The following is a 922,746-nucleotide window of genomic DNA, read 5'->3' on the forward strand; positions in this document are numbered from 1 at the left end:
AAAAATGGGTTATGAGATTGTGGCTGAATTTGTGGATCGAGAATCAATTCAAGAAAAACTTTTGAGTTTACATGTAGACTTTTCGCAAGGCTATCTCTTTAGCAAACCAAGTCCTATTATCTCCTCTTTTTAACATCCTTTTTGTAAACTACAAAAGAGGCATGAGCCACTAGCCTACCGATGATTACCTTCTGTAAAAAGAACGTCTTACTTCTTTAAAAAAGTCTCATTTTAAAGTCAAATTATCTTACAATAAAGTAAAACAATAAGAGAGTAAAGCGTGGATTACATTCAAGCCAGAAGAGACTTTTTAAAAGTTGCGACAACCAGCGCAACGGCGAGTGTTTTCTTGCCTGGAAGCTTAGGTGCACTTGGCGAAGTAGCCTTCAAAAGTGAAGATAAATTTATTCGTTCCATTTGTGAAATGTGCAGTAGCCGTTGCCCTATGGAAGCACGCGTGATTAATGGTAAAACTGTCTTGCTCCAAGGTAACGCTTTTGTAAAAGAGATGGGAACGAGTTTATGTGCCAAAGGCGTTGCAGGAGCCTCTCAGCTTTATGATCCCCAAAGACTTGTCACGCCATTGATTCGCGTAGGCAAACGGGGTGAAAATAAATGGAAAGAAGCCAGTTGGGAAGAGGCACTGAGCCTTATTGCCGGAAAGCTCAGTGCGCTTAAAGAGCGTTATGGTGCTCGTAGCGTAATCTTTTCTGCTAAAACAGGGGAGCAGTACGATCTTCTCTGCTCTTTTGCATCGGCATTTGGCTCGCCCAATATTTTTTCACATTGGAGTTCCTGTCCGATTGCGATTGAAAGTGCTTTTAAACAGACGTTCGGTGAAAAACTGCATCGTGATTTTGAAAATGCTACCTATATTTTGAATTTTGGACATAATCTTTTTGAGGGACTCGATATTCCTCTCACCAAAGCAATGGCACAATTTTCTGCCAATCCTTCTAAAAAATTGGTTGTTTTAGATCCTCGTTTTTCCATTATTGCGTCAAAAGCCAACGAATGGTATCCCATTAAGCCAGGAAGTGATTTAGCATTTGTTCTTTCTCTTTTACATGTATGGATTAGGGATGGCAAATACAATAAAAATTTTGTTGAGCAGTATACGATTGGTTTTGAAAAATTGGTACTCTCTGTGAAAGAAACAACACCTCAGTGGCAGCAGCCACTTACGGGCATTGATGCCAAAGTCGTTGAACGTCTTGCGGCAGAAATTTATGAAGCTTCTCCTAAATGCATTATTGATTGGGGGCATAAAGCAACCACTACTAAGGCAGAATATCAAAGAACCCGTGCTATTTTAATGGCCAATATTTTGATGGGTAATGTTGAAAAAGAGGGTGGAATTTACTTTGCAAAAACAGCTGAACGGGTTAATACTCTTGCTAAAGAAGACATTGTACCAGAACTGGATAATCCTTATCCAAGACCTTTGGTGAATGAGCAACGCATTGATCAAGCAGGTGAAATGGGAGCTTTGCGCTTTGTCTCAAAAAGGCATGGTTCTTTGACTGCCATTCCTGAAGCGATTATGACTCAAACGCCTTATGAGATAAAAGGATGGTTTCTAACCAGACATAACCCTTTAATGACGGTAGCAAATCCTCAAAAAATGAAAGAGGCAATGGAGCAGTTAGAGTTTATTGTCGTGAATGATATTTATCTCTCCGATACAGCGATGATGGCAGATGTGGTTTTACCTGAAGTAACCTATTTAGAGCGGGATGAAGGTATTAGTAAAAATGCGTCTAAAAGCCCTTATTATACAATGCGTAATCGTATCGTAGAGCCATTGCATCACAATAAAAGTGCTATAGAAATTATCCGTAATCTTGCAGAACGCATGGGGCTTGGAAGTTATTATCCATGGAAAAATGTTCCTGAACTACGAGTCTATCAAGCCAAAGGAAATGACGTTTTACTCGAAACCTTGCTTAAAAGAGGGGCTGCAACATTTGATGTACCTCCTCTTTTGGCACTTGAGCCCACGTTTGTGGAGCATTTTTGTGAGAGGTATCCTCAAAGTCGCATCTGGTTAGATAAGCAAGGCACGTTTAGTCATCTTCTCCAAAAGCTTAAAACACCTTCGGGTAAGATAGAAATTTATTGTGAAGAGGTTGAAAAATTATTTAAAGGATATGGCGTTCCAAGTAACGTAGATATGGATGTCAAACAAGGATTTCCCTATGTTTTAACCAGTGGGAAAAGTGCTGTTCATACCAATGGACACACGCAGAATATTCCTTATTTGCACATGTTGCTTTCAACAAATCCAATTTGGATGCATCCTTCCACAGCAAAAGTTCATGGACTTAAAATGGGTGATACCTTTTATCTTGAAAACGGTATTTCCAAAGAGAAGGCAACGGTCTTTATTACAGAAGGTATTCGCCCTGATACACTGTTTACGTACATGGGCTTTGGGCACGATGCTCCTGCTCTTAAGCGTACACATGGAAAAGGGATCAACTCTTCAAAGCTTTTATCGTTAGAGAGTGCCACACTTTGTGGGGCAATGATCACCAATGTTGGTGTCAACATTATCAAAATATAGGGGCATGTAATGGAAAAACAATACCGGCTTCTCTATGATGAAAACCTTTGTATTGGGTGTCAAGCGTGCAGTGTGGCTTGTCGCGTGGAACATAATGTTCCCGATGATTTTTACAGAGTGCAGGTACACATGCAAACGCTTGGGATATTCCCCAACCTTGGGATGCGTTATGAGAGGTTATCGTGTGTGATGTGTGAAAATCCTCCATGCGTTAGCGTTTGTCCGACACATGCTTCCTTCCAGAGTAAAGATGGGTTAGTCCATATTGATGAACGCGTTTGCATTACATGTAAATATTGCATCCTTGCATGCCCTTACCATGCACGGTTTGTTAATCCTTTAAAAAATGTAGTAGAAAAGTGTAATTTTTGTTATGATACACGTGTTTCTAAGGAGTTAAAGCCTGCATGCGTAACCACATGCCCTACAGAAGCTCTTAGTTTCGGGGACATGCGGCAAAAAAATTCTCTTGTGCATCAAAAATCGCAAAAAGAGGTACTGTTATTTCCCAAAGAACATCTGGGGACAAAGCCTAAAGTAGCGTTTATTCCGAGTCGTAAAGGGGTGAAGTCATGAGTCCGATGTGGGGAAGTGTAGAACAGTACAGCACGATTCATTGGTCATGGGCGATTGCAATTTACCTTTTTTTAGCAGGACTCAGTTCAGGTTCTATTATCGTCGCTTTATTAGTGAAATGGAACCGACATGAACGCAGTAACTCTTCTATTTGGGATGCAATGATTAAAGCAGGCGCTGTTGTAGCCCCTACCGCAATTTTTTTAGGCTTATTGCTTTTGGTGATCGATTTAGGTCGACCCCTTTCATTTTATTGGCTACTCCTTCGTTATAATGTGACATCGGTTATGAGCTTAGGGGTGCTTTTTTTGCTTATTTATACACCGATTGTCATTGTTTTTATGTTGCTTGTTTTTGAACGAAGTGTTATTAGACATCCCATTTTAGCTCCTTTAGAAGGGCTGATTAATCTGGTTAAGAGTTTTCATTCATATGCCAAAGTCATTGAGTATTTTCTTTTTGTGGCTGCTCTTTGTGTGGGTTCATATACGGGATTTTTACTATCAGCTCTGTATGCTATTCCTTTGTGGAATAGTCCACTTTTACCTGTTATATTTCTCACCTCTAGCCTCTCTTCGGGTGTTGCCGTCAATATTCTTGTTGGGTTGCTTTTTTTTAAAAGTGCTCTTAATACGGAGAGTATCAAGTATCTTCTTGTGCTTGATACCAGAGTTATTTTAACGGAATTACCTCTTTTAGCACTCTTTTTTATCGGGTTGTTTTATGCAGGCGGCGATGCTCCAACTGCTGCAAAAGCGGCACTTACAGAGGGTTTTTGGGCAGGTATCTTTTGGTTAGGTGTTATTGGTGTGGGGCTAGGACTTCCTTTGATAACGGTCATTATAGCGCTTAAGAGCCATGTCTATCGTGTCGGTTACATTGTGACAAATTCTATGGTGGTTGTTTTAGGTGTTTTAATGCTTCGATATTACATCATTTATGCTGGACAAATTTATTTTGGTTAAGGAAAAGGTATGAAGATTTTACTCTTAGAAGATGACTATAACTACAATGAGAGCATTAAAGAGTATTTAGAGCTCTTAGGGTATGAAGTCGATGCCTTTTTTGATGGGGAGAGTGCTTTAGATGCGATTATGCAGAAGTGCTATTATCTCTTTTTACTGGATGTAAAAGTGCCGAAGCTGAATGGGCATGAGTTGATTAAATACATCAAAGAGGCAAATATTACGACGCCTATTATCATCATGACGTCATTGGTAGATATTGATAACATGGAAATTGGGTATCAGCTTGGCTGTAATGACTACCTTAAAAAACCGTTTGAGCTGAAAGAGCTTGAACTGCGGGTAAAAGAGCTGATTAAAAAGCATTATCAAACAAGCACCGCAGGGGAATTTAGGCTGAGTTGTGGATGTGTTTTTAATTTTGAATCGGGTGAGCTTAAAAAAAAGGATACAACAGTTTCTCTTACCTCAAAAGAGCTTGATTTGGTGCGCTTTTTAATTCGCCGTAAAAATACATTTTGTGACATTGAACTCATTCGTGAAAATGTGTGGGAAGGTAAAGAAATTAGTTATGCGGATATTCGTATGTATATTAGAAAAATAAGGCTCAAAGTCGATGAAGAAGAGTTTATCAAATCATCTCGTGGGTTAGGATATCGCATCGATATTCTCTCTTAATCCCTTTCGTTCGATTTTAGTCTATACACTTATTGTTATGGCGCTGTTTTGTGTGCCCAGTTACTTTGCAATTCAAAGTACCATTATGGAAGAGAAGTATAAAGCAACGCAAGAGATTTTAGAGTGGGTCGATGCCCATGAAAAGAGTATTTTTGAAAAAGAGCGCTTTGAAATTCCAAGAAGTGTGCGCTTTCATATTAATATTTATGATGAAACACAGCAACTCCTTTACAAAGGTATTCAAGCACATCTTACTCATAGCAATTTTAAAGTACATGTTGTTTATCCTTTTTTATATTATCAAAAAGAGATTCAAAAAGGGAGTGATGTTTTTTACCTTGTCGTAGAGCTTCAGCTTAACTATGCCAAAATTATTTTTATCGCAACGATGCTTTTTTTTATTGTACTTTTTTTAGTCTATCTGATGAGCAATATTTTTGTTCATTCCAGTATTTATCCTTATAAAAAGATGCAACGTTATATGAATGACTTTTTTAATGATTCAATGCATGAACTCAAAACACCTCTAGGGGTTATTAATATTAATGTGGAGTTACTTTCAAGTTATGTGACGTCTTCTAAACATTTGCAACGTATTAAAGCAGCTACAAAACAGATGCAAATGACGTATGAAGATGTGGAGTATTATATTAAGCATAAAAAAGTAACGTACAATAAAGAACCTGTTAATCTTTCTGAGTATTTAAATGCGCGTATTGCTTTTTTTGAAGATATTTCTGTTGCGAAGTCGATCCGTTTGGAGCATGACGTTATGCCAAATCTGATGATCTATATCAGCAAAGTAGAACTTCAGCGCATCATTGACAATACCCTCTCTAATGCCATTAAATACTCTTTTTTTCAAGGTAAAGTAGAGATCAAACTCTATCTAAAAGATGAAGAACAGTGTGTCCTCAGTTTTCAGGATTATGGTCAGGGCATTAAAGATCTTTATAAAGTCTTTCAGCGTTTTGAGCGCGAAGATTCTGTTCAAGGTGGCTTTGGGTTAGGGCTTAATATTGTACAAAATATTTGTAATAAAAATGACATTGACATTAACATCGAATCGTATGAAAACAAGGGTTCATGTTTTACCTATATCTTTAAACTTGATAAAAAGAAGCTTTTAGATGGTGTGGATGATGCCGAAATAAAGGGTGAACAATGAAAGAAAAACGGTTTTTTCTCAGTGCTGCACTGATGCTCTTTTTTGGGCTTATTATTCTCTTCTTATACAATAAATCAATTTCGTATGAAGAGGAAGAGACGCTTAAAAAACAGATGGATGCACTTTTGTTGACGTTGCATAATAAAATTGCGGAGACAACCAAGGTTTCACTGGCAAGTTCGGTGATTTTAGCGAAAAGTCCCAATGTTGTTACTTGCTTAAGTGAACAAAATCGAGAGGACTGTTTACAGTATCTGCTTGAAATTAGAGATAGTATGGCACTGGCAGAGATTTTTGATAATGCAAGAATACATCTCCATACCAAAGATTTTAAAAGCTTTATTCGCCTTTGGGATTATAATAACCATAACAATGACGATCTAAGTACGTTTCGCCATGCACTCGAAAAAATAAAGCTGAGCAAACACCCGATGCAAGGTGTTGAAATTGGGCGACATGGTATGTTTATGCGCGCCATCGCTCCTGTTTTTAAAAAAGATGAGTATGTGGGAACCATTGAAACGGTTGTTGATTTTAAAGATTTAAATGCGTATTTTAAAAAAGATGGTGTGGAGTTTTATGTATTGATGAAAAATGAGTATTTATCGATTGCAAATGCGGCATCTTACGGGGAAAAGCTGATGCTCGATAACTATACGATTGTCAACCAAGAAGCCAATGGACTAAATTTTATCAAAGAGATTAATTTTCAAGGTACAGGTTATCTCAAAAAGGGAGATAATTATGTTCTTTATACACCCATTGTCGATATTAACGGTGAACATATAGGCTTTTTCGTGTTGACATGGAGCGAGAGCTTATCTCTGGCATCTTTTAAAGGATAAGGTTTTTACGGGCCTCATTGCGAATACGATCCATGCCCATGTAAAACTCTTTCATCATGACTAAAAAGAGGTAGTCACCATAGTCTGTAGTAGTGATATTCTCTTTGTTCTCTTTGATTGCTTTGGCAAATTTAAGGAGCATGAGCTCTTTACCTAGTGCAGTATTGATAGATTGACCAAACATAGCCGTAAATTTTTTCTTAGAGAGGGTACCATTGAAAAGATCAACCATTAAACGATAATACATCTGTGAGTTGGCTGGAAATGTTCGCTCTTTCGTAATAGCCGAAGCTTTTTCTTGAATAAGCGTTGCATACTTATCCAAAGCAAATTCGTTGAGGTAAAGGGTATCTTTTAGAAAACTAAAAGAGCCTGAGCCGACACCGACATATTCTTCATTGTCGATAATATATTCATCAATAATCAAATCGCTTTCTTTTGAAAACGACCAACCATGGCGTGCAGGATAGAGCTCTTTGAGTGACTTTTTAATAGTGCTAAAAAAGGTAAATTCATTCTCAAGACTGAATTCACCCAGTGTTTTTTTCACGCTATTTTTCACCAATGAGGAGGTCATTAGTGGATAAACGCTGGTTTGCTCTGGAGAGAGCTTTTTAAGTGTCTCCAGGTCGTGAATGAGTCCTTTTTGTGTTTGCGTAGGGAAATTGAAAATGAGATCCACGCTGGTGATGGGCAAAATTCCCAGCATGGATGCAATCTTCGCGTACACCTCTTCTCCTGAACCAAACTTCTCATAACGCCCCAATTTCTTTAAAAGGGTATCATCAAAGGTTTGAACACCCACAGAGAGACGATCGACTAAGCCATCCAACTGGAGTACGGTTTTTGGGTTGATATGGTTAGGATCACTCTCACATGAAACATGCTCAATGGAGAAGAGTTTTCGAACCAACTCAATCGTTGTAATCAACTCTTCTTCATCAATCAACGGTGTACCTCCACCTATGACTAAATAGTTAAAATCATATCCCAACTCTTTTACATGTAAAATCTCTTCACGTAAATGTCGGTAGTATATGAGGGCAGCTTCTTTGGTATAGGTGAATTTATTAAAAGAGCAGTACGGACAAAACATTGTGCAAAAAGGAACATGAATATAAAGAAGATACTTTTTATTTTCAGGAGGAGGTGGTAATCCTAAAGAGGGTTTTTCAACATGTAAATAGTGCTTTGTATATTGGCTCATAAAATAGCTTGTTGCCGTGGTGATCATTTTCGATTGACGGGATTGCATAATAATCCTTATTTGTTTTTTCTTACTAAAATGTATAAAAAATTATAGTGGTTCTGCGTGACATTGAGCATGTGATTTGTGTACGGTGTTGCAAAACAGATGGTTTGATCTGCAACTATTTGGTGATGATAGATTTTCATCATGCCTCTCCTCACTAAATTAATAAAGATATTATAGGCTTATGAGCGTAATTTTTATGTAAACAAATGGTTACACAAAATAACAATATTCAAAACTATGTTGAAATATTACTGATAAAAAAGGAGAGAATCAGGGGGATTGTTTCACGATAAGTTCACTATTTAGACTATAATACGCTTTATTTACTATAGATGGAGAGTGACAATGAAATTACAAAGGCTTTTTTTAATGGGAATCGGTGTTTTGATAAGCGCATCTTCCCTCTTTGCCGCAGATTTTGATTGGATGGTAAGTCTTAATATGCGCTCCCACGAGGATCCTTATGGCTATCGCTATAGCTTAGTGGATCGTTTTGGTGTTCGAGAGCCAGATGTTATGGTGATTTTATCAAGTGTTTATGATCCTGCTGATGCCTATATGATCTTTCGTCTTGCCGAGTTAACAGGACGACCACCAGAGTATATTTTACGAGTGTATCATGAAAGAAGACATCGCGGTTGGGGTGATATTGCCTATTTTCTTGGTATCAGACCAGATGCGGTTGAATATATAGAACTTCGTGAGCGATATGATACGCGTTATATTTACCATCCTCGGGGACATTATGAAGATCGTCGTGACATGCCTGTTCGCAGAGTCTATGTAGAGCCAAGGCATTATGAGCGTCAACCTGAGCCACAACATTATGAACACCAGCCAGAACATAGAGATTATGATAGAAATGAACGAAAAGACCACAATTCACAACACCGAGATAAAGGCGATGACGATCGTAGAGATGATGGGCGAGATAGACGTTAAACAATAGACCAAAGGAGTAAGCAATGAAATATAAAAGTATTTTATTAGCAACGGTCAGTTTTATACTTGTAAGTAGCTCAACGTTGATAGCAGCTGATTTTGATTGGATGGCAAGTTTAAATATGCGATCCAATTCAGATCCTTATGGCTATCAAGCAGGACTTGCTTCACGTTTTGGTATGCCAGAATCACAATTAAGCCTCATTCTAAACAGTGTTGGTGCACCTGCGGATGCGTATATGGTGCTTCGTCTCTCCGAATTATCGGGACGACCCCATGAAGAGGTACTCAGATACTATCAAGCTAACAAACATAAAGGCTGGGGTGTCATGGCAAAAGATCTTGGTATCAAACCAGGTTCAAGCGAGTTTAAAGCGCTCAAAGCGGGTCATGATATACGTGATTTTGATGATAGACGTGATGATCGTGACCGTGGTGACCAAGATCACGGTAAAGATAAAGATCATGGTAAAAAAGGTCACTAGTCTTTTCAGCTTTAAAGCAATGTATAGCTGAGTTCAATTTGAAATGTCATCATAGAAGTGAAGAGATCTTCGCTTAAAAGAAACGGGAAGCTTTTTTGAACAGCCTCTTCCGTAGCCTTATAGAAGATCTTTTTACCCTCTAATATTGTAAATGAAAGTAACTCTCCTTTGGGAGAGATTGTAAATTCTACCATGACTCTTCCCTCAATATGGCTATTTTGAGCAATCTTTGGATAGGTTTTATGTTCATTGATACGCTTTTTTAGGTTTTCCAAATACTCTTTTTGTTTTACATGTAAAGCCTCTTGATGGCTTATTTCTGAAGTCGTTGCTTCCGCTTTTATCTCTTCATTGAGCGTTAGTTTTTCTAGAGTGGGTTGTTCACTTTCTTGCGAAACTATCATTTGCTCTTGAACACTATGCTGACGTTCTAGAACTTTAGGCTCTTTTTTGAGGACATTTTTTTGAGGAGTTTTCAAAAGAGGCCTAGTCGGCACTGGGGGTATGGGCGTTGGAAGTACTTTAGACTCTTCTTTTTGTGCTTCATAAAGGGTAATTGCCATCACCTCTTTCGACACATCAGGAGATGAGGGCTTGTGTATCAAAAAAGCATGGTGCATCAATGCAAATCCGCCTAAGAGGTACACGATTAAGGTCACTGTAAAAGCGTGAATGTAGCGTTTCATTGTTTGGTTAAAATCCCAATTTGTGTGTAATGATGCTGCTTTAAAAGATCCATGAGTTTCACAAAAGGCTCAAAAGAAGCATGTTTGTCGCAATTAATCATAATGGGAGTTTGCTCATTAAACTCTAAAAGCTCACGCTCAAGAGAGCCCTCCTCAACGACTTTGTCATTGAAAAAGAATTTTTCTTCTTGCGTAATGGTAACAATAAGCTCTTTTTGCTCGTTCAAAGGTTTGGCAGAACTTGCTTGTGCCAAATCCACAGGAATAATGCCCTTTGCCACAAACGTTGCTGTGGTGAGTACAATGACAAGCAAAACCAACATAATGTCGATAAAGGGCACGACATTGATCGTTTCAAAGCGACGTATTTTCATCGGTTCCACTTTGCTTTGCAATATCCCAGCACATCAGGATTTTCTCAATTTTACGCACCAAATGGTTGTAAAAAAAGATCGCTGGAATAGCAACTACAAGACCCATCGCGGTTGCTTTGAGCGCCAATGCCAAAGAAGACATGATCGTCTTAACGTCAATCTGCCCACTTTGACCCATGGTATAAAACGTGATAATAATACCACACACCGTACCTAAAAGACCGATGTAGGGGGCATTTGAGCCGAATGTTGAGAGAATATGGACGTGATTGGTCACATCCATTTCTAATTTTTCTTTACAGGCATAGTGCGAGATTTTTAAAGCTCGGTAAAATAAAAGTCGCTCGACCCAAAAAAAGAGTGTGATAAAACTCATAAAACCTAGTAATCCAATGACACCATAGTCCACAATTTCCTGCAACAGTGCGATAGAGATCATTCCCATCATATAGGATCCTTATAAAATTTTGAAATAAAATTATTATAAGGAAGTATGAAATTAGTGTTAAATGAAAATAGAAACAAAATTTCAAGAGGGATTATTTCAAAATATGGGGACAATCGGCTATAATTACATGTAAAAACACTAAAGGAAATTTTGATGCAAACTTATGCATGTGGACATATTAATCCGGATTCTGATTCTGTCGTATCAGCTATTGCTCTTTCATATCTCAAAACACAGCTCGGTGAGCCTTGTACCCCTGCGCGCCAAGGTGAAATCAGTCCTGAAACAGAGTTTATTTTAAAAACATTTGGATTTGAAAAGCCTCTTTTAAAAAATGATTTTTCAGGCGATAATCTTTACATCACCGATTATTCTGATCTTGCGCAAGCGCCACACAATCTGAAAGAGACCAATATTTTAGGGATTGTCGATCACCATAAACTAGGAGATATTACTACAACGACACCCCTTGAGTGTTGGATTAGACCTGTTGGCTGTACCAATACGATTGTCAAAGAGATGTATGATCATTATAAAATCGATATTCCAAAAAACATTGCAGGCGCAATGATGTTGGCCATTTTAAGTGACACCGTTTTATTTAAATCCCCAACGTGTACCAAAGTGGATACCAAAGCTGTCAAAGAGTTAGCCAAAATTGCAGGAATAGAAGATTTTAAAGCGCTTGGTATGGAGATGTTTTTGGTCAAATCTGCTGTGATTGGGGCAAGCCCACGTGCCCTTTTATTGCGTGATTATAAAGACTTTGAAATGGGTGGTCATAAAATCGGGATTGGTCAACTTGAAGTGGTAGATCTTAAAGTCTTTGATGGCATGAAAGAAGCCCTATTTGCTGATATGAAAGCGTACAAAGAAGAGGGCGGACGCCATACGGTAATGTTACTTTTAACCGACATTATGATTGAAGGTTCTCAATTTTTAGTCGTGAGCGATGATGAAAGTGTGGTTGAAAAAGCGATGAATACAAAACTTGTGAATCATGAAATGTGGGTCGATGGTGTATTGAGTCGTAAAAAACAGGTTATTCCTGTCATGGAAAAGCAGTTCTAAAAGCTGTTGTGTGAAAAAAGGTACTCTTAAAAGACGTTATCTCATTCAAAATCCTAAAGAAGTGATTGTACATCTTGCAACCACTTCTTCTTACAAACAAGCAATACATCAACTCTACCTTGAAAATCACCCTCGTCACACGGATCATTTTGGTGTTTTAACGTTTCAATTTAGCGCGCTAGATCAAATAAATGCTTTTGAAACAGATGCAAAGTTGCATATTATCAAAAATGTGAGTGACGATAAACGCTATAAAAATCGTTACCTTTCACTGTTTGGATTACCGCTTAACTATGATTTCTCGCTTCATGAGGTGTTTAAAAAGTGCGAGATGATTGGTCTAAAAGAGCTTGATTTTTCCTTTTCTCATGGTATGAGTACCCAAAAAGTGCTGAAAGTCCTTCTGTATAGAGAAGTCCAGTTTTTGGAATATGAGGTCGTGTTGTTATTAGATGATGATGCAAAAGCACTTAAAAATCTTTCTAAAATTGCTGAAAATATACGCTATATTTTAGGAATTGGCAGTGTTGTTTTTGATAGTGCTCTAATTCAGTGCTTACAAAAAGCTTTTGAAGTATTTTTGCATCATGATAGAGAAAAACTACTTCAATTTGTACAAAGTCCACATTATAAGACGTTACTATTAGATATACGCTTTTTCTTACACGAACAAAGCGGTTTTTATTTGCTTCCTAAAAGTGAAATGCCTCTTCTTTTCTTTGTGAAAAAGCATCTTAAAAAAGAAGAATTTCGTATTGCAAAAAGGCTTAAGAGGGCACTTTATTAACATTTCGTTTGAAGTGAAGAGGTACTATTTTAATAATAATTTGGGATATTGCGGTACAATAGCGCACCCATTTTCTACAAAGGATAAACAATGAAAAAAACGACATTACATGTAGGTATCGCTCTTAGTGCAGCGTTAATTTTAATGAGTGGGTGTGCAACATCCGAGCTTCAGACGAGCGCACGAATGACACAGAGTGTTTTTATTAACCCTGTGGCCAAAGATAAACGAACCATTTTTGTTTCGACTAAAAATACCAGTGGTGCTCCCATTAATTTAGAAAATAGAATTATCCAAGCACTTTATGCTAAAGGATATACCATCGTAGATGATCCTGAGATGGCAACGTATGTTTTGATGACAAACATCTTGTTCTGTAATAAAAAGAGCGAAAATAATGTGGCAACAGGTGCTTTGATGGGTGGTGCTGCGGGTGCTATTGCTAATTCTGGCAGTAACGGTCGAAGTATGGCAGCTGCAGGTCTTGGTGGTGCCGTTGTGGGTGGACTGATTGGAAAAGCAACCGAAGATACGATCTTCCAAATGCAAGTGGACATTGTGATTCGTGAAAAAGCCAAAGGTAAAGTTATGGCGAGTACAGGTACTACGGGTGGACAAGCTGGCATTCGTGATGGACAAAAATCAGGTACTATGAACAGCTTCGGCGGTCCAATTCGCGATGCAGATGCGAGTGGAAAAATGTACAGCAATACCTACTCATCTAGTTCACAATCATATGAGAGTGATTATATAGAGCATAAAACAATGATGTTTGCGGAAGCCACTAAAATGAATCTCACCTTGTATGAAGCAACCCCAATCTTAGAAGATAAAATTGCACAACAAGTCGCAGGACTGTTTTAACACTAACATTTTACACGCCCCAAAAGCAAAGCTCTTGGGGCTACGTTACACTAGGTACTGAAGCTAGCCTCTTGCGAGGCAGAAATAGAATGTTTTGATGCTACGATACTATGAATACTTAAGTTCGCCGATTTTGGCAAAATATTTTACATGTAGGAATTGTTTTGGAGAATAACGACAACAAGCAACAAAAAATTGTTCAGATGTTTAATGAGATCGCAGGAACGTATGATACTGCCAACCGCGTTTTAAGTATGGGCATAGATATTCAATGGCGTAAAACGGCATGTGATGAAACGTTTGCACGCTATACTAAGCCAATAGACCTTATCGTGGATGTTGCCTGTGGAACAGGCGATATGATGGGTTATTGGGCAAAGCAAGCCAAAAAAGCAGGGCGAAACATCGGCAAAATTTTAGGTGTTGATCCTTCCACCGGTATGACGGATGTGGGCAAGCAAAAGTTTCCCGAGTTTGAGTTTGTGATCTCTGAAGCAACTGAAATTCCTCTGCCAAATGAAAGTGCAGACATCTTAAGCATTAGCTATGGTATTCGCAATGTTGTACGTCGTCAAGAAGCGTTTAGTGAGTTTGCGCGTGTTGTGAAACAAGGCGGGTATGTCGTTATTTTGGAATTTACTAAAGATGAGAAAAAAGGCATTTTCTTTGCTCTCAAGGATTTCTATCTCAACAAAGTGCTTCCTATTTTAGGAGGAATTATCTCTAAAAATAAAGCAGCGTATGAGTATCTCCCCAATTCGATTGAAGGCTTTTTAACCCCTTCCATGCTTCAAAAAGAGCTTGATATCGCAGGGTTTGAAACGGAATTTATCAAAAGCTTTTCGATGGATATTTCAACCTTGGTCATCGCTAAAAAACGCTAATGAGCCAAACACTTAGTGTTTCAAGTTTAAACAATCAAATCAAGTCTCTGCTGGAAACTACCTTTTTACATGTAAGTGTGGAAGGTGAGGTTTCCAGACCCACCTATCACAGCTCAGGACATCTCTACTTTACCCTCAAAGATGCTGACTCTTCTATCTCTTGTGTGATGTTTAAAGGCAATACGAGAACCTTAAAATTCCAAGTGGAAGAGGGCATGGCAGTGGTCGTTCATGGTTCCATTTCGGTTTTTTCACCACGTGGAACGTATCAGATTAACTGTACGATGATGGAGCCTGCAGGCAGTGGTGCTTTGGCAAAAGCCTATGAACAGCTTAAAGTTAAACTAGGAGCGAAAGGTTACTTTGAAGCAGAGCACAAAAAGTCCTTGCCTCGTTTCGTGAGCCATATTGCATTGGTGACTTCAGGTACGGGAGCTGCACTTCAAGATATGCTTCGTGTGGCGACGAAGCGTTGGCCGTTGGTAAAAATCACTCTGCTTGATACCCTCGTTCAAGGTGAAAGTGCAAAGTTCTCCATTGCTAAAAATATTGCACGTGCTGACGCTCTTGTGGCTGATGTCATTATCGTGGGACGAGGCGGTGGAAGTGTGGAAGATTTGTGGGCATTTAATGAAGAGATCGTAGCCGATGCCATCTTTACATGTAAAACACCGGTGGTCTCAGCCGTTGGGCATGAGATAGACTATGTCATCAGTGATTTTGTAGCCGATTTAAGAGCACCAACCCCTTCTGCGGCTATGGAAATGGTATTGCCAGACAGTGTGGAAATGCTTCAACATATTGATGGTTTAATGGAACACTATAGTCTTGTTTTTGGGCGAATATTGCGTTCTAAAGAGGAGAATTTAACACAGCTCACACGCCTTTTTGCCAAACGCTCCATTGATGAAAAACTTTCTTTGTGGAAAAATGAAATTGGGATTTTACAGAGTCAATATAACGATAAAATAGCACTGCTTTACCGTGAAAAATCACGACAGGTTACTCTACTCCAAGAGCAAATTTATTTTCAAACCAGACAAAATTTGGCTAAGAAAGAGCAACTCCTCTCCTCCTATACGATTGCCCTAAATTCGAAAGAACCCACACGCGAACAAAAAGAGTGTTATGCACAGGTCGTTCAAAAAGGCAAAAAAATCGCCCTTGAAAAGATAGCTGAGGGTGAAATTTTTGAGCTTCAAACACCGCATACTATTTTAAAAGCCAAAGCATTAGAAAAAAAAGCCCTCAATTAGGAGTCAGCAATGCGTTCTTTGACAGTATTAATCTTAGCGGTTTTCTCTTTGTACGCAGATGTTTCATCACGTGTTATTGATGTTCCAACCCGTGAGCGTGTTAGTGAGCGTCTTTTAATTTTAACTCCAGAAGTCCCAAAAGCCGTTGTTGTTTTATTCGCAGGTGGGCATGGTGGACTTCAACTCTCGGATGATGGAAAATTTGGTTGGGGCGAGGGTAACTTTTTAATGCGTACGCGTGAGCTTTTTGCAAAAGCGGGATTGATGGTCGTGATTGTCGATGCTCCAAGTGATCGTCAACGTGAGCCTTACCTGAATGGTTTTCGCCAAACTAAAGAACATGTACACGATATAAGCACTATTCTTACTTGGATAAAAACACAAACAACTGCACCCATTTGGCTTGTGGGGACAAGTCGAGGTACACAATCGGTTGCGTACGTAGCGACGGAAAATCCAAGCGATATTAGCGGAATTGTGCTGACTTCATCTATTTTATACGATGCTAAAAGTGATGCCGTACCTGAAATGAAACTTGAAAAACTTCAAATGCCTGTATTGGTGGTACACCATAAAGAGGATGGCTGTTCTCACTGCTCGTTTGATCTCATCCCTTCGTTAATGAATAAATTGACCTCGACCTCTGCCAAAGAGCTTTTAGTCATTGAAGGTGGACAAACCAAAGGCGATCCTTGCAATGCCTTTGGACATCATGGTTTTAATGGTGTGGAACAAGAAGTAGTAGCTCAAATTGCTCATTGGGTTATAGCCCATTAGAGATGATGTTGCTCTTTGAATGTTTCTGCTTCATGAATTGCTTTGACAATTTTATCTGAAAGAATAGGAAGCTCATTGTATTTAACCCAAAGCGTATCTTCAACAATATCGTGAATTTCACCCGCAATTTCAACAGCCAGACGTTTCAATCTTGCTAACTCTTTTTTGAGCTCTTTTTCATCCATAAGTTCCATCTCCTTGTGTTATATTTTTGTTACAGTTGCAAGGAGTATTCCTTGTGGAGCAAGCGTCTATTGAAGCCAAATTTAAAAAGAGTAAAGATTATCAAAGATAACGTATTAAAATTCAGGTTTATTGAATTATTTGACAAGTACAATTAAGACAACATGAACGAAAAATAAGCATATTAATTTTTAATAAGGAGCCTTTTATTAAGACTCAAAAAACTCTAAAGTTTTATCTTCTCTATTTTTTTATTTTTTTAATTACCCCTATATTGCTTTTTTCAGAAACGACTTCTATCTCTCCCACAATGGCTTCATTGCTTACCAGTAATGAAAAAGCATGGCTATTAGCGCATCCAACGATTAATGTTGGAATGGACTCCGAATATGCTCCCTATGAATGGGTCAATCAAAATGGAGATTATGTCGGTATGGCGGTGGATTACTTGCACCTTTTGGAGCAAAAGCTAGGAATTCATTTTAAAATTGCTAAAGGTAAGTCGTGGAGTGAAGTTGTTGAGCTGGCTAAAAAAGGGGAAATAGATGTTTTGACTAGCATTGTTCAAACACCTGAGCGTTTACAATATTTTCTCTTTTCTGAACCTTATCGAGATACCCAAACGATGATTGTTGACAATGGTGAAGGTAAATTTATAGGTAATTTGGAGCATTTATCGGGGAAAAGGGTTACCGTTGAAAAAGGCTATTTTACGCAAGAGTTGCTAACAACAAAATATCCCAAAATAGAGTTAGTACTGGCTAATAATATCTTAGAAGCGTTAACCTTTGTGATGGAGGGGAAAGCAGATGCCTATGTCGGTGATATGAGTGCCATTAACTATGCGATTAAAAATAATGGGCTTGCAAAGCTTCGTATATCGGGACAAACAGAATTTTCAAGTCAGCACCGTTTTGCCTTTTCAAAAAATAATCCCATGCTTGCTGCCATTATAACAAAGGCTATGGCTTCTATTTCAGCCGAAGAATCCGATACAATTTTTAATCGTTGGATTGGTATGCGGATAGAGCAAGGTATTCATACTAAAACACTTGTAAAATACAGTATAGGACTTGCTTGTTTGTTTATACTGTTCGGCTATTGGTACTATAGGTTGCATTGCGAAATAAAACACCGTCAAGCAGCAGAAATGCGGGAACATCACCGCAATGCTGTTTTAGAAATGATTGCAAAAATGCTCCCACTATCTAACATTCTTGAATCCATTGTTCTCAATGTAGAAGAGCAAAATCCAAAAATGCTTTGTAGTATCCTTTTACTTGATTCTGAGAGTAAGTTTTTTTCACAGGTGATTGCACCACGTTTACCTACATTTTATAATGAAGCTATTCAGGGTATTTCTATAGGTTTAGGTGTTGGCTCATGTGGGAGTGCCGCTTATCTGAAGAAGCGCGTGATAGCTGAAAATATCGATACACATGTTTATTGGCAACCGTATAAAGAGATAGCGCTTCGTGCAGGGCTTCAATCGTGTTGGTCAGAACCAATCCTTTCATCAAGTGGAGATATTTTAGGAACATTTGCTATTTATCACACATGCCCACAAACTCCTATGAAAACAGATATTGCCATCATAGAGCAATCGGCTAATCTTGCAAGTATTGCGATTGAAAAGAGTATATCAGCCATCAAACTAAGAGAGAGTGAAGAGCTTTATAGACGCTTGACAGAAGAAGTAACTGATGTGATTTGGAAAGTAGATCGCGACTTAAAAATTACCTATATAAGTCCAGCTGATGAGAAATTTAGAGGCTATAGAGCTGATGAAGTGATCGGTCATCATGTTTTTGAAATGTTTACTCCCGAGAGTATTAACATTATTTCTGAAAAAATAAAGCAGAGGCTCGAAGCGCAACAAAAAGGAATGAATACGGAAGAATTTGTTACCTATGAAATACAACACAGATGCAAAGATGGAAGATTGATTTGGGGTGAAATCATTTCAAAACCAGAATATAATGCAAGTGGTGAGATTATTGGCTTTCATGGTATTACGAGGGAAATTACAGAGCGAAAAGCAATGCAAGATCGTGTGCAACAATTAGCATTTTATGATTCTCTTACGAAGTTACCCAATCGCATACTGTTAAGTGAGCGACTAAGTTATATGTTAGCTGAAATGAAACGGATTCAAAAGTACAGTGCACTGTTTTTTCTGGATTTAGATAACTTTAAATCACTCAATGATACCTATGGTCATAGCATTGGAGATTTGTTATTGTGCCAAGTTGCACAAAGGCTTCAAAAGTGTGTCCGAGAAGTGGATACCGTAGCACGTTTTGGCGGAGATGAATTTGTGGTGATTTTAAATACACTTCATGAAGACAATCAGGTGTCCGTTGAACAAGCCCATCGCATTGCCGAAAAAATTCTTCAAAGCGTGTCTGCTCTTTATGTACTGAATGTATCCCATGACAAGAGTGAAGAAAAATTGGTCGAACATAAATGCACGGCAAGTATCGGTGTATTGGTATTTAAGAGTGCAGAGAAAACACCTGACGACCTTTTAAAACAAGCGGATGCTGCGATGTACAAAGCTAAAGAGGCTGGGAAAAATAAAATTTCTTTCTATGAAGCTCCATTTTAAATAGTTTAATAGATGGAGATAGTCTCTATAAAAGATCGCTTCTTAACGTCACTTAAAAAGGAGGCTTTGAAACTGTTTTTGGCTAAAGTTTTAAGCTCTTCCTTGTTTACATGTAAACTTTGCATGACTGCTTCATAGTTTTCATTGATATATCCACCAAAATAAGCAGGATCATCAGAATTGATGGTCACTAAAACACCTTGGCGCAAAAGCTTGACAATGTTATGTTCTTGCATCTGTTTCACCGCTTTAAGTTTGACATTGGAAAGTGGACAGATCGTTAAAGGAATTTGTTTTTCAATGAGAAAATCAACCAATTTTGCATCCTCTTCGCAGCGAATACCATGGTCGATTCGGTTTACATGTAAAAGGTTAATTGCTTCCCAAATATACGAACTATCTCCTTCTTCACCTGCATGCGCAACGATCTTATAGCCCACTTTTGCACACGCTGCAAAGACGCGCTCAAACTTGGATGGTGGATGTCCCACTTCACTGGAATCTAGTCCAACGCCGATAATCTTATCTTTAAAGGGCAGAGATTGCTGCAATGTTTCAAACGCGTCTGCTTCACTAAGATGGCGCAAAAAACTCATGATCAGAAAAGAGCTAATCCCCAGTTCTTCTTCGGCTTTGGCAAGTGCCTTCGTGATGCCATCCACAACGGTTTTAAACGCAATTCCTCGCATAGTATGGGTTTGAGGATCGAAGAAGATCTCTACATGAACAACATTTTGAGCTTTACATGTAAGAAGGTACGCCCATGTCAGATCGAAAAAATCGGATTCGTTGATCAGCACATTAGCGCCCGCATAGTAGATATCTAGAAAAGATTGTAACGAGGTGAAGTTATACGCTTGTTTGACCTCTTCAATGTTTTGATAAGGCAGTGCAATGTGGTTTTTTTGAGCGAGTGCAAACATGAGTTCAGGCTCAAGTGTACCTTCAATGTGAAGATGCAATTCAGCTTTAGGAAGTTTTTGTATAAGCTCTTTCATAAATTCTCTTTTTGAAAATTATAGCAAAATTACCATATTGAAGAGAAATAGGCAAATATCAAAGCGTTCTATGCTAACGTTATTGTAGAGCTTTTGATAGAATTAACCCATAAAAATCTTATTAGGAGTTACCATGAAAATAGCACTTATCACAGGCGGCAGTAGAGGTTTAGGCAAAAGTATGGCATTGCATTTGGCGCAAAAAGGGCATGATGTCATCATCACCTATCAACATTCAAAAACAGAGGCGCAAAGTGTGGTGGATGCAATACAACAGCTAGGTCAAAAAGCAGCCTTGTTGCAGCTAGACATTGCTCAAACAAAAACATTTCCCTTGTTTTTTGAAGCGTTTAAAGCGCTCCTTGCTTCACAGTGGAACACCACGCATTTTGATATTCTTATTAACAACGCAGGTATTGGGATTAACACATCTTTTATGGAAACAACAGAGGAGCAGTTTGATACGTTGATGAATATTCATCTCAAAGGAACGTTCTTTTTTATTCAAACCTTGTTACCAATCCTCAACGATGGGGGTACAATCATCAATATATCATCAGGATTAGCTCGCTTTAGTTTACCAGGCTTTGCAGCATATGCTATGATGAAAGGTGGTATTGAGGTTTTGACACGGTATTTAGCCCTTGAATTAGGAAAACGAAGCATCACTGTGAATGTTTTAGCCCCTGGTGCAATCGCAACAGATTTTGGTGGGGGTGTAGTAAGAGACAACGAAAATGCTAATGCATTTATCGCGTCCCAAACAGCGCTGGGGCGTGTTGGACTCGCCGATGACATTGGTGCAGCCGTTTCACTGCTTGTTTCAGATGAAGCTCATTGGATCAATGGCGAACGCATCGAAGTTTCTGGCGGAATGCGTTTGTAGTACAATGACATTCAAAAAGAATTAAAGGGTATGGTGTGGAAGAAAAGCTAAATGCACTTACGATCTTACTTCAAGAAGAAGCTCGAAAAGATGGGCTTAATGAAACAAGTATCGCCAACGTCAAGGTTTTTAAAGCCTCAAGTGTCACCGAAGCGTTGCATACAGTGTATGAGCCTTCTCTTTTCATCATTGCACAAGGCGCAAAGAGAGTGATGTTAGGAGCCAATAAGTATTGTTATGATGCCTCTTCGTATTTAGTCTCTTCGATGAATTTGCCAATATCAGGGCAAATCATCGAGGCATCGTTGGAAAAGCCATTTCTATCGATGCAACTTTGTTTTACACCTGAATATATTTTTGATCTTGCGTCACAAATGGATTCTGTGAAAAAAGGAACAATCCAAACGCCTTTAGCGATAAGCGTACATCGCGTGAGCGAAGAGTTGATTGACGCAATACTCAGATTGGCAAAACTCTTTCAAAAAACAGAAGATAGTTCCATTTTAGCACCACTCATTATCAAAGAGATTCTTTACCGACTATTGCAAGGAGAGTATGGTGGTATTTTGCGACAGTTTGCGTTGCATGGCTCGAATGCGAACCGCATTGCTCAGTCGATCGAGCTGATAACTTCCGATATTTCAGAACCTTTACATATTGGACTTCTGTCGCAAAAAATCGGAATGAGCGTCTCGGCTTTTCACAAACATTTTAAATACGTGACAGCGATGAGTCCTCTTCAATACCAAAAACAGTTACGTTTGCAAAAAGCACGTGAACTGTTAGTTACCAAGATGAATGAAGTAGGAGAAGTAGCATTTAATGTAGGTTACGAAAGTCCTTCGCAGTTTAGCAGAGAGTATACACGATTTTTTGGTCTCTCTCCTCAAAAAGATTTGATGCAATTTAAACGAGAGATAAAAAGTGTGTGACATTTTTTAAGAAGAGTGAAGTTATACTTTTAGCGAAACTTATTTCTCAGGGCAGGGTGTAACTCCCTACTGGCGGTAATCTTGTAACAAAGAGAGTCCGCGAGCGCTTTTACATGTAAACGTAAAAGGTCAGCAGATTTGGTGTGATTCCAAAACCAACGGTTAAAGTCCGGATGAGAGAGAATGTAGTGCATTATTGCCATTGTTGATGACAAAATCGTGTGTCTATATTTAAAGATGCCCTGATTCTGGTAAGTTTACTCACCTTTTAGGAGTAGACCATGAATCAAATCTGTAGGGACTCGTCCCTTCACTCTTCTGTTAAGCAAGCCATTGCTTCGCTTCAAAACCAAAACGGCGTGATCGTTATGGACAACTTTAACCGCGAAAATGAAGCGGATATTATCTTCCATGCGGGCTCTCTCACGACAGAACAAACTGCACTGCTGATTCGTGAATGCAGTGGCATTGTTTGTCTCTGTTTACCACCACAAAAAGTCGATGAACTTGAACTTCCGATGATGGTTTCTCACAACGAGTCAAAATTTCAAACGGGTTTTACCATTACCATAGAAGCCAAAGAGGGTGTGACCACGGGTGTGAGTGCACAAGATCGTCTCACGACTATACAAGCCGCCATTCATCCTAAGGGCAAAGCAAAAATCGTCTCTCCTGGACATGTTTTTCCGCTTCGTGCCAAAGAGGGTGGCGTATTAGAGCGAGATGGTCATACCGAAGCTTCGGTCGATTTGATGCGTCTTTCAGGACTTTCACCCTATGCCGTTTTGTGTGAACTGACCAATGTAGATGGGACAATGACCGTAGGCGATGACATTTATGACTTTGCTGCGAAACACGGGTTTCCCATTGTGAGCATTGATGAAATTATTGAATATCGCAAAAAGCACACACTTTAAGATGTACCCGTTATAGGCTTGTGAGCTTATGACGGGCACTCATTTGTGCGTGAACAAACTGTTTAAATTCGTTAAAAAGTCTACTTTGGTATTTATTTTTATGGTAAATGAGGTAAAACGATCGACCAATTTTTAAGTTGACCAAGTTCACTTCAAAAAGTTCACCACGATTCAGTTCGTTGGTAACGGCAACTTTGGAAAGACAGGTGATGGTTTGAGGATTATTGAGCAAAATGGTTTTCGCCTCTTCAAATTCAGAAAACTCCATAAAAATATTTAAATCCAGAGCAATCTCGCCTAAAGCTTTTAAAAAAACCTCTCGTGTACCTGAGCCTTTTTCCCTTAAAATCCACTTTTTATGAAACAGCTCATCGATATAAAATGTTCCTTCCCCAAGACACGCATCACTGCTCACAACAATGAGTTGGTCATCGCCAATGGCATCTTTGAGAATGTCTGCATCTTCGCACGATGATTCGATAAAGCCTATATCGATGGTCGAATCTTTCACCATTTGAATAATCTGAGAAGAGTTTTGAATGTCTTTTTGAATTCTCACCTCTTCATGGTGTGCTAAAAAATCAAAAACAATTTGTGGGGTGATAAAATCCCCAATCGTTTTACTCGAAGCGATTTTTAAAATACCCGAGATTTTACTGTTCTTAAAAAAATCCTCGGCATCATTGAGTGCTCTAAAATGCGAGTAGGTTTTTTCTTTAAAAAGCCTGCCGATTTCATTCAATACTAACTTTTTTCCGATGCGATCAAAAAGCTGTTCTCCTATTTGCGCTTCCAACGACTTGATAGAAAGCGAAATAGCTGATTGGCTGATACCCATTTTTTGTGCTAAATTAGAGATATGTGAATCTTCGCAGAGAGAATAAAAAAATCTCAATTCTTGAAAGGTCATAATGGCTCTTTAATATAATATATTTATGATTATATCAAATATAATTTATTTTACTTATCAAAAAAATGATTTTATAATGGCACAAATATTTCAAGGATGCGTATGTTTCAAAAAGAAAATCGAAATAACACCTTTAGTGGTATTTTATTTGTAGCGCTCTTTTCAATGAGTGCAACGTATTTAGCTGATTTTGCCATTTTGAAACATCTTGGCATCAGCCCTTTAATTGTGGGCATTGTCTTGGGTATGATTTATGCCAATACTTTGCGTAACAGACTGCCGCATGAATGGGTTCCTGGCATTCTTTTTTCAACCAAAACCATTTTACGAACAGGCATTGTCCTTTATGGCTTTCGCATTACGTTTCAAAACATTGAAGCGGTGGGAACGGCAGGTATATTCACCAGTGTAGTTATCGTTGCTTCGACCTTCATCATCGGTTATATTGTTGGAACAAAAGTGTTGAAGCTCGACAAAGAGACGACGATTCTGACCAGCGCAGGCAGTTCCATCTGTGGGGCGGCGGCTGTGTTAGCCACCGAGCCTGTCATCAATGCTGAGCCTTATAAAAGCGCCATTGCGGTTTCTACGGTGGTAGTGTTTGGAAGCATTGCCATGTTCTTGTATCCGTTTTTATACACATTAGGTCTCATTCCACTCTCGCCTGAGGCAATGGGAATTTACATCGGCGGAACGATTCATGAGGTAGCGCATGTCGTGGCTGCTGGCAATGCCGTGGGGATTGAAGCTGCAAAAACTGCGGTCATCGTAAAGATGATACGGGTGATGCTCCTTGCTCCTTTTTTGGTGATTTTAGGATTTTGGTTGGTACGCACAACTCAGCACGTCGCTCAAAAACAAAAGAGCAAGATTACGATTCCTTGGTTTGCTGTCTTTTTTATCATTGTTGCAGGATTTAACTCTTTTAATTTCTTGCCTCAAGGCTTGGTGGGTGACATCAATGCCATTGATACTTTTCTGCTGACCATGGCGATGACGGCACTGGGAATGGAAACGAGTGTAGACAAGTTTAAAAATGTGGGGATGAAACCCATCTATCTCGCAACGATTTTATTTGCATGGCTGATGGTGGGAGGCTTCTTTATCGTTCAATGCTCTTTGAGTTTATAGGTAAAGAAGAATATCAAGCTCCAACGATTCTGGTTTGGTGGCGGGGGCAAAACGATTGACAACAACCCCATTTTTATCGACTAAAAATTTGGTGAAATTCCATTTAATCGCTTCAATACCCAAAAGCCCTTTTTGCGCCTCTTTAAGGTAGGCGTAGAGCGGGTGGGTATGCTCTCCATTGACATCGATTTTGGCAAACATAGGGAAGGTAACACCATACGTAATTGAGCAAAAACTCTTGATGTCATCTTCGCTTAAGGGCTCTTGGTTCATAAATTGATTGCATGGAAAACCTAAGATGGTAAATCCCTTATCTTTGTACTTTTCGTATAAATTCTCTAGCCCTTCATATTGATTTGTAAAACCGCATTTACTCGCAACATTGACGATGAGTAAAACTTTGTTTTGAAACATATTCATTGAGATAGTTTCACCGTTGATCGTTTTGACTTCAAAGTCGTAAATGCTCATGAAAGCTCCTTGTTTTTACAAAACATGAAAAGCAGAAAATTATAGCAAAGTTATCCGTTAGTTTCGTCCTAAAAATTCAGAAGCTTCAGAGATGATGAGAAATGCTTCAGGGTCATATTCTCGAATGATGTCTTTTAAGAGTTGAATCTTTGACATCTCAACAGTGACTAAAATCATTGTCTTGATTTGCTTTTGATGGTGCAAGCCAATGCCTGTAAAAATTGTACCATGCTCTTCAATACGCTCCCTAATCTGTTCGGTTAAGGCTTCCACATTGTTAGAGACAATCTTAACTACTTTTTTGGAAGGACGACCGGTCAGAATAACGTCGATGATTTTTGTGCTCATGTAAACGCTAAACATACTGTAGAGTGCTTTTTTGACATCGCCATACGCAAAAATATAGGCCATCATAATGGAAAGGTCGATGGCTAAAAGGACTTCTGCTGCTTTAAATTTACTTCTTTGCGCGGCAATTTCGCCCAGAATGGACGTACTTCCTGTCGAAGAACGTCCTTTGATAATCAATCCAACGCCAAGGCCAATGCAGATGCCACCAAAGACCGAAGCGAGTAAAATATCATCGGTAATGGGTTTGAGGTGCAAGACTTCGCGAAAAAGATCGGTGAAAAATGAGGTTGCAAAAAGTGCCATTAACGTTTTAAGGCAATAGAGTTTTCCAAAATAAAAATAACCGAGCACGACAAATGGAATGCTAACAATCAAAATGAGTGTTCCTAGTGTTAGTTGTGTGATGAAAAAATGCAAAATCAGTGCAATACCAATGCCACCACCCGTTATGACGCCATTAGGAGAGAGAAAACAGACGACACCAAATGCCATCGACATGGTTCCTAACAGAACGTAAATTGTTTGCAACAGTTGTGTAGAAAGCATAGAATATTTCATTATTTGAGATACCCCATCAAATTAAAAATAGGCAATTTGGAACTGCTCTCTAGTTTTTTCATCCATTTGTCCATTTTGTCTGGTTTTTCCCAAACGGGATGACTGACATTGGAAAGCTCTTCAACTTTGCTTTTAGCGGTTTGAATAGAGCCTACTTCATCAATAAGGTGAATGCCGAGTGCTTTATTGGCGATAAAGACTTGCGCATTGGCAAATTCGTTAGGTTTGGCAAGATTGAGTCCGCGTGCTGTGGCAACATCGGTGATGAAAAGCGTGTAGGCATCATCAATCAAATCTTTGAGTGCACCGCGCTCTTTGGGTGTCCACTCTCTGGTGAACGTTCCCATCTGTTTGTAATCGCCTGCGGTGATAATCTGCTCGGAAATGCCCAGTTTTTTAGCCAGTTCTGCGACATTAGGCGCTTGGAAAAGAACACCGATAGAGCCGATAAAAGCTCCTGGATTGGCGATGATGTAATTGGACCAAATCGAAGCATAATAACTTCCACTGGTCATACTGCCTGCGGCATACGCCACGACTGGTTTGTGTTCAGATAATCGTTTTACCGCCATCGAAAGCTCGATGGAAGGCGCTAATGCACCACCTGGGGAGTCTACTTGTAAAAGGACACCCTTGATCTTTTCGTCTTTGTCTGCTTTGTCAATCTCTTCTAAAATATCTTGGACATTTAAGATTTCGCCTTCGATTTTCACAACTGCAAGGTTTGGGGTTTTAAGCTCTTCTTGAGAACCATAAATGAACACCAAAAGCAGTACAAAAAGCATCGCTTTAAAGTGGTTTTGGATGTAGCTCAAAATAGCGCCGATCCAGATAAAAGGCTTTTTAATCAGTTCTAGCATAATTGTTCTCCGTCAATAAAAGTTAAATGGGTTTGATGTGTGTGTAAGATAAGTTGCAAAGGCATATCTTCTTTTTCACACGCTTGGGGTAAGGTTACTACGATGAGGTCAGCATAACGTTCTTTTTCAAGCACGCCACACGGTAGTTGTAGCGCTTTTGCCGCATTACATGTAACGCTTTGTAAAAGCGTTTGCGCAAGGCTTGAAAGCTCTAATTTGGGGTGTAACATCAGAGCACTTCGCATCTCATCCCAGAGGCTGAGTGAAATGTTGGAGCTAAGACCATCGGTTCCTAGGGTGAGGTTAATGTTCTCTTTTTGCACTGCTTCAAGATCAAGTTTTCCTACACCTAAAAGTCGGTTGGAAACAGGGCAATGGGTTAGAGTTGCTTGTTGTTTGGCAATCGTATCTAACTCGTGTTTTGTTGCTTGTACGGCGTGGGTGAAAAGCGTTGGATTGTGTGAAAAGAGCTCTAGGTATTCGACCGCTTCACACATCGGTTTGGCGTGTGGATTAAACGCACTAAAGAAGCTTTGAAAATCGCCACTCCCTGTATCAATCCATGCACGCTCCGCAGGGCTTTCCATAAAATGCGTCGAGACCACACATCCCTCTTCACGAGCAATTTGAAGCGCTTTTTTAGCCAAAATCGGGTGTGTTGAATAGGGCGAATGCACTGAAACGGCAGGTATAAAACGTTTACATGTAAACTCTTGTGAGGCTTCAAGTCGTCCTCTGAAATCTCCATACATAGCATCCACCGCACTGGGGACTGAACCTAAAACCTCATTGAAATAAACGACACGTTGAGGTGCCTCAACACACGCTTCCAAGTCGGCTCCAAAACTGCTGATGGCACCTAAAGTTGTAGTGCCACTTTTGAGCATCTCTTGGAGTTTACATGTAATGAGTTCTGTTGTTGCAAGTGCACTGAGCTCTTCACGGTGTTTGATGACGGATTGAAGCCATGAAATAAAATCACCATAGCGGAGCATACTCTGGTTTGCACTAAATTCTAAATGCACATGGCTATTAATCAGTCCGGGTAAAATGACGCTATTTTGAGGCGTTTCAATCAATTCTGCATGAGGGTATTTGTGTTTTAAATCTTCACTTAGTCCTACATCAATGATGGTTTCATCAAAAGCAACAGCACCTTTTTCTATGATCTCAAAAGAGGCGTTACAGGGCACTACAAAGTCTGCAATTAACAGTTTCACATCGATCCTTTTTTGGCGTAATTGTATCCTAAACTTACCCCTGATATAATAAGAGTAAATTTTAAACAAAAGGTAACCAATGAAAATTGTCGTGATCCAAGGTCCCAATCTTAATATGCTCAGTCACAGAGAGCAAAGTATTTATGGCGGTATGAAACTTGAAGAGATTCACTCTCAAATGGATACGGTAGCAAAACAAAATGGGTTTGAAATTGAATTTTTTCAATCCAATTTAGAGGGCGAAATTGTCGATCGTGTCCAAGAGTGCTTGGGCGATGCAGATGGTATCATCATCAATCCAGCGGCGTATACACACACCTCTATTGCGATTCGTGATGCGATCAGTGCGGTTGCTTTACCAGCGATTGAAGTGCATATTAGCAACATTCACAGACGTGAAGAGTTCCGTCAAAAAAGCATGACAGCGCCTGTTTGTACGGGTCAAATCAGTGGTTTTGGACCGTTTGGTTACCATCTTGCGATGATCTCTATGATGCAAATGCTCGGTGAACTTGATGCGCTTCGCAAAGCACAAGCAGCACAACAACAAGTCACAAAAGCGTAAGATGAACTACATTCTCCAAGATGAAAACGCACTCTACTTCGAGTGCGGTTTTTCATGCGACCATGCGGTTTTTTTAAAGCTGGGAAGTGAAGCCTTTTTTATCACCGATGCACGTTATACTACAGAAGCCTCTGAAGTGATTAAAAATGCTACCGTTTTGGAAGGTGACAGACGCGATCTTTTAAAAACAGCGCGTCTGTTAATTCGAAAAAGTGGTATCACGACGCTTGCGTATAATCCAGCCGAATGGAATGTGGAAGCGTATGCAAGGCTGAGTGAAAAACTGAACATCAACTTTCAAAAAAAACCGAATTTTTCGCAACAAAAACGCATCATCAAAAGTGATCGAGAGCTTGAAATCCTCAAAAGTGCGGCACTTTTTGGCAAAGAAGCCTTTACACGTTTTGGAGAATTTTTAAAACATCATGGGGAAGGTATGGATGAAAAACGTGCCTTCTTTGAAGCCGAAGCGATTTTAAAACGCCATGGTGAACTAGGACTTAGTTTTGAGCCGATTATCGCTCTTGGAGCCAATGCTGCCAAACCACATGCACTGCCTACATGTAAAACGCTTCAAAAGGGTGAACTCGTTCTTTTAGATGCGGGGGTGAAATACCAGCGTTACTGTTCCGATCGTACACGCACGAGCTTTTTTGGTGAAGCGTTTAACTTTGAAAAAGAGCAACATTTTAACGAGACCTTGAAACAGAAAGTTTATGATACAGTGTTGCTCGCGCAAGAAGCAGCACTGAAAGCAGTTAAAATAGGTGTTAAAGCCAAGCAGATTGACAAAGCGGCACGCGATGTGATTGATAAAGCGGGATTTGGACAGTTTTTCATTCACTCAACAGGGCATGGCGTCGGACTTGACATCCATGAATTGCCTGTGATCAGTGCGCGCTCTGAAACCATCATTGAAGAAAACATGGTCTTTACCATTGAGCCTGGCATTTACTTACCAGAGCAATTTGGTGTGAGAATTGAAGATACCATTATCGCGCGATATGACGGTGCCGAGGTTATGGGGTGAAGCTAGAGCGCATTCGATTTTTCCCTACATGTAAAAAAGCGAGACCCTCTTTTTTACACCGCGCAGTGGTTGGACTGGGTGGCAATCAAGGCGATGTTAAAAAGCGTTTTGTGAAACTGTATCGCCTGTTTGTAAACGATCCACGTTTTTTTATTCAAGAGAGTTCGATGGTGCTTCAAAATCCACCTTTTGGCTACCTGGATCAGCCTGATTTTTACAATGCGGTTATTGTGTTGCAAACATCTCTAAGCGCAAAAGCATTGCTGAAAGTGCTTTTACGCTTAGAACATCTTTTCGGGCGAGTGAGGCTCTTTAAAAATGGACCAAGAACGCTGGATTTGGATATAATATTTTTCGATAATCAAAAAATTCAACAACCTAACTTAATCGTTCCACATCCTAGATGGCAGGAGCGAGCATCGGTTATCGTTCCACTCTTTACACTAAAAAGTTTTAAAGGATAGAGGTGAAATTTCATACGTTTAGTGGCGAAACACCAGCAGAAGCACTCAAGCAGGCTCAACAAGACTGTGGTGAAAATGCGCTTGTAATAAGCACCAAACAAATTCGCAAAAAGACCATTAGTACTTCAGCTCTGTATGAAGTGGTTGTTGCCATTGAAGATGATCAACCTACTGCTGTCCCTAAAAAACCAGAACCAAAAGTTGAGCACAAATATAAAAGTGGCGAAGATGTCCTTTTTAGCCTCTCTGAGGCGGCAAAACAAATCTCTCAAATTGCACAAGCTACGGGTGATATGGGGGGTACAAATGCTTCAAGAGAAGCAGAGCGAGCTCAAAATAGCGAGGGTATTGGCGAGATTAAATGTGAAATCAATAAGCTTGCCGATAAAATTAAACTGATTCAAGAGATGTTCTGGGAAGAGCGAGCCCCACACCGCAATCATTTAGCCATTCCTTCAGAATTTTCAGAGATCTATAAACTCGCAAAAACCAGTGGTATGGGCGAAGATCATTTAGAAAATATTATGAACCTTACGTTAGAACACATGCCTGTGCGAATGAAAAATAGTTCCGAGACAATCAAACGCTATTTTCAAGTCTTACTTCGCAAACTCATTCCTGTACGGATGGAAGCAGAACTTCCTAAAGGCAATAAGCGCGTGATGATGTTTGTGGGACCTACCGGTGTGGGAAAAACAACGACGATTGCAAAGTTGGCAGCACGTTACTCGTACATTCAAGAAAAGCGCGCCAAAGTGGGTATTATCACCCTTGATACTTATAGAATTGGTGCAGTAGAACAACTCTTTCAGTATGCTAAAATGATGCGCTTACCGATAGAGGATGTGGTTGATCCGAGTGATTTTAATAACGCTCTTTCATCGCTCAGCCATTGCGATGTGATTTTGATTGATACCGTAGGAAGCTCACAGTACGATAAAGATAAACTGGTGAAACTGAATAAGTTTTTACAAAGCTCACAATTACAAATTGACGTTAACTTAGTGCTCTCCGCAGGTAGTAAGCTTGAAGATCTTAAAGAGATCTACAAAAATTTCTCTTTTTTAGATATTGATACCCTGATTTTTACAAAATTTGATGAAACAAAGGTTTTTGGAACGATATTTTCTTTGATTTACGATATTGACAAACCTGTAAGTTATTTTTCCATTGGTCAAGAGGTGCCTGACGACATAGTTCCTGCATCCAGTGATTTTTTGGTTGAATGTATTTTAGATGGCTTTGAGAAAAAAAGAGGTGAATATGGAAACGCAGGCGAATAAACTCCAAGAACTAGTCGGCGCAGCTTCTGCTAACGAACATAGCCATACAAAATTTATTGCCATCACAAGCGGCAAGGGTGGCGTGGGTAAAAGTACAGTCAGTGCTAATATGGCAAATATCTTAGCAAATAATGGTTATAAAGTAGGGCTCTTTGATGCCGACATTGGCTTAGCAAACCTCGATGTCATTCTCAATGTTCGTATCGATAAAAATATTTTACATGTACTTAAAGGTGAGTGTACACTAGCAGATGTCATTGTCCCTATTAAAAAAAATCTTTTGCTGATTCCTGGTGAAAGTGGCGACGAGATCTTAAAATATTCCGAACAGTTTTTGTTTGAGCGCTTTTTGGAAGAGACCAAAGTACTGGATGATCTTGACTTTATGATTATTGATACAGGTGCTGGTATTGGGGGACATATTCAACTCTTTTTAGAAGCAGCCGATGAGGTGATTGTAGTAACGGTTCCTGACCCTGCTGCCATTACCGACGCCTACGCAACCATTAAGATTACCAGCAAAACGCAGTCTAATATTCATGTGATTTTGAACATGACCAAAAGCGAAAAAGAGGCACAACTCATTTTTGATAAGATCAATAAAGTAGCTATGGCAAATATTGGTAATGGTTTAAAGCTTAATCTTATAGGTAAACTGCCTGAGGATAAACTCATCTCCAAGAGCATTAAACAGCGCACACTTTTTACCAATGATGCACCCAATTCACTAGCCGCCCTTGATATGAAACGGATTGTCAACAATTTAGTTTATAAATTGGAACGAAAAGTGCTTAAAACTGATACAAATAAGAGCTTCGGAAGCTTTTTTAAGCGTATTATTGAGCAATTTTAGATACATTTTGTAAAGGTATTGTATGGTCAAATCAGAAAATTTCATCTACTTCTTCACCATATGTGGATTTTTTATTGGGTTGATGTTTTCGGTGCTAAATTTTACAGAACCAGAAGAGATACTCTTTTACACATTAGAAATAACGTTAGTTTTCTATCTTATTATCCATGTGGCTGTCATGAATTTCTTTGATTTTGATCGTTTAAGTACTTTTATTTTTGATAAAAAAGATCATGAAAGTATTGGTGATTACTTTATTCAAGAGTTGGAAAATAGAGAGAAGGTCATGGATAGTCTTTTAGCGAGCATTGATAATATGAATCAGCATTACGACAAGATAATGAAAGGCTCAATGGAGAGTAATGAATCCTACAGTAAAAAAGCAGCCTAATCCTTACAGTCAAAATCTTAAAAAAGAGCAAGACGAACTCGTTTTGCAATATCTCCCAGCAGTGCGCGCTATGGCGTATCGTCTTCGTGAGAGACTTCCTGCTTCGGTAGACGTCAACGATCTTATTTCGATTGGAACGGAAGAGATGATAAAACTCTCTCGCCGTTATGATAAAGACCAAAATGATTCTTTTTGGGGATATGGTAAAAAACGTGTTTATGGTTCGATGCTTGATTTTTTGCGCTCCTTAGATACAATGAGCAGAGCTAATAGACGTTTAATAAAAATGGTTGATAACGAGATTACTGCTTACTTGAGTGAGCATGGAAATGAACCTGATGATGCTTACTTGGCAAAAGCTTTGAATGAAGATATCGAAAAAATTGCTGAAGCACGCAATAGCTCAATGATCGTTTCAGTGATGTCTTTAAATGAGCAAATTACAATTTTATCAGGTGAAGATACTGCGCAGAAAGTCGAAAAAGATGAACTCATGGAGATGATTCAGAGTATTCTTTTAACCTTTGGTGAACGTGAGCAGATGATTATTCAGCTTTATTATTTTGAAGAGCTTAACCTCAAAGAGATCAGTGAAGTTTTGGATATTAGTGAGTCGAGAATTTCTCAAATTCATAAAAAGCTTTTAGCAAAGATCAAAGAACAATTGGGAATTAACCATGGCTGATATACTAAGTCAAGAAGAGATTGACGCACTTTTAGAAGTTGTTGAAGAGGATGGCGACACTCTCTCGACAGAAAATGAGAGTAGCGATACCAGGCAAGTCATCCTTTATGATTTTAAACGTCCTAATCGTGTTTCTAAAAAGCAGTTACGTGCGGTTAAAGGTATTCACGATAAAATGGCGCGAAATCTTGCTTCTCAAATCTCTTCTATTATGCGAAGTATTGTTGAAATTCAGCTTCATTCTGTCGATCAAATGACCTATGGCGAATTTTTGATGTCTCTACCTAGTCCAACAAGCTTCAACGTTTTTTCGATTAAGCCACTCGATGGTAATTGTATTATTGAAATTAACCCGTCCATTGCCTTTCCGATGATCGATAGACTTTTAGGCGGTCTTGGTGAGTCGTATGAATCGACACGTGAACTTACAGACATTGAATTAAATCTATTGGACGCCATTTTGCGTATTATTATGCAACGCCTTAAAGAAGGATGGGCGCCAATTACAGATATGTATCCAACGGTTGAGACCAAAGAATCCAGTCCAAACGTTGTTCAAATTGTTTCACAAAATGAAATCGTCATTATGGTGGTCATGGAGATTATTATAGGAAATTCCAGTGGGATGATTAACCTGTGTTATCCTGTTATTTATTTGGAGCCAATTCTCTCTCGTTTAGCAAATCGTGATATTATGTTGGGTGAAACTAGCGCTAAAAAAAGTCGTAATAAAGAGCTCAATACACTTATTTCGCGTGCCGAAGTTTTTAATGAAGCGATTATTGGGCAAGCAGAGCTGAGTGTGGGTGAACTTTTGGAACTTAAAAAAGGTGATATTGTCAGACTGGATCGCCCTGCTGATGATAAAGCTATTGTCATGATTGATAAAAAAGAGCTCTTTTTAGCGGAAATTGGTTTGCATCGTTTTCGTAAATCCATTAAAATAGAGAGTTTGGTTAAAACAGATAAAGATGAGGTTAAGAGTGCTTTAGAAGAATTAGAGCACATTCGAAAATCAAAAATTTCATCCTTTGATACAACGCAACAGGGGTAAGGTGTGAATACATTTGTACAATTATTACAGCAAGAGGTAGTCTCGACAATAGAGGGGTTAACGGGTATTGCACCTACCGTTGAACTTAACGCAGAAGAGAGTGGTGAGAGCAAACTCACACTCAGCCCTCCACTCGCCAAACTCGATATTACTGTGGGTGGTGAACTGCATGGTAAGATGCGTGTTACGATGGCAACATCTATTGCAACTGCCATTGGTGACATGATGCTAGGTGGTGAAGGTAATGAAAAGGAGGACATGGATGCTGAAGATCTTGATGCAACCAAAGAGATTATCTCTAACATCCTTAGCTCTTTTTCACGCTCACTTGGTAGCCAAAAAAATATGCCTAAACTTGAATTTGAAATTGAAAATGTTGAGTATATAGATCCGAACAGTACGATTGATTTTAAGGGCTTTGAGAAGCTTTTTATTTATAATTTAGCTGTTCACAATTCGCATGATACCATTGCATTTGCTATTACGCATGAACTGACTCCTCTTATTGGTGAAGAGGTTTCCGCCCCATCTGCTTCATCTGCGGCAGCACAAGAATTTATATTTGAAGAACCTAAAAAAGTTGTCACAAATATGAGTCCCGAAGAGCTTAGCAATATCGAACTTATTAAAGATGTTAGGCTTCCAATTCGTGTACGTATTGGCTCTAAAAAAATGCTTTTAAAAGATGTTTTGAGTATGGATATAGGTTCTGTGATTGAACTTGATCAATTAGCAAATGATCCATTAGAAATCCTTGTTGGCGATAAAGTTATTGCCATGGGTGAAGTGGTGATTGTAGATGGTAACTTTGGTGTACAAATAGGTGAAATTGGTACCAAACGTGAACGACTTGAAAAATTACGATAGTAGAGATTATGCAACAACAAAAACATATTAAAGATACGGAACGTAGTAATGAGTGGAGTGTTCTTCGGATTATGTCAGATTTTGTCAAAGGATTTGATGAACTTCAAGATTTAGGACCTTCTGTTACTTTTTTTGGTAGTGCTAGATTTCACGCCAATAATCGTTATTATCAAGATGCACATACACTTGCGTATAAGTTAGGGAAGAAAGGCTATTCCATTATTACCGGTGGCTCAAAAGGAATTATGGAAGCAGCCAATAAAGGTGGCTTTGATTCCGAAAAATGCCAATCTATAGGGCTGAATATTAATCTTCCACATGAACAATCGGGTAACCAATACACTACGAAACATCTTAATTTTGACTATTTTTTTGTACGTAAAGTAATGTTGGTTAAATACTCTCTTGCCTATGTTATCTTTCCAGGCGGTTTTGGAACACTTGATGAATTTTTTGAAGCGTTAACCTTGACCCAAACAGGTAAAATTACGAAAATTAGTATTTTTTTGTATGGCAAAGATTATTGGGAAAAGCTACTTGATTTTATTAAAACAACCATGGTGGAACATCATACCATTCGCCCTGAAGATGTTGAGCTCATTATTCTTACCGATGATCTGGATGAGATTGTTACGAAAATAGATGAGCGTTTGGTGCTTTATATTAATGAGCTTAAAAATGAAGGTTTGGAGCATAGTCATTACTATCAAAAAGCTGTAGAATTTTTATCAAATCAAGAGTAAAAATGACAAAAAAATTATATTTCCAATACCTGCTAAAAAAACATTTGCCTCTTTTAGGAGCTCTTTTATTATTGAGTTTTGTTCTTTATGAAATTAGTTTTTATATCTTTAAAACGTATCGTTCTTTTTTTAATTCTGATGCTGCCATTGCTAATATTTTAGCAGAAGAAATGGTCCTTGCAGGGAGTTTTTTCCCAAGTCATTGGTGGTATGTCAACAATGATCTTTGGGTTTTTTATAAACAATTACTCGTCATTCCATGGGTCCTTGCGGGCAAAAATGGTTATTTTGCACACGCCTTTACAGTTTTTGAAGTCAGTGTGTTTATGATCGTATTTATTTATCTCTTTTTGCGTTCTTTAATGCTTTCTCGTGCTTCTGCCATTATGGGTGGTGTGGTTGTTTGTATTGCTTATTCGCCAATGTATTTACGAGAACTTTTTGGTGAAGCTGCCTATACGTGGTACTTTCTTTTTATGATCGGATTTATGTTTATTTTTCGCAAGCTTAGCCCTCATGTCATTAGCAAGAGTACGCAAATTAAGGCTTTTATCTTTTTTATGATGTTGCTTTATTTACTGGTACTTGCGAATCCTATACGTTTTTTTGTTTATTATGTTGTGCCTTTTTTTGGAGCACTTGCTTTAAGTATTTACTTTGCTAGAGATAGTATTAAAACATTTCAACATGCAGTGTATCGCCTTTTATCTGTCAAAAAAATGGTTATTTTTGCTTTTGCATGTTTGGTAATGGGACTTGCTGGAATGGCGCATTACAATCTTTTGGAGAGTTTGCATTTAGCGGGTGGTGCCAATAATGCAGGACTTGTTTCACTTGAAATTCTCCCCGTACATGCGGCACATGCTTTTTTAGGATTACTCAATTTTATAGGAGCTGAATGGAATGAAGGTGTTCGAGCATCGTCTATTGAGGGTGCCATTTCACTTTTAAAATTTGCACTTTACCCGTGTGTTTTAATTATTCCAGCGTTACATGTAAAAAAAGCTTTTTATCAGATGAGCGCAACGGAGCGCTTTTTTGTTCTTTTCTCCTATGTGGGGTTTGCCATTATTTATATTCTTTATTCGACAACGGCATTGCATGAAAGTGCATGGGCTGCGCGTAACAATATTCGCTATATCTCCCCTTTTATTATGATGATTTTGGTTTGTAACGTTATTATGTGGCGCTTTTTTTCTTTGTTTTCCAAAGTTATTTTATCCGTCTGTTTAGCAATGGCATTGGGATTATCGTGGAACTATGTCTCCCCTAAAGAGTGGCGTGGAATTGTTGATGAGCGGATCGCTTTGGTAGAAGAGCTTAAAAGCAGAGGGTTACATTTTGGCTATGCGGAATATTGGGATTCACACCTTTATACGGTCTTTAGTGATGGCGACGTGGATATTCGTCCGATTGAGGTTGATGAAAAAGGTATTTCGCTTGTCAAATGGTTATCCAGTGATCGATGGTATCAGAAAGACTCAACCGATGGGAAGGTCTTCTTTATGCTTAAACATGAAGATATTGCTGATTTCAACGTAAGCCTTAAAAATCTTAATATGCCTGATCCCATTGATCAATTTGCAATGAATCAATACACTATATATGTTTTTGAAAAAAATCCGCTTTATGTGAAAAAAAGTAAAGCAGAAGCTAGGAAGAAAAAGCGTATAATGACAGCTCCGTAATTTACATGTAAAGGTGTCGCGTGGAGTCTGTCAAAATTAGTGTCGTTTCTCCCATTTATGGCTGTAAAGAGTGCTTGTTTGAACTGTATGACCGTTTGGTTAAAACACTCAGCCAAATCACAGATAATTTTGAAATTATTTTGGTGAATGATGCCTGTCCTCAAGCTTCTTGGGAGCGTATAGTGATGTTGTGTGCTAAAGATGCACGTGTTAAAGGCATCAATCTTTCACGTAATTTTGGTCAACATTATGCCATTACCGCGGGACTTGATCATGCCAAAGGCGATTGGGTTGTTGTGATGGATTGTGATTTACAGGATAGACCTGAAGAGATCATCAAGCTTTACAACAAAGCATTGGATGGCTATGATATTGTCTTTGGCAAACGTGTTGAACGTCAAGATACTTTCCTTAAACGCCTTGGTTCCCAAGTGTTTAACAGAGTTTTAGAGTATTTTACTGAGACCAAACATGATAATAGCATTGCCAATTTTGGTATTTATGCTCAAAAGGTTGTGGAAACAATTAATCGTTACCGTGAACAAAGTAGGGACTTTTTGTTGTTTGCTCAAATGGTAGGATTTAAAAAGGCTGAGATTGAGATTGAGCATGCTGCACGTGCGTATGGATCATCTTCCTATAATCTTTCCAAATTGATCCGTTTAGCCATTGATTCCATTGTGTCACACTCTAACAAGCCATTAAGGCTCTCTATTCAGTTAGGATTTTTTATTGCGTTAATTAGTCTTATCTATGCCTGTTGGCTCGTGATTCGTTACTTTTTCTATCATACGCCAGCGGAAGGTTGGACCAGCTTAATGGTATCCATGTTTTTCATGTTTGGACTTCTGTTTGCCATTATTGGCATTGCAGGACTTTACATTGGGAAGATTTTTGATGAGGTTAAAAGACGACCTCTTTATATTATTCAAGAGACAATTAATTTATGAAAAAAATAGCAATTTTACAATCAAACTATATCCCATGGAAGGGATATTTTGACATTATTGGCAGTGTGGACGAATTTGTCCTTTATGATGATATGCAGTACACCAAAAATGATTGGCGTAACCGCAATAAAATTAAAACGCAAAATGGGCTTCAGTGGTTGAGCATTCCTGTGCGTCAAGAGAGCTTGCACCAAAAGATTAATGAGACCAAAATTATTGATCCGAAATGGAATGTCAATCATTGGCGTAGTATTTCTCAAAGCTATGCCAAGGCACCACATTTTAAAGCGTACAAAGAGCAAATGGAAGCGTTGTATATGAGCGCAACGATGGAGACGATTAGCGAGATCAATCGTCATTTCATTGATGCCATCTGCGCAATGATTGAGATCAAAACGGTCATTCGAGACTCACGTGAATTTGTTTTAGCCGATGGTAAAAGTGAGCGACTCTTGGCACTCTGTCAAGATTTGGGTGCGACAACGTATCTGAGTGGTCCAGCGGCGCGTGATTATCTGGATGAATCTATTTTTAAAGAAGCGGGGATAGCAGTCGAGTGGATGGATTACAGTGGGTATGAAGAATACCACCAACTTTTTCCTCCCTTTGAACACGGCGTTAGTGTGATCGATCTGATCTTAAATGAAGGCGAAAATGCCAAAAACTTTTTAAAGAGTACACCAAAATGATACATTTTAATAAACCTCCATTAACCGGAAACGAAGAGAAATATCTTTTAGAGACCCTGCACAGCCTTAAAATGTCAGGCGATGGTGTTTTTGGAAAGCGTTGTCAAAAATGGTTTGAAGAACGCTATCACTGTTCTAAAACCTTGCTTACCCCGTCATGTACACATGCGCTTGAAATGGCTGCTTTGTTACTCGAAATCAAGGAGGGTGATGAAGTCATTATGCCAAGTTACACGTTTGTGAGCACCGCTGATGCGTTTGCCTTGCGTGGTGCGAAGATCGTTTTTATTGATGTTCGACCTGAAACGATGAATATTGACGAACGACTCATTGAAGCAGCGATTACCCCTAAAACCAAAGTGATTGTTCCAGTGCATTATGCTGGTGTAGGATGTAATATGGATATTATTATGGATATTGCACGTCGCCATAATCTTTTTGTCGTGGAAGACGCTGCACAAGGGTTTGAGTCAACGTATAAAGGCAAGCCACTTGGAACGATTGGGCACTTGGGTGCGTTTAGTTTCCATGAAACGAAGAATGTGACCAGTGGTGGTGAAGGTGGATTATTACTGATTAATGATGAGCGTTTTTTACAACGTGCCGAAATTATCCGTGAAAAAGGAACCAATCGTAGCCAATTTTTTAGAGGAATGGTGGACAAATACAGTTGGGTAGATATTGGGAGTAGCTATTTGCCTTGTGAATTTCAATCTGCCTACTTGTGGGGGCAACTTGAAATGGTGGATACCATTCAAACACACCGACTCAACAGTTGGAAAGCGTACTATGAGAGACTTGAACCACTGGCAAAAAAAGGGTTGATCGAGCTTCCCTTTATTCCTGATGGATGCTCTCACAATGCACATATGTTTTATTTAAAAGTGAAAGATTTAGACGAAAGAACTGCGCTTTTAGAAAAATTCAAAGAGCTTAATATTGGTGCTGTTTTTCATTATATCCCATTGCATAGTGCACCTGCTGGATTAAAATTTGGACATTTCTTTGGGAAAGATATTTATACTACAAAGGAGAGTGAGCGTTTGATTCGCCTTCCAATGTATTATGGCTTGACACTCGAAGAGATCGATTCTGTTTGTGAAGTTTTGATAAAATGGAGTGCACGTTAATGGCGCATTTATACATCTTTGGAACGATTTTTTTTACCGTCTATGGTCAGCTTGTGATCAAATGGCGTATCCCTTTTCATGGGCATTTACCCGATGCATCAGCTGAAAAACTCTTCTTTTTACTCAAACTTTTTTTAGACCCATTTATTTTGAGTGGTTTTGTTTCTGCATTTATCGCCTCTTTATGTTGGATGGCAGCTATGACAAAGTTTGAACTCAGCTACGCTTATCCGTTTATGGGACTTACCTTTGTGGTTGTTTTTGTCTCTTCGGTCTTTTTATTTAGTGAAAGCGTTACTCTTTATAAAATCCTTGGTCTTGCCTTGATCGTGCTGGGAATTTTTATCTCCAGTCGCGCCTAATTACTGCGATAATATCAGATAAAAACCATTGAAAGAGTGAAGAGAGAAAATTCTCTCTTCACATGAGTATTTTAGCGAGAGCGCATACGTCTGAGCTGTCCATCTTGCAGCTCTTCTTTAGTAATTTTACCGTCTTTGTTGGTATCAAAGTAGGCAAAATCAGGTGAATTGGCAGCATTTCTCATAGGCATCCCCGCTTCCGCCCTTGCGCTCATACGCTCAGCTTTCACTGCATCAAACTCTTCTTTGGTAATGACCCCATCTTTGTTTTTATCATACGCTTCAAATGCAAGAGGTCCACGCGTTGTATCTGCGGCAAAAAGATTTAAACCTACAAAACTTACCATGGTTAAAAGCATGAGTGCTTTTTTCATTTTGACTCCTTCGTTTGGATTGTTTTAAGTAATTCTAAGAGCTCGATAGGCTTTACATGTAAAGCTTCTGCACACTCTTTCAGTGTTGAATTCTCTGTTGCATTAAAGCCTTTTTCGTGGATAATTTGTAGTGCTTTTTCAAGCTCAAATGCTTGTTGTATGCTTGCTTCTTTAAGGGTTAATTTACCATATCCTCCACCAGAAGAAGAACTTTGAGGTTGAGGTTTGGTGTTAATGATATCAAAAATTTGTGCGGGAGATTTGCCGTTTTCTTTTGCAATTTGTGCAATAGATTTTGTAAGCGTGGCACCTTGAATTTGATGAGCGTTCAGTTGTGACATGATGGTAATAACATTGCTATTAGTACGCTGTGAAAACTCTTCTAAACTTGAGAGTTCAGCATGTCCATAAGGTGCTTGATCGGCTTTTTTTTCCCAAGAGGCTTTTATCTCATCTTGAAAATCCAAAAATTGTTCGAATGGTACCCAATAATAAAGGGTTCCAAAAAGAAAAAGAAGATTCAATCCAAGGGCTAAAAGAAACTCTTTAGTAAACAGTGAAAACTCTCGTGATTTGTTCATCAAATAGTTGATAAGTGCATTCCAATTAAGATAAATATGAAAAAGCATACCTACCAAAAAAAGCACCATAAAGGTTACATGTAAATGAGTATAGTGTGTTTTATCAAGCCCTAAAATCTCCCAGTTCGTCCAGTTGGCTACTCTGCCTTTGGGGGAAAGAAAAAGGATAATGCCTGTGTAACTCATTACAAGAAAAGAAAATCCGATACATAAAGAGATAAAGCGTCTGAGCGAGTACATGTGAGTCCTTTATTTTCTTATAATATAAATAAACTTTGCTGATAGTATGACACTTTAATGTTAAAAGAGTGTTAACGCTATCTTAAGTCCCTATTGGATAAAATAGAGAACTTTTTGATGTAAAGGATATTTCATATGAGAGGCTACAAAGTCTTTGCAGGAACAGCAAATCCAGAGTTTGCTAAAAGGGTTGCCAAACATCTTTCATTACCACTTTCAGCGGCTGAAATCAAACGCTTTAGCGATGGTGAGATCAGTGTTCAAGTGAGTGAGAGTGTACGTGGAAAAGATGTTTTTATTATTCAATCAACATGTGCCCCTGCGAATATTAATTTAATGGAATTGCTTATTCTAACCGATGCTCTACGCAGAAGTTCAGCGAACAGCATTACTGCGGTTATGCCTTATTTTGGCTATGCACGACAAGATAGAAAAGCGGCTCCTCGTGTTCCTATTACGGCAAAACTTGTTGCCAATATGATTCAAACAGCAGGTATTGATCGTGTTGTAACCATTGACCTTCATGCGGGTCAAATTCAAGGCTTCTTTGATATTCCTGTTGATAACCTTTACGGTTCTATCATATTTAACGATTACGTTAAAGCTAAAAATCTTAAAAATCCTATCATTGCAAGCCCCGATATTGGTGGTGTTGCACGTGCTCGAAGTTTTGCAAAACTTTTGGGCGTTGATATGGTTATTGTCGATAAGCGTCGCGAAAAAGCCAATGTATCAGAAGTCATGAACATCATTGGTGATGTTGCGGGTAAAGATGTTATTTTGGTTGATGATATGATTGACACAGCAGGTACCATTGTCAAAGCGGCTGAAGTGTTGAAGAAAAAAGGTGCAACCAGTGTTATGGCATGTTGCACACATGCGGTTTTAAGTGGTCCAGCGTATGAGCGTATTTCTAAAGGTGATTTGGATGAGCTTATCGTTACTGATACTATTCCCCTCAAAGAAGCCAATGATAAAATCAAAGTGCTTAGTGTTGCTCCTGTCTTTGCAGAAGTTATTCGTCGTGTCTATCACAATGAAAGTGTCAATGGATTGTTTGTTTAATGCAGAAACATATTCGTAATTTTTGTATTATTGCTCATATCGACCATGGTAAAAGTACCTTAGCCGATCGTCTTATTCAAGAGTGTGGTGCGGTCAGTGCGCGTGAAATGACGGCGCAGATGATGGATACTATGGACATCGAAAAAGAGCGTGGCATTACCATTAAAGCACAAAGTGTGCGACTGACCTATGTGAAAGATGGACAACCCTACATTCTTAACCTTATCGACACTCCCGGCCACGTTGACTTTTCCTATGAAGTGAGCCGTTCTTTAGCTTCCAGTGATGGTGCGCTTTTGGTGGTCGATGCCTCTCAAGGTGTTGAAGCCCAAACCATTGCCAATGTCTATATTGCTTTGGAAAATAACTTAGAAATTATTCCCGTTCTTAACAAAATAGACCTTCCTGCGGCTGATCCTGAGCGTGTGAAAGATGAGATTGAGCATACCATTGGACTGGATTGTTCCGAAGCTTTAAGTGTTAGTGCAAAAAGCGGTATTGGAATTAGAGAACTTCTGGACACACTGGTCGATAAAATCCCCGCTCCAACAGGTGATGAAAATGCTCCTACCAAAGCGCTCATTTACGATAGTTGGTTTGACAACTATTTAGGTGCGCTTGCGTTGGTTCGCGTTTATGATGGCGCGATCAAAAAAGGGCAAGAAGTCTATGTCATGGGTACGGGTAAAAAGCATGAAGTCTTAAACCTTATGTATCCGCATCCCCTTGTGTTAGAAAAAACACCGATGATTAAAACGGGTGAAGTGGGCATTGTTGTACTGGGGCTTAAAAACGTGGGTGATGTTAAAGTCGGCGATACTATTACGGATTTTCGGAATAAAACGAAAGAGCCGATCGCTGGGTTTAAAGAGGTCAAACAGTTTGTTTTTGCGGGACTTTACCCGATTGAAACTGATAAATTTGAAGAGCTTCGAGACGCACTCGATAAGCTGAAACTCAATGACTCAAGTATCTCCTATGAGCCTGAAACGTCTGCCGCACTGGGCTTTGGCTTTCGGGTTGGCTTTTTGGGGCTTTTGCATATGGAAGTCATTAAAGAGCGTTTGGAGCGAGAGTTTGACCTTGATCTTATCGCAACCGCCCCAACGGTAACCTATAAGGTGAAAACGACCAAAGGGACAGTTTTAGACATTCAAAACCCAAGTCAACTGCCTCCGGTCAATGAATTTGAAGAGATTCAAGAACCGTATGTCAAAGCAACCGTGTTAACACCGACGGAGTTTTTGGGCAACATTATTATACTCATGAATAACAAACGTGGTATGCAAAAGAAAATGGACTACCTCAGTCCTGAGCGTGTGCTTTTGGAGTATGAAATTCCACTTAACGAAATCGTGATGGACTTTTACGACAAACTCAAATCAGTCTCTAAAGGGTACGCAAGCTTTGATTACGAACCGATTGGGTATCAAGTGGGTGATTTGGTCAAGCTTGATCTTTTGGTTGCAGGTGAGCCTGTGGATGCGCTTTCCATCATTGTGCCTCGTGTGAGCGCGCAAACTAGAGGACGTGATTTTGTTAAAGCGATGAAAGAGATCGTTCCACGACAGCTTTTTGAAGTAGCGATTCAAGCGAGTATTGGCACGAAAGTCATTGCGCGTGAAACGGTTAAATCTATGGGTAAAAACGTGACCGCGAAATGTTACGGTGGTGATATTACGAGGAAGCGAAAACTGCTTGATAAACAAAAAGAGGGTAAGAAACGCATGAAATCCATTGGTAAAGTGCAACTGCCGCAAGAAGCGTTTCTCACCATCCTCAAAATCGACTAATCTTTACATGTAAATGCGTTGCCATCTTTGTTTAAATCTTAGTTGGCAACCACTTTGTAAAACCTGCCTGCAAACCATTTTAGCCCCAACGCCTGCTTTTAGGGTGTTGGAAAGCGGACTGAAAGTCTACTCTTTTTATAACTACAACGACATAGCGCCACTGCTCCACACCAAACATACCTACATCGGCGCTAAAATCTTCGCACAACTTGGGCATCACACCTTCTTTGAATTTTTAAAAACCTTTGAACTCCCCAAGGGCATTTGTGCCATTCCCATCGACGATCATGTGAGACACGGCTATTCACACAGCGCCATTTTAGCCAAAGCCACCAAACCATTTTTAACACCACTGTATGGAAGTTTAAGAGCGCAAAATCATGAGAGTTATTCGGGCAAAAGCAGAGCCTTCAGACAAGCCAATAAACGCAATTTCATCGTTACATGTAAAGATGAAATGGATGTTATTTTGATTGATGATATTGTCACCACGGGAAGTACTTTGGAAGAGGCGCATGAGACACTTAAACAGCATGGGGTGAACGTATTGTTTGCACTTGTTTTGGCAGATGCGAAAGAGAACTAATCCAGTCTCTTTCAACATTTACATGTAAAATGTTTTAGATATCTTTTGCCAACTCTTTTTCTTTACGAATAATATACCAACCAAGAATAGCTCCCAATAAAAAGACAGCGATAACATAAAAACCTGCGGCGTATTTGCTGAAAAAGTTTGCTAGAATTGGGATGAGAAAAGCAGTTAATGCCCCTGTGATAGCGTAGGAAATATTGAACGAAAAAGCAACGCCACTGTACCTGACTTTTGCAGGAAAGGCTCTTACCATGTAGTAAGGGAATGCCCCAACGATACCAATACTAAAGCCAACAATGGGATACGTGATGTAGAGCATTTCTCTGCCTGCAGAAAGGGATGAGAGGAATACGATCGTTGCGATAACAACAAAAAGGCATCCTATCATAATGACTTGACCAATCGAAAATTTATCGGTAAGGTAGCCATAAAAGACACATCCAAGCGCTAAACCAGCGGTTGCAAGCAGTCTTGAAATAGAGACATCCATTTCGGAAAAACCAAATTGTCCTTGTAAATAGACATGCGACGTAACGATAATCACCATGATGCCCGCAGAGAGAACCCAGGTGAGTAAAATAGAAAGTGTCACTTGGGGTAAATAATTGGACAAAACGTCCCAAATAGGTAATTTTTTCGAAATTTCCTTCTCGCCACGTTGTTGCATTTCAAGAAAAATAGGCGTTTCTTTGAGCCATTGTCTTAGGTACATGGCAATAAAACCGAAAATACCACCCACGATAAAGGGAATTCTCCACGCCCAAGCATGCATTTCGCTTGCATTAAAATTGCTTTGCATTAAGATAGAAACGATAGAGCCAAGCAGAATGCCAAGTGTCAGGCCCGAAGTCAGTGTTCCACACGCAAGCCCAACTTTATCTTTTGGTACATGCTCCGCTACAAAGGTCCAAGCACCGGGTATTTCACCACCGACTGCAAGTCCTTGACAAACACGAAGAAGTAGAAGAAAAACAGGCGAAAAATAACCCACAACGGCATAGGTTGGTAGACAACCAATCAGAAGTGTAGGAATAGCCATCAGAAGAATACTGAGAGTAAACATACGTTTTCTGCCCAGTAAATCGCCAAAATGTGCCATGACAATGCCACCAAAAGGACGTGCTAAATAACCGGCTGCAAAAATACCAAATGTTTGTAATTGACTCAGCCACATAGGCATGTCTGCAGGGAAAAACAAGCTACCAATCACTTTGGAAAAAAAGACAAAAATAATAAAGTCATAAAACTCTAATGCTCCACCAAAAGCAGAAAGGGAAAGTGTTTTGTAATCTTGAGCGCAGAGCATTCTTTTATGCTTCATTGCCGTATGTTGCTGAGCCATTGTGCTGTCCTTTGGTTTTTAAAAGCTTAAATTATAACGAAAATTTATCGGACGCAATAGGTTTTACATGTAAAAAACTGTTTATAAAATAAGCATTGAAAATAGGAAGTGTGGTAGATTGAATTTTGTTGGTGAGCCAGTTTAGACTCTATCACATGAATTTATAAGAATAGGTGATGGGCTATTTTTCTCTACATGTAATTTCATCATCAGCAAAAGTATTTGGTACATGTCTTTGTCATTACGTTTTGCAATCGTTTTCAATGTATCTTCATCCTTTTCAACTGTAATATGGTTTTCCAAAAGTTTTTCTTTTATGAAATCAGCATCAAAATGAAACAGTACACACAGTGCATGAAAAGATTGATGTTTAGTATTTTGAATCAGAAAGTCTATGTTGTCTTCATTGCGGATATGTTTGTTCAAAATAATGGCAATACTTTCTTGCAAAAGTTTTCGAATCGTGCATCTTCTTAACCAAGCATGTACGCCTAAAAGCCCGATAATTATAAGTGCAGCCAGCTTATGTAACAGGAGGTTTGAGAATGTATAAGAACCTAATACAAAAGCGATTCCCGTGGTATAAAGAGTAATAAACATCACAATAATGGCTATAATTATTATGACTTTAAGAACTGTTTCATTAAAGCGTGTAAACATAAAATTCCTTTAAAAGGGGTCAGGGCTAAACTTTTAACTTTTCAATATTCCATGTTATAATTCTAGCAAAAAAAGATGGTAAGTATGTCACGAAGGTTACGCATTGAAAGTTTAGGCTATCATCATGTCTATAACAGAGGAGTTGCTAAAAGTGCAGTATTTATAGACGAGATAGATAAAGCAAAGTTTATAGAACTGATGGCCAGTATGGCGAGAGAGTATAAATTCAATATCCATGCTTTTTGCCTAATGGACAATCATTATCACATTTTAGTTCAAAATACACGGGAAAATCTCTCTTCAGGAATGCGTCAACTGGGCGCACAGTATGCAAGTTACTTCAATAAACGCCATTGCAGAGTAGGGCATTTATGGCAAGATCGCTTTAAGTCATGGTATGTTTTAGATGACAAATACCTCTTCACGCTTTTCAAATACATCGAATCCAATCCGCTTAAAGCTAAAATGACAAATATAATCGGCGAGTACATGTACTGCGCAACGTATAGCATGCTCAAAGATGCCGTGCCACCTTTCTTGCAAAATTCATTTGTATTGCGAGATTACAATACACAAGAGTTGTTTGATCTTTTAAGTATTCCTCTAAGTGCTTTGGAGCGTTTAACTATAGACGCATTTCACAAAACAAAGTATAAGCATGAAGATGGTCAGATAGCACTTTTACACAAAGAAGAACTATCAAATTACTTTTTACATGTAAAGAATAAAGAACAACGAAATGAAGCGATAAAAAATGCATATGAAGATGGATATAGCAAAACAGATATTGCAAAAAAACTTTCTCTAAGCGTTGCAGGAGTGAGTAAAATTCTCAAAAGTTAAAAGTTTAGCCCTGACCCCTATTGAAACCAAAGGAAAAGTAAAGTACAATGAAACAATTTTACATTGCAAGGCTAATGAATGGATAATATTTTTGATTCGAACCAAGACATCAAAACAGTAAGTATTGAAGAGTCGATAAAGACCAGTTATCTTGATTATTCGATGAGCGTTATCATTGGGCGTGCACTTCCGGATGCACGAGATGGACTAAAACCCGTACACAGAAGAATTTTATATGCGATGAATGATCTTGCGATCTCTTCGCGCAGCCCGTACAAGAAATCAGCCCGTATCGTCGGTGATGTTATCGGTAAATACCATCCACATGGTGATACAGCGGTTTATGACGCTCTTGTTCGTATGGCACAGCCGTTTTCAATGCGAATTCCGATTGTTGATGGACAAGGAAACTTCGGTTCAATAGACGGCGATAGTGCGGCAGCGATGCGTTATACGGAAGCGAGAATGACACCACTGGCAGAAGAGCTTCTTCGCGATCTTGATAAAGACACTGTTGATTTTGTTCCAAACTATGATGATAGTATGATCGAACCAGACGTATTGCCAAGTCGTGTTCCTAACTTACTTCTTAACGGCTCAAGCGGTATTGCAGTTGGTATGGCAACGAATATTCCACCACACTGCTTAGACGAGCTTTTAGACGCACTTCTTCTTTTGATTGAAAATCCAGAAGCAACCTTAGATGAGGTGATGGAGTTTATCAAAGGTCCTGATTTTCCAACTAGTGGTATTATCTTTGGTAAAAAAGGAATTCTTGAGGCGTATAAAACGGGACGCGGTCGTGTAAGAATACGTTCTAAAGTGCATATTGAGAAAAAAGGCAATAAAGATATCATTGTTATTGATGAGCTACCATATCAAGTCAATAAAGTTCGTTTGATTGAGCAAATTGTAGCGCTTGTTAAAGACAAGATGATTGAAGGTATCAGTGAAATCAGAGATGAAAGTGATAGAGATGGTATTCGTTTGGTCATTGAGCTTAAACGTGAAGCGATGAGCGATATCGTTCTCAATAACCTTTATAAATCCACCAATCTTGAAGTGACTTTTGGTGTTATTTTACTTGCAATTCATAACAAAGAGCCAAAAGTCTTTACGTTGATTGAGCTTTTACTCCTCTTTTTACGCCACCGTAAAACGGTTATTATTCGCCGTACTATTTTTGAGCTTGAAAAAGCCAAAGCCAAAGCCCATATTTTAGAGGGTTTAACAATTGCACTTGATAACATTGATGAGATCATCGCACTTATTAAAGGCAGTGCCGATACGAAGAGTGCAAAAGACGGCTTGATCGAACGATTTAATCTCAGCGAAGTTCAAGCGGGCGCTATTTTAGACATGAGACTCCAACGCCTTACAGGACTTGAGAGAGAAAAAATTGAAAATGAGCTTGCAGAATTGCTTAAAGAGATCCAATATCTTACAGACATTCTTAAAAGTGAAGTTGTGTTAAATGATCTTATCAAAAAAGAACTGATTGAAATTAAAGACAAATTCAAATCAAAACGTATTACAGAAATCGTTGATGATTATGATGATATTGACGTTGAAGATTTGATCGCCAATGAGTCTATGGTTGTAACCATTACACATCGTGGTTATATCAAACGTGTACCATTGAAACAGTATGAGAAACAAAAACGTGGTGGTAAAGGTAAAATTGCAGTAACCACATACGATGATGACTTTATCGAGAGCTTCTTTGTTTCCGATACCCATGACACGTTGATGTTTGTGACAGACCGTGGACAACTCTACTGGCTCAAAGTTTATCGAATTCCAGAAGGAAGTAGAACCGCTAAGGGTAAAGCAGTTGTTAACCTCATTCAGTTACAAGCGGATGAAAAAATTATGGCAATTATTCCAACAACCGATTTTGATGAAACCAAATCATTGGCATTCTTCACGAAAAACGGTGTCATCAAACGTACCAACCTTAGTGAATTTAAAAATATCCGCTCCGTGGGCGTTAGAGCGATTACATTGGATGATGACGATGAATTAGTCACCGCAAAAGTCGTAACGCAAGAAACGAAAAATCTTTTCATTGTCACTAAAAAAGGTATGTGTATACGATTTGAAGTAAGTGATGCAAGAGAGATCGGCAGAACTGCACGAGGGGTCACAGGCATTCGCTTTAAAGAAGAGAATGATCGAGTTGTAGGTGCCGCAGTAATTTATAACGATCAAGAAGAGCTTTTAACTGTCACTGAAAAAGGTATCGGAAAACGTACAACGGCGGAAGAGTATCGATTGCAAGGCCGTGGTGGTAAAGGTGTGATTGCTATGAAACTTACACCGAAAACTGCCGATCTAGTAGGTGTTGTTATTGTTGATGAAGACAAAGACCTTATGGCACTGACAAGCAATGGTAAAATGATTCGTGTTGATATGGAAACCATCCGAAAAGCAGGACGTAATACCAGTGGTGTTAAGGTTGTTTCAGTTGAAGGTACTGATATTGTTGCAAGTATTGCGCGATGCCCAAAAGAAGAGATCGATGAGCTTGAAGGTGAATTTGAAGAAGGAGACGAGGGTTCTAATGAAGGAAGCTTGATCTCTGATATAACTCCAAGCGAAGAGTAATTGGAATAGTAGTTGCTTAAAGATAAAAAAATATTTAAAGGTGTCCCTATGAATAGATGGTTTGTAACACTTTTGGCAAGTTTGGGTTTAATTTTATTGGTTGCAGGGTGCTCAGCAAAAAAGGATGAACCACCTAAAAATCCAAAAGACGCTATGTATGATTTTAGTAATGAAAAATCAATTGTCGTTTATGGTGAAGGTATTGCACCTCAAAATACAGTTTCTCCAGCACAAGCAATTGCATTAGCAAAACGTGCTGCAATTACCGATGGGTATCGCCAACTGGGAGAGAAACTTTATGGTGTCAAAATCAATTCTACTGAAACCGTTAGAGATGCAATGTTGAAAGATTCTCGTATTACTGCACAAGTGAATGCTTTGATTAAAGATGCTGCGATTACGGATGCAACCTTTAAAGATGGTTTGTACAGTATCCGTATGGAAGTTACTATGAGTGCACGTAGGTGGCAAGAACTTTTTGCTTATTAATAGGTCTGACACAAGCGCTTTTTTGCAGTGATCTTTTTTGGTTTTCATACAAAATTGTCACTGTAAATGGCCTTGTCGTTTATGAACAAAAAAACATTGCTCCTGTAATGATCCCTTATGAGGGCAAAGTACAGAAGTTATGCTCTATTGTGCTATCCAACACGCAAAACCTTCCTAAAGAGCAATTTTTGCGAAAACACTTTGATGATATTCTTCCCTGCTTCTATCAACTTTCCTCACATCTTCTTGCCTGGGATGATCAATATCTGAAACATGGAAATGATAGGATAGAGTTGGTCATCGAGCCGGTGCGCTTTACAGTAGATTTTAAAGATGAATTCGCTACCATAAATGCCATTAGGTAAAACTTTTTTTGGTAGGATTGATTCAAAATGCATGTTGCAATTGTAGAAGATGATATAAATATGAGAAAATCCCTTGAGATAGCACTTGGGGAGTATGAAGAATTTAAAATCTCTACGTACAAAAGCGCACTTGATGCACTTAAAAAGATTGATTCCAGTGTCGATTTGATTGTGACGGATATTAATATGCCTGGGATGGACGGTATTGAGTTCATTAAAAAACTAGATGGTGCTTATGACATCATCGTTATTACAGGCAATGCAACACTCAGTCGTGCCATTGAGTCTGTTCGTTTAGGTGTGAAAGATTTTTTGACCAAACCTTTTGAAATTGAAACGCTCGTTGAAGCCATTAAACGACACGATAAAATACGAACCAAAGTAAAAGAGAGTTTTGAAAAGATCGATAGTGCTAAAGAGGAAAATGGCGATTTTATAGCCACTTCACCCGAGCTTGAAAAAGCATTAACGATTGCAAGAAAAGCAGCAAAAACAGATGTGAGTGTGCTTCTTTTAGGAGAAAGTGGTGTGGGTAAAGAGCTTTTTGCCAACTACGTGCATAAAAACTCTCCGCGCGCTAAAAATCCTTTTGTAGCGATCAATATGGCGGCTATTCCAGAAAACCTTTTGGAAAGTGAGCTTTTTGGTTATGAAAAAGGCGCATTTACCGATGCTATCGCGGAGAAAAAAGGCTATTTTGAAGTTGCCAATGGCGGAACACTTTTTTTAGATGAAATTGGCGAAATGCCAATGACACTTCAAGCCAAGCTTTTAAGAGTCATTCAAGAACGCGTGATGGTGCGTGTGGGTGGAACAAAAGAGTTAACAATCGATGTTCGTATTGTTTCCGCAACAAATGCCGATATTAAAAGAAGCATCAAGGAAGGTCACTTTAGGGAAGACCTTTACTATAGGCTCAATACGATCCCTATTGAAATAGCACCGCTTCGACAACGTAAAGAGGAAATTTTACCGATTTGTGAGGTAATTTTAGAGCGTGTTACAAAGAAATATGGTTTGCAAAAACGCTATTTTTCAGAAGAAGCAATTGAGTCATTAATGACGTATCGATGGCCTGGTAATATTCGTGAGTTGATCTCTGTGGTAGAGCGTGCAGTGATCTTAAGTGATACGGAAGCGATTAGCAAAGAAGACCTTTTCTTAGAGAGTCGTAACTGGTTTAGTTCGTAGTAGACATAACAATAGACTTTTTTGATAACTTAATACCAGCACCATTGGGTTATTAAAAAAGTCTCACATAAAAATCAAGGTAAGAGAAATGAAAAAGTACAATGTAGCAATCGTTGGTGCTACGGGTGCCGTTGGCGAAGAGCTGTGTAGAGTTTTAGAAGAGGTTGACTTTCCTGTCAATAACCTGATCCCTTTAGCAAGTAGTAAAAGTGCAGGTCTTGAAGTTGAATTCAAAGGCAAAATCTATAAAGTCCTTGAACTCACTGAAAAAGCGTTTGAAGAGAATGATGTCGAGATCGCATTTTTTAGTGCTGGTGGCGATATTTCCGCACACTATGCTCCCTTTGCCGCAGAAGCAGGTGCTGTTGTGATTGATAATACAAGTCATTTTAGAATGGATCCAGATGTTCCTTTAGTTGTTCCTGAATGCAATCCTGATGACATTGATCAATGGCAAAATCGAGGGATTATTGCCAATCCAAACTGTTCGACGATTCAAATGGTGCAAGTGTTAAAACCACTCGATGATATCTTTAATATTACCCGTGTGGATGTTGCAACCTATCAAGCGGTGAGTGGCGCAGGAAAAAGTGGTATGGAAGAACTGGTCAATCAGATGCAAGACTTTTTTGCATTTAAACTCGATCAGTGTGAGCCAAAAACATTTTCACACCAAATTGCTCTCAATGTTATTCCTCATATTGATGTTTTCATGGATAATGACTATACCAAAGAAGAGATGAAAATGGTCAATGAGACTCAAAAAATCTTAGGTAAAAAAATGGAAATCAGCGCAACATGCGTTAGGGTTCCTGTTATGAGAAGTCACTCTGAAGCGATTACGATTCATTTTGAAAAAGATGTCAATTTAGAAAAAGCAGTTGAAGCACTTAAAAATGCAGAAAATGTTGTGGTTCTTGATAATCCAGCTAAAAAAGAGTACCCAATGCCGATTATCTCGACTGATACCAATGACACCTATGTGGGAAGAATTCGTAAAGATATCAACCGCGATAATATACTCCATCTTTGGTGTGTTGCTGATCAAATTCGTGTTGGTGCTGCGACCAATGCGGTGAGAATTGCACAAAAATGGATCAAAAGAGAAGAGGCTTAATGCTAGAAAAATTATTTGAGCGAGGGTTGTGGTCGACACGGCTGATGACCCTCTTAGCGGTCATCTTTAGTATTTTAGCCGCTTTTGCGCTTTTCTTTTTAGCCAGTGCCGATCTCTACCATGTTTTGGTATTGACCTATCAGTATTTTTTCACAAATTTTCATCCTGAAAATTTTCATGCAGATATTGTTGCAGATATTATTGGTGCAATTGATCTTTATCTGATCGCCGTTGTTCTGCTGATCTTTGGATTTGGTATTTATGAGCTTTTTATTTCTGAAATTGATGTGGCTAAAGGTACGGGTGGCGATAAAATTTTGTATGTGAGCTCTTTAGATGAGCTGAAAGATAAAATTGCAAAAGTTATTGTGATGGTATTGATTGTAAGCTTTTTTCAACGTGTACTTCATGCTGAATACAAGGGCGCTTTAGAGATGCTCTATCTTTCATTCTCTATTTTGGCTCTTTCCTTAGGGCTCTATTTTTTACATAAAAATGGGGGAAACCACGAATGATTTTTGTTGATGCATGTTTCGGTAAAAAAACGCCTTATACACCGGTATGGATGATGCGTCAAGCAGGGCGTTATTTGCCTGAGTATATGGAAGTCAGAGCCAAAGCAGGGGATTTTTTATCTCTCTGCAAAGACCCTGAAAAAGCATGTGCTGTAACACTGCAACCCGTAGATATTTTGGGTGTGGACGCTGCAATTTTATTTAGCGATATTTTAGTGGTTCCTTTAGAAATGGGCATGGAACTTCAATTTTTAAAAGGCGAAGGTCCTGTCTTTTCCCATCCTATTAAAAATCAAGCGGATTTGGATAAGCTCAGTGTTGAAAAAGCGATTGATGGTTTAGAATATGTTTATGAAACCATCAAACTGATTCGCGGTAAATTGGCTGCGGATAAAGCGTTGATCGGTTTTTGTGGTGCGCCTTGGACACTTGCAACCTATATGATCGAAGGACAAGGCACGAAAACGTATGCGCTTGTCAAAAAGTTGATTTACTCTAACCCGCAGTTTATGCACGCCCTTTTGAAAAAAGTGACGGAAGTGCTTAAAGGGTATATGGAACGTCAGATTCAAAGTGGAGCAAACGTCGTGATGATCTTTGATTCATGGGCAGCTGCTTTGGAAGAGAGCGCGTATTTTGAATTTAGCTGGTCGTATATGAAAGAGATTAGTGCGTATCTGAAATTAAAATACCCACATGTTCCCGTCATTTTATTCCCTAAAGGCATTAGTGGCTATCTTGATAAAATCGATGGTGAATTTGATGTTTTTGGTGTGGATTGGTCAACGCCGATTGAGCTTGCGAAAGCAAAACTAGGAGGCAAATATGTCCTTCAAGGCAATATGGAACCGACACGTCTTTACAATAAAGAGGCGATTGATGAAGGGATTGAGCATATTGTGAATGTGATGAAAAATGAGAGACATATCTTTAATTTAGGACACGGCATTTTGCCAGACATTCCTGTTGAGCACGCTCAATACTTCATTAAACAAGTACAAACTCGTACAAAGATCTAACCGTTTGCCCTTTATATAAGGGCAAACTTCTTTACATGTAAAGGATTTCCCATCAGCCAGATTATATTTGGACCCATTACGTCAAGGCGTTTTGGACAGTCACTTGGCATTGATCTTAGCCCCTCCATTAAACAATGTAATTTTGATTGCCTCTATTGTGAGCTTAAGGGGGCTAAAACCGTCGATAAGGCGAAAGATACACCTTCCTTCCTCGAAGTGTTAGATGCACTTAAAACGGCACTCTCTAAGCATCAGAATCTTGATGTCATCACCCTCACTGCCAATGGTGAGCCCACCCTTTACCCTGAACTTGACGCACTGGTGAGTGCAATTCTTAAAATAGAAAATCGCCCAAAACTGCTGATTCTCTCCAATGGTTCTACGATTTATGATGAGGCGATTCAAACAACACTTTCTAATATTGATATTGTCAAGCTCTCTTTGGATTGTGTCAGCCCGAAATGCTTTAAGAAGCTTGATCGTGCGCACAAAGGAATTGAAATTGAGCAGATTATTGAAGGCATGCAACAGTTTCGAGCACGCTATCAAGGTACTTTAGTCATTGAAATTTTGGTGGTAGAAGGGCTGAATGACACCGAAGAGGAATTTCGTGCTTTAAATGCGGTATTGCATAACATCAATCCGGATCGTATTGATGTAAGTACCATCGACCGACCGCCTGCTTATGAGGTCAAAGGTGTAAGCATCGAGCGTTTAGTCGAGCTTTCAAATCTTTTGGAAGATTTACATGTAAACATTGCGTATAAGAAAAATTATATCTCACAAAAACGTTATTTTAGTGAAGAAGAGATTTACGAACTTCTTAAACGTAGGCCTCAAAGCTTTGAAGATATAGCGCTCTGTTTTGATGAACAAAGCCTTCAAAATCTCAACTATTTAGTTGAAAAAAATGCTTTACATGTAAAAAATATTGCAGGGGTGAATTTTTATAAAGTAACATAGTGGGCAAAATGCCCACTATGCTATTAAGCAAGCGCTAATTGCTGTTTTTTGTATTTGACTCTTTGTCCAAAGTAGATTAAACCATAGAGTGTAAAACCGATTACATACGCAAAATAATAGCTCGGAAGTCCCAATTTTGCTGCCATAAGTTTTGGGAGCATTAAAAATGGAATGACGACAATCAATAAAATTCTCTCAATATTGTTAATCTTAGTTAAGATAAAACTTTGTGTTGCCGATGTAAAGGCAAACATACCAAAGATGGCTCCACCAAAAATAAGCGCTATTTCAAACGGATTGGTAATCCAAATCCATTTCGAAGGATCATTTGGATCATTCGCATCAACACCACCAATTAACAGTAGCTCATTATTAAAGAAGAACATAAATGGCAAGATACCAGTTCTAATGTCATAAATAAAGGCTTGAATTCCTGTAATAATAGGATCACTCTTTGCAACAGCTGCTGCGGCATAGGCCGCCATGCCAACCGGAGGTGTATCATCCGCTAAAATACCAAAGTAGAAGACAAACATGTGTGCAGCAAGGGCAGGAATAAGATACCCATTATTTCCTGCAAGATCCATGATAATCGGTGCGGTTAAAGCGGCCATAACAATATAGTTCGCTGTGGTTGGAAGTCCCATACCCAAAACCAAAGAGACAAACGCTGTTAAGAAAAGAACACCTAAAATATAGCCATTGGCTAAGTTATCAATGACTTCGGCAAGTACGAGTCCAATACCTGTTAGGGTAACGGAGCCTACAATGATACCCGCAACAGCAGTTGCAATCGCAACCGAAACCATATTCTTACCACCGTTGACCATGCCATGTCCAATATCTGCCAGCCCTTCTACAAAGAGAGACAAAGTCACTTTCTCTTGATGGATCAAGGCTTTGAGTGGCTTTTGCACAAGCATGATGATCATCAAAAACATAATGGCGCTAAAAGCGGCACTTTGTGCAGATTGTCTCAGTACCACAAGGGTATAGATTAAGAAGAAAATAGGAATAAGGTAGTGAATTCCGTGAATAAAGATAGTCCAGACACGACCAAGTATATTGGGGTCTTCACCTTTAAGACCATTTTTCTTCGCTTCTAAGTGAACAATGTAAAAAAGAGCAATGTAACACGTAAAGGCAGGAATAAAAGCTGCAAAAACGATGTCAGTATAATCCAGACCCAAAAATTCTGCCATAATAAATGCGGCAGCACCCATAATTGGAGGCATCAGCTGACCATTGACTGAAGCAGCTGTCTCAACAGCGGCAGCTTTGTGAGAACTAAAGCCAAGGCGTTTCATCAATGGAATGGTAAAAGTACCCACGGTGACCGTATTTGCGATGGATGAACCTGAGATCATACCAAACATACCTGAAGCGGCAACGGCAGCTTTGGCAGGACCTCCATCGTAACGTCCCAAAATAGTGTAGGCAAGTTTGATGAAGTATTCACCCGCACCTGCTCGATCCAAAAGTGCGCCAAAAAGAACAAATAAAAAGACAAAACTTGCACTTACCCCCAGTGGTACACCAAAAATACCTTCGGTTGTGAGAACCATTTGTCCGACAATTTTATTAAGACTCGCCCCTTTATGGGCAATCATATCCGGTAAATAAGGGCCAAAGTAGTCATAGGCTAAAAAGACCATTGCCACAACCATCAATGGGAGTCCCATGACTCTTCGTGAGGCTTCAAGAACAACCAAAATGGTTGTAACACCAACGATAATATCGGTTTGTGTCCATGCACCTGAGCGCATAGCAAGGTCTTTATAGGCATACCATTGGTATAAAACAGCAGTAATACCTACAATCATAATACCAAAGTCATACCATGTAATGGTTAGCTGAAGTTTAGGGCTTTTAGACATAGCATGCATTGAAAATGCGAGAGCAAGGCCAAATGCTAAGTGAATAGCTCTCGCATGAGTGCTATTACCTGGGTCAATGACCATATAAAGTTGGAATAAAGACCATGAAAAAGCAATAGCAGCTATAAGCCAGTAATGCCAACTCCCTTTTTCAAAATCTCTATGTCCTTCAAATTCACTGATGAGCTTTTCATCGTCTAGTCTTTCTTCGAGTGTTTTCACGCATAAACCTTTATGTCAATCTGTAAGACTTCTCTTTCAAAAAGCCTTACATGTTAAGAAATTTATTTTATTTAAGAAGTCCTGCTTCTTTAAATGCTCTCATTGCACCTGGATGTTGTGGCACACTTAAGCCTTCGAGCAAGCTTTCTTTGGTAATTGTTTTGTAAGAAGGGTGAAGTTCTTTAAATTTATCGAAGTTGTCAAGAATCGTTTTTACTACTTGGTAAACTACTTCATCTTTAACTTTACTGCTGGTCACAAGAACAGCTTTCACACCAATACTTGGAACATCATTTGGCACACCTTTGTAGTATGTACCTGAGATAGTACCTTTAGCATAATAAGGATATTTTTTAACCAACGCATCAATCGCAGGACCTGCAATAGGAACAATGTTGATGTCTACAGAACTCGCTGCATCTTTAATGTTTGCTGTTGGATGACCTGCTACAAAGAAGTAACCATCGATATGGTTGTCTTGGAGCATTGTTGGACCTTCTGTCGATTTGAGTTCATTGACAAGCGCTAAGTCTGAACGTTTAATACCAAGTGCTTCAAAAACAACATCAACCGTCATATTGGTTCCTGAACCTGGAGAGTCTAAATTCAGTCTTTTACCTTTAAGGTCTGCCATCGTCTTAATCCCCGATTTTTGGCTGACAACAAGGGCAAGGAGTTCTGGGTAAATCGCAATAGCACTGCGAAGTTCTGGCACAGAAGCAGCACCTTCAAATTTACCTTCGCCTTTATACGCTTGGTAAGCAGTATCACTTTGAGCAATACCAAAATCAAGCTCACCAGCTTTGATGGTATTAACATTATAAACAGAGCCACCGGTAGATTCTACTGAGCAGCGAATATTCGTCTCTTTTTTATTTTTATTGACCATCTGGCAAATAGCACCGCCTGTTGGATAGTATGTTCCAGTAACGCCACCTGTACCAATTGTAATAAACTCCGCTGCAAACAGAGAGATACTTAGCGTTCCCATAAGCGCTAATGTAGTGAGTATTCTATTCATCTTGACTCCTTGAATTGTAGTGTTTCATTTAATGCTACTACGTTTTTTCTTACTGTTACTTGAATAAATCTATAAAAGGGTGGTTTGATTATGTTTTTTTTAAGATTAGTACAACAAATTTTTCTTGAATAATTATTTTTAAATAAGTCTTGACAATAATTTTTTTTTTGACTATAATTTCGACCTCATTCAAAGTGTTCCGAATTAGCTCAGCGGTAGAGTAGGTGACTGTTAATCACTTGGTCGCTGGTTCGAATCCAGCATTCGGAGCCACTCTTTTATCTAACATCCTCCAAAATAGTCTAAAAATCCCTATAAAATCGGCACTCTTTCGCAAATATTCATCTAATACAATACAACACAATTTAACCCAAACTAAGAGTCAAAGTAGTAATATTGGTAGTAATTTTTGATAATTTCTACTTTTCTAAGGAGAATGACTACTATGGCATCAAAACTCCTGAAAGACTTGCAAGTACGTAATGCCAAGCCTTTAGCGCAAGATTACAGACTGACAGATGGAGAAGGCTTATATCTTCTCGTGAAACCCAATGGTAGTAAACTTTGGCGTTACAACTACTCTTTTGAGAACAACAAGTATGTCTATTCGATTGGAAAATACCCAGAGATCAGCCTTGAAAGAGCAAGAATTTTACATCAAGATGCAATGAAACTTAAAGCTGATGGCATTAACCCTGTTGATCAAAAGCGAAAAGCGAAACTTGAAAAGAAAATGGCTACAGTTAGTACCTTTAAAGCTATTGCAAAAGAATGGCTTGAAAAGAAAAAGAGAGAATTAGCAGAAAAGACTTTTGAGGGCGTTGAGCAGAGAGTTGAAAAGAATCTTTATCCGATTTTGGGTGATATGGACATTCGTGAAATCAAGAAGCAAGACGTTGCAAGTGCTTTAAAAATTGCAGATTTACGTAGTCCTGAAGTAGCTAGTCGTTGTTTAGGTTATGCTAAAAATATTTTCGAGTATGCAGAAGATTTAGGGGTTATTGAGTTTAGCGTTATATCTTCTATGACAGCTGGTAAATTTTTAACCAAATATGAGAATGAAAGATTCGCACACATTAAAGACCCAAAAAGATTAAAAGAGCTTTTAATTGCAATTGATTCATATTCTGGTGAATATGTTGTTAGACAGCTTTTGAGATTATTGCCATTAGTTGCTTTACGTCCAACTGAAGCAAGGGCTGCAACATGGAATGAAATCGACTTTGAAAAAAAGATTTGGTCTATCGGCAAAGAGCGTATGAAAATGAGAAAGGATCATCTCGTACCCCTTTCATCCCAAGCATTAAAAATTTTAGAAGAACTGCACCCTTACACAAAAAATAGTAAATATATTTTTCAAAGCCCTCGAAAATCGGATACTCCGTTATCGGATAATTCTATCAACAAGGCCTTGTCGATTTTAGGCTTTAAGGATGAACAAACCGGACACGGTTTTCGCCATATTTTCAGCACAACGTGCCATAGTAATTTAAGGGAGCATCAATTTGATTCTCTTGTTATTGAAGCATGTTTATCGCATAAAGATAAAAATAAAGAACGTGACGTATATAATGGTGCTAAATATATACCCGAGAGAATGCAATTGATGCAATGGTACGCACATTATTTGGATGATTTGAAAAATAGCAAGAATTAATTGATTGATCCAGTTCATCTGATGAATTTGTAATTTTCCGAAAAGTCCTAAAATAGGAATTATCTGATATATTTTGATTATTTCGTTAATCCGAAAAAATCTGTATAAAGAGATAATTTATGATATATCTTATAACTCTTATTTTGATTTGGATAAAATAAACATATAATTTTCTCACAAAGTATTAACACAAGGCATATGTTCAATGACTGTCTTAGAAATAGAAAATAATCTTCATAATCTAGTAGCAAATCTTGACAAAGAAAACTTCATCTTCGAGCTACTCTTAGCATATGGTATCCCAAAAGCAACCATCAAACGACTGCAAGGAAGTGATCACGACAAACTTACATCATACGGTGAACTTGTCATGAGAAAAAAGCTTTTTTTCAAAGTGACGGATAATGAACTTCATGCCACGATAGATGAACTTAAATCTTCAAAAGAAGTTCTTAAACACTTACCAAGATTTGTTCTTGTAACAGACTACGAAACACTCCTTGCCTATGACGTTAAAACGGGAGATAGCCTCGATATCGAACTCTTAAACATTATCAATCATTACGATTTTTTCTTGCCTCTTGCAGGGATGGAAAAAGCCACCTTTACCGATGAAAACCCAGCCGATGTCAAAGCCTCACTCAAGATGGCAAAACTCTATGATGAGCTTCAAAAAAACAACCGCTTTGAAACCAAAGAGGAAGTTCACTCTTTGAATGTCTTTCTCACAAGGCTTTTATTTTGCTACTTTGCTGAGGATACCAACATCTTTGAAGATAACATCTTTACCGCTTCACTCTCGTCGCACACGCAAATTGACGGGAGCGATTTGGATGCTTACTTGCAAAGACTTTTTACCATTTTTAACACGCCAAACACGAAAAGAGAGCCAAACACACCCGCATACCTAAACGCATTTCCTTATGTCAATGGCGGACTTTTTGCTTTACATGTAAAGCTTCCGACATTTACGACCCGCTCACGCTCTCTCATATTAGAAATCGGACAGTTAAAATGGTCGCAGATAAACCCTGACATCTTTGGAAGCATGATACAAGCCGTAGTCACGCCAGAACACCGTGGCGGGTTAGGGATGCACTACACAAGTGTGCCAAATATCATGAAAGTCATAGAACCGCTCTTTTTAGATGAACTCTATCAAGAGTTTGAAAAAGCGTATGACCATAAGTCTAAACTTCAGGATTTACATGTAAGGCTTTCAAATATCAAAATCTTTGACCCTGCGTGCGGAAGTGGGAACTTTCTCATCATCGCTTATAAAAAACTGCGAGAGTTAGAGATGAGTATATTGCAACACATCGATGCTCTGAGTCATGAGCGAAGCTTTCAGTTTAGTGAGATAAAACTTACTCAATTTTACGGTATAGAACTAGATGACTTTGCCCATGAAGTTGCACTTCTTTCTCTTTGGCTAACAGAACATCAGATGAACTTAGAGTTTTACAAAGCTTTTGGCAGAACAAGTCCAAGCCTACCGCTACATGACGGCGGACATATCGTGCATGGCAACGCCACAAGGATAAACTGGGAAGAGGTTTGCCCTAAAAATGACAAAGATGAGATCTATATTTTGGGAAATCCGCCGTATTTGGGAGCGAGACTGCAAAACAAAGAGCAAAAAGCAGATATGGCGGAAGTGTTTCAAGGTGTAAAAAACTTTAACAACCTTGACTATATAGCATGTTGGTTTTACAAAGGTACAAATTACATCAAAAATACACATGCCAAAGTTGCTTTTGTAAGTACAAACTCCATCAGCCAAGGGGAACAAGTCGGCATTCTTTGGACACATATATTAGATGAAAATATAGAGATAGATTTTGCATACAAGTCTTTCAAGTGGCAAAATAACGCCAAAGCAAATGCGGCGGTAATAGTTGTTATTATTGGGCTTAGAAACAGTTCAAATAAGCCAAAATATCTGTACATCGACAATATCAAACAAGAAGTCAAAAATATCAATGCGTATTTAGTAAATGCTGAGAATATTATTGTACAAAAAAGAAGTCAACCTAGACAACGCATTCCTCCTTTAGTGTTTGGTAATCAAGTGATTGATGGCGGGAACTTGATTTTACAAGAAGATGAAAAAAATGAAATAGTTGCTTTGTATCCGAGTTCAGAAAAGTTTTTTAGACGATTGTATGGAGGAGAAGATTTTATAAAAGGTTTTGTTAGATGGTGTGTATGGGTTAAAAAAAATCAATTAGAGGAAGCACTAGCTATACACGCATTAAAAGAAAAATTTGAAAAAACTAAGCAATATAGACAATCAGGTGGAGAAGTGGCTCGTTCTTTAGTAGATATACCTTATAGATTTCGATATGTCCACGAAGCTAAAAATAATTTACTTGTTCTTCCTAGAACTACAACAGAACGAAGAGATTATTTACCTATTGGGTTCTTAGATAACAATTCAATTGTGACTGATGCAATACAAGTAATATATGATCCTGAAATATATTTAATGGGTATTTTATCATCAAAAATACATATGCTTTGGGTTAAAATAGTTGCAGGCAGGTTAAAATCAGATTTAAGATATTCAAATTCTTTATGTTACAACACCTTCCCATTCCCAAACATCTCACAAAATCAAAAAGATGAAATCACTGAGTTTGTATTTGGAATACTCGATGAGCGAGAAAAACACAGCCAAAAAACACTATCCTATCTCTACGACCCAGACAAAATGCCAGAAGGCTTACGAAAAGCCCACCACGCCTTAGATAAAGCCATAGAACAATGCTACCGAACCAAACCATTTGAAAGCGATGAAGAACGCTTAGAGTACCTCTTTAAAATGTATGAAGAGATGACAAAGGATAAGAAATGAATGATTTTATAGAAAAGTATAGATTGATTGACAGGATTCAAGATAGTAATATCAATTTTTTATTTGGTTCTGGAATGTCGGCAGGCTATCTAGAAATCTTGGGGAATATTGAGAACCTTTTGACACAATTAGATAAAGAAGTTTTTGCAGAGCAAAAGCAAAAAGATTTAATAAGAGCTTCCATACTTAATAAATATTTTGAAGGTGTTATTGAAAAGAATATAAATATTTTGGATTACTCATCTTTAGAACCTGAGGAAGTTTTATCGATACTCTGGACACTAGATAGTTATAAAAACTTTTTTAAAACTGTAAATCAATTGATTCTACTTAGGAGAAATAAACTCCTGAGTAAACAAGTAAATATTTTTACTACAAATATTGATATTTTTCTTGAACGAGGTGTTGAAGAGGTTGGATTAGAAAGTAATGATGGATTTGGTAAAGGTTTTAAACCAAAATATGATTTAAGTAATTTTAAAAAATCTATATTTCAAAAAAGTCTTCATTTTGATAATAGTTCGGAAATTCCCGTATTTAATATCTTAAAAATTCATGGTTCTTTAACTTGGAAAAGAGAAAATCAAAATGTTTTTTTTGATAATTCACTCGAACAAATTCAAAAAGTTCAAACAACTAGAAGAAAATCATTATTAAGTGTTGATACATCAAAAGACACTATTTCCAGTTTAAAAACAAAATTTCCTAAACGAATCAATATACGAAACTTTAACACTTTTTTAGAAGAATATGATAAATTATCCATAGTTAATCCTACAAAAGGCAAATTCCAGCAAACTGTACTTGACCAAAAATACTACGACCTACTTAGAATTTACGCAAATGAGCTTGAAAGAGAAAATACTTTACTTTTTGTAATGGGCTTTTCTTTTGCTGATGAGCACATAAAAGATTTAACAATTAGAGTTGCCAATTCAAATCCTACTTTGATGATTTATATTTTTGCTCACACTACACATGCTAAAGAAGAATTAGAACAAACTATAGATATTGAAAACAATGTTAAAAACAAAAATATAGCAATAATACCACCATCTCAAAGTGAAAAAGAAGATAAAAATTTAAAAGATGATTTTTCTTATAATTTTGACAATATAAATAGCAGAATATTCATGCAAATACTCAATAAAATAAAAGAACAAAAATGAATAATCAACAAATATTAGATGATTCAATTTTTAAAGTTGGAGAAGTACTATCGGTTGATGGTAGAAAAATAAAAATCAAAGTTGATAAAAGTAAAAATAACTCACACATAATGTATAAGGGAGAATTACTTAAAAATACTTCCGTTGGTAGCTATGTGAAAATAATCAAAGGTTATACGAGAATTATTGGAAAAGTTGAGGGTGAATATGTCGAAGAAGATAAAGTTTACAGCTCAAAAGACTATACAACGGAAGCAAAAAAAATCAATAGGAATCTTAGTGTAAGTTTATTGGGATTTTTTGATGGAGAAAAATTCAAAAGAGGAATAAAAGAACTACCCCTTGTCTTCAATGAGTGCTTTTTACTCGATAACCAAGAGTTTGAACAAGTGCATGATTTTATCGAGAAAGATGATGAACCTCTTGAGATAGGTGTTTTATCACTTGAAAAAGGTCAAAAAATTCAAGTAGGAGTAAATAGTTTATTTGCAAGCCATATAGGTGTTTTTGGAAATACAGGAAGTGGAAAATCATATACTTTGGCAAAATTTTACAATGTGCTTTTTGAGAAATATCAGCAAGAACAAAAGTTTAAAGAAAATGCTAGATTTTTGTTAATAGATTTTAACGGTGAATATTCACATGAAAAAACAATAATTGAAAACAAACAGATTTATAATCTAAGTACCAAGCAGGAAACAAATGCAAATTCACAAAAAATTCCATTAAAAGAAAAAGATTTACTTGATATTGAACTTATATCAATTTTGGCAAATGCAACAGATAAAACTCAAAAGCCATATATAGACAGAACTCTGAAGTTTATTAATAAAGTAAAAAAAGATGAGAATCCATTAACATATTTCAGAAACATACTCAAAAGCTATATAAAAAAAGTCTTGAAAATGGCTGATAAAGAAAAAGCATACATGCTTGTAGATTATCTTACTTTGATAATTAATAAAGAGAATAATGAGAGCTTAATAGAAACCTTAGGTTGGCATAATTCACTAAAATATTTTTATAAAATGCCAAATACAAATAATGGTCAGGTGTCTGATTCAGATATTGAAGAAACCGATTTATATAAAAATGTTGATAGTTATGAATTCCCAAATAACGTAGTTTCTAAGTTAGTAGATTTTTTATATCTTCAAATTGTTTATGATATTTATTATGATAAAGCACAAAATGAGCATATATCTCCTGCAATCAATAAATTAAAAAGTAAACAAAAAGATATAGAAAAAGTCTTTGATACATCAACTCAGGAAAATTCAATATTTAATTCAAGTCAAAACTTTGTAACAATAAATTTGAATGATGTGAATATTGAAATGAAAAAAACTATCCCTATGCTAGTGGTTAAAAAACTGTATGAAGAGCAAAAAGAAAAGTATAAACTATTAAATACAAGTTACCTCAATATAATCGTTGATGAAGCACATAATATTTTATCTCATATCTCAAACAGAGAAAGTGAAACTTGGAAAGATTATAGACTTGAAACTTTCGAGGAAATTATTAAAGAAGGTAGAAAATTTGGTGTTTTTTTAACAATTGCAAGTCAAAGACCATCCGATATTTCAAGCACTATTATTTCGCAGTTACATAATTACTTTTTACATAGATTGATAAATAATAAAGACATTGAAGCTGTAGAGAAAACTATTTCATATCTTGATAAGGTTTCTTTTGAAGCTCTACCAATCTTACCTACGGGAAGCTGTATATTTGCGGGTCTTGCTGCTCAGGTTCCAGTAATGATTGACATTGGCAAAATGAGTGATGAACATAAACCACAAAGTGATACTATTAAATTAACTGAAAATTGGAAATAAAAAATGGATACCAATATTACATCTTCTATTTTAAGTGATTTTACAATGACACCTGAGTGGGTAACTGCAATCGCAACAATTATTTTAGTATTAGCAACTTGTATTTATGTGTTTTTTTCTTATAAACTAACAAAGGAAACTATAAAACTTAGAGAAGTAGAAACTTCTCCATTTATTTCAATCATTTTTGATATATCTTTTCAAGCAGTAAGTCACTCAAAGATAATTATAAAAAACATTGGTAAAGCTCCCGCATACGACATAAGTTTTAAAGTAGATGAAAAATATTTATCTCATTTTAATGGCTATACATTTGAAAATACAATTGAATACTTTGCACCTGAGCAAGAGTTTTTTATTTTGGCAAATGGTTTTAACAACTTAAAAGAAGCAGGATTTGAAAGTATTCCTATCACAGTTCACTATAAATCAAAAGACAATAGAAGTTTTACAGAGGTATTTAATTTGAGATGGCAGCATTTTAAATATTTTGAGAAAGATACTTTAGAAGATATCAAAAAATCGTTTGATGATCTCAACAAAGAAATCAAAGAGCTAAATACAACAGTTAAAAATAAGAAGTATTTTGTCTCAAATAAATTAAGTGTTTTGGAGATTGAAAAAAAAGATGATTATGTACAATTTATTTTTAGTAATGGAGAGATTTGTAAAATTAATAAAAAGTTTATAGCAGATATTGGTTTTAAAAATATAGAAAATGTTGATATTGATGACGGAGATATACAAGATTATTCAACAAGAACAAAATTTACTGCTGAAGAAGTCTTTAGTAATATAATGAATTTAAAATTATCAAGCGAGGAGTGAGTTTGAATATCAAAGATTTTAAATCAGGTACACTGAGACAAGAGTATCAATATAAAAGTTTTTTGCCTGAAAAAATCAATCATACTTTTACGTGGGATGACCCTCAAATCAACACTATGCTTGAAAATGCAACTAGAGCACTTGGGGAACTTAACGCTTTTACGAGGATCGTACCCAATGTAGATATCTTTATACAGATGCATATCACAAAAGAAGCAAATACATCAAGTAAGATAGAGGGCACAAAAACAGAGATGGATGAAGTGCTTATCGCAAAAGAGCAGATCAACCCTGAAAAAAGAGATGACTGGCAAGAAGTACGAAACTACATCGATGCTATGAATACTGCTATAAAAGAGCTTGAAAATTTACCTATCTCAAATCGCCTCATCAAAAACATTCATGCAATTCTGCTCAATAGCGTAAGAGGTGAAGCAAAACAACCGGGTGAATTCAGAAGATCTCAAAACTGGATAGGCGGTGCTAGTTTGGCAACGGCTTATTATATTCCCCCACATCACAATGAAGTTGGAGAACTCATGAGTGATTTAGAGAAATTTTTGCACAACGAAGAGATATTTGTGCCACATCTTATAAAAATAGCAATTGCTCACTATCAGTTTGAGACGATCCACCCATTTTTGGATGGCAATGGGCGTATTGGCAGATTACTCATAACACTGTATTTAGTGAGTAAAGGATTACTTCGAAAACCATCTTTGTATCTTTCTGATTTTATCGAAAAAAATAAATCAGCTTACTATGAAGCACTGACAAAAGTAAGAACAGATAATGATTTGATTCATTGGATAAAGTTTTTTCTTGAAGCAGTGATTGTTACTGCCAATAATGGCGCACAAACGTTTCAAAATATTTTGAGTCTCAAACAAGAGATGGATGCACTTATAGTAGGATTTGGTAAAAAGGCACACAACGCGAGCAAGTTAATAGAGTTTTTATATCAAAGACCTATTATCTCAATTAGTGAAATCATAGAGCCTTTGGAGATTAGTAAGCCTACGGCAAATACTTTAGTCAAAGAGTTTGAGTCAAAAGGTATTTTAAAAGAGATTACCGGATATGAGAGAAACAAACTATTTGTATTTGATAGGTATTTAGCAATATATAGTAAAAATTAAAGTCATAAATTTTACTAAGAGAATTTTATAGTTAAAGTTAGGATCCTAAATTTTACTAAGAGAATTTTATAGTTAAAGTTCGAGCCAATTTTTTGAATTAGAGAGGGATGAATGACAAATATCATAGATGTAACTTATGGTCAAACAGGTGAGAGCAAAAAAACAAATAATTTTGGCATGAGAGATATGCAAGCCAAAGCTTATGAAGCTCGAAACGAGCAGTACCTCCTCCTTAAAGCTCCCCCTGCATCTGGAAAATCAAGAGCTTTGATGTTCATCGCGTTAGACAAACTTTACTATCAAAATATTGCCAAAGTCATTGTAGCTGTACCCGAGCGATCTATCGGTGGTTCTTTTGAAAAGACTGATTTAAAATCAAATGGTTTTTTTGCTTCATGGGAACCAAACCCTCTGTATAATCTTTGTATTCCCGGCGGAGAAAAGAGTAAAGTAGAAGCATTTAAAAAGTTTATGAGCAGTGATGAAAAAATTCTGATTTGTACCCATGCAACACTTAGGTTTGCCTTTAAAGAGCTAGATGATGCAAAATTTGATAATTGTTTACTAGCGATTGATGAGTTTCACCATGTCTCAGCTGATGGAGAAAACCAGTTAGGAGAACTTATTCGCTCTGTTATGCAAAATTCTAAAGCACATATTGTTGCTATGACAGGTTCGTATTTCAGAGGCGATAGCGTACCGGTTCTGATGCCCGAAGATGAAAGCCAATTTTCAAAAGTGACTTATAACTACTATGAGCAATTAAACGGATATGAATATTTAAAATCATTGGGTATTGGGTATCACTTTTATCAAGGGCGTTATACAAGTGCTATACACGAAATTTTAGACACTAATAAAAAAACAATTTTACACATTCCAAATGTCAATTCTGGTGAATCTACAAAAGATAAACACCGAGAAGTAGATACTATTTTAGATACTATCGGGGCGGTGGAGCAGATTACCGAGGAAGGGATCATCATTGTTAAACGAAAAGGTGATGGCAAACTTCTTAAGGTAGCTGATTTAGTCAATGATGAACCAAAAGCAAGAGAGAAAGTCGTAACATACCTACGCAACATCAAAAATGTTGATGATATGGATTTGATTATAGCCCTTGGTATGGCAAAAGAGGGTTTTGATTGGCCTTACTGCGAGCATGCTTTGACTGTTGGTTATAGAAGTTCCTTAACAGAGATCATTCAAATCATTGGAAGAGCAACAAGAGATAGCAACAATAAAACACATGCGCAGTTTACAAATCTTATAGCTCAACCTGATGCACAGGACTCTGAAGTAAAACTTAGTGTCAATAATATGCTCAAAGCCATTACAGCATCACTATTGATGGAACAAGTCTTAGCACCAAATTTTAAATTTAAACCGCGATTTGATGGCGATGATGAACCTAATCAAAAAGGTGAACTCAAAATCAGAGGTTTCAAAAAACCAACAAGCAAAAGAGTGGAAGATATTATCGAATCAGATTTGAATGATTTAAAAGCAGCTATCTTGCAAGATGAAGTGATGATAAAAGCCATTCCGGGAAACCTTGATGCAGAAGTGATCAATCGAGTTTTGATCCCTAAAATTATCAAGGTTAAATATCCTGATTTGAATGATAATGAAGTAGAAGAGCTAAGGCAGCATGTCGTTGTTGATAGTGTCGTTAAAAATGGGCATATCATAGAAAGCGGTGATAAAAAATTTATAAAAATGGCAGATAAATTTGTCAATATAGATGAACTTCATATTGATTTGATAGATCAAATCAATCCATTTCAACGGGCTTTTGAAATCCTATCAAAATCAGTGACGACGTATGTACTTAAATTGATTCAAGAGAGCATTGAAGCAACAAGAATAGAAATGACACCGGAAGAAGCTGTCATACTTTATAAAAAAATCCCTGTATTTAAAAGCGAGCATGGAAGAATGCCTGATTTAAACAGTAGAGACTTTACAGAAAAAAGAATGGCGGAAGCGCTCATTTACCTCAATAAGCTTCGACGTGAGAAAGTCAATGGTTGAGTTTTCATTAGATGAGATTTTAGCTGATGACCCACTAGGGCTTTTGAATGAGCCGAAAGCCATAACAAAAGCTTTAAATGAAGATGATAGGCTTATTTCGAGTTTTGAAGAGATTAGCACTTTTGTTGAACAAAATGGATATGAGCCTCAAAAATCGGCTAATATGCAGGAGCGTACTTTGTATTCGAGATTGCAAGGCATACGTGAAAACCCTGAAAAGATAAAGGCTCTTAAACCGTATGATCGATTGAATATCCTGCAAGAGATTGAGATTAATTCCATTGATGATATTTTAAATAACGATGCGTTTGGATTGCTTGGCGATGAAAATGAGAATGACATATTTACATTGAAGCATATCCCAAAAGAACGTGAGCAGACAGATTTCGTTGCACAAAGAAAACCATGTAAAAAATTTGATAAATATGAGCCTCTTTTTAAAGAAGTACATCAAGATCTAAAAAAGGGCACAAGGAAATTATCTAAATTTAATGAAAAATTTTTTGAAGAAGGTAGTTTTTTTATTTTAAAAAGGGTATTGGCTTATTTAGAAAAAATTGATAATCCCAAAAAAGATAAATTTAATAAGCTAGATTCCAGAACAAGAATTATCTTTGAAAATGGAACTGAGTCAAATATGCTTTTGCGATCCTTTGGAAAGGGTTTGTATGAGGATGGATATTTCGTAAGTTTACAAGATGATAGAGTGCTAGATAAATTATCTCAAATTTCAGAAGAAGATAATAAAACGGGTTATATTTATATTTTGGAATCTTTAAGTTCAGATACCAAAATTGCATCTATCAAAAACTTATACAAAGTGGGTTATTCAACAACTGAAGTTACAGAAAGAATTAAAAATGCCGTTAATGAGCCGACATATTTGATGGCTCCTGTTAAAGTTGTCAGTGTTTATGAAACCTATAACATGAACACGCAAAAATTTGAACAACTTATTCATAAATTTTTTGGCAAAGTATGCCTAAATATTGATATTTTTGGAGATGCTAGTAAACGATATACTCCAAGAGAGTGGTTTGTGGTGTCGCTCGATATTATTGAAAAAGCGATAGAACTTATTATTAGTGGTGAAATCATACACTACAGGTATGATGAAAAATCAGACAAACTAATTATGATTTAAAGACCATAATGTTTTAAAAAATTTAATATACTCAACAAATATTATTTTGTAGCTTTCTTCATTTGAGGAATCAAATCCCTTACTTCAATACCAAACTCGTAAGCAATTTTGTAGAGGTGTTCAAGGTTATAACTGACATCATGCTTACGGGTTTCTATTTTAGCCACATAGTTGGGTGATTTATGACCAAGGATCTGTGCTAATGCTAATTGGCTGATACCTCTTTTGGTTCTTTCAGCCTTTACATTTTCAACAATTTGATCCATAAAACGCTCAATCATTTTTTCCACAATACATTGCCTTTAATAAACACCTATAAGTTGATGAAATAGTAGTGATTAACGGGATTTACAACAAACACTTATAAGTGTTTAATAAGCTCTTTTACGGTATCCTTTATCCATAAATTAGTCATAAGGAACATCAATGAAAAAGGTTCTTTTAGCGTTGATCATGGTCGTTGGTTGTGTCTTAGCAAGCGAAGGGCAAAAATCAGTCACAACCTGTCGTTTTGAGGCAAGACAGATAGGTGCATTTGCAGATAGTCCAATGACTTGTTCGGGAGACTTTAAAAAATCATCAACCACACAAGAGCTTTACGGGGATGGATGGCGATTGATAAACTCCTATACCCAGAATAGTAATGTGTACCTTGTGTTTGAAAAAAACAAAAATCTGTAAAGGAGAATAAAGATGCTTTCTATGATTCGTGATTACCTCATTATGGTCTTGGCTAAAATTATTGTTGGGGCTTTCTTTGGTGGTTTAGTTTTGTTTGGATTTTTCATACTCTATTGGATCTTTCGTGATTATGCAACAGCCGTTACTACCATGAAAGCTACATTGACATGTGATGCTGCAAAATTTTTCTCATTATTGCTTCTTGTTGGATGCTTCTTTCATACAGCAGAGTATAAAAGCACTCCTAAAAAATCAGAATTTAATACGTGTAAATACCTTGATAAAGTCTTTTTTGAGCACGACACAGGTATAAGGCAATGGTAATGAAACGAACACATATTCTTTTATCAAGCATCATGACGGTAGTTTTCCTTTCTGGTTGTGCCACAACACCCTCACAACCTAATCCTTCCTCTTTGCAGCAAGCAACTTCTTTAAAAGAGTACATTGCCCTCAAACGAGGTGGTGAGACAATAAACTACAATGTTATTGCCGAAAGAGAGCATCAATCAATTATTGAGTATCGAACCTACGATGAAGCAATGAATGTGGCTGATGCTCGTGACATCATGGAAGTCCTTGATGATGCTAAAGGCTATTGTGAGAGCATCAAAGGAAAAAGTGTTTATGGTGATAAAGCAATTCAAGCTTTAAATGCACGTCCAACCCTGCTCAGTCTTGATTATGTGAGTTATAAAAGTGCCATAAGAGAACAAGGATTAGGAAAATACGAAGGATTTTACCAATGCCTCTCACCCAATGATGGTTTTTCCATCGTTTCCATGAAAGATAACGTTGAGTTGCAACAACGTGCCATTCTTGGCAATAAACGAGATCTAAAAGAGACCTATTCACGCTTTTATCTGATTCAACACGATAAAGCGCAAAGCCTTGGCTTAAAAACATGGCTAAAAGGCTCAAAATACGCTCAAATTTCAACGAAGTATACTTCGTTCGAGGATTTACTCGACTTGGAGAAAAATAGCTCTGTTTTTCCTTGGAGATACGAACGTATTACTGGAGCTCAGAAGTACTGCATCTATCATGGCGGTGAACTCTTTGTTTCGAATGCCTTAACACAATTTAAACCTATTACGATGGATGAATATCTTTTTATGCGTTTAGAGACTATGAATCCAACAACGATCAATGTTTTTATGAATCAAGAGACCTTTACATGTAAAAACAAAACTACTCCAGCACAGAGCTTTATATTGATTCATACCGATAAACAACTGGAATACAAAAAAGGGGAATAAGACATTTCCCCTTGGTGTTTTAGAACAATTTGTTCTATAATTTCTAAAGCATAAAACAAAAACATGTAAGGATTAACGATGACATGGTTTAATATCATCTTTGGCGCATTATCTTTTATTGTAACTACTCTAGCGATTGCTAAACTTCGTTATGAGTCTGGCTATTCCAAATACAGCCCATATTATAAAGGCAATCAACATACTACGAAATAACTCAAAAGAAGAAGTATGGTAAATCTCTTCTAAAGCTTCTTTTGAAAAAATTCCTCCTAAAATAAAAATATTTCAACGATTTGCTAGTCATCTTTAGTTTGTACCTTTGTTATCACTCCAAAGTGTTTGGCACATCACTATTCACTATCGTTCATATATAAGCTATTTTTGTAACAAAAAATAGAATTTTTCAGATTATTTTTTCTACCTCTATAAGAGGTATAGGCTATTTTCGTAACAAAACTTTTTTTATCATAACACGCTATATATATGCCATTTTTGTAACAAAATATTCATAGAAGATTTCAAGAATTGCAGTTAATTTTTTCAGAGGGGATTTTAAAGCCTTTATACAGCACTATTCACTGTCGTTCATAATATAGGGGTTTTATTCCCAAAAATGATTTTAGATGCTACCTCTTTAGAGGATATGTGCATTTTATTCCCAAATAGTAAAACATCCCTACGTAACTATATATAATATAGGCATTTTATTCCCAAAAATAAAATTCTTTAACAAATAAAATATTTTACACCTATAATCATTTACTCAATACTAAAAATTTTTACTATATATTGTTCGTTTATTTAGTCTATATATTTACGTTAAATAGTATATATAAAAGGTAAATATTTGAGATATTTTTTAGTATAATTACAAAAAGAGGTAAAAGGTTGAAAAATGGCTCAAACGATAGGGTATATTCGTGTTAGTACCAACAATCAAGACTTCCAAAATCAACACCATGCTATTCTTTCCTATGTAAATCAAAAGGGTTTAGGAAAAGTTTCGTTTGTGGAAGTTAAAATCAGCAGCAAAAAGAGTGAAGAAGATCGAAAGATCGATGAGCTTTTAATAACCCTTCAACCCCATGATCATTTGATCGTCTCAGAATTAAGCCGTATCGGACGAAGCGTGGTGAATGTAGTCACTATTGTGAATCAACTTATTTCCAAGAAAGTCAATATTCATATCCTAAAAGAGCATCTTTTGATTGAGCCAGATATGCAAAATCCTTTCACTGACTTTCAAATCAATATCTTCTCCTCTTTTGCCCAATTAGAGAGAGATCTAATTAGCCAACGTACCAAAGAGGCACTGCAAGCTCGAAAAGCTAAAGGGATTAAGCTAGGTAAGCCAAAAGGCACGATTCAAGAGAGTATCTACGATAAAGATCAAGCTAAGATCAAAGAGCTTTATGACTTAGGTGTCAGCCTCACAAATATTTCAAAAAAACATTTGGGATATGGCACTATCAAGAGCTTGAGCGAATATGTTAAAAATAAGCTAAATAAAAAGGAGAACCATGCGTAATGATAAAGTCTTAACGGTTATGTCCGATGAATTTAGAGCCTCTTATGATTTTTATGAAGAATATGATGATATGGTTATTCACAAAATATCCAGACAAATTTTCAAACTCAATTTTGTTCACGGTATGGCACAACTTGTTCCCGTATCCAATGATGCTGCTATCACCAAAATAGAGTCTAGTATGCAATCGTTTGTTGACATGCTCAAGAAGCAAGGATTTTAGAGCAGAAGAAAAAATCGTTAAAATATGATCATATACTATGACTGAAAAACTCCTCGATGAGCTTTAATAACCATCGGACTCATAGTCCTTTCAAGCAAAATTAGGACAGTATCTGTTTGTTCAATTAATAGTTGACATTCACTTTCTGTAAAATCACTATCAATAAGTTCTGTAATATCTTGTTTAATTTTTTCTGTAAATGCTGGTTGATTTTTCCAAGAAAATGTTTTGAAATTCTGGATAGTCTCAATAATAAATTGTTTTGCATTTTGGATAGTAGTGTTAGGTTGATTTTTGGCAACTGATATTATTTGAAAAACATAATATAAAAAAAGAAATGGTCGCTGCCTTACATGACTACCTAAGGAAAAAGCATCTAATAGTTTGACAAAAGTACCTTCTTTAATAATACCTTTTACTCTTTTGAGAAGGGCTTCTATTAGAATTTCACGTAATTTTTGTGCTAATTCATCTTGAGAAAACAATGAAGATAAATCATTTAAAAGATAACCAGTTTCAATGGAAACCTGAGGAGTGGCAGATAATAAGTGAGGTTCTTGACCAAAAAAAAGAAAAGTTGGATTTGCGTTAAGCGTTTCACAATACTTTTTAATTACTGATGAAGATGGGGAAATGGACTGAGATTCGTATTTTGCCAATGTCGCTTGTTGAATTTCTAATTTTTCAAAAGCTTCTTTTTGTGAAATTCCAAGTTTATCTCTAAATTCTTTAAAAAACATATAGTAATTCCTTTAAACTATGTTTTATACAACATAATAAGTTAATTGTAACATATTTTAAGCAATATATAAAATTTAAGTTGTATAATATGTCATATATAACATAATATGTATGATTATGGAGTGCAGCCACGGTGATGATGAAAAAATACTTTTGGTTAAAATTAAAAAATGATTTTTTTGATCGAGAAGAAATCAAGCTTATTGAAGCCATGCCAAATGGAAAAGATTACATAATTTTTTATATGAAACTTCTTTTAAAAAGTATAGAAAATAATGGAGAACTCTTTTTTAGAAATACTATACCATATAGTGCAGAGATGCTTGCAAATGTGACAAATACAAATATCGATACTGTCAAAGTATCTGTTGACATATTTTTGAAATTTGAATTGATGGAAAAATGGGATGATGGCACACTATTCATGGTGGAAACTCAAAATATGATAGGCAGTGAATCAAAGTGGGCTAGTTATAAGAGGATAGAGCGACAGAAAAAAACAGAAATTGGACATTGTCAAAAAATGTCAAAAAAAATTCCAATAGAGCTAGATATAGAATTAGAGAAAAATATAGAATCCTCTCCCCACTTCTTACCTGCAAATGAAATAGAGAGGATAGATTTTAAATCTTTCAAAAAAAAGTTACTCAATTCTTTTCCTAGTTATGAATTTAAATTAAAACAATTAGATGGTGAAAATTTTCTTTGTACTCATCAGGGCTTTTGTTTAAAAAATGGTTATATCTATAATCTTCAAACAAAGAGGCTTTGTGATTCAACTGAGAGTTTTAAAATTTGGGAATATTTATATAGCGTTAGAAGTGCTGTTTTTGAACAAGCATTTATTCAAAATAATCAAAAGAGTATTTCATGAAAAATCAAATGGAAAAAGAATTTTTTCGCCCAAAAGAAGCAGCACAGTTTCTTTGTATTGGATTGTCAACTCTATGGCTCCATATAAAGAATAATAAAATCAAAACCTTGAAACCATCTCCAAAAACCACTATAATTAGCCGAGAAGAGTTATTATCTTTTCTAAACAGTCATGTTTTGTAGTAGTAATTATAGTAGTAATTTAGAAGGCAGTAGTTTTATTTAATCTCTTAAATAAAGGGTTTTTGTGGTATTGTTTTGATCCAGCATTCGGAGCCACTCTTTTTATAAATCCCTTCAAAAAAATCATCAAAAATAAATTTTCAAGTCCTTGGATACATTATAATCAATCTAACAATCTTTTGTACTTTTTGGTTAAATTGGTACATCAATATCTTAACATAACAGTATACTATTGCCATTATTTAAGTAGAAATTTTTAACTAAAAATTAATCATTAGTAAAAAGATTAAATTACTTGATATTAAATACTATTTGCGTTACACTTCCATACATTAATAACAATTATACAGTTCAAGGAGAATAAATGACATTGAAACAATGGAAATCCAAATTATCCATTTTGGTTATAGTACTGTTCATTTTTACGGCAAATGCATTTGCAGAGAATAAACATCTTATTATTGGTATATCACCAGGCCCTTACGGTGATCTTTTTAAACAAGCGATTGCACCTAGTCTTGCACAAAAAGGGTATACCATAGAGATTAAAGAATTCAGTGATTATGTACAACCCAATCTTGCCCTTGCCAATAAATCAATTGATGCGAATCTCTTTCAACACCCCATGTATTTGAAAAAGTTTGCAGCGGACAAAGGTCTTAAACTCTCCGCACTGATCAGCGTTCCAACGGCAGGCGTTGGTATTTACTCTAAAAAATATAAATCGATTGCGGAAATTAAAGAGGGCTCTTCCCTTACCCTTGCCAATGACCCCACAAATCTAGCAAGAGCACTTCGTTATTTACAATCAGTAGGCCTTATTAAAATTAAACCAGAGATTGATGCAACGAAAGCTTCAGAGAAAGACATTGTGGAAAATCCAAAAAAACTTAAAATTCATCCGCTTGAGGCAGCTCAAATTCCTCGCACACTGGACAGTGTAGACATTGCTGTTGCTTCTGGAAATTATGCGATTTCTTCAGGTATTTATCCAACTGCGATTGATCGAGAAATTATTCCTGAAGACTATATCAACATCATTGCGGTCAGAACCGATGATTTAGATGCACAATATGTGAAAGATATCAAAGAAGTGGTTGAATCAGAGGCCTTTGCAAATATTATGAGTGATCCTGCTAAAATCTTCAAAGATTTTCAAAAACCTGCGTGGTTAAAAGCAAAAACAAAATAGAGTGTGAAGTACGGTATGTTTGTTGCATACCGTATGGATAGATTATTGGAGATTAGGTCATTATGGTAAATATCGAAAATGTAACGGTTACGTTTCAAACTAAAGAAGCCTCTTTTAAAGCCGTTGATGCTATTAATTTGCAGATTCAAGAGGGTGAAATATTTGGTATTGTGGGTACGAGTGGTGCTGGTAAAAGCACCCTTATTCGTACTATTAACCTTCTTCAAAAACCAACCTCTGGAAAGATATGGATTGCGGGAGAGGATATTACAGAATATACAGGATTAAAACTTAGAACCATCCGCCATACTATTGGGATGATTTTTCAGCATTTTAATCTCATTCATACAAAAACTGTTTTTGACAATGTCGCTTTTCCTATGGTTATTGCAGGAGCTTCTAAAGAGGCGATTTTACAAAGGGTTCCTGCACTTTTAGAGCTTGTCGGGTTATCGGACAAAATGCATGTTTATCCTTCCACCCTTTCAGGCGGGCAAAAACAACGTGTTGGTATTGCTCGGTCTCTTGCAAATAACCCTAGAATTCTTTTATGTGATGAACCTACCTCTGCACTTGATCTTGAGACAACCAATGCAATTTTAGATCTTCTTAAAGAGATCAATAAAAAATTAGGCATTACGACCATTCTGATTACTCATGAGATGGATGTGATTAAAAAAATTTGTAACAAAGTTGCCGTGATGGATAAAGGTGTCGTGGTTGAAACAGGTAGTGTTTACGATATTTTCTCTCTTCCAGAACACCCTTTTACACAAAAATTAGTCGCACATACGCTTAATCTTGAGTTACCCTTTCGTATTTTGCAAGATGTGCAAGGGCGTCTCATTAAGGTTGTTTATAATGGAGATAGAGCAGAAGAGCCCATATTAAGTGACGCGATTCGTACTTTTGGAGTGGACATTAATGTATTACATGGAAAAATTGAGTATATTGATGAAAAACCTCTGGGTGTACTTCTTTTAAATATTAATGCAAGTAGTGCTCAGATCGAACAAATTATAAGTTATCTTAAAGAGCGCACTGCATCAGTGGAGGTATTTCATGGATAGTTTTATTGAATTTTTGCCCGATCTTTTAAAAGCATTTTGGGAAACATTACAAATGGTGGGTATCTCTTTTTTCTTCTCCATTATTTTAGGTATTCCTCTGGGGCTTTTTCTTTTCATAACTGACAAAGGTCTCTTTTGGGAAAATAAATTTCTCAATCTATTCAGTGGTTTGCTCATCAATGTTGTGCGTTCGACTCCCTATGTTATATTGTTGGTTTTACTTCTTCCTTTGACACAAATGCTCATTGGCTCAACCATAGGCCCCATTGCTGCTTCTTTTTCACTTTCCGTTGCAGCGATTGCTTTTTATGCGAGATTGGTGCAAGTATCACTGTGTGAAGTCGATAAAGGCGTCATTGAGGCGGCTACTGCTTATGGTGCAACACCGTTCCAAATTATTAAAAATGTTTTGCTCCCTGAAGCACTTCCTGGGCTTATGAGGGGACTCACAGTCACAGGCATCAGCCTTGTAGGATACTCTGCCATGGCGGGTATTGTGGGTGGTGGAGGCGTGGGCGATCTTGCAATTCGTTTTGGATATTATCGTTATGAAACGGACATAATGATTATTACCGTTGTCATTCTTATTATTTTAGTGCAAATTCTCCAAGTATTTGGAGATAGCATTGCTACGAAAGTCGATAAAAAATAATTGTAGGCTCAAATAGTAGAGCCTTGGAGTAATTTTAGAATACTAAATTAACCCCGAAATAGTGCAGCACTTAAAGAATCATCTTTCAATTAAAGCAAAAAAACCATATTGATTTGATAAAGTAACATTACTAAAAATTAGGATGATAATCTATGTCTGTACTTTGGGACGCTTTAACAAATGTTGATAATCTTACAATTGCTTTACTACTTTTATCGCTAGGAATTGCTCTCTTTTATGAAATGATTAATGGTTTTCACGATACTGCCAATGCCGTTGCGATGATTATTTACACGCATTCTATGAAGGCACGTGACTCGGTTATTATGTCAGGTGTCATGAATTTTTTAGGCGTTTTAATGGGTGGAATTGGCGTTGCCTATGCTATTGTTCATCTGCTTCCTGTGGATATCATGGTTGCAACCAACAAAAATGCTTCCTTAGCAATGGTCTACGCACTTCTTATTTCTGCGGTCATATGGAATTTAGGGACATGGTATTTTGCCCTTCCTGTTTCAAGCTCGCATTCACTCATTGGCTCTATCATTGGCGTCAGTGCAACGTTTGGCGTTTTGAATGGGTTTGATATTTCCCAAAGTGTTAACTGGAAAGTCGTTTATGGTGTGCTTGCAGGCTTAGCCATTTCTCCTGTCATCGGCTTTGGTGTTGCATTTTTTATGATGCGGTTAGCTCGAAAATATATCGATAGTCCCAAATTATTTAAATCACCGACACAAGAAGAAAAACGTAAACACCCTAATTTTTGGGCACGTATGGGTATTATTGCCACAGGTGCAGGGGTTAGTTTTGCACATGGCTCGAATGATGGTCAAAAGGGCATTGGTCTTATTATGATTATTCTCATTGGTATCTTACCTAATTATTATGCCCTCAATATGAACTCACATCAGTATAAAATAACTCAAACAAAAGACGCCGCCAACAATTTAGCGAGATTTTATGCCGATAATAACGAAACCTTGGTTCAAATGGTAAGTGAAAAAAGGCTTACGAGTGCCCTTAAAACAAAAAATACCATTGCAGAGTGTAACGTTGATCAAGTTGGTACATCGGCATCTTTGGTTGCTCAAAAGCTCGATAATTTAAAATCCTACGAAGACCTTGTCGCAGAAGATATCTGGAGTGTACGTACTACGATTTTATGTTCCGATAATTTCTTTGCTCAAGCGGAAAAAATATATCTTATTGGGGACAAAGACAAGTCAGACTACATTGCTACGCAGAGAAAAGCACTTGTTTCTCCCATAGAGTATGCCCCTACGTGGGTCATTATGGCTGTTGCTCTTGCGATTGGTATTGGTACGATGATAGGATATAAAAGAATTGTTGAAACTATTGGTGAAAAAATTGGTGCTAAACCGATTAATTATATGCAGGGAACGATTTCTCAATTGACAACAATGATCACCATTTTATTGGCTAACTTTGTACATGCTCCTGTGAGCACCACGCATATTCTCTCCAGTGCTGTAACGGGTTCAATGGTCGCAGAACCTGATGGTGGTATCCAAAGAAGCACGGTGAAAATGATTGTTCTTTCATGGATTTTTACGTTACCCGTTACAGCAGTTCTTGGTTCGGCGATCTATATGCTTCTGAATTTTTTTATGAAATAAAGGAATTTTGATTGCCAAAAGCTTGGATACGTTGAAATGCTTATTTTTTAACATAGCCACTTTCATAAAGGATGTTATAATTTCGCATTATTTCAAAGGAAATGTATGCGTGTAGGAATTATCGGAGCGGGTGGTGTTGGTGTTGAATTGGTCAGCTATCTTTTGACGTTGGGCAATATGAGTGAGATCGTTTTAGTGAATCGCAATAAAGACAAAGCATGGGCAGAAATAGAAGATTTCTCCTATGTTGCATCTTTTACCTACGCACGAAATACCCACTTGCATCATGGCGATTACACCGATTGTGCGGGATGTGATGTGATCGTCATTACCGCTGGAGCAACCCTCAAAGGCAATCAAACCAGAGATGAACTTCTAGACGAAAATGCAACATTGATCAAAACCATCGTTCATGAATTACATACCTATGCGCCCAATGCCATTTTACTTATGGTGACCAATCCCGTAGATGTTCTTACCCACATCGCCTTTAAAGAGGGACTTTATCCACGTGAACGCCTTATCAGTGCAGGCACTTTGGTGGATACCGCGCGTTTTATGAAAATTGTCAGCCAGAAAGTAGGCATTGATCCTAAGAATATTAATGGCTATGTTTTGGGTGAACATGGCAAAGGAAGTACGCTTCCATGGAGTATTTGCAATATTTGTGGGCTGGATGTTGACACCTTTTGTGAACTCAATGGCTTGCCGTTGTTAGATAAAGCACAGATCTATCAAGATGTCATTCATGCGGGATTTGAAATTTTTTACAAAAAAGGCAATACGAATCATAGTATTGCTGCAAGTGTTTTTCGCATCATCCGTGCCATTGCTAACGATGAGCACTCTGTCCTCCCTCTAGGGGTTTATCTTGATGGCGAATATGGATTGAGCGATGTTGTTCTTAATGTCCCCGTCGTCGTTACCCGTGAAGGGGCAACTAAAATTCTTCATTACAAACTGCTTCCAGAAGAGCTTGAAGCGTTACATGTAAGCGCGCGCGTGATGCAAAAAATGGCGCGTGAAGTGCTTTAGCGCTCTCTCGCCCATTTCCAGTTTAAAATCTCTGGCATATCTTGCCCATACAGCTCAATGTAGGTTTTATGCTCACACAGTTTAGCACGCATTTTTGTTTTAATTACCTCCGCAAAAGGCTTCATTTTAGGCACGCGATCCATCACATCCATGACTAAATGAAATCGGTCCATATCGTTTAAAACGACCATATCAAAGGGTGTGGTAGTCGTCCCTTCTTCTTTATACCCTCTTACATGTAAATGGTCATGATTGGCTCTTCGATATGCCAAACGGTGAATTAACCATGGGTAGCCATGATAGGCAAAAATAACCGGTGTCTCTTTTGGAAAGAGACAATTAAAGGCTTCATGACTTAACCCATGTTGATGCTCTTCGTGAGGTTCAAGTGTCATTAAATCAACAACGTTGATAAAACGAATTTTAAGTTTTGGTACGACGTCATTGAGAATACTCACTGCCGCTAAGGACTCTAGCGTGGGAACATCACCACAACATGCCATCACCACATCAGGCTCACAACCTTCATCATTACTTGCCCATTCCCAAATACCAATTCCTTTTTCGCAATGTTCGATTGCTGCTTCCATACCAAGCCACTGAAGTTCAGGCTGTTTGCCTGCAACGATGACATTAATGGCATTGAAACTTTTAAGGCAGTGCTCCCCAACCCACAACAGAGTGTTAGCATCAGGGGGAAAATAGACATTGACAATATGAGCCTTTTTATTGACAACAACATCAATAAATCCGGGGTCTTGGTGTGAAAAACCGTTGTGGTCTTGTCTCCAAACATGTGAGGTTAAAAGATAGTTGAGCGATGCAATGGGTTTACGCCATGGTATTTCACGACTGGTCACCTTCAGCCATTTGGCATGTTGATTGAACATGGAGTCGATGATGTGGATAAAGGCTTCATAACAGGAGAAAAAGCCATGTCTTCCTGTTAAGAGGTAACCCTCAAGCCAGCCTTGACAGGTGTGTTCAGAGAGTATTTCCATCACTCTACCATCTTGAGTGAGATGGTCATCGGTTGCGTAGTGCTCTGCCATCCAGACGCGATTCGTCACTTCGAAAAGAGCTCCTAGACGATTGGACGCCGTTTCATCAGGGCCAAATACACGAAAGTTGTGCATGTTTTGCTGCATCACATCGCGTAAAAAATTGCCTAAAATACGGGTAGATTCGGCACTCGTTTTTCCATGATGCTGAACGTCTACTGCATAAGTTTTAAAATCAGGTAAATGCAAAGGTTGAAGGAGCGCTCCACCGTTGGTGTGAGGGTTTGCTCCCATACGTTTCGTGCCTTTGGGTGCGAGCGAAGCGAGTTTAGGGATAAGTTTGCCCTTTTTATCAAAAAGCTCTTCGGGTTTATAGCTTTTCATCCAGTTTTCAAGAATAGTAATGTGTTCAGGCTTTTGATCAAGTGCTGAGAGTGGCACTTGGTGTGAACGCCATGAGCCTTCTGTTTTGAGCCCATCGACCTCTTTAGGACCGCTCCAGCCTTTGGGACTTCGTAGAATAATCATTGGCCAAGAAGGACGCTCTGTACTTCCGTTGACTCTGGATTCATGCCAAATCGTTTTAATTTTGGAGATGATGCTATCCATCGTTTCAGCCATTTTTTGATGCATTGCCATTGGCTCATCGCCTTCAACAAAATAAGGCTCATAACCATATCCGATGAAGAGTTTTTCAAGTTCATCGTGTGAAATACGCGCCAATACCGTTGGATTGGCGATTTTGTAGCCATTAAGATGCAAGATAGGAAGCACTACCCCATCACGTTTGGGGTTTAAAAATTTATTGGAATGCCATGCGGTAGCCAGTGGGCCTGTTTCGGCCTCACCATCGCCTACTACGCAACACGCAATCAAATCAGGATTATCAAAGACCGCACCATACGCATGGGAGAGGGCATAACCCAGTTCACCTCCTTCATGAATAGAACCCGGTGTTTCAGGTGCGGCGTGACTGGGAATACCTCCTGGAAAAGAGAACTGTTTAAAGAGCTTTTGAAGTCCCTTCTCATCTTGTGAAATATCAGGATAAATTTCGCTGTATGTTCCTTCTAGATACGTGTTGGCAACGACAGCGGGTCCTCCATGTCCAGGTCCTGCGATAAAGAACATATTGAGATCATCTTGAATGATAACACGGTTCATGTGCGCATAGATAAAATTAAGCCCTGGTGTTGTACCCCAATGTCCTAAAAGGCGAGGTTTAATATGCTTTAAACTCAAAGGTTCTTTCAAAAGAGGGTTATCAAGCAAATAAATCTGCCCAACGGAAAGATAATTAGCGGCACACCAATAAGCATGAATTTGTTGAAGTTCTTGGTGTGAAAGTGGTTGATGTTTCATAACAACTCCTTTAGGATGAGTCATGATTATGCTACTTCAATTTTACTTAAAACATATGTATTATATTTTACATGTAAACGTAAAAAAGCGTTTTATGTTTTGCAAACTATGCTACAATTTGCGCTTAATTTACATATAAAAAGGCTGAATATGGGAATTAGCATTAAAAAGCTTGAAGCATTGGTAGATGATGTTGTTTTACCCTTTGAACAATTTATTATGGAAGATACAAGATTGGCTCGCTATTTATCCAATCCAGATGTTGCAAAAGTACATAACTTAGCCGTTGCAAAACTTACAATTTACATTTATTCTAATCTTAAACATGCGTATGGCTTAATCCAAGAAGGGGCACAAAAACATAAGCTCAAGGAAATTCCCCTTGAAAATCTTAGAGAGTTTTATTCGCTCTATTTTGTACTTTGCCGTGAATGGAATCAACAGCATTTTGAAGCCGAAGATCGTTTTGGAAAAAACTTGGAGATCATAGAGCAGTTTGTATATGACTCTTTTGCGAAAGAAAATGAGAGCAAAGAAGAATTTTTTATCTATGATTCACCTGAAATTTCGCAAGATATAGCCAAAATGCACTATAAAGACGATGCTAAAATCAGTGCCGTGAATTTTTGTGCAGAAGGGAGCATTGACGAGCTCGATATTCAAGATATTTTAGAAAGTTGTGATGAGCTGGCTGAAGTGGTACAAGACTATAACATCGCGTATGATGAAGCCTATTTTTTAGGTGTTAAAGAGCGTCTAGATTCGTATGCAACTGTTTTGGAAAAGAATTTAGAATTTCGCGATTTAGGTTATAGCATCGCAAAGCTCTCTTTATCGCTGGAAGAACATCTTGATTCCTTACCCAATCATGCCAATAAAAAGAAAATTCTAGTCATTTTAAATGCTATTGTTGAAGATTTAATTGGTTGGACAAATGCTATTTTAAAAGAAAAAACAGCGATCGATATCCACTATTTAGATGCGTCACTTTTCTCAAGCATTATTCAGTTTGAAATGATGCTCGCACCCGTCGTTGAAGAGGAAGATTCATTAGAATTTTTCTAATTTTGTGTGTTGTATTATAAGGATTGAATATGCTTTTAGCCATTACCCATCTGCCTTCACCTAAGCTACAAGAGTGTGAATTAACCTTTTTAGAGAGTCAAGCGATTGATATTGAAAAAGCCAGAATAGAACATAAAAATTATTGTGCTATGTTAGAGCGTTGTGGCGCAAAAGTGATTGTTTTAAATGACAATATCGCGTGTCCTGATAGTGTTTTTGTGGAAGACCCCATCATTGTTTTTGATGAGGTAGCGGTGTTGACCTCTATGGGCGTGGAGTCACGTAGGGCTGAGAGCGCGTCGATGGAAAAAGTCTTTTCGAAGTACCGCAAAATTGAGCGCATTGAGTTGCCTGCTAAAATTGAAGGCGGTGATGTTCTTAAAATTGGCAAAAAAATATTTGTGGGTGAATCCGCCCGTACCAATAAAGAGGGCATTCAAGCACTCGAAGCGATCATCAAGCCGTTTGGTTATGAGGTGATTCCTGTCAAAGTGACAGGTTGTTTACATCTTAAAACAGGAGTTACCGCTCTTGATGAAACAACCGTTTTGATTAACTCAAATTGGGTGGATGCTACTGCCTTTGATGGCTTTAGCAAAGTCGAAGCACCTGCGATTGAACCGTTTGGTGCCAATGTCCTCAAACTGGGTGAAATCATCTGTATGAACGAGGCGTTTCCTAAAAGTATTGCATTGGTAAAATCGCTGGGTTACAAGGTTGAAACGACCAATATCAGTGAATTTGTCAAAGCCGAAGCAGGACTGACGTGCATGAGTGTTCCCTTTACATGTAAAGATTAGAAGAGTGCTTTTATAAACAAAAAATGCTCTTTTAGATGTAAAAGAGCACCTCTTAGCTTGAAAAAAGTGAATAAGACTATAATAAAGCATGGCAAAAAGATTTAGGAAAAAGTAGGTTCGCATCCATGCAAAATCAACACCACTTTGATAAACGTGAACTCAAAATCATTGGCTTTTTATCGCTTCTATTTGTTATCTTGCTATTGTTCAATCATGCCCTCAATTATCGACTGCTTAAAGAGACCATCCGTTCGTACGAAAATAGCATTTTGATGCGTGTGAGTGGAAAACTGACCGATTGGCTGGATGAGCGCTTTACACATATTGAAAAAGTGAAATATTTTTTAGAAAAATCTCCTATTACCACCAAAGATGAGTTACGTTTTGCGTTAGAGCAGATTAAAGAGACAAGTCTTTTTCCCTATCTTGTTATTGGTATTGATGATGGCGCATTTATCACTTCTGAAGATAAATATACGATGGTGCCAACCGGGTACGATCCTCGTATACGTGAGTGGTACCGGGATACTTTGAAAATGCAAAAAACCAATGTGACAAGACCCTATGTAAGTTTGCGCGTGAATCAACCTACGGTTTCGGTTTGTACCCCTGTGCATATCTTTAACGGCGAGGGCGTTGTGTGCGGTGGGCATCTGTTTGAGGTCATTCAGCAGTACATCTCTAGTTACGATCTTTTATACGATAAAGCCCTCTATTTGGTCGATGAAAATGGCATCGTGCTTGCGAGTTCCAACCACCATAAAGATGTTCCCAACTTTTTACATGTAGAAACCATGAGCAGTGATTTTTTAGTCCTCAAAATTCCACGAACCAACTGGAATCTCATCTTTGAAAAGAACCAAGCGATCTACAGTGAGCGCCTTAATATACAGCTCTTTATGAATCTTCTTATTTACGGTGGAAGCATCGCTTTGTATATTATTCTCAACCTGTTTTGGCTCTCTAAAAATCGCAAAGTTGAAAATGAGCTCAGCAAGCAGAAAAATTACTTTCATGATTTTATGCAAAATCATACGAGCAGAGGGCTCATTATTTGTGATTCACATGCCAAAATTGTCTTTTGCAACCACACCTTCATGAAGCTTTTGAATCTTCAAGAGCCCATAGAGGAGCACAATTTTCATGATATTTTAGAAAACTTAGTTGCATTGGATAGCTCTGTCAAAAAAGAAATTTGTCTTTTAATCACACAAACACAAGAGAGTATGCAGGCAAAATACCTCAATATCGGGCATGCAGATAATGGAGCTGAGCAGCTTTTACTGACTTCCGCTCCTTTTGGTTCGCATGAAAAACAGAACAGTGGCTTTTTACTCTACCTGCAAGATACGACGGAGATGCAGGCTTCAGGCGAAGATCAAAAAAGCTGCGGGGATGTCGCATTTAACGCGCATATTGAAAAATTGCTTCTGTTTATTGAAAAGAATATTGACGATGAACGTTTGGATATTAACAAACTCGCTCATGTCTGTGGCTACTCAAAATACCATTTACAAAGGATTTTCAAAACCTATTGTGGTGAAAATATTGCTTCGTATTTAAGGCGTTTACGTATGGAAAAGAGTGCGTTTTTACTCAAATATTCTGAAGATAAAATCTCTGCCATTGCTACGCGTTGTGGGTTTAGTTATAACCAATCGTATATTCGCGCGTTTGAAAAGGCGTATGCGCTTTCTCCGAGCGATTTCAGAGATCATCATATTACGGATATACACACTTCTTTACGCTTTGAACATCCTGAGTATGAGATCGTAGAGCTTCCTTGCATGAAAATGCTGCATATTTACAATACGATGAGCGATAAAGCACTCTCTAATGTGGAAGATTTATTTGAAAATTGCCATGATTTAGCCAAAAATGAGTTCCCTTTGGTGGGGATTTATATGAATGATCCGAAACTGAGTCTCGCTGAAGTTGACACTGTTATGCCGTATGCTTTTGGGGTGATTTTAGATGAAACGCAACCTCAAATAAAGAAAAACTTTCCTATCAAAGTGCTTGAAGCGGGCAAGTATGCCAAGATACCTTTTGATCCATCCAAAAATGATTTGGAGGAGTTTATTCAAAAAATCTATACCACGTTTTATAAAACCAATGCCTATGAGTCTACCATCATGCCGATCTTACAATTTCACCACACATCACGCGAAAGTTACCTTGAAGACTTCGCGCAGAGCAGTGATTTTTTCATTTTTATCGCCTCTTAAAATCCTTCGCTTTCTCTGCTTCTTTCTCTCAATAAGCACTTTTTGTTCACTCTTTTGGTTTGAATTGTCCTAATCTTTGGTTTGGAACGCGTTACGTTCTTATACAAAGAGGAGGTCTAACATGTTAGACATGCAACGAAGAAAAGCGATGCAAAAACTTGCATTACTGGGTGGTGGTATGGCACTTTTTCCGACATTGGATGCGCAAGCAAAAATGTTGGAAAAGGATGTTCCTAAATGGGATGAAGAGTACGATGCCATTGTTGTCGGCAGCGGGTATGCGGGTACGGCTGCAATGCTTTCGATGATGGATCGAGGGCTAAAAAATGTACTGATGATTGATAAAATGCAGTATATGGGTGGAAACTCCTCCATCAGTGGAGGCTCATATGCGATGTCTCGAACATCGATTCAAAAAGAAAACGGCGTGATGGATGATCCTGAGATGCACATCAAAGACACGCTCAAAAGTGGGCACAATCTGAATAATCCTGAGATGGTGCGCATCATGGCATATGAAGGTTTGGATGCGTTTAACTGGCTTGTGGAAAATGGGGTGAAATGGAAACTGTTTAGCCGAAGTGGTGGACACAGTGCTCCTCGTAATCACTCCGTGGGTGTGGGATCTTACATTACTCGACCATTACAAGAGCAGATTATTAAACGTGGCGGACAACAACGTACGCGGATCATTATGGATGAGTTGGTTTACAATGACAAAGGCATTGTCATGGGTATGAAAGTGCGTGAAAAATATGAGTTCAAATTTGATCGCACTTTTGATGAAAACGACAATAAAACGGGTAAAGTCAAATACTATCGTGCCAATGCAGGTGTGATTATAGCAACAGGTGGTTGGGCGGCAGACCCTAAAGTAAGGCAGATTTTTAACCCTGCACTGACCCCTGATATGCCTACAACAAACCATTATGGCGCTACGGGCTATACCATTGAAAAATTGATTAAAGATGACATTGATTTGATAGATATGCAGTACATTCAAATCATGCATGTTACTTCTGCAGATGAAGATAGTTTTGGATTTGGATTTAGAACTATTACGGGTGGATACAGCTATGGCATGATGATTAATCCTAAAACAGGAAGACGTTTTATCAATGAAATTGCTGATCGTCGTATTTGTTCAGATGCCATTTTTGCAATGAACGAAAAAGGTAAAAATCATCCTCTTCTCATTATGGATGTCAATGGTGCAAAAACAGTTGAAATTGATGCATTGCAACGTGGTATTGAAGCGGGTGCTGTGTATCAGTTTGAGACATTGGATGAGATGATTACAAAATTTAATGTGAATAAAGAAGCTTTTTTGGATGAGCTTAAAAAGTATAACGCGTATGTTAAAACAGGCAAAGATCCAGAGTTTGGCCGTACCTTTTTTAAATACAAAGATGAGTACATTACGATTGAAAAACCGCCTTTTTTTGTAACGCGCCCAGGGCCTAAGATTCATCACTGTATGGGAGGTGTTAGGACAACGGTCGATTGTGAAGTCTTTAACAAAACAGGAAAAATTGTTGAAGGACTTTATGCGTGTGGTGAAGTGACGGGTGGAAGGCATGGGTATAACAGACTAGGGTCAAACTCTGTAGTCGATTGTATTGTTTTTGGTAGGCGAGCGGGTTTTGCCATTGCTGAACGTTATCAAAAAATGGTAAGGAGTTAGTGATGAAACAGTTATGGAAACAACTCCTCATCAGCATCGTTCTTTTCGCCAGTTTATGCACATTGGCAATGGCAGCCAATGAGAGCGAATCCTTAAGTGCTACACCCAATTTAAATGATAAATATTCGGAAAAAAACTATCCGATACAAGGAGTGCATCAAAAATTAGGGCTTACATGTAAAGAGTGTCACAGTGAAGAAAAAGCGGAAGATTATTCCAGCGCGATGAAGGCGACCTGTTTTAAATGCCATGAAAATTATGAGAAATTGCAAGAGCGTACAGGGCATTTAGGGCACAACAATAATGTCCATGCGTCACCGCACTTTACCAATATTGATTGTGATCTTTGCCACAAATCGCATCAGCCGTCACAAAATCTTTGTGTCCAGTGTCATGGTCAAAAAACCATGAAACAGCTGATTGTTAAGTAAGGAGGGGCAGATGAAAAAGATCATTATCATCACCGCATTGGTGAGTTTTTGTGTTACATTGGTTTTTGTATGGGGTGGAGCAAAAGTGGTGAAAGCAACAGGTGATGCACCGTTTTGTGGCATGTGTCATTCATGGGATGGCTTGATTGCTCAAACGCATATACAAGATCCTATTCATGGTAATGCCAACCCAAAAGGGGTACAAGCAACATGTACGGAGTGTCACTTACCGCATAGTTCTCTCATTGCGTATTTGGGGATTAAAGCTAGAAATGGTGTTGCTGAGGGATGGACAGTGCTTACAGGCGATGCGAGCAAAAAAGATTGGTTAGTCAATCGTGAGCATGCACGTAAAAACTACACCTACGATAGCTCCTGTTTAGCATGTCATAGTACTCTTTTAGAAAAAGCCAATCAAGAAGCATTCAAGGATGAACCTTCTTCTAAAATGCATCTTAAATATATCGCATTCAAAGAGACGAAAGAGGCAATGCAGTGTACCAGCTGTCATAAATTTGTTGGACATAAAGAATTAGGTGAGACACTCTTTCAGCATAATGACACTAGCCCAACATCGTGGGATGAGTGGGAAAAACAGCGCAAGGAGAAAAAATAGTTTTCCAAAACCAAGAGGAGGGAGAGATGTGTGTTCTTTCTCCCTCTTTACATGTAAAGTTAGAATGCGTTATTTTAAAGCCTTCACATAAACTAAAGGATCGTTTAAAAGAGGCAGATATTCGCCATCATACAACGCGTCTTTTTCATCGATTAATGTCTCAGTAATACCTGCACCTTCAGTTAAAATAGCCTCTTTTTCCACAGGGCGATCGGTGATGATTTCGCCTATCTGATAGGGTCTGCCATCAAGGTGCGTGTAGGCTTCTTTGGCATTTCTAAAATAACGAAAGGTAAAAGGCGTTTTGGCAAACACATCTTTTCCTAAAGTAAAGCGCTGGGTTACAACCACTTTGCGATACCCTATCGCGCCATTCAACGCCTCTGTTGGGGTTGGATAGAGTAAATTGGGTTGAATAAATCCCTCTGGCGTGAGATACGCTTTGCGGTCCACACATTCGCCCATGAGCTTTACATGTAAACGTTGTTGTGCCACTAAAGTCTCAGGATGCTGTAAATCCAAAGTACGCCAATCATCGCTAAAACCGTGCGCTTTCGTGATCGTTTCCATCAAAAAGGCTTCCATGCTCGCAGGCATCACTCCGTACAAATTCGCCCCCACAACATGCTTTAAAAAATACCCAAATTCGCCTTGCTGTGTTTTGCGGTTGAGCGGATCGCCTCTGCTCGAAGTTGCTTTGCCCTCTTTCATACTGTAAGCAAGATAATCCATCTCTGCCCAGCCAAGCTTATGTGGAAATTTGCGAGGAAACGCCCACGTGGAGTCGATCGTATTGCTACTGCCCGAAGTAAAGGCGGAAGGTTCAAAGCCGTAATTGTCACTGTGGCAACCGATGCATTGCATCAACTCTTCGGCTTTTTGAGGACGTAGATTTCCTTTGGCATCTTCGATAAATCCTGCCAAAATCCAACCTGCACCATTATTGATCCACCCTTGTTTTTCGTTAAGATAGATGGGCGCATCTTCATCTTTTTCGACCGCTTCTCCTGGGTAAAACATCTTGGTTTTCACCATGTAGCGTATCTCTTTCACGCGAGTTGCTCGTGTTCCTTTGGCGCGCAAATCGACATAATGCAACGGATGCGCAAACTCCGTGTAAAGCGGATAAAGCCCACGATGCACTTCCACATCATGTGCCTTGCCATAGTACGTTTGAGGATCATTTGCTTCAAGCCTGTCGGTAATTGCACGCTCTAAAAGATCAAGATTTTGGGCGTAAATAGTTTCACTCCACGCTCCTTTTTCATCTTGCATAAACGTTTTAGGCAAACGAATGTAAATACCCGAAACACTGCCACTCATTGGTGTAAAAATACCATACGGCATAAAATTAATCGCACGCCAACCTGTGATGTCACCAAAAATGGCACGTTCGTGACTTTTTGTACGCACAAAGCCATCTTCTTTTGCAGGAAGATCGGAAGGCGAAAGGTCGGGGAAAAGCCTCCAAGGAGAGCTATCTTGTCCATTTTCCCAACCCATTTTTCCACCACGCTTGGTATAAGCATCGCTCCAATTATCGTGTTTAAGATACTCAAGCATTGTGCTTTCATCAAAACGGTTGGCACTTTTTTGGTACGCCGCTTCGAGGCGCTCAGGGAAGAGGGTGTTTTCCCACGGGTTGATTGTCGCGGCAATCGTTTGTTGGGTAACAGGAGCAAAGCTGTATGTCGTTTGAAGATTGCCCGTGACCGTTGAAAGTCCTGCTTGAGGATTGTTGTTACCTAAATGCGCTCGTGCAGGGGCGTTGGTGTGGCAAAACATGCAGGCATTTTGCGCTCCACCACTGGTTTCGATGTAGCATTGTGCGGGAATATTGGCGTAAGGATTGTTAAGCGTCGTACGGCTGATAAATTCTCCCATCAACGTTCCGCCAAAGCCCACAATAGGGCTAAGGTAGAGCAGAATGATGAGGCGATTAAAGCCCTGGGATGCCATAGATATATCCAATAGGCGCTTGAAATTTGTCGATCAGCGGTGTCAATTTTTGTTGAAGCTCTTTACTCGTGGTTTTGGTGAAATCGCCAAGGTGTTGCGCATTGCTCATTATGTACGCGTAGCCGTTGAGGTTTTCAACGACTTGAAGCCCTGTTGATTCCGCACCTGCCGGGATGGAGAGAATACGAGAGAGTTTTTTCGTGTCGATGTTATACGCCCAAAGATAGTTGTTGACATGTGCGCCACTGTCTTCACCGATGAAAAGTGTACGCATTTTTGAAGAGTAGAAAAGGTTGTCGGTATTGGCGATTTTATCAACCACGCATGTATTGCCATCTTTATCCGTTGCCATCTCTTCTCCCAAAAGCATGCTTGGTACGTGCATGGAGATAGGAACAAAGTCGCTGAGGATTGGCTCGTTATTGCTATCGTTGACATTGCTTGCAAGTGCGATTTCATACGTACCACCACAACGATTTTTCGCAACTTTAATATCATCGTTGGCAAAGGAACTGTCTTTGGCCATCCCTTTTTCAATGTACGACATGGCGATGTAGATTTTTTTATCTTCGGGATTAAAGGCAACCCCCTCCATTTTGTTAAACTCAGTCGTTGCACCAAGATAAGCGGCATAACGTCTGGTTTCTAAGAAGGCAGCCACTTTTTCCATTCCCGGTTTGAGCTTGAGGTATTCTATGTCCGAATGGCCTGCTTTAATGGCTTTAAACCCTTCGTGCTTGCTTGCATCAAAGCTTGCAGGTGCATACGCTTCAAAAATATCATTAAACGTATATTTCTCTTTCCATTCCATCACTTCTTTGGTAGAGGCATGCCCTAATTTGATCCATGAAAGCGTTGCTTGACCGCCATCTTTGGCACCGTCTTCATTGGTTTGATGCCATTTTGCCGCGTACATCGACCCATTGTCTAAATCACCTTTGGCGTCGCCTATGTACATGAACAGACCGACATTGGTGCCATCATCTCCGAAAAAAGCGGTTTTACCATCGCTCATAATTTTCGCCATCTCCCATGTGCCTCGACCCATCGCAAAATGTTTGGTGACATTGGTTTTGCCATTTTTATCGACAGCCACTTCGGTGATGTGACCGTAATCGTAAGGATTGGCCTCTTTTTTGCCCTCAAAGTAGAGCTCGCTCATCGCTTTTAAGCCTTTTTGCGCTTTTTTGAACTCTTTGCCACTGGAAGCGGTGAAGAAAAGATCATAATCTTCTTCGGTTCCTAAGTGGGTATTCCAAGGGGTTTGCGAGCCTGCGCAAGGAATCCAAATGCCGCCCACTTTGGAAAAATCAATCGGGTATTGATCAACGGCTTTGAGCTTGCCATTTTTAGCATCTTGCTTGATGGAGGTCAGTGTCATACTCATCGGTGCTCGCTCATGCCACACATCGGTTTTCTCCGCCGAAGAGCCATCGCTTAAAATCCAGTCGTACTCATAATGCGTGACAAGGTAGAGTGAACCGTCCACATTTAAAAGTGAGTTGCTATCAGGAGTTTCAGCAATGAGTGGTTTGCCAAAAGGGTCAAGCAAAGGCTTCATGGAAGCGGTGTAAAGTTGTCCTGCGGGGTTTTTATTGGTTCCGACTTTGTCTTTGACGCCAAAGAGTGTTTGGTACGAGAGATTGCGCTCAATCATTCCGCCACTTGCAGTGTGAATAATGACTTTGGCTTCCGAGTAAGCTTTTGCCATCTGCTCAGGAGTTTTGGGTGCATCCATTCCTATAAATTCGACTGAGCCTGCTGCACATAAGCTTGAAGCAACAAAAGAGAGCGATACACAGAGTGTTGTAAACGATTTCACGAAAGCCTCCAGATAAAAATTTTGATAGTATAATCGTAGGCAAGAAGAGTTACAAAGATGTTACAATCTTAAAAATAAGTGCTAATTTAGACAGCTATGTAGGAGTTGAAGTAAGCTGATTTAGAATAAAATGTCTTAAATTTATAAGGAGGAAAAATGAAAACATTTGTAGCATTTTTTATGCTTTTCATGTGTGCAACCCTCTCGTTCGCCAAAGAGGGATTTGTCACGTATGTTGTTGATGGTAAAACGTATGAAGGGTACTATACTACGCCTTCGGATGAAGCACCGTTAGTTTTTATCGTACACGATTGGGATGGACTGAATGAATACGAAATGACACGTGCGAAGATGCTTAATGCTCTTGGCTATGGTGCTTTTGCCATAGATCTTTTTGGACAGGGCGTGAAACCTGTTACGATTGAAGAAAAAAAAGCTTTAACCAATGCACTTTATAATGACCGTGCAAAAATGCGTAAACTTCTTGATGCAGGTTATCAAGCGGCTAAAAAAGAGGGTGCAAACGTCTCTAATGCCATAGGTATTGGTTACTGTTTTGGTGGTGCGGCGCTTTTGGAGATGGCACGTATGGGAACACCCCTTAAAGGTTTTGCGATTTTTCACGGTGGCTTAGCAACACCAGCAGGTGAAGACTATACACAAACAAAAGGGTTTATTTTGGTTTTACACGGTTCAGCCGATGAGAGTGTGAGTCTGGATGAATTTACAGGCCTTGCGAAAGAGCTTGAAAAAACAGGCATTAAGCATGAAATGATCACGTACAGTGGCGCTCCGCATGCGTTTAGCGTGTTTGGAACTGATCGTTACAGAGAAGATGCAGATAAAAAATCATGGCGAAGATTGGTCGAATTTTTAGGAGAGATGCTTTCAAAATAGAGGTATATTTTTTGCTTGTATCTTTACATGTAAAAGGAGTTAGCCATGGATAGCAGACTATTTCAAATTGATCCGTATGCAGGTATCAGTTATGGGCTTTACAATTCAATTAAAGGTGATAAAGGAAGCTTTGAAGATTTTTTGTTGCACTATGATTCTACAGGTGCTAACAATGAAGACAGTTCGTGGTTAACCAAACTTGTCAAAGACGATAACAACAAAGCACTAAGCTCTCCTGCTGTATGGGAAGCAATGAATACCCTTGGCGTTAATGGACTTGATCTTATGAGCTCAGTAAGTTCATCTGATTTTTTTGATACACAAGCAAGTGCACTCAAACTTCAACTGATGCAAGCGTTTAGCAAACGAGAAGATTATGCTCAGATGAAGCCGTTACTTGAACAACTGATGAGTTAACGGCACACATAGGAAACAATATCTGACTCAATGGTGCCAATTGCTGGTTGGTACCATTCTGTGAGATTATTCGCTGGAATATTCCGTGCAGACTTTGCGTTATAACCAATTTGTCTGAAGTATCGTGAAGGACAATTAATTTCTGCTTTAATATATAAAATCGTGTCAAAGCTTTGACGTCTCAAGACAACATAATTCACCGTTGCTTGTTTACCTACTTCCAGTAGATAGTATTTGTAGATGTCTTTATAGGCAGTCCGTGGAATTTCGATGTCTTGAGATTTTTGCGCACTATAGGCACTAAGAGCCATAATAAGGCTCAAAAATATTCGTATCATCATGTGTTCCTCCATTGTAAATCTTTCAATTTATTGTATCAAAAGCAGCCTCAAACAGATATGAGTAAGAACTTTTTAGATAGAAAAACTATAAAGCAATTTCATAATTTTGTCATCTTTTAGGTACAATAACTTTATAGCACTAGCACAAGTTTGACAAAAGGGCTTTGTATGAGAAATAGTGTGAACAACAATCAAGAACAACAAGATAAGATCAAATTTCTTACACAAGAACTCCTTCGCGTGCAGAAAAATCTTGTTGAACAGTTTTACACAGACTCTCTGACACGCCTTCCCAATCTCTATCAGCTCCGACACGACCTTGAAGAAGGGAGTGACTTTACGCTTATTATTGCAAACATCGACAATTTTAAATTACTGAATGATTTTTATGGCTTTGTTGTGGGTGATTTTATTTTAGAGTCCTTCGCAAAGAGTTTGAAAACAGAACTTGATGAAGTCTCTGTTTACCGCATTGCGGGTGATGAATTTGCTATATTAGTAGGTAAAAGGATGAGTTTTTATCTGCTCAAAAATTATCTGACGCATCTTTCCAAACAACTCACCCATCTCAAATATGCTTATGCGCAGACCGAAATTTATGTAGACTGCACGCTCTCTTCCAGTGCAAGTTTTACCAGTGATGACATCTTTTCTAAAGTCAATATGGCACTCAAATACGCCAAAAAAGAGCAGTTGAAATTTTGGATATACGAAGACACGATGAATTTTTCGCAAGAGTACGAGAGCAATCTCAAATATGCTACAAAAGTGCGTAAAGCCATTGTGGATTTTTCAGGTATTGTGCCTTATTTTCAACCTATTATTGACAACAAGACCAATGAAATTATTAAGTTTGAAGCACTTTCACGCCTGGTGGATGAGGACGGTGCAATTCATTCACCGCACAACTTCATTCCCGTTGCAAAGATGATTAAAGTGTATGATAAAATCACGATGGCTATCATCGATAAGAGCTTTCAGGTTTTTAAATCCCATGCGTTCGATTTTAGCATCAACCTCTCATTTGAGGATATCATTAACCAAGATATTTACGATTTCATTATCTCTAAATTACGTGATTCTAACATGGGACATAGAGTCACATTTGAGCTTTTAGAGTCAGAGAAAGTCAATGACTTTAACAAGGTGATCCATTTTTTTAATGAGATCAAACGCTATGGAGCCAAAGTGGCGATTGACGATTTTGGAAGCGGTTTTTCCAACTTCTCTTACATCACCAAACTTAGTCCTGATTTTATTAAAATAGATGGTAGTCTCATCAAAGACATCGACCAAGACAAAAATGCTCAGATTATTGTAGAGACGATCGTGGACTTTTCCAAAAAACTGGGCATAAAAACCGTTGCAGAGTTTGTTCACTCTAGCACGGTTCTCTCCACCGTTAAACAGCTGGGTATCGACTATTCTCAGGGCTATTTTATCGATATGCCTTCTCCTCACATTCTCAAATAAACACTTTACATGTAAAGCTTACGCGACCTCGGTATCCCATAAAATACTCACCCCGTATTCGGGATCGGGAATGACATATTTGAAATATTCACTCGTTCCTTTTCGCCCATGCAACCGCACCGCAATTTGCCCCTCTTTTAAAAGCTGTTTCATTTCATATTCGCTGAGGCTTCGCTTATTCCAGCGCAAAAAAGTATTCGAGTAAACCCGAAACCGACACGTTGCATCACTGCTAAACACATAATCATCGTTGATGTCCCGCTCTTTTTTCGCATGCTCGCAACTGTAAAGATTGACCTTTTGACCTTGAATGGTAAGCTTTTGCGAGATTACCGCACCTCCACAATACGGGCATTTGCCAAGAACCATCATGCACCTCAGTTTTGATTTATAAAGTTATGATAGCAAAGTGAGAGAAGAGGGGTTTAAAATATTTCAGAATGAAAGATTTTACTCTTTGAGCAAAATGCCACTTTCGACAAAATTACTGATTTTATTCACAACTTCTATATCGTTTTGTGAAAAGTATTTTTTGTGAAAGAAATATTTGTAAATTATAAATAGCATATTTTTGTTTTGTTCAATATATGCAAAATGATAATTTAAAGCTTCCGTTGGGATAGTTTTACTTTCACTGGAAGAGTATCTTTGTTCAACTCGCTTTTTTAGTTCATGTAAAAAAACTTCTATTATTGGTGGATTTTTAGTATCAATGACTTCCAAAGAGTATGAAACTTTTTCAGGAATATTTATATAGAAATCAGGGGATATTTCTTTTTTTGAATCAGAAGAATTTAGTCTTCTTGGAATGTTTACAGATAATCGGATAATGAGATTATATTTTGAAAAAATTACTGTTATTAGTGTCAAAAGATAAATAGCTCTTTCATTAGTATCTTTTATTTTTTCGACATATTCTAAACAATTATTGAGCACTTGAATATAAATACGCGCATTTTTTTCTTCACTGAGTTTAATAGCGTCTAAAATAGTTGTTTTATAAGATTGAAGAGGCGCGTATTTCTCATCTTGATAGATGACCTCGAAAAGCTCTTCAATCGTTGGATTATAGAGTATAAATTTATTTACACTTTTTTCTTTAACGGTATTGAAAACATTTGTATCATGGTCTTGAAAAAACTCTTGATTTAAAATGATGATGGTTTTGGTTTGGAAGTTTTCGGTGAGGTTTGTGATAAAACCAAAAAGATCGTTAAGGTCGATTTTGGAAGATTTTCGCTCAAAATCGTCAAAACAAATAACGCCTCCATTCAAAAGTGCATCGGTACCTTTTTTAAGTTTTTCATTGTTGTTTAATTCTTCGATTTGTTTGCTTGTATTGCTTGCATCAATTCCTACGCCAAATACAGTTATTTTAGGCATAAGACTTGTCATTTTTGTAAAAACAGAATAGGTTTGGCTAATGATATCCGTCTCTCTAGATTGGACGAAACTATATGATTTTTGCAAAATTTCATTTTGAAGTTCTTCGATAGAATCCTTGCCATAAAGACTCACGAAAATATAACTTTTCTTTTTGTCTTTTATTTTTGGAATTAAATCTGTTTCAATGATATTTTTCCAAAAGTGGGTTTTTCCTGAACCCCATACACCTGAGAGCATCAAAATAGTGCCATTATTATCATCGTTATCTAAATACGATTTATTACCTTCAATAAGGTATTTTTTGATGCTCTCAGAATTTGCCATAAATTACAAAAACCTCTCCACAAAACGATCCAAATCTTCATCGCTCAAAGCCCCTGAAACACGCTCTACTTCTTTCCCATTTTTGAAAACGATCAGCGTAGGAATAGAACGAATCTTAAAGCGTGAGGCTAAAAACTGCTCGGCTTCGGTGTCGACTTTGGCGAACAAAACACGCAAAGGGTACGCTCGCGCTGCTTGTTGGAAGGTGGGGGCGAAGCCTTTGCACGGACCACACCACGGCGCCCAAAAGTCTACAATGACGGGAACATCGGTACTCTCAATGACTGCTTCAAGGGTGTCGCTAGTGAGTGCGATGGGGTGTGGGTCGAGTAAGGAAGCTTTACATTTACCACAGTTGACTTTTTTGTAAACTTCCTGTTTAGGGACATTATTGGTTGCAAGGCAAGAGGGACAAATAACTTTCATGGGTTATCCTTTCGTTGCGTAGTCTTTAAGTGCTTGGAGAATCTCGGGCTCTATGGCCCACTCTTTACCATCAACGGACATGACGGACTCTCGTTTGATGCCATCCACTGAGCCTTTGGAAACGATAAAAGCAAGGTACTGCTCTAGCTCTTCAAAACTCGGTAGAACATTTACATGTAAAACTCTTTCAAGTTCGGCGATGAAGCCATACCCACCCCAATTTGAGACCGAAGCGATCATTGGGTAGTCGCAGGGGATGACACAGTAATCGTAAAAAAGTTCTTTATTTTTCAGCACAGCAGCGAAGCTTCCCATGCCGACTTCATTACCACCATCGCCGATACCAAAACTAGGAGCGGTTTGACTGCCCAGTTTGAAAAGCTCGTCCACAGGTGCGGTAAACTCTTTGATATCAACGCCACGTGAGTTGAGGTAAAGTCCTTCGTGATTTTGACCGCAACGCTCGATGGAAAGATGCGCTACGGGTTTGTACGTGTCTAAAAGTATCTTGTACCCTTGATTTTCTAATCCCTCAATCGGAATGTAGAGGGTTTTAATATCAAAAAAATAATCCTCGCAAAAACTATCGGTGATGATAACAGGAGTATAGCCAAGTTTTTCAAAAGCTTTTGCAAGAAAGTAAGCGCCCAAAGGGCCATCAGTCTCAGCGTAACCAGCGACGTAAAAACCTGTATAGATAAAAACAACACCTTTGTCGAGTTTTAAAAAAGCTTGAACGGCATTTTTAGTGTGTTCATTAGGAAAGTGGGCTTGAATTTTGTCCATATTGCGGGTGGAGTGTTGAAGAACGATCTCTTCAATTGTATGAAAATTGCGCATGAAAGCCTTTACATGTAAAAAATTTACTGAAAAAATTGTATCTAAAATTTGATACAATTTAACCAAAAAAAGGGATTAAAATGTATCCAAAAGAATTACGATCTAAAATAGCCAAAGGCGAATTTACTAGACCAACAGCAGGTGAATGTCCTGGGTATATTCAAATGAATATGGTAGCCCTTCCAAGAGAGTACGCCAAACGTTTTGAAGCGTTTGCAAAAGAAAATTCCAAAGCAATTCCTGTATTGGAAATTATTCAGGAAGGACATTTCTCCAAGGTTTTGGCTCCGGGAGCTGACATTTTAAACGAAATTCCAAAGTATAATATTTTAAAAGACGGTGTTGTCGTTGAAACCGTGACGGACATAACACCGTATTACAATCTTGATTTGGTCTTTTTCTTGATTGGGTGTAGTTTTTCGTTTGAAACGGCACTGATTGAAAATGGTATGCCACTGCGCCATGTCGATCAGCAAAAAAATGTTGCAATGTACCGCACGAACATTGCCCTCAAACCTGTTGAAGGTTTTGCGGGTGAGATGGTCGTCAGCATGCGCCCGATTAAAAAAGAGAAAGTGGCAGATGCGTGTGTTGTCACGAGTCATTTTCCACGTATGCACGGCTCACCGATACAAGTGGGTTACCCTGAAATGATCGGTATTCGTGATGTTTCAAAGCCTGATTATGGTGATGCGATTGAGATCAAAGCGGACGAAATTCCACTCTTTTGGCCATGTGGCGTAACACCTCAAAATGTCATAACCGCCATGAAACTTCCCTTTGCAATCACGCATGCGCCGGGGCATATGTTTGTAACCGATAAAAAAGACAGCGAATACTACGAATAAAAGTTACGGCACAAATGCTTCTTGAAGACTGTGGAACTGGTAAGTTTTAACCACTTCAGGAAGCTTCTTCTCTAACATCGTTATCCCTAGAGGCTCATTTTTATTGCCATGAATGAGAATGAAACTTCCTGTTTTAATGGGCTCATTTTTTGCAATCCATGCGTTAGCCGACAAAGGAATTAAAAAATAGGTTTCACGAAGCTCACGCATTAATTTTTCATCAGAGATGAGACCCGGAAATCGAAAAAAGACCGAGGGCGTAATGCCTTCTTCTAGGAGTTTTTTCTCAACACCAAGTATTTCTGTTTTGACATCGGTGTTTACATGTAACATAAAATTTTCACGCTCAGGAAGATGGGAATCGTAAAAATGGGTATGCGTATGGTTTACCCACGTTATCTGTAAAAGAGGATTGTTCACAAGGGCAGTAAACTCTTTTTCGTGGTGGTCTTTCCATGCGGAGCTTATGGCAATAGCAATCGGTGTTTTACCATTTTGCTTGGTTAACTGCTCAATAAAATCACTTTCATACCCTTTTTTAGTGGAAGGACAAAGATCCATCGTTAGATAGATAGCTTTATCCTTTTGCGTGGTCGCATGGGTTGCTCCCCCTTTTGCCGCTAAAGCAGTTGCGTTATTGAGTTGTTGTGCAAAGGGAGTTTTTGAAAAATTTTCATCTAACGGCGTTAATTTTGAAGTATCGAGTGGGAGGACTTTAGTTTGCAGGGTTTGCGTATTGGTAGTGAGGTAAAATGTCACGCCACTCAGTTCAAAACGCCGTGAAACAAGCAAGAGAGTGTCGTTTTCTTGGTATTGTTTGACAAATATTTCATAGTGCTTAATATACTCAATAGCAGACAATGGAAGCCAACACAGCATTAAAAATAAAATGAGTCGCATCATATACATTCCTTTTACGAGAATTTTAGCTCTTTTTTGAAAAAATATGATTATAATTTTGCTAATTATTGTCTAGGCGGTGTTTGAGTTTTCAAACGGATTATTGAGGGCTGTAAAGCCTAAGCGAAATAATGAGAATGAGAGAATGACGGTCAACGAAGCAGTTTTAGAGATGCGTTACAGTGGAATCCCTGAAGAAGATATTGAGGCGATTCTCGAGATTTGCAAGAAGAAGGGTTTAACCCCTCAAAATATCGATAAAGAGCTTGAAGCTAAAGGGTTAGATAAAGTTTTTGAGCTTGAATACGATGCAAGCGAGAGTTGGTTTGAGCGTGGAGCAACCAGTAGTGCTCCTTCCCATAAAGCGCCAGCAAAGCAGGGATTAGAAAAGGAAAAAAAGTAGATGTCAAAACAGATAAAACAGATCATTGAAGAGTATTACGATGTCCTGTGGAATGAGAAAAAGCTCGACCAAGCCAATCGTTTTTTAGACCCTTCCCTCAATTTTAGAGGTTCTTTGGGTATGAGAGTTGATAGCATCAATGGTTTTTGTGACTATGCAAAGATGCTTTTTAGTGCGTTTCCCAATCTTTACCATGTGATTGAAGATATTGTCATTGAAGGCGATAAAGCTGCCGTAAGACTTGTTTATACGGCAACACACTCTGGAAAACTCTTTGGATTTGAACCTACGGGAAATCGAATCCGTTACTCTGGAGCGTGTTTTTTTAAATTTGAAAATGAAAAAATTGTCGATGCATGGGTTTTGGGAGACTTAAACGCATTGTATGGGCAGCTTAATGCCATTGAACATCGTTAATTTTTGCCTCTTTATGGGCCATCATTGAGTGAACGATTAATGTCGTCACGATGATGGCCCCTCCCATCAATGTATTGATATGCGGTTTTTCATCCATTAAAATCCACACCCAAAAAGGTGCAAGAACGGGTTCAATAATCGTCAAAAGTGCCACTTCCACAGAGGGTAAAAATTTTGTTCCTATCCCAATAAATGCACGTGAAAGTGGTGTGAGCAACGCTCCCATAAAGACAATAATCCAAAGTGAATAACTATCAGGAACACTAATCGGTGCTGTAACAGCGGCTAAAAGTGAAGCAATGAGCGCTCCTGTTCCAAAACAGGCAAGTCGGTTAGCCTCTTTGTCTCGCTCTAAAACGGACAACATCGATACAAAGGCAAATACGCATCCAAAAGCGTAAAGATTTCCTTCCATATTTCCAAGTTCTAAGTCATTGAACAAAATAATAGAAAGCCCTATAAAAACAAAGAAGATTGCTCCAAAGGTACGGCGTGGTGTTTTTTGTTTAAACAAGATAAACGCAATCATCGCACTTACCAATGGTCCGGTACTTAAAATAAACACGGCACTGGCAACGCTAGTATGTTTGATGGCGAGAATAAATAAAAGATTGCTCAGTCCTATACAAAATCCACTCCATAAAATAGTAGAGAGATGATTTATATAGATGGAAACGATGTTGTTTTGATGCTTTGAGTACAAGGTGATATTCATCGTTAAAAACATACACAGACCAAAGTAAAAGGTAAAATTTTGAGCAGGCACATGCGTCATTTTAATCAGGGGTGATTCAAAGCTCATAAGAAGCATGCCAAGGGAAGTAATCCCAAAGGCTTTCGTGTAAGTCATAGGATTACTTCGTTTGATTTTTACGGAAATTGATGTAGAGTTTTTCGATTTTTTCGCGTGCCCAAGGGGTTTTGCGGAAAAATTTGAGACATGAGTTAATGCTTGGCTTTTCATGAAAACAGTTCATACGTAGCATTTCATCGAGTTTTTCCCAGCCATAATGTGCTTGGAGTTCCGTGACGAGCTTTTCGAGCGTGACACCATGAAGGGGATTGTTGTTGTGTTCGTTGTTATTCATGTATTCCTCAAAATTAAAAGCACCAAAGGTGCGCGGGCTTTGTGTCGAGCAAAACCCAGTGTTAACTACGTCCTTAGAGCTTTACTTTAAAGACGTAGTAAGAGTTTTGAAAAAACTCTATTTGCTTTTACATGTAAAAAGGTTTAGTTACGCTCTACACTAAGACCTGCATAGCTTTGAACAGTTGGCATAATCTCAATACGATTAACGTTAATATGCGCTGGAAGTTCTGCCAGTGAGAAGATGGCATTGGCAATATCTTCTTTTGAAAGCGGTGTTGTATTTTGATACACAGAGTCTGCTTTGACTTTATCCCCTTTAAAACGAACATCGGAAAATTCGGTCAGTGAAAAACCAGGTTCAATGTTGGTCACACGAACGTGTGTGCCTTTAAGGTCGGTTCTAAGGTTAAGCGAGAACTGTTTGACAAATGCTTTGGTCGCACCATACACATTGCCACCCTCATACGGCCAACTGCCTGCGGTTGAACCAATGTTAAAGATATAGCCCGTTTTGCGCTCAACCATCACAGGCAGAACGGCTTTCGTCATGTACAGCAGTCCTTTGATGTTCGTGTCGATCATCTTCTCCCAATCATCCAAACTCGCTTCATTGGCATGTTCAAGTCCAAGAGCAAGACCCGCATTATTAACTAAAATATCAATAGATTTATACGCTTCAGGAAGCGAAGCAATGGCACCAAACACTTCGTTTTTTTGGGTAATATCAAAACAAAGTGTTAAAATATCACAGTGTGCTAGACGAGTTTTGAGTGCATCTAAACGCTCTTTTCGACGACCTGTTGCAATCACTTTATAGCCAGCATTTGCAAATTTTTCAGCGGTTGCTTCTCCAAAACCAGAAGTTGCACCTGTAATCAAGACAATTTTTGACATGACACATCCTTTGCATTTTTTGATTTAGAGTTCGATAAGAACTCTGAACACGCTTTTAAAGCAAAGCTTTAAAAACTACGTTAACACTGAGTTTACTTCGGCAGTAAGCCCGCGCACCTTTGGTGCTTTGACTACTTTGAACTTTTGTTATGAAAAAAGTCTATTATACAAGATGGAGGTATAATCATACCTTTTGTTGAAAATTGCATCATATTTTTTTCAACAATGTTGTCAAAATATATTAAGATACCTTGATGTACAAAAGTGTTTTTTTTAGTAATTTTAAATTTTAATAAGGCACAATGTGACACATAAAAAATTAAACAAAGGAGAAAGAGTGAAGAAAATGTTTTCAAAGTTAACGGTTTCTTTGGCAGCCTGCTCAATGCTAGTCAGTGCGAGTGTCGCGGCAACGAATGTGATTAAGATTGGTGTGCAAGCGCCTATTACAGGGCAATATGCTAATGAAGGTCAAAGCATCGATAACGGTGTGAAGCTGATTGTGGATCAGTACAATGCTAAAGGTGGCGTTTTAGGCAAAAAAATCGAAGTCGTCACCTGTGATGACCAAGGTACAGCACAACAAGCAGCCATTTGTGCTAAAAAACTGGTCAATGAAGGTGTCAAAGCGGTTATTGGCTCTTACACATCTGGTGCAACAGAAGCAGCCCAAACCACTTACAACAGAGCAGGGGTACTCCAAACCAGCGATGGCACAAGTGACTCATTGATCGCACATAAATATTGGACATTTTTCAGAAACTCTTTCCCCAACAGTGCTGAGGCAGATTACACAGCAAAATACTTTGTTGATGGCAAACAGTACAAAAAAATCGTTATTCTCTCAGACTACTCCAGCTACTCAACAGACCTAGCCGATGCGACGATCAAAGCACTCAAGGCTAAAAATGCCAATATCATTTATGAAGGCAAAATCAAATCAGGCTCTCAGAACTTCACAGCTACTTTGACAAAAATCAAAGCCATGGAACCCGATGTGATTTATTTTAGTGGCTACTACACCGATGGAGGACTTTTACGCGCGCAACAAATGCAGTTAGGCATTAAAGCAGACTTTGTTGGAGGCGACTCTAATGACAATCCTGATTATATGAAATTAGCAGGGGAGAGTGCTCAAGGGACACTTTTGATTAATGTACCGACCCCAGATATTTTACCGTATGATATTGCTAAAACGTTTTTAGTGGATTATAAAGCAAAATTCAATGCGATGCCAGCATCTATTTGGTCATTGATGAACGTAGATGGTCTTCGTGTTATTTTACATGTAATGGAGCAAACCAAATCTGAAGACACCAAAGTGATTGCTGAAGAGATGCATAAACTCAAAGATTTCCCCGGTATTACAGGCCCTGTGACCTTTAGAGAAGATGGTGAACGAACCGGTGGTGGCTATATGACGTATGAAGTTCAAGCGGATAAAAGCTACAAAATCGTTTATCAATAAGCATTTTACTGGTACACTTTCAGCGCACATTGCCAAAGAGAGCTCTCTTTGGCAATCTCACTCTATTAGAATAAGGTTCTCTATGGATATTTTTTTACAACAAATGGTCAACGGCCTTACTATTGGAAGCCTTTATGCACTGGTTGCTTTAGGGTATACAATGGTCTATGGCGTCATGCGGCTTATCAATTTTGCGCATGGTGACCTCGTTGCTTTTTCTGCTTTTATAGGACTCAGTGTTTACGCACAAATTTTTGGGGAGAGTGCAACCTCTTTGGGTGTCATTATCACGGTGTTTGCATTGACAGCTCTGAGTGTTGCTTGTGTGGGTGTACTTCTTGAGCGCCTAGCGTATAGACCTTTACGAACTGCACCACGCCTCAGTGCCGTGGTATCTGCCCTTGGAGCAGGACTTGTCATTCAAAATTCTGTCATGCTGATTTGGGGCCCCAATATGAAAATATTTCCCTCTAATCTTTTTCCTTCTACGATTTGGGCTGTTGGTGGCATTGTGATTACCTTTACACAAGTGATGATCTTGGGCGTTTCATCGGTTTTAATGGTTGGTCTTTATTTTTTCATTCACCAGACCAAAATTGGTACAGCCATTCGCGCCGTTGCGATTGACCAAGATGCTGCAAAACTTATGGGCATTAATGTGGGTCGCATTATTATGATTATCTTCATTATCGGCTCCGCACTGGGTGCTGTTGCAGGGCTTTTTATAGGCTCTTACTACCGTGGAATCACCTTTGATATGGGATGGATGTATGGGCTTAATGCCTTTGTCGCTGCCATCATGGGAGGCATCGGCAATATCCCCGGTGCAATGCTTGGAGGGCTTCTTTTAGGGCTTTTCAATGCAATGATTACAGGGTATATTTCAACGCAATGGGCAGAGACTTTTACCTTTGTGCTTTTAATTGCGATTTTAGTCTTGAGACCAACGGGAATTCTTGGCGAAACAGTGGCGGAGAAAGTATGATGAATAAAAGCACACTTATAACCCTTTGTTTACTCGCTTTCATGGGCTTTTTCCCTTTGTTTGTGGATTCGGCATGGTTGGCGATTGGAACAACCTTTTTGGTTTTCTCTGTGGTGGCACTCTCTCAAGACATTATCTTAGGACGCGCGGGTGTTTTTCACATGGGTCATGCGATGTTTTTTGGATTGGGTGCGTACACCACTGCTATTCTCAATGTTAATTTTGGGCTTCCCATTCTTGCAACGCTTTTGCCAGCGGTGTTGATTCCAATGTTTTTTGCCTTTTTGTTGGTTGCACCTATTATTCATTTACGAGGGGATTATCTGTTGGTTGCAACGATTGGCTTTAATATCATTTTTATTCAAGTCCTTGAAAATGATGTTTTTGGCTTAACGGGAGGGCCTAATGGCCTTTTTGGCATTGATGTGGTGAAACTCTTTGGTTATGAACTCTCTTCTCAAACCCATATGTACTATATGGCGTTTCTATTATTAGGCATAACCCTTTTGATTATTCGCAATCTTGATCGCAGTAAATTTGGACGTGCGATGTTTTACATCCATAAAGATGAAATTGCCGCACAAAGTATGGGTATTAATATACGCTACTTTAAACTGTATGCTTTTATTTTAGGGGCAGGTATTGCAGGGGCTGCAGGAAGTATGTTTTCCATTCAATATTCTGCGGTGAGCCCAGAGGCGTTTAACGTAACACAGTCCATTATGTTTTTTACGATTGTTTTGGTGGGTGGTTCTGCTTCTTTGCCGGGTATTTTAATTGGAACATTCATTATGTTTGTGCTTCCTGAAATGTTTAGAGAGTTTGAAACGGCGCGTTATTTGGTTTTTGGAATTGCAATGATTTTGACGATGATTTTAAGACCGCGCGGTATTTGGCCTGTTCGTTTTGGTAACATTCCAAGCTTCCTTAAAAAGGAGGTCAAATGAGCGAATATATTTTAGAAATAAGCCATGTCAGCAAGTATTTTCAAGGACTTATTGCTATTAATGACCTCTCTATGAAAGTCAAAAAAGGACAAATCTACGGCATCATTGGACCCAATGGCGCAGGGAAAACAACCTTGTTTAACTGCATTACGGGGATTTATCGACCCGAAATCGGAAAGATTCTTTGGAAAGGTCGCGATATTAAAGGTGCAAGTCCCGATAAAATTGCGGCATTTGGTATTCTTCGAACCTTTCAGACCATTCGCCTCTTTTCAGAGATGAGTGTGGCGGAAAACATTATGTCAGGTCGCCACATTAAGTCTCAACAGCGTTGGTACAATGGCGTTATTCCAACACCTGCGTATTATAAAGATGAGCGAGCTAATTGGGAAAAAGTAGGTGAACTAATGTCGTTTTTCAACCTTTCAGAGTATTCGACAACACCAGCGGGCGATCTCTCTTACGGTATTCAAAGACGTATTGAGATGGCTCGTGCACTTGCCGCTGAGCCAGAGCTTCTCATTTTGGATGAGCCTGCTGCGGGATTAAATGAAAATGAGACGTTGGAATTAACACAAACTATTCGCAAAATTCAAGCGATGGGTGTTACGATTATGATGATTGAGCACGATATGGATATGGTGATGAGTCTTTGTGAATACATTACAGTGATTAATTTTGGGGCGAAAATTAGCGAAGGCATTCCGTCCTTTGTTCAAGATGATCCTATGGTTGTTGAGGCGTATATTGGAAGTGATGAGGATGATGACGATGAATGAGAAATTATTGGACATCAAAAATTTACATGTAAACTATGGCGCCGTTGAAGCGATCAAAGGGATTGATTTACATGTCAACCGAGGCGAAGTCGTTACCATCTTAGGTGCCAATGGCGCTGGTAAAACGACAACCCTTCAAACCATTAGTGGCCTTTTAAAATCCAATGCGGGAAGTATCATATTTGATAATAAGGATATTACTCAAACACCTGCCCATGAGATTGTGAGCCTTGGTATGAGTCATGCTCCTGAAGGGCGTCGTGTTTTTGGAACACTGAGTGTTGAGGAAAATTTGATGATGGGTGCTTACACTTTAAAAAAATACGATGCTTTGACATTGGATTGGATTTATGAGATATTGCCCCGTTTGTATGAGCGTAAACAACAACTTGCAGGTACATTGAGTGGTGGCGAACAGCAGATGCTAGCTATTGGACGAGCCATCATGAGTAAACCAAAATTACTTATTTTAGATGAGCCGAGCCTTGGACTTGCACCTGTTTTAGTCAAAGTGATTTTTAAAGCCATCAAAGAGATTAGCAAAAGTGGCGTTACAGTTCTTTTAGTTGAGCAAAATGCAAAAGCAGCCCTTAAACTAGCCAATCGTGGATATGTTTTAGAACTTGGTAAAATTACGTACTGTGGAAGTAGTGAGGAGTTATTAACTTCTGAAGTGATACAAGAGGCATATTTAGGTAGAAAAAAAGAGGTTTTATAAGAAGTAGCTAGAGGGCATTTAATGCCCCCTAGAATTATTTTAGTTTTTCAATAATCGTTTGATTAAGCTCAAGTTTTTCTTTATTCTTTGCTACACCTTCACTCGCTTTAGCAATTTTTTCACTATTTTTTGCGATGTCTTGTTTGTTTTTATCGATTTCATCACGATTAAGCTCAATAAGCCTTGTGAGTTCATCAACTTTTCGTTCATATTTATTGATAATATAATAGATTGCGTAAACAAGTACGCCAATGACGATCCATTGTAAAATACCCATAAGCTTTTCCTTGACATAAATTTTGATAACATTGTACCTTTTTACAGCAAATCAATCAATAATATCAAAGATGTATTCGCGTTTAAGTTTTTGCTCTTTGATTTCACGAATACGGAGTCCTTCAAAACCAATTTTTCCAAACTCTTTTTCATTAAAGGGTTGATGAATAGCAATTTCACGTAAAACTTGTCCACGATAAGCTTTTGCAAAATGACTTACTACTTTATCGTTTTTCAAAAATTTCATAGTGATAAAAGGTTGTTTTAGCGTATAAAATTTTTCATAATATCCTGCACGGAGATCCAAAATAGTTTCATCGCCAATCCATGCATCCATTGCATCATTAAAATACTCTTTATAGAAAATTTCGGTTTTAAAACCATTCAGGCTTTCCCCTTGTTGAAGTTTATATTCTGGAATCAGATCTCCTGCTAGAAGAGGGCCAAAAAGATTCGAGAAAATCATGACATGGTTTTCAATATAGGTTTGCGCATTTTTATCTAACGTTTCAAATAGAAGATGATCGTAAGCAATACCGCTGTAGCGAAGAATGGCTTTACATGTAAATGAGTCAAAAATATTTTTGCTCGATAGAGCTAAAATTTTTTGAGTATCTTTAATACCAAAGAGATTTTGCAAGAGTGTGGTATCATGTGTTTCTAAAAGTGCTTGATACTGCTTTAAAACTTGATGACGTTTTTCATATAAAGAAGGAAAGACTAAACTCTCTTTTTTGAGCAAGCCATGAGTGGTTAATGCGCTTTTTGTCTCGCTGGGTGAGAATAAAATTTTCATCGTATACCTTTAATAGCAAACATAAGAGACTATTTTAGCTAAGAATCACGTAAAATATCTAAAAAGTATTGACTTTGAAAATCTTTTGAGATATAATTTCACCTCACAATCAAGGGTGCTGGTGTAGCTCAGTTGGTAGAGCAACTGCCTTGTAAGCAGTAGGTCGGCGGTTCGATTCCGTTCACCAGCTCCATTTTTGTTTGTGAAAGACAGTGTTTGACCAGCAATAAATATGGTAAAAATACGGTGAGATACTCAAGTGGCCAACGAGGGCAGACTGTAAATCTGCTGACTATGTCTTCGAAGGTTCGAATCCTTCTCTCACCACCATTGCGGGAGTAGCTCAGTTGGCTAGAGCATTAGCCTTCCAAGCTGGGGGTCGCGGGTTCGAGTCCCGTCTCCCGCTCCAAGATTTTATAAGCAAACTGGGAGCTGTTGAATTTCTTCTGCTTTAGGGCACTACAGAACAAGTTCAGTAGTCTTTCCTTTCTTTCCTTAATAAAATCTAATCATTATTGTTGTTGCGATACAATTTGGTCCACCCTTTTGTAGTCGGCTCATATGGCTCAGGGGTAGAGCACTTCCTTGGTAAGGAAGAGGTCGAGGGTTCAAGTCCCTCTATGAGCTCCATCACTCAAAAAGTTTTTAAAACTTTGAAAAATTGAAATGTACTAAAAATAAAACTCATTACGGAGGAAAAAATGGCAAAAGAAAAGTTCTCTAGAACAAAGCCACACGTTAACATTGGAACCATCGGTCACGTTGATCATGGTAAAACTACGCTTACAGCTGCTATCTCTGCAGTTCTAGCGACAAAAGGTCTTTGTGAATTTAAAGATTACGATGGTATTGATAACGCTCCTGAAGAGAGAGAGCGTGGTATTACTATTGCAACTTCTCACATTGAATATGAAACAGAAAATCGCCACTATGCACACGTAGACTGCCCAGGTCACGCGGATTACGTTAAAAACATGATCACAGGTGCTGCTCAAATGGATGGCGCTATTCTTGTTGTTTCTGCAGCAGATGGTCCTATGCCTCAAACGCGTGAACACATCCTTCTTTCTCGCCAAGTTGGTGTTCCTTATATCGTTGTTTTCATGAACAAAGCTGATATGGTTGATGATGAAGAACTTCTTGAACTTGTTGAAATGGAAATTAGAGAACTTCTTAGTTCATATGACTTCCCAGGTGATGATACTCCAATCGTTGCTGGTTCTGCACTTAAAGCACTTGAAGAAGCAAAAGCTGGTACTGTTGGCGCATGGGGTGAAAAAATCCTTGCTCTTATGGCTGCAGTTGACGCTTATATTCCAAATCCAGTTCGTGAAACTGACAAAGACTTCTTGATGCCAATCGAAGACGTATTCTCAATTTCAGGTCGTGGTACTGTTGTTACAGGTAAAATCGATAGAGGCGCTGTTAAAATTGGTGAGACTATTGAAATCGTAGGTATCAAAGATACAAAAACTACAACGGTAACAGGCGTTGAAATGTTCCGTAAAGAGATGGAACGTGGTGAGGCTGGTGATAACTGTGGTATCTTGCTACGCGGTATTAAAAAAGAAGAAGTTGAGCGTGGTATGGTTCTTTGTAAACCAAAATCAATCACTCCACATACTGACTTTGAAGCTGAAATCTATGTTCTTTCAAAAGAAGAGGGTGGTCGTCATACTCCATTCTTTAACAACTATAGACCACAATTCTATGTTCGTACAACAGACGTAACAGGTTCTATCACATTACCAGAAGGTACTGAGATGGTTATGCCTGGTGATAACGTAAAAATCAAAGTTGCACTTATCGCACCTATCGCCCTTGAAGAGGGTACTCGTTTTGCAATCCGTGAGGGTGGTAGAACAGTTGGTGCGGGTGTTGTTGCTACAATCATCAAGTAATTTTAGCATGTAAGGGGAAACCCCCTTACATGTAATTAAGTCAAGGAAATCTAATGACCGTTAAAATCGGACTAAAGTGTTCTGAATGTGGTGACATTAATTACACAACAACCAAAAACAGCAAGACAGTTACTGAAAAAGTTGAACTTAGCAAGTATTGTCCAAGACTGAAAAAACACACTGTTCACAAAGAAGTGAAATTAAAAAGTTAAGTCCCTTAAAAGACTTAACTTACATGCAGGGTAGTAGCTCCAACGGTAGAGCGTCGGTCTCCAAAACCGCAGGTTGTGGGTTCGAGTCCCTCCTACCCTGCCACTAGTCGAGGTAATACAATGGAAAAATTAAGAGCTTATTATCATCATTCTAAAGCTGAATTGTCAAAAGTTATATTTCCAACAAAAGAACAGATACGAAATGCTTTCATTTCTGTTTTCGTTGTTGTAACTGTAATTTCACTCTTCTTAGCGCTGATTGATGCTATTATGTCTTTTTCTTTATCTTCTTTAATTTAAGGAGAAAGAATGGCACATAGATGGTATGCAATTCAAACCTATGCAGGTAGTGAGCAAGCAGTTAAGAAAGGAATTATTACACTTGTCAATGATCATGGTATCGCTGATAAAGTGGAGCAAATTCTTGTTCCAACTGAAGATGTAATTGAAGTTAAGAATGGTAAAAAAAAGATTAGTGAGCGAAGTCTTTATCCTGGTTATGCATTTGCAAAACTAGATTTAGATACAGCACTCTGGCATCTTATCCAATCATTGCCAAAAGTCGGAAGATTCATCGGTGAAGCAAAAAAACCTACACCTTTGAGTGAAAAAGATATTGCATTGATTTTGGAGAAAGCTGAGAAAAAAGGTGCGCCGAAACCAAAAATCTTCTTTGAAAATGGTGAGAGTGTTAGGATTACAGAAGGTCCTTTCGCAAACTTTACAGGTTCAGTTGAAGAGTATGATATGGTTCATGGCAAACTCACACTCAATGTTTCAATCTTTGGTAGAAGTACTCCAGTTGAGATTCTCTATTCTCAAGTTGAAAAAATAGTCTAAGCTTAAAGGAAAAGAAATGGCAAAAAAGGTCATTGGCGAAATTAAATTGCAAATTGAAGCTGCTAAAGCAAATCCATCACCTCCAGTAGGACCAGCTCTTGGTCAACGTGGTGTAAATATTATGGAATTTTGTAAAGCATTTAATGAAAGAACAAAAGAGTTGGCAGGTTTTAGAATTCCTGTTGTTATCACTGTTTATGCTGATAAAAGTTTTACATTTATCACCAAACAACCACCTGCTACAGATCTTATCAAAAAAGCAGTCGGTCTTAAAAGTGGTTCAAGTAACCCTTTGAAAAACAAAGTTGGTACCCTTAGCAAGGCTCAAATTCTTGAGATTGTTGAGAAAAAAATTGCTGACCTTAATACAACGGATCGTGAAGCAGCAGCGAAAATTATTTCAGGTTCTGCTAGAAGTATCGGTATTAACGTCGTCGATTAATCCTTACCCCTTTACCGTCAGGGTTATAAAGGCGGAAGCAAAATTATGCGGAGATAAAGAATGGCAAAGAAAGTAAATAAACGTTTTCAAGAACTTTTGAAAAAAGTTGATAAAGAAAAAAAATATTCAGTAGCTGATGCACTTGGTAATATTAAAAACTTGGCGTCTGCAAAATTTGATGAAACAATCGAAATTGCACTTAAACTTAACGTTGATCCAAGACACGCTGACCAAATGGTTAGAGGTTCTGTTGTTCTTCCAGCGGGCACTGGTAAAACAGTTCGTGTTGCCGTTATTGCAAAAGATGAAAAAGCAGATGAAGCAAGAGCAGCGGGTGCGGATATTGTTGGTAGCGATGATTTAATTGAAGAAATTCAAGCAGGTCGCATTAACTTTGATGTTTTGATTGCAACACCAAATATGATGGGTTTAGTCGGTAAAGTTGGCCGTATTCTTGGACCAAAAGGTATCATGCCAAATCCAAAAACAGGTACTGTAACCATGGATGTTGCAAAAGCTGTTGAGAATAACAAAGGCGGACAAGTCAATTTCCGTGTTGATAAACAAGGAAATATCCATGCTGGTATTGGTAAAATTAGCTTCTCATCTGAGCAAATTAGAGAGAATTTTGAAGCATTTATCAAAGCAATCAACAAGCATAAACCTGCTTCTTCTAAAGGTAAATATATTAAATGTGCTGCATTGTCATTGACAATGAGTCCATCTATGAATCTTGAAAATCAAGAACTAATCGACCTTAGATAAAACACTCATCTAAAGCTTTTGTCCATTGAATTTGGTTAGAAAGCTTTAGTGCCTTAGATAATTTTGCCATAAAGAGTTGCTTTATGGTGTACTGTATATTTATACTTAATCTTATGATTGGAGAGAGTAGAGGCGAAAGCTTAATTTGAGTTGACTCATCTCTACTTGAAATCACCAGTTGGAAAGGAGAAAAATTGACAAGAACAGAGAAAGCTGAATTTATTAGTTCTCTAACTGAAGAGTTTAAATCTTCCGACGGTTTAATTGTTTGTGACTACAAAGGTCTTAATGTTAAAGCGATCGAAGCATTAAGAAATGCTTCAAGACCAGAAGCGGTTAATGTTAAGGTTATTAAAAATACTTTAGCATCAATTGCTATGACAAATGCTGGTATCGAAGGACTTGAACTAAAAGACACCAACATTTTTGTTTGGGGTGCTGATCAGTTAGCTGTTACTAAAGTTGTCGCTACATTCGCTAAAACAAATCCAAATTTTATAATTAAATCTGGTTTTGCTGGTGGTATTGTGGTTGATGCTGCTAAAGTTGAAGCACTTTCTAAAATGCCATCACGTAATGAGCTTATTGGAATGCTTCTATCAACTTGGATGGCACCAATTACAAACTTTACCATTGGTCTTGATGCACTTCGTGCTAAAAAACAAGAGTCTGAATAGCGTGTATTTGTAAAGTTTTGCCTTTACATGTAAAGTCCAAGAGCAAGACTCTTGTAAAATCATTATAACTATAAAATAATCAGGAGATTTGAAATGGCAATTTCAAAACAAGACGTATTAGAGTATATTTCAGGTCTTAGTGTACTTGAATTGAGTGAACTTGTAAAAGATTTCGAAGAGAAATTTGGTGTATCTGCAGCTCCAGTTATGGTAGCAGGTGCTGGCGCAGCTGTTGCAACAGAAGCGGCTGAAGAGAAAACTGAGTTTGATGTTATCCTTAAAGATGGCGGCGAGAAAAAAATCAACGCAATTAAAGTTGTTAGAGAAATCACAGGTCTTGGTCTTAAAGAGGCAAAAGATGCTGTTGAAGGTGCTCCTACAACTGTTAAAGAGGGTGTCTCTAAACAAGTTGCTGAAGAAATCAAAAAGAAACTTGAAGAAGCTGGCGCAGTCGCTGAAATCAAGTAATTTTATTACTTTAAGAGAAGCCTTGTGCTTCTCTTTTAAAACTATATTCTTGGATATTAATTAGTCGTTACAACTTCTATCAAACGATAGATGAACCTACTGCCCTTTTCAAACAACTACACGAGGTAGACTCATGTTAAATAGCCTAAAATCTGGAAATCGCTTACGAGTCGATTTTTCCAAAGTCCCAAAAAAAATTGATGTACCAAATCTACTCCAACTTCAACAAAAGAGTTACGAACAGTTTTTAGATGTTGAAAATTTCAAAGAAGAGAGTGGCGTAGAGAAGGTTTTTAAATCTATTTTTCCTATTCATGATCCCCAAAATAGACTTACTTTAGAATATGCTGGATCTGAGGTTGGAAAACCTAGATATACTGTCCGCGAATGTATGGAGCGTGGCCTTACGTATTCTGTTAGCTTAAAAATGAATATTCGTCTTATCCTTTGGGATAAAGATGAAAAATCCGGTGAAAAAACTGGTGTAAAAGATATTAAAGAACAAGCAATTTTTATTCGTGAAATTCCATTGATGACCGATAGAACTTCATTTGTTATTAATGGTGTTGAGAGAGTTGTTGTGAATCAACTTCACAGAAGCCCTGGTGTTATCTTTAAAGAAGAAGAGAGCCCAACGGTTGCTAATAAGCTTATTTATAATGCTCAAATTATTCCAGATCGCGGTTCTTGGCTCTATTTTGAATACGATGCAAAAGATACCCTCTTTGTTAGAATTAATAAACGTAGAAAAGTTCCTATTACGATTCTATTCCGTGCACTTGGATACAGCAAACAAGATATTTTAAAACTTTTTTACCCTGTGCTCAATATTATGATTCGTGAAAATAAATTCTTAATTGAGTTCTCAGCAGATAACTTCTTAGGTCGTGTTGATTTTGACCTTAAAGATGAACATGGAAACCTTCTTTTGGCTGCAGGAAAGCGTCTTGCACGTAAAAAAGCTGAAAAATTTATTGAAGATGGTATTAAGTTTATTGAGTATCCTGTTGAAATTTTGGTGAACCGTTTTCTCTCTTCTCCAATTATTGATAAAGAGAGTGGTGAAGTTCTTTATGATACATTGGCACAACTTGACGAAGGTAAATTGGCTAAGATCATTGAACAAAAATGTGAAACGATTGAAATTGCAAATGATCTTGCAAGTGGTGTCGACGATGCCATTATTAACTCGTTTATTGCTGATAATGAAACACTGAAATTACTTCGTCAAACAGAGAGTATTGAAGATGAAAATGATTTAGCGGCTATTCGTATTTATAAAGTCATGAGACCAGGTGAGCCTGTTACTAAAGAAGCTGCGAAAACATTTGTCAAAGATCTTTTCTTTAACTCTGAAAGATACGATTTAACCAAAGTTGGTCGTATGAAAATGAATCATAAACTTGGACTTACCGTCCCTGAGTATGTGACAATTATGACGAGCGAAGACATTATCAAAACAGCAAAATACTTGATTAAAGTTAAAAATGGTCAAGGTCATATCGATGATCGTGATCACTTGGGTAATAGAAGAATTAGAGCTATCGGAGAGTTACTTGCGAATGAGCTTCATGCAGGTTTGATTAAAATGCAAAAAGCAATTCGTGATAAATTTACAGCTCTTAGTGGCAGTGTCGAAGAGTTAATGCCTCATGATTTGATTAACTCTAAAATGATCACTTCGGCGATTGCTGAGTTCTTTTCAAGTGGGCAGTTATCACAATTTATGGATCAAACGAATCCACTGAGTGAAATTACACATAAAAGAAGATTATCGGCTCTTGGTGAGGGTGGTTTGGTAAAAGAACGTGCAGGCTTTGAAGTCCGTGACGTTCACCCAACACACTATGGTCGTATTTGTCCTGTTGAAACGCCAGAGGGTCAAAACATTGGTTTGATTAATACCCTTTCAATGTATGCAAAAGTAAATGATCTAGGTTTTGTGGAAGCACCTTACCGTAAAGTTGAGAATGCAACGATTACAGACGAAATCATTTATATTACAGCTACACAAGAAGAGGGCTTAGTCATTGCTCCTGCAAGTACTAAAATCAATGAAAATAATGAAATTGTTGAAGATTTGATTGAAGTACGTGTAGATGGTGAGACGGTTCTTATTGAAAAAGAGAAAGTGGACTTAATTGACCTTTCTTCAATGATGATTGCAGGTGTTGCTGCTTCTTTGATTCCTTTCTTGGAACATGATGATGCAAACCGTGCACTTATGGGTTCAAACATGCAACGTCAAGCTGTACCTTTGGTCAAATCAGACGCACCTATTGTTGGAACGGGCGTTGAAAAAATTGCAGCTCGAGACTCTTGGGAAGCAATTAAAGTCAAACGTGCGGGTATGGTTGAAAAAGTCGATAACAAAAACGTCTATATTTTAGGTGAAGATGAAGGTGGTGCATTTATTGACCATTACGCACTTCAAAAAAATCTTAGAACTAACCAAAATACAACGTTTACCCAAAAAGTTATTGTTCGAAAAGGTGATATGGTTGAAGCTGGTGGTGTTATTGCCGATGGTCCAAGTATGGATCAAGGTGAGCTTGCTATCGGTAAAAACGCAATGGTTGCCTTTATGCCATGGAATGGTTATAACTACGAAGATGCGATTGTTATTAGTGAACGTATGATTCGTGAAGATGCTTTTACCAGTGTTCATATTTATGAAAAGGAAGTTGAAGCACGCGAACTCAAAGACGGTGTGGAAGAGATTACTAAAGACATTCCAAACGTCAAAGAAGAAGAGTTAGCTCATCTTGATGATAGTGGTATTGTAAAAGTTGGTACCTATGTCACTCCTGGTATGATTTTAGTTGGTAAAGTATCACCAAAAGGTGAAGTAAAACCAACGCCTGAAGAGCGACTTTTACGTGCTATTTTTGGTGAAAAAGCAGGACATGTTGTCAATAAATCATTGTATGCAACGCCATCGTTAGAGGGTATTGTTGTCGATGTTAAAATCTTTACAAAAAAAGGTTACGACAAAGATCCACGCGCTGTCCAAGCATATGAGCAAGAAAAAGAGATTTTAGATCGCGAGCATCACGATAAACTCTTGATGTTGGATCGTGAAGAGATGTTGCGTATTAACGCATTGCTTTTGAAAAATCCACTACAAGAAGATCAAGAGATTAGCAAAACAAGTTATAAAAAGGGTGGCTTTATTAAAGCAGAAGATCTTCATAATGTCAACCGTTTTTCAATTAACTCAATTGTAAAAGCGTTCTCAAATGAAGTTCAAGATGACTATAAAGATCTTAAAATGTACTTCCAAAATGAGAAGAAAAAACTCAAAGAAGAACATGATGAGAAACTAAATATTATTGAAAAAGATGATATTTTACCAAGTGGCGTTGTTAAGCTTGTTAAAGTTTATGTGGCAACCAAACGTAAACTTAAAGTGGGTGATAAAATGGCGGGACGTCACGGAAATAAAGGTATCGTTTCCAATATCGTTCGTGAAGTTGATATGCCTTACCTTAAAAATGGTGAAATTGTAGATATCGTTCTTAATCCACTGGGCGTTCCAAGTCGTATGAATATCGGACAAATTCTTGAGGTTCACTTAGGTCTTGTTGGTAAACGTTTGGGTGATCAAATTGAAGAGATATTCAAAGAGAAACAAGGTGACTGGATTAAAGCACTTCGTGAAAAAATGATTAGTATTGCGGATGTTGCCAAACTGATGGATGCTAGGAATTTTATTGATAAAATAAATGATGAACAGTTGTTGATTTTTGCTAGAGATTGGAGTAAAGGCGTTAAATTTGCAACTCCGATTTTTGAAGGTGTTAACATTGAAGAGTTTGAAAAACTCTTTGAAATGGCAAAAATTGATACTGATGGTAAAACTGATTTATACGATGGTATGACCGGTCAAAAGATGCACGAAAGAGTCAATGTGGGTTACATGTATATGTTAAAACTCCACCATTTAGTTGATGAAAAAGTACATGCACGTAGCACTGGACCATACTCACTGGTTACTCAACAACCAGTTGGTGGTAAAGCCCTCTTTGGTGGTCAAAGGTTCGGTGAGATGGAGGTATGGGCTCTTGAAGCATACGGTGCTGCTCATACCCTAAGAGAGATGTTAACAGTCAAATCAGACGACGTTGAAGGACGTATTTTAGCTTATAAAGCACTTACCAGAGGTGAAAATGTCCCTCAAACAGGAATTCCTGAAACATTCTATGTTTTAACGAATGAGTTGAAGTCTTTGGCTTTAGATGTTGAGATTTATGACGAGGTGGAAGAAGATGAAACGACTAGAACCAATTGAGATTCACGAAGAGAGCCGTCCTAGGGACTTTAAAGCATTTCAATTAAGACTTGCAAGTCCAGAAAAGATTCGCTCATGGAGTTATGGAGAGGTTAAAAAACCAGAAACCATTAACTATCGTACGCTCAAACCAGAGCGCGATGGACTTTTCTGTGCGAAAATCTTTGGACCCGTCAGAGATTATGAATGTCTGTGCGGAAAATATAAAAAGATGCGTTACAAAGGCATCAAATGTGAAAAATGTGGCGTTGAAGTAACGAGCACCAAAGTGAGACGTTCACGTATGGGACACATCGAGTTAGTAACTCCTGTGGCTCATATATGGTATGTTAACTCGCTTCCAAGTCGTGTGGGAACATTGCTTGGTGTTAAGATGAAAGATCTTGAGCGCGTACTTTACTATGAAGCTTACATTGTTGAGCAAGCAGGCGAAGCGTTTTACGATGCAGAAAACAAAAATAAAGTTGCAGTTTATGATGTTCTTAATGAAGAACAATATCAATCATTGCAGCAACGTTTTGAAGATACTGGTTTTGTGGCAAAAATGGGTGGCGAAGTTATTCGTGATTTATTAGCGAATATTGACCTTGTCGAAGTTCTTGGTCAACTTAAGGAAGATATTAACCAAACCAGTTCCGAAGCAAAGAAAAAAACTATTGTAAAACGTCTCAAAGTCGTTGAAGCATTCCTTAACAGCGGTAACCGTCCTGAATGGATGATGATTACAATGTTGCCAGTCCTTCCGCCAGATCTTAGACCACTTGTGGCACTGGATGGTGGAAAGTTTGCAGTAAGTGACGTCAATGACCTGTATCGTCGTGTTATCAACAGAAATGCTCGTTTGAAACGTTTAATGGAACTCGATGCACCAGAAATTATTATTCGCAACGAAAAACGTATGTTACAAGAAGCGGTTGATGCGCTCTTTGATAATGGTCGCCGTGCCAATGCAGTAAAAGGTGCTAACAAACGTCCTTTAAAATCACTTTCAGAGATTATTAAAGGTAAACAAGGACGTTTCCGTCAAAATCTACTCGGAAAAAGGGTTGACTTTTCAGGTCGTTCTGTTATTGTTGTTGGCCCAAATTTGAAAATGGATCAGTGCGGTCTTCCTAAACAGATGGCATTGGAGCTTTTCAAACCACATTTGTTAGCACGTCTTGAAGAAAAAGGGTATGCAACAACGGTTAAGCAAGCCAAAAAAATGATTGACATGAAAACCAATGAAGTATGGGAATGTTTAGCGGAGGTGGTCAAAGGTCATCCAGTTATGTTAAACCGTGCACCAACACTTCACAAGCTTTCCATTCAGGCATTTCATCCTGTCTTGATTGATGGAAAAGCGATTCGTTTGCATCCTCTTGTATGTTCTGCCTTTAACGCGGACTTCGATGGTGATCAAATGGCGGTTCACGTTCCACTATCACAAGAGGCCATTGCTGAGTGTAAAATTTTGATGCTAAGTTCGATGAATATCTTGCTTCCAGCTTCAGGTAAAGCGGTAACTGTTCCAACACAAGATATGGTCTTGGGTCTTTACTATTTAACACTTGAAAAACCGCATGCAAAAGGAAGTAATAAAATTTTTGCAAATGTGGATGAAGTTCATATTGCGATTGATGCAGGATTTTTAGATATTCATGCCAAAATTAAAACACGTATTAATGACAGAGTGCTCTTTACAACAGCGGGTCGCTTGATCTTAAAATCAATCTTACCAGATTTTGTACCTGAGGCTCACTGGAACAGAGTATTGAAAAAGAAAAATATCGGTGCTTTAGTTGATTTTGTTTTTAAAGAGGGTGGTATTGGTATTACTGCAGGATTCTTAGATAATATCAAAAGACTCGGCTTTAAATACGCAACAGAGTCAGGTATTTCGGTTTCAATTGATGATATCCGTGTTCCTGAAGCTAAAGTAAAAAAAATCAAAGAAGCGAAGAAAAAAGTACGCGAGATCCAAAAACAGTTCAGTTCTGGTTTATTAACCGAGCAAGAACGTTACAACAAAATTATTGATATTTGGACGGATACGAACAATGAAGTGGCTTCTGAGATGATGAAGCTTACGGAAAGTCATAAAGGCGGCTTTAACTCTATTTATATGATGGCAGATTCTGGTGCGCGTGGTTCTGCTGCGCAAATTAGACAGTTAGCAGGTATGAGGGGACTTATGGCAAAACCGGATGGAAGTATTATTGAAACACCAATTATTTCAAACTTCCGTGAAGGTCTAAACGTTCTTGAATACTTTATTTCAACGCACGGTGCACGTAAAGGTCTTGCGGATACGGCTCTTAAAACAGCCAACGCTGGTTACTTGACCAGAAAGCTCATTGACGTTGCACAAAACGTTAAAGTTACGATGGATGATTGTGGTACACACGAAGGTGTTGAGATTACTGAAATCAGCGAGAGCGGTGAGCTTGTAGAGTCATTGTATGAGAGAGCAACAGGTCGTGTTCTTGCAGAAGATGTTATCGATACGATCACCAATGAAGTTCTTTTTACAGAGGGAACATTGATTGATGAGAAGAGCGCACAAGCCCTTAAAGAGGCGAGCATTAAGTCAGTTGTTATTCGTACACCGATTACATGTAAAGCTAAAAAAGGTGTCTGTGCTAAATGTTATGGTACAAACTTGGCTGAGGGCACATTGGTTCGTCCTGGTGAAGCGGTTGGTATTATTTCAGCTCAATCTATTGGTGAGCCTGGTACTCAGTTGACCTTGCGTACATTCCACATCGGTGGTACAGCATCAACAGAATCACAAGATCGTCAAGTTATTGCCCAAAAAGAGGGTTTTATCCGTTATTACAATGTAAAAACTTATATTACTAAAGAAGGCAAGAATATCGTTGCTAACCGCAGAAATGCAGCTGTTCTTCTTGTAGAACCAAAGATCAAAGCACCATTTAAAGGTACAATTGAAATTGACACAGCACATGAAGAGACAGCGATTACGATTACAAGTGGTAGCGGTGAAAACATTCGCTATACTCTCCGTAAAAGTGACTTTGCTAAACCCAATGAGCTAGCGGGTGTGAGTGGTAAAATTGAGGGTAAATTTTATATTCCTTATGTTAGCGGCGATATGGTTGAAGTCAATGAGAGCATCGTAGAGGTGATTAAAGAGGGTTGGAATGTTCCAAGTCGTATCCCTTATGCGAGTGAACTCAAAGTAAAAAATGGTGACCCAATTATCCAAAAAATTCATGCAGATGCTAAAGGTGTTGTTAAATACTATAAGCTTCATGGAGATTATTTGGATCGTATCCATGATATTGAAAAAGGTCATGTGGTTAAAGAAAAAGGTATTTTTGCAGTGGTTGCAGACAATGATGATAGAGAAGCAATCCGCCACTATATTCCACGTGATTCTATCATTGATATTAATGATAATAGCATTGTAGAAGGAAAAACACTCCTTGCATATCCTTCAACCAGTGAGCAAATTACCATCGCTGAGTGGGATCCATACTCTACGCCAATTATTGCAGAAGATGCGGGTACGGTTACATTTGAAGATATTGAACCAGGGATTAGTGCGACGGAACAATTTGATGATATGACAGGTCAAAGTAGACTTGTGATTAACGAATATCTTCCAAGTGGCATGAAACCAACCATTATTATTGCCAATAAAAATGGCGAGATTGTTAAGTATCAATTAGAGCCAAAAACAGCCATCTTCGTTCAAAATGGTGTAACGGTTGGTTTAGCAGATTTGATTGGTAGAACACCAAAAGCGATTGCAAAATCAAAAGATATCACCGGTGGTCTTCCACGTATTAGTGAGCTTTTTGAAGCACGTCGTCCTAAAAATGCAACCGTCATTGCGGAAATTGATGGAACGATTCGTTTTGGTAAACCACTTCGTTCAAAAGAGCGTATTATTATTGAAGCAGCGGATGGTACAAGTGTAGAGTATTTAGTGGATCGTAATACACAAATTCACGTTCAACCAGGTGAATTTGTTCATGCAGGTGAGCGTCTTACGGATGGTGTTATTTCAAGCCATGATATTTTACGTATTATGGGTGAAAAAGCACTTCACTATTATTTGATCAGTGAAATTCAACAAGTTTACCGTGGACAAGGTGTTGCAATTAACGATAAACACATTGAGGTTATCGTTTCTCAAATGCTTCGCCAAGTACGTATTGTTGACAGTGGCGATACAAAGTTTATCATGGGTGATTTGATTAGCCGTAGACGTTTCCGTGAAGAGAATGAAGCGGTTATGAAAATGGGTGGAGAGCCAGCGATTGCTGAGCCAACACTTTTAGGTGTTACCCGTGCAGCGATCGGTAGTGATAGTGTTATATCAGCGGCTTCATTCCAAGAGACAACCAAAGTTCTAACGGAAGCGAGTATCGCAGGTAAGATGGATATGCTCGAGGATCTTAAAGAAAATGTTATCTTAGGACGTATGATTCCAGTAGGAACCGGTCTTTATCAAAACAAACAATTTAATATTGAGTTGAACCCAAGCAGAGGTTAAGTTAAGGTTCCCTTAACTTAACCTTTTTTTAAGCTATTTTTAAATAAAATTAGCACCTATTTTTTACAAAATAAAGGAAATAATGTGCCAACCATTAACCAACTCGTCAGAAATGAGAGAAAAAAGGTGATTAAAAAATCAAAATCACCTGCACTTGATAAGTGCCCTCAAAGAAGAGGCGTTTGTACAAGAGTTTATACGACAACTCCTAAAAAACCAAACTCTGCTTTGAGAAAAGTTGCCAAAGTCAAATTGACCAGCGGTTTTGAAGTCATTAGCTACATCGGTGGCGAGGGACATAACCTACAAGAACACTCCATTGTATTGGTACGTGGCGGTAGGGTAAAAGATTTACCAGGTGTTAAGTACCATATCGTACGTGGTGCGCTTGATACTTCAGGTGTTGCAAAAAGAACGGTGTCTAGAAGTAAATACGGTACAAAAAGACCAAAAGCTAAATAAATTTAACAGCAGGTGATGTCCTTTGTTTTGACATCATTTGAGTAAAATTTTTAAAAAATTTGAAGGAAATAGTATGAGAAGAAGAAAAGCTCCTGTAAGAGAAGTATTACCAGATCCAATCTACAATAGCAAAATTATCACAAAGTTTATCAATGCGTTGATGCTCGATGGAAAAAAGAGTGTTGCTACTAAAGTATTTTATGGTTCATTAGAACTCGCTGAAAAAAGAAGCGGAACACTCAAAGGGATTGAAATTTTCAATACAGCTATCGATAACGTTAAGCCTGTTATGGAAGTAAAAAGCAGACGTGTCGGTGGAGCAACATATCAAGTTCCAGTCGAAGTTAGAACAACTCGTCAACAAGCATTGGCTCTTAGATGGTTAGTCTCTTACGCTCGTAAAAGAAGTGAGAGAACAATGGTCGAGAGGTTGGCCAATGAACTTTTAGATGCGGCTAATAGTAGAGGCGCTACCTTTAAGAAAAAAGAAGATACTTATAAAATGGCAGAAGCAAACAAAGCGTTTGCTCACTATCGCTGGTAAGATGACGCTGGGGATGTTTATATGTAAACATCCCTTTCTTCAGAACTACACTCCTAATATAACAAGGAAATTATAATGGCAAGAAATACCCCTATTGAAATGGTTAGAAACATCGGTATTGCTGCGCACATTGATGCAGGTAAAACCACAACAACTGAAAGAATCCTTTTTTACACCGGTATCTCTCATAAAATTGGTGAGGTACACGATGGTGCTGCGACAATGGACTGGATGGAGCAAGAGAAAGAGCGAGGTATTACCATTACTTCAGCGGCTACTACATGTACATGGAAAGATCATCAAATTAATATTATCGACACTCCAGGCCACGTTGACTTCACGATTGAAGTTGAACGTTCTATGCGTGTTCTCGATGGCGCTGTCGCTGTATTTTGTGCCGTTGGTGGTGTTCAACCACAATCTGAGACGGTTTGGAGACAAGCCAATCGTTATCAAGTTCCAAGAATGGTATTTGTTAATAAAATGGACCGTGTTGGTGCAGATTTCTACAATGTTGAAGCACAAATTAAAAATCGTTTAAAAGCAAACCCAGTACCTATTCAAATTCCTATTGGTGCAGAAGAAAACTTTAAAGGTGTTGTTGATCTCGTTGAGATGAAAGCACTGATTTGGGATGATGATGCTGCAATGGGTTCAAACTACCAAGTAGTTGAAATTCCAGCGGAACTTGCGGATAAAGCTAAAGAATACCATGAGAGAATGGTTGAAGCTGTTTCTGAGACCAGTGATGAGTTGATGGAAAAATACCTTGGTGGTGAAGTGCTTACAAAAGCTGAAATTAAAGCAGGTATCAAAGCAGGATGTCTTGCAATGACATTTATTCCTATGATTTGTGGAACAGCGTTTAAAAACAAAGGTATTCAACCGATGTTAGATGCTGTTATTGATTATATGCCAGCTCCTACTGAAGTACATGCGATTAAAGGTGAATACGAAGATGGACACGAGTGTGTCGTTGATTCAACCGATGATGGTGAATTTGCAGCACTTGCGTTTAAAATTATGACCGATCCATTCGTGGGTCAATTAACCTTCGTTCGTGTTTACCGTGGTTCATTGGAAAGCGGAAGTTATGCTTACAATACAACTAAAGATAAAAAAGAGAGAATTGGTCGACTTCTTAAAATGCACGCGAACAAAAGAGAAGAGATTAAAGTTCTTCATTCTGGTGAAATCGGCGCGGTTGTTGGTCTTAAAGACACACTAACAGGTGATACGCTTGCAAGTGAAAAAGATCCTGTAATTTTAGAGAGAATGGTATTCCCAGATCCTGTTATCTCTGTTGCTGTTGAGCCTAAAACGAAAGCAGATCAAGAGAAAATGGGTATTGCGCTTCAAAAATTGGCGCAAGAAGATCCAAGCTTTAGAGTTGAAACCGATGAAGAAAGTGGTCAAACGATCATTTCTGGTATGGGTGAGCTTCACTTAGAGATTCTTGTTGATCGTATGTTACGTGAGTTTAAAGTAAGTGCTGAAGTTGGTCAACCTCAAGTTGCTTACCGTGAAACGATCCGTGCATCAGTTAATCAAGAGTACAAATACGCAAAACAATCTGGTGGTCGTGGTCAATACGGTCACGTATTCCTCAAAATTGAACCTCAAGATGCTGGGTCTGGTTATGAGTTTATCAACGACATCAAAGGTGGAGCAATTCCAAAAGAATTTATCCCTGCTGTTGATAAAGGTATTAAAGAGGCACTTGGTGCAGGTGTACTTGCAGGTTATAAAGTGGAAGACGTTAAAGTTACCCTTTATGATGGAAGTTACCATGATGTCGACTCTTCTGAGATGGCGTTTAAACTCGCTGCTTCTATGGGCTTTAAAGAGGGTTGTAGAAAAGCAAAACCCGTTATTCTTGAGCCAATCATGAAAGTGGAAGTTGAAACACCTGAGGACTTTATGGGTGATGTTATCGGCGATCTTAACCGTCGTCGTGGACAAATTAACTCTATGGATGATAGAAGTGGTAACAAAATTGTTAACGCATTCTGCCCATTGGCTGAAATGTTCGGTTACTCAACGGATCTAAGGTCTCAAACACAAGGTCGTGCTTCTTACTCAATGGAATTTGACCACTATGATGAAGTTCCTAGAAACGTTGCAGAAGAGATTATCAAAAAACGTAACGGTTAATACACTATTTTAGCTAAAGCCGAATGTGTGAAAACGCATTCGGCTTTTTTTTTACTTCAATTTTTCCCTTGCGTCCCCATAGCTCAGCAGGATAGAGCATCAAATTCCTAATTTGAAGGCCGTGCGTTCGAATCGCGCTGGGGACACCATTCATCCTTTTATTTTCAAAAACTAAAAATTATTTTAATGAGTCACCTCTATCAAATCTAAGGAAAAGAGAATGAATTTTTTACATGTAAAAGCAAATCTATCTGAAAAATCCAAAAGAATGATTGCCATTGTTATAGCCCTTTTGTCTGTTTATATTATATGGGGAAGCACTTACTTGGGCATTAAAATTGCCATTGAAACGTTTCCTCCTTTGCTCATGGCGGGAATACGTTTTATTCTAGCGGGAGCACTGCTATATGGTTTTGTAGCCTAGAGTGGAGAGACACTACCATCATTGGTACATTACTCCTTTTGGGTGGTAATGGATTTGTAGTCATTGCAGAACAACATATTCCTTCTTCGATTGCTGCCATTATTATTTCAACAGTTCCTTTATGGATGATTGTGATTGGTTGGATGATGAAAATTCAAACGAAACCCAATAAAAGTACTCTGATTGGAACAGTGCTTGGATTTGTAGGTGTTGCAATTTTGATGCACCCTTCTCATCAAGAGAATCTGCATTTTGATACGGGTGGGCTACTCTTTACGCTTTTAGCCGCTATATTATGGTCATTGGGGTCTATTTATTCTCAAAAAGCAATCTTACCTTCTTCCACAATGCTCTCAACTGCAATGCAAATGCTAACAGGAGGCGCTGTTTTAGTCATTGTGGGAACACTGACAGGAGAGTGGTATCACCTTAATCCGGCAGCATTCTCTTCTCGCTCTCTTATGGCGCTGTTGTATTTAATTTTTGTTGGTTCATTATTAGGCTTTAGTGCTTATGTGTGGCTTTTAAAAAATGTATCACCTTATTTAGCCTCAACGTATGCTTTTGTTAATCCTATTGTGGCGCTCTTTTTAGGTTACTTTTTTGCAGATGAAGTGATGAGTATTAAATCATTGATTGCAACCGTACTGATTATTAGCGCAGTGATTATGATCACACTCTTTAAGGCCAAAGGAAGATCAAAAAGATAATTATTTGAGGGTCTTTTAAGTTATTTTTAGCGATTACTGTATTGATATGGGAGTATAATCTCACTTATAAAATCTTTATAAGGAGAAAATGATGGCATGCAAAAAACCAGCAGCTAAAACAGTCAGTGATGATACGAAAGCCGAAAAACCTGCAACGACTAAAACGTGCGGTACAAAAAAACCATGCGCTAAAAAATAGCGTTTAAACCCTTCTTGATAGACGCTTAGAGTAAAGCGTCTATTCTCTCAACATCTTTCTCATCCAGTGAAAATTCAAAAATACTTAAATCTTCTTTCATATGCAAAGCGGATGTTGTTCCATTGAGGGGGACGATTCCTTTTTGAATCACGTAACGGTAAAAAATTTGTTCAGCGCTTTTTCCGTAAATATTCACTATCTCCCGCATTGGTGGTGAATGTAAAATATGAGGGTTGGCACTCAAAGTCCAAAAACTTTGATAGATAATTCCCTTTTCATTAGCCCATGAACGAAGTGTTTTATCGTAGTGAACATCTGCATAAAAACGATTTTGTACAACAGATGGTTTAATACGAACATGCTCATAGAACGTTTGTAAAAGTGAGAGATCATAACAGTTACTAATGCCTATTTGGCGTACTTCACCTTCTTCAAACAGTGATTCAAACACATTCCATGCTTTAAGTAAGTTATTATAAGGGAAGAGTGGCGAATGGAGTAAGAGTGAGTCAAGATAGCTTGTTTGTAGATTGTGTTTGGACATTTCGCACGACGTGATGATTTGCTCTTCTAAAGAAGTGTGCGGATCATAAGGTATTTTAAGCGGGTCTTGTCCGTCGTATGGGGTGAATTTAGTTTGGAGATAAAGCTCTTCTCGTGTACCGCCTTTGGCGTAAAAACGTTCACACCCTTCGCCGACCAATGCCTCTTCATAGTGTTTGGGCTGACATGCGGTGTCAATCCCTCTGAAACCACTTTGAAGGGCTAACGCAACTAAGTCTGCTGTGCGTTCTTTTTTCCATGCAGTGCCATACAGCATGCAGGGTATGGAGACGTTTTGATTGCTAGTAACATAGTTCATCGTGACTCCTTTTAAACATTATAGAAAAAGAAATTTTTAAAGGTGCTGTTTTTGCATAATTAAACTTTACATGTAAAGCATTCTATATGAATGAGAGTGTAGCATACTGTAAAGGAGAAACCATGTTAGCCTATCATGCTCAAACGGTGCACTCGTACCGCTCTGTACGTACCAAATCTCACAGCATCGACTGGGATCATCCTCCTCAACAGTTTAAAATCTATCCTGAAACATTTACTCGTATTCCTCTTGATAAAAAAAACCCAGACCATCGTTTTTTTTATCTCATTGGAGGTATTACAGCACAGAAAAGTTACCCAGGGGTTACTTATGCTTTGCGTACCAATCCGAGTGCTGGAGCATTGTATCCCACAGAAGTTTATGTTCAGATACGAGACGTGGAGGGCTTTAAGGATGGAATTTACCATCTTTCACCTCGTGAGACGTCACTGGTGTTATTGTATCCTTTATCAGAGCCTGAAGGGGTAGAAAGTTTTTTACATGTAAAGAAAATAAAGGGGTTTGTATTCCTCTTTTCAGCGCTGTATTATCGTTCTTCATGGAAATACAAAGATCGTGCATTTCGCTACTGTTTACACGATACAGGGCATATGATAGGTACGTTAGAAGCTTCGTGTACGCTTAGTGCTGCGGTGTATCATCTTTTATACGGGATTGAGAAAAAGGCATTGAATAAACTTTTTGAATTTGGCAAAGAAGAATTTTTTCTCAGTGCCGCCATTGTAGGTGAAGAAGATGAAAGCTTTACATGTAAAGAGGTATCGATGCACCTTCCTTATGTAAATGGTACGGGAAATTTTGAAGTTAATGAATGTGTGGAAAAAGCCTATGATGAAACCTGTGAGCTTATTTTACATGCGCAAACTACACTACCACTATTTGACCTAGATAAAGAGCGCTTCACTCAAGCCATTTGGAAACGACGTTCCATTCGAGATTTTATGCAAAAACCAATCGCTAAAGATGAATTTTTAGAGGTCATGGAGTTCATCACCCAACCGATTCCGAGTGACTGCGATGTTGGAATAGAAATCTATGCGATTATCAACCGTGTCGAAGGGATGTGGCAAGGTGTTTGGAAGGAGGGAGTTTATCTGCAAAGTGGTGATTTTATGCGAAAAGCTGGCTATCTCTGTTTGGAGCAAGCATTAGGCGCAGAGAGTGGGGTTACTTTCTTTTTGGTAGGGCATGATGAGCAAAATTACCAAGCGATGGTGCAAAAAGCTGGTATTATTGGGCATCGTCTTTATCTGATTAGCACCTATCTTGGCTTTGGATGCAGCGGTATTGGGGCGTATTATGATGAAGAGGTCATGACATTTTTGCAAAGCGACGGTATGGTTCTTTACTCCCTAGCTATTGGTCACTAAAGGAGTCAATTTTATAAAGTACCAACGTATTTGCTACCATATGGATGCACTTTTAAGACCTTACATAGATAGGGCTTACAAGCCACTATTTTCTTTTGAAATCCTATGTTATAATGGTTAAAACTCTGCTAATTCTGTATGCTAAAGGAGTATTTCTCATGGCAAGTATAGCAACCTATCGATGGACAGCCTTTCTCCCTATCGTTGTCACACTACTCATTGCGCTCTTTCCTACTCCCTCAGGTCTTGAACAACATGCTTGGTACTTTTTTGCTATCTTTGCAGGTACCATAGCGGCACTGGTTATGGAATCGTTTCCTTTTGCAGCCACAGGACTGATGGGGGCTACGATTGTCACTGTACTTGCACCTTGGGTGCTATTTGGAACACAAGAGCTGGCAAATCCAAAATTTAAGGCTCCAGAACAGGCAATTAAATGGATGCTAACGGGTTGGAGTAGTACGACCGTATGGCTTGTATTTTCTGCTTTTACCTTTGCCTTGGGCTATGAGAAATCAGGGCTTGGGCGACGTATTGCGCTCATACTTGTCAAACTGATGGGACGAAGGACACTTCTGTTGGGTTATGCCGTAATGCTCTCCGATGCTCTCGTCGCACCGTTCACCTCTTCCAATACCGCACGTAGCGGTGGAATCGTTTTCCCTATTGTTCGCAATTTACCACCTCTGTATGATTCCAAACCCAATGACCCTTCTGCTCGCAAAATTGGTGGCTATGTGATGTGGGTTGCTTTTGCAACAACAGGTGTTACCAGTTCAATGTTTTTAACGGCATTGGCTCCGAATTTGCTTTGTGTTGAGATCATCAAGAAAATCGCAAAAGTTGATATTTCATGGACAGATTGGTTTTTCGCAGCAGCTCCTTTTGGTATCGCTATGCTACTTCTGCTTCCTCTCTTGGTTTATTGGATTTATCCACCTGAAATTAAAGAAGGTGATGCTGTACCAAAATGGGCAGCAAGTGAGTTAGAAAAAATGGGAAAAATTACTCTGAATGAAATTCTCCTTGCGATTATTGTTTTTACAGCCATTTTATTTTGGATATTGGGTGCAAAAATTATCAATGCGACTACGGTAGCACTTGTTGCAGTTTCATTCATGATGCTCTTCAAAATTGTGAAGTGGGATGACATCGCAGGCAATAAAACGGCGTGGAATACGATTGTATTGCTTGCATTTCTTGTTTCAATGGCGGAAGGTCTTTCACGCACAGGGTTTATCCATTGGTTTGACAACGGTATTGCTGCTTATATGCAAGGATTTTCGCCTATTGTTGCAATGTATGTTCTTGTCGCAACTTACTTTTTTTCTCATTATATGTTCGCCAGTACAACGCCGCATGCGACAGCAATGATGCCAGTGATGCTTGCCGTTGGGATGAGTGTTCCTGGAATGCCAATTAAAGAGTTTGCCTTGCTTCTAGCGATGACGCACGGAATTATGGGCGTTATCACACCGTATGCGACAGGACCAGCTCCTTTGTATTATGGGGCTGGATATATCACAGGTAAAGATTTTTGGAAACTTGGGTTTATCTTCGGTGTGATTTTTATTACAGCACTTTTAGGATTGAGTGCTCCAGTTATGCTCGCTATGCGTTAAAAAAAAGAGTGTGTCTCATGCGGGATACACTCTTTTTTCTTTTACATGTAAAGGTTAGAGTGCTTTGACTTTCAAATAAGTGTAGTATAAAAGAGCGAGTGCAGAGCTGTAAACAATACACCCAAGCCCTATCCACATCCAGATAAATGAAAGTTCAAAATAGCTGACAATGAACGTGTAGACAATGCTCGGTGCTAAGATTTGGCGAAAGAAGCCAACGTAGAAGATCATTGTTGGTTTTTTGATGCCTTGCAAGGTCGCGACACATGCAAAATGCGTCACATAACCGCAAAAAAGAAAGAGCATGACATAAATGTACGTTGTACCATACGCAATAACATCCGCGCTTGGATCAAATTGTGCTACAAGCCATTTTCCACTAATCCATAAAATTCCCATCCCTATAATACTAAGTGTATAGCCATACGTAAGGGCATAAAAAAGTGTTTGACGTACACGCTCAAATTTACCCGCACCCATATTGTTAGAAACTAGGCTTAGCACGGCGCTACTAATACCAAGTGTAGGCAATAACATCAACTGTTCCACACGGTATCCAATGCCATATCCCGCTACGGCTTGATACCCATAAAGGGTGACAAAATGAAGGGCGATGAGCGAACCAAAGGACATCATCAGCATATTTAAACCAGGCGGTGTCGCTTGGCTTATTAAGTCTTTGTAAATACGCATATCGGGGTAAAAATGCTCTTTACATGTAAAACTAATTAATCCCGTTTGTAAACTTTTGTACAGCAAGTAGCTTGCACCAAATGCTTGTACTAAAACGGTTGAAAGGGCGATACCTCCAATTCCCATAGCCGGTATAAATCCCCAACCATAGATAAAAAGAGGATTGAGCACTATATTGGCAAAAAAGCCAAAGATGAGGGTATTACGGTAACTTTTTGTATCGCCAGTTGCCACAAGAACACTGTTGAGTGCAAAGTTAGCAAAGAAGAGAGCAGCGCCTAGCAAAATAACCTCAATAAAACTCAGCGCTAACGCATGGTAACGCTCTTCCGTCCCTATCCATGTGAGTAATTCTGAAGCAAAATAAAATCCTAAAAGCCCGAAAAACATTCCTACGCCAAGAATCAGTGTTACTCCTTTTTTGGCAATGATACCTGCGAGGAAAAAATGCTGCTTTCCATAAGCGTGACCGATGAGCGCGGTTAATGCACTTGTTCCACCATATGCCATGCCGATGACAAAAAAGAAAAGAAAGGAAGAAGCAGAGAGCGCGGCGAGTGCTTCGGTGGAGATAAGTCCTGCATAGTAAGTATCGACGATATTGTAGAGCGTGTTAAAAAGCATGCCAAGACTTGCAGGAATGGAGAGTTGGCGCAAAAGTAATGGAATAGGGTTGTGAGTGAGTGATGTTGAATCCATGCCAGCTCTTTTTGATTTTATCATAACTTCTTCACGCTTTAAAAGAGATCATTTTCAATAACGACTTTTGAAGCAAAGCTTTAAAAGCCTACGTTAGCCACTATGGCACTGAAGCTTGCCTCTTTTGAGGTAGAATTTTAATTATATTTACACGAAATACACTCATTAATTACTCATTTTTTTTCGTTATGCTTCATGCATAAAAATAAAAATTATACATTAAATATAATTTTTATTTAAGATTTGTACGTTTCTCATCTCAAAATTGTTCAATCTAAGGAGAACACAATGACAAAGAAAATGGATAGAAGATCGTTTTTAAAAGTAGGGGGAGGTGTTGCTGCTGTAGCAACAATGAACGCAAATGCAATTCCTTTAGTAGGGGATGGTCTTTTAAATGATTCAGAGGATGGCTTTAGTGCTTCTCACTTTGGTGCAGTCATCACGCATTCACGCAATTCGCGTTTTGAAAGCGCGACCCCATTTGAAGGTGATGCCCACCCTGTGACGCTCATTGAAGGTTTGTACATACGCAACGGATCGCATTATGTATCCCTGTGTACGTGAGAGTTATTTGAAAAATGGATATAAAAGTGATAAAACAAAGCGTGGAAGTGACAAATTTGTGCGTGTTTCATGGGAAAAAGCCTACGATTTGATTGCCAATGAGCTTAAACGTGTTTATAAAGATCACGGCTCAGACGCTGTCTTTGGTGGCAGTTACGGTTGGTTTTGTGTAGGTAGCTTAAACAATCCACAAGCTTTGGTTGGCAGAATGCTAGGTATCGCCGGTGGCTACACTTCACGAACTTGCACCTATTCAACGCATGCTATTCGTCAAATAACGCCGTATATTACAGGCACTGATGAATCAACTGCTCCTGTTACTGTTTACCCTGTTATTATTGAAAATTCAGAATGTATCGTTTTTTGGGGAGCTGATCCAATTAACACGAACCAAATTGCATGGGGTGTTCCTGATCATCAATCTTATATGTATATGAAAGAGCTAAAAGAAGCTGCTAAAAAGCGCAATATTAAGTTTTATATTATTGATCCTGTATACAACAACACAGGGTTGTATTTTGGTGCAGAGCATATTCAAATTCGTCCAACAACCGATGTTGCACTGATGCTTGGTATTGCAAATTATCTTTATACCGAAAATCTTTATGATAAAGATTTTGTCCATAAATATACCATAGGGTTTGATGAATTTGAAAAATACCTTGTAGGTGAAAGCGAAGATATGGTTGCCAAAACACCTGAGTGGGCATCCAAAATTTGTGGCGTCGATGCCAATGTGATTAAAATGCTTGCCAAAGAGTTTGTGAGCAAACGTACTATGCTGATGGGTGGCTGGGGAACACAAAGGGCTCATCATGGAGAACAACCTAATTGGATGATGATTACCTTAGCCAGTATGATTGGACAAGTGGGACTTCCTGGTGGAGGATATGGCATGAGTTATCACTATTCAGATGGGGGTGTTCCAATGCCTGCGGCCGCTTCTGGTAATGCCCTCAGCGAAAAACCTATTAATGGCTCTGTAGGTGCTGTAGCAGATACTGAGAATGTTGCTGCTTCTCCTGGACTTTCTGGTATCAGTATCAACTCCAAAATGGATGGACCATGGAAACAACGAAAAATCAATGTCATCCCTGTATCACGTATTGTTGAGTGCTTGGAAAATCCGGGGAAAGAATACAATTTTGATGGTAAAGCGTATAAATACCCCGAAATTAAAATGGCATACTGGGCAGGTGGCAATCCTTTCCATCATCACCAAGATCGTAACCGTATGGTTAAAGCATGGCAAAAACTCGATACATTTGTCGTTAATGAATGCTTTTGGACAGCAACAGCACGTATGGCAGACATCGTTCTTCCCGCAACAACTGAGCAAGAGCGCAATGACATCTCCAAATCACATTCAAACAGTTACATTTTTGCAATGAAACAAGCCGTTAAACCCGCTGGTGAAGCAATGGATGATTTCGATATTTTTGTTAATATCCTAAGACGCTTTGGTGCGAATGAAGTTCTTGCTTTTACCGAAGGAAAAACAAAGATGGAGTGGGTTGAGGCTTTCTACGCAGAATCCTACGATAAAGCCATCAAATCAGGTGTTAAAATGTTGCCATTTAAAGAGTTTTGGGAAAAAGGTTTTGTCAAATTTGAAACACCTGAGAGTGCTAAAAAATTTGTTAAACATGCTAAATTTAGGCAAAATCCTGTTATCAATCGTCTTGGAACACCTTCAGGTAAAATCGAGATTTTCTCTAAGAAAATTGCAGGTTATAACTATAAAGAGTGCAAAGGTCATCCAATGTGGTTTGAACCAATGGAGTGGTTGGGAAGTAAAGTCGCTAAAGAGTTTCCACTAAACTTGGTTTCTCCTCATCCAAAATATCGCCTTCACTCACAACTCAATAATACATGGTTACGTGATCTTGAAGAGGTTGAAGGAAGAGAGCCGATTTGGATGCACCCTAAAGATGCTGCCAAACGTGGTATTCAAAATGGCGATATTGTGAGAGTATTTAACAAACGTGGTCAAGTTCTTGCAGGAGCAGTCGTGACTGAAGCGGTCATGCAAGGGGTTGTGAGAATGCAAGAAGGTGCGTGGTATGATCCAGCAGAACCAGGAAAAGTGGGCACATTGTGTCGTCATGGGGATGTTAATGTCCTGATACCTGATGTGGGAACCTCAGAACTTGCTCAAGGTAACCAAGCAACAGCATTGGTCGAAATCGAGAAGTTTAAAGGAGAAGTTCCAGACATTGGAATTTTCAAAGCTCCAAAAATTAAAGGTGTATGATGCGTATAATGAAATTTTTAGCACCATTATGTGCTGCAACAATGATGTTTGCGGCGGGGAATTCATTTTTAAGTAAAAATGCACAACTTTTTTCAGATGCAAAAGAGGGATCAGCTCTTGGAGAGCTGGTCGTCTCCTCGGCAGTCAAAGAACTTTCAAAAAGCGGTGATTTTACCGAAGTAGAGTTTGTTGGTTTTATGCCTGAAGGGAGTACGATTGCGTATGAAAAAACAGGTGTCCTTATGATAGGTTTTGAAGCGACGAAAGCCTCTGTTTATAAAGTGATTGGTCAAACCAAAGATGAGTACGATACGGTATGGTTAAACGTTTCGGTAAAAGGCTTTGTTAAAAGCGACGCACTTGGAAATGATAAATCAAAAATATTAGGCGAAGGAAAAACACTGTTTCAAGCTAAGTGTAGTACCTGCCATGCCTTGCATGCTGAAGATGAGTTTGAGCCCAATGTTTGGCCGAGCATCTTAGAAGCAATGGGTCAGCAAGCAGGTCTTTCTAAGGCTGAGAAATTTAGCATTGAAAAGTACCTTCAAAATTTTACGAAATAATGCTTCTGACGCTTCGTTAGTCTTTTCTAGCGAAGCGTTTTTAATGGTAATCCACTCATCATGCCAAAAGACAAAATTGGCTAAAATCTTTACATGTAAAGTCATTTAAAAGGAGCGTGAATGGAACTTTGGTTGGAAAAACTCAAATCTTTACGATTGCTTTATGCTGAAGATGAAGAGGGAATTCGCAAACCTATGGCCAATACACTCTCATATTATCTAAAAGAGGTACTTGAAGCGCGCAATGGTGAAGAGGGGTTGGATATTTACTATGAACAGCGCCCCGATATCATTTTAACCGATCTTAGAATGCCCAAAAAAGATGGGCTTTATATGGTCAAAGAGATCAGAAAGAGTGATAAAAAAACCCCTATTTTAATGATTACCGCACATACTGATAAAGAGTATCTCCTTAGTGCCATTGAACTTAAGATCGAAAAATATCTGATCAAACCGATTGCTCTGGATGAACTTTTGGGGGCGTTGAAACTCTGCATCAGCGAGATAGAACTAGGGCGATCTCTTTTTCTTGAGTGTAAAAATTGTCAGTTTGATTTTAATAACAAGCGCATTGTCCACAGCGATGGAAGTGAAGTTGAACTGACACATAAAGAGTCTGATTTTTTAGAGCTACTGTTGCGTAAAAAAGGGATGATCGTTAGCTACGAAGAGATAGAAATAAATGTTTGGAAAGAGGAGTATATGAGTATTGCTGCCCTTCGAACATTGGTCAAGTCTCTACGTAAAAAGCTTCCCAATAGTTTTATTAGAAACCATTCCCAAACAGGGTACAGTTTTGAGGTTTAAACAATTTTTTGCTCTCTTAATCGTACTTGGAACACTGTGTGTATATGCCGTCGAAACGGAGTATCATGAAGATTCAAGTGCTCAAAGAGCTTTACATGTAAAAGACCCAAGATCGCACATCAAGATATTTTTACCTGCAATGCCCTACGTCAGCGTAGCACGTTTAATCAACGAAGGTTTAGTTAGGCTTGCTGATAATGAGCAAGGATGGGAGTACTCTTTAGCCACACAATGTTTAAAAAAAACGCCTCTTCTTTATGAATGTGATTTGCGTCAAGGTGTGAAATTTCAAGATGGAACAGCTTTCAATGCTGATGCTGTCATCAATAATTTTCACTATTTTATGGCACAACCTATCAATTATACGGATATCAACCATCGCCTCAAAGGCGTTGAAAAACTCTCTGATTATAAGATAAAAATAGAGTTGTATAAGCCTTATGGGATGCTGTTTCGAGACCTTGCGCGTATTAATTTTTATACGGAAGCGTATTTGAAAAAATTTGCATGGAGAGGTGCAGCAACAGGTCCAAATATTGAAGAGGCAGGACCTTATGGCTTAGGACCTTATGTCTTGGTTGAAGGCGTCATCACAGGACGAAAACAAACACCCAAAGTTATTTTAAAAGCAAATCCGTACTATTGGGAAAAAGGGTTTCCTAAAATTGAAACGATTACGTTATATACACAGCTTGAAACCGATAAAGCACTTAAAATGATGACAGAGCATGAAGGGGAGCTTGATTTTATGCCCATTCCCTTTAATAAAAAAATAGAGACTATGCTTTCGGCGTATTCTAAATTGGTTATTTTGCCTTCAACCAATAATTTTGCACTTTATTTTAATTTAATTAAAAAAGATTCACCCGTATACGATAAAAAAGTACGTCAAGCCCTTAATTGTGCTTTAAATCAATATAACCTTTTAACTTTTACCTATAAACAAGAAGGTTCCTTAAATCGTGAAGCATTGCGTGTCAACGAGTGTCCTTTAAATCATGAAGAGATATCAGAAGCTCTTAATAATAAACACTTCAAGATCGTTACACAAGATTCACTTCTGTTTTTATGGAAAGGCATTGAGTACCAACTCTCTCAGTACAATGTTACATTACACTATACGATTACCTCTGATGAAAAGATGGTTTATGACTTTTTGCTTTCTAACAATGAGACTGTTCAAGATTGGGATATTTTGAGTCAAAATACCATAGATTGGTATGGTCGTCATCCTTGGTTAATATTTTTTAATTACCAAGAGGGAAACCCCTGGAGTTTTGTACGAGGAGATAAGATCATGCAATCGTATATATCCGATTTTTTTGGACTTGAGCAAAATACACCTGAATTTAATGTGTTATGTGAAAAGATACGTCAACGCGCTAAAGAAGAGGCTTATATGTTGTTTGTTCCTACACCAAACAATGTATTTGCTATGAATAAAGAGTTGGTTTTTGAGCCGTTAGGCATTGGTATGCAACCTTTTTGGAAAGCCAATATTACCGATCAACACTGGTCCATTCGTGGCGATAAGCCTTATCCCAAAGAGCTTCAAGTCCCTATCTTTCCAAAGCGACTACCATGAAAAAGATCCAGATAAAATATAAACTGTTTTTATTGTTTAGCGTTTCATTCATTGGAATGTTGATCCTTGCAGAGCGTTCGTTTAAACTTTCACAAGAGAACATCAGCAATGCTACGACCATTTTTGAAAACTCACAAAGTACACAGCATTTGCAAGAGAATTACATTGAGCCTATTAATGCTTTGCGTGAAATGAGTCTTTCCTTAGTCATGTCACCGAATGAGGATTATCGTAAAACGATTGAAGTTGATATTATGAAACAGAAAGAGCGCCTTGAAGAGAATTTTCTCAAACTTGATTCAAAAACATATGATTTTTGGAAAGCATATGCTAGCAGTGTGGAAAAAACGTGTGGTTATCTTGCCGCACATTTTGAGGAGGGTGCATTTGTCTATGTTAATTCCATTGAACGTGACCACTACTATGCACTTTTAAATCGTCTCAAGGCGCTCCAGCATGATGCTGTAAATCAAGCAGAACACAATTTTGCGGATATTCAAACCAGTGCACAGGCTTTGAAATATGAATTGGCCATTTTGATTCTTGCTCTTTCCAGTCTCGTCTTTACTGTAGGATATTTGCTCTCCAACCATATCGTTTCTTCGATCTTGAAGTTGCAAGAAGGGCTTAAAGATTTTTTTGGTTACTTGGAAACAAAAAGTGTATCACCAAAGCCGATTGAACTGACTAGTCGAGATGAGTTAGAGGATATGTCACAACTGCTCAATCGTAGTATTGCTAAAGCTTCTGCCAACATTGAACAAGACATTGTTTTTGTCGAAGATGCTATTAGTGTGGTCAATGATCTTAAAATGGGAAAACTCTCTTCACGTTTACATGCGACGGCGCAAGCCCAAGAGTTGCAATTACTCAAAGATGTGGTCAATGCCATGATTGATAACTTGGAATCTAAGATCAATGAAGAGATTTTTAAACGCAGTGAGCAAGAAAAACTGCTGATTCAACAGAGCAAGCTTGCCAGTATGGGTGAGATGATTGGCAATATTGCGCATCAATGGAGGCAACCATTGGGAGAGATGAGTGCTCTTTTGATTAACCTTCAAGTGAAGCATGAGTTCAACGATTTGGATGATGCCTATATGCTGACATCCATTCAGCAGTGTGTTAAAATCAATGCGTTCATGTCAGGAACCATTAGTGATTTTCAAAATTTTTTCAAGCCTTCTAAAGAGAAAGAGGTTTTTGAAATCAGTGAAGCATGTGAGCGAGCTATTTCTATTTTACAAGCCTCACTGAAGTACCACGGTATTGAATTTTCATTTGATATCTCCGAAAAAATGGAAGTGCTTGGTTATCCCAATGAGTTTGCTCAAGCATTGCTCAATATTCTTTCCAATGCCAAAGATGTTCTCAGTGAACGTGAGATCAGCAATCCCTTTATTCGGTTGTATCTCAAAAAAGGGTACAAATACATTTTGATTGTGATTGAAGATAATGGTGGAGGAATTGCCAGAGAACATATGGACCGCATTTTTGAGCCTTACTTTACCACCAAATATGCAAAACAAGGTACTGGTATTGGGCTTTATATGACAAAGATGATTATTGAAAATAATATGGGTGGCGTTATCAATGTTAAAAATACAGAATCAGGAGCTCTTTTTACCATTAAATTACCGAGTGTTATGGACGCGGACACTGTTGACTTAGCCTAAAACAAAGTTTACATGTAAGGATTTTCCTTACATGTAAAAAGGGCTACGCCTTAGTATTTTTTTCTGCAATCATGGCATCGAGGGTGACAAAAAGTGTTTTACTCTCATTTTCAATCTCTTTAAAGTAGTTGATAATTTGCACTTTTTCATCTAAGAGATTAGAAGAGGTAGCACGAATCAATTTAGCGACTTCGAGAACATGATTGTGGAAGTTCTGATGCGGTTTATAAAGCTCTTTAAAGCTTTTAGTTTCTCCAAAAATCTTCTCACCATCATGGTGATACCACTCGCCAAGACTGCACGTCTCATGGTTTTGGAATACAACATCTTTATCATTGACATAAACGGCACTGTAAGCATTAGATTTAAAGATAGCATGGTTCATCTTCGCCAAGGTAATGAAGATCGTTTGCTGAATGGTATTGATATTGATCGAAGTGGTATTGGAGTGGGATATAAGGCTATTGAAAGTCGTACTTAATTTATCAAGTGTTTTCGTGGAAGCATCGGCATCGCTTTTCATGGCTTCGGCATTGGTCTCAAGACCCGATGTCTCTTGTTGGAGCATCTTAATGGATACTGCAATTTCAGCCGTTGCCTTTTGTGTTGTTTCAGCCAGTTTGCGAACTTCATCCGCAACTACGGCAAAACCACGACCATGTTCTCCCGCTCGTGCTGCTTCAATGGCGGCATTGAGTGCCAATAGATTGGTTTTATCAGCAATATCGTTAATCATATCAACCACATTACTAATGTCGCGGGTACGTTGCGCAAGGACACCAATACTCTGTTCATTTTGATTCACAAATTCAACCAATGAGGTGATTTTAGCAATCGTATCACGTAGATTTTGGTAACTGCCCTTAGTCTCATCTGCATAGATTTCACCGTCGTGTGCAATCTCTTTAAGACGCTCTACAATGGTGGATAAGTTGGATTGTACGGTCGAAAAGTCATGCGATCCACTGCTGATTTGCGCAAGTTCAGCGTTGAGGGTATTTCGTGCAATAAATTCATGCGTTTGCTGCATAGCACGAACGGATTGATTGACCATATTGGTCTGCTCCCTAAACTCACCATGCATTCCCTTTTGTAAAATTTTACGGCTAAAATCTTCTTTGGATGCTGCTAAAATGGTAGATTTTATCTCTTTGGTAACCAGTTCAAAATTATCTAAAAGGGAGTTCATATTGGAGCAGAGAAGTTTGAGTTCGCCTCCATCATTGACATTCACAATACGACCATGCAAATTTCCGTGTTCGCTCTCTTTGACAATATCAGCTAACGCATGAATGGTCTTTTGCACTTTACGAATATTGATAAACATGAACCAACCCAATCCAAAATTACAGAGATTGATAATTTGAATCCAGTGGAAGCCATTAACCGTAACCTCTAAACAGAATGCAATAAAAAAAATAACCAGCGAAATAAGGTTGGCATCTTGAATTTTGGCTAGAGAAGATCTATTCATAAGAGAGGATGAAGGCATCATAACTGACCTTTAACTGAGATAGGGTAGTGTCTAAAAGTGCGCGAGAAGCTTGTACACCACCTGTTTGTTCTGCATCAAGCATTCTTTTATACAGAGGAATAATCACTTCAAGCCCTTTTGGACTTGGTGCACGGCGTACAGAGTGATAACCAATGATTTGATTTGTTTTAGTATCGGTAACGGGAGTAATATACGCATGAACCCAATAGTAATAATTGTTTTTCGTACGATTTTTGACGTATGCAAAAACTTCATTTCCCGCTTGCACACGGTCCCATAAAAGTTTGAAAATAGCTTTAGGCATATCCGGATGGCGCAAGATATTGTGTGGCATGCCGATAAGTTCTTGTTCTTTATAACCAGAAATCTCAATAAAAAGATCGTTGGCATAAGTAATTCTACCTTTTAGGTCAGTTTTGGAGACAATAAAAAGGTTTTCGTCAAAGTGAAGTTCTTCACCTTTTTGAGTAATAGACACGGCAGTAACTCCTCTAAATCCAATTAAAATTAAAAAAACTAGTATAACCAAAAAAGAGATAACTCATCACCACCTAAATGATGAATATCTATTCACTTTTCAAAAGATTACCTTTAGTAACAAATGTAATTTTGGTATTTTATTTGTCGGTTTTAAATGAAAAAACGGCTCCCAAACTGTGCCTGTTTTGATTGAGAATCACATTGGCTTGCCAGATCATATTTCCCATAATACATGTTGGAAGCATTCCTTCTCCCTCAAAGATACCCGTAGTCGTTTTGGTGAGCTTAATGGTATGTAATCCCATATTCATATTGGTTGCAAAAAGCTTTATTTCAATCGTCGGAAGGTCACTGGGTGTGGTAACTTTAAAGTGCAATGGCTTCATTAAAGGGATACTTTTAGGTTCTATGTCTAAACGAAGGAGTGATCCGTCACTCAGCGTTACTTCACAGGCACTCTGATGTAGATCGCATGCTGGATCGGTACTGACAAAATTCGTTTCTCCCACCCACCATTGGTAGACATCTTTGGCATCAATCAGAACATAAGCTGCAATGAGTACAACAGCTAAAATTTCTACAGCAAGGAATTTCAAAAAACGAGGAGATGGCATGTGTTTATCCTTCAAAAAGAGTGGAAAAAGTTTAGCATCTCTTGAGTAAATTTTGAGTAAATCTCTTTTATGTATGCGAGAAATTTTGTGTCAGCGTGAGAGAAAATTAAGGGCTTTTTTTCTTTTCACGCTGTTGTTCTGAAATAAGTTCCGCAAGAACGTTAGTAAACTCGCTGCGACAGCTATTTTAAAGTATATGCTCGCTAGAATTGAAGCATAACGTCCAAATGAGGATAGCAATTTTATGGCGCATATTACGGTAGATGGAACGGTATTAGAGGTTAAAGAGGGTACTTTGTTGATTGAAGAACTGCTCGCAAACAAGATTAATATTCCCCATTTTTGTTACCACCCCGCTCTTGGGAAAGATGGTAATTGCCGTATGTGTATGGTCGAAATCGAAGGACAAAAACGCCCTCAAATCGCCTGTGATACTCCCATTAAAGATGGCATGATTGTTCGTACAAAAGGTGCTTCTATTGACCGCGTTAAACGCTCCATTTTAGAGCTTGAGCTTATCAACCATCCCATTGACTGCCCCATCTGCGACCAAGCGGGTGAATGTTCCTTACAAAACTACTATATGGATGTAGGGCTTTATGAGAGCCGTTTAAGTACCCCAAAAACGAGGGGTGAAAAGCATGTTGATTTAGGTGCTAATGTTGTGCTCGATCAAGAGCGCTGTGTGCTTTGTACCCGTTGCGTTCGTTTCACTAAAAATATTACGAAAACCAATGAATTAGGTGTCCTTTCGCGTGCTGATCACTCTGTTATCACAACCTTCCCAGGCTCTAAACTTTCCAATCCATATGCAATGAATGTGGTCGATCTCTGCCCTGTGGGCGCACTCACCAGCCAAGACTTTCGTTTCCATAAACGGGTTTGGTTTTTACACAGCGAAGAGGCGATCTGCAACCACTGTGCCAGAGGCTGTTCTATTTTTGTCGATCATCACAAAGAGAAGTACAAAGACGAGATGGTCTACCGCTATCGCCCGCGCTTCAATGAAAAAATCAATGGTTATTTTATCTGTGATGCAGGAAGATTGAGTTATACCAACGAAAATGAAAACGCTGACTTTAGTCCTCTGATTCGTGGTATGGTGAGTGAATATGAGTACGCAGAAGGAAAACTGTTGCGCTTGCTCAAACGCTATCTTGGTAAGATGGTTTTTGTGATCTCTTCCAATCTTTCTTTAGAAGAGATGGTCAGAGTACAAAAGCTTTCCAAGCTCTATGATGGTACGCTGTGTGCCTACGAAGAGGCTCGTTTTGATACCAGTTTTGGCGATGATTTCTTAAAATGCAATGACCGCTCCGCAAATGCCAGAGCATTACCTCTTCTTGGAATTGATGATTCCAAGGAGGCATTACAAAACGCCCTTTTGTGCGCCGAACTTGTTGTGATGGTAGGACGTAGTGATGCAAAACTCCTCAAATCCATGGAATATACCAAGAGTGTTGTGGTTTTATGCTCGGCGTGTGAGTTTACATGTAAAGAGGTTGAGCTTGTTTTACCGATTGCTTCGCATACCAAAAGAGCGGGCAGTTTCATCAATGTGGATGGCTATGTTCAGTATAGCGCCTCAGCTATTAAAAATGAGCATGGGCATAAATCCCTTCTTGCTATTTTAGCGCCTATTCTGGGGGATACACTCTTTACATGTAAAGAGGTTTGGGAAGCAGAGTTATTCTTTTACGAGGTGCTTCGTGACCTCACGTTTGACTCGTTAAAACATACGCCAAAGATAACGTTATGAGTCATCTTAGCATCTCTATCGTCATCATCAATATTATCTTAGCACTGCTTTTCTCTTTGGGTGCTGCTCCTATTTTAGTATGGATTGAGCGTCGCGTTGCTGGGTTGATTCAAGATAGATTGGGACCTAACCGCTGTCATATCAACGGCATTCGTTTAGGTGGTCTTATCCAGTCGTTTGCCGACATGCTCAAACTGGTGTTTAAAGAAGATTTTCAAGCAAAAGCCATTAAAGAGCATTTTTTCTTCTCACTCGCGCCTGTGATCGTTTTTGCGTCTGCCTTTTTAAGTTTTATGGTAATGCCATTTGCAGATGACCTCGTTATTAACGGTGAGCGTTTCATCATGCAAGGCTTGCCGATGGACTTGGGCATATTGTGGTTTTTAGCGTTTGCGGGGCTGAGTGTTTATGGCATTATGTTAGGCGGCTGGTCTAGTCGCAATAAATACTCTCTTTTGGGAGCGATGCGTGCAGGCGCACAGGTCATCAGCTATGAAGCCGCGATGGGACTTTCAGTGGTTTCACTGCTCATTACCTATGGCTCCGTCCATTTAGGGCAGATCGTTGCGTATCAAGGGGAGCTTCTTTTTGGATTTATTCCAGCATGGGGTATTATTGTTCAGCCTCTTGCGGCACTTATTTTTATTGTCACTGCGTTTGCGGAAGCCAATCGAACACCATTTGACCTTGCAGAAGGTGAGAGTGAAATTGTCGGAGGGTACCATACCGAATACAGTGCGATGCGATTTGGACTCTTTTTTGTAGGTGAATATGTCGCGATGAGTGCATCTAGTGCGTTGATCGTGACACTTTTCTTGGGTGGGTATCATCTGCCATATCTCAATACGCAAACACTTCAAGCGTTTATGCCTTGGATTTTAATGTTCGTCATCATTGCGCTTCCTTTGGCAAGTTTTTATGTGATGCGTTGGATTAAGAAACACAACCGTTGGCATAAAGCGGGGGATGTGCGAAACAGAGAGAGTGCTTTTTTGCGAAAAGGTCTGATAGGGGTGAATGTGCTCTTCATTGCAGGACTTGGAGCATTGCTTTTCGTAGGACTAACTCAAACCTCGACCAATGTTGCAACGGCGGTAATCCAAATTGCCACATTTGCTTTTAAACTTCTTTTGATGAATTTTGTCTTTGTGTGGGTACGTTGGACACTTCCTCGTTTTCGCTACGATCAGTTGCAAACACTCGGATGGAAAGTGCTGATGCCTTTGGCAATTTTTAATATCATTGTAACAGCAACTATTGTTGTGATCAAGGGGCTGTAAGATGGGCATCAAAATCGTTACACGCCACGGCAATACATTGAAAGAAAAACTGTATATCCCCGCTATTTTTGGTGGTATGAAAACAACCCTTTCGCATTTTATCACCAATTTAAGTGACCATCCAGAGATTAAAACGATCAATTATCCTGAAGAGCTGCCGCATGACATTAGCGAGCGCTATCGTGGGGTGCATCGCCTGACAAAACGAGACGATGGCAGTGTGCGTTGTGTGGCGTGTTTTATGTGTGCAACCGCCTGTCCTGCAGAGTGTATTTTTATCGAAGCAGAAGAGCGGATGGATGGGGTTGATGAGAAGATGCCCAAACGTTTTGACATTGACCTCTTAGAGTGTGTCTTTTGCGGCGCATGTGTGGAAGCGTGCCCGTGTGATGCGATTCGTATGGACAGTGGTATCTTTAGTTTTATTGGACAAAAACGCGAAGAGTTTGTGCTCACTAAAGAGCAACTTTTAGCCAATGAGGAGAAAAAGCAATGATGGATATTCTCTTTTTACTCCTAAGTTCCTTTGCCATTTTAGGTGCTGTGGGCATGGTGAGTTTTCATCAACCCGTTCACAGTGCGCTCAGTCTTATCTTAACGATTATGGCGTTAGCAGGACTCTTTGCACTTCTGAGTGCATCATTCCTTTTTATGGTACAAATTATCATCTATGCAGGAGCGATTCTCACACTTTTTATTTTTATCATTATGTTCCTCAATGTCAAAGAAGCCAATTTACCAAAAGAGCCCAATAAAGCTATGACACTTTTTCTAGGTTCACTTGCACTTTTGCCGTTGAATTTTTTGATTTTGCGAGCCTTTTATAAAATGCCTTTACATGTAAACCCTGTTGCAAGTGATTTTGGCAAGATAAAACCCCTTGGCATGGAGCTTTTCACGCACTGGCTCTTGCCGTTTGAACTGATCTCTATTTTGCTCCTCGTCGCTCTTATTGGTGCGGTTGTTTTGGGTCGAAAGGACGAAGCATGATCGCTCATACGCTGTTTGCATATATCTTTGTTGCCATGATCCTTTTTTCCATCGGTCTTTTAGGGGTGATTAGCCGCAAAAACATTTTTGTCATTTATATGTCCATTGAGTTGATGCTCAATGCGGTTAACCTGATGTTTGTTGCTTTGAGTCATTATCATCATGATATGGGTGGGCAAGTGATGGCCATGATGGTGATCGCTATTGCCGCCGCTGAAGCGGGAGTCTTTTTATCGCTGATTGTCGTGTTGTATCGTCGTAAAAAATCTCTGGATTCCGATCTGTTTAGAACCTTGTCGCAAAAGGAGGTTGCATGAGTCTTTTGCTTGCACTAATCGTTCTTGTCCCTTTGCTCTCTTCGGTGCTGATCGGGTTTTTATACCTCTATTCCATCACGCAAAAGAGACTTGCGAATCTTTGGTTTACGATTCCTGCTCTGTTAGCACCAGGTATAAGTTTTATTTTGGGTGTCGTTTCTTTTCTCTTTGTTGCTCAAGATAATATTCCACTTCATTTTCAGCCCTATTTGTGGCTAGGCGTGGGTGGACATAATATCTATATGGGATTTTTAGGCGATAAACTTTCCCTCTTTATGGTACTTTTTATTACGTTTGTAGGGTGGTTAATTCATCTTTATGCTACGTCGTATATGCGTGAAGATGAGGGCTATGGTAAATTTTTCTTCTATTTCAATCTTTTTCTAAGCTCGATGCTTCTGCTCGTCCTTGCCGATGGTCCTTTGATTATGTTCATTGGCTGGGAAGGGGTAGGGCTTTGTTCGTATTTGCTGATTAGTTTTTACTTTTTGGATAACGCCAATGTCGTTGCGGGCAATAAAGCCTTTATCGTCAACCGAGTAGGGGATCTTGGCTTTTTAATCGGTTTGGCGATTCTCTTTTTTTACTGTGGTGAGGCAGGATTTGATTACGCGAGTATTGCGGACAAAGTAGCATCCATGCCGGTGTGGTTGCTTCAAGTCGTAGGTATTGCCCTTTTTATCGGTGCAATGGGCAAGTCCGCACAAATTCCACTCTACGTCTGGTTGCCTGACGCGATGGCAGGGCCAACCCCTGTTTCAGCGCTGATCCATGCCGCAACGATGGTGACAGCAGGTGTTTACATGGTGGCACGCTTCTCTTTCTTGTATGAATTAATCCCTCATGTCGGACTTTTCATCGCGTATATTGGTGCTTTTAGTGCGCTTTTTGCTGCGGTGATTGCCACCAAACAGAGCGATATTAAAAAGATTTTGGCGTATTCAACGATGTCTCAACTAGGCTATATGTTTATCGCCGTTGGTCTGGGTGCGTATAGCAGTGCACTCTTTCATGTTTTTACCCACGCTTTTTTCAAAGCACTTCTTTTTATGGGGCGGGCGCTGTCATCATTGCGTTGCATCATGAACAGAATATCTTTAAAATGGGTGGGATGAAGCGAGTCACACCAGTGGTTTATATCACGATGTTGATGGCAACACTAGCAATCAGTGGTATTCCGCCTTTTGCTGGATTTTTTAGTAAAGATGAGATTTTATTGACAGCTTTTGCGAGTGGTGAGTATCTTATTTGGGGCATTGCGGTGTGCAGTGCCGTTTTGACTGCTTACTACATGTTCCGACTCTTTTTTGTTGTTTTTGAGGGTAAAAATGCTTTACATGTAAACCATCCCCATGATATCTCTTGGGTGATGAAAGCCCCTTTGGTTGTATTAGCTTTTGGCTCACTTTTCGCTGGTTTTATGGGCTTACCTTCTCTCTTAGGTGGAAGCCATCTTCTAGGGACGTGGTTGGGCGAATGGGGCAGTAGAGCTTTACATGTAAAGCATGAAACGGAGTGGATGTTGCTAGGACTCAACATTGCTGTTTCCCTTTTGGGTATAGGTATCGCCTATAAGAAGTTCCGTTTTTATGATCTTTCGAAACACAAAGAGGCGACACAAGGTATTGTGTACAATAAGTTTTATGTGGATGAACTTTACAATCTGCTTTTTGTACGCTCTCTTCAAAAACTGAGTGATTTTATTGCTGTTAATTTGGATGTGAATCTGGTTGATCGTTTCATTATGGGACTCAGTCATGGATTTATTAAATTGGGAAATGTAGTTGGTGTTGTTCAAAATGCGAATGTGCGTTTTTACGCACTGATCATGATGCTTGGCATTAGTGCGGCATCGTGCTATTTGATCTTTACATTAGGGTAGATGATGAGCATAGGAATTCTTTCAATTATTATTTTTTTACCAATGCTAACCGCTTTGATATTGATGGTAGTGCCTTTGCATTCTCGCGCTACACGCAATGTTGCTTTTGGTGTATCGCTCTGCATTTTTGCATTGGCTCTCTATGTGTATACTCATTTTGACCTGACCGGAGCACTTCAGTTTCAAGAGAGTTATGTCTGGATTAAAAGTTATGGTATTACTTACAGTGTAGGTATAGATGGTTTTTCACTGATTATTTTGATGCTGATTGCAACACTGATTCCCAGTGCGTATCTTCTTTTGTGGAATAATTCTCGCTCCAAAAGTTACTGGATCAATATGCTTTTCATCCAAGCGGGTGTGAGTGGAACACTCTTCTCGCTCGATCTATTTTTATTCTACTTTTTTTGGGAAGCGATGTTATTGCCAGTGTTTATGATTATCGGACTGTTTGGCTCGGGCAATCGCGTCTTTTCAACGCTGAAAATTACTATTTACACCATTATGGGTTCACTTTTTATGTTTGTGAGCATTCTTTATTTGGGTGTGGCGCATTACTATGAATTTGGAGTATGGAGTTTCGCGCTCTCTGATTTAGTCAATATCAGCACCCTCGCACGTGAGCAAAAAATACTTCTCTTTTTTGGCTTTATGCTTGCTTTTGCGATTAAAATTCCGCTTTTTCCTTTTCATTCATGGTTATTACAAACCTATTCAAATTCGCCAACCGGTGGTGTTTTTTTGCTCTCTTCCATCATGGCAAAACTAGGCGTGTATGCGCTGGTACGCTTTATGATGCCACTTTTCCCTGATTTATTTGTTGAATTTTCTATCTATTTTGTAGCCCTTGGACTTTTTGGGTTGGTCTATTTTGGTATTGCCGCAATCAGTCAACTCAACATCAAAAAGATGTTCGCTTATTCATCAGCTTCGCACTTAGGGTTTATTACCGCGGGAGTGTTTGCGCTCAATATTCAAGGTATGATGGGAAGTGCCTTTTTGATCGTAGCACACGCCATTGCAACCGGTGGACTTTTCTTGCTTGTCGGTGTAATGGAGCGACATCTGGGCATTCGCTCCTTAAATGGGTTGGGTGGCATTGCGACCAAAGCCCCTTGGTTTACACTCTTTTTTGCGATTATGCTCTTTTGTACAGTGGGAATTCCAGGAACAAACGGCTTTGTCGCCGAGCTTTTGATCGTGCTGGGTATTTTTCATTACAATCCTTATTTAGGTATGCTATCGGCTCTGACCGTTTTAGTTGCAGCAAGTTATATGTTTTGGGTGTTTCAAAAAGCCGTTTTGGTTAAAAGTGACAATGATGTCTCCAATATGAAAGATTTAAGATTTCATGAGATTCTAGGACTAGCACCTTTAGCGGTACTCATTCTTGCGATGGGTGTTTACCCCGATCTCTTTTTATATAAAATTGAGCCAACGTTGCAACACTATCTCATCGATATTTTACATGTAGGAGTGAAGTGATGCACTGGATAGAACTAAGTTATCTTTTGCCCCTGATAATCATTGCAAGTGGAGCCATCGTATTGATGCTTCTCTCTCCGCTTGAGCGTTTTTCAATGGAGCGCTTTTCACTCTTTACTTTTCTTGTTTTGCTTATGGCATTAAGTGCGGATTTATACTATTTTGGAGATCTTTTTACCGCTTTCCCCTTGCAAAATATTTTTTCTAAAATGCTGATTGTCGATAGCTATTCGGTCTATTTTGATGCACTCATCCTCAGTGGTGCTCTGGTGACTGCTTTGATTGGAACACACTATTTCCAAGCGAAGCGTCATTTTAAAAAAGAGTTCTTTTCCCTTTTTCTTTTTTCTGTTTTTGGCATGATGCTATTGGTACACGCCAATGAGCTTATAACGGCGTTTATCGCCCTTGAGATTGCGTCACTTTCTCTTTATGTCATGATAGGTTTTCAAAAAATACATGACAAACGTGTGGAAGCCAGTTACCAATACTTAGTGCTTGGCTCTATCTCTGGCGCATTTTTCCTCTTAGGTTCTGTGCTGATTTACGCAGGGCTTGGTACAACCATTTTAGGTGATCTTGGGAAAGCCTTGGATATCCTTATGGGTAAAGATGTTTCCCTTATTGTCATTGGTGGCACATTTATTCTCGTGACATTTTTGTTTAAAATTTCCGCATTTCCCTTTCAAAACTGGACGATTGATGTCTATGATGGCTCACCACTACCTGTTACAGCGTTTATGGCGGCAACGTTTAAAGTGGCTATTTTTGGCTTTGTACTTCGCTTAATGCTCATTGACCTTGACCCGATTCGTGACATGTGGGATACACTCTTTGTCGTGGTTATTTTAGCGACGTTGCTTTACGGAACATTTTTAGCGATCATTCAAGAGAGCTTGAAGCGAATGCTTGCCGCTTCGAGTATTGTTCACACAGGCTATCTGCTTATTGCCTTTGTCTCCATCGGCTACGCAGGGGAGAGCGCCTCTTCGTCCATTATTTTCTATCTGGTGGCCTATTTTCTCTCCGCGATGGGTGCATTTGGACTCATTTCGTACATTGCCGCTGATGAGCATGTCCGTGTTACGTATGAGGATTTTCGTGGCTTTGCGCATGTGCATCCTTATATGGCGGCAATGCTCAGTATTTTTATGCTCTCTTTAGCAGGAATTCCCAGTACCATTGGCTTTGTGGGTAAGTTTTACATCTTTACCGGGGCGATTGAAGCTGGGTATACCTTTCTTGCTGTGTGCGGTATCATCGCCACATTCATTTCCATCTACTACTATTTTAAGCTCATTGCGCTCATGTACTTTTACCCCGCATGTGAAAAAGAGGGAGCTCAGATTCCAACGCTTAGCGGCATTACGCCTATTACCATTGGAGTGATTGCCATAGCCGTTATTTGGGGCGGTATCGGTAACACCTTCATCGCTTATTTCCCAGGCGTGGACTTCTTAATCGATACGGCGAGACTTTCATATATGTCGTTGTTTATCAAGTGATTTATTATGTGTTCTCATTGTAAAAACAGCTTTTATGACGTCCGGTTTGTTTTGCTTCATATAAGGCACTATCCGCATTTTTGAGAATAATCTTAGCATCTTGAGTCCCTGTAAAGAGTATGCCACCTAAAGAGATACTCAGTGAATAACTTTTTTCATTATAGATAAAAGGATCGATAAAGGCATCTTGAACTTTTTGTGCCAAAGCTTTCATATACTGAGTTGCAAACGTTTTCGTGTCTCCAAGATCTTCGAGCAGGATAACAAACTCATCCCCACCGAGCCTTGCGATACTATCGCCTTGTCGTAAAGAGTTTTGAAGCCTTCTTGCCATATCTTGTAGCAGTAAATCTCCCACATCGTGCCCTAATTCGTCATTAATACGTTTGAAATAATCTAAATCTAAAAAGAAAATGGCACCAAAGGTTTGATAGCGTTTAGCACTAACGATAGCCCGTTCAATTCTATCCATAAGGAGTCTTCTGTTGGGAAGGTCGGTTAATGGGTCATAAAAGGCAAGATGTTCCATCTCTTCTTCGGCACGTTTACGATCACTAATGTCTTCCTTAATCGCAATGAAATGTGTAATATTTCCATGATCATCGCTAACAGGGGTAATCTGTAATGATTCATAGTACAGTTGCCCATTTTTTCGTTTATTGATTACTTCTCCATGCCATGGTTGATTGGAAAGAATCGTTTCCCACATATGGGTATAAAATATTTTTTCTTGCTTTCCTGAGCCAACAAGTTCATGGGGCGTGTGACCAAGCGCTTCCCCTAAATGATAACCTGTAATTTCCTAAAAACCTTTACTGACCCATTCTATAATGGCATCTTTATTGGTGATAACCACCGCATTGGTTGTCGCCTCTAAGGCAGTTGATAAGAGTTTCATCTTCTCTTCCAATGCTTTTCTCTCTCCAATATCTCTAAAGGCAAAAACCATGCCGAGTGCTTGATTCTCATAAACAATGCTATTGCCAAAAATTTCCACTGGAATCATTCGAGAATCTTTACATGTAAAATATTCCGTATCATTTTTCCAGGCACTTTTGGTTACAAGCGCTTTATACATAGGGCACTCTTCTAGAGGGATAATAGCTCCATTAAGAGTGTGTGAATGGAAAAGCCTATGCGCTTGTTTTCCTATCATCTCTTCTTCGGTATAACCAAGAATAGAGCATGCCTTAGCGTTGACTAGTAAAATAATTCCCTCTAAATCAACAGCATAAACACCTTCATCTAAAGAGTTGATGATCGTCTCAATCCAGTGTTTCCTTTGTTTCATTTCATCTGATGTGTCTTGCAACTCTTTTTGTGTTGTTTTGACTTTTTCGATCATGAGATTAAAAGCATTCACAACTTTTGCTGTTTCCCTGAGCCCACCTTGAAGTTGGATAGGTGCAAAATAGCCATTACCAAGGTCTATCGTTGATTGCTCTAGAGCACTTAATTGTTCTAAACTACGGTAGAGTGTTAGCCAAAGCCCTAAAAAATCCAAAAGAATAATGGCAAACATAACACCAAAATGGACTCTAAAATCATTCCATATGCGATTGCTAAAGCTTTGGATACTGAGTCTCACCGCAATGGAACCATAGTCAATCCCGCCTATTGAAATGTGGGTTTGTCCATAACTATCACAAAGTCCAAACAGAGTTTCAAACCATTGTGGGGTATCTTTTGGCTCATCAGCATCACTGCTTTGAAGTGATTTCCCCTTTGCATCATAAAATACAATATTTTGCACATAAGGAGAAGTGACGTAACCATTGAGTTGTTGTTGGATAGTTTCATAATCGCCAATAACGATTGATTCAGATAAGAAAATAGGAAGCATTTTTAACGTTTGTTCTTTTTGCATCTCTAAATCATGAAGAGCATCTTTTGCATCTTGCTTGGTTAACATAATTAAGATAAGTCCACCTGCAAAAAGAAGCGAAAAACTGATTGCAATAAAGATACGATGGGCAAAAGATAAATGAGCCCATATAGATATGAAAATTCTTTTCATGGCTTCTTCTTTATGAAGGAATGAGCATAAAAATCACGGTAACTTTGGTATTCATTAGTAGAAGAATATGTAAAGCCAAAAGGTGAATCTTGTGTAATGAGCCTAGCAGACGCTTCAAGAATTTTGATTCCTTCTGGGTCGCTATTCATTTGCTCGAAAGCATTTTGAATCGCCTGAATGACATCCTGAGGTATGCGAGGATGTGCTGAAATTGGGATATTGAGAAATTTTTGGGATTCCCATAAAACGCGATACGATATATTTTCACGACGGGCATAAGCACTCATCACTTGACTGTTAACAGCCGCAACCATTACTTTTCCTACTTTAAGTTGTGCCATAATGCCCTCTTGATTGCCTCCGAAAAGGGGATGACATTAATCCCTTGATGTCTTAAATAGTCCGTAGGAACGGCATATCCGACAAAAGCAGTTAAGGAAGGGAATCCTACTTCTTTGCCTTCAAGATCCTGAAGTGCAGATAAAGAAGAGTTGGTTAACGTGACAATTTGCCCTGTGATTGCTTGGTCTCTTGGGCGTAAAATGACTTGATAATTTGCCTCTGCCATTTTAGGGCTAAAGATGGTATTGGAGTAAACAAAGTCATAGGTACCTTTTTGGATTGCCAAATTTGACTCAGGGGCTGTGCGTGCAACTTTGAGAACAAGGAGTACACCACTTTTAGATGAGACGTAGGTCAAAATAGGGTTCCAATATTGTGCTGTTAACAGAGCATTCCGTTGAGCAAGAACCCCAAAGGTATAAGGAGTATTTTCAGCAGCGACTAAGAAGAAGAAACTGAAACAATATAAAATCATTGTTATGCGTTTTAAAAACATCTGTATGTCCCCTCTCCAAGAGGCTCAGATTCATCTTTTACAAATGAATGAACCATTTACATGAATACAAGCGTAACAATAATTAGCTTAATATTGTCAAAATCAAGGGGTGTTTCAATGGAGCAGCGCCTCAAACTCCTCACGAAATTTTTTAAGATAACTCTGCGCGATAAAAGCTACCGATGGGGCAAAAACACAGATGGTTTTACCATTGAGCATATCGCACGCATCAAGAATGGTATCGAAGTCTTCTTTAGTTCCTTTGCCAGCCAAAATTTTGGCTAAAATACGATCCACCCAGCCTGTACCTTCACGACAAGGAGTGCATTGACCACAAGATTCATGGTGGTAAAACTCAAAAAGATTTTTCATCACTTCAGGGATGCTGACATCTTCATCCATCACTATGATTCCGCCTGTACCTAAAGCTGAGCCGTGGGCTTTAAGGTTTTCGTAATCAAGCGTTATATCGTCGATCTCATCAGCTTTTAAAATTTGTACCGACGAGCCACCAGGAATAATAGCTTTGAGTTTCTTGCCATTTTTAATACCACCACACAGATCGTAAATGACCTCTTTCATTGAAGTGCCATACGGCAGTTCATAAACTCCCGGGTGCTCTACATGCCCACTGACGCCAAAGAGCATCGTGCCGGGGGATTCTTTGGTGCCATACATTTGGTACGCACCATAGCCCTCGTTGATGATGTATGGTACACTCGCAATGGTTTCAACATTGTTCACGACCGTTGGATTGCCAAAAAACCACTCAGGCTCTTTACCTTTGGGCTTAAGCCTAGGATGTCCGCGTTTGCCCTCAAGAGATTCTAAAAGGGCTGTTTTTTCACCACAGATGTACGCACCTGCCCCTTTGTGAATCGTTACATGTAAAGCATAATTGTTCCCGAGAATGGTCTCACCCAAAATGCCTGCCTCATATGCTTCGTTAATCGCTTCTTGCAGACGATTCATCCAAAAGACGTATTCACCACGAATATAAACATACGCATGATGCGCGCCAATGGCATAGCTTGAGCAGATGATGCCCTCAATGAGAAGATGCGGGTCAAACTCTAAAATCTGACGGTCTTTAAATGTACCAGGTTCTCCTTCATCGGCATTGATCACCAAATAAACAGGTTTATCACCGTTTTTAGGAATCAGCCGCCATTTATCACCGGTATGCGCTCCACCACCGCCTTTGCCACGGAGTCCACTTTTTTCGACTTCTGTCGTGACTTCATCGGGGCTCATTTTAAAAAGTTTTTCTAAAGAGGCGTATCTTCCATTTTCTCTAGCAACGCAGAGTGTGTATGCTTCAGGAATATCAAAATTTTTACTGACCAATTTCACCATCATTTTGAGAGTTCCTCCAAAAGCGCATCGAGCTTTTCAATCGTGAGGTTTTCAATGTAATCATCATTGAGGCGCATGCAAGGGCTCGTACCACATGAGCCTAGACACTCGACTAAAGAGAGGGTAAATTTGCCATCTTTACTTGTTTCACCAGCTCGTATACCAAGACGTTCTTGCAAATGTTCTTGCAATGTTTTAGAGCCTGCAAGCATACAAGAGAGTGTTTTGCACAGTTGCAAATGGTATGTTCCGATAGGTTGGAGGTTGAACATCGTGTAAAAAGAGGCAACGGAGTAAACATCCATCGCGGAACATTCCAGTTTTTTAGCAATATATTGCATGGCATCCAAACTGATCCACCCTTCTTGGTACTGAACCATCCATAAAGAGGGAAGCATAAGGGAGTTTTTATCGGGGTAACGCTCTAAGAGGTCACTGAATTTTTCCTCATTTGCGTGATTGAATGAAAACGTATTCATCGATCTAACTCCCCTGCAATGATATTAAGACTTCCTAAGGTTAAAACGGCATCTGCAATCATAGATCCTTCGATAATGCGAGGATACGCAGCCATCGCGTAAAAACAAGGAGGTCTGACTTTGACTTTATAAGGTGTGCCACTGCCATCACTGACAATAAAAAAGCCAAGCTCTCCGTTTGCTCCTTCTATCGCTCGATAATACTCGGAAGCAGGTACTTTAACACCTTCATAAATGAGCTTAAACTGGTTCATTAAGCCTTCAATGTTGGTGTAAACCTCTTTTTTAGGCGGTAAAGAGATCGCATGGTCTTGCACGCAAATAGCACCCTCTGGCAATCTTTGCATCGCTTGATGAATGATGCGTGTACTCTGTTTGATCTCTTCAAAACGTACCATCATGCGGTCATACACATCTCCAACACTACCCAGTGCGATGTCAAAATCAAACGTCTCATAATGATAATAAGGAGCTGTGACACGAAGATCGTAAGCAACACCACTGGCTCTAAGATTGGGCCCGCTAAGTCCTCGATTGATGGCATCCTCTTTACTGATAATGCCTACATTTTGTGTGCGATCATGAAAAATACGGTTGTGTTCAATAAGTTTTAGCGTTTCACCCACACCTTGTTCGATCTCTTTAAGGCAGACGTTTAAGTCATTTTCAAAACCGTCATACAAGTCATGACTCATTCCTCCAATGCGCATATAAGAGTTCGTAAGGCGCGCTCCTGTCAGTTTTGAGAGAAGATCATACACTTTTTCACGGGGATTATAGAGGTACCAGTAATTGGTAAGTGCTCCCATATCGACTAAGATAGCCGCCAAACAGACCAAATGGTCGATGATGCGAGAAAGCTCTCCAATGATAACGCGAATAAATTTAGCACGCTCTGGTAAATCTACCCCTAAAATGCCCTCAACCGCGTGTGCATAAGCGATGTTGTTCAAAATGGCGGAACAGTAATTGAGCCTATCGGTATAGGGAATGATTTGGTTGTAGGTATGGTTTTCGCATGATTTCTCAAAGCCTCGATGCAAGTAACCGATCTCACTCACCGCACAGGTGATGTTTTCGCCATCCAGTGCCACAAAGGTACGAATGGTTCCATGACTCGCAGGGTGCGCAGGACCTAGGTTCAGAAACATCAACTCATCTTGTGGAGTGAAGCCTTTGGTTTTCAAACAAGGGGTCATTTCATCCATAAGATCATCGCTTTGATGACAGAGTTGCCCTTGTGTAATAGGATAGTCTTTACGTAATGGATGTCCCTTAAATTCTTTGTGATTTAAAATGCGTTTGAGATTCGGATGGTTTTTAAAATGAATGCCGTATTGATCCCAAATCTCTCGCTCTGCCCAGTTGGCACTTTTAAATAAAGAGGTAATACTCTGCGTGGCAAGCGAACTATCGATATACGTTTTAAGGGTAATGAGGTTGTTAAAATTTTGATCGCGCAAAATATAAACAATGGCAAAACGCTCCGATTGATTCTTTACATGTAAATAATCAATGGCGGTCATATCAACTAAAAAGGTGTATTTATCTTCCTCAAATAGCGTTTGCAATGCTTTTAAAATAAGCTCTTTATCTAAGACAAATGCGCCATGTCTATCTATTGTATAAGCGTCCGCAAACGTTTCTTTAAAAGTTTTAGGCATCCAGTGCTCCTTTAAAGACGCGTTTGGCACGATCTTCTAAAAGACTTTGTGAGGCTTGTATTTTTTGAATTTCCAAGAGAGCATCTAAAAACGCCTCTGGTCGAGGAGGGCAGCCTGCGACATAGACATCCACAGGAATGATGCTATCAATACCTTGAAGAGTGGTATAGTTGTCATAAAAGCCTCCACTGCACGCACAAGCTCCCGCACTGATAACCCATTTAGGTTCGCTCATTTGGTCGTAAATCTTTTTTAGAATAGGTGCTTGTTTGTAGCTAATTGTTCCCGCAATAATAAGCAGGTCAGCTTGACGAGGGGAAAACCGTACCACTTCTGCCCCAAAACGTGAAATGTCATATTTGCTACTGGCAACACTCATAAATTCAATGGCACAACACGCCGTTCCAAAAATGTAAGGCCACATAGAGGATTCTCGCGCCCAAGAAATAGCACTATCAAGTTTGGTGGTAATGAGGCTTTCGCCAAAAATTGCTTCTGCGCCTACTGCCATGAGAGTGCCTTTATACGATAAATGTAAATAAGTCCAAACAGAAGAAGCCCTATAAAGGTAAACATCTCAAAAAGTCCGAAAAGACTGAGTTCTCGAACATTGACGGCCCACGGAAACATAAAGATAATTTCGACATCAAAGAGAACAAACAAAATAGCGACTAAATAAAATTTGGCGCTAAAGCGACTTTCACTGGAACCAATCGGTGAACTGATGCCGCTTTCATACAGACTATTTTTGGCTTTATTGCCTGTGTTGAGAGGACCCAATTTTTGACTGAGTAAAAAAAGTGTGGGAAGAAGAATGACCAGTAGAGCGACGAGTGAAGAAGCTAAAATAAGTTCTAATGACATAGGCGCATCTTTTGTTGAAGTTAGATAATTTCATGATAGCCAAAGATTTTTAAAACTTACGTAAAAAAAGAAAATCAATTTATATTTGTCAAAAGAGGAGCTCTTAAGTCATTTTTTTATAGAATAGCCTCCAAAAATTGTATTAGGCTAATACTCGTTTGTGGTCACAGTCTATTTGAGAGGGGATGTATGCGCTATCTGGTCTTTTTATCTCTTTTTGCACTTGCTTTATATGCGGCAACGGCTGAAGATATTTATAAAATTTACAAAACGAAAGGCATTAACGCTGTTGAGGATTTTCTTAAAAAAGAGTTTGAATCCAAAGAGGTTAAAGAAGTACCGGTAAAAGAGGCTAAGAAAGAGCTTGTTAAAGATAAAGAGGTTATTAAAGAACCAACGGTTAAATTGGGACAAAGACTTTTTGTCAAACCTAAAACACCGACTGAAAAAGAGTCAGTTTCTCGTGACTATTGGTTACGACACCTTAAAAATATGGATGTAAGTTACGGCTATTATGAAGATGTTGAATCGCTCATTGTATGTGAAAAAGAGAAAAAACGTTGTGAGATTTTCCATATCGAAGAGGACGGTTTAAAACTTGTTCGTGGCCATGATGATGTTATTATGGGTAAAAGTGGCGATAAAGTGAAACGAGGTGATCTTAAGACACCAGTGGGTGTGTATGAAATCACGAAACGCTTTAAACCAACCAATCAATTTTACGGACCACTGGCATTTGCACTTTCATACCCAAATCTTTTTGATGTCTTAAGAAATAAAAGTGGCGATGGTATTTGGATACATGGTATGCCAATCGATGGTAAAGATAGAGATGATTTAAGTAAAGGGTGTGTGGTAATGGAAAATAACGCCATTTTAAACCTTGACACTGAAATTAATGCACAAAGTGCCGTTGTTATTATTGGAGAATCTAAAGTTCCTAAAATGACACGTGAACAAATCGCAACGATTTTAAGTGAAGTCTACAAATGGCAACGTGCTTGGAAAGTCAATGATATTAATGCGTATTTAAATTTTTACTCCAATGATTTTAAAAAATCAGATGGATCAGGCAAGGTACAATTTTCAAATATGAAAAAACAGATTTTTTCACGTAAAGAGAACAAAATGATTCTTTTTGAAAATATGAGTGTTGTACCTTATCCAACCATTGATGATCGAAAACTTTATAAAATTTCATTTTTACAAACCTATAAAAGCCCTTCATTTGCCTCTAAAGGTGATAAAGAGCTTTACATAGAACTTGTTGGTGATAAAATGCAGGTTCTGGCTGAAAAATAAGGATAGAACATGAATGAAAATGAAATAGATATTACTAAAGAGCTTGCTAAACTTATCGAGGCAAGGGATGCTTTTATGACGTATATCGATGCAAATGTTCCTAAAGACAGTAAAGGAATTGCCTTTGATTTTTCCAACCATCCAACCTTGGATGCACAAGCCGTGTATGAGCATTTTTATAAACTGGATTATCAAGCCCGCAAAATCCGTGGGTTTGTCATCCGTAATTTTGAGGTGAAAGCGTAACTAAAATGGCATTTATTACAATTAACAAAGCGCACTTTTTTCATAATCTTGATATCTTGTGTGCTAAGGCTGGGGGCAAAGCAAAGCTCATGGCGGTTTTAAAAGATAACGCCTATGGGCATGATTTACGACTTATGGCTGAACTGGCTTCTGAGTATGGCCTTATTCGCGCTGCCGTAAAAAATATTGAAGAGGCAGAGTCTATTGCTGATCTTTTTGAAGAAGTTTTGGTATTAGTTGATCATCCTACCTCTCGTAAACTCTCTTCTTCTATTTCACTTGCAGCACACTCTTTGGAAGCACTTCAAGCTCTTCCTATGGGAACTTCGATTCATTTAAGCCTTGATACAGGCATGCACCGTAATGGTATTAAAGAAGAGCAAATTGAAGAGGCACTGGCGCTTATTCATGCCAAAAAATTGCAATTAAAAGGTGTCTTTACCCACTTTAGAGGTGCAGATGAACTCAGTAGCGAATTTTTCTGGCAGAGAGCAAATTTTGAGCGAGGTAAAAAACGTATTAAAGCCTTAGAAGCTCACTATGGTTTGCCTCATGTTGCTTTTCATTGCTGTAACTCTGCAGGACTACTTCGTACGCACTCTTTGGGCGATGATGACTATGCGCGCCCAGGTATTGCCATGTATGGCTATACAACGCTCAATCCTTTCATTGCTACTTATGATCTGAAACCGGTTCTCTCTCTTTGGGCTGAAAAACTCAGTACCCGCGTGCTTAAAAAAGGTGAGCGTGTTGGCTATGGTAGTGTTTATGAAGCACATGAAGATGAAATTATTTCAACATATGATATTGGCTATGGCGATGGTTTTTTCCGTTTCGATGGTTTTAAGCCTGTAAAAATGGCGGATGGAAGTTTTACAAAAGGTCGCATGTCTATGGATAGTTTTTGTTTAGGCGGTGACGCCCAAAACGTCTGCATGTTTGATGATGCAAATCCTTTGGCAGAACAGTTCAATACGATTAGCTATGAGATTATAACAAAGCTCTATCCTGCATTAAAGCATGTCATTATTTAAAGATCAGGTGTCATTTGAAGTTTGACTTCGATGGCATTTCCTTCTTTGAGAGAAGCCGCTACGAGCGCCCCTTCCACTCTTGCCTTAAAGCTACCCATGGTATCTTTAGGTGCAAGTGATGTAATGCCATAACTGCAACTTATTTTCCCAACACGTGCAAACTTTGTCTCTTCAAAAATGGCTTGAAGTTTTTGGGCTACTTTTTGACCGGCTCGAAAATCAACATCGGGTAGCAACAGCGCAAATTGATCGTTTGTCCATTTTCCCAAAATATCAACTTCTCGGGTATTTGTTTTGACCAGTTGAATAAAATCTTTTTTGAATGCGGTAATGACCTCGGCAGGGAAAATTTTAGTGAGATTTTTAAGCATTATAATATCGATTAAAACCAGTGTTAATTCGGTATGGTAACGTTTGTGACGTTTAAACTCATGTTCAATATATTCTTGTACTTTTGTAAAATTAATAATATTTAATACTTTGTCAAAATGACTGATTGTATCACTTGAATATTGGGTATTGATACTTTGTAAGAGCTCTTTTTTGGCCGCTAAAGAGAGTGCGAAGGTGAGCATTCGCACATATTTTTGAATCATTGGGATAGCATGTTCAATAAAATGAGCATCATGAGAGGCGAGCATCAAATTACCCAAAGGAAATTCACTGCGATCTTCTTTAAGCATAAAACTAAAGAGTGTAAACGGTTTCGTATCAACTTTCACAGGGTCCTGTGAAAAAGCCCGTTTTTCTATAAAGCATCTAATGGCAACCTCTTCAACGGCACTTCTTGAAGCATTCGTACGAAATGGAAGAATCTCTTTTGAACGAAACGTTGCTTTAATAAACTCATTTTCGTTGTAAAGCGTTAGTGACTCTTTGTTGTAAATAAAAAGTAGGCTTGATTCAAGGTGTAAAATCTCTTGCAGAATTTCAAGCGATTTGATCACATTTATTTTGGTAGAAAGTGAAGAAAAAAGAATATCAGCGACACGTTGGAGTTCACCAAATTCATTGATAGCCTCTTTTGGGGTTTTTTGAAAAGTATTTGGTTTAAAAAAAAGAGGTGTGAGGCTTACAATGAACAAAAGACTTGCCGTAAGAAGCTTAACAGAAACAAGGCTATGGGGCGTCGTAAGAAGCAGTTCATCGCTCAATGCTGAGTTGTACAATGAGGCATTGGCATAGGCATCAAGAATCCAGTAGAGTATTGTAATCGTAAAAGCTAAGAAGATAAAGTGTTTTTTTTGCATTTAATTAACTCAATGAAGACGTAATAGCCGATTCGAAAAGAATTCCATCAATCGTATGAGATGCCGCAAATTCAATATCATTGTCATCGTTACTGAGCAGGAGCACTTTGCCTTCAAAGAGGTAGTCATCTGCAACTTTTTGTGCATGAAGTGCCAATGTTTTATCGACAACAAAGTAGGAAGCACCTAAAGCATTGGCTAAAACAAGCTCTTTAATCTGCTTTACATGTAAAGCAAACGAGAGCTTTTGTGTAGAGCAATACGCAATTAATGTAGGATCAAAATTGAACAGTATGGTTGCATTGGAGGGTGTTTTAGCAATCTGTTCCACCGAGTCAACACGATAAAAAGGCGCACTCGAGATAAGTTCATGTCCAATCAGTAACATTAGGGTAACCTCGCACACTCTTTTGAGCAGTAGAAAAGGCCATCTTTAATGATTGCCTCTTTGTGGCTAATAAAAGTTGAACACGCTTGGCACTCGACCATCGTTTCTCCTTCTAAAACTTTTTTAGAAGATTTTTTTTGAATATCTTCTTTACGGCTATTTTTAAAGAAAAAGAGATAGATTAAAAAAATAACAGCAATAAACAGAGCAATTTTAAGCAACATCAACATCCTTCATCACTAAGTAGTGGCGTTTGTCACGTTGGTAAACCTGACAATTTCGCAACCCTTTGATTTCCTCTTCAACCAATTCCCCTTTGTAAAAAAGCAATGTGGTATCTGGAGTAATAAAATTTTTACACAACTTGATCAACATTTTAGTATTCGTCACAGCGCGAGAGCTGATGAGATCGACGTTAAAAGGAACAACCTTTTCAACTCTGTTGGTAGATATATCGACATTTTTGAGTTCAAGCGTTGTTTTGGCTAAATGCAAAAAGGCACTTTTTTTCGCGATAGGCTCAAAAAGTGTAAAATGCACCTGTGGTAGCGCAAGGGCAAGTAATAATCCTGGAAAACCAGCCCCTGTCCCAATATCAATCGCACGCTTCAACTCGTTTACATGTAAAAATTGTAATGGATAAATACTATCGTCAATATTTTTAAGAACAGCTTCTTTTGTTTTTGCCCCCGATATATTATGCGTTAGGTTGTATTTTAAAAGAAGTTCGATGAGTATCTCAACGTTGCTCCAAAAAGATTGAGGAAGATCATAATGGGTATTCATCATAATAAAGTAACCTTTTTGTCATGACTTTGGTCAAGGTGAACGTTATAGTTTCTTAATATAATACGGTATATGTCATTAAGAGCCTATTAATAAAGGAAAATAGATACACTTTTAAATAGTAGATATAATCAAAAAAAGGGGAATTATGAGTATTAAGAAAAAACTTCTTTTTGTTTTAGCGATAGTGATGGCTTATCTTTTCTTGAATATTTTTCAAGTGATGAATGAATCATTGAATCAAAAAAAGAAATTGTCTGAAGCAGCAACCCTCAATACGCTTTCCTCAAAACTCAGTCTTTTTATTCATGAAACACAAAAAGAAAGAGGCATGAGCGCAGGCTTTATCGGATCTGAGGGCAAAAAATTTGGTGATGTTTTACCAAAACAGAGAGTTCTAACAGATGAGAGTTTGGTCAAACTCAAAGAATATGTAGTACAAATAGATCTTTCGAAATTTCCAGAAGAGTTACAAAAAGAACTCTCCTCCCTTCAAGAAGATGCTAGCAAAATCTCTTCCATACGAGCGCAAGTGGATGGTCTTAAAATCAGGATGCAAGATAGCGTCGCTTTTTATACCAAGATGAACACAAAAATTTTACATGTAACGGACAGTGTGGCAAAAGTTTCTGAAGTGGCTGACCTTGTCAAAGTGCTTTCATCTTATTCGCATTTCTTGAAACTTAAGGAGCTTGTAGGTATCGAGCGTGTGGTGATGAGTGGAACGTTTGCAAGTAATGCATTTGCGCCTGGTATTTTTGCGAAATGGAATGGACTTATGTCATCACAAGTAGCCTACACAGAAGCTTTTTTAGCCTTTGCTACGGATGATATTAAGCAACTTTATGCTCAAAAAATGAACGATAACTCCATCAATGAAGTCGAAAAATTTCGTTCTATTGCCTTAGCAAAAGTGAACGAGGGTAACTTTGGTGTAGATCCACAGATATGGTTTAATACCATAACCCAAAAGATAGAAATTTTGAAAACAATTTGATGATGGTATTTCTAAAAGCAGTAGTGAATTGATTCAAAAACTTGATCATGATGCTACGAATGAGATGATAATATCAATTCTTATCAGCGGTGTATTTGGAATCGTATTGTTGGCGATTCTTTTTTTCACACAAAAGGGTATTATTGAAAGTGTGTATAGTAGCCATGTTCAAATAAGCACTATGGCGAAAGAGAAAGATTTAACACAGCGTATTGTTCTTAAAAACACAACGGATGAGCTGGCACAAATATCGGATGATATTAATAACATGGTGACCTCTTTTGCCACAACCTTAACCCATACGCTTCAAACGTTAGATGTGACCAATGCACAAAGCCAAAAGCTTGATCACGTCATTGTCTCTTTAGGCGAAAGTATCGAACATCAGGAAAAAAATATTGTTGATATGAATCTTTTGGTCTCAGATGTGGGGATGGAATTAGATGGAATCGAAAAAGCCTCAAATGCCACGACCGATGATTTACATATTACGGCAAATACCTTGGATGAATTTATTCAAAGCCTGAATCAGTCAGTGCAAAGTATCGAGAATGGTTCAGAACGCCAAAATGATTTAGCGCAAAAAGTGCATACACTCAGCGATCAAGCGCGAAGTATTCGCGAAATTCTGAGTATTATTGGCGATATTGCCGATCAAACCAATCTTCTTGCCCTCAATGCTGCCATAGAAGCTGCAAGGGCAGGTGAACATGGGCGTGGTTTTGCCGTCGTTGCGGATGAAGTACGAAAACTAGCCGAACGAACACAAAAGAGTCTTTTAGAAATCAGTGCCAATGTTAATGTCATTACTCAAAGTGTCAATGATATAGCAGAAGATACAAAACAAACAACCGAAGAGATGCTTGAATCATCACAATTAGCCAAAGAGCTTATCTTACATGTTGAAGGAACAAAAGAGAAACTTTCCAGTACGTATATCAAGTCAACGGATGTTCGCAATAAAACGACATACGTTGCTACCCGTACTAAAAACCTAGTCGGTTTGATGGCCAGTATTGTAAACGGTACAACACTCAATAAAAAATTAAGCCATGAGGTAGGAGAAGTTTCTGTATCTCTTTCTAATGGAGCAAATGAATTAGAAAAAACACTCAAGCAGTTTAAAGTATAAAAGAAAAGAGCCTTTTGGCTCTTTTCTTAAAGTTTTATTGAAGCGCTGTACTCACCGTGAAGGTTACAATAAGCTATGGCAGAAAGCATTTTGACATCTTTGGTGTTAATACGTGCTGCAAGAAAACCTCTTGATGTTGTTGGCTCAAGTGAGACATCTGCCACTTTTTTACCATCGGCTAAAAGTTCGATTTCGTAAATCCAATGGTTATCAACGCTTGGGTGAATGACTCCCTTTTGTCCGATATTGACTTCAACCAGTGAAAATCCTTGTGCATCTGCTGCACCTACTTTAATTTCAGGTGAGTGTTTGAGTTCAAGTTCGGTCATGTTCGCAGGGTCTTTGATTTCCATTTTCTTTTTGTTGACAATCAATTTCTCATCATAAGCCGAAGCATAGGTGGTAGCAAGTGCTGCTACGGCAGCTAGTTTAAGGGCATCTCTTCGTAACATATAGAACTCCTTTTAAATTAAGTTTGGTGTTGAAAATTACTTCAAATTAGCGTTTGCGAAATCCCAATTAATCAGATGATTAAAGAAAATGTCTAAGTAATCTGCACGTTTGTTTTGATAATCCAGATAATAAGCGTGTTCCCACACATCAACGGTCAAGATTGGCTTAATGCCATGTGCAATGGGGGTATCAGCATTGGCGGTTTTCATGATCTCTAAAGTACCATTTTTAATTACGAGCCATGCCCATCCACTACCAAATTGTGTTAATCCTGCATTTTTAAATGCTTGAATAAACGCATCGTAACTTCCAAAGGCAGCATTAATTTTAGCAGCAATATCTCCACTAGGTGCTCCACCACCTTTTGGTTTCATAGAGTTCCAGTAGAAGGTGTGATTCCACACTTGCGCGGCATTATTAAAGATACCGACACGATCAGGATTGTTGACTGATTTTAAAATGAGACCCTCAAGAGGCTCATTGGCTAAGTCGGTTCCTTCAATCAATTTAAGAAGGTTAGTCACATAGGTTTGATGATGTTTGCCATGATGGATTTCTAATGTTTTTGCACCAATATAAGGCTCAAGTGCCTCATGAGCATAAGGAAGATTGGGTAATACAATTGCCATACTAAATCCTTTCAAATAAGCTTTAGCCTTAAGAGATATTTAAGCTATTCTTAAGGCTTGTTCTCATTCTATATTAAAACGACTTTAGAGTCAAGAGTATTTTTTTTAAGTTAAAAATCTTTACATGTAAACGTGTTCTTATGCTTGTAGTGTTGCGCAATAAGGACATTTTTTAGCGGCAACGGGAATAGCCATCGCACACTCTGGACATGCTTTTGTAATTGCCTCAGGAGCTTTTTTAGGCGCGATTTTTCCATAACCCTTGATCATCATAAACATGACAAAGCCCAAAATAACAAAGGAAGTTAAGTCATTGAAAAAGACACCTAGTTTTATGGCAGGTGCTCCTGCTTTTTCCAAATCAGCTAATGAAGCATACGTTTTACCATCAAGTGCGATAAACAGTGAGGAAAAATCAACATTGCCTAAGAGTAGACCAATAGGAGGCATAATGACATTGGTAACAAGCGATTTGACAATGGTCGCAAAGGCTGCACCAAAGATAAAACCAACGGCCATATCAACAACATTGCCTTTAAGTAAAAAATCGCGAAACTCTTTTAACATGAAAACTCCTTTAATAGGTGATTTGTTTGATAAAATATTTAGGGGATTCAACATAGCCATGTCGTTCGTAAAAACGATGCGCCTCTTTGCGCCTTTCATGACAATGTACTTCAATGCGATCGCATCCTCTCTCTTTGGCAATGTATGTGGCGTAAGCTTCGAGTTCTGATCCAATGTGATGAGAGCGCATTGTTTCATCCACGATAAAATAACTGATACGTAAAAACGAGCCTAAAAGAGCAATTTGAGGGATTACATGTAAAGATAGAAGGGCGATTACACTGCCTTCTATTTCATAGCAAAAGAGCATTGCATCAGGGTTGGCTAAAAGCTCTTGAATGCGTTCTTTACAGAAAGAGTGTGTATTGGCATAGCCCAGCTGAGCCAGAAGTTCAACAATACGATCACTGTCTTCCGCCGTGGCATTACGTATCATACTCTCTCCTAAAGAAGATGTCCCATCTGTTCTTTTTTGGTTTTCAAATAACCTGCATTGAACTTATTGGAAGGAATAATCACAGGAATTCGCTCTACAATGTCGATATGTTTCAAGCTCTCAATTTTCTTAGGATTGTTGGTTAAAAGCTTAATTTTTGTGATCTTAAAATAGTCCAAAATAAATTCGACCATCTCATAAGTGCGTTCATCATCTAAAAACCCTAGTTGATGATTGGCTTCGATGGTGTTCAAGCCTTTATCTTGTAAAGCGTACGCATTGACTTTATTGAGCAGTCCAATATTTCTACCTTCCTGACGTAAATAAATAACCATTCCGCCGTTTTGTTCGACTGTTTTCAGCGCGAATTCAAGCTGATCTCGACAGTCACATTTAAGACTTCCTATGCTGTCTCCTGTTAAACATTCACTGTGAACGCGTACCAACGGAATCTCACCTAAAGGCTCTTTAAAAATGACTAAATGCTCTTTAATGCCTTCTTTAAATGATTGGATTTTGAATGTCCCAAAGCGTGATGGGAGGTTCGCAACCTCGGAAATTTCTATTTTCATTTTCTTTTATATCCAGTTATGCTAAAATCACTACTTTTTATAACGAGGTCTAATTTTAACCAAGATAAGGCAAAAAAATGTTTAAAAGATTTAGAAGACTTAGAATGAATGCAACACTTCGCTCACTCGTGCGCGAAACAACCTTGAGTATGGACGATTTTATTTATCCGTTGTTTGCTAAAAGTGGCGAAGGATTTAAAAAAGAGATCAGTTCGATGCCAGGTGTGTATCAGATGAGCATTGATGAAATCGTCAAAGAGTGTGGCAGTTTGCAAGAACTTGGCATTAACGCCATTATTTTATTTGGTATTCCTGAGGTAAAAGACAGCGTAGGAAGTGACGCGCTGTGTGAGCATGGCATTATTGCCAGTGCGATTAAAGCAGTTAAAAAAGCGTATCCCTCTATGTTTGTGGTCACCGATCTTTGTTTTTGCGAATTTACCGATCACGGACATTGTGGTATCTTAGATATGGAACACGAGAGTGTTGACAACGATGCAACCTTAGAGATTTTAGCCAAACAAGCCCTTGTGCATGCGCATGCGGGAGCGGATATGATCGCACCTTCGGGTATGATGGATGGTATGATCGAAGCATTGCGTGAAGCATTGGATGGCGAAGGGTTTATCAACCTTCCGATTATGAGTTATTCGACTAAATTTGCAAGTGCTTATTATGGACCATTCCGTGATGTAGCAGAATCTGCTCCTTCTTTTGGAGATCGCAAAACCTACCAGATGGATCCAGCAAACAGAAGAGAAGCGATCGCCGAATCTGTAGAAGATGAGATGCAAGGAGCAGATATTTTAATGGTCAAACCAGCCCTTGCGTACCTTGACATCGTTCGTGACGTACGCAATGCCACGAGTACGCCATTGTGTGTTTACAACGTGAGTGGCGAGTATGCACTTTTAAAAGCGGCTGCAAAAGCAGGTGTGATTGATTACGAGCGTGTCATGATGGAGACCATGATTGCGTTTAAACGTGCTGGAGCTGACATTATCATCAGTTACCACGCGAAAGAAGTAGCTGAGATTTTAAGGAGAAAGTAAATTCTACGCAAAGCGTAAGCATGAGTGCGGGGAATTTTATGTGGGCTTTGCCCAAATAAAAGGAGACATTGAATATGAGACATTTTTTAACACTGAAAGATTATAGCAAGGCAGAGATTTTAGAGATCATTGACTTGGCGATTAAAATTAAAAAACAAGCAAAAAAAGGCAAATATAAGCCTTACCTTGAAAATCAAACCTTAGGGATGATTTTTGAAAAAAGCAGTACACGTACACGCGTCAGTTTTGAAGTAGGCATTCATCAGCTCGGAGGCGTGGGCTTATTTCTCTCTTCCAATGACTTGCAACTAGGACGTGGTGAGCCTATGAAAGATACCGCGCGTGTGATTAGCCGTATGGTTGACATGGTGATGATCCGAACCTTTGCGCAAAGTACGCTCGAAGAGTTTGCGGCGTATTCACGAGTTCCTGTCATTAGTGGTCTGAGTGATTCGTACCATCCTGTACAACTGATGGCAGATTACCTCACGATGGTGGAGTATAAAAAAGATCAAAACCCTATCGTCGCTTACGTAGGAGATGGTAACAATATGACTCATTCATGGCTCATGCTCGCTTCCAAACTGGGTTTTGAGCTTCGTATCGCTACCCCTAAAGGGTATGAAGTGGATGCTAAAATTTTAGAAGATGCGCTTGCTTTTGCACAAGAGAGTGGGGCGGTCATTCACATTGGCAACGACCCGAAAGAGGCGATCACAGGTGCTACGGTTGTCACCACAGACACATGGGTTTCCATGGGGCAAGAGAGTGAAAAAGCAGCACGTGTAGCAGCATTCCAAGGCTATATGGTGGATGATGCGATGATGAGCTTAGCACAGGACGATGCGATGTTTTTACACTGTTTGCCAGCGTACCGTGATTATGAAGTGAGTGAGAGTGTCTTTGAAGCGCACGCGGATGAGATTTTTGATGAGGCAGAAAACAGACTTCATGCCCAAAAAGCCGTCATGGTATGGCTTGATAGGCACAGAAACAGCTAATGGAATTTAAACGAAAAAAAGAGTTCAAGATGATAGAAAAAATTTCTAAAGGTTTGAGCGTCAGCAAACAAAAAGAACAGACAGTTTTAGAGATAGTGCCAAGTGAGGCAGAAGAAACAAAGCTTTTACGCCTTAAAAATGGCTCGTGGGACAATGCGAAAGAACCATGGTTAGTGTATGATGAAAATCAAAAACTTCATGCACTGCTTTCGATTGATACCCTCAGTAAAATGATAGAGCATTTTAAAAAAGCGGAGCAAGAAGCTCTTTTTCTCAAATTGGAAAAAAGTATTTTGCAACAATTGCCACTGGACTTTCAAGACGTTTGGGCAGTAGCAACCGAAGAGATCAAAAAGAGTAAAAAAAGTGAAATTGATTTTGATAAATTGATCAAAAAGATCAAGAAAGATCACCCCAATCTCTTTTTAGACTTGAAAGACCTCTATTTGCCTGAAGGGGCGAGTATTATCAACGCGACAACGCGTTAGGATGAAGTATGATTGATTTTGATAAATTTGCTAAATATTCTAAACCAGGGCCAAGGTATACCAGTTACCCAACAGCACCTGAATTTCATGAGGGATTTACGCACCAAAGTTATGAGAGCATTTTAGCTACGCAAGATAAAAGTCGTAAACTCTCGCTCTATTTTCATCTTCCATTTTGCCGAAGTGCCTGTTACTTCTGTGGATGTAATGTTGTTTACACGAGCAAGGAAGATAAAAAAGAGCGTTACATTAGCTATCTTGAACGAGAGCTTGAATTGCTCTCTAAACATCTCGATACTTCGCGTGAAGTGATTCAGATGCACTTTGGTGGTGGTACACCAACATTTTTTAGCGCACCGCAATTGAAGCGCATTATTGGTGCTATCAGAAGCCACTTCAAAAACTTTGCCAAAGATGCTGAGATCAGCTGTGAGATCGACCCTCGATATCTCACCAAAGAGCAGTTAGAGGTGCTTACATGTAACGGGTTTAACCGTGTCAGTTATGGTGTACAAGACTTTAACGAAGAGGTTCAAAAAGCGATCCACCGCATCCAGCCTTACGATGTGACGGACAATGTCGTTAAAATGGCAAAAAGCTCAGGTATTAAGTCGATCAATATGGACTTAATCTATGGGCTTCCGTATCAAACGTTTGAGACATTTCAAGAGACTCTTCGTTTAGCGGTATCGCTTGATCCGAGCCGTTTGGCGGTGTTTAATTATGCCCACGTGCCGTGGATGAAAAAATCCATGCGTAAAATTGATGAGACAACACTACCTCATCCAAGCGTCAAGCTTGCTATTATGCGCTATACGATTGATTATTTAGAGTCAAATGGCTATAAAATGATCGGCATGGATCACTTTGCAAAGCCTGATGATGAGCTTTTCTTGGCGATTGAAAAAGGGGAGCTACACCGCAACTTCCAAGGATATACCACTAAAGGCGGCGCGGACTTAATCGGTATTGGTTTGACAAGTATTGGTGAGGGTTTGAAACATTATGTTCAAAACTTCAAAGAGATGGACGCTTATGAAAAAGCGATTGATGCGGGTGTATTGCCGGTGCATCGTGGTCTGACTCTCAATGATGATGATGTGCTTAGGAAAGCTGTCATTATGGAGATGATGAGCAACTTCAAACTAAATATCGCTGGTATTGAAGCTCAGTTTGGCATCGACTTTTTTGATTATTTTGCCGATGCAGTAGCTGCCCTTGCACCGTTTGAGCAAGAAGAGTTGGTAATCGTTGATAGAGTTGCTAAAAAGATTTTAGTCAACACGACAGGCACACTGCTTATTCGCAATATTGTGATGCCTTTTGATGCATATCTCCAAAAAATCCCTGAAGATAAACGACGCTTCAGTAAAACGGTGTAACAGATGTTTAAATTTGATGTAACAAGCGATGCCTGTGTCAAGTGTGGTAAGTGTATACCTGTTTGTACAATTCACGAAGTCAACCGTGATGAAGTTACCAGTCCCAGAGGTTTCCTTGATCTTCTAGGTGCCTATCAACGAGGTGAACTTGAACTGGACAAAAATGCTAAAAGTATTTTTGAAAGCTGTTTTTTATGCACCAACTGCGTAAGTGTCTGTCCGAACGATTTGCCAGTCGATATGCTGATAGAGCAAGCACGTAATGACATTCGCAAAAAATTTGGGCTTGCATGGTACAAAAAACTCGCCTTTTTCTTGCTTCGCAATCGTAACATCATGGATGTTCTTGCACGCTTTGGCTTTATGTTCCAAACCTGTGGTTTTAAAATCGTGGAGAAAAAAAGCTCCATGTATCTGCGAAACTTTCCCATTATCAAGATGGACAGACTTTTCCCAAGTCTCGCAAAAAAGACCTTCTTAAACTCCCATCCCGATGTCATTCACAACGGTGGCAAAGGCAAAGTGGGCATTTTCATCGGCTGTTTAGCCAATTACATGTATACCGACATCGGTAAGTCACTTCTAGAGATTTTGAAAGAGTTGCAGATAGATGCGTATCTTATCAAACAGCAAAAATGCTGTGGTGCACCTCAATACTTTACAGGCGATTTTGACAGCGTGGATTATCTGGCAAAATTTAACATTGAGTACATCGAAGGCTTTGTAAACGAACTTGATGCCATCATTATTCCTGAAGCAACGTGTAGTGCGATGATCAAAGAGGACTACGCGCATTTTTTCCATGACCAACCTGAATGGAAAGCACGTGCCATTGCCATCAAACCTCACATTTTTATGGCAACGGAATACCTAGAAAAAAAGACGAACCTCGCTGAAATCTTGGCTACCAAAGCTCGTAAAAGTGAAGTAGTCACCTACCATGACCCATGCCACGCGCGCAAAATGCAAGGCGTTTGGAAAGAGCCACGTAACCTCATTTCTCAAAACTACGTCATTAAAGAGATGAGCGACCCGAACCGCTGTTGTGGTTTTGGAGGCGTTACGATGCAAACAGGAAATTACCGCTTTGCCAAAGCCGCAGGACTTCCGAAAGCCGCGATGATCAAAGAGACGGGCGCAGAGTATGTGAGTGCCGAGTGTAGTGCGTGTCGCATGCAACTAGGCGATGCAATGCACGGTCAAAAAGTGGACGCTATCTTTAAAAATCCAATCGAATTGATTGCTAAAGCACTTCGAGAGGGTTAAGTTAAACGCTTACATGTAAAGCTTTTCAACTTTACATGTAAACAGAATACTTCTTAAAACAGAAAACTTTTGAGTCAATACTTCAGAGCAATCTAGAATAATTTGAGTATACTAAATCGCAGAACACTTTCTTTAGATGAGGTACATCATGAAAGCGGTAATTTCTCTTCTTTTTATACTGATATCCTTTATGAGTTATTCACAGGCATCCAGTATTGATATTACGCCAAGTGAGCAAGCGTGGTTGGATAAAACTAAAATACTCAAAGTGCGCATCACCAAAGACCTTCCTCCGTATCAATTTATCCAAGATGGCGAATATGTTGGCATTAGTGTTGAATATATTAAATTTTTTGTAGCTATGTTTAATCTCAAAATAGAATATGTTACCGATGGTAGCTGGACGGAAGCACTAAGACGTGTCCAAACACATGATGGTATCGATGTCATTTTGAGAGTCACTCCTAATTCGGAGCTAAAACAAACGATGCTTTTTAGCAAATCTTATTGTTCCTTTCCATTTGCTCTCCTCACCCCAAGTACACTTAAAGCAGAAAATTTTTTCGATTCAAACCCCAAAAAAATAGCCATAGTGCCAAGTTATGTCATTAACGAGAACTTAAAACAGGATTATCCTCATTTCCTTTACATGACGTATCCCAATTCACTCGAAGCAATGAGGGCAGTCAATGCACACAGTGTAGATGGGTTTATTGGCGATATTGCTATTATGAGTATGTTTGTTCAGGCTTATCATTTAGATAATGTTCGAATTTCTAATATTCCCCATTACACGACAGAGGAGCAATCGGTTGCAACTGCAAAAGATTGGCCAGAATTTATCTCTTTATTTAACAAAATGCTCGATTCTATGCCTACAGATTTACATGTAAAAATCAAACGAAAATATTTACCTTTCGCAACATCGGAACGACCTTCTCCCATTGTTCCCGAAATCGAATTAACCGAGAGTGAAAAAGCGTATCTTCAAAAGCACCCTGTTATTAGCGTGACTAATGAGCTTAGTTGGTATCCGTATGATTTTAATGAAGATGGAGAAGCTAAAGGGTATTCTGTTGATTATATGAGACTTCTAGCCGATAAAATTGGTATCCGTTTAAATTTTATCAGTGGCACATGGCCTAATGTGTATGAAAAATTTAAAAACAGAGAGATTAGCGTAGCGCAACCACTCATTCCCTCAGATGAGCGACATCAGAAATTTCTGTATAGCACTAAATTTATTACCATGGATCTGGCACTTGTTAGCCAAACAAAGCGTCACGATATTAACACTATTGATGATTTAAAGGGTAAAACCGTTGGTGCAGGGAGAGCGTGGCCCACAACAAAGTATCTTAAAGAGGAGTACCCTGAGCTTACAGTTGTAGAGTATGAGACAACGAAAGAGATGTTAGAAGCGGTTGCATTTGGGCTGATTGATGCAGGAGTAGATGATGCTTTATCGGTACAATACGTCATCAGTAAAGAGATGCTTTCCAATCTTCATATTGTCTCCAAACTTGATTTACAAAATTTAAGAGATAAAAATCTTTACATTATGATGCATCCAGAAGATGAACCCTTACAGAGTATTATTAACAAAGCTCTCAATAACGTAACGCAAGAAGAGCTTTCTACCCTTAAATCCAAATGGTCTAAAAGTATTCTTCCTAAAGAGACGAGACTTGCTTTTTCACTGGATGAGCAAATTTATTTGGCACAAAAAAAGCGTATTACGATGTGTATTGACCCTGATTGGATGCCTTTAGAGATGAACCAAAAGGGTAAGCATGTAGGAATGGCTGCAGATTATATGCATGAGATGGAACAATTTATTGGTTTGCCTATCGAGCTTGTTAATACTCAAACATGGTTAGAATCTTTAGAATATGCCAAAGAACGTAAGTGTGATATTTTTTCTCTTGCCATGCCTACACCCGAACGCAGACTGTATATGAATTTTACCCATCCTTATATGCAAATACCCATCGTACTTATTTCCAATATTGATAAAGTTTTTTACACGGACATTGATATGCTGACTGGAAAATCCATTGGCATTGCAAAAGGGTATGCGTATGGTGAAATTTTAAAAGTACGATACCCCAATATGCACTTTGTGGAAGTTGCAAGTGATGCAGATGGTCTAAAGCACGTGGAGCAGAAAAAGCTTTTTGGCTATATCGGAACACTGGCTACGGTGGCATATCAAATTCAAAAAGATTACTATGGATCACTGAAAATTGTGGGTAAATTTGATGATAAATGGGAGCTTGGTGTTGCAACGCGCAATGACGAACCTCTTTTGCTCTCTATTTTCGAAAAAGCGATTGAATCGATTGATCCAACCAAAAATCAATCGATCTTAAATAAATGGATATCGGTTAATTATGAAGAGCGTATGAATTACACCTACATCTATTTGTTAGCCGTGATCACGGTGGTGATTATTTTAATTGTTTTGATACGACAGTATCAACTCAAAAAGTATAATGCACAACTTGAAATTCTCTCCAATACGGATAAATTAACAGGCATTCATAACCGTTTAAAATTGGATGATATTTTAGAGTATGAAAAAAAGATATTTGATCGCGATCAGTCACCTCTTTCGATTATTATATTTGATTTGGATTATTTTAAAAATGTGAATGATAACTATGGACACAAACGAGGCGATGAGGTTCTCCAAAGTATTGCCAAAATTGTGACAAACGTTAAACGCGAAACGGATATATTTGGGCGCTGGGGTGGCGAAGAGTTTTTGCTTATCTGCCGTGATACCAACATTAAAGGTGCAAGACATTTAGCTGAAAAAATAAGAGCAGCTATTGAGGCATATGAATTTCCTGAAATTATCTCGGTAACCGCTAGTTTTGGAACAGCACAATTTGAAAAGTATGACAGTATTATCAAAATTTTTGACAAAGCAGATAAAGCACTTTACGAAGCCAAAGAACATGGGCGTAACCGAGTCGTTTAATCTTTACATGTAAAGTGCTAGGAACGTTTTAAAAGATAGGTTTTCCAAATCCAAATAGCTAATAAAAGTGCCGTACATCCAAACAATGCACCTATGATTCCGACATAAGCCATTGAACTGTGCAAGATAACAAGACTACCAACAAAAGCACCTCCACCGATACCAATATTATAAATACCGGAGTAAAGTGACATCGCAACATCAGTTGCATCAGGCGTGAGCTCTAAAACCGTCACCTGAAGAATGAGGCTAATGAGACAAATTGCAATACCCCACCCCAGACATACACAACTTAATAAAAATTGATACGGTGCAAGAGGGCGCATTAAAAGCAGCGCTACAATGAGCAATCCTAGTGAACATACAATGATCGTGAAAGGGTATTTATGTTTGAAATAAGCAAAAATAGCACTTCCTATAAATCCTGCTATACCAAAAATAAAGAGAGTTAGTGTTGCAAAATGAGCACTTAAATGTGCGATTTGTTGCACAAAAGGTTCAATGTAAGAGTAGGCTGTAAAATGTGCCGTGATCGCTAAAGCGGTTAAAAGATAAACCCCCATAAGGGCAGGGCGTTTTACTAAAAGGGGTAAGCTTTTGAGTGAGCCTGCATTGACGCTAGGAAGCAGTGGCAAGACTTTCATCAAGACAAAAAGCATTAAAAATGCCAAAATGGCGATGCAGCCAAAGGTGGCTCTCCACCCTAAACTTTGCCCTATGATACGACCCAGTGGTAAGCCCAAAACGATGGCAAGTGATGTGCCTGTCGCTAGGATACCAAGGGCGCGTGTCTTTTTCCCTTCAGGGGCTAAACGATAGGTCAGTGAGGCAGTAATCGACCAAAAAACGGCGTGTGAGAAAGCAATGCCAATGCGAGAGATCATTAAAATCCAAAAGCTCCATGCGATAGCGGAGAGAAGATGGCTCGCAATAAACAGAGCAAATAACAGCAAAAGCAAGCGACGTCGCTCCATATCTTTGGTGAGGAGCATCAATGGTAAGGAGAGGCTTGCAACCACCCACGCATAAACGGTCATCATGAGTCCTGCATGTGCTTCACTAATGTTAAAATCGTTTGCAATATCCGTCAGTAGGCTAATAGGCGCAAATTCGGTGGTGTTAAAAATAAACGCAGAAATGGTTAATCCAACTACAGGAAACCAGGGTTTCCATGACAAGAAAATCGAAGAATACATTACAAAAAGCCTTATGATAATTAGGCGATTATTGTAACTAAAGAAGTAATAGAAGCAGTTGAATTCACCTGTTGTGGAAGAGGAGATTTAATGAAATGCGTGTATAATAATTGACTCAATATGATTCAAAGAGGAAGAATGAAAGAAGCAAATCTCTGTCCATGCGGTAGTGGTAAAATGTATGCACAGTGTTGCGAGCTATACCACAAAAACTATAACGCTCCTACATGTGAAACACTGATGCGTTCACGCTACAGCGCATTTGTCTTTGGATTGATCGATTACCTCTATGAAACGACGCATCCAAGCCATCGTACAAAGAAATTGAAAGAAGAAATTACCTTTACATGTAAAGGTTTGGCGTGGACAAAACTCGAAGTTTTGGAGACATGGCAAGGCGGTGAAAATGACAAAGTGGGCAAAGTCTCTTTTCGAGCTTCGTATGTGCAAGATGGGCATGAAGGTTTACATGGTGAACATTCACGTTTTAAACGCTATGGTAAGGCGTGGATGTATGTTGATGGAGAAGTAAAGGGCGAATAATGTACGCATTGGACGTGATACAGCAAGAACTTAAAGAAGATATTGCACGTTTTGGGCGTGTTGTTTATGTTAACAAAGGTGAAATCCTGATGCGCCCTGAAGAGTGCATGGAGCACTTTTTTGTCATCTTGGAAGGGCGTGTCAAAATTTCGCAAATCAACTTTGAAACAGGAAAAGAGCAAATTCTTTATCTCCTTTCCAACGGCGATATGTATGACATCATTACGCTTTTAGATGCCAAAGTACATGAAAATGTAGCAATGGCGCTGGATAATGTAAAACTCTTGGTCTTTCCCATTGAGCTTTTTCGCGAGTGGATTGAAACAAAACCTTCTTTCAATAAGCTTTTTTTACCTTATGTGGCTAAACAACTTCGAGAGGTTGAAACGTTAGCAAGTGATCTCTCACTTTACGATACTACAACGCGTTTAGTCAAATTAATTGCTAAAAACATTGAAACTCAAGGGGATAAACAAACCCTAAAACTCATTAATAACCTCTCCCATGAAGAGCTTGCAAGTCTTGTCGGTACGGTACGAAAAGTGCTCAATCGCAACCTTCAGTCGCTTAAAAAACAAGGACTTATTGATATCAAACGCAAAGAGATTTTCATCAAAGACTCTCAAAATCTGCTTGAACATCTTCCTGAAGAATAAACATCATACAACCCCCCCCATTCTGCCTCGTGTGAGGCAAGCTTTAGCACCACAGCAGCTTAGCATAGGCTTTTGTGTGTTGCCTAAAAGCCATGAAAAAATGATTTTTTGTGCTACTTAAGTGGCAGACAAAACGCTTTATATGTACTAAACTTCTTCCAAAAAATAAAGGAGTTTTACCATGTTAGTCACACGATTTAATCCATACAAAGAGCTTAAAGCGTTGGAGAGTCGGTTGTTTAACTACTATCCAATCGAAACTGAAGAGAGTGACATCTCTGCTTTTAAACCCACAGTCAGTACAAGGGAAGGTGAGTTTGCTTACCATGTCGAAATTGATCTTCCAGGGGTTAAAAAAGAAGACATTCACATTGACCTCAAAGACAATCAAATCGTCATCTCCGGAGAGCGAAGCTTCAAAGAAGAGCGCCAAGAAAAAGACTACTACAAAGTCGAAAGTAGTTACGGCAAGTTCCAACGAAGTTTTGCATTGCCTGAAAACGTCGATGTGGAAAATATTGAAGCAAGTAGTGAAAACGGTGTCCTCGAAGTTGTGCTTCCAAAACTCAAAGTTGAAAAAGCCGAAGTGAAAAAAATTCAAGTCAAATAGTGACTTTAGGCAAGAGTTTTTCTCTTGCCTAAAGCACGATTATGACTATTGTACTGTAACTTTCTTACATTATTATTTCCAAGTCCTTCTAAATATTCTATCCTCTTTAAATCTTATAACAAATATAATTCATAAAGCATCTCTTTATTTATGCTACAATTGCTGTACTCATGATGAGAGGAAAATGCATGGCGCGATTGAAATTGTTATCTAAGTCATTTCTTTTTGCATTATTAATTTTAGTATGTGGAGTAAGTTTTTCTGGCTATTTAGCATGGAAAAGTGCAACATGGATCCAAACATTAGAAAATGAACGATTTACAACAGCTACAAAACAAACTGCTCTTTTAATCCGCAATAAGCTTAATGAAAATATCCAACTGCTTCATAGTGCTGTAGCATTTATCACGGCTTCTGATAATGTTACTAGAGAAGAGTGGTATTTTTTTACAAAAGAGCATACCCTTGAAACAAGTTTTATAGGACAAGAAGGGTTAGTGTATGCGCCACGTATAAAAATCAATGAGCGTACTCAACATGAAGAACTTATGCACGCAGAGGGATTAACACATTATCAGATTCATCCTAAAACATCTAATGCAGATGCGTATCCTATTGTTTTGATTGAACCGTTTAATGAACGCAATAAAAAGGCACTTGGGTTTGATCTATTTTCTGAGACAACACGCCAAAATGCTATAAAAGAAGCAATACAAAAAAGAGATATCGCTATCTCTTCCAAAATACAATTGATTCAAAGAGCAGATTCTGAACTAAATGCAGGTTTTATTATTGTTCATCCCATTTACACTAAAGATATATTGATTAAAACACCTGAAAAGCAAGATGATGCATTCATAGGAATAGTCAGTATTGCCATCAATGCTCAAAAATTGTTTATGGATGTTTTAGGCGCTAGGTATATTACTTTGGATTTTGAAATCTATGATGGGGATACTCTGCTTGAAACAGAAAAATTGTATGATTCCAACCCTTCAATGAAAACAGCACGTTTAGAGCATAATTTACTGATAGATATTTATGGGAAACACTGGACGCTTCATTTTAAAACAAATGAAGCACTGGATCTTGGCATAAGTCAGTATTTACCATGGATTGAACTTTTTTTTGGGATAGCATTTTCATTTATACTCGCTGGATGGATTTATGCGCTTCAACAAACACAAAAAAAAGCATACGCTATAGCTGCTGATAAGACAAAACTCCTTGCTAAGTCCGAATCAAAGATACGCACTATTTTTCAAACAATGCAAGAAGGTATTATTGTTTTGGATAAAGAACGGATTATTATAGAGTGTAATTTAGCCGCGCAAGGGATGTTAGGGTTTTCCAAAAGTGAGATTGTTGGTAAATCGAGTAATGATTTGAATTGGAATTTCATCCATGAAGATGGCTCTGCATTTCATATGGAAGATCGTCCATATTATAAAGTCTTTATGACAGGTGTACCACAAAGCAATATTATGATTGGCATGAAACGACAAGATAGTTTGGTTTTATGGCTAAAAATGAATGCACAGCCTCTTTACTCTGATGATTTTAAAGATGTTAATTCAGTGCTTATTACGTTTAGTGATATTACGGAGTATCAAAAATCCAAACGCGAGCTTGAAAAATATCTTCAAATTATTGATGCACATGTGATTATTTCAAGTACCGATTTACATGGGATTATCACCGAAGTGAGTGAGGCATTTTGTAAAATTTCGGGGTATAGCCAAGAAGAACTTATTGGCAGAAGTCATAATATCGTGAGACATCCCGATATGCCTACGACACTGTATAAAGAGATGTGGAGTGCTTTAAAAAAAGGTATTTCATGGTCTGGTGAGATTAAAAATAGACGCAAAGATGGATCTGATTATTGGATAGAGACGATTATTGAACCTCGGTATGATGAGGAGTATTCCCTAGTGGGGTTCACTGCAATTCGTCATGATATTACGGATAAAAAAAGAGTTGAAGAGCTCTCCATTACCGATCGTTTGACGGGGCTGTATAATCGCCTTAAACTTGATGAACTTTTTGCATCGTATCTTAGTATTACCAAACGGCATCAAACGCCTTTTTCAATCGTTCTTCTAGATATTGATAAATTCAAATCGGTGAATGATACGTATGGGCATCAAGTAGGAGATAGCTTGCTGCAAGAGATAGCAAAACTTTTAAAAACCAATGTTCGTTTTGAAGATGCTGTAGGAAGATGGGGAGGGGAAGAATTTTTGATTCTTCTCCCCAATAGTAATAGTGAAGATGCACGGCTATTGGCAGAAAAGCTTCGTGGTGTCATTGAAGCAGAAGATTTTGCGTACGTAGGAAGTCGTACAGCCAGTTTTGGCGTGGCAACATATCATCAAAATGATGATGAAAAAAGTATGACTGCACGAGCCGATGAGGCGCTCTACCTTGCAAAAGAGAATGGTCGTAACCGTGTTGAAGTGGAAATACATACGTGTAATTTGCCATCTTCCTCAACTCCCTCTTAATCTAAATACAGTAAAATATTTTTTTACATGTAAGGATTTAAATGCATTTTTGGAACAACATTTACAGCCAGTTTGACCCTGTCGCTTTCAAGCTAGGACCCATTGCTGTGCATTGGTATGGCATTATGTATATATGTGCTCTTTTGGGTGCCCTTTATGCCGCTAAATGGTTTGTCAAAAAAGATAATTTAGGCTTCAGCAACCAAACGTTAGAGAGCTATTTTATTTGGATTGAGATTGGCATTATTTTAGGTGCGCGTATTGGTTATATTCTCTTTTACGATCCGCATGTGGATTATTATCTTGCGCATCCATGGCAAATGTTCAATCCTTTCATCGATGGTACATTTGTTGGAATTAGAGGCATGAGTTATCATGGAGCTATCGTTGGATTTTTTATTGGCACTTGGTTCTTTTATCTCAAACATAAAATCAATGTATGGAGGCTTTTGGATGTAGTAGCCTTGAGTGTTCCCGTGGGGTATATTTTTGGACGTATTGGCAATTTTCTCAACCAAGAACTCTTTGGTCGTCCTACGGATGTTCCATGGGGCATTTATGTCGATGGTGTTCTTCGTCACCCTTCTCAACTCTATGAAGCGTTCCTTGAGGGTTTTATGGTTTTTGTGATGCTTTACGTGTATCGAAATTTCAAAAAATACGATGGTGAGCTCATCGCCCTTTATGGATTTTTGTACTCTCTTGGACGATTTATTGCAGAGTTTTGGAGAGAGCCAGATTTCCAAATTGGTTTTGTCTATGGCGACTGGATGAGTAAGGGACAAGCCCTTTCAATTTTGATGATAATTGCTTCTTTATTATTATATGGTGTAATAATCAAACGAGGAAAAAGGGGATAAAAAAATCCCTTTTAAATCCCCTTTCGTGTATTATAATTTCAACTAGTATGTACAAAATGACATAATCATTGATTGTTCAAACTTGTTGCAATTTCCCTAAATAGGGTATTTTGTAAGAGATTGACATTCATAAGTGTGTTGTTCTGCACATTTATGAGCGTTTATCAAACTTCACAAAAAGGATGAGATGTGAGTGACCTACTTGAAGGGTTTTTAGGTACGAGCGTTGAGGGGAAAAAGAGTAGAGTTCCAGCCAAACTTGATTATATTCAAAGTGCGACTGGTCTATTCTTAGGTTTGTTTATGTGGGGACATATGTTCTTTGTATCAACGATTTTGATCAGCAAAGACTTTATGTACACCATAACCAAAATGTTTGAAGGCAGTATGTTCCTAAGCGAACCACAGCCTATAATCGTTTCTGGGATTGTCTTGTTTGTATTTGCAGTCTTTATTGTACATGCGATGCTTGGTATGAGAAAATTGCCTATCAATTTTAGACAATATCAAGCATATAAAACACATATGGGTATGATGAAACACGATGATACAACGATGTGGTTTACACAAGCATTCACCGGTTTTGCAATGTTCTTCTTAGGTTCTGCGCACCTCTTTACCATGGCAACCCAAGCAGATAAAATTGGACCATTTGGTTCATCAGATAGAATGTACAGCGAATTTATGTGGCCATTTTATCTTCTTCTTCTTCTTGCTGTTGAGTTCCACGGTGGTATTGGTCTTTATCGCCTCTGTGTTAAATGGGGTTGGTTTGAAGGAGCAGATGCAAAATCTTCTCGTAAAAATCTCAAAAAAGCTAAATGGGCTATTACAACATTTTTCTTAGCACTTGGTCTTTTAACACTTGCAGCATACGTAAAAATCGGTTATGAACACAGAAATAACGTAGGTGAGAAATACAAACCAACGGCACAACTAGAAGTAAGATATGATGTGAAGGTTAGGGCGTAAAAATGAACGTAAAATATTGTGATGCACTGGTTATCGGTGGTGGTTTAGCAGGTCTTAGAGCGGCGATTGCAACGCAATCTAAAGGTCTTAGTACAACAGTTTTAAGTCTTTGTCCAGTTAAGAGATCTCACTCTGCTGCGGCACAAGGTGGTATGCAAGCAAGTCTTGGTAACTCAAAAATGAGTCGTGGTGACAACGAAGATGTTCACTTTGCCGATACTGTAAAAGGTAGTGACTGGGGTTGTGACCAAGAAGTTGCACGTATGTTCGTTACCGTTGCTCCTAAAGCGATTCGTGAATTAGCGGGCTGGGGCGTACCTTGGACTAGAATTGCTAAAGGTGGTAGAGAAGCTATCATCAATGCTGAGAGAACAACGATCGTGGAAGACGATGAAGTACATGGTTATATCCACTCTCGTGACTTTGGTGGTACTAAAAAATGGAGAACCTGTTATACAGCAGATGCTACAGGTCATACCATGCTTTTTGGTGTTGCGAATGAAGCTCTTAAACATAATGTCAATATTGAAGATAGAAAAGAAGCGATTGCTTTAATTCATGAAAATAACCGTTGTTACGGTGCGATTGTAAGAGACCTTGTAACGGGTGAGCTTTGGGCTTATGTTGCTAAAGGTACTTTGATCGCAACGGGGGGTTACGGAAGACTTTACAAACAAACAACTAATGCGGTTATTTGTGATGGTATTGGTGCTGCTATTGCTCTAGAAACGGGTGTTGCAACACTGGGTAACATGGAAGCAGTACAATTCCACCCAACCCCAATCGTTCCTTCAGGTATTCTTTTAACAGAAGGCTGTAGAGGTGATGGTGGTTTACTCCGAGACGTTGATGGTCATAGATTTATGCCTGACTACGAGCCAGAGAAAAAAGAATTGGCTAGCCGTGACGTTGTAAGTCGTCGTATGATGGAACACATCCGTAAAGGTAAAGGTGTTAAATCTCCATATGGCGAGCACTTGTGGTTAGATATTTCTATCCTTGGTCGTGCGCACATTGAGAGAAACCTAAGAGATGTACAAGAAATTTGTCAAATCTTTAACGGTATCGATCCTGCGGATGAAGGTCCAAAAGGCTGGGCACCCGTTCTTCCAATGCAACATTACTCAATGGGTGGTATTAGAACCAAACCAACCGGTGAGTCTCCAACACTTTCAGGTCTTTTTTCTGCGGGTGAAGCTGCTTGTTGGGATATGCACGGATTTAACCGCCTTGGTGGTAACTCAGTCAGTGAAACCGTTGTTGCAGGTATGATTGTTGGTGATTATTTTGCGGATTATTGTTTATCAAATGAAGTCAATGTTAATACAGCAACGATTGAAAAAGCATTGAAAAAACAATCTGATTTCATCAACCACTTGTTAACCAACAAAGGTAAATTTAATATCTTTGAAATCAAAAACAGAATGAGAGATATTATGTGGGAAAAAGTTGCGATTTTCCGTGATGGCAAAGGTCTTGCTGAAGCAGTTAACGAGCTTGAAGAACTTCTCAAAAAATCTCATGATGTTACGATTAAATCTAAAACAACTTCTGCTAACCCAGAGCTTGAAGAGGCATACCGTGTTCCAATGATGCTTAAACTTGCTCTTTGTGTTGCTGCAGGTGCACGTGATAGAACAGAGAGTCGTGGTGCGCATTACCGTGAAGACTTCTTGAAACGTGATGATGCGAACTGGTTGAAACGTACCCTTACTTCATGGAAAGAGGGCGCTACCCTTCCAACGGTAAGTTACGAAGACCTCGATATTATGAAAATGGAAATTCCACCAGCGTTCCGCGGATACGGTGCAAAGGGCATGATTATTGAAAATGAGTTAAGCCTTAAACGCCAAGAAGAAGTGGATAAACTCCGTGAAGAGATGGAAGCCGCAGGCAAAGACAGATATATGATTCAAGATGCGCTTATGCCATTTGAGCTTCAACCATACTATAAAGCTAAAAATGAGAGATTTGGAGATGCAAAATGAGTAGAACTATTACCATAAGGGCTATGAAATATAACCCACAATCAAAACTTTCAAAAGCACATTTTGCAGAGTACAAACTTGAAGAAACTGATGGTATGACACTGTTTATTGCGCTTACGAAAATTCGCGAAACAATGGATGCTGACCTTTCTTTTGACTTTGTATGCCGTGCAGGTATCTGTGGAAGTTGCGGTATGATGGTTAATGGTAAACCTGCCCTTGCATGTAGAACATTGACAAAAAATTTCCCAGGCGGCGTGATTCAATTGATGCCAATGCCAGCATTTAAACTCATTAAAGACCTTTCAGTTGATACAGGTAACTGGATGAACGGTATGAGTAAACGTGTTGAGAGTTGGATTCATACGAACCATAAACCAGATATTTCTAAACTTGAAGCACCGATGGATCCAAAACTCGCAGATGAGACGTTTGAGCTTGATCGTTGTATTGAGTGCGGTATCTGTGTTGCGGCATGTGGTACAAAATTGATGAGACCAAACTTTATTGGTGCCGTTGGTTTGAACCGTGTTGCACGTTTTGCAATGGATCCACACGATGAAAGAACCGATGAAGACTTCTATGAGCTTGTTGGCGATGATGATGGAATCTTTGGATGTATGAGTCTCGTTGCGTGCGAAGACAACTGTCCAAAACACTTACCACTTCAATCAAAAATTGCTTATATGAGACGAAAACTCGTCGCTCTCAAATAAAAAATTGCCTTCTTTTAAGGGATAAGATACTTTGTCTTATCCCTTGCCTTAATCTTGACATTTAGTCTCACAATTTTGTTTCTCTTATAAGAAATACTGATATAATCAAAAAAACTTTAAAGATAGTATCTCATGCATATCATCAATGATTTTTTCTTACTCATCTGGGGTGAGAGGTTAAACCAAGAAGTTGTTTTCGATGAAAAACATACTACAGAGTTCGATCAATACAGATTAACTTCTTTCGATAATTTTTGCGACAGTGTCGCTATCTTATTGATCATGAGTCCTCAGAATTTTACCAATATGGCAATCTTAGAAGAACCCAAAACAGTTTTAAATACACTTTTTCAACATGCAACATTTAGCAAAGAAAACATCCAATATGCGCAATCTCAACTGCTGGGTTATCTGGTTACTTTGGGTAATTTGCAAGTCAACCATGCTATCACAAAGCGCTTAGAGCTTTTAAAAAAAGAGGGGATTATCTCTTATGATGCTGTGCGTTCTTTAGGCAGTATCATCTCTCTTATCGAAGAGAAAAAAATCGAAGTAACCTCTTTACATGTAAAGCGTGCAACAAGCCAAGAAAACTACTATAAAACCAAACTCAATCTTCTGCTTACTGCCATTGAAAATCTGAAACAAGCGGTTGAAACACCTCGTTTGCATGATCGTTTGAGTGCCATACCCGAACGTCTTGAAAATCAGCGTTTTTCCATTGGAATTACAGGTGTTATGAATGCGGGTAAATCGACGATGCTCAATGCACTTTTAGGTCAAGAGGTGCTAGGAACATCTGTTGTCCCTGAAACGGCGAACCTAACCCTCATTAAATACGCCAAAAACCCTTACGCCATTGTCAATTTTTGGAATACCAAAGAGTGGAGCAAGATCGAAGAGGGTGCCAAAAGTCTTAAAAGTTTAGAAGCATTTGTTAAAGAGAGCAAAGCGCATTTTGGTGACACCTTTAATGCACTCGTAACGCCAAAAGGGCAGAGTGAGTCTATCTCTGTCGAAGATTTGGCCCTTTACACTTCGGCAAAACACTCTGATAAAAAATGCAATCTTGTTAAAAGTGTTGAACTTTATACTGATTTGAAGTTTGTCCAAGATGGTGTTCAAATCGTTGATACTCCGGGTCTTGATGATCCTGTCGTGCAACGTGAAGAGATTACGTTGGAATACCTCAGTGAATGTGATTTGATGATTCATCTTATGAATGCAGCGCAAGCAGCGACCCAAAAAGATATCGATTTTATCATTGACGCACTTTTGTATCGTAATGTGGCACAGTTGCTGATTGTGATTACACGTATTGATGCGATTGCCGAGAAAGAGCTTCAAGAAGTAATTGCCTATACCAAACGCAGCATCGAAGCAAGGCTTAACGAGCAAAACAAAGGCGCAAAACTCGATGAAGTGATCGCTAAAATCGTCTTTATCCCCATTGCTGGGAAACTTGCCTTAATGCATAAATTAGGGCAAGAAAAAGATGCCCTCGCACTTGGATATGATATGGAACGTACTGGCTTACCTCTGGTGGAAGCCTATTTGGAAGATGTTCTTTTTGGAAGTAATAGCCAAAAAGCCAATCTTATTATCTCCGCCAATCGAAAAGAGATTGAGTCTGTCATTACTGAGTCGATGAATACCTTCGAGCAAGAGCTCCACTACTTAAGTATCTCGAATGAAGAGATTGAACACGCCTACGCGAAACACCAAGAAGAAAAAGCGGTCATGGCAGACTTTTTGGAGCAGATCAAAACCAGCGTGGCGCAGAGCAAAGAGGAGATGGAACACTACTTTGGCACCCTTTCCAAATTTGCAAGCAACCAACTCAATAAACTTCAAGATATTGTTAAGCGCCGTATTACAGACGATGTAAGTTATGAGTTTAGCAAAAACAAAAAAGCGCCCAAAGAGGAGCGCATTGGCTCGATCATAGAAACGGCGATCAAAGATGGTATGGTCGATTTGGTGCGCGATTATCGCTATGAGTTTCAAAAAAAGATGCAAAGTTCCTTAGAGTACATGGATGCAAAATACGGTGAATTTAAGACAGAGGGCACAGCCCCAATGTTTGATGCCAAAGCCTTTTGTGAAGAGCATTTAGGTTCACTCCTGATTTTCAAAAACAGTACCATTGTGATAGCGGCAACCAATGATGCGATCGCAAAGTATGGCAAGAATGATCCTAGTGCACTTTCTATGAGCTTTGAGACGATTTTTGGAACGGAATTCTCCCACATCAAAGAGATGCTTGAGGAGAAACTCCACAACGTTAATCAAGAACTTTTAGGTTCATTTGTCAATCTCTGTGAAGCACCTGCACGTGTCATTGAAGAGCGTTTTAGCACAGAAGGTGTATTGATCGAACATGCGATGCGCCAGATGAAAGATCAATCGCTCAACCGTGAAGCACGCATTTTAGAGATTAAAGAAAAAGAGCGTGTAATGGGCATCGTCTTAAATGACTTAAACGTACAAAAGGAGTCAAAATGAGTCTGCTCGAGAGTTTTGTCACTTCTTATAAAGAACATTTTCTAAAAGTTGTTCCAACCTTTGATGCTACGCTTTTGGGAGCTCTCAAAAAAGTGCAATATGTACTTCTTGAAGAGCAGCAACTCCCTTCTATCCAACTCAAAAAAGCGTTAGATCGTCTTCAAATGCGCTCCGAAGAGCCGATGAAAGTTGCTATAACAGGGCAGTTTTCCAGTGGAAAATCAACGTTTCTCAATGCACTTTTAGCCAAAAATATTCTTCCCACAGGCATCACGCCCGTGACGTCCAAAGTCAATTATATTCGTTATGGTGAAGAGTTTAAAATCCGTGTGCGCTATAAAGACGGGCGTGATGAATACCATGACATCAACACGATTGCGCATTTTACAGACCAACGTGAGCATGTTGAAGACATCGCTTATCTTGTACTTTATGCGCCACTCAACATCCTCAAAGATGTTGTATTTGTAGATACTCCAGGTCTTAACTCTCAAGCGGCGAGTGATACGCAAACGACTGAGAAAGTGCTCAAAGAAGTCGATGGCATTATCTGGTTGACACTCATCGATAATGCGGGAAAAATGAGTGAACTTCAAGTTTTGGAAGAGTACCTTGGCAAGTACCAAAACAAATCTCTTTGTGTTCTAAACCAAAAAGACAAATTTACGCCACAACAGATCGAAGAGACAACGAATTACGTGAAGACGGCCTTTAAAGAGTTTTTTAGTGATGTCATTCCTATCTCGGCACGTCAAGCATTAGAGTCACGTAGTCACGACAAAAAAGTGATGATGGAAGAGACGCTTGAAACGTTTATGCATGATTTACATGTAAAGCTTGAAAACGGTGGCGAGAAGCTTGACTTTGCACAAGTTGAGCATGATTTTAAAGCGTATCAAACGACACTGGATTCGATCTTACAAAGTGATTTGGGGGCGAATCTTAAACTTTTGGAAGAGTCCAATATTGACAAAGTCTTGGATTTTATTCGCAACGAAATTCAACCCAAAGCGACCCAATCCAAAGAATTTGCTATTACCAAAGAGATTAAAGATATTACAGCCAAATTGATTGCGCAACACCAACTCTTTCTCTCTATTTACGATGAACTTTTAGGTGAGATTATCCGTTTTGAAGCTGAGGCAAAAGGTTTATTTACTGAACTAAAAGGTAAATTCTCACATGATCTGAAAAGTGCGTTTATGCGCATTGAGCAGATCATTGAGACCATTGCTGATGCCATTTACAATCAAATCACCACGGTAACACAAATACGTTATGAAGCGCAAAAAACAGGGCTTTTCAGTAAACACCAATCGTATCTGCCTTTTGAGTACCAAGCGCCGAAAATTAACTCTGATCTCATCTATAAAAGTCTTTTTTACGAAGAGAATTTGATTGGAAAAATGTTTAAACAGTACGTAAAAAATCTAGGTGCCATTCAAAATGAAGTTAACGATAAAAACCGTTTGGTGTACCGTTCACTAGAGCAGGGCATTTTGAAATGGCAAGCACCGTATGAGGTGATTCGTAAAAGCGAAGAGCTTCACTCCGACATCGAATTTGCCAATATGCGCCGTTTTGCTTCCAAGGCGTATGAGAGCATCTTAAAACCGTTTAACGATGAAATCGCTAGTTCCTACGCGAAGATCAGTTCCGAGTTTAACCATCTTAGTAGCGCGGTCAGTTTCAACTACCAAAATGCCACGGAAGTGTGTGTGGCATTTTTGGAGAACAAAATCGAAAAATCCGCTAAACTCTACGAGGAAAACCCCACAAAATTTTCACTCTATACCCCCAAACTCGATGAGATTAAAGAGCGCCTTAGAACCTCATTTCATCTCTATGAACTTGAAAATATGATGAACACACGAAACACATTTCTCAATAAAGATTATGACCGTTTAATCAGTCAATTTACGGCGATTAAAGAGGAAAAAGTAGCCTTTTTGGAAGAGCGAAAAGCACGTCATCATAAGATTATAGGGCAGATAGAAACGTTGGTGAAAGAGATAGTCTAGTCTATCTCTTTCGCATGTTCTTGTTATTTTTATCTTTTACATGTAAAGATAATCTTGATATCTCCTTCAAAAAAGTTAAATACTTAATTCTGACTCTTTATTTCATAACTCCGATCATTGCATCTCCAAAAGTAGAAAATTCTAAAAAAGAAATATTGATGTATAGTGGAGTGATCTGTAATGCTACACCATTTCAGCTCTTTTAAACAAAAGGGCTGAAGATACAAAAAATTCTTGAGAGCATCAGTAAAATCGAAAGGATACACAATGAAAAAGAGTTTAACATTTCTAATGCTTCTGTTCATAGTTATCATGGCAAGTGGTTGTGAAACATGGCATGGTGTCAAAAAAGATACCGCGAACGGTGCTGAATGGAGCAAGGACAAAGTCAATGATGGTGCTAAATACATCGAGAAAAAAACGGAATAGTTCAATAGAATCATTTTACATTCCGAAAAAAAAGAGGTTAGGGCTAAACGTTTAATTTTTAGCCCTAATTTTTTTACATGTAATGCTTCTCTTTGAGCAGTTTGTAGAGTTTTAAAAGTGATAAAAAGAGTGTCGTAATCGCAGGGCCTAATATCATTCCCCAAAAACCAAAGGTTGTAAGTCCTGCAAAAATAGCAAAGAAAATCAAGAGTTCATTAACTGCTGTGGGTGTTTTGACCATCTTGTCATTGATGTATTTGATGATAAGTGGTTTAATAAATGTATCGGCGATGATAGAAATCACTACAATCGAATAGGTTGCAATGATAATCGCGGTTGTCGTATTGCCATGCGCCACTTCGATGGCACAGAGTGGAATCCACATGAGTGCTCCACCCACAATGGGGATAAGAGATGCAAACCCATAAAAAATTCCTAACAATAATCCATCATAACCAAAGTACATACCAATGAACGAAAAGAGTGCCCCTTGAAAGATTGCACTAAATAAAATAGAATAGAAAACAACACTCATGACATTGGTAACCTCAGAAAAGACAAAATTAACCTCTTTTTCCTCAATAGGCATCACGCTTTTAAAATAATCAATGAGGTCTTTGCCATTGAGCAGTGCAAAGAAGAAAAAGACAACGATGAGGAGCATGTCTTTTAAAAAGCCAGCACTATTTTTACCGATTGATCCAAGATAGGAAAGGGCAGTCGTAGAGATTTGAGCGATATTAAGATTGCTGATAAAATCATCCAAGGTTGATTGCATAAATGCCAGTGGCGCAGGAAGGTGATAATCAAGTGTTCGCAGATATGTTTGTACTCTTTCGATCATCGAAAAATCAAAATTGTTGACTATTCCACCAATCGAAGTGATAGTATAAACAATAGGTCCAAACAGTAAAATGGATAAAAAAACCGTTGACAAAAGAGCCGATAGATGTTTACTTTTTGTCAATTTATATAACTGCAGGTTAATCGTATACGTTGCCATAGCGAGAAGTGAAGCAATGGTAATAATCATCAAAAAAGGTTCATACAGCTTGATAATAGAAAATAAAACGGCTAAGAAAATGGCTGTTAAAAAAAAGCGATGTTCATTCATACATTATCCTCAAAAAGTGCACTTTGTAACGTTGGGGGAGTAAGACGAAAAAGTTCATACGTTTTAGCCGTGGCAATTCTTCCACGCGCTGTTCGTTCAATATAACTGTTAGCAAGCAAATAAGGTTCAATCACATCTTCAATGGTTCCCTCATCTTCACTCAAAGCAGCTGCCATCGTGCTGAGCCCTAAAGGACGACCTTTACTTTGTAGCAAGAGTTCAAGGTATTTAATATCCAGTTCATCAAAACCAAGATCATTGACCCCTAGTTCATTGAGTCCATATTGCGCTCGTTCGATGCTAATTGTCTCTTCATCTACCACGTCGGCATAATCACGGATACGTTTTAAAAGGCGTAAGGCAATCCTAGGCGTACCTCGTGAGCGTCTTGCCATCTCATGTGCTGCATCGTGTTGACAGATTTTTTCAAGTTTATGCGATGCTTTGGTAATGATGAGTGAAAGCTCCTCTTTCGTGTAAAATTGTAAACGAAAGTGCATTCCAAAACGATCGCGCAAAGGTGAGCTAATCATACCAGCCCTTGTGGTTGCCCCTATGAGTGTAAAATGAGGCAAATCAATTTTGATCGTTTGTGCCGCAGGGCCAGAGCCTATGATAATGTCAAGGCGAAAATCTTCCATTGCGGGATAGAGTATCTCTTCAATGGCAGGAGAAAGCCTGTGAATTTCGTCAATAAAGAGGATGTCCCCTTCTTGAAGATTAGTCAAAATCGCGGCTAAATCACCACTTTTTTCGATCATCGGCGCGGCGGTTATTTTCATATTAGCACGCATCTCGTTGGAGATGATATGTGCTAGTGTCGTTTTTCCAAGACCTGGAGGGCCAAAAAAGAGAATGTGGTCTAAGCACTCGGAGCGTTTTTGTGCGGCTTGAATGAAAACTTGTAAATTCTTTTTGATCTTCTCTTGCCCGATGTAATCTTCAAATGAAGAGGGACGTAAACTTTTTTCGTACTCATTTTCAAAAGAGATTTTTTCGATTTCCACAATGCGTTCCATCTCGCTCACTTTGTGTAAGTGTAAGGTATTTCAGGGAAGCTTCGTTCTTGCACCTCTTTAACATAAGCATCAACAGCGTTTTGCACCAAGGTAGCACCTTCTAAATAGCGTTTAACAAATTTGGGTTGAAACGCTTGAAAGAAACCTAACATATCGCTCCAGACTAAGACTTGACCATCGGTATATTTACCCGCTCCTATCCCAATCGTTGGAATAGAAATCGCTTCAGAAATACGACGTGCGGCTTCTTCGACAACCCCTTCGATGACCACGCTAAAAGCACCTGCCTCTTCGATAGCCTTAGCATCTTCAATCAAGGAAAGAATATCTGCTTCACTGCGCCCACGGACTTTATAGCCGCCTTCACTTCTTACATACTGAGGCATTAAGCCAATGTGTGCCATGACGGCAATAGAGTTTTGTGTCAGTGCTTTGATAATAGGTGCACGACTGATTCCGCCTTCAATTTTAACGGCATGCGCATTGGTTTGACTATAGACGAGTGAAGCGTTATGCAGTGCCATTTTTTCATCAGTGTAAGTACCAAAAGGCATATCACAAATAATAAAAGTTTCTTTGGCTCCAGCACATACTGCTTTAGTGTGGTATAACATTACTTCCATGCTAGCAGAGAGCGTATCTGGTTTAGCATTGAAACTCATATTGAGGCTATCGCCCACAAGAATCATGTCGACCTTTTGGTCAAACAGTGATGCAAAGAGTGCATCATATGCCGTAATCACAGTAAGGGGAGTTTGCCCTTTATGTTGTTTAATGGATGTAATTGTTTTCATGGGGAGATTATACCCTATTTTAGGACAAGAAAAATTTATAAAAAACATGATACAATGAGCTACTTCGGAGGGTAAAAACATGGGTCTTTTGGCACAATTGGAAGTTGATTTTGACATCGAAATTGTAGGAGATTTTATCTCTCACTATGCCATTATGTGTGAAAATATGGAGCCTCTGATTATTGGGCTCAGCAAAAAAGAGCGTTATGTTGACAATATTGGGGATCTTTTTCGTATTTTCCACAATATGAAATCAGCTGCGGGCTTTTTAAAACTCGATCCCATTATTAAATTGGCAGTCTTGTGTGAAGATATTGCTGAAGAAGCACGTACATTGCAAGGCCCTGCAAGTGAAGAATTTATTGATTGGTTACTTCTTGTAAGTGACCAGTTTGAACGATATCGCAAAGATGTGGAAAATGATGCTGCATTTTTTACGGTTTTAAATCCCTTAATTATAAAAGTACCTCATACGTTGGAGAGAGAGTGAAGCAATTAGTTGCCTATATTACTGCGGGATTTCCCGATCAAAATTTTTCATTAGATTTAGTTTCTGCCCTAAAAGAAGCAGGTGTAGATAAATTAGAGTTAGGAATTCCTTTTTCTGATCCTGTAGCGGATGGTCCTATCATCGAAGTTGCAAATTTACATGCCTTGCAAAATGGTTTTAAAATGGAGACACTTTTTGAGATTTCTTCTGTGGTTGCTCCAAAAATTGAGACGTATTGGATGGGATACTTTAACCCTTTTTATCATAAAGGTGTTGAAGTGTTTGCTCAAAAAGCGGCTGAGTTTGGTGTGAAAGGATTTATTATTCCTGATCTCCCTCATGAAGAAGCGTTGCCTTATGTCTCTTTAATGGAGCAATATAAGCTTTCACTCATTAGTTTTGTAGCACCAACGGATAGTAAAGAACGGATTGCTAAAGTGGTCAAAGATGCAAAAGGGTTTATTTATCTTGTAGCTTATGCGGGCATCACTGGAGCTCACTCAAGTGAAGATCTTACCAAAACCATTCAAATGATTAAAGAACAGAGTAGTACACCTCTGTTTGTAGGCTTTGGTGTGAATGAAAAGACAGCAAAAGAACGGGCTCGTGGTGTTGATGGAGTTATTGTCGGAAGTGCTTTCGTGGAGGTTCTGCTTAATGAGGGTCTAAGTGGCTCAGAAAAAATTGCGATGATTGCTCAAAAAGCAAAAATCATTAAAGAGAAAATTAACGCATAATATCAAAGAAACAGTGGTGTTGCCAAAAATTACTGTTTCTTTGGTGTCAGCTCATCAGGTTTTTTGAGCCTTTCAAGTAAATTCTCAAAAGGCTCTTTCGCTAAAATATCTGCAAACTGTGTACGATACGTTTGAATGATACTGACTCCCAAAATATCAACATCATAAATCATCCAACTACCATTTTTGTCTTTATAGAATTTATAAATAATCTCATATACTTCACTGTTTTTCATCAAATGCGTTGTTAAATGGATACGGGTGTCTTTAATTTTTTCTAGATTCTTAATAACAATTTTTTCATCAGTGTAGAGATCAAGTTTTTCCATATATGAATTTTTAAGCTTCATCTCAAAGAGTTTAGTAAATTCCACTTGTTTTTCTGGCGCAAGTGATGACCATTGCTTACCACCGATGGCAAGTTGTGCCATTAAATTATAGTCAAAAATTAAATCAAAAATAGCAAAAAGTTTTTCTGATCTCTCAGTTTTTTGAATTTTTTTGTCACGTAGAATTGTGGTTGCTAGATCAATATTGGTTTGCATAAAAGAAGAAATATTTTGCTCTTCAAGTGCCATAGCTGGTGAAGTGCATAAAAGGGATAATAGTAATAGCGTAAAAATTCGTTTCATTGCTTTATTCACTTATGAGTTTATTTCTTCGTGATTCGTAGGCATTACGTAAAAAAGGATAGAGTTCAATAGCATCTTTTTTAAAACTGTCATACTCTTTTACATGTAAAGAAGTTTTATTGACGATATAGAATGCTGTAACAGCTAAAGATTCTCCTGAGCTATTAAATAAATCAGGATCATTGTCATTAATGTAATTGATAGGATTGAGCCATGCGTCACCCACAAGACCAACAATATCGCGGACATTGGATGGTCCCAATAGCGGAAGGACAACATGAAAGCCACTACCCACGCCATAATACCCAAGTGTTTGTCCTAAATCTTCATCGTGTGCTTTAATGCCGAGCTCTTCACCTGCAACGTCACGAAAGCCTAAAATACCCATCGTTGAATTAAGTACAAAACGTTCAGTTTCTTCCCAACTATTGTGCAATTTAAGCTGTAAAAGATTGTTAACAAAACGGATAGGAAAGAAAAGGTTCTCAAAAAAGTTTGAGACACCATGCCGAGCCATTTCAGGAACAATATACGCATAGCCTTGTGCAGTTGGTCGCAAAAGGTATTCATAAAAATGATCGTTAATGGATGTCATGATTTCATTGTAACCGCTCAGTGGATCAAAAAGATTTTCACTATTTTGTGTATTAAATTCAGCTTCTAAATCTCCATTGCTCTGCAAATCGCTACCAAGGTACTTTATATTTGAGGCACTTAGTAAGGATACGCTCAATAAACAGGCTAAAATAAAACGCAAAATAGTACCTCTTTCTTTTAAAATTGCGCAATTATAGGATTTTTTTGATTTAAAGTAAATTAAAGTAAGTAAATTTTCTTATAAAATGATTAAAGCAAGCAAAAATTAATCTTTTTTTGACTATAATCACCGTCCAAATCTCACACACACCAATCCTTTACGGTTGCAGTTTATACTGTTGATGGGTGTGGAGGCTAAACCAAAAAACAAAACAAAGGAGCACTTCATGGTAACCATGAAAGACTTATTAGAGTGTGGTGTACACTTCGGACACCAAACACGTCGTTGGAATCCAAAGATGAAAAAATTCATCTTCGGCGAGAGAAAAAACATCTATATCGTAGATTTACAAAAAACACTACGTTATTTTAGATATACATACAATGTTGTTAAAGATGCAGCAGCAGAGGGCAAAACAATGCTTTTTGTTGGTACAAAAAAACAAGCAAGCCAAGCGATTAAAGAGTACGCAGAAAAATGTGGAATGCCATACGTTAACCACAGATGGTTAGGCGGAATGCTTACTAACTATCAAACCATCAGACAATCAATCCGTAAACTTGACATCATCGAGAAAATGGAAGAAGATGGACAAATTGACCTTCTAACGAAAAAAGAAGCGTTAATGCTTAGAAGAAAAAAAGAGAAACTTCTTGATTACCTTGGTGGTATCAGAAACATGAAAAACTTACCAGATATGATCTTTGTTATTGACACCGTAAAAGAGAAAATCGCCGTTCAAGAAGCAAGAAGACTTGGAATTACTGTTGTAGCTCCACTAGATACTAACTGTGATCCAGACGTTGTAGATCTTCCAATCCCAGGAAATGATGATGCGATCCGTTCAATTCAACTTTTCTGTAAAGAGATGTGTGAAGCGATGACTGAAGGCTATGAAATCCGTTCAAAAGACGCTCCAGCAACTGAAGAAGTGGCTGACATTAGCGAAGACGAGAAAAAAGAGTTGATCGAAGAAGTGGTCAGCGAAGAAGAATTTGCAGTAGAGGCAGGCGAATAATGGCTGAGATTACTGCTGCTTTAGTTAAAGAGTTACGTGAGTCCACTGGGGCTGGTATGATGGACTGCAAAAAAGCACTTGTCGATACTGACGGTGACTTTGAAGCAGCAAAAGACCTTTTAAGAGAAAAAGGTCTTGGTAAAGCAGCTAAAAAAGCTGACAGACTTGCAAGCGAAGGTTTGGTCAATGTTTTTGTTGATCCAAGTCTTAAAATTGCAACCGTCAGTGAAATTAATGCTGAAACTGACTTTGTTGCCAAAAACGAAGGCTTTATTAATTTAACGAAAGACACTACCGCACATATCCAAGCAACTAATGTTGAAACAACTGAAGAGTTGATGAAAACAACCATTAATGGTACTGTGTTTGAAGAGTATTTTGCAACGAAAGTTGCAACCATTGGTGAAAATCTTGTTGTTAGGCGTTTTGCAACGCTTAAAGCGGGTGCAAATGGCGTTGTAAATGGCTACGTTCACTCAAATGGTCGTGTAGGTGTTCTTATCGCTGCAAATTGTGACAGTGAAAAAACAGCAGCAGCAGTGGGTGAATTCATCCGTAACCTCTGTATGCATGCAGCAGCAATGAAACCATCTTTCTTAAGCTATACAGAACTTGATCCTGAGTTTGTAGAAAAAGAGACGATTGGTATTAAAGCAGACATTGAAAAAGAGAATGAAGAGTTAAGTCGTCTTAAAAAGCCTCTTAAACGTATGCCATTGTTTGTCTCTCGTGTACAGTTAAATGATGCTGTTTTGGAAAATGCTAAAAAAGAGATGGAAGCAGAGCTTAAAGCACAGGGTAAACCTGAAAAAATCTGGGATAAAATTATTCCTGGTCAACTTGAGCGTTTTATTGCTGACAATACTCAGCTTGATCAACAATATACACTTTTAAGCCAATTCTATGTAATGGATGATAAAAAAACCATTGCACACGTTGTTGAAGAAAAAGCGAAAGAACTCGGTGGTAAAATTGAGCTTGTTGGCTATGTTCGTTTCGAACTTGGAGAAGGCTTAGAGAAAAAAGCATGTGACTTTGCTAGCGAAGTTGCAGAGCAACTTAAATAAGTATTAAATTATTTGTGGTGAAGAGGAAACTCTTCACCCTCTTTCTTGAAGGACATTGATGTCTTTACTACAGGTACAAAATATCTCTCATGCTTTTGATTATCTTTTATTTGAAAATGTTAATTTTACACTAGAACCCAAAGAGTCGATGGCGATTTTAGGGGTAAGTGGTAGTGGCAAGTCAACCTTACTTCATATCTGTTCAACACTGCTTCATCCCAATCACGGTGAAGTGATTTTATGTGATCATAACATTTACAACGATAATGATGACGCAAGATTAAAACTAAGACGTTATGACGTGGGTATCATATTTCAATCACACTATTTATTCAAAGGTTTTTTTGCGAATGAAAATATTGAATTAGCTTCATTTATTAGTGACAAAAAAATTGATAATGGTATTTTAGAGCGTTTAGGAATTGCTGATTTTATGCATTACCGTGTTGGAGATCTCTCGGGTGGACAGCAACAGCGTGTTTCAATTGCTCGTGTATTAGCCAAAAAACCGAGAATTATTTTTGCAGATGAGCCAACAGGAAACTTGGACGATAAAACAGCTCAAGAAGTTATGAATGTTTTGTTTGAGTACATTGAAAAAGAAAATGCTGCATTGCTTTTAGTGACGCATAATCAGCAGCTGGCAAAACAGTGTACGTATATGAAACATCTCCATCTGGATGGATTAAAAGAGGACGCATAAACTATGGAATCGCTTGTCAAACTTTTTGGTGAAAATCAAGTGATTCTTTGTTTTCTTCTCTTTGCACGTTTGAGTGGTCTTTTTGCTTTTTTCCCTTTTTTCTCCCATGCCAATATCCCTCTTAGCATTAAAACTTCGATGACTTTTTTTATGGTTATTTTTTTGTACCCACTCTTAACACCTTTACATGTAACGCCAACGTTGGTCAATCTTTCACTGGCCATTGTGGGAGAATTGCTGATAGGTTTTGTTGCAGGACTTTTTTTAACCATAACGCTTTCAATTTTGCAAATGGTTGGCATGCAAATTTCTTTTATTATGGGATTTACGATGGCAAGTGTTGTTGACCCTCAAACAAGCACATCGATTCCTCTCTTATCGCAATTACTCTCTTTTATAGGGCTGATGGTCATTTTAGCATTTAATGGTCACCACCAAATGCTTTTATTTATTGCTGATTCGCTCAACTTATTGCCACTTGGAAGTTTCTATCCTCAAACGAATATGCTCGCATATCTTGCTAAGGCTGTGACAGGAATGTTTATCTATGGGTTCACACTCTCTTTCCCTGTTGTGGCTTTTTCTATGCTCTTGGATGCTGTCTTTGGAATGTTGATGAAGACAATGCCACAATTCAATCTTCTTGTTATCGGTTTTCCTATTAAAATTGCTGTTTCATTTGTTGTGTTGGTTGCAACACTTACCTCTATGATGTTGATATTTAAAAAGGAGTTTTTAGAAGCGCTCAATCATTTAACCATTCTTTTTGTCCGTTAAAGCAATCATAAATTTTTTTATACTACAATGAGAGTTAATTAATTCTCATTCAGGAGTGAGCATGCGCCTGTTACTACTCAATAATAATCCAGCTGTTTCAAGATTGATCAAACTTAGTGCCGAAAAAGCAGGGTATGAGTTAGATGAGTTTGAAGACTATGGCTTGGTGCCACTAACAACTTATGATGTCATTTTAGTCGATAATGAACTTTATGATGAAGCTTCGATTGTAGGAGCATGTGAAAACACAGGCTGCGACTATATTATTTATATTTGTCAGCGAGGCGCGAAAAAACCCGATATTGCCCATGTTGCTTTAGAAAAACCATTTTTACCAACAGATTTCTTAGTGCTTTTAGAAAAAGTCAAAAATGTCATTATTAGTCATAAGGCTGAAGCTACAGAAGAAGCAACTAAAGTATTGCAATCCTTAGATGAGAGTGAAAAGTCCACTGCTTTTGATATTGACCAGATAGATACTTTAGAAGATGAGGATGAAGATGAAGACAATACTTTGCCTATCAATCTTTTAGAAGAACCTGATGATTTTGAAAAAGAAGAAGATGAGAAAGAACTTACTTTTGATGAGATTGAAGCAGAAGATTTAGGGTTAGAGCAAGAACTTTCCTTAGATGATATAGTAGATAAAGATGATGAAGATAAAGAGTTAAAAATTGATGATGAATTTTCATTTGATGAATTAGATTCTTTAGAAAAAGAAGAAGTATCATCATTGGAAGATTTTGATTTTGATGAGGGAAATACCACTTCTCTAACTCCGGCTGAAACAGAAGATGAGCGTGAAGAAGAATTTGCAAATCCATCTATTCTCGATAAAGATGATATCAATGAAGTGAAACAACTATTGGATGAAAGCGAAGAAGAGGCTGAGGAAGAAGAAATTTCTGAATTATCTCTTGATGCATTTGACTTGGACAAAGAGAACGAAGAAGCAGGAAAATTCTTTTTTGATGATGTTGAAAAGGAAGATGAATCCTTAGAAAAAGACGATATGGAAAAATCATTAAATCTTGAATTAGACGATGTCACTTCTTTAGATTTTGAAGAAGCAGCTCCTGTTGGGGAAGAAGAGGAAGAAGATCAGAGCATAGAAATACCCGAAGAGCAAGAAGAAATTATTGACGATTTTGCTGAAGGTATTGAAGAAAAGATTGAAGAAGAAGAAAAAGAGCTTGCACAGGAAGAAGATATATTAATTCCGCAGGTTGATGTTGCTTTTGATGCTTTAGCACAAAATGGTGACATTGACTCTCTTGATGATCTCAATGAAAATTTACTCAAAAAAGCCTTTGGTGAAGAGGTTAATGAAGAAGAATCTACACCGATAAGTGTCCCTGAGGAAAAAGGTGAAAAGATTGAAGTGATTCGAGGCGAAATTGAAAGTAGTATTGCAAGAAGTATCTCAGGTTTAGCGCAAAGTGATATCTTACGCGAAGCGCTTAAAGGGATGCGTATTAATATTTCTATTACGTTTGATGAGAAAGAGTAATGGTAAAAGGCAACCTTCTGGTCATTTCAGGTCCAAGTGGTTCTGGGAAAAGCTCATTGATGAAAGAAGTCATCAATGAAATATCAGATTCTTATTTCTCAATTTCAAGTACGACACGGGCTATTCGAGAAGGAGAAATTGATGGAATTAACTATCACTTTATCTCAAAAGAAGATTTTGAAAAAGATATAGACGCAGGATTTTTTTTAGAGTGGGCAAAAGTACATGATAATTACTATGGTACGTCACTCAAACCTATTTTAAAAGAGTTACACGAAGGTAAGTTAGTGATCTGTGATATTGATGTGCAAGGACATAAAATTGCACGGGAAAAATTTGGTAATTTAATTACGTCTGTTTTTATCACGACTCCCGATCAAAAAAGTCTAAAAGAGCGACTGATTCATCGTGGAACAGACAGTCAGGAAATTATTGAAAAACGTTTAGCCAATGCTGTTTCAGAGATGACGCGGATCAGAGAGTACGATTATGTTTTAATTAATGATGACTTTAAAATAGCGTTACATGACATGTTGGCAATTGCCTATGCTTCACGAAAAAAAATGGAATTGATGGATTTAGGTGAGTTTATCAGTTCATGGGCAAATATTGATTAAAAAGTGTGCTTCATTTTTTGTTTATAAAAAAATGATACAATAAATATAAAGTTTATAAGGACAAAGGAGAGAATATGGGTTCATTTAGTATTTCACATTGGTTAGTGATTTTAGCAGTCGTTGTTTTATTGTTTGGTGCTAAGAAAATACCAGAGCTAGCTAAAGGCGTAGGTCAAGGTATCAAGGATTTTAAAAAAGCCATTAAAGAAGATGAAGAAGCTAAAACGACCGTTGATAAAGTGGAAGTAAAACCAGAAGCTGGTGCTACTCCAACAGCTACAACAACAGCCGCACCAGCAGATGAAAAAAAGTCTGTATAAGGTTATCTATTGAAAAAATCGGTTATTCGTGCTATTAAAGAGACATTGCAAAGAGAGTTTGTTTTAGAAAAACCTACCAATCTTTCTTTTGGTCATTATGCAACTCCTATCGCTTTTTCTCTTGCTAAAGAGTTAAAAAAATCGCCTATTGCTATTGCTGAAGAGATTTGTCAAAAGTTTACTATTGGAGAAATTTTTCAAGAAGTTACTCCGATTAAAGGTTATATCAATTTTAAACTCAGTGAGAGTTTTTTAGATCAATATGCGACATGGACCATTCAAAATGAGGCACTTTTTGGATCTGATGAGCAAAATGAATCTATTTTATTAGAATATGTGAGTGCAAATCCTACGGGACCTTTACATATTGGTCATGCAAGAGGTGCTGTGATTGGTGATGCATTGGCTCGTATTGGAAAGCATTTAGGGTATAAGATTACCACAGAATACTATGTCAATGATGCAGGTAATCAGGTTGATCTTTTAGGTCTTTCTCTTTATCTCTCTGGACGTGAGCATATTCTAGGTTTTCCAGTAGAGTGGCCAGAAGAGTTTTATCGAGGTGAATATATTATTGACCTCGCCCACGTTGCTTCTGCAGAATTGGGAAAAGCTATTTTTGAAGATGAAGCCAATATTCCATTGCTCTCTGTTTGGGGTAAAGATAAGATGCTAGAACTTATCAAGTCTAATCTTGCCGATGTTGGTATTGAGTTTGAGCAGTTTGTCAGTGAAAAGTCGCTTTATAACAAGTGGGATGAAAGCTTCGCCAAACTTCAAAAAAGTGATAAAACTTATACTGAAGGTGGTAAAGTTTGGATTCGCTCTACTGAACTCGGAGATGAAAAAGATCGCGTTGTTGTTAGAGAAGATGGCAGACCAACGTATTTAGCGGGTGATATTATCTACCATGACAATAAATTTCAACGAGGGTATGATAGCTATATCAATATCTGGGGTGCTGATCACCATGGGTATATTACGCGTGTCAAAGCGGCTATTCATTTTTTAGGCTATGATGAGCAAAAACTTGAAGTGATTTTGGCGCAAATGGTTTCACTTTTAAAAGGTGGTGAACCGTATAAAATGAGCAAACGTGCCGGTAATTTTATTTTGATGAGTGATGTGGTGAATGAAGTGGGAAGTGATGCTTTACGTTTTGTATTCCTCAGCAAAAAGTCCGATACTCATCTTGAATTTGATGTGGATGTTTTTAAACAAGAGGACAGTAACAATCCAATTTTTTATATCAACTATGCACATGCGCGAATCAATCAAATTTTTGCTAAAGCAGAAAAGACACTTGCCGACGTACAAAATGTTAAGCTCGAAAATTTAAGTGAAGAGGCTCAAAACCTTCTCTTTAGTGCACTGTTATTGCCAGAAGTTCTTGAAGATACCTTTAGTTCTCGTCAAGTACAAAAACTGACAGAATATCTTAAATCACTTGCTGCCGCTTTACATAAATTTTACAATGAAAATCGCGTTGTAGGTAGTGAGGATGAAGAAAAATTTCTCAAACTCTTTGCTGTTGTAGGACTATCACTGCGTGTTGGGCTCAAACTTATAGGTATTAATGCAAAAGATAAAATGTAAAGTGTGATCGTGAATAGATCACACTTTATTGCTTCTTTTCTTTCTTTTTTAATTAAAAATCCCAAAGCTTTTCTTTTAGCGTTTCTTTTAGGAGGGCTATCATACTCGTATGAGTTTTTTATTGCACGTGATACAATGGTATTTCAAGGCATACCAAAAGCAATAGAAAACTCTTTGCACACATACACGCGAATCTTTCGTAATCGAGCTTATATGGTAGGTTATTCTGATCTAAAAGGAAACCCTTTATGGGTTGTTTATAAGCTCACACCTCCTTCTCAAAATGTATCACCTCTCAAACGACCGGATAGTTTTAATGCGGATTGGCGTAATATGGGATTCATTACATCAAGCGATTATACCAATAGTGGTTACGATAGAGGTCATATGGCTCCAAATCATGCAATGGCTCTTTTATACGGCAAAGAAGCGCAAGAAGAGACCTTTTTGATGACAAATATTACACCTCAAAAACCTACCCTTAATCAAAAACTCTGGCAACATCTTGAAGCGATAGAGTTAGAATCCTTTGCTCCAAAATTTAAAGAACTTTGGGTTTATACGGGGCCTCTTTTTGATCTTAAAACCACGCGACTTAAAAGTTCATATTTTATTGAAATTCCCGATGCCTTTTATAAAATTTATGTAGGGATAGAACACAGTGGAGAGATCAAAACACTTTCGTTTATCATTCCACAAAATGCAAAGGGAAATGATCATTTGGAAAAGTATTTGGTAAGTATCGATGAAGTGGAACACCGTAGTGGATTTGATTTTTTACATAAGTTAGATGATAAAATCGAAAATGTATTGGAAAAAAAGATTGATCAAAGTAGCTGGTTTTAATCTTTACATGTAAAGATACTAGGAGGCTATGGTAGGAGTTGGTTCAGCAAAAAAGAGACCTTGTGAATACTCAATTCCTAAAGATTTTATTTTGTCATAAATCATCTCATTACTAACATACTCTGCAATAACTTTGATATGCGCTTCTTTGGCAAAAGAGACAATATTTTTAACCAGTAAAAATGAAATTTTGTCATCCAAAATCTTTTGAATGATAGTGCCATCAATTTTAATAAAGTCAGTTTTAATTTCTGTAAGATAGATAAAATTGGAGTAGCCACTACCAAAATCATCAATCAAAATTCTATATCCTAATCTTTTGAGCATCAAGAGATTGTTTTTTGCATCATCTCGATGGGTTATCTCTTCGCTCTCTATGATTTCTAATCCCATTCTATGAGCGATATTTTTTTGCTTTGCATAACTCTTTAAAAGAGTAAGGATTGCTTCATCAATAATATCATGTGGATTTAGATTGATATTAATAGCAATAGATGGTTTTTCAATTAACTGTTCATAACAAATACGTAATACTTCTTTCGTAATGTTTCGTAAAACAAAAGTTCCTCTGATCGTTGGGAGAATTTTTTCAGGTAAAATAATAGAGCCATTTTTATCAATAATACGAAGTAAAGCTTCATAGTGCGACAATTTTTGTGTTTGTGTATCAACAATGGCTTGATAGTAGCAAAGGATTCTATTTTCTTCAATGGCTGCTTTTATTTCATTGAGTGATAAGCATACATCTTGGGTATATTCATTTTCATCGTAAATATCGATCGTATTTCTACCTTTATTTTTAGCATTGTAGAGTGCTATGTCGGCTAACTTAAAGGCTTCAGAAAAGGTTCTTGATTTGTATGGTACTAAATTAACCCCAATAGAGACAGTGACATTGATCGATTCATTGGGAGAAATATGAAATCTCGTTTCTTGGATGGTATGAGAAATCCTTTCAATAACATTCAGTGCGCTTAAGTGATCGTCTCTGCGTGTTTTGGCTAAGATTAAAAATTCTTCACCTCCATAACGTATGACAATATCATCTTTATGGCGAATAGCGAGTAAGATCGTGTCTGCAACTTGTTTTAAAACTTTATCACCGGCATCATGCCCGTAGGTATCATTGACTTTTTTAAAATAGTCAATATCCAAAGTTGCTAAAATATAGTCATTGAGATTAATGAAATCTTCATATTTTTGAAGATAATTTCGGTTGTAGACATTGGTGAGTTTATCAATAAAAGCAGTTTTTTTAACGGCTCGAAATCGTATTGCTTGAATAATTACAAAGAGCAAGATAATAAATATAACTGCCATAACTGCAAAAATACCATTTTGTATCATATGAATGATTTGGTTAATTTCTTCAATTTTTTGTATGGAAAAATCAATGGCCAAAATAAGTTCCACATTGTTTTGATACATAATGGGAACAAGGTAGCTCATTGAGAGTTGTTGGAGCATTGAATGCCGTATAATCAAAGCTTTTTTCTGAGCGTAGATATCAAGCCATTCTGGACTATCAGCATCAAATTTTTGGTCGATAAATGCCTTATCTTCATGCTTAGAAGCATCTCCAAGAAATCTAAATACGCCTCGGCTATCTCTGTATAAAAGATAGGCATATTTTATATTGGGGGTGATTAAGATTTTTAAGCGCTCTTCAATTTTATGTTGAAGGGCACTATTAAGTTTGATATCAGAAGTATAATCGGTACTCTCTTTTAAGAGAGATTGGATTGATGAAGCACTGTTATTGGTAATCGAAAATACATCAGAAATTGAAATTTCAAATAGCTTTTTTTCAATGCTTTTTTCCAAATTGACTGTTGAAAAAAGCAATAGTGCTAAAATGGTTGCAATAATAAATGTTGGAATAATGAAATAGAAAGGATATTTTAAAAAGAGCTTGTCGCTATCCATATTAGATTCCTTCTATAAATTGATTGAAGGTTTGAGGCAAGACAATAGCCTTTTTATCAAGTCTATTTTTAATAAAAACAATATTAGGCCTACTCTTGTTCCAAAAAAGTGCTCCATAGTATTTGTCATCTGATAATAATTTACGATAGTTGTTTGTAAAAAAGAGTCTTTTAGTATTGTCACATAACGTCTCACGCTCTACCGTTTTATTGACAAAAACAAAGTTAGATGTTTCACATTTTTGAGTGAGCGTAAAATATTGAGAATAGACTTTCCTTTCCATTTCTGACATATTGGGAATAAAAAGTTTGATCTCTTCATGAAGAGAGGATGTTGCAATTTCAGAGATGATTTTTGCCTCAAGTTCTATCTCTTTGCTGTAAGGTTGAACCAAAAAAGTATAGTTTTCTGCTGACAAAAGGCCAAAAAAAGTTAAAAGGAGGATGAGTCTTTTCATTAGAAAACCCACCTAAAGGAGAAAGTAACACTTCGATCATTGTCATCTAATGCAAAATTGGTTCTTCCAAAGTTTTCTAAATACAGTGACTTTGTCGATTTATCTAAAATATTGCTAGCTTTGATACTATAACTCAAATCTTTTGTGACATGATAGGTCGCACCAAGGCTCATATCAAAGCTATCGGGAATATCAAGATTAAGGTATTCATAGCCATTTCGATAGATTACGGAAGTGAAATAATCAAACTTTTGATACCCACCCATAAATTTGATAAAACCGCCTTTGGTTGAGTTATTGACGGTCTCGCTCAAATTGGAAGTATAGTAATTGAGTTTAATTTTATCTCTATCGGAAAAGCTATACTCGTAGTCAAAAATAAGCCCATTTGTGGTGATAGTACGGTCAATATTGATAAATCCAACAGGGGTAAGATAGAGAAAATTATCCATATCAACATGATTATAGTTGATACCAAATTTGGAATCTCCTTTAGTATAAACTGCTTCGAGGGTATAGATATAATACTGCTGAGATTTTAGATTGGGTTTGGTTCTATCTGCATAATCGACATTATAAAAAGATGGAGGAAGGGCTGTTTGAGTATAAAAACTTTTAAACCCCCAATTTTCGGTTGGGGTATAGATAGCGCCAACTCTCAAAAGCGTTTCTGTGCTGTCTTGCAGGTAGGCATTACGATCATAGGAATCAAGTTTTGCATTAGCCACTAAAATAAGTGTATCGTTTAGTTTATAATTGTCTTGAAAGAGTACCGATGAAGTAGTCTCTTCATCAAAAGCGTTATAGTTTCCTACATTGCGTGTTTGATTCATGAAATTGGTGGTTTCACGGTTTTGCACATCATAGGTTTTATTTTTAACATTGAGTGCCGCGATGAATGTGTTGTCTTCAACATCAAATGATTTAGAAAGATAAGCATTGGTTTTGACAAAACGTAGATCTTCGTTAAAATTTTTAGGAATGGTAGCTCCAAGATTGGAGAAATTTAAAACGGGGATGAGTCCTATACCTTGTGTATTTGCTTCATCATAACTTCGATCATTTACATCGACAGAGAGGTTGGCTTTAAGCGACTTGTCATCTAGAAAATAGTGTGTATAGTTAATGAAAAAATCTTTAGAAAGATTTTGCCCACTATCAGGCGTGGCATCAAGGGCGAGTCCCGCATAATTATTTTTAGAAACATCCGTATAGCCCATGTTGATTTTTGTGGTCTCATTACTAATGTCAGTATAAAGATATTTTTTATCACCATTGGTATTAAGTTTGTGACCATCGTAAAGTGTAGTGTGTTTAATCTGTTCATGGTTGAGAAACATTAAATAAGACCAACCATTTTCCAAACTTGAAGAGTTGGTAAAACTTTCTGAATGAGAACCTTTTGTTGTGACCAATCCATTGAGTTCAGAGCCATTCTCTTTCAGCGCTGATTTGGTGTAAATACGTACAAAATAGATACCGGTTTCATTGCCAAAGGAAAAGGAACTTTCACCGTAATAAATCTCAACGTGATCAACAAAATCTAAAGGTAAATCGCTCCAAGAGAGTGAAGTGGATTGATCGTAACCTGAACTGATTTCATGGTCATTAATAAAAAATCTAAAAAAGCCACTGGTGGTTGTTTTAGAACCGATCAGAGAGTAATTGGTCAAGCCAAATTGGTTGGTATTAACGTTAAGAAGAGGGAGTTCTTTTAAAATATCATTGAGTTTTGTGTATTGCATCAATCGAATTTCTTTTTGCGAATAAATAATAACATGTCCAATTTTTTCATTGACCGTTTGCAATGAATTATCGGAAGTTGTTTTATATTCTTGGAGTAAAGAGTCGAGTGAGTCAGCTAAAAGTAGACCGACACTTAATGCAATCAATAAAATAATTTTCATCTGTTTATTCAGTGATTCCTTCTATTTGATACTATATGCATATGGGACATATTAGTATAGGGAAGAAGAGCTTAATACTATATTTTTATATCACAAAAAGATTACAAGGCTGAGGATGGTTTATTTTACTTGTTTGGGAAGCAGTGAAAATCAAATAGCTTTAAATTACATGTAAAGAGAAGGCGTAGACTATTCTACGCTTCTTACTTTTTTCATTTCTTCTTCTCTCTCTTTGAGAAAGAGTTCTAAGTTATATTTGAGACGATATTGCGGTGTCATAAGGTGAATGAGAACATCGCCCATATCAATCACTGTCCAGTTGTCATCAGCATCAACATTTAAAAAACTTTCACCTGCGCCTTTAAGCTCTGTTTTGAGATGATCTAAAAGTGAAAGCCCGTGTCGCTCACCCATTGTCGTTGCTATAACAACAGTGTTAACAAAATAATCTTTGCCACTCATATCAAATACTTGTATATCTTCTGCTTTTTTGTCGCTTAGAGCAGTTACGATTCTTTCAATTCTATTATCCATTGGATTCCTTGTATAAAACGCTATCACTTCATTTTTGATGGCTTTTGGAATAAATCTTGGGTCCAAAAATGAGCGGAGCTTTGAAGAACTGATATTAACATTAATTGGTAAAATTTTCAAGCCTTTTGGAGGAGTAAACTCTCCTCTTGGTGCTACAACAAATTCAACAAGGTTACAAAGCTCATCGTAGCGGTTCCATTTAGGAAGTGCAGAAAAACTATCACTTCCAACGAGCAAAAAGAGTTTAGCTCCTGGGTACAAACGCTTTACATGTAAAACAGTTTCGATGGTGGGAACTTGTCTTTTTTGATCACATTCATATGAAAAAATTTCGACTTTCTCCATACCTTCAAACATCTTAGCCAGCCATTTTTGGCGCATAGCAGCGGGAGCACAAAAACTTTCTTTAAAAGGGCTGAGGTACGTAGTAACAACTAAAAGCTTATCAATATCAAGAATTTCAAGGGCTTTTTTAACAATGAGTTCGTGTCCAGAGTGAGGAGGATCGAAAGAACCTCCAAAGATAGCTATGTTCAACTGTAAGACTCCATGTACTTTAAACTTTTTTATACATCATTTTTGCTAAAATAATTCGCTTTTCTAAAAGCTAGATGGATTAAAACGACTATTATATCAAAAGGAATACCTATGGCACTCAAAATTGCTATAAATGGATTTGGTCGCATTGGAAGATGCGTTGCTAGAATTATTGATTCACGCGATGACGTTGAGCTTGTATGTGTGAATGACACAGCTGAACGTGCTACCACAAAACAACTACTTAAATACGATAGTGTCCATGGCGTTTTCCAAGGTCACGTTGAATTACTTGAAAATGATTATATGCAAATGGGAAAATCAAAAGTGAAGATGTTCTCAACCCGTGATGCCAAAGAACTTAATTTTGCAGATTATGGTGTGGATGTCGTTCTTGAATGTACAGGAGCACTGTTAACCCAAAAAGATATGCAGGTGTTTATCGACAATGGTGTCAAAAAAGTGGTACTCTCTGCCCCGGCAAAAGATGATACACCCACTTTCGTTTTAGGTGTCAATGAACATACCTATGCAGGGCAAGCCATTGTCTCCAATGCTAGCTGTACTACAAATTGTCTAGGACCTGTTGCCAAAGTGCTTGATGATGCGTTTGGCATTGACAAAGGGTTAATGACAACGGTTCACTCGTATACGAATGATCAAAATATTTTAGATGTGAAACACCGTAAAAATGATTTACGTCGTGCACGTGCAGCGGCGGTTAATATGATCCCAACGAGTACGGGTGCAGCCAAAGCAATCGGCTTGGTTCTCCCACACCTTAAAGGACGTTTACATGGACAAAGCGTTCGTGTTCCAACACCTAATGTTTCTATGGTTGATCTGAACGTTGTCCTTAAAAAAGAGACAACCAAAGAAGAGATCAACGCGCTTTTTACGGAGCATGCTAACGGAAAACTCAAAGGTATTTTGGAAGTTGATGTTGAACAAAGAGTTTCTCAAGATTTCGTGACTACATCATGGAGCTCCATTGTTGCCGTTGATTTGACACAAGTGATTTGTGGCAATATGGTTAAAGTAATGGCGTGGTATGACAATGAGTGGGGCTATTCGACACGTTTGATCGATATGGCTGTTCACGTAAGTAAATAAAAGGATAGGGAATGATTCGCTCTATTAGAGATTTGGATATTGAAGGTAAAAAAGTTTTTATTCGTTGTGATTTCAATGTGCCTTTAGATGAGTTTACCAATATTACGGACGATAGACGTGTACGCTCAGCGATCCCTACCATTCGTTATTGTTTAGATCATGGTTGCTCTATCATTTTGGCAAGTCACTTGGGTCGCCCCAAGGGTGCCGTGGATGAGAAATATTCACTTGCCCCCGTCCAAATGAGACTCAAACGTCTTTTAGACAAAGAAGTTGTTTTGGCTGCCGATGTGATTGGTAAAGATGCAACAGAAAAAGCAGCGGCGCTTCAGCCGGGTGAAATTTTACTTTTAGAAAATCTTCGTTTCAGCAAAGGTGAAACAGCCAATGACGAAGAGTTTGCAAAAGCGCTGGCGGATATGGCAGAAGTGTACATTAACGATGCCTTTGGTGTATGTCATCGTGCACATGCTTCCGTTGAAGCGATTACCCACTATTTTAATGAAAAAAGTTCTGCAGCAGGATTTCTCCTTCAAAAAGAGGTTGAATTTTCTAAGAACCTTCTTCGTCGTCCAACACGTCCCTTTGTCGCCGTTGTCGGTGGTAGTAAAGTCAGTGGTAAACTTCAAGCGCTGGTTAACTTGCTCCCACGTGTCGATAAACTCGTTATTGGTGGCGGTATGGCATTTACATTCTTAAAAGCGCAAGGACTCGACATTGGCAATTCAATCGTTGAAGATGAGTTGCTGGATGAAGCAAACCGCGTTATGGAAGAGGCTAAACGTTTAGGGGTAAAAATTTACCTTCCAGTGGACGTTGTTGCTGCGCAAACATGCTCTCAAGATGCTACGATTAAGTTCGTTACCGTTCAAGAAATTCCAAAAGGTTGGATGGGCTTGGACATTGGACCTGCAACATCACGACTCTTTAGAGAAGCACTCGCAGATGCACAAACGATTCTTTGGAATGGTCCAATGGGTGTTTTTGAGCTTGAGAAATTCTCGAAAGGTAGTTTCAAAATGTCTCATGTGATTGCAGAAGCCCATGCAACAACGGTTGTGGGTGGTGGCGATACCGCAGATGTGGTGGCGCGCGCTGGCGATGCCGATGAGATGACATTTATCTCTACCGGTGGTGGGGCAAGTTTAGAGCTTATTGAGGGTAAAGAACTTCCGGGCGTTAAAGTTTTAAGTAAAGATGAGACTGAGTAAGCATGATTATTGCTTCAAATTTCAAAACAAACTACACCAGAGGTGCAGCGAAGGCTTTTATCCAAGAGATTCAAGCCTTTATTTCTAACACAAAAAGTGAACAACAGGTACGTATTTTTGCACCCTTTACGGCATTGGATCATTTTGATGAAGTATCCACTCTCAAGGTGGGTGCACAAAACTTTTATCCGGTGCAGAGTGGTTCGTATACAGGCGAAATTGGCTTTGAACAGCTTGAAGAATTTGGTATTGATACGGTGCTTATTGGGCATAGTGAGAGACGTCATATTCTTAAAGAATCGCAAAGTTTTATCGCTGCGAAATATGATTTTGCAAAAGCAAGAGAAGTAGAAATTGTCTATTGTATTGGTGAACCTGCTGAAATTCGTGTGCAAGGCATTGATGCCGTGATGAGCTATCTTTGGGAGCAGTTTGAGGGTATTGAAATTAATTATGACAAACTCATCATTGCGTACGAGCCTGTTTGGGCAATTGGTACAGGGTTGAGCGCTAGTTTAGAAGACATTGAAGAAGTTTTAACACGACTTCGTGAAAAACTCTGCACGCCTTTGTTGTATGGTGGTAGTGTTAAAGTTGATAATATAAATACTATTTTACATGTAAAAGCATGTGATGGTGTTTTAGTAGGAACAGCGAGTTGGAATGAAAAAGCATTTTGCGAGATGATTCATATCGCAGATAATGTAACAAAATAAGAGGAGTTTGAGAATGATCATGAAAGGCAAAAAAGGTCTTATTGTAGGTATCGCCAATAATAAATCAATTGCATATGGGATTGCAAAAGCATGTAAAGAACAAGGTGCAGAGTTAGCATTTACGTATTTAAATGAACAATTAGAAAAAAGAGTACGTCCGATTGCTGAAGAGTTTGGTTGTGACAAAGTGTATGAGCTTGACATCAATAATCCAGCACATTTGGAAGCATTAACGGCTTCATTAGAAAAAGACTTTGGCAAGATCGATTTTGTGGTTCACTCCGTTGCGTATGCTCCTAAAGAGGCATTGACAGGTAGATTTGTCGATACTACCAAAGAAGCCTTTGATATTGCTCTTGGTACATCAGCCTATTCATTGGTTTCACTCTCACGCGCATGTTTACCAGCGATGAACGATAATGGCTCTATTTTGACTTTAACGTACTTGGGTGGACCTCGTTATGTACCTCACTACAATGTAATGGGCGTTGCAAAAGCGGCATTAGAATCGTGTGTACGTTACCTTGCCGTTGATCTTGGACGTCGAGGAATTCGTGTGAATGCGATTAGTGCAGGTCCTATCAAAACATTGGCAGCCAGTGGTATTGGTGATTTTAGAATGATCTTGAATTGGAATGAGATCAATGCCCCTCTTCGCAAAAATGTAACGACCGATGAAGTGGGTAACAGCGGTATGTATCTTTTAAGCGATCTCTCAAGCTGTGTAACCGGTGAAGTTCACTATGTTGATGCAGGATACAGCATTATGGGTATGGGTATGGATGAAACTGATGCAGAAGGTCATACCGTACTGGCCTGGGATAATCAAAAATAAGGTAAACACATGAAATTAGTGCTGCAAAAACTTGGATATGTAGTACTAATGCTCTGTATCATCTCGTTAATCTCTTTTGGAGCAATTCATCTTGCTCCAAACTCTTTCTTTGCCAGTGGTGAACTCAATCCTAACATTACACCAGAAGCATTAGAGCAACTCAAACACGTTTATGGACTTGATCAATCTTTGCCCGCACAATTTTTTGCATGGTTTAAAGCGATGCTCCAGCTAGACTTCGGTATCTCGTTTGCTAGTGGCAAGGCTGTGCGCGATGAAATTCTAGAGCGACTTCCTATCACCCTTTTGATGAATGTTGTTAGTTTAATTTTCGTCTTTATACTGGCTTTGTATTGGGGTATAAAATCTGCTATGAAACAATCAAGCCTTTATGATAAAAGCATCAAACAGTTTGCCCTTATCAGCTACGCAATGCCTTCGTTTTACCTCTCTTTGTTGTTGGTTATTCTTCTCTCGGTACAGTGGAAACTGTTTCCTATCTCAGGATTGCACTCACAAGGCATTAGTGGAAATGGTATTGTTTACATGGCGGATATGGCATGGCATTTAGCCTTACCAATCTTTGTAATGGTCTTTGGTGGGCTTGGAAGTTTGATTTTGTATGTGCGAAGTTTGACACTCAATATTTTAAAAAGTGACTATATCTTTTTTGCCAAAAGTAGGGGTATTGAGGGAAGGGCACTTTTAATGCGTTTTATTTTGCCGAATCTCTCACCTCCCATTGTGACGATTCTAGGACTTTCGCTGCCAGGACTTATCGGGGGTAGTGTGATTTTGGAGTCTATTTTTGCGATTAATGGCATGGGACTCTTGTTTTATCAAAGTGCATTGAGCAGGGATTATCCTGTGATTATGGGAATACTGATTATTTCATCTTTTTTGACTTTATTTGGCAATATGATTGCCGATTTGATTTTAACAAAACTCAATCCTCATTTTAAACGACGAGGATAAATAATTTTAAAAGGAGCCAACAATGAAAAATATTCTTTTAGTGCTAGTAACCGTTTTATTAATGAGTGGCTGTGCGACATGGGGTGGTATTAAAAAAGATGCTAAAGATGGCGCCCAATGGACCAAAGAGAAGGTCAATCATGGTGCTGAATACGTGAAAGAAAAGACAGAGTAAGTTTGCAAAAAAGTTTTACATGTAAAGCAAAAAAGCTTTACATGTAAAGAAGTTCTTAAAGTCCGCCAAAAAGGTTTTTAAGGGCGTTTGGATCACGTTGTTCTGCTTGTTCATCACTGCTTGCATCACTGTTTGCAGTTGTTCCACCCGATTCGACCAATTCAATTTCAAATCCTGTTAACATCGAAGTAAGACGAATATTGATGCCATTCTTACCAATTGCTTTTGATTTTTGATCGCTTGGAAGCGTTACAATGGCTTTACCATTTTGAATTTTGACATTGGAAATAATCGCAGGAGAAAGAGCACGTGCGATGAAGATTTCAGGAATATTGGAGTATTCGATACAGTCAATATTTTCATTATGTAACTCTTTACTGACCGCATTAATTCTCACACCTTTTGTACCGACAGTTGCCCCAACAGCGTCAATATTAGGGTGCAATGAACTGAGTGCTACTTTTGCGCGTTCTCCTGGAATTCTAGCACTGCCAATAATCTTAATGAGTTCATCTTTGATCTCAGGAACTTCAAGTTCTAAAAGAGATTCTAAAAATTTTGGACTGGTACGAGAAAGTTCGACATACATTCCTTGTGTTTTATCAATGAGAACTTTACGAATGACACTTTTGACCACGTTGCCGACTTTAAATTTTTCACCTTTGATACGGTTTTTGCGTGGCAATACCGCTCTAATTTCTTCAATTTCAATATAGGTATTTTCATCGTTATCAACGCGCACGACAGATCCAAAAACAGTTTTGCCTACAAGTTTTTGATATTTTTCAAAAATATTGTTTTCAAGGAGACGTTGAATGTGGTATTCAAGCTCTTTTTGAAGCGTTGCTGCTGCGGTTCTTCCTAGATTATCAAGTGGCAATTCATAGGTAAGTTCATCACCAATTTCGATCTCTGGGTCAACCTCTTTAGCATCTTTAATAGCAATAAAATTTTCATTACCTTCTAAAAGTCTTGTATCATCAGGTTCAACGACAATGACTTTTTGATAGAGTTTAAGTGTTTTAGTGGCTGGGTCTATTTCTGCGCCATATTCGTATTCTGCGCCATAAATTCTTTTGGCTGTTTTGACAAGAGCAAGTGTAACGGTATTTTTAACTTCGTTAATATCCAACCCTTTTTCATGGGCAATAGATTCTATAATGTCTATAATTTTTTCCATAGGTTTCCTTAATAAAGATACGTATTTTTATATCATGGTGTAATCGCAATGATGAAAAATCAAAAATGGAAATTTAAACGATTGCGGTGAAGAGTAAGGATTATAACTAAAATCTTCTTTTATTTTTCTTTATGAGAAGGTGGTTGTTTGCTTTTAATGAGGAATTTATTGAAATTAAAGTATACTTCGCGATATATCTTTGTGCGTGTTGTACACATACGATAATTTTTGCGATAGAAAAGAGGTTTACAATGGAAATCAAATTAGCACGAAATGAAATTAATGGAAAACCAAAGACAATTACATTGGAGAAAGTGACCGAGATTATTGAAAAAGAGGGACAAAAGATCTTCTATTTTGATAAAGAAAACTCTCATAAAGACCTCGTAAGCTTGGTAGAACACTTTGAAGCACAAGGGTTTAGTGTCTATTTAAGAGATATTCGCTACGGTTTGGGTGAGAGCGATTATATGTACGAAGTACACATTCTTTAAGGCTATATTTTGGGTATTTTAGAGGAAAAGAAACTTTATATAGAAACACTTGGTTGCGCGATGAATGTGCGAGATTCTGAGCACATTATCGCCGAACTAGGTGATAAAGAAAATTATGTCTTGACCAATAGTCTGCAAGAGGCAGATCTTATTTTGGTCAACACATGTAGTGTACGTGAAAAGCCTGTGAGTAAACTGTTTTCAGAGATTGGTAAGTATAACCTTCAAAAAAAAGAGGGTGCAAAAATTGGTGTATGCGGATGTACCGCAAGCCACTTAGGAAAAGAGATTTTTAGACGGGCTCCCTATGTGAGTTTTGTCATTGGAGCACGTAATGTCTCCAAAATCTCCACTGCCGTTAATACCGAAAAATTTTTAAGTGTCGACACCGATTATGATGAGAGTACGTACGCTTTTGGCGAGTATCGCAATAGTCTTTACAAAGCGTATGTGAATATCTCCATTGGGTGTGATAAAAAATGTACCTACTGCATCGTCCCGCAAACGAGAGGCGATGAGATATCCATTCCTGCAGAATTGATTGTCAATGAAGCACGCAAAGCTGCTCAAAATGGGGCTAAAGAGATTTTCTTACTCGGTCAAAATGTAAACAATTATGGCAGACGTTTTAGCGGTAACGTAGAGCGTTCCATGGATTTTTCAGACCTACTTAACCTTATCAGTGAAATCCCCGAAGTAGAGCGCATTCGTTTTACTTCTCCCCATCCCCTGCATATGGATGATAAATTTTTAGAGACTTTTGCCAATAATCCAAAAGTATGTAAGTCAATGCACATGCCATTGCAGAGTGGTTCCACGCATATCTTAGAGCAGATGAAACGGGGTTATAGCAAAGAGTGGTTTTTAAATAGAGCTTTAAAACTTCGTGAAATGATTCCTGATGTCTCTATTAGTACCGATATTATTGTCGCTTTTCCAGGGGAAAGTGATGCCGATTTTGAAGATACACTGGATGTCATGCGACACGTGAAATTTGAACAGATTTTCGCCTTTAAATACTCGCCAAGACCTCTAACCAAAGCGGCAGAGTTTACCAATCAAATCGATTCGGAAGTAGGGTCACAGCGCTTAGAGCGATTACAACTTTTACAAGATGAAATTTTAGATGAGATTGCCGCGAAAAACCTCAATAAAATTTATCCTGTTTATATTGATGAACTGCGTAATAGTGGTTTTTTAGCAGGACGAAGTGATAATAATGCACTGGTTCAGATTAAAGGTGATGAGAGTTTATTGGGACAAACCGTAAATATCAAAATTACCAACCCAAAACGTCTCTCCCTCTATGGCGAAATTGTTCTCTAAAGAGTTTAAACGTAAACTCTTAGTGTGGATTGTTCCACCTCTTATTTATGCATTGATTAAACTTTTATTCTTTACATGTAAAAAGAAATTTTATCGTCCGCAGAATGGTTCTGCTACGCCGAGTATCTATGTTTTGTGGCATGGCGAGATACTGATGGCAGCCGCAGCTTACACATACTATACGAAACGTGTAGAGGCTGATACCATTGTCAGTAGTCATTTTGATGGTGAATTGGCCGCAAGGCTAATGCAGCTTTTTGGTGGAGGAACGATACGTGGAAGCTCATCCAAGGGAGGGGCTTCTGTTTTAAGGCAGGCGTTAAAGTCACTTCAAAAAGGACGCGATATCGCTCTCACCCCTGATGGACCAAGAGGGCCAAGACACAGTGTAGCCGATGGTGCCGCAGTGCTTGCAATGATGAAAAAAGTACCGATTATTACCATGAATTGCAATCCAACCTCGTATTGGAGCATGAAGAGTTGGGATCACTTTTGTATTCCTAAACCATTTTGTACGATAGAATTCTATTTTGGTAATCCTTTCTATGTTCATGAACTCTCACTTGAAGAGGCAAAATCATTGATCCAAAAGCGACTTTTAGAGCATGCGGTGTAAGTCCCTTTGGGGATATGGTATTACTTTTGCTTGATATTTTACAAAACTTAAGCAATATTAGTCTAATATATAGTATCAATTCAAATTAACACAAGAGTCGTAATGTGAACAAAGAGTCAGTAATATGGGCATAAGAACTGTTCTTCAGAAAAAATTTCAGAACCTTTTTGTGGCTATTGTGTTAAGTGAAACAGAATGTACATTAAGTTGTAAGGTACTTAAAAATGGTGCCATTATTAGAACTTTTTCCAAAACATTTGAGTTGACTCCTCCACTTGACGCGCTTGATAAATCACTTGAAAATTATCTGATTTCTTTGCAAGAAGAGTATCAATTCGTGTATATCGCTTTTTTATTAAGCTCTTTAGGACAAGGTGCTATCTCGGGAACAGGCAATACAAGTTTTCATAAGCATAATGTTGATTTACAAAATGTTCATCATGTTGCTATGTTTAACCAATGGTCAGCATACGCATCATATATTGAAATTAAATGGGCAAAAAACCTTTTTTCTGAAGTAGGACTTGATCTTGTATATTCGCCTTTTATTATACTCAGTGATTTTGTTGTTTCCCAAAAGCTTAAAAATAAACCAACCTGTTATATTTTAAATTGCCAAGATTTTTTTGTTTTAGCCATTTTTGAGGCGAAACAGCTTCACTTTGGAGCCTTTTTTAAGACACAAAGCGATATTTCATTTACACGCAGTAACGATGTCAACGATTGGGAAAATGAGCAAGAAGAAGATGATATTGTTAGTTCTGATGAGATGCCAGAAATCAGTGCTGAAGAGCACGAAGATACCGAGCATGAAGGTATAGAAGAACTCAGTGAATTTGGGGAATTAGGCGAATTGGAAGATATTGATGATTTACGCTCCACTGACTCCTTTTCAGATATTGATGACAAAGCAATAAGTCCTTATAAAGAGATGAAGGATGTTAAAGAAGAAGATATGAGCCTAGAGCTTTATGGGCGCGATCTTTTAGTGTACAAATATCTCAAATCATCGCTTGAAGAGTATTATCATAACCCTTTGTATGTGAGTGAATTTATTGATGAGATTATCATTTTTGATGGCTATGAGATTAGTTCTGATTTAATTCGTCAACTTGAAGATGAATTGATGATGGATGTTGAAATCCATAAAGTAGACGTCAGTGATCGTATGTGCGATATAGCTATAAAAGAGGTTTTTAAATGAGACTAAGTTTCATAGCACCACGCGCAAAACCTTTCTTTTCACTCTTTAGTAAGATGTGGCTTGTTTTTATTAGCTTGATGTCCTGCTTTATGATTATTTTCAATTTTTATATCGTGATCGAGATGAGCTCTTTTAAACATGGTGTCGTTGATTTGACGAAAGAGCGTGAAATGCTAGAGAAAAAAATTGATGAAGATGATGAATCTATCGGTCTTATTTTGCGCCAAAAAGCGATTTCTGAAGAGATCTTTTCCAATAATACCCTGCTTAAAGAGAGTATGAAAAATCTTTTTGATTTAGTTCCGGATCAAATTACGCTGAATAAAGTTCAAATGGAGCGAAACTCACTTATTTTATACGGTGTCTCACCAACACAAGACACTTTTAATTTCTTGTTAGCAGCTCCTTTAAAATCAATTTTTCACACGAGCAATACGACATTTTATTTAACCAAAGAGGGTTGGTATAATTTTGTGAGCATCAATAAAATTCTTGGCGAGGATGGTTTCCGTGAATAGCCTTGATAGAAGCTTAGAAAAAATAGATATTATGAAATTGCTCATTTTTTTGATGGTGTTTATCATCATTACCTTTAGTTTTGTTTTCTTACTCATTATTCCTAATGTAAAAGAGCATCGTGTTCTTCAAGCAGAATATAAACGGGTCTTGGTGCATAAAACCAGAGTTGAGAACCTTTTCTTAGAGCGAGAAGCAGAGCTTTCCAAACTCAAAGCAGAAAATGTCCATATAATGAGTGCGTTCAAGCATCCTTTTACACAAGAAGAGTTTATTCGTTATGCGGGAACATTCTTTAAGCAAGTTTCTTTAACAGAAGTAACCAAATCAGACTATAAAAAAGAGTTTGTTGAGTACGAGCTCAATGTAACATCAACATTGAAAACACCCACAAATTTTTATAACTTTTTAGAGGGACTTAACCGCTATTCCAGTATTGTTCAAGCAGATTTCCCTATTCATTTAGAATCTGGAAAAGAGAATATTAGCTCTACCTTTAAGATTAAAGTGTATGATCTAAACGCAACGCGCTAAGATCAATATGCGAAGTAAAGAGGTAAGAGCGAATCTTTGAAGGAATGCGTGCTTGACGGCACCTCTCTTTAAATTTTTTATCCATAGCTTGCTTGAGATACGGTGCTATCAAAATCATTTTTTCTTCAAAACAGACTGCAATTTTTCCACCCACCACACAGCTCTTCGTTTTTAAAATCTCATCCCTTTGCGCTTTTGATAAGAGAATACCGAGGAGTTTGACTATTTTATCAATATGACGAATATTGATCAGGTCATCTTCATCTTTGGGAAGGAGAAATAAGTCTTTGATGCGAGTAGCCTGATGGGGTAAAAGACGTTTAGCATCTTCTTCCATATAGCGAAAACTTTTAGCGATACCCTCCTCATAATTTTCGATCAACGGATTGGCATAGTGATGGCGAAATTGGTTGCGTACATGTTTGAAAGAGGTGTTGCTTTCGTCAGTAAAGTAAGTAATTTTATAATTTTCAAGATAGGCTTGAAGTGTTTTTTTGTTGACATGTAAAAGAGGTCGGATCATCGTGTAATGCTCTCGCTCTTCTATCTCTTGCATACCCAATAATTCAACAAGCCCAGCACCACGAGTTAGCTGCATTAAAAACCATTCAAGTTTATCGTTTAAATGGTGTGCGCTTAAAAGTGAATTGTAGCCATGTTCTTGGATGATGTTTTCAAAAAAGGTATAACGCTCTTTCCTCGCAGAGTGTTCAAAATTGGCATTTTCAAGTTTACATGTAAAGGTGAAAAGTTGTTTATTGTAAGTATCGGCAAGTTTTTTTGCATACGCTTCTTCGACGTCACTTTGCTCTCTTGTTTGATAATTCACATGGGCAATATCAAAAGGGATATTCTGCTCAAGCAGTAAAAAGAAGAGGGCGGTAGAGTCTCCACCGCCTGAGAATGCCAAAAGATTTTTGGATGTTTTAAGAAGGTCAATCGTTGCGTTATGCAACAGAGGTAATGGTTGCAATGAGTTGATCTCCCGCACACTCCGTAATCGTTGCACGGTAGCAAAGGCCTACTTCAATGTTCTCAATATCGGAGTCATTAACCAAGACTTCGCCATCAATGCTCGGTGCCCAGAGAAGCTCGCGTGCGCCCATAAAAAACTCATGCTCGCTACTTTCTCCTTCAACCAAGATGATCACCTCTTTGCCGACCTCTTTTTCAAAACTTTTTTTCGTTTTGGCTTGGACGAGTTTGTCAAGTTGTTTAATGCGTTTATTGATCGTTTTGGTGTCGATTTTTTCATCCATTTCATAAGCGGAAGTGTCTTCTTCATCGGAATAGGCAAAGATGTTCACACGATCAAAATCAAACGTTTTGGTGAAGTCCAAAAGCTCTTGAAACTCTGCTTCACTTTCACCCGGGTGACCCACAATAAAGCTGGTGCGAATAAAGCTATTGGGCGCTTGGCGCATAAGGTTAAGTTGCTCAATGATACGCTCACGTCCAGCCCCTCGTTTCATACGTTTAAGCATAGAATCGCTGATGTGTTGGATCGGCATATCAAAGTAATTATGAAAGAGGGGAGAGCTAATAATGCGCTCAATTAAAGCATTGGATGTTGTCGTTGGATAAAGATATAAAATGCGCGCACTTTTCACGCCTTCGATTTGCTCTACGGCCTCAATGAGTTTAATCAAACCCTCTTTTTCGCCCACATCACGAAGAAAGGAGCTACTATCCTGCGAGATAAAGCTAAAATCATAAAAACCTTTTGAAACGAGTGCTTTGACCTCTTTCACTAAAGATTCCAATGTTCGAGAATGGAGTTTGCCTTTAAAGCCAGGAATAGCGCAAAAGCTACACGCTTGATTACAGCCTTCGGAAAGTTTGACATACGCATGTGCATTTGAGCCTGTAATAATACGTTCTTCTTCGTTTAAAAGGTATGTTGCAGGGCTAAAACGGTTTTGGCGAAGTGCGATGATTTCATCAATTTTATCATAATCCCCCACGCCCGTAAACAGATCAACCTCTTTGAGCTCTTTCGTCAAATCTTCTTTGTAGCGTTCGGTAAGGCAGCCTGCCATCACAAGCAACGAGCCTTTTTTACGGGCTTCATGCAGTGAAAAAATGGTGTTAAGACTCTCTTCTTTCGCAGGTCCAATGAAGCCACACGTATTGACGATCAAGACATCGGCCTGACTTGGGTCATCGCACATTTCATAGGCTTGAAGTTTGCCAAGCATGACTTCACTGTCAACGAGATTTTTGTTGCAGCCAAGTGAGACTAAATGTAGTTTTTTCAATGTATTCCTTAAATCCATAAATTATCAATGAGGCGAGTCGTGCCAACTTTGGCGCAGACGAGAATGATGGAGTTGCCTATTTCAATGGTTTCTATTGTATCAAAATCACGATTTAAAATTTCCACGTATTCTACATGTAAAGGTGCTAGGGTGCGCAACATTTCAGCTTTAATAGCCTCAATATGACGCTCTCCAGCGATAATGTCATGGGTTGCCACTTTGAGGGATTCGCACAGTAAAAGTGCCTCTTGGCGCTCTTTTGCATTTAGGTACACATTGCGACTAGAAAGCGCTAAATCATCATCTTCTCTGACGATTTCACAAGGAACAATTTCCAAATCCAGAAAGAGGCTTTTAACCATATTTTGAATCAAATAGAGTTGTTGCGCATCTTTTTTACCAAAATAAGCCCGTGTTGGTTTGGTCAAGTTAAACAGTTTCAGAACCACACGTAAAACACCATCAAAATGACCAGGGCGAGCTAGTCCTTCAAGAATATAGGCTTTAGCGCTTGGTGCTAGGATACTTGGCTCGAGAGAGGAGTACATTACTTCAGGGGTCGGCATAAATAAAATACTTACGCCTGCAAGTTCACAAATTTTAATATCGGCTTGAGTACGCTTAGGGTAGGTATTAAAATCTTCTCCTACTAGAAATTGGGTAGGGTTGACAAATACAGAGACAATGGCATGATCATTTTGAGCTACAGCATTTTGCATTAAAGAGAGGTGTCCATTGTGCAATGCTCCCATAGTTGGAACAAAGCCTATGGTACCTTTTAACTCGCTTCTAGCGAGCTTGAGTTCATCAATCGTTTTTACTATTTTCATTTTAGGCACTTTTGAGTAAAATATAAGACTAGACTTCTAAGAAACGGCTTTTGTTGGAGGTCTCTTAAATTGAAGCGAGTATTATAGCAAAAGGAAACCATTTGGATAGTTACGAATACACCGAACTTCTCAAAAAATTAACCACAAAAGTGGATAACATCGCACAGATTATTAAGCCAGATGAGCTGATCTCAAGGCTTAAAGAGATCGAAACGATTGAACAAAACCCTGAGTTTTGGAATGATGCCAAAAAAGCAGCGGAGTTACAAAAAGAAAAAACAGCACTCAACTCTTTACTCAATCGTTATACCAAAGCAAATACGGTTGTTGTGGATGCCGTGGATTTATATGAAATGGCAAACAGTGAAAACGATGAAACAACACTGGAAGAGCTTTATAAAGATGCACACCATTTGGAAGATCATATCACCAATTTAGAAATTGCCATGATGCTCAGTGGTGAAAATGACAATAACAATGCTATTATTTCTATTCATCCAGGCGCTGGTGGAACTGAGAGTCAAGATTGGGCGAGTATCTTATACAGAATGTATCTAAGATGGGCAGAGCGCTTAGGCTTTAAAGTCGAAGTCCTTGACTACCAAGAGGGCGAAGAGGCTGGGCTTAAAGATGTCAGCTTTATCATCAGTGGGGAAAATGCTTATGGCTACCTCAAGGTCGAAAATGGTATTCATCGTTTGGTACGTATTAGTCCCTTTGATGCCAATGCAAAACGTCACACATCGTTTAGTTCTGTCATGGTTTCTCCTGAAGTGGATGATGATATTGACATTGTCATCGAAGATCGTGATCTTAAAGTCGATACCTATCGCTCTGGTGGAGCGGGTGGTCAGCACGTCAATAAAACGGACAGTGCGATTCGAATTACTCATATGCCAACCGGTATTGTGGTACAGTGCCAAAATGACAGATCTCAGCACAAAAATAGAGCAACCGCTATGAAAATGTTGAAATCTCGTTTGTATGAATATGAGCTTGAAAAACAACAAGCTGTGAAAGATGGTGTTGAAAAAAGTGATAATGGCTGGGGACATCAGATTCGCAGTTACGTTTTAGCACCGTATCAGCAAGTGAAAGACACTCGAAGCAATATTGCGTATTCTCAAGTGAGCAATATTTTGGATGGTGATATTTCAAAAATGATTGAAGATGTACTCATTGCACAAAAACGCTAGAGAACTTTGCATTTTGACGAATAAAAAATATTAAAAGGAAAAAACGTATGGAAAAACAGGCGATCTTAACACAACTAGGTTATGGGGTTACTCCAAATGCACAAGCGCAACTTGAGCGCGTTATTAACAATACTATAGGTTTTGAACATATTGAAAAACATCTTCTTGCACTGCATGATGCCCTCAAAGTTCACCACTCATTTGTGGCGCTTTCTAGTAACAAAGATTACTTTAAAATCAAAAATGAAGCTACAGGTGAAGATCTCATTGCTGAGGTGAATGAGTTAATTAGTAAATGGGCCACAAAGTTCAAAATTACTTTGGAAAAAGTTCCTAACAAAAATACCTATTATGTTATAGGTTATAAATAATAAAGGCCCTGTATGTCAAAAATAAAATATATCGTTATATCTTCTGTTGTGGTGGCAGCATTAGCTGCAACACCTCTTGTTGTTTCGCATAAAGTTGACAGTAGTATAGAAACCAACAGAGTATTGCTTGAACAAAATGGTCAAAAACTAGAGATTTTAAGTAAAAGCGGTTACATGACGGGCACACGAACCTTTAGTCTTGAAGTGGTTGATGCGAAAAAAGCACGCGACTTTTTGCTCTCGACATTGGTTGAAAAAAATGCTCAATATAAGCTCTTTGCAGAAAGCTTGAAAACGGAAACTGATGAGGGTATCAATGACGCATTTGATGGTTTAAAATTTAAAGGTGAGATAACGAATTCAAATTTTTTACCCAGCGATGTCAAAGTCTCTTTGAGTCTTAATCAATTACCTCGTTCTATTCAGGAATCCATTGCGAATGATAAAGTGGCAAGTGATGCCATTTTACCCCTTTTAACGCGAGGTGTTTTAGCGCTTGATATGACATTTGGTAGTGACCAAAAACTCAAAGACGTGAAATTTAAAGATATCAAAGAAGAGATCAAAGCAGAAGGTACTGTTCTGAGCATTGATACGGAAAAACAGATGCTGACACTGACAGAACGTGGTGGTAGTGTTCAAGGTGTTCTTGGTGTTGGCAAACAAAATTTTGGCATTAACAGTGATATGTTTATGTTTAAAAGCGAGCTTCAAGACTTTGTTTATAACTTTAGCTATCAAGACGATCTCAATAACAAAGGTGACCTTAAAATTGGTAAGTACGCTTTTGAAATTAATGATGAATATACCAATGCCAAGTTTGATCTAGGTTCGCTCAAAGCCAACAGTAGTGTAGAAGATGTCAAAAAAGATCTTCAAATCAAAGCAGACTATACGTTTGATGATATTGCTCTCAATAACAGTAGTGCAGATATCACACTCAAAAAACTTTTTGCAAAACTTTTCTTACGAGGCATTAATTCGGATACAATGAAAAAAGTACAAGCGGATTATAATATGTTGCTTCTTGGAACAACACCGCTTGAAGATAAAGTTCTTATTGATGATTTTATAGCACTTGTCAATCATGGGGTGAAGCTTGATTTAGGGATTGCACTGCAAGGGTTTAGCACAGAGATGATCAATCTTAAAGATGTCAGCATTGACACAACACTGGTTGTGGCAGAAAATAACTATAGTGACAAACAAAGTCCTCTCGCACTTCTTGGGCTTTTAGATATTACTTCCAAAGTCAAAGTTCATAAAGAAGATCGTGCAACCCTTGAGAGCTTGGGTCTGACATCCGCTGAAGATTTTGCATTAGGAAAAGAGGAAGGTGACTTTTTCATTTACGAAATAGCAATGAAAAATGGTGCCATTAGTGTTAATGGTCAAACGATTCAGTAAATTATAATGACACAACCAATACCCAAAACGAATATTTTCGCACTGGCTCTTGGGGATACTTTTTCTCCAAGAGTTTTGCTGATTTCTCTCCTCTCTTTTATTCTCACACTCTTCGTCTTTATTGGAGCTATTTGGCTTCTTTTTGGAGGTGTTGGTGCTTTGTCTGCATGGATTGCACAGAGTTTACAGAGTTTTGAAGGCAGTGTGGAACAGAGTTGGTTTTTGAGTATGATTTCACTCCTTTTCATCACCAAAACGATCGTAGCCATTCTCTTTTTCTTTACGTCTGCTATGGTTGTTTACTATCTTTTTTTGATGGTCTATTCGGTGATTGTTGGACTTTTTGCAAGCTATTTTATCAAAGAGATAGGCATACTCTATTATCCTAGTGTGGCATTTCGAGGCATTGGTTTGCTTAGTTACGTGTGGATAGTGCTTAAAACGCTTTTGTGGACAACATTGATGTTTTTGCTACTTTCACCTTTAGTTTTTATTCCACTCTTTAACTTTGTGCTTTTAGTGCCTGTATTTTATCTGTTTCATAAACTTTTGGTGCTAGATGTCGCTTCAATGATTAATTCTAAAGAAGAGTATTTGGCGTTGAAGAAATTATATGCGGGGCAAATGAGAGGGATTTCTTTGATCTGCTTTGCCCTAACGGTGATTCCTTTTTTAGGGGTTGTGATCTATCCGTACTATGTAATTGTCATGAGTCACTTTCTGTTTCGTAAAACAGAGGAGTTACGAGCCCTTTAACAGAGCTCGAAAATTCCTTTTTGTCTATTTTTATAGATACTTCCATGGCTGGCAATTGCCCCATGCATGGCAAGATTGACCCCATTTTTTTCTCGGCACATTAAATCACCCAACGCCATCATGAAATTGCTGGTTGCTTCAACGGTATCAATGCTAAAAGGCACCATGGCACCTGTGAGGGTAATGATCTTATCTTTTACATGTAACGCTAAAAAAGTAGCGGTAACATCCATGGTATCCGTACCATGAACAATTAAAATTTTATGACATTGTGAAGATTGAATGGTTTTAACCATCAATTCACGATCCTCCTCACTCATCTCAAGACTGTCTTTGTGAATGATATTCAACAGTTCATAGGAGGTATTATAGCAGTAGCGTAAAATGGACTCTACGGCGATGCCATCTTGTGGAACTTCAAGCTCACCTTTAAGAGGATTGTAGCGTTTATTAAACGTGCCACCTGTGTTAATAATCAGGATTTTTTCCATCATTAAACCTTTTGGTGAATTTGAATTTTTTGTGGGTCAAAAAGCTCTGTTGCTCTTTGAACGAAAGGGGTATTAAGAACTTCTTTAGCGTCAATTTCCCGTTGACCTGCCATTATGGCTCCTGCGGCACAGCTGTCGCTTTGAGGTGCATCTTCAAACGCTACACTTTCGATCATCGAAGCGCTTTGATCGTTTGCGCTCAGTTCTGCTTCACTCATTTGCAATTCATAGTTAGGATCAAACGAAGGTTCAGGTTTTGGCTCAGGTGGAAGCACGTGCATTTTAGTGATTTTTATTTTTGTTTCCAAACCAAAAAGCTCTTGGACAAAGTGCTTGATAATGCTGTAATGAGTATTCAGCGTTTTACTCGCTTCTCCTTCTGCACTTGAACTGAGCATCAGCTGTTCTTCTGAAAAACTATCAAACCGAATATGCTTTTTAAAACAATCACCTAGCTCCGCGTTACGATCGAGCAATTTGTCGCACAGGCGGGCAAAAAGCATCTCCGAAGTGACGCCTTGATCTTTTACATGTAAAGATGTTTCTTCAACTTCCACAGGAGTTGTTGGTGCTTCTGAAACATCTGTTTTAGCATGAGCCGTTGTTGGAAGGCGAAATTTTTCATTTTCAAGTGAGTCGATCATCTCTTCAATGGTTTTAATGTTGGTTGCTTCAATCATCTTAAAGAAGATTAACGAGAGCACAAAACCGTTGTTTGCATTGATGTACAAAAGACTTTTAGATTCACTGAGAATCTTGAAAAAACGTTCATACAGCAGTGTTGAAAAACGGCGATCTTGTGCAAAAAAGGCATTTTTAAGATAAGCAATTAACTCATCTATGACGATTTCGCACTCATAACTTTCAAGCTCTTTAATAATGCCGAGCATCTCATTTTTATTGCCACTTAAAATCGTTGTAAAAATTGTTTCAAGTTGATTAGGATCTAAAAGCCCTAACATCGTTGCAACATTCTCAGGCGTAATGTAGCCTTTGGAATAAATAATGGCTTGATCCATGAGAGTCAACGTATCGCGCAGTGAACCATTGCCTGCACGGCTGAGCATCTCTAATGCCTCTTTTTCATATTCAATATTTTCAAGATGGAGAATATGGCAAAGGTGATTGACGACGTCACTTTGCTTAATCTGTTTAAAACGAAAGTGCTGTGCACGCGATAAAATTGTTGCTGGAAGCTTTAGAGGATCAGTGGTTGCAAGGATGAATTTCACATAACTTGGAGGCTCTTCCAGTGTCTTTAAAAGCGCATTAAACGCTTGCGTGGTCAGCATATGGACTTCATCGATAATGAAGATTTTAAAACGCGCACTGGTAGGTTTGTATTTGGTACTTTCAATGAGTTCACGAATGTCATCAATACCACGATTGGATGCTGCGTCCATCTCGATGATGTCGATATGACGGTTTTCGTTGGCACTTAAGCAGTGTTCACACACTTCGCAGGGTGTTGAGGTTGGACCTTGCTCACAGACAAGAGCCTTAGCAAAGATACGTGCTGTTGAAGTTTTTCCACTTCCACGAAGCCCAGAAAAGAGATAGGCATGAGAGAGTCTATCTTGGTTAAGTGCTAAACTAAGCGTTTGAGTAATCGACTCTTGGCCGATTAGCTTATCAAAGGATGAAGGACGATATTTTAGAGCAAGTACTTGATGTGACACGTAAAGACCTTTATCTAATTTATAACCAATTTTACACTATTTTGAGATTTTTTCCAAAACCTTGCTCTGCCAATATCCTTGGCAATTTTTAGTGTCATAGTGGCTAACTCAATCAAAAAAGTTTTGCTTTTTTGACGTTCTGAACTAGACTTTTAAAAAAAGTCTAGTCATTCATAATAGAGAGTAGTTCTTCATTGTCCTTGGTTTTAAGCATTTTTGCATACAAGAATTTAAGTGCTTCAATGTCATCCATTTGGCTGATAGCACTTCTAAGAGCCCAAATTTTTTGAAGACGATCAGGGGTAAGAAGAAGTTCTTCTTTACGTGTGCCAGATTTCATGATATTAATCGCTGGGTAGATTCTTCGATCTGAGATATTTCTATCAAGAACAATTTCGCTGTTACCTGTACCTTTAAACTCTTCAAAGATAACTTCGTCCATTCGACTTCCAGTCTCGATCAATGCTGTTGAGATGATGGTTAAACTGCCGCCATTTTCGATATTTCTCGCCGCTCCAAAAAAACGTTTTGGTTTATGAAGCGCGTTGGCATCGACACCACCACTTAAAACTTTACCACTGGAAGGGGTCACCGTATTGTAAGCACGAGCAAGTCTCGTGATAGAATCTAAAAGGATAATGACATCTTTACCCATTTCCACACGACGTTTGGCTTTTTCAATGACAAGGTTAGCGACACGAACATGGTTCGATGCGGGCATATCAAAGGTTGAGCTATACACTTCACCTTGGACACAACGTTGCATATCGGTCACCTCTTCAGGTCTCTCATCAACCAATAAAACAATGAGTTCAGATTCAGGATGATTGCGAGCGATGCCGTGTGCAAGTTCTTTCATAAGTTCGGTTTTACCACTTCTTGGAGGTGCAACGATCAATCCACGTTGACCTTTACCGATTGGGGTAAAAAGATCCAGTACGCGACCTGTGATTTTCATTGGATCGTATTCAAGTTTAATTTTTTCGGTAGGGTAAAGAGGTGTTAGGTTTTCAAAAAGAGGGCGTTTTTTGCTCTCTACAAGAGGGAGATAGTTAATGGCTTCAATTTTAAGAAGGGCGTAGTAACGCTCTTGGTCTTTTGGAGGTCTCACTTGTCCTGTGACAATGTCACCGGTACGAAGCGCAAATTTTTTGACTTGGGTACTGCTGACGTAGGCATCGTTGGCGCTGTCTGAGAAGTTGGCATCGGTGGCACGTAGGAAACCATACCCTTCACCCGCAATCTCCAAAATACCCGTAAAAAGAATGAATCCACCTTGGTTAACTTGCGATTTTAAGATCTCAAACATCAAATCTTGGCGTTTAAGTTCATTGGGGTTTTCAATGCCAAGTTCTGCAGCAATCTCTAAAAGTTTTTCAAGTGGCGTAGTTCGAAGCCCCTCTATTTTGTAACCATCTACGGGAATATGGGTTCGTGATTTGTTATAGTGTGTTGGTTTTGCTTGTACGTTTCCATTTGTATTACCGTTGGGTTGGGCTGTATTCGCGCAGGGTTGATTGTTTGAGGTGGGAGTGTTTCCGCTCATTGTGCCTTCTTTGTTGTTAGTTTGATCGTTCATGAAGCTAGAGTCTCTTAATATGGTGAAAGATTCCCAAAGATAGAGTTGCTTGAGTCGATTGTTATGAGACTACTTTGTGAGAATTTCTAAAAAGTAGTGATGGTGTAATTTTAGTCAAAGTGGCAAGATTTGTCAAGGTGGGCTAAAGAGAAAAAAGATAAAATGGCGCTCATAAATTGTAAGCTCAAAAGAAGTAAAGAATGAATGATTTAGTGCATTTGGCAATTATTATGGATGGCAATGGCAGATGGGCACAGCGTCAAGGCAAAGAGCGCTCTTTTGGACACAAGGAAGGCGCTAAAAAGGTACGAGAGATTACCAAATATGCTGCAAAAATGGGCATCAAATACCTCACACTCTACGCCTTTAGCACTGAAAACTGGAATCGCCCAAAAGCCGAAGTTAGCGTTTTGATGAAACTGCTTTCCAAGTATTTGCACAGTGAAATTCCTATACTTCTTGAAAATAATATCTGTTTTGATGTCATTGGTGATATGAGCAAACTTTCATCTTCTTTGCAAAAAGAGATCGCTTATGCGAAAGAGGCAACACAGCACTGCACGGGGCTAAGGCAAATCTTGGCGATCAATTATGGTGCCCAAGATGAGATTCTTCGCGCCATCAATAAATCTTTACATGTAAAGGGTGAAATAACCAAAGAGATTTTAGAAGCGCATCTTGATACAGCAGGCATTCCGTCTGTGGATCTGCTCCTTCGAACAGGGGGCGATTGTCGTCTTTCGAATTTTTTACTATGGCAATCTGCCTATGCGGAACTTTTCTTCACAAAAACCTTATGGCCTGAATTTTCAATGGGAGAATTAGAAGCTATTATTTCCGAATATAAAACATCTGAAAGACGATATGGCAAAGTTTAGTCAAGAAACAAAAGTATGACATTTTAAAAATGGTATAATTAGAAAGAATTACAAATATCAATAAACAGAATAGTGCTATACTAATGTGAGAAGTTTTAATAATTCGTTAAACTATAGTGAGTTATCATGAAAAAAATAATTTTAATTGTCTTATTTTGCTTATGTCAATATGTAAGTGCTGAAGAGGCTCTTCGTCTTGGAATTTTAGCGTTTCGCCCAAAAGAGCAGGCGCTACTTCAGTGGCAACCTTTTGCAACTTACCTTCAAAATGCTATTGGGAAACCTATATCCCTTCACATCTATAATTATCCAGAATTCACACAAGCGGTTGCCAATCATGAGGTTGACATCATCTTGACCAATCCAGGGCATTACATCGTTTTAAAAAATAAGTTCAAACTCTCTGCACCTCTTGTTACTCAAATCACACAAAAAGATCATTTTACACTCACCCAATTTGCAGGAGTAATGTTTACACGTCACGATTCACCGATTTTAACATTACATGATATGGAATATAAACAGATTGCTGTAACCGATACCAATTCTCTTGGTGGGTATCAGATGCAAGCCTATGAGTTGGCAAATAGCGGTATTGCTCCTCATGATACACGTTTAGTCATAACAGGAATGCCCCACGACAAGGTTATTGAAGCAGTACTTTCGCATAAAGCCGACGTGGGGTTTGTTCGTACGAATGTCCTTGAAGATATGATTCAGGAGGGAAAATTAGCATTATCCGATATTAAAATTATCAATGAACAAACAGATCCAAAATTTCCATTTATTCACTCTACTAAACTTTATCCCGAATGGCCTTTGGTTGTTGTGCCAAACTTTGATGAGCATATTGCGCGTGACTTAACCGTAGCGCTTTTAGCACTTCCCTCCCAGAGTGAAGCTGCTACTCGTGCTCATATTTATGGATTCACGGTTCCTGCGGATTACAAGGGGGTAGAAGATGCGCTGCGAATGCTTCGTGTACCACCTTTTGAAGAAGCGCCTAATTTTACCTTAGCAGATTTTTGGTCACGATATTCTAATTACATCACAGGGATATTAACTGTTTTCCTTGTTTTTCTTATGAGTAGCGCGCAGTTGTATAGGCAAAACAAACAAATACGTCAAAATGAAAAATACCTACTTTCGGCTCAAGATAGCTTGCAAAGTACTATAGATGCTATCCCAGATACGCTGTTTGAAATGAGTTTAGAGGGTGTTTATTTTCGTGTGGGAAGAGCGCATGCTCATTTTTCTTCTATGTTGGAAAATTTTATTGGTAAAAATGTGAATGAGATTTATCCAAGTCACGTTGCCCTTGTTTTTATGGAAGCATTGCAGGAAGCCAATAAAAAAGGGCGTGCTTTTGGATTTCAGTATGCTTTAGAGGGGACTCATAAACTCTTTTGGTTTGAGCTTTCGGTCTCTAAGAAAAAAGAATCCCATGACATGGCACATTTTATTGTGTTATCGCATGATATTACCGATCGTAAAGAGACAGAAGCAAAACTCAAACTCGCCGCAAGTGTGTTTACGTATGCTAGGGAAGGTATTATGATTACCAATGCTTCAGGCGAGATCGTTGAGGTTAATGATACCTTTACATGTATTACAGGGTATACCCATGAAGAAGTTATTGGGCACAATCCACGCCTATTAAAATCGGGAAGGCAAGGAGATTCTTTTTACAAGCAAATGTGGCAGTCGCTCCTTGAAAAAGGGCATTGGTATGGTGAAATCTCTAACCGCCGTAAATCGGGTGAAGTGTATATTCAGATGACCAGTATCAGTGCGGTTTATGATGAAAAAAGGGTTATCCAGTCATATGTTGCCCTTTTTACGGATATTACAACGATGAAAGAACATGAAAAGCAGCTTGAATACATTGCCCATTACGATGCACTTACTTCCCTTCCGAATCGTGTTTTATTTGCAGATCGACTCAGAGAAGCGATGGTACAAACAGAGCGAAGGAAAAAAGAGTTAGCGGTTGTCTATTTAGATCTTGATGGGTTTAAAGCGATTAATGATCAATATGGGCATCACATTGGTGATGAGCTTTTAGTCATTATTGCAGAACGTATGGAGGAGGCTCTTCGTCAGGGCGATACGATCTCAAGGCTTGGTGGCGATGAGTTTGTTGCCGTCTTGACGGACCTTGAGAGTTTAGAAGAGTGTAGACCTATTTTAGATCGTCTTTTGCAAGCAACATCTGACCCTATTGTGATCAATGACAACATCATCCAAGTCTCAAGTAGCATTGGTGTTACGCTGTACCCAAAAGATGGTGTGGATGCAGAACAGCTTTTAAGGCATGCAGACCTTGCAATGTATCAGTCAAAACAGTCGGGGAAAAACCGTTACCACTTTTTTGATATAGAGTATGACAAAGCGATCCAACAGCAAAATGCAAGTCTTGGAAATATTTTATCTGCGATTGCAAACGATGAATTTATTCTCTACTACCAGCCAAAAGTAAATCTTAAAACACATGAACTTATCAGTGTTGAAGCGTTGATACGGTGGCAACATCCCGAGCAAGGCTTTTTGCTTCCACATGCTTTTTTGCCGATCGTGGAAGATCATGTCCTAAGCATTAAGTTAGGTGAGTGGGTTATTGAGCGAGCATTTAAACAGATGAGTGATTGGATCAAAAAAGGGTTACCTCTTGCTGTGAGCATTAACGTCGGTGCGAGACAACTTCAAGATGCGAACTTTACGGATTACATCCAAACCATGTTACTTCGCTATCCAGAGGTTCCATCACATCTTATTATATTAGAAATTTTAGAAACCAGCGCACTGGAAGATATGGTGCATGTTTCGCAAATCATGCATGCGTGTAAAGCACTGGGAGTTCGCTTTGCGCTAGATGATTTTGGTACGGGGTATTCGTCACTCAGCTATCTTAGAAAATTGCCAATCGATATTTTAAAAATTGATCAAAGTTTTATTTGTAATCTTCTGCATGACCGAGATGACCTTGCTATTGTTGAAGCGATTGTGGGCTTAAGTAAAGCGTTTGATCTCCGTGTCGTTGCGGAAGGTGTTGAAACACAAGAACATGCAGAGCTTCTCTTAAAGCATGGCTGTGAGTTAGCACAAGGCTACGGCATCGCACGCCCCATGCACCCAGATGCTATCATCGATTGGAAAAAATCCAGTTCTTACATGTAAAAGTCTTGATTGAGATCAATCAATGACATAAAACTATCCTCTTGCTAAGATGCTGGAAATTTTTGAAAGAGGATAAAATATGTCTTTAAACATGTTATGTGATCAATGCTCTATGAGTGCCATCGGTGGCTGTGGTTCAAAAGGTCAAGATGCGGGAACGTGCGGCAAAGATGCCAACTTGGCGAAACTTCAAGACATCATGATTTACGGTCTTAAAGGTCTTAGTGCTTATAGAACACACGCGAATGAATTTGGTGCAGACACCAAAGAAGTCGATGACGTCATCGCGCAAACGCTTTACTTCACCCTTACCAACGTCAACTTCAACTTTGACGACCACATCGCTCAATTGATGAAAATCGGCTCTGCGGGTGTTAGAATGATGGATATTCTTACTGAAGCACACACGTCTCACCTTGGTGTTCCAACGCCTGTGAGCATTTCTCAAAACAAGGCTGAGGGCAAAGGCATCTTGGTCAGTGGTCACAACCTTGACATGCTTTTAGAGCTTTTGCGTCAAACAGAGGGTAAAGGCATCAACATCTACACCCATTCCGAGATGCTTCCAGCGCATGGTTACCCAGAACTTCGCAAATACGCACATCTTAAAGGTAACATCGGTAAATCATGGTTTGACCAAACCAAACTCTTTGAAGAGTGGGGCGGAACCATCATCGTGAACACCAACTGTATCGTGCCTCCAAAATCAAACTCAACCTATGTCGATAGACTCTATACCTACGACATCGTGGGCATCAAAGAAGGCAAAAAAATCCACAATAACGACTTTAGCGAAGTCATCGCTCAAACCTTAGCGCTCCCCGATGTCACAGGTTTTGACAGTGAAGAGACACTCGTAACGGGTCACCACTATAAAACCATCTTAGGTCTTGCTCCTCAAATTTTAGAAGCGGTACAAGCAGGCAAAATCAGCCAGTTCTTCGTTATCGCGGGTTGTGATGCTCCTGGCTCAGGCGGCGAATACTACAGAAAAATGGCAGAGAGCCTTCCAAACGACTGCGTGATCTTAACATCAAGTTGTGGTAAATTTAGATTTAACGACATTGACTTTGGCACGGTGGCTGACACGGGTATTCCTCGCTACTTAGACCTTGGTCAATGCAACGACAGTAACGGCGCTGTTCACATCGCTCTAGCGCTTGCTGGCGCACTTGGCGTAACGGTGCATGACTTACCAGTCTCTATCGTTCTTAGCTGGATGGAGCAAAAAGCAGTTCTTATTCTTCTAGGACTCTTTAGCCTTGGCATCAAAAACATCTACCTAGGACCAAAACCACCACAATTTGTGAACGATGACATCTTCTCATTTTTGCAAGAGAACTTTAATTTGCATTTGACCGATGATGCAACATCAGATATGGAAAAATTATTGATTAAAAAACCTGCGTAAGGTTTTACATGTAAAACAAGGAAGCTTCAGGAGAGGCTTCTTTTGTCTCTAATGTATGCTAAATATTAAACACATAGGTTAGATTTAAGATCAGCATCAAAAGAGCCTTTTTTGAGTGTATACTTTTAACATCACTCAAAAGGGAGTCTCTATGTTCAAAATATTCATTACTTTTATATGCTCCTTCATTTTTCTAGGCTGCGCAAAACACTATGCACCACTTCCAACGGTCGAAAAAGTTGATCTAACCCGATACCTTGGCACATGGTATGAAATAGCACGGTACGACCACTCGTTTGAAAAAGGCTGTACCAATGTGTCGGCGACATACGCGTTAAATGAAAACGGAAGCATCAACGTCCTCAATCAATGCACCAAAGAAGATGGAACCCACAAAGAAGCCCAAGGCATCGCCTACGCAGAAGATAAGACACATTCAAAATTAAAAGTGAGCTTCTTTAGACCTTTTTACGGTAATTATTGGGTGTTGATGCTCGATGAAGACTATACCTACGCACTTATAGGTGAACCCAGCCGCGAATACTTATGGATACTTTCTCGCTCAAAAAGCATCGATGAAGCAACAAAACAGAAGATATTAACCAAAGCGCAAGAGTATCACTACGACACCAGTAAGCTTTTGTGGGTGCAACAGAAGTGAAGAAAGTGTAATGATTCACCTGCGTAGAAGGTTTACATGTAAAGATGAGGAAGCCTTTCAAGGCTTTTGCACAAAAATCTAAGTTTTAGTCTCCTTTGCATGTTTTTTTAACTTTTTATACTCATTGTACGAATCATAGATATTATTTGTATCATATTTCATAAATAATAGACCTAAAATATGATGAATTAAATTTTTATCATGCTCATTTTCGCTTAATAGCTCCAATGGGATAAATAAACTACTAAATAATATATTGTCTAAATTATTGCTTTGATTAAGTTCTTCTATAATCTTAGTTAGCTTGTCTAAGTCTTTGTTTGTATCTGTAAAACTTTTAATAACATCAACTGGAGCCTCTTCTTTAAACGTAAACCTTATACGTATTAAAGCCAATAGCAGACTTTGAAGTCTATTATTCATTATGCTATACCAATTATTGGGAGATAAAGAAATTTTAATGATTCTTTCATTATTGTAGTTGAGTACTTTACCATTTAAAAAATTTAATTGTTTTTTTTCTGTTAAATGCTTTTCATGTCTTAAAAGCTGTTGTTGTGAAGTTGCAAATGCTCTTATGAAATCTTGCAGAATATGCAAGTTTGACCCAGCAAAAGCATTTTTTGTGAGTGCTTTATTTTTGTTCTCAATAAATACGATTTTGTCATCTATCTTAATAACCAAATCGCACTCATATACTTCTCTTTTTGATAGAGCATATTTTCCTGAATATATATCAAAATTATTGTTTTCAAATATGGCTTCTACATAGTTATCTATATTCTTACCTATCTTAGTTGTAATATCTTCATCTATTTGAGATTTTATTTTTTCAACTAGGGCATTATAAAAGTACATTTTAAAATATTTAAAGCCAATAATATAATATTCATTTTTATAGTGAATGATTGGGTTGTGAACAAAAAGATTTTGCTCTTCAGTAGTATTTATAGGAACAGAATATCTTGAATTGATATTTTTTGAATCAATACAAAAGAACTTAATAATCTGTTCAAAATGTTTAAAAACTGTTATGTCGAGTTTTATAATATGTTGATTATTGCCAAATAGTTCTACTTGGTGCAGAAAATCAATTAAATTATTTTTTGAAAAGCCAAATTGTTTTTCAAATGTTGTGTTCAATGCAGAGTTACCAATTAGATTATTTATATAATTTATAACTGTCGAAGTTTTGAGTGGATAACTGAGCAAATATAAACTAGAATGTAAAATTTGTTTTTTAAGTTTTTCTTGAATATTTGTTTCATCAATAAATATATATTCCCATTGATTAAAAGATCTAAGTTGAAATAAATTAATAAATTGTTTGAAATAGTTTGTCATAGACTTTAGAGTTTCTAAATTCTTCTTTTTAAAATTTGAATGATGGATATTTTTTATTGCAATATTAATTATATAGTTGAATGGTATGGTTTTGTCATGACGGCTTTGACTGAGTATGAAATGAATAAAGTGAAATATATCAACTTGTTGCAATTTTTTTTCTATGATTGACGCGATTTTTTTATCTTGCCCTTTTTGAAAATTAATTTCCCCATCAATACAGTTTAAATTGATATTTACATACTTCTTAAAAAATATAATAGCATCGACAAGATGAGGGATTTCAGTATTATAATCTTCTCTTAGATTTGCAAAAAATCCATTTTGGCTCAATAAGTTAAGTAAATAGAGTTTTTTTATCAGTTCTTTCCAAAATAACTTGTTTGAAAAATCTATAATCTTTTCTTCGTTATATATTCCATAATCTCTTATTGTTTTAGCTAAGGAATAATAAATATGTCCCTTTTCTAATTTCTTATCATTCACCAAATGATCTATATGAATTTGCTTTGATACATGATATAAAGTACTCATATCCATAGTGCAATTATCTTGACTGGATAGTATAAATTGTTTAATTTGTTCTACAAATAAATCTTGAGCCTTGTTCCCATTTATAGGATAATCTATTTCGTAATCGTTTAAAATCTTTTTTTCTATAGAAGGAAAGTCTAATTTTTTAATATTTTCTAATTCATTAAAATAACTTTTTTCAGTATCTAAAACATCATTTACAAGGTTGATAAAGAGTTGAGTATAGTTTTTGCTCATGAAGTACCTTTCACTATATTCCTACACTTCGGATATCCACTACATCCATAAAATTCTTCCCCTGTTTGTCTATTGTGTCTTAAAACCATTTCTTTCCCACATCGTGAGCATATTTTAGTTGTTTGTGTTGGAGTAGGCTTGGTATTGTGTCGTGCAGATAAGTTTGCAACATGTTCCCTATCGGTTGTAAAACTTTGTTTGAGGCGTTTTTGGCTTAAGGTTTCAATCGTCATGTCAAATTGATACGCGGAGAGTTTTTCTTCTTGGAAAGATTGGATGTAGGAAGTGTATTTGGCGTTGATAAAAACATTTTTTGGCATCGTGGTTTTAAATTTGCAATCACCGATAAAAACAACGATAGACATAATGTTTTCAGTCGGTAGTGCCAATATCTCTTCTAAAGCTTTGGTGTGTCGATAGTTTTGTCGTAAAGGGTTTTGAAAGCGGTGTTTTTCTTTGAAGATTTGCTGTGTCCACATACTCTGATGCTCATCTCCAAAAATCCACCCTTTCATGTTTTTGGTTTCAATCACAAAAACACCATAACGAGAGACGATAATATGGTCTATCTGTGTGGTTGAGCCATCATTCAATTGCAAGGTGATGTTTCTAATATTGATATATTCGTTTTTGTTAAGATGCAAAGAAGTCGCAACATTCACCGTAAATTCGCCGACTTTACCTTTCATCCACGGTGTTTTAAATAAAATACCCAGCACAAAAACAGAACCAATAAGCCAGAAAATCACTTTATTTGCCTTTACATGTAAAAAATAAAATTACGTTATTGTATCTTTTTTGAAAAGAACCTTTCGCCTATCTTCACTCCTCCTCAACCAACCTCTGCCTAATCGCCTGCAACTCTTCTTGTCGCTTGTCGTCCGCTTCAGGGTAGTGCATATCAAGTGCTTTGAAGGTGTCTAAAAGAATGTTTGAGATGATGAGGCGGGCATTTTTTTTGTCGTCTGCGGGGACGATGTACCATGGGGCGTGTTTGGTGCTGGTGGCGCTGAGGCAGGATTCGTAGGCGTGCATGTATGCTTTCCAGTATTGGCGCTCTTCCAAGTCTGCGAGGCTAAATTTCCAGTTTTTATTGGGTTTGTCGATACGCTCAAGAAAGCGTTTTTTCTGTTCGTCTTTGGAGAGATGGAGAAAAAATTTGACGATTTTCGTGCCGTTTCGGTGCAGGTGATTTTCCAAGTCCATGATGGAGCGGTATCGCTCCCTCCAAATGCTCTCTTCATCTAACACGCTATCAGGCAGTCTTTGTCCTTTTAAAATCTCAGGGTGAACCCGAACGATGAGCACTTCTTCATAATACGAACGGTTAAAAACGCCTATCTTCCCGCGTTCGGGTAAAACGCACGTCGTGCGCCAGAGAAAATCATGCGCGAGTTCTGTGGCGGCTGGGTGTTTGAAACTGAAAACCTGACAGCCTTGTGGGTTGATGCCTGAGAGAACATGACGAATCACGCCATCTTTCCCTGCCGCGTCCATCGCTTGAAAGATGAGTAAAACGGCGTATTTGTTGGAGGCATAGAGGAGTTGTTGGAGGTCGCTTAACGCTTCTATATTTTCCTTCAGCGTCTCTTCATACGCTTCTTTGGAGGCATAAAATGCTTTGACAAGCGTGGGGAATTTTTTAAGCTCAACTTTTGCGCCTTCTGGCACGAGGAAATCTTCGGTTTTTAGTTTCATGATACGTTTTTCTCCTTACATGTAAAGAATCATAGAACCCAAAAAAGTCAAAAAGAACGTACGATCATTGTAACAAAATAGAGATCATTTTGGAGCTTTTACTTTTACATGTAAAGATTCTAGTGCGCAAAATCCTTCAGTAGCTCGATAATCTTTTGAGCTGCTTTTTCAGAACCGTACAAAGAAGCATCCAGCGTGACATGGTAGTTGGTTGCGTCTTTCCAATCGTGTTTGGTGTAGTGAAGGCAGTAATTGGCGCGATTTTTATCGGACATCTCTAAGTCTTTGTCGCTGCACGGTGGGGTGGCTTTGTATTTTTCATTGACTTTTGTTTTACGATACGCCATGTTGGCATGAATGAAAACATTGAAACAATTTGGGTCATCTTTTAAGATAAAATTAGCACAACGCCCGACAATCACACATGCATCTTTGGCGCAAATATCGCGGATAATCTTACTTTGCACCATAAACAAAACATCGGCAGGCGGAAGTTGGTCATCCACGTAGGCGTAGTTTTGTTCGTAGAGTTCATAAAGTAGTTCACTGGCTAAGTGTTGTTCGTTGGCTTGAATGTATTCCGCCGTGTAGCCCGTCTCTTCGGCGGTTAGTTTGATAAGCTCTTTATCGTAAAAAGGAATGCCAAGCTTTTGGGCGATCATCTCTCCTATCTCATGTCCGCCGCTACCGTACTCTCGTGAGATGGTAATGACCAGAGAATTGAGCGCTGCTTCTTGGGTGCTTTGAGTTTGAGGAGCGACATACGTCCCCAGCCATTGTTCGACAAACACCAATTTGGTGCTGTACAATTTAATCAACGCTCCAACAAGCAACGCCGCAACAACACTGCCTTCGCGTATGCCCTCCAGGCGATTTAAAAAGGTAAACGAGCTGATGACACCAATGATGACCATCGAGCTGTCTAAACTGATTTTGACTTTACCAAACTCTTTGTGGTACGTGTGCGAGATTGCAACCGCCAAACCATCGAGCGGTAAATAGGTCAGTTTTGTTTTTAAGAGTAAAAAAATGCCAAATGCCAACACACTACACGCCGCTAAACACCAAAAAGCTTGTGCGACATACGACGTGGGGCTTAGCGAAGAGATCAGATGCATCGTCAAATCAATGCAGTACCCAAAAACGATGACAGAAGGGAGTTGAACCAGTTGTGTCCATTGGTAGTTTTTGCGCAGAACCGCCATTTGCGAGGCAATAAAAACAAGGTTGAGCAAAATGGTCAATTCGCCCAAACTAAGAGGCATCGTTAAGCTGTATACATACGGTACACACGAGATAGGCGAAACCCCAAGATTGGCTTTAACCGAGAGTGAGACACCTAACGCCATAATGAATTGCCCTAAAATAAAAACGACAATTCGCTTCGTCATATTCAAATTTAGCATAGTTGAGTCTTCCTTCATGAATGCAGTAGCGACAAAAAACGTTTTGAGGGTGCATGGGAGTGTTGAAATGAAGGAGAAACTATACTCCAAACTAAATTAGAGAAACAAAAGTTTTTTAAAGTAGATGCGTTTCATTTCACATCGAAATGGCTTCAACTTCGATGATTTCACCGCACGCTTCGATCTTTTCGCCTGCAACGATTTTCGCGCGCTTCCTCGTCTCTACTTCGCCGTTTCGCTTTACTTGTCCCTCTTCGATGAGCATCTTCGCTTGCGCACCACTTTCGGCTACGCCAGTGACTTTAAGCAGTTTAAACAATTCGATAAAATCTTCTTCTAATTCAAATGTCATTTTTATTCCTTTGTTGATGTGAAATCATATCCGAATCCATCTTTACATGTAATCCTTCTCAAACCTCTATTGATGAAAGTTTTTGGTAAAATAGTCACACGCAAAGTGGGGAATAAAGGAAAATGGGAATGGATAGAAACCGAAGAGTGGTGAATTACTCGCTCTTAGCATTGACGGGAACGGGGATGTATTTTAGTATCGGTACGATGTTCCAAACCTTAGAACCACCCAAAAAAGCGCGACTGGATGCGGCTACGTTTATTGATACGACGACATTACCCTTGAATGAAATCTCCTATTTTATGTGGCAGAAAAAACCGCTTTTTATTCTTAAAAAAGATGCTTCGATGACGCTTGATAAAAAGCGCGACATTCACATTGGTGAGTATTATTACACCTTAATGATTGGGATTTGCACGCATTTAGGCTGTGTGCCAAAGTACGATGCGAGCGTTAAACGTTTTATTTGTCCCTGTCATAATGGGCAGTTTGACTCCAATGGCAACGCCCTTGCGAGTCCTGTGAGCAAGCCCTTGGTGATTCCGCCGTTTAAACTAAACGGTGAGGTGATTATCGTCGGTGAAGTGGGCGAGGCGTACCTTCAACTCATGGAGGAAGCCAAGGCATGAATCTAAGACTGAAGAACTTCAATATTTTACTCTACACGGGCGCCATCATGGTGGTTTTGTGCCTGTTGCTATTGTGCTCAGGCATTTTCCTTGCGATGCATTACATTCCTGATGCGGATAAAGCTTTTGAGAGTGTTCATACCACGATTATGCAAGAGGTCAATTACGGTTGGTTGTGGCGCAAAATCCACGCGGTTGGCTCAACGTTTTTCTTTTTACTGCTGTACATTCACCTCTTAGGCATGCTCTATTTTGGGTTTTACAAACACGGCAAAACGAAGTATTGGTACAGTGGCATGGTACTTTATTTTTGTTGTATGGTCATCGGGTTTACGGGTTATGTGCTTCCGATGGGACAGATGAGTTACTGGGCGGCGCAAGTCATCACCAGTTTATTAGAGTACATACCAGGAGCAGGTGAGGACATCGTACTGTGGGTACGAGGTGATTTTAGCGTGAGTGGCATTACGTTACTGCGCTTTTACACTTTGCACATTGTGGTGATGCCTTTACTGATTAGTCTGATGATTTTGGTGCATACGGATTTTGTGAAATGGTACGCCACGACAAAGCTTTCATGGAACCGCAAAGGCTTACATGTCTGCAAAGAAGAGCGTTTTAGTAAACGCGACATCAATCTCAAAGAGCCAAAACCATTTTTCTCCAATGCTGTTTTAAAGCCACTACTGGCGTGTACGCTCTTTTTGGTACTCTTTTTTTATTGCGCTTTTTTTCACGATGAAATAGCGTTTGATGCGCTCAATCTCACCCCTGCCAATCCAAGCGATACGCCTGCTCATATCTATCCTGAGTGGTATTTTTTATGGATGTTGCAACTGTTGAAAAGCTTTTTCTTTGACATCGGCATGATCAAAGGCTCATACATCGGCATGGCGTCTTTGGTGGTGGTCAATGTCGGGTTTTTACTGATGCCCCTTCTTGATCGAAACCCTCGTCGCATTCCCGCGCATCAGCGTCCGTACTTTTTGGTGTGGTTTTGGGCGTTGGTCATCTCTTTGATAGGACTTACGATTCTTGGAAAACTGCCGAGTTCGACGCTGACTTTGTGGGTTGGATTGTTCTTCTCCACGGTGCTGATGGCACTTTTTTTCATCTTGCCGTTTCTCTCCAAAAAGGAGTCTCATGCCAAATCTTAAAATATTTGCAGCCATCGTTGTATGTGTTTTCGTTCTCGTTGTCGGGCTTGAGTGGTTACCCAAACAGTATGCCACACAAACAAGCGCCATTGTGACGGAGCAAACACTAAAGGCTCCAACGAATGAAGAAAAAGCGATTTATGAAAAAGAGATGAGCAGACGTGATGTGATCGGGTACAGCATCGTGGGGTACTTTTTGTTACTCTCAGCATTGCTATACTTTAAAATTTTGCTACAACGCTCCAAGCCAACGGAGTAACGAAACGCTTTACATGTAAAGATTAGGGCTTCTTTTTTCCATCCAAAATCACGTCGATAATCATGGCAAAGATGCCTAAGGTAATCAGTGTAAAAGCCCATGAAAAGCTCTTTGTGACCACATACCCGACAATCAAAATAGCCAATGCCGTCGGGACTTCGTTGTAGGCTCTGAAAAATTTGCCACTTTTGGTGCAGGTATCATGGGCAAGCTCTAGGCGGTACTTTTCCAGCGAAAAAGAGTAGAGTGCAAGGGTAATGAGTACAGTAAATTTCGCATAAATCCACCCACCACTTGAGAGCAGTTGAGGGTCAATTAAAATCATGCCAAGTCCACTAGCAAGGGTTGCCCAAAAGGCAGGAAGCCCAATGTATTTATAAATCTTGTACTCTTGAATTTTCACCACTTCCACAAACGCTTTTTTTTCGGCATATTCGACATGATACACAAAAAGCCGTGGCAAATAAAACAACATCGCCATCCACGACATTAACGCGATAACGTGAAATGCAAGCAACCATTTATAGTGATCCACCATTTATCCTTTGACATTTTACAGACGTATTATAACACCAAAAACTTACCCTAAACTGCCTTTACATGTAATCCTTAAAACCTCCCCTAAAGTGAAACTATTCTACAATGACGAAAAGACTCAAAGGATGCCAGCCCATGCCATTTTCCACGCTCAAACTCTGCCCACAAATTCTCCAAGCACTGAGTGAAGTAGGACATACCACTCCCACGCCGATTCAAAAAAAAGTGATTCCGCTTGTGTTGAAACGTAAAGATGTTTTGGCGAGGGCGCAAACGGGTAGTGGCAAGAGTGCTTCGTTTGTCCTGCCGATGTTAGAGCTTTGGAGTGCGAACAAAGGCGAGGGAAAAGCGAAGATCAAGGCATTGGTTTTAACGCCCACCAGAGAGCTGACCGTGCAAGTCGCTGAAGCGTTTACTACCTTTGGAAAATTTTTACATGTAAAGCCAAAGGTGGTGAGTGTCATCGGTGGCGAGAAGATCGGCGAGCAACTTTTTGACATCCAACAAGGGTGCGACATCGTAGTCGCAACATCGGGTCGTTTGCTTGACATCATGAGCAAAAAGCAGATCAATCTCTCCAGTGTGGAGTTCTTTGTGCTTGATGAAGCGGACAAGATGCTTGACCTTGGTTTTGAGCAAGAGTTAAGTTCCATTCTAGAAGCCTTACCAAAAGAACGCCAAAATCTTCTTTTCTCCGCGACGTATCCCGAAAAGATGCAAACCATTGCTTCTAAAATAACCAAAAGTGCCGTGGAAGTGAGCATCGAAGCTGAAGCGCCAACGGTGGAACTGATCAAACAACGAGCTATTGAAGTCAATAAAGAGAACCGTGCTCCACTGTTGCGTCAGTTACTGCGTGAAAACAAATGGGAACTCGTCTTAGTTTTTATGGCAAACAAACGCGCTGCCGATAATATCGCTGTGAAGTTTCGCAAACATGGTTTTTTAGCCGAATCGTTTCATGGCGACCTCATTCAAGAAGACAGAGCGTGGACGTTGAAGTCGTTTAAAGAGCGCAAGATTCGCGTTTTGTTTGCCACGGACATCGCTTCACGTGGACTGGATATTGATGATGTGAGTTGTGTCATTAACTTTGATTTACCGCGTGCAACCGAAGACTACATCCACCGCATCGGACGAACAGGGCGTGCGGGGAAAGAGGGTGTGGCGATCTCATTTATCGACCATGAGGACAAAGCACATTTTGCGTTGATCGAAAAACGTTGTGGCATAAAACTTAAAAAAGAGCAGATCAAAGGCTTTGAGCTTGAAGGTGAGGCACCTCAAAAAGAGAAAGGGAGCGCGCCCATCAAAGGCAAACGTAAAAGTAAAAAAGACAAGTTAAGAGAGCAAGCGGCTTGCAAACCTGCTCTTTAAATCTTTACATGTAAAGATTTTTAAGCGACGATAGACGCCTTCTTAACTTCGAGCCTATCGTACATATCGAGGATATTGACATAGTGCTGGTGCAAGCTAACGTCGATGAGGTAGGCTTTACCATCTAAGATGTTCACTGCGTGTTCAACGTTTTCTTTACCAAAAATGTCCCATAGGGCACTTTCATATTCACTCCAGATAAGATTTTGTCCCCTTAACGAGAGGATTTCACACAGAAGTTTGCTCATAGGATTTTGACTAAAGCCAAGGAGCATGTGTGCCTCTTCGTAATTTTCCAAAAGGAGATTGACTTGTGCTTTAAGGTCAATCATCTGAAAATTTTGCTCAAAAATAACACCGATGTATTTTTCCATATTGAGTGAATCTTCTAATGGCTCAATGGTTTCTAAAAGCGTTTCGTGATTTTCTTCTTTGAAGTTCAGCACTGCATGACGGATGAATTTCCCACAGTTACGATTTTGGTAGACCATATCGTCGATAGGATAGACCTCAGAAATACTTGGCACAATCATGTGGCATGAGTAAAAGTCTAAATAAGTGTATTCACGTAGGTAAATCTCTTTGTTCATAGATTTGACGATGTTGCACAAGAAGGCGTACTCCGCTTCGCTTCCCTCGTCCTTATACTTCCATGGAGCATATTCAAAACTTTTGGTTGCATTTAAAAAGCCAAAGCCTATTTTTCCGTTAGAATCGATGAAGTGTGCTTCAAGGTTAAACGTGTCTTCTACGATGCTCATGTCAAAGGTTGGCATCTCAAAAGCATCAAGGTTTTCAACACCTCTTCCTTGCATGAGTTCGCTCATGGTGCGCTCTAGGCTTACTTCTAAAATGGGATGAGCACCAAATGAGACAAAGAGGGTGCCATTGCGTGGGTTGATGAGCGAGATAGCCGTTACGGGGAATTTTCCACCCAAAGATGCATCCAGAATTTCAACAATGAAGCCTGCTTTTCTTAGTTCTATCACATCCGCATGCAGTTTCGGGAAAGTTGCGATGATACTCTCTGGATATATTGGAAGTGCATAACCATTTTTGATGATCTCAATTTTAGCATGACGTTCAAAGATTTCACTCAGAGCCTGAACTTTGGCTTCATCAGGCGTATTGCCACTGGCAAGTCCATTGCTGACGTAAAGATTGCTGAGGATATTTAAAGGAATGTAAACTTGCTCATTTCCAAAAAAGCTTTGAAACGGGAGTGCGACGATCTTATCGGTATAGTCGCTGTTAAAATCAACTAAGTCTTCGTTGCTCATTTCGTTGGATGGATTGTAGATTACATGTAAAGCAGGATTGAGGTAATTTCCGCCAAATTCAAACACCTTTTGGTCTGGATAGTACGCACGATTGGGAAGGTGAAAGTCGATAAAACAGTTGTTGGTTTGAAGGCGCTCGATGTACTCACCCAGCGCGCTTGCTTTCGACGCCCCTGAAAGGGTGCCTTTGCCATTAGAATAAATATGATTGGGGGCTTCGGTGGAAGCTAAGTTTACTGAGTAGCAGTTTTGAAGAGGATGCTTTTCTGTTGCAAAGGTAATGCCACACCTAAGGTCACTTAAGATGGTTTCCATTTTTAAAATAGAGACTTCGAGTGGGGCGTTTTTTGAGAGTATATTCATAATGTAATAATTCCTTTTGGGTGTAACGCAATGTCGAAAATTGGGTAAAATTAAGTAGATTAGGAAGGTAACAGGGAGGAAATAGAAGTTATGAAAACTCCCATTTTGCCGAGTTAAAATCAATTCGAATGGTGGAGCTGTGGGGGATTGAACCCCAGTCCAAAAATAGCCACCTATGACGTCTACATGCTTAGATATTGTTGATAGTGTTTAATTTTGCTTCGTACAACAATCAGAAAACTACGCAAAACGAGCCTTTAACTTCGCTGCATGTAAAGGCGTTCATGCAGTATATCTATCATAGCTATGATACTTCTCAATCCTCCTTAGATAGCATTAAAGGGAGAAGCAGTCCTTATGTATTAAACTTATGCAGCTAGTGCGTAAGCAGGACGATAGTTACTGTTGTTAGCAGTTATTGTTTGAAGGTTGTGTAACGGAAGACCCTCACTTCCGACATGCAGCCATAAGCTAAAACTACTCCTGTCGAAGCCATGTCAGCCCCATTCGGAAACGGATTTTACCATAATAAACAAAAAACTTTGCTATAATCCGCAAAAATGTATAAGGATTTGTTTTGAAAAGATTGATATTGCCTCTTTGTGTAGTTCTCTTGTTTATGTTTATACAAGGTTGCGCACCAAAATCACCGCCTCCAGCATCAACACTTAAAACCTATAATACTGAAAAAGAGACAACTAACCCAAAACTCACTAAGCTGGTTGGTAAAAATTACATCAAGGGTATTGTTCGCACTTTGAAACAAGAAGCGAATTCGTCAATGTGGAATTATGAAATTGATGGTATTGATAAAACCAATGGAAAATTATCTTATGTAAACTTCGATCATAAATCCGTGCTCGCCAACGAAGGAGATCTTGTCTATGCTTCTTTTGATGGTATGCATTTAACAGAGATGTTTGTAATCAAAGCAGTCAAAAATACGACCTATACACCGCCTTTAAAGAAAAAAAGTTCAGCTAAAAAGAGTAGCAGTGATGATGATGGCGGAGCTGGTAAACGTGATAAAGCACATCAAGTGATTGGTGTTCCACAAGAAGAGTCTATTAAATTAAATTAATTTTACTTTTGTTAACCGATCGTTTACTTTGAGTTTCTATACTTCTCTTAGCGAATTTCATATTTTCTTCTGAATTATGGAGACTCAAAGAGGCGATCCGCCAAGCGCCTCTTTGAAACCTTTTTCTAACTCTATCGTAAAAATAGCCCCTCCATTTTCATTCTTCACTTCGAGTTTTCCTCTCATACTTTTTTCAATAATAAGCTTTGACATATAAAGCCCAATGCCCGTACCTTCATTTTGCTCTTTACTACTAATATAAGGTTCAAAAATCTTTTCAATAGGTTTTATTTGAATCCCACCACCGTTATCTTGGATAATCAAACGTACCACATTTTCATCGCTCTCTAAGCTAATAGTAATCTTTCCGCCTTGTTGCCCTGTGGCAAGGATGGCATCTTTCGCATTGGAAAGTAAATTTAAAACAACTTGTTCATACTCATTTTTATATCCCACAACATACTCATCATGTGGAATGTTAGCTTCGACAGTAATCTCTTGATTTGTAATAGACATACCAATAATCCTCAAGACTTCATCAATAGACGATTGTATACTAAATGTTTTTTTATCTTTATTGGGCATAAAGAAATTACGGAAGTCATCAATGGTATGCGACATATATTCGACAATATTTTCTGCCTCAATACATTTAATTTCCATCGCAGTTTTATCAAGTTTGTCCATATTATATTTGAGTTTGAGGGTCATCAAAAGAGCCGATAGTTGAGAGAGAGGTTGTCTCCATTGGTGAGCGATGTTGCTGATCATCTCTCCAAGTGCTATAAATTTAGACTTTTGGATCAAAAGTTGTTCTTGTTCTCTGTTTTTTTGAATCTCTTCGCTGACACGGCTTTCCAGGGTACGATTAAGATTTTCAAGCTCAAGTGTTTTTTGCTGAACTTGTTTATGGTAGGTTTGCAAAAAGCGTTCAATACGTTTTCCCAGCATAACGGCGAAAGTATTGGCAATAAGGGCAAAGAGCAAGAAGATAATAATAGCTGAAGTCACTTCAAGTTTCATTTTCTTTTGAAAATCAGCTTTAGCAATGCCTATCTCTTTTTCAATATCATCGGTATAGGCACCCGCTGCGATAATGAGGTTCCATTTTGGGTAGAGTTTAAAATAAGATACTTTTGGACGTATGATATTGCTCTCAGGTTTTTTGTACATGTAATTGACAAAAGAGTAGCCTTTCTCGTGAATATCTTGAAGAAAGATTTTACGAAAAGCTTTCCCGTTTTCATCCGTATAGGCATCGGAGATATATTCACCTTCTATATCGGGACGATTAGGATTAATGAGCATTTTGGCAAATTTATTACCACCTTCTATCTGTTCAACTTGATAGACAAAAATATAGTTATGCTCTTCCCCACCATAACGAATATGGCGTATCCAGTCATAGACCTCTAATTTGAGCGCTTCTTCTTCTTTAGCGGAGGTCAATGGTTTTCTTTGTGTTTTGAATTCTATAAATTCGATGATTGCATCAACTTCGCGTTTTAAAACATTGCGTTTATTTTCAACAAACGTTTTTTTGCTGTCTTCAATTTGTGCGGAAAGAATTTCATACTGTTTGGTGATAAAAAAATAGCCATTAAACAGCATTAAAGAGCTAATAATAAAGATGTTACTAAAGATGATGATCGTAGAGATATTGCTCTCTTTGATAATTTTCATAAAAAACTCCCATAGCGACTGCTATAATAATGAAAAAGAAAAAGTATCATAGTGATTCTTTGGAGAAATGTAAAGGGTGTTTGATGGATGAAAAGATGCTGAAAAAGCTTGCTCACTATAGAGTTTTGTATGCGGAAGATGAAGTTGGAGTCAGAAAAAATGTCAATGAACTGCTCAGTCTTCTTTTTAAAGAGGTCTATTTGGCAAATGACGGAGAAGAAGCCTATAAACTTTTTTTACAGCACAAACCTGATCTCATTATCACCGATATCAAAATGCCACATTTAAGTGGTATTGAATTGACAAAAAAGATTCGAGAGAGCGATAGTAAAGCGCATGTTATTATTATTACGGCGTACACAGAAGTTGATTTTATGTTGGAGGCCATTGAACTCTCACTCCTTCGTTACATTGTTAAGCCTATTACGGAGACTAAACTCTTTGATGCGCTGGAAAAGTTTTTACAGTCTAAAGACAAAGCGCACCTCCAAGAGATAGCCCTTGATTGGTACTATGATTCAATGCAAAAAATGATTACACATAAAAATGAGATTTACGAATTAACCAAAAAAGAGGCTAAGCTCATTGAGTTATTGTTGGAAAAGGATTCAATTATTACCTATGAAGAGATCGAACAATATTTGTGGGAAAGTGAATATATGAGTCTTAACGCCCTTCGTTTGATGATTAAAAACTTGAGAAAAAAATTGCCAGAGGGGACATTGAAAAATATTCAAGGGATAGGATATAAACTCTAAAAATAAACCTTTAAAATAGCGTTACAAAAAGAAGCTTTTAAGAGCATAGTGATAGAGCTTTGACGATTTACATGTAAAGAAAATTATTTTTCATCTATAATCAAATTTACACCTAAATCTATATAAGGAATCAACATGTTCATCTTTATTAGAGTGATAGTTCTCATAACGTTGTGTATCTCCTCTTCTATTTCAGCGGAATATACAATCAAACTTACGCATGTTGTAAGCCCCAATACACCCAAAGGGAAAGGTGCCATTTTCTTAGCCAAAAGAGTAAGCGAGCTCACACACGGTAGGGTAGAAGTCATTGTCTATCCCAATTCACAGCTTTATGGTGATGGCGAAGAGATCAAAGCTTTGAAACTAGGGAACGTCCACATTGCTATGCCAAGTCTCTCAAAATTTACCAGCATGGTACCTGAAATGCAACTTTTTGATTTGCCATTTTTGTTCAGAGATGCAAACCATGTTCATGCCGTATTGGATGGAGAAGTAGGACAAATCATCAAAGATAAAGTAACAGCAAAAGGTTTTGTTGCCATTGATTATTGGGATGCAGGTTTCAAACATTTTTCCTCCAGTAAAAAAGCGATTATCATGCCTCATGATGCGCAAAGCCAAAAATTAAGAATTATGAAATCTCATGTCCTCGAATCTCAATGCAATGTCATGGGTGCTATTCCTGTCATTCTGCCCTTTGCTTCAGTCTATTCTGCTCTCCGTCAAGGAAGTGTCGATGGAGCCGAAAATCCACTTTCCAACTTTTATACAAAGAATTTTTACGAAGTACAAACGGACTTGACGCTGTCATCGCATGGTTACCTTGGGTATCTTGTCATTATGAGTGAGAGTTTTTGGAGAAAATTTCCAGCCGATCTCAAGCCGATGATACTGCAAGCCGTGAAAGAGGCAACTGCATATGAGCGCAAACTTGTGGCACAAGATGATGAAGAGACCTTGGCAAAGCTAGAAATGTATGCCAAAACGTCTAATCATTTTAAAATTTATACATTGAGTTTAGAACAAAAAGAAGTATGGCAAAAAACAATGGAAGCACTTTATCCACAGTTTTACAGTGTCATTGGTGAAGATCTTATTAAAAAAATACAAACAACAAGATAAGTAAAATATATTTTACATAGCATTTAAAAGTTATTTTTTTTAATAACAATTTGATAACAAAAAGCGAATGAGTAGGGTGTTTATTGAAAGATTTATTGTAATTTATTATTTTTTGTGATAGACTTGTCTCGCCTTTAAAAAAATTCAAGGAGATAATATGAAATTAGCTAAACTTAGCTTGGCGGCTATCGTAGTTGCTGGATTAGCATCTAGCTCATTTGCAGAGAGCACAACTCTTGCAGATGCATTTAAAAACGGAAAAGTAAACGGCGAATTAAGAGCTTGGTACTTTGACAGAGACAATGGCACATCAACTGAAAATATTTTCAATACAGGTGTAAGCCTTGGTTATGTAACAGACTCACTTTATGGTTTAAGTCTTGGTCTCACAATGCAATCAAACTATTCTCCATTTGCAAATGATGCTGAGAAAACAATGTATACTTCTGATTTGTATGGTTCAGGCGCAGTTCTTTCTGAAGCATATGTAGCCTATACAATTGGTAAAACAACGGCTAAAATTGGTCGTCAATACATCGCTACACCTCTTGTAAATGGTTCTGGCTCACGTATGATTAAAGAATCATTTGAAGGTGCTGTTGTTGTTAACACAGATATTCCTTCAACAACAGTATTTGGTGGTTATGCTGATAAATTCCAAGGCAGAACAACAAACATTGATAAAAGTTTAACAGATAAGACTGCAAGTGATATTGGTGAATTCAAAAAAACAGCAGTATTCTATGGCGCAGGTACTACTGCAGGATCAAATGTTTTTGGATTTGATGGAGCCTACACAATGGGCGCAATCAACAACTCTATTTCAAACCTAACATTAACAGCTCAATATTTATATGTTAATGATGTTAGTAAACTTGATGGCACTGTACTTGGTGATGCAAATGTTTTCTATGGCGAGGGTAACTATGTAGTGCCTTTAAGCAATATGAAAGTAATCTTAGATGCAGGCTATCGTGGTTCAAGAACAACGAGTCTTCTAGATACTGCACATCTTGAAGGTGATTTGTATCAAGGTCGTGTTGGCTTTAAAGAGCTAGCAGGATTTGGGGCATCTTTTGCATATAGTACTGTATCAAGTGACCAAAGCGTTCTTTTAGGTGCAGGTAATGGTCCAACAACCTATACTGCTCCACTAATCAAAGCGGCTGAAGTAACTTCAGGTGCGAATACAGATGCGTATAAAATTGAAGCAACTTATGACTTCAGTAAAGTAGGTGTTACAGGTCTTAAAGTATTAGGACAATATGTATATGTTGATCAAGATGCAGTAACAGGTACTGTATTCAATGGCGTAGGTGCTAAGACAAAAAATAAATTCTGGGAAGGACAAGTTTCATATGATATCCCAAATCTTAAAGGTTTAACATTATCTCTTGAGTATGAAAATGCTACAAAAGAAGTCGCTAATGCAGCTGATGTAGATTCAAATGAAATGAGATTTAGAGCGAACTACAAATTCTAATTTGTACCTCTCTTAAGTCTACAAAACAGTGGCGATTTTCGCCACTGTCCCTTTTAAAATCTTCTCTTACCTCTTAAATTTCTAAAAAGCTTATTTTTTCATCACACATTTTATTTTATTTTACTATTTTTTTGTGTATACTTCGCCTTGTAACCAAATGGTAATCAAACATTTTCAAGGAGAAAATATGAAATTAGCTAAACTTAGCTTGGCGGCTATCGTTGTTGCTGGACTCGCATCTAGCTCATTCGCAGCAGATACACTTGCTGACGCATTTAAAAATGGAACAGTAAATGGTGAGCTTAAAGCTTATTATTTTACAAATGATAATGGTAAATCAAGTGAAGATATTTTTAGTACAGGTGTTCTACTTGGCTATAAAACAGCTTCATTATACGGTTTGTCATTAGGATTAACATTCCAAGGTAGTGCTTCACCATTTGCTGATGATGGTGGGAAAGATAGATTTAATAGTAGTATGTACGGACCAGGTGCTGTTCTTTCAGAAGCATATGTAGCATACAACATTGGTAAAACAACTGCAATGGTTGGTCGTATGTTCTTAGATACTCCACTTGTTGCAAGTTCTGGTTCAAGAATTGTTAAAGAAGCATTTGAAGGTGCTGCAGTTATTAATACTGATCTTCCAAATACAACTTTAATCGCTGGTTATGTTCAAAAATTTCAATCTAGAACAAATCGCGACGGCAAAATTGGTGAATTTACTAAAAGCTTCGCAACAAACTCTTGGAATAATGTAGATGTTGAAGATGGCGCTTATACATTAGCAGCTATCAATAAATCAGTTACTGGTTTAACATTAACTGCTGCATATGCAGATGTAAATAATATTATTCAAGTAGCATACGCTGAAGCATTGTACGAAGGAAAAGCTGGTGAGATTGGTTATACCCTTGGTGGTCAATACTACTACAATAAGCTAGATAGTAGCTTGGTTGCACCTGATGATACAATCGGCCTCTATGCTGTCAAAGCTGGATTAAGCTTTAAAGGTATCAATGGTACCGTTGCTTACTCAAAAGTAGGTAATGATGATGTTGCTACTGGTGTTGTTATTTCTGGTTTAGGTAATGGTGCGGATCTTCTTTATACTGACGCAGTTATTGCGATGAACGGCTATAACAGAGATACAGCATCATATCTTGTTGATTTAAACTATGATTTAACAGCAGCTGCAAATATCGGTGCACGCTACGTTGTTGCAGACGGGTATTTGGATGCAGGTCTTGTTGGTGCTACAAAAACAACTACAGCAGACAAATATAAAGCTTCTTCTACAGCAGTTTACGGTACTTACAAATTTGAATCCCTCAAAGGCTTTAGCCTTGGCGCTCAATATGAACACCAAGATAAAGATGTAGATGGCGACGATCTTTGGGTTAAAGCTAACTACAAATTCTAATTTCTGCCTTTTACTTCCACCCCTTTCTCGGGGTGGAACGCTTTTCTTTCTTTTTAATATTTCTTATCTGCATATTTTTTATACAACTCTTCCCAAACTTTACATTCAATCTTAAGTAACTTTTTTGTACTATATTTCCATTACTACACTAAGGAGTATTCATGAGAAAACTAGCTCTACTCGCTACATCTGTTGCGCTTTTAGCATCATCATCTTTTGCTAAAGACGTCAGTGTTGGTGTCGCCATGTCTATGAGTGGACCACTCGCGGCATATGGTCAAACTGCCTATGAAGGTATTGAGTTTGCAAATTCCTTGCAACCAAAACTTAAAAATGGGGATACCATTAAATTGGTGCTTATTGATACCAAAGGTGATAAAGTTGAGTCAGCCAATGCTGCAACGAGACTGATCAGTTCTGACAAAGTTGTGGGAATTCTTGGTGAGTTAACCAGTACAAACACGGCACAAGTCATGGCAATCGCTGAGAAAAAACAGATTCCAGTTATCTCTCCTGTTGCAACAAACGACAAACTCACTGAGCAAAAAGAGTTTGCAAATCGTGTTTGTTTTACTGACTCATTCCAAGGTGCGGTTGTTGCAAACTATGCAACAAAAGATCTTAAACTCAAAACTGCGGTTGTTGTCGTTGATCAAGCGCAAGTTTATTCACTAGGTCTTGCAAAAGCATTTACGGATGCATTTACAAAAGCAGGTGGCAAAGTGATTAAAGAGATTAAAGTTAGCTCAGGTGACAAAGACTTTAAAGCCGTTGTCTCTCAAATCAAAGCAGCAAATCCTGATATGTTGTTCTTACCAATGTATCATCCAGAAGTTTCTATGATTGCTCGTCAAGCAAAACAAATTGGTTTGGTTAAACCAATGTTCTCAGGCGACGGTGTTGCCAATCAAACCTTTATTGACTTAGGCGGTGATGCGGTTGAGGGTTACATGTTTACAGACTTCTTTGACTATGCTGCGCCTCCAACACAACGCTCAAAAGATTTTATTGCAGCCTATGCTCAAAAAACAGGAAAACAAGAGGTTAACTCTTTTGTTGCTCTTGGTGCAGATTCTTATAACGTTATGATTGATGCGATGAATCGTTGTGCAAATCCAGAAGACAGCGTATGTGTCAACAAAGAGATTAAAGCTACAGCTAACTTTGAAGGTGTATCGGGTGTTATCAACATGGATAAAACGGGTAACTCTACACGTTCAGCTGTTATCAAAGTTGTTCAAAATGGTAAAGCGGTTTATAAAGCAACCGTCAATCCATAATTGTTCATCTCTCTTTACATGTAAAAGTGTAAAGAGAGATTTTAGAGCAATCTCCACTTATAAAAGTGGGAATTGCTCTAAAATATTTTAGGAGAATCTATTTGGATTTAACAATGTTTATGCAACAGATGGTCAATGGCTTCAGCCTTGGCAGTATGTACGCGCTCATTGCCATTGGTTATACGATGGTATATGGAGTCTTAAGACTTATCAATTTTGCGCATGGCGATATTATGATGGTGGGTGGATTTTTAGGTTATTTTGGCATTGCCATTCTTGGTCTTCCTTTTGGTGCAGCAGTCCTTTTAGCTATTGTGGGTTCTGCCATTTTAGGTATGGCGAGTGATTTTATTGCATACCGACCTTTGCGTAGTGCTCCAAAAATCTCACTTTTAATTACAGCGATTGGTGTTAGTTTTTTTCTTGAAAATGCTTTTAACGTCTTTTTCGGAGGCGTTCCTAGAGCCTTTCCGGTGCCTGCTTACCTTGAAGAAATTGTTGACATTATGGGTTTAACGATGCCTGTTTCCGCAATTATCGTACCTATTATTACTGCTTTCTTATTGGCTGCAATTTTATGGGTACTTTTCAAAACAAAATACGGTATGGCGATTCGAGCTTTAGCGTTTGATGTTGGAACGGTTAATCTTATGGGAATTGATGCAAACCGCATTATTACGCTGGTGTTTGGTATGGGTTCAGCCCTTGCCGCAGTTGGCGGTATCTTTTGGGCAGTTAATTACCCTTCCGTTGAACCAATGATGGGTGTACTTGTAGGTCTAAAAGCCTTTGCAGCAGCCGTTGTCGGTGGTATTGGAAGCGTCGGTGGTGCAGTGCTTGGAGGATTGATTATTGGCTTTACAGAAGTGGTTGTTATTGCTTTTTTCCCAGAGTTGGGTGGATATAAAGATGCGTTTGCTTTTATCTTTTTAATTCTTATCCTTCTGTTTAAACCCACAGGAATTTTGGGTATTGATTTTGAAAAAAGTAGGTTTTAATATGAACAGCCTTATCCTAAAAAAAGAGCTATTGATCAAGCTCACGATAGTTGCATTAACACTATGGTTTATTTGGTTTTCCAATACACACTTTGACGAATATACCGTAAGAATTTTAAACAATATTGCTATTTTTGTTATTCTAGCAGTGAGCTATAATCTCATTAACGGCGTAACCGGTCAGTTTTCTCTTGAGCCCAATGGCTTTGTTGCCATCGGTGCCTATGTAACGGCACTTTTACTAGTAAGCCCTGAGTCGAAACAGTATCAATATGCCATTGTTGATCCTTATCCGTTTATATTAACACTACATGCTAACTTTGTCGTAGCACTTTTATTGGGAGGTATATTTTCAGCCATACTGGCGGCATGTCTCTCTTTCCCTGTCTTTAGAGTACGTGGAGATTACCTTGCAATCGTAACACTTGGCTTTGGCTTTATTATCAAAATTTTAGCGATTAATGTACCAGAAGCAACGAATGGCTCACTTGGACTCAATGACATTCCTGAATTTTCTAATCTTTATTGGACAGGCGGCATTGCAATGATTGCGGTTATTGTTGTGCTCAATATCATCAATTCTAAATTTGGCCGCGCAATGAAAGCAGTTCGTGATGATGAAGATGCTGCCATTGCAATGGGCGTAAATACCTTTAAAGCCAAAACATTAGCTTTTTGCACCAGCGCCTTCTTTGAAGGCGTTGGGGGTGGGCTTTTAGCCGCACTCTTAACCAGTATTTCTCCTGATCTTTTTGACTTTTTCTTTACGTTTCAGCTACTTATTATTATCGTTTTAGGTGGTCTTGGTAGTACAACAGGCGCAATTATTGGTACGGTTTTAGTGATGGGTGGAAGTGAATGGATGCGTTTCTTGGATGAGCCAATACACCTCTTTGGCTACAATGCACCTGCAATGCCCGGTATGCGTATGGTTGTTTTTTCTCTTGGACTTATTTTGATCATGCTCTTTGCACGCGAAGGTATTATGGGGAAACGAGAACTAACAGACTTTTTTAAACCACGTAAAAAGGGTGACAAATGATCTTGAAAATTGACAATGTCACTAAAAATTTTGGTGGTGTTACTGCCATAAAAGAGACTAGTTTTAGTGTTGCTCCTAAAGAAATTTTTGGACTCATTGGCCCTAATGGTGCAGGTAAAACGACGATGTTTAACATTATTACGGGTAATTATACACCGACATCAGGAGAGGTTATTTTTAGAAATGAAGCCATTAGCGGTTTGAAACCTCACCATATTGTACGAAAAGGTATTGCAAGAACGTTTCAAAATATTAGACTTTTTTCAAGTATGAGTGTTTTGGACAATATATTAATCGGGTTTGATTTCCAGGCACATTATGGATTTTTAGAATCTATTTTGCGTTTCCCTCGTTTTATTGGGGAAGAAAAGCGTATTAAAACACGTTCGATGGAAATTTTAGACTATTTTGGAATGAGCTCCTATGCCCACGATAAAGCGGTTGATTTGAGCTATGGCCAACAACGTAAAGTAGAAATAGCACGTGCTCTTGCAACCAATCCAGATCTTTTGCTACTTGATGAACCTGCGGCTGGTATGAATCCATCTGAGACTGAAGAGCTGGGTGAGATTATTAAAAAGGCACGAGTTGATTTTGATTTGACGGTTCTTTTAATTGAACATGATATGAAGTTTGTCAATCAATTGTGTGATAAAGTTTTAGTTTTAGATTATGGTAAAACTATTTTTGAGGGTAAACCCGCTGATGCGATACAAGACCCTGAAGTGATATCAGCGTATTTAGGAGATTTTCTTAATGATCAGTGTTAAAAATTTACATGTCTATTATGGACTCATTGAGGCTGTTAAGGGAATTGATTTTGAAGTAAAAGAGGGACAAATCGTCTCTTTGATTGGCTCAAATGGTGCAGGTAAAAGCTCAACACTCAAAGCACTTCTTAACAGTGTTAAAAAAACAGGTGATATCAATTTCTTAGGTTACGATACCCATAACCATAAAACACATACTCTTGTACAACATGGACTCTCTTTAGTTCCAGAGGGAAGAAAGATTTTTATTAACTTAACCGTTGAAGAGAATCTTCGTATGGGTGCCTTTAATAATGATGAAAATTTTGATCATCTTAGGGATGCTATGTATGAGCTTTTCCCTCGTATTAAAGATAAACGCTATCAACTAGCAGGGACAATGAGTGGCGGTGAGCAACAAATGTTAGCGATTTCACGTGCCTTAATGGGTGAACCAAAGCTCTTAATGCTTGATGAACCAAGTCTTGGACTTGCGCCTAAAATTGTTGGTGAAGTTTTTGAGATCATTACACGATTACGTAGTGAGGGAATTACCATTCTTTTGGTTGAGCAAAATGCTTTTGCCGCTCTTAAAATTTCAGATTATGCCTATGTTTTAGAAAATGGTAAAATCGTGATGAATGGCGTTGCATCGGAGATGATTGGCGATGATACTATTCGTAAAAAATATCTTGGTGGATAAAAAATCCACAGCTTCTGTTTACATGTAAATCTCTCTTAGCGGAGGTTTACTATGTATATTCTATCCTTTTATAAAACCTCGTCCCATTGATACCAAACAATCACAAGTTATTGTCGTAGATATTGTCCTTAAGGGAATGACAAATGAAATATAATAGTGCATCTTTTTTTGTTTTTTTAAATTCAACTACGCTCTTCAGGGAACATTTATGATTTATAAATTATTTACTCTAAAAAGGTAACATAACTTAATTTTTCCAGACAAGGGAGTTTTATGGATTTTGTATTGAAGCAGATTTTTTCGATGAAATCGGCTATCATCCTTATGGTACTTTTTGGACTTTTTTGTGGTGTAGCAACGTTTATTGAAAATGATTTTGGTGTCGAGACAAGTTGGGCACTGATCTATACTGCATGGTGGTTTGAACTGATTCAAGTTGCGTTAGCACTCATTTTAATCTTTAATATTATTCGATATAAACTCTACAAACTCGATAAATTACCTGCATTTTTATTTCACATTAGTTTTGTTTTTATTCTTATTGGTTCTGGCATCACGCGTTATTATGGCTTTGAGGGAACTTTACATGTAAGAAATGGTATGCAAGAGGACAAAGTTTTATCCAGTAGTACTTTTGTTCAAGTGAGTGCATTAAAAGAAAATAAAACCTATAGCTATAGTCATCCTCAACTTATTTCTCGTGCAGGAGGCAATGGCTTTTCATTCTCATTTGATGTAGGTGGTGACAAAGCAGAAGTAAAATTTAAACAATATCTCCCCAATGCTACTGCAAAAGTTGTCGATGATCCACAAGGTGTTCCAATGATTTCAATGATGCTCAGTGGGTATGGCGAAAGTCTCAATGTTGTTTTAAAAGAGGGCGATACTTACGAGTCAAGTGAATACATTTTTAGTTTTAATGCCCAAGCTCCTCAAACCAAGAAGACCATTATCCAATTCACATTAGAGGATGGGAAATTTTATTTTTACTCCAAAGAAAAAATTGCATGGTTTAAAATGGCTGAAAACAAGCGTGGGGAATATGCAGCTGATAATAAGCAAGATTTTGTAATAGGGCAGCTTTATACCATTGGAAATGTGAATTTTGCACCACGTTATATTGGCCTTAAAGGGCAAGAAAAAGTTGTTGAAGATAAAAATCCTATGATAAAAGCAAATGGAGTATCGGCCATTATTGTCGATGCAAAATACAAAGGCGAAACAAAAGAAATCGCTATGTTTGGACAAGGAAAAGGGAGCGAAGGTGAGCCAACTAAGATCCTGATCGCAGGTGTCCCTTTCATTTTTGAGTGGGGTGCTCAAATTTTCACACTGCCTTTTGCAATCCAACTCAATGAATTTCAGCTGGATCGTTATGCTGGATCAATGTCTCCAATGTCTTATGCGAGTGAAGTGGAAGTGGTTGACAGTGAAAAGGGGGTTCATGTGCCTTTTCGTATCTATATGAATCACGTACTGGATTATCGTGGATTCCGTTTTTTCCAAAGTTCGTACGATAAAGATGAAAAAGGAACAATTTTATCTGTCAATAATGATCCTGGAAAGCTACCAACTTATTTTGGATATCTTCTTTTAGGCATTGGACTTTTCTTTAATTTACTCAATCCAAAAAGTCGTTTCCGCAAACTTGCAGGAATGGTACAAAAAGATATGACTAAGGTAAAATCTGTCTTGGTGGCACTTATCTCAGTATTTGTTTTAAGCCAAGGAAGTGCACTACATGCCTATACTACGGAAGAATATATAGGATTTTTAAAACAGTACGATGTGAAACATGCTGATAAATTTGGGCGTGTTTTGGTGCAAAGCGTTGATGGAAGAATTAAACCAATCGATACAATTTCAACAGAACTTCTCAATAAAATTTATGGTGGGTCCACCTATGAAGGGCTGAGTGCAAATCAAGTAGCCCTTAGCATGATGAGTTCTCCTAGCGAATGGCAAGGCCTACCTATTATCAAAGTATTTCATCCTGATTTGAAAAAAATTATTGGTATTCCTGAAAATCAAAAATATGCCTCTTTCAATGATTTTTTTGAAAAAGAGGGTGATCATGCTTATAAGTTAACCAAATATTCCGAAGAAGCTAATCGTAAAAAACCAGCGCTTCGTAACCAATTTGATAAAGATATACTCAAAGTAGATGAGCGTGTTAACATTTGTTATATGGTTTATACAGGTGAAGTCTTTAAAATGATTCCTAAGCAAAACGATATTAACAAAAAATGGTTTGCACCTCAAGAAGCGGTTATGAACTTTTCCAAACAAGAAGGTGATGAAGTGAGAGCACTTCTTGGTGGATATTTTGATTCTATTAGCGAAGGGTTGGAAAAAGGAAATTGGGAAAATGCCAACAAAGCTATTGATAAACTTCAATCGTATCAAGAGCAGTATGGTTCTGAAATTATCCCAAGTGATAGTCGTATTAAAGCAGAAATTTTCTTTAACCATGCGAAAATATTTGCACGATTGACCCCTGTGTATCTTCTCAGTGGCTTAGTCTTACTCTGTTTTATTTTTGCAAAAATGGTCAAATCCTCTTTAAATATTAAGCTGGCAACAAAAATTGTTTTAACCATTAATTTTATTGCTTTCTTAGCCCATACTGGAGGGCTCGGACTAAGGTGGTACATCTCTACACATGCTCCTTGGAGTGATGGATATGAGTCTATGATCTACATTGCCTGGGCAATAGCACTTGCGGGTATCTTCTTTTCTCGCCAGTCTGTGGTTTCTCTTGCATTGACATCCATTCTTGCTGGAGTAACGCTTTTTGTGGCACACCTTAGTTGGATGGATCCACAAATTACCAATCTTGTACCCGTTTTAAAATCATACTGGCTCAATATCCATGTTTCAGTTATCACAGCAAGTTATGGTTTCTTAGGATTATGTGCGCTTCTAGGCTTCTTTACTTTAATTTTATTTATCATAAGAAGCACAAAACCAACCAAACGTAACGTTGAAATTGAACGCAACATTATTGAAGCAACACGTATTAATGAAATGGCGATGATTTTAGGACTGAGCCTTTTAACCATTGGTAACTTTTTAGGGGGTGTTTGGGCCAATGAATCGTGGGGCAGATACTGGGGATGGGATCCTAAAGAGACGTGGGCTTTAGTTTCAATTCTCTTTTATGCAGCTGTGGTGCATTTAAGATTTATTCCCAAATTTAATACACCTTTTGCGTTTGCAGTTGCTTCAACGATTACTTTCTCTTCCATTATTATGACTTATTTTGGCGTTAATTTTTATCTTTCAGGTATGCATTCCTATGCTGCAGGTGACCCAATTCCTGTGCCATCTTTTGTCTATTATACCGTTGCCATTGTTGCTCTTGTCATTGCTCTGGCGTATCCTAAACGGGGTATCTCTAAAACCTTATAAATACAAAGAGGGATATTAATCCCTCTTTTAAGTTTGTGCTATAATAGGCAAAAATTTAAGAGGCTCTCCGTCATGCAAGAGAATTATCTCATAATAGCGATTGTTGCTGTTATTGCCATTGTTCTAATCACCTTATTTATTATTGTTGCAAATTTACAAAAAACTGTTGTTGTAGAAGTGACGCATCATACACAAGAACAAGAAGATAAAGCTCGAAAAGTAGTGATTGAAGAGTTAGTCGATATTGCTGCCAAACGTACTTCTTCTCGCAATGATCTTACCAATGCAATCCTCAAAGTAGCCAAAGAGTGCCCTTTTCCTAACAAAGAAAAAGGAATAGCGCCAAAACTTTCTAAGGTCTATCTCAATTTTATCTTGCTTATTGCAAGCCATCGTAATGCTGATGCAAAATTGATAGCATTTATGGATGAAGAGCTTAAAAAAGCCAATCCTGATTATAAGCGAGAAATTGATTTGTATGAGAATGAGGGTATTAATCAAAGGGGTAATCGAATTTAAAGTAGGAAAATGGCGACCCCAGGGGGACTTGAACCCCCGTTCCCGCCTTGAGAGGGCGGTGTCCTAACCACTAGACGATGGGGTCGCACAAGTGTGTTTGTTTAGGACAATGGTGACCCGTGATGGATTCGAACCATCGACCACCTCCTTAAAAGGGAGATGCTCTACCGACTGAGCTAACGAGTCATGCTCAGACAGTTTCATAATACGATAAGAAAATGCTGAGGGAAAATAAAAAGTGGCGCGGCGGACGGGGCTCGAACCCGCGACCCCCGGCGTGACAGGCCGATATTCTAACCAACTGAACTACCGCCGCGCATAAATGGTGGTCGCTATAAGACTCGAACTTATGACATCCACCTTGTAAGGGTGGCGCTCTACCAACTGAGCTAAGCGACCATTAGAAACACTAAAGAAGAAATATCAATGGCGACCCCAAGGGGATTTGAACCCCTGTAACCGCCGTGAAAGGGCGGGATCCTGGACCACTAGACGATGGGGTCGCACAGATAAAATGGTGACCCGTGATGGATTCGAACCATCGACCACCTCCTTAAAAGGGAGATGCTCTACCGACTGAGCTAACGAGTCATTCACGTTCTTCTCGTAATGAGGCTGAAATTATAGAGAAAAAAAGTTCATTTGTCAAGACATTTTTTCACTTTTCAAAAAAATATTTTCACCTACATGTAAAAGCAACTTTAAGGCATGGTACGCACTTTGTGTTTGAATATACTCGCGATCACCTTCCAAAAGAAGTCTTTCAATGAGAATATTACCCTCTTTATTGCGAGCACCTACGTAGACCGTACCAACAGGTTTTTCAATACTTCCACCCGTTGGACCTGCGATACCGCTCGTTGCTATGGCAAAATCAGAAAGGCTAGCATTGAGAACTCCTTCAAGCATTTCACGCACACAGAGTTCACTGACTGCTCCAAAGCGCTCAAGCGTGTCGTTACTGACTCCCAACCATGACTCTTTGATTTCATTAGAGTAAGTAACAAGCCCCCCTTTGAAAACAGCTGAAACGCCTGAACGTTTAGTAAGCATAGAGGCTATGAGTCCTCCGGTACAGCTTTCTGCAATACTGAGTGTCTTTCCATGGGCTTGAAGTGATTCTGCGATATGTTCAATGACATCAGGGTGATTGATTACTTTTTGAGGAAGAAGCGATTTTGCTGCTTTAAAAAAGCTTTCTAAATTGCCATATTTATTGGAGATTGCTTCGATGGTCATCCAGCCATCAATAATTTTTGCGGGAGTAATGCGAATCTCAAAATTTTGGGCTAAGGGTTCAAGTAAGATTTTAAGAGAATCTTCATCAATATTGATAATGGAAAATAGGGCTGAACTATTTTTATTCTCGATTAAAACAGTAGGAAGCTTTTTATTTTCACTGGCTTTGATAACATTTATGAGTTTACTATCGCGTTCCAAAAGATAGCTGTTTTCTTCAAAATGGACTGTCTTAGAAGGAATGAGCATACCTCCTTTAAGTTCTAGGGACTCTTCCCCAAGCGTTGCAATGACTTTATTGACAAGATTAAAACTATCATTAGCTGTGACAATGACGATTTCATCAGCATGTGTGATAGACTCTTCTAAGACAAAGAAGAGGTCTTTATCATTTTTATCAATATAGACAGTTTGATCAGGAAGATCAAGATGTTTGATAATCGTTGCATGAATATAGTTTAAAAATGGCAGATTGTATCGCAGCGCTTTTCCAACTACGATCAAAGAGCTTTTCATAGGAATCCCTTTTTTTGTTTTTTTAATAGAGTTCCGCAAGAACTCTTAGCACGTTTTGAAGCAAAGCTTTAAACATTACATTAACACTAGATTTTCTTTGGCACAAGCCATGCACCCTTTGATGCTTTGAACTACTACTAGGGCATTAAAGCTTGCCAACTGTATTGGCGGACTCAAACTTAGAGTCATAACGTATCTCGTATTATACCGTAAGTGCTTCTTAAATCGTTTTTAGATAAACTTGCCTCATTTTAAGAGACGCTTACATGTAAAGAGTTGTAGCTTCCAAGGAGAAATAAATAGATGGACTATAAAGAGACCTTGCTTCTTCCTCAAACCGATTTCCCAATGCGTGGCAATCTTCCTCAAAATGAGCCTGCACGTTATGCCAAGTGGTTTTCCAAAGAGGAGAGCGCTTATGCAAAAATGATCAAAAATAGAGAAAATGCCCCAACGACATTTATTCTTCACGATGGTCCTCCGTATGCCAATGGACACATTCACATTGGACATGCCCTTAATAAAATTCTCAAAGATGTGATCGTCAAAACCCACTATTTTTTTGGTGAAAAAGTACGTTATGTTCCCGGTTGGGATTGTCACGGTTTGCCCATTGAGCAACAAGTGGAGAAAAATCTTGGGAAAGAGAAAAAAGATGCCCTTCCCAAAAGCAAAATTCGTGAGTTGTGTCGTGAACATGCACGTAAATTTATTGATATTCAACGTGAAGAGTTTAAATCCCTAGGTGTTATTGGCGATTGGGATAATCCCTATATGACGATGAAATTTAAATTTGAAGCCGACATCTACCGCGCATTGTGTGGCGTTGCCGATAAAGGACTTTTGGTTGAACGCAGTAAACCGGTTTACTGGTCATGGGCGGCACGTAGTGCGTTAGCCGAAGCCGAAGTCGAGTATGAGGACAAAGAAGATTATTCTATTTTCGTTGCTTTTGCACTGAGTCCTGAAGCTAAGGCAAAACTAGCAATCAGCACGGATGCTTCAGTTATTATCTGGACAACAACGCCGTGGACACTGCCTGCGAATGTGGGAATTGCGTTTAGTCCTGATGAAAACTATGTGCTTACGAGTGACGGTTATATCGTCGCTGAGCCTTTACATGTAAAACTGTTAGAGCAAGGTGTGGTGAAAGGTGAAATCGTTAAAACCTTTAAAGCGAGTGTGCTTGAAAATAGTTTTGCTCTTAATCCACTGAATGGACGTAAATCACAGTTTGTTTTAGGGGAGCATGTAACGATGGATGGCGGAAGTGGCTGTGTTCATACCGCACCGGGGCACGGCGATGATGACTACAAAGTAGGGCTTCGTTACGGTCTTGAAGTGATTATGCCTGTGGATGAGAGAGGTTGTTACGATGAAACTGTCGTTCGTTTAGGATTGCTTCCTGATGCGCAGAGTTTTGTCGGTGAGCATATTTTTAAATGCAACGAGCGTATTTTGGAGCTTTTGGGCGACAAACTTCTGAAATGTTCAAAATTTACCCACTCCTACCCATTTTGTTGGAGAACACATCAACCGGTCATTTACCGTGCAACCAAACAGTGGTTTGTGGCGATGGATGAAGCGGTTGACGGACGTGAGAGCCTTCGTAAAATGGCCATGGACGAGCTTCAAAAGGTTCGTTTCTACCCCAAATCTGGCATTAACCGTTTGGGCTCAATGATCGAAAATAGACCGGATTGGTGCATTTCCCGACAAAGAGATTGGGGTGTGCCAATTGCATTTTTTAGAGATAAAACGACGGGTAAACCGATTTTTGATGCGAACGTTGTCACGCATATCGCTAATATTTTTGAAGAAAAAGGTGCGGATGCGTGGTGGGATTTAGAGATTGAAGACCTTTTGGTCGCCAATAGCGGTTATAAGCCTGAGAATCTTGAAAAAGTGATGGACATCTTGGATGTTTGGTTTGACAGTGGTAGCACGTGGAAAGCGGTACTTCAATCTCCAGATTACGATGCGGGGGATTATCCTGCGTCAATGTATTTGGAAGGCAGTGATCAACATCGTGGTTGGTTCCAAAGTTCACTCTTGGTCAGTACTGCCAACAACGGCATTGCGCCGTACGGTAAAATCTTAACCCATGGTTTTACGGTTGATGAAAAAGGCGAGAAGATGAGCAAATCGAAAGGCAACGTTGTTGCGCCTACCGATATTGCAAAAAGCCATGGTGTCGAAATTCTTCGTCTTTGGGTTGGAACCAGTGAATACACGACGGATCTTAAAATCAGTGACAATATCTTAAAACAAATCAGCGAACAGTACCGAAAAATTCGTAATACGTTCCGATTTTTATTGGCAAATATTAATGATTTAGAGACTCTTTTGCCCTACTCGCAAATGAGCGTTTTGGATCAATGGATTTTAGTCCACGCCAAAGCGGTTTTTGATGAGGCGCAGGGGTACTTTAGAGAGTATGAATTCTCCAAAGGATTTGCGCTTTTGAACCATTTTATCGCTGTGGAACTCAGCGGAATTTATCTCGATATTTCCAAAGATAGGCTTTATTGTAACGCTAAAAACGACACGATTCGTCTCTCTGCGCAAAGTGCGATGGCGATGATTGCCGAGAAATTGATGGTCTTGATGGCTCCAACGTTGACCTATACGATTGATGAGATGATGGAGTATGCACCTGCTATCTTAAAACAAAAAGGCGAAAGTGTTTTTGACCTTGTGTACGAGTCACTGCCAAATATGACAACATCGTTTGAAGAAGCTTATATGGTCGAAGCGCGTGAAAAATTCTTTGAGATCGTTGATGCGCTCAAAAAAGAGAAAATCATCAAATCAACCCTAGAGTTGGTGCTTCAAACCAGTTCTCCTAAAATTGCAGCCTTGGAAAAAGTGGATGCGGAAGATTGGTTTACCGTGAGTAAGGTGATTGAACATATGGAAACAGGTGAAATGGGCGTATTTGAAGTCGCAGGCGATCACTTTAAAATCTTTAAAGCTGCCAAATGCAAATGTCCGCGTTGTTGGAAATATCGCGCTAAAAGCGAAGAAGAGCTGTGCCACCGCTGTAATGAGGCTTTAAATGTTTAATTTCAGTGCTCCTGTGCCGTTAAGTTTTGTTTTTATAACCATTGGCGCGATTTTCGCAGTCATTGGTGTGTGTATTTATCTGATCAATGTCAAAACAAAAAAATTGAAATCTGCTGATAAAGGCAGTAAACTTTAACAAACCACAAAGTGAAATGAGTTCTGTTTTGCGTGTCTTTGTGCAAAGTATTTTATAAATAACGATAAAGGAGAGGCGTTGATAACCTTAAAAGAGGCATTAAAACTTCCCAAAGAAGAGATCGAAGCGTTTCGAACTGATTTAAAGCAAAAAATAGAAGCAACAAAAAGTTTGGGTGCTTATATCGAACAGCTTACAGGTAAAGCGATTAGTGAGTATGGTTCAGGCATTCCGATTGCCATTAAAGATAATATTCAAGTCAATGGTTGGGAAGTTACCAGTGGCTCTAACATCCTTCAAGGTTATGTTGCCCCTTACAATGCAACGGTTATTGACAATATGTTACGTCATGGGCTCTCTCCATATGGGCGTACCAATATGGATGAATTTGCGATGGGAAGCTCCACTGAATCCTCGTTTTATGGAAAAACCTTAAACCCGCACAATCCAAAATGTGTCCCAGGTGGTAGTAGTGGTGGTAGTGCCGCTGCAGTTGCCGCGGGCATTGCCATTGCAGCCCTTGGAAGCGATACGGGTGGAAGTATTCGTCAACCCGCCGCTTTTTGTGGCTGTGTTGGATTAAAACCAACCTATGGCAAAGTCAGCCGTTACGGTTTGGGTGCGTATTCAAGCTCACTTGACCAGATTGGACCGATTACGCAAAATGTTGAAGATGCGGCGATTTTATATGACATTATTGCAGGGCATGAGCCTAAAGACTCTACCAGTGCCAACATAGCGCACCAAAGCGTTGCAGACAAACTGAACGCTGATCGTAAAATGACGATTGCTGTGATTGAGAATTACCTCAATGAAGCGAGTCCTGAAGTGCGAGAGCGCATGATGGATGGCATTCGCGCACTCGAAAAAGCGGGACATAAAATTATTTATCGCAATTTTATTAACTCTAAATACGACATCGCAACCTATTATGTGATTGCAACAGCCGAAGCGAGTGCTAACCTCAGTCGTTATGACGGTGTTCGTTATGGTAATCGTGGTAGCAATGAAAACCTCAAAGAAATGTTTATTCAAAGCCGAAGCCTTGGTTTTGGAGAAGAGGTTAAACGAAGAATCCTTTTGGGAACCTTCGTTCTAAGCAGTGGGTATTATGATGCATATTACATCAAAGCACAAAAGGCACGTCATTTTATAAAAGCGCAGTATGAAGCAATTTTTAAAGAGGCTGATCTGATTTTTATGCCTGTAACTCCAACGAGTGCGTTTGAGTTTGGTTCAAAAGCAGATCCATTGGAGATGTACTTGAGTGATATTTACACTATTTCACTCAATCTTACAGGGCTTCCTGGTATTTCGATTCCTCTTGGAATGGATAGCAAAGGGCTTCCTGTTGGCGGACAACTTATTGGTCAAGCGTATGGTGAGCAAGCACTTTTAGATGGAGCGCTGAGCTTAGAGAGAGAATTAGGGTTATAGGAGAAGGACACACATGAAAATTAGAAAAAGAGCATTAACATTTGAAGACGTATTATTGGTACCAAAGTATTCAGAGATTTTGCCTAAAGAGGTTGATATTAAAACAAAATTAACGAAGAATATCACACTGAATATCCCTCTGGTATCGGCTGCAATGGATACCGTAACAGAGCACCGTGCGGCGATTATGATGGCGCGTCTTGGGGGACTTGGCATTATTCATAAAAATATGGATATTGAATCTCAGGTGCGTGAAATCAGACGTGTTAAAAAAAGTGAAAGCGGTATCATCATTGATCCTGTTTCCATTAAAGCCAAAGCGACGCTTAAAGAAGCACTTGCCATTATGTCAGAGTACCGCATTTCAGGTGTTCCTGTAATTGATGATAACGATATATTGATTGGTATTTTAACCAATCGCGATCTTCGTTTTGAAAATGACTATAGTAAAAATGTTGAAGAGCTCATGACAAAAATGCCTTTGATCACCGTTAAAAAAGGCACAACGTTGGATGATGCCGAAGCAATTTTTAGAACCAATAAAGTTGAAAAACTTCCTATCGTGGATGAAAACAATAAACTAGCGGGTCTGATTACAATTAAAGATCTTAAAAAGCGCCAAGAGTATCCTCATGCCAACAAAGACGAGTTTGGTAGACTTCGTGTGGGAGCTGCTATTGGTGTGGGTCAACTGGATCGTGCTCGTGCGCTCGTGGAAGCGGGTGCTGACGTTTTAGTTTTAGATTCAGCACACGGTCACTCCAAAGGAATTATTGATACTGTTAAACTGATCAAAAAAGAGCTTAAAGTTGATATTATTGCAGGGAATATTGCAACTTCCGAAGCGGCACTTGCTCTTGTTGAAGCGGGAGCTGATGGCATTAAAGTAGGTATTGGACCTGGAAGTATTTGTACCACACGTATTGTTTCAGGTGTAGGTGTCCCTCAAATGACGGCAATCGAAGAGTGTTCCGATGTGGGGCGTAAATATGGTGTTCCCATTATTGCTGATGGTGGTATTAAGTATTCAGGTGACTTTGCAAAAGCGTTAGCTGCTGGAGCTCAAAGTGTTATGGTTGGAAGTTTACTTGCTGGAACCGATGAGAGCCCAGGTGAGCTTATTACGTACCAAGGACGCCAATATAAAACCTATCGTGGTATGGGAAGTATTGGGGCGATGACGAAGGGAAGTAGTGATCGTTATTTCCAAGAGGGAACGGCTGCTGATAAACTTGTCCCCGAAGGTATTGAAGGACGTGTTCCTCATGCTGGTTCTATTCGCGATGTCATTTTCCAACTGGTGGGAGGCCTTAGGTCTTCTATGGGCTATGTGGGTGCACGTGATATTATTGATTATCAAGAAAAAGCTGAATTTGTTGAAATTACCAGTGCGGGTCTTAAAGAGAGCCACGTGCATGATGTTATCATCACACACGAAGCACCAAATTACAGAGTAAACTAAGCATTATATTTTTTACATGTAAAAAATATTCTGTCTCGAAAGAGACAAGCTTCAGTGCCACAGCGGCGAGCGTAGGTTTTTGGGCTTTGCCTAAAAACCGTGGTAAAAAGTAATAAGGAAATGTGTGAAAATTCAAACAGCTATTGCCCATTTTGATGAACCGCTCTATTTAGAGAGTGGTCGTATCTTAGAAATCTATGATCTTAAGTATGAGACGTATGGTGACATGAACGAGACCAAAAGCAATGTCATTGTTGTCTTTCATGCCCTCACTGGAAGTTATCATGCGGCAGGTCGCTATGAAGGTGAAACAAAGGCTGGTTGGTGGGATCCTCTCATAGGCGATGGAAAAATCATTGATACAACCAAGTTTTGTGTCATTTGCGTCAATATCCTAGGAAGTTGTTTTGGCTCAACGGGACCTATGAGCATCAATGCTAAAACCAAAGAACCACTACGCCTTAAATTTCCCGTTTTAACGATCAGTGATATGGTTAGAGCACAAATGAATCTTTTTACCAGATTGGGGATCAAAGAGGCGTATGCGATTATTGGGGGCTCTCTTGGGGGCATGCAAGGGCTGTGTATGTCCATTGAGTATCCTGATTTTGCTAAACGGGTTATACTGCTTGCAACCACATACGCGACAGGTCCTTGGGCGATTGCATGGAATAAGATCGCGATAGAGGGTATCGTGAATGACCCACGTTTTAAAAATGGCAATTACGACGCCTCTGATTTTGAAGAAGAAGGGCTGCTCAGTTTTGCGATTGGTCGAATGGCGGGGCATATTAGCTTTTTAAGTCCTTATTCGATGAATAAAAAATTTGGACGCAATTACGTTGAGACGGACGGTCTGTACGAGCTTTTTGGACGTTTTCAGGTGGAGCGTTACATGGAGTATAATGGTTACAGTTTTGCCAAGCGATTTGATCCATTAAGCTATCTCTACATCATTAAAGCGATGAATATATTTGATGCAACACGTAATTATGACTCGTTAGAAGACTCGCTTAAGTTTATCAAAGCAAAACTCACCCTTATTTCATTTCAAGGCGATTGTCTGTTTATGCCTGAAGAGATGGCTTTGATTAAGACAACGATGGAAAATATGGGCAGAGCTGATCGTGTGGATTATGTCTGCATTGACAGTCAGTATGGGCACGACGCCTTTTTAGTTGAGTATGACAAGTTTGATTTTTACATTAAAAAAGCACTGGAAGCGAAGGTATAAGATGAAAGAAGAGAAACAAAGTTTTGAAACAAAGCTTGAGAACGCCAAAGTGATTTTAGAGACACTTTCAAATCCTGAGCTCTCCTTGGAAGAGGGAATGAAAAAATACCAAGAAGGTATTGCCATTTTAAAAGAAGCAACCAAAATGCTTGAAGAGGCAAAACTGACCTATACAAAATTGCAAGAGAAGGAAGCATTGGCATGAAAATAGCGGCATTGCAACTCAGTACACTCCCAATGAGCGAAGCAAAACTCGATTATTACTTTCGCATTTGCAAACAAAAAGAGGTTGAGGTGGTGCTGTTAAGTGAATACGCACTCAACAGTTTTTTCAAAGAGTTAGAAAGTATGCCACTTTCCATGATTAAAGAGCAATCCAATCATAAAATTGAAGTTTTGAAAAAATTGTGTGCGGATTATGATTTGCATGTCATTGCTCCGATTGTCAATATTAAAGGGGAGTTTTGCTACAAATGCAATGCTCATTTTTCGGCTAAATCGGTGCATTTTTTTGATCAACAATTTTTAATTAATTATAAACACTGGAATGAAGAGAAATTCTTTGCCAATACCGTTTCAAAATATGTATTGCCTATCTTTTTACACAATGGTATTCGCTTTGGTATCGTCAGTGGGTATGAACTTCATTTTGACACTGTTTGGATGGAAGTCATGAAGAAAAATGTGGATGTAGTCCTTACACCGACTTCATCCACATTTGATTCAGCACACCGTTGGGAAGAGCTTCTTAAAATGAGAGCCATGTTAAACAATGTTTATATTTTAAGAGCTAACCGTGTGGGAAGTTACAAAGAAGAAGAGACGTGGCAATTTTACGGCAAAAGCAGTCTGATTTCTCCTTTTGGCGAAGTCGAGCTCACCTTAGGCGATAAAGAAGAGATGCTGGTCGCGACCATCGAAAAAGAAAGCCTTGCGGAAGCGCGAAAGCTTTGGGGATGGAAAAAACAGGTAAGTAAGCGAGAAAGCGTATGATGCACTATTTCCACAGACAAGTACAGCTCTGGGGAGAAGAGACACAACAAAGTTTACAAAGTAAAAAAATTGTCATCATTGGTTGTGGAGGGCTAGGAAGCTCTTTAGCGTACGCGCTAGGAAGTTCGGGTATTGGTGAAATTCACCTCGTGGATTTTGATGAAGTGAGTGTGCATAATATTCATCGTCAAATTGCTTTTAAAGTAGGGGATGAGGGAAAACTCAAAGCCGATGTGGTCAAAGAGAGCATTGAAGCGCGTTGCCCTTTTGTCAAAGTTTATGCGCATATCGGACGTTTGGAAGTCTTTACATGTAAAGAGATTGAAGTCGATCTTATCATCGATGCAACCGATAATTTACCAACACGTAGCTTAATTGATGCCTATGCCAAAGAGGTAAAAACACCGTGGGTTTATGGTTCTGTTGAAGCGTTTAATGGGCAAGTTTGCTTTTTTGAGCAGAGTAGTTTTTCTGCCTTTAAGATTAGTGACAAAAAACCTTCCGGTATTGCTGCTCCTATTGTGATGCACATAGCCTCGTTGCAAGCCAATTTAGCATTGCGCTATCTAGCGGGGCTCAGCGTTAAAAAAGATTTGCTTTATTATCTGTTTATCAATGAAGAGGGTGAACTCATCACCCAAAAATTTGGAATGCTACACTAAAAATTGTTTTACATGTAAAAGGAAAACCATTGCATTTTGAACCTTATCCCTTTGAAAAATTAACGGAATTATTAAAAGATATTACGCCCAACAGTGCGTATCCAGCGGTTACCTTAACCATTGGTGAACCACAGTTTGAGACACCTGATTTTATTCAAGAAGCACTCAAAGAAAATGCGCATTTACTCAAAAAATACCCCAAATCTTCGGGCGAAGCATATGTCAATGACGCACAACGCAGTTTTGTGAAAAAGCGTTTTGGCGTTGAACTTAAAGCCAGTGAGTTAATCTCTGTTTTTGGAACGAAAGAGGTGCTCTTTAATTTTCCACAGTACCTTCTCCACGACAAACAAAACCCTGTGATGGCGTATCCAAACCCTTTTTATCAAATTTACGAAGGTGCAGCCATTGCAAGTCGCGCTCGAGTTGTGCATCTGAATTTGACGAAAGAGAACGGATTTAAGCCAGATATTCATTTAGCTGCTCTTAAAGAAGCGGATTTGATTATTCTTAATTCTCCCAATAACCCTACCACTTCGGTGTTAAGCCTTGAAGAACTAGGTGAGTGGGTAAAGTTTGCCCTAAAATACGATATTGTTCTTCTCAATGATGAGTGTTACAGTGAACTTTACGTGGGCGAAAAGCCAGCCTCTTTGTTGGAGGCCTCTTTACATGTAGGCAATGATACCTTCAAAAATATTTTGGTTCTGAATTCTCTTTCCAAACGAAGTTCAGCTCCTGGTTTACGATCAGGTTTTATTGCAGGCGATGAGAGAATCCTCAGTGGTTATGCAAAGTATCGCACCTATGTGGGAGCAGCGATTCCCTTGCCGCTCCAGAAAGCATCGGCTGCAGCGTGGAATGATATGGAACATGTGGAGTTGGCACGTGCACAATACGCAAAGAATCTTTACTTAGCACATGAAATTTTAGGCGTACCTGCCATTAATGCAACGTTTTATGTTTGGTTAGAAGTGAAGAATGATTTGGAGTTTACATGTAAGCTGTATGAGCAGAAAAATATCAAAGTTTTGCCAGGTCGTTTCTTAGGGCGTGGCGGAGTTGGTGAAAACTATGTGCGCATTGCTCTTGTTGAAAATAGTGTGAAAACAGAACAAATTTTAAAAGAGATTAGCGATTTTATTTCTGCTTCAAAATAAGCAGTCTAGCTTTTCAAGCTTGGCTTGTAAAGCGTGTAAAAATAGATTATGTATGAAGGATAATGGTTGAAAAAGGTTCATTTTGTAGGAATCGGCGGAATCGGGCTTTCCGCATTAGCAAAATATTTAAAACAAGAGGGTTATGAGATTACAGGTTCAGATGTTAAAGCCAGTAAAATTACAGCAGGCTTAGAAGAGATGGGCATTTCTGTGCATATTCCTCACGATCCAGCGTGTATTACCGATCAAGATTTAGTGGTGTTTTCAGCGGTTATTAAACCTGATAATATAGAGTTAGTCAGAGCACGTGAGAAAAATATGACGATCATGCCACGTCGTGAAGCTCTTTTGTTTATTTTGAAAAATAGACGTGTTTTTTCAGTCTGTGGAGCACATGGCAAAAGTACAACCAGCGCGATGCTCGCTTCGATGGTAGAAGGCTCTTTAGTTATTGGTGCAGAGAGTAAGCAGTATGGCTCTAATATGTACTACAAAGAGGGAAATAATGTTATTTTTGAAGCCGATGAGAGTGACGCGAGCTTTTTAAACTCCAATCCGTACATTGCGATTGTCACCAATGCTGAGCCTGAGCATATGGAGTATTATAATTATGATTATGACCGATTTTATGGTGCATATCGTCACTTTTTAGAGAGTGCTAAGATTCGTGTCATTAATGCAGAAGATCCCTTTTTGAGTACCCTTCATGAGCTTGAAGCAGATCGCCTTTATCCAAGTCGAGATATTAGTGGTATTGAAACTGTGATGCGAAACGGTGAACCTTTTACCTCATTCGTTCTTAAAGATTTAGGACATTTTGAAGTGTGGGGGATTGGTGCCCATATGGCACTTGATGCTTCACTCGCAATTTTGGCAAGTTTGCATGAGATGGATGTCGATACGGCACGCGAAAAATTGAAAAGCTACCAAGGGATTAAAAAGCGTTTTGATCTTTTGACAAAGAGTGAAAATTTTGCACTCATTGATGATTATGGTCATCATCCCACTGAGATTAAAGCAACATTGCAATCAGCCAAAAAATATGCTGAACTCATGGGACTTACAAAGATTACAGCGATTTGGCAACCACACAAATACTCACGTACGATTGATAATTTAGAGAGTTTTGTCAACTGCTTTGAAGGCGTGGATCAGCTTATCATTTTACCGGTTTGGAAAGCAGGTGAAAAAGAGGTTTTCATTGATTTCGAAAAAGAGTTCGCACGCTATGCGCCACTCTTACCACCACGAATTTATCGAAATGGAAATAGTATTGAGATATCTCCTTGCGAAGCGAACCAACACATAGTTAATGAAGGTTTGGTGATTAGTTTTGGTGCGGGAGATATAACCTATCAACTCAGAGGAGTTATGTGATGCAACTTTTACTTCTTTTAGCACTCGTGTTTCTTATTGCTTCTGTTATCGCTGCCAAAAAGAGCACTTTTTCTAAAAAAGCAAAAGGAGGACTGTTTATTGTCCTTGCCCTTCTCCTCGCTCTTGCCTGGTGGTATGAAGCACAAAGTCGTCAGAACAGTGAAGAAAACCGTTTGATGATTAGTGCGTTCAAACAAGGTAAATCGCTCTATTGTGATGGGCGAGAAATTTCTTCGGATACATTTGTTTTTGTGAATGGAACGCTTAGTTTTATTGCAAACAATAACAATCAAAATGACAGAGGTGTTGTCATCGATATAGCGACATGCACGCTTGAAAAAGTGAAAGTAAATCCCTAATGGAAAAACTTTTTTCAAAACTGGATTTGGTCGATTATGCCCAAAGCTTTAAACACTTTTTAGCACGTGAAAAACCCCTCTTTATGGAGGGTGATGCCAACTTGCATTATAAATTGATTCACGAGCTCCTTACCCGTGATCGCCTCAAGCCTCTGCCTGAAGTTCCTTCTTTGGATGTAGCACTCATGCATCTTAGTAAGATGGGGATACTTCGCCTCAATGAAATTTTTGCGTTTGTCCAAATTGTCAAATATATGCAATATCTCAAAAATATGTTGATTGATCAAAGTCTGGGCGAATGGATGGAACGAATTCTGATTCCGCAAGAGATTACACAAATTTGTGACTATTTTGATGAGAAAGGGGAACTAAAACCTAGCGTTGATGAGCAATTCGCCAACATTGCCCAAAGTCTCAAAATGGTGAAAGATGAGATGAACAGCACGCTTCGTCGTCTCATCTCCACTGAAAAAATAGCCCTCTATCTTGCCGATAAGCAGATTCACTATATCAATAATCAAGAAGCACTTTTGGTTCGCGGTGGTTTTAACCATGTGCTCAAAGGTAATGTTATTGGACGTAGTAGTAGTGGATTTTTCTATGTCGTACCTGAATCTTTAGGCAAACTCGTGAGTCGCGAAAGTGAACTGATAGACCGCAAAGAAGAGCTGGTTTACAAGTACGCCAAGCAAATCTCTTCAGTGTTTACGAAACAGCTCAAATTTTTGGGTTTCGTGAACAAAGAGTTTGATCGTTTTGATGCTTACTATGCCAGAGTGGCGTATGCGAGAGAAAAAGATATGGAGTTTGTGCTTCCTTCTAAGAGTAATACTATTAAACTTGAAAATTTTGCGCATCCAGCCCTTGTCAATCCAAAACCCATTACGATTAATTTTAGTAAACAGGTTTTAATGATAACCGGTGTGAATGCGGGTGGTAAGACAATGCTTTTAAAATCCATCCTCTCGGCTGCCATTTTGAGTAAATACCTGCTTCCAATGCGCATTGATGCCAAACATTCGAGTATTGGTTCTTTTAAAGAGGTATTTGCCATTTTGGATGATCCTCAAAATGTCAAAAATGACATTTCAACTTTTGCTGGGCGGATGAATGAGTTTAGTAAACTTTTTGGTAAGAAAGTAGCACTCATTGGTGTGGATGAGATTGAGCTGGGAACAGACGCGGATGAAGCGGCCAATCTTTTTAAAGTGATGATCGAAAAACTGATCGACAAAGAGATGAAAATCGTCATTACTACCCACCATAAACGCTTAGCTTCTTTGCTTGCCACGCATCCTGAAGTTGAACTTTTGGCCGCAATTTACGATGAAAAGAGCGAGCGTCCCACATACGGCTTTCTCAAAGGAACGATTGGTCGAAGTTATGCCTTTGAAACAGCCCTTCGCTATGGTATTCCTCAGTCTCTCGTTGCAGAAGCACGCGTTTTGTACGGCGAAGACAAAGAAAAGCTCAATGAGCTCATTCAAAAAAATATTGACTTAGAGCTTGAAATGCGCAAAACGTCAGAAGAGCTTGATGCGAGACTTCGTGAGGTAGAAAAACTTAAAGAGTCTTTGCGCGATGAAAAAGAGCGCGTGAGAGAAGAGTTTGATTCTGCATATTCTAAAATGTCAAAAGAGTTCAATCAAGCAATTGGTGAAGCAAAAAAAGCGATTAAAAGTTCGGATACCAAAGAGTCACATCGTCTGTTAAACAAAGCCAACCAATTGCACCAAGAGACACGTAAAGTGATTCCCGATCAAAAAGCAGAGCCTTTACATGTAAACGATAAAATCAAATACGGAAGCTCCAAAGGCATCATTAAAAGCATTAAAAAAGAGGAAGCAACCATCGAGTGTGATGGCATTATGCTTCGTGTCCCTCTCTCTAAACTCAAGCGAACGGGCAATCAACCTAAAGTGCATAAAGCAGGTGTTGTCATCTCCAAAGAGACACCGAGTGGTTCGATGATTTTAGATTTGCACGGGCTTAGAGCTGATGAAGCGGTTGAAAGACTTGATAAATTTTTAAGTGATGCTCTGATGAGTGGTTTTGATGAGGTTTTGGTGTATCATGGTATTGGTACGGGAAAGTTAGCGTATGCAGTAAGAACCTTTTTAAGCACCTATCCATCACTCGTTTCCTATGGTGATGCACCGATTAATATGGGTGGTTATGGTGCTACATTGATTAAACTTTAAAAAAGCTTGATGTTAGAGAATAAACGAAGAAAGAGTATCAACTCTAAACGATACTTCTTTAAAATAGAGGAATGATGTTAACAACAGAAGAACTTTTCTTAAAACTTTTACGCTTTGTCTCCGTAACACCTCATGATGATGGTGCTTTTGCGTTTATAAAAGAGTATTTGAATGATTTTGACGTTATCGAAGTGAACGTTGAAGAAACGAAAAATCTCTTTTTATATAAACGCTTTAGCGAAGGCCCCCATCTCTGTTTTGCGGGACATATTGACGTTGTACCCGCTGGGTTTGGATGGCAGAGTGAGCCGTTTGAACCTATCATTAAAGAGGGTGTTGTCTATGCTAGGGGTACGCAAGATATGAAAAGTGGCGTGTGCGCATTTTTACAAGCACTGAAGCAGACAGATTCTTTCAAAGGGACACTTTCAGTACTTCTTACCAGTGATGAAGAAGGAGATGCTAAACATGGCACTATTGAACTCCTCAAAGCGTTAAAAATTCGTTCTTTCTTACCAGACTATGCCATTGTAGCGGAGCCCACATCCGAAACAGTTTTTGGAGATGCCATCAAAATTGGGCGTAGAGGTTCTATCAATGGGGTCATTGAAATTACAGGCAAGCAAGGTCATGCGGCTTATCCTGAAAAAGCGGTCAATCCTGTCCATCAAGTAGCTTCCGTACTGCACAAACTTGCAGGTCATTTACTCGACAATGGTGATGAGGATTTTACCCCTTCCCAAATGGTTATTACTGACATTCGCGGCGGTATGGAAGTCACCAATGTCACTCCTGGAAATCTCAAGATTATGTTCAATGTCCGCAACTCAACTCAAACCGATATAGAAAAAATTCGTCTCTATGTAGAAGACGTTCTTCAGGGAATGAACTTTAGCCTCAGCCTCAGCCAAAGTGCGCAACCTTTTATTACATGTAAAGATTCTTTAATTATCAAAACACTCAAGAATGCGCTTTTACATGTAAACGGAAAAGTACCTAAACTTTCCACGGCGGGTGGAACCAGTGATGCACGTTTCTTTGGTAATTTTGGTGTTGCAACCGTCGAGTGCGGCGTGGTTAATGACACGATTCATGCTCCCAATGAGTGCTGCCCTTTAAGCGAAGTAGACTCTTTAGTGTCGGTATTTAAAACTGTAATTGAAAACTTTAAAAAGGAAGTTCTATGAAGATTGTTTCAACAACCAATGCACCTGCTGCTATTGGACCCTATTCGCAAGCCATTGTTGTGAACGACATGGTGTTTACTTCGGGACAAATTGCACTCAAACCCGATGGTAGCTTTCTAGAAGGTGATGTGGAAGCGCAAACCACTCAAGTATTGGAAAACCTCAAAGCAGTGCTTAAAGAGGCGGGAAGTAGTTTGAAAAAAGTGGTTAAAACAACCATTTTCTTAGCAAACATGGATGACTTTGCAAAAGTCAATGAGGTGTATGGCTCTTTCTTTAAGGAGAATAAACCTGCACGCAGTACGGTTGGCGTGAAATCACTGCCTAAAAATGCCTTAGTTGAAATCGAAGCAATCGCTGTAAAGTAAAAATTTTATTTTAAAGGTCTAAAATCAATTTTATTTAAAGTTGTTGTAGGACTTTTTATAATAGAATATCGCACCCTAAAATCTTAGAGTAGGAAGTTGTTTAGCATGACAAAAAATCACTATGACGTCTTGGTCGTCGGTGGCGGAATCTCAGGTGCAGCTCTTTTTTATGAGCTTGCAAAATATACAGACGTTAAGCGCATTGCGCTTGTCGAAAAATATGAGCGTTTAGCAAAATTAAATTCTGCTGGAACGTCAAATTCTCAAACCATTCACTGTGGTGATATCGAGACTAACTATACTCTAGAAAAAGCGAAAAAAGTCAAAGAGACTGCAAGCATGATTGCAAAATATTGTGTTGCGCATGGACACGAAGGTAAATTCTTATTTTCGCATCAAAAAATGGCAATCGGTGTGGGTGATACCGAAGTTGCTTATATGAAAAATAGATACGAAGAGTTCAAAGAACTTTATCCGTATTTAGAAGTCTTTGACAAAGAAAAACTCGCCAAAATTGAGCCAAAACTCATTTATGACCTTGATGGCAAAGAACGCCCTGATAACATTGTTGGTGTGGGTGTCGAAGGTGGGCAGTACAGTACTGTTGATTTTGGTGCCATGACAGAGAGTTTGGTTCATGAAGCGCAAAAGATTGAAGGCAAAGTCGCTGATGTCTTTTTGAACTCTCAAGTAACCAATATTACCAAACTTGGTGATATGCATGTTGTGATGACCAAAGATCAAACGTTTACGGCTGATTTTGTGGTAGTAAACGCTGGTGCACACTCCCTTTATCTTGCACACGATATGGGATTTGGTCTTGACTTTGCATGTTTACCCGTTGCAGGTAGCTTTTATATGACAAAGAAAAAAATGCTTAATGGTAAAGTTTACATGGTTCAACACCCAAAACTTCCATTTGCAGCATTGCATGGTGATCCTGATATTTTAGCCGATGGTTGTACCCGTTTTGGACCAACGGCATTGGTTCTTCCAAAATTGGAGCGCTATACAGGCGGTACGTATCTTGATTTCTGGCAAACATTACAGTTTGATAGTAAAGTGGCGAAAGTCTTTTATGATTTGATGAAAGATAGCGACATTCGAAATTATATCTTTAGAAACTTCTTCTTTGAAGTTCCTAAATTTGGTAAAGAGCTTTTCATCAAAGATGCGCGCAAAATTGTTCCATCATTGCAACTGGACGAGATTGAGTACGCCCATCACTTTGGTGGTGTAAGACCTCAAGTAATCAACAAAACAGAGAAAAAATTGATGTTAGGTGAAGCAAGCATCAATCCGGGAACGGGCATTATCTTTAATATGACGCCAAGCCCAGGTGCTACAAGCTGTCTTGGTAATGCCAGACGTGACGTAAAAATCGTTTGTGAATACCTAGGCCGTACTTTCAACGAAGCGCTCTTTAAACAAGAACTCGTCGACTAAATCTTATGGGGCTTTGAAATAAAGCCCCAAACAAAGCTTATCTATGATAAATCCTCTTGATCTTTACGCCAAAATCGAATCTTTAATCGGTTTTGATGCACAATATGAAAAACTCTACCAGATCTATTTGAGTTTGTTAAAACCTTTACATGTAAAGACTGTTTTAGATGTTGGATGTGGTAATGGCACGTTTTTGAAGCATTTGCAAAACGAGCAATTTGATGCCTATGGCATTGATAGAAGTGTTGCTATGGTTGAACGCTCCCTTACTTTAGGTGTGAATGCAAGTACCAAAGAGCTAGAGGAGTTTGGTGAAGCTTCGTTTGAATGCGTTGTTGCCATCGCAGATGTTCTTAATTACATCTCCCCTACAGAGATAGACTCTTTTTTGGAAGCAGTCGCAAGGGTTTTACCCAAAGAGGGTTATTTTATCTTCGATGTTAACACGCTGTATGGTTTTGAAGGTGTGGCAGATGGCGTTATGTGTCAAGATAAGGAAAACCAATTTTTATGCGTTGATGCAACATTTTCTGATAAAGAATTGTTAACAAAGATCGTTTTATTTGAAAAAGAGGGTGAGCTTTACCGCAAAGTTGAGGGCTCGATAACACAATACTTTCATCCACTTTCATTTTTCAAAAAGCTTAAAATGTTTAAACTCTGCTCTACCAAACCCGTCACACTTTTTGGCGACGAGTCTGATAAAACTATTTTAATTTTGCAAAAACGTTAACCCATTTTTTGTAAAAATGTGTTGAGCATTGAGTTTTGCTGATCTATCTTAGTGTCCGTATTAAGTTTATCCATGAGTTGTTTGCGAAAATCACTCAACATTTGGTCTAAACTTGCTAGTGCTTCGGCTCGCGCATTCCCAGTTAATGGAGGTTGAGCATCGGCACTTAATCCTAGTTTGTCTTCTAATTCTGCTTTTTTCTCTTCAATCATTTTTTCAATTTTTTCATTGTTATAATCTTGGAAAAAAGTAAGAGCACCTTTTGTTCCTAAGGTTTTTTTGAACTCGTCTACCATCATATCCGATTCTGTTGGTTCGGTCGCTGCTGGTTTATTGGGATTAACATTGTTACTGTTATTGCTCGCAAGTTGACTTTCCAACTCATCAGCGAAAGAAGAAAGGGCTGAATCCTCTTTTTTGGGCGCTATACTTGTACTCGTATCTGTAAAGATGGGTCCAATGTGCATTCTGTTGTCATCGGTTATTGTCATTATGACTCCTTTGATTGGGTTGTTTCTAACAAGCAAAAAAGGTTCCTATGTTAGAATAACAAAAAATAAAGGGGATAGCATGATGCGTGTTGATGAGGCAAAAAATTCTGATATGGAATCTTTAGTTGATTTACTGATACTTCTTTTCTCCCAAGAGGCTGAATTTACTCCCAAACGTGATAGTCAACGCGCTGGTCTTCAGCTCATTTTAGACGATCCACAGGTTGGGACACTTTTCGTTTTAAAAGAGGAAGACAAAATCATCGGCATGGTCAGCCTTTTATGGACAATCAGCACAGCATTGGGTGGACGTGTTGCTTTTTTGGAAGATATGGTAGTTGATACTGCATGGCGAGGAAGAGGCGGTGGACATATGCTGGTTGAACATGCCATAGCTTATGCAAAAAAACTTACATGTAAACGCATTACACTTTTAACGGACACTGACAATTTAGCCGCACACCATTTTTATCAGCAGTTTGGATTTCAAACCTCTGTGATGCAACCTATGCGTTTGATACTGACTGATCAATAAAAAGAGTATGTCATAAGTGCATAAACATTTTTGCAAAAAATATCTGAAAGTAGTACCATACAACATTATGATAGAGCTTAGGAGATATTTTTGAGACGTTTTTTTGTGTTAGCCTTCACTCTTTTGAGTATGCTTAATGCTGCCAATACACCAGCATATGATCCTGCGACTTTGTATCAAGAGGTTGTTCAGAAAATTAAAGATGAGTCCATAACTTCTGTTGATGAAAAACGACTGATGAACAGATGTTTGGATGGAATGGTCAATAGTGTTGATCCAAATGGGCGCTATTTGAACGAAGAAGAATATGAAACGTTATACCTCAGTTCTAAAGCAGTAGCTGGAGTTGGACTATTTTTGGCAGAAAAGCATAATCATATCTTTGTAAAATCGGTCGTTGATCACTCTCCTGCACAAAAAGCAAATCTTCAAAAAGACGATGAAATTGTTCAGATTGACGGGATACTGGTTCGTGACTTAAATTTTGAAGAAGTTGTCGCAGCACTAAGGGGGTCACCCAATACGAAAGTAAAATTAGGTATCTTAAAACCTAATAGTTTTAAATCTATTGAAGTACAAGTCATGCGTAAAGTTGTGACGATTGATTATATTACTTCCTTGATGTTTGAAGGCGATATAGCCTATGTTAAGGTGAGTTCTTTTGCACAAAATGCCCTTTTAGAAATGTTGGATGACATACAGTATCTTTATAATCTTCAACACAATAAACTAGACGGGATGATTTTGGATCTTCGCGATAATCCCGGTGGGTATTTTATCAGTGGCATAGCCCTTACGTCACTCTTTTTAGAGAAAGATAAGCCTATCATTAATGTGAAAAGTCGGCACAAAGAAGAAAAAAAGCAGTATATCAATACACCACAAGATTATGACGGAATGGAATATGTTGAAAAAATTGAAGCACTCTCTTTTTTAAAAACCATTCCATTGGTCATTTTAGTCAATAATGACTCCTCTGGTAGTTCTGAAATCGTAGCTTCGGTATTGCAAGAGTATAATCGTGCAACAATTATCGGCACTCCAACGTTTGGCAAAGATACTTTTGCCACTCTTTTCCCTCTATCTACTACTGCGTCAGCCGTAAAATTTGCAACAGCAAGGTGGAGCACTCCAAAAGGGAAAAGTGTTTGGCCCAATGGAGTAACACCCAATATTGAGGTTATGCAAGAGAGCGAAGAAGACGATAAACCCTTAAGTGAGGCTTTACGTGTCTTAAAAAAGAAGTAATTACTTCGTGATAAACATGTAAAATGGTTTTTCATCCAACTGCATATCAATCCAAACGCCATTAGAACCCAAAGTATCGCTAAGGGCTACTTGTAAAGAGAGATAGGTTTTAGGAAGTTCAAAGAGCACTTTGAGTTTTTTGTTAGAAAAAATTGCTTTTGCAGAACCTGTAATAATATTACAAAACTCCGCAACCCCATCAACAATCGCAGCCGTGTCATCTGCTTCAAGGCTCTCTCCTAGCATAGCCTCAAGTGCAATAAGAGCAAGTTCTCTTGGAAATATAAGAAAGAAAGAACCGGAAATCTCACCTTTAAATTTCATAGCCGCAATAATCACTTGCGGTGGAATTTTTTCATTAAACGGTCTGATCTCGTGTTTGATTTTTTGAGCTTCAAGACCTGTAATTGTGACGAGGGAATTAACGGCCGTATCAATAAAAACAGGGAGATTCATAATGAGTTGTCTAGAAAGTCCTAAACTTTGTGTAGCCGAAACTTTGCTTTTTGATTGGTTGATCGCCGTATGGGTAATGGTCATATCGTATTTTTTAGCAGAGGCTTTGAGTTTAAAATCTTCTGCATCATGGGCATGAACAATCGAATATCCAAGCTTGATAAGTTCACTGGAAATTTTATCAGCATTCTCTTTATCATCATCATAAATCAGTACCGCAAGCTCTTTTTTGAGCGCACTTGGGTTAAAAAAAAGAAGGGCGGTGTTAATGTTTTGAAAGAGTTTAACCGATGTATTTGCGCTAAGTTTTTTGAGATAGGTAAACGTATCTTTTTTATAGTCACCAATGGCTATTGGAAGATCAATTGCTTGGCTAAGTTTTTCAAGTTGTGTTACAAGATTTGCAAGGTTTGGATCTTCTTTAACAAAAGGAGAATAAGGAGCTTCTCTGAGTGAAACAAGAATACCTTTAATGTTTTTTTCTTTCAAAGAAATTTTTTGACCCAAGATCGTATTGCACAAAACTGTATTACGGCTCTCAAGAATAGTTTCATTGTAGTTAAAAATTAAAATAGAATGTTGGATGGTGTTTGTCATGGACTTCGCTCAACCGTTTTATTAATTAGGATTATGAGTATAGATAATAGCACAGAAAGCTTTTAATTTGGTTGAAATGATCTAAGGTATAATACAAGCTTACAAAAATTAAGAGGTATAAAAAGTCGATGAAATCTCATTTTGTGGACATTGATAACGCAGTTAAACACTATGTTGCCAATGAAATTGACATTGAAAAAAATAAGGAACTCGAAGAGCTGATATTTTTTTCAAGTTATACAATTAAATTTGATGTTTTTAAGAAAGCAACGAATAAATTAAAAAAAGTATTGCATCAAAGCCTTCCTCATGAGATGCACATGTGGGAGGTTGATGCCTTGTATGTCATTCAAAAATATCAGCTTGAAATTGATTATGGCAGTGCACGTTATACCTATTTACTTCGTGCTCTTCTCAAAGGACAAATAAAAATCAATGAAGCTGTGATGAAGCATTTTGTACAATTATGTAAAAGAGCACACTCGTTAGAGTATGTTCAAAGTCGGGCAGAACAGATCTATCGGCTTTTGTTTGAGGAGATGGAAAAAATAGATATGCGTAAAAGTTCATCATCACTTTAGGTGTTACATGTAAGGCTTATGATATAATTTGGTAACAATAAAGTGATACAATTGAACTCATTTTGAAAGAAGGAACTAAAGATGGATAAAAAGACAAAAATCCTAGCAACCGTTGGCCCAGCAAGTGATAGTGTAGAGATTTTAGAAGGATTAATTAATGCTGGCGTAAACGTATTTCGTCTCAATTTTAGCCATGGTACTCATGAGTATCATGCAAGTACGCTAGCAAAAATAAGAGAAGCAGAAAAAAATGCACAGAAAAAAGTAGGTGTTTTACAGGATATTTGTGGTCCTAAAATTCGTGTTGGAAAGCTTGAAGAAGATTTTTACCTTGAAGAGGGTGATAAGCTTTATTTCACCAAAGAGCAGATTGTTGGTAAAAAATTAGAAGAGGGTAAATATGAGCTCTGCATCAATCAGCCTCAAATCTTAGATATGCTTAAAGAAGATGAATATATCTATTTGTATGATGGTAATATTCGTGCACGTGTGATTGAAGCAGGCGATAAAATTGTCACTGAGATTGAAAATAGCGGTAAACTTTCTTCTAATAAAGGCGTTAATTTTCCAAATACTGTTATTAATATTGAAGTTATCACACCAAAAGATGAAGCGGATCTTTTGTGGGGTGCTCAGCATGGTGTTGACTTCGTAGCCGTCTCTTTTGTCCAAAGTGCTAAAGATGTTTTACATGCAAGAAGAATTCTTAAAGAGCATAAATCTCGTGCACATATTTTTGCAAAAATTGAGAAGTTTGATGCTGTTGAAAAAATTGATGAAATTTTAGCTGTAAGTGATGGCATTATGGTCGCTAGGGGAGATCTTGGTATAGAAGTACCTTACTATAAAGTACCTAGTATTCAAAAAAGGTTAATTGCCAAAGCAAATGCTGCTTCAAAGCCCGTTATTACTGCAACGCAAATGCTTCTTTCCATGGCTGAAAAAGAGATGGCAACACGCGCTGAAATTAGTGATGTCGCAAATGCCGTTCTTGATGGAACCGATGCGGTCATGCTTTCCGAAGAGAGTGCAATTGGCAAAAATCCAATTCATGTTGTTGAAGTCATGGCCAATACGATTAGAGAGACTGAGATGATTTATCCTTATGGTAAATTTGAGGTTTATCCTTTCTTGGACGAAACAGATATCATCTCCTCATCTACCGCACGTTTGGCAGATCGTTTAGGTGTTGAAGCGATGATCTCACTCACCAGCTCAGGAAAATCTGCTAAAAAATTGGCACGATATCGTATCAAAGCGGATATTTATGCTGTAACGCATGATGAACGTACAGCACGTTCGTTAACGATTGCATGGGGTATCAAACCAATTATGAATATAGAAGCAAGTAATCTTAATATGATGCTTGGTAAAACACTTCAAAAAGGAATTGAGCGAGGATTGATTGATAAAGAAAAAACCTATATCGTAGCAGCGGGTTATCCAGCAGGCGTTGAAGGTAGTACTAACTTTATTCGCATCTTAAAAAAGGCTCAAATTGAATATTATACTGATATGGTCTTGTAAGTTTTTAATATAGCCAAAAAGCTTTGCTTTTTGGCTATATTAGGTATTTTTGTAATGTGACAGTTCTCTCTAAAAAGCCAAACTATCGCATTTTCTGTCGAACTGTGACAAACTAAGTGGGTTTTATTTTAATATTACCTTAAAGAAGGTTTAGGTAGAATCCATACCTCAAAATAAATCTCTCCCAAGAAGGACATACGCATGTATGCAATTATAAAAAATGGCGGGAAGCAGTATAAAGTTCAAGAAGGCGACTATTTAAATGTCGATAGACTTGACGCTCAGCCAAAAGAGAAAATCGTAGTGACGGAAGTTTTAGCTGTGAACAATGGCGAACTCAAAGTGGGTGCCCCATTCGTCAATGGTGCTACAGTAGAACTTGAAGTTGTTACTGAAGGCAAAGATAAAAAAGTTATTACTTTCAAAAAACGAAGACGTAAAGATTCAAAAGTCAAACGTGGTTTTAGAAGACAATATACTAGAGTAAAAGTTGTAAGCATTAAAGCTTAACCTACCTATAGAATTCTGCCAACTTCAGTTGGCTAGCTTTAGTGCCGTAGTGGCTAACGTAGCTTGAAGAGCTTGCTTTTTAAGCGTGTAACGGAGTTTTTCAAAACTCCGATTTAAGATACAAAAATTAGGAGTAACCAATGGCTCACAAGAAAGGTCAAGGAAGTACCCAGAATAATAGAGACTCAGCTGGACGTAGACTGGGTGTTAAAAAATTTGGTGGTGAGTTCGTACGTGCAGGCAATATTATTATTCGCCAACGTGGAACAAAAGTACATGTAGGCAATAACGTAGGTATTGGCGTTGATCACACGATCTACGCATTAATCGATGGTTTTGTACAATTCCAACGTAAAGATAAAATCAGAAATAAAGTTTCTGTTATCCCCGCAAGCTTGTAATTTAAAGGTGGAGTGCGCTCCACCCTCTTTTTTTTCCTCAAAAATAAAAATACCTCTAATGATTATACGTTTACATGTAATGATTAAAGGTATTATTCTACATACAAAAGGTTTTTACGATGTTTATAGACAATGTAGCACTCACACTAAGCTCTGGCAAAGGCGGCCCTGGTTGTGTCTCTTTCCGTAGAGAAAAACATGTTATCCAAGGTGGTCCTGATGGCGGTGATGGTGGACGAGGCGGCAATGTCTATTTTGAAGTGGATAAAAATACCCACACACTTTCACATTTTCGAAACAATCAACACCTTAAAGCAAAAAATGGCGAACCAGGAATGGGAAAAAAAATGTACGGTAAAATGGGTGAACATTTAATTGTTACTGTTCCTCCTGGAACGCAAGTATTGGATGCAGAAACAGGCGAAGTGCTTTTGGATCTTTTAGACGATACGGATAAAAAGCTTTTTTTAGAAGGTGGAATGGGAGGGCTGGGCAATACACACTTTAAAAGTTCCACTAACCAGCGTCCTGAATTCGCTCAGCCTGGACGTCCTGGGATTACCAAAGAGATAAAATTAGAACTTAAATTGATCGCTGATGTTGGGTTGGTCGGTTTTCCAAATGTGGGAAAATCAACATTGATTTCAGTTGTTTCCAATGCGCAGCCTGAAATTGCAAATTATGAGTTTACAACTATCACACCAAAACTAGGTGTTGTGGTCACGGATGATTATCGCTCCTATGTTATGGCGGATATTCCTGGAATTATTGAGGGTGCGAGTGAAGGCAAAGGGCTTGGTATTGAGTTCTTGCGCCACATTGAGCGTACAAAATTTTTACTTTTTATGGTGGATCTTGCCAATTACCGTGATCTTAAAGAGCAGTATTACACACTTAAACAAGAGTTACGAAAATTTTCTGAAAAACTTTCACTCCGTGATTATGCCATTGCGCTTACTCGTTGCGATACATTAAGCTCTGAAGAGATTAACCAAAAAGTAGATGCTTTCTTAGGACTTCTTGACCTTGAGCCGAATGAATTATCTCAAAAGTATAAAACGCGTGAAGATTTACATACATATTGCCAAGATGTGCATGAAAGAGAGAGAGCCTTACCATTCTTTGTAATGCCAATCTCTTCGGTTTCTAAAATTAATATAGATCCTATCAAGTATGCCCTATCTGATGTTATTACAAAGGTACGTGATGAGAAGAGTAGTCGTTAAGGTTGGCACACATGTGCTTAGCGATCAAAACGGTTTATGTGAAGAGCGTATTTTAAATTTAGTTGAATTTTTAGTAGCGCTCATGAAAAACCATGAAGTGATTTTAGTCTCTTCGGGTGCTGTAGCTGCTGGGTACTCTATTTTAAAACTTGATAAAAAAATGCTTCATAACCGCCAAGCAATCGCCGCAGTAGGGCAACCACAACTGATGGCAACCTATAACGAAAAATTAGAAAAATTTGGGAAAAGTGGCGCACAACTCCTTTTAACGGCAGATGACTTTGACTCACGAAAACGCTGTTTTCATGCTAAATGCACCATTGATACCCTTCTTGATAATGGCATTCTCCCTATCATTAATGAGAATGATGCAACAGCAACGGAAGAACTTGTTTTTGGAGATAATGATCAGCTCTCTTCCAGAGTTGCCTACTATTTTGGGGCAGACATGTTAATCTTGCTCTCCGATATTGATGGCTACTATGACAAGGATCCTCATAAACACGCGGATGCAAACATGCGCAAAATTGTCCATGAGATTGATCCAGCAGAACTTGAAATGGAAAAATCAACCAATTTTGCGTTTGCAACGGGCGGTATTGTCACCAAACTTAAAGCCGCAGACTTTTTGTTAGAGCGTAAAAAATCGATGTTTATTGCCAGTGGTTTTGATTTAAGCGATGTCAAAAGTTATATGATAGAGGGCATTCATAAAGGCGGAACACTCTTTACATGTAAAACGCTGTAAGAGAGAATTTCTTCGATTTTATAGCGTTAAAACCAAAGTGTTTATGTGAAGAATGAACATATACGAAGGATTAAAATGCGCATAGTCTTTATGGGAACCCCTGCTTATGCAACAACGATTTTAGAAGCACTTTTAAAAAACTCTGACATTGAAGTTATACTATTAGTAACACAAGAAGATAAGCCTGTTGGACGAAAACAGACGCTCACTCCTCCTCATATCAAAGCATGGCTTTTAGAACACGATTTACATGTAGAAATTTATCAGCCAAAATCTTTACGCACAGAAGAAGCTCACATCAAAATAGCGCAATTAAAGCCTGATTATATTGTAGTGGCGGCATATGGGCAGATATTACCTAAAAACATTCTTTCCATTGCTCCTTGCATTAACTTGCATGCATCGCTACTCCCAAAATATCGAGGTGCAAGTCCAATTCAATCAACACTGTTAGCCAATGAAACCTATGCAGGCGTGACCTCTATGCTTATGGAAGAAGGTTTAGATACGGGTGCCATGTTGGGTTTTTCATATCTCAAAATTAAACCAGAACATAATGCCCCTATGCTGTTTGATCTCCTTGCGGATGCCGCAGCTAAACTAACGATTATGACATTACAAAATTTTTCTTTGCTGACTCCACTTGATCAAGTAAGCGCTAATGCAACCCATTGTAAAAAGATCAAAAAAGAAGATGGTCTTGTTTCATTCGACCAAAGTGCACAGTCTATCGTTACTCGGTACAAAGCACTCACGCCTTGGCCTGGTGTGTTTTTAGATTCAGGATTGAAACTTCTTGATCTTGAGTTGTACAGTGATGGAGAAGAGACTCTTTCAGGCGTTATTAAAGAGATCAAAGCTGAAGGTGTTGTTGTTACATGTAAAAAGGGTTCATTGTTGCTTAAAACACTTCAGCCTATCTCCAAAAATGCAATGAATGCACTGGATTATATTCGAGGTAAAAGGTTAAATAGTGGTTATACATTGGTTTGATACTTTAGATTCTACCCACCAGTATCTTCTTAGCTCTCTTCGCGAAGGTACACTTCTTGCACCATGTGCTATTGGAGCTACCAAACAGACAAATGGTATTGGGAGCAGAGGTAATAGTTGGATTGGTGAAGTTGGAAATTTTTTTTTCTCATTTTGTGTAGAAGAGAAACAGTTACCTCCTGATTTACCATTAGCTTCTAGCTCTATCTATTTTTCTGCTTTGATGAAGCAGGTTTTAGAGGAGCAAGGCTCGAAAATATGGTTAAAATGGCCCAATGATTTTTACTGTAATACGAAAAAAATTGGAGGGATGATTACCACGAAAACGGGTGCAAATATTGTCTGCTCAGTAGGACTCAATATTAGCATTTCACCTAAAGATTTTGGAACTTTAGATATCATCGTCACACCAAATGCTTTAGCCAATGATTTAATTCAAAAGGTTGAGGAAAACATATCGTGGAAGAAAGTTTTTAGTAAATATAAGATAGAATTTGATCTAAATCGAAATTTTTCTTTCCATTTAGATGGCAAATTGGTCTCGTTACGTGATGCGATATTGTGTGATGATGGCTCTATAGAGCTAGAAAATAAAAAGGTGTACAGTTTACGATGAGTGAGATTATAGCGATAGCAAATCAAAAGGGTGGTGTTGGTAAAACAACGACCGCTATCAATTTGGCTGCCTCCTTAGCAGTTGCTGAAAAGCGCGTGTTATTGATCGATATTGACCCTCAAGCCAATGCTACAACAGGCCTTGGTTTTCACAGAAGTGACTATGAATACAATATCTATCACGTTCTTATCGGCAGAAAGCGTCTCTCGCAAGTCATTCTTGAGACATCACTTTCAACGTTACATGTAGCACCGTCCAATATTGGTCTAGTAGGTGTTGAAAAAGAGTTTTATGACAATAATACGAAAGGGCGCGAGCTCATTTTGAAAACAAAAATTGAAGAGATTAAAGATCAATATGATTACATTATTATTGATTCACCGCCGGCACTTGGAAGTATTACCATTAATGCTTTGAGTGCAGCAAATTCCGTCATTATTCCTATCCAGTGCGAATTTTTTGCATTAGAGGGTTTGGCACAATTACTGAATACCGTGAAATTGATTAAAAAAACAATTAATCCGACACTTGAAATTAAAGGTTTTTTACCTACGATGTATAGCACACAAAACAATCTTTCAAAGCAAGTTTTTGCTGATCTTAAAGAACATTTTAAAAGTAAATTGTTTGTTGACAAAGAGAGTGCTTCCTATGTAGTGATTCCTCGTAATATTAAACTTGCAGAATCTCCAAGCTTTGGCAAACCAATTATTTTATACGATGTAGAATCCCCTGGTTCTAAAGCGTACCAAAATCTTGCTAATTCGATTTTAGTGAGTTAATGTGATGAGCGCAAAAAAAGTCTTAGGACGAGGGTTAAGTGCTATTATAGATGATGTTGAAGAAGCCTATAAACAAGATATTGAGCAGGCTAAAGATTTAGTGCGCGAAATTGATGTTGAGCGCATTTCTCCCAATCCTTATCAACCACGTACACATTTTAATGAAGTTGCCTTAAAAGAGCTTAGCGAATCAATTAAGCGTCATGGATTACTACAACCTATTATTGTTGTAGCAAAAGATGATAATTATATGCTATTAGCAGGTGAACGTCGTTTACGTGCAAGTAAACTCGCTGGCTTAACTAAAATTAAAGCGATTGTTGCAGACATTGAATCAAAAAATCTGCGTGAATTAGCGCTGATTGAAAATATCCAAAGAGAAGATCTTAATCCTGTAGAGCTTGCCGTTGCTTATAAGGAACTTATTGAAGAGTATAAAATAACTCAAGATGGACTCTCGGAGATTATTCACAAAAGTCGTACTCAAATTACAAATACAATTCGTTTGTTAAGCCTCAGTGAGCAAACTAAAAAATATCTTGCTGAAGGCATTCTCTCTCAAGGTCATGCCAAAGTGCTTGTAGGACTGGAACCTAAAGATGAAGAGACGATTGTTAACACCATTTTAGGTCAAAAACTTAGTGTTCGCGAAACCGAAGCCTTGGTTAAAAAACTAAAAAGCGCAGACGAAACGATTGGTAAAAAAGAAAAAATCATTTCTGCTATTCCTGAAGAACTTCAAACACTCAAAAGCAGACTCAAAGAGCTTGGTTTTGAGGCTACACCAAAAGCCAATACCATTACAATTCATTTTAAAAACGGTGAAGCAATCTGTACTTTTTTGGAGCAATTGAAGTAATAATATTAGTTGTTTTGGTTAATTTAATAAACGATTTTCCTTTGCTGTGTTACAATTCGCGCAAAATTTTGATACAGCAATCTTGTTTGTGCTAAAAAATCTTAAAAATTGAGTCTGATCTCGAGCTAAAGGAGCAAGAAATATGTTGGATATTATCCCAGCACTGTTACTGGTGACTGGAACTGTATTTTTAGTTTTGTTAATACTTCTTAACAAAACACTTTATAGACCCCTTCTGGAGTTTATCGACAATAGAAATAACTCTATTAATCGTGACTTAGAAAATGCAGGGAAAAATGCCAGTGACGTTGTAGCCTACTATAAAGAAGTAGAAACGATTTTGTCTGAGGGCAAAATGGAAGCAGCTAAAATTAGAGAAGCTGCACTGAGTGAAGCAAAAGAAAAAGCTGCAAAAAAAATTGAACAAAAAAAGAGTGATCTTGAAGTTCAAAGCGTAGTATTCTTCAAAGCTTTAGAGTCAGAAAAAGATGAGTTTAAAAATGGTCTGTTGGCACAAATGCCTCTCTTCAAAGAGAGTATTTCTGCTAAACTGAGCCATATTTAAAAGGAGTATGTGGATGAAAATGAACTATATTTTATTTTTATTAGCTCCAATAGCACTATTTGCTAATGCGGGTGAAAGTGATGGTGCAAGCGATATCATCCCTCGAACCATTAACTTTTTAATCTTTGCTGCAATTATGTACTATTATGTTGCCGATGCTGCTAAGCAATGGTATTGTGGACGTAAAAACGAGATTGCAACAAAATTGGATTCTATTCAGGTAAAACTTAAAGAATCAAATAGTAAAAAAGAGAATGCCCTTCTAAAAGTTGAGGAAGCAAAAGCGAATGCAAGAGCTCTTGTTGAAACAGCAAAAAAAGAGGCGATTCTTTTAAGTGATAAAATAGCACAAGAAGCAGATGCTGAGATTGCAAATTTGTCAAAAACATTTGAAGATCGTATTGGTGTTGAACGTCGTAAAATGCAAAGAACGATCGTATGTGAAGTTTTAGATGAGATGTTCAAAGAAGGATCTATCTCTTTAGATAATGATGAGATGGTTAAAATTGTCAATAAGAAGGTTGCATAATGAGTGGAGCGATAGCAAAAAAATATGTTAATGCTCTCATGAGTGGATGTACGGATAGCGAACTTACAGAAGTTTATGGCGTATTGGTTCAATTGGTTGAGGCATTTAAGCTAGAGAAGTTTATTAACATTATTCTTTCACCAGACGTAACATCAAAATCGAAAGAAGAGTTGGTTCTCTCTTTGGTTGATACTAAAAACATAAAATTCCAAAATTTGATTAAATTGATTAATAGTAACGATCGATTAAAATTGATCCCACATATGGCTAAAGAGCTTAAATATCAACTCTCTTTGAAAAACAATAGTTTTGAAGGTAGTGTATCAACTAACTTTAAAATGAGCCAAACGCAAGTTGCTATGTTAGAAGAAAATTTCAGTAAAAAATTTAACGCTAAAATCAATTTAAATGCCAATGCAAATGCGTATCCTGGGATTAAAGTTGAGTTAGATGATTTAGGTGTTGAAGTAAGCTTTTCTCTTGAGCGACTTAAAGCTCAAATGACAGAGCATATTTTAAAAGCAATTTAATAATACATAGATAAAAGAAAGTTAAGGAGTAATGTGTGGGAGCAAAAATGAAAGCTGACGAAATCAGTTCAATCATTAAAGAGCGTATTGAAAACTTTGAGCTTAATGTTGATATCGAAGAGACAGGAAAAGTTATTTCTGTCGCTGATGGTGTTGCCAATGTTTATGGTTTGAAAAACGTTATGGCCGGTGAAATGGTTGAGTTTGAGAATGGCGAGAGAGGAATGGCATTAAACCTTGAAGAATCAAGTGTTGGTATCGTTGTCCTTGGTAGTTGTACTGATATCAAAGAAGGTTCATCTGTTAAAAGATTATCAAAACTTTTACGTGTACCTGTGGGTGAAGCATTGGTTGGTCGTGTTGTTAACTCATTAGGCGATCCTATTGATGCTAAAGGGCCTATTAATTCAACCGAAACACGTTTCGTTGAAGAAAAAGCGCATGGTATTATGGCACGTAAATCCGTCCATGAACCACTCCAAACGGGTATTAAAGCGATTGATGCGCTTGTTCCAATTGGTCGAGGACAAAGAGAGCTTATTATCGGTGATAGACAAACGGGTAAAACAACGATTGCAATTGATGCTATCATCAATCAAAAAGGTCAAAATGTTACATGTATTTATGTAGCGATTGGTCAAAAACAATCTACCGTTGCACAAGTGGTTAAAAAACTTGAAGAACACGGTGCAATGGATTATACTATTATTGTCAATGCAGGTGCCAGTGATTCAGCAGCAATGCAGTTCTTAGCACCATATACAGGCGTTTCTATGGGTGAGTATTTTAGAGACAGTGGTAAGCATGCCCTCATCGTTTACGATGATCTTTCAAAACATGCTGTTGCTTATCGTGAAATGTCATTGATTTTAAGACGTCCTCCAGGTCGTGAAGCGTACCCAGGCGATGTTTTCTATCTACACTCAAGACTTCTTGAGCGTGCTGCAAAAGTTAACGATGAATTAGGTGCAGGTTCTTTGACTGCTCTTCCAATTATTGAAACACAAGCTGGTGACGTATCAGCGTATATTCCAACTAACGTTATTTCAATTACAGATGGTCAAATCTTTTTGGAATCCGACCTCTTTAACTCAGGTATTCGCCCAGCAATTAACGTTGGTTTATCTGTTTCTCGTGTTGGTGGTGCTGCACAAATTAAAGCAACCAAACAAGTTGCAGGTACAATGAGACTTGACCTTGCTCAATATCGTGAGCTTCAAGCATTTGCACAATTTGCAAGTGATCTTGATGAATCAAGCCGTAAACAATTAGAGCGTGGTCAACGAATGGTTGAACTCTTGAAACAGCCTCCTTATGCGCCAATTCCTGTTGAAAAACAAGTTTTGATTATTTTTGCAGGTGCTAAAGGGTACTTAGATAGTATTGACGTCAAGTCAGTAAGTCGTTTTGAAGCGGAACTTAACTCTTATGTTGAAGCGAAGTATGCAGATATTTTTGAACAACTTAAAGCTAAAAAAGCGATTGATAAAGAGCTTGAAGAGCTACTACATAAGGCATTGAGCGAGTTTAAAGCGACGTTTGCAGTCAAGTAAGGATAAGCTATGGCAAACCTTAAAGAGATAAAGAGAAAAATCAAGAGTGTTCAAAATACTCAAAAGACGACACGGGCTATGAAGCTTGTTTCCACTGCAAAGTTGAAACGAGCAGAAATGGCTGCAAAGCAATCACGTGTGTATGCCGTTAAGATTAACGAAGTGCTCTCTGAAATTGCATATAAAATTAATCAGTACAAAAATGGTGCTGCTGAAAGTCGTTTCTTTGATAAAAATGAAACTCCAAGCACGATAGATGTTATTTTTGTGACAGCAGATAAAGGATTGTGTGGTGGCTTTAATATTCAAACGATTAAAGCTGTTCGTAACCTTTTAACCGAAAATGCAGAGAAAAAAGTGACGGTTAGACTTCGTGCTGTTGGAAGAAAAGGTATGGCATTTTTCAATTTTCAAGGAACTGAACTTTTGACCTCTTATGCTGGTGTAAGTTCATCTCCAAGCTATGAAAAAGCACAAGAAATTATTCAAAGTGCCATTAATGATTTTGTCGAAGGTAAAACAGATAAAGTTATCTTAGTCCATAATGGTTACAAAAATATGATTTCACAGGAGTTAAAAATCGTGGATGTTGTACCTGTACAATCTCCTCTTGAGACACTTGAAACGAGCTCTTTAATGGAATTAGAGCCTGATGAGAGTGGTGAAGAGATTTTGGACTCATTGTTACAAAAATATTTTGAATTCAATATGTATTATGCATTGGTTGATTCATTAGCTGCTGAACACAGCGCACGTATGCAAGCAATGGAAAATGCAACAAATAACGCCAAAGAACGTGTGGGTATTTTAACTTTGGCATACAATAAAGCTAGACAAGAGTCTATTACTACTGAACTCATTGAGATCATCAGTGGTGTAGAATCTATGAAATAAACTGTTTTGCAAAAAATAAAAGGAGAATATTCAATGAATGGATTAATTAGCCAGATCATGGGTCCAGTTGTTGACGTCGATTTTAATGGCTACCTTCCTAAAATCAATGAAGCGATTGAAGTGAATTATGAAGTAGAAGGCAAGAAACAACGTTTGATTCTTGAAGTAGCAGCACATTTAGGCGACAACCGTGTAAGAACAATTGCAATGGATATGAGTGAGGGTTTAACAAGAGGAATTGAAGTTAAAGCTTTGGGAAATCCTATCCAAGTTCCTGTAGGTGAAGAGGTTTTAGGACGTATTTTTAATGTCATTGGTGATGTTATTGATCAAGGTGCTGATGTTTCAAGAAAAACACTATGGTCTATTCACAGAGAACCACCAAAATTTGAAGAACAAAGTACAAAATCAGAGATTTTTGAAACCGGTATTAAAGTAGTTGATCTTCTTGCCCCTTATGCAAAAGGTGGTAAAGTTGGACTCTTCGGTGGTGCTGGTGTTGGTAAAACCGTTATTATTATGGAATTGATTCATAACGTTGCGTTTAAACACAGTGGATATTCAGTATTTGCTGGTGTTGGTGAGAGAACACGTGAAGGAAATGACCTTTACCATGAGATGAAAGATTCCAACGTTTTGGATAAAGTTGCATTGTGCTATGGTCAAATGAGCGAGCCTCCAGGAGCACGTAACCGTATTGCCCTTACAGGTCTTACAATGGCAGAATATTTCCGTGACGAAATGGGTCTTGATGTTTTGATGTTTATCGATAATATCTTTAGATTTTCTCAATCAGGTGCTGAGATGTCAGCGCTTCTTGGACGTATTCCTTCAGCTGTTGGTTATCAACCTACTCTTGCAAGTGAAATGGGTAGATTTCAAGAGAGAATTACATCAACTAAAAAAGGTTCAATTACTTCTGTTCAAGCAGTTTATGTACCAGCAGATGACTTAACTGATCCAGCTCCAGCAACGGTGTTTGCTCACTTAGATGCAACAACCGTACTTAATAGATCAATTGCAGAAAAAGGTATTTACCCGGCAGTTGATCCACTTGATTCAAGTTCTCGTATGCTTAATCCAGATATTTTAGGTATTGAACATTACACTGTTTCTCGTGGTGTTCAAGCAGTTCTTCAAAAATATAAAGATTTGCAAGATATTATTGCAATTCTTGGTATGGATGAGCTCAGCGAAGAAGATAAAGTGACAGTTGATCGTGCTAGGAAAATTGAAAGATTCTTATCACAACCATTCTTCGTTGCGGAAGTATTTACGGGGAGCCCTGGAAAGTATGTAACGCTAGAAGAATCAATCGCAGGATTTAAAGGTATTTTAGATGGTAAATATGATGATTTACCAGAAGCTGCTTTTTATATGGTTGGAAGTATCGAAGAAGTTATTGAAAAAGCTGCAAAACTAAAAAGCTAAGAAGCGATAAGGTTAAAAAATGAATACATTAAAATTAGAAATTGTGACTCCAACAGGTCAAATTTTTGCTAACGATGTAAAGAGTGTTACGCTTCCAGGCAAAGAGGGTGAGTTTGGTGTTTTACCAAATCACGCCTCTTTAGTAACGCTATTACAAGCAGGCGTAATTGATATTGAGCTTAAAGATGGCAATCATGATGTTGTTGCGATTAATTGGGGTCATGTCAAAGTCGATGAAAATTCTGTAACTGTTTTAGCTGATGGTGCTGTCTCAATTGGTGGAACTACTGAAAGTGAAGTAGCAAAATCTCTAGAAGCTGCTAAGCAACTTCTAGAGAGCATTAGTGACTCAGATGTCGCTATTGCTATGGCTACAGCAAAAATCGACTCAATTGCAAAAACAAGGAAGTTTTAAATCTTATGTCATCATTTGAATTATTTTTGAACTATTTTGCAAGAAGTGGTTTTTTTACGTGGGTGATTTTGATCTGGCTATCTGCTTATTTTATCATAACATGTGGTATCTTCTTTAGTAGGTATCTTTACTTGGGTTATTGGCTTTCAATTGAAAAAAATTCGCTAGAATCAATGCTCATGGGGGCTAAGAATGTACGTGATGATTCAATTCTGAGAAAATGTTCAAGTGCAGCAGGCGCTTCGGAAAAACTTTTGAATGTATGTAAAAATGTTGCTGAAAAAAATGCAACCAGCGGTTTATGGATGCTTTCTATTATTGCCTCAACAGCACCTTTTATTGGATTGTTTGGAACGGTTGTTTCAATTTTGCAAACATTTAGTGGGCTTGGTCAATCAGGTAGCGCATCTCTTGGTGTAATAGCTCCAGCAATTAGTGAAGCCTTAGTTGCAACAGCTACAGGCATTTTTGTAGCTATACCCGCATACAGTACAAATCTCTTTCTTCGAAGAAAAGCTTATGAAGTGATTGTCTATGTACAAAGAGAAGTAGATATTTTGCTCTCTGCAAACGAAACAAGACGAGATAGCTAACATGATGAGTCAATTGGATGAAGTACCAGAACTAAACATTACTCCACTGGTGGATATTATGTTGGTACTCCTCGCCATTTTAATGGTAACAACACCTGCATTAGTTTATGAAGAGGTGATTAAACTTCCCGATGGTAGTAAATCAGCTGTTGTTAGTAAACTTCCTGAACTTGAAATTCGGGTAACGAAAGATAAAAAAGTTTACATAAAAAGTGATAACTTTACTCTTGCCGAATTTCCTGATAGTTTTATGATGCAAAAAAGTAAATATCCACTTAAGAGCATTGTTTATATTAAAGCTGATGAAGGTCTCTCTTATAAAGATGTCATGTTTGTGCTCAAAACAATTAAGCAGGCTGGTTTTACGAACGTATCTTTAGAAACGAATGGATAAATACTGTGTCGAGTGTGAATAGATATGCCTCTTTTGGATGGACTTTGTCCATCCTTCTCTATATATGTCTTTTAGTTGGTCTCGCTTATGTTTTAAGCTCTCAAAAAGATACTATCAAAAATTATACTTCAAACAAAGATCCTATGAATGTTGCTTTGGTTGAGCGCAAAAAGAATGACTCAGAAAAGCCAAAAGAGGAACGAAAAAAAGAAGAGGTCCAAAAACCAGTTGAAAAACCGGCAGAAAAACCTGTCTCTGAAGAGAAAAAAGTTGCTTCTTCTCCAAAAGAAGCTGTAAAGAGTCAATCACTTAGAGGTCTCTTTGAAGATATTAACACTTCCAAATTACCTCCTGATGCAAAAGAACAGAAAAAAGACCAAACTACGCCAACACGTATCAAACCGAATAAAGAAGAGACAAAAGAAAAAAGTGAGAATGCAGCATCTAAAATTGCTAACTCATTGAACTTTTCTGAGCAAAAACATTCAATTGATACTAAAAAAGGTGGAGAGTATGACCCTTTCATTGGTAAAGTACAAGAGATCTTAGAAGAAAATTGGCAAAAGACGATTGATACAGAAAATGGAAATGTCGCTAAGGTTGTAATCAAAGTAAGTGATCGAGGAACCTTTAGTTATAAAATAGTTTCTTTGTCTTATAATAATGAATTTAACACGAAACTCAAAGAATTCTTAAAAGCTATGGAAAGTGTAGAATTTCCAAAGTACGAAAAAGGACCACTTTTTGAGATGCAGGTTGAATTTAAAGATATAAAGGAGTAAAACATGATCAAAAAAATAGTTGCTTTCTTCTTTTTAACAATTTTTGCATATGCTTCAGATGCAACAGTAGAAATTGTAAAAAAAATAGATGTGCTACCCAAAATTGCGGTACAAGATGCAAGTCCAAAAAATGTTGATTTGGAATTTAGAAAAAGTTTTTTTAAACTTATTGCAGGAGATTTGCGCGTTAGTAGCCATTTTAATGTACTTGACGAATATTTGCAAAGTAGTTATGAAGGGGGACCTTTAGAAAATTTTCTATCAGATAAAAAAGTAGATATGATTTTGCGTTTTAGTTTAGGTCAAGATTTCAATACGGCATCCGCAAATGTAAAATTGATTAATGCTAAAACGGGTGCAACAACTTTTGAAAAATCGTATAGTATTAGTGATAAAAAAAGAAACCCTTTTTTGGCACATAAAATTGTTGTTGATGCAAATGATCAAGTGGGTGCACCTTCGGTCAAATGGATGGAGCAATCAGTTTTATTCGCACGGTATACAGAAGCAAAAAAAAGTGAAATTGTCATTTCAGATTATACACTCAGCTATCAAAAATTGATTGTTTCTGGTGGTCTAAATGTCTTTCCTAAATGGGCGAATACAGAACAAAGTGCATTTTTTTACACTTCCTATAATGGTGCTGAACCAACTATCTACAGGTATGATTTAAAAGATGGGAGTAGAAAAAGTATTATTTCAAGTTCTGGAATGCTTGTTTGCTCTGATATTTCAAAAGATGGTAATAAGTTACTTCTGACGATGGCACCTAAAGATCATCCAGATATTTATTTGTATGATTTGCAGAGTAGAAAAATCACTAAAATTACTGATTATGCAGGTATTAATGTGAATGGAAACTTTATCGATAATGATAAACGCATCGCCTTTGTTTCTGATCGACTAGGAAATCCTGATATATTTGCACAAGGAATTTATGATAAAAGCTTTGAAAAGCTCGTTTATCATGGAAAAAATAAGAATTCAATCTCAACCTATGATAATTATATTGTTTACTCAAGTAGAGAAGGGGATAGTGAATTTGGACGAAATACTTTTAATCTCTATTTAATTTCAACAAAAACAGATTATCTTAGACAATTGACTGCATCTGGAGAAAATCTTTATCCACGTTTTTCGCAAGATCCTGATACTATTATGTTTATAAAACAATTTGGAAATCAGAGTGCTTTGGGGATAATTCGACTAAATGCAAACAAAACATATCAGTTTCCGTTAAAAATAGGTAAACTTCAGTCAATAGACTGGTGATTTTTTAAAAAAAATGTGGTATAATTCCGAAGTTTTTAAATTTGAACTTTTAAAAAGGATCTAATAATGGGTAAATTAGCTTTAACGAGCTTAGCGGTAGCGGTTTTGGTTTTAACAGGTTGTAGCCAAAAAAGTCCAGAAGTCGATATGACTAAAGGAACTGGTGATACAAAAGGTGCTGGTGTAAATGATGGCATGAGTGCACTTCAAAAATTGATTGCTTCTTTAGAAGCTAATTCTAAAACAATCTATTTTGATTTTGACAAATATAATGTCAGAAAAGACCAACAAGCAAATATTGATGCAAACGCTGCATTATTCAACTCTGCAGAGGCAAAAAGCTTCTCAATCAAAGTTGAAGGTAACTGTGATGAATTCGGTACTGACGAATACAACTACGCACTTGGTCTTAAAAGAGCAAAAAGTGTTAAAGATGGTTTAGTTGCTAAAGGTATGGTTGCAGATAGAATTACAGTTGTAAGTTATGGTGAGAGCAATCCTGCTAGTACAGAGCACAATAAAGAAGCTTGGGCTAAAAACAGAAGAGCAGAATTTAAAGTACTTCCATAATCTTGATTGAATGAAAAAACAAATTCTTCTATTTTCGATAGCATTGCTGCCTCTGGCAGCGCTATCGAATGAACCCTCAGCCTTTGGTAGTAATACAAACGATGTTGATAGTAGCAGTGCTACTACGTCTTATAGTAATACTGTTAGTGTAAGTGACAAAAAGTATTTCCAAAATAATCAAAAAACAATATCTTCTACTTCCAATGATAATCTTAGTTCAACAAAAACTGATCAAGGTAGTATTTCTTCTGAACAATATGAAGGTATGCGATCAGTTGTTGATAGTTATGCAAGTAAAATTGCTAAACAAGATGATAAAATGCGACAACTCGAAGAGGAAAATAAAAAACTCAGAGAGTATGTTGAAGAAAATCGTAAAATTCAAGCGGATAACCAAGAGAAAATAAAAACAGTTGTTGGAGAACTTGGAACATTAATTGATTCCATTAATAAAAATTATGTTCCAAAAGATAAATTTGATCAACTTGCTAATGAAGTAAGAGGTGGGAAGAGTGCTTCTAAAACAGTTACTCCCGCAATTGATTCTACAAAAAAAGACACTGTGAAGGAAACTCCTCCCGCGACTAAAGTAATTTCTGCAAAAGAACTTAGCACAAAAGATAGTGCCACATTGACAAAAGAGGCAGATGATTTGCTTGATAAGAAATCATATTCAGAAGCACAAGCCCTTTATACAGAACTTTTACATCGCAATTACAAGCCTGCTAAAACAAATTTTAGTTTAGGTGAAGCAGCTTATAACCAAAAAGCTTATTCTACTGCTATTGAACATTATAAAGCAAGTATTACTGCATCGGATAAAGCAGCTTATACTCCAGCACTTTTATATCATACAGGTGTTTCATTTGAAAAGCTTGGAAAAGCTAAAGAAGCACAAGGTTTTTATAAAGCTCTCAAAGATGGATACCCTGATTCTCCAGAAGCAAAAAAAGTAAAATAGTTTTTTTTATACATTTTCTTGCACAAAAAATAGACTTAACAATTTCTCCTAAGGGCATATACAACAAATATATGTTAAAATCTTATGTTTATAAATTAAGGGAGAAAATATGAGTATTAGTGATAATCAAGTAGTTTCAATCCATTATGAGCTTAGAAATGTTGATAATGGTGAAATTTTAGATAGTAATCTTAATGCAGCGCCACTTTCTTTTATTGTTGGAAAAGGTCAAATTATTCCAGGATTAGAAGAAAAAATTAAAGAGCTTAAAGCTGGTGATAACGCTGATATTAAAGTAGTTGCAGCTGATGCCTATGGCATTTATGACGAAAATGCTGTCCAAACATTACCAAAAGAGCAATTTGCTGGTCTTGAGCTTCAAGCAGGCATGACACTTTATGGTCAAGGTGAACATGGTGAGACAGTTCAAGTTATTGTCAAAAACTTTAATGATGAGACTGTTGAAATCGATTTTAACCATCCTTTAGCAGGTCAAGATCTTTTATTCGCAATTAGTATTTTAGAAGTACGTGATGCAACAGCAGATGAGCTTCTAAATGGCTATGTTGGTGGTGGACACAGTTGTGGTTGTGGTGCAGGTGGATGCGGTTCACATGACCATGATGAAGAAGGAGAGTGTTGTGGTGGACATGATCATGGACATGACCACGAACACGGTGAAGGTGGATGCTGCGGCGGCGAAAGTCACTCACATGGTGGCGGATGTTGTGGATCACACTAATTATATAGCAAAGTCTAGAGCCTCTATGGAGGCTCTTAAGTCTGCAAATCTTCTTAAAAGTGTTACAATCAATGCACTTATCTTAGGTGAAAGTGGTGTAGGGAAACAAAGTCTTGCTAGTCATATTGTTTCAGCACCTATTGTCGATGCAAGTGCCTTTAATGAGCTGTTAGCACTCATTGAAACCAACAGCAGTCTTATTGTTAAAAACTTTCATAAAATTACTAATTATAAAAAACTTAAAATTGCCCTAGATGTTCATAAAACAAGAATTATTGCTACATCAAGCTTGCCTATAAGCGAAGCACTCATGGATGAATTTTTTAGTCTTAAAGTTGTCATTCCCCCTTTACGTGAACGTATGGAGGATGTGATCCCTTTGATGGAAAAGTTTGCTCAAGAAGCGTGCATGATGTTTGATGGAGAATTTGGTGAAGCTCCTTCGTTAGAGGAAATTGTGCCAGACTTGAGTAAAAATTGTTATTCTCTGCGACGCTCAGTGTATAATGCTTATTTGATGAACTCCTTTGGAGAAGAAGAGATTTTGGCGATGATGGAGCGTTTTTTATCCCAACGTATAGGTGGGAGAAATGATTATCGTGAGCTATTGTATCTTTTTGATGTCCCAATGATTAAAAGCGGTTATACCAAGTTTGGTTCACAACTTGCTATTAGTGAAAAATTTGGACTTAATCGAAACACCCTACGTAAAAAAATCAACGATTACAAAGATAGATTAAAAATAGACTAGATGTTTACCTTGTAGTAAGTCTGCAAAGTTTACATGTAAAATATAAAAGGTTAATCAATGAATAATAGTATCTTTATATTCCCTGGACAAGGCAGCCAAAAAGTTGGTATGGGAAAAGATTTTTATGATCATTCATCCATTGCAAAAGAGATGATTGAAAAAGCAAGCCAGAGAGTAAGCTTTGACTTTACAACGCTTCTATTTGAAGAAAATGATAGATTAGATCAAACAGAGTTTGCACAACCTGCTATTTTATTAGTCAGCCTTATTGCTCATCGTCTTTTTGTGGAACAGTGTAAAGTGGTGCCTAAAGTAGTTCTAGGTCACTCCTTAGGAGAGTTTTCTGCTTTGAGTGCAGCTGGTGCTATGGATTATTTGGATGCTGTAGAGCTTGTACACCAACGCGGTCTTTTGATGAAAAAAGCATGTGAAGGCATTAATGCTGGAATGATGGCGCTTCTTGGCTTAGATGATGCAAGTGTTGAAAATCTTACATGTAAAGAGCGTGAACTGGGTAAAAAAGTTTGGGCAGCAAATTACAATGGTGATGGACAGATTGTGATTGCAGGTAATCGTGATGATTTAATATCTTTAGAGCCACTTTTTAAAGAGGCAGGTGCTAAAAAATCAGTGCTACTTCCTATGTCTGTAGCAAGTCACTGTCCACTTTTAAGTTCGGCTCAATCAAAACTTGAAGTTTATTTAGACCAATGGCTTAAAGAGAGTTTCACAACGCCTATTATCTCCAATGTAACCGCATCTGAATACCAAAGCAAAGCTGAGGCGACAATACTTCTATCCCAGCAGCTTATTTCACCTGTAAAATATAAACAATCCATTTTACATGTAGAATCATCAACAGACGCTTTTATTGAATTTGGTGGCTCAGTGCTCAAGGGTCTTAATAAACGGATCACTCAAAAACCAACACATAGTATTACTGATATGAAAAGTTTAGAAGAAGTGCTAGCACTTTTGTAAAAGGGAAAAAATGAAAATAGCTATTATGGGTGCAATGGTCGAAGAGATCACACCACTTTTAGAATTTTTTGGAAATTATGAAACGATTGAGTTTGCCAAAAATAGTTACTACGTCACATCGTATAAAGGTATGGATTTAGTGATCGCTTACAGCAAGATTGGTAAAGTGAATGCTAGTTTGACAGCCTCAACGCTGATTGAAAAATTTGGAGCACAAAAGCTTCTTTTTTCAGGTGTCGCAGGTGCCCTTAATCCTTCATTAAAAGTGGGTGACTTGCTCGTAGCCACGAAGCTTGCTCAGCACGATCTTGATATTACCGCATTCGGTCATCCTCATGGTTACGTACCTGAGGGTTCTGTGTATGTTGAAACGGATAAAGCTCTTATCGAAATAGCTAAAAAAGTAGCGTCTGTTCAAAAGATTAAATTGCTTGAAGGCATTATTGCTACTGGTGATCAATTCATTTGTGATAGTGTAAAAAAAGAGTGGATTCATTCCACTTTCAACGCGGATGCGACTGAAATGGAAGGTGCTTCGGTTGCAGTTGTTTGCGACGCATTGAAGGTTCCTTTTTGTGTCCTAAGAGCGATTAGCGATGCGGCTGATATGGACGCTGGTTTTAGCTTCGATGAATTCTTAGTCAGTTCTGCTAAAGAGAGTGCTCAGTTTATTATCGCGATGCTGGACGAACTTACGTATGATCACCATTAGTAAACGCCTTTTACGCATTGCTGGGCGTACCAATGCCCATTACAACCTCATAAAAGAAGGCGATAAGATTTTGCTGGGGCTTAGTGGCGGTAAAGACTCCCTAAGTCTTGCGCATATTTTAAAACACATGCAACGTGTCGCTCCATTTGATTTTGAATTTAAAGCCGTTACAATTGCCTATGGGATGGGTGAAGATCTTCAGACGTTGCACAACCATTGTATTGAGCATGACATTGATCATGAGATTGTCGATACAAAGATTTTCGATCTTGCACAAGATAAAATACGTGAAAACTCCTCTTTTTGTAGTTTTTTTTCACGCATGAGACGAGGAGCTCTTTACACCTATGCGCTTGAACATGGTTACAGTAAATTAGCTCTTGCACATCACCTTGACGATGCAGTGGAGAGCTTTTTCATGAACTTCTCACACAATGGAGCCCTTCGCTCAATGCCACCCATATACAAAGCGCAAAATGGCTTATGGGTGATTCGCCCGCTCATTCATGTACGAGAGCGTCAACTGCGTGATTGTGCGATTGATGCTCATATGCCTATTATTGGAGATGAAGCATGTCCTGCGATGCGTTTTGATGTCAAAATGCCCGTGATGCGTGCCAAAACGAAAGAGATGCTTGTTAATATGGAAAAAGAGAACCCCGATCTTTTTATTTCACTCAAAAAAGCATTTGAGAATATTCAAACAACCAGCTTTAGCGATGCACGCTTTTTAGAGAAAATCTCCGAATAGAGACAAAAGATTGTTCTGCTTCGAAAGAAGCAAGCTTTAGTGCATAGCGCAGCGCAGGCTGTTAGGTTTTACCTAACAGTCGTGTCAAGGTTAAAATCCTTCCAATAAAATCTTCCATAGCACATTGATCTGTTCATCATCCAGTGCTATGGTACTTTGTTCTTCAAAAAGTTGTTTTACATGTAAAAGATCAAAGGTTTGATTCCAAGCACAGGTTTTATGTGCAGGTAAAAAACCTCGAATAAGTGTTAAATCCTCTAAGATAGGTTCTTCGCAGTTAAAACAGATAAAATCATCATGTAATCTTCCTTCATATATTAAAAGTTTAATATAGGCTTCTATAGCGATACGTTTAGGATTTTGTATCTGCCAAATAGATGAACATAGCTCTAAAAGATCAAAATAAAAACTATCAATTGTTCCTATGTCCTTGAGATGTGTATAAAAAAGCCTGATGAAGGGTTGCCAGACAAGCATACGTTCTCTTTGATTATTCCAAGGCGTTCCTAAATGCATAATAGAACGAAGTTGCGGCAGAGTGGATTTGAGAGAGGGGATGGCTTCAAAATCTATTTTATAACCTAAATGAATTGTGGAATGGCGAGCACCGTAAAATCTATAAACCGTTTTAATGCTATTTTGCGTTAAAATGGTGACAATTAAATCTTCGTCTTTTACACGATTCAAATTGATAATATATCCTTGCATAAGGAATTTTAGCATCTCTACATTTTCTTATTATTAAAATTTTAAATTAATTTTAATAATTTATATTTTAAATTTAATTGACAATTAATTTAAAATATGATAAGAAAATAGATAAAACATCGAAAAATAGTGTTTTATTGAAAAATAAGTATTTTTAATGTATTATCCGCTCGCTTTTAGCTTAAAAATTTGTCAGATTTCGTCAGAATTTTGATGAAAATTCCACAAAAGGCTTGTGAAATGGATCTCATTACAGGATTTAAAGACAATTGCGGTTTTGGATTAATCGCAAATATTAAAAACATTCCAACCCATGAAAATGTTGAAGATGCAATCACGGCATTAGAGCGAATGATGCACAGAGGCGCTATTGCTGCAGATGGCAAAAGTGGCGATGGTAGCGGACTCCTTTTCTCTATGCCTGCTGAGTTTATGAAAAAAGAAGCACACCAATTAGGTGTGGATCTTCCAAAGCAGTTTGCTGTTGCTATGATTTTTTTAACGACAGATGAACAAAAAAGGATTTTTGAAGAGACCTGTGAGCAAAACGATCTCAAAGTTCTTTTATATCGTGACGTTCCAGTAAAAACCAAAGCCCTTGGAAAATTAGCACTTGATTCACTCCCCCAAATCATACAAGTATTTGTAACTTCTTCTTCCCTCGTTGCAACAAAACGTTTTGAAGCATTGCTATATCTTACTCGTAAAATAGTTGAAAGAAGGCTTGCAAGTGAACCTGATTTTTACATTGCTTCTTTTTCGAGTAAAGTGATTTCGTATAAAGGTTTGGTGATGCCAACTTACATCAAAACCTTTTTCCCAGACTTGAGTGATAGCGATTTTAAAGCAACATTTGCACTTTTTCACCAACGCTTTTCAACCAATACACTCCCAAAATGGAAACTGGCACAACCTTTTCGTACCCTTGCACACAATGGTGAAATCAACTCAATCTCAGCCAATCGCTTTAATACGCAGGTTAAAAGTGAGTGCATGAAAAGTAGTATCTTTTCTGATGAAGAGTTACAAAAACTTTACCCATTGACGACGAATGATGTGAGCGATAGCGCTAGTTTGGACAATATGTTTGAATTTATGCTCATTAATGGATTTGACTTTTTTAAAGCGGTACGTTCGCTCATTCCTGCTCCATGGCAAAATGCGCCTCATATGGACTCAGAGCTTCGAGCTTTTTATGAATTTTCAAGTATCAATTTTGAGCCGTGGGACGGACCTGCTGCCATTTCTTTAACCGATGGTCGTCACATCGCTTGTGTCTTAGATAGAAACGGATTACGTCCTGCTAAATACATCATCACCAAAGATGATCGCATCATCATCTCTTCAGAGTACGGTGTCTTAGATATTGAAGAAGATAACATTCTTGAACGAGGCAGGTTACAAAGTGGTCAGATGATTGGCGTGGATCTTAAATTTGGTAAGATCATGAAAAACGATGACATTAATGATTACCTTAAAAGTTCAAATACCTATACTGAGTGGCTGAACAAAGGGCTTGTTTATTTACAAGAATTTGTAGATATTCCTTTTTCAAAAACAACAGATTATATACGTGAAAATCTTGAAATAGAACAACGCTATTTTAACATCACCCAAGAAGTTAAAAATATGGTCATCGAACCAATGATGAAAGATGGTAAAGAGGGTGTTGGTTCAATGGGCGATGACACGCCAATGGCTGCTTTTAGTCATGTACAACGCAATTTTAGTGACTACTTCAAACAAAAATTTGCGCAAGTTACCAATCCTCCAATTGACCCTATTCGTGAAAAAGTAGTTATGAGTCTAAATACGAGCTTTGGAGAGATTCGCAATATCTTAGATGAAGATCAAGAGCATGCTATCCGTATTAAATCAATTTCACCAATATTGATGCAAGAAAAATTTGAACTCTTAGACTCTTTTGGTGATCCAAGCAAAGCACGTTATAAAGATGAATATAAAAATCGCTACTTCTCAACACTTTTTGAAGACAATCTCAAAGGTAGTTTGGAGGATTTAGCGTATGACATTGCACAAGCGGTTAAAAATGAGGGTATTCGTATTATTTTCTTGGATGATCGTGGAATAAATGCAAAACTTAAACCAATACCGATGCTTTTAGTCATTGGTCGTGTTAACCAAGTGCTTCTCGATGAAGGTGTACGCTCATTGACTTCGATTATAGCAATTTCTGGAGAGGCACTTGACACACATTCATGTTCTTGTATGATTGGCTTTGGTGCAAGTGCTATTTATCCTTATTTACTCTATGGTACCATCTTAGATGAATGTAAAAAAAGTGAAATGGGTTCTTATGAGATTAGAACGAAACTCAAAAATGTGAATCATGCTCTTGGACAAGGGCTTTTAAAAGTTATGTCAAAGATGGGTATTGCAACGCTTGCGTCATATCGAAATTCTGCATTATTTGATGTGTTAGGTCTTGGAAAAGATGTCGTTCATGAATGTTTTGACGGTGCAATTTCTCTTATTCCTGGTCTTGGTTATGAGGATATTGAAGAGCGTTTAAGTCGTAATCATCATCATGCGTATGAGCTTAATTTGACTAAAAAACTTTTCCCATTAGAAATTGGTGGATTTTATAAATATATTGATGGGCAAGAGCATCATGACTACCATCCTAATGCTATCCATGCGATTCATAAAGCTACGATGAGTGGTGAGAAAAAAGATTTTCAAGAGTTTACGAAGCTAATCAATAATCGTGGACTAAAAATGATCAGAGACTTTTTTGAACTTAAATCCGATCGTGAGCCTATTACGCTAGATAAAGTAGAGTCTAAAGAAGCTATCTTTAAACGTTTTTCAACTGCTGCCATGAGTTTGGGTTCCATCTCTCCTGAAGCGCATGAAGCTTTGGGCGAAGCGATGAATAAAATTGGTGGTATGAGCAACTCTGGTGAAGGTGGTGAATCGCCTGAACGTCTTAAAAGTAATAAAAACTCACGTATTAAACAGATCGCATCGGGTCGTTTTGGTGTGACTCCTGAGTATTTGCGCTCTGCTACAGAGATTCAGATTAAAGTAGCGCAAGGGGCAAAACCAGGTGAAGGCGGACAACTTCCAGGGCATAAAGTAACGCCTCTTATTGCAAGCCTTCGTTACACCATTCCAGGTGTGACATTAATTTCACCGCCACCACATCATGATATTTATTCGATTGAGGATTTGGCACAGCTTATTTTCGATATGAAGCAGATCAATCCCGAAGCGATTATTACCGTTAAACTGGTTTCCACTGCGGGTGTTGGAACGATTGCCGCAGGTGTTGCCAAAGCGTATGCTGATAAAATCATCATCTCCGGCGGCGACGGTGGTACGGGTGCTGCACCACTGACTTCTATCAAATTTGCGGGAAATCCTTGGGAAATTGGTTTAAGTGAAGCCCATAATGCCCTTAAAGCAAACCATTTACGGGATAGTGTTCATCTTCAAACCGATGGTGGTTTAAAAACAGGTTTAGATGTCATTAAAGCCGCTCTTTTGGGTGCAGAGAGTTATGCGTTTGGCACACTCTCGTTGACGATCATTGGTTGTAAAGTGCTTCGCGTCTGTCACTTAAACCGCTGTTCAGTAGGCGTGGCAACACAAGATGAGAAATTAAGAGAGCATTTTGTTGGAACGGTAGATAAACTTATCAATTTCTTTACGCTCCTAGCGGAAGATGTGAGAGAAATACTTGCGCATCTTGGTTACACACGGATGGAAGATATTATCGGACGAAGTGATCTTTTGAGTGTGATTGATGATGCCTTTGCGAAAAAATTTGATTTTTCTTCTATTCTTATGAGATTGGAAGGTCCAAATACCCACAATGGTAAGTCCAATGATCCATTTGATAAAAATGAATTTGAAAAAGAGATTTTAAAAGACGTCTATAAAGTGATTGAAAATCCAGATGAAAAAATTGTGATGCATAAAAGTATTTGCAATACCAATCGTAGTTTTGGAACACTCATCAGTGGTGAAATTGCGAAATTTTACGGTAACAAAGGTCTTAAAGATGACAGTATCGTCTTTCGACTCAATGGTGTTGCTGGACAATCATTAGGGGCATTTTTAGCCAATGGAATTAGCATCAACCTTAAAGGGACAGCAAACGATTATGTGGGCAAAGGTATGAACGGTGGAAAAATCGTTATTGCCCCAAAATACCAAGGTCGAGGTTACTCTTGTGCTGGTAATACCTGTTTGTATGGCGCAACCGGTGGCAAGCTTTATATTGCTGGTAATGTTGGAGAACGCTTCTGTGTTAGAAACTCTGGTGCAACGTCTGTCGTTGAAGGTACGGGAGATCATGCGTGCGAATATATGACCGGCGGTGTGGTTGCCATTCTCGGTGATACGGGTGTAAACTTTGGCGCTGGTATGACGGGTGGTGTCGCATTTGTTTACGATGAAACTCGTGATTTTATTGATAAACTCAACCAAGAGCTTGTCATCGCAGAGCGTATTGATACGGATGATATGGATGAAGCACGCCACTTCCTTAAGCGTTTACTTAGAACACATATCAATGAAACAGCAAGCTTTAAAGCAACACAAATTTTAGAGAATTTCCGCCACGCGGTAAGAGATTTTTGGATAGTGCGACCTAAAGATATGACGAAGGTGCCACTCAATCCGGAGCAAGGAGACTAAGATGCAAAATTTTATTAATGAAGAGAGATGCGAGCCTAGAAAACGCTCAAGCGGAGATAGAGTCAAAGATTTTAAAGAAATTTATGAAGTTTTGAGTAAAGAAGACGCCTCTTTGCAAGCGGATCGTTGTATCCAGTGTGGTGATCCTTTTTGTCATAGCAAATGCCCTTTGCATAATTACATTCCTTTTTGGCTCAAAGCAACTAGTGCCATGAAGCGCGATCTTGCGTTTAATCTCTCCAATGAGAGCAATCCGTATCCTGAGATTACAGGGCGTATTTGTCCACAAGATCGTTTATGCGAAGGGGATTGTACACTGAACGACGGGCATGGTGCCATTACGATTGGCGCGATTGAGACCTTTATTTCTGAAGAGGGCTTTAAAAAAGGTCTTAAACCTACTTTCCCAGGTATTACGACCAAGAAAAAAGTCGCTATCATTGGTGCGGGACCTGCGGGTCTTGCATGTGCAACTTATCTTCTAAGAGCGGGTATTGCCGTCAGTATGTATGAGAGACAAAATAGGGCTGGTGGACTTTTAACGTATGGGATTCCTGGTTTTAAGCTTGATAAAGAAGTCGTAGCACGTCGTGTGAGATGGCTTCAAGACGCAGGTATGACGTTACATGTAAACACAAATGTCGGTAAAGACATTAGCTTTGATGAGATTGCCCATAGTCATGATGCACTCTTTTTAAGCATAGGGGCTGAAAATCCTCGCAAAGCCAATGTTGCCAATGAAAATGCAAATGGTGTCTTTATGGCAATTGATTTTTTACGCTCTATTCAGAAAAAACTTTTCAGCGAGAGTTACGATAAAAAATTTGAAGTCAAAGGTAAAAATGTCGTGGTCATTGGTGGTGGTGATACGGCAATGGATTGTTTACGAACGTCCATTCGTGAAGGTGCCAAAAGTGTGACTTGCCTTTATAGACGCGATAAATACAATATGCCAGGCTCAAAAAAAGAGTTTAAAAATGCCATTGAAGAGGGTGCAGAGTTTGTCTATAACGTTACGCCAAAAGAGATTTTAGTCAACTCTGATGGACAAGTGATCGGGATTGATATGAATAAAACCATCTTAGGTGCGAAAGATGCCAACTGCCGTCAATGTGTTGAAATTGTTAAAGGTGGCGAATTTAGGGTAGATGCGGATGTCATTATATTTGCCCTTGGATTTACTCCAGCCGTTCCGACTTTCTTAGCTGAAAATGGCATTGAAGTTTCAAAAACAGGCGTCATTGTGGTTAATAGTGAATATCAAACAACGAAATCAGGTGTTTATGCAGGTGGGGATTGTAAGCGGGGTTCTGACCTGGTTGTTACGGCAGCAAAAGAGGGTAAAGAAGCCGCATTGCACATGATTAAAAAATTGCTTGGATAATACGTGAGCTTTATTGAATCCGCACTGCAAGCGAACAGAGAGCTCTTTCAGCTTTTACATGTAAAAGGGTTGGAAGAGTCTCATTACCAATCTTTTGCGCTTGGAGCAGGAGGAGATGTGAGTTCAGGCATTGATCTGGTGGCAGAAAAAACTTTTATTCATTATCTTTTACCGTTTGGAACGATTGTATCCGAGGAGAGTGGGGTGATTGAAAATCCTACTTCCTCTATTCGTATTGTACTTGACCCCATAGATGGCAGTGATAATCTGCTTTCAAATATTCCTTATTATGGCACCTCTATTGCCTATTTTGAAAATGATAAATGCACTAAAGCAGTCATTACTAATCTTGCCAATGGCGATATTTTTATCAAAGATAAAATGGGTTTGCGTCGTGGAAAATTAGAAAAAAATGCTTTGAGTCTTGTTACATGTAATGCTTTTTCAAAGGTGGGAATTTTTGAGCGATCTTACTGTTCACTTAAGGTACATGACACGCTCAAAATTGCTAAAATTAAGTACCGTTCTCCTGGTGCTTTTGCCCTCTCTCTAGCTTATGCACACGATGTTTCGTTTGTTTTATACGAAGGTAAAATGCGCACGTATGATATAGAAGCGGGGCTCTTTATGTGTGAGGATCTTTACACGTTTTGTGAAGGCGATATTTTCCTTGTAAGCAAAGATAAGGAAATTTTTGCTAAAATAAAAAGTTTATTTATAAGCAATTAGCTTTAAAAGAGGATAAAAACTTATGCGATTTGCAGAAATTTTCTCTAAGATCCGAAAAGCACAATCTACCCCAAGCGAAGCTCCAAGCCATTGGGTTAAGTGTAGTGCGTGCCAATCATTAATGTATTATAAAGAGATTGAACAACGTTTTAATGTATGCCCTAAATGCGGTTTTCATATGCGTATCTCAGCAAAACAACGTATTGAACAATTATGTGATGAAGGTAGTTTTGTTGAGTTTGATACCAATTTAGTACCGATTGATCCTCTTAAATTCGTGGATAAAAAATCGTATAAAAAACGCATTGAAGAGGCGCAAGAAAAAACAGGGAATAATTCTTCTGTTGCGTGTGGTTCATGTTGTATCGATGGTGTGAATGCACAAATTGTTGTCTTTGATTTTGCTTTTATGGGTGGGAGTTTAGGCTCTGTTGAAGGTGAAAAAATTGTTCGAGCGATTAATCGCGCTATGGCCAATAAAGAAGGTTTGGTGATTGTCAGTGCCAGCGGTGGGGCTAGGATGCAAGAGAGTACATTTTCGTTACTTCAAATGTCTAAAACATCAGCAGCACTTGCTAAACTTGCCGATGCCAAATTACCCTATATTTCCATCTTAACTGACCCAACCATGGGAGGCGTTAGTGCATCGTTTGCTTTTTTGGGCGATATTATCATGGCAGAGCCAGGTGCTCTGGTTGGGTTTGCTGGACAAAGAGTGATTAAACAGACCATTGGTGCCGATCTACCAGAAGGATTCCAGAAAGCAGAGTTTTTACTTGAACATGGTTTAATTGATATGATTGTTACCCGTACTGATATGAAAAAAGTGGTAGCAGATCTGTTAAAGCTTTTGGGTGAGAGTTGTAAAAATGATGCATTTGAGCTAAGACTCAAAGCATGAATGTAAAGGTCTTTACGATCGAAAAGAGCAGCGATAAAGCATTAGATGCTATCGCGTGCGAATACACCAAGATGATTTCTCGCTTTGCTAAAGTTGAAGAAATTAAGATTTTTAATAAGCAAATTGCGACAGCACAAATGATCGGAGAGAAAGAAGCTAAGATTTCCTACACAAAAGCGTATGAATCCCATTTAAAAGGGTACAATGTCGCACTTGATGTAGAAGGTGAACAGCTAAGTAGCGAACAATTTAGTTCTCTCTTTGATCAAGATGTTACGATTAATTTTTTTATCGGCGGTGCTTTTGGGTTTGAAGATACCTTTTTAGGTAAAACTCAAAAGATTATAAGTTTAAGTAGATTAACATATGCGCACAAAATCGCGAAGGTGGTTTTATTTGAACAGATTTATAGGGGATTGTGTATAAAAAACAACCATCCCTATCATAAATAGTTGATTATAATGTAGGTTTATTTCAGGTCAATTTTTTGTAAAGGAAACAAAGGATGAGAGAGCACGAGCTAAAGCATTTCGAAGACCTTCTGAAAGAGAGAAGAGTCCAAATTAAAAAGAATATTGAAGACTCCATGCGGGAAATCAATGATCTTAAAGATACCGATGTCGGTGATGAAGCAGATCATGCTTCGGTCAGTACAGACCGTATGATCGAGCAGGCTATCAGTACACAACAAATGAAAGAGCTTAGCGAGATAGAATTTGCACTTAATAAAATCAGAAATGGCAGTTACGGCATTTGTGAAATGTGTGAAGAGGAAATTGGTTTTCAAAGACTCAAAGTTAAGCCACATGCACGTTATTGCATCGTATGCCGTGAGATTATTGAAAAATCAGCAAAAAATAAGTAGGTAGGAAGACATGGGAATCAAACGCTATTTTCTTATATCACTAATTTATATGTTAGCTATTGGACTTTATGTTTATAGTTTTAATGGTGGCAGCACTACACTTGAGCTGTTTAGTTTCTCAATGACCCTACCCGTAGCGTTTTGGATTGTTCTTCCCATTTTATTTTTGGTTATTGGTTCTATTGGACATCTGGTATTTTATAATTTTAAAGATTTTTTGTACAAAAGAGCATTGAAAAAAGATAATGAACTCTTTCAAGAAGCGACTAAAAATCGTATTTTGGGAGAAGAAGTGACAACTTCTTATAAAACAGAAGGTTTTAAATTTGCAGGTAAAGTTCTTCAATGTATGCGCTTTGATCCAGCTCTGCCTACAACATTTCTTGAAGAAGACGTTGCTAAGGTATGTGCCCTAGCCGTGAGTGTTGCCAATGGTAATTATGAAGATCTTAAAAAATACAGATTGGCTAAAGCAAACCCTCTTGTCATTCAAAACAGTATTAATCGCCTTAAAGTTGAACCGCGTTTTGCGCTTGAAGTATTGAAAAATTGTAAAGAGCTTGATAATGAACTCTGCCGTCAAGCATATGATGCGTTGATTGGTTTTGCAAGCTTTAATGAAATTAAACGATATGATTTTCCACCCGAAAAACGTACTTTCCGTCGCATGATGGAGCGTTATTTGGATGCTGATGACAGTTTTGATATGGATATAAAATCCATTGAAGATATGTTAGAGCATTTCAATGCAGATCGTGCAGATTACCTTGAATTGGCCCATGAAATCAAAATTAAACTCACTCCGGATGCACTCATTGCACTCTTTGAAAAACTTTACAATTCTAAAGGTGCGGTTGCAGCGGATGCATACTTGTATGTACTTTATGATCTTCAGATGATTGATAAAATTCGTGATCTTTTACTCAATTCTGATCCTGAAGATTTTGTGAAATTTAAAACCATTCTATTCTTACGAGATCATGGTAGAAATATTGATATCGAAAAATTCTTGCGTTTATGATTCATGAGATAGACTTTAGTAAGGGCATTTTAGCCCTTGCACCCCTTGCTGGTTTTACCGACCTCCCGTTTCGTTCTGTTATTAAAAAATTTGGGGCAGACATCACTTTCTCCGAGATGATCAGTGCCAATGCTCTGCGTTATGGTTCAGAAAAAACCTTTAAAATGATTACCAAATCACCGCTAGAGACACCTTACATCGTTCAAATTGCAGGATCTGATTTAGTGTCGATTAAAGAGGCTGTGCTAGCCCTGAATGATATTGAGGGTATTGATGGGATTGATCTAAACTGTGGATGTCCTGTGCCTAAGATTATCTCCCAAGAAGCAGGTTCATCACTGCTACTGAACCTTCCGCATATGCAAAAAATCATTGAGACGATTAAGACTTATTCTAACAAACGCTACACCAGTGCTAAAGTACGCCTAGGTTTTACGACCAAGATTCCTGAAGAGATTGCAAAGGCATGTGAGAGTGCTGGAGTTGATTTTATGAGTATGCACGGACGTACACGTGCAGGAGCGTATAAAGCGGAAGTTGACTATCAAGCCATAGCGCGAGCACGTGCGTCTGTTAAAATCCCTCTGATCGCCAATGGCGACATCGTTAGCTATGAAAAAGCGTTACATGTAAAAGAGGTCACAGGATGCAACAGCTTGATGATTGGGCGAGGTGCTGTTGGAAATCCATGGATTTTTTACCAAATCAAAAATGAGCTGTCTCATGTGGAAAAAACAAAAATTTTAGAGATAGTGCTAGAGCATTATGATGCCATGATAGATTTTTACGGTGAAAAAGGACTTGCTATTTTTCGTAAGCATTTACATACGTACTCAAAAGGGTTTCGTGAAGCGTCTGAATTTAGAGATAAAATTAACCGCATTGAAGATGAAGTGCTTATGCGAGAAGCGATTGCAACTTTTTTTGCTCAATAGCCATCATCAAAGCCTTGCGCTTTGTGTTTATCCTTTTTATAACTACCTCGATATTTCTCTTTCTCCAGTAAATTAGCCTCTTTTAAGAGACGTTTGTGCGTCTCTTCAATGTCTATCTCTTCGAGGTTAACAATGCTATTAGAAACCAAGGTAACGTAATTTTGCAATAAATTGGTATAGGTAGAGTCTAATCTAACAGGTTCAACCTTTTGCAATGTTTTAAGCCCTTTCTCTGCACGCTTGACAAACAAAAGAAAATCAAAATTTTCATTTTTAAGCGCATTGACACAGCTGCCCATAAAGCGTTCCAATGCTCTAATGTATTTAACCCGTGCGTCTTTATCGTTAATGTTCATGGCAAATTGATGATATTAAGATAGTGTAAAAGGTTGCTGATAAGAATAAAAAAGGGTATGAAAATCAGCGATGTAAAAAAAACAAGTACGGTGACATCCAAAGGTCTGCACTCATACAATGCCGCTAAATTGACGTTGGTAACAGCTAGAGGCACAACCAGTTCAATAAAAATAAGTGTGGCAACCATGGGTTCTAAATTAAGCAAGCCAAACAAGATAACGCCTGCAATCAGAGGGGTAATAATGAACTTAATAAGGCTTACATGTAAAAGAAGTTTGGTGTTAATATCGCGCAATTTAATATTGTAAAGGTACATACCAAAAATGACCAGTTGAATAACCATCGTGCAGTATGCGCCCATTTCCAAAGGCTTTTGCATCGCAGGATGAAGATGAATGTCGAAAATATTCATAAAAAGTGCAATGCTAGCAAACCAGATGACCGGTAATTTCACAATGTTAAAAAGTGATTGTTTGATGCTAAAGTTACCTCTGGAGTAGAAAAAGACACCGAGGGTATAAACGATAAAAACATTGGTGATGTTGATCATACTCATGTATAAAATAGAGTCATCGCCAAAAAGTGCGATACCTAAAGGAATACCAAGATTGCCCGTATTGCCAATGATAACACAGATCGTGATGATGGATTTTTCTTTAATGTCCTCTTTAAAGAAAATCAATGCAATCACGGAACTGATGAGGACACACATTAAAGAGATAGCTAAATACCAAAAAGGTGCTTGAAGCAGTGAAAAGTCAATGGGTCGGCTGGAGAGTCCCCAGAAAGAGAGCATTGGCTGTAAAAAGTAGATGGAAAGAAGGATCATTCCTTTTTCATTCATCTCCTCTTTAAGCATTCGTTTTGCCATAAAGCCCAGCAAAATAAAGGCGTAAATAGACAAAATGGAAATAGCTATGGTCATAAGGTCTTAACGTGTCTCATCATAAGGAGTGTAATCCGCTGAAGCCTTATTTTTATACGTGCTGAGTTTATTGTCTTGAATTTTGAGGTAGTCATCTAGGCGCCTACGGTTCTCTTCAAAAACTTTTTCAAAATCGTTATCATCCTTAACTTCACCATTTTGAAATTTTTCTAACAGAACATTGGAATTTCCTGTCATGACAAGGTAGCGTATGGTTCCGTATTCAAACAGCACCACGCTGTTTTGGTTGTCAATCTGTTTTTTATGAAGCACATTGACCTCTTGTTGTGTCCCTGTTTTTGGGTTAAATAACCACGATTTGCCATTGCCACCTTTGGCAGACATAGGCTTAAGTGTTTGGATGCCAAGGCGTCTTTTAATCCAAAACATCAGTACAACTAAGGCGAGTAAAACAATGATGACGAGAATATAGCGGGTATCAATAAAATCCGTTGAAGACGTCGATGATGTAGGGAGCGGTGAAGTGACAGCATCTGAGCTTTGTGTAGGACCTTGCATAATGCTACTTCGTATGCGAAGTCCAAAGCCATCAACCGTTTTAGAGGCAACAACACTAACTTTTTTATCGCTTTTGAGCACAACTTTGAGGGTATTGTTTTTTTCTGGAATAATAGTAAGTTCTTGAATAATATTGGAGTTAATGCTTTTTTCGATCATCTTATCGTAGCCAAGATCATTGATGGTGAGCGTCATAGTCGTGGCATCACTTTTTTGAGAGATACTACCTTCATGCGGAGCATCAAACGAGAGCATAATATCGACACGGTCACTTCGCTCATAAACGTTATACGTTAACAAATTGGAAGCACTTACCCATGACCATAATGCTAAAAGTGCAAAGAAAATTCTCATAGATTCTCTTTTTTGAAGTATTGGATGACGGTTTTGGAGTCTAAAATTTCATTGATACGAATGGCAAGGTTTTTCTCATACACCATCACCTCTCCTTTACCAAAGATTTTGTTATTGATATAGAGTTCAACACTCTCCCCGGCAGGTTTTTCAAGGTCAATGACAGAACCTTTTTCAAGTTTTAAAAGCTTTTGAATCGTAATATTGGTCGTGCCAAGTTCCGCCACAAAATCAACACTAATGTCTAAAAGATTTTCAAAACCGGAGAGAAGTTTGCGTGCGACATACTCTTGATCGACTGCGTCCAATGCTATTCCTTTACAGATGGTTAAGCTAACAAAGCAAAAACTCTTCCAAACCTTGGTGTATACGTCTTATTATAGTTTATTTTGTTTAAATTGTTTATTAAGGTATGAGATGCTTAGCGCATTGTCTCTATTGGCATAACTCTTGCATAACATCTTACGTTTACATGTAAAGATTTTAAAGGGTGATAATGGGAAAATTTGAAGTCAAAATAAAAGAAGAGGTGATGCAAAATCTCTTCAACGATACCACCAAAATATATGAAATGATCGAAACCCGTTTTATTCTGGATGATGCCTCTCGTGACGCGCTTATTGCGCTGTGCAACCGTTTCAATGACGATCTCTCTTTGATGCTCAAAGAGATCAAACTTGCGTAAGGTTGCGTGATGATCACTCCTTCTATTGGTACCACAGAGCTTTACAAACAATTAAGCGTACTACTCAAAACCGACACGCCTGTTTTTTTGCACGGGAGTCCTGGCATTGGGAAATCCTACATCGTCAATGACATCGCCAAACAAGAGGGTCTTGAAATCATGGATGTGCGCCTCAGCCAACTGGACGCCGTGGACTTACGGGGAATCCCTACCATCAAAGAGCATCAAACCGTTTGGATGCCGCCTATTTTTTTGCCCACTGATGCCAAGAGTGAGGGCATTTTATTTTTAGATGAGCTCAACTCTGCACCGCTTTCGGTGCAAGCGGCGATTTATCAGTTGGTGCTGGATCGTAAAATTGGCGAATATAGCCTTCCCAAAGGGTGGCGCATCGTCTGCGCGGGTAATAAAATCAATGACAAAGGCATTGTCTTTAAACTCCCATCACCACTCAGCAACCGCATGGTGCATTTGGTGTTAGAGGCAAAATTTGATGACTTTAAACTTTGGGCGATGAAACACGATGTGCATCATTTTATCATCGGTTTTTTAGCCTTTCGCCCCGATCTTTTAAGTTCTGAAATTCCCTCTTATGCCGAGACAAATCCTGCCTTTTGTTCGCCACGAGCGTGGAATATGCTCTCCCATATCCTTAAAAATACCACTGACATTCACAGTATCCATCCCATTATTTACGGCACTATCGGCTATGCCGCGGGGGTTGAGTTTATCGCGTTTGTCAATGTCTATAAAACTCTGCCCGATGTGGATGCCATTTTAGCGGGCGAAACATTGGGAATTCCCAATGAGCCTAGTGCATTGTATGCGCTCTGCGCCGCACTGATTGAGCGGTATAGCGCACTTTCTCAAGCGGAGCATCTTTTGGCGTACTCCAAACATTTACCGACCGAGTTTGCGGTGATGTTGATTAAAGATTTGATTATCAAAGATGAAGAGATCGCCATGTTGGAGAGTTTTGATGCATGGATGGAGCGTTATGGCGACTACATCATCTGAGTTGCACAAAGCGTTGTTTGAGAGAATACGCATTCATTTTCTCTTTAACCATCCCTTTTTGTCGGTTTTAGCACTTTCCATTCCGACGCGTTATGTCACGAATGCTAAAAGTGCGTTTCAAACCGATGGGTTTTCACTGAGCATTGATGAAGCAAAACTTTCAACGTATCGTGAAGAGGAGATTATTTATCTCTATGCCCATACACTATTGCACATCGTTTTAAAGCACCCAGCACGTCGAAAAGTGCGTGAAGAACTCGTTTGGAATCAAAGTTGTGACGTGGTTATCAACCTTATTTTAAGCGAGTTTGACCACGTGGGTGTAATGCCGAGCGATGAGATTTTCGATGCCGATATGAGCGGTCTTAGCGTAGAAGAGGTGTACGAGATCCTTTACAAAGAGCAGGAGAAAAAGCCAAATCCTGAGGAAGGCGAAAAGCAGAAGTCATTTGTTTATGATGAAACGAAGCAAGACCTTGAAAGCTCCAGCGAGAGTCTGCAAAGCTCTGGGGAGCAGGAAAAGCTTGATAATATCATCATTCAAGCGCTTAGTATTGCCAAGCAAGCGACAAAAGCATATGATAGTTTGCGCGTTGAAATTGACACCTTACTCAAGCCAAACATTGACCTCTACGATGTTCTCAAAGAGTTTTTGATTACAGCACTTTTTGAAAAGAACGTGACGTACAACAGGCCCAACCGAAAGTATTTTCAGCAGGGACTTTATCTACCCAGTACTCAAAAAAGCAAGGAGCAGTTGGAGCTTATCATCGCGATTGACAGCTCGGGAAGTGTGAGTTTAGAGGAGTACAAAACCTTTTTGGGCATCGTCAAAGAGGTGTGCGAATCGTTTTACGAATACAGCGTGACGCTGTTGCCGTTTGATTTACATGTAAAAGAAGAGCTCATCGTCAGTTTTGATAGTTTCAATCCGATTAACTCCGACAATCTCTTCATTCCCAAAAGCGATGGAGGGACGAATTTTAATGCCGTTTTGGATTTTATCGATGCAAAATATGCTATCAGAAGTGAGCAGTTATTGATGGTATTAAGTGATGGTGAGTTTGATATTAGGCGTTCATTAGTGTGTGAGACGCTCTTTGTATTGAGTCAGAAAAAAAATTGTGCGAAGTTTGAGCGGTATGGAAGAGTTATCCAATTTAACCTATAAAGAAGAAGTCGATGCCCTCAAAGACGCACCGAATTTTGAGGCGTTGGGCGATGCGCGCTACATTCACCATAAAGACGTTGAGGCAAGACTGTATTGGGCATTTTGCAGACCGAGTGGCTCGCATCCAGACCAGATCAGCGATGTGGAACCGCTTGTTTCCATTATGGCGTTTAACCATTCACGCTTAGGTGCATTGGAGCGATTTGAGCGCTTGCATCCTGATGTGATTCGCAACGAAGAGCTTCGTGTGAAGATTAAAAATCGAACGCGCATGCTTTTTCGCGCCCTTGTCGATAGTGACTTTAGCGAACTCAATGCGGTTTTAGAGCTTGTCCCCATCTTTTTACCTGTAGCGATCGACCAGCTCAAAAATGGGCGCAAATGGAATGACATTGAAGCCAATTTAGTCGAGGCAACGCAGTTTATTCGCACGGCTGAATCTTTGTTGGATGAGGTCGCATGGGAAGCTCTTTTTCTCAAACTCAAAGTCATTGAAGAGAGTTCGGTGGATGATCTCAAAGCGTATTTGCAGTATGCGATTGCGCATAAAGAAGAGATTGATATACGTTTGTTAACGTACATTCATGACGAAACTTTGGCGTGGATTGAGCAGAGTTCTTTGCATTTGTTGCAGAAAAAAGCGATGGAAAAATTAGCATTAGCATTGATAACGCGATAAAATATGTAAAAAAGCACCAAAGGTGCGCGGGCGCTCCGCCGAGGAGAACACAGCGTTAGCGTAGCTTTTAGAGCTTGGCTCTAAAGGCGTATAAAGGATTGAAATGGAAGACGAAGAGGCGTTTGATCTAAAGCATTTTGAGACGTTTTTAGGTGAATCGAACAGCGAAGGTGGGCATTGGGATAAGATCAAAAAGCGTACAGCAACCCTATTTCAAGTGCTCATTGATGGCGACTTGAAAGAGTTGGTGTTTGTGCTGAGGCATTACCCGCAGTACACCGAACTTGTGTGCGAACATTTTCGCTATTTGTACAACTATTCGGAACAGAGTGCGGACATCTTTGCTGCTTCCAAACTGTTGTACATGAGTGAAGCGTACCATCAAAAGCAATTTGTGCGTAACCTTTTGCGCAAGCTTGAAAAGATCGAAACACACGAACTCTCCCAGATTAAAACCTTAATTCTTTTTTTAGTAGAACATCAAGAGAGCTTGCATCCAATCATCATCAGTTACTATAAAACGGAGATTGTAGCGCATTTGAAAAGTGGCAATTACCATCTTTTGCAGCAAAAAATCATCGAAAAAGAGCTTTTGAAATTACATGTAAAGAGTGATTTTGACTTTGGTGCGAAAGATAGAGACGCCTCGTTAGATATTCCTTACATGGTTTAGGTTACAATCAGTATGGCATGACATTTGCATAGAGCCATGTAAACGCAAAGGAGTGATCATGTTTTCAACGACACCAAAGCACGTCATCTTTTACGAAAAGACAGGCTGTAGCGGAAATGCACGTCAAAAAGCACTTTTACGTGAATACGGTGTTTCATTTGAAGTGCGAAGCCTTTTGGACACGCCTTGGGATGTACCCACATTGGAGTCTTTTTTTCAAGGATTAACTCCCAAAGAGATGCTCAACCCTTTTGCGCCACAACTCAAAGAGGGAACGTTTACATTAGAAGATTACACCAAAGAGAGTCTTATCGAAAAGATGGTGAAAGAGCCTATTTTGATTCGTCGACCACTCTTACAAATAGGCGATGTTAAGCTCTGCGGTTTCGACATTGCAAGGCTGAATTTGCTTTTACATGTAAAGATGCCAACACCCCAAAATATCAACGCTTGTTTAAGCAGTGACGCATGCAACAATGCTTAGAGTACATCTGTCGGGAGTTTGAAAAAGTTAAAGACTATCTGCATGCACCAACCCCTGCTAAAGAGCTGATTATTAACAATCTTTTTGCCAATTTCATGCACTGCTTTTCGGAGTATCCGTTTGAGAAAAAGCGCTACCCCAAGGAGTTTTTAGAAAGTGCCAATCTTTATAATGCGGGTGATGTCGTGATGCTCAAACGTTTTGAAGATATTGGAATGCGTTATTTGCTGTTGAGTGATTTTTACGATTATGTAAAAATCACTCATTTGTACCGTAAAGTCTAGTCTTCCTTAAGGCTTGAGAGTTTAGCACAGAGCTTTTGTGTGACTCTTTTAGTGGTTGCTTCATCACGATCGAGTCCGTAAACACTGAGAGGAAAATTGAGAGGTTTTTGGATGCGCCAGATGCACTCATGCTCTTCTGTTGGAAGTATCTCCGCAGGATTGCCTACAGCGACCCAGCCAATAGGAACCATACTGCCCGGTTTGATGTGCGATTTGATGTGAACCACTGCTCCAATGCGAATTTCACTGCGCGCGCCGACATGAGAAGCATGTAAAACAGAGGCGCTGGTCGCAACAAATACTTCCTCTTCCAAAACACAGCCAACGACATGGGCATGTGGACCGATCAAACAGTTGTTCGCAATGGTTAAGGGGTGATTATCAAGGCTTCGAAGCACGGCATTTTCCATGATAACACACTCTTCGCCAATAGTAATTGACCCACCTTCTGCGATGATTTGCGCTCCAAACATGATGCGAACATTCGCACCGATGGTGACATTGCCATAGACCATGGCGTTAGGCGCTATATACGCGGTAGGGTCGATGCGTGGGGATACGCCTTGATGACTTGAGATCATACAGTTTCCTTTTGATAGCACAGATACGTGTGGGTGAGATAAAATAAACATGAAATTATACTGCTAAGCGAGGCAAATAAAGCTATAAAAAAAATAAATTTTTAGAGTGAAACGATATGAAAATAGTGTAAAAGATAGCTAATAAACATAAGATACGGGATGAAAATAAATGAAGTAAAAAAAACCAATGAAGCTACGTCAACAGGCTTGCAGTCGTAGATGGCGGCGACATTGATATTATTGAGTGCCAAAGGCATGATAAGCTGAATCAGTAAGATGGCTGCGACTAAGGGTTCGATGGGAAGCAGGTAAAAGAGTATCCAAGCACTGAGTAAAGGTGCGAAGATAAACTTCACAAGGTTTACATGTAAAAGCAATTTATAATTGAGCGCTTTGATTTTGACATTGCACAGATACATACCAAAAACGATGAGTTGAAGCACGATCATACAGTACGCACCCATCTCCAATGACTTAAAAATCGTCGGTGGAATCTGAACATGTGCAAAATTGAGCGCGAGGGCGATGAATGACGCCCAGATGACAGGAAGTTTAACGATGTTGAGCAGTGAAGCTTTGAGATTGGATGTGCCACCAGAGTAGAAGAAAACGCCCAAAGTGTAAGTCATAAAGGTATTGGCAACGCTGATCATACTGGTGTAGATGATGGAGTCTTCTCCAAAGAGCGCAATGCCCAAAGGAATGCCAAGATTGCCCGTATTGCCAAGGGCTACAGCGATGCTCATGATCGCTTTTTCTTTATCATCGCTAAAAAAAAGTCGCGCAAAAATATAGCCAAGAAAGATCGTTATACAAGAAATCAGCACATAATAAAACGGCACTTGCAGTAAAGAGAGCGTAATCTGTTTAGTAGAAAGCCCCCAAAAAGAAAAAATGGGATGCAGAAAATAGACGGTAATAATGCTCATGCCGCGCTCTTGTATCTGCTCTTTAAAGATTTTTTTTGCGATAAACCCAAAGAGAATAAAAACATAAATCGACAAGATTGCAACAACGATATTCATGGCAAAGACTCTTTACATGTAACGATTTTTAAAAAGGTATTGTAACGAAAATAAGAGCCAAAAGATTTACTCTTTCGTGCTACAATGAAATAAAAAAAGAAGACACCATGAAAGAGTTTATCGCCAACATTCAAACCGCCATCATCGGAACACTGGACGCAAAAGGAGACCCGTTTAGCTCGTACGCCCCTTACGTGTACGACAAAAACCGTTTTTACGTCTACATTTCCGACATTGCCACGCATGCCAAAAATATTCAACGAAATCCCAAAGCATCACTTTTCTTCGTAGAAGATGAGAGCAAGACCGAAAATTTATTTGCCAGAAAACGCGTCTCGTTGCAATGCGATAGCACCAAAATCGTCCGTTGGACAGAGCGTTTTGAAGAAGTGCTGGGTTTGTTTGCACAAAAATTTGATGCCAAAATGGTAAACACGCTCAAAAAAATGACCGACTTTAATCTGTACGAATTCAAAGTGACTTACGGCGAAGCAACCTTTGGGTTTGGTAAAGCCTATTTTGTCGGTGGAGAAAATATGGACGAACTCATAGCGCGAACGGGCGATAATCCACATCATGAGGCGAAGTAAAACGCTTTACATGTAAAGATAAAAACCTAGAAAAAGTAGCCTCATTTTGTTGACGTGAAATAAGCGCAGTCTTAAAAAAGATGTTGATTTTGCTTCAATACACTAAAAAGCGATTTGATTGTGTTGTCGTAGATTGCTTTATCTTTCATCGCTTTTGTCGATAAAATGGCTCCTTCGACTACACTGAGTATAAAGAGTGATAAATTGTACGATGAGGTGCATTCCAATTCATGGTGCTCAATGGCTTTGATAAGAATTTTTTCTATAGTCTCTCTAAGGCGTTCGTATCGTTCTTTCAATAAAAGCGCAAAATCGGCATCAATGTTGGACATCTCTTGTATGAGGTTGGCTAACGGACAGCCTCTTTCGCAAATAATAGGGTATGACGTCAGTAACATGGTTTGAAAATGCTCTAAATACAAAGAGTGATGGTTTAAAACATCTTCGTATCTGCTGCCAAAGACTTCCTTGGTTTTCTCTTTGATAGCGGCTAAAACCATCTCTTTTTTATTTTCAAAAAAATGATACATCGAGCCTTTATTCAATCCCGCTTTTTTTAATATTTTCAGTACAGAAGCCCCTTGATAGCCATTGGTATACACTTCTTCAAACGTAATTTCCAATAATAATGTTCGAGTATCTTTTTCTTTCGCCATTGCTTTCCTTTACAAGAATTATAGCAGAAAAAAGTTGACCTAAAGGTCAATAAATGTTATAATACTTGACTTCAAGGTCAAGAATAATTTTACAAAGGAATTTTATGAAAAGAGTCGTCATTACAGGAATGGATATGATTACACCTCTGGGGTATGACATGCAAACGTCATTTGACAATATTATCGCAGGGAAAAGTGGCATAACAACGATCAGCAATTTTGATGCAAGCTCTTTGCCAGTGCATTTTGGAGGAGAGATAAAAGCGTTTGATGCTTCTGCCATTATGAATCCAAAAGATGTTAAAAAAACAGATCGATTTATTCACCTCGGCATTAAAACGGCTATGGAAGCGTTTAAAGATGCGCATTTTTCAGAAGATGGTAGTATTGATTTTGAGCGTTTTGGCATTGTCGGTGCGAGTGCCATAGGTGGCTTGCCTCGCATCGAAGAGAGTGCTATCACCTTGCACGAGAAAGGCTCTTCGCGGATCTCTCCTTTTTTTATTCCGGCGTCATTGGTAAATTTATTAGGTGGGCATATTGCGATTATATTAGGACTCAAAGGACCAAATCTCTCCTCTTCAACGGCATGTGCCGCGAGCAATCATGCCATCAGTGAAGCGTGCCGAATCATCATGCTAGAGCAAGCCGACATCATGCTTGTCACAGGCTCTGAGTCCGCCCTTTGCGCTTTAGGCATTTCGGGATTTGCCTCCATGAAATCTCTCTCGACCCATAACGAAAATCCGCAAACCGCGTCACGACCGTTTGACAAACACCGAGATGGTTTTGTGATGGGCGAGGGGTCGGCAACCTTGGTTTTAGAAGAGTACGAGCATGCCATCAAACGAAATGCCAAAATTTACGCAGAAATTGTTGGCTTTGCGGAGAGTTGCGATGCCAACCATATCACCACACCCACCATTCAAGGCCCGTTACGGTCGATGCAACAAGCGGTTAAAATGGCAGAAAAACGGGATGCGAATTTTGCTTTGGATTATATCAATGCGCATGCAACGTCCACGCCTGTTGGTGATAAAAATGAAACCGAAGCGATTAAACAACTCTTAGCAGGGAAACCCATACCACCTGTCTCTTCCACCAAAGGTGCAACGGGGCATTGTTTGGGTGCTAGTGGCATGATCGAAGCGGTGATCACCGTCTTAGCGATGCAAGAGAGCATCTTACCACCGACGATTAACTACACAGAAACGGATTTGGAAAATCAGTGCGATTTGGACTATGTCCCCAATCAGGCACGTGCGCAAAAAATTAAATACGCCATGAGCAACTCGTTTGGTTTTGGTGGAACCAATGGAACGATCATTTTTAAAAATTTAGCGGTTTAGAGGAAAAGATGCAAACAATCGCCCAAGCTATACAGGACAAAGCGTATGAATTAGGGTACGAAAAGTGTGGCATTATCCCTTTAAGTATGATGCATGAATTTGAAGGTAAACTTGAAGAGCGTACAAGGAGTGTTCCTTCCTCATCTGGGTTTTATGAGCGTCAAAAACGCTTAATTGATCCTACGAAAACTTATCCTTGGGCAAAATCGATTGTCGTTGTCGCCGAGCGATATGGGCAGTATAAACTTCCGAGCACTCTTGCAGGGCATATCGGTAGACCCTATCTGTATGATGCACGGATTAATGAAAAAACCGAGGAATTTCAAAGAGGACTTTTGTTGGATGCGTATCTCAAAAGTTTAGGATTTCAAACAGCAACAGAGCGAAAGTTTGGCTTAGTAGGGTTGCGTTGGGCAGCGATGAAAGCGGGCTTAGGGATCATTCGTCGTAACAACTTTTTTTACACGGACTCAGGGTCGTGGGTGACGTTGTATGCGTGGTTGATTGATGAAGAGATGACGCTTGTGGAAACAAACACCTTACCTTCGTGTCCTGAAAAATGTCAACGTTGCATCACGGCATGTCCTACCAAATCACTTTCAGCTCCTTATACCATGAATCCAATGCGTTGCATCTCCTTTTTAACAACCTTTGGAGGGCGTGACCTTCCTCATGAACCTTTGGCAAAAAGCTTTGGCGCGTGTATTTACGGCTGTGATATTTGCCAAGAAGTGTGTCCTATGAATCACAAAAAACTCAGTGATGAAAAAGAGTTCCCCGAACTTTTAGCATTAGCACCTTTTCTTACACCTGAGCGCATTATGGAGATGGACGAAGATTTTTACCGTGAACATATTCAACCCAAGTTTTTTTATCTCTCACCGGATGATCTTTGGAAATGGAAAGTCAATGTGCTCTGCTTTATGCAAAATAATTATCAAGAAAGTTTTAGACCCTACATTTTAGAGGCTCGCAGTGCTTCACATGAAAAAGTTCGTGAGATGGCAAACAGTATAATCTTTTAATATCCCATAAAGGAGAAATTATGCAACGATTATTGGAAGGGAAAATCGCTCTTATCACGGGTGGAAGTTCGGGGATAGGTTTGGCGACGGCTGAAAAGTTTGTTAAGGAAGGTGCTTATGTGTTTATCACAGGGCGTGATGCTGTAAAACTCCAAAAAGCCGAACAGCAGATCGGTCATGATGTCGTAGCACTTCAAGGCGATGTCGCTGACATGGAGGATTTAGAAAAAATCTTCACTGCCATTCAAGCGCAAAAAGGCAAACTTGACATCGTTTTTGCCAATGCCGCCGCTGCTGAGACTTCGATGTTGGAGAACATAACGATGGAGCATTATTACCGTGTTTTTGATACCAATGTCAAAGGGACAATTTTCACGGTACAACGTGCACTACCACTGCTCAGTGATGGTGCAAGTATCATCCTCACCGCATCCAAATCAGCCGTGAAAGGACGAGCAGGCTTTAGCGTTTATTCTGCGTCCAAAGCCGCCATTCGCAATCTCGCACGCAGTTGGTTGCTGGAGTTAAAAAACCGTCACATTCGCGTCAATGTCATCAGCCCAGGCTCTACCGCAACCCAAGGACTTGGAGCGCTGTCAGGATCACCCGAAAACGTTGAATCTTTTTTTAACATCCTTAAAGAGCGCGTTCCTCTAGGCCGAATGGGACAACCCCACGAAATCGCCGCAGTGGTTGCTTTTATGGCATCAGAAGGTGCAAGTTTTATGAATGGAGCCGACATTCAAATAGACGGCGGTGAAGCACAAATATAGGTTTACATGTAAAGACAAAATAAAATCAGAATGAGCTTGACTTTAATTAGATATCTAATTATAATACTGCTTATGAAAAATCAAAGACTGATAGCGCTTTCGAGCCGATTGGCTGAAAAAGCCAATAAATTTATCATTGCAGAGCTCAAAAAATATGAACTCTCTGACATTGCACCCAGTCATGGCGATATCTTAAGCCTTTTGTTTGATGGTAACGCTTACGAAATGGGCGAAATTGCCAAAAGAATTCATCGAACCAAACCAACGGTGACGGTTTTGATTGAAAAACTTGAGAAGAGTGGTTATGTCGAGCGCATAAAATCAGATGATGACGCCCGTTTTACCCGTGTTTCTTTAACGGCAAAGGGATTTGAATTGAAGCCTTTGTTTGAAACAATTTCTGAGCAGCTGAACCAATGTGCCTACCAAGGGCTCACTGAAGCTGAAGCGATGTTGTTGGAAGTCTTACTTGAAAAAGCTGTCGTTAATTTTGAGAAGAGAGAGTAAATATTTATCTATTTAGTTAGATATCAAACTAAAATATCAGGAGGGCTTAACAATCGTTATAGACGCATTTTTAAAGTTTTACAAGAAATCATATATCACAAATAAAAGGAAAAATTATGAATCCATCAGGAAAAAATTATAGTGTTCGCTCTTTGGGTAATGTAACATCATTAGGTCGTATTGAACTACACGAAGCATTAAGTCTTACAGGCTCAGAAGTTACTATCAACGAACTTCCCTCCGGTGTGAGTGTGCCTTTTGTCCATGCCCACAAAAATAACGAAGAGGTCTACGTCGTTTTAAGTGGCAAGGGTTGGCTGTACATTGACGGCGATGAATTTGAGATCAAAGAGGGTGATGCCTTTAGAATTGACCCAAATGGAGCGCGTTGTATCAAAGCAGACAATGCCTCCGCGCTTCGTTTTATCTGCATTCAAGCTAAGGCAAACAGTCTTGAGGGATTTACCCAAACGGATGGAATTGCGGTTGATGTGAAACCTACGTGGCTATAAAGAAGAGATCATTTGCCCTTAAATTAGCAAGGGCAAATGTTTTACATGTAAAGGAGAAAGTTAAAAGCTTAACCCTGCCCACTATTCTTTTCTTTATAGATTTGAAATTCAGCTAAATACATTGAATGTATTTCTGGGGTATCTTCTAAGAATCTTATATCTGCTTCAATTTGTCCTCTTTTGTCTTTTATTTTATTATGTCGGCTTTGAATAATGCTAATCAGGTCATTATGGAGATTATTGTTAAACGTATCATAGTTTCTAATAATTTTTGTATCGTCAAGTTTTTTAATCCAGTATGATAAAGACTTAAAATGCTTTATTTGTGTAGAAAAATTTCGGCTATTTTTGAATAATAGATATTCTTGACTTATCATGGTATGTAAATCGTTTTTAGAGACTTTACGAAAAGAGTTTAATGTTCTTCTTGCATTACTTGAAGTTAAATATTCTTTATTTGTAAGCAATAATATTTTGTTAAATGATATTTTGTTTTTGTTATGTAAAATCATAATTCTTAATAATCTAAAAAATAAACGTATAAAAGCAAAACTTTTTTCTATTTTTTCTTCAATAGTGGTGTTGTTTTTCATTAAATAACCTTATGATAATGAAGCTGTCTATTTTGTGAAGTGTAACAAATATATTCTTAATATGTAAAGTTTATTGAGCAGTATTGTAGCGCAGAAATAAGGATTTAAGCCCTTGAACCCAAGGGCTTAAAATCTTTACATATAAATCTGTCCGCCACTCTCTTTAAAGTGTTCGGCTTGTTCTTCCAAGCCTTTCTCTAACGCAACATTCACATCTTCCGCACCGATTTTAGCAGCGTAATCTCTCACGTCTTGTGAGATTTTCATCGAGCAAAATTTGGGGCCGCACATGGAGCAGAAGTGGGCGACTTTGGCACTCTCGACTGGCAAGGTTTTGTCGTGGTATTCGCGCGCTCGGTCTGGGTCAAAACCGATGTTGAACTGGTCGTACCAGCGAAATTCAAAACGTGCTTTGCTCATCGCGTTATCGCGTATTTGTGCACCTGGAAAACCTTTGGCAAGGTCGGCGGCGTGAGCGGCGATTTTGTAGGCGATGATGCCTTCTTTCACATCTTCTCTATTTGGCAAACCTAAGTGCTCTTTTGGCGTGACGTAGCAGAGCATCGCCGTGCCGTACCAGCCGATCTGTGCTGCGCCAATAGCGGAGGTGATGTGGTCGTACCCCGGTGCGACATCGGTGACGAGCGGTCCAAGGGTGTAGAAGGGTGCTTCAAAACAGTCCTCTAACTCTTTGGTCATATTCTCTTTGATCTTTTGCATCGGAACGTGACCCGGTCCTTCGATCATCACTTGAACATCGTGTTTCCATGCGATTTTGGTGAGTTCTCCCAAGGTTTCAAGTTCGGCAAATTGCGCTTCATCGTTGGCATCATAGAGCGAGCCGGGACGCAAGCCATCTCCGAGTGAAAAGGCGACATCGTAGGCTTTCATGATGTCACAGATTTCCTCAAAATGGGTATAGAGGAAATTCTCTTTGTGATGGTGCAGACACCATTTCGCCATGATGCTACCACCTCGAGAAACAATGCCCGTCAGGCGTTTTGCCGTCATTGGAACGTATGCCAAGCGCACGCCTGCGTGAATGGTAAAGTAGTCCACCCCTTGCTCGGCTTGCTCGATGAGGGTATCACGGAAGACTTCCCACGCAAGGTCTTCTGCAATGCCATTGACCTTTTCTAGGGCTTGATAAATCGGCACGGTTCCGATAGGCACAGCAGAGTTGCGGAGTATCCACTCTCTGGTTTCATGGATGTTTTTACCTGTGGACAAGTCCATCACGGTATCGCCACCCCACCTTGTTGACCAAAGCATTTTCTCGACTTCTTCTTCGATGGATGATGTCGTAGCGGAGTTACCGATGTTGGCGTTGATCTTGACCATGAAGTTACGTCCAATGATCATCGGTTCGGCTTCGGGATGGTTCACGTTGAGCGGAAGAACGGCGCGACCTGCGGCGATTTCTTGGCGGACAAATTCAGGGGTGTAAATCTCAGGCAAGTTTGCACCAAAATGCTCGCCTTTGTGCTGAGAGCCTAAGAGTTTGTTTTGACGAGCCACTTCAAGGTTGCAGTTTTCACGAATGGCAACATACTCCATCTCTGGGGTGATAATGCCATTTCTGGCATAGTGCATTTGAGTGATATTTTTCCCCTTCATCGCACGACGAGGTTTTTTGAGATTAGGAAAGCGAAGGGCGTTTAGTTCAGCGTCATCGTGGCGTTTGTGAAAATAAACAGAGCTAAAATCTTCCAGTTGCTCCGTGTCCGCACGTTCTTCGATCCATTTCGCACGCAGTGGATTTAAGCCTTTGTGAAGGTCAATTTTGACATTGGGGTCGGTGTAAACGCCTGAAGTGTCGTACACATGAAGCGGTGGGTTTTCCTCAAAGCTACCATCGCGTAGCGAAGTTGGGCTAAGCGTAATTTCACGCATCGGGACTTGAATGTCAGCTCTTGTGCCTTGGATGTAAATTTTCTTGGAACTTGGGAAGTTTTGAATGTAGGATGCGTCTATTTTTTCGAGGTTATCGAGTACTTTACTCATGAGTGTATCTCCTTATTTCCTACGCTGGCATTACCCAGATCAGGTTCGTGAAACCGCATTAACGGTTTCTTGGGGTGTGATCTCAGCTTTTTACAGCACCCCCACAGACTATAGACTTCTTTCATAACCCATTGAAAAAAGAGTATCGTCCATAGCACATCACTTTTCAAAACTAAAAACATCGCCATAGCTACGGCTATGACTCAATTTTGAGTTTTAAAAATTAACGCACTTTGAACAAACTCTTTATTTTTTCAAGAGTTATGAAAGAAGTCTAACGGTAAACAATTAAAAAAGAAGTTGATTATACAGAGCTATGCAAAGAGGTGACTTAAGAAAAAAAGTTGGATTGGGAAAAGTAAGAATTTAGTAAAGATACGTTTCGATTGTTTACATGTAAAGCTTATCGGCCTATGACAAAGGTGCTGTTGTTGATGGTATAGAGTAAAGATTCTTCCAGTTTGATAGGCAAAGGAGCAGAGACATTGCCTAAAAATTCAGGCATATTGAGTTGATAGTCGCTGTTAGGGTTTTGTCCTTGGAGAATGACTTTAGCAGAGCCGATAATTTGATTGGCGATCTCTTTGAGGAGGTCATCCAAGTCATCTTCGCAGAGATTTTCTTCAAAGAGGAGATTTTTAGCAATTTCGTTCAGCGTTGCTTTCTCAAAAAAGAGATACCAAATATGCTCACACTCATTTTCGATCAAAGCAATGGCAGAGCCATAAAATTGTCCGCCTAGATTTTCCACAAAGTGTGGAATTTCACATAAAATAGTTGAACAAAAGTTTTCAGTCGCTTTAATTACAGCTTGCTTCATTGCTAACCCTTTAATATGCGCTATTGGCACATTATAGATTAATATAATTAAATTATGTATTAAAGAAAATACTCAGCAGAAATGTATTTTCAAAAAGGGATAATTCTTTACATGTAATCACTTTTTATATCAACAGTGGCGATAATTTTTTTGAAAAACGCTACAATGATGCTTCGATTTTTTATAGAGTAAGGGAATTTTATGCATGCAAAAGGGCTTTCACGAGGCTTGAAAAATAGACATGTCCAACTTATTGCATTGGGCGGAGCTATTGGAACAGGCTTGTTTTTGGGGTTTCTACAACCGTTCAACTTACAGGTCCCGCGGTACTTTTAGGGTACGCGTTGGGTGGATTTATTGCATTTATGATTATGCGACAACTGGGCGAAATGGTCGTCGAGGAGCCCGTTGCCGGCTCATTTAGCCATTTTGCAAACAAATACTGGCATCCGTTTGCGGGCTTTGCATCGGGTTGGAACTACTGGATTTTGTATGTTTTAGTCGGTATGGCAGAACTGACCGCCATCGGTACGTTTGTACACTTTTGGCTTCCCAATGTTCCGACATGGGCATCGGCGGCATTTTTCTTTATTTTGGTCAACCTTGTCAATTTAGTGAATGTTCGTATTTACGGTGAATTTGAGTTTTGGTTTTCCATCATCAAAGTAGCGGCGATTATTTCCATGATCGCGTTTGGTAGTTACTTACTCATCAGTGGAAACGGTGGTGAGACGGCTCATTTTAGTAACCTTTGGGCACTAGAGGGTGGCTTTTTCCCACATGGTATCAAGGGTTTTTTAATGGCGATGGTGTTCATCATGTTCTCCTTTGGTGGACTTGAGCTGATCGGTATTGCCGCTGCTGAGACAGATGATCCAAGTCATACGATTCCACGCGCAACCAATCAAGTTATTTACCGTATCCTCATCTTTTACATTGGCGCACTGGCGGTTCTTCTTTCTCTCATGCCATGGATGAACATGACCAAAGATGTGACCCCATTTGTCATGGTATTTAGCAGTTTAAATGAAAACTTTGTCGCACATGTACTCAACGCCATCGTTTTAACAGCGGCACTTTCCGTCTACAACAGTGGCGTTTATTCTAACTCCCGTATGCTGTTTGGCTTAGCCGCGCAGGGTAATGCTCCTAAAATGCTGATGAAATTAAACGACAAAGGTGTTCCTGTTAATGCCGTACTTTTCTCTGCACTGATTACGGGTAGTTGTGTTGCGCTGAACTATTTTATGCCAGAAGATGCGTTTAAATTTTTAATGGCACTCGTGGTCTCTGCATTGGTCGTAAACTGGTTTATGATCAGCTTTGCGCACCTCAAATTTCGTTATGCGAAGATCAAAGAGGGTGTTGTTCCTAAATTTAAAGCGTTTTGGTTTCCTATTGGCAATATTATCTGCATTCTTTTCTTTGCGATGATCTTGGTTATTATGCTGTTCATTGATGGCATTAATATCTCTGTTTATCTTATTCCTGCATGGATCGCACTCCTTGCGCTTGGGTACAAACTTTCTCGCAAATAACCTCTTGGTCTTTACATGTCAAAGTATTTACATGTAAAGACCACTTTCTTGTGGTAACTCTTCGTTTAAATCGTTTATTAAGAGCGGTTGAAGTACAATCCAACATCTCAATTTAAAGTTGGCATATATGTTTGTTGGACTTGCATTTTTTGGTGTTTTGGTGGGATTTTCATCTGGTTTTTTTGGCATAGGCGGTGGTACCATTTTAGTGCCAGCATTGATCTATTTTGGCTATGACATTAAAATGGCAATCGGTATTTCTGTGATGCAGATGATTTTTAGTTCAATGTTTGGTTCGTATGTCAATTACAAAGGTGGCGTACTTCAACTGAACAGCGGCATTTTTTTAGGATTTGGTGCTCTCTTTGGTGCGGCACTGAGTGGTTTCATTGTCAATGCGCTGCCCCAGATTGCCCTTTTAATAATGTTTGCCGCTACGCTTTTAATGTCAATTTATAAATTTTTTACAGCGCCTCTTATTCCCAAATGTGAACCTAATGAATCCAAACTCCTCCTTTTTGTGGTGGGTGTGGTCATTGGTGCGATAGCCATTAGTACCGGTACGGGAGGAGCTATTTTTTTGACACCTGTTCTTGTAGGCTTTATGAATTGGGATATTAAAAAAGCGGTTGGAACGACGCTTTTCTTCATTATTTTTGGCTCAATTTCTGGCTTTGTGAGTCTTGCATCGCATGGGTTAGTCGACTATAGTGCAGGAGTTGCCGTGGGTATTGGTTCTTTAATTGGAGTTTATTTTGGGGTGAAGCTGTCCCATAGCGTGGAGAAGAAGGTGCAAAAACGTGCTCTTCTGATCTTGTATGTCATTATGTTTGTATTAACGGTTAATAAAATTTTGAGCGAGATGAATGTCCTATGATAAAAATTTACGGCGCTAGAGAAAATAATCTTAAAAATATCAATTTGGAAATTCCAAAAAATAAGCTTGTGGTTTTTACGGGCTTAAGTGGAAGTGGTAAAAGTACCTTGGCGTTTGATACGCTTTATGCAGAAGGGCAACGCCGCTATATCGAATCGCTTTCGTCGTATGCGAGACAATTTTTGGATCGTGTGGGCAAACCCGATGTCGATAAAATTGAAGGCTTAACGCCTGCGATTGCGATTGATCAAAAAACGACGAGTAAAAACCCACGCTCAACGGTGGGAACGATTACGGAAATCTATGATTACCTGCGCTTGCTTTATGCGCGTGTGGGAAAACAGCACTGTCATTTGTGTGGCAAAGAGATTTCTCAGATGTCAGTGGCGGATATTATCGAGCAGGTGTTAAAACTTCCTCCTGAAACGAAACTTTCCATCTTAGCGCCATTGGTGCGTGAGAAAAAAGGTAGTTTTGCGGATATGATCGAGTCTTTACGTCACAAAGGTTATGTGCGAGCTTTGATTGATGGGGTGATGGTCCGTTTGGATGAAGAAGTCGAGCTTTTAAAAACCAAAAAACATACGATTAAAGTCATTATCGACCGTGTGGTGATTCGAGATGAAAATAGAGACCGAATTGCGACCGACATTGAAAAAGCACTTTTGGAGAGTTATGGTGAAGTGGAACTAGACATCTCTAACGCTGAAGAAGTAGGGCTAACAACATCGCATATTCATTACAGCGAGCATTTGGCGTGTTTTGATTGTAAGATCAGTTTTGAACCCCTCGAACCACTTTCGTTTTCATTTAACTCACCCAAAGGAGCATGTCCAACATGTGATGGTTTGGGCATTCGCTATACGTTGGATCTTAAAAAAATCATCAATGAACATGTGAGCATCGAAGAGGGTGCGATTAAAATCTTTTACGGATTTAACAAAAGTTTTTACGCTAAATTCTTACAAGCTTTTTGTGAGGCTACGGGCATTAATACTAAAATACCATACGAAGAGTTAGAAGAGCACCAACAAAAAGCCATTTTGCACGGTGGGGTGGAAGATGCGACCTTTTTTTGGAAAAAACATAAGCTAATTCGTAAATGGGAAGGTGTCATCAAAATCGCTTACGATATGCTCAAAGATGAAAAAGAGTTGGGTGATTATATGAGCGAAAAGACGTGCGACACGTGTGGTGGGTATCGTCTGAAAAAAGAGAGTTTAGCGGTTCGTTTAGCTAAGAAAAACATCGCCGATATTTTGGAATTCCCCATCGATCAGTGTTTAGCTTTTTTCCAAGACGAGAAAAATTTTGCTTCGATGAAACCACAGCAGAAGATGATTTCGGAGCCTATTTTAAAAGAGATTAAAGAACGCCTCTTCTTCTTGTTTGACGTAGGATTAGGCTACATCAGCCTAGGACGTGATGCCAGAACGATCAGTGGCGGTGAGGCTCAGCGTATTCGTATTGCTTCGCAAATCGGCAGTGGGCTAACAGGTGTCATGTATGTCCTCGATGAACCTAGCATTGGTCTGCATGAACGCGATACGCTTAAACTCATCCGAACGCTTCGCAGTTTGCAGAAAAAAGGCAATTCGGTGATTGTCGTTGAACACGATAAAGAGACGATTAAAACGGCTGATTTCATTGTCGACATAGGACCAGGGGCTGGAAAATTTGGAGGTGAAGTTGTCTTTCAAGGTACCAATGAGGAGCTTTTAAAAAGTAATACGCTCACCGCGCAATACCTTAACGGCACGAAAGTCATTCACTATCGCAAGAACCGCAAGCAAGAGCGTTGGATAGAGCTTAATCATGTTACGATCAACAATATTCAAAACCTTGATGTCAAAATTCCTTTAGGCAATCTTGTCGCCATTACAGGAGTGAGTGGTAGTGGTAAGAGCTCACTCATTCTTCAGACCTTGCTTCCTGTTGCCAAAGAGTATCTTAACCGCGCGAAAAAAGTGAACAAAGTCGCGGGGGTTGAATGCATTGGTCTCGATCAACTCGATAAAGTCATTTATCTGGATCAAAGCCCTATTGGCAGGACTCCACGAAGTAATCCTGCCACATATACAGGCGTGATGGATGAGATTCGTGCACTGTTCGCTAAAACCAAAGAGGCTCAGATAAGAGGCTACAATGTGGGACGATTTTCGTTTAACGTTAAAGGTGGACGTTGTGAAAAGTGCCAAGGTGATGGTGAAATCAAGATTGAGATGCACTTTTTACCCGACATTATGGTCAAGTGTGATGTCTGTAAAGGTCAACGCTACAACGCACAAACATTAGAGATTAAGTATAAAGGGAAGTCTATCTCGGATGTTCTCAATATGAGTGTGGATGAAGCCTATGACTTTTTTAAAGCTATTCCTAAAATTAACCAAAAAATTCAAACACTCTCCGATGTTGGTTTGGGGTATATCACCTTAGGTCAAAATGCGGTGACACTGAGTGGTGGTGAGGCACAACGTATTAAACTAGCCAAAGAGCTGAGCAAGAAGGATACAGGCAATACATTGTATGTTTTGGACGAGCCAACGACAGGTTTACACTTCGCTGATGTGGACAGACTGGTAAAAGTGTTACACCATCTCACAGATATGGGTAACAGTGTATTGGTCATTGAACATAATATGGATGTCATCAAAAATGCAGATTATATGATTGATATGGGACCCGATGGAGGAAGCTACGGAGGGCGTATTATCGCAGTTGGAACGCCTTTTGAAGTTGCACAAGATGCCTCAAAAACAGAAAGTTATACGGGAAAATTTTTAGCACAGGAATTAGCATCAGAGAAGGAATCTTAAAAAATGTTCCCTTTAGTAACGTTTTTTAGTGGAAAAAATATCACAATACCTTTTACATGTAAATCTACATAATATAGACATATCTTTTCATTATAATCGGTTCATCAAAAAAACGAAAAGGATGTTTCGTGGAAAAAACCGTGAATGTGAAGAAAAAAGACTGGATGCACTATACGATAAAAAGCTTGGCCTTTTGGGTTATTTTTGGCATTATCGCAGGTATTGCTCTTGGTATGGTTGATCCTAAACTGGCAACGCAAGCAAAGCCAGGAATTGATTGGTTTATTCAAGCGTTGAAATGGCTTGTCGGACCGATTATCTTCTTAACCATTATTTCAGGTATTGTTGGACTTGAAAGTCTTAAAGAAGTTGGTTCAATTGGATTAAAAGCATTAATCTATTTTGAAATCGTAAGTACCTTTGCGTTGGCAATCGGTGTACTTTTTGGAAATATGTTTGGACCTGGACATGGAATGAACCTTTCCGTTGATTCGCTAGATCCTAAAAGTGTTGCTAAATTTACAAGCACGGGTGACGTTGGGTCTATATGGTCTATCCTCAAGAATGCAGTTCCAAGTGACCCTATTACACCATTTCTGAATGGTAATACACTTCAAGTATTAACGATGGCATTGGTTTTAGCTATTTTGATTTCTGCTTTTGGTGGAAAACATAAAGCTACTATTTTGAAACCACTTGAAAGTGTTCAAAACTTTTTCTTCAAAATCTTAACGATTTTGATGTGGTTAAGCCCTATCGCATCTTTTAGTGCGATGGCATTTTTGATCGGTAAATTTGGTATTGCTTCTTTGATCAATATGGCAAGTTTATTGGGTGTTATGGCTATCTCTGTACTTGCATTTGTTTTTGGAGTCCTTGGTATTATTATGGCAATCTTCAAAATCAATATTTTCAAATTTATGCGCTTTATCGCTAAAGAGGTATTGATTGTATTTGCAACGTCATCCAGTGAATCTGCATTGGCTCCATTGATGCGTCGTCTAGAAGCCGCTGGTGTCAGTCGTGGAACAACAGGTCTTGTTATTCCAACGGGGTATTCATTTAACCTTGATTGTACGAACATCTATCTTTCACTCTCCATTATCTTTATTTCTCAAGCGTTCAATATTCCATTGACCCTTGGTGAAGAGTTAAGCATCATCTTCATTTTGATGGTTACCTCAAAAGGTGCTGTAGGTGTAACAGGTTCTGGTTTTATCGTTCTTGCGGGAACTTTGTCTGCTATGGGTGGCGCAATTCCTGTGGTAACGGTTGCGGTACTTCTTGGTGTTGATAAATTCATGAGCGAAATGAGAGCGGTAGGTAACCTTTGTGGTAATGCGGTTGCTGCTGTTGTTGTTGGTGCTTGGGATAAACAGATCGATATGGATAAATTCAGATACGCATTAGATCATCCAGAGAGTGTTGAAGACACAATTCCTGGTTAATCAATTTTTATACGGTCAATGAGGTGTTACAATTACTTCATTGACCTCTTTTTTTTTAATACAATTTCCCCCCTTTTCTTTAAAAAATCTCATTAAAATCCCTTTTCGTATGCCATAATAAATCATATATCATAAAACACTTTGCAAATCACATCTTAAGTTTTCGTAGAAATTACGCATCGGTTATAGAGCTTAGACTGGTTTTAAAGTATCAAAAGGGTCTTCGTTGAACAGAGTGAGCAAGAAAAAGGGAAGTAAGAAAGATTGGAAGCACTATACCGTTAAAAGTTTGGCTTTTTGGGTGATCGTCGCTATTATCGCAGGTGTGACCTTTGGTGTGATGGATCCAGAGAATGCTATCAAGGCAAAACCTGGAATTGACTGGTTTATTCAAGTTTTGAAATGGCTTGTTGGACCGATTATCTTTTTAACGATTATTACGGGTATTGTTGGGCTTGAAAGCCTTAAAGAAGTTGGCTCCATTGGTATTAAAGCATTTATCTATTTTGAGATAGTGAGTACATTTGCTCTTGCCATTGGTGTTTTATTTGGTAATATTCTCCGCCCAGGGGAGGGAATGAATCTCTCCATTGAATCCTTAGACGCTTCTAGTATTGAAAGTTTTACGCAGGTAAAACAAGAGGTAGGTTCAGCATGGAGCATTCTCAGACATGCCATTCCTAATGATCCCATTTCACCATTTTTACACGGGGATACGCTCCAAGTGCTCACAATGGCACTTTTCTTTGCAATCCTTCTTTCTGCTTTTGGTGGAAAACATAAAATCACGATTTTAAAACCTTTAGAAAAAGCGCAAAACTTCTTCTTTAAAATTTTAACATTGATCATGTGGTCAAGCCCTATTGCAAGCTTTAGTGCTATGGCATTTTTGATTGGTAAGTTTGGACTATCATCACTCCTGGGTATGGCAAATTTATTGGCCGTTATGTTCGTTTCGGTTCTTGCATTTACCTTTGGCGTGCTAGGTGTTATTTTATGGTTTTACAAAATTAATGTTTTCAAATTTATGCGTTACATTGCAAAAGAAGTTTTAATTGTCTTTGCAACCTCTTCAAGTGAAGCTGCACTTGCTCCGCTAATGAGAAGGCTTGAGGCTGCGGGTGTTAGTAGAGGAACAACAGGGCTTGTTATTCCAACAGGTTACTCATTTAACCTTGGTTGTACCAATATTTATCTTGCACTTTCTATTATCTTTCTGTCTCAAGCATTCAATGTGCCTTTGACTTTGAGTGAGCAGATGAGCATCATTCTTATTTTGATGGTGACATCAAAAGGGGCGGTAGGGGTTACGGGTTCAGGCATTATTATCCTTGCGGGAACTTTGTCGGCAATGGGTGGTGCGATCCCTGTCGCAACGGTTGCAGTTTTGCTCGGAGTGGATAAATTTATGAGTGAAATGAGAGCTGTTGGTAACCTTTGTGGTAACGCTGTTGCCACTGTTTTTGTTGGCGTTTGGGACAAGCAGATTGACATGAAAAAATTTAAACATGCATTGGATAACCCTGATAGTATTGATGATGGGATTCCTAGTTAAACCTTTGTTAATCCAATGAGGAGCTCTCCTCATTGGATTTTTACTTAAACCTCGCTATAATCAAACAAATTAATAAAGAGAGCTGACATGCTAGAAGAAATTGCTGAGCGCATCAAAGCACTTCCTCCCCTCCCTAAAAGTTTTCATCAGATGACGCTCATTTGTCAAGACCCAAATGCGAGTTCAGCAGACCTTGCACGGGTCATAGAAGAAGATCCTATGATGGTTGCTAACTTATTGAAAGTCGCTAATTCTCCTTTATATAACTTTAGGCGAGAGATTAAAAGTGTACTACAAGCCGTGAGCCTTTTTGGAATGTCTACTACACGTTCTTTAGTGACGGATATGTCGATTAAAAAATTGTTACAAGTCGATATGGCACCATATGGTGTTACGCCTGAAGAGTTTGCTGCTATCTCAGGATTGCAAAGTGCATTGATGGTTCAGTGGTACAGCAAGATTGATGCAACGAAAGCAGATTTTCTTTTTCTGGCGGCACTTTTGCAAGAGACCGGTAAAATTCTGATTGCCGATGAAATTGTCAAAAATGATGAAATGTATCAATTTCGTTCTGAAATTGAAAATAGTAACAATATCGCTGATGTTGAAAAAATGTTTGTCAGAATGACGAGCAGTGAAGTGGCGGGGCTTATTTTTAAACATTGGAAATTTGAAGATAAAATGGTACACGCGATTGAATACGTTGATGCTCTTGGGGTTGCTCCTTTAGACATTCGCCCTTATGCGGTTGCGCTAAAAGTGGTTAAAACGGCTATCCCCATTAATGCACCACTCAGTGAGCGAAGTATCAACCTTGCTTTGAATATTCTTGAAAAAGAAAAACTTGATAAACAAGCATTTCTTGAGGTTGTGACAAAACTCAAAGAATACTACTAACTTCTTACATGTAAAAGGTATTTCCGTGAAAATTCTTACAATTATTGATACATTTGGTTTCTTTTTTAGGAACTACTATGCGCTTCCACAACTGCGCAATACTCAGGGTTTTCCTACAGGACTTCTCACAGGATTTGCCAATTTTATTTATGCGATTAAGAATGAGCACGATACCGATTATCTACTGTTTGCGCTTGATAGTAAAGGCAAAAATTTTCGTCATACACTAGACCCTAATTACAAAGCCAATCGTCCTGAAGCCCCTGAAGATTTAAGGCGTCAACTTCCTGTAGCTATCTCTTGGATTGAGAAAATGGGCTTTAAATGCTATGCGCAAGAGGGGTATGAGGCGGATGATGTCATCGCATCTGCGGTACGTTTTGCGAAAAGCCATGATATTAAAGTGCGCATTGTCACCCACGATAAAGATTTGTATCAACTCATTGATGATGGCACGGTAGTGATTTACGATCCGATGAAAAAGATGGAGATTGATACAGAAAAATGTTTTGAAAAATTTGGTGTTTATCCTAATAAAATTAATGAATATTTAGCGCTCGTAGGTGATGTTGCCGATAATATTCCCGGTGTAAAAGGCATTGGCCCAAAGGGAGCTAAAAAACTTTTGGATGATTATGGAACAATCGAAAATGTGTATGAAAACCTTGAACGTATAGGAAACCCTCGTGTTCAAGCGATGCTCGAAGAGGGACGTGAAAAAGCCTTTTTAAGCAAACAACTGGTTCGTCTGGATGATTCGCTTAACATCGCTGATAAGTTCGATGCATTTCATTTTCCTTGTGATAATCCTCTCATCAATATAACCGATGAACTTGAAAAGTATGAGCTACGTCATATGCTCTCTCGTGTAAGAAATGAGTCTTTACATGTAAAGTCAAAAGAGGCGCCAAGTAACAGTTTTAATGCAATTTTGCTTGATGATACCAAGATGCTTTTTAACATCATTGAAGGCATCGAAGAAGACGCTATAGTCGCGTTTGATACAGAGACAAATGCATTGGATGCATACAATGCAAAGATCGTTGGATTCTCTTTTGCAACTAATACGCATGAGGCATATTATGTGCCTATCGGACATCACTATTTAGGAGTAGGCGATCAAATTGCATTAGCCGATGCGAAGAGAGCACTGGAAGCACTTTTTACTCACAAAATTGTTGGACAAAATCTCAAATTTGATCTGGCTGTCATTGAAAATAATTTTGGCATTAAAGATGTTGCTATTTATGCGGACACGATGCTTCTTGCGTGGCTTCTTAATCCTGAAACCAATGTCGGTCTTGATACGCTCTCCCTTAGATTTTTTAATCATGCGATGGTTAAGTTCAAAGATGTTGTCCCCAAAGGAGAAAATTTTAGTGCTGTGCCGTTAGAAAAGGCATGTGAATATGCTAGCGAAGATGCGTGGATGACTCTTAGGCTTTTTGAGAAACTCCATGAAGTGCTTGACCCCGAATTGCTTGATCTTGCCAAAGAGGTTGAGTTCCCCTTTATTAAGACACTGATGAAGATGGAAAAAGAGGGGATAAAAATTGATGGTCGTTATTTTGAAGTCCTCTTAAAACGAACAGACCATGCGATCGAAGAACTAAAGGCGGAAATTTTTAGTTTATGCGATGCGACGTTTAATCTTAATTCAACCCAACAACTCGGAGCCGTTCTGTTTGAACAGTTAGGACTTCCAACGGTTAAAAAGACCAAAACAGGTTATAGCACCGATGAAAATGTTTTGAATGAGCTTTTAGACCAACACCCTAGCATTGCCAAAATTTTGGAGTATCGTGAACTTTATAAACTGCGTTCCACGTACATCGAACCACTGCTTAAACTTTCCAAAGAGTCTCCATTGGGACGTGTGCATACTTCGTTTATACAAACAGGCACCGCAACAGGAAGACTCAGCTCTAAAGATCCGAACCTTCAAAACATTCCTGTGAAAACAGAGCTTGGGCGCGAAGTACGCGGTGGTTTTGTGGCAAAAGAGGGCTGTAAACTCATCGGCATTGATTACTCCCAAATTGAGTTAAGACTTTTGGCACATTTTAGCGGTGATGAAGCGATGATTCATGCCTTTCAATCGGGTAAAGATATTCATAAAGAGACAGCTTTAAAACTTTTTGGCGAAGCAGAGGCTGTGGCAAAACGAGGTGTGGCTAAAAGTATTAACTTTGGATTGTTGTATGGAATGGGGCCTAAGCGTCTTTCGGAAACGATTGGGATCTCTACCAAAGAGGCAAAAAGTTATATTGAAAGTTATTTTGCAACCTTTCCAACGATTAAAAAATATCTTTCAGACATAGCAGAGGGTGCTAAAAAAGAGGGATACGTGCAGACACTTTTAGGTCGAAAACGTTTTTTTGACTTTGAACATGCTAACGGTATGCAATATGCGGGTTACCTTCGTGAAGCGGTCAATACCGTTTTTCAAGGAAGTGCTGCTGATCTCATCAAACTATCGATGAATAAAATTATGACTACACTTGTGGACGATGAGGCAAAGTTACTGCTTCAAATTCACGATGAATTGATTTTCGAAGTAAAAGAAGAACGGGCAGAAGCGTTTGCCTTGCAGGCTCAAAAAGTTATGGAAGAGGTTTATCCTCTTCGTGTTCCACTGAAAGTTTCCATTGCCATAGGTAATAATTGGGGAGAACTCAAATGATAGAAGTATTGTTATTAGCATTTGCTCTTAGCATGGATGCTTTTGCTGTTTCCATTGGCCTTGGAGCTAAACAAAATGGTCATACCACCAAAGCACTTGCCCTTAAAGCGGGACTCTTTTTTGGTGTTTTTCAAGCATTAATGCCTTTGCTTGGGTATCTTGGCGGTAAAGGGGTGTTGGGTTTCGTAAGCCAGTATGCCTCGTATATTGCTTTTGGTCTGCTAGCACTTATTGGGGCAAAAATGATCTATGAAGGGGTCAATGAAGGCGTTGGTGAAGAAATATCAAAGATTACCAATAAAATCATGTTAACGCTAGCTATCGCAACGAGCATCGATGCTATGGCTGCAGGCTTTAGCTTAATGCTTTTAGATCTCAATCCTCTGCTTTCATGTGCTATCATTGGTTTAACAACGTTTGTGGTTAGTTTTCTAGGCGTTTATGTAGGAAAGCTCAGTGGTACGTGGTTGGAAAGCAAAGCGGAGATTTTTGGAGGGGTTGTTCTGGTCGCAATTGGGTTTAGAATTTTATTTTTTTAAGAGAGTGTTGGCGAATAGTTTTTAAGAATTTTCTCGCATGTTTTATACTCAGGCATATGTTCGGCTACGCATTGCCAGAAGCTTTTTTGATGGTGTTTGTGCTCAATGTGTGAAAGTTCGTGAATGACGATGTAGGTAATACACTCTAGAGGCAGTTGAGCAAGGCTGAGGTTAAAGCTTAGTTCATTCGTGTGTGAGCAACTTCCCCAACGTTTTTTGGCCTTTCGAAAACTGATTTTCGTGGGTTTAACGCCCATTAAAAAACTCCACTCTTCGACGAGTCTTGTCACCAAAGGGATGGTTTTTTCTTTGTAAAATGCATCAGGTGTCTGCTTTACATGTAAAAGAATAGGCTCGCCCAAATAGAGCACTTTTCCCTCTTCAGTAAAAAGTGATTGTATGGTTGTTCGCTTTTTTGCCGCTTTAACCTTTGTAAAAATCCATGCCGCTTTTTGACTTACTAATTCGTGAATATATTCTTTGGATGTGTAGGGTGTTTTGACAATGACCCCTTTGATTGGGTCTATCATAATGTAAAGATGTTTCAGACGGCGATTAATGATGATAGAGTAGCAAAGCGTTTCGCCTTGGTACTCTATGAGAGGTTGCATCGTTTAATTAAACCAGCTTTTGATTTTGTCGAAGACACTTTCAAATTTGTCGTCTTTGGATTTTTTTTCAACGCCGAATTCTTCTTGCAATTGAATAAGTAGCTCTTTTTGCTCTTTAGTAAGCTTTTTAGGGTAGCGAATAGAAATTTGCGTAATCATGCTGCCTAATTGATGCGTATGGACATTTTTAACACCTTCATGTTTGAAGATAAATTGTTGTTTGTCTTTTGCACCAAGAGGTAATTCAAGCTCTGCTTCGCCTCGGATCGTTGGGATTTTGATGGTTTCACCAAGAGCAACTTGCGTAAAAAATACAGGGACTTCGATGTAAATATCATCGTTATGGCGTACAAAATGCTCATCTTCTTTGACATGCACTAAGATGTAAAGATCGCCTCTTCCTCCGCGCTCGTCAATATTACCTTTGCCCGCCACTCGAATACGGTTGTTATTGTCAATACCCTCAGGAATGTCAATCGTCACTTTGTCTTCGATTTGCGTAAAGCCTTTAGCATTACAGCTTGGGCATGGATTGGTAACAACGCTCCCTTTTCCATTACAATTTGGGCAGGTTTGTGAAAAGGTCATAAAGCCTTGTCGGTAGAAAACCTGACCTTTTCCTTTGCACTCTTTACACGTAGCCTTAGATTTATCTTTGCTTCCCGTTCCATCACACGTGTCACAAGGCTTCTTATAGGCGAAAGTGACCTCTTTTTTAGTACCAAAAATGGCTTCATTAAAGGCAAGTGTTACTTCTGCTTCAAGGTCGAGGTTGTATTTGCGATTTTGTTTTGATCCACCACCACCAAAACCACCACTGCTTCCAAAGCCACCACCAAAGACAGATTCAAAGATGGAACCAAGATCACCCATAATGTCTTCATAACGCATATCGGAGAAATGGCTAAAGCCTTGAGAATCAAGTCCTGATTTACCGTAGCGATCGTACGTAGCACGTTTTTGCTCATCACTTAAGACTTGGTAAGCTTCATTAATCGCTTTAAATTTCTCTTCAGCCTCTTTATCACCCTGATTGCGATCGGGATGGTATTGCAATGCTAATTTGCGATAGGCTTTTTTAATCTCAGTAGCGTCTGCTGTTTTGGTAATTTCCAATATTTCATAATATTCTAGATCCACTATTATCTCTTTACATGTAAGTTTTTGAAGATCAAGATTCTAGCAAAAAGTAGTTTAAAATTTGGTTGTTAAGGTTGATTAACAAACCATTAAAGGCTCATTAATAGCACTCCTGTAAGATTTCATCATAAAACTTTTAAGGAGTACACAATGAAAAAGACAATCTTAACACTCGCAACTTTAGTTGCACTAGGAACGACCAGTGCTTTCGCCTTTGGTGGCGGTAACTGTCAAGGGATGCAATCTGGTATGGGTATGATGCAAGGTGGCGGAATGGGTGGTCAAGGAATGATGATGCAAGGTGGAAGAGGTGGTATGGCAATGATGGAACAACTTAACCTTACCGATGATCAACGCCATAAATTACATGTTTTGCAAAGTGAAATGAAGTTAGAAATGACTAAATTGCAAGATCCAAAAATGAGAACAAAAATGCAAGATCTTATGAGCGGTGATAGCTTCAATAAAAAAGAGTTTATCAAACTTCATACCGAAATGCACGAAAAAATGTTAGCGCTTCAAGCGGATCATATGGAAAAAGTGTTCAATCTTCTCACAAAAGAACAACGTACAGAGCTTAAAACGTTGATGGCTCAAAAACCACAAAGACCAACCCCAGCACAAACACCCGCTACCAGTAAATAAAAGTTCAAATTTTACCTCTATAAGACCTCTTCGGAGGTCTTTCTTTTTAAATATCACTCAAATTCAGTATAATTATAAAAAACTACAAGGCCATAGAATGATTAATGTCTTGATGATAGAAGATGATACCGAATTCGCCGAAATTTTAAGTGAATATCTTGCGAAATACAATATTAAAATTACCAATTTTGAAGATCCTTATTTGGGGTTAAGTGCTGGAGTCAAAAAATATGATTTACTCATTTTGGATTTGACATTGCCTGGGATGGATGGACTTGAGGTTTGCAAAGAGATTGTTGCGCAATATGACATTCCTATCATTATCTCTTCGGCACGCAGCGATATCAGTGATAAAGTCATCGGCCTTCAAATCGGTGCGGATGATTATTTACCAAAACCGTATGATCCTAAAGAGATGTATGCACGCATTCAAAGCTTGATTCGTCGTTATAAAAAAAGCTCAACGTTGGAAGAACAGCAAAGTCATAGTGTTTTCTTGGTCGATGAAAAACGCCATGAAATCTCTTTTAAAGGAGAGGTTCTTAATCTTACTCCCGCAGAATATGAGATACTCTCGTATATGATTCGTCAAAATGGTTTTTCGATCTCGCGTGAGCAGTTAGTATATAACTGTAAATCGCTGAAAGATAAAGGCTCTAAAAGTTTAGATGTCATTATCGGTCGTTTGCGTACTAAAATTGGTGATGATTCTAAAAGCCCTGAGTACATCCACTCCGTACGAGGTATTGGGTACAAGCTTGTCGGATGATTAAAAACTCAATTCTCAACAAGATCAGTGCGATCTTTTTTCTCTCACTTTTTTTACTGGCGATGTTCTTTGCTCTTTTGTTGGAGCATCAAAGCGATAAAAATCTAGAGAATATGAAACAGCGCCAAATTCAATCGGTCAATTATTTGTTAGTCATGTATCGTAACAACGTTCAGCCAAAAGATATTGAAGAGTATTTCAATAATTTTGGACTCAAAAAAGTTGCCAGTAAACATCTGCGTGATTCTGTTCTCGCCAATGGGGTGGTTATTTTCCAAAAACTTTCTCCCATTAGCCGTTTTTCTTCCATTGTGTACAATGACCGTTATTATCTTTTTATTGATAATTTTGAATCTAGTGTTCTTTTAGAGAGCCAAGACTACAAAAATTTTAATGAAAGTTTATGGGTTGTTTTTGTCATTGCGTTGTTGATTTTGCTTTACATGTACGTCTCTATTTTTAAAAGTATTGCACCGCTTAAGACACTCAGTTCGCAAATACGCAAGTTTGCCAGTGGGGATTTAAGCATTGAGTGTCAGAGTGAATCGAATGATGAAATCGGTGAAGTTGCCAATGAGTTTGATCGTGCTGTTAAAAAAATACGCGATCTTATCAATTCCAGACAGCTTTTTTTACGGACGATTATGCATGAGCTCAAAACGCCGATTGGTAAAGGGCGTATTGTTGCTGAAATGCTTGAGGATGCTATCGCTAAAAAACGGTTAGTCGGAGTGTTTGGTAGGCTTGATCTTTTGATTGCCGAATTTTCCAAGATTGAGCAGCTTACATCACAGCGGTATGAACTCAATCTCAAAGAGTATTCGCTTTTACATGTAATCGATCAAGCGATTGATCTTTTGATGCTTGATGACCAAAAAAGAGAAGATCAGGTCCATGTTGAAGGCGATTTTGATTTTAAAGTGACCGTTGACTTTGAGCTTATGGCGTTAGCGATTAAAAACTTGATGGATAACGCGATGAAGCATAGCCTCAATCATCGTGTCTTTGTAAAAAGCAGTGGGCAGAGGCTGATTATTGCGAATGAAGGTGAGCCTCTTAAAATGGCGATTGAAGAGTATTTTCAACCGTTTGTCTCTGGCTCTAAAGCGTGTGGTAGTGGATTGGGGCTTGGACTGTATATTGTCAAAAATATTGTGGAACAACATGGATTGGAAATAGCGTACGCCTATGAAGCAGGCTATCATCACTTTAGCATTGATTTTTCAAAAGGATTTATCGCATGATGAGAGGGTTAGAGAAGTTTAATAAGCTGGTCGATGCCTTTGAAAAACTCCCAACAGTTGGTCGAAAGTCGGCTATTAGATTTGCGTATCATTTGGTTTTAAACGATACCTTTTCTGCGATGAAACTTGCGAATGCCATTGAGAGTGCGATTCAGAGTATTCGAAAATGCGAACAGTGTGGAGCCCTCAGTGAGCATGAAATTTGTGATATTTGCCTTGATGAAAGACGTGATAGTCAAAAGCTCTGCATTGTTGAAAGCGCCAAAGATATTTTTGTGTTAGAGGAGCATAAACTGTTTGATGGGCACTATTTTGTTCTGTGTGATTTGGAAGAAGAGACGCTCAGTAAACTTGAAGCGATGGTCAATGAAGATGTGAAAGAGATGATTTTTGCGCTGACGCCTTCGTTGGCAAGTGACGCGCTTATTTTATTTATCGAGGATAAACTTAAAGCGTATGATCTACATTTTACAAAAATTGCTCAAGGCGTACCAACAGGTGTGCACCTTGAAAATGTTGATATGCTCTCATTATCGAAAGCTTTGGAATCACGTACCAAAATTTAGGCTCAATCTGTCTTTGTTTCATTGAAAAATTTATAATTATTTTTTCCTAATTGTTTGGCACTGTACATAGCCTTGTCTGCTTGCAAGATGAGTTCATCCGCCTCAAGCGTATCGCAAGGGTAGAAACTAACACCCAGGCTTGCCGAAATATAAAGATCAATCCCATTAACAACGATCACCTCTTGTATGGTTTCTAAAATTCTGACAAGAATGGCTTCGCACTCTTTTGGCTCTTTAAGATGGGTCAGTAGTGCTACGAATTCGTCGCCACCTAAGCGAGCGATGGTCTCATTCTGACGAATCAGTTTGGTAATGCGCTCAGCCACAATAATGAGTAACTCATCTCCAATGCTATGACCATAGGTATCGTTGACTCCTTTAAAGCCATCAAGATCAATATAGACAACAGCAAAATAAGTATGATAGCGCTGTGCTTCGGCAATAGCTTGATGGAGCCTATCCCAAAATAAAATACGATTGGGAAGAGAAGTTAGAACATCATGTTGGGCAAGGTGTTCTAATGCTTTTTCATGTTCTTTGATGGTGGATATATCAGTAAAAAGTGCTACAAAATGTTGAACTTCTCCTTCGCTGTCTTTAACGGCACTAATGTTTAACATTTCAGCAGTTAAGCTACCATCTTTACGACGGTTCCATATTTCCCCTTGCCAGTTGCCTTTTGTAAAAATACTGTGCCACATTTGTGTATAAAAACTGTTTTCATGTCTTCCTGATTTTAAGATGCGAGGGTTATGTCCAATGATCTCGGATGCTTCAAAACCAGAGTTCCGAATGAAAGCCTCATTCGCTTCAATAATTGTGCCTTGTGGATCGGTAATAATAATTCCCTCTTTTGCGTGGGTAAAAACGTTGGCTGCAAGTTGTACTTTGGAATCGCTGGTGCTTTTATCAATTACAAGGGCAATAAATTGCACTTCATCTTCCACGAGTTTGATTTCTCTAGGCGTAAGATTTTGCTGTTGCAAAGAACAAATGATTAAAAGACCAAGAGGTTTTTTAAGTGCTGAAAAAATAGGATTTATCCAACATGTTTGGGTAGCATCGGATAAAAAACATTGAAACGCTTCATCTGCACACCAGTGTTGATTTTTTATGTCACTGAGCAAGATAGGTTCAGATTGAAGTTGCATGAGATGATTCAAAAATGGAGTGTTGTTTTGTGACGTCTTTATCAGTGCCATACTCAGGTCTTGAAGCTCTTTGGATGTAGCACCAAGTGTTAGTTTTGTGATGGTTTCATCAAAGAGTAAAATACTGCATCCAATACGGCGGTAGTGTATGGATTCAATGCCTCCAATCATTACATGTAAAATGGTTGAGAGGGGTGAAGTGTTTACCATCATCTGTAAAATTTGTTTATGGTGTTGTTCGCATTCTTGGATGTACTTACGTTCGTCAATGTCTGCTAGCACACCAACAAGTCCTAGCTCTCTGCCTTTGTCGTCGTAAAAACGTTTGCCTTCGAGGTTTCCCCAAAAACTTGTACCATCCTTGCGACAATAGATCCGTTCTAAATCTACGGATGATATGCTACTACCAAGAAGTGATAGCATCTTAGTCCGGCCGATCTCTTTTTCGCTGGGATGGATGAGTTCAACATACTCTTTGCCAATGAGTTCCTCAAGAGGGTATAAAAACATTTCAGCCATGCGTCGATTGGCATGAATGATATAGCCTTCAAGGTTGACTAAGAAGATCGCAACACTAGAGGTATCCATGATTTGTTTGAAGAGGATTTCTTGTTTAGCAAGATTTTCATTGACTGCATCTAACTGCTTTTCTGTTTCTTTTCGCATAGTGATATCATGTATGATTGAAAAAAGAACTCTTTTCTTACCTAACGTAATAGGTGTTGAATAAACTTCAACATCTTTTATTTCATTGTTGGCAAGCTTGTGTTGAAAGGTAAAGTAGTTACGCTCTTCCATGAGAGCACGTTGTCGTTCTTGATGTACCTCATTGGGAGGGAGTGTATTAAATGAAGCAACAGACATTCCCACAAGATGATCTAGTGGATACCCATAGAACTGTGCTGCAGCTTTATTGGCGTTAATAATCTCTCCGCTGTGAGGATCAATGAGAAGCATAACGGAACTACTATCATCAAAAAATCGGTAGAGGGCATTATATGTGTTGTCTGATAAAAATAAAGTATCAAAAAATGTGCTAAACAGACTCATTGTACCCTCTGTTGAGAAATATAACATCTAAAATAATATTAGTGTAACATAAAATTTGTAATGTTTGGTTGTAGAATCGACAGCAGCTCAATAGATATATTTTAATAAAAATAGAAAATTAAAAAGAGAGGAGTTTAGCCCCTCTTTGCTTCCTCTACCATATGATCTAAAATTGTGAAGAGCTCTTTACTTTTTGTCTCGACAATTTTAAAATTATTTAGAATTTCCTCAGATTTTTCCACACAATTATTGTTTTTAATACAGGCTAAAGAGGCATATATTTTATCATGAACATTTTGATGCGGTGATGCAAGGAGCGCATAACTTGGGACATTTTCAAAGGCTTTTTTACCATCTCCATGTTCATACCATTTTCCTAACCTACACTGGTGATGATCACTAAATGTTGTTTTTTCTTCATTATGGAAAATTGAGTTGTACGCTTTAAGTTTGAAAATAATATGATCAAGCTTAGCAAGTTCAATGAAAATATCGTAAGAGATAAGAAGATTTTCTTGGCGTATGGCATCAGCATTGTCTGTAAGTTCACTTAAAGCTTGCCTGAAGAGATCAACTTGCGAAACAGTGTCTTTGACGTAAACTTCCGTACTTTCGCTACTTTCTACCATCGTTTCGGCATTTTGCTTCAAAATATTGATCGTGGCTTCTACTTCTGTAGTTGCTTTTTGGGTACGTTCTGCAAGTTTTCGAACTTCATCCGCAACAACCGCAAAGCCACGACCATGTTCCCCTGCACGCGCTGCCTCAATTGCAGCATTCAGTGCAAGAAGATTGGTTTGATCTGAAATATCTTTAATCAGGGCAATGACCTGTGCAATTTCATCGGTACTATGAGTGACGCTATCGGCATTTTTTCGCGTATCGTTAATTCTCTCAACGATATGTTCCATTGCGCCTATAATTTGATCGGTATTTTGGTGCACATTTTTAACGACTAAAGAAGTTTTATCATTGAGTTGCAAAATATTTTGTAATGTTTCTATCGTTGTTTGCATCGTTTGTTGAATATCCGTACTTCCGTGAATGGCTCCCTCACTCATTAAATCGGTTAATGAAATCATTAATTGTGAATGAGCCATATGTTGGTTAATTTCAGTGTGAGCCTCTTTGATCTTACTCTCTTCTAATTGAGCAAGATGAACAATTTGTTCAAATTTATCAAAAAGGCGATTAAAATTTTGGGACGTTTGAGCAATCTCATCTTGTGACTCTATAGGTAAACGGCTAGAGAGATCGCCTTGTTCCGATGCTAATGAGGCAGCAATAGTCTTAAGGCGGTTGATATTTTTAAGAATAATGGTGTTGGTAAACCCTAAAGCTGCGAGCAAAATAATAATACCAATTAAAGCAGTCAAGGCCATTGTCGCAAAGCCTTTTTGAAGGACATCATTTGATATATTTTCATCGGCTTCAGCTTGTTGATTTGCCATAATCACAAGTTGATCAATATATTGACGATGTATGTCATAGTATTTTTGTAGATCGCCTTCTAACAATGCTCGTGCTTCTTGTATATTGCCTTTTTCAATGGCAGGAATGAATTTTTTTTCAGTAAGGTCAAAATAACTCAATGCTGAGTTTTTAATCTCCTTTAAAACCAAATTTTTCATACGTGATTCAAGATTACTCTGATCCCAATAGCTTTGACGATCGGTAAAATCTTTTTTAAGGGCATCCAGTTTGGCTTTAAGAGTAGAAATCTGTTCGGGTGTGCTATTCAGGAGCTCATAAGTAACAAGGCGAGTTTCAAGGATGTACTCTGGAGGTGGGAGAATATCGGCTAAAAGGTCTTTTGAAAGAATAATTTTTTCGTAGAGGTTACCTTTGATTTGTACCGTTTGAATCGTCATAAAAGAGACACCAATAACAAGTATCACCACCAAGGAGCTAATGAACGCAGAAATAATTAATCGTAGTTTAATCGTCATAAAGAAGCCTTTTGTAAAAAAATTCATCGAGAACAAAGAAGGCAATAAAAATAATATGCATAAATTATTCCTTATAAAATTAAATTAAAATTTTATTGATCAATAGTGATTCTTAAGAATGTTAAAAGTGAAGGATAGGACGTTTACATGTAAACGTCCTAGAAGTTTTTTAATGCGCGTATTTTTTACGGAGTTCTTTTTTATCGACTTTCCCAATGCTCGTTTTATCGATGCTTTCTACAAATTTTATTTTTAAAAGCATACTCTCACGCGCCATAATACCTTTTTTAATAAACTCTTTGGCATGAAGAAGGAGTTCTTTTTCGCTAATGGCTTTACTTGAGTCGATCACCACAAGAGCAAGAGGTCTCTCTCCCCATTTTTCATCGTCAATGCCAATAACCGCAACTTCTTTCACAAAAGCATGTTGGTTAATAATATCTTCAAGCTCCAAAGACGAGACCCATTCGCCTCCCACTTTGATAATGTCTTTGACGCGATCAGTGATTTTAATATAGCCTTTTTCATCAACATTGGCCATATCGCCTGTGTGTAAATAACCACCACTCCAAAGAATTTCAGAGTTTTTTTGATCTTTAAAATAGCCTTGACTCAGCCAAGGAGAACGCACAACGATTTCACCGGTGCTCATTCCATCGCGAGGAAGCGGTTGCATCTGTTCATTCACAATTTGCATTTCCACAAGACCCATAGGGCGACCCGTTTTGATGCGAATATCGCTTTGGGCATCATCATCCAGCGCTAACATCTCAGGGGTGAGTTGTGCCACACTTAAAATAGGGCAGGTCTCGCTCATACCATAGCCTGTGAACATGTCAATGCCTCTTGAGAGTGCCTCTTTACACATTGACTTAGGAAGCGATGCTCCACCGATCATCACTTTCCATCCTTTGAGATTTACCTCATTAATTTTAGGTGAGTTGAAAAGCATGTGCATGATGGTTGGAACACAATGAGAGAAGGTAACGCCTTCTTTGTCAATGAGGTCTAAAAGCACGTCTGGCATATAACGTCCTGGATAGACTTGTTTGACGCCCAACATGGTTGCGACATAAGGCAATCCCCACGCATGGACGTGAAACATCGGGGTAATGGGCATATACACATCCCCTTGATGAAAACTACCTTGTTTTGGGGCACTTCCAAGTGTGGAAAGCGCGCCTAACGTATGCAAAACAAGTTGGCGATGGGTAAAGTAAACACCTTTGGGGAGACCCGTTGTTCCTGTGGTATAAAAGGTTGTTGCACGAGTATTCTCATCGAAGTCTGGAAAATCAAATGTATCGGCACTTTGCGCAAGCAGTTGCTCGTATTCGCCTTTTACATGTAAAGAGGTTGGGGGGATTTTACCATCATCTGAGAGAACAATAAAAGCATCAATATCGAGTCTTCCTTTAATCTGCTCTAAGGTGGGAAGAAGATCCGTGTGTGCCAAGATGACATCATCTTCAGCGTGATCAATCGTATAGAGAATCTGCTCAGGAGCGAGTCTAATATTGATGGTATGAAGAATAGCACCTAACATGGGAATAGCAAAATAGCATTCCAAATAACGATGGGAGTCATAGTCCATAACAGCAACGGTATCACCTGCTTTGACTCCTATAGAGGTTAACATATTGGCTAGTTGATGAACGCGTTTTTTAAAGGTCGCATAGGTAAAGCGCTTATCGCTACGATAGACAATCTCTTGGTTCGGATCAAAATAGATAGGAGCATTTAGAATATTTTTTATCAGTAGCTGATAATCATGTGCGTAAGGGTTATTGAGTGTTTTTTCGAGCTGCACGAGCTCTCCTTTAGTAAGATTTAGATATCAAAAGCAGGGCGCATCAATGATTCGATCATTTTAACGTCGTAGTGTTGAGAGAAGAAAAGGTTAAAGGCAAATACGCCTTGGTAAAGAAGCATATCTTTACCATCTTTACATGTAAGACCATAATTTTTTGCAAGTTCTAAAAAGGGCGTTGGTTTATTATAAATAACGTCAAATACATATTTTGAATGTGCAAAAATATTTTTTAAGAGTTCTGGTTCACAAGGGTACTCTTCATCTTTAAGACCTGCAGAAGTGGTATTGATGATGAGATCATAAGGCAGAGGAGTGAATGTCTGCCATGTTTTACATGTAAAGCCTTTCGCTTCAAAAAAGGAAAGCCTAGAAGCTGAGCGGTTGAGGATTGTTGTTTCAATCTGATGTGCTTTTAAAATAATAGCAATGGCTTTAGCCGTTCCACCTGCACCCAAAATCAGGGCATTGCGAATATAGCCAAAGGGCTTAATTGCCTCGTAAAATCCTTCTGCATCGGTGTTGTATCCAATGACACGTGTGCCTTCTCGAACGAGTGTATTGACTGCACCAATCTCTTTTGCAATGCCTCTCACTTCATCACATTGGGCAAAGGCGGTCTCTTTATGGGGAACGGTGACATTGGCACCTTCTAATTTCATTGCATGAAACGTTGCCATGAGTTTTTCGGGGTCTGTAATGGCTTTGCGAATATAACAGCCATCAAGTTTTAAAGCTTGCAATACGGTGTTATGCAATCTTGGGGAAATAGAGTGTGCAACAGGATAACCAAAAATACTAAAGAGTAACATGTGAAGCGTTACTCCCTAAGATCGTCAAGAGAGCTTGTCATTGCGCCTAGTTTATTGGTCACTTCGAGGTATTCAAGCTCAGGCTTGCTATCTGCCACAATGCCACCACCCGCTTGGAAAATAATCTTTTCATCATCCAAATACGCGGTGCGAATCATAATACAGCTGTCCATATTGCCATCAAACCCAAAATAACCTGCTGCCCCGCTATAAAAGCTACGTTTTAAGCCTTCAAAATCGCTAATGAGTTCCATAGCACGAATTTTAGGTGTTCCTGTCATCGTGCCTGCAGTAAAAGTTGCGGCAAAAAGATCGAACATGTCATATTTGACATCGAGGATTGCTTCAATATCTGTAACCATATGCATGACATGAGAATAGCGTTCTACACGCATCATCTCTTTGACTTTGACGCTGCCGACTTTTGCAACACGACCAAGATCATTACGACCTAAGTCAATGAGCATCAAATGCTCCGCTCTCTCTTTTTCATCACTGAGCATCTCTTTTTCATAGGCGATATCTTTTTCATACGTAGATCCACGTTTACGTGTTCCCGCAATAGGGCGCAATGTAATGCGTCCATCTTTTAGTCCAACCATAACTTCAGGAGAACTACCGATAATAGCAAAGTTGGGATACGAGAGATAAAACATATAAGGAGATGGATTCTTTTGACGTAAAATTCGGTAGAAGCTAAGACGATCAATATGCGCGTATTGTGTAAAGCGATTGGACATTAAAATTTGAAAAACATCGCCACTGCGTATCATCTCTTTGGCTTGTGCAACCATATCAAAAAAGTGCTCTTTGGAGAGTGCAAATGAGCTTTTGCTTTTATCGACAAGCGCTGTTTGAATAGGAATATGAATGTGCGGCTCTTTCAGTGTCGCTTCAATCAAATCCAGTTGCTCTGCAATACTTGGTACAAAGGTTGTTAAGATAAGCGTGTTGGTTTTATGCGAAAAGGTACAAACGAGTTTTGGACGCATTAAGTCAACTTCTGGGATATGAAGCTCGTCTTTAAGCCCATCCATGTGAGATCTCAATCGTGGCTCAAAAATTTTTACTGCATCGTACCCAATGTAGCCGATAAAGCCATCAACAAAACCTACTCCTAGCTCTTTAGTATAGGTTTGATAGAGCGTTTTATCGAGCTCTGCATAGCGCTTTTTCAAAAAAGTAAAAGGATTGGATCCTAAATTATGTGAAACACCTTCTTCATCAATATGGATGCTAACATCGTCTTGGTGAATCACACGCTCACGTGCGCCAATAAAAAGAAAGCTAAAGTTGCCATCGTTGTTGTTGATAGCACTTTCAAACAAAAAACAGAGCTCACCTTCAAAATATCGTTGCAATTTTGCAAAGATTGTGATGGGGGTGAGCTGATCAAAAAGAATTTTACGAGAGCTTAGCACCTTATTTTACCCTATAAATAAATGCGTTTTTATTGACACTAGAACGAATGAGGCTAAGAGCATTTTCGGCTTCAGCAGACGTTGCATAAGGTCCAATAAGGAGTTTAACCACTTTATTACCATTGACGACAGTTGCATATGTCTTGCAATCAAATCCTTTTGATTTGATGTCACTGAGTTGCTTTGCATCAGGAGCTGTCGCAACTGCACCGACTTGAACATAAATACCAGGAGAAACCGTACTACTACCGCTTGTTGTAGAAGGCGTACTTGGCGCTACTTCGGTACTACGGAGCATTTGCTGAGGTTTAGCCGCTTCTTTTTTAGGCTCTTCTTTCACTTTTGCAGGAGCAGGTTCTTTGACAGGTGTCGTAGCAGTAGGCGTTGTCGTTGTTGTCTCTTTAGGTTTAACGTCACTTCCTTTGGCATCTTCTTGTTTTTGTGCTTCTTTATCTTTAAGGGTTTTGATCATATCTTCAAAACTCTCTTTTTTAGGGTTCTCCTCAATAATTGGCACTTGTTTAAAGAGCTGGTCATCCTTAGGAATTTGCGTCTCTTGCGTTGGCTCAGGTGGTAAAATTAGTTTAGAAGTGTCTTTCCCTTGATCTTTGTTTGCTACTTTCATACTTGCAAGTGCGACAAGAAATACAAGAATCAAAAAAGCAACCAAAATAAGGATACGTTTCATCTTAACGGTTTTATTGTCTCCTTTTTCTAAGACAATATCACTTAATTCATTTCTATTTTCCATCGGTTCTCCTTAGAATGATGTTGACTACATATGCTTCGACCAAGAAGCGCCTCGCTCTTTTTGGTACAAGTCATAAGGCAGTGCCAAAATATTAAACTCTTTTGGAAGCTCTTGCGTTGGGAACATTCTCCATTCGCGCGGAAGCTTTTGAGAGAGCTTTGCTGAAAGCATTTTAGCGATCTGATACCCCTCTTGCAAGGTAGTATGACCTTTATGAACATACAGATGTAGATGACCCTCTGTTTTACTTTTATACGCAGTAAAATTGATGAATCCCTCTTCTCTAAGCAAAAGTTGTGCCCTATGCCAAAATCGCTCGGTATTTCTTCCATTATAGTCAAAAACAATATTTTCGACTTTGTCAAAGTTATTAATCAGTGAATGAGCAACTGTAATTTTTCCATCAAGATGATCTTTGATGATACTGTTGTTCAAAGGCTGATCAATTCGCTCATATTTATCAAAAAAGACTCTCCCTCCAAAATCGATTTTTTGGACAATAGCGTCACGCTTGATCCAATAGTGGTCGGTAATCATTTTGATGAGAGAGACGTCAATGTTATACATAATTTCCCTTAATAGGTTGGTCTGTCATAAATAATAAAGTTACTTGCTAACGTTTTCATTTCAGCTTTGATCTTTACATGTAAAGCTTCATCGTTGATATTATCGAGTACATCAGCAATTTTGTTGGCAATGATTTCAAACTCTTTTTCTTTCATACCACGTGCTGTAAGAGCAGGGGATCCAATACGAACACCACTGGTCACAAATGGGCTTCGTGTCTCGCCTGGTACGGTATTTTTATTAACGGTAATGCCTGCACGTCCAAGTGCTAAGTCAGCCTCTTTACCACTAAACTCTTTGTTTAAGAACGAAACGAGTACGAGATGGTTATCGGTACCACCACTGACGATGTCATAGCCTCTTTTAATCAGCACATCGGCCAAAACTTTTGCATTGGCACGTACTTGTTTTGCGTATGTTTTCCATTCTGGTTTTAGGTTTTCAGCAAAACCAACGGCTTTAGCTGCAATCACATGCACCAATGGACCGCCTTGAATTCCTGGGAAGATCGCGCTATTGATTTTCTTAGCGATCTCTTCATCGTTGGTAAGAATGATACCGCCACGAGGTCCACGAAGCGTTTTATGCGTTGTTGATGTGACAACATGACAGTGTGGGAATGGACTTGGATGTTCGCCGCCTGCGACTAAACCAGCAACGTGTGCGATATCGGCAAAAAGATACGCACCCACTTCGTCTGCAATTTCCCTAAATTTTGCAAAATCAAGTTCTCTTGGGTAGGCACTTGCGCCACACACGATTATTTTAGGTTTAACGATATGGGCAATTTCTCTTACTTTATCATAGTTGATGCGACCATCAAGCTCAACGCCATAAAAGAAGCTTGAATAGGTTTTGCCTGAACTACTCACTTTAGCACCGTGTGTTAAGTGTCCGCCGTGGCTTAAATCCATACCTAAAATTTTATCAAATGGATTTAAAAGCGCTTGGTAAACACCTTGATTGGCTTGGCTACCTGAGTTTGGCTGAACGTTTGCATAGGTACAACCAAAAAGTTTACAGACTCTATCAATGGCAAGTTGCTCAACAGCATCAGCAAATTCGCAACCACCGTAATAGCGTTTACCAGGATAACCTTCAGCGTATTTGTTGGTAAACACACTGCCCATCGCTTCCATAACAGCAGGATAGGTGAAATTTTCACTGGCAATCATTTCTAAATGATCACATTGGCGATTTAACTCTTTTACCGTTAGGTCGTAAATAACAGGGTCAACAGTTTTTAAAATACTCATTTTTATTCCTCGTCTTTTTGTGTTTGTTCATCGGCATCACCAAGTGGTTTCATTGCTGGGAACAGAATAACATCTTTAATCGACAACTCATTGGTGAGTAACATCGTTAAACGATCAATCCCTAGCCCTTGACCCGCAGTTGGTGGTAAACCGTAGCCTAGAGCATAGACATAATCTTCATCCATTTCATGGGCTTCATCGTCACCTGCATTTTTAGCCTGCAACTGTTTTGAAAATCGTTCATATTGATCGATAGGATCATTAAGTTCGTTAAATCCATTGGCGATCTCTCGCCCGGCAATGAAGAGCTCAAAACGCTCTGCAATGTTTGGATTGATTTCGCTTCGACGTGCAAGTGGGCTGATTTCAATTGGATAATCAATGATAAAAGTTGGATTGATGAGTTTTTCTTCAACAAACAGATCAAAAAGTTCTTCATAGAGTTTGCCAAGGTTTAAATTCGCGTCAACACTCAAACCTTTATCTATAATATATTTCGTAATTTGGGCACAATCATCAAGAATTTCATCTGGAACGCCACCGATTTCACTTAGAGCAGTTCTAAAAGCAATTTTTTGGAATGGTTTTGAAAAATCAATTTCCAAATCTCCATAAGGAAGTTTGCGTGGAAGTTTAAGTTTCTTTAACAACACATCAAACATCTCTTCGGTGAGGCGCATTAAATCATGGTAATTATGGTATGCCCAGTAAAATTCGATCATGGTAAATTCAGGGTTGTGTGTTTGATCCATGCCTTCATTTCTGAAGTTACGGTTGATTTCAAAGACGGATTCAAAACCACCGACGACAAGGCGTTTGAGGTAAAGTTCTGGTGCAATTCTTAGGTAGCGATCAACTCCTAAAGCATTATGGCGCGTAATGAACGGTTTTGCATTTGCTCCACCTGCGATGGGGTGCATCATAGGAGTTTCAACTTCTAGAAAGTCACGTTCTTCAAAGAAATGACGAATTTCACTGACAATTTTACTTCTAATTTTAAAAGTTTTACGTACATCAGGGTTCATAATCATGTCAAGGTAACGTTTGCGATAACGTAACTCTTTATCTTGGAGACCATGAAACTTTTCAGGAAGAGGTACTATTGACTTGGTTGCGACTTCCAATGACTTTACATGTAAAGAAAGTTCACCTGTTTTTGTGACAAAAGGAAAACCTGTGACACTGATAATATCACCGACTTCAACCAGTTTTTTAGCTTCATCAAACCATGCATCACCAATAGACTCGCGACTGAAATAGATTTGAAGCACACCTTGCTCATCTTCAATTTTTGCAAAAGCGGCTTTTCCCATATGGCGTAAAAATTTGATACGTCCCACAACTGTATTGTTCTTGTTCTCATCGCGTTTGAGTTCACTCTCTGCAACATATTCGTAGCACTCTAAAAACTCTTTGGTGCTGGTGTCTTTGATAATATTATGCCTATAAGGGTTATGTCCAAGGGCATGTAGCGCCTTTCCCTTTTCGATGCGTTGTTGTTGGTATTGGTCTTGAAATATCAAAATATCGTCCTCTTTTCTAATGTTTGCTTTTTTGTGCACACTCTTTGCAAAGACCACGCAGTTGCATTAAATGGCTGGTAATGATGAAATGGTTTGCTTGCGCAATTTCAAGTTGTAGTTGTTCGATTTTATCATTTTGAAATTCGATAATCAGCCCGCAGTTTTTGCAGATCATATGATCATGGTGGGGTTTATTGGCAAGTTCAAATTTTTTACCGGCAACACCAAATGAGATCGATGTGACCATGTGAGACTCTTCAAGCAGATTCAGTGTACGATAGACCGTAGCAATCCCAATATTAAGCTCTGGATACGTACTTCGAAGAAAAATATAGAGATCTTCGGGTGTAAAGTGCTCATCTTTTTCATAGAGTGTTTTTAAGACGACTTCACGTTGCTTGGTAAATTTTAAACTATTGTTTTTCAATAACTCTTTAAAGTTTGAGAGTAAGGAGTTATATTCAAGATTTTCAAACGTACTCATCATGACCTCTTTTAAGGGTTAGTTTTCTCTTTAGGTTGCAAATTCTCAAACATGGTGTTGGTATCAAGTTTGACAATGTATTTGCCAGTTTCTAAAAAGAGTGGAAACATCATGCTGTTAGCAACGTAGGGTTCAATTCTTGATTTAATGAATTCAATATTGGTTAATGTGACTGCCAAAACAGAAAAAACTAAAAATATTTTCATGCTGCCTATGACAAAACCAGCCAATTTATCAAACATACTAAGCCCACTCAGACTCAAGGCTTGCGCAATAAGATAGCCTAAAAAGATACACGTAATCCAAAAAACAATCAAAACCGCAATAAATCCAAAAAGGTATAAAGATGCTTGATTGTTAAATGCAAAAATATGATCACTAATCATTTTACCTGCTTCATGCGCATAACGCGAAGCAAAGTAGATACCACCAATAATGCCTAAGAGACCAAAAACCTCTTTTACAAATCCATTAATAATGCCCTTAATTCCCAATATCAGCACTAAGGCAAGAGATATAAGGTCAAACATCGAAAAATTTGCCATTTAATGTGCGCTCCTAAAACAGTTTTTACCACTTTTTTTGGCTTCGTAGAGCGCTTTGTCCGCTGTATCCAAAAGCTCGTCGGCACTCATCGTGCGTTTATGAGAACAAATGCCTGCACTCAGTGTTAGATGGATATCATGATTTTTATACAGTAATTTACTATCGCTTGTCTCTTTGATAATGCGATCAACGATTTTCGTGGCTTCATCAAAAGAGGTTCGGTTCAAAATAACGACAAATTCTTCACCACCGTATCGATAGATACGTGTTCCCCGTCTAAGTGAATTTTGAATCAGCTTGGATAGAAAGATTAAGGTTTTATCGCCGGCAATATGGCCAAACGAGTCATTGATTTGTTTAAAATCATCGGCATCGAACATGACAAGATGCATATCCATATCTCTATCTCTACCAACACTCAGTAGTTCTTCTAAGTCTTTAACAAGAACTCTTCTGTTATGGGCTTTCGTTAGAGGGTCAATGTTGGATTCACGTTCTAAACGTTCTACTTCTAGTTTGAGTTTAGCAATTGTTTCATCGGCAGCTTGAAGTTCATGTAAAATTTTACCTTGAAAGTTATCAAAAGCCTGTAGAACTTGATGTGTATCGACACTCTCATAATCTTTTTTGATATTGTCAATATTGATAGATGTTTCATCTGAAATAAATTTAAGGTTATCATTCGTTTTTACAAACTCTTCTAACCCTTTTTTCATTAAACCAAAGCAAGTTTCACTCACCATTTCTTCTTGTTGTGCATTGGAAAAAAGGTAACTATGCTTTTTTGTAAGGTCCATCAACTCTGTATCACCGCTTTTTTGCAGTGTCTCAACAAACGTATCGTGATAATATTTTGGATAAGGAGGGATGTTTAAACTTTTAAGCTTTGCAAATGTCTCTTCCGCAAGCTGAAAAACCATTTCTGCGATATGATTATTGTTGTTCATTTCCATAGGTGCCTTTTTACCCATTTTATTTTAGAGTTTTTAATGCTTTAGTATAGCTTGAATAAGCTGTAATATTAGTAAAATTGCTTATTACATCCCCATATTGTTGAGAAGTTCTTGTGGCTGGGTAGAGTAACGTATGGCATCATCTTTCGTAATAAGATTGGCTCTAAGGCTTTTCATCATTGCTTGTGTTTGAGTAATCATGCCTGTTTTTTGTTGGTTAAGCTGCATTTGAGAGTAAATCTGATGAATTTTATTTTCACGAATTAAGTTGGCAATAGCTGAATTATTAATCATAACTTCATGGATCGCAACCCTTCCTCCTCCGACTTTTGGAAGCAAACTTTGCGAAATGACAGCATACAAAGATGTTGCAAGCATATTACGTACTTGTACCTGCTCAGCTCCTTCAAAACTATCAACAATTCTATTGATGGTTTGAACTGCTGAATTAGTATGAAGTGTTCCTAAAACCAAGTGTCCTGTTTCTGCAGCCGTAATGGCCGTACTGATGGTCTCTTGGTCACGCATTTCACCCACAAGGATAATATCGGGATCTTCACGAAGTGAAAATTTGAGTGCTCTGGCAAAACTTTTAGTGTCTTCACCTACATTTCGATGTGAAAAAAGACATTTTTTATTGGTATGAATAAATTCAACAGGATCTTCAATGGTAATGACATGGCGGTGCTCAAAGAGGTTAACTTCATTTAAAAGTGCTGCTAGTGTCGTTGATTTACCACTCCCTGTCGGTCCAGTGACCAGAATGAGCCCTTTTTCTCTCTGAACAAGTTCTTTAAAAACAATAGGAGCATTGAGATCATCTAAGGAAGGGATATCAATAGGGATAATTCTAAAGGCTGCTGCAAGTTCGCTGTTAATTGTGTAATAATAGTTGGCACGAAAACGACCAATATCTGGGAACATGATTGCAAAATCAAGCTCTTTTTCTTCTTCAAGTTTTTTCTTTTGCTTATCGGTAATAAGCGTATAACAGAGCTCTTCAATCGTTGTCCCATTTAGCTTTTCCATATCAAGTGGCACAAGTTTCCCATCAATTCTAATTTGTGGTTCGCTACGTCCAACAAGATGTAAATCTGACGCTTTATAGGCTACCACGTTTTTTAATAATGCTTTGATATTGAGTGAGCTCATCTTTTAATTCCCCTTCAAATAAACGTTATTCAATGATTTTTGGAACGACAAAAAAGCCACTTTCACTATGTGGTGCATGTTGTAAAATAGTTTTAATAATTTCATGATTTACACTAGGGATATCTTCACGAAATGGTGTACCCCCTGCAAGTGTTGTAAAGGTTGCTTCTTCACTATCAAGCGTAAGTTCATTAAGATTTTCAACAAAAGAGACAATTTCACTCAGTTGATTAATGACACCTTCTCTCTTTTCATTGCTAATTTTTAAAGAGGAGAGTTTTTCCAATTTTTGAAGTAGTTCATTATCAATTTTCATGGTTTAAAATCCTTAAATCTTTTGAAAGGTAATTATAGCAAATTCTCTTTTGGTGGATACTGAAACGATAGTAGACTTCTATTAGTCCCTTTTTATATTTCTTGTGATAAACTTTGCCATGTTTTTAAAAATCGCTTATTAAGGATAGTGTTTGGGACTTAAAGAGAATATTCAAGCGGTCAAAGAAGAAATTAGCACTGAAGAGCAATTCCTTGAGGGAATGATCAAAGGAGAGCGTTTTTTTAATCGCAATAAAAAATATATTATCTCGGCATTAGTGCTTGTAGCTTTGGGTGCTGGATGGTATGCTATCAATGACATCATGTCGCAACAGCGTTTAAAAGTTTCAAATGAAGCGTATCAAGCTCTATTAAAAGATGCTAACAATACGACAGCACTTGAAACACTTAAAGCAAAAAATCCAAAGTTGTATACGATGTTTATTTTTGAAACAGCACTGGTGAAAGGTGATACTGAAGCACTTAAAACAGTCTCTCTTTCTAAAGAAAATCCTATTTTAGCGGATTTGGCAACCTATCAGCTTTCTCAACTTGATCTTAATGCAACACCAAAAGGGGAATTATTGGCAGGCATGGTGCTTCTTCAAGAGGGATATGATTTACTCAAAGATAAGAAAATAGAAGAGGCGAGGTTGAAATTTGCTCAGATTGATGCAAATTCACCACTTAAACAGATTGCAAAAAATCTAGAACACTATCAAGGTTTGAAATAATGAGATACGCAAAAATTGCCTTTTCACTTTTGGCTTTATTAATGGTTGTAAGCGGCTGTGGTACAAAACGACAATACTTTGAACCAGAATCACTTGCTGGAAAAGTTAGTTATGATGATTCATTACCAGGAACAATTATAGATGCAGTAAGAGATGGTGCGACATTGTCTAATGGTCAAGTTATAAATAAAAGCGGTCTAACAAATATCATTTTACCAGAAGGGTTTGTTTACCTTTCTGAAGATAAAGGTCGTTATGTTGCGGCTTCTAAGTGTGGTGCCGTACAAATTGTTGATGCCAGTAAAAAAGTTCTTTTTTCTAAAGAATGTAGTGTAGCTGTAGCTTCTGCAGCGCTCAAAGGAAATCTTTTAGCACTTGTTTTAGGTTCTAATGAACTTGTCATCATTGATATTAATGATGGCAAAGAGATGATGCATTTAAGACAAGATAACGTGTATGTTTTAGATTCTCGTATTGCTTCTCCGTATTTTTTGGGTGATTTAATTGTTTTCCCAACACTTGATGGTAAATTGTTGATTGTTGATCAACAAACTAAAAAACCAATCCGTGATGTTGTTGTAAGTAATGAAAAGTTTTTTGGGAATATTATTTATCTTCAAGTTTTAGGGGATCGTTTGGTCGCTGCAACAAAAAGTAAAGTTGTCTCCATTAGTCCAAAAGCTATCAGCTTTTTAGAGACGGATGTTAAAGATGTGATTGTTCTTGAAAATCGTATCTTTGTTTTCACTAAAGATGGACGTGTCATTCTTACCGATGCAGATCTTAAAACACTTAAAGAGCGCAAATTTCCATTTGCAACATTTGCTGGAACTATTTACGGTGATTTTATTTACATGATTGAAAAAGGTGGCTATGTCATTGCAACAGACTTAGATCTCATCTCAACAAATGTTTATAAACTTCCTGACAGTATAGAAAGTCATGTGTTTACAACAGGTGATGCGCTTTATTATAAAAATCACTTTTTCAAGCTAAATCGTAAGAAATAAGAGTTGGATTTAATACCACTATGAAGGAGATGTTAGAACGTATTTGTAACAAACAGGTCGTTTTTACATCTCTAGAAATGGTGGATCCCAAAATAGTGCTCCATACTCGTAAAAAACTTGCTATCTTTTGTGGTACTGATCGCAAATCTTTTTATCACTTAATTTTTCATTCCCAACAAAAGAGTCGTTTTCTTATGAAACACGTACAAGAAATTATTGAATTTACGTGTGCATTAGAATTACATTTCCAGCATGCCTATAAGTATAAGCACTTATTAGTACAAGCACCCGTATGTTCAAAGGCAGCACTCTTACTTCATGAAAATGGTTGGAAGGTTTATGAATGATTTTATGTGATATTGGTAACTCAAATGCAGATTTTTATCAAGATGGTAAAGTATGGACAATACCGCATAAACAATTTAAAGAGTTTGTAGCTACAGAAAAAGTTTATTATATTAGTGTTAGTGAAGCTCTCAAAACTACACTTCAGTCGAAAAATAATTTTATTGATTTGGAACCTTTCTTCGAGTTTGATACGATTTATCAAGGCATGGGAATTGACCGTATTGCTGCGTGTTCAACAATAAGGGATGGTATGATTGTCGATGCAGGAAGTGCAATAACAGTTGATATCATGTCAGGAGGAATGCACTTAGGAGGCTTTATTTTGCCAGGGCTTAGTGCCTATGAGAAGTGTTATGCTTCCATTTCACCTCGTCTTATGCTTCCCATTAATCCAAGTATATCACTTGATGCACTACCGCAGAAGACGAATGATGCTATTTCATATGGTGTTATTAAATCAATTATCATGCTTTTAGAAATTACATGTAAAGATAAAAGAATTTTTTTTACAGGTGGTGATGGAAAATTTTTCTCTAAATTTTTCAGTAATGCGATTTTTGATCGTACGCTGATTTTTAGGGGAATGCTCAAAACTATCAAAGAAGCACATTTAGAATAGTAGAAATTTCTGCCTCGTTAGAGGCAAGCTTTAGGGCCACAGCAGCAGAGCGTAGGTTTTTTGGCTTTGCCTGAGACCGTAATTAAAAATAGAAAAGGGAAAAGAATGTTAACAGTGGCATTGCCAAAGGGCAGAATTGCAGAAGAGACTTTAGAAATTTTTGAGAAAATTTTTGGAACAGCATTTCGTTTTGATGATCGTAAATTGATTTTAGAAGCAGATGGTTTTCGATTTTTATTGGTTCGAAATCAGGATGTTCCAGCTTATGTTTTGCATCAATCTGCAGATATTGGAGTAGTTGGCTTGGATGTGTTAGAAGAAAAAGATGAGGATCTTTTACGTTTGCTTGATCTTGGTATTGGAAAATGTAAAGTATGTGTTGGGATTCAAGAGGGTAAATCAATTGATTATAGTGCTCCAGAACTAAAAGTTGCTACAAAAATGACTAATATTACACAAAAATATTTTTCTAAAAAAGCAATGGCTGTTGATATTATTAAACTGTATGGCTCTATCGAATTAGCGCCTCTTGTAGGGCTATCAGATGTGATCGTTGATATTGTAGAAACAGGTAGTACAATGAAGCAAAATGGACTTAAGGTTGTTGAAACAATTTTAGATTCTTCAGCGTATTTAATTGCAAATAAAAATAGTTTTATTGAAAAGAAAGAGGAAATTACTTCATTGTATTATAAGATAAATGAAGTGATACAAAAACGTAGTTGCTGATCAAAATAGATCAGCAACTTTTGCTATTTTACTGCTAAGTTCATGCTCTCTAATAGGTTTGACTAAAAAATCAAAAGCTCCATGATCAAAGGCTTCATGTTTACGAGTTTCATCAGTAGTTAAAACAATGACAGGAAGTTTTTTAAATTCTATCATAGATTGAATATTCGTTAAAAATTCAATACCATCCATAACAGGCATTTTGATATCAAGTAATACGAGATCAATATCTCCTTGCATCTTTAAGAGATTGATAGCATCTAATCCATTGGTAGCTTCGATAATAACACCAACATGTGCATTCTTGCGCAGCATTGAACTAATGAGCTTGAGATTAATAAAATCATCATCAACTGCTAAAATCTTTAATTGTTTTCCCATCATATGGCCCTTTTAAATAAACTTATGGATAAGTGTCTCAAGGTCTTTTTTGCTAATTTGATTTGGTAAAATAGCATCAAAGGCAACGGTGGTATCTTGATTTTTGTCTTTTGGATCAATAAACATAATTGTATGGATTTTGCCTACATTATGTTCTTTTTCAGTTGACTGAATCCATGTTGAAAATATTTCTATATCATCAAGAAGCATCTCTTTATCAAAAAGAATAACTTTGTAGTGTTTTGATCCAATTTTTTGTTTAAAATCATTGTATGAAGTTGCTGATTCAACGTATTCACACATTTTACTTAAAACACTTGTAAATATTTTCGTTTCAATAGGGCTTTTCTTCAAAACAAGTACATCTTTGATTTCAATGGTTGGAACGATTGACTCATTACTTTTCTCTTCAGTAATAGGGGTTTGCATATCTTCGATGCTTGTTGACAAATGAGGGACTTCTTCAGATAGAAGAGGCATATTTGTCTCAATAGGCTGATGCTCTACTGCAGCTTGTTTGACGTCTACCGAAGGAACTTCCTCTTGAGCTGCAAAATCAATTTTATCTTGAATAAAGAGGTTAAGAATACTAATAATGCTGTCTTTTTTGATTGGTTTGGTGATGTATTCATCCAACCCTTCTTTCATAAAACGCTCGCGATCACCTTTGAGTGCATTAGCAGTAATTGCAACAATAGGAATATGGGGGAGATGGTTTTTTTCTTCATATTCGAGAATTTTATGCGTTGCTTCAATACCATCCATAACGGGCATCGCAATATCCATAAAGATCATATCAAAATTGTCATTACGTCGGCGTTCTACAGCTTGAAGACCATTAGGTACAATCGTAATATTAAGGCCTAAATCTTCTAATGTTCTTCGAATTAATTTTTGATTAATCTCATTATCTTCGGCAACAAGTACATTTGCTTTAAATTTCTTGCCAAAAGTAACTTTTGGCAATGGTTGTGGCTCAATACGGTCTTCTTTTGCAGGTAAAAATTCGCGTTTGGATTCTAACGCTCTAACAAGTTTTGATACGTTGATTGGCTCATAAATTGGTGTAATGTATTTCGTATTAAACTCATTGTACTTAACCTGTTGAGAAGATTTAAAGATTAGAATAATAGGTAACTTGATTTTTTTATACTCTTCAAGCTCTTCTTTGGTCAGATTGTTATAATCAGCGACGATGATATTGCTTCCTGCTTTAAAGATAAGATTTTTAAGTGCAGGAAAATCTGTATAGTATTTTGCATGTGCTCCAAAATAAGTAAAGTAATCATACATAAACTCAGTGTGTGCTTTATTACTATTTAGAGGTGAATAGATGGCACAGTTAAAGTCATTGAAATGATCTTTATAGTCGGTACCGCTTGAACTTGACTCTAAAAGGTCTAATACAAAGAAGAAGCGGCTACCTTTACCTTCGTCACTTTCAACTTCTAAACGACCACCCATAAGAGCAATATATTTTGATGAGATGGTTAGGCCAAGTCCTGTACCTCCAAACTTTCGTGTAATTGTAGAATCAGCTTGATTAAAGGCATCAAAAATACCTTCGATTTTATCTTTGTTAATACCAATACCTGAATCTTGTACACTAAAGAGTACGCGAGCTTTATCAAGCGGTGCATTATCGACACGTTTGATTTCTACCGTGATTTGACCATTGTTTGGAGTAAATTTAACAGCATTACTCATCAGATTGATGAGCACTTCTTTGATCTTAACAGCATCACTTTTAAGATAATTGTGTAAGCTAGGGTCAATATACAAGGAGAGCTGAATATTTTTCTCAGCAGCTTTAGGTCCATACACTTCAACGGCATTCTCAAACTCATCAATAGGGGAGAAGAGAATTTCGTCGATTTCAATTTTATTGCTTTCCACTTTAGAAAGGTCAAGAATATTATTAATAATGGCTAAAAGGTTTTCAGAACTTTTTTCAATAACATCCACAAATTCGCGTTTTTCTTCATCGAGATCAGAATTTTTCAAAAGTTCTGTAAATCCAATAATACCATTAAGCGGCGTTCTAATCTCATGGGACATATTAGCTAAGAAGATACTTTTTGCAGCACTGGCTTCTTCCGCATTTTTCTTTTCTTTGGCAATGTTTTCAATGGCTCGATCGATAATACCGTAGGCAACGTTCATACCTTCCGCTGTATTAAAGTCAACTTTTTCTTTTGTTTCGGCAAGCTCTTCAACACGTGTAAAGATATTTTCAAGGCCTTGAACATTCTTTCTAAATTGTCCTGAAAGTCCTAGTCCTAAGAACATCAAAATGATGGAAATAATCCATGTAAGCCCTGCACCAATCAATTGACCCATATTTTGAGTATCATAGTTTTTTTCTTCTACATTAAGAGAAGCTTTAATAATTTGAGCAGATTTGTCAAGAATATCAATTTTTTTCGTTAAGAGACCAAACCAGAGCGTAGGGTCGATTAAGTATTCGCCGCTTTGTGCCGCTGTAATAAGTTCAGCCTTTACTTGGGTGATTTCCTCATCAAGTTTAATATTCTCTGGGAGTTTATAAAGCGTTTCAATTTGTGTGCGTGTTCCTTGGTCATTAATAGTAGTATGATCAAAAATATTGGAAACACCAAAAATACTAATCCAAATTTCAAGATCCTTAGGGCTAAAAGGGACATATTGACTGAGGATTTTAGAAACGAAACCTCTTTCTTGTCCTAAGTATTCAATATTTTTGTAGGCAGAAATTAAGGAGTATGTGAGGTTCGAGATATTGGAGTTGGAATTGATGGTTCCAAGTGTCTCAAGCTCTTTTAAGAGAAATGTATTAACCTGACTATAGTAATCAAAGAACATTTTATTAAAGTCAATCGAAAATTTATCGACTGCTTGACGCATATCACCAACCTTGTTAAGGTAGAGGATAGTATTTTTAATATTTGGTGTTACTTCATGTGTTTGATAAAAGTTATGAAATTCTGTAATGGCTTTTGTAACAGCTACGCGTTGTTCTTGGAGAGATTCTTTTGCAATACTTCCTTGACTTGAAATATAAGAAGCGCTCAGTCCTCTCTCTTTTGCAAGCTCAATAGAGAGTGTGCTTAAAACTCTGGTACTTTCTATTTTATTTTTCAGTGTTAACGTTGTATCAAATTGTTTGTATGATAAGAAGAGAAAGTAACTGGAAAAAATAAAAAGAATAATCAGAGGATATTGACTGATAAGCTTTAAAGTATGCTGAGTCGTTAATTTCATGGTCGGAGTCCTTTATTAACTGTTTAGTAGTATATTGTAAGTAGAAGCAATGTCTTTACATGTAACGCTATCTTTTGCCCCTTGGTTGAGGAGGGAAACAGCCTCATCATGTTTGACTTTATTTTTAAGATAGGCTTCGGCAAGGTAACATTTTGCCTTAATATTGCCTTTCATCACCGCTTGTTCTAAGTAGGGAATAGCAAGTGCTGGGTTGGCTTCAACGCCTTCACCGTAAAGATACATTTTGCCAAGGTAAAAATATCCTTGCACTGAATTTTCTTTCTTAATCGAGAGTTCAAATAGCTCTTTAGCATGTGTGAAGTTACCACTTTTATACTCCATCATTGCATCTCGAAAGCTATCTGCAAATAAGAAAGATAGAGGTAAAAGAAGGCCCAATATCAGTTTATTCATAAAACATTCTCCTTAAAACGAGCAACTGAATCTTGAAGGTTTTTTAATGTCTGGAGAATTTCTTCTTTGGTATCAAACTCTAAACTGGTCTCTAGATGCTCAAATTGATTGGAAAGTGAGGCTATTTGTAAATGAAGTGCAATGCTCTTGAGTTTTGTAATCTCTTCTTTTGCATTGTTGCGGTTATTGTCATTAATAGCTTGCAACAGAAGGGGCATTGCAATATTTAAGGCATTGATATACTCTTCAAGGATTTGTGCTAACGTGCTAATATCCAGTCCTAGCTCTTCCGCACACTGTGCAAGATCAAACTCTTCATCTTCTACGAGTAGCGGTGCTGGTGCTTTTCTGAGCTCTTCAACAAAGAGTGTTGTATCTTCACGGAGATTTTCTTCTTTGTCATCGGGATAATTTTCAATAGGTGCTACAAAATCAAGATCATTGATTTTAATTTGGTCGATCGAGTGATATTCAAAAGATGTGTCTTCATTTTGTTTCTCATCACTTTTAGGTTCTTCTAAAATATGATCGTCAAATTTAAGTTTAAAATCAAATGAATCTTCTGGGAAAGGAAGTGATGAACCAATTTTCAAATCACTCTCTTCTTTAGATTCATCAAACGTCTCTTCTAAAGGTTTGAGTGTGGGTGCTATGAAATCATCCTCTCGTTCTGTAGTAGATAAAGATAACGGGGTATCAAAGTTAATATCAGATGACAAGGATGGTGGGGCATATTCCACAAAAGCCTCTTCATGCGGAATGAAGCTAGGAGTTAATTCTTGTTCGACCATAGGTGCAGAAGCTGGAGATTTGTTCGTTGAAAGAGGTAGATCATGTTTAAATGGAGCGTTGTTCAGTTCCACACTGTAGAAAAGAAATGATCCATTCATCTCTTTTTGGAGGTATATTTCGTTAATAGCTAGTGATGTCTCAATTTCTTTACCATTTTTGGTTTTGATCAAAACGCGTTTATTGGGTGTACCGCTATGCTGAGCATAATCAATCCATGAGAAGTTTTTGAACTTAAAGATAAAGCCAGGTTTGTTCACAAAGAGGTCGGCAAAATCATTGTGATAATTACGAAACTCTTCCATGTCTTCGTATCCTAATAGATACAACTCTTGGGTTCCCATTCCTAGAAATAGACCACTTTTATCGTAAAGTATCAAATGACGATCCTTGAGTGAACGTTGAAAATTCCATTTTAACTCACTTATACTTAAAACTAACCTACTTTTTTAAGCTCTGAAATAGATTAGCACCAAGCTTCTTACCTACGGTGACCTCTAGCTCTTCTTGACTCGCTTCATAGATGGCTTCAAAGGTTCCAAAGTAAAGCAGTAATTTTTTGATTGTTGCTGCTCCTACGCCTTCAATGGTCTGAAGTTCCAAACTCATATCGCGACCTCGTTTTTTCTTTTGATGATAGGTGATGGCAAAGCGGTGCGCTTCATCCCTAAGGCGTTGGATAAACTGCAAACGTTTATCACTCGTGGGGAGCTCAAACGATTGGTTTTGATTGTAGAGAAGATCGTGCGCACTGCCTTTTGAGCGGTTTGCTTTGGCGTCGCGTTTTTCTTTAGCAATGGCGAGTAAATCGACGTGTACCCCTTTTTGAGAGAGCAGACTTTTCGCCAATTTTAAAATGGTTTCGCCTCCATCGAGCACCCAAAGATCGGGAGCAGATTCTTTGGAAAAATCATTAATGCGACGCTCTAACATTTCTCGCATTTGTGCATACTCATCGCTGTGGTGAAGTTCGTAACGGCGGTAACTAGCCTTGTCAAACCCTTCATCCCAAACGACCATGCCTCCGACGGGGGATTTGCCTCCAAGATGGGAGTTATCAAAAATTTCAATGCGTTTGGGAAGGGCTGTAAAATCAAATAGCACTTGCATCTGTTCTGTGAGAGAATTATTGTTTTTGGTGCTGTGTTGAATTAAAATTGTTTTGGCATTCTCTTGCGCCATAGAGGTTAAATGCAGTTTTTCACCGCGTTGTGGGACGCTAATGGTGATCTTTTGCCCAAATTTTTCACTTAAAAATTGACTCATATCTTCGTGTTCGTTAAAGGATTCTGCGATGAGAATCTGCTTGGCAAAGGTTTGATTCATCGGGTTGTAAAACTCAAAGAGTGCGCGTTGATACAGCTCCTCTTTCTCAAAACCGTACGCATTGTGCATGAGTGTGTGCGATGTCGAGACGATTTTGCCACCACGAATAAACAGACGCATAATCACTGCTGTTTTTTCCATGATCTCAACTGCAAAGACATCGTAATCTTCCAGTTTTGAGAGTTCTACATGCGTTACATGTAAAGCGTCTTTAATGGAATTGATGATGTCACGAAGCTTCGCCGCCTCTTCAAAATTGAGCTTCATCGAAGCCTCTTCCATCTTTACATGTAAAAGGGTAACGAGCTTTTTTTGATCGCTTAAAGCTTCCAAGGCTTCTTGGACAATTTTGGCGTACGCTTCGGTGTCTATCTTTTGTTCACACGGTGCTAAACAGCGGTGAATCTGGTGAAACAAACAGGCTTTTTTGCCTTTCAAACAGCCCTTCTTTTGCACCAGTGGAAAAGCTAAATAAAGCGCATCTAAAAGTGCCTTAGCTGAACCTGAAAGGGGACCAAAATACTTCATATGCTTATCGTTGACAATTTTACGTGTGATCTCAAAACGGGGGAACGGCTCAGCAAGATTGATGGCGATGTACGGGTAGGTTTTATCGTCGCGCAATAAAATGTTGTACTTGGGTTTGAGCTGTTTGATCAGCGAGTTTTCCAAAATGAGTGCGTCGTGTTCGCTTTGCACGACGATGTATTCGACATTTTCGACTTCACTAATCATCTTGGCGATGCGCGGTGAGAGATTAGGCGCAGCACTCAGTTCACCCGAAAAGCGAAAATAGCTCTTCACACGATTTTTAATGCTTTTGGCCTTGCCCACATATAATAGCATGCCTTGCGCGTTAAAATATTGGTAAATTCCCGCATTGTGCGGAGCGTTTTTAAGTTTTTGGGCTAGCATGATCGATTTTTTGTAATGGTCTCTTTAATCGCTTCAAAAAGTGCGCGCAGTTTTTCATCCTCACACAGCGTTTCAAAGGCTCCCGTGGCTTGTTCCGCATAGAAAATTTCTGAATTAGCAGAGGCAATCAACGCCTCTTCTTCGTTTTTTTGATTCGTGACAAAGGCTTGAACCTCGTTTACATGTAAACAAGCACACTCTGGAAAATGTGCATGAACCTCTTTTAATAGACTCTTTATTAAATTACGTTTATAATTAAATTCCATTTTGGCACAAGGATGATTGAGTACAAAAAAGAGCGTATCGTTTTTGGTGTACACAAAGCGTATCATGCTTGTGAAGCTTTTGGGTAATAAACTGAGCAATCTGTCATAACAACGCACCTGCTCATATTTCTTCATAGAAGGTTGTTGTACGAGATGAGAAATTATACTTTTAGAATCTTTCATGTTCTCATTATAGCATGTTTGGGCTTTGCTCTTTTTGGTTGTGGTTTCAAGGGTCCTCCTATTTACAAAGACAGTAACACAACGACCTATCCTAAAAATATACGCACAACCGTCAAATGAAAACGTCGTATGATGTTTTAATTATTGGTACAGGCATTGCGGGTTTAAGTACGGCACTTGCACTACCACGCTCACTGAGTGTGCTTATTGTCTCTAAAGATTACGCATGGGAATGCAATACCTTTTACGCACAAGGTGGTGTCGCCGTTGCCAAAGATACGGCTGACATACCTTTACATGTAAAAGATACACTCGGCGCTGGGGCAGGACATTGTGACCCAGAGGCGGTTAATGTGCTCTGTTCTGAAGGGCCGATTGCGATCAAACGTTTAATCAATATGGGATTTCATTTTGACAAAGATGAAGATGGAAATCTTCTCTACACCAAAGAAGCAGCACACAGCACCAACCGCATTTTACACGCAGGTGGTGACGCCACAGGGCGCTACATTCACCTTTTTTTAATGCAACAACTTCCTTTTCCTATTCTTTATAACACGCAAGTCACTGACCTATTGATTGATGAGGGTGTCTGTTATGGTGCACGTGTTTTTCATGCCGATAAAATTTTTAATCTTTATGCTAAAAAAGTCATTATTGCCAGTGGTGGAGTAGGGTCTCTTTACGAGTATCACACCAATGCGCGAACGATTAGTGCCGATATGCAAGGCATTTGTTTGAGTCATGGCATTGCACTTGCAGATATGGAAATGATGCAGTTTCACCCTACCGCTTTTGTGCTTGGCAACAGCGTTCGTAAACAGCTTTTAAGCGAGTCGCTCAGAGGCGAGGGCGCCATGGTGGTGGATGAAGATGGGAGACGGTTTGTGTTTGATTATGATCCACGAGGCGAACTTGCACCCCGCGATGTGGTGAGTCGTGCCATTTTTCGCTATAAACAAAAAACGGGTAAAGAGGTCTATTTAGACTTAAGTGCCTTTACCAAAGAGCATTTTGCACAGCGTTTTCCGAGTATCTATTTTAATATGACCAATATTGGCTACAACGTACCTGAACAGCGAATTCCTATCTCTCCAGCCTTTCACTACTCCATGGGTGGCATTAAAACGGATTTGCGAGGAAACGTTTTACATGTAAAAGATCTTTATGCCGTTGGCGAGTGCGCAAATACCGGTGTGCATGGAGCAAACAGACTTGCAAGTAACTCATTGCTTGAAGGATTAGTGTTCTCCGCTCGTGTGGCAGAGGAGATCAAACAGAGTATCTTCGAACCAAAGGTACAGCGTACGTTTAGCGAAGTTGAAGAAGTGCTGATACACGAAAATGACAAGGTGCTTAAAAATGAGTTACGCCATTTGATGTGGTATTATGCAGGCATCCTGCGAGAACCAAAAAATTTGGAAAAAGCAAAAAAGAGAGTGGAAGAGATGTTAGCATTATCCATTGGAAAACTGCTGAGACTTCGACTTTTAGTGTCACTTGAAATTATTACCAGTGCGCTTAATCGAAAAGAATCACTGGGTGCACACTATTTACAACAAGGGAATGACCTATGCGAATCTTAGTAGCGCTATTTGTTTTAGTTAATACCATTTGGGCGTCAAGTGGTCAAAATCTTACTAATACTTGGGTTGGAATCGTCTCATTAATCCTCTTCGTTGTGGGGTATTATGTCGTAGCCGCTGAGGAAAAATTTCATATCAATAAATCAAAACCTGCTTTGTTTATGGGAACATTCATTTTTATTCTCATTGGTATTTATTTTGCCGTAAATGGGATGGATAATACACCTTTAACGCATGAACTTGATGCTCTTATTTTAGAGATCGCAGAGATCTTTTTCTTCTTAATGGTAGCAATGACCTACATTGAAACGATGATTGAACGACGTGTTTTTGATGCGCTGAAATATAATTTAGTTTCAAAAGGCTATTCGTATAAAAAACTATTTTGGTTAACAGGAAGCTTAGCGTTTTTTATTAGTCCTGTTGCAGATAACCTCACTACGGCCTTAATTCTCTCCACAGTTCTGATCACAATCGAAAAAGAGGATAAACTCTTTTTAGTCCCAGGTGCGATTAACATTGTTGTAGGTGCCAATGCTGGTGGCGCTTGGAGCCCTTTTGGTGACATCACTACGTTAATGACATGGATGGCAGGTAAAGCTACGTTTGTTGAATTTTTTGGACTTTTCCTTGCCGCCTTTTTAGGGTGGTTGCTCACGGGTTGGTTACTCTCCTTATCTGTTCCCAAGACAAAGCCCCATTTTGACGCCAGTGTTGAACAAAGGGTTGTGATCTTAAAAGGTGGAAAAGTGGTGATTGCTTTAGGTGTTATTACCATTATCTGTGCCGTTTTATGTCAACAACTTTTCCATATACCACCGATGTGGGGTATGGTTTTTGGACTCTCTTTACTTAAGCTCTACACCTATCAGCTTAAACGTAGAAGCAATGAATTTATCAGTATTTTTCAATCCATCAGTAAAATTGAATACGATACACTGTTCTTTTTCTTTGGTATTTTAGCTGCGGTTGGAGGGCTTCATTTTTTAGGTTTCTTAGATTTAGCTGCAAAATTGTATGATAGTGCAGGTGCAACCACGGTTAACATTGGCGTAGGCTTTTTATCGGCTATCGTCGATAATGTCCCGGTGATGAGTGCCGTGTTAAAAGCCAATCCTACGATGAACGACGATCAATGGTTATTGGTAACAATGACCGCAGGTATTGGTGGGAGTTTGATTAGCTTTGGTTCTGCTGCAGGCGTGGGTGTTATGGGAAAACTTAGAGGTATTTATACCTTTGGAACGCATATGAAATACGCATGGACAGTGTTTGCTGGCTATGTTCTCTCGCTGGTGATTTGGTATATTCAGTTTGAAATTATTGGCATATTTTAATAGAAGGAAATAAATGAAAGAAGTCCCCATCTTAGTCTTAGATTTTGGTTCACAATACACTCAGTTGATTGCACGTAAGCTCCGTGAGAGCGGTGTTTACTGTGAGATCGTGCCTTACAATGAGAAGATTGAAGATATTCAAAAACGTAACCCAAAAGGTATTATTTTAAGTGGTGGTCCTGCGTCTGTATATGCGAAAGACTCGTATCATCCTGATCCTGCTGTTTACGCACTTGGTTTGCCTCTTCTTGGTATTTGTTATGGAATGCAACTTTTAACGCAACATTTTGGTGGAAGTGTTATTCCTGCGACGCATCAAGAGTATGGTAAGGCAAAACTGCAATTTGAGAGTGACCATAAAATTTTTAAAGACACACCATGTGGACAAATTGTTTGGATGAGCCATGGCGATAAAGTGGAAGCATTACCAGTGGGATTTGAGAAAATTGGGTACAGCGAAAACTCACCGTATGCGGCTATTGCCGATGAAAAACGCAATATGTATGCCTTTCAATTTCACCCAGAAGTTTTTCATTCAGAACAAGGTAGTAAGCTTTTAAAGAACTTTGCAAAATACATTTGTGGCTGCGAAAGTACTTGGAATATGGGCTCATTTGCGAAAGAGCAAATTGCGAAGATTCGTGAAAAGGTTGGTTCTAAAAAAGTCTTATGCGGTGTCAGTGGTGGCGTTGATAGCTCTGTGGTGGCAACCCTTTTAGCTGAAGCGATTGGCGATCAACTTGTTTCCGTGTTCGTGGACAATGGACTGCTGCGAGCACACGAACGTGAACAAGTTGAAACGATGTTTAAAAGTCGCAATGTTCCCCTCATTACGATTGATGCAAGTGAGAAATTTTTAAGCAGACTTGCGGGTGTGAGTGATCCTGAAAAAAAACGTAAAATCATCGGCGAAACCTTTATCGAAGTGTTTGATGAAGAGGCGAAAAAACATGATGGAATTCATTTTTTAGCTCAAGGTACGCTTTATACCGATGTGATTGAATCTGTATCGGTCAAAGGCCCTTCCAAAACGATCAAATCACATCATAATGTTGGTGGTTTGCCTGATTGGATGACGTTTGAACTGATTGAGCCTCTTCGTGAAATCTTTAAAGATGAGGTACGTATTTTAGGAGCAGAATTAGGGCTTCCAAAAGATATGCTTTCTCGCCATCCTTTCCCAGGACCGGGTTTAGCTATTCGCATCATGGGGGAAGTTACGAAAGAGGATTTAAAGCTTTTACGCGCAGCCGATGTCATTATGCTTCAAGAGCTTCGTTCATCTGGATACTATGACAAAACGTGGCAAGCCTTTACGGTTCTTTTAAATGTGAAAAGTGTTGGCGTCATGGGTGATAATCGAACGTATGATAATACCATCTGTGTCCGAATTGTGGATGCAACAGACGGTATGACCGCAACCTTCGCACACATCCCACATACGATTTTGGAAAATATCAGCCGACGTATTATCAATGAAGTGGCTGGCATTAACCGCGTGGTGTATGACATCTCCTCAAAACCACCTGCAACGATTGAATGGGAATAACAGACGATGATCTACCTCTTCAGCGATAAAGCGTATGAAGGGGTAGTGCATCTCCCACTTTTTGAGATTGTGTTTGATCCAACGCCTCTTGATTTGGAAGGATTTGATGCCATCATTTTTACCTCAAAAAATAGTGTTAAAGCGCTCGATCGAAATGGCAGAGCATGGAAAGATAAAAAAGCCTATGCCATCGGCGAAGGAACAGCTTCGTTTATAAAGAAGTGTGGCGGCAATTTAGTCTTTACATGTAAAGAGTCGTATGGCGACGCATTTGCCCAAATACTCACTCCTCTTTTAACCAATCAAAAGGTCTTCTTTCCCCGCGCGAAAGAGGTTTCCTCTTCACTGTTTGAAATTTTACATGTAAACCATATTGACATAGAACAACGCATTGTGTATGAGACAAAATGTAAGTATTATCCTTCTTCTTTTACCCCTTTAAAAGAATCTAAACTTATTTTTACTTCACCCTCTACGGTACACTGCTTTATGAAAAATTTTGACTGGGATGAGAGTTATACCGCCATTGCTATTGGTGAAAAAACAGCTTCCGCTCTGCCTTCACATGTTAAAAAGATTGTCTCTTCCTCTCAAAGTATTGAGGCGTGCGTCGCCTTGGCAAAAGCTCTTTAGAAGCTAAATTCCTTTATAATTAAAGAAGTTTAGTAGTTTGCCTCGCCTGGGTGAAGCGACAACCGTTTTCATGAGGGTCCAACAATTAGTATACGGGAATACGTACATTTTTGGTGTGCCTGTGGTTTCGTTTGAGCTTTGTAAAAAGTGAGAGATTGCAGCCTAAAGAAAAGGTCGACTCCCAGAAGTTGGCTTATTAGGGCCGCTTCAATCACGGAACGCTCACTTGGGTTTTTACATGTAAACGAAATAGATTTTTTTGGAGAAATATTAATGAAGGTAATGGTTGTTGGTAGTGGTGGCAGAGAATATTCTATAGGTTTAGCACTGAAACGTGATCCAAACGTAACTGAACTTTTTTTCGCACCGGGCAATGGTGCAACGCCACAACTTGGAAGCAATGTTACCTGTAAAGATTATGAAGCATTAGCCAATTTTGCTAAAGAAAATGGCATCGATCTGACCGTTGTCGGACCAGAAACCGCTTTGGTGGATGGTATTGTCGATATTTTCAAAGCCAAAGGTTTAGTCATTTTTGGTGCATCCAAAGCAGCAGCTCGTTTAGAGGGCTCGAAAATCTTTATGAAAAACTTCCTTTCTCGCTATAACATTCCAACCGCAAAATTTATCGAAACGAGTGATGCTAAAAAAGCCAATGATTTTATCGAAACCCTTGATCTCCCTATCGTTGTAAAAGCCGATGGTTTGTGTGCCGGTAAAGGTGTCATCATCGCGCAAAGCAAAGACGAAGCGAAAGAGGCTGTGAGTGATATGCTCAGCGGTAAAAGTTTTGGTGATGCAGGGCTTGGCGTCGTTGTCGAAGAATTTTTGGATGGGTATGAGCTCTCCTTATTTGTTATTTGTGATGGTGTGGATTATAAAATTCTTCCCGCAGCACAAGATCACAAACGTTTGAAAGATAATGATATTGGACCTAATACGGGTGGAATGGGTGCATATGCACCAACCCCATTAATTGATGAAGTGCTATATAAAAAAGTCGAAGAGCGTGTGGTTAAGCCGACGCTTGCAGGTATGCAAAAAGAGAATGCTCCCTTTGAGGGTGTGTTGTTTATTGGCTTGATGATCGTCAAAAATGAGCCGATTGTTTTGGAATACAACGTTCGTTTTGGCGATCCAGAGTGCGAGATTTTAATGCCACTGTTAAAAACACCTGCGAGCGAGCTTTTTTATAAAGCGGCAACAGGCAACCTTAAAAATTTAAACATAGAATTTTTTAATAAATATGCTATTGCAGTCGTGATGGCAAGTGAAAATTATCCTTATGGCAATTCAAAGCCAGCAGAAATTATTATTGATAAAAATGTTCATAAAGATCTCGAAAATACGCACATCTCTTACGCAGGCGTCAGCCTTGAAGATGGTAAGCTTTATGCAACAGGCGGACGTGTCCTTTTATGCGTGGGTGTAGGTGATAGCATCAAAACGGCACGTGATAGTGCCTACCTGCTTTGTGGACAAGTCCATTTTGCTGGAAAACAATTTAGAAGCGATATTGCATATCAGGCACTCAAGCATGACAAATGAAGAGTTGATTGAAAAGTTTGAAAGCGAAAATATTACATTAGCGCCACTACAAAAGCGTGGACTAGCGTATTTGATTGACGAAATCTTAATTTCCGTTCTTTTTTCATTGATTTATCTTGATCAAATGCCTGAAAATGTGACGACAGAAGAGCTTCTAAATACTATTAACAGTCTGTTTATCTATGTTGTCGTATTAAAAGTGATTTATCAAACTTTTTTTGTATGGATGTATGGAGCAACGTTAGGAAAGATTGCGATGAAAATCAGAGTGATTTCAACAGCTGATTTAGAAAATCCATCTTTAGTCCTTTCGTTAAGTCGAGCAGTGTTTAGAATTATTAGTGAGTCCATATTTTATTTAGGCTTTATATGGGCGTATTTAAATCCAAAAAGAGAGACATGGCATGATAGAGTCGCCAACACGTTGGTTATCAATGCGAATTAGATTTTTTTTCCTATTGTTGCTTTCTTTGGGAAGCTTATGGGCAGCACCAACACAAAAAACACCTCAAGATGTAGAAGTTTTAGCAAACAATGTGAGTAAAGAAGGGACATTAGTCCATGCTGTTGGCAATGTGGTTCTTTATAGTCCAAAGTATCTTATTACTGCAGATGAGGCCTTCTATGATCAAGCCAATGGTGATTTAGAGCTCTTTGGTAATATTACGCTACTTGAGGGCGTGAATTATGCTTCCAGAAGTGGGCATACCAAGATTAATCTTAATACCGACAAAGGCGTTTCAGACCCTCTCTTCTTTTTTGATGAGAGTTCCGATGTATGGATAAAATGTGAAAATGCCATTTTAAATCCTGATACCTACATTACTCAAAAATCCATTGTTTCGAGCTGCAATACTCAAGACCCTGATTGGAAAATAGCATTTACGTCAGGAGAATTCGATAAAGAAAACAAATGGTTACATCTTTATAATCCTGTCTTTTATGCAGGTGATATTCCCGTTTTGTACCTCCCTTATTTTTCATTTACGACGGACAAAACTAGGCGTACAGGACTTTTAAAGCCTGAATTTGGGATGAGTAGCCAAGAGGGTTTTTATTACATGCAGCCTATCTATTTTGCTCCTGATGTGAACTACGATGTAGAGCTTCGCCCGCAGGTACGAACAAATAGAGGTGAAGGAATGCACGGAACCTACCGTTTTGTAGACTCTGCCTATTCTAATGGTTCTATTACAACAGGGTACTTTAAGGAACACAGTAGCTATGCCAAGGATGAAAACCTAAAAAATGATAGCCATTATGGTTTACAAATGACATATGATCGTAGTCAGCTTTTAAGTGAAAAATATAATACTATTGAAGATGGCTTATGGTTTGATATCAATTATCTTAACGATATAGATTATTTTAATACGATGAGAAATGATACGTTGAGCTATGATAAATTAGCAACTTCGCGTTTCAATTATTATATTAAGCACAATGAGGACTATTTTGGGTTTTATGCTAAATATTATATTGATACTTCACTAGTAACCAATGATACAACATTGCAAGAATTACCAACATTACATTATCACCATTTTTCAAATCCACTTTTATTTGATAATTTACTCTATTCTGTTGATTATCAAGCCCACAACTATACACGTTCAGAGGGCATAACGGCATTTCAAAATGAGTTTAATGCTCCATTTACCTTATATTTTTCATTTTTAGAAGATTATTTACATGCAAGCGTTTCAGAAAATATTTATGCAACGCATATTGCTTATGGAAACGATGATACACAAGAAAATGAGGGAAAATATTGGAGAAATTATCATAAATTTTCACTCTATACAGAACTTTCAAAACCGTACGATAATTTTTATCATACAATGTATCTTAATCTTGATCAAATTCTTCCTAGTAAAGAGGATGAAAATGGTTATGTAGCTAATTTTATTGCTTTAAATACATTGACTAAAAGTACCTCTTTAACACTCAAAGAATTTTTTTATAATGAAGATGGTGAAAAGAAAGTAAGTCACTCATTAAAACAGATTTACTACAGTGACTACGATTATAAGTATGGTGATTTGGAAAATGATCTCAAATACTATGTAACCGATAAAATTTATTTAGGGCATAATTTACATTATTCCCATGAATTTAGTAAAGTGTCTCGTAATCAAGTTTCTATTAATTATGCCGATGATATTTATTCGACATCATTACGCTATACCTACCAAGATAAAACATATCGAGAAAATACAATTTATAAAGTGAGCCAAGATATTTCATCTAATAAAGATTATAGCTTTGTGACTCTATATGCTGACAGTAAATATTTCACACATTATAATATTTTCTCAAGTGTTGATTATGATGTACAAGATGATCAATTTAGATCATGGAATATTGGGTTTAAAAAGAGTTTGAAGTGCTGGGATTATTCTATACAATATAGAGATAAAATAACGCCTAAATTAACGAGTGCAAGTGTTGACTCAGTGAATAGAGAAGGTATTATGTTTATGTTTAATATCTATCCACTTGGTAGCGTAGGATATGATCTTTCGAGAGAGTCCGAACAAAAATTTTAAAGAGATGTAGTTAATAAACGAAGGAGAAAAGAGTGGAATATAAAATTACCGTTAATAATCAAGAAGAGATTTATGATCTTGGAAAAGTTGCAAAACAAGCAGCAGGTGCTGCATTATTGAAAATTAAAAACACTGTTATTTTAGCAACGGTTGCAAGAGATGACAGCCAAGTTTCAGAAAATTTTGTACCATTGACCGTACAATATGTTGAAAAAACATATGCTGTTGGAAAGATTCCTGGTGGTTATTTTAAACGAGAAACAAAGCCTGGTGATTTTGAAACACTTACCTCACGCATTATTGATCGAAGTCTTCGCCCCCTTTTCCCTAAAGGATATGCTTATCCAACCCAAATTGTTGTTTTTGTCTTAAGCTGTGATCCTGAAGTTGATCTTCAAGTAGCTGCACTTAATGCTGCTAGTGCGGCACTCTATCTTTCTGATATTCCTGTCAATAAAGCAGTTGCAGGTGTACGAATAGGATATATTGATGGAAAATATGTTGTTAACCCTTCTAATTCGGCTTTAAAAACAAGCACTTTGGATCTTTACGTTGCAGGTACAAAAGAAGAACTTTTGATGATTGAAATGCGCTCTATTGCATCAATGGAAAGCATGAATCTTCCAATCATGGCCATTGATCCAATGCTTGATCCTACATTAGCAGAAAGTGTTATTACAAAGCAATCGATTAATGAATTTAATGAAGATGCAATTTTAGAAGCAATTGATAAAGCTCAAAGTGCGATTACTGAGGCTACAAGTGCGTATGAGCAAACATTTGCACCTTTGAAAAAAGAAGACGCAGAGCTTGATTATAAAGAAGATTTAGAAAATGATTCTATCTTTGCCTATATTGATGAATTTTATAAGCAAGACGTGCATAATGCCATCAATCAAATGGCAAAAAGTGAGCGAGCTAATGAGCTTAATAAAATTGTAACTAAAATTTTAAGTGATGAAGTTGCCGTTTTAGAAGGATGGAGTAAAGAGCTTGTTAGCAGTGTGATTAATGCATATAAAAAGAAAATAGTACGTGAAATGATTATTGATAAACATGTTCGTGCGGATGGTAGAAAACTCAATGAAATAAGACCTATTAGTATTGAGACCAATATTTTACCATTGGCGCATGGATCATGTCTTTTTACCCGTGGACAAACACAGGCTTTAGCTGTCGTGACACTGGGTAACGATAAAGATGCACAAATGTATGATCTTTTGACTGAAAAAAATACAATTAATGATACCTTTATGGTGAATTATAATTTTCCTGGATTCTCCGTGGGTGAAGCTTCTCCTCTTCGTTCACCAGGGCGCAGAGAGTTAGGACATGGTAATCTTGCACGCCGTGCCTTAGAGCCGGTTCTTGATATAAACCGTCTCCAAACAATTCGACTTGTGTCTGAAATTTTGGAGTCAAATGGTTCGTCTTCAATGGCAACCATTTGTGGTGGAGTATTAGCACTTAAAGCGGCAGGGATTAATATTGAAAAATTAGTTGCAGGTATTGCCATGGGGCTTGTTTTTGAAGGTGATAAACATGCAGTTTTAAGTGATATTATGGGCTTAGAAGACCATGATGGTGATATGGATTTTAAAGTCGCAGGAACAAGAGACGGTATAACTGCGCTACAAATGGATATTAAACTCGGTGGTATTTCACGTGATGTCCTTAAAGAGGCATTATACCAAGCCAAAGAGGGAAGAGCGCATATTTTAGGATTAATGGAAGCAGCAAGTCAAGAGATTGTTGTTAACAATTCTATTTTGCCAAAACTTGAACTTTTCAGTGTTGATCCATCAAAAATTGTGGATATTATTGGACAAGCAGGTAAAACTATCCGAGAAATTATTGAGAAGTTTGAGGTCTCTATTGATCTTGATCGAGAAAAAGGTGAAGTTAAAATCGCAGGTGAAAACAAAGAAAAAGTTGAAGCTGCAAAAGAGCACATCATTCAAATTACCAACAAGCCTTCCTTTGGTGGACGTGGTGGTGGAAGAGATAGAGGAGGGGACAGACACAGTGCCCCTAGAGAAGAGAAGCCAGTTCCTACATTTGTGCAAGATGAAGTGGTAGATGGTGTTGTCAAACGTATTGTTGATTTTGGTGCATTTATTGAACTCCCTGGTGGCATTGATGGTCTCCTTCATGTCTCTAAAATTGCTGATCACCGTGTTGATAAAGTCAGTGATTATCTCGCTTTGGAGCAAAAAGTACGTGTCAAAATCTTGAAGCAAACGGGGAATAAGATCGAGTTAGGGCTAGAGCGCTAACTTTAAAGGGTTTTTAACAATTAGATGGCTATAATCTCGCTCACAAAGTGGTAAGTAGGGGTTTATCCGAACAGACTTTGAAAAACAAATAGGAGCAATCTTTGAAAAAGATTCTTTTTTTAATGGTAGCATTTGCAACGTTAGCGTTTGCAGGTGAGGGCGAAACAGTTAAAGCTTACTCAGCACTTGCTGTAGGTATCGTACTTGGTCTTGCTGCACTTGGTGGCGCAATCGGTATGGGAAATACTGCATCTTCAGCAATTTCTGGAACAGCAAGAAATCCTGGTCTTGGTGGTAAACTTGTCACGACAATGTTTATTGCACTTGCGATGATCGAAGCTCAAGTTATTTATGCACTTGTTATCTCTTTGATCCTTCTCTACAAAAACCCATTTCTTGGTTAATAACAAATAACAAAACATGGGAGTCTTTAATTAAGACTCCTTCCTTCTTTTATGCGGTCGTGGTGGAACGGTAGACACGCTACCTTGAGGTGGTAGTGCCTTACGGGTGTGGGGGTTCAAATCCCCCCGACCGCACCATTTTATCTCTCTTATTTTCCCTACACTGTTTTATTAAATTCGATGTCAAATTATGTTACTATTTACAAGATTATATAAATCTCGAAAGGTATCTGATGCGAGACTTAGAGCTCAAAAATGTTATTAAGCTAAATGGTAGGGAATTTCTTATTTCGACAATAAGTATGCATGTACGTCACTCTTTTTTTGAAGGTGATGCTAAAAAAGTTGTCTACGAAACAATGGTTTTTGAAATTATTAATGATGAAGTACAATTTCATCATCCGATTTTTAATGAGCGTTATAATATGCCAGATGAAGCTATCTCCGAGCATGGTGCTATTATTAAACATCCTGAAAATTTCTTTATTCTTTAAGCTCAAATTTCTTAAAACCAAGTATCTTACAAATAATTTGAATGAACTTACGTTACTGTATGTTGATATGGTAGGTAAGTTCAAAAATAAATCGTGTAAAAAAATTGTATCTGGGTCTATGAAGACTGTAGTATTCCAGATTTAATTTTTTTATGCTGTCTTAATTAATATTCATCTCATGATATCACCAATATCTTCTTAATAAACTCCTAAAATACATGGTATAGAGCAATTTTTTTTGAAGACAAATTCCATGATTTAGCTTTTCAAACAGATCCTTTTGTTGTAAATATCTTTACATGTAAAGCAGTAAATTTATCCCTACTTCAGCACTTTTCTATGGGTTTGATTTAATAAATAAAATGATAAAATACTAAAATTTTGACTATTGTTTTTAGTTAAATTTAAACAAAAGGGTTGCATTTATGGAAGTGAATCTGTATGTGGAGAGCTTAAGATTCTTGGTTCTTACCCAATCTACATACTTTGTGCTTTTAGCTATATTGACCGTTATGTTCAACGTTCAGGTTAAAATCATTATGAAATACTTCCCAATGGAAAATGAGAGTATTCATATGAGTAATTCTACTGAAGAATTATTGCAAAAAGATAACTTCACAGTTGTCGCAGCAATTGCTGCTTCTATCAAGTCTTAAAACAAAAACAAAATACTAAAAGGGCAAAAAGAAGATGGCGAAAAAATACATCGATGTGATGGATACGACGTTTAGAGATGGGTTCCAGTCAGTTTTTGGTGGACGTGTACTTATGGATGACTTTTTACCTGCAGTAGCGGCAGCAAGAGAAGCAGGTATTAGCCATTTTGAATTTGGTGGTGGGGCACGTTTCCAAAGTCTTTACTTCTATTTAAATGAAGATGCCTTTGAAATGATGGATAGATTCCGTGCTATTGCAGGTCCTGATGCGAACCTTCAAACACTTGCTCGTGGTGTGAATACCGTTATGCTTGATACTGGTAATCGTGAGCTCATTGATTTACATGCTAAAATGTTTAAAAAACACAGTACAACAACCATTCGCAACTTTGATGCACTGAACGATGTCGAAAACCTCAAATACAGTGGTGAGCGTATTGTGCATCATGGTCTTAAACATGAAATCGTTGTGACGATGATGGATCTTCCTCCTAAATGTGTGGGTGCTCATGATGTTGCTTTTTATGAGAAAACACTGAGAGCTATTTTAGATTCAGGCATTCCCTACCATAGTGTTTGCTTCAAAGATGCCAGTGGTACGTCAAGTCCTCAAAAAGTTTATGAGACCATAAAAATGGCAAAAAAACTCTTACCTGAAGAAATGCATGTACGACTTCATACGCATGAAACAGCGGGTGTCAGTGTTGCGTGTTATTTAGCTGCTCTTGAAGCGGGCGTGGATGGTATTGATCTTGCCGCTGCTCCTGTGAGTGGAGGTACAAGCCAGCCAGATATTCTAACGATGCTTCATGCGGTCAAAGGTAAAAATTATGATCTTGGTGGATTAGAGCTTGAAAAAATTCTTACCTATGAAGATGTTTTACAAGATTGTTTAAAAGATTATTTTATGCCACCAGAAGCAGTGCAAGTCTCTCCTTTGATTCCTTTTTCTCCGATGCCTGGCGGTGCATTGACTGCCAACACTCAAATGCTTCGTGACAATAATATTCTTCATAAATTTCCAGAAGTGATTAAAGCAATGCGTGAAGTGGTTGAAAAAGGTGGATATGGAACCAGTGTTACGCCTGTATCACAGTTTTATTTTCAACAAGCATTTAATAATGTCATGTTTGGACCATGGACAAAAATTGCTGAAGGGTATGGCAAAATGGTACTTGGGTATTTTGGGAAAACTCCAGTTGCCCCCAATGCTAAAGTGGTTGCACTTGCCAGTAAACAATTAAAACTTGAACCAACCAAGAAAAATGCGCTTGATCTTGCTGATGAAGATGAGAGTAAATCGTTAACAACAGTTAAGCAGCTTTTGGAAAAAGAAGGCTTAAAGACGACAGAAGAAAATATCTTTATTGCTGCTTCATGTAAAGATAAAGGTATTGCTTTCCTCAAAGGCGAAGCAAAAGTTAATGTTCGTAAAATTGGTAAAGCTGATAAAGAAAAAGTACTTTGTAATGCTTCTGAAGATTATACTGTTATTGTTAACGGTCAAAAATACAATGTTAAGCCATCTGATAAACAAGATGCCTTTGTTATTAATGGACAAGAATATTTCATTGAAATTGAAGAAGGGTGTAGTGCAGAAGCTGGTAACGCGGCACTCATTCCTTCTAATAGTGCTGAAGTGAGAGCTGGAATACCTGGTTCTATTTTTAAAGTTTTGGTGAATGTTGGAGACAAGGTGACTAAAGGGCAAGCAGTCATCGTTATAGAGGCGATGAAAATGGAAATTGAAGTTCCAGCAACCATCGATGGTGTTGTCAGTAGTGTTCGTGTTAATCAAGGTGATGTCATCGTTAATAATCAACTACTGGTCACGCTATAAGCTATTAAAATAGATAGAGCCAAATGTGGCAGGTGTCACTTGGCTCTTCGCTGTTGCAGAGACTTTCTGCTATGAATGATAATTAAAATGTATTGAGGATATCAATAATATGTCGAAGATTAATGAAATTGAAAAATTAGGGTTAACCAATCTTGGAAAGGTTCACTACAATCTAAGTTACGAAGAGCTTTTGAAACATGAAATTGCAAATAATGAAGGTCGTGTTACAAGTAATGGTACATTTAGTGTAGATACAGGAATTTTTACAGGACGAAGCCCAAAAGATAAATATTTTGTAGATCAGGAGCCTTCTAATCAATATATCTCATGGGGCAAAATGAACCATAAAGTAAGTAAAGAGATATATGAAGAACTTTTTGCAAAAGTGAAAAAAGAACTCTCCGGTAAAGATATTTATATTCAAGATGCTTTTAGTGGTGGAAGTTTAGCCAGTCGCAAGAGTATTCGCGTTGTCACGGAAATTGCATGGCAGGCACATTTTGTAAAAAATATGTTTATTAGGCCTTCAGAAGAAGAATTAGCACATTTTAAACCAGATTTTGTTCTTTATAATGCATGTAAAATAGTCAATGAAGACTATAAAAAACACAATTTACACTCGGATGTTTTTGTTGTTTTTAATGTGGAAGAGAACATTGCCATTATTGGTGGTACGTGGTACGGTGGAGAGATTAAGAAGGGAATCTTTTCTATGATGAATTACTGGTTGCCTTTAGAGGGAAAACTTTCTATGCACTGCTCTGCTAATGTGGGTGAAAAAGGTGATACAGCTCTTTTCTTCGGTCTTTCAGGAACCGGAAAAACAACGCTTTCAACGGATCCAAAGCGCAAGCTCATTGGGGATGATGAACACGGTTGGGATGATAATGGTGTTTTCAATTTTGAGGGTGGCTGTTACGCTAAATGTATCAATCTTGATCCAAGCAGTGAGCCTGAAATCTTTGGTGCGATTCGTCAAGATGCCCTTCTTGAAAATGTTGTCATTAATGATAAGTGTGTGGTTGATTATGCGGATGCCTCTAAAACAGAGAATACCCGTGTTTCGTATCCAATTTATCATATTGATAACCATGAAACGAGCTTACAAGCAGGACATCCTAAAAAAATTATTTTTTTAAGCGCCGATGCATTTGGTGTTTTGCCTCCGGTGTCTAAACTTAACAATGAACAAGCAATGTACTATTTCCTCAGTGGCTATACCGCTAAAGTTGCTGGAACAGAACGTGGTATCACGGAGCCTGTTGCCACTTTTAGTGCTTGTTTTGGTGAGGCATTTTTACCACTGCATCCAACCGTTTATGCAAAACTCTTAGGTGAGAAAATCGCAAAGCATAACGTTGATGTTTATTTGGTCAATACAGGTTGGACTGGTGGAAGTTACGGTGTTGGAAAACGAATGAGCATTAAAGCAACACGTGCATGTATTAATGCAATCTTAGATGGCAGTATTAACGATTGCGAATTTGAATCTATCCCTGTTTTTAACATCCAAGTACCAAAAGCACTTGATGGTGTCCCAACAGAAATTTTGAATCCTAAAAATACGTGGGAAAATAAAAGTTTTTACGATGCAACCAGAGATGAGCTTGCTGGTATGTTTATTGAGAACTTTAAAAAATACATTACAGCAGATTCTGATTTCTCAAATGCAGGTCCAAAACTCTAATTTTAACTTTACATGTAAAGGAGTTTTTGAACTCCTTTACCTTTTGTATATCACAAAATCTAACGCAATTTTATAGGAGATATTTGAATGTCAAAGCTATGGTCTGGCAGATTTGCCGCAAGCGGAGCACAATTACTCGACGAATTTAACGCTTCATTACCTTTCGATAAAAAACTATACGAAGAAGATATTAAAGGCTCAATTGCTCATGCAACAATGCTTGCCAAACAAGGTATTCTTACACAAGATGAAGCCGATCAAATCGCAACTGGTTTATTACAAATCAAACAAGAGATTGAAGCAGGAACCTTTGTTTTTGATATTGCTCACGAAGATATTCATATGTCGGTTGAAACAAGGCTTATTGATCTCATTGGCGAAGCTGGAAAACGCCTTCATACGGCACGTAGCCGTAACGATCAAGTTGCGGTTGATTTTAGATTATACGTTCAAAAACAAAATTTGATCATTGTTCATGTGTTAGAAGAGGTCATTGATGTGTTAATGAGCATTGCCAAAGAGCATACGAACACGCTTCTTCCAGGAATGACGCATCTTCAACATGCACAGCCCATCAACCTTGCCTTTCATCTTTTGGCGTATGTCTCGATGTTTAAACGAGACATAGAACGGCTTGAAAGCTCCTACCAACGCAATAATATTTTGCCTCTTGGGTGCGCAGCCCTTGCGGGGACACCTCATAATATCGATAGAGAGTACGTTGCCAAACTTTTAGGATTTGATAGTGTCAGTGTGAATTGTCTTGATACGGTCAGTGATCGTGACTTTGCATTAGAGATTCTTTTTAATATTGCTACGATTATGATGCATATTTCACGATTTGCCGAAGAGCTTATTTTGTGGTCAAGCTATGAGTTTAAATTTATCACGCTGAGCGATGAATACTCCACCGGTAGTTCCATCATGCCACAAAAGAAAAATCCTGATGTCCCTGAACTCTTACGTGGTAAAACAGGTCGTGTGAATGGCAATCTAATTGGGTTGTTAACCGTTCTTAAAGGGCTTCCTCTAGCGTACAATAAAGATATGCAAGAGGATAAAGAGGGAGTATTTGATAGCGTGGAAACCGTTTATATGTCACTTAATATCCTCAAAGAAGCGGTTCGTACGATGACCATCAATGTGGGACGAATGAAACAAGCGTGTGAAGTGGGGCATTTGAGTGCAACGGATCTTGCAGATTATTTGGTTCAAAAGTGCAATATCCCTTTCCGTGAAGCTCATTTTATCACTGGACGTGCCGTAGCACATGCCGAAGGCTTAGGCATTGATCTTAGTGTTATGAGTGTAGGAGAGCTTCAAAAAGTGGATGCGCGCATTGGTGAAGATGTCAGTGAATATCTCTCTTTAGTTCATTCTATGAATGCACGAACCTCTCAAGGAGGAACAGCCGTTTCTTCTACATGTAAACAGATTGAAATTTTTGAAACATGGAGAAAATTGCGTCATTAAGTAAATCATGAAGAGGTTTTTCCTCTTCATCTATGGTATTTTAAAGAAATTTGTGAGTATCACTATCTACTTTGTGTGCATCATTGTTTGATTTTTTATCACTTGAAAGAGTGTCCCATGAAAGTGGCGCTCCTCCTAGAAGGTGAAAATGTAAATGTAAGACTTCTTGCCCACCATCGCTGCCATTATTAGTAATCAAACGGTATCCGCGTTTATCCAATTCTAAAAGTTTAGCCACTTGCTGAATAAATTCTGTCATTGTAACCATGATTTTTGGATCAACTTCTTGAAAACATTTATACTCTTTTTTGGGAATAATCAAAATGTGTATAGGCGCTTTTGGATTAATATCGTGGAATGCTAAGAAATCCTCATTTTCAAGTACTTTGTTGCAAGGAATCTCACCACTTACAATTTTACTAAAGATCGTCATCGCCTTCTCCTCTTTTTTAGGATGATTTTAACCTTTTATAATTAAAGTTTGACTAAAATGAACGTTCGAATAGACTGAAGAGCGTCATTGATGCTTGTGAATGAAAGGCAACCCTTTGAAAGATATAGAAAATGCGATAGGTTCGTGTACATCGCTTGTTGAATTAGAAAAAATGCGAGTCTCTCTTTTTGGTAAAAAAGGGTATTTTGCTGCACAATTTGAAGAGCTCAAAAAGCTTGATGGTGAAGCAAAAAAAGAATTTGCTCAAAATCTCAATATCAACAAAGAGAATTTTTTAGAACGACTCAATCAAAAAAAGAGTGCACTCGAAAGTGTTATGATTGAAGAGCAAATGCGTAAAAGCAGTGTTGATGTCACACTTTTTAATCAAGAAAGCGCAGCAGGGGCATTGCATCCTGTGATGGATACTATGGATAAAATTATCGAATATTTTGTAAGTATGAACTTTTCGATTGAGGAAGGACCTCTTGTTGAAGATGATTTCCACAATTTTGAAGCGTTAAACCTTCCAAAGTATCATCCAGCACGTGATATGCAAGATACCTTTTATTTTAAAGATTCGATGTTGCTTCGTACGCACACCTCTCCTGTTCAAATTAGAACCATGCTCAAACAAAGTGCACCGATTCGTATGATTTGCCCAGGTGCTGTTTTTAGACGTGATTTTGACATTACGCATACTCCGATGTTTCACCAAGTCGAAGGACTCGTGGTCGATAAAACAGGAAAAGTCTCTTTTGCTAATTTAAAATTTATTCTCGAAGACTTTTTAAAATATATGTTTGGCGATGTTAAAGTACGTTTCCGTCCAAGCTTCTTCCCCTTTACCGAACCTAGTGCAGAAGCGGATATTAGTTGTATTTTTTGTCATGGTGAAGGCTGTCGTGTCTGTTCCCATACCGGCTGGTTGGAAGTATTAGGCTGTGGCGTTGTCGATCCGAATGTCTTTAAAGCCGTTGGGTATAAAGATGTCAGTGGTTATGCCTTTGGACTTGGTGTTGAGCGTTTTGCAATGCTACTGCATCAAATTCCAGATTTAAGGTCTTTATTTGAGGGTGATTTGAGATTATTGGAGCAATTTAGATGATAGTAACGAAACAGTGGTTAAATGAATGGATTGATATCAGTGCGATTGATACGGACAAAATTTCTATAGCACTCAATGCCATTGGTTTAGAAGTTGATGGACTCACAAAAATCAGAATTCCTCAGAATGTTGTTATTGGTCATGTTGTCTCATGTGAGAAGCACCCCAATGCGGATAAACTCAATGTCTGTCACGTTGATGTAGGTACAACTGTTCAGCAAATTGTGTGTGGGGCAAAAAATGTTGCAGCAGGACAGATGGTAGCTGTTGCACTGATTGGCGCAGAACTTCCTGGCGGCATTAAAATCAAAAAAGCGAAACTCAGAGATGTGGAATCCTGCGGTATGATCTGCTCTTCCACAGAGCTTGGACTTCCGAAAATCAATGATGGCATTATGATTTTGGATGAGAGTATTGGAAAGCTAGAGCTTGGAAAACCTCTGTGTGAGTACCCTTTAATCAACGACGATGTGATTGAAATTGGACTAACACCTAACCGAGGTGATTGCCAAAGTGTCTATGGTGTAGCTCGAGATTTGAGTGTCTATTTTGATTTGGAAGTAAAAACATTAGGACAAAAAGAGGAAGAAGAAAACCAACCAGGGGTAGGACGAGTGTTACATCTACACGGTAGTGAAGCACTTTCAGGCTCTTATATGTACAAAGTATTTGACAATAAAGAAATTGGTGTTCCTCTTTTAGTTGAGCTTCGATTAGGTTTTGCTGAGGTTGAATCTTCGTGCTTACTGGGTAAATTGATTGACTACGCAACTTATGTGACAGGTGTACTTCTTCGTGCTTATAATCAAACCTGTTTTGGTGCTAAAGATGATAAAGCAAAAATTACCATTGCTAAAGATGAAAATGGATTAGATGCTATTTATGGTCTGAATGGACAAAAAATAGCGATTGCTGGAGTTGCTCAAATGACTGAGTGCAAAGCCTCAGCAAGTGATGAACGCATTATTATCGAAGCAAATTACACGCATCCAGAAATTATCGCGTCACGGAGTGCCAATAAAAAACTAGGAGCAGATAAACATCTGTATCGCTCTTCACGAGGTAGTGAACCACAGCTTGCTTTTGGGTTAAACTATTTTTTTAAAATGCTTAATAAGCGTTCTAAAATTATGGCTTACGCAGATTCTCAACAAATTACACAAGATTTTGAAGCCAAGATTATCAATATTCACCAAAGTGACTTAACTGAAATGATTGGCGAAGAGATTCCTAAAAATAAGATTATCAAGATTTTGAAGCAGTTGGGATTTGGTGTTAACTTTGCTTTTGAGCAAGATGTGATTAATGTGAAAATTCCACAATTTAGATCAGATGTGATCAATACGCAAGATATCTGCGAAGAGATTGTTCGAATTGTCGGTATTGATAATATTCATTCCAAGCCTTATTCTTTTGCCGAAAAACTTAAAATTAATCAACCTTATCTTAATTTTAAAAAACGACAGATGTATCGTTATAGAGCCGTAGCTGCAGGATTTTTTGAGACATTGCATTTCGTATTTGGTGACAGTGAAAATGCTAAGAAATTTCATTTACCGCTTTTAAATGAAGCACTTGAAGTTGCAAATCCTATTACAAGTGAACTTAATACGCTTCGAAGCTCTTTATTGCCAAATATCTTAAATGCGGTTTCAAATAACCTCAAATTTGGTAAAAAACGCGTAGCCCTTTTTGAAGTAGGAAGTGTTTTTGATAGTGAGAGAACGGAATCTAAAAAAATAGCGTTTGTTTTTAGTGGTGAAAATGGCATTCCTGAGATTTCCAACCATGGAAAACCAAGCAAAATTGATTTTTTTGCCTTTGCAGAAAAAATTCAAAGCGTTCTGAGTAACTTTACACTTCTTCCACTTGAAGAAGTTAATGGTCTTTGCAGCCCCTATGAGGCAGCTCGCGTCATCATTGATGGTGTTGAAGCGGGTTATATGGCACGTGTCAATGTCCAAGTGGAAAAAGAGCTTGATTTAGATCGTACGTATATTTGTGAGCTTGATTTTGAAGCGCTTTCGTATAAACGTAAAGTTGCAAAAGAGTATTCCAAATTACCCTCTTCATCACGTGATCTAAGCCTACTTGTAGATGCAAAAATGCAATACTCAGAGTTAGAGAGTTTTATTACGTCCATTGCTCCTAAAGCTTTAACAAAATTTGCCGTGATTGATCGTTATGTCCATGAAAGTTTGGGGGATAAAGTCAGTCTTACACTTACGTTACAATTTCAATCTTTAGAAAAAACATTTGAAGAAGAAGAAATCGCCTCAATGGTAGAAGCGCTACTTTCAAAAATTCAAGAGAAATTTGGAATTACCATCCGATGAAAACGTTACATGTAAACCCCAAAGTCTCTTTTGAGTTTACAACCGATCAAATTGCCAGCGATAAGTCTATTTCGCATCGCTGTGCGATTTTTTCACTTCTAAGTGATCAACCTTCTATGATCAAAAATTATTTGCCTGCAGAAGATACACTGTGCACACTTAGCATTGTTCAGTCTTTAGGTGCTCAGATTGAAAAAGCAGAAGATGGAACACTGACGATTACGCCACCTCTTAGTATTGTTGAGCCTCCACTTATTTTAGACTGTGGTAATTCGGGTACGGCAATACGCCTTTTAATGGGATTTCTCTCTTCGTGTAAAGGTTTTTTTGTCTTGTATGGAGATCAATACCTTTGTTCTCGTCCCATGCGTCGTGTTGCAGACCCACTACGCAGTATTGGCGCACAGATTGATGGAAGAAGCGAAGGTAACTATGCCCCTCTTGGCATTCGAGGAGAAACGCTTAAAGCATTTTGCTACGAGAGTAAAATTGCTTCGGCTCAAGTGAAGAGTGCGCTTATTTTAGCAGCTCTTCAAGCAGATGGAATTTCAACGTTTAGTGAGCCAGAACTGAGTCGTGATCATAGTGAGCGAATGCTTCGTGGCATGGGTGCTAAAGTGATTTCTGAGGGTTTACATGTAACGATTCATCCTCAAAGTACACCTTTGAAACCTTTAAAAATGACTGTCCCGAATGATCCATCCAGTGGATTTTTCTTTGCTGTTGCCGCTGCAATTAATGCGGGGAGTTCTGTGACACTCCACAATATGCTTTTAAATCCCACACGCATTGAAGCCTATAAAGTACTTGCACGCATGGGAGCTGAGGTTCAGTTTATTGAACAAGAGAGTATGTATGAAAGTGTCGGTGATATTGTCATCACAGGTAAAGAGCTCCATGGTGTTGATGTCACTGATAATATTTCATGGCTGATTGATGAATTGCCTGCTCTTTCGATTGCTTTTGCCTGTGCTAAAGGCAAAAGCCTTGTCAAAAATGCACACGAATTGCGTGTAAAAGAGAGTGATCGCATCTCCAGTGTAGTGAAAAATCTTCGCTTGTGTGGTATGGAAGTTGAAGAGTTTGACGATGGTTATGCCGTACACGGTGGAGAACTAAAAAGCGCTACAATTAACAGCTTTGGAGACCATAGAATTGCAATGAGTTTTGCCATTGCAGGAACGCGTGTGAGCATGGTAATTGAGGATATTGACTGCATTAACACTTCTTTCCCTAACTTCATTGAGTTACTTTCTCAAATAGGAAATGTGAACACATGAAAATTAAACTTGCTACCAGTTATGGTTTTTGTTTTGGCGTGAAGCGTGCCATCAAAATCGCAGAAAATACTAAAAATGCTTCAACCATTGGACCGCTCATTCACAACAATGAAGAGATTAACCGTTTGAGTGAAAATTTTAATGTCAAAACATTGCATGATATTAAAGAGGCGGATGGTGTTGGTAAAGCAATTATTCGGACACATGGTATTCCTAAAAAAGATTTGGAGATGCTTCTTAAAAGTAATGTTCAAGTCATAAATGCTACTTGCCCTTATGTGACAAAACCCCAAGAAATTTGTGAAAAAATGAGTATGGAAGGGTATGAGATTGTCATTTTTGGCGATGCCGATCATCCCGAAGTAAAGGGCGTTGAAAGCTATGCAATTCATGGTGCTCATGTGGTACAAAGTGTGGAAGAACTCGAAAAAGTAAACTTTAAAGGCAATAAAATCGCGGTGGTTTCACAAACGACGCGGAAGATCAGTGAATTTTTAGAGATTACCAATTATTTAGAGACACGTTACAAAGAGGTGAGAGTTTTTAACACCATCTGTAATGCCACTTTTGAGAACCAAGATGCGGCAAGAGAACTTGCAAAAGAAGCTGATGTTGTGGTTGTCATTGGTGGGAAAAACTCTTCAAATACCAAGCAATTACATAGTATTTGTAAAGAATATTGTGTGGATAGTTTTTTAGTGGAAAGCGAAAAAGATTTAGATCCAAGTTGGTTTAGCGGAAAAACGCTTTGTGGCGTGACTGCGGGCGCTTCAACGCCGGATTGGATAATCGAAAAAATAGTTGGAAAAATCAGCGAAATTAAAGTATAATAGGCAACTTTTACATGTTTACATGTAGCTAAATGTGTCAAAAATCAATCAAAAAGGGTATAAAATGGTAAATGAGGCGAACAAAGCTGTTCATACTGACGCCGTAGACGAGCATGAGGAGATGGATTTTGCGGCTATGTTGGAAGAGTCTTTCAAAGATTCTGAGAGAGATGCACTCATCAATGGTGTTGTTGTAGCGATCAAAGAAGATGTTATCTTAGTGGATGTGGGTAAGAAGTCTGAGGGACGTCTGAACGCATCTGAGGTTACAGATGAAAATGGCAACATAACATGCAAAGTGGGAGATGTAATCCCTGTAGTTATTACAGGATTCAGAAACGAAAGACCAGCGGTTTCGCACAAAAAGGCCCTTCGTAAAGGTCATATTAAATCATTTATCGCTGAATATAAAGAAGAAGACGATATTGCTCTTGATGTTAAAATCACTGGCAAAAATAAAGGTGGATTTATCGCTGAGAACGCTGAAGGTATCGAATTTTTCCTCCCACGTTCTCAAGCTGCGGTCAAAGATATGAACGCACTTATGGGTAAATCACTCAAAGTTAAAATTATTAAAATTGACACCGACACAGAATCTATCATCATTTCTCGCAAAAAATTCTTGGATGACGAACGCAAAAAACGCAAAGAGATCGTTCAAGAGTTGATTGACCGTGACGAAGTGGTTGAAGGAACCATTAAAAAAATCACTACCTACGGTATGTTTGTAGACGTTGGTGGTATTGATGGCTTAGTTCATTACAGCGAAATCAGTTATAAAGGTCCAGTAAACCCTGGTACACTTTATAAAGAGGGTGAAGTCATTCCTGTTAAAGCGATCAAATATGACAAAGATAAACGTCATCTTTCTCTTTCTGTAAAAGCTGCGATGCCTGATCCTTGGGATGAGATTAAAGATGAATTAGAGACAGGTGATTCGATTCAAGTTACCATCAGCAATATTGAGCCTTATGGTGCGTTTGTTGATCTTGGTAATGACATCGAAGGTTTCTTACATATCTCTGAAATTTCATGGGATAAAAATATCAAACACCCACGCGATTATATTGAAGAGGGACAAGTGGTTGATGTTGAAGTCATCGAAATTGATGCAAAAGAGAGACGTTTACGTGTATCACTCAAAAACGTACTTCCAAAACCATTTGATGATTTTATGAAAAAATTCAAAGTAGGTGATGTTGTTAAAGGTGAAATCACTACCATCACAAACTTTGGTGCTTTTGTTAAAATCGGTGGTATTGAAGGTCTTTTACATAATGAAGATGCTTCTTGGGATCGCAATAATAAATGTAAAGAGCTTTTCACTGTTGGTACTGAGGTTGAAGTCAAAATCGTTAAAATTGATGAAGAGACTGAAAAAGTATCTCTTAGCAAAAAAGAGCTTGAAGACAGCCCAATTCAAAAATATGCGAAATCTCATGAAAATGGTGACATTGTTCACGGTAAAATCAGAGATATTAAAGAATTTGGTATTTTTGTTGAGCTTGAGGACAATGTTGACGCATTGATTCGTAAAGAAGATTTGGGTCAGGTTAATGAAGCAGATTTGAAAATTGGTGATGAAATTGAAGCAGCCATTACCTTTATTGATGACAAAAAAAATCGTATCCGCCTTTCTGTAAGACGTCTTTCAAAATTGAAAGAAAGAGAAGCGCTTAAAGAGATCAATAAAGAAGAGAAAATGACGCTCGGAGATATTTTAAAAGATCAACTGAAATAATCGATGCAAAAAAAAGTACTTGGCGCAGTTTTTTTACTCCTCTTTGCAGGGGTAGGATTTTTCCTCTATAAACTTCTTCATCAAAATGTAGATGTTACTGTTGAGGTCGCCAAGTATGAATCTCCGAAAAAGCAAGAAATCAAACAAGAAACATCGGAAATAGTTTGGATCAAAGAGATGGCACATAAAGATGCGAGGGAGTTTGTATTTCCTGTGAACGAGCTCTTTATGCAAATTGATTCGTTTGGGCAAAAAAGTGGTAGTGGCGGTAAGTTAAAGTCATTTCGCTTGGTGATTGATCGAGTGGATCGCTACTCTCTTTTTTGTATTATCCAGACACTCACCTCTTTGCACCTACCCTATATGGTGATAAAGGAAGATAAAGTTCCACTCATTTATATAGAAGAAAAAAGTGAGAAACAGCTAAACCAAGTTGTTCTTGAACTTGAAAAATACGATATAAAATCAAAAATTGTCGAGGTTTGGTTATGAAACAGAAGAAAATCATTGTATGCGATGCAATCCACGAAAAAGGTTTTCAAATCTTACGTGCTGAGAAGGATATAGAAGTTATTGACGCTGTGCGTTTACCCAAAGATGAACTTTTAAAAATAATCGGTGACTGTGATGTTGCTATTACACGTAGTTCTACCGATGTTGATGAAAAATTTCTCAATGCGGCTACCAATTTAAAAGCAATTGTCAGAGCAGGCGTGGGTGTTGACAACGTAGATCAAGATGGTTGTAGTAGACGTGGTATCATTGCTATGAACGTACCAACAGCCAATACCATTGCTGCTGTAGAACTTACTATGGCACATCTGTTAGGAACAGCACGTAGCTTTGTGAATGCCAATAATCACCTCAAAATCGAGCGAGTATGGAATCGTGAAAAATGGTATGGTGTTGAGCTTTGTGAAAAACGTCTTGGAGTAATCGGTTTCGGTAATATTGGTAGTCGTGTTGCCATCCGTGCGAAAGCCTTTGGCATGGAAGTAATTGCCTATGATCCGTATATCTCTGCTTCAAAAGTAACTGACCTTGGAATGACCTATACTGAAAATTTTGATGATATCTTAGCTTGTGATTTTATTACGATTCATACTCCTAAAAATAAAGAGACTATTAACATCATCTCACATGATGAAATTGCAAAGATGAAAGATGGTGTGCGTCTTATTAACTGTGCACGCGGTGGTTTGTACAATGAAGAAGCCTTATTTGAAGGTATCAAAAGTGGGAAAATAGCCTTTGCAGGTATTGATGTTTTCTCAAAAGAGCCCGCAACGAGTCATCCACTCTTAGACCTTGAGCATATCTGTGTTACCCCACATTTGGGTGCAAATACCCTTGAATCTCAAGAGAAAATTGCAATCCAAGCGGCTGAAAATGCAATTAGTGCCGCACGTGGTATCAGTTACCCAAATGCGCTTAACTTACCAATTAAAGCTGAAGATATTCCCGCCTTTATTGAACCGTATTTAGAGCTTGTTCAAAAAATGGGTTTCTTGGCAGCTCAGCTTAATCGTTCTGCAATTAAGTCTGTTAAACTTGAGTTAGAAGGTGATATTGGTGCTTATGCCAAATCACTGCTCACCTTTGGAATTGTGGGCTCTCTTAAAGAAGCCAATGAAAATAAAATCAACTATGTTAATGCAGAGTTTGTTGCTAAAGAAAAAAATATTGAAACAAAGTTTGAAGTTATCAACAGTACCAGTGGCTATAAAAATCAAGCGACATTAATTTTAACAACGGAAAAAGATGTTGTGAGTATTAGCGGAACGGTTTTTGGTGAGAATGAACAACGTATTGTAGGTATTAATGGATTTAAATTTGACTTTAAACCAAAAGGCAAAATGATTATCTTTAAAAACCATGACGTACCGGGCGTTATTGCGCATATTGCTTCCACTTTAGCCAAAGAAGGGATTAATATTGCGGACTTTAGGCTGGGTCGTGGTGCTAATAAATTTGCAATGGCTGTTATCTTGGTTGATACAGATATTGATAAAAAAATCATTGCAGAGCTCAATCATCTTGAAACATGTGTTTGGGTTGAGTACGCTGTTTTATAATTTATTTCGATCATTTGAAGAAGAGGCATGTTTAAGACATGTTCTTCTTTTCTTCTGTTTTTTGTTTAAATAAAGTTAACTTATATTGAACAATACTCAATCCTATGGGCTTCAAAATCTATTTTAAAAAGTAAAATTTTATTATCTTTTCCTAAAACATTGTGCTTAATTATTTTTGATAAATAAACAAATATTATAAATTTGATAATATTGTTCTCATTAATGAAATAAGGGTAGGGTTTTACATGAAACTATTTTTTTTAGCTTTAATCACGTTAGGCATCTGTTTTGCGCAAGATGGATTGAGTTTAGAAAATGCCATTACAAAAGTAAAAGCCAATAACCAAGAAATTGCTATTGCAAAATTTGATGAGCAAATCAAAACATTAGAACATCAAGCGGCCGTTGGGCAAAACTATGGAAGTTTGGATCTCTCTCAAGCGGCACTTCGCAGTAATGATGCGTTGAATATTTTTGGCTACAAACTTCAATCTCGTCAAGCAACGTTTGCCGATTTTGGCTTTAAGCAATTTAGTGGTAGCAACTATATGTTAGCGCCCAATGATCTTAACAACCCCTCAGATCGTAACCATTTTCAAACTAAAATCGAATACACATTGCCTCTTTACACAGGTGGCAAAATAGAGCAATACGGTAAGATCACCAAAGCACTTCAAGAGATGAGTACGTTAGATCGTGAAGCCTTAACTCTTGAAAAAATCTATGAGCTTAAAAAGAGTTTTTTTGCGATTTCTCTTTTAGACAACTATCTTTATAACCTTCACATTATTGCTACCAATACAACAAAATTAGAAGCGACAACCGAAGCGATGATGCAAGAAGGCTACGTTAAAAAGGTCGATCTTTTAGAAGTACAAAGCAAACAAGCCGATGTTGAACGCCTCATTAAACAAGCAGAAGCCAATAGAACACTGTTATATTACTTTATCTCTTATTTGGTGGGTGAGCCTGTCACTGCAATTCAAGGAAATTACGAAGAGGCTGAAACGCTTTTGAGTTCGGATGAACGCGTGTTGAATGATAATCTTGATATTAAAAAAGCAGCACAGGGTGTGGAAATTTCCAAGATGAATATCGCTTTGCAAGAGAGTGCTTTTTTACCCCAAGTGGGAGCTTTTGCCAATTATGGCAGCAGCGATGAAAAACTGATGAATGATTTTTCTAAAAATGATGCTTACACCGTAGGTTTGCAAATTAAATTGAATATTTTTAATGGTGGAACGGATAAAAATAATTTAGAAAAAGCACGCGTGGAGCATCTCAAAGCTTCCCAACAGCTTCAGTTAGCCAAAAATAGTATTGCTTTATCTTTCAAGCAAATTCAAACGCAAATTCAAAGCCATGAATATGAAATACAGAGTTTAAAAAAAGAGGTGGAATTAGCACATATGATTTATGAAAATTATGCGGGAAGATATGCTGAAAAAATCACTTCAATCAACGAGGTTCTCATGAAACAATCCGAAGAGTTGACCAAAGTGCTCAGACTAAAAGAGGTGCAAAATGCACGCAACGAAAAGATCTTTGAGCTCCAAAAATTAGCCAGTAAGGAAATACAGTGAAATCTTTACATGTAAAGAGTGTTTTACTCTGTTTTATGATGAGTATGTCACTTCATGCAACAAGCCTAACCCTCAGTGGTAGCGTTATATCTGAAAATCAAAAGAGTCTCTCGAGCCGTTATATGGGCTATGTCAAGAGTGTGAATGTGAACGAAGGTGATGTGGTTAAAAAGGGGACACTGTTGTACAGCATTGACTCTAAAGAGGTCGATACGGCACTAGAGCAGAGTGATCTTGCTATCGCACAAGCGGAGCTTTCCTTGTCAACAGTTGAAAATCAATATGCTAATTCCAAACTCAATTTAGAGCGCTATGAACGTTTATTGGCAAAAGATATGGTTTCAAAGTATGAGGTGGAAAACTTGGCGCTTGCTACGACCAATCTTAAGGCAACCGTAGAGATTGCTAAAAAACAGGTCGCTTCTGCCAAACAAAAACGCCAAGAGGTGCAAAACCAGTATCAATACCTTAAGATCAAAGCGCCCAATGACAGTGTGGTGATCGAAAAGCATATTAAAGAGGGAGAAATGGCACTCTCGGGTGTGACGACATTGGTGCTTGCCGATTTGAGTGCTCTCAAAATAACAACGGAGATTGCAGAGAGCTACCTTGGCAGTGTTAAGGTAGGGGATATCGCACGTGTGGAAGTCCCTTCCATTGGGTGTATCAGTGAAGGAAAAATTGAAGCGATTATTCCTAGCTCTAACCCTATGGCACACACATTTAAGATGAAACTCTCTTTTACATGTAAAGATGCTAAAGCGTACCCAGGAATGTATGCTGTTGTGAGCATCGGTGAGTAGGTATCATGAATAAATACAAAGAAAAATACTTAGCAGGCTATTTAGCTCGCCTCTTTTTACGCAATCCTTTAACGATGATTTTAGGGATTGCCCTTATCTCCTTAGGGGTTGTGGCACTCTCTTTAATGCCAAGAGAAGAAGATCCTCAGATTTCGATTAGCGGCGGTGTAGTGATTGTCTCCATGCCAGGGGCTAGTGCAGCTGAGATTGAGCAGATGGTTGTACGTCCACTGGAGAGACGCATTAAAGAAATTAAAGGTGTGGAGCATATTTACGGGGTTGCAAGTGATAATGTGGGCATTGTAAATGTTATGTATTACATTGGTGAAAACCGAGAAGCTTCGAATCTCAAGCTCTACGATAAAGTCATGCAAAATATGGATCAAATGCCTGAAGGTGCGACAACACCGCTTGTCCGACCTTTTGATATTGACATTGATATACCGATCCTCTCTATTGCTTTTTACGCTAAAACAGCGCAGAGTGTGGATAATGTTGCCCTCTATAAGCGTGTTGATGCGTTTCGCAATTCACTGGGAAATGTTCCCAATGTGGCTAAAACAGAGATCAAAGGGGAGCATAAAGAGCAGTTTAATATTGAGATTGACCTCTCGCGTCTTGCAGGGTATCATCTCTCGTTGGATCAAATAATCGCTTCTTTAAAATCACTGACCGCTTCTTCTCCTGAAGTCAAAAATCGTACCCAAGAGGGAAAGCTGGTCGTTTTTGGTGTTAAAAATGCATTGGAAACTATCCAAGATATTCAAAATCTGATTGTTGCCAATTATGGCGGTTCTGTGGTGTATCTAAAAGATATTGCCACCGTTCATTTGGGGGATGACATTCAAAATAAAAAGAGTGCACAGATCAGTTATAAGCAAGGTGAGAATTTTACACCGCTACAAGATCAAGTCACGTTGAGTGTTTCCAAGCTCAAAGGCTCCAATGCTGTGGTCATTGCAGATGATGTTGTGAAACGACTTGAAGCAAGTAAAGAGGCATTAGCGAAAGAGGGAATTGGGACTATTGTGACGCGAAATTATGGCGAGCGTGCCAATGAAGCGGTCAATGAACTGGTCTTTCACCTGCTTATCTCCATTGTGATTATCGCGCTTTTATTGATTTTTATTTTAGGTTGGAGGGAAGGGCTGATTGTGACGCTCACCGTTCCTGCTATTTTGGCGATTACCATTTTTATTGCCTACATGAGCGGTCAAACGATTAACCGTATTACCTTGTTTGCCTTTTTGCTGAGCCTTGGGCTTTTGGTCGATGATGCCATTGTCGTCATCGAAAATATTCATCGCCATTTGCACAGTAAAGATGCTCATGATAAAGAGATGGATGAATTGCTCATTGAGGCGACCGATGAGATTGGAGCACCTACTAATTTAGCAACGATAGCGATTATTTTGACGATGGTTCCGATGGCATTTGTTGGGCAAATGATGGGCGAATTTATGAAGCCTATACCGCTGAATGTGCCCGTTGCGATGCTGGCTTCGCTTTTGATCGCCTATATCTTCACGCCATTTCTAGCCAAGAAATTTTTGAAAAAACCAACGCATGCCAAAGGAGAGAATGATGCAGAAATTTGAGCAGTTTATTCACTCTATTTTGGTGGAAGAGCGTAAAAAAAAGCTGGTCTTGCTGTTTACACTTTTAGCTTTTGTCGCAGCAGTGATGATGTTTCCCACAAAAATTGTTTTGGCCAAAATGTTGCCGGGTAAAAGTACTAACACGTTTTCAATCTATATTGATCTTCCCAATGGAAGCTCTTATCAAGAAACAAATACAGTAAATGCGTGTGTGGTAGGTATTTTACAAAAAGAGAAAGAGGTTGAGAACATTGAAGTCTTTAATGGCATGGGCTCACCTTTGGATTATGCAGGGTTGGTAAAAGGCTCTGGGCTGAAGAGTGGCGAATATGTGAGTGAAATCGTGGTCAATCTCAGCGATTTGCATCAGCGTAATGAGCGTTCTTTTGCCATGGTGCATCGCTTACGTCCGATCATCCAAAAAAGCTGTGAAACTTTGATTGCTCAAACCTCCATTAAGATGGTGGAACAACCTGCAGGCCCTCCAACCATGGCAGCGCTTGTGGTCGAACTGTATGGCGATAATGCGTCTGCATTGAATGCCCTTGGGCAAAGGATCAAACAGATATTGGCTCAAACGAAAGACCTTGTGGATGTCGATATGTTGGCAGATAAGATCTTTGATAAGTATGTTCTTGTCCCCGATAAAGAAAAAGTGATTCGTTCTCATCTAAGTCTTGCACAGATTAACGAGCTATTGTATTTGAGCTTTGAAGGGGAGCATGTTGCTCACAAAAACAGTGAAAGTTCGCCTTCTCAAATCCCACTTTTTGTGGTTTTAAGTGAAGCTTCTAAGTCACTTCCTTATGCTTCTAAAGAGGAGTTAAGTGCCAAACTAAGCGCTTTAAAGTTAATGAATACACAAGGCATGATGGTTCCTCTTTCTGAAGTGGTACACGTCGAAAAAGTGAAGTCAACGCCAACCATTATGTCAAAAAATTTGCAGAAAATGGTGAGCATTGTTGCCGAAGCAGATTTGGTTTCTCAGGTCTATCCACTTTTGGATGCACGCAGTCGTATTCAAGATACTTTGAAAGATGAATTTGAGATTAGTCGAAGCCACCTCTTTGATTTGACGCTCAAAGATAAAAAGAGTGGCGAGGTATTTAATCTTGTCTGGGATGGTGAGATGAAAGTAACAATGGATACCTTTCGAGATCTTGGTGGAGCTTTCATTGCAGCGCTTATTCTGATTTTCTTGTTAATGGTCGTTTATTATAAAAGCTTTGCACTCTCTGGCATCGTGCTTTTAGGGAGTTTCCTCTCCATTATTGGGGTTATCGTTGGGCATTGGATCATGGATTTGTTTACACCAACGACCTTTTTTCTCACGGCAACATCACTGATTGGTTTCATTTCATTGATGGGCATTAGCTCTAGAAATGCACTGTTATTGATTGATTTTACCAAGACGTTAATGACTCAAGGAATGGATAAAAAAGAGGCGATTGCCAAAGCGAGTGCTACCAGAGCAAAACCGATTGTTCTGACGGCTGCGGCGATTATTTTAGCGAGTACACTCTTGGCAACCGATCCTATTTTTGGTGGGTTGGGTGTTGCGTTGATCTTTGGAACTATTGCGGCGGTTATTGTATCGTTAATCGTTGTTCCTGTGCTGATGAGTAGCACGAAAGCGATCTAAAGACAGTTACATGTAAAGCATAAGGAAACTTATCGTTTTACATGTAAAAATTTTCTGCGGGTTAAAACCAATAAGCGCATCACACGAAAAGCAAAAAGACGTTTGTTGATAATACTCATTTTACGACAATTCTCATTTTTTAAACATTCAAATACTTCTTCTAATGCCAATTTCTCACTTACAGATAAGTTTGTCATACCGTTCCTTTTTGCCCGTCATTAATCTTACGTACCAACCTCACAATATCTTCATCTTTTAACATACCCAACATATTAAAAACCACTGGAATTCCCATGGGTGCGCTACTACCGAGTCTCCACTCTTGATAAGTACGCATGGATATTCCAAAAGTTTCTGCCATCTTTTTTTGAGAAATCTTCTTCCCCATGTTTTCGGCTTCAATGGCATTATGCAAAAGATTGATGATATCGCTTGTTTTCATCGTATTATAGTACAAAAAAATGTATTAAACATAAATTAAAACGTATTAAACATACTAATTAATTTATATTTTAAACTTTTTATAGAATATTATATCGTTTATATTGTTAAATAAGTTATTTATATTGATTTAAATATACAATATATTGTATAAAAATAGGTGATTTTGTTGTCGCCACTTTTTTCGCTATAATGATGAAAACTAAAATTTAGGAGAATGTATGGCCTCTATTTCAATGGGCGACTTAAAAAAAGGGTTAAAGATCGAAATTAACGGTACACCGTATAAAATCGTAGAGTATCAACATGTTAAACCGGGCAAGGGTGCGGCATTTGTACGCTGTAAAATCAAATCATTTATGGATGGCAAAGTGATCGAAAAAACATTTCATGCAGGCGATAAATGTGAAACACCACATCTTGAAGATAAAATCATGCAGTTTTTGTATGATGATGGTGAGTTCTTACAATTTATGGACAGCGTATCGTATGAGCAAATTGCCTTATCACACGATCAAGTGGGCGAAGCAGCGGACTGGATCATTGATGGTATGAATGTAGATATGCTGTACCATAATGGTAAACCTATCAGCGTTGAAGCACCTCAATTTGTTGAGCTTAAAATCGTTGAGACTCCTCCTAACTTTAAAGGAGATACTCAAGGTGGTAAAAAACCTGCAACGCTTGAGAGTGGTGCTGTTGTTCAAGTACCTTTCCACGTGGTTGAAGGCGATGTCATCAAAGTTGACACCGTTCGCGGCGAGTATTTAGAAAAAGTCAAATAATCTTACATGTAAAAACATAGTACAGGTGATTGTACTATGTTTTTACGCTCTCTCCTCTCTGCTTTCATGTTATAATAACTCCAACTCAATCGTTTGATAGGAGTGTTGCCATGTTGACGAATCTCTCCATTAAAGCGCGTAATATTTTACTAGCATGTGTCGTTTTATTGGGGCTTACCGCCATTCATACAACGGCAAAATTTTTTCATGATAAAGAAAAAGTCCTTTTAAATCTTCGTGAGAATATCTCTTCGCTTAAAGAAGATATTTTGACGCTTCGCAAACATGAAAAAGACTTTTTGATGCGCCACGATGTCGCGTATGAAAAAGCACTGCTAGAATCATCTACCAAACTTTTAGAACGTTTAAAAATGATTACCAAAAATGCAGATGAAAAAGGCATTAATACAACCAATCTAACGCAGTTGCACGGAGTGACCACGACCTATGTCCGTCTTTTTAATGAAGTCGTTGCTCAAAAAAAGAAAATAGGGCTGAGTCCAGAAGCGGGACTTGAAGGACACATGCGTCAAGCGATTCATGAAACGGAGAGTGGCTTTAAAGATCTTAAAGATTACAAAATGCAGACGTTGATGCTGACATTGCGCCGTAATGAAAAAGACTTTATGCTCCGTCTTTCTCCCAAATATGCTGAAGAGCATCGTGTCAATTATGAAAAGGCGCTTGCGTATGCGCAGAGTCATGAAGAGCTTGCTTTTTCCGTGAAACTTCTTGAGACGTATCGCCAGAGTTTTGTTGAATTTGTGAAGGCCTATGAAGTGTTAGGGTTGAATGAAAAAAGTGGGCTCAATGGAAAACTTCGCGACACCGTACATCAAACCGAAGCGCTTGTGGAAAAATCTACGCAGACATTGGACACCGAAATTGATGAGAGTATTCGTAGGACAACCGTGATTTATGTCATCGTAGGTGGAATGATCGTGGGAAGTGTGTTGTGTCTCATTTTCTTGATCATTCGCAGTGTTTTAGTTCCCTTGCGTGGTTTAACTCAAGCGATTGTTGCCAATGAACGCGATTTAACCCTTCGTTACAGTACGCCTTACAATGATGAGCTCAAAGAGATTGTGGACGCACTCAATGCCTTTATGGAGCGGTTGCGAAAGATTGTGATTGGCGCGATTCATGCGAGTGATGAGAATGCCGCCGTGTCGCATGAACTCTCGACCACATCCAACAACATCGGTAAACGGGCGGAAGAAGAGAGTCACATCGTGGCGCGCACGACTCAAACGGGCAATCAAGCACGTGATAACATCGATGGATCGGTGGATAACTCCAAAAAAGCACAAGTTGAAATTATCCAAACCAACGAGGCACTCACGGAGGCCAATCAAATTTTTACAGTTCTCATTGCAAAAATTGAGCAAACAGCTGTCGTCGAGAGTGAATTGCAAACCAAAATGGTCACACTTTCGCATGATGCCGATAATGTCAAAGGAATTTTAAGCGTGATTAGTGACATCGCCGATCAGACCAACTTATTGGCACTCAATGCTGCCATCGAAGCGGCACGTGCAGGTGAACATGGCAGAGGATTTGCGGTTGTGGCGGATGAGGTGCGTAAATTGGCGGAACGAACACAGAAAAGTTTGGTCGAAATCCACGCAACGGTCAGTGTCATTGTGCAAGCGATTGTCAATGCTGCCGCGCAGATAGAACAAAATGCAACACTGTTTGAAGCTCTTGTAACCCAATCAGCGGAAGTTTCCCATAAAATAGACACGTCGGTGGTACTCATGAGCAATGCCATTAACGTGGTCGCTTTAGCAACCCGTACTTCGGAAGAGACCGGCAGTGAGATCAAAACGATTGTCGATGAGATTAATGAGATCAACCATATCACATCAAGTAATGCAAGAGACATCGAAGAGATCGCTTCAGCGGCAGAACATCTGCACAGCGTGACGCAAAAACTCAACGACCAGTTACACTATTTTAAAGTTTAAAACAAGGAGTTCAAAATGAGCAAAAAAGTGATTGTCCCTTTGGCGGAGGGATTTGAAGAGATCGAAGCCTTGAGTATTGTCGATATTTTAAGACGAGCAGGGATTGAGGTGGTGATGGCAGGCTTAGAATCTTTACATGTAAAAGGGGCACACGGTGTTACCGTCGTAGCAGACGCACTTTTAAAAGAGTTAGATGGAAACGGTTTTGATATGATAGCGCTTCCCGGAAGACTCCCCGGTGCGACCAATTTAGCCGCCGATCAAAACGTGCAGGCACTCCTAAAAGCCTTTGATGCCAAAGGCAAAGCGATTGCCGCTATTTGCGCCGCTCCTTATGCGCTTAAAACGGCGGGCGTGCTTAAAAACACCTACACGTGTTACCCAGGATTTCAGGCTAAAATTGGCGAAGAAGGGTACACCGCAAACGCTAAAGTGATCAAAGATGCCAATGTAACAACATCGCAAGGGCCCAGTACCGCCATGCTATTTGCACTCTCACTCGTGGAACAGTTGTGCTCTAAAAATGTAGCGGATGCGTTAGCCAAAGATTTATTGATAGTGTAGAGCAGTATGACTGCTGCCGCTGAACATTTGGCACGTTTATCGGAGAGTTTGAGCCTCACATTAGCACAATTTAAAACCGCGTAACCTTTTACATGTAAAGCTTATACCTCTTTTTGAATTGAAGAGGTATAAGCGACTACGCTGTCTTCCTATAAAACAAAACTAATAATATTAATAATGAATTAAGTGAATAAAATATATTATTACACACTATTTTATTAAAGGATAATAATGTCAATTTCAACAATTAAAAGTAAACTGATACTTCTTTTGGTCGTATTGCTTACCAGTTTTGGTATTTTAGGTTACGAACTAAACCATTTGTCTAGTGTTGGAAAAGTGGCAGCGATGCGCTTGGCGGGGACGAGCGAGATAGAAGAACATATTTTACAAATGCGGTTAGAGCAATGGAATTATCAAATTTATTTTCAACAAAAAAATCTTGATAGGTATAAAGAGCATTATGAAGACGCTGTTAAAAAAATGGAGACGCTCTCTGGGCAGTTGCTTTTGAAAACCAATCAAGAAAAAGTGATCACCATTAAAAAAGGTCTTGAGGCGTGGTATGCTCTTGACGAACAGCGCATGGCACTTTGGAAAAAATATGGGAAAAAAGTGCATGAGCCCTCTTTTGAGGTAGACCATAAGGCTGATTATGAGATGCTGGAACGCATAGCCAAAGAGAGTGGCGAAATATTTAATCCATTATTGGTACAGCTTAACGATATTATTGGTCAGATTCAAACAGTCAATTTTGAAAAACTTGATACGGCTAAACTAACGTCGATTACACTGCTGATCGTGGTTATTATCGTAGTGCTGATCATCTTTTTTATCATCAATTCATCGATACAATCTTCTGTAGAGCGTGCGAAAAAAAGCTGTGATGCGATAATTCATACGAAAGATTTAAGTCTGAAAATAGAAACTGGTAGTCACGATGAGATTAGTGGCATTACCCATGCTGTCAATACGCTTTTGGCGGAACTCAAAAATGCAATTTCAAATGCAAAAAGCAATGCTATCGAAAATGCTTCTGTGGCGGAGGAACTTTCTAGTACCAGTTTGCAAATTGGTAAGCGTGCCGAAGAAGAATCCGCTATTGTCTTTCAAACAACAAGCGATGCTGGGATCGTTTCATCACAGATGGATGAAGCCAAAAATCAAGCAAAAAAAGTAAAAGAAGTCACTGGTGATGCCCAAAAAAGCTTGAGTATTGCTCAAAATTTACTCGAAGAGACAATCTCTCAACTCAACCAAACCGCGCACGCCGAAGCTGCCATCAATGAACGCCTTAACCACCTTGCTGAAGAGGCTCAACAGGTACGATCAGTTTTAGATGTTATCGGCGATATTGCAGATCAAACGAACTTATTAGCGCTGAATGCAGCGATTGAAGCAGCGCGTGCGGGAGAACATGGGCGTGGATTTGCCGTCGTTGCCGATGAGGTGCGAAAATTGGCAGAGAGAACCCAAAAAAGTTTGGTTGATACCAACGCAACGGTCAATGTCATCGTTCAATCTATCGGTGATATCAGTGGCGAGATGAATGGCAATGCGAAACGCATCCATGAGTTAACGGAATTTTCTACCAAAGTAACGACTCAAACGAGTGATGGGGTTGCAATGTTGGCACAAAGCGTTGAAGCGACGGATGAAGTGGTTGATAAAGCCGATTCCAATGTGAAATTGATTCAAAGTGCAGTCATTGAAAAAATTAGCACGATTAATGAACTCTCAAGCTCTAATGCAAGAAGTGTCGAAGAGATCGCCTCGGCAGCAGAACATCTCTCTAAATTAGCAGGTTCACTCAGTAGCACGCTCTCCCAGTTTAAAACCGCGTAAACTTTACATGTAAAGAGTAGAAATGCTCTTTACTTCTCTTCGTACTTGAGTTTTAAACCGTCACTGCCCATCACAAAACCGCTAATGACAATCTTTCCTTCATGTACCATTTTATGATGTTTGGCACACAATGGGATAAGGTTGTAACGGTGATTTTGGTGAAAGTGGTCGATGTTGCCGTGCTCATCTGCGCACTCTTGCGCTTTAATGTGATGCACCTCTTCAACATACTCATCACACAGCGCACATTTGGCAAGGTAGAGGTTTTTATTGTATTTACTGCGTTTTTTCTGCTTTAAAAGCTCCATATCGCCCAGTTCACCTGCAAGGCTTCTACGAATGTCGTAGGCGGTTTTAATAAACGTTGGGTCCATATGCAATGATTTTGCAAACTCTAAACCGTACAGTGAGCTTCCACTTCCAATTTCCAGTTTTCGGTTGTACAAAAGCTTGTCACTCTCCTCATCGTAACTCACACCCAAATGGAGGTAAATCACCTTTTTAAGCTCCGAAATGAGTGAAAGACGGTTTAGTTGATGTAAGTGCGTGGCAAAGACAAAGAAAGAGCCTAACGTGTGCATTTTAATGACGCTGCTTGCCACAATCGCCAAAGCCGATTCGGTCTCCGTTCCATGGCTAATCTCATCACCTAGTACAAGGGAAAACTCCGTGGCGCGGTTAAAAATGTTTTTAAGCTCCAACATCTCCACCGTAAACGTTGAAAGCCCTTTGTAGAGATTATCATGGCTGATAATGCGTGTAAAGATTTTATCGAAAAGATGAAAACGCAGACTCGCACACGGCACAAAAAAGCCCGCTTGCGCCATAATGACGGCGATACCAAGGCTTTTCATTAAAGAGGATTTACCGCTGGAGTTGATGCCATAGAGCAAGATACCTTGCACATCATTCTCATGACACGCTTCAAGCGTAACATGATCGTGCGTGATCTCTGGCGTGCAATGCCCTAAGAAAAGATCGTTAGGAATGTAAATGCCATTCTCTTCGCGCGATTCAATGAGCGGATGACGTAGCCCTATGGCTTCAATAAAACGCCCTTTCTCTTGCATCGGTAAAAGCTCAGGTCGGACGTAGTTGTATAAAACGGCACATTTGGCATTGCTTAGCGCAACATCCAGTGTGCCCACAAACGAGATGAGATGCTCCAGCGTCAACGCATAATGCGTCTCGATTTTCTCTAACATCTCATCGTAACGTTGTTTCACCAATGCGATCATTTGAAGGTTGCTCAGCGTTATCTCTTGGGAAATCTCATCAATGAGTGAGGCAGAAATCTTCACGCTATTTTTGAGGTGCTTGTAGGTAAAATCTTTGAAGAAATAGTGTTGCTCGCCAATGGTGATAAAGCTTTGCATCAGTTTGTCTTCAATGAGCGCAAAACGGTTTCTGCTGATCGCAATGTAATGTCCCTCACTCTCCAACCATTCGATGCTCAGTGTGGAGCGATTGCCTTCTTCAAAGAGCGCTTCAATGTGGTTTGCGATGTGCTCGAGTGCGCTAAAACGCTCTTGTTTGTTTTGTTCTATTTTATCAATTTGCGGAAAGATCCCTTTTTGAAACAGATTTTCACTAATCTGATCTTTTCGAAATTTCGCGCAACTATCCAGTACAAAAGTATTTTTAAGCATCAAAAGCAGTGCTTCACTTTCATCGAAAAGCTCTTTGGGAATGGGTACTTTTTTAAGCTCTGCTGCTTTGAGAATGCCCAAAATCGCTTCAAGCGATGTCCCGAGGTAATCAAGCTCCAACGGGTGCAGCTTTTTAAGTGCAATACGCCTTAAAATGCGTTCCAAATCGTAGACTTGTTTGAGCGCAATTTCAAATTTTTTATAATCGCTGATGAGTTGAGCGCTTAAATCAAAACGCTCATTTAAGGTTTTAAGGTCACAAATGGGATTGAGCAGGCGCTCTTTTAAAAGCCGTTTTCCGATGGCGGTGGAGGTCTGATCGATCAGGTTTAAAAGCGTCATCTCCGAAGGGTTTTTAGAGATGATGTCGAGCTGTTCGAGTGCATTGTTGCCGATGTAGAGGTAACGACTGTTGCCAAGCAAAATAGGGCGGCTCATCTTCTCAATGATATTAGCATCGTGTTCGATGATAAAATCGCATAAAATCGCCAATGATTCACTGGCATATGGGTAGCGTTCGATGTCAAGGTACTCGATCGGAGAAAGCAGAGAGCGAATGGCGTAAATGCGTCCAAAAAGCTCGTTTTGATAGGTCACTTTCAAGCGCTCTTTGTTGATGCAATGAACTACGCTGGGCGTAATTTCAAGGTAATTTTGCACCCATTCTTTATCGATGCTCTCCGTGTTAAACGTGAGCACAATTTCGCTGGTTTTATAGGTTTGTAAAAGGTTAAAGATTTCATCGAGGGCATAGGTTTTATCTTCTCTTGTGCCATGCACTTCGTTGATCATCGTTTTACCGGTAGTGACATCAATCGCACTGTAGCCAACAGAATAAATTTGGTGATTGCAGTCAATCAACAAAGAGACGAGGTAGTTTTCACTGGATTCGATGAGATAGTCAAAATTCGTTCCGGGGCTTATAATGTTGGAGATGTAACGTTTGACATGCGGTGGCTCACCCTTTTGGCGTACCAAAACGATGGTGTATTTTTTACTTTGAACCAGGCGGTTAAGGTAACGATCCAGCGAAACAGAGGGGATGCCTGCAAGAAGGGGATTTTGCAGTGAGTTTTCTAAAATGGATTTGTTTTTCGGGTGAGTTGGATGTTTAAAAGCTCACTCACTTCTTTGGCTTTGCCGATTTGGTGGGTTTCGTTGTTGACTTCGTAGGTTTCAAAAAAAGAGCCAATTTCCATAAAAACAATCGTATTTTTGCCATATTTTGATTCAAAAAAGAGCTGAAGATCGAAGTAAATTTCAGTGAGTAGTCTCTCTTTAGAGCAGAGCATTTGCGCAATATTTTCAAGCATTCGTGTCGTTTCCACCTCGTTAAAGTGGTTAGATTATAGCGCACGAAAGCATAAAGTTTGGTTTGGTAAAAGCCGTTTTAAGGTACAATAAAAGCACTTAATGTAAAGGATAATCATGGAGATTGAAATTTCAACCCCCGCCCTTTTGTTCCCTGCTGTTTCGCTTCTTTTATTGGCGTACACCAACCGTTTTTTGGCTGTTGCACAACTCATTCGGATGCTGCATCGTCAATCCACCGAGCGTGAAAACTGTGAAGAGTACAAGCAAATTGGCAATCTTAAACACCGTTTGGAGCTGACCAAATGGATGCAGTTTTTTGGGGTTCTCTCCATTCTTCTCTGCACTCTCTCTATGTTTGAACTTTTCTTAGGACTCTTTGGCATCGGGAAACAAATTTTTGGACTCAGTCTTATTGCCATGTGTGTGTCGCTTTTTATCTCCCTTTGGGAAGTCATGATCTCTACACATGCCTTGAATATGGAACTCAGCGATATGAATGATCGATGTAAAATAAAAAAATAAAGAAGTCATTATGAATCAATACCTCCTTGTGGGTGAAAAAAACCGTCTTAAAATCAATCGCTATACGGACAATGGCGTTTACCTAATCTGTAAAGATGAGGATGAAGTCCTTCTTCCCAATCAATACGTCACTTTTGCGATGAAAGAGGGCGATGAAATCGACGTTTTTGTCTATTTTGACTCCGAAGATCGTATTGTGGCGAGTACCACGTTTCCCAAAGCCATGCTCGATGAATTTGCCTGTTTTGAAGTAGTCGATGTCACAGAATTTGGCGCGTTTTTAGACTGGGGCTTGCCCAAAGATTTACTGGTGCCTAAAGCGCTTCAAAAGTTTCCGTTTTACGTGGGGATGAAGGTGATCGTACAGGTTAGTTTGGATGATGAGACTGGACGTATTATTGGGACGCAAAAGTACAACGACTGTTTGAAAAAAGATTTGAGCGCACTCAAACTCAAACAAGAGGTTAAACTCTTGGTGCGTGAAAAAACGCCTCTTGGCTTTAAAGTGATCGTAAACAACCTGTACGATGGGCTTATCTTTCACAGTGAAATTTTTGAAAACATCGAAGTGGGGGACGAAAAAGTAGGGTATATCAAAACCCTTCGCAAAGATGGAAAACTGGACATCATTTTACAACCCATTGGCGATAAAAGCGATGAAGTCGCTGCGGTTAAGATTGTTGAGATTTTAAGTGCAACGGGTGGGGCATGTGAGATGAATTACAAGAGCACACCTGAGCAGATTTCACAGCGTTTTGGGCTCAGCCGTAAGGCGTATAAACGTGCCCTCACCAAACTGATTGAGGCGAAAAAACTTGAACTAAACGATGAAGGAATGCGTCTTTTATGAGTCGCATTGCCATCATTGGAGCCGGGGCGTCAGGGTTGGTATGTGCCATCGAAGCTTCTCGCAAAGGACATAGCGTCACACTGTTTGAGAAAAACAGCAAGGTCGGGCGCAAGATTTTAGCCACGGGCAATGGTAAGTGTAATATTACCAATGAAAAGATCAGCCTTGAGCGTTACCACGGAGAATCTCCTGGCTTTGCCAAAGAGGCATTACGACGTTTTGACACCTTTACATGTAAAGCTTTTTTTCGCTCTTTAGGTCTGGAAATGCGCGAAGGCGAAGAGGGTAGATTGTATCCGATGAGCCATCAAGCTTCAAGCGTAGTCGATATGCTGTTGCATGAAGCAAGAGCCTTACATGTAAATATTTTGCTCGAATCGGAAGTAGCCAAAATTGAGAAAAAAGGTACCGAATTTGTTTTACATGTAAACGAAAAAGCGCACGTTTTTGATGCCTGTGTAATCGCTACGGGCAGTGTTGCGATGCCCAATCTTGGGAGTTCTGGCAGTGGTTATGGTTTTGCCAAAACCTTGGGTCATAGCGTCATTGAGCCGTATCCTTCTTTGGTGCAGTTTGTGTGCGATGAGCCGCATCTCAAAGAGGTCAGTGGCGTGAAGATGGACGCCAATGTAGAACTTTACATCGCCAATCAAAAAGCCCAAAGCGTTCAGGGCGATCTACTCTTTACCGCGTACGGGCTTTCGGGTTCAGCGATTTTAGACCTGAGCCGCAAAGCCTCTCATGCCTTGGTTCACGGTGAATCCGTCGACGTTGTACTTGATCTTTTGCCCAATTTTTCACGTGAAGCGCTCAGTTCACTACTTCAAAAAAGACTTAGCATCGCCAAAGACAAATCGCTCTCCTTGTGGCTTGAGGGGATGATTCCTAAAAAATTAGCGTATTTCATCATTGAAAACACACACCTAACACCTATGAAAGAAGCCTCATCCTTGGGAGCTAAAGAGATCAAAAAGATGGTCTTTGCGCTCAAGGCACTTCGGTTACATGTAAACGCAACCAAAGGCTTTGAAAGTGCCGAAGTGTGCGCAGGTGGCGTGGATGTGCGAGAACTAGAGAGTAAAAATCTCATGTCACAAAAGATTAAAAATCTCTATTTTTGTGGCGAAGTGTTGGACATTGATGGTGATTGCGGTGGCTTTAACCTCCATTTTGCATGGGCTTCTGGGTATCTTGTGGGGCAGAGTCTTTAGATTTTTCATACACTATTATTTATACTCAATTGCAAAAAGTAGCTTCTTTTCTTCTTTGTCTCTTAAGGTATAGACAAGTACAATACAGCACTTAAAGTTACATTTTCATTATAATTAAAGTGAATCATTGCACTCACTATAGACAAAAGAGGTACTTTGTTTACATTGAAAGACGATCGTTTGAGCAAAATTAAAAATAGTATTCTTACTCGCGTCATTTTGTTTGCATTTATGATCATCATTATAGGGGGATTCACACGGTATTATCTCTCCTTTCAGACTATCCATACGAATCTTTTCAAAGTTCTTTCGATTCATCTAGAAGCACTTGCCGACGAGGGTGCTCAAGATGTCACGCATAACTTAGACGTTCGAAAAAGTTTTCTGACGAAACTCGCTTCTTTACTACCTCCTTCACTGCTCGAAGATCCAAAGGCACTCAAAAAATGGCTTACGGAGCGAGAAGAATTAAACCCCATTTTTTCAGGTGCTTTGTTTGTTCTAAACAAAGAGGGGACACTCATCGCTGGAAATGGTACTGAAATCAACGAAGGTGAAAAAGCTTATGCAGAGGACGATTTTTTTAAGCAGGCAATGACACAAGCGTTTGTCATTGGAACACCGATTGTGAGTACGATTTCAAAAGTGCCTGTTCTTCCGCTCTCTGTACCTATCAAGGATAATTTAGGAAGTATACGTGCCATTATGGTGGGGATGACCAATTTTGACACTCCAGGTTTTTTTGACCGTGTTCTTAATGGTCATATTGGACAGACAGGTGGGTTTTTGCTGGTGGATGCAAAAAAACAAATTTTTGTTGCTGCCACGCAAAAAGAACTCATACTAAAGCCTACACCCAAACGAGGGGAAAACCTTTTACATGACAAGGCAATAGCAGGTTTTAGAGGGAGTGGAATCACGATTAATGCACATGGAGTGGAAGAATTATCGGCTATGACATCTGTTCCAAATACGGATTGGTTTGTCGTTTCTCGTATTCAAACCAAAGAAGCTTTCGCTATGGAAGAAAATATTAAAACAACCCTTATTCAAGCACATGCAGCAAGTCTTATCATTGTTCCTAGCATACTTTTTGCATTTTTATTTTTATTTTTTAGACCTTTGCGAACGTCTGCTTCTTTGGCTGATAAGATGTCGCTAGGAGAAGTACCTCTTAAACCATTGCCAATTAAACGAATGGATGAAGTTGGTTATTTAACCGCGGCCTTCAATCGACTGATGGCGATGCTGTTAGAGAGTCAAAAAGAGCTTAAAGAAATAGCGCACTATGACTATCTGACAAAGCTTCCCAATCGTTTTTTGATGGTTGATAGGTTGGAGCAAGCATTAGCACGATGTGCGAGAAATAATACACGATTAGCATTGCTTTTTATGGATTTGGATGGCTTTAAGGCGATCAATGATTCTTTGGGCCATAATGCAGGAGATGAAGCACTGATGGAAGTGGCAAAACGTTTTTCATCGCTGATACGCACGAGTGATACGTTGGCGAGAATTGGAGGCGATGAATTTGTGATTTTGCTGAGCGACCTTGATGGTGATCTATCTTGTGCAACGAGCGCTGCTAGTTTGGTGGTATCAAAGTGTACAGAAGCGTTAAAAGAGCCAGTCATACTAAAAGGGAATAGACGGTATTTGGGAGTCTCTATAGGTATGGCTATAGGCAATAAAGAGAGTTTGCTTGATGATTTAATGGTAGAGGCCGATACCAAAATGTACAAAACAAAAAATAAAACCATACTTCGCGAGAACGCAATATCTTCTTCGGTTAACTTACCTTCACAATAAGAGGTTCTTTATCGTTTACATGTAAAGGTATGTGAACAATAAAAAGGAAATTACTCTTTATGCTCTGGTTGTTGAAAAATCATGTAAATGACAAAGGCAAAAAAAGCAATGATAATGGCGGTAAAGAGTAATGAAAACGTTTTAACCACAACGTACGCGACAATCAAAATAGAAAGAAGCGTTGGAACTTCATTGTAGGCGCGAAAAAACTTGCCACTACGTTTGCATTCATCGTTCTCAAGTTGTACTCTAAAATACTCTAATGAAAATGAATACGCTGTCATTAGAGCGACCACAACAAGTTTTGCATACAGCCATTCGCCCGTTTCAAATAAAATAGGGTTCACTATAAGCATGGCGGCACCACTTAAAAGGGTTGCCCAAAAAGCAGGTAGACCGATGTATTTGTAGACTTTGTACTCTTGAATTTTGACGACTTCAACAAATTCACTCTTATGAGAGTGTTCCACATGGTAAACAAAAAGACGCGGGAGATAAAAAAGCATTGCCATCCATGACATAAACGCCATAACGTGAAAAGTTAAAATCCAACTATAATAAGCCATCTTCTGCTCCTGCAAAAATCTTGGTGCAATTATAGCAAGTCAACATGGTTTTTTGTAGGATTTTTAACAACACTCCATTTCGGCTTTTTCCATCAACTCGATGCCTTTTTCAAACGCATACTCTTCAAAAAGCGCTGAAAGATAAAAGACATGAGAACAAATATGGTAAAGAATATCTTTTGAATCATGTTTGGCAAAAACAGCTTTGTAATCTTTAGGAATGAGTGTTTCAAAACGAATCCATAAATCATTTTTTGCTTCAGGACGAAGCTCAAAAAGTTCGTACATGGCATCTAACACATGGGTCGCATTTTCGTAGCAGTCAATATTATGAAAACTTACGTAGCGATCGCGTACTTCTTCCATGATGTAGCCTTTTTAAAAGCTTTATGCATGTTGTGTTCCATAAGCTTACATCTTTTTAACATATGATATTTTTAATTTATTTATAAGTTTTAAATAAATCACGTATGGCGCATATTAAAAGAACAAAGAAGTTTGATTTTTAATGCGATGCCGCTTCTAAGCTCTGGTTTAAAAAGTCATCGACTGCTTTGGTATACATGACCTCTTCACCTAAAAGTTTGTTGATTTCTCGGTGGCTCATATTCTCTTTCAATAATAAGGTTTTTGTTCCCAAGGTTGTCGCTTTGGTTAAAAATTTTTCAGCTTGTGGGCAAGAATCTTCACGTTTGGTCGAGCAAACGGCAAGAAGAGGCATCCGTTTTGTTGTAAGTTGATGGTACGGTGAGAGACTTTGCCAATAGACAGGGTTTGTTCCAAAAGCAGGGTCATACAAGCGCATATGTTTGGCACTCATAAGGGCTGGTGTGTCCATCACGGCACTGTCAAGAAAAACAGCAGCAATGGGAGGGGTAATCGAGTACGTAGGATATAAACTATTTGAAGAGGCAATAAGCGCGATGATATGCGCACCCGCCGAGTGTCCCATAACAATAAATTTAGTTTTATCTCCACCCCAAGAAGCACTTTGGGCTTGAGCAAATCCTAGTGCTTTAGCGACGTCATTGAGTTGCTCACTCACGGGCGCTTCGGGGAGAAGTTTATAATTGGTGGAGATAACAATGTAGCCTTTAGCAACCCAGTAATTCACCTTGTTTTCCACCACATTTTGCATCTTCTTGTCGCCAATTTTCCATGCACCTCCATGCACCATAAAGATAACTGGCGCAAGGGTTGAGGTGTTTACATGTAAAGGAGTATAGACATCGAAACGCTCTTTGGCATTGTTTCCATAACTGACATTAGCGATGAGCCGTATCTCTTTGGAAAAGCGAGCCTCTTTTCCCTCTTCGTCATCTCCTAATCCCAAATGATCGCGCAAAATACCAGCCTGTAAGCTTTGGAATACGACAAGAAAAAGAAGTATAAACCATACGTTTTTGATCATCGACAACTCCTTACAAATGAATTACATGTAAAATTAAAAGGCTCTTACATAGGAAGGCTCAATGAGTGCTTTTTTACCTTCTTCTTTAGCGGCATAAAAAACAAAATTAGGATTGCGTAACAGTTCTCTACCGTAAGCCACCAAATCACAAAAGCCTCCTTGCAAAAGCTTTTCTCCCTCTGCTGCGGTGGTAATGAGTCCCACAGCAATCGTCGGAATTCCTACGCTTTCACGAATGACTTTGGCATACGCAGCTTGGTAAAGTGGTACAAGTGGTGGCATGTTTTGCGCTTCATTATTACCGCCTGCTGAGACGTGAATCATCGCAACACCCATACTTTGAAGCTTTTTGGCAAGATAGATGCTCTCTTCAATATTCCAACCCTTTTCCATCCATTCATCGGCACTAATACGTACAAAGAGAGGTACTGTTTCCGTTGCATCCAAAATAGCTTGAGCCACTTCGAGGACAAACGCACAACGGTTTTCCACACTGCCACCGTATTGGTCGGTGCGTTGATTGGTCAGAGGCGATAAAAATTCACAGAGCAAATAACCATGTGCAGCATGCAACTCAAGAAACTCATACCCAGCATAGGTGGCACGAAGGGCAGCTTGAACAAAATGTTTTTTAATCCCTTCTAGTTCTGCAAGACTGAGCTCATGTGGGAGCTTATAGCCATTGCTTTCACTAAATGCCAGTGGACTTGGTGCTATAGGCGTTGAAGAAGCACAAAGGCTTTTACGTCCTGCGTGAGCGAGTTGTATGCCCATTTTCGCACCGTATTCATGGCAGAGGTGAACCAGTTGTTGATGCCCTGGTACTTGGGCATCATCCCAAAGTCCTAGATCAGCTTCGCTGATTCTGCCACGGGCTTCGACTGCTGTGGCTTCAACGATAATCAATCCCACGCCTCCTATGGCGCGTGTCGTATAATGGACAAGATGAAAAGGGGTGACTTCTCCGTCACTTTCGGCTTTGTACATGCACATCGGTGGCATGACCACTCTGTTCTTAAGAAAAATTCCATTTTCTTCATATGGACTTAAAAGTAGGCTCATCATCACTCCTTGTAAGATTCATTTTGACATTCATTTCTTTAATACTTTTTTTAAATCGTGTTAAAAGTAATTTATTTGTCACGATATACACGCTTAACCCCGTATCACTCCTTAGGCATTTAGCTTTTAATAAAGATAGGGGTTCTCGTGTACTAACTTTTAATAATAATCTAGTGACTAGATCACGTTTATAAGTATAAAGAAGTACACACATTATACAAAAAAAAGGATTTACTATGCGTAAAGTTTTTGTCGGTGTTGATGTTGCTAAAGATAAGTTGGATATTTCTATCACTCTTGACGGTCTTAAATACGACCCTCTTCAAATTCTCAATAATGAGAGTTCTATTCTAGGCTTTTTTGATTACTTGAAAGCGACTTATAAAAAAAGTGAGCTTTTCTTTGGTTATGAGGCAACAAGTAACTATATGCACGTATTGCAAAAGCTTCTCACTGTTCATGACTTCAAACAAATAATGATTAATCCTTACATGATGAGTCACTATCTTAAACACTTAAATTCACGTAAAAAAAGTGATCTTGCTGATAGTTTGGGTATTGCTAAGTATATTCAAACACTAGATCAAGAAGAGTTTAAAACGATCTTCAATCAATCTGATAAAACACTTCGTAAATATACATCATCAATTAATCTTCTTCGTAAACTTGATACTCAACTTTCAAATTTTGTTCATTCTCAAAAAGAAAATCCTATCGTTTCTTTAGACTCTTTTTTGTGCATTTTAAAACTTAAAATTTTAGAGACAAAAAAAGGTTTGGAAAAAGAAGCAGAGAAAGTTTTAAAAGAACTTTTCCCACATGTCATTGAACTTCAAAAAGAAATTAAAGGTGTGGGCTATGCTCTCCTTTTAGAGCTTGTCCCTATTTTTTTAAAATCTCAGAATTACACACTTAAACAACTTCAAAGTTTTGTGGGTCTTTCCCCTCGTGTTTTTGAGAGTGGTACATCAGTTCATAAAAAAGAGTCTATGAGTAAGCGTGGTAGTTCCTTGGTTAGAAAACTTCTCTATCTTTGCGCTATGTCTGCTATCCGTTTTAATCCCATTATCAAAGAAAAATATACACGTCTCGTTGAGAGTGGTAAAAACAAAATGGTCGCTTTAGTGGCGTGTATGTCTCATTTGTTCCGTGCAGTTTATGTCAAATTTCATCAGGGGTTAGTCAATGCCTAAAATCGTCTTTAACAACATTCCAAAAAAACTTAAGCCTTTTCCTTTTGAGGTTTACGATAATGAAATAGATTTGAGTGCTTTAAAACTTTCTTTTCGAATTTATCATGATGATTATGAGCGTTCCGCTTCTCTTGGCATTGATGTGAAAGGCTCTCATGTTCATATTGCAGATATTAAACTCTATCACTCTGATAAGCTTTTTAATTTTGAGGACACTTTTGAGAGTGCTGAAATTCTATTAATGGAGATTGTAAAGCGTTTTAATTCTTTTGTTCCAAAGGGGCAACAATGTTTAGAGTTCTCGTGAATGGTCTTTTAATCGGTCAAAGGCGTGCTTTTGGTGATGCTCGTAACCTTGCCAAAAGTGCAAAACGTAATTATACAAATAATCCCATCGTTACGATTGAAGATCGTATTGGTTGGGTCGTTGAGATTGTTAAATGAAATTTGAAGTTTCACAAACGGATTTTATGCTTTTAACTTCCGTTTTAAATTTAATTAAAAGGGGTGGTTATGGGTGCTCTATAACAAGAGAGGACATTATTAGAGAGAGTGGCGTTTCGAGGTCGGCTTTTATTAGCCGTATGCAAAATATACATTTAAAAGAAAAACAATTAAAGGAAAGAATCGCATGAATACAAAAATAACAACGGAAACCGTTAACGGAAAAGAAGTTCCAGTTTTAGTCCACACACCAGTTAATAATGGTGAATCAGCCAATAACGTCGGTTTGAAAGACATGTCACCAAAAGTTGGTGAAGGTGAAATGACTATGGATAAATTCCACGAAATGATGGCGCTTTACAATGAGCAAGTAAACGCAAACAAAGTTACCCTCTCCGCTCAAATTTCACAACGTGAAGTCCAAAACGGTAAACAAAGAACGGATAAAACAACGGGTGCGCCTATTCTTGACGCTTTGGGTGACCCTACTTTTTACCCTAACCGCTACAAAATCACTCTTATTTTTAAAGGCGGTACGCTCGTTCAAAATGTATCCGAAACAATGTATAACGAATTAGAGTTAAATAGCACTTACATGTTTAAAGGCTCACTAGGTTTCGTTAAAGATTTTGGACAAGATGTTCTTTCACCTATTTGGCAATCATGGGAAAAAGTAAGTTAGTTTAAGAGGGTTAACGCCCTCTTTTCGTTTCTTGAATTTCTATTCGTAGAGCTTCAAAAAGCGAAAAAAACTTTGCCCCCACAATGGTTTATCAAGGGGGGCTTAGTGGTACAAATTTCAAAAAGGTTTTTAATGCAGAATATGGTCAAACTTTGGCAAAACATCGACACACTTAAATATCACCTTTACCCCTCTCAGCTTTTGAGTGGTGATGATGTTAGAGGCTACAACTGTCTCCTTGATGATCTTCTATCCACTAAAATGCAAGCTCAAAGCCAAAAAAACGAGAATAAAAGCTTTAGTCAGTACCAACACTCATTCGGTGGGGCGTTCTTTCAAATTATGCCCGCTACCGTGCGAGGATTTAGCGTATCTATTAAAAACGCTGATGTAACCATTCACCTTAAAAAAATGATTACGACAATAGACCCTAACCCATTTTGTAAAGTCGAATTTAGAGCCTCGTTTCTACAACGTTACGGTTATATCTCTGCCGTGCAAAAAGTCAATAAGTTTTTAAGAGATTTTATTATCTCCCATTACACAATTAAGATCAGTGAAATACATTTGCAGTGTGATGTTCAGGGTTATAACTTTACGATCTTAGATTTTCACCGTACAAAAACACGTACACGCAATAATCGTTATTATGATGATGAAATAGGTTGCGATAGTTCTTATTATAGCGGACGTTCTTTTCAGGGTTTTATGAAAGGTGGTGGTGATTATCTCATGCGTGTTTATAATAAAACTAAAGAGATAAAGAAATTTCCTAACAAGTCTTTCATTGAGGGTTTGTGGCGTACTAATAAAGACTATGACGAGACAAAAGAAGTTTTTAGAATTGAGTTTCAGATTAGGCGTGAGAAGCTTAAAAATATGGTTATAGATGGTCAGGTTTTAGATGGTTTTGAAATTATACTTAATAACCTAAATAATCTTTGGGGTCGTTGTTTAGATGATTTTTCATTGCGCGATATCAACGATCAAGACACTATCGAAATAATGCTAGGTTTTAAAACTCAAAAAAATGGTATTCATAAAATGTTAGGTGTTGAAGCTGTACGTCAACGTTTTAAACGTAGCGAAGTGCACCCCCTCTGGAAAGTCATTGAAACCTTTAACGGTCACTATAAAACGAATGCAATTGACACTTATGTTAAACCATTTACAACAGATTTTATCTATGTTCATAATGCGTTTAAAGCTTTCCTTTCCACGTCTCTTTCTCACTATGGCAATCTTCGTCCATGTACCATTGAAGATGCAATGAATAAGATCAAAGAATACACCGAAACTAAACATGATAGCACTGTTTTAGAGGACGTTTATAGCAAACGATTAGATCGTTTTAATCGTTTTGAGGTCAAAGATTTAGATGATGAAAAAATGCAACAAAATAAACATTACTTTGTGAATCGTGTTTTTGACACTATTGATCAAACATATAACGCTTTACATGACGAGGGTGTAGGCGTTCATGATTGGTTTATGCAAGATTTTTCTAAATTTATTGGAGCATAAAATGCAATTAGTCCTCTCTCTATGTTCAGGCATTGGCTTACTAGATCGTGCATTTAAAGAAGCTGGTTTTTGTGTTGTAAGTGCAGGTGACATTATTCTAGGTAAGCATTTTGATATCCGTGACTTTACAGGTGTTAAAGGTAAATTTGATGGAGTAATTGGCGGTACTCCTTGCCCTGATTTTTCTCTTATGAAACGTGACCGACCGGCTTTAGAAGATTCATACGGTTACCAAATGATTTTAAATTTTATACGTATAGTCACAGAGTGTGACTCGTCCTGGTATCTTTTAGAAAATGTGAGTGGTGTACCTAATATTCAAATTGATGGATATTCACATCAGCGAATTGACATTAACCAATCTTGGTATGAAAACGTGACTCGGCTGCGCCACATTCAATTCGGTCATAAAGAGAATAAATACCTACAAATTGAAAGAAAAAACGTGACTGATCGATCACAGAAATTTGAACATTGTGCACTTGCAAATGATAGCCGTTCTTTTAGAGAACTTTGTAAATTGCAAGGCTTAGAAGATGATTTCGACTTAAAAAGTTTTAACGTGCAAGGTAAAAAAAGAGCTGTAGGTAACGGTGTTCCTCTTTGTATTGGTAGAGCACTTGCAAAAGCTGTGACTGACCTGGATGGAATAAGTGTGACTCAACAGGATAATAAAATCTGTGAATGTGGTTGCGGTCGAATTGTGACTCAGCAGCGAGGTAAATATTATGATTTTTCTTGCCGTAAACGAGCGCAAAGAAATAGACAAAAATCTGCTGTGACTTTGCAGCAACAAATAGGATTGTAAAAAATGAAACAAAATGAAGATTTTTATTTCGATTGTATTTTAGGTTTTTTTATCTTGTGTCCTGATCTTATAAATGTATTTTTAAAGGAGTTAAAAAATGATTGATTGGTTAATGGTTGAACACTTCAAAAAAGAAGAGTTTACATGTAAGTGTGGTTGTGGTCTTAATAATATCAATGATGATGTTGTTTATATGTTGGATACTGCTCGTCAATGGGCAAATATTCCTTTTAAAATTAACTGTGGTTGTCGTTGTAAAAAACATAATAAAGATGTAGGGGGTGTAACAGATAGTGCACATACAAAAGGTTTGGCTGTGGATATTTCCACTCCTAGCGATAGTGTTCGATTTAGCATTGTTTCGGCTCTGTTAAAAGTAGGTTTTAAACGTGTTTTGCTTTACGACACGTTTATTCATTGTGATATGGATTTGTCAAAACCAAATCCTATACTAATAATTATGAAATAAGGAAAAAAAATGGATTTAAAAAAATTACAAGGATACGACTGGTCTAGTGTTTTAAGAGGTGTCGGTCAAGTTGCTACGGCTTTCAACCCCGCTATTGGTGGTGGTCTTATTGTTGCTTCTCAGGTGGTGGAAACGCTTAATCAAGATACTACACTTCAAAATAACGAAGTGTTAAAAAATGATGTTATTGGTCTTACTCGTTGTTCTGAAATTCTTTCAGATTATCTGCAAAAAAAAGAGCTTAAACAAGAGGTTAACGATGATAATTTAAAACTCGTTCTTGTTTCTATCCAGTCTCTTGATGTACTGTTTGACAAAACAGTTGCAATTATGAAGTAAGGGGGTTTTTATGTATGCTCCTACTAATGCAGTTTTGTCTATTGCCCCTATAAATACTTCTTTTACTCTTTTTGATGGTACTACTGTTGATGTTAGTTTAGGTGATTTAGTTTTTTTTATTCAAGGGCAAAATACGGAGACTAATAATCTTGAATATTTAGATTTTGTTGTTGTTTCTTTTGTTGATAATATTTTTAATTATTCAAAAACAATTTTGGGATCTAATTTTCAAGTATTTCTTTCTTCTGATCGTAATAGTTTTATTTTTACTTCTGGTGAAAATTTTCAATATGTTGATTTTGTAATTGATGCCTCTGCAATGTCTAAATTACCTAGTTCTCCCCATATTACTGGTGGTGTCAATCAAATGGTTTTTCTGTTCCTGATCTTGATGGTAATTTTGGTGCTTATCCTAATGCACGGTTGTAACTGTTTCGGCTCGTAAAGGTGAATATGTTGTTGAGGCTTCTCAGCAATTATGGTCTTATCCGCTGTTGATCTTCAGGGTAGTTCTGTTATTTATAAGCTTTCTCAAAATGGTAAAATTCTTTTAGCTCCTCATTTCTTGCTTACGTTAAAGGATTCATAATGGGTGGTTGGTCTGGTGCAGGTTCGGTTAATCGTACTGTTGATACTCAACCGTCTACTCCTTCCACTATTCCTGGTGTTGAAGTTCCTTCGGTTCTTCTACGCCCGTAAATAACACTAATTTTAGACCTAATCTTCCTACTAGTAAAGAAGTTGCGATGTCTGCTCTTGAAAGTGCTATTTCTATGTCTAAAATTTCAGGTAAGACAAAGGTGGCTATTAGGTGGCTATTGATCTTTTTAGTACTGCTTATACTTTATTGTCTGAATATATGAAAACTGCTTCAGGTGATGATTTAAAAGAGGCTAAAAATAAACAACAAGAAGCTGAAAATCTTAAGTATACTTTGGAAAATATGGGTAAATTAGAGGATTATCTTACTCGTCAACAAGATGCTTTAGTTCCTCCTCCTAGTGGTGCTACTTTGCCATCTGTTTTAACTCAGAATACTAAATCTTTGGTTACTTCTATAGGCACATTAACCTCTACTTTTGGCTCGAAGTTTGATGTTTTTAATGATTACATGTATGGGTTATTAAAATACATGGATATTGCTACAGGTTTTATGGATAAATCTTATACTCTTAATAAAGATTTAGCAGATCAAGCTAAAAAAGATAAAGAAGCTACAACCGAAGTGGGCGACACAAAGATGACTGCGCAAGAAATTTTAAATCAAAAAAATCTTGCTATGATGAAAAACTATCAGTTTAAAACGAGTGCTTTAGATAATAGTGTACTCGAAGCAACAAACCTTTCAGGTATGACACCGTTGCAGATTGAAGCTTCCAAAAATTCATATATTGCTGAAGCTAATGAATTCGCAAAGTCACCAATCGAAACGACCATCTTAGAGTCTGATAGTGTTGTCGGTATGTCTCCTCGTGAGATCGAAGTTAGTCACAGATCAAACGAGGTTGAGGCAAGAGTTTATCAAAGAACACCAACAACCGTTAAGGATATTGATGAGAATGTTCTTTTTGATATGGCTCCTCGTGAGGCTAATTTGGTTAAAAATGCGGTTACTGCAATTAATGCAACAGATGAGAAAAACTTTGAGTTAGATGATGAAGATCAGGATATTGTTTCACCTACTGATATTTCTACATGTTTTGGTTATGAAAGTTATGCTAAAATGGTTGATGATTTAATTAAAGATTATCAAGGGGCTTAATATGATTAAAGGTAGAAATAATGAAAAACATAATTTTTCTTTTTTAGATTATGTTTTTGTTCTCTTTTTTGTTTTTGCTGTAGTTTTTTTCTATTTTAAATTTTTTGTTAATCAATCATATGGTGATATGGTTGAAAGTTCTGTTAATCAATATAAGAATGATACTTCATTTAGTAAATAGCCTTTTTTAGGCTGTTTACTATTCTTAAATTATCATTAATCTTTTTTTAACATTCGTCTCTCTCGTTCTTTTCTTCCCCCTCTATTGACATTTTAAAAATACTTTTAACATTCTCGAAAAAACGAGGTGTTAAATGGGAACTGTCGAGCAAGTTGGAAAAAACTCTGCTGAAGAATTCTTTGAAACAATTATCATGATGGTTGGATATGAGGAGTCAAAAAAGATTATTCAAGGTTTTACTAAAGATATAGAAAATCCTATTTTAAAAGAAGCTGTCGAGAGTTCTATGAATGTTTTAACTTTTGGTTTTATTATGCAAGCTGTTCGTACACAAGAGGCTTTTGTTTCAAAAATATTCCATCTTGTTGAAGTTTTGGGTGCGTCTTTAATTGCTGACCCCGCTAAAAGAGCTTTAGCTAAAATGAGAAAATTTAAAGGTGTTAAGCTTTTTCGTAGAATGGGATTTTTTCAAGGTTCTAATCAAGATAATATTATGACTGCTGGTATTATATTTACTCATGCGGGTAATTATTCTCGTCAACAAGGTGTTTCTAGTTCAACATCAATGGGCAGTTCTTTGGATTTAATGAATTCTACCAAAAACTCCCTCTACAACCGTGAGCAATTACATATGGGCTTAGGTAATAATATGGCATCACGTTACAATGAGACTTTAATGTTTAAGCTTTTCACAAAGTCATTTACTGCTCAGGATACTACTCTCATGAAGAAAATTCTTGGACGTGATACTGCTTCCGTTCTTGATGTAAACGATCTTAATAAAGCAGCCGACTTTATGTATACAAAAGACTCTAACGGCAAATTAACTGGTCTAAGTGAAGAATTTATGAATTTAATTAATGCTCTTGCATATGTTCATAATAAGTAGTTTTTTATGTCATCTTCTACTATTCCATATTATGATTCATATGATTATTTTCAGCCTGCCTATACTGGGGTTAAACCTATTCTTAAAAATGATGTTATTTTTGATAGTTTTTTTTTAGATTCCGATGTTCCTCTCTTTAAAACATCTTTTTATGGTGTTGGTTTTTGTTATCTTCATGGTTTTTTGAATTCACTACCCGCACTTTCTTGTCTTGGTATTTCTCGTTTTCCAAGTGCTGGAAATCCTTTTTTAAAAGATTCTAAACATGGTTTAATGCTTTGTTCTTTTTTTACTAATTATATTAGGGGTTATTTTACTTCTTTTATGGGTGTTAGTTATGAAGAGTCTTATAATTATTTATTGTCTGCTCTTGGTAAATATGTTATTTTTAATCTAAATGCGGAATATCCCTTATTCCGTAATTCAGCTTTAGTTGTTTTTGATACTTTTGAAGATGCTTTTGCTTTTATTGGTAATGACGGTGAAACTGTTATAAAAATAATTTCTGAAGTTTATAAAATAGATGGTTATTATTATTGTAAGGGTGATGAGTGGACGGTTTATGGAGTTTTGCCTCCTGTTGTTTGTTGTTATCCTGATTTCGCTCCAATTGTTAAAATTTTTGGTGGTACTCCATCATCTAATCAGTTGAGTAATATTAAAACTATAGCCTCACTTTTAGGTTGTGATACTTCTGAAAATGGTTTAAGTGGTTGTAAACTTGGATTTCTTTATGTTGAAAGAGTTGTTGCAATGCTTGGTGGTTCTGTTTATTCTGATCTTCCATTAACTTTAAAAGAAGCTTGTCGTGTTCTTGGTGTTGATACGAATGAAAATGGTTTAAAAGATTGTGAATTATCCAAAGAGTATGTAAAAAGAATATCAATAATGTTGGGAGCGTAAAAATGCCAATTTATAGAGTGCAATTAAAACAAGGACGTAGAACGATCACAAATCAAGTCGAAGCTAAAAGTGTAGCCGATTGTCTAGCTTTTTTTAATGAATTAACGACCATGAAAGTGAGTGAGATTTTAAAGATAGAATACTCGGACGATACTCAATCTCCAATAGATGATTTCGGTTACTGGGCTGTATTCAAAGGCATTATTAAAACGAATGCAAATATGAGTCATCAGATCGTGCTTAATAATGTCAAGTTAAATAAAAATGAGGGTGATATAGCTCTTTCATGTCGTAACCATTTAGAGGTAGGTGGTTTTAACATAACAAGCATTGTGACTGGATTGTTCAAAAGGTCTTAGAGATTAGCCTACATGTAGGCTCACGCCTCTCTTTCTCTTTGTCAAACGCAGAATCCAAACTTAACAAAGTTAAAGCTTTAAAAATAAAGCTCCCGCCACCCGCTAGGGTATAAGGGGCATTAACCAAGAATGGGACTATGTCCCACTTTTGGTTAATGATAGCCCCGACCAAAAAGTGCGCTTTGCGCCAAAACACACGTCTAAACTGAGTGGCAGATTCGAACGCCAAACACTCTCAAAAATACATAAAATTTCACAAACTCCACCTTAAAAGCCCGCTCTTTGCTTTTATATCTCAACAATCGTTAAGTGACTAAGCGGTGGAGCGTGAGCTCCCTCTCTTTTACATTGCTGTATCTGTAAATGTATAATTTTCTAAAGCTTTTACTAGGTCGGCTTTATTTTTTGTGATAGCTATTGCATAATCTAGGTTTGTTTTTCTGTGTGCCGTTATATTGCTTTTACAATAAACGTAGCTCCCTGATTGATAAGCTATTTTTCCACATGTAAGACATCGTAACTCACTTAATGTTGTACTCGTGACATTTTTTAATCCAAAACTACTTTTTAAAAACGTTTGACAATCTGTTGCAGATACTGCCATTTTTCCCCCTTTTTTTATCTTAAATATGATTTGAATGATAATTTTAAAAATGAAATGTCAATATGACTTATCTCTAAGTCTCTTCTTTTCGTTGTTTTGAAACACCTATATTGACATTTCAAAAAAACTTTTAAACTTCTTCCCATGTTTTGCAAAACAAAATCAAACGCAAAGGTAAACCAATGATCAAACAAAAAATTGCCGGTAGAAACGTCAATACTGTTTCGGCTTCAGGTAGTGTGGCGGATATGACAACTTTAGGCGCAATCTTAGAGGGTGAATTATCTTTTTATGAGCAAAAATTTGAGGGTGGCACAACTGCTAATCCTGCGGTTCTCAACGCTAAAAAGTTTAGTGTAGGCAAAAAATATCTTAGCGGTCAAAGACAAAGTGCTAGCGTGTCTATTCCTCACGTTAAAGCTACAAAATCTTTCGCTGAAATTCAAACGGCTGTGATCGGTCAATTTGATGAGAGCTTTAAGTCTTCAACAAAATGTGACTATTCAAACTTATTCTATGACAAGAAAGAGGCATAACAATGGGACAAACATTAATTAAAAATAAACTTGGTGCAAAAACAAGTTCGTTTAATCTTCCATGCGATGATACGGTTGCAAGTGCTTTTTGTGCTTCTTTTCTTGAAGGCGAATATGTTGGATATGCTTTAAATTCCACAACTGGTACGGATACACCATCACCTTACAATCTTGTAAATGTTGTGATCTCAAACACTCTGGGGTTAAAAACGTATCTTTCAATGGCTGTTAAATCAAACAAAAGTGAAGATGAAATTTATACCGCTCTTACTGGTTTGACATTTAACGGTGTCAAAGCGGATAATATCTCAATCATCAGCATGAGAAGCGTAGCGTAATGACTTTTCAAGAGTGGTTGTCTTTTGGTTTGGCTGTTGGTTGTCAGCTTGTCGTAGTTGTTACAGTTATCGCAACTCTTAAAGAACGAGTAAAACGTTTAGAGTTGGATGTCGTTAACCTATGGGAAAAACAAAACGAAGCAAAAGAAAAGCACGAAATGATCGTTAGAATTGATGCTAAGCTCGATATGCTTATCACTCAATTCGCTCAAAAACAAGGTTAGAGGCTTAAAAGCCTCTTTCCTCTTAAAACTTCAAAAAAATCAAAATCTTTCAAAAAAACACCCTTTACCCCTTGACATTCATCATATAATCTTTATTTGGTTGTCAAAAGTTCACTCTCTTGCCATCCACCACCGAGTGCTTTGAAAAGTTCTGCTTGTGAGGTTAGTAAGTATTGTTTGGTTGCAACAACATTTAAAGAAGCAGAAAGAACGCCTTTTTGGGCATCTAAGACTTCAAGTTGGTTAGCAACACCTTGATTGAATCGTTTGGTAGAGAGGTCTAGCACTTTTTGATAGGCTTTCAGCTCTTCTTCTTGGAAGGAAAGTCTACTTTGGGCTAAGTTCTCTTTTGCCAGTGCATCATGTACCTCTTTGTAAGCTTTCTTGACACTTTGTTCATAGCTTACAAGCGAAGATTGCAAATCGGTTTCGGAGATAGCAACACGTTGTTTAATACGCCCAAAATCAAAAATAGGCACGCTGAGGCTTGGTCCAAAGCTCCAGCGATTGGCCGTTGATTTAAGGATATTGCTTAGATCATCACTCTCTTGACCGTAACCTCCTGTGAGACTAATGGTTGGAAAATAGGCGGCTTTTTCAACACCAATAAGTGCATTTTTACTTCTAAGATTTTCCAGTGCTTCTTGAATATCGGGGCGATTTTCCATCAGTGTGGAAGGTACACCTGCAGGTATTGTGAGTGCATTGGGTAAGCTTGCTTCTGAGTTTTTATCTTCAAAAAGTGCTTGTGGATTTTTGCCCAATAAAATCGTTAAAGCACTTTGTTGGAGTTTATAACTCTCCATCAAGCTGTTTTGAGAGACTTTAACGTTGTTATATTGAGCAAGCGCTTGATTAGCCAAGACATCACTAATCGTTCCCACTTTTTGCTGTTTTGATCTAAATTCATAGCTCTCTTTATACGACTGTGCAGTTTTTTCTAAAATAGCCATACGCGCTTGGAGTGAAGCTAGGTTAAAATATGCACTGATTACATCGTGAATGAGTGCATTGCGAACGGTTTCGCGTGAAGCTTGTGTGGCTAAGTAAAGTGACCAGTTAGATTCGCTTTGATTAGAGAGTCGTCCCCAAAAATCAACTTCGTAAGCAAGCCCTAGCCCAAGTGTAAAGTCTGAGTACGTAGCTCCCTTACTTTTTGTGCTGTAGGCTTCATCACTAGTTTTCATACGTGTATCACCTGCATTGGCACTGAGTGTTGGAAACTCATTGTCTGTGCTGAGCCCGTAAGCCTGGCGAGCTTTAATGACTTTTAAAGCGGAGAGTTTAAGATCATCACTGCCGAGAAGTGCTTCATCCACAAGAGCATTGAGTTGCGCATCATTAAATTGTTTCCACCACTCTTTGTTTACATGTAAAGCTTCTTGCGTCGTTTGGGGAAGATCCACTTTCGGAACATTCAGCTCAGGAGAGAGTGAACATCCACCCAAAAAGAGGATCGTGACAAAGGATAAAAGGGTAATACTACGAGTCATGAATGACTCCTTTTTGAATCAATTTTCTCTTTAGTCTTCATAATAAGGTAGAAAAAGAGCGGTACAAAGAAAGTACCGATCAAGGTCAATGTAATCATACCACCCACAACGGTTGTTCCAATAATATGGCGGCTATTGGCTCCCGCACCTGTGCTTAAGGCAAGGGGGAGTGTTCCTGCAATAAAAGCAAAAGAAGTCATAACGATCGGTCGGAAACGAATACGTGCACCTTCAATCGTTGCATCTAAGAGATTATAGCCTTCATGCATTTTTTGTATTGCAAATTCAACCATCAAAATGGCATTTTTAGACGATAATCCAACCAGCGTTACAAGACCGACTTGGAAGTAAATATCGTTTTGTAAATCTCTAAAATAGACTGCAAGGGCAGCACCAAAGAGTGCAAAGGGAACAGCAAGTACAATGGCAAATGGAATCGTCCAGCTTTCATAAAGGGCAGCCAAAATTAAGAAAACAAAGATGATGGCATAAATAAAGGCAGTATTTCCACTTTTTTCAAGCTGTTTTTCTTGGTAGGATGTTCCTGCCCATGCAATGGTATAGCCATTAGGCAGAACCTCTTTTGCCACCTCTTCAATAATGCGTAACGCATCACCTGAACTGTATCCAGGGGCAGGTTGACCTGAAATTTGTGCGGCTTGGAACATATTGAATTTTTGGACAACCGATGGACCTACAATGCGTTTAATACTTGCCAATGAGCTAATTGGGACGAGTCTTCCTTCACTGGATTTGACAAAAATATCATTGTAGTTTTCGGTGCCTTCTCGAAAGGTGCTTTCCGATTGAACATTGACATGATAGGTTCGACCAAAGAGGTTAAAGTCGTTGGTATAGGTATTACCAAACGTTGCTTGAATCGTTGTAAAAATATCAGCGACATCCACCCCTAAAGATTTAGCTTTTTCATTATCAACATTGATAAGAAATTGCGGTACATTGGTATTGAGTGTTGTACGCATGGCCGCAAGTTCTTTACGAGCACTTGCTTTTTCAATGATAGTTTTCACGTAACTATCGAGCACTTGGATATCAGAGCCTGTACGATCTTGAATGTACATTTCAAAGCCACCCGTGGTACTCATACCCATAATAGGAGGGGGTGTCACAGGAATGAGCATTGCCTCTTTATTTTGAAAAAGCCCCATCATCATTTGACCAGCGATGGCTTGGGATGTTTGATCCGCACGAGGACGTTGATCCCAATCTTTGAGACGTACAAAGCTAATACCTGCATCGGTTTTATACGCGCCGGTAATGAAGTCAATTCCCGACATTGCGCCAACACGTTCCACATTGGGATTTGTGAATGCAAAATTACTGACCTCTTGGCTAACCTTTTGAGTACGACCTAAAGAAGCACCTGGCATAAGGTTGTTGATGACTAAGATAATCCCTTTATCTTCGTTAGGAACTAACCCTGTTGGAATACGTGTTGTAATCAAATAGATTGCAAAGATCATCACCCCAAAAACGGCCACATTCATGATGCCGAAGCGAATGGTTTTACGTACGCCTGTGGAAAAAAGTTTTGTGCCTATTTCGAAAAGTGCATTAAATTTTTGGATGAGCCAAAAAGGTTCACTCTCATGTTTACGTAATAAAAGGGCACATAAAGCCGGTGTCAACGTCAACGCAACGATACCCGAAATGGTAACTGAGATAATAACGGTCATCGCAAATTGCTTGTACATCATGCCACTAAACCCACCCATAAAGGCAGCAGGAACAAAAACGGCACACAAAACCATGACGATGGCGATAACAGGATTGGTGATCTCACGCATGGCTTTAATCGTCGCATCTTTAACGCTTAAATCTTCTTCATCCCTTAAAATTCTCTCGACATTTTCGATAACAACAATCGCATCATCAACCACCAAACCAATCGCTAAGGTCAGACCAAAGAGGGTGAGAAGGTTGATCGAAAAGCCTGCGGCATAAAAGCCTGCAAAGGTTCCAACGATGGAGACCGGAATGGCAAGGACAGGGATAAATGTTGCTCGAAGATTTCCTAAAAAGAGGTAAATAATACCCACAACGAGGGCAATGGAAAGGAGTAGGGTAAAAATAACCTCATGGATTGATTCCCTTACAAAGGTGGTGGGATCATATGCTGTATTGATTTGAAGGTCTGCTGGAAAATTAGTTGAAATTTCAGCCAGTTTTTTATCGAGCAGATCAGAGACTTCCAATGCATTAGCCCCTGAGGCTAAAAAGATACCTATAGGGATCATTGGATTATTGTTGTAGATACCACCAAAGTAGTAAGCTTCAACACCCAATTCAACACGGGCAACATCTTTGAGTTTTAACGATGAACCATCCGCATTAGACTTAAGGATAATATTTTCAAATTCGGTTGCATTTTTAAGTCTGCCATCGGTTTTGACGGTATAGGTAAACGTTGGCTCTTTCTCCATCGGTTCTTGTCCGATTTGACCTGCAGCATACTGCTCATTTTGACTTTTAATGGCATTGACAACTTCGGCAGTTGTGAGCTCATAGGTAGCCAATTTATCAGGGTTAATCCAAGCGCGAATCGAATAGTTTTTATTACCGAAAATACTCACATCACCCACTCCTGGAATTCGCTTAAGGTCATCGACAATATTGACCAGTGCGTAGTTGGAGATAAAGGTTGTGTCATGAACATTTCCTTTAGAAGTCAGTGCCAAAACTTTCAAAATGTCAGGGGAACGCTCTCTGGTTGAAACACCTTGTCTACGTACCGCTTCAGGAAGTTTGTTGGTCGCAATCTGAACACGGTTGTTGACATCGACTTTAGCTTGCGCGACATCGGTTCCAATTTGAAAATAGACACTGATGTTTACATTGCCACTTGGAGAAGCTGTTGTGGTCATATAAAGCATATTGCTAACACCGTTAATCTCTTCTTCCAAAGGAGCAGCAACGGTGGTCGCTAAGGTCTGCGCATCGGCTCCTGGGTAGGTTGCAGAGACAATAATCTGTGGAGGTGCAATGCTAGGGTACTCTTGAACCGGAAGCGATTTAATCGCAATAATACCCGCCAAAATAATGACAATCGAAACAACGGTTGCAAAAATAGGGCGGTTGATAAAGAACTTTGAGAACATTATTTTGCCTCTTCGTTAGTCACTTTATCCACTTTGACAGGGGCTCCAGCTTTGATTCTGAAGAAGTTATTAACGATGACAACATCGCCAGCTTTGAGTCCACTTTCGATAACGTAGTCATTTTCGCTCGCTTCGCCCATTTTTACAGGTTTAACAACGGCTTTACCATCTTCTACGACAAATACAACGGTTCCAAGTGGATTTTGAAGCACCGCTTTTTGAGGAATTTTAATAACGTTATTACGTGTCAAACCAATCAGATTAACTTTCACAAATTGGTTAGGCAAAAGCTCTTTATCGACATTTTTAAAGGTAGCACGAGCTTTGAGTGAGCCTGTTTTGGCATTGAGGGAGCTGTCTAAAAAGTCTACCACACCAATTTCTTTAAATTTGGCATCGCCAACGTGTAAAGAAGCTTTGAGTTTCCCCTCGGTTGGATTTGACCATTTACCGTTTTTGATGTTGTATTTTTGTTTCATCACATCAATATCAGGGATGGAAAATTCTACATGTAAAGGGTTGATTTGGGTAATATCTACAAGAGCAGTACCATCGGTAACGAGTGCACCAACATCGACTTGTTTCAGTCCTGTCATACCGCTCATGGTTGCTTTAATCGTTGTTCGATCTAAGTTGATAGCGGCATTTTGTAAAGCGGCTTTGGCACTGGCTAAGCTAGCTTTAGCTCCCTCATACGCCCAGTATGCGGTATCTTTTTCTTGTTCACTGGAAGCGGCTGCATCATAAAGTGCATGGATGCGCTCCCAATCTTTTCCCGCCTTTTGCATTTGAACATCTAATGCATTGACATTGGCTTTTGCAAGATTGAGCGCAGCTTCATAGGTATCGGGTTCTATTTTATAGAGTACATCACCTTCTTTAACAAAATCACCTTCGTTGAAGAATTTTTTGAGCAAAATACCGTTGGCTCTGGCTTTGATCGTGACACTTTGTGAGCTGAGTGTTTTACCAGGGTATTGAAGTATGAGTGCTTCTTCTTTAGCCGAAGCAATTTTAAATACATCAACCGCAGGAGCAGGGGTGTTGGTTGCAGCAGATGTAGGCTGTTTTTTTGCCTCCTCTGCATAGCTTTGTGTTCCAAGAGCTAGACACGTGACGAGAAGAAAAATCTTTTTATTAAGTAAGAACATCCGCATTCCTTGTGTTGTTATAATGGTGACATTTTAACATATCGCTGTTAATAATATGTAAATAATGAAAGTTGCTACTATACTTTAATAAACTTTAAATGCAACTCCCTTTATAATCAAGCAAAAGATGATGTTAAGGATATATCAATGCAAACCTTAGGCGATGAAATTTTATTGGATGAAACGTCTTTATTGGTTTCAGAAACCGATGCAAAGGGCGTTATCGTTTATGCGGATGAAACCTTTGCAAAATTTTCAGGGTATACATTAGAAGAGTTGATTGGACGGCCACATAATATGATCCGTCATCCTGATATGCCAAAAGCGGCATTTAAAGAGCTTTGGGAGACTATTAAGCAAGGAAATACATGGCAAGGATTTGTTAAAAATCACACCAAAAGTGGAAAGTATTATTGGGTTTATGCGACTATCTTCCCTTTTGGAAAAGACCATTATCTCTCTGTTCGTAAAATGGCAAGTCGAGATGAGGTGGAAACGTATTCAAAACTTTATGCCACGATGCGCGCAAGTGAGGGAAAATAATGAAACATTTATCCATACAATTTAAAGTTACCTTGCTTCTTATCATCTCTTTGGTGCTGACAGCAGTAGTCTCGACGGTAGTCGTTGCTTTTTTGATGAAAAACGATGCTTCCGAACGACTGGATAGCGTTCGTGCCGTGATGACACGTGAAAAGGTTGAAGCACTCTCCGATAAAGTGAAAATTGCGTATCATGTGGTGAATTCGTTTTATGAAGCATTGCAAAATGACCCCGACAACAGTGATCCAAATGTGGTTAAAGCGTATCAAGAAAAAGCAAAAACCGCAATCAAAAAGTTGCGTTTTGGCGAAGACGGTTACTTTTGGATTAATGATTTTACCCCTAAAATGGTGATGCACCCCATCAAATCTTCCTTAGATGGAGCTAATTTAAGCGGTTCAAAAGACCCTAAAGGAAAGTTTTTATTTAACGAAATGGTTCAGATTGTTACTCAAAATGGTAAAGGTGTGGTGAACTATCTGTGGGAAAAACCTGGTTTTACGACACCGCAAGCGAAGATCTCCTTTGTCGAAGGGTTTAAACCGTGGGGATGGATTATAGGAACGGGTGTTTATGCCGATGATATTGATGCCTTGGTTGTGAAAGAGAAGCAAAAATTGGATGAGGCGTTGCTTTCTTTAATCCTGCGTAACAGCATTATTCTCTTAGTGGTTGTAACACTTTTTTCGTTTATCTCACGCTATTTGAGCCAAAAACTCATTGGTAGCAGAATGGCGGACTTAAAACGGTATGTAGAAGATTTTGGACTGTATGTTACCAACAAAAAGAACCTTATTGATGAACGTTTGAATGACCATGCCGAGGATGAAATAGGCTCAACGGTGAGTGTGATCGACAAAACGTTTAAAGACTTTGAAAAACTACATTTAGATGATATTCGAGTCGTTGGTGAAGTGCTCATCATCTGTTCTAAAATGTCCAATGGCTATATGAACAACAAAACCTCTTTTGTCTCTTCTAACTTTTTAACCAATCGTCTCTCCTATGAAATTGATGCGATGATTGCTAAGGTGAATGAAGTGATGCAAGCAACACTCTCTTCTCTCAAAGATTTTCAAAAGGGTGACTTTAGCAAGCCTATTGCTATTGCAACCAATGGGGAGCTTAAAGAGTTGGTTGAGGGCGTGAATGCGCTTGGGAGTGCCTTAGCTAAAATGATTCGTGAAAATGCAGAACAGAGTGCACAACTTCATGAAAATGCCGATCAACTAGCGAGCTCTGTGGCAACAATCAAAAATGAACCGCTCAGTGATCTTAATCGTATCGTGAAAAAGACAACGGCATCGATGCACGAAATGGGCTTGGTTCAACAGCACCTTGCCGAAACCCTCAGTACACTGACACAAAATGCGAAAGAGGCAAATGACATCTTAAATATGATTGGTGATATAGCCGATCAAACCAATCTTTTAGCACTGAATGCCGCCATTGAAGCAGCTAGGGCCGGGGAGCATGGTCGTGGGTTTGCCGTTGTTGCCGATAACATTCGCGAGCTTGCCGATAAAACAAGTCACTCACTCACTCAAATCCAAGCAACCATTGGTGTCATTGTAGGTGGTATCGTCGATAGTTCGGCGAAAATGAGCACGAATGCCAAAGAGATGAATAGCTTAACCGATGATGTGGAAGAGATTCAAGAAAAAACCAGTGATATTTTAAATATTATGAGTAAACTAGGCTAAATTGCGTTACATGTAAAGATAACATACTTTACATGTAACTCTTCCTTTTTGTTTTCTCCTTCATCTTTTTCCAGATTTCCCGATTTAGCTATGGGGACAAATAAAATGAAGGAGATGGACATGAGTACCATCAACACATCTTACACCAACCAAGTTCTGGTAGATCAAAATCAAAATACCTCCAGTAACAGTTCTACATCTTCAACTAAAACTGCAGAGGCAGTGCCAAGTGTGGCAGAAACCTCTCGTAGTACACCTGTTGATAGCGTTGAAATTTCAGATGAAGCAAAAGCGTTGGCTGCAGGTAGCACAACAAGTGCCAGCTCAAGTAGCAGTGATACCTCTTCATCGTCTTCATCAACGAGTAGTCAAAGTAGTGGTTCAAGTAGTGCACAAAGCGGGGGCGCGAGTGCAGCATCAGGAGCCAGTAGTTCGTCATCATCTTCAAGCAGTGCAACGATAGATTCACAGATAAAAGCACTTGAAAAGAAAATTGCGGCTCTTGAAAAAGAGATCATTGAGCAGCAAAAAACAGCTAAGAATGATGAGCAAAGTGCGAAAGATCTTCAAACAAAAGAGGCACTTTTGGCTTCTTATCAAGCACAACTTGCGGAACTTGAAACAGAAGCTGCCAAATCAGCATCTGCCTAAAAAACCTCATTGGCTTGGGCAAAAGCTTTACATGTAACGTTTACATGTAAAGCTTTTTAGGCAACACTTACACCCTCTTAAGTCCTCATTCGCTACAATAGATTCTTAATGAAAAAACTAAATTATTGATGAGAAACTATGAGCGACATACCGTACACCCATTTACATTTACATACTGAATATTCACTTCTTGATGGCGCCAATAAAATAGGCAAGCTGGTAAAAAAACTCAAAGCTCAAGGAGTGACATCCGTTGCGATAACCGATCATGGAAATATGTTTGGCGCGATTGATTTTTACAAAACCATGCGTAAAGAGGGCATTAAGCCGATCATTGGCATGGAAGCGTACATTCACAACCAAGAGGATATCAGCGATAAAACCACCAAACAACGTTTTCACCTCTGCTTGTATGCCAAAAACGAAGTAGGGTATAAAAACTTGATGTATCTGGCTTCCATGAGTTACATCAAAGGCTTTTACTACTATCCGCGCATCAACAAAAAGATGTTGCGTGAGCACTCTGAGGGGCTGGTCTGCTCGGGGGCATGTTTACAAGGCGAAGTGAACTGGCATCTCAATCTGAACAACAAACGTAATGTCCAATTTGGTGCGCGAGGGTATGAACGCGCCAAAGAAGTGGCACTCGAATATAAAGATATTTTTGGTGAGGACTTTTACTTAGAGGTAATGCGTCATGGCATTACCGATCAACATTTCATCGACGATGATATTTTGCGTATTTCCAAAGAGACGGGCATCAAGCTCATTGCGACCAATGACACTCACTACTTAGAACAAGACAATGCCGAAGCACACGAGGCATTTATGTGTATTGCGATGAATAAAGAGTTTGACGATCCTAATCGTCTTCGTCACTCCGTGCATGAGTTTTACCTCAAATCCCCTGCGCAAATGAGCGATCTTTTTGCGGATATCCCTGAAGCCATTTCCAATACCCAAGAGATTGTGGAGAAGTGTAATTTAGAGATTAAACTGGGCGATCCAACCCCTCCAAAGTTTAAATTTACCAAAGAGTATGCCGCCAAAGAGGGGCTTAGCTTTGAGAGCGATGACGAGTTTTTTGCGTACCACAGTCGTAAAGGACTCGAAAAGCGTCTTTTAAATGTTGATGTCAGTAAGCATGAAGAGTATCGCGCCAGACTGGAACGGGAAATTGACATTATCTGCAAGATGAAATTCCCTGGTTATATGCTCATCGTTTGGGATTTTATCCGTGAAGCCAAAGAGCGCGGTGTTCCTGTGGGACCAGGCCGTGGTTCAGCAGCAGGTAGTTTGGTCGCGTTTTCGCTTTTTATCACTGACATTGACCCGATGCCCTATAACCTGCTCTTCGAGAGGTTCTTGAATCCTGAACGTATTAGTATGCCCGATATTGATATTGACTTTTGCCAGAGTCGTCGTGGTGAAATCATTGATTACGTTGTTGAAAAATACGGACGCTACAACGTCGCGCAAGTCATTACCTTTGGTAAACTTTTAGCCAAAGGTGTCATTCGTGATGTTGCGCGCGTTCTCGCCATTCCTTATGCCGAAGCCGATGCAATGGCAAAACTGATCCCCGATGAACTGGGCATCACACTTAATGGTGTGGGTGTTGAGGGAGAAGAAGGGTACAAACCAGGCGCCTTTCAAAAAGAGCCAAAACTTCGTGAACTCATTGAAAGCAGCCCTAAGATGCAACGCGTGTGGAAGTTTGCGTTAGCACTTGAAGGACTGAACCGCAACTCTGGTATGCATGCCGCAGGTGTGGTCATCAGCGATGAAGAGTTATGGCATAAAACACCGCTCTATCAGCCTTCTGGCGAAGATCATCTCGTCACACAGTATTCACTCAATTACCTTGAAGATGTTGACTTAATCAAGTTCGACTTTTTGGGTCTGAAGACCCTGACCGTCATTGATAATGCGCTTAAGCTTATTAAACTTCGTTACAAAAAAGAGATTGATTTTACGATCATTGATATGAACGATCCTAAGGTGTATGAACTGATTCAAAGTGGCGAAACAGTGGGACTGTTTCAGATTGAGTCCAGTGGTATGCAATCTTTGAATGAGCGTCTCAAACCAACCAACTTTGAAGATCTTATTGCCGTACTTGCCCTTTATCGCCCAGGCCCAATGGAATCAGGTATGTTGGATGACTTTATCGAACGAAAGAATGGGCTAAAAGAGATTAGTTACTTCTTTGATGAATTTACCGAACCCCTTCGTCCTATTTTAGAGCCAACGTATGGCGTTATTGTCTATCAAGAACAGGTTATGCAGATCGTTCAAGCCATTGGTGGTTTTAGCCTTGGCGAAGCGGATTTGATTCGTCGTGCGATGGGTAAGAAAAAGATCGACTACATGAAACAAAAAGCCGAAGAGTTCGCGCAAGGTGCCGTTAATCAAGGCTTAGATCGCGCCCATGCGATTGAGCTTTTTGGCTTGATTGAGAAGTTTGCGGGATACGGTTTTAACAAATCGCACTCTGCGGCCTACGCGATGGTTACCTTTGAAACGGCGTATCTGAAATGCTACTATCCGCAAGAGTTTATGGCGGCACTTCTCACATCAGAGCAAGACAATACCGATAAAATCGTTAAATACATCGATGAGGTCAAACGTCTTGGATTGAAGCTTTTACCGCCATCTATTCAGCACAGTTTGATTGCATTTAGTGCGATTACTGACACAGATGGTCAAGAGGCAATTCTCTTTGGTATGGGTGCGATCAAAGGGGTTGGAAATGCGGCGATCAGTAAAATCTTAGAAGCCAGAGAGGGCGCACTCTTTGCAGATATGAGCGATTTTATCTCCCGTATTGACAGCTCTAAGGTCAATAAAAAAGTATTAGAGTCTTTTATCAAATCAGGAAGTTTTGATGACTTTGGCTACTCAAGACGCGCTTTGCTTGAAAATATTGATAGCATTATTGATGCAAGTGCTGAGTGCAGTCGGGCGAAGAAGATGGCAGAGTATTCCCTCTTTGGCGATGCTGAAGAGATGATGACGGTACAAGTAAACATCGAAAATATTCCCGAATTTGATAATAAGCGCATGTTAGAGCTTGAAAAAGAGACGATAGGTTTTTATATTTCAGGTCATCCATTAGATGCATTTAGAGCGGAAATTGATGAAATGAATTACACCCTTTCCAGCGAGCGTGATCAGGTTGAAGATGGCAGTAAGGCACTTTTTATTGGAAAAGTGGAAGGCATCACCGAGAAAATTAGCAAAAAAGGCAACAAGTTTGGCATTATCTCCTTGATGGATTTTCACGGTTCTATGGAACTGACTGTCTTTGAAAAACAGCTGGAATTGCTCTCCCGAATGGATTTGGAAAAACCACTCTGCTTTAAAGTCGATGTGAGCAATGATGGGCAAAATACCAAAATGCGCGTTATGAAAATTATGGAGCTTAGTGACGCGAAAAAAGAGAAGATTGAAACCAAAGTCATTGAAGTGCCCCAAGAGCCCAAAGTGCTTCTCCTTGATCTCAGTGATGACACGAGCAAACTGGAATTTTTATACCAAATTGTGCGTCAAAATTCTGGACGTAGACCTCTTCATCTCGTCATCACGTCAAAACTGCAAGATGTCGTGATCGAAACTGGCTTTAGTGTGGATGATAGTATTGATGAACAGATCGCAGCACTCGAGTATGTCAAGGTCATTTAGTCTTTACATGTAAAGAGGTGCAAAGCCTCTTTAGCGTGGAATGCGAATCTCAAATCCTTTGGGGTTTTCCAAGAGATTGATTCTTCCGTTGTGGGCTTGGATGATCTGCAAAGATAGTGCAAGTCCCAGACCATTGCCTTTAGTTTTGGTCGTTTTAAAGGGCTCAAAAAGAATGTTTTTATTCTCGATGGGCTTGCCATCATCCTTTACATGTAAAAGTATAAATTCACAATCTTCTACGTAAGTTATCCTGACATTGCCACTTTCTTTCTCGCACTCTTCAATCGCGTCAATCGCATTAAAAATAAAGTTTTGAAGCACCAAATTGAGCAGTTCAAAGTCCGCTTTAATCTCAACATGGGGTAGATCAAAATGATAGGTCACCTCTTTAGTGTAAGAGTAATGAGAAATGGCCTGTTCACACTCTTTGATGAGGCGGTCAAGGTAAAAATAACTTGGATTTATTTGAACATTTTTGGTAAAGAGTAGGGTTGCTTTAATGATACGTTCCACTCTCCAAATGGCTTTTTTGATTTCGGTAACCAGAGGTTTAACACTAGGATCCACTTTTTTGAGTAACGTAGAGGCAAGCAAGGAGACGGAGCCTATGGGATTACGAATTTCATGGGAAAGATGTGCGGCAACTTGTCCCATGGAAACAAGACGTTCTTGGCGTTTTCCTTCCGTAATATCTGTAGCGGTAATGATTTTCTTATCGCTTTTGGTGACACTTTTAACCAGGTAAGAGCGCCCTTCAAAATCGACTTCACTCTCTTCTTCAATGCTCAATCCTTCTAAAATAGCTTCCATTTTTTTAGCTTCGCTATTTTGCAAAAAAATGGCACCATCTTCATCAAAAACCCACAAAGCATTCGGTTGTACTTCGATGATCTGACGAATAAAATCTTGAAGAGAGGTGTATGAAACACCTAGCTTTTTATACTCATCTTCGATGACATACGTTTGGTTAATCAGATCTGCTAACCCTTGTTTAAAGAGCTCTTTTTCTTTAGCACTAAGGCTGTTGAGTAAATTTTCATCAATCATTTGTGATTCCCATCATCGCATAAGAAGTTTATAAAGGGTATAATACCTAAAAATTTTTGGACAAAGTCGTGCAAGCAATACGCAAAAATATCATTAAAGATAAAAATATTCTCTATTTCGATTATACGGCATCAGGTCAGGCGTATAAACCGATTGAAAAACAGATGCAAGCCATCCTTAAAACCTATGCTAATACCCACTCAGAAGTTGCTTCGAGTGCCATTCAAACAAGCAAATATTATACCAAGGCGCGTAGCGACCTCAAAATTGCACTTGAAATTGATGAGAGTTTTTATATTTTTCCGTGTGGCTCTGGTGCTACGGGAGCGATCAAAAAATTTCAAGAACTCATTGGTATTTACATTCCTCCTCGCACACTTAAACGTTTTACATGTAAACCCGAAAACCTTCCCATCGTTTTTGTGGGACCGTATGAACACCACTCCAATGAATTGAGCTTTCGTGAAGGGTTATGTGAAGTGATCCGTGTACCCCTCGATCAAGATGAAAAAATTGATATGGATTTTTTGAAACGTAGTCTTGAAGCTAATAAAGAGCGTGAGATCATCGCCTCCTTTTCAGTCGCTTCGAATGTTACGGGCATTGTGAGTGATTATAAAAGTATCTATAAACTGATCAAACAGTATAACGGTATCTTGTGTCTTGATGCAGCAGCGGCGTCTCCTTACATCAATGTTGACTGTCACTACTATGACGCCTTGTTTCTCTCTCCTCACAAACTTTTGGGTGGTGTGGGTGCGTGTGGTGTTTTGGTGATGAAAAAAGAACTTTGTACCGAAACAACACCGACGTTTGCAGGGGGTGGCACGGTTGGCTATGTCTCTCGTACTTCACATACGTATCTAAGTGATATTGAATTGATTGAAGATGCAGGAACTCCTGCTATTTTGCAGTTTATACGTGCCTCTTTAGCCTATAACCTTCGTAATGAAATCGGCTTGGAGAAGATTCATGCAAAAGAAGAGGAACTCAAATTTTATTTTGGTTCTAGGCTTCGCGTGATTGAAGGGGTTAAACTCTATTGTAAATATTCACAAGATAAACTTCCTATCTTCTCACTGAATTTTGAAGGCATCAATCCTTATGATATCTCGCAGTATCTCTCCGATCAGTTTGGCATTCAAACCAGAGCAGGGTGCAGTTGTGCAGGTCCCTATGGGCATGACCTTTTACATCTTGTCGATGGACAAAGTTTCGATGAAAAACCGGGTTGGTTACGTATCTCTATCCATTATACCCATACCAAAAAAGAGATAGATCAATTGCTTTATGCGATTGAAAAGGGTGTCAAAGCACTCCGTAAGAAAGATACTTTACCAAAGGCTTAGGTTAAGATAATCTCTAGTAAGGGTGCAATAAGAACATTGAAAATGCCTGTTAAGACCATGACCAATGCCGCAATAGTCCCAACTTCGTTGTCTAACTCATAAGCTTTATTAGAACCCACGACGTGTGCTGCTAATCCAAAAGAGGCACCGCGCGACATTTTTGACTTAAGCGGTAGCCAATAGAGCACTAACTGCCCAAAAGAAGCACCAAAAATCCCTGTGAGTATCACAAAAATAGCCGTTAATTCTGGCGTGCCACCAATCTCTCCTGAAATAACCATGGCAAAAGGGGTGCTGATGGAGCGAGGTAAAAGGCTTAAACGAAGCGTACTCTCAATCCCTACCGCGGAAGCTAAAAACCACGCAGAGGCAATAGAGAGGATGGAGCCAAAAATAACGCCAATGCTCAGTGTTCGCCAGTATAAAAGCATGATATTTTTACGTCTATAGATAGGAACAGCAAAAGCAACCGTGGCAGGTCCAAGCAAGGCAATGAGCCAGTGTGTACCGCTTATATAAACATTGTAATTGGTGTGCGATACAATCGTGATGATGATTAAGAGTATCGGTGTAATGATAATAGGGGCTGTCCACCAGCGTTTATAGCGGCGGTGAAAAACCTTAGAGAGCCAATAGAGCCCTATGGTTACTACTGACCATAAAAGTGTCACTTCTGCCGCCATTAAAAGAGAGCGGTAGGTAAGAAATGCGTCAAAATTCATTGTATATTCTCATCTTTAACATGTTTCTCCAATTTATAAAAACTAAAATCGACGATAAAAGCGGTTCCAATAATGACGATGATGGTTCCTATAATAATGATGGCTAAGATTTTCAACCCTGTCCAGCCAAAAAATTCTTGGTGGTTTAGGACCGCTGGTACTGCTGGTATAAAGAAAAGAAGCATTTCAGCTAAGAACCATTCAGCCCCAAGCGCTAAAGAGCGAATGCTCAGAATATTAAATTGTAAAAGCATTAGTACGAAGAGCAATCCTATAACGCCACCGGGAATGGGGATGTGGAAAAGAAGGGATATCTCTTCGGCACAAAACCAAAGGGCACATATAAGAGCTATTTGAAGGATACGACTTTTGTGAAATTTATGTTTAAAAAGAATCAAAAGTTTTTTAAAAGTATGTGGTAGCATGATAAACTTTTCTAATAGGGATATTCTTATGAATTTAGACAATGAGGAAGTTTTTGAAATTTAGTACCAACTCGCATGAAAGGGTAATACTGAATTCAAAGGAGGCTTCATCAATAACCATAAATTTAATTGAGTGGAATTATACACAAAAATAAAAATAAAGTACGTTAAACACGCATAAAAACTTTACATGTAAACCTAAAATGAGATTTTAATCACCCTAAATCTTATAGGGATCTTTTTCTTTTTTTCTCCTTTTGTAGCTTTTAGTAAAATTTAATATTTTAAGCACTAGAATAAGCTCTTGCACTTTTTTTAGGCAAGAAAAAAAAGTGTTTCCCCGTTTACAAAGGATGACAATATATGACGTTAAAAGAGCGTATCAAAAATGAGATGATGGTTATAAAGGCACTCGGTGTTGTTTACGGCGATATTGGGACAAGTCCTATCTATACCTTGGCAGTTATTTTTCTTATTGTTCCGCCAACAGTCGTTAGTATCTATGGTATTTTGTCATTTGTCTTTTGGGCATTAACTATTCTTGTTACCATTCAATATGCATGGTTAGCCACGAGCTTGAGTGCAAAAGGAGAAGGTGGTACTGTTGTTCTCATTCAAATGTTAACGCCACATCTTAAAAGTGCAAAGATGGTCTCCATAGTATCTGTTTTGGGATTTTTAGGGCTTTCCTTGATGATTGGCGATGGTGTTATTACTCCTGCTATTAGTATTCTGAGCGCGGTAGAAGGTATTCTCCTTATTCCACAATACGAGGAGCTTCCTCAAATTGTACTTTTAGTCTTAGCGACACTCATTGCATTTGCCCTTTTTGCCGTTCAAAAAAGAGGTGTTGAAAAAGTCGCTTCTACCTTTGGACCTATTATGGTCATTTGGTTTTTATGTCTAGGTGGCGTTGGATTTTGGTATGTAAGTCAAGATTTTTCTATTTTAAATGCAATCAATCCGATGTATGCTATTAATTTTGCACTGGCAAATCCTGTTATTACCTTTATTATTCTTGCAGATATTATTCTTGCAACTACGGGTGGAGAGGCATTGTATGCCGATATGGGACATTTAGGGCGATTGCCCATTCTTAAAGGATGGGTTTTTGCTTTTATCGCATTGATTTTAAGTTACTATGGACAAGGCGCATTTTTACTAACGCATCCTGAGTCTGTTGGAAGCCCGTTATTTGAAATGATGCGAGAGTTTGCACCTCTTTTATATGTCCCTTTTCTTATCCTAACAATTATAGCAACGATTATCGCTTCACAAGCAATGATCAGTGGTATTTTCTCTGTACTTTACCAAGCGATGACAACACGTATTTTTCCCCATTTTCGCGTCGAATATACATCACATGAGTTACGCTCTCAAATTTATGTAGGTTCTATTAACTGGTTTTTATTTGTGTGTGTCATTATTATGCTTTTTGTCTTTAAAGAGTCTGCAAAGCTTGCAGCTGCATATGGTTTAGCTGTTGCGGGAGCCATGAGCATTACCGGTGTTTTAATGACAATGATCTTTGCCTACCGTAGAGAGTGGATTAAAATGAGTTTTGCCACTTTTTCAGGGATTGTTAGTTTTGTTTTCTTCTTATCGTGTCTTCTAAAAATTCCTCATGGTGGTTTCTGGTCTCTCTTAATTGCAGCCGTTCCTCTAGGCTTTATTATTCTTTATACACAAGGACAAGAACGCCTTTACTCTTCATTTCACTCGGTAGATAAAGAAAATTTCTTACAAGCATACAATGCGCATTATGCACAAGAGTCTCATATTGAAGGCACTGCTCTTTTCTTTGCACGTAAGGCAGAAAATATCCCTGCTTATATTCCTAAAACAATGTTCCAAAATGGCATTATTTACGAGAGAAATGTTATTGTGAAGGTTAAGCCGACAAATGAACCTTTAGGCATTACAAATGAGTTTAAGTCGTTGGCAGAAGGGCTTGATCTTCTTGTGATTCATGTTGGATACATGGAGGTTTTCAATATGGAAGAGAGCCTTAAAAAACAAGATATTCATGAACGAACAATTTTTTACGGCGATGAAGAAATTGTCTCAAAACATTTTTCATGGAAACTGTATGCACTGATTAAAGATATGTCTCCAAGTTTCGTAAGCTTTTACAATTTCCCTCAAGAAAAACTCATCGGTGTTTCACGCCGTATCGAAATCTAACGACACTACGATTAACGAACCTTGGAAGAAAAGGATCTTCTTTCAAGGTTACCTTTAAGGCAAAGTCTCGCTCACTATTCTATTGTTTTAAGTGACATGCCTAGTTTACAAGTATAATTCTTTGGTGTCTTAGGGCTCTTTAAGAAAGTTCAGCTTTTTTAACGATAAGGAGTGAGCGTACAAGCGGTAAATTTGGGGAGTATCAGAGAAGGCAAGATAGTGTTGGTGAACACCGAGAAGGTGCGCCAAAAGAGTTACTTTCGGCTACCTGTTTCGCTGTATTGTTTCATGCTTTCAAAGAACGTATCACGTAAGGTATTTGTATAAGCGGTCGCTCTTTTGGCATCAGTGATGGTAATCAGTGCTTCATTGCCAAATTTATCACTTACTTTTGAAAGATCATATGTCAATTTTGATTTATCATTGAGTTTAGTTAGTGCTTTAAAAAATGCCTCATCCAACTCTTTATTTTTAAGTTTGTCATTTTGGTAGAGATAAAGTGCAACACGGTAAACTTCGTCTTTATCGGTGCTATAAACTTCAACGTATTCAATAGCATTGTCCAGAAGTTTGACATTGAAGTAGTTTTGATCCTTTGTTACACAGGAAAACTCTGTACATTTAAAACCATTGGCTTCTAAGTAAGTTTTATCTTTACCAATAAGATCATCTAAAAAACCTGCAAAGAGAGAGATATGTGATGCGATTGCGAGAAAAAGAAGTGCTTTTTTCATAACATTTACCTTTTTGTATCAAATTAAAAGTAATCAAAACCAAGAAGCAAGTGGTGGGTCCTGAGTGGCTCGAACACTCGACCACCCCGTTATGAGCGGGGTGCTCTAACCAACTGAGCTAAGGACCCATTTTAAAGAGTGAAATTGTATCTTTTTTATTGTTAAAAGAATATAAAAATAACGCTACGTACGGGCTTAGAGCGAATATTTGATCGAACGGTAGGTCGGGTCAAATCGGAAAGCTAATAGGTTTTCTAAGATACCAAAAAGAGCAAAAAAAGTGATGAAACTACTGCCTCCATAGCTGTAAAAAGGTAAGGGAACGCCTACTACTGGAGCTAGCCCAATTGTCATAGCGATATTAATGCTCATATAAAAGAAAATCAGCAAAGAGATACCGCTCGTGATAACTCGAGCAAAATAGTCCTCTTTAAGAAGAAAATTGAGGCTTAAAAGGTGCATGACTAAAGAGGCATAGCAAACAATGAGTCCCAATGCTCCCCAAAATCCAAGGCGTTCAACGGTATAGGCAAAGATAAAATCACTCGTAGCAATGGGTAGAAATTTGTAATGTGTTTGTGTCGCTTCACTGCGTTCTTTTCCTGTTAATCCACCCGATCCTATGGCAATAATCGACTGTTTGACATGGTAACTTGGTTTTTCTGAGATAAAGTCGGTAATACGTTGCTTCTGATAGTCATGTAAACTATTGTACATAAGAGGACTGCAAATGCCAATGATAATGGCTAATGTGATCCATATTTTTTTATGCACACCAATCACAAAGAGCGTTCCATAGCCTAGCAATACTAAAACCATCGCCGTTCCAAGGTCTGGCTCTTTTGCCACAAGTATAAATGGCAATAGAATATAAAAGCTGAGTTTAAAAAAAGATTTCCATCCGTATCCATTCTCTTCAGGAGGATTGTTTTTGATAAGGTAGGCAAGCATTAAAATAAAAGCAGGCTTGAAAATTTCAGAGGGCTGAATAGTAAAATGCACAAAGGGAATTTCCAGCCATCTTCGAGCCCCCAGTTTTGCAATACCAAAAAAATCAACACTCAGAAGTAAAATAATCGTGACCCAATAGAAAAAAGGGATTACCCACTCAATTTTTTTAATCGGGATAATAAAAAAGAGGAGAAATACAGCAAATCCAACGGTGTAATACACAATCTGTTTATTAGCCAGCATTGTGTTGGCTTCAGCGATGAGATAATAGGAAATAACGATGATAGGAAGTACCAGTATAGGAATTAAAAAATCAAAATGTGTTAAGATGCGCCTATCAATTTGAAACACTCTATCCCTTTGGAAAGTTTTCGCAAGTATATCAAAAATTAGAAGAAAGTAGGCTGTATGGAGTTTACATGTAAAGAGTCAAAAAGGCTTGATGCCGCGATGAGTGAGGCATTGGAGTTACCGCGCAATCAGGTCGAAAAACTGATTAAAAATGTGGGTGTTATGGTCGATGGAAAATTGTGTACAAAGTGCAGTACGAAGCTTCTGGAAGGCAATGTCATTTATTATGAATTTGCAGAAGCTGAGCAGAGTTCAAGCGAGTATGAAGTTAATTTTGATGTGCCTATTTTGTATGAAGATGACGATCTTTTGGTGATTAATAAGCCACCTTTTTTAACGGTACATGGCGCTCCCAGTGTTAAAGAAGCAACGCTCGTGGACTGGCTGAAGTTTAAGGGTATTAATCTTTCTACTATCAGTGGTGAAGAGCGTCATGGCATTGTGCATCGCATTGACAAAGAAACCAGTGGCGCGTTAGTCATTGCTAAAAACAATGAAGCACATTTAAGTCTCTCTTCTCAGCTTGAAGATAAAAGTATGGGCAGATACTACCTTGCCATGATTGATTTACCTCTCAAAGATAATATCGTTGTTGAGCTGCCTATTGGGCGTAGTGTCAATAATCGTCTGAAAATGGACGTCCAAAAAAAAGATGGACGCATGGCAAAAAGTGCTTTTTCTAAACTTTTGGTATCGCGTGATGGCAAAAAAGAGTTGATTGCTGCCAAGCTTTTTACAGGACGAACGCATCAGATCAGAGTGCATCTCCAAGCACTCTCCCGCCACATCTTGGGTGATAGTTTATACGGCTTTAAGAGCCAAAATGGTACAATACCAAGAGTTATGTTACACGCTTATATTTTGTATCTTATGCATCCAAGGACAGGGCAATTATTACAAATAAATGCTCCCTTGTGGGATGATTTTGATGCCTATTTAAGACACCATTTCAGTAAGGAAGAGGTAGATGAAAAAATTACTTTGGATAGTATCGTTAATGGCTTTAAGCTTCATGATCAGTGGTTGCGAAAAGACGCTTGAAACACCTAAAGAGCCCGTTGTTGATGCTTCTATGCCTAGAATAGAAGGTATTCGTACCTTGGCAGGTTCTACAGAAGTTGGTTTTGAATGGACGCCGATCTACAGTTCACAAATCGAAGGGTACTACTTATACCGAATGGAAGGCAATAGTATGAAAAAGATTGCCACCATCAAAGACAAATATGTATCGCACTATGTGGATACGAAACTAAGACCCAACTCAAGCTATAGCTATCAGATGAGTACTTATTCTGCGGATAAACATGAATCTGCGTTAAGTGCAATGACAAGCGTAACAACAACAGGACTTGTTGCTAACACTCCAACCGTAGGTGGCATTGATTCTGTTTCATTTATCAATGCGGTTTCAGGATTGCCTGCGTGTATTAAAATTATTTGGAGACCCCATTCCCAACAGAATGTAGAATATTACATCATTGAACGTAACGAATATAAGTCTACTTCATGGGACGAGATTGGCAAAGTTAAAGGTAGATTAAACGCCGAATATATTGACAAAGATATTAAAGATAATTCTGTTTACCGTTATCGCGTTAAAGTAAAAACCTCTGATGATGTTGTCTCAAAACCAAGTGATACCGTTGAAGCACATTCAAAACCTCTACCTCGTGGTATTACGGGAGTTAAAGCAACGTCAGATTTGCCTAAAAAAATTATTTTGACATGGAGTCCATCAACGACAAGTGATTTTGCTTATTATAAAATTTATCGTTCTCCAACATCAGGTCTGTTCTATACTTTTTTTGGTAAAACAGTCAATACTGAGTTTGAAGATTTAATCAATGATAATGGTAAAACCTATTACTACAGAGTCGTAGCCGTCGATGTTGATGGTCTTGAATCAAAGCAAGATACAACGGTTGCTGGTATGACACTCTCAGCACTGAATGCTCCTTCTGTCAGTTCGGTAAAACATGATGGTAGTTCTATTTCCATTTCATGGGCTGGGGATGATAATGCAATCAAATACAGTGTTACCAAAGAATTTGAGATCTCTGGCAAAACAAAAAAACAGAATTTTACAGGTATCTTTGAGAGCAATTTTGTTGACCAAGACACCGTTCCTGGTGTAGAGTACAAATATAATATTATTGCGATAGATAAATATGGCATTGCCTCTAAACCTTCGGATAGTGTGCTTATTACGATTCCAAAGGGATCAAATTAATTTATGCCGAATTTTCATACGCAAACATTGAAACCTTTAAGCTATCCTTGTGCGTACAAAGAGACCACATTTAGTTATGAAGCGCACTCTAAGAGGGGCAATAAACTGGTGATGGCCTCAATGCAAGGAGAGCATTTACTGATTCGTATTCATCAAAAAGAGGATGGGAATTTACTGGTGAAGGGTGACAAAGTTACTCGCCCAACCCAAGCCTCTTTTTTGCAAAAAGTGTTGATTGATTTTAGAGATGCATGCGAAGCCAAAGAAATTTATTCCAATATTGAACCTAAGAATTTTTTAGAAGTCAAGCATTCGCCTTACCTCAAAGAGATTGATTTCTTTGCACATCACTTTGACGTGAAAGGTGAAATTTGGATCGAAATCGGCTTTGGAAGTGGACGACACTTACTTCATCAGGCAAAGAAAAATCCACATATTCAGTTTATTGGTCTAGAAATTCATAAGCCATCCATTGAGCAAGTTTTAAAACAATGTGAGCTTCAATCAATTGAAAATATTTTAGTTGTCGATTATGATGCACGCTTGTTTATGGAGTTCTTGCCCTCCAATGTGGTGGGGCGTATTTTTGTACACTTTCCTGTTCCTTGGGATAAAAAACCGCACCGCCGTGTTTTATCTGCGGCTTTCATTGAAGAGGCATTACGTGTTTTACATGTAAAGGGTACTTTGGAGCTTCGAACCGACAGTCCACTCTATTTTGAGTTCACTTTTGTACAGATGATGCAACTTTCCTGTGCCGATGTGCATGTGAAAAAAAATGCGGAACTTGAGATTACAAGTAAATACGAAGACCGATGGCGTAAGATGGAAAAAGATATTTACGATGTCATTTTAACCAATGAAATGCTTTCTGCATCTATTTCAAAGCCTGATACATTGCATTTTGACGAGCATGTTGATTTTAGAAAAATTCGTGATGTTTTTAAAGATGAATTGTTACGAGGAGAGGGCTTTTTTGTCCATTTTGAAGAGCTCTTTGAAATTGATGAACACAGTGGGCTCATTCGCCTCTCTTTTGGTGCAAACGAACGTAATGAAAAGTGTTATATAGAAATTCAAAAGGGTAAAATTTCCTATCTGCCAGATGCAATTTTAGCAACGAAAAGCAACAGAGCAGCTCATACATTAATTAAAGAGTGGTTTCATGGAATATGTGATTAAAGCCAATGGCTTAAATATTAGCTATGGGCGAGATGAGCCGATCATCACCGATGCAAGTATGCAAATCAAAGCACAAGAATTTGTCTTTATTACGGGCAAAAGTGGTAGCGGAAAATCAACCATTATCAAGTCGCTTTACGGTGAGCTCTTCCCTAATCGTGGTGATCTTAACGTATGTGGCATTGATTTTAAAAATATTAGTAGTTCAAAGCTTAATCTTTTGAGACGTTATTTAGGTGTTGTTTTTCAAGACTATAAACTGATTGATGAGTGGACAGTGGAACAAAATGTCATGTTGCCTCTTATTATTGGTGGATTTTCAAAAAGTGTTTGTATCAAACAAGCGCATAAGCTTTTAAAACATGTCAAGTTGTTGCATAAAATCAATAAATACCCTTATGAACTGAGTGGTGGGGAACAACAACGTGTTGCTATGGCAAGAGCCTTGGCACACAACCCTGTCCTTATTTTAGCGGATGAGCCTACAGGAAATTTGGATAGCTATTCGAGTGAAGTGATTTGGAATTTGCTAAAAGGTGCTAAAGAGCATTTAGGTACGACTGTTTTAGTGGTAACGCATAATATCCCAGCATCTCTTGGCATTGATTATAAACACTATTTCTTAGAAGGTGGCGTTTTACATGAGGTCAATTAATAGCCATTTTTCGATTATGATTTCTGTCTTTGTATTGCTCTTTTCATTTCAATTTACAAATGTTATTAAGAGTATTGTCAATGACTATGCAACGAAAATAGTGAATGACTATGCTATTGTTGTGGTCTCTTCGTCAGAGCTCAAAGAAGAAGATCTCAAAAAGCAGATTCCTGAAATTGAGTCTTTATCGGAAATTAGTAGTAAAAAGATATTGGATCGCCTTAAAAATGATATGTCATCCAAAAACTTAGCCCTTTTACAAGTCGCTCTTCCAAAATTTTACTCCTTAAAACTTGAGTCTATTCCTAATAAAAAAAGAGTTGAAGCGATTAAGCAGAAGCTCTTAAGCATTAGTTCGATAACCCGCATTGAAACGTTTGCTAAGACGCATGAAAAGATGTTTAAAATGTTTCTATTACTTCAGGCAATGGTCTATATTTTTGCATTTTTTGTGGCGTTTGTAGCCATACTCCTCATTTTTAAGCAGATTCGCATTTGGACGTATGAACATAATCGTAGAATGTCCATTATGACACTTTTTGGTGCCTCCTTTTTTATGAAAAGTGCAATGTTGTACCGTATGACATTGGTTGATTCGCTCATAAGTTCTATCGCGGTATGTGCAATATATACGATAGCCCCCAAAATAACGATTGTTAAAGATTTTGCAGCAGAACTTGACATTATGCTTCCTGAGTTTGATCTTCTTTTTGAGGGAGGCATCCTGATAGGTGCTTCTATTTTATTCTCTTTGATTGCCGTAACCATTGTTTCTCGTAAGATAGGGCGTGTATGAAATTAGGATTGTTGAGTGGTGTGGCGCTTTTTCTGCCATTAATACTGCTGGCAGCTTCATCGGGTAATACAGCGCAAAAAATTGATGAAAAAGCAAAAACGTTGCAAGAAAAAATGCAAACTGAAAAACAAATCCACGGCAAACTCCAAGATATCGCCAACGATATTGTAAACGAAGAAAAAGATATTGAAAAAATTAAAGATAAGATTGAAGAGCTTAGTCGTACAATCAACGACTCGCAAGAAGTTGTTCAACAAAAAAGTGAATATTTGGACAAATTGACGAAAGACACTCAAGCACTTTCCTCTCAAAAAAAAGGGTTAGAACAAAAAATTATCAAAATTATTGCAGAGGATTTTTCATTTTATTTAGTTTCAGATAGTGATTATTTAGATAATGAAGATGGGATTTTAGTGGATGAAGTGCTTCAGAAAATGGACACCATTATGCGTAAGGAGTTTGGAAAATTAGCGGCAGATTATAAACAAGTCAATGACCAAATTTACTCTCAAAGCCAGGAAATCAAAACGATTCATGGTGAAATCCAAAGTTCAAAAAGTAAAAAAGATGAGCTTGTCGCACTGGAAAAAAAACGTGAAAGTTCCATCCTCGCTCTTAATACAAAAAAGAAGGTTACAAAAAACAGTTAGATGATATTCAAAAAGAACGTGATGAAATTAGAACAACACTTGAGCAACTTAAAATTATTAAGGTTCAAGAAGAAAATAAACTTTTAGCTGAAAAAAATGCTGCAAAAAGAGACAAAGGGCCTAAAACCGTTGGTGGGGAAGACAATAGTATTAGGCAAATTGGCTCTTCCTATCAAAACAGTAACGTAAAAAAATATGTTGGAGAGCGAACCATCGCTCCGTTGGATAGTTACAATGTAAAACGTAAATTTGGCGATTATGTTGATCCTATCTATAAGATTAAAATTTTTAATGAATCTGTTGTTCTGGCATCTTCAACCCCCGATGCTACCGTTAAAAGCGTCTTAAATGGGAAAGTTATCTTTGCTAAAGATACTGCCTCTATGGAAAAAGTGGTTATTATCGAAAATGGTGATGAAATTCATACGATTTATGCGCATCTCTCAAAAATTGCACCTACGATTCAGGTAGGACAGAAAATCAAAAAAGGGTATGTCATTGGTCGTGTTGACAATGATCTTACCTTCGAAGTGACTCAGAAAAATTTTCACATTGACCCACTAGAACTGATTGCAAAGTAACTTTTTAGGTCTGTTAGGATAAAATATAGAAGTTTTCTATGCCTAGAAAGAAAGGTTTATATAATATGGAGAAGAGAAAAAGAGTTTTAGTTAAGTTCTCTGGTGAAGCACTTGCAGGTGATAATGGATTTGGTATTGACACGACTATTTTAAAATATATTGCTGATGAGATTAAATCATTGGTGATACATAACATTGAAATTGGTATCGTTATTGGCGGAGGCAACATCATTCGAGGTGTGAGCGCTGCAAAAGATGGTATTATCAAACGTACGAGTGGTGATTATATGGGAATGCTGTCAACCGTGATTAATAGCATTGCAATGCAAGAGGCGCTTGAACATGTTGGAATGGAAGTGAGAGTTCAAAGTGCGATTAAAATGGAAGCCATTTGTGAGACGTTTATCGTCAGACGAGCACAACGTCATTTTGAAAAAGGGCGTATTGTAATTTTTGCTGCAGGCACAGGCAACCCTTTCTTTACAACTGATACTGCGGCAACACTACGTGCGATTGAAATTGGCGCAGATATGATTATCAAAGCAACAAAGGTCGATGGTGTATATGATAGAGATCCTAAGAAATTTCCTGATGCACAAAAATTAGCTGAACTGACTTATGATAGAGCCATGGATGATAATATTAAAGTCATGGACGATACGTCCATTGCGCTTGCAAAAGACAACAATCTCCCGATTGTCATTTGTAATATGTTTGCAAAAGGAAATTTACAAAAAATTATAGAAGGCAACTTATCGTGTTGCTCAATCGTTAGAAATAAATAAGGAAAAAAAGATGGAAAGAACAGAAGAAATTACAGCAAGAGCTTTATTGCTTGTCGGTCAAGATCGTTATAAATTAGTCATGATGGTTTCTAAAAGAGCAGAGCAACTTTCAAATGGTGCAGAGCCTTTGATTAAAGCGGATAAAAACAAACAAAAGTTTACAGACATTGCTCTTCTTGAAATTGCAGAAGGCAAAGTTAGATTAGAATCTATTACTGACTGTTAAGTAGTTTGAACATTGGAAGAGTTACTTGAAATTGTCAAAGAGTGTAAAAGCTCTGAAAAAGCGGTAGAACTCTTATATAAGTATATAAAGCCAACGCCCAACATTGAGAAAGCAGTTACGTTTACGATGACTAAACATAAAGGGCAATATCGTAAAAGTGGCGAAGAGTATGTTGTTCATCCTATCTTAGTGTGCGTTTTTGTCGCATACTTGGGTGGCGATGAGCCGATGATTGTAGCAGGTTTGCTGCACGATGTCGTTGAAGATACTTCATGCTCTTCTGAAGATATTAAGGTAATGTTTGGTGAGGAAGTTGGACATTTAGTAGATGGTTTAACTAAAATTGTTGAAATACGTGATGTTGAATTGATACCTTCGTACTCCAATGACAAACTGGTTGCTTCTGCTCTAACGTTTCGAAAGATGCTTATTGCCTCTATTCGTGATGTGCGTGTATTAGTCGTGAAATTATGTGATAGACTTCATAATATGCTTACGCTTGCTGCACTTGATCCTGTTAAGCAACGTCGTATTGCAGAAGAGACATTAGTGGTTTATGCACCTATTGCACACCGTCTGGGTATCTCTTCCATTAAAAATCTTTTGGAAGATTTTAGTTTCTTCTATGTTATGCCCAATGAGTACACTAAAATTGATGGCTATATTACAGAGCATGGGCAACAACTTCAACTTCGCCTCAATCATTTTATCTCCAAAATTAAAAATCATATGCTCAAAGAAGGATTTATTGAGAGCGATTTTACGATTCAAAAGCGTGTTAAACACTATTATTCCATTTATCTTAAAATGCAGCGTAAAGGTGTCAGCATTGAAGAAGTTTTGGATCTTTTAGCCATTCGTATTATTGTGCGAACTCCCATTGATTGCTACCGTGCCCTTGGTATTGTTCATCAACATTTTAAGCCGTTAATATCACGTTTTAAAGATTATATCGCGATACCGAAAGAAAATGGTTATCAGACAATTCATACAACGGTATTTGATGATAAGTCCATTGTTGAAGCGCAAATCCGAACCTATGATATGAATAAAACAGCAGAATATGGTGTGGCAGCACATTGGAAATATAAATCAGGAGGTCTTAATCCTAAACTGGATTGGCTCAATGAACTCAATAACCAAAATGAAGAGATTGAAAATATTGAAGATTTTTATGCCATTGCCAAAGATAATCTTTATACTGAAGATATAGCGGTTTTTTCTCCCAAAGGAGATATCTTTACGCTTCCTCGTGGGGCGACAGTGCTAGATTTTGCTTATGAAGTTCATACTGAAGTTGGTACATATGCGGATGAGGCGTATGTTAATAAACAAAAAGTACCACTTTTAAGTGAACTCAAAAATGGTGACATTGTTCGTATTGTAACCTCAAAAGAGCCAAAATATCGTTGTAGCTGGATCAATAGTGTTAAAACAGGTAAAGCAAAAAGTACGATTCAATCGAATTGCCGTCAAAAAATCAAAGAGATTAACCACAAAGTAGCGATCAAAATCCTTGCCTATACTTTTGGAGTTGCTGAAAGTAAAGTTGAAGCATGGGTGGAACAAGAACATGCTATGAAAAAGATTTTTAAAATTTCTACAGATTCTATTTATTTACAAGATGTGGCTAATACATTAAAACTCTATGCTATGCAAGATACGATGCTGTTTCCTTTACTCAAAAAAGATCGTTATCACATCAAAAAGCAGAAGTTTGAAAATATCGTCATCTACTCAAATCATCATATTTCTAACGTCTATTTTGACTACTGTTGTCATCCTAAACGAGGGGATGATATTGTAGGTTTTAAAAAAGGCAATGATGTTTTTGTGCATCATAAGTTGTGTGAACGTGCAGCGACTTTGATGGAAGAAAATGAGCCTATGGTATTTGTGAAATGGACGAGAGAAGCGCCCGATCGTTACAAATTGATTGTAAGTCTTGAAAACAAGAAAGGTTCTTTAGCCTCATTTTTAGCTTATTTGGCTAAAATGCAGATCAATCTGGTGACGATAGAACTCGGCAAGGGTGAAGATGAAGGTCATGCAGACTATTTTGAGATGATTTTGGAATTGCCTGATAAAAATGTGAATGCAGTACGGGATAATCTCAAAGGAAAATACCGAGTGATTGAATTTATTTCAGTCAATGATGCCTATAAATAATCGAAGAAGGAACTGATAGAATGGATATGCGGATTCAAAATGCGCTCAAAGAGATCAAAAGAGGGATTAGTGAGATTATTGATGAAGAGCGTGTTGTTACATTACTCAAAAATTATTTTGAAAAAGGTGAAACTTTTTTAGTGAAAGCGGGATTTGATCCCACAGCACCAGACCTTCACTTAGGGCATACAGTGCTTCTTCAAAAAATGGCACTCCTTCAAAAATTTGGAGCTATTGTTCAGTTTTTGATTGGTGATTTTACAGGTATGATTGGTGATCCAACGGGCAAAAATGAGACACGTAAAAAATTGACACGTGAAGTTGTTTTAGCCAATGCGCAAAGCTATAAAGAGCAAGTCTTTAAAATCTTAGACCCTGAAAAAACAGTGGTTCTTTTTAACTCCGAGTGGATTGAGGCTTTAGGTGCATCAGGTTTGGTGGAACTTACAACAACATTTAATGTGGCACGTATGCTTGAGCGTGAAGATTTTGAAAAACGCTATAAATCTCAAACACCTATTTCGATTAGTGAATTTATATACCCATTGCTTCAAGGCTACGATAGTGTTGCAATGAAAAGTGATATTGAAATGGGTGGTACCGATCAGAAGTTTAATCTTTTAATGGGGCGTCATTTACAACGTGCCTATAATATCGGCAAAGAGCAAGCCGTCATTATGATGCCTTTACTTGAAGGGCTGGATGGCGTTAATAAAATGAGTAAATCTTTAGGCAATTACATTGGTGTTACAGATGCACCATCGGATATGTTTGGTAAGATGCTTAGTATTTCTGATGATTTGATGTGGCGTTATTATGAGCTTTTAAGCACGAAAAGTCTTGAAGAAATTGAAGCTCTTAAGAAGGATGTTGCCGCAGGGACTATCCATCCCAAACATGCAAAAGAGATGATTGCTGCAGAAATGGTTGAGCGTTATCATGACAAAGCTGAAGCACTTGAAGCTCAAGCTGAGTTTGATCGTGTCCATTCTCAAAATGAGATTCCAACAGACATTGAAACCTTTACATGTAAAGAATCTCCTATTTGGATCGCCAAAGCTTTGGTTGATTGTGGACTTGAAATTTCAACTTCACAAGCTAGACGCGATATTAAGCAAGGAGCAATAAAGCTTGATCAAGACAAAGTGGATGATGAACAGCTACAATTGGAATGTGGAGAGTATATTCTCCAAGTCGGTAAGCGAAAATTTGCTCGATTAAAGGTGCAGTAATGGCATTTGAACCTCTTAAAATTGGCAAGTACACACTTGAATATCCTATTATTCAAGGGGGTATGGGGCTAGGCATCAGTTGGGATAAACTTGCGGGAACCGTAAGTTTAGAAGGCGGATTGGGTGTCATTAGCTCTGTTGGAACAGGTTATTATCAGAACACGCACTTTAGTAAAAAAAATATCAATACACGCCCCTTCGAGACGGAGAATTTTTACTCCAAAGAGGCTTTATTTGCAATTGTTGAAAATGCACGAAAAATTTGTGGTTCAAAGCCACTTGCAATGAATATTCTTTATGCCATTAATGATTATGAACGTGTTATTAAGGACTCATGCGAAGCAGGAGTTAATATCATTATTACCGGAGCAGGGCTTCCAACCAATATGCCTGAATTTACGGCTGCTTATCCTGATGTAGCACTCGTTCCTATTGTCTCTTCGGCAAAGGCATTAAGAATTATTTGTAAACGTTGGACACAACGTTATAATCGCTTGCCAGATGCTATTGTTGTTGAAGGTCCTTTAAGTGGTGGGCATCAAGGTTTTACCTATGAACAGTGCGCTATGGAAGAGTACCAGCTTGAAAATTTAATTGGACCCATTCGTGAAGAAATTAAGGCTTGGGGTGGTGAGTTTCCTCTTTTTGCTGCAGGTGGAGTATGGGATCACAATGATATTTTAAAGATGATGAGCTTGGGGGCAGATGGCGTTCAAATGGGAACTCGATTCATTGGAACACATGAGTGTGATGCCGATCAAAATTTTAAAGAAGTTTTGCTGAACGCACACCAAGAAGATATTAAACTCTTTAAATCACCCGTAGGTTACCCAGCGCGTGGTGTGAGAACCAATCTTATCAAGATGGTTGAAAAAAGAGAAGGACCACCTATTCGTTGTATTAGTAACTGTGTCAGTCCGTGTCATCGGGGGCAAGAAGCTAAAGCAGTAGGGTATTGTATTGCAGATAGTTTGAGCGATGCCTATATGGGGAAAGTCGAAACAGGGCTTTTCTTTACAGGTGCAAATGGTTATAAACTCAATGAAATTATCAGTGTAAAAGAGCTGATCGCAAAGTTGGTATATGGGGAAACTAATTAGATCATTTTTTGTTTTACTGTTGATGTGTGTAGCCCTTTTGGGTGCTCCTAATTACATGCAACAATTACAGCAGTATGATACACAAATGAATGGTGCAAGTAATGATGAGATGTTGCGTATCTTTCATGGACTGAAAGCTATTTATATTCAATCTATTATTGGTAATGATGAAAATCTCAAAAAAGAGACATTGGAGCGATTGATTAAGACTGCTAAAGTTCTTAAATTAGATGCATCAAAGTATGAGTCAGAGCTTGCAACATTAGGCAAAGGTAGCAAAAAAGCAGCTCCTTCTAAGCCTCTTGTTCCTCCTCCTGCATCTGAAGAGAGTTTTGCTGCTTCCTCCAGTAATACGCCGTCTTCTTCGGCATCATCACCATCGGCTTTTGCTCCTGCCCCCATGCCGCCTGCATCTGTCGTTAATGAAACTAGACCAGCGATGCAAACGGCCAATAGTAGTGGTTCATCAAACCAGTCAAATTCTGCGCTTCCAAAATCATATAATGGTAAAAATGTACTTCAACATGTTGTGACCAATGAAGATGAAATTGTGCTTGATTTTGGAGCTAAGGTTGTAGAAAGTAGTGTGAAAATTTTTGTTCTTAAAAGTGCAGACAGTTATAAAAAAATTATTGATATCCCTGCAATTATTATGAATGCTCCTTTGACGATTACGACACCTAAAAAGCTGCAAAGTTTACGAATTAGTCAATACAATAATAATGCTATTCGTATTATTCTAGATGCCCCTAGTGCTTTTGAGACATATGTTAGTGTGTTTGAAAACCAAGTCATTCTTTCACTCAATAAACAGCCTGTTTTAACCCAAAGACCTATACCACAGCCTCAACAACCCGTTGTAGAAGCTACTCATAAAAATATACCTCCACCAGCAACAGTTGCTCCTGTTGCCGCGGCTAGTGCCTCTCCTGTCACTGCAACAGCAAAGACGACTCCTCCACCCTCTGCGTCTAGTGCTACTTCTTTGAGCAGTTCAAAAAAAGGACCTAAACGTGATAAAACCATTGTCATAGATGCTGGACATGGCGGAAAGGATTCGGGTGCCACAGGATATAAACAACGTCTTGAAAAAAACCTTGTTTTAGAGATGGCTTTGCAATTAGGAAAAGAGTTAAAATCACGTGGTTACAAAGTCTTTTATACACGTCAAAGTGATGAATTTATTGAACTAAGAGATCGTACCAAAGTGGCTAATGATAAAAATGCGGACTTGTTTGTTTCTTTGCACGCAAATGCTGCACCCAATGAAGCTAAAAAACTCTCGATGAAAGGGTTAGAGACCTTTTTCCTCTCTCCGGATCGATCGGAGCGTTCTAAAAACGTCGCCGCATTGGAAAATCAATCAACCATGGAAGAGATGGATTTTTACTCAAAAGAGACCTTTCTCAATGTTTTCAATCGTGAGAAAATTGTACTTTCCAATAAGATGGCGATTGATATACAATCAAGCATGCTAAAAGCCGTCAAAAAGAAATACAATGTTGAAGATGGTGGGGTTAGAGAAGCTCCTTTTTGGGTCTTAGTCGGTGCTACAATGCCTTCTGTATTGATTGAACTCGGATATATTACCAATCCTGAAGAGTCAGACAATATGGTCAATCCTCAATATCAAAAACAGCTTGTAGATGGTATTAGTGATGGAATTGATCGTTATTACGTTAACAACCCCTAATGGTTTTCCCTTTTTTGAGAACACTCTCTTTAAAGAAATCTGACCAATGCTCTACAAGTGCTTGGTCCGTGTGTGCAAGGTAAATTTCCACAATACGTTTGTGTTCTTCGAAACGAGGGAGTGAGGAGAAATTAAGCTCTTTGGGTAAAGCTTCCATGATCTCAATTAAGTCATTTTCCGTTGCTTCAACGATAAATGATGTGCTAAAAAGCATAGGTTGAATGGGGAAGTATTTATCGAGAGCTTCTTTGATCATTGGCCAAGCCATAGCGGGAAAGCCTGGTGTAAAAAAGAAACGATTAAAAAGTGAAAAGCCAGGGACTTGATTGATAACATTATGCAAAAGATCAGCCTCTGGTGGAAGCATCGCCATCGTGATTCTATGAGGGTACGCTTCATCTCCAAACTGATTCACAATAAGCTCTTTTGCCTTTACATGTAAAGCTAAAGGCTGCCCTGTAAAAACCTCACTAGCAATAGCACGTGTAAGATCATCAGGCGTTGCACCAATACCTCCAAAGCAAAACATTACGCTCTTTGAATCTTGTAAAATCATATTGAAACAGTTTTGAATAAGCGAAGGGTCATCTTGAATGACAAAACTGCCTACATGTAAAAGTCCGCGATTTTGAAGCGCTTGGTTAATAAAGGCGAAGTGTTTATCTACCCTGCGACCATTGAGCAGTTCAGTCCCAATGATAACAGAGTAGAAGTGGTGCATTAGATGTTGCTTTTAACGAAGTTTTCCATCTCGCTGACGATCTCTTCGATGGTACGTTCGCCATTGATTTTATGAAGAAGATTTTTCGCACCGTAGAAGGCTTGAATACCCGCTAATGGTTCCGTGTACACCTTCATACGGTTTTTGAAGACTTGAACGTTATCATCTGCTCCACGCGCACGTCCTAGAACACGATCACATGCAACTTGCTCGCTGACTTCTACTTCCACGACAGAGACAAGTTTCACAGTTGTTTCTGTTGCAAGAATAGCATCCAGTGCTTTCATCTGCTCATCAGAGCGTGGAAAACCATCGATCAAAATGACATCTTTAGGGCTATTTTTGATGGCGCTAACAATGGTATTGATAACAATATCAAGAGGAACAAGATTGCCCGCACTGACAAATGAATCAATCGTTTTACCCAGTTCACTACCACTAGCCACCTCATCACGAAGTAACTCACCTGTTGAGTAGTGCGCAATTACGTCGCTATTTTTTTCTGCAATTAAACTCGCATCTGTTGTTTTTCCGCTGCCTGGGGCGCCAATAATCAAAAATAGTTTCTTCATCAACATCCTTTTTAATTTTTATACGCAACAAAAGTAAAACTCTTGTTGCTACGTTAGCCACTAGGGCACTAAAGCTTGCTGTGCATCTCAGCAGAACTTATTTGGTTTTTTCTCTTAGACGAATACCTAGATCACGCAACTGATCGCTCTCAACGGCACTTGGTGCACGTGTGAGTAAACATTGTGCTTTTTGGGTTTTAGGGAAGGCAATCACATCACGAATGCTTTCACTTTTGGTAATTAGCATCATCATCCTATCCAAACCAATTGCCAATCCACCATGTGGAGGCGCACCAAATTTGAGGGCATCGAGTAAGAATTCAAACTTCTCATGAGCCTCTTCATCACTAATACCAAGAAGATTGAACACTTTTTGTTGAATCTCTTTTTTATGAATTCTGATGCTGCCACCACCCAATTCGACGCCGTTTAAAACAACGTCATAGGCGATAGATTCCATCTCATCAATCGGTGTGTTATCAATGTCTTTTGGCATCGTAAAAGGATGGTGAAGTGCTTTAACGTTGCCGTTTTCTACTTCAAACATCTCAAAATCAACGACCCATACAAATTCAAATCGATCTTTGGGGATAATGTTCATTTGCTCAGCTAGAAAAATACGGAAACGTCCCATATAATCGAGTACCAGTTTTTTCTCACCCGCACCAAAGAAGATCGCATCGCCTACATGCAGATCGGCTGCAGTAACGATGGCTTGTAAATCGTCTTCATCAAAGAATTTTGCCAAAGGACCTTTAAGACCTTCTTCTTTCATTTGGAAATAACCGAGACCTGATGCGCCAAATTTGCGAACATACTCTTCAAAACCTTGCATTTGACGTTTCGAGAAGATGTTATCGCCGTTTGGAACTTTGAGCGCTTTAATGCGGTTTCGTTTTGTATCTTTGGCGATGTTACTAAAGATCTCATTTTTACACTTTGCAAAGATGTCGATTACATCAATCATGCTAAGGTCATAGCGAAGATCGGGTTTATCGGAGCCATATTTTTCCATCGCCTCTTTAAAACGAATACGGTTAAAAGGAATGCTGATTTCATGACCACAGGCTTTGAAAACATCTTTTAAAAGATTTTCAGTGACTTTCATAACATCTTCTTGCGTACAAAAGCTCATTTCGATGTCAATTTGTGTAAATTCTGGCTGGCGGTCTGCTCGTAAATCTTCATCACGGAAACATTTTGCCACTTGGAAATAACGATCAAATCCTGCACACATTAAAAGTTGTTTGAAAAGTTGAGGGGACTGTGGAAGGGCGTAAAATTCACCATTGTGAACACGACTTGGAACGAGATAATCACGTGCTCCCTCGGGTGTTGATTTGGTTAAAATAGGGGTTTCCACTTCTAAAAAGCCTTGAGCATCCAGTGAATTACGAACGGCAACGGTAGCTTTACTTCTCAGTTTAAAAATTTCGTAGGCTTTAGGATTACGAAGGTCAAGGTAGCGGTATTTAAGACGAACATCTTCACCTACGTTATTATCACCAATGACAAAAGGAACGGTTTCACTTGCATTTTCGATGATCAGTTCATCTACAACAATTTCGATTTTACCTGTTTTAAGGCGTGGATTTTCTAAACCTTCACCTCTTGCTCTGACACGGCCTTTCGCTTTGAGAACAAACTCATCTCTGACAAGAGCAGCAATTTCATGTGCTGTAATACTATCGGTTGGATCACAAACAAGTTGCACAAGTCCTGATTTATCACGAAGGTCTATAAAGATGACACCACCATGATCTCTGTTGCTATTTGCCCAGCCACACACTTCTACGGTCTCGCCGATATTGGCGACATCTAAATCTGTACAATAATGACTTCTCAATGTTTATCCTAAAATAAGGGTGTTTTGATGAACCCTTGAGTATCGTTTTTTAAAAACAATCAGTATATCTAAATGTAGCTTTTCTTTAGTTTATTTTAGAGAACATTGTTATGTTTTGTGGTACAATCATCTGCATATAGTTAAAAAAATTTGTATTATTTTGGGGTTGCATGTATTCAATTGTCGTGATAGTTGAATTAATTTTACTAATCATTGGTGCTCTCTTTCTTATTCGCGCTCTTACACCTATTAGCCACTTGATTCTTGAGCTTCCAGAAGGAAGCATCAAAGAGAGATGGAAGGTTTTGAGTATTTTTATTCTCTTTTTTATTGCTGGCTATTTTATTTTTGGTTATAACTTATGGCTCCTTGGCGATGAATTTAGTCATCTGTCCATTATTACATCTATCACTATGTTTTTTGGAGGAGTATTCGCTTATTTAGTAGGACAGCTTGCTCTACATACAATGAATGATGTTAAGAATATGGCAATATTGCAGCATGAAAGTATCACCGATGGCCTTACCAATCTTCATAATAGACGCTATTTTGATGAGCGCATTACGGAAGAAGTTGCACTTTCAAAACGTTATAAACTTCCTTTAACATTTATGCTTCTTGATGTCGATCATTTTAAAAAAATCAATGATACCTATGGTCATAAAGTGGGTGACGAAGTTTTGAGAAATCTTTCAAAAGTAGTTTTAGAAGTTGTTCGTGATAGTGATGTTGTAGCACGGTATGGTGGTGAAGAAATTGCTATTATAACACCGAGTACCAACAAACAAGATGCGGAGCTTTTAGCTGAGCGATTACGTGGCATTGTTGAAAAGACAACGGTAGCTACTATTTCTACAACACAAGAAGTCATACAAGTGACCGTCAGCATAGGTATTTGTTCTTTGAGTGCAGTGATTACCGATAAAGATGCTCTGATAGAAGAGACAGATCAAGCCCTTTATTTGGCAAAAAAATACGGAAGAAATAGGGTTGTGGTCAGTAACTGGTAAGAGAAGTCTAAAGGAACATGGGTTTCCATTAAAGAAAACCCATGTGAAAAAAAGAATTTTTTAAAAGCGTGTTAAACGAGTAACGATTTGATCAATACTATCTGAAAAAAGTGTGTATAAGAAAGGCTCTAAGTCTTTAGAATTGTTTGATGGCGCTATCCATTTACTTCCTTTTTGGCGGAAGTTTTGGGTGATCACATCATCCCCTTTGCGTACGATAACTTCAAGCTCAATCTCACCATTGAGGTTGGTATCAAAATTTTTATCATTATAAATAATCTCAATATCTTTGATGTACACTTCAACCACCAAACTAGCTTCTTGTGTGCTAGCATCAATGCTAAAACCTGCAAGATTCAATGCGTAGCCTAAACCTTCTGCGTATTTCTCTGCAAAATTCTCATTGCTGTAGAATTTAATCTGAGTGGCACTTTTTTGATCAACGTACCCAATAATGCTTTTATTCGCTCGTAGATCTTTAACCGTTCTCAGATAAATCGTCTTTTTATCCTTTGAAACAGGCCCTTTGTACTCTGCTTTGTATGAATCGAGTGCAATGGCTTCATTTTTATAAGCACAGCCACTAAAAAATAGTAGTGTCATTGCCATCAAAAATAGATATTTCATGTTTTCTCCCTGTAAATTTTGATCTCTTCAAGAGGTCTGTATATCGCGAAATTATAGCATAAACGCTGATTAATAAAAGACACGATAGAATGAGTTATCATGAAAATAACCAATCATACAAAAAAATTAACGACGATTACGACCGTAGGGCTTGTCAGTAAACCCAATGATGGCACGCTGTGTGGCTATGTGCGCGAGATTGAAGCAGCACTCAGTAAACATGACGTGACCTTACTCATTGAAGAAAAAAGTGCCAAACTTTTAGGTTGCGGTGCAGGTGTTAGCTTTGAGTCGATGTGTACACGAAGTGATTTCCTTATCTCTCTTGGCGGAGACGGTACACTCATTTCACTGTGTCGCAAAAGTTTACACTATCACAAGCCAGTTCTAGGAATTCATGCTGGGCAATTGGGCTTTCTAACGGACATTCAGACCGATGAAATTAGCCATTTTATTGAAGAGCTTTTTGTGGGAAATTACCGCATTGATACGCGAATGATGCTTGAAGTTTCTTTACATGTAAACGGAAAAATTGAAAAAGTAGTTGCGTTTAACGACATTGTTTTATCGCGTTCGAAGATCTCCCATATGAGTAATATCAAGGCCTATGTTGATGGGCAACTCTTTAACTCTTACTATGGCGATGGTTTAATTGTTTCCACACCAACAGGCTCAACGGCATACAACCTCTCAGCGGGAGGTCCTGTTGTGTATCCTCTGACGGAGGCACTGATTTTGACGCCAATTTGCCCACACTCTTTGAGTCAACGACCATTGGTCTTACCGGTTGATTTTGAAGTGTCGTTTGAGAGCGATGGCGATACGGTGATTGTTGTGGATGGGCAAGATACCTATACGATGAACGAGGTGGATCGTGTTTGTGTTCGAAGCGCAAAGCAGGGTGCGGAGCTTATTCATAGTTTGGATCGAGACTATTTTGATATCTTGAAAAAGAAATTGCATTGGGGGCACGTGTGATAGAGCGATTATTCATTAAAAATCATCTCTCCTTTGCTGAGTGTGATATAGAGTTTTCAAAAGGACTGGTTGTTTTTAGCGGACCGAGTGGTGCTGGTAAATCGGTATTGATGCAAGGGTTACTCTCATTGTTTGGATATGGGGATGTGCATGCCGATGTCATCGAAGCAACGCTTACGTCCAATTTGGGACTGGATACTTTTGGTTTTGAAGAGGAAGAACCCAATATCTTTAAATTTCTCAAAGCCAAAAATGCACGCTATTTTATCAATGCGCAAGCTGTTTCTAAAAAAGGGATGGTGGAACTCTCTCGTACGTTTGTGAATTACCTCTCCATCAAAGATAATAGTGAGTTTGAAAACAGTCGATTGTTGGGGCTTATTGATGGTGTCTGTGCGAGTAAAGAGCCAAACCATCTCGAAGTTGTCACCGCTTTTGAAGCACTTTTTGTGGAGTATAAAAAGCTCAAAGATGAGCTTGAGAGTATTAAAGCTGAAGAGAAAAAAGTGGAAGATCTCAAAGAATTTGCACGTTTTGAAATTGCTAAAATCGATGAGGTAGCTCCTAAAATTGGCGAAGACGAAGAGCTAATTGCTTTTAAAAAATCACTCTCTAAAAAAGAAAAAATTGAAGCGGCAATGCAAAAAGCAGGTACGATTTTTGAACTTGAAAGCAGCGTCATAGAGGTTCTAAATCTTATTGAAGCGGATAGTAGTTTTTTTGATGCCTCTATGAATGAGCTTCGTTTGGTATTTGAAAAACAGAATGAAACGCTTGAAGCCCTTGAAGAGATTGATGTGGAGTCTCTTTTAGATCGTATTGAAAAGATTGCGCAACTCAAAAAACGTTACGGTTCTATCGAAGAAGCGCTAGAACATAAGCAAAAGCGCCAAGAAGAGCTGACACGTTATGAAAATATCGCGTTTGAAAAGAGCCAGTTGCAAAAAGCCGTTGCAAAATCAGAGCATGAAGTCAACATTCAAAGCCTCCAAATCAGTGAAACACGCAAAAAATATTTACCTCTCTTAGAAACACGTATCAATGATTATCTTTCACAGTTGTATATGCCTTCTTTGCAATTAAGTTTGGAAGAGAGTGCTTTAAATGAATTAGGGTTTGATGCTTTACATGTAAACCTTGGCAAAGTCGATCTTAAAAAGATTAGCTCGGGTGAATATAATCGTGTACGTCTTGCTTTCTTAGCCACCCACAATGAATTTTTACTCTCTCGTGGAGGTGTTTTGATCTTAGATGAAATTGATGCCAATCTCAGTGGTAAAGAGTCCATGAGTGTTGCCAATGTCCTCAAAACACTCTCCACGAAATATCAAATCTTCGCGATTTCACATCAACCACAACTCTCTTCTGTTGCCAATCAACATTTTTTAGTGACCAAAGACGCTTTACATGTAAGCCATGTTGTGCCTCTGAAAGATGAAGAGCGTATTGTGGAATTGGCACGTATGGTGAGTGGTGAAAATGTCAGCGACGAAGCGATTGTGTTTGCCAAATCCCTTTTGGAAAGTTGAAATTTGCAATAGTCTCATTGTGTATTGAGTGATTTTCTCACGGGACGTTTTTATAAAAGTACTAAATTTTTTATGTTACAATGAAAAGTAACTTACATGTAATTGCTAGGATTATTTATGGCACGAGAGAAAATTTTAATCGTTGAAGACAATAAAGCACTGTCTAAACTGATTGTCAAAAAAATGGAATCAAACCTTGATTTTGATGTTGATATGGCATATACGTTTGAAGAGGCACAAAATCTTGTTGAAAAAAATAGTGACTATTTTGTAGCATTGCTCGATCTTAATCTCCCTGATGCCCCAGATGGCGAAGTGGTTGATATGATTTTGGCACATAAAATCCCTTCTATTATTCTTACTGGCTCAATGGAAAAAGAAATTCGTGAAAATATTTTGAAAAAAGATGTGATTGATTATGTCTATAAAGGCAATATTGACGATGTTAATTATATTTTTACATTGATTGAACGACTCCATAAAAATCGCGATATCAAAGTATTAGTTGTCGATGATTCCATGGCAACTCGCGCACAGATCAAATCTTTATTACAGCACCAAATGTTTAAAGTCCTTGTTGCAGCACATGGTGAAGAAGCGCTTGCTTTTTTAGAGGACAATCCTGACATTAAGCTTGTTTTGACGGACTATCTGATGCCCGTGATTGATGGTGTTGAGCTGACCAAAGAAATTCGTAAACGCTACAGTAAAAATGAAATTTCTATTATTGCGATGACGGGGACCAATGCGGATCTGATCTCTGCCAAGTTTCTCAAAATTGGTGCCAATGATTTTATTAATAAACCCTTTACGAGAGAAGAGATTGCATGTCGTATTAATAATTCGCTGGATGCCTTAGAATATATTGCCAAAATTGAAGATATGGCACAAAACGATTTTCTCAGTGGACTCGCCAACAGACGTTATTTTTTTGATGCGATGCAAGAGTATTTTAAAGAGGCAAAAAAGAAAAATGAGTCCTTTGCTATGGGCTTAATTGATGTGGATAAATTTAAACAGATCAATGATACGCTAGGGCACCGCGTTGGTGATACGGTCATTGTTGAATTGGCCAAGACACTTGAAAAACATCTTACCCATGATCATTTTATTGCACGTTTGGGGGGCGATGAGTTTTGTGTGGTGCTTAAAAATATTGACCAAAAAAAGGCATTGGAGTTTTTCATTAAGCTCAATCATGCGGTTGCGGGATTACATATCCATACCAAAGAGAAAAAAGATCTTAGCATCAGTGTTTCTATCGGTGTGACGTTTGGAGATTTGGAGAGCGTGGAAGAGATGATTAATCAAGCGGATAAAGCACTGTACATTGCGAAAAAAAATGGCAGAAATAGGGTTGAGGTTTCTTAAATGATTATAGATACCCATTGCCACTTGGATGATGCACGTTTTAGGGATGACGTTGATGCTGTGATCACAAAAGCTTATGAGCAAGGAGTTAAGGGCATTATCATTCCTGGAGCAGATATTGACGATCTAAGTTATGCCCAAAAACTTTCTCATCGTTATGAACATATCTTCTTTGCGGCAGGTATCCATCCGTACAATCATGAACAATATGATGAAAAAATACTACGATCTTTTTTGCAGGATGAAAAATGTATTGCGGTGGGGGAATGCGGTTTAGATTATTTTAGATTACCTGAGGATGTCGAGGAAAAACAGATTGAAAAACAGAGACAACACGACGTCTTTGCTCAGCAAATTGCACTTGCAAGAGAGTTTCAAAAGCCTCTCATCGTTCATATTCGAGATGCCAATGAAGATAGCAAGCAGATTTTGCTAAAGGAAAAAGCATACGAAGTAGGCGGTGTTTTACACTGTTATAATGCATCTAAACATCTTTTAGATTTGGCAGATAAAGGTTTTTACTTCGGTATAGGCGGCGTTTTAACATTTAAAAATGCTAAGAATTTAGTTGAGGTATTGCCCCTCATTCCACGTGATAAACTCCTCATTGAAACAGATGCTCCTTACCTTTCTCCGATGCCTCATCGAGGAGAACGCAATGAGCCAAGTTATACACTTTTGGTTGCAACGAAGATGGCGGAGCTTTTAAATATAAGTGTCACCGAACTTCACAATTTGACCTCAAAAAATGCTTTTTCACTCTTTAAAGCTTTAGAAAAGATAAAGTTAGTTACAATCTAATAAATACTAAGCAATAAATACACCAAAAAGGAGAGGCATGTATAAGGTTATTTTAACCCTTTTTCTTGTGTTTCAGAGTCTCCACGCGTTTTTAAATACCGACAATAATTACGAAAAACAACTTACCGCCCTTAAAAATTTTGATCTTCCAACTACTTTTTTGAAAGATTCTATTTTTATTTCTATGAACGAAGATGTCGAAATGTACAAAACAAAACATTTCCTACGTGAATTAGAAAGTGGTGATAAATTTGTTCCAATTTTGCAAAAAAAGATGAAAGAAGCTGGCGTTCCTCCAGAATTTTTATATTTAGCTATGACCGAATCTAGTTTTGATCCTTTTTCTTCGTCTTCTGCAAAAGCTTCAGGTATTTGGCAATTTATTCCTGAAACGGCTCGTCGTTATGGTTTGGTTGAAAATGCTTTTGTAGACGAGAGGCGAGATCCTGTTAAATCAACGGAAGCGGCGATTGTTTATTTACAACGGTTACACGATCTTTTTGGTAAGTGGTATCTTGCGGCACTTGCTTACAATTGTGGTGAAGGCACGGTTACAAAAGCGATAGCCAAAGCTGGAACCGATGATATTAATGTTCTCTTAGATGAGAGCCAAAAGTACCTTCCCAAGGAAAGTAGACTCTATATCCGTAAAATTTTAATGATGAGTTTTATCTCTGGTAGCACAGACATTATGCTTGACAATGGTTCTGAATACCTTCTCAATCGTGCGAATAATGCAACGTTTGTTAAAGTTTCCGTCCAAAGTGGTACAAGTCTTAAAGATGTGGCAGAGAGTATTGGAATTTCACTACGTGAATTAAAATCGTACAATCCGCATCTGAAACATGCCTTTACCTCGCCTCTTGGTGAAAAAAGTTATTTGTATATTCCTCAAGATCGTCAAATAACATTTACTCAAAATTTTGATCAAACCAAACAACCCCAAAAATATGCTGTGTATAATACCCAAAAAGGGGATTCCTTACAAAGTGTTGCAAAAAAATACGGCATGAGTTATCAATCTTTAATGGAACTCAACAATTTAAAAAGTGCTGCACTGAAACCAAAAACAGAGATTATTGTGCCTCTTGGTACAGCGACACATTCTTCAGTAACGGTGGCATCGGCAAATAATGTCGAAAAATTGTATGTCATAAAAACAGGGGATACCATTGAAACGGTATCAAAAAAATACGATATTCCTGTCGCACAATTGATAAAAACCAATAAGAAAAAGAATGCACTTGTAAAAGTGGGAGAGAGTATTGTTATACCAAAAAACTAGTGGATTGAGCCTTTGTGTTGTAATGCTTTTGGTATTTTACGGATGCGCTTCTAAACACGACTCTTATTCTTATCGCTCCAGGGGAGGTGCTACAATGGCAGCTCCTGATGGCAGTGGTCCTATTAATGATTCGCCTGCAATGCATAAAGCGACGATGCGTCCTTATACGATTGATGGTGTAACGTATACACCGACGATGGTGAGTGTAGGAGATACATTTAGCGGTATTTCCAGCTGGTATGGTAAAGATTTTCATGGTAAGAAAACTTCCAATGGTGAAGTTTATAATATGTATGATATGACGGCTGCACATAAAACACTCCCTATGAATACAATGCTGAAAGTAACCAACCTTAAAAACAATAAAAGTATTATTGTCCGTGTTAACGATCGAGGACCTTTTGTGGGGACACGTATTATTGATCTCTCTTATACTGCTGCGACACGTATTGATCTTGTTGCTAATGGAACGGGTCCTGTGGGTATTGAAGTTCTAGGGTTTGCAGGAGTAGTCGCACCTGCTGGCGCACCAAAAGAGAGTGTTGTTGAAACCGATTATTTCATCCAAATTGGCGCCTTTAGAAATAAAGATGGAGCGACACGGTTTGCTCAAAGCAATATGAATGTCAATAATCGCTACAATGCGGTCGTAAAAGAGGGTACATTTGAAAATAAACCGATGTACCGCGTATGGCTTAAAGGATTTGGCAGTGAAGCTGAAGCCTCAGATTTTATTGCAAAAGGGCCTTTCAAAGGCTCATTTATTGTAAGGGAATAGAATGCAAACACTACAACGCGTAACCAAAGAGACACACATTAGTGTAGAATTAGAGATTAATGGTATGGGTAAGGCAAACATCGCTACGGGTATTGGTTTTTTTGATCATATGCTAGAAGCCTTTACCAAGCATTCTTTGATCGATTTAACCCTTACATGTAAAGGTGATACACACATTGATTTTCATCATAGTGTTGAAGATGTAGGCATTGTTCTTGGGCAAGCTTTACGTGCTTCGATATACCCTATTGAAAGTGTAGAACGTTATGGTAATGCCGTCGTTGTTATGGACGAAGCAGCGGTTGAATGCGCCCTTGATCTTAGCAATCGTGCTTATTTAGTCTATGAAGTAGCGATGGAAGGAAAAGTTGGCGAATTTGATGTGGAACTGGCGGAAGAGTTTTTTAGAGCGGTCATCAGCAATGCTGGTATCAGTGCACATATTATTGCCCGCCGTGGTAAAAATAGACATCATCTTTTGGAAGCCGCATTTAAAGCTTTTGCTGTAGCCCTTCGTCGGAGTTTAGTCAAAAATGAGCGTGCAGGAATTCCAAGCACTAAGGGTGTTTTATAATGATTGAATTATTGGTTTTTGATGTTGATGGTTGCCTTACGGATGGCGGAATTACCTATGGCAACAGTGATGCCGAAGAGTTTAAAACATTTAATGTCAAAGATGGTTTCGGCATTGTCTCATGGATGAAATTGGGACGTAAAACAGCAATCATTACGGGACGAAGTTCTCAGGTAGTTCATAAGCGAGCCAAAGAACTTGGCATTAATTATTTGTATCAAGATGTCAAAAATAAAAAAGCTGTTTTACAAGAAATCTTGGATAAAGAAGGACTCTCATTTAATCAAGTCGCTGCTATTGGTGATGATTTGAATGATGTGTCATTGTTACGTTCTGTTGGCCTTTCATTCGCTCCAGCCGATGCCTTACCTATGGTTTTGCAATCTGTTGATGTTGTATTACATAAAGAGGGTGGAAAAGCGGCAGTTAGAGAGATGATCGACATTGTGGTCGAGAAAGAAAATTTGAGTGAGGCATTTGTAAACCTTTGGCTGTAAGATTACTGGTATATTCAACACTTCTTTTCTTTGCAATGATGCTCTTTTTAATTATTAAAGAGCCTTATACGATTAATATCGTAGATCAAAATGGGAATTTAGTTCCTGATATAGAACTTTTTAATGCTCAAAATTATCAGATTAAAGAGGGAACGATTGAAAGCATCGTGCATGCAGATCGCGTAGCACGTTATAAAGATTTTGATAAACTGTATGTTATTAATGCAGGGCACAAGACTAAAGAGGGATTACATGGTACGCTCATATCAGATGAAGGCACTCTTCAAGATAATGTCATGCACTTCCAAACCAATTCACATTATGCTAGAGAAGATGGTGTTGCCCTAGATGGTGAAGATATTTTTTATGACCTTAAAAAAGAGATTTTAAGCAGTGAAAAACCCTTTGATTTCACCCAGAAGCAGAGCCGTAGTCATGGGCTTTCATTTGTTTATCAGATGAAAGAGGGCACAATAAGTGCCACTAATATACACTCATTTATACAACAACTAGGGAAGAAGTAGATGAAAAAACTGATAGCACTCTGTTTATGCGCTTCAAGTATGCTTTTGGCTGCGGAAGTCGAAGTCACTGCTGACAAATTTTTTGCTGATGATAAAAAGAAAATCAGTACCTTTGAAGGTCATGTTATCGTGATCAAAGAGAGTGATAAACTGACAGCGAATAAAGTCGTCATAGAGTTTGATGATAAAAAACAACCTTTACGCTATATTGCAACAGGTAATGCCAAGGGCAATTTAACGATGAATCAAAAAAAGTATTATGGCGAAGCTGAAAAAATGACCTATGAACCATCAAAAAGCCTTTACACTTTAGAGAAAAAAGCCTTTTTGCATGAGATTGAAACAGATAAAAAAGTGTATGGTGATTTTATCCGAGCGGATCAAAACAGTGGGCAGTATCAAGTGGATGGGAAAGGGGCTGCACCTGTGAAATTTATCTTCAAAGTTGAGGATAAAAAACAGTGATTAAAGTCAAAAATGCCTTCTTTGTGAAGTCTGCTTCCAAAATGGAAGAGACTACACCTGAAGGGATGAGCGAAGTTGCTTTTATTGGACGTAGTAATGTGGGCAAAAGTTCCATTATTAATGCGCTTACCAATAAAAAAGGACTTGCTAAAAGCTCTTCAACACCGGGCAAGACACGTCTCATTAACTTTTTTCAAATCATCTTAGACAAAGACGGCGAAAGTTACCATGCGCAACTGGTAGATCTTCCTGGCTTTGGATATGCCAAAGTATCGCATAGCCTCAAAGCAGAGTGGCAAAAAAACCTGACAGATTATATTAAAAAGCGCGTTTCAATCCGTGTTTTTGTCCATCTTGTTGATTCTCGTCACCCTTTTTTGGAGATAGACCAAGCAGTACACACCTATTTAAGTGAAATTGTAAGACCCGATCAGACCATTTTGCGTATTTTTACCAAACTTGATAAATTAAAACAGAGTGAGATTAGCCTGATTAAAAAGAATTATCCGGATGCTATTTTGGTCTCAAGTAGTAGCAAAAAAGGGGTAGATAAGGCACTTAACGCTATTTTCTTAACGCTTTTTGGAGAAGAGTCATGATACGTTATACGAAAGCAAAACTGAGTGATATTGTCCATATGCAAGAGGTTGTAAAACCTGAAGTCGAAAAAGGAATTATTCTCTTCCGCAGTTCCGATGAAATGGCAACCAATATTCGTTCGTACATCCTTGCTAAGGAAGATGACCAGATTATTGGATTTGGAGCTTTACATTTCCATGCAGATAATTTAGCAGAGATTAGAAGCCTTGTTGTCAAAGAGGGGTTTAGGGGTCATGGCGTTGGAAAAGGAATTATTCAAAACCTTTTGATCGATGGAGAAAACTTAGGTGTTAAGAAAGTCTTCACCTTGACCTATCAAAAAGCTTTTTTCGAATCTGTTGGTTTTTCTGAAATCCCCAAAGAGGCACTGCCTACTCATAAAATATGGGCAGATTGTATTAAATGCAAACATTTTCCAATATGCGACGAAATAGCGCTCATCAAAACTATTTAGTGACCTTGTGGATCAGTGGATGGCTCTTTTTGAGTCTTGTCATGTCCTCGTTGTATCCACTGATTCCTTCTTTTGTTGGCGTAGTTTTTTGTTATCTTATTCTTAATTTTAACCGACATGAAGATAATGCTCTCCCTCTCTTTCTGAGTTTGGGTTATGTGTGTTTATACGATCTTACTAAAGGGTTTTATCTCTTTTCGTATGTTATTTTATTTGTAGTGGTTTACCGCTTTGCGATCTATAAAATTCAAAATGTTATTACATGTAATAACTGTATTTTAGCAGCATACGTGGCGATTGCGTATTTGGGGCACTATTTTTTAAATGCTTTTTTTGCCTATTTGGACAATGCACCTTTCCCTTATTTTTCAAACTACTATTTTTACTATATCATCATTGATTCATTACTCTCTTTTATGCTTTTTAGGATTTCACGGTGAGAATTAAGATTGTTCTTGGTATCTTCATTTCGGTGTGGATCGCCCTGCTGGTTAGGGTTTATTATATTAGCATTAAATCTAATGCCTATTATGAAGAGATTGCGAAGCAAAATGCGGTCAAAGTCGATGAATTAGCCCCTTTACGTGGTGTTATTTTAGATCGCAATCTTAACCCACTCTCTGTCAATCGTTTAGGTTTTTCTATTCGGATTAAACCGAGGTTGAGTTACAAAGTCAATCGGGCTATTTTAGATGAAGAAATCGCTTTTTTAGCAGACCTTTTACCTGACTACACTATAAAAGAGATGACCAAAGAGTATCTCAAAGCAGATTCTCCTTACAATCATGACTTTGTGGATGTCATTCCCTTTGTTCCTTACGATAAGCTCATCCCTTATTTTGCAAAAATTTCGCAGCATGAAAATCTTAGAATAGAGATTACTTCCAAACGTCATTATCCTTATGGTGCGTTAGCATCGCATGTCATTGGGTATGTGGGAAAATCGAATACGCAAGATATTTCTGAGGATGAAACAGGTACGGCAAAATTAGTTGGCTTCTCTGGTAAAACGGGTATTGAAAAATATTACAATGATGTTTTGCGTGGCGTTAAAGGGGAAAAAAAAACTAAAGTGACTGCATTTAACCAAGAGATTGAGCAGGTCAGTAAAACACTTCCTAAAAGCAATGATTTGGTTTTAAGCCTTGATTTGGAGTTGCAACGCTACATTGCAGAACTTTTTGGTACGGATAGTGGTGCAGTGGTTGTTCTGAATGCACAAACAGGTGAAATTTTAGCCGCGGCGAGTTTTCCAGAATATGATCTTAATAAATTCGTCAGTGGCATTACGCAAGAAGAGTGGGTTGTTCTTGCCAATGATCTCAACCATCCTTTTACCAATAAATTGGTCAATGGACTTTATCCTCCAGGGTCTGTCGTAAAAATGGGCGTCGGTCTTGCAATGATGAATTCAGGCATTATTAACCCAACAACGAGTTTTGAGTCAACCGGTACGATGGAGCTTGGCGGTAGGGTATTTCGTGACTGGAAAAAAGAGGGACATGGTATGATCTCCTATGTTCGTGCTATTAAAGAGAGTTGTGATGACTATTTTTACAAAGCGAGTCTCAAAGTCGGTATTGATAACATTGCTCCTTTTTTAACAAAAATTGGTTTTGCAACAAAAACAGGGATTGATTTACCTCGTGAATTTACGGGAACGGTTCCAAGTCGTGAGTGGAAAAAAGCACGTTTCGGCAAAGGGTGGTCTCAAGGTGAAACCCTGATTACGTCAATCGGTCAAGGGTATTTTCTCGTGACGCCTGTGCAAATTGCTAAATACACCGCTTTTTTAGCAACGGGGAATGGTGTGACACCTCATTTTATCAGCAAAATAAACGACGAAACGATCAATTTCCCCGCTGATCCCAGCATCGTGAGTGAGAGTGAAAAACGCTTTTTGAAAGTTACGCGTGAGGGTATGTTTGAAGTCGCCAATGTTCCTGGTGGAACAGCTGTCAATCACATCAAAGTAACAGCCCCTTTTAAAATAGCCGCTAAAACAGGAACAGCACAAGTTGTGGGTATTTCGCAAACCGATAAAAAACGTATGCGAGAAGAAGATATGGATTATTTCCAACGCTCTCACGCTTGGCTTACCACGTTTGGACCTTATGATAACCCTCAATATGTTGTAACGGTTCTTGTTGAACATGGAAGTCATGGTGGGTCAGAAGGCGGTCCAATCGCCTCAAAAATCTATGATAAACTCTACGAAATGGGTTATATTAAACTTCGATAATGCCTCTTTAATGACTTCAAATCTCAAAGCTATTTTAGGGCAATAAGCTCTATACTATATGAGAAAATTTTTGAAAGTCATAGCTTCAAATAATTTTATTCAATGTAAAGAAAGGTAGAAAATGAAAAAAATAATCTTTGGTTGCATGATGATGGCAATCATGTTGAGTGGATGTTGGTGGCGACCCTATTATGGTGACCATGATAGTGGCAGACATGGTGGACATGGCATGGAAATGCATGAAGGTGGCGAAGGTAGGGACATGCATGGCGGTGAAGACGGTCGTCGATAATCATGTTAGATACCTCGCATAATGAGAGGTATCTTTAAAAAACAAAACAATCCTATAGGGAAAAAGATCTTTACATGTAAAGAGTTAGAGACGCATAATATCGATGGTGTATTCTATTTTTTCTGCAACCTCTTGTGCTATAGGTGCGCCAAAGAGTTCTCGTAAAAGATAAAAGCCTAGCTCCAAACCAGAGCTTACACCAGCAGCAGTAATCATCTTTCCATCTCGGACTACTTTGGAAGAGAGAACATTGACACCATAAGCGGCTAATTCATCAAAAGCAGTGTGATAGGTAGTTGCTTCTTTCCCTTTAAGCATTCCCGCTTCTGCAAGAAAAAATGCTCCTGTACAGACTGATGTTAAGTAGGTCACCTCTTTGGAGTGTTTTTGGATAAAGTTTTGCATGGAAGTCTCTTTCATCCATATCATGCGCCCTTTTCCGCCTGGGAAAAGTAGAACATCTAAAGTAGGGCAGGTTTCAAATGTCATATCAGGCAAAATTCTCAAACCATTGAAGGCATGTACAGGCTCTAAACTGGGAGCAATTAAAAGCACTTGTGTGCTGTTAGGCTGTACTTTGTTAACGTAACTTAGTACCTCAAAAGGTGCTACAAAATCAAGCTCTTCGACGTTTGGGAAGATAACAATACCAATGGTGACCATAGGTTACTCCTCTGTTCTCACGATTAAGCTGGCAGGTAGATTGTACTGCTTAATCCACTCCTCTTCTTTAACACGCATTTCTCCGTGATCAATTTCATGGTCAAAACCTAAAAGATGAAGCATTCCGTGAATAAACAAAAGGGTAATCTCTTCTTCCACACTATGTCCAAGCTCTTTAGCTTTTTGTGCCGCCAATTCATGATTGATAACGATTGAACCTAGCGGGGCATGAGGAAAGTCATCAATGGGAAAGCTGAGGACATCCGTGGTTTTGTCTATGCCACGATGCGCCAAATTAAGCTCTTGCATACTCTGCCCATCAATAATAAGAAGCTCAACTTCTTTTGGGGTATGTTCTTCACAAATCTGCTCCAGCATCTTTACATGTAAAGCAATGTTGAACTCATTTTCAATCAGTAGCATGCAAATCTCCTTTTAAAATAGGCTTGGTTGGATCGTAAATGATTTAACAAATAGGGACTCATAGCTCTCTTTGTCTCCTAAAATCAGAGCATATGCAAATGATTTTTGCGCTAAGATTGAGAGCTCTTCAATCGTTTCAAACAGAAACGTTTCTCCTTCGAAAGCAATGCTTTGTTGGAGTTGTTTCGGTAAAGCGAGAATCATATAAGAGCTTTCGATCATGGTTTGCATATAACTCAGTAATGAAGGCAATAAAGAAAATGTAGGCTCGAAAATCAGCACTTTGTCGCTAGCGCCAAACTCTTTTTTACAGAGTGCATGGGTGACAAACTGCGGATAAAAATGTTCACAAAACCCTAAATGCTCTAAATTATAAGTAATTTCATGGGTATCACAAAACTGAAGTAAACAGAGGAACTCTTCCACAAAAATCGAAGGAATTTTTTGCTCGTAGAGGTAGCGCTCTTGATGCCAAAAGGAAGAGAGGAAAAGTCCTTTGGAAACAATGAGAGGTTTTACATGTAAAGCATTTTCTACACGGTGGGCAACGGGAGCAATTTTTTGCACAAGGATGCTATCACTGAGAGAAAAATGCTCTTCCTCTTTTGCATTGAGTAATATTTTAGCAATACTAAAAAGATCACCGCGCAAACGCTTGATCGTTTTAGGGACATGAATCATCTCCAAAAGCGCTTCTTGTACGGGTGAAAGTAGCACAATATTGAGTGATTTTTGCGTAATAGTATAACGTAGAAGCTTGATAAACATCTGCTCTATAGAAGCGACTTCGATCCATGCACATTCGTCATCTTCATTCAAAAAAGGAAGCGTCGTGACAATGGCATAAGCCCCTTTATTCAGCGCTTGATGGATAGATTCGCGTGAAGCAGTGGTGTCTATGAAAAGATCGCCATGAGAGACACGCGAACTCTCAAGCGAAATAGAGGCAAACGCATCAATGGGAGGCAGAGTCGCAAGCTTCCCATCAATGATGCGTACAAAGTTATCTATTTTCATCCAATCGAAGCGCCGCTTTGGCGAGGACGTTCTGGACGAACAAGGCAAAGACCTTCTTTATCTTTTGCCGCTAAAAGCATGCCTTGGCTGAGTAGCCCTTTAATGGTGGCAGGTTTGAGATTGGCAACCACACAGACTTGCGTACCCACAAGCTCTTCAGGGGAATAATATTCACGAATACCCGCAACAATTTGTCTAGGCACAGCTTCACCCAAATCAACTTTGAGTTTTAAAAGGCGATCGCTTCCCTCTAAAATACTCGCTTCCAAAATGGTTCCCACTTTTAAAGACGTTTCGAAAAATTGATCAATCGTAATGATGGATTCTGCTTTATGCTCTTTTTTAGTGCTTTTTGAAGGTTGCGCTTCTACTACTGGTGCTACGGGAGCGGTAGGTTGTGCCATCAATTCTTCTTCAATACGAGGGAAGAGGGGTGGCACTTTCTCAATCGTAAATTCATCCAAAAAGTCTTTACGAACAACCAGTTTATCAAAGTTTGCTGTGTTGATCTCAAAGCCCATTGCTTTGGCGATTGTTGTGGTCGTTTTAGGCATCACAGGGTGTAAAAGAACAGTCACGCGTGCCAAAATATTGGAGACAAGTGCCACAAGTGCTAAAGCTTGTTCGGTTTTTCCCTCTTTCATTTTCACCCATGGCTCATGCACGGTAATGGCTTGGTTAGCGATACTAAGGGCTTTCCAAAGCTCTTCAAGGTAACGGTTCGTTTGAAGTTCTAAAAGGTTGCTTTCCACGTTTTTCAAAATTTCATCGACGGCGTTTAGTTCACTCTCATGAAAGGTACTGATATCTTTGGAGTTAACCACACCATTGCTGTATTTGCCACTCATTCCGATGATGCGGTTGAGCAGGTTTCCCAGTTCATTTCCAAGATCAGAGTTGATACGATCCATCAAGGCTTTTTGGCTGAAGTCGCCATCTTGTCCAAACGGTACTTCACGCAGCATAAAGTATCTAAAATTCTCTAACCCATAAGCATCAGCGACCTCTTTGGGATTAACGACATTGCCTTTACTTTTACTCATCTTCTCGCCATTGCGTGTCCACCAACCGTGTGCCGCAACGTGTTTTGGCAAAGCCAACCCAAGGCTCATCAAAAACGCTGGCCAGTAAATAGCATGGAAACGAAGAATATCTTTTCCAACTAAATGAATGGTCGCAGGCCAAAATGCCATATTTTTTTCATCAGTACCATATCCAAGAGCAGTTGCGTAGTTTAAAAGCGCGTCCAACCAAACGTACATGACGTGTTTGTCATCGTTCATAGAAGCAGGGAGTTTCACACCCCAATCAAAGCTAGTGCGTGTAATGGAAAGATCACGAAGTCCTTGTTTGACAAAGCTGATCACTTCGTTTTTCTTACCTTTGGGAAGGACACATTTTTCATCGCTGTTGTACCATTTAATGAGGTCTTCTTGGTATTTGGAAAGTTTAAAGAAGTAACTCTCCTCTTTCACTAAGCGTGTAAGTTTGCCACAATCTGGGCATTTATCTTCATCGACCAGTTGCGTGTCGGTAAAAAAGGTTTCACAACTGACACAATAATGTCCTTCGTATTCACCTTTGTAAATGTCGCCTTTGTCAAACATGACTTGAAATGCTTTTTGCACACCCGCTTTATGATCGGCATCGGTGGTACGGATAAATTTATCATAACTGATCTCAAACTCATCCCAAAGAGCACGAAATTTGCCACTGATCTCATCAGCATATGCTTGAGGTGTTTTATTACGTAATTTAGCAGCTTCTTCGATTTTTTGACCATGTTCATCGGTTCCGGTTAAGAAAAATGTCTCATACCCTTTAAGGCGGTAATAGCGTGCCATCGTATCGGCAATAATCGTTGTATACGCATGTCCGATATGCGGAACATCGTTAACATAGTAGATGGGAGTGGTAATGTAAGCTTTTTGGGACATCGTTTTTCCTAATTAAAATTGATTCATTGTATTGTTAAAACTCAAAGCCGCCACCTTGTCCTTTAGCCATACTCTCGTAAACGGCTTTCACATAGGTTTTGCGGGTTTCACATTCAAACATTTTTTCACAGTCACTACAGGTCACAAGATTTTTGTCTTGTTGACACACTTGCAAGAGTGCTTTTTTTTCTTGCAAATCTTGTTCGTAAATGTCACTCGTTTCACTACTCATAGCACTTCCGAACACGTTCTATCTCTGCATGCGAGCCAAAGAAGCATGGTGTGGTGTCATGAGGATGTGATGGTGCCAGCTCTAAAATTCTACGTTTTCCGTTGATCGCCGCACCACCCGCTTTTTCATAGACAAATGCAAAAGGGAAGACTTCAAAAATCATACGGAGTTTACCTTTGGGTACGTCACTCGTTGCAGGGTAAGAGAAGAGTCCGCCACCTTTGAGAAGAATCTGATGCAAATCGGGTACCATACCGCCAGAGTAACGTAAACGGTAGCCATCTGCAAAAATGGCATCAATCATTGCTTTGTGTTTTGGCTCCCAGCCCATTTGGGTTGCACCAGGTGCGTTGAGTTTACCTTTTTCTTTGAGCTTAATTTCTTTAATGAAAACGAATTCCCCCGCTTTATTTAAACGGTACATCTTGACATCTTCTTGCGCGATCACGAGCTCAACACGTGGTCCATAGACAACATACACCGCTGCTTTAAGGTGTTTTCCCTCATAGCCACCTTCGTAGATGCCAAAGATGGAACCAACACTCAGATTAACATCGACAAGGCTAGAACCATCCAATGGGTCGTATCCCACACCGTAAATCCCGTTTACATGTAAAGGGGTTTTACCTTCTTTCTCTTCACTGACAATCTCTTTAATCGAGGCAACTTTTGCAAACTCTTCTTCGATGATAAGATCGCTTTTAATGTCTAATTTAAGCTGTGTGTCGCCTGTGGAGTTAATATTCTCAGAATATCCTGTGTCATCAAACTCAATGGCCTCTCTGATGCGCTTTGCTGAGCGCTTGATTGCTTCATAAATTTCTTGCATATTATTTGACCTTTTTGGCATTTTTTTGTATCCAAGCAACGACTTGCTCGGGGTTATTTAAATCTAAAATCGCAATATGTGAGGGGATCGCGTAGTCACTTAATGTCACACTCTCATCAACGGCAATGGCATCGGAACAGTCAAAATAGTCTACATTCAGTTTGTTACGAAAAATAGCAATGCGAGGGAGTGGGAGGGTCTTGAGGCCTTCAACCAATAAAAAATCAAAATCGCCAAGCAAGGAGATAATCTCATCTAAACTTTTGGGGTGTTTTGAAAAGAGTGTGGTACGCGTGGGAGAGGTGACGACGACTTCAGCTCCTGTTTGGGCAAATTTCCAACTATCTTTACCCTCAACATCAAAAATAGCTTTATCACTTGGGTCATTTTTAATGATAGCTAGAGTATATTCAGATTTCAGAATATTGGCGACTTTGAGGATCAGCGTTGTTTTTCCGCTATCCGATGGTCCTGTAAAAGCAACGGCTAAGGATTTCATTTTTTCCTGCTTTTTATGTTATTATCATAGTAATAATAGCAAAAAAAGATTTAGCTTTTGATGAGATGCGAAGAATAAGAGCTGAAGATGGAGAGCAATAATGCGATATGGTTTGATGGTTTTGGTTGTTTTAATACTGCAAGGATGTGCTACAAAGTTAGCCGATGATCAACATGAAAAATTGATGGATTATGGGATGTTCAACTCTAAAAAAATTGAGATCAAAAATTCTGAAACATCGAAGACGTATGTGACGATTACCTATTTAAACCCGATCAGCCATGAATTAATTACACAAGAGAGTGAAAAATTTATTGTCGGTACGTATATGGCGACGGGGGATGGCTCTTTTGAAAAAGTGACACTTGGTGGTTTTAAAGTCAATGGATCAGATGAAAATCTCACCGTGACACCTCTACCCCAAGAAGCGCCGCTCCTCAAGCTTGTTTCAAGTACCAATGCTTGGACCAACTATGTGCTAGTCCAAGCGCCTAAAACAGAACAGATTAAAATGGAATTTAGTTTCGAAAACGATCAGTCAAAGAGGGTGACAACAAATTTTCAAAAAGATTACTAATAGAGACATCGTCACCTAAAAGGTGGCGATAGACCACATAATTTGCAAGCACCTTTTTACCGTACTCGCGACTCTCTTCGTTATTCATCGTCTCCATGCTCCAAAATGGTTCATATTCCCCTTGAGAAAACGCTCCACCTTGCAGATGTTTTTTGGTAAATCCCATGCCACCATTGTAGGCATAAGCCACAAAAAGAGGATGGTACAAGCTTTTTTCTAAGAAATTGAGGTGAATATTTCCAAAAAGATACGCAATACGAGGGTCGAACATATTGGAGATGGAAAACTCTTCAAGTTTCTCTTTTTTAGCAATATCCCGTGCCACAAATGGCATAAACTGCATCATTCCTAGAGCATATGACGTGGAGACAACAGAGGGAATAAAACGACTCTCTTGACGCGCGATAGCAAGCATCAACGCTTGGCGGTGTATTGAGTAAGTGCTCAGCTCTTCAGGATAAGGAATAGGGTAATAGCTTTTTGTATAGTGCGTGACACGTTCCATCAAATAGCTGTAATGCGGTAAGGTATTGGCATATTTAAAGCTTTGCGCTAAGGCTTCAACTTCTTCAGCACTCATTTTATAGACTCTGTTCATAACTTTTGGCCATGCAAAAGGATCACTGATATTAAATGTTGGGTGCGTTCCTTCGAGTACAGGCGATACAATGTTCTGCACAGGACGATCCAATTTTTCATAGGCGTAGAGAGCGTACATATTAATGTCACTATCGTGTATGATACGCTCTAAAAAGTGGCTATCTTTGGTCACTAAATATTGCCAAAAGAGGGCTTTGTCTTTTTCTTCACCTCTCGTAGCCCGCTCATTTGAGAGTTCAAAAAAGTGGAGAGCTTGCTCTTTTTCTTGGTATTTGAGGGCATTAAGTCCCAGATAAAAAAGTGATTTAGCGTTTACATGTAAAGATGGATTTACATGTAAAAGTGATTTTTGGACAGTGTCAAGTTTATCGTTTTGGACGGTGCTATACACGAATTGGTTAAATTTTGGCGAGTTCGAAAGCCTATCTATCTGAGCTTGGGGAATGAGCTGTTGGTTAAAAATAGCCATCTTGTACGATGAAATACTTCCATTGAAAAGGCTTAAAAATGTGTTTTCACCACTGTTCAGTGCTACTTCATAAACATCATCACTTTCCATCAATGTAATGAGATTAACAAGCTCTTTATTGTGTTTTAGACGAGGTTTAATGAGTTTCAGTTGGCTTTTAGGAAGCGAAGTGATTTTGGCAGTGTTGATGCCGATATTAAGGCATTCATCATCTTCTTTCATTAATGAATTGATGTCAAGATCAATACACTTTGAGATCTTTTTGTATTCTAGATTATCCATTTTTTTAGCGAAAAGATGGAAAAAACGGATGTTCATCGTGTGGACCATCCCAAAGAGCGCTTTGGCTTCTTTGGGAGTTGTCTCATCACGTTGAAGGTATTCGTAAATATAAAAATCTTTGGCAAGGCTTCGTGGTTTATCAGCAAAAAAACTAAAATTCACAGCTTCTTCAGCAAAAAGATCGACACAGACGCAAAGGCAGAGGAAAAGTCCAATCAGTAATTTATAAAACATTGGCAAGTGCGAACAAAAGTTTAACTGCGAACAGGTCTATAAATTGAAGTGCTAAAATCACAATGAGAGGCGCAAGGTCGATACCACCAATTAACGTTGGAACCAGTTTACGAATAAACGCATACACTGGGTTTGTGAGCCGAAAAAGGATCTGCACAATCGGATTGTACGGGTCAGGGCGTACAAAGGTAATGAGTGCTGCAATAATCACCACCCAAATGTAGATATTAATCAAGGTATGCAAAATAGTGGCAAAAGCTTCAATAAGTGTTGCTAAAACGATCATCTAACAATCTCCTTCAGATAGGTTTTAATCAGTGGATACAATAAAACAAGCTCAGGGCTATTATCTGCGCCACTCAGCCAAAAACGAAGCGGTTTAAAGAAAGGTTCTCCTTTGATGCCGCTTTTTTCGATGAGATATGTTTGAAATTCATCAAATTTCTCAAAATAAGGTGCTTGTAAAATCAACTCTTGTAAAAGTTTACTCTCTTTTTCAAACGCTGCATGAAACGATTTTTTGGCAAAAATAGCATCAACTTTTTGCTTGATTGCACGCGTGGTACTTACCTCTTCGGTGAAAAGTTTTGCCAGCTTTCCAATGTTGTCACAAGCATAACCGATACGTTTAGAAAGCTCCATATCGGGGATACGTTTGATGTGCTCACGGTTAATCAAGCGAAGTTTTTCAATGTCAAAACGCGCAGGAGCTTTGGAAATTGCCTTGAGGTCAAACCATGTTATCGCTTCTTGGAGAGTAAAAATTTCACACGGAGTAGGGTGACTCAAAAGAATCAGATAGTTTAAAATCGCTTCCGGCATAAAACCTTGATCTAAAAGCCATTTCACGCTTGACGTATCATCAAATGCACTCATTTTTTGCCCCTCATCGTTAAGGATGCTTGGCACGTGAGCGTATTGAATTTCTTGGTCGTAACCCAAACTTTTACGTATGAACTCTTGTCGTGGTGTATCAAAGAGATGATCTTCGCTTCGGATGATGTACGAGATACCTTGAAGCATATCATCGCACGCACAGGCAAAGTTATAGGTCGGATATTTATCCGCTTGCATCATCACAAAAGCGTCAACCACATCAGGTTCAAGGCTAATCTTTCCTTGAATTGTATCGGTAAACGAAATAGCTACTTCTGGTTTTTTCATACGGATAACAAACGGCTTGGGATTGTTTAAAATCTCTTCGCTGCTTAAGTGCTCACACGTTCCATCGTAACAGTACGTTTTACCCTCTGATTTGGCTTTTTCTCGTTTTATCTCAAGTTCTTTTTCACTGCAAAAACAGATAAACGCTTTTTTTGTGTCTAAAAGCGTGGAGGCAAATTGAAGATGGTATTTAAAATTTTGACTTTGGTAATACAGTTGCGTGTAAGAAATACCAAAAAGATTAAGCATATCAAGGATGTCTTGGTCTTTGCCTTCGATGTTCTGCTTTTTGTCCCTATCTTCAATGCGTACCACCATAGAGTCCTTGGTTTGAATAGCATACATGTAATTAAACAGTGCGATTCGTAAGGATTCTATACTTAAATCTGCGCTAGGAGTGGGTGCAAATCTAACCATTTTTTAATTTCTCTGCTACCAGTTCATTCACGACGGTTGGGTTTGCTTTGCCACCGCTTTTTTTGAGAACTTGTCCCACAAAAAAGCCAAAAAGATTGGTATTGCCTGCTTTATATTTTGCGACACTCTCAGAGTTTTTGGCGATGACTTCTTCAATCATTGGCTTTAATTTCGCAGGATCGCTGATTTGTGTCAATCCTTTTGTTTCAACGATGGCTTTTGGATGTTCTCCCGATTTTGCCATCTCTTCAAAGACTTGTTTGGCAATTTTAGTGGAAATTGTTCCTTCATCGATCATGGTGACAAGTTCGGCGATCTCTTTGGCGCTAAAGTTTAATACACTAGCACTTTTGAGTTCTCTTGCCACTTCATTGGCGACACTATTCGCAAGGCTTATAGGACTATGGATGTAAGAGAGCGTCTCTTCATAAAAAGAAGAGAGTTGTGTATCGCGCGCTAAAATATTGGCTACTTCATGATTAAGCCCAAACGTTTTTGTGTACTTCGTAAAAAGTGCTTGCTCCGCTTCGCTCATAGGCGCTACTTCACCTTCTACGATAGGGAGCTTTTTAGCCTCAGGTTTAGGGGTAGATTCGGTTGCTTCAACCTTTTTAGCCCATGAGTCTTTAAGCCCTACAATTTTGTTAAAGACAGGCTTTGCATCGGTGTAATCAACGGGGTCTGCGTAAAAATACCCTTGTCTTTCAAACTGAAATCTAACATCAGGTTTTTCGGTAATCACGGCAGGTTCAACAAAGGCATTTGTGATGACATGTAAAGAATCAGGATTGAGATCTTCTAAGCCATCAGGGGCATCACTCGAATACAACCGCTCATAAAGCCTGACTTCGACTTTTTTGGCATGCTTTGCACTGACCCAGTGAATAGCACTTTTTGTTTTAATCCCACTGGTGTCTTCACCACTTTTGGAGTTGGGATGATACTCCGCTTTGAGTTCTACAATGTTGCCACTAGCGTCTTTGATAACCTCTTTACATGTAAGAATATACGCATGTTTCAAACGCACGGATTGCTCAGGTGTCAGACGGTAATAGCCTGCTGGAGGATTCTCCATAAAATCATCTCTCTCAATGTAAATTTCCCGTGAGAAAGGCAGTTTACGTGAGCCCTCTTTAGGGACATCATGCGGGTAATAAGAAGCATCAATCTCTTCAACGCCGTCATAATTTTCGATGGTGACTTTAAGCGGATCAAGCACACACATCACACGAGGTACTTTTTGATTGAGATCGTCTCTGATGCAAAATTCAAGTTGCGCTACATCGACCATGGAGTTTGCTTTGGCAATACCAATTTGATCGCAGAAATTCAAGATGGATTCAGGGGTGTAGCCTCTTCGTTTGTAGCCTGCAATGGTCGGAAGGCGAGGGTCATCCCAGCCATTGACATAACTACCATTAACGAGTTCTAAGAGTTTTCGTTTGCTCATCACCGTATAGTTGATGCCCAGACGTGCAAACTCATATTGGTAAGGGCGAGGGAGTTTTAATTCGAGTTCATCTAAAACCCAGTCATAAATCTCACGGTTGTTTTCAAACTCTAACGTACAGATAGAGTGCGTCACACCTTCGATGTAGTCGGACAAGCAGTGCGCAAAGTCGTACATCGGGTAGATGCACCACTCATCACCCGTTCTAAAATGATGTGCATGGCGAATGCGGTATAAAAGAGGGTCGCGCATTTTCATATTGGCAGCACTCATGTCAATTTTGGCACGTAAAACGTGTTCGCCATCTTTAAACTCACCTTTTCTCATGCGTTCTAACAGGTCAAGATTTTCTTCAATGCTACGCTGCGCAAATTTACTTCTACGACCTGCTTCTTTGATCGTACCGCGGTATTCACGGATTTCTTCTTCATTGAGGCTGTCCACATAGGCTTTACCCATTTTGACCAGTTGTACGGCATAGTCGTAAATTTTAGGAAAATAATCAGAGGCAAAGCGCACGTGATTCGCCCATTCAAACCCAAGCCATGTCACAGCATCTTTTAGCGCTTCAACATATTTCATATCTTCGGTTGTGGGGTTTGTGTCATCCATTCTGAGATTACAATGCCCTTTATAATCACGCGCAATGCCAAAATTGATACAGATAGACTTAGCATGACCAATGTGCGGGAATCCATTAGGTTCTGGAGGAAACCTGGTGATAATTTCATGATACTTTCCAGACTGTAAGTCCTCTTCCACAATGGTACGTAAAAAATCTTTGCTCTCACTCATGTTCTTAAAACCTTTTGTTTTATTCCTCTTATAAACATGTATTTTATCATGCTCTTTATTAATTAATAGGATTTATGGGTATTGACAATTTTATCTTATGTGCGATAAGGAGTGTATTAAAGAATCCAATTTTAAGTTGAGATCGCAAGATTAAACCTGTTGGTGAGATGCTTTAATACCCCTCAATGATAGCAATCACTACGAAAATTTAAATTTTATGAGCATGTTGCACTTATTCCATTAATGACACAAAAAAGCTTGAGATCAATGTACCGTATAATCTTTAGTGTTTGAATTTTTGGAAGTAAATTTCACTATTTATACAATCCTTACATGTAAAATATTTTGAAATTATTAAAGAGGAATGTCTTTGAATTTGGTGATTAAAAAAGAGAATAGTGAGACTACATTCATTTACTTTGCCTGTGAATGATATTTATAATTCATAATAGCCCAAGTGATTAAGATGATATTAGCGAGCACAATAATGCCAATGAAAATATTCATGTTCGTCAATTCTCCTTTTAAAATTCTAGGAAAGGAAGGATGAAATCCTTCCTTAAAAAACGGCTAACGTGCTGGAACGCGCGTTGAAAGTGCTAAGGGTTTAAACTCAGGCACAATACGACATTCATGGCTTGGATCCCATTTTGGGTCGAGTGCTTTACACTGCTTTTCAACATCATTTGGTGTTGGTTTTTTACCAGTATCAACCCATGAAAGAAGTGCATTCATAGCAGCCACATATTGAGCATCACTCAGGTAACTGTGTTCTTTGTCATTGGTGTAGAGTTGAACCATATTCCCTGCATGTCCCGCTTTTGCAACCGTCTCTTCCCAAGTATTTGCAAGTTCCACAAAAGCGATAGGGTCATTCATACCGCGCATCGTTAAGATTGGAAGGGCAATGTTTTCTGTTGGATTTGTGTCTTTTCCAAAATCAACCACTGCGGTTGGGTCTGCTTTGTAACGAAGGACTTTTGTGTTCAATGCTTCATCATTGCTTGAACCAATATATTTTACCGTGTCGTTGCTAAAGGGATTTCTGCCTTGTAAACGCGTAAAGACAATATCTTGGAAATGGTGTGTTGCCCAACTCATATGTCCTTGAATACTTTTTTCAGGAATTCTAATAACATTAACAATCGTTTTAAGATTCTCTTTCTGCTTTGCTGAGCGATTAACTTCTGGCATATTAAGTCCTAAACATTTAAAGAACTGAGAAGAGATTGGTATGATCCAAGATCAAGACCATGGTACAGTAGTGGAATCAGCGCTGATCAACCTCTTATTGCTGATCCATTTGTGGGATTCGCAAGCAACCAATTTACGATTGCCATTGCCTCTCCTGTAATAATGGTCGATGGCAAAAAACAAGGCGTCGTAGCGGCCTCTTTTTATGTCAATAAACTGTACCGTAAAATCAAAGCGATTCACGCTGAAGAGGGGTATGCTTATGTCATCGATGCTGCGGGTAAAATACTCTTACATCCAGACAAAACAATGCTCAATCTCTCTTTACCCGAACAGACAGCTGAACTGAAAACAATGTATGATTATATGGTGAAACATAAAGAGGGTGTTTATGAAGACTCTCATGAACTAATGACCTTTAGTGAACTCTATAATGGTTGGTATATTGTTGTTTCTGTCTCAAAAGGAGATGCTTATGCTTTTAGTAACACCATGCTGAAGCTCTTTATCGTTATGGAGACATTGATGATAGCCTTGACTGTCATGATTTTAATGAAAATGACTCAAAAGAGTCTGGAGGAGTTATGAAACGGTTTATCATATTCTTTGTATTTTGCTTGAGTGTCGTGCAATGCTTTGCTTCACCAACATCTCTTTCACAAAATATATATGAAGAAGCAATGAAAATTTTTGAGACAATGCATGAAACGCATTATGATCACCATAGCCGCATTGATGAAAAGCAAGGGTATTACAGTTTGGATTGTTCTAGTTTTGTTTGTTATATTCTTCAAAAAAATGCACCTATGTCTTTGAGCGTACTTCCCGTCGATAAACACCATACTCATGCACGTGCTCAAAATTTTTATGATTATTTTAAAAGTTTACAAAACGTCTCTTCTCAAAAAGAGTGGATGCCAATCTTGCGTATTAAAGATCTTGAAGAAGGAGATATTATCGCATGGAAATATGATCCTTCTTTACAAAAAAAAGATACGGGACATGTGGTGATTGTGCAGCAAAAACCTCTCTTAGAAGAGGGGAATCTTTACCGAATACGCGTTATAGACTCCTCCAAAGGAAAACATGCCAATGACACTAGAGCCAAAGAAAACGATGGCATTGGCAGCGGTGATATGTGGTTTCGAGTCGATGAACGCGACTATCCTATAGGACTATATTGGTCAAGCAAAGAGAAAAAAGAGAGTCAACACCCCATTGCTATGGGACGAGCCTTAAAATAGATACAATACAATTTTATTGTGTAAAAAGTTTTGCTATATTTACTGAATGCGCATTTATCAGTTTTTTTCTCAACATCCACACCAATGCATACTTTTTAATCTTAATTTGTAACTAAAACATAATTTCTTTTGGGTACGATTATCCCAAAAAAATATGTGGAAAAAATATGTACACTTTTTATTGGCAACAATGTGACTATGGTTCGCGCTTCCATATCTTAAAAGGTGGCAAGATAAGTTTAATCGTATCCGCCTTTATCGCAACGACAACCTTGCTTCAAGCCTCTCCAATCGGTGGTGTTGTAACGGCAGGAAGTGCAACTATAGCTGAGAGTGGCGCAGTGACGACCATTACCCAATCCACTCAAAAAGCTGCTATTAACTGGAATAACTTCTCTATTGCACCATCAGAAACTGTCAACTTTAATCAACCCAATGTCTCTTCCATTACATTAAATAGAGTAGTCGGTAATGAAAAAAGTATTATTGATGGAGCATTAACTGCCAATGGAGAAGTTTTTATCTTAAACTCCAATGGGGTTTTATTCTCTAAAAATGCGAGTATCAATACCGCAGGACTTGTAGCCACAACGATGAATCTTAGTGATATGGATTTTATGAATGGTAATTATCAGTTTAAAGGCAACAGTAGTGATTCGGTTATTAATCAAGGAACTATACATGTCTTTGATAAAGGTTATGTTGCCTTATTGGGTAAAGAAGTCAGAAACGAAGGGATTATCAGAGCTACACTTGGGAAAGTTGAGCTCGTCGGTGCAAAAGAAGTTACGTTAAACCTTAACGGAAACTCTCTGGTAAGTCTTACGGTCAATAAAGGTCTTTTAGATGCGCTTGTTGAAAATAAAGGTGCTATTTATGCTGATGGTGGCGAAGTTTATTTAACGACTGCTGCTGTTAATGAATTACTTAAAGGGGTGGTGAATAACACAGGGCTTATCGAAGCAAACTCCATTGATGATATCACAGGTAAAGTTGAACTGTTTGCTCATGGTGGTGAAGCAAAAGTGAGTGGAAAAATAAAAGCTGAAGGTGGATTTGTTGAAACCAGTGGTGATAAGGTGAGTATCGCTGATAGCTTCAGAGTAACTGCCGATACATGGCTTATAGACCCAACAGACTTTACGGTAGCCGCAAGTGGTGGGGATACTACAGGAGCTGCAATCGCTGTAAACTTAGCCACGGCTAATGTAGAGATATTCAGTAGTACGGGATCGACTGCTGGTAGTGGAAATATTTATGTCAATGATGCAATTAGTTGGAATTCAACTAAAAAACTAACGTTAACTGCTCAAAATGACATCTTCATCAATCAAGCTATCACCGCAACACAAGGACAATTAGCACTTTATTATGGACAAGGAGCCATTGCTTCTGGAAATAGCTCAAATTACCACATCAATACCCAAATCAATTTAAGCTCAGGAGATAATTTTCTTACAAAATTGGGAAATGATGGGGGTGAAATAACTTGGAGTGTCATAAATGACATTACTGCACTCCAAGGCATCTCTCTTTCAGGTCATTATGCTTTAGGAAGTAATATAGATGCTTCTTCTACAGCATCTTGGAATAGTGGGGCTGGGTTTGTGCCGATTGGAAATTCATATCCATCCTTTTCAGGAAGTTTCGATGGGCTTGGGCATACGATTGATGCTTTAACTATCAATTTGCCAGGGACTGATTTTGTTGGATTATTTGGCTACATAGATGGCGCATCGGTGATTAAAAATATTGGTCTTACCAATGTCAATATCACTGGAAAATCTTATAGTGGTGGATTAGTTGGATTTAGCTATGGAACAATCACTAACGCTTATGCTACTGGAAATGTGAATGGAACGGATCATCTCGGTGGACTTATAGGAATGAATAGAATGGGGGCTATTACCAACGTTTACGCTACTGGAAATGTAAATGGAACGGATCATCTCGGTGGGCTTATAGGAACGAATGATAGTGGAAGTATCACAAATGCGTATGCTACCGGGAATGTGAGTGGAACGGATTATCTTGGTGGACTTGTGGGAACGAATGATGGTGGAACTATTACCAACGCGTATGCTACTGGGAATGTGAGTGGTGCTAATTATCTCGGTGGCCTTGTAGGTGCCAATAATAATTTTGTCATGATGATGTTTACACGTTCTGGAACGATTACCAATACTTATGCCACCGGAAATATGATTGGAATAGGTACTAATATAGGTGGGATTGTTGGACAAAACAATGGAATTATCACTGCTAGCTTTTGGAACACTGACAAAAGTGGCAGTACAGGCATAGGAAGTGGGGATACGAGTGGTGCCATTGGAAAAACAACCGCAGAACTTCAACAATTTAGCACCTTTGATAATGCAGGTTGGGATATTGGTGTAGGCACAAGCATAAACCCATCTTTAAGCATGGATAGCGCCGCACATACTTGGACGATGGTATCTGCTCTTCACTACACACTTTCAGATATAAGCAATATCTACAAAGGAACCGCTTACAGCTTAAGTGATTTATGGAGTGCAAGTTCACTCTTTGGTGCAAGCTATAGTTCATGGATAGTTGGGATGGATTATACGTTTTTAGATAATAGCGGCAATGTTGTTACTAGCTATACCAATGCAGGAACCTATAGCAATCTTCACATTGATATCCTACGAAACGGCTACACGGAGGCCACGAGTGGAAATACCATAGGAAGCCTAACCATCATTAAAGCCCCACTTACCATAACTGCCAATAATGCCTCAAAAACTAAAGATGGCATAGCCTACAGTGGTGGAAATGGTGTGAGTTACAGCGGTTTTGTAAACCATGAAACCGCTGCTGTTTTAGGAGGTGCTCTTAGTTATGGTGGCACCGCTCAAGGGGCTACCACGGAAGGAACTTATGTTATTAAACCTATGAGGCTTAGCAGTGGTAACTATACGTTAAATTATGTAGATGGTGTTCTAATGATCACGTTAGCACCCACGGTTTCAACTTCTCGTGAACCCAACATCGCTCATATCGAAAATGGGGTAGCCGTTCGCTCTCCTTTCTTTGCCGAAACAATACAAACTTTGGAAACACCATCCAATACGACACCACCATTAGAATGGGTTGGATTAGAAGTATTGCAAGGGGTGCTTCATACAGCAAGCTCAGGTGATACCCGTGTACCATTATGGTCAAACTCACTCATACAATTGGTGAACGGTGGCGTGCATTTGCCAGAAGGCTTAGATCAACAATTTTTTATGGTACAAAGATAAGAGGAATAGCCTATGAAAATATTCAAACTAAAACGTATTATCACCCTATCGCTCACAGCAAGTTCACTGCTCTTTGGTACACCACCTACAATCGGTGATGTTGAACGCCAAGCTCAACCGCCCAAAGAAGTTCAAGAGAGTCCAAACACTCTTATTCCAACACTTCCCAGCGACCCCTTGAAAGAGCCAATGGTCGAAGAGAATGGAAAACTCATTGAAGTAAAAACTTTTACGATCACGGGAGCTTTACATGTAAAGCAAGAATTTCTCCAAGAACGATTAAAACCCTATGAAAATCAAAGCCATAGCTTTGCAGAACTTCAAAAGATTACTTCTTTGATTACGAAAATATACCGTGAAGAAGGTTACTTCGTGGCACGAGCCTATATTCCTAAACAAAATATGAAAGAGGGTATTTTAGAGATTGCTGTGGTTGAAGGTACATATGGCGTTTTCCATCTTAACAATAGCTCTTTAGTGTCTGATAAACATGTACAAGCCATGTTAAATGCTGTTAAAGATGAAAATGTTATCTCCGTTAATACCTTAGAGCGAGCCATGCTCATCATCAATGATACCCCCGGTGTAAAAGTCACAGGAGCTGATGTTAAGCCAGGTGCTGCAGTTGGGACATCCGACTTTGATATGACCACCGAAGCCACGAATCCCTATAGTGCTTATATTGTAGGGGATAACTATGGCAGTAAATACACAGGGCGTTATAGAACCAATGTAGGCGTAAGTGCGAACTCTCCTTTGGGATACGGCGATAAACTAGGTATGAACGGTGTAATGTCCACGACTTCCGATCTGAAAAATGGAAAGATCTACTATAACTTCCCCTTGATGGCAAATGGTCTTAGGGGTGAACTCACTGCTTCTCGTACAACCTATTCCTTAGCCGAAGAGTATGCCGCCTTAGATGCCTTGGGTCATTCCACCACACTGGAAGCCTCTTTGATCTACCCACTCATCAAAACACGTCTTGAAACTTTAGATGTCACCTTAGGGTATGCGCATAAAAATATGAAAGATGAAGTGCGAAGTACCGGTACTGTGACCCCAAAAGAGTCTGATGCGGCTAATCTTACCTTTGCCTATATGCGTAATTGCCTTCTCTTTGGCTTGAACAGTACTGCCAATGCCAGTATTACACTCACGAAAGGTAACCTTAGCTTTCATGATGCCGATGCACTGATCCAAGACCTTACAGGGGCTCAAACCAATGGAGATTACACTAAAGTGAGTGGTTCACTGGAAAAGTCCATTCAATTAAACCCAGAGTATGCCCTTACCACAAGCCTTCGATTCCAAAAAGCGCTAAATAGTAAAAACCTTGATGGCAGTGAAGACTTCTCACTAGGAGGAGCTTATGGGGTCAGAGCTTTCCCTGATGGTGAACACAGTGCTGAAAATGGCTATCTCCTAGGAGCAGAACTCTTCTATACCCTTCCTCGCGTTGAAGGTATCAATCATAAAGTCAGTCTCTTTGCCGATACCGGCTATGCCAAAATGGAAAATGCTATCAGTGGGAGTGAAGGAAGACAGCTCAGTGACATAGGTTTAGGTTATCAAGCTTCCTTCAAACAGTTTTTTACCAAAGCCCAAATTGCCAGAGTCATAGGTGGAGAAAAGGTAGAGAGCGAGTCTGAACACTCTACAAAACTACTACTTCAAATCGGGTATGTGTATTAATTAATATTCTTTTACATGTAAAGATGTTTGTTTCAATACAAGGATTAATGCATGAATTGAACTTAGAATGTTTTATATCCTGACCCGCTTCAGGGAACACTTAAAATTTACAAGATTAACCATGAATAAAGGTCAGTAGATTTGTCTTTAACAGTTTTATTCCCGTAGGGAGATGCTGACTGATAGTAATTTACAAACTTTTGGCTATTAATAAAAATTCCTGTGCAATTTTTGATAAGCGTTTGTCTTTTTTATACGCTAACACAACGGTACGTGAAAGCAAGGGTTCTTCTATACTAAAGAGCATAATTTTGTTTTCTTTATCTTCTTTAATAAATTGCGGCAATGTAAAACAAGCTCCAATGCCAGAAGCTACGATGGAATTGGCAATATCAAATGTTTCTGTTTCACAAAAAATATTTGGTTCAAAACCCGCTTTTTTAAAAATATTATCAAAAATAGGCCTGCTTCGTTGCGTGTCTTTTGGCAAGATAAATTTTTCATTTTTGAGTTCACTTAATGCAAGCGTGGGGTATCCCTTGACTCTTTTTTTGACTTTTTGAGCGAGAGGGTGCGTTATAGGCAAAGCAAGTAATGCTTGTTCTTCTTTGATCACTTTATAACTGAGCTCATCCGAATGTAGCGGTAAAATAAGTGTTGCGATATCTACATCCCCATCCAAAAGCATTTTTTCTAAATTTAGAGTAGAAAAGACTTGGGAGACCCGAATATCTGCCTTGGGAAATTTTTTATAAAATTTAGACAAGGCATCTGGAATAAAATGATATCCCGTCTGTGAAAACCCAAGCCGTAACTTTCCATTTTCAAAGCCAGTGACATCGCACATTTGTATGTTTAAATCATGATACAGCTCGATGATTGCGTTTGCTTTAGAGAGATAAATTTCACCCGCATGCGTTAGGCTAATCGGTGTTGTGCTTCGATCGAATAGGGGTACCCCAATCTGTTTTTCTAAGATATTAATACTTTGACTTAAAGAGGGTTGAGCAATTTTGAGCTTATTCGCTGCTTTTGTAAAGCTTTTTAATTTTGCCACCATTACAACACATTCAATTTGCTTTAAACTCATTCTAAACTCCTATTTTATGGTACTAAACAGCATTTTTATTCATAACAAAATACCTATGAGAATATATATAAAATGTACTTTGACTTATGAATAAAAGTGTATTAATATTTTGCTGTCATTAAATTTAAAATGTATTTAAAAAATATAATTTTAAATTTATAAAACTATTGAGAGGAAATTTTATGACTGAACAGTTTACCCGCAGAGAATTTCTGCAATCAGCCTGTATTACGATGGGCGCATTGGCAGTAAGTACAACGGGTGTTGAGAAGGCTTTTGCTGCAACTTCTGCTTCAACACCTAATGCTTCAGGAATGCCAAGTTGTGATGTTTTGATTATTGGTTCTGGTGCCGCAGGTCTTAGAGCGGCTGTTGCTGCGCGTAAAAAGAACCCAAATCTTAGTGTCGTCGTTGTCAGTAAAGTGATGCCAACACGTAGTGCCACAACGATGGCTGAAGGTGGCATTAATGGGGTCATTGATTTTAGTGATGGAGACTCTTTTGAATCACATGCTAAAGATACCGTCAAAGGTGGCGATTACCTTGTGGATCAAGATACGGCAATGAAATTTGCGACTTACGCGGGAGCTGCTATTCATGAACTTGATTACATTGGTATGCCTTTTTCACGTGATAGCAAGGGACATGTTGCGAAGCGTTTTGCGGGTGGTGCCGCTAAAAAGCGTTGTAATTATGCTGCCGATAAAACGGGACACATTTTAACGCACACCTGTTTGGACGATGCGTTAAAACATGGCGTTAAGTTTTTAATGGATCATCACATGCTAGACCTTAGCATTGAAAATGGTCACTGTGAAGGTGTTGTTCTTCGTAACATTCGTACGGGTGATATTGCTCCTGTCCGTGCAAAATCAGTTGTGCTAGCAACGGGAGGTTATACCCGTGTGTTTTGGAACAGAACATCAACCCCTTACATTGCCACCGGTGATGGTGCCGCAGCAGCTTTACGTGCAGGCTTAATCTTTAAAGATCCAGAGATGCTCCAATTTCACCCCACAGGTGTCTGCCACGGTGGTACACTGATTACCGAAGCGGCACGTGGTGAAGGCGGTATCTTACTTAATAGCCTTGGCGAGCGTTTTATGAAACGTTATGTTCCAAACAAGATGGAACTAGCCCCTCGTGATATTGTTTCTCGTTCTATTGAGAATGAAATTCGTGAAGGTCGCGGTTTTGGTCATGATATGGAAGCCTACGTTCTTCTCGACGTAACGCATTTGGGTCGTGAAAAAATCATGAGAGACTTACCTCAAATTCGCCATATTGGTCTTTTATTTGAGAACATGGACTTGATTGAAAAACCGATTGCCATTCGTCCGACAGCGCACTACTCCATGGGCGGTATTCACGTTGAGAGTCTTGATACCATGGCAACACCGGCTCCGGGTCTTTTTGCGGCAGGTGAGGCAGCGTGTGTCTCCATTCACGGTGCAAACCGTTTGGGCGGTAACTCTTTGTGTGATGCAACGGTTACTGGAAAAATTGCAGGTGATAATGCTGCTGAGTATGCTGCAAAAGCAGACTTTGGTGCAGGAAAACGTCTGAATGATTTAACCCTAAAATGGATCAGCCACTTTAAAGAAATTACAGGCTCAAATAAAGGTAATGTCAACGATATGTATGCACTTCGTGAAGAACTCGGTGCTGCAAACTGGTACAACATGGGAATTTTTCGTACTGAAGCAAAAATGCTCGCCCTTGCTGACAAGCATACAGAATTGCAAGCGCGTTACGATGCCCTTCGCATCCCAAACGCAAACCCAATATGCAATACGGCATTTACAGAGTATGTTGAACTTGGTAACTTATTACTCGCATCTCGCGCAGCGCTCATGGGTGCTACTGCGCGTAAAGAATCACGTGGTTCACACTTCAGAGAAGATTATTTGAAGCGCGACGATGAGAATTTCCTTAAACACTCAATGGTCACAATGGATGAGAGCGGTAAAATGCACTTAGCATGGAAAGATGTTGTGGTCGGTCAGTTCAAAATTGAAGAGAGGAAATACTAATGAAATTTATCATTGATCGCTTTGATGGCAAAAAAAATTATCAACAAACGTATACGGTTGAGAAAAAGGATATTGAAGCATTAACCTTGCTTGGTACTTTGCTTTTTATTAAACAACATCTTGATCTTACACTCAATTTCACAGCATCCTGTCGTATGGCCATTTGTGGTGCGTGTGGTGTGCGTGTCAATGGGCACTCCTACCTTGGTTGCGACACTAAAATGACAGAGCTTTTTGAAGAGTACAAAGATGCTGACATGTTCCAGATTTCTCCACTCGCAAACTATACCGTTCTTTCTGATCTTGTCGTAGATTGGGAGCCTGCGATCGAGAATTTACGGAAAATAAAACCGGGTCTTGTCGCTAAAGATAAATTCTCAGAAAAAGAGGGTTGTGTTCAAAATCAAGAAGAGTACGATCGTATTGTCAAACAATGGGATTGTATTTTATGTGGCGTGTGTGCTTCTGAGTGTAATAAACTTACCGCAGATCGCTCTGATTATATGGAACCATTCGTCTTTACGCAAGCATGGCGTCTTGCTAATGATTCACGTAGTAAAGATCCAATGACGAATGTAAAACCAGCCGTAGCGAATGGTCTATGGAATTGTGTTCATTGCCATGAGTGCACGAATCGTTGTCCTAAACATATTAGTGCTGCGGAGGACATTGCAGGCTTACGTGCATTAGCATTAAGAAAAGGTCTTAACAGTGGTGTTGGTCCAGCGCATGCTAAATCGTTCTATACAGATTTAGTGGAAGATTCAGGACGACTCAATGAAATCCGACTTGCGCTTAGAACAGAAGGTGTCAGTACAGCACTTCGCGCAGGAACCGCTATTACACTTATGCGTGCAGGTAAAATGAATCCACTCGAAATTTTTGGTGGTCATGAGATTGAAGGTCATAAAGAGTTAGTAAAAATGATTGAAGCAGCGCATGCTGCAAACAAGGAGTAACGTATGCAAAATGAATTTGCTTTTTTCCCCGGATGCGTGCTTACTCAAGCCGCTATCGAAGCTAAAATGTCCATTGAGGCAATCGCCCCTATATTAGGTATTAAACTGAAAGAGATTAAGGGATGGAGTTGTTGTGGTGCTTCTCAAGCGCAAGATGTGGATCCATTGGCAACTCTAGTTGCTAATGCAAGAAATCTAGCGTTGGCTGAGCAGATGAAATTACCCGTTTTAACAACATGTAGTACCTGTCTGCTGATGTTGCGTCGTGCAAAAGCACAGCTTGATGGTGGCGAAAAAGAGCGTATCAATACGTTCCTTGCCAAAGGCAATATGAACTATCAAGGTACGAGTGAAGTGACCAGTCTTCTTTGGGTATTGGCGCAAAATACAGAGCTAATCAAGTCTAAAGTAAAAAAACCTCTCACGGGTCTTAAAGTCGCCGTTTTTTATGGTTGTCACAGTGTGAGACCTGCAAAAGATTTAGGTTTTGAAAGCTCCGTCAATCCAACCAGCTTTGAAACGGTTGTGAAAGCATTAGGCGCAGAGGTAGTACCTTTTGAAAAACGTTTGGATTGTTGTGGATTCCATGCGGTTTATCCAGCAGAGAAGTCTGCAATGAAAATGACCAGTGGCATTGTGAACAGTGCTGCTAAAAGTCAAGCAGACTGTGTGGTCACACCATGTCCATTGTGTCAAATGCAATTAGATATCTATCAAGAGGATGCACAAGATACAACGAAGTCAAAAGCACGTGTTCCAGTCCTTCACCTTTCACAATTAGTAGGTCTAGCGCTGGGTGTTCCTGCTAAACAATTGGGGCTTGATTATAATGTTATTAATACGAGTAAATTAGGATAAGGTTGTTGGTTTCGCCGAGTGATAAGCCTTGTTTGTGTCATTCGGTGAAATCTCATTTGCATTTCTAGGTATGTTGAAAATCGTTTTGACGATCTTCTTTTTTCATGTCTTGAAAATACTACACTAATCTTAGGAGTATACAGCTATGTTAAAGTTCTTTTCTAAAATTACGTCAGTTACATTTATAACTCTTTTATTGGCATTGGGAGTGCAGGCGGCAACCATTGAAGTGATCAGCTCGGGTGCTTTTTATGCAACGATGAATGAATTAAAACCTATCTTTGAAGAAAAAACGGGGCATACAATTCACCTCTCTTCTGGTTCATCGATGGGGGCTTCCGAGACGTCTATCCCCAATCGTCTGAAGCGAGGCGAAACTTTCGATCTTATCATCCTTGCAAGTAACCAGTTGGATAAAATGATTGCCGATGATTTTGCCGTCAAAGGAAGCAGGGTAGATCTCATTCACTCCTCAATCGGTATGATGGTTAAAAAGGGTCAACCAAAGCCAGATATTAGTACCCAAGCAAAATTTGACAAGGTTCTATTAGAGGCAAAATCCATTGGATACTCTGCAAGTGCGAGTGGAACACATCTGAGTGAAAACATCTTTCCTCATTTTGGAGAGAGTGTCAAAGCTAAATCGAAGCTGATTGTGGGTGATCGTGTTGCCACATGGGTTGGACGTGGTGATCTGGAAATCGGTTTTCAACAAGTGAGTGAAATCGTTCCTTTTACAGGAGAAAATGGCAGTGTTGATTTGGTGGGTCCTATCCCCGCTCCTTATCAAAAAGTGACTATCTTCTCCATCGGTGTTGCAAAAGGAAGTAAAGAGCCAGCAGCAGCGCAAGAGCTCGTTAAATTTCTTACCGCTAAGGAAAATTTTCCTCGTTTGATAGCGCAAGGTCTTATCCCAGCAGCGGTCGCACACGATACTGCCAAATAAGTATTTCTCTCTATGAAAGAGGTAGGTGGGTCTTTATCATTGACTAAAGACCCTCTTTTATTCTCATCAGCGTGTAATTGACATGTCGTATGCAAATAAAATATTTTCACTTTAAAGAAAGTTCTAATCATGCTTAAGTTACGATAGCCTAACTTTTAATTTAAGGCTTTGTATTATGAATAGAATACGAAATATTGCAATTTTCTCAAAACTGAATGATGCACAACTTGAAAAGCTCAAAAAGATTTCGCTTATCAAGAAATTCAAAGCCAAAGAGATTTTATTCTACGAAGGCGATGCCCCTATCTATCTGTATGTCCTGCTTCAAGGCACACTGAAAGTTTACAAAACCAACCACAAAGGTCAGCAGATCTTTTTGCATCAGTTTTATCCCGGTGGTTTGGTAGCAGAACTAGCTAATTTTGAAAATATCCCGTACCCAGCAACGGCGGAGTTTATGAGTGACAGCGAAGTGTTACGCATCGACTATAAGGCGTTGGAGCATGACTTTTTTAAAAATCCTGATATTTCCTTTGAAATTATCAAATCCCTCATTGCTAAGCATAAAATCCTCATTGATGTTATTCAAAAAGAGGTTATTTTAACCGCCGATGCCAAAGTGGCGAAGTTTATTTTGGAAAATGGCGAACTCTTTAAAACGCTCAAAAATACCCAAGTAGCTTCCATTTTGAACCTGACTCCCGAGACACTTTCCCGCACCCTTTCTAAATTCAAAACCTCAGGGCTTATCGAGCTTGATGAGCAGCATCACATTCACGTTCTTAAACCTCAAAAACTGGAGGAAGTCCTTTAAGTTGTTAGACACTCACTTGACATAAGTCAAGGTTTTTTTTCGCCTTTCTTTATACAATACCCGAAAGCTTTCAATAGATTATTTTATTAAAGATATATTAATAAAAATAGGAGGTTGCGAGTCTTGGTTCGAAGTTGGCGTTGTTCCTTTACATGTAAAAGAACACAGAACATTAGATTTCTTATGCGAAGTTGGTTTCGTAAGGCGTCTATGAAGGAGGAAATGTGAAAAGTAGTAATTTCCTAAAGTACACGGCACTCTTGGTTTTTGCCATTGCCATTGGCTTTTTTGCCTATATGGTGAATGCATCCAAAGCGCTGTCGTATCTCTCCCATGATCCCAAAGCCTGTATCAACTGTCACGTCATGAATACACAATATGCAACATGGCAACACAGTTCACATGCGAGGGATGTTGGGTGTATCGATTGTCACTTACCACGGGATAATATGGTCAATAAGTACATTGCAAAAGCACGTGATGGGTATAACCACAGTGTTGCTTTTACGTTCAATACGTACAAAAACGCCATTAAAATCAGTGATGATGGAGCGAAGAGAGTTCAGGAGAATTGTATTTCGTGTCATGCGAGTTTAACCTCACAAATGGTTAAAAATGCCGATGCAAATCATAATTATGACGATCCAAGTGTAGCAACGGGCAGACGTTGTTGGGAGTGTCATAAAGGTGTACCACACGGTAAAGTCAGAGGTTTGACGACTACGCCAAATAATCTTGGCGTTAAAGAAGTTCAGTAAAAGGAGAAATAATGATGAAGTTTAAAGTGTTACTTGTTGGCTCATTGGTCGCTATCGGCGCAATGGCATTATTGGCTGGCAACATAACTGAAAAAGAGAAACAACGCGTCGAATTGGCTAAAGCTCCAAGCGAAGCAGGCATCGAAGGTAAAGCAAAAAGTGAAGAGTGGGCAAAATACTATCCAAGAGAGTTTGATTCTTGGAAGAAAACCAAAGAGCAAGACACTCTCAAAGACATGCTCGATAAAAAACCTTATCTTGTTGTTGCGTGGGCTGGGTATCCTTTTTCCAAAGATTATAACGCTCCACGTGGCCATTATTATGCCATTCAAGATAATGTCAATTCCCTTCGAACGGGCGCTCCAACGGATGCCAAAACAGGTCCTTTGCCAACGGCATGTTGGACATGTAAATCACCTGATGTTCCTCGTTTGATCGAAGAAGACGGTGAACTTGAGTTTTTTACAGGTAAATGGGCAAAATACGGTGCACAAGTGGTTAATCCAATTGGCTGTGCAACCTGCCACGATGACAAAACAGCGCAGTTAAGCGTTCGTGTTCCTCATCTTAATCGTGGCTTGCAAGCAGCTGGACTTAAAACATTCGAAGAGTCTACGCACCAAGAGAAACGCTCTTTGGTTTGTGCTCAATGTCACGTAGAGTACTACTTCAAAAAGACAGAGTGGAAAGATGCACAAGGAGCTGATAAAACAGCCATGGTTGTCACCCTTCCTTATGGCAAAGGTTTAACCGTAGAAGCAATGGAAAAATACTATGATGAGATCAATTTCTCTGACTGGGTACATGGCATTTCTAAAACACCTATGATTAAAGCACAACATCCTGACTGGGAACTTTGGAGAACAGGAATTCATGGACAAAAAGGTGTTTCATGTGCAGATTGTCACATGCCTTATACCCAAGAAGGTTCTGTCAAATATTCTGATCACAACATTGGAAATCCTCTTAAAAATATGGATAAAAGTTGTATGAACTGCCATAGAGAGAGTGAAGATAAACTCAAAGGTATCGTACAACAAAAAATGGAGCGAAAAGATTTCATGATGGATATTGCTTTTGATAATATTGCAAAAGCGCATCTTGAAACAGGCAAAGCGATGGAAGTAGGCGCAAGTGATGATGAGCTTAAAGAGATTCGTACACTCATCCGCCATGCTCAATGGAGAGGTGATATGGCAATTGCAGGTCATGGTGCATTCTTCCATGCTCCTGAAGAGGTTTTACGACTTTTGGGATCTGCGAATGAACAAGCCCAACAAGCACGTCTAAAATTGGTGAGTGTTCTTGCCAAACATGGTGTGATGGACTATATGGCACCTGATTTTGATACCAAAGAAAAAGCACAAAAAATCGCAAAAGTCAATCTTCAAGCTGAAATTGATGCGAAGTTGAAATTTAAAGAAACACTTGAGAAAGAGTGGAAAAAAGAGGCTGCTGCAAAAGGCAGATTGGCTCCAAATTCCGTTGCTCTTGACCCTGCGGTTGATGTGAAATCGTCTTACTTCGACAAAACGAAGAAGTAACTTCTAAACAAGAGAGAGACCTATCTCTCTCTTGCCTTGTGATATACTAAAACTTCCAATGGCACTTTTAGTGTGTCACACACTCATTTCCAAGGACAAACGTGTTGCTCAAAGTTTTTGGCTCTTATAAAACGACATTGTTTTTACTTTTCATTTTAGCCGTAGGTGCCGCGGTAGCAACCTTTGTTGAAAATGATTTTGGCACAGCTGTAGCGCGTCATTATGTTTATAATGCCATTTGGTACGAAGCATTTTTAACTCTAGGCGCGCTCAACCTTGCTATCGTACTTTACCGCTCCAAAATGATTTTACATGTAAGCCGCTTTACCTTTCATGCTGCGTTTATTCTCATCCTCATCGGTGCAGGACTGACCCATTTTTTAGGTGTGGATGGCGTGATGAAAATCCGCGAAGGCGCAAGCTCCAACGTCATCTTCTCCAATGCGAATAATGCAGAAATCACCCTTCCTTTTGCCCTGCATCTCAACCATTTTGAGCTAGAGCGCTACTACGGCAGTCGCTCTCCTTCGGCATATACGAGTGATGTTCAAGTACGTGATGGTAACACAAGTTTGGATGCCAAGATATTTATGAACCATACGCTCACTTACAAAGGGTACAAATTTTTTCAAACCTTTTATGATCCCGATGAAAAAGGCACGATTCTCTCCGTCACCAAAGACCCAGGTGTTGAGGTGACGTATGTGGGGTATGCGCTCCTTTTTTTAGGGTTGATCTTTAATCTTTTAGATCCCAAATCACGTTTTCGCAAACTCATTGCCGAAGTTAAGAGCAGTTCACTTCTTGTGCTGCTTGCTTTGGTGGTGCAAACACCTTTATGGTGTGAGAGTGACTATGTTCAAAACTATCTGAGTGAGCATCAGGCTAAAAGCAAAGAGGTCAGTGACGCATTTGGCAAACTGGTCGTGCAGTCGCGCATGGGGCGCATGAAGCCGTTTGATACGCTCTCCCAAGAGGTGTTGTATAAACTCAGTGGTAAAAATAGTTTGTACGATATGGATGCCATGCAAATTGCCCTTGGCATGCTTTCCCATCCAACGCTGTGGAAAAACCTTCCGATGATTCAGACCAAAACGCCGAAACTTCGAGCATTTATTGGCATTCCAAACGATCAAAAACTCGCTTCCTTTAATGACTTTTTTAACGGACACCGCTACAAATTAGAGGCTGAACTTCAAAAAGCAATGGCGATGAAACCCAGCCAGCGTGGCACATTTGAGAACGATCTCATTAAAGTCGATGAGCGCCTCAGCATCGCGTTTATGCTTTATCAAGGCGTTCTGTTTAAAATCTTTCCTCTGCCCAATGATGTGAACCACACATGGCTTGCCTTTGAGCAGATATTTGCGCAATTAAAGGGTGATGAAGCCGAAAAATTGCAAGAGAGTTCCACCGCATTTATCGAGGCACTGTTTGAGCGAGATTATGACAAAGCGCTTTTACATGTAAAGACATTTTCACAGTTTCAAAGCCACTATGGCGCTGATATTATGCCTTCATCCACGCACATTAAAATGGAGATACTCTTTAACAAACTGATGATTTTTGAGCGTTTAACCTTGGCGTATGTACTCTTAGGTTTACTGCTTTTAGGCGTCGCATTTGGGCGAGTTTTTGCTCCCAAAACCTTTACATGTAAACTGAATCGTCCGCTCTTTTTCATCGTCGCAACGCTGTTTGTCGTGCATACGTGTGGGCTCGCTCTGCGCTGGTATGTGAGCGGTCATGCGCCTTTGAGCGATACCTACGAGTCTATTGTTTATATTGCGTGGTCGTGTCTGCTTTTTTGCATGCTCTTTATGCGCACTTCGCTTTTTGCACTCTCTGGCTCGGTGATGATGGCGGGCATTTTTATGTTTGTCGCACACCTAGGGCACATTGACCCAGAGATCACCAATCTTGTGCCCGTTTTAAAATCGTTTTGGCTTAGCGTACATGTCTCCATCATCACCGCCAGTTACGGCTTTTTAGCACTGGGGTGTGCGTTGGGTTTTTTCACGCTGATTCTCTTTACATGTAAACGCTCCAGCCAAACCGTTGCGACCATCAAACACCTGACGTCCATCAATGAAATCACTCTGATTTTGGGCTTGAGCCTTCTGGTCATTGGTAACTTTTTAGGCGGCATTTGGGCGAATGAATCGTGGGGACGGTATTGGGGTTGGGACCCTAAGGAGACGTGGGCGTACATTTCTATTTTAGTCTATACGATCATTTTACATGTAAGACTGATTCCCAAATTTTATTCGCACTATCTCTTTGCTGTATTTTCGCTTCTAGGCTTTGCGTCGATCTTGATGACATACTTTGGCGTGAACTTTTACCTTGCAGGCATGCACTCCTACGCTACGGGCGATCCTGTGCCGATTCCGCTTTGGGTTTATGTGTGTAGTGGCGTGGTCGCAGGTTTGATTATACTGTCGTATAAGAATAGACTTCTTTTGAAGTCTTCTGATGCGTAGCATCAAGCTTTAGTGCCTTAGTGGCTAACGTAGCTTTGAAAGCTTTGCTTGAAAAGCGTTGTAAAATAAAAATTTAAAGGAAGAAAAATGAATAAAATTAAATTACTAGCATTTTCACTTGCGCTCATCGGTAACCTTTCCGCAGGTGATATCTATGAAGGAACGGTAGTCGATACGGTCGATGGCGGTGGTTACACATACTTGCAGATTGACGATACCAAGAAAAAATACTGGGTTGCCGTTGAGGGAACGAAGGTTGAAAAAGGAACTGAGGTTCGTTTTACCGAGGAATTACGTGCTAAAAACTTTGAGAGTAAATCCTTAAACCGTACCTTTGATGAGGTTGTCTTTGCTTCGAACCTTCAGTACCGCACTAAAGTACCAGAAGCCGGCAATCTTGCGCTTATTAGCGAGCAAGTCAAAGAGTCTCCTTACAAACAAAAGGATACAATGAGTGTTAAAGAGGCATGGGAAAAACGTGCAAGCCTCAAAGACAAAACGATTAGCATTCGTGGCAAGGTTGTCAAAGCTTCACAGAACATCATTTCACGTAACTGGATTCATATTCAAGATGGTACGGGTGAGGGAAGTGAAGTAGGACGCATCGTCTTTACATCAAAAGAACTCCCAAAAGTGGGAGATATTGTAACTGCTACGGGTGTTGTTACGGTTGATAAGGACTTTGGTTCGGGATATTTTTATAAAATTATTGTTGAAAATGCTACATTTACTAAATAAATTATTGTAAAGAGAGTTCAATGGCAAATGATTCTTTATCACTTATTGCTTCATTGCCACTGTTCGATGCGTTAGAACAAGAAGACATCGAGAAGATCGCCTCCTTTTGCAGTGTACGTCATCACAAAGCAGGTGACGTACTTTTTTATGAGAGAGACACCAAAGATGCAATCTATTACATTATCAACGGTTCGGTTAAATTTTACAAGGTCGATCGATTTGAGAATGAAATCTTTCTCTACAAACTCTACTCCAACTCCCTCATTTTCAATGTCTCCAAGCTGATCGACAGCTTTTTTATCAGCTGTTATGCCAATGCGGAATTTTTGGAAGACAGTATGGTGCTTTCCATCCAGAGCGAGCCTTTTCGTACGATGATTTATGCCAATCACCGCTTGATGACAAAGATTTTGGAAGAGTCGTTTAAGATGATTCAGCAGATGCAGTGTATCATTAGCCGTGATGTTGTGTTTGATGGAACGGCAAAAGTGGCGCATATGCTTGTTAATGAGCTTGAGACGTTTAATCGCCTAAAAAAACATGAAATTGCCTATATGCTACACATTCAACCCGAGACACTTTCACGTATTTTAAACAAACTCACCCGTAATGGAACGATTGAAATCGAAAAAAACAGTGTGGTGATCTTGAATATTCAAGAATTAAAAGAGATTTATGAGTAGGACATTATGATTAAGCCAACAACCATTAGCACCAAAATGAAATTAGCAGGTGGACTGCTCTCTTTCGTGATTATTTTCATCATCTCACTCACTGTGATGATGAATCAGATGAGCAAAAAAGACTCGTATATCATCAACATTGCAGGTAAGCAGCGCATGCTTTCGCAAAAAATTAGCAAAGAGACTTTTTTCATCGTACATCGCCATACCAATGACTTTCGAGAGCTAAACACGGCTGTCAACTTGTTTGAGAGCAGTCTTAAAGACCTTTTGTATGGAAATGATACCAAAGGCATTTATGCTCCACAAAATGAACGCATCCAAGCCAAACTGGAAGAGGTGATGAGCTTGTGGATTCCCTTTCGCTTGGAAGTAGAAGCGCTTAAAACAGGCATCGAAGATGTACGTCCCGATATGGAAGTGCTCACGCCGCGCATCGAAAAACTCCTCATCCTTTCCGATAACGTTGTTCAGCACATGGTCGTAGCCAATCTCAGTAATATTCACATTGATCTCTCAGGTCGCCAGAGAATGCTCTCACAACGCATGGGACTTTACGTCAATCGTTATTTGAGGACAGCAAATGCCCAAGATTTACTGGTCTATGCCGATGCTAAGGCACTGTATAACAAAACGATAAAGAGCTTTTTAGATGATCCTGCGGTCAAAAATGTTCCGACTGTCTATGCGATTGTGAAAGAAAATAACGCCTATTGGGAAGAGTACAGTGTTTATTTAGACCATCTTATTGCTGTAGAGAGTGAGATTAACAAGCACATGGCGTTTGTGTATGAAAAAAATGTTCAACTGCTCAATGCCATGGATGATGCTGTTTGGCTCTATACCAATCACAGTGAAGCGAAGAACGATATGTTCCTCAAATTTCAGTACATTGCACTTCTTATTGGGCTCATTATTATCGTCTATGCGTTTGTGATGACCAAAGAGGTTATCGAGCATTTAGATGGGTTTGTGCAAAAAGCCAAAGAGTTGGCACATGGCGATATTAATAGCTTTACTGGACACAATGTTACGCTCTCTGCCAACGGTGAAGATGAGCTAAAAGAAGCTTCTTCGCATATTTCACTCTTTGTTCAAAAAGTCAATCTTGCGATGAAAGATTCCGAAGATGCTCTCAAAAAAGCAGAAAATGCAGTCTCTCAACTTCAACAGCTTGCTGAAGATGTGGAAGATGTCATCGAAGATATGGGGATTGATGAACATGATAAAAAAACATTTGACAAAAATGTTAATGCCACGGAAGACATCGCTATTCAGTCCGCAGAAAATCTTATCCATGTCAATCGCATGTTGCAAAAGCTTAAAAAAAGCCTCAATGCGATGGTCGATAGCGGCAATCAAGTAGACGAAAAAAAGGACGTGTAACAATTTATTTAAACTCTTAATGTATCATATTTAAAAGATTGCACAAGAGGCTTGAATGAAAAAAATTTACATTATTCATGGTTATTTTGCTTCACCAACGGATCATTGGTTTCCATGGTTTGTCGAAAAAGTTCATGCCGATTATGGCATAGAAGTTGAAGTGTTACGTATGCCAACACCCGATACTCCTGACATGGATGAATGGCTGGAAAAACTTCACGATAAAATCGGCATGCCGAGCAACGAGACGTTTATCATCGCGCACAGTTTAGGCTGTATCACCCTTTTGCATTACCTAGATACGCTTCAAGAGAATTTTGCCCTTGGCGGTATGATCTTAGTCTCTCCTTTTGATAAACCGCTCGAAGTTTTTCCCAATCTTAATTCGTTTGTTGATATTACGCTGAATTTTTCCAAGCTCTCCCGCAGTGTCGCTCAAAAGTATGTCATCTTTTCCGACAACGATATGTACGTGCCGCCCTTTATAAGCAAGACTATAGGCGTTAAACTTGACAGCGCCCTTCTTGAAATCCCTCGCGGCGGTCACTTTTTGGGCATTGAAGGGTTTGAAACATTTCCTGAACTGTATGAAATTTTTAAAACAATGCTGGCAAAAAGATAACTTGAGTTCAAAGTTCTTCGTGTAAAAGTTTGATACCAAGCGCTAAAAAAAGCGCACCAATACTTCTATTGAACCAAAGTGCAAAGGTATGATGCGCTTGTAATTTTGAGATAAAGACCATCGACAACCACGCGACAATGATATTCCAGACTGTGCCATTGATGTCAAATAAAATACCTAAAAACAGCATACTCAATGCCTTGTTATTGGATGCAATATCTACAAATTGCGGTAAAAATGCAAGGAAAAAAAGTGCTACTTTGGGGTTGAGCATATTGGTAAGAAAGCCTTGCCAAAAGATATTTTTTAAGGTTTGATGACCGGTTTTTGTTTTTACATGTAAAGGGGTTTGCGTTGAGCGTAATATCGTGATACCAATGTAAATCAAATAAGCGGCACCGATGCTTTTAATAATGCTAAATGCCATTGCCGAGGTTGCGAGCAAAGCTGAAAGTCCAATCGTTGTTGCGAAGATATGCACCAGACATCCCGTACCAATACCAAGGGCTGCAAAAAATCCCGCACGAAATCCTTGCGTACTGGAACGTCCGACAATATACAGCGTATCAACGCCTGGTGTCATATTTAAAAGCAAGCCTGAAAGGATGAAAAGCCAAAGATCATGCGTCCCTAACATGGATTATCTCCTGTCCATAAAACTATCAGTAAATTATACTCAATTTATTTTTGGTGTGTTTTATAGCGTTTAACCAAATGTTTTGGTGAAACACCACACCAGTATAAAAAGCTTAAAACACGGTTGCGAAGGGTGGTGTAAACGATGCCTTCTTTCTGCCATCTTCTGGATGACGTTAAGACTTTGGATTTTAAAAGGGCGATCTTTTCACCTTGTTTTTGAATGCGTTTCATCATCTCCACATCTTCCATGAGCGGAATTTCTGCGTAGCCACCGAGGTTTCTAAAAAAAGAAGTTTTAAAAAATTGGGCTTGGTCGCCGTAAGGGATTTGAGAAAAAGAGGTGCGAAGATTTGCCATGGTTTCGATGAAACGAAGGACAACGTTGGCATCATCAATCCCCAGTGAAAAAGCGCCCGCTTTGTTTACATGTAAAGATTCTTGGATGAGCGTGTCCCATGCGTTTGGAAGCAGAGTATCGGCATGTAAAAAAAGCACAATGTCTCCCCGTGCTTTGCGTGCGCCTTCATTCATCTGGGAGGCTCTTCCTTTTGGGGCAAAGACGATGTGAACATCTTGTAAGGCTAAATGCTCCACCGTTGTTTTTTCCTGTGTGTCGACCACGATAATTTCGTAGTTTTTATTTTGTGCCATCTCTCTCAAATGTGCTAGGGTTTTCAGCAGTGTTTCGTCTTCATGGTATACGGGGATGATGACACTGATGTGGGGCAATGTGCCTAAAATACGCTGTGCGAAGTGTGTCAGAGGTGTCGTAAACGCTTTACATGTAAAAACACGCAGGTCATCCAATGTGTCGATGTCAGAAAGCATCGCCCCTTTGGCAACGCGAAGATGTGCCATCTTTGAAAGCGTTTTAGCATAGACATCGTTTTGGCTGTAGGTAATGCCTTTAAACGCCTCTTGGCAAAAGGTGTCAGCATGAAAACCAATGAGATAATACCCGCCATCTAGCGTAGGAGAGAGTAGGGCATCGTTGGAAGAAAGTAAGTCAAACGCTTCTTTTAAAAGGAGTTCATCCACTTCGGGAATATCCGAACCCACTAAAATAGCGCGTTCATATCCTTGTGCAAATACTGTTTCAAAGGCATTTTTCATGCGCTCACCCAAGTCCTTGCCGCTTTGATACAAGAGAGGTTTATGTTCCACATAAGCAGGTAAAGACATACGTGCTTCATCATCATACGCCACGATAACATCGACATCGTGTGGTAGCGTTATGCTGAGCAGTTGTTCACACATTAAGCGGTAAAGTATGGTAGCGTTTTCATCGCCAATATGCTCAGCAAGGCGTGTTTTTACTCGACCAACAAGGGGCGCTTTCATAAAAAGAATTAGTGCGTTTTGGCGCATAAATGCCGCTCCACAATAGCGATAAATTCTTCCACACTCTTTACATGTAAAAAGTGTTCAACCAGCTCTATGCTCAGGTTTTCACACAGCGCATAGGCTTTTGTTTTGGCTTTTTTAGAACGAATTGCTTCAAGAGGTTTAGCTTTGGCAGGGACGACCAAACGGCGCGAAAGCTCTGCTCCACAAAAGCCGACACTCTGCTTTAAAATGTGTTCAGGTACGCCACCCACTTTTTTTTCAAAGGATCTCCACAAGGCGGAAATGATGGGTTTGAATTGGAGAGGTTTTTTCTCAAAAAGGGTGTAGATTTCTCCCAAAAGGATGTGCGCTAAAAGTGTTCCCACATCAAAGCCCAAAGGACCAAATAAAGAGAATTCTGCATCGATGATGGCGAGGTTTTCATGCTTTGTCATGATAGAACCTGTGTGCAAATCACCATGAAGTAAACACTCTTTTTCCGTTTGAAAGAGGTTTAAAAGAAGGTCAATATTTTGCAGAAAAAGGGCACTTTTGGGTTTAGGGCAAAAGTAAGAAGGCAAGACTAAAGCAGGGTGATTGGCAATATAAGGGAAGATGAAAATATACTCTTCGCTGATGCGTTTAAGGGTGGTATTTTCATAGTAATTGGCATCTTGTTTTGGTGGTGTTTTAGCGTAGAGCGTTGCCAAAAATGAGCCCAGTTTCGTGTAAATGGAGAGCGGAATAAACTGATCTAACTGTGCGCTTTGCAAGAGTTTATATCCTACAAGGTCTTCCATCGCAAAGCAAAATGCCGCTTCATCACAATGGTAAAGGTTCGGAATGAAGGATGGTGCGATAGTTTTAAAGTAAGAGAGCGTGTGCATTTCCACACAGATACGCTCTTGGGGTAAGGGAAAATCTTCACCAAGCAGCCTAAGATAGGGCGCTGCGTATTTGAGTATGAGTGTTTTTCCCTTTTCATCGTAGAGGCGAAAGATAAAATTTAAGTTACCGTCTCCAATTTCACTGACATGCAAAGGAGCGTGGTTGAAAAATGTGTTTAAAGCCGTTGTTTTCTTGACATAGTCGATCACCTCGTTTTCGGTTTGCATGTCCAAAATCCTCCCATGTAAAAGCGCCATTATAGCAAAAACAGTCAACAAACATTGACCGTGTTAACCTTTTTCTAAGTCGTAACAGTTTATCATGTCGGATAACTCATGTAATGGCTTAAGGTTTAAGCGTACATCAAAAGTGACATGAAACTGCTCTTTTTGATACTTCCCAAAATCCTTACATGTAAAAATCCCTTTTAGGAGAACAGATGAAACTTGCTTCATTGTTTGTGTTGCCGATTGCGGCTTTATTATTGATTGGTTGTGGTGGTGGAAAGGTTAAAGAAAACTCAAAATACAACTACATTACAGCGGATGAGACAGCAAAATTGATACGCGAAGATGCTTCCAAAATCGTTCTTGTTGATATTCAAGAAAAACCTGATTTTGATGAAGAACACTTAAAAGGCGCTTTGGCGACGTATGCGTACCCTGTGAAAACAGAAGATGAAAAAGCAAGACTAGCAGCACTTCTTCCAGAGATTAAAGAGGGTCAAAAAGTGATTATTGTTTGTCCACGAGGCGGTGGAGGAGCGGATCGCGCGTATGATTTCTACCTTTCAAAAGGTGTTAAAAAAGATAACCTTTTAACCCTCAAAGATGGACAATACGGTTGGCCACGCGATAAAGTCAAAGATGTTTTAGCCGTTAGCAAATAATGTTCAAACCACGCAAAATCGCGATACTGCTCTTTGTCGGTATCGCGCTCACCCTTCTTTTTACGTGCCCACAAAGCCGAAACTATTTTTTTGATGTAGTAGGGCTATTTGAAGGTCTTGATATTGAAAAAATCAAAGCGTACATCCTCTCTTTTGGTATTTTAGCACCACTGATCTCCTTTGCCTTGATGGTTTTCCAAGCCGTTGTCGCTCCTTTGCCCGCATTTCTCATCACCTTTGCCAATGCGGCGCTGTTTGGTTGGGTGTACGGAGCCGCACTTTCATGGGTAAGTGCTATGGTGGGTGCCCTTTTGTGCTTTTACATCGCCAAGTTTTTAGGGCGTGAAGTGGTTGAAAAATTGACCAGCAAGATGGCGTTAGAGAGTGTCGATGCTTTTTTTGAAAAACATGGCACGTATGCGATTTTGATTGCACGTCTTTTGCCTTTTATCTCGTTTGATGTGGTCAGTTACGCCGCAGGACTGACGTCTATGAGTCTTCGTTCTTTTTTGATCGCTACGGGCGTGGGACAACTGCCTGCAACATTGATCTACTCGTATGCGGGAGAAATGCTGACCGGTGGTGCTCAAACGATTGTGTATGGACTTTTGATCTTATTTGCCCTTTCACTTTTGATTTATTTGATTAAGCGGGTGTATCGTGGAAAATAAAATCAAAGCGTATGAGCGTGAGTGTGTGGATTGTAGGAGTTGTATGAAGGGTTGTCCGATGTTGTACAGCTTTACCATCTCTCCCAAAAAATTGCTCACCAAATTCACCACGGAGATTCCAAGCTCTCAGATGGCGTTTTCATGCGCAAATTGTGGTTTATGTGCACATGCATGTCCACGTGATATTGACTTTGGCGCGATCTTTACGGCTTCTAAGAAGAACTACGCTGAAGATAAAAAAGTGTTGAAAAAGTATGGCTATGGTGGCGTGATATTCCATCAAAAAAGTAGTTTTTCAAAACTTTTTTCTACTACAAAAAAGTTTACAACTGGAGAGTACACCCATATGGCATTTATGCCTGGATGTGCGCTAAGCTCGTACTCTCCGAACCTCGTTCACACCGTTTTTAATTACTTACAATCCAAATGTTCTGGCATTGGTATCATTCAACAATGCTGTGGCACACCCACTCGTGTTATGGGCGATATGGCACAATTTAAAATCTACCACTCACAGCTTGAAGCAGACCTAGATAAAATGGGTGCGACCACCGTTGTGACAGCCTGTGAAAACTGTTTTATGAGCATTAAAACCTATGCCCCACATATTAAAATCGTTTCACTTTATTCACTGTTAGCGCAGATTGGACTTCCAGAAAGCGCCAAAGACCGCCATAAAAATACCCTGAAAATGGCACTGCATGACCCGTGCCCCACACGGTATGAAAAAGAGATTCATAAAGACGTTCGTACCCTTTTAGCACAGATAGGTTTACCTTTTGAAGAGTTCAAACAAAATCGTGAGAAGACGCTTTGTTGCGGAAGCGGAGGTATGTTGGAGCTGACCAATTCTGCTTTAGCGCATGAGCAAATGCGCACGCGTGCCAACCAAACAGAGTGCGAAAGCATCGTCAGTTACTGCCAAAGTTGCGCGGAGTCGATGAGTCATGGGGGTAAAAATGGCGTGCATCTGCTCGATCTTATTTTTAACCCCACCTTTGAGATGAAGCAAAAAGAGCAGGGAACTTTAAAAAAATGGTATAACCGTTTTACATCACGTCAAATGATCAGCGCTCTAAAGGATAACACATAAAAAAGGTCATACTTTTTTTAGCCTTTGGCATTGTGATGTTTGTCTTTTATAAAAATGGCGTGCTCTCTTACGCACAAGTTGAGTCCATCAAAACGTTTGTACTTGGCTTTGGTATTTACGCACCGCTTATTTTCATAGCTCTTTTTACGCTTGCACCGCTTATCTTCTTTCCTGATGGTATTTTAGCACTTGCGGGCGGGCTCATTTTTGGCTTTGCATGGGGGAGTTTTTACATCATTTTAGGCGCACTGTGTGGCGGTACATTGTCGTTTTACCTTGCACGACTTTACAGCCATAAAATGCGTGAAAAATTGGCGCATGAAAAACTGATTCATTTTCAAAAAAGCGTTCAAAAGCATGGTTTTGTGATGATTTTACTGCTTCGTTTAGTCCCCCTTGTGCCGTTTAACATCATCAGTTACAGCGCTGGGTTCTCAACGATTCGCTACCGTGATTTTTTCTTTGCAACGCTTTTGGGTATGATGCCAGGAGTTTTAGTGTACGCCAATATCGGCGCGCAATCGCTAAGTTTTGGAAGCCAAGAGTTTTACCTCTCTGTGGTATTATTGGTTGTGCTAGTGGTGGTTTCGATGGTGTTAAAACACCGTGTAAAAAAGAGGTTGGAGCGGTATGAAAAGTAATTGGCAACGTATTGTTTTTGAAGAGAGTCCTATTTATGTGCATCGCCACAGTGCGGACTGGTTTGTGCCCAATGCAAGTGCGGATGCTTTGTTACAAAGTGAGGTAAAAAGCCTTACGTATGAGGCGTTAAAACGTCGTATTTCTGAACCAAATCCTTTGGTTTATACGCCAAAACAAACTTCTAAAACAGCGCTGCAAGAGTTTTGGATCCATCTGACCAATCGTTGCAATCTCTCGTGTACACATTGCCTTTTTAACTCTTCACCTACAGAGAAAGATACACTGAATTTTGAGTCTATTTCTTTACATGTAAAAGAGGCGTACACACTGGGTTGTCGGCTTTTTATCATTAGTGGTGGTGAACCGTTGGTACATCCTGAGCTGTTGGCGCTGGTGGAGTTAATTTTAGCACTCAGTGACACCGAAGTGGTCATCTTGACCAATGGTATGTTGCTTGAAAAACTCTTTACATGTAAAGAGTTTCCAACGTCACGTTTGCACTTTCAAATCAGCCTTGATGGGCTTCCAAAAGAACACGATGCGATCCGTGGGCAGGGAAGTTTTGACAAGCTTGAACACAACATCGTTTGGCTTCAAAAAACGGGTTATTCGTTTTCATTGTCAGTGTGTCTGCATCCTCTGAATATTCAAAGTTTAGAAAAAATTGTGGTATTGGCAAGCGAACTTAAAGCTGGGCATTTGCATTTTTTATGGTATTTTTCGCGTGGACGAGGCGTTGATGAAAGGTTGATAGACCAAGACATTCTCTTTAAAGCGCTGATAAATGCCTATGAAAAAGCGCAAAATTTAGGCTTAGTTATTGACAATTTTGAAGCGCTCAAGACGCAAATCTTTGCCCCCAAAGGTACGGTACATGACGGCTCTAGTTCGGGGCGAAGTTCCATCGCTTTAGGCTACGATGGACACTTTTACCCCAGTGCCGCGATGGTAGGTGAGAGTGCGCTTTTAATGGAAGGTGAGAGCATTGTTGAGGCGCTTGAAAGTAAGGTGGCTCAAGCGATTTGGGCGCAGTCCATCACCGCACTCTCTTCGCCACTTCGTTTTTTACTGGGTGGTGGCGACTTAGACCACAGCTTTTCTCATGCCAAAACCTTGATGGGCGATGACCCGTATGAACCCCTTTTGGAGAAGCTTGCTTTGTGGATGATTTCACAAGAGGCGAAGCGATTTGAGCCTTTACATGTAAAGCCTGCGTTGTGTTTGGAAATGGGTGACATCTTGCAGAGTTGCGGCGCAAATGAAGGTGTGGCGCATACCCATGCGAACTGTCTACTTGCCACAGGCGAGAGCGAATCGTTGCGCCTTGTGAAAGCCTTTTACCATGACGCGGCATTGGAAGATAAAGAAGACATCCTCAACCCTGCGTGTTACGAAGAGCAGTACCTTTCGCACATTCCCTCCCATTTGCGCTTTCGTGGGTACGGCTGTGGTAGTCCTATCTTAGATGCAAAGCTCAAAATGGGTGAATCCATGCTTGACCTTGGCTCTGGCAGAGGCATTGAGTGTTTTATCGCCTCAAAACTTGTAGGGAAAAGTGGGCGTGTCGTGGGTGTCGATATGCTCGACTCCATGCTCAAAATCGCGCGAAGCGGGGCAGAAGAGGTGGCACAACGTCTGGGTTATAACAACCTCACGTTTGCCAAAGGTTACCTTGAAGCATTGCCAGAAGAAGATGAGCGTTTTGATGTCATCACCTCCAACTGTGTGCTGAACCTTTCCAGTCACAAACGCAAACTCTTTGCAGAAATCTTTCGGGTGCTTAAAAAGGGCGGAAGGCTCGTGGTTTCCGATGTTGTGTGTGATGTTGAGGCAAGTGCGCTCATCCGCAATGACGCAAAACTGAGTGGCGAGTGCATCGGTGGGGCACTCACGCAAGCCCATCTTTTAGGACTGCTACGTGAGAGTGGTTTTGAGAACGTAGAGCTTATCAAACGCTTTTTTTACCGTGAGGTGCAAGGGCATATGTTTTACTCAATCACGTTTGAGGCACACAAGCCAGACACGCAAAAGCAGGTCGAAGTCATCTACAAAGGTGTGGGCGAAAGTCTTGCATTAGACAATGGTATTGTGCTGTTTAAAGGGGTTAAAACATGCATTGATGAGGCTTTGGCAAAGCGGTTGGAAAGCGAGCTGTTTCTACTGGACGATGATGGTAATGTCACCAATCAAGAGGGTCAAAGCTGTTGTTGTGCGACACCACCTGAGTCCAAACCAAGCCTTTTATTGACGCCAAAACCGACAGCAAAGGTTTCATTTAGCATAGCACCTTCTAAGAAAAACCATAACTGCATGGTCTGCGCATCGGCGCTTGTTTACACACCCTCACCGCACGAAGTGACATGTTATTATTGCGGAAGTGTGAGCGTTCAAAGCGTTACATGCCAAGAGGGGCATTATGTGTGCGATGCGTGTCATTCCAAAGAGGCACTAGCCGTCATCGAACATATCTGTGCTACGTCTAAAGAGCGCGATATGCTCAAACTTTTTCAGCAGATACGAGAGCATCCAAGCATCCCAAAACACGGACCAGAGCATCATGCCATGGTGCCTGCCATTATCGTTACCGCCTATAAAAACAGCGGTGGGAAACTTCCCGAAAATGCACTTAAAACAGCGCTTTCACGCGGCTCTAGTATTATGGGTGGTGCCTGTGGATTTTTAGGGATTTGCGGTGCGGCTTCGGGGGTTGGCATTGGCTTTGCGATTGTATTGGAGGCTTCACCCGTGGTGGCAAAAGCACGCTCTGCGGCTCAAAAGGTCACATACGCAGTACTCGGTAAAATCGCTGAGTACGAAGCGGCACGCTGTTGCCATAGAGAAGTCTGGACAGCGCTCAATATCGCTTCATCGCTCTCCGAAACCTTTTTACATGTAAAGCTTTTGGCACAGATGGAAACGAAATGCGATCAGAAAAAGTTTAACCAATATTGCTATGGAAAAGAGTGCCCGATATTTTAAAAGTAGGTAAGAGCGAATGATGAAATATAAACGTGAATTTATGGGTGAATGCTTAGGAACGTTTATGATGGTGATGTTTGGATGTGGTTCTGTTGCGGTGTCGGTGTTGTTTAATGCCCATCAAGGTTTGTTCCAAATAGCGATGATTTGGGGTATGGGTGTGAGCCTTGCCATTTACGCGGCACGTCATTTATCGTGCGCGCATCTCAATCCAGCCGTGACGTTGGCAATGGTGATGAGCCAAAGAATGACGATCAAAAAAATGCCTGTTTATCTTTTAGGGCAGTTTCTTGGCTCTTTTGGTGCAGGTGTGATGGTATATGCGCTCTTTAATCCTTCTATTGTGGCCTTTGAAAATGCGCATCACATCATTCGCGGTACGCAAGAGTCCATTGCAATCGCGAAAATGTTTGGTGAATATTATCAACTCCCTAACACTGCCGCTATCGTCTCGCTGCCCTTGGCAATGATTGCAGAGGGATTTGGAACGTTCTGCCTTGTGATTATCATTTTTTGTTTGACGGAGAGCTGTAATTTGGGACGACCCGATGACAATATAGCCCCCATTCTCATAGGGCTCGCCGTCACTTCCATCATCTGCCTTATCGCCCCTTTAACGCAAGCAGGACTGAACCCTGCACGGGATTTTAGTCCTCGTATGGTTGCATGGATCTTTGGGTGGAAAGAGGCTTCTTTTCCTGATCAAGTTGGAGGTTTCTTTTGGGTTTATATCTTAGCTCCTTTGCTTGGAGGCATGAGTGCTGGATTTTTATTTACATACCTCATTGAGCCTCTGATGCGCAACAAATGTGAAAAATGTGACTGCCAATAAAAAGGATGATGATGAAAACACGTATTATTTTAGTGGGTGGATTTTTGGGAGCGGGTAAAACTACGCTGTTGTGTGAGTCGGCACGAATGCTGAGTGAACAAGGCAAACACGTTGGTTTAATCACCAATGATCAAGCCTCAGGACTGGTCGATACAGCGTTTCTTGAGCGTTCTCTCCGTTGCGTTACAGAGGTGAGTGGTAGCTGCTTTTGCTGTAATTTCAATGGTTTTGTAGAGGCTATCTCTCACCTCAAAGCAAAAGGTGCTATGGAGATGATTATTGCTGAACCTGTAGGCAGTTGCACGGATCTTTCTGCCACGATTATGCAGCCTTTAAAACAAAAATTCGAAGAGGATTTGATTGTTTCGCCACTGAGTGTTTTAGTCGATCCCGAACGGTTGAATGCTATACTCAAAGGTGGCACATCGGGATTTCATGAAAGTGCGGCGTATATTCTTCAAAAACAGCTTGATGAAGCCGATATGATTGTCATCACAAAAATAGATTTACTCTCACGTGATGCGCTTGAAACCTTAAAAAGACGAGTTGCCAAGAGATGGCCATTAGCTAAAATCTTCTCCTTAAGCGTTAAAAGCGGTGAAGGCTTGGAACTGTGGCTCGATGAAGTGAGCCATTCTACAGTAGCAGGAACGCACTTAGCCGAAGTGGATTATGATATTTACGCGCAAGGCGAAGCCGTGCTTGGATGGCTTAACACGACAGTCACCCTTCAAGGTCACTCTGTGAATTGGGATGCGTTCACGCACAAAATTTTAAAAAGCTTGGCAGAGCGGTTTGATGCTTTAAACTTAGCCATTGGGCATGTCAAAGTGTTACTCGAAGCAGACAAAAAGTACGTGATAGGCAATGTGACAGGAACGTGTGAATCTCTTAGCATAAGAGGCAGTGTAGGAAGCGGAAATCAGGCTCAAATGACGTTAAATGCGCGTGTTGAAATGAATCCAGCAGCGTTAGATCGTATTGTAACAGAGGTCCTTTCTGAGGTATGTGGCAATGAGGTTACTCAAAAAATCGAAGCTTCAAAATGCCTGCAACCAGGACGTCCAAACCCAACCTACCGCTACGATTATGTCGTATGATAGTGCTTCATAAAAAGATGATGTAACCACCATGAAAAGGCAATAACCCCACTTCCCAAAGTCAGTAAGAAATAATTGGTCGGCGTTCCCCAGATGAGAATGTTTACAATCAACCCTGCGGGAACGTGTACATTGTTCATGATGGCAAGCACCCCTGCATCGACTTCACATGCGCCTTTGTTCCACAAAAAATACCCAAGACCCGAAGCGACAACCCCTAACCACACTAAAACGCCCCATTGTATCAAAGTGGGTGAGAGTTTATCAGTGTTGGCAAACAGTCCAAAAGCAACGATGCCGATAATCAGCGCTCCAAAGTGAAAGTAACCAAATACATCACTTTGTGAAATATTTGCATTGGATTCCATAACTTTTTTATAGGCAGTTTGCCCAAGCGCAAAGCAGATATTTGCCCCTTGCACCATCAAAAAACCTGTGATAAACTCAGAATTGACGTTTTGATAACGAATAATATACGCCCCCAAAACCGCCACCCCTGTGCTGATAAGATACAGCGGTTTAAACTGCCCTTTCAGGCCATCATAAAGCAGTGTCACATAGATAGGTGTAAAAATGGTGAAAAGAATGACCTCAGGAACGGTGAGAAATAAAAACGATTGATAGAAAAAGATATACATGAAGCCAATTTGCACACCGCCGATCAGCATGATTTTGATCTTTAATGTCGTGGGAACGCCTCGAAATTTCGTAAACGGTAAAAAAACCAGTGATGCGAGTCCAATACGCACCAACACCGCAAAATAGCTATCGACTTTACCTGCTAAAACTTCACCAATAAAGCTAAACGAAAACGCCCAAATCAGCGTTATCAAAATCAAATATCGCATGGTTATCCTTGTGGAAATGAAGGTGTTACTATAGCACGGGGAGGATTAGTTTAAAAGAAAGGAATTGGGGAGAATAGAGGGGAGAAGGTGTTTTTTAGGTTTACATGTAAAAGAAATGATCAAAGTTTTTAGCCAGACTCACGTTTATTTTTTTACACGATTCATCAGGCGTTAGTCATATTTTATATTACGCTATTATTCTTCAAGAATAGTAAAAATAGATAAGAAATAAAAAGGTTATTTTCTTCATGAATAAAGCAATCGTGAATCAGTTTAGTACATTTTTAAAAAAAGATGGTTTTTACAATACTTTTATAGATGCCGTAAAACTATTGAAAATAAGTAAACCCATGGTTTTAAGTCCTTGCCTTTATGATAACTGGATTGTGTTTACGTTTCAAAATAGTAAAACGGTTAAATTGAATAACCATACTTTAGAATATAATGAAAGTAATTATTTAGTGGCTTCATCAAAACTACCACTAGAGAGTCAAACAGATTTTGCTTCTGAGGCAGAGCCAATGATAAGTATGATTATTTCAATCGATTCAAATGAAATACATCAACTGATACAAGAGTTATCGCCAGAGTTTTCTCTACAAGATAAGGATACTTTGCAAGGAACATTTGTAGATAGAGTGACGCCCGAAATAGAAAATATTTTATATAGATTGATAGAAGCTATAAAATCAAAAGAGGAATCAAAAATCTTAGGTAAATCACTTCTTCGGGAACTGTTTTATAGGGTCTTAAAAGGTGAAAATTCAAAATTTCTCTATAAATTATTTGATCAATCTTCAAAAGAAGCAAAAATTGCAAGAACATTACAAACGATACATAATGACTTTGCAAACGATCTCGATATAGAATCTCTTGCACGAAAAGAAGATATGAGTGTCGCTTCTTTTCATGCTCATTTTAAAAATATTACGGCACATAGCCCTTTGCAGTATATAAAGAAGATTCGTTTAACAAAAGCGAGAGATTTAATGATCCAAGAAAAACTAAAAGTCAATGAAGTGGCTATCAAAGTGGGATATGACAATATTTCTCATTTTAGTAGGGAGTTCAAAAAATACTTTGGCTTTTCTCCAAAGGATACAAAAGCATCTTATGAAGAGTATACTTTAGAATAAATCCTTACGCTTTAAATCTCAAGAATCTGAACATATCTCAAAGGCATTTCATTTTAACGGTAAGCTGCTTTATAGAATTATGCATACAATTTATAGAAATTCCTATTTACATAATTTGGTGTAAAAAATATACTAACCAGATGCATATGAATACATAAAGGAGCACGAATGAATGATAATATTCTCATTATTGGAGCTGGAGAATTAGGTTTGGCAATGATAGACGCATTTGCTAAAAAGTTAAAAACGAATCAAGGATCTCTTAATGTTTTACTCAAAAAGGAATCAATAGAATCATCCGATAAACGTAAAATTCAACGCCTTTGTGACTTTGAAATGAATCATATAGGCGTTACTATGGGCGACCTAGAGAAAGATTCAATAGCAACGCTTAGCGGAATTTTTTCTAAATTTGGAACCATCATTAATTGTAGTGGTTTTGTGGGTGGACAAGGAACACAGATTAAGATTACCAAGGCAGTACTGAATGCTCAGGTTCCCACCTATGTGCCTTGGCAGTTTGGTGTTGACTATGATATTGTTGGAAAAGGAAGCGGACAACCTGTATGGGATGAACAATATGATGTTCGAGAATTATTACGTTCTCAAAATACGACTGACTGGATAATAGTGTCTACTGGAATCTTTACCAGCTATCTTTTCTCATCAGATTTTGGAATCGTTGATCTTAAAGAAAAAACAGTTCATGCATTGGGAGATTGGAATTATAAAGTTACTGTTACAACCCCTGAAGATATTGGTCGATTAACTGCTGAGATTGTTTTCTTTATGCCTAAGATCAAGAATGAAATAATTTTTGTTGCAGGTGACACACTCTCATATGAAGAGCTAGCCGATACAACTGAACATGTCGTTGGTGAACCGTTCAAAAGAGAGTTACTCTCTATGAGCGACTTAACTAAAGCAGTAGAGGAAGATGAAAACAACGTAGCAGCCAAATACAGAATCGCTTTTGCAAGACCCGATGGAGTAGCTTGGGAAAAAACATCAACATTCAATTTTCGCCACAATATTGGGGTATCTGATGTCAAAAGCTGGTTAATGAAGAGTATGAGTTAATTTAATGTCTGCCGAAATAAAACTGACAGGCTACTTTTTAAAGTCACCTGTCTTTTTTTGTCCTTCATTCCAATTTTCAGGGCGATTTAAAATGGATTCGAAATTCATCTTAAACCACATGATCCCAAATAATTCCCACAAATAAAAGCAGTCCAAAGAGGGTTGAGAGTTGTGCGGTGGCTTGCATGGCGGGCATTAGCTTAAGGGCAGTTCCTTTGGTTTTAAAGCCGAGGATGGCTTGCAAGGCTTTGGGCAGACTCAAGAAAACCAGCAGTGCCCAAAAAGAAATGACGTGCGCCAAAACTAAACCGACCATCCACAGATATGCGGCGGCGATGACGTAGCTAAAGACTTTAACCGCTTGTTCGTACCCTAAAACGATGGGCAAGGTGCGTCGCCCTTTTTCTTGGTCGTTGTCTAGGTCTCGAATGTTGTTTGCCATATTGATAGCACCCACTAAAAAGCCGATGGGCAGGGAGATGAGCACCGCGCGCATCGTGAGGGTATCTGCTTGAATAAAAAAGGCGATCCAGAGAATAAACAGCCCCATAAAAAGCCCCGAGGCAATCTCGCCAAACGGCGTATACGCGATGGGTTTAGCCCCACCTGAATACAAATACCCCACCGCCATGCACCCCACACCTGCAAGCCCAACCCACCAACTGCTGTGGATGCAGATGTAAAGCCCGATGCCAAGGGAAATGAGACATAAGAGTTTGGCTAAATTGGAAATGGTTTTAGGCTCAAAGCCATCGCGCACGATGCTCCCGCCGATGCCGATGGAATCTTCCGTATCGAGTCCACGTTTATAGTCAAAATATTCATTGAAAAGATTGGTAGCAATTTGAATGAGCATGGAAGCAATCAGCATTGCCCAAAAGAGGTTCCAGTGTACTGTGTAAGTGTATTCTAACGCCAAGGCTGTACCTAAGATGACGGGGACAAACGAAGCGGTTAAGGTATGGGGCCTTGTCATTCGCCACCATTTTATCCATGTGCTCTGTTGTGTCATCTTTAACCTTTTTAAAGCTCACGATTTCAAAGAATTGAAGAGCCTATTCGCATATTCTAAGCAATAGTATAGCAAAATGAGACTATAAAGGCAGGATGAAAAAACAAGGAGCTGTATGCAAAACAGTAATGAACTTGGTCTCACTGATGTGACCGCATGGACGGATAAATATTTTTCCAATACCAAAGCAATCATCGAACATTTTGGCGATACCGAAGTCACGTATGCCTTCTTTTTACGCCGCCCAGTGCTTTGTGCGACACGTTTAGCCACGCAGTGGATTCAAACACAAGCGACAAGTCGTGGCATCAACGTTATCATCGAAACGACGCACGAGGAGGGTGAATGGGTAGGTGCTGGTGAGCCTTTGTTTTATCTTAGTGGTTCGTTTATGCATTTAGTAGAATTAGAGACGATCATTTTACAAAAATTAGGCTCGGCATGTGTTGCTGCTTACAACGCCTATGAAATGTGTCAAATGCTTCCACATGTCTCATTTTTAGCGATGGACGCGCGTCACTGTGCAGGAACTGAGATGGCTGAGATGATGGCGTATGGGGCATCGGTGGGTTCACGTGTGGCACAACGTTTAGGTGCAGTGGGTTTTATTGGCAATGCGACCGATGCAACGGCACATTTCTTTGGATGTGAAAAAGGCTTAGGCACGGTTCCCCACGCGCTCATCGGCTACGCAGGTTCAACGCTTCGTGCGGCTGAGATGTTCCATGAATGTTTTCCAACGGAGAACATCCCCATTTTGGCGGATTATTTCGGTCGAGAAATCACCGATACCTTAGAAGTATGCCACGCTTTTCCAAAGTTCGCACGCGATGGTAAGATCGCTGTTCGCCTTGATACGCATGGCGGACGTTTTTTAGAGGGGCTTGATACGCAAGAGAGCTATCATGTTTTAGGACGGCATGTTCCTGACGCGGTGCGTGACTACCGTACGGAAGCGGAACTCCATGACTTGATCGGCACAGGCGTTTCGGCGGCAGCCATCTGGAGCATGCGAGAAACGCTTGATCATGCGGGATTTTCCAAAGTACGCATCATCGCTTCTTCAGGTTTTACACCACAAAAGTGCCGTTCAATGGCATGCGCAAAAGCACCCATCGACATCATCGGAACAGGTTCATTTCTTCCCGAAAAATGGAGCGAGACCAATGCCACAGCTGACATCATCGCTTATGGTGGCACACCAAAGGTTAAAGTGGGGAGGGAGTTTTTGCTCAAAAAGAACCACTAAATTTCACTTTTTATTTTTACATGTAAAGGGAGGGCTTAACGTTGAACTATCTTTACATGTAAAAAGCTAGTAATGTCCATCCACTCTTTTTTTGTATCTCACTCATCAAAAAACCAACCCGTACTAAAGCCTTTATACACTAGACTGCATCACATTATAAAGGCATCCTCCATGAATCACGATTTACTCACTCTCCAACCCGATAGACCGCCAATTATTACCTCCGAAATCGAAGTGATACGTTTTTATCACGACACGGATGCAAAGGCTGCCGTGCAGGAAATGATCGCAGGGACGTATGTTCTGGTGGAAGAGTTTTACAGCAATGGTTTAGAAATTTTGGCTGAACTCAAACGAACGCTTTTAGTTTATTACACCGATAAAAAATTTCAAGGACAACGCGATTTTCGTAGCGCCTTCAGAGAGGCATCGCACCGTTTGTTAGTGGAAGTCAAAGGTCATAAACTGGTTGTGAAGAAGGCTCCCGTGATTGGTTGGTTGAAAGTGCTATACCCCGAAATTGCTGACTTTTATGTCTCTTTTCCTGAAATTCAGGGGATGAACAGCGCGTGGCAGTGGTACCAAAAAGGCATTGAAGTAAAAACACTAGGTATCACGCTTCACCCTTTTTATGGGGCGTATTTTCCCACACGATTTGAGCATTTAACGCTCTTTGATAGGTGGCTCAAAAAATACGTTGGTTCAAAAGAAAAAGCGATAGAAATAGGCGTAGGAAGTGGCATTTTATCGTTTCAACTCATCCAAAATGGTTTTAAAACTATCTTCGCATCCGATACCAATAAAAATGCGATTATCGGCGTGGCGCAAGAGTGCAAGCGATTGGATTATGAAGCAAATATAACCCTCAATCATGGCGATTTATTTGAAAATTGCGATGTTAAAGCGGATGTGATTGTGTTTAATCCACCTTGGTTACTAGCAAAGCATAGCTTGGAAGAGGGGCTTGATAAAGCAATTTATTATGAGAAAGAGCTCTTTCCACGGTTTTTTGAGCAAGCCCAAAAACACACCTTACATGTCATGGGAAAATAGTGCTTCTTTTCTCCAACCTAGCGCAAGTTATTGATGCAAAAAGTCCCCATCCCATCATCGAAGAATTACGCACTAACGGCCGCTTTAAAAAAGAGTTACACCTCAGACGAGACGTGAACGCTTCATCAAAAAAAACAAAACGTACAGATTCAAGAGAGAATGAAAAAGTTGAGCTGTGGGTTTTAACGCCAAAAGAAATGGTGTAAAAGTGTGAGTTAATTTTTATATACTTAAAATATACTTAAATTTTTATGCTATTTCCATGCTATATATTTGATGTAATATTTTAACAGACTTCTTACATAACTTAGCATAATACTATCATGTCAGGTGATGCAAGAAGTCTAATCTGCTTTAAGGAGGAAATATGAAAATAGCTAAACTTAGCTTGGTGGCTATTGTAGTTGCGGGCCTCGCTTCTAGTTCTTTTGCGGCATCAGATACACTTGCTGACGCATTTAAAAATGGAAAAGTAACGGGTGAATTAAGAGCTTGGTACTTTGATAGGGATACAGGTTCTTCTAACCCTACGGTATCTATACCTGGCAAAGATGGGACACTTGGCAAGGGTGATGCTGACATTTTCTCTACAGGTGTTATGTTGAGTTATGTAACAGATTCATTGTATGGTTTAACTCTTGGGTTAACAATGCAGTCAAGTTATGCACCGTTTGCTGATGACGATGCAAAAAATCTTTATGCTACCGATATGTACGGTTCAGGTGCGGTACTTTCAGAAGCCTATGTAGCGTATACGATTGGTAAGACAACGGCAAAAGTGGGTCGACAATTTATTACAAGCCCCCTTGTTAACAGTTCTAGTTCACGTATGATTAAAGAAGCATTCCAAGCAGCAGTTCTTGTCAACACAGACCTTCCAAATACAACCTTAGTTGCAGGTTATTCTGACAAATTTCAAGGTAGAACATCTGATTATGACGCAAGCGTAGCTGGTGGTGAATCAGGGATTCCTAACTTTAAAAAAGAAGCGGTATTTTACGGAACCGGTAAAGCTAATAATGGATCAAATGTTTTTGGATTTGACGGAGCATACACTGCTGCTGCTATCAACACATCCATCACAAATTTGACATTAACAGGTCAATACTTATTTGTAAATGATGTTGAATTAACCAATGGTGGCGATGCCAATGTTTTCTATGCTGAGGGTAACTATGTTGTGCCTTTAAGCACTATGAAATTACTCCTTGATGCAACCTATCGAGGGTCAAGAACATCAAATGCTACATTTGATAGTTTCCATGTTGAGGGTGATATGTACCAAGGACGTGTTGGCTTTAAAGAGCTAGCAGGCTTTAATGGATCTTTTGCCTATAGTACCGTATCAAGTGGACAATCTGTTCTCCTAGGTGCAGGAAATGGCCCTACAACGTATACTGCTCCATTGATCAAAGGTGCTGAAGTAACTTCAGGTGCTAACACAGATGCTTACAAAGTTGAAGTGGGTTATGATTTTACAAAAGTTGGTGTTACGGGTCTTAAAGTCTTAGGACAATATGTCAAAATCAATCAAGATGCTTCATCTGTCGCTGTAGGTTATATCTTGAATCATGCAGAGAGTGATACGAAAACTAAATACTGGGAAGGACAAATTGCTTATGACATCCCTTCACTTAAAGGTTTAACGCTATCTCTTGAGTATGAAAATGCTACAAAAGATGTTGCCGCATTGGGTGCGACAGCTGCTAGTTCAACAGACTTTAATGAGATGAGATTTAGAGCTAACTACAAATTCTAATTGAAACTCCGTCTCTTTTGAGGCGGAGTTTTCCCCTCAATTTCTCTAAACAGGGGATATTCCTTTTATTAAGTATATGAATATTTTATAAATTATTTAAATTTTAAGTTATAATCATTATAATGTATTCATTATATAAAATTTTATACAATGAATACATTATACAAATTTTTTCGTTGCACATTGATGGCGTATGAATATTTTTTAAAGCCTCTGCTGGATGTTATGATTTATTAATACTAAAGAATTCATAAAATATTTTAATCAGATATATCGTTATATATATAAAAATACTACAACTTAAAAGAGGGGCAGGGATGAATGTAACAGGGAAAAGAACATTAGTGTTTAGTCTTATTGCACTATGCAATTTGTATGGGCAAGATTCTTATCAATTAGAAGAGGTTATTGCAACGGGGAAAACAGGGAGTGCCACAGCTTTTGAAACGGGTGGCAAAGAAAATGTTAATTCGCAAGGATACAATAAAGACGCCATTGATCTTTACAGTGGTCCTATAGGCATTTCAGCTCTCAAAGTCGTAGGTATGTCGCCTTCAGTCGATTATCAACCTGCGGAGGTTTTTGGTTCCAACGAAACATCGTTCCACGATCCTTTGCGTATCAGGGGTAAAAATCAGTCAGGACCGGGCGGTGTTTACATGTTAGAATCACTCCCCATCAGCGGCAATCCAGGTGGTGGAAAAACCATGTTTGATATGGAAAATATCTCATGGATTGATCTTTATAAAGGGTATATGCCTGCGGATAAAAGCCTTGGTTTTTCCAACCTGATCGGAAAAGTCGATATGATTGTCGATCGACCCAAAAAAGAGATGGAAACAACGGTATCACAAACGGTGGGCTCAGACAATGCCCTCAGAACTTTTTTACGTTTTGATACAGGACAAATGGGCGATGTCTCAGCGTTTGGATCGGTTTCTAAAACCAGCGGCGATAAATGGAAAGGCGAAGGTGATTTGGATCGCACCAACGTGATGTTAGGCATGACCTACAAACCAAATGATAACTTTAAAAGTGAACTATTTTATGCTCACAGCGAAGACGATCATCACAATTATTATGGGCTTTCCTATACTGAAGCAAAAGATTTGGACGCGAATTATAAAAAAGATTGGAATACGGCGTATCCTACAACAAAGAATGCTAATTATTATGATTGGAATAAGCAATCTTTTACCGATGACGTCGTCACGGCAAACCTAGAATACCGCTTTGCAAATGACTCTGTTTTGAGTTTTAAACCGTACTATTCAAAAGACAAAGGCGAATATTGGTTCACCAATATGCCAGCAACTCCAGCAACATCGCCCGTGACCCAATGGCTCATTGATCATGACAGGTATGGTGCCGTATTGGCCTACGAGATACCGATCATTGAAGAAATGGCGATGAAGATCGGCTATTGGTATGGAGAGCAAGATTTACCAGGACCTCCAACGAGTCGAAGAATGTACACGGTCAGCAATACGGGGCAATTAACATACAATGGCTGGAACATGTTAGCCGAAGAGGCAACGCATAAGTTTAGCTCTCCATTTGTACAATTTAGTGGTGACATTAAAGATTTTAGCTATGCGTTTGGCATACGATACCTTGACTTTAAACTCGCAGGAATTAACAGTCACACGGCAGGTGCAAATAGTGCTTCTATAAGCTCTGATTACGATACGGCACTCAGTCAAGTTGCGCTTGATCCGTGGTCAAGTGTCGCCTCTAAAACCTTTACCGAATGGTTACCCAGTGCCTATTTAGGATATAAAGTAACATCCAATACGGAAGTCTATTTTGATTACGGTCGAAGCTATGGTTACGATGTTAATCTTTTTCCAACGTACCTCTCCAATCGAGCAACTTATGTGAGTAAAGGTGTCACCCTTCAGAAACTATGGGATAAGCAAAACCTAGAGATTTCCGATAATTACGATGTCGGTCTAAAGTACAGAGTTGGAAGCATTGTTTTGTCACCAAATCTTTTTTATACCAAAGTATCGGGTAAACAAGCCACCATTTATGATACCCAATACGGCATCAATTATCCTACCAACAACCTTGATGCCGAAAGTTACGGTGCTGAGTTTGCCATTAGTGGTGCAGCCACTGAGTCTATAGATTTTCTTGCCAGTGCTTTTTACAATCGCTACTACTATACAGAGAACTTTCAAACCAGTGCGCTAGCAACAACGTCGACAAAAAACAATCAAGTTCCTGATGCTCCGATGCAAGGGCTTAAAGGTTCTATGACATATAAAATAGGTAGCTTTAAATTCACACCTATTGTTCGCTATACGGCTAGTAGGTACGGTAATGTGGAGCATACGCAAGAAATTCCTTCGTTTACGACAGTGGATTTTAATGTTGATTATAAATTGCCTAAAATCCAAAGCATTAAAGAGAGTAATATGCAGTTAAGTTTTGTCAATCTTTTGGATAAACACTATATTGCTTCCATCATTACACCTGATAATGCGCTTGCAGCGGATACAACACAACCAACCTATTTGGCGGGCATGCCATTTGGTGTCTACTTGACGCTCAATATGAAATTTTAAGTCAGCACTTTTTCAAAAGTTTTGCCCATGCTTACGTATGGGCAAAACCTGAATGCTCTGCTTTAGAACTCGTGGATTTCTACATCCCCGCAGTCTCACAAAAAACGTACCAATTCTTTTTTACATGTAAATACAAATAGCTATTGGTTTACATAAATTTCAATGCGTTCTTTGCCTTTGCCGATGTTCTTTCGTTTTAAGCAGAGTCGCCCCACTTCACCTGTGTGTTTCAGGTGCGTGCCACCGCAAGGAACCTGTGCGAAACCGTCGATTTCCCAGTAACGTCTTTGGTTTGCAAGATCGCTGTAGTCGCTTTTAATGGGTAAGTTTTTATTGATTAATTCTGTTGCTTTGTGAAGAAGGAGGGGAAACAGGTTGCTAATGTTTTCCTGCCAAAAAAAATCAATGCGGGCTTTATCTTGGGCGATGTGCGCGCCGATTTTTTCCACCGAACCTAGTTCTTGATAAAGTAATTCCAAGATTAATTCTGCAGCAAAATGGTGTTGCATCAGGCTATAACGTCTTTGCCAGTCGATCTTGACTGCTACTTCTTGCCCCACGTGAAGATCATGTTCGCTCGCTAGAGTGTAACGTATATTGGTACCTTCTTTGGTTGCTTCTAAGACTTCAACGCCACCAATGGTTCCAAAATCACTCTCTTGACCGCCTGAAAATGCGTAAAAAATGGTTTGGTCTAAGTAAATACCATCACCCTCAACCGATGCAATTTTTGCTTGAATTTCGCTCGCGTAAGGGTCATCCCAAAAAAGTTTATCTAACATAACGTTCTCCATAGGTTTAATGCACAAATATTATATAGAAAATTGAAAGGAAAAAAGGTGATTTTTTATCTTTACATGTAAAGGCGATGCTATTACATTTAACCCATAAAATTGAAATAATTTAAAGTAGCTTATCCCCATTTTCTTCTGGTTTCTGGTAGGGGTTTGAATCTCTTCACACCATCCATCTTGTTCCTTCAAATCATCTTTACATGTAAAGATGATTTGATAAAATTTGACCCATAAAATTAACTCTTGATGGGTAAAAAGTTAAAAGTTTAGCCCTGCCCCCTTTTTGTTAGCACTAAAGACTTCTTTAAATTTAGATTTATAAAAGTCAATTTTAAATTGTTTTACTGGCTTATCAAATATCCCGTAATATTCATTTTTTACTTGTTTATATATTTTACTATTAGATATACCTATATTAGAAGCTCCAGATGGAGAAAGTAAAACTATACATTTGATTACTTTGTTCTCAAATTCTATATGAAACTCATATGTTTTGTTCCAGTTTTTTGGAACTTGCATCTTTAATTTAAATAAATCAAAAAATAATTTTGCCGCATTGTTTTTGCCAAAAGCACTTGTAAAGAATATTGTTTCTATGTTCGAATCAAGAATTTGATTTTTTATATCTGTATTTAGTTTGAGATTGTATAGATCACTATCTTTTGTTACTGATTTGTCTTTTCTTTCGCACTCAATAACCATATCTGAAATCCCAATGTTGTATTGATTGAATATTTCCAATATGTCATCTAAAGTCTTGAATTTTAGTTCTGTTGCATTTGATAGAATATCCCAAAAAGTTTTTGCATTTCCATAGAAAAAATCTAATTCAGAATGACCGTGAGGATGTATCGTTCCTAAAACTAAGTACTTATCATTCTTCTTTATCGGATAGTTCTTTATATACCTATGTTTTGTGATAACTGGCATTAATTGACCTCTATAGTGTGCTAACGTCTGGTTCAAATGCACCGTAGGTGTCACTTGGAACCACTTGTTAGCACCTAGCCCTGATTTAACAAATTAAGCAAATGGTCATATTCTTCCATTTCTATATCTGTAAGAAGCTCTTTTAACTTAACTGTCATTGTTGTTTGAGTTTCTCGACCATCATGCTTATCTGTATGCTTAACAACGTTCGGAGTGAAGCATTTAATTATGTCAATGAGACCATTGTCATCTGTAATAAAGTTTGATCTAAGGTACCCACCAACTCCATCACGCCCCAGTTGCTCAATCTCAAGCTTGATACCAGCAAACCTACTTATTAGCATAATATCTGCTAAAGCGTTTTCAGCATCAAAATTCTGAGGATCAGCTTTGAATTTCATCAATTTTTTTGCAGCAAGGTTTCCGTAAAGGCACGCAAGACCAATAGTCACAACTGGGTGCTGTCTACTAAAATTGAAATGATTTGTTTGTTCGATAATTTTTTCAGCTATCTTTAATCTTTGTTTAGATGATACAGGGTTGCTAAGTTTAAATTGGTCATTTAAAGCTCTTAAAAAACCTAAATAGTCAGATCGTTTTTCTTCAATTGGATTACCTCGCAATTCCTTAAGAAAGTCCAAAACAAATTCATCAGGTTCATATACACGAGCATTTGTGAAAAATTTTCTCATAGACACTAGGTCAGATAGTATTTTCTTCTCTAATTCTTCGTCTGTATCAATTCCACGTGAGTCGCTGACCTTCTCCATCAACGCAAAAAGATATGAAAAGCAGTTATTAGGTCTATCTAATTCACGAAGATCGTTAACTAGATTAGCTTTTCGAGGGTCATTCTCAAGTGAAGCACTTGTGAGTTTTGTCGCACTTACAACACAAATATCTAACATATATAATGTTGGAATACTTAGTGACCACTCCCTCATCATACTGTCTTGTTCTGGTGTAAGTTGCATTTTAAGTGTTATTGAATCTCCACTAACAAACTCTTTAACAGTATTTTTATTATCCATTTACTACCTTTTTAAAGTTAACTATAAGCTTACAGATTGAGAGGGCTGCTAACTATTTATTCAACGAACATTATATATAAATCAGTCTGTTATTCTCAAATAAACGAACACAAAAAATGTTCGTTTATTTAATAAAAATATTTTAAAATGCGATTTTTTTATTGTTTTATAGTCAGAAGCACTTAAATTTTTCAAATATCAATGACCATTTAAAAATATATTTGGCGTTATTTGAACATTTTGTCGTTTAATTGGCAGAAAAAAGTGTTAAATGGTTATTGTGTCGTTTAATGTTTAGGAATTTATATAGAAAGTGAGAGGCTATTTTTTATCTGCCATAAACCCATAGAATACTAGCAAATAACGTTACATCACTTTTTTACATGTAAAACCAAAACCCCATAAAATTAAATTTCCAAAACTAAAGTATTGACTTAAGTCATGGCTTTGTCTTTTTGCTTAGTGATAGAATGACCTCGTAACTCAAATCAGGAGGTTTCAACATGTCGCTTTCAAGAAGAGACTTTTTAAAAACATCTGCCGCTGTGAGCGCTGCTGCTGCGGTGGGCATTAGCGTGCCTTCCGAGCTTAAGGCCGCAGGGGAACACGCCGAAAAAGATTGGCGTTGGGACAAATCTGTGTGTCGATTCTGTGGTACCGGTTGTGGTATTATGGTGGCGACCAAAGAGGGTAAAATTGTCGCGGTCAAAGGTGATCCAGCGGCTCCCGTCAACCGTGGATTGAACTGTATCAAAGGCTATTTTAATGCCAAAATCATGTATGGTGCCGATCGTCTTAAAGAACCACTTTTACGCATGAACGACAAAGGTGAATTTGACAAACACGGTCAATTCAAACCTGTCTCATGGAAACGTGCGTTTGACGAGATGGAAAAACACATGAAAGCCGCGATGAAAGCGGGTGGTCCAGAAGCGATTGGTGTGTTTGGTTCAGGTCAATACACCATTCATGAAGGTTATGTCGCCGCAAAATTGATGAAAGCGGGCTTTCGCTCCAATGCCATCGATCCTAATGCGCGTCACTGTATGGCTTCAGCCGTTGTTGGCTTTATGCAAACCTTTGGTATCGATGAGCCAGCAGGCTGTTACGATGACATTGAACTGACCGATACCATTGTTACTTGGGGTGCCAACATGGCGGAGATGCATCCGATTTTATGGTCAAGGGTGAGTGATCGAAAACTGACCTCTCCCGATAAAGTCAAAGTGGTGAACCTCTCTACATATACGCACCGTTGTTCTGACCTTGCGGACACGGAGATTATCTTCTCTCCAAGTACCGATCTTGCGATTTGGAACTACATCGCACGTGAGATTGTTTACAATCATCCAGAAGCGATTGATTGGGATTTTGTGAAGAAAAATACCATTTTTGCAACCGGTTTTTCGAATATCGGTTATGGTATGAGAACGGAAGCTGAGGCTAAAAAATTAGGCTACTCCGATAAAGAACTTGAGATTATTAAAAAAGAAGAAGCGAAAGTTATTTCTGAGAAAGAAGCTCCAGGCCTTGCACACTTAGGTGTTAAAGCGGGCGATACCATGAAAATGGATAAAGCAGATGCTGCGATGCTTCACTGGGAAATTAGCTTTGAAGATTTTAAAAAAGGTTTAGAGCCTTATACCCTTGATTATGTTGCAAAAATTGCTAAAGGCAATCCTGATGAGACCATCGAGAGCTTTAAAGCAAAACTGCAAACACTTGTAAGCCTTTACATTGAAAAAGAGCGTAAAGTTGTCAGTTTCTGGACAATGGGCTTTAACCAACACCAACGAGGTACATGGGTAAATGAACAAGCGTATATGGTTCACTTTCTCCTTGGCAAACAAGCCAAACCCGGTTCTGGAGCATTTTCTTTGACAGGACAACCGAGTGCGTGTGGAACAGCGCGTGAAGTGGGTACCTTTACACATCGTTTACCTGCCGATATGGACGTTTCGATTCCTGCACACAGAGCCGTGAGTGAGAAAATATGGAAATTACCAGAGGGCACACTCAATCCAATGGGGTACCAACATATTATGAATATCCACAGACAAATTGAGAGTGGCAAGATCAAATTTGCATGGGTCAATGTCTGTAATCCTTACCAAGACACAGCGAACGCTGAACACTGGATCAAAGCGGCTCGTAAATCTGACAACTTTATCGTCTGTTCTGACGCGTATCCAGGAATTTCTGCCAAAGTGTCTGATCTGATCTTACCTTCTGCGATGATTTATGAGAAATGGGGCGGATACGGTAACGCTGAGCGAAGAACACAACAATGGAAACAACAAGTCATCCCCGTTGGCGATGCGATGAGTGATACATGGCAATGGGTTGAGCTTTCAAAACGCTTTACGATTGCAGATGTTTGGGGTGAACAACCAATCAAGGGTGGCAAATTACCAAACGTTATCGAAGCGGCAAAAGCGATGGGCTACAAAGAGACCGATACTTTGTATGACGTTTTGTTTGCTAATGAATTTTTCAAATCTTTCAAAGCACAAGACCCTATTGGTGAAGGCTTTGATAACACCGAAGTCAACGGTGATAAACGTGGTGTCATGGGCAGTGATGGTAAAGAGTGGAAAGGGTATGGCTTCTTCTTGCAAAAAGCAATTTGGGAAGAGTACCGCAAGTTTGGGGCTGGTCATGGACATGACTTGGCTGACTTTGACACCTACCACAAAGTAAGAGGACTTAAATGGCCTGTTGTCGATGGTAAAGAGACACAATGGAGATTTAACGCTAAGTATGATCCGTATGCTGCAAAAGAAAACAATGGTGAGTTCGCATTTTATGGAACATTTGCAAAAGCGATCAAAAAAGGCAACTTACTCAAACCAACCACCGAAGAGACATACCCGCTTAAAAATAAAGCGAAAATTTTCTTTAGACCGTATATGGATCCATGCGAAATGCCAGATGCGCAGTATGATACATGGTTGTGTACAGGGCGTGTGCTAGAGCACTGGCATAGTGGTACGATGACGATGAGGGTTCCTGAGCTTTACCGTGCTGTTCCTGAGGCACTTTGTTATATGCACCCAGAAGATGCAAAAGCGAAAGGCTTTATCCAAGGCGAATTGATTTGGATAGAGAGTCGCCGTGGATCATGTAAAGCACGTGTGGAAACACGCGGTCGTAACAGAACACCACGTGGGCTTGTATTTGTTCCTTGGTTTGATGAGAAAGTTTTCATCAACAAAGTATGTCTTGATGCAACATGTCCTCTTTCTAAACAGACGGACTATAAAAAGTGTGCGGTCAAACTTTATAAAGCGTAAGTAATAAAATGGAAACAACAGATAAAATCGCAATCTCAGACCGCCGTAAATTCCTCGCTTTGATGGCTCAAAGTGGTGGATTCATGGCGTTGGGTGGCATGGTTTGGACAGGGTATTTGGAAGAGGCAAAAAGCGCTCCGTTGGTTTTGCGACCACCTGCTGCAGTCTTGGAAAAGGACTTTATGCGCTTGTGCATCAAGTGTGGGCAGTGTGTTGTCGCATGTCCTTACCATACGCTTAGCCTTGCCAAACCAGGTGACACAAAGCCGTTGGGAACACCGTTTTTTATTCCTCGTGAAGTACCGTGTCACATGTGTACGGATATACCGTGTGTACCTGTCTGTCCCACGGGAGCGTTGGATGAGAAGAGTGTTTCTAAAATCACTGAAGGTGTCTTTGAACTGGACATCACCAAAGCGCGCATGGGACTTGCCGTCGTTGATGTCCAGTCCTGCATCGCATTTTGGGGAATTCAGTGTGACGCGTGTTACCGAGCATGTCCTATTATGGACAGTGCGATTAAGTTAGAGTATAGACGCAATGAGCGAACGGGCAAACATGCCTATTTGACACCGATAGTCAACAGTCTTACCTGTACGGGATGTGGTTTGTGCGAGAGAGCCTGTGTCACTGAAAAAGCAGCAATCCATGTGTTGCCTTTGGAAATCGCCACAGGAAATATCGGCTCACACTATATTAAAGGCTGGGAGCAGGGGGATGAGCAACGCTTAGAAAAAGCGAGTGGTGATGTTACAACACATACCAAACGTAGCGAGAAGTCTGCGACAGACTACTTGAATTCGAATGAGGAGATGTTCAAATGAGAGAATGGATCAGAAGCCACCGTTTTATGATGGCACGACGCTTCACTCAACTGAGCATTCTTGGTTTGTTTGTGGCTGCCAATGGTTATGGGTTTAGGCTACTCAATGGTGATTTAAGCGCCTCTTTGGTGATGAAAAAACTTCCTTTAGCCGATCCTTTTGCCTTATTGCAGATATTAGCGACGGGTGCGATTGTAGGCATAGATGTACTTACAGGTGCAGCTTTGATCTTACTGTTTTACATGGTTGTCGGTGGGCGCGCATTTTGTTCATGGGTTTGTCCTCTCAATATGGTAACCGATGCAGCAAACGGAACACGAAGAGTCCTTCTTTTGGATAAAACCGTTGAAAAGAAGGTGTGGATGAGTCGTAATGTAAGGTATTGGGTTTTGGCTCTTAGCCTTATATTATCGTTCATGACAGGCGTGGCTGCATTTGAAATGGTCAGTCCTATTGGAATTTTAAATCGGGGTATCATCTTTGGGATGGGCATGAGCGTGGCTCCTATACTTTGCATTTATCTGTTTGATCTTTTTGCCGTAAAAAATGGCTGGTGCGGACACATTTGCCCTTTGGGCGGGTTTTACTCTCTTGTTGGGCGTTTAAGTCTGGTACGTATTAAACACGACCACACGAAGTGTACTTTGTGCATGAAGTGTAAAGAGATTTGTCCTGAGAAGCAGGTTCTTGGCATTATCTCCAAAAGGAGCGGTGCCATAACTTCAGGAGAGTGTACCAATTGTGGACGATGTGTTGAAGTGTGTGAGAGTGATGCACTCTCTTTTGGTGTGCGGAATTACATTAACACAAATGTAGGAGAAAAAGAATGACTAGTATAAAAACGTTGATAATAGGTTCTTTGATAAGTATTATTGTGGCAAGCGGATGTGCGGTGTCACAATCATACAATGAAGAAGATTTAGGGCTTAGAAAGGTGGATCTCTACAGCGAAAAAACCGTTGTGGGTGAGCCAACATCATACTCAACAGTGTCTGCTGGTGAGTCAAAAACGATTCAAAGGTCGTTTGAAAATGCACCTCCGTTGATTCCACATGATGTGGAAGGAATGCTCGATATGACGAAAGAGAACAATGCGTGTACGGGTTGCCATATGCCTGAAGTTGCTGAGGCAGTGAAAGCGACTCCGATTCCGAAGTCTCACTTTTTCGATATGAGAACGCAAAAAGTGTTGACAGAGATGAGTTCTGCACGCTATAACTGTTCAGCATGTCATGTGCCTCAATCTGCCAACGAGCCTTTGGTTCAAAATAATTTTAAACCAGACTATCGTAAAGAGAGTGAGAAAAGTCGTTCAAACCTCATTGATAACCTTAATGAAGGTGTGAAGTAGCCATGACAAATGGTAGCAGAAGAGGGGTTTTTACCTCTCTTTTTGGTAACAAAAAGGCGCAAAAAAATCAAAATGAGTTGTGTGTGCGCCCTCCTTACCATCATGCGGGGTATGACTTTTTGGATTATTGCGTTACATGTAAAGATACGCCTTGCATGAATGCGTGTGAAGAAAAGATTATCGTCCTCTCTGCTGCCACCCATACCCTTACTTAGACTTTACCAAAGGTGGATGTACCTTTTGTGAAGCGTGCGCAAGGGCGTGCCCAAGTGGTGTTTTAAGTCTTACATGTAACGATGAAAAAGATTTACATGTAAAAGCGAAGATTGATATAATAGCCTGTATGGCATGGCATCAAAGTCTGTGCAATAGCTGTTTGGATGCGTGTGAACCTAGAGCCATTCAATTTTTAGGGCTTTGGAAACCGCAAATAGAGATGGATGTCTGTAATGGATGTGGCATGTGCGTCGGCATCTGTCCCAGTAGTGCGATTATGATACAAGAGGAGAAAAAGGCATGAAATTATTTCTGTTTCTAAGTCTCTTGACAAATGTGCTGTTAAGTGCAGCGTTAGTACCAGAACGAACAATAGAAACGGCTGGAACGGTACAACATATAGCTTTGGTTGAGGGAAAGATCATCGCAGGAACAAGCGCAGGAACTCTTGAGGTGTATCAACTGAGTGATGCGACCAAACTTTCTCAAACCAAATTTCCGAATATAAAAGATTTTACAGGAGATGAGGTTGCTCCTAAAGTTTTTTCAGTTGATATGCTAGGCAACACGCTTCTTGCTGTCGTTCAAGCCAGTAACGGTGCGCGTGAGTTATACCTTATAGAAGAGGGTAAGCCTAAAGTGCTCATAGACGCTACGGCTAATCTTTTCATCTCCAAAGCACAATTTGTCGATAAAAAGCACATTTTGGTGGCACTTCTCAGTAATGAGATTTTTTTGTGGGACATTCAAACGAAAAAAGAGATTTACCGCATTCAACCTTCCTCTTCACACTTTAGCGATTTTGCATTGAATGAAACAAAAAGTAGGGCCGCAAGTGCATGTGAGTCGGGTGAAATCACTCTCTTTGATGTTTTAAGTGGCAAAATCACTCAAGTGCTCAAAGGCGGTAATGTGGACAATGTTTATACTGTGGATTTTAAAAAAGATAAAGTGCTCTGTGCGGGTCAAGACAGACGTGGCATTGTTTACACTCTTCAAAATAGCACGTATGAACGATTTGATGGCTCGTTTCTCATTTATGCGGGAGCACTGAGTCCTAGCGTAACGTTGGGTGCGTTTGCCTTTAATGAACAGAATGATATTGTTGTGTTTGATCTTGCCACAAAAGCGAAAGTTCATACGCTTAAAGGGCAAAAAAGTACGCTCAATACCATCATCTTTGCGACGGAGAAAGAGCTTGTCAGTAGCAGTGACGATCAATTTATTATGATTTGGAGAATCCCATGAATATTTCAAGTATTGTGATACAAACGAAGCCTTTACATGTAAAAGAGATTATTGCGATTTGTGAGGCGAGTGATTTTTGTGACTACCATTTTCATGACGAGCAAACTGGCAAAATTATTGTCACGATTGAGGGTGCAGACCTTGACGAAGAGATGGCGAAAATGAAAAAAATTGAGCAGATTCCTCATGTCATTTGCGCTGATATGATGATGGCTTACAGCGAAGATGAGCTCGACGCGGAAAGAGAAAAGCTAGCGCAATCTCCTAGTGTACCAGATATTCTCAACGATGAAACGGTTGCCCTCAAAGATATTGTCTATAAGGGTGATTTGAAAAAGAAAATCAACTAAGGAAGGGTTATGCAAACGACGTATCAGATGTTTATTGAAACTATTGTGCCAAGTGATGAGCTTATTGTCTCTCGTACCGATTTGCATGGAAACATAACCTACGCCAATGAAACGTTTGCCCATATTTCGGGCTATGAGATTGATGAACTCATTGGAAAACCCCATAACATCGTTCGTCATCCCGATATGCCTCATTCCGTTTTCAGGACACTCTGGCAGACTTTGAAGCAAGAGCAGATGTGGAAAGGGTATGTCAAAAATCTGCGAAAAGATGGCGGTTACTACTGGGTTTACGCCGAAATTTCGGGTGTCTATAAAGATGGCGTATTGGTTGAATACAAATCATTGCGAGCACCTATAGAAGAAGAGACGAAAATTAAGATGCAGCGTGAATATGATGAAAAATGTGAAAAAGAAGAGGGAAAAAGCCGAGTTGTTGTCTATTTGAAAAGCGATATTGTTCATAAAGTTGAAACACTTGCACGTGAAAAAGCCTGTTTAGGCGATACGATCATGAATGACATTTTGAGCGATTCCCTCTTTTAATTCCTCCCTTTGGGTTGAAGTTGACCCTTCAATCCTCCCCATGATTTCATTAAGACTAAATCCTAGCCATTTTTATTTATGATTTTATAATTAATAAAAGTATATTCTTATAATTATATTTATTATAAATTATAATTAGGAGTGTCAATGGATGAGGTTCTTACGTGCGAGAACAGTAGAGTAAAATTTTTCCCTATCATGATGTATGCGATGGTTATGGGAATGAGTGGTTTAACGATTATGTACCAAAAAGCTGCCCTTTGGTTAGGCTTTACGGATATGATTGGTCATCTCTTAATGATGGTTTCAACCACATTATTTGTTGTTATTTCTCTCATCTATCTTAGTAAATACATCAAATATGCACCAATGGTAAAAAAAGAGTTTTCACACCCCATTAGACTCAATTTTTTTGCAGCGATTTCGATTTCGATGTTAATGCTAGCGATTATTTATAAAGAGGTCAATGTCAATGTCGCTTCCATGTTTTGGTATGCAGGAACGGTTTTGCATTTTTACCTTACCATGCACACGATCTCTTTTTGGATCAATAACAATCAAGAACTAGACCACTCTAATCCTGCATGGTTTATTCCTGTGGTGGGCAATGTCCTTGTTCCTGTTGGCGGTGTAGGATTTGCGAGCCAAGGGGTTCTGATGTACTTTTTTAGCTGTGGTATCTTTTTTTGGGTAATTCTGTTTGCCATTTTGCTCAATCGTATTATTTTTCACCATCAATTAGCCGTAAAGTTTATGCCAACGATGTTTATTCTTATCGCTCCACCCGCGGTTGGCTTTCTGGCATACTACAAAATGTACGGTGTGATTGATGTTTTTGCCACGATGTTGTTCAATCTTGCCCTTTTCTTTACGCTTTTGGTCGCTTTCATGTACAAAAATTTCATTAAAATCAAATTTTTCATCTCTTGGTGGGCCTTTGTTTTTCCCCTTGCAGCCATGAGTATCAGCGCGATGTTAATGTATCATGAAACTAAAGATGTTATACTTTTATCACTCTCGTATGTGATGGTTGGTGTGACAACAATGGTCATCTCTGTTGTGATGTATCAAACGGTATCGCATGTGCTCAGAGGTGAAATCTGCGTACAAGAGTAAACAACACTTTACAAGGAAAATTAGATGGAAAAAACACTCTTTTTAGATCAATATCCTATTCATTCACTAACCCTGAAGAAAGAAGGATTTCGTTATCAGCATATGTCCCAAATCGTTGATTATTTTAAAGAGAAGATCAACGCTGATCCTGTGGCGCACTTTATCGCAATTTTTGACCATTATGCCCACACCAAAGCACTGGGTGGAGAGATGATGGAAGGGCTCAAAGATGTTCAAAATGTTATTTTTTGTTTTGGAAAGACTATCCAAAATACCAAAATCGTAGCAGTCCGTCCACGAAGTATCGGAATCTGTGAGTTTGAAGATCGCTTTGTGATTGAATTTATGGAAGCACCCAAAGAGGAGATTCATACGATTATGCAACTGTGGATAAAAGCCTTGGTAGCTTAAACTACCAAAGTGCCGTAATCTCTTCGTCTGTAATTTCTTCTTTTAAAAGCACGGGTATTCCTTTTGTGGAAAGCATGCTTTTAAATCCTTGCCCAATGGTTCCCGTGACAAATACATTGACACGTTGATTGACAAAAAGCTCTGTTAAGACTAAAGGGGGTTTCATCTGGTTGGATGTCAGAGGATTTGGAATCATCTGGTGCTCACTAATGTGATGATTTTCAAGTGTAAAAAAATGAATGTATCTGCTTTTAGGGCTCAAAGAGCTATAAGGGGAGGTTTCATTTTCACTGCAGAGTGCAACCACATAACGCTCTTTCGTATTTTCCAGATGTAACGTATGTCCACCCAGTAGTGCTAAAGCCACCTTATTTCGAGCAGATTTAATAATACGTGCAAACGTAGGGCGAGAAACTTCCATCTTTTGTGCGGCTTCTTCTTGATACAACTCCAATAAATCCATAAGATAAAGCGCTTCCACCTCTTCGGATAAAAGTGTGATCGTCTCTTGATGTGTTTGAATTTCACGAGGGTTAAATTGGCAACACGGCGGTCTGAATGAAGTAAACCGTTTGCATTTTTGCCGTGGCATAATTCTCCTTTACATGTATAGACTTTTTGTATAACCCATTGAAAAAAGAGTATCGCTTATAGCACATCACTTTTTAAAACTAAAAACATCGCTGAAGCTAAAGGCTATGACTCAATTTTGAGTTTTAAAAATTAACGCACTCTCAGCAAACTCTTTATCTTTTCAAGGGGCATACAAAAAGTCTAATATGCACATTATAACATGATTTAAAAATACTTGACATATGTCCATTATGAGAGTATTATTTTGAACATATGCTCATTAAGGAGTTTCAATGATAGCAGTACCTGTTAAAACAGAAAAAGGCGATGTGATAGCACCTCTTTTTGGAAAAGCAAACTATTTTAGTTTGATCGATGCGCAAGGTCATATAGCAACACGCGAATGCAGTGTTCAAGGAGGCATGAATGTTGTCCCTTGGTTACAAAATTTGGGCGTTAAAACGGTTTTACTCAATCACGTAGGCGAAAAACCTTTTCATGCACTTTTGGGTGCAGGCATCGATATTTATTATGTCGGGAAAGAGCGAATTATGCTCAAAGAGGCTTTGGATCAATTGCATAAGGGCACACTTGAAAAAGTGACAGTTATGAATTATATGAAGCTTCTAGGCGATGACGGAGATCATCATGATAGTGGTGGTTGTGGCTGTGGGCACTAAACCATAAAATACAAAACTCTATTAACATAAAAAAGGATCGCAAATGACAATTATATTTCCAACCATGAAAGACGAAGGAATTGAAGCAAAGAGAGGCGCACATTTTGGTAAGGCAACTTTTTATACAGCCGTTACGGTTGAAGATGGTGTGGTAAAAGAGGTCAAGGTGCATAAAAACCCTGGTCATGTAACGGGAGGATGTGCGAATGCTGTGGCAAACATACAAGCTTTAGGTGCTGATACATTGGTAGTTTCAGGCATCGGTGGAGAGCCTTTAAAAAAGTTTTTAGCGGTGAATGTTTCTGTCTATTTTGATGATAAAAATGAAACGGTAGAAGATTCGTTAAGAGATTTTCTAGCCGGAAAAACAGCTAAAATTGACCCAAACCATACGTGTGCTCACCATTAATTATTTTTGAATTTCTGCAAGGAAGTGTTCTTGCAGAAATTTTTTTGATCACACTTTATAACCAGATAACAATGTGTATTTTTAATTAATATTTATTATTATTTAGTTATAATTTTGAAAAGGTTGATTTAAAATGCAGTGGGTTAAACAGATCGTTTTTTTCTACCGTGATGGTTTTAAACAGATGCACGTTGGCAAACAGCTCTGGCTCATTATTGCTATCAAGTTTTTTCTTTTTTTTGTTGTTTTAAAGCTCTTCTTCTTCCCCAATATCCTCCAAACACACTTTTCAAATGACATGCAAAGAGCAGACTCTGTGCTGGAACATTTGATGCAAAAATAAAAGGTATTTCCGATGGATCACACACTTCTTGTTGAGTTGTCGCGTGCACAATTTGCGCTTACGGCACTGTATCACTGGCTTTTTGTCCCGCTTACGTTAGGACTTTCATTTATTATCGCTATTATGGAGAGCATTTACGTCAAGACAAAAAACCCTGAGTGGAAAAAATTGACGAAATTTTGGATGACGCTCTTTGCGATCAATTTTGCGATCGGTCTTGCGACGGGCATCATCTTAGAGTTTGAATTTGGTACCAACTGGTCAAATTACTCATGGATCGTGGGTGACCTTTTTGGCGCACCGCTTGCGATTGAGGGCATTATGGCATTCTTTTTAGAGTCGACCTTTTTTGCTGTCATGTTTTTTGGTTGGGAGAAAGTTTCGCCTAAAATGCACCTCTTTTCAACATGGCTTGTGGCGATTGGCTCAAACCTCTCTGCCCTTTGGATTTTGGTTGCCAATGGATGGATGCAACACCCTGTGGGGATGGAATTTAACCTTGAGCGTGCGCGCTTTGAGATGAAAAGTTTTGCCGATGTTCTCTTCAACCCAAACGCCGTTTCCAAATTTTTACACACGATTGGCAGTGGTTATGTGATGGGCTCCCTCTTTGTCGTGGGGGTAAGCAGTTGGTTCTTACTCAAAAATCGCCATACGCTTTTCGCCAAACGCAGCATCATTGTGGGCGCTTCTTTTGGATTTTTGGCTTCCATTTTCTTGCTGGTTACAGGCGATGAGTCCGCGCATCAAGTTGCCCTTAGTCAACCGACCAAACTGGCTGCGATGGAAGGGCTTTACGATGGAAAACATCGAGCAGGCATCGTGGCGATCGGTCAGTTGAATACAAACAAAAAAATTGGCGATACGCAAGATGAATTTATCTGGTCGATTGAGATTCCTTACGCACTCTCTTTTCTAGGGTTTCACAACATCAACGCGTTTGTACCGGGCATTGATGATCTCGTACTTGGAAACACAATACTGGGTATTGAGCCTGCTCAAAGCAAACTGGACAAAGGCAAACTGGCGTTAGAGGCGTTGCGTACCTACAAAGAAGCGCAGCAGATGAATAATGTTCCAACTCAAGAAGAAGCTTTAGCACTGTTTCGTACCAATGAGGCTTATTTGGGGTATGGTTACTTAGATAAACCCGAAAAAATCATCCCACCCATTGCATTGACATTTTATAGCTTTCACATCATGGTGAGCTTAGGCAGTTGGTTTTTGGCACTCTTCTTTTTCGTGCTCTACTTTAGCATGATCGGCAAGATTGGGAGCAAAAAACTCCTGTTGTATGCGGGGCTTTTCTCCATTCCTTTGGGTTACATCGCAGGCGAAGCGGGTTGGATTGTGGCAGAAGTGGGCAGGCAACCGTGGGCGATTCAGGGCATGCTTCCTGTGGGCATGGCGAGTTCGCACATTGATGAAGTCTCAGTCATGATCACACTAGGACTTTTTGCGATTATCTTTACCGCACTGCTCATTGCGGAAGTGAAAATCATGCTGAAACAAATTATAATCGGACCTGAGGAGGCATAAGATGTTTGGAACTTTATCTCTTTTAACGCTTCAACAGTATTGGTGGTTTTTGGTGAGTCTGATTGGGGCATTTTTTGTGTTTATTACCTTTGTACAAGGCGGACAAACCCTGCTTTACGCCATCGCCAAAGATGACAAACAACGCAACATGCTCGTCGCCTCACTGGGTCGCAAATGGGAACTCTCCTTTACCTCATTGGTTCTTTTTGGAGGTGCGCTTTTTGCGGCATTTCCTCTTTTTTATGCGGTCAGTTTTGGTGGAGCTTATTATGTGTGGATGGCGATTTTGTTCTGCTTTATCCTGCAAGCGGTTTCGTATGAATACCGCGTAAAACCCAACAACTTTTTAGGCAAACGCACGTATGAAGCCTTTTTGTACATCAACGGAAGTGTGGGCATTATCCTCATCGGCATAGCACTTGGCACACTCTTTACGGGTGGAAATTTTATGCGCAACAGCATGAATTTTTCGGCATGGACTTTGCCAAGTTACGGTTTAGAAGGCGCACTCAACCCTTTTAATGTGGCATTTGGCTTGAGCCTCTTTTTCTTAGCGCGTGTTCAAGCAGCGCTTTATTTTATCAATAACATTGAGGATGTTCATATCATCGCCCATGCCAAACAACAGCTTTTTAAAGATGCTTTTTTGTTTGTGGGCTTTTTTGTACTGCTTGTGGTGATGCTTTTGGTCATGAACGGCTTTACCTACCATATGGGCGTGGTCTTTCCCGAATCGCATAAGTTTTTGAACAACTTTTTAGCCACGCCACTGCTCATCGTTACTTTTCTTGGCGGTACACTTTTGGTGCTGTATGCCATCTTTAGTACGCTTTTTAAAGGAAGCAGGCGCGGCATTTGGTTCAGTGGTTTTGGCGTGATTTTAGTCGTAACGAGCCTGCTCTGTCTGCTTGGCTTTAACGCCACACCTATTTATCCTTCGCTCTCTGACTTAGCAAGTTCGTTGACCATTGAAAACAGCTCCTCTTCGCACTATACACTGAGTGTCATGAGCTATGTCTCTTTGGGCGTTCCGTTTGTCCTTGGCTATATTTATTTGGTATGGCGCGCTATGGATAAAACCAAAATGACATCAGCCGAAATCGAAGCTGATTCACATCATTATTAGGAGTCATTATGGAAGCAATCAATTATACCTCAGGGCTCTTGTGGCTCTGCACATGGCCTGTTATTATTTACGTCTCGTATCGCTTTATTGCGCTTAATATTGACCATTTTGAAGCGTATTTGAAAGACAAATAACCTTTACATGTAAAGCTCAAATCCTATACTTGTAGATTGAGGACATATGTCAGTTTTTAAGACGATTTAAGGTAAAATCCCCCTTAAAAGTTAATTAAAAAGGTCAATCTATGGGTTTAGGTGTCGGTATCGTAGGACTCCCCAATGTCGGAAAATCAACCACGTTTAATGCGCTGACTAAAGCGCAAAATGCAGAATCTGCAAACTATCCTTTTTGTACCATCGAGCCTAATAAAGCCGTTGTTCCAGTTCCAGATCCAAGACTTGAAGAGCTGGCAAAGATCGTCAACCCTGAACGTATTCAGCACTCAACGGTCGATTTTGTCGACATCGCAGGACTTGTAAAAGGTGCGAGTGCAGGCGAGGGGCTTGGCAATCAGTTTTTATCAAACATTCGTGAAGTTGAAGTTATTTTACACATGGTACGTTGTTTTGAAGATGAAAACATCACGCACGTTGAAAACAGCATCAATCCGCTTCGTGACATCGAAATCATCGAAAGCGAACTCATTTTTGCGGACGTTCAACAACTCGATAAAAAACTCGATCGTCTGAAACGTCAAGCGAAAGTCGACAAATCGGCCGCAGGTATTGCTGAGATCGCCGAAGCACTTCGCGCACACCTTGATGAGATCAAACCGGTCAGTACGTTTGCTAGGCGTGATGATGAAAACTTTCAAATCCTTGATAAAGAGCTACGTTTTCTTTCCAACAAAACGATCATTTACGGTGCAAACGTTGATGAAGCAGGACTTTTAGAAGAAAATGATTTTGTTAAAGCCGTCAAAGAACATGCTAACGCAGTGGGTGCGGACGTTGTTGTTCTTTGTGCCAAAGTCGAAGAAGAGATGATCGCGCTTGAAGAGGACGAAGCCGAAGAGTTCTTAAAAGAGCTTGGCATTGAAGAATCAGGACTTAAACAGATCATTCGTCTTGCGTTTGACAAACTTGGACTTGCATCTTACTTCACCGCAGGGGTTAAAGAAGTGCGCGCATGGACGATTGAAAAGGGTTGGAAAGCACCTAAGGCAGCTTCTGTGATTCACAACGACTTTGAAAAAGGATTTATCCGCGCCGAAGTCATTTCTTACAATGATTTTATCGCGTACAAGGGTGAGGCTGGCTCAAAAGAAGCGGGTAAAATGCGCTTAGAGGGTAAAGAGTATGTCGTTCAAGATGGCGATGTGATGCACTTTAGATTTAACGTTTAGTCTGCTTTAAATGTTTACATGTAAGCTTTTACATGTAAACATTCTTCTTTTTTATTTCAAATTTTTTTTAGGGAGTTATTCATGAAATTATGGGTTACTTTAATGTTTTCAGCAATGGTTCTTTTGGGTGCGGAGACACATTATGCAGTCGAGGATTTAGATGTCAGGGAAGATGGCACTTTAATAGAGGTTAAAACACAAAAACTTGCCAATGGCATCGGTCAATTTTTCTATGAATCGGGAAAAATTAAAAGTGAGACACCGTTCAAAGAGGGCTTACGTGATGGTCTTGGTAAGATGTATTATGAATCAGGAAAGCTCCAAAGTGAAACGCCGTTTAAAAACGATAAGATTGAAGGACTCAAAAAAGAGTATTATGAATCAGGAGTGCTTCGAACCGAAGTTACTTTTGTTAATGACCAAGCCGAAGGTGTAGGCAAGTTTTACTATCCCACAGGTAAACTTCAAGGGGAAACTCCTTTCAAAAAGAACCAACCTGATGGCATTACGAAGCTTTTCAATCCAGCAGGTAAGTTGATCCGCACGATTGAGTTTAAAGAGGGCAACATCGTCAAAGGCTATGATTATAATGATCAAGGAACCAAACTTGAACTGAGCCGCGATGAGCTTTTAGAAGCTACAAAAGAAGTATCAAATCCAGAAGAAGCTACGAAGTAACTTCTTCCTTGATAGAGTGTTACTCTCCGCTTTCACATTCCCCATCATAGGATATAATACCGTGTTCAAGGTTGAGCACGGTTTTATACCCCATATGCAACAAAATGCGCTGGCAGTATGCGCTTCGACTTCCACTGTAACAATATAAGATGACAGGTATGTTCTCTTTGCCACTGAGTTGGGAGAGCGCGTCATGAAAACTGGTAGTTGGGATGAGGAAGTCCGTTCCTGTGATGCGATTGCTAATCCATTCCATCCATTCACGAGTGTCTACAAGATTAAAATTCACAACACCATGCTTTCGTGCTTCGAGCAACGCTTCAAGTTCATTGCCATCAATCTGCTTTTTCTTCATTAACGCGTCACACTCTTCTTTGCTGAGTCCTCTGGTATGCGTATGCGCTATCTCTTCCATATTTTCTTCTTTTGCGAGTTCTCGCGCATGTTCAGGTGTGCAGAAGATCGTGCAGTGGCATTTGCCCGTTTGGGGAATTTCAACGGTGAGTGCAGGCGTGCAAGGACACAAGCGGTTACCCGCATTAGCTTGCTCTTCGGGTGTGCTACCTATCACCATAAAACAGGGACAGTAACGTTTGCCATAGATGAGTTTATTGCGTGTTAAGCCTTGTTGAATGGACTCTTTGACTTCATCAAGAGGCGTGTACGCAAAGCCAAATTGTTCGCAGACTTTGTCGGTAAATGCCTCTGTTTTCTCAAATTCTGCTAAAAATTCGGGAGAGTTCATATCTATTTTAGTTATCAAAGATATTCCTTTTATTTATTTTTATACACCATTATAAAGAGTTTGCATTGGAAAAAAATTAAAGAAAGGTTTTACATGTAAAGCATCAAGAAAGAGAAGGGGTTACGCTTTACATGTAAAACGATTGTGTTCCTTTTTGACTCAGTTACCTCCTTTACTTTAAAAATGTCAAATTCTTACATGTAAAATCTTTCTTGCGATTTTTTTGCTCTTTTTTTGCTTTACCATTTCCCTAGTTGGTTAAAAAAATAAATTAAAAAAAGAGTTTAAGATGCAAACTTTTCAACCGCAAACGACTTCCAGACTCGATGACATCAAACACCTTCGTGATATCTTTAATGCCCAAAATTCTAAAGAGCTCAAAGTTGCGTTTGATGCGCTGAATCCTTCCTTCACTATTTCAGAAGAGGATTTGGAAGTGCAGTTTAATCGCTACTTTGTAGGTCCAATGGAAACCGTTGCCGATCCATTTGCTTCTGTTTACCTTGACAATCCTGATGTTTTTATGTCCAAAAGTACCTTACATGTAAGAGAGTTGTATGAAACAATGGGATTTTCCTATTCGCTTAAAAACGTTGTACCAGAGGATCATTTAGGCGTTGAACTTGACGCGTATTACCAACTACTTTTTCTAGAAGAGGCTAAAGAGATAACTTATTTGAGTGACCTTCGTCACTATTTTTTACACGAACACTTAGCCCTTTGGATACCGCGCTTTTTGGAGCGTGGCTTAGCGCAGAGTGAGAAAGATGCACCTGCCATTACCTTTATTTTACAACAGCTCAAATCGTTACTGATAAGAGAAACCACGACAACAAGGAGTTCTTGAATGAGTTATTCCAAAGAAAAAGTTGAGAGCATTCTCAACAACGGCATTAGCCGAAGAAGTTTTCTAAAAGGCTTAGCAGCCAGTGGTGTATTATCGTCACTTCCAGGAGGCATTCTCCAAGCCAATGAAGACCTTAATACTAAAATCCCCTACATTGGGCAAAAAAATTACCAAACGTTTCGCAATGCGTGTCCAAGAAACTGTTACGACACCTGTAGTATTAAAACCTACGTCAAAGATGGGGTTATGCAGTTTATCGAAGGCGCTCAGGAATCTACATACACCCGAGGTGGTTGTTGTGTGAAAGGTAATTCGTACGTCAAGAGAGTTTACTCAGCACGCCGTCTTAAATTTCCGATGATGCAAGTGGGCGGCAAAGGTTCAGGCAACTGGAAACGTGTCTCTTGGGATTATGCGATGGAAACGATTGCTAAAAAACTCTTAGAGATGAAAAAAGAAGATGGAACTTTGTTGGGGGCAGCACTCACCAAATACTCTGGCAACTTTGGTATCACGCATTATGGTGTTGAGGGAATGTTTAACTCTATTGGATATACGACACGCCTTGCAGGAACGCCATGCTGGCCAGCGGGAATTGATGCGCAAAACCTTGATATGGGCGACATGTGGTGTAACGATCCTGAAGAGATGAAAGACAGTAAATTTATTATTCTCTGGGGTGTTAATCCTGCGAGCAACTCGGTTCACTCGATGAAATACATCTATGAAGCCAAGAGCAAAGGGGCAAAAGTTGTAGTGATTGACCCTGTATTTACCGAAGCCGCTTCAAAAGCAAGTCAGTACATTCAGATTAAAACAGGAACAGACGGCCTTTTAGCGCTTGGAATGGCAAAAATTATCATTGATGCCAATTTACACGATCAAAAATGGCTCGATGCAAACTCAAAAGGGTACAAAGAGTACAAAGCGTACTTGGATAAAGAGATCAATTTAGAGAATGTTTCCAAAACGACAGGTATCCCTCTTGCAATGATTAAAGAGTTGGCTTTATCATTTGTAAAAGCAAAACCTGCGACCATTTGGATGGGCTATGGTATGCAACGTCACACCAATGGTGGTTCAATGATACGAGCGATTGACGCCTTAGTAGCGGTTTCTGGCAACATCGGCAAATACGCAGGTGGTGCTCGTTATGGACACCTTAGCACATGGGGCTTTAATTATGCGGCACTCAGCCAAACTAAGCCAGAAGGTAGTGTAGGGTACACAGGTCCAGAAGGGGCTAAAGGTGAATTTGCTCAAGTGGGTGGTGAAAAAGCGGCGTATACCGATCGTTTCTTAAACATCAACAAAACGGCACGTGAACTTCTCAATGCAAAAGAGCCAAAAGTAAGACTCCTGTGGGTAGCGTGCAAAAATGTCTTTTCTCAAGATTTTGACCGTAATCAACTCATTCGTGCCTTTCAACAACTTGATCTCGTTGTCGTTGCCGATCAGTTCTTTAATGAAACCGCAAAATGGGCAGACATTGTCCTTCCTGTTGCGACACAGTTTGAAGAATACGACGTCAATGTCTCTTACTGGCATTACTGGTTGAGTCTTAATGAACAAGCGATCAAACCTCTTTTTGAAGTCAAATCGGACGTTGAAATCGCAGCACTGCTTTCCAAACATATGAATAAGCTTGAGGCGGGTTCATGTACTTTTCCACAAAGTGTGGATACCAAAGCGATGACGATCAAAGAGTTTAACCCTGGCATTTACGAGCAATTTGGCATCAAATCATGGGAAGAGCTTAAAAATGGTCCCGTAAAAGCTAAAGCGGTCATTCCGTATGCTGATGGCAAATTTAAAACACCTAGCGGCAAGTTTGAGTTTTACTCTGACAAAGCGTTGGAGCTTTTTGGAAGTGCATTGCCAACCTACCTTGAAGTGCGTAAACCGTACGACAAATTCCGTATGACGTCACCTCACAGTAGATGGAGCTTGCACTCACAGTTCCAAAACTTAGAGTGGATGGAAGATATGCATCCAGAACCGTACGTGTACATCAACCCTGATGATGCTGAAGCCAAAATGGTTAAAGAGGGCGACACGGTAGCCGTTTTTAACAAACAAGGACTCTTACGTGTGAAAGCCAAACTTACCGATAATGTTCAAGCAGGTACGGTTTTGATGTACGAGCAATGGTATAACAACAATATTTACAACGTCAATGAACTTGTCGATGACACCAGTTCAGACATGGGTGCATTTAAAACGGGAGCGCCAGGTGTTGCTCTTCATGATACCTTTGTCAATTTTAGAAAACTATAACAGGAGATTGTGATGCAAAAAGCTTTTTTAGTCGATGGCAGTATCTGTCTAGGATGTAATACGTGTGCAATGGCCTGTAAAAATCAGTATCATCAAGACGATGGAATTTTATGGCGCAAAGTAAGAGAGATTGGGGCAGAAGATTATTTGATGGATAACAACAATATCTTGCCAACCTTAACGTCGTACCAAAAAGCACCCAAAGTAAAAATGCCGATGGAGCGTTTCTATTTTTCATTGGCATGTAACCACTGCGAAAACCCAGCCTGTGTGGCGATTTGCCCTGTGGGAGCACATACGAAAGACCCTGAAACGGGCATTTGTAAACACGACCAAACGATTTGTATTGGCTGTGGCGGTTGTGTCAAAGCGTGTCCATTTGGTGCTTCAAAATTCAATACCAAAATGGGACAAGCCGAGAAGTGCAGTATGTGTTGGGAGAGACAAGCCGATGGCAAAACAACAGCGTGTGTTCAAGCCTGCCCTGTGGGGGCGATTGCGATTATTGACTTGCATGACCCCAAATACAAAGAGTACGCTAATGCCTCTCCTGTGGGAATCGACTATGCGATCAATGCGGAAACGCATCCGAGTACGCGGTTTATTCTTCCTCATATGCCCAAAGAGGTTTACAGGCAAGCAAAAGGATAGTCTCATGAAAACAACGCTGCGATGGATTATGAGTCTTTGTGGTGTTTTTCTTTCACTCGCTTGGGGGCAAATTGCCCCAAGCACCTGTAGTTTTGGTGATCCGCTTTTTAGTGAATTGTCCCATCAAAAGGCTGTTTTGATCGAGCCCAAAAACTACGTGGTTGGCGAAGAAAACTTCGTTATAATACAACTTGAAAAGCCAAGTCTTCCTTCGGGCTACATGGTGAGTGTCTTTGTCGATACGATTCAATCACCCAAGAGTGAACCTGAAGTGCAAGGGTGGTATCCAAAAACAAATATCAAGCCTTTAAAAGAGGGATTTTATGAATTATCGGTTCGCGTGAACCTCATGTATAAAGGAAGTTGAGGCGGTATGTTGGTTGCAAGTCTTGCAAATACGAAGATTAGCTTTACCGCAAAGAAATCTAAATAACACTATGTTCAAGGAGTCTCAAACGTGGATAAACCCTTTTTAGAACGATTGAAGACGCTCACAATTCTTTATGCTGAAGATGAAGAGGGTATACGAAAAAACATTGCCGCATCGCTTCGCTATTATACTAAAGAGGTGATCGAAGCAGAAAATGGCAAAATTGCCTTAGAGCTCTACAAAAGTGAAAAACCTGATATTGTGATTACCGATATTTTAATGCCTGTGATGAATGGCGTTGATCTTGTAAGAGAAATTCGTAAAACCGATGAAGTGACTCCCCTTGTCATTATTTCAGCACATACGGATAGGGAGTATCTGCTCAAAGTCGTGGATCTTCATTTAGAGCAGTACATCATCAAACCGGTGACACTCAATGGCCTTTTAGAGGCACTTTCACGCTGCCTCAAACGTATTACTCAAACGCATACGATTGTCTATGAACTTCCTTGTGGCTACTTGTACGATGTTGATCATAAGTTACTGACGTATGAGGGAGAGATCATTCATCTCAATAAAAAAGAGGCGGGATTTTTAGAATTACTGTTGCATAATAAACAACGCATTGTCTCCTACGATGAGTTACAAGCCCATGTGTGGCAAGACGATGTGATGACCGATAGTGCGCTTCGCTCACTGGTGCGTAATTTACGCAAGAAGTTACCGAAAGATTTTATTACCAATTTATCAGGGGTTGGGTACCGATTTGAGATGTGCTAGACTCTTACTTTTAGTGCTTGTGTGTGTGACCTTTGGTAGGGCACAAGAGTGGAAAAATCCTTTTTATTACCGCAGTGATGATACCACTTTGGTACTCATCAATGAACGTGTCAAAGGCTCTCACATCAAAGTCTTTTTACCGACCATGCCTTATTTATATGTCTCAAAACTGGTCAATGGTACGCTGGTTCGCTCCAGTGGTAACCATGAAGGATGGGAGTATATGATGGCAACATCGTATACCAAGATAGACGATCTTACTTATGAATTTTCCTTGCGTAAAGGGGTTCTATTTCAAGATGGAACGCCGTTTAACGCGGATTCAGTGGTTGAAAATTTCACCTATTTTATGAAAGATCCTGTGGTTTATTCGGATATTCATAAGCGACTTAAAAGTGTGAGTAAAGTGGATGATCATACCATTCGTATTCACCTGTATAAACCCTATGGGTTGCTCTTTAGCGATCTGACTTCTATCAATTTGTACACATCCGCCTACCTCAAACGTTATGGATGGAGTACGAAAGAGGGCTCTACGTGTAACAGCATGCAAGCTCCAGGTCCTTATGGATTGGGTCCGTATATCTTAAAGCAAGGCTACGCAACAGGGCGGTTTCAAACGCCTATTTTAGAGCTTCAAGCCAATCCAAACTATTATGAAGCGGGTTTGCCTTACATTGAGAATGTAACCATTTATACAGAACTGACATCTGCCCAATCGGTCAGTATGGCGTTGGAAGAAGAGCGTTTGGATATAACACCGATTCCTTTCAATAAAAAAGTAGAGACCGTTCTTTCTAAGTATGCAAGACTCTATACGAAACCTTCAACGCACAGTATTTCGATCTATTTTAACCTGCTTAAGCCCAACAGTAAATTGAGAAATCAAAAAATACGTATAGCGCTTAATAAAGCGGTCAATCAAGCCAATTTGCTTAATTTTGTCTATAAAAAAGAGGGTGAACTCGCACCTACAGAAGCTTCCGTGAATTATCGTTCTGTAAAACTGGCAACGGCAAACCTTCAAACATGGGGTGAACATACACTTCATAATCCAGATGAGGAGAAGGAACTTAAAGCGATTTTAAATGGGTTGGAGCTGGATGTCATTACGATGGATCGTTTTATGTTTTTATGGCGAGGCATTGAGTATCAGCTCAAAAAATACGGTGTTACGCTTCATTACACCACAACACCCAATGAAAAAGAGATCTATGAGCAACTTCTCACGAACCGTCAGTCACCTAAAACATGGGATATTTTAACATGGGGTAATGACGATTGGAGCAGTAACAATCCTTGGACAGCGTTCTTTGCGTACCGCATCTCCGATAAATGGTCGGCGATTGATAAAGACGATATTATGCAAGAATATATTGAACATTTTTTTGATGTTGAATTTCAAAGTGAGGCTTTTGATGAGGTCGTCGCAAAGATTGTCAAACGGGCATATGAAAAAGCGTATATGCTTTTTGTTCCATCTCCAAACATTGTGTTAGCGGTCAATAAAGAAGTACGTTATGAGCCTTCATCGGTTTTATTGATGCCTCTATGGAAGGCAAAATTGACCAAGTATCACTGGTCGATTAGGGGTAATGCTGCTTATCCTAAAGAGCGTGAAGCACCCATGTTACCTTTAAGGTTTGATTATGATTAAGTATCTTTCCATGCGTTATAAATTTTTTCTGATGGCCTCTTTGGGCATTTGTGCGATTGTTACGCTCTCTTTTTTAGCGTTTGACATTACTAACAAAGGGGTAGTGAATGTCAACAATGTTTTTGAAGGCTCGAAGCGGGTTCAAACGATTCAGCAGACCTACATTTTGCCACTGTTTAAACTCAGGGAACAATCCCTTTCATTGATTATGGCGCCAAATGAAGACTTACGTAAGGATATTCTCAAAAAAATAAATGAGATGCACACGCAAATGGAAGAGCCCTTTAGTAAACTGCCAGCAACGCTCTATTATCAGTGGAAAAACTATGTCACACTCATCTTAGCCAACCAAGCCTACCTCAAAGATGATTTTGAAGAGGGTGCATTTATCAATGCCAATACGGTTGAACGTGATCAGTTTTATGCGCTGATGGATTCACTCGAAGTATTACAGCAAAATGAGCTGACACACTCTTCTGAGACCTATGCCAAAGCCAATAAAGAGGCGATCAATTCGCGTTATTTTATTGCCACTTGGTTGATTATTATCGTGCTTTTGACTTTTTTAGTGGGCTTTTTTATTGCCAAAAATATTGTCGATTCTATTTTACATGTAAGGCATGGACTAAGAGAATTTTTTGACTACCTCAAATCTCCTTCCACCGAAGAAGCCACACGTATTCATATTCCTCTGATGAACAAAGATGAGTTGGGTGACATGGCACGCCAGATCAATCAAAATATTGAGATCATTCAAGCCAATTTGGAACAAGACAGCCAACTCATTGAAGATGCTACGAATGTCGTGGAAGATTTAAAATTAGGTAATCTCAACCGCAGACTCGTGGCTTCAGGCAATTCCGATCAGCTCAACTTACTCAAAGCCGTGATGAATGAGATGCTGGATAATTTGGAGCTTCGCATTCAACAAGAGATCGATGAGCGCACTCGTCAAGAACAGCTCTTAATTCAGCAAAGTAAACTCGCCGCAATGGGCAATATGATCGGCAATATCGCCCATCAATGGAGGCAGCCTCTTGGTGAGATCAATGCACTTTTGATGATCATTCAAGTCAGGCAACACTTTGATGACTTTAATGAAGCCTTTTTAACCGAGAAGATTGAAGAGTGTAACCGTATCACGGCGTACATGTCCAACACGATCAGCGACTTTCAAAACTTTTTTAAACCCTCTAAAGATAAAGAGATTTTTGAAATCAATCATGCGTGTGAACGGGCGAGCTCCATCATACAAGCTTCGCTTCGTTATCACTCCATTGAGTTTTCATTTAATGCCATTGAAAAGATCAAAGTACTTGGCTATCCCAATGAGTTTGCTCAAGCATTGTTAAACATACTCTCCAATGCCAAAGATGTTTTAACCGACAGGCAGATAGAAAACCCTTTCATTCGCATGAATGTCAAAAATGGGGAACAATACACCCTCATTAAGATCGAAGACAATGGCGGTGGCATTTCTGAAGAGTATTTGGAGCGTATTTTTGAGCCTTACTTTACGACCAAACACGCTAAGCAAGGTACGGGAATTGGACTGTATATGACCAAGATGATTATTGAAAACAATATGAATGGCATCGTGACCGTTAGTAACACAGAGCATGGTGCACTCTTTACGATCAAAATAAAGCACCATTTAAAATAAATTGTATTTTCATAGAGGTTGTACCAAAATAAAAATCTTTATACTTTTTTTATACTTTTCATTTAGTATTTTCACTGTACTATAAAATGTAAAATGGATCATTGATGCTTCGATACATTCTAATACGCTATAAAAGAATTAGAAATATGTATTTGGAATGTCGATATTAATCAGGTAAGTCAATGAGTGTGATTTTATTTATCGTTAATTATTTGTGTTATTAAAAATGTGTATGGAGTAGTCATATACAAGGTTATTTGACTTGTTTTGATAAAAAGCATAGGAGTGAAACAATTGAAATTGTATGATCGTATAAGGTGTTTTTACACTTTAAAATCAAGTTGAATCATGAATTATTTTAAGCGAAAATATCTATCGACTATCCTCTTTATTCTTGTTTTTTTCTTTTTAACCTTTGCCTATATTGTTCTTGTTTTTATCAACTATGATGCTAACAAAACGATGATGCAAGAACTCGTTAAGACAAATCAATTGAATATTGTCAAAGGGTATAAGCGTCAAATTGATGAATGGCTTTCCGTTAAAAAACGTATTGTCTCTTCTGCCTCGACCTTTCTAGAAAAGTTAGACCCTGAAAAAAACTACCACGACATTAGACAAATTTTACAAAGTGCCATTACAACAGGGGAATTTCGAAGTGTTTATATTGGTTATGCCAATAATTCTTTTATTACAGGTATTAATTGGATAGCGCCATTAAATTATTTTCCTACCGAGAGACCATGGTATAAGGTAGGAAAAGAGCGTCAAAGTATTGCTATTACACTACCTTATATTGACTCTGATCTTTTAAAAGAAGTAGTTTCCATTGTTGCTCCTATCTATAATCACAATAATGGAGAGTTAATAGCTGTTCTCTCAAGCGATTTAATTTTAGATTCTATTCAAAAAGAGATACTTTCCATAAATCTACCATTTAATGGATTTGCATTCCTAGTCAGTAAAAATGGCAAAATTCTTGTGAGTCCTGATGGATTTAGCGAACAAAAGTGCAATGGCTGTGAACCTGCAATCTCTGCTATCCTTTCGAATAATGAGATGGTTGGAACGACAACATATATATACAATGGAAAAAAATATTTAGTCTTTTATGAGCCTTTGGAAAATAGTGATTGGATTTTTGCGACTGTATTGAATGAGGAAAGTATCTTTGGGGAACTCAATGAGCAACTCTTCCAAAATGTCATTATGGCGGTCAGCTTTAGTGTATTTGGTATTTTAGGACTGCTCTTATTTCTCTTTTTATCGCGAAAAATATTTGAGCATAAACGGCTTTTAGATTCTTTTGCGCATAGCAGTAGTCATGCAATGGCAATTATTGATAAACACAAAAATGTTCTTTTAATCAATGACCCACTGAGAAAATTATTAGTAATCAATGAGCCCGTAGAACTGGGTGACGCAATTACCCATTTAAAAGAGATAGCTGGAAATATAGAATTACTTCAAACGCTTATTGAAGCTGTATACGAGGTCATGGATTGTACGTTTACTGCAAAAATTATTAAAATACCTAATGATGATACGACGGAATGCCTTTTAGTTCAAATAATGCCTATTATTGAAAAAGGTTCAAAAATAGAAGGTTGCATTTTAACGATTAATGATATTACCAATGAATACCGCTTAGAAACGCATGCAAAAGAGCATGAACAGATTATGATTCAGCACAGTAAAATGGCTGCTATGGGCGAAATGGTAGGGGCTATTACGCATCAGTGGCGGCAACCATTAGCGGCACTTTTGGTTTTGATGGGAATGTTAAGAGTTCAAGTCAAAGATAAAATTATCAGTGAAGATAGATTGATTGAAAGTTTTGATAAAGCCGTTGAAATTGTAAAGTTCATGGAACTAACGCTACAAGCATTTAAATCATTTTATAAAACAGGGCAAGAAAAAGAGTATTTTGACAGCGCCACCGTTGTTGAAGAAGTCGTCAGTATCATGAAACCCATAGCGCGTATTCATAATATTGATCTTTCATTTATTTATGATTACAAAAAAGATTATCCAATGTTTTCATACTCTAATTATGTGAAACAAATTTTAGTTAATCTCATTTCCAATGCAAAAGATGCCATTTTAGAAAAAAACAGCACATCAGCTGAGGGGCATATCATCATTACTTTAGATGAAACATCTGAGCGTTATGTCGTTCGAGTGGAAGATGATGGCGTTGGTATTCAAAAAGGATTTGAAGAAAAACTTTTTAAAGAAATGCAAACAACGAAAGGTCATAAAGGTACAGGACATGGTCTTTATTTGTGTAAATTGTTGATTGAAAATAAGTTAAATGGTACGATTAACATCATTTCTTATGCCAATCCTACTGTATTTGAATTGACTTTTCTAAAGGAAATTAATGGATAAGAGTGTCTTAAAGCGGTTTAACGATTTGCGCATTTTGTTAGTTGAAGATGACGACCTTTTGCGAGGTATTGTTTTTGATGCGTTAAGCCTTTATTGCCAAGATGTAAAATGTGCAAAAGATGGGGAAGAGGGATTATCGTGTTTTCATAGTGATAATTTTAATGTCATTATTACGGACATTAATTTGCCTAAGATGAGTGGGCTTGCTATGGCACGAGAAATTCGCAAAGTCAATTCAGAAATCTCCATTATTATTTTAACGGCGTATGATACTTCTGATAATATATATGCTTCTATCGACATTTGTGCATGTGCTTTTTTACATAAGCCGTTTGAGTTAGAACAACTTTACAATACATTACTCATGTGTGTTGGAAAAATTGTATCAACCAATCAATGGCTTGATTTAGCGCGAGGCTTCTCCTATAACATCAAACTTAAAGAGCTTTTTTTTGAGGACAAAGAGATTCATCTTACAAAAAATGAGTCACGATTATTATCTATTTTGATTGATCATGTGGGTAAAACTGTTAGTTTTGAAAATATTGAGGGGAATGTTTGGTACGATAAAAGTGCTACACCTGAAACTATTCGAATGCATATCAATAAACTCCGTTCTAAAACGTATTACGAACTTATTGAAAATATACAAGGATATGGATATAAGCTTCTCCCTAAAGCAAACATTCCTTTAGAAAAATAATTCTTCTTTTTCTAATCACTCAATTCCTTTCAGATCATTTCTCTAATATTTATACTTTCTTTACACTTTTTTTTTACACTTTTCTTGAAATTCAATTACAAGGAGATAGCGTATGAAAAAAGATGTAGGGTTGAAGGCACTACTTTGTTTTAGTGCTTTACTGATCGTTTCTTCCATGAATGCGGCAGATGTTTTCCCCAAAACAACACTTGAGTTGACAAGTGATTCTGGAGAAGCACTAGGGAGTATAACGCCAGGAACAAAGCTTACCAAACTTGATGAAAAGAGCGATAAGAGTTTCGTTATGGTAAGTGGTTGGAGTGCGTATGGGGAAGAGAGTGTTATCTTTCAGAATATTGGGCAAAGAGTTGTGTATGCACTTTTAAAACCTAATGCTTTTAAAGGTATTGAAAAAGGTCAAAGTAAAACCGATGACTATGATGCCGAGTGGATACCCAGCCAAATTAAAGGATGGGTCAAAAATTCAGACGTAACCTCTAATCAAGAAGATGTTTGGAAAGAAGGTGCCAAATTATTTGGTGAGAGATGTGGTTCTTGCCACCAAGCGCACCCATCCGATGAATTTACCGTCAATCAATGGCCTAATATTATCAAAGCAATGAAAGATCGAGCGGGACTTTTACCAGAGCAACAATGGCAATTAACGAAATATATGCAAGCTCATGCAAAAGATGCAAAGTAAGGAGATGAAAATGAAAAATAATTCTAGAAGAGATTTTCTTAAAACAAGTCTTATGGGTAGTGCAGCTGTTGTTGGCAGTGTCAAGAGTTTAAATGCTATTGATATCGCTAGTGGACCTATTTTAAATGAGTCACAAAAATTTAGTGCAACACACTTTGGTGCTTTTAAAGCCTATATAAAAGGTGGTCAGTTTACAGGCGTGAGTGATTTCGTGGATGATGCTTCCCCTACACCTATGTTACAAGCACTCCCTTCACGTACGTATGCTCCAACGCGCGTGAAGTATCCTTATGTGCGAGAAGGTTTCCTCAAAAAAGGGCATCAAAGTGATACTTCTAAAAGAGGCAGTGAAAAATTTGTACGTGTTTCTTGGGATGTAGCGTTAGATCTTGTGGCTAAAGAAGTGATGCGTGTTCAAAGTACCTATGGTTATAAAAGTATTTATGCTGGAAGTTATGGTTGGTTTTGTGTTGGAAAACTCAATAATCCACAACGTCTTATGAACCGTATGATGAAAATTGCAGGTGGATATGTGGGGAGAGCGGGTGATTATTCTACGGGTGCAGCACAAGTCATCATGCCTCATGTTTTGGGAACCAATGAAGTATATGAGCAACAAACATCATGGGATATGGTTCTTAAACATGCTAAAAATGTTGTTTTTTGGGGTGCTGATCCTATGACAACGAACCAAATTGCATGGGAAATACCAGCGCATGAATCCTACAGTTATATGAGTGAATTAAAAAAACTCAGTGATGCCAATAAAATTAATGTCATGTCTGTTGATCCAGTTGCAAATGATACCCAGCGTTATTTTGAGGGCGAACATATTCGTGTTAGACCCAATACAGATGTTGCTATGATGTTGGGAATGGCGTATCATCTTTATAGTAATAAATTATACGATCATGAATTTATCAAAAAATACACGGTTGGATTTAAACAATTTGAGCAGTACCTTATTGGCGAAAAAGACAATACGCCAAAAACCCCTGAATGGGCAGAGCGAATTTGTGGTGTTTCAGCCAATACAATCAAAAAATTTGCTGAAAAACTTATGAAAGAGCGTTCTTTATTGATGGCCGGTTGGGCAACGCAAAGAGCCGATCATGGTGAACAATTCCATTGGATGATGGTGACACTTTGTGCAATGTTAGGACAAATAGGACTTCCTGGTGGAGGTTTTGGCTTTAGTTACCATTATGCAGGTGGTGGAACACCAACAGCGGATGCTCCTGGGCTTACGGGTATTTCTACTAATATTGTTAGTGATAAAGAAGGACCTTGGACCAAGTATAAACCCTTTAATATCCCTGCAGCGAAAGCGTTTGATATGATTGCTAATCCTGGTAAAAAAATTGCATTTAATGGCAAAGAGATTGTTTATCCTAATATTAAAATGGTTTATTGGGCGGGTGGAAATCCCTTCCATCATCATCAAGATCGAAACGCTATGCTTAAAGCATGGAAAAGATTAGAAACGGTCATTGTTCATGAGCCTTTTTGGACATCAACAGCACGTATGGCAGACATCATTCTACCAGCAACGACTGAAATAGAGCGTAACGATATTGAGAGAATTGGAGATTATTCATCAACGCATTTCCTAGCACTTCAACAAGGTATTGAGCCAGTAGGCGAATCAAAAAATGACTTTGAAATTTGTCGTGAAATCTGTAAACGATGGGGTTATGAAAAAGAATTTACAGAAGATAAAACACCCATGCAGTGGTTAGAGCAATTTTATAATGAAGCGCTTTCCCAAGGAGTTGAAAAAAATATTACTATTCCAAAATTTGAAGAATTTTGGAAGCAAGGCTATACAAAATTTAAAACGCCTCAATCGGCAAAAGAGTTTGTTAGACATGCTGATTTTAGGGAAAATCCTATGTTAAATCCATTAGGAACGCCTTCTGGAAAAATAGAGATATTTTCAAAAATGGTTGATAGTTTTAAATATGATGATTGTAAAGGTCATCCTATGTGGTTTGAGCCAATTGAATGGTTAGGAAGTCATAAAGCTAAAAAAACATCATTACACTTACTTTCTCCTCATCCAAAGTATCGATTACATTCTCAACTAAGCAATACATGGTTGAGAGATCTTTACGAAGTGAGTGGAAGAGAACCTATTTGGATTAACCCTGAGGATGCTAAAAAAAGAGGTATCAAAAGTGGTGACGTTGTTAAAGTCTTTAATGAAAGAGGCACAACCCTTGCAGGTGCTATTGTAACTCAAGCTGTATCAGAAGGTGTCCTTCGAATGTGTGAAGGCGGATGGTATGACCCAATGGAGCCTGGTAAAATTGGAACGATGTGTAAGCATGGTGATGTCAATCAATTAACGATTGACAAAGGAACATCTAGCCTTGCCCAAGGTAATATTGCTAATACTGCCTTGGCTGAGATCGAAAAATACACAGGTGAAATTCCAGCTGTCACTATTTTTGATGAACCAAAAATTGCAAGAAAATAGTTTCTATACTAAGTAGCCTTTTATAAGGCTACTTCTTCTTGAGATAAATTTATTCTCAAAAAAATCGCAAAAATTATTGATTTTATTTCCTTAACATTTTTTTGCCATTTTTTTTTAATATCATTCATTTCAAAATTATTAAGGAGTATCAAATGAAAACATTAACTAAATCAATCGTAGTGGCTACATTACTCTGTGGTATAAGTGCACAAGCAACCCCATTGTACACCAAATGTGTCGCGTGTCATGGTGCTGCGGGTGAGAAATCCGCTTTAAACAAAAGTCTTATCATTAAAGATATGAGCAAAGTAGATTTTATCGCTGCTATGAAGGGCTATAAAGATGGCAGTTATGGAAAAGACCAAAAAGCGTTGATGAAAGTCCAAGTGGCACCACTCAGTGATGCTCAGATTGAAGAGATCGCCTCTTTTATTACAAAAAAATAGCGGTCTTTACGATGGAAACTTGTCAAAAAAGACGTGATTTTATTGGCATGGCACTCGCAGGCGTTACCACAGTGGGCGGTGTCTGTGCATTGGGTGCGATGAAAAAGAGTTGGGATCCACTCCCGAGTGTTCAATCGGCGGGTTTTGTTACGGTGGATATTTCCACGATAGAAGAGGGTGAAGCACGCAGTTTTGCTTGGCGTGGAAAGCCCATCTTTGTATTACGCAAAAGCGCAGACACCCCTAAAAATGCAAGCCGTGATGTGATCATTGGCGAGAAAGTCTTTACTCTCGTCATTGGTTTGTGTACCCATCTTGGTTGTATTCCTTCATATGATGCGAAAAAGAAAAGTTTTGTCTGTGCCTGTCATGGTGGCGTTTTTGATGCGAGTGGCATGAACACGTTTGGACCACCACCGCGTCCTTTGGATATTCCTCCCTTTAAAATTGCCGGTGAAACACTTGTCTTAGGCGAGGAAGGCGAAGAGTACAAAAAATTAACCGCGAAAAAAGCGTAGGAGTAGGGTATGGCAGAAATACGAAAAAGCGAAGGCTTTATGGACTGGCTTGACCAACGCTTAGCAGTGAAAGCATTTATGCGCGTGATGATGACTGAGTACTGGATTCCTAAAAACATCAATTTCCTTTGGGCAATGGGTGTGGTTTTGGTCGTTTTATTTGGTGTATTGTTAGTCACAGGTCTTTTGTTATTGATGTACTATAAACCAGACATCAACTTAGCGTTTGATAGCGTGAACTATACGATCATGCAAGAAGTAGAATACGGTTGGTTGTGGCGCCATATGCACGGTGTTGCAGCGTCTGCGACGTTTCTTATTATTTACATTCACCTTTTTACGGGTATTTACTATGGTTCGTACAAAAAAGGGCGTGAGATGATTTGGATTACGGGCATGGTGCTGTTTATTGCGTTTTCCGCCGAAGCGTTTAGTGGGTATATGCTTCCATGGGGGCAGATGAGCTACTGGGCGGCGCAAGTCATTACCAATCTGTTTAGCGGTATTCCCGTCATTGGGGATGATGTCGTCATTTGGATACGCGGTGATTATGTGGTGGCGGATGCAACGTTGACACGTTTTTTTATGCTTCATGTGGTACTTTTGCCTTTGGTCATTATCATGGTGATTGCGGTGCATTTTTACTCGCTTCGCTTCCCGCATGTGAATAATCAAGATTCTGCTGAGTTTGACTTTGATAATGAGTCAAAAAAGTTTCTAGAAGGGCGCAAAAAAGAGTCTAAAGTCGTGCCATTCTGGCCTGTTTTTCTCTCAAAAGACTTCTTTGTGGTTGGCTTTTTTATGACATTTTTCTTTTTCCTTGCGTGTTATCACTTTGATTTTGCGATGGATCCGATCAACTTTGAGCCAGCCAATTCAATGAAAACGCCTGCACATATCTACCCTGAGTGGTACTTTTTATGGAACTATGAAGTGCTTCGAGGTTTTTTCTTTGACATTGGTGGCATTGCGGCAATGAATATTGGTTTGGTTGCTTTTGTGATCGCTAACATCGTCTTTATGATTTTGCCTTTTTTAGATCGCAATCCGATGAACACGGCTCCTGCGCACAAACGACCTATCTTTAAATACTGGTTCTGGCTTTTGGTGTGCGATATGATCGTCCTTACCGTCTATGGTAAGCTTCCTCCCACAGGCATAAATGCGTGGGTTGGTTTTGTGGCTGCTATTATTTTTTTAGGACTGTTTATCGCCCTGCCATTTATTACGAAACATGAAGCCAAAGGAGATGCCCAATGAGAGAGATCAAAATTTTAGCCATTGTGATTTTCTTTACCGCTGTGACCTATTGGGGTGTGGAGCCTTATGCACATTCACAAATGCACCCACATGTCGCCCCTGCTGACTTTAGTTTTAAAGACATGGAACCTTTACATGTAAACGGAAATATTGACAATGGCAAAGCCCTTGTCGAAGCCAATTGCATCGCGTGTCATAGCATCAAAAGTTTAGGACTTGAAGCGCCTATGAGTTTTGAAGAGGCTGCAAGTGCCTATGGTGTTGTACCACCGGATCTCAGTCATGCTGGCGTCATTTACGATAAAAATTACCTTGCAGGCTTTTTAAAAGACCCTGTGAATGCGACCAAACTTTCGCATAAATTTGGCGATGCAAAGCCTTACGCGATGCCCAGTTTTGCTTTTTTAAGTGAGCAAGAGATCGCTGATGTGGTGGCGTATCTAGGCAATATTGTCGCTACCAAAGCTTCCAACAAAATGGTGTTTGAAGAGGCATGTGGCAGATGCCATAGTATGAAATATGATGGACTTAAAGCGCAAACGCCTACGCTGTCTATTCAAAACTATCTTGGAGCCGTTGCTCCTGATGTGTCGATGATGATTCGTTCTAAAAAAGCAGAGTATTTAAACACGTTTATCAACGAGCCACTGAAGATGGTTGAAGGCATTGCCATGCCTCGTGTGGGTCTGACCGAAGCGTCTCAAGAGCAAGTGATCGCTTACATGGAAAGTGTGGGAGATCGTAAAAAAGCTGAGCGTGAAAGCTTAGGCTTAAAGCTCATTGGATTTATGGCTATTTTTACCCTAATAGCGTATCTGTGGAAAGTTCAAATTTGGAAGGAGGTGGAGTAATCCACCTCTTTTTACTTCGTTTTCTCATTAGAGTTCTTACAGAACTCTAAACACGCTTTTAAAGCCAAGCTCTAAAAGCTACGCTAACACTGTGTTTTCTTCGGCAGAATGCCCACGCACCTTGGGTGCTTTTACTTCTTCTAAATTTAATTTTGCAAAAAATCTACTAATTTTTTTCGTCAATAAAACTCTTTTTTCCTGCGATTATTTTGCTCTTTTTTTTATTTAAAATTTTCCTTGAAGCTTCAAATTAATTATTAAAACAACGGGCATATTAAAGGTTATAGGCAGATGCGTTTATGGGTCTGTCTGGATGCGGTTTTGCTTGAAAATAGCGCATCATTTTTGGCATAAATTAACGTCATAAATACTTTACATGTAAAGTGTTTTTACTACAAAGGAGAAACGGATGAAATTGGCAAATCTTAGCTTGGCAGCTCTTTGTGTTGCAGGACTTAGTACCTGTTCTTTTGGTGCAGATACGTTGGCTGATGCCTTTAAAGAGGGTAAAATAAGTGGTGAGTTAAAAGCATTTTACTGGGATCGCGATCGAAATCCTTCCATTCCGAGTGATTCAATTTTTAATATGGGTGTTATGCTCAATTATAAAACAGGCTCTTTGAATGGCTTTAGCCTTGGCTTAACAGGACAATCCAATAATGCTCCCTTTGCGAGTTCCAATGCAAAACAACAATTTGGTTGGGATGAGTACGGCTCTGGCGCACAGCTTTCAGAAGCATATCTCGCTTACCATGCGGGTAAAACCACCGTTCAAGTGGGTCGAATGTTCTTAGATACACCTCTCATCGCCTCATTAGGCAACCGTATCATCAAAGAGTCCTTTGAGGGTGCAAGCATCGTCAATACCGATCTTCCTAATACCACATTAACCGCAGCCTACGTTCAAAAGTTTCAAGCGCAAACCGATGGGGCTGGAAACGTCGGCAAATTTACGACCTATAGCAACCCTTACGGTACTTCCCCTCTTTTAGAAGATGGCGCGTATACCCTTGTCGCGGTGAATAAATCCATTACAGGCTTGACCTTAACCGCAGCGTATGCTGAAGACATTAACACTAAAGGATCCATGGCGTATGCTGAAGCAGCGTACAGTGTTGCCGTGAATGCGTTTACCTATGGCTTGAGCGCGCAATACTATTACAACGACAAAGAGATCACGGGTACGAAAAGCTCTGACTTGTACGGACTCAAAGCAAGCCTAGGATACGGAGCAGTGAGTGGATATGTGGCCTACACCAATGTGAGTAAAGACGCAACCGTCACACCTGGTATTGGTTGGGGTGCCGATCTTGCTTACACGGGTACGATCATACTTTCTAGTAGCTATCCTGCCAATACGGAAGCGTATGCTATAGGGCTCGGTTATGCGTTTAGCCCAACCACGACGCTAAATGTTGCGTATACGGTAACTGACGATGATGACCTCTCGTATGGCAAAGCATCCTATATTTCGTTGACAGGTAATTATGCCTTTGATGGTGCTCTAAAAGGGCTTAATTTCTTAGCGATGTACGATAAAGAAAATCGCGATTATGCAGGGGCTAAAGATAAAGATGAATTTAGATTTAGTGCGGTGTATAAGTTCTAGAATCGATCAACTCTTTTACATGTAAAGCTTACATGTAAAAGAGTCTTTTAAAACATCTCTGGTCTTCCGAAGTAATATCCTTGTGAATAATCAATGCCCATTTCACGCACAATCTCATAAATTGCTTCATTTTCAACAAATTCAGCGACCGTCGTGAGATGCTGTTTTTTTGCAAAAAGAACCATTGTCTCAACAATGTGTTGATTGAGTTCGTTGTGTTGAATATTTTTAATGATGCTTCCATCAATTTTCAGGATATCAGGCTCATAAGAGAGCAATCGCTCAAAATTTGAGTAACCTGTACCAAAGTCATCAATCGCAATTTTGACTCCTTGGGCTTTAACCGTTTGAATGAATTTCTTAATCATTAAAAAATCTTTGATATCTTCGCTCTCTAATAGCTCGAAAATAATGCGATGTGCTTCTGTGTGGTGTTGATGAAGAAGGGTTAAAATGTACTGGGTGATCTCTTCACGTTCAATGTCATGCATGGAAAGATTGATAGAAATAGAAGCTTCGGGTATTTTGTAGAGTGCTGCAAATGAATTGTCTAAGACGATTTTAGTAATTTTAGTATAGTAACGCCCTTTTTTGGCGGTTTCTAAAAAGTACGCAGGTGTTAAAAGCTGCCCATCTTCGGTAATAAGGCGCACTAAAGACTCATATTTTTCAATTTTTTGGGTTGTATTGTTGATGATAGGTTGAAAATAAGAGATGATTTTACCTGTATCAATCGCTGTTTTGATCATATGAATGGTCTCTATATTTTTCAGAGCATTGTCATACTCAATACCTGAGAGTCCATCGGCATAGACGATAGATTGTTTATTTTGAATCGCATGGTCGATACCGATTTTAGCGTCTTCAAAAACTTTAAAAATACCATAGGTAAAACTGCAAATAACGGAAATATCATATTCGATAGAATCGATCTTGACGATGTGCTCTTTGACATTGAGAAGAAACTGCTCTAACACTTCGTGGATCTCTTCTTTATTAGCGCGGCAACTTCGCCTATCGATGGCAAAGGCATAAAGACCATTTTCAAGATTGTAAACGCGCTGAAATCCCCAACGATTGGGCATCAGATAGAGCATAGCTCTGCCAAATGTATCTTCGATTTTACCGACACTGGCTTTGTCGTAAAACTTTTCCAAAATGGGATAGTCTTCAATTTGCACTAAAATGAGAACGGAAAGACGGTTCGCTTCCAAAAAATCAAAAAGCTGTTTTTTATCGCTCATGATAGCAGTAATATCATGGCGTAAAGAGATGTACTCTTCAACCTCACCCTCTGGGTTTAAAATGGGCTGGACAGTTGTTTTATCATAGTACGTATCACCGTTTTTTGCGCGGTTTTTGACAATGCCTTGCCATGTTTGTTTCTCATCTTTAATCGTTTTCCAAAGGTCTCGAAAAGCAGCTTTGGGCATATCGGGATGACGAATGACGTTATGCGATTTACCAAGAAGCTCTTCTTTGGTGTACCCTGAAATTTGACAAAATTTATCATTGACAAAAGTGATAACACCCTTAGGATCGGTTTTAGAGATGATTGAACTGACGTTGGTAATGTTTTCGTACTGTTTGAGTAAAAGTGAATTTTTCTTGTTTTCATAGCGTAAATGCAGTTTTTCAAGAACACGGTTGAGTGTTTGTGTCAGTTGTGTTTGATGCAGAGGTTTGAGCAGGTATCCATCGACACCTATTTCGATGGTTTGAGTGAAATCATGTGCCTCATCCTGTGAAGAAAGGACAATAATTGCAACTTCAGGATTAACCTTTCGTATACTCTGAATCATCTGAATGCCGTTCATGCGAGGCATCGTAATGTTGGTTATAACAAGATCGATAGTATCGTGGTAGCGTTCATATAAATGGACACCATTTTCTCCATCGACACCTACGATTATTTTGCTAAAAAACTCTGAAAAAAGGTTTGTTGCAGCCTCTCTATCGTGGGCGTTGTCTTCAATGTAAAGAAGCGTCATCTCTTGACTCGACTGTTTGAGAGGCGCTGTTTGCATGAATTCCATTGATTAATCCTCCTATAGGTTGCCCAAATTGGACGTGTGTGATACCACCAAGTTCGAGATTGATAGATTCTTTTTCAAAAAGCATAACAATGGTTGAACCCATTTCAAAATGACCAAGTTCATCGCCTTTTGAAATGAAAAGATCGTCATAAAGATAGCATTGCTGAAGGCTTTCTTTAGCATTGGTTTGGATGGTTTTATCAAATGTAAATGTTATTTTTCCAACATTTAAAGCACCAACAAAGACCATGTAAAAAAGGGTGTTTTCTTTCGTATAACATTCTAACACAACACGCTCATTTTCAAGAAACAATCCCTGTACTTTTTTTAACCAACAAAAATTGACAGGATACAGTTTACCCGGAATATGTAACGCTTTTGTAACACGCATATCTATTGGAGCATGGTAACGGTGGTAATCACGAGGAGAGAGATAAAAATTAACATAAGCACCACCCTCTAAGCGGTCTTTCTCCTGTTTTGAAATGTAATCACCCAACAATTTTTTTATGTTGTAGCTAAAACCTTTAATTTGAAGGGCTAACGCATTTTCTATGATTCCAAAAGCACTGATAAGGCTATCGCATGGGGAGATGACGGTTTCTTTATTGATATTAAAAAGACGTCTGGTTTTAAACTTTCGGGTAAATAGCTTATTTAAACTTTTGTAAGCAGTAGCTTCTTCAAATTCCATCAGATCAACCTTCATTATGGATACATAGGTTTGATTGATGATGCGTTGTATTGGACTTGGAAACTCTTTGGATGCAAAAACACCAAAAAGACGAGACGCAATAGAACTTTTAAAGTTAGGATAACGTTGCATAGGACCCTTTTATAGAACCTTTTTCACCTTTTAGGAACGGTAAAAAAAGTATAAATTTTTTAAAAGAATAGATTATACCAAATGAAATAACTTTTTTGTTGTTGAAAGAGTATACAGGCTAAAATTATGCTACGATTTGACATCTTAGAAAGAATAAATTTTATTTAAAATTATGCAAAGGTTTCCATGTTTAACGCGTTTATTACTGAGCCTAAAATGCTCCAAAATCTCAATGATTTGGGCTATGTGTCCATGACACCGATCCAAAAAGCATGCATCCCTTTAGCGCTTGAGGGTAAAGACCTTGTTGCCAAAGCCAAAACAGGCAGTGGAAAAACAGCAGCGTTTGGAATACCGCTTTTGATGGCGTTACATGTAAACTCTATGCGCATCCAATCGGTTGTACTTTGCCCCACACGTGAGCTTGCTGAACAAGTCAGCGCAGAGCTAAGACGACTTGCCAGATTTGCCCATAACATCAAGATCGTCACCCTATGCGGTGGTGCGCGTTTTGTGCCACAGTGCATCAACCTAGAACATGGCGCGCACATCGTGGTTGGAACTCCGGGGCGACTATTGCAGCATTTGCAAGAGAAAACCATCAACTTTGAGCAGATCAAAACGCTCGTTCTCGATGAAGCGGATCGCATGCTCGACATGGGTTTTTACGAAGACATCGAGAAGATCATTGCTCAAATGCCACAAAAGCGACAAACCTTGCTTTTTTCCGCAACATTCCCTAAAGAGATCGAGCGCATGTGCAATGAAGTGCAAAATGACGCTTTACATGTAAGCATCGAAGAAGAAGCCACTACGTCACCGAACATCACGCAAGTATGCTACACCGTCGAGCCACGCGAAAAAGAAGCGGCACTCAAAGGTGTTTTACTCGAAAGTGACGCTAAGTCGGTCATCATCTTTTGCAAAACCAAAGTGGGTGTGGCTGAGCTTCAAGGCTATCTCTTAGATGAAGGCTTTGATGCGCTTTCTTTGCATGGTGATTTAGAGCAGATCGACCGTGACGAGCACCTGCTTCTCTTTGCCAACGGCAGTGCCCAAATCCTCGTAGCGACCGATCTTGCCTCACGCGGGCTGGACGTCAAAGATGTCGAAATGGTCATCAACTACGAACTCCCTCAAACGATGGAAATCTACACGCATCGCATCGGTCGAACAGGACGTATGGAAAAAGAAGGCATGGCGGTAAGCTTTGTCACGCCAAGAGAAGAGGGCTTCTTTGAAGAACTTAAAGAGTCCAATTTTGCCTTTACATGTAAAGCCATCAGCGACCTAAATCCAACCCTCTCAAAGCCCAAAAAAGCCCTCTACATCACACTTTGCATCGACGCAGGCAAAAAGCATAAAATGCGTGCAGGCGATATACTAGGAACGCTGACCAAAGACCTAGGATTGGAAGCAAGCGTCATTGGAAAAATCGACATTTTAGAGAAGTTTTCTTACGTTGCCATAGCAAGGGAATATGCTGATAAGGCCTTTGAAGGACTAAGTGCGACGACTATTAAAAACAGACGGTTTAAGATTTGGAAGTTGGGATGATAAATGCCGCATATTCTCATAGCTACCGACATTTTTGGTTATACAAAAGCCACTGAAGCGTTCAAATACCGTTTAGAGTTTATCTGTGAAGCAGTGCATATCATTGATCCTTACGATGCAAAGCAAACGGATTTTCAAAATGAAGATGAAGCGTATGAGGCATTTAACCGATTGTGTGGGCTTGAAAATTATGCCAAAATGTGCATGAAAGCACTCGATGCACATGCTAATGAAACGCTAATTTTAATTGGATTTAGCATGGGAGCTTCAGCATTTTGGAACGTACTTGCTGGGCGAAAAAGTGCAAATGTAAAAAGTTTTTTTGGATTTTACTCTTCGCAGATTCGCCATTTTTTAGATGCAAAACCGCGTGTGCCGTGTACACTTATTTTCCCCACACTTGAGAAACATTTTGATGTGGACGATGTAATAACTGAACTTGCGAAACAAGAGAATATCACCTGTGTAAAAACAGAGTATTTACACGGTTTTATGAATCCATCATCTATTCATTATAATGCCAAAGGTTATGCTGAGTATTGCGAATGGATAGAAGAAAAAATCAAAGCGGTTTAACCTCTCACCGCTTTCAACCAGTTATAAATCGTAGCCTTCGAGACATTTAAAACCGAGCAGATATACCCCACAACATTGCGAATAGCGAAGATGCCTTCACTTTCTAAGAAAACCACCAACTCTTTTTTATCCTCACTCGAAAGACCTGATAGGGCGATGTTTTTGGTACTTAAATATTTTTCTATCGTCTCATCGGTGTGTTCTCTCCAACTTTGGGAAAAAAGTACGGAAGGTTTGGGTGCGGAGTCGTTTACATGTAAAAAGCCTTTGAGGGATTCAAACAGCGATGCAATGGGCTCTGTGTTGTAGTTAATGCAGATCATCCCGATGGGTTTTTCATCGACGTCTCGTACGATGATGCTGACGGCTTTGAGGCGTTTACCTTCACTGCTGGTTTTATCGTACGGTCCAACCCAGTTTTCTTTGATGCTATTTAAGTCTTTTAGTTCACTAATCATCGCATCACCCACGCGACGTTTGGAAAAAGCATTGACGATGTGAACGAGCTTTTTGGCTTCCAAATCGTGCATGACGACTTCAACATTGGGGTAAAACAGTTTGCCGATGGCATCGCAAAGTGCGACATAAGGTTTGAGTTCTTTTTTCATCCGTAAATTATAACACTCATTTAAAGATAATTTGTCTAATTTAGACTATAATTCTAAAAATTACCACAAGGAATGAACATGGCAATCGGTTTTATAGGACTTGGAAATTTAGGCTCAGCCATCGCAAAACGCTTAATGAGCATGGGCGAAGAGGTCATTGTTTGGAATCGTACAAAATCCAAAGCAGAGGCCAAAGGCTTTGTGTGTGAAAGTTCACCCAAAGCACTCTTGGAGAAGTGTGACATGGTGCTGATGTGTCTGTTTGACTCAGTGGGTGTTCGTGATGTGCTTACAATGGAAAATGGACTTTTAAGCGCCAATCTTCAAGGCAAAACCATCATCGACCTTACAACCAATCATTTTAACGATGTCCTTGAATTTCATGCCATGGTTGAAAAACACGGGGGCAATTACCTTGAATGCCCAGTGCTTGGCAGTGTTGTGCCAGCAAGCAAAGGTGAACTCACGGCTGTGTGCGCGGGGAATGAGAGTGTTTATCTTACATGTAAACCGTTACTTGCAAAATTTGCTTCTACCATTTTCCATCTCAAAGAGGCAGGGTTTGCAGCAAAGATGAAACTCATCAATAACCTTTGTTTGGGTTCTTTCATGGCGACGATTGCTGAGTGTACGGCGCTTGGAGAAGCGTGTGGCATTGATAAAAAAGAGTTGTTGGACATTTTAGGAGCAGGTGGCGGAAAGTCACTGGTGTTGGCAGCAAAAACGCAAAAGCTCATCGATGAAGACTTTAGTCCGCATTTTAGCACCGCTGCCATCACGAAAGATTTGCATTGTCTGCAAGACTTGGCGTACAGTTTGAATCGTCCACTGTACACCGCAAGTGTTACCAAAGAGCTTTTTTGCAAAGCGAAGATGAGCGGCTATGGTGATGAAGACTTTAGCTCGATCTATCAGCTTTTCAAAGCGTAATTTCACCCTAAGAGAGTTTTACATGTAAAGCTCTCTTTGAGGGGAAAACAGAAACGCTCTTAAATCGTTTTAAATTGAGCGAGAGAAAGGTTTAGCTCTTCGGAGAGTTTTGCAAGGTGCTCTGCCGCTGCGGCAATTTCTTCAACACTTCTAGCATTCGTGTTTGAAATAGAACTGATGTGTCGAATGCGCTCAATGACATGAATGGCTTTTTCACGACCCATATTGGCATCACTTGCTGTTTGAATCGCTCCTGTTTTGGCATTATCCATATTGGTAACCGTTGTTCTCATCAGCGTTTGTGTTGTTTCTGCACGATCTCCCAACTGTTGGATCTCTGTTGCACTTTTACGCATCATTTCTGAAGCGGCGCTGACGGATTGGACAATGACCGCAACGGTTGCATTACTCTCAACGAGGCTTTTTTGGGTACGTTCTGCCAATTTTCTGACCTCATCCGCGACAACCGCAAAACCACGACCATGTTCACCTGCACGGGCGGCTTCTATGGCGGCATTGAGCGCTAAAAGGTTGGTTTGCTCGGCAATATCGGCTATAACGGAAAGCACTTGTCTCACTTGCGCAACGTCTTGATCCAAATGATCCAGTCTTGAAGAGAGGTCTGTTTGATTGACAACGACGTTTTTGAGTTCATCTGAAACGGCAAGTACCTCTTCTGAAGCATTGGTGAGTTCGTTTGAAACAGTGGCAATAACTTGACCTGATTGTTGAGAGCTATTGGAACTTACTTCTAAAATAGAGACAACCGATTCTGTTTCTTGCGTTGTCTCTTCAATCTCACGTGCGGCATTTTCTGTGCTTCGACCAATTTGAAGTGACGTGCTTGAAAGCTCTTCCGCAACCGCGGCATTTTCTTGAGCACTCTGTTTTGCTTCATCAATCGCTTTGGCAAGTTGGACTAACAGTGCATTGAAAATGTTCATCATTTGTGCAATTTCATCTTTTTCACCCGTTTGTATTTTATAATTGAGATCTTTATTCTGAGCGATGTAGGTACAACCATCGGATGCTTTTTGGATTGAAAGACGAATTTTGCTGATAATAAATAAAAAGAGTGAAGTGACCACTACCATTAAAATAACGGAAGCAGTAATGCCAATTACTTTAGAGGTTTCCAGTGATTTAAATTCAGATTCTTGGAGGGTTCTGCTTAATTCTTTGATCATCGTTAGAAGTTTAAAATAGTGACCCGCTCCTTCTTCACTCAGCTTTTGAAGCAGTTGACCGTCTTTAGAATCAACAAATTCGGGTGCATGAATTTTATACGTATGCTCTTTGATAATACGAAAACGTGTTTCATTGCCTGTATGATAGGCAACAGTGCTTTCTTTGATCGTATCCAGATTTTTGACATACACTGGATTTTTGACTTCTTCCTTTAAAATATCAATGGTTTTTATGATTTCTTTATACGTTTGATCATAGCCATCGTAATTTTTTGTGTCATAGTTAAGTTGGTAACCTCTAGCGTAGGTTCCAAGCGTAGCACTCAAAGAACGCAATGCACCAATGGTTTCTATCGTAGTTGCCGTCTTTCTAGCGCCTGTTGTATTTGAAATGAGAAGATAGGTGAGACTTCCTGTGCTCAGGATGAAAAGTAATAATAAAAATATCATTTTGGATTTGATGGTTAATAACATGTGCTGCCTTTATAAGAAATCATATAGCCTGAAGTGTTATAAATCAGTAACACTTTAAGTCATTTTTAGCCAGTTAAACTGGAATCTAAGCCCTTTATATTTCATATTAAAAATTTTATAGCAAGTTTATAGCATGAGAGTAGCACACTCAAAAATAGCACACAAGTAATATTGTATCAATAAAAATTATTTTTAATGTATTTTGCGATTTTTCAACTTCTGTGCTATACTACGCATTACAAATTTTCTTAAAGGAGAACAGATGGAAACTTTTATCACCCATCAAACCATACACCAACCTCAGAGCATTGCGCAATTTTCTAACGCATCACTCGTCGTCGTCCTCCTCCTGAAGCTCCGTTAATACTTCACTCTTAACCCCATTTATTTTCACTGTTGATTTTTAAATTGGCTTTTTAGCCCTGAGGATACCTCTACCTAATCAGCTCAATTTTTATCATTTTCATTGTTGTTTTTCTTGTCCTAACACAAGATTTTCTGCCTGATTTTGGCATGTATGAGCCTATAGCTCATTTGAACACTTAAGGATATTTCTATGCAAACTGAACAAACTTTTAAAAAATACAAACCGTACCCGTTGGTACATTTAGCACACCGCGAGTGGTCAAGTAACGTTATCACAAGAGCGCCTATTTGGGTTAGTACGGATTTAAGAGATGGCAACCAAGCTTTGGTTGAGCCGATGAATGCGACCAAAAAATTGGCGTATTTTCAAAAATTGGTCGAGATGGGATTTAAAGAGATCGAGATCGCGTATCCGAGTGCGTCGCAAACGGACTTTGACTTTTGTCGAACGTTGATCGAACAGAACTTAATTCCTGAGGATGTTAGGGTTGCGGTTTTGATGCCTTCCATCAAAAAACACATCAGAAAAACGTTTGAAGCGATGAAGGGGGCTAAAAAAGTAACGATGCACCTTTACAACCCGACCGCGGACAATCAGCGCAAAATTGTGTTTGACAAAAGCAAAGCGGAGATCATCGCTTTAGCGGTTGAAGGGACACGCATTATCAAAGAAGAGGCGGCAAAATTTAAAGGTGATGTGTTGTTTCAATATTCACCTGAGAGCTTTTCGCAAACCGAGTTGGAGTTCGCACGCGATGTGGTGAATGCGGTTATCAGCGAGTGGATGCCCACGAAAAATGCACCGATGGTCATTAACTTGCCGAACACCTTGGAAGCCTGCACGCCGAACATTTATGCCGATCGAATCGAGTGGATGAGCAAACAGATGTTGGAACGCGACTCCGTTATTTTAAGCGTTCACCCGCACAATGACAGAGGGTGTGCGGTAGCAAGTGCCGAGATGGCGATCTTAGCAGGGGCACAAAGAGTAGAGGGAACGCTTTTGGGCAATGGCGAGAGAGCGGGCAATGTTGACTTGATTACCTTAGCGTTCAATCTTTACTCGCAAGGGATCGATCCGATGTTAGACATCTACAACATCGATACGATTTTACAGGAGATCATTACATTGACGCACAGTAGCATTCCTCCCCGTCACCCTTATGTAGGCTCCATGATTTACACGGCTTTTTCGGGTACCCATCAGGACGCAATAAAGAAGGGTATGGAGTACCAGAAGGTGGCGTTAGATGGTTATTGGCACGTACCGTACCTTGTGATCGACCCCAAGGATATCAAGCGGGATTATCGCGATGTGGTGCGCATTAACTCCCAATCGGGCAAAGGGGGCGTGGCGTATGTGCTGAAGGAGTTTTACGGCATTGAGACGACCAAAAACATGCAAATTGAAATTGCGTTGGAAGTCCAAAGGCTTTGTGATGAGAAGGGTATTGAAGTTACGGCAGAAGAGATTTTTAAAGTCTTCAGGCAAATATGCAAGCTTTGAGCTTTACATGTAAAGAGGAGAAAATGATGAGTGGACAATGGAAAGCAGATGCCTACGCGGCAAATTCAAAAGGGCAAGCGGTTTGGGCGCACGAGTTAATTGAAAAGATGGAGCTTATGGGTGATGAATCCATTTTGGATATTGGGTGTGGTGATGGAAAGATTACGGATACGCTCAGTCGCCGCACCCGTGGCGAAGTGGTTGGCATTGACTTTAGTAGCGAAATGATTGCGTATGCTAAAGCGGCTTTTTCAAAGCCTACGTTTATGCAGATGGACGCACAAGCTCTAAGCTTTAACGAGCGCTTTGATGTGGTATTTTCCAATGCCGCGTTGCACTGGGCAAAAGACCATCACGCCATTTTAGAAGGTATCTATCAAGCGCTAAAGCCAAAGGGCAGAGCGATTTTACAGATGGGAGGAGCGGGGAATGGCGAAAAAGTGTTTGAAGCCTTCACCCAAATTCTTCCAGACTATGCAGCATATTTCGGAAGATTTGAGTCACCTTATACCTTTCATTCGGACATTACGTACGAGGCATTGTTAAACAGTATAGGTTTTAGTACGCATCAAGCGCATTTAGTGTTTAAAGATATGGTACATGAAAATCTTAAAGCATTTCGCGGTTGGCTTGAAACCGCGTGGTTTCCATTTATCAATCCTGTGCCACATGCGCTCAAAGAGACATTTGTTGAGGCGTGGATAGAGGCGTATAGTGCGCTTTGCCCACCCGATCATGAGGGTAGGGTGCATGTAGGTATGATGCGTCTTGAAGTGCGATTGAGCAAGTAAAAACGTTTACATGTAAAGATAAGGATTAAAAGGATGAAGCGATGATGATCAGTGAAAGTCAACACGAAAAGTATCTCACACGTTTTACCAATGGTATGTTGAGTGCCTACGCCGATACGACAAAAAACAAAGGAGGTTTAGAGCAAGGCTTTAGACCTCATGAACTCTTGGAAGCGGCGTTGGCGTGTTGTATGAATATGTCACTTAGAATGAATGCCGAAAAACTTTGTATTCCCCTTAAAGAGATGAAAGTGCAGGTTTCTTTAAATCGAGAAAACTCTGAGCAGTCAACATTTGAATACAGTGTATCGTTTGGAGAATCACTCTTATATGAAGACGAACAAAAACTGTTGACAGCGCTTGAGTATAGTTCGGTTCGTTCGACATTATCAAAGCCATTAGCGTTTAAGCTGATCAATGAAAAAGCGAATCTGTGATAAAATCGTTCTACTCTTTTACTCTAAAGGTCGTGTCATGATAAGTGTTGAATTTTTGATTACCGCTTTAATTGTAGTGCTAATTCCTGGTACGGGCGTTCTTTTTACGATTTCCACGGGATTAGCGCAAGGGAAAAAAGCGAGTATGTATGCGGCTCTTGGGTGTACAGCAGGGATTGTGCCGCATCTTTTAGCGACGATTTTTGGGCTTGCGGCTATTATGCACACGAGTGCCCTCGCATTTGAAATTCTAAAAATTGCGGGTGTTATGTATCTGTTTTATCTGGCGGTTATGACATGGAGGGACAAACGTGGTTTTGAAACAGAGGCGATTTCAGCGCGCACCAGTGCTTTTTCGCTAGCGTCTAAAGCGTTTTTACTGAACATCCTCAATCCCAAATTAACGATTTTCTTTTTAGCTTTTTTACCGCAATTTATTGCACCAGAGACACCATCTCCGGTGTTGGATATGATGGTGTTAAGTGTTGTGTTTATGCTAATGACCTTTGGTGTATTTGTTCTCTATGGACTTTTAGCGCACGTCTTTCGCCAGCGTGTCATAGCGTCACACCGTGTCCAAACATGGCTACGACGTGGGTTTGCATTGACGTTTGCAGGACTTGGTATCCAACTAGCTTCTTCTACTCAGAAGTGACGAAAAACTTTACATGTAAAGCTTTGTGAATTTCGAATGATCGTCTTTTAAAGAGGTCAATGCCTCTTGAGCATTCTTAATTAGATAGCATAGGTAAGAGCATCTTTAAGACTATCGCGGATGGCTAAAAAATCCTCTTTAGCATTCAGGAAAAGATCAACAATTTGCGGGTCAAAATGTTTTCCACGCTCATTTTCAAAAAATTCAAAAATAGCCGCATCTTCCCATGCTTTTTTATAACAACGGTCATGGCTCAGAGCATCAAAAACATCGGCAACACTCACAATGCGTGCATAGAGATGAATCTCTGTGCCTTTAAGATTCATGGGATAACCTGAACCATCGTATTTTTCATGGTGCTCTTTAGCAATGGTCGCGGCTGCTTTAAGGAGTGGTCGCGTAGAGTTTTGTAAAATGGTGTAGCCAATCATCGAGTGTGTACGCATAACCGTCCACTCTTCGTCGCTTAAAGAACCTGGTTTATGTAAAATAGCATCGGGAATCCCCACTTTTCCTATATCGTGCATAGGTGAAGCTGATGCGATGAGGTCGGATTCTTTTTTATCAAGACCGTATTTTTGAGCTAATAGGTGAGAATAGGCCGCGACACGCCTGACATGATTGCCTGTCTCTTTACTGCGGCTTTCTGCAATCTCGCCCATGCAGTAAATAACCTCTTGTTGCGTTGCTTCAAGCTCTACATGTAAGGTAATGATTTCGCTGACATCACGCCGTATTGCCATGTATTCTAAAGGGGTATTGTTCTTGTTGAAAATCGGTAATATCGTTGAATAAACCCAATACGCTTGACCATTTTTCTTCTGATTTTTCAAAACGCCTTTCCAGACTTTGCCTTTTTTAAGCGTATCCCATAAATCAATAAAAACTTCGTTAGGGGTATCGTTATGGCGGGTAATGTTGTGATTTTTCCCAATGACTTCTGCTTCTTTAAAACCGGTTGTTTTATAGAAATTTTCATTGGCAAAGGTGATGTTACCATCCAAATCCGTACGCGTCAGGATAGTACTTTTATTGATGGCATTTTCATATTGTTTGGACATATGGTACGCATCTTCAAAGTTCTTTTCAGAAATTTTAAGTTGATTTTGAAGAGAGTCATGAATTTCACGCACATTGCTAATATCGGTTCGAATGCTGATGAATTCAATAATGTTGCCATTGTGGTCAACAATGGGATTAATCACCGCATTGACCCAATATGCTGTACCATCTTTGCGTCTATTTTTGACCACACCTTCCCACTTTTCACCTTTTAAAAGGGTGTCCCACATCTGTTTAAACGTCTCTTTGGGCACACTTGGGTGACGCACAATGCTATGCGGTTGTCCTATCAGCTCTTCATAACGATAGCCTGAGATTTTACAAAATTTATCATTGGCGTAGGTGATGATGCCTTCTTTATTGGTCTTTGAGACAATCGTACTGCGATCAACCGCATTTTTATACTCTTGTAAAATCGTTTTTTGATAGAAATTTTCTTTGGTTTTTCGCCCAAAATCAATCCAATAATCGACTTTTTGTAAAAGCTCTTCTTCAATAAAAGGCTTATGAAAAAACTCATTAGCACCTTGTTTAATAAGCTTTCTCACCGTATGCGCATTGTACTGTTCTGTAAGAATAAAAATAGGGATGTGCATACTTTGGGGCATAGATCGAAACTCTACCAAAAAGGCTTCACCCATAGCGTTTGAAGAGGAAAAATCAAGGATTATAAGATCAAAGGGTGTGCTGTTGAGGAGTTCTTGCGCACTGGGACTATCATATGCAATCTCTACGTGATAGTTTAACGGTTCTAAAAGTTCTTGAATATGCTGTGCACTTGTAGGTGAATCGTCAATGACTAAAATGGAGTTGGTTGTATTTTTTAAAAGGGCTTTCATGGTTCTTTCAATCTCTTGACCCACAAATGAAAGGGGGGAAGTTTTACACAAATAGCCTAAAACACCATAATGCGCCCACTCATCACATTGTTTGGTTGTAGCATCGGACGTATAAACAAGAATCTTATGTTTTTCAAAAATATGAAGATTTTGTAAAATAAGCTCCCCTTCACCATCAGGAAGTGTGAGATCTAAAACAATCAAGTCAAAGGATAAAAAAGTGAGAAGTTCTATCGCTGCGTGTAACGTGTTCGCATGTCGTATTGTATAACCCAAAGTTTTGAGTTCTTTTTGAAGCATTTTTGAAAACATTCGTGAATGATCAATGATAAGAATTGAGCCAACATTGGCTTCCGTTGGAATTGATTTTAGATCAATTGTCATAAACATCCCTCATAAAACATTAAAGATAGAAAGCAATCAAATAGGATCAAACGATCATTTGTCAATACGTTTACATGTAAAGTAAGGAAGCTTTCCTTTCTTTACATGTAAAAAATATAATTCTACTGAAACTGTCCTAATTTTAGATTGAGATTTTCGGCCAATTTAGAGAGATGATCCGCAGCAGAGGCGATTTCTTCAACACTTCTCGCATTTTCACTGGTAATGGAGTTGATGTTGGTAACAAGATCAACAATTTTATCCGTATCTTTTGCAATTTGATGCGAATTATTAGCACTAATAGTGACAGATTCCACGCTCTCGTTCATAACCGAAGTTGTGCTAATAATGCTCTCTTCCACATTGGTGGAAACAGAAGCTAATCGCCTGATATTTTGAGCATTCTTGGTCATCTTATCGGAGGAATCGATAATGGATTGAACAATAATATTGATGGTTGCATTAATCTCTTGTAAACTTCTCTGTGTGCGTTCAGCCAACTTTCGGACTTCATCGGCAACCACGGCGAAACCACGTCCATGCTCACCCGCACGTGCCGCTTCAATCGCCGCATTGAGGGCGAGTAAGTTGGTTTGATCAGCAATATCAGAAATGACTGTTAATATTTCTTTAACCTGTTCTGCATCTTTGCTCATTTGCTCTAATTGTCCTGCTAAAGTTGTTTCTGCTTCACTGGCAAGTTCCACATCGTCTTTCAACATAATGACCTCTTTCTTCGCTGATTCCAGTTTATCCCCAGCAAGTTCAATACTTTTTTTCATCTCTTCTGAGAGAATAGCCGTTTCTTGGACAAACTTTTTAATGGTGACAATCTCTTCAATCGTATTATTGACAATCACGGTGCTGTTTTCAGCATTACGCCCAATTTGCATACTGGTGGTCGAGAGTTCATGAGAAACAGAAGCATTTTCAGACGATGAATGTTTGACATCATCAATAATGGTTTCTAGGGTATCGACTAAACTATTAAAGCTATTGACGATCTCTTGAATCTCATTGTTTTTGCCATATTTGATTCTAAACTTAAGCTCTTTATTTTGAACAAAGCCTGAAATGCCATCACGAATAAGGAAGACTCCATTCATGATGTTATTGCGTATGATAATGACAAGAACAATGACAGCAAGCGTGACCATCAGGGATAAACCTATCATGATGGTTGTTGCACTACTTTTGGCACTCATTGCTTCTTTGGCATCATTTTGAGCTAAAGTTTGGTTATATGCCATGTGCGCTTCAAGTGTTTTTACCATATCACCAACGATTGAGCCATGATCGTAAGCAGATGTTTTTGCTTCAGCATTTTTTCCGTCATCAGAAAGTTTAAAAATTTTATCGACCACGGGAATATAAATAGCCATTATTTCTTGTTCTTTTTTGTAAAATGCTTTGTCTGTATCGTCGGAAAGCATGACTTCATATTTCTTAAAATAGGTATCAAAAGAGGCATGATACTCTTTGAATTTGGCTTCAAGTTTTTTTTGTTCATTTCTATCCTCTGTCGCTAGATGCTCCCACATCGTAACACGCATCGTGCTAAAATCCTGTAGCATATTGCCCATTATTAATACGCTAGGTAATGAATTGACATTGCATGTATTTGTCTTTTCGTAGACTTGCTCCATCTTCTGGATACTTATGATAAAAACTGCCCCAATACCTAAAATGGCAATAGCTAATATTGCCATCAACTGTTTTGATATACTCATAGTCGACTCCTTTTTTGGCTTAGTGTATTTTTAGTTTTTAGTGTAAGTATTAAGGACTTTGTGAGTTTTTTTTAATTTTCATACTAATGAGTGGTTTTGCAAAGAGGGAGTTTTAAAAAGATAACGAATGCATATAATGACTTCTTATCAATACGTTTCACACTAAAATCCTTCTATATATTGCTAATAAACCTAATAATTATAAAAGATGTTAAAATTCCTATTTGTATTGAGATTCCCTTGAAAATTCAAAATAACTAAACAATGATAGAATAAGAATTGATTAAAAATTAATACTATGAGTATTGTAAGCCAATACAAAAAATACATCAATGTCCCATGGGACATTGATGCAAAAGAGTTATCAAAGTAAACTCATAAAAAAGTCACCCTATGTCAGGAACTGTTTAGAAAGAGCAAGAAGGTCATGAATTCATATGATGCTGAAGCAATTCATGCTCAAATACGCCATAATGTAAAGCTATTGAGAGAAAAAAGAGGTAAAAGTCAGCTTGAGATGGCTTTGGCGATTGGACATTCTTCAGCAGCATTTTATGCCAAGGCGGAGCTTGGTATCCAGCATAAAAAATTTAATGTTGAGCACTTATGTAAAATTGCCAATGTATTGGAAGTCGATATTCGTGATTTTTTTGAAAATATGGAGGAGTAGGGCTTTACATGTAAAGCCCTTGGAAAGGTTATCCGATGTTGGTATAAACGGCTTGTACGTCGTCATCATCTTCGATTTTTTCGATGATTTTTTCGACATCAACCATTTGTTCTTCCGTAAAGGTGATAGGTGTGTTTGCAATGCGCTCTAGGTTTGCTTTGGTTAAGCTAATTCCAAGACGATCAAATGCGGCTGAAAGTGTTCCAAAATTGGTGTAGTCAGCATAAACAAGTACCACGCCATCTTCTTCCTCAATCTCTTCAAGACCTGCATCAATCAGTTCAAGTTCTAATTCTTCAATGTCCATATTTGCAGTCTTAGCAAACTCAAAAACAGCCTTACGAGAGAACATAAACTCCAATGAGCCGTTATTAAGCATCTCACCGCCCGCTTTTTTAAAGGCACTTTTGATGTTAGCGACTGAGCGAGTATTGTTGTCCGTTGCACACTCGACAAAAAAGAGTGAACCATGCGGTCCTTTGCCTTCAAACGTAACTTCATTCAGGGTCTGTGCATCTTTGCCAAGCGCTCGTTTAATCGCGGCATCGATGTTATCTTTAGGCATATTTTCCGCTTTAGCATTGAGGATAGCTGTGCGGAGTTTTGCATTACTCTCAGGGTCTCCACCGCCTTCTTTAGCCGCCATCATGATCGTACGGCCCAGTCTTGGAAATACGCGTGACATATTTCCCCATCGTTTCATTTTCGCTGCTTTTCGGTATTCAAACGCTCTTCCCATAGGGGTCAATTCCTTGTATGATATTCTAAATAGTGCATTATTATAGCTTGTTTAACCCTTGTTTAAAATAAGAGTTTTTTCTATAATGCTTCAGCACTTCATGCATTCAAAGGATAGTAGAATGGAAAATCTCAAAAAAATTTACATGAAACATGGGTTTGAACTCATTTGTGTTCCCACAAAAGAGGAAGCACTTAGTGTTGCGATGAGTTTCATTAAACCGCATATGAGTATAGGTTTGGGTGGATCAACGACAGTGAAAGAGGTAGGTTTGTACGATCATGTTACTTCTCGTAAGGATATTACACTTTTTAATCAGTACGAATCTGGAATTAGTATGGAAGAGAATAGCAATCGTAGACACAAAGGAATACTGGCTGACTTGTATATTACGAGTACAAACGCACTGACTAAAAACGGTGAGCTTGTCAATGCCGATGGCAGTGGAAACCGAGTCGCAGCACAGATTTTTGGACCTAAAAAGGTGTTAATTATCGCAGGAATCAATAAACTGGTTGAAAATGTGGAAGAGGGCTTTAAGCGTATTCATGATGTGGCAAGTCCTAAGAATATTGAACGTATCAATAATCTTGCCATTAGCATGGGAAAAGAACCTCGCTATAACATCAATAATATTGGTAAAAAATTCACGTATATCAATGGTGATGATGAAGGTCGTACCACGATTATTTTAGTGGATGAAGTGCTTGGCTATTAAAATGTTTCTATACGAAGTATTTTACATATACTAAACGGGTATTTTTGTTAGATTCTCCAAGGAAATTTGCATTAACGTAAAATTATAAGAAGTTTATTAAGCTCCTATCGTTAGCATAAGACAAATAGGGCTTAATAACTCATTTTTGTAATATTAAAATTTCATAAGGAGTCATCAATGAGAAGATCACTTTTAGTAAGTGCAGCAGCGGTGTGTCTTGGGGCATCTCTCTATGGGGCAGAGTTTATCAACGTTTTGACGGGTGGAACAAGCGGTATTTACTATCCCCTCGGTGTTGCGCTTTCGCAAATGTATGCTAAAGCAATTCCCGATTCTAAAACAGCGGTTCAAGCGACAAAAGCCAGTGTTGAAAACCTCAATCTCCTTCAAGCAGGGCGCGGTGAAGTTGCGATCTCTTTAGGCGACTCTTTTTCGGATGCGTACAAAGGTGATGCCGATGCTGGTTTTAAAGCTCCCCTTTCTAAACTTCGTACTATTAGTGCTTTATATCCTAACTACATTCACTTTGTTGCAGCAGCCGATTCGGGTATTAAATCGTTTGCAGACATTAAAGGAAAACGTATCTCTGTGGGTGCACCAAAATCAGGTACCGCATTAAATTCTAAAAAGATTTTAGAAGCTGCAGGGATTAAATACGAAGATTTTTCTAAAGTTGAGTACCTCTCCTATGCTGAGTCTGTAGAACTTATGAAAAACAGACAACTGGATGTCACTTTACTCTCATCAGGTGCGGGTGTTGCAGCCCTTCGTGATCTTGCAACTTCACAAAAAGTCGTCTTTTTGAGTATTCCTGAAGAGATCGTAAAAAAAATTGACGATCCTGCATATCAAGTAGGCATTATTCCCGCCAATACCTATGAAGGTCAAACAAGCGATGTTCAAACTATTTCTGTTCAAAATTTCCTTGTAACTCATTCAGGGGTGTCTGAAAAAACGGTTTATACCATGACAAAAACAATGTTTGAAAACTTAGACCAGATGGTAGCAGCACATGCCGCAGCTAAAGGAATTAGTCTTGCGAATGCGGCTAAAAATCCTCCTGCACCTTTGCATCCCGGTGCTGAGAAATACTACAAAGAGATGGAAATTATTAAATAAAAATTGTTGAAGGAATCAGTATGTCTGCCTTAGTAACCGAAGAAGTTCACGAAGATACTTCCGATTTTGAAGAGCACGGTCACCAACGCCAACTTATAGGCTGGGCATCACGGCTAGTGATGTTTGGTGCGCTCACATTTTCTGCCTATCAGATATCTGTTGCAGCATTTCATCCGTTTTCGAGTTTGATTATTAGAGCTTTACATGTAAGCTTTTTGATGTTTCTTATCTTTATGCTTTATCCCGCTACTTCAAAGGGACGTACACAAAAAAGTATCCCTTGGTATGACCTTTTACTCGCACTTCTTGGGTTTGCGCTTGGTTTTTACCATTTGGTTTTTGAAGCAGACCTCATTGAGCGTTCAGGCGATCCGACAACCGCCGATCTCGTCGTTGCAACACTCGCTTCACTGTTGGTATTTGAAGCGGCACGCCGTGTAGTGGGGTTTGCTTTAACGCTGGTGTGTGGACTTTTTTTGGCATATGGATTTTTTGGGCAGTATTTGCCTCTTTCCATTGCACACCGTGGATTTGGTTTTGATCAAATTGTGAGTCAACTCTACCTTGGAAGCGATGGCATTTTAGGGACACCTACATTGGTTTCTGCTACCTATATCTTTTTGTTCATTCTTTTTGGCACATTTTTGGAAAATGCGGGCATGATTCGTCTTTTTAATGCGCTTGCTCTTGGACTCGTAGGTCGCGCACAAGGAGGACCTGCAAAGGTTGCCGTTATCTCTTCTGGACTTATGGGGACCATTTCAGGCTCAGGTGTTGCCAACGTCTTAACCGTAGGGCAATTTACAATTCCATTGATGAAGCGCTTTGGCTATAGCTCCGTTTTTTCGGGTGCGGTTGAAGCGACTTCCTCCATGGGTGGACAGATTATGCCTCCGGTTATGGGTGCAGTTGCCTTTATTATGGCAGAGACGTTGAATGTAGCATATTCGGACATTGTTATGGCGGCGATTATTCCTGCTATGTTGTATTATTTTACCGCTTTTTGGATGGTTCATCTTGAAGCAGGACGTTTAAAGCTTTTAGGAATTCCTGCCGATCAATGCCCAAATCCTTGGAAAGAACTCAAAGCAAGCTGGTATTTAGCGCTACCTTTGGCAGCATTGGTTTATATGCTTTTTCATGGTTTTACACCGATGTTTGCAGGTATGATGGGCTTGACACTCACTTCGGTGTTAATCTTAGGCGCGGCTCTTGCCGCCCGCATTTCTCAAGTTGCATTGCGTTATGTCTTTTGGATCGCCATTGCCCTTGGAGCATCAACCTTTTTACAATGGGGCATTGTTCCAGTTTTAGGTGTGATTGCTCTTTTGGTTGTCCTTAACTTTGTGGTTCAAGGGGGGCGTGATACGCTTCGTACCATGAAAACGGCACTGGTTGATGGTGCAAAACAAGCATTGGGCGTGGGAATCGCTTGTGCAATTGTCGGTGTCATCATCGGTGTTTTAACCCTTACGGGTGCTGCATCAAACTTTGCAGGGTTTATTCTTGAAATTGGAGAAAAAAGCCTCTTTCTTTCATTGCTTTTAACGATGGTGGCGTGTTTGATCCTAGGTATGGGCATTCCAACCATTCCTAACTACATTATCACCAGTTCTATCGCGGCACCCGCACTTTTAAAACTGGGTGTTCCTCTTATCGTCAGTCATATGTTTGTCTTTTACTTTGGTATTATGGCAGACCTTACCCCTCCCGTCGCCCTTGCCGCTTTTGCCGCTGCTTCCATTGCGAAAGCTTCTGCTATGAAAATTGGCTTTAAAGCAACACAAATAGCCATTGCAGGGTTTGTTGTGCCGTTTATGGCGGTGTATGATCCTGCTTTAATGCTTCAAGGTGATCCAACGATTATGGCTGTGGTGTATATTGTTATCAAAGCTTTGCTGGCGATTTATCTTTGGGGTTGCGCGGCGATTGGATATCTGTGGTCACCTCTGCATGTGTATGAGCGTGTGATAGCCGCATGTACGGCGGCGCTCTTGGTAGCGGCACTCCCTGCAACGGATGAAGCTGGATTTGCGTTAGGATTCCTATTTATTGCATGGAATTGGTGGAAAAATCGTAAACGATGATGGCTTTATGTATGAGTTCAGGAGCAGTTACGGTGACACTGTTCCTGAACTCTTTTACCCTTGCATGGATGCATTCCGTTGAGAAGATTCGTTGGGAAGAGCAGTGGAGAATAGAAGGAAACTCTTTACATGTAATCTCTGCAAGTATCCGTGGAAGTGGGGCAGGGATGGAACCACCGCTAGATTCTATCTTCAAAGAAGGTGCTTGGCACTACACGCCTCATGTTCCACCCCAAAAAGAACTTAGACTTGCCCATTCACCTTTTACCAAAGAGTATGAACTCTGCTTTGATGAGCGATGTACCCCTTTAAATGAGTTTTTTACTTCGCTTCCTCAAATCGACCCTATTGTTCTTGAAGCCTGCGAACGCTAGAATACCGCCACTTTTTATTTGTAAGGCAGTTTTTGTGAAATCAGAATTTAAAAATTACAGTTATATCTTTTTAGGCTCACTTTTTTTGAGCTTTGGCGTAGTCTCTTTATTTATTCCCAATGCGTTAGTAACGGGTGGAACATCGGGTATGGCGCTTTTGGGGCACTATATTTTTCAACTCCCAGTAGGTGTGTTGATGGTGGCGATTAACGTACCACTGTTGTTCTTAGGCACCAAATATTTTGGCAAACACTTTACGGTTCGAAGTATCATTGCCATTGGGTTTACCTCTTTGTGTATTGACTTCATGGTAGAGTATTTACATGTAAGTGCTCTCAGCCATGATGTGATTTTGGCGGCTATCTTTGGTGGTATTGCGGTGGGTATTGGCTTAGGATTTATTTTAAGTGGCCATGCTTCAGCAGGTGGATCGACTATCATTGCTAAAATTGTGGCATCCAAAACGAGTATCAAAGCCTCATCGGTGATGTTTTTTATCGATATGCTGATTATTCTCTCTATTGCATTGATCTCCCAAAATATAGACCTAGCCCTTTGGAGTATGGTGAGTATTTATATTAGTGCTAAAAGTATCGACATGTTTTTAACGCGTGGCCCTTCTAAAAAAGTAGTTCATATCGTCTCCACAAAAATCGAAGAGCTCTGTGCAGAGATCGTACTGCATTTAGGCAAAAATGGCACCATTGTGGAAGGTGATGGTATCTATGCGCATGAAAATAAACGTATGATCTTTTTGGTGGTGGAAAATCATAAAATTCCAACGCTTAAAGAATTGATTCAAAAAGTGGATAACGAGGCATTTATGGTCGTGATGGAAGCATCAGAACTATTGGGGCGTGGACACTAAAACTTACTTTTAATGTTAATACTAAACTGGTCACTCTGCTTATCAATCCCTGTTTTATCGTACGACAAACCAAGGTTGAGTCCTTTGGCAATTTCATTAAGTTGAAAGTTGCTGTAAATACCCGTGTAGGAAAGATTTGTTTGCACCTCATTGGCGATAACATAGCGAGAACCTAGCGTAATGTCTTTTCGAGGCGAATAGTTGACATCAACAGCATAGGCAGCGGTATTGGGTGTGTAATTGTTGGAGCTGAGCACTGAAGAGGTTGGCAAAAGGTGGTCTTTCCCCTCTAGGTCACCGTTGGCACCGCGAGCACCACTCAACACTTTAGAGTAGGCGATATAGCTCCCAAAATTCTCATAATTCATTTGCGCTTTGGTTCCAAATGCGTTGGTTGTTTCAAAACCACCTTGCATCAAACTTTGACGGTAGGTGTCAGCATAATAGTTAGCACTCAGTTTATACCCAATATCTTCGGTATTTCCATGGTAAAGAGCTTCTGTGTAGTAGATCGTATTATCGGTACTAGTTTGATGTGTTTCTGTGGCAAAGGATTGGGTAGCAACTTCCAATTTTAATCCCCCAATCGGAGCTGTTTGATAATGAAAAAGAATTTTTTGTGTTTTGGTGCTCGAAAAGGGTGTCTCTTCCTCTTCATCACCTTCTTTGTAATTAGAGCTAATTTTATGGGTAAGATTGCCATCTAAGAGAGCATCCATAAGCGAATCTGCTGCGAAAAGGGAATGAGATAAAATGATGAGAAGGAAAGTGGATTTTTTCATGGTATGATAAAGCGTAAAGTCACCGAAATGACTTTACATGTAAAGCAGGAGGGAATGAATTACATCATTCCGCCCATGCCTCCCATTCCGCCCATGCCACTCATATCTGGCATTGCAGGAGCTTTGTCCTCTTTCGCATTGGTAATCGTAGCTTCTGTTGTCAAGAGTAGACTTGCGACAGAAACTGCGTTTTGAAGCGCAATACGTGAAACTTTAACAGGATCAACAATACCTGCTTCAAACATATCAACATACTCGCCTGTTGCTGCATTAAAGCCATAGTTTGCTTTGTTGCTGACAAGAACGTTATTTGCCACAACGCCAGCATCAAAGCCTGCATTTTCAGCAATTTGTTTCAAAGGTGCTTTAAGAGCACGTGTAACGATGTCAGCGCCGATGGCTTCATCACCACTGAGGTTCAGTTTGATTTTGGCGTTTGCAAGTAAGAATGCAGAACCACCACCCACGACGATACCTTCTTCAACCGCTGCTTTGGTTGCTGAGAGTGCATCATCGACACGGTCTTTTTTCTCTTTCATCTCTGTCTCCGTTGAAGCACCCACTTTAATGACCGCAACACCGCCGCTGAGTTTTGCTAAACGCTCTTGGAGTTTTTCTTTATCATAATCACTACTGGTTTCCGCAATTTGCGCTTTGATTTGTCCAACACGAGCGTCAATGCGAGCTTTTTCACCATTGCCATTGACGATGGTTGTGTTGTCTTTATCGATCACAATGCGCGCTGCTTGACCAAGATCTGCTAATGTAGCCGCCTCAAGTGTGCGTCCTAGCTCTTCACTGATGACTTCACCACCACTGATAATCGCAATGTCTTCAAGCATTGCTTTTCTTCGATCACCAAAACCTGGAGCTTTAACCGCAGCAATATTTAAAACACCTCTTAGTTTGTTAACAACGAGAGTTGCCAACGCTTCACCGTCAATGTCTTCAGCGATGATCAGAAGTGGTTTACCTGTTTTTTGAACTTGCTCAAGGACTGGGAGAAGGTCTTTAAGGTTAGAAACTTTTTTGTCAAACAATAAAATAAATGGATGCTCTAAAACGGTTTGCATTTTCTCTGGGTTGGTAACAAAATAAGGAGAGAGGTAACCACGGTCAAACTGCATACCCTCAACAACGTCTAACTCGTCTTGGATACCTTTGGCTTCTTCAACGGTAATAACGCCGTCTTTGCCCACTTTTTCCATAGCTTCAGCGATCAATTCACCGATAACTGTGTCAGAGTTGGCAGAAATCGTTGCAACTTGTGCGATCTCTTTTTTGTCTTTAACAGCTTTTGCCATTTTTTTAAGCTCAGCGATGATCGCTTCAGCCGCTTTGTCCATACCACGTTTGACTTCAACTGGGTTTGCACCTGCAGTGATATTTCTAAGACCTTCTTTAAAAATAGCATGTGCTAAAACCGTTGCAGTCGTTGTACCATCACCTGCTTGATCAGCCGTTTTAGAAGCAACTTCTTTGACCAGTTGTGCGCCCATATTTTCAATCGTATCTTTAAGCTCAACTTCTTTTGCCACAGAAACACCATCTTTTGTAATGCTTGGAGCGCCAAAGCTTTTTTGAATGAGAACATTGCGACCACGTGGTCCCATTGTAACTTTTACAGCATCATTAAGTTTTTTAACACCTTCATAGAGTGCATTACGTGCAGTATCTGAAAATAGAATATCTTTTGCCATGTTTATTTCCTTTGTCTAGTGATTGATTATAAAACGCCTAAAAGGTCGTCAATGTTCATTACAAGGTATGTTTTACCATCTATGGTAAGCTCAGTACCAGCATATTTAGCAAATACTACTTTATCACCAACTGAAACAAGACCTTTCTCTGCAATTTTTGGACTTATCGCTCTAACAATACCGCTTAGAGGTTTTTCCTTAGCATTGTCAGGGATGATAATACCAGAAGCAGTGGTAGTCGCTTCTTCGATTCTTTCAAGAAGCACTCTTTTTCCTAATGGTTTGAAAGTCATTTGTATGTCCTTTTAACTAAAATTTTTAGCACTCGTTTGTTTTGAGTGACAAAATTTTACACAAATATAGTAAAAAAGTCAAGAAAAAAGAGCTTAACGTTTAGTCCTATATACTCAATGTTTTTTAATTTTTTGCATGTTCTTAGAATGGGGCTATAATTAACCAAAGTATAAGTTTGATGACTATATAATGCCAACCTCTTTTAACCATGTCAAGGTAGCTCAGCTGGTTAGAGCGCTGGTCTCATAAGCCGGAGGTCGAGGGTTCGAGTCCCTCTCTTGACACCACTCCTAAACCCCTAAAATACGATGTTTTAATCAAATAATCAACTAATAAAAATCTTTAAGCTTTGTTCGGGACATACTTTGGGACATACTTTTGAGATTTTTTCTTGCAGTATTGGGTTGGGTATAGTATTGCAAAAAATATATTTAAACTACTTGGAATGACCCCACATTTATGGAAATTCAATTCTGATGTTTTCTGTATATTTGCATTTATATTCTTTTTTTGAAAAATTAGAACAGCCTAAAAATTCTCCACCATCACTTTTGCGATTTCGTTTAACTAAAAAGCCACCACACTTAGGACAAGCTTTTTGTGTATTAGTACATGCTTTATTGCTACAATGGTATTTTTTATCATTTTCAACAAAATACATTTTCCCTTCCCTGCAGGCTGTACAAAGAATTATATCAATAGTATAAGTACATCCTATTGATGCAAAAGCACTACATGCTAAAAACTCTTTTCCTTGCTCAAAGGACAAACTATTTTGCTTAATTCTATTTTAGTTAACCCACATTGTATATTCAATGCCATTGCCAATTAGTGAAATTACATTTGCTTGATTCTCAGCACTCTCACTAAAAGAGGCTAGTACACCAGCTCTATGACTAATATCATTTTGGCTTAGTTCGTTTAGCCAGTAATTCATACCTCCATCATCAGGAGCTCTATTTAGTATGTTGTTGTATAGAAGTGTTACAAATGTGCTATTAGATGCATTAGTGCCATACATACTTTGAAATTCTGTACTTGCCAAAAATGAACTAGCTACATTTTGTAAAGATGTTCCACTGTTCATAGCGCTTATCCAATACCCAAGTCCTGCTTTATCTGGCGTTCTATCAAATGCAGCTTGATATAGTCTGTAAGCTTGAGCCTCGATACCTGTTGTGCTGTATGAAATAGATACATCATTAAACTGAAGTATTTCAATATCGAACAATGTATCATTCCCCTCTATGCCATTTATTGTAAATCCTGAGCTAGTTTTGAGAATTGAATATGAATTTTTTGCACCATGAAATACGCAAATATCATTACCATTGCCTCCATTAAGAGTATCATTACCATTGCCTCCATCAAGGATATCATTTCCATAATTACCTATTATTGTGTCGTTTCCATTGTAGCCATAAAGCTTATCGTTGTAATTAGTTCCATAAATGACATCAGCTTGACTTAATGCGTCTTGTATGAATCCACTATAGTTATTAGCACTAATATATGCATCATGGTCATAAATTGTGAATTTTGCGGAAGAAGCATTTTCATAAGTAAATATACTTTGAAAAGCTCCAAATGCAGCATCGTAGCCAAAAGGTACATATCTTATTATTGAATAATCAGCTTTATCAACTGTCAAATCTAAATAAACAGATGCATCATTTGATTTAGTTAACTTTACATGAACTTGTGTTGAGTTTTGACCTATTAAAGTTGTTTCATCCCAACCACTATTCTCACCAAATCCAAAACTATTACTTTGGCTTAAGTCAACTCCATTGCTATAAAAAGACTGGTTAAAAGATAATGTGGACATCAGAGCTCCAAATTTTAAGGTAAGGTATGAATAAAAATAGCCTATACATGTTAATTAACAGGCGAAATTTAATGATAACACAAAATTACTTTAAAGGTTAAAAGTAATTTTGCAAACGAAGCAGACAAGACTAAAATATTTGTCTGCTATTCTATTTTACCCACAATACTCAAACACATCCCCATCCACTTCAAAGTAATTCCCATCATAATCTAGCTCCCTCGCCACTCCTTCATAATCAATATGATTAGCAATAATAGGAGGAAGCTTGTCCCCTTCATAACACTCTTGAAGTAATTCATACGCCACATCCTCAAGCGTTTGGTTCTCATGAATAATCACATCATCTGCTTTTCCAATAGCATCTTCCATATCATAGGTAAACTGTTCACCGAGGAGAAATGCCACTGCTTTTTGTTGAGTAACACTCAGTTCCGATAATTTTATAATATCATCATTAGGGTCAAAAACATTATCGTACTCACCCACTTCCATAACGCTAATACCTTTCCATGAATAATCAGTGATAAATATTTCTTCATGGGTTGAGTCGGACTTACAAGCATATTCTCCTTCTTGCAATATCTCCCAAATAGCATAAGTGAGTTCTTGATTTCCAAGTGGCAAATTGATCCATTTGCCAATCAGAAAGCCATTGTTGTAGGCACTAAGGTCTGTTATAAATATTTCTAGCATTAGGTATCCTTTTTGATTTTGTTATTGATTGTAGAGCCACTGGAGAGTTTCCAATGGCTTATGAAATCGTTACGCTGCTTTATCCATGTAAGTCACTACAAAGTAGTTTATAACTGAACCAAACAAAGTTTCAATCGCTCGCTTAAGTGCTCTTGTCTCTGCCCTTGCATTCATAAAGTGCATGCCACCATTTCCCTTGAGCTCACTAAGCTCACAAATACCAAACGATTCTGATTGCCTTGAGAGTGAACCAGTAGTGATAGTGAGTACACCTAGTATTTTTGAATAAGCTGTTGTCATTTCTGCTTCTTTAATATGCCAACTGTAGCTTAGTGGTAAGCTTGAGAGTATTTTAATTAAAGCATCTCTCTTGGCTTCCCACACACCGTTGATTTGGACAAAGTCTGTTCGAGCCAATAAGTTAAACGCTTTAACTTTGGTGGTCTTGATAAGCTCTGTATCTTTTGCATCGGCGGAGAGAATAATCTCTCCTGTTTTGTAATCGATTTCTAAAATCTCTGCTTGAGCCTTTTCTTGTTGTTCGCGATAGTGTTCACTTACTTTTCCCATTAGGCTACCTCCAGTAGCGTATCATCTAGGTCTGTTATAGTGGTTCTGCGCTTATTGATTTTCAGTTTCTTGGCTTGAGATTCTTTTATCATCTCGATGGTGCAATACTGACTTATCAATTCCACATAATCGCCCGTCTTATAAGATTCTAGTAAGGCATCTGTATCGATAACCTTTTTATAAAATCCTGCTTCAATGAGTGGTTTATCGTTAATGACAGTGAGTTTGAGTTTAGATGAAGGTATTGGATTAGTGATGGTAATAGAGCTAATTCTTGTTCCCTCTAGTCTTGAAATACCATAGTCAGAAAATATCTGAGCACCAAGTGTAAGCGATATTTCTTTGGCACTTTTAAGCACATCTTTGAGGGCTCTAAGCTCTTTTACCTCTTCGTCAATACTCTGTAGCCTATCATCAATGGAAGCGATACTAAGCCCTAGATAATCACATTTACGGGTGAAGTCCTTATCGGACTCCAACACTTCTTTAAACCTCATTTTAAGCCAATCGACATTGTTTGCATTGGCACTCTCGATGTCTTTTTCTAACTGATAGCGAATGGTTTTCATAGGGTATTCCTTTGCATTAATGTTGATAGTTTGGTGGGAGAGAAATAGATATCTCGCTCAACGCTTAAACCAAGTGAGCCTTTGATACTTTGCAGTTCATCTAAACTAAAATAGCCTAGTTCCATTTCAAAGCCATCTACCAAACCAAAGAATATACGCTCCTTTGCGTCATACTCTGTGGCATACCATGTCCAAGACGAATCTGGCGTAAAGAACTTCACTAAGGCTATGGCTTCATCACCTCTGCCATCTTGAGAATACAGTGGTGGTAGTTTGGCTTCAAGCTCTTTGGTTAAGAGTTTCATACGACACCCCCTAAGCCACAATAGGTACTGTTGTTGATTGGTTCAATGCCTCTTCTTTGCAAGATGGTAACAACATCATCTTGAATGATTTCATTGAAAGATAAATCATTAAGTCCTAAGCCATACTTGGCTAAACTGTGTTCAAATATACTTGAATGTGTATCCGTAGTAGGTGCTCCAACACCTGCTACAACTTTTGGTTCAAACTTCTCATACCACCCAAACAGCTCATCCAAATACTTCTGTAAGGTCATATTCTGATACTGTTTTGGTATCAACGCTAAATCTTGTGCATGCATAGCATACGCTCCTATGATGAGATAGAGAAAATAAATTTCTCTTCATCACACTAGCTAAAATATTACTCATGATAAATATAAATGGTTTTTCAATAAGAGGTTGATTGTAGAGGGTAAGGTTTTATGTTGAGGGAGGATATTTCAAATTAATTGCAAAGCAATTATACGCTTATTTGCTTAAAGTAATATGATATCAATTATCAGTAAAGTAACTAAAGAGATGTACTATCCTTGAGCGTTTAAGTGTAGAAGGAGATATTACTCTCCCTTTACTCTTGCCTCCAAATCATCTAAGATTCGATTAGCACTGTTGTCATAAATCTTCTCGATTCTTCCTTGTGTTGGCTTTGAGCCAAACATGTATAAAACCAATAGAACAGGTGTTGCTACTAAAAGCGTGATAATAGTAAACATTGGAACTCCTTGTGATTTAATTTCATCACACTAGACAGATATATTGATGGTAAGTAATTCTTTTTATGGATGAGACCTAGAGGGGTGGGGAAACTTATGTTTTGTGACATAGGAGTATATGCCTACAAAAACTGCGTGATGTATTTTTGAAAAGATTTCTCTTTATATTAAGGATAGCTTCATACATATTGCAATAGCATTATCATCTTAGACTGACAATAATTATATGATGAGAAAATAAAATTGATAGGAATATTTGTATGTTTGACAAAATAAAGTTCTTACTCGCTATTTTATGGGGGATATTAATTTTTGCTATAGCTGTATCAGTTGAAATAGCTTGGCTTGGTTTTTTAATTGGGTCTGTTCTTGGGGTAATTCTAATGTTAATTTTTTTCCCCACAGGTTTTTTATTGCCATTTAATTTCATAATGAGTTTCGGTTTGTTTAGTGGAGCTCTTGGTTATGGACTTTTGGATGGAATGACAAAAAAATATCAGAAATATGATGAAAATATAGTTATAGATTTACCTCCTGAAAATATTCACAGTAAAATTGACAACGCCTTCATAGAAAGCAAAAAACTTCTTCAAGAAGATACAAAATATTTGAATCAAGAAAAAAATGAGAAAAGCGAACCTCTCTGTGAAATAAATCCAATCTATAATGATGATTTACGAGAAAGTGAAATAGAAAAATTACAAACAAAATTAAACGAATTTAATAACGCAAAAAAAACTCCAATTGAATGGTCTAGCGTAATGAAATCTTGGATAATTGCGATATTGATTGCTCTTTTTTTTGCGATATTGATTATTTCAACTAACAGTAAAGAATCTTTAGATAAGAAAATTGGTACAACTGATTATCAAAAACAGTCAAATTCAGAAATAGATAATAAACTAAAACAAGAGACCATAAAAGTATCTTCTGAATCTATAAGCCAAAATTATTTTAGTATTGGTTCTTCAAGAAGTCTTGTTGAAAAACTACAAGGTACACCAAAAAATATTTTAAATAACAATGAATGGGCATATCCAGAAGGCATAGTTTATTTTCAGTCTGATAAGGTTACGGGTTATTATAATAAGGGTGGATTAAAAGTTAATGACAATAATGTTAATAATAAAGAAGTAGAATATATCGAAAAAAAACCAACTTTGAAGAATGAAAATGAGATTATGTCTCTTGCTGAAACTCGTTGGTGTCAAGCCGAAAACATAAGAATTGAAGCTATTCGTGAAAAATATGGTAATCAATTTCCAAACCCTGATTTAGAAATATTTAATACATTAATAAAAAATAAAAATTCTCTCTGTAACGCAAAATCATTTATTGTTGATTTAGAACAAACAAAAGTTGAAATAGAAAAAAGAAAAACCAGTATTAAGAAAGAAGGTATAGCTAGCTTCACAAGTAAGATTGAATGTTATTCTGTTCAAGAGAAGCTAAACCAGTTTGGTTTCGATACGGGATTACCAGATGGAATTTTTGGTTCAAAAACTCGTGCAGCAATTATTTCTTTTCAAAAACAAAATGGACTTAGCACAACAGGTGTTATTGATAAAAAATTGTTAGAGGTGCTTAAAATTTAATATTCATATTGAATCACAGCGTCGCATCGCTATCGCTCTGCTCCTTGTGGTTACGGCATGAGAATTATACATAATAAAATTTTCTAAAAGGACATGAACATGAGCTTATCAATTAAGTTGTTATCTTTGGTTTTGGTATTTTTCTTTACAGGATGTATGGAAAATGTTAAAGTATTACAAATACCAAGTGATTACAAAAGTCAGTCAATGCCACTGCAAGTATGTAATATTAGCGGATTGTCTGCATCTGTGGTTTGTGATGAATTAAAGGACTATGAGTATAAAGGAAGCAGTACCTTTGTCCTTAGTATTGTAGAGAAAAGAAGATTTCCTGAAAGTCCAGCAAATAGTCGTAATATACTTGCTCTTCAAAGTGCCGCTGAAGTTAGTTTAAAATATGGATACTCTTATTTTGCATTTGACTTTCCTAGAGAAATAGCCAATACAAAAGGCAACACACTACACACTGCTGAAGAATTTATAAAAGCTTGTAATACGACAACTATAGCGTCAGATATTCTCAGTTTAAATACTTACAAGGATGGTTGTGGCATCCCGATGTCAGGGAAGCTTGTTGTAATAGCATTTACGGAAAAGCCATATCAGCTTTTTACATATGATGCTAAAGAGGTTATTGCTTATTTGAAGAAAGAAGAGAAAAGTTTTAGTATGAGTGAAAGTGATTATTATTTTTCTAACAAATGGGATATGAGTGAAAGAATTAGATTTAATATTTTTGATAATAAAAAATAACTAATTACCGTAGGCGCGGCATCCAAGCGAAGCGTAAGCGTAGTGCGGGGATGCCAAAGCCAAATGGTTATGGGTTTTGTCTTAAAATAAATATACTATATATAGAGACGAAACCTCTATGACGAAACCAGTGCCCTCACAAAGTGCCATTTTATAGGCAATGTAATAAGGTAGGTTTCGTCATGAAGAGATTTCGCCGTACAGTACATATGACGAAACTAAATGCTTTAAAACCCCCAAGTTTAGGTCTTCCACATTTCGTCATAGAAGTTATGCTCTCTACGGCGAAACTAAAACTTCTTTTTTTGGTTCAATAAGCCTTACAATATCTTTTGGTCTGCCACCACCTGTAGCTTTTACCGACTCTATAAAAAAGACTATTCCTTTAAGCGAATCAATTTCACTTTCAAGACCGGACATGCCTGATATCTTTTTGAGGTCTCTAAGGCTAATATTCGGTTCTTTCACAACAATACTTCGGATTTCACTTTCAAGCCATGATTTATCGGTGTATGTAAACTCATTGCCTGCTTGCACCATTCTATCTCTTGAGCACTGTACTATTAATTTGGAATATGTATCCGTTCTCTCAAACTTGAATAAAAAATCCATATTGGATTCAATAACATCCTCATTACCTTTAACTTTGATGCCAACAAGCGTTCCGTTCTCCCTTAGCTTAGTAGCATGAAAGATAACTATTAAAGTTGCACCTTTGTCTAGTAGCTTTTGATACATATCAAAAATACTTTGACAACCTGCATTATCGTCAGTGCTATATCCAAAGGTAAAATTTTTAAAACTATCAATAATCAAAATATGATTTGTCAAATCAATGGTTTTATCAATTAGACTTTGGATAGCTTCAGCTCGCCTGCCAAGTGGAAGATGGCTTATGTTTGGATACTTCCCCATTAGTTCTCCATTTCTATCGCCATCAAGCCAGTGGATTTGATAGTCATGAGGTTTTAAAAGAGAGTTTAGCATCTCTAAAACAAAAGTTGTTTTTCCAACTTTAGCTAAGCCATATATACCATTCAAAGCATTTAGCCTAAATGGAGTATCACAAAGAGGCGTAAACGCCTCTAGTGTGACTACATATGGTGCTAAAATACTTTTGATAGTAGGCTTACTCATTGCATATCTGTGTTTTCAACCTGTATGTCCTTGGTTGAAAGCAACTTGAGTGCTTGTTTCTAATAATTCTACTAGCCTCAGGTTTTGAAATATTAAAGGTGTCTGCATAAATATTTGACAGACTTCTTTTCTGTTTATCAACCTGTACTTGGGTTGGATTTGAGGAATTTTTACCTGTAATAACTTCGACTAGAGAAAAGTTTCCGTTATTATCAACTACAAACAAATCGCCATCTCTGCTTAGAGCATAGTCTTTAAAAAAAGTATCATTAAGTTTGATTGGCATAATGATTTCAATCGTATGCGATATGGTCTTAGCCCGTACATCACAAAACAGAGTCCCATGTTTTTTCGTTTGGTTTAAATTAGATACAATATCAGTATCAACTTTGTTCGCCATCGTTGTGACTGAAGCAGAAGCTTTTGCCAGCGATTCTGCTTCAGTATTTTCATATATATTACTATGCATATTATTATCCTTGTATTTGATGTTTTTCTAACCAACAATCAATTAAATTTCGGTCGTACCTTATATATTTTCCTCCTATCTTTGAAAAAGGTAATGTTGAGCTAGTGTTAGCCATTCTCATTTTTGCTTGTGCTGATTTTGAGAAGCCATATTCTACTTCCAACTCTTCAGGTGTTAACCATCTTTTTTGTTCTAAACTTAATGACATTTTGTGCCCCTTATGATAAATTTAGAAATCGATTCCTAGTAATCAGCGGAAACAAGGTGTTGAGCTCGTTTGTCTCCTATTGATGATGAAATTGTAATGGTTTTTTTGGAGTTGGAAAAGAGCTTATCCCTTGAGAAAATAAGGGATAAGATGTATGCTATTTAGTAGGGTTGTATCGTAGTTTTTGTATAGATTTTTTGTGCTTTAATCGTTGTCTGAGATATTCTTCTGCCGCTTCTTCATAATCGCGCATTTTGGCTCTTTCTTTTGGTGTGATGCCTATAATCTTGTCTTGTTCTTCCTGCCCCATATCGTACCACTCTTGATAGTCTTTCTCGGTTGGGACTATAACATCATCGGGTAGTGAAAGGAATATACTATTAACACTATCCTTTTGTTTTGGAGCTCGTTTGCGTATTCCTGTTGAGCTGTAAAACTTTGTCATCTGCTCCTTGCTCAATCCAGCGTTTACCAGTATTTTTTGTATCTTGCCCCATAGATTAGTTGGGTCATCAAAAGGACATGTGTCACTGATTTCTATGCCATACTCCTGCCATGCTCTACTGACGAAATTGCTATATTGCTTGACTTTTGTGCCATAAGTATCCTTGGTTATCCCATTTTGACCTAAAGCATCAATAGTTTGGTGTATTGCTCCAATTTCAGAGAGCTCCATTATGGATAATTGTCCTGCTCCGTGTGCAAAAATGTCTTCATTAATCTCTTTCAATAGTTCGTCTATACTCATGACAACAACTCTTCAATCGCCTTGTTTGCTGTAGCAGATGATTTTTTATGGTTAGCGGATAGATAAAATTGATTGACGGTATCCAAATTGGTATGCCCCAATGAAGCGCTAAGGACTGTTCCGGCAACACCGCTTTCGCCCATTGCAGAAACTAATATATGCCTAAAATAATGCATGGTAAGTTCTTTAATTTGTGATGCTTCTTTTATCTTTGCAAGTTGTTTTTTAGGGGTAAAGAGTTCCTTATTTGTTATCGGTGATTCAAAAACTAAACCACTGTGGCTTTTGATATGTGATAAAGCTTCTGCAATTGGAGTGGGTAAATCATAAGTTTGGTCAATGCTTATTTTATTATTATCAGCTCTAATGGTATATGTATTATCTAAGAAGTTTATATCTGTCCATTTCAGAGTTCTAATTTCATTCCATCTTCTACCATAAAGGGCAAAGAGAAATAGAGCACGATAAAAAGCATCATCTTCATAAAGCGCAAAAATCGTTTTATAGAGGAGTGCTAATTTTGTACCGGCATCACTAACAATCTTTTTTTGGCGATTTTGCTTTGGGATATTAATTTTAGGCATATCACTAATTACTTTGTTGTCTATCGCATATTGTAAAACTGGCTTAAGTGATTGCATAAGAACTTTTTTAATTGTTCTTGGGCTACATCCATTAGCAGTTTGTTTTGAGTGTCCTTTTGTCTCCATTTCTTTGCGTAGCCTATCAATGTCAAGGATTTTTATATCTTTAATTTTCTTTTTGCCTATACCTTTGCGACAATAAAGATTGTAAGCATTTAATCTTTCATTCGTCCAATCAGCCTTGCCATTGCATACAGTCTCAAAATAAATATCTGCTACTACATTTAAAGGGCTATTCTCTGTAAAGCTAACTTTTAAACCTATATCTTTTTCATATTCCTCAGCAAGGCATTTTTTTGCCATAGATATTCTTGTTCTTTTGTCCCAATCCCTAGATGTAAAGTCTAAAGCAATTTGTTTTAGCTTATTGTTTTTTTTGAAATTTATATAGAATTTAGTGAAATCACTATTTGCTCTTAACCCTTTGTCTACAATGTTCACAAATTGGCTTCTATCTACTGCCATTTAAACTCCTTTTTTGGGACATACTGTAGGGACATACTCTTTTATGAATTAATTATAGCATAATAGGAATTCAAATGAAATATAAATATCGTATTTAAGGGGTTAGTGTAATGATAGGTATTTAAATATTTGATAGACTTCTTCTCTCATAAGCCGGAGGTCGAGGGTTCGAGTCCCTCTCTTGACACCATTCTGAAAACCCTAAATCAAGCGATTGTTGCTAACAATCAAAACTTCTGAAAAGCTTTTTAAATGTTAGTGTCACTCATAGTGTCACCAAGTAATTTCAACTTATCCATGTTTACTGTACGCATTTTCAAATAGATTAATACTTGTACTTGCGTACATTGCTTTATCTTTGAGCCATTTCGCATAATGCTCTAGGAGCATTTTAAGACTACCATGACCTAAGATGTTTGCAATTTGCTGAGGAGTAAATGCTTTACTCTCAAGTGCAGCAACTGCAAATGTATGCCTACAATTTTTAATCCCTCTATATTCGATGCCACAGTCTACTAGAAGCTTATACCACTTAGTGTTTTGTCTCAGAACTTTTCCATCTTTAACAAGAATCCTATTTCCTCTAATATCTTTGATATCTTCAAAATTTTTACCATCTATTCCAGAAAATAGCCAAAGAGAAGTTTTTCTCTTAGCTTCCCGTATAAGATTTTCAAAATGAGCCATTGAAGCATCAAAGAGAGGTATAGTACGATCTCTATAGACAGTCTTTGTTTCTTTGATCTTACCTTTTGTGATATCTCGACGAATTGTAATTGAACGTTTTACAAGATCAATATCTCCAATTTGAAGTCCAATAATCTCGCTAGGTGACATACCTTGATTAAAAGCTATACCTAAATAATCATATAGGTATAATCCATATTCAGTATTTTGAGCCTCTTTAAGAAGCGTATTAACCTCATAAGGTGAAAATGGCTTGACCACATCAAGATCTCTTTTTACCACTTCTTTTAGTTTGATTTCATAGGTGAAATTTCGATCAATTGCCTCGCCATCAACAGCAATCTCAAAAACACCATGAAATACACGGAGGTATTTGTTTTTAGTGTTTTTTGATATCTCATTTTTTGTTTGTGTATTTTTTAAAGAATTTAGAAATTGTTTAATTTCTAGCTTGGTTATACTAGCAATGCTTTTTTCCCCAAATTCTGTAAGAATGCGATTCACACGATACTCAATATTCTGATAATCATGCCATTTTTCGTAATCTTTTAAGAAGATTTTTGCAAAATAACTAAATTCTTTAGATTGAATTTTTGTTACCTTCCTCGCTTCAAACTTTCGAGCTATCCATGCAGGCAGAAATCTAGTTTGCATGTAGGCAAGTGTTTTTTCTACTTTTTTTACACCTGTGCTTTCCTCTATCTTTGATACAGTACCATCTTTAGTTGTTATAAAATAGCGTATGTACCAAAATTTACGATTTGAGCGATTTAAGATAATCGCTCTTATATCTTCCATATTTTTCCTCCTTGATTTACAAAAGAGGATTTTGAAGTACTGACAAATAACATAGTTATTTTATCGTTTTTGCGCGCGAGATAAAAGCTCATCAAGTTCTTGATCAACTTGATGGCCTTTCATCCAATTAATTAGTGCATTTATATCCCAGAGAATTGCTTTTTTTGTCTTACTAGAAGAAGGTGGAACCAGATAATGAATGCCTTCCACTAATTCTTTGCCCATACGTTTTGTAAAATAATCATCACTTAGATCAAAAATTTCTTTGAGATTTTTTGTTTGTTTGAATGTTAACATTATGGGCTCAATTATTGATTGATAATGTTTTGATCTCTATATGATTTACTCAACGCATGAATCATATATTTCCTATCCTGCCAGTATGTACGTACAGAGCTGGCAAGAATTGAAGCTATTCGTGACAAATCATCTTTTTTCAAAGCGTAAAGTAATTTTTTGTCTCTGCCATTTTTTCGCATTTTGTGCATAGGTATGATAAGAGCTTTATACAAAACCATATGAGCCGATCGCTCAAGACATACTTCTCTATCTACAATATTAGTACATTTTGGTCGAAATAAATAATATTTGCCACAACTCACATGTTGTATCCATGTACTTAATTGATCATAATCCATATAAAGTAGTGTTTTTAGCAATTTTTGGCTAAAATTATCCCCTCCTGCGGGAGAAGGGAGATGACTGATTGGGCCGCTGAAACTCATCGTTGTCTCCTTTTATAATAATATAATATATTTAACTTTCCGTTAACGTTGTCTCACAATCAACTCTTTTTTAAACCTAGTTTGTATTTTTCCTCCCTTCCTAAATAAGTCATGCTGAAATACTATCGTTTTCTATGATGTATTGTCAATTATAATCTTTATTTTGTTTATATTTGTCTATTTTGTAATATATTTAAAACTATAATATGTTTAATTTTAATTATAATTACGTTTTAATTTATTTTTAGAACTAAAATATAGTACCTTTTATCGTTTAATTTTGATTTTAATCTCTTTTTTCATTGTTTTATTCGTAAATATAAACAAAATAACAATAATATGTTTATTTTATATCTTCATTTTGATATAATGATCGTATTAACAACTAATTTTTGGGATAGCAACATGAATGAACGACTAATTACACTCCGAAAAGCTCTCGGATTTAAGTCTCAAAAAGACTTTGGAGAGGCATTAGATATGCCTGCACGTACTATTCAAGCCTATGAACAAGGGACTTCACCCAATATCCCTTCTTCTTTTCTGCAAAAGTTGATGGGACAATTTGGCGTATCTACTGATTGGTTATTGTTAGGTCGAGGCGATATGTTTGCTAAGAATAATTTTATTATTAAAAGTTTTGAAAATTGTGAATTGTTATACGATGAATTGAATAACGAAGACATCTATAATGCTTTAGTAGGCGCATATATTCAAAAGAAAATAACGCCTTTATTTAGAGATTTAGGAGCTGAAAAATCGTTTTGGAAACAAATGGTTTATGGACATAGAGATCGTATAGGTGCTATTTTTATTCTCTTACGTACATTACAAGAATCTCAATTAAATGAGATTACCGTAGATAATGCAAAAGAAACGCTTAAAAAAATCGTCGAAAAGCATATCATTACAATCAAGGATCATATTCAATATGTATATCTTGATAAGGAGAATTTACTGAAAGCTATTGAAAAATTAGATGATATTGGATGTTTTTTAATTTTAACCAATGCCCCAAAAATCGCTGGGTCACTTTTACCTTTTTTGAAAGAAGCTCATATCAAGGCACTTACAAATTAATATTCAAATTTAGTGACAATCGAGCATTACCGAAGGTAATGCTCCGTAATACTCGCCCGTTCATGTTTCATCTCCCAACTTACTTGCTGCAATGCTTGATCATAGGTTAATCCTCCAATCACTTGAATATTTGTAAAACGTTCCCTAGCAAAGTTCCATCTAAAGCCATGACTGCCTTGATACTCTTGATTGGTGATTTGCGCAGCCTCTTTAAGAGCCGCTCTATATTTGTTAACATCGATGCAAAAAACATCATTTTTTAATAAATGAGCTTTTAATTGTTGATAGGTATCAACATGCACAAGTAAGATTCCAGGTTTTCCACCTTTTTCTATGTCAAATATACGGCCTTTTTGCATGGCTTCTAAACTATCGTATTCTATTCCTTGCAGTTGTTCTACTTTACAAACTACATCATCTATTCGTATATAGTCAATAATATCGCCAAGTCGATTATCGTGTAGCTTTTGTGTTTTGATGCTAAGAAAAGGATCAATACGCTCAATTCCTTCTAATCTTGCTCCACTTTCATACTGAATTTTTGCAGCAAGTTTGTAGATAGGATCTGTGATTGTGTCAATAAGAGCTTGTGGATCAGTATAGGCTCTGCAAAAGGTTGGCTCATCACTTGTTTCTACTACCAGTAGATTCTTACGTGCTTCATCAAGAATTTCATGACGAATTGAAAAATCATACTCTCTATCGTGGATTGCACCATCATGTGAGCTTTCAAGGAAATATTTTGCATTGAGCTTACGCAAGGCTGTCTCTAATTTTCCTAACGCGCTCGATATGAGTTCTAGGCGCTGTTCGCTAATATGCTGATACGCTTTAAAATACATATAGTGTACGATATGCTTCTCATTCAACTTTTGTAGGTCTTTGAGTGCAAAATTTTCTTTGGCATATATCCCGAGTTCGTTCCAAACTTCTCTGTATGTTTTAAGTGTTTCAGTATTTGCTATAAAACCTGTAGATTTTTGCTCACGTTTTGACATTCCTGGAGAAAAGAGAACTTTGGCGAGTTCTCCTGTTTGATAATGTATTGAGCCTCTCATTCTGGTATCCTCAGTGTAAAACTCTTGCCACTATAATTGCATTTAACATCGCCTGGAAAATAATCTTCCTCTTTGATCTCACCTTTATGTAGATAGTTATTCAGAACCCTTACGATGATGCAACATTCTAGTTTGGAGAAACTCTGCGTAAAGACAAAGCTATTAGTTTTTAAATCATATACTTCCATCAAAAGATCATGCTCTTTTATCTTTCCATAGTAAAGTTTTACACCATAGCCTTCTTTTTTATTTAAAATGAGATGCTCTTGTTCACTGCGCAGACGATTGTGTACGTAAGCAATGATAATTTCATGAAAATGGTGGATAAAAAAGCCACTTACAAGGCGTGTGTTTCCCCAAGAAATGGCCTCAAGAATAAAATGATCTCGAGATTTTACAAGCAATTGAGCCTTTAACACTTTGCCGTAATTACTAACCTCTGTAGGGATAATTCTATTTTCTGGAATTTCAATTCTTTCTGCTTCCAGATACAACTCATGAATAAGAGGGATCTTAACACTAGACATACTAACTCCTTTTAAGATAATTAAAATTTGGTATAAAACATAATGCTTTATAGATACTATTCGTTTTGCAATGATGGACTTTTAAAAAATGCTGTTTTCTTGCAAAGAGATAGCCTTAAGATCTTCAACCTTTTGTTTTATTTTTGGATAGATTTTGCAGATATACGTTCTATCAACTTTTAATTTCTTTGATTTTGCGAGGTAGTGACAAATCTGAGAATAGCTTTGTCCATTTTCCTCTTTTAACTGATAAATAAGGGGTGCATATTGATCAAGCAGTTTGGAGCGTTTTTGGGGACTTCTTTTTTTAGATTTATCGAACATTTTTAGTTGCAGTTTGTTTTTTTCATTCAGGCTATCAAGTTCTCTAGAGTTCTTTTTAACTGAACCAATCGTTAACGTATCATAATAGTTTTCAAGAACAAACAGCAATGCTTGATGGTAAAGCATTGAACGATTAAGACCTTCAGTGTTTCTACTTTTCAGGGTGTAAAAACGTTCAAATGTTTTTTCTAGCGCTTCCTGCTGGAGAGGCTCTGGCATTCTGGCATAAAAATGCAACAACTGTTTAGAAGAAATTGGTTTCATAGTAGTATCCTTTTTTTAATTGAGATACTACTATTCGTTTTTGTTTTGAAATGAAATACAAAACGTTGAAAAAATCGTTGAATTTAGCCGTTGAATTCAAAAATTAAATTCAACGTATACTGTTTTTTAAAAGATCGATAGAGTGGTACTTTTCAACACTTCAAACTGCTCTTTTCTCTTCATACCAAAACGGGTAAAAATGCAAGAGCATCTTTTTTTGGTGCTATACTTTCACCATCTTCTAATTTAGAGATTCTTGTTATATAGCTTACTTAGCTATGGGTTGTAATGCATTGAGCATTCGCCCACTTTTTATGCACACGAGCTGCATAAAAAACGCTAACCTTCGTTTAAAAAGGGGATAAGGGGTTACCTTATCAAGCACGATGCAATGCTATAAAAGTGCAGATTGTATTCAACGATTTATCGGTCGCTACAACCGGAAGTGTAGAAAAAATTATTTAACGCTATATACTCTAGAAGTTTTTGTATAAAATGAGTGGGTGTATGCTACAAGCAATCTAATATGATTTTAGGTCAATGGTTTGCAAAATCTAAATATTCTTTTGCTGACTCCATTAAAGCAATTTCATTCTGATAAATTGCCATTAAATCTTCATTGCCAGCAATAGTAACAAGTGTATTTTTAAATGTCTCAATATGCTCTTGGGATAAAGCTTCAGATGAAATGCATGCTTGAAAGAAATCTGGTATCTTTGAGACTCTTACTGCATATCAAAGATATCTCTTGTATTACCTCTATGCGCTCGGTAATAAATCTTTTTCACCAAAATTTCTTCAACTCTTTCTATATAGATATCCTCAAAACCCCAAATAGAAGTTAAAATACGACCTTGTGGCATTCTTGTCAAACGAAGTGCACTTTTGGACATGTATCGCTTTGGTAGAAGTCTAAATGATAGATATAGCTTAAAAAATATCTGTACATTTTAACACTTCGTCTGACAGCTAAACCTATGGCAAGTATTCACTGATCTCAATTCCCATAAAATGACTCCTTTTAATTTACGCTAATTGTTGATGCTAAACTTTGTGCACTCTCTTATATCTTCTAAGCTGTGGATTCTTCCACCTATGGGTATGATAACTACGGCTAAAATGGATTAATGCTTTATGCATTAATGCAGATACACCACACTTGAGTATCTTGGCAGTACGTTGCATCTCTTGTCTCTCTTTGAGACTCATAATGATCTGTATACGTTTCATAGATCAATCCTTCTTCTTCCCAAAGAGTGTATACGCCTCAAATGCAATCTTGGCAATCACCTCTTTAGGAAGATGCAGCTCTTGGCTTAGCTCCTCTAAGAGTGTTTGTGCTTTTAACGAAAGCTTCGATTCATCCAAACGAAACTCACTACTTGCTTTAATCTTCTTCGTAAGCTTCTCCATCTTCTGCTCCATAGGTTGCTTTTTAGCCATGACGGAGCCTTTTAACATAAAGACGAACGGCTTGAAACAGAGAAGCTCTTTGAACATAAGCTGCTGAAAAAGGCATAAACGCCAAATGTTTGCTTCTTAGACTTCGGATCTTCATCATGTGTTGTCCATTAGGGCTATAGGTATATGATTGTTGTTTCATCGCATCTCCTAAAACCAACGATTCAGCCACTGCTGAAACAAAGTTGACTGACTAAAATAGTCAATCAATCCAGCGAGGAGGGCAAAGAGAACCAATAGTCCTAAAAAAGCAAGTTCTGTGTTACTTATTCCTTTATGATAAAGAAGATAAGCCCCTAAGAGTAAAAAGAGTGAATAACCATATTTCGCTGTTTCTCTCTTTCTTGGAGAAGGAAGTGTCATTCCATTACGATGTATCATGACATACTCCTCTAACTTAACACTGCAAGATAGAGCAGGATAAGTATTCCAAGAACCATAAATCCTAAGCCATAGGTTTTTAAAGCAACACTGACTCTAAAACTCTTTGGATGAAACATCACAGGAAGCTTTAGCATGAGCATCATCATTAAACACGCAATCAGTACATAAGTGTAATTGGTATGTTGATTCATTGCTCATCCTTCATCTTTTTATAGACTTCCTCTGCAACATCTCGTGCAAAGAGTTTTTGCTCAATCCTCTTGATCTCTAAACACAGAGGTCTAATCCAAAGATACAGTGCTGTGGCAATGCATGCAATGACACAGCACATAATAAGAAGATCACTGGTAAAAAGATTCGAATCCCCCCGTGAGATTCCTCCCCCTTCCTCATTAGGTGATAATGTTTGAGTAGTGGTTGTATTCATTTCTTTGTTATGTTTCAGAAGAATATAGGATGACATAGCTCTTTTCTCCTTACTTAATTGTGATTGTTAATGCAATAGGTTGGTTTGGTTTCAGAGAACAGAGCCAACAGTCCTAATACAATAATCGCACCAACAACCGCAAGTGCTGAGAGAATGCCTATTTGAAACAAAGAACCAAGGAGTCCTATTGTCCAAGAGCTCTTTTTACAATTGTGATAGATAATCCAACAAAGACCTATCACTCCAAAGCTTATGAGTAAGATACCATTGAGAATATCTCCACCACTGCTTTGTGCACTTAGAAACCATTGAATCCCAAAGTAGAGTAATCCATCACATAAACCAATGAGAAGATAGTTACTCCAATCAAAGAACTGATAACGATAGGTTCTATACACATACCCATCAAACTTCTCCACTAAGAACCAAATGAATCCTAATCCTAATACCCCACCGATAAATGATAAAACGCTCATGTTCGTATCCTCTTGTTTTTTTTAGATACGAAAATTATAGAAAAAGAGAGAAGAAAAAGCAAATCAAAGAATATTTTAAAACATATCTATATATAATTAAATATATTTCAATAAATACATAAAAGAAGGAAAAAGTCAAGTGGAGAAAATCTATCAACGAGAGCGACTGAACACCCTTTTTAAACACGCAGGACTGAGTAAAAAAGAGTTTGCAGCACTGTTAAGCATTCATTACCAAAGTGTCAATGCATGGGAATCTACTCAACCTGCTCCTTATTGGGCATGGAGTTGGTTAGAGAATTATGCTAAGGCTAGGTTCTTTGATAAGATGATGGAATTAGGTCAAGCATTACATGGGAGAGTTGATGAACGTGATGCATAGAGAACCTACTCATCCTGGTGTCTTTTTAGAGGAAGATTATCTTAACCCTCTTGGATTAACGCATGAAGAAGCTGCAAGGCTTTTAGGGATAGATATCTCTATGTTAGACGCTTTACTCCACAAAGAGCTTAGTGTATCTCAAGAGCTTGCCATGCGTTTGGAGAGGGTCTTTAAGACAGAGTGGGAGTTCTGGATGAATGCTCAAAGAGCGCATGATGGGTGGAAGGATGAAATAAAAACTCAATAGTATAATGACATACTCAAGTTTTCTAAACTATGCATACCCTAAATGATAGTTCAAAAATATTCTGAAAAATTAGTGCGTTTGAACTCTTCAACCACCTTTTGTAAATGATCCATACGTATTGTAACATCGTGTATGTACTTTTCATAAAAAATAGCGTTGATCTCTTTGATGTTTGTGAGAGCATTTTTGTTTTCCAACTCTTTTTTAATATTCGTTGCGATGGTATTAAAGCTTAACACTAATTGCTGTTGTTTAATATTTAGAGTATGACAATGGGTTGCTAAATCATAAGGCTTAACGTTTTCAATTTCAAATTCATCACCAATTGCCATCGCTAAATCTTGATCATAGGTATCGTATAGTTTTACGTTGACAATATCATAGAAGGGGGCTAGGGTTAAAGTTGATTTGTGCACAAAAAAAGAGATGTTTTTTCCATGAGCATCGCTATTACCAAGACATAAATTGACAAGTGACCAATCCAGCAGTGCCTTTTTAAACAAGACGGGAATGTCCATTTTTGTTTCATTTTGAATCAATTTTCTAAAACTGGCACCTTGCCTAATGTTTTGGACATCGCGTGCACTTCCAAAATTTCTTTCATACTTATAGCTTGGTGCTAACGATAGAAGTTGACATCCATCTATGACATGTAACTTTTGAACCTCAGTGCCATTGGCTAGAATTTTTCGATCAAATCGTTCAACCACTAAGACAGGCTCATGATCGAAGAAATTAATCTGTGCCTTAGTGACAACTAATCCTGCTTTTTTCGCAAGATGTAAGGATAGAAACTCATTTAATACCAAATGCGTATTGCTCGTATCAAATTTTAAGATGTGTGTGGAAGCAAGGTTGCCTTCTGCAAACCCAAATTTCCCATTTAAAATAGCGATAGGAAGCTTTTCTTGCACACCTGCTAATGAGAGTCTTACTTTGCCATCCCAAATGGTAATGGGAGTATTTTTCCTCTCTTTAATACGCACTCTCAGCTCTTCTTTACTCACCTCTCGAAAGCTTGTTTCGATAAATCCTGATGTCCCAAAGGATAATGCACCTGATGTCTCGTTACCAATAGCGTGCAAGAGGGCAAAAGGATTTGCTTTACTGATATGAAAAAGCTTACTAAGCGCTTCAAGTCCATCTCCTTCTGGTAATAAGTTCAAAATGAATTTTTTGACATTTCTTTTATCAATGGCTTCGTGTAAAGGTAAAAAAGGAGAGAGTGCGAATCCTTGTTGTTTCCATTCATCCGTATAGAGTAAATCTAAATCATCATTATTGGATAACGTGAGCTTAGCAATCACTTTGTTATTGTAAAAAATATTCATGCTAGAGCTCATCACTATTGCCTTTGATTGTAAATTGAATCTCAATGCCTAGAGCATTAGCAACTTTTAATGCATTATTCAGTCCTACAGCTTCATTGCCTTTTTCAATTTTATCCATGGTTCGCTCATTAATATTGCATAAATTGGCGGCTAATTGCCTTGTTAATCCTAGTGAAGTGCGTCTATACTGAACAGCTTTCCCAAAATCCTTAGAACAGGTAAGATGCTCAGAATCAGGTTCCTGACTTATTTTAACTTTCTTCATAAGGTTCCTTTATAAACTGTACTATTGTGTAGTTATATCATATTTATATTAAAAGTATTTTAAAAAAAGCATATTCATACATTTTTATAAAAACATAGATTAATTATTGTTTAAAAAGTATATAGTTGTACATGTTTAGAGCAGAGTGGATGAATAAAACTTAGGAGTGCTATGAAGTAAAGCGTAACATAAATCTACACTTCTTTAAACAGCTCCTCAATACTGACATCAAACAATTTAGAGAGTCTAAACAGATGTGAGATATTAAAATGCTTTCCATGGGCATAGTTCTCCATATTGGCATAAAAGCCAGGCGCTTTTTGCCCAATAGAGAGTGCAACTTCGAGTTGACTCATCTTTTTTTCTTTACGAAGACGCTTCACATTATTCGAAATGATTCTAAAAAACGCATCTTCCTCTTCTTCGGTAACAATATTTGGAATATTGAACATTTTTATCCCTATAGATAATTTTTCTATAAGGTTAGTTGGATTATAGTTTTCCTTCAATCCTCTATGGAGATACTTTCTATAGGAATATATTTAAAACCATACAGTTTGGTGAAAATACTACTCTTAAAGTAAACAGTGAAAAGAGATTGATCATTTTAAGACACAAAAGGATGGCTATGAAGTATTGGGGGCATGTTATTTCAGTAAGTATGGCAGTTATATTAAGTGGTTGTGCATCATCGTATTCTGATAGTGGCACCTTTATTCCAAGTCCTAAAGACGTTGGAAATATGTTATCTAAAAAAGAGACTCCGCAAGAGTTGATTGCTAAAAGTCAAGATAAGGAATTAACCAAAACCTTCGTAGAGGGTAAATTCACAAAAGTGACCAGTATTAATGCACTGCCTTATGGATTATCCTTAGAGTGTAAACGCTTGTATGAAACCGATAGTTTTATTTATCTGAGTAAATCACGTCAATTTTATAGAGATCTAGCCGCTGATTTTTTACAAGATGATGTTGCAAAAGCCTATATTGATACCATTCAAAAAAGAGGCAATGGATATAGTATTTATAACGGGGAGGGTAATCAAGCACTTCTAAAAGCTTATGTGGGTGGCGCCCTTAAAGAAAACACTAAAACTGAAATCTACATGTACGACTCTGACTTTGCGATTGTTGAGTATAACAAGGCAGGCGAGAAAGTCAGTGCCTTAATTAGACAAGCACGCATTGAGCCAAGTCAATTAGGTTCAGCAATGGGACATAATGATCCAGCTGTGACCATTCATCAAAATATTTTCGTACTCTTTGCGGGAGAAATGAAAAAAGTAGCACTGAATTTAAACAATGCTACCTTGCAAAACAATCTCTATAAGAGTGTTGGACTAGAGGCCTCTTCTCCAACTTCAACACAAACAGCCACATCACCTTCAACTTCCAAAGCCGATAAGATCCAAGAGTTGCATGAGCTCTACAAATCAGGAGCTCTGAGTGAAGATGAATATAACAAAGAAAAAACAAAAATACTCAACAGTGACGCAACCCCAACTACGCCAACATCTACTACTCCTTCAAACCCTTATGTTGGTACACCGATGGAAGCAATGCTCGTTCAAAAGTTCAATCAACAAAATGGTACCAATTTTACCAGTATGAAAGAGATTCAAGAGTATGCCATTGCTAAAAAGCAACAACAATAAAAGGAAGTGATATGAAAAAATTATTAATAGTAGGGGGCATTCTCCTTGCTAGTAACATTTATGCAGGGGATAAAGTCATTATTAGTGGTAATACCAATTATCCAACAGCTTCAGGATGCGTCTCAAAAGCAGATAACGCTAAAAAGAGTGATTGTGTTTTATTAGCCAATGGAACGTTAGGGGAAGTGGTTGAATGGGATGCCAAATACTCTAAAGAAGGTAAAGGTATTTTTGCACAAGTGGATATGTTTACACTCAATAAAGTTTCTATCCTAACTGGTCCAGCCACAGGGAAAGTAGTGTACGTAGATCATGTTTATCTCACCCTCAAAAATTAAATAAAGCTATTCTATGAAAAGCTTTATTTGTGCAATAGCATTTATGGCTACTATCACACTGTCTTTGAGTGGTTGTGCAACATCGACGCTTCAAACTCAAGCCAAGATGACACGAACCATCTCTCTAAGCCCTGATCAGCTTAAAGAAAAGAGTGTTTATCTCAGAGTCACTGGGACTCAGGCTAGCAAGATTGAGTTAGAAGCACCTTTAAAAAAAGCTTTGCAAGATCGAGGTGTTCATATTGTGGATAACGCCGATGAGGCACGGTTCTATTTACATGTCAATACACTCTTTGCAGATAACCTCAAAGAAGCAGCAAGATTAGATGTGGCACTCTTTGGTGGTGTCGCAGCGGGTGCTATTGCTACTGTGAATAACAGTGGAGGGGATAGTCTTCTTATTGGAGTTGGTGTTGCTCTTGCTATGGGTGTTGCAGATCGTGCACTCGCCGATGAAACTTATAGGGCAGTGATTAGTGTGAATCTTAAAGAGAGAATTACGCCAGAAGGTAATTCACCATGGAGTCATACAAAAGAAGATGAGACACGTCTTTTTATAGAGGCAGTACGAATGGGTCTGAATCTTGAAGAGGCTAAGCCTATCATGGAAGACAAAGCAGTCTATCAGATTGCAGAAATATTTAAATAATCACAACAGATAAAATCAAATCAAGGATCTCGAATGTTCTCTAAATCACTTTTCGTTTCAGGAAGTCTAAGTCTACTAGCAATATTAACCCTCAGTGGATGTGGTAGTGCTCCCTATGCAGCAGGACTCAGTTCAGAGTTACCTATGCCCAATGATGTACCGGGTAAAATCTTCTATGTAGAAGGTAAAGAAGCATGGCGTTCACCTTCTGGTGGATACAATGCAAAAACCAGAAATATCCATATCTTACAAAACACAGCAGATTTAACCCTCAGTGAAGGGTATCGTTACTTCTCGTTTGAAAGACCAATAGAGCTTAGTAACTTTGATGGAAATATGATCAATACTGCCAAAGAGTTTATTGATAAATGTACACCTTCAGAAGGGCAGATATTAGATATTGGTAATGCACGCTGTGGACTAAATGGAACAGCTATGAAAGCAAGTGTACTGTTTGTTGCATTTAAAGAAGCGCCTAAAACCATTCTCTCTTATGATGCTAAGGAAGTAAAAGCCTACTTACAAGAGAATAAGCTTTACCGTGAAGATAGCTATGAAGTCAATGAAGAAGCGGTTGCTAAACTTTTCCAAAAACAGACAAAAATACCACAAAAGAAACAGTGATTTAACAAGTATTAACTTATCATTGAGGTATGGTTTAAGCTAAGAGTCTATACTTTCACTTGTAAGACACATACCTCCTTTCTGTAAATAACCTACCAATTTTTTAAGATCAACGCTCGGATTGCCCGGTTCGAGCGTTTCTTTTTCTTCCAAATATCTTAAATACTTCCTTTTTCATCACAAATTTCTTCTAACCGGTAATATTATTGGCTATAATCGAATGAATTAATCATAAAGAAGTATCGTGAAACTGATTCATTTTTCGGACACGCATTTAGGCTTTAACGATTTAGATGTCATCAATGAGCTAGGCATTAACCAGCGAGAGGCTGATTTTTACGATGCTTTTACGCAGGTCATTGAACAAATCAAAGTAATAAAACCTGACTACATCATCCACACAGGTGATCTCTTTCACCGCCCATCCCCAAGTAACCGAGCCATCACCTTTGCCCTTGAGCAATTCAAAATCATCGAAGCGCTGAATATCCCCTTTATCATGATAGCGGGCAATCACAGCACGCCACGCACCAATTTAAGCTCTCCCATCCTCAAAATATTTGAAAACTTTAAAAACGTTTATGTCTCATACAATCAAGAGTACAAAAAGATAGAGTTCGACGATGTCATTTTTCATACCTTACCGCATATGCACGATGAGAGCAAAGCCCTCTCTCAAATCGAGCTGTGCGAAGCAAACCTCGATGACACAAAACGCAACATCATGATGCTTCACTGTTCTGTAGGTGCGCACTATCTGATGGCAGAGTTTGGCGAGTGGGTGTATCCGCACGATAAAGAGAGCCTTTTTTCTAAAATGGATTATGTCGCTCTTGGGCATTGGCATGGCTTTGGAAAAGTCGGCAAGCACGAAAATGTTTACTATGCAGGCTCCACCGAGCGAACAAATTTAAATGACAAACGAAACTCCAAAGGTTTTCTTGAAGTTACACTGGATGAATCTTTACATGTAAACTACCATGAGATAGCTATACGCCCGATTAAAACCTACGAGATTGATTGTGAAGACTATGAACACTCAGTTGAGGCTTTACATGTAAACGATATAAAAGACGCTCTTGTCGAAGTCAAATTGACCCATCTTACCCCGTTGCAGTCCATCGACATCCAAACCCGTGATATTAAAACTCTCTTTGGCGAAGCCTTACATGTAACCATCAAAAGAGAGTTCAAACAAACCAACGGTGAAGCCACACTAAACGATATCGAAGCACTCTCATTAGAAGCGTATTTTTTAGAACACATCAAAGAAGAGAGTCAGCCTGAAGAGTTTGAGCGGCTCAAAGGCAAAATCCAAGGCTTATTTAGTGCCTACGAAGAGGTGAGCGATGATACTCTCTAAACTCCACCTTGAAAACTTCAAACGCTACACCTCCTTTGATATTGAGTTTGGCGAGGGGCTTATCGGTATCATCGGGAAAAATGGCAGTGGCAAATCGACCCTTTTTGAAGCCATTCTTTTTGCCTTATACGGCGAGCTTAGAAATAAAAAATTTAAAGAAGTCATACGAAACGCTAGTGCTAGTGATAAAGATGCTGTTGTGGTGGAGCTTGATTTTGAGTTTGAAGGTATGGCGTACAAAGTTATGCGTGAGTTTCGAGGAAAAGCCCTCAGTGCCAATGCCAAACTGTATAAAAATGGTGAGCTGACTACCAGTGGAGCGAGAGAAGTCACCATAGCTATCACAAAACTCACAAAGATGAGCAAAGATGCTTTTTTACATACCCTTTTCGCTTCTCAAAAGGAGCTGACCAGCCTCAGCACGCTTAACAAGGAAGATCGAAAAAAGATGATACGCCGTCTTTTGGGGCTTGAAAAGATAGACTTTGTGGAAAATGAACTCATCGAAAAAAGCAGAGAACTCAAACGCGACATCACCGCTTCGGCTGAGTTTCTCTTAGGCGAGGAAGAGCTCAAAAGCAAAACAGCTCTCATAAAAGAAATTACTGCCATAAAACAAGCGTTTGAAAAAGAGGTCACAACCAAAACCTTAGAGCTAGAAACCACCAAAAAACAAGAGTTACATGTAAAGCAAGAACTTGAACTTTTTGTCAAAACAAAAGAGCAAAAACAAAAGCTCATCAACGAACTTTCCCTCATCAAAAATGACATCAATACAAACATTGCCAACCAAACAAAACTCACCACAGAGCTTAAAAACTTAGAAACAAAAGCCAAAGAACTTAAAAGTTTAAGCACTGTCAAAAAAGAGTACGAATCTTTACATGTAAAGTTAAAAGAGCATGAAACTCTCAAAAATATACAGATCAAAAAAGAGGGCTTAGAAAAAGAGCAAATCCAGTTACGTGCCCAATACACCAAAGCCAAAGCAGATATCGCAACTTTGGAAGAGCAAACCAAACCGTATGAGACACTTTTAGGGCAAAAAAAAGAGCATGAAGCTTTACATGTAAAGCTAAAAACCGAACTTACAGGCAAGCAAACTGAGCAAAAAAATCTTCAAAATGAACTCTCAGCAGAACAGCGAGTGGTTTTAGACACACAACAAAAAATAACCAAGATACAAAGCTTAGGTCGAGAATCAAACTGCCCAACCTGTACAAGGCAATTGCTCGATGAGTACGACAATGTCATCGCATCCCTCAACGACATCGTGCAAAAGACGCAAAGCCAAAAGATAGACAAAACCAAAGAAAAACTTGAACTCCTCACCAAACAGATAGGAGAGCTTGAACTTCAAAAAGAACAAACCCAAAAAGCTTTACATGTAAACGAAACGGCGCTAAGTTTGATACTAAGCAAGCAAAAAGATTTGGCAAGTGCCAAAGAGCATTTTACGAAAGTAAACGAACAAGGCAAACGCAACAAAGATGAGCTAAATAAACTCGCACAACACGCTTACGATGAAGCCTTACATGTAAGCCTACAAAAAAGCTTTTTGGAGCTAAAACCAAAGTTCGAAACCGTCCTAAGTCTTGAAGCAGAACTCAAACGAGAGCAGGGCGTTCGCGAGGATTTGGCACTTACATGTAAGAGTGCAGAAGCTTTACAAGGGAGCGCAAAAGAGAAAGAACTAGAAGTTTCAAAAACACTGTACGATGAGCCAAAACACACCGCAAAACAAAGCGAATACGACGAACTGCAAAAGCAAAAAGAGAAACAATACAGCGTTATTTCAGAGCTAAAAGAGAAGATAGCCAAAAATGAGGGCGAGATAAAAACCTTGCAAAATGCTCTGGAAAATAACGAAGTCCAACTTAAAAAAGTACAGAGTAAAAAAGACGATTTGAGTGATTATGAAAAGATAAAAGTAAGCCTTAGCGAGTTTAAAACAAAACTCAACTCAAAAATAGCCCCACGCATCTCGCAAATTGCCTCCCAGATGTACGCCACCATCACCAAAGGCAAATACCAATACATCGAAGTGAACAACGACTTTGATTTTTTCATCTACGACGAGGGCAAATGCTACCCCATTGAACGCTTCAGCGGCGGCGAGATAGACCTTGCCAACTTAGTGCTTCGCATCGCCATCTCCAAAACACTGAGTGAACTCAGCGGTGCAAGTAGTGTGGGATTTTTAGCCTTCGATGAAGTCTTTGGAAGCCAAGACGAAAACCGAAGAATGCAAATCCTAGAAGCGTTTCATACCATAAAAGAACAGTATAGACAGATATTTTTGATAAGTCACGAGATGGAGATAAAAGAGATGTTTGAGAGAGTTGTGGAGTTGTGAGAAAAAGGATATAAGTTGGTAACACATAATATCAGGAAACTAATATGATATCAGGAATAGAACATCAATTTAATGGTGAATCTAATATTTTTCTAATAAATACTTTTTCAATAGAATTAGAAGAAAAAATAAGAAACTTATTGTCTTCTATTTGTCATGGAATAAGTGATGCAGAATCAGGAAGAATTGCATATAACTATAAATCTACTTTAAAAGAACTATTTGAAAGATTTAAAGGGAAAACAAATATGCAAAAAAAAGGAATGGTTGGTGAGTTATTAGCACATGTTTTAATTTTTACATATTTTGATAACTTTGATACCGTTTCTCCTTATTTTAATACTGAAGAAAGAAATGTTAAGAAAGGCTTTGATTTAGTGTTATATAATGTAATAAATTCAGAAGTATGGATTACTGAAGTAAAATCTGGACATTTGCATAAAAATAAAGATTCAAATAAAACAACAAAAGATTTATTAGGCACTGCAAAAAGAGATTTAAATAGTCGCTTAAATGAGAATAACCAAGCATTATGGATAAATGCAATAACAGGTGCTAAAAAATCTTTAGATGAATATAATGATAAAAAGAAATTAGTAAAAAATATTTTAGAAGATATACAAGACACTGTAGTAGCTAATAATGCAAGTAGTTTAGATAAAAATGTAATATTAGTCTCTAATCTATTTAACAATCTAAATGATAAAGTTAATATAAATACTGCTGAAAATTTTTCTTCATCTGTAGAAACTGAACAAATATTTAATAAACATATAATTATTTGTATACAAAAAGCAACATTAAGGAAAATACTTAGTTTTCTAGAGAGAGAGTTAATATAATGGCAAATGAAATATTAACAATTAGCGAAATTAGAAAAACAGATATTAAATATATATATGAAAAACTTGTTACTAATTCGGATTTAACAGAAAAGGAGTTATTAGCTCTATTAAAGTTAGCAGTAGTTTTTATAAATGAGAATGACATAGATACAAAAAAATTAGGATATCGAATACTGTTAATATATGCAAATAAATATGAGGACTACCGACCTTTATTTGATATTTCTATTAATGAAGGACTTTTCCCAATTTCTAAATATATTGAGACAAAAATATATGAAAACAAGAAACAAAAATCATTTATAAATTCAATTACATCAGCTTTTATGGAAAACTTTAGAAAAGATAATGTCTATTTAACTCAACAACAAAGTAACTTATATGCCTTTTTAGAAATTAATAACACCTCTACAATATCAATAGTTGCACCAACATCATATGGTAAATCAGAAATAATTATAGAAACTTTTAACAATAATTCTAATCTTAATATTTGTGTTATTGTTCCTAGTAAAGCACTTTTAGAGCAAACAAAAAACAGATTATTAAAAGCAAAAATAAAAGAAAAGATTAAAATTGTAACTTATCCAGAAATGTACAGAGATACGGATGTAAATATTTTAGCAGTATTAACACAGGAACGATTATTACGATTATTAAAGAGAAATAAAAACTTATCATTTGATATAGTATTTATTGATGAAGCTCATAATATATTAAATAAAGATGATAGGAATATGTTATTGGCATCAACAATAATAATCTTAAATAAAAGAAATCCATATACAAAATTGAGATTTTTATCTCCATTCCTTATTGATAGTAATAACTTAAAATTAGCATATACTAATTATCAAGTTAAAGAATATAAAGTGACTGAATATATAAAGTCTGAAAAACTTCATGTAATTGACTTTAGAGAAAATAAAGATAAAAAACTAAAAATTTATGATCAATTTTTAGATGATTTTTTTTATTTGGGAAATGACTCCTATTTAAATGAAATTGATTTTGTTATCAAAAATAGTTTATTAAAAAATATTATATATTTTAATAGACCTATTGATATAGAAGAGTTTACTAATAAGCTAATTCAAGTATTACCTGTTGTTAATTCCCCTAAAATTGAAAAAGTATGTGAAGAATTAAAAAAGCATTTGCATAAAGAGTATTATCTTATAGACGCAATTAAACATGGTATTATTTATCACCATGGGTCTATACCAATTTATATAAGATTATATATTGAACATTTATTTAAAAATGAAAACTCTATAAAATATGTTATTACAAGTTCAACTCTTTTAGAAGGTGTGAATATTCCAGCCGAAGCATTATTTATTTTGAATAATAAAAAAGGTAGAGGTAACTTAAAGCCATCCCATTTAAGAAATTTAATTGGAAGAGTGTCAAGATTTAGTGAAGTGTTTTCTTCTAATAGTAAAGATTTAAAACTGTTGGAACCTAAAATTTATTTAGTGGGATGTGGATATTATCAAAGTAATGCAAACATAGAAAATTTTATAAAAAAATCTATGAAAATTGATATTAAACTTAAAGATGAGACAGAAAATACTTTATTAGAAAATATTTTAATCAATGATAAAAATTTAAACGATAGATTAAAAGCAGAAAACTTTATAGAAAACTTTGAACCTGATATTATCAATAATAGAAATATAAAAATAGCAGAAACAGAAATAGGTAAATTATGTTTTGAAAATAATGTTGTAGAAATTGATATCCTTCAAAAAGAACATGAAATGAGTCGGGTTGTACAAGATTATAAAAATAGATTAATTATGATTGATAGTTCGAATGGCATTTTAAAAACAATAAGCGATACATTTGTTGACTTTTTAAAAGATGATAAAAATAATAATTTAAAAAGGTTACAAAATGAGAAGGCTAGATTGTTTTATGCAAGATTTTTGGATTGGAAAGTAGAAAGTAAATCATATAATGAGATGATTAATAGTTTTCTATATTATTGGAAATTTCTTGAAGATAATAATAAGGAGACTTTAGTATATGTAGATAGTAAATGGGGTGAAGAAATTAGAGGTGGTTATGTACCTTTATGGGTTGATATAAGAGAGAAAAGTACTAAGCAAAGAGTAAATTTAGCAATTGTACGTATTAATGACGAACAAGAGTTTTTAGATAATGTTTTGTTTAAATTTATTGATATTTTATATGAGTTAGAAATAATAGAGATATTTTTTTATTATAAAATAAAATATGGAACCGAAGATTTAAGAAAAATTATATTAATGAAAAATGGTGTTAGTTATAGTTTGTCCCATTTATTGGTTGATAATTATTTACAGTATGTTGATATAAATGTAGAAAATGAATTTTTTAATATTTCAACTCAAATAGTCAATGCTATGTTATTAAATGATGAAAATGATATTATGATGTTTGAAGTAAAACAACATGTTTCAAACTAATTTAACCCTCTCCAAATCCCTCTACACCCGAGCCATCCAATGCCCAAAATCTCTTTGGCTGAAAAAGTACAAGCCAGAGGTTTTAACTCCTCCCGATGCCAATGCCAAAGCACGGTTTGAGACGGGTAATATCGTGGGAGATTTGGCGTGTGGATTATTTCCTGATGGACGCGAAATTCCTTTTGATGCACACGATTTTAAAAGCATGGCGAGGCTGACCCAAGCGTATCTTGATGAGGGTGTGGAGAACATCTACGAGGCGACGTTTATTTACGAGGGCATCGTGGTGATGGTGGACATCTTGCGCCGAACGCCTCTTGGCTTAGAGCTGTATGAAGTGAAGAGTTCCACCGATGTGAAGCCTATCTATCTGCATGATGTTTCCATTCAGCTGTATGTTTTAGAAGCCCTTGAGTTTAGGGTTGAGGCGTGTCATGTGGTGCATATCAACTCAGGCTATGTGCGAGAAGAGGCGTTGGAGCTTGAAAAGCTTTTTGTGGTGGTGGATGTCACAGGTGAAGTGCGAGATTTGCAAGACTCTATTCCTGCAAGACTTGAAGCGTTTGAGGCGTATCTGGACGACAAAGCCCATGAGCCAAACATCGACATCGGCAAACAGTGCAATGACCCGTATGAGTGCGATGCAAAGGCGTATTGTTGGAAGTTTCAGCGACATATCCCAGAGTACAGCATCTTCAACATCTTCAATCTTGGTAGTAAAAAACAACAAGAACTTTATGCCCAAAACATCGTGGCGATTGAAGACATCCCCGAAGACTTTGCGATGACACCCATCCAATGGCAAAAGGTCGATAACTGGAAAAAGCAACATACGTTTATCGACCATGAGGCGATTGCCGAGTTTTTGGAAACACTCACCTATCCCATCTATCATCTCGACTTTGAAACCTTTCAACAAGCCATTCCTTTGTGGAGCGAGCTCAGCCCTTACAAACAAATACCGTTTCAATACTCTTTACATATAGAACACCGTGATGGCACTTTAGAGCATAAAGAATTTCTAGCAGAGGCAGGAGTTGACCCAAGACGTGCTTTGGCAGAGCAATTGGTCAAAGACATACCTTTACAGGTAAATATTCTGACATACAATATGAGCTTTGAAAAAGGCGTTATCGCCTCACTTGCACAGCTGTTTCCAGACTTACATATAAAGCTTATGCACCTCCACGAAAACATCAAAGATTTGATGCTTCCGTTCCAAAAAGGACACTATGTCACCCCAACCATGCAAGGCAGTTACTCCATCAAATACGTCCTTCCTGCACTGGTGCCTGAGATGGAATTAGCCTATAAAAAACTAGAGGGCATCCAAAACGGCGGTGACGCTATGAACGCCTTTGCATCTTTACATGTAAAGAGTTTGGAAGAACAAATGAAAGTGCGAGAACAGTTGTTGAAGTACTGTGAACTCGATACTTTGGCGATGGTGAAAGTATTGGGGAAATTAAAGGAGGAATTCTAGTGAAAAGAGATGACACAAAACTATTAATTGAGATGATGCAGACATTATTAAATGGTGGTAGTTTTAGCGTAAAAGCGTTAGAAAAAAGATATGGGACGCCAGAAAGGACTATCAGAAGCAAAATAAAAAATAATATACAGCCTCTTTTCCCTAAAATTATTGATTATGATCCATCAACAGAAAGGTGGGTAGCTAAAGAAGACTTAAGAGAGAAAACAATTTTATCTGCGAAAGAATTAATTTCTTTACAAATGATGAAGAACCATGTGTCTAATTTTAGTGATGAAATAGTCCAAGATGCTAACAAGTTATTAAATAAGTTCCAACAAGGTGTTTTTGCGAAAGAAATTATTAGAAAAATAAGAAAAGAAGAGTTGGATATAGAGCATCAAGAAATGATGATTTTACTGTTAAATGCTATACGTCAGAAAAAAAAGGTTTCATGTCTTTACAATAATAGACATCTTGCAAAACTCAAATAAAAGGCACTAAAAATGCTTGGCAAGAGGCATGAAAAAATATGAACAAATGCAAAAGCATAAACCCAAAGATTTTAAGCGCCATATTGGCGTTAATGAAGAGACATTTAACGCAATGATAGAGGTGTTTAGGCAATACGATGAGAATCGTAAAAAAGGATTAGGTGTAGGAGGGAGGAGATCTCTTTCACCAGAAAATAAAGTACTTTTGATGCTTGGCTATTATCGTGAGTATCGCACCCTTGAACATATTGGATTTGATTATGGTGTGAGTGAATCAACGGCTTCAAGGATTGTATGTGAAGTAGAAGAAGTGTTGATTAAGTCTGGTAGATTTTCATTGCCAAGCAAGAGAGAACTCTATAAAAGTGATGTTGCCCTCTCTTTTGTTGTCATTGATGCGACAGAAACGCCTTGTCAAAGACCCAAAAAAAGCAAAGAGAGTACTACTCAGGTAAGCAAAAGCGTCATACCCTTAAAGGACAGATTGTGATTGATAAAGAGGAGAGGATTATGTGTGTGCATACCGCTAAAGGTACGACACATGATTTTAGACTGTTTCAAGAATCTAATCTCCCCTTGATGCCCAAGACCTGTGTTTATGTTGATTTGGGATATCTGGGTATTGCCAAAGAACATAGCCATTGTCAAATTCCCCATAAAGCCTCCAAACTTCATCCTTTGAGTGAGGAGCAAAAAGAGGAAAACAGACAAAAAGCAAGTGCTAGAATATGTGTTGAACATGTGAATGCTAAAATCAAAACATTTCAGATACTCACCCAAAAATACAGAAACAGAAGAAAACGATTCAATCTACGCTTTAATTTGATATGTGGATTAATCAACTTTGACCGTGGTTTTGCTGTGGAATACAAATGAGTTTTGCAAGATGTCTAATAAACAAAGGGTAATTGAACCGCTTAAAATAGTTACATTAGAAGGATATTGGTATTTGTACCTTTTCAATATAATTCAAGAGACTGGTGAAAAAGAATCAAAAAAATTTCATTTAAAAAGTATGAAAAATATATTTATTTTGGATGAAAATTTTGAATATCCAAAAATTAGTTTTTTTAAAAAATTTAATACAAGTATAAATGCATATTTTGATTTGAGTAAAGAACATGAAACAGTAGAACTTTTAATTCATAAAGATATTGTTAAATATTTTAAGCGTATTCCTCTTTCCTCAACACAATGGATTGATGACAATATTGTAAATGACCATCAAACATGTAGAATTGAGGTTACAAAAATAGAAGAAATACTTCCTACCATACAACAATATCTTCCAAAAGTTAAAGTTTTATACCCTCCAGAATTGAATGATAAAATTTTAGAAAATATAAAAAATTACGCAAAATAAATCAATAAAATTTGACTTGGCAAGTTTTTTTGCCAGCACTCATTCTACACTTCTATCATAAATATTTTTATGTGGAGGGGAAAATGCATTTAGATGATATCTTGGTTTCTTTTATTGTAAATCTAATATCAGGTGTTATGGTCACATATTGTTACGACAATATACTTAGAAATAAGCGTAATGAACCTGCGTATTTATTTTCCGATAAGCTTTTTATAGTTAATAAAAATAGAGAATATGTTACTGATAATGATAAAAGAAAAAGTAATAGGCAACTAGCGCTTGATGTATTTTTTGTTATTTTTACAATGTATCTTATATGGGCTTCCCTATATCTTCCGTTTGTATTCAAAGCTGGGATAATCCCTAATATTATAGATTTGTCCAAGAGTAACTTTGTCAATATCTTTGGTATTTCAAATTATCATTTAATTTTGGAGTTAAAAACTTTACGATGGATATGTTTGTTTGTCGCACTTGTTCTATATTTCCCTGCTTTATATGTAGGTACAATATTTTCAAAAATATTTATACATTTTAAAGATCAATTTTATGAAGTTACAGAACAAGATTGGAGAAGGTATAGGTTTTATGGGGTTATATGCTTTATAACGTTTATATTAGGATTACATATATATTTTATATCGATAATGCCCCTTTGGAATAGCCTTACGGTGGCTATTGGGATTGTTGCAGCATTTATTGCTAAAGCAAATTCTGATAAATAATTGAGAGGCAAGAACAATGAAAAATTTATTAGTTGAATCAGAAGAAGAATTGCAAAAAACAAAAGAGTTGTTAGCTAAAAGTATCCCCACATATAGACAGGCATATAGTGATAGAACCGCGTGGGTTATGGCATGTTTATCTGAATTATCTTATCTTAAATTTAACGAACCCATTATAGATAAGAATAAAGCAAAACTTATTAAAAACGTTTCAAAGCTTATAGATGAAGGAAAACAATCATCATTAATAAAGCTTATCGATTTATTAGCGTATGACAGTGAAGAAGAAAGATCAAAATTGAAATCAGATTTACAAATAATCAATATGAAAATAGAAAAGACATTTGATTGTAATGGTACACAGGCTATGTTGGTTTCAAATGATAAGTTTTATGTATTAGTCTTTAGAGGAACAGAAGTTTCCAGTGTTGAAGATATAAAAGCTGATCTTAAAGCAGTAACAAAGCAATGCGATACTGGGGGAAGGATACATAGTGGTTTCGACGAAGCTTTTTCAGAAGTTCATATTGAGATACAAAGTTATCTCAACAATTTAACCGAAGAAAAACCATTATTTATCACTGGACATAGTTTGGGAGGAGCTTTAGCAACAGTAGCAACTAAAAAATTAACATTTAAATATGGAATTGCTGCTTGTTATACTTATGGATCACCAAGAGTTGGTGATGAAAAATGGATAAGTAATATAAAGACGCCTATATATAGGCTTGTTAATTCAGCTGATCCTGTAACGATGTTACCTCCTGGAGCAGATGTGATTAGTCTACTTACGTTTTTTTTGAAAATAATTCCTGTATTAAAATCTTTTAGCATGCTGTTTCAATCGAAATTTGGTGGTTATTGTCATGCAGGAGATATGAGGTTTTTAACAAATATTCGGATAGGTTGTTTTAATGATGCAATGCTTTTAAATTCAGTGACTTATTGGAGAAGAATCCTTGCATATACAACTAAATTAAATCCATGGAAAGAATTGCCTAGCGATCATTCAATAACAGTATATAGAAAAAAGTTAAGAGCAATCGCATGGAAAAGCAATGATAAATAAAAAACTAAACTTTAAAAGGATTAATATGCCTGGCGCTTACGCACATATGACCGTAGTTAATATTGCTAAAGAAGTAGAAGGACTTGAGCGGTTGGAAGGGTTTCCAGTATCAGCTATTCCTGCTATATTGAGAAATTTCAAATATTGCGAATTGGGATGTGTAAGTCCTGATTATCCATATTTATGCGTTGGAGATAGTGATGTTGCAAAATGGGCTGATTTGATGCACTATGAAAATACGGGAAGCACGATTCACAAAGGTATTGAATTTATACGAGATACACTCAAGGGATATGAACAAGAAAAGGCATTTAGTTGGTTACTTGGATATGTTGCCCATGTTGTAACGGATGTAACAATTCATCCAATAGTGCAATTAAAAGTTGGTGACTATGCTGACAATAAAACTGCGCATAGAAGGTGTGAAATGAATCAAGATGCCTATATCTTTCAAAGGCTTAATCTTGGAGGTATAGGTATTTCTGAACATCTAGATTCTGGCATTAAAATGTGCTCAGTTCTCTCTGATTCTAGAAAAATAGATCCTACGATTTTGAGTGTATGGCAATATATGTTAAACCATTCGCATAGCGATGAATTTACAAGAAACCCACCAAATATAAATAAATGGCATGAAAAATTTGGTGACATTGTGGATAATTTTGGAGAAGAAGGCAACCATTTGTTCCCATTAGCTAGACATGTGGCAGTTGATGCTGGCTTGACATATCCCAATTCAGATGAAATAGACAAACAGTACATTGAAAATCTAGTATCACCAGAAGGAACAAAGTCATATGATGAAATATTCGAACATGCCATTAAAAATGTTCGTAAAATTTGGAATGTTGTAGCACAAGGTGTATTTAGTAAAAATGAAAATTATCAAACTGTGATAGCAAATTGGAATCTGGATACAGGAAAAGATATGAACGATAAATTTGTAATGTGGAGGGCTTAATCATGAGAAGGAAATATCTATTTTCTCTAATTAGTATGATAGTAATCATATCTGGCTGTGCAGCTAAATCTACCGTCGAACAAGAAAGAATGTTTACCCTAGCATCAGCTCTTACGAAACTTTCTTCATCTGTTGAAGCAACAGTTAGGTATGAAAATCCAGATAAAAATCTATCGGATGAAGAGCTTTTAGAATTTTCTACGAAGCATGATAGTTCATTGAGAGCACCTTTTAGTGACTATAAAGTCAAAATTTTAAACGAGAATAACCATGTAATAGTGCTCATTTGTACGCAAGATGGAACAAAAGCGCTTTTAGAAGATGTAGCATGTACAGCAGAAATGGATAAGCATCACTGGCAAATAGAAGAAGAAAAGCCATGCTCTTTTACACTATCAACCTCAATATGTAATCGTTAATTCGAAAATTTTTATTTTAAACATAATAGTTGATAAACAATTCATATTTAACTATAATATAACAGTTAAATAGCATTATAAAAAGGTTATATATGATTGTTTCTGTTATCAATAAAAAAGGTGGTGTGGGCAAAACACCTATCTCGTTTTCTCTAGCTAAAGATCTAGGATATTACCTACAGTCTAATGATAATTCAGTCATTGAGTCCATTTATCCAGATATGGCAAAAATCTCATCAAGTCCAGAGATCATTGATAACTGCGTATATGATTTTGGAGGATTTGTTTCATCAGGTGTCCTTCCTATTCTAAAAGCAAGTTCAGCTATTTTAATTCCAACATCCAATGATTATAACTCAATCCTTCGTACTGTAGAAACCATTGAAGAGCTTCAACCTTTAAATGAGAATCTTTTTATCATTGTCACAAAAACAGAAAAAGAAGGTGATTTTGAAACAGTCAAAAATGCTATTAATCAGCATTTTGATAATTTAGAGTTTTTCGAGCTTCGACTTTCAAAAGCATTTAAAAACACTATTGAAACAGGACTTAGCATTACAGAGCTTTATAATGAAACGCCACTTTCTAAATGTGCTTATAAAACTGTCTTTCAACAATACAAATCTATTCTTGATCTCTTTAAAGGAGAATAATCAGCATGGCAGAAAAAAAATCAATTGATTCTATTTTAGGTAAAGCAAAAACAACCGTGACTTCTACTTTTGCAGAGAGTGAACGTAAAAAGGGTGGACGTCCAAAAAAGCCTGAGAGTGAACATGCCAAAGAGAATCGGTATGCTACTTACTTTAGCCCTAGTGAACTTGCCATTGTTGAATCAGCAGCTAACAGTTATGGTATGACTGTTGGAAAGTTTATAAAAATGGCAGCACTTAGAATGGCAAAGCTTGAGAAGTGAAATAAAAATATAATATTTTTATAGTATTATAAAACGGTTATTAAATTATTATTAATTACTTCATTATTCAAATGTATTTTTAATTTTTTTTAGCATATATAGTTTTGTTAAAACCTAAACAAAGGGAGTAATTTAAAAAATATACCTCTTTCTAGACTTTGGCTGACAATAATAGAAAATATTGATTATAAATATTTTGAAGTACTAAAATAATATACAGCTATTGTCTTGTTCAAATTTTACTTAGAAGACATTATAAAACGAGAGATGGGTCGGCTCTCGTTTCATAATTAACGCAATTTATCATTTAAAAGATTGATAAGTCCATCTGAAACTTGGGAAAAATCGAAAACACGTCTTCCCTCATATTTCTTAGCAAACTTTTCGGCTTTATCTTTACTTGAAAAAGCGGGTAAGTCATCACCTCCAGGGCTAGTTTTTTGACTACCATAAACATAATATGCTTCTTTGGCTGGAATTTTTTCTAAAGTATTGTAATCAGTCACATTTATTCTCATGTCATCATCATTTTTAACTTGATATTCTGGCCAACGAGATGGTTCAAAGTAAAATTCAAACATAGATTTTGGGCTTGAAAAATAGATAATTTCACCACTTCTCACTTGAATCGTCGCTGCCCATTCGGGTGCTTGATAGACTTTTACTTTTCGAATAAGACAGGTTGCATCTTTCGAAATTTCCATTTTAGCTCCAAAAAGAGCACCTATTGCTAAAGCAATAATTAATAGTTTTTTAATCATTTTTCCTCCTAGACTAAATCTGTTTTTTTAAAGATATTAAACCCAAAGAATGCAAATCCTAAACCCAAAAGAATAGGGTATAGAATAGAAAATAGAATAAAGATAGAAAGATGAATATGATCCAAAATATAAAAGGCAACAGGTCCCATCACCGTTAGCTCCGGGTCAAAAAGGCTGATCGCTGCAACTCTAAAAATCTCCATTGGATTGATGAGTGAAATTGCAATGATAATTTCTTCACTCAAACGGTGTTGCATCATAAGGCTAATTAAAGCAATGTCGATAAATGCGAGCAGAACAATCCAGACAAAAAATGAAAGACCCAATGCGACTTCTGAAGATTTTACAACAGAAGATATCAAGAATGATATACCTAAAAAAGCGGCACTAAGGGCAAAAAGTAGCCCTGAATAGAGTAGAAAAATACTCCAAGGTATCGCGGCTCCTTTGATCGTTCCAATCACTAATGCAAGAATCATCGCAAAGAAAACAGGTAAAAAGACGGTTATAAATCTGCCAATAATTTTTCCCCAATAGTATTGCGATAAAGAGATAGGAAATGAAAGCATATACTCTAATATATGATTGTCTCTATCCCCTGAAATGGAACGTACGGTGGTAATAAGAATAAAAATAGGAAGTATAACAATCGTGACTTGGATATACATCAATAGCAGTCGACTAAGCCCACTAAATCCCATCACTTGCGATTCTGTAACACCTGCAATGAAAAAGAGGGCAATAAGACCTCCAAAAACTAACGTATAAACAATAAACCAACGTGCTCTTACTGATTCTTTGACATCCAGAAAAGCAATTAACAACAAATTTTTCATATCAATTTCCTAATAGTTTTTTTCGTATTTTAGGGTCGCTCATATTTTCACCTCTGAGCATGCGAAGACGCATCTCAGGAAAGTCTATTATGCCTTCTTTTTTCTGTTGTTCATACGCCCCAAAGCCATAATGCATAGGGGTTTCATCATTGATCGCGTAAGAGGCTTTAAACGCATCGATATAACGATGGGTGTCATTACTGAACACCCACATCGTAACGCTTTGAGGTTCTATCTTCTGCTCTTTAAGCCATAAAATAGCACACCCAACATCATCAAAAAAGTGTGTTTTAGAATCCTGTGTGATAACTTGTGCCGTGTGTTTTTTACCCACAAGATACATGTGACACTCAGGGCACTGAATGGTATTGTCCTTAAATTCTAAGGCGACTTTGGCACTATTGGCTTTATCGGTTGGCAGTTGATGCTTTACATGTAAAAACCAAAAAAGTCCGCCAAGGGCAAGAAGCGGAAAGATAATCAGCACACCCATAAAAATAGTTTTCTTCACAACCAAACTCCATTCCGTATAAAATAGATGACAGGGTAACTTGTTATGATCAAGAGATAAAGTGCACACAGTATTAAAGAGACTCTCATAAAACGAGGGTGCGCTTTGTGTGACACCAGCGCTAAAATGCCTCCACCAATGCCATAAAACGTGCCTGCAAATAAAAGTGTGTAAAGCGCATACCCCACATAATAATAATCCCTTTGCAATAAGCAAAACGGACAACGGTGTGTGGGAAGTTCATACACATACGGGCTAAAAAAGACAATTAACGCAATGATTGAAAAAATTAAAAACATACCATTGGCAAAAATCATTAAAGGCGTATGTTTCAACCCATACGCAAGCACCATCAGTCCAAAGAAGCCATAGAAAAGCCAAACCCATAATGAAGCATCTACTGCAAATAACAAAGAGATGTACGAACTGCTTGATGCAGAGAAAAGGGTGCCACAGCAACTAACGATTTTACTGATATTCAGCCCTGCAAAGAATGCTATCTCCAATCCGATCTCTGCAAAGAGGGGAACTGAGAAAAGGATAAACAGAATAAATTTGAGCTTGGTGTAAGGGAGTTTCTCATCATGAATATCAGCAGCGTGAAGTAATAACCAAAAGCCAAACAGATACAGATTTAACAGTTTAAACAGTGTCAAATACAACCCAAAGTCCACTGAATTGACCACGCCACTCGCACACATAGCACCGGTGATGATCGTAGAGAGCTTATCGCACGTGTAGATGAAAAAAGCAAACAGAGGCAGTTTGAGCATAAAGATGTATTTGATCATGGTCGAAACCAAAGCGCTCTGCTTGGATAGGGTGTATTGAAGGGAGGTGGTTGCTTGATTATCCCACTTGAGTGCTATGCGAAAGCCAATCACCAAGGCAATTACGCCAAAGAAGAGAAAAATAGCATCCAAAATAAGCAGAGAGATAATCTCAGGGGTTAAACTCATACGATTATCTCACCGTTTTTAATCTCTACAATACGATCCACAAACCCCAAATCAAAAAAGAGCGGATCATGGGTTGCAATAAGTAGAGTTACCCCTTTTTGTTTGAGTTTCTCAAGCGTGGCTATCAGTTCACGGGAAAGCTTTTCATCCAGATTGGCGGTGGGTTCATCGGCTAAGATGATTAAGGGATCGTTGATTAAAGAGCGTGCGATGGCGACACGTTGTTGCTCACCTCCTGAGAGACGATTGATTCGTATCTTTGCTTTATGCGCTATGCCACACTGCTCCATCACTGCTTTGGCTTTGCTCTCGAGTACATGCCAAGGAAGGTTCTCAGGAATCAAAGGTGTCATGATATTTTCAAGAGCACTCAGATGAGCTATAAGATGATACTTTTGAAAGATAAATCCCATTTTCTGCCGTCGAAGAGCGGCACTAAAATGCTCAGGGAGTTTGGAAATCTCCTTCCCATCCACACGCACTTCACCCTGAGAGGGTTGCATCAGCCCTGCAATTAAAGAGAGTAAGGTACTCTTGCCACTGCCACTGGATCCCTTGAGTACCACACACTCCCCACGCTTTACATGTAAAGAGATATTGGTAAGGGCATGAATGCTCTCATCGCCTTGTATAAAGCTTTTACTCACCTCTTTAATCCAAATCATCGCATCACCTCGTCAGCATCCAAGCTTGAAGCTCGCCATGCGGGAATCAGGGTAGCGGCGATGTAAATAGGAACACTTAGTAGAAATAGTAAAAATGGCATTGCAAAATCGATATGAAAAGGTAATATAAAAGCAGGTTTAAGCTCGGAGTAACCCATAAAAACATTACGCAAAAGAGGTGCTTGCATGCCATAGACGTAAAAAAGCGAAAACGCGATGCCGACTAAAAAAGCACTCATAGCAAGGATAAAGCTCTCATAAAACTTCTCTTGTAAAATATCATCACTGCTCCAGCCAATCGCTTTGAGTATGCCGATTTCCTTTTTCTCTTCCGAACTTAGACCACTGGTTTTATCGTAGATGATGATAAAAAAGGCAAAAGCACAGACACTAAAAAGAGAGAGAAAGAAACCACTTTTATAATCAAAAATATTCTGATAACTGACTCTAATATCATCTTGGGTAATAGCACGCAGATCAGGGAAACGCGTGGTAATTTTCTGCACGATGGTAGGGATCTCTTTCACATTGGCCACTTTAACCACAATGTCAGTGGCTTTGCTCTCATCCATCCCAAAAATGGCGTACGCGAGCTTTTTAGGCACAAGGATAAGATCATTGGACTCTAAAGTAAGGTCGGAGTTAAAAACGCCTGCGATGGCAACTCGTTGCCATTTGCCCTCACTGGTGACAAAGTTGAAAAAGTCGGTGTAGTAATTCTCACTCAAGACTTTTTTCACCCCAACACCGATGATCATTGCTTGTTGGCTCTCCAGCAGTTTCAGATCAAAATGCTGTGTGAGTTTCGACAGTGTTTGGGAGTATTGCTCTTCATACGCATTAATCCCCACAACCGAAAAGTTAACGCCCGCTGGTTTAAAGTAGTAATAGCCCCAGATACGAGGCGTTACAGAACTAATCCCTTCAATATCCAAAAGGGCATCCACACGACTGATGGGCACATCACTCTGTTTCCCCGCAACAAAACGTTGCAAGGTAATCTGCGGCAAGGTTTTAAGGGTTGTATTCAGTTCCAGTTTAATGGCATCGGCGATCATCAACACCGAAGAGAGCAAGAAGATGAGCAGACTTAAGATCAAAAAGATGAAAAAGCTTTTACTCGCACGACGCAGGAGCGAGCGAATCGCGTAATCGAGCAGTAAGAGATTGAGTTTAAAAGACACGGTCTATCCTTGAAGGATGCTCATTTGGTGCATAGTGGTAGACAAAGGTGGATGGGAAATACTCTAAGAGTTCAGGGGATTCATTGAAGTAGGAGAAAACATCACTGAGACTTCGGTGACGCACATAGTGTGCTTCACTCACTAAAGCTAAATCAGGTAGTCCTACCAACGCAACCAACTCTTCTTTACATGTAATCTTTTGGCAAGTGAGTGCATGCGTCTTGGAGAAGTAAAATGCTTGTGCCATTATCGTGACGCAAACCGTGAAAAATAGTGTTAACATAAGATGACTATTGAGGTGCATCATCATTTTCCTATTTTAATCACTCTTTTGGAAACTTCTTCAAAGTCAATAATCTCTTGAGTTCCTTTAATGTCTTCTTTAACGACATGCGCACCAAAACCGTATGCCATTGGTGTTACGTTTAAAACATCGTAAGATGCTTTTCGTGCATCTATCCATGCACCTGTTTTGGCATCATTAACCCATATAACAGCGTGTTCTTTCCACTCAATTTTATTTTCTTTAAACCATAAAATAGCACAGCCGATATCATCAAATAGATAGTCTTTACCATTACTAGGATTAATAACTTGGGCAGAGAACTTACGATCACTGAGAACCATTTTGCATCGTTCACACATATCGCGATCCCAATGAACCTTTCTCGGATTTAAGTCTATTTTTGTGTCACATCCAAGCATGAGAAGCATCACAAGAAAAAGAATAAGCGCATTAAACTTTTTCATCGGTCAGTACCTTTCCTAAATCCATATAAATTTGTCGATTAACAAGTTCTTTCATCTCATCGAGACGATGCGTTACGAATAAGGAAATTTTAGAGCGTTTTTCTTTTTCCAGAAGACGATAGAAATTATCGCGTGCTTTAGGATCAAGATTGGCGGTTGGCTCATCGTAAATGATAATGTCGCTTTGACGTGCTAAACTAATGGCTATCAACATTTTTTGCTTCATTCCACCGCTTAATTTAAAAAAGGATTTATTGAGATTAGGCTCGATGTCTAGCTCCATCTCTTTCGCGAAATGGATGATGGCTTCTTTTTCAACCTGAGTGCTTTTGCACGCATAACTCATCAGTTCATCCAGATTTAATTTGATGGGGGGAGGGAGTTGTGGAACAAAACTAATGTTTTGCAATACTTGAATTCGCTCTTTAATTGGATCGAGCCCATTAATCAAAACTGTACCGTTGTTTGGATGGTAATAGCCTAATATGAGCCTAATTAAAGTCGTCTTTCCTGCGCCATTTGGTCCCATTAACGCAACACAATCATCATTGTGCAACGTCAATGTCAAATCATCTAATGAGAGGACATTACCAAATTTTTTACTGACATTGCGAATTTCTATCATAAAAGACTCTTTAATCTAAAAGTATAATGCAATGCATCGGCATGACATACATCAATGCAACGTCCACATAAGGTACAGTCTCCACTGGCAACAATTTCTTTTTTAATGCCAAATTCTTCGCGTTGCTGATCGTATTTTGCTTTTGTGATCTCCAAAACTTGATTTTCAAAACAGACGTCATGGCAAACCATGCAATGGTCACAATTATCATTCCATTCGACTCTGGAAGCACTGATAATACCAACGAAACCATAGGTTGTTCCAATAGGGCAGATATATTTGCACCATGCACGTCTTGCGAAAAAGACTTCGATCAAGAAAACTGTAAGCACCCACACAAGGGAGATACTCCATCCATAGGCAATAAAACGGCTTAAAATACCAACGATGTTAAAAAGTTCAAAGACGAGATATCCACTGGTAAAAGCAAGTGTTAAAAAAATTCCCCAAAAAATATATTTGATGCGATAATCAAACGTTCTGTCTTTTATAATTTTCTTTTGAACAAGGGTGTTATGAAGCTTCTCACCAATTTCACTGAGCAAACCATAAGGGCATACCCACGAACAATAGGTTCTTCCACCGATCAGTAAATAAACCATTAAAATAGTTACTGTTCCAATGATCATATTAATAGGCATATGATATGTTGCTGCAAACATCTCTAATGTCGTAAAAACGTCAATCAGGTGAAATCCTAAAAAACGTGACCCATTCAGCGTGCCCTCAAGGATTTGAATATCAACTTTGAAGGATAAAAAGAACAAAAGATGAATACTTATAATGACAATCCACCTTATAGCTCGGATACTGAGTGTTTTTTTACCATCTTTTGATTCATTCACAAATGTTGAAAAAAACGATGTTTTTGCAATCGTTTTTCGCTCTTCGTATTTACTACTCACAGGATATCCTTTGGTTATTTTGCTGCTTCAGCTCTTGCTTTAAATTCGCCAATTTCAGTAGAAAGTTCTTTGAAATCATCATCGTTAAGATTTGAAATAGCACTTTTCATGATTGGATTGCTTCGTGTTCCACTTTTAAATTCAAGCAATTTGGCATAAATTTGTTCTGCACTTTGTCCAAATAAAGGAAGACCAACGGCACCTTCGCCTGTAACGCCATGACAAGAAGCACATTTACGTTTGTAATTTTCACTCACTTTGAATGCAGCAGCGTTACCTGCTTTGTCTTTAAGCGCTTTGATTTTTTCTGCTTCTATGTCTCTATCACTTTTTTCGCTAATCGTTTGAGTCTTTTGTGGAGATACTGTATTTTGAGTCTTTGATACATTCTCAATAATTTTAGCTGCCTGTCCGCCTTGGAATGCAGTACCTTGGCTTATTGTATAACCCATAGCTCCAAGAATCACGAGTGTGATTACTCCTACAATAATATTTTTCATTTTTGTCTCTCTTTTAATTTTTTAACTTCTTGATTAAAAGTATAAATTTCATCCGCTAATGCTTTGATCTCTTTATCATCCATTTGCTCAACTAATTCTTTCATTAAAACGTTCTTTTTTTCTCCCGTTTTATACTGAGAAATCGTTTTGAAAATATAGGCACTATCCTTACTTAAAAGCGATGGTCCAATGATGCCATTGGCATAATGGTTATGACATGCAGAGCATTTAACAATAAAATTTTTACTCAATTTACTGACTAGCATGTTCACTTCAACATGTTCATAGGGACTTTTCACTTTCAATTCCGCACCAAGAGGAGTATAATTTTTTTCTTCTTCAGGCTGTGCATGCGCCTTTGGCTCTTGATGATAATCGTAATAAAAGTCTTTGCTCTCATTGCTATCATCTTTTTTAACTTGAACTTTTTCTTCTTTAAAATTATCGTTTTCAATAACTTCAATTTTACCTGTTTGATGTGATACATTTTTATCAACTGCTTGCGTATTTTTTTCTTCTTTCTTATCAGAGCAGGCATTGAAAGTTAATAAAATGAATAGACTGAGAATGAAATATTTTTTCATACGTGCTCCTTTTGGTAATATGATTCATACGTTTCGCGTGGTTTAATAACAATGGATGGTGATGATGCAGGACAAAGTTCTTCACATACGCCACATCCAACACAATTTTGGTTGATTTTCGGTTTTTTAATACCGTCTTCGGTAACAATCATCTCAATAGCGCTCAAAGGGTTAGGAAAGGGACACATGTCCGCACAAATGGTGCAGTTTTTTCCTTCATACGTGGAGAGTTTTTTTAAGACATCTTCTTCTAATTTTCGTGTATGTGGATGTTTGTAAATGCGTTCAATCTGGTGTTTATGAACCGTTGTATTTGTCATTGCTAAACATGTTTCGGGAAATGCAAAGACTGCTATGCCCATTTTGACATCTTCTGGCTTTTCAGCATGGTGATCCAACGCTCCTGTTGGACAGGCCAAAACGCATGGAAGCGGACCACAAAGATAGCAACCTCGCTCTCTTGCTTCAATGTAAGGGGTTCCCATGCCATACCCTTTTGCTATATCGGAAAGCTTGATAGCATGGTATGGGCACACTTGTAAACACTGTCCACATTTAATACAAAGCGATAAAAATCGATCTTCCTCAACAGCTCCTGGTGGGCGTAAATGTGTCTCTCGTGCTTTAAGATATGGCGCTCCAACCACACCAGCTCCTAGGACTAAACCTAAAATACCCAGCGTAGAATATTGGATAAATTCTCTTCTTTCTTGTTTTACATGTAAAGCCATCTTGTCTCCAATTAATGTGTAAACTTAGGTTGTTTGTCTTCCAATAAGAAAATTGGTTCTGAAAAGGGAGCCAATTTCGACAAAAAGTTTAATAACGTCATAACGGGTGAACCGTAAAAGAATTTGACAGAGGGATTGTATGCCCATAGCTTATCAGCATACTGATAAACACGATAAGGGTTATCCCCATAACCATCCATATTTGTATCAAAACCTTCATAATTGTCCCAATAGTTTTTTGTAAATTCATTTTTAAAATTATCGCTACTGCGTGAATCATTAACAACATCTTCAATGTTGCCTTTGACGACATTATTCTCAAAGATTCCATTTTCACACAAAGAATGAAAATGCAACGCTTCAGAGTTAAATAAAAATTGATTATTTCGAATCCAAAGGTGCGAATCTGGCTCAAAAGGAGAACGATCAATATACATGCCTTGTGCATTGTAAACAATCGTATTGTTTTCAATGGTAAAATTAGAAGAATCCTTGAGTCCAATACCAATACCCGTAGCACCAAGCGCATTGGTAATGACGTTTCCTGTTGCAATCGTATCATTAGAATACATGAAAAAAATACCAACAGAATTGTATTGGAAGACATTATTATGGACAAAATTTTTGCCTGCATACATAAAATGGAGTGAATATCTTCCATGCTCCGCTAAATTTTCCTCAATCGTATTTCCATGGGAATACCAAACGACCATATCACGGGATCGATAGAGATGGTTTTTCTGAATCATATTGTCATTGCTATACCATAATCTTATTCCATCGCCTCGAAGCCCAAGCTCATAATTTTTCGAAGTAATATAATTGTTCTTGATGAGTGAATTATTGACGATTTCCATATTGATACCCAAAAGGGAGTCTAAGATTTTGCACTGACTTACTTCATTTTGAACCAGTGCCCCCGTTGTTGTATTCCCTGTCATATTGATTGCAGCATCCAGTACATCAGAGCGTTCACCACTATTTTGAATGGTTAAATTTTTGAGAGTCACATAAGAACTTTTGACTGTTATAACACTCCCTACACCCATTCCATCGATAATAACGCCTTCTTCGGTTCCAATAATGCTAATAGGCTTGGTGATAACAATATTCCCTTCATAGATACCCGCTTTAAGCTTGATAATCGAGCCTTCTTTGGCATTATCAATGGCATCTTGAATAGAGCTTCTATGTGTCTCTTTTATGGGCCCTGTATAGGCTACAACTTCTTCCCTCGTTTCGTATATAAAATCACTCTTCGCGTAGAGTAATGAGAATGTTAAAATACTGAGAAAAAGAAGTTGTTTCATAATAATTATTTACCACTCTCTTTGTTTGCCTTGTTTCTTGACAAAAGGGCCAGTAACGAAAATATACCAATGAGGGCTAGACAATAGAACCCAATAGCTGGATAAGAATGCGTTGTAAATTGTGCAACTTTACCGTCACCAAAAACAGTAGGCATAAAAGGTTTAATTTTAAAGGCACCCCAATCATGAAGATTATGTCCAAACCAATAGAGCCAATAGGAATAATCTGCTATAAATAACAGTGGTAAAGAAGTTGGAATAAGCATAAGATAATTACACAGTTTATGATTATAGGCAATAAAATAAACCACAACGAGACTCAAAAATAATAATGCGTAGATACCAATTTCACGCTCAAGTATGCCACCCCTCCACATAGGGTCCATACCAATGTAGTGGTTGATCGTATTCATTTCATGCACTTCACCACTAAATCCATCAAAGTGAAAAAAGACAGGTATGCCTTCAGGAAATGCTTCTTTTGGATAGTTTGGGGCTTCAAGAGAACATGACCAAATAGGAAATGAAGCTACGCCGATTTCAGAAGAGCTCCCAATCATTTTTTCCAAATTATTATGAGCTTCTTTTGGAGTAGAAGTACTTTTATACCTACCTTGATTGTAGATTCCCCAAACCATCTTTTGGAAAGATGAAATGTCTTCTTTTTTACCGCTATCAATTTTGTTCAGTACCCCATGAAAACTGATCATGGGAAATGTAAATGATAGTGTCATAATCACCAATGCGATACCCGCAAATATTTTTGATTTTAGTAAACTTTGATTCATCTTTTCTCCTTAATATCCTTAGCTAAAAACTAAAGCTAAATCTTTAGATAAAAATAGTGTATCTTGAATTCATATTTTTAACATTGACACATGTCAACCCACAAAGATGTAATCTTTATGGGTTGTAGATATAAAACCTAGAATAAATTAGCGTTACTGTCAATCCATTTTAGATATTCAATAATACTTTTGATTTCAGGATCTTTCATATTTTGGTTTGGCATCCTTAAGTTGAAGTAGTCAATCATCGCTTTGACATAAGGGTCTTCAAACTTATCTTTTGGGCTCTTGATAAAATCAGCTACCCATTTTTCACCATTTTCATGGCGACCTAATACACCGGTAAGATCAGGACCTGAACTTACTTTTCCAATAACGTGGCAACCAGAACAGCCACCTTCATTGAATGCAACTTCGCCTTTTGCAGCTTCAGGGGATTGTTTTGTTGCAACAGACTTAACCAGTAAGTCTTTCGCACGAATTCCAACGTCCGCTGTTTTTACCATGTATTGCCAGATCATGTTTTCAAATAAGACGGCTTTCTCAAAATCGCCCTCTTTGATAGCAGCATCTGAGAGTTTTTTCTGCTCAGGAATTTTGCCGTATTGATCAAGCGCATCAGTTACAAGGTTTTTGACAACATCATGTTTTTCATAATGGTTATCTTTGAGGAATTTCACAACACTCTGAATAACATCATCTGTTGCTTTATTGACTGCAACTGTTTTGTCGTATTCAGCTTTGAGTTGTTCTTTACTCATGGTTGCCATTTTGAGTTTTTGTGCACTTTCATACTTTTTATTAGGGTCTTTAACCATTAAATAACCCATCATCTCTAGGTGAAGTGCAGAACAGAATTCTGTACAGTAATAAGGGAATACGCCTTCTAAATCAGCTTTAAACTTGACAGTGGCTACTTTACCTGGTTCTACTGATGCGTGAACATTATAGTTATCCACTGTAAAACCATGCGTTTCATCTTCTGCTCGTTCAAGGTTTGTCATATAGATTGTGACGTTATCTCCTTTATTGACCGTAATATGTTCTGGGTTGATATGAGAACGTACAAGTGTCGCATAGACCTTAACATCATTACCTTTGCGTTCTATCCTCTCTTGTCCAGCAAGTGTTTTTCCCTCACTGATTTGCTCTGTTCTAGAGTTTGTACCCATTTCGTAACGTACTTTTGGATTAAGCTTACTGATACGAATGGCTACGGCATCATGCGGTTCTCCCAATGGTATAGGCATATCAACAAGCATATCCATTTTGTTACCATGAATATCAATCAATTGATGGTTTTGTGGATGTAATGGACCAACATTTGCAAAACGATCAATAGAAAGTTTATTCAATGCAATAATATATTCACCTTGTGGATCGCATGTGTTGCTTTCCATTCCGCAAAGGTGTCCAATATTGTAGTGAACATTCACTCTATCAATAACTTTCAATGTTTTGAAATTCCATTTTACAACTTGACTATCAACATACAATGAGGTATAAATCTCCCCATCAACTGGTGAGTACTGGTTATGCAATGGTCCTAGGCCCAACTCTACTTGCCCATGCAAAGCTTTTTTCATATCAAGAATAGGAATACCATAAGGGTCTGTTCCAGCGTAATCTTTATTTTTGATCAACGCTTGAATTTTTGAGAAACTATACACAGACGCATGGGTATCAAGCTTTCCACATACGACAATATATTCACCTGTTGGATCCACATCGACACCATGTGGAGATTTTGGTTCAGGAATGAGAAAAAGAGCATCATTCTTGACGGCAACATCCATAGGAACAACTCTATGTCCATTAATAACTTTAACATTTTTCGGATCTTTTGCAAGCTCTGCAAGTTTTTTCCAATTGTATACATGAAGATAGTCAGTGTCATTTCGGCTCATACCAGCTTCGTTTGGTGGCATGCCTACTTCAATTCCACCTGTATACATTTCTGAGTTAAATGAGTTTGTAAATCCCCAACCATGACTCACTTTTTTACCAGCATCACTTAAATCTTGCATGTAGGGAGGAAGCTCAATTGTAAAAGAGTCTTTTTCTTGAATTCTTCCTTTTTCATGATCAAATTTCCACATGGTTACACCACCACGATAGCTTTCTTTATAGTCTTCTATCGGATGGTAATTATTGTCATAAGGAGCTGCATATTGTGCCGCTTCTATAATATATTCTGAATTTTGAGTAAAGAAAGAACCACCATGTTCAGACTTAAATACGGGATTGACAACAATTTGTTTTGTTTCAAAATCGCTTAAATCAATGACGGCAATTCTTGGGTTTGCTTTATCATTAACAACAAGCCATTTACCATCTGCATTACCATCTGTTTCAGAAAGAGATGGATGGTGAGTATCGCCCCAATTAATCTCCTTACCTCTAATGTTGCCTTCGCGTAAAACCTTTTTACTTTCTTCATCAAAACCATATCCCTGCCATGGTTCTGGTGTAAATACAGCAATGTATTTTAATAGTCTCATAGAAGGGACTCCATAGACTAGTAGTTGGCCTGATTGCCCACCAGAACTAAATACCATGTATTTATCATGTACGCCCGTTGGGTTATAGGTTTTTGCGGCACGAACAACGTCTGCTTCGCTTAAACCTCTTTCTTTCATTACTTTATCTAAAGTACCATCTCCTCCAGCAGCAATAGATGCTGTTGATAATAGAGTACTTGTGAGAACAAGCGATGAAAGAAGTTTGAAACCTCTTTCCATATATCCTCCTTTAAAAACATAAGATTATGTTAAATAACTGTACTAAAGAGCGATGCGTCCAGTATCTTCTTTATTCTTTTTATTTAACATTAATTTAACACTTTAAGTTGACTATGGAATTCTATAATAGAGTCAGTTTCTTTTCAGTCGCTAGAATTTTTGGTATGAAAATTTTGGAATAAAAAGAGGTCTTTTTTTAAATATTGTCACACGAAGGGGGCAGTAATATAGTGAATTGTGCACCATTATGAGTGTTTTTAGCGTTAATTATTCCATGAAATTGATTTTCTATGATTAGTTTTGACATGTAAAGACCAATTCCTGTAGAGAGTTTATTTTTATTGCTATGGAAAGGTTTGAAAATATCATTAATCAAAGGTGTTTGAATTCCTCCTGCATTATCTGTTATTTTTAAAACTACAAATTTATCAGAATCTTCCAAGGTGATATGGATAAAAGGATCTTTAATCTCAGAACTCTTAATAATATCAATCGTATTTTGGAGAATGGATAAAATAACTTGAGAGAGGCTATTGGTATTGCCAAAAACATTCATTTCTGAATTAAATTGTTGAATTAGTTTGATTTGATAATGTTTGAGTGAAGATTCAAGAAGTACAAGCGTTTGTTTAATTGAAATGACAGGATTAAAAATAGTGTTATCAACATGTTTATAGAAATTTTCAAAATTGGTGATGGTTTCTGACATGAATTGAATAATTTCTTCATTCTTCGCCGTTTCTTCCATAAGCTCAGGATTGGTAAGTTTTTTACGAATATACATACAATTAAAGCTCAGCTGTGCCAATGGCTGTCTCCATTGATGTGCGATAATGGCAATCATCTCTCCCAGCGCTGCAAATTTTGCTTGTTGTATCATAATTTTATCTTTGAGAATTTCTTTGGAAATATCTTGCATGCTAATAATCAGTATATTTTTTTCTTCACGACTAATACCAAACGAAATACGGATAGGAAATATTTGACCCTTTTTATTGATAGCCTTGATCTCTCGTACTTCTTCCTTATTTTCAATTTCAAGAATTTTTTTAAAATTTAAAATGCCTTCTTGCTCTACTGGCAAAGACTCTTTTGAGATAATTTTTTGAAAGAAAGGTTCTCCCATAATTTCATGTTTTGTATAACCAAAGATTTTTTCTGCCATATGGTTAAAGGTTCGAATCATAAGCTTTGAATCAAGAGTCACAATAGCATTAGTGTTAGACTCAATAATGGTATTGGCATAATCGTGCTGTTTTATTAGTTCTTTTGTCACTTCTGTGATTTTTTTTGTAGCAGGCCTAAAAATAAATAGAGCTTCAAAAAACAGTGTCACAAGTGTAAAAATAAAAATAAAGAACTCAACATTTTTGAGCTTGATTGTATTCTTTTCTGTTGTTGCAACATAGATTGCTGTGGCTAAGTCCAAATTTTCTAAAAGTTTTTGAGAATTTTGTAAAATATACGTTAAGCTTCTACCATCACGATTTTCTTCAAAACGTTTCGCATGAAATAAATATCTCCTCACGTCTTTATCTAAGAAAAATGGCTCTTCAAAGTAAATTTTTTTCAGTTCACTTGACATTGGGAAAGAGAGCAATAAATTATGTGCTTCTTCCATCAGTACAATATTAGTGCGTAAATTTTCTGTTTTATAATAAATAGCGTACAGTGCAATTTGTTGAGAAAGCATACCTTGTTTACTGCTGATGTTAATGATTTTTCCATCGTTGGATTGACTGCTAATAAGGTGATTTAGATTGTAATAGGCTAAAATAGAAAGTAGGGCAATGAGCGAGAGTGCAATGATATATCGTTTCGTAATATTAATGGTTTCGACCATAAAATCTTTCCTTTATCAGACCAATATAGCAGGGTATGTTTGGGAATTATAGCTTTCTTTTAGATAAAAAAGTGTTACAATTGCCAGAAGCAAGATTGAAAATAGAGGGGGATTTTTGTTAGATAAGTATGAATTTGTTTTAAAAAATAGTTCGTTATTACTTGCTGAGGATGAAAAAAACCTTAGAGATAGTTTCGCAAAAGTTTTGTTGTTATATGTGGATAAAGTTTATACAGCCTCCGATGGAGAAGAAGCTTTAGCTCTTTATAATGAACATCATCCAGACATTGTGATTACGGATGTTAAAATGCCTAAGTTTAATGGACTTGAACTGATAAAACAGATTCGAAAAGACAATCATGATATCCCTATTATTGTGACAAGTGCTTATACTGATAAAGATTTTTTGCTAGAATCTATCAAGCTTTCATTGGTAGATTATGTTGTCAAGCCTATCAAAGAGGGGGATTTAACAAGACTTTTGGAAAGCAGTGCCAGCCTCTTGCTCGAAAAATCCAAAACGGTTATTAAAATTAATGCGACGTGTTTTTATGACTATACCAATAAAACGTTTTTACAAGATAATATTCCTATTCCTTTAACACAAAAAGAAGTAGAATTTATTGAAATCTTATTGGCACATAAAGGCAATTTAGTGACACGGCAAATCCTCGAAGATAAGCTTTATATTTACGAAGAAGCCCCTCCTTCTGCGCTTAAAAACCTTGTTTTTAAATTACGCAAAAAAATAACCAATGATGTCATCAAAACAATCGGTAATCTAGGGTATGCGATTAAAGATTAAAAGATTGTTTTTTCATTAAGCGACTAAAAAGAAACTCACACTGTTATAAAATGTCACTCTATTATTAGATATACATTAAAATATTAAGCAATGGAGGGATTTAAGAATGAAAAAGGTAGCGTGTATGCTCATATCCGTAGCTGCAGTATCTCTGATGGCTGCAGATGGAGAAGCTATATACAAAAGTAAATGCTTTTCATGTCATGGTGACAAGGCTTCAAAAGCTGCATTAAACAAATCGCAAATTATTGCGGGGTGGGATGTCTCAAAAATTGTAGGTTCAGTCAATGGCTATAAAAATGGCGAAGGCGGTCCTATGAAAAATGTTATGAAACCCATCGCGACAGCATTAAGTGATGATGATTTGAAAGCAGTTGCAACAGCAATAGCTTCTTATAAATAATGATATCAATAAGGATTATAGCGATAGAAATATCGCAACAATCCTTCTGCGTGTTACATGAACTTGTATATAACTCTCAATTTTGAATACTACACGAAAGGAACAAAGAATGGCTGTTGAGCAAAGCAGAAGAGACTTTATAGGCATGGCATTCGGCGGTTTTGCAGCGGCAGGTGGTGTAATAGCCCTTGGCGCTATGAAAAAAACTTGGGATCCACTCCCAAGCGTACAATCTGCTGGATTCATCACCGTTGATCTCTCTCCGATGAAAGAGGGAGAAGTCCAAACGATCCAATGGAGGGGTAAACCGATTTTCATTTTGAAAAAAAGTGCGGATATGCCCAAAAATGAGAAACGGGACATCGTTGCAAGTGGTAGTACCTATGCAGTGATGATAGGACTTTGTACCCACTTAGGCTGTATCCCTACATGGATGCCAGCATCCAAACAATTTAAGTGTGCCTGTCATGGTGGTGAGTTTGATTCAAGCGGTGTCAACACTTTTGGACCACCTCCAAGACCAATGGACATTCCTCCTTTTAAAATAGATGGAGCGAAGCTTGTTCTTGGTGAAGAAGGACCAGAGTATAAAAAACTGGTAGCTAAGAAAGCGTAAAGGAGACAAACGTGGCAGAAATTAGAAAAGCGACAGGCTTTATCGATTGGCTCGATCAGCGATTAGCAGTGAATAAGTTCATCAAAGTGATGATGACAGAGTATTGGATTCCTAAAAACATCAACTTCCTTTGGGCAATGGGCGTTGTTTTAATGGTTCTTTTTATGGTTCTGATTGTTTCGGGAATCTTCCTTTTAATGTATTATAAACCCGACATTAAACTAGCATTTGATAGTGTGAACTATACGATTATGCAAGAGGTAGAGTACGGCTGGTTATGGCGTCATATGCACGGTGTTGCAGCTTCTGCTATTTTCCTTGTGATTTACATTCACATGTTTACGGGTATCTATTACGGTTCATATAAAAAAGGTCGTGAGATTATCTGGCTTACGGGTATGGCACTTTTTGGTATGTTCTCCGCTGAAGCTTTTAGTGGATATATGCTTCCATGGGGACAAATGAGCTACTGGGCAGCGCAAGTTATTACCAACCTTTTTGGTGGTATTCCTGTTATTGGTGATGCTTTGGTTATTTGGATCAGAGGAGATTTCTTAGTGGCTGATGCGACATTGACACGTTTCTTCATGCTCCATGTTCTTCTACTCCCATTGGTTATTCTTTTACTCATTGCCGTTCACTTCTACTCTTTAAGAATGCCTCACGTCAATAACCAAGATTCTGAAGAGTTTAATTTTGATGTTGAATCTAAAAAATACCTTGATGGTAAAAAAGTTGAATCTAAAGTGGTTCCATTCTGGCCTGTATTCCTCTCCAAAGATTTCTTTGTTGTAGGCGTTGCCCTTACCATCTTCTTCTACTTGGTCTGTTTCCATTTTGATTTTGCGATGGATCCTATTAACTTTGAGCCAGCTAACAATATGAAAACACCTCCTCATATCTACCCTGAGTGGTATTTCTTGTGGAGTTATGAAGTGCTTCGTGGTTTCTTCTTTGATATTGCAGGCGTTCCTGCCATGAAAATTGGTCTAGCCGCGTTTGGTTTTGCGAATGTGATCTTTATGCTTCTTCCATTCCTTGATAGGAATCCTATGCATACCGCACCAGCGCATAAGCGTCCTGCGTTTTTCATCTGGTTCTGGTTACTCTTAATTGACATGATTGTCCTTACGGTTTATGGAAAACTTCCTCCAACAGGAAACAATGCATGGGTTGGCTTTGGTGCAACCATTGTCTTTCTTGCCTTGTTTATTATTCTTCCGATTATCACGAAAATGGAAGCAAACTGTAAATGTACTAACGGAGGTTGCAAATGAGAGAGTTAAAAATATTAGCGATTGTAATCTTCTTTACCGCTGTTGTTTATTGGGGCGTTGAGCCATTCGCACATTCTCAAATGCATCCTCATGTTGCTCCTGCAGATTTTGCATTTAAAGATCTTGGGGCATCAGAGAAAAAAGGTGATGCCACCAAAGGGGCTGAAACCTTCTTAAGTGCGGGATGTACAGGATGTCATGGTATTAGTGCTTTAGGTATGCCTGCACCTATGGATAATGCAAGTGCTTCAGCAACGTTTGGTGTTGTACCACCTGATCTTAGCAGTGCCGGTGCGATCTATGATAAAAACTTCCTTGCAGCACTCATTAAAAATCCAACGAAGGCACTTAACGTTGAACATAAGTTCAATGAGACACGTCCTCATCCGATGATCCAATTCTTTGGCTTGGGTGGAGACTTAGATCAAGAAGTCGCAGATATTGTTGCGTATCTTCAAAGTATCGCTCCTGTTGCTCCAATGGATGATAAAAAAGTCTTCACAGATGCATGCCAAAGATGCCATGATATGAAGTATGACAAAATCATGAGTACGACAGATAAAGATGCGTTAAAAGCGTATATGGGAACCATCCCACCGGATCTTTCCATGATGATTCGCTCTAAAGGTGCTGAGTATCTTACAACCTTTATCAACAATCCACAAAAACAACTGGCTGGTACTTCTATGCCTCGCGTTGGATTGAGTGAAAAAGCACAAAACCAAGTGATTGCTTATATGGAAAAAGTGGGTGATAGTAAAAAAGCAGAAAGAGACAATCTTGGGTATAAACTCATTGGTTATATGGCGCTCTTTACCTTACTCGCTTATCTTTGGAAAGTCAAAATCTGGAGAGAAGTTCACTAGAACTTTTTATTACATGTAACGCCACCTATTAAGGTGGCATTTTTACTTGTTTAAGGAATGCTTTCATGTCTACTAAAGCTAGTCCATACTTTTTAAATCTTAAAAGCGTATTCTGCGATAATATGAATCAATATGCCTCTATAAAGCACTATACCGCAAATGAAGTGCTTTATCAACAAGGTGATGTGCCCTTTAACCTTTATATCTTTATTTCTGGACAGTTGAAAATATTGAACAAAACACAACAAATGATGCACTGTTCTGTTGGTGAATTTATAGGGGCACATGCTAATTTTGCCAATATTTGTTATCCTGAAACTGTCAAATTTCTTTCAGCTGGACAAATTTTAGTCATTCAATTTGATTATTTTAAAGAAAGAATAGTGCACTATCCAATACTTTTTGGAAAGATTATTGAAGGATTACTTCAAAAACAAAAAATTATAACCAATATCTCTGATCAACAATTTTCACATGTCTTAATTAATTCATATCCTACTAAGAGTGGTCATCTTTGATGCCCTTATCTCTTTGTGAAAATTCTTCGTATAAGTGATTTTATGATCAAAAGTAGCGCAGAAAGAGATATGTATTTTTGAAGATTATAAGGTGATTTGTAAACTTGATATTACAAAATATGTGAAGGTAATATGAAACCTTACTAAAGGGAGTGAATAATGGCTAGTTGCATACAACCCTCCAAGCCAAGGAAGAAAAGAGCAAGTGTTTTTGATGTCTATAAAGATCAAATTATTGAAATGTTAAGTTATAAAAGTAGTGTGCCTTTTATTGCAAAAGAAATTAATAGAGAAGGTAAAGTGAATGTGAGCTCTGCTGGACTCATGGCTTATATTAAGCGAGAAAATTTGATGCCAACTGGAATATAAAAAAAGATATATAGTTAAGTAATAGTCTTGTTTTATGATCCATCTATGCCTATATAGTCTAACTTAAAAATATTATTACAAAGAGGAAAGCTATGTATAATTTTCAATTGTTATTGCATAATTATGCTTTTAATGAGAATGACGTACGTATTCTAAAAGAGCTTTCTCCTTTAGCTCGTACTAACGTTGATGATTTTTTGATCCTCTTTTATAAACGTATTTTTACATTTGAGCATGCTTCTCATTTCTTATCGAATGACACCATTATCCAACGTCATCGTAGAAAAATCAGAGCATGGTTTTTGAGGTTGTTTAATGGCATTTACGATGAAGCTTACTTTGAGATGCTCCATCGAATCAGTCAAACACATGTACGTATTGCCTTACCAAACCATTATGTCAATGCAGCGTTGCATGTTGTGCGCTCTTTTTTACGAGAAATGCTCATTTCACATCAGCGTATTGATGCCTTAAAAAGTGTGGACAAGTTGATTGATATGCATATTGATGCACTGAGTGGAATTTATAATGCCACCGAACAAACAGATATTCTTAAAACGATTAAGACCATCCATCAGTCCCTTCATAAAGAGGGGAAAGGGGTTATTCCCTATGTTCAACCAATTTTTAATGCCCGCACTTTACAGCTAGATAAGTATGAATGTTTGATGCGAATTAAAGATATCAACGAAATCATCTTGCCGTTTAAATTTATTGAAATAGCTCAGAAAACAGGTCTTTATTGCGACCTTAGTCGATTGATGATGAGTAAAGTATTGGACTTTTTTTCAGAACGGGAAGAAGCATTTAATATTAACCTCAGTTTTGAAGATGTGAATGAATATGTAACGAAAGATTTTTTAGAAAAACGATTAAGTACATTTACTAGACCAAGCCGCATTACCTTTGAAATTTTAGAATCTCAGTCTTTTGACAATACAAAAGCACTCGAAGAATTTATTGTGATGGTGAGATCGTATGGGTGTCAGATCGCAATTGATGATTTTGGAACAGGGTTTTCCAATTTTGATCATATTTTATCTTTATCTCCCAATAGTTTAAAAATAGATGGTTCATTGATTAAAGATATTGACCATAATACGATGCACTATGATATTGTTGAAAATATTCACCAATTAGCGCATAAATTGGGCATTGCGACAGTCGCTGAATATGTCCATTCCAAAGCCGTTTTACAGAAAGTCCAAGCTATCGGTATAGATTATGCGCAGGGGTTTTATTTGGGAATACCACAAGAAATAGGGACCATTACATGTAAAACTTCTAATGTAATTGAAAATTGATATGAAAGGTTGTTGAATGTTAAAAACACTAAAATCAAAAACACTTTTTACATTGTTTATCTCCATTGGAGGAACATTTATTCTTTTGTTTTCTTTTATATCAAATGATTATGAGAAGCTTGCAAAAAGCCAGTTTAAGGCATCTTCAACGATGCTATCATCTTCTATCTTCCAAACAATTAAAGGAAGTATGAGCTCTGGAGACCCACAATTGATTGCTAGTACAATTCAAGAGGCTTCCTCTATAGCTGGTGTGACGCAGCTTAAAGTCTATAAAAGTTCATCGGTTAAAGAGCTTTTTGCAAGCCCAAAGGATGAACCGATTCCTTTAAAATTAGAGCCTCTTTTGGAACAACAAACGGAGATTTTTGAAGAATTTAACGAGAAAAATCAAGAATATATTCGTATTGCACTTCCTTTAAAAGCGGAAATATCTTGTTTACGTTGCCATGCAAATGTCAAAGAAGGTGATGTATTAGGTGTGAGTGAGTTGATTATTTCAACACAAACATCCAAGGAAAATATTACCTATGCCAAAATGCGTATTGTTTTTTTTATGGCTTTAGCCGTAGCGCTTATTTTAGTAATCTTTTTACTATTTTTTAAAAAAGAGATTTTTGGTGTTATTGAAAAGCTTCGCATAATGGTTTATAACGTAGCCAAAGGTGATCGTGATTTGACAAGGCGCCTTGAAATAAAGCAGTATGATGAACTTGGCACGGTCTCCTCTCTTATTAATGAGTTCTTATCTAAAATCCAAGAGACACTACATGCTGTTAAAAAAAGCTCTTCTTTGAATTTAGAATCCGCAGAAGAACTCACCCAAATTGCGGCATCACTTGTTGGAAAGATTGCCTCACAAATAGAAGCAATTGCGCATGTCCATAGCTCTATTATGGCAATACGTACAGAAACCAGTGAGTCCTATGCTCTCTCAAAAACCAGCTCGTTGAACCTCCAAGAGGCGAGGATGTCTTTAAATAAGTTATTTTTAGAGCTTGAGACCTCTGTTGGAAACATTCAAAAGGATAGTCAACATGAAAGAGAACTAGCCCTCAAAACCTCAGACCTTACCGCTCATGCTAAACAGATAAAAATTGTTTTAGAAGCGATTGAAGATATTGCATCGCAAACAAATCTTCTCTCTCTAAATGCCGCCATCGAAGCAGCTCGTGCGGGAGAACATGGACGTGGCTTTGCTGTGGTAGCGGACGAAGTGCGAAAGCTGGCAGAAAAAACTCAGGCAAGCCTTGAAGAGATCAGCTCTGTTGTGCATGCAATAACCTCAGGAATTTTAGAGATTAGTAGTGAAATTCAAAAGAGTTCTGAAAATGCAATTACGATTTCATCCAATTCCCAAGCATTGATTGATGAAGCTCGCAAGTCCGATGAAAAACTCTCTTTTGCAGTTCAGAATGCAGAAAAAACTATGCATAAGAGTAGCCAAGCGATGCATCATATAGAAGGTTTGGTAGAAATAGCCCATACAATGGTAAATGTTGCTGAAGAGACCAAAGCAACTTCACTGATGTTTCAGTCCATTTCTCGCGAACAAGCTCAAAAAAGCAACCATCTAAAAACGATGCTCCAATCCTTTCGTACACAAAATGGTCACTAATATTATTGATTATATAATTGGCCCAATAAATTTCAAGTATCAGATAAAGTGCAAAATTATGAAAAGATTTTTAAGTTGAAGATCGTATTTTAGCCTTGAATTGAACTTGAGGTAATAAAACTACACTTTGTTTGCTAGTCTCAAATTCCTAGTTAAACAAGAAGGCTTTTTGACATCGCCAAGTTTCAAAAAGCAGTTGATTGTCAAGTGAAGTGCACAGATAGCCATATAGTTTAAAAATATACCCACTTAAGCTTAGAGAATTTCCTAGGTTTAACGTAGGATGCCATTTGCTACCCTAATAGGCTAGTGATTTTTATCGAAAACCTCTTATGGCTTTGGTTGGGTATTACTCAAGATGAGTTTTCTGATGTAAGAGTTGATTAATACGTTTGGTGATGCATGATTATCAGATCTGAAAAATCACTCTGATCGGCTTTTTTGAGTGCTTGTATATAATCACTACGTTTTGGATTTTCTTTCGCCAATAAATCCTCTTGCCACTTAACAGGCATAAGTCCATTTTGTCGTAAATAAATATTAGCAAGCATACGACTCCATCTACCATTCCCATTAGAAAAAGGATGAATGAAAACAGCTCGGTGATGAATGCGTGCAGCCATTTCATAATGATCATACGTTTTATGCTTGACCCAAAAGGCTAAATCATCCACTAACTTTTTAAGTTCCATTGGTACGAGATAAGCTTTGATACCGATAGATAGCTCATTATGTCGAAGCTTTCCTGCCCAATCCCATACATTGCCAAACATCTCCTCATGGAGCTTTAACATCCAATCATAAGAGAATGGGGCTTCTTTTTTGGAAGGTGGTGCTGATAAATACTTTAGGGTTGCGATAGCAATATTCTCAGCCTCCTTGATATAAATATCGCTTAACATATAAGTCTTGTTCTTGGGGAGCTTTAATCCTGAGAGATCATGATAGGGTGTTGCATCATCAATGGGTTTTGTACTATCAATCATTAAGCTACCCACAATCTCTTTTTATATTCACCGCTCAAAAATGCTTGTTCAAACCCAGCTATCATCTTTTCAACGATTTCTTTTTCTAACCCTTGCATTTCAAGTGCAGAGGTACTTTGAACCAGTGATGCCATAAATTGGGCTTTTTGGTAGGCACGGTTTTTTTGTAGCTGTATGAGCGGAACAACTTCATTACCAGCAAAATCAAGCCCTAAGATATTGGTAATACTTTCGACCGTACTTAGCTTGACATCATCACCTGCTAAGAAACGATTGAGTGTTCGCATACCTAAGTTACTAAGTTTTGAAAGATTTTCTAAACTAATTTTTAGTTGTTTGCGTCTTTGCTCAATTTTTGTGACTAATTGATTTCTCATCATGATATATCCTTTATAAAATTATGCCATAAATGGCATAATAAATCAAAGTATAAAGTCATTAAGAATAGAGGAGGGTGTCACCTAAAGTGTCACCAAAAATAAACAAATTAGTAGGCATTAGCGTTATTTGTCAGTGCTAAAATCCCCATAAATACGATATTGTCAATTTTAAAGCTTTCCTCATAAGCCGGAGGTCGAGGGTTCGAGTCCCTCTCTTGACACCACTTAAACCCCGATATTACAGACTTCCAAAGACTTTAAAACTTCACAGTGCCATTATGGTGTCCTTGTTTTCATTCACACTGTATATGTCTATTGTCTTATTAAACAATTTTCGCTCTGCTGATATACTTCTTGTATAACGCTCAAACAACATTTGTGGTGTTGTATGCCCTAAAACAGATGCAATCTCATTGACACTGTATTGACCGCTCATAAGAAGATTCGTTGCACACGTATGGCGCATTTCATACATCCTACGATGAGCCAATCCACATTTTTTGAGAATATCTACCCACTGATTAGAACCTATTGTCTTGTAATCATAAAAAGGTCGCCCAAAGTGATTTACAAATACATACTCTTTATCACCACTGAACTTCTTTTGATTCTCAATAAAAGGCACTAATGTATCAATGATTGGAATGTATCTAATACTACTTTGTGTTTTCGTAGTTCCTTCCACACCCATTGACCTTGATGCACATACATAGATTTCTCGTGTCTCAAGATTGACATTTTCCCACTTTAAAGCCACAATCTCACCAACTCTCATACCTGTCATAAATCCAAGTGCAAGATAGTTTTTAAACCATCCATGCGCCGTATCTAAAATGAGTTTGACCTCATGAGGCATAAAAGGGGTTACTTTGGGCTTTTTCACTTTTAAAGAGTCCAACGCATCAAAAGGATTTTTATTCACTTCTTCATCTTGAAGTGCTTTTTGAAAAATACCTCTAAAGACAATTTGATACTCTTTAACCGTTTTGGCAGTAAAGCGTTGTAAAAGATCTCTGCGCCATTTATCAATATGTGAAATTCGTAAATCTTTAATGGGTGTATCGCCCAATAAAGGTAAAATTCCATTCTCAATAATGGACTCATAACGTTTATGTGTCTTAGCAACCGTTGTCTGTCGCTTTGATTCTATAAACATTTCAGCATAGTAGCGCACCGTTTTAATGCGCTCTTTTTGAAGTGATAACGTTCCCGTCATTACGCCCATTCTAAGCTGAGGTATCAGCTCTTTTTCGACCTTTTTGACATTGGACGCTGTCCACTCCAGACCTGTAGACTTTCTGATTCTCGCTCCATTGGCGAACAAATCTATCCACACCCGATTGTTTTTTTTGAATACTGACATTGTTTGACTCCTGAGTTGTTTCCCAAAGCCAAGTATCCAGTTTCTCTTTTGCAAACAGTATTTTACCTGCTTTATCTGAATAATGAACTCCAAGAATAAAAGTTTGATCGGCGATTTTATGCCTTATTGTATGTGGGGAGAGGCGCAAATAACTTGCAACCTCTTCAACGGTCATTAACGGTTTTGCATAACCTATAATGAGTGCTTTTAGCTCCTCTATATCCTCTTTGGTGATAAGTTCTACGCTTGCCATAGTTCAAGCTCACTTTGTTCATACTTACGTTTTTTTATCTCTGATTCAATGGCTTTGAGATTTTTTGTAATCAAAGAGATATCCCAATCTTGTTCTGTAAATTCACTATGTAATGCTTTAAGGAGCGATGCCTCAAACTGTTTTAACTTATATGTACTGATCAGTGTTAAGTTTGCAGGGAGGGTTTTTATAGGTGTACGATTACGAGAAAGAACATAATTAACTCCATCCACAATCAAAGGAAGAGGCTTAAAAGGTTTTAAAAGCTTTTTAGTGCGCTCGGTAAACCAAAGACCACTTCGCTTTAGGATTTCTTGCACATTCTCTTGTGATAAATAAACATCATTTTCCACACCTTTATTTAGGAGGTTTTGAAATTCCATCATAAACACTTTAGAATTATAAACGCTCTTTTTAGGGATAATTTTTTCCAATGCTTCGTATGATTGAGGAATGGCATTAAAGGTGTAAGATTGGTCGATGTACTCCCATAAAGGATGCGTTTTAGCACGATGCCAACGATTTGCTTCTAAGTCTTTTTGTGAGAGGGTTGTTTTATCCACAAAGCGGATAATTTTCATACAATGATGAAACAGTATCTCTACGTTTTTAAGTCCATCTTCTACGGTTCTAATACCATAGCGTTTAAAAAAATCACGATGCCATTCAAACTCAAAATTCCAAATGGGCTTATTAAGATCAAAGCCGTGAAAGACGAAATACGCTTCCATTAGCGAGCGTTTTTCTTTACCAATAAGCTCTATTCTTTTATCGTAAAAACGTGCTAAAAAGGGATTGTCACCGATCTTTAAGGATTGATAGCCTCTTCGTCCGCCATCTTCTCGTCTATTTTTGCGCTTTTTACTGATAATAAAGTCTTTTTCAATAACAGAGCTTAGATCAAACTGCACAAAAATATTGCCATCCATACGAGTTAATTGTGAACAAATATTCGCTATAGGAGAGACGAGGGCTTCAATATAGCGAATAAGCCCAACAAGCCCTAATAAATAGATGCCTGTTGCTTCACATTGCACTTGAATATCTAAAAGCTTGGTATTTTGTGAGGGATGCTTTAATCCAATACGAAACCAACGAGCAGTATCAATAAAAAAGTAATAACCTTTACTCATACCGTTAAAGAAGAACTCTTTATCACCTATAACAATACGAAGTGTATCTTTAGGGATAAAACCATCGTATTGTTCTTTAGCTGAGAGTATCTTTTGTGCAAGTGATTCAAAAAAATCACGATACGCTTCATTACTTGGATAATAACTATAAAGGGTATCCACACCGCTTATAGTTTTAAAATCATAGCCCTTTGAGAGGGAAACATTGTCCGACACTAACGTCTCATTGGAAGTTGAGACAACACTTTTTTTGATAGACATTTAGACCTCAATAATGAGGCTCCACGTAATCCGAGTATTATCTATTTGTCATATTTAAGGGGGTATATACTATCTACCCCCCTTTAGGCTAACGCCTCGATCAACCTTACCACTTCATAGCAATATCTTTTGCTCGTTGTTATCCCTACAGACAAGCTGTAGTGATTTAGGTTAAGGCTTCGCCTTTCTGCTTCATGGGGACACAGTCCCAAGTTCGCAGAAATTGCGTGTGCATTATGTGACAATGGATAATAATTTGGTCTTTTTGGATTAATTTATGTGTTTTTGTGAGATATATTTGTTTGTAGTAGGCTTTGCGTGTCTTTGTGGCTTCTCTTTTAGCTTTTGCTTTACTTTTGCCGAATGTGACTTAATATGCCTGAATTGTTCTGATTGTCTCTTAATTGTTCTTGTATAGTTTCTTAGCAACCCTTGTTCGGTTCAGATGGAACCAAGAATTTACCAATTAGATTGGTGTAGGAGGATTTTAATACTTTTTGTAGAAGTTGTCAAGAGAGAATTTGCATGATACAATTTCTATACAACAAAATTCTAACGACTATCGCAGAATAGTATTTTAATTTTTTTTAAAATACTGTATTACATTGTATATTGTTGTATATGCACCTTTTGCTCTTTCTATAGGGTTAATAAAATCTAAAAATTCAGACTCAGTATGAACCATGTCACTATTGCATGAAGGACATTTATACGACACTATTACGTCCCCAGTTCCTTGATGTACTGATGTAAATTGACAATTTTGACATTTTAATCTGAAGGTATATAGTGTTGCTATAGGCATTTTAATTCCTTACTTAAACAAATTACAACAATGATAATGAGAGTGACTTTGCATATATTGTACACTGAGAAAATATTATATCACAAATAAGCCTCTCCAAAAGATAGATTGTAAAAAGTGATAATTTCTAATCAAATTTTTTAGAAGCTTAATATTTTTGGAATTTATCAAGATGGGATGTTGTATACTTTTCCCGAATTTATACTGTAATCATCTTTCATTATCGAGAACTTTATGGCTCAAAAAATCTTAATCCTTCAACATGATCTGCCTCAATTAAAAATCAATAAATGTTGTATGGGAATGTCCAATTTAATATGCTCTTGTGGTTATAAAGAAAAGCTCATCTATAAAGATCGAGATTATTGTCCAGAATGTGCGAATCCTACAATCGATATTGACATACATGTGATTGCAGGAGAGTTAGTTCAAGAAAAATTTACGCGTTTTAAACAAAGCTTTTATAAACTGATCATTGCCTTTGATCACGAAATTAATGATGATAATCTTTTTATAGAATCTGAATATAAGCTCTCTTTTGATTTTGACACTTATATCTTACAAATGGAACAATATAAGGATAATCAGTTAGTTTCAATAAAAGAAAAACTGTTATTAAATACGCAAGAAAATTATTATCAAAACATAATTAAAATGTTTGATTCAAAAACTTTGTATTTTGATGAAGATATTACAAATAACGATAAATTTCAGGACAATTATTTTATGGTTCGACTTGATCCTGACTTTCCTGGCTTTGTACACAATTGGTTGTATTTTATATTTGGTAAAAACTTGAGCTAAATAATATTAGTGTACAGTTGTCAAACGAAGTGCACTTTTGGGTATATATAGTTTGGTTGGAAGTCTAAATGATGGACATAGTTTAAAAAATATTTGCACATTTTAACACTTCGTCTGACAGTATTTGCATCTCCTAGAATCCTTCTTGAAAAGAGCATAGTATCAAATCACTTTTAAGGGTCATTCGACTCTGAAATCACCATTTCAACCGCAAGGCTTGGCAAATGGTTTTTCTCAACTGTGGTGCAACTTCTAACGTTTTAGCTTGATCTTCAAAGGTTTGAAAAGCACTAACCACTTCATCAAGAATCGATTGTGCTTTTTTGGCATTGAGATTACAATAAGCACCAAATTGGATCAAATCTTCACGAAGAAAATCTTCCTGTTTGCCGGATAGCTTGATTTGATGGCTTCTCGTCCATTTACCAGTTGGATCATACGCGTAAGTCATATCAAAGGCCGGAGCAAGTTTCCATGTACCTGTTTTATCCATTAAAAAACCAAAGTTCTTCGTGTGATCGTCTTGATTGCGACCAATGATATTAAAAAGTGCTCTTCGATACAACTCTGTGATAGCATCTTGACCTAAGCCTAGTTGCCTTGTCATTAAAACAAGCTGTTCATATGAGTACGTTCCCGTAGCATCTCTATCGGCATGAGCAAGCCCGCTCCAAGAAGCATAGTGAACTTTTTGAAGTTTTGAGGTGCTTGTATCTCGATCAAAACGTTTTATTAAGAAATGAAAATCTTCGCCGTCCTCAATATAATCTACATTTGGCATATCAATACCGCATTTTTTAGCTAATTGAGCGTAAATGTACTCCACTTTTGGCATACCTTTAGGATCTTTAGCATCTCTATCGCTGTTTTGGGCCGAATCAAATTTTAAAAGCCAGTAGGAATGCAAAGATCCATGATCAATGGTTCCATCGTAAAAATCCCCTTTTTTATCTCGTGCCACCAACGCTTTAGCCCGTGCGCCTCCTGCACTGGAACCCACACGAATCAGATTGAGCGCATCTTTTTTAGTGTGCGCCTTTTGAAGGTTTACATGTAAACTCTCTTTGTTCGATAGGACCAGTTGCGCAAGTTCTGAGAGAAGATGCACATCTAACACCGTGTTGGATTCTTGTGGCGTATCATCAAATTCTGATGGACGATACTCCAATGCTCCCATGCCTCGTGTTCCCACATATAAAAGACGATCCAAAGTCGTGATAGATTCGGGTGCTATTTTCTTCTCAGCCATGAAAATATCAATCAGCTGATTACCATATTTATCAGGTAATGAATCAGCAAAAATCCCCGCGATACCTTTAAAGGTTCGAAGACTAATGTCTGGGAAACTAAAGCGACTGGGCGGATAATGCATCCTTAAAGGAGAGGGATAAATCATTGAGCGTATAAACGCTTCTGTGTACTCAAATGTAGCTATCTCTGTTTGCCCTGGAGCGTATCCTAAATAACCAATGGTCGTGCCCCATAATTTAACTTCAACACGTCTACTCATTGATCTTCTCCCCACGTAAAAGTTGTGTTAGAAGCAGGTTTTTTGCGTATGCGTTTTTTAGGAGTACTCTGCTCTTGCAAAGGGCTATAGGTGTGAGAAATATCCAAAAGTGTTTCGAGCTTATCTAGTGCCCCAATACCTCGCAAAAGACGAATGAAATTTTTGAGGCTAATGCCACTTTTAGCATTGATAAACCGATCATACGTATTATGGTTGGTACCACTTTTTTCTAAAAGCTCACTAATGGGAACTTCTTTCGTACGACGAAGCGTATCGAGCTTCTTTCCCAAATCATGGACAATCTCATCGTCCGTTAAGAGTGTATATGCCATTTCAACCCTTTGAAATAAGATGAATAAATTATATCACAAAATAATGATATAAATAGATAATACTGTTATTTAAATCATAAAATAATGATTTAATAAAAATTATTTGTTTAATACAATCGTGCATTTACATGCTTTAGCGCTTTATTCAATTCTTGATTGGAATATTACAAATAGATTAAAGTGCTCTTTATTCTATGAGCAAGGGGTTTGCTAACCAAAACGATATTTGTGCCTGAATCTAAAAGGCAAATGGCACGAGTGTGACGTAAGGTATGAGGATGTGCTCTCAAGTGAACAGTAAGAATGGGCATATATTTTCAAGATAAGCTCTTGTTTGAGGCTTTTAAAAGAATTTTATATGGCTAAAACCGCATTTTGTCTGACACTTAGACATTTTCTTTTCTGTGCATCATAAACTGTTGACAGATCAATTGAAATTTAAGAACATTGCGAGTTTTTCGCGATTTTTTTGGTTTATGATAATCTCAATAAATTTCACAGATGGAGAATCAATTATGAAAGAGTACATGCCTTTTATTAATGGTAAAAATAGTACATCATCAACACGAAAAGTGATCGATGATATCAATCCTGCGACGGGTGAGGTATTTGCCAAAATTCATTTAGCAAATGCAGAAGATATCGAAGAAGCAATTAGCTGCGCACACGCTGCATCAAAGCTTTGGGCAAAAACAACACCACGCGAGAAAGAAGCCGTTTTATTAAAAGCAGTCGACATTTTTGAAAGCCGTACGGATGAGATTCGAACCATTTTGATGAAAGAGAGCGGTTCGGTTTTTGCCAAAGCGATGTTTGAAATCGGTCTTGTTGCGGACATTCTACGCGTAGCAGCGGGTGAAGCACGACGTGTATTTGGTCAAACATTCACCTCAAATGATCCTGGCGTCCTCTCTTACAGCACACGTCGTCCTCTTGGCGTTATTGCCGGCATATCTCCCTTTAATGCTCCGATGATTTTAAGCACCAAAAAATTTGCCATGGCTATTGCGGCGGGTAATGCGTTTGTCTTGAAACCTTCGAGCCATACTCCGATCTGTGGTCTTATATTTGGTGAAATCTTTAAAGAAGCGGGATTACCCGATGGCGTATTAAACATTATCCCTTGTTCTAGCAGTGATTTAGGGGAAATATTTCAAACGGATCCTCGTATTTCGATGATTACATTGACTGGTTCTACACGTGTTGGTAAATTAGTCGCAGCTTCAGCAGCTATGAATTTAAAAAAATGCACAGTTGAACTTGGCGGTAAATCTCCAACCATTGTACTCGGAGACGCAAATGTTGATTATGCTGTCGATACTTCCACATTTAGTATTTTCCTGCATCAAGGACAAATTTGTATGGCAGGATCGCGCATCATCATTGAAGAAAATATTTATGATGAATTTTGTGAAAAATTTGTGGCTAAAGTGAAAACACTCAAAGTCGGCAATCCTGAAGATCCATCGACTATTATCGGACCATTGATCGAAGAAGCGCACTGTAAATATATTGATGGATTGATCGATGATGCGGTAGCAAAAGGAGCCAATCTCCTTTCTGGACGCGAGCATGAAGGCTGTTTCTACAAACCAACTGTTGTTTCCAATGTTACGGCAGAGATGGTTATTTTTCATGAAGAAGTCTTTGGTCCAGCGGTAGCTCTTATCAAAGCACGCAATTTGGATCATATTATTGAACTTGCCAATAACAGTACCTACGGACTCAGCTCTTCCATCATCACCGATAATTTAAGTGCGGCGCTAAGACTCTCTGAAGAGATAGAATCGGGAATGGTACATATCAACGGACCGACCATTCAAGATGAAGCTCATATTCCATTCGGTGGAGTGAAAGAGAGTGGCATGGGACGTGAGGGAGGTCACTTCGCCATCGAAGAGATGACTGAACTCAAATGGGTCACTGTCGAAGCGATAGGAAACAGACATTATCCATTTTAATTGATAACCCCTTTGTGGGGTTATCTCCATATGTATATTCACTCATATAGGCTTACGATGATATATTTTCTCATCATCAGCATGTTAAAAAATGGGTACAGTTCAATTATTTTATTGATATTTCGGCAAGAATGTTGCTAATAGGCTATAATTTTGTATCCTACTTTTGAATAACATATTAGAAAATCTTTGGGAAGTTTTTGTCGAATGCGAAACATCAAAGATCGCAATGATCCTTCTCCTACTAATTCTCCGTCCCAAACATAATCTTCTATTTGTGCGACACTGACAATTTCACCTATATGTCACACAAGCAACTGAATCAATTTTTTTTCTTTATGGTTTAAAAGAATCTCTTTACCTGCAAGCAAGAGTGTTGCTTCATTATTATCAAAAATATAGCCATGTTTTAGTTTCACAAAACGCATTTTTGATTTTATTTCCAAAGAAAATTTACTCTGAAGTGATGTAATTTCACTGTTTATTTCATTGAGTTTTCCCGTCAATGTTTTATTCTCACTAAAGGTTTTCAATGCAATTTCAATCGTTGTTTTGAGCTCAACATCTTTAAAAGGTTTTAGAATATAGCCATAAGGTTTAACAGTAATCGCCTTATCGATTGTTTGGTTTTTATCGTTGGCGGTTAAAAATACAATCGGTACAGAAATACGTTCCGATATTTTTTCGGCAAGCACGATGCCATCTTCTCTATCTTGAAGCGTAATATCCATCAGGATCAAATCAGGTTTTTTAGTCTCAACCAGATGGAACGCTTTTTCACTGTTGGCAGCGATGCCAACGACCGTGTAGCCAAAGCTCATGAGTATCTCTTTGATATTTAAAGCAATGATGCTTTCATCTTCAACGATTAAAATTTTTGCGTTCATTGATTTTCACTTTTCTTGGGCTTAAATGTGATTGAAGTGCAATATCCATGATTAGAATCTGTTTCTATGGTGCCATTTAATTGATATTCCGTAATGGTATGGATTAATTGGCATCCAAGTGAGTTGTTCGTATCTGCTTTGGTGGAATCCATCCCAATACCATTGTCTTTTACCCCAAATACAACCGTTCCATTGTGATTATTTTTGATAAAAATATCAATAATCCCGCTCTCTAACCCAACAAAAGCATGCTTGATTGCATTTAAAAAAAGTTCATGAATAATTAAAGCAACTAACACAGCATCATCCATGGTTAAAAAAATACTATCCGTATTGAGATTGACAGATATATTTTTGTTTTGCGCATAGAGATCTATCATAGCAGACGATAATTTTTCAAGATGCGACTTCATATTGATATTAGATGAATTACTGTTTTTATAAAGCATTTCATGCACAAGAGCGATTGCATAGATACGGCTTTGGCTCTTAGAAAGAGCTTCTTTAACCTCTTCATTGGGTTCTCGTCGATTTTGCATTTGAAGAAGTGAAGAGATGACTTCTAAATTGTTTTTAACCCGATGATGAATCTCTTTAATTAAAACTTCTTTATCTTGAAGTGAATTTTTAAGGGCTTTGTTTTGATTGATGATCAGTTTTCGTTTCTCTTTTTCTTCCGTAATATCGCGACCAAAAGCACAAATAAACTCTTTGGAAGCATCGCAAAAATAACTCGCCGAAATAGAAGCGGGAAACGTACTTCCATCATGACGCGTCTGCTGACTCTCGAAACAGACATATTGCTTTTGCCTAATGTGCATTAAAAAATCGGGAGTATTTTTTTTGTAGTCTCTATCAATATCGCTCAGTTTCATACTGAGTAATTCTTGTTTCGTATACCCTAGCATTTTACAAGCGGCATCATTGACATAGAAAAACTGCGTATCGAAGGTAAACCAATAAATCGCGTCAGCACTTTTGTCCAGCGCGAAGTTAAAAAGTTGAAGATTTTCTTTTTCTTGGCGCTGATGACAAGAGAGCTTATTTAATGCCTCTTCGGCTACTTGAGCAGTCCGCCTCAGTAATAAGTATAAAATCGTTGCACTGACGATAAAAAAGGTGACCCCGATACAAAAAGGGATTCCAAAGAATCCATGATTTTCTATAGTCATGAAACTCATTGAAACTCGATCAACAACGGCAACACCGAGAATTCCTACAATAGCAAATCCTATGGCTTGGATCTTAATGCGATTTGAATTAGACATTTTAAACAATAAATATGTAACCCAATCTAACAATAATTTTCTCCATTTTTATTTAGATTGTACACCAAAGTCGTAACATATTACCTTATGTAAATCACATAATGATCAAATTCACTCTTATAATGTGTCAAAAATGATTTTGCGATTTTTTTGTGATTTTTTTATTTTATATTTACTTTCAAGAAAATAATTTAGGGAGGTTTGAATGGAAAAGTTTGCTCTTGGGCTCATATTTGCTACATCATCCATCTTTGCGGTGGAACTGGGTCAAAATTATAAATTTGCAAATGGAGAAGATGCCTATCAAAAGGTTTGTGCTTATTGTCATACGATCAATATTGCGCCAAAATCTATTTATATGAAAATGGATGACAAGGCAGGTATTGAGGCAAGAAGAGACAGTATTATGCAAACAGTAAGAAGTGGAAGCAATGCGATGCCTGCATTTAGAAAATCAGAAATTGATGACGCCACATTGAAAGATTTAGCAACCAAATTGGCCAATGGTACAATCACTTTTACTGAAAAATAAGGAGAGTATGATGATTCGAAGAGCTTTTCTTAAAGGATCTGTCGCTGCCGTAGCCGCTGTATGCGCTCCACTATCCGCAGAAGGATTTATCAGTGATTCTAGTAGTCAAAAAAAGATTGCTTTTGTCTCCAAAACGGCTGGAGAAACTGGATATATCAACGCATTATCACAAGGTCATAGCACCAAAACAGACGATCTTGTGGTCCTTGGTTCTGATAAATTGCAAAATTTAACGACCTTTTCTGAAGTCATGGAAAAAAATAAAGGGGCATTGATCTGTGGGCTATTGGAGCAAAGTGATTATATGCTTTTACATCATATAGCAGCATTGAATGGTGCAAAATTTATCTCGGAAACGACACATACGCCTGCAGATATGGGAACGCGTCATACAGAAAATTCATTCTTAACATTGTCTGTTAAAAAAGCATTTGATCAGTTTGTAGACGTGAATACAAATCACTATGGAATGGTACTTTCATCATACCATGCGCTTGGATTAAATACGACGCTAACGGATGCTAAGCAAATGAGTTTTGTATCGAATCACACCGATAAAAACGCTTTTGTATCTTTTATATTAAACGCTTAAAAGGAGGATTAACTATGAGTAAACTTACGGCATTACCTAAAAATGTTTCAGAAGAAACCATGAATAAAGCCATTAAAGAATTTGTAAAAATTTTGGGAGCTGACAATGTACTGATCGGTGCAGAGGAGATGGTCCCCTACAGTAAAATTATGATGGCCGTTGATATTAAAGATCATATGCCTTCGCTTGCACTACAACCATCAACCAAAAAAGAAGTGGTTGAAATTGTCAAAGTCTGTAATAAATATGTAATTCCACTTTGGACATTTTCTACGGGCAAAAACATGGGTTATGGTACGGCAGCTCCTGCACAAAAAGGCTCAGTTATCCTTGATCTTCATAAAATGAATAAAATTATTGAAGTCAATCCTGACTTGTGCTATGCCATTCTTGAACCAGGTGTTACGTACCAACAACTCTTTGACTATATCAAAGAAAAAGGATACAAATTATGGCTCTCTTGCCCTGCACCAAGTGCGATAGCCAGTCCTGTTGGCAACACAATGGATCGTGGTGTTGGATACACGCCTTATGGCGAACACTTTATGATGCAATGCGGTATGGAGATCGTTTTAGCCGATGGAACATCTTTTAAGACAGGTATGGGCGGCATTGAAAATTCGACAAGCTGGGCCGTCTTTAAATGGGGATACGGACCATCTCTTGATGGTATCTTTACCCAAAGCAACTACGGTATTTGTACCAAAATGGGTATTTGGTTAATGCCAGAGCCACCTGCGTTCAAACCATTTTGTATTACATTTGACAAAGTCGAAGATGTTGTCGAGATTGTTGAGTCACTCAGACCTCTTCGTATCGCTAATATTATTCCAAATGCTTTTACGATTGCAAGCACACTTTACGAAGCGGCAGGTGTCGTTAACCGTTCAGATTATGTAAAAGGCAATAGATCTATTACCGATGAAGAGATCGAAAAAATTAAAAAAGATACCGGTATGGGTACATGGAATGTCTATGCTGCCTTATATGGTACGGAAGAAGCCAATGAGTTAAACTGGCAAATTATCAAAGCAACGCTGGCTAAATTTAAAAATGCTAAATTCTTGACCGAAAAAGAGATGGGTCATGACCCTGTCTTCAAATACCGTTCAGACTTAATGAAAGGCCATATGACACTTCAAGAGTTTGGTCTTTACAACTGGAGAGGGGGCGGAGGAAGTATGTGGTTTGCACCTGTTTCTCCTGCGGAAGGTAAACATACACTTAACCAACAAGCATTGGCTAAAAAAATCATGAACAAATATGGGTTCGACTATGTAGCTGAATTTATTGTTGGATGGCGAGATATGCACCATATTATTGACTTGCTCTATGATCGAAATGATCCAGACCAATTGAAAAAAGCACATGATTGTTATGCTGAATTGGTACATGAATTTGCAAAACAAGGGTATGGCGTCTATCGGACCAGTAGCGGATTTATGGATCTTGTAGCTGAAACATACGGTAAAGATATTCATAATGTTTTCCAAAAGATCAAGCGGGCACTTGATCCTAAAGGTATTTTATCTCCAGGCAAGTCTGGTATTTATTAATAACGATCTTTATAGGCACTTCACTACGGTTGCATGAACAATGCCTCAATCGTGTGAAGCGCCACCTTGCCAACTCTCTGTGTTCAAAAACCTAAAGGAGACAATAATGAAATTAACCCAACTCTCTTTGGCAACAATGATGATAGGGTACTTTTCGATGCATGCTTTTGCCGCAGACACACTTGCGGATGCATTTAAAGAAGGTAAACTAACGGGTGAAATTAAAGCTGAATATTCCGATTCAAATTTTATTGGAAAAACACATTCGGATGATATCAGTGCATATGGAGGAAGTTTAAATTTTATAACAAGTGATTTTTATGGACTTAAAGCGGGGATCACTTTTCAAACCTCTCATTTAGCCAATTCTGATACCGCAGGTGCTGTCTTTCAAGATGATTTAGATACACAAGGGTCAGTCTTATCTGAAGCCTATTTAGATTATAAAATTTCGAATACCTCTTTAAAAGTAGGTAGACAATATATCTATACACCATTGGTCAGTTCCGCGTTAGATGGTAAATCTTCCGAAAGCATTTTAAAAGATTCTTTTGAGGGCTATGTTTTAACCAATACGGATCTTCCAAGTACCACATTCATTGCAGGATACCTATCCAAATATCAAGCAAAAACAGATGGATTGGGGAAATCTGGAGAATTTAATACCTTTCAAGATGGCGCATATACGGTATATGTCAAAAATACGTCTATTGAAAATGTAACCTTGCAAGCACAATATCTTGATGAAAATGGGATGAGTTCTTTTGAAGATAAAAATGCTTTTTATGTCCAAGCAGATTATGTGCTTGCAGGACATACCCTTTCTGCTCAATATCTCTCTTCGACCGATAAAACAAAAGCTTCGGGAGCACAAGCTGGGCAAATCTTTGGACTCAGAGCTACAGGTGGACTTGGTATTGGAAAGCTTGGATACATCGCTGCTTATACCTCAAGTATGGATGATGGAGCTGTTTACACCGGTGCGGGAACGGGAACCAGCGATACGCTGTTTACAGCAATGCCCGTAAATGGTGGTGGTGTTGCGGCAAGAGCCAATACGGATACCGTCGTAGGAGGATTGATTGTTCCTATCACAAGCGTAACAACCATAGCATATGCAGGAGAATCTTTTTCAAACGATCCTGGATTGGGAGACGTAAAAGCATATGGTGTAATCGCGATCTATCCATATGACAAAAATTTCTTAGTAAAAGCCAATTATGAACATGTAGCGACGGAACATGTTTTCACGGAAAATACAGAAATTGTACGAGTTTACGTGTCTTATAAATTCTAAATGTAACCAGGTGTGTTTAATATAGAATCTTAAAGGGGTTAGGATTGTCAAGAGAAGTGTAGAAATTAGGTATATATTTTTGAAATTTTTGCATACTCTAGGTTTTTAAAAGAATTATATAGGACTAAAATTGCACTTCATCTACGGCTCAAAGAATTATAGACAGATATCCCGTATCAAGATTGGGGGAAAGATGCTAATGGGCATAACTTCTGGCGTAAAGCAAATTACAAATTCTAAGTCATTGCTTGTTGAATATTTTCTTTATGGGACAGTAGTCGTTAGTGCCTACTGTCTCTAGAAAATTACATGACGGCTTTTAAGAGTTTTTTATTAAGAGGGTTTACCATTGGAGTTCTTTACTTGTCATTTTCATATTCTTTAAATCTATAAAAATTAATTTTTATATTATTGTATTTATCAACAATATTTTTATCTTATACTGTCTCACTGAGAAACTTAAAGCCTTGTATGTCTATAAAATTATCTGTTAAAGAACAAGAGATATAATAATCTATTCAATGAATTAATTAAAATTGTTATGTCACAGGAGTAGAAGATTATGCTTGATAGCACAAAAAAGTTGTACGGCTCAGCAATTGTTTTAGTATGTTTAGTTTCATCAGCATTTGCTGAAGAGATCGGATCGGTTGATACAGCTTTTGTTTTTTTAGGGGCTAATCATAAGATTGTGATTGAAGCATTTGATGACCCTAAAGTACCAGGTGTTTCCTGCCATCTTTCTCGTGCAAAGACGGGAGGGGTAAAAGGTACTTTTGGTATCGCTGAAGATACTTCCGACGCTTCTATCGCGTGCAGGCAAACAGGCATTATTACGTTACCACAAGAGATTCAATCCAAAAAGAGCGATGGAGAACGTGTTTTTAGAGAGTCGACATCGTTGTTGTTTAAACATATGCAGGTGGTTCGATTTTATGATGTAAAACGCAATACGCTGATTTATTTAACGTATTCGGATAAACTCATTGATGGCTCACCCAAGAACTCTATTTCAACCGTACAGATTACAAATTCTATTTTTGAAAAATAGAGGAAATTGTGGATAATTAGCATAAAGTACGAGCATGTATTTTTAGAGGCATGCTCGCTTTTTCACTTCACTTGCTCTTTTAAACACGGAGTTATTTTTGCATCTGTATCCAAATGCCATCATCAGCGCGATGAATCACATAATCCACAATACCTACACTTTTTAAAAGAGCATCATAATCCCGCTTCATACCATCACCATGCATTTTATCCATCGCTACTCGATCAATTTCTTGACCTCTTTTGCGCATATTTGTTTCAATCTGTTCTTTAATCTCAGAGGTTCCTTTACCACCTCCAACAAACGTTGTGCCACCTTTTTTGAGCACCCTATAAATCTCTTTAAATGCTAAGGCAGGATCTTCCCAAAAAGGAAGAGAACCTCTGGATATAATTAAATCCATCATCTCATCTTCCAAAGGAATAGCATGCACATCACCCACAAGGATAGCACCTTGCTCTTCTAAGTCATCTTCAATGAGATGTAAAGCAGCTTTATTCAGTGCTTCTTGTGAGAGATCAAAAAAGGTTACATGTAAACGGGTTATTTTTGCAAGTTCAAGCCCCAAATACCCTCCACATGAGCCAATATCCAGACACCTTCCGTTTGTGACATTTGTATATGTTTTTATCTTGTTGGCATAGTATTCATACAAAGGGCGTTTGACCGTTCGTGACTGTTCATCGTAGTGTTCAACATCCATTTTTTATCCTTTTTATTTGACGTCCTGACACGCTTTTAGAGCAAAGCTCTAAAAGCTACGTTAACACTGAGTTTTCTTCGGCAGAATGCCCACGCACCTTTGGTGCTTTTGCTTCTCGTGAAACTCATTTTGCAAGACGCCAATTCTTAATATTTCATACTCACATCAAGACCAAAAACACGTCCACGATCATAGTAATACCCCGTTGTGTAACGTGTTGCATAATGCTCATCAGTAAGATTTCGCACATACAGTGTCACCGTTGTCGTTGTTCCTGATGTTTTAAAATCACGCATAATGTTGGTATCAACACGCGTAAAATTACCTAAATCAACATTATACGCTGTTCCCATTGCCGATGTAGAAGTATGCCAGCCACTCTCTTTTTGAACGGAGAGGTTGGCTCGATACTTATCCCACTCTTGTGTCAGCAATACGGTGTATAAATCTTCAGGATTGCTGTTACCAATGTTGTCGGTTGTTACCCCGCTACTGGCGATAGCATCATATTGTAAAAGATGTGTCCAGCTGGCTTTATAACTTGTACCCGTTGAAAATTGCCCTTTAAGAAGAAGCTCTAAACCGTTGCGTTTGGTGTCGGATTCGGTATAGTAGTAGTAGGTTTGACCGTTCAGAATGTAGGTATTGGTTGCGGAAGTATCTTGCGCTTTTTCATTGTCTGTTTTAACACTAAACCATGTCAGCATAGGATTGAAGGCTTTATCGTAATTTGCTTCCAAACTGGTTTCAAAGCGTTCTTGTGTTTCGGCATGCAGAGTACCCGTTTTGGATTTAACGTCAAAATCACCCATCGTTCCTTCATCGCCGTGATAATATCGTGTGCTTATGTTGTACGTTGGGGTCATTTGCCATTTTGCACCTAGCGCATAAATTTTGGCAGGTGCCATATCGGTATCGTTATCTGGGTTCTTTGTTGCACTTGTGCTTGAGTAGTCGATATGTTTTTGATCTTGTCTGTAGCCACCATCTAAAATTACTTGCCCATTGAACAATTTTTGTTCAACCGTTCCCGCCCAACCTAAGACATTGACATCAAAGCGGTTATAACTGGCACTGTTGTTGGCGCCGTATCCTGAACTATCGGTAGATTGCACGCCCAACATAACCGTTGTGTCGCCATAACGCATATTGTGACGTAAACTAAAGCCATCTGTTTTTTCCCAATAAGGTTTTGGATTTCCGATGGTTGTTGAGGGAGTCGTTCCTCCAAAAGATTCATTACTGTACTCGGTATGCTCATAGCGTGTACCAAACATCGAAGCCAGCGTTGCGTGATTTTCATTCCATTGTAGGGTTGCATCCCCACTGACAATCTGTGTCGTAATAGGATCATAGTACCATTTTGAATTATCTAATGTCCCTAAAACACTCACGCCTCTTTGCATATCGAAGGTACCTGTATCTTTATAGGCTAAGAGTTTTGCGCTCAAATTTTTATAGGTAAATCCTGTATTGGCCATTTTAACATCGGCTGTCTGCCCATCAAACCATGTGTCATTGGTTCGTTGATCAAGACCTGACCACATACCTCCGACAAATGCACTTGAATCATCATTGGTAATACGTGAGCCTACATAAAGACTCTCTTTATTGGTTGCGGGGATTCCTTCTGTTTTTTCAAGCGAACCCGATAAAATCGCTTCTGTTTTTTCTGGCTGTTTGGTTTTGATAATAATATAACCCACATTCAACCCTGACCCCGATGTGGATGAACCGATGTTAATCGAAGGTCCTAATGTCAACGATGAAGAACCTCTGACGATCTGAATCTCTTCAATCGCATTGAGTGGGAGCTTTTGGAGCATTTTATTCGCGGTAGACGGTAAAATAGCGCCATCAATGATATACGTCAGCGATCCGCCACCCCTGACATTCACAAAATAGGGACTTTTCCGACCTTGATAGGTAACATCAACACCTGTAGCATGACCAAGAAGATCGAACATATCTTTAGGTGCAAGGTCTTTAATATCTTCTTGCGTAAAGATTTCAACACCCGCTTGGGCGCTACTTTCTACTTTATGAGGATTGACTATACTGGTAGGATTCAACTCCTCACGTACAACATGCGTTGATCCATTACTGCTAGTATTGCCCGTAGCACTAATAGGATCAAGTTCATAAACGGTATCAGCTCCGATGAGCGACAATGGAAACGTAAGGGAGGCCACGACAAGGCTAAGAGAGCCAAGCCATTTCTGGGATGAAGACATATTACTCCTTATAACTAAAAGATTGTGGTGCTAAGATTACATGTAAAGCGTTTTCATCCAATGTCACGCCCATAAAAAGAGCGTAAAAATTCTTAGTTTCTTCACGGATGTCGATGGAATACTCGGTGGGATACAAAAGATTTGCTAGCCATTGAAGCCCTAAAAAGCGCATAAAAGAGGGTGGTCGATCAAACCAATTAAACGGTGTTGTAGGGATGAGATAGATGCGTTTTTCTTGAACGGCTTTGATGTTTTTCCACATGGGATGGGTATGAACGGTATTTAAAAAATTTTCTTCTTGGGTAATGATTACATCAGGATTGTAGAGAATGACTTGCTCCATCGTCAGTTTTTCAAACCCTTTGTGATTGGATGTATGACAACGATGGACATTCACATCGCCTAATAATTTTAAAATCTCAACGTGAATGGAGTCATCGCATTCGGTACTGAGTCCATCGTTTCCTTCTGCGTAGTAGACTTTAGGGCGTTTCTCTTGGGGGATAGAACTGACAACCTTTTTGACATCCTCTAAAATACTTTGCGTACGTTTTGAAAGCATATCTCCGCGTTTTTCTTGATGCAAGAGGTGTCCTAAAAATTGAAAGACTTTGGGGTAATCTTCCATGGATTCCGCTACCGCATAAACATAGGGGATATTAAACTGCTCTAGTTTTTGATTGATATTTCCCAAAGGACTGAGTTGCGAAGTGGACCACATAAGCAGTAGATCAGGCTTTTGCACAAAGAGTGTTTCGATGTTGGAGGTTTGCGCCCCTCCACTCATAGAACCTACGACAGGTAAGTCTCTGCTACTGGGTGCAAGAAAGGGCTTGTTTTTCTCTTGTACCGCAATGACCCATCCTGCCATAATCGAGGGATCCATCGCGTACAGTATGTAACTTCCATAAGGTGAAGTTGCATAGATTTTATGGATAGATTCAGGCAGTATTACTTCTCTTCCCGCCATATCGGTGATGGTGTTGGCATTTAAAGACATTGAAAAAATAGCTCCTAAAATAAGTTTACATGTAAGATGTTTCATGGCGCCTCCTTTTAAACGTTATATTATAATATATATAACGATAACTGTGCAAATTTTATTCCTTCATTGACCCCATTAATCTCTTGTGAGTCGTTATAAAAGTTGAAAGGAAACCATTTTTCGGAAGATAAAGCTAAAAAAAAGAGGCATAACCCAATTTCATATCATACGGTTAGTTGTTATTTGTGAAGCAAAAAAATAGGGATGTATTTTTAAAAATTTACTCTTTAATACGTCGATAATAAAAGAATTTGATATAAACTGCCAGTTTATTTGAGAGTATTTGATAAACAATTTAGTTTTATATTATTACGATGATACGGTTGTCCATTCCTTTAATTTTGGTAGATTTTTGATAATGTAGCAGGTACTATTTTTCTTTTCTAATATATTTTTTTTCAGGAATTCATTAAAAATCGTAGATGTGGTCTGTCTCTTGGACCCAATAAATGCAGATAATTCTTTAACGGAAAGTTTCAATGTAATGCTTGAATTATTTTCAATATTATTACCGTTTTGAGCCGCTGCAACCTCCAGTAAAAAAGAGGCTAATTTATTTTTACAACTTTTAAAAACAAGGTTTTTAATAATACGTCTTTCCATCACGGCACGTTGTTTCAAAGAAGCAATAACAGCTGTTGAGAATTTTTCATTTCTAAAAAAATGAGAGAATTTTTCTGCGTCAATAAGATAGACTTCACTCTCCTCTAAAAATTCGATGACACATGACTCTTCAGGGATAATGATATTGTCTTTAATTAGATAATATAAGATAAATTCTTCGTCATTTTCATAAATAATAGCTTTAGCTTTTCCACTTTTAAATACATAAAGTACCAGCGATTTATTGTCATAAGCAAGATTTCCCTTATGAAATTTCTTAATCGGAATAGATTTAAATTCATCATTTGAAAGAATAGATGAAAGATTAATTGAATCTATTCTTATTCTACTAGACTCCATTTTTAACCTTTTTGATAAGAATTAGCGTAGCATATCCTATGATTTCTGAAAGACATATAAATAAGTATGCTTCATAGCATTGTATATAAAATCCCATAAAATAGGCATTTAGATAATTCTATAAAAAGTGTCATATAGCTGACAGTATTTATTTTTGAGTTGTGCTACTATTTTTCCATAAAATTTAAAAGTAAATATATTTTTTAATATTAAATTTATAATATGAAAATATAGGTATGTCTTTGAATTTGAAAGTGTATATTTTAGGAAAGGATTGATATGAAAAAGTTTCAGACGACATGTCCATATTGTGGCACTGGCTGTAATATAGATTTATTAGTTGAAAACAATAAAATCGTCAAGGCAGAGCCCACAAAACATCATCATGTGAATGATGGTGAATTGTGCTTGAAAGGACTTTATGGTTGGGAATATGTCCATTCTCCAAGGAGACTCACCAAACCACTCATACGAAAAAAAGAGGGTGTTTTTTCAAAACAAGGTGAGTTGGTTGAAGTAAGCTTTGAAGAGGCATACGATTTTGTGGCTTCTCGCATGAAAGCTTCTGTTGAAGAATATGGCGCCAATAGCATCATGGGATTTTCTTCTGCGAGATGCACGAATGAGGACAATTACGCTTTTCAAAAACTCTTTAGAGTACTAGGAACCAATAATATAGATCACTGCGCTCGTCTTTGACATGGCCCTACAGTAGTCGGTTTGACTAAAACATTAGGCAATGGCACCATGACAAACGATCTTGCAGAGTTTGCTACCGATACAGACGTACTTTTTTTAATCGGAACCAATACCAGCGAATGCCACCCAATTATCGCTATGCAAATGTTGCGAGGATTAGAGCGTGGAGCTAAGATGATTGTCATTGATCCAAAAGAGACGGATATGGCCAAAAAAGCGGACATATTCCTTCAAATACCTGTTGGATATAATATTCCACTTCTTAATGCGATGATTCATCATATTATTGAAAATAATCTGTTTGATAGAGAATTTGTTGAAAATTACGCTGTTGGCTTTGATTATGTCAAATATGCAGTGAAAGATTTTACCCCTGAACGTGTTGAACAAGAGACGGGTATCGCGGCAAGTCTTGTGATAGAAGCGGCTGAAATGTACGCTCGTGCGGGTGCAGCTGCTATTTGTTATACCATGGGTATGACACAATTTATTGATGGAACTTCCAACATTTTCTCCCTCTCCAATCTTGCCATACTCACAGGAAACTTGGGTAAAAAAGGTGCAGGTGTCAATCCCCTTCGTGGACAAAACAATGTACAAGGTGCCTGTGATATGGGAGCCCTTCCAAACTGGGTACCTAATGGTGTGGTGAGCAGTGAAGCAGTACGTTTACATGTAAAAGACATTTGGGGATATGACATCAGCCCAAATATCGGCTATAAACTGACCGAAGTACCCCATAAAATAGAAGAGGGTGACATTAAATTCCTTTATGTCTTTGGCGAAAATCCTGTTATGAGTGATCCTTGGACAGAGCATTTTGTTGAAGCGGTTGCGCATCTTGAAACGATGGTGGTTCAAGATATATTTCTTACTGAAACCGCACAAAAAGCAGATGTTGTCTTGCCTGCTGCTACTTGGGGTGAAAAAGAGGGAACGTTCATCAATACTTCTCGTCGCATTCAGATGGTGGCAAAAGCTATTGAACCAAGTCTTGGCATTGAACCTGATTGGAAAGTCATCTGTCATATCGCACAAAGAATGGGCTTAGAAGGGTTTGATTTTTATAAACCAGAAGAGCTATGGGAAGAGGTTCAAGCACTGAATCCACACTTCTTTGGTGGTGCTACGTATCCTCGCCTCAAAAAAGAGAATGGTATTAGCTGGCCTTGCCCTGACGAGACCCATCCAGGAACACCTGTTTTGTATGAAGATAAAAAATCAATGTTGCCAGATGGCAAATTTAGATTAACACCTGTTATCTATACCGATGATAAAACCAAACGGGCTGAGCTTGAAAATGAACTTATTGCAAAACTTAATATTCCAAGTGACTATCCCGTAGGCTCTGGGGCACTCAGTGAAAAAGTGAATGAGCTTTATCCATGCCTCTTTACGACCGGTCGTAAAGTATATCACTATCATACGGGTACGATGACGAGGGAATGTAAACCATTGGAAATGGGCGCTGATTTTATGGGTGCTGCAATAGAAGTGAGTTTAGATATTGCAGAGGCGAGAGATTTGCAAGAAGATTGTTATGCCGTTGTTGAAAATAAACGTGGAAAGATTGCCGCAAAAGTAAAAATCAATCGAGATCTTCGTCATGGCACGATTTTTACGACATTCCATTATGCTGAAGCCGATGGGAATGAACTCGCAAATGCTGAAGATAAAGACCCGCTCTCTGGCATGAACCCTCTCAAAATGACAATAGCGGCAATTCGAAAAATTTCTGAAGAAGAGTATTTAATAGTTCGTAATCAGACAGATATGAATATGCATCCGTCCGAGCAGTATCGTACGGTAAGGAGATAAATCATGAATGAGTTAAGAGTCAATAAATTTGTTATTGCCAATCCTAAAGTGTGTATAGGATGTGCAACATGTATGGCTGCGTGTTATGAGTCGTCCTATAAGCGTGGAAAGTTGGCGGTTCCTCGCTTGATTGTGACACGAACCCTTAGTGGTACGATGCCAAATCAATGCCGACAATGCGACGATGCCCCTTGTGCAAACGTTTGTCCTGTTGGTGCATTACGTTTTGGGGAAAACAGCATCGAACTGCATGAAGAAATTTGTATCGGCTGTAAGATGTGCACACTTGCCTGTCCTTTTGGCGCTATTCGTGCGGGGGCTGAGATTATGCCTTCTATTAATTACACGATGGAGCCAAAATACAATTTAGGCTTGGAGTCAGAAATAGGGGCTAAAAGTATTGCCATTAAGTGTGACTTATGTAATGGTAGAGCAGAAGGTCCTTCGTGTGTTGAAGTTTGCCCAACAGGTGCATTAATGTTTATTGACGCTAGAAGCTTTGAAAATAAAGTTATTAGTGAAAAAGCAAATGGTAGTGTTGAAGCATTCGTTCAGCATATGATTAAATATACTTAATGAAGGATATGTGATGACAGATGTATATCTCTTATACGTACTAGGAAGCGTTGTTTCCCTTTTACTGTATAAATTTAATGCTATTGCATCTAAAATAGGCTTTGGTATCTCTACCATTGCCTCTGGATACGGTGCGTATTATTTTTTTATGCATATTGGCGAAAAAGCGCAGTTCACAACCAATATAGCACTGTTGTATAATCCAACCTTTTCGATTGATCCTGTTGGTAACTTTTTTTCTTTTGTCATAACACTGATCGCATTTGCATCATCCATGTATGCGATTCAGTATTCGCAGGGGTATGCGAATAAAGGAAGTCTGGGGGTTATGGCCTCATTATTCAACCTATTTGTACTGAGTATGCTGATGGTTGTTTCTGCATCCGATGTCTTTTGGTTCATGATTTGTTGGGAATTAATGACAATTATCTCAGCATTCTTGATTTGCTTTAATGACTCAAAATCTTCGATGAAAGCGATTATGGTCTATTTAGGAATCGCACACCTTGGTGGTATGTGTATTTTATCTGCTTTCCTCCTTTTAGCACATCAATCAGGTTCCCTTGAGTTTAGCTCTTTTGCCTCAATCCAAATGTCACCATGGCTTGCAAGCATTACGTTTTTGCTTGCATTCATTGGATTTGGCTCAAAAGCGGGTATGTTTCCTTTTCATGTTTGGCTTCCAAAGGCTCACCCTGCGGCACCTACGAATGTATCCGCTTTGATGAGTGGTGTTATGATTAAAGTGGCACTTTTTGGAATTATCAAGTTCTGCCTCTGGCTTCCTGTGATGCCATGGTGGGGGCTTTTGATTATTATCATTGGGGCACTTTCATCCCTCTTGGGTGTTTTATACGCACTCATTCAACACGATTATAAAGCGCTTTTGGCGTATCACTCTGTTGAAAATATTGGCATTATTTTATTAGGTCTTGGAACCGGTGTTTATGGTGTTGCCATCAATTCACCTACGTTAGCCACTGTAGGTTTTTTGGCGGGGCTTTACCATACCGTCAACCATGCCATCTTTAAAGGGTTACTCTTTTTGGGTGCCGGTAGTGTTTTACATGCAACACACACCAGAGAAATTGAAGCACTTGGTGGTTTGGCTAAAAAAATGCCATACACTGCTTTTGCGATGTTTATTGGTGTTATGGGTATTGCCGCCTTGCCGCCATTAAATGGTTTTGTGAGTGAATGGTTTACGTACCAAGGAATGATGCAAGGTGCGCTTGGAGAAGGAATTCTTCCTCGATTTATCTTTACATTTTCTGTTGTAGCGCTCGCTTTGACCGGTGTTTTGGTTGTCATCCACTTAAAACTCTATGCGGTTATTTTTGCAGGAACTCCACGTCATAAAGATATTTTTGATCAAGCCAAAGAAGCACCTATCAGTATGGTTCTAGGAATGATGTTCCTTGTTCTTGGCTGTTTTGCCTTTGGTATTGGTGCGAACATTGTGACCGATACGATTATGACAGTGGTTACCTCTTTTAGTGGTGCGTATCAAGCAGCACCAGCGGGTGGATACATCGCTTCTCCGATTGGATCAACCATCTCTCTTCCTCTCATTGCGATGATCATCTCAGGTGCAATGTCCTTACCATTCTTAATTATTGTCATCATGAAAGCCAATAGAACGAAGCCTCGCGAAACAGATCCGTGGGCATGTGGTTTCAAATACAGTAATCGTATGCAAATTACGGCAGGACCATTTACGGGGGATCTTAGACGTTTGATGGAGTGGTTATTTCAAAGTAAGCCAACCGTTGAAGATCAGGGTTACTTTAAACCCGTTATCTATACCGATCATCCTAAAGATATTTGGTGGAATATTTTTTATCAACCTGTTATCAATGCTGTGACATATGCAGTTGAAAAAATCGCAGTCATGCAAAATGGTAGCACAGGTGCTTATGCTGCTTATATTTTGGGAGGTTTATGTCTTTTCTTGGCCATAAGCCATCTCATATAGAAAGGTGAACCCATGAGTAGTCTATTTTTTATGATTTTACAAGTCGTCGTTATTATCCTTGTTGCACCATTTTTTGATGGTGTCGCAAGAGTGTTAAGGGCGAGATTACAATCACGCCGTGGTGCGCCAGATTTTTTCCAAACCTATCGAGATATTATCAAATATTTTAAACGAAGTCGTACCGTTCCACACTGTTCACACTGGGTATTTCGTTATGGACCTTACACATTATTTGGAGCAGGAGCTGCTCTTTTAGCGGTCATGCCTATTAGCTATGGTTCTCATACGTTAGCCGCTTCATGTTCGGATGTGTTTGTCGTACTTTACATTGCAGCGATGTTGCGTTTTATCTTTGGTGCAGCATCCATTGACTCAGGTAATCCTTATGCAGGTGTGGGCGGTAGTCGTGAGCAGATGCTTGCCGTATTTGTAGAACCGGTTATGATGACAAGCCTTTTGGTCGTGATGCTACTAGCGCATACGAGTAATTTGGGTGAGATTCAGGAGATGGTGAGAAGTGGTGTCATTGGATACCAAATTCCAGCATTTGCCGTTGCTTCCATCTCTTTCTTATGGGCAATGTATGTTGAGAGTGGCAGAAATCCTTATGACTTAGCAGAAGCCGAACAAGAGCTTCAAGAAGGCGTCTTAAGTGAGTATTGCGGTGCTGATTTTAGCATTGCACATGCTGGTTTGATTCTAAAACAGTTTGCCATGATTGGTATGTTCTTAACTATTTTTGAACCATGGAGTTTTGAAAATCCATTTTTAGCATTGATCGTCTTTGTCCTAAAAGCAGGTATTTTTTATGTCGCTGCAGTTTTTATCGACAACTTTGGACCACGACACAAGCTTCTTACAAGCTTTAGATCAAATGCAATAGCAGCGCTTGGTGTATCGTTTGTAGCGCTTGTCTTGTATGTTGTAGGAGCATAATATGATTGACCTATTAAGTCTTTTATCCATCGCAATGATTTTAACATCATTGATTGTTTTTGGACTCAGAAATTATAAAGCGGCGATTTTGACGTATGGATTGCAAACGGCACTCTTAGTCTCTATTTTTCTGCTTTTATCCACAACCCATTTGGCGGAGCAATTGTGTACATGGGCATTTATTGCACTTTTTACCAAAGTGCTGTTTATCCCTTTTATTTTGCTTCGATTGGTTAAAAAATTGGGTGTGGTCAGTGAAGATGAACCCGTGGGCGGCTTCTTTGTAAGCCCTATTATTGCCATCAGTTTTTCACTAGCGATTGCAATGTCGGTTTACCCTATCTACATGAAATTTTCTTTGATTCATGAGAGCATTCCACTCATTGCCTCCATTACGATTTTTATGATTGGCATTTTTGGTTTCATTTTGCGAAATTCCGTCATTAAACAGATTTTGGCGTATTGCATGTTTGAAAATGGCATTCATCTCTCTTTAGCGTTAATGGCGTACAACTCACCTGAAATTGCGGAGCTTGGAATCTTAACAGATGCTATCTTTGCCGTCATTATCATGTCAGTGCTCGCTCAAAGATTTCATCATTATTTTGGTTCTTTAGACGTTTCTAAAGCCACTGAATTGAAAGGTTAGGGAAGAAACATGGACATGCAACAACTCTTTACATTACTTTTAGCGGTACCTGTCTTGGCATCGCTTATAATCTGGTTTGCGCCGACTCAATTTAAGCTTCTCAGCACTTTACATGTAATCGCTTCAATGGCGAGTTCAGCGCTTGCTTTAAGCGCAGTTATGAAAGTGATGAATGGCAAAATATTTTTTGCTTTTCACGACATGCTGTTTATTGATGCTCTGGGTGGCGTCTTTTTGTCTCTCATTGGTGTGACAGGCTTATTGGTCAATTTATATTCTGTCAAATACATGCAATGGGAAGTTGAAAAAGGCGAAATCACTGCCAAAGATGCCAAACTCTTTTTTGCGCTTTCGCATCTTTTTGTCTTTACGATGACGTTTTCAGTCCTTGCGAACAACATAGTATTGATGTGGGTTGCGATTGAAGCGACAACGTTGTCATCCGTTTTTATGGTTGCCTTGCATAAAGGCAGAAAATCAACGGAAAGTGGCTGGAAGTACATTGTTATATGTAGTATTGGTTTAGCGTTTGCACTTTACGCAACGGTTTTACTTTACAGTGCAGGGTTTGCCGTTATTAAAGACAGTCATAGCATGATGCTTTGGAGTACCTTGATGGCACATGCGAAAGAGATCAATCCAGACATTTTAAAACTCATTTTTGTCTTTGCACTCATTGGTTTTGGAACCAAAGCGGGACTTGCACCTACACATACATGGTTACCAGACGTTCACTCTGAAGGTCCAGCACCTGCGTCTGCGATGCTTTCTGGTATTTTGCTTAAATGCGCGATCTTAGGGCTTATTCGTTACTACGCTATTGTGGGAAATTCAATGGTCGGTTTTGAGTATGTACAGACGGTAATGCTTATCAGTGGTCTTTTGACCATCTTTATCGCGGCACTCTTCTTGATGCGTCAACACGACGTTAAACGTATGTTTGCGTATCACTCCATTGCCCACATGGGGGTCATTGCGTTTGGTTTAGGTGTTGGTGGATTTGTCGGTCTTTTTGCCGCACTCTTTCATGCTTTAGCACACTCTGTCACCAAAGCACTCGCTTTTTGTATCACCGGTAATATGGTTCAAATTTATGGAACCCGTGATATGACCAAAATGGGTGGACTCATTAAAATCGCGCCTATTACGGCTATTTTATTTGGTATTTCTATCTGTTCCTTGGTCGGTGTACCCGGTTTTGCGATTTTCGTGAGCGAATTTTGGATGGTGCAAGAGTCCTTTAATACGGCACTTTACATCCCTGTCATTTTATTTATCATCGGTTTGATCATTATCTTTATCGCAGACTTTTCGCATTTCTTTTTGGCAACATTTGGTGAAAGCCAATCAAAAATTCTCTCTCGAGAAGTTGCTTGGAGTGCGAATTTACCACTAATTGGTCTTGCGGCACTGATCATTATATTTGGCGTATTCTCTGTTGAGGGATGGGTCACATTGCTTAACAGCGCAGTCAAAATTATCGTTGCGGCATAAGGAGAACACGATGCTTAAAGGTGAAATTTTTATTAATCAAGTGAAACAAAAAATAACGATTCAAAGTGTTGAAAGGCAACCTGAAGATCAAATTACCATTACCGTGGATCGCAATGATCTTCCTGAAGCGGTCAGGATGCTCTATTACGATATGGGTGGTTGGCTTTCAACCATGATCCCAAATGACGAGCGACAACTCAATGGTAATTTTGCTCTCTATTATGTTCTTTCCATGGAAGGTGGAAAGATGACTGCGGAGGATGAAGTTGCCCAAGATGAAAAATGTTGGATTACCGTAAGAGCCCTTGTTCCAGCGGCAGATCCTACCTTCCCCTCCGTTACATGTAAAGTTCCAGCAGCGGTGTGGTATGAGCGTGAAGCATTCGATCTTTTTGGTCTTCGTGCCATTGGATTACCCGATCCAAGACGTTTAGTCCTTGCAGATGATTGGCCAGCTAATCTTCATCCTTTGCGCAAAGATGCAATGGATTATAGGTACCGACCTGATCCTGTGGCTCATCAAGATGAACCCGATTATGAGTTTATGCACCCAAAAGGCTCAGGGGGTGTTGTAGATGTTCCTTTGGGACCCTTGCATATCACCAGCGATGAACCGGGGCATTTTAGATTGTACTGCGATGGCGATACGATTATTGATGCGGACTTTAGACTTTTTTATCAACACCGTGGTATGGAAAAGTTAGCAGAAAATAGAATGAACTACGATCAAATGGGTTATTTGGCAGAGCGTGTCTGTGGTATTTGTGGGTATGCCCATGCCATTTCATGTATTGAAGCGGCGGAACGTGCGATTGGTTTAGAGATTCCCCTTCGTGCTCAAGCGATGCGTGTCATCTGTTTGGAAATTGAGAGATTGCACTCACATCTTTTGAACATTGGTCTTGCGTGTGAAGTGACAGGTAATGTCAATGCGTTTATGCACATCTTTAGAATTCGTGAGTTTTCGATGGAGCTCGCACAATTTGTCACAGGTGGTCGTAAAACCTATGGCAATGTTGTCATGGGAGGACTTCGTCGTGATATGAGTGGCGTGGAGATCAAGAAGAGTTTAGACCTCTTAAAAATCATCGAGAAGCAACTCAAAGAGGTTTGGGAAGCGGTTATGGATGATAGCGCTCAAGTGGGTCGTTGGAAAGGTGTCGGTATCTTAGATCCAAAAGTTGCACGTGACTTTTCTCCTGTTGGTCCGAATGTTCGTGGTAGTGGATTTAAACGCGATTCTCGTTATGACCATCCGTATGATTTCTTCGACAAAATTGAATTTAATGTGGCTGTTGAGCATGGTTGTGATGTATTTTCTCGTGAAATGGTTCGTTATCGAGAACTGTTAGAGTCTATCTCTATTATTCGCCAATGTTTTGAAATGATGCCAGGTGGTCAGACGATCATCTCTCCACAAACCATGATCAAACCAGGGGCTTATGCGCTTGGTAATGACGAAGCGCCCAGAGGTGAGAATATGCACTGGATTATGCACGGCAATGCTCAAAAAGTGTACCGCTGGAGATGTCGTGCGGCAACGTACAATAACTGGCCATCCCTTCGTTATCAATTTAGGGGCAATACCATTGCCGATGCGGCTTTAATTGTCTGTTCTTTAGATCCATGTTACTCCTGCACAGAGCGTGTAACAGTTGTGGATGTTAAAAGCAATAAGTCAAAAGTGCTCACCCATCAAGATTTGAAACGTTATTCTCAAACCTTGAAAAATTCTCCTTTAAAAAATATGTAGGAGTATGTGATGAAACTATTAGATATGACACGAAAATACGGTAATGCAACCTATGGTTATCCCTTGGAACCCTATGAAGTTCCAGAAGGATTCCGTGGGAAGCCTTCGTATGATTATGAAAAATGTATTGGCTGTACTGCGTGTGCAGTCGCTTGTCCTTCCAATGCGATCAATGTCAAACTCAATGCAAAGAAAGACAAATTGGTTTGGGAGTTTGACTGTGCGAGGTGCATTTTTTGTGGGCGTTGTGACGAAGTATGTCCTACCAATGCCGTCATGCTCTCCAAAGAGTTTGAAATGGCAGTCAAGTTTAACAAAGAAGACTTGAAGGAGAGAGGTGAGCTTGAGTTGCAGCATTGTGAGGTTTGCCACAAGCCATTTACGACTAAAAAACTGATTGCTTATGATCTTGAACGCCTCAAAAGAGTAGGGTGGAGTGAAGAGACACTTGATGCAAAAACGCATTACATTCGTACGTGTCAAGAGTGTAAAAAGAACATTGTGGTTGAACAGACTAATAGATCGTTTGGAAAGGCTCAAAAATGAGTAAAACATATATTGTGCCCGATGAAATAGCAATAGCTAATTCCGTAGAAGCAAAATTAGAGCACCTTAAAAATATCAAAGGAAGCTTTAGTGTTTACAGAGTGGATTGTGGCTCATGCAATGGGTGTGAGATCGAAATTTTTGCGGCGATTACCCCAATGTGGGATCCTGAACGTTTCGGCTTTAAGTTAGTGCCAAGTCCAAGGCATGCGGATATTTTAGTGTGTACTGGGCCTTTAACACGTCAGATGTACTATCCACTTTTACGTGCGTATGAAGCGACACCTGATCCTAAAGTAGTGGTTGCTATTGGTGCATGTGGTAGCAGTGGTGGTATTTTCCATGATGCGTACAGTGTTTGGGGTGGTATTGATAAAGTGATTCCTGTGGATGTGTATATCCCTGGATGCCCGCCACACCCCGCAACCATTATTCATGGTTTGGCAACGGCTTTGGGAATTTTGGATCAAAAATTATCATACAAAATTCATGCAAATGGTTCCAATCAATCACCTGTAATCCAAGAGTCTCTCTTGGGTGATGTTTTATTTGAACGTGATGTCTTAGCGGAAGCAAAACTGTTGATGGGTTATCTTTTTGGACGCAAACTATACGACAAATACATCGCAGCACTCAAAGAGTCTCCAGACATTAAAGATACCGTCAAAACACGTATAGCAATGGAACGTTTGACGCGTGAAGAAGAAGACAAAAGGTATCAAGAGTGTATGCAAACGATTCATAATAAAATTTACCTTTCTCACATGCGAAAGTTTCAAGCCATTGATGATGGTGATCGTATGGATTTAAAAAACAATTAGAGAGATGAAGGAAATAAGATGATTAATGTATGCAGATTAACCAGAAGACATACCGATGCTACTTCTCAAAATATGCCTAGAGAGTTAGAACAGGTCAAAATCTTTTCCCTCAGTATCGGGCATGGAATTGGAACGGTTGATTTTGTGGAAACGATTGAAACGATTGAAGAAGATGAATATGATCAAATGTTGAAGGAGTGTGGAGAGTATGCCCAATTCAAGTTAGGAAATTTGAGTCAATATTTTGAAATAGAAGTTTTTCCCGAACATGCACAGAAACTACATCATGAAATGCCAGAGTGCTTTTTAAAAGAGCTTTTTGGAACACTGCATGAAGGGTATGTCATTTTAAGGAAAAGTTTATGAAGAAAGCACTTTTAACCATTGGAAACACGTTACGCGGAGATGATGGTGTCACAACATATCTAGGACATCTTGTCGAAAAAGAAAAAATAGGGTGGAACGTCTTTTATGGAGATGACACTCCTGAGAGTCAATTTCATGCCTTGCGAGCATTTTCTCCCGATGTTATCGTGGTTGCAGATGCAATGACAGGTATAAACGTAGGGAGTGTTGAGGTCATTGATATTAGCGATGATCGCGATTACATGTACTCAACGCACAATTTACCGATGCCTATACTTTTAAGTTATTTAAGGGGCTTTTGTGGTGTTGTCCTTTTTTTAGGACTCAATGTAGATATTGAAAAGGTACTCGAAATAAACCCTTCACTTTCAGAAGAGGCACAAGCAACCGCTCGAAGAGCTTTAATCAAAATGCTTGAAATAGATGCAATTTTCGATGAACAAATGATTAGCTAAAGGAGTTTAGTATGTTATCACCAGCAGAAACAGCACAGTCCTTATCAGGAGGACTTAGACATAAAGCATTAATGCCTTTAATCAGTGTTACTTTTTTATCGATCATGGCGGGAAGTTCAATTGCCTTAGGTGACGTTTTTTGGGCACATTCAACCGTCGGTGTTGCCAAAGCAGCGGGACCTGGTATCGCCAATTTTATTGGTGGTATTGCCTTCTCCGTTGGTTTGATGATGGTTGTCTTCTTTGGAGGGCATCTTTTCACAAGTTCTGTCATGTCAGGTGTTTCAACCTACGATCGCAAATTACCGATTGGTAAAATGGCCGCTTATTGGGTTTGGGTTTGGGTTTTTAACTTTGTTGGTGCGCTTTTGACGGCTTATATGTACTATGAATCTCGTTTACCTCTCAATTATGATGGTGAGATTTTAAAGCACTTTGTTGCACTCGGGGCTGGAAAAATGACACTTAGTTTTGAAGCAGCCTTTATCCGAGGTATTTTTTGTAATGTTTTTGTGTGTATGGCTATTTGGGCTTCTACTGCTGCTGAAGATACTGCCGGTAAAATCCTTGCTATCTGTTTTATTGTCGGCGCCTTTGTTGCTTCTGGATATGAGCACTGCGTTGCCAACATGTTTATTGTTTCCGAAGCTCTTTTTGCAAAAGCACATTATCTTCTCGCGGTAGGGGGTGATATGGAAGCACTTTCTCATTTGACGCATACCTCCATTGCTAATCTTGAAGCGCTGAATATAACAAACTTTTTTGTTAAAAATTTACTTCCAGTTACCTTGGGCAATATCTGTGGTGGTCTTTTCTTTGTTGGATTAATTGGATTCATGTCGCATAAACCAGATATGAATCATTAATGCAAAAGCCCTCTTTTGAGGGCTTTTACAAAAATATAAAAGCGAGAAATGACAATGTTTGAGCAAGAACTTAATGTCAAAAGAAATCAAAGGGTTCACTCTCATGTGATGCGTGAGACTCTTTTTATCTCCCTTTTAGCCATGTATCCAATGGCTAAGGAAGATGGCATTAAAAGTTACTCTACGCAGACTACAGATAGAGGTTCGTACGATAAGTTTTATCACTACAGTGTTGATAAAAATAAACGTCAAAAAATAGAGCTATGGAATAAAAAATATGCACTCAATTCATGCTTTTAAATCTTTACATGTAAAGATCTTTTAATAGGAGAAAGTGCACTAACTTTTGATAGCAAATATGCCAATTTTGCATATTTGCAAGAGGAGGAGTGGATGTAATGAAACCTGAACAAATAAGTCAAAAAATTAAATGAATGAAAGGAAAAAAATGAGTACATCACGTGTTATATGTCCTTATTGTGGAACTGGATGTAATGTTGATTTACATGTAGAAAACAATAAGATCATGAGTGCAAATGGTACCAAAGACCATCCTGTTAATGACTCACAGTTGTGTCTTAAAGGACTTTATGGTTGGGATTATGTTGGAGCGAACGATCGGTTGAAAAACCCATTGATTCGCAAAAAAGATGGACAATTTTCCAGAGATGGAGAATTTGTAGAGGCTTCATGGGATGAGGCACTTGATTTGGTTGTTTCCAAATTTAAAGAATCCATTGAAAAATATGGCAAGCGTTCTATCGCAGGTAACTTCTCAGCACGTTGTACATTGGAAGAAAATTATGTCTCACAAAAATTGATGAGAGTTGCCATAGGAAACAATAACGTAGACCACTGTGCTCGCGTTTGACATGCACCTACAGTAGCCGGTTTGGCTAAAACAATAGGTAACGGTGCAGCAACCAACAGCTTTACAGAAATTGGTTTATACAGTAATTGTATCTTAATGATAGGCTCAAATCCAGAGAATGGTCATCCGATTGCGGCGATGCATATTCAAAGAGCATTAGATCGTGGTGCTAAACTGATCGTGATTGATCCAATATTAACTGAAATGGCACAAAAAGCGGATGTTCATATCCAATTACCACCTGAACATAACATTCCAATTATCAATGCTATGCTTCATTACATCATTGCCAATGACTTATGTGACAATGAGTTTATTGAAAAATATACTACGGGATTTGATTACGTTAAAGAGACCGTCAAAGAGTATAGTCCTGAGTTTGTCTCTCACATGACAGGCGTACCTCAAGCGTTAATTGAAAAAGCGGCGCATTTGTATGCGACGATCAAACCAGCCGCACTTACCCATGGTATGGGTGTCACTCACTTTAATCATGGTGTTGGCAATGTCTTTGATGTATCGAATTTATTTTTATGTACCGGTAATATTGGAGAACTTGGTTCTGGGGATTATCCGCTTCGTGGACAACAAAATGTTCAAGGTGCCTGCGATATGGCTGTACTTCCCAACATTTTCCCGAACCTAAAACCTGTGACAGATCCAGAAGCACGCGCATTTTTTGAAAAAATGTGGGAGTGTAAACTGGATGATAAAATTGGCGTGCATAAAACACAAGTGCCCGATGCGATTATGAGTGGCGAAGTGAAAGTGTTCTATACCATTGGTGAAAACCCAGTAATTTCAGAGCCTAACACCAATCACTTCTTAAAAGGGTTAGCGCATCTTGATTTTTATGTCGTTCAAGATATCTTTTTAACCGAAACCGCACTCAAAGCAGACGTGGTGCTTCCTGCGGTATGTGGTCCAGAAAAAGATGGTTGTTATGCCAATGCAGAACGTCGTGTTCAACGTAACCATAAAGCCGTTGATGCGGTGGGTAATGTGAAACAAGATTGGCAGATTATTTGTGAAATTGCAAAACGTCTGGGTGCTAAAGGCTTTGATTATAAAAATCCTGAAGAGATTTGGGAAGAGGTCAGAGTTGCCGATCCTGCACGCTATGGTGGTATGAGTTATGATCGTTTAGAAAAAGAGCATGGTTTGCATTGGCCGTGTCCAACATTGGTTCACCCTGGTACGCCTTCGATGTATATGGATAAAAAATTCTATACACCGGATCAAAAAGCACGTTTTGCACCGGTTGTGTTTGTGGATGATAAAAGCAAAATACCAGCGGCGCAAAAAGCGTTGGCTGAGAGGTTAAAACTTCCTGAGGGCTATCCGCATATGGCAGGTTCCGTGGATGAAAAAGCCGATAAAGAGTATCCAATCGAGCTTTTAACGACTCGAAAAGTGTACCAGTATACGGTCGGTACCATGACACGAAAATCTCCTGCACTTGAGTGTGGAGCTGATCTTCACGGCCCTGCGGCTGAGATCAATCCAATAACTGCGGCAGAGTATGACGTGGAAGAGGGTGATTTTGTAGCGATTGAAAGCAGGTATGGTTCGATTGCCATTAAAGTTGAAGTCACCGAAGTTGTGCCTAAAAATGTGATGCAGATGGCATTTCACTATTGGGAGGGACACTCCAATGAGCTCACCAGTAATGGTGTCGATCCTATCTCGTTAACGCCAACCTACAAAGCGGCGGTGAAGATGAAAAAGATCACGTCAGAGGAGTATTTTGCGACGCTGATGGAAAAAAGAGAGAAGTTTTATTCTCAAAAAATTATCTATTACGACGCGCATCATCATTAAGCCTTTAACAATGTGAGATACAGTCTGTATCTCACATGTTGAGTGTGATAGTGTATTAGATGATCTCTTGCAAAAAATCAAATTTAAATTCAAGGGGAAAAAGAGACGATTTTCACGTCAATTTTTTTATAAGCTTTGTTGCGTTAACATACTTCAAAATCAGATTCTTAAAATTATGTTAAATAATAAAAATAATAAAGATTATATGATGAATGTCAAGGGGTAAAGGGTGTTTTTTTGAAAGATTTTGATTTTTTTGAAGTTTTAAGAGGAAAGAGGCTTTTAAGCCTCTAACCTTGTTTTTGAGCGAATTGAGTGATAAGCATATCGAGCTTAGCATCAATTCTAACGATCATTTCGTGCTTTTCTTTTGCTTCGTTTTGTTTTTCCCATAGGTTAACGACATCCAACTCTAAACGTTTTACTCGTTCTTTAAGAGTTGCGATAACTGTAACAACTACGACAAGCTGACAACCAACAGCCAAACCAAAAGACAACCACTCTTGAAAAGTCATTACGCTACGCTTCTCATGCTGATGATTGAGATATTATCCGCTTTGACACCGTTAAATGTCAAACCAGTAAGAGCGGTATAAATTTCATCTTCACTTTTGTTTGATTTAACAGCCATTGAAAGATACGTTTTTAACCCCAGAGTGTTTGAGATCACAACATTTACAAGATTGTAAGGTGATGGTGTATCCGTACCAGTTGTGGAATTTAAAGCATATCCAACATATTCGCCTTCAAGAAAAGAAGCACAAAAAGCACTTGCAACCGTATCATCGCATGGAAGATTAAACGAACTTGTTTTTGCACCAAGTTTATTTTTAATTAATGTTTGTCCCATTGTTATGCCTCTTTCTTGTCATAGAATAAGTTTGAATAGTCACATTTTGTTGAAGACTTAAAGCTCTCATCAAATTGACCGATCACAGCCGTTTGAATTTCAGCGAAAGATTTTGTAGCTTTAACGTGAGGAATAGACACGCTAGCACTTTGTCTTTGACCGCTAAGATATTTTTTGCCTACACTAAACTTTTTAGCGTTGAGAACCGCAGGATTAGCAGTTGTGCCACCCTCAAATTTTTGCTCATAAAAAGATAATTCACCCTCTAAGATTGCGCCTAAAGTTGTCATATCCGCCACACTACCTGAAGCCGAAACAGTATTGACGTTTCTACCGGCAATTTTTTGTTTGATCATTGGTTTACCTTTGCGTTTGATTTTGTTTTGCAAAACATGGGAAGAAGTTTAAAAGTTTTTTTGAAATGTCAATATAGGTGTTTCAAAACAACGAAAAGAAGAGACTTAGAGATAAGTCATATTGACATTTCATTTTTAAAATTATCATTCAAATCATATTTAAGATAAAAAAAGGGGGAAAAATGGCAGTATCTGCAACAGATTGTCAAACGTTTTTAAAAAGTAGTTTTGGATTAAAAAATGTCACGAGTACAACATTAAGTGAGTTACGATGTCTTACATGTGGAAAAATAGCTTATCAATCAGGGAGCTACGTTTATTGTAAAAGCAATATAACGGCACACAGAAAAACAAACCTAGATTATGCAATAGCTATCACAAAAAATAAAGCCGACCTAGTAAAAGCTTTAGAAAATTATACATTTACAGATACAGCAATGTAAAAGAGAGGGAGCTCACGCTCCACCGCTTAGTCACTTAACGATTGTTGAGATATAAAAGCAAAGAGCGGGCTTTTAAGGTGGAGTTTGTGAAATTTTATGTATTTTTGAGAGTGTTTGGCGTTCGAATCTGCCACTCAGTTTAGACGTGTGTTTTGGCGCAAAGCGCACTTTTTGGTCGGGGCTATCATTAACCAAAAGTGGGACATAGTCCCATTCTTGGTTAATGCCCCTTATACCCTAGCGGGTGGCGGGAGCTTTATTTTTAAAGCTTTAACTTTGTTAAGTTTGGATTCTGCGTTTGACAAAGAGAAAGAGAGGCGTGAGCCTACATGTAGGCTAATCTCTAAGACCTTTTGAACAATCCAGTCACAATGCTTGTTATGTTAAAACCACCTACCTCTAAATGGTTACGACATGAAAGAGCTATATCACCCTCATTTTTATTTAACTTGACATTATTAAGCACGATCTGATGACTCATATTTGCATTCGTTTTAATAATGCCTTTGAATACAGCCCAGTAACCGAAATCATCTATTGGAGATTGAGTATCATCCGAGTATTCTATCTTTAAAATCTCACTCACTTTCATGGTCGTTAATTCATTAAAAAAAGCTAGACAATCGGCTACACTTTTAGCTTCAACTTGATTTGTAATCGTTCTACGTCCTTGTTTTAATTGCACTCTATAAATTGGCATTTTTACGCTCCCAACATTGTTGATATTCTTTTTACATACTCTTTGGATAATTCACAATCTTTTAAACCATTTTCATTAGTATCAACACCAAGAACACGACAAGCTTCTTTTAAAGTTAATGGAAGATCAGAATAAACAGAACCACCAAGCATTGCAACAACTCTTTCAACATAAAGAAATCCAAGTTTACAACCACTTAAACCATTTTCAGAAGTATCACAACCTAAAAGTGAGGCTATAGTTTTAATATTACTCAACTGATTAGATGATGGAGTACCACCAAAAATTTTAACAATTGGAGCGAAATCAGGATAACAACAAACAACAGGAGGCAAAACTCCATAAACCGTCCACTCATCACCCTTACAATAATAATAACCATCTATTTTATAAACTTCAGAAATTATTTTTATAACAGTTTCACCGTCATTACCAATAAAAGCAAAAGCATCTTCAAAAGTATCAAAAACAACTAAAGCTGAATTACGGAATAAGGGATATTCCGCATTTAGATTAAAAATAACATATTTACCAAGAGCAGACAATAAATAATTATAAGACTCTTCATAACTAACACCCATAAAAGAAGTAAAATAACCCCTAATATAATTAGTAAAAAAAGAACAAAGCATTAAACCATGTTTAGAATCTTTTAAAAAAGGATTTCCAGCACTTGGAAAACGAGAAATACCAAGACAAGAAAGTGCGGGTAGTGAATTCAAAAAACCATGAAGATAACAAAAACCAACACCATAAAAAGATGTTTTAAAGAGAGGAACATCGGAATCTAAAAAAAAACTATCAAAAATAACATCATTTTTAAGAATAGGTTTAACCCCAGTATAGGCAGGCTGAAAATAATCATATGAATCATAATATGGAATAGTAGAAGATGACATAAAAAACTACTTATTATGAACATATGCAAGAGCATTAATTAAATTCATAAATTCTTCACTTAGACCAGTTAATTTGCCGTTAGAGTCTTTTGTATACATAAAGTCGGCTGCTTTATTAAGATCGTTTACATCAAGAACGGAAGCAGTATCACGTCCAAGAATTTTCTTCATGAGAGTAGTATCCTGAGCAGTAAATGACTTTGTGAAAAGCTTAAACATTAAAGTCTCATTGTAACGTGATGCCATATTATTACCTAAGCCCATGTGGAGATTTTCACGATTATAGAGGGAGTTTTTGGTATCAGTCACAGCAGATAAAGTATCAAAAGAAGATGAATTATGATTAAATTGTGAAGTCGTTTGAGCACTAGCTTTAAAACCCTGATGATTAACGATTATCTGACCAGTGATTAAATTCTCTTGATTTGAACTTTGAAAAAAGCCCATTTTACGAAAAAGTTTAACACCTTTTAAATTTCTATATTTTGCCAAACCTTTTTTTATAGGATTAAGCAAAAGAAGAGGAATTAAAATTTCAACTTTTTCAAAAATCTTTGCAATAAGAGCTTCCTGAGCACGAACAGCATACATGATAACACCAAATACAAGAACATTCATAGAGCTTTCAATAGCTTCTTTAATTATCGGATTATCAATATCTTTAGTAAATGCTTGAATAATCTTTTTAGACTCATCGTATCCAACCATCATAATGATTGTTTCAAAAAATTCCTCAGCAGAATTTTTCCCAACTTGTTGAACAGTTCCCGACATTTAACACCTCGTTTTTTCGAGAATGTTAAAAGTATTTTTAAAATGTCAATAGAGGGGAGAGAAAAGAACGAGAGAGACGAATGTTAAAAAAAGATTAATGATAATTTAAGAATAGTAAACAGCCTAAAAAAAGGCTATTTACTTAAAAGATTTATCTTTTGAAAATTGGTTGATATCTTCTTTACCACCCATCATATGATATTGTTCAATCATAATATCAGAAGAAGCGTGAGGAGGAGTATAAAAATAATACCTAATACCAATATAAGAAAAAATAACAATTAAAACATAAAAAAATAATAAATAAATTTTTCTTTTAATTCTTTTTTTTCTTTATTAGATGAAAATTGTCCTTTTATCATGTTGGCGTACCCCCATTCTAGTAATAAATTCAGACATAATATCAACACTACTATCATAACCAAAAATAGAGGATATATCAATAGGCGAAAATAAGTCTATATCATAATCATCTAATTCAAGATTTTTTTCATCTGTTTGATTAATAGCTGTAACTGCATTTTTAACCAAACTAGCCTCACGAGGAGACATATCAAAAAGAACATTCTCGTCAATATCCTTAACGGTTGTTGGTGTTCTTTGATAAACTCTTGCCTCTACCTCGTTTGATCTGTGACTAACTTCGATCTCACGAGGAGACATACCGACAACACTATCAGACTCTAAGATGGTCGTTTCGATTGGTGACTTTGCGAATTCATTAGCTTCAGCAATATATGAATTTTTGGAAGCTTCAATCTGCAACGGTGTCATACCTGAAAGGTTTGTTGCTTCGAGTACACTATTATCTAAAGCACTCGTTTTAAACTGATAGTTTTTCATCATAGCAAGATTTTTTTGATTTAAAATTTCTTGCGCAGTCATCTTTGTGTCGCCCACTTCGGTTGTAGCTTCTTTATCTTTTTTAGCTTGATCTGCTAAATCTTTATTAAGAGTATAAGATTTATCCATAAAACCTGTAGCAATATCCATGTATTTTAATAACCCATACATGTAATCATTAAAAACATCAAACTTCGAGCCAAAAGTAGAGGTTAATGTGCCTATAGAAGTAACCAAAGATTTAGTATTCTGAGTTAAAACAGATGGCAAAGTAGCACCACTAGGAGGAGGAACTAAAGCATCTTGTTGACGAGTAAGATAATCCTCTAATTTACCCATATTTTCCAAAGTATACTTAAGATTTTCAGCTTCTTGTTGTTTATTTTTAGCCTCTTTTAAATCATCACCTGAAGCAGTTTTCATATATTCAGACAATAAAGTATAAGCAGTACTAAAAAGATCAATAGCCACCTTTGTCTTACCTGAAATTTTAGACATAGAAATAGCACTTTCAAGAGCAGACATCGCAACTTCTTTACTAGTAGGAAGATTAGGTCTAAAATTAGTGTTATTTACGGGCGTAGAAGAACCCGAAGGAACTTCAACACCAGGAATAGTGGAAGGAGTAGACGGTTGAGTATCAACAGTACGATTAACCGAACCTGCACCAGACCAACCACCCATTATGAATCCTTTAACGTAAGCAAGAAATGAGGAGCTAAAAGAATTTTACCATTTTGAGAAAGCTTATAAATAACAGAACTACCCTGAAGATCAACAGCGGGATAAGACCATAATTGCTGAGAAGCCTCAACAACATATTCACCTTTACGAGCCGAAACAGTTACAACCGTGCCATTAGGATAAGCACCAAAATTACCATCAAGATCAGGAACAGAAAAACCATTTGATGTGACACCACCAGTAATATGGGGAGAACTAGGTAATTTAGACATTGCAGAGGCATCAATTACAAAATCAACATATTGAAAATTTTCACCAGAAGTAAAAATAAAACTATTACGATCAGAAGAAAGAAATACTTGAAAATTAGATCCCAAAATTGTTTTTGAATAATTAAAAATATTATCAACAAAAGAAACAACAACAAAATCTAAATATTCAAGATTATTAGTCTCCGTATTTTGCCCTTGAATAAAAAAAACTAAATCACCTAAACTAACATCAACAGTAGTACCATCAAAAAGAGTAAAAGAAGTATTTATAGGGGCAATAGACAAAACTGCATTAGTAGGAGCATACATAAAAACCCCCTTACTTCATAATTGCAACTGTTTTGTCAAACAGTACATCAAGAGACTGGATAGAAACAAGAACGAGTTTTAAATTATCATCGTTAACCTCTTGTTTAAGCTCTTTTTTTTGCAGATAATCTGAAAGAATTTCAGAACAACGAGTAAGACCAATAACATCATTTTTTAACACTTCGTTATTTTGAAGTGTAGTATCTTGATTAAGCGTTTCCACCACCTGAGAAGCAACAATAAGACCACCACCAATAGCGGGGTTGAAAGCCGTAGCAACTTGACCGACACCTCTTAAAACACTAGACCAGTCGTATCCTTGTAATTTTTTTAAATCCATTTTTTTTCCTTATTTCATAATTATTAGTATAGGATTTGGTTTTGACAAATCCATATCACAATGAATAAACGTGTCGTAAAGCAAAACACGTTTAAAACCTACTTTTAACAGAGCCGAAACAATGCTAAATCGAACACTATCGCTAGGAGTGGAAATATCCACAGCCAAACCTTTTGTATGTGCACTATCTGTTACACCCCCTACATCTTTATTATGTTTTTTACAACGACAACCACAGTTAATTTTAAAAGGAATATTTGCCCATTGACGAGCAGTATCCAACATATAAACAACATCATCATTGATATTATTAAGACCACAACCACACTTACATGTAAACTCTTCTTTTTTGAAGTGTTCAACCATTAACCAATCAATCATTTTTTAACTCCTTTAAAAATACATTTATAAGATCAGGACACAAGATAAAAAAACCTAAAATACAATCGAAATAAAAATCTTCATTTTGTTTCATTTTTTACAATCCTATTTGTTGCTGCAAAGTCACAGCAGATTTTTGTCTATTTCTTTGCGCTCGTTTACGGCAAGAAAAATCATAATATTTACCTCGCTGCTGAGTCACAATTCGACCGCAACCACATTCACAGATTTTATTATCCTGTTGAGTCACACTTATTCCATCCAGGTCAGTCACAGCTTTTGCAAGTGCTCTACCAATACAAAGAGGAACACCGTTACCTACAGCTCTTTTTTTACCTTGCACGTTAAAACTTTTTAAGTCGAAATCATCTTCTAAGCCTTGCAATTTACAAAGTTCTCTAAAAGAACGGCTATCATTTGCAAGTGCACAATGTTCAAATTTCTGTGATCGATCAGTCACGTTTTTTCTTTCAATTTGTAGGTATTTATTCTCTTTATGACCGAATTGAATGTGGCGCAGCCGAGTCACGTTTTCATACCAAGATTGGTTAATGTCAATTCGCTGATGTGAATATCCATCAATTTGAATATTAGGTACACCACTCACATTTTCTAAAAGATACCAGGACGAGTCACACTCTGTGACTATACGTATAAAATTTAAAATCATTTGGTAACCGTATGAATCTTCTAAAGCCGGTCGGTCACGTTTCATAAGAGAAAAATCAGGGCAAGGAGTACCGCCAATTACTCCATCAAATTTACCTTTAACACCTGTAAAGTCACGGATATCAAAATGCTTACCTAGAATAATGTCACCTGCACTTACAACACAAAAACCAGCTTCTTTAAATGCACGATCTAGTAAGCCAATGCCTGAACATAGAGAGAGGACTAATTGCATTTTATGCTCCAATAAATTTAGAAAAATCTTGCATAAACCAATCATGAACGCCTACACCCTCGTCATGTAAAGCGTTATATGTTTGATCAATAGTGTCAAAAACACGATTCACAAAGTAATGTTTATTTTGTTGCATTTTTTCATCATCTAAATCTTTGACCTCAAAACGATTAAAACGATCTAATCGTTTGCTATAAACGTCCTCTAAAACAGTGCTATCATGTTTAGTTTCGGTGTATTCTTTGATCTTATTCATTGCATCTTCAATGGTACATGGACGAAGATTGCCATAGTGAGAAAGAGACGTGGAAAGGAAAGCTTTAAACGCATTATGAACATAGATAAAATCTGTTGTAAATGGTTTAACATAAGTGTCAATTGCATTCGTTTTATAGTGACCGTTAAAGGTTTCAATGACTTTCCAGAGGGGGTGCACTTCGCTACGTTTAAAACGTTGACGTACAGCTTCAACACCTAACATTTTATGAATACCATTTTTTTGAGTTTTAAAACCTAGCATTATTTCGATAGTGTCTTGATCGTTGATATCGCGCAATGAAAAATCATCTAAACAACGACCCCAAAGATTATTTAGGTTATTAAGTATAATTTCAAAACCATCTAAAACCTGACCATCTATAACCATATTTTTAAGCTTCTCACGCCTAATCTGAAACTCAATTCTAAAAACTTCTTTTGTCTCGTCATAGTCTTTATTAGTACGCCACAAACCCTCAATGAAAGACTTGTTAGGAAATTTCTTTATCTCTTTAGTTTTATTATAAACACGCATGAGATAATCACCACCACCTTTCATAAAACCCTGAAAAGAACGTCCGCTATAATAAGAACTATCGCAACCTATTTCATCATCATAATAACGATTATTGCGTGTACGTGTTTTTGTACGGTGAAAATCTAAGATCGTAAAGTTATAACCCTGAACATCACACTGCAAATGTATTTCACTGATCTTAATTGTGTAATGGGAGATAATAAAATCTCTTAAAAACTTATTGACTTTTTGCACGGCAGAGATATAACCGTAACGTTGTAGAAACGAGGCTCTAAATTCGACTTTACAAAATGGGTTAGGGTCTATTGTCGTAATCATTTTTTTAAGGTGAATGGTTACATCAGCGTTTTTAATAGATACGCTAAATCCTCGCACGGTAGCGGGCATAATTTGAAAGAACGCCCCACCGAATGAGTGTTGGTACTGACTAAAGCTTTTATTCTCGTTTTTTTGGCTTTGAGCTTGCATTTTAGTGGATAGAAGATCATCAAGGAGACAGTTGTAGCCTCTAACATCATCACCACTCAAAAGCTGAGAGGGGTAAAGGTGATATTTAAGTGTGTCGATGTTTTGCCAAAGTTTGACCATATTCTGCATTAAAAACCTTTTTGAAATTTGTACCACTAAGCCCCCCTTGATAAACCATTGTGGGGGCAAAGTTTTTTTCGCTTTTTGAAGCTCTACGAATAGAAATTCAAGAAACGAAAAGAGGGCGTTAACCCTCTTAAACTAACTTACTTTTTCCCATGATTGCCAAATAGGTGAAAGAACATCTTGTCCAAAATCTTTAACGAAACCTAGTGAGCCTTTAAACATGTAAGTGCTATTTAACTCTAATTCGTTATACATTGTTTCGGATACATTTTGAACGAGCGTACCGCCTTTAAAAATAAGAGTGATTTTGTAGCGGTTAGGGTAAAAAGTAGGGTCACCCAAAGCGTCAAGAATAGGCGCACCCGTTGTTTTATCCGTTCTTTGTTTACCGTTTTGGACTTCACGTTGTGAAATTTGAGCGGAGAGGGTAACTTTGTTTGCGTTTACTTGCTCATTGTAAAGCGCCATCATTTCGTGGAATTTATCCATAGTCATTTCACCTTCACCAACTTTTGGTGACATGTCTTTCAAACCGACGTTATTGGCTGATTCACCATTATTAACTGGTGTGTGGACTAAAACTGGAACTTCTTTTCCGTTAACGGTTTCCGTTGTTATTTTTGTATTCATGCGATTCTTTCCTTTAATTGTTTTTCTTTTAAATGTATATTTTGCATACGGCTAATAAAAGCCGACCTCGAAACGCCACTCTCTCTAATAATGTCCTCTCTTGTTATAGAGCACCCATAACCACCCCTTTTAATTAAATTTAAAACGGAAGTTAAAAGCATAAAATCCGTTTGTGAAACTTCAAATTTCATTTAACAATCTCAACGACCCAACCAATACGATCTTCAATCGTAACGATGGGATTATTTGTATAATTACGTTTTGCACTTTTGGCAAGGTTACGAGCATCACCAAAAGCACGCCTTTGACCGATTAAAAGACCATTCACGAGAACTCTAAACATTGTTGCCCCTTTGGAACAAAAGAATTAAAACGCTTTACAATCTCCATTAATAGAATTTCAGCACTCTCAAAAGTGTCCTCAAAATTAAAAAGCTTATCAGAGTGATAGAGTTTAATATCTGCAATATGAACATGAGAGCCTTTCACATCAATGCCAAGAGAAGCGGAACGCTCATAATCATCATGATAAATTCGAAAAGAAAGTTTTAAAGCACTCAAATCTATTTCATTATCGTAAACCTCAAAAGGAAAAGGCTTAAGTTTTTTTGGAATGTTGTTAAAGACGATTTTAGGCATTGACTAACCCCTGATGAAATTTGACATAAACTGCACGGAACAAATGAGACATACACGCCACTAAAGCGACCATTTTGTTTTTACCACTCTCAACGAGACGTGTATATTTTTCTTTGATAATGGGATTAAAACGGATAGCAGACATAGCGCAAAGATAGAGAAGTTTTCTAACCAAGGAACTACCACGCTTACTCATAGACTCTTTTTTATGAACTGATGTACCACTCTCAAAAACACGAGGGGAAAGACCCACAAAACTTTGAAGTTGTTTAAGTGTGTAATTCTGAGATTTTAAAAAAATAGGGACAAGCTCTAAAAGGAGAGCATAGCCCACACCTTTAATTTCTTTTTGAAGTTCAATGACATGTGGGAAAAGTTCTTTTAAAACTTTCTCTGCTTCTTTTTCCAAACCTTTTTTTGTCTCTAAAATTTTAAGTTTTAAAATGCACAAAAAAGAGTCTAAAGAAACGATAGGATTTTCTTTTTGAGAATGAACAAAATTTGAAAGTTGAGTATCAAGTTTACGAAGAAGATTAATTGATGATGTATATTTACGAAGTGTTTTATCAGATTGATTGAAGATCGTTTTAAACTCTTCTTGATCTAGTGTTTGAATATACTTAGCAATACCCAAACTATCAGCAAGATCACTTTTTTTGCGTGAATTTAAGTGTTTAAGATAGTGACTCATCATGTAAGGGTTAATCATTATTTGTTTGAAGTCATGAACAGTGAGAAGCTTTTGCAATACGTGCATGTAATTACTAGTTGCTTCGTAACCAAAGAAAAGCTCACTTTTTTTATAAGTCGCCTTCAAGTAATCAAAAAAGCCTAAAATAGAACTCTCATTATTGAGAATTTGAAGAGGGTCGTATTTAAGACCGTCAAGAGTGATAGAAATATCCAATTTATCTTTAGCAACATCAACACCGACAAAAACTTTACGCATAGTAAATCCTTTTTTTATGTATAATGTGCACTTCTTTATACTTGTAAACGTGATCTAGTCACTAGATTATTATTAAAAGTTAGTACACGAACCCCCTATCTTTATTTAAGGCTTAAAGCCTAAGTATGGTTACGGGGTTAAGCGTGTATATCGTGACAAATAAATTACTTTTAACACAATTTAAAAAAAAGTATTAAAGAAATGAATGTCAAAATGAATCTTACAAGTATGGTTGATCCTATGAGCGAGTGCAATCTTTTAGATGTATTATCCAACAAAAAAGTGCTATGTGTTGAAGATGAAGCCTGTATTTTAAATAATATCATGGAATCATTAGAGCTTTTTTTTGGCAAAGTAGTGGGTGTTCGAGATGGTGTCGAAGCGTTAGACGAAGCTCAAAGTAATCTTTACGATGTTCTCATGCTTGACATTTCTATTCCGCATATGGATGGATTAGAGGTGGTGAAGAAAATTCGTGAATTTGACAAAAAAATTCCTATTAGACATCTTGCAAAACTCAAATAAAAGGCACTAAAAATGCTTGGCAAGAGGCATGAAAAAATATGAACAAATGCAAAAGCATAAACCCAAAGATTTTAAGCGCCATATTGGCGTTAATGAAGAGACATTTAACGCAATGATAGAGGTGTTTAGGCAATACGATGAGAATCGTAAAAAAGGATTAGGTGTAGGAGGGAGGAGATCTCTTTCACCAGAAAATAAAGTACTTTTGATGCTTGGCTATTATCGTGAGTATCGCACCCTTGAACATATTGGATTTGATTATGGTGTGAGTGAATCAACGGCTTCAAGGATTGTATGTGAAGTAGAAGAAGTGTTGATTAAGTCTGGTAGATTTTCATTGCCAAGCAAGAGAGAACTCTATAAAAGTGATGTTGCCCTCTCTTTTGTTGTCATTGATGCGACAGAAACGCCTTGTCAAAGACCCAAAAAAAGCAAAGAGAGTACTACTCAGGTAAGCAAAAGCGTCATACCCTTAAAGGACAGATTGTGATTGATAAAGAGGAGAGGATTATGTGTGTGCATACCGCTAAAGGTACGACACATGATTTTAGACTGTTTCAAGAATCTAATCTCCCCTTGATGCCCAAGACCTGTGTTTATGTTGATTTGGGATATCTGGGTATTGCCAAAGAACATAGCCATTGTCAAATTCCCCATAAAGCCTCCAAACTTCATCCTTTGAGTGAGGAGCAAAAAGAGGAAAACAGACAAAAAGCAAGTGCTAGAATATGTGTTGAACATGTGAATGCTAAAATCAAAACATTTCAGATACTCACCCAAAAATACAGAAACAGAAGAAAACGATTCAATCTACGCTTTAATTTGATATGTGGATTAATCAACTTTGACCGTGGTTTTGCTGTGGAATACAAATGAGTTTTGCAAGATGTCTATTATTATTCTCTCCGCCCACACAGAGCAAGATTATCTTTGGAGGGCAGTTGAACTTAAAATTACACGTTATTTGGTCAAGCCTTATGATAAAAATACACTGATTAAAGCACTAGAAGATGTGTCAATGGAACTCATTGGGCACACTCCTATGTTTCAAATAACCGTTACATGTAAATATGATTTTTGTAAAAAAACTGTTTTTCACACAGAAGGTGAGTTAGCCCATTTATCCAAAAGTGAGAGTAGGCTATTGGAATACTTTTTAAAACGTCCCAATCAAACCGTCACATATGAACAGCTTTTTGATTATATGTGGGAGTTTGAACAACCAAGTAAAGAAGCACTCAAGTCTATTGTCAAGGAATTGCGTAAGAAAATAGACAAAAACTTTATCAAAAACCTTTACGGCGTTGGGTACTTGTGTGAAATATAGCTTCAAGGTCATCATAGCGCTCTTTGTGGTTCTTTATGCAATTATTACATTGCTTTTTTTTAATTTTTACCGTGAACTTGCGATGAAAGATGCCAGACAAGAGGGCATTTTTATTTTAGATACGATGAATGCAATTCGTGACTATATCTCGACGGTGCAACGCCCTTTGATTGAAGAGCTTAAAGAGAAAAAGATGCTTGTGGAAGACTTTTTTGATCCACGCCTGCTCTCAGCATCGTATATCACCCGCGAAATTTACAACATACAGCTCGCAAAAGATACCATTAATTATGACTATAAATTGGTGGCTACAGACCCTCTAAACCCCGAACATAAGGGCAATGAATTTGAAAATGATGTTTTAGAAACGCTTAAAGAGGGAAAAGCCAAAGAGTTTTCAAAAATCATTCAAGAGAACAACAAGTCGTATTTTTTTGTGGGACTTCCGATTCGCAACAGTCAAGAGTCATGCTTGCAATGTCATACGACGACAAATGCACCTAAGGGAATGATGGAGCAGTATCATCATATCCCCACTTTTGAGAGTAAAGTGGGTGATGTGATTGCAATGCTGTCTCTTAAAATTCCCGTTTACAGTATTTTAACCTATCACATCAAAGAGTTTGTGGTGGGGGGCTCGGTAATGTTTATAGTGTTTGTCATCTTTATTTTATTTATCTATAAAATTTACAGAAATGAGCAACGTCTCCAAGAAAAGACGAATATGCTGATGATGAGTCAAAACCGTTTAGCTTCCATGGGTGAAATGATCGGCAATATATCACATCAATGGCGGCAACCTCTCGCTCAAGTGGGGTCTATTTTGATCAATCTTGAACTGCACAGTGACAAAGATAAACTCACAAAAGAGAAGTTAACCCAAAAAATTAAAGAAGCCAATGAACAACTCTCCTTTATGTCAAGCACCATAGATGATTTTAAAAATTTCTTCGCACCAAGCACGTCGAAAAAAGAGTTTAGTGCCCAAGAAGTCATTTACAGAGCCCAAAAGCTTTTGAGTGCTTCGTTAGAAAAATATGCGATTCAGGTATGCACGGACATTCAAAATAATTTTATACGGTATGGGCATTCCAATGAGATTGTGCAGGTGCTGATTAATATTATGAACAATGCAAAAGAGGCATTTTTGACACATGAAATCAAAGAGAGAAAAATTGAAATCACAGCTTTTTTACAAAATGGTGTGCCTGTGATCACGCTTGAAAATAATGCAGGATGTATTGACGAAACGGTTATTGATAAAATTTTTGATCCTTATTTTACGACAAAAGAGTCTAGCAGTGGGCTAGGGCTTTATATGAGTAAGATGATTATCGAAAAAAATAGTGCCACCATTCGTGTTGAAAATAGTCATGACGGCGTTATCTTTACAATTATTTTTTAGTTTTCTTATTTAACACAATTTTAATACTTCCCCCTTTTCCCCCCTTTTTTCCTGATAGTATTCTCCATAAGGCATTAGTGCTGGTTGATCTTTAAAGAATTTAAGTTGTATGTGTCAGTTTAAAGACTGTTTCCATAGGCTTATATGATTTGAGATTCAATTTTTCAAAGGAGGAAACATGAAAAATTGGGACAAGGTGTTACTTGGGTTATTCATGTGTATTAACCTCTTCTCTGTCGGTTTAAATGCCGAGGGGATGGAGGGAATGCAGATGACTAAGGAAGCAAGAGATGTCATTGCTAATCCTAAAGGGACAAAGGAGAGCAGAGGCGTTATCTCATTGCAAGACTATATTGTCGAAGAGCAGGTTATGTATGACTGGCTCTTTAAAAATCATCCTATTTTCACCAAATACGGTGGAAAAACGGTTGGTAAGATGGAAGTCGGCGATCGTGGGCATGAGTGGGTAGCGGAGGGGCATGGTAAAGCGATGTCCAAAGCGAGCAAACGAAGTGACGGCGAAGGTATTAGTTCAATGATGTACAGGGTAGCTAGAGGTTCAACACTTCAATATCCCAATAAATTCATCGGACCCGAAAAATGCGGTGAGTGTCACCCTGCGCAATATGAGACTTGGAGCAGGTCACGACACGCCACCACAGTCAGGTTCCCAGGCGAGCATCCAGAGTTTAACAATAACTTGACGGATCCTGTTTTTGACAAAGACACCGCATCTATTTTGCCTAAAGGAATTACTCCTGATGTCATCTATTGTACTATAGGTCACGTTAGAACAAAATTAGGTTTCTTTGATGCATGGTTACTTCGTGGAACTTACCATGTTGATGGCGGTCTTCTTAAAAATGGTACAGGTCAAATTACTGCAGGTGCCAACCAATGGCAAAGAACGTGGGCGCTTAACCTCACTCCTGAAGTTGCAAAGAAAATCAAAAAATGGGTTCCTGATTTTCCTGTAACGCTAGAAGAGTATGGTGATAACGGCGGTTACGTAAGAGGTTTAGCGTCTTATGCGGCCAAATACAAAAAATCAATGGCATTCCAAGCTTCTACCTCTTATTGTGAAGTATGTCACCCTTGGAAGTTTGATTTTAAAAACCAAAACGAGTTCTTCGCCGCATTGGGTAATGCGAAAGAACTTCAAAAACACACGATCTCTAAAGGAGTTTCCTGTGAAGAGTGTCATGGCGCAGGTGGTCACTTAGAGGGAGGGACTGGTCTTTTGATCTCTAACTGTGAACGTTGTCACCAACGATTTGATTACAGTCCTGATTTGGCTAAAAATCCAGCGAATGTCGGTAAGCCAGACCTTGCACTTAGTTCAAAATTCAAATCAATGGGACCTGGATGTGGAACAGAGGGTGCTCAAGCATATTTTACAGCACACTATGACAAGGGAATGCGTTGTTCAACGTGCCATGATCCTCACGATGTCACAGGACCTGTAACGGGCGAAAAAGATATTAAAGGGATGAACTATAATCCTAATCAAGGTTATTTGAGTTCTCTTTATAGTAAACCAAAACTCAAAAAAGAGTGTAAAGATTGTCATAAAGAAGCAGCGTATATCGCTTCTAAATCCGATACACATAGCAAAAACAGTTGTGCAACGTGCCATATGCCGTTCATGATGAGCTGTGAAAACTTCTATGCGATCCAATTCCAAGATCAAGGCGGTTTTGATACGCAACGAAGGTCTCATATGTGGAAGATTGAAGTAGATCCAAAACGTAAATCTTTGGTTCCAAGCTCAGCAGCAACGGGTCCAAGAGATACAAAAGATTGGCATTTTGATCGAAACGATGAGGGACGTAACTTTGTAGACTTGATGTGGGCATGTGCACGTACAACATGGGCTGACAAAGAGCAAAATGAGGCAAAAGGATGTCACAGTCCTATCTTATCAGAACTCAAAGAGACACTTCACTTCAAAGATCAAAAACAAGCGTACGATGAGGTTATGGGCTGGCAAACACCTGTCAAAGACAAATATACACAGGTCAAAGTGGGCATCCAAGGTCTTTATGCAATGCTTGAAGTCAAAAAACTTCCTGCATCGGATAAAACCAGAGTCTATGAGTTGATTGAAAAAGCACAAGAGACAGTGGATCTTCTTGAAAAAGATGGTTCATGGGGTATGCACGGATTTAAATATACAAAACAGAGACTTGATGCTGCTGTTGAGTATGTTAATGAAGCGCAAAGAGTGATCAATAAAAATACAAAATAGGTGTCACCTCGTGTGATTAAAAAATGGGCTATGGAAATTTTCATAGCCCCTATCTTAAATGGAAAGAAATTAAAGGTATTAAGATGATGCGTAAACAACAACTCTCAACAGGATTATTTGTATTTATTTGTTTGGTTTCTGGGGCGTTTGCTGGTGAGCTAAAAACACAAGTACAAAAAGAGTCATACAGTATTGGTGTATCCACAGGAAGCTATATCTCCAATCAACTTTTTGAGCAGTCTGAAATGGGTGCAAAATCGGATGTCAATGCGGTGATTGATGGTTTTATTGACGCCTTGAAGAAACAACAAAAACTCAAAGATGAAGAGATTGTTACGTACCTTAATGACCGAGCAGAGACGCTCAATAAAGTGAGTCAAGAAAAATTCAAACAAGCCATAGATAAGAACATTGCAGATGGTAAAAAGTATATCACGACCAATGCAAAAAACAAAAATGTTAAAACAACCAAGTCAGGGTTGCAATACGAAGTGCTCACACTTGGTGCGGGTGTTAAGCCACAAAAAGAGAGCATCGTGATGATGAACTATAAAGCATATTTGGTCGATGGCACTGTATTTGATGACACTTATGTGCGTAAAGAGCCAGCGCATCTGTCTATGATTAACATTATTGATGGTTTGCAAGAGGGCTTAATGCTCATGCCAGAGGGGTCTAAATATAAATTAGTCATACCTAGTGAACTAGCGTATGGCAATGCAGATATGCAAGAGATTCCTGCAGGTTCAACGGTGGTTTTTGAAGTAGAGTTAGTCAAAGTGTTAAAGCCAGGGGAGCTTGCTAATAGTGCAAAACCACTGAGCGATGAGGAAATAAAACAAGCCCACGGTATCGAGAAAAAGAAACTGTAGGGCTTGTGTATTCATCTACACGAATTGGAGGAGAAGATGGAAAATGACGGGAAAAGAAGAGCTTTTCTAAAAGTTTTAGGTCTTGGTTCTGTGGGCTTGGGCACTGCGGGTTACAGTGTTGCATTGGAAACAGAAAAAGCAGAAAAAAAACCGCATTATGGGATGATTTTTGATCAAAACAAGTGTGTTGGATGTACCGATTGTGAAGTAGCGTGTCGAAAAGTGAATGCCGTACCTGAAGGTCAAGTACGCCTTTATGTTGAAAACAAAACCGATCCTGAAACACCGATGGAGAAGCGCTATGTGCGTGTTTCATGTCAGCAATGTGAAGATGCACCGTGTGTTGCGGTCTGTCCAAGCAAAGCGTGTCATAGAGATGCTAAAACGGGTATTGTGACCATGAATCCAGATGATTGTATTGCGTGTAAATACTGCATCGTAGCGTGTCCGTATGATGTTCGTTTTATCAATGAAAAAACAAAAGCGGCGGAGAATTGTAATTTCTGTCTTAATACCAACTTGGCAAAAGGGCAAGCGCCAGGTTGTGTGGAAGCGTGTAAATATAAAGCATTGGTATTTGGTGATCTAAACGATGAGAATTCGTACATCAACCAAATCTTACAAGTCAAAGATTCTGTTCGCATGAAGCCGACGTATGGAACAAAACCGAGCTTGCGATACATACCTGTTGTAAAGGTGGGGGTGTGATATGAATGGAGCTATTAATTTTACATACGGATTTTCGCATGGTGTTGAGTGGGGATGGCCAATCGCGGTTTATCTTCTGCTTGCAGGTATCTCAGGTGGTGCGCTCATTGTTGCTTTGTTAATACGTTTCTATAAAAAACAACAGGTTGATACACCATTGCTCAAAGCAGCTTCTTTGGTTTCTTTTGTGACGATTGCGTTTGGTATGGTCTTTTTGGTGGGCGATCTTGAAAAACCACTCTATTTTTGGAAAATTTTGATTCATTATAATTTCACATCAGTCATGTCTATTGGTGTTATGGCGATTTCGATTTATATTCCACTCACATTGATTATGTGCCTTTATATGTTTGAGAAAGAAATTTCGATGGTTTTGGCAAAGAAGAGCCAATTGGTGAGCTATTTTGCGATGATTATGGCTACTTTGACTAAAATTCGCCCTTTCATTGAAGTGTTAAGTGTTATCTTTGCGGTCGTTATTTGTGCCTATACTGGTTTTTTAATTTCTGTTTTAGTACGCTTCCCGATTTTAAATACAGCGATCTTACCTGCACTTTTTGTCGTTTCGGGGCTTTCTGCTGGAACAGCATCTGCTAGTATGGTGGCTTCGTATCTGTTTAAAGAAAATACGCACTCAGCGGACCTTAAAACACTTCATACGATCGAATGGCCTATTATGGCGGTTGAAATCATGTTGATTGCAATGTTATTTGTTTCTCTTTTGGTGGGCAATGAGTTTCAACAAACGACCACCGTTGCGTTTAAAAGCGGTCTGTTTGCCAACCTCTTTTGGTTTGGTGTCATGGGAATTGGTTTTGGACTTCCCTTAGTTCTTAACTTTGGGTTAGGCAAAAAAATGGCTTCGACACACATGGCATTTTACCTCTCTGGTATGGCAAGTGTGCTAGGTGTTTTATGCCTAAGAATGTTTATTATTTACGCAGGGCAAACGTTTAGTGTTTAAGACGTATAGATTTGATTTTAAAGGTTTAGCATGAAGATTATAACAATTTTAGGAAAACTCTTTTTTTCGTATCCGTTTATCCTCTTCATGTTGTTTCTCTTAGGTTTAGGTGCGGGTGTTGCGACGTTTGTTGAGAGTGTTTATGACACCCAAAGCGCTAAAGTGTTGATTTACGATGCCGCGTGGTACGAAGGGGTGATGCTTCTGCTCACCCTCTCCTTGCTTGGCATTATCTACAAAAATAAAATGTGGAAAAAGTTTGGTGCGTTTACGCTCCATCTTGCCTTTGTTGCGATTTTGATCGGTGCGGGATTGACGCGTTATTTTGGGTATGAGGGCATTATTCACATTAGAGAAGGCATGAGTGAAAACGAGATGCTCAGTGTCAAAGCCTATTTTCAAATAAGGACTGAAAAAGAGTCGTTTGAATTTCCTCTAGCTCTTGCGCAAGTGGGCAATAACAGCTTTTCATACCGTGATAAAATTGATGGAAAAGTTTTACATGTAAGCTACAAAAGCTTTCGTGCAGGCTCCAAAGGCGAGCTAGGAACACTGATGGTGGATGTTACGTATGATAACAAAACTCGAACCGCCAAAATAGAAGGCGGAGCGGGCTGGATCGAGCCTCCAACCGTGCTTCGTTTTGATAATGTTGAAGTAGCCCTCTCATGGGGTGCCAAAGTGGTGGAACTTCCTTTTGCCCTTAAACTCGTTGATTTTCAGCTTGAGCGTTATGCGGGTTCCATGAGTCCTTCTTCATATGCGAGCGAGATCGAAGTGATGGATGATTCTTCCAAAAGTGTCCAACCGTACCGCATTTTTATGAACCATCCGCTCACCTACAAAGGGTACACTTTTTTCCAATCTTCGTACGATACAGATGAAAAAGGAACGATTTTGGAAGTCAATAAGGATCCAGGCAAATGGCCAACGTATTTTGGGTATTTTTTACTGTGTGTCGGATTTGTGGGTAACTTTTTTACCAAAGGAAGCAGGTTTTTAAAACTGCGCGCCTTTTTGCAAAAAAGCGCTTTAGCACTTTTCCTGCCACTACTTTTAAGCACAAACGTACCTTTAAAAGCAGATACCACAGACTCCCTTGAGCTGTTTCGTAAAAATTCGTATGAGCACGCCAATGGTGCGTTTAGCGCTTTATTGGTGCAAGATTATGGCGGGCGCATCAAGCCCATTAGCACCGAAGCCGTTGAAATTGTCCATAAAATCACAGGTAAAAGTTCCCTTTTTGGACTCACTCCTGAACAGATGATCTTAGGAATGAGCTCTAATGCGGCACTTTGGCAAGAACTTCCTATCATCAAACTCTCCAACGCAAACCTTAAAAAAGTGCTGAGCTTAGCTCCTGAAACGGAGTATGTGAGTTTCGCTTCGATGTTTGATGATGAGGGCTACTACAAGTTGGCAAAACAGGTCGCTGCCGCCAATCAAAAAGCTGGGTCCAAACGCGATACCTTTGATAACGATGTGATTAAATTCGATGAAAAGCTCAACATCGCGTACCTCACACTCAAAGGGGTCTTTTTTAAATTTATTCCGATTCCCAATGATCCTGCGCACACATGGGTCACTCCCAATGATGCGTTTAACCATCCTTTGGTGAGTCGTGATATCAAAAGCACGCTCAATGACTACTTTGTAGCGCTTCAAGAGGGTATTTCGACGAACCAGTGGGAGAATGCCAACAAAGCACTCTTCGAGCTTAAAGAGAACCAGCGTATCCAAAGCGCTGAGATCATGCCCAGTGAGACACGTATTCGCGCTGAAGTGCTTTATAATCATATGGGATTGTTTCAAAAACTCGTTGGGGTTTACTTCCTTCTTGGCTTTGGTGCATTTCTTTTGGCGGTCTATTCTATCTTTACATGTAAACATTATCCCCGCCTTGAAAAGGGTGTTTTGTACCTCTTTATCACAGCTTTTATCGTACACACATTTGGGTTGGCGCTTAGGTGGTACATCTCAGGGCATGCGCCTTGGAGTGATTCGTACGAGTCGATGGTTTACATTGGTTGGTCTGCAAGTTTTGCAGGTGTTATGGTCTTTCGCAAATCCATTCTCTCTCTTGCCGCCGCGGCGATTTTAGCGGCGATTGTGATGCTCGTCGCACACATGAGTTTTGTCAATCCGCAGATCACCAATCTTGTGCCTGTGTTAAAATCGTACTGGCTGAGTATTCACGTCTCGGTCATTACGGCAAGTTACGGCTTTTTGGGTCTGGGCGCACTCCTTGGATTGATGGCATTGCTCCTTATGCTCCTTAAAAACAAAACAAATGCATCACGAATGAATGAGCAAATCAGGCATCTGGTTGCGATCAATGAGATTAGTTTGATTATCGGACTTTCGATGCTTACTATTGGAAACTTTTTTGGAGGCATCTGGGCAAATGAGTCGTGGGGACGTTACTGGGGATGGGATCCAAAAGAAACATGGTCGTTTGTCTCCATTATCGTTTATGCGCTTATTTTGCATCTTCGGTTTATTCCTAAACTCAACTCGGTGTATATTTTTTCGATTGCCTCACTTTTAGGGTACAGCTCGATTATGATGACCTATTTTGGGGTTAACTTTTACCTTACAGGCATGCACTCTTACGCCGCAACAGGCGAAAGCCCTGCGATTCCTAGCTTTGTTTATTACACGTTTATGGCAATCTTCTTGCTGTGTGCGTTAGCTTATCGGGGGCGTGATGTTAAGAGTATTTAGTTTACATGTAAAGGATAACGTATGAATTATAGTTACATCTTAGGGTTTCATATCATGGCGATGATGTCATGGATGGCAGTGATGTTTTACCTCCCTCGTCTTTACGTTTACCACAAAGAAAACATGCACAATGTTGGCTTTGTCGCAGTGGTCAAAGTGCAAGAATACAAGCTCTACAAATACATTGGTTTGCCTTCCTTTTGGGCGACCATTTCCAGTGGCGCTGTGTTAATTTACCTCAATCCTTCGCTTTTAGAACAACCATGGATGATAGCAAAGCTTGGTGTGCTCGTTCTTTTAAGTGTTTACAGTTTTAGTATGGAGCATTACAGGCTCACATTGGAGCAGAAAAAGTGTGCGCACAATGGGCAGTTTTTTAGAGCCTACAACGAAGTACCAACCTTGCTTTCGATCCTTATCGTAGGCTATGTAATCGCCAAAGATACCCTGCCTTATTTTAGCGTAGCGGTCATTCTCTTTTTTGGTGTTATTATCTATAAAATTGCGACATTAGCAGAAAATCCAGAAGTTGATATAAAGGAAGCAAAATGAAAAAAGAACTCCTCATTGTTCTATTGTGTGCCGTGATGGCACAAGCAGGTTTTATTAAAGAGGGCATGGATGCCAAAGAGAGTGGTGATCATCAAAAATTGGTTGAAATTTACGACAAAGCGTGCAATGAAGGCAAAGCTTCTGGGTGTTATAACCTAGGTGTTTTATACTCAGAGGGCACGGGTAATGTTGCGAAAGATCTCGCTAAATCAATCAAATTGTATGAAAAAGCATGTAGTGCAGATTTTGCCTCAGCCTGCTATAACTTGGGTCTTTTATATGCGGATGGCAGTGCTGTCAAACAAGATTTTTCCAAAGCCAAGACCTTTTATGAAAAATCCTGTGCGCAAGATGAAGGGTGTACCAATTTAGGACTTCTGTATGCGAATGGTGCAGGAGTAACACAAGATTATAAAAAAGCCATAGAGCTTTATACCAAAGCGTGCAAAAATGAGGACTTAATGGGCTGTAATAACCTAGGGTTTCTTTTAGCACAGGGACGTGGGGCAACGCAAGATTATAAAAAAGCGAGTGAATACTACCAAAAAGCGTGCGATGGCGATCTTGCGATGGGCTGTGACAATCTAGGGCTTTTATACGCCGTTGGTAAAGGGGTTGCGCAGGATTATACAAAATCAAGCCAATTTTATGACAAAGCCTGCAAAAGTGGTTATGAGAAGAGCTGTAATAACCTTGGTATCTTATACGCAGAAGGCAAAGGTGTGAGTGCCGATAACGCTAAAGCCAAAGAGCTTTTTAAAAGTAGTTGTGACAAAGGACTCAAAGAGGGCTGTGAGAACGTTAAACTTTTAGAGACGATCATCAAATAATGGGTTACATGTAAGGGGAAAAAATGGAAAGAAGAGAATTTTTAATTTTAGGTCTAGTATTTACTACTTCAGCGTATGCGCAGATGTTTCAAACCGTACCCGAAGCGAACGCCACATTGATACAATCTGGTAAAGACAAGTACGCGTGCCCCAATTGCGGGATGCACTTGGTGAAGTTTTACAAAACGAGTCATACGCATGAAAACCATCAGTACTGCTCCATTCACTGTCTTTATGAAGTAACGCAGGGTGTCATTCCAGAAGATGCAAAAGTGGTGGACACGATTACATTAGAGCTCATTGATGTCAAAAAAGCGTTTTATGTCGTAGGCAGTAACGTCAAAGGAACGATGACACGTACGAGCAGTTATGCGTTCGGTAGTGAAAAAGAGGCTCAAAACTTTATCTCCAACAATGGCGGTAAAATGATGAACTTTCAAGAAGCCTATGCTGTAGCCGCAGAGGATTTTCCTGAAGATTTTGGAAAAAAAGCCACGGCTTCAACGGTAGTTCCTGTGACAAAAATAGAAGTCCCCAAAGATGCAAAATGCCCCATCTGTGGCATGTTTGTCGCGAAATATCCCCAATGGGTCGCGTTGTATGATGGCGATAAAAAGTTCTATTTTGATGGTGTTAAAGATATGATGAAGTACGCATATGCTCGGAAATTAAGCAGCGATAAATTTTATGTCAGTGATTATTATAAGCTCTCAAAACTAGAAGCATCACAAGCATTTTATGTCATTGGCTCAAATGTCTATGGACCGATGGGCAATGAGCTCATCCCGTTTGCGACGCAAGAAGAAGCCCAAAGCTTTGCACGCGACCATAACGGTCAAAAAGTGATCGCTTTTGATGAAATTACCGAAGCGATGGTCAAAAGTCTATGAAATTCTTAGCCATGCTCGCCGCCTCATTTTCGATGCTTTACCTTGTATTGGTGGCGCATGCGCTAAGCTTCCCTACTCAAAAAAAAGCCGAAGAGATCACCGCACTCTCCTTACATGTAAAAGATGCCAAACCCTCTTTGAGCTTCCCAACACCTGCGTATCAAAGGTTTGTATATGCCCAGTAAAAACTTTGTTGAGTATGCCATTTTACTGCTCTTTAAAGATCGGAACGACCATCTTTTTAGCTTTTTGATCTTTTCATTTATCGTTTTTATCTTAAGTTCGGTGCTGTTTATTTCGGATTCATTGCAGTACGATCTGACTCAAAGCATCAAAGCGCAACCTTCCATTGTTGTCGAAAACACCAGCGCAGGGCGAGCGTATCCGATGCACGAAGGGCATGTGTACGATGTTTCCAAAATTACAGGCGTGAGCAGTGTTGAAGGCGTGGTTGATGGGTACCATTACTTTGCGCAAAAACGTCTGTGGTTTCATGTCATCGGTGATGCAAGTTTGGCAAAAGGTGAGATGGTGATAGGGCAGGGTGTTCAAAAAGCGATGGCGGAGCTTTACTATAAAGATGTGTTTCATTTTCTCAACGAAGAGCGTATGATCGCCGTCAAAATCGATAAAATCGCCCCCAAAGGCACCAACATTATCTCCAACGATGCGATTTATCTCAATCCCAACACGGCGCGTGCTGTTTTGGGCATGGAGATGGATGAGTACTCAAAGCTCTATGTCACCGTTCCCAATCCAAATGAAGTGAGTGAAATCGCACTCAAAATTGTCGAGCTTTACCCCAGTGTCAAAGCCACTTCGCAAGCCGATGCCATCGGTGCCGTGCGCCATTTATACTACTACAAAGGTGGCATATTTATGATTCTCTATGTCATTGCATTGGTCTCATTTTTCATTCTGCTTAAAAACCAGATCAGCTTGGTGTATGGCGAAAAGAAAAAAGAGATCGCGATTTTGCGAAGTCTTGGCTTTTGCATCAAAGATATTATCGCGCTTAAATTCATTCAAAACACGGTGGTTTCGATGAGTGCCTATCTTTTGGGTGTGGCGTTGGCTTACGTTTATGTGTTTGTCTTTAATGCACCGTATCTGCGCAATATATTTTTAGGAAGCGAGCTTGAAAACAGTATCTCCCTCACGCCTGTGGTCGATATCAATCTGCTCTTTTTGATCTTTTTATTTGGTGTCATCCCCTTCTTAGCCTTTGTCATCTTACCTGCATGGAAAATCGCGATTGGCGACATGAGCGAGGCGGTGAAATCATGAGCCAAATCGTCATTCAAAACCTAAGCAAGCTTTACAACCCAAACAAACCCAACGCCTTTTATGCACTTAAAAACATCAATCTTAGCATCGAAGATGGACAAATTGTGATCTTAAAAGGGGTGAGTGGCAGTGGCAAAAGTACACTGCTTTCGCTTATTGGAGGACTCAGTAAACCCAGTTCTGGCGAGATTTTGGTGAACGCGCAAAACATCGCCAAACTTCCCGACATCATGAGTTCCGCCTTTCGCCACCAAAAGATAGGCTTTATCTTTCAGTCGTTCAATCTTTTAGAGGGTTTGAGTGTTTATCAGAACATTTTAGCGCCCTTGGCTTTGACGAAGTTAGGCAAAGAGGCAATCCATGAAAAAGTAAGTTTGGCGATGCAACTTGCCAACATCGAGCACAAAAAAGATCAAAAGGTAGGGAGTTTAAGCGGTGGCGAGAGACAACGCTGTGCGATTGCACGAGCCGTGGTGATGGAGCCTGAGATCATCTTAGCGGATGAGCCAACGGCGAATTTGGACAAAGAAAATTCGCTGATGTTTATTGAAATTTTGAAAAAATTCAAGCTACTTCATAAAACGGTCGTCATTGCCACCCACGACACGCTGTTTGATGATCTAGCGTGCATTGATCGATGTATACAGATGCGCGATGGTGAGCTTGTGCTATGAGTATCTTCCTCTCCAATGAGATTATCGTTTTTTTGCTCATTGAGCTGATACTCATCGTTTTGATGGCGATTTCGCAGGTGAACATCGTGAGCATTCTGCGCCATTGGGATTTTGATGCGACCACGCCGTTGCAGTATGCGCTGGAGAAAAAGAACTATCTGGTCAATACGATTCTATATTTTACCGTTACATGTAAAGTGATTTTATTCCTTTTTTTTATCCAATCGCTGAACTCTTTAGCAGGCATCGTTCCAGGTGCCATGTGTTCGGCAGGCGTTGTGGGCTCAAACCATTATGGCAATGCGCTTTTGCTGTTAAAATTATTGCTCATTTTTGGTTTTGGACTCTGGCTGATTGTCAATAAACTCGATCTTGCTTCCATCACGTTTCCTTATTTGAAACGCAAATACCTGCTGTTTACCCTGCTGTTTGTCGGTGTTTTGGGTGAATTTGTACTCGAAATTCTCTACTTTTCCAACATTCCGCTCACGGTTCCTGTCTTTTGTTGCAGTGTTGTTTTTCAAGCGCCCAAGCTTCCTTTTGGCTACACGCAAACGCTTTTAGTCCTCTTTTTTTACACGCTTTTGGGAGCTATTGTACTTTTTAACACGCTCAAACAGACGATGGCAAGCTTTACATGTAACCTGCTTTTCTTGTTCATCGCCTATTACGCCATCACCTATTTTTTCGGGCTTTACATCTACGAAATGCCCAACCACAAGTGCCCGTACTGCATGCTTCAAAAGGAGTATTACTACATCGGGTATCTCATTTGGGGTTCGCTCTTTTTGGGGATTTTCTTTGGGATTATGCCATTTTTGATTGAGCGAATTACGAAAAAATCATATGTGCATCTGCTCAAATACTCTTCCATCTGCCTTCTCATCACTGCGATTGTGTGTAGTTTTTACGTGGTGCGTTACTACTTTATGACGGGTGTACTGCTATGATGAAATCTAGCTTTGCAACCTTGTTACTTTTAGGGGTTGTCGCACTGCTGATTGTAACGATGGACATTAGCGATACGCGTGTTCTAGTACGTCATGGCAATATGCAAAAAGAGCCTTTGGAAATCGTTTTAGATCAGTACCTTTGCTCGGAGAGTAAGCTGCCTATCAAAGATTTGTTCAACTCCGCTCAAGCGGTTTTGCCCAATGGCGATACGTACTTTTTTAATGACATTGGCAATGTTCTACTCTGGCTAGAGCGCCAAAAAGATCAAGAAAAAATGGTCGTGTGGGTTTATGCCCAAGATACCGAACGCTACGTTTTAGCCAAAGATGCATGGTATTCACGCGTGGAAATCACCCCGATGGGATACGGCTTTGGTGCATATGAATACCGCCTTTACGGGCAATCGGACTACTACTTCAAAGAGGTACAACTCTTCGCACTTCGCGGTGAAACCTTGCTCAATCCTTTTATCAGCGAATTGCTCAGAGAGAATAAAATTTAAGTCATATACTTTACATGTAAAGCTGTTTTGGCAAATACACTTTCATGATAGCTTTCAAATTTTTTTGTTACGGAACTAAACTGCCCATGAGATACATGTAATTAACGTGTGACATTTTAAGGATTTTTTGGATAAAATTTATATAACAAATTTTATAGAATGGTTTTAGTATGTCTTTTATTCGCACTTTTTTGATTCTTTTAGTAACATTTAGTTTTAGTTCAGCTCAAGATTTGAGTAATGTACCTCTTCGTGTTGGGATTGCGCCTCACTCCTCTCCAAGGATTATTTTTGAATCGCATCAAGATTTAAAACTCTTTTTAGAAGCGTATTTTCATAGACCTGTTCAAATTATGACAGCCAAAAGTTTTAGTGAGTTTTCTAAAAAATGCAATCAAGGTGAGTCGTATGATATGATTTTGACGTCTCCTAATTTAGCACTTTTGGCGCAAAGACTCGCTTCGTATGTGCCTTTGATGACTTATACGAAAGGGCTTGAAACGATTATTTTAAGTCGTTCTCAAGATGTGCTTATCAAAGCGCCAAAACCTTTAAGAGTCGCAGGACAAGATCCTGTTTCTTTTGCAACTCTTTGTGCAGAAGAGTGGCTTGAGAGCCAAGGTTTGCATGAAGATCATGATCTAAATTATGTCTATTATATTAGTGCATCGGATAGTTTGGCAACTATTTTGGTGAGGGACGAAGTGGATTTGGCGATTATGTCTTTGCCTAATTATTTAAAGCTCACGGATGAACTTCGATCCCACGTCACGATTTTGTACCATAGCCCTGCACGACCAAGTAGAATTTTTCTAGCAAAAGAGGCTAATGGTGTGAGCGTAGAAGAGTGGGGCAAAGCTTTGAGTGCATTTTCGAAGAGCCCTGAGGGTTCAAAACATTTGGAAACGACACAATTAGAGGCATTTAAAATGCTCACGCCTGATGCATTAGAAGATTTAAACGGTATTGCCAACAAAACATTAAAGAGATTGGGTCAATAAAGACGCATGAAGTTATCTCTCTCTTGGAAATGGCTGATTGCAAGCTTGTGTATTGAAAGTCTTATGCTTTCGGTATTGGTCTATAGGAATGTTCAACAGTTAAGTGAAAGTTTATTGGTGCAAACCAGTATGCGATTGGAAACGCAAAAAACACTTTTGCAAAGCGCTCTAATAGCCCCTTGGCTACAGATGGACTATGCCACCATACAGTCTGTTTTAGAAGAATCTCAACAGGTTCAAAGTATCAATTACCTTGTCGCACTGAATACGCAATCTCAGCCTATTGCAAGTGTTGGTTGGCCTTTAGAGAAGGAGCTTCCACCTGTCAATAATAACCCGTTTGGTCAAAGTTCTCTCCTCAATGAACGTTATGATACGAGTATTGACATTGTCGTATCAGGTCAAAAATTGGGTTCGGTTCGTATTGGATTATCGACTCTTTTCTATACACAGGCGCGAGACTCGATGATTTTCAAAAGTATTGTCATTGCCCTCATCGAAATCTTTTTCTCTGCACTGTTACTCATTACTCTCAATCGATGGATTATTCGCAATTTAACAAAGTTAATGCAGAGTGCTAATGCAATCGCACAGGGTGATTACAGTAAAAGACTAGAACTTAGTGGAGACCAAGAGACAGCAGAACTTGCATGTGCCTTTAATGCGATGGCAAATACAATCCAAGAGAGGATTCATTCCCTTGAAGAAGTGCATCAGGAAGAAAAAAAACTTTCGGATAAATTGGAGCGTATTGCACACTATGATACGTTAACCAATCTTCCAAATCGCGTCTTATTAGCCGATAGATTGCATCAAGCGATGGCTCAATCAAACCGCCATAATCGCTCTTTGGCTATTATTTATCTTGATCTTGACGGGTTTAAAAGTATTAACGATACCTACGGTCATCATATAGGCGATATTCTTCTCGTGACGCTTGCTGGGCGCATGGAGCAAATTTTGCGCGAAGGGGATACCTTATCGCGTATTGGTGGTGATGAGTTTGTGATCGTTCTCAACGATATAAAAGAAGTCAAACTATGTGAACTCATTTTGGAGCGCTTATTACATGTCACGAATATGCCTGTTATCATTAATGATATTTCCGTGCAAGTTTCGTCTAGCATTGGAGTAACCTTTTACCCTCAAGATGGTGCAAGTGCCGATCAGTTAATGCGCCATGCCGATCAAGCGATGTATTTAGCAAAGCAGTCTGGTAAAAATAGTTATCGTTTTTTTGATTTAGATCAAAATGTCTCTTTGCAGGCACAACGTGATTATTTCTTGGAAGTGGCCAATGCGCTTGCACATAAAGAATTTGTGCTCTATTATCAGCCAAAAGTGAATATGAAAACAGGAGAAATCATAGGTGCTGAAGCACTCATAAGATGGGAACATCCACAAAAAGGTTTGGTGATGCCACTCTCGTTTTTACCATTTTTAGAAAATCATTCCCTGAGTATTGAAATAGGAGAATGGGTGATTCACTCTGCATTATCGCAAATAGGCCAATGGCATAAAATAGGGTTCAATCTTCCAGTCAGCATTAATATCAATGCGTATCAACTGCAACAAAATGATTTTATGGCGCGTTTTAAAGCGATACTCGAAGCGCATAGCGATGTTGATCCTAGCCTCTTAGAAGTCGAAATTTTAGAAACGAGTGCTGTTGAAGACATCGTTCATGTCTCTGCCATTATGCAAAGTTGCCATGCTTTAGGAGTACATTTTGCATTGGACGACTTTGGTACGGGATATTCTTCATTAACATATTTAAAACGTTTACCTGCAAAAACGCTCAAAATTGATCAAAGCTTTATTCATGATATGCTTGATGATCCTGATGATCTTGCCATTATTGAAGGGGTACTCGGTTTAGCAAGAGCCTTTCGAAAAAATGTTATTGCTGAAGGTGTTGAATCGGTTGATCATGGTCTTTGTCTTTTAGCGTTAGGATGTGAGTTTGCTCAAGGATACGGAATCGCAGAGCCAATGCCTCCTCAAGAATTTTTGTTTTGGGTAGAGGCATGGAAACCAGATGCCCGTTGGATGGCTTGGCAAAATCGTGTACCAAATTCAGACTCTATGCAATGGTTGTTTGCAGCAGTAGAACACAATGCGTGGGTTAAATCTCTCAAAAATTATATTCAAGAAGGCTATGGAAATCCTCCTCTTCTCAATGAGCATTTATGTCGTTTTGGTATATGGTTTGATCGTGAAATACGAGGAACGTGCAAGGAAGAATTGTGGTTTAAAAAAATCGACTCTTTGCATCACAGACTCCATACTTTAGGCACAAAATTGGTAAATACTGTTTTGACTCAAAAAGAACATTCCATAACGTTGTATACCATGTCGCAGATCAATCGGATGAATAAGATGATAATAGCACTGTTGTACGAGCGAATCTATAGCGAAGAAAACGTTAAAGAAAGGGTGGAATAAAAATGCTCTTACTTTTATTCTAGATGTATAGAGTTTTTAGTGCGATGACATTGTCTTTTCTGCAAGCCTTTACATGTAAAAAGATATGCGTTAAAGCTAACCTAAAGATTACTGCTTAATACATAGCCAAATACCCATCACAAACCTTTTACATCGTGCTATAATATTTTTACATGTAAAGATTTTTACTTTCTGTTTTAAAGGATATTTATGTCACTCAAAGTTGTTCTCTCACATAAAACAGAATACCACTACGACCGCTACGTAGCGCTCTCACCGCACATCATCCGTTTGCGTCCAGCACCTCACAGCAGGACACCCATCGAGGCGTACTCCCTTAAAATCAAACCAGAGAACCATTTTATCAACTGGCAACAAGACCCGTTTGGCAATTACCTTGCGCGCATTGTGTTTCCTGAAAAAACGAAAGAGCTCTGCATTGATGTGGAGATTATCGCTGATCTTATTACGATCAATCCGTTTGATTTTTTTGTGGATGACTATGCGAAGGATTTCCCGTTTATCTATCAAAAAGAGCTTCAAAAAGAGCTGATACCTTACCTTGAAGAGAGTGAAAATGGGGCATTGTTGCGCGATTTTGTGCGCTCACTGGATTGTAAAAAACGCCCCATCATCGACTTTTTGGTCTATCTCAACAGTGAAATCAACCGACACCTCGCTTACACCATCAGGTTAGAGCCAGGGGTACAAACCTGCGAAGTGACGTTGGGGAAAAAACTGGGCAGTTGCCGTGATTTCGCATGGTTGTTTGTTCAGGTGCTTCGTCATTTAGGGCTGGCAGCGCGTTTTGTTTCAGGCTACCTTGTACAGCTCAAAGCCGATGTGGCTTCCTTAGATGGTCCTAGTGGCCCCGAAGCGGACTTTACCGACCTGCACGCGTGGACAGAGGTGTACATCCCCGGAGCCGGTTGGGTCGGATTGGATTCGACCAGTGGACTTTTCGCTGGCGAAGGGCATATACCGCTTGCCTGCACACCCTCTTACGAGAGTGCTTACGCGATAGAGGGACTGAGCGATAAATGCGAAACGGAATTTATTTATGACAATACCGTCACGCGCATTTTTGAGTCACCGCGTGTCACCAAACCGTACCGCGATGACCAATGGGAGGCTATTTATAACCTAGGATTTGAGGTCGATAAAGCCTTGGAAGAGGGCGATGTCAGACTCTCCATGGGTGGTGAGCCGACCTTTGTCTCTATCGACGATATGGAAGGCGATGAGTGGAACACTAAAGCCGATGGTGTACACAAACGCACCCTAGCCGACACCCTTTCACGTAAACTGTTGAGCTCTTTTACGAAAGGCGGAATGCTGCACTACGCGCAAGGCAAATGGTACCCGGGCGAGCCGCTTCCGAGGTGGCAAACCTCCATCATTTGGCGCAAAGATGGTAAGCCCATCTGGCACAATCCCGACCTACTTGCCGATATGAACGCTCAGTATAGCTACACCAACGACGATGCCAAACGCTTTTTAGCCAAACTGGCACTCACCCTTGGTATTAGCGATCAAAATATCGTTGAAGCTTACGAAGACCCATTGTATTACATCATCAAAGAGTCTGAACTGCCCATCGACATTGACCCGATGAAGTCTGATCTTTCGGATTCACTAGAGCGAAGAACCATCGCCAAAGTGCTCTCACAAGGCCTTAATAATCCTGTGGGTTACGTGCTTCCACTGAATTTTGGAGCGACACAGTGGATGACCTCCGCATGGGAGCTCAGACGAGGTTATTTGTTCCTCAGTGCGGGTAATTCTCCCCTTGGCTTGCGACTACCACTGAGCTCTTTGGCTGAAAAACCACACGCTGAGCTTGCACTTCGTTTTGAGCCAGACCTTTTTGCGAGTTATCCAAACCTTGGTGAGTATGCCGAACATGCTAAAAAGCGGTGTGAAAAAGCGGACGCAACCCTCTCAAGCCCCCACACCTATAATGCTTTTGTCCGCACCGCCCTTTGCACGGAAGTACGAGATGGTAAGCTCTATATTTTCCTTCCACCGCTCAATCATTCGGAGGCTTTTTTAGACCTCATTGCCTGTATTGAAGCCGTTGCAGAATCTTTACATGTAAAGGTTGTTTTGGAAGGCTACGAGCCCGCGCATGATCTTAGACTTGATCGCATCAAAGTGACACCCGATCCGGGAGTCATTGAAGTGAACATTCAACCTGCCACTTCATGGAAGATGCTCAGCGACAATCTTTTACTCCTTTACAAAGATGCACATGAGTCTCGTTTGGGGACGGAAAAATTTATGTTAGATGGTAAACACACGGGCACGGGCGGTGGCAATCATGTCACCATCGGAGCACTTCGTCCTGAAGACAGTCCACTGCTTCGCCATCCTGATTTGCTTCGAAGTCTCATTACCTTTTGGCAACACCATCCGGGGCTTTCGTATCTTTTCTCAGGCGCATTTATAGGTCCTACGTCCCAAGCGCCTCGCGTGGATGAGGGCAGGGTAGAAAATCTGTACGAGTTAGAGATCGCCTTTTCGCAGATTCCTGAGGGTGAAACTGTACCGTTTTGGTTGACCGATCGCCTTTTTCGCCATATGCTGACCGACATCACGGGCAACACACATCGAAGCGAATTTTGCATCGACAAACTCTATTCGCCCGATTCTTCTAGTGGACGGCTTGGCATCTTAGAGCTTCGAGCGTTTGATATGCCACCTCACGCTCAAATGGCACTGTTGCAGATGCTTTTGGTACGCACTTTAGTGGCTGTCTTTTGGAAAAAACCGTACAAACACAAACTCGTTCGTTGGGGTACGCAACTGCACGATAGATTTTTGCTAGAGCATTACGTTAAAGAAGATGTGCGTGACATTGTCGAATTTTTACAAGCGGAAGGGTATCCGTTTGAATTAAATTGGTTTGACCCTTTCTTTGAGTTTCGTTTTCCACTCTATGGCATGAGCACGATTGAAAACATGCACTTAGAACTGCGTGCCGCCATCGAGCCGTGGAATGTGTTGGGTGAGGAGAGCAGTTCGCAAGGTACGGCACGCTATGTGGACTCTTCCTTGGAGCGCGTGCAGGTCAAAGTGCAAAACTTTACCCCTGAGCGCTACACACTTACATGTAACGCCGTAGCCATTCCGCTGGCTCCAACAGGCAGGGAAGGGGAGTTTGTGGCAGGCGTGAAGTACAAAGCGTGGGAGCCGTACTCGGCACTTCATCCGACCATCGGCGCGGACACGCCTTTGGTGTTTGACGTGGTTGATACGTGGAATAAACGCTCCATCGGAGGCATGACCTACTTTGTGGCGCATCCGGGTGGGCGCAATTACGACACGTTTCCTGTAAACAGTTACGAAGCAGAGTCGCGCCGTATCAACCGTTTTTGGGACTTTAACCATACCCAAGGCGAGGCAGAGTACCAAACCAGTTCGGTTGTCACCCAACATGCACTTTCAGCTGAGGGAAGCGAGCGTACGGTTGTTGTACACAAACCAAAAGCACTCAAACAGTTTGTATTTCAAGAGTTACCTATTAGCAGTGAATTTCCTCACACACTCGATCTTAGACGTAAATGGAATGCCAAATAGATGAATTTTTTAGATAATTACAGCTCAGCTTCTCTGTTTGATGAGATGCTCGATGATCAATTACGGGTCAGAGAGCATTGGCAACCGCTTCTTGAGCGCCTTGAAGCGATGAGCAGTGAAGAGTTAGAAAACAAACAAGCGGAAATTGCATGGCATTTGGAAGACAATGGTGTCACGTACAATGTCTACAATGACCCAGAGGACAATGGCAATCGCCCGTGGAGTTTAGACCCGATTCCGTTTATCATCACCAAAGCAGAGTGGAAAGAGATCAAACAAGGGATAAAACAGCGCGCTAAACTCTTCAATCTCATCTTAAAAGACCTTTACGGCGAGCAAAAACTACTTAAAGAGAATATCATTCCTGCCGAGGTGATTTACGGACATAAAGGGTTTATTCCCGCGGTGCACTCTTTAGGCGTGATGGAAGATTTTCAGCTCTATTTTTATGCGCTTGATATGGCACGAGGCCCTGATGGCAAAATGTGGGTCATCAATGATCGCACTCAAGCCCCTTCAGGTTTGGGGTATGCCGTTGAAAATCGCCTCACGATGAATATTGTATCCAAAGACCTCTACCCAGAGCATGAGATCAAAAAATTGCTTCCGTTCATCGATGAGTTCAAAAAGCTTTTGAAAAAACTTTCCAAAGGTGACATCTCTAAAGTGGCACTCTTAACGCCCGGTCCTCGCAATGAGACGTACTTCGAACATGCCTATTTGAGCTCTTTTTTGGAGATTAACTTGGTTGAGGGCGATGATCTGCTCTCCAAAAACGGCGCTTTGTGGCTTAAGAGTTTGAGTGGACTTAAGCCTATTAATACCCTTTTAAGGCGCTTGGATGATCGCTATTGCGACCCACTTGAGCTTCGCAGTGACTCAAAACTGGGCGTTGCAGGCTTGGTCGATAGTCTAAGACAGGGCAATCTTGCCATGATCAATCCCATTGGCAGTGCGATTGTGGAGAACATCGGGCTGAATCCTTTTATGGAGCGCATCTGCCATTACTTCCTCAATGAAGAGCTTTTACTCCCTCAAATTGCGACATGGTGGTGTGGGCAAAGCCATGAGCTTGAGTATGTGTTAGAGCATTTTGATAGCCTCATTATCAAAAAAATTGATCGCACCGAAGCGATTCAGACACATTTAGTCAAAAAACTCTCCCATGAGATGAAGCTACAACTTAAACAAAGCATTTTGCAAAACCCACATCAGTACGTTGCGCAAGAAGAGATCAATTTTTCGACAACTCCTTTTTATGCCAATGGAAAAATCGAGCCGCGTAACGCTGTTGTGCGTGCCTATGCTTTGAAAAAGAGTGAGAATTACACCGTGATGAATGGAGGCTTGGTGCGAGTGTCTTCTTCCAAAGATGCCCTTTTAGTCTCCTCCCAAAAAGGTGGCACAAGTAAAGATTTGTGGATTTTAGGCGAAGATGAGACGATTGATATGAGCTCCATTTTCAATACATTGCCTTATGTTGATGTCTCCATTCACACGATGCCAACGCGCAAAGCTGAGAATCTTTTTTGGTTGGGGCGTTACTTGTGTCGTACCATCACGACCATTCGCCTTATTCGCTATGTGGTCAAAAAGATGACCAATTTTAGCCGCTACGAAGGGGCTTTGTCATATGAGTCACAACTCATTTTAGAAAAATCTTTGACGCACTTAACGATGACGTATCCGGGCTTTTTAGATGAAAAGATTGCGCAAAATCGCATGAGTGAAATCGAGTCGCTGATTAAAGACAAAAGCAAACAAGGCGGGCTCTCTTTTACGATGGAGATGCTCTTTAATGCCAATGTCTCGATCAAAAGTTTGCTTGCGATTGAGGCATGGAAACTCTTTGATAAGATGCAAAAAGAGTGGAGGGTCTTTATTCGTAAAATCAACTCTCCCACACAGACCATTTTAACTGAGCTCGATAAATTTCTACTCTATCTTGTTGCGTACAAAGAGTTGGTGGAAGAGAGCATGTACAAAGAGCAGGGCTTGATTTTGTATGACATCGGTTATAAGATCGAATCGGCACTGCTAACGATCTCTAAAGCGCGCTCGATGCTCTGTGTCAAGCATGAAAAATCGGCCAGTTATGACATTTTAGAGGGCATGCTCAACTCCTGTGAGAGTTTTAATGCATACCGAACGCAATACAAAAGCTCACTCCAGTTGGATAATGTGTTGGAGTTTTTGATTCTCAGCCCTCAGTTTCCAAAGTCGATTGCCTATTTGACAAATGAACTTTTGGAAGATTTAAAAGTACTTCCAAAGAGTAAAAAGTACCTCAGTAGCTACGAAGAGCCTATTTTTCAAGCCTTTTCATCGCTGAAACTCACCACTGTTACAAATTTGATGCAGATCGAAGAAGGTGGAACTGTTTACACGGTGCTCGATGAGTTTTTAGCCACGCTTACGACGCATTTTTCGCTCTGTTCTATGGAGCTTTCCAAAACCTATTTTTCACACTACGATGAGTAAGCCATGATGTACGAAATCTACCATAAAACCGCCTTCAAATACGAAAGTCTTGTCACGTTTAGCCATAACATTGCTCGTCTCAAACCTAAAGACACGCCGTTTCAGCGTGTGGTGGATTTTACGATGGAAATCACGCCCAAACCATACGAACTCAGCGAGTTCGATGATGTCTTTGGAAACCACACAACGCACCTTTTAATTCGTGAAGCGCATGAGTCGTTATCTGTCATCGGCAGGTCACGCGTTGAACTCGATGGCGATGCGATGCGTTTACATGTAAACACACTGCGTGCTCAAAGTACCACGTATGAGGCATCGCTTGGCTTGCTGCAAACGTTTGATCTTTTTGATCTTGCCGCAAAGCCTTTTATGTTTGACTCGGAACTGATTCCCAAAGCCTCACGTGGAATCATTGAGTATGCGAAGCGTTCCTTTTTACCACAGCGCAATCTTGTGGATGCCGCACAGGAGTTTATGAACCGCATCTTCCAAGATTTTCAATTTGTCGCAGGCTTTAGCAATATTACCACGCCGATTGAAGAGATTTTTGAGGCGAAAAAAGGTGTCTGCCAAGACTTTGCACAGTTTGCCATCGCCGCTCTTCGCTCCATTGGTCTGCCGGCTAAATACATGAGTGGCTACATCGAAACACTGCCAGCCCCTGGCAAGACCAAACTGTTTGGTGCCGATGCTTCGCACGCATGGTTTGCCTTGTACATTCCACGTCTTGGCTGGATGGAGTTTGACCCAACCAACAACATCATCCCCGAAGATCAGCACATCTTACTTGGAAGTGGCAGAGACTACAACGATGTCGCACCCCTTAAAGGCGTGGTACTAAGCAGCGGCCAGAGCGAACTTTCCATCGAAGTGAATGTGCAAAAAGTGTTTTAAAAACTTTACATGTAAACATTTTTAATTTACATGTAAAGTTTAGAGATTGTTTTGTGTGGATTCGACTTTGACGATGCGATACGCAATCGCGTTTTGGAAAATGAGCGAATAGTCGTATTTACAGGAGATAATTCCATCGCAGGGTGAGATGATCGTCTGAATCAGCGTGCCATCGAGCGAGTTAAAAATGCGTGCTAAGGGTTGACCATGTACGACTGAGTCACCAATGTTAGCAAGCGTGTCAAAGAGTCCTGCAGCGGTACATTTAATTGCTTCAATGTCATTTTGCATGACAACATTGCCGTGTGAACCTTCAAAAGTTGCGAAGTCAATCAGCTCTTTTTTCACTAAAAAGCGTACAATCGCATCAAATACTTTGTTCGCTTCATGTTTACGCAAGGTTCCTTTTTTACCTGAAACGAGCGAAAAGGCTTTGGCATTCCAGACTTGCCAGTTGTAAGTTAAAGAGACCGTGTCATTGGGGCTCTCTTCTTTGACATGAATAAAATCAAGCCCAAAAGCTCGTGCATCATCTACATAGTTCAAGCTTGACTGTAATATCTTGACATAAGGAATACACTCGGAATGATCCTTCCTCGCTTCCAGTAAAATTGCGTAGTCATAGTTATTGGTTTTTTCAAATAATCGTGCAGCAATGCGTTGGGTGGTTTCGCCTTTTTCGTAACCTGGAAACATCACATCAATATCGGTATTATCCAGTGGCCAAAAATTCTTCCCCATATTAAAGGAGTAGGGATTGACTGTGGGCACAACGAGAATTTCACCTTTGACAAAAGCGGCATTGGCGAGTTCTTGTTGGCGTAAAAAACGTACCAACTGTGATGCAACCCAAAGCTGATCGATGGCATTGCCCATCATAGGGCCTACAATAACGCAACTGGGTACTGTACCTTCTCTTCCAAAACGGAAGCCTTTGACTTTGAGAGGATTGCGACTTAAAGAACTTATCTCAAATAAAACTTCTTCTTTCATAGGGGAGTATCCTCTTTTGGGTCTTCAAGTATACGTGCAAGAAGCGAGCCTTCATACACAACAGGGTATTCACGAATAGTAAATAATAGCCCATTACACGGGCTAATAATAGTCTCTTCAATCGTTCCAGAGAGTGGGTCGATGATTTCTCCTAGTTTTTCGCCTTTCAAAACGGTGACATTGTGCTCTAAGATAGGGATGAAAATGCCCGGTTTTGAAGCGTTGACAAAAAAGACTTCCGAGTGCAGATTTGAAACCATCGTTTTGGTTGTTGGAAGAACAGGTCTATCGATGATTCCCACATGTGCAAGTAGGTTTAAAATGCCTTTGGTAAGGCTTTGACCATACTCTTTGGTAATGCGCATTCCCACACCCATCTCTACAACGAGCGTTTTAGTGCCGAGTGAATTCATCGCATGCGCAAAGGTAGACTCCAAAACAGTCACAGCATCGTATACCCAAATAAACTCAATGTCGAGTTTCTCTGCCAAAGGAATGAGCTCATCGGCGGTTGAGCGGCTAATGCGCACTTGGGGAAGTTCGCGTAAAAAGATGTTGCTTGCATGAATGTCAATGGCAAAATCACTGCCTCTGACGGTATCGACAATGGCACTAGCGACTTGTGCAGGTAAAAAATCAGAGGTATTTCCAGGAAACGTACGGTTAAGATCGACATCGTAAAAAGGAAAACCTCTCGTGATACTGTCGATACCCATAGGGTTCATAGAGGGGTAAATGTCCACAATGCCTTTAATGCAATGTTTATTGTTATTAAGCCATTTGGCAAGCAGATAGCAGACGTATTGCCCTTCGATCTCATCGCCATGAATACCCGTGACAATAGAGATGCGTTTGGTTGACGTACTAATGTCTTCTGGTGCAAAGCGGTTACGCCTGAGTGTTAAGGTTTCATTGACCGGTAAGTTAACATTAAAGATCTCTTCAATCATTGCTCATCCTTACCAATTCTGCCTGTAATTTCTAAGATATGCTGACGTTTACCAATGTAACTGCCTCGATGGGTTTGGCACTCAGAAAAATCACGTCCATGGGCGATCTTAATATAAGGTTCATCATTAATCAGTGTGCCATTGAGTGGGTCAAACCCTCTCCAGTCCCCATCAACAAACGCTTCAACCCACGTATGGGTTTTGTTAATACCATCGATAAAGCCGTTGACAAAGCGTGCAGGTATATGACTTTGTCGTAAGAGCGCAATTAAAAGATGACTAAAATCTTGACTCAATCCCTCTTTGTAGAGTAAAAAAGTTTCCAGTCCTTTGGCTTTGCTGATCTCAATGGGTTTAAACTGCTCAAAAAGTGTTTGAGTTAAGAAATACGCTTTTCGAAAATCCGTTACAGGGAGTTTGAGTGAACGGGAAAAATCGTGCAAAACCATGCTAAATGGAGCAAGTGTAGAGTACGGAAGATAAAGCTCTACTGGTTCATTGTCGTGATAAACATAGGGTAAAAGCTCAATCTCACCTTCCATACTCGCTTTAAGCGCACGATGAGGTTTCCCGATGAACCCATAGACCAACTGGTTACCAAAACCATCTCGTGTCTTTTGATAGGGAATCGTATCATTTAAAGTGAGCTTCCAATCAATAAGCTGTTGTATCACATTGGTGTGAGGCACTATGCGTAGACAAAAATGATGGTTGCGTACTGGCTCATCAAAGGTGAGCGTAAAATCATAAGAAAAATTAACTTTCATGCGTTGTTGTCAATGCCCCAAATACTGAATTTATCGTTTGTAATGTTTTATATCGATTGCTTGAAGAGAGCGCCACACGTTTATGGTTTGGACGCACTTTCTCGGCAATGCTGTTGAGCTTTTCAACATCCATTAATGCCGCTTCAATGCTATCGTAAAGGCGAATATTTAAATCCATACGTTCCACTACTTTCCCCAGTTGAATCAATGGTGCTTCTTTGGCTTCCACCAGTGAAAGCTCAAAATTACCCCAAATAGAATCAAGCTCTTTTAAAGTTCCCTCTAGCCAATACAGTGAAACGGTACGCTCTTCTTTGGCTTTTTTATACGCCAAATAAAGAGCATTAATACGGCTAAACATACGGTTAGAGAGGTGAGATCGTGTCAAAATCGCATTTTCACGTGCACTATTGACCGTATCGCACAGGCTTGCATACTCCAAATCAAAAACAGTTTTGCGCAAAAACATTTGAGCTGAATCATAGCTCAATTCAATGCCAAGTTTCTCATAAAATGTTTTTGCTTCAGCAAAATTTTCATCTAAAATTTTATCAAATAACTCAATGATTAAGCGAGTCATACTCTCAGCTCTTTGGATATAACGGCCCATCCAATAAAGATGTTCAGCGCTTTGTGGTGCAATAAGAATCATCGGTTATCCTTTAAAATCCACGTATCTTTAAAACCGCCACCTTGGGAAGAGTTGACAATGTAACTGGTTGGATCCATCGCAAAACGCGTGAGCCCTCCTGGCCAGACAAAAATATCTTCGCCATAAATTGAAAACATACGAAGATCGGCTTTTCGCGGTGAAAAAGATCCATTGTCATCTAAGCATTCGATGTCATAAAACTCAATGACCTCTTGTGCAATGAAACGTCTTGGTTCTGCAATAATAGCATCTTTTAATTTTTGACGCTCATTTTTAGAAAGGTTGCATCCAAAAACAACGCCATACCCACCCGCTTCTGCAACATCTTTGATGACTAACGTGCGCATATTTTGCAAGATATGGTTACGATCTTTCTCAAAAAATGCCAAATAGGTAGGGGCATTTTGCAAGATTGGCTCTTCATTCATATAGTATTTAATCATCGCGGGCACAAAGTAGTAGATACCTTTATCATCTGCGATGCCATTTCCGATGCTGTTCATAAGGGCAACATTGCCTGCACGATACGCTTGGGTGATGTTTGGCACACCAATCAAAGAGTCTGGATGAAACTCAACAGGATCCAGTGCTTCATCATCAAGCCGTCGGTAAATAGCACCTACACGCGCTTTTTTGCCATTATAAGTTTTAAGATACACTTTGTCTTTTTCCACCACCAAATCTTCACCATTGGCAAGAATTGCACCACTGGCTTTGGCAAGGTACGAGTGCTCATAAAACGCAGAATTATAACGTCCCGGTGTTAAAATGACATTAATACCACCCGTGTTAACATAGTCCATCGCTTTTTCAAGCTTTTTAGGATAATCCTGTACCCCTTGAATCGGCAGTTTTTCAAAAAACTCTGGAAAGACTTTACGTGTCAGCATACGAAGTGAAAGTGGGTAACTTACACCACTGGGAACTCTGAGGTTATCTTCAAGCACAACCCAGCCATCGCCAACGCTGTTTTTCACAAGGTCAATGCCGCTGATGTGTACACGTATGTTTTTTGCCACAGGCGTGTTGGCAAAAGCGGGTAGATAAGCCTTGGAAGAGAAGACAAATTCACTAGGAATAATGCCATCTTTGAGAATTTTTTGCGCTCCATAAATATCTTCTAAGAAGAGATTGAGTGCATGAATACGTTGCTGTATGCCTTTTTCAAGGTACGTAAACTCTTCATGTGAGACAATTCGTGGAATAATGTCAAAGGGAAACTTGCGCTCTATAAAAGCGTTGTTCTTGAAAAGGTTGAAGTTGATTGCTTCGGTATTCATGTACGTGAGCAACTCTTGGACGCGGTTCTTATCGATTGTATTTAGGATGCTTTTAAAGGCATCATAAAGGGGACTTTCTGATTCAATCATAACGATGGCCCTTACCCTTTCACTTAAATTGTGATAGACACAGTTTAGCACAAAATTAAGCACAGAAAGAGGAAAAGGGAGGACTTTTTTGATTATTTTTTAAACAATAACAAAAGTGTGACAAAAGCACTATTCTATCCATGCCAAACATAGGCAAAAATAAGTCCTTCGATTAAAAAGATCGTGCAAAAAAGGAGATTCCATTTCAAAGAAACTTCCATTGGCGTGACGTTTAAAAATTTAGCGGTCATGAGTGACATTCCTGCAAACGGTGAAATGATAAACGAGATAGATGCCGACAACGTCAAAATGAGCGCAATGGAAACAGGTGAGAGTGGAAGCGAAACGGCGAGTAAGATTTTACCAAACATCACCGCAAGCACCAAAGGATGGATGCCGCACACGGCGATGAGTATAAATACAAGCGGAATAATAAGGATGGAAAAGATGCCAAGATGGTTGACGCTTCCTTGCAAGAGGGGTTGAATGTGACTCAAAATACCGCTATGATCCACCGCACCTGCAAACAGTCCCACCGCAATAAAAAAGACTGAAAAATCGGTTGCCTGTGTGATGCCACCTTTCCAATAGAGACTCAAAACGCTCTTGAGTTCTGCATTTTTGAAAAAAGAGACGATCCAAATTGTTGAGACCAGAAGTCCAGAAAGTAAAATTCTCCCTGTTGCTGAACCGATAGAAAAGGCTTCAAAAAAAGAGATAAGCAGCAAAAGAAAGATAACGACAAGAAGGATATGCGCTGTTTGTTTTGGGGCATTTTTTGCAATGCATGAGCTTGTAGGCAGAGGTTCCGTGAGTATGGGTTTATTTAACCCTGAAAAATGCTCAAGCAGATACGATGTGAGTAAGCCAATGATACTCAAAAGAAGTCCCGGTAAAAAAAGTTCCGACCACGAAACATGGGTCACTTGCATCACCAAAAGCATGATCACCGCCCCAGGAGCCCAAAAAAGCACAAGCGCATACCCTCGCATAATGGCGGTTGCAAAAAAGCGTTGGTGGTCACGTACATTGTTTTTAAGTGCTTTATTAAATAATGAAACCATCACTGGCACGGTTCCAAAGAGTAGAAAACTGGAAAAAAGGTTGGTGACAAGCATGGCAAAAAGGTAGAGTGAACTCTCTTTCTTGAAAAGCTTTTTGAGCCAATACTCAATCGTGTCGCTGTAATGCCCGACTTCAATGGGAATGGCAAAAAGTTGCATCACTACGATGATGGCGATAATGTTGGTCATCGAAGTAAATGAGCTCATCCAAAGAGAAAAAGGCAGTTTATAATAAACAAGTATGCCAATGCCTAAGGCAAAAAAGATGAGGGTAATGGTACGAAACCCTTTGCGTTGCATGAAAAGCCCCAGCACAAACAGAAGCGCTGTAAAAGATGTTAAAAGCTCTAAATTAACCGGCATAAAAAGTTTGATGACATGTAAAAGCGTAATGACTAAAAGAGCCATTTTACAGATGGTTTTCATCTACATTCCAAAATTAAAATGCGTTATTGTAGCGAAAGGAAGGTTAGAAATGTGAAAAGCGTTGGAAGAGAAACTCTTTACATGTAAAGTTAAAAAACAAAATAAAAACAGTTCCTTCTTTCATAATAAATCTCCCTTTTTCCCCTCTAAGTTTATGTTATAATCTCCCATCATTAGAATTCAATTTCAAAGGAATAGCAATGGGATATTGGAGATGGGACGCATCTTTTTCGGTTGGTATTGCAGTTATTGATAATCAGCACAAACAAATGATTGAGTATATTAATGAACTGGGTACGATTTCGATTTATCACGACAAAGCAAAAATTCGTGCAGTGCTTGCGGCGTTGAAGGATTATACTGTTTCTCATCTTGCATTTGAAGAGAGTTTGATGGAAGAGGCGGGGTATCGCAAACTAGAAGCGCATAAGCAGATTCATCTTTCGTTTATTGAGCGCATTCATTTCTTTAAAGAACGCTATGAAAACGGTGAAGATATTGCACAACAGCTGATGATGGATCTTCAAATGTGGCTTGTCAATCATATTCAACACGAAGATACAGACTATAAAGAGGCTGTTCAAGCGATGCTGCACAAAAGAGAAATTTCGCCTATGGAAGAGCATATTAAAGACGGATGGCTCGCAACACTTCGAGATAAATTTTTTAAATAGCGTTTGCGTTCACGGTTAAATTTTTAACACTCAAAACGTTTTACATGTAAAGCTAAAAAAATCCATTCTCTTAAGTTTTAACCTAATTTTAACTATGATGCTTTCCAGAGAATGTTAAAAGGATTTCCTACGATTTCAAAGGAAGAACAAACCAGGATTACTACGGTTGTTGTCAGAGTTGCTGCAATGCTTCTTGAATACGGAGCAGAAAGCCGTTTGATAGAGCAACTTTCCTCTCGTTTGGGCGTAGCACTTGGGTGTACGTCTATTGAGATTTCGCTGATTCCCTCTGCTATTGTCCTCACAACACTCATTGGTGACTCTTCAGTTACGACCACAAGACGTGCGCATGAGCAACCGATTAATATGTCCATTGTGCATCAAATCGTCACGATCTGCATTGCAGCGGAGCAAAACCCTCGTGATATTATGATGGTGGAGACAAAGCTTGCCAACATTCATTCCAATCCGTATCCTGCATGGGTGATTATTCCGATGATTGGGCTTTCGTGTGCGGCATTTAGCCATTTACAAGGTGCGGATTGGGCGGGAGTTTGCATCACTTTTTTAGCCGCTTCGGTGGGAATGATCGTACGCAGAGAACTCTCCTCTCGCAACTACTCTTTGCTGATTGTTTTCGCGTTTACCGCTTTTGTCTGTACCATGGTCGCCAGTCTCTCTTTTTACCATGGTTTCAGTAGCACAGGCAGTATCGTTCTCTCTTCCAGTGTACTATTGCTCGTTCCAGGGTTTCCTTATATCAACTCGATGCTGGATGCGTTTAAAGGCTATATTAGCATGGGCTGGGGGCGTTGGACGCAAGCGACGCTTTTGACCCTGATGTCTTCCCTTGGTATTATGCTTGCCATGGGACTTTTGGATATTAAAGGATGGTAATGATGCTTTGGGTGACGCTTTTACTCAATTCTTTGTGGGCGGCGATTCCTGCTGTGGGCTTTGGAATGATTTTTAATGTTCCGCGCTCTGCATTGCCATTGTGTGCCGTGGGTGGCGCATTTACGTATGGCTTCAGAGAAGTATTGATGTACAACCATCTCTCCATCGAACTTTCAACGTTTATTGCCGCGACGGCTATCGGGATTATCGGTGTCTTTTGGTCACGCCGATATGCCATGCCTCGCCCCGTTTACACCGTGCCTTCCATTATTCCTATTATCCCAGGTACGTATGCGTATGAGATGATGATAAGCCTTGTTTCGATGAATTCCGATGGCGTGACCGATGCTTTGCTCTCTAGTTTTATCCAAAATGGCTTGCATGCCGTGAGCATTTTATTTGCGATTGCGTTTGGCTTGGTACTTCCTTCGATGTATTACACGAAACGTCAAAAGCCGATTATTTAGTGGTTTTGATGTTTACATGTAAAGATTTTAGATGCCAATTTCTTTACATGTAAATATTTTCAAAGTTCAACTGCTTTTGATCTTTGAAAATATTGGAAGAAGAGCGTAGCGGCATTAAGAGCCGCTACAGTGTTTATTGAAATTGATTCAATTTTTGGTTGAGGCTCTCAGAAAGTTTTGAGAGATGATCCGCCGCCGCAGCGATCTCTTCAACACTTCGTGCATTTTGAGATGTCAACGTATTGATGTTACCAACCATTTCCACAATCTTATCGGTATCTTGCGCAATCTTCCGTGAGTTTTGCGCACTAGCACTAACAGATTCGACACTATTTTGCATGACTTGCGTTGTTCCTACGATGGTTGATTCTACACCATTGGAAACCGATGAAAGTCTTTGAATGTTTTGAGCGTTTTTTCCCATTTGCTCTGAAGAGTCTACAATGGATTGGACAATGACATTGATAGTGGCATTAATTTCAGTAAGACTTTTTTGAGTACGTTCTGCGAGTTGTCTCACTTCATCTGCAACAACGGCAAACCCACGACCATGTTCACCGGCACGTGCCGCTTCAATAGCGGCATTAAGGGCAAGCAGGTTAGTTTGATCGGCAATGTCAGAGATAACGGTTAGCACTTGTTTGACTTGATCTGCATCGTGGCTCATTTGCTCTAACTTTTGAGCAAGAGCCGTTTCAGATTGGCTGGCCTCATCCATCTCACCACGTAGTGCAATGACTTCATTTTTAGCATTGTCAAGTCTTTTACCCGCATCGATGATCTCTTCTTTCATATTTTCCGAGAGTTTCGCTGTCTCTTGTACAAAGGATTTGATGCTATCTATCTCATGAATGGTATTTTCAACAATAGTCGAGCTTTGCTCTGCATTACGTCCTATTTGCATACTCGTAGTACTAAGTTCATGCGAAACAGAAGCATTTTCATTAGAAGAGCTTTTGGCATCTACAATGGTACTTTCTAGGGTATTTACCAAGTCATTAAAACTATCCACAATCTCTTTAATCTCATTCTTTTTTGCATAGCTGATTCTAAATTTAAGCTCTTTGGTACGAACAAAATGTGTAATGCTATCTCGAATGAGGTGTACGCCTTGCATGATGTTATTTCGAATAAAAATGCTTAAAATTAACACGGAAACTGCAACAATAATAGCAATAATAACCATCATGATGGATGCACTTCCTTTAGTTTCAATAGCGATTTTTGCATCATTGTCTGCCAATTTTTGGTTGTAATCCATATGCTCTTCAAGAGTTCTTGTAATCTCTTGAGCAATGGTAAGATTGGCTTTAAATAAATTCTTTGCCTCGTGTAGTTTATCCTCACTCGATAACATCAAAATGCTATCAACAACACTATTGTATTGTTTGAAGAGTAGGTTCTCTTTGTCATAGAGTTCTTTGTCTTTTGCATCAGAAATTAAAGCTTCATAGCTTTTATAGTCTTTCTCTAGCTTGGTTTTAGCAAGAGTATAGCGTTCATTAAGTTTTTTAAACTCATTTTTATCGTAAGACTCAGATGTTGTCATTTCCCATAAAATAATTCTAATACGGTATATTCCTTGCATCAAGTCATTCATAACAAGCACACTTGGTAATGAATTGATATTACAGGTGTTTGCTTTTTCGAAAACTTGATCCATTTTTATAAGACTAACACCAAAATTTAAAGCTAACCCAAGTAGGGCTATCGTTAACATTGTCATCAACTGTTTTGAAATACTCATGGGACACGCTCCTTTTTATTCTTGATAGAAATTATAATCTTTAACTGTGACAAATGCGTTGTACAAATCAAGAAGTGAAAAAAGGAGATTTAGAGAGAAAAGATGCTCCAAAGAAGGAGCATCTAAAGAAGATTATTTATGTGTTAAAACGCGTGTGGCATTGAGTACAGCGATGAGTGCAACACCCACATCGCCAAAGACAGCTTCCCACATCGTTGCAATTCCCATCGCTCCCATAATCAAAATAACCCCTTTAACACCCAGTGCAAAGATGATGTTTTGCCAAACGATGGCATGGGTTTTGTGAGCGATTTTAAGCGCAGTGGCGACTTTGCTGATCTCATCGGTCATAATGACGATGTCCGCCGCTTCAATGGCAGCATCTGAGCCTACGCCACCCATTGCAATGCCGATGTCCGAGCGTGCAAGGACTGGTGCATCATTGATACCATCACCGACAAAGACAGTTTTACCTTTGCCACTTTTTCGTACCATCAGTTCTTCAAGCTTATCAACTTTTTGATGCGGTAAAAGCTCCGCCTCAACGTGAGTGATGCCTAGCTCTTTGGCAACTTTATCAGCAGCTGCTTTATTATCACCAGTGAGCATCACAATGTCTTTGATACCAAGGGCTTTAAGGGCTAAAATAGCTTGTTTACTGTCTGTTTTGGGCTCATCCGCAATGGTAAGATAACCCGATAAAACACCTTCAACGACGATATAAACAACGGTATCTGGAGTGTCAAGTGTCTCGTGTGCAATGCCTTGCTCTTTGAGCAGCTTATCATTTCCCGCAAGAACAATTTTGCCATCAATGGATGCTTTGACGCCATAGCCTGCAAGTTCTTCATACGATGACACAACTGCTTCTAAAGGCTCAGTGTATGCCCGTTTGATGGAAAGTGCAATAGGATGGTTCGAGTGCATCTCCGACAGTGCGGCAAGATGGAGTATCTCCGCTTCTTGAAGCCCTTTGAGTGCCGTGATGGAAGTGACACTAAAAATGCCTTTAGTGAGCGTTCCTGTTTTATCGAAAACGACCGTATCAACGCCATTGAGGGCTTCTAAAAAGTTACCGCCTTTGACCAAAATGCCATTTTTGGATGCACCACCAATACCTCCAAAAAAGCTTAAAGGTATGGAAACAACCAATGCGCACGGGCAAGAGACAACCAAGAAAACTAAGGAGCGTCTAAACCAGTCGCTGAGAAGCGCGTCTTGTATCAACAGTGGTGGTACGAACGCGAGGAGGGCAGCAGAGATGACGACAAGCGGTGTATAGTACTTGGCAAACGTGGTGATAAACTGCTCTGTTTTAGCTTTTTTTGAGCTCGCATTTTGCACAAGGTCTAAGATTTTTGAGACGGTGGATTCGGAGAAAAGTTTAGTCGTTTCAACAACAATCACCCCCGTTTTGTTGATGCTTCCAGAGAGCACTTCATTTCCTAATGCAACCTCTTTGGGTAAAGATTCTCCCGTAAGCGCGGAGGTATCGAGTGTTGAACGACCCTCTAAAATGATGCCATCCAGTGGAATTTTCTCTCCCGGTCTGACGATAATGCGACTTCCTAAGGCAACATCACTCGGGTTTACTTTTTGCTCGCCAGTGTCACTTTGAAGGTTTGCAAAATCGGGTCTAATGTCCATGAGTTTGGTGATGGATTTGCGTGAGCGATCCACGGCTAAGTCTTGAAAAAACTCTCCAACACGGAAGAAAAGCATGACCGCAACACCCTCAGGGTACTGACCAATACTAAACGCCCCGACGGTTGCAAGACCCATCAAAAAGTTTTCATCAAAAAGATGCCCTTTAAAAAGGTTGGTGACTGCCATGTAGAGAATCTCGCCACCGACGAGAAAAAAGCTGATCAGATAGGTCCAAAACATCAGTGGATTGCGCTCGTCCATCAAAACAGCAGAGATAAACAATACTGTACCGATGCAAAATGTAATGAACTGCCATGATTTGAACATTTCCATCAAACTCGAATCGTCAAATCCTTCGTGATGGTGGTCATGACCATGATCATGTAATTGTGGTTCGATGGGGGCGCATCTGCTACAACAACTTCCCGTTGTCGCATCGCAGGTTTGGGGTGCTTTTTCACTGAAGTGCATACTCAAATCCTCGTGGTTCTAAAATGTGTTCTAAGCCTTGGTTAAAAATGGTTTTGATGTGTTCGTCATCAAGCGAATAAAAGACGACTTTTCCTTCTTTACGGTGCTTGACAAGACGTGCTTGACGAAGGACGCGTAGCTGGTGAGAGATAGCAGACTGCGTCATATGTAAAAGTTCTGCAATGTCGCAAACACACATCTCTGCTTCAAATAGCGCTGAGATGATCTTCACGCGCGTCGTATCGCCAAAGACTTTAAAGAGCTCGGCAAGGTCGTAAAGCTTCTCCTCTTGAGGCATCTTTTTTCTAACCATTTCGATGACGTTTTCATGCACAATGTCGCAACTGCAAAATTCATCGCTCATCGGTTCCTCCTCTTGAAATTATGTACAAATGTTCATATGAACAATTACTCATATATTAAAACAATTCAAATGAGAGAAAGCTTAAAATGATAGACAAACTCAAAAAGTTTTACATGTAAAGATAAAAAGAGGAAAAAGGTCAAAAGATTTGCCCCTTTTCCCTTTTTTAGGATTTAGGAAAGCAATTCTAGTTCATATTTTTGGATTAATTCTTTCCTGTATTCAGGGGTCCATTTTTCTGATTGATAGATTCGCTCAGAATCAGGAATTGTTATATCCCATATTTTTATAAGATTTTCGTAATCTGCTTTATGAAGAGTTTCTTTGAAAGGTGTGTAATCTCCAAGAATTTGTATTTGCGTTGCAATGTTTAACAATTTTTTAAATGCTTTGTCATCTGTTGCATATATAAATTCTTTTGTTTTTTGTTTTGGTATCCAATTACGTATAAATGAATTCATAATATATAAATCCCATGTCATATTGAAAATTTGCTGCTTTTTTTGTTCAGGTAAGTTGGTAGCTTTGTACTTCATCATTTTTTTTAACGGAGTTTTACTAAAAAAAATAATGGCATAAACAAAGCAAACTAAAGATTGTCTAAAATCCTTGAGCATCCAATATTTAAATTTTTTCAATTTTTCGTATGAACTTATTTTTTCTTGGTTAATCGCTATACAAACAAGTACAATCAAGTATATAGAATCCCATTCTGTAAGCCTATTGTATTTAATAAGATTATTTTTTAAGACTTCTTTATCGATATTTGGATGTTCTGCTAAAGGATACTCATTTGAGTTACCAATGGCATATGCCATTAGTGCATCATTTTTTGTATTATCTATTCTATAAAAAAGCATTAAATCATCGACGACTTCATTTGCATTGTCTTTAATGTAATTTATTTTTTCATATGCAGCAAGGCTAGGTTCTATCTCAATATCACATAATTGGCAAAAGACAAGTAAGGCGACAGCATCGCGTGTTTCTTTTGTAGGAGATTTTTTATGGCTATTGAGTAAATATTGATAGATATTGGTATCTAAATAAAGTATGTATTGAATTCTATTAATACGATTATTGTATAAAATATCTGGAATACTTTCAAGCGTATAAATAGCATTATGGTCTTCTACATTAAAAGCATGGATAATCCAATCTCGATTTAAAAGTTTTTCAAGGATTTGAATAGTAGTTTTTGGAAGAGTAACATAAAGTTCATGATTCATTAATCATCCATATAGTACAAATTGTGGTAAAGTATAACAAAGATTTCATTTAAATTGAATGCCAAAATAATGTTTACATGTAAGGATTCATGCGACAAATTTACATAGGTATCTTTTCTCTTCCTCTACGACTGTAGCGCTCTTTTTGTGTAAAAATGTTGAGAGCAATTTTGTGTGTATACCCTCAAATATATTAGGATTTACAGATAGTATCTTCCGATGCACTCATTTATATTTATTCGAATAACAGCAGTACCATTCACCATGTTTTCAGGTAGTTCTTTATCCATCAAATGCGGTGTAAATTTTTTCACAATTTTCGACAGTGCTTCTTTCTTTTCGTCCAAATTATCTACAATTTTTGCCTCTCCTTGTGCGATAATACTGTTAAACGCTGTATTGACATCACAAGGGTTCTCGACATTCTTATCCAATAATGTGATCATCTCATCTATCTCAAAACAGACGTATGGATTGGATGTGAGAATGTCTATTTTTTGACCTTTGGGTAATCCATGCAGATAGATTTTGTGTTCACTATAGACAAAGTGCATGGGGATAACGTAAGGGTAACCATCGTGCCTGACGCATCCTAGCCTGCCAACGTTTGCTCTTTCAAATAATGCTCTGATCTGCTCAAATGATAATAGATGTGTTTTGGTTCTATGTCTCATACGCTCTCCTTTTTTGCATCATTGTAATGGAATCATCACAATACAACAATCCAAAAATTGCTCTGATGAAAATAAGTTGGCAATTTTTGGATTGAGTGAAAGGATATTTATGGCTAAACTGTCTTCAATTAACTCCAAAGGAGATCAGATGAGTTTTATCACTAATGATCGTTTAGCCTCAGCCGATGACGCCGTTTTTAAAATTTTACAACATGAGTTTACGAGGCAAGCCACGCATCTTGAGATGATTGCGAGTGAGAATTTTACCTCGCGTGCGGTGATGGAAGCCACAGGAAGTATTTTTACCAATAAATACGCTGAAGGTTACCCACACAAGCGGTATTATGATGGTTGTGAATGTGCCGATGAGATTGAGCAGCTTGCCATTGATAGACTCTGCGCAATTTTTGGATGCAACTATGCCAATGTGCAACCGCATTCAGGTAGCCAAGCCAATGGTGCGGTGTATGCGGCACTTTTAAACGCGAATGATAAATTATTGGGTATGGATTTACAGCAAGGTGGTCACTTAACGCACGGTGCGAAGGTGAGTTTTTCGGGTAAAAATTATCAATCGTTTAGCTATGGTGTCGATGCGAATGGTTATATTGATTATACCAAAGTTCTGGAAATTGCGAAGATTGTCAAGCCTAAGATGATTGTTTGCGGTGCTTCGGCGTATGCGCGTGAGCTTGATTTTGCTAAGTTTCGAGAGATTGCGGACGCGGTGGGTGCGATATTATTTGCCGACATCGCGCACGTTGCGGGTCTGGTGGCTGCGGGTGAGCATAAAAGCCCTTTTCCGCATGCGCATATCGTCACTTCAACGACGCACAAAACATTGCGCGGTCCTAGGGGTGGTGTCATTATGACCAATGATGAAGCGCTTGCAAAAAAGATCAATGCCGCTATTTTTCCAGGCATTCAAGGCGGTCCTTTGTTGCATGTTATCGCGGCAAAAGCGGTGGCGTTTGGTGAAGTGTTAAAGCCAGAGTGGAAAGCGTATGCCAAGCAGGTCAAACGCAATGCCAGCGTTTTGGGTGAAGTTTTGCTTGAAAGGGGTTTTAATTTGGTCAGTGGTGGAACCGATAACCATCTGATTTTGGTATCATTACTGAATAAAGAGTATTCAGGCGAAGAGGCGAGCACCGCTTTGGAAAATGCTGGTATAACCGTGAATAAAAACAGTGTTCCAAACGATACTCGAAGTGCGAAATTGACCTCAGGTATTCGCATCGGATCTGCGGCTTTAACGACGCTTGGGTTGAGAGAAAAAGAGTTTGAACTGATCGCGCATCGCATTTGCGATGTGTTGGAAAATATTCACGATTTATCTTTACATGTAAAGATAAAAAAAGAGTTGGTGGCGCTTTTGCAAAACTTCCAAGTGTATGAAAGCGCGACCTATTAAAACCTAGTGTTAACGTAGCCTTTAGAGCTTTGCTTTAAAGGCGTGTCAAGAACGCTTATAAAAAAATGACGAAGGAGGGTGTGATGAGAGAGATGGAAGTGTTGCATACCCATTATCAACTGATTGAAAAAGCGATCAAGTACATTGACGCGCATTTTAAAGAACAGCCCTCCATCGATGTGATTGCCAGCAGTATTGGCATGAGCAAGTACCATTTTATCCGCGTGTTTAAAGAGTATGTGGGTGTGACACCCAAACAGTTTTTACACTCGGTGACGCTCAATTACGCCAAAGAGCACATCAAAGAGTCCAAGTCCATTTTAGACAGCACACTGGACATTGGGCTCTCGAGTGTCAGCAGGCTGCATGAGCTTTTTATCAATCTAATCGGCGTGACGCCCAAAGAGTGGCGTGAAAAGGGTAAGGATGTCATCATTACGTATGGTTTTGGCATCACGCCGTTTGGGGAAGCATTGATCGCTTATACCGACAAGGGCATTTGCTATTTAGGGTTTATCGACCAAAACAAAGAGGCGATTTTTACACGGTTTCAAGAGCTGTGGGAAAATGCCAATCTGATCCATGATGATCTTAAAGCACAGACCTATCTGGAAAATATCTTCATCAACAATAAAAAATACAATCTCTTGGTCAAAGGAACGAACCTTCAGATCAATGTCTGGAAAGCGCTTTTAAACCTTCCTAATGGGGCAGTCACGACCTATCAAGATGTTGCCAACTTCATCGACCAACCCAATGCAGTGCGCGCCGTTGCCAGTGCCATTGGAAAAAACCACATTGGCTATCTCATTCCCTGTCACCGTGTCATTGCCAAAAGTGGTGCGATGAGTGGGTACAGTTGGGGCATTGAGCGTAAAAAAATCCTCCTAGCCTATGAATCTGCTTACAAGCCGAATGCTACAGCGTTTAAAATAGCGACACTAGAAGATATACCCAGTATTGACCAGTTTCTGCATGCTACGTTTCCAAAGAGTGCGCACAATCAGGCGAAAATCGTCTCCGAGATGATACACAACGCAACGACTCACTCGCTTTTTCTTGCCCTAAATGAGACAAAAATAGTAGGAGTGCTACCTGTCCTCACCCATGTATCGGTTGTATCAGGGGAAAAAGTAGCGATGTTTGAAGCGGTGATCGTGGATGAAGCTGACAGCGACCATGCTATTGAAAAGGAATTACTTGAATATGCGCTCACTTCGTGTACAAAAACAGGATGCAAAAGGGTGGTACTCTTAAGCGAAAATTCCTCTATACCGTATGAAGAATTAGGATTTGAACACTCTGCTAAAGGGCTTTTTCAAATACGATTTTAAATCTATCCACATAGTGTAACGCAGAGTTGAGTGCGTATTTGTCTCTTTTAATATCTCTTGCATTCTCCCAAAAATAGATCCATATCAAAAATAGTGCTTAAAGTATGACTCAATCTTATGGGCAAAAAGTGAGCAACGCTGCATTAGAGCAAAGTATTTTTTTATATATAATGTCTCACAGCTTTTTAAGGGGGAACACATGTCATTTAAAGGGAAAGTCATTGGAGCACTCTGTGTTCTAATGTTTTTAAGTTTGAGTATCTTTAGTATGATTAGCTATTTTGATACGAAAAAAAACAGTGTAATACAGATTGAAACTACGCTTCACATGGCTTCACAATCGTTATCTGATTATATTGATCTATGGATCAGCACCAAGAAAAATGGCGTTGAGAGTACGGCGCGTTTTATGCAAGACATCGACTTGATGACGCCCAATGATCTGATCGCAAAGTTACAAGAGACTACTAAAGTGTTGGGGGCAATGGACTCTTATGTTGGACTAGAAGATGGCAGTATGACGATGGGTTCTGGTTCTAAACTGCCTGCGGGGTACGACCCACGTGTGAGACCATGGTATACAAAAGCCAAGCAAACCGGAAAGTTGGGTATTACCGACGTTTATATTGATGCTACCACCAACAAACCTATTGTTACGGTGATGGCTCCGATTTTGAGAGAAAAAGTATTGATCGGTGTTTTGGGGGTTGATATCAGTTTAGATGCTCTGGTGAAAGCCATTGGTAATGTTAATTTCCGTGGAGGGTATGGCGTTTTACAAGACAGCCAAGGGCTGATCATTGCCCATCCTGATGCTAAGCTTTTAGGGAAAGCGTTTAGCACGATTGCGCCCAGCGTATCTGAACAATTTGGCACCAATAAAGAAGGGCTTATCTACTATTCGTATCAAGGTGATGAGAAAATTTTTTCCTTTAATACCTCTCTTGAGTCATCGTGGAAAATGGGCATTATTTATGATAAAAATATTGCTTATAGTTTTTTAAATCAGCAGATGAGTGAACTATTCATTGCAGGGGTAGTGATGCTTGCTTTCTCTATAGGGATTATGGTTGTATTGATTAAAGTATTGCTTCGTCCTTTGGATCGGCTCAACAGTGTAGTTGAAGAGCTCTCAAGCAATGAGGGTGATCTTCGCCATAGGTTGAGTACCACTTCCAATGATGAATTTGCGCGTGTTTCAGGCAATATCAATAAGTTCATCGAGAAGCTTCACGAAATTGTGAAAAAATCGAAAACTATCAGCCATGAAAATGCTTCAATCTCAGAAGAGCTTTCACGAACGGCTTCTGAAGTGGTGCGCAATGTCGACAGTGAATCAAAAATCATGGAAAACACGAAAGAGGATGGAATCGCTTTAGTAAAAAGTCTTGAAACCTCTGTAACGAAAGCTCAAAGTTCACAAGAAGCACTCAGCCACACGCAACATGATATTGCAGAAGTGAAAACTAAAGTGGAACAACTCGAAGTAACCATGCAAGCCACGGCAGCCAAAGAGCAAAATTTGGCAGAACGTCTTAGTCATGTCAGCCAGAATGCTAATGAGGTCAAGGATGTCTTGAGTATTATTCGTGATATTGCGGATCAAACCAATCTATTAGCCCTCAATGCTGCCATTGAAGCAGCTCGCGCTGGGGAACATGGACGAGGATTTGCCGTGGTTGCCGATGAAGTGCGAAAATTGGCAGAGCGTACACAAAAAAGTTTAGTAGAAATTGATGCAACGATTAATGTGGTGGTTCAGTCTATTATGGATGCTAACACGGACATCGCTCAAAATGTTCAGGAAGTGCAAGCTCTTGCGACCATTACAGCTGAATTGCAAGAGGGTATGAATAATGTTTCAAAGATTATTCATGCGACGATTGATGAGAGTCATTATACCGTCAATGACTTTGTGTCCACCTCAACAAAAATTAAAAAAATTGTCGATGAAATGGGACAAATTACGATGATTTCAAAGGAAAATGTTGGAAGTATCGACAATGTTTCTAAAGCGTCAGAACATTTACATGTCATGACGGAAAATCTCAATAATGAACTGAGTAAATTCAAGTCATAAGATATTCAAAGTGCTCAAGTAAAGCAACATTACTTGGGCACTTTAAGCTTTTAGTCTGTACAATCTTCGCAAAAATACAAAGAGTACCCATGTTAGAAAAAGAACAACTCAGAGGACTTTATGTCCTGACCGATGCAACACTCACCCCAGCAGAGAGCATGCTTGAACAAGTCGAACGCGTTTTAAAATCGGGCGTTAAAGTCATCCAATACCGTGATAAATATGCCAGTGATGAAGAGGCAGAAAAACAGTGTATCAGACTTCAAGCGTTGTGCGATGTGTATGAAGCGATTTTTATCATCGATGATCGTTTAGAAATTGCCTATAGAATCAATGCCGATGGGTTACATGTTGGCGAGGATGATGTCAGTTACGAAGAAGCACGCGCACTGCTTGGAGACGATAAAATCATTGGTGTTTCGTGCTATGGTGACTTAGAACGTGCCAAAAAATACGCCAGCCTTGGAGCAGACTACGTTGCCTTTGGCGCATTTTTTCCTTCACCCACCAAACCTCACGCTACAATGGTAGCACCTGAAATCCTTCAAAGGGCAAAAGAACAGTTGAGTGTGCCTATTTGTGCGATTGGGGGAATTAATGCGGAAAATATTGAACAGCTTTCATGCTACGATATTGCAATGTACTCACTTATTAGTGCGGTGTACAAAGACGATGCTATCGAGGAAAATTTAGAAAAATTACAAGCGAAAATTTAGAGGAGCGGGCATGGTTTTAGAAAAGTTTGATGTCTCCATCACCAATGCAAGTAAAGGAATGGCACTGATGCTGATTTTGTGGCATCATCTTTTCTATGAAAAACCCGAAATGGGTCTGATCGTTTTTCAAGCAGCACTTTTAGCCAAAGTGTGTGTGGGTATTTACGTGGTGCTCAGTGGTTATGGCTTGTCAGAATCTGTTAAAAAAAGAGGGCTTGAGCTGGGCGCTTTTTACAAACGTAGAATGCTCAAGCTTTACATGAATTATTGGCTGATAGCGCTTCTTTTTGTGCCCATTGGTGTATGGTTTATGGACAGATCACTCTCGAGCGTTTACGGAGAGCATGTATTTCAAGGCTTTTTACTTCAGATGCTCGGTGTTCATATGTTTACGTGGGTTGGCTATGGTTATAACGCGACATGGTGGTTTATGAGCCTTATTATCGTGCTGTATGCTATTTTTCCGCTGGTTTATACACTGATTAAAAAATTTCCTCTTAGCTTTTTAGCGTTCAGTGCATGGCTGATGTTTGTACCAATTCCCTTGGTCAATGACTGGATATTTCCTTTTGCGGTGGGGGTTTATCTTTCGCAAAAAGATGGGTTTGTCAAACTTTTGGTTTGGCTTGACAAGCAAGGCAAAGCTCGCTTTATAACGCTTCTCATTTTAACCATAGCGGTTGCATGGTACAGACAAAATGGTTGGTTGTTTGATAGCACCAGGGCCGATGCTTTCTTTGCAATTTTGCTAATTCTTTGGACGACAGAGTTGGTTGTTTTTTCTTCTATTGCCAAAAAAGCGTTTGAGTTTGTGGGCATTCATTCCTTTAATATCTTCTTGTTTCATACGTTTATTTACTACTATTATTTCCCTGATTTTATCTATAGCTTCAAATATCCGGTGCTCATTTTTGCAGTGCTTTTAGGAATTTGTTTGGTGATTTCAGTGGGGATCGAAAAGTTTAAGAAAGAGATTGGATTTGATAAATTAATTTAAAAAAACGATTTAGAGATGTCTTTTGACATCTCTTTACATGTAAAGATTATAACGTTGCTTTTTGAACAAATTTATCGCTTAAATGGTTAAATTCGGCACTTTCTACCCAGCTTTCAGGTGCACTGACATATTCAACTAAATTTTCTAAAAGTACAAGATGCGATCGCTCTTCTTCTGCAATGCGTAAAAATGCTTTTTTTTGTTCGCCATCTTCTAACATCAAAGCTTTTTCAGTATAAAACTTGTAACTGCTGTCTTCAGAGCGTAAAGCACTTTTGTAAAACTCTATTTGATCTTGTGTAAAACGAGGGGAAGTGTTCTCTTTTCGCATTTTTTGAAAGATGTTTTGCGTATGTTTAAAAATATCCACAGTAGGTTGTGTTGGTATCACTTGATTTTTATTCATTTTGTCAAAGACAACATAGTGTTTTGCCTCTTCATCTGCCAGCATCGTGAGGATTGCTTTTACGCCTACATTATCTGTTTTAGACGCAAGTTCTCGGTAGTATCGCTCACCATCTTTTTCGACATTCATTGCATATTCATAGATATTCATTGCACACCCCTTTTTGGTTTATTGTTAAGATAAGTCCCTCGTTATTTTATAGAGAATAAATGATAAAGAGTCGATAAAGAATTGCAATTAATCCAAGATAAGAAATAAAACTGCGAAGAAATGAAGCACACTTCCTCCTAAAACAAAAAAATGCCAAATTGCGTGGTTGAGGTAAAGTTTTCGCCACACGTAAAAAATAACACCTACCGTGTATGTAAGACCACCTGCTGCTAGGAGGGAAAGGGTGAGTGTATCAAGATTGGCAACGAGTGTCTTAACCGCACCCACAACCATCCACCCCATGAGAACATAGAGAACCAAAGAGGGACGACGAAAACGCTGAGGGAAAAAAATATTAAGGCTGACACCCAGTGCGGCAATACCCCAGGCAATACCAAAAAGTATCCAACCCGTCTCACCTTTAATGCCGAGTAAACAGATCGGTGTGTAAGTTCCTGCAATAAGAATGTAAATGGCACAATGATCGATTTGTTGTAAAATAGATTTTGTCTTAGGACTGCAAATAGCGTGGTAGAGCGTTGAAGCACCGTACATGACTATTAAGGAGAGTCCAAAAACAAGCGCACTTGCAATTTTTGCGCCATCGCCACTTTGAGCGGCAAACACACACATAATGCTTAAAGCACTGACACTGAGTAGCAATCCAATGCCGTGTATGGTACTGTGCCAAATCTCTTCAATCAAAGAGTAGGAATGTGTATTGTCCATATGTCCTCCTTTATCATTTATGGTTTATTATACTCCGAAATAGTCAATAAATTTTCGGGAGTATCGTCTAAGGCATTTGGCGGTATCATACACTTTTATTTTTACATGTAAAAGGAGAGAGTGATGCTCGATTTTCAAACGATTGTCATGTTTGTAGGTGCTTCAACGCTTTTAGCGCTTGCTCCAGGACCGGATATACTTTTTGTCTTAACGCAATCAATGACCAAAGGAAGTCGCTCTGGCATCGTAATTGCACTGGGACTTTGCAGTGGGCTTGTGTTTCACACAACAGCCGTAGCACTGGGTGTTGCTGTTATCTTTCAAACGTCCATTATTGCTTTTAGCCTTCTCAAATTTGTAGGAGCTACGTATCTGTTATACCTAGCATTTATGGCGTTTAAAGATGCCAGCAAGAGTAAACTGGAGTCCGATAAAAGTTCACTCAGTCTTAAAGCGCTTTATAAACGCGGCATCTTTATGAACATCACCAACCCTAAAGTTTCTATCTTTTTCTTAGCATTTTTGCCACAGTTTACGAACGCTGAACTCGGCAATGTAACAGGGCAAATCTTCACACTTGGTGCGCTTTTTATGCTTTGCGCCTTTGTTGTTTTTACGTTGGTGTCGCTTTTGGCTGGTCGTGTGGGTGATTGGTTCAGTAAAACCAAAAATGGCGAGAAAATTTTAAACCGTATCGCAGGTACGATCTTCGCAGGCTTAGCGATTAAATTAGCGCTCTCATCACGATGAAAAAATCTCAACTTTTAGCGGTTATTTTAGCGCTTATTGCAGGGGTTTTACTGATTGAAATTGTTTTGCAAAGTCTCTTAGGTTCGTAAAATAGTGAATTAGGCTTTTACATGTAAAGCCTAATTGAGTTTCTCTTTTGCCCGAAAGCGTGGGAGCTGAGAGATAATAATACCCCCAAAAATAACAAAGCTTGCCATCATCTCTGTTTGACTTAAGACTTCGCCCAAGAAGAAGTAGGCAAGAAGAACGGTAAATACGGGGATAAGATTGACAAAGACTGAGGCGCGTGAAGCTTCAATGCGACTGAGAGCTAGGTTAAACATGCCATACCCTCCAAGGGTTACTACGATGCCAAGGTAACACAACCAGCCCAACGCTTCCCAAGAGAGATTGAGTGGCACACCCCATGATTCCCACAGCGCCAAAGGGAAGAAAAAAAGTGTTCCCACAAAGGCTTGAATTGCGGTTAAGAAGAGGGCAGAGAAGCGTTGGCTAAGGTAACGTACTGAGATGGCGTACCATGTTCCACAGATCATCGCACAAAATTCTAAGAAGTTTCCTAAAAGCGGATTGGTCGCGTGTTCACTGCTTTGGGCTCCAAGGCTCAGCCAAACAGCTCCTGCAACGGCTAAAGCAGAGCCTATCACCACACGTTTACTGAGGTACTCTTTGAGCACAAAACTTGCTGCAATCGCTGTCATCAGAGGCATCATCGAGGTGATCATACCTGCTTGCGAAGCGGTAGTGAGTTGTAACGCTTTGGCTTCAAAAATGAAGTAAAGGCAGGGTTCAAAAAAGGTCAGAAGTAAAATGTACTTGATATCTTTTTTCGTAAATTCAAACGTAGAAAACTGTTTGATAAAGTAGACGAAGCAGAGACTCGCAATGGACATACGACCAAACATCGCACTCATGGGTCCCAAAACACCAAGAACGGCTTTGAGGGCGATAAAAGAGCTTGCCCATGTCAGCATGGCGATGAGTAAAAATACGATCCCAATTAAATCAATGCGTTCTTGCTTCATTATGTAATCTCTCTCTTAAAAAATGTGTGCCATTGTACCGCCTCTTTGCTAAAAACAGCGATATTTTGAGTACAATGAGTTTATGGAACTATTCAGCTTACGCAACATCATTCTTATCATTCTGATCATCATCGGCATCAACTACTATAAAAGTAGACAAGAAGTTGATGTGCAAAGTCTCGCTTTGCCACTGGATACCAAAGTGCTTGCTTTTGGCGACAGTCTAACCTTTGGCTATGGAGCACCAAGCGAAAAAAGCTACCCTTCTGACTTAGTCGATCTTTTACATGTAACGGTCATCAACGAAGGGGTCAATGGAGAACTCAGTGAACAAGGTTTGGCTCGTTTAGCAGGTGTTCTTGAACGCCACAAACCAGACATTTTAGTTTTATGCCATGGTGGCAATGATATTTTACGTAAAATTGATGTGGCTCAAACGAAACATAATCTCAATGAAATGGTCAAGTTAGCCAAAGAACAGGGCATTTATGTCCTCTTGGTCGGTGTGCCAACGTTTGGTATTTTAAATTTTGATGTGCCACCGTTTTACTATGAGGTGGCGAAAGAGAATAACATTGAGATTGAAGATAGCAGTCTTAAAAAAATCTTTGACAACGAAACCACGCTTAAGTCTGACAAGGTTCACCCAAATGCCGATGGCTACGAATTGATGGCTAAAAGCATCGCTCGAATGCTGAGTGAAAACTACCACCCATCAGCGAAAGCGTTTTAAAATTCCTTTTAAATACTCCTCCGCCAAGGTTGCGATCTCCTCTTCACTGAGGGTAATCGGTTCTGTTTGAGAAGGGATATTGTTGAGTAGAACTGCCATTTGCGTGCAGGTTTTAAAAAGCTCTTCAGGACTCATGGAAACCATGACATGTAAAACGTCATTGGGAAGATTTCGAGGTTCTAGTTGGTGCAGTGCCGTAAGCTTGGCTAAAAAAGTTTCAATGGTAGGATGCAAACGTTTTTCCTTATTTTTTTTTGTGCAATTATGCCACATTCTTTGTTTATCTGCTTCATTAATCTTACCATGTAAGCATATTTTGGCTCGCTCCACGTTACAATCAAAGTTACTCTCATAAAGGGGCTTGGCATGAGTATGTACGATCTTGAGGCGTTTTTGCGCTCTATTCATCCGTTTCAACTGCTTTCCAAAACCGAGATTGCTAAAGCCATCAGTGCGATGAATATCGCTTACTATAAAAAAGAAACCTTGTTGCTTTCACCTTCAAAACCCGCTGAATTTTTATACATTATCATTAAAGGCGAAGTAGGGGAGTTTCATGAAGAGGAACTGCTGAAGGTGTACAGCAAATCCAACTCATTTGATGCCGATGCACTGATTTATTCCAAAAGTGAGAGCAGTTTTAAAGTTTTGGAAGAGCTCATTTGCTATGAGCTGAAAAAAGTCGATTTTCTCGCTTTACTTGACTCCAACGCAGCATTTAAAGCCTACTTCATCCAAGACCTTGCTAACAAAATCCAATCCGCTAAAGCCAAAGAGTACACGACAGAACTCTCAGGATTTATGATGGCGCGCGTGCAAGACAGCTACTTGCATGAGCCGACTATCGTAGAAAAAGAGTGCTCCATTATCGATGCCCTTGCTCAGATGGAGGCGACAAAGAGTAGTTGTATCATCGTTCGAAATGGCGAGGAGTATGAGTATGGCATCGTGACCGACAGCATTGTTCGTCGTCATGTACTTTTTGAGGAGTACGATAAACATGCCGCTATTGGTCCCATTGCTCTACATCCCATTATTACTATCGAAGCGGATGACTACCTTTTTAACGCACTTCTTTCTTTTACAAAACATTCCATTAAGCGCCTTATTGTCACACGCGATGGCGAAATTATCGGCATATTGGAGCAACTGGATCTGCTCAGCTATTTTGCCAACCACACCTATTTGGTCGCCGTTCAAATCCGTAAAGCGACCACGATTGAAGAGCTTAAACAAGCCAGTTTTGATCTGATTAGCATCGTGAAAAAGTTACATGTAAAAGGAACCAAGGTTGATTATATCGCCAAGCTGATCTCTGAGATCAACGAGAAGATTTATGAAAAGCTCTATGGCATGATCGTCCCACCTGAGCTTGCCCAAAAAGCGTGTTTGGTTGTGATGGGGAGTGAAGGGCGCAAAGAGCAGCTCCTTAAAACTGACCAAGACAATGCGTTGATTATTGACGATAATGTCAATGAAAGCCTTTATATTCCCTACATGCGGCGTTTTACTGAAACACTTATCGATTTTGGATTTCCGCGCTGTGAGGGTAACATCATGGTTTCCAATCCGTATTGGTGCAAACACTGGAGTGCTTACCAAAAGGAGATCATGCGTTGGTTTGATGCCCCAAGCATGGAAGATGTCATGAATCTCGCGATTTTTTTCGATGCAATTCCTGTGGCGGGTGAAGTGTCGATGTTGCATAAACTCAAAAATGAAATCTTTGAACATGTCGAAGAGCAGAGTCCTTTTTTAGCCAATTTTGCGAAAGCGGCAACGGCATTTGAAACGCCCATTGGTATGTTTACCAATCTGATTGCTCAAAATCATAAAATTGATGTCAAAAAAGGAGGAATTTTCCCCATCGTTCAAGGTGTGCGTGCCCTTGCATTAGAGCATAAAATCGAAGTGACCGACACGCTTACGCGCATAAAGAAACTTGCAAAGTTAGACGTCATAGACAATGATTTTGCAGGCGCACTCATCGAAGCGTTTGATACTCTTTTGAACTTGCGCCTGAAAGAGCGTTTGAGTTTGGGTGAAGAAAAAGGGCTAGATAACTTCGTGAACATCGAAAATCTCAACCAATTAGAGCTAGAACTGCTCAAAGACAGCTTCAAAATCGTCAATAAATTTAAGAAGTTTTTGACGTACCATTTTAAACTTTCTATGGTGAGCTAATATGTTTGCCTCTTTCTTTGCCAAACGAAATGCCAAAAAACTCAAGGATGAGCAGTATCGTTTTTTATTTGATGAAGCGCCCGTTGATGAGGTGGTAGTGTTTGACACCGAAACGACAGGGCTTAGTCCTAAAAAAGATGAGATTCTCTCTATTGGCGCGGTGAAAATCAAGGGCAATAAAATCTTGATGTCCGAAAAGTTTGAGCTCTTCATCAAACCCAGTCGTGAGATCAATGAAAAAAGTATTAAGATTCACCAAATTCGCAATGTCGATTTAGAACATGGCATCGCTCCACACGAGGCAATCGTGCAGTTTTTGCACTTCATTGGTTCACGCCCACTGGTCGGCTATTACCTTGAGTTTGACATCAAGATGATGAACACTTATGTTAAACCGTGGCTTGGCATCAACCTTCCAAATCCGCAAATCGAAGTCTCAGGACTCTACCACGATAAAAAGATCAAATTCATCCCCGATGGCGTCATCGACCTGCGCTTTGATGTGATGATGAACGATCTTGGATTGCCTATTTTTGGAAAGCATGACGCACTGAACGATGCGGTAATGACGGCGATGATGTATATTAAACTGCAAAATATTGGGAAGATTTAGGTGGCTTTTTTGCTTTACATGTAAAGGTTAGAATTATGTTATAATTTTTCAAATTCACGAAAGGATAAACGATGGGTTATTTAGAAGTATTAAGCACCTTGGCACAACTCAAAACCAAATACAACATCCCAGAACTTTACCTTTTCGGCTCTTTTGCTAAGCACCAAGATAATGAGAACAGCGACGTTGACATCGCTGTCAAACTCGAAAAAGCAGATGCATTTTTACTTGTACGCATCATGCAAGAAGCGCAAGAAAAACTTCACAGAAACGTGGATATCGTGCAACTGCGAGAGCGCATGAATCCTCTACTAAAAAAAGTTATTCTTGAAGAGGGCGTACGTGTCTGAGCAAGAACTTGTGCAAAGCATTCTCGAACAGATGATTCTCTCGTGCGAAAGAGTTGAAAAACGTTTTTCCACTATCCAAACGATTAATGATTTTTTAGACACCGAAGAAGGCATCGAAAAGCTTGATGCCATTTGTATGCAACTCATTGCTTTAGGCGAAAGTGTCAAAAACCTCGATAAGATCACACACAAAACGTTACTTCTCCGCTACCCACAAATCGTTTGGAGCGAAGTAGCTGGCATGCGCGACATCATCAGCCATCACTATTTTGATCTCAACGCTGAGATCGTTTTTGAGGTGTGTCAAAATCACATTAAACCGCTTAAAAATACACTGCAAATGATTCAAAAGGAATTTTGAATGGAAAGTACATCATTAAGTTGTGGAATTATTATGCCTATTTCGGCAATGGATGGATACCTAGCAAAACACTGGGAAGAAATTCAAGCAATTTATATTGATGTTGCACAAAAATGTGGTCTTAGTAATGCAAAGCTTGTCAGCGAAGAGAAATCATCAGGTGTGATTCATACCAATATCATTAAAAATTTATTTGAAAATGATATTGTCATCTGTGATGTAAGTGGTAAAAATCCTAATGTTATGTTTGAACTTGGTCTGCGTATTGCCTTTGATAAACCTGTTATTGTTACAAAGGACGATGAAACAAAAATTAGTTTTGATATAGCACCTTTAAAATACCTTGAATACCCTAAAACACAACATCATGGTGGAATAGAAAAATTTAAAATAGATCTTACTGAGTGCTTACAAGCGACATTAGAAAAAAGCCCTTCCTATCTTCAAAGTTTTGGTATCAATTACAGCCGTGTTGATAATAGTGAAGCTTTTTTACAGAAATTGAGCAGTATTGAAAAGGATGTTCGTTTAACAAAAATCTTGACACTTCAGAATCAATCTAACCTTTCAAATCTAAATGATTTAATTCCTTTTGACCCAGTTGCGAGACTCAATAGAAAATTAGGAATAAAATCCTAATTTATATTTTAAATAATAAAAGGCCAGTGTTAAACTTTTAACTTTTTAGTACATAATACTTTGCTTTCTTCATCATTTGCCTGTTTTATATGTTCTGAGTCTTTACATGTAAAGCTATTTATGAGTCTCACCTATTCACAAAAGTTAAAAGTTTGGCTCTCCAATCCTGAGTTGCTCTCTATGAAATCCTTGCAAAAATGCTTTATCTACGCACTCATTTCTTTCACATGAGAACGAAGTAAATAAATTTTGGTTATGCTATTTTCATGTTGCGATCTTGATGTAAAATAGAGTAATGAGATATTTGAAATAAAGTAATTTTGCAATAAGTATACTGATTTTATAGGGTTACATTAACCTATTTTTGGGTCAATTACAAGCAACTTAAATCAATATATATTGATATATAAAGGATGTTTCCATGCAAAATAAATCGACAAAACCCGCTTCAGGTATGGGCTTTTTTGAGCGTTACCTTACGGTATGGGTGGCTTTGTGTATTATTGCGGGTGTGGCCATCGGTCAGTTTTTTCCTATCATTCCTCAGACGCTCAGTCGTTTTGAATATGCACATGTCTCCATTCCTATTGCCATTCTCATTTGGCTGATGATCTACCCAATGATGCTCAAAATTGACTTTGCGAGTATTTTGGACGCGGGTAAAAAACCTAAAGGCTTGTGTATTACATGCACGGTAAATTGGTTGATTAAACCTTTTACGATGTATCTTATCGCAGCTTTCTTTTTTAAAGTGCTCTTTGTAAACTTTTTACCTGAAAATCTTGCCAATGAATACTTGGCGGGTGCTATTTTACTCGGAGCGGCACCTTGTACGGCGATGGTGTTTGTATGGAGCCATCTGACCAAAGGCGATCCTGCGTACACGTTGATTCAAGTGGCGGTAAATGACCTGATTTTGCTGATTGCGTTTACGCCTATTGTGGCTTTTTTACTAGGCGTTAGTAATGTCTTTGTGCCGTATGACACGTTGTTTTTATCGGTTGTTTTATTTGTAGTCATCCCCTTGTTAAGCGGTTATCTTTCACGTCGTTATATCATCAAGCACAAAGGTCTTGGTTACTTTGAAAATGTGTTTATTAAAAAATTTAACAACACCACCATTCTTGGGCTTTTGCTCACACTCATCATTATTTTTACGTTTCAAGGCGACATTATTCTCAACAATCCTTTACATGTAATTCTTATTGCTATTCCCCTCACCCTTCAAACCTTTTTTATTTTTTACATTTCCTATGGTTGGGCACGCGTCTGGAAGCTTCCTCATAACATTGCTGCACCTGCTGGAATGATTGGGGCGAGTAACTTTTTTGAACTTTCCGTAGCTGTAGCGATCACACTTTTTGGTTTGCAATCAGGTGCAACGCTGGCAACAGTCGTAGGCGTACTTGTGGAAGTTCCTGTCATGTTGGCGCTCGTGCGCATTGCGAACAACACAAAGCATTGGTTTGAAAAGTAGCAAGTAGAGAGACACAGGGTAACCACGAGAGGAAAATTCCCCTCGTGGTTATTTTTAGCGTGCTAACTGCACGGCTTTTATCATGTTGGTTAAAGCGGCTTTAGTTTCACTCCAACCTCTGGTTTTTAAACCGCAATCAGGGTTGATCCAGAGTTGCTCTTTAGGCAAAACTTGCAAGCATGCTTTGATCTGCTCGCTCATTTCTTCCACACTCGGTACACGTGGCGAATGGATGTCATACACGCCCGGTCCAATTTGGGCTCTGTAGTTTGCTTTTTGAAAGACTTTGAGCAGTTTATTGCCACTGCGTGACGTCTCGATGGTGATGACATCGGCGTCCATACGTTCTATCGTGTCGATGATGTCATTGAAGTTGCTGTAACACATGTGCGTATGAATCTGTGTTTGATCCCATGCAATCCCTATCGAAGCTTTGAAACTCTCAACCGCCCATTTTTCATACGCTTTGATCTTTTCCTCACGTAAAGGATAACCCTCTTTAAATGCCGCTTCATCGACTTGGATGATTTGGATGTCGTGACGTTGCAGTTCATCGACCTCTTCAGAGATCGCATTGGCGACTTCAAAAGCTACTTCACTTTTCGGGATGTCATTGCGTACAAATGACCAGTTGAGGATGGTCACAGGGCCTGTAAGCATGCCTTTCATTGGTTTCTCAGTCAAGCTTTGGGCATACACTGTCCAGTCAACACTAAGGGGCTGTTTGCGACGAACGCTTCCGTATAAAAGCGGTGGCTTGACACAACGGCTCCCGTAACTTTGAACCCAACCATTTTCACTAAAGGCAAACCCCTCTAAGAGTTCGCCAAAGTACTCGACCATGTCATTGCGTTCAAACTCGCCATGCACCAAGACATCAAGCCCAAGTGCTTCTTGAAACTCAACGCATGCTTTGATGGACTCTTTAAGCGATGCTTCGTACTGCTCGCATGAAATCTCCCCTTTTTTATAGGTATTACGTACCGCTCTGGTCTCTTTAGTTTGAGGAAATGAGCCGATGGTCGTAGTAGGAAAAAGCGGCAAATTCAGCGCTTTTTGTTGTAAGGCAAAACGGGTAGCGTAAGGTGACCTGGTGTAGGCAATGCCACTAGTTTGAAGTGGTGGTACTTTTTGGGTGCATGCACTTATTGTTGGTTTTTCTTTCTTCTCCCAAAGTGTATTGAGCTGCTCTAACTCTACTAGTTTTTCAAGGGCAAAGCTGAGACGACTTTTGACTTCAGGAGCTAATTTTTCTTCAAACTTGGTTGAAAAAGGTACATGTAAAAGCGAGCATGAGGTGGAAAGGATGATATGGTTGTCATCGATTTTTTCGCTGATTTTCTCTAACAATTCATACGTTTTGAAAGCATTGCTTTTCCAAACATTGCGCCCATCAATCATGCCAGCAATCAGTATTTTATTGTTTACATGTAAAAGGGCGTCAAGGTTCTCTTCGCCGTACACAAAATCAAGTCCTATCGCCCAAATAGGGCAATTTCCTAAGATTTCCACCGCTTCATTAGCACGATCAAAATAGGTGACAACCGCGATTTTAAGATTGGGACTCACCACACCTAAACGCTCATACGCTATTTTTAAAAGGCTGAGGAATTTTGGCTCTAACGTTTTGGCAAAAAGTGGTTCATCAAACTGCACAACGATGTTTTCACCTAAACTTGAAATGGCATAAAGCACTTTAACATAGGCTGTCACCACAGCATCAAAAAGGCTGTAAAGATCACTTCCATCGACAGCGTTGGAAAGGAAAAGAAAGGTAAGTGGTCCTACAAGATTTATTTTTGGATGAACTCCTTGCGCTTTGGCTTCTATAAACTCTTCTGCGATTTTAGAAATGTTCACGTGGGAAAAGTTCATATTCGCATGTAGTTCTGGGACAATGTAGTGGTAGTTGGTGTTAAACCATTTGGTCATCTCCATTGCGGCATGGTCATCATCACCCCGTGCCATGGCGAAATAGCAATCTATTTTGTCGTCGATATTTTCAAAGCGCGGAGGAATGGCTCCCAGCATAACGGTCGTGTCGAGCATAATGTCGTAGAGACTAAAATCATTGCATGAAATAAAGTCGATGTGATGCTCTTTTTGGTAGTTCCAATGGCGATTTTTGAGCGTTTTAGCAACGGATTTGACCGCTTCAAAATCAGTTTTACCCGCCCAATAGGCTTCTAAAGCAAATTTGAGCTCACGTTTTTCCCCAATGCGTGGGAAGCCTGTAACGTAGGTTTGTGACATAGTTTTAAGTCCTTAATATCTTTTACACATCAAAAAAGGAGTGCTTTTTTGAGAAAATTAAGCCAGCTTATATGCGTGGCAAAGCTCGGTATTTAGTGGTTGATATAAAGGAAATTGTGGTGGGTGGATACCGGTTCGGCGGAAGCTAAAGAAGCGAGAGTGGCAGTTGCATTGACGTCTTTTTTTGGCACGTTTGATGGCAGAGTGGGCGCGCTTTGCAAACAGTCGACTACATTTGCAAAGCCTTGGTCGATACGATGAGACAAATCCAAGCAGGGCAGGGCTAAGAGGTGGCGGATCGTCCTCAACGGCTTCTTGGTCACACGTATCGGCAAAGAGGTGTGTGGTATGTAGCAAGCGTGCGTGTTGGCGTTTGGTTTTGTATTCAATGGTTGAAGCTTGAATCGAAGCGAGCTTAAAGTAGCCCTTTTTGCCAAAGCCCAGAGGCAGTCTCACGTGATGTGCGTCCTTAAAGTTGATGGCGGCATTATAGCACAATAGACTTCTTGCATAATCTAATAGTTTACATGTAAAAACTATTTACCAAAGTGAGGTAAAATGGAGTTATCAATTTTTAAAGGAGAAGCTCTATGGAAGTGGTAAAAACCGTTGTATTATTGACCTTGATGACACTGTTGTTTGTGTGGGTTGGTGGCATGATGGGCGGAATGCAAGGGATGATGATCGCATTGATACTCGCGGGTGTCATGAACTTTGTGAGCTATTTTTACTCCGATACATTGGTGCTTCGTCACTACAATGCCGTGCCTGTTACGCGCCAAGAAGCACGTGGGCTTTATAACATCGTTGAGCGATTAAGTCAAAAAGCTGCTCTGCCATTACCTCAAATTTATATCATTCCCGATTCCATTCCCAATGCCTTTGCGACAGGGCGCAATCCCTCTCATGCCGTAGTGGCAGTAACCGAAGGGCTTTTACAGCTTTTGGACGATGAGGAAGTGGAAGCCGTTTTGGCGCATGAAATGAGCCACGTCAGGCATTATGATATTTTGGTGGGAACCATTGCGGCAACGATTGCAGGAGCCATTGGCGTGATCGCCAATATGATGCAATTTGGCGCGATGTTTGGAGGAGACCGCGAAAATCGTCCCAATCCGATTGTGATGATTGCCCTTGCCATCATTTTACCGCTTGCCGCGGCGGTCATTCAGATGGCGATTAGCCGTAACCGTGAATATATGGCCGATGAAGGCTCAGCTCGTTTAACGGCGCATCCTGAGTGGTTGCAAAGCGCACTCGCCAAACTTTCAAACTATAATGCACAAGGGATGGTACATGAAGCCACACCTGAAAGTGCGCATATGTTTATCATCAACCCTTTTTCCGGAAAAGATATTTCATTTGCATCACTCTTTTCAACGCACCCTTCGACAGAAGATCGCATTGCGCGACTCGAAGAGCTCAAATTTGAGCTAAAATAACAAACGGATTACACGTTGGTAAGAAGTTTTTCTGCCTCGAACGAGGCAAGCTTCAGTGCCACAGCGGCTTAGCGTAGCTTTTTGGGCTTTGCTCAAAAAGCGTGAAAAGAGCTTGGCAAGAGCTCTATAATTTTACATGTAAAGGATTTTAGATGAAACGCTCTTTAAATGAAATTCCAAGTACGCCGCTTCAAGCAGGTGAGGGTGCGAGTATGCAAATGCTGATTGCACCGAGTGTTGAAACGAACTTTGCGATGCGCAAATTTGTTATTAAAAAAGATGGACATATGCCTTTTCACACCAATACGGTTGAACATGAGCAGTATGTTCTCAAAGGTAAAGCGCGTGTTCGTTTGGGCGATGAGAGTTTTATCGCGGTTAAAGATGACATTATCTTTGTGCCAGCAGGAGTTCCTCATTCATACCATGTGATTGGTGATGAAGATTATGAATTTTTATGCCTTGTGCCTAATAGCGATGATAAAATTGAGATGGTCAATGCCGGCGGTCAAGGTTGCGGTTGTTAATACAATAAGCCTCTTTTGAGGCTTATTAGGCACGACGTAATTGCTCTAAAAATGTCAAACCTTCTTTCCAAAGACCGAGGTTACTGGCGGTATTAATATGCCCTTTCTCACCTACATTGACTAAGGAACTTCCCCACGCATCTGCCATTTGCTTCGAATATGTCAAGCTTGCATAAGGGTCATTGCTACTTGCAACAATAATACTTGGAAACGGGAAGGGTTGAAGCGGTGTATGCTCAAAACCTTCTGCAATGGTTGGGAAAGTTGGTTCTTTTGGGTCGGGTGGCGCTACGATCAAGGCTCCTTTTATAGGTGAATGATGTGCCATTGACGCCCAGTGTGCAACAACTAAACACCCAATGCTGTGGGAAACAATGATAACATCTTTACCTGCATTTTTAACGGCTATTTCGACATTTTTGACCCATTCATCACAGACAGGATGATCCCAATCGTTTTGCTCGATGCGTTTAAAATCGGGATGGTTTTTTTCCCAATGTGTTTGCCAGTGCGTTTCACCTGATCCTTGATAGCCTGGTAATATCAGCACGGATGTTGCCATAAATCCCCCATTTTGATCAAAATAAAAATTTATTGTAATCTAGCATGACTTAATTAAGAGTGAGTAGGTTATGATAATACCTAAAAGTAAGGAGGATTCATGCGCCTTGATTCAAAACAGACGGCTATGCTGCTGGTGGATGTTCAAGAACGTCTTTTTGTCCATATTCACAATCACGAACAGATTGAAAAGCATCTTCTTGTCCTTCTACAAGGGCTTAAAACCTTAGAAATTCCCATTTTATGCAATCAACAATACACGAAAGGTCTTGGTCAAACCATCTCTTCGGTGCACTCCCTTCTGGGTAAAATGACGATTTATGAAAAGTGTACGTTTAGTTGTTATCAAAACAGTGAAGTTACAGAGGCATTGGAAGCTTTACATGTAAAGTGTATGATCGTGGCAGGCGTTGAGAGTCATGTGTGTGTTTTGCAAAGCGTGTGTGATCTTTTAGATGCAGGGTTTGAAGTGATCGTATGTGCGGATGCTATGGGCTCACGAAAAGAGTATGACCACAACATTGCACTGCGTCGTATGGAACAAGAAGGGGCAAGCCTTGCTACTACGGAGTCCCTTCTTTTTGAGTTATTGCAAAGTGCCCATCATCCGCAGTTTAAAGAGATTAGTGCCCTTGTAAAAACATTGTAAATCGTTTTACATGTAAAGAAGTTTAGGACTTCTTTACATAGTAAGAGAGACGATTGTCCGTATGTTTGGTAAAATAGTTATTTTCAGGAATGATGTCCGCATGTCCTAAAAAGAGCTTACCTTCTGGCTTAAGAAGCGTGGCAAAGCGCTCAATGGTTTTAAGGCGAAAGTCATCATCAAAGTAGATGAGCATATTGCGGGAAAAGATAATGTCATACTTTCCTAATGCGAGAAATTCATGCTCAAAAATATTGACTTTCGTAAATGAAACAGAGGTGAAATATTCCCGTTTAACACGATAATAACGCTCTTCTGGGGTAAAAAACTTCTCTTTAAGCCGAGTCTCCAATTTGTGCAAAGAGCGTTCTGAAAAGAGTCCTTTTTGGGCTTTGTCAATCGCTTCCGAGTTGATGTCAATACCCATAATACTGAATTCTCTAGGTTCCCGTCTACGTTCTTGCAACATCATGGAAAGGGAGTAAACCTCTTCACCTGAAGCGCAAGGAGCACAGAGAATTTTGACATTGGGAATGGCAAGTGCAAAGGTAACAGCCATATCCAGTTGCGCCTCTTCACGGTAAAAATAGGTTTCATTAACCGTAACAAGATCAATGAGGTCTTGTCTGAGCGCTTTGTCGTGTTGTAGGGTTTCAAAGAGTTTGCGAAAACTATAGATCTCTTTACGTTCACAAAAGAGGCGAAGCTTGGTTTCGATAACACTGTTCTTCGCAAACAGATCCACACCAATCTCACGTTTAATGTAGTGTAAAAGGTCTTGAAGCCCAAAAGTATTGAACTCTTGATGCACTGCAACTTCATTTTTCTGTACGATTTCAGGTTCTTTTTTTCTATTCCAAAACCACATTAGGACTCTCCAAATTTTTTGATGGTTTGTATAATGTCATCAAGTGCGAGTGCAACAATATTGGGGTTGATTTCTACCGCACGCTTTGGCATACCAAAAACGATAGCACTTTTTTCACTCTCAGCAATACACGTTGCACCATTTTTCTGAAGTTCACTGAGCCCATTGGCGCCATCGTGCCCAATGCCTGTCAGCAAAACAGCTAAGATTTCGGTATCTTTGATTTGTGCAACACTGGAGGAAAAAAGGGTGTCAATACTTGGATTATAAGGGGTTTCTCCCTCTTTGACAGGTTCAATACTGGGTGCGAAATCACCCCGAATCAGATGACAATTTTGAGGACAAATATAGATATTGGATTGCTTGAGTGGCATTCTTTGATCAATCGCATGCACGGGCAGGCTCAGCTCATTTTGAAATTGACTGATAAAGCTTGGAATAAAGGTTGCATTCATATGCTGCGCAATCACAATCGCACCCGTATAGGTTGTTGAGATGGCAGAGAGAATTTTTTTAAGGTGACCAGGGCCTCCCGTGGAGGCTCCGATCAAAACAATTTTTAGTTTCATTAGGCTCCGAGTCTATTAGAATTCCTACAGAACTCTTTTGGTAACGGCTTTTACTCAAAGCCAGCAAACTTATATTAAGCCATAAAGGCACTTTGACTATTTTTTATTTTCTTCAAATATCCAGTAAAGATTCATTCGAATGCCAGCACCCGTTGCACCAAATTGGTTATAGCCCCATGCTTTTTCAGTATAAGCTGGCCCTGCAATATCTAAGTGAAGCCATTTGTCTTTATTCTCTTCTTCGATGAAATTATCTAAAAAGAGTCCAGCGGTAATAGCGCCACCGTAACGGCTAGAGCTGATGTTCGACATATCGGCAACGGAGCTTTTTAGAAGTTTTTTGAGGTACTTGTTAAACGGAAGTGCACCACTGAGCTCTCCACTAGCGGTTGCCGCTTTCAGCATAGAGTGTTTGAGTTCACTGCTGTGTCCCATAATACCGGTAGTGTATTCACCTAGCGCAACAACGCATGCACCTGTGAGTGTTGCCATATCGACCAAAAGATCAGGTTTAAGCTCTTGTGCATAACACAGACAATCTGCTAAAACCAAGCGACCTTCTGCATCCGTATTGCGTACTTCGATGGTTTTACCGTTCTTTGCGACCAAAACATCATCGGGTTTATAGGCATTGCCCCCAATCATATTCTCCGTTGCACCAATAATGGCATGGATTTCATAGGGAAGCTCAAGAGTCGCAGCTGCTTTTAAGATCGACATAGCCGCGGCTGCACCACTTTTATCTGCTTTCATGGTGACCATGTGCTCGCTTGGTTTTAAGCTAAGTCCACCGCTATCGTACGTGAGACCTTTTCCCACATACACAAGGCGTTTTTTGGCATTTTCAGGCTTATAGGTGAGGTGAATCAAGCGAGGAGGATGTACGCTGGCGCGATTGACAGCAAGAAAGGCATTCATCCCTTGGTCTTTTAAAAATACCTCGTCCATCACTTTACATGTAACGTTTGGAATCGAGGTTAAGGTTTGCGCCACTTTTGCGAGTGCAATCGGTGTCATATCTTCAGGAGTTGCATTGACGATCTCTTTCGCAAAATTGGTTGCTTCTGCAACAGCAGTCGCTGCGCGAAGGGCTTTATTTGCTGTTTCCATTGAAACATCGGTACGGCTATAATCGTCCAAACAGATCGTTATTTTTTCAATTTTAGAAGACTCTTTTTTGCTTTTATACGTATCAAATGAATAGTTACCTAAAATGAAGCCTTCAACAAGTGCTTTAATATTCATGCCAGGACATTCGTGAGAGTATGTACCAATGGCAAGTGTTTTGACATTGGTTTTTTTAAGTGCACCCAGTGTATTGGAAGCCGCTAAACGAATTTCATCGGCATCAAGAGAATCGCACCCGACATACAGTGTTTTGCTTGTTGGTATGAAGAGAGTCTCTTCACTCTCACCTTTAAATCCTAAAAAGTGTAACGTTTCTTGATCGCTAATCCAGGAATGCGTTAAATCTTTATTGATCACAAAGACGATTTTAACGTCTGTTGCTGCCTCAGTTAATTTTTGATTGAGTAGTTCTATTTGCATGTTTATCCTTAAATGTCTTATCAGTTACTTTATGAAAATAATAGGAGATGCCACCTGCAACAATGGCGGCTATTGGAATAGCAAAATACCAGTGTGCTTTTGCCCAATGAATGACAATGAGAATTTCTTGACCAAAATACCATGTGGGAATAATTGTAAAAGATGCCCAAAACCATGCGGAAATAAGATTGATCAACGCAAACATTTTGCCACTATAACGTGTCAAACCTATGGAAATAGGAATAACGGTACGTAATCCATAGAGGTAACGTTGTGCAAAGATAATAGGCCAGCCATGTTTTTTCAAAAGAACATGGGCAAGGGCGAGTTTTCGACGTTGACTCCTAAGTTTTTTATGAACCAATTTTTTATTAAAACGACCAATGTAAAAATAGACTTGATCTCCCGCAAAGCCGCCAAGTCCTGCCACGAAGATGGCAATAAAAAGGTGCATATCGCCTGTATGAGTCAATAAACCTGCCATGACAAGCCCAATTTCACCCTCCAACATTCCCCAAAAGAAGAGAATGATGTAGCCATACTCTTTTAAGAGATAGATAAATTTATTTTCCAATCCACATACAGGTGCTAAGTAGAGGACATATCCAAGCGTTGAGAGTACGATTGTCATAAAGAGAGCAAATAGTTTTCCAGAATGTTTATTCATAAATTCATTCATTGGCTTATCCAATATTCAAAATGGATTTTGCTTGCATCATGTCTTTATCGCCACGTCCTGAAAGATTGACAATAATGACTCTATTTTTGATCTCGTCTTTAGGAATTTTCTTCAAATATGCCACAGCATGTGCACTCTCAAAAGCAGGAATAATACCTTCTTTACGACTCAACCAGACAAAGGCATCGAGTGCTTCTTGATCGGTAATATGATCGTATTTTGCCGCACCTAACTCTTTAAGATACGCATGTTCAGGTCCAATGCCAGGGTAATCGAGTCCTGCTGAAATAGAGTGAGCTTCGAGTATCTGTCCATCATCATCTTGGAGAAGATAACTCATCTGTCCATGCAGTACTCCAGGGCTTCCTTTTGCGAGGGAACAGCCATGTTTATCCGTATCAATGCCAAGACCACCTGCTTCGATACCGACACAGGTCACCCCTTCTTCGCCTAAGAAATGGCTAAAAATACCCATTGCGTTGCTACCACCACCAATACAGGCAACAACCATGTCAGGAAGGCGTTTTTCTTTGACCAAAATTTGCGCTTTTGCTTCATAACCGATGATGGCTTGAAAATCACGTACCATCATAGGATATGGATGAGGGCCTGCAACGGTTCCGATAATGTAAAAAGTATCTCGAGCATGAGTGACCCAGTAACGAATCGCCTCATTCATCGCATCCTTAAGTGTTTTACTACCACTTTTAACGGCGTGTACTTTTGCGCCTAAAAGCTTCATACGAAAAACATTGAGCTCTTGTCTCTCAACATCTTTTTCTCCCATAAACACTTCGCATTCAAGTCCCAAAAGTGCCGCGACGGTTGCTGTTGCAACACCATGTTGCCCCGCACCGGTTTCTGCAATGACACGTTTTTTACCCATTTTTTTAGCGATTAAGCCTTGTACAATGGTATTATTGATCTTATGTGCACCTGTATGGTTAAGGTCTTCACGTTTGAGATAAACTTTAGCACCTAACTCTTGAGAAATATTTTTCGCGAAATAAAGTGATGAAGGGCGTCCTACATAATCTTTCATGTAGTGATCCACTTCAGTCCAAAAATTTTCATTAAAGCGAAGGTTCTGGTACTCTTTTTCAAGTTCTAACAGAACAGGCATCAGTGTTTCAGGAACAAAGCGTCCACCAAAAATACCAAAATGGCCATTGTGATCAGGGTCGAATTTTGAAGCTCTAGGAATATACATTAAAATACCTCTAATACAGAATAGACAGAAGTTGTTTTTTTGATATCAAGATCCCCTTGTAAAAAAGTAAGGTTGATCACAAAGCACGCTTCAACACATTCTTCTCCTGCTTTATTAATAAGATTGACTGCAGCTGTGGCTGTGCCGCCTGTTGCAATTAAGTCGTCGATTAGGAGTACTCTTGGTTTTGATGTGGTTATAGCTGAAAATGCGTCGATGTGTATACAAACTTCATCAACGCCATACTCCAATGAGTATTTTTCGCTGATCGTTGTGTAGGGAAGTTTGCCCGGTTTTCGAATAGGGACAAAACGTGTTTTAAGACGTGCTGCTAATGCAGCCCCAAAGATAAATCCACGGCTTTCGATACCAGCAATATAATCAATTTTCATAGTCGAATAACGATCAACCAAATGGTCTATCAAGAGTGTAAATGCTTTAGCATCGCCTAGGAGAGTGGTAATATCCTTAAATTTGATGCCAGGTTTTGGGAAATCTTCAATTTCTCGAACAGAATTTAAAAGATAAATTTTATCAGCTTCACTTAAATGATTCATAGAAAACCTTTTTCATTTGAATATGCCTTCTAAGCAAAACTTAAAAAGCTACGTTATTTAGCCACTTGGGCGCTAAAGTTTGCCTCTTGAGGGGCAGAAAAATATTTACATGTAAAAGGAGAAAGAAAAAGAGTAACTTTTTAAACGAATTATAAAAGTGCCTCGATCTTTCCTTCAAGCTCTTTAATGTGCTGGCGGAGTTTGTCTCCTTCCATGCGGTACTGACTGTTGCGTGTACGAAGTGATTTTAGGTCATTTTTGACTTTTTTAAGTTCATCACTTAAAATATCAATATTGCCTAAAGAGCGTTGCAATTGCACTTGGTATTTGCGGATAACCACTTCGGCATCATTGAGGGTTTGTTTAACGACAATGTTACTGCGCTTTTCTTTACGTAAAAGCGTTTTGAAGTAAAACACCATAATCAATAAGTACATGCAAGCGGAAAAAAGTACCGTTGCGATAACCCAGTCAAGTGCCATAGTCATAACTCTATTTTCTTAACACGATCAGCGTGTCTGCCACCTTCAAATGAGGTAGCACACCATGCTTTGAGCATGGATTCAATAACACCTAGCCCAACAATACGTTGACCAAAACAGAGTACATTCGCATCATTGTGTGCGCGTGCCATTTCTGCTGTATACGCATCATGACAAAGCGCTGCACGAATACCAATATGCTTATTGGCGGCCAAGCTCATACCGATACCTGAGCCACAGATAAGAATTCCCTGTGTTGTACTGTTATTGAGAACTTCAAGGCAAAGTGCATGAGCATAATCAGGATAATCAACACGTTGATCGTTAAACGGTCCAAGATCAATGACTTCATGACCCATATGGTTTAACAGTGCAATGACATCGGGTTTGATGGCAATGCCTGCATGATCGGTTGCGATAAAAAACTTCAAGGAAATGTCCTTTAACTAGGTAATAGAAATGATTATATCACAAGGATTATTAGAAATTCCAAAAACAGACTCCCCATAGGAAGCCTGTTAATATAACCATCCAATTACGTAGCGAATGGGTAGAAAAAAGTAGTGTGACAGGGGTGTTGCAATGAAAACAATCAGAATGATCATGCCATAACGCTCTAATGATTCATAAAAGCGCACGAGCGCGTTCCATCCAAAGATGATACCAAGATAGGTGAGGGCGTGTGAACCATCTAAGGGTGGAATGGGATAGAGATTGAAAAGCCCTAAAACAACGTTGTAAATCAGTGACTGGATTAAAAAAAAGATGACAAAAACTTCAATAAAGTTGCTTGCATTTCTTAGATCAGGTAAAAAACTCAACATGCCTGCGCACAGAAGGGCTAGCGTGAAGTTGTAAGCAATACCTGCTAAAGAGACATAAATAGCCGCTTTATAGCCACCATTTCTAATGACGGTGGGTATATAAATCGGTACAGGTTTTGCCCAACCGAACATAAAAGGAGCACCACTAAAAAAGAGGACAGCTGGAACAATGATCGTTCCTACAAGATCAACGTGAACGATGGGGTTGATGCTCAAACGACCTTGGTATTTAGCCGTAGTGTCACCATAACGATATGCGACATATCCATGCATAATCTCATGACCAATGATCGCTACCATAAGAGCTAAAACGGTAGCACTGATCTCAATAATTTTAACTTCCATTAGAAAAAGTTCTCATCGTATTGCATGGATTCGACAAAGCGACCAATGCGGTTCCATCTGATTTTATAGTCATCATCCCATGAAAAATAGATAAACCAAGGCTTTCCGACAATGAGGCTATAAGGGACACTTCCCCAAAAACGGCTATCGTTAGAGTGGTCGCGGTTATCGCCCATCATAAAATAGTTATCTTTTTCTACTTTGGCATAAAAAGCGTTAAATCCATAGCCAGAAATACTTGGAAGTTCCTGTACTTGAGCAGGTTTCATGAAAAGTTGATTTGCCCCTAAGTGCAGTACCATTTGTTGAAAGAGATCAACGGAGTCATCATAGTGAATGCCATGAAATTTTTCAATATAAGGGTTATTGACCCAAAGTTTACCGGCAATCGTTTTGATTTTTTCAGCAGGATAGTTGGCTTTAATATATTCATCTCCCTCGCTGAAGTGAATGTAGAGATTTTTCTCTTGGAAAAGAATTTCATCCCCTTCTGTTGCGACACAACGTTTAACATAATGAACTTTGATATCTTTGGGATAGCGAAAAACGACAATATCCCCACGCTCAGGTCTATTTCCTTCAATGAGATGTCCATTGCCTTTAAAATCAGGCAAAACAGGAATTTCAAGCCAAGGAAGATGCGGTGTTGGAATACCATAAACAAATTTTTTCACAAAAAGATGATCACCAATCAAAAGGGTTTTAATCATCGAACCACTAGGAATAACAAAGGCTTGTGCGACAAAAAAGATAACAAATAAAACAATAATAAGTGTACCTGTCCAGCTATTGGAAAAGTGGTAAAAACGGTTGAGTAAATTTTTCATAGTTTTCCTAAATTATAAACGCTGTTCGGCAGCTTTAATGGTATTTTCGAGTAACATGGCAATCGTCATGGGGCCAACTCCTCCTGGAACGGGAGTAATGTAACTGCATTTTGGAGCAACATTGGCAAAGTCAACATCACCCACAAGGCGTCCTTCTTCAGTTTTGTTGATACCAATATCAATCACCATGGCACCCTCTTTAATCATGTCGGCAGTAATGAGATTTCGTTTACCTACGCCTACAATGACTAGGTCAGCTTTTTGGGTATGTGCTTTAAGATCTTTGGTGAAAATATGGCAAATATCAACCGTTGCGCCTGCATTTAAAAGCAGATTCATCATCGGTTTTCCAACAATATTACTAGCACCCACAACACACGCATCAAGTCCTTTCGGATCGATATTGTAGTGTGCTAAAAGACGCATAACACCCAGTGGTGTGCAAGGTACAAAGCTGTCGAGTCCTGCGACTAAACGACCCACATTGAAGGGATGAAAGCCATCGACATCTTTTTTAGGATCAATCGCCTCAATAATTTTTGTGGTATCAATGTGTTTTGGGAGAGGAAGTTGAACAAGGACTCCATCAATATTTGGGTTGTTGTTAATCATCGTAATGGTTTCTAAAATTTTTTCTTGTGAAATAGTAGTTGGCATTTTATGAATAATCGAATAAACACCCGCTGCATCACACGCTTTTTCTTTCATTTTGACATAGGTTTGGCTCGCCGCATCATCACCGACTAAAATGACGGCAAGACCGGGAGTAATGCCTTTAAGATTAAGGGCATCGCTCTGTGTTTTGAGCTCTATTTTGATTTGATCTGACAGTGCTTTCCCATCGAGGATCTGCATTCAAACATCCTTTTAGTTCATTTTTGATACTATACCAAATTACGAATAAAGAGAGGATAAAGTAGTTTTGATGCGGTTTTTGCTTACATGTAACGTGTTCCTATTTTTGTCTATAACACCACTTTTGAGTGAGGATTTTATCTCTAAAATGGAGTATGCGAAGATGCTCTATTCTAACCCTAGAGGCATTGGCTGTAACAAATGTCATGGTGAAAAAGCTGAAGGTGCTATTATCTCAAAATACATCTCAAGAGGTAAAGAAGTGACCCTCTCTGCACCTGCGATTACCAGCGTTTCTAAAGAACGCTTTTTTCAAGCTTTGACGTCTCAACATAGAGTCATGCCGACTTATTTTTAACATGGCAGGAGATTGATAGTTTGTATTATTACGTCTCAAGTGAAGTGAAAAAGTAGTTTGTATAGAAACTTTCTGTAAAATTTTAAAAAATAATCAATGAGGATCATGAAAATGCACTATGATAAAAGCATTAAAGCATATGAAAAAGCTCAAAATGTCATTCCTGGTGGTGTAGATTCTCCTGTACGCGCGTTTAAAAGCGTAGGAGGAACACCTCTGTTTATCAAAAAAGGCGAGGGTGCGTATCTTTTTGATGTCGATCACAATCGTTATGTCGATTACGTCCAAAGTTGGGGACCCCTTATCTTTGGGCATGCTAATAAAACCATCGAAAAAGCGGTCATTAAAGCGGTTAAAAAAGGGCTCAGTTTTGGAGCACCTACGAAAGCAGAAACAAAACTTGCAAGCCTCATCTGCTCGCTCTTTCCTGAGATTGATAAAGTTCGTTTTGTCAGTAGTGGAACAGAGGCGGTTATGAGTGCGATTAGACTCGCGCGAGGCTTTACATGTAAAGATGATATTATCAAATTTGAGGGTTGCTACCATGGGCACAGTGACTCCCTTTTAGTACAAGCAGGCAGTGGCGCTGTGACCTTTGGAACGCCTAGTTCTCCAGGTGTTCCCGCCGATCTTACGAAACATACGCTTTTAGCCAAATACAATGATATTAAAAGTGTCAAAGAGTGTTTTAAAAACTCTAAAAACATTGCCTGTATTATTATCGAACCACTGGCCGGCAATATGGGTTTTGTTCCTGCTGATGCAAAATTTTTGGAAGAGTTAAGAGTTTTATGTGATAAACATGGAACACTGCTTATTTTTGATGAGGTCATGAGCGGTTTTAGAGCAAGCCTCAAAGGGGCACAAGGAATTTATTCAACCGTACCCGATTTGGTAACGTTTGGAAAAGTCATTGGTGGCGGTATGCCCGTGGGTGCCTTTGGTGGACGTGCTGAAATCATGGATAAACTCTCTCCTGATGGTCCAGTCTACCAAGCAGGAACACTGAGTGGAAATCCTGTGGCGATGGCAGCAGGACTCGCTTCATTAGAGCAAATTATGGATGATGAAGCGTTGTATATTAGACTTGAAAAAAAGGCTAAGAGACTGGTGGAGGGACTTAAAGAAGCTGCTCAGGTATCGGGTATTTCGCTTCAAGTTTCAGCCATTGGTTCCATGTTTGGCTTTTTCTTTAATGACAAACCCGTGAAAAATTTTGAGGATGCTCTTAAAAGTAATACTACATGTTTTGCTGCCTTTCATCAAGGTATGCTACGTGAGGGTTTTTACTTTGCGTGCTCTCAGTTTGAAACAGGTTTTATCTCTGATGCTATAAGTGATGAGATGATTGAAGAGACCATTGAGGCAGCGATTAAAGTATTTGAAGAGATTGCATGAGTGAAAAACCAAAATACGGCAAACTGATCGAAGGGGCTGAACAGCTCTCATTAGGCATTTCCATTGTGGTAGCAGTGCTCATTGGTATTGGTGTAGGCATGTTAATGAGCAATGTGTTTAACACGCCATGGCTTTTATGGGTTGGTGTTTTTTGGGGCGTGGGTGGCGCAATTTTAAATGTCTACAAAGCTTACAAAAAAAACGTTGCTTCCTTAGATGAGCTCAAAGATGATGTGCGCTATAAAAAATACCAACAAACCAAAGATGATGATGAAGATGACGACGACAAGTAGGCTTTTGCGCTTTTATCTTTTAGGGGATGTTTTTGTCATACTTCTCTCATTATTTCAAGGCGGTGAATGGCTTTTAAACACGCAAATAGCGTTTGTTTGTTCACTGCTGATTACATTGGCATCGTTTCGCTCGTACCATACATTTGTGACACGTCGTGTTGATGCTGGACTGATTCCTGATGATAAATTTGATCAATACTATGAGGACGACACAGAAGAAGATGATGAAAAAGAAAATGTTGCTCCAAAAGTCGCTAAAGTAGGCTTTAAACAGAGTTTTCAAAATCTTGCTTTAAGCTATAAAAGTGCACTTTCACTGTATCGTATCCTTTCGTATGGTGTACTATTTTTAGCCGTACTTTTTTTAATTCGACATGATATTTTGGATGCAGTTGCTTTTTTTGTGGGCTTAAGTGTAGTTCCACTCTCAAGCTTTTTATCTGTTTTGTTTGTTAAAAAGGGATTGAATGAAACGAATGAGTAATGAAGAGGCCTTACGTCTAATTCGTGAGGCAGATCTTAATACATTAGGTGAGATGGCGTTGAAGCGTAAAATGGAGCTTCACCCTGAAAATTTGACAACATTTGTCGTAGATCGTAACATCAATTATACGAATGTCTGTTGGGTTGATTGTAAATTTTGTGCTTTTTACCGTCATCATAAAGAAGATGAAGCGTATGTCCTCTCTTTCGAAGAGATTGGTCAAAAAATTGAAGAGTTGATTGAAATCGGTGGAACGCAAATCCTGTTTCAAGGCGGTGTTCATCCCAAGCTTAAAATCGAATGGTATGAAGAGTTGGTGGATTGGATTAGTACGAATTATCCGAGCATCACCATTCATGGATTTTCAGCTATTGAGATTGATTACATCGCTAAGATTTCGAAGATCAGTTATCAAGAGGTGCTCCTACGCCTTCAGAAAAAAGGACTTTACAGCATTCCTGGCGCTGGGGCTGAGATACTCAGTGATCGTGTTCGTGATATCATTGCTCCTAAAAAATTAGGGAGTGAAGAGTGGTTAGGTGTACACAGAGCCGCTCATAAAATCGGTATGCGTTCAACCGCTACTATGATGTTTGGAACATTGGAAAGTGATGAAGAGATCATCGAACATTGGGAAAAAATTAGAGAGCTTCAAGATGAAACAGGCGGCTTTAGAGCGTTCATCATGTGGAGTTTTCAAAGCGATCATACGAAACTTAAAGAGGAACATCCTGAGATTAAAAAACAGTCATCAAACCGTTACCTCAGGCTTCTCGCCGTGAGTCGGTTGTACCTTGATAATTTCAAAAACATCCAAAGTTCGTGGGTCACGCAAGGTAGTTACATCGGTCAGCTCGCTTTGATGTTTGGAGCGAATGATCTAGGCAGTACAATGATGGAAGAAAATGTGGTCAAAGCGGCAGGTGCAGCAAACCGTATGAATCAAACGGAGATGATACAACTCATCAAAGACATCGGTTCCATCCCCGCCAAACGTGATACGTCGTACACGATTTTGGAGAAGTTCGCATGAAAAAACTATTTTTTACAATTATGATTTTGTTACAAGGAGTATTAGTGAGTCAAGAGATTAGTCAAATCAATGTTAATGGTGTTGAAATTCCTATCGTATTTGAAAAGGACGCTTCACTCCCTCTCGTTTCAGTACAACTTGTCGTCAAAAATGCAGGTAGCATGGAAGATGGTGCGAATGAAGGTATTGCGAAGTTTCTAGCAGGAATGTTGGGTGAAGGTACCAAAGAGATGGGAGCAACGGCATTTGCAGAGGAGCTTGAGTTTCGTGCTATTTCATTGGATGCTCATGCCGGTGTTGAAACATTGGTTTTTGAAGCCTCCGCCTTAAAGAGCAGTTTCCTTATGCTTTGGAGATGATGAAAAAGCTTCTAAAAAGCCCAAATCTTACAAAAGAGAGTTTTGATAAGATCAAGCTTTTGACCCTTGGAATGCTCTCCAATAAAGAGAGTGATTTTGACTACATTGCCAACCTTAATCTTCAAAAACTCATCTTTGAAAATACTCCTTTTGCCCATGCCTACAGTGGGGATGTTAAAAGTATCAAGGCGCTTAAACTCAAAGATGTTGAGAACTTTTACAAAGAGCGCATTAACTTAGAGAGCCTGATTATCGTTGCGGGTGGGGACATTGACTTAGAGGCGTTAAAAAAACTTCTCTTACCTGTCCTTACTGAAATTAAGCATGGAAAACGAACGACGATGCCTTATTTTGATGCCAATAAAAATGCTAAAGAGCTCATCGTTCAAAAAGAGAGCGAGCAGGCGTATATCTATTTTGGCGCACCTTTCTACATGAAAAGTGGCGATCCTGAGGCGTACAAAGCCAAAGTGGCGAGCTTCATTTTAGGGGAGAGTGGTTTTGGAAGTCGTTTGATGGAAGAGGTGCGTGTGAAGCGAGGACTGGCGTATTCCAGTTACAGCAGGAGTAGCATCGGCAAATCCAGCAGTAGTTTTACAGGGCATCTTCAAACGAAAAATGAGAACTTGGACGAAGCAAAAAAAGTGGTTGCTGCTGAGATCAAACGTTTTGTGGAAGAGGGTGTTACCGAAGATGAATTGGCACAAGCCAAACGCTTTTTACTAGGCTCCGAACCGCTTCGCAACGAGACACTTTCACAACGCCTTTCTCGTGCTTTTTTTGAGTACTACAGCGGGTTTGAGTTGGGACACTCTAAAAAACAGTTGGAAAAAATCGAGGCATTGAGCCTTGAAGATTTGAACAGCTTCATTAAAAAACACGATGAGATCACAGCCCTTAGTTTCTCAGTAGTCACGAAACGTGAAAAACCTTGATCTTGACCCGATCGACAAAGAACGCTTTAAAAAAATAGGGGTAGGAACGCTTTTAGACTTAGCGCTCCTTCTGCCGCATTCGTATGAAAACACCACCCTCTCGCCATCACCGCTTTTGGAGCAGATCAATACCTTACATGTAAAGGTGATTTCGCTTAAACAAAGCCCCAAAGTCTTTCAGATCGTCTTTGATGTGGAAGCGTGGAATGCACATCTTGATGGCGTAATTTTTGCCGCAAAACCGTACCATAAAGCACTGTTTAAAGTGGGGAATGAATTTTTCATTCACGGAAAAGTGAGTTACAACAATGGGCGTTTGCAGATGGTGCAACCCAAAATCGTCACAGCGATCAACACGCTCATTCCCAAATACAAAACGCCCTTGCAAAACAAAACCGTCATAGAGTTGATGACACGCTTTCTCAGCCTTGAAGCACTCTTAAACGAAGGCTTACATGTAAACGAAGCTCAGGCACTTTTAAGCTTGCATCGACCGAACGCTAAAGAGGCAAGCGCCATTAGCAGTTTTGGCTACTCGGAATCCATCTTGAATGTGCTCAAATTTGTCGAAATTCATAACTATCTGAAAAAACTCTCGGGTAAAAAAGTAACGTTTCCCTCCTGTGCCAAACTGGATGGCGATGAAGCACCTTTTATCGCTTCGCTTCCGTTTATATTGACAGCCGATCAGCAAAAAGTCATTGGTGAAATCAAGCATGATTTTTTAAGTGAAAATGCCGCCAAGCGCGTCATCATGGGTGATGTCGGATGTGGAAAAACGATGGTCATTTTAGCTTCAGTGATGATGAGTTACCCCAAAAAAGCCATTTTGATGGCACCTACAACAGTTCTTGCCAACCAACTGTTTGAAGAAGCGGTAAAGTTTTTACCTTTACATGTAAAGACACTTTTGATCACCCAAGAGGCGGACAGCAAGGAGAATTTGGCTGATTTTGACTTCATCATCGGCACACACGCTTTGTTGTACCGTGAGCTTCCAACCTGTGCGCTTGTCATGGTGGATGAACAGCACCGTTTTGGCACGAAACAGCGCGCACTGCTCTCAGCGCTGGTGTCAAAACAGGCGTGGCATCCGCACTATTTGCAGTTTTCTGCCACACCGATTCCAAGGACGCTCAGTATGATTCAGTCTTCTTTGGTTGATTTATCCTTCATAAAAATGCTCCCTTTTCCCAAAGACATTACCACGAAAGTGATCGCCAAAAAAGATTTTAAAGCGTTGGTGGAGCATTTGCGTTCTGAAATCGCACAGAAGCATCAGTGCATCATCGTTTATCCACTCGTCGAAGAGAGTGAGATGGTAAATTATCAGTCCATCGATGAAGGGCGTGGCTTTTGGGAAAAAAATTTTGATGGTGTTTTTGTCACGTATGGCAAAGATAAAAACAAAGAAGAGATCCTCAAAACCTTTAAAGAAGAGGGTAATTTGCTCATTTCAACCACGGTTGTTGAAGTGGGCATCTCGCTTCCAAATCTATCGACCATCGTCATTGTAGGTGCAGAACGTCTTGGGCTTGCCAGCTTGCATCAGCTTCGGGGACGTGTCAGTCGCAATGGCTTAAAAGGCTACTGTTTTCTCTACACGAATCTTGCCAAGAGCGAACGGCTTGAGAAGTTTTCTCAAACACTCGATGGCTTTGAGATTGCAGAGTTAGACTTGGCATACCGTCAAGGTGGCGATGTGGTGGAAGGAAGCATTCAAAGTGGGAAGAAATTGATCTGGTTTGAGATGGGAAGTGATGAGGAAATTTTAAAAGAGGCAAAAGCTAGAATTGAGGCGTAGGCAAGAAGGTTTTGCCTTCTTGCGTTCTAAAAGATGGTTTAATACAACCCGAATCTTCCATCCTTCTTTTTATACATCACGCGGAATTTATCTTCCATATCATGGAAAACGATAAATTGTTTATCGGAGCCTTTAAGCTCATTCATCGCATCTTCGACTTCGACAGGTTTGTAGCTATCAAGTCTAATTGGCACGATCTCATCGTCGCTTCCTTCACTGTTCTCTTCGATAACAACGAGTTCTTCCGCTTTATAATTGGTAATTTTATCATGGTGACGGCGTAAGACTTTTTTAGCTCTCTCAACGGCGAGATCAACCGCGGCATAGACATCTTTGTCTTTTTGTTGAATAACAACCGTGTTTTTATGCGCCATGTTAATTGCAAACTCGACATTGAAGCCTTTTTTGCCGTTTTTTTCATCCGCTGAGATCACAGTACGCACAGAGATAATGTCCAAATTGTATTTGCCCAGAGCATCAACAGCTCCATCAACATAAGCCTTAATGGGCTCCGTCAAATCAAATTGTTTACCTACGATACTGGTGTTCATCTTGTCTCCTTTTCCTTCCCTCTTGCAAGGGTTTGTAGAGTCAGTATAACAAATAAAACCTTAAATGAAAAGGAGAATTTTGGGCTTGTTTTACGGCTTTTGGATGGTACGGCGATGAAGGCGAATGGGCTCTGTGGAGATGTTATTGTCAGTCACGGTTGAAACAATGGTGTCGATAATAACAGTAAGATTTGAGTCATTTGTATCGATATTACTTGTTGTCGTTGTTCCACTCGGTGTTTGGCATCCAGCAGGAAGATTTCTTCCTAAATAATAGAGTGAAATGTTAATATCAAATAGGGCGTTGGTTCCTGTATTGGGGTATTGTGCATTGATAGTGTTAAGGCAATTGTTAGAAAAATTATGCGCAGAAATAGCCAAAAGAGCATACTCTGCAGCACTTTGCACTAAAAGCTCTGCTTGTTCTTTTAAATAGGTGTCGCTGGTTTGTTTAACACTTAGTGCCGAAAATGAAAGAGCCAAAGCACCCAATGACGCGACGACGACCATAAAAAGAATTGCGGTCATTAAACTGAAACCTTTACGCATTAGTAAATCACCTTTTCTTTACAGACTACAATGTAGTTATCAAGTCCTGTTTCGTTCGCATCGTGTAAGCAAAGCTTGAGATGGATAATAGATTGATCTTGGCGAAATCGAAAGAGATTGACATGTTCTGCCAATACTTGATTTGGCATGTTGGCATCACTGTAATTTTCACCAAGCCACGGTTGATAATTGTAGTAAAGTGTCAGATTGAAATCTTGAGAATTTGTGGCACTAGGAACAATGGCATACGCACTGTGTGCAAGATAATATTGCTCATAAATTTCACTAGGCGCTGTATCAATGATGTTAAAAACAGTATCACTTTGGCGTATGACGCGAAGAGTATACTCCCCATCACCATTGGCAGTTGTACTCCAACCATATTTTGATACATCAGCACCTCTACCTTTAAAAATAAGTACAGCAGCTTTTGCGGCTGTTGAGAGATCAATATCACCATTTGTTAAAGCGCTCATAATAGTGCTGGCTTTTGTAAGGTTGCTTTCGGATGTTTTGAGCGTTCCATGGGTTCCTGCTGAACTGTTCGTATCGGTGCTATCAAGATCTATAAAGCCTGTCCATCCCGGTTGTCCATCATACCCAAGCATACTTTCATTACTGTAGCCAATCCATTCAAGGATGTTATATGTATCATCAACACTGGAATCAGAAAGGGCTAAATAATCACCTGTTTTACGTGCAATCACACTGTCTTTAATACGATACTGAAGTCTCTTAGCAATTTGCTCTAATGTAATCTCTGTTTGGGCTTCAAGGCGGTTGATCGTGCGAACACGAAGGTAGTTACTGTATAAAGAAGCAATAATATCTGCTCCAATACTCGCCACAATGCCTAAAACAACGATAACCATAACTAGTTCTATCATGGTAAAAGCAGAGCGTTTTTTCACCATGAACTCCTTTTTAAAATACCACTTTCACCAATATTGGAGGCAAAAGCTCGTAGAGTTACATTTGCATCGCTCCCTGAAGAGGTAACGCTGATCATTTTGATATTGGTAGGATTTGTTTGAGTACTTGTGGGATTAAATGTAAAAGTAATGCTTGAGCTACTGGCATAAGCACCACTTTGTAAAGCATCACCAATATAGTCAATTTTAGAGGTAAGTGAAATACTATAAATATAGTCCATATCAGCTGCTGTCACGCTAACGCTACTGGTTTTACCATCAAAATCATCAATATCCATTGGTGTTGTTGCATTCCAATCTGCCCCAGACTTTAATGTAGGTGTTAATTTATCATCTCGAAGCCTTCGTCTCTCATCAGCTTCTATATGGCCGGCTCTTCTTGTTGTGGTAGTATCAAAAGCATTATCTGCATTAGCTGAGGCTGTTGTATCTAAAACGCGTGATGTACTGGCATCTCCATCGTAAGAGTTGATATCCCATTCGTGAGAGAGAATAAACGCGAGTCTTGTTTTTGTCGCTAAAATAACCTCTTGCTCAAGTGCTAGGGCATTTCCTCGTTGCGTTTGCAGTAAAACAAGGGGCAAACTCATCACAACAATACCCATAATAACAATAGCAAAAACAAGTTCTATCATCGACATAGCTGAGCGCATCACCAGTCTAACCTTTTTTGGATGCGTGCTCCACTTTTTACTGTTGCATCTATCGTAGCACCTGTTACATTGGTATCACTTGATGAATTCTTAACAGTTCCTGCTCCTGCCCAATCACCTGAGCCTGTAAATGTAACGGTGTAGTAGGTTGGATAATATTGTAGCCAAGTAACAGAATTGAGATTGATCTTATCCGTTAATGGTACACTCGTTGCTGTAAGAACCTGTGTCGCTGGGTTTGTTGTTGTATTGGCATCATAAGGAGATGAAAACTTAGATGTTTGTGTTGGTATAGGATTAATGGTTCCCATTGTACTCGTATGGTTTGTATTTTGATACCAATTGATTGCTTTAACACTTTCATTCCCATCAAGTCCATAAGAAGATCGCTTAGTCGTATTACAATCTTTGCAATAGACTTCATAGTAAATACTTGCTGTTCCAGGATTTTTTACAAATGTATAATCAGGTGCAAAAGCACGACCATAATAAAATGTTGTATTGTGGTCATTTGTACGATTAAAGTCAGTTCCTGTTGTTCCATTACTATCAACAACACTAGTAATATTAAAATCATTTCTTGCAATTTTAAATGGTTCGTCAGCTTTTGTGCTATCGCGCGTGAAGTTAAATAGCATTTTTAAATTAGATAAACCATTGGTAAAATTGCCTTCAGAGGAGCTAAAAGTTGCTTGACTTAATGTTGCATTATTCTCCAAATTGGATGTTGTCCCATCTTCAAAATAGCGAATACGATTTTGGGTCGTCGAATTTGATAAGGTTTTATTATTGATAAGTTTAATTGTATAGTCAATATCTCGTGCATAGCACTTTGCAGTATAGTTTTTTGCTGTTGTTGTCGCATCGTTTAAAACAGCCGTTGTTGTTAAAAGCGCTTCAGCACTCATTGTGTTGTCATTTGATATGTAGGTAAAATTGCCATCGTTAAAGTTTTGAAGTGTCAACTCATTATTGAACTGTTTTGGACTAAACGTAAACGGTGCTGTTTTTTGTATAAGACATCCCACTTTACCATTTCCATCAGGGGTTGATGTGGTACTTCCCACTAAACAATCACTATTTGAATTTTGATCTATTGCTGTCCAATTATTATCAGCAACGGTAACATTAACATCTCCTATTTCATTATAAGTAAAGCTGGTATTTGTTGCTACACCACTGGTAAATGAAAGTGCCATATTGGTACTATTTTTATCAAGAGTACATCCTGTTGGAATAATAAGATCAATTGTTGCATTTTTATCTGTTGATGAGGTTGTAATGCTTTGATTATATCCCGTTGCGACAGCAGAAGTATTGGTCAATGCATTCGCGGTTAGGGTATAAGTTTTCCCCCCAATAAGGTTTGTGGAGCTTGCCGCCAATGAATAGGTTGCTGGACGAATAGCAAAGCTATCTCGTGAACAGACATACTTGCGTGTATTATTATCACTATAAGCTATTTTGAAAGCAACATCTTGATAAGCGGTTGAGTAATTAAGTGTCAGAGTTTTTAAGCTTTCATTTGCGAAAGTTATGGTCTGAGCGGTGTTCAAGGATGATGCCGCATCACATTTTGCTTGCTTTTGATCGTCTGTATCTGTTATTAAGTAGTTTGGTTTTGAAATTAAACTTAGATTAACATCCCCCGTGTAACTTTTGAGTGTAATATAATCAGAATTGAGTGCTAAAAGTTTAACAGTAAAATTTTGCCCTACAACTTGCGTATAAAGAGCATTAAGGCTATCGGTAGTATCTTTGGGGTCTGATGAACCTGAGAAATTTTGATTAACGACATTAAAAACACCTAATGGGGCACTAACAGCAATAGAACTGTTGAAATCTTTACATACTCCAATATTTACAGGAGATTCATCTCCTATACGAAGTCCCATGCTAGAGTTTTCGTAAGAGACTTTATAGATATTGGCGATAGTAATATCGCCGGATGTTTGTATTTTCTCTTTAAAGGAAATATAAGCTTTATTTGCAGCATCATTAGTAACATTTGGCGTTAAATCACCACCATTTGTAGCATTTGCACCTGTACCAATATGCCATAAGGAAGTATTTGTATCAGATGTAAACGTTGCTATATCACTATCACTGGCATCGGTTTTACTAGTATATGCGCTCTCTCCAACATTTTGTATTTTTGTGCTTTCCGATTGGTAGGCAAGGTTAGTATCATCATGCTCCATGGTGATTTCAACCTTTTCTGCTGTCTCCAAGTTGCCATCACTGGCATCTTTTTTCATATTAGCGATCCATGTTTTAATGGTAATAATATCACCAACATTTGCGCTTGTTAGGGTTGTATTCCCATCTTCTGTATAATAAGCTTCGACATAGCAAACACGTGGTTCATAAAGTTCTGTTGTAAAGGCAACCATACTAGGGAAATAAGTATCGGCACTATTGTCGGTATATTTTTCAGTATGCAATCTTATCGTTGCACTCGTTTCACTATTACCAATAATTTGGGCGTGAGATGTGTTGCCATCAATACCAACATCATAATTGTGTATGTCAATTCCTTGGAAATTGACAGGATTTGGATTAGGTGTAAAGCCATTTACCGTAGAGTTAAAAGCATTGTCATTATCTTCATCTGGAATTTGGATATTGTTAAGGAAGATAGAATCTCCAGCAATATTCTTATCACCTTCTCCTACAAATACTGAAAGAGCTGAGTTGACATTTCCGCTTGTTGGTGTTAAAAACCCATCAACAGTAATATCTACATTTTGGTACCCAGTATCGTTTGAAACACGTTTATATCCATCAAATACTGAAATATTTTTAAGAGACTCTGAGTCATCTTGGTAAATAACAACCAAGGACCAAGCAGCAAAATATCCAAGTGTTCCGTCATCATCCCCTTCCCGTGCCTTGATGTTAGCACCTGTAAAATATCCATTTATTTGGCTACCTGTCATACCTTTTAGTGTAGGAACTTCACTAAATGTTGAGTATGTATAATGGTTATCTGTATACTCATAAACATCGATAACATTAGGTGTCGTAGCAATAGAGGTACCGCTTGGTGTTATCAGATAAACAGGCGTTCCCATAAGCGCAGAAGTAGTATCATTATAATTTTTACCCATATATCCTTGTGTGTATAGTCCAGCCCAAAGAACTTTTGCTGTAGATGGAACACTAGATATTTGAGCTTGAGAAGAATTGTTATATGTATGAACTGTACTACTCGTATCAATAAAGCTAAGACTTACTTGGTTATTTGCAGAATTTGTGTCCACACATTGTCCATTTTGCTTATAGCATAACACAGTATTTCCTATAACTTTTATATTGCCTTTAATATTTTGTGTGCTAATTGGATTTCGGATTAGAAAATCACGCTCACCTGCATGAGTGGCTCCTCCATCATCATTGAGTAGAGTAATTGTTGCACGATTATCTTTAATCGTTGCTCCACCTGTAGCATTCGATAGTGTGATATAAAAATATTCATCGTTTTCATTTGTCGTATCACCATTGATTTTCACAGGAATATTTTGTGTGGTTGTACTTCCTGAAAATGTTAGTGTTCCTGAAGTTACATTGTAATCGCTGCCTGTGATGGCAGTTCCATTGGATGTAGCATAGTTGACAGTAACAGTATTGCCATTAGTATCAGAGAGAGTTACTGGAATGTTTTTGGTATATATGCCAACATTTCCTTCGTTTAAAGTTGTATCAGCAATCGAAAAGGAAGGCGTAATAATATCTGGGGTGAATGTGACAGAAAGAGTGTAATTAGGAGAATATCCCAAATTTGTAAATACACCAATATTAAAATTAGTAGTTGCACTGTCTAAGTGAATTGTATAGGTTGTTCGTGATGTACTATTTCTCGTTGGGCATGAATTGTTTGCTGTAGTAAAAAAAGCATTTGAACCGCTTATCGTAATGGTCAATGTTCCTGCTTTTGGTGTAGTAACCAAAAAAAAGTCATTATCTTCAGTGTACCCCCACCACCAAGACCCTGAATAAGTAACATTCCCTGGTTTTGAAAGAGTTGAGGTAGCTGTTGTAAAATTAAATGTACTTGCAGTTGTTGGATTGCTACAATTGCCTGGATAATCAGGTGATTCGGCAAAAAGTAATGTCTGTAGACAAATAAAAAATAAAACAGTTTTCATCAAATTGAACATAAGACTATTTTTTTTCATACATTACCTCTAAAATATCTTTACATGTAAAAGCCAAAAACGCATAAAACGCGTCACGTTCTACTCAGATTTCTCTTTATTCAAAAACAGTGAAATACTCTCCATAAGCCCAAAATCAGGATGTTGATTGGCGTCTAGTACGACTTGTGCTAGGCTTTGGTTGTCGACATTGAAGACGAGTGGGGCGATGAAGTTAATCGTTGAGGTTTCGATTGGTGTGGCGATAATCATGATGTTTAAGATAAGAATGTTCGATTTTTCGTTGATGTCGAGCAGGGTTCTAAAGTATTCGGGGATTTCAAATTCGTAAGGGCGGAGCATAAAAGGGTTAATAAGTGTAAAGGTAGTCGGATCGGATTTCGAGATAAATTTGACGAAAAACTCATCAATTTTTTCCAGTTCTACCTCTTTGATGGTTTCAAATCCAGGGATCGGCGCTTTCACAGAGAAGATCATACTATTCCTTTTTAAAAAACAAATATTTCATCTATTGTATCATTTTGTATGTTAAATAAGGCAAGCAGCACAAAAGAAATCGACTTCAAAGCGAAAAAAACGCGTTTTATTTTAAGATAACAAAAAAGAAGATACAATAGGTTTTTTTAACACAAAGGATAGAGTGAATGAAGATAGCAAATGTTCTTATTGTGGCGTCATTGGTGGCTTTTATGAGCGGTTGTGCCTCTAAAGATAAAGAGGTTTTCAATATGCCAGCAACCTATTGGTATGAAGAGATCGCAAAAGAGATCAAGAACCAAGATTTGGAAAAAGCAGACTCGCTTTACACCTCATTGGCCAGTGAGCATATCGAATCCCCACTTTTACCTGAAGCGATGACGATGCTAGCCAACGCGCACATTCAAGATGAAGAGTATGTTTTGGCAAATTTTTATCTGGATGAGTACCTCAAACGTTATGGTAGCAAAGCCAATGCAGATCATGTTCGTTACATGAAAATCAAAGCAAATTACGAAGCATTCCCAAATCCAAATCGTAATCAACAGTTGCTGCTCGACACCATTACGCAAACCAAAGATTTTCTTGCGCGTTATCCAAATTCCAAATTTCGCCCTCTAGCTGAGACGGTTTTGGTACGTTTGGAGTTGGGTGAGTATCTTTTAGATACGAACATCAAAGATCTTTACGAGAGAGTGGACAAGCCAGAAGCTGCAAAATCGTATGAAGAAAAACTGAATAAATCTTCATTGGGTGGTGCTAAAAGTATAGAACCTGCGATACCATGGTACCGTTCTTGGTTTGAAAAACAGTAGTTATTAAAACTTTTTATTTACTTCTTTACTATACAATCTAATTATCGCATAAGGGCTTAGCTCTTATGCCCTTACATGTAAACTATTATAAAACACACATAACGGAGATTGAGCGATGAAACTCAGCGACTATACCGCATTTCCCGCGGACATACCCATTGTCGTAGAAGACAATCTATTTTTATACCCTTTTATGATTTCCCCCCTTTTTTTAACGGATGAAGAGAACATTCGTGCGGCGAACGATGCCCTGGATCACAACTCTTTAGTCATGGTCTGTACCGCCAAAGTGGGCAGTGAACACGGACGCGATTTTAATGCTATTTACCCAGCAGGCGTTATCGGTTCTATCATGCGTAAGGTTGATCTTCCTGATGGACGCGTTAAGATTCTTTTTCAAGGAATGCAAAAAGGAAGAATTTTAAAAGAGCTCACGAGCACACCCCTTCGAGCAACGATAGAGCTAATTCCAACGCATCGCTCAGAAGCAATGAAAGTAGACGCAACCTTGGCAGTTTTGCGCGAAAAAGTTTCTCTTCTTGGATCACTTGGCGGTCAATTTCCACCTGATCTTATTAAAACCATTGAAGATAACAGCGACATTCACCGCATCACCGATCTTGTCGCGAGTAGCATGAAACTCAAAAAAGAGCAAGCCTATAAGCTTTTTGTTGAAGAAGATGATGAGACCAGACTTCTCCAACTGATTGATTATGTGATCGAAGAGATTGAGTCAAGTCGTCTTAAAAAAGAGATCAAAACCAAAGTGCATTCGCAGATTGAGAAAGTGAATAAAGAGTATTTTTTAAAAGAGCAACTGAAGCAGATTCAAAAAGAGCTTGGAACTGATAACCAACGCGAAGAAGAGATCGAAGAGTACCGTAAAAAGCTTGAAGCTAAAAAAGAGTACATGGAAGAGGATGCGTACAAAGAGATCAAAAAACAGATCGATAAACTCTCCCGCATGCACCCAGATTCTGCGGATGCTAATCTCATTCAAAGCTATCTTGACTGGGTTATTGAGATTCCTTTTGGCAAAGCGGCTAAGAAAAACCTTGACGTCCTAGAGGTCAAATCACAGCTCGATAAAGACCATTATTCGCTTGAAAAACCCAAAGAGCGCATCGAAGAGTTTTTTGCGGTGCGTGAACTGCTCTCCAAACGTGGCATTGCTGAAAAAAATGCCAATGGAGCAATCTTATGTTTTGCAGGCCCTCCGGGTGTGGGTAAAACCTCTTTGGCAAACTCGATAGCCAAGGCGTTGAAGCGCAAATTGGTTCGTATCGCTTTGGGAGGACTCGAAGATGTTAATGAACTTCGAGGTCACAGACGCACCTACATTGGCGCGATGCCTGGGCGCATTGTGCAAGGTATCATCGAAGCTGAAGAGATGAACCCTGTGGTGGTTTTAGACGAAATCGACAAGGTCGCACGAAGCTTCAGAGGCGATCCAACGGCGGTGCTTTTAGAAGTGCTTGATCCTGAGCAAAATAACAAGTTTAGAGACTATTATCTAAACTTTAACATTGATCTTAGCAAAGTGATTTTCATCGCGACTGCCAATGAAGTAGGCTCTATTCCTGCACCGCTTCGCGATCGTATGGAGTTTATTTTTGTCAATTCCTATACGCCACAAGAGAAGTACGAGATCGCTAAAAAATATCTCATTCCCCAAGAGCTGAAAAAACATGGTTTGAAAAACAATGAGATTAACATCTCTAAGCCTACGCTACAACTGATCATCTCAAATTACACGCGTGAATCGGGTGTTAGAAATTTGCGTCGTCGCATTGCCGATATTTTGCGAAAAGTAGCCAAACAGCTTTTGACAAATCCAGCAATTGATAAAGTGAGCATTACCAATACAAATCTGAAAGAGTTCTTGCCAAAAACTGTTTTTGAAATTGATGAAGTCGATAAAGAAAATAGTGTTGGTATTGTCAATGGTCTTGCTTGGACAAGTGTCGGTGGCGATGTCCTTAAAGTCGAAGCGATTCGTATCCAAGGAAAAGGTGGCATTCAAATTACAGGCTCACTCGGCGATGTCATGAAAGAGTCTGCCAAAATTGCGCTTAGCGTGGTGAAAGTCTTGATTGATAATGGCAAAATTGATGTGCCGCTTTCTATCATTCCAACAACTGGGCTTGATAAAGAAGACAGTGCAAGAAAGGTCGAACCAAGTGATGTTTACAGACGTTATGACCTTCACATTCACGTTCCAGAGGGTGCTACACCCAAAGATGGTCCAAGTGCAGGTGTAACGATGGCAACGGCAATTGCTTCTATTCTGTGCGATAAGAAAGTCAAAAGTGACCTTGCAATGACCGGTGAGCTGACTTTGACAGGAAAGGTTTTACCGATTGGTGGATTGAAAGAGAAGCTGATTGCCGCATACAAAGCGAAGATTAAAACGGCGCTCATTCCTAAGAAAAACTATGAAAAAGATCTTGATGAAATTCCTGATGAAGTGAAAGAAAAGATGAAAATTATCCCAGTATCTCGTGTTGAAGAGGTGTTGGAGTATGCGTTAGTGAAGTAGAAAGAAGAAGCTAGATGGGAGACCATCTAGCTTTACATGTAAAGACTATTGTTGAAGTTGTTCGAAAGGAACAGCCACAACTTTTTGAGTGTCGATGATGTAAGGAATAACTGCTGTAGCACGAGCGCGTTTGATCGCTAGTTCTACCATCTCTTGATGTCTTTTGCAGTTACCTGTTAAACGACGTGGCATAATTTTATATCTCTCTGAAAGAGAATGTCTCAAAATTTTTGCGTCTTTATAATCAATGTATTCTACTTTTGCTTCACAGTATTTGCAATATTTGCGTGCAAATTTTCTTTTCTCTGCCATTTTTTATCCTTTACTTATTTTTATAACGACTCTTAGGCAAAGCCTAATTGTCACTAAAGCTTGCCTTCTTCAAGGCAGATATTTTTACATAGAAATGTAAAAATCGCTAAAACGGTATCTCGTCATCGTTAATATCGATGTCCGGAATTTCATGACCACTATATTCAGGAGTAGATTGTCTTGGATAGGCAGCTGGTTTTTGCTGGTTTGCATTATTGTAACCGACATTTGGCGTTGCCATAGGCTCACCACCATAACTACCACCTTCTGCACCACCACTCTCTTGTCCACCACGTGAATCCATCATTTGAAGTGTTTCAACGGTAATAGAGTGCTTAGAGCGCTTTACTCCTTGTTGATCAGTCCATTGATCGAGCTTTAAACGGCCCTCCACCAATACTTTTTTGCCACGGCTTAAGTATTGATTGGCGATTTCTGCAGTACGTCCAAAAAAGGTGATGTCGATAAAGCAAACCTCTTCACCCTGGCTTCCATCTTGCTTTTTGAAGCGACGATTGGTCGCAAGTCCAGTGGTACAAACTGCACCACCATTGGGTAAATAGCGAAGTTCACAATCACGTGTGAGGTTACCAAGCATAATTACTCTATTGAACATCATGGCTCCTTAATTAAGCTTCAGTTGTAACAGTGTCTTCTACGATCTCTTTAGATTCAACAACTGGTGCTGCTGGTGCATCACTCTTTTTAGTGATTTTATCAACTTGTTTGTTCCAGAATCTAAGTTCTTTTTGATTTTCAAATTTAACAGTCATAAAGCGGATAAACTCTTCAGTAATTCTGATAAGTCTTTCAACTTCAGCAATAGCTGGTGTTGGGGCAGTAAAGTAAAATACTACGTAAGATCCACGCTCAAATTTATCAATTTGATACGCAAGTTTGCGTGTACCCATCTCAAGTGTTGCAGCAATAACTGCACCATTTTTCTCTAAAATTTCTTTTAGAAAACTTAGTTTTGCTTGTAGTTCTTCTACGGTTAATGTAGGTTTTACTACAACAAGCAACTCATAATGTCGCATCGTTTCTCCTTCTGGATTTCACCCAAATAGTGTGTATTTGAGTAAGGATTTTTAGAATAGGTGGGGATTATACTACAAATAACTTTGAAGTTTTATTAAGCTTGAAAGTAAGTAACTGGTCTTTTCAACATTACCTATCTTCTTAAGACGGTATTCAGCATCAATCAATAGGTTGGAAAGCTTATGATACGTTGCAAGATCAATCTTTATAGAGTGTTGGGATCGTTGTGCGGCAAGTTGGGGAGGAAGAGGGTATCCAAGAATAGCTTTCGCATCAAATGTACCATACAATTTAATATAGGCGTGAAATAAAAAAAGCTGTGAAACCTGTGCTTGAATGGCGTTAATAATGCGAATTTCCTCAACACCATCACCTTCAACAAGGCGTTCAAATTCCTCTTTGATATCTTTTTTCTCAAGTAATTTCGTGATAAAAGCGTCCATTGAAACGCTACCAAGTCCATAAACATGCGTGTTGATATCGTTGATACCAATTTCTTTATTCAACACCAAAAGCTTTTCGCATTCATTGACACACAATGAAAGATCTTCGGTGTGAATCATATAGAGTTGTTGTAATGCGTAGCGATCAATGGAGAGCCCCACTGTATTAGCATGATTTTGAAGTAACTGAATAGCTTCATTAAAGTCTGCTTTAAAGAGACGTACAAAAACACCATCATTTTGTTTATCAAAAAGTTTGGTCAGAGGAGTCGCTTTTTTATCTTCACCAAAATATTGATAGATAAAATAACTTGAATCATTTTTCGTACACAGTCCAACCAGTGTTTCAACTTCTTTTGTCGGAAGTGTTTTATCGGTTTTAACTATAAGAATGTTACGGTCACCAAAAAGGGAAGATTGCGCAAGAAAATTTTTAGCAGAGGTAAAGTTATACTCATCAAAATACATCATCACTTTTTCGTCACTCCCCGCCTTTAAAAGAGCCAAAAGTTGTTGGGTTAGTACATTGTTTTGATAGGCACATGCTCCATACAAAAGAGTTGACTTGGGGGCTTTTTGTGCTTTTAAAAGTCCTTCAAATTCTCTTCTATACATCAAAACTCCTCGTGACTCTGGCATATATGCGTGCCGTAGCTATATTGCTTTCGACAATTTTAACTTCAATGCGTTGCAGTAAATGTACATCGTTGTCAAGCAAAAAGATGCGCGCACCTTTGAGGTCATCATTTAACTTTGCAATCGGATTTTGTTCGGTTTCGACGACAATCGCTTTGAAATTATCGCCTACATGTAAAGCCATATAGCGTGCAAATTTACGATCCATATAATCCCATGCCACTTTATCACTCTCTCGCTCTAGTGCGCTTATTTGCTCACATAGGGGCGCAATATCTTTGAGCAAAAAGGTCAGTTTCTTTTCATCCTTTGAGAGTTTTGCTTTTAAAAGACGGTGCAGTGTTAAGTCGCTGTAACGACGAATCGGAGAAGTAAAGTGGGTATAGATGTCAAACCCAAGTCCAAAATGCCCTTTATTTTCAGGTTCGTAAATGGCCTTTTTTTGGCTTTTAATGATGAGTTTGTCAACCTCTTCACGAAGTCCTAGTGCATCTGCTTTCGCTTGAATCCCTTGAATCATTTTGGGCAGATCAGCACTAAGCTTTGCATTGATACCAATGAGTGCAAGGTCATTTAAAAGCATCTCCATACGCTCATAGGAAGGGCTTTCATGGGTTCTAAACATGCCAAAGCCTATCTTCTTTGCAGCTGCTTTATTGGCAAGGAGCATACAGTCTTCAATGAGCCCATGTGAAGGGGTCTCTTCTTCTATAGTAGTTGAAACGAGATTTTGCTGTTCATCCACTCTCATGCGAACTTCTGAAGAGCGAAATGAAAAGGCGTTTTCAAGTCTTATATCACGTAATTTTTGTGTAAGTGTATGTAACGGTAAAAGATACTTTAAGATCGTTTGATCGGCAGCGTCCGCATCGTTGGTTTTACCTTGCAAGAAAAGGTCTATTTTCTCGTATGTATAGCGCTTTGTTGAGTGAATAATACTCTCGAATAGTTCTTCTTTTAGGGGTTTACATGTAATTGGATCGAGAGCAATTTTAAAGGTGTACGCAAGACGATCCACATTGGGTTTTAAAGAGCAGATATTTTCACTTAAAGCACGAGGAAGCATGGGAATGGACTTGTGCGGAAAGTAGATCGAAAAACCACGTTCAATGGCTTCTTTGTCGATGGCACCCATGGCATAAACATATTCGCTGACATCGGCAATAGCCACATAAAGTGTGTGTTGATCCACATCAAAATAGATGGCATCATCAAAGTCTTTGGCATCGACGGGGTCGATGGTACAAAAGGGCAAAGCGGTGAGATCAACACGGTTGGGATAGTAGGCTTTATCCACAAAATCACCATGACTTTTAGCTTCGGTTTCAGCTTCTTTGGTAAAAAACTCTTTTTTATCAAACAGAGCTAAAGAGATTTTTTCATCGACCAGTGGATCATCAAGTGTTCCTAAGATTTCTTCGATGGCATTGGTGATATTATCGATTTTTAAAATGCTTCCAAGCGGAAGTTGCTTGAGTGATTTTTGGCTGGCAGTGATCTCAAATATAGATTCATTTTTGACATTAACACCAACCACTTTGCCTTTGCTCATTTTGGTGTAAACAATGCTTTTCGCAAAAGCGCGTTGGGCGATGTAGACCACAACAGCCTTCGCTCGACCACCTCGTTTATTGGTGATACGTTTGGCAATCACCAAATCGCCACGCATGGCACCATGCAATCCCGAAGCTTCAATAATAAGGTCTTTGGAACGCGTGGGTTCTAGTGAACTTAAATAGCCTGTTCCACTAAAAGAAACGTCCATTTTTCCCACAATATGGGAAGGTTCAAGGATGTAAAGATCATTTTTTGCGATAAGAGCCCGCAGTTGGATGAGTGTTTGAAAATGAGGCAGAAAAGGAGCTGGCACATCTTTTTGTGCCACCCCCTCTTTAAGGCTGAGAAGAAAGTTTTTCACTGTTTAAATTGCTCTACGGTTTGTAAAAATGGTTCTGGCGTTAATCCGTATGCGTCAAACATTTTAAGGGAACGATGGATGGAAATATCGTCAAGCTGTCCGAAGATATTAATACTGTTTCTTACGACACTCAATGCCGCTGAAAAAGCCCTGATATGTTCTTGTGCTTTGGCTGGGTCGTTTGAAAATTTGATGGATTCTACGAGTTCACTCTCTAAATTCCACTGTTCAAAAATTTTCGCAGTAATCTCTTCATTGCAAAAACCTACATACTCTTTTTCAAGGGCAGAGAGTTCATCGGGTGTTTTGATTGTAGAAAGAGCCGTTTTAAACGCAGCATCTTTCCCTTGTTCTATGAGTTCATGTGCAATGATGATTTTGCCAACTTCCATCATAAAAGAGGCAGGTTGAAGGACATCAAGCATCGCTTTATTGACTTTTGAGTACCACTTAAACATGAAGGTGCTTTGCAGTGTGCTAATTTCCAAAAAGGTTGCGTTGGTTAGGTGGTATGGGGCAAGATCGATTTTGATATTTTGTTTAATAGCACTTGAAAGTGCAAAACCGCGCACGGTTGCCATGCCAAAAAGTGATACCGCATGCGCAATATTTTTGATTTCCCTGCTAAAGCCATAAAGAGGTGAATTTGATGATTTTAAGATATTGGCAGTCAGCATTGGATCGCTCTCAACCACTTTGACAAGATCGGCTAATGAGCTGTTTTTATCGACACATATACGCTGTATTTTTAAAACAGTATCATCCAGTGGCGGAAGCGCTTTAACTTTTTTTAAAATATTTTCGTCCATAAGTGATTCCTAGTGATTTGTTTATCTCCAAATTCTATCTCGTGTTGGTTTATAGTTTCCTTTTGTGCTTTTACATGTAAAGTTTTTAAGTAACTATTCTGTAAAATACGGCATTTAATATTACATGTAAGGATTGACAAATGGCAATAACCGTCTTTTATGACAAAGATTGTGATTTAAGTGTTATTCGCTCTAAGAAAGTAGCGATGATCGGTTTTGGTTCTCAAGGACACGCACATGCAGAAAATCTTCGTGATAGTGGCGTAGAAGTCGTTGTAGGTCTTAGAAAAGAGGGTAGTTCATGGGCAAAAGCGGAAGCAAAAGGTTTCCGTGTAATGAGCGTTGGTGAAGCAACCAAATACGCAGATGTTGTCATGATTTTATTGCCAGATGAGTTACAAGGCGATGTCTTTGCCGCAGAAATTAAACCCAATTTAAGTGCAGGTAAAGCGATTGCCTTTGGTCATGGTTTTAACATTCACTACGGTCAAATCATTACGCCTAAAGGAATCGACTGTATTATGATCGCTCCTAAAGCACCAGGGCATACGGTAAGAAGTGAATTTGTAAACGGTGGTGGTATTCCTGATCTTATCGCTGTTGATCAAGATGCAACTGGCAATGCAAAAGCCATTGCTCTTAGTTATGCATCTGGTATTGGTGGTGGTAGAACGGGTATTATTGAGACAACCTTTAAGGACGAAACTGAGACAGATCTTTTCGGTGAGCAAGCAGTTCTCTGTGGTGGTGTTACATCACTTGTAGAAGCGGGTTTCCAAACATTGGTCGAAGCAGGTTATGAGCCTGAAATGGCCTACTTTGAGTGTTTACATGAGCTTAAACTCATTGTCGATTTGATGTACCAAGGTGGTATTGCCGATATGCGTTACTCTATCTCTAATACAGCAGAGTACGGTGATTATGTGAGTGGAAAGCGTGTTATCAATGCTGAATCAAAAGCTGCGATGAAAGAGATTTTGGCTGAAATTCAAGATGGTCGTTTTGCTAAAGATTTTATTTTAGAGAGAAAAGCAGGATATACTCGTATGAATGCTGAGCGTTCTATGACTGAGAGAAGCCTTTTGAACAAAACAGGCGAAAAACTTCGTTCTATGATGCCTTGGATTACATCTAAAAAAATCATCAATAAAGACAAAAACTAATCCATTATTTTACCAGTAAAAACTGGTGCATTTTGATGTCATAGGAGCTTTGCTTCTGTGACATTATGAATTTAAAAAAAAGAGGTTATATGGGCATTGTTATCACCGTGACGTCTGGTAAGGGTGGTGTTGGTAAATCAACCACCACAGCAAACCTAGCCGTTGGACTTGCAAATTTAGGCAAAAAAGTTGTTGCGATTGACTTTGACATAGGTTTGAGAAACCTTGATATGATTTTGGGTCTTGAAAACCGCATCGTTTATGATGTGGTTGATGTCATGGAAGGTCGTTGTAATCTTGCGCAAGCTTTGATTAACGATAAAAAGTCTAAAACACTCTATTTTTTACCTGCGAGTCAAACCAAAGATAAAGATATTTTGAATAAAGATAAAGTCAAAGCGTTGATTGAAAATCTCAAAGAGAGTTTTGACATCGTGATGATCGACTCACCAGCAGGTATTGAAAGTGGATTTGAACACTCTATTTTCCTAGCAGATCGTGCACTCATTGTCTCAACACCTGATGTCAGCTCTGTACGTGATGCGGATCGTGTCATTGGAATTATTGATGCTAAAAGTGAACGTGCCAAAAATGGTATGGAAGTTGAAAAACATATCATTATTAACCGTATCAAACCTGAGATGGTGGATGCTGGCAATATGTTGAGTGTAGAAGATGTTTTAAGCATTTTAGCACTGCCTCTTATTGGTATTGTTCCTGATGATGAGGACATTATTACTTCTACCAACACAGGCTCACCTATCGTCAATAAAGACAAATCCCTCTCAGCCGAAGCCTATCGCCGAATTGCTCGACGTATTTTAGGTGAAGAGGTTGAGTTCTTAGATATCCGAGCTAAGAAAGGACTTATGGCAACCCTTAAAGGAATTTTCAAATGAGTTTGTTTGATAGTTTCTTTGGACGCAATAAACCTACAGCAGATGTGGCAAAAAACCGCCTAAAAATTATGCTTGCTCATGAGAGAGCCAGTTGTAAATTGCCGTATATGGACGATTTACGCAATGATCTTATTGCGGTTATTCGTAAGTATACTAACGTAGAAGATGTAAAGATTACCTCTCAAACGAATCAAAATATTGAGTTATTAGAAGTTGAAGTCATTCTTGGAAAGTAAGTTTATTCATGGTAAAAAAAATTAACGAAAATAAAAATACACAAGAGGGCACACCTCTTCGTGAGATAAAGTCGGGTCAACTCAGAAAATACAGTTTGCTTATAATGCTTGTTTTAACACTTATGTTAACGGCTTTTGGTGTCTATATCTATATGACAACCTCGTACGAACATTATTATAAAACAGCTCAAAAAGAGCATGAGACATCCAGCGAAGAGTTAATGCATAAGATGAAGCAGATGTTGGATGATGAAAAAGCACGACAATCTGAACTGCCTACGCCACCAACCCCTGTTGAAGCAAATGTTACAGAACAAAATCAAACGCAAATGCAGCAACCAACTGAAAAATCTGTTGATAGTAATGAAACAAATGCTACCATGGTTGCTCATGAAAATGAAAGTAAAAGGCAAGAACTCTCTGAAGTTCATGATTATGAACGTAGCCTCAAAGAGAGTGGCAAACCTGCACGCCCTAATGAAGTCATTCGCAAGAAATATCCTGAGGGAACAACACCAAGACTTGCCATTATCATTGATGATGTCTCTTTTGCTTGGCAAACACGTTCCATTAAAGAGATTCCTTACAAAGTGACACCTTCCTTTTTCCCACCAACAAAAGGACACCCAGATACGGTGCGCTTGTCTCATGATTTTGAGTTCAGAATGATTCACCTTCCAATGGAATCAAAAAACTACTCTTCACCTGAGCCTGACACTTTGAATGCTGTTGATTCTACTGAGGTTATTGAAAAGCGAATTAAACGTATTAAAGAGTGGTTCCCTGAAATTATTTATTACAATAATCACACGGGTGGATCTTTTACGGCAGATTATAACGCTATGGATCGTTTGGTTAAAGTGATGAAAGAAAATGGTCTTATTTTTGTTGATAGTCGAACCGCTGGAAATTCGAAAGCGCCTGAAATTACCAAAAAGTACAACATGTTTCTTTTCTCCCGCGATGTCTTTTTAGATAATTCTCTCGATAAAAATTTGATTCGCACACAATTAAAAGAAGCCGTTGCTAAAGCAAAAAAACATGGCTATGCGATTGCTATTGGGCATCCACATAAAAATACTCTAGAGGTATTAAAAGAGTCTCAAGATCTTTTAGAAGGTGTGGACATGGTTTATCTCAAGGATTTATAATGATCCAAACCATAGACTTTCATATCCCCGAATTGGAGTGTATGAAGGTCTATCCCAAACTGCTTTATTATCTTGGTAATTCGAATCTTCTGACGCGCCCTAAAATCTCTATTGTCGGCACACGACACCCCATAACATACACAAAAATATTGACAGCAGAATTGGCTCACAAACTCTCTTTGGCAGGGGTCTGTATTGTCAGTGGTGGCGCACAAGGGGTTGATGGTATTTCCCATCAGTCAGCGGGCATTTCCAATACCATCATGGTGGCAGGAACAGGGCTTGATATTCGCTATCCCTCTTTACATGTAAAGCTGATTGAAGGCATTGAAAAAGAGGGGTTGGTACTGAGCCAATTTGAAGCAGGACAGCCTTCTCTTAAATGGAATTTTCCATTGCGTAACGAATTGGTAGTTGCTTTGGGCGAAGCACTGATTGTGACACAAGCTGATCTGAAAAGTGGAACGATGCACAGCATTGAATTTGCGCTCAAAATGCAAAAGCCGATCTATGTACTGCCGCATCGTTTAGGGGAGAGTGAAGGTACTAACTGGCTTCTCTCCAAGGGATTAGCCACACCACTGTATGACATCGATGCGTTTGTTGCCCATTTTGGTCATGTGGATATACCTAGCAAAGATGATTTTTTGATCTACTGTGACACACATCCTCTTTACCTTGAAGCAGTGGCAACATTTCCACAAAAAGTATTTGAATATGAATGTTTGGGTAAAATTGCAGTTGAAAATGGACGCATTAAATGCGTATAAAGGAAACAGATGGGTTTTGAGTGGATTATTGCTTTTTTAGTCTTGGGATTAGTCGTTGGCTTTATGGCGGGATTACTTGGTATTGGTGGTGGTGGAATAATGGTACCCGTCTTAACAAGCATTTTTCTCGCACAAGGTGTTCCCGTTGAACAAGTTGTCCACATGGCACTTGGAACCTCAATGGCTTCTATTGTTTTCACATCCTTTGCGAGCATGAGGGCACACCACAAAAAAGGTGCGGTGATGTGGAATGTCGTGAAATACATGGCAGGAGGTGTCGTCATTGGTACATTTGCGGCAACCTTTTTAGCGACTTATATGAAATCAGTGCAACTTGCCATCTTCTTTGCGATCTTTATGGCCTATGTTTCCATTCAAATGGCGATCGATAAAAAACCCAAACCGAGTCGTGAGCTTTCAACGCCACCATCGCTTTTTGGGGTAGGTTCATTGATTGGCATTGTCTCTGCGTTGGTTTCTATCGGTGGAGGTTCTCTTACCGTGCCGTATCTTGTTTGGCAAAATGTGGATCTTAAAAAAGCAATAGCCACATCTGCTGCCATTGGGTTTCCTTTGTCTATTGCAGGCACTGCTGGCTATATTGTCAATGGACTGATGCACGCAGAAGGAGGTGCTGATATGATGTTAGGGTTTGTGTATCTCCCTGGCGTTGTCCTTATCTCCATTGTGAGCTATTTTACGGCTCCTTTAGGTGCTAAAATGGCGCATACACTTCCTGTGGGCAAGCTCAAAAAAATTTTTGCATTGCTTTTAATGACACTCAGCATTAAAATGCTGACATCAGTCCTTTAGTTCTTTACATGTAAAAGCGTTAAGATGGCGATAGAAAAAGTTAAAGCTTATTTTAAAACGTTTGATATGGAAGAGCAAGTGATTGAGTTTGCAGTTTCCAGCGCAACCGTTGAACTTGCCGCTGCTGCATTAGCATGCGCACCAGAGCGCATTGCTAAAAGCCTTACTTTTTATGGGGAAGAGAGTGCTATACTGATTGTAACAGCAGGTGATGCTAAAGTCGATAATCAAAAGTTTAAAGAGCATTTTAACATGAAAGCTAAAATGTTGAAAGTAGAAGATGTAGAGCCACTTATCGGACATGCCATTGGTGGTGTCTGTCCGTTTGGGGTCAATACTCATGTGCATATCTATTTGGACATTTCGCTCAAGCGCTTTGATGTGGTCTACCCAGCAGCAGGAAGTGCCAATAGCGCGATTGCTTTAGATTTAAAGTCATTAGAGGTTCATTCTAAAGCGTTAGGTTGGGTAGATGTTTGTAAAAACTGGTAAGACTCGTTTACATGTAAAGAGGAATATATAATGCAAAAAGTTTTTTTAACGATATTTTTGATTCCATCATTACTTGTGTGTGCAAGCAATCTTTTTGACGAAAACCAGCCTCTTGTGGCTGTAGGTAGCTGTATGGAACGTATTGAAATTAAAAATAGCCATACTCCTGTTGATCTGTTTAAATCAAGCGCTAAATGTATTGAGGAAGAAAAATACCCACAAGCTGTTGAGCTTTACTTGGTGGCTACGGCGTATGGTTATTTTGATAGCGCACGTGTGGTGGACAAAAGCACACGTCAATCCTTAGATACGCTCAAAACTGAAATTTTTGGACCACTGGATGCTACTAAACGTAATCAGTTTGCAGAAGCTTTGCGTGCAAGGTTGGATGATATGAAATCAAGCTGTAATTTCCTTGAAAAGCTAGGAAAGCCAACCTATTATCCAAAATATTTGGTTGAAAATGGTGTGACGCGTGGCGATGGACTCATTCTTAATTACGATGCGAAGGCCTTGTGGGATGATACACGGTTTGAGTATTTGAAATGCCCGTAAATTATCTTTACATGTAACACTTTAAAGATAGTGTTTCGCCAAACCTCCGAGTGAGGTCTCTTTGTAGTTGGTGTTCATATCTTTGCCTGTTTCGACCATCGTTTGAATAATCTCATCAAAACTGACTTTATGTGTTCCATCGGTATAGGAAGTGTATTCTGCCGCATCAACGGCGCGAATCGCCGCTACGGCATTGCGCTCAATACAAGGCACTTGTACGTAGCCTGCTATGGGGTCGCACGTCATACCAAGATGGTGTTCTAGTCCCATCTCTGCCGCGTAATCAATCTGCTGTAAATTGCCTCCAAAAAGGTACGATGCCATGCCTGCCGCCATTGAACACGCGACACCCACTTCACCTTGACATCCCACTTCTGCACCTGAAATGGAACCATTGAATTTAACGATATTCCCCAGAAGTCCAGCAACGGCAAGTGCGCGTAAACAGTCGGTTTGATCTAACGTATAAAGCTCTTTGAGGTAACGAAGTACGGCAGGAACAACGCCACAGGCGCCACACGTTGGGGCTGTGACGACAATATTGCCTGAAGCATTCTCTTCACTGGTGGCGAGGGCATAGGCGAAAATGATGCCATGAGTACGTTTTTCTTCTTTGCGCGCTTTAGCAAAAAACATGGGAGCTTTTCTGGGGTATTGAAGAATTCCAGGTAAAACACCTGATTGTTTTAGCCCTCGATCAATCGTGGTTTGCATACTTTGCCACACTTCAGCAAGATACTCCCAAATTGTTTCACCTTCGTAGGTTTCGACATATTGCCAAAGCTCTTTGTGCTCTTTTTCGCACCATTTTATAATCTCATTAAATGTTGTGAGTGGATAAATGGAAGGCTCAGCAATAGGATCTTCTCCTGCTTCTTTGAGCGCACTACCACCTATACTGTAAACTTCCCAAGAGCCAAGCAGTTCTTGTTGTTCATTAAACGCTTCAAAAAACATGCCATTGGAGTGAAAGGGTTTGGTGATGTCGGGACGAAAGAGTATTTCAATACCAGAAGAGGCTAAGGCTTGGCGGAGTGCATCATCGGTTAAGTGACCACGTCCCGTTGCCGCAAGTGAGCCAAAAAGAGTGACACGGTATAAAGAAGCATTTGGAAAGCGTTTTTTGAAAAGTGTACCTGCGTTAAAAGGTCCCATCGTGTGGCTGGAAGAGGGTCCATGCCCAATACAGTAAAATGATCTGAGGGATTGCATGAGAGATACCTTTTGCGACGAAAAATTGTGGTGGATTATAGCATAGAATATGCTTTACATGTAAAGGCACAAAGAGCGCTTTAAATCAATCTTCGGTAGAATAAATTTATATGAGACTCCTTGCAAAATTCATTGTGCAAGAAGAAAAAGCAGCGAAGGTGCGTGGGCTTTCTGCCGAAGAAAACGCAGTGTTAACGTAGTCTTTAGAGCTTTACTTTAAAGACGTGTAAAGAGTTCTTCAAGAACTCTATTGAACTAAAGAGTACTATTTGAAAAAAACAGCAAGTATTGATATTGGACTGAAGCGTATTGGTGTGGCACTTAGTTTGGCTGAAGGCATTGTGTCTCCGCAAGAGGCGATACTGCGCAAAAATCGTGACCAAGCCGCACGCGACGTCGATGCTTTTTTAAACGAATGGAGCATTGAATTTTTGGTCGTGGGACTTCCCAAAGGTGGCAGTAGCAGTGAAGAGATGGAGCGGCGCATCAAACACTTTGTGAGTTTGCTGGCATTTAGCGGCGAAGTGGTCTTTCAAGATGAGTACGGCTCAAGCAATGAAGCCAAAGAGATGATGCAAGGCATTACCCGTCAAAAGCGCGATGGCAGAATTGATTCCATGGCGGCAAAAGTGATTTTAGAACGCTATTTTGATACTCTAAAGGCGCGTCATGGTTGAGCTTGAGGTTGCAGAAATTATCGGAACAGTCGCTTTTGCACTGAGCGGTTTTTACGTGGCGGTGAAAGAAAAATTGGATCTTTTGGGTATTTTTATCGCTTCATTTTTAACAGCACTCGGTGGTGGACTGGTACGCGATATGTTGGCAAGTCGCTCTCCTTACACTTTTACCCATCTGATGCCTTCTATTTTAGTGATTGCAGTTATTGGGCTGAGTGTTTTGTTTCAATTACATAAAAAAGATGAGATTGAGAAGACATTTTATTTTATCATTAGCGATACGTTAGGATTGGTTTCATTTTCTATTTCAGGGGCATTGATTGCGTTACAAGTAGAGTTTAACTTCTTTGGCGTTGTTTTAATGGCACTGATAACAGCCGTAGGCGGAGGTGTCATTCGCGATATTTTACTCAACCGTGTTCCTCTTTTATTGACGAGTGAGTTTTACGGCACGGTTTCGCTTTTAGTGGGTGCAATTTTGTTTGTGTTTGCACAGTTTAACATTGGCGGATATGTGCCGTTGATGGTGGTATTTGCTTTTGGTGTAGCGCTTCGGTTGTTAGCGTATTATAAACAGTGGAATTTACCCAAAATTGGGTAAGTTTTTTTTCGCTATAATGGCGTTTTTTTAGAGGAGTCAATCATGGATTTTGAAACAATGGATAAAGAGTATGTGTTGCATACGTATGCGCGAAACTATGTCAATTTTAAACATGGCATCAATGCAACGCTTTTTGATGATAAAGGCAGAGATTATATCGATTTTACGAGCGGTATTGGTGTGGTAAGTGTGGGACATGGCAATCAACGTCTTGCGGATGCGATAAGCGACCAAGCACGCAATTTGATTCATATTTCTAATCTTTATTTGATTGAACCACAAGCAAAATTAGCGAAAAAGATCAATGAACTTACAGGCTTTGATGTGGCAGTCTTTTTTGGAAACTCAGGCGCTGAGGCGAATGAGGGAGCGATTAAACTGGCACGTAAGTACGGTGAGAAAAAATTTGCCAATAAAAAATACAAAGTGCTAACATTGGAACACTCCTTTCATGGCAGAACCATTACAACCGTGAAAGCTACGGGACAAGAAAAATTTCATCAAACTGCTTTTGCGCCGTATCCTGAGGGATTTGCGTATACTAAAGAGATCGCAGATCTTTATAACTCCATCGATGATGAGACGGTTGCCGTCATGATAGAGCTGGTTCAAGGGGAGGGCGGTGTTAAGGCGTTTCCTAAAAAAGATATTCAAGATTTGGCAAAATTTTTGAAAGAAAAAGAGATTTTGCTCATTATCGATGAAGTGCAAAGCGGTATCTTTCGAAGTGGCGAGTTTTTGGCAACATCACTTTATGACATTGAACCAGACATCATCACGCTTGCAAAAGGACTTGCTGGCGGTGTGCCTATCGGTGCAGTTGTGACCAAGCATAAAGATATTTTTGAAGCAGGCGATCATGGTAGTACCTTTGGTGGCAATTTTCTCTCCACACGTGCAGGACTAGAAGCATTGGCTATTTTAGAAGAGTACAAGCAAAGTGGTATGCTGGATGAAGCACTCATCTATTTTGATGGAAAACTAAAAGCGACACAAGCAGCATTCCCCACACTGTTTGAAAGTGTTGAGGGGCTTGGTCTTATGCGTGGTCTTAAGTGTCCAAGTAGTGATATTTTGGCAAGTATCATTAAAAAAACATTTGAAAATGGCTTATTAGTATTGAAAGCTGGTAAAAATACGTTACGTTTTTTACCACCACTTACCATCTCGAAAGAAGAGATTGATGAAGGCTTTAAACGCTTAGAGAGTGCGTGTAAAACGCTTTTATAAAAGAGATACGTGAAATTTAGCGCTTATATGCAAGAGTGGCTCTATGGTAATGAGGGCTACTACCGCAATGTGCGAACCATCGGGAAAGAGGGTGATTTTTACACCGCTGTGAGTACGAGTATGTTCTTTGGTGGTTCGATTGCCAAACGGCTGATTTCAACGATTGAGAGCGGGTTTTTAAGCCCTTCTTGCCATGTCGTTGAAATCGGTGCGCATAAAGGCTATCTGCTGGCTGATATGATTCAGTTTATCTACACCCTCAAACCCGAACTGCTTAAAACCCTTACTTTTGTCATTGTTGAGCCCTTTGTTGCGAATCAAACGATGCAAAAAAACTACTTTAAAGAGGCATTTGGTGATGCTATCAATCTTTTACATGTAAAGTGCTTGGAAGAATTTACATGTAAAGAAGCATTCTTTGTTGCCAATGAGATTTTTGATGCGTTTTCATGCGAACTTATCAACGAAAATCAGATGCTTTTTATCGAAAATGGAAAAGCTTTTTTTGCGAGTATGGATGATGAAACAACCACAAAGGCGAAAGAGTATGGCATCACAAAAGGCGAGCTTTGTTTGGGTTATGAGCCTTTTGCCAATACAATGGCGCACTGTTGTGAACGTTTTGAGTTTGTAACGTTTGACTATGGGGATAAAGAAGAAAGAAATGACTTTTCACTACGCATTTATGCCAACCATCAGGTCTATCCATTTTTTGCACTGACGGATTTGGTCGAAGAGAAGCTTCGAGAAACAAACGATTTTAACACTTTTTTTGAAAACTCGGACATCACTTACGATGTTAACTTTAGCCATCTTTTTTATGCTTTTGAAAAAAGTGGCCTACATGTTCATGCGTATAGCACTCAGATGAAAGCGCTCGTGGATTTTGGTTTAACAGAGCTTTTGGAGCTTTTGGCACAAAAGGTTTCAGCCAAGCAGTATGAGCAGGAATTAAACCGTATTAAAACATTAATCGACCCTTCTTTTATGGGAGAGCGATTTAAAATGGCATGTTTTCGCAAAGGAGAAGCATAATGCAATTAATCATTAATGGTGAAAGAAAAGAGAGTCACGCTAAAACGATTAAAGCGCTTTTGGATGAATTAGGCATTGAGAGTAAAGTGATGGCGGCCGCTGTCAATATGAATGTTGTCAAAAAAGAGCTCTGGGAAAGCTATGAGCTTGAGCAGAACGATAAAGTCGAGTTTTTGCAGTTTGTCGGTGGTGGCGCTTAGTGCCAAAGCTGTCGGGTGCTTTTTGTGCCTTCAATGACCGCTACCGCGATAGCAAAGCCGTTATCGTGCGTGATGGAAAGTGCAAGATCGGTAATAGCATACGCTTCGATTAAATGACGTGAAAGTGTAAAGTAGGGTGCATTTTTTGCATCTTTGTAGAGTTTGATATCCATAAATCCACATTGCGCGCTAATGCCAATTCCCAGCGCTTTCGAAACCGCCTCTTTCGCCGCGTAAAATCCAGCCGCAGTCGCATCACTTTTAGCTAAAGCAATCTCGTCAGGAGCTAAAAATTTAGCAAGCGCCTTGTCTCCAAAGCGCTCTTTGAGTTTGGTAATACGTTCAATCTCAACAAGATCTATGCCGATCATTGAACCACGAAGTCAGTAAAGTAGATATTTTTGACTTGTCCATCGGAAAGATTTTCATTGATTTTATCAAGGACTTCTTCTTTGAGTTTATCTTTACCCTTCAAAGTGCTGATCTCTTCAAAGGTTTTTGAAGAAAAGGTACGGATGATAATATCTCTGATCAATGATTTTTTATGATCCATCTCCGGTTGAAGCTTAACATCGCTGAGCTCTAAATCAACAGCAACTTTTAAAAAGCGGTTACCACTTTCACTGAGCAAGTTCACAACGAACTGCGCCATCGGGTACATAGGGCCAATGGTGAGATGATCGGTTGATTTTTTACTGCTGCTTTTTTTCTTTTCTACTTTGGTGTCTTGCTGTGTCGTTGTTGCGGTTGCTTCTTCATGACTACTACCAAGCATTAAAAATGCAGTCGCCCCACCGCCAACAAGAAGCACTACCAATAATGCAATGACAATGATGAGAACCATATTGCTCTTTGGTTTTTTTTCAACGGTTACATCGCCATCTTCCGGTTTTTTGCCAGCCATTCTTCAATCCTTTTTACATGTAAAACACTATTTTTCTCTATATCGTTTGATTATGGAAAAAATTTACATCCATTCAATCAATTTTGAGACTTCATCAATATTATAACACTTGATGCCTTCGATTGTTTCCATAGGAAGCGAAGGAACAACTGCTTTTTCAAACTGTTGCGACTTCGCCTCTTTCAGCCTTAAATCGAGGTTGAAAATGTCGCGCACATCGCCAATCAAAGAGACTTCACCGATAAAAATCGTGTCTTTGCTGATAGGTCGGTTACGATACGAGCTAATGATGGCCGCAATAATCGCAAGATCCGCCGAGGTTTCGCTGATTTTGATACCACCAGCGATGTTGATGTAGACATCGTATTGGTTAAACGGCAAGTCAAGTTTGCGCTCCAAAAGCGCTAAAAGCATCGTAAGTCGGTTGAGTTCATACCCTGTCGCACTGCGTTTTGGGTTGGGATAACCGCTATCGCTAACTAACGCTTGCACTTCCAAAACAATCGGACGGCTACCTTCCATCAAAACGGTGATGGCCGATCCCGCTTGGGCTTTGCCACGGGTAAAAAACTTTTTGGAGATGTCTTTGGCACTCACGAGTCCTGCTTTTGTCATCTCAAAAATGCCCACTTCGCTGGTCGTACCAAAACGATTTTTAAAGCCACGAAGCAAACGAAGCTCACGCGACGAATCGCCTTCAAAGTAAAGCACGGTATCGACCATGTGTTCAAGGACACGAGGCCCAGCAATCGAGCCTTCTTTCGTAATGTGACCGATGATAAAAATAGCGATATTCTTATCTTTTCCATAACGCATCAGTTCAAACGTGATCTCACGAACTTGAGAGACACTTCCAGGGGCTGAGGCTACTTTCTCACTGTAAATGGTTTGAATGGAGTCGATGATCAGCACTTCAAAAGCGTGTGTCTCAAGCTCTTTAAAAATCGTATCGAGTCTGATTTCGGAGAGAAGGTAGAGATTGGGGTAATTGCTATCCACACGATTGGCACGAAGTTTGATTTGACTTGAAGACTCTTCGCCACTGACATAGAGAACTTTTTTTCCCTCTTTGGCAAGATTTCCTGCAATTTTGAGAAGTAGGGTTGATTTACCAACACCGGGGCTTCCACCGATCAGTGTGAGACTTCCTTGAACGATGCCTCCACCAAGGACCAAATCCAGTTCACGGTCACCCGAACTGTACCGTTCAATCTGCTCAAAACTGACTTCGGTGATGGGAATAGCGTTGCTTTGCGTGTTGGTTGTAGGTCGTGAATTAATCTCTTTAAGAACTTCGATTTGCTTGTCACTCAGCTCAATATACTGATCCCATGCTCCACAATTTGGGCATTTACCAAGCCACTTGGCACTTTGGTGACCACACGCTTGGCACTCAAAAAGAATCTGTTTCTTAGCCATTAGTATTCGTAAAAATAGAGTCTAAAATCGTATCGATATAATCATCGGCATTAAAAGGAATCAGATCGTCTTTGCCTTCACCCACGCCTACGTAAATGATAGGAAGTTCTAACGCTTTTGCAATACCAAAGAGTGAGCCACCTTTTGCCGTACCATCAAGCTTTGTGATGATGATAGCATCGATGTTAATCATCTCATGAAAGGCTTTAGCTTGGTTAATAGCAGAAGTCCCTTGCGTGCCATCTAAAATGAGAATTTTGCGGTGAGGTGCTCCTGTAAGGGCTTTATCGCAGATACGCACAATTTTTTTCAGTTCATTGGCAAGATTGACTTGGTTGTGTAAACGACCCGCCGTGTCAATGATGACATGATCAATCTTTTTAGCAATGGCTGAACTGATGGTATCGTACGCGACAGCTGAAGGGTCGTGTCCTTGTTGCGTGTAGATGATGCCCACATCAATTTTATCCGCCCAGCTTTTCAGTTGTTCTATGGCGGCGGCTCTAAAGGTATCGGCCGCGCCTAAAAGCACACTTTGGTTCTCTTTTTTATAGTTGTGCGCTAATTTGGCAATCGTTGTGGTTTTTCCTGCACCATTGACACCGATGACCAGCTCAACAAAAGGGTTTTGCTCGTTTACATGTAAAGGTGAAGTGTTGTATTTGAAGTAGGCTTTTAAGACGCGTTTGACATCTTCGCGTGCCACATTTTGAGATGGCGGAAGATAGTAAATGATCTCTTCAACGAGTTCGTAAGGAATGTCCGATTCAATTAAAATTTCCTCCAAAAGCGTCTTATCAATTTTTTCAACTTTTTCGGGAAGAATCTCTTTGATGGCGCCGAGTGTTTTATCGAGCCCTTTTTTAATAAAACTAAACATTAGAGGACTTTTTTGATGTCAGCATCGATCATCTCTTCGGGAATTGCCCCTACGTAATGGGTAGAGTATTTACCATTTTTGTCATACAAAAACATCAAAGGAATATTTTTAACACCGCCTGCACTTTGTGCAAACTTAAAATTTTCAATACTGTTGGTGATAATATAGTTAATGTTGTTGTATTTCATAAAATTACTAATTTCTTCATTCGATTTGTTCTCCTCTAAGAGAACACTGATAATGACGAAGTTTTCTTTATATTTTTCTTGAAGATTGATCAAATGAGGAATTTCAGCTTTACACGGCGGACACCATGTCGTGAAGAAGTTGACTAAAACAACCTTGTCTTCATAACCTTCAAAGCTAAATCCTTTTTCAATGGGAGTGACAACAATTTGCTTGCCAGTAATATCTTGAAGTACAATTTTTTCATTTTTAACCTCTTCTTGTACTTTTTCAGACTTCTCTTCCGTTTTTTTCTTATCCGAAGAACAGCCATTAAAAAAGAGCATTGAGGACGCGATAAACAGAGCAAACCAAAACTTCATTCATATCCTTTTTTTATATTATAAAGGATATTATTGTAGTCAAACAAGCCTTAAAGTGACAACAATGCAAAAAATTAAGTTTGAAACAAAATCAGAATTTCGCACCTATGCACGAGCGAAACTCTGCTCTATCCGCACTAGTTACAAGCGTGATAAAATAGTGGAAAAAAATATTTTGAGCCTCTTAAAGCACCTTAAAATTCGCTCTGTTTTACTCTATGCTCCACTGCCCATTGAGGCCAATATAAACGGTGTTATCGCTACATGTAGACGAAGAAAATATAAGGTCTATGTTCCGTTTATGGAAGGCGTCAGTTTCAAGATGGTAAAATGGAGACTGCCTTTGAGTACAAAAAAATTTAACATCAAAGAGCCTAAAAATTCGTTTGCTGTTAAACCAAAAATTGATTTTGCGATAGTGCCCGTCATAGGGGTTGATGGGGCATTCAAAAGAATTGGTTTTGGAAAAGGGATGTATGATCGATTTTTCGAGTCTCTTGTGCCAAAACCTCCAATAGCATTTGTTCAAAAGGAGTTTTGTATGACGCAAAGCCTTGTATCAGAAGAACATGATATTGCAGCAGATATTTATTTAACCCCTTATAAAACTATTATCAAAAGAGGGACAAATGGTTCTAGAGTCACTAGCGGTCGGTGGAGCTGCACTAAGCGGCGTTGCAGGATTTTTCATCGCAAAAAAGATGGAAGCTGCAAATTATGAGATACACGTTGCCCAAGCAAGGACTAAAGCGAAAGCCATTGAACACGAAGCGGAGTTAATCCTCAGCAGTAGTAACATCAAGGTCAAGGAAGCCGAATTAGAGGCTAAACGCAAATACGAAGACCGTACGATCACGCTTAAAAAAGAGCACTCTGACAAGATGCTCGATCTTGAGAAAAAAGAGCGTAGTTATAAAGAAGAATTCAAAAAAATCACGAAAGAACGTGAAGATTTACAACAGTTACAATCCACGGCAACCTCTTTATTTGAAGAAGGAAATCAGCTTAAAGAAGAGTATAACTCTAAAGTAAATGAAGCATTATTGGTTCTTGAGCGTTCATCGGGTTTGACTCAAAGTGAAGCGAAAGAGATTGTTTTAGCCAAAGTTGAAGAGCAGTCACGCGCTGAGATCGCGCATACTGTAAGACGCCTTGAAGAAGAGGCCAAACAAGACATTAAACGTCGTGTGAACTATATTTTAGCGCAAGCAACGACCCGTTTCGCAGGTGAATTTGCGGCGGAACGTTTGATCAATGTTGTGAATATCAAAGATGATGAACTCAAAGGGCGCATCATTGGTAAAGAGGGTCGTAATATCAAAACCCTTGAGATGCTTTTGGGTGTTGATATTATTATTGATGATACGCCTAATGCGATTATCTTAAGTAGCTTTAACCTTTACCGTCGTGCTATTGCGACGAAAGTCATTGAGCTTTTGGTACAAGATGGCAGAATTCAGCCTGCGCGTATTGAAGGTATTTATGAGAAAGTCAAAGATGAGTTTGACCAAGGGTTGATGGAAGAGGGTGAAAATATTATTATTGATCTTGGTCTTTCAAAAATGCATCCAGAGCTGATCAAATTGATCGGTCGTCTTAAATTTAGAGCGAGTTATGGTCAAAATGCACTCGGTCACTCCCTTGAAGTGGCACACCTTGCGGGTATTATCGCCGCTGAAACAGGTGGCGATGTGTTGTTGGCACGAAGAGCTGGTATCTTACACGATATCGGTAAAGCCTTGACACATGAAACAGCGGGTAGCCACGTTGATTTGGGTGCTGAGATTTGTCGTCGTTATAAAGAGCATGATGTCGTTATTAACGCTATTTTTGCACACCATGGACATGAAGAGCCTACTTCCGTTGAATCAGCGGCTGTGTGTGCTGCCGATACACTCTCTGCAGCCCGTCCAGGTGCAAGACGTGAGGTTCTTGAGAGCTTCTTAAAACGTGTTCAAGATATTGAAGATATTGCTAAAAGTAAACCGGGCATTAAACAAGTGTATGCGATTAATGCGGGTCGTGAAATTCGTGTTATTGCCAATGCTAAACTGATTAATGATGATGAAGCTGTATTGCTTGCAAAAGAGATTGCGCAAGAGATTGAGAGCAAAGTTCAATATCCTGGTGAGATTAAAGTTAACGTCATTCGAGAAATTCGCGCTATTGATTTCGCGCGCTAAAAGCTTTTACATGTAAAGGTCTTGCCTTTACATGTAATCCTGATGTATGGAACGTTAATGCAGACACTTTACACCTTCAAAACCCTTTTTCATGAACTTAAACACTATAAAAAAGAGCTCATTTTTGCCAATATCATTGCTTTTTTAGCGGTTGTTGTCAATACTCCCGTACCTCTTTTGATGCCAATGATAATTGATGAAGTTCTTCTTGGAAAAAAAGGGTTTGTAACACAGAGTATTGATACTCTTTTGGGGCATGTTAATCCTGCTTATGTTTACATCGTTTCTGTGTTGTTTTGTGTTGTGCTACTTCGTTTTTTCTTCTTTTTACTGAATTATTGGCAGACTAAAATTTTCACCATTATCTCCAAAAATATTGCATTTAAAATACGTGAAGTAGTTTTGAGACATTTAAGCCATGTGGCAATGAATCAATTTGAATTTTTTGGCTCAGGCAAAGCTGCCTCTTTGTTGGTGACCGATATTGAAACTATTGATAATTTTTTAGGGTCATTTGTTAGCCGATTAATTATTTCAGTGTTGACTATTTTGGGGGTGGGGGCTGTACTATTAATGATCCATTGGCAATTGGGACTTTTTATTTTAGTGCTCAATCCTGTGGTCATTCTTTTTACAACCAAACTTGCTAAAAAAGTGGCTAAGCTCAAAAAAGAGCAGAACCAAGCATTTGAGCTTTTCCAAGACACCCTTTCAGAAACACTCGACATGTTTGTGCAAATTCGCGCTACGAACAAAGAAAAACTCTTTTTTGGTCAAGTGGAAGAGCAAGCTAAGAACATTAAAGAGCGTTCCATTGTTTTTGGATATAAAAGCGATGGTGCCAATCGTCTTTCGTTTCTCATCTTTCTTTCAGGCTTTGAGCTCTTTCGTGCAGCGAGTATTTTTGTTGTTGCCTATTCTGACCTTAGTATCGGTGCAATGCTTTCCATCTTTGGTTATCTTTGGGTGATGATGGCGCCTATACAGGATATTTTAAATATCCAATATTCGTATCATAATGCACGTAAAGCATTGGATCGCATCAATGAAATTTTAGCGCTTAAAACGGAAGAACACGGTTTACATGTAAAGAATCCTTTTACGAAAAATAGTACCAATGCCATTGACGTGAAGCATCTGAGTTTTGGCTACGATGGCGGTAAAAAAATTCTTGAGGACATTAACCTTTCTATCGCCAAAGGCTCAAAAATTGCTATAATAGGGGCAAGTGGGAGTGGTAAAACGACACTGGCGCATTTACTGGTGGGGCTTTATCCTTTGGACGAGGGTGATATTTTATTTGATGGTATTTCGGTGAAAGAGATCGGGCTTGATGTGGTCCGTGAGCATCTTTTTTTAGTCTTACAAAATCCACAACTTTTCAATGCTTCTATGGCTCAAAATTTGATGATTGATGAGAAAATAGATCCTGCATTGGTGCGTGATGCACTTCAAATAGCCCAACTTGATCATTTTGTTGAAGAGCTTAGGGATGGTTTACAAACGCAAATTGGCAAACATGGCATTAAGCTCTCAGGTGGTCAACGACAACGCTTATCGATTGCGCGCATGGTCTTGCAAAACCCCAATGTGGTCATTTTGGATGAATCAACTTCGGCACTCGATGTTCATACGGAGGCTAAGTTATTTAATGCTTTGGAAAATTACCTTGCCGGTAAAACGACCATTATCATTGCGCATAGGCTGAGCACCATCAAAAAGGCTGATTTTATTTATGTTATGGATAAAGGAAAAATTGTCGAGTCGGGAACGCAAGAAGAACTGATGCGACAAGAGGGTGCTTTTTTTGACTATGTGACACAAAATAGAAGGAGTAAACAGGATGAAAAAACTATGGTTTAGTTTAATAGTGGGACTAGTGATTTCCACAACACTGTATGGTTCAGCAGAGGAAAAATTACTGGATTCGTCCAATGCACTTAAAAACATGATGCGTGATTCTAAGATTAGAATTCCTCAAAAAGTTTTGGATAAGGCTCAAGCGATTGCCATTTTTCCAGGTACAATAGAAATTAGTATCTTCCTTGGCGGAAAAACAGGCAATGGTGTTATGGTTGTCCGTCGAAGCGACGGCTCATGGAGCTATCCATTTTTTGTGAAACTTGGTGGAGCGGGACTTGGTTTTCAACTGGGTGTTGAGAAAAAAGATATCTTGATGATCTTTGAAAGTACCGATAGTGTTCAAAAGTTGATGAACAATAAAATCACACTGGGTGTTGATGCTTCTGTTGCTGCAGGTCCTGCGGGAGATAGTGCAGGAAGAGGAAGTGAACCAGACTTTAAATCAGAGGTCTATTCTTATACCAAAACACAAGGTGCTTTTGTGGGTGTTTCGTTCGATGGCTCGGTTATGAATCATGACTACGATGAAAACATTGAGTTGTATGGCAATAACATAACGCCGGCTCAAATTATTGAGTCTGATGGATTGCTTTCATCGTATGCGATTGAGGATTTTCTCAAAGCAGTACGAAAGCTTACGAGCTATTAAGGATTTGAGTGGAAGATATTCTTAGCTCTCTTACAACCTATGGATACATTATCCTTTTTTTATATTCTTTTGGAGGAGGTATGCTTGCGATTATTGCCGCAGGTGTACTTTCATATGCTGGAAAGATGGATCTTACAACTTCAATCGTCGTAGCAGCATTTGCAAACGTTATAGGCAGTTCTTTTTTGTTTTATATGGGACGTTATAATAAAAAAGCACTGATGCCGTACATTAAAGATCACCGAAGAAAATTGGCGCTGAGTCATATTTTGATGAAAAAATATGGTGATAAGATCATCTTTATTCAAAAATTCATCTATGGGCTGAAAACATTAGTTCCAATGACTATAGGGGTAACCAAATATCCACAAACTAAATTTCATATCATCAATACGATCTCTGCTATTCTTTGGGCAGTGATTTTAGGTATAGGAAGTTATAAAATTGGAGATATTTTGATGCGTATTGCCACCTATTTTTCGGAAAATACGTTACTTGCTCCACTGATATTACTCTCTATTATTGGAATAATTTGGTTTTACTTCCAATATGCCACTAAAAAGAAACATTAGTTCTTTTTACTCTTAAAGAGACTTCATAAAGATGAAGTCTCTTTTTTAAAATATCTTATTGCTTAAAACAAGCATTTTTTGCTCAAAACGGTTCATAAATTCATTGTAAACTTTACGGGAGTGACTGATGGTACAGATTAAACTTTTCATGGAAGGCTCCTCAGTTATTAAATTTTCATTATTGTAATAAAATTTGAAAATATGTTATAATAATATTTCAAAATGAAATGTTGGAGGATAAAATGCCAGATATTTTAGCTGTTTTGCATAAAGTTAAAGATATTCTCTCTCAAGAGTTGGGTGAGCGCAAAGTATTTGACAAAGATGTGGCTGAAGCCCTTGGGATCAATCAGCTGACGCTTGCTACCATGAAAAATCGTGCCAAGATTCCGTATAAAGAGATTTTGGAATTTTGTGCCAAACGTAAAATTTCGATTAACTGGCTTTTATTTGATCAAGTGGTAGAGAGTTTACAAGCAGAAACGGATAAATTTGCGAGTGTACACTATTTTAGAGATATTTATGCTTCAGCCGGTGGTGGAGCGCTCAATGAAGACGAAGAGGGTGAGATGATGTACCTTGATGAAGAGATTGTACACAAGCTTGGCGGTATTGGTATGATAAAACATATCCAAGCGATCAATGTTTTGGGTGATTCGATGGAACCTACATTGTATACGGGTGATGTTGTCTTTATCAACAAAGAGTACACCAACGCTTTAAAATCAGGTATTTATGTTGTCTCAACTCCTGTGGGTCTATTTATCAAACGTTTGCAACTCCACGCCAATGGAACGGTATCTCTTGTCTCTGACAATGAGGCGTATGCTCCAGAGGTTATCAATGCTGAGGATGTTCAGGTGATTGGCAAAGTGGTTGGAAAATTATCGGCTAATATATAAGAACGCATTTTAGCTTTTTGATGTGTCATATGTCTCTTTTTGTTGTGACCAAAAGCCTGCTAAAATAGCACCAGAGATATTGTGCCAAATACTAAAAACAGCACCGGGAAGTGCGCTGAGCGGTGTAAAATATTTGAGTGCTAAAGCAACCGCTAAGCCAGAGTTTTGCATGCCGACATCAATCGCAATCGTTTTGCAGATCGTAGGATTGAAACCAAACCATTTTGCTCCCATATATCCACTCAGCAGTCCTGCACTGTTATGAAGAATGATACCAACGATGGTCAAAAATCCAATCGATGCGATAGCATTTTGATTGAGTGCAACGACAATGGAAATGACAAAAACAATGGTAATCATTGAAAACATTGCAAAGTAGGATTCATAACGTTTAATCGTTGCATGCAAAAAATAATTTAGGGTAACACCGAGAATTACAGGTATTGCAACAATTTGTAAAATGCTCACAAGCATATCGAATGTGGGGACTGGCACGCTTTGACCGACGTATAAAAGGGTTAAAAGAGGTGTGATCAAAACAGACAAAAGAGTAGATGTCATCGTGATAGTAATGGAAAGGGCAACATCTCCTTTGGCTAAATAAACGATAACATTCGCCGCAGTTCCTCCTGAAACGACACCAACAAGTATCATTCCTACAAAAAGTTCCGTTGATAAATGAAGCATTTTAGAGATTAAAAGTGCTGCAAGCGGCATACAGACAAACTTTAAAATTACGGCTACAAAAATAGTTTTAGGTTGCTTTAGAATACGAGCAAAATCATCTAAATGTAAGGTGATTCCCATAAAAAACATAATCGTTGCTAACAGAGGCGTAATGCTTCCTTTATGGGGTATGAAAAATTCAGGTTTTATATAAGCAAAGCAAGAGAATAGGATAGCCCAAAAAGGGAAGAGAGAATTAATGCGCCCAATCATAATCTATTCCTTCATAAAAATAAACAATGTTATAGCAAAAGTAGGGGGAATATATCTCCTCAAACGGTTGCAAGAGAATTACATGTAAAGAGAAAATCTCTTTACATGTAAAAGTTTTTAGAGTTTATCTTTGATTTCGATAGTGATCATTTTATCATTTTGAGTAATGCTGTCAAGCACTTTGAAACTCTCTTTATCCTCTTTAGCAATTGCACCAAAAACAGTGTGAACGCCATCTAAGTGAGGACAATCTACGAAGCAGATGAAAAATTGACTGCCACCTGTATTGGGCCCTGCGTGTGCCATAGAGAGAGAACCTCGTTTGTGTTTACTTTTCTGTCCTTTACATTCGCAAGCGATGTTCCAACCAGGACCGCCCGTTCCACGACCAAGGGGACAACCACCTTGTGCCATGAAGTTTTTAATGACGCGGTGGAAGATCAATCCATCGTAGAATTTGTCATTTGCGAGTGTTGCAAAGTTTGCAACCGCTATGGGTGTCTCTTCTGGATTGAGCTTAATGACAATATCGCCTTTTTCGGTTTTGATAATGGCGTATTGAAAAGCTGCCAATTGCTCTTTCGTGTAGTCATATGTTTTGAGTGCGCTCATAGTTAAAGCCTTTATTATTAAGTTTAAGTGGAGATTATAACAAGCCGTTCCTATAAGCTATATTAACTTTTGTGGATGAGTGGTTTCTTGATTAAGAAGCTCAAGACACTTTTAGGATAGGTTGGATTTTCCAAAGGAGGCGATGAGAGGGGGATGCTTTGTAAGAGTTCTAGCTTATCATAGGCTTTGACGAATTCCACTAAGGGTTTGTCGATTGGAAAAAATTGTAAATAATTTGACAATGATTTTTCCCAATCTATGGCAGTATTCATCTCTTTTGCCGCTTCTTTAAATTGCGAGATGTAGAGCTTTTTCATAATATTGGCAATATTTTGTTTGCAAATGGAGAGGTTCATATAAGGCTCAATATTGGTAAAAACTTTAGCATAAGCTTTTGTCTCAATGAGCGCATATTGTTCTAATCCAAAGGTATTTTTCATCTCTTCCAGTGTTTGAACGAGGGCATAATGACTCTGTAATTGAAACTGATCTTGTGTTTTGACTGCCTGAAAAAGCATGTTATGTTCAATCTGGTGTTCAAGAATAATCAAAGCTTTTGAAACCTCTTTAAGCCGAATGGCTTGATTTTGGTAGGGCCTGAATTGATATAATAGATCAGCTAAAATGAGGGATTGTTTGTAATTTTTTTCTTCCAAATAGTGAAGTGTTTCTTGTTGCAATCGTTCACCGACTTGGAGGACTTTTTGGTATAAAGAGGTAGACTCTAAAAAGCTATTTTGTGCTACCAATCGGAAATAGAAGGTGAAATTTTTCTCTTTAACCGAATTTTCTGCCATCGTAAAAGTGCCAGAACGTTTGAGCATATTTTCGATGATGGCTTTTTTCTCTTCGACTTCCTCAAAGGCTTTTAAACTCTCCTTGGCTGCTTCTTTATTTAAAAGAGGTTCTCGTGCTAAGAGTATTTGTGCTTTTTGGAGACTTTTATTCCAAAGCGCTTCCAACTGAGCAAATAAAGAGCTTTTTCTCAGTGCTGGTTTTAAGGTTGCTAAAGAGTATGCAGGTGCATAACTCATACTTCTGATATAGCGTTGTAGTGACATTAAATCAGGTTGTAACGATTCTATTTCCGCAAATTCAAGCTTACATTTTGGGTGAAATAAAAAAGGCTCAGCAATATTCTGTGCTTGCTCAATCTCTCCTCGAGAGAGAAGATTCATGATGGTCTCTTTTTCTTCCAGCCAATACTCATAGATTTTTTTGGTTTCACGATGCGACATTAAAAAAATATTTTTTTGAAAAATAAGGCATGCTTCTTTGATCTGCCTGAGTTTAATATAGGTAATGAATTGTTCTTCGTGCTCTCTGTGATTAAAGAAAAGAATTTCACCTGTTTTAAATCCCATAATAAAATAGTTTTGGGTTCTGCAAAGAGTGGTAACCCCGTAGTAGGGTAATTTAACTTGGTATAAAATATCAAGCGTTTTGACATAAACTGCAAAGAGTAGGGTCTCTCTTGTTCCAATATAGACAAATTTTTTACTGTGTGAGAGCACCATGACAGAGGGCCAGATATTTTGATCTAGCAACATCTCTTGAAGAACTTTACCCTTGAAAAGATCGATTTTAATCATTTTTCCATTGCGTGTGATAGCAAGCAGCGTTTGATCATCGGCAAAGATCATCATTTCGATGACGCTGCCAATTTTCTGCTTAAAGACAATCTTAAAGCTATTGGTCTTGTAAACAACCAACTCATGTGAAAAAGAGGCGTAAGCAGATAGATGATACTCTTCAGAAAGTGCTACGGCACTAATGGAATCGCTTGCGACAGGGAGATTGGCTTGGATCGTACCATCTTCTGGGTTAAGAATATAACTACGTCCGCGTTCATTGCCGGTAATGAGTAAAAGATCATTTTCGCTAAAAGCAGCTTTGGTTACGACATCATGCTGATTGTAATGAAAGGTACTCAGGGGAACGATTTTGGATTGCGTATCAATCACATATTCTGTCCCTTGTTGTGCAAAAGAGATATAGGCAAGATTTTTACCAACGGTAAAAGGTCGTTTGTAGTAGTCAAAAAGATCATGTTGTGGTAGAACTGAAAGTGGCGCATTTTTAATTACTTTGAGTTCATTGAGGTCTATTTTATGCAAATGGCATTGGTTATCAATGACTTGTAATGTCGATTCATTCGCGATACTGGCAGCGGAAATCGCTGTATGAAACGTTATCTCTCTTGAACTTGGCAGCATAATTCAAAATCCTCTTGTTTGACGATGCAAATGATGTAGCGATTAGGTTCATATTGACTGATTTTGACAAGCACTTCAAGCAGATGCCCAATGGATCGAATAACACCTTTAAACGTGATATCACCATCATAAGGCCAATTATTTTTAATAGCTTCAATACTATTAAAATAATCCATCTCTTCAAAATTGACTAATTCTGAAAGATGAAGTGTGTGCGTTGTCAGTTTTCCCAGTAATGTTTCATCAACATGATTATTGACAATTTCTTCAAAACGTGTATTGTGGTTTTCAAAATGAAGATCGTCCAAAAGGAGAGCTGAAGCAAAAGGAATCTGTTTTAAGAGGTCATTTTCTTTAACATTGATTGCACGTTCAATATTTTCTTTAGTCGTTTCTTCATTGTGTTTATAAAGTTCCGTAAGATCTTGTGCAATACTAATGAATTTTATAAATTCACCCTTAGCATCTAAGATGGGAACAATGGTTTTATAATTGTACAGAGGTGTTAATGCACGTGTTTGATTGATAATCAGACCTTGCCATGTTTTCTTAGCCAAGAGACAAGACCAAATATCTTTATAGATTTCTTTGCTCATGGAAGGATGGTAGAGAACATCATATTTTTGCCCAATAATCTCTTCTTTACTGTAGCCAGTTGCTTTACAGAAATTCTCATTAACATCGGTAATAATGCCATTTTTATCTGTCAATGAAACAATGGTTGCTTTATCGAGAGCCTCTTGATAGGCTCTGAGCAGAGAGTCTTTCAAATCAATAGATTGTGATTGAATATGCGCTATTTTTTTAAGTTTTTGGTTGGTAATTTCGAGTTCGTTTTTATAGTGTTTGAGTTCTTGTTCATCATGAATATGCTTAACAATGCTATGTAAAACTCTAAAAATTTGTTCACTTTGGAGAGGTTTTGTGATGAAATTATCGACATTAAGATTGATGAGTTTGATAAGATGGTCACTCTCATTATGAGCAGAGGTAACAAGAATAGGCAGTGAGGGATAGAGCCTTTTGATGTTTTCAATCATCTCTATACCATTCATCAGGGGCATTTTGATATCGGTAATGACAAAGTCATAATGCGTGAGAGAGAGTTTTTGTAGTCCTTCTTCACCATTGGAGGCTAAATCAACTTGTGTAAAAATATCACTGAGGAAAAGACATACTTCTTCACGAAGAGCAAGGTCATCTTCGACATATAATATTTTTAGTTCTTTACTCCAAGCAATCAGCTGATCAATTTGGTTTTCCATTACGGCTCTCCATACGGATTTTATGACTCTATTATATACTTTTGAGCGTTGTATTTGAGTTGTTTTTTGCTATACTTATCTTAATTACAGGCGATTAACAGACAATTTACTCATTGAGGAAAAAAAATGAGCGAACCGTTATCTTTACTTCTCGTGGAAGATGATATTTCTTTGAAAGAAGAACTGAGCATTTTTTTGTCAGATTTCTTTGATACGATAGATGCTTTTGGCTCTGCTGAAGAAGCGTATGAGCACTATTTAACTTCTATCTACGATCTGATTATAACCGACATTGAGCTTCCCAATCAAAATGGTCTTAGTTTAGTTGAAAAAATTAAGAAAAAAAATCCTTCGCAACTTGTGATCGTCATCTCAGCTTATAAAGAGGTGGATTATTTTCTTAAAAGTATTGATCTAGGTATTTTTTGTTTTTTAACAAAGCCTTTTGATTCTCAGCTTTTGATCAATACGATGATCAAGGTCACCAATCAACTGCACCGACAATACACAAAAAATGATGCTACTAGCGTTGTGATATTAGATAAAGATATTAGCTTTGATTTGAAAACAAAATGTTTACATGTAAAGGGCATTTTACAAGAACTTACGACTAAAGAGGAACTTTTACTCGCTCTTTTAGTCAAAAATGCCAATACATTTGTGCGCAATGAACAGCTTTGTCAAGAAATATGGCAAAGTGATGAGGTTAATAATTCGACACTACGCGCCCTTGTAAAACGTGTACGCGATAAATTAGGGTATGAAGCGTGTATTGTCAATCTTAAAAACAGAGGTTATAAACTTACTGCTCATGGTTTATAGGTAATTTTAGAGGAGCATTGAAAAAATAACCTTGAGAATATTCAACCCCTAAGTGTTTGACCATCTCAAATTCTTCTTTGGTGGATACAAATTCTGCAATGACAGGCATATTCAATTTTTTTGCCATGGTGCTAATAGATTCTACAATATCTTGATTTCGAGTGATCGTATCGATATTTTTAATAAACTGACCATCAATTTTTAAAAAATCCACACCTAATTTTTCCAAACGGTTAAAGTTTGAGCGATCACTTCCAAAATCATCCAGTGCCAAAAGGTAGCCCATACTTTTAAGTATATGTAAATTCTCTAAAGGGATATGGTTTGCATCACTGATAATAATGTCTTCTAAAATTTCAAATGTTACTAAAGATGGTTCTATATTGTAGTTTTTTTGTTTTGCCTGTAAAAAATCAATGAAGTTTGAATTGAGTAGGTCTTCATTGGTAATATTGAGTGAAAATGCCACGTTTTGTCCAGAGAACGTTTTGTAGGACTTGTTGATCATAAGGCGTGTAAGATTACTCATCAAGCCACTACGTCGTGCCGCTTCTAAAAAATGAGCAGGTGAGATAATCTCACCATCATCTTCAATACGTGCTAAACACTCATATTTGACGATTTCACCGGTTGCATTATCAATAATAGGCTGAAAATAAGGAATAATACGATCTTCTTCCATCGCAATACGAAATTTTTGAATCCATTCCGTTTCTATTTTGGTTTGTTTTAAAAAAGCATCATGCGTATTGTAAATGTTATATTGGTTTGGAATACCACGCATTCTCGCTTCGCGAAGTGCTATACGTGCATTAGGAAGTAGCGATGCAGGGTTCGTTGTCGTAGCAATGCCGCATGAGAGTGTAATGTACACAGGCTGCTCTTCATATTCACCAATAGGGGTTTCTCTGAAAAAGGCTTGGATTTGAATGGCAACAAATTCGGGGTTGATGATTTGTGGATCAAAAATAATGACAAATTCATCCGAGTTGTAACGGTAGAGATGTACTTCTTTAGAGAGATTGTATTGTAAATATTCGCCCACTTTAAAGAGTGCTTCATCGGCGAAGTCTGTACTATAAGTTTGATTGATAAAGCTAAAATTGTCAATGTTATAGAGCATAATAGTTAAGGCATGGTCTTGTACAAAAGTATCTAAAAAGTTGTAAAGTACCGTGGCATTTTGAAGTTTGGTGATTTTGTCAATCGTTAAAAATTCATGAACGGTTTGAGAATTTTCTGCCAGCAGTAAGGATTGCTCTTCGAGTTTTTCTTGTAATTTAGTCTGGTTTTTAGCTTTTTCTTGACGCTCTTTAACCAATGAAGCAACTTTGTAAATGGTTTCCACAAGTTGATTGAAGTCGATTGGTTTTAAAATATAGCCATTCACATTGTTGCGAATACTCTCTAAAAAATATTCGGTTTCATTGTGTGCTGAAACAACAATAATAGGTTGTTTGGGGTTGATAAGTTGAATATTTTTAATCAGGTCCATTCCGTTCATTTGAGGCATATTGAGATCAGTGATGACGATGTCATAGAAGTTTTCAGATTTTTTGTAGAGTAATAAGGCTTCATTTCCATCACTTGCCTCGTGGATTTCTCCAAAAAGATCATGTAAAAGGGCAATAGTGTTTTCTCGCAATACAACATCGTCTTCCACATATAAAATGCGTAAAGATGAGGTCAAGGTCAAAAGATCTTTAAGGCTAATTGTCACTGTATTCTCCAGATATTTTAATGATAAATTTTGCACCTTTCAACGTATTTGTGACTTGTAAAGAGCCATGACAATGCTCTTCAATAATTGCTTTTGACATATAAAGTCCTAATCCTGTACCATTTTTTTGAGCTTTAGTTGAAAAATAAGGATCAAATATTTTACGGATATTTTCATCCGGAATTCCCCCAGCGTTATCTTCAATTTCAATGATAAAAAATGAATTTTCCTCATAAGTATTAATCCATATCGTACCATCTTTTAACTTCTTTTCAAAAATGGCATCTTGTGCATTTTGGATAATATTGATCAAAACTTGCATAATTTGTGTCTCATAAGTGATGATTTCACGAGTTGAACTATTCTTTACATGTAATGCTATCTGGTGTACTTCCAGGCTTTTGCCAATAATTTTAATTGCTTTCTCAATAATAATGGGAAGAGAGCTTTTCTCACAATGTTGATTCGGTTTAAAAAAGTTTCTAAAATCATCGACAGTATTGGTTAAGAATTGGACATAACTTTCGATTTTACCAATGGCTGTATTTAAAAATACATCTTGCTCTTCTCGTCCTTCTTCTGTTGTTAAATCAAATTTATTAAGGCTTTGTTTGAGTCTAATGCTGGCAGTGACAGTGGAAATAGCACCTAAAGGTTGACGCCATTGATGGGCTATCATACTGATCATTTCACCCATTTGTGCTAAGCGTGATTGATAAATGAGCATTTTTTGTGTCTCCATATTTTCGATGACACCTTCTTTGATCTTGCGTTCCATTGAATTATATAACCCTTGCAATTCTTGACTCATTGCCATAAAATTTTCCAACAGAATATTGATTTCCACAATATTGGAGTATTCTATCTGAGTTGTGACAAGTTTATCTTTAAATTGTTTTGTTGCTTCAATGAGATCGTGCAATGGTGCTAGAATTTGGTGTGAAAATTTATCGGCGCGTGCTAGAAATATGTAAAGAAAAATGAGATAAAACAGCGCCATTAAACCTAGTGCGATATATCCGATAAAATTGGTTTTTGCTTTAAGTCTTGTGGTCGTTGCAAGCAATGAATCTTGGTCAAGTAAGAGGACCACTTTCCAATGTGTTTCGGGGATGGCATTTTGTGTGATGAGAAAATCAGCATGATGATCATGAAATTCTATCATAGGACTGTTCTCTTGTAAAATGCGGCCAAGCGACATGGCCAAAAGGTTGGTCTTATTGGTAAAAAGGTTTAAATTATCAGCTTTATGCTCTGTTGGTATTGGTGTTGACGATTGCATGCCAAGATACGGTTTTAAAGCCTCATTCATCCCTAAAATATTACCATTTTCATCAACTAGCATTGTCATAGAAGTATAGGGGAGTTTGAGAGAGAGAATATTGCTGATAAGTTGGTCAATCGTCACATCAATACCGACAACACCTTCAAGAAAGTCTTCTTTATATACAGGCGCAATGGCACTGATCATCCATCCCTTTCCTGCGGGATCCAAGTAAGTGTTTGTCCAGACTACTTTTTTTTGCGGGTTATGTTTTTCGTCGGCAAGGTAGTAAAAATTATAGGTAGGAATATCTATATCATGTGCATATTGTCCTAGTGCATCAGGCATAAAAGGACAAAGCCTGTTCATGGAGTCATAACTGTTAAAATAGACTTGGGCGATGTTGGTATTTGTTTGCAAGACGGCATTGTAAAAAACATCAAGTTTTTCAGTTGCAATGGCCTTTTCTAAACGGTTAGGAGTCTCTTTTTGTATGTTGGAATAAAAGAGAGTACAAGAATCTTCATGTTTTTTGGTATTGGTAATAACTCCAGTTTTGGTAAGGCTGTATGTATGGTCTTGAGTGTTTACATGTAAAGGTTCATAGGAAGCAAAAAAGTTTTCGTGCTCTTTTTGAAAGAGAAGTGTAATATTTGAAATCATTTTAAATTCATTATTGATAATGGTCGCTGAGCGTTTACTGATCTCTTTAATCTGTATTTTTGTCTCTTCAATCAGTGCATTTTTATTTGTTTCATTAACGTAAGCATTGCTCCAAAAATAAGCCAAAAGGAGCATCATTTCAATAAGGAGTAAAGGGAAAATAATTGATTTAAGATATTCTTTTTTGATAAGTTTGGAAAGAGTATTTTGCATTATAGAATTAACCTTCTTTGAGCTTAATGGTAAATTGGGCACCTGTTGGCGTATTGGTTGCTAGTATTTGACCTCCACAATGCTCTTCGATGATCGTTTTTGACATATAGAGTCCCAACCCTGTTCCATTTTTTTCTTGTTTCGTAGAAAAATAGGGCTCAAAAATATGAGGTAGAACCGTTGCCGGTATGCCTCCTGCATTATCGGTAATAGAGATGGTTTGCCATGCGTCTTCCGTACCAATGGTAATCTGTATATTTGGGTTTATGATCTCTCTTTCTTTGATAACATCTTCCGCATTTTTGAGAATGTTGAGTATTACTTGGGTGACTTCATTGGCATAGGTAAAAATTTCAGTGGTAGCATGTGTTTGAATATTGATCGTAATGCCATTAATTTCAAGCGCTTTTCCGATGATTTCCAGTGTTCGGTTGATAAGCTGAGAGAGCGTAATGCTCTCTTTTTGTTTATTGGGTTTGAAAAAGTTACGAAAATCATCAATGGTTCGTGTGAGAAATTGCACATAAGATTCGATTTTACTCATCGCTTCTTCTAAAAAAGCTTTGCTAGCTTCTTGCCCTTCAATCGTTGAATAGTCAAAACGATTCAGCATGATTTTCAGTTTAATAGACGCTGCAACTGTTGAAATAGAACCCAGTGGTTGCCTCCATTGGTGGGCAATCATACTGATCATCTCTCCCATTTGTGCTAAACGAGACTGTTGCAAGATATGTTTGTCTTTTTCTCTGTTTTTAGCAACTTCTTCTTCAACGCGTCGTTCAAGCGTTTGATTGATTTCAATGAGTTCCAAGTGATTTTTACAGGCGCAAACAGCGTTTTCAAGTTTTGCTTGAAATAAGGAGATAATCTCTTGAATCAGATCCATTTCAGCTTTGGTTGCATCAAAAATAAAGACAATCCAATCGTCCATAATCTTTACATGTAAAAGGTATTTGCCATTGGTTTCATTAAAAGTAATGGTGTCATACTGAGTAAGCGATGAAGGTAGCACTAAAAGGTCTTGAAACGCTTTTTTACCATAGAAACAGATTTGCTTGTGTTTTTGTGTATGTTTGTCATATTCCCAGTAAATTGAAGCCAATGCTCCAGTCTTGCGTGAAAATACTTTTAAAAAATGCTCCATCATCTCTGTGAGTTGAAGCGAAGTACCGATGGCGCTGACACATTCAAAGGTAATTAAAAGTTGTTCATTAAGCTGTTGCATAAAATACTCCTAAGAGACAAGGTATTCATAAATGTGAGAGGCAAGAATAAAATACCATAAAGATCCTAATACACACAATGTATGACAGTATTTAAAGTGTACCCACGACACAGGTATTATTGTAAAATTCGATGCACTCTTGATCGGCATTGGCAATTTCACCAAGACTGAGGATGCCCCAAATCATTGTTTTAGATGGATAGGCATTGGCAATGGCTTTGATCTCTTTTGAGAAATCTTTATCTAAAAATAAAAAACGAGAAATACAATCAACGAGTAATACGGATTGAATCGACTCATCAGGGATCTCACAACGTGAAAGTAAAGCGGCATCGTGTGCGGCGCTGATAATCTCCCCTTTTTCTCCTTTAAGAATAGACAAAACAGAATTTGAGTCAAGCTTCCCCACTAAAACAATATTTTTTCCATTGGTTGTGACAGGTTCTCTGACAATAAAATCTTTCTTATACCGCACAATTCCCAGTGGGTATCGTTGTGAAATTTGAAAAAAAGGAGTCGTAGCAAAATCTAAGCCCCCGTCTTTTTCTATGGCTTCTTTATAGACATCAAAGGCATCTTTAAAGTTGATTTTTTCTAGGATATTGTCATGGCTATTAGTTGCGATGAACGGTCCAACGAGAGGTTTCCACCCATGTTTGACACCCAATCCAATGGTACTGACAGATGAAAGGATGATGGCATTATTGAGGTAATAGCGTTGCATGTCAAAGATAACGGGTTCTTGTATCAGGTTTGATTTTCCTGCGCCGCCACCAATTAATTTTGTATTTTTGGGAATAAGCGAGTAAAACTCTTCCAAAAACTCATCTATTCGTGCTGAAAATCCATCAAGAATCGCAAAAATAGAGCAGATATTTTGAGGAGGATCGAATCTCGAAAGATCACTAATATCAATGATTTGCATGGTTGTCGTAGGGAGGAGCTTTGCTACAATAATGCCTTCAGCAAAACTTTTTCCATTAAAAATAACTCTTGGGAAAATAGCACCACATACCTCGACATCTGCCATTTTTTGGATTTCCAAAAAGGGTGTTTCTTCTGCTATCAGTAAAAGATAAGAGCCTTTTTTAAGCACCCTTGGCAAATCTTCAACTCGCTTAATAAAGGAGATACTTTCAAACATTCTTTTCTCCCAATGTTTTGTTGAAAGCATTGTATATGACAAGTGTGATAAATGCGTTGCAAAATCTTTACATGTAAAAAATTTACAGCTTTATTACAGGCTCACAGATGGCTTTAGATGCTTGTATAAGAACAGTCGGCGCTAGGTAAAGTTGCACACCTCGAAGCCCTGCGCTGACATAAACTTTCTCGTGCGTGGTGATCGATGTGTCGATAAACGTTGGATAGGCTTTTTTCATCGCAAGGGGCGAACAGCCGCCACGAATGTATCCTGTAAGTCCTAATAGCTCTTTAACCGCAACGAGTTCACAGCGTTTTACCCCTGCCACTTTGGCTAAGGCTTTGAGGTCAATCTCCTCAGCGGCAGGAATACATGCTACAATAATATGTTTTGCGTCATCTCTCGCAACCAGTGTTTTAAACACACACGCCGCATCTACCCCAAGTGCATGTGCTGCATGTGTCGCACTCAAATCTTCTTCATCCACGTCATACGAAGTCATCTCATACGGCAGTTTGAGCGTATCCAAAAAACGCGCCGCATTGGTCTTTTTTAGGCTCATTTTTCAACTTTTCTATAATTTGTTTTGACACCGAAAAGATCGGACTCAATATTTTTATCATCTTTGAGTACAAAGGTAATGCTTGTGTTGATAAGTGGGTTTATAATACGAATGTTAGAATGATCAATCTTGTAATGTACGATGGTAGTTGCACCCATCATTTGGACTTTGTCCTTAAAAAATTCTATATCGCCTGTGGGAGGAAAAACATTTTTGCCTTGTGGTTTCCATTTCCCAATGAGAGGATTAGGTGCTTCATACAGTATCATTGCTACAACGACAGAGCCAAGAAGCACACAGGCTACAGTGATGACAATTTTAGGGTGATGTTTGGGATTCCAGTCTCGCTCTTTCATACATTGGCTCATTTTTTTCAAAACCGATTCGCGTGAGATATTTTGTTTAGGGGCCGAACGAGGTTCTTTATAGGTATTTTGACGCTCAGATGTGTTCTCTTCCTCTTCTAATTGACGAAAAAATTCATCTTCTTCCTCTTGATTTAAAGGGTCTTTTAAAACACGTTTTTTCTTTTTAAGCAGTTTATCGGGATCCATATAATCAAGTGTCTCGTCCTCTTTAACTTCAAAAAATTTCATAAATTTAGAAAACATTATGTACCTTATGTGTTAGTCTTTTTGATTAAAAATTATAGCACTAGAACCTTTTAAGGACGATGAGAGAGCTAAAAAAGCTTACATGTAAAATAAAATAAGACCATTTTTAACATGCTATAATGATGAGAGTCTAATCAATAATAAGGTGTTGAATGTTTGATGATAAGAAAATCCAAAAAAAAGATAAATCGAGACAATCACAATCTTTAAAACCAAAAACATTGCGTAGGACAAGGGTATCAAGACCTCGTAAACGCACTCCTCAAAAGCAGGTTCTCAAAAGTAATTCCTTCGTGTTTAAACTTTTTCTAGGGAGCATTATGGCTGTTGTAATGATACTGGCTCTTAAATATATTATCGAGCCACTTATCAGTCCAAACCCGTTGCTTGGAAAATGGAGAACACAGACAGTTTTAGGCATTATGGAAATTGAGTTTGATCGAAAGAGTATGTCCTCTTTTGGTACAAAAAATCCTGTAAGTTATGATGTTGAAGAGAACAAAGTCATTGTATTTGACGACACGATTAAAGTAGGAAATGCTTATAAAATTATTGATCAGAATACGATTTCTACCGAAGCTGGCGGTTATAAAACAGTGTACAAAAGGGTGAAGTAATTTTTTTTATAGCCTTCTTGTTCTTATCCAAAGCGATCAATGTGTCAGTGGCTCAAACCTTAATAAAACAAGCGTGTTAAAGAGGTCGTATCACAACGTTAAAGGGCATGTTGTTATGTTTTTGGCTTGATGCTCCATGTATTGTAAAGCTATTTTGCATCTCATCAAACTTATATTCTTGATAACGCTGTGAAAATCCTGTATGGTACTGGTGAGAATCTAGCTCTCCTATAGTAATAGTATCCACAAATTCTGGATTATTCATATAAAACGTCACTGTTGCAATCATGGATTCTACAAGGTCATGATTGATATAATAATTTACAGAAAACTTCTCTTTTCCCACGCCGGAATCATAAGCTATTTCGTTTTTATCTAAAAATGCTTTCATCATTGCAGTTGCTTCATCGCCCATTCAATCCCTCTGATCATTCAAATTTATACAATTTTATACTGTCTAATTCGTATTCTATCTTAAAGATTATGGTTAAGGCAATAGGTATATATTCACTTGTAAAACAGGTGAATATATAGCCTAAAATAGGTCAATGCGTCATGATCTTACGGTTTACTATTATCGGCACAATTTATTCATAACATCATAATTAATTGTCCAAAGACCTTTTTTCTCTTCCTTCGCATTTTTCAAAGCTTTTTCAAGCTCACCAGGATAGGCAGCTTTTTTATTAATACAGGCAAAACCATCTTCAATCATTTGTAATGAGTAATCAACACTATTTTTATTTACGGTTGCGAGTATTCGTCCCGCTTGATCTTTTTTGTCTGACTCAACAATAACCTTGTCGCCTTTTTTAAAAAACTTAGAAGCATAGTCGCTTGCCAACTTTCCTAATTCTTGGATATCTTTTGCAGGAACACCTAGTTTTTTAGCATCTCTATTTAGCTTTGCATTACTAAATTTTTCCGGTACATCGATGTAGAGGATTCTAACGGTTTCCTCAGATTGCCCTAACACCATATGTAGTGTAGAACCATCAGAAATTTTAGTAACAACGCCGGCACTCTCTATGGCAAGAAGCGGAAATGTTGCGAGTAGAGATACTATGATGAGTTTTTTATACATATTCATACCTTTATTTTTGTTCTTTGTGTGTATTGGCATTTTCGATAGCTTTTTGTGTCTCTTGTTGCATTTCTAATAATTCACTACTGACGGTTTTTTGAATCGTTGAGAGTGCATCAGATACATTGTTTATTTGGCTGAAATCCATTCCTCTCAGTATGTAAACAAGCATACCAATCATAGCTAAATACCATAGAAAATTAGGGATACCAAAGGTGTGATTTTTCTCTTTTTTATCCGTTTTGCTTATAAATTGTCCTAATTCTCTATAGATGTTATTTTGGGGTTCTTCTTCACTGTTTTGAGACTGAGCATTTTTTTGTGAGTATTGACCTAGCAGATCAAGGGTATTGTTCTCTTTATGAAACATCGGAAACGCTTTTTTTCTTTAGTTCTAGACATTGACTCAATAAACGATCATTCATATTTCTGATTTCGTAGTAGATTTGGTTTCATTCTAAAACCATTGGTGAATTATAGCACTTTGGTATCAATCTTTTAATTTACTATTTAAATAGATAGATATAATACATTATAACAATGTGGTGAAAATTGAGGAATAGGTAACATTAAACCCAAAAGAGTTTGTAGAGAAGATTTTATGAATATTGAAAGTGTTTGTGAAGTTTGATTTTAGAAAGAACGGTGGATGGGGATACAGGATTCGAACCTGTGAATGTCACGACCAAAACGTGATGCCTTACCGCTTGGCGAATCCCCAAGAAGATTTAGAAATAACTGGTTGCGGGAGCCGGACTTGAACCAGCGACCTTCGGGTTATGAGCCCGACGAGCTACCAACTGCTCTATCCCGCGATATTTTCTCTAAAGGGAATCGAACCCTGATAACTGGATGAAACCAGCTTCTCTTAGCGCTTGGCGATATTCAACCAAGTCGTTAATTGAGGTGAAATTATAGTCATTTTTAATTTGTTTGTCAAGGGTAATTTACTATAATCATTTAAAATCAATTTTGGAGCGAAAATGCCGATACAAAGAGTCAAACAAGCGATAGAAGATATCAAGCATGGCAAGATGGTAATGATGGTGGATGATGAAGATAGGGAAAACGAGGGCGACCTTGTTTTTGCAGCAACATTTTCGACTCCTGATAAAGTCAACTTTATGGCTTCAGAAGCCAAAGGTTTGATCTGTGCACCTGTTACAGAAGAGATCGCTAATCGTTTGAATCTTAATCCAATGGTGAAGAACAATGACTCTCAGCACGAAACTGCCTTTACGGTTTCCGTGGATGCTCGTGTGTGTACGACGGGAATTTCTGCGTATGAGCGCGATATTACGATCAAAATTCTTGCAGATGCGCTCAGCCAACCTTCCGAGCTTGTCAAACCAGGCCATATCTTTCCACTCATAGCGCGTAAAGGTGGAACACTGGTTCGTACGGGGCATACAGAGGGTTCGGTTGATCTGTGCCGTTTAGCAGGTCTTTATGAAGTTGCTGTTATTTGTGAAGTGATGAAAGAAGATGGTCACATGGCACGCCGTGATGATCTAGACATTTTTTGTAAAAAACATGATATGAATATTGTTTACATTTCAGATATTGTGGCGTATCGTATGCAATCAGAGTCATTGGTACGAGAAGTATTTTCGTCCAATGCTCAGTTCTTTGGGGCACAAACTCGTAAAATTGATATGGTTGATCATGAAGGAAACCATCATATCGTTTATGCTTTTGGTGAAATTGGAAAGACGAGTGCAGTGAAGTTTCACCATATTTTGCCAGACAATGAGCTTTTTGCCAATGAAAAAAAATACCAAGGTATTTTAAAAGCGATTGAGTATCTTAAAAAGAACAATGGTGTTTTCATTTTTGTCGATAGCGAATACACCACCAACCCAGAACTTCGAGAGTTTGGTATTGGAGCGCAAATTCTTAAAAAATTGGGCATTGAAAATATTGATCTTATTTCGATTACGTCACGTAAAGATTATGTTGGCTTGTCAGGTTTTGGGCTCAATATCAATCAAGAGATCGTTCTTTAATCTTTACATGTAAAGGGGTTCCATGGATTTTTTTCTTCTTTCAGCACTAGTACTTTTAGCGGTAACGGCTATTATGGTGACCATCTCCAAACATATGGGGCTTGGTTCTATCTTAGGCTTGCTGATTGCGGGAATTATCGTGGGGCCTCATACCCCTGGACCTATTGTTACCAGTGAAGTCGAAAATTTACGCCATTTTACGGAATTTGGTGTGGTGATGTTGCTTTTTATCATTGGTCTTGAAATGCAACCTGCCAAATTATGGTCTATGCGCAAAGAGGTCTTTGGTTTAGGTTCGCTTCAAGTCATCGTTTCAGGTGTGATTCTTGGGTTTTACATGAGCTTTTTTGTCGATCGTTTGAGTGTAGCAATGCTTTTAGGCTTTACCTTGGCACTATCTTCGACAGCATTTGTCATGCAGATTTTGCAAGAAAAAGGTAAAGTTAATACAGAGCATGGCAAAAACGCTTTTGCAATTCTGCTCCTTCAAGACTTAGCGGTCGTTCCTCTTTTAGCAGCGCTTCCTTTACTCTCAACCCAAGAATCAACCCATAATATTTCATGGTTCGAATCGTTAGCTACCGTTGTCGCTATGTTTGGACTTTTAATTGTTTTTGGGCGTTACATTATTCCAAAAGCATTGGATAAAGTGGCTAAACAGCGTAACAAAGATGCTTTTTTACTGCTGACACTGCTGAGTGTTGTTCTCTCCGCCTACTTGATGGACCATGCGGGGCTTTCGATGGCACTGGGTGCTTTTTTAATGGGTATGTTTCTCTCCACATCACGTTATAGTTTTCAAATCGAATCGAGCCTTGAGCCTTTTAAAGGTATTTTGATGAGCCTTTTCTTTATTGCGGTGGGTATGTCAATCGATTTTAAAGCTATTATGAGTGCCCCTTGGGTTTTTAGCGAACATATTGTGGTTATTTTAGTGCTTAAAGCGTTGATTATCTTTGTGTTGATGCTTGCTTTTGGAGCAACGAAAAGTGGTGCGATTAAACTAGCTTTTTTACTCAATCAAAGCGGTGAGTTTGGCTTTGTTCTCTTTGGTGCGGCAAAGGCATTGGGGATTATTGACGACCAGCTTTTTGTTGTCGGCATTGGTGTCATTTCAATTAGTATGCTTTTTACTCCAGTCCTGTATAGCTTTGGGTGTTCGCTGGCCAACAAGATGGCGAAGGTTTCTCAGTTTTCATACTTTGAAAATGCGAGTATGGAGCAAAAAGTAGTGGTTGCGGGTTATGGAAGCACGGGCAAAGTGATTGCCAAGATGCTTAAAAGTAGTGGCATTCCGTTTATGGTGTTTGATATCAATGCCAACGAAGTAGCGCTTGGTCGTAAAGAAGGGTTACCGGTCTTTTTTGGGGACATTACAGACTTAAAGCTGCTCAATACCATTAAGCTAGATCAAGCTTCAATGATCATTGTCTCGATTGATCATAGCCTTAATGCGATTAAAGTCGTTAAGCATATTAAAGATAACTATCCGCACATCAAGATTTTAGCACGAGCACTGGACATCAAAGCAATGGATAAGATGCTTTTTGCAGGAGCCAGTTGGGTGATAGCTGAAACGTTAGAAAGTAGCATTCGCACGGGCTCAGAAGCACTCAGTCAACTGGGTGTCCAACCAGATGAAATCACTACCTTGTTAGAGTCATTACGTAAAAATGAGTACGAACTTATCCGTGAGATTACCAAAGCATAAGTCACTTTACATGTAAAAGGAGAAGGAGAGAAAATGAGTCGTTTATCTATTGTTTTATCAACACTTATGAGTAGTATCATCATCCTTGGATGTACCCCATCGACACCCAATTCACCCTCAATCAGCGCCGAAACCAATCAAACAAAGAGTGCGGATAACGCTCCTGAAACAACGGCTGTACAAAGAGTACAAGAGGTGTATTGGAAGTTGATTGGTGTTGAGGGTAAAGCTGTCATGGAAGATCCTAATGGACGAGAGGCGTATATCATTTTGAAATTAGAAGACAATCGTCTGCAAGGTTTTGGCGGATGCAATATTTTGCTAGGAAGCTATGAGTTGAATGAAAGCGATCATACCGTACATTTTTTACGTGTTGCTTCAACCATGATGGCCTGTTCACGAATAGCGGATGAATCTGAATTTTTCAAAGCATTAGAGAAAGTCGATCATTATAAAATCGATGAAGGTGTCCTTCTTCTTCAAAAAGCGGATAAAACCGTCGCCACATTTGAAGCGTCTTATCAGCCTTGAGAAGCGTGTAAACAGGAGGCTCTTTGTAAATCTAAAAGGCTTTTTTCGTGCGATGGAAAGCTTTTTAAAACATGACTCGCTTTCATAAAATCATATTCTGCAAGAAACAGTAATGCTTCCATTTTCTTTTGTAGCGTTGTAATCTCTTCAAGTTGTGTGGACAAAATTGTTTGGTACTCATTGCATGTGCGCACTTTGCGCAATGCTATTTCAATTTCTCCTCGCATAATGGTTAAAGGCGTACGCAGTTCATGCGATGTTTGGGTATTGAACTCTTTGATGCTTATAAAGGAGTTTTCCAAGCGCTCTAGCATGGCATTAAAGGCAATGGCAAGCTGATTGATCTCATCATCACTACAGCGTGTTTTAATGCGTTTAGAGAGCTCTTTTGCGCTTATCATCTGGATGTTCTTCAGCATCTCTTTGAGCGGTTTAAAATACCTGCTCATTAAGAAATAGCCCCCAAAACTTGACAATATCACAATAAAGGGCGTCAATAACCACTGTGTTCTTAAAAAGTGTTCAATGGCTTCATGTATCTGAATAACACCCGAGTTATTTTCCCTAAGGTTGTGCTCAACATTGATAAAAAGCGCATAGTTAAAGCTGACCAAAACAACGGTTTGAATAAGAAGGTACCATAAAATCAATTTGAATTTAATGCTCAACATGTTCATCCTTGGTAAGCCGTATAATCACGATTTCACTAGGAGCGCGAAAGCGAAAGTTCAATCCCCAACTACCATACCCCGTTGTGACAAAAATCTGTGTTTTGCCATAACGATGTAAGCCTTGCAGGTAAGGCTGAAAAAGCCTAACAATATACCCAAAAGGATAAATCTGTCCACCGTGCGTATGACCACTCAGTTGTAAGTCAATAGAGGCATTTTGAGTCAAGCGAATATCTTTGGGTTGATGTGCCAATAAGATAGCAGGTACATCGGGATTGAGGTTTGTAAAAAGCTCTTTTTCATGGCGTTTGATGCCAAAGTAGTGACTAAAAGCATCGCTCAAACCTACAAATTGCAGGCGATCATCGCCTCTGCAAAAAGTGAGAACACGATTGTCTAAACGGGTAAAGCCCAGTGCTTCAATCTCTTTGGAGAGGACTTTACATGTAAAAAGAAGATCGTGATTGCCACTGACAAAATAGACAGGATGCTTGATCTTTTTTAAAATATCCAGATGTGCTCGTATCTTAGAAGGAAAAGTATCAAATAGATCGCCCGTGAGGGCGACCATTGTGACACTCAGTGCATTGATTTTTGCAACCAAGTTTTCAAGCGCATGAAGCGGTGTTTTAGCGTTTACATGTAAATCGCTCAGATGCACCATTGTAAAATTTTCAAAAGAAGGCGGCAGCTTTTCGATACCAATCGTCATACTTTTAAAATTCAGTTTTTCATACGCTTTTTCAAACATCATTGCATCTTTTAATTTTTTGCCAACGTAAGGTCATACGAGATGGCAACTTCATCACGCACACTTAAGAAGAGAAGGGTTGGAGGCTCAATACCAAAGTCGCTCATTTTGATGTTAAAGCCACCTTTGAGATTTAAATGATCATTTTGATCGGCGATATCCGCTTTGGTGTCGATCTCTTTGACCTGTTTATTGAGGGTGAGTGTTCCTAAAAGATGGTAGCCATCCGCCTCTTTTTTGACCTCTTTAAGTTTGAAAGTCGTGCTTGGTTGTGCTTTTACATGTAAAGCTTCGTACATGTGTTCATCGCGTTTTTCATTTTCACTTTTAAGGTTTAAAAGATCGAGTGAAATGTCGCCTTTAAGAGACTCTACGGCATCGTCCATACTGAGTTTTGCCACAACGTGAGAACTTTTAGGGTTGATATTGCTATCACCTAAAATTTCCGTTTGTGCTCCAATAGTGCCTTCTTTGAAACTAAGCTCTTTAGCATACATGCTACCACACAATAGTGAGGCGGTAAGAAGTGAAAACGCGATTTTATTGAACATTGTTAATCCTTTTTTGAGAAGTTTGATAGATAAAGCTATAGATTTCTGCGCACAAAAGTAAGCAGATAAATATAACGCCAACATAGGTGTAGCCGCCAAGCGCGCTAAGGAGCCCACCACCACCTGCGATCCAGCCTGTTAAGACCATGATCATTCCTAAAAGCCGTAGATTTCCTAACTTTGAAAGACGTTTGAGAATGACAAAGTTATAGTACGAAATCACAAAAGGGTACACCATGCTCAAAAGCACCGCTTCGCGCGAGGCATAGAGCATGTAACTTAGAGCAAACAAAGAGACAATGATAAACGAATGATGCTCTTTGAGGGTATCACGAAGCAGATAGGCTGCGCCCATTCCCACTAAATGAAATACCGAAATGATGTGCCATGTTTGGGCTCTCCAGATAGAAATGTCAGGACTACGTGAAAGCGTTTCAAAGAGATTGGCATCTAAAAATGCCCAAATCGCCATTGATAAAACCGCATAAACACTCAAACTCTGCGACTCAATCTCGACCCTATGCTCTGGCAAACGGTGAATAAAAAAGCTACATGTAAAGGCAACCAAAGAGAGTGCAATGGCGAGATTGCCTCGTAAAAGTGGTGCATAAGTAAAAAGTGCTGTCGAAATGGCATAGGTAACACCAAGGGCGATGGCGATTTCTGTATAGCGACCTTTGGTAAATTTAATGAGAAGCGGTGCGCTCATACCAAGGCTAACGCCAAGAGCTCCCAAAACCACAAGGTTTAACGAAGGGTAAAAAAGTGAACAAAATGCTTGAAGTCCCACAAAAAAGATGATCTTCTTTTGATCGGAATTGAGCCAGCCAAATGAACGGTACACCAGTAAACTTCCCAGCACGCCGCCTAAAGGAAGGGTAAAGAAGGCTTGAATGTTAGAGTGAAACACTTCGATAATTCCCGTTTGTGCGATGAGCAAATAGTAGCAAAATTCACTCGCAACAAAGAGTGTAAAGAGGACATTAAACATAAAGACTCCTTTCAAATTTTGCTTGAAAAATGACGTATATGGACGCAAATGCAAGGTCGTAAACAGCGATCAGCATCGCTTCAACTCCCAGTTGATGGGAAAGGTAAAGCGATAAAAACATCGCAGAAACAGCAATGCGGTTAAAGGCACTTAGTTTGGCAAGCATGTGCGCATAGGGTGGTTGGGTTAATCCAAAAAGGTGAAGAATCCCCGTCGTTGTCATAAATGCAAAGACGACGTACTCATACTTTCCCTCAAAACCAAAGCCTAAAAGTGGATAGAGTGTGTCAGCAAAGATAAACAAAAAGATACCGCCCAGTGCATCGGAGAGAAAACCTGTTAAATGATACAGTCTTAAAGCATCGAATTTTTCAATTCTTAGTCCTAATTGTGGATAGAAAAAACCAGTCGTGACCAAAATAATAAACAGTCCACAGAGCATCCTGATCGTCCATAAAAGGTTAATATCTGCTTGAATAAAGCCTGCTTCCATCATACCCGCCATGGAAAGAGCGATGAGCATAAGAGCAAAACCCAGCGTATAAAAGAGCATAAAAGAGCGTTGGTTAAGCTTTTTAAGATAAGGTGAAACCACCGCCATTGCCATGAAGAAAACTCCCACACCCATAGCGATGTGCGCATGCGCAACAATGAGGTCATTGCGGTGGAACAACCATCGAAGCGTAGGAATAAACAAGATATTTCCCTCAATATCCACAAACAAAAAGGAGTAGATCGAAATGACTAAGAAAGGGTTGTTTTTAAAGGTGATGTTGGCATCTTTAAGCCATTTGAGCAGGAGAGGCACATAACAAAAGGTAAGGTACTGAAAAAACCATTCTTGGTTGTAGCTAAGCTCTCCTATAAAAATACGGTGCGCAACTGAAGCAATGTACCCAACTAAAGGAATAATCCACATGGTGTGGTACTTTGCCACAAACGTCTCTTTTGCATGCAGTTTAATCAGCAAGTAAAAAATAGGAATCAGCGTAAAACTCATCCCCAGCGTGTTATCACCATGCGGTCCTTGAATCGTCTTTTCCACTTGCCCAATGACGGGATTCATCAACACTAAAAGGGCGATGGGAGAAGCGATGACAAGGTATAAAGAGACTTTGATCCATAACGGTATGACCTTGTAGACTTTGATGTAGTCATACAGCGCTAAGATGTAAAAAAGTCCTGAAAAGGCGAGAATAAAGTTAAGCTCATACGCAAAGTCATAAAAGACCAGTCCACGATGCACACCCATCAAAAGACTGATGGTCATAAAGACTAAAAAGATGCACCAAAGCGTAAAGTAGATTTTAAGTTTTTCAAGTCCTTTTTCGCTGTGGATGTTCTCTTTTTCCATCAACACAAAGGGCAAAAAGGAGAGCATCAACGGTACAAAACCATAGAGCATCAACGAGACATGCACGCTTCTCGCATTGGGAGCCGTAATGATGGAAGAGGGCAGAAAATAACCCAATAGGTTGAGTGAATACTCAAATCCAAATGCCAAACCGAGCACTAAAAAAAGTGAGCTTATGGCAAAGGCTTTTTGTATAAAACTAGAGAATTTTTCCATCTTTTACCTCGATAATTTTGTCTGCATACTCCGATACATGGCGGTCATGTGTCGCAATGATGATCGTTGTGCCACTTTTGGAGAGTGTTTTAAAAAGTTCATAAATCATTTGCGAATTGCGTGAGTCTAGGTTGCCTGTGGGTTCATCGGCAAAGATGATTTTGGGCGTGTTCACAAGAGCTCGCACGATGGCGGCACGCTGGCGTTGACCGCCAGAAATCTCATCGGGGTATTTGTTTTTGATTGCTTCAATACCACATTGTTTAAAGAGCGTATCAATGTAGCTGCTTTGTTTATGAATGGCGGCGAGTTTGATGTTCTCTAAAATCGTTAAATAGCCGATGAGGTAGTGAAACTGAAAGATAAACCCCACCTCTTTTTGACGAAACGCATCAATGTCTTTAATAAGCGTGTACGCCTTGCCTTCAAAAAAGAGCTCACCATGGCTTGGACGAAGTAAAGAAGAGAGAATGGAAAGAAGCGTCGATTTACCACTACCACTTTCCCCCACAATAGCGATAAATTCACCTTTTTTGGCCTCAAAATTGACATTATCAAGCGCTAAATCATTTTTATAGTAATGGGTAATGCCACCCGCTTGAAGAATCATAACGCACCCCTTTGAATAAGGATGATCGGGTCGATCTTTGAAGCACTATATGCTGGCAACAGTGCGCCTAAAAGCGCCATAAAAAGCGAGAAGCCAAAGACGCTCACAATCGTCTCAAAACTCAGCTCACCATTGACATAGCCTTGAAATTTCTCAATGTGTGCGATCATAAACAGAAGCACTTTTGAAAGCAGAAATGCCGAGATGAAGCCAACACAAGTGATAATAAACGTCTCACCCACGACCATGCTCATAATGAAATTAGACGACTTCCCAATGGCTCTTAAAATGCCAAACTCACTGCGACGCTCGTTAATCGTGATGCTAATGAGGCTCGCAATTCCAAGCAATCCCATTAAAAATGCCACTGCGCTGATAACATTGGAAGAGGTTTCGATGATCTTAAACTGATTGTAATTGTCCACAAACTCATGCGTGGTTTTTGCTTCGATGTCTGGGGTTAGCGCGTTGATATGCTCTATCAGTTCTTCGACATCTGTCTCTTTATTGATGCTCACCAGTAAGATAGATGCCTCTTTGTTGAAAATGGCACTGGCGTCTTCACGGTTTAAGACGGCTCCACCATCTTCAAAGCCGACACCGTTTTCAAAAATGCCTGAAACGTTAAAGGTTTTGTTGGAGATCGAGACGGATTTGGGTGAATGAAGGCGTGCATTGATGTTTTTACCCAAAATGACTTCGCCCTTTTTGGGGTAAGCACCTTCTGTGAGGGCATAGGTTTTAAAACGATTTTCACTCACACCGTAAATCGCAGCGATAGGGAGTTCGTTGATGGGGCTTGCCCCTAGAATGATCGCATACACATCATTAACGCCTGCAATGGTTTGAATCTTAGCCCCAAGCGAAGCGTTCACATCGCTGAAAAAGGTATCGGCGATTTTGGCTTGCGTGACGATGATGTCGCCTTCGGTTTTAAGCATCGTGGAGTACATCCCAATGATGCCCCGTGAAATCGAGGTTATCATAAAGATAGCCGTGATCGCAACAGTGATGCTCGTATAAATCAAAAAGGTTTTAAAGCGGTTGCGATTCAGCGCTTTAACGAAAAGTGACATCAATAGAATTTCCTTACGAGTTATAATTTAATGACAATTTTAGATGAATAAGATGAATTGAGTATGAATTTATATAAGACTTCTTGCAGAACTCTTAACACGTTTTAAAAGCAAAGCTTTAAAAACTACGTTAACACTGTATTTTCTTCGGCAGAAAGCCCTTGCACCTTTGGTGCTTAGACTTTTTGCAAAAAGTCTCTTACATGTAAAAGAGTTAAAAGCTAGTTTGACGTACAATGAAACCCATATAACGATGAAGGTGCGCCATGAAGATTATTGTATTAGATACCGAAACGACAGGCATGCTTGAAAAAGACCGCATCTGCCAGCTCAGTTATTTAGTGATGAATGAAGAGTTTGAGATAGAGGAAATTCATAACGACCTGTGCAAACCGCCCCTTCCGATCTCGTTTGAAGCGATGGCGATTCACCACATTACCCCTGAAATGGTTGAAGGTGAGCCAACGTGCGTGCAAACCAAAGCGTTTAAAAGACTGTGTGAACTCAACATCCCAACCAACATCATCGTCATTCAAAATGCCGCGTTTGATCTTGGTATGCTTGCCAAAGAGGGCTTTAGCTCACAGATGAATCTCATCGACACCTTTCGCATTTTACGTGCCTACTATCCGCTTGAGGGCTCGTTTAGCTTGCAGTTTAAACGCTACCAATGGGGACTCTACAAAGAAGAAGAGGAATTGGCTCAAAAGCTTGGCATTACCATCAAGGCACATGACGCACTGGGAGATGTTATCGTACTCAAACACCTCTTTGAACGCCTATGTGAAGAACACTCCATACCCAAAATGATTCTTCTCTGCTCCGAGCCCATCATCTTAAGTCACATTCCTTACGGAAAAAACAAAGGCAAAAAATTCGTCGATGTTGCAAAGAGTGATCGCCAAGACCTCCACTACATGCTAAACGCCAACGGACTAGACGCCGATGTCAAAGCTTCCATACTCCACGCGCTTGATGCCACAAAAGAGAACGTCACCCTAACCATCAGCTTCGGCAAATACGCAGGCAAAACGCCCGAGGAAGTTTTAGAGCTTGATCGTAACTATCTTGTATGGATGGTGACTAAGATGGATAACCTGAATACTGAACTCAAAGAGGCGATCGAGAAAGTGTTGGTTTCGTATCCGTAAATGGACTATTATAAAAATATAAAAGGATTTTTGAAGTATGCAAAGTAAATTTAATTTGACTGAGGATTTATTAAAACGAAGCGAAGAAGCAGACTCTTTAAAAAACTATCTTCTTAAAAGATATGAACAGATTCCTCTAAAACCATTTACATTAAATATTAATGCGGAATGGGGATATGGAAAAACATATTTTTTACAACAATTAGCCAATAAATTTGCGGTTGATGGACATCCTGTTGTCTATTTTGACGCGTGGAAAAATGACTATACGAAAGAGCCTTTGCTCGCTTTTATGTCAGAGTTAAATGGACAATTAGACGAATATTTAGATAAAAGAGAGCAGAAAGCAAAAAATATTTTAAAAAAGATTGCCGAGTTTTCATTACCAATTATTTTTTCAATTATTGCAAAACGCTTTACAGGATACAGCGTAGACCAACTTAATGAAATGCTATCTGAAGACAAAGAACTTGATAAAAATAAAGTTGAAAATCAAGTCTCAACTTTAGTAAGTAATATGACCAAAATAACACTTGAAGAACATTTTAGAACTAAAAATAGCATCAATGATTTTAAAGAGAATATGAAAAATCTTTTAACAAAAATTGAGAGTTATAAAAATAAAAAACTTCCGCTTTTTATCCTGATAGATGAATTAGACAGATGCCGACCAAATTATGCTATTGAACTTCTTGAAAATATCAAACATCTTTTTGATATTGAAGGTGTTTACTTTATCATTGCTACGGATTCAAGACAGTTGTCTCATTCCATCAATGCCGTCTATGGTGTCAATTTTGCATCCGAAAAATATTTGAAAAGATTTTTTGATTTAGAATACACACTAAAAACACCAGAGGTTTATGACTTTGCGTATTATCTTTTTAACCACTATAATTTGCTCAATCACGACAAATTCTTTGTTCCTTTTGAAGAAAATGAGTATAAAGAAAAAAATCTAAATATCGTTGCATTTGAGCTAATGGCACAGTTTTTTAAACTTGTACCCAGAGATATAGAACAAACGGTTTCCATGTTATCAACCATTTGTTTGACATGGAATGAGGAGCATAAAATCCACTTAATCTATATGTTATTTCTAATTATGCTAAAACATAAATCTAATAGTGATTTTGAAAAATATCTAACAAAATCAGACTGGATAACATCGGTAGATTGCCCCTTAAATGTGGATAAAACTATTGGGGTCAATCAACGTTATGTTATAGGAAATGAAGCTCGTAAAAATATATTGTTGACTAAGATAATTGAGCGGTATAGCAAGTTAGAAAATATTGCAATAAAAACATTTTTTAATATATATGATCGTTCAGAAAATCCAATAGAAAACAACATATATAATTTAATTGAAAATGAAAAAGGTATTACAAGCCGTCTTAGTTCAGAGGTATTAAAAAGTTCTATTCAAACCTATAAAGATAAAATTTTGCATTGTGGTCAATTTGATATTATCTCTAAGGCTAAATGAGTTTCACAAAACAAACGGAATAATTCTTTTTGTTTTTTGCCTATAGCTTTTATATTTACTAGACTCTACCATCCACAACATTTCCTCTTTTTGAGCTTTCAAAAAAAGCGTTACAACCAAAAGCACATAGACAAAAAGACTCAGCACAGAAGGCTTAGATACCACAACCCCAAACATCATCACAAGGACTGAAAAATACATAGGATGCCTGATGTAGCGGTAGGCTCCTGTGGTAATGAGTGAGGCGTTTTCTTTGATCTCGGGGGTGATGTTGAAGTTGCTAAGGGTGTTGCATTTTAGCGTATAGAGCCCAAAGCCACCGCCTAGGAAAACGATGAAGCAAGCAAAGCTACTTGGTGCATGCAAGCCGTGCTGTATGACGAGGAGCGCGATGAAGATGAATTGTAATGAGACTAAGAAGTAAGAGTATATTTTTGAAGTCATGATACATTATGCTCTACAAATGGGTCTAAAATACTTTTACATGTAAGCTATTTTTGTAACTCATGCACTCTTTCATCTCTTAGCTCCTCAAACGTAGGGAAGGGTGATTTTTCTTTACATGTAAGCTCATACCCTAAGTAGTCAAGGATTTGGAGTATTTTTTTGATGCCGACATCGGAGCTTGTGCCATTTTCAAGGGAGCTGATGGTGGCACGAGAGATGTTAAGGTCACGAGCAAGTTGTTCTTGCGATACTTTTTTTTCTTTGCGAAGTGTGGCGATGTAACTTCCAAACTCTCTTACGTCCATCATTATTCCTTGACTAATATTCTGTATATTTTATAATTTTATAAAGTAAATGTCAAATATATTAGTCAAATTATGGTTGTCAAATAGAAGAAATATTTTACATGTAAAGCCATTCTCCCTCACATACAAAATTAAAATAGTGTCATCAATAACCACGATAGAAAAGGTTTTGTGGCATATTTGACCTGAAGTTACGTAGAGCTTTTCTTTTAAGTTTGGTTGTGTTAGCATGAATGCAATGTTCCTTTATGGGAGGATCAAAAGAATGATTAAACATATTGAGCTATCCTTGCGAAAATGCGTTGCTCCCGAGTTTGTGTTTGGTGTAGATGCTCGAAAAATGGCGGGAAAATATGCCAAAAATTTAGGTATAAAAAAGGTTTTAATCGTTACCGATCCTGGCGTCATTCGCGCTGGTTGGGTTGAAGATGTTACGAAAGCATTGGAAGCGGAAAATATTTACTCGATACTCTTTGATGATGTCGTCCCCAATCCAAGAGATACCAATGTTTTAGCCGGTGTGAAGCTTTACCGTGAGCATAAATGCGATGGTATTGTGACCATTGGTGGTGGAAGTCCGATGGATTGCGCTAAAGGTATTGGCATTGTTGTTGCCAATATGGGCGACGTTTTAGCGTATGAAGGTGTCGATAAAATTCTCTACCCTTTGCCTCCCCTTATTTGTATTCCCACAACCGCAGGAACGGCAGCGGATGTTTCTCAATTTGCGATTATTAACGATATTAAACGGCATGTGAAGATTGCTATTATTAGTAAGTCTATCGTACCGGATGTTTCATTGATTGACCCTGAAACAACGATGAGTATGGATAAAGAACTCACCATCAACACTGGACTTGATGCGATGACCCATGCTGTTGAAGCGTATGTCTCCAATGCCAACTCGGCGATTACGGATTTATATGCTTTGGAAGCTATTTCGCTTTTAGCAAAAAATTTACCCCGTGTCGTTGAACAGCCTTTTGATATACAAGCGCGCGCTTCGGTGATGATGGCAAGTCTGCTTGCCGGTCTTGCTTTTTCCAATGCTTCGCTGGGTGTGATCCACGCGATAGCGCACTCTTTAGGAGGATGGCTTGATTTACCGCATGGGCTGTGCAATGCTATTTTACTGGAGCATGCGGTGGCATATAATTTTCCTCATGCGAAAGAGCGCTATCAAACGATTGCCTCCTATAAGGGTATGAAAGGTACTCCTAATTGCGATGAAATCGTACAGGATATCCATGAGTTTAAGCTCTCTCTTGGATTGACACAGCGTTTAGGTGCGCTAGGTGTTACCAAAGAGATCATTCCCCATCTTGCTTCGATGGCACTGCAAGATGCGTGCATTGTGACCAATCCCATTATGCCAAGCCAGCATGATGTTGAGGAGATTTTGATCCATGCCTTATGAGAACAGTGACGACTTACGCACTAAAATTATTGGCTTAGGGGAGAGTTCTGTTCGTAAAAGCTACTATCCACAGCTTCAAGATAGAATCGTGGAACTGGAGCGTTTTCATGGTCTTTTGGATCGTTCTAGGGAGTTAATTTTTTTAGTCGATGCAGAGAGTTTACGCATTATCGATACTAATGCCATTGTCTGTTCAACCTTTGAAGCATCCAAAGAGAGTTTAATGGGAAGTGAGCTTGTGCAGTGGTTTCCTCCTCATGTCATGGATGCTTTGAATGCTTTGTCTCAGGAGTGTGAACATTGTTCTATCGTTGAGACGATCATTGAAAATTCTTCGGGCGCAGTTCCCATGGAATTTGTACTGCAATATGTCAACTTTAGTGCGCAAAATTATTATGTCATTTTGGGTAAAGATATTTCTGAGCGCAAGCATGCAGAGTCTAAGATTCATACTTTAGCTTTTTATGACTCTCTAACTCACCTTCCCAATCGCCAACTGCTTCATGATCGTATGGCAATGGCTCTGGCTAAAAGCCAACGGCATCACAAAGTAGGTGCACTTTTGATGATAGATCTTGACAATTTTAAAGCGTTAAATGACACGAAAGGGCATCACATTGGGGATGAGCTCTTAATTCAGGTGGCAAGTAGGCTTCAAAGTGTTCTTCGCGATGGTGATACATTAGCACGTATGAGCGGTGATGAGTTTATTATTTTACTAGAAGGACTTCATGCTGAAGAAGACAAAGCAGCCTTGGAGGCTGAAAAGTTTGCGACACGCATCAAATATCTCCTAAATGAGCCCTACAATCTTTTAGGCTATGAACATACGTGTTCTTCGAGTATTGGTATTGCGCTGTTTAACGCTAGACCAAAAAGTAAAGAGACATTACTAAAGCAAGCCGATATTGCCATGTATCAAGCTAAAAAACTAGGGCGGAATCGTATCTGTTTTTATGACCCTGTGATGCAAGAGAATATTGAGCAAAAAACAACGATGGAGCATGAACTAAGAATTGCGCTTACACAAGATGAGTTGACGCTTTTTTACCAACCCCAAGTCAACTTAAAGGGTGAAATAGTGGGTGTTGAAGCACTGGTGAGATGGAATCATCCTCAAAAAGGACTCGTCCCTCCCAATGCGTTTATTCCACTAGCGGAAGAGACGGGACTGATTATTCCTGTGGGAATTTGGGTGCTCAATAAAGCATGCGACCAACTCAGCCAATGGATCAAAATGTATCCAGATCGACATTTACATGTATCGATTAATGTGAGCGTCAAACAGTTTCAAGAGGCCTCTTTTTACGACACGGTTGCTGAGGTTGTTGCAAAAAGTGGCGTAGAGACGGGGAAGGTAAAATTGGAGTTAACGGAGAGTTTAATTGTTGAGAATGTAAGTGAAACGATTGTGAAGATAGAATCACTCCGTTCCCTTGGCATCGGCTTTTCACTCGATGACTTTGGTACTGGGTACTCTTCGCTTTCTTATTTGAAACGATTGCCGTTGGATGAACTCAAAATCGACCAATCCTTTGTCCGTGACATTGGCAATGACAACAATGATGCGATGATTGTTAAGACCATTATAGAGATGGCACACAACTTTGATTTGGATGTGATTGCCGAAGGTGTTGAGGATCAAGAACAATTTAATTTTTTAGAAGAGAATGGCTGTACGTTGTTCCAAGGGTATTTTTTTGGAAAACCAATGCCTGCCAAAGAGATAGAACGCCTCTTTTTAGATACGTAACGCGTTACATGTAAAAAAATTCTCTAACAGACAAGGCTAAATTCTTTTAAAAGAGCACATTTTGAGAAGAGCACCACACCTTTAATCGATTTGTTTTCAGAGACGATGCGATTGTCTACCATGATGTCATGTAAAATGGCGTCTATTTTCTCTTCTTGTGGAAAGATTTGGTGGTTTAAGAGTTGTTTATAGGCATAGTTCTTGGCCTCTTCATAGGTATAAGTACGTTTCCATGTTGTTGGAAAATAGTGTACATTGTACGCGATAGAGGCTTTTTCTAAAGTGTGCAGAAACTCTTTAACTTCTACGCTTCGATTGGAATAGTGTTCGGGTGCGTTATGGGCTAAGAGTAAGAGATCAAGTAAGGTATTGTTTTCATATCTTTTCCATCCCACAAAGATGCCAAGAGACTTTGTGGCTTGAAGCATACAGTCAATGTCATAGGTAGAGCTGATCGCAGGCGTCATCGATGCAAGGACAATGTCAAAAGTTTGTGTACGTGAAAAGGTACTCCAGCTGTCATGTTGAAGGGTAATGAAGGCACCTACATCGCATTCTACACTTTTGTCATGGACGATTTTGAGCATATCATAAGAGATATCAAGTGCTGTGATATGAGCCTTTTTCTGTGCTAAAGGAATCGAAAAAGCACCCGTACCGCACCCAATGTCTAAGAGCGAATAATTTTCAAAAGAGATTCCATAACTCTCGATCCATTCAATAATATAATGAGCATCTTTGTTGATGGAAGCATCGTCTTGCTGTGGGTATTGTTTTGAAAAAGAGTTCCAAAGTGCTATATTTGAGCTCATGAAAAATCCTTAAAATCATTATATATTTAAAAATATAACGAAATTTACTTTAATGTCAAGACCTATAAAACAAACGGAATAATTCTTTTTGTCTTTTGCCTATAATTTTGATACTCACAAGACTGCTTTATCCACAACATCTCCTCTTTTTGTGCTTTCAAAAATAACGTTACAACTAAAAGCATATAGATAAAAAGACTGAGAATTGTAGGCTGAGACACCACAATCCCCAGCATCATCAAAAGGACTGAAAAATACATGGGATGCCTGATGTAGCGGTAGGCTCCTGTGGTAATGAGTGAGGCATTTTCTTTGATTTCGGGCGTGATGTTGAAATTGCCAAGTGGGTTGTGTCTTACCGTATAAAGTCCAAAGCCACAGCCTAGAAACAAAATGAATAAAGCAAAGTTACTGGGTATGTGCAAGCCATGTTTTATCAGTAAGATTGCGATGAAAATGAATTGTAACGATACTAAGAGGTAAGAGTAGGTTTGGCTCTTCATTTTAACTCTTTGCGTAAACATTTTAAAGCCCCAATTTCAGGTGTTGAGGCTTTACATGTAAAGATTATTTTTTCTCTTCTACGACTTTAGCAGGCGTGGCAGGTTTTTTAGCAGGTACAGCGATGATTTCGACATAACACTCGCTCCATTTTGCACTGTGCGCTTTGTCGATTTCTTCACTAAGATCGGCTTGGTGAACGGCTTCTGCATTTTCGCTTGTTTCACCAAAACGGCACTCAAACTCCCAAAAATGGAAGCCCTCAGGTGTTTTTTTCGCGCGTTCACGTTTAATGTATTTACGAATTTCATGTTTGATGGCATCTACAAGTCGGTCACTGTTTTTATTCTCAACTTGGAGGTGAAATATCTTTTTCAAGGCTTGCCTTTTAGATTTTATTTAAGTGTGACATTGTACTTTATTTCACCTTTGAGCGCGAATTTATTTAAATTCTGTTTTGTAGGCTTCATCAAGAATGGCCATAAAGGCAGGAGGATCCATATAACCTGTGTACCCTTCAAGAATGGTGTGGCGAGTGGGGGAGAGAATAGCATTGGCAGGGGTATATTTGGTATGCAAATCATCAGGCAAAGCAGGATCCATCTGATCAATAACAACCAAAACATATTTCTGGTCAATCTTGTTACGGTAGGTAGGATTATTGAAAACCTCTTTCGTCATTTGTTTGCAGTACGGGCAATTTTCACTGACAATATTGACAAGAATAAGCTTTTTTTCTTTAATCGCTTTGGCACTCTCTTCTTCTAAAAAACTGGCATGCAGTGTTGCCATACTGAACAATACGACACACAATACTCTAAGAAATGCGTACATGTTTTAACCTTTGTAATGAAAGATAATTGAACCAAAACTCTAACACAAGCTTGATAAAAGCATATTGAACTAGGGAAATAGGTATAGTTAAAGTGTTGATATGTTAAATTACACGCTATTTTAATGCCAAGGAATACTCAATCATGGCAAATATTCGTGAAATTTACCAATTAGGCTCTCCTGTTATCCGAAATATGGCCGCAAGAGTTGAGGATGCCTCTTCCCCTCAAATTCAAACACTCATTGATGATATGATCGTTACATGTAAAGACTCCCAAGGGGTGGGTATTGCTGCTCCTCAAGTGAATTGCTCTTTGGCGATTGTGATTATTGCCTCTGAACCGAGTGAGCGTTACCCTTCTGCGCCTCAGATGGAGCCAACCGCACTGATCAATCCCAAAATTATCTCACATTCCCACAAAATGCTTAAAGATTGGGAAGGGTGCCTGAGTCTTCCAGGAATCAGGGCGCAAGTGCCCCGTTACAGCGAAATCGAGGTTGCCTACACCGACAGAGATGGAAATGAACACCACGTCATCTACAGCGACTTTGTTGCACGTGTCTTTCAGCACGAATATGACCATCTCATCGGTAAAGTGTTTATCGATAGAGTAGAATCGACCCATGACATTGTGATGGAAAAAGAGTATCAACGCATCCTTGCACAGTAAACTATAAAACAGAAGGAGTAGGGTTTTGAAAACACGCATTTATTACGATGATACCGATGCAGGTGGCGTGGTTTACCATGCCAATTATCTTAAATTTTGTGAACGCTCTCGTAGTGATCTTTTTTATGAACATGGAAGAAGTCCTGCGGTAAATGGTGGGCATTTTGTGGTACGTCATCTTGAAGCAGATTTTTTAAAATCTGCCAAATTGGGTGATCTCATTGAGGTTAAAAATGAACTAATGGAGCTTAAAAATGCTTCATTGATTTTGAAGCAAGAAGTCTGGAAAGACGATGTAAAACTTTTTGCGATGACTTCCACCCTTGCGTATGTCAAAGAGGGAAAACCCTGTAAAATTGACGATGAAACAAAAGCTTTTTTTAAAGACCTTTTACTTTAAGGTCTTTGTACATTTGGGCTAAAAATATCTCTGGCATAAAAGAGTATGAATGCTAAGGTAAACGCGCCCAGAGTGACGATGCGAAAAAGAGTTTGTGCATCGTAATGATCCCAAATATAACCAGCCATAGTTAAAGAAATAAAGGTTGCCGTTCCAACACAGCCATAATAGATGCCATATGCGGAGGCTTTGAGCTCTTTGGGTGTGGTATCGGATATGATGGCTTTTGCTAAAGCATTAAAACCACCTGCAAAAAAGCCATAACATCCAAATCCAATCCATGCACCCATAGGGCTTTGCCATGTCATAAACCATGACGATAACCCAAAAGAGGCATACATAAAACTCAGCATCATGGGTTTGCCTAAGCGATCCGCCAGTTTCCCAATGGGAATGGCAAAGAGAGACTGTGTGAAATTATAAAGAGTGTAAGCTAAAGGTATCATCATGAGCGCAAGTCCATTATCGCCTGATTTTAAGACCATAAAAGAGTAATTCATTGCAATAAGGCTGAATGCCACTTGAAAGAGAACTAACCCATAAAATTGCTTTGAAAGTGAAAAGGGTCTAAATGAGCGAAAAGGAATAGGGGGCGTCCTGACATCCGATACAAACACAATCAAAATCAAGAGTGCTAGCATACCAGGAATAAAACTAAGGGCAAATACAAGCCTAAATGTCGTTTCACTCTCTCCATAGAAATGTAAAAGCAAAAATGCGGATAACGATCCTGCAATAGCCCCAGCACTATCCATCATTTTGTGAAAACCAAAGATAAAACCACTTCTCTGTGCTGGTGAAAAGGCAGAAATCAAGGCATCTCTTGGTGCACTTCTAACCCCTTTACCAAAACGGTCCCCCACGCGGACAATACCAACCATAAGGGCGCTACTTGCAAAATAGGCTAACGGCTTCACAAGATTTGAAAATCCATACCCTATGATTGTGAGCATTTTTCGGTGTCCCAATTTATCGGATAAAAATCCTGAAACTGCAATCAAAAGAGCAACACCCAGTTCTGCAAATCCTTCGATAATGCCAATATCAGATTTTGTGGTATGTAAAAATCGTTCCAAAAAAAGCGGTAAGAGGGGAAGTATCATCTCTGTCGCAAAATCAGTAAAAAAACTGTTCACACCTAACGCGATAATGTTTTTATTGATGTTTTCCATTATAGTATTCCAATTTAATGGTAAATGTTGTGTAAAAAACTGTTGAGACGATAAAAGATTAGAGCTTGGCACTCTGTTTTGTAAGAAGCTGCTACATTATATACGTAGTAGCTTCTTACAGAAAAAGGCTAATTTGCTCGAATGAACTCATTGCGACCTGGTTGGTACAATGAGGTATTGTAAGTGACTTGGTTGCCAGAGATATTCTCTTTAAAGGTTCTTGATATCTTTCCATCAAAGAATTGCTGGCAGAGATAATCGGCTCCAACTGAGGTTGAGTAATTGACCCAATCGTAAACAATATCATGTCCAAATAAAGCATTGATCTCTTCAAGTGAAGGAGGTGCTTTTTGGATGGAGTTGGCGATATACATTTGGTCACGATCTTCATACTGTGTTAGAGAAAGCAGTAAAGGGTTATAGTTGATCTGCGTTGAAAGCAGCATGTAGGGGTTAATACCGTTGGCACGAAGTTGTGAAGCAATCAGGCTGGATGTTACCAGTGGCGTATTGAGATAGAGTGTTGCGTTATTTAAAGAGCTATTCCCTTTAAAAAGTTGTTTATAGTTCATTTTAGAATTTTCGACACGTTTCTCGTAAAAGACATGATTGCTGTTTTTCTTAATCAGTCCATTGAGTTGATAGCTTAGGCTACTTCCATCCTCAAATGTTCCAACGCGATCATTTGCTTTTGTTGCCAATAGGGCAATTTGTTGGTCATAATCTATACCACCAAAGATAATGTTAGAGCCTGCACTTCGGACATTAGAACGATTGAGTGTCGGAATAAAGACAAAAGTGTCTTGAACATTGTTGGCAATGATTTGCGCACCATCCGCCGTTACTGGGGCTATGATGTAGTGGTATCCACCTGCTTTAATGTCAGAGAGCGCTTTAGCAATTGAATCTTCTCTTTCATCCCCTGTATTGAAAACATTGAGATCAAAATAGTAGTTTTTATACAATAAATATGCAATGACGGAGTTTACTGAAGTAATAGCATATTTTTTAATGGTTTTTTGAGGGACTAAAACAGCAATTTTAATGATAGTGCTGTCATCGTTTAGCGGTTTTGGCATAGAGGCGGCACGAACAGGTTCTAACGTTGCCACGGAGGTGTCGGTTTCTTGTGAGGATGTTGCTTCTTCTGAACTGATAGGTTGTTTTGGTTGTTCAACGGTTGTACTCGGTGTTGGCGTCGCCATTGCAATCGTGGTTGACGTAATTGTATTGTCAATTGTCACAGGGGCTGAAGAGGACTGCGCCTCTGTAATTTTTGAACTGCTAGAGGGGGTTGTCGTTTTTGCAAGCGGTTTTTCTGAGCCTGGGTACGTTGAAGTATTTTTTTGATTAGGAGCTTTTTTCATACTCGTTGATACATTGTAGGTACTGGGTGTGTAAGGCTCTGGGGCTTGGGTTGTACAGCCTGCAAAGATGAATAAACTGAGGGATAATGTCAACCAAAATCTCATAACATGCTCCTTATTTTTAGCATATCTGCATAAACCTCTTTTTTAGCGCTAGGGTTTCGCAGTAAAAAACTTGGGTGGAACGTGGGAATCAATTTGGCTTCACCAAAATTGAGCACAGTGCCACGTATTTTATCAATGGGTGTATCATACTCTCCTGTGAGATGATGAAAACTGGTCGATCCAAGTGCGACGATAATTTGTGGTCGAATGGTTTGAATCTGTTGCATCACGTAAGGTTTGCAACAAGCGACTTCTTCAGGTGTTGGAACGCGATTATCCGGTGTTTTACACTTTAAAATCGTGGTGACATAGACATCTTCTTTGGGAATCAAAAGAACTTTTTCGATCATATTTGCAAGCAATTCGCCGCTTTTACCCGTAAAGAGCATTCCTGTTTCATCTTCGCTAACACCTGGATTATCGCCTATAAACATCACTTTGGCTTTCAGATTACCTGCACCAAAAATGACATTTTTACGACTTTTGGCAAGTGCACAAAGATGACATCCTGCGACACTACTTTTTAACTCTTCTAAATTCTGTGACAGGGCAGGTTGTATGCTCAACGAGAGCGGTCGATACTCTTGAAAGAATTCAAATCCAAGAGCTCTGTACTGGTATAAAAGTTTTAAAAGTCGTATCTTTTCAATGTGAGTCATTCTTATATGGTAGCCTAGCGGGAGTTAAAATATCCTTATTCGATGTCACAATACTCTAAAGAGGGGATGTCTGGCTTTTGCAAATGGTGGTTATTGGCAATAAAAAGATTTTTGAGGTTTGTTAGCTTTTGAATGGAGTTTGGAAGAGTATCTAAGAGGTTTTCTTCAATATCTAATTCATAAAGATGCGATAGGTTTCCGATGCATTCAGGAAGGCTTTTGAGACGGTTAGCACTGAGGTCTAATGAGGTGAGTTTTTCAAGTTTACATAATGTACTAGGAACGTGCTCAAGTAAGTTGTTTTCCAAAGAGAGAATTTGTAAATCTTCTAATTTAGAAAGATCAAAATCAATGGAAGCAATGTGATTGGAGGCAAGATTGAGTTTAACCAACATATCGTGGGCTTCTAAGGAAGGAAGATTTTGTAAAAGATTTCCTTCTAAAATAAGGGTTTCAAGCTCTTTGATTTCACCGAGAGACTGAGGCAATGTGGTGAGTTTATTAAATGAAAGATCCAAATAATAGAGGGATTGCATTGAGCTAAAGACTTCAGGCAAAGACTCAAAATAATTGGTATCCAAGCTTACATGTAAAAGTTTTTTGAGGTTTTTAAAGGCAACATCAAGGTGACTTAAACGGTTGACGGCAAGGGTAAGTCTCGTCAGTTTAGACAGATTATAAAAACTGTGTGGCAGGGAGGTCAGTTGATTCCCATTGAGATTTAAAATGACTAAAGAACTTAGCTCTCCAAAATTTTCAGGTAGGCTTTGCAATAGGTTATTTTCGCACTGTAAATTACGAAGATTTTTAAGGGTGCAAATGCTTTGTGGAAGCTCTGTGAGTCTATTACCTGAAATTTTGAGTATGCTAAGGTTTTGAAGTGCCTTAATGCTTTCAGGCAGACTTTTGAGCTTTTTTCGACTGAGATCAAGAGTCGTGAGGCTTTCCAGTTTTGAGAGTTCACGGGGCAAAGTGTGCTCCAAGCCTTGGGATTTGATCCAATGTGCAAAATCGCGAATACTCTCACTCATCATTCTCTCCTTGCTCAAATCTACTATTCTTTTGATCAATTAAAAAGGCAATCTCTTCGTAATCAATTTCACCGAATTCTACCATATTAAAGAGTGCCATCAAAGGTCTTCTACAGCAAGTTTGATTACAACCCGTGACGAGTTTTTTGGCTTTTTTATAGGGTAGTGTAGTAGATCTAAAAATATCAATAGCGTCTTGAATGGTTTTTTGACCGCATTCACAGATGATTTTAGAGGCATATTCTTCCATTAATTTATCCAGCTTTTGAAGCGATATAGAGCGCTCTTAGCTCCTTTTTGTTGAGAACTTTTTTACGATTGGTGACCATTTCACGCACTTGTGGAAGCATTTTATTGATGACTTCATTTTCGGGTTCATACCCCATCGCACGAAGATGAAAGAGAAGTGTTGAACTGCCTGAATGTTTTCCAATAGGATAACTTCGTGTCATTCCGACACTTTGAGGTGAAAAGGCTTCATAAGCTTTATCGTGCTTAATCATGCCATTGACATGAATACCCGATTCATGTGAAAAGATATTTTTACCGACAATCGGCATCGTAGCAGAGATACTTTGGTTGGACGCTTTTTCAACCAACTGCACGACATGTTTCAGTGCATCGGGGTTAATCACACGCTCTTCGCCAAAAAGATGAGCCAGGCTCATTAGAACCTGCTCAAAGCTCGCATTTCCAGCGCGTTCACCGAGTCCAATGACGGTTGTATTGACACTGAGCGCTCCTGCTTCGAGTCCACTGATAGCATTAGCGGTTGCCATACCAAAGTCATTGTGCGTGTGCATTTCGATCTCTAAAAGATTGAGGCCTGTGAGGTAGGAAATATGCTCGTAAATTTGATGAGGACGCATAATGCCCACCGTGTCACAGTAACGGAAACGATTGGCTCCTAGACTGGTTCCTAACTCCATGACCTCTTTCAAAAAGCCTCTATCTGCTCTAGAGCTATCTTCGCCCCCAATGCAGGCAAAAAGACCCTCAGATTTGCTTACATGTAAAACCTCTTCAAGGTTTTTTAAAAGGCGTGCTTTATCGCCTCCAAATTTTGCTTCAATGAGAATGTCTGATACGGGAATAGAGAGATCAACTGCTTTAAGTCCACAAGAGAGTGATGCTTCTAAATCACTCATCGTGGCACGATTCCAACTCATAATGCGAAGAGGCAGATCAAGGGCAAGGATTTCTTTGATATCCGCTTGCTCTTTTGCACCCATCGCTGGAATACCCACTTCAAGCTCATCGGCACCTGCAAGATAAAGTGCCGATGCGATGGCGATTTTTTCATCGGTGTTAAAGGCAACGTAAGGTGCTTGTTCACCATCTCTAAGTGTGGTATCGTTGATAATCATCATTTTTTCCTTCATTCATAAGCACCAAGGGTGCGTGGGCTTTCTGCCGAAGAAAACTAAGCGTTAGCGTAGCTTTTAGAACTTTGCCCTAAAAGCGTGTCACTTAATTAAGAAGCAGCAAAAAAGTGCTTACGCACACCTTTTAGAACAGAAATCTCAATCGGCTCATCCGCAAAACTCTCATCACACGTAAGGTGAATGCTCTCTAGCTCTTTTTGTGGGCATTCGCCAATTTTTTGGGTCAAGAGAAGATGGCAATCGGAGAGGGCATTTTTGATCTCTTCGATGGGATAGGTTCCATTGCAGTTCTCTTTCCCCATACAGTAAGAATTTTCAACTTTACGGTGCATAATAAATTTAATTGCTTTATCACCAGCTTCGTAGATCAAAAACTCTTTCGCACTCCCAAAATGGTCGTTAATGAGCCCATTTCCACGAGTGGTAACGGCGACAAGCATCGTATCGCCAGTAGAGCTAAGCTCATCTTTATTTGTCGCATCTTCTTGAGTGATTTTGCCATTGGCGGCACGTAATGCTCTTCTCCATGTTTCGATGTTTTCATGTGTTTTCATACGTTGGTTAAGGTTGTAATGATGAGAAAGTTCTGCAAAACTTTTGTCAGCGAAACTCTCTTTGAAAAATTCATCGCTACGATCTTCACCCAGCAAACCAACCGCGTCAGCTCTGCATTGGCGACAATGGCGCATCAATTTTACATTGATATCACAGGCTTCTTGCGCTTTCATCAGTTGTTTATGACTTGCACTTGGTACGCCATCTAGTCCAAATTTGGTACCGTATTCTGGTTTTGAGATGATTGGCATGACGTTTTGAATGAAAACACCGAGCTCTTTGACTTTCTTAGCAACAAGCGGAAGATGCTCATCGTTGATACCTGGAATTAAGACGGAATTGACTTTGACAAGAATACCTCGCTCAACCAACATTTGAATGCCAAGAAGCTGTTTTTCAAGCAGCAGTTTAGCCCCTTCAACACCTCGGTGTTTTTTGTGTTCGTAAAAAACCCACGGATAGATTTTAGAGCCGATTTCACCTGTTTCATCAACAGAGTTAAGGGTCACAGTCACATGCTCAATATTATATTTTGCAATCTCATCAATATGCTTATGAATCATCAAACCATTGGTTGAAAGACAGAGTTTGATGTCAGGCGCGTATTTTTTTAAAAGGGCAAATGTCTCGAACGTTTGCTTAGGATTGGCAAGTCCATCCCCTGGTCCTGCAATGCCCACGACGCTGAGTTGTTGAATAAGTCCGCCTACATGTAAGACTTTTTTCACCGCCTCTTCGGGGCTTAGTTTATAGCTCGTAACACCGGGACGACTTTCATTTGAACAGTCGTACTTACGGTTACAGTAGTTGCATTGGATATTACATGCAGGAGCTACTGCAACATGGATACGCGCATAATGTTGGTGGGCATCTTGGCTATAACAAGGGTGGTTGTTAATCTTTTGCATGATGCTAGCATGAAGTTCATTTTGTGTGTTAGTGGATGATGTGCAAGAACAACTCATGTGCGATCCTTTAGAATTTCTTTACTCTAAAGTTTGCACAAAGTGTTCCTTGGAAAGTAAAAAACGAGTCTTTAAATGTAAGAAGACTTGCCTAATCTTTTAGTTCAAAATAAATAGCACGGATTCTTTCAATATTTTCACTAAAAAGGTCAATTAAGGTAGGGTCAAAATGTGTTCCTCTATTTTTTTTGAGAAATTCATATGCCTCTTCAAAACTCCAAGCGGTTTTATAGGTACGTACTGAAATAAGCGCATCAAACACATCGGCGATAGCGACAATTCTACCAAAAATAGAAATTTCTTCACCTTTTTTACCCAGTGGATAGCCCGTTCCATCCCATTTTTCATGATGTTCTAGTGCAATGAGTGCGGCAGCTTTAAGGTATTCGTTTTCGTTGTCGAATAAAAGGTCATAACCTATTTGTGTATGTGTTTTGACGATCTCAAATTCTTCTTTACTGAGTCTATCAGGTTTAAGCAAGATTGTATCCGTGATGCCAATTTTACCTACATCATGCATGGGAGCAGCGAGTTCAATTTTATAAATGTCATCATGATTTAAATCCATTTCTTCGGCTAAGAGCGCGCTATAGAGTCCTACACGTTTAGTGTGTTTAGATGTCTCTTGGTCTTTAAATTCTGCAACAGAAGCGAGTTTGTTGATAATCTTCGTTTGAGTATCGCGTAGTTTGTCATATAAAATGGCATTTTCAATGGCAGAAGCGGCGTAATTAGAGATAAGAAGTAAAAGTTCAGCATCAACGTTGGTAAAAAAGCCTTCTTTTTTATTGAGCGCTTGAAAAACACCAATGGTGTTTTCTTGATTGTCAAGTAAGGGAACAGCAAGAATAGTGTGTGTCAAATAGCCCGTGGCTTTATCGACATCAGGGTTAAAACGATAGTCATTGTAAGCATCCACAACAATTTGTGTCTCTTTTGAAAGGGCAGAATACCCTGCGACACCTTTTTGCGTACTGATATGAATGGGATGAACTTCATGTGCCACTTTTGACCAGAGTTCTTCTTTCTCTTTATTGTAAACAAAAATAGAACAACGATCAGCTTGTAGGATGTCCCGTGCAAAATTTGCCATGGACTCTAAAACATCGTTCAAGCTTCTTGTTTTGTTAATGACTTTACCAAACTCCAATAAAATAGCAAGTTGTTTTTCCGCTGAATTCATAGTTTTCTCTTACGTGGAAGGATGTAATCGTATTATAACCAAGTTTTCATATTCTTGTAGGCAAAATTATGAGCTTTATGTATAATACAGAATCAGAAAAGTTTGGAGTAAGAATTCAAATGCAAAAAAAAATTAAAGTTCTTTTAATCGAAGACAATTATGAAGAAGCGACTCAAGTAGCTCAATATTTGGAGAGTGTGGGTTTTGAATTGGATATTTCAGAAACAGCAGTTGATGGGCTTTTGAAGCTTTCGGCACAGCATTATGATCTTCTGCTTCTCGACCTTAGCCTGCCTGATTTTAGCGGTTTTGAGGTGATTAAACAGATTAATAATCGAACAAGTATTCCTATTATCGTATTAAGTGCCCATTCTGATTTAGAAGCGAAAGTACAAGCCTTTCGTTTTGGGGTAGATGACTATTTATGTAAGCCATTTATGCTTGAAGAGTTAGAAGTGCGTATGTGGGCAATTTTAAAACGTTGTTCCATGATCAAACTGGAATACAATAAAAATAATCTTGCCATTGATTACAATAGCCAAACAATTTTACTCAATCAAAAACCACTCTCTCTGACAGCAATAGAATATAAAATACTTTCTTTCCTCATAGAAAACAAAAATAGGGTGGTTTATCGCAATGTTTTAGCGATTCATCTCTCTTCTTTAAGTTCTCCACAATCTTTGAATTATCATATTCAAAATATTCGTAAAAAGCTTGATGATGACCCAAAAAAGCCAAAATACATTATGACAGAGTATGGAACAGGCTATCGTTTAGTCTTGTAAAACGCTCATTTCCTAATAATCCTCATACAAAACTTATAATAAACCATTTCTTTGGTGTATAATCAAAGAATTGATCCAAGATGATGAGGAAAATGATGGAAGCATCAGCAATGGAGGACCTAAGATCTCGTTGTAAAAATGTGAAGATTTTATATGTTGAAGACGATGAAGTTACTCGAAAATACACCCAGTCTATTTTAAGCGAATTTTTTGATTGCATTGATGTTGCGAGTGATGGGAAAAGTGCTTATGATATGTTTTTTGATGCAGAAATTGCTCTACCTCACTTAGGTATTTCACAAGAACACCAAATACAAAAATACGACCTCCTTATTACGGATCTGAAACTACCCAGATTAGATGGTATTTCTTTAATCACTAAAATTCGTAAATTTTGTAAAGAGACGGCTATCATTGTCACATCAGCCCATAATGATGTGGAATTTTTAATTGAAACAATTCGTTTGGGGGTCGATGGTTATATTTTAAAGCCTATTGAACTTGATCAGTTTTTCGATTCTTTGAGCTCTACTGTGGAAAAAATCCTTCTCAAAGCAGAATATCGCGCGTATACGAATGATTTAAAGAACACAATAGTATTGCAAAAAAGTGCCCTTGAAGAACAACTGCATACGGATGCACTCACAAAGCTTCCAAACAAATATACCTTGGATCGTATTTTAGAACAGATACAGCCCTCTGAAGTTCCCACGTTATTTTTGATGAATATTGATAATTTTACAAATTACAATAAGCTCTATGGCATTGAAGTAGGCAATCAAATTTTAAAAGAGTTTTCCCACCATTTTAAAGAAGTTGCGACATCCCTTTGTTACGATGCTTTTCGTATCTCTTCTAATGAATTTGCGATGTTCTGTTTGAACACACAGCTTGATCCTGAAAAAATCTATGAAGATATTGCCCAAACACTTGACATTTTAAATGGTATCGAGATAAAAGTCGAAGGCCTTATTGAAAAAATATTGGTTCATATCTCCATGGGTGTAACGTTTGACCAAGAAAATCTTTTTAAAAAAGCGTTTACTGCTCTTGATTTTGCCAAGCAAACAAATAAAGCTTTTGTTGTTTATACGAGCAATTTAGATGAGACGGAATCGTTAGCCAATGATTTTTATTGGCAAGATGTGATTGCAGACACGCTCAATAAAGACAATATTGTTCCTTTTTTTCAGCCTATTTGCGACAAAGAGAGGGGAATTATTAAATATGAAGCGCTGATTCGTATCAAAACCAAAGACAAATTTGATCAAGATCAGTATGTCTCACCTTATTATTTTTTAGACATTTCACGTCGAACGAAACAATATGATAGTTTAAGTTATAGAATGATCGAAAAAGTATTTGCGATGATGGTGTTATACCCAGATATGACATTTTCGATTAACCTTAGTTTCAGAGATATGCTCAACAAAGAAGTACGTGATTTTATGCGATCTAAAATTCTTGAGTTCAGAAAAAAAAGCAGAGCGGTTCATCTTGTTTTTGAAGTGGTTGAGAGTGAAAAGGTAACGGACTATACAACCATTATAAATTTTCTACACTATATTAAGTACGATGATGCACCGATTGCGATTGACGATTTTGGTACAGGTTATTCCAACTTTTCACATTTATTGGAATTAAATCCAGTCTATCTCAAAATTGACGGTAGTTTGGTTAAATATCTCGATACCGACATGAAGTCATTGAAGCTTGTTAAGGGCATCGTTTCCTTTGCTAAAGCTTTACATGTAAAGACGATTGCGGAGTACGTGCATAAAAAAGAGATCTTTGATCTTTTAGTCGAAATGGGTGTGGATGAGTTTCAAGGTTATTTTATTGGCGAGCCATATTTGGAGTTGCAATGATCTCTCTAACTCCATTTAATATCCTTTTATTACTAGCGTTAATCCTGTTTATTGGACTTATGTGGATTTATTTGCTTTTAAAACAGCATCAAAAATTTAAACAGCTGATTGATTTTGCGATTGAAGGGTTGGTGCTTTCTCATAAGGGGCGTATTGTTGAAATCAATGATCAAGCTTTAAAGCTCTTTAGAGGAGAAAATAAAGAAGAGATCCTTGGTCGATTAATGGTCGATTTTGTAGCCTCTGCATCCAAAGAGCAGATACGCGAAAAATCAATGCAGAATACCCCTATGTATGAGTGTATGCTTCTACGCAAAGATGGAAGTTCTTTCCCTGCATTGGTCAAAGGCTCCATCGTTCACAGTATGGGAAAAACCATGCGAATTTCCGCCATTATTGACCTTAGTGAGCTTAAAGAAGCTCAGTATGCACTCCAAGCGCTCAATAGTACCTTGGAAACTCAAGTTCAAGCACAAATTGAAAAAAATCGACAGCAGGAGATGATGCTTTTTCAACAGTCACGTCATGCGCAAATGGGTGAGATGATTAGCATGATTGCTCACCAATGGCGACAACCTCTCAATGTACTCTCCCTTCTAGCACAAAATATTGCTTTCAAATATAAACTTCAAAAACTTGACGATACCATCATGGATGAGTTTAAAGAGGACTCTATGCGCCAGATTTTGCAGATGTCAAAAACCATTGATGATTTTAGGGATTTTTTTAAACCCGATAAATCTCAGAAAGTTTTTGATGTTAAACAACAGCTTGCACATACGGTTGAAATGGTGAAACCTATTGTTTCGGCACATGGTATTGAGCTCTCTTTTGTCGCCGAAGAAGGTTTACATGTAAAGAGTTTTCCCAATGAGTTTGGTCAGTCGATCATCAACATCTTTAACAATGCTAAAGACGTTCTTTTAGAGAGTTGCGGTGATCATACAAAGCAGATTATTGTTGAGGCAAAAAGAGAGGAATCTGACACGATTATTGTTTCAATAGAAGACAATGGTGGCGGTATTGATACGCTTGTGATGCCTTACATTTTTGAACCTTATTTCTCCACAAAAGGTTCACAAAATGGGACGGGGCTTGGACTTTATATGACTAAAATTATTGTTGAAGAGCATATGAATGGACGTATTCGTGTGGCAAATACTGCCTCAGGTGCGCGATTTGAAATTATATTGCAGGGATTGGTATCATGAAGTTGAATGATCTGAAAGAGGTTCGTCCTTTGATTGTGGAAGATGAACACAATGTTTTAGACTCTTTATTCTCCGTTTTTAATACAGTGTTTGATGAGTTTTATACGGCTCGAAATGGTGAAGAGGGATTGTATCGGTTTTATAAAGATGCTCCTGATATTATTATTACGGACCTACAAATGCCTTTTATGAGTGGATTTCGTATGCTCAATCGCATTCGCATTGAAAATCCAACAATTCCAATCATTATTACATCAGCATATAGTAGTCAAGATCAACGTGAACAAGCTGAAAAATTAGGCGTAAATGGTTATTTGGTAAAGCCCTATGATATGGATATGTTATTTGCAAAAATTGATGAATGCTGTTGTAACTCTACTTTAGGCAAGATCGATCTCGACCAATTTTCCGTTTAAAATCTCAGCAAATTCGACCCCAAACTGGTAACATTCTTCAAGTTCGGATTGACTTGGGATCAGTTTTATTTTAAGCGGTGTAAGTGGTGGTACACGAAGTTTAAGGGATTTAAGACGGGCTAGAATATGGTCGACCGCTTCGCCACTCCATCCATACGATCCAAACGCTCCGGCACATTTACCTTGTTTTTCTAAAAACATCAAACACGAAAGCAAGTCCCAAACAGGTTTGGGGGCATCGGCATTGATGGTGGGTGTGCCGATTAAAAAGCCGTCACTCTCTTCTAAAATCGCTATCATATTTTGTGATTCGATAGAGGCAAGATCATACATATTGGCGACCACACCCTCTATACTTTCACACCCCTCAAAAATGGCTTGTGCCATCTCTTGGGTATTTTTATAACTGGTAAGGTAAAAAATAGAGAGTATTTTTTTGCCACTACCTTTATTCGTGTCAACTTTATGGCTCCATTGTTTATACGCATCAATATATTGATATGGATTTTCGCGTAATATTGGACCATGAAGAGGTGCAATCAGTTCAATTTCAAAACGTTCGTAGAGTTTTAGTGCACTTCTGACATAGCTTTGAAATGGGCGCATAATATGGTCATAGTAGTATTGAAATGCGTATGAAAAGTCACCTACTTTATTGTTGAAAAGGCGTTTATCATAATAGTGTGAACCAAAAACATCCCCACTAAAAAGTAGCTTGTCTTCCTGTACGTAACTGCTCATGGTCTCTGGCCAATGCAGATAGGGTGTCGTGAGAAACGTAATGGTCTTGCCTCCAAGACTAAGCTGTTTATTGGTCCAAATTGTTTCAAAATTGATCTCTTCGCTGTTGGTAAGCGCTTTAAGCATCGTTGTGGCTTGAGGGGAAATAAGCACTTTGGCGTGCGGTGCTCTTCGGATGAGTTCTGGCAGCGCCCCTGAGTGATCAGGCTCAATGTGATGGATAATGACATATTTGATTTCATCATAGGAACACAGTGCTTCTACATGGCGGAAGAAATCATCTTGAAACTCTTTTTTAACGGTATCAACAATAATGACACCCTCAGCAGTTTTAATGAGATACGCATTATAACTAGAACCATTGGCGGTTCGCATGACGATGTCAAACGTTCGAATATCGGGATCAAATACACCTATAAAATAGATGTCCTTAGCTATGGTTATGGGGTGATGGTGCATGGAGAAACCTTTGCATCCAAAGAGGCGGATTGCTATTTTTTAATGTGAGTAGGGTGTTTAACAGGGTATCAATGCGCTCATTTTCTTTCTCAGACTTCAGTACAAAGATACCAGAGCCTTTCACCATTAAAGAAGCGCGCGGTCCAATATGTGAAGCGCACAAAATGTTAGCATCTTCTAAGCATTCAATTTTATAAGCTAGTTTATCGCCTTCTTCAGTGAGTTCATTGGGTGATTCGAGTGCTCTTAAAAAAACAAACGACTCTTCTTGAAGCTCATAGAGATAAAAGCATTTGCACCAGCCAAAATGGTCATTGACATGGATGTTGTCCGTGGATGCAAATGCTATTTTCATCGCTTATTCCGCTACTGGAGTGTGTGCTTGGCGATTAGCAATCGAGATCGCTTCACGGTAAGGTTTAGGAGAAACTTCTGGGAACATGATGCCATTTTTCTTATGCTCACGAATGTTGTAGATGCCACTCTCATGACCTGCAACATAATAGGCATTGTATTCAGCAGTGTAGGGCATATCCCATACAATTGCACCTTCGGTTGGACAGGCATCTGCACATTTTGGCATCGTGCCATCAGAACATTCAATGCATTTTTCTGGTTTAACATAAGTGTTGTCACCATTGACCGGTGAGTCGCTTGCACTGACAATAGCGGTTGCGGGACACTCATCAATACAACTGTCACAGTTGATACAAAGTTCTGTAATTTTTACTGCCATGGTAAATCCTTTTGATGGGAATGGATTAGTAACTCTAAAAAACCTTGCTTGAATGTACCCACGATGTGAAAAGGGCTTGATCGCATCGTGGGTGTTGAGTAAGGGTTTTTAAAGGTACACACCCCTTTTTATGCAAGAGCTGTTCCGTTAAAGATTTTTTTTAAATACAACACGAAGTTTTTTTCTTTATGTGGTATTTTTTTGTTTAGAAACTGCATTAAGAGTTTTGTTTCAGGGCTACTGTAAAAAGGTGCAATGTAAAAACTCTAAATGGAATGGATTGTGCAAATCTATGACTATGGTAAATAGAAAACTGATCAAGGATTTGTTAAACGAGAGTGCTTGTTCTCATAACAAAACCAAAAAAGCGAGCTGTGATAAACCGAAACCTGGAGCGACGAGCGGAGGGTGTGCGTTTGAGGGAGCGCAAATATCACTCTTTCCTTATGCGGATGCTGTGCATTTGGTGCATGGCCCCGACACTTGTCTTGGCGCTTCATGGGAAACCAGAGCAACGCTTACAAGCTATGAAGGTGAAAACAACACACCACTGGGCTATTGCACGAATGTCAGCACCCAAGACATCATTTTTGGTGGTGACAAAAAGCTTTCAGATGCTCTCTCTTACATCGTAGAGCATAAAAAACCTAAGGCGATTTTTGTCTATGAAACGTGTGTCACAGCGATGATCGGGGATAATATTGACTTTACATGTAAAACCGCAGAAGAGCTGTTTCACATTCCCATCGTGCCTGTGCACGCCCCTGGTTTTGTGGGCAGTAAAAACTTAGGATCACGCCTTGCCGGTGAAGCGGTGTTGGACGCTCTTGTAGGTACGCGTGAGCCTGAAGAGATTCATCCTTTTGGCATTAACTTGATCGGTGATTATAATGTGACGGGCGATATGTGGCAATATAAGCCTCTTTTGGAGCGTATTGGCATCAAAGTTGTTTCCTCTCTTTCAGGTGATGGCAGAATAGAGCAGATCCAAACGGCGCATACGGCAAAGCTGAATGTCATCGTCTGTGCAAAGTCGTTGGTGACGTTGTGTCGTAAAATGCAAGAGCGCTACAATATCCCTTATGTGAGTGTCTCCTTTTATGGAAAGCGTGACACGTCCAATGCGATTCGCTCCATCGTCAATGCGTTTGGCGATGCGGAATTGATTGCAAAAGCGGAAACGATCATTGCTGAAGAAGAGGCGAAATTGGAAACGCGTTTGAAGCTGTACCATCCGATGCTCAAAGGTAAAAAAGCGATTTTAAACACAGGTGGAAATAAGTCATGGTCGATCGCCTCAGCACTTCAAGACATTGGCATCGAAGTGGTCGCCACCTGTGTGCAAAAAGCTACGGAAGAGGATGTAGCGATAGCGAGTGAATATGTGCCTATTTTATTTAAAGCACCCGGTGTCGATCAGCCTCGTTTGATTGATGAGCATAAAGTCGACATTTTACTTGCGGGTGGGCGTAGTCTTTACACGGCGATTAAAAAGCGCATTGCCTTTGTCGATGTCAATCAAGAGAAGAAAGTAAGTTACGGTGCATACGGTGGGCTTGAAAACCTCGCCATTGATGTCTGTGCTGCCCTTTCAAACCCTGTCTTTAAACTGGTTGGAAAACAAGCGCCGTGGGACGCGGCATAAATAAATGAGGAGGAAAACATGAGCTTTATTAACCCCAAAGAGATGAAAACAACCACGATGAAGCCTTTACATGTAAACCCTCTTAAGCTCTCACAACCGATGGGTGCGACACTTGCCTTTTTGGGCATTAAAAACTGTATGCCTCTGATGCATGGGGCGCAAGGGTGTGCATCATTTACGAAAGTACTGTTTACACGACACTTTAACGACCCGATCGCCATTCAAACCACTGCTGTTAATGATATAACCGCCGTCATTGATGGAGGCGATAAAGGCATCTCCGAAGCGGTGGAAAACATCACCAAAAAAGTAACGCCTGATTTGGTCGGACTTTTTACGACAGGCATGACGGAAACCAAAGGCGATGATATTAAGGGTGCAACGCTTCTTTTAAAAGAGAAGCAAAAAATGGTGTATGTGCATACGCCCGATTTTGAAGGTGGGCTTGAGAGCGGTTGGAGCTTGAGTATCCAAAACATTATTACTCAGCTCATTGAGCCAACCACGCATGTTCGAAAAGATAAAGTCCTTTTTGTCCCCAATGTCAACTTTAGTCCCATTGAAGTTGAAAAACTCAAAGAAGCGTTGGAACTTCTGGACTTGGAAGTCTATGCGCTTCCTGATCTTAGCGATTCCCTTGATGGTCATCTCGGTGTCAAACAAGGTGCGCTCAGCAGTGGAGGTATTAGCGTTTCAGACATTGAAAAACTGGGTGATGCGGGTGCTGTCATCACCATAGGGCGTTCGGTTAAAAAATGCGGAGAACTTTTTTATGAAAAATTTCCACAAAGTACCCATCTGCATTTTGATAGCCTTATGGGCTTAGAAGCAAGTGATGAGTTTTATGCCAAACTGTTTGAATTCTTAGAGTGTAAAAGTGTGCCCAGTGTGGTCAAACGTTGGCGTGCTCGCTTGCAAGATGTGCTCTTAGATACGCATTTTACCTTGGGAAAAGCAAAAATTCTTATCGCCGATGAACCTGATAGTGCTTATGCCATCTCTAAAGCTTTAAAAGAAGCGGGTGGTTCGTGTGAGGCATATATTGCACAACGCAGTGAGGTGCAAGAAGCCTTTACATGTAAAGTTTCCATTGGCGATTTGGAAGAGGTGGAAAAAGTCCTTCCTACTATGGATCTGCTCATTACCAACTACCATGGTGAGCGTCTAGCCCATAAACACCACAAAGAACTGCTCATTCGAGGTTTCCCCAATTATGAGCAAGTCGGTATTGGACTACGCCATAACATATTATATGAAGGCAGTTGTGCTTTTTTATGCGAAGTAACCAATCTATTAGTCCATCATTAACGAACTTCAATACTTTCAATAGGGCACATTTTGTGCCCAACTCATAATTTCCTTTATCTTTTTTTACTCTATTAAACTTCTTTTCGCAATCAATTTAGAAGTAATTTGGAGTTTTTAATACCCTTTTTGATTCATATTGTGAAAGAATCAATACTTTTTTCGTCAAAAGCAATGATATTTCACATATCTCACATTAAATCTCACATTTAGTTATTAAAATTAAGTTAGAAATAAAAAACACTATTTCAAAAAGGAGTAATACAATGAGTAAAGAGACGATGTCAAGAAGAGACGCTCTAAAGTTGGGCGTAGTTGGGGCAGGTGCAGCCATGTTAAGTGCAGCCAATGCAATGGCAGCAGCACCAACTGAAAAAGATGTCAAATTTGATGAAGAGTACGATGTTATCATCATTGGTTCTGGCTTTGCGGGTCTCGCAGCAGCAGCTAAATCAGCAGAACGTGGTTATAAAGTATTGATTCTTGAAAAAATGGGTCGTGTTGGTGGTAATTCAGCTATTAATGGTGGTGCGTTTGCCGTTCCAATGAATAGAGATCAAAAACAATTTGGTATTGAAGATTCTAAAGCGCTTTTTATTAAAGATGCTTTAAAAGCAGGACTTGGTATTAACCACGTAGAAATGCTGGAGCTAATTGCAGATCGAGCGCAAGAGACATTTGACTTTGCCGTAAAATGTGGTGCAAAATTCCAAACAGGTAAAAAACCAACATGGTTTGGTGGTCATTCAGTGCCTAGAACTATTGTTACTGAAAATATGAGTGGCTCAGGCATTATTCAACCAATGGCAGCATTTGTCGAAAAACTTCCCGGTTGTAAAATGGTAACACGCGCAAAAATGGATGATTTTGTGATGAGTAATGATGGTACAACGGTTATCGGTGTAACTGCGCGTATTAATTACCGTTTTGATAATAAACTTCACAATGATGACATTGAAAACAAGACAGGTGAGAAAAAAGCTTATCGCGCTAAAAAAGGTGTTGTTTTAGCAAGTGGAGGTTTTTCTATGGATAGAGACTTTAGACAACTTCAAGACCCACGTATGACACCCGATATGGATGCAACAAACCATGATGGTGCAACGGCTGGAGCACTTTTAAAAGCTTTCCAAATTGGAGCACTTCCTGTACATATTAGTTGGATTCAAGAAGGACCATGGGCAAGTCCAGATGAGAGAGGTTTTGGTGTAGCACCACTCTTAACACAACAAGGTTTATTCAAATTTGGTGTTGCAGTTGATGTTAGAAATGGTAAACGATTCATGAATGAGATGGCTGATCGTAAAACACGAGCGGATGCTGAGTATGTTATCTTAAGGGAAGCGCCAAAAATGTATCCGGTAGCCATTGGTACGTACAATACATTTGAAGAGCAAATTTATGCAGCGATCGATAAAGGTCTACAAGGTGGCGTTATGAAGAAATTCGATACGCTTGACGCTCTTGCTGCAAACTATAAAATTCCAGCAGATGCACTTAAGGCAACGATTAAAAAATATAATGAAGATGTCAAAAATAGTGTTGAGGATGAGTTTAAAAAACCAACACTTAAAGGTGACTCTCTGAAAGAACTTAAAGGTGGTGATCCTATCGATATGAAAGGACCATTTTACGCAATTCGTTTATGTCCAAAACCTCACCATACAATGGGTGGCTTAAAAATTAATACAAAAGCTCAAGTCATTTCAGCCAATACGAACAAACCGATTCCAGGTTTCTTTGCAGCAGGCGAAGTAACGGGAGGGACACACGGTGCAAGTCGTCTAGGTAGCTGTGCAATTGCTGACTGCTTAGTATGTGGTATGGTAGCAGGAGAAAATATATAAATGCGTAAGAAAAGAACTCTTTGTGTCTTAGGGTTCTTTTTCATTTTCAGTGTCATGTCTCTTTTTGGTGTGGATACAAATACGTCATCGCCCAAAATCAATATGACACCTGAACTTAAAAAAGAGTTTCCTATTAAGGCTCATCATGAAAAGCTGTCTCTTAGCTGTACGGATTGTCATGAAGGTCAGGGTGATGACCCAAAAGATTTGAAATTGATTGGGGATAAAGGGTGCTTGTCATGTCATAAAACAAAACAATTTTTGGCAGATAGGCTAAAGTTTATGGATGCATTACATACCAATCCACATAATTCTATTCATGATGGACCAAAACTTTATTGTGATGAGTGTCACAATGAGCATAAGCCATCTGAAAATATGTGCTTGTCTTGCCATAGTAATGATGTTAAAATTTGGATGAGGCCGACACCATGATCAAAAAAATATTTCTCATCATCAAAAATAACATTCTGCTAATGGGCTTAGTAGGCATTTTGATCGGGCTACTCAGTTCATGGGTTCTTTATGAGGGACTGCATCGAACCAGTGATGATCGTTTTTGTATCGTGTGCCATGAAATGAAACCAATGGTTGCAGCCTATCATAATGATGTGCATGGTGGAAATGGTAAAGTAGGCATTAAAGTATCGTGTGTTACGTGCCATTTACCTCATGACAATGTGATTGCCTATATTGCAACAAAAGCTCGAAACGGCGTTGTCGAAGGAGCGATTCACTTCTTTGGTAATCCTGATGCAATTAATTGGCAGGCAAACCGTGCCAATCGTCAACATTTTGTTCGTGATGAAGCGTGTTATGGTTGTCATACCAACTATAAAACCAATGAAGCGATCAGTGTAAAAGGACGTGAAATGCACGAGCATTATGCCAGCCTCAAAGGAACAGATAAAGAGATAAGCTGTGCTTCTTGCCACGTTGAAATTGGGCACAAAGGGCTTAGAAGCATGCTTAATTACTATAAGCCTGAGTATGAATACTACAAAGGCAAGTTAGATACAAAAAAAGATGAGGCTGAGAAAAAATTAGCCGAAGAGATGAAATAAGCATTATAAAGAGAAGCCCCATTGGTTTTGCGGTAAACGAATGGGGCAGATAGTGCTTTACATGTAAAGCACAAAAATGGGCAAAAAAGGAGAAAAGATGAAACTTACTAAATTAAGTATGGTTGCAATTGCCATTTTAGGACTTGGTAGTCATGTTTATGCGGCAGATACACTGGCAGATGCTTTCAAAAATGGTAAAGTAAATGGCACGTTAAAAGCGTGGTATTGGGATCGAAATGATGATGGTAACTTCTATCCAAAAGCTGATCATCAAAATATTTTGAATGTTGGTGTAGAGCTTGGTTATGTAACCGATACTTTATATGGTTTAAGACTTGGTTTTACATACCAAGGTAGTTCTTCTCCATTTGCAACAGATGATGCAAAAAAACTTTTCAATAAAGAAGAATCTGGTCAAGGTTCAGTCCTCTCTGAAGCGTATTTGGGTTACCAAATTGGAAAAACAGATGTGAAAGTTGGACGACAATACATTACAACGCCTCTTATTTCAGGTAATCCAACACGTTTCTTTAGAGAGTCTTTTGAGGGTGCGACAATTACCAATATGGATTTACCTCAAACAACACTTTATGCAAACTATGTGGGTAAATTCCAAGGTAGAACAGGCGATGTCTTTAATGGTAATTTTTTAACACCTACTGGGGCTAATAATTATTCTTATGATGCGCCAGAATTTACAAAACAAATTATTATAGCTGGGGCTGGTCCAACTGCATTTGGATTTGATGGTGCTTATTCATTGGGGGCTATTAACAAATCTGTTTCAAATCTTACATTATCCGCACAATTTGCTCAAGCACATGATGTGGTTATGAGTGGTGTTAATGGTAAAGGTCCTTATGGTGCTTCTTTTGCTAGTGCAACAGATGATATTTCATTTTATTACTCAGAAGCGAATTATGTTCTTCCTATGAGTAATTATAAGCTTCTCTTCGATGCAAACTACAGAGGTTCACGTGCAGGTAGTGGACTTGATGTGGCACATATAGATGGTAATATGTTGGGACTTCGTGCTGGTTTCTCTGAGCTTTATGGCTTTGGTGGAACTATTGCATATACAACTGTAAGTAATGGAGATGATGCACTTCTTGGTCTTGGTAATGGACCATCATGTTATACTATGCTTTCCATTCGTGGACCTTTGGTATTTAATAGCTTTGCAGGTATGGATACCTATAGATTTGGTGCAACCTATAATTTCTCACAAGTGGGTATTACAGGACTTACCTCTGAATTAGCGTATGTTACGGCAAAACAAGATACTCAATCTACAGCAACTATTTCAACTGCAACCAATGCGAAAGCAGAGATTGAAGGCTATTCAGCAAGGCTTACTTATGCAGTTCCTGCACTTAAAGGGTTAACAACTGAAGTCACTTATGTATCCTTTGACAAAGATTATTTTGTTTCTGGTGCAAAAATAAAGTCTTATGATACTGACGAATTATGGTTTAACGTAAATTATAAGTTTTAGTCTATTGAGTGATTCCAAGTAATTTGGAATCATTCAAATTTTTGTTTGAAAAACCTAGTACGCTAATCATTCTTGGTATAATAAATTAATTATAGTATTAAAGAATATCATTAGAAATAGTGTTATTGTAAAATCATACTAATACAACGAAAAGGAGAAAAGTGAAAGTTCTTTTTCTTGAACCAGATCGGGAGTTAGCAGATAATGTTGACGTTTACCTCAATGGATTACGTTTAAAAATGAATATGAAGAAAATACAATCTGAAGAAGAGATCATGCAAGAAGGCTCTTCTTTACTAGACTATTCTCTTTTTATTCTCAACCTCAAAAATCCTACCGACCCTTCTATGATGAAATTTATCAGGCAAAGAGGAAGTGACGCTCCTATTTTGCTCATTTTAGACAAAGTGGCTAGTTCTCGTATGCTACAAACCCTTTATTATCTCTCATACGATGATGTTATTATCAAAGATTTTTCTCCTGATGAGATCGCTTTTAGGATTTACAAATTGTGTCATATTTGGAATGATGATACTTTTTGTTTAGCAAAAGACGTCTGTTTTGATTTTAAAAATGCTCTCTTTATTTATAAAGAAGATAAGATTTTTTTAGGTAGGAAAGAAGCACTGTTCCTCAAATATTTACTAGCCAAATCTCCACATATCGTTTCATCTGACGAAATTGTGTGTTATGTTTACCATAATGAAGTGATTAGCCAAGAGCGCATTAGATCACTTGTGCGACAGTTGCGCGCAAAACTTTTGCCTTTTCATCTTATTGAAACGGTTAAAGGCGAGGGATATAGAATCGTCAATACAAAAATAGAAGAAGAAATGGACAGTACAAGTAGTACGATCATAAAATTTTGCCTACCTTTATTGCCCGTTTTTGCAGATTCGTGTTTGTATGCTGCTTTATAGTCATGAAATGATCAAATTAGGATAGTCTATGAACCCTATTCGTGAAATATTAGCAAAGCAAAAAGTGCTTATTATTGATGGTGCCTTTGGTACAGAATTAGAGCGTAAAGGCTATGATATCAACGATTCTCTTTGGTCCGCTAAGTTTTTAATGGAAAAACCAGAGGCCATTGGTGAAGTTCATAAAGACTATCTTGAAGCGGGTTCTGACTGCATTACAACGGCAAGTTACCAAGCCACTTATGAAGGTTTTATGAAGCGTGGATTGAGTGAAAAAGAAGCAAAAGCACTTATCCAATCTTCAGTAAAAATTGCAAAAAATGTGCGTGATACCTTTTGGAAAGATGTCAAAAACCATGCCAAAAGGCCAAAACCTTTAGTTGCAGCTTCGGTGGGGCCTTATGGTGCATACTTAGCCGATGGCTCAGAGTTTAGAGGTCATTATGGGCTGAGCATAGACGAACTAATGATCTTTCATCGCAAGAGGCTTGCCACACTTATTGAAGCAAAACCTGATCTTTTAGCATGTGAAACGATTCCCTGTTTGCTCGAAGCACAAGCACTGTGTAAACTCTTAGAGGCATTTCCTACCATACATGCGTGGGTGAGTTTTAGTGCTAAAGATGGTGTGCACATTAACAGCGGTGAAAGCATGCGTGAATGTGCTCAATTTCTTGATACCCAAAAGCAGATCATTGCTATTGGTATTAACTGCACCGCTCCCCACTATATCGAATCGCTTATTGGTGAAATTAAAGCGGTTTCTTCTAAACCTATCATCGTATACCCCAATGGTGGGGCGACCTACAATGCACTCACTAAAACATGGGACGGACTCTCTAAAAGTGCATCCTATGGAAAAATGGCGTATGTTTGGTATAAAAAGGGTGCAAGCATCATCGGTGGATGTTGTCAAACAACGCCTTTTGATATTGCGCAAATTGCACAATGGGTAAGATACTAATCCTTCTTTAAAATAATGCTGTGAAGTGAATGATTTTCAGTTCACAGCACTTCCCGAAAACTTTTTTATCTTTACATGTAAAGTATATTTTCTACGGAACACTTCTTGTATAGTGTTTAAAAAAGTGACTTTTTTTAGTCGTAATAGTGATAAAAATCTTTTGCATTCTGGTATCAAGCATTCTCTTCCTATTTAAAAAAAAGGTCTATCATCATGTCAGAGCAAAGCCGTACATCTCGTTATAATGCCTATATTCCTGAAGTTGTTGCATATCAAAAAGCATTGGACCAGCTCTCTGAACGGTGGAATTTACTCTCTCTTTTGGGGCAAATGAGTAATATTGGTATGGACATATCAGAGACGAGACAGGCCTTTAGTAATCTGTCAGAGCAACTGTTACAAAGACTTTCCGAAGAGACGGTCAAAAAACTTGCAACAGAACTTGGTGCAAAAGCACAAGTCGCAATAGATATTTTAATTCGTAATCTTTTTGAGCGTACAGCAGATATTGGTTTTCTAGCGATGGATACGATCATTTGTGACTTTGCTCGCATGAACAATGAGGAACAGAAAGTCTCTTTGTCCGCACTGCAAAACCGTTTTCTTGAGTATATTGAAAAGTACAGTGTTTATAATGATGTTTTGCTCTTTTCTCTTGATGGTACGCTTATCGCCTCTACTAAAGATGAAAAAATAGGGAAGCAGATAGAGAGTTCATTGATCTATGAAGCAATACACACATCCAAAGAGTATGTTGAGAGTTTTGGTGTTTTCCCATTAGTAAGTGAAAAAGAGAGTTTACTGTACAGTTATCGTGTGTGTGATGAGAATGGTACACCCCTTGCGGTGCTCTGTTTAGTCTTTAAATTTCAAGATGAGATGCGCGTTATTATCTCCAACCTTATCGAAAATGAGACATGGGCTGATATGCTTGTCTTAGATGAAAATAAGTGTACGATTTACAGTAGTGATCCCTTTCATTATGCTCTTGGAGCTCCACAAAAAACGGCACTTAAAAACTTTGATATCGTTCCTTTTGCTGGAAGTGAGTATGTGGCAAAAACACAATCAACCAAAGGGTATCAAGGTTTTTATGGGCTAGGTTGGATGGGACACGCGCTCATGCCTCTCTCTTTTGCCTTTAATCAAAAACATGAACATGTCCCTTTTACAGAAGAACAGATAAAAATTATAAAAAATTCTTCACTATTTTCTGAAGAGTTTACAAGCATTCCGACGAAAGCTGAAGCGATTCAACGACGTCTTGATCTGACCATTTGGAATGGAAATGTGCAAATTGCCAATCAAAAAAGTGGCGATAACTCTTTTTCAAAATCACTCTTAAATGAAATCTCTCGTACAGGTGCACAAACCAAAAAGACATTTGAAGAGTCCATCAGTAACCTTAACTGGACGGTTGTTGCTTCATTTATCAATCATGCAGCATTTAATGCAAAACTTGCCATTGATATTATGGATCGAAACCTTTATGAGCGTGCCAATGACTGTAGATGGTGGGCTTTAAGTCCTGTATTTATCAAAGCATTTAGCGCAAAATATAAAGAGTGTACGACAATCCGAAAAGAATTTGGGCATGAAATCACCGAAGTTTTGGGAGCTATTAATTCACTGTATACAGTCTATAGCAATCTCTTTTTATTTGATGCACAAGGGTGTGTTATCGCTGTCAGTCAAGAAAAGTATGCTCATTTAATTGGTAAGCGCATAGGGGCACATTACATCGCGCAAACATTAGCGCTTAAAAGTTCCAAAGAGTATGTGGTCAGTCCTTTTGAAAAAACGGAACTCTATGATGGAAAATACACCTACATCTATAGTGCGCCCATTTTTATTGAAGGGGCAAAAGAGGCGCAAGGGGGCATTGGCATTGTTTTTGATGCAGAAGTTCAATTTGAAGCGATGCTTAAAGATGTGGTAGGGGAAGATGAACGTTCCTTTGCTCTTTTCTTAGAAAGTAAAACCAACAATGTTATTGCTTCAACCAATCCTGCTATTTGCATTGGAGAGCGATGTACTTTTTGTGATTCAATGGAAAATATGGTTCTGATTAAAAATGAGTATTATATTATTGGAAAAGGTAAGTCTCAAGGCTATAGAGAGTTTAAATGCAGCGACGGTTACTGTAATGACGTAACTGCAATTGTCTGCATCAAGATCGCAAACCAAGATGCGTGTGTAGAGGATATTTCAAAACAGACTAAAAAGCAGTACCTCTATCCCAAAATTGGTGCATCGGAAAAAACGGTTGAGCTTTCAACTTTTTGGATGAATGGCAATCTCTTTGCTATCGAGAGTCAGCAGATATACGCTGCTCTTGAAGGTCAAGATGTTACACAAGTGATCGGGTGCGATGAAATTTATGTTGGGATGATTACGTGGAATAACAAAACGATTCCTGTGGCTTCTTTAGCGAAGTATTTTCATCACAATATTGCGTATAACAAAGAGTTACACCACATTGTTGTGCTGAAAGGAAGCGACGAAAAGCCTTTTGGTTTGGTGATAGACATGGTGCAAGACAGCCCAGAAGTTCCTGTGCGTTGTGTGGATGAAACAAGCCAAGCAATGATGGGTCAACAGACCCTCACGAAAGCCATTGTTAAAGCAGATGCGGGACAAGAGAAAGCAGAGATGCTCTCCATTCTTGACCCTCTTAAAATAGAAAAATATTTACTGATGGAAAAAACAATTTCCAACAGTGAAATGAGAGTCAATTAATCTTTTATCATTGCTTCTTTATCTTTTGTTTCAATAGAGGATAAAAGCGATAAATGAACATTTTCATCAATACTTTTAAGATGCAAATCGTGCTGTGGAAAAGGAATCTCAATACCATTGGCATACAGTGTGTTGTAGATAATAATCAGAAATCTTGAAATAGTTTTGCTCGGTGCTAAAATTTCTTCACCATGAATCCATACTTGCAGTGCAAAATCAACACTACTGCTCCCCATTCCCGTCATAATAACATTAGTGTATTTATCACGGGTAGAAAGAATATCTGGATAGCCACTCTTTGCAACCGCTTCTATAATCACAGCAATCACATGTTCTGGTTTTGTACCATAGGCAACACCAAAAGGAATATCGAAACGTTTGAGTTTATCGTGCATCGTCCAGTTAATCACATTGCCTTCAATGAAATTACGATTAGGAACGATAACATCAATATTGCCGTTAGTATTGAGTGTGGTCGAACGCATGCGAATATCGGAGACATGACCGCGTAAGGTATCGGACAACTCAACAAAATCTCCAATTTTGATGCTTCTCTCAAACATTAAGATAATGCCAGAAACAAAGTTTGAGACAATATTTTGCAGACCAAAACCAATACCCACTGAAAGTGCTCCAGCAACCAGTGCAATAGAGGAGAGATCAATGCCCATGACGTTCAGTGCCACAAAAAAAGCTGTGATGACAATAACGTAGTAGCCGATATTGGATAAAATTGTGCGTGTCGCTAGGTTGATAGACTTACTATTATGGGTCATTCTTTTAATGCTGGTTTTATAAAAACCTCCACCAAAAATACCAATGAGAAAAACAAATAAGGCTAAGATCATTTTCAACATACTAATAGGTGAACCATTCACTGTAAAAATGGGTTCACTCATAATATTCCAAGACATTTTAAGGATATTTTTGAACTCTTGTACCGTTGAGCCTTTAAGGGTATCTATTGTGCCAAAATAATTTTTTTCCATATTATGGAGTAAAGTGGCAATGGACTCTTGGATAACCTTTGCATTTTCTAAACTAGAAACCGCATCAAGAATATTTTTTTCCAAAACAAATACTTTTTTGTTTTTAGATTTTAAGGCATCTGAAAATTCTGAAAATAATGAAGTGATCGTTGCTCTGACTGCTTTATTGTAGGCATCTTCTTTGGTATTGATTGCCGCAGTTGAAATACCTTTGTCGTGCGTATCCCCTAAGAGTTCAAAACGCTCTTTTTTAACTAAAAAATTATCAATCGTTGCACGTAATTTCAAAGCTTCATCTTGCGCCATGACGGTTTTTTTAGGCAGATTTTCAGAATCAAAGGTAATGCTTTTTAGCGATTCATTTAACATCTTATCGATGGAGAGTATCTCATTGACCATCATTTCATTTTGGTCTTTATACTCTAGAAATGACTTTGTGTACAGAGCACTTTGAAGCTCCAGTGTACGCTCTGAGGAATTGTTGTTCTCTAAACTTTTTATTTCTTTGGTTAAGGATTTTATTTTGGTGTCAATCGATTGGATTTTTTTCGTCAGAGAATCTTTTTTAAGCGTATCATCGATGTAACGATTAAAAAGAGCGTTATATTCATCAACATTTGTAGGTACACTTAAGGTAGTATTGGTAACGGTTGCGGGGATGGTATTGATCAATTTTTCAAGCAATACTTTTTGTAAAGCAATTTCATCATTTGATACTTTTGACTCTTTGATCGTTTTTAAGAGGTTAATATAGACGGATTTATCTGCATTAATTAAAGAGGAATTTTGGTCATCTGCAAGAGCATTATGTGAGACGAACAAAAGTAAAAGTATGAACGATTTTAAGACACGCATAACCATTTGATTCTCCAACATTGAATAGGCATTTTAAAAGCTAATTATACCTTCTCTGTATTTAAAACACATTTGCAATACATTAATACATTATTCATAAGGTTTTGATAGATAAACTCTCACAAATGTGAAGATATAAACTCCTTTTCTTGCTCTTTTAATATAATCATTTCCAACGGAACACTTCTTGTAAATGTATGAATAACGTTTAGCATAGGAGGATAAAAAGATGGTCAAGGTAGCGTTTTTTACAAACGATCTCAAAAACATTGATGCCCATTTTGGTTCAGGAGAGCAATTTGCCGTGTACGACGTAGGTGCTGAGGGTTTTTCACTCTCTAGCGTTGTTCAAACAGGTGAAGAGCGAACGGAAGGCAGAGTCGAGATGTTACAACATGAGAACATTGACATTATGTACTGCATCGAAATTGGACCTGCAGCGGCTGCCAAAGTCGTCAACGGTAAAATCTTCCCTATCAAATACAAAGAAGTAGTGAGCATTGAAACAGAGCTGAATAAACTTCAAACCATGATAGCAACGAATCCTCCACCGTTTATCAAAAAAATCTTAGAAGCGAGAGGATAAGGCTATGAATGAACTTGAAAAGTTGTTCATAGAGACTCTAACGTCTCAGATGAGAGCACTTGACCAATTTGGTACTTGGGCAAAAAAAAGCGATGAAGAAGTTTTGAGTGAAAAATATATTAAGAGTAAAGATGCACTGAAAAATATTCCTATTATTGCGGATATTGATGAGATGCAAATCCAAGATATTCGTCTGATTTTCCAGTCAATAGCTTTAGCTTTTGAGCTTAAAACAAACATTATGTGTTCTGTAGTCATGGAAATGAGCCACGAAGGATTCGGGCGTGCGGTTGTTATAGCTGAAAAAATTGTTGTTACCAATAAGTTTTTCAAAGATGCCCATCGTTACAGTTTTAGAACGTATGAAGATCTCGTTAAAGAAGGTGGCAAAATGTTAAAAGATGCTATCGAAATTTACGAAACCTATAAAAAATAATCAGGATAGAACATGGCAAAGGTTGGTATATTTTACGCAAGTGCGGGCGGTAATACAACATTGGTAGCGGAGGCTTTAAAAGAAGCCTATGAGCTTGAAGATGATGATTGTATTTTAATGGAAGATGATTTTGACAGTGTTGAGCAATTTGACAATTATGATGCACTTTTTATTGGTTCTTCAACATGGGGTCAAGGCGATGTGCATTTTAGTTGGGTTGATCCACTCTTTGAAATCACTTCTGAAAACATTAGTTTTACAGGTAAAAAAGTTGCATTTTTTGGTGCAGGTGATAGCAAAACACATGGTGAACATTTTTGTTCAGCTCTTGGCAAATTCAATCAAATCTTTACCAAAGCAGGAGCAAATGTCATCGGTTTTGTTGACAAAGAAGCGTATACCTATACAGCATCTTTAGCTGAAGTTGGCGATAAACTCTGTGGTTTAGCGATTGATAATATTAACGAAGAAGATAAAACAAGTGAACGTATTGAAAATTGGATAGAACAGTTAAAAGGCGAATTATAAAAGCGTGAATAAGCTTTACATGTAAACATGAGATCAAGCTTTTTGTTTTGTGTTAAGGCATCTATAAAAATAGTGAAAAGGATAAAAAATGAAAACGTTGGATCAATATTACAAACTAAAAGATGCAGAAGATTTTTTTGAGTTTTTTGGTGTTGAGTACGATAAGCACATCGTTGAAGTCAAGCGTTTTCATATTATGAAAGAGTATGGAACCCTTATTAAAAAAGGGTTTGAGAATTTTAATGGTAATGAAAAATACCTGATGGATTTTCTAAAATTTGCTTTGATCCGTGTTTATATGGATTACAAACATGGACATGCTCCTAGTGCGGCCGAAGTCTGGGGAATGTTGGAAGACGGCAAAGCCAAAGGGTGTTTAGCATGTGCTATATCATCGGAAGGAGGAAACTGTGCCTGCTAATGATGAAATTGTTTTGCATGATAGTGTGACCGCAAAACTTTCGGGGAAAGATGAGCCAAAAGCGAAATTTTTTCTGGGGCAAAAAGTACAACTTTTGGAAGATGTTAAGAATGATGGAACCTATCCTTATCTTAAAATCGGTGAGGTGATGATTAAAAAAGGCTCAGTGGGGTACATTCGTACTATTGGTGAGTTTTTGCAAGTCATTCGTGTGTACGAAGTTCATTTTTTAGATGCAGAGGCGGTTGTTGAGGTCATTGGATGTCGGGAACATGAGCTTGAAGCACTTGAACCTTATCGTGATCTTGAAGCCGAAGAAGTTGAATGGATGATGAATCACTATAACCAAAGTTAAACATAAGAGTCATAAAAAAAGTTCTGAAAGAAAACGAATAAAACAAATCTTAGTAAGGAGGAAAAGTCATGGCGAAAGTAATCTTTATGCATTTTGATAAAGAAAAAGATGGTATCTACGATGCCAAAATAGGCGAACCAGTGGTGCGTTTAGCAAAAGAGAAGGGGATTCCTATCACTTTTGATCCTAAAGACCATTCAACATGTTTGATAAATGTTGAGAATATTAGCGAAGAAGAGCCTACCAGTTACATGGAAGACGAAGAGCTTGATGAGCTTGTAAAACTTGGCGCTATTAGCCAAGAAGATGCTGATATTTGCCAACAGTTCACAGTTAGCCCAAAAGTGCGCATCGCTTCAATGATGATGATCAAGGGCGATGTTTTAATTAAACCATTTAAAAAGTAAAGGATCACGTATGACAACAAGAGTAGAAATTATCAATGATTTTTTAGCAATTAATGTTAAACCGGGCGCAACGATTCAAGATGTTGTTGAAGCAAGTGGTAGTGCGCTTCCTTTTGGTTGCCGTGATGGTCAATGTGGCACATGTGCTGTTGAGATCGTTCAAGGTATGGAGTTTTTGTCTCCAAAAAATGAAAAAGAAGTTAAAGTGCTTAAAGAGATCTGCTTTGGCACCTGTACTCCAAACACTCGTCTTGCATGTCAGATGAAAATCGACAAGCCAAACGGCGTTGTAAGAATTAAATACTAAGATTGTTCTAAGAGTTCTTGAAGAACTCTAACGTAGTGTTCACAGTGATACTTTGCACACTACGTTATCTCTCCTGTACCTTTTCATCCAAATTCATATCTGCATTGTTATGGTATTTCTGAAAAATACAAACTATATGCGTAAAAATTAAGCAGCAATAACTTCTAAAAACACCAGAGCTTTGGGCATAATTTACGCATGAGAAGTATCAACCTAGAATTCAAACAAAAGCAGAGTCTAAACCTCTCTTTAAAACTTTGGCTCCCACTGTTACAGCTTCCTCTTCAAGAGTTAAGTACGCACCTTGAAACATTGTCGTACGAAAACCCTTTTTTAGAGGTTAAGCGCCCCTTTGAACAAAACCTAGGTTCTAGCCATGGTATCGTCGAAGAGTTGGTACTGGGTAGCGAGTCTTTGCATGAAAAAATCATTGAGCAGATTGTACCACCCCTTTTCCCAACACCTATTTCTCAAAAAGTCGCCCATGAAATATTGTGTGACATTACCGATGAGGGCTATTTTGATGGCGATATGGAAAAAATTGCACAGACGTGTGGTGTGTATACAGAATATGTTGAGCGTATTCGTCAGCGTTTTTCCAAACTTGAGCCATATGGTGTTGGTGCACTAGATAGCAAAGAGTCGTTTGTTTTTCAATTAGATGCTCTCAGCGATGACATTGACGATGAACTATATAATCTAGTTCTCAAGATGATCGATCAGATGGCCAAGGTCGATAAATTTTCAAGGCATGGGCGTTTTGAAGAAGCCAAAGCGGTCATTAAAAAATTTGCGAATCCTCCCGCTTTAGAGTATCAATCAACACCTAAACAGATTATTCCCGATTTTTTTGTTGAAGTTGATGATGATATTAAACTACGTATCAACAACGACTATTATCCTGATATTCTCATCACCGACCCGTTTTCAAGTAAGAGTGAGAACATCAAAGAGAAGCTCAAAGAGGCACGTGACATCGTCAATCTTTTGGAACTTCGCAAAACAACGCTTTATAAGATCGTTCTTTTAGTGGTAGAGAGGCAGCTCTCTTTCTTTGTCGGTGGCGAATTAAAACCACTCAATATGAGTACACTTGCCGATGAGCTCTCGTTTGCAGAGTCCACCATCTCACGAGCCATCTCAAATAAATACATTGAGTCTAAGCAGGGAATTTTTCCACTTAAATCGTTCTTTACCAATGCGGTCTCATCCAAAGAGCTTTCATCTTCGGAAATAAAGAATTTTATCAATCAACTGATAGAATACGAAGATAAAAGTGAGCCGCTCACCGATGATGATTTATTGGAGCGCATTGAAAAACGTTTTAACATTAAGATGGTGAGACGCACCATCACCAAATACCGCAAATTGATGAACGTAGCATCATCGAAAGAGCGCAAGAAAATCTATAAGGTACAAGCATGAATACAACTACACATGAGAGCAGTGATAGCAGATACAGCAAACTTGAGATGCTCAAACTTGAGCGCGAAGTGATGGTTTTTTTACAAGGCTATGCCAAAAATCGCTATTCAAAGTATGTCATAGCACCGCATATTGCCGCCATGTCTTTGCAGATGAATCATCTCTATGAAGCAATGGGGTTTAAAAATCGTGTCCAGATGGGAAAGTACATGAAGTGCCATTTCCCAAAACTGGCTGAAATTAAACCTGTCGACAAATTGTGGAAGAAATTTCTCTACGATTCTATCAACAGAGTTGCCCCTTTTTGCTTTACATGTAAAGACAATTCGAACTGCTTTGCATGCCAGTTGGCGGGATAAAGCATCTTTAAAAAGGTCAAAACAATGATTCGGTTTGCCGACGAAAATGATTTGGAAGCCATTTTAACAATTTACAACGATGCGATTTTAAATACTACTGCTGTTTATACCTATGTAGCAAAAACATTGGAAGAACGACAACTTTGGTTCCACAAAAAGAACGAAGAAGGCTATCCTCTGTGGGTGTATGAGTGCGATGGGAAAGTTGTTGGCTATGCAACCTATGGTTCTTTTAGGAGTAGTTCCGCTTACAAATATACCATTGAGCATTCGGTGTATGTTCACAAAGATTTTCGCAAACAGGGAATTGGAAAAATGCTTCTTGAAACCATTATCGACGATGCCAACGCTAAAGGGTACGCCACCATCGTTGCAGGTATTGATGCGTCTAATGCCAAGAGCATTCATCTGCACGAAAAATTAGGCTTTAGTGTTGCTGGAATTGTTCATAAAGCAGGGTACAAATTTGGTCAATGGCTTGATTTAGCCTTTTACGAACTTCAACTTGATTGCCCCAAAAATCCTACGGAAGGGTGAGTTTAGACTTTACATGTAAAGCCTTATTCCAGAGCAAATGCATTTATTATGCGTGTGTTTCTATTGTAAAAAAAGGGTTATGCGCGATTTCCCATAAATGACTGTCAGGGTCTTTAAAATAGCCGCTGTATCCGCCCCAGAATACTTTTTGAGGTTGTTTGGTAGGGGTCGCACCTGCTTTGATGGCTTCTTGAAAGAGTTCATCCACTTCAGCTTCACTGCCAAGCATATGCGCAAGAGTAACACCATGAAAGGTACTTTCATCAAATGTAACGTTTGCATCTTCTGCGAGTGCTTTTTTCTCATAGAGCGCAAGCCATGTTCCGTTGAGCGTAAAGAATGCAATGTTCTCTTCATAAGGAAATCCCAGCCCTTTTTGATAAAATGCAATAGACTTCGCCATATCACTGACCCCTAAGGTAATCATACTCATGTAGGGTTTCATTGTTTTCCTTTACATGTAAAGATTTAGAGGACTTTTAAAACCATGCTATTGCACAAATCATCGCTTTCAAACTGTGTCCTATCACCCGCTTTGAGATTGGGGACGGGGAAGAGTCTGACGGTGAGGGGTTTATTGAGTCTAAAGGCAAGTGTTCCTGTATCGGCGCAAATAGCGGCAATTTTTTCCACCGATGTGTCTCCTTCGATGGGTACGGTATCGAGCCCGATGCCACACACTGCGGAGTATTGAAGCAAAGCTCTGATGTCAAATTCATGGCGTGTGGTCGCATCGGCTAAGCCTTGATCTTCTACAACGGCGAGCATCAATCCTGAAAAACCGATGAGCTCACATCCCTTTTGCGCCTTAAAGACTTTGGTTAACAGGGCAGAAGCTTCAAGCGTTCCTGCGGCACCAAAGAAAGGCACGCCTAAAAGTTTATAGACATCGACCATCGAAGCGCAGTTTTTTGACGGTGCGGCGGAGGTATCGATGCCCGCAAAGTTTGTTTTGTAAGGATGTTCATAAGCATGGGTAATGTCAAGAATTTCAGTAATGTGGTACTGTAACGCATCACGCATAATGGCATAGGATTTTTGCATTTTAAGATTATGATTTTTTTCTTTTTTGAGACTTTTGAGTGCTTCTACAAGGAGGTCAGGCGTTTCAAGTCCGAGAGCAAAGCAGTTTTCATCATGGCTGTTATGGTAAGACGCTGGAAAATAGGGAATGTGTGACTTACAGTTATAGTTAATCGTAAAGTTAAAGTTGCCTTCGCCTCGTGGAGTAATGTGACCGATCTCTTCTACCGCTTTGGCACAACACAGTGTTAAGTCACGATCAACGATGCCGAGTTCATCGACACTAATATTCACACACGCGTTGCAAATATCGCCAAAGGCTTTGATCATCTCAGGTAAAAGAGCGATCTCTTCTTCTGTTTTAGCTTCACCGATAGCAAATCGAATACGGATTTTTGGCATAGATGGACTTTTGAGTACCGTAGCAAGGGCTTGCATGTCTTTGAGAACAGCATGATATGACGAGGTATGAAGATACTCTCCAAAAGGATTGGTCACAATGCGAATGGATTGAACATGGTAACCATGCGTTTTAAATTCATGTGCTAAATCGCCGCCAAAGCTCGCTGCTTTAAAAATCGCTTCTTCCCAAGTGCTTTTTTCTTTGTCTAATGTCACAAAGGAGGTAATGGTGCGAATTTTACATAAATCTTTATTTTTGAGGCTTTCTTTTACCATCGATCTTCCTTGAGCGATTTACAAAATGATAGCTAAATCATTTTGAGATGTAAAGGTGTAAAATTGTACTAAATGCTTATTTTATAGGCTGTAAAAGGATATAATTTAAAAGAGTTCATTGAAAAGGGTGCCAATGTTTTTGAAAGTAATATTTGTGCTTGGATTGTTTTGTTCGTTATATGCGGAAGATGCAATGATTGCTAAACTTTTTGATGATGAAACTATAACAGGGACAATGCTCATCGAGTCATTAGACGGTACAGAACACTCTGTGTACAACGATGAGCGCGCCAACATGCCGCTGCTTCCCGCTTCGACGTTTAAAATTCCCAATACACTCATAGCGCTTCAAGAAGGTGTGGTTAACGCAGACTCGATCATTGTTTGGGACAAAGTAGAACGAAGTGTGAGAGCATGGAATCAAGACCAAACACTCAAATCTGCCTTTAAAAGTTCGTGTGTCTGGTGCTATCAGTCTTTTGCACGTAAGATCGGGTTGGAAAAGTACAATGAGTATCTACAGAAGCTTCACTATGGCAATGAAACAACAGGGCATAATGTTGAGCGTTTTTGGCTCGATGGAGAGCTCCGCATTAGCGCTTATGAGCAGATAGCCTTTTTGAAAAAGCTTTACAAAAATGCTTTACCGTTTCAGCAAGAACATATGGATTTACTCAAAAGTATCATGATCGACGAGCAGGGTGAAAATTATATCATTCGAGCGAAAACAGGTTGGGCAGTACCAAAAGATGCAGAGCACCATGGCTGGTATGTAGGGTATGTAGAGAGTCCAAAAGGAGTTTATTTCTTTGCGACCAATCTTGTCATTGAATCAACCGATGAGCTTCCTCTTCGTAAACTTATGACAGTCCAAGCACTAAAAAATAAGGGTATTGTTGAGTGAATTATCTTTACATGTAAAAATAATTTACGAGCTCATGTGTGGGTGATTTTGCTCAAAAAATTCTTTGAGCGCATCATATCTTAAAGGTTTTGCATAAAAGTAGCCTTGAAACCTGTCACAATCTAAGCTTTTTAGCATGGCTTCTTGCTCTTGCGTTTCCACTCCTTCCGCTAAAATATATAAGTCTAAATTTTTACCAATCATAATGATGTTTTGAACCATTTTTTCAGCTGTAATATCATTTAAAATTGTATCCACAAAGCTTTTGTCGATTTTTAACTCATCGATAGGCAACTTGCGTAAGATACTTAAAGAAGAATACCCTGTACCAAAATCGTCCATCGAAATATGCAATCCCATACCGCGTATTTTTTGCAAAAGTGGCAAAATGTAGTCAATATCTTCAATAAACAAACTCTCCGTAATTTCAAGGCACAATGAAATAGATGCTAGCTTTGCACGATCTATCTCTTTAGTCAGTTTTTCTAAAAAATGGATTTCCATAAATTGTTTGATGGAAATATTGACAGAAGTTTGAAAGGATGTGCCGAGTTCCATTTGCAATGCTTTCATCTCTTTGAGGGTTGTACTCATAATAAAATGTCCAAGTTGAGGCATAAGTCCAGATGCTTCTGCGATAGGGATGAATTGATCTGGAGGAACTAGTCCCAGCTCTTCACTTTGCCACCTTATAAGTGCTTCAACACCATAAATAACGCCATGCTTATCTACTTGTGGCTGGTACACCATATAGAGTTCATTATTTGTTAGAGCTTTGTGCAGGGCTTGTTCAACATTGACACGGTTAAGGTAGCCTTCTTGCATGGAGGGCAGAAAAAGATGAACGCTATTTCGCTGTTTTTTAGCTTCGTACATGGCAATATCGGAAGCCCGTAAAAGCATATCTAAGGTCGTGCCATGTTCTGGGTACTTGGCAATACCGACACTCACGCCAATAACAAAGTTAAATTGTTTGATATGATAGGGCTTTAACAACTCTATTGTCATATTTTGTATATGTGAAAGAAGCTTAGTGTCGTCATCTATCAAATAAGAACTCAAAATAATAAACTCATCACCACCTTGTCGAATCACAACACTCTCTTTTTGTACAAGACTTAAGAGACGTTTTGAAAATTCAATCAGAACCATATCCCCAAAATAATGACCAAAACTGTCATTGATATTTTTAAAATGGTCCATATCGATATAATAGAGATTAAAAGGTGGAGCTCCATGATATACCCAATCTTGAATGTATTGTTGTAAATAATTACGGTTTGGTAGCTGCGTGAGTGTATCGTGGGTGGCTTGGAACGTCAAATCTGCTCTTCGTTTGTTCTCTGCATTTGCAACCATTTTGAAGAGTAAAAATAAAATCATATGTATAACGATAAAGATAAGCCCATAAATAATCAAATTTTGAATAAAATCATACATAATTTGAGAATGATCTACCTCTGAGAGTATCCATAGTTCGTAACGAGGTTCATATTTAAGAGCGATTTGTATACGTCTTCCCTCAATTGAAGAAGTTTCAACCGTATAAATTTCACTTTTTTGTTTCATCTCTTCAATCGAAATGTTGTATTTTTGGCTAATATCGTTAAATAGAGTTTGCAAAAAATGATTGGGAAGAGGTGCTTCGTAAAGATTCTTAGATATTTCATGGTTAGAGGATTGAAATTGGACAAAGTGATCACGATCTCGAATGAGGGTCACGGTATTGTAATCACCCAAGGAAAGATTTTCGGTATAAATCTTAAAAGCGCCTTCTATTCCAATGCCTGCTGTCATGACGCCAATAGGTTGCTCCAACTCATCATAAGCTGTTTTGCGAATGGGAATGCCCCAACGCCCACTCCCCGCAATAAAATAGGTTCTTCCTAGTACCATCTTTTTCTGGGTGAGTGTATAATCAAAGGAGTCTCGTGTAACCGCTTCTGTTCTTAAATTGGGACGTTTCGATTTATCAAAATTAGAGCTGGTGTAGAGATACGTACCTTCAACATCGGTAAAGCCAAAAGAGACAACCGAAGGATTAAGAGCACGTAAATCGTCTAAAATATTTGGATCTTTTTCTCTAGCAATTTCATTCCCTAAAAGATTGAGCATCATCTCTTGGGTTAGAAAAAGAGAGTCGGTTGCATTGGAAACAAGCTTAACCAGATTGATTTGATCCGTCTCGTATTTTTGATGGATACTGTTCAGTTGAATGTACGAAACAATGCCTAAAAAGAGAAGCGCACTTGCTAAAAGGATATAAAAAATAGTCCAAATATTTTTTTGAAGAGTAGCCAAAAGAAACTCCTTTTGTCACAATGATTAATCATAACATAATTTCTTGGTCATGTAATAAAAGATGGAATAAAGTGCCAAAAATAAAGAAGGTATTTTGCCTTCTTTATTTATTCTTTACGTTTTAAAAAGGTTTCGATCTCTTCAATGGCTTTTTTATTTGAGAGGTTAAATTTGATTTCAATGCGCCTTGAAGCTTCTTTGTCTTCAACCCCATTTTTAAAGATACGATCACTGTAAGCTCGTCCATTGGCGCTGAGGTATTTTTGAAGAAGTGCCGTACGTTTTTCATCGAGAGAATAGATAAACGCCATAACCGAATAGGCTCTCTTTTGCGAAAGATCAAGGTTGTGCATGTAAGACCCATCGGAGTCTGTGTGTCCTTCAATGACGATATGGTCGATATTTTCACGTATCGTAGCATCATTTAACAGTACATCAAGGTAGGGTTGCAGTGTCTCTGTCAGCTGTTTTTTCGCTTCAGGTTTAAGCTCATACGAACCGACGTCAAAGAGTACGGAAGCAGGCAGACGAATCGCACCGCTGTTGGGGTCAATGTTGATCTTTTTGCCCAGTTTTTCTTTAAGTTCTTGTATCACTTTGATGCGAATTCCCGTGAGGTTTTTGATACGAGATTTTGTTAAATTTAGATCTTCAACTAACTGCTGATGCGCAGCAGTGCTTTCCAGCAATTTGGCACTTAACAAAGCAAGCTCACCCTCTTTTAGCTTAAGCGTTTGGGTCGTTGTCCCAAGTTCCATTTGGCTTGCAACAAGTTCACCTTTCACTTCGTCACGAGCAAGCTCTGTGTCAAGCAGGAGTTTTTTGAGGCTTTCAATTTCTCTGTCGCTGAGTTGGAGTTTTGCAGTGCTTACATTGAGATCATTCTCTTTTTGAGCAAGTAACTCTTGTGCGATTTGCAACGAAGCACTTGTGACATTCATGTCAGAACGTAGCCTTAAAAAATCTTGCTTTTTCTGTATAAGCTCTTCTTGGCTAAGCTGCAAAACTCTTTTTTGCTCTTCAAGATCGTTTTTGATCCCTTTAAGATCGGTTTGTACATAGACATATTTGACAACAATCGCGCCAATAAGCAAAATAAAAACAAACAACAGTCCTGCCATGAGGTCAGCGTATGAAACCCAAAAGTTTTGGTCTGAGCTTTGAGATCGGTTGTAACGCATTATTTTAACGCATCCATTTTTTGGATAATCTCTTCGGTTTCCGCATCGATGATCTTCAAGCTCTCTTTGAGTGATTCAACTTCTTCATTCGAAGGTGCTTCATTGCGTGCAACACTCGTTGCTTTAAGGACTCTGAGCATCTCTTGGTTGGTTGCTATCATCTCTTCATTACTCTCTGCCATCTTTACATGTAACGTAGTTGTGTTCTCGTTGAATTGGTTGAGTTTGGTGAGCATATCTTCATAAACATGTACCAAGTCGCGCTGTTTTTCCTGCGATTTTGCAAGCATTTCCATGCCGTCTTTGATGTGTTCAGCACCTCTTTTGACCGCTGCCGCTTCTAGGGTGAGCATCTCATCAAAGAGCTCAAATTTCGCTTCAATATTTTTACCTAGACGCTCAAAAAAGTCGTTGGAACTAAGGTGTTCAAACATTCTTCCAATGCGATCAAAATGTTGAAGATTTTCTTGCAAATACGCATGTTCTATCTCTTCTTTTGACCAAAACAGTGATGCGGTTGACTCTTGGATAAGAGCGACTTCTTTATCAAAACGGCTGAGTCCTCGTTTTTCAAAGAAGATCCACCAAAGTGAGAGTAAGATACCATAGATCGAGACGTAAAACGCTGTGCCAACACCACTTAAAAGAAGGGTTATCTCATTTTCCAAAGCGCCTGCTGTTTGCGAAGAAAAATTAGGCAGGGTTAACGCGATAGAGATAAACGTACCTAAAATACCCATCGTTGGGAAGATAGAAGCCGCAACAGAAGCGTAGTTGTCATTGCGAATGCGTTTGGCATAGGCATCGATGAAATTCTCAAAAGATGCATTGGACTTGAC

Annotated in this window: 927 protein-coding genes, 18 tRNA genes, 1 other RNA gene, 6 pseudogenes and 1 riboswitch (2 of these 953 only partly in view); of the genes and pseudogenes, 602 read left to right on the forward strand and 350 right to left on the reverse strand. The window is 38.8% G+C overall.

The window, feature by feature from the left end; genetic code table 11:
* The 7 genes from SJPD1_RS01530 to SJPD1_RS01560 form a co-directional block, all read left to right on the forward strand.
* Positions 1-133, forward strand: the 3' portion of a protein-coding gene (locus SJPD1_RS01530; RefSeq protein ID WP_096045660.1) for an EAL domain-containing protein. The gene continues 2,672 nt to the left of window position 1, outside the view; the window shows 133 of its 2,805 coding nt (coding positions 2,673-2,805); its start codon lies off the left edge, out of view; it ends in the stop codon at positions 131-133.
* A gap of 147 nt (positions 134-280) precedes the next feature.
* On the forward strand, positions 281-2,566 hold the full coding sequence (phsA, locus tag SJPD1_RS01535) for a thiosulfate reductase PhsA (RefSeq protein WP_096045661.1): 2,286 nt from the start codon (positions 281-283) through the stop codon (positions 2,564-2,566).
* 9 nt (positions 2,567-2,575) lie between these two features.
* Entirely contained in the window at positions 2,576-3,142 is a 567-nt protein-coding gene (locus tag SJPD1_RS01540) for a 4Fe-4S dicluster domain-containing protein (protein ID WP_096045662.1), read from the forward strand.
* A complete protein-coding gene (gene nrfD, locus SJPD1_RS01545; RefSeq protein WP_096045663.1) occupies positions 3,139-4,107 on the forward strand; it encodes an NrfD/PsrC family molybdoenzyme membrane anchor subunit in 969 nt (322 codons plus the stop codon). Before SJPD1_RS01540 ends, nrfD (SJPD1_RS01545) begins: the two co-directional genes overlap by 4 nt.
* A 9-nt stretch (positions 4,108-4,116) precedes the next feature.
* Positions 4,117-4,785, forward strand: coding sequence for a response regulator transcription factor (locus SJPD1_RS01550; RefSeq protein WP_096045664.1), 669 nt, complete (start codon positions 4,117-4,119; stop codon positions 4,783-4,785).
* Between the two features lie 52 nt (positions 4,786-4,837).
* Positions 4,838-5,953 (forward strand): sensor histidine kinase, encoded by a 1,116-nt coding sequence (locus SJPD1_RS01555; protein ID WP_226372221.1) that lies wholly within the window; start codon positions 4,838-4,840, stop codon positions 5,951-5,953.
* Positions 5,950-6,798 (forward strand): cache domain-containing protein, encoded by an 849-nt coding sequence (locus SJPD1_RS01560; protein ID WP_096045666.1) that lies wholly within the window; start codon positions 5,950-5,952, stop codon positions 6,796-6,798. The genes SJPD1_RS01555 and SJPD1_RS01560 overlap by 4 nt, the downstream gene beginning before the upstream one ends.
* Here the strand turns inward: SJPD1_RS01560 and SJPD1_RS01565 are convergent.
* Together SJPD1_RS01565 and SJPD1_RS14820 are read right to left on the reverse strand one after the other, a co-directional pair.
* A complete protein-coding gene (locus SJPD1_RS01565) occupies positions 6,788-8,053 on the reverse strand; it encodes a coproporphyrinogen III oxidase family protein (protein WP_096045667.1) in 1,266 nt (421 codons plus the stop codon). The genes SJPD1_RS01560 and SJPD1_RS01565 overlap by 11 nt on opposite strands.
* Before the next feature lie 8 nt (positions 8,054-8,061).
* Complete coding sequence (locus SJPD1_RS14820) at positions 8,062-8,196, reverse strand: hypothetical protein (RefSeq protein ID WP_256376040.1); 135 nt, start codon at positions 8,194-8,196, stop codon at positions 8,062-8,064.
* A gap of 202 nt (positions 8,197-8,398) precedes the next feature.
* Between SJPD1_RS14820 and SJPD1_RS01570 the strand changes: the two genes are divergently transcribed.
* The gene (locus tag SJPD1_RS01570; RefSeq protein WP_096045668.1) at positions 8,399-8,995 is read left to right on the forward strand and encodes a hypothetical protein; all 597 of its coding nucleotides are present in this window, start codon (positions 8,399-8,401) and stop codon (positions 8,993-8,995) included.
* A 23-nt stretch (positions 8,996-9,018) separates the two neighbouring features.
* Positions 9,019-9,480, forward strand: coding sequence for a hypothetical protein (locus SJPD1_RS01575; RefSeq protein WP_096045669.1), 462 nt, complete (start codon positions 9,019-9,021; stop codon positions 9,478-9,480).
* A gap of 11 nt (positions 9,481-9,491) precedes the next feature.
* On the opposite strand, the gene SJPD1_RS01580 is transcribed toward SJPD1_RS01575, so the two are convergent.
* Genes SJPD1_RS01580 through exbB form a run of 3 tightly spaced genes read right to left on the reverse strand, consistent with a single transcriptional unit; the run spans position 9,492 to position 10,988 of the window.
* Positions 9,492-10,166 (reverse strand): TonB family protein, encoded by a 675-nt coding sequence (locus SJPD1_RS01580; RefSeq protein ID WP_096045670.1) that lies wholly within the window; start codon positions 10,164-10,166, stop codon positions 9,492-9,494.
* On the reverse strand, positions 10,163-10,540 hold the full coding sequence (locus tag SJPD1_RS01585; protein WP_096045671.1) for an ExbD/TolR family protein: 378 nt from the start codon (positions 10,538-10,540) through the stop codon (positions 10,163-10,165). Before SJPD1_RS01585 ends, SJPD1_RS01580 begins: the two co-directional genes overlap by 4 nt.
* Positions 10,521-10,988, reverse strand: coding sequence for a TonB-system energizer ExbB (gene exbB / locus SJPD1_RS01590; protein WP_338055389.1), 468 nt, complete (start codon positions 10,986-10,988; stop codon positions 10,521-10,523). Before exbB ends, SJPD1_RS01585 begins: the two co-directional genes overlap by 20 nt.
* 153 nt (positions 10,989-11,141) lie before the next feature.
* Between exbB and SJPD1_RS01595 the strand changes: the two genes are divergently transcribed.
* The 6 genes from SJPD1_RS01595 to SJPD1_RS01620 all read left to right on the forward strand — a co-directional run bounded on the left by SJPD1_RS01595 (position 11,142) and on the right by SJPD1_RS01620 (position 16,627).
* Positions 11,142-12,059 (forward strand): manganese-dependent inorganic pyrophosphatase, encoded by a 918-nt coding sequence (locus SJPD1_RS01595; protein ID WP_096045672.1) that lies wholly within the window; start codon positions 11,142-11,144, stop codon positions 12,057-12,059.
* Between the two features lie 10 nt (positions 12,060-12,069).
* Positions 12,070-12,846 (forward strand): hypothetical protein, encoded by a 777-nt coding sequence (locus tag SJPD1_RS01600; RefSeq protein WP_096045673.1) that lies wholly within the window; start codon positions 12,070-12,072, stop codon positions 12,844-12,846.
* A gap of 90 nt (positions 12,847-12,936) precedes the next feature.
* Complete coding sequence (gene traT / locus SJPD1_RS01605) at positions 12,937-13,710, forward strand: complement resistance protein TraT (RefSeq protein WP_096045674.1); 774 nt, start codon at positions 12,937-12,939, stop codon at positions 13,708-13,710.
* Between the two features lie 203 nt (positions 13,711-13,913).
* Positions 13,914-14,594 carry a bifunctional demethylmenaquinone methyltransferase/2-methoxy-6-polyprenyl-1,4-benzoquinol methylase UbiE gene (gene ubiE / locus SJPD1_RS01610; RefSeq protein WP_245391478.1) on the forward strand — a complete coding sequence of 227 codons (681 nt, stop codon included), beginning with the start codon at positions 13,914-13,916 and terminating at the stop codon, positions 14,592-14,594.
* Entirely contained in the window at positions 14,594-15,850 is a 1,257-nt protein-coding gene (xseA, locus tag SJPD1_RS01615; protein ID WP_096045676.1) for an exodeoxyribonuclease VII large subunit, read from the forward strand. The genes ubiE and xseA overlap by 1 nt, the downstream gene beginning before the upstream one ends.
* A 9-nt stretch (positions 15,851-15,859) precedes the next feature.
* Positions 15,860-16,627, forward strand: coding sequence for an alpha/beta hydrolase (locus tag SJPD1_RS01620; RefSeq protein WP_096045677.1), 768 nt, complete (start codon positions 15,860-15,862; stop codon positions 16,625-16,627).
* Here SJPD1_RS01620 and SJPD1_RS01625 read toward each other — a convergent pair.
* Positions 16,624-16,812, reverse strand: a complete 189-nt coding sequence (locus SJPD1_RS01625; protein WP_096045678.1) for a CCE_0567 family metalloprotein — start codon at positions 16,810-16,812, stop codon at positions 16,624-16,626. The genes SJPD1_RS01620 and SJPD1_RS01625 overlap by 4 nt on opposite strands.
* 317 nt (positions 16,813-17,129) lie before the next feature.
* Between SJPD1_RS01625 and SJPD1_RS01630 the strand changes: the two genes are divergently transcribed.
* On the forward strand, positions 17,130-19,418 hold the full coding sequence (locus SJPD1_RS01630; RefSeq protein WP_168171304.1) for a diguanylate cyclase domain-containing protein: 2,289 nt from the start codon (positions 17,130-17,132) through the stop codon (positions 19,416-19,418).
* Positions 19,419-19,423: 5 nt separating this feature from the next.
* Here SJPD1_RS01630 and SJPD1_RS01635 read toward each other — a convergent pair whose 3' ends face one another.
* On the reverse strand, positions 19,424-20,416 hold the full coding sequence (locus tag SJPD1_RS01635) for an adenosine deaminase (RefSeq protein ID WP_096045680.1): 993 nt from the start codon (positions 20,414-20,416) through the stop codon (positions 19,424-19,426).
* A 133-nt stretch (positions 20,417-20,549) separates the two neighbouring features.
* On the opposite strand from SJPD1_RS01635, the gene SJPD1_RS01640 reads away from it, so the two are divergent.
* The 3 genes from SJPD1_RS01640 to ribB all read left to right on the forward strand — a co-directional run bounded on the left by SJPD1_RS01640 (position 20,550) and on the right by ribB (position 23,151).
* Positions 20,550-21,302, forward strand: coding sequence for an SDR family NAD(P)-dependent oxidoreductase (locus tag SJPD1_RS01640; RefSeq protein WP_096045681.1), 753 nt, complete (start codon positions 20,550-20,552; stop codon positions 21,300-21,302).
* 35 nt (positions 21,303-21,337) lie between these two features.
* A complete protein-coding gene (locus tag SJPD1_RS01645) occupies positions 21,338-22,234 on the forward strand; it encodes an AraC family transcriptional regulator (RefSeq protein ID WP_096045682.1) in 897 nt (298 codons plus the stop codon).
* A 38-nt stretch (positions 22,235-22,272) separates the two neighbouring features.
* Positions 22,273-22,423: riboswitch (FMN riboswitch) on the forward strand.
* 92 nt (positions 22,424-22,515) lie between these two features.
* Complete coding sequence (gene ribB / locus SJPD1_RS01650; RefSeq protein ID WP_096045683.1) at positions 22,516-23,151, forward strand: 3,4-dihydroxy-2-butanone-4-phosphate synthase; 636 nt, start codon at positions 22,516-22,518, stop codon at positions 23,149-23,151.
* Between the two features lie 10 nt (positions 23,152-23,161).
* Here the strand turns inward: ribB and SJPD1_RS01655 are convergent, their stop codons facing one another.
* The gene (locus SJPD1_RS01655; protein WP_096045684.1) at positions 23,162-24,061 is read right to left on the reverse strand and encodes a LysR substrate-binding domain-containing protein; all 900 of its coding nucleotides are present in this window, start codon (positions 24,059-24,061) and stop codon (positions 23,162-23,164) included.
* Positions 24,062-24,163: 102 nt separating this feature from the next.
* On the opposite strand from SJPD1_RS01655, the gene SJPD1_RS01660 reads away from it, so the two are divergent.
* Positions 24,164-25,192, forward strand: coding sequence for a YeiH family protein (locus SJPD1_RS01660; RefSeq protein WP_096045685.1), 1,029 nt, complete (start codon positions 24,164-24,166; stop codon positions 25,190-25,192).
* Here the strand turns inward: SJPD1_RS01660 and SJPD1_RS01665 are convergent.
* From SJPD1_RS01665 to mqnF, 4 genes are read right to left on the reverse strand one after another with little or no spacing between them, the layout of a single operon-like run.
* Entirely contained in the window at positions 25,187-25,663 is a 477-nt protein-coding gene (locus SJPD1_RS01665) for a glutathione peroxidase (RefSeq protein WP_096045686.1), read from the reverse strand. The genes SJPD1_RS01660 and SJPD1_RS01665 overlap by 6 nt on opposite strands.
* 57 nt (positions 25,664-25,720) lie before the next feature.
* Positions 25,721-26,572 (reverse strand): YitT family protein, encoded by an 852-nt coding sequence (locus SJPD1_RS01670; protein ID WP_226372223.1) that lies wholly within the window; start codon positions 26,570-26,572, stop codon positions 25,721-25,723.
* Positions 26,572-27,432 (reverse strand): signal peptide peptidase SppA, encoded by an 861-nt coding sequence (sppA, locus tag SJPD1_RS01675; protein ID WP_096045687.1) that lies wholly within the window; start codon positions 27,430-27,432, stop codon positions 26,572-26,574. The genes SJPD1_RS01670 and sppA overlap by 1 nt, the downstream gene beginning before the upstream one ends.
* Positions 27,426-28,652 carry an aminofutalosine deaminase family hydrolase gene (mqnF, locus tag SJPD1_RS01680; RefSeq protein WP_096045688.1) on the reverse strand — a complete coding sequence of 409 codons (1,227 nt, stop codon included), beginning with the start codon at positions 28,650-28,652 and terminating at the stop codon, positions 27,426-27,428. The genes sppA and mqnF overlap by 7 nt, the downstream gene beginning before the upstream one ends.
* A gap of 79 nt (positions 28,653-28,731) precedes the next feature.
* Between mqnF and aroQ the strand changes: the two genes are divergently transcribed.
* The 15 genes from aroQ (at position 28,732) to SJPD1_RS01755 (ending at position 41,406) form a co-directional block, all read left to right on the forward strand.
* Entirely contained in the window at positions 28,732-29,217 is a 486-nt protein-coding gene (gene aroQ / locus SJPD1_RS01685) for a type II 3-dehydroquinate dehydratase (RefSeq protein ID WP_096045689.1), read from the forward strand.
* 1 nt (position 29,218) lies between these two features.
* Entirely contained in the window at positions 29,219-30,247 is a 1,029-nt protein-coding gene (locus tag SJPD1_RS01690; RefSeq protein WP_096045690.1) for a M24 family metallopeptidase, read from the forward strand.
* On the forward strand, positions 30,244-30,711 hold the full coding sequence (folK, locus tag SJPD1_RS01695) for a 2-amino-4-hydroxy-6-hydroxymethyldihydropteridine diphosphokinase (protein WP_096045691.1): 468 nt from the start codon (positions 30,244-30,246) through the stop codon (positions 30,709-30,711). Before SJPD1_RS01690 ends, folK begins: the two co-directional genes overlap by 4 nt.
* A 2-nt stretch (positions 30,712-30,713) precedes the next feature.
* Positions 30,714-31,994 (forward strand): flagellar biosynthesis GTPase FlhF, encoded by a 1,281-nt coding sequence (gene flhF / locus SJPD1_RS01700; RefSeq protein ID WP_420855353.1) that lies wholly within the window; start codon positions 30,714-30,716, stop codon positions 31,992-31,994.
* A complete protein-coding gene (locus SJPD1_RS01705; RefSeq protein ID WP_087437610.1) occupies positions 31,975-32,847 on the forward strand; it encodes a MinD/ParA family protein in 873 nt (290 codons plus the stop codon). The genes flhF and SJPD1_RS01705 overlap by 20 nt, the downstream gene beginning before the upstream one ends.
* Positions 32,848-32,869: 22 nt before the next feature.
* Positions 32,870-33,238 carry a hypothetical protein gene (locus SJPD1_RS01710; RefSeq protein ID WP_096045693.1) on the forward strand — a complete coding sequence of 123 codons (369 nt, stop codon included), beginning with the start codon at positions 32,870-32,872 and terminating at the stop codon, positions 33,236-33,238.
* The gene (locus tag SJPD1_RS01715) at positions 33,210-33,923 is read left to right on the forward strand and encodes an RNA polymerase sigma factor FliA (RefSeq protein ID WP_096045694.1); all 714 of its coding nucleotides are present in this window, start codon (positions 33,210-33,212) and stop codon (positions 33,921-33,923) included. The genes SJPD1_RS01710 and SJPD1_RS01715 overlap by 29 nt, the downstream gene beginning before the upstream one ends.
* Positions 33,916-34,977 carry a flagellar motor switch protein FliM gene (gene fliM, locus SJPD1_RS01720; RefSeq protein ID WP_096045695.1) on the forward strand — a complete coding sequence of 354 codons (1,062 nt, stop codon included), beginning with the start codon at positions 33,916-33,918 and terminating at the stop codon, positions 34,975-34,977. Before SJPD1_RS01715 ends, fliM begins: the two co-directional genes overlap by 8 nt.
* 3 nt (positions 34,978-34,980) lie before the next feature.
* Positions 34,981-35,844 carry a flagellar motor switch protein FliY gene (gene fliY / locus SJPD1_RS01725; RefSeq protein ID WP_096045696.1) on the forward strand — a complete coding sequence of 288 codons (864 nt, stop codon included), beginning with the start codon at positions 34,981-34,983 and terminating at the stop codon, positions 35,842-35,844.
* An 8-nt stretch (positions 35,845-35,852) separates the two neighbouring features.
* Positions 35,853-36,587, forward strand: a complete 735-nt coding sequence (locus tag SJPD1_RS01730; protein ID WP_096045697.1) for an LOG family protein — start codon at positions 35,853-35,855, stop codon at positions 36,585-36,587.
* A 71-nt stretch (positions 36,588-36,658) separates the two neighbouring features.
* Entirely contained in the window at positions 36,659-38,275 is a 1,617-nt protein-coding gene (locus SJPD1_RS01735; RefSeq protein ID WP_226372224.1) for a hypothetical protein, read from the forward strand.
* Between the two features lie 20 nt (positions 38,276-38,295).
* Entirely contained in the window at positions 38,296-39,225 is a 930-nt protein-coding gene (locus SJPD1_RS01740; protein WP_096045699.1) for a glycosyltransferase family 2 protein, read from the forward strand.
* Positions 39,222-39,914: a WbqC family protein gene (locus SJPD1_RS01745; protein ID WP_096045700.1), complete on the forward strand. Its 693-nt coding sequence runs from the start codon at positions 39,222-39,224 to the stop codon at positions 39,912-39,914. Before SJPD1_RS01740 ends, SJPD1_RS01745 begins: the two co-directional genes overlap by 4 nt.
* A complete protein-coding gene (gene rffA / locus SJPD1_RS01750; protein WP_096045701.1) occupies positions 39,911-41,044 on the forward strand; it encodes a dTDP-4-amino-4,6-dideoxygalactose transaminase in 1,134 nt (377 codons plus the stop codon). Before SJPD1_RS01745 ends, rffA begins: the two co-directional genes overlap by 4 nt.
* Positions 41,044-41,406 carry an EamA family transporter gene (locus SJPD1_RS01755; RefSeq protein WP_096045702.1) on the forward strand — a complete coding sequence of 121 codons (363 nt, stop codon included), beginning with the start codon at positions 41,044-41,046 and terminating at the stop codon, positions 41,404-41,406. Before rffA ends, SJPD1_RS01755 begins: the two co-directional genes overlap by 1 nt.
* 71 nt (positions 41,407-41,477) lie before the next feature.
* Here the strand turns inward: SJPD1_RS01755 and SJPD1_RS01760 are convergent, their stop codons facing one another.
* Together SJPD1_RS01760 and SJPD1_RS01765 are read right to left on the reverse strand one after the other, a co-directional pair.
* Complete coding sequence (locus tag SJPD1_RS01760; RefSeq protein ID WP_096045703.1) at positions 41,478-41,780, reverse strand: EF-hand domain-containing protein; 303 nt, start codon at positions 41,778-41,780, stop codon at positions 41,478-41,480.
* Complete coding sequence (locus SJPD1_RS01765) at positions 41,777-42,601, reverse strand: DUF4405 domain-containing protein (protein WP_096045704.1); 825 nt, start codon at positions 42,599-42,601, stop codon at positions 41,777-41,779. Before SJPD1_RS01765 ends, SJPD1_RS01760 begins: the two co-directional genes overlap by 4 nt.
* A 135-nt stretch (positions 42,602-42,736) precedes the next feature.
* Here SJPD1_RS01765 and SJPD1_RS01770 point away from each other — a divergent pair, with 135 nt between their 5' ends.
* Genes SJPD1_RS01770 through SJPD1_RS01780 form a run of 3 tightly spaced genes read left to right on the forward strand, consistent with a single transcriptional unit; the run spans position 42,737 to position 46,045 of the window.
* The gene (locus SJPD1_RS01770) at positions 42,737-43,666 is read left to right on the forward strand and encodes a ribose-phosphate pyrophosphokinase (RefSeq protein ID WP_087437622.1); all 930 of its coding nucleotides are present in this window, start codon (positions 42,737-42,739) and stop codon (positions 43,664-43,666) included.
* Positions 43,666-45,459, forward strand: a complete 1,794-nt coding sequence (lepA, locus tag SJPD1_RS01775; RefSeq protein ID WP_096045705.1) for a translation elongation factor 4 — start codon at positions 43,666-43,668, stop codon at positions 45,457-45,459. Before SJPD1_RS01770 ends, lepA begins: the two co-directional genes overlap by 1 nt.
* Positions 45,460-45,472: 13 nt before the next feature.
* Positions 45,473-46,045 (forward strand): ComF family protein, encoded by a 573-nt coding sequence (locus SJPD1_RS01780; RefSeq protein WP_096045706.1) that lies wholly within the window; start codon positions 45,473-45,475, stop codon positions 46,043-46,045.
* 34 nt (positions 46,046-46,079) lie between these two features.
* Here the strand turns inward: SJPD1_RS01780 and SJPD1_RS01785 are convergent, their stop codons facing one another.
* Positions 46,080-47,393, reverse strand: a complete 1,314-nt coding sequence (locus SJPD1_RS01785; protein WP_226372225.1) for an MFS transporter — start codon at positions 47,391-47,393, stop codon at positions 46,080-46,082.
* A gap of 141 nt (positions 47,394-47,534) precedes the next feature.
* Positions 47,535-48,053 (reverse strand): hypothetical protein, encoded by a 519-nt coding sequence (locus SJPD1_RS01790; RefSeq protein WP_096045707.1) that lies wholly within the window; start codon positions 48,051-48,053, stop codon positions 47,535-47,537.
* Between the two features lie 84 nt (positions 48,054-48,137).
* Here SJPD1_RS01790 and SJPD1_RS01795 point away from each other — a divergent pair, with 84 nt between their 5' ends.
* The 9 genes from SJPD1_RS01795 (at position 48,138) to SJPD1_RS01835 (ending at position 57,162) form a co-directional block, all read left to right on the forward strand.
* Positions 48,138-48,896 carry a transposase gene (locus tag SJPD1_RS01795; RefSeq protein ID WP_096045708.1) on the forward strand — a complete coding sequence of 253 codons (759 nt, stop codon included), beginning with the start codon at positions 48,138-48,140 and terminating at the stop codon, positions 48,894-48,896.
* 78 nt (positions 48,897-48,974) lie between these two features.
* Positions 48,975-51,503 (forward strand): DNA gyrase subunit A, encoded by a 2,529-nt coding sequence (gyrA, locus tag SJPD1_RS01800; protein WP_096045709.1) that lies wholly within the window; start codon positions 48,975-48,977, stop codon positions 51,501-51,503.
* A 48-nt stretch (positions 51,504-51,551) separates the two neighbouring features.
* Positions 51,552-51,992, forward strand: a complete 441-nt coding sequence (locus SJPD1_RS01805) for an LPP20 family lipoprotein (protein WP_087437627.1) — start codon at positions 51,552-51,554, stop codon at positions 51,990-51,992.
* Positions 51,968-52,357: a hypothetical protein gene (locus SJPD1_RS01810; RefSeq protein WP_096045710.1), complete on the forward strand. Its 390-nt coding sequence runs from the start codon at positions 51,968-51,970 to the stop codon at positions 52,355-52,357. The genes SJPD1_RS01805 and SJPD1_RS01810 overlap by 25 nt, the downstream gene beginning before the upstream one ends.
* A 27-nt stretch (positions 52,358-52,384) precedes the next feature.
* Positions 52,385-53,548 carry a sigma-54-dependent transcriptional regulator gene (locus tag SJPD1_RS01815; protein ID WP_096045711.1) on the forward strand — a complete coding sequence of 388 codons (1,164 nt, stop codon included), beginning with the start codon at positions 52,385-52,387 and terminating at the stop codon, positions 53,546-53,548.
* Between the two features lie 88 nt (positions 53,549-53,636).
* Complete coding sequence (locus SJPD1_RS01820; protein ID WP_096045712.1) at positions 53,637-54,665, forward strand: aspartate-semialdehyde dehydrogenase; 1,029 nt, start codon at positions 53,637-53,639, stop codon at positions 54,663-54,665.
* Positions 54,665-55,180, forward strand: a complete 516-nt coding sequence (locus SJPD1_RS01825) for a YqhA family protein (RefSeq protein ID WP_096045713.1) — start codon at positions 54,665-54,667, stop codon at positions 55,178-55,180. The genes SJPD1_RS01820 and SJPD1_RS01825 overlap by 1 nt, the downstream gene beginning before the upstream one ends.
* Entirely contained in the window at positions 55,177-56,199 is a 1,023-nt protein-coding gene (hemE, locus tag SJPD1_RS01830) for a uroporphyrinogen decarboxylase (protein ID WP_096045714.1), read from the forward strand. The genes SJPD1_RS01825 and hemE overlap by 4 nt, the downstream gene beginning before the upstream one ends.
* A 51-nt stretch (positions 56,200-56,250) precedes the next feature.
* A complete protein-coding gene (locus tag SJPD1_RS01835; RefSeq protein ID WP_096045715.1) occupies positions 56,251-57,162 on the forward strand; it encodes a radical SAM protein in 912 nt (303 codons plus the stop codon).
* 23 nt (positions 57,163-57,185) lie between these two features.
* Here SJPD1_RS01835 and SJPD1_RS01840 read toward each other — a convergent pair whose 3' ends face one another.
* The gene (locus SJPD1_RS01840; RefSeq protein ID WP_096045716.1) at positions 57,186-59,261 is read right to left on the reverse strand and encodes a TRAP transporter permease; all 2,076 of its coding nucleotides are present in this window, start codon (positions 59,259-59,261) and stop codon (positions 57,186-57,188) included.
* A gap of 67 nt (positions 59,262-59,328) precedes the next feature.
* A complete protein-coding gene (locus SJPD1_RS01845) occupies positions 59,329-60,282 on the reverse strand; it encodes a TAXI family TRAP transporter solute-binding subunit (RefSeq protein ID WP_096045717.1) in 954 nt (317 codons plus the stop codon).
* 198 nt (positions 60,283-60,480) lie between these two features.
* Between SJPD1_RS01845 and SJPD1_RS01850 the strand changes: the two genes are divergently transcribed.
* The 9 genes from SJPD1_RS01850 to SJPD1_RS01890 all read left to right on the forward strand — a co-directional run bounded on the left by SJPD1_RS01850 (position 60,481) and on the right by SJPD1_RS01890 (position 72,951).
* Positions 60,481-60,555 (forward strand) — tRNA-Asn (locus SJPD1_RS01850).
* A gap of 172 nt (positions 60,556-60,727) precedes the next feature.
* Positions 60,728-61,939: a tyrosine-type recombinase/integrase gene (locus SJPD1_RS01855; protein ID WP_168171305.1), complete on the forward strand. Its 1,212-nt coding sequence runs from the start codon at positions 60,728-60,730 to the stop codon at positions 61,937-61,939.
* A 205-nt stretch (positions 61,940-62,144) separates the two neighbouring features.
* Positions 62,145-64,796 (forward strand): class I SAM-dependent DNA methyltransferase, encoded by a 2,652-nt coding sequence (locus tag SJPD1_RS01860; RefSeq protein ID WP_096045719.1) that lies wholly within the window; start codon positions 62,145-62,147, stop codon positions 64,794-64,796.
* Complete coding sequence (locus SJPD1_RS01865; protein ID WP_096045720.1) at positions 64,793-65,965, forward strand: SIR2 family protein; 1,173 nt, start codon at positions 64,793-64,795, stop codon at positions 65,963-65,965. The genes SJPD1_RS01860 and SJPD1_RS01865 overlap by 4 nt, the downstream gene beginning before the upstream one ends.
* Complete coding sequence (locus SJPD1_RS01870; RefSeq protein ID WP_096045721.1) at positions 65,962-67,806, forward strand: ATP-binding protein; 1,845 nt, start codon at positions 65,962-65,964, stop codon at positions 67,804-67,806. The genes SJPD1_RS01865 and SJPD1_RS01870 overlap by 4 nt, the downstream gene beginning before the upstream one ends.
* A gap of 3 nt (positions 67,807-67,809) precedes the next feature.
* Positions 67,810-68,634 carry a hypothetical protein gene (locus SJPD1_RS01875; protein WP_096045722.1) on the forward strand — a complete coding sequence of 275 codons (825 nt, stop codon included), beginning with the start codon at positions 67,810-67,812 and terminating at the stop codon, positions 68,632-68,634.
* Positions 68,635-68,636: 2 nt separating this feature from the next.
* Positions 68,637-69,773 carry a Fic family protein gene (locus tag SJPD1_RS01880; RefSeq protein ID WP_096045723.1) on the forward strand — a complete coding sequence of 379 codons (1,137 nt, stop codon included), beginning with the start codon at positions 68,637-68,639 and terminating at the stop codon, positions 69,771-69,773.
* 111 nt (positions 69,774-69,884) lie between these two features.
* The gene (locus tag SJPD1_RS01885) at positions 69,885-71,807 is read left to right on the forward strand and encodes a DEAD/DEAH box helicase (RefSeq protein ID WP_096045724.1); all 1,923 of its coding nucleotides are present in this window, start codon (positions 69,885-69,887) and stop codon (positions 71,805-71,807) included.
* The gene (locus SJPD1_RS01890; protein ID WP_096045725.1) at positions 71,800-72,951 is read left to right on the forward strand and encodes a GIY-YIG nuclease family protein; all 1,152 of its coding nucleotides are present in this window, start codon (positions 71,800-71,802) and stop codon (positions 72,949-72,951) included. The genes SJPD1_RS01885 and SJPD1_RS01890 overlap by 8 nt, the downstream gene beginning before the upstream one ends.
* A 41-nt stretch (positions 72,952-72,992) precedes the next feature.
* Here SJPD1_RS01890 and SJPD1_RS01895 read toward each other — a convergent pair whose 3' ends face one another.
* Both SJPD1_RS01895 and SJPD1_RS14420 read right to left on the reverse strand, forming a co-directional pair.
* Positions 72,993-73,232, reverse strand: coding sequence for a helix-turn-helix domain-containing protein (locus SJPD1_RS01895; protein ID WP_338055414.1), 240 nt, complete (start codon positions 73,230-73,232; stop codon positions 72,993-72,995).
* A 126-nt stretch (positions 73,233-73,358) separates the two neighbouring features.
* Positions 73,359-73,538 (reverse strand): hypothetical protein, encoded by a 180-nt coding sequence (locus SJPD1_RS14420; protein WP_138070095.1) that lies wholly within the window; start codon positions 73,536-73,538, stop codon positions 73,359-73,361.
* A gap of 106 nt (positions 73,539-73,644) precedes the next feature.
* Between SJPD1_RS14420 and SJPD1_RS01905 the strand changes: the two genes are divergently transcribed.
* From SJPD1_RS01905 to SJPD1_RS01920, 5 genes are all read left to right on the forward strand, one after another.
* Positions 73,645-73,956 (forward strand): hypothetical protein, encoded by a 312-nt coding sequence (locus SJPD1_RS01905; RefSeq protein ID WP_096045728.1) that lies wholly within the window; start codon positions 73,645-73,647, stop codon positions 73,954-73,956.
* Positions 73,956-74,891, forward strand: coding sequence for a YajG family lipoprotein (locus SJPD1_RS01910; protein ID WP_096045729.1), 936 nt, complete (start codon positions 73,956-73,958; stop codon positions 74,889-74,891). The genes SJPD1_RS01905 and SJPD1_RS01910 overlap by 1 nt, the downstream gene beginning before the upstream one ends.
* A 78-nt stretch (positions 74,892-74,969) precedes the next feature.
* The gene (locus tag SJPD1_RS14825; protein WP_256376041.1) at positions 74,970-75,104 is read left to right on the forward strand and encodes a hypothetical protein; all 135 of its coding nucleotides are present in this window, start codon (positions 74,970-74,972) and stop codon (positions 75,102-75,104) included.
* Between the two features lie 682 nt (positions 75,105-75,786).
* Positions 75,787-76,419, forward strand: a complete 633-nt coding sequence (locus SJPD1_RS01915; protein WP_096045730.1) for a recombinase family protein — start codon at positions 75,787-75,789, stop codon at positions 76,417-76,419.
* Entirely contained in the window at positions 76,412-76,642 is a 231-nt protein-coding gene (locus SJPD1_RS01920; protein ID WP_096045731.1) for a hypothetical protein, read from the forward strand. The genes SJPD1_RS01915 and SJPD1_RS01920 overlap by 8 nt, the downstream gene beginning before the upstream one ends.
* 35 nt (positions 76,643-76,677) lie before the next feature.
* On the opposite strand, the gene SJPD1_RS01925 is transcribed toward SJPD1_RS01920, so the two are convergent.
* A complete protein-coding gene (locus SJPD1_RS01925) occupies positions 76,678-77,382 on the reverse strand; it encodes a helix-turn-helix domain-containing protein (protein ID WP_096045732.1) in 705 nt (234 codons plus the stop codon).
* A gap of 137 nt (positions 77,383-77,519) precedes the next feature.
* Between SJPD1_RS01925 and SJPD1_RS01930 the strand changes: the two genes are divergently transcribed.
* The 7 genes from SJPD1_RS01930 (at position 77,520) to SJPD1_RS01960 (ending at position 84,025) form a co-directional block, all read left to right on the forward strand.
* On the forward strand, positions 77,520-78,257 hold the full coding sequence (locus SJPD1_RS01930) for a phage replisome organizer N-terminal domain-containing protein (RefSeq protein WP_096047767.1): 738 nt from the start codon (positions 77,520-77,522) through the stop codon (positions 78,255-78,257).
* Positions 78,254-78,439 carry a hypothetical protein gene (locus SJPD1_RS01935; RefSeq protein WP_096045733.1) on the forward strand — a complete coding sequence of 62 codons (186 nt, stop codon included), beginning with the start codon at positions 78,254-78,256 and terminating at the stop codon, positions 78,437-78,439. Before SJPD1_RS01930 ends, SJPD1_RS01935 begins: the two co-directional genes overlap by 4 nt.
* Positions 78,440-78,803: 364 nt before the next feature.
* On the forward strand, positions 78,804-79,631 hold the full coding sequence (locus tag SJPD1_RS01940) for a MetQ/NlpA family ABC transporter substrate-binding protein (RefSeq protein WP_096045734.1): 828 nt from the start codon (positions 78,804-78,806) through the stop codon (positions 79,629-79,631).
* Between the two features lie 62 nt (positions 79,632-79,693).
* Positions 79,694-80,701, forward strand: coding sequence for a methionine ABC transporter ATP-binding protein (locus tag SJPD1_RS01945; protein ID WP_096045735.1), 1,008 nt, complete (start codon positions 79,694-79,696; stop codon positions 80,699-80,701).
* On the forward strand, positions 80,694-81,353 hold the full coding sequence (locus SJPD1_RS01950; protein WP_096045736.1) for a methionine ABC transporter permease: 660 nt from the start codon (positions 80,694-80,696) through the stop codon (positions 81,351-81,353). The genes SJPD1_RS01945 and SJPD1_RS01950 overlap by 8 nt, the downstream gene beginning before the upstream one ends.
* A 152-nt stretch (positions 81,354-81,505) precedes the next feature.
* Complete coding sequence (locus tag SJPD1_RS01955) at positions 81,506-82,990, forward strand: inorganic phosphate transporter (RefSeq protein WP_096045737.1); 1,485 nt, start codon at positions 81,506-81,508, stop codon at positions 82,988-82,990.
* Between the two features lie 105 nt (positions 82,991-83,095).
* Positions 83,096-84,025 carry a lactate/malate family dehydrogenase gene (locus SJPD1_RS01960; protein WP_096045738.1) on the forward strand — a complete coding sequence of 310 codons (930 nt, stop codon included), beginning with the start codon at positions 83,096-83,098 and terminating at the stop codon, positions 84,023-84,025.
* Here SJPD1_RS01960 and SJPD1_RS01965 read toward each other — a convergent pair.
* Complete coding sequence (locus tag SJPD1_RS01965) at positions 84,022-86,388, reverse strand: phosphoketolase family protein (RefSeq protein ID WP_096045739.1); 2,367 nt, start codon at positions 86,386-86,388, stop codon at positions 84,022-84,024. The two genes, SJPD1_RS01960 and SJPD1_RS01965, sit on opposite strands and share 4 nt — an antisense overlap.
* A 150-nt stretch (positions 86,389-86,538) precedes the next feature.
* Here SJPD1_RS01965 and SJPD1_RS01970 point away from each other — a divergent pair, with 150 nt between their 5' ends.
* The 6 genes from SJPD1_RS01970 (at position 86,539) to SJPD1_RS01995 (ending at position 93,212) form a co-directional block, all read left to right on the forward strand.
* On the forward strand, positions 86,539-87,453 hold the full coding sequence (locus SJPD1_RS01970) for a hypothetical protein (protein WP_138070096.1): 915 nt from the start codon (positions 86,539-86,541) through the stop codon (positions 87,451-87,453).
* Between the two features lie 29 nt (positions 87,454-87,482).
* Positions 87,483-88,253 (forward strand): dimethylarginine dimethylaminohydrolase family protein, encoded by a 771-nt coding sequence (locus SJPD1_RS01975; protein WP_096045741.1) that lies wholly within the window; start codon positions 87,483-87,485, stop codon positions 88,251-88,253.
* A gap of 125 nt (positions 88,254-88,378) precedes the next feature.
* Positions 88,379-90,481, forward strand: a complete 2,103-nt coding sequence (locus tag SJPD1_RS01980; protein WP_096045742.1) for a helix-turn-helix domain-containing protein — start codon at positions 88,379-88,381, stop codon at positions 90,479-90,481.
* Between the two features lie 121 nt (positions 90,482-90,602).
* Entirely contained in the window at positions 90,603-92,165 is a 1,563-nt protein-coding gene (locus SJPD1_RS01985) for a flavocytochrome c (protein WP_096045743.1), read from the forward strand.
* Positions 92,166-92,167: 2 nt separating this feature from the next.
* Entirely contained in the window at positions 92,168-92,596 is a 429-nt protein-coding gene (locus SJPD1_RS01990) for a cytochrome c3 family protein (protein ID WP_226372227.1), read from the forward strand.
* 10 nt (positions 92,597-92,606) lie between these two features.
* Positions 92,607-93,212, forward strand: coding sequence for a cytochrome c3 family protein (locus SJPD1_RS01995; protein ID WP_096045744.1), 606 nt, complete (start codon positions 92,607-92,609; stop codon positions 93,210-93,212).
* 69 nt (positions 93,213-93,281) lie between these two features.
* On the opposite strand, the gene SJPD1_RS02000 is transcribed toward SJPD1_RS01995, so the two are convergent.
* Complete coding sequence (locus SJPD1_RS02000; RefSeq protein ID WP_096045745.1) at positions 93,282-95,171, reverse strand: hypothetical protein; 1,890 nt, start codon at positions 95,169-95,171, stop codon at positions 93,282-93,284.
* Positions 95,152-96,993 (reverse strand): PhoX family protein, encoded by a 1,842-nt coding sequence (locus SJPD1_RS02005; RefSeq protein ID WP_096045746.1) that lies wholly within the window; start codon positions 96,991-96,993, stop codon positions 95,152-95,154. Before SJPD1_RS02005 ends, SJPD1_RS02000 begins: the two co-directional genes overlap by 20 nt.
* Before the next feature lie 156 nt (positions 96,994-97,149).
* Here SJPD1_RS02005 and SJPD1_RS02010 point away from each other — a divergent pair, with 156 nt between their 5' ends.
* Positions 97,150-97,890 (forward strand): dienelactone hydrolase family protein, encoded by a 741-nt coding sequence (locus SJPD1_RS02010; protein WP_096045747.1) that lies wholly within the window; start codon positions 97,150-97,152, stop codon positions 97,888-97,890.
* Between the two features lie 45 nt (positions 97,891-97,935).
* Positions 97,936-98,307 (forward strand): hypothetical protein, encoded by a 372-nt coding sequence (locus SJPD1_RS02015; RefSeq protein WP_096045748.1) that lies wholly within the window; start codon positions 97,936-97,938, stop codon positions 98,305-98,307.
* Here SJPD1_RS02015 and SJPD1_RS02020 read toward each other — a convergent pair.
* Complete coding sequence (locus SJPD1_RS02020) at positions 98,304-98,648, reverse strand: hypothetical protein (RefSeq protein ID WP_096047769.1); 345 nt, start codon at positions 98,646-98,648, stop codon at positions 98,304-98,306. The genes SJPD1_RS02015 and SJPD1_RS02020 overlap by 4 nt on opposite strands.
* A 168-nt stretch (positions 98,649-98,816) precedes the next feature.
* Between SJPD1_RS02020 and SJPD1_RS02025 the strand changes: the two genes are divergently transcribed.
* Positions 98,817-100,121 (forward strand): EAL domain-containing protein, encoded by a 1,305-nt coding sequence (locus SJPD1_RS02025; RefSeq protein ID WP_096045749.1) that lies wholly within the window; start codon positions 98,817-98,819, stop codon positions 100,119-100,121.
* A gap of 18 nt (positions 100,122-100,139) precedes the next feature.
* Here SJPD1_RS02025 and SJPD1_RS02030 read toward each other — a convergent pair whose 3' ends face one another.
* The 4 genes from SJPD1_RS02030 to SJPD1_RS02045 form a co-directional block, all read right to left on the reverse strand.
* On the reverse strand, positions 100,140-100,490 hold the full coding sequence (locus SJPD1_RS02030) for a hypothetical protein (RefSeq protein WP_096045750.1): 351 nt from the start codon (positions 100,488-100,490) through the stop codon (positions 100,140-100,142).
* 81 nt (positions 100,491-100,571) lie between these two features.
* The gene (locus tag SJPD1_RS02035) at positions 100,572-101,831 is read right to left on the reverse strand and encodes a P-loop NTPase fold protein (protein WP_096045751.1); all 1,260 of its coding nucleotides are present in this window, start codon (positions 101,829-101,831) and stop codon (positions 100,572-100,574) included.
* 3 nt (positions 101,832-101,834) lie between these two features.
* Positions 101,835-102,257 (reverse strand): thioredoxin TrxC, encoded by a 423-nt coding sequence (trxC, locus tag SJPD1_RS02040; protein ID WP_096045752.1) that lies wholly within the window; start codon positions 102,255-102,257, stop codon positions 101,835-101,837.
* A gap of 3 nt (positions 102,258-102,260) precedes the next feature.
* Entirely contained in the window at positions 102,261-103,097 is an 837-nt protein-coding gene (locus SJPD1_RS02045; RefSeq protein ID WP_096045753.1) for a DUF4392 domain-containing protein, read from the reverse strand.
* 80 nt (positions 103,098-103,177) lie between these two features.
* Between SJPD1_RS02045 and SJPD1_RS02050 the strand changes: the two genes are divergently transcribed.
* On the forward strand, positions 103,178-103,945 hold the full coding sequence (locus SJPD1_RS02050) for a putative hydro-lyase (RefSeq protein ID WP_096045754.1): 768 nt from the start codon (positions 103,178-103,180) through the stop codon (positions 103,943-103,945).
* Positions 103,946-103,948: 3 nt separating this feature from the next.
* Here the strand turns inward: SJPD1_RS02050 and SJPD1_RS02055 are convergent, their stop codons facing one another.
* A complete protein-coding gene (locus SJPD1_RS02055; RefSeq protein WP_096045755.1) occupies positions 103,949-104,848 on the reverse strand; it encodes a polysaccharide deacetylase family protein in 900 nt (299 codons plus the stop codon).
* 142 nt (positions 104,849-104,990) lie between these two features.
* On the opposite strand from SJPD1_RS02055, the gene SJPD1_RS02060 reads away from it, so the two are divergent.
* Positions 104,991-105,248 carry a hypothetical protein gene (locus SJPD1_RS02060; RefSeq protein WP_096045756.1) on the forward strand — a complete coding sequence of 86 codons (258 nt, stop codon included), beginning with the start codon at positions 104,991-104,993 and terminating at the stop codon, positions 105,246-105,248.
* Positions 105,249-105,665, forward strand: a complete 417-nt coding sequence (locus SJPD1_RS02065; protein ID WP_087437677.1) for an ester cyclase — start codon at positions 105,249-105,251, stop codon at positions 105,663-105,665.
* Here the strand turns inward: SJPD1_RS02065 and SJPD1_RS02070 are convergent.
* The 3 genes from SJPD1_RS02070 to SJPD1_RS02080 all read right to left on the reverse strand — a co-directional run bounded on the left by SJPD1_RS02070 (position 105,643) and on the right by SJPD1_RS02080 (position 107,649).
* A complete protein-coding gene (locus tag SJPD1_RS02070; RefSeq protein WP_096045757.1) occupies positions 105,643-106,515 on the reverse strand; it encodes a DMT family transporter in 873 nt (290 codons plus the stop codon). The genes SJPD1_RS02065 and SJPD1_RS02070 overlap by 23 nt on opposite strands.
* A gap of 4 nt (positions 106,516-106,519) precedes the next feature.
* Positions 106,520-106,753: a VF530 family protein gene (locus SJPD1_RS02075; RefSeq protein ID WP_096045758.1), complete on the reverse strand. Its 234-nt coding sequence runs from the start codon at positions 106,751-106,753 to the stop codon at positions 106,520-106,522.
* Between the two features lie 143 nt (positions 106,754-106,896).
* On the reverse strand, positions 106,897-107,649 hold the full coding sequence (locus tag SJPD1_RS02080) for an SDR family oxidoreductase (RefSeq protein WP_096045759.1): 753 nt from the start codon (positions 107,647-107,649) through the stop codon (positions 106,897-106,899).
* Between the two features lie 346 nt (positions 107,650-107,995).
* On the opposite strand from SJPD1_RS02080, the gene SJPD1_RS02090 reads away from it, so the two are divergent.
* The 5 genes from SJPD1_RS02090 to SJPD1_RS02110 all read left to right on the forward strand — a co-directional run bounded on the left by SJPD1_RS02090 (position 107,996) and on the right by SJPD1_RS02110 (position 112,546).
* A complete protein-coding gene (locus SJPD1_RS02090; protein ID WP_096047770.1) occupies positions 107,996-109,117 on the forward strand; it encodes a branched-chain amino acid ABC transporter substrate-binding protein in 1,122 nt (373 codons plus the stop codon).
* An 82-nt stretch (positions 109,118-109,199) separates the two neighbouring features.
* Positions 109,200-110,102: a branched-chain amino acid ABC transporter permease gene (locus tag SJPD1_RS02095; protein ID WP_096045761.1), complete on the forward strand. Its 903-nt coding sequence runs from the start codon at positions 109,200-109,202 to the stop codon at positions 110,100-110,102.
* On the forward strand, positions 110,099-111,049 hold the full coding sequence (locus tag SJPD1_RS02100; RefSeq protein WP_096045762.1) for a branched-chain amino acid ABC transporter permease: 951 nt from the start codon (positions 110,099-110,101) through the stop codon (positions 111,047-111,049). The genes SJPD1_RS02095 and SJPD1_RS02100 overlap by 4 nt, the downstream gene beginning before the upstream one ends.
* Positions 111,046-111,828 (forward strand): ABC transporter ATP-binding protein, encoded by a 783-nt coding sequence (locus SJPD1_RS02105; RefSeq protein WP_096045763.1) that lies wholly within the window; start codon positions 111,046-111,048, stop codon positions 111,826-111,828. Before SJPD1_RS02100 ends, SJPD1_RS02105 begins: the two co-directional genes overlap by 4 nt.
* Positions 111,821-112,546 carry an ABC transporter ATP-binding protein gene (locus SJPD1_RS02110; protein WP_096045764.1) on the forward strand — a complete coding sequence of 242 codons (726 nt, stop codon included), beginning with the start codon at positions 111,821-111,823 and terminating at the stop codon, positions 112,544-112,546. Before SJPD1_RS02105 ends, SJPD1_RS02110 begins: the two co-directional genes overlap by 8 nt.
* Before the next feature lie 34 nt (positions 112,547-112,580).
* On the opposite strand, the gene SJPD1_RS02115 is transcribed toward SJPD1_RS02110, so the two are convergent.
* Positions 112,581-112,823 carry a hypothetical protein gene (locus tag SJPD1_RS02115; RefSeq protein ID WP_087437685.1) on the reverse strand — a complete coding sequence of 81 codons (243 nt, stop codon included), beginning with the start codon at positions 112,821-112,823 and terminating at the stop codon, positions 112,581-112,583.
* Positions 112,824-112,874: 51 nt separating this feature from the next.
* Positions 112,875-113,618: a YaaA family protein gene (locus tag SJPD1_RS02120; protein WP_096045765.1), complete on the reverse strand. Its 744-nt coding sequence runs from the start codon at positions 113,616-113,618 to the stop codon at positions 112,875-112,877.
* 117 nt (positions 113,619-113,735) lie between these two features.
* Here SJPD1_RS02120 and SJPD1_RS02125 point away from each other — a divergent pair.
* From SJPD1_RS02125 to SJPD1_RS02225, 21 genes are all read left to right on the forward strand, one after another.
* Positions 113,736-113,811, forward strand: a tRNA-Thr gene (locus tag SJPD1_RS02125).
* A gap of 52 nt (positions 113,812-113,863) precedes the next feature.
* Positions 113,864-113,948 (forward strand) — tRNA-Tyr (locus tag SJPD1_RS02130).
* A gap of 2 nt (positions 113,949-113,950) precedes the next feature.
* Positions 113,951-114,027 (forward strand) — tRNA-Gly (locus SJPD1_RS02135).
* A gap of 146 nt (positions 114,028-114,173) precedes the next feature.
* Positions 114,174-114,248, forward strand: a tRNA-Thr gene (locus tag SJPD1_RS02140).
* A 71-nt stretch (positions 114,249-114,319) separates the two neighbouring features.
* Positions 114,320-115,519, forward strand: a complete 1,200-nt coding sequence (gene tuf, locus SJPD1_RS02145; RefSeq protein WP_096045766.1) for an elongation factor Tu — start codon at positions 114,320-114,322, stop codon at positions 115,517-115,519.
* Between the two features lie 53 nt (positions 115,520-115,572).
* Positions 115,573-115,731: a 50S ribosomal protein L33 gene (gene rpmG, locus SJPD1_RS02150; RefSeq protein ID WP_012856149.1), complete on the forward strand. Its 159-nt coding sequence runs from the start codon at positions 115,573-115,575 to the stop codon at positions 115,729-115,731.
* 27 nt (positions 115,732-115,758) lie between these two features.
* Positions 115,759-115,834: transfer RNA gene (locus SJPD1_RS02155), tRNA-Trp, on the forward strand.
* A gap of 17 nt (positions 115,835-115,851) precedes the next feature.
* Positions 115,852-116,031 (forward strand): preprotein translocase subunit SecE, encoded by a 180-nt coding sequence (gene secE / locus SJPD1_RS02160; protein ID WP_087437688.1) that lies wholly within the window; start codon positions 115,852-115,854, stop codon positions 116,029-116,031.
* 9 nt (positions 116,032-116,040) lie between these two features.
* Positions 116,041-116,571: a transcription termination/antitermination protein NusG gene (gene nusG / locus SJPD1_RS02165; RefSeq protein WP_087437689.1), complete on the forward strand. Its 531-nt coding sequence runs from the start codon at positions 116,041-116,043 to the stop codon at positions 116,569-116,571.
* A 16-nt stretch (positions 116,572-116,587) separates the two neighbouring features.
* Positions 116,588-117,013 carry a 50S ribosomal protein L11 gene (gene rplK / locus SJPD1_RS02170; RefSeq protein WP_096045767.1) on the forward strand — a complete coding sequence of 142 codons (426 nt, stop codon included), beginning with the start codon at positions 116,588-116,590 and terminating at the stop codon, positions 117,011-117,013.
* 60 nt (positions 117,014-117,073) lie between these two features.
* Positions 117,074-117,778: a 50S ribosomal protein L1 gene (gene rplA / locus SJPD1_RS02175; protein ID WP_087437691.1), complete on the forward strand. Its 705-nt coding sequence runs from the start codon at positions 117,074-117,076 to the stop codon at positions 117,776-117,778.
* 194 nt (positions 117,779-117,972) lie between these two features.
* Positions 117,973-118,455 (forward strand): 50S ribosomal protein L10, encoded by a 483-nt coding sequence (gene rplJ / locus SJPD1_RS02180; protein WP_096045768.1) that lies wholly within the window; start codon positions 117,973-117,975, stop codon positions 118,453-118,455.
* A gap of 93 nt (positions 118,456-118,548) precedes the next feature.
* Complete coding sequence (gene rplL / locus SJPD1_RS02185; RefSeq protein WP_087437693.1) at positions 118,549-118,923, forward strand: 50S ribosomal protein L7/L12; 375 nt, start codon at positions 118,549-118,551, stop codon at positions 118,921-118,923.
* 133 nt (positions 118,924-119,056) lie between these two features.
* Positions 119,057-123,214 (forward strand): DNA-directed RNA polymerase subunit beta, encoded by a 4,158-nt coding sequence (gene rpoB, locus SJPD1_RS02190; RefSeq protein ID WP_096045769.1) that lies wholly within the window; start codon positions 119,057-119,059, stop codon positions 123,212-123,214.
* Entirely contained in the window at positions 123,192-127,718 is a 4,527-nt protein-coding gene (gene rpoC, locus SJPD1_RS02195) for a DNA-directed RNA polymerase subunit beta' (RefSeq protein ID WP_096045770.1), read from the forward strand. Before rpoB ends, rpoC begins: the two co-directional genes overlap by 23 nt.
* 84 nt (positions 127,719-127,802) lie before the next feature.
* Positions 127,803-128,180: a 30S ribosomal protein S12 gene (gene rpsL / locus SJPD1_RS02200; RefSeq protein WP_012856158.1), complete on the forward strand. Its 378-nt coding sequence runs from the start codon at positions 127,803-127,805 to the stop codon at positions 128,178-128,180.
* A gap of 73 nt (positions 128,181-128,253) precedes the next feature.
* Positions 128,254-128,724: a 30S ribosomal protein S7 gene (rpsG, locus tag SJPD1_RS02205; protein ID WP_096045771.1), complete on the forward strand. Its 471-nt coding sequence runs from the start codon at positions 128,254-128,256 to the stop codon at positions 128,722-128,724.
* Positions 128,725-128,799: 75 nt separating this feature from the next.
* Positions 128,800-130,878 carry an elongation factor G gene (gene fusA, locus SJPD1_RS02210; RefSeq protein WP_096045772.1) on the forward strand — a complete coding sequence of 693 codons (2,079 nt, stop codon included), beginning with the start codon at positions 128,800-128,802 and terminating at the stop codon, positions 130,876-130,878.
* A 72-nt stretch (positions 130,879-130,950) separates the two neighbouring features.
* Positions 130,951-131,027: transfer RNA gene (locus SJPD1_RS02215), tRNA-Arg, on the forward strand.
* 71 nt (positions 131,028-131,098) lie between these two features.
* Complete coding sequence (locus SJPD1_RS02220; RefSeq protein ID WP_096045773.1) at positions 131,099-131,302, forward strand: EamA family transporter; 204 nt, start codon at positions 131,099-131,101, stop codon at positions 131,300-131,302.
* A gap of 38 nt (positions 131,303-131,340) precedes the next feature.
* Complete coding sequence (locus SJPD1_RS02225; protein WP_096045774.1) at positions 131,341-132,012, forward strand: EamA family transporter; 672 nt, start codon at positions 131,341-131,343, stop codon at positions 132,010-132,012.
* Between the two features lie 224 nt (positions 132,013-132,236).
* Here the strand turns inward: SJPD1_RS02225 and SJPD1_RS02230 are convergent, their stop codons facing one another.
* Entirely contained in the window at positions 132,237-133,073 is an 837-nt protein-coding gene (locus tag SJPD1_RS02230) for an aldo/keto reductase family protein (RefSeq protein ID WP_096045775.1), read from the reverse strand.
* 122 nt (positions 133,074-133,195) lie between these two features.
* Between SJPD1_RS02230 and SJPD1_RS02235 the strand changes: the two genes are divergently transcribed.
* The gene (locus tag SJPD1_RS02235) at positions 133,196-134,464 is read left to right on the forward strand and encodes a SagB family peptide dehydrogenase (RefSeq protein ID WP_096045776.1); all 1,269 of its coding nucleotides are present in this window, start codon (positions 133,196-133,198) and stop codon (positions 134,462-134,464) included.
* 158 nt (positions 134,465-134,622) lie between these two features.
* Positions 134,623-136,086 carry an anion permease gene (locus SJPD1_RS02240; protein ID WP_096045777.1) on the forward strand — a complete coding sequence of 488 codons (1,464 nt, stop codon included), beginning with the start codon at positions 134,623-134,625 and terminating at the stop codon, positions 136,084-136,086.
* Positions 136,087-136,140: 54 nt separating this feature from the next.
* On the opposite strand, the gene SJPD1_RS02245 is transcribed toward SJPD1_RS02240, so the two are convergent.
* Positions 136,141-137,478: an MATE family efflux transporter gene (locus SJPD1_RS02245; protein WP_096045778.1), complete on the reverse strand. Its 1,338-nt coding sequence runs from the start codon at positions 137,476-137,478 to the stop codon at positions 136,141-136,143.
* A 288-nt stretch (positions 137,479-137,766) separates the two neighbouring features.
* Here SJPD1_RS02245 and SJPD1_RS14615 point away from each other — a divergent pair, with 288 nt between their 5' ends.
* The 6 genes from SJPD1_RS14615 to SJPD1_RS02270 all read left to right on the forward strand — a co-directional run bounded on the left by SJPD1_RS14615 (position 137,767) and on the right by SJPD1_RS02270 (position 144,930).
* On the forward strand, positions 137,767-138,045 hold the full coding sequence (locus SJPD1_RS14615; RefSeq protein ID WP_226372228.1) for a twin-arginine translocation signal domain-containing protein: 279 nt from the start codon (positions 137,767-137,769) through the stop codon (positions 138,043-138,045).
* On the forward strand, positions 138,026-140,299 hold the full coding sequence (locus SJPD1_RS02250; RefSeq protein WP_226372229.1) for a molybdopterin-dependent oxidoreductase: 2,274 nt from the start codon (positions 138,026-138,028) through the stop codon (positions 140,297-140,299). Before SJPD1_RS14615 ends, SJPD1_RS02250 begins: the two co-directional genes overlap by 20 nt.
* A complete protein-coding gene (locus SJPD1_RS02255) occupies positions 140,299-140,862 on the forward strand; it encodes a c-type cytochrome (RefSeq protein WP_096045779.1) in 564 nt (187 codons plus the stop codon). The genes SJPD1_RS02250 and SJPD1_RS02255 overlap by 1 nt, the downstream gene beginning before the upstream one ends.
* A 120-nt stretch (positions 140,863-140,982) precedes the next feature.
* Positions 140,983-141,669, forward strand: coding sequence for a response regulator transcription factor (locus SJPD1_RS02260; protein ID WP_096045780.1), 687 nt, complete (start codon positions 140,983-140,985; stop codon positions 141,667-141,669).
* A complete protein-coding gene (locus SJPD1_RS02265; protein ID WP_096045781.1) occupies positions 141,659-143,254 on the forward strand; it encodes an ABC transporter substrate-binding protein in 1,596 nt (531 codons plus the stop codon). Before SJPD1_RS02260 ends, SJPD1_RS02265 begins: the two co-directional genes overlap by 11 nt.
* The gene (locus tag SJPD1_RS02270) at positions 143,251-144,930 is read left to right on the forward strand and encodes an ATP-binding protein (protein ID WP_096045782.1); all 1,680 of its coding nucleotides are present in this window, start codon (positions 143,251-143,253) and stop codon (positions 144,928-144,930) included. Before SJPD1_RS02265 ends, SJPD1_RS02270 begins: the two co-directional genes overlap by 4 nt.
* 43 nt (positions 144,931-144,973) lie before the next feature.
* On the opposite strand, the gene SJPD1_RS14950 is transcribed toward SJPD1_RS02270, so the two are convergent.
* From SJPD1_RS14950 to SJPD1_RS02285, 4 genes and pseudogenes are all read right to left on the reverse strand, one after another.
* The gene (locus tag SJPD1_RS14950) at positions 144,974-145,315 is read right to left on the reverse strand and encodes a CZB domain-containing protein (protein WP_226372277.1); all 342 of its coding nucleotides are present in this window, start codon (positions 145,313-145,315) and stop codon (positions 144,974-144,976) included.
* 81 nt (positions 145,316-145,396) lie between these two features.
* Positions 145,397-145,687, reverse strand: a pseudogene (locus SJPD1_RS14955) (methyl-accepting chemotaxis protein); the annotation flags it as partial.
* Between the two features lie 709 nt (positions 145,688-146,396).
* Positions 146,397-146,903, reverse strand: a complete 507-nt coding sequence (locus SJPD1_RS02280; protein ID WP_096045784.1) for a PAS domain-containing protein — start codon at positions 146,901-146,903, stop codon at positions 146,397-146,399.
* 139 nt (positions 146,904-147,042) lie between these two features.
* Positions 147,043-147,519 (reverse strand): hypothetical protein, encoded by a 477-nt coding sequence (locus SJPD1_RS02285; RefSeq protein WP_096045785.1) that lies wholly within the window; start codon positions 147,517-147,519, stop codon positions 147,043-147,045.
* Between the two features lie 244 nt (positions 147,520-147,763).
* Between SJPD1_RS02285 and SJPD1_RS02290 the strand changes: the two genes are divergently transcribed.
* The 8 genes and pseudogenes from SJPD1_RS02290 (at position 147,764) to SJPD1_RS02325 (ending at position 156,737) form a co-directional block, all read left to right on the forward strand.
* Entirely contained in the window at positions 147,764-149,278 is a 1,515-nt protein-coding gene (locus SJPD1_RS02290; protein WP_096045786.1) for an NADH-quinone oxidoreductase subunit G, read from the forward strand.
* A complete protein-coding gene (locus tag SJPD1_RS02295) occupies positions 149,275-150,558 on the forward strand; it encodes a complex I subunit 1/NuoH family protein (protein ID WP_096045787.1) in 1,284 nt (427 codons plus the stop codon). The genes SJPD1_RS02290 and SJPD1_RS02295 overlap by 4 nt, the downstream gene beginning before the upstream one ends.
* A 1-nt stretch (position 150,559) precedes the next feature.
* Positions 150,560-151,054 carry a NuoI/complex I 23 kDa subunit family protein gene (locus tag SJPD1_RS02300; protein WP_096045788.1) on the forward strand — a complete coding sequence of 165 codons (495 nt, stop codon included), beginning with the start codon at positions 150,560-150,562 and terminating at the stop codon, positions 151,052-151,054.
* Positions 151,051-151,548 (forward strand): NADH-quinone oxidoreductase subunit J, encoded by a 498-nt coding sequence (locus SJPD1_RS02305; RefSeq protein WP_096045789.1) that lies wholly within the window; start codon positions 151,051-151,053, stop codon positions 151,546-151,548. The genes SJPD1_RS02300 and SJPD1_RS02305 overlap by 4 nt, the downstream gene beginning before the upstream one ends.
* A complete protein-coding gene (gene nuoK, locus SJPD1_RS02310; RefSeq protein ID WP_096045790.1) occupies positions 151,545-151,865 on the forward strand; it encodes an NADH-quinone oxidoreductase subunit NuoK in 321 nt (106 codons plus the stop codon). The genes SJPD1_RS02305 and nuoK overlap by 4 nt, the downstream gene beginning before the upstream one ends.
* A pseudogene (nuoL, locus tag SJPD1_RS02315) lies at positions 151,862-153,747 on the forward strand (NADH-quinone oxidoreductase subunit L). Before nuoK ends, nuoL begins: the two are co-directional and overlap by 4 nt.
* Before the next feature lie 3 nt (positions 153,748-153,750).
* The gene (locus tag SJPD1_RS02320) at positions 153,751-155,232 is read left to right on the forward strand and encodes a complex I subunit 4 family protein (RefSeq protein WP_096045791.1); all 1,482 of its coding nucleotides are present in this window, start codon (positions 153,751-153,753) and stop codon (positions 155,230-155,232) included.
* On the forward strand, positions 155,232-156,737 hold the full coding sequence (locus SJPD1_RS02325) for an NADH-quinone oxidoreductase subunit N (protein WP_096045792.1): 1,506 nt from the start codon (positions 155,232-155,234) through the stop codon (positions 156,735-156,737). Before SJPD1_RS02320 ends, SJPD1_RS02325 begins: the two co-directional genes overlap by 1 nt.
* Before the next feature lie 4 nt (positions 156,738-156,741).
* On the opposite strand, the gene SJPD1_RS02330 is transcribed toward SJPD1_RS02325, so the two are convergent.
* From SJPD1_RS02330 to SJPD1_RS02370, 8 genes and pseudogenes are all read right to left on the reverse strand, one after another.
* Positions 156,742-157,536, reverse strand: coding sequence for a GGDEF domain-containing protein (locus SJPD1_RS02330; RefSeq protein WP_226372278.1), 795 nt, complete (start codon positions 157,534-157,536; stop codon positions 156,742-156,744).
* A 3-nt stretch (positions 157,537-157,539) separates the two neighbouring features.
* Positions 157,540-158,754, reverse strand: coding sequence for a PAS domain S-box protein (locus SJPD1_RS02335; protein ID WP_096045794.1), 1,215 nt, complete (start codon positions 158,752-158,754; stop codon positions 157,540-157,542).
* Positions 158,751-159,592 (reverse strand): annotated as a pseudogene (locus tag SJPD1_RS14630) (phosphate/phosphite/phosphonate ABC transporter substrate-binding protein). The gene SJPD1_RS02335 and the pseudogene SJPD1_RS14630 overlap by 4 nt, the downstream one beginning before the upstream one ends.
* 114 nt (positions 159,593-159,706) lie before the next feature.
* Positions 159,707-160,951 carry an NADH-quinone oxidoreductase subunit NuoF gene (gene nuoF / locus SJPD1_RS02350; RefSeq protein WP_096045797.1) on the reverse strand — a complete coding sequence of 415 codons (1,245 nt, stop codon included), beginning with the start codon at positions 160,949-160,951 and terminating at the stop codon, positions 159,707-159,709.
* Positions 160,948-161,427, reverse strand: coding sequence for an NADH-quinone oxidoreductase subunit NuoE family protein (locus tag SJPD1_RS02355; RefSeq protein ID WP_096045798.1), 480 nt, complete (start codon positions 161,425-161,427; stop codon positions 160,948-160,950). Before SJPD1_RS02355 ends, nuoF begins: the two co-directional genes overlap by 4 nt.
* Positions 161,424-163,091, reverse strand: a complete 1,668-nt coding sequence (gene nuoD / locus SJPD1_RS02360; RefSeq protein ID WP_096045799.1) for an NADH dehydrogenase (quinone) subunit D — start codon at positions 163,089-163,091, stop codon at positions 161,424-161,426. The genes SJPD1_RS02355 and nuoD overlap by 4 nt, the downstream gene beginning before the upstream one ends.
* On the reverse strand, positions 163,084-163,602 hold the full coding sequence (locus tag SJPD1_RS02365) for an NADH-quinone oxidoreductase subunit B (protein WP_096045800.1): 519 nt from the start codon (positions 163,600-163,602) through the stop codon (positions 163,084-163,086). The genes nuoD and SJPD1_RS02365 overlap by 8 nt, the downstream gene beginning before the upstream one ends.
* A complete protein-coding gene (locus tag SJPD1_RS02370) occupies positions 163,593-163,955 on the reverse strand; it encodes an NADH-quinone oxidoreductase subunit A (protein WP_096045801.1) in 363 nt (120 codons plus the stop codon). Before SJPD1_RS02370 ends, SJPD1_RS02365 begins: the two co-directional genes overlap by 10 nt.
* Before the next feature lie 189 nt (positions 163,956-164,144).
* Here SJPD1_RS02370 and SJPD1_RS02375 point away from each other — a divergent pair, with 189 nt between their 5' ends.
* The 3 genes from SJPD1_RS02375 to SJPD1_RS02385 are packed head-to-tail and all read left to right on the forward strand — an operon-like array spanning position 164,145 to position 166,537.
* Positions 164,145-165,257, forward strand: coding sequence for a L,D-transpeptidase family protein (locus SJPD1_RS02375; RefSeq protein ID WP_096045802.1), 1,113 nt, complete (start codon positions 164,145-164,147; stop codon positions 165,255-165,257).
* Positions 165,258-165,266: 9 nt separating this feature from the next.
* Positions 165,267-165,503: a hypothetical protein gene (locus SJPD1_RS02380; RefSeq protein WP_096045803.1), complete on the forward strand. Its 237-nt coding sequence runs from the start codon at positions 165,267-165,269 to the stop codon at positions 165,501-165,503.
* 5 nt (positions 165,504-165,508) lie between these two features.
* Positions 165,509-166,537: an alanine racemase gene (locus tag SJPD1_RS02385; RefSeq protein WP_096045804.1), complete on the forward strand. Its 1,029-nt coding sequence runs from the start codon at positions 165,509-165,511 to the stop codon at positions 166,535-166,537.
* On the opposite strand, the gene SJPD1_RS02390 is transcribed toward SJPD1_RS02385, so the two are convergent.
* The 4 genes from SJPD1_RS02390 to rsmG are packed head-to-tail and all read right to left on the reverse strand — an operon-like array spanning position 166,534 to position 168,964.
* Positions 166,534-167,787 (reverse strand): GGDEF domain-containing protein, encoded by a 1,254-nt coding sequence (locus tag SJPD1_RS02390; protein ID WP_096045805.1) that lies wholly within the window; start codon positions 167,785-167,787, stop codon positions 166,534-166,536. The two genes, SJPD1_RS02385 and SJPD1_RS02390, sit on opposite strands and share 4 nt — an antisense overlap.
* A gap of 4 nt (positions 167,788-167,791) precedes the next feature.
* Entirely contained in the window at positions 167,792-168,175 is a 384-nt protein-coding gene (locus tag SJPD1_RS02395; protein ID WP_096045806.1) for a hypothetical protein, read from the reverse strand.
* Positions 168,175-168,399 (reverse strand): PP0621 family protein, encoded by a 225-nt coding sequence (locus tag SJPD1_RS02400; protein WP_087437725.1) that lies wholly within the window; start codon positions 168,397-168,399, stop codon positions 168,175-168,177. Before SJPD1_RS02400 ends, SJPD1_RS02395 begins: the two co-directional genes overlap by 1 nt.
* Positions 168,389-168,964 carry a 16S rRNA (guanine(527)-N(7))-methyltransferase RsmG gene (gene rsmG, locus SJPD1_RS02405; RefSeq protein WP_226372230.1) on the reverse strand — a complete coding sequence of 192 codons (576 nt, stop codon included), beginning with the start codon at positions 168,962-168,964 and terminating at the stop codon, positions 168,389-168,391. The genes SJPD1_RS02400 and rsmG overlap by 11 nt, the downstream gene beginning before the upstream one ends.
* 145 nt (positions 168,965-169,109) lie before the next feature.
* On the opposite strand from rsmG, the gene SJPD1_RS02410 reads away from it, so the two are divergent.
* Positions 169,110-169,958, forward strand: coding sequence for a nitrate- and nitrite sensing domain-containing protein (locus SJPD1_RS02410; protein WP_096045807.1), 849 nt, complete (start codon positions 169,110-169,112; stop codon positions 169,956-169,958).
* Positions 169,959-170,391: 433 nt separating this feature from the next.
* The gene (locus tag SJPD1_RS14960; protein WP_228448195.1) at positions 170,392-171,090 is read left to right on the forward strand and encodes a methyl-accepting chemotaxis protein; all 699 of its coding nucleotides are present in this window, start codon (positions 170,392-170,394) and stop codon (positions 171,088-171,090) included.
* A gap of 26 nt (positions 171,091-171,116) precedes the next feature.
* Here SJPD1_RS14960 and SJPD1_RS02420 read toward each other — a convergent pair whose 3' ends face one another.
* The 5 genes from SJPD1_RS02420 to ribA all read right to left on the reverse strand — a co-directional run bounded on the left by SJPD1_RS02420 (position 171,117) and on the right by ribA (position 173,747).
* Positions 171,117-171,542, reverse strand: coding sequence for a desulfoferrodoxin family protein (locus SJPD1_RS02420; protein WP_096045809.1), 426 nt, complete (start codon positions 171,540-171,542; stop codon positions 171,117-171,119).
* A 36-nt stretch (positions 171,543-171,578) separates the two neighbouring features.
* Complete coding sequence (locus SJPD1_RS02425) at positions 171,579-172,172, reverse strand: superoxide dismutase (RefSeq protein WP_096045810.1); 594 nt, start codon at positions 172,170-172,172, stop codon at positions 171,579-171,581.
* Between the two features lie 138 nt (positions 172,173-172,310).
* Complete coding sequence (gene mscL / locus SJPD1_RS02430; RefSeq protein WP_096045811.1) at positions 172,311-172,739, reverse strand: large conductance mechanosensitive channel protein MscL; 429 nt, start codon at positions 172,737-172,739, stop codon at positions 172,311-172,313.
* Between the two features lie 10 nt (positions 172,740-172,749).
* A complete protein-coding gene (locus SJPD1_RS02435; protein ID WP_096045812.1) occupies positions 172,750-173,175 on the reverse strand; it encodes a GNAT family N-acetyltransferase in 426 nt (141 codons plus the stop codon).
* Between the two features lie 8 nt (positions 173,176-173,183).
* The gene (gene ribA, locus SJPD1_RS02440; protein ID WP_096045813.1) at positions 173,184-173,747 is read right to left on the reverse strand and encodes a GTP cyclohydrolase II; all 564 of its coding nucleotides are present in this window, start codon (positions 173,745-173,747) and stop codon (positions 173,184-173,186) included.
* Positions 173,748-173,824: 77 nt separating this feature from the next.
* Here ribA and hemB point away from each other — a divergent pair, with 77 nt between their 5' ends.
* The 6 genes from hemB to SJPD1_RS02470 all read left to right on the forward strand — a co-directional run bounded on the left by hemB (position 173,825) and on the right by SJPD1_RS02470 (position 181,922).
* Positions 173,825-174,799, forward strand: coding sequence for a porphobilinogen synthase (gene hemB / locus SJPD1_RS02445; RefSeq protein ID WP_096045814.1), 975 nt, complete (start codon positions 173,825-173,827; stop codon positions 174,797-174,799).
* 74 nt (positions 174,800-174,873) lie between these two features.
* On the forward strand, positions 174,874-175,800 hold the full coding sequence (gene argF / locus SJPD1_RS02450) for an ornithine carbamoyltransferase (RefSeq protein ID WP_096045815.1): 927 nt from the start codon (positions 174,874-174,876) through the stop codon (positions 175,798-175,800).
* Positions 175,801-175,829: 29 nt separating this feature from the next.
* Positions 175,830-176,288, forward strand: coding sequence for a DUF2603 domain-containing protein (locus tag SJPD1_RS02455; protein WP_226372231.1), 459 nt, complete (start codon positions 175,830-175,832; stop codon positions 176,286-176,288).
* A gap of 8 nt (positions 176,289-176,296) precedes the next feature.
* Entirely contained in the window at positions 176,297-177,670 is a 1,374-nt protein-coding gene (gene hemN, locus SJPD1_RS02460; protein ID WP_096045817.1) for an oxygen-independent coproporphyrinogen III oxidase, read from the forward strand.
* 3 nt (positions 177,671-177,673) lie between these two features.
* On the forward strand, positions 177,674-178,936 hold the full coding sequence (locus SJPD1_RS02465; protein ID WP_096045818.1) for a (Fe-S)-binding protein: 1,263 nt from the start codon (positions 177,674-177,676) through the stop codon (positions 178,934-178,936).
* 148 nt (positions 178,937-179,084) lie between these two features.
* Complete coding sequence (locus SJPD1_RS02470; protein ID WP_168171306.1) at positions 179,085-181,922, forward strand: transporter substrate-binding domain-containing diguanylate cyclase; 2,838 nt, start codon at positions 179,085-179,087, stop codon at positions 181,920-181,922.
* A 17-nt stretch (positions 181,923-181,939) separates the two neighbouring features.
* Here SJPD1_RS02470 and SJPD1_RS02475 read toward each other — a convergent pair whose 3' ends face one another.
* On the reverse strand, positions 181,940-183,118 hold the full coding sequence (locus tag SJPD1_RS02475) for a sugar transporter (RefSeq protein ID WP_096045820.1): 1,179 nt from the start codon (positions 183,116-183,118) through the stop codon (positions 181,940-181,942).
* Positions 183,119-183,256: 138 nt separating this feature from the next.
* On the opposite strand from SJPD1_RS02475, the gene SJPD1_RS02480 reads away from it, so the two are divergent.
* The 11 genes from SJPD1_RS02480 to SJPD1_RS14470 all read left to right on the forward strand — a co-directional run bounded on the left by SJPD1_RS02480 (position 183,257) and on the right by SJPD1_RS14470 (position 196,925).
* A complete protein-coding gene (locus SJPD1_RS02480; protein WP_087437743.1) occupies positions 183,257-183,661 on the forward strand; it encodes a YchJ family protein in 405 nt (134 codons plus the stop codon).
* Positions 183,661-184,317, forward strand: a complete 657-nt coding sequence (locus SJPD1_RS02485) for a Crp/Fnr family transcriptional regulator (RefSeq protein WP_096045821.1) — start codon at positions 183,661-183,663, stop codon at positions 184,315-184,317. The genes SJPD1_RS02480 and SJPD1_RS02485 overlap by 1 nt, the downstream gene beginning before the upstream one ends.
* A gap of 181 nt (positions 184,318-184,498) precedes the next feature.
* Complete coding sequence (locus SJPD1_RS02490) at positions 184,499-184,927, forward strand: Hsp20/alpha crystallin family protein (RefSeq protein ID WP_096045822.1); 429 nt, start codon at positions 184,499-184,501, stop codon at positions 184,925-184,927.
* A gap of 188 nt (positions 184,928-185,115) precedes the next feature.
* The gene (locus SJPD1_RS02495) at positions 185,116-187,434 is read left to right on the forward strand and encodes a diguanylate cyclase (protein ID WP_167750131.1); all 2,319 of its coding nucleotides are present in this window, start codon (positions 185,116-185,118) and stop codon (positions 187,432-187,434) included.
* Between the two features lie 41 nt (positions 187,435-187,475).
* On the forward strand, positions 187,476-188,294 hold the full coding sequence (lgt, locus tag SJPD1_RS02500) for a prolipoprotein diacylglyceryl transferase (RefSeq protein ID WP_096045824.1): 819 nt from the start codon (positions 187,476-187,478) through the stop codon (positions 188,292-188,294).
* Between the two features lie 189 nt (positions 188,295-188,483).
* A complete protein-coding gene (locus tag SJPD1_RS02505; protein WP_096045825.1) occupies positions 188,484-189,266 on the forward strand; it encodes a fumarate reductase cytochrome b subunit in 783 nt (260 codons plus the stop codon).
* A 2-nt stretch (positions 189,267-189,268) separates the two neighbouring features.
* Positions 189,269-191,254, forward strand: coding sequence for a fumarate reductase flavoprotein subunit (locus SJPD1_RS02510; protein ID WP_096045826.1), 1,986 nt, complete (start codon positions 189,269-189,271; stop codon positions 191,252-191,254).
* A complete protein-coding gene (locus tag SJPD1_RS02515) occupies positions 191,251-191,970 on the forward strand; it encodes a fumarate reductase iron-sulfur subunit (RefSeq protein ID WP_096045827.1) in 720 nt (239 codons plus the stop codon). The genes SJPD1_RS02510 and SJPD1_RS02515 overlap by 4 nt, the downstream gene beginning before the upstream one ends.
* A 132-nt stretch (positions 191,971-192,102) precedes the next feature.
* On the forward strand, positions 192,103-194,475 hold the full coding sequence (locus SJPD1_RS02520; protein ID WP_096045828.1) for a dynamin family protein: 2,373 nt from the start codon (positions 192,103-192,105) through the stop codon (positions 194,473-194,475).
* Positions 194,472-196,496, forward strand: coding sequence for a dynamin family protein (locus SJPD1_RS02525; protein WP_096045829.1), 2,025 nt, complete (start codon positions 194,472-194,474; stop codon positions 196,494-196,496). Before SJPD1_RS02520 ends, SJPD1_RS02525 begins: the two co-directional genes overlap by 4 nt.
* A gap of 267 nt (positions 196,497-196,763) precedes the next feature.
* Positions 196,764-196,925, forward strand: coding sequence for a hypothetical protein (locus SJPD1_RS14470; RefSeq protein WP_167750950.1), 162 nt, complete (start codon positions 196,764-196,766; stop codon positions 196,923-196,925).
* Positions 196,926-196,998: 73 nt separating this feature from the next.
* On the opposite strand, the gene SJPD1_RS02530 is transcribed toward SJPD1_RS14470, so the two are convergent.
* The 3 genes from SJPD1_RS02530 to panB are packed head-to-tail and all read right to left on the reverse strand — an operon-like array spanning position 196,999 to position 199,852.
* Complete coding sequence (locus SJPD1_RS02530) at positions 196,999-198,039, reverse strand: AI-2E family transporter (protein WP_096045830.1); 1,041 nt, start codon at positions 198,037-198,039, stop codon at positions 196,999-197,001.
* The gene (ruvB, locus tag SJPD1_RS02535) at positions 198,036-199,058 is read right to left on the reverse strand and encodes a Holliday junction branch migration DNA helicase RuvB (RefSeq protein ID WP_096045831.1); all 1,023 of its coding nucleotides are present in this window, start codon (positions 199,056-199,058) and stop codon (positions 198,036-198,038) included. The genes SJPD1_RS02530 and ruvB overlap by 4 nt, the downstream gene beginning before the upstream one ends.
* Before the next feature lie 5 nt (positions 199,059-199,063).
* Positions 199,064-199,852, reverse strand: a complete 789-nt coding sequence (panB, locus tag SJPD1_RS02540; protein WP_096045832.1) for a 3-methyl-2-oxobutanoate hydroxymethyltransferase — start codon at positions 199,850-199,852, stop codon at positions 199,064-199,066.
* 79 nt (positions 199,853-199,931) lie between these two features.
* Here panB and SJPD1_RS02545 point away from each other — a divergent pair, with 79 nt between their 5' ends.
* Together SJPD1_RS02545 and trpA are read left to right on the forward strand one after the other, a co-directional pair.
* On the forward strand, positions 199,932-200,342 hold the full coding sequence (locus SJPD1_RS02545; RefSeq protein WP_096045833.1) for an Hpt domain-containing protein: 411 nt from the start codon (positions 199,932-199,934) through the stop codon (positions 200,340-200,342).
* Positions 200,339-201,079, forward strand: coding sequence for a tryptophan synthase subunit alpha (gene trpA, locus SJPD1_RS02550; protein WP_096045834.1), 741 nt, complete (start codon positions 200,339-200,341; stop codon positions 201,077-201,079). Before SJPD1_RS02545 ends, trpA begins: the two co-directional genes overlap by 4 nt.
* 29 nt (positions 201,080-201,108) lie before the next feature.
* On the opposite strand, the gene SJPD1_RS02555 is transcribed toward trpA, so the two are convergent.
* Both SJPD1_RS02555 and SJPD1_RS02560 read right to left on the reverse strand, forming a co-directional pair.
* Positions 201,109-201,711, reverse strand: coding sequence for a Tgt2/MlaC family protein (locus SJPD1_RS02555; RefSeq protein WP_096047772.1), 603 nt, complete (start codon positions 201,709-201,711; stop codon positions 201,109-201,111).
* A 4-nt stretch (positions 201,712-201,715) separates the two neighbouring features.
* Positions 201,716-202,468: an MlaA family lipoprotein gene (locus SJPD1_RS02560; protein WP_096045835.1), complete on the reverse strand. Its 753-nt coding sequence runs from the start codon at positions 202,466-202,468 to the stop codon at positions 201,716-201,718.
* 226 nt (positions 202,469-202,694) lie between these two features.
* Here SJPD1_RS02560 and rpsB point away from each other — a divergent pair, with 226 nt between their 5' ends.
* From rpsB to SJPD1_RS02605, 9 genes are all read left to right on the forward strand, one after another.
* Complete coding sequence (gene rpsB, locus SJPD1_RS02565; protein ID WP_096045836.1) at positions 202,695-203,486, forward strand: 30S ribosomal protein S2; 792 nt, start codon at positions 202,695-202,697, stop codon at positions 203,484-203,486.
* Entirely contained in the window at positions 203,486-204,553 is a 1,068-nt protein-coding gene (gene tsf, locus SJPD1_RS02570; protein WP_096045837.1) for a translation elongation factor Ts, read from the forward strand. Before rpsB ends, tsf begins: the two co-directional genes overlap by 1 nt.
* A gap of 58 nt (positions 204,554-204,611) precedes the next feature.
* A complete protein-coding gene (locus SJPD1_RS02575) occupies positions 204,612-205,256 on the forward strand; it encodes an ABC transporter ATP-binding protein (RefSeq protein ID WP_096045838.1) in 645 nt (214 codons plus the stop codon).
* 3 nt (positions 205,257-205,259) lie between these two features.
* Positions 205,260-206,033 (forward strand): flagellar biosynthetic protein FliR, encoded by a 774-nt coding sequence (gene fliR, locus SJPD1_RS02580; protein ID WP_096045839.1) that lies wholly within the window; start codon positions 205,260-205,262, stop codon positions 206,031-206,033.
* Positions 206,034-206,094: 61 nt separating this feature from the next.
* A complete protein-coding gene (locus tag SJPD1_RS02585; RefSeq protein WP_096045840.1) occupies positions 206,095-207,543 on the forward strand; it encodes a hypothetical protein in 1,449 nt (482 codons plus the stop codon).
* Positions 207,543-208,160 (forward strand): guanylate kinase, encoded by a 618-nt coding sequence (gmk, locus tag SJPD1_RS02590; RefSeq protein ID WP_096045841.1) that lies wholly within the window; start codon positions 207,543-207,545, stop codon positions 208,158-208,160. The genes SJPD1_RS02585 and gmk overlap by 1 nt, the downstream gene beginning before the upstream one ends.
* 74 nt (positions 208,161-208,234) lie before the next feature.
* Positions 208,235-208,480, forward strand: coding sequence for a twin-arginine translocase TatA/TatE family subunit (gene tatA / locus SJPD1_RS02595; RefSeq protein WP_088437219.1), 246 nt, complete (start codon positions 208,235-208,237; stop codon positions 208,478-208,480).
* 9 nt (positions 208,481-208,489) lie between these two features.
* A complete protein-coding gene (gene argS, locus SJPD1_RS02600) occupies positions 208,490-210,076 on the forward strand; it encodes an arginine--tRNA ligase (RefSeq protein ID WP_096045842.1) in 1,587 nt (528 codons plus the stop codon).
* A 9-nt stretch (positions 210,077-210,085) separates the two neighbouring features.
* Entirely contained in the window at positions 210,086-210,922 is an 837-nt protein-coding gene (locus SJPD1_RS02605) for a DNA/RNA non-specific endonuclease (RefSeq protein WP_096045843.1), read from the forward strand.
* Between the two features lie 18 nt (positions 210,923-210,940).
* On the opposite strand, the gene SJPD1_RS02610 is transcribed toward SJPD1_RS02605, so the two are convergent.
* The 4 genes from SJPD1_RS02610 to nadD form a co-directional block, all read right to left on the reverse strand.
* A complete protein-coding gene (locus SJPD1_RS02610) occupies positions 210,941-212,848 on the reverse strand; it encodes an EAL domain-containing protein (RefSeq protein ID WP_096045844.1) in 1,908 nt (635 codons plus the stop codon).
* A 1-nt stretch (position 212,849) separates the two neighbouring features.
* Positions 212,850-213,305: a hypothetical protein gene (locus SJPD1_RS02615; RefSeq protein ID WP_096045845.1), complete on the reverse strand. Its 456-nt coding sequence runs from the start codon at positions 213,303-213,305 to the stop codon at positions 212,850-212,852.
* Positions 213,305-215,212 (reverse strand): TonB-dependent receptor plug domain-containing protein, encoded by a 1,908-nt coding sequence (locus SJPD1_RS02620; protein ID WP_096045846.1) that lies wholly within the window; start codon positions 215,210-215,212, stop codon positions 213,305-213,307. Before SJPD1_RS02620 ends, SJPD1_RS02615 begins: the two co-directional genes overlap by 1 nt.
* A gap of 189 nt (positions 215,213-215,401) precedes the next feature.
* Positions 215,402-216,283, reverse strand: a complete 882-nt coding sequence (gene nadD, locus SJPD1_RS02625) for a nicotinate (nicotinamide) nucleotide adenylyltransferase (protein ID WP_096045847.1) — start codon at positions 216,281-216,283, stop codon at positions 215,402-215,404.
* A gap of 111 nt (positions 216,284-216,394) precedes the next feature.
* Here nadD and gap point away from each other — a divergent pair, with 111 nt between their 5' ends.
* From gap to SJPD1_RS14475, 6 genes are read left to right on the forward strand one after another with little or no spacing between them, the layout of a single operon-like run.
* Positions 216,395-217,396 (forward strand): type I glyceraldehyde-3-phosphate dehydrogenase, encoded by a 1,002-nt coding sequence (gene gap, locus SJPD1_RS02630; RefSeq protein WP_096045848.1) that lies wholly within the window; start codon positions 216,395-216,397, stop codon positions 217,394-217,396.
* Positions 217,397-217,407: 11 nt separating this feature from the next.
* On the forward strand, positions 217,408-218,607 hold the full coding sequence (locus tag SJPD1_RS02635) for a phosphoglycerate kinase (RefSeq protein ID WP_096045849.1): 1,200 nt from the start codon (positions 217,408-217,410) through the stop codon (positions 218,605-218,607).
* Between the two features lie 2 nt (positions 218,608-218,609).
* Positions 218,610-219,323, forward strand: a complete 714-nt coding sequence (locus SJPD1_RS02640) for a triose-phosphate isomerase (protein ID WP_096045850.1) — start codon at positions 218,610-218,612, stop codon at positions 219,321-219,323.
* A gap of 13 nt (positions 219,324-219,336) precedes the next feature.
* Positions 219,337-220,158 (forward strand): enoyl-ACP reductase FabI, encoded by an 822-nt coding sequence (gene fabI, locus SJPD1_RS02645; RefSeq protein WP_096045851.1) that lies wholly within the window; start codon positions 219,337-219,339, stop codon positions 220,156-220,158.
* A gap of 9 nt (positions 220,159-220,167) precedes the next feature.
* Positions 220,168-221,133, forward strand: a complete 966-nt coding sequence (locus SJPD1_RS02650) for an ABC transporter permease (RefSeq protein ID WP_096045852.1) — start codon at positions 220,168-220,170, stop codon at positions 221,131-221,133.
* A 22-nt stretch (positions 221,134-221,155) separates the two neighbouring features.
* Positions 221,156-221,308 (forward strand): hypothetical protein, encoded by a 153-nt coding sequence (locus tag SJPD1_RS14475; RefSeq protein ID WP_167750141.1) that lies wholly within the window; start codon positions 221,156-221,158, stop codon positions 221,306-221,308.
* Between the two features lie 55 nt (positions 221,309-221,363).
* Here the strand turns inward: SJPD1_RS14475 and nusA are convergent, their stop codons facing one another.
* On the reverse strand, positions 221,364-222,488 hold the full coding sequence (gene nusA / locus SJPD1_RS02655) for a transcription termination factor NusA (RefSeq protein ID WP_096045853.1): 1,125 nt from the start codon (positions 222,486-222,488) through the stop codon (positions 221,364-221,366).
* A 251-nt stretch (positions 222,489-222,739) separates the two neighbouring features.
* Between nusA and SJPD1_RS02660 the strand changes: the two genes are divergently transcribed.
* From SJPD1_RS02660 to SJPD1_RS02685, 6 genes are all read left to right on the forward strand, one after another.
* Entirely contained in the window at positions 222,740-222,982 is a 243-nt protein-coding gene (locus tag SJPD1_RS02660) for an HP0268 family nuclease (RefSeq protein ID WP_087437777.1), read from the forward strand.
* Positions 222,983-223,042: 60 nt separating this feature from the next.
* The gene (gene miaB, locus SJPD1_RS02665; RefSeq protein WP_245391479.1) at positions 223,043-224,308 is read left to right on the forward strand and encodes a tRNA (N6-isopentenyl adenosine(37)-C2)-methylthiotransferase MiaB; all 1,266 of its coding nucleotides are present in this window, start codon (positions 223,043-223,045) and stop codon (positions 224,306-224,308) included.
* Complete coding sequence (locus SJPD1_RS02670) at positions 224,289-224,924, forward strand: lysophospholipid acyltransferase family protein (RefSeq protein WP_096045855.1); 636 nt, start codon at positions 224,289-224,291, stop codon at positions 224,922-224,924. Before miaB ends, SJPD1_RS02670 begins: the two co-directional genes overlap by 20 nt.
* Before the next feature lie 124 nt (positions 224,925-225,048).
* Positions 225,049-226,128: a hypothetical protein gene (locus SJPD1_RS02675; RefSeq protein ID WP_096045856.1), complete on the forward strand. Its 1,080-nt coding sequence runs from the start codon at positions 225,049-225,051 to the stop codon at positions 226,126-226,128.
* Entirely contained in the window at positions 226,125-226,646 is a 522-nt protein-coding gene (locus SJPD1_RS02680; protein WP_087437781.1) for a hypothetical protein, read from the forward strand. Before SJPD1_RS02675 ends, SJPD1_RS02680 begins: the two co-directional genes overlap by 4 nt.
* Positions 226,639-227,178 (forward strand): hypothetical protein, encoded by a 540-nt coding sequence (locus SJPD1_RS02685; protein ID WP_087437782.1) that lies wholly within the window; start codon positions 226,639-226,641, stop codon positions 227,176-227,178. Before SJPD1_RS02680 ends, SJPD1_RS02685 begins: the two co-directional genes overlap by 8 nt.
* Here SJPD1_RS02685 and tilS read toward each other — a convergent pair.
* From tilS to panC, 3 genes are read right to left on the reverse strand one after another with little or no spacing between them, the layout of a single operon-like run.
* The gene (tilS, locus tag SJPD1_RS02690; RefSeq protein WP_096045857.1) at positions 227,147-228,151 is read right to left on the reverse strand and encodes a tRNA lysidine(34) synthetase TilS; all 1,005 of its coding nucleotides are present in this window, start codon (positions 228,149-228,151) and stop codon (positions 227,147-227,149) included. The two genes, SJPD1_RS02685 and tilS, sit on opposite strands and share 32 nt — an antisense overlap.
* On the reverse strand, positions 228,126-229,436 hold the full coding sequence (rimO, locus tag SJPD1_RS02695) for a 30S ribosomal protein S12 methylthiotransferase RimO (protein WP_096045858.1): 1,311 nt from the start codon (positions 229,434-229,436) through the stop codon (positions 228,126-228,128). The genes tilS and rimO overlap by 26 nt, the downstream gene beginning before the upstream one ends.
* A gap of 8 nt (positions 229,437-229,444) precedes the next feature.
* Positions 229,445-230,266, reverse strand: coding sequence for a pantoate--beta-alanine ligase (panC, locus tag SJPD1_RS02700; RefSeq protein WP_096045859.1), 822 nt, complete (start codon positions 230,264-230,266; stop codon positions 229,445-229,447).
* 101 nt (positions 230,267-230,367) lie between these two features.
* Between panC and prfB the strand changes: the two genes are divergently transcribed.
* From prfB to SJPD1_RS02720, 4 genes are read left to right on the forward strand one after another with little or no spacing between them, the layout of a single operon-like run.
* Entirely contained in the window at positions 230,368-231,462 is a 1,095-nt protein-coding gene (gene prfB, locus SJPD1_RS02705; RefSeq protein WP_096045860.1) for a peptide chain release factor 2, read from the forward strand.
* 47 nt (positions 231,463-231,509) lie between these two features.
* Entirely contained in the window at positions 231,510-231,833 is a 324-nt protein-coding gene (locus SJPD1_RS02710; protein WP_096045861.1) for a hypothetical protein, read from the forward strand.
* Positions 231,834-231,845: 12 nt separating this feature from the next.
* Positions 231,846-233,240 carry a YdgA family protein gene (locus SJPD1_RS02715; protein ID WP_096045862.1) on the forward strand — a complete coding sequence of 465 codons (1,395 nt, stop codon included), beginning with the start codon at positions 231,846-231,848 and terminating at the stop codon, positions 233,238-233,240.
* Positions 233,241-233,246: 6 nt separating this feature from the next.
* Positions 233,247-233,996, forward strand: a complete 750-nt coding sequence (locus SJPD1_RS02720; protein WP_096045863.1) for an EI24 domain-containing protein — start codon at positions 233,247-233,249, stop codon at positions 233,994-233,996.
* On the opposite strand, the gene SJPD1_RS02725 is transcribed toward SJPD1_RS02720, so the two are convergent.
* The 3 genes from SJPD1_RS02725 to rho form a co-directional block, all read right to left on the reverse strand.
* Positions 233,993-234,487, reverse strand: a complete 495-nt coding sequence (locus tag SJPD1_RS02725) for an asparaginase domain-containing protein (RefSeq protein ID WP_096045864.1) — start codon at positions 234,485-234,487, stop codon at positions 233,993-233,995. The two genes, SJPD1_RS02720 and SJPD1_RS02725, sit on opposite strands and share 4 nt — an antisense overlap.
* A gap of 2 nt (positions 234,488-234,489) precedes the next feature.
* Positions 234,490-236,166, reverse strand: a complete 1,677-nt coding sequence (locus SJPD1_RS02730; RefSeq protein ID WP_096045865.1) for a DNA polymerase III subunit gamma/tau — start codon at positions 236,164-236,166, stop codon at positions 234,490-234,492.
* Between the two features lie 163 nt (positions 236,167-236,329).
* Complete coding sequence (gene rho / locus SJPD1_RS02735; protein ID WP_226372232.1) at positions 236,330-237,745, reverse strand: transcription termination factor Rho; 1,416 nt, start codon at positions 237,743-237,745, stop codon at positions 236,330-236,332.
* A gap of 200 nt (positions 237,746-237,945) precedes the next feature.
* On the opposite strand from rho, the gene uppS reads away from it, so the two are divergent.
* From uppS to SJPD1_RS02755, 4 genes are all read left to right on the forward strand, one after another.
* Positions 237,946-238,623, forward strand: a complete 678-nt coding sequence (gene uppS, locus SJPD1_RS02740) for a polyprenyl diphosphate synthase (RefSeq protein ID WP_096045866.1) — start codon at positions 237,946-237,948, stop codon at positions 238,621-238,623.
* A gap of 126 nt (positions 238,624-238,749) precedes the next feature.
* On the forward strand, positions 238,750-241,800 hold the full coding sequence (locus SJPD1_RS02745; protein WP_096045867.1) for an EAL domain-containing protein: 3,051 nt from the start codon (positions 238,750-238,752) through the stop codon (positions 241,798-241,800).
* A gap of 79 nt (positions 241,801-241,879) precedes the next feature.
* The gene (gene hcp / locus SJPD1_RS02750; RefSeq protein ID WP_096045868.1) at positions 241,880-243,211 is read left to right on the forward strand and encodes a hydroxylamine reductase; all 1,332 of its coding nucleotides are present in this window, start codon (positions 241,880-241,882) and stop codon (positions 243,209-243,211) included.
* 151 nt (positions 243,212-243,362) lie between these two features.
* A complete protein-coding gene (locus SJPD1_RS02755) occupies positions 243,363-243,872 on the forward strand; it encodes a lipocalin family protein (protein ID WP_096045869.1) in 510 nt (169 codons plus the stop codon).
* 78 nt (positions 243,873-243,950) lie between these two features.
* On the opposite strand, the gene SJPD1_RS02760 is transcribed toward SJPD1_RS02755, so the two are convergent.
* From SJPD1_RS02760 to SJPD1_RS02780, 5 genes are all read right to left on the reverse strand, one after another.
* Complete coding sequence (locus SJPD1_RS02760; RefSeq protein ID WP_096045870.1) at positions 243,951-245,987, reverse strand: hypothetical protein; 2,037 nt, start codon at positions 245,985-245,987, stop codon at positions 243,951-243,953.
* On the reverse strand, positions 245,984-246,736 hold the full coding sequence (locus SJPD1_RS02765; protein WP_096045871.1) for an NERD domain-containing protein: 753 nt from the start codon (positions 246,734-246,736) through the stop codon (positions 245,984-245,986). Before SJPD1_RS02765 ends, SJPD1_RS02760 begins: the two co-directional genes overlap by 4 nt.
* 73 nt (positions 246,737-246,809) lie before the next feature.
* The gene (locus tag SJPD1_RS02770; protein WP_210394399.1) at positions 246,810-247,658 is read right to left on the reverse strand and encodes an ADP-polyphosphate phosphotransferase; all 849 of its coding nucleotides are present in this window, start codon (positions 247,656-247,658) and stop codon (positions 246,810-246,812) included.
* 146 nt (positions 247,659-247,804) lie between these two features.
* A complete protein-coding gene (locus SJPD1_RS02775; protein WP_210394402.1) occupies positions 247,805-249,091 on the reverse strand; it encodes a cytidylate kinase family protein in 1,287 nt (428 codons plus the stop codon).
* Between the two features lie 136 nt (positions 249,092-249,227).
* Positions 249,228-249,443 (reverse strand): RNA-binding S4 domain-containing protein, encoded by a 216-nt coding sequence (locus SJPD1_RS02780; RefSeq protein ID WP_096045873.1) that lies wholly within the window; start codon positions 249,441-249,443, stop codon positions 249,228-249,230.
* 128 nt (positions 249,444-249,571) lie between these two features.
* Here SJPD1_RS02780 and SJPD1_RS02785 point away from each other — a divergent pair, with 128 nt between their 5' ends.
* The 3 genes from SJPD1_RS02785 to SJPD1_RS02795 are packed head-to-tail and all read left to right on the forward strand — an operon-like array spanning position 249,572 to position 251,488.
* Positions 249,572-250,072 (forward strand): QcrA and Rieske domain-containing protein, encoded by a 501-nt coding sequence (locus tag SJPD1_RS02785; protein ID WP_096045874.1) that lies wholly within the window; start codon positions 249,572-249,574, stop codon positions 250,070-250,072.
* Positions 250,069-251,229 carry a cytochrome b gene (locus SJPD1_RS02790; protein ID WP_096045875.1) on the forward strand — a complete coding sequence of 387 codons (1,161 nt, stop codon included), beginning with the start codon at positions 250,069-250,071 and terminating at the stop codon, positions 251,227-251,229. The genes SJPD1_RS02785 and SJPD1_RS02790 overlap by 4 nt, the downstream gene beginning before the upstream one ends.
* Complete coding sequence (locus SJPD1_RS02795) at positions 251,216-251,488, forward strand: hypothetical protein (protein WP_096045876.1); 273 nt, start codon at positions 251,216-251,218, stop codon at positions 251,486-251,488. The genes SJPD1_RS02790 and SJPD1_RS02795 overlap by 14 nt, the downstream gene beginning before the upstream one ends.
* A gap of 22 nt (positions 251,489-251,510) precedes the next feature.
* On the opposite strand, the gene hemJ (SJPD1_RS02800) is transcribed toward SJPD1_RS02795, so the two are convergent.
* Positions 251,511-252,023 (reverse strand): protoporphyrinogen oxidase HemJ, encoded by a 513-nt coding sequence (gene hemJ / locus SJPD1_RS02800; RefSeq protein ID WP_191342076.1) that lies wholly within the window; start codon positions 252,021-252,023, stop codon positions 251,511-251,513.
* Positions 252,024-252,160: 137 nt separating this feature from the next.
* Between hemJ (SJPD1_RS02800) and SJPD1_RS02805 the strand changes: the two genes are divergently transcribed.
* A complete protein-coding gene (locus SJPD1_RS02805; RefSeq protein ID WP_096045878.1) occupies positions 252,161-253,402 on the forward strand; it encodes a DEAD/DEAH box helicase in 1,242 nt (413 codons plus the stop codon).
* 20 nt (positions 253,403-253,422) lie between these two features.
* Here SJPD1_RS02805 and SJPD1_RS02810 read toward each other — a convergent pair whose 3' ends face one another.
* Positions 253,423-255,045 carry a YcaO-like family protein gene (locus tag SJPD1_RS02810; RefSeq protein WP_096045879.1) on the reverse strand — a complete coding sequence of 541 codons (1,623 nt, stop codon included), beginning with the start codon at positions 255,043-255,045 and terminating at the stop codon, positions 253,423-253,425.
* 129 nt (positions 255,046-255,174) lie between these two features.
* Positions 255,175-255,550: a transfer-messenger RNA gene (gene ssrA / locus SJPD1_RS02815) on the reverse strand.
* 72 nt (positions 255,551-255,622) lie between these two features.
* On the opposite strand from ssrA, the gene SJPD1_RS02820 reads away from it, so the two are divergent.
* Positions 255,623-256,126, forward strand: coding sequence for a hypothetical protein (locus tag SJPD1_RS02820; RefSeq protein WP_226372233.1), 504 nt, complete (start codon positions 255,623-255,625; stop codon positions 256,124-256,126).
* 84 nt (positions 256,127-256,210) lie between these two features.
* Here SJPD1_RS02820 and SJPD1_RS02825 read toward each other — a convergent pair whose 3' ends face one another.
* On the reverse strand, positions 256,211-257,809 hold the full coding sequence (locus SJPD1_RS02825; RefSeq protein ID WP_096045880.1) for a cache domain-containing protein: 1,599 nt from the start codon (positions 257,807-257,809) through the stop codon (positions 256,211-256,213).
* Positions 257,810-257,892: 83 nt separating this feature from the next.
* On the opposite strand from SJPD1_RS02825, the gene SJPD1_RS02830 reads away from it, so the two are divergent.
* The 11 genes from SJPD1_RS02830 to SJPD1_RS02880 all read left to right on the forward strand — a co-directional run bounded on the left by SJPD1_RS02830 (position 257,893) and on the right by SJPD1_RS02880 (position 271,300).
* Positions 257,893-258,567, forward strand: a complete 675-nt coding sequence (locus tag SJPD1_RS02830) for a response regulator transcription factor (protein ID WP_096045881.1) — start codon at positions 257,893-257,895, stop codon at positions 258,565-258,567.
* Positions 258,568-258,702: 135 nt separating this feature from the next.
* Complete coding sequence (locus SJPD1_RS02835; RefSeq protein WP_096045882.1) at positions 258,703-259,692, forward strand: DctP family TRAP transporter solute-binding subunit; 990 nt, start codon at positions 258,703-258,705, stop codon at positions 259,690-259,692.
* Positions 259,693-259,849: 157 nt separating this feature from the next.
* Entirely contained in the window at positions 259,850-261,175 is a 1,326-nt protein-coding gene (locus SJPD1_RS02840; RefSeq protein WP_096045883.1) for an OprD family outer membrane porin, read from the forward strand.
* Positions 261,176-261,362: 187 nt separating this feature from the next.
* Positions 261,363-262,598: an OprD family outer membrane porin gene (locus SJPD1_RS02845; protein ID WP_096045884.1), complete on the forward strand. Its 1,236-nt coding sequence runs from the start codon at positions 261,363-261,365 to the stop codon at positions 262,596-262,598.
* Positions 262,599-262,759: 161 nt separating this feature from the next.
* A complete protein-coding gene (locus SJPD1_RS02850; RefSeq protein ID WP_096045885.1) occupies positions 262,760-263,878 on the forward strand; it encodes an ABC transporter substrate-binding protein in 1,119 nt (372 codons plus the stop codon).
* A gap of 101 nt (positions 263,879-263,979) precedes the next feature.
* Positions 263,980-264,876: a branched-chain amino acid ABC transporter permease gene (locus SJPD1_RS02855; RefSeq protein ID WP_210394405.1), complete on the forward strand. Its 897-nt coding sequence runs from the start codon at positions 263,980-263,982 to the stop codon at positions 264,874-264,876.
* Position 264,877: 1 nt separating this feature from the next.
* A complete protein-coding gene (locus tag SJPD1_RS02860) occupies positions 264,878-265,918 on the forward strand; it encodes a branched-chain amino acid ABC transporter permease (RefSeq protein ID WP_088437548.1) in 1,041 nt (346 codons plus the stop codon).
* Positions 265,915-266,688, forward strand: coding sequence for an ABC transporter ATP-binding protein (locus SJPD1_RS02865; protein WP_096045886.1), 774 nt, complete (start codon positions 265,915-265,917; stop codon positions 266,686-266,688). The genes SJPD1_RS02860 and SJPD1_RS02865 overlap by 4 nt, the downstream gene beginning before the upstream one ends.
* Positions 266,675-267,370 carry an ABC transporter ATP-binding protein gene (locus SJPD1_RS02870; protein ID WP_096045887.1) on the forward strand — a complete coding sequence of 232 codons (696 nt, stop codon included), beginning with the start codon at positions 266,675-266,677 and terminating at the stop codon, positions 267,368-267,370. The genes SJPD1_RS02865 and SJPD1_RS02870 overlap by 14 nt, the downstream gene beginning before the upstream one ends.
* Positions 267,371-267,643: 273 nt before the next feature.
* Positions 267,644-270,781 carry a cytochrome c biogenesis protein CcsA gene (ccsA, locus tag SJPD1_RS02875; protein ID WP_096045888.1) on the forward strand — a complete coding sequence of 1,046 codons (3,138 nt, stop codon included), beginning with the start codon at positions 267,644-267,646 and terminating at the stop codon, positions 270,779-270,781.
* 72 nt (positions 270,782-270,853) lie between these two features.
* Positions 270,854-271,300 (forward strand): hypothetical protein, encoded by a 447-nt coding sequence (locus SJPD1_RS02880; protein WP_096045889.1) that lies wholly within the window; start codon positions 270,854-270,856, stop codon positions 271,298-271,300.
* 10 nt (positions 271,301-271,310) lie between these two features.
* On the opposite strand, the gene SJPD1_RS02885 is transcribed toward SJPD1_RS02880, so the two are convergent.
* From SJPD1_RS02885 to SJPD1_RS02915, 7 genes are all read right to left on the reverse strand, one after another.
* Positions 271,311-271,385: transfer RNA gene (locus SJPD1_RS02885), tRNA-Glu, on the reverse strand.
* A gap of 25 nt (positions 271,386-271,410) precedes the next feature.
* Positions 271,411-271,486 (reverse strand) — tRNA-Lys (locus tag SJPD1_RS02890).
* A 53-nt stretch (positions 271,487-271,539) separates the two neighbouring features.
* Positions 271,540-271,616: transfer RNA gene (locus tag SJPD1_RS02895), tRNA-Asp, on the reverse strand.
* 7 nt (positions 271,617-271,623) lie between these two features.
* Positions 271,624-271,699: transfer RNA gene (locus tag SJPD1_RS02900), tRNA-Val, on the reverse strand.
* A 28-nt stretch (positions 271,700-271,727) separates the two neighbouring features.
* Positions 271,728-271,803, reverse strand: a tRNA-Glu gene (locus SJPD1_RS02905).
* 12 nt (positions 271,804-271,815) lie between these two features.
* Positions 271,816-271,891 (reverse strand) — tRNA-Lys (locus SJPD1_RS02910).
* A 54-nt stretch (positions 271,892-271,945) separates the two neighbouring features.
* Positions 271,946-273,055: a CinA family protein gene (locus SJPD1_RS02915; RefSeq protein WP_096045890.1), complete on the reverse strand. Its 1,110-nt coding sequence runs from the start codon at positions 273,053-273,055 to the stop codon at positions 271,946-271,948.
* A gap of 303 nt (positions 273,056-273,358) precedes the next feature.
* On the opposite strand from SJPD1_RS02915, the gene ileS reads away from it, so the two are divergent.
* The 16 genes from ileS (at position 273,359) to SJPD1_RS02990 (ending at position 290,876) form a co-directional block, all read left to right on the forward strand.
* Complete coding sequence (gene ileS, locus SJPD1_RS02920) at positions 273,359-276,121, forward strand: isoleucine--tRNA ligase (protein WP_096045891.1); 2,763 nt, start codon at positions 273,359-273,361, stop codon at positions 276,119-276,121.
* Positions 276,114-276,257 carry a hypothetical protein gene (locus tag SJPD1_RS14480; protein WP_167750153.1) on the forward strand — a complete coding sequence of 48 codons (144 nt, stop codon included), beginning with the start codon at positions 276,114-276,116 and terminating at the stop codon, positions 276,255-276,257. Before ileS ends, SJPD1_RS14480 begins: the two co-directional genes overlap by 8 nt.
* 78 nt (positions 276,258-276,335) lie before the next feature.
* Positions 276,336-277,694, forward strand: coding sequence for an Asp-tRNA(Asn)/Glu-tRNA(Gln) amidotransferase subunit GatA (gene gatA, locus SJPD1_RS02925; RefSeq protein WP_096045892.1), 1,359 nt, complete (start codon positions 276,336-276,338; stop codon positions 277,692-277,694).
* 13 nt (positions 277,695-277,707) lie between these two features.
* Positions 277,708-279,156, forward strand: coding sequence for an IMP dehydrogenase (guaB, locus tag SJPD1_RS02930; protein ID WP_087437817.1), 1,449 nt, complete (start codon positions 277,708-277,710; stop codon positions 279,154-279,156).
* Positions 279,157-279,280: 124 nt separating this feature from the next.
* Positions 279,281-280,390, forward strand: a complete 1,110-nt coding sequence (gene metX / locus SJPD1_RS02935) for a homoserine O-acetyltransferase MetX (RefSeq protein ID WP_096045893.1) — start codon at positions 279,281-279,283, stop codon at positions 280,388-280,390.
* A gap of 1 nt (position 280,391) precedes the next feature.
* Positions 280,392-280,595, forward strand: coding sequence for an exodeoxyribonuclease VII small subunit (gene xseB, locus SJPD1_RS02940; RefSeq protein WP_096045894.1), 204 nt, complete (start codon positions 280,392-280,394; stop codon positions 280,593-280,595).
* A complete protein-coding gene (locus SJPD1_RS02945) occupies positions 280,592-281,383 on the forward strand; it encodes a carbon-nitrogen hydrolase family protein (RefSeq protein ID WP_096045895.1) in 792 nt (263 codons plus the stop codon). The genes xseB and SJPD1_RS02945 overlap by 4 nt, the downstream gene beginning before the upstream one ends.
* Positions 281,380-282,045 carry a HesA/MoeB/ThiF family protein gene (locus tag SJPD1_RS02950; protein WP_096045896.1) on the forward strand — a complete coding sequence of 222 codons (666 nt, stop codon included), beginning with the start codon at positions 281,380-281,382 and terminating at the stop codon, positions 282,043-282,045. Before SJPD1_RS02945 ends, SJPD1_RS02950 begins: the two co-directional genes overlap by 4 nt.
* 29 nt (positions 282,046-282,074) lie before the next feature.
* On the forward strand, positions 282,075-283,205 hold the full coding sequence (locus tag SJPD1_RS02955) for a succinyldiaminopimelate transaminase (RefSeq protein ID WP_087437821.1): 1,131 nt from the start codon (positions 282,075-282,077) through the stop codon (positions 283,203-283,205).
* 66 nt (positions 283,206-283,271) lie between these two features.
* On the forward strand, positions 283,272-284,582 hold the full coding sequence (gene murC / locus SJPD1_RS02960) for a UDP-N-acetylmuramate--L-alanine ligase (protein WP_087437822.1): 1,311 nt from the start codon (positions 283,272-283,274) through the stop codon (positions 284,580-284,582).
* Positions 284,582-284,941, forward strand: coding sequence for a hypothetical protein (locus tag SJPD1_RS02965; RefSeq protein WP_087437823.1), 360 nt, complete (start codon positions 284,582-284,584; stop codon positions 284,939-284,941). Before murC ends, SJPD1_RS02965 begins: the two co-directional genes overlap by 1 nt.
* Complete coding sequence (locus SJPD1_RS02970; protein ID WP_087437824.1) at positions 284,941-287,142, forward strand: endonuclease MutS2; 2,202 nt, start codon at positions 284,941-284,943, stop codon at positions 287,140-287,142. Before SJPD1_RS02965 ends, SJPD1_RS02970 begins: the two co-directional genes overlap by 1 nt.
* A 74-nt stretch (positions 287,143-287,216) precedes the next feature.
* Entirely contained in the window at positions 287,217-288,329 is a 1,113-nt protein-coding gene (dapE, locus tag SJPD1_RS02975; RefSeq protein WP_096045897.1) for a succinyl-diaminopimelate desuccinylase, read from the forward strand.
* Positions 288,326-288,697, forward strand: a complete 372-nt coding sequence (locus SJPD1_RS02980) for a RidA family protein (protein ID WP_087437826.1) — start codon at positions 288,326-288,328, stop codon at positions 288,695-288,697. Before dapE ends, SJPD1_RS02980 begins: the two co-directional genes overlap by 4 nt.
* Positions 288,698-288,802: 105 nt before the next feature.
* Positions 288,803-290,143 carry an FAD-dependent oxidoreductase gene (locus SJPD1_RS02985; RefSeq protein ID WP_096045898.1) on the forward strand — a complete coding sequence of 447 codons (1,341 nt, stop codon included), beginning with the start codon at positions 288,803-288,805 and terminating at the stop codon, positions 290,141-290,143.
* Between the two features lie 43 nt (positions 290,144-290,186).
* Complete coding sequence (locus SJPD1_RS02990; RefSeq protein WP_096045899.1) at positions 290,187-290,876, forward strand: class I SAM-dependent DNA methyltransferase; 690 nt, start codon at positions 290,187-290,189, stop codon at positions 290,874-290,876.
* Here SJPD1_RS02990 and SJPD1_RS02995 read toward each other — a convergent pair.
* Positions 290,873-291,367 carry a hypothetical protein gene (locus SJPD1_RS02995; protein WP_096045900.1) on the reverse strand — a complete coding sequence of 165 codons (495 nt, stop codon included), beginning with the start codon at positions 291,365-291,367 and terminating at the stop codon, positions 290,873-290,875. The genes SJPD1_RS02990 and SJPD1_RS02995 overlap by 4 nt on opposite strands.
* Before the next feature lie 79 nt (positions 291,368-291,446).
* Here SJPD1_RS02995 and SJPD1_RS03000 point away from each other — a divergent pair, with 79 nt between their 5' ends.
* Both SJPD1_RS03000 and SJPD1_RS03005 read left to right on the forward strand, forming a co-directional pair.
* Positions 291,447-291,902, forward strand: a complete 456-nt coding sequence (locus SJPD1_RS03000; protein ID WP_210394407.1) for a GNAT family N-acetyltransferase — start codon at positions 291,447-291,449, stop codon at positions 291,900-291,902.
* A 90-nt stretch (positions 291,903-291,992) separates the two neighbouring features.
* A complete protein-coding gene (locus SJPD1_RS03005) occupies positions 291,993-293,150 on the forward strand; it encodes a S41 family peptidase (protein WP_096045901.1) in 1,158 nt (385 codons plus the stop codon).
* Here the strand turns inward: SJPD1_RS03005 and SJPD1_RS03010 are convergent, their stop codons facing one another.
* A complete protein-coding gene (locus SJPD1_RS03010; RefSeq protein WP_096045902.1) occupies positions 293,151-294,203 on the reverse strand; it encodes a chemotaxis protein CheX in 1,053 nt (350 codons plus the stop codon).
* A gap of 128 nt (positions 294,204-294,331) precedes the next feature.
* On the opposite strand from SJPD1_RS03010, the gene SJPD1_RS03015 reads away from it, so the two are divergent.
* The 28 genes from SJPD1_RS03015 (at position 294,332) to SJPD1_RS03150 (ending at position 316,872) form a co-directional block, all read left to right on the forward strand.
* Complete coding sequence (locus SJPD1_RS03015) at positions 294,332-294,784, forward strand: hypothetical protein (protein WP_096045903.1); 453 nt, start codon at positions 294,332-294,334, stop codon at positions 294,782-294,784.
* Positions 294,785-294,865: 81 nt separating this feature from the next.
* On the forward strand, positions 294,866-296,311 hold the full coding sequence (gene pyk / locus SJPD1_RS03020) for a pyruvate kinase (RefSeq protein WP_096045904.1): 1,446 nt from the start codon (positions 294,866-294,868) through the stop codon (positions 296,309-296,311).
* Positions 296,312-296,512: 201 nt separating this feature from the next.
* Positions 296,513-296,821 (forward strand): 50S ribosomal protein L21, encoded by a 309-nt coding sequence (gene rplU, locus SJPD1_RS03025; RefSeq protein WP_096045905.1) that lies wholly within the window; start codon positions 296,513-296,515, stop codon positions 296,819-296,821.
* 140 nt (positions 296,822-296,961) lie between these two features.
* Positions 296,962-297,222, forward strand: coding sequence for a 50S ribosomal protein L27 (gene rpmA / locus SJPD1_RS03030; RefSeq protein ID WP_025343852.1), 261 nt, complete (start codon positions 296,962-296,964; stop codon positions 297,220-297,222).
* 119 nt (positions 297,223-297,341) lie between these two features.
* On the forward strand, positions 297,342-298,448 hold the full coding sequence (gene obgE / locus SJPD1_RS03035; protein WP_096045906.1) for a GTPase ObgE: 1,107 nt from the start codon (positions 297,342-297,344) through the stop codon (positions 298,446-298,448).
* Positions 298,429-299,196 (forward strand): glutamate 5-kinase, encoded by a 768-nt coding sequence (gene proB / locus SJPD1_RS03040; protein WP_096045907.1) that lies wholly within the window; start codon positions 298,429-298,431, stop codon positions 299,194-299,196. Before obgE ends, proB begins: the two co-directional genes overlap by 20 nt.
* A gap of 75 nt (positions 299,197-299,271) precedes the next feature.
* Positions 299,272-300,189 carry a methionyl-tRNA formyltransferase gene (gene fmt, locus SJPD1_RS03045; RefSeq protein ID WP_096045908.1) on the forward strand — a complete coding sequence of 306 codons (918 nt, stop codon included), beginning with the start codon at positions 299,272-299,274 and terminating at the stop codon, positions 300,187-300,189.
* Positions 300,170-300,805 (forward strand): biotin--[acetyl-CoA-carboxylase] ligase, encoded by a 636-nt coding sequence (locus SJPD1_RS03050; protein WP_096045909.1) that lies wholly within the window; start codon positions 300,170-300,172, stop codon positions 300,803-300,805. The genes fmt and SJPD1_RS03050 overlap by 20 nt, the downstream gene beginning before the upstream one ends.
* A complete protein-coding gene (locus SJPD1_RS03055; RefSeq protein ID WP_025343857.1) occupies positions 300,802-301,587 on the forward strand; it encodes a ParA family protein in 786 nt (261 codons plus the stop codon). The genes SJPD1_RS03050 and SJPD1_RS03055 overlap by 4 nt, the downstream gene beginning before the upstream one ends.
* 4 nt (positions 301,588-301,591) lie before the next feature.
* On the forward strand, positions 301,592-302,446 hold the full coding sequence (locus SJPD1_RS03060; RefSeq protein WP_096047777.1) for a ParB/RepB/Spo0J family partition protein: 855 nt from the start codon (positions 301,592-301,594) through the stop codon (positions 302,444-302,446).
* A gap of 142 nt (positions 302,447-302,588) precedes the next feature.
* Positions 302,589-303,011 (forward strand): FoF1 ATP synthase subunit B', encoded by a 423-nt coding sequence (locus SJPD1_RS03065; protein ID WP_096045910.1) that lies wholly within the window; start codon positions 302,589-302,591, stop codon positions 303,009-303,011.
* 13 nt (positions 303,012-303,024) lie between these two features.
* Complete coding sequence (locus SJPD1_RS03070) at positions 303,025-303,540, forward strand: F0F1 ATP synthase subunit B (RefSeq protein WP_096045911.1); 516 nt, start codon at positions 303,025-303,027, stop codon at positions 303,538-303,540.
* On the forward strand, positions 303,540-304,070 hold the full coding sequence (locus SJPD1_RS03075; RefSeq protein WP_096045912.1) for a F0F1 ATP synthase subunit delta: 531 nt from the start codon (positions 303,540-303,542) through the stop codon (positions 304,068-304,070). The genes SJPD1_RS03070 and SJPD1_RS03075 overlap by 1 nt, the downstream gene beginning before the upstream one ends.
* Before the next feature lie 47 nt (positions 304,071-304,117).
* Complete coding sequence (gene atpA, locus SJPD1_RS03080) at positions 304,118-305,623, forward strand: F0F1 ATP synthase subunit alpha (protein ID WP_096047778.1); 1,506 nt, start codon at positions 304,118-304,120, stop codon at positions 305,621-305,623.
* Between the two features lie 9 nt (positions 305,624-305,632).
* On the forward strand, positions 305,633-306,517 hold the full coding sequence (gene atpG / locus SJPD1_RS03085; RefSeq protein ID WP_096045913.1) for an ATP synthase F1 subunit gamma: 885 nt from the start codon (positions 305,633-305,635) through the stop codon (positions 306,515-306,517).
* A 33-nt stretch (positions 306,518-306,550) separates the two neighbouring features.
* Positions 306,551-307,948, forward strand: a complete 1,398-nt coding sequence (atpD, locus tag SJPD1_RS03090) for a F0F1 ATP synthase subunit beta (protein ID WP_096045914.1) — start codon at positions 306,551-306,553, stop codon at positions 307,946-307,948.
* A gap of 19 nt (positions 307,949-307,967) precedes the next feature.
* Positions 307,968-308,363: an ATP synthase F1 subunit epsilon gene (atpC, locus tag SJPD1_RS03095; protein WP_087437843.1), complete on the forward strand. Its 396-nt coding sequence runs from the start codon at positions 307,968-307,970 to the stop codon at positions 308,361-308,363.
* Positions 308,364-308,368: 5 nt separating this feature from the next.
* Entirely contained in the window at positions 308,369-308,956 is a 588-nt protein-coding gene (locus SJPD1_RS03100) for a MotA/TolQ/ExbB proton channel family protein (protein WP_096045915.1), read from the forward strand.
* 1 nt (position 308,957) lies between these two features.
* Complete coding sequence (locus tag SJPD1_RS03105) at positions 308,958-309,350, forward strand: ExbD/TolR family protein (RefSeq protein ID WP_096045916.1); 393 nt, start codon at positions 308,958-308,960, stop codon at positions 309,348-309,350.
* A gap of 5 nt (positions 309,351-309,355) precedes the next feature.
* The gene (locus tag SJPD1_RS03110) at positions 309,356-310,132 is read left to right on the forward strand and encodes a TonB C-terminal domain-containing protein (RefSeq protein WP_087437846.1); all 777 of its coding nucleotides are present in this window, start codon (positions 309,356-309,358) and stop codon (positions 310,130-310,132) included.
* A gap of 6 nt (positions 310,133-310,138) precedes the next feature.
* Positions 310,139-311,404 carry a Tol-Pal system protein TolB gene (gene tolB, locus SJPD1_RS03115; protein WP_167750682.1) on the forward strand — a complete coding sequence of 422 codons (1,266 nt, stop codon included), beginning with the start codon at positions 310,139-310,141 and terminating at the stop codon, positions 311,402-311,404.
* Between the two features lie 66 nt (positions 311,405-311,470).
* Positions 311,471-311,974 carry an OmpA family protein gene (locus tag SJPD1_RS03120; protein ID WP_096045918.1) on the forward strand — a complete coding sequence of 168 codons (504 nt, stop codon included), beginning with the start codon at positions 311,471-311,473 and terminating at the stop codon, positions 311,972-311,974.
* 10 nt (positions 311,975-311,984) lie between these two features.
* Positions 311,985-312,935, forward strand: coding sequence for a tetratricopeptide repeat protein (locus SJPD1_RS03125; protein ID WP_096045919.1), 951 nt, complete (start codon positions 311,985-311,987; stop codon positions 312,933-312,935).
* A 109-nt stretch (positions 312,936-313,044) separates the two neighbouring features.
* On the forward strand, positions 313,045-313,677 hold the full coding sequence (locus SJPD1_RS03130) for an FKBP-type peptidyl-prolyl cis-trans isomerase (protein WP_096045920.1): 633 nt from the start codon (positions 313,045-313,047) through the stop codon (positions 313,675-313,677).
* The gene (locus SJPD1_RS03135; protein WP_226372280.1) at positions 313,586-314,428 is read left to right on the forward strand and encodes a Fis family transcriptional regulator; all 843 of its coding nucleotides are present in this window, start codon (positions 313,586-313,588) and stop codon (positions 314,426-314,428) included. The genes SJPD1_RS03130 and SJPD1_RS03135 overlap by 92 nt, the downstream gene beginning before the upstream one ends.
* A gap of 57 nt (positions 314,429-314,485) precedes the next feature.
* On the forward strand, positions 314,486-315,409 hold the full coding sequence (fabD, locus tag SJPD1_RS03140; RefSeq protein WP_096045922.1) for an ACP S-malonyltransferase: 924 nt from the start codon (positions 314,486-314,488) through the stop codon (positions 315,407-315,409).
* A gap of 10 nt (positions 315,410-315,419) precedes the next feature.
* Positions 315,420-316,121 (forward strand): 5'-methylthioadenosine/adenosylhomocysteine nucleosidase, encoded by a 702-nt coding sequence (locus SJPD1_RS03145; protein ID WP_096045923.1) that lies wholly within the window; start codon positions 315,420-315,422, stop codon positions 316,119-316,121.
* Positions 316,108-316,872, forward strand: a complete 765-nt coding sequence (locus SJPD1_RS03150; RefSeq protein WP_096045924.1) for a PP-loop family protein — start codon at positions 316,108-316,110, stop codon at positions 316,870-316,872. Before SJPD1_RS03145 ends, SJPD1_RS03150 begins: the two co-directional genes overlap by 14 nt.
* A gap of 90 nt (positions 316,873-316,962) precedes the next feature.
* Here the strand turns inward: SJPD1_RS03150 and recO are convergent, their stop codons facing one another.
* Positions 316,963-317,580, reverse strand: coding sequence for a recombination protein RecO (recO, locus tag SJPD1_RS03155; RefSeq protein WP_096047779.1), 618 nt, complete (start codon positions 317,578-317,580; stop codon positions 316,963-316,965).
* A 240-nt stretch (positions 317,581-317,820) separates the two neighbouring features.
* On the opposite strand from recO, the gene gltB reads away from it, so the two are divergent.
* From gltB to SJPD1_RS03195, 8 genes are read left to right on the forward strand one after another with little or no spacing between them, the layout of a single operon-like run.
* Positions 317,821-322,245, forward strand: coding sequence for a glutamate synthase large subunit (gene gltB / locus SJPD1_RS03160; RefSeq protein WP_096045925.1), 4,425 nt, complete (start codon positions 317,821-317,823; stop codon positions 322,243-322,245).
* Position 322,246: 1 nt separating this feature from the next.
* Entirely contained in the window at positions 322,247-323,629 is a 1,383-nt protein-coding gene (locus SJPD1_RS03165; protein ID WP_096045926.1) for a glutamate synthase subunit beta, read from the forward strand.
* A gap of 3 nt (positions 323,630-323,632) precedes the next feature.
* Complete coding sequence (locus SJPD1_RS03170) at positions 323,633-324,358, forward strand: inositol monophosphatase family protein (RefSeq protein WP_096045927.1); 726 nt, start codon at positions 323,633-323,635, stop codon at positions 324,356-324,358.
* Positions 324,359-324,380: 22 nt separating this feature from the next.
* The gene (gene accD / locus SJPD1_RS03175; RefSeq protein ID WP_096045928.1) at positions 324,381-325,259 is read left to right on the forward strand and encodes an acetyl-CoA carboxylase, carboxyltransferase subunit beta; all 879 of its coding nucleotides are present in this window, start codon (positions 324,381-324,383) and stop codon (positions 325,257-325,259) included.
* On the forward strand, positions 325,256-325,711 hold the full coding sequence (locus tag SJPD1_RS03180) for a 23S rRNA (pseudouridine(1915)-N(3))-methyltransferase RlmH (protein WP_096045929.1): 456 nt from the start codon (positions 325,256-325,258) through the stop codon (positions 325,709-325,711). Before accD ends, SJPD1_RS03180 begins: the two co-directional genes overlap by 4 nt.
* A 53-nt stretch (positions 325,712-325,764) precedes the next feature.
* Complete coding sequence (gene dksA / locus SJPD1_RS03185; protein WP_087437859.1) at positions 325,765-326,124, forward strand: RNA polymerase-binding protein DksA; 360 nt, start codon at positions 325,765-325,767, stop codon at positions 326,122-326,124.
* 10 nt (positions 326,125-326,134) lie between these two features.
* Complete coding sequence (locus SJPD1_RS03190) at positions 326,135-327,145, forward strand: fatty-acid--CoA ligase (protein ID WP_096045930.1); 1,011 nt, start codon at positions 326,135-326,137, stop codon at positions 327,143-327,145.
* A complete protein-coding gene (locus SJPD1_RS03195; RefSeq protein ID WP_096045931.1) occupies positions 327,142-328,080 on the forward strand; it encodes a tRNA dihydrouridine synthase in 939 nt (312 codons plus the stop codon). Before SJPD1_RS03190 ends, SJPD1_RS03195 begins: the two co-directional genes overlap by 4 nt.
* Here the strand turns inward: SJPD1_RS03195 and SJPD1_RS03200 are convergent.
* The 4 genes from SJPD1_RS03200 to fliN are packed head-to-tail and all read right to left on the reverse strand — an operon-like array spanning position 328,074 to position 330,543.
* The gene (locus tag SJPD1_RS03200) at positions 328,074-328,379 is read right to left on the reverse strand and encodes a hypothetical protein (protein ID WP_226372234.1); all 306 of its coding nucleotides are present in this window, start codon (positions 328,377-328,379) and stop codon (positions 328,074-328,076) included. The genes SJPD1_RS03195 and SJPD1_RS03200 overlap by 7 nt on opposite strands.
* 53 nt (positions 328,380-328,432) lie before the next feature.
* Positions 328,433-329,362: an AEC family transporter gene (locus tag SJPD1_RS03205; RefSeq protein ID WP_096045933.1), complete on the reverse strand. Its 930-nt coding sequence runs from the start codon at positions 329,360-329,362 to the stop codon at positions 328,433-328,435.
* A gap of 6 nt (positions 329,363-329,368) precedes the next feature.
* The gene (locus SJPD1_RS03210; protein ID WP_096045934.1) at positions 329,369-330,235 is read right to left on the reverse strand and encodes a hypothetical protein; all 867 of its coding nucleotides are present in this window, start codon (positions 330,233-330,235) and stop codon (positions 329,369-329,371) included.
* Positions 330,232-330,543 carry a flagellar motor switch protein FliN gene (fliN, locus tag SJPD1_RS03215; protein WP_087437865.1) on the reverse strand — a complete coding sequence of 104 codons (312 nt, stop codon included), beginning with the start codon at positions 330,541-330,543 and terminating at the stop codon, positions 330,232-330,234. The genes SJPD1_RS03210 and fliN overlap by 4 nt, the downstream gene beginning before the upstream one ends.
* 188 nt (positions 330,544-330,731) lie before the next feature.
* On the opposite strand from fliN, the gene SJPD1_RS03220 reads away from it, so the two are divergent.
* The 7 genes from SJPD1_RS03220 to SJPD1_RS03250 all read left to right on the forward strand — a co-directional run bounded on the left by SJPD1_RS03220 (position 330,732) and on the right by SJPD1_RS03250 (position 335,228).
* On the forward strand, positions 330,732-330,920 hold the full coding sequence (locus SJPD1_RS03220; RefSeq protein WP_096045935.1) for a hypothetical protein: 189 nt from the start codon (positions 330,732-330,734) through the stop codon (positions 330,918-330,920).
* Positions 330,921-330,929: 9 nt separating this feature from the next.
* Entirely contained in the window at positions 330,930-331,937 is a 1,008-nt protein-coding gene (locus SJPD1_RS03225; RefSeq protein WP_096045936.1) for an ATP-binding protein, read from the forward strand.
* Entirely contained in the window at positions 331,918-333,108 is a 1,191-nt protein-coding gene (locus SJPD1_RS03230) for a vWA domain-containing protein (protein ID WP_168171307.1), read from the forward strand. The genes SJPD1_RS03225 and SJPD1_RS03230 overlap by 20 nt, the downstream gene beginning before the upstream one ends.
* Positions 333,080-333,787 carry a hypothetical protein gene (locus SJPD1_RS03235; RefSeq protein WP_096045938.1) on the forward strand — a complete coding sequence of 236 codons (708 nt, stop codon included), beginning with the start codon at positions 333,080-333,082 and terminating at the stop codon, positions 333,785-333,787. Before SJPD1_RS03230 ends, SJPD1_RS03235 begins: the two co-directional genes overlap by 29 nt.
* Positions 333,788-333,890: 103 nt before the next feature.
* A complete protein-coding gene (locus tag SJPD1_RS03240; protein WP_096045939.1) occupies positions 333,891-334,460 on the forward strand; it encodes a hypothetical protein in 570 nt (189 codons plus the stop codon).
* 58 nt (positions 334,461-334,518) lie between these two features.
* Complete coding sequence (locus SJPD1_RS03245; RefSeq protein ID WP_096045940.1) at positions 334,519-334,944, forward strand: ArsC/Spx/MgsR family protein; 426 nt, start codon at positions 334,519-334,521, stop codon at positions 334,942-334,944.
* Positions 334,929-335,228: a hypothetical protein gene (locus SJPD1_RS03250; protein WP_096045941.1), complete on the forward strand. Its 300-nt coding sequence runs from the start codon at positions 334,929-334,931 to the stop codon at positions 335,226-335,228. The genes SJPD1_RS03245 and SJPD1_RS03250 overlap by 16 nt, the downstream gene beginning before the upstream one ends.
* Here SJPD1_RS03250 and SJPD1_RS03255 read toward each other — a convergent pair.
* Positions 335,225-335,809, reverse strand: coding sequence for a gamma carbonic anhydrase family protein (locus SJPD1_RS03255; protein ID WP_096045942.1), 585 nt, complete (start codon positions 335,807-335,809; stop codon positions 335,225-335,227). The two genes, SJPD1_RS03250 and SJPD1_RS03255, sit on opposite strands and share 4 nt — an antisense overlap.
* Before the next feature lie 101 nt (positions 335,810-335,910).
* Positions 335,911-336,834: an AEC family transporter gene (locus SJPD1_RS03260; RefSeq protein WP_096045943.1), complete on the reverse strand. Its 924-nt coding sequence runs from the start codon at positions 336,832-336,834 to the stop codon at positions 335,911-335,913.
* Positions 336,835-336,941: 107 nt separating this feature from the next.
* Between SJPD1_RS03260 and SJPD1_RS03265 the strand changes: the two genes are divergently transcribed.
* Positions 336,942-337,424, forward strand: a complete 483-nt coding sequence (locus tag SJPD1_RS03265) for a HugZ family pyridoxamine 5'-phosphate oxidase (protein ID WP_096045944.1) — start codon at positions 336,942-336,944, stop codon at positions 337,422-337,424.
* A gap of 71 nt (positions 337,425-337,495) precedes the next feature.
* On the opposite strand, the gene SJPD1_RS03270 is transcribed toward SJPD1_RS03265, so the two are convergent.
* Positions 337,496-338,080 carry a TetR/AcrR family transcriptional regulator gene (locus SJPD1_RS03270; RefSeq protein ID WP_096045945.1) on the reverse strand — a complete coding sequence of 195 codons (585 nt, stop codon included), beginning with the start codon at positions 338,078-338,080 and terminating at the stop codon, positions 337,496-337,498.
* 104 nt (positions 338,081-338,184) lie between these two features.
* On the opposite strand from SJPD1_RS03270, the gene fabF reads away from it, so the two are divergent.
* The 5 genes from fabF (at position 338,185) to SJPD1_RS03295 (ending at position 342,246) form a co-directional block, all read left to right on the forward strand.
* On the forward strand, positions 338,185-339,429 hold the full coding sequence (gene fabF / locus SJPD1_RS03275; RefSeq protein ID WP_096045946.1) for a beta-ketoacyl-ACP synthase II: 1,245 nt from the start codon (positions 338,185-338,187) through the stop codon (positions 339,427-339,429).
* An 8-nt stretch (positions 339,430-339,437) separates the two neighbouring features.
* Positions 339,438-340,454: an epoxyqueuosine reductase gene (locus SJPD1_RS03280; RefSeq protein ID WP_096045947.1), complete on the forward strand. Its 1,017-nt coding sequence runs from the start codon at positions 339,438-339,440 to the stop codon at positions 340,452-340,454.
* A 20-nt stretch (positions 340,455-340,474) separates the two neighbouring features.
* Positions 340,475-341,227, forward strand: coding sequence for an SDR family NAD(P)-dependent oxidoreductase (locus tag SJPD1_RS03285; protein ID WP_096045948.1), 753 nt, complete (start codon positions 340,475-340,477; stop codon positions 341,225-341,227).
* A gap of 72 nt (positions 341,228-341,299) precedes the next feature.
* The gene (locus tag SJPD1_RS03290; RefSeq protein WP_096045949.1) at positions 341,300-341,734 is read left to right on the forward strand and encodes a MarR family winged helix-turn-helix transcriptional regulator; all 435 of its coding nucleotides are present in this window, start codon (positions 341,300-341,302) and stop codon (positions 341,732-341,734) included.
* A gap of 116 nt (positions 341,735-341,850) precedes the next feature.
* Positions 341,851-342,246, forward strand: a complete 396-nt coding sequence (locus SJPD1_RS03295) for a cupin domain-containing protein (RefSeq protein ID WP_096045950.1) — start codon at positions 341,851-341,853, stop codon at positions 342,244-342,246.
* Positions 342,247-342,314: 68 nt separating this feature from the next.
* Here the strand turns inward: SJPD1_RS03295 and SJPD1_RS03300 are convergent, their stop codons facing one another.
* From SJPD1_RS03300 to SJPD1_RS03310, 3 genes are all read right to left on the reverse strand, one after another.
* Positions 342,315-342,839 carry a hypothetical protein gene (locus SJPD1_RS03300; protein WP_096045951.1) on the reverse strand — a complete coding sequence of 175 codons (525 nt, stop codon included), beginning with the start codon at positions 342,837-342,839 and terminating at the stop codon, positions 342,315-342,317.
* Between the two features lie 135 nt (positions 342,840-342,974).
* Positions 342,975-344,843, reverse strand: a complete 1,869-nt coding sequence (thiC, locus tag SJPD1_RS03305; RefSeq protein ID WP_096045952.1) for a phosphomethylpyrimidine synthase ThiC — start codon at positions 344,841-344,843, stop codon at positions 342,975-342,977.
* A 403-nt stretch (positions 344,844-345,246) separates the two neighbouring features.
* Entirely contained in the window at positions 345,247-345,663 is a 417-nt protein-coding gene (locus SJPD1_RS03310; protein WP_096045953.1) for a chemotaxis protein CheX, read from the reverse strand.
* A gap of 257 nt (positions 345,664-345,920) precedes the next feature.
* On the opposite strand from SJPD1_RS03310, the gene SJPD1_RS03315 reads away from it, so the two are divergent.
* The 8 genes from SJPD1_RS03315 to SJPD1_RS03350 all read left to right on the forward strand — a co-directional run bounded on the left by SJPD1_RS03315 (position 345,921) and on the right by SJPD1_RS03350 (position 358,016).
* A complete protein-coding gene (locus SJPD1_RS03315) occupies positions 345,921-347,201 on the forward strand; it encodes an amino acid permease (RefSeq protein ID WP_226372281.1) in 1,281 nt (426 codons plus the stop codon).
* Positions 347,202-347,328: 127 nt separating this feature from the next.
* On the forward strand, positions 347,329-348,078 hold the full coding sequence (locus tag SJPD1_RS03320; RefSeq protein ID WP_096045954.1) for a sulfite exporter TauE/SafE family protein: 750 nt from the start codon (positions 347,329-347,331) through the stop codon (positions 348,076-348,078).
* Positions 348,075-350,894 (forward strand): excinuclease ABC subunit UvrA, encoded by a 2,820-nt coding sequence (uvrA, locus tag SJPD1_RS03325; RefSeq protein ID WP_096045955.1) that lies wholly within the window; start codon positions 348,075-348,077, stop codon positions 350,892-350,894. Before SJPD1_RS03320 ends, uvrA begins: the two co-directional genes overlap by 4 nt.
* 164 nt (positions 350,895-351,058) lie before the next feature.
* Positions 351,059-352,342: a cation:dicarboxylate symporter family transporter gene (locus SJPD1_RS03330; protein ID WP_168171376.1), complete on the forward strand. Its 1,284-nt coding sequence runs from the start codon at positions 351,059-351,061 to the stop codon at positions 352,340-352,342.
* 235 nt (positions 352,343-352,577) lie between these two features.
* The gene (locus SJPD1_RS03335) at positions 352,578-353,897 is read left to right on the forward strand and encodes a cation:dicarboxylate symporter family transporter (RefSeq protein ID WP_096047780.1); all 1,320 of its coding nucleotides are present in this window, start codon (positions 352,578-352,580) and stop codon (positions 353,895-353,897) included.
* Positions 353,898-353,984: 87 nt separating this feature from the next.
* On the forward strand, positions 353,985-354,794 hold the full coding sequence (locus SJPD1_RS03340) for an HDOD domain-containing protein (protein WP_096045957.1): 810 nt from the start codon (positions 353,985-353,987) through the stop codon (positions 354,792-354,794).
* A gap of 25 nt (positions 354,795-354,819) precedes the next feature.
* Entirely contained in the window at positions 354,820-357,477 is a 2,658-nt protein-coding gene (gene polA, locus SJPD1_RS03345) for a DNA polymerase I (protein ID WP_096045958.1), read from the forward strand.
* Positions 357,474-358,016: a manganese efflux pump MntP gene (locus SJPD1_RS03350; RefSeq protein WP_096045959.1), complete on the forward strand. Its 543-nt coding sequence runs from the start codon at positions 357,474-357,476 to the stop codon at positions 358,014-358,016. The genes polA and SJPD1_RS03350 overlap by 4 nt, the downstream gene beginning before the upstream one ends.
* On the opposite strand, the gene SJPD1_RS03355 is transcribed toward SJPD1_RS03350, so the two are convergent.
* The gene (locus SJPD1_RS03355) at positions 358,013-358,627 is read right to left on the reverse strand and encodes a M48 family metallopeptidase (RefSeq protein WP_226372236.1); all 615 of its coding nucleotides are present in this window, start codon (positions 358,625-358,627) and stop codon (positions 358,013-358,015) included. The genes SJPD1_RS03350 and SJPD1_RS03355 overlap by 4 nt on opposite strands.
* A 3-nt stretch (positions 358,628-358,630) precedes the next feature.
* Positions 358,631-359,767, reverse strand: a complete 1,137-nt coding sequence (gene dnaJ / locus SJPD1_RS03360; RefSeq protein WP_096045960.1) for a molecular chaperone DnaJ — start codon at positions 359,765-359,767, stop codon at positions 358,631-358,633.
* 150 nt (positions 359,768-359,917) lie between these two features.
* Between dnaJ and SJPD1_RS03365 the strand changes: the two genes are divergently transcribed.
* The 4 genes from SJPD1_RS03365 (at position 359,918) to recR (ending at position 362,991) form a co-directional block, all read left to right on the forward strand.
* Positions 359,918-360,412 carry a Spy/CpxP family protein refolding chaperone gene (locus SJPD1_RS03365; protein ID WP_096045961.1) on the forward strand — a complete coding sequence of 165 codons (495 nt, stop codon included), beginning with the start codon at positions 359,918-359,920 and terminating at the stop codon, positions 360,410-360,412.
* Between the two features lie 97 nt (positions 360,413-360,509).
* Positions 360,510-361,181, forward strand: coding sequence for a response regulator transcription factor (locus SJPD1_RS03370; RefSeq protein ID WP_088437236.1), 672 nt, complete (start codon positions 360,510-360,512; stop codon positions 361,179-361,181).
* Positions 361,178-362,425 carry an ArsS family sensor histidine kinase gene (locus tag SJPD1_RS03375; RefSeq protein WP_096045962.1) on the forward strand — a complete coding sequence of 416 codons (1,248 nt, stop codon included), beginning with the start codon at positions 361,178-361,180 and terminating at the stop codon, positions 362,423-362,425. The genes SJPD1_RS03370 and SJPD1_RS03375 overlap by 4 nt, the downstream gene beginning before the upstream one ends.
* Positions 362,422-362,991, forward strand: coding sequence for a recombination mediator RecR (gene recR / locus SJPD1_RS03380; protein WP_096045963.1), 570 nt, complete (start codon positions 362,422-362,424; stop codon positions 362,989-362,991). The genes SJPD1_RS03375 and recR overlap by 4 nt, the downstream gene beginning before the upstream one ends.
* Before the next feature lie 2 nt (positions 362,992-362,993).
* Here recR and SJPD1_RS03385 read toward each other — a convergent pair whose 3' ends face one another.
* The 14 genes from SJPD1_RS03385 to gatC all read right to left on the reverse strand — a co-directional run bounded on the left by SJPD1_RS03385 (position 362,994) and on the right by gatC (position 378,732).
* Positions 362,994-365,192, reverse strand: coding sequence for a sensor domain-containing protein (locus tag SJPD1_RS03385; protein WP_168171308.1), 2,199 nt, complete (start codon positions 365,190-365,192; stop codon positions 362,994-362,996).
* A 134-nt stretch (positions 365,193-365,326) separates the two neighbouring features.
* A complete protein-coding gene (locus tag SJPD1_RS03390; RefSeq protein WP_168171309.1) occupies positions 365,327-367,141 on the reverse strand; it encodes a methyl-accepting chemotaxis protein in 1,815 nt (604 codons plus the stop codon).
* A gap of 169 nt (positions 367,142-367,310) precedes the next feature.
* Entirely contained in the window at positions 367,311-368,951 is a 1,641-nt protein-coding gene (locus tag SJPD1_RS03395; protein WP_096045966.1) for a fatty acid--CoA ligase, read from the reverse strand.
* A 20-nt stretch (positions 368,952-368,971) separates the two neighbouring features.
* A complete protein-coding gene (locus SJPD1_RS03400) occupies positions 368,972-369,763 on the reverse strand; it encodes a shikimate dehydrogenase (protein ID WP_096045967.1) in 792 nt (263 codons plus the stop codon).
* A gap of 8 nt (positions 369,764-369,771) precedes the next feature.
* Entirely contained in the window at positions 369,772-371,184 is a 1,413-nt protein-coding gene (locus SJPD1_RS03405) for an anthranilate synthase component I family protein (RefSeq protein WP_096045968.1), read from the reverse strand.
* A gap of 1 nt (position 371,185) precedes the next feature.
* Entirely contained in the window at positions 371,186-371,935 is a 750-nt protein-coding gene (locus SJPD1_RS03410; protein WP_096045969.1) for an SPOR domain-containing protein, read from the reverse strand.
* Between the two features lie 24 nt (positions 371,936-371,959).
* A complete protein-coding gene (locus SJPD1_RS03415; RefSeq protein WP_087437904.1) occupies positions 371,960-372,502 on the reverse strand; it encodes a DUF1882 domain-containing protein in 543 nt (180 codons plus the stop codon).
* Between the two features lie 8 nt (positions 372,503-372,510).
* Positions 372,511-373,758 carry a serine hydroxymethyltransferase gene (locus tag SJPD1_RS03420; RefSeq protein ID WP_096045970.1) on the reverse strand — a complete coding sequence of 416 codons (1,248 nt, stop codon included), beginning with the start codon at positions 373,756-373,758 and terminating at the stop codon, positions 372,511-372,513.
* A 2-nt stretch (positions 373,759-373,760) separates the two neighbouring features.
* Positions 373,761-375,281, reverse strand: coding sequence for a lysine--tRNA ligase (lysS, locus tag SJPD1_RS03425; RefSeq protein ID WP_096047781.1), 1,521 nt, complete (start codon positions 375,279-375,281; stop codon positions 373,761-373,763).
* A gap of 16 nt (positions 375,282-375,297) precedes the next feature.
* On the reverse strand, positions 375,298-375,765 hold the full coding sequence (locus SJPD1_RS03430) for a Fur family transcriptional regulator (protein WP_096045971.1): 468 nt from the start codon (positions 375,763-375,765) through the stop codon (positions 375,298-375,300).
* Between the two features lie 11 nt (positions 375,766-375,776).
* Positions 375,777-376,310, reverse strand: a complete 534-nt coding sequence (locus SJPD1_RS03435) for a CvpA family protein (protein WP_096045972.1) — start codon at positions 376,308-376,310, stop codon at positions 375,777-375,779.
* Positions 376,311-377,258 (reverse strand): GGDEF domain-containing protein, encoded by a 948-nt coding sequence (locus SJPD1_RS03440; protein ID WP_096047782.1) that lies wholly within the window; start codon positions 377,256-377,258, stop codon positions 376,311-376,313.
* 90 nt (positions 377,259-377,348) lie between these two features.
* On the reverse strand, positions 377,349-378,416 hold the full coding sequence (locus SJPD1_RS03445) for a type IV pilus twitching motility protein PilT (protein ID WP_096045973.1): 1,068 nt from the start codon (positions 378,414-378,416) through the stop codon (positions 377,349-377,351).
* A gap of 25 nt (positions 378,417-378,441) precedes the next feature.
* The gene (gatC, locus tag SJPD1_RS03450) at positions 378,442-378,732 is read right to left on the reverse strand and encodes an Asp-tRNA(Asn)/Glu-tRNA(Gln) amidotransferase subunit GatC (protein WP_096045974.1); all 291 of its coding nucleotides are present in this window, start codon (positions 378,730-378,732) and stop codon (positions 378,442-378,444) included.
* Between the two features lie 151 nt (positions 378,733-378,883).
* Between gatC and SJPD1_RS03455 the strand changes: the two genes are divergently transcribed.
* From SJPD1_RS03455 to hisG, 4 genes are all read left to right on the forward strand, one after another.
* Entirely contained in the window at positions 378,884-379,465 is a 582-nt protein-coding gene (locus SJPD1_RS03455; protein WP_087437910.1) for a hypothetical protein, read from the forward strand.
* Positions 379,465-380,475, forward strand: coding sequence for an outer membrane protein assembly factor BamB family protein (locus SJPD1_RS03460; protein WP_096045975.1), 1,011 nt, complete (start codon positions 379,465-379,467; stop codon positions 380,473-380,475). The genes SJPD1_RS03455 and SJPD1_RS03460 overlap by 1 nt, the downstream gene beginning before the upstream one ends.
* A 343-nt stretch (positions 380,476-380,818) precedes the next feature.
* Entirely contained in the window at positions 380,819-381,442 is a 624-nt protein-coding gene (locus SJPD1_RS03470) for a type III pantothenate kinase (protein ID WP_096045977.1), read from the forward strand.
* Between the two features lie 105 nt (positions 381,443-381,547).
* A complete protein-coding gene (gene hisG, locus SJPD1_RS03475; protein WP_096045978.1) occupies positions 381,548-382,171 on the forward strand; it encodes an ATP phosphoribosyltransferase in 624 nt (207 codons plus the stop codon).
* Here the strand turns inward: hisG and SJPD1_RS03480 are convergent, their stop codons facing one another.
* From SJPD1_RS03480 to SJPD1_RS03505, 6 genes are all read right to left on the reverse strand, one after another.
* Positions 382,172-382,552, reverse strand: coding sequence for a response regulator (locus tag SJPD1_RS03480; RefSeq protein WP_191342077.1), 381 nt, complete (start codon positions 382,550-382,552; stop codon positions 382,172-382,174).
* Positions 382,553-382,564: 12 nt separating this feature from the next.
* On the reverse strand, positions 382,565-385,792 hold the full coding sequence (locus SJPD1_RS03485; RefSeq protein ID WP_096045980.1) for an ATP-binding protein: 3,228 nt from the start codon (positions 385,790-385,792) through the stop codon (positions 382,565-382,567).
* 15 nt (positions 385,793-385,807) lie between these two features.
* Positions 385,808-386,206, reverse strand: coding sequence for an SEL1-like repeat protein (locus tag SJPD1_RS03490; RefSeq protein WP_087437916.1), 399 nt, complete (start codon positions 386,204-386,206; stop codon positions 385,808-385,810).
* Positions 386,203-387,375, reverse strand: coding sequence for a hypothetical protein (locus SJPD1_RS03495; RefSeq protein ID WP_096045981.1), 1,173 nt, complete (start codon positions 387,373-387,375; stop codon positions 386,203-386,205). The genes SJPD1_RS03490 and SJPD1_RS03495 overlap by 4 nt, the downstream gene beginning before the upstream one ends.
* A 61-nt stretch (positions 387,376-387,436) precedes the next feature.
* Entirely contained in the window at positions 387,437-389,239 is a 1,803-nt protein-coding gene (gene uvrC / locus SJPD1_RS03500) for an excinuclease ABC subunit UvrC (protein ID WP_210394427.1), read from the reverse strand.
* A complete protein-coding gene (locus tag SJPD1_RS03505; protein ID WP_226372237.1) occupies positions 389,230-389,568 on the reverse strand; it encodes a hypothetical protein in 339 nt (112 codons plus the stop codon). The genes uvrC and SJPD1_RS03505 overlap by 10 nt, the downstream gene beginning before the upstream one ends.
* Positions 389,569-389,801: 233 nt before the next feature.
* Here SJPD1_RS03505 and nadB point away from each other — a divergent pair, with 233 nt between their 5' ends.
* From nadB to argH, 15 genes are all read left to right on the forward strand, one after another.
* A complete protein-coding gene (gene nadB, locus SJPD1_RS03510; RefSeq protein WP_096045984.1) occupies positions 389,802-391,271 on the forward strand; it encodes an L-aspartate oxidase in 1,470 nt (489 codons plus the stop codon).
* On the forward strand, positions 391,259-392,608 hold the full coding sequence (gene nhaD / locus SJPD1_RS03515; RefSeq protein ID WP_096045985.1) for a sodium:proton antiporter NhaD: 1,350 nt from the start codon (positions 391,259-391,261) through the stop codon (positions 392,606-392,608). The genes nadB and nhaD overlap by 13 nt, the downstream gene beginning before the upstream one ends.
* 13 nt (positions 392,609-392,621) lie before the next feature.
* Positions 392,622-394,157: a glutamine-hydrolyzing GMP synthase gene (gene guaA, locus SJPD1_RS03520; RefSeq protein ID WP_096045986.1), complete on the forward strand. Its 1,536-nt coding sequence runs from the start codon at positions 392,622-392,624 to the stop codon at positions 394,155-394,157.
* 6 nt (positions 394,158-394,163) lie between these two features.
* Positions 394,164-394,790, forward strand: a complete 627-nt coding sequence (locus SJPD1_RS03525; RefSeq protein WP_096045987.1) for a uroporphyrinogen-III synthase — start codon at positions 394,164-394,166, stop codon at positions 394,788-394,790.
* 273 nt (positions 394,791-395,063) lie between these two features.
* Complete coding sequence (purD, locus tag SJPD1_RS03530; protein ID WP_096045988.1) at positions 395,064-396,338, forward strand: phosphoribosylamine--glycine ligase; 1,275 nt, start codon at positions 395,064-395,066, stop codon at positions 396,336-396,338.
* On the forward strand, positions 396,328-396,783 hold the full coding sequence (locus SJPD1_RS03535; protein ID WP_096045989.1) for an RDD family protein: 456 nt from the start codon (positions 396,328-396,330) through the stop codon (positions 396,781-396,783). Before purD ends, SJPD1_RS03535 begins: the two co-directional genes overlap by 11 nt.
* On the forward strand, positions 396,773-398,887 hold the full coding sequence (locus tag SJPD1_RS03540; protein WP_226372238.1) for an LPS-assembly protein LptD: 2,115 nt from the start codon (positions 396,773-396,775) through the stop codon (positions 398,885-398,887). The genes SJPD1_RS03535 and SJPD1_RS03540 overlap by 11 nt, the downstream gene beginning before the upstream one ends.
* 32 nt (positions 398,888-398,919) lie before the next feature.
* Entirely contained in the window at positions 398,920-401,163 is a 2,244-nt protein-coding gene (locus tag SJPD1_RS03545; RefSeq protein WP_096045991.1) for a polyribonucleotide nucleotidyltransferase, read from the forward strand.
* A gap of 101 nt (positions 401,164-401,264) precedes the next feature.
* A complete protein-coding gene (locus SJPD1_RS03550; RefSeq protein ID WP_041956852.1) occupies positions 401,265-401,567 on the forward strand; it encodes a F0F1 ATP synthase subunit C in 303 nt (100 codons plus the stop codon).
* Positions 401,568-401,620: 53 nt separating this feature from the next.
* A tRNA-Leu gene (locus tag SJPD1_RS03555) sits at positions 401,621-401,705 on the forward strand.
* A gap of 95 nt (positions 401,706-401,800) precedes the next feature.
* Positions 401,801-402,061, forward strand: a complete 261-nt coding sequence (locus SJPD1_RS03560) for a hypothetical protein (RefSeq protein ID WP_087437927.1) — start codon at positions 401,801-401,803, stop codon at positions 402,059-402,061.
* Positions 402,062-402,486: 425 nt separating this feature from the next.
* Positions 402,487-402,717 carry a sodium pump decarboxylase subunit gamma gene (locus SJPD1_RS03565; RefSeq protein ID WP_087437928.1) on the forward strand — a complete coding sequence of 77 codons (231 nt, stop codon included), beginning with the start codon at positions 402,487-402,489 and terminating at the stop codon, positions 402,715-402,717.
* A gap of 34 nt (positions 402,718-402,751) precedes the next feature.
* Complete coding sequence (locus SJPD1_RS03570; protein WP_096045992.1) at positions 402,752-404,557, forward strand: biotin/lipoyl-containing protein; 1,806 nt, start codon at positions 402,752-402,754, stop codon at positions 404,555-404,557.
* Between the two features lie 109 nt (positions 404,558-404,666).
* Entirely contained in the window at positions 404,667-406,244 is a 1,578-nt protein-coding gene (gene pckA / locus SJPD1_RS03575; protein ID WP_096045993.1) for a phosphoenolpyruvate carboxykinase (ATP), read from the forward strand.
* Positions 406,245-406,331: 87 nt separating this feature from the next.
* On the forward strand, positions 406,332-407,717 hold the full coding sequence (gene argH / locus SJPD1_RS03580) for an argininosuccinate lyase (protein ID WP_087437931.1): 1,386 nt from the start codon (positions 406,332-406,334) through the stop codon (positions 407,715-407,717).
* Positions 407,718-407,757: 40 nt separating this feature from the next.
* Here argH and SJPD1_RS03585 read toward each other — a convergent pair whose 3' ends face one another.
* The gene (locus SJPD1_RS03585) at positions 407,758-408,150 is read right to left on the reverse strand and encodes a histidine triad nucleotide-binding protein (protein ID WP_096045994.1); all 393 of its coding nucleotides are present in this window, start codon (positions 408,148-408,150) and stop codon (positions 407,758-407,760) included.
* Between the two features lie 100 nt (positions 408,151-408,250).
* Here SJPD1_RS03585 and pheS point away from each other — a divergent pair, with 100 nt between their 5' ends.
* The 11 genes from pheS to SJPD1_RS14835 all read left to right on the forward strand — a co-directional run bounded on the left by pheS (position 408,251) and on the right by SJPD1_RS14835 (position 423,146).
* The gene (gene pheS, locus SJPD1_RS03590) at positions 408,251-409,258 is read left to right on the forward strand and encodes a phenylalanine--tRNA ligase subunit alpha (protein ID WP_420855354.1); all 1,008 of its coding nucleotides are present in this window, start codon (positions 408,251-408,253) and stop codon (positions 409,256-409,258) included.
* The gene (pheT, locus tag SJPD1_RS03595; RefSeq protein WP_096045995.1) at positions 409,255-411,594 is read left to right on the forward strand and encodes a phenylalanine--tRNA ligase subunit beta; all 2,340 of its coding nucleotides are present in this window, start codon (positions 409,255-409,257) and stop codon (positions 411,592-411,594) included. The genes pheS and pheT overlap by 4 nt, the downstream gene beginning before the upstream one ends.
* On the forward strand, positions 411,591-412,874 hold the full coding sequence (gene aroA, locus SJPD1_RS03600) for a 3-phosphoshikimate 1-carboxyvinyltransferase (protein ID WP_096045996.1): 1,284 nt from the start codon (positions 411,591-411,593) through the stop codon (positions 412,872-412,874). Before pheT ends, aroA begins: the two co-directional genes overlap by 4 nt.
* A complete protein-coding gene (locus SJPD1_RS03605; RefSeq protein ID WP_096045997.1) occupies positions 412,871-413,704 on the forward strand; it encodes a 4-hydroxy-3-methylbut-2-enyl diphosphate reductase in 834 nt (277 codons plus the stop codon). The genes aroA and SJPD1_RS03605 overlap by 4 nt, the downstream gene beginning before the upstream one ends.
* Positions 413,705-413,768: 64 nt before the next feature.
* Positions 413,769-415,445: a 30S ribosomal protein S1 gene (locus SJPD1_RS03610; protein ID WP_096045998.1), complete on the forward strand. Its 1,677-nt coding sequence runs from the start codon at positions 413,769-413,771 to the stop codon at positions 415,443-415,445.
* 3 nt (positions 415,446-415,448) lie between these two features.
* On the forward strand, positions 415,449-415,937 hold the full coding sequence (locus SJPD1_RS03615; protein WP_096045999.1) for a hypothetical protein: 489 nt from the start codon (positions 415,449-415,451) through the stop codon (positions 415,935-415,937).
* The gene (gene serA, locus SJPD1_RS03620; RefSeq protein ID WP_096046000.1) at positions 415,934-417,520 is read left to right on the forward strand and encodes a phosphoglycerate dehydrogenase; all 1,587 of its coding nucleotides are present in this window, start codon (positions 415,934-415,936) and stop codon (positions 417,518-417,520) included. Before SJPD1_RS03615 ends, serA begins: the two co-directional genes overlap by 4 nt.
* A gap of 245 nt (positions 417,521-417,765) precedes the next feature.
* On the forward strand, positions 417,766-419,103 hold the full coding sequence (locus SJPD1_RS03625) for a TolC family protein (protein WP_096046001.1): 1,338 nt from the start codon (positions 417,766-417,768) through the stop codon (positions 419,101-419,103).
* Positions 419,100-419,906 carry an efflux RND transporter periplasmic adaptor subunit gene (locus SJPD1_RS03630; protein WP_226372239.1) on the forward strand — a complete coding sequence of 269 codons (807 nt, stop codon included), beginning with the start codon at positions 419,100-419,102 and terminating at the stop codon, positions 419,904-419,906. Before SJPD1_RS03625 ends, SJPD1_RS03630 begins: the two co-directional genes overlap by 4 nt.
* Positions 419,907-419,911: 5 nt before the next feature.
* Complete coding sequence (locus tag SJPD1_RS14830; protein WP_096046002.1) at positions 419,912-421,504, forward strand: efflux RND transporter permease subunit; 1,593 nt, start codon at positions 419,912-419,914, stop codon at positions 421,502-421,504.
* Entirely contained in the window at positions 421,491-423,146 is a 1,656-nt protein-coding gene (locus SJPD1_RS14835; protein ID WP_338055402.1) for an efflux RND transporter permease subunit, read from the forward strand. The genes SJPD1_RS14830 and SJPD1_RS14835 overlap by 14 nt, the downstream gene beginning before the upstream one ends.
* Positions 423,147-423,175: 29 nt before the next feature.
* Here SJPD1_RS14835 and SJPD1_RS14485 read toward each other — a convergent pair whose 3' ends face one another.
* Together SJPD1_RS14485 and SJPD1_RS03645 are read right to left on the reverse strand one after the other, a co-directional pair.
* On the reverse strand, positions 423,176-423,343 hold the full coding sequence (locus tag SJPD1_RS14485; RefSeq protein WP_168171310.1) for a hypothetical protein: 168 nt from the start codon (positions 423,341-423,343) through the stop codon (positions 423,176-423,178).
* Positions 423,340-423,588 carry a DNA-binding protein gene (locus SJPD1_RS03645; protein WP_037958366.1) on the reverse strand — a complete coding sequence of 83 codons (249 nt, stop codon included), beginning with the start codon at positions 423,586-423,588 and terminating at the stop codon, positions 423,340-423,342. The genes SJPD1_RS14485 and SJPD1_RS03645 overlap by 4 nt, the downstream gene beginning before the upstream one ends.
* Before the next feature lie 220 nt (positions 423,589-423,808).
* On the opposite strand from SJPD1_RS03645, the gene efp reads away from it, so the two are divergent.
* The 4 genes from efp to SJPD1_RS03665 all read left to right on the forward strand — a co-directional run bounded on the left by efp (position 423,809) and on the right by SJPD1_RS03665 (position 428,748).
* Positions 423,809-424,372: an elongation factor P gene (gene efp, locus SJPD1_RS03650; RefSeq protein WP_087437940.1), complete on the forward strand. Its 564-nt coding sequence runs from the start codon at positions 423,809-423,811 to the stop codon at positions 424,370-424,372.
* A gap of 110 nt (positions 424,373-424,482) precedes the next feature.
* Positions 424,483-426,339, forward strand: coding sequence for a methyl-accepting chemotaxis protein (locus tag SJPD1_RS03655; RefSeq protein WP_096046004.1), 1,857 nt, complete (start codon positions 424,483-424,485; stop codon positions 426,337-426,339).
* Between the two features lie 15 nt (positions 426,340-426,354).
* A complete protein-coding gene (locus SJPD1_RS03660) occupies positions 426,355-426,903 on the forward strand; it encodes a DJ-1 family glyoxalase III (protein WP_096046005.1) in 549 nt (182 codons plus the stop codon).
* A gap of 231 nt (positions 426,904-427,134) precedes the next feature.
* The gene (locus SJPD1_RS03665) at positions 427,135-428,748 is read left to right on the forward strand and encodes a methyl-accepting chemotaxis protein (RefSeq protein ID WP_096046006.1); all 1,614 of its coding nucleotides are present in this window, start codon (positions 427,135-427,137) and stop codon (positions 428,746-428,748) included.
* 29 nt (positions 428,749-428,777) lie between these two features.
* Here SJPD1_RS03665 and SJPD1_RS03670 read toward each other — a convergent pair whose 3' ends face one another.
* Together SJPD1_RS03670 and SJPD1_RS14640 are read right to left on the reverse strand one after the other, a co-directional pair.
* Positions 428,778-431,480 carry a MutS-related protein gene (locus SJPD1_RS03670; RefSeq protein ID WP_338055415.1) on the reverse strand — a complete coding sequence of 901 codons (2,703 nt, stop codon included), beginning with the start codon at positions 431,478-431,480 and terminating at the stop codon, positions 428,778-428,780.
* A complete protein-coding gene (locus SJPD1_RS14640; RefSeq protein WP_226372240.1) occupies positions 431,474-431,710 on the reverse strand; it encodes a hypothetical protein in 237 nt (78 codons plus the stop codon). The genes SJPD1_RS03670 and SJPD1_RS14640 overlap by 7 nt, the downstream gene beginning before the upstream one ends.
* A 115-nt stretch (positions 431,711-431,825) precedes the next feature.
* Here SJPD1_RS14640 and SJPD1_RS03675 point away from each other — a divergent pair, with 115 nt between their 5' ends.
* From SJPD1_RS03675 to SJPD1_RS03690, 4 genes are all read left to right on the forward strand, one after another.
* The gene (locus tag SJPD1_RS03675) at positions 431,826-432,233 is read left to right on the forward strand and encodes a DUF2721 domain-containing protein (protein ID WP_096046007.1); all 408 of its coding nucleotides are present in this window, start codon (positions 431,826-431,828) and stop codon (positions 432,231-432,233) included.
* Between the two features lie 10 nt (positions 432,234-432,243).
* Positions 432,244-433,083, forward strand: a complete 840-nt coding sequence (locus tag SJPD1_RS03680) for a CvfB family protein (RefSeq protein ID WP_096046008.1) — start codon at positions 432,244-432,246, stop codon at positions 433,081-433,083.
* Entirely contained in the window at positions 433,080-434,294 is a 1,215-nt protein-coding gene (locus SJPD1_RS03685) for a BaiN/RdsA family NAD(P)/FAD-dependent oxidoreductase (RefSeq protein ID WP_096046009.1), read from the forward strand. Before SJPD1_RS03680 ends, SJPD1_RS03685 begins: the two co-directional genes overlap by 4 nt.
* Before the next feature lie 156 nt (positions 434,295-434,450).
* On the forward strand, positions 434,451-436,103 hold the full coding sequence (locus tag SJPD1_RS03690) for a diguanylate cyclase domain-containing protein (RefSeq protein WP_096046010.1): 1,653 nt from the start codon (positions 434,451-434,453) through the stop codon (positions 436,101-436,103).
* A 50-nt stretch (positions 436,104-436,153) separates the two neighbouring features.
* Here SJPD1_RS03690 and hemJ (SJPD1_RS03695) read toward each other — a convergent pair whose 3' ends face one another.
* The 4 genes from hemJ (SJPD1_RS03695) to SJPD1_RS03710 form a co-directional block, all read right to left on the reverse strand.
* Positions 436,154-436,669, reverse strand: a complete 516-nt coding sequence (hemJ, locus tag SJPD1_RS03695; RefSeq protein ID WP_096046011.1) for a protoporphyrinogen oxidase HemJ — start codon at positions 436,667-436,669, stop codon at positions 436,154-436,156.
* Between the two features lie 63 nt (positions 436,670-436,732).
* Positions 436,733-437,035, reverse strand: coding sequence for a N(2)-fixation sustaining protein CowN (gene cowN, locus SJPD1_RS03700; RefSeq protein WP_096046012.1), 303 nt, complete (start codon positions 437,033-437,035; stop codon positions 436,733-436,735).
* Positions 437,036-437,174: 139 nt separating this feature from the next.
* The gene (locus SJPD1_RS03705) at positions 437,175-438,080 is read right to left on the reverse strand and encodes an alpha/beta hydrolase (protein ID WP_096046013.1); all 906 of its coding nucleotides are present in this window, start codon (positions 438,078-438,080) and stop codon (positions 437,175-437,177) included.
* Between the two features lie 33 nt (positions 438,081-438,113).
* Positions 438,114-439,145 carry an NADH:flavin oxidoreductase/NADH oxidase gene (locus SJPD1_RS03710; protein ID WP_168171311.1) on the reverse strand — a complete coding sequence of 344 codons (1,032 nt, stop codon included), beginning with the start codon at positions 439,143-439,145 and terminating at the stop codon, positions 438,114-438,116.
* Between the two features lie 233 nt (positions 439,146-439,378).
* Here SJPD1_RS03710 and SJPD1_RS03715 point away from each other — a divergent pair, with 233 nt between their 5' ends.
* From SJPD1_RS03715 to SJPD1_RS03780, 14 genes are all read left to right on the forward strand, one after another.
* Positions 439,379-440,335 (forward strand): transposase, encoded by a 957-nt coding sequence (locus SJPD1_RS03715; protein ID WP_096046015.1) that lies wholly within the window; start codon positions 439,379-439,381, stop codon positions 440,333-440,335.
* The gene (locus SJPD1_RS03720; protein ID WP_096046016.1) at positions 440,328-440,642 is read left to right on the forward strand and encodes a hypothetical protein; all 315 of its coding nucleotides are present in this window, start codon (positions 440,328-440,330) and stop codon (positions 440,640-440,642) included. The genes SJPD1_RS03715 and SJPD1_RS03720 overlap by 8 nt, the downstream gene beginning before the upstream one ends.
* A complete protein-coding gene (locus SJPD1_RS14490; protein ID WP_161491999.1) occupies positions 440,624-440,779 on the forward strand; it encodes a hypothetical protein in 156 nt (51 codons plus the stop codon). The genes SJPD1_RS03720 and SJPD1_RS14490 overlap by 19 nt, the downstream gene beginning before the upstream one ends.
* A 187-nt stretch (positions 440,780-440,966) precedes the next feature.
* A complete protein-coding gene (locus tag SJPD1_RS03730; protein WP_096046017.1) occupies positions 440,967-441,461 on the forward strand; it encodes a hypothetical protein in 495 nt (164 codons plus the stop codon).
* A gap of 132 nt (positions 441,462-441,593) precedes the next feature.
* Entirely contained in the window at positions 441,594-442,985 is a 1,392-nt protein-coding gene (locus SJPD1_RS03735; protein ID WP_138070099.1) for a hypothetical protein, read from the forward strand.
* A 1-nt stretch (position 442,986) separates the two neighbouring features.
* Complete coding sequence (locus SJPD1_RS03740; protein ID WP_168171312.1) at positions 442,987-443,793, forward strand: DNA cytosine methyltransferase; 807 nt, start codon at positions 442,987-442,989, stop codon at positions 443,791-443,793.
* 97 nt (positions 443,794-443,890) lie between these two features.
* Positions 443,891-444,262: a D-Ala-D-Ala carboxypeptidase family metallohydrolase gene (locus SJPD1_RS03745; RefSeq protein WP_096046020.1), complete on the forward strand. Its 372-nt coding sequence runs from the start codon at positions 443,891-443,893 to the stop codon at positions 444,260-444,262.
* 9 nt (positions 444,263-444,271) lie between these two features.
* Entirely contained in the window at positions 444,272-444,601 is a 330-nt protein-coding gene (locus SJPD1_RS03750) for a hypothetical protein (protein WP_096046021.1), read from the forward strand.
* A 10-nt stretch (positions 444,602-444,611) separates the two neighbouring features.
* Entirely contained in the window at positions 444,612-445,046 is a 435-nt protein-coding gene (locus SJPD1_RS03755; RefSeq protein ID WP_096046022.1) for a hypothetical protein, read from the forward strand.
* A gap of 366 nt (positions 445,047-445,412) precedes the next feature.
* On the forward strand, positions 445,413-446,363 hold the full coding sequence (locus SJPD1_RS03760) for a hypothetical protein (protein ID WP_096046023.1): 951 nt from the start codon (positions 445,413-445,415) through the stop codon (positions 446,361-446,363).
* A gap of 1 nt (position 446,364) precedes the next feature.
* Entirely contained in the window at positions 446,365-446,544 is a 180-nt protein-coding gene (locus tag SJPD1_RS03765; RefSeq protein ID WP_096046024.1) for a hypothetical protein, read from the forward strand.
* A gap of 133 nt (positions 446,545-446,677) precedes the next feature.
* Positions 446,678-447,433, forward strand: a complete 756-nt coding sequence (locus tag SJPD1_RS03770; protein ID WP_096046025.1) for a hypothetical protein — start codon at positions 446,678-446,680, stop codon at positions 447,431-447,433.
* A gap of 6 nt (positions 447,434-447,439) precedes the next feature.
* Entirely contained in the window at positions 447,440-448,336 is an 897-nt protein-coding gene (locus SJPD1_RS03775) for a hypothetical protein (protein WP_096046026.1), read from the forward strand.
* Between the two features lie 2 nt (positions 448,337-448,338).
* A complete protein-coding gene (locus tag SJPD1_RS03780; protein WP_096046027.1) occupies positions 448,339-448,695 on the forward strand; it encodes a hypothetical protein in 357 nt (118 codons plus the stop codon).
* 343 nt (positions 448,696-449,038) lie between these two features.
* On the opposite strand, the gene SJPD1_RS03790 is transcribed toward SJPD1_RS03780, so the two are convergent.
* Positions 449,039-449,299, reverse strand: a complete 261-nt coding sequence (locus tag SJPD1_RS03790; protein WP_096046029.1) for a hypothetical protein — start codon at positions 449,297-449,299, stop codon at positions 449,039-449,041.
* A 182-nt stretch (positions 449,300-449,481) separates the two neighbouring features.
* Here SJPD1_RS03790 and SJPD1_RS03795 point away from each other — a divergent pair, with 182 nt between their 5' ends.
* Genes SJPD1_RS03795 through SJPD1_RS03805 form a run of 3 tightly spaced genes read left to right on the forward strand, consistent with a single transcriptional unit; the run spans position 449,482 to position 450,397 of the window.
* A complete protein-coding gene (locus SJPD1_RS03795; protein WP_096046030.1) occupies positions 449,482-449,835 on the forward strand; it encodes a hypothetical protein in 354 nt (117 codons plus the stop codon).
* 2 nt (positions 449,836-449,837) lie between these two features.
* Positions 449,838-450,173, forward strand: coding sequence for a hypothetical protein (locus tag SJPD1_RS03800; RefSeq protein ID WP_096046031.1), 336 nt, complete (start codon positions 449,838-449,840; stop codon positions 450,171-450,173).
* The gene (locus SJPD1_RS03805) at positions 450,173-450,397 is read left to right on the forward strand and encodes a hypothetical protein (RefSeq protein WP_096046032.1); all 225 of its coding nucleotides are present in this window, start codon (positions 450,173-450,175) and stop codon (positions 450,395-450,397) included. The genes SJPD1_RS03800 and SJPD1_RS03805 overlap by 1 nt, the downstream gene beginning before the upstream one ends.
* A gap of 92 nt (positions 450,398-450,489) precedes the next feature.
* On the opposite strand, the gene SJPD1_RS03810 is transcribed toward SJPD1_RS03805, so the two are convergent.
* From SJPD1_RS03810 to SJPD1_RS03820, 3 genes are read right to left on the reverse strand one after another with little or no spacing between them, the layout of a single operon-like run.
* Complete coding sequence (locus SJPD1_RS03810; protein ID WP_096046033.1) at positions 450,490-451,890, reverse strand: efflux transporter outer membrane subunit; 1,401 nt, start codon at positions 451,888-451,890, stop codon at positions 450,490-450,492.
* Positions 451,887-455,009: an efflux RND transporter permease subunit gene (locus tag SJPD1_RS03815; protein ID WP_096046034.1), complete on the reverse strand. Its 3,123-nt coding sequence runs from the start codon at positions 455,007-455,009 to the stop codon at positions 451,887-451,889. Before SJPD1_RS03815 ends, SJPD1_RS03810 begins: the two co-directional genes overlap by 4 nt.
* On the reverse strand, positions 455,009-456,160 hold the full coding sequence (locus SJPD1_RS03820; RefSeq protein WP_168171313.1) for an efflux RND transporter periplasmic adaptor subunit: 1,152 nt from the start codon (positions 456,158-456,160) through the stop codon (positions 455,009-455,011). Before SJPD1_RS03820 ends, SJPD1_RS03815 begins: the two co-directional genes overlap by 1 nt.
* Positions 456,161-456,307: 147 nt before the next feature.
* On the opposite strand from SJPD1_RS03820, the gene SJPD1_RS03825 reads away from it, so the two are divergent.
* The 5 genes and pseudogenes from SJPD1_RS03825 to dnaE all read left to right on the forward strand — a co-directional run bounded on the left by SJPD1_RS03825 (position 456,308) and on the right by dnaE (position 462,741).
* Positions 456,308-456,703, forward strand: a complete 396-nt coding sequence (locus SJPD1_RS03825; RefSeq protein WP_096046036.1) for a PAS domain-containing protein — start codon at positions 456,308-456,310, stop codon at positions 456,701-456,703.
* A gap of 140 nt (positions 456,704-456,843) precedes the next feature.
* A pseudogene (locus SJPD1_RS14965) lies at positions 456,844-457,248 on the forward strand (cache domain-containing protein); the annotation flags it as partial.
* A 771-nt stretch (positions 457,249-458,019) separates the two neighbouring features.
* Positions 458,020-458,406, forward strand: a complete 387-nt coding sequence (locus tag SJPD1_RS14970) for a methyl-accepting chemotaxis protein (RefSeq protein WP_420855360.1) — start codon at positions 458,020-458,022, stop codon at positions 458,404-458,406.
* A 120-nt stretch (positions 458,407-458,526) separates the two neighbouring features.
* Entirely contained in the window at positions 458,527-459,057 is a 531-nt protein-coding gene (locus SJPD1_RS03835) for a hypothetical protein (protein ID WP_096046038.1), read from the forward strand.
* A 138-nt stretch (positions 459,058-459,195) separates the two neighbouring features.
* Entirely contained in the window at positions 459,196-462,741 is a 3,546-nt protein-coding gene (gene dnaE / locus SJPD1_RS03840) for a DNA polymerase III subunit alpha (protein WP_096046039.1), read from the forward strand.
* A 30-nt stretch (positions 462,742-462,771) separates the two neighbouring features.
* Here dnaE and SJPD1_RS03845 read toward each other — a convergent pair whose 3' ends face one another.
* Positions 462,772-463,788, reverse strand: coding sequence for a sensor histidine kinase (locus SJPD1_RS03845; RefSeq protein ID WP_096046040.1), 1,017 nt, complete (start codon positions 463,786-463,788; stop codon positions 462,772-462,774).
* Positions 463,789-463,856: 68 nt separating this feature from the next.
* On the opposite strand from SJPD1_RS03845, the gene SJPD1_RS03850 reads away from it, so the two are divergent.
* Complete coding sequence (locus SJPD1_RS03850; protein ID WP_096047785.1) at positions 463,857-465,137, forward strand: aminotransferase class V-fold PLP-dependent enzyme; 1,281 nt, start codon at positions 463,857-463,859, stop codon at positions 465,135-465,137.
* Here SJPD1_RS03850 and SJPD1_RS03855 read toward each other — a convergent pair.
* Positions 465,134-465,859 carry an LrgB family protein gene (locus SJPD1_RS03855; RefSeq protein ID WP_096046041.1) on the reverse strand — a complete coding sequence of 242 codons (726 nt, stop codon included), beginning with the start codon at positions 465,857-465,859 and terminating at the stop codon, positions 465,134-465,136. The two genes, SJPD1_RS03850 and SJPD1_RS03855, sit on opposite strands and share 4 nt — an antisense overlap.
* Complete coding sequence (locus SJPD1_RS03860; RefSeq protein ID WP_096046042.1) at positions 465,856-466,284, reverse strand: CidA/LrgA family protein; 429 nt, start codon at positions 466,282-466,284, stop codon at positions 465,856-465,858. Before SJPD1_RS03860 ends, SJPD1_RS03855 begins: the two co-directional genes overlap by 4 nt.
* Positions 466,285-466,647: 363 nt before the next feature.
* Here SJPD1_RS03860 and SJPD1_RS03865 point away from each other — a divergent pair, with 363 nt between their 5' ends.
* The gene (locus SJPD1_RS03865; protein WP_096046043.1) at positions 466,648-468,468 is read left to right on the forward strand and encodes a KUP/HAK/KT family potassium transporter; all 1,821 of its coding nucleotides are present in this window, start codon (positions 466,648-466,650) and stop codon (positions 468,466-468,468) included.
* 254 nt (positions 468,469-468,722) lie between these two features.
* On the opposite strand, the gene SJPD1_RS03870 is transcribed toward SJPD1_RS03865, so the two are convergent.
* From SJPD1_RS03870 to SJPD1_RS03880, 3 genes are all read right to left on the reverse strand, one after another.
* Positions 468,723-469,202 (reverse strand): hypothetical protein, encoded by a 480-nt coding sequence (locus tag SJPD1_RS03870; RefSeq protein WP_096046044.1) that lies wholly within the window; start codon positions 469,200-469,202, stop codon positions 468,723-468,725.
* Between the two features lie 51 nt (positions 469,203-469,253).
* Positions 469,254-469,330, reverse strand: a tRNA-Ile gene (locus tag SJPD1_RS03875).
* 67 nt (positions 469,331-469,397) lie between these two features.
* Positions 469,398-470,504: an FtsW/RodA/SpoVE family cell cycle protein gene (locus SJPD1_RS03880; RefSeq protein ID WP_096046045.1), complete on the reverse strand. Its 1,107-nt coding sequence runs from the start codon at positions 470,502-470,504 to the stop codon at positions 469,398-469,400.
* Positions 470,505-470,561: 57 nt separating this feature from the next.
* Between SJPD1_RS03880 and SJPD1_RS03885 the strand changes: the two genes are divergently transcribed.
* The 13 genes and pseudogenes from SJPD1_RS03885 to SJPD1_RS03945 all read left to right on the forward strand — a co-directional run bounded on the left by SJPD1_RS03885 (position 470,562) and on the right by SJPD1_RS03945 (position 483,803).
* Entirely contained in the window at positions 470,562-471,545 is a 984-nt protein-coding gene (locus SJPD1_RS03885; protein WP_096046046.1) for an RluA family pseudouridine synthase, read from the forward strand.
* Positions 471,472-472,734 (forward strand): fibronectin type III domain-containing protein, encoded by a 1,263-nt coding sequence (locus tag SJPD1_RS03890; RefSeq protein ID WP_226372241.1) that lies wholly within the window; start codon positions 471,472-471,474, stop codon positions 472,732-472,734. The genes SJPD1_RS03885 and SJPD1_RS03890 overlap by 74 nt, the downstream gene beginning before the upstream one ends.
* Positions 472,735-472,737: 3 nt before the next feature.
* Positions 472,738-473,916 (forward strand): tRNA (guanosine(46)-N7)-methyltransferase TrmB, encoded by a 1,179-nt coding sequence (gene trmB, locus SJPD1_RS03895; RefSeq protein ID WP_096046047.1) that lies wholly within the window; start codon positions 472,738-472,740, stop codon positions 473,914-473,916.
* Positions 473,900-474,571, forward strand: coding sequence for a cell division ATP-binding protein FtsE (locus SJPD1_RS03900; RefSeq protein WP_096046048.1), 672 nt, complete (start codon positions 473,900-473,902; stop codon positions 474,569-474,571). The genes trmB and SJPD1_RS03900 overlap by 17 nt, the downstream gene beginning before the upstream one ends.
* A complete protein-coding gene (locus SJPD1_RS03905) occupies positions 474,558-475,367 on the forward strand; it encodes an FtsX-like permease family protein (RefSeq protein ID WP_096046049.1) in 810 nt (269 codons plus the stop codon). Before SJPD1_RS03900 ends, SJPD1_RS03905 begins: the two co-directional genes overlap by 14 nt.
* Positions 475,364-476,017, forward strand: a complete 654-nt coding sequence (locus SJPD1_RS14645; RefSeq protein WP_096046050.1) for a hypothetical protein — start codon at positions 475,364-475,366, stop codon at positions 476,015-476,017. Before SJPD1_RS03905 ends, SJPD1_RS14645 begins: the two co-directional genes overlap by 4 nt.
* A gap of 161 nt (positions 476,018-476,178) precedes the next feature.
* Positions 476,179-476,598, forward strand: a pseudogene (locus SJPD1_RS14650) (murein hydrolase activator EnvC family protein); the annotation flags it as partial.
* Positions 476,599-476,663: 65 nt separating this feature from the next.
* Positions 476,664-477,383: a UMP kinase gene (gene pyrH, locus SJPD1_RS03920; RefSeq protein WP_087437971.1), complete on the forward strand. Its 720-nt coding sequence runs from the start codon at positions 476,664-476,666 to the stop codon at positions 477,381-477,383.
* 10 nt (positions 477,384-477,393) lie between these two features.
* Positions 477,394-477,609, forward strand: a complete 216-nt coding sequence (locus SJPD1_RS03925; protein WP_096046052.1) for a DNA-directed RNA polymerase subunit omega — start codon at positions 477,394-477,396, stop codon at positions 477,607-477,609.
* Between the two features lie 12 nt (positions 477,610-477,621).
* Positions 477,622-479,778, forward strand: coding sequence for a RelA/SpoT family protein (locus SJPD1_RS03930; protein ID WP_096046053.1), 2,157 nt, complete (start codon positions 477,622-477,624; stop codon positions 479,776-479,778).
* A gap of 26 nt (positions 479,779-479,804) precedes the next feature.
* Positions 479,805-481,010 carry a tyrosine--tRNA ligase gene (tyrS, locus tag SJPD1_RS03935; protein WP_226372284.1) on the forward strand — a complete coding sequence of 402 codons (1,206 nt, stop codon included), beginning with the start codon at positions 479,805-479,807 and terminating at the stop codon, positions 481,008-481,010.
* The gene (locus tag SJPD1_RS03940; RefSeq protein ID WP_096046055.1) at positions 481,010-482,110 is read left to right on the forward strand and encodes a nitronate monooxygenase; all 1,101 of its coding nucleotides are present in this window, start codon (positions 481,010-481,012) and stop codon (positions 482,108-482,110) included. Before tyrS ends, SJPD1_RS03940 begins: the two co-directional genes overlap by 1 nt.
* Entirely contained in the window at positions 482,094-483,803 is a 1,710-nt protein-coding gene (locus tag SJPD1_RS03945; RefSeq protein WP_096046056.1) for an N-acetylmuramoyl-L-alanine amidase family protein, read from the forward strand. The genes SJPD1_RS03940 and SJPD1_RS03945 overlap by 17 nt, the downstream gene beginning before the upstream one ends.
* On the opposite strand, the gene SJPD1_RS03950 is transcribed toward SJPD1_RS03945, so the two are convergent.
* The 3 genes from SJPD1_RS03950 to aspS all read right to left on the reverse strand — a co-directional run bounded on the left by SJPD1_RS03950 (position 483,790) and on the right by aspS (position 486,942).
* A complete protein-coding gene (locus SJPD1_RS03950; RefSeq protein ID WP_096046057.1) occupies positions 483,790-484,524 on the reverse strand; it encodes a competence/damage-inducible protein A in 735 nt (244 codons plus the stop codon). The two genes, SJPD1_RS03945 and SJPD1_RS03950, sit on opposite strands and share 14 nt — an antisense overlap.
* Positions 484,524-485,096 (reverse strand): adenylate kinase, encoded by a 573-nt coding sequence (locus tag SJPD1_RS03955; protein ID WP_096046058.1) that lies wholly within the window; start codon positions 485,094-485,096, stop codon positions 484,524-484,526. Before SJPD1_RS03955 ends, SJPD1_RS03950 begins: the two co-directional genes overlap by 1 nt.
* Before the next feature lie 97 nt (positions 485,097-485,193).
* Entirely contained in the window at positions 485,194-486,942 is a 1,749-nt protein-coding gene (gene aspS, locus SJPD1_RS03960) for an aspartate--tRNA ligase (protein ID WP_096046059.1), read from the reverse strand.
* Positions 486,943-487,112: 170 nt separating this feature from the next.
* Between aspS and SJPD1_RS03965 the strand changes: the two genes are divergently transcribed.
* Entirely contained in the window at positions 487,113-487,952 is an 840-nt protein-coding gene (locus SJPD1_RS03965; RefSeq protein WP_096046060.1) for a GGDEF domain-containing protein, read from the forward strand.
* A 60-nt stretch (positions 487,953-488,012) separates the two neighbouring features.
* Here the strand turns inward: SJPD1_RS03965 and SJPD1_RS03970 are convergent, their stop codons facing one another.
* Positions 488,013-488,579: a YajG family lipoprotein gene (locus SJPD1_RS03970; protein WP_096046061.1), complete on the reverse strand. Its 567-nt coding sequence runs from the start codon at positions 488,577-488,579 to the stop codon at positions 488,013-488,015.
* Between the two features lie 99 nt (positions 488,580-488,678).
* Here SJPD1_RS03970 and SJPD1_RS03975 point away from each other — a divergent pair, with 99 nt between their 5' ends.
* The 15 genes from SJPD1_RS03975 to SJPD1_RS14495 all read left to right on the forward strand — a co-directional run bounded on the left by SJPD1_RS03975 (position 488,679) and on the right by SJPD1_RS14495 (position 500,969).
* The gene (locus SJPD1_RS03975) at positions 488,679-489,557 is read left to right on the forward strand and encodes an NAD(+) kinase (RefSeq protein ID WP_096046062.1); all 879 of its coding nucleotides are present in this window, start codon (positions 488,679-488,681) and stop codon (positions 489,555-489,557) included.
* Entirely contained in the window at positions 489,554-491,086 is a 1,533-nt protein-coding gene (locus tag SJPD1_RS03980; RefSeq protein ID WP_096047787.1) for an AAA family ATPase, read from the forward strand. The genes SJPD1_RS03975 and SJPD1_RS03980 overlap by 4 nt, the downstream gene beginning before the upstream one ends.
* 117 nt (positions 491,087-491,203) lie before the next feature.
* Entirely contained in the window at positions 491,204-492,457 is a 1,254-nt protein-coding gene (locus SJPD1_RS03985) for a GGDEF domain-containing response regulator (protein WP_096046063.1), read from the forward strand.
* Positions 492,458-493,258 (forward strand): TatD family hydrolase, encoded by an 801-nt coding sequence (locus tag SJPD1_RS03990; protein WP_096046064.1) that lies wholly within the window; start codon positions 492,458-492,460, stop codon positions 493,256-493,258. It abuts the gene before it with no gap.
* A 37-nt stretch (positions 493,259-493,295) separates the two neighbouring features.
* A complete protein-coding gene (locus SJPD1_RS03995) occupies positions 493,296-494,543 on the forward strand; it encodes a lytic transglycosylase domain-containing protein (RefSeq protein WP_096046065.1) in 1,248 nt (415 codons plus the stop codon).
* Positions 494,524-495,321: a septal ring lytic transglycosylase RlpA family protein gene (locus tag SJPD1_RS04000; RefSeq protein WP_191342079.1), complete on the forward strand. Its 798-nt coding sequence runs from the start codon at positions 494,524-494,526 to the stop codon at positions 495,319-495,321. The genes SJPD1_RS03995 and SJPD1_RS04000 overlap by 20 nt, the downstream gene beginning before the upstream one ends.
* A 1-nt stretch (position 495,322) precedes the next feature.
* Positions 495,323-495,895 carry an imidazoleglycerol-phosphate dehydratase HisB gene (hisB, locus tag SJPD1_RS04005; RefSeq protein ID WP_096046066.1) on the forward strand — a complete coding sequence of 191 codons (573 nt, stop codon included), beginning with the start codon at positions 495,323-495,325 and terminating at the stop codon, positions 495,893-495,895.
* Positions 495,895-496,392 carry a KdsC family phosphatase gene (locus tag SJPD1_RS04010; protein WP_096046067.1) on the forward strand — a complete coding sequence of 166 codons (498 nt, stop codon included), beginning with the start codon at positions 495,895-495,897 and terminating at the stop codon, positions 496,390-496,392. Before hisB ends, SJPD1_RS04010 begins: the two co-directional genes overlap by 1 nt.
* Entirely contained in the window at positions 496,383-496,916 is a 534-nt protein-coding gene (lptC, locus tag SJPD1_RS04015; protein WP_096046068.1) for an LPS export ABC transporter periplasmic protein LptC, read from the forward strand. Before SJPD1_RS04010 ends, lptC begins: the two co-directional genes overlap by 10 nt.
* The gene (gene lptA / locus SJPD1_RS04020) at positions 496,917-497,381 is read left to right on the forward strand and encodes a lipopolysaccharide transport periplasmic protein LptA (protein WP_096046069.1); all 465 of its coding nucleotides are present in this window, start codon (positions 496,917-496,919) and stop codon (positions 497,379-497,381) included.
* The gene (gene yihA / locus SJPD1_RS04025) at positions 497,378-497,980 is read left to right on the forward strand and encodes a ribosome biogenesis GTP-binding protein YihA/YsxC (RefSeq protein ID WP_096046070.1); all 603 of its coding nucleotides are present in this window, start codon (positions 497,378-497,380) and stop codon (positions 497,978-497,980) included. The genes lptA and yihA overlap by 4 nt, the downstream gene beginning before the upstream one ends.
* Entirely contained in the window at positions 497,977-498,435 is a 459-nt protein-coding gene (locus tag SJPD1_RS04030; RefSeq protein WP_096046071.1) for an N-acetyltransferase, read from the forward strand. The genes yihA and SJPD1_RS04030 overlap by 4 nt, the downstream gene beginning before the upstream one ends.
* Complete coding sequence (locus tag SJPD1_RS04035; protein WP_096047789.1) at positions 498,402-498,875, forward strand: hypothetical protein; 474 nt, start codon at positions 498,402-498,404, stop codon at positions 498,873-498,875. Before SJPD1_RS04030 ends, SJPD1_RS04035 begins: the two co-directional genes overlap by 34 nt.
* Positions 498,872-500,677: a penicillin-binding protein 2 gene (gene mrdA / locus SJPD1_RS04040; RefSeq protein ID WP_096046072.1), complete on the forward strand. Its 1,806-nt coding sequence runs from the start codon at positions 498,872-498,874 to the stop codon at positions 500,675-500,677. Before SJPD1_RS04035 ends, mrdA begins: the two co-directional genes overlap by 4 nt.
* A gap of 148 nt (positions 500,678-500,825) precedes the next feature.
* Positions 500,826-500,969 carry a hypothetical protein gene (locus tag SJPD1_RS14495; RefSeq protein ID WP_168171298.1) on the forward strand — a complete coding sequence of 48 codons (144 nt, stop codon included), beginning with the start codon at positions 500,826-500,828 and terminating at the stop codon, positions 500,967-500,969.
* An 84-nt stretch (positions 500,970-501,053) separates the two neighbouring features.
* Here the strand turns inward: SJPD1_RS14495 and SJPD1_RS04045 are convergent, their stop codons facing one another.
* From SJPD1_RS04045 to mobB, 7 genes are read right to left on the reverse strand one after another with little or no spacing between them, the layout of a single operon-like run.
* Positions 501,054-501,632 carry a DJ-1/PfpI family protein gene (locus SJPD1_RS04045; protein WP_096046073.1) on the reverse strand — a complete coding sequence of 193 codons (579 nt, stop codon included), beginning with the start codon at positions 501,630-501,632 and terminating at the stop codon, positions 501,054-501,056.
* Between the two features lie 3 nt (positions 501,633-501,635).
* Positions 501,636-502,055 carry an rRNA maturation RNase YbeY gene (gene ybeY / locus SJPD1_RS04050; protein ID WP_096046074.1) on the reverse strand — a complete coding sequence of 140 codons (420 nt, stop codon included), beginning with the start codon at positions 502,053-502,055 and terminating at the stop codon, positions 501,636-501,638.
* Positions 502,056-502,067: 12 nt separating this feature from the next.
* Positions 502,068-503,072: a hypothetical protein gene (locus SJPD1_RS04055; protein WP_096046075.1), complete on the reverse strand. Its 1,005-nt coding sequence runs from the start codon at positions 503,070-503,072 to the stop codon at positions 502,068-502,070.
* Entirely contained in the window at positions 503,069-505,009 is a 1,941-nt protein-coding gene (metG, locus tag SJPD1_RS04060) for a methionine--tRNA ligase (protein ID WP_096046076.1), read from the reverse strand. Before metG ends, SJPD1_RS04055 begins: the two co-directional genes overlap by 4 nt.
* A 34-nt stretch (positions 505,010-505,043) precedes the next feature.
* Complete coding sequence (locus tag SJPD1_RS04065; protein WP_096046077.1) at positions 505,044-505,241, reverse strand: hypothetical protein; 198 nt, start codon at positions 505,239-505,241, stop codon at positions 505,044-505,046.
* A complete protein-coding gene (locus tag SJPD1_RS04070; protein WP_096046078.1) occupies positions 505,234-506,070 on the reverse strand; it encodes a class 1 fructose-bisphosphatase in 837 nt (278 codons plus the stop codon). Before SJPD1_RS04070 ends, SJPD1_RS04065 begins: the two co-directional genes overlap by 8 nt.
* A gap of 1 nt (position 506,071) precedes the next feature.
* Positions 506,072-506,569 (reverse strand): molybdopterin-guanine dinucleotide biosynthesis protein B, encoded by a 498-nt coding sequence (gene mobB / locus SJPD1_RS04075; RefSeq protein WP_096046079.1) that lies wholly within the window; start codon positions 506,567-506,569, stop codon positions 506,072-506,074.
* Between the two features lie 100 nt (positions 506,570-506,669).
* Between mobB and SJPD1_RS04080 the strand changes: the two genes are divergently transcribed.
* A complete protein-coding gene (locus tag SJPD1_RS04080; RefSeq protein ID WP_096046080.1) occupies positions 506,670-507,146 on the forward strand; it encodes a hypothetical protein in 477 nt (158 codons plus the stop codon).
* Here the strand turns inward: SJPD1_RS04080 and SJPD1_RS04085 are convergent.
* The 5 genes from SJPD1_RS04085 to SJPD1_RS04105 form a co-directional block, all read right to left on the reverse strand.
* Positions 507,088-508,731 (reverse strand): lytic transglycosylase domain-containing protein, encoded by a 1,644-nt coding sequence (locus tag SJPD1_RS04085; protein WP_096046081.1) that lies wholly within the window; start codon positions 508,729-508,731, stop codon positions 507,088-507,090. The genes SJPD1_RS04080 and SJPD1_RS04085 overlap by 59 nt on opposite strands.
* Positions 508,721-509,017 carry a YggT family protein gene (locus tag SJPD1_RS04090; RefSeq protein ID WP_087438001.1) on the reverse strand — a complete coding sequence of 99 codons (297 nt, stop codon included), beginning with the start codon at positions 509,015-509,017 and terminating at the stop codon, positions 508,721-508,723. Before SJPD1_RS04090 ends, SJPD1_RS04085 begins: the two co-directional genes overlap by 11 nt.
* Positions 509,014-510,312 carry a glutamate--tRNA ligase gene (gltX, locus tag SJPD1_RS04095; RefSeq protein WP_096046082.1) on the reverse strand — a complete coding sequence of 433 codons (1,299 nt, stop codon included), beginning with the start codon at positions 510,310-510,312 and terminating at the stop codon, positions 509,014-509,016. Before gltX ends, SJPD1_RS04090 begins: the two co-directional genes overlap by 4 nt.
* Positions 510,305-512,557: a glutamine--tRNA ligase/YqeY domain fusion protein gene (locus SJPD1_RS04100; protein ID WP_096046083.1), complete on the reverse strand. Its 2,253-nt coding sequence runs from the start codon at positions 512,555-512,557 to the stop codon at positions 510,305-510,307. Before SJPD1_RS04100 ends, gltX begins: the two co-directional genes overlap by 8 nt.
* A 570-nt stretch (positions 512,558-513,127) precedes the next feature.
* Entirely contained in the window at positions 513,128-513,751 is a 624-nt protein-coding gene (locus SJPD1_RS04105; RefSeq protein WP_096046084.1) for a hypothetical protein, read from the reverse strand.
* A 96-nt stretch (positions 513,752-513,847) separates the two neighbouring features.
* Here SJPD1_RS04105 and SJPD1_RS04110 point away from each other — a divergent pair, with 96 nt between their 5' ends.
* From SJPD1_RS04110 to SJPD1_RS04125, 4 genes are all read left to right on the forward strand, one after another.
* Positions 513,848-514,339 (forward strand): PDC sensor domain-containing protein, encoded by a 492-nt coding sequence (locus tag SJPD1_RS04110; protein ID WP_245391481.1) that lies wholly within the window; start codon positions 513,848-513,850, stop codon positions 514,337-514,339.
* Complete coding sequence (locus SJPD1_RS04115; RefSeq protein WP_096046086.1) at positions 514,336-514,995, forward strand: hypothetical protein; 660 nt, start codon at positions 514,336-514,338, stop codon at positions 514,993-514,995. Before SJPD1_RS04110 ends, SJPD1_RS04115 begins: the two co-directional genes overlap by 4 nt.
* A 167-nt stretch (positions 514,996-515,162) precedes the next feature.
* Positions 515,163-518,261: a two-partner secretion domain-containing protein gene (locus tag SJPD1_RS04120; protein WP_096046087.1), complete on the forward strand. Its 3,099-nt coding sequence runs from the start codon at positions 515,163-515,165 to the stop codon at positions 518,259-518,261.
* A gap of 12 nt (positions 518,262-518,273) precedes the next feature.
* Positions 518,274-519,956, forward strand: coding sequence for a ShlB/FhaC/HecB family hemolysin secretion/activation protein (locus SJPD1_RS04125; protein ID WP_096046088.1), 1,683 nt, complete (start codon positions 518,274-518,276; stop codon positions 519,954-519,956).
* 190 nt (positions 519,957-520,146) lie between these two features.
* On the opposite strand, the gene SJPD1_RS04130 is transcribed toward SJPD1_RS04125, so the two are convergent.
* Positions 520,147-521,046, reverse strand: coding sequence for a LysR family transcriptional regulator (locus SJPD1_RS04130; RefSeq protein ID WP_096046089.1), 900 nt, complete (start codon positions 521,044-521,046; stop codon positions 520,147-520,149).
* Between the two features lie 182 nt (positions 521,047-521,228).
* Here SJPD1_RS04130 and sdhA point away from each other — a divergent pair, with 182 nt between their 5' ends.
* The 12 genes from sdhA (at position 521,229) to SJPD1_RS04190 (ending at position 534,870) form a co-directional block, all read left to right on the forward strand.
* Complete coding sequence (sdhA, locus tag SJPD1_RS04135; RefSeq protein ID WP_096046090.1) at positions 521,229-523,079, forward strand: 8-methylmenaquinol:fumarate reductase flavoprotein subunit; 1,851 nt, start codon at positions 521,229-521,231, stop codon at positions 523,077-523,079.
* Positions 523,079-524,038 carry a succinate dehydrogenase/fumarate reductase iron-sulfur subunit gene (locus tag SJPD1_RS04140; protein WP_096046091.1) on the forward strand — a complete coding sequence of 320 codons (960 nt, stop codon included), beginning with the start codon at positions 523,079-523,081 and terminating at the stop codon, positions 524,036-524,038. Before sdhA ends, SJPD1_RS04140 begins: the two co-directional genes overlap by 1 nt.
* 3 nt (positions 524,039-524,041) lie before the next feature.
* Positions 524,042-524,896, forward strand: a complete 855-nt coding sequence (gene sdhE, locus SJPD1_RS04145; protein ID WP_096046092.1) for an 8-methylmenaquinol:fumarate reductase membrane anchor subunit — start codon at positions 524,042-524,044, stop codon at positions 524,894-524,896.
* Between the two features lie 145 nt (positions 524,897-525,041).
* Positions 525,042-525,842 (forward strand): substrate-binding domain-containing protein, encoded by an 801-nt coding sequence (locus SJPD1_RS04150; protein ID WP_096046093.1) that lies wholly within the window; start codon positions 525,042-525,044, stop codon positions 525,840-525,842.
* Positions 525,843-526,017: 175 nt separating this feature from the next.
* A complete protein-coding gene (locus SJPD1_RS04155) occupies positions 526,018-526,656 on the forward strand; it encodes a Crp/Fnr family transcriptional regulator (RefSeq protein WP_096046094.1) in 639 nt (212 codons plus the stop codon).
* Between the two features lie 224 nt (positions 526,657-526,880).
* Positions 526,881-527,414 (forward strand): cytochrome c nitrite reductase small subunit, encoded by a 534-nt coding sequence (gene nrfH, locus SJPD1_RS04160; RefSeq protein ID WP_096046095.1) that lies wholly within the window; start codon positions 526,881-526,883, stop codon positions 527,412-527,414.
* Between the two features lie 11 nt (positions 527,415-527,425).
* The gene (nrfA, locus tag SJPD1_RS04165; RefSeq protein ID WP_096046096.1) at positions 527,426-528,958 is read left to right on the forward strand and encodes an ammonia-forming cytochrome c nitrite reductase; all 1,533 of its coding nucleotides are present in this window, start codon (positions 527,426-527,428) and stop codon (positions 528,956-528,958) included.
* 101 nt (positions 528,959-529,059) lie between these two features.
* The gene (gene ccsA, locus SJPD1_RS04170; protein ID WP_096046097.1) at positions 529,060-531,441 is read left to right on the forward strand and encodes a cytochrome c biogenesis protein CcsA; all 2,382 of its coding nucleotides are present in this window, start codon (positions 529,060-529,062) and stop codon (positions 531,439-531,441) included.
* An 87-nt stretch (positions 531,442-531,528) separates the two neighbouring features.
* Entirely contained in the window at positions 531,529-532,179 is a 651-nt protein-coding gene (locus SJPD1_RS04175) for a hypothetical protein (protein WP_096046098.1), read from the forward strand.
* A gap of 20 nt (positions 532,180-532,199) precedes the next feature.
* The gene (locus tag SJPD1_RS04180; protein ID WP_096046099.1) at positions 532,200-532,862 is read left to right on the forward strand and encodes a Crp/Fnr family transcriptional regulator; all 663 of its coding nucleotides are present in this window, start codon (positions 532,200-532,202) and stop codon (positions 532,860-532,862) included.
* Positions 532,863-532,868: 6 nt separating this feature from the next.
* Positions 532,869-534,248, forward strand: a complete 1,380-nt coding sequence (locus SJPD1_RS04185; protein ID WP_096046100.1) for a type IV pili methyl-accepting chemotaxis transducer N-terminal domain-containing protein — start codon at positions 532,869-532,871, stop codon at positions 534,246-534,248.
* A gap of 55 nt (positions 534,249-534,303) precedes the next feature.
* Positions 534,304-534,870 carry an RBBP9/YdeN family alpha/beta hydrolase gene (locus SJPD1_RS04190; protein ID WP_096046101.1) on the forward strand — a complete coding sequence of 189 codons (567 nt, stop codon included), beginning with the start codon at positions 534,304-534,306 and terminating at the stop codon, positions 534,868-534,870.
* Between the two features lie 7 nt (positions 534,871-534,877).
* Here SJPD1_RS04190 and SJPD1_RS04195 read toward each other — a convergent pair whose 3' ends face one another.
* The 3 genes from SJPD1_RS04195 to SJPD1_RS04205 are packed head-to-tail and all read right to left on the reverse strand — an operon-like array spanning position 534,878 to position 537,950.
* Complete coding sequence (locus tag SJPD1_RS04195) at positions 534,878-535,507, reverse strand: LysE family translocator (RefSeq protein ID WP_096046102.1); 630 nt, start codon at positions 535,505-535,507, stop codon at positions 534,878-534,880.
* 44 nt (positions 535,508-535,551) lie between these two features.
* Entirely contained in the window at positions 535,552-536,877 is a 1,326-nt protein-coding gene (locus tag SJPD1_RS04200; protein WP_096046103.1) for a TIGR04283 family arsenosugar biosynthesis glycosyltransferase, read from the reverse strand.
* Positions 536,859-537,950: a phosphotransferase gene (locus SJPD1_RS04205; RefSeq protein ID WP_168171314.1), complete on the reverse strand. Its 1,092-nt coding sequence runs from the start codon at positions 537,948-537,950 to the stop codon at positions 536,859-536,861. The genes SJPD1_RS04200 and SJPD1_RS04205 overlap by 19 nt, the downstream gene beginning before the upstream one ends.
* Before the next feature lie 212 nt (positions 537,951-538,162).
* Between SJPD1_RS04205 and SJPD1_RS04210 the strand changes: the two genes are divergently transcribed.
* The 7 genes from SJPD1_RS04210 to SJPD1_RS04240 are packed head-to-tail and all read left to right on the forward strand — an operon-like array spanning position 538,163 to position 545,929.
* The gene (locus SJPD1_RS04210) at positions 538,163-538,612 is read left to right on the forward strand and encodes a rhodanese-like domain-containing protein (RefSeq protein WP_096046105.1); all 450 of its coding nucleotides are present in this window, start codon (positions 538,163-538,165) and stop codon (positions 538,610-538,612) included.
* On the forward strand, positions 538,612-539,283 hold the full coding sequence (locus SJPD1_RS04215) for a TVP38/TMEM64 family protein (protein ID WP_096046106.1): 672 nt from the start codon (positions 538,612-538,614) through the stop codon (positions 539,281-539,283). Before SJPD1_RS04210 ends, SJPD1_RS04215 begins: the two co-directional genes overlap by 1 nt.
* Complete coding sequence (locus SJPD1_RS04220; RefSeq protein ID WP_138070101.1) at positions 539,273-540,376, forward strand: (Fe-S)-binding protein; 1,104 nt, start codon at positions 539,273-539,275, stop codon at positions 540,374-540,376. Before SJPD1_RS04215 ends, SJPD1_RS04220 begins: the two co-directional genes overlap by 11 nt.
* 35 nt (positions 540,377-540,411) lie before the next feature.
* Positions 540,412-541,017: a TVP38/TMEM64 family protein gene (locus tag SJPD1_RS04225; protein ID WP_096046108.1), complete on the forward strand. Its 606-nt coding sequence runs from the start codon at positions 540,412-540,414 to the stop codon at positions 541,015-541,017.
* Positions 541,007-543,997, forward strand: a complete 2,991-nt coding sequence (locus tag SJPD1_RS04230) for a DUF5714 domain-containing protein (protein ID WP_096046109.1) — start codon at positions 541,007-541,009, stop codon at positions 543,995-543,997. Before SJPD1_RS04225 ends, SJPD1_RS04230 begins: the two co-directional genes overlap by 11 nt.
* Positions 543,998-544,016: 19 nt before the next feature.
* On the forward strand, positions 544,017-544,829 hold the full coding sequence (locus tag SJPD1_RS04235) for an MIP/aquaporin family protein (RefSeq protein WP_096046110.1): 813 nt from the start codon (positions 544,017-544,019) through the stop codon (positions 544,827-544,829).
* Between the two features lie 11 nt (positions 544,830-544,840).
* A complete protein-coding gene (locus SJPD1_RS04240; protein WP_096046111.1) occupies positions 544,841-545,929 on the forward strand; it encodes a GTP-binding protein in 1,089 nt (362 codons plus the stop codon).
* Here the strand turns inward: SJPD1_RS04240 and SJPD1_RS04245 are convergent.
* Positions 545,917-546,777, reverse strand: coding sequence for a DMT family transporter (locus SJPD1_RS04245; protein WP_096046112.1), 861 nt, complete (start codon positions 546,775-546,777; stop codon positions 545,917-545,919). The genes SJPD1_RS04240 and SJPD1_RS04245 overlap by 13 nt on opposite strands.
* Before the next feature lie 248 nt (positions 546,778-547,025).
* Between SJPD1_RS04245 and SJPD1_RS04250 the strand changes: the two genes are divergently transcribed.
* Both SJPD1_RS04250 and SJPD1_RS04255 read left to right on the forward strand, forming a co-directional pair.
* Positions 547,026-547,913, forward strand: a complete 888-nt coding sequence (locus SJPD1_RS04250; protein ID WP_096046113.1) for an AraC family transcriptional regulator — start codon at positions 547,026-547,028, stop codon at positions 547,911-547,913.
* 168 nt (positions 547,914-548,081) lie between these two features.
* Positions 548,082-548,993, forward strand: coding sequence for an aromatic alcohol reductase (locus tag SJPD1_RS04255; RefSeq protein WP_096046114.1), 912 nt, complete (start codon positions 548,082-548,084; stop codon positions 548,991-548,993).
* 109 nt (positions 548,994-549,102) lie between these two features.
* Here the strand turns inward: SJPD1_RS04255 and SJPD1_RS04260 are convergent, their stop codons facing one another.
* Positions 549,103-549,969 carry a 1,4-dihydroxy-2-naphthoate polyprenyltransferase gene (locus SJPD1_RS04260; protein ID WP_210394409.1) on the reverse strand — a complete coding sequence of 289 codons (867 nt, stop codon included), beginning with the start codon at positions 549,967-549,969 and terminating at the stop codon, positions 549,103-549,105.
* A 151-nt stretch (positions 549,970-550,120) separates the two neighbouring features.
* Here SJPD1_RS04260 and SJPD1_RS04265 point away from each other — a divergent pair, with 151 nt between their 5' ends.
* From SJPD1_RS04265 to SJPD1_RS04285, 5 genes are all read left to right on the forward strand, one after another.
* On the forward strand, positions 550,121-551,254 hold the full coding sequence (locus SJPD1_RS04265) for a nicotinate phosphoribosyltransferase (protein WP_096046116.1): 1,134 nt from the start codon (positions 550,121-550,123) through the stop codon (positions 551,252-551,254).
* Positions 551,255-551,425: 171 nt separating this feature from the next.
* The gene (locus SJPD1_RS04270) at positions 551,426-552,307 is read left to right on the forward strand and encodes a 50S ribosomal protein L11 methyltransferase (protein ID WP_168171315.1); all 882 of its coding nucleotides are present in this window, start codon (positions 551,426-551,428) and stop codon (positions 552,305-552,307) included.
* Positions 552,307-552,513, forward strand: a complete 207-nt coding sequence (locus SJPD1_RS04275; protein WP_096046118.1) for a hypothetical protein — start codon at positions 552,307-552,309, stop codon at positions 552,511-552,513. Before SJPD1_RS04270 ends, SJPD1_RS04275 begins: the two co-directional genes overlap by 1 nt.
* A 161-nt stretch (positions 552,514-552,674) precedes the next feature.
* Positions 552,675-554,066, forward strand: a complete 1,392-nt coding sequence (locus SJPD1_RS04280) for an OprD family outer membrane porin (protein ID WP_096046119.1) — start codon at positions 552,675-552,677, stop codon at positions 554,064-554,066.
* A 317-nt stretch (positions 554,067-554,383) separates the two neighbouring features.
* A complete protein-coding gene (locus SJPD1_RS04285) occupies positions 554,384-556,636 on the forward strand; it encodes a TonB-dependent receptor (protein ID WP_096046120.1) in 2,253 nt (750 codons plus the stop codon).
* A 140-nt stretch (positions 556,637-556,776) separates the two neighbouring features.
* On the opposite strand, the gene SJPD1_RS04290 is transcribed toward SJPD1_RS04285, so the two are convergent.
* The 3 genes from SJPD1_RS04290 to SJPD1_RS04300 form a co-directional block, all read right to left on the reverse strand.
* Entirely contained in the window at positions 556,777-557,418 is a 642-nt protein-coding gene (locus SJPD1_RS04290) for an alanine--tRNA ligase-related protein (protein WP_096046121.1), read from the reverse strand.
* 270 nt (positions 557,419-557,688) lie between these two features.
* Entirely contained in the window at positions 557,689-558,360 is a 672-nt protein-coding gene (locus SJPD1_RS04295; protein WP_096046122.1) for a uracil-DNA glycosylase family protein, read from the reverse strand.
* A gap of 74 nt (positions 558,361-558,434) precedes the next feature.
* Positions 558,435-559,391, reverse strand: a complete 957-nt coding sequence (locus SJPD1_RS04300) for a hypothetical protein (protein WP_096046123.1) — start codon at positions 559,389-559,391, stop codon at positions 558,435-558,437.
* Positions 559,392-559,894: 503 nt separating this feature from the next.
* Here SJPD1_RS04300 and napA point away from each other — a divergent pair.
* The 11 genes from napA (at position 559,895) to SJPD1_RS04355 (ending at position 568,746) form a co-directional block, all read left to right on the forward strand.
* On the forward strand, positions 559,895-562,684 hold the full coding sequence (gene napA / locus SJPD1_RS04305) for a nitrate reductase catalytic subunit NapA (protein WP_096046124.1): 2,790 nt from the start codon (positions 559,895-559,897) through the stop codon (positions 562,682-562,684).
* 8 nt (positions 562,685-562,692) lie between these two features.
* Positions 562,693-563,508: a ferredoxin-type protein NapG gene (napG, locus tag SJPD1_RS04310; protein ID WP_087438050.1), complete on the forward strand. Its 816-nt coding sequence runs from the start codon at positions 562,693-562,695 to the stop codon at positions 563,506-563,508.
* Positions 563,505-564,338, forward strand: coding sequence for a quinol dehydrogenase ferredoxin subunit NapH (gene napH, locus SJPD1_RS04315; protein ID WP_096046125.1), 834 nt, complete (start codon positions 563,505-563,507; stop codon positions 564,336-564,338). The genes napG and napH overlap by 4 nt, the downstream gene beginning before the upstream one ends.
* Positions 564,335-564,859 (forward strand): nitrate reductase cytochrome c-type subunit, encoded by a 525-nt coding sequence (locus SJPD1_RS04320; RefSeq protein WP_096046126.1) that lies wholly within the window; start codon positions 564,335-564,337, stop codon positions 564,857-564,859. The genes napH and SJPD1_RS04320 overlap by 4 nt, the downstream gene beginning before the upstream one ends.
* Before the next feature lie 2 nt (positions 564,860-564,861).
* Positions 564,862-565,074: a 4Fe-4S dicluster domain-containing protein gene (locus SJPD1_RS04325; RefSeq protein WP_096046127.1), complete on the forward strand. Its 213-nt coding sequence runs from the start codon at positions 564,862-564,864 to the stop codon at positions 565,072-565,074.
* Positions 565,075-565,202: 128 nt separating this feature from the next.
* On the forward strand, positions 565,203-565,379 hold the full coding sequence (locus SJPD1_RS14660; protein ID WP_096046128.1) for a 4Fe-4S dicluster domain-containing protein: 177 nt from the start codon (positions 565,203-565,205) through the stop codon (positions 565,377-565,379).
* Entirely contained in the window at positions 565,376-566,323 is a 948-nt protein-coding gene (locus tag SJPD1_RS04335) for a WD40 repeat domain-containing protein (RefSeq protein ID WP_096046129.1), read from the forward strand. Before SJPD1_RS14660 ends, SJPD1_RS04335 begins: the two co-directional genes overlap by 4 nt.
* Positions 566,320-566,673, forward strand: a complete 354-nt coding sequence (locus SJPD1_RS04340) for a chaperone NapD (RefSeq protein ID WP_096046130.1) — start codon at positions 566,320-566,322, stop codon at positions 566,671-566,673. The genes SJPD1_RS04335 and SJPD1_RS04340 overlap by 4 nt, the downstream gene beginning before the upstream one ends.
* 9 nt (positions 566,674-566,682) lie before the next feature.
* Positions 566,683-567,219, forward strand: a complete 537-nt coding sequence (locus tag SJPD1_RS04345; protein WP_096046131.1) for a PAS domain-containing protein — start codon at positions 566,683-566,685, stop codon at positions 567,217-567,219.
* Between the two features lie 147 nt (positions 567,220-567,366).
* Complete coding sequence (locus SJPD1_RS04350) at positions 567,367-568,335, forward strand: SLAC1 anion channel family protein (RefSeq protein WP_096046132.1); 969 nt, start codon at positions 567,367-567,369, stop codon at positions 568,333-568,335.
* A gap of 24 nt (positions 568,336-568,359) precedes the next feature.
* Positions 568,360-568,746 carry a DUF6858 family protein gene (locus SJPD1_RS04355; RefSeq protein WP_087438058.1) on the forward strand — a complete coding sequence of 129 codons (387 nt, stop codon included), beginning with the start codon at positions 568,360-568,362 and terminating at the stop codon, positions 568,744-568,746.
* A 1-nt stretch (position 568,747) separates the two neighbouring features.
* Here SJPD1_RS04355 and SJPD1_RS04360 read toward each other — a convergent pair whose 3' ends face one another.
* Positions 568,748-569,338, reverse strand: coding sequence for a DUF134 domain-containing protein (locus SJPD1_RS04360; RefSeq protein ID WP_096046133.1), 591 nt, complete (start codon positions 569,336-569,338; stop codon positions 568,748-568,750).
* Positions 569,339-569,612: 274 nt separating this feature from the next.
* On the opposite strand from SJPD1_RS04360, the gene SJPD1_RS04365 reads away from it, so the two are divergent.
* From SJPD1_RS04365 to SJPD1_RS04395, 8 genes are all read left to right on the forward strand, one after another.
* Positions 569,613-569,999, forward strand: coding sequence for a NifB/NifX family molybdenum-iron cluster-binding protein (locus SJPD1_RS04365; RefSeq protein ID WP_087438059.1), 387 nt, complete (start codon positions 569,613-569,615; stop codon positions 569,997-569,999).
* Between the two features lie 43 nt (positions 570,000-570,042).
* Positions 570,043-570,408 carry a NifB/NifX family molybdenum-iron cluster-binding protein gene (locus tag SJPD1_RS04370; protein WP_096046134.1) on the forward strand — a complete coding sequence of 122 codons (366 nt, stop codon included), beginning with the start codon at positions 570,043-570,045 and terminating at the stop codon, positions 570,406-570,408.
* 133 nt (positions 570,409-570,541) lie between these two features.
* Positions 570,542-570,751: a DUF4492 domain-containing protein gene (locus SJPD1_RS04375; RefSeq protein WP_096046135.1), complete on the forward strand. Its 210-nt coding sequence runs from the start codon at positions 570,542-570,544 to the stop codon at positions 570,749-570,751.
* 12 nt (positions 570,752-570,763) lie between these two features.
* Positions 570,764-572,290: a cytochrome ubiquinol oxidase subunit I gene (locus tag SJPD1_RS04380; protein ID WP_096046136.1), complete on the forward strand. Its 1,527-nt coding sequence runs from the start codon at positions 570,764-570,766 to the stop codon at positions 572,288-572,290.
* Position 572,291: 1 nt separating this feature from the next.
* Positions 572,292-573,416, forward strand: coding sequence for a cytochrome d ubiquinol oxidase subunit II (locus SJPD1_RS04385; RefSeq protein WP_096046137.1), 1,125 nt, complete (start codon positions 572,292-572,294; stop codon positions 573,414-573,416).
* A gap of 8 nt (positions 573,417-573,424) precedes the next feature.
* Positions 573,425-573,550 (forward strand): hypothetical protein, encoded by a 126-nt coding sequence (locus SJPD1_RS14840; RefSeq protein ID WP_256376047.1) that lies wholly within the window; start codon positions 573,425-573,427, stop codon positions 573,548-573,550.
* Positions 573,551-573,660: 110 nt separating this feature from the next.
* Positions 573,661-574,761: a redox-regulated ATPase YchF gene (ychF, locus tag SJPD1_RS04390; protein WP_096046138.1), complete on the forward strand. Its 1,101-nt coding sequence runs from the start codon at positions 573,661-573,663 to the stop codon at positions 574,759-574,761.
* Positions 574,762-574,842: 81 nt separating this feature from the next.
* Positions 574,843-575,439, forward strand: coding sequence for a toxin-antitoxin system YwqK family antitoxin (locus SJPD1_RS04395; RefSeq protein WP_096046139.1), 597 nt, complete (start codon positions 574,843-574,845; stop codon positions 575,437-575,439).
* 19 nt (positions 575,440-575,458) lie between these two features.
* Here SJPD1_RS04395 and SJPD1_RS04400 read toward each other — a convergent pair whose 3' ends face one another.
* Entirely contained in the window at positions 575,459-576,202 is a 744-nt protein-coding gene (locus SJPD1_RS04400; protein WP_096046140.1) for a ferredoxin-thioredoxin reductase catalytic domain-containing protein, read from the reverse strand.
* A 271-nt stretch (positions 576,203-576,473) separates the two neighbouring features.
* On the opposite strand from SJPD1_RS04400, the gene SJPD1_RS04405 reads away from it, so the two are divergent.
* The 16 genes from SJPD1_RS04405 (at position 576,474) to SJPD1_RS04480 (ending at position 595,389) form a co-directional block, all read left to right on the forward strand.
* On the forward strand, positions 576,474-577,031 hold the full coding sequence (locus tag SJPD1_RS04405; RefSeq protein WP_096046141.1) for a TorD/DmsD family molecular chaperone: 558 nt from the start codon (positions 576,474-576,476) through the stop codon (positions 577,029-577,031).
* Positions 577,032-579,308: a molybdopterin-dependent oxidoreductase gene (locus SJPD1_RS04410; RefSeq protein WP_210394412.1), complete on the forward strand. Its 2,277-nt coding sequence runs from the start codon at positions 577,032-577,034 to the stop codon at positions 579,306-579,308. It begins immediately after the preceding gene.
* A 12-nt stretch (positions 579,309-579,320) separates the two neighbouring features.
* Positions 579,321-579,959, forward strand: a complete 639-nt coding sequence (locus tag SJPD1_RS04415) for a 4Fe-4S dicluster domain-containing protein (protein ID WP_096046142.1) — start codon at positions 579,321-579,323, stop codon at positions 579,957-579,959.
* 4 nt (positions 579,960-579,963) lie between these two features.
* A complete protein-coding gene (locus SJPD1_RS04420) occupies positions 579,964-580,326 on the forward strand; it encodes a hypothetical protein (protein ID WP_096046143.1) in 363 nt (120 codons plus the stop codon).
* 90 nt (positions 580,327-580,416) lie between these two features.
* Positions 580,417-581,109 (forward strand): response regulator transcription factor, encoded by a 693-nt coding sequence (locus tag SJPD1_RS04425; RefSeq protein WP_096046144.1) that lies wholly within the window; start codon positions 580,417-580,419, stop codon positions 581,107-581,109.
* Positions 581,096-582,766 (forward strand): ABC transporter substrate-binding protein, encoded by a 1,671-nt coding sequence (locus SJPD1_RS04430; protein WP_096046145.1) that lies wholly within the window; start codon positions 581,096-581,098, stop codon positions 582,764-582,766. Before SJPD1_RS04425 ends, SJPD1_RS04430 begins: the two co-directional genes overlap by 14 nt.
* Positions 582,759-584,429, forward strand: a complete 1,671-nt coding sequence (locus SJPD1_RS04435) for a sensor histidine kinase (RefSeq protein ID WP_168171316.1) — start codon at positions 582,759-582,761, stop codon at positions 584,427-584,429. The genes SJPD1_RS04430 and SJPD1_RS04435 overlap by 8 nt, the downstream gene beginning before the upstream one ends.
* A 348-nt stretch (positions 584,430-584,777) precedes the next feature.
* Entirely contained in the window at positions 584,778-586,820 is a 2,043-nt protein-coding gene (locus tag SJPD1_RS04440; RefSeq protein WP_096046146.1) for a cache domain-containing protein, read from the forward strand.
* Positions 586,813-587,523 (forward strand): response regulator transcription factor, encoded by a 711-nt coding sequence (locus SJPD1_RS04445; protein WP_096046147.1) that lies wholly within the window; start codon positions 586,813-586,815, stop codon positions 587,521-587,523. Before SJPD1_RS04440 ends, SJPD1_RS04445 begins: the two co-directional genes overlap by 8 nt.
* Positions 587,524-587,635: 112 nt before the next feature.
* Positions 587,636-588,226, forward strand: coding sequence for a hypothetical protein (locus SJPD1_RS04450; RefSeq protein WP_096046148.1), 591 nt, complete (start codon positions 587,636-587,638; stop codon positions 588,224-588,226).
* Between the two features lie 10 nt (positions 588,227-588,236).
* Positions 588,237-590,705, forward strand: a complete 2,469-nt coding sequence (gene torA / locus SJPD1_RS04455; RefSeq protein WP_096046149.1) for a trimethylamine-N-oxide reductase TorA — start codon at positions 588,237-588,239, stop codon at positions 590,703-590,705.
* Between the two features lie 152 nt (positions 590,706-590,857).
* Positions 590,858-591,151, forward strand: a complete 294-nt coding sequence (locus SJPD1_RS04460; RefSeq protein WP_096046150.1) for a c-type cytochrome — start codon at positions 590,858-590,860, stop codon at positions 591,149-591,151.
* Positions 591,152-591,162: 11 nt separating this feature from the next.
* On the forward strand, positions 591,163-591,669 hold the full coding sequence (locus SJPD1_RS04465; RefSeq protein ID WP_096046151.1) for a Rieske 2Fe-2S domain-containing protein: 507 nt from the start codon (positions 591,163-591,165) through the stop codon (positions 591,667-591,669).
* A gap of 9 nt (positions 591,670-591,678) precedes the next feature.
* Positions 591,679-592,929: a cytochrome b gene (locus SJPD1_RS04470; protein WP_096046152.1), complete on the forward strand. Its 1,251-nt coding sequence runs from the start codon at positions 591,679-591,681 to the stop codon at positions 592,927-592,929.
* Positions 592,926-593,780 (forward strand): c-type cytochrome, encoded by an 855-nt coding sequence (locus SJPD1_RS04475; RefSeq protein ID WP_096046153.1) that lies wholly within the window; start codon positions 592,926-592,928, stop codon positions 593,778-593,780. Before SJPD1_RS04470 ends, SJPD1_RS04475 begins: the two co-directional genes overlap by 4 nt.
* 409 nt (positions 593,781-594,189) lie before the next feature.
* Complete coding sequence (locus tag SJPD1_RS04480) at positions 594,190-595,389, forward strand: OprD family outer membrane porin (RefSeq protein ID WP_096046154.1); 1,200 nt, start codon at positions 594,190-594,192, stop codon at positions 595,387-595,389.
* 47 nt (positions 595,390-595,436) lie between these two features.
* On the opposite strand, the gene SJPD1_RS04485 is transcribed toward SJPD1_RS04480, so the two are convergent.
* The gene (locus tag SJPD1_RS04485) at positions 595,437-597,425 is read right to left on the reverse strand and encodes an EAL domain-containing protein (protein WP_226372243.1); all 1,989 of its coding nucleotides are present in this window, start codon (positions 597,423-597,425) and stop codon (positions 595,437-595,439) included.
* Entirely contained in the window at positions 597,361-598,251 is an 891-nt protein-coding gene (locus SJPD1_RS04490; protein WP_096046155.1) for a phosphatidylserine decarboxylase, read from the reverse strand. Before SJPD1_RS04490 ends, SJPD1_RS04485 begins: the two co-directional genes overlap by 65 nt.
* A gap of 186 nt (positions 598,252-598,437) precedes the next feature.
* On the opposite strand from SJPD1_RS04490, the gene dbpA reads away from it, so the two are divergent.
* Both dbpA and SJPD1_RS04500 read left to right on the forward strand, forming a co-directional pair.
* Positions 598,438-599,808 carry an ATP-dependent RNA helicase DbpA gene (gene dbpA, locus SJPD1_RS04495; protein ID WP_096046156.1) on the forward strand — a complete coding sequence of 457 codons (1,371 nt, stop codon included), beginning with the start codon at positions 598,438-598,440 and terminating at the stop codon, positions 599,806-599,808.
* 3 nt (positions 599,809-599,811) lie between these two features.
* On the forward strand, positions 599,812-600,384 hold the full coding sequence (locus SJPD1_RS04500) for a dienelactone hydrolase family protein (RefSeq protein ID WP_096046157.1): 573 nt from the start codon (positions 599,812-599,814) through the stop codon (positions 600,382-600,384).
* Here the strand turns inward: SJPD1_RS04500 and SJPD1_RS04505 are convergent.
* The gene (locus SJPD1_RS04505; protein WP_096046158.1) at positions 600,381-600,992 is read right to left on the reverse strand and encodes a helix-turn-helix transcriptional regulator; all 612 of its coding nucleotides are present in this window, start codon (positions 600,990-600,992) and stop codon (positions 600,381-600,383) included. The genes SJPD1_RS04500 and SJPD1_RS04505 overlap by 4 nt on opposite strands.
* 78 nt (positions 600,993-601,070) lie before the next feature.
* Here SJPD1_RS04505 and SJPD1_RS04510 point away from each other — a divergent pair, with 78 nt between their 5' ends.
* Positions 601,071-601,922 carry an NAD(P)-dependent oxidoreductase gene (locus SJPD1_RS04510; protein WP_096046159.1) on the forward strand — a complete coding sequence of 284 codons (852 nt, stop codon included), beginning with the start codon at positions 601,071-601,073 and terminating at the stop codon, positions 601,920-601,922.
* Between the two features lie 59 nt (positions 601,923-601,981).
* Here the strand turns inward: SJPD1_RS04510 and SJPD1_RS04515 are convergent, their stop codons facing one another.
* A complete protein-coding gene (locus SJPD1_RS04515) occupies positions 601,982-603,583 on the reverse strand; it encodes a methyl-accepting chemotaxis protein (protein ID WP_096046160.1) in 1,602 nt (533 codons plus the stop codon).
* Positions 603,584-604,139: 556 nt separating this feature from the next.
* Here SJPD1_RS04515 and SJPD1_RS04520 point away from each other — a divergent pair.
* The 4 genes from SJPD1_RS04520 to SJPD1_RS04535 are packed head-to-tail and all read left to right on the forward strand — an operon-like array spanning position 604,140 to position 607,339.
* On the forward strand, positions 604,140-605,456 hold the full coding sequence (locus SJPD1_RS04520; protein ID WP_096046161.1) for a 2-isopropylmalate synthase: 1,317 nt from the start codon (positions 604,140-604,142) through the stop codon (positions 605,454-605,456).
* 26 nt (positions 605,457-605,482) lie between these two features.
* Positions 605,483-606,247, forward strand: a complete 765-nt coding sequence (locus SJPD1_RS04525; RefSeq protein WP_168171318.1) for a class I SAM-dependent methyltransferase — start codon at positions 605,483-605,485, stop codon at positions 606,245-606,247.
* Positions 606,248-606,288: 41 nt separating this feature from the next.
* On the forward strand, positions 606,289-606,684 hold the full coding sequence (locus SJPD1_RS04530) for an OsmC family protein (protein WP_096046163.1): 396 nt from the start codon (positions 606,289-606,291) through the stop codon (positions 606,682-606,684).
* The gene (locus tag SJPD1_RS04535) at positions 606,665-607,339 is read left to right on the forward strand and encodes a LysE family translocator (RefSeq protein WP_226372244.1); all 675 of its coding nucleotides are present in this window, start codon (positions 606,665-606,667) and stop codon (positions 607,337-607,339) included. The genes SJPD1_RS04530 and SJPD1_RS04535 overlap by 20 nt, the downstream gene beginning before the upstream one ends.
* A gap of 80 nt (positions 607,340-607,419) precedes the next feature.
* Here SJPD1_RS04535 and SJPD1_RS04540 read toward each other — a convergent pair whose 3' ends face one another.
* Both SJPD1_RS04540 and SJPD1_RS04545 read right to left on the reverse strand, forming a co-directional pair.
* Complete coding sequence (locus SJPD1_RS04540; RefSeq protein WP_096046164.1) at positions 607,420-609,624, reverse strand: PAS domain S-box protein; 2,205 nt, start codon at positions 609,622-609,624, stop codon at positions 607,420-607,422.
* A 122-nt stretch (positions 609,625-609,746) separates the two neighbouring features.
* Complete coding sequence (locus tag SJPD1_RS04545; RefSeq protein ID WP_096046165.1) at positions 609,747-611,354, reverse strand: methyl-accepting chemotaxis protein; 1,608 nt, start codon at positions 611,352-611,354, stop codon at positions 609,747-609,749.
* 427 nt (positions 611,355-611,781) lie between these two features.
* Between SJPD1_RS04545 and SJPD1_RS04550 the strand changes: the two genes are divergently transcribed.
* The gene (locus tag SJPD1_RS04550; RefSeq protein ID WP_096046166.1) at positions 611,782-612,024 is read left to right on the forward strand and encodes a helix-turn-helix domain-containing protein; all 243 of its coding nucleotides are present in this window, start codon (positions 611,782-611,784) and stop codon (positions 612,022-612,024) included.
* Positions 612,025-612,052: 28 nt separating this feature from the next.
* Here SJPD1_RS04550 and SJPD1_RS04555 read toward each other — a convergent pair whose 3' ends face one another.
* Complete coding sequence (locus SJPD1_RS04555) at positions 612,053-612,763, reverse strand: YebC/PmpR family DNA-binding transcriptional regulator (protein WP_096046167.1); 711 nt, start codon at positions 612,761-612,763, stop codon at positions 612,053-612,055.
* 121 nt (positions 612,764-612,884) lie between these two features.
* Between SJPD1_RS04555 and SJPD1_RS04560 the strand changes: the two genes are divergently transcribed.
* The 5 genes from SJPD1_RS04560 (at position 612,885) to SJPD1_RS04580 (ending at position 617,929) form a co-directional block, all read left to right on the forward strand.
* Positions 612,885-613,481 (forward strand): lactate utilization protein, encoded by a 597-nt coding sequence (locus SJPD1_RS04560; RefSeq protein ID WP_096046168.1) that lies wholly within the window; start codon positions 612,885-612,887, stop codon positions 613,479-613,481.
* Between the two features lie 177 nt (positions 613,482-613,658).
* Entirely contained in the window at positions 613,659-614,600 is a 942-nt protein-coding gene (locus tag SJPD1_RS04565) for a TAXI family TRAP transporter solute-binding subunit (RefSeq protein ID WP_096046169.1), read from the forward strand.
* 20 nt (positions 614,601-614,620) lie between these two features.
* Complete coding sequence (locus SJPD1_RS04570) at positions 614,621-616,687, forward strand: TRAP transporter permease (RefSeq protein ID WP_096046170.1); 2,067 nt, start codon at positions 614,621-614,623, stop codon at positions 616,685-616,687.
* 11 nt (positions 616,688-616,698) lie between these two features.
* Positions 616,699-617,061, forward strand: coding sequence for a DUF1850 domain-containing protein (locus SJPD1_RS04575; RefSeq protein WP_168171319.1), 363 nt, complete (start codon positions 616,699-616,701; stop codon positions 617,059-617,061).
* Between the two features lie 34 nt (positions 617,062-617,095).
* On the forward strand, positions 617,096-617,929 hold the full coding sequence (locus tag SJPD1_RS04580) for a YitT family protein (protein ID WP_226372245.1): 834 nt from the start codon (positions 617,096-617,098) through the stop codon (positions 617,927-617,929).
* Here the strand turns inward: SJPD1_RS04580 and SJPD1_RS04585 are convergent.
* From SJPD1_RS04585 to groES, 3 genes are all read right to left on the reverse strand, one after another.
* Positions 617,926-618,648, reverse strand: coding sequence for a hypothetical protein (locus SJPD1_RS04585; RefSeq protein ID WP_226372246.1), 723 nt, complete (start codon positions 618,646-618,648; stop codon positions 617,926-617,928). The genes SJPD1_RS04580 and SJPD1_RS04585 overlap by 4 nt on opposite strands.
* Before the next feature lie 122 nt (positions 618,649-618,770).
* Complete coding sequence (groL, locus tag SJPD1_RS04590) at positions 618,771-620,411, reverse strand: chaperonin GroEL (RefSeq protein WP_096046174.1); 1,641 nt, start codon at positions 620,409-620,411, stop codon at positions 618,771-618,773.
* Between the two features lie 26 nt (positions 620,412-620,437).
* The gene (gene groES, locus SJPD1_RS04595; RefSeq protein WP_096046175.1) at positions 620,438-620,704 is read right to left on the reverse strand and encodes a co-chaperone GroES; all 267 of its coding nucleotides are present in this window, start codon (positions 620,702-620,704) and stop codon (positions 620,438-620,440) included.
* Positions 620,705-620,915: 211 nt separating this feature from the next.
* Between groES and SJPD1_RS04600 the strand changes: the two genes are divergently transcribed.
* A tRNA-Met gene (locus SJPD1_RS04600) sits at positions 620,916-620,992 on the forward strand.
* Between the two features lie 170 nt (positions 620,993-621,162).
* Here the strand turns inward: SJPD1_RS04600 and SJPD1_RS04605 are convergent.
* From SJPD1_RS04605 to SJPD1_RS14500, 8 genes are all read right to left on the reverse strand, one after another.
* Positions 621,163-621,474 carry a topoisomerase DNA-binding C4 zinc finger domain-containing protein gene (locus tag SJPD1_RS04605; RefSeq protein WP_138070102.1) on the reverse strand — a complete coding sequence of 104 codons (312 nt, stop codon included), beginning with the start codon at positions 621,472-621,474 and terminating at the stop codon, positions 621,163-621,165.
* Between the two features lie 21 nt (positions 621,475-621,495).
* Positions 621,496-622,533 carry a DUF4214 domain-containing protein gene (locus SJPD1_RS14875; protein ID WP_096046177.1) on the reverse strand — a complete coding sequence of 346 codons (1,038 nt, stop codon included), beginning with the start codon at positions 622,531-622,533 and terminating at the stop codon, positions 621,496-621,498.
* A 156-nt stretch (positions 622,534-622,689) separates the two neighbouring features.
* Positions 622,690-623,229, reverse strand: a complete 540-nt coding sequence (locus SJPD1_RS04615) for an antirestriction protein ArdA (RefSeq protein WP_096046178.1) — start codon at positions 623,227-623,229, stop codon at positions 622,690-622,692.
* 69 nt (positions 623,230-623,298) lie between these two features.
* The gene (locus SJPD1_RS04620) at positions 623,299-623,799 is read right to left on the reverse strand and encodes a hypothetical protein (protein WP_096046179.1); all 501 of its coding nucleotides are present in this window, start codon (positions 623,797-623,799) and stop codon (positions 623,299-623,301) included.
* Positions 623,799-624,368 (reverse strand): hypothetical protein, encoded by a 570-nt coding sequence (locus tag SJPD1_RS04625; RefSeq protein ID WP_096046180.1) that lies wholly within the window; start codon positions 624,366-624,368, stop codon positions 623,799-623,801. Before SJPD1_RS04625 ends, SJPD1_RS04620 begins: the two co-directional genes overlap by 1 nt.
* The gene (locus SJPD1_RS04630) at positions 624,365-624,673 is read right to left on the reverse strand and encodes a DUF2958 domain-containing protein (RefSeq protein WP_096046181.1); all 309 of its coding nucleotides are present in this window, start codon (positions 624,671-624,673) and stop codon (positions 624,365-624,367) included. Before SJPD1_RS04630 ends, SJPD1_RS04625 begins: the two co-directional genes overlap by 4 nt.
* Positions 624,670-624,972: a hypothetical protein gene (locus SJPD1_RS04635; RefSeq protein WP_096046182.1), complete on the reverse strand. Its 303-nt coding sequence runs from the start codon at positions 624,970-624,972 to the stop codon at positions 624,670-624,672. The genes SJPD1_RS04630 and SJPD1_RS04635 overlap by 4 nt, the downstream gene beginning before the upstream one ends.
* Before the next feature lie 258 nt (positions 624,973-625,230).
* Complete coding sequence (locus SJPD1_RS14500; RefSeq protein WP_167749302.1) at positions 625,231-625,386, reverse strand: hypothetical protein; 156 nt, start codon at positions 625,384-625,386, stop codon at positions 625,231-625,233.
* A 260-nt stretch (positions 625,387-625,646) separates the two neighbouring features.
* Here SJPD1_RS14500 and SJPD1_RS04640 point away from each other — a divergent pair, with 260 nt between their 5' ends.
* Positions 625,647-626,981, forward strand: a complete 1,335-nt coding sequence (locus tag SJPD1_RS04640; protein WP_096046183.1) for a peptidoglycan-binding protein — start codon at positions 625,647-625,649, stop codon at positions 626,979-626,981.
* Positions 626,982-627,080: 99 nt separating this feature from the next.
* Positions 627,081-627,734, forward strand: a complete 654-nt coding sequence (locus SJPD1_RS04645) for a hypothetical protein (protein ID WP_096046184.1) — start codon at positions 627,081-627,083, stop codon at positions 627,732-627,734.
* 279 nt (positions 627,735-628,013) lie between these two features.
* Here SJPD1_RS04645 and SJPD1_RS04650 read toward each other — a convergent pair whose 3' ends face one another.
* From SJPD1_RS04650 to SJPD1_RS04685, 8 genes are all read right to left on the reverse strand, one after another.
* The gene (locus SJPD1_RS04650) at positions 628,014-628,871 is read right to left on the reverse strand and encodes a hypothetical protein (RefSeq protein WP_096046185.1); all 858 of its coding nucleotides are present in this window, start codon (positions 628,869-628,871) and stop codon (positions 628,014-628,016) included.
* A complete protein-coding gene (locus tag SJPD1_RS04655) occupies positions 628,864-629,340 on the reverse strand; it encodes a hypothetical protein (RefSeq protein WP_096046186.1) in 477 nt (158 codons plus the stop codon). The genes SJPD1_RS04650 and SJPD1_RS04655 overlap by 8 nt, the downstream gene beginning before the upstream one ends.
* A 4-nt stretch (positions 629,341-629,344) precedes the next feature.
* Positions 629,345-629,548: a DNA-binding protein gene (locus tag SJPD1_RS04660; protein WP_096046187.1), complete on the reverse strand. Its 204-nt coding sequence runs from the start codon at positions 629,546-629,548 to the stop codon at positions 629,345-629,347.
* Positions 629,549-629,705: 157 nt separating this feature from the next.
* Positions 629,706-630,296: a hypothetical protein gene (locus SJPD1_RS04665; protein ID WP_096046188.1), complete on the reverse strand. Its 591-nt coding sequence runs from the start codon at positions 630,294-630,296 to the stop codon at positions 629,706-629,708.
* Positions 630,293-631,405 carry a tyrosine-type recombinase/integrase gene (locus SJPD1_RS04670; protein WP_096046189.1) on the reverse strand — a complete coding sequence of 371 codons (1,113 nt, stop codon included), beginning with the start codon at positions 631,403-631,405 and terminating at the stop codon, positions 630,293-630,295. Before SJPD1_RS04670 ends, SJPD1_RS04665 begins: the two co-directional genes overlap by 4 nt.
* Before the next feature lie 291 nt (positions 631,406-631,696).
* Positions 631,697-632,890, reverse strand: coding sequence for a tyrosine-type recombinase/integrase (locus SJPD1_RS04675; protein ID WP_096046190.1), 1,194 nt, complete (start codon positions 632,888-632,890; stop codon positions 631,697-631,699).
* Positions 632,891-632,950: 60 nt separating this feature from the next.
* Positions 632,951-633,187, reverse strand: a complete 237-nt coding sequence (locus SJPD1_RS04680) for a hypothetical protein (RefSeq protein WP_226372247.1) — start codon at positions 633,185-633,187, stop codon at positions 632,951-632,953.
* Positions 633,188-633,198: 11 nt separating this feature from the next.
* The gene (locus SJPD1_RS04685) at positions 633,199-633,615 is read right to left on the reverse strand and encodes a hypothetical protein (RefSeq protein ID WP_096046192.1); all 417 of its coding nucleotides are present in this window, start codon (positions 633,613-633,615) and stop codon (positions 633,199-633,201) included.
* A gap of 405 nt (positions 633,616-634,020) precedes the next feature.
* Here SJPD1_RS04685 and SJPD1_RS04690 point away from each other — a divergent pair, with 405 nt between their 5' ends.
* A complete protein-coding gene (locus SJPD1_RS04690) occupies positions 634,021-634,695 on the forward strand; it encodes a helix-turn-helix domain-containing protein (RefSeq protein WP_168171320.1) in 675 nt (224 codons plus the stop codon).
* A 26-nt stretch (positions 634,696-634,721) separates the two neighbouring features.
* Here the strand turns inward: SJPD1_RS04690 and SJPD1_RS04695 are convergent, their stop codons facing one another.
* From SJPD1_RS04695 to SJPD1_RS04735, 11 genes are all read right to left on the reverse strand, one after another.
* The gene (locus tag SJPD1_RS04695; protein WP_096046194.1) at positions 634,722-635,753 is read right to left on the reverse strand and encodes a hypothetical protein; all 1,032 of its coding nucleotides are present in this window, start codon (positions 635,751-635,753) and stop codon (positions 634,722-634,724) included.
* Positions 635,750-636,280, reverse strand: a complete 531-nt coding sequence (locus tag SJPD1_RS04700; protein WP_096046195.1) for a hypothetical protein — start codon at positions 636,278-636,280, stop codon at positions 635,750-635,752. The genes SJPD1_RS04695 and SJPD1_RS04700 overlap by 4 nt, the downstream gene beginning before the upstream one ends.
* An 81-nt stretch (positions 636,281-636,361) precedes the next feature.
* Entirely contained in the window at positions 636,362-636,868 is a 507-nt protein-coding gene (locus SJPD1_RS04705) for a hypothetical protein (protein WP_096046196.1), read from the reverse strand.
* A 725-nt stretch (positions 636,869-637,593) separates the two neighbouring features.
* Positions 637,594-637,761 (reverse strand): hypothetical protein, encoded by a 168-nt coding sequence (locus SJPD1_RS14505; protein WP_168171321.1) that lies wholly within the window; start codon positions 637,759-637,761, stop codon positions 637,594-637,596.
* A 151-nt stretch (positions 637,762-637,912) separates the two neighbouring features.
* The gene (locus SJPD1_RS04710) at positions 637,913-638,098 is read right to left on the reverse strand and encodes a hypothetical protein (RefSeq protein WP_096046197.1); all 186 of its coding nucleotides are present in this window, start codon (positions 638,096-638,098) and stop codon (positions 637,913-637,915) included.
* A 3-nt stretch (positions 638,099-638,101) separates the two neighbouring features.
* Positions 638,102-638,311, reverse strand: a complete 210-nt coding sequence (locus SJPD1_RS04715) for a hypothetical protein (protein WP_096046198.1) — start codon at positions 638,309-638,311, stop codon at positions 638,102-638,104.
* Positions 638,304-638,471 (reverse strand): hypothetical protein, encoded by a 168-nt coding sequence (locus tag SJPD1_RS14510; RefSeq protein WP_168171322.1) that lies wholly within the window; start codon positions 638,469-638,471, stop codon positions 638,304-638,306. The genes SJPD1_RS04715 and SJPD1_RS14510 overlap by 8 nt, the downstream gene beginning before the upstream one ends.
* Positions 638,472-638,479: 8 nt before the next feature.
* Positions 638,480-638,710 (reverse strand): hypothetical protein, encoded by a 231-nt coding sequence (locus tag SJPD1_RS04720; RefSeq protein WP_096046199.1) that lies wholly within the window; start codon positions 638,708-638,710, stop codon positions 638,480-638,482.
* 11 nt (positions 638,711-638,721) lie between these two features.
* Positions 638,722-638,904, reverse strand: a complete 183-nt coding sequence (locus tag SJPD1_RS04725) for a hypothetical protein (protein WP_096046200.1) — start codon at positions 638,902-638,904, stop codon at positions 638,722-638,724.
* On the reverse strand, positions 638,901-639,176 hold the full coding sequence (locus tag SJPD1_RS04730; RefSeq protein WP_096046201.1) for a hypothetical protein: 276 nt from the start codon (positions 639,174-639,176) through the stop codon (positions 638,901-638,903). The genes SJPD1_RS04725 and SJPD1_RS04730 overlap by 4 nt, the downstream gene beginning before the upstream one ends.
* A gap of 17 nt (positions 639,177-639,193) precedes the next feature.
* Positions 639,194-639,616 (reverse strand): hypothetical protein, encoded by a 423-nt coding sequence (locus tag SJPD1_RS04735; protein WP_096046202.1) that lies wholly within the window; start codon positions 639,614-639,616, stop codon positions 639,194-639,196.
* Positions 639,617-639,755: 139 nt separating this feature from the next.
* On the opposite strand from SJPD1_RS04735, the gene SJPD1_RS04740 reads away from it, so the two are divergent.
* Both SJPD1_RS04740 and SJPD1_RS04745 read left to right on the forward strand, forming a co-directional pair.
* A complete protein-coding gene (locus SJPD1_RS04740) occupies positions 639,756-639,998 on the forward strand; it encodes a helix-turn-helix domain-containing protein (RefSeq protein WP_226372248.1) in 243 nt (80 codons plus the stop codon).
* On the forward strand, positions 639,982-640,245 hold the full coding sequence (locus SJPD1_RS04745) for a HigA family addiction module antitoxin (RefSeq protein WP_168171323.1): 264 nt from the start codon (positions 639,982-639,984) through the stop codon (positions 640,243-640,245). Before SJPD1_RS04740 ends, SJPD1_RS04745 begins: the two co-directional genes overlap by 17 nt.
* A 50-nt stretch (positions 640,246-640,295) precedes the next feature.
* Here SJPD1_RS04745 and SJPD1_RS04750 read toward each other — a convergent pair whose 3' ends face one another.
* From SJPD1_RS04750 to SJPD1_RS04760, 3 genes are all read right to left on the reverse strand, one after another.
* Positions 640,296-641,588: a HipA domain-containing protein gene (locus SJPD1_RS04750; RefSeq protein ID WP_096046204.1), complete on the reverse strand. Its 1,293-nt coding sequence runs from the start codon at positions 641,586-641,588 to the stop codon at positions 640,296-640,298.
* On the reverse strand, positions 641,578-641,841 hold the full coding sequence (locus tag SJPD1_RS04755; protein WP_096046205.1) for a helix-turn-helix domain-containing protein: 264 nt from the start codon (positions 641,839-641,841) through the stop codon (positions 641,578-641,580). Before SJPD1_RS04755 ends, SJPD1_RS04750 begins: the two co-directional genes overlap by 11 nt.
* 194 nt (positions 641,842-642,035) lie before the next feature.
* The gene (locus tag SJPD1_RS04760) at positions 642,036-642,293 is read right to left on the reverse strand and encodes a helix-turn-helix transcriptional regulator (protein WP_096046206.1); all 258 of its coding nucleotides are present in this window, start codon (positions 642,291-642,293) and stop codon (positions 642,036-642,038) included.
* 176 nt (positions 642,294-642,469) lie between these two features.
* On the opposite strand from SJPD1_RS04760, the gene SJPD1_RS04765 reads away from it, so the two are divergent.
* The 19 genes from SJPD1_RS04765 to SJPD1_RS04855 all read left to right on the forward strand — a co-directional run bounded on the left by SJPD1_RS04765 (position 642,470) and on the right by SJPD1_RS04855 (position 659,544).
* Positions 642,470-643,495: an SHOCT domain-containing protein gene (locus tag SJPD1_RS04765; protein ID WP_168171324.1), complete on the forward strand. Its 1,026-nt coding sequence runs from the start codon at positions 642,470-642,472 to the stop codon at positions 643,493-643,495.
* Positions 643,496-643,506: 11 nt separating this feature from the next.
* On the forward strand, positions 643,507-643,833 hold the full coding sequence (locus tag SJPD1_RS04770) for a hypothetical protein (RefSeq protein WP_096046208.1): 327 nt from the start codon (positions 643,507-643,509) through the stop codon (positions 643,831-643,833).
* A 13-nt stretch (positions 643,834-643,846) separates the two neighbouring features.
* Positions 643,847-644,482 (forward strand): complement resistance protein TraT, encoded by a 636-nt coding sequence (gene traT / locus SJPD1_RS04775; protein ID WP_096046209.1) that lies wholly within the window; start codon positions 643,847-643,849, stop codon positions 644,480-644,482.
* Positions 644,483-644,515: 33 nt separating this feature from the next.
* The gene (locus SJPD1_RS04780) at positions 644,516-645,106 is read left to right on the forward strand and encodes a hypothetical protein (RefSeq protein ID WP_096046210.1); all 591 of its coding nucleotides are present in this window, start codon (positions 644,516-644,518) and stop codon (positions 645,104-645,106) included.
* 244 nt (positions 645,107-645,350) lie between these two features.
* Positions 645,351-646,469 (forward strand): metallophosphoesterase family protein, encoded by a 1,119-nt coding sequence (locus SJPD1_RS04785; RefSeq protein WP_096046211.1) that lies wholly within the window; start codon positions 645,351-645,353, stop codon positions 646,467-646,469.
* A complete protein-coding gene (locus SJPD1_RS04790; protein ID WP_096046212.1) occupies positions 646,456-648,825 on the forward strand; it encodes an AAA family ATPase in 2,370 nt (789 codons plus the stop codon). Before SJPD1_RS04785 ends, SJPD1_RS04790 begins: the two co-directional genes overlap by 14 nt.
* A 44-nt stretch (positions 648,826-648,869) precedes the next feature.
* The gene (locus SJPD1_RS04795) at positions 648,870-649,667 is read left to right on the forward strand and encodes a Hachiman antiphage defense system protein HamA (RefSeq protein WP_096046213.1); all 798 of its coding nucleotides are present in this window, start codon (positions 648,870-648,872) and stop codon (positions 649,665-649,667) included.
* Positions 649,667-652,123, forward strand: a complete 2,457-nt coding sequence (locus SJPD1_RS04800) for a DEAD/DEAH box helicase (protein ID WP_096046214.1) — start codon at positions 649,667-649,669, stop codon at positions 652,121-652,123. Before SJPD1_RS04795 ends, SJPD1_RS04800 begins: the two co-directional genes overlap by 1 nt.
* Positions 652,110-653,606 carry a DUF2779 domain-containing protein gene (locus tag SJPD1_RS04805; protein WP_210394415.1) on the forward strand — a complete coding sequence of 499 codons (1,497 nt, stop codon included), beginning with the start codon at positions 652,110-652,112 and terminating at the stop codon, positions 653,604-653,606. Before SJPD1_RS04800 ends, SJPD1_RS04805 begins: the two co-directional genes overlap by 14 nt.
* Positions 653,606-654,088 (forward strand): hypothetical protein, encoded by a 483-nt coding sequence (locus SJPD1_RS04810; protein ID WP_096046215.1) that lies wholly within the window; start codon positions 653,606-653,608, stop codon positions 654,086-654,088. The genes SJPD1_RS04805 and SJPD1_RS04810 overlap by 1 nt, the downstream gene beginning before the upstream one ends.
* Positions 654,089-654,116: 28 nt before the next feature.
* Complete coding sequence (locus SJPD1_RS04815) at positions 654,117-654,578, forward strand: transposase family protein (RefSeq protein WP_025343414.1); 462 nt, start codon at positions 654,117-654,119, stop codon at positions 654,576-654,578.
* Positions 654,500-654,964: a transposase family protein gene (locus SJPD1_RS04820; protein WP_084613060.1), complete on the forward strand. Its 465-nt coding sequence runs from the start codon at positions 654,500-654,502 to the stop codon at positions 654,962-654,964. Before SJPD1_RS04815 ends, SJPD1_RS04820 begins: the two co-directional genes overlap by 79 nt.
* A gap of 10 nt (positions 654,965-654,974) precedes the next feature.
* Positions 654,975-655,451 carry a WYL domain-containing protein gene (locus tag SJPD1_RS04825; RefSeq protein WP_096046217.1) on the forward strand — a complete coding sequence of 159 codons (477 nt, stop codon included), beginning with the start codon at positions 654,975-654,977 and terminating at the stop codon, positions 655,449-655,451.
* A gap of 83 nt (positions 655,452-655,534) precedes the next feature.
* Entirely contained in the window at positions 655,535-656,179 is a 645-nt protein-coding gene (locus SJPD1_RS04830) for a hypothetical protein (protein WP_096046218.1), read from the forward strand.
* 16 nt (positions 656,180-656,195) lie between these two features.
* Positions 656,196-657,248 carry a lipase family protein gene (locus SJPD1_RS04835; protein ID WP_096046219.1) on the forward strand — a complete coding sequence of 351 codons (1,053 nt, stop codon included), beginning with the start codon at positions 656,196-656,198 and terminating at the stop codon, positions 657,246-657,248.
* Positions 657,238-658,209, forward strand: a complete 972-nt coding sequence (locus SJPD1_RS04840) for a zinc dependent phospholipase C family protein (protein ID WP_210394418.1) — start codon at positions 657,238-657,240, stop codon at positions 658,207-658,209. Before SJPD1_RS04835 ends, SJPD1_RS04840 begins: the two co-directional genes overlap by 11 nt.
* A gap of 89 nt (positions 658,210-658,298) precedes the next feature.
* Positions 658,299-658,628: a hypothetical protein gene (locus SJPD1_RS04845; protein ID WP_138070103.1), complete on the forward strand. Its 330-nt coding sequence runs from the start codon at positions 658,299-658,301 to the stop codon at positions 658,626-658,628.
* Between the two features lie 92 nt (positions 658,629-658,720).
* The gene (locus tag SJPD1_RS04850; protein ID WP_096046221.1) at positions 658,721-659,281 is read left to right on the forward strand and encodes a ParA family protein; all 561 of its coding nucleotides are present in this window, start codon (positions 658,721-658,723) and stop codon (positions 659,279-659,281) included.
* Positions 659,282-659,286: 5 nt separating this feature from the next.
* The gene (locus tag SJPD1_RS04855; RefSeq protein WP_096046222.1) at positions 659,287-659,544 is read left to right on the forward strand and encodes a hypothetical protein; all 258 of its coding nucleotides are present in this window, start codon (positions 659,287-659,289) and stop codon (positions 659,542-659,544) included.
* A 290-nt stretch (positions 659,545-659,834) separates the two neighbouring features.
* Here SJPD1_RS04855 and SJPD1_RS04860 read toward each other — a convergent pair whose 3' ends face one another.
* The 17 genes from SJPD1_RS04860 to SJPD1_RS04940 form a co-directional block, all read right to left on the reverse strand.
* On the reverse strand, positions 659,835-660,305 hold the full coding sequence (locus tag SJPD1_RS04860) for a nitrous oxide reductase accessory protein NosL (protein WP_096046223.1): 471 nt from the start codon (positions 660,303-660,305) through the stop codon (positions 659,835-659,837).
* 8 nt (positions 660,306-660,313) lie between these two features.
* On the reverse strand, positions 660,314-661,141 hold the full coding sequence (locus SJPD1_RS04865) for an ABC transporter permease (RefSeq protein ID WP_096046224.1): 828 nt from the start codon (positions 661,139-661,141) through the stop codon (positions 660,314-660,316).
* A gap of 1 nt (position 661,142) precedes the next feature.
* On the reverse strand, positions 661,143-661,652 hold the full coding sequence (locus SJPD1_RS04870; protein ID WP_096046225.1) for a hypothetical protein: 510 nt from the start codon (positions 661,650-661,652) through the stop codon (positions 661,143-661,145).
* Positions 661,649-662,611 (reverse strand): hypothetical protein, encoded by a 963-nt coding sequence (locus SJPD1_RS04875; protein WP_096046226.1) that lies wholly within the window; start codon positions 662,609-662,611, stop codon positions 661,649-661,651. The genes SJPD1_RS04870 and SJPD1_RS04875 overlap by 4 nt, the downstream gene beginning before the upstream one ends.
* Entirely contained in the window at positions 662,608-663,276 is a 669-nt protein-coding gene (locus tag SJPD1_RS04880; RefSeq protein WP_096046227.1) for an ABC transporter ATP-binding protein, read from the reverse strand. Before SJPD1_RS04880 ends, SJPD1_RS04875 begins: the two co-directional genes overlap by 4 nt.
* Positions 663,273-664,460, reverse strand: coding sequence for an ABC transporter permease (locus SJPD1_RS04885; RefSeq protein WP_096046228.1), 1,188 nt, complete (start codon positions 664,458-664,460; stop codon positions 663,273-663,275). Before SJPD1_RS04885 ends, SJPD1_RS04880 begins: the two co-directional genes overlap by 4 nt.
* Positions 664,450-664,767, reverse strand: a complete 318-nt coding sequence (locus SJPD1_RS04890; RefSeq protein WP_226372249.1) for a hypothetical protein — start codon at positions 664,765-664,767, stop codon at positions 664,450-664,452. Before SJPD1_RS04890 ends, SJPD1_RS04885 begins: the two co-directional genes overlap by 11 nt.
* Positions 664,767-665,210 carry a hypothetical protein gene (locus SJPD1_RS04895; RefSeq protein ID WP_096046229.1) on the reverse strand — a complete coding sequence of 148 codons (444 nt, stop codon included), beginning with the start codon at positions 665,208-665,210 and terminating at the stop codon, positions 664,767-664,769. The genes SJPD1_RS04890 and SJPD1_RS04895 overlap by 1 nt, the downstream gene beginning before the upstream one ends.
* Positions 665,197-665,835: an ATP-binding cassette domain-containing protein gene (locus SJPD1_RS04900; RefSeq protein WP_096046230.1), complete on the reverse strand. Its 639-nt coding sequence runs from the start codon at positions 665,833-665,835 to the stop codon at positions 665,197-665,199. The genes SJPD1_RS04895 and SJPD1_RS04900 overlap by 14 nt, the downstream gene beginning before the upstream one ends.
* Complete coding sequence (locus SJPD1_RS04905; protein WP_096046231.1) at positions 665,832-666,740, reverse strand: NapH/MauN family ferredoxin-type protein; 909 nt, start codon at positions 666,738-666,740, stop codon at positions 665,832-665,834. Before SJPD1_RS04905 ends, SJPD1_RS04900 begins: the two co-directional genes overlap by 4 nt.
* A 14-nt stretch (positions 666,741-666,754) precedes the next feature.
* Positions 666,755-667,240 carry a c-type cytochrome gene (locus SJPD1_RS04910; RefSeq protein WP_096046232.1) on the reverse strand — a complete coding sequence of 162 codons (486 nt, stop codon included), beginning with the start codon at positions 667,238-667,240 and terminating at the stop codon, positions 666,755-666,757.
* Positions 667,237-667,824, reverse strand: a complete 588-nt coding sequence (locus SJPD1_RS04915; protein WP_096046233.1) for a c-type cytochrome — start codon at positions 667,822-667,824, stop codon at positions 667,237-667,239. Before SJPD1_RS04915 ends, SJPD1_RS04910 begins: the two co-directional genes overlap by 4 nt.
* Complete coding sequence (locus tag SJPD1_RS04920; protein ID WP_096046234.1) at positions 667,821-668,555, reverse strand: 4Fe-4S dicluster domain-containing protein; 735 nt, start codon at positions 668,553-668,555, stop codon at positions 667,821-667,823. Before SJPD1_RS04920 ends, SJPD1_RS04915 begins: the two co-directional genes overlap by 4 nt.
* 11 nt (positions 668,556-668,566) lie before the next feature.
* Positions 668,567-669,865 (reverse strand): nitrous oxide reductase family maturation protein NosD, encoded by a 1,299-nt coding sequence (locus SJPD1_RS04925; RefSeq protein WP_096046235.1) that lies wholly within the window; start codon positions 669,863-669,865, stop codon positions 668,567-668,569.
* Between the two features lie 5 nt (positions 669,866-669,870).
* Positions 669,871-670,653, reverse strand: coding sequence for a cytochrome C (locus tag SJPD1_RS04930; protein WP_096046236.1), 783 nt, complete (start codon positions 670,651-670,653; stop codon positions 669,871-669,873).
* 137 nt (positions 670,654-670,790) lie between these two features.
* Positions 670,791-673,394 carry a Sec-dependent nitrous-oxide reductase gene (gene nosZ / locus SJPD1_RS04935; RefSeq protein ID WP_096046237.1) on the reverse strand — a complete coding sequence of 868 codons (2,604 nt, stop codon included), beginning with the start codon at positions 673,392-673,394 and terminating at the stop codon, positions 670,791-670,793.
* 196 nt (positions 673,395-673,590) lie between these two features.
* Entirely contained in the window at positions 673,591-675,237 is a 1,647-nt protein-coding gene (locus SJPD1_RS04940; RefSeq protein WP_096046238.1) for a PAS domain-containing sensor histidine kinase, read from the reverse strand.
* A gap of 115 nt (positions 675,238-675,352) precedes the next feature.
* On the opposite strand from SJPD1_RS04940, the gene SJPD1_RS04945 reads away from it, so the two are divergent.
* The 9 genes from SJPD1_RS04945 to SJPD1_RS04985 all read left to right on the forward strand — a co-directional run bounded on the left by SJPD1_RS04945 (position 675,353) and on the right by SJPD1_RS04985 (position 683,013).
* Positions 675,353-676,042, forward strand: coding sequence for a response regulator transcription factor (locus SJPD1_RS04945; RefSeq protein WP_096046239.1), 690 nt, complete (start codon positions 675,353-675,355; stop codon positions 676,040-676,042).
* Between the two features lie 106 nt (positions 676,043-676,148).
* Positions 676,149-676,445 carry a c-type cytochrome gene (locus SJPD1_RS04950; protein WP_087438149.1) on the forward strand — a complete coding sequence of 99 codons (297 nt, stop codon included), beginning with the start codon at positions 676,149-676,151 and terminating at the stop codon, positions 676,443-676,445.
* A 109-nt stretch (positions 676,446-676,554) separates the two neighbouring features.
* Complete coding sequence (petA, locus tag SJPD1_RS04955) at positions 676,555-677,061, forward strand: ubiquinol-cytochrome c reductase iron-sulfur subunit (RefSeq protein WP_087439237.1); 507 nt, start codon at positions 676,555-676,557, stop codon at positions 677,059-677,061.
* 11 nt (positions 677,062-677,072) lie between these two features.
* The gene (locus SJPD1_RS04960) at positions 677,073-678,338 is read left to right on the forward strand and encodes a cytochrome b (protein ID WP_096046240.1); all 1,266 of its coding nucleotides are present in this window, start codon (positions 677,073-677,075) and stop codon (positions 678,336-678,338) included.
* Positions 678,335-679,204: a c-type cytochrome gene (locus SJPD1_RS04965; protein ID WP_096046241.1), complete on the forward strand. Its 870-nt coding sequence runs from the start codon at positions 678,335-678,337 to the stop codon at positions 679,202-679,204. The genes SJPD1_RS04960 and SJPD1_RS04965 overlap by 4 nt, the downstream gene beginning before the upstream one ends.
* A 65-nt stretch (positions 679,205-679,269) precedes the next feature.
* Entirely contained in the window at positions 679,270-679,722 is a 453-nt protein-coding gene (locus tag SJPD1_RS04970) for a cyclic nucleotide-binding domain-containing protein (RefSeq protein WP_096046242.1), read from the forward strand.
* Between the two features lie 159 nt (positions 679,723-679,881).
* Complete coding sequence (locus tag SJPD1_RS04975) at positions 679,882-680,091, forward strand: hypothetical protein (protein ID WP_087438154.1); 210 nt, start codon at positions 679,882-679,884, stop codon at positions 680,089-680,091.
* Between the two features lie 92 nt (positions 680,092-680,183).
* The gene (locus SJPD1_RS04980; protein ID WP_096046243.1) at positions 680,184-681,395 is read left to right on the forward strand and encodes an EAL domain-containing protein; all 1,212 of its coding nucleotides are present in this window, start codon (positions 680,184-680,186) and stop codon (positions 681,393-681,395) included.
* A gap of 16 nt (positions 681,396-681,411) precedes the next feature.
* Positions 681,412-683,013 (forward strand): methyl-accepting chemotaxis protein, encoded by a 1,602-nt coding sequence (locus tag SJPD1_RS04985; RefSeq protein WP_096046244.1) that lies wholly within the window; start codon positions 681,412-681,414, stop codon positions 683,011-683,013.
* Between the two features lie 383 nt (positions 683,014-683,396).
* On the opposite strand, the gene SJPD1_RS04990 is transcribed toward SJPD1_RS04985, so the two are convergent.
* The 5 genes from SJPD1_RS04990 to SJPD1_RS05010 all read right to left on the reverse strand — a co-directional run bounded on the left by SJPD1_RS04990 (position 683,397) and on the right by SJPD1_RS05010 (position 687,389).
* Entirely contained in the window at positions 683,397-683,999 is a 603-nt protein-coding gene (locus tag SJPD1_RS04990) for a mobile mystery protein B (protein WP_096046245.1), read from the reverse strand.
* Positions 683,999-684,379, reverse strand: a complete 381-nt coding sequence (locus SJPD1_RS04995; RefSeq protein WP_096046246.1) for a helix-turn-helix domain-containing protein — start codon at positions 684,377-684,379, stop codon at positions 683,999-684,001. The genes SJPD1_RS04990 and SJPD1_RS04995 overlap by 1 nt, the downstream gene beginning before the upstream one ends.
* 265 nt (positions 684,380-684,644) lie before the next feature.
* The gene (locus SJPD1_RS05000; protein WP_420855361.1) at positions 684,645-685,715 is read right to left on the reverse strand and encodes a tyrosine-type recombinase/integrase; all 1,071 of its coding nucleotides are present in this window, start codon (positions 685,713-685,715) and stop codon (positions 684,645-684,647) included.
* Positions 685,606-685,995: a helix-turn-helix domain-containing protein gene (locus SJPD1_RS05005; protein WP_096046248.1), complete on the reverse strand. Its 390-nt coding sequence runs from the start codon at positions 685,993-685,995 to the stop codon at positions 685,606-685,608. The genes SJPD1_RS05000 and SJPD1_RS05005 overlap by 110 nt, the downstream gene beginning before the upstream one ends.
* Positions 685,983-687,389: a hypothetical protein gene (locus SJPD1_RS05010; protein WP_096046249.1), complete on the reverse strand. Its 1,407-nt coding sequence runs from the start codon at positions 687,387-687,389 to the stop codon at positions 685,983-685,985. Before SJPD1_RS05010 ends, SJPD1_RS05005 begins: the two co-directional genes overlap by 13 nt.
* A gap of 1,039 nt (positions 687,390-688,428) precedes the next feature.
* Between SJPD1_RS05010 and SJPD1_RS05020 the strand changes: the two genes are divergently transcribed.
* Positions 688,429-688,998, forward strand: a complete 570-nt coding sequence (locus SJPD1_RS05020; protein ID WP_096046251.1) for a hypothetical protein — start codon at positions 688,429-688,431, stop codon at positions 688,996-688,998.
* Positions 688,999-689,194: 196 nt separating this feature from the next.
* Here the strand turns inward: SJPD1_RS05020 and SJPD1_RS05025 are convergent, their stop codons facing one another.
* Both SJPD1_RS05025 and SJPD1_RS05030 read right to left on the reverse strand, forming a co-directional pair.
* Positions 689,195-690,508, reverse strand: a complete 1,314-nt coding sequence (locus SJPD1_RS05025; RefSeq protein WP_096046252.1) for a type II toxin-antitoxin system HipA family toxin — start codon at positions 690,506-690,508, stop codon at positions 689,195-689,197.
* The gene (locus SJPD1_RS05030; RefSeq protein WP_096046253.1) at positions 690,505-690,840 is read right to left on the reverse strand and encodes a transcriptional regulator, XRE family protein; all 336 of its coding nucleotides are present in this window, start codon (positions 690,838-690,840) and stop codon (positions 690,505-690,507) included. Before SJPD1_RS05030 ends, SJPD1_RS05025 begins: the two co-directional genes overlap by 4 nt.
* A 515-nt stretch (positions 690,841-691,355) precedes the next feature.
* Between SJPD1_RS05030 and SJPD1_RS05035 the strand changes: the two genes are divergently transcribed.
* Positions 691,356-692,801: an aldehyde dehydrogenase family protein gene (locus tag SJPD1_RS05035; RefSeq protein WP_096046254.1), complete on the forward strand. Its 1,446-nt coding sequence runs from the start codon at positions 691,356-691,358 to the stop codon at positions 692,799-692,801.
* A gap of 305 nt (positions 692,802-693,106) precedes the next feature.
* On the opposite strand, the gene SJPD1_RS05045 is transcribed toward SJPD1_RS05035, so the two are convergent.
* Both SJPD1_RS05045 and SJPD1_RS05050 read right to left on the reverse strand, forming a co-directional pair.
* On the reverse strand, positions 693,107-693,688 hold the full coding sequence (locus SJPD1_RS05045) for a response regulator (RefSeq protein WP_096046256.1): 582 nt from the start codon (positions 693,686-693,688) through the stop codon (positions 693,107-693,109).
* On the reverse strand, positions 693,685-694,989 hold the full coding sequence (locus tag SJPD1_RS05050; RefSeq protein WP_096046257.1) for a sensor histidine kinase: 1,305 nt from the start codon (positions 694,987-694,989) through the stop codon (positions 693,685-693,687). Before SJPD1_RS05050 ends, SJPD1_RS05045 begins: the two co-directional genes overlap by 4 nt.
* 172 nt (positions 694,990-695,161) lie before the next feature.
* Between SJPD1_RS05050 and SJPD1_RS05055 the strand changes: the two genes are divergently transcribed.
* From SJPD1_RS05055 to SJPD1_RS05075, 5 genes are all read left to right on the forward strand, one after another.
* Positions 695,162-695,488 (forward strand): c-type cytochrome, encoded by a 327-nt coding sequence (locus tag SJPD1_RS05055; RefSeq protein ID WP_096046258.1) that lies wholly within the window; start codon positions 695,162-695,164, stop codon positions 695,486-695,488.
* Between the two features lie 10 nt (positions 695,489-695,498).
* Complete coding sequence (locus SJPD1_RS05060) at positions 695,499-696,080, forward strand: hypothetical protein (protein ID WP_096046259.1); 582 nt, start codon at positions 695,499-695,501, stop codon at positions 696,078-696,080.
* Positions 696,081-696,094: 14 nt separating this feature from the next.
* Positions 696,095-697,636 carry an FAD-binding oxidoreductase gene (locus SJPD1_RS05065; protein WP_096046260.1) on the forward strand — a complete coding sequence of 514 codons (1,542 nt, stop codon included), beginning with the start codon at positions 696,095-696,097 and terminating at the stop codon, positions 697,634-697,636.
* A gap of 106 nt (positions 697,637-697,742) precedes the next feature.
* Positions 697,743-698,933 carry a hypothetical protein gene (locus tag SJPD1_RS05070; protein WP_096046261.1) on the forward strand — a complete coding sequence of 397 codons (1,191 nt, stop codon included), beginning with the start codon at positions 697,743-697,745 and terminating at the stop codon, positions 698,931-698,933.
* A gap of 562 nt (positions 698,934-699,495) precedes the next feature.
* Complete coding sequence (locus SJPD1_RS05075; RefSeq protein WP_096046262.1) at positions 699,496-699,984, forward strand: CreA family protein; 489 nt, start codon at positions 699,496-699,498, stop codon at positions 699,982-699,984.
* 91 nt (positions 699,985-700,075) lie between these two features.
* Here the strand turns inward: SJPD1_RS05075 and SJPD1_RS05080 are convergent, their stop codons facing one another.
* From SJPD1_RS05080 to SJPD1_RS05095, 4 genes are all read right to left on the reverse strand, one after another.
* Positions 700,076-700,687, reverse strand: coding sequence for a class I SAM-dependent methyltransferase (locus SJPD1_RS05080; protein WP_096046263.1), 612 nt, complete (start codon positions 700,685-700,687; stop codon positions 700,076-700,078).
* 146 nt (positions 700,688-700,833) lie between these two features.
* On the reverse strand, positions 700,834-702,921 hold the full coding sequence (locus tag SJPD1_RS05085; protein WP_096046264.1) for a TonB-dependent receptor plug domain-containing protein: 2,088 nt from the start codon (positions 702,919-702,921) through the stop codon (positions 700,834-700,836).
* A 1-nt stretch (position 702,922) separates the two neighbouring features.
* Positions 702,923-703,966 carry an ABC transporter substrate-binding protein gene (locus SJPD1_RS05090; RefSeq protein ID WP_226372250.1) on the reverse strand — a complete coding sequence of 348 codons (1,044 nt, stop codon included), beginning with the start codon at positions 703,964-703,966 and terminating at the stop codon, positions 702,923-702,925.
* A gap of 309 nt (positions 703,967-704,275) precedes the next feature.
* Entirely contained in the window at positions 704,276-704,929 is a 654-nt protein-coding gene (locus tag SJPD1_RS05095; RefSeq protein WP_088437273.1) for a Crp/Fnr family transcriptional regulator, read from the reverse strand.
* A 279-nt stretch (positions 704,930-705,208) separates the two neighbouring features.
* Between SJPD1_RS05095 and fdhF the strand changes: the two genes are divergently transcribed.
* The 14 genes from fdhF to SJPD1_RS14925 all read left to right on the forward strand — a co-directional run bounded on the left by fdhF (position 705,209) and on the right by SJPD1_RS14925 (position 720,575).
* The gene (fdhF, locus tag SJPD1_RS14915) at positions 705,209-707,446 is read left to right on the forward strand and encodes a formate dehydrogenase subunit alpha (RefSeq protein WP_420855356.1); all 2,238 of its coding nucleotides are present in this window, start codon (positions 705,209-705,211) and stop codon (positions 707,444-707,446) included.
* 3 nt (positions 707,447-707,449) lie between these two features.
* A complete protein-coding gene (locus SJPD1_RS05110) occupies positions 707,450-708,022 on the forward strand; it encodes a 4Fe-4S dicluster domain-containing protein (RefSeq protein WP_096046267.1) in 573 nt (190 codons plus the stop codon).
* A gap of 13 nt (positions 708,023-708,035) precedes the next feature.
* Entirely contained in the window at positions 708,036-709,997 is a 1,962-nt protein-coding gene (locus SJPD1_RS05115) for a proton-conducting transporter transmembrane domain-containing protein (protein ID WP_096046268.1), read from the forward strand.
* 12 nt (positions 709,998-710,009) lie between these two features.
* On the forward strand, positions 710,010-710,933 hold the full coding sequence (locus SJPD1_RS05120) for a respiratory chain complex I subunit 1 family protein (RefSeq protein ID WP_096046269.1): 924 nt from the start codon (positions 710,010-710,012) through the stop codon (positions 710,931-710,933).
* A gap of 1 nt (position 710,934) precedes the next feature.
* Entirely contained in the window at positions 710,935-711,582 is a 648-nt protein-coding gene (gene hyfE / locus SJPD1_RS05125) for a hydrogenase 4 membrane subunit (RefSeq protein WP_088437276.1), read from the forward strand.
* 9 nt (positions 711,583-711,591) lie between these two features.
* Complete coding sequence (locus SJPD1_RS05130) at positions 711,592-713,076, forward strand: hydrogenase 4 subunit F (RefSeq protein WP_096046270.1); 1,485 nt, start codon at positions 711,592-711,594, stop codon at positions 713,074-713,076.
* 10 nt (positions 713,077-713,086) lie between these two features.
* The gene (locus SJPD1_RS05135) at positions 713,087-714,829 is read left to right on the forward strand and encodes a hydrogenase large subunit (RefSeq protein ID WP_096046271.1); all 1,743 of its coding nucleotides are present in this window, start codon (positions 713,087-713,089) and stop codon (positions 714,827-714,829) included.
* A 6-nt stretch (positions 714,830-714,835) separates the two neighbouring features.
* Positions 714,836-715,375 carry a formate hydrogenlyase complex iron-sulfur subunit gene (locus SJPD1_RS05140; protein WP_096046272.1) on the forward strand — a complete coding sequence of 180 codons (540 nt, stop codon included), beginning with the start codon at positions 714,836-714,838 and terminating at the stop codon, positions 715,373-715,375.
* A complete protein-coding gene (locus SJPD1_RS05145; protein ID WP_096046273.1) occupies positions 715,372-716,196 on the forward strand; it encodes an NADH-quinone oxidoreductase subunit B family protein in 825 nt (274 codons plus the stop codon). The genes SJPD1_RS05140 and SJPD1_RS05145 overlap by 4 nt, the downstream gene beginning before the upstream one ends.
* Before the next feature lie 18 nt (positions 716,197-716,214).
* Positions 716,215-716,562: a formate hydrogenlyase maturation HycH family protein gene (locus SJPD1_RS05150; RefSeq protein WP_096046274.1), complete on the forward strand. Its 348-nt coding sequence runs from the start codon at positions 716,215-716,217 to the stop codon at positions 716,560-716,562.
* Complete coding sequence (locus SJPD1_RS05155) at positions 716,559-717,017, forward strand: hydrogenase maturation protease (RefSeq protein ID WP_096046275.1); 459 nt, start codon at positions 716,559-716,561, stop codon at positions 717,015-717,017. The genes SJPD1_RS05150 and SJPD1_RS05155 overlap by 4 nt, the downstream gene beginning before the upstream one ends.
* Positions 717,018-717,028: 11 nt before the next feature.
* Entirely contained in the window at positions 717,029-717,883 is an 855-nt protein-coding gene (locus SJPD1_RS05160) for a formate/nitrite transporter family protein (RefSeq protein ID WP_096046276.1), read from the forward strand.
* A 48-nt stretch (positions 717,884-717,931) separates the two neighbouring features.
* Positions 717,932-718,183 carry a hypothetical protein gene (locus tag SJPD1_RS05165; protein WP_096046277.1) on the forward strand — a complete coding sequence of 84 codons (252 nt, stop codon included), beginning with the start codon at positions 717,932-717,934 and terminating at the stop codon, positions 718,181-718,183.
* A gap of 148 nt (positions 718,184-718,331) precedes the next feature.
* A complete protein-coding gene (locus SJPD1_RS14925) occupies positions 718,332-720,575 on the forward strand; it encodes a molybdopterin oxidoreductase family protein (RefSeq protein WP_420855357.1) in 2,244 nt (747 codons plus the stop codon).
* Positions 720,576-720,865: 290 nt separating this feature from the next.
* On the opposite strand, the gene SJPD1_RS05180 is transcribed toward SJPD1_RS14925, so the two are convergent.
* Genes SJPD1_RS05180 through SJPD1_RS05190 form a run of 3 tightly spaced genes read right to left on the reverse strand, consistent with a single transcriptional unit; the run spans position 720,866 to position 721,781 of the window.
* A complete protein-coding gene (locus tag SJPD1_RS05180) occupies positions 720,866-721,090 on the reverse strand; it encodes a hypothetical protein (RefSeq protein ID WP_096046032.1) in 225 nt (74 codons plus the stop codon).
* A complete protein-coding gene (locus SJPD1_RS05185; RefSeq protein WP_096046031.1) occupies positions 721,090-721,425 on the reverse strand; it encodes a hypothetical protein in 336 nt (111 codons plus the stop codon). Before SJPD1_RS05185 ends, SJPD1_RS05180 begins: the two co-directional genes overlap by 1 nt.
* Before the next feature lie 2 nt (positions 721,426-721,427).
* Positions 721,428-721,781, reverse strand: a complete 354-nt coding sequence (locus SJPD1_RS05190; RefSeq protein WP_096046030.1) for a hypothetical protein — start codon at positions 721,779-721,781, stop codon at positions 721,428-721,430.
* A gap of 182 nt (positions 721,782-721,963) precedes the next feature.
* Here SJPD1_RS05190 and SJPD1_RS05195 point away from each other — a divergent pair, with 182 nt between their 5' ends.
* Complete coding sequence (locus SJPD1_RS05195) at positions 721,964-722,224, forward strand: hypothetical protein (protein ID WP_096046029.1); 261 nt, start codon at positions 721,964-721,966, stop codon at positions 722,222-722,224.
* Positions 722,225-722,567: 343 nt separating this feature from the next.
* Here SJPD1_RS05195 and SJPD1_RS05205 read toward each other — a convergent pair whose 3' ends face one another.
* From SJPD1_RS05205 to SJPD1_RS05265, 13 genes are all read right to left on the reverse strand, one after another.
* Positions 722,568-722,924 (reverse strand): hypothetical protein, encoded by a 357-nt coding sequence (locus SJPD1_RS05205; protein ID WP_096046027.1) that lies wholly within the window; start codon positions 722,922-722,924, stop codon positions 722,568-722,570.
* A 2-nt stretch (positions 722,925-722,926) separates the two neighbouring features.
* Positions 722,927-723,823, reverse strand: coding sequence for a hypothetical protein (locus tag SJPD1_RS05210; protein WP_096046279.1), 897 nt, complete (start codon positions 723,821-723,823; stop codon positions 722,927-722,929).
* 6 nt (positions 723,824-723,829) lie between these two features.
* Positions 723,830-724,597, reverse strand: a complete 768-nt coding sequence (locus SJPD1_RS05215; RefSeq protein WP_096046280.1) for a hypothetical protein — start codon at positions 724,595-724,597, stop codon at positions 723,830-723,832.
* A gap of 336 nt (positions 724,598-724,933) precedes the next feature.
* Entirely contained in the window at positions 724,934-726,124 is a 1,191-nt protein-coding gene (locus tag SJPD1_RS05220) for a hypothetical protein (protein ID WP_096046281.1), read from the reverse strand.
* Complete coding sequence (locus SJPD1_RS05225) at positions 726,124-726,705, reverse strand: hypothetical protein (protein ID WP_096046282.1); 582 nt, start codon at positions 726,703-726,705, stop codon at positions 726,124-726,126. Before SJPD1_RS05225 ends, SJPD1_RS05220 begins: the two co-directional genes overlap by 1 nt.
* A gap of 10 nt (positions 726,706-726,715) precedes the next feature.
* Positions 726,716-727,045, reverse strand: coding sequence for a hypothetical protein (locus SJPD1_RS05230; RefSeq protein ID WP_096046021.1), 330 nt, complete (start codon positions 727,043-727,045; stop codon positions 726,716-726,718).
* A gap of 9 nt (positions 727,046-727,054) precedes the next feature.
* Complete coding sequence (locus tag SJPD1_RS05235; RefSeq protein WP_096046020.1) at positions 727,055-727,426, reverse strand: D-Ala-D-Ala carboxypeptidase family metallohydrolase; 372 nt, start codon at positions 727,424-727,426, stop codon at positions 727,055-727,057.
* Positions 727,427-727,523: 97 nt separating this feature from the next.
* A complete protein-coding gene (locus SJPD1_RS05240; protein WP_168171312.1) occupies positions 727,524-728,330 on the reverse strand; it encodes a DNA cytosine methyltransferase in 807 nt (268 codons plus the stop codon).
* A gap of 1 nt (position 728,331) precedes the next feature.
* On the reverse strand, positions 728,332-729,723 hold the full coding sequence (locus SJPD1_RS05245; RefSeq protein WP_138070099.1) for a hypothetical protein: 1,392 nt from the start codon (positions 729,721-729,723) through the stop codon (positions 728,332-728,334).
* A 132-nt stretch (positions 729,724-729,855) separates the two neighbouring features.
* The gene (locus SJPD1_RS05250; protein WP_096046017.1) at positions 729,856-730,350 is read right to left on the reverse strand and encodes a hypothetical protein; all 495 of its coding nucleotides are present in this window, start codon (positions 730,348-730,350) and stop codon (positions 729,856-729,858) included.
* 187 nt (positions 730,351-730,537) lie between these two features.
* On the reverse strand, positions 730,538-730,693 hold the full coding sequence (locus tag SJPD1_RS14515) for a hypothetical protein (protein WP_161491999.1): 156 nt from the start codon (positions 730,691-730,693) through the stop codon (positions 730,538-730,540).
* Positions 730,675-730,989: a hypothetical protein gene (locus tag SJPD1_RS05260; protein WP_096046016.1), complete on the reverse strand. Its 315-nt coding sequence runs from the start codon at positions 730,987-730,989 to the stop codon at positions 730,675-730,677. The genes SJPD1_RS14515 and SJPD1_RS05260 overlap by 19 nt, the downstream gene beginning before the upstream one ends.
* Positions 730,982-731,938, reverse strand: coding sequence for a transposase (locus SJPD1_RS05265; RefSeq protein WP_096046015.1), 957 nt, complete (start codon positions 731,936-731,938; stop codon positions 730,982-730,984). The genes SJPD1_RS05260 and SJPD1_RS05265 overlap by 8 nt, the downstream gene beginning before the upstream one ends.
* A gap of 201 nt (positions 731,939-732,139) precedes the next feature.
* On the opposite strand from SJPD1_RS05265, the gene SJPD1_RS05270 reads away from it, so the two are divergent.
* The 23 genes and pseudogenes from SJPD1_RS05270 to SJPD1_RS05380 all read left to right on the forward strand — a co-directional run bounded on the left by SJPD1_RS05270 (position 732,140) and on the right by SJPD1_RS05380 (position 758,800).
* Complete coding sequence (locus SJPD1_RS05270; RefSeq protein ID WP_226372251.1) at positions 732,140-732,463, forward strand: response regulator transcription factor; 324 nt, start codon at positions 732,140-732,142, stop codon at positions 732,461-732,463.
* Positions 732,464-732,491: 28 nt separating this feature from the next.
* A complete protein-coding gene (locus SJPD1_RS05275; RefSeq protein WP_025343414.1) occupies positions 732,492-732,953 on the forward strand; it encodes a transposase family protein in 462 nt (153 codons plus the stop codon).
* Complete coding sequence (locus SJPD1_RS05280; protein ID WP_084613060.1) at positions 732,875-733,339, forward strand: transposase family protein; 465 nt, start codon at positions 732,875-732,877, stop codon at positions 733,337-733,339. The genes SJPD1_RS05275 and SJPD1_RS05280 overlap by 79 nt, the downstream gene beginning before the upstream one ends.
* 7 nt (positions 733,340-733,346) lie before the next feature.
* Positions 733,347-733,790: pseudogene (locus SJPD1_RS05285) on the forward strand (response regulator transcription factor); the annotation flags it as partial.
* Complete coding sequence (locus SJPD1_RS05290; RefSeq protein WP_096046284.1) at positions 733,780-735,195, forward strand: ATP-binding protein; 1,416 nt, start codon at positions 733,780-733,782, stop codon at positions 735,193-735,195. The pseudogene SJPD1_RS05285 and the gene SJPD1_RS05290, both read left to right, overlap by 11 nt.
* 178 nt (positions 735,196-735,373) lie before the next feature.
* A complete protein-coding gene (locus tag SJPD1_RS05295; RefSeq protein ID WP_096046285.1) occupies positions 735,374-737,443 on the forward strand; it encodes a cytochrome C in 2,070 nt (689 codons plus the stop codon).
* 86 nt (positions 737,444-737,529) lie between these two features.
* Positions 737,530-738,315: an FKBP-type peptidyl-prolyl cis-trans isomerase gene (locus tag SJPD1_RS05300; RefSeq protein WP_096047800.1), complete on the forward strand. Its 786-nt coding sequence runs from the start codon at positions 737,530-737,532 to the stop codon at positions 738,313-738,315.
* Between the two features lie 36 nt (positions 738,316-738,351).
* A complete protein-coding gene (locus tag SJPD1_RS05305; RefSeq protein ID WP_096046286.1) occupies positions 738,352-739,023 on the forward strand; it encodes a 4Fe-4S dicluster domain-containing protein in 672 nt (223 codons plus the stop codon).
* Position 739,024: 1 nt separating this feature from the next.
* A complete protein-coding gene (gene nrfD / locus SJPD1_RS05310) occupies positions 739,025-739,987 on the forward strand; it encodes an NrfD/PsrC family molybdoenzyme membrane anchor subunit (protein WP_096046287.1) in 963 nt (320 codons plus the stop codon).
* Positions 739,988-740,017: 30 nt separating this feature from the next.
* Positions 740,018-742,711 (forward strand): cytochrome c biogenesis protein CcsA, encoded by a 2,694-nt coding sequence (locus SJPD1_RS05315; RefSeq protein WP_096046288.1) that lies wholly within the window; start codon positions 740,018-740,020, stop codon positions 742,709-742,711.
* 21 nt (positions 742,712-742,732) lie between these two features.
* Entirely contained in the window at positions 742,733-743,263 is a 531-nt protein-coding gene (locus SJPD1_RS05320; protein ID WP_096046289.1) for a CopD family protein, read from the forward strand.
* Positions 743,260-744,093, forward strand: a complete 834-nt coding sequence (locus SJPD1_RS05325) for a tetratricopeptide repeat protein (protein ID WP_096046290.1) — start codon at positions 743,260-743,262, stop codon at positions 744,091-744,093. Before SJPD1_RS05320 ends, SJPD1_RS05325 begins: the two co-directional genes overlap by 4 nt.
* Positions 744,094-744,116: 23 nt before the next feature.
* Positions 744,117-744,983 (forward strand): nitrous oxide reductase accessory protein NosL, encoded by an 867-nt coding sequence (locus tag SJPD1_RS05330; protein ID WP_096046291.1) that lies wholly within the window; start codon positions 744,117-744,119, stop codon positions 744,981-744,983.
* Positions 744,980-745,168 carry a hypothetical protein gene (locus SJPD1_RS05335; RefSeq protein WP_096046292.1) on the forward strand — a complete coding sequence of 63 codons (189 nt, stop codon included), beginning with the start codon at positions 744,980-744,982 and terminating at the stop codon, positions 745,166-745,168. Before SJPD1_RS05330 ends, SJPD1_RS05335 begins: the two co-directional genes overlap by 4 nt.
* Complete coding sequence (locus SJPD1_RS05340) at positions 745,158-746,270, forward strand: ABC transporter permease (protein ID WP_096046293.1); 1,113 nt, start codon at positions 745,158-745,160, stop codon at positions 746,268-746,270. The genes SJPD1_RS05335 and SJPD1_RS05340 overlap by 11 nt, the downstream gene beginning before the upstream one ends.
* A complete protein-coding gene (locus tag SJPD1_RS05345) occupies positions 746,267-746,944 on the forward strand; it encodes an ABC transporter ATP-binding protein (RefSeq protein WP_096046294.1) in 678 nt (225 codons plus the stop codon). Before SJPD1_RS05340 ends, SJPD1_RS05345 begins: the two co-directional genes overlap by 4 nt.
* Positions 746,941-747,894, forward strand: a complete 954-nt coding sequence (locus SJPD1_RS05350) for a hypothetical protein (RefSeq protein ID WP_096046295.1) — start codon at positions 746,941-746,943, stop codon at positions 747,892-747,894. The genes SJPD1_RS05345 and SJPD1_RS05350 overlap by 4 nt, the downstream gene beginning before the upstream one ends.
* The gene (locus SJPD1_RS05355; protein WP_096046296.1) at positions 747,891-748,400 is read left to right on the forward strand and encodes a hypothetical protein; all 510 of its coding nucleotides are present in this window, start codon (positions 747,891-747,893) and stop codon (positions 748,398-748,400) included. The genes SJPD1_RS05350 and SJPD1_RS05355 overlap by 4 nt, the downstream gene beginning before the upstream one ends.
* Positions 748,401-748,570: 170 nt before the next feature.
* Entirely contained in the window at positions 748,571-749,401 is an 831-nt protein-coding gene (locus SJPD1_RS05360) for a phosphate/phosphite/phosphonate ABC transporter substrate-binding protein (RefSeq protein WP_096046297.1), read from the forward strand.
* Positions 749,402-749,407: 6 nt separating this feature from the next.
* Positions 749,408-751,846, forward strand: a complete 2,439-nt coding sequence (locus tag SJPD1_RS05365) for an EAL domain-containing protein (RefSeq protein ID WP_096046298.1) — start codon at positions 749,408-749,410, stop codon at positions 751,844-751,846.
* 210 nt (positions 751,847-752,056) lie between these two features.
* Positions 752,057-755,425, forward strand: a complete 3,369-nt coding sequence (locus SJPD1_RS05370; RefSeq protein ID WP_096046299.1) for a transglutaminase family protein — start codon at positions 752,057-752,059, stop codon at positions 755,423-755,425.
* Positions 755,426-757,906, forward strand: a complete 2,481-nt coding sequence (locus SJPD1_RS05375; protein WP_096046300.1) for a circularly permuted type 2 ATP-grasp protein — start codon at positions 755,426-755,428, stop codon at positions 757,904-757,906. It abuts the gene before it with no gap.
* 3 nt (positions 757,907-757,909) lie between these two features.
* Positions 757,910-758,800 carry a transglutaminase family protein gene (locus SJPD1_RS05380; RefSeq protein WP_096046301.1) on the forward strand — a complete coding sequence of 297 codons (891 nt, stop codon included), beginning with the start codon at positions 757,910-757,912 and terminating at the stop codon, positions 758,798-758,800.
* A gap of 39 nt (positions 758,801-758,839) precedes the next feature.
* Here SJPD1_RS05380 and SJPD1_RS05385 read toward each other — a convergent pair whose 3' ends face one another.
* From SJPD1_RS05385 to SJPD1_RS05410, 6 genes are all read right to left on the reverse strand, one after another.
* A complete protein-coding gene (locus SJPD1_RS05385) occupies positions 758,840-759,793 on the reverse strand; it encodes a M14 family metallopeptidase (protein ID WP_096046302.1) in 954 nt (317 codons plus the stop codon).
* Positions 759,790-760,743 carry a M14 family metallopeptidase gene (locus SJPD1_RS05390; RefSeq protein ID WP_096046303.1) on the reverse strand — a complete coding sequence of 318 codons (954 nt, stop codon included), beginning with the start codon at positions 760,741-760,743 and terminating at the stop codon, positions 759,790-759,792. The genes SJPD1_RS05385 and SJPD1_RS05390 overlap by 4 nt, the downstream gene beginning before the upstream one ends.
* Positions 760,740-761,510, reverse strand: a complete 771-nt coding sequence (locus SJPD1_RS05395; RefSeq protein WP_096046304.1) for a transglutaminase family protein — start codon at positions 761,508-761,510, stop codon at positions 760,740-760,742. Before SJPD1_RS05395 ends, SJPD1_RS05390 begins: the two co-directional genes overlap by 4 nt.
* Positions 761,500-762,162, reverse strand: a complete 663-nt coding sequence (locus tag SJPD1_RS05400; RefSeq protein WP_096046305.1) for an alpha-E domain-containing protein — start codon at positions 762,160-762,162, stop codon at positions 761,500-761,502. Before SJPD1_RS05400 ends, SJPD1_RS05395 begins: the two co-directional genes overlap by 11 nt.
* Positions 762,159-763,532: a circularly permuted type 2 ATP-grasp protein gene (locus SJPD1_RS05405; protein WP_096046306.1), complete on the reverse strand. Its 1,374-nt coding sequence runs from the start codon at positions 763,530-763,532 to the stop codon at positions 762,159-762,161. The genes SJPD1_RS05400 and SJPD1_RS05405 overlap by 4 nt, the downstream gene beginning before the upstream one ends.
* 134 nt (positions 763,533-763,666) lie before the next feature.
* Positions 763,667-765,022 (reverse strand): hypothetical protein, encoded by a 1,356-nt coding sequence (locus tag SJPD1_RS05410; RefSeq protein WP_096046307.1) that lies wholly within the window; start codon positions 765,020-765,022, stop codon positions 763,667-763,669.
* 200 nt (positions 765,023-765,222) lie between these two features.
* Here SJPD1_RS05410 and SJPD1_RS05415 point away from each other — a divergent pair, with 200 nt between their 5' ends.
* The 3 genes from SJPD1_RS05415 (at position 765,223) to SJPD1_RS05425 (ending at position 767,060) form a co-directional block, all read left to right on the forward strand.
* Positions 765,223-765,696: a bacteriohemerythrin gene (locus SJPD1_RS05415; RefSeq protein ID WP_096046308.1), complete on the forward strand. Its 474-nt coding sequence runs from the start codon at positions 765,223-765,225 to the stop codon at positions 765,694-765,696.
* Between the two features lie 111 nt (positions 765,697-765,807).
* Positions 765,808-766,593 (forward strand): threonine/serine exporter family protein, encoded by a 786-nt coding sequence (locus tag SJPD1_RS05420; RefSeq protein ID WP_096046309.1) that lies wholly within the window; start codon positions 765,808-765,810, stop codon positions 766,591-766,593.
* Positions 766,593-767,060: a threonine/serine exporter family protein gene (locus tag SJPD1_RS05425; RefSeq protein WP_096046310.1), complete on the forward strand. Its 468-nt coding sequence runs from the start codon at positions 766,593-766,595 to the stop codon at positions 767,058-767,060. Before SJPD1_RS05420 ends, SJPD1_RS05425 begins: the two co-directional genes overlap by 1 nt.
* Before the next feature lie 133 nt (positions 767,061-767,193).
* Here the strand turns inward: SJPD1_RS05425 and SJPD1_RS05430 are convergent, their stop codons facing one another.
* The 5 genes from SJPD1_RS05430 to SJPD1_RS05450 form a co-directional block, all read right to left on the reverse strand.
* A complete protein-coding gene (locus SJPD1_RS05430) occupies positions 767,194-768,807 on the reverse strand; it encodes a methyl-accepting chemotaxis protein (protein WP_096046311.1) in 1,614 nt (537 codons plus the stop codon).
* 132 nt (positions 768,808-768,939) lie between these two features.
* Positions 768,940-770,925 carry a heavy metal translocating P-type ATPase gene (locus SJPD1_RS05435; RefSeq protein WP_096046312.1) on the reverse strand — a complete coding sequence of 662 codons (1,986 nt, stop codon included), beginning with the start codon at positions 770,923-770,925 and terminating at the stop codon, positions 768,940-768,942.
* On the reverse strand, positions 770,912-771,289 hold the full coding sequence (locus SJPD1_RS05440; protein WP_096046313.1) for an ArsR/SmtB family transcription factor: 378 nt from the start codon (positions 771,287-771,289) through the stop codon (positions 770,912-770,914). Before SJPD1_RS05440 ends, SJPD1_RS05435 begins: the two co-directional genes overlap by 14 nt.
* A 173-nt stretch (positions 771,290-771,462) precedes the next feature.
* Entirely contained in the window at positions 771,463-772,518 is a 1,056-nt protein-coding gene (locus SJPD1_RS05445) for a hypothetical protein (protein WP_096046314.1), read from the reverse strand.
* 200 nt (positions 772,519-772,718) lie between these two features.
* The gene (locus SJPD1_RS05450) at positions 772,719-773,192 is read right to left on the reverse strand and encodes a pyridoxamine 5'-phosphate oxidase family protein (protein WP_096046315.1); all 474 of its coding nucleotides are present in this window, start codon (positions 773,190-773,192) and stop codon (positions 772,719-772,721) included.
* A gap of 148 nt (positions 773,193-773,340) precedes the next feature.
* Between SJPD1_RS05450 and SJPD1_RS05455 the strand changes: the two genes are divergently transcribed.
* The 5 genes from SJPD1_RS05455 (at position 773,341) to SJPD1_RS05475 (ending at position 779,730) form a co-directional block, all read left to right on the forward strand.
* Positions 773,341-774,603, forward strand: a complete 1,263-nt coding sequence (locus SJPD1_RS05455) for a serine hydroxymethyltransferase (protein WP_096047801.1) — start codon at positions 773,341-773,343, stop codon at positions 774,601-774,603.
* A gap of 83 nt (positions 774,604-774,686) precedes the next feature.
* Entirely contained in the window at positions 774,687-775,937 is a 1,251-nt protein-coding gene (locus SJPD1_RS05460) for a methylated-DNA--[protein]-cysteine S-methyltransferase (RefSeq protein ID WP_096046316.1), read from the forward strand.
* Between the two features lie 199 nt (positions 775,938-776,136).
* On the forward strand, positions 776,137-778,017 hold the full coding sequence (locus SJPD1_RS05465) for a methyl-accepting chemotaxis protein (protein WP_096046317.1): 1,881 nt from the start codon (positions 776,137-776,139) through the stop codon (positions 778,015-778,017).
* A gap of 89 nt (positions 778,018-778,106) precedes the next feature.
* A complete protein-coding gene (thiE, locus tag SJPD1_RS05470; protein WP_096046318.1) occupies positions 778,107-778,733 on the forward strand; it encodes a thiamine phosphate synthase in 627 nt (208 codons plus the stop codon).
* Positions 778,734-778,743: 10 nt separating this feature from the next.
* Positions 778,744-779,730, forward strand: coding sequence for an acyltransferase family protein (locus tag SJPD1_RS05475; protein ID WP_096046319.1), 987 nt, complete (start codon positions 778,744-778,746; stop codon positions 779,728-779,730).
* Positions 779,731-779,776: 46 nt separating this feature from the next.
* Here the strand turns inward: SJPD1_RS05475 and SJPD1_RS05480 are convergent, their stop codons facing one another.
* Together SJPD1_RS05480 and trhA are read right to left on the reverse strand one after the other, a co-directional pair.
* Positions 779,777-780,286, reverse strand: a complete 510-nt coding sequence (locus tag SJPD1_RS05480) for a ferritin-like domain-containing protein (protein ID WP_096046320.1) — start codon at positions 780,284-780,286, stop codon at positions 779,777-779,779.
* Positions 780,287-780,373: 87 nt separating this feature from the next.
* Positions 780,374-781,015 (reverse strand): PAQR family membrane homeostasis protein TrhA, encoded by a 642-nt coding sequence (gene trhA / locus SJPD1_RS05485; RefSeq protein ID WP_096046321.1) that lies wholly within the window; start codon positions 781,013-781,015, stop codon positions 780,374-780,376.
* Between the two features lie 123 nt (positions 781,016-781,138).
* On the opposite strand from trhA, the gene SJPD1_RS05490 reads away from it, so the two are divergent.
* Positions 781,139-781,765 carry a LysE family translocator gene (locus SJPD1_RS05490; RefSeq protein ID WP_096046322.1) on the forward strand — a complete coding sequence of 209 codons (627 nt, stop codon included), beginning with the start codon at positions 781,139-781,141 and terminating at the stop codon, positions 781,763-781,765.
* Between the two features lie 119 nt (positions 781,766-781,884).
* Here the strand turns inward: SJPD1_RS05490 and SJPD1_RS05495 are convergent, their stop codons facing one another.
* Complete coding sequence (locus SJPD1_RS05495; protein ID WP_096046323.1) at positions 781,885-782,790, reverse strand: DMT family transporter; 906 nt, start codon at positions 782,788-782,790, stop codon at positions 781,885-781,887.
* Positions 782,791-782,872: 82 nt separating this feature from the next.
* On the opposite strand from SJPD1_RS05495, the gene SJPD1_RS05500 reads away from it, so the two are divergent.
* On the forward strand, positions 782,873-783,523 hold the full coding sequence (locus tag SJPD1_RS05500) for an arylesterase (RefSeq protein ID WP_096046324.1): 651 nt from the start codon (positions 782,873-782,875) through the stop codon (positions 783,521-783,523).
* Here the strand turns inward: SJPD1_RS05500 and SJPD1_RS05505 are convergent.
* Positions 783,506-783,757 (reverse strand): hypothetical protein, encoded by a 252-nt coding sequence (locus SJPD1_RS05505; RefSeq protein WP_096047802.1) that lies wholly within the window; start codon positions 783,755-783,757, stop codon positions 783,506-783,508. The genes SJPD1_RS05500 and SJPD1_RS05505 overlap by 18 nt on opposite strands.
* A gap of 132 nt (positions 783,758-783,889) precedes the next feature.
* On the opposite strand from SJPD1_RS05505, the gene SJPD1_RS05510 reads away from it, so the two are divergent.
* From SJPD1_RS05510 to arsB, 6 genes are all read left to right on the forward strand, one after another.
* Complete coding sequence (locus SJPD1_RS05510; protein ID WP_096046325.1) at positions 783,890-785,707, forward strand: putative nucleotidyltransferase substrate binding domain-containing protein; 1,818 nt, start codon at positions 783,890-783,892, stop codon at positions 785,705-785,707.
* Between the two features lies 1 nt (position 785,708).
* Positions 785,709-786,320, forward strand: coding sequence for a 3'-5' exonuclease (locus SJPD1_RS05515; protein ID WP_096046326.1), 612 nt, complete (start codon positions 785,709-785,711; stop codon positions 786,318-786,320).
* A 71-nt stretch (positions 786,321-786,391) separates the two neighbouring features.
* Positions 786,392-786,670 carry a type VII toxin-antitoxin system MntA family adenylyltransferase antitoxin gene (gene mntA, locus SJPD1_RS05520; protein WP_096046327.1) on the forward strand — a complete coding sequence of 93 codons (279 nt, stop codon included), beginning with the start codon at positions 786,392-786,394 and terminating at the stop codon, positions 786,668-786,670.
* Positions 786,663-787,031 (forward strand): HepT-like ribonuclease domain-containing protein, encoded by a 369-nt coding sequence (locus SJPD1_RS05525; protein ID WP_096046328.1) that lies wholly within the window; start codon positions 786,663-786,665, stop codon positions 787,029-787,031. Before mntA ends, SJPD1_RS05525 begins: the two co-directional genes overlap by 8 nt.
* Complete coding sequence (locus tag SJPD1_RS05530) at positions 787,032-787,670, forward strand: hypothetical protein (RefSeq protein WP_096046329.1); 639 nt, start codon at positions 787,032-787,034, stop codon at positions 787,668-787,670.
* Between the two features lie 421 nt (positions 787,671-788,091).
* Entirely contained in the window at positions 788,092-789,147 is a 1,056-nt protein-coding gene (gene arsB / locus SJPD1_RS05535; protein ID WP_096046330.1) for an ACR3 family arsenite efflux transporter, read from the forward strand.
* A gap of 54 nt (positions 789,148-789,201) precedes the next feature.
* Here the strand turns inward: arsB and metE are convergent, their stop codons facing one another.
* Together metE and SJPD1_RS05545 are read right to left on the reverse strand one after the other, a co-directional pair.
* Entirely contained in the window at positions 789,202-791,400 is a 2,199-nt protein-coding gene (gene metE / locus SJPD1_RS05540) for a 5-methyltetrahydropteroyltriglutamate--homocysteine S-methyltransferase (RefSeq protein WP_096046331.1), read from the reverse strand.
* 57 nt (positions 791,401-791,457) lie between these two features.
* On the reverse strand, positions 791,458-791,856 hold the full coding sequence (locus SJPD1_RS05545) for a hypothetical protein (RefSeq protein ID WP_096046332.1): 399 nt from the start codon (positions 791,854-791,856) through the stop codon (positions 791,458-791,460).
* Between the two features lie 134 nt (positions 791,857-791,990).
* Here SJPD1_RS05545 and htpX point away from each other — a divergent pair, with 134 nt between their 5' ends.
* Positions 791,991-792,842 (forward strand): zinc metalloprotease HtpX, encoded by an 852-nt coding sequence (gene htpX / locus SJPD1_RS05550; RefSeq protein WP_096046333.1) that lies wholly within the window; start codon positions 791,991-791,993, stop codon positions 792,840-792,842.
* A 152-nt stretch (positions 792,843-792,994) separates the two neighbouring features.
* Complete coding sequence (locus SJPD1_RS05555; protein ID WP_096046334.1) at positions 792,995-793,369, forward strand: cupin domain-containing protein; 375 nt, start codon at positions 792,995-792,997, stop codon at positions 793,367-793,369.
* 25 nt (positions 793,370-793,394) lie between these two features.
* On the opposite strand, the gene SJPD1_RS05560 is transcribed toward SJPD1_RS05555, so the two are convergent.
* Entirely contained in the window at positions 793,395-793,931 is a 537-nt protein-coding gene (locus tag SJPD1_RS05560) for an RBBP9/YdeN family alpha/beta hydrolase (protein WP_096046335.1), read from the reverse strand.
* Between the two features lie 99 nt (positions 793,932-794,030).
* Between SJPD1_RS05560 and SJPD1_RS05565 the strand changes: the two genes are divergently transcribed.
* Complete coding sequence (locus tag SJPD1_RS05565) at positions 794,031-794,579, forward strand: isochorismatase family protein (RefSeq protein WP_096046336.1); 549 nt, start codon at positions 794,031-794,033, stop codon at positions 794,577-794,579.
* Between the two features lie 22 nt (positions 794,580-794,601).
* Here the strand turns inward: SJPD1_RS05565 and SJPD1_RS05570 are convergent, their stop codons facing one another.
* From SJPD1_RS05570 to folD, 11 genes are all read right to left on the reverse strand, one after another.
* Complete coding sequence (locus SJPD1_RS05570; RefSeq protein WP_096046337.1) at positions 794,602-795,444, reverse strand: CheR family methyltransferase; 843 nt, start codon at positions 795,442-795,444, stop codon at positions 794,602-794,604.
* Positions 795,444-796,013, reverse strand: a complete 570-nt coding sequence (locus tag SJPD1_RS05575; RefSeq protein WP_096046338.1) for a CheB methylesterase domain-containing protein — start codon at positions 796,011-796,013, stop codon at positions 795,444-795,446. The genes SJPD1_RS05570 and SJPD1_RS05575 overlap by 1 nt, the downstream gene beginning before the upstream one ends.
* Positions 796,014-796,109: 96 nt before the next feature.
* Positions 796,110-797,561 carry a leucyl aminopeptidase gene (locus tag SJPD1_RS05580; RefSeq protein WP_096046339.1) on the reverse strand — a complete coding sequence of 484 codons (1,452 nt, stop codon included), beginning with the start codon at positions 797,559-797,561 and terminating at the stop codon, positions 796,110-796,112.
* Positions 797,527-798,240, reverse strand: coding sequence for a DedA family protein (locus SJPD1_RS05585; protein WP_096046340.1), 714 nt, complete (start codon positions 798,238-798,240; stop codon positions 797,527-797,529). The genes SJPD1_RS05580 and SJPD1_RS05585 overlap by 35 nt, the downstream gene beginning before the upstream one ends.
* Before the next feature lie 4 nt (positions 798,241-798,244).
* A complete protein-coding gene (gene trpB, locus SJPD1_RS05590; protein ID WP_096046341.1) occupies positions 798,245-799,450 on the reverse strand; it encodes a tryptophan synthase subunit beta in 1,206 nt (401 codons plus the stop codon).
* On the reverse strand, positions 799,450-800,007 hold the full coding sequence (locus tag SJPD1_RS05595) for an adenine phosphoribosyltransferase (protein WP_096046342.1): 558 nt from the start codon (positions 800,005-800,007) through the stop codon (positions 799,450-799,452). The genes trpB and SJPD1_RS05595 overlap by 1 nt, the downstream gene beginning before the upstream one ends.
* Positions 800,008-800,156: 149 nt before the next feature.
* Positions 800,157-800,489 carry a hypothetical protein gene (locus SJPD1_RS05600; protein ID WP_087438315.1) on the reverse strand — a complete coding sequence of 111 codons (333 nt, stop codon included), beginning with the start codon at positions 800,487-800,489 and terminating at the stop codon, positions 800,157-800,159.
* A 2-nt stretch (positions 800,490-800,491) separates the two neighbouring features.
* The gene (rpiB, locus tag SJPD1_RS05605; RefSeq protein ID WP_096046343.1) at positions 800,492-800,920 is read right to left on the reverse strand and encodes a ribose 5-phosphate isomerase B; all 429 of its coding nucleotides are present in this window, start codon (positions 800,918-800,920) and stop codon (positions 800,492-800,494) included.
* 87 nt (positions 800,921-801,007) lie between these two features.
* Positions 801,008-801,658: a site-2 protease family protein gene (locus SJPD1_RS05610; RefSeq protein WP_096046344.1), complete on the reverse strand. Its 651-nt coding sequence runs from the start codon at positions 801,656-801,658 to the stop codon at positions 801,008-801,010.
* Positions 801,658-802,485 carry a signal peptidase I gene (gene lepB, locus SJPD1_RS05615; RefSeq protein WP_096046345.1) on the reverse strand — a complete coding sequence of 276 codons (828 nt, stop codon included), beginning with the start codon at positions 802,483-802,485 and terminating at the stop codon, positions 801,658-801,660. Before lepB ends, SJPD1_RS05610 begins: the two co-directional genes overlap by 1 nt.
* A 12-nt stretch (positions 802,486-802,497) precedes the next feature.
* Entirely contained in the window at positions 802,498-803,340 is an 843-nt protein-coding gene (gene folD, locus SJPD1_RS05620) for a bifunctional methylenetetrahydrofolate dehydrogenase/methenyltetrahydrofolate cyclohydrolase FolD (protein WP_087438319.1), read from the reverse strand.
* Between the two features lie 70 nt (positions 803,341-803,410).
* On the opposite strand from folD, the gene SJPD1_RS05625 reads away from it, so the two are divergent.
* The 8 genes from SJPD1_RS05625 (at position 803,411) to recG (ending at position 810,004) form a co-directional block, all read left to right on the forward strand.
* Positions 803,411-803,698, forward strand: coding sequence for a cytochrome c (locus SJPD1_RS05625; protein ID WP_338055412.1), 288 nt, complete (start codon positions 803,411-803,413; stop codon positions 803,696-803,698).
* Between the two features lie 111 nt (positions 803,699-803,809).
* On the forward strand, positions 803,810-805,096 hold the full coding sequence (hemL, locus tag SJPD1_RS05630; RefSeq protein WP_096046346.1) for a glutamate-1-semialdehyde 2,1-aminomutase: 1,287 nt from the start codon (positions 803,810-803,812) through the stop codon (positions 805,094-805,096).
* Positions 805,093-805,389, forward strand: a complete 297-nt coding sequence (locus tag SJPD1_RS05635; protein WP_096046347.1) for an AtpZ/AtpI family protein — start codon at positions 805,093-805,095, stop codon at positions 805,387-805,389. Before hemL ends, SJPD1_RS05635 begins: the two co-directional genes overlap by 4 nt.
* Positions 805,367-805,873, forward strand: coding sequence for a hypothetical protein (locus SJPD1_RS05640; RefSeq protein ID WP_226372252.1), 507 nt, complete (start codon positions 805,367-805,369; stop codon positions 805,871-805,873). The genes SJPD1_RS05635 and SJPD1_RS05640 overlap by 23 nt, the downstream gene beginning before the upstream one ends.
* Complete coding sequence (locus SJPD1_RS05645) at positions 805,857-806,906, forward strand: dehypoxanthine futalosine cyclase (protein ID WP_096046348.1); 1,050 nt, start codon at positions 805,857-805,859, stop codon at positions 806,904-806,906. Before SJPD1_RS05640 ends, SJPD1_RS05645 begins: the two co-directional genes overlap by 17 nt.
* 44 nt (positions 806,907-806,950) lie before the next feature.
* Positions 806,951-807,265 (forward strand): insulinase family protein, encoded by a 315-nt coding sequence (locus SJPD1_RS14805; protein WP_245391476.1) that lies wholly within the window; start codon positions 806,951-806,953, stop codon positions 807,263-807,265.
* On the forward strand, positions 807,265-808,200 hold the full coding sequence (locus SJPD1_RS05650; RefSeq protein ID WP_245391477.1) for a M16 family metallopeptidase: 936 nt from the start codon (positions 807,265-807,267) through the stop codon (positions 808,198-808,200). The genes SJPD1_RS14805 and SJPD1_RS05650 overlap by 1 nt, the downstream gene beginning before the upstream one ends.
* Positions 808,187-810,004 (forward strand): ATP-dependent DNA helicase RecG, encoded by a 1,818-nt coding sequence (gene recG / locus SJPD1_RS05655; RefSeq protein ID WP_096046349.1) that lies wholly within the window; start codon positions 808,187-808,189, stop codon positions 810,002-810,004. The genes SJPD1_RS05650 and recG overlap by 14 nt, the downstream gene beginning before the upstream one ends.
* A gap of 38 nt (positions 810,005-810,042) precedes the next feature.
* On the opposite strand, the gene hpf is transcribed toward recG, so the two are convergent.
* The 6 genes from hpf to fliW form a co-directional block, all read right to left on the reverse strand.
* Positions 810,043-810,555, reverse strand: coding sequence for a ribosome hibernation-promoting factor, HPF/YfiA family (gene hpf / locus SJPD1_RS05660; protein ID WP_096046350.1), 513 nt, complete (start codon positions 810,553-810,555; stop codon positions 810,043-810,045).
* Positions 810,556-810,645: 90 nt separating this feature from the next.
* Entirely contained in the window at positions 810,646-811,104 is a 459-nt protein-coding gene (locus SJPD1_RS05665) for a type IV pilus modification PilV family protein (protein ID WP_096046351.1), read from the reverse strand.
* Positions 811,104-812,015 carry a prepilin-type N-terminal cleavage/methylation domain-containing protein gene (locus tag SJPD1_RS05670; protein ID WP_168171327.1) on the reverse strand — a complete coding sequence of 304 codons (912 nt, stop codon included), beginning with the start codon at positions 812,013-812,015 and terminating at the stop codon, positions 811,104-811,106. The genes SJPD1_RS05665 and SJPD1_RS05670 overlap by 1 nt, the downstream gene beginning before the upstream one ends.
* Positions 812,012-812,689: a hypothetical protein gene (locus SJPD1_RS05675; RefSeq protein ID WP_096046353.1), complete on the reverse strand. Its 678-nt coding sequence runs from the start codon at positions 812,687-812,689 to the stop codon at positions 812,012-812,014. The genes SJPD1_RS05670 and SJPD1_RS05675 overlap by 4 nt, the downstream gene beginning before the upstream one ends.
* Positions 812,689-816,867, reverse strand: coding sequence for a Calx-beta domain-containing protein (locus tag SJPD1_RS05680; RefSeq protein ID WP_096046354.1), 4,179 nt, complete (start codon positions 816,865-816,867; stop codon positions 812,689-812,691). The genes SJPD1_RS05675 and SJPD1_RS05680 overlap by 1 nt, the downstream gene beginning before the upstream one ends.
* 60 nt (positions 816,868-816,927) lie before the next feature.
* A complete protein-coding gene (gene fliW, locus SJPD1_RS05685; RefSeq protein ID WP_096046355.1) occupies positions 816,928-817,323 on the reverse strand; it encodes a flagellar assembly protein FliW in 396 nt (131 codons plus the stop codon).
* 167 nt (positions 817,324-817,490) lie between these two features.
* On the opposite strand from fliW, the gene SJPD1_RS05690 reads away from it, so the two are divergent.
* Both SJPD1_RS05690 and lon read left to right on the forward strand, forming a co-directional pair.
* Positions 817,491-818,138, forward strand: a complete 648-nt coding sequence (locus tag SJPD1_RS05690) for an outer membrane protein assembly factor BamD (RefSeq protein ID WP_096046356.1) — start codon at positions 817,491-817,493, stop codon at positions 818,136-818,138.
* Between the two features lie 115 nt (positions 818,139-818,253).
* Positions 818,254-820,677, forward strand: coding sequence for an endopeptidase La (gene lon, locus SJPD1_RS05695; protein WP_096046357.1), 2,424 nt, complete (start codon positions 818,254-818,256; stop codon positions 820,675-820,677).
* A 45-nt stretch (positions 820,678-820,722) separates the two neighbouring features.
* Here lon and rpsR read toward each other — a convergent pair whose 3' ends face one another.
* The 6 genes from rpsR to SJPD1_RS05725 form a co-directional block, all read right to left on the reverse strand.
* Positions 820,723-820,989, reverse strand: coding sequence for a 30S ribosomal protein S18 (gene rpsR / locus SJPD1_RS05700; protein ID WP_012856656.1), 267 nt, complete (start codon positions 820,987-820,989; stop codon positions 820,723-820,725).
* Between the two features lie 106 nt (positions 820,990-821,095).
* Positions 821,096-821,605, reverse strand: coding sequence for a single-stranded DNA-binding protein (locus SJPD1_RS05705; RefSeq protein WP_087438333.1), 510 nt, complete (start codon positions 821,603-821,605; stop codon positions 821,096-821,098).
* 13 nt (positions 821,606-821,618) lie between these two features.
* Positions 821,619-822,026: a 30S ribosomal protein S6 gene (gene rpsF, locus SJPD1_RS05710; protein ID WP_088437302.1), complete on the reverse strand. Its 408-nt coding sequence runs from the start codon at positions 822,024-822,026 to the stop codon at positions 821,619-821,621.
* 72 nt (positions 822,027-822,098) lie between these two features.
* Positions 822,099-823,085 carry a DNA polymerase III subunit delta gene (gene holA, locus SJPD1_RS05715; protein WP_096046358.1) on the reverse strand — a complete coding sequence of 329 codons (987 nt, stop codon included), beginning with the start codon at positions 823,083-823,085 and terminating at the stop codon, positions 822,099-822,101.
* Entirely contained in the window at positions 823,078-825,024 is a 1,947-nt protein-coding gene (locus tag SJPD1_RS05720; protein ID WP_096046359.1) for an RNB domain-containing ribonuclease, read from the reverse strand. Before SJPD1_RS05720 ends, holA begins: the two co-directional genes overlap by 8 nt.
* Complete coding sequence (locus SJPD1_RS05725) at positions 825,021-825,833, reverse strand: HDOD domain-containing protein (protein ID WP_096046360.1); 813 nt, start codon at positions 825,831-825,833, stop codon at positions 825,021-825,023. Before SJPD1_RS05725 ends, SJPD1_RS05720 begins: the two co-directional genes overlap by 4 nt.
* 140 nt (positions 825,834-825,973) lie before the next feature.
* Between SJPD1_RS05725 and ilvC the strand changes: the two genes are divergently transcribed.
* From ilvC to SJPD1_RS05765, 8 genes are all read left to right on the forward strand, one after another.
* Complete coding sequence (gene ilvC, locus SJPD1_RS05730) at positions 825,974-826,996, forward strand: ketol-acid reductoisomerase (RefSeq protein ID WP_096046361.1); 1,023 nt, start codon at positions 825,974-825,976, stop codon at positions 826,994-826,996.
* 89 nt (positions 826,997-827,085) lie between these two features.
* Positions 827,086-827,895: a septum site-determining protein MinD gene (gene minD / locus SJPD1_RS05735; RefSeq protein WP_088437305.1), complete on the forward strand. Its 810-nt coding sequence runs from the start codon at positions 827,086-827,088 to the stop codon at positions 827,893-827,895.
* Positions 827,892-828,131, forward strand: a complete 240-nt coding sequence (gene minE, locus SJPD1_RS05740; RefSeq protein WP_096046362.1) for a cell division topological specificity factor MinE — start codon at positions 827,892-827,894, stop codon at positions 828,129-828,131. The genes minD and minE overlap by 4 nt, the downstream gene beginning before the upstream one ends.
* 8 nt (positions 828,132-828,139) lie before the next feature.
* Positions 828,140-829,282, forward strand: coding sequence for a divergent polysaccharide deacetylase family protein (locus tag SJPD1_RS05745; RefSeq protein WP_096046363.1), 1,143 nt, complete (start codon positions 828,140-828,142; stop codon positions 829,280-829,282).
* A complete protein-coding gene (locus SJPD1_RS05750; protein WP_096046364.1) occupies positions 829,282-830,052 on the forward strand; it encodes a DNA-processing protein DprA in 771 nt (256 codons plus the stop codon). Before SJPD1_RS05745 ends, SJPD1_RS05750 begins: the two co-directional genes overlap by 1 nt.
* Positions 830,053-830,061: 9 nt before the next feature.
* On the forward strand, positions 830,062-830,865 hold the full coding sequence (locus SJPD1_RS05755; protein ID WP_096046365.1) for a sulfite exporter TauE/SafE family protein: 804 nt from the start codon (positions 830,062-830,064) through the stop codon (positions 830,863-830,865).
* Positions 830,866-830,889: 24 nt separating this feature from the next.
* On the forward strand, positions 830,890-831,357 hold the full coding sequence (locus SJPD1_RS05760; RefSeq protein ID WP_096046366.1) for a YbaK/EbsC family protein: 468 nt from the start codon (positions 830,890-830,892) through the stop codon (positions 831,355-831,357).
* A gap of 30 nt (positions 831,358-831,387) precedes the next feature.
* Positions 831,388-831,912, forward strand: coding sequence for a hypothetical protein (locus SJPD1_RS05765; RefSeq protein WP_096046367.1), 525 nt, complete (start codon positions 831,388-831,390; stop codon positions 831,910-831,912).
* A 21-nt stretch (positions 831,913-831,933) separates the two neighbouring features.
* Here SJPD1_RS05765 and SJPD1_RS05770 read toward each other — a convergent pair whose 3' ends face one another.
* Positions 831,934-833,124, reverse strand: coding sequence for an L-serine ammonia-lyase (locus SJPD1_RS05770; RefSeq protein ID WP_096046368.1), 1,191 nt, complete (start codon positions 833,122-833,124; stop codon positions 831,934-831,936).
* A gap of 269 nt (positions 833,125-833,393) precedes the next feature.
* Between SJPD1_RS05770 and ruvX the strand changes: the two genes are divergently transcribed.
* The 5 genes from ruvX to thiS are packed head-to-tail and all read left to right on the forward strand — an operon-like array spanning position 833,394 to position 836,867.
* Positions 833,394-833,801, forward strand: coding sequence for a Holliday junction resolvase RuvX (gene ruvX / locus SJPD1_RS05775; protein WP_096046369.1), 408 nt, complete (start codon positions 833,394-833,396; stop codon positions 833,799-833,801).
* Complete coding sequence (locus tag SJPD1_RS05780; RefSeq protein ID WP_096046370.1) at positions 833,794-834,402, forward strand: trimeric intracellular cation channel family protein; 609 nt, start codon at positions 833,794-833,796, stop codon at positions 834,400-834,402. Before ruvX ends, SJPD1_RS05780 begins: the two co-directional genes overlap by 8 nt.
* 42 nt (positions 834,403-834,444) lie before the next feature.
* Positions 834,445-835,632, forward strand: a complete 1,188-nt coding sequence (locus SJPD1_RS05785; RefSeq protein ID WP_210394420.1) for an aspartate aminotransferase family protein — start codon at positions 834,445-834,447, stop codon at positions 835,630-835,632.
* 9 nt (positions 835,633-835,641) lie between these two features.
* Positions 835,642-836,667, forward strand: a complete 1,026-nt coding sequence (locus SJPD1_RS05790; protein ID WP_096046372.1) for an SAM-dependent methyltransferase — start codon at positions 835,642-835,644, stop codon at positions 836,665-836,667.
* Entirely contained in the window at positions 836,667-836,867 is a 201-nt protein-coding gene (gene thiS / locus SJPD1_RS05795) for a sulfur carrier protein ThiS (RefSeq protein ID WP_096046373.1), read from the forward strand. The genes SJPD1_RS05790 and thiS overlap by 1 nt, the downstream gene beginning before the upstream one ends.
* On the opposite strand, the gene acpS is transcribed toward thiS, so the two are convergent.
* The 5 genes from acpS to SJPD1_RS05820 all read right to left on the reverse strand — a co-directional run bounded on the left by acpS (position 836,864) and on the right by SJPD1_RS05820 (position 840,618).
* The gene (gene acpS, locus SJPD1_RS05800; RefSeq protein ID WP_096046374.1) at positions 836,864-837,238 is read right to left on the reverse strand and encodes a holo-ACP synthase; all 375 of its coding nucleotides are present in this window, start codon (positions 837,236-837,238) and stop codon (positions 836,864-836,866) included. The two genes, thiS and acpS, sit on opposite strands and share 4 nt — an antisense overlap.
* Positions 837,235-837,771 carry a flagellar basal body-associated protein FliL gene (fliL, locus tag SJPD1_RS05805; protein ID WP_096046375.1) on the reverse strand — a complete coding sequence of 179 codons (537 nt, stop codon included), beginning with the start codon at positions 837,769-837,771 and terminating at the stop codon, positions 837,235-837,237. The genes acpS and fliL overlap by 4 nt, the downstream gene beginning before the upstream one ends.
* Before the next feature lie 63 nt (positions 837,772-837,834).
* A complete protein-coding gene (radA, locus tag SJPD1_RS05810) occupies positions 837,835-839,190 on the reverse strand; it encodes a DNA repair protein RadA (RefSeq protein WP_096046376.1) in 1,356 nt (451 codons plus the stop codon).
* The gene (ftsY, locus tag SJPD1_RS05815) at positions 839,183-840,070 is read right to left on the reverse strand and encodes a signal recognition particle-docking protein FtsY (protein ID WP_096046377.1); all 888 of its coding nucleotides are present in this window, start codon (positions 840,068-840,070) and stop codon (positions 839,183-839,185) included. The genes radA and ftsY overlap by 8 nt, the downstream gene beginning before the upstream one ends.
* Positions 840,070-840,618 carry a TlpA family protein disulfide reductase gene (locus tag SJPD1_RS05820; RefSeq protein ID WP_096046378.1) on the reverse strand — a complete coding sequence of 183 codons (549 nt, stop codon included), beginning with the start codon at positions 840,616-840,618 and terminating at the stop codon, positions 840,070-840,072. The genes ftsY and SJPD1_RS05820 overlap by 1 nt, the downstream gene beginning before the upstream one ends.
* A 64-nt stretch (positions 840,619-840,682) precedes the next feature.
* On the opposite strand from SJPD1_RS05820, the gene SJPD1_RS05825 reads away from it, so the two are divergent.
* The 6 genes from SJPD1_RS05825 (at position 840,683) to SJPD1_RS05850 (ending at position 846,787) form a co-directional block, all read left to right on the forward strand.
* Positions 840,683-841,339, forward strand: coding sequence for a 5-formyltetrahydrofolate cyclo-ligase (locus tag SJPD1_RS05825; RefSeq protein ID WP_226372253.1), 657 nt, complete (start codon positions 840,683-840,685; stop codon positions 841,337-841,339).
* Positions 841,248-842,801 (forward strand): ribonuclease Y, encoded by a 1,554-nt coding sequence (gene rny / locus SJPD1_RS05830; protein ID WP_096046380.1) that lies wholly within the window; start codon positions 841,248-841,250, stop codon positions 842,799-842,801. Before SJPD1_RS05825 ends, rny begins: the two co-directional genes overlap by 92 nt.
* Before the next feature lie 57 nt (positions 842,802-842,858).
* Positions 842,859-844,664 carry an ABC transporter ATP-binding protein gene (locus tag SJPD1_RS05835; RefSeq protein WP_096046381.1) on the forward strand — a complete coding sequence of 602 codons (1,806 nt, stop codon included), beginning with the start codon at positions 842,859-842,861 and terminating at the stop codon, positions 844,662-844,664.
* Positions 844,645-845,313, forward strand: coding sequence for a lipid-binding SYLF domain-containing protein (locus SJPD1_RS05840; RefSeq protein ID WP_096046382.1), 669 nt, complete (start codon positions 844,645-844,647; stop codon positions 845,311-845,313). The genes SJPD1_RS05835 and SJPD1_RS05840 overlap by 20 nt, the downstream gene beginning before the upstream one ends.
* Positions 845,314-845,321: 8 nt before the next feature.
* Positions 845,322-845,885, forward strand: a complete 564-nt coding sequence (locus tag SJPD1_RS05845; RefSeq protein WP_096046383.1) for a DedA family protein — start codon at positions 845,322-845,324, stop codon at positions 845,883-845,885.
* Between the two features lie 242 nt (positions 845,886-846,127).
* The gene (locus tag SJPD1_RS05850; protein ID WP_096046384.1) at positions 846,128-846,787 is read left to right on the forward strand and encodes a LexA family transcriptional regulator; all 660 of its coding nucleotides are present in this window, start codon (positions 846,128-846,130) and stop codon (positions 846,785-846,787) included.
* 9 nt (positions 846,788-846,796) lie between these two features.
* Here the strand turns inward: SJPD1_RS05850 and SJPD1_RS05855 are convergent, their stop codons facing one another.
* The 4 genes from SJPD1_RS05855 to SJPD1_RS05870 form a co-directional block, all read right to left on the reverse strand.
* Positions 846,797-847,726: a bile acid:sodium symporter family protein gene (locus SJPD1_RS05855; protein ID WP_096046385.1), complete on the reverse strand. Its 930-nt coding sequence runs from the start codon at positions 847,724-847,726 to the stop codon at positions 846,797-846,799.
* A 117-nt stretch (positions 847,727-847,843) separates the two neighbouring features.
* Positions 847,844-848,338, reverse strand: a complete 495-nt coding sequence (locus SJPD1_RS05860) for a peptidylprolyl isomerase (protein WP_096046386.1) — start codon at positions 848,336-848,338, stop codon at positions 847,844-847,846.
* A gap of 62 nt (positions 848,339-848,400) precedes the next feature.
* On the reverse strand, positions 848,401-850,554 hold the full coding sequence (locus SJPD1_RS05865; RefSeq protein WP_096046387.1) for a hypothetical protein: 2,154 nt from the start codon (positions 850,552-850,554) through the stop codon (positions 848,401-848,403).
* Positions 850,530-851,819 (reverse strand): hybrid sensor histidine kinase/response regulator, encoded by a 1,290-nt coding sequence (locus SJPD1_RS05870; protein ID WP_096046388.1) that lies wholly within the window; start codon positions 851,817-851,819, stop codon positions 850,530-850,532. The genes SJPD1_RS05865 and SJPD1_RS05870 overlap by 25 nt, the downstream gene beginning before the upstream one ends.
* A gap of 126 nt (positions 851,820-851,945) precedes the next feature.
* On the opposite strand from SJPD1_RS05870, the gene SJPD1_RS05875 reads away from it, so the two are divergent.
* Entirely contained in the window at positions 851,946-852,641 is a 696-nt protein-coding gene (locus SJPD1_RS05875; RefSeq protein WP_096046389.1) for a response regulator transcription factor, read from the forward strand.
* Here the strand turns inward: SJPD1_RS05875 and SJPD1_RS05880 are convergent.
* The 6 genes from SJPD1_RS05880 to SJPD1_RS05905 form a co-directional block, all read right to left on the reverse strand.
* Entirely contained in the window at positions 852,622-854,361 is a 1,740-nt protein-coding gene (locus SJPD1_RS05880; RefSeq protein ID WP_226372254.1) for an EAL domain-containing response regulator, read from the reverse strand. The genes SJPD1_RS05875 and SJPD1_RS05880 overlap by 20 nt on opposite strands.
* Positions 854,351-856,501: an ATP-binding protein gene (locus SJPD1_RS05885; RefSeq protein WP_096046390.1), complete on the reverse strand. Its 2,151-nt coding sequence runs from the start codon at positions 856,499-856,501 to the stop codon at positions 854,351-854,353. The genes SJPD1_RS05880 and SJPD1_RS05885 overlap by 11 nt, the downstream gene beginning before the upstream one ends.
* Positions 856,502-856,508: 7 nt before the next feature.
* Positions 856,509-857,726: a sensor histidine kinase gene (locus SJPD1_RS05890; RefSeq protein ID WP_096046391.1), complete on the reverse strand. Its 1,218-nt coding sequence runs from the start codon at positions 857,724-857,726 to the stop codon at positions 856,509-856,511.
* A 91-nt stretch (positions 857,727-857,817) separates the two neighbouring features.
* Entirely contained in the window at positions 857,818-858,870 is a 1,053-nt protein-coding gene (locus SJPD1_RS05895) for an FIST signal transduction protein (RefSeq protein ID WP_168171329.1), read from the reverse strand.
* 82 nt (positions 858,871-858,952) lie between these two features.
* Positions 858,953-859,432 carry a Cys-tRNA(Pro) deacylase gene (gene ybaK, locus SJPD1_RS05900; protein ID WP_096046393.1) on the reverse strand — a complete coding sequence of 160 codons (480 nt, stop codon included), beginning with the start codon at positions 859,430-859,432 and terminating at the stop codon, positions 858,953-858,955.
* Positions 859,429-860,043 carry a hypothetical protein gene (locus SJPD1_RS05905; protein WP_096046394.1) on the reverse strand — a complete coding sequence of 205 codons (615 nt, stop codon included), beginning with the start codon at positions 860,041-860,043 and terminating at the stop codon, positions 859,429-859,431. The genes ybaK and SJPD1_RS05905 overlap by 4 nt, the downstream gene beginning before the upstream one ends.
* 323 nt (positions 860,044-860,366) lie before the next feature.
* Between SJPD1_RS05905 and SJPD1_RS14695 the strand changes: the two genes are divergently transcribed.
* Positions 860,367-860,663 carry a hypothetical protein gene (locus SJPD1_RS14695; protein ID WP_226372255.1) on the forward strand — a complete coding sequence of 99 codons (297 nt, stop codon included), beginning with the start codon at positions 860,367-860,369 and terminating at the stop codon, positions 860,661-860,663.
* Between the two features lie 76 nt (positions 860,664-860,739).
* Here the strand turns inward: SJPD1_RS14695 and SJPD1_RS05915 are convergent, their stop codons facing one another.
* The 5 genes from SJPD1_RS05915 to SJPD1_RS05935 form a co-directional block, all read right to left on the reverse strand.
* The gene (locus SJPD1_RS05915) at positions 860,740-861,078 is read right to left on the reverse strand and encodes a hypothetical protein (RefSeq protein ID WP_096046396.1); all 339 of its coding nucleotides are present in this window, start codon (positions 861,076-861,078) and stop codon (positions 860,740-860,742) included.
* Positions 861,079-861,237: 159 nt separating this feature from the next.
* A complete protein-coding gene (locus SJPD1_RS05920; protein WP_168171330.1) occupies positions 861,238-861,747 on the reverse strand; it encodes a thermonuclease family protein in 510 nt (169 codons plus the stop codon).
* Between the two features lie 10 nt (positions 861,748-861,757).
* Positions 861,758-862,117, reverse strand: a complete 360-nt coding sequence (locus SJPD1_RS05925) for a hypothetical protein (protein ID WP_096046398.1) — start codon at positions 862,115-862,117, stop codon at positions 861,758-861,760.
* Between the two features lie 276 nt (positions 862,118-862,393).
* Positions 862,394-862,468, reverse strand: a tRNA-Gln gene (locus SJPD1_RS05930).
* An 18-nt stretch (positions 862,469-862,486) separates the two neighbouring features.
* Positions 862,487-862,562, reverse strand: a tRNA-Met gene (locus SJPD1_RS05935).
* Positions 862,563-862,730: 168 nt separating this feature from the next.
* Between SJPD1_RS05935 and SJPD1_RS05940 the strand changes: the two genes are divergently transcribed.
* Genes SJPD1_RS05940 through SJPD1_RS05950 form a run of 3 tightly spaced genes read left to right on the forward strand, consistent with a single transcriptional unit; the run spans position 862,731 to position 865,995 of the window.
* Positions 862,731-863,753: a bifunctional 3,4-dihydroxy-2-butanone 4-phosphate synthase/GTP cyclohydrolase II gene (locus SJPD1_RS05940; protein WP_096046399.1), complete on the forward strand. Its 1,023-nt coding sequence runs from the start codon at positions 862,731-862,733 to the stop codon at positions 863,751-863,753.
* Positions 863,754-863,775: 22 nt separating this feature from the next.
* Positions 863,776-865,464, forward strand: coding sequence for a monovalent cation:proton antiporter-2 (CPA2) family protein (locus tag SJPD1_RS05945; RefSeq protein WP_096046400.1), 1,689 nt, complete (start codon positions 863,776-863,778; stop codon positions 865,462-865,464).
* Between the two features lie 33 nt (positions 865,465-865,497).
* The gene (locus tag SJPD1_RS05950) at positions 865,498-865,995 is read left to right on the forward strand and encodes an META domain-containing protein (RefSeq protein ID WP_096046401.1); all 498 of its coding nucleotides are present in this window, start codon (positions 865,498-865,500) and stop codon (positions 865,993-865,995) included.
* Here SJPD1_RS05950 and SJPD1_RS05955 read toward each other — a convergent pair.
* The 7 genes from SJPD1_RS05955 to SJPD1_RS05985 are packed head-to-tail and all read right to left on the reverse strand — an operon-like array spanning position 865,986 to position 872,215.
* Complete coding sequence (locus SJPD1_RS05955) at positions 865,986-866,666, reverse strand: HAMP domain-containing protein (protein ID WP_168171331.1); 681 nt, start codon at positions 866,664-866,666, stop codon at positions 865,986-865,988. The genes SJPD1_RS05950 and SJPD1_RS05955 overlap by 10 nt on opposite strands.
* Positions 866,653-867,417, reverse strand: coding sequence for a metallophosphoesterase (locus tag SJPD1_RS05960; RefSeq protein ID WP_168171332.1), 765 nt, complete (start codon positions 867,415-867,417; stop codon positions 866,653-866,655). The genes SJPD1_RS05955 and SJPD1_RS05960 overlap by 14 nt, the downstream gene beginning before the upstream one ends.
* 11 nt (positions 867,418-867,428) lie before the next feature.
* Entirely contained in the window at positions 867,429-867,968 is a 540-nt protein-coding gene (locus tag SJPD1_RS05965) for a YceI family protein (RefSeq protein ID WP_168171333.1), read from the reverse strand.
* Entirely contained in the window at positions 867,958-868,959 is a 1,002-nt protein-coding gene (locus SJPD1_RS05970; protein WP_096046405.1) for a hypothetical protein, read from the reverse strand. The genes SJPD1_RS05965 and SJPD1_RS05970 overlap by 11 nt, the downstream gene beginning before the upstream one ends.
* Complete coding sequence (locus SJPD1_RS05975; protein ID WP_096046406.1) at positions 868,952-870,529, reverse strand: heme-copper oxidase family protein; 1,578 nt, start codon at positions 870,527-870,529, stop codon at positions 868,952-868,954. Before SJPD1_RS05975 ends, SJPD1_RS05970 begins: the two co-directional genes overlap by 8 nt.
* Positions 870,513-871,139, reverse strand: coding sequence for an ABC transporter ATP-binding protein (locus SJPD1_RS05980; RefSeq protein ID WP_226372256.1), 627 nt, complete (start codon positions 871,137-871,139; stop codon positions 870,513-870,515). The genes SJPD1_RS05975 and SJPD1_RS05980 overlap by 17 nt, the downstream gene beginning before the upstream one ends.
* Positions 871,136-872,215 (reverse strand): ABC transporter permease, encoded by a 1,080-nt coding sequence (locus tag SJPD1_RS05985; protein WP_226372257.1) that lies wholly within the window; start codon positions 872,213-872,215, stop codon positions 871,136-871,138. Before SJPD1_RS05985 ends, SJPD1_RS05980 begins: the two co-directional genes overlap by 4 nt.
* 266 nt (positions 872,216-872,481) lie before the next feature.
* On the opposite strand from SJPD1_RS05985, the gene SJPD1_RS05990 reads away from it, so the two are divergent.
* Together SJPD1_RS05990 and SJPD1_RS05995 are read left to right on the forward strand one after the other, a co-directional pair.
* Positions 872,482-873,366 (forward strand): 3'-5' exonuclease, encoded by an 885-nt coding sequence (locus tag SJPD1_RS05990; RefSeq protein ID WP_096046408.1) that lies wholly within the window; start codon positions 872,482-872,484, stop codon positions 873,364-873,366.
* A gap of 37 nt (positions 873,367-873,403) precedes the next feature.
* Positions 873,404-874,855, forward strand: a complete 1,452-nt coding sequence (locus SJPD1_RS05995; protein WP_096046409.1) for a KAP family P-loop NTPase fold protein — start codon at positions 873,404-873,406, stop codon at positions 874,853-874,855.
* Positions 874,856-874,858: 3 nt separating this feature from the next.
* On the opposite strand, the gene SJPD1_RS06000 is transcribed toward SJPD1_RS05995, so the two are convergent.
* A complete protein-coding gene (locus tag SJPD1_RS06000) occupies positions 874,859-875,299 on the reverse strand; it encodes a methyltransferase family protein (protein WP_096046410.1) in 441 nt (146 codons plus the stop codon).
* Positions 875,300-875,346: 47 nt separating this feature from the next.
* A complete protein-coding gene (locus SJPD1_RS06005; RefSeq protein WP_096046411.1) occupies positions 875,347-875,607 on the reverse strand; it encodes a helix-turn-helix domain-containing protein in 261 nt (86 codons plus the stop codon).
* Positions 875,608-875,872: 265 nt separating this feature from the next.
* On the opposite strand from SJPD1_RS06005, the gene ercA reads away from it, so the two are divergent.
* The gene (ercA, locus tag SJPD1_RS06015; RefSeq protein ID WP_096046413.1) at positions 875,873-877,024 is read left to right on the forward strand and encodes an alcohol dehydrogenase-like regulatory protein ErcA; all 1,152 of its coding nucleotides are present in this window, start codon (positions 875,873-875,875) and stop codon (positions 877,022-877,024) included.
* A complete protein-coding gene (locus SJPD1_RS06020; RefSeq protein WP_096046414.1) occupies positions 877,014-878,777 on the forward strand; it encodes a putative bifunctional diguanylate cyclase/phosphodiesterase in 1,764 nt (587 codons plus the stop codon). Before ercA ends, SJPD1_RS06020 begins: the two co-directional genes overlap by 11 nt.
* Before the next feature lie 23 nt (positions 878,778-878,800).
* Here the strand turns inward: SJPD1_RS06020 and SJPD1_RS06025 are convergent, their stop codons facing one another.
* From SJPD1_RS06025 to SJPD1_RS06040, 4 genes are all read right to left on the reverse strand, one after another.
* Positions 878,801-879,589: a methyltransferase domain-containing protein gene (locus tag SJPD1_RS06025; protein WP_096046415.1), complete on the reverse strand. Its 789-nt coding sequence runs from the start codon at positions 879,587-879,589 to the stop codon at positions 878,801-878,803.
* Between the two features lie 62 nt (positions 879,590-879,651).
* Positions 879,652-880,092, reverse strand: a complete 441-nt coding sequence (locus tag SJPD1_RS06030) for a methyltransferase family protein (RefSeq protein WP_168171334.1) — start codon at positions 880,090-880,092, stop codon at positions 879,652-879,654.
* A gap of 64 nt (positions 880,093-880,156) precedes the next feature.
* Positions 880,157-880,468 (reverse strand): DUF6172 family protein, encoded by a 312-nt coding sequence (locus SJPD1_RS06035; protein WP_096046417.1) that lies wholly within the window; start codon positions 880,466-880,468, stop codon positions 880,157-880,159.
* A 63-nt stretch (positions 880,469-880,531) separates the two neighbouring features.
* Positions 880,532-880,924, reverse strand: coding sequence for a thioredoxin fold domain-containing protein (locus SJPD1_RS06040; protein WP_096046418.1), 393 nt, complete (start codon positions 880,922-880,924; stop codon positions 880,532-880,534).
* 143 nt (positions 880,925-881,067) lie between these two features.
* Between SJPD1_RS06040 and def the strand changes: the two genes are divergently transcribed.
* Both def and SJPD1_RS06050 read left to right on the forward strand, forming a co-directional pair.
* Positions 881,068-881,595, forward strand: coding sequence for a peptide deformylase (gene def / locus SJPD1_RS06045; protein WP_096046419.1), 528 nt, complete (start codon positions 881,068-881,070; stop codon positions 881,593-881,595).
* A gap of 25 nt (positions 881,596-881,620) precedes the next feature.
* On the forward strand, positions 881,621-881,995 hold the full coding sequence (locus SJPD1_RS06050) for a YbgC/FadM family acyl-CoA thioesterase (RefSeq protein WP_096046420.1): 375 nt from the start codon (positions 881,621-881,623) through the stop codon (positions 881,993-881,995).
* Here SJPD1_RS06050 and SJPD1_RS06055 read toward each other — a convergent pair.
* From SJPD1_RS06055 to SJPD1_RS06090, 8 genes are all read right to left on the reverse strand, one after another.
* On the reverse strand, positions 881,992-883,167 hold the full coding sequence (locus SJPD1_RS06055) for an MFS transporter (RefSeq protein WP_096046421.1): 1,176 nt from the start codon (positions 883,165-883,167) through the stop codon (positions 881,992-881,994). The genes SJPD1_RS06050 and SJPD1_RS06055 overlap by 4 nt on opposite strands.
* Before the next feature lie 128 nt (positions 883,168-883,295).
* The gene (locus tag SJPD1_RS06060; protein WP_096046422.1) at positions 883,296-884,639 is read right to left on the reverse strand and encodes a hypothetical protein; all 1,344 of its coding nucleotides are present in this window, start codon (positions 884,637-884,639) and stop codon (positions 883,296-883,298) included.
* Entirely contained in the window at positions 884,636-885,298 is a 663-nt protein-coding gene (locus tag SJPD1_RS06065; protein WP_096046423.1) for a uracil-DNA glycosylase, read from the reverse strand. Before SJPD1_RS06065 ends, SJPD1_RS06060 begins: the two co-directional genes overlap by 4 nt.
* Positions 885,299-885,333: 35 nt before the next feature.
* The gene (locus SJPD1_RS06070) at positions 885,334-886,329 is read right to left on the reverse strand and encodes a leucine-rich repeat domain-containing protein (RefSeq protein WP_096046424.1); all 996 of its coding nucleotides are present in this window, start codon (positions 886,327-886,329) and stop codon (positions 885,334-885,336) included.
* The gene (locus tag SJPD1_RS06075) at positions 886,322-886,579 is read right to left on the reverse strand and encodes a hypothetical protein (protein WP_096046425.1); all 258 of its coding nucleotides are present in this window, start codon (positions 886,577-886,579) and stop codon (positions 886,322-886,324) included. Before SJPD1_RS06075 ends, SJPD1_RS06070 begins: the two co-directional genes overlap by 8 nt.
* Positions 886,580-886,583: 4 nt before the next feature.
* Positions 886,584-887,696 carry a homocitrate synthase gene (gene nifV, locus SJPD1_RS06080; protein WP_096046426.1) on the reverse strand — a complete coding sequence of 371 codons (1,113 nt, stop codon included), beginning with the start codon at positions 887,694-887,696 and terminating at the stop codon, positions 886,584-886,586.
* A gap of 107 nt (positions 887,697-887,803) precedes the next feature.
* The gene (nifB, locus tag SJPD1_RS06085; RefSeq protein WP_096046427.1) at positions 887,804-889,234 is read right to left on the reverse strand and encodes a nitrogenase cofactor biosynthesis protein NifB; all 1,431 of its coding nucleotides are present in this window, start codon (positions 889,232-889,234) and stop codon (positions 887,804-887,806) included.
* A 91-nt stretch (positions 889,235-889,325) separates the two neighbouring features.
* Entirely contained in the window at positions 889,326-890,417 is a 1,092-nt protein-coding gene (locus SJPD1_RS06090) for an HD domain-containing phosphohydrolase (protein WP_096046428.1), read from the reverse strand.
* A gap of 119 nt (positions 890,418-890,536) precedes the next feature.
* On the opposite strand from SJPD1_RS06090, the gene SJPD1_RS06095 reads away from it, so the two are divergent.
* From SJPD1_RS06095 to SJPD1_RS06110, 4 genes are all read left to right on the forward strand, one after another.
* Complete coding sequence (locus tag SJPD1_RS06095; RefSeq protein ID WP_096047806.1) at positions 890,537-891,205, forward strand: response regulator transcription factor; 669 nt, start codon at positions 890,537-890,539, stop codon at positions 891,203-891,205.
* A gap of 95 nt (positions 891,206-891,300) precedes the next feature.
* Positions 891,301-893,073, forward strand: coding sequence for an EAL domain-containing protein (locus SJPD1_RS06100; protein ID WP_096046429.1), 1,773 nt, complete (start codon positions 891,301-891,303; stop codon positions 893,071-893,073).
* Complete coding sequence (locus tag SJPD1_RS06105) at positions 893,070-894,284, forward strand: sensor histidine kinase (protein ID WP_226372258.1); 1,215 nt, start codon at positions 893,070-893,072, stop codon at positions 894,282-894,284. The genes SJPD1_RS06100 and SJPD1_RS06105 overlap by 4 nt, the downstream gene beginning before the upstream one ends.
* Positions 894,281-894,700, forward strand: coding sequence for a response regulator (locus SJPD1_RS06110; RefSeq protein ID WP_096046430.1), 420 nt, complete (start codon positions 894,281-894,283; stop codon positions 894,698-894,700). The genes SJPD1_RS06105 and SJPD1_RS06110 overlap by 4 nt, the downstream gene beginning before the upstream one ends.
* Here the strand turns inward: SJPD1_RS06110 and SJPD1_RS06115 are convergent.
* The 3 genes from SJPD1_RS06115 to SJPD1_RS06125 are packed head-to-tail and all read right to left on the reverse strand — an operon-like array spanning position 894,665 to position 896,636.
* Entirely contained in the window at positions 894,665-895,900 is a 1,236-nt protein-coding gene (locus SJPD1_RS06115; RefSeq protein WP_096046431.1) for an FprA family A-type flavoprotein, read from the reverse strand. The genes SJPD1_RS06110 and SJPD1_RS06115 overlap by 36 nt on opposite strands.
* Complete coding sequence (locus SJPD1_RS06120) at positions 895,872-896,255, reverse strand: NifB/NifX family molybdenum-iron cluster-binding protein (RefSeq protein WP_096046432.1); 384 nt, start codon at positions 896,253-896,255, stop codon at positions 895,872-895,874. Before SJPD1_RS06120 ends, SJPD1_RS06115 begins: the two co-directional genes overlap by 29 nt.
* Before the next feature lie 3 nt (positions 896,256-896,258).
* On the reverse strand, positions 896,259-896,636 hold the full coding sequence (locus SJPD1_RS06125) for a DUF362 domain-containing protein (RefSeq protein ID WP_096046433.1): 378 nt from the start codon (positions 896,634-896,636) through the stop codon (positions 896,259-896,261).
* 292 nt (positions 896,637-896,928) lie between these two features.
* Between SJPD1_RS06125 and SJPD1_RS06130 the strand changes: the two genes are divergently transcribed.
* From SJPD1_RS06130 to SJPD1_RS06170, 9 genes are all read left to right on the forward strand, one after another.
* Positions 896,929-898,281 (forward strand): nitrogenase component 1, encoded by a 1,353-nt coding sequence (locus SJPD1_RS06130; protein WP_226372259.1) that lies wholly within the window; start codon positions 896,929-896,931, stop codon positions 898,279-898,281.
* Positions 898,282-898,299: 18 nt separating this feature from the next.
* Positions 898,300-899,589 carry a nitrogenase iron-molybdenum cofactor biosynthesis protein NifN gene (nifN, locus tag SJPD1_RS06135; protein ID WP_226372260.1) on the forward strand — a complete coding sequence of 430 codons (1,290 nt, stop codon included), beginning with the start codon at positions 898,300-898,302 and terminating at the stop codon, positions 899,587-899,589.
* Between the two features lie 263 nt (positions 899,590-899,852).
* Positions 899,853-901,433, forward strand: coding sequence for a flavocytochrome c (locus SJPD1_RS06140; protein ID WP_096046434.1), 1,581 nt, complete (start codon positions 899,853-899,855; stop codon positions 901,431-901,433).
* On the forward strand, positions 901,434-901,868 hold the full coding sequence (locus SJPD1_RS06145; protein WP_096046435.1) for a cytochrome c3 family protein: 435 nt from the start codon (positions 901,434-901,436) through the stop codon (positions 901,866-901,868).
* Entirely contained in the window at positions 901,865-902,497 is a 633-nt protein-coding gene (locus tag SJPD1_RS06150) for a cytochrome c3 family protein (RefSeq protein ID WP_096046436.1), read from the forward strand. Before SJPD1_RS06145 ends, SJPD1_RS06150 begins: the two co-directional genes overlap by 4 nt.
* 97 nt (positions 902,498-902,594) lie before the next feature.
* Positions 902,595-903,992, forward strand: coding sequence for an OprD family outer membrane porin (locus SJPD1_RS06155; protein ID WP_096046437.1), 1,398 nt, complete (start codon positions 902,595-902,597; stop codon positions 903,990-903,992).
* Positions 903,993-904,153: 161 nt separating this feature from the next.
* A complete protein-coding gene (locus tag SJPD1_RS06160; protein ID WP_096046438.1) occupies positions 904,154-904,912 on the forward strand; it encodes a winged helix-turn-helix domain-containing protein in 759 nt (252 codons plus the stop codon).
* A gap of 28 nt (positions 904,913-904,940) precedes the next feature.
* A complete protein-coding gene (gene mmuM, locus SJPD1_RS06165; protein ID WP_096046439.1) occupies positions 904,941-905,876 on the forward strand; it encodes a homocysteine S-methyltransferase in 936 nt (311 codons plus the stop codon).
* Between the two features lie 213 nt (positions 905,877-906,089).
* Positions 906,090-908,615: a chemotaxis protein CheW gene (locus SJPD1_RS06170; protein WP_096046440.1), complete on the forward strand. Its 2,526-nt coding sequence runs from the start codon at positions 906,090-906,092 to the stop codon at positions 908,613-908,615.
* On the opposite strand, the gene SJPD1_RS06175 is transcribed toward SJPD1_RS06170, so the two are convergent.
* Complete coding sequence (locus SJPD1_RS06175; RefSeq protein WP_168171336.1) at positions 908,612-910,465, reverse strand: mechanosensitive ion channel family protein; 1,854 nt, start codon at positions 910,463-910,465, stop codon at positions 908,612-908,614. The two genes, SJPD1_RS06170 and SJPD1_RS06175, sit on opposite strands and share 4 nt — an antisense overlap.
* A gap of 223 nt (positions 910,466-910,688) precedes the next feature.
* Between SJPD1_RS06175 and SJPD1_RS06180 the strand changes: the two genes are divergently transcribed.
* The 10 genes from SJPD1_RS06180 to SJPD1_RS06225 all read left to right on the forward strand — a co-directional run bounded on the left by SJPD1_RS06180 (position 910,689) and on the right by SJPD1_RS06225 (position 915,820).
* Complete coding sequence (locus tag SJPD1_RS06180) at positions 910,689-911,045, forward strand: NifB/NifX family molybdenum-iron cluster-binding protein (protein WP_096046442.1); 357 nt, start codon at positions 910,689-910,691, stop codon at positions 911,043-911,045.
* A gap of 4 nt (positions 911,046-911,049) precedes the next feature.
* Entirely contained in the window at positions 911,050-911,481 is a 432-nt protein-coding gene (locus SJPD1_RS06185) for a NifX-associated nitrogen fixation protein (RefSeq protein WP_096046443.1), read from the forward strand.
* Between the two features lie 12 nt (positions 911,482-911,493).
* The gene (locus tag SJPD1_RS06190) at positions 911,494-912,009 is read left to right on the forward strand and encodes a flavodoxin (RefSeq protein ID WP_096046444.1); all 516 of its coding nucleotides are present in this window, start codon (positions 911,494-911,496) and stop codon (positions 912,007-912,009) included.
* A gap of 88 nt (positions 912,010-912,097) precedes the next feature.
* Positions 912,098-912,430, forward strand: a complete 333-nt coding sequence (locus SJPD1_RS06195) for a nitrogenase-stabilizing/protective protein NifW (RefSeq protein ID WP_087438418.1) — start codon at positions 912,098-912,100, stop codon at positions 912,428-912,430.
* Positions 912,420-912,785, forward strand: coding sequence for a nitrogen fixation protein NifZ (locus SJPD1_RS06200; RefSeq protein WP_096046445.1), 366 nt, complete (start codon positions 912,420-912,422; stop codon positions 912,783-912,785). The genes SJPD1_RS06195 and SJPD1_RS06200 overlap by 11 nt, the downstream gene beginning before the upstream one ends.
* A gap of 68 nt (positions 912,786-912,853) precedes the next feature.
* Entirely contained in the window at positions 912,854-913,192 is a 339-nt protein-coding gene (locus tag SJPD1_RS06205) for a hypothetical protein (RefSeq protein ID WP_087438420.1), read from the forward strand.
* A 10-nt stretch (positions 913,193-913,202) separates the two neighbouring features.
* Complete coding sequence (locus tag SJPD1_RS06210) at positions 913,203-913,499, forward strand: 2Fe-2S iron-sulfur cluster-binding protein (protein WP_087438421.1); 297 nt, start codon at positions 913,203-913,205, stop codon at positions 913,497-913,499.
* A gap of 198 nt (positions 913,500-913,697) precedes the next feature.
* Positions 913,698-914,924 (forward strand): RNA polymerase factor sigma-54, encoded by a 1,227-nt coding sequence (locus SJPD1_RS06215; RefSeq protein ID WP_096046446.1) that lies wholly within the window; start codon positions 913,698-913,700, stop codon positions 914,922-914,924.
* Positions 914,921-915,283 (forward strand): nitrogen fixation protein NifQ, encoded by a 363-nt coding sequence (locus SJPD1_RS06220; protein ID WP_168171337.1) that lies wholly within the window; start codon positions 914,921-914,923, stop codon positions 915,281-915,283. Before SJPD1_RS06215 ends, SJPD1_RS06220 begins: the two co-directional genes overlap by 4 nt.
* Before the next feature lie 24 nt (positions 915,284-915,307).
* Complete coding sequence (locus tag SJPD1_RS06225) at positions 915,308-915,820, forward strand: GNAT family N-acetyltransferase (RefSeq protein WP_096046447.1); 513 nt, start codon at positions 915,308-915,310, stop codon at positions 915,818-915,820.
* A 46-nt stretch (positions 915,821-915,866) separates the two neighbouring features.
* Here SJPD1_RS06225 and SJPD1_RS06230 read toward each other — a convergent pair whose 3' ends face one another.
* Together SJPD1_RS06230 and SJPD1_RS06235 are read right to left on the reverse strand one after the other, a co-directional pair.
* Complete coding sequence (locus SJPD1_RS06230; RefSeq protein ID WP_096046448.1) at positions 915,867-916,265, reverse strand: VOC family protein; 399 nt, start codon at positions 916,263-916,265, stop codon at positions 915,867-915,869.
* A gap of 23 nt (positions 916,266-916,288) precedes the next feature.
* A complete protein-coding gene (locus SJPD1_RS06235) occupies positions 916,289-917,521 on the reverse strand; it encodes a DUF711 family protein (protein ID WP_096046449.1) in 1,233 nt (410 codons plus the stop codon).
* Positions 917,522-917,654: 133 nt separating this feature from the next.
* Between SJPD1_RS06235 and blaOXA the strand changes: the two genes are divergently transcribed.
* Positions 917,655-918,425: a class D beta-lactamase gene (gene blaOXA / locus SJPD1_RS06240; protein WP_369805692.1), complete on the forward strand. Its 771-nt coding sequence runs from the start codon at positions 917,655-917,657 to the stop codon at positions 918,423-918,425.
* A 24-nt stretch (positions 918,426-918,449) separates the two neighbouring features.
* Here the strand turns inward: blaOXA and SJPD1_RS06245 are convergent, their stop codons facing one another.
* The 3 genes from SJPD1_RS06245 to SJPD1_RS06255 form a co-directional block, all read right to left on the reverse strand.
* On the reverse strand, positions 918,450-920,726 hold the full coding sequence (locus tag SJPD1_RS06245) for a bifunctional diguanylate cyclase/phosphodiesterase (protein ID WP_096046450.1): 2,277 nt from the start codon (positions 920,724-920,726) through the stop codon (positions 918,450-918,452).
* Positions 920,727-920,833: 107 nt separating this feature from the next.
* On the reverse strand, positions 920,834-921,907 hold the full coding sequence (locus SJPD1_RS06250; RefSeq protein WP_096046451.1) for an OmpA family protein: 1,074 nt from the start codon (positions 921,905-921,907) through the stop codon (positions 920,834-920,836).
* Positions 921,907-922,746, reverse strand: partial view of a MotA/TolQ/ExbB proton channel family protein gene (locus tag SJPD1_RS06255; RefSeq protein ID WP_096046452.1) — the 3' portion only. It continues 321 nt past the right edge of the window; the window shows 840 of its 1,161 coding nt (coding positions 322-1,161); the start codon falls outside the window, past its right edge; the stop codon is at positions 921,907-921,909. Before SJPD1_RS06255 ends, SJPD1_RS06250 begins: the two co-directional genes overlap by 1 nt.

The organism is Sulfurospirillum diekertiae, assembly GCF_002309535.1.
Taxonomy (GTDB): Bacteria; Campylobacterota; Campylobacteria; order Campylobacterales; family Sulfurospirillaceae; genus Sulfurospirillum; species Sulfurospirillum diekertiae.

What these genes read in the sequence shown, in the direction of transcription:
- SJPD1_RS03285 (WP_096045948.1), top strand. Translation starts at nt 340,475, where the DNA reads ATGCAACGATTATTGGAAGGGAAAATCGCTCTTATCACGGGTGGAAGT.
- SJPD1_RS02865 (WP_096045886.1), top strand. Translation starts at nt 265,915, where the DNA reads ATGATCTTGAAAATTGACAATGTCACTAAAAATTTTGGTGGTGTTACT.
- SJPD1_RS03430 (WP_096045971.1), bottom strand. Translation starts at nt 375,765, where the DNA reads ATGAGTACGTTTGAAAATCTTGAATATAACTCCTTACTCTCAAACTTT.
- SJPD1_RS02525 (WP_096045829.1), top strand. Translation starts at nt 194,472, where the DNA reads ATGAGTCTGCTCGAGAGTTTTGTCACTTCTTATAAAGAACATTTTCTA.
- SJPD1_RS05475 (WP_096046319.1), top strand. Translation starts at nt 778,744, where the DNA reads ATGGTTTTAGAAAAGTTTGATGTCTCCATCACCAATGCAAGTAAAGGA.
- SJPD1_RS01955 (WP_096045737.1), top strand. Translation starts at nt 81,506, where the DNA reads ATGTCTGTACTTTGGGACGCTTTAACAAATGTTGATAATCTTACAATT.
- SJPD1_RS04260 (WP_210394409.1), bottom strand. Translation starts at nt 549,969, where the DNA reads ATGACAAGGCCCCATACCTTAACCGCTTCGTTTGTCCCCGTCATCTTA.
- SJPD1_RS05395 (WP_096046304.1), bottom strand. Translation starts at nt 761,510, where the DNA reads ATGAAAGTTAATTTTTCTTATGATTTTACGCTCACCTTTGATGAGCCA.
- SJPD1_RS05610 (WP_096046344.1), bottom strand. Translation starts at nt 801,658, where the DNA reads ATGGAAGTTAAAATTATTGAGATCAGTGCTACCGTTTTAGCTCTTATG.
- nifB (WP_096046427.1), bottom strand. Translation starts at nt 889,234, where the DNA reads ATGAGTTGTTCTTGCACATCATCCACTAACACACAAAATGAACTTCAT.
- SJPD1_RS14495 (WP_168171298.1), top strand. Translation starts at nt 500,826, where the DNA reads ATGATGGCAATCATGTTGAGTGGATGTTGGTGGCGACCCTATTATGGT.
- SJPD1_RS01580 (WP_096045670.1), bottom strand. Translation starts at nt 10,166, where the DNA reads ATGAAACGCTACATTCACGCTTTTACAGTGACCTTAATCGTGTACCTC.
- fabD (WP_096045922.1), top strand. Translation starts at nt 314,486, where the DNA reads ATGAATAATAGTATCTTTATATTCCCTGGACAAGGCAGCCAAAAAGTT.
- SJPD1_RS03775 (WP_096046026.1), top strand. Translation starts at nt 447,440, where the DNA reads ATGTCATCTTCTACTATTCCATATTATGATTCATATGATTATTTTCAG.
- SJPD1_RS05985 (WP_226372257.1), bottom strand. Translation starts at nt 872,215, where the DNA reads ATGTCACTTTTCGTTAAAGCGCTGAATCGCAACCGCTTTAAAACCTTT.
- SJPD1_RS01550 (WP_096045664.1), top strand. Translation starts at nt 4,117, where the DNA reads ATGAAGATTTTACTCTTAGAAGATGACTATAACTACAATGAGAGCATT.
- SJPD1_RS03145 (WP_096045923.1), top strand. Translation starts at nt 315,420, where the DNA reads ATGAAAATAGCTATTATGGGTGCAATGGTCGAAGAGATCACACCACTT.
- SJPD1_RS04485 (WP_226372243.1), bottom strand. Translation starts at nt 597,425, where the DNA reads ATGGAATTCATGCAAACAGCGCCTCTCAAACAGTCGAGTCAAGAGATG.
- SJPD1_RS02045 (WP_096045753.1), bottom strand. Translation starts at nt 103,097, where the DNA reads ATGCGCAATTTTCATACAATTGAAGAGATCGTTCTTCAACACTCCACC.
- SJPD1_RS01960 (WP_096045738.1), top strand. Translation starts at nt 83,096, where the DNA reads ATGCGTGTAGGAATTATCGGAGCGGGTGGTGTTGGTGTTGAATTGGTC.
- SJPD1_RS03460 (WP_096045975.1), top strand. Translation starts at nt 379,465, where the DNA reads ATGAGATACGCAAAAATTGCCTTTTCACTTTTGGCTTTATTAATGGTT.
- SJPD1_RS05440 (WP_096046313.1), bottom strand. Translation starts at nt 771,289, where the DNA reads ATGAGCGATGAATTTTGCAGTTGCGACATTGTGCATGAAAACGTCATC.
- SJPD1_RS03985 (WP_096046063.1), top strand. Translation starts at nt 491,204, where the DNA reads ATGGCACGAGAGAAAATTTTAATCGTTGAAGACAATAAAGCACTGTCT.
- SJPD1_RS06040 (WP_096046418.1), bottom strand. Translation starts at nt 880,924, where the DNA reads ATGTACGCATTTCTTAGAGTATTGTGTGTCGTATTGTTCAGTATGGCA.
- SJPD1_RS03865 (WP_096046043.1), top strand. Translation starts at nt 466,648, where the DNA reads ATGACGTTAAAAGAGCGTATCAAAAATGAGATGATGGTTATAAAGGCA.
- SJPD1_RS03480 (WP_191342077.1), bottom strand. Translation starts at nt 382,552, where the DNA reads ATGGGAAAACAATTAAAGATTTTAGCAGTTGATGATGATTTTATTAAT.
- SJPD1_RS05070 (WP_096046261.1), top strand. Translation starts at nt 697,743, where the DNA reads ATGAAATTAACCCAACTCTCTTTGGCAACAATGATGATAGGGTACTTT.
- SJPD1_RS01855 (WP_168171305.1), top strand. Translation starts at nt 60,728, where the DNA reads ATGGCATCAAAACTCCTGAAAGACTTGCAAGTACGTAATGCCAAGCCT.
- SJPD1_RS04080 (WP_096046080.1), top strand. Translation starts at nt 506,670, where the DNA reads ATGCGATATGGTTTGATGGTTTTGGTTGTTTTAATACTGCAAGGATGT.
- SJPD1_RS02810 (WP_096045879.1), bottom strand. Translation starts at nt 255,045, where the DNA reads ATGAATATACTCTCAAAAAACGCCCCACTCGAAGTCTCTATTTTAAAA.
- SJPD1_RS05390 (WP_096046303.1), bottom strand. Translation starts at nt 760,743, where the DNA reads ATGATTGAAGAGATCTTTAATGTTAACTTACCGGTCAATGAAACCTTA.
- SJPD1_RS03490 (WP_087437916.1), bottom strand. Translation starts at nt 386,206, where the DNA reads ATGAATAAACTGATATTGGGCCTTCTTTTACCTCTATCTTTCTTATTT.
- SJPD1_RS01760 (WP_096045703.1), bottom strand. Translation starts at nt 41,780, where the DNA reads ATGAAAAAAGCACTCATGCTTTTAACCATGGTAAGTTTTGTAGGTTTA.
- SJPD1_RS05515 (WP_096046326.1), top strand. Translation starts at nt 785,709, where the DNA reads ATGTTTGCCTCTTTCTTTGCCAAACGAAATGCCAAAAAACTCAAGGAT.
- SJPD1_RS02000 (WP_096045745.1), bottom strand. Translation starts at nt 95,171, where the DNA reads ATGGCATCCCAGGGCTTTAATCGCCTCATCATTCTGCTCTACCTTAGC.
- SJPD1_RS03445 (WP_096045973.1), bottom strand. Translation starts at nt 378,416, where the DNA reads ATGAGCTCACTCAATATCAAAGCATTATTAAAAAACGTGGTAGCCTAT.
- ruvB (WP_096045831.1), bottom strand. Translation starts at nt 199,058, where the DNA reads ATGGAACGCATTGTGGAAATCGAAAAAATCTCTTTTGAAAATGAGTAC.
- SJPD1_RS03340 (WP_096045957.1), top strand. Translation starts at nt 353,985, where the DNA reads ATGCTAGAAGAAATTGCTGAGCGCATCAAAGCACTTCCTCCCCTCCCT.
- rplK (WP_096045767.1), top strand. Translation starts at nt 116,588, where the DNA reads ATGGCAAAAAAGGTCATTGGCGAAATTAAATTGCAAATTGAAGCTGCT.
- SJPD1_RS03470 (WP_096045977.1), top strand. Translation starts at nt 380,819, where the DNA reads ATGATTTTATGTGATATTGGTAACTCAAATGCAGATTTTTATCAAGAT.
- SJPD1_RS02495 (WP_167750131.1), top strand. Translation starts at nt 185,116, where the DNA reads ATGGCGCGATTGAAATTGTTATCTAAGTCATTTCTTTTTGCATTATTA.
- SJPD1_RS05835 (WP_096046381.1), top strand. Translation starts at nt 842,859, where the DNA reads ATGCAGACACTTTACACCTTCAAAACCCTTTTTCATGAACTTAAACAC.
- SJPD1_RS01975 (WP_096045741.1), top strand. Translation starts at nt 87,483, where the DNA reads ATGCTTTTAGCCATTACCCATCTGCCTTCACCTAAGCTACAAGAGTGT.
- groES (WP_096046175.1), bottom strand. Translation starts at nt 620,704, where the DNA reads ATGACTTTCAAACCATTAGGAAAAAGAGTGCTTCTTGAAAGAATCGAA.
- SJPD1_RS05445 (WP_096046314.1), bottom strand. Translation starts at nt 772,518, where the DNA reads ATGAATCATGAACTTTATGTTACTCTTCCAAAAACTACTATTCAAATC.
- SJPD1_RS05240 (WP_168171312.1), bottom strand. Translation starts at nt 728,330, where the DNA reads ATGCAATTAGTCCTCTCTCTATGTTCAGGCATTGGCTTACTAGATCGT.
- uvrA (WP_096045955.1), top strand. Translation starts at nt 348,075, where the DNA reads ATGATAAAAATTTACGGCGCTAGAGAAAATAATCTTAAAAATATCAAT.
- SJPD1_RS04915 (WP_096046233.1), bottom strand. Translation starts at nt 667,824, where the DNA reads ATGAAAAAATATTTCATTCTCAGTCTATTCATTTTATTAACTTTCAAT.
- SJPD1_RS05320 (WP_096046289.1), top strand. Translation starts at nt 742,733, where the DNA reads ATGAATTATAGTTACATCTTAGGGTTTCATATCATGGCGATGATGTCA.
- rny (WP_096046380.1), top strand. Translation starts at nt 841,248, where the DNA reads ATGGTTCTAGAGTCACTAGCGGTCGGTGGAGCTGCACTAAGCGGCGTT.
- SJPD1_RS05950 (WP_096046401.1), top strand. Translation starts at nt 865,498, where the DNA reads ATGAGTCGTTTATCTATTGTTTTATCAACACTTATGAGTAGTATCATC.
- SJPD1_RS03745 (WP_096046020.1), top strand. Translation starts at nt 443,891, where the DNA reads ATGATTGATTGGTTAATGGTTGAACACTTCAAAAAAGAAGAGTTTACA.
- SJPD1_RS04225 (WP_096046108.1), top strand. Translation starts at nt 540,412, where the DNA reads ATGTTTGTCTTTTATAAAAATGGCGTGCTCTCTTACGCACAAGTTGAG.
- SJPD1_RS04440 (WP_096046146.1), top strand. Translation starts at nt 584,778, where the DNA reads ATGAATTATTTTAAGCGAAAATATCTATCGACTATCCTCTTTATTCTT.
- SJPD1_RS03680 (WP_096046008.1), top strand. Translation starts at nt 432,244, where the DNA reads ATGAATCAATACCTCCTTGTGGGTGAAAAAAACCGTCTTAAAATCAAT.
- rpsG (WP_096045771.1), top strand. Translation starts at nt 128,254, where the DNA reads ATGAGAAGAAGAAAAGCTCCTGTAAGAGAAGTATTACCAGATCCAATC.
- SJPD1_RS05925 (WP_096046398.1), bottom strand. Translation starts at nt 862,117, where the DNA reads ATGTTTCATAAAGAGAACAATACCCTTGATCTGCTAGGTCAATACTCA.
- argF (WP_096045815.1), top strand. Translation starts at nt 174,874, where the DNA reads ATGAGACATTTTTTAACACTGAAAGATTATAGCAAGGCAGAGATTTTA.
- pyrH (WP_087437971.1), top strand. Translation starts at nt 476,664, where the DNA reads ATGGAGAAGAGAAAAAGAGTTTTAGTTAAGTTCTCTGGTGAAGCACTT.
- SJPD1_RS02870 (WP_096045887.1), top strand. Translation starts at nt 266,675, where the DNA reads ATGATCAGTGTTAAAAATTTACATGTCTATTATGGACTCATTGAGGCT.
- SJPD1_RS01665 (WP_096045686.1), bottom strand. Translation starts at nt 25,663, where the DNA reads ATGAGCATTTACGACTTTGAAGTCAAAACGATCAACGGTGAAACTATC.
- SJPD1_RS02970 (WP_087437824.1), top strand. Translation starts at nt 284,941, where the DNA reads ATGGAAAAACTTTTTTCAAAACTGGATTTGGTCGATTATGCCCAAAGC.
- SJPD1_RS03195 (WP_096045931.1), top strand. Translation starts at nt 327,142, where the DNA reads ATGATTCATGAGATAGACTTTAGTAAGGGCATTTTAGCCCTTGCACCC.
- acpS (WP_096046374.1), bottom strand. Translation starts at nt 837,238, where the DNA reads ATGATCGGCATAGATCTTGTTGAGATTGAACGTATTACCAAACTCAAA.
- SJPD1_RS02255 (WP_096045779.1), top strand. Translation starts at nt 140,299, where the DNA reads ATGCGTATAATGAAATTTTTAGCACCATTATGTGCTGCAACAATGATG.
- SJPD1_RS01935 (WP_096045733.1), top strand. Translation starts at nt 78,254, where the DNA reads ATGAAAAATCAAATGGAAAAAGAATTTTTTCGCCCAAAAGAAGCAGCA.
- SJPD1_RS02490 (WP_096045822.1), top strand. Translation starts at nt 184,499, where the DNA reads ATGTTAGTCACACGATTTAATCCATACAAAGAGCTTAAAGCGTTGGAG.
- SJPD1_RS14695 (WP_226372255.1), top strand. Translation starts at nt 860,367, where the DNA reads ATGGCTGTTGTAATGATACTGGCTCTTAAATATATTATCGAGCCACTT.
- rsmG (WP_226372230.1), bottom strand. Translation starts at nt 168,964, where the DNA reads ATGATGAATACCCATTATGATCTTCCTCAATCTTTTTGGAGCAACGTT.
- SJPD1_RS02120 (WP_096045765.1), bottom strand. Translation starts at nt 113,618, where the DNA reads ATGAAAATTTTATTCTCACCCAGCGAGACAAAAAGCGCATTAACCACT.
- SJPD1_RS05225 (WP_096046282.1), bottom strand. Translation starts at nt 726,705, where the DNA reads ATGTATGCTCCTACTAATGCAGTTTTGTCTATTGCCCCTATAAATACT.
- rpsB (WP_096045836.1), top strand. Translation starts at nt 202,695, where the DNA reads ATGGTAACCATGAAAGACTTATTAGAGTGTGGTGTACACTTCGGACAC.
- SJPD1_RS02660 (WP_087437777.1), top strand. Translation starts at nt 222,740, where the DNA reads ATGGAAATCAAATTAGCACGAAATGAAATTAATGGAAAACCAAAGACA.
- fmt (WP_096045908.1), top strand. Translation starts at nt 299,272, where the DNA reads ATGCGCATAGTCTTTATGGGAACCCCTGCTTATGCAACAACGATTTTA.
- SJPD1_RS03805 (WP_096046032.1), top strand. Translation starts at nt 450,173, where the DNA reads ATGACTTTTCAAGAGTGGTTGTCTTTTGGTTTGGCTGTTGGTTGTCAG.
- SJPD1_RS01785 (WP_226372225.1), bottom strand. Translation starts at nt 47,393, where the DNA reads ATGGCTCAGCAACATACGGCAATGAAGCATAAAAGAATGCTCTGCGCT.
- ybaK (WP_096046393.1), bottom strand. Translation starts at nt 859,432, where the DNA reads ATGAGCCTAAAAAAGACCAATGCGGCGCGTTTTTTGGATACGCTCAAA.
- lepB (WP_096046345.1), bottom strand. Translation starts at nt 802,485, where the DNA reads ATGAAAAATTTACTCAACCGTTTTTACCACTTTTCCAATAGCTGGACA.
- SJPD1_RS03885 (WP_096046046.1), top strand. Translation starts at nt 470,562, where the DNA reads ATGGAGTTTACATGTAAAGAGTCAAAAAGGCTTGATGCCGCGATGAGT.
- SJPD1_RS01755 (WP_096045702.1), top strand. Translation starts at nt 41,044, where the DNA reads ATGGCGCATTTATACATCTTTGGAACGATTTTTTTTACCGTCTATGGT.
- SJPD1_RS01585 (WP_096045671.1), bottom strand. Translation starts at nt 10,540, where the DNA reads ATGAAAATACGTCGCTTTGAAACGATCAATGTCGTGCCCTTTATCGAC.
- SJPD1_RS06180 (WP_096046442.1), top strand. Translation starts at nt 910,689, where the DNA reads ATGGTCAAGGTAGCGTTTTTTACAAACGATCTCAAAAACATTGATGCC.
- SJPD1_RS03735 (WP_138070099.1), top strand. Translation starts at nt 441,594, where the DNA reads ATGCAGAATATGGTCAAACTTTGGCAAAACATCGACACACTTAAATAT.
- SJPD1_RS04540 (WP_096046164.1), bottom strand. Translation starts at nt 609,624, where the DNA reads ATGACAATTGATCTAAAATCAATTCCAACGGAAGCCAATGTTGGCTCA.
- SJPD1_RS01965 (WP_096045739.1), bottom strand. Translation starts at nt 86,388, where the DNA reads ATGAAACATCAACCACTTTCACACCAAGAACTTCAACAAATTCATGCT.
- SJPD1_RS01595 (WP_096045672.1), top strand. Translation starts at nt 11,142, where the DNA reads ATGCAAACTTATGCATGTGGACATATTAATCCGGATTCTGATTCTGTC.
- SJPD1_RS05895 (WP_168171329.1), bottom strand. Translation starts at nt 858,870, where the DNA reads ATGTTTGAAAGTATCTCCTTTATTAAGCGAGTTGAAGATTTGCCAAGG.
- SJPD1_RS03420 (WP_096045970.1), bottom strand. Translation starts at nt 373,758, where the DNA reads ATGAGTATTTTAAAAACTGTTGACCCTGTTATTTACGACCTAACGGTA.
- SJPD1_RS04825 (WP_096046217.1), top strand. Translation starts at nt 654,975, where the DNA reads ATGTCTAATAAACAAAGGGTAATTGAACCGCTTAAAATAGTTACATTA.
- SJPD1_RS01780 (WP_096045706.1), top strand. Translation starts at nt 45,473, where the DNA reads ATGCGTTGCCATCTTTGTTTAAATCTTAGTTGGCAACCACTTTGTAAA.
- SJPD1_RS14645 (WP_096046050.1), top strand. Translation starts at nt 475,364, where the DNA reads ATGAAATTAGGATTGTTGAGTGGTGTGGCGCTTTTTCTGCCATTAATA.
- SJPD1_RS03790 (WP_096046029.1), bottom strand. Translation starts at nt 449,299, where the DNA reads ATGGCAGTATCTGCAACAGATTGTCAAACGTTTTTAAAAAGTAGTTTT.
- SJPD1_RS04765 (WP_168171324.1), top strand. Translation starts at nt 642,470, where the DNA reads ATGAAGTATTGGGGGCATGTTATTTCAGTAAGTATGGCAGTTATATTA.
- SJPD1_RS14510 (WP_168171322.1), bottom strand. Translation starts at nt 638,471, where the DNA reads ATGAAACAACAATCATATACCTATAGCCCTAATGGACAACACATGATG.
- mntA (WP_096046327.1), top strand. Translation starts at nt 786,392, where the DNA reads ATGGGTTATTTAGAAGTATTAAGCACCTTGGCACAACTCAAAACCAAA.
- SJPD1_RS03770 (WP_096046025.1), top strand. Translation starts at nt 446,678, where the DNA reads ATGGGAACTGTCGAGCAAGTTGGAAAAAACTCTGCTGAAGAATTCTTT.
- SJPD1_RS04635 (WP_096046182.1), bottom strand. Translation starts at nt 624,972, where the DNA reads ATGCATGCACAAGATTTAGCGTTGATACCAAAACAGTATCAGAATATG.
- guaA (WP_096045986.1), top strand. Translation starts at nt 392,622, where the DNA reads ATGAAAGAAGTCCCCATCTTAGTCTTAGATTTTGGTTCACAATACACT.
- SJPD1_RS04585 (WP_226372246.1), bottom strand. Translation starts at nt 618,648, where the DNA reads ATGGATGCTCTCTTAGATGGCAATCTTACCCATAAAATTAGCTCTAAT.
- SJPD1_RS03855 (WP_096046041.1), bottom strand. Translation starts at nt 465,859, where the DNA reads ATGAATTTTGACGCATTTCTTACCTACCGCTCTCTTTTAATGGCGGCA.
- minE (WP_096046362.1), top strand. Translation starts at nt 827,892, where the DNA reads ATGAGTTTGTTTGATAGTTTCTTTGGACGCAATAAACCTACAGCAGAT.
- SJPD1_RS04265 (WP_096046116.1), top strand. Translation starts at nt 550,121, where the DNA reads ATGCAAAACAGTAATGAACTTGGTCTCACTGATGTGACCGCATGGACG.
- SJPD1_RS05055 (WP_096046258.1), top strand. Translation starts at nt 695,162, where the DNA reads ATGGAAAAGTTTGCTCTTGGGCTCATATTTGCTACATCATCCATCTTT.
- SJPD1_RS04285 (WP_096046120.1), top strand. Translation starts at nt 554,384, where the DNA reads ATGAATGTAACAGGGAAAAGAACATTAGTGTTTAGTCTTATTGCACTA.
- SJPD1_RS02530 (WP_096045830.1), bottom strand. Translation starts at nt 198,039, where the DNA reads ATGAATGAACATCGCTTTTTTTTAACAGCCATTTTCTTAGCCGTTTTA.
- SJPD1_RS04545 (WP_096046165.1), bottom strand. Translation starts at nt 611,354, where the DNA reads ATGAGTATATCAAAACAGTTGATGGCAATATTAGCTATTGCCATTTTA.
- SJPD1_RS06215 (WP_096046446.1), top strand. Translation starts at nt 913,698, where the DNA reads ATGAGAAGTATCAACCTAGAATTCAAACAAAAGCAGAGTCTAAACCTC.
- SJPD1_RS02100 (WP_096045762.1), top strand. Translation starts at nt 110,099, where the DNA reads ATGATGAATAAAAGCACACTTATAACCCTTTGTTTACTCGCTTTCATG.
- SJPD1_RS04530 (WP_096046163.1), top strand. Translation starts at nt 606,289, where the DNA reads ATGATGATCAGTGAAAGTCAACACGAAAAGTATCTCACACGTTTTACC.
- SJPD1_RS06145 (WP_096046435.1), top strand. Translation starts at nt 901,434, where the DNA reads ATGCGTAAGAAAAGAACTCTTTGTGTCTTAGGGTTCTTTTTCATTTTC.
- SJPD1_RS05300 (WP_096047800.1), top strand. Translation starts at nt 737,530, where the DNA reads ATGCGTAAACAACAACTCTCAACAGGATTATTTGTATTTATTTGTTTG.
- nusG (WP_087437689.1), top strand. Translation starts at nt 116,041, where the DNA reads ATGGCACATAGATGGTATGCAATTCAAACCTATGCAGGTAGTGAGCAA.
- SJPD1_RS01805 (WP_087437627.1), top strand. Translation starts at nt 51,552, where the DNA reads ATGAATAGATGGTTTGTAACACTTTTGGCAAGTTTGGGTTTAATTTTA.
- SJPD1_RS04630 (WP_096046181.1), bottom strand. Translation starts at nt 624,673, where the DNA reads ATGAAACTCTTAACCAAAGAGCTTGAAGCCAAACTACCACCACTGTAT.
- SJPD1_RS04200 (WP_096046103.1), bottom strand. Translation starts at nt 536,877, where the DNA reads ATGCGCCAAAACGCACTAATTCTTTTTATGAAAGCGCCCCTTGTTGGT.
- SJPD1_RS04550 (WP_096046166.1), top strand. Translation starts at nt 611,782, where the DNA reads ATGAATTCATATGATGCTGAAGCAATTCATGCTCAAATACGCCATAAT.
- SJPD1_RS03605 (WP_096045997.1), top strand. Translation starts at nt 412,871, where the DNA reads ATGAAAATTAAACTTGCTACCAGTTATGGTTTTTGTTTTGGCGTGAAG.
- holA (WP_096046358.1), bottom strand. Translation starts at nt 823,085, where the DNA reads ATGTATAGAAGAGAATTTGAAGGACTTTTAAAAGCACAAAAAGCCCCC.
- SJPD1_RS04515 (WP_096046160.1), bottom strand. Translation starts at nt 603,583, where the DNA reads ATGTTATTAACCATCAAATCCAAAATGATATTTTTATTATTACTTTTC.
- SJPD1_RS02245 (WP_096045778.1), bottom strand. Translation starts at nt 137,478, where the DNA reads ATGGATTCAACATCACTCACTCACAACCCTATTCCATTACTTTTGCGC.
- SJPD1_RS02410 (WP_096045807.1), top strand. Translation starts at nt 169,110, where the DNA reads ATGAGTATTAAGAAAAAACTTCTTTTTGTTTTAGCGATAGTGATGGCT.
- SJPD1_RS02475 (WP_096045820.1), bottom strand. Translation starts at nt 183,118, where the DNA reads ATGTATTCTTCGATTTTCTTGTCATGGAAACCCTGGTTTCCTGTAGTT.
- dapE (WP_096045897.1), top strand. Translation starts at nt 287,217, where the DNA reads ATGTTAACAACAGAAGAACTTTTCTTAAAACTTTTACGCTTTGTCTCC.
- ccsA (WP_096045888.1), top strand. Translation starts at nt 267,644, where the DNA reads ATGGATTTTGTATTGAAGCAGATTTTTTCGATGAAATCGGCTATCATC.
- SJPD1_RS02060 (WP_096045756.1), top strand. Translation starts at nt 104,991, where the DNA reads ATGACGGTCAACGAAGCAGTTTTAGAGATGCGTTACAGTGGAATCCCT.
- SJPD1_RS03905 (WP_096046049.1), top strand. Translation starts at nt 474,558, where the DNA reads ATGAGGTCAATTAATAGCCATTTTTCGATTATGATTTCTGTCTTTGTA.
- SJPD1_RS05995 (WP_096046409.1), top strand. Translation starts at nt 873,404, where the DNA reads ATGCAAAGTAAATTTAATTTGACTGAGGATTTATTAAAACGAAGCGAA.
- SJPD1_RS03220 (WP_096045935.1), top strand. Translation starts at nt 330,732, where the DNA reads ATGGGAAAATTTGAAGTCAAAATAAAAGAAGAGGTGATGCAAAATCTC.
- SJPD1_RS03440 (WP_096047782.1), bottom strand. Translation starts at nt 377,258, where the DNA reads ATGAACAACAATAATCATATCGCAGAAATGGTTTTTCAGCTTGCGGAA.
- SJPD1_RS05920 (WP_168171330.1), bottom strand. Translation starts at nt 861,747, where the DNA reads ATGTATAAAAAACTCATCATAGTATCTCTACTCGCAACATTTCCGCTT.
- SJPD1_RS03505 (WP_226372237.1), bottom strand. Translation starts at nt 389,568, where the DNA reads ATGATACGCTTTGTGTACACCAAAAACGATACGCTCTTTTTTGTACTC.
- SJPD1_RS03710 (WP_168171311.1), bottom strand. Translation starts at nt 439,145, where the DNA reads ATGATGAGCCTACTTTTAAGTCCATATGAAGAAAATGGAATTTTTCTT.
- SJPD1_RS04965 (WP_096046241.1), top strand. Translation starts at nt 678,335, where the DNA reads ATGAGAGAGTTAAAAATATTAGCGATTGTAATCTTCTTTACCGCTGTT.
- petA (WP_087439237.1), top strand. Translation starts at nt 676,555, where the DNA reads ATGGCTGTTGAGCAAAGCAGAAGAGACTTTATAGGCATGGCATTCGGC.
- SJPD1_RS05250 (WP_096046017.1), bottom strand. Translation starts at nt 730,350, where the DNA reads ATGAATACAAAAATAACAACGGAAACCGTTAACGGAAAAGAAGTTCCA.
- SJPD1_RS05970 (WP_096046405.1), bottom strand. Translation starts at nt 868,959, where the DNA reads ATGTTTAATGTCCTCTTTACACTCTTTGTTGCGAGTGAATTTTGCTAC.
- SJPD1_RS02805 (WP_096045878.1), top strand. Translation starts at nt 252,161, where the DNA reads ATGCCATTTTCCACGCTCAAACTCTGCCCACAAATTCTCCAAGCACTG.
- SJPD1_RS06090 (WP_096046428.1), bottom strand. Translation starts at nt 890,417, where the DNA reads ATGAATTCAGCGGAAAAACAACTTGCTATTTTATTGGAGTTTGGTAAA.
- thiS (WP_096046373.1), top strand. Translation starts at nt 836,667, where the DNA reads ATGCAATTAATCATTAATGGTGAAAGAAAAGAGAGTCACGCTAAAACG.
- SJPD1_RS06070 (WP_096046424.1), bottom strand. Translation starts at nt 886,329, where the DNA reads ATGAGTGAGAGTATTCGCGATTTTGCACATTGGATCAAATCCCAAGGC.
- SJPD1_RS03845 (WP_096046040.1), bottom strand. Translation starts at nt 463,788, where the DNA reads ATGATTGATGAAAATTTACTCAACAGCCTTAGTGCTAAAGAAAAAGAG.
- atpA (WP_096047778.1), top strand. Translation starts at nt 304,118, where the DNA reads ATGAAAGCTGACGAAATCAGTTCAATCATTAAAGAGCGTATTGAAAAC.
- SJPD1_RS05420 (WP_096046309.1), top strand. Translation starts at nt 765,808, where the DNA reads ATGTTAAAAGGATTTCCTACGATTTCAAAGGAAGAACAAACCAGGATT.
- SJPD1_RS05060 (WP_096046259.1), top strand. Translation starts at nt 695,499, where the DNA reads ATGATTCGAAGAGCTTTTCTTAAAGGATCTGTCGCTGCCGTAGCCGCT.
- SJPD1_RS02760 (WP_096045870.1), bottom strand. Translation starts at nt 245,987, where the DNA reads ATGAGCAAAAACTATACTCAACTCTTTATCAACCTTGTAAATGATGTT.
- SJPD1_RS02520 (WP_096045828.1), top strand. Translation starts at nt 192,103, where the DNA reads ATGCATATCATCAATGATTTTTTCTTACTCATCTGGGGTGAGAGGTTA.
- SJPD1_RS02745 (WP_096045867.1), top strand. Translation starts at nt 238,750, where the DNA reads ATGAAAAAAATAATTTTAATTGTCTTATTTTGCTTATGTCAATATGTA.
- SJPD1_RS03120 (WP_096045918.1), top strand. Translation starts at nt 311,471, where the DNA reads ATGGGTAAATTAGCTTTAACGAGCTTAGCGGTAGCGGTTTTGGTTTTA.
- SJPD1_RS04865 (WP_096046224.1), bottom strand. Translation starts at nt 661,141, where the DNA reads ATGAAAAATTTGTTGTTAATTGCTTTTCTGGATGTCAAAGAATCAGTA.
- SJPD1_RS02675 (WP_096045856.1), top strand. Translation starts at nt 225,049, where the DNA reads ATGGGCATAAGAACTGTTCTTCAGAAAAAATTTCAGAACCTTTTTGTG.
- SJPD1_RS05465 (WP_096046317.1), top strand. Translation starts at nt 776,137, where the DNA reads ATGTCATTTAAAGGGAAAGTCATTGGAGCACTCTGTGTTCTAATGTTT.
- SJPD1_RS03075 (WP_096045912.1), top strand. Translation starts at nt 303,540, where the DNA reads ATGAGTGGAGCGATAGCAAAAAAATATGTTAATGCTCTCATGAGTGGA.
- SJPD1_RS06230 (WP_096046448.1), bottom strand. Translation starts at nt 916,265, where the DNA reads ATGAAACCCTACATGAGTATGATTACCTTAGGGGTCAGTGATATGGCG.
- groL (WP_096046174.1), bottom strand. Translation starts at nt 620,411, where the DNA reads ATGGCAAAAGATATTCTATTTTCAGATACTGCACGTAATGCACTCTAT.
- SJPD1_RS06075 (WP_096046425.1), bottom strand. Translation starts at nt 886,579, where the DNA reads ATGGAAGAATATGCCTCTAAAATCATCTGTGAATGCGGTCAAAAAACC.
- SJPD1_RS04105 (WP_096046084.1), bottom strand. Translation starts at nt 513,751, where the DNA reads ATGCCAGAAGTTAATCGCTCAGCAAAGCAGAAAGAGAATCTTAAAACG.
- SJPD1_RS05035 (WP_096046254.1), top strand. Translation starts at nt 691,356, where the DNA reads ATGAAAGAGTACATGCCTTTTATTAATGGTAAAAATAGTACATCATCA.
- SJPD1_RS05085 (WP_096046264.1), bottom strand. Translation starts at nt 702,921, where the DNA reads ATGTCTTCATCCCAGAAATGGCTTGGCTCTCTTAGCCTTGTCGTGGCC.
- SJPD1_RS04085 (WP_096046081.1), bottom strand. Translation starts at nt 508,731, where the DNA reads ATGTTTTATAAATTACTGATTGGACTTTTCCTCTGCCTTTGCGTCTGT.
- SJPD1_RS05905 (WP_096046394.1), bottom strand. Translation starts at nt 860,043, where the DNA reads ATGTTTTCTAAATTTATGAAATTTTTTGAAGTTAAAGAGGACGAGACA.
- SJPD1_RS03060 (WP_096047777.1), top strand. Translation starts at nt 301,592, where the DNA reads ATGAGCGCAAAAAAAGTCTTAGGACGAGGGTTAAGTGCTATTATAGAT.
- SJPD1_RS05190 (WP_096046030.1), bottom strand. Translation starts at nt 721,781, where the DNA reads ATGATCAAACAAAAAATTGCCGGTAGAAACGTCAATACTGTTTCGGCT.
- SJPD1_RS04345 (WP_096046131.1), top strand. Translation starts at nt 566,683, where the DNA reads ATGCAAACGACGTATCAGATGTTTATTGAAACTATTGTGCCAAGTGAT.
- SJPD1_RS05135 (WP_096046271.1), top strand. Translation starts at nt 713,087, where the DNA reads ATGCTTAAAGGTGAAATTTTTATTAATCAAGTGAAACAAAAAATAACG.
- SJPD1_RS05850 (WP_096046384.1), top strand. Translation starts at nt 846,128, where the DNA reads ATGCCAGATATTTTAGCTGTTTTGCATAAAGTTAAAGATATTCTCTCT.
- SJPD1_RS05860 (WP_096046386.1), bottom strand. Translation starts at nt 848,338, where the DNA reads ATGAGCGCACTCAAAACATATGACTACACGAAAGAGCAATTGGCAGCT.
- SJPD1_RS02725 (WP_096045864.1), bottom strand. Translation starts at nt 234,487, where the DNA reads ATGGAAAAAATCCTGATTATTAACACAGGTGGCACGTTTAATAAACGC.
- SJPD1_RS05355 (WP_096046296.1), top strand. Translation starts at nt 747,891, where the DNA reads ATGATGAAATCTAGCTTTGCAACCTTGTTACTTTTAGGGGTTGTCGCA.
- recR (WP_096045963.1), top strand. Translation starts at nt 362,422, where the DNA reads ATGATGAGAGGGTTAGAGAAGTTTAATAAGCTGGTCGATGCCTTTGAA.
- SJPD1_RS03730 (WP_096046017.1), top strand. Translation starts at nt 440,967, where the DNA reads ATGAATACAAAAATAACAACGGAAACCGTTAACGGAAAAGAAGTTCCA.
- nuoD (WP_096045799.1), bottom strand. Translation starts at nt 163,091, where the DNA reads ATGCCTAAAACTTTTAAAGAAACGTTTGCGGACGCTTATACAATAGAT.
- SJPD1_RS05625 (WP_338055412.1), top strand. Translation starts at nt 803,411, where the DNA reads ATGCGGTTTTTGCTTACATGTAACGTGTTCCTATTTTTGTCTATAACA.
- SJPD1_RS05145 (WP_096046273.1), top strand. Translation starts at nt 715,372, where the DNA reads ATGAGTAAAACATATATTGTGCCCGATGAAATAGCAATAGCTAATTCC.
- SJPD1_RS03925 (WP_096046052.1), top strand. Translation starts at nt 477,394, where the DNA reads ATGGAAAGAACAGAAGAAATTACAGCAAGAGCTTTATTGCTTGTCGGT.
- SJPD1_RS03240 (WP_096045939.1), top strand. Translation starts at nt 333,891, where the DNA reads ATGGAAGACGAAGAGGCGTTTGATCTAAAGCATTTTGAGACGTTTTTA.
- SJPD1_RS05820 (WP_096046378.1), bottom strand. Translation starts at nt 840,618, where the DNA reads ATGAAGTTTTGGTTTGCTCTGTTTATCGCGTCCTCAATGCTCTTTTTT.
- SJPD1_RS03835 (WP_096046038.1), top strand. Translation starts at nt 458,527, where the DNA reads ATGAGTACCATCAACACATCTTACACCAACCAAGTTCTGGTAGATCAA.
- SJPD1_RS06235 (WP_096046449.1), bottom strand. Translation starts at nt 917,521, where the DNA reads ATGGTAAAAGAAAGCCTCAAAAATAAAGATTTATGTAAAATTCGCACC.
- panB (WP_096045832.1), bottom strand. Translation starts at nt 199,852, where the DNA reads ATGAAAACAATTACATCCATTAAACAACATAAAGGGCAAACTCCCCTT.
- SJPD1_RS04420 (WP_096046143.1), top strand. Translation starts at nt 579,964, where the DNA reads ATGAAAACAACGCTGCGATGGATTATGAGTCTTTGTGGTGTTTTTCTT.
- nrfD (WP_096046287.1), top strand. Translation starts at nt 739,025, where the DNA reads ATGAATGGAGCTATTAATTTTACATACGGATTTTCGCATGGTGTTGAG.
- SJPD1_RS05180 (WP_096046032.1), bottom strand. Translation starts at nt 721,090, where the DNA reads ATGACTTTTCAAGAGTGGTTGTCTTTTGGTTTGGCTGTTGGTTGTCAG.
- purD (WP_096045988.1), top strand. Translation starts at nt 395,064, where the DNA reads ATGAAGGTAATGGTTGTTGGTAGTGGTGGCAGAGAATATTCTATAGGT.
- SJPD1_RS06140 (WP_096046434.1), top strand. Translation starts at nt 899,853, where the DNA reads ATGAGTAAAGAGACGATGTCAAGAAGAGACGCTCTAAAGTTGGGCGTA.
- SJPD1_RS04115 (WP_096046086.1), top strand. Translation starts at nt 514,336, where the DNA reads ATGAAACGGTTTATCATATTCTTTGTATTTTGCTTGAGTGTCGTGCAA.
- uppS (WP_096045866.1), top strand. Translation starts at nt 237,946, where the DNA reads ATGAATGATTTAGTGCATTTGGCAATTATTATGGATGGCAATGGCAGA.
- SJPD1_RS03280 (WP_096045947.1), top strand. Translation starts at nt 339,438, where the DNA reads ATGCAAACAATCGCCCAAGCTATACAGGACAAAGCGTATGAATTAGGG.
- SJPD1_RS04535 (WP_226372244.1), top strand. Translation starts at nt 606,665, where the DNA reads ATGAAAAAGCGAATCTGTGATAAAATCGTTCTACTCTTTTACTCTAAA.
- SJPD1_RS02400 (WP_087437725.1), bottom strand. Translation starts at nt 168,399, where the DNA reads ATGTTGCTTAAAATTGCTCTGTTTATTGCTGTTATTTTTTTAATCTAT.
- SJPD1_RS03295 (WP_096045950.1), top strand. Translation starts at nt 341,851, where the DNA reads ATGAATCCATCAGGAAAAAATTATAGTGTTCGCTCTTTGGGTAATGTA.
- SJPD1_RS03065 (WP_096045910.1), top strand. Translation starts at nt 302,589, where the DNA reads ATGTTGGATATTATCCCAGCACTGTTACTGGTGACTGGAACTGTATTT.
- SJPD1_RS05110 (WP_096046267.1), top strand. Translation starts at nt 707,450, where the DNA reads ATGAATGAGTTAAGAGTCAATAAATTTGTTATTGCCAATCCTAAAGTG.
- SJPD1_RS02220 (WP_096045773.1), top strand. Translation starts at nt 131,099, where the DNA reads ATGAATTTTTTACATGTAAAAGCAAATCTATCTGAAAAATCCAAAAGA.
- SJPD1_RS02420 (WP_096045809.1), bottom strand. Translation starts at nt 171,542, where the DNA reads ATGTTACGAAGAGATGCCCTTAAACTAGCTGCCGTAGCAGCACTTGCT.
- SJPD1_RS04845 (WP_138070103.1), top strand. Translation starts at nt 658,299, where the DNA reads ATGTTTACCCTAGCATCAGCTCTTACGAAACTTTCTTCATCTGTTGAA.
- SJPD1_RS02980 (WP_087437826.1), top strand. Translation starts at nt 288,326, where the DNA reads ATGAAGATTGTTTCAACAACCAATGCACCTGCTGCTATTGGACCCTAT.
- SJPD1_RS01730 (WP_096045697.1), top strand. Translation starts at nt 35,853, where the DNA reads ATGCAACAACAAAAACATATTAAAGATACGGAACGTAGTAATGAGTGG.
- SJPD1_RS01565 (WP_096045667.1), bottom strand. Translation starts at nt 8,053, where the DNA reads ATGCAATCCCGTCAATCGAAAATGATCACCACGGCAACAAGCTATTTT.
- SJPD1_RS05345 (WP_096046294.1), top strand. Translation starts at nt 746,267, where the DNA reads ATGAGCCAAATCGTCATTCAAAACCTAAGCAAGCTTTACAACCCAAAC.
- fusA (WP_096045772.1), top strand. Translation starts at nt 128,800, where the DNA reads ATGGCAAGAAATACCCCTATTGAAATGGTTAGAAACATCGGTATTGCT.
- SJPD1_RS01620 (WP_096045677.1), top strand. Translation starts at nt 15,860, where the DNA reads ATGCGTTCTTTGACAGTATTAATCTTAGCGGTTTTCTCTTTGTACGCA.
- SJPD1_RS05570 (WP_096046337.1), bottom strand. Translation starts at nt 795,444, where the DNA reads ATGTGGTTTTGGAATAGAAAAAAAGAACCTGAAATCGTACAGAAAAAT.
- SJPD1_RS04235 (WP_096046110.1), top strand. Translation starts at nt 544,017, where the DNA reads ATGAAATATAAACGTGAATTTATGGGTGAATGCTTAGGAACGTTTATG.
- SJPD1_RS03265 (WP_096045944.1), top strand. Translation starts at nt 336,942, where the DNA reads ATGAAAGAGTTTATCGCCAACATTCAAACCGCCATCATCGGAACACTG.
- SJPD1_RS04720 (WP_096046199.1), bottom strand. Translation starts at nt 638,710, where the DNA reads ATGATACATCGTAATGGAATGACACTTCCTTCTCCAAGAAAGAGAGAA.
- SJPD1_RS04860 (WP_096046223.1), bottom strand. Translation starts at nt 660,305, where the DNA reads ATGATTAAAAAACTATTAATTATTGCTTTAGCAATAGGTGCTCTTTTT.
- SJPD1_RS05075 (WP_096046262.1), top strand. Translation starts at nt 699,496, where the DNA reads ATGCTTGATAGCACAAAAAAGTTGTACGGCTCAGCAATTGTTTTAGTA.
- SJPD1_RS14500 (WP_167749302.1), bottom strand. Translation starts at nt 625,386, where the DNA reads ATGTTTACTATTATCACGCTTTTAGTAGCAACACCTGTTCTATTGGTT.
- SJPD1_RS04695 (WP_096046194.1), bottom strand. Translation starts at nt 635,753, where the DNA reads ATGAGAGGCTCAATACATTATCAAACAGGAGAACTCGCCAAAGTTCTC.
- SJPD1_RS02995 (WP_096045900.1), bottom strand. Translation starts at nt 291,367, where the DNA reads ATGACAATAACCGATGACAACAGAATGCACATTGGACCCATCTTTACA.
- SJPD1_RS02260 (WP_096045780.1), top strand. Translation starts at nt 140,983, where the DNA reads ATGGAACTTTGGTTGGAAAAACTCAAATCTTTACGATTGCTTTATGCT.
- SJPD1_RS03055 (WP_025343857.1), top strand. Translation starts at nt 300,802, where the DNA reads ATGAGTGAGATTATAGCGATAGCAAATCAAAAGGGTGGTGTTGGTAAA.
- SJPD1_RS05365 (WP_096046298.1), top strand. Translation starts at nt 749,408, where the DNA reads ATGAAGTTATCTCTCTCTTGGAAATGGCTGATTGCAAGCTTGTGTATT.
- SJPD1_RS02860 (WP_088437548.1), top strand. Translation starts at nt 264,878, where the DNA reads ATGAACAGCCTTATCCTAAAAAAAGAGCTATTGATCAAGCTCACGATA.
- SJPD1_RS02285 (WP_096045785.1), bottom strand. Translation starts at nt 147,519, where the DNA reads ATGCCATCTCCTCGTTTTTTGAAATTCCTTGCTGTAGAAATTTTAGCT.
- SJPD1_RS01655 (WP_096045684.1), bottom strand. Translation starts at nt 24,061, where the DNA reads ATGACCTTTCAAGAATTGAGATTTTTTTATTCTCTCTGCGAAGATTCA.
- SJPD1_RS02715 (WP_096045862.1), top strand. Translation starts at nt 231,846, where the DNA reads ATGTCAAAAATAAAATATATCGTTATATCTTCTGTTGTGGTGGCAGCA.
- SJPD1_RS06025 (WP_096046415.1), bottom strand. Translation starts at nt 879,589, where the DNA reads ATGAGCTCAAATATAGCACTTTGGAACTCTTTTTCAAAACAATACCCA.
- SJPD1_RS05755 (WP_096046365.1), top strand. Translation starts at nt 830,062, where the DNA reads ATGGGTTTTGAGTGGATTATTGCTTTTTTAGTCTTGGGATTAGTCGTT.
- SJPD1_RS01905 (WP_096045728.1), top strand. Translation starts at nt 73,645, where the DNA reads ATGCTTTCTATGATTCGTGATTACCTCATTATGGTCTTGGCTAAAATT.
- SJPD1_RS04175 (WP_096046098.1), top strand. Translation starts at nt 531,529, where the DNA reads ATGAATAAAATTAAATTACTAGCATTTTCACTTGCGCTCATCGGTAAC.
- SJPD1_RS06205 (WP_087438420.1), top strand. Translation starts at nt 912,854, where the DNA reads ATGGCGAAAGTAATCTTTATGCATTTTGATAAAGAAAAAGATGGTATC.
- rplA (WP_087437691.1), top strand. Translation starts at nt 117,074, where the DNA reads ATGGCAAAGAAAGTAAATAAACGTTTTCAAGAACTTTTGAAAAAAGTT.
- SJPD1_RS05215 (WP_096046280.1), bottom strand. Translation starts at nt 724,597, where the DNA reads ATGTCGGGAACTGTTCAACAAGTTGGGAAAAATTCTGCTGAGGAATTT.
- SJPD1_RS05335 (WP_096046292.1), top strand. Translation starts at nt 744,980, where the DNA reads ATGAAATTCTTAGCCATGCTCGCCGCCTCATTTTCGATGCTTTACCTT.
- hcp (WP_096045868.1), top strand. Translation starts at nt 241,880, where the DNA reads ATGTCTTTAAACATGTTATGTGATCAATGCTCTATGAGTGCCATCGGT.
- SJPD1_RS06210 (WP_087438421.1), top strand. Translation starts at nt 913,203, where the DNA reads ATGACAACAAGAGTAGAAATTATCAATGATTTTTTAGCAATTAATGTT.
- SJPD1_RS04620 (WP_096046179.1), bottom strand. Translation starts at nt 623,799, where the DNA reads ATGGGAAAAGTAAGTGAACACTATCGCGAACAACAAGAAAAGGCTCAA.
- SJPD1_RS06125 (WP_096046433.1), bottom strand. Translation starts at nt 896,636, where the DNA reads ATGGCAGTAAAAATTACAGAACTTTGTATCAACTGTGACAGTTGTATT.
- SJPD1_RS02055 (WP_096045755.1), bottom strand. Translation starts at nt 104,848, where the DNA reads ATGATGCGACTCATTTTATTTTTAATGCTGTGTTGGCTTCCATTGTCT.
- trmB (WP_096046047.1), top strand. Translation starts at nt 472,738, where the DNA reads ATGCCGAATTTTCATACGCAAACATTGAAACCTTTAAGCTATCCTTGT.
- SJPD1_RS05115 (WP_096046268.1), top strand. Translation starts at nt 708,036, where the DNA reads ATGACAGATGTATATCTCTTATACGTACTAGGAAGCGTTGTTTCCCTT.
- SJPD1_RS05295 (WP_096046285.1), top strand. Translation starts at nt 735,374, where the DNA reads ATGAAAAATTGGGACAAGGTGTTACTTGGGTTATTCATGTGTATTAAC.
- SJPD1_RS01845 (WP_096045717.1), bottom strand. Translation starts at nt 60,282, where the DNA reads ATGAATAGAATACTCACTACATTAGCGCTTATGGGAACGCTAAGTATC.
- SJPD1_RS05185 (WP_096046031.1), bottom strand. Translation starts at nt 721,425, where the DNA reads ATGGGACAAACATTAATTAAAAATAAACTTGGTGCAAAAACAAGTTCG.
- gyrA (WP_096045709.1), top strand. Translation starts at nt 48,975, where the DNA reads ATGGATAATATTTTTGATTCGAACCAAGACATCAAAACAGTAAGTATT.
- SJPD1_RS06120 (WP_096046432.1), bottom strand. Translation starts at nt 896,255, where the DNA reads ATGAAAATAGCATTTGCATCCACGGACAACATCCATGTCAATGACCAT.
- rpoB (WP_096045769.1), top strand. Translation starts at nt 119,057, where the DNA reads ATGTTAAATAGCCTAAAATCTGGAAATCGCTTACGAGTCGATTTTTCC.
- SJPD1_RS05980 (WP_226372256.1), bottom strand. Translation starts at nt 871,139, where the DNA reads ATGATTCTTCAAGCGGGTGGCATTACCCATTACTATAAAAATGATTTA.
- SJPD1_RS04840 (WP_210394418.1), top strand. Translation starts at nt 657,238, where the DNA reads ATGATAAATAAAAAACTAAACTTTAAAAGGATTAATATGCCTGGCGCT.
- SJPD1_RS02915 (WP_096045890.1), bottom strand. Translation starts at nt 273,055, where the DNA reads ATGAAAAGCTCTTTGATCGTAGTTGGAAAAGCGCTGCGATACAATCTG.
- aroA (WP_096045996.1), top strand. Translation starts at nt 411,591, where the DNA reads ATGAAAACGTTACATGTAAACCCCAAAGTCTCTTTTGAGTTTACAACC.
- SJPD1_RS06100 (WP_096046429.1), top strand. Translation starts at nt 891,301, where the DNA reads ATGGAAGCATCAGCAATGGAGGACCTAAGATCTCGTTGTAAAAATGTG.
- SJPD1_RS04350 (WP_096046132.1), top strand. Translation starts at nt 567,367, where the DNA reads ATGGATGAGGTTCTTACGTGCGAGAACAGTAGAGTAAAATTTTTCCCT.
- SJPD1_RS04980 (WP_096046243.1), top strand. Translation starts at nt 680,184, where the DNA reads ATGTATAATTTTCAATTGTTATTGCATAATTATGCTTTTAATGAGAAT.
- SJPD1_RS05400 (WP_096046305.1), bottom strand. Translation starts at nt 762,162, where the DNA reads ATGATTCTTATTGCACCACAAAGCGCTGAACATCTTTATTGGATGGGC.
- SJPD1_RS03390 (WP_168171309.1), bottom strand. Translation starts at nt 367,141, where the DNA reads ATGACGATTAAACTACGATTAATTATTTCTGCGTTCATTAGCTCCTTG.
- SJPD1_RS05915 (WP_096046396.1), bottom strand. Translation starts at nt 861,078, where the DNA reads ATGGGCGATGAAGCAACTGCAATGATGAAAGCATTTTTAGATAAAAAC.
- SJPD1_RS05415 (WP_096046308.1), top strand. Translation starts at nt 765,223, where the DNA reads ATGGGATATTGGAGATGGGACGCATCTTTTTCGGTTGGTATTGCAGTT.
- SJPD1_RS14950 (WP_226372277.1), bottom strand. Translation starts at nt 145,315, where the DNA reads ATGAACCATGCTATCTTTAAATCTAATGCTTACAGTGCCGTTTATGTC.
- SJPD1_RS03135 (WP_226372280.1), top strand. Translation starts at nt 313,586, where the DNA reads ATGATCATGGACATGACCACGAACACGGTGAAGGTGGATGCTGCGGCG.
- SJPD1_RS03225 (WP_096045936.1), top strand. Translation starts at nt 330,930, where the DNA reads ATGATCACTCCTTCTATTGGTACCACAGAGCTTTACAAACAATTAAGC.
- SJPD1_RS03210 (WP_096045934.1), bottom strand. Translation starts at nt 330,235, where the DNA reads ATGAGAATTTTCTTTGCACTTTTAGCATTATGGTCATGGGTAAGTGCT.
- SJPD1_RS04715 (WP_096046198.1), bottom strand. Translation starts at nt 638,311, where the DNA reads ATGGCTAAAAAGCAACCTATGGAGCAGAAGATGGAGAAGCTTACGAAG.
- fliR (WP_096045839.1), top strand. Translation starts at nt 205,260, where the DNA reads ATGGAATCGCTTGTCAAACTTTTTGGTGAAAATCAAGTGATTCTTTGT.
- tyrS (WP_226372284.1), top strand. Translation starts at nt 479,805, where the DNA reads ATGCGGATTCAAAATGCGCTCAAAGAGATCAAAAGAGGGATTAGTGAG.
- recO (WP_096047779.1), bottom strand. Translation starts at nt 317,580, where the DNA reads ATGCAAGGATATATTATCAATTTGAATCGTGTAAAAGACGAAGATTTA.
- hemN (WP_096045817.1), top strand. Translation starts at nt 176,297, where the DNA reads ATGATTGATTTTGATAAATTTGCTAAATATTCTAAACCAGGGCCAAGG.
- SJPD1_RS04465 (WP_096046151.1), top strand. Translation starts at nt 591,163, where the DNA reads ATGGAAACTTGTCAAAAAAGACGTGATTTTATTGGCATGGCACTCGCA.
- SJPD1_RS03365 (WP_096045961.1), top strand. Translation starts at nt 359,918, where the DNA reads ATGAAAAAGACAATCTTAACACTCGCAACTTTAGTTGCACTAGGAACG.
- SJPD1_RS14640 (WP_226372240.1), bottom strand. Translation starts at nt 431,710, where the DNA reads ATGCTTGAAAATATTGCGCAAATGCTCTGCTCTAAAGAGAGACTACTC.
- SJPD1_RS05375 (WP_096046300.1), top strand. Translation starts at nt 755,426, where the DNA reads ATGAATTTTTTAGATAATTACAGCTCAGCTTCTCTGTTTGATGAGATG.
- SJPD1_RS02720 (WP_096045863.1), top strand. Translation starts at nt 233,247, where the DNA reads ATGACACAACCAATACCCAAAACGAATATTTTCGCACTGGCTCTTGGG.
- SJPD1_RS03780 (WP_096046027.1), top strand. Translation starts at nt 448,339, where the DNA reads ATGCCAATTTATAGAGTGCAATTAAAACAAGGACGTAGAACGATCACA.
- SJPD1_RS02680 (WP_087437781.1), top strand. Translation starts at nt 226,125, where the DNA reads ATGAGACTAAGTTTCATAGCACCACGCGCAAAACCTTTCTTTTCACTC.
- SJPD1_RS05160 (WP_096046276.1), top strand. Translation starts at nt 717,029, where the DNA reads ATGTTATCACCAGCAGAAACAGCACAGTCCTTATCAGGAGGACTTAGA.
- SJPD1_RS04445 (WP_096046147.1), top strand. Translation starts at nt 586,813, where the DNA reads ATGGATAAGAGTGTCTTAAAGCGGTTTAACGATTTGCGCATTTTGTTA.
- SJPD1_RS04375 (WP_096046135.1), top strand. Translation starts at nt 570,542, where the DNA reads ATGCAGTGGGTTAAACAGATCGTTTTTTTCTACCGTGATGGTTTTAAA.
- SJPD1_RS04975 (WP_087438154.1), top strand. Translation starts at nt 679,882, where the DNA reads ATGGCTAGTTGCATACAACCCTCCAAGCCAAGGAAGAAAAGAGCAAGT.
- ychF (WP_096046138.1), top strand. Translation starts at nt 573,661, where the DNA reads ATGGGTTTAGGTGTCGGTATCGTAGGACTCCCCAATGTCGGAAAATCA.
- ftsY (WP_096046377.1), bottom strand. Translation starts at nt 840,070, where the DNA reads ATGTTTAGTTTTATTAAAAAAGGGCTCGATAAAACACTCGGCGCCATC.
- def (WP_096046419.1), top strand. Translation starts at nt 881,068, where the DNA reads ATGGCAAATATTCGTGAAATTTACCAATTAGGCTCTCCTGTTATCCGA.
- SJPD1_RS05490 (WP_096046322.1), top strand. Translation starts at nt 781,139, where the DNA reads ATGCTCGATTTTCAAACGATTGTCATGTTTGTAGGTGCTTCAACGCTT.
- SJPD1_RS06190 (WP_096046444.1), top strand. Translation starts at nt 911,494, where the DNA reads ATGGCAAAGGTTGGTATATTTTACGCAAGTGCGGGCGGTAATACAACA.
- SJPD1_RS01890 (WP_096045725.1), top strand. Translation starts at nt 71,800, where the DNA reads ATGGTTGAGTTTTCATTAGATGAGATTTTAGCTGATGACCCACTAGGG.
- SJPD1_RS04835 (WP_096046219.1), top strand. Translation starts at nt 656,196, where the DNA reads ATGAAAAATTTATTAGTTGAATCAGAAGAAGAATTGCAAAAAACAAAA.
- SJPD1_RS04120 (WP_096046087.1), top strand. Translation starts at nt 515,163, where the DNA reads ATGTACACTTTTTATTGGCAACAATGTGACTATGGTTCGCGCTTCCAT.
- SJPD1_RS01765 (WP_096045704.1), bottom strand. Translation starts at nt 42,601, where the DNA reads ATGTACTCGCTCAGACGCTTTATCTCTTTATGTATCGGATTTTCTTTT.
- SJPD1_RS06155 (WP_096046437.1), top strand. Translation starts at nt 902,595, where the DNA reads ATGAAACTTACTAAATTAAGTATGGTTGCAATTGCCATTTTAGGACTT.
- SJPD1_RS04365 (WP_087438059.1), top strand. Translation starts at nt 569,613, where the DNA reads ATGATAGCAGTACCTGTTAAAACAGAAAAAGGCGATGTGATAGCACCT.
- SJPD1_RS04395 (WP_096046139.1), top strand. Translation starts at nt 574,843, where the DNA reads ATGAAATTATGGGTTACTTTAATGTTTTCAGCAATGGTTCTTTTGGGT.
- htpX (WP_096046333.1), top strand. Translation starts at nt 791,991, where the DNA reads ATGGAAGTGGTAAAAACCGTTGTATTATTGACCTTGATGACACTGTTG.
- SJPD1_RS03535 (WP_096045989.1), top strand. Translation starts at nt 396,328, where the DNA reads ATGACAAATGAAGAGTTGATTGAAAAGTTTGAAAGCGAAAATATTACA.
- SJPD1_RS05890 (WP_096046391.1), bottom strand. Translation starts at nt 857,726, where the DNA reads ATGCAACAGCTTAATGAACAACTTTTAATTACCTTTGAATGTGTCAGC.
- guaB (WP_087437817.1), top strand. Translation starts at nt 277,708, where the DNA reads ATGAAAATTAGAAAAAGAGCATTAACATTTGAAGACGTATTATTGGTA.
- SJPD1_RS03130 (WP_096045920.1), top strand. Translation starts at nt 313,045, where the DNA reads ATGAGTATTAGTGATAATCAAGTAGTTTCAATCCATTATGAGCTTAGA.
- SJPD1_RS05305 (WP_096046286.1), top strand. Translation starts at nt 738,352, where the DNA reads ATGGAAAATGACGGGAAAAGAAGAGCTTTTCTAAAAGTTTTAGGTCTT.
- SJPD1_RS05275 (WP_025343414.1), top strand. Translation starts at nt 732,492, where the DNA reads ATGAAAAAATATGAACAAATGCAAAAGCATAAACCCAAAGATTTTAAG.
- SJPD1_RS04675 (WP_096046190.1), bottom strand. Translation starts at nt 632,890, where the DNA reads ATGGAAGATATAAGAGCGATTATCTTAAATCGCTCAAATCGTAAATTT.
- hpf (WP_096046350.1), bottom strand. Translation starts at nt 810,555, where the DNA reads ATGAACACCAGTATCGTAGGTAAACAATTTGATTTGACGGAGCCCATT.
- nadB (WP_096045984.1), top strand. Translation starts at nt 389,802, where the DNA reads ATGAAAACGTCGTATGATGTTTTAATTATTGGTACAGGCATTGCGGGT.
- SJPD1_RS01990 (WP_226372227.1), top strand. Translation starts at nt 92,168, where the DNA reads ATGAAACAGTTATGGAAACAACTCCTCATCAGCATCGTTCTTTTCGCC.
- accD (WP_096045928.1), top strand. Translation starts at nt 324,381, where the DNA reads ATGCGATTTGCAGAAATTTTCTCTAAGATCCGAAAAGCACAATCTACC.
- trxC (WP_096045752.1), bottom strand. Translation starts at nt 102,257, where the DNA reads ATGAAAGTTATTTGTCCCTCTTGCCTTGCAACCAATAATGTCCCTAAA.
- nuoK (WP_096045790.1), top strand. Translation starts at nt 151,545, where the DNA reads ATGATCGCTCATACGCTGTTTGCATATATCTTTGTTGCCATGATCCTT.
- SJPD1_RS05990 (WP_096046408.1), top strand. Translation starts at nt 872,482, where the DNA reads ATGAAGATTATTGTATTAGATACCGAAACGACAGGCATGCTTGAAAAA.
- SJPD1_RS03645 (WP_037958366.1), bottom strand. Translation starts at nt 423,588, where the DNA reads ATGAAAACAAGCGATATCATCAATCTTTTGCATAATGCCATTGAAGCC.
- SJPD1_RS05645 (WP_096046348.1), top strand. Translation starts at nt 805,857, where the DNA reads ATGAAACGAATGAGTAATGAAGAGGCCTTACGTCTAATTCGTGAGGCA.
- SJPD1_RS05780 (WP_096046370.1), top strand. Translation starts at nt 833,794, where the DNA reads ATGGTTGAGCTTGAGGTTGCAGAAATTATCGGAACAGTCGCTTTTGCA.
- SJPD1_RS03995 (WP_096046065.1), top strand. Translation starts at nt 493,296, where the DNA reads ATGTATAAGGTTATTTTAACCCTTTTTCTTGTGTTTCAGAGTCTCCAC.
- SJPD1_RS03625 (WP_096046001.1), top strand. Translation starts at nt 417,766, where the DNA reads ATGAAACTATTTTTTTTAGCTTTAATCACGTTAGGCATCTGTTTTGCG.
- SJPD1_RS03290 (WP_096045949.1), top strand. Translation starts at nt 341,300, where the DNA reads ATGAAAAATCAAAGACTGATAGCGCTTTCGAGCCGATTGGCTGAAAAA.
- SJPD1_RS05530 (WP_096046329.1), top strand. Translation starts at nt 787,032, where the DNA reads ATGGAAAGTACATCATTAAGTTGTGGAATTATTATGCCTATTTCGGCA.
- sdhE (WP_096046092.1), top strand. Translation starts at nt 524,042, where the DNA reads ATGCAAAATGAATTTGCTTTTTTCCCCGGATGCGTGCTTACTCAAGCC.
- cowN (WP_096046012.1), bottom strand. Translation starts at nt 437,035, where the DNA reads ATGGAAGAAGTACGCGATCGCTACGTAAGTTTTCATAATATTGACTGC.
- SJPD1_RS01690 (WP_096045690.1), top strand. Translation starts at nt 29,219, where the DNA reads ATGAACTACATTCTCCAAGATGAAAACGCACTCTACTTCGAGTGCGGT.
- SJPD1_RS02065 (WP_087437677.1), top strand. Translation starts at nt 105,249, where the DNA reads ATGTCAAAACAGATAAAACAGATCATTGAAGAGTATTACGATGTCCTG.
- SJPD1_RS06170 (WP_096046440.1), top strand. Translation starts at nt 906,090, where the DNA reads ATGTCAGAGCAAAGCCGTACATCTCGTTATAATGCCTATATTCCTGAA.
- ribA (WP_096045813.1), bottom strand. Translation starts at nt 173,747, where the DNA reads ATGAAAATAGAAATTTCCGAGGTTGCGAACCTCCCATCACGCTTTGGG.
- SJPD1_RS01670 (WP_226372223.1), bottom strand. Translation starts at nt 26,572, where the DNA reads ATGAAATATTCTATGCTTTCTACACAACTGTTGCAAACAATTTACGTT.
- SJPD1_RS04255 (WP_096046114.1), top strand. Translation starts at nt 548,082, where the DNA reads ATGAATGATAATATTCTCATTATTGGAGCTGGAGAATTAGGTTTGGCA.
- nhaD (WP_096045985.1), top strand. Translation starts at nt 391,259, where the DNA reads ATGCGAATCTTAGTAGCGCTATTTGTTTTAGTTAATACCATTTGGGCG.
- pckA (WP_096045993.1), top strand. Translation starts at nt 404,667, where the DNA reads ATGTCGAAGATTAATGAAATTGAAAAATTAGGGTTAACCAATCTTGGA.
- SJPD1_RS03410 (WP_096045969.1), bottom strand. Translation starts at nt 371,935, where the DNA reads ATGGAAAATAGAAATGAATTAAGTGATATTGTCTTAGAAAAAGGAGAC.
- mmuM (WP_096046439.1), top strand. Translation starts at nt 904,941, where the DNA reads ATGAACCCTATTCGTGAAATATTAGCAAAGCAAAAAGTGCTTATTATT.
- SJPD1_RS04130 (WP_096046089.1), bottom strand. Translation starts at nt 521,046, where the DNA reads ATGAGTTTAAAGCAAATTGAATGTGTTGTAATGGTGGCAAAATTAAAA.
- SJPD1_RS03655 (WP_096046004.1), top strand. Translation starts at nt 424,483, where the DNA reads ATGTTGACGAATCTCTCCATTAAAGCGCGTAATATTTTACTAGCATGT.
- napA (WP_096046124.1), top strand. Translation starts at nt 559,895, where the DNA reads ATGTCGCTTTCAAGAAGAGACTTTTTAAAAACATCTGCCGCTGTGAGC.
- SJPD1_RS05230 (WP_096046021.1), bottom strand. Translation starts at nt 727,045, where the DNA reads ATGGATTTAAAAAAATTACAAGGATACGACTGGTCTAGTGTTTTAAGA.
- SJPD1_RS01820 (WP_096045712.1), top strand. Translation starts at nt 53,637, where the DNA reads ATGAAAAAGTACAATGTAGCAATCGTTGGTGCTACGGGTGCCGTTGGC.
- SJPD1_RS04100 (WP_096046083.1), bottom strand. Translation starts at nt 512,557, where the DNA reads ATGAGTGAGAGCAAAGATTTTTTACGTACCATTGTGGAAGAGGACTTA.
- SJPD1_RS03230 (WP_168171307.1), top strand. Translation starts at nt 331,918, where the DNA reads ATGGCGACTACATCATCTGAGTTGCACAAAGCGTTGTTTGAGAGAATA.
- SJPD1_RS05340 (WP_096046293.1), top strand. Translation starts at nt 745,158, where the DNA reads ATGCCCAGTAAAAACTTTGTTGAGTATGCCATTTTACTGCTCTTTAAA.
- SJPD1_RS04770 (WP_096046208.1), top strand. Translation starts at nt 643,507, where the DNA reads ATGAAAAAATTATTAATAGTAGGGGGCATTCTCCTTGCTAGTAACATT.
- nusA (WP_096045853.1), bottom strand. Translation starts at nt 222,488, where the DNA reads ATGGAAAAAATTATAGACATTATAGAATCTATTGCCCATGAAAAAGGG.
- SJPD1_RS06000 (WP_096046410.1), bottom strand. Translation starts at nt 875,299, where the DNA reads ATGACTTCAAAAATATACTCTTACTTCTTAGTCTCATTACAATTCATC.
- SJPD1_RS03105 (WP_096045916.1), top strand. Translation starts at nt 308,958, where the DNA reads ATGATGAGTCAATTGGATGAAGTACCAGAACTAAACATTACTCCACTG.
- SJPD1_RS02620 (WP_096045846.1), bottom strand. Translation starts at nt 215,212, where the DNA reads ATGAAAATTATTTTATTGATTGCATTAAGTGTCGGTCTACTTTTAGCT.
- SJPD1_RS06150 (WP_096046436.1), top strand. Translation starts at nt 901,865, where the DNA reads ATGATCAAAAAAATATTTCTCATCATCAAAAATAACATTCTGCTAATG.
- SJPD1_RS03750 (WP_096046021.1), top strand. Translation starts at nt 444,272, where the DNA reads ATGGATTTAAAAAAATTACAAGGATACGACTGGTCTAGTGTTTTAAGA.
- SJPD1_RS03330 (WP_168171376.1), top strand. Translation starts at nt 351,059, where the DNA reads ATGCACTATACGATAAAAAGCTTGGCCTTTTGGGTTATTTTTGGCATT.
- SJPD1_RS02250 (WP_226372229.1), top strand. Translation starts at nt 138,026, where the DNA reads ATGTATCCCTGTGTACGTGAGAGTTATTTGAAAAATGGATATAAAAGT.
- SJPD1_RS03400 (WP_096045967.1), bottom strand. Translation starts at nt 369,763, where the DNA reads ATGTTACTCTTTAGTATTTTTGGTTATCCTGTTGCACACTCTATTTCC.
- SJPD1_RS01870 (WP_096045721.1), top strand. Translation starts at nt 65,962, where the DNA reads ATGAATAATCAACAAATATTAGATGATTCAATTTTTAAAGTTGGAGAA.
- SJPD1_RS01660 (WP_096045685.1), top strand. Translation starts at nt 24,164, where the DNA reads ATGTTTCAAAAAGAAAATCGAAATAACACCTTTAGTGGTATTTTATTT.
- metG (WP_096046076.1), bottom strand. Translation starts at nt 505,009, where the DNA reads ATGTCCCAAAAAGCTTACATTACCACTCCCATCTACTATGTTAACGAT.
- SJPD1_RS05945 (WP_096046400.1), top strand. Translation starts at nt 863,776, where the DNA reads ATGGATTTTTTTCTTCTTTCAGCACTAGTACTTTTAGCGGTAACGGCT.
- SJPD1_RS03355 (WP_226372236.1), bottom strand. Translation starts at nt 358,627, where the DNA reads ATGCAACCTCTCATAGAGTACCAAGGCGAAACGCTTTGCTACTCTATC.
- SJPD1_RS14490 (WP_161491999.1), top strand. Translation starts at nt 440,624, where the DNA reads ATGTTTAGAGTTCTCGTGAATGGTCTTTTAATCGGTCAAAGGCGTGCT.
- SJPD1_RS03205 (WP_096045933.1), bottom strand. Translation starts at nt 329,362, where the DNA reads ATGACCATAGCTATTTCCATTTTGTCTATTTACGCCTTTATTTTGCTG.
- SJPD1_RS03890 (WP_226372241.1), top strand. Translation starts at nt 471,472, where the DNA reads ATGAAAAAATTACTTTGGATAGTATCGTTAATGGCTTTAAGCTTCATG.
- SJPD1_RS03000 (WP_210394407.1), top strand. Translation starts at nt 291,447, where the DNA reads ATGATGCGTGTTGATGAGGCAAAAAATTCTGATATGGAATCTTTAGTT.
- SJPD1_RS04875 (WP_096046226.1), bottom strand. Translation starts at nt 662,611, where the DNA reads ATGAGTTTAACCCCTGAGATTATCTCTCTGCTTATTTTGGATGCTATT.
- SJPD1_RS05090 (WP_226372250.1), bottom strand. Translation starts at nt 703,966, where the DNA reads ATGAAACATCTTACATGTAAACTTATTTTAGGAGCTATTTTTTCAATG.
- SJPD1_RS02325 (WP_096045792.1), top strand. Translation starts at nt 155,232, where the DNA reads ATGCACTGGATAGAACTAAGTTATCTTTTGCCCCTGATAATCATTGCA.
- rffA (WP_096045701.1), top strand. Translation starts at nt 39,911, where the DNA reads ATGATACATTTTAATAAACCTCCATTAACCGGAAACGAAGAGAAATAT.
- SJPD1_RS04940 (WP_096046238.1), bottom strand. Translation starts at nt 675,237, where the DNA reads ATGGTCGAAACCATTAATATTACGAAACGATATATCATTGCACTCTCG.
- SJPD1_RS02335 (WP_096045794.1), bottom strand. Translation starts at nt 158,754, where the DNA reads ATGAAAAGAATTTTCATATCTATATGGGCTCATTTATCTTTTGCCCAT.
- SJPD1_RS02395 (WP_096045806.1), bottom strand. Translation starts at nt 168,175, where the DNA reads ATGTTACTGATTGGACATGAACTTATCTCGAGTGCGCCTTTTTATCGT.
- SJPD1_RS03385 (WP_168171308.1), bottom strand. Translation starts at nt 365,192, where the DNA reads ATGAGTCTGTTTAGCACATTTTTTGATACTTTATTTTTATCAGACAAC.
- SJPD1_RS04520 (WP_096046161.1), top strand. Translation starts at nt 604,140, where the DNA reads ATGCAAACTGAACAAACTTTTAAAAAATACAAACCGTACCCGTTGGTA.
- SJPD1_RS01575 (WP_096045669.1), top strand. Translation starts at nt 9,019, where the DNA reads ATGAAATATAAAAGTATTTTATTAGCAACGGTCAGTTTTATACTTGTA.
- SJPD1_RS04805 (WP_210394415.1), top strand. Translation starts at nt 652,110, where the DNA reads ATGTTTCAAACTAATTTAACCCTCTCCAAATCCCTCTACACCCGAGCC.
- SJPD1_RS04475 (WP_096046153.1), top strand. Translation starts at nt 592,926, where the DNA reads ATGAGAGAGATCAAAATTTTAGCCATTGTGATTTTCTTTACCGCTGTG.
- SJPD1_RS04250 (WP_096046113.1), top strand. Translation starts at nt 547,026, where the DNA reads ATGAATAAAGCAATCGTGAATCAGTTTAGTACATTTTTAAAAAAAGAT.
- SJPD1_RS04125 (WP_096046088.1), top strand. Translation starts at nt 518,274, where the DNA reads ATGAAAATATTCAAACTAAAACGTATTATCACCCTATCGCTCACAGCA.
- SJPD1_RS01895 (WP_338055414.1), bottom strand. Translation starts at nt 73,232, where the DNA reads ATGATTGAGCGTTTTATGGATCAAATTGTTGAAAATGTAAAGGCTGAA.
- SJPD1_RS05825 (WP_226372253.1), top strand. Translation starts at nt 840,683, where the DNA reads ATGCAAAAAATTAAGTTTGAAACAAAATCAGAATTTCGCACCTATGCA.
- SJPD1_RS02465 (WP_096045818.1), top strand. Translation starts at nt 177,674, where the DNA reads ATGTTTAAATTTGATGTAACAAGCGATGCCTGTGTCAAGTGTGGTAAG.
- SJPD1_RS05500 (WP_096046324.1), top strand. Translation starts at nt 782,873, where the DNA reads ATGGAACTATTCAGCTTACGCAACATCATTCTTATCATTCTGATCATC.
- SJPD1_RS05435 (WP_096046312.1), bottom strand. Translation starts at nt 770,925, where the DNA reads ATGCACTTCAGTGAAAAAGCACCCCAAACCTGCGATGCGACAACGGGA.
- SJPD1_RS05885 (WP_096046390.1), bottom strand. Translation starts at nt 856,501, where the DNA reads ATGCAAAATACTCTTTCCAAACTTATCAAAAAAGAATATCTTAAATCA.
- SJPD1_RS02320 (WP_096045791.1), top strand. Translation starts at nt 153,751, where the DNA reads ATGAGCATAGGAATTCTTTCAATTATTATTTTTTTACCAATGCTAACC.
- tatA (WP_088437219.1), top strand. Translation starts at nt 208,235, where the DNA reads ATGGGTTCATTTAGTATTTCACATTGGTTAGTGATTTTAGCAGTCGTT.
- SJPD1_RS02545 (WP_096045833.1), top strand. Translation starts at nt 199,932, where the DNA reads ATGGGTCTTTTGGCACAATTGGAAGTTGATTTTGACATCGAAATTGTA.
- SJPD1_RS03200 (WP_226372234.1), bottom strand. Translation starts at nt 328,379, where the DNA reads ATGGGCAGCTGTGTCAATGCGCTTAAAAATGAAAATTTTGATTTTCTT.
- SJPD1_RS03965 (WP_096046060.1), top strand. Translation starts at nt 487,113, where the DNA reads ATGTATTCAATTGTCGTGATAGTTGAATTAATTTTACTAATCATTGGT.
- SJPD1_RS04700 (WP_096046195.1), bottom strand. Translation starts at nt 636,280, where the DNA reads ATGTCTAGTGTTAAGATCCCTCTTATTCATGAGTTGTATCTGGAAGCA.
- SJPD1_RS04480 (WP_096046154.1), top strand. Translation starts at nt 594,190, where the DNA reads ATGAAATTGGCAAATCTTAGCTTGGCAGCTCTTTGTGTTGCAGGACTT.
- arsB (WP_096046330.1), top strand. Translation starts at nt 788,092, where the DNA reads ATGCAAAATAAATCGACAAAACCCGCTTCAGGTATGGGCTTTTTTGAG.
- nosZ (WP_096046237.1), bottom strand. Translation starts at nt 673,394, where the DNA reads ATGGAAAGAGGTTTCAAACTTCTTTCATCGCTTGTTCTCACAAGTACT.
- rpsR (WP_012856656.1), bottom strand. Translation starts at nt 820,989, where the DNA reads ATGGCAGAGAAAAGAAAATTTGCACGCAAATATTGCAAATACTGTGAA.
- SJPD1_RS05450 (WP_096046315.1), bottom strand. Translation starts at nt 773,192, where the DNA reads ATGAGACATAGAACCAAAACACATCTATTATCATTTGAGCAGATCAGA.
- lepA (WP_096045705.1), top strand. Translation starts at nt 43,666, where the DNA reads ATGCAGAAACATATTCGTAATTTTTGTATTATTGCTCATATCGACCAT.
- SJPD1_RS03975 (WP_096046062.1), top strand. Translation starts at nt 488,679, where the DNA reads ATGAAAATAACCAATCATACAAAAAAATTAACGACGATTACGACCGTA.
- rpmG (WP_012856149.1), top strand. Translation starts at nt 115,573, where the DNA reads ATGACCGTTAAAATCGGACTAAAGTGTTCTGAATGTGGTGACATTAAT.
- SJPD1_RS04360 (WP_096046133.1), bottom strand. Translation starts at nt 569,338, where the DNA reads ATGCCACGGCAAAAATGCAAACGGTTTACTTCATTCAGACCGCCGTGT.
- SJPD1_RS03870 (WP_096046044.1), bottom strand. Translation starts at nt 469,202, where the DNA reads ATGAAAAAAGCACTTCTTTTTCTCGCAATCGCATCACATATCTCTCTC.
- minD (WP_088437305.1), top strand. Translation starts at nt 827,086, where the DNA reads ATGGGCATTGTTATCACCGTGACGTCTGGTAAGGGTGGTGTTGGTAAA.
- SJPD1_RS05650 (WP_245391477.1), top strand. Translation starts at nt 807,265, where the DNA reads ATGAAAAAGCTTCTAAAAAGCCCAAATCTTACAAAAGAGAGTTTTGAT.
- SJPD1_RS03615 (WP_096045999.1), top strand. Translation starts at nt 415,449, where the DNA reads ATGCAAAAAAAAGTACTTGGCGCAGTTTTTTTACTCCTCTTTGCAGGG.
- SJPD1_RS02755 (WP_096045869.1), top strand. Translation starts at nt 243,363, where the DNA reads ATGTTCAAAATATTCATTACTTTTATATGCTCCTTCATTTTTCTAGGC.
- SJPD1_RS05705 (WP_087438333.1), bottom strand. Translation starts at nt 821,605, where the DNA reads ATGTTCAATAGAGTAATTATGCTTGGTAACCTCACACGTGATTGTGAA.
- SJPD1_RS04205 (WP_168171314.1), bottom strand. Translation starts at nt 537,950, where the DNA reads ATGCAAACCGAAAACGAGGTGATCGACTATGTCAAGAAAACAACGGCT.
- SJPD1_RS14835 (WP_338055402.1), top strand. Translation starts at nt 421,491, where the DNA reads ATGCAGAAATTTGAGCAGTTTATTCACTCTATTTTGGTGGAAGAGCGT.
- SJPD1_RS02555 (WP_096047772.1), bottom strand. Translation starts at nt 201,711, where the DNA reads ATGAAACGAATTTTTACGCTATTACTATTATCCCTTTTATGCACTTCA.
- SJPD1_RS02880 (WP_096045889.1), top strand. Translation starts at nt 270,854, where the DNA reads ATGCAAGAGAATTATCTCATAATAGCGATTGTTGCTGTTATTGCCATT.
- SJPD1_RS02615 (WP_096045845.1), bottom strand. Translation starts at nt 213,305, where the DNA reads ATGAAAAGACTCATCCTCCTTTTAACTTTTTTTGGCCTTTTGTCAGCA.
- SJPD1_RS02670 (WP_096045855.1), top strand. Translation starts at nt 224,289, where the DNA reads ATGGCGAAATTGTTCTCTAAAGAGTTTAAACGTAAACTCTTAGTGTGG.
- SJPD1_RS05600 (WP_087438315.1), bottom strand. Translation starts at nt 800,489, where the DNA reads ATGGCACTTGACTGGGTTATCGCAACGGTACTTTTTTCCGCTTGCATG.
- SJPD1_RS05595 (WP_096046342.1), bottom strand. Translation starts at nt 800,007, where the DNA reads ATGAATCATTTAAGTGAAGCTGATAAAATTTATCTTTTAAATTCTGTT.
- SJPD1_RS04705 (WP_096046196.1), bottom strand. Translation starts at nt 636,868, where the DNA reads ATGAAACCAATTTCTTCTAAACAGTTGTTGCATTTTTATGCCAGAATG.
- gltB (WP_096045925.1), top strand. Translation starts at nt 317,821, where the DNA reads ATGGATCTCATTACAGGATTTAAAGACAATTGCGGTTTTGGATTAATC.
- SJPD1_RS04215 (WP_096046106.1), top strand. Translation starts at nt 538,612, where the DNA reads ATGTTCAAACCACGCAAAATCGCGATACTGCTCTTTGTCGGTATCGCG.
- SJPD1_RS04240 (WP_096046111.1), top strand. Translation starts at nt 544,841, where the DNA reads ATGAAAACACGTATTATTTTAGTGGGTGGATTTTTGGGAGCGGGTAAA.
- traT (WP_096046209.1), top strand. Translation starts at nt 643,847, where the DNA reads ATGAAAAGCTTTATTTGTGCAATAGCATTTATGGCTACTATCACACTG.
- pheS (WP_420855354.1), top strand. Translation starts at nt 408,251, where the DNA reads ATGAAAGGCAACCCTTTGAAAGATATAGAAAATGCGATAGGTTCGTGT.
- nrfA (WP_096046096.1), top strand. Translation starts at nt 527,426, where the DNA reads ATGATGAAGTTTAAAGTGTTACTTGTTGGCTCATTGGTCGCTATCGGC.
- SJPD1_RS04290 (WP_096046121.1), bottom strand. Translation starts at nt 557,418, where the DNA reads ATGTTAGATAAACTTTTTTGGGATGACCCTTACGCGAGCGAAATTCAA.
- SJPD1_RS04670 (WP_096046189.1), bottom strand. Translation starts at nt 631,405, where the DNA reads ATGGCAGTAGATAGAAGCCAATTTGTGAACATTGTAGACAAAGGGTTA.
- SJPD1_RS05480 (WP_096046320.1), bottom strand. Translation starts at nt 780,286, where the DNA reads ATGAATATCTATGAATATGCAATGAATGTCGAAAAAGATGGTGAGCGA.
- rpmA (WP_025343852.1), top strand. Translation starts at nt 296,962, where the DNA reads ATGGCTCACAAGAAAGGTCAAGGAAGTACCCAGAATAATAGAGACTCA.
- SJPD1_RS04490 (WP_096046155.1), bottom strand. Translation starts at nt 598,251, where the DNA reads ATGCAACGTTATCCTAACTTTAAAAGTTCTATTGCGTCTCGTCTTTTT.
- argH (WP_087437931.1), top strand. Translation starts at nt 406,332, where the DNA reads ATGTCAAAGCTATGGTCTGGCAGATTTGCCGCAAGCGGAGCACAATTA.
- SJPD1_RS03610 (WP_096045998.1), top strand. Translation starts at nt 413,769, where the DNA reads ATGGTAAATGAGGCGAACAAAGCTGTTCATACTGACGCCGTAGACGAG.
- pyk (WP_096045904.1), top strand. Translation starts at nt 294,866, where the DNA reads ATGGATAAAAAGACAAAAATCCTAGCAACCGTTGGCCCAGCAAGTGAT.
- dbpA (WP_096046156.1), top strand. Translation starts at nt 598,438, where the DNA reads ATGTTTAACGCGTTTATTACTGAGCCTAAAATGCTCCAAAATCTCAAT.
- SJPD1_RS01865 (WP_096045720.1), top strand. Translation starts at nt 64,793, where the DNA reads ATGAATGATTTTATAGAAAAGTATAGATTGATTGACAGGATTCAAGAT.
- SJPD1_RS03415 (WP_087437904.1), bottom strand. Translation starts at nt 372,502, where the DNA reads ATGTATAACATTGACGTCTCTCTCATCAAAATGATTACCGACCACTAT.
- SJPD1_RS06105 (WP_226372258.1), top strand. Translation starts at nt 893,070, where the DNA reads ATGATCTCTCTAACTCCATTTAATATCCTTTTATTACTAGCGTTAATC.
- SJPD1_RS05665 (WP_096046351.1), bottom strand. Translation starts at nt 811,104, where the DNA reads ATGCGTAAAGGTTTCAGTTTAATGACCGCAATTCTTTTTATGGTCGTC.
- SJPD1_RS04300 (WP_096046123.1), bottom strand. Translation starts at nt 559,391, where the DNA reads ATGGATAATAAAAATACTGTTAAAGAGTTTGTTAGTGGAGATTCAATA.
- nifN (WP_226372260.1), top strand. Translation starts at nt 898,300, where the DNA reads ATGAGCTTTATTAACCCCAAAGAGATGAAAACAACCACGATGAAGCCT.
- SJPD1_RS14820 (WP_256376040.1), bottom strand. Translation starts at nt 8,196, where the DNA reads ATGATGAAAATCTATCATCACCAAATAGTTGCAGATCAAACCATCTGT.
- SJPD1_RS03715 (WP_096046015.1), top strand. Translation starts at nt 439,379, where the DNA reads ATGCGTAAAGTTTTTGTCGGTGTTGATGTTGCTAAAGATAAGTTGGAT.
- fabI (WP_096045851.1), top strand. Translation starts at nt 219,337, where the DNA reads ATGATCATGAAAGGCAAAAAAGGTCTTATTGTAGGTATCGCCAATAAT.
- pheT (WP_096045995.1), top strand. Translation starts at nt 409,255, where the DNA reads ATGATAGTAACGAAACAGTGGTTAAATGAATGGATTGATATCAGTGCG.
- SJPD1_RS05245 (WP_138070099.1), bottom strand. Translation starts at nt 729,723, where the DNA reads ATGCAGAATATGGTCAAACTTTGGCAAAACATCGACACACTTAAATAT.
- SJPD1_RS05565 (WP_096046336.1), top strand. Translation starts at nt 794,031, where the DNA reads ATGCGCCTTGATTCAAAACAGACGGCTATGCTGCTGGTGGATGTTCAA.
- SJPD1_RS05235 (WP_096046020.1), bottom strand. Translation starts at nt 727,426, where the DNA reads ATGATTGATTGGTTAATGGTTGAACACTTCAAAAAAGAAGAGTTTACA.
- SJPD1_RS03165 (WP_096045926.1), top strand. Translation starts at nt 322,247, where the DNA reads ATGCAAAATTTTATTAATGAAGAGAGATGCGAGCCTAGAAAACGCTCA.
- SJPD1_RS02790 (WP_096045875.1), top strand. Translation starts at nt 250,069, where the DNA reads ATGAATCTAAGACTGAAGAACTTCAATATTTTACTCTACACGGGCGCC.
- SJPD1_RS02095 (WP_096045761.1), top strand. Translation starts at nt 109,200, where the DNA reads ATGGATATTTTTTTACAACAAATGGTCAACGGCCTTACTATTGGAAGC.
- atpC (WP_087437843.1), top strand. Translation starts at nt 307,968, where the DNA reads ATGAATACATTAAAATTAGAAATTGTGACTCCAACAGGTCAAATTTTT.
- SJPD1_RS04380 (WP_096046136.1), top strand. Translation starts at nt 570,764, where the DNA reads ATGGATCACACACTTCTTGTTGAGTTGTCGCGTGCACAATTTGCGCTT.
- SJPD1_RS02385 (WP_096045804.1), top strand. Translation starts at nt 165,509, where the DNA reads ATGGCATTTATTACAATTAACAAAGCGCACTTTTTTCATAATCTTGAT.
- SJPD1_RS04950 (WP_087438149.1), top strand. Translation starts at nt 676,149, where the DNA reads ATGAAAAAGGTAGCGTGTATGCTCATATCCGTAGCTGCAGTATCTCTG.
- SJPD1_RS02115 (WP_087437685.1), bottom strand. Translation starts at nt 112,823, where the DNA reads ATGGGTATTTTACAATGGATCGTCATTGGCGTACTTGTTTACGCAATC.
- SJPD1_RS03765 (WP_096046024.1), top strand. Translation starts at nt 446,365, where the DNA reads ATGATTAAAGGTAGAAATAATGAAAAACATAATTTTTCTTTTTTAGAT.
- SJPD1_RS14480 (WP_167750153.1), top strand. Translation starts at nt 276,114, where the DNA reads ATGTTTAATTTCAGTGCTCCTGTGCCGTTAAGTTTTGTTTTTATAACC.
- SJPD1_RS04995 (WP_096046246.1), bottom strand. Translation starts at nt 684,379, where the DNA reads ATGATGAGAAATCAATTAGTCACAAAAATTGAGCAAAGACGCAAACAA.
- SJPD1_RS04910 (WP_096046232.1), bottom strand. Translation starts at nt 667,240, where the DNA reads ATGAAAAATATTATTGTAGGAGTAATCACACTCGTGATTCTTGGAGCT.
- SJPD1_RS03540 (WP_226372238.1), top strand. Translation starts at nt 396,773, where the DNA reads ATGCGAATTAGATTTTTTTTCCTATTGTTGCTTTCTTTGGGAAGCTTA.
- SJPD1_RS01705 (WP_087437610.1), top strand. Translation starts at nt 31,975, where the DNA reads ATGGAAACGCAGGCGAATAAACTCCAAGAACTAGTCGGCGCAGCTTCT.
- SJPD1_RS03755 (WP_096046022.1), top strand. Translation starts at nt 444,612, where the DNA reads ATGTATGCTCCTACTAATGCAGTTTTGTCTATTGCCCCTATAAATACT.
- SJPD1_RS05130 (WP_096046270.1), top strand. Translation starts at nt 711,592, where the DNA reads ATGGACATGCAACAACTCTTTACATTACTTTTAGCGGTACCTGTCTTG.
- SJPD1_RS03180 (WP_096045929.1), top strand. Translation starts at nt 325,256, where the DNA reads ATGAATGTAAAGGTCTTTACGATCGAAAAGAGCAGCGATAAAGCATTA.
- folD (WP_087438319.1), bottom strand. Translation starts at nt 803,340, where the DNA reads ATGCAGATCCTCGATGGGAAAGCACTGTCAGATCAAATCAAAATAGAG.
- SJPD1_RS02235 (WP_096045776.1), top strand. Translation starts at nt 133,196, where the DNA reads ATGTTAGCCTATCATGCTCAAACGGTGCACTCGTACCGCTCTGTACGT.
- SJPD1_RS05865 (WP_096046387.1), bottom strand. Translation starts at nt 850,554, where the DNA reads ATGCTGCCAAGTTCAAGAGAGATAACGTTTCATACAGCGATTTCCGCT.
- SJPD1_RS02075 (WP_096045758.1), bottom strand. Translation starts at nt 106,753, where the DNA reads ATGAATAACAACGAACACAACAACAATCCCCTTCATGGTGTCACGCTC.
- SJPD1_RS01980 (WP_096045742.1), top strand. Translation starts at nt 88,379, where the DNA reads ATGCAAAATCAACACCACTTTGATAAACGTGAACTCAAAATCATTGGC.
- SJPD1_RS04325 (WP_096046127.1), top strand. Translation starts at nt 564,862, where the DNA reads ATGACAAATGGTAGCAGAAGAGGGGTTTTTACCTCTCTTTTTGGTAAC.
- SJPD1_RS03860 (WP_096046042.1), bottom strand. Translation starts at nt 466,284, where the DNA reads ATGCTACCACATACTTTTAAAAAACTTTTGATTCTTTTTAAACATAAA.
- SJPD1_RS03950 (WP_096046057.1), bottom strand. Translation starts at nt 484,524, where the DNA reads ATGCACCACTTCTACTCTGTTATCATTGGGACTGAACTGCTCAATGGT.
- SJPD1_RS02010 (WP_096045747.1), top strand. Translation starts at nt 97,150, where the DNA reads ATGAAAACATTTGTAGCATTTTTTATGCTTTTCATGTGTGCAACCCTC.
- SJPD1_RS03585 (WP_096045994.1), bottom strand. Translation starts at nt 408,150, where the DNA reads ATGACGATCTTTAGTAAAATTGTAAGTGGTGAGATTCCTTGCAACAAA.
- SJPD1_RS04790 (WP_096046212.1), top strand. Translation starts at nt 646,456, where the DNA reads ATGATACTCTCTAAACTCCACCTTGAAAACTTCAAACGCTACACCTCC.
- dksA (WP_087437859.1), top strand. Translation starts at nt 325,765, where the DNA reads ATGAGAGAGCACGAGCTAAAGCATTTCGAAGACCTTCTGAAAGAGAGA.
- SJPD1_RS03015 (WP_096045903.1), top strand. Translation starts at nt 294,332, where the DNA reads ATGAAATCTCATTTTGTGGACATTGATAACGCAGTTAAACACTATGTT.
- SJPD1_RS06185 (WP_096046443.1), top strand. Translation starts at nt 911,050, where the DNA reads ATGAATGAACTTGAAAAGTTGTTCATAGAGACTCTAACGTCTCAGATG.
- SJPD1_RS02990 (WP_096045899.1), top strand. Translation starts at nt 290,187, where the DNA reads ATGATAAATCCTCTTGATCTTTACGCCAAAATCGAATCTTTAATCGGT.
- SJPD1_RS03940 (WP_096046055.1), top strand. Translation starts at nt 481,010, where the DNA reads ATGGCATTTGAACCTCTTAAAATTGGCAAGTACACACTTGAATATCCT.
- SJPD1_RS02510 (WP_096045826.1), top strand. Translation starts at nt 189,269, where the DNA reads ATGAACGTAAAATATTGTGATGCACTGGTTATCGGTGGTGGTTTAGCA.
- SJPD1_RS04645 (WP_096046184.1), top strand. Translation starts at nt 627,081, where the DNA reads ATGAGCTTATCAATTAAGTTGTTATCTTTGGTTTTGGTATTTTTCTTT.
- hisG (WP_096045978.1), top strand. Translation starts at nt 381,548, where the DNA reads ATGTTAACAGTGGCATTGCCAAAGGGCAGAATTGCAGAAGAGACTTTA.
- SJPD1_RS02775 (WP_210394402.1), bottom strand. Translation starts at nt 249,091, where the DNA reads ATGCTAAATTTGAATATGACGAAGCGAATTGTCGTTTTTATTTTAGGG.
- SJPD1_RS05205 (WP_096046027.1), bottom strand. Translation starts at nt 722,924, where the DNA reads ATGCCAATTTATAGAGTGCAATTAAAACAAGGACGTAGAACGATTACA.
- gatC (WP_096045974.1), bottom strand. Translation starts at nt 378,732, where the DNA reads ATGAAAATTGATAATGAACTACTTCAAAAATTGGAAAAACTCTCCTCT.
- SJPD1_RS05095 (WP_088437273.1), bottom strand. Translation starts at nt 704,929, where the DNA reads ATGGAGTCTAGTAGAATAAGAATAGATTCAATTAATCTTTCATCTATT.
- hisB (WP_096046066.1), top strand. Translation starts at nt 495,323, where the DNA reads ATGCAAACACTACAACGCGTAACCAAAGAGACACACATTAGTGTAGAA.
- SJPD1_RS02785 (WP_096045874.1), top strand. Translation starts at nt 249,572, where the DNA reads ATGGATAGAAACCGAAGAGTGGTGAATTACTCGCTCTTAGCATTGACG.
- SJPD1_RS04090 (WP_087438001.1), bottom strand. Translation starts at nt 509,017, where the DNA reads ATGATCGTTTTAGCAACACTTATTGAAGCTTTTGCCACTATTTTGCAT.
- SJPD1_RS04340 (WP_096046130.1), top strand. Translation starts at nt 566,320, where the DNA reads ATGAATATTTCAAGTATTGTGATACAAACGAAGCCTTTACATGTAAAA.
- SJPD1_RS02795 (WP_096045876.1), top strand. Translation starts at nt 251,216, where the DNA reads ATGCCAAATCTTAAAATATTTGCAGCCATCGTTGTATGTGTTTTCGTT.
- SJPD1_RS04245 (WP_096046112.1), bottom strand. Translation starts at nt 546,777, where the DNA reads ATGCGATATTTGATTTTGATAACGCTGATTTGGGCGTTTTCGTTTAGC.
- panC (WP_096045859.1), bottom strand. Translation starts at nt 230,266, where the DNA reads ATGAAAATAGTAAAAACGATTGATGAACTCAAGCTCGCTAGAAGCGAG.
- SJPD1_RS04320 (WP_096046126.1), top strand. Translation starts at nt 564,335, where the DNA reads ATGACTAGTATAAAAACGTTGATAATAGGTTCTTTGATAAGTATTATT.
- serA (WP_096046000.1), top strand. Translation starts at nt 415,934, where the DNA reads ATGAAACAGAAGAAAATCATTGTATGCGATGCAATCCACGAAAAAGGT.
- SJPD1_RS03255 (WP_096045942.1), bottom strand. Translation starts at nt 335,809, where the DNA reads ATGATCTCAAGTCATCAAGGCGTATCCCCACGCATCGACCCTACCGCG.
- SJPD1_RS01710 (WP_096045693.1), top strand. Translation starts at nt 32,870, where the DNA reads ATGGTCAAATCAGAAAATTTCATCTACTTCTTCACCATATGTGGATTT.
- SJPD1_RS01625 (WP_096045678.1), bottom strand. Translation starts at nt 16,812, where the DNA reads ATGGATGAAAAAGAGCTCAAAAAAGAGTTAGCAAGATTGAAACGTCTG.
- SJPD1_RS01930 (WP_096047767.1), top strand. Translation starts at nt 77,520, where the DNA reads ATGATGAAAAAATACTTTTGGTTAAAATTAAAAAATGATTTTTTTGAT.
- SJPD1_RS03270 (WP_096045945.1), bottom strand. Translation starts at nt 338,080, where the DNA reads ATGGCGAAAGAAAAAGATACTCGAACATTATTATTGGAAATTACGTTT.
- gmk (WP_096045841.1), top strand. Translation starts at nt 207,543, where the DNA reads ATGGTAAAAGGCAACCTTCTGGTCATTTCAGGTCCAAGTGGTTCTGGG.
- SJPD1_RS02300 (WP_096045788.1), top strand. Translation starts at nt 150,560, where the DNA reads ATGGGCATCAAAATCGTTACACGCCACGGCAATACATTGAAAGAAAAA.
- SJPD1_RS03560 (WP_087437927.1), top strand. Translation starts at nt 401,801, where the DNA reads ATGCGAGACTTAGAGCTCAAAAATGTTATTAAGCTAAATGGTAGGGAA.
- SJPD1_RS03150 (WP_096045924.1), top strand. Translation starts at nt 316,108, where the DNA reads ATGATCACCATTAGTAAACGCCTTTTACGCATTGCTGGGCGTACCAAT.
- fabF (WP_096045946.1), top strand. Translation starts at nt 338,185, where the DNA reads ATGAAAAGAGTCGTCATTACAGGAATGGATATGATTACACCTCTGGGG.
- SJPD1_RS01790 (WP_096045707.1), bottom strand. Translation starts at nt 48,053, where the DNA reads ATGTTTACACGCTTTAATGAAACAGTTCTTAAAGTCATAATAATTATA.
- radA (WP_096046376.1), bottom strand. Translation starts at nt 839,190, where the DNA reads ATGGCTAAGAAACAGATTCTTTTTGAGTGCCAAGCGTGTGGTCACCAA.
- SJPD1_RS05760 (WP_096046366.1), top strand. Translation starts at nt 830,890, where the DNA reads ATGGCGATAGAAAAAGTTAAAGCTTATTTTAAAACGTTTGATATGGAA.
- SJPD1_RS05560 (WP_096046335.1), bottom strand. Translation starts at nt 793,931, where the DNA reads ATGGCAACATCCGTGCTGATATTACCAGGCTATCAAGGATCAGGTGAA.
- SJPD1_RS04415 (WP_096046142.1), top strand. Translation starts at nt 579,321, where the DNA reads ATGCAAAAAGCTTTTTTAGTCGATGGCAGTATCTGTCTAGGATGTAAT.
- SJPD1_RS04450 (WP_096046148.1), top strand. Translation starts at nt 587,636, where the DNA reads ATGAAAAAAGATGTAGGGTTGAAGGCACTACTTTGTTTTAGTGCTTTA.
- SJPD1_RS03990 (WP_096046064.1), top strand. Translation starts at nt 492,458, where the DNA reads ATGATTATAGATACCCATTGCCACTTGGATGATGCACGTTTTAGGGAT.
- SJPD1_RS01995 (WP_096045744.1), top strand. Translation starts at nt 92,607, where the DNA reads ATGAAAAAGATCATTATCATCACCGCATTGGTGAGTTTTTGTGTTACA.
- SJPD1_RS05380 (WP_096046301.1), top strand. Translation starts at nt 757,910, where the DNA reads ATGATGTACGAAATCTACCATAAAACCGCCTTCAAATACGAAAGTCTT.
- SJPD1_RS02305 (WP_096045789.1), top strand. Translation starts at nt 151,051, where the DNA reads ATGATGGATATTCTCTTTTTACTCCTAAGTTCCTTTGCCATTTTAGGT.
- SJPD1_RS02425 (WP_096045810.1), bottom strand. Translation starts at nt 172,172, where the DNA reads ATGGCAATTGTATTACCCAATCTTCCTTATGCTCATGAGGCACTTGAG.
- SJPD1_RS04335 (WP_096046129.1), top strand. Translation starts at nt 565,376, where the DNA reads ATGAAATTATTTCTGTTTCTAAGTCTCTTGACAAATGTGCTGTTAAGT.
- SJPD1_RS03820 (WP_168171313.1), bottom strand. Translation starts at nt 456,160, where the DNA reads ATGTTCTTACTTAATAAAAAGATTTTTCTTCTCGTCACGTGTCTAGCT.
- SJPD1_RS05840 (WP_096046382.1), top strand. Translation starts at nt 844,645, where the DNA reads ATGAAAAAACTATGGTTTAGTTTAATAGTGGGACTAGTGATTTCCACA.
- SJPD1_RS05640 (WP_226372252.1), top strand. Translation starts at nt 805,367, where the DNA reads ATGAAGATGACGACGACAAGTAGGCTTTTGCGCTTTTATCTTTTAGGG.
- napH (WP_096046125.1), top strand. Translation starts at nt 563,505, where the DNA reads ATGAGAGAATGGATCAGAAGCCACCGTTTTATGATGGCACGACGCTTC.
- SJPD1_RS03100 (WP_096045915.1), top strand. Translation starts at nt 308,369, where the DNA reads ATGTCATCATTTGAATTATTTTTGAACTATTTTGCAAGAAGTGGTTTT.
- traT (WP_096045674.1), top strand. Translation starts at nt 12,937, where the DNA reads ATGAAAAAAACGACATTACATGTAGGTATCGCTCTTAGTGCAGCGTTA.
- SJPD1_RS04900 (WP_096046230.1), bottom strand. Translation starts at nt 665,835, where the DNA reads ATGATAGAAATTCGCAATGTCAGTAAAAAATTTGGTAATGTCCTCTCA.
- SJPD1_RS05315 (WP_096046288.1), top strand. Translation starts at nt 740,018, where the DNA reads ATGAAGATTATAACAATTTTAGGAAAACTCTTTTTTTCGTATCCGTTT.
- SJPD1_RS01920 (WP_096045731.1), top strand. Translation starts at nt 76,412, where the DNA reads ATGCGTAATGATAAAGTCTTAACGGTTATGTCCGATGAATTTAGAGCC.
- SJPD1_RS04665 (WP_096046188.1), bottom strand. Translation starts at nt 630,296, where the DNA reads ATGAGTATAGACGAACTATTGAAAGAGATTAATGAAGACATTTTTGCA.
- SJPD1_RS02950 (WP_096045896.1), top strand. Translation starts at nt 281,380, where the DNA reads ATGATGCACTATTTCCACAGACAAGTACAGCTCTGGGGAGAAGAGACA.
- SJPD1_RS02035 (WP_096045751.1), bottom strand. Translation starts at nt 101,831, where the DNA reads ATGGCAAATTCTGAGAGCATCAAAAAATACCTTATTGAAGGTAATAAA.
- SJPD1_RS06225 (WP_096046447.1), top strand. Translation starts at nt 915,308, where the DNA reads ATGATTCGGTTTGCCGACGAAAATGATTTGGAAGCCATTTTAACAATT.
- SJPD1_RS03125 (WP_096045919.1), top strand. Translation starts at nt 311,985, where the DNA reads ATGAAAAAACAAATTCTTCTATTTTCGATAGCATTGCTGCCTCTGGCA.
- hyfE (WP_088437276.1), top strand. Translation starts at nt 710,935, where the DNA reads ATGATTGACCTATTAAGTCTTTTATCCATCGCAATGATTTTAACATCA.
- SJPD1_RS01910 (WP_096045729.1), top strand. Translation starts at nt 73,956, where the DNA reads ATGAAACGAACACATATTCTTTTATCAAGCATCATGACGGTAGTTTTC.
- sppA (WP_096045687.1), bottom strand. Translation starts at nt 27,432, where the DNA reads ATGCTAGAACTGATTAAAAAGCCTTTTATCTGGATCGGCGCTATTTTG.
- SJPD1_RS04030 (WP_096046071.1), top strand. Translation starts at nt 497,977, where the DNA reads ATGATACGTTATACGAAAGCAAAACTGAGTGATATTGTCCATATGCAA.
- SJPD1_RS02025 (WP_096045749.1), top strand. Translation starts at nt 98,817, where the DNA reads ATGAGAAATAGTGTGAACAACAATCAAGAACAACAAGATAAGATCAAA.
- SJPD1_RS04710 (WP_096046197.1), bottom strand. Translation starts at nt 638,098, where the DNA reads ATGAAACGTATACAGATCATTATGAGTCTCAAAGAGAGACAAGAGATG.
- SJPD1_RS04655 (WP_096046186.1), bottom strand. Translation starts at nt 629,340, where the DNA reads ATGCATAGTAATATATATGAAAATACTGAAGCAGAATCGCTGGCAAAA.
- SJPD1_RS05875 (WP_096046389.1), top strand. Translation starts at nt 851,946, where the DNA reads ATGAGCGAACCGTTATCTTTACTTCTCGTGGAAGATGATATTTCTTTG.
- SJPD1_RS05330 (WP_096046291.1), top strand. Translation starts at nt 744,117, where the DNA reads ATGGAAAGAAGAGAATTTTTAATTTTAGGTCTAGTATTTACTACTTCA.
- SJPD1_RS05155 (WP_096046275.1), top strand. Translation starts at nt 716,559, where the DNA reads ATGAAGAAAGCACTTTTAACCATTGGAAACACGTTACGCGGAGATGAT.
- SJPD1_RS05870 (WP_096046388.1), bottom strand. Translation starts at nt 851,819, where the DNA reads ATGGAAAACCAAATTGATCAGCTGATTGCTTGGAGTAAAGAACTAAAA.
- SJPD1_RS14970 (WP_420855360.1), top strand. Translation starts at nt 458,020, where the DNA reads ATGGGCTTGGTTCAACAGCACCTTGCCGAAACCCTCAGTACACTGACA.
- SJPD1_RS01860 (WP_096045719.1), top strand. Translation starts at nt 62,145, where the DNA reads ATGACTGTCTTAGAAATAGAAAATAATCTTCATAATCTAGTAGCAAAT.
- SJPD1_RS04795 (WP_096046213.1), top strand. Translation starts at nt 648,870, where the DNA reads ATGATATCAGGAATAGAACATCAATTTAATGGTGAATCTAATATTTTT.
- SJPD1_RS05510 (WP_096046325.1), top strand. Translation starts at nt 783,890, where the DNA reads ATGAGTATGTACGATCTTGAGGCGTTTTTGCGCTCTATTCATCCGTTT.
- rho (WP_226372232.1), bottom strand. Translation starts at nt 237,745, where the DNA reads ATGAACGATCAAACTAACAACAAAGAAGGCACAATGAGCGGAAACACT.
- SJPD1_RS05080 (WP_096046263.1), bottom strand. Translation starts at nt 700,687, where the DNA reads ATGGATGTTGAACACTACGATGAACAGTCACGAACGGTCAAACGCCCT.
- SJPD1_RS02825 (WP_096045880.1), bottom strand. Translation starts at nt 257,809, where the DNA reads ATGAAAATTATCAAAGAGAGCAATATCTCTACGATCATCATCTTTAGT.
- SJPD1_RS04895 (WP_096046229.1), bottom strand. Translation starts at nt 665,210, where the DNA reads ATGAAAAAGTTTAATGCGCTTATTCTTTTTCTTGTGATGCTTCTCATG.
- SJPD1_RS04510 (WP_096046159.1), top strand. Translation starts at nt 601,071, where the DNA reads ATGGCAATCGGTTTTATAGGACTTGGAAATTTAGGCTCAGCCATCGCA.
- SJPD1_RS03675 (WP_096046007.1), top strand. Translation starts at nt 431,826, where the DNA reads ATGGAGATTGAAATTTCAACCCCCGCCCTTTTGTTCCCTGCTGTTTCG.
- nifV (WP_096046426.1), bottom strand. Translation starts at nt 887,696, where the DNA reads ATGATTATCAACGATACCACACTTAGAGATGGTGAACAAGCACCTTAC.
- atpG (WP_096045913.1), top strand. Translation starts at nt 305,633, where the DNA reads ATGGCAAACCTTAAAGAGATAAAGAGAAAAATCAAGAGTGTTCAAAAT.
- SJPD1_RS02850 (WP_096045885.1), top strand. Translation starts at nt 262,760, where the DNA reads ATGAGAAAACTAGCTCTACTCGCTACATCTGTTGCGCTTTTAGCATCA.
- SJPD1_RS03570 (WP_096045992.1), top strand. Translation starts at nt 402,752, where the DNA reads ATGGCGAAAAAATACATCGATGTGATGGATACGACGTTTAGAGATGGG.
- trpB (WP_096046341.1), bottom strand. Translation starts at nt 799,450, where the DNA reads ATGTATATTCCTAGAGCTTCAAAATTCGACCCTGATCACAATGGCCAT.
- SJPD1_RS04920 (WP_096046234.1), bottom strand. Translation starts at nt 668,555, where the DNA reads ATGGCTTTACATGTAAAACAAGAAAGAAGAGAATTTATCCAATATTCT.
- SJPD1_RS02485 (WP_096045821.1), top strand. Translation starts at nt 183,661, where the DNA reads ATGTACGCATTGGACGTGATACAGCAAGAACTTAAAGAAGATATTGCA.
- SJPD1_RS03525 (WP_096045987.1), top strand. Translation starts at nt 394,164, where the DNA reads ATGATCTACCTCTTCAGCGATAAAGCGTATGAAGGGGTAGTGCATCTC.
- SJPD1_RS01950 (WP_096045736.1), top strand. Translation starts at nt 80,694, where the DNA reads ATGGATAGTTTTATTGAATTTTTGCCCGATCTTTTAAAAGCATTTTGG.
- thiE (WP_096046318.1), top strand. Translation starts at nt 778,107, where the DNA reads ATGTTAGAAAAAGAACAACTCAGAGGACTTTATGTCCTGACCGATGCA.
- rplL (WP_087437693.1), top strand. Translation starts at nt 118,549, where the DNA reads ATGGCAATTTCAAAACAAGACGTATTAGAGTATATTTCAGGTCTTAGT.
- SJPD1_RS05555 (WP_096046334.1), top strand. Translation starts at nt 792,995, where the DNA reads ATGAAACGCTCTTTAAATGAAATTCCAAGTACGCCGCTTCAAGCAGGT.
- SJPD1_RS03795 (WP_096046030.1), top strand. Translation starts at nt 449,482, where the DNA reads ATGATCAAACAAAAAATTGCCGGTAGAAACGTCAATACTGTTTCGGCT.
- SJPD1_RS04435 (WP_168171316.1), top strand. Translation starts at nt 582,759, where the DNA reads ATGATTAAGTATCTTTCCATGCGTTATAAATTTTTTCTGATGGCCTCT.
- SJPD1_RS04730 (WP_096046201.1), bottom strand. Translation starts at nt 639,176, where the DNA reads ATGTCATCCTATATTCTTCTGAAACATAACAAAGAAATGAATACAACC.
- SJPD1_RS02370 (WP_096045801.1), bottom strand. Translation starts at nt 163,955, where the DNA reads ATGTCATTAGAACTTATTTTAGCTTCTTCACTCGTCGCTCTACTGGTC.
- hemJ (WP_096046011.1), bottom strand. Translation starts at nt 436,669, where the DNA reads ATGGCTTATTATAGTTGGATTTTAACTTTTCACGTTATGGCGTTTATG.
- SJPD1_RS02230 (WP_096045775.1), bottom strand. Translation starts at nt 133,073, where the DNA reads ATGAACTATGTTACTAGCAATCAAAACGTCTCCATACCCTGCATGCTG.
- SJPD1_RS04055 (WP_096046075.1), bottom strand. Translation starts at nt 503,072, where the DNA reads ATGAAAATAGATAACTTTGTACGCATCATTGATGGGAAGCTTGCGACT.
- SJPD1_RS02080 (WP_096045759.1), bottom strand. Translation starts at nt 107,649, where the DNA reads ATGTCAAAAATTGTCTTGATTACAGGTGCAACTTCTGGTTTTGGAGAA.
- SJPD1_RS06055 (WP_096046421.1), bottom strand. Translation starts at nt 883,167, where the DNA reads ATGGAAAACATCAATAAAAACATTATCGCGTTAGGTGTGAACAGTTTT.
- SJPD1_RS04410 (WP_210394412.1), top strand. Translation starts at nt 577,032, where the DNA reads ATGAGTTATTCCAAAGAAAAAGTTGAGAGCATTCTCAACAACGGCATT.
- SJPD1_RS03720 (WP_096046016.1), top strand. Translation starts at nt 440,328, where the DNA reads ATGCCTAAAATCGTCTTTAACAACATTCCAAAAAAACTTAAGCCTTTT.
- ilvC (WP_096046361.1), top strand. Translation starts at nt 825,974, where the DNA reads ATGGCAATAACCGTCTTTTATGACAAAGATTGTGATTTAAGTGTTATT.
- nrfD (WP_096045663.1), top strand. Translation starts at nt 3,139, where the DNA reads ATGAGTCCGATGTGGGGAAGTGTAGAACAGTACAGCACGATTCATTGG.
- SJPD1_RS03945 (WP_096046056.1), top strand. Translation starts at nt 482,094, where the DNA reads ATGGGGAAACTAATTAGATCATTTTTTGTTTTACTGTTGATGTGTGTA.
- SJPD1_RS03250 (WP_096045941.1), top strand. Translation starts at nt 334,929, where the DNA reads ATGCAACAATGCTTAGAGTACATCTGTCGGGAGTTTGAAAAAGTTAAA.
- SJPD1_RS03300 (WP_096045951.1), bottom strand. Translation starts at nt 342,839, where the DNA reads ATGAAAAACAACACCACTATTGAAGAAAAAATAGAAAAAAGTTTTGCT.
- SJPD1_RS06175 (WP_168171336.1), bottom strand. Translation starts at nt 910,465, where the DNA reads ATGGTTATGCGTGTCTTAAAATCGTTCATACTTTTACTTTTGTTCGTC.
- SJPD1_RS04815 (WP_025343414.1), top strand. Translation starts at nt 654,117, where the DNA reads ATGAAAAAATATGAACAAATGCAAAAGCATAAACCCAAAGATTTTAAG.
- SJPD1_RS02355 (WP_096045798.1), bottom strand. Translation starts at nt 161,427, where the DNA reads ATGAATACGTTTTCATTCAATCACGCAAATGAGGAAAAATTCAGTGAC.
- torA (WP_096046149.1), top strand. Translation starts at nt 588,237, where the DNA reads ATGAAAAATAATTCTAGAAGAGATTTTCTTAAAACAAGTCTTATGGGT.
- miaB (WP_245391479.1), top strand. Translation starts at nt 223,043, where the DNA reads ATGAATGTGCGAGATTCTGAGCACATTATCGCCGAACTAGGTGATAAA.
- SJPD1_RS04880 (WP_096046227.1), bottom strand. Translation starts at nt 663,276, where the DNA reads ATGATTTGGATTAAAGAGGTGAGTAAAAGCTTTATACAAGGCGATGAG.
- SJPD1_RS14615 (WP_226372228.1), top strand. Translation starts at nt 137,767, where the DNA reads ATGACAAAGAAAATGGATAGAAGATCGTTTTTAAAAGTAGGGGGAGGT.
- SJPD1_RS04850 (WP_096046221.1), top strand. Translation starts at nt 658,721, where the DNA reads ATGATTGTTTCTGTTATCAATAAAAAAGGTGGTGTGGGCAAAACACCT.
- SJPD1_RS04830 (WP_096046218.1), top strand. Translation starts at nt 655,535, where the DNA reads ATGCATTTAGATGATATCTTGGTTTCTTTTATTGTAAATCTAATATCA.
- SJPD1_RS04800 (WP_096046214.1), top strand. Translation starts at nt 649,667, where the DNA reads ATGGCAAATGAAATATTAACAATTAGCGAAATTAGAAAAACAGATATT.
- gltX (WP_096046082.1), bottom strand. Translation starts at nt 510,312, where the DNA reads ATGGTTAGATTTGCACCCACTCCTAGCGCAGATTTAAGTATAGAATCC.
- napG (WP_087438050.1), top strand. Translation starts at nt 562,693, where the DNA reads ATGGAAACAACAGATAAAATCGCAATCTCAGACCGCCGTAAATTCCTC.
- SJPD1_RS06020 (WP_096046414.1), top strand. Translation starts at nt 877,014, where the DNA reads ATGCCTTATGAGAACAGTGACGACTTACGCACTAAAATTATTGGCTTA.
- SJPD1_RS05405 (WP_096046306.1), bottom strand. Translation starts at nt 763,532, where the DNA reads ATGATTGAATCAGAAAGTCCCCTTTATGATGCCTTTAAAAGCATCCTA.
- SJPD1_RS01825 (WP_096045713.1), top strand. Translation starts at nt 54,665, where the DNA reads ATGCTAGAAAAATTATTTGAGCGAGGGTTGTGGTCGACACGGCTGATG.
- SJPD1_RS01540 (WP_096045662.1), top strand. Translation starts at nt 2,576, where the DNA reads ATGGAAAAACAATACCGGCTTCTCTATGATGAAAACCTTTGTATTGGG.
- SJPD1_RS03235 (WP_096045938.1), top strand. Translation starts at nt 333,080, where the DNA reads ATGGAAGAGTTATCCAATTTAACCTATAAAGAAGAAGTCGATGCCCTC.
- SJPD1_RS04180 (WP_096046099.1), top strand. Translation starts at nt 532,200, where the DNA reads ATGGCAAATGATTCTTTATCACTTATTGCTTCATTGCCACTGTTCGAT.
- SJPD1_RS14840 (WP_256376047.1), top strand. Translation starts at nt 573,425, where the DNA reads ATGGAAGCAATCAATTATACCTCAGGGCTCTTGTGGCTCTGCACATGG.
- SJPD1_RS04990 (WP_096046245.1), bottom strand. Translation starts at nt 683,999, where the DNA reads ATGATTGATAGTACAAAACCCATTGATGATGCAACACCCTATCATGAT.
- SJPD1_RS03370 (WP_088437236.1), top strand. Translation starts at nt 360,510, where the DNA reads ATGATTAATGTCTTGATGATAGAAGATGATACCGAATTCGCCGAAATT.
- SJPD1_RS03660 (WP_096046005.1), top strand. Translation starts at nt 426,355, where the DNA reads ATGAGCAAAAAAGTGATTGTCCCTTTGGCGGAGGGATTTGAAGAGATC.
- SJPD1_RS05855 (WP_096046385.1), bottom strand. Translation starts at nt 847,726, where the DNA reads ATGATTGGGCGCATTAATTCTCTCTTCCCTTTTTGGGCTATCCTATTC.
- SJPD1_RS01925 (WP_096045732.1), bottom strand. Translation starts at nt 77,382, where the DNA reads ATGTTTTTTAAAGAATTTAGAGATAAACTTGGAATTTCACAAAAAGAA.
- SJPD1_RS02090 (WP_096047770.1), top strand. Translation starts at nt 107,996, where the DNA reads ATGTTTTCAAAGTTAACGGTTTCTTTGGCAGCCTGCTCAATGCTAGTC.
- SJPD1_RS03070 (WP_096045911.1), top strand. Translation starts at nt 303,025, where the DNA reads ATGAAAATGAACTATATTTTATTTTTATTAGCTCCAATAGCACTATTT.
- SJPD1_RS02840 (WP_096045883.1), top strand. Translation starts at nt 259,850, where the DNA reads ATGAAATTAGCTAAACTTAGCTTGGCGGCTATCGTAGTTGCTGGATTA.
- SJPD1_RS04890 (WP_226372249.1), bottom strand. Translation starts at nt 664,767, where the DNA reads ATGATGCACCTCAATAGTCATCTTATGTTAACACTATTTTTCACGGTT.
- SJPD1_RS14515 (WP_161491999.1), bottom strand. Translation starts at nt 730,693, where the DNA reads ATGTTTAGAGTTCTCGTGAATGGTCTTTTAATCGGTCAAAGGCGTGCT.
- SJPD1_RS01945 (WP_096045735.1), top strand. Translation starts at nt 79,694, where the DNA reads ATGGTAAATATCGAAAATGTAACGGTTACGTTTCAAACTAAAGAAGCC.
- lptA (WP_096046069.1), top strand. Translation starts at nt 496,917, where the DNA reads ATGAAAAAACTGATAGCACTCTGTTTATGCGCTTCAAGTATGCTTTTG.
- SJPD1_RS14475 (WP_167750141.1), top strand. Translation starts at nt 221,156, where the DNA reads ATGAAAAATATTCTTTTAGTGCTAGTAACCGTTTTATTAATGAGTGGC.
- SJPD1_RS02015 (WP_096045748.1), top strand. Translation starts at nt 97,936, where the DNA reads ATGGATAGCAGACTATTTCAAATTGATCCGTATGCAGGTATCAGTTAT.
- SJPD1_RS04385 (WP_096046137.1), top strand. Translation starts at nt 572,292, where the DNA reads ATGTTTGGAACTTTATCTCTTTTAACGCTTCAACAGTATTGGTGGTTT.
- SJPD1_RS05690 (WP_096046356.1), top strand. Translation starts at nt 817,491, where the DNA reads ATGAAGATAGCAAATGTTCTTATTGTGGCGTCATTGGTGGCTTTTATG.
- SJPD1_RS02030 (WP_096045750.1), bottom strand. Translation starts at nt 100,490, where the DNA reads ATGGTTCTTGGCAAATGCCCGTATTGTGGAGGTGCGGTAATCTCGCAA.
- SJPD1_RS02380 (WP_096045803.1), top strand. Translation starts at nt 165,267, where the DNA reads ATGAATGAAAATGAAATAGATATTACTAAAGAGCTTGCTAAACTTATC.
- SJPD1_RS05750 (WP_096046364.1), top strand. Translation starts at nt 829,282, where the DNA reads ATGATCCAAACCATAGACTTTCATATCCCCGAATTGGAGTGTATGAAG.
- SJPD1_RS06005 (WP_096046411.1), bottom strand. Translation starts at nt 875,607, where the DNA reads ATGGACGTAAGAGAGTTTGGAAGTTACATCGCCACACTTCGCAAAGAA.
- rpoC (WP_096045770.1), top strand. Translation starts at nt 123,192, where the DNA reads ATGAAACGACTAGAACCAATTGAGATTCACGAAGAGAGCCGTCCTAGG.
- SJPD1_RS05360 (WP_096046297.1), top strand. Translation starts at nt 748,571, where the DNA reads ATGTCTTTTATTCGCACTTTTTTGATTCTTTTAGTAACATTTAGTTTT.
- SJPD1_RS06115 (WP_096046431.1), bottom strand. Translation starts at nt 895,900, where the DNA reads ATGCACCATCACCCCATAACCATAGCTAAGGACATCTATTTTATAGGT.
- SJPD1_RS05975 (WP_096046406.1), bottom strand. Translation starts at nt 870,529, where the DNA reads ATGGAAAAATTCTCTAGTTTTATACAAAAAGCCTTTGCCATAAGCTCA.
- exbB (WP_338055389.1), bottom strand. Translation starts at nt 10,988, where the DNA reads ATGATGGGAATGATCTCTATCGCACTGTTGCAGGAAATTGTGGACTAT.
- SJPD1_RS05030 (WP_096046253.1), bottom strand. Translation starts at nt 690,840, where the DNA reads ATGGCATATACACTCTTAACGGACGATGAGATTGTCCATGATTTGGGA.
- SJPD1_RS02375 (WP_096045802.1), top strand. Translation starts at nt 164,145, where the DNA reads ATGCGCTATCTGGTCTTTTTATCTCTTTTTGCACTTGCTTTATATGCG.
- SJPD1_RS02110 (WP_096045764.1), top strand. Translation starts at nt 111,821, where the DNA reads ATGAATGAGAAATTATTGGACATCAAAAATTTACATGTAAACTATGGC.
- SJPD1_RS03810 (WP_096046033.1), bottom strand. Translation starts at nt 451,890, where the DNA reads ATGACTCGTAGTATTACCCTTTTATCCTTTGTCACGATCCTCTTTTTG.
- SJPD1_RS04230 (WP_096046109.1), top strand. Translation starts at nt 541,007, where the DNA reads ATGAAAAGTAATTGGCAACGTATTGTTTTTGAAGAGAGTCCTATTTAT.
- SJPD1_RS02575 (WP_096045838.1), top strand. Translation starts at nt 204,612, where the DNA reads ATGTCTTTACTACAGGTACAAAATATCTCTCATGCTTTTGATTATCTT.
- SJPD1_RS01970 (WP_138070096.1), top strand. Translation starts at nt 86,539, where the DNA reads ATGGGAATTAGCATTAAAAAGCTTGAAGCATTGGTAGATGATGTTGTT.
- proB (WP_096045907.1), top strand. Translation starts at nt 298,429, where the DNA reads ATGAGAAGAGTAGTCGTTAAGGTTGGCACACATGTGCTTAGCGATCAA.
- SJPD1_RS04010 (WP_096046067.1), top strand. Translation starts at nt 495,895, where the DNA reads ATGATTGAATTATTGGTTTTTGATGTTGATGGTTGCCTTACGGATGGC.
- SJPD1_RS14660 (WP_096046128.1), top strand. Translation starts at nt 565,203, where the DNA reads ATGGCATGGCATCAAAGTCTGTGCAATAGCTGTTTGGATGCGTGTGAA.
- SJPD1_RS05260 (WP_096046016.1), bottom strand. Translation starts at nt 730,989, where the DNA reads ATGCCTAAAATCGTCTTTAACAACATTCCAAAAAAACTTAAGCCTTTT.
- SJPD1_RS05410 (WP_096046307.1), bottom strand. Translation starts at nt 765,022, where the DNA reads ATGAAAACCATCTGTAAAATGGCTCTTTTAGTCATTACGCTTTTACAT.
- rplU (WP_096045905.1), top strand. Translation starts at nt 296,513, where the DNA reads ATGTATGCAATTATAAAAAATGGCGGGAAGCAGTATAAAGTTCAAGAA.
- nuoF (WP_096045797.1), bottom strand. Translation starts at nt 160,951, where the DNA reads ATGATGGTGAAATTGGTCAGTAAAAATTTTGATATTCCTGAAGCATAC.
- SJPD1_RS01640 (WP_096045681.1), top strand. Translation starts at nt 20,550, where the DNA reads ATGAAAATAGCACTTATCACAGGCGGCAGTAGAGGTTTAGGCAAAAGT.
- SJPD1_RS04150 (WP_096046093.1), top strand. Translation starts at nt 525,042, where the DNA reads ATGTTAAAGTTCTTTTCTAAAATTACGTCAGTTACATTTATAACTCTT.
- SJPD1_RS01745 (WP_096045700.1), top strand. Translation starts at nt 39,222, where the DNA reads ATGAAAAAAATAGCAATTTTACAATCAAACTATATCCCATGGAAGGGA.
- SJPD1_RS06065 (WP_096046423.1), bottom strand. Translation starts at nt 885,298, where the DNA reads ATGACTCACATTGAAAAGATACGACTTTTAAAACTTTTATACCAGTAC.
- fliW (WP_096046355.1), bottom strand. Translation starts at nt 817,323, where the DNA reads ATGATCTTCTCTGTGAAAGCGCCGATCCCTGGATTTGAAACCATCAAA.
- SJPD1_RS03825 (WP_096046036.1), top strand. Translation starts at nt 456,308, where the DNA reads ATGCAAACCTTAGGCGATGAAATTTTATTGGATGAAACGTCTTTATTG.
- SJPD1_RS03320 (WP_096045954.1), top strand. Translation starts at nt 347,329, where the DNA reads ATGTTTGTTGGACTTGCATTTTTTGGTGTTTTGGTGGGATTTTCATCT.
- SJPD1_RS02455 (WP_226372231.1), top strand. Translation starts at nt 175,830, where the DNA reads ATGATAGAAAAAATTTCTAAAGGTTTGAGCGTCAGCAAACAAAAAGAA.
- SJPD1_RS01770 (WP_087437622.1), top strand. Translation starts at nt 42,737, where the DNA reads ATGAGAGGCTACAAAGTCTTTGCAGGAACAGCAAATCCAGAGTTTGCT.
- rpsF (WP_088437302.1), bottom strand. Translation starts at nt 822,026, where the DNA reads ATGCGACATTATGAGTTGCTTGTTGTAGTAAAACCTACATTAACCGTA.
- SJPD1_RS14830 (WP_096046002.1), top strand. Translation starts at nt 419,912, where the DNA reads ATGAATAAATACAAAGAAAAATACTTAGCAGGCTATTTAGCTCGCCTC.
- SJPD1_RS03435 (WP_096045972.1), bottom strand. Translation starts at nt 376,310, where the DNA reads ATGGCAAATTTTTCGATGTTTGACCTTATATCTCTTGCCTTAGTGCTG.
- mobB (WP_096046079.1), bottom strand. Translation starts at nt 506,569, where the DNA reads ATGAAATCCTTAGCCGTTGCTTTTACAGGACCATCGGATAGCGGAAAA.
- SJPD1_RS02435 (WP_096045812.1), bottom strand. Translation starts at nt 173,175, where the DNA reads ATGATACGTAATGCCACGGCGGAAGACAGTGATCGTATTGTTGAACTT.
- SJPD1_RS03010 (WP_096045902.1), bottom strand. Translation starts at nt 294,203, where the DNA reads ATGACAAACACCATCCAACATTCTATTTTAATTTTTAACTACAATGAA.
- SJPD1_RS05210 (WP_096046279.1), bottom strand. Translation starts at nt 723,823, where the DNA reads ATGTCATCTTCTACTATTCCATATTATGATTCATATGATTATTTTCAG.
- SJPD1_RS05425 (WP_096046310.1), top strand. Translation starts at nt 766,593, where the DNA reads ATGATGCTTTGGGTGACGCTTTTACTCAATTCTTTGTGGGCGGCGATT.
- SJPD1_RS04500 (WP_096046157.1), top strand. Translation starts at nt 599,812, where the DNA reads ATGCCGCATATTCTCATAGCTACCGACATTTTTGGTTATACAAAAGCC.
- SJPD1_RS04565 (WP_096046169.1), top strand. Translation starts at nt 613,659, where the DNA reads ATGAGAAGATCACTTTTAGTAAGTGCAGCAGCGGTGTGTCTTGGGGCA.
- blaOXA (WP_369805692.1), top strand. Translation starts at nt 917,655, where the DNA reads ATGTTTTTGAAAGTAATATTTGTGCTTGGATTGTTTTGTTCGTTATAT.
- SJPD1_RS01915 (WP_096045730.1), top strand. Translation starts at nt 75,787, where the DNA reads ATGGCTCAAACGATAGGGTATATTCGTGTTAGTACCAACAATCAAGAC.
- ybeY (WP_096046074.1), bottom strand. Translation starts at nt 502,055, where the DNA reads ATGCTACTGATTGAAAATGAGTTCAACATTGCTTTACATGTAAAGATG.
- SJPD1_RS05195 (WP_096046029.1), top strand. Translation starts at nt 721,964, where the DNA reads ATGGCAGTATCTGCAACAGATTGTCAAACGTTTTTAAAAAGTAGTTTT.
- SJPD1_RS03485 (WP_096045980.1), bottom strand. Translation starts at nt 385,792, where the DNA reads ATGAAATTAACGACTCAGCATACTTTAAAGCTTATCAGTCAATATCCT.
- SJPD1_RS14825 (WP_256376041.1), top strand. Translation starts at nt 74,970, where the DNA reads ATGACATGGTTTAATATCATCTTTGGCGCATTATCTTTTATTGTAACT.
- SJPD1_RS03665 (WP_096046006.1), top strand. Translation starts at nt 427,135, where the DNA reads ATGTCAATTTCAACAATTAAAAGTAAACTGATACTTCTTTTGGTCGTA.
- SJPD1_RS04650 (WP_096046185.1), bottom strand. Translation starts at nt 628,871, where the DNA reads ATGAGTAAGCCTACTATCAAAAGTATTTTAGCACCATATGTAGTCACA.
- SJPD1_RS04855 (WP_096046222.1), top strand. Translation starts at nt 659,287, where the DNA reads ATGGCAGAAAAAAAATCAATTGATTCTATTTTAGGTAAAGCAAAAACA.
- SJPD1_RS05020 (WP_096046251.1), top strand. Translation starts at nt 688,429, where the DNA reads ATGGCTCAAAAAATCTTAATCCTTCAACATGATCTGCCTCAATTAAAA.
- SJPD1_RS04140 (WP_096046091.1), top strand. Translation starts at nt 523,079, where the DNA reads ATGAAATTTATCATTGATCGCTTTGATGGCAAAAAAAATTATCAACAA.
- ribB (WP_096045683.1), top strand. Translation starts at nt 22,516, where the DNA reads ATGAATCAAATCTGTAGGGACTCGTCCCTTCACTCTTCTGTTAAGCAA.
- SJPD1_RS02945 (WP_096045895.1), top strand. Translation starts at nt 280,592, where the DNA reads ATGAAAATAGCGGCATTGCAACTCAGTACACTCCCAATGAGCGAAGCA.
- fliM (WP_096045695.1), top strand. Translation starts at nt 33,916, where the DNA reads ATGGCTGATATACTAAGTCAAGAAGAGATTGACGCACTTTTAGAAGTT.
- SJPD1_RS04570 (WP_096046170.1), top strand. Translation starts at nt 614,621, where the DNA reads ATGTCTGCCTTAGTAACCGAAGAAGTTCACGAAGATACTTCCGATTTT.
- SJPD1_RS04470 (WP_096046152.1), top strand. Translation starts at nt 591,679, where the DNA reads ATGGCAGAAATACGAAAAAGCGAAGGCTTTATGGACTGGCTTGACCAA.
- SJPD1_RS05965 (WP_168171333.1), bottom strand. Translation starts at nt 867,968, where the DNA reads ATGTTCAATAAAATCGCGTTTTCACTTCTTACCGCCTCACTATTGTGT.
- SJPD1_RS05585 (WP_096046340.1), bottom strand. Translation starts at nt 798,240, where the DNA reads ATGAATGAATTTATGAATAAACATTCTGGAAAACTATTTGCTCTCTTT.
- SJPD1_RS02515 (WP_096045827.1), top strand. Translation starts at nt 191,251, where the DNA reads ATGAGTAGAACTATTACCATAAGGGCTATGAAATATAACCCACAATCA.
- SJPD1_RS02780 (WP_096045873.1), bottom strand. Translation starts at nt 249,443, where the DNA reads ATGACATTTGAATTAGAAGAAGATTTTATCGAATTGTTTAAACTGCTT.
- SJPD1_RS04735 (WP_096046202.1), bottom strand. Translation starts at nt 639,616, where the DNA reads ATGAGCGTTTTATCATTTATCGGTGGGGTATTAGGATTAGGATTCATT.
- SJPD1_RS04690 (WP_168171320.1), top strand. Translation starts at nt 634,021, where the DNA reads ATGAATGAACGACTAATTACACTCCGAAAAGCTCTCGGATTTAAGTCT.
- sdhA (WP_096046090.1), top strand. Translation starts at nt 521,229, where the DNA reads ATGACTGAACAGTTTACCCGCAGAGAATTTCTGCAATCAGCCTGTATT.
- SJPD1_RS06030 (WP_168171334.1), bottom strand. Translation starts at nt 880,092, where the DNA reads ATGAAGAGCCAAACCTACTCTTACCTCTTAGTATCGTTACAATTCATT.
- SJPD1_RS01560 (WP_096045666.1), top strand. Translation starts at nt 5,950, where the DNA reads ATGAAAGAAAAACGGTTTTTTCTCAGTGCTGCACTGATGCTCTTTTTT.
- SJPD1_RS02585 (WP_096045840.1), top strand. Translation starts at nt 206,095, where the DNA reads ATGCGCCTGTTACTACTCAATAATAATCCAGCTGTTTCAAGATTGATC.
- SJPD1_RS04985 (WP_096046244.1), top strand. Translation starts at nt 681,412, where the DNA reads ATGTTAAAAACACTAAAATCAAAAACACTTTTTACATTGTTTATCTCC.
- SJPD1_RS02830 (WP_096045881.1), top strand. Translation starts at nt 257,893, where the DNA reads ATGGATGAAAAGATGCTGAAAAAGCTTGCTCACTATAGAGTTTTGTAT.
- SJPD1_RS04525 (WP_168171318.1), top strand. Translation starts at nt 605,483, where the DNA reads ATGAGTGGACAATGGAAAGCAGATGCCTACGCGGCAAATTCAAAAGGG.
- SJPD1_RS04045 (WP_096046073.1), bottom strand. Translation starts at nt 501,632, where the DNA reads ATGGTCACCATTGGTATTGTTATCTTCCCAAACGTCGAAGAGCTTGAT.
- SJPD1_RS01875 (WP_096045722.1), top strand. Translation starts at nt 67,810, where the DNA reads ATGGATACCAATATTACATCTTCTATTTTAAGTGATTTTACAATGACA.
- SJPD1_RS06195 (WP_087438418.1), top strand. Translation starts at nt 912,098, where the DNA reads ATGAAAACGTTGGATCAATATTACAAACTAAAAGATGCAGAAGATTTT.
- hemL (WP_096046346.1), top strand. Translation starts at nt 803,810, where the DNA reads ATGCACTATGATAAAAGCATTAAAGCATATGAAAAAGCTCAAAATGTC.
- SJPD1_RS02365 (WP_096045800.1), bottom strand. Translation starts at nt 163,602, where the DNA reads ATGGCAGTAGGCGCAGAAGCAATTTTTGGCGAAAGCCTCATTACCACC.
- SJPD1_RS05385 (WP_096046302.1), bottom strand. Translation starts at nt 759,793, where the DNA reads ATGAAAGAAGAAGTTTTATTTGAGATAAGTTCTTTAAGTCGCAATCCT.
- efp (WP_087437940.1), top strand. Translation starts at nt 423,809, where the DNA reads ATGGCCTCTATTTCAATGGGCGACTTAAAAAAAGGGTTAAAGATCGAA.
- SJPD1_RS05005 (WP_096046248.1), bottom strand. Translation starts at nt 685,995, where the DNA reads ATGGCAAGCGTAGAACTTATCACCAAAGAGGATATAGAGGAGCTAAAA.
- SJPD1_RS05785 (WP_210394420.1), top strand. Translation starts at nt 834,445, where the DNA reads ATGGATTTTGAAACAATGGATAAAGAGTATGTGTTGCATACGTATGCG.
- xseA (WP_096045676.1), top strand. Translation starts at nt 14,594, where the DNA reads ATGAGCCAAACACTTAGTGTTTCAAGTTTAAACAATCAAATCAAGTCT.
- SJPD1_RS05370 (WP_096046299.1), top strand. Translation starts at nt 752,057, where the DNA reads ATGTCACTCAAAGTTGTTCTCTCACATAAAACAGAATACCACTACGAC.
- SJPD1_RS01715 (WP_096045694.1), top strand. Translation starts at nt 33,210, where the DNA reads ATGAATCCTACAGTAAAAAAGCAGCCTAATCCTTACAGTCAAAATCTT.
- SJPD1_RS04065 (WP_096046077.1), bottom strand. Translation starts at nt 505,241, where the DNA reads ATGAGTAGTGAAACGAGTGACATTTACGAACAAGATTTGCAAGAAAAA.
- mscL (WP_096045811.1), bottom strand. Translation starts at nt 172,739, where the DNA reads ATGTTAAAAGAGTTTCGCGATTTTTTACTTAAAGGCAATGTTGTTGAT.
- SJPD1_RS02240 (WP_096045777.1), top strand. Translation starts at nt 134,623, where the DNA reads ATGGCAAGTATAGCAACCTATCGATGGACAGCCTTTCTCCCTATCGTT.
- SJPD1_RS05460 (WP_096046316.1), top strand. Translation starts at nt 774,687, where the DNA reads ATGAGAGAGATGGAAGTGTTGCATACCCATTATCAACTGATTGAAAAA.
- SJPD1_RS02290 (WP_096045786.1), top strand. Translation starts at nt 147,764, where the DNA reads ATGGCGCATATTACGGTAGATGGAACGGTATTAGAGGTTAAAGAGGGT.
- SJPD1_RS05025 (WP_096046252.1), bottom strand. Translation starts at nt 690,508, where the DNA reads ATGAGTAGACGTGTTGAAGTTAAATTATGGGGCACGACCATTGGTTAT.
- SJPD1_RS02070 (WP_096045757.1), bottom strand. Translation starts at nt 106,515, where the DNA reads ATGACTTACACGAAAGCCTTTGGGATTACTTCCCTTGGCATGCTTCTT.
- SJPD1_RS05010 (WP_096046249.1), bottom strand. Translation starts at nt 687,389, where the DNA reads ATGTCTATCAAAAAAAGTGTTGTCTCAACTTCCAATGAGACGTTAGTG.
- SJPD1_RS04745 (WP_168171323.1), top strand. Translation starts at nt 639,982, where the DNA reads ATGAACGTGATGCATAGAGAACCTACTCATCCTGGTGTCTTTTTAGAG.
- SJPD1_RS02295 (WP_096045787.1), top strand. Translation starts at nt 149,275, where the DNA reads ATGAGTCATCTTAGCATCTCTATCGTCATCATCAATATTATCTTAGCA.
- SJPD1_RS05150 (WP_096046274.1), top strand. Translation starts at nt 716,215, where the DNA reads ATGATTAATGTATGCAGATTAACCAGAAGACATACCGATGCTACTTCT.
- SJPD1_RS14875 (WP_096046177.1), bottom strand. Translation starts at nt 622,533, where the DNA reads ATGTCCACATTATCTTTTAACCAGTCTTTTTATAGCAATGGAGTTGAC.
- SJPD1_RS05770 (WP_096046368.1), bottom strand. Translation starts at nt 833,124, where the DNA reads ATGCAATCCCTCAGATCATTTTACTGTATTGGGCATGGACCCTCTTCC.
- SJPD1_RS04270 (WP_168171315.1), top strand. Translation starts at nt 551,426, where the DNA reads ATGAATCACGATTTACTCACTCTCCAACCCGATAGACCGCCAATTATT.
- SJPD1_RS05745 (WP_096046363.1), top strand. Translation starts at nt 828,140, where the DNA reads ATGGTAAAAAAAATTAACGAAAATAAAAATACACAAGAGGGCACACCT.
- SJPD1_RS06250 (WP_096046451.1), bottom strand. Translation starts at nt 921,907, where the DNA reads ATGCGTTACAACCGATCTCAAAGCTCAGACCAAAACTTTTGGGTTTCA.
- lgt (WP_096045824.1), top strand. Translation starts at nt 187,476, where the DNA reads ATGCATTTTTGGAACAACATTTACAGCCAGTTTGACCCTGTCGCTTTC.
- SJPD1_RS04370 (WP_096046134.1), top strand. Translation starts at nt 570,043, where the DNA reads ATGACAATTATATTTCCAACCATGAAAGACGAAGGAATTGAAGCAAAG.
- SJPD1_RS03310 (WP_096045953.1), bottom strand. Translation starts at nt 345,663, where the DNA reads ATGAAGCAAGCTGTAATTAAAGCGACTGAAAACTTTTGTTCAACTATT.
- lon (WP_096046357.1), top strand. Translation starts at nt 818,254, where the DNA reads ATGAAACTCAGCGACTATACCGCATTTCCCGCGGACATACCCATTGTC.
- SJPD1_RS02965 (WP_087437823.1), top strand. Translation starts at nt 284,582, where the DNA reads ATGCAACTTTTACTTCTTTTAGCACTCGTGTTTCTTATTGCTTCTGTT.
- xseB (WP_096045894.1), top strand. Translation starts at nt 280,392, where the DNA reads ATGAAAGAAGAGAAACAAAGTTTTGAAACAAAGCTTGAGAACGCCAAA.
- SJPD1_RS04155 (WP_096046094.1), top strand. Translation starts at nt 526,018, where the DNA reads ATGAATAGAATACGAAATATTGCAATTTTCTCAAAACTGAATGATGCA.
- tsf (WP_096045837.1), top strand. Translation starts at nt 203,486, where the DNA reads ATGGCTGAGATTACTGCTGCTTTAGTTAAAGAGTTACGTGAGTCCACT.
- SJPD1_RS02050 (WP_096045754.1), top strand. Translation starts at nt 103,178, where the DNA reads ATGTATCCAAAAGAATTACGATCTAAAATAGCCAAAGGCGAATTTACT.
- SJPD1_RS04660 (WP_096046187.1), bottom strand. Translation starts at nt 629,548, where the DNA reads ATGTCATTAAGTTTAGAACAAAAAAGATGGTTAACACCTGAAGAGTTG.
- dnaE (WP_096046039.1), top strand. Translation starts at nt 459,196, where the DNA reads ATGAGCGACATACCGTACACCCATTTACATTTACATACTGAATATTCA.
- SJPD1_RS04725 (WP_096046200.1), bottom strand. Translation starts at nt 638,904, where the DNA reads ATGAATCAACATACCAATTACACTTATGTACTGATTGCGTGTTTAATG.
- trhA (WP_096046321.1), bottom strand. Translation starts at nt 781,015, where the DNA reads ATGGACAATACACATTCCTACTCTTTGATTGAAGAGATTTGGCACAGT.
- SJPD1_RS03565 (WP_087437928.1), top strand. Translation starts at nt 402,487, where the DNA reads ATGGAAGTGAATCTGTATGTGGAGAGCTTAAGATTCTTGGTTCTTACC.
- SJPD1_RS05725 (WP_096046360.1), bottom strand. Translation starts at nt 825,833, where the DNA reads ATGGACGAAAATATTTTAAAAAAAGTTAAAGCGCTTCCGCCACTGGAT.
- thiC (WP_096045952.1), bottom strand. Translation starts at nt 344,843, where the DNA reads ATGAGTAAAGTACTCGATAACCTCGAAAAAATAGACGCATCCTACATT.
- SJPD1_RS04575 (WP_168171319.1), top strand. Translation starts at nt 616,699, where the DNA reads ATGAGTTCAGGAGCAGTTACGGTGACACTGTTCCTGAACTCTTTTACC.
- SJPD1_RS06220 (WP_168171337.1), top strand. Translation starts at nt 914,921, where the DNA reads ATGAATACAACTACACATGAGAGCAGTGATAGCAGATACAGCAAACTT.
- SJPD1_RS03190 (WP_096045930.1), top strand. Translation starts at nt 326,135, where the DNA reads ATGGGAATCAAACGCTATTTTCTTATATCACTAATTTATATGTTAGCT.
- hemB (WP_096045814.1), top strand. Translation starts at nt 173,825, where the DNA reads ATGTTTAAAAGATTTAGAAGACTTAGAATGAATGCAACACTTCGCTCA.
- SJPD1_RS06130 (WP_226372259.1), top strand. Translation starts at nt 896,929, where the DNA reads ATGACTATGGTAAATAGAAAACTGATCAAGGATTTGTTAAACGAGAGT.
- SJPD1_RS04760 (WP_096046206.1), bottom strand. Translation starts at nt 642,293, where the DNA reads ATGTTCAATATTCCAAATATTGTTACCGAAGAAGAGGAAGATGCGTTT.
- SJPD1_RS04355 (WP_087438058.1), top strand. Translation starts at nt 568,360, where the DNA reads ATGGAAAAAACACTCTTTTTAGATCAATATCCTATTCATTCACTAACC.
- SJPD1_RS04680 (WP_226372247.1), bottom strand. Translation starts at nt 633,187, where the DNA reads ATGTTAACATTCAAACAAACAAAAAATCTCAAAGAAATTTTTGATCTA.
- SJPD1_RS04560 (WP_096046168.1), top strand. Translation starts at nt 612,885, where the DNA reads ATGGAAAATCTCAAAAAAATTTACATGAAACATGGGTTTGAACTCATT.
- obgE (WP_096045906.1), top strand. Translation starts at nt 297,342, where the DNA reads ATGTTTATAGACAATGTAGCACTCACACTAAGCTCTGGCAAAGGCGGC.
- SJPD1_RS01795 (WP_096045708.1), top strand. Translation starts at nt 48,138, where the DNA reads ATGTCACGAAGGTTACGCATTGAAAGTTTAGGCTATCATCATGTCTAT.
- SJPD1_RS02105 (WP_096045763.1), top strand. Translation starts at nt 111,046, where the DNA reads ATGAGCGAATATATTTTAGAAATAAGCCATGTCAGCAAGTATTTTCAA.
- SJPD1_RS02835 (WP_096045882.1), top strand. Translation starts at nt 258,703, where the DNA reads ATGTTCATCTTTATTAGAGTGATAGTTCTCATAACGTTGTGTATCTCC.
- SJPD1_RS14505 (WP_168171321.1), bottom strand. Translation starts at nt 637,761, where the DNA reads ATGTCCAAAAGTGCACTTCGTTTGACAAGAATGCCACAAGGTCGTATT.
- SJPD1_RS04190 (WP_096046101.1), top strand. Translation starts at nt 534,304, where the DNA reads ATGAAAAAAATTTACATTATTCATGGTTATTTTGCTTCACCAACGGAT.
- SJPD1_RS01885 (WP_096045724.1), top strand. Translation starts at nt 69,885, where the DNA reads ATGACAAATATCATAGATGTAACTTATGGTCAAACAGGTGAGAGCAAA.
- SJPD1_RS05765 (WP_096046367.1), top strand. Translation starts at nt 831,388, where the DNA reads ATGCAAAAAGTTTTTTTAACGATATTTTTGATTCCATCATTACTTGTG.
- SJPD1_RS05580 (WP_096046339.1), bottom strand. Translation starts at nt 797,561, where the DNA reads ATGCAAATAGAACTACTCAATCAAAAATTAACTGAGGCAGCAACAGAC.
- gap (WP_096045848.1), top strand. Translation starts at nt 216,395, where the DNA reads ATGGCACTCAAAATTGCTATAAATGGATTTGGTCGCATTGGAAGATGC.
- SJPD1_RS01985 (WP_096045743.1), top strand. Translation starts at nt 90,603, where the DNA reads ATGTTAGACATGCAACGAAGAAAAGCGATGCAAAAACTTGCATTACTG.
- SJPD1_RS03705 (WP_096046013.1), bottom strand. Translation starts at nt 438,080, where the DNA reads ATGATCAAAAACGTATGGTTTATACTTCTTTTTCTTGTCGTATTCCAA.
- SJPD1_RS03375 (WP_096045962.1), top strand. Translation starts at nt 361,178, where the DNA reads ATGATTAAAAACTCAATTCTCAACAAGATCAGTGCGATCTTTTTTCTC.
- SJPD1_RS14485 (WP_168171310.1), bottom strand. Translation starts at nt 423,343, where the DNA reads ATGACAAACTTATCTGTAAGTGAGAAATTGGCATTAGAAGAAGTATTT.
- SJPD1_RS05940 (WP_096046399.1), top strand. Translation starts at nt 862,731, where the DNA reads ATGCCGATACAAAGAGTCAAACAAGCGATAGAAGATATCAAGCATGGC.
- SJPD1_RS05675 (WP_096046353.1), bottom strand. Translation starts at nt 812,689, where the DNA reads ATGCGCTCAGCTATGTCGATGATAGAACTTGTTTTTGCTATTGTTATT.
- SJPD1_RS05220 (WP_096046281.1), bottom strand. Translation starts at nt 726,124, where the DNA reads ATGGGTGGTTGGTCTGGTGCAGGTTCGGTTAATCGTACTGTTGATACT.
- SJPD1_RS05065 (WP_096046260.1), top strand. Translation starts at nt 696,095, where the DNA reads ATGAGTAAACTTACGGCATTACCTAAAAATGTTTCAGAAGAAACCATG.
- SJPD1_RS06095 (WP_096047806.1), top strand. Translation starts at nt 890,537, where the DNA reads ATGCAAAAAAAAATTAAAGTTCTTTTAATCGAAGACAATTATGAAGAA.
- SJPD1_RS05680 (WP_096046354.1), bottom strand. Translation starts at nt 816,867, where the DNA reads ATGAAAAAAAATAGTCTTATGTTCAATTTGATGAAAACTGTTTTATTT.
- SJPD1_RS03815 (WP_096046034.1), bottom strand. Translation starts at nt 455,009, where the DNA reads ATGTTCTCAAAGTTCTTTATCAACCGCCCTATTTTTGCAACCGTTGTT.
- atpD (WP_096045914.1), top strand. Translation starts at nt 306,551, where the DNA reads ATGAATGGATTAATTAGCCAGATCATGGGTCCAGTTGTTGACGTCGAT.
- SJPD1_RS03955 (WP_096046058.1), bottom strand. Translation starts at nt 485,096, where the DNA reads ATGAAGAAACTATTTTTGATTATTGGCGCCCCAGGCAGCGGAAAAACA.
- SJPD1_RS05430 (WP_096046311.1), bottom strand. Translation starts at nt 768,807, where the DNA reads ATGAGTATTTCAAAACAGTTGATGACAATGTTAACGATAGCCCTACTT.
- SJPD1_RS04925 (WP_096046235.1), bottom strand. Translation starts at nt 669,865, where the DNA reads ATGAAACAACTTCTTTTTCTCAGTATTTTAACATTCTCATTACTCTAC.
- SJPD1_RS03740 (WP_168171312.1), top strand. Translation starts at nt 442,987, where the DNA reads ATGCAATTAGTCCTCTCTCTATGTTCAGGCATTGGCTTACTAGATCGT.
- ubiE (WP_245391478.1), top strand. Translation starts at nt 13,914, where the DNA reads ATGTTTAATGAGATCGCAGGAACGTATGATACTGCCAACCGCGTTTTA.
- SJPD1_RS05960 (WP_168171332.1), bottom strand. Translation starts at nt 867,417, where the DNA reads ATGTTTGAAAAAGCGTATGAAAAACTGAATTTTAAAAGTATGACGATT.
- SJPD1_RS04280 (WP_096046119.1), top strand. Translation starts at nt 552,675, where the DNA reads ATGAAAATAGCTAAACTTAGCTTGGTGGCTATTGTAGTTGCGGGCCTC.
- SJPD1_RS02640 (WP_096045850.1), top strand. Translation starts at nt 218,610, where the DNA reads ATGATTATTGCTTCAAATTTCAAAACAAACTACACCAGAGGTGCAGCG.
- SJPD1_RS02480 (WP_087437743.1), top strand. Translation starts at nt 183,257, where the DNA reads ATGAAAGAAGCAAATCTCTGTCCATGCGGTAGTGGTAAAATGTATGCA.
- SJPD1_RS05455 (WP_096047801.1), top strand. Translation starts at nt 773,341, where the DNA reads ATGAGTTTTATCACTAATGATCGTTTAGCCTCAGCCGATGACGCCGTT.
- SJPD1_RS05350 (WP_096046295.1), top strand. Translation starts at nt 746,941, where the DNA reads ATGAGTATCTTCCTCTCCAATGAGATTATCGTTTTTTTGCTCATTGAG.
- SJPD1_RS14960 (WP_228448195.1), top strand. Translation starts at nt 170,392, where the DNA reads ATGGAATTAGATGGAATCGAAAAAGCCTCAAATGCCACGACCGATGAT.
- SJPD1_RS05635 (WP_096046347.1), top strand. Translation starts at nt 805,093, where the DNA reads ATGAGTGAAAAACCAAAATACGGCAAACTGATCGAAGGGGCTGAACAG.
- ileS (WP_096045891.1), top strand. Translation starts at nt 273,359, where the DNA reads ATGGACTATAAAGAGACCTTGCTTCTTCCTCAAACCGATTTCCCAATG.
- metE (WP_096046331.1), bottom strand. Translation starts at nt 791,400, where the DNA reads ATGTCACAAACCTACGTTACAGGCTTCCCACGCATTGGGGAAAAACGT.
- SJPD1_RS02985 (WP_096045898.1), top strand. Translation starts at nt 288,803, where the DNA reads ATGACAAAAAATCACTATGACGTCTTGGTCGTCGGTGGCGGAATCTCA.
- SJPD1_RS14470 (WP_167750950.1), top strand. Translation starts at nt 196,764, where the DNA reads ATGAAAAAGAGTTTAACATTTCTAATGCTTCTGTTCATAGTTATCATG.
- SJPD1_RS03350 (WP_096045959.1), top strand. Translation starts at nt 357,474, where the DNA reads ATGATAGAAGTATTGTTATTAGCATTTGCTCTTAGCATGGATGCTTTT.
- SJPD1_RS04930 (WP_096046236.1), bottom strand. Translation starts at nt 670,653, where the DNA reads ATGAATCAAAGTTTACTAAAATCAAAAATATTTGCGGGTATCGCATTG.
- SJPD1_RS03900 (WP_096046048.1), top strand. Translation starts at nt 473,900, where the DNA reads ATGGAATATGTGATTAAAGCCAATGGCTTAAATATTAGCTATGGGCGA.
- SJPD1_RS02270 (WP_096045782.1), top strand. Translation starts at nt 143,251, where the DNA reads ATGAAAAAGATCCAGATAAAATATAAACTGTTTTTATTGTTTAGCGTT.
- SJPD1_RS05120 (WP_096046269.1), top strand. Translation starts at nt 710,010, where the DNA reads ATGAGTAGTCTATTTTTTATGATTTTACAAGTCGTCGTTATTATCCTT.
- SJPD1_RS05165 (WP_096046277.1), top strand. Translation starts at nt 717,932, where the DNA reads ATGACAATGTTTGAGCAAGAACTTAATGTCAAAAGAAATCAAAGGGTT.
- SJPD1_RS04640 (WP_096046183.1), top strand. Translation starts at nt 625,647, where the DNA reads ATGTTTGACAAAATAAAGTTCTTACTCGCTATTTTATGGGGGATATTA.
- SJPD1_RS04780 (WP_096046210.1), top strand. Translation starts at nt 644,516, where the DNA reads ATGTTCTCTAAATCACTTTTCGTTTCAGGAAGTCTAAGTCTACTAGCA.
- SJPD1_RS05045 (WP_096046256.1), bottom strand. Translation starts at nt 693,688, where the DNA reads ATGAACGCAAAAATTTTAATCGTTGAAGATGAAAGCATCATTGCTTTA.
- SJPD1_RS05265 (WP_096046015.1), bottom strand. Translation starts at nt 731,938, where the DNA reads ATGCGTAAAGTTTTTGTCGGTGTTGATGTTGCTAAAGATAAATTGGAT.
- aroQ (WP_096045689.1), top strand. Translation starts at nt 28,732, where the DNA reads ATGAAAATTGTCGTGATCCAAGGTCCCAATCTTAATATGCTCAGTCAC.
- hemE (WP_096045714.1), top strand. Translation starts at nt 55,177, where the DNA reads ATGATTTTTGTTGATGCATGTTTCGGTAAAAAAACGCCTTATACACCG.
- SJPD1_RS04750 (WP_096046204.1), bottom strand. Translation starts at nt 641,588, where the DNA reads ATGAGCTCTAGCATGAATATTTTTTACAATAACAAAGTGATTGCTAAG.
- SJPD1_RS01940 (WP_096045734.1), top strand. Translation starts at nt 78,804, where the DNA reads ATGACATTGAAACAATGGAAATCCAAATTATCCATTTTGGTTATAGTA.
- SJPD1_RS03800 (WP_096046031.1), top strand. Translation starts at nt 449,838, where the DNA reads ATGGGACAAACATTAATTAAAAATAAACTTGGTGCAAAAACAAGTTCG.
- SJPD1_RS04185 (WP_096046100.1), top strand. Translation starts at nt 532,869, where the DNA reads ATGATTAAGCCAACAACCATTAGCACCAAAATGAAATTAGCAGGTGGA.
- SJPD1_RS04195 (WP_096046102.1), bottom strand. Translation starts at nt 535,507, where the DNA reads ATGTTAGGGACGCATGATCTTTGGCTTTTCATCCTTTCAGGCTTGCTT.
- SJPD1_RS04555 (WP_096046167.1), bottom strand. Translation starts at nt 612,763, where the DNA reads ATGGGAAGAGCGTTTGAATACCGAAAAGCAGCGAAAATGAAACGATGG.
- SJPD1_RS02635 (WP_096045849.1), top strand. Translation starts at nt 217,408, where the DNA reads ATGATTCGCTCTATTAGAGATTTGGATATTGAAGGTAAAAAAGTTTTT.
- secE (WP_087437688.1), top strand. Translation starts at nt 115,852, where the DNA reads ATGGAAAAATTAAGAGCTTATTATCATCATTCTAAAGCTGAATTGTCA.
- SJPD1_RS05325 (WP_096046290.1), top strand. Translation starts at nt 743,260, where the DNA reads ATGAAAAAAGAACTCCTCATTGTTCTATTGTGTGCCGTGATGGCACAA.
- SJPD1_RS02845 (WP_096045884.1), top strand. Translation starts at nt 261,363, where the DNA reads ATGAAATTAGCTAAACTTAGCTTGGCGGCTATCGTTGTTGCTGGACTC.
- SJPD1_RS04505 (WP_096046158.1), bottom strand. Translation starts at nt 600,992, where the DNA reads ATGAAAAAAGAACTCAAACCTTATGTCGCACTTTGCGATGCCATCGGC.
- SJPD1_RS05575 (WP_096046338.1), bottom strand. Translation starts at nt 796,013, where the DNA reads ATGAAACTAAAAATTGTTTTGATCGGAGCCTCCACGGGAGGCCCTGGT.
- SJPD1_RS05495 (WP_096046323.1), bottom strand. Translation starts at nt 782,790, where the DNA reads ATGAAGCAAGAACGCATTGATTTAATTGGGATCGTATTTTTACTCATC.
- SJPD1_RS02650 (WP_096045852.1), top strand. Translation starts at nt 220,168, where the DNA reads ATGAAATTAGTGCTGCAAAAACTTGGATATGTAGTACTAATGCTCTGT.
- SJPD1_RS05955 (WP_168171331.1), bottom strand. Translation starts at nt 866,666, where the DNA reads ATGTTGAGCATTAAATTCAAATTGATTTTATGGTACCTTCTTATTCAA.
- SJPD1_RS02020 (WP_096047769.1), bottom strand. Translation starts at nt 98,648, where the DNA reads ATGATGATACGAATATTTTTGAGCCTTATTATGGCTCTTAGTGCCTAT.
- SJPD1_RS02610 (WP_096045844.1), bottom strand. Translation starts at nt 212,848, where the DNA reads ATGGATAGCGACAAGCTCTTTTTAAAATATCCTTTCTATTTCATTATT.
- SJPD1_RS06110 (WP_096046430.1), top strand. Translation starts at nt 894,281, where the DNA reads ATGAAGTTGAATGATCTGAAAGAGGTTCGTCCTTTGATTGTGGAAGAT.
- SJPD1_RS04970 (WP_096046242.1), top strand. Translation starts at nt 679,270, where the DNA reads ATGTCTACTAAAGCTAGTCCATACTTTTTAAATCTTAAAAGCGTATTC.
- ercA (WP_096046413.1), top strand. Translation starts at nt 875,873, where the DNA reads ATGATTAAACATATTGAGCTATCCTTGCGAAAATGCGTTGCTCCCGAG.
- SJPD1_RS01635 (WP_096045680.1), bottom strand. Translation starts at nt 20,416, where the DNA reads ATGAAAGAGCTTATACAAAAACTTCCTAAAGCTGAATTGCATCTTCAC.
- SJPD1_RS05270 (WP_226372251.1), top strand. Translation starts at nt 732,140, where the DNA reads ATGAATGTCAAAATGAATCTTACAAGTATGGTTGATCCTATGAGCGAG.
- SJPD1_RS06060 (WP_096046422.1), bottom strand. Translation starts at nt 884,639, where the DNA reads ATGAGATTTTGGTTGACATTATCCCTCAGTTTATTCATCTTTGCAGGC.
- SJPD1_RS04070 (WP_096046078.1), bottom strand. Translation starts at nt 506,070, where the DNA reads ATGCAAGAAATTTATGAAGCAATCAAGCGCTCAGCAAAGCGCATCAGA.
- SJPD1_RS01815 (WP_096045711.1), top strand. Translation starts at nt 52,385, where the DNA reads ATGCATGTTGCAATTGTAGAAGATGATATAAATATGAGAAAATCCCTT.
- SJPD1_RS03970 (WP_096046061.1), bottom strand. Translation starts at nt 488,579, where the DNA reads ATGAAATATCTATTTTTGATGGCAATGACACTACTATTTTTTAGTGGC.
- SJPD1_RS04035 (WP_096047789.1), top strand. Translation starts at nt 498,402, where the DNA reads ATGCGACGAAATAGCGCTCATCAAAACTATTTAGTGACCTTGTGGATC.
- SJPD1_RS01570 (WP_096045668.1), top strand. Translation starts at nt 8,399, where the DNA reads ATGAAATTACAAAGGCTTTTTTTAATGGGAATCGGTGTTTTGATAAGC.
- SJPD1_RS03245 (WP_096045940.1), top strand. Translation starts at nt 334,519, where the DNA reads ATGTTTTCAACGACACCAAAGCACGTCATCTTTTACGAAAAGACAGGC.
- SJPD1_RS04210 (WP_096046105.1), top strand. Translation starts at nt 538,163, where the DNA reads ATGAAACTTGCTTCATTGTTTGTGTTGCCGATTGCGGCTTTATTATTG.
- SJPD1_RS03685 (WP_096046009.1), top strand. Translation starts at nt 433,080, where the DNA reads ATGAGTCGCATTGCCATCATTGGAGCCGGGGCGTCAGGGTTGGTATGT.
- fliL (WP_096046375.1), bottom strand. Translation starts at nt 837,771, where the DNA reads ATGGCTGGCAAAAAACCGGAAGATGGCGATGTAACCGTTGAAAAAAAA.
- SJPD1_RS04460 (WP_096046150.1), top strand. Translation starts at nt 590,858, where the DNA reads ATGAAAACATTAACTAAATCAATCGTAGTGGCTACATTACTCTGTGGT.
- SJPD1_RS04405 (WP_096046141.1), top strand. Translation starts at nt 576,474, where the DNA reads ATGCAAACTTTTCAACCGCAAACGACTTCCAGACTCGATGACATCAAA.
- tuf (WP_096045766.1), top strand. Translation starts at nt 114,320, where the DNA reads ATGGCAAAAGAAAAGTTCTCTAGAACAAAGCCACACGTTAACATTGGA.
- SJPD1_RS04615 (WP_096046178.1), bottom strand. Translation starts at nt 623,229, where the DNA reads ATGCTAGAAATATTTATAACAGACCTTAGTGCCTACAACAATGGCTTT.
- SJPD1_RS02470 (WP_168171306.1), top strand. Translation starts at nt 179,085, where the DNA reads ATGAAAGCGGTAATTTCTCTTCTTTTTATACTGATATCCTTTATGAGT.
- SJPD1_RS04685 (WP_096046192.1), bottom strand. Translation starts at nt 633,615, where the DNA reads ATGAGTTTCAGCGGCCCAATCAGTCATCTCCCTTCTCCCGCAGGAGGG.
- SJPD1_RS02710 (WP_096045861.1), top strand. Translation starts at nt 231,510, where the DNA reads ATGGAAAAACAGGCGATCTTAACACAACTAGGTTATGGGGTTACTCCA.
- SJPD1_RS02390 (WP_096045805.1), bottom strand. Translation starts at nt 167,787, where the DNA reads ATGCAAAAAAAACACTTTATCTTCTTAGCTTTTACGATTACAATACTC.
- SJPD1_RS04625 (WP_096046180.1), bottom strand. Translation starts at nt 624,368, where the DNA reads ATGAAAACCATTCGCTATCAGTTAGAAAAAGACATCGAGAGTGCCAAT.
- SJPD1_RS04295 (WP_096046122.1), bottom strand. Translation starts at nt 558,360, where the DNA reads ATGCCAGTTATCACAAAACATAGGTATATAAAGAACTATCCGATAAAG.
- SJPD1_RS03260 (WP_096045943.1), bottom strand. Translation starts at nt 336,834, where the DNA reads ATGAATATCGTTGTTGCAATCTTGTCGATTTATGTTTTTATTCTCTTT.
- SJPD1_RS04755 (WP_096046205.1), bottom strand. Translation starts at nt 641,841, where the DNA reads ATGAAGAAAGTTAAAATAAGTCAGGAACCTGATTCTGAGCATCTTACC.